The sequence below is a fragment of the Sanguibacter sp. Z1732 genome, from assembly GCF_051020515.1.
Classification (GTDB): domain Bacteria; phylum Actinomycetota; class Actinomycetes; order Actinomycetales; family Beutenbergiaceae; genus CALKWS01.
On sequence record NZ_CP194857.1, the window covers coordinates 167,458 to 1,072,227 of the forward strand.

The following is a 904,770-nucleotide window of genomic DNA, read 5'->3' on the forward strand; positions in this document are numbered from 1 at the left end:
ACCGTCACCGCCGGCGCGCTGACCGTGCTGGGCCGGGCGGTGGGTCGGGTGGGCCGGCGATGAGCCCGCTGCTGAGGATCCAGGACCTGTCGGTGACCTTCGACGGCGTGGGCCGGGTGCTGCGGGAGGTCTCGGTCAGTGTGGCCGCCGGGGAGTGCGTGGCGGTGGTGGGCGAGTCCGGTGCGGGCAAGTCGGTGCTGGCCCGCACTGCGCTGGGTCTGGCCGGTGAGGGTGGTGTACCGGCACAGATCCGCGCCGGTGTCCTGGATGTCCTCGGCCAGGATGCCCGGTCCTTCACCCCCCGGCACTGGCGCCGGATCCGGGGCGCCCAGGTGGCGATGGTGCTCCAGGATGCGCTGGGGTCATTGGATCCGCTGCGCACCGTGGGTGCCGAGGTCGCCGAGACCCTTGCGGTACGCGGCGTACCCAGCGCGCAGCGCCGCGAGCGGGTGCTGCAGGCCCTCACCGACGCCGGATTGGACCAGCCGCACCTGCGCGCCCAGCAGCGCCCCGCGGAACTCTCCGGCGGGATGCGCCAGCGGGCGCTGATCGCCTCCGCCCTGGCCGGTGGCCCGCAGTTGCTGGTGGCCGATGAGCCCACCACCGCCCTGGATGCCACGGTCGCGGCCACGATCCTGGACCTGCTGGCCCGGCTGCGCGATGAGGGGATGGGCATCCTACTGGTCAGTCACGACCTGGGCGCGGTCTCCCGCGTGGCCGACCGGATCGTGGTGCTGGCCCAGGGGCAGCTGGTCGAGGCCGGTACGGCCATGCAGGTGCTCACCGCTCCCGAGCAGCCCTACACCAGGGAGTTGATGGCGGCGGTGCCCCGCGGCCCCAAGGCCGGGACGTCGTCCACAGGTGCACAGCCCGACGGGGCCGGCGGTGCCCGGCCGAAGCACCCCGGTTCCGGCGAGGCCGGGGCGTGGTCACCGGTGCTCGCCGCACGCGGCCTGGTGCGCCGGTTCCGTCTACCGTCCGGTGGCTCGCTGGCCGCCGTGGACGGAGTGGACCTGCAGGTCCGGCCAGGCGAGGCGATTGGAGTGGTGGGTGAGTCCGGATCGGGCAAGACCACCCTGGCCCGGCTCCTGCTGGCCGCCGAGGAACCGGACGAGGGCGAGGTGGACCTCGCCGGTGAGGCATGGAGCGGGGTTCCCGAACGAGACCGTCGATCGCGCCGCCGGCAGATCCAGTACATCCCGCAGGATCCGCTGGGCAGCATGGACCCGCGCCACCGCGCCGGGCAGATCCTGCGCCGGACGCTGGACCGGGCCCGCTCGAGCCGGACGCCGGCGGAACTGCTGGCCCGGGTGGGCCTGCCCGAGGAGGCGCTGAACCGCTACCCGCGCGCACTGTCCGGTGGACAGCGCCAACGCCTGGCGATCGCCCGGGCCCTGGCCGGCCGTCCGAAGGTCCTGGTATGTGATGAGCCCGTCTCGGCCCTGGACGTGACCGTTCAGGCACAGATCCTGGACCTGCTCACCACCGTGCAGGCCACCGAGGGGGTGGCGCTGGTCTTCATCTCCCATGACCTGGCCGTCGTGCGCGGGTGTGTGCGAGACCGTCCTGGTGATGCGCGCCGGCAAGGTGATCGAAAGTGGCCCCTTGGAGCAGGTCTACGCCCGGCCCGAGCAGGACTTCACACGCCAACTCCTGGCTGCGGCACCGAACTGGGACTAGCAGCAGATCCTCGGCGTCGGCCCCTCTGGACAGCGCAGGTTAGCGAGCGCTAACATCGGCTCTGTTATCGATCGCTAACGCGTGTCGTTGCCCCGGGACGGAAGCGACCAGTTCCCGGGGACTCGCTGGGACGCAGGCACACTCAATGCCGAGAGGGACCATGTTCGAACTTTCCGAGGACCACGAGATGTTCCGCGGGGTGGTGCGCGACTTCGCCGAGTCCGAGATCGCTCCGCACAGCGCGCAATGGGACCGCGAGCGCCACTTCCCCGTCGACCTGATCCCGAAGATGGGCGAGCTCGGCCTGTTCGGGCTGACCGCACCGGAGGAGTTCGGCGGCGCCGCGGGCGACTTCCTCTCCATGTGCGTGGCGATCGAGGAGATCGGACGGGTGGACCAGTCCATCGGCATCACCCTCTCGGCAGCGGTGGGGCTGGGGATCAGCCCGCTGCTGAGGTTCGGCAGCGATGAGCAGAAGCAGCAGTGGGTGCCGGACCTGGTGGCCGGGCGCGCCCTTGCCGCCTTCGGGCTCACCGAACCCGGGGCAGGTTCCGACGCCGGCGCCACTCGCACCCGAGCCCGGCTGGAGGGCGATGACTGGGTGATCAACGGCTCCAAGAGTTTCATCACCAACTCCGGTACCCCGATCACCTCCCTGGTGACGATCACCGCGCGTACCGGTGAGATGCCGGACGGGAGCCCGGAGATCAGCACGCTGCTGGTACCCGCCGGCACACCCGGACTGACCGTGGACCCCCCCTACGACAAGCTGGGTTGGCACGCCTCGGACACCCACGGGCTCACATTCCACAACTGTCGGATCCCGGCCGGGAACATCGTCGGCGAGCGCGGCGCCGGGCTGCGCCAGTTCCTGCACCTGCTCGACCACGGTCGGGTCGCAATCTCCGCGCTCGCGGTGGGTCTGGCCCGGGCGTGCTTGGACCTGGGCACCGACTACGCCCGCACCCGGGAGGCCTTCGGACGCCCGATCGGGGCGAACCAGGGGGTGGCGTTCCCGTTGGCCGACCTCGCCGTCTCGGTCGAGGCGGCCCGCGCGCTGACTTATCGCGCGGCCTGGCTCAAGGACGAGTGCGACGCCGGACGCCGGCCCGCCAGGGATCTCACCCGGGCAGCCGCGATCGCCAAGGTCTACTCCACCGAGGCAGCCGTTGATGCGGCCCGTACCGCCACGCAGGTACTGGGCGGGAACGGCTTCATGGAGGAGTTCCCCGCGGCCCGGTACTACCGGGACGCCAAGATCCTGGAGATCGGGGAAGGCACCTCGGAGGTCCAGCGGATGGTGATCGCCCGCGAACTCGGACTGCCCCGCTGAGCACGCCCCGTCGCCGCCCGCGGGATCAGGGCACTCAGGGCTGTCCGGGTCCGGCCAGCGACTGCGGGCTCAACGCCTCCAACGCCATCCGCTGCAGCAGGGCGCCGGTGGCCGCGCGCCCGAGGCGGGCGCTGTGCGGGGTGGAGTTGATCAGGCCGAGAACGGCGTGTGCGGCTGACCGGGCGGTCGCCTCCCCGACCCCGGGGGCGGCGTCCAGGATCGTGCCGGCCCAGATCTCGACATAGGCCCGCTGCAGCCGGCGCACGTTGCGCTGCTCCTCCTCGGCCAGGCTGTCCAGGTCACGATCCTGGATCGTGATCAGGGCCGGGTGGTCCAGAGCGATCTGCACGTGCCAGTCCACCAGCACCGCGAGCGCCTGCCGCCCCGGCTCGACGTCCGAAAGTCGCTCCCGGGCGACGCTCAGGATGCGCTCGCTGATCCCGATCAGCAGTTCGGCGAGGACTGCTTCCTTGCTCGCGAAGTGCCGGTAGAGGGCCGGGCCGGAGGTACCCACCTGGCGGCCGATGTCGTTGATGGACACCCCGTGGAATCCGTGCCGGGCGAACAGGTCGGCCGCGGCGTCCAGGATCTGCTGACGACGCGGGGAGGCCACCGGCCGCTCCCGCACACCCTCGCTCATCAGCACCATCCCCTCATGCTAGACCGCCGCCGGCCCGCGGCGGCGCGACCGGTTCACCCGGCACGATGTACCTACCCGCCGCCGCATGCCGGTGATCGACGCCCCGAGCGTCATCGGGCGATCCCTGCGACGATGGGGACATGACGAACCTGTTGATCGGCCTGCTCGGTCTCGCCCTCGGGGCGCTGCTGTGCTTCCGCGGTGGCTCCCTGGCTCGAATCCTGCTGGCGCTGTGGGGGGCGTTCGTCGGATTCAGCCTCGGGGCATCCCTGGCCGCCGGCCTCACCGACCAGCCGCTACTCGGGGACGCCTGGGGGTGGATCGCGGCGATCGCGGCGGCGGTTCTGCTGGCGCTGGCGGCGTACTGGTTCTACGTGCTGGCCGTGCTGATCTGGCTGGGCTCGCTCGGGTTCGCACTCGGGACCGCGCTGGCGAACTCCCTGGGTGCCTCCGAGGTGGTGGCCATGGTGGTGGGCCTGATCGCCGGCCTGGTGCTGGCGCTGGTGGCGCTGGCCCTGCGCCTGCCCGCGATACTGCTGATCGTGCTGACGGCGCTGGCCGGCGCCGCACTCATCCTGGCCTCGGTGCTGATCCTGATCGGCGAGGCGCCCCCGGGACCGGAGCTGGCGGAGATCGCCTGGCCGGACCGCTGGTGGTGGACGGTGCTCTACATCGTGGTCGCCGTCGCCGGCATCGTGGTTCAGGGCCGCAGCCGCGTCCGGCGCGGTGGGCGCGCCCAGTGGCAGCGCTCGGCACCGGCCGGCGGGGCCTGAGCCGGCGCCGCCTCACCCAGGGCAGTTCAGGCCGCGCTCCAGTGCCTCCAGATTCGCCCGCATCACCTCGACGTAGTCCGCGCCGGTACCGCGCTCCATCGGGTCCAGCACATCGACCTGCACACCCATCTCCTCCGCGAGTACCTCCACCACCCGGGGGCTGGCCCTCGCCTCGAAGAAGATGGTCAGCACGTCGGTGTCCGCGATCACGCCGGCGACCTCGCGCATCCGGGCCGGGGAGGGCTCCACCTCGGGATCCACGCCGGCGATGCCGACCTGCTCCAGGCCATAGCGATCGGCCAAGTACCCGAACGCTTCGTGAGAGGTGACCAGCGTCGCTCCGGTGCACCCGGCCAGCACGGCGCCGAACTCCCCGTCCAGGTCCATCAGGTCTGCCTCCAGGGCCTGCGCCCGGGCCCGATAGCCTGCGGCACCCTCCGGGTCCAGGGCGGCGAGTTCGGTGGCCACTTCATGGCCCGCCGCGGCGAAGCGAAGCGGGTCCAACCAGAAGTGTGGGTCGTCCGGATCAACGTCTGGCGGTCCGGCGTCGGCGGGTAATTGCGCTCGGGCGACGGCTTCGACGTCGACAACATGCGCGGGATCGACCATGTCCACCGCCTCACCGCCTCCGTCGCCGGCTGCAGCCCGGAGAGGTAGATCACCAGGTCAGCCGACTCCATCTCGCCGACCTGCACCGGTGACAACTCCAGGCTGTGCGGGTCGGCCCCATCGGCAGTCAGCGACGTCACGGTAACCTCCGGCCCCCCTATCTCGGCGCCGAGGAACTCCAACGGGGAGAATCCGGCCACGACGTGCATGCCCTCCGGTTCATCCGGCGGGGTGCAGCCTGCCAGGGCCAGCAGACCCGTTGCCGAAACGACGGCGAGCCCGCAGCCGGAGCGGGACCGCGCCCGGGCGCCGGGGCGGCGCGCCCGGGCCGCAGACGCCGGCCGCGTGCCCTTGACGGCGGCCACCGGACTCAATGGTCATGGTCCTCATCGTCGTGATCGTGATCGTCCTCATCGTGATCGTGGTCGTGGTCGTGGTCGTGGGCGGGGTCGTCCTCATCGTGGGCGTGATCGTCCTCGGACACCTCGGCCACCAGATCGCCAGTGACGCCAATCAGGTCGTTCGGCGTCACGTTCAACTCTGCGGTGTTCCACACCTCGGCGGTGGGGATGTCCACGGCGTGAATCGTGGCCGTGCCCGGGTCGGTGACGAAGACCGAGCCGTCGAGTGCGGTCAAGCCCGGGCGCGGCTCCTGCCAGTCCTCGGGCACGCTCCACTCCTCGATCACCGGGATGGCGGCCACCACCTCACGCGTCTCGGGGTCGATCACGTGGATCTGACCGTCGGTGCCGAGCACCAGCGCCTCGCCGTCATCGCCGCGGGCCAGCGAGGTCCCGGAGTACGCCGCAGGAAGGCCCACCAGGTGCACCTGGTCGGAGGCGGTGTCGATCAACGAGACCTGGGTGGGTTCGCTGTAGTTACCGAGCACTACCGCGGAATTCGGCGCACCGGACAACGTCCCGATCGAGCCGTCCTCATCCGGGCTGGTCGCTTTGGCGATCCGGCCGTCGGCATAGATCAGGGCGCCGTCGGCGCATCCGACCACGACGGTCTCGGCGGCGCGCTGACCGCCGAGCCGTGCAGGCCCGGGCACTCGTCGGAGGCGGCTATCTCGGCGTCGGCCGCATCCAGCACACGGATGCCGGTCCGGGCCTCGGTGTCGCCGTGGGAGACCACCAGGGTGCCATCACTCAGTTCCAGTGCGAGCCCGTGGTGCGGATCCTCGGCGGTGTAGCCCCGCACGTCACGGCTTTCGTCCCGCAGGTCGCCGGAATCGAAGACGGTCACCTGACCACCGGCGTCGTCGAAGAGGGTGGTCCGGCCCTCGTTGACCACCACGTGCCCGGGTGCCTGAGCGGGGAAGATGGTCTCGGTCAGGACCGCATCGGAGGTGTAGTAGTGGGCGTGGTCGCCGTGCGGCTCGGCCCAGGTACCCAGGTCCAACACCTGGAAGCCGCCGCTGGTGGACACTAGTGCGTGCCGTCCGTCACCGGCGTCGGCGAGCCTGTTGAACCGGCGAGGTCGATGTCGGAGACCACCTCCAGGGTGGCGGCGTCCAGCACCTGCACCCCGCCGTCGTAGGTGATCGCCAGCCGCGGAGTACGCGCAGCCACCTCGGCAACCTCCTGTTCCGTCGCTTCCTCGGTGTCCGTATCGACTGGCCGATCGGTCGCGGCGTGGCCTGGATCAGGGTCACTCTGACCACAGGCCGCAAGCAGTACCAGGGGTAGGGCCAACCCGAGCGCGGTCACCACCCCGGGGCGGGTACGGGCGCCCCCGTCATCGGTGGAGGCGCGTGCGGCCAGGACCGGGGCGTGAGCGCTCCCGACGCGCAGCGGGCTCTTGCGGGGTTCCCGGACTCGTTCGTCCATGGGGTTCTCATTTCTCATGCCGTGATGAGCGCGGGGCGCTCGTTCCTTCCGCTCGGAGATGAAGTACATCGCTAAACATAATGGGACCCGTTCTCATTATCAAAAGGAATTGACCGAGCAATTCGACGGATCCCACTACTGCGTAGCGTCGTACTAGATGGCGTCGTACGTGCGCCGCGTAGTACCCTGGGACGACGATGGCGATGGGTGAGTTGGAGAGCGCGATCATGACGCAGTTGTGGGCCGCCGACGGCCCCTGCACCGTGCGCGAGGTACACGAGGCCCTGACCCCGGACCGGCCACTCGCCTACACCACGGTGATGACCGTGCTGGATCGGCTCGCCAAGAAGGGCCTCCTCACCCAGGAGCGCCAGGGCCGGGCTTTCCGCTACTCCCCCAGCCGCACCCGGGAGCAGTTGACCGCAGACCTGATGCTGGACGCCCTCGGGGGCACAACCGAGCCGTCCCAGCGGGTCGCCGCCCTGCAGCAGTTCGTCGGGCGGGTCAGCCCACGCGAAGCCGAGGCGATCCGCGCGGCTCTGGACACCCAGCACTGAGGGCGGGCGCCGCTCCGCCGTCCAGGACCCCTTCGTGACCGGTATCGCCCTGCTGGTGCTGGCGCTCGTGCTGTCCTGGGTGCTCCCACCGATCCTGGTTCGCGCCCGATGGTTGCAGCAGGCGCCCCGGGCCGGGGTGACGCTGTGGCAGGCGGTGGCCCTGGCCGCGGTACTCGCCGCCGTAGGGGCGGTGCTGGCGATCCCGGAGGAGGCCTGGCGCTCCTATCAGAACGCCGGCGGCACGCTCGGCCGCCCGGCGCTGTTCGTCGCCCTCGCGGTGGCGGGCGCCGGGGCAGGCGTCATCGTGGTGCGATTGGGCCTCACCTCGCTGCGGCTGGGGCTGGACACCCGTCGTCGCCGGGCCCGGCACCGCGAACTGCTGGATCTGCTGGCCACCCCGGACCCGCGCCGGGTACACGTGCTGGCCGGCGGCGTCCCGATGGCGTACTGCGTCCCCGGGCAGGACGCGAGGGTCGTGCTGACCGATGCCGCCATCGATCTGCTCGGCCCGGGCGAGGTGGAGGCGGTGATCGAGCACGAACGCGCCCACTTGCGCGCACGGCACGACCTGGTCCGGGAAGCCTTCACCGCCTTGCATGTGGCGTTCCCCACGGTGGTGCGCTCGGAGGTGGCCCGCCACGCCGTCGACCATCTGCTGGAGTTGCTCGCCGACGATGCCGCGCTGGCCCGCGCGCCCCGGGCGCAACTGCGCGGTGCCCTGGAGACCCTGGCCGATACCACCGATGACCCCCGGATACAGGCGCGGTTGCAACGCCTTGCCGAGCCCGAGCCCAGCCGGTTCAGGCGCCGCGGGACGGCCGCGCTCGCCTACCTGGCGGCCGTGGCCGTGCTGGTGATACCCACCGCCGTGCTGGCTGGGCCGTGGTTGCTGCAGGCGGGCCGAGCATTGTCCAGTTTTTGACACAGCCGCGACCGCCACATTGCGATACCTGTAACATCCTCTGCGGACGTCGCCGCCTGAACGTAGCGCGCCCTGACGAAGAGGAGTTGTCGCCATGCCCGGACTGGACGAGAAGTTGCAGGACATCTACGCCGAGGTGCTCGCACGCAACCCCGGTGAGACCGAGTTTCACCAAGCGGTCCGTGAGGTGCTGGGCAGCCTGGGTCCCGTGGTGAGCAAGCATCCCGAGTACGCCAACGGCACCACCGCGGTGCTGCGCCGCATGTGTGAGCCGGAGCGGCAGATCATCTTCCGGGTTCCCTGGGTGGACGACTCAGGCACCGTGCAGATCGACCGCGGCTACCGGGTTGAGTTCAGTTCCGCGCTGGGCCCCTACAAGGGCGGCCTGCGGTTCCACCCCAGCGTGAACGTGGGGATCGTGAAGTTCCTGGGTTTCGAGCAGATCTTCAAGAACTCGCTGACGGGGTTGCCGATCGGTGGTGGCAAAGGCGGGTCCAACTTCGACCCGAAGGGCCGCTCCGACGCCGAGGTGATGCGGTTCTGTCAGTCCTTCATGACCGAGCTCTATCGCCACATCGGTGAGTACACCGATGTGCCCGCAGGTGACGCCGGGGTCGGTAAGCGCGAACTGGGCTACCTGTTCGGCCAGTACAAGCGCATCACGAACCGGTACGAGTCCGGCACGCTCACCGGTAAGGGCATGACCTGGGGTGGGTCGCAGGTCCGCACCGAGGCGACCGGATACGGCACCGTCTTCTTCGTCAACGAGATGCTGCGCGCCGGCGGGGAGACCTTCGAGGGCAAGAAGGTGGTCGTCTCCGGCTCCGGCAATGTGGCACTGTACGCGATCGAGAAGGTGCATCAGCTCGGTGGCACCGTCGTGGCCTGCTCGGACTCCTCCGGCTACGTGGTGGACGAGGACGGCATCAACTTCGAGTTGCTCCGCGAGATCAAGGACGTCCGTCGCGGGCGGGTCTCCGACTACGTCGAGGCCAAGGGCGGTCGAGCCCGCTTCGTCCCGGGCCGCTCGGTCTGGGAGGTGCCCTGCCAGATCGCCCTGCCCAGCGCGACGCAGAACGAACTGAACGGCCAGGACGCCGCCGCCCTGATCAAGGCAGGCGTGCAGATCGTCGCCGAGGGCGCGAACATGCCCTGCACCCCCGAAGCGGTGCGCGCGCTGCGAGATGCCGGGGTGAAGTTCGGGCCCGGCAAGGCAGCCAATGCCGGTGGCGTGGCCACCAGTGCGCTGGAGATGCAGCAGAACGCCTCACGGGACTCCTGGTCCTTCGAGCATACCGAGGCCCGGCTGGAGGACATCATGCGCGGCATCCACGACCGCTGCTTGGCCACCGCCGAGGAGTACGGCACCCCGGGCGATTACGTTGCCGGGGCAAACGTGGCCGGATTCATCCCGCTGGCCGACGCGATGCTCTCCCTCGGGGTCATCTGACCCGCCCCGTCCCGCGGGCGCCGACCCGGCCCGCCCGAGAGCGACGCCGGTAGCCGATGACGAGTGGCAGAACACTCGAGCATGACCACCCGCGTCGCTCTCGCCGACGTCGGGAAGGCGCGAGCGGTTCGGACGACCTACCGCCGGTGCCCCCCTATCGGCCCCGGGCTTCCGGATCGGCGTCAGGTGCCATGCCGCCACCTCCGGAACGGTTCGTACCGGTGGCACCGGCCGCCCCATCCGGAGCGGTGGCACCGGCACGGCGCGCCTGCTCAGCAGCCAGTTCACGAGCCGCCGGGCCCAGACTGGAAGCCAACGGGGCCGAGCCGGTTCGGCGCGCCAGCGGCCCTGCTGCGACCGGGCGCAGGGGCTCATAGGGTTCGCGCATGCGCGGTACGGACGTGAGGGCCTGGGGTTCGATCACCTCACCCTCGAGTTCCCCGGCCTCCCTGCGCCGCTCGTGCTCCTCCGGCGGGAGAACCTGGCGCCAACTACGGGTACGCATCGGCGGCAACTCCCCGGCGTCCTCACGCATCGCTCGATAGACGCTGTACATCTGGAACAACGCGAGGATGAAGAACGGGAAGCCGACCACGATCGTGGTGGTTTCCAATGCCTCCAGTCCGGCCCCGCCGGCGGTGACGGTGAGCAGGATGACCGCGATCATGGCGATCGAGATTCCCCAGAAGACACGCTGGCGCAACGGTGCGTCCTCCTCGTGACCATTGGCCATCGTGTCGGTGATCAGCGCCGCGGAGTCCACCGAGGTGGTGAAGAAGATGACCACCAGGACGATCGAGATCGCCGAGGTCACCATCGCGAAGGGGAAATTCTCCAGGAACGCGAACAGCGCACCGGGGATGTCGCCATCGCCCACGACCCGGTCTACCAGACCGCCATCGCCGTTCATCTCGATGTCGATGGAACCGCTGCCGAAGATGCCGAACCAGATCACGCTGAAGGTCGCCGGTATCGCCAGCACCCCGAGGACGAATTCCCGCACCGTGCGGCCCCGGGAGATCCGGGCGATGAACAGGCCCACGAACGGGGCCCAGGTGATCGTCCAGGCCCAGTAGAACACCGTCCAACTGGACTGCCATCCGGTGTCGCCGAAGGTGTCGTTCCACAGCGCCAGCTCCGGCAGCATCGCGAGATAACTCCCGAACGCCTCGATCGTGCCCTTGGTCATGAACACCGTGGCACCGGTGACGAACACGAAGAGCATCAGCCCGATGGCGGCGACGATGTTGATGTTGGAGAGGCGCTTGATGCCCTTCTCCAGCCCGGCGGCCAGCGAGACCAACGCGATGAGTGAGACCACCACGATCACGATGATCAGCGTCAGATCCGACTCCGGAATTCCGAACAGCTGGTTCAGACCACCGTTGATCTGCAGGGTGCCCAGACCCACCGAGACGGCCAGACCGAAGACGGTGCCGACGATGGCCAGCACGTCGACCGCCTGGCCGATGCGGCCGTGGATCCGCTCCCCCAGGATCGGCTGCAGGATCGAGGACACCCGCGGGGGCAGGTTGCGCTTGTACAGGAAGTAGCAGAACGCCAGACCGGGCAGCGCGAAGATCGCCCAGGTGTGGTACGTGAAGTGGTAGAAGGTGAACGCGAGCGCTTCCTCGGCGGCCTGCACACTCCCGGGCTCGACACCCTGGCGGGGCGGATCGCCGAAGTGGGACACCGGTTCGGCCACACCCCAGAACATCAGGATGGTGCCGATCCCGGCGGCAAACAGCATCGCGAACCAGGATCGCCCGGAGTGCTCGGCGGGTTCGTCGTCGGGCCCCAACTTGATCCGCCCGAACCTGCTCATCGCGATGTAGATGAGGAAGACCAGGAAGCTGGTGACGCCCAGGACGTAGAACCAGCCCATGTTGTCCATCAACCACGTCGAGGCGGCCTCGGTGCCGCGTCCGACCGCATCGGTAAAGACCAAGGTGCCGACAACGAACAGGATCACGATCGCGGCGGCGCCGAAGAAGATTCTCGGACTGGTGCGCAGACCGAGCAGTTCAGCAAACTTGTTCACGGAGTCCCACTTTCTCCTTGGATCTACGGTGATCAATTCAGTAGGTGCCTCGGATCCCCCTTCTCCGCCCGGCCTCGGTGCCCTATGGCGGTGCGGCTCAGCCTGTCTCTTCGCGTGAGAACGTTAGCGTTTCTCCCCGGGCTCCGCCCATCCAGACGTCCTGACAGGCGGCCGCAAACTCCTCCAGACCGGACACGATCGTGCCGAACACATTGCCCGGAACCCACCCCTGATCACCGTTGATCAGCAGATTGTTCCGCCCGTAGAACACCGCCAAGTCCACGATGGACCCCGTCTCGCGGTGCTGCTCGGCGCCTTCATAGCCGTAGGCAGGATTGCCCAGGTCGTCTCCGGTGAAGGTGAACCAGCACAGGTCCCCGGGTATCGGGGTGATGGTGGTGTTCTCCGCCCCGGGCTCCGATCCCGGATGCGGGATCAAGGTGTAGATCTCGTTGCGGGCGTACTTGCCGTGGTACACCTGCCCACCGGCCGGCAGCGCCTGCAAGACCGCCGCGCACGTGCGGGGTGCGGCCTCGGTGAGCAACCGGGCCCGGGCGCTGACCCCCCGGGATGTCAGGGTGATGCGCAGGTGCTGGTTCATCGTTCCTCCATGGCCATCGGTGGCCGGCGGGTGTGCCAGTCAGTGTGGTCCGTGAAGGCCTGTCCCGCGCGCAGGACCAACCCGTCGGCGTGGCGCGGCCCGACGATCTGCAACCCGATCGGGCGACCGTCGCCGGTGAACCCGCACGGCAGGCTCAGCGCCGGCTGACCGGTCATGTTGAACGGGTAGGTGTAGGGGGTCCAGGAGGTCCACCACCGCCGGCCCCAACCGCGGGGCACCTCCAGACCCGCCTCGAAGGCAGCGATCGGCATCGTGGGGGTGAGCAGCAGGTCATAGGTGGTGTGGAAGGCTCCCATCCTGCGGCCCAGATCCATCCGCACCGCGGTGGCATCGAGGTAGGCCGAGGCGTCCACCTGCCCGAACTGGGAGATGCCCGCGCGCAATTCGGGGTCCACCCGCTCCCAGTCACCCTCGCCGGTCCAGAACGTCTCGACCACTTTGGCCGCCCCGGGGAACCACAGCGTATGGAAGGCGGAGACCGGGTCGTGAAAGATCGGCGCTACCTCCTCCACGTTCGCTCCCGCCGCAGCGAAGACCTCCACCGCCGCGCGCACCGCCGCCTCCACCTGCGGGTCGTTCTCGCCGTACCCCAGATCAGGTGAGAAGGCGATACGCAGGTTCGCTACGCCGTCGTGCAGTCCGACGGTGAAGGACGACGACGGAGCCTCCAGGGAGAACCAGTCCCGGTGGTCCGGGGCTGATACCAGGTCGAGCAGGACGGCCGCATCGGCCACGGTGCGCGTCATCGGGCCTGGGTGGGCCAGGGTGCCGTAGGGACTGGCTGGGTAGGCCGGGATGCGGCCGTAGGTGGGTTTGAGGGCCACCGTCCCGGTGAAGGAGGCGGGGATGCGCACAGATCCGCCGGCATCGGTGCCGATCGACCACGCGCCCATCCCCAGGCCCACCGCGGCCGCGGCACCGCCGGAGGAGCCACCGGCGGTCAACCCGGGGTTCCAGGGGTTGGTGGTCGGGACGTAGGAGGGGGAATGGGTCACCCCCTTCCACCCGAACTCCGGGGTGGTGTTCTTGCCCAGGAACACCGCCCCACCCTCGCGCAGCCGCTGCACGGCCGGCGAGTCTTGATCCGCCGGGGGCAGGTGGGGCGCACAGCGCCGAACCCCGCCGGGTCGGCCAGCCCCGGACCAGCAGGATGTCCTTGATCGTGGTGGGGACGCCGTCGGCCGGCCCCCTGGGCTCCCCCGCGGCCCACCGCTGGGCGGAGGCGGTAGCGGCCGCCAGCGCACCCTCGGCGTCGGTGAGCACCATCGCGTGCACGTGGGGGTCGAGGCGTTCGATCTGGGCCAGTGCCGCCTCGGTGGCCTGCACCGGGGTGAAGTCCCCGGAGCGGTAGCCGGCCACGAGCGTGGCGGCGTCCGCCATCGCCAACTCGCTACTCATCCACCGGCTCCTTCGCCCTCGTCTACGCTTCTGCGGCCCTGCCCGGACCCCGGCTACCGGACGAATCCGGCGGACTTGTCCACCACGTTGACCGGGTCCTGACCGGCCAACCAGCGCTCGGCGTTGTCGAGGAACTGGGCGGCGAGTTCATCGCGCCAGCCCACCACGTCCCCGGACATGTGCGCCGAGATCCGCACCCCCGGTGCGTCCCAGAGCGGGTGCTCGGCCGGGAGCGGTTCGGTGCCGAACACATCCAGGCTGGCCCCGTCCAGGGGCCCCTGACGCACCGCGGTCAGCAGATCGTCCTCCACCACGCTCGCTCCGCGCCCGATGTTGATGAAGTGGGCGCCGGGGCGCATGGCGGCGAAGACCGGTGCGTCGAACAGCCCGGTCGTGGCGCGGGTCAGGGGGGCGGCATTGATCACGTAGTCGGCCCAGCCCACATAGGCGGGCAGGTCCGCGCTGGCGTGGATTCCGGCGAAGTCGGCGTCACCGGCCCTGGCGCTGCGGCCCGCCCCGTGCACGGTCATGCCGACTGCACCGAGCAACCGGGCGCAGGCGCGGCCGATCGCCCCGGTCCCCACCACCAACGCGTTCTTGCCCGCCACCCGGGTCGTCTCGCGGTGCACCCAGGTGCGCTCGGCCTGGAACTGCGCACTCTCGTGCAGGAGTTTGGCGTGAGCCAGCACGCTGGCCAGGACGAACTCGGCGATCGGCTGGTCGAACACCCCCCGAGCATTGGTGACCATCACGTCGGACTCGCGCAGTTCGTCGAACAGCAGGGTATCGACGCCGGCTGCGGCCACGTGGATCCAGTCCAGGTCACCGCACCGGTCCCACACGTCGCGCACCGCGGTGGAGAAGAAGTCCCACAGGAACAGCGCCTGAGCTCCCTGAACCGCCTCACCGAGGGAGTCCGCGTCCGCGTAGCGCACCTGCGCGCGCCCCTCCAGAGCCTTCAAACCCGGCGGGCGCGAGCCTTCGGAATCGAGCAGCACGGCGATCGCCGGGACGGAACCAGACACACCGGGACGTTATAAGCCTTCCTGTCTGATTGTCAACAATCTAGGGTACGACTATGGAACTGGTGCAGGATCAACCGGTGGCGGCCCTGACGCCGCTGGATCAGCGCGGCGTGGGGGTGATCGCGCCCTACGACTTCGCCCTCGACCGCGAGTTGTGGGAGTGGATTCCGCCGCAGGTCAGCAGCCTGCACCTGACGCGCACCCCCTACCAGCGGGTGCAGGTGAACCTGACCCAGGCCGAACTGATCGGGGCCCCGGAGGTGATCGCGCGCTGCGCGCAGGACCTGCACACGATCAATCCCGAGGTGATGGCCTACGCCTGCACCTCGGGCAGTTTCGTCGGCGGACTGGCCGGGGAGGCAGGAATCGTCTCGGCGCTGCGGGGCGGCGGTTTCGACCACGCGGTCACCACCTCCGGGGCGCTGCTGCAGGCGCTGGCGGTGCTCGATGCCCAGGTGGTGGCGGTGGCCACACCGTACGATGAGCCGATCGCCGCCCGCCTTGCGGCCTTCCTGCACCAGGCCGGCATCGCCGTCAGCGGGCTGCACAGCCTGGGCCTGAGCGGGAGGATCTGGACCGTGCCGTACCAACGCACCGCCGATCTGATCCGCCGCGCCGCCCGCGCATCGCCCACCCTCGGCCGGCCACCGCAGGCCGTGGTCGTCTCGTGCACGAACCTGCCGACCCGCCCGCTGATCGCCCCGTTGGAGGCCGAACTGGGCATCCCGGTGATCACCGCCAACCAGGCCACCATCTGGGCCGCGCTGCGCACCATCGGGCTGAGCGCGGTCGGACCGGGCCAACACCTGCTGACACATCAGCCCACCACCCCGGCTGTGCCGTCATGGCCCGCTACCCCGGCTGTGTCGGCGCCGATCCGAGCGGAGGTGAGGAATGACTGACCTGGAAGTTCCCGGCTACACCCTGCCCCACACCCCAGAGCCGTTCGACGCCCGTCCCTTCGCCGTCAGCGAATACATCAACCGGCTGGAGCGCGTCCAGCACGCGATGTCATCCCGCGGGCTGAACGCCCTGATGGTGGCCGACCCGGCGAACCTGTACTACCTCACCGGATACAACGCCTGGTCCTTCTACACCCCCCAGTGTCTGGTGGTGCCCGCCGAGGGCAGCCCGCACCTGTTCGCCCGGGCCATGGACGCCCAGGGGGCACACTGGACGGCCTACCTGGAACGCACCCACATCCACGGCTACCCCGAGCACTACGTGCAGCGGGCCGACATCCACCCGATGGACTGGATCACCGAGCAGGCCCGCGAACTCGGTCTGTTCGAGGACGTTCCCGGTGCCGTGATCGCGGTGGAGATGGATGCCCACTACTTCTCCCCCCGAGGCTTCTTCGCCCTGCACTCCCGCCTGGCGCACGCCGCCATCGTCGACAGCGTCGAACTGGTCAACTGGGTGCGGGCCGTGAAGTCGCCGGCCGAGCAGGAGAAGATGCGCGTGGCGGGTCAGATCGCCAGCACGGTGATGCAGGTGGCCATGGACGCCATCGAGGTGGGCCGGCGCCAGTGCGACGTGGTGGCCGAGATCCAGCACGCCCAGGCCCTCGGCTCCCACCACCTGGGCGGGGATTACCCCGCGATCGTGCCGATGCTGCCCACCGGACAGTCGGCCGGGACGCCGCACCTGACGTGGTCGGACGCCCCGCTGGTGCGCGGTGAGCCGACCACGATCGAGATCGCCGGGGTGCACCGCCGGTACCACGCCCCGCTGGCCCGCACCGTGGCGCTGGGCAGGCCCCACGCCGAGCTCGCGCGCTGCGCCGATGCCGTCACCGAGGGCCTGCACGCCGCCCTGGATGTGATGGGCCCGGGGGCCACCGGCCGGGAGGTGCACGCCGCGTTCGCCGACTCCATCGCACGGCGCGGGTTCTACAAGGAATCACGGATCGGGTACTCCATCGGAGTGGGCTACCCCCCGGACTGGGGCGAGCGGACCATCAGCCTGCGTGCCGAGGAACAGACCGTGCTGGCCCCCGGGATGTGCTTCCACATCATCATGGGGATGTGGATGGAGGGGTGGGGGTATGAGATGAGCGAGTCGGTGATGGTCACCGCCGACGGAGTCGAGCAATTGACCGACTTCCCGCAAGGGCTGACAGTCAAGACATGAATGTCGTCACGAAGGAGTAGCACAGGCATGAACACCGCGAACCGCACCCTGCCCCTGGCCGCACGCGCCGATTCTCTGGTGGGTTCGGTGATCGACTCCTCCACATCGCTGCTGGCCGCCCAGACCCATGACGTGGTCCGGTTCGCGATGGGCAGCCCGGCTGCCGAGGCGATCCCGACCGAGGCGCTGGCCGCGATCGGGGTGGAGGCGATCGGGGCGGGGCGGGCCGACGCGTTCGACTACGCCGCCACCGAGGGCGACCCGGCGCTGCGTGAGGCGCTGCTGGCGATGCTGGAGGGCACCTCCGATGCCACGACCAGCGACCGGCTGACCATCACCGCGGGAGGGATGCAGGGTCTGGACCTGGCCTGCAAGATCTTCGTCGACCCCGGTGACCTGGTGGTGGTGGAATCGCCGACCTACACCAACGGTTCCGCGACCGCGCTGTCCTACCAGGCTGAACTGCTGGAGGCACCGGTCGACACCGAGGGCCTGATCGTCTCCCGGATGGCGGAGCTGGTCGAGGCCACCGGGCGCACCCCGAAGGCGATCTACACCGTGCCCACGTTCCAGAACCCCTCGGGCACCACGATGACCTTGCAGCGGCGCCACGAACTGCTGGAACTGGCACGCTCCTGGGGTTCGATGATCATCGACGACGACCCCTACGGACTGCTGCGCTTCTCCGGTGCCGCCGTACCCACCCTGCACGAACTGGCCGACGGTGATCCGCTGGTGTTCTCGGTGCGCACGTTCTCCAAGATGGTCGCCCCTGGGCTGCGTGTGGGCTGGGTGGACGCCGCCCCCTCACTGCAGCAGTTGATCATCAACGCCAAGCAGGCGATGGACACCTGCACCAACCTGCCTGCGCAACGTCTGCTCGCCGGGTTCCTCACCAGCGGCGGACTGGAGGAGCACCTGCAGACCCAACGAGCGGAGTACCGGCGCCGAAAGCAGGCGATGCAGGAGGCACTGCAGGAGCACTTCGGCGACAGCGCCCGGTGGACCGACCCCGACGGCGGCTTCTTCCTCTGGGTGACCTTCGATGAGTCGGTGGACACCGAGGCCCTGTTCGAGATCGCCCTGGCGGAGGGGGTTGCCTACATCCCCGGCAACGCCTTCTCCCCCTCCAAACGGTTCCCGAACGCGCTGCGGCTGTGCTTCGCCTCCACCAACCCCGACCGCACCCGCGAGGGCGTGGCCCGCCTGGCCGCTGCGGTGCGGCGCCTGCAGGGCCGGTCCTGATGGCCGACGACGACGCAGCGGCGGTTCTGGAGGGGATCGCACCGGAGGCGGTGGCCGACCTGGCAGCGGAGTTGATCACCGCCGCCGGGCAGGGCGAGATGGGCACCGAGGAGGTGACCGCTCGGGTCCTGTCCGAACACGCCCGCGACCTGGGCCTGGATGCCAGCAGTACGGTGGTGGCACCCCAGCGGCCGAACGTGCGGATCATCACCCCCGACGCCGGTGCCGAACCCGGACTGTTGCTGCTCGGGCACACCGACGTGGTCCCGGCCGGCACCGGATGGCGCACCGACCCGTATCAACCGGTGGTCCGTGATGGGCGTCTGTACGGGCGCGGAGCGGCGGACATGCTCGGCGGGCTGGCCGCGGCCCTGGTGGCGATGGGCGCCCTGGCCCGATCCGGTGTGCGCCTGCGCGGGCCGGTGGAACTGGCCGCGGTGGTCGATGAGGAGGAGCTCGGGATCGGGATCCGGGACTTCATCACCGACCCGGCGCACCTGACCCACGCCGGGTGCGTGGTGGCCGAGCCCACCGATCTGCAGACCATCGTGGCCGCCCGTGGCGCCAGTTATATCGAGATCGACGTGCACGGCCGGGCGGCCCACGCCGGAAACCCAGCCGACGGACGCAACGCGATCTACGGGGCGGCTGCGATCGTCGCCGACCTGGAGGCCTGGCACGCCGAACTGGCTGCCGACGCGCACCCGTTGGCGGGGGCGGCCACCTGGAACGTGGGCGTGGTCACCGGCGGTGTGGGCGGGTCGATGGTGCCCGACCACTGCCGGATCAGCGCCGACCGGCGCCTACTACTGCCCGGTGAGGACCCCGAGCAGGTGCTCGCCGAGGTGCGCGAGCGGATCGCGGGCCTGGGTCTGGACCGGCGCGGGCTGGCAGTGGATGTGCTGATGCCGATGAACATGCCCGGATTCGAGACCGACCCGGCGAGCGCGCTGGTGCGGGCCGCCACCGCCGCGGTACCCGCCGCAGGTGGGCCGGACCTGCCGGTGGGTGGCTGGACGGCGGCGTGCGATGGCGGGTTCCTGGCACGCGATGCCGGTATACCGGTGGTGGTGCTCGGGCCCGGCTCGGTCACCGAGCAGGCGCATCGGCCGAACGAGTCCGTGGCGCTGGAGGACCTGACCACCGCCGCCGGGGCCTATGCGCTGATGGCCCTGAACCTGCTCACCTAACCGCCCCTCCCCCACCCCCGCGCCACTTCGCCGCTCGCTCGTTGGCTCCCCGGCTCCGCCGCCGCGCGATCCCCACCGCCCCAACCACCCAATTGGACAGTTCCAGCGCACCCACCACCCAACGCACCGCCCCAACCACCCAATTGGACAGTTCCAGCGCACCCACCCCCCGACGCACCGCCGCGAGCGCCCAATTGGACAGTTCCGGCGGGACCGGTCCCGCACCCACCGCCGCGAGCGCCCAATTGGACGGTTGGGGCGAGGCGGGTGGTAGCCCAGGGACCGAGGAACGGTAGGATTGTCGACAATCGACACGCGTGGAGGTTCCGGTGCCCACGATCGGATTGCTGTACCCCGGCGACAGCGCCGCCGATGATTACACCCACTTGACCGAGCCCTTGGCTGCCCATGGGGTTCAGTTGCTGGTGGAGGAGACCTCGGTGGGCGTCGACGCCCATGAGGTCGATGCCCTGCTCGACCTGGGCTCGAGCGAACGCCTCCTGGAGGGCGCCGCCCGGATCCGGGATCGCGTCGATGCGCTGATGTGGGCCTGCACATCGGGGAGTTTCGTGTTCGGTTGGGAGGGCGCCCACGACCAGGCCGCCGAGATCGCCGAGCGCACCGGCCGACCATCCTCCTCGACGTCGCTGGCCTTCGTGCGCGCCTGCCGGGCCCTCTCCCTGCAGCGGGTGGCGGTCGCGGCCTCCTACCCCCGGGACGTGGCGGAGCACTTCACCGACTTCCTCCGGGCCGGTGGGATCGAGGTCGTCGGGATGTCCAGCCACGACATCCATACCGCTGCCCAGGTGAGCACCCTCGGTCGCGACGACGTCTGCGCGATCGTTGCCGGTGCCGGCCGTTCCGGCGCCGAGGCGATCCTGGTTCCGGACACCGCGATGCACTCACTGGGCTGGTTGCCGGACCTGGAGCACGTGGCCGGAACACCGGTCCTGACCGCGAACCAGGTGACCGTCTTCGACGGTCTCGGCCTACTCGGCCTGCGCCCACAATTGGAGGGCTTCGGCGCCTTGTTCGGCCGTGCCACCACCACCACCCCCGCCACCACCGGCACCACCACCACCGGCACCGGCACCGGCGCCGGCGCCGGCACCCATACCGGCGCAGATGCCTCCGGCGGTACGGAGGGGGCATCCTGATGGCCACGATCGAGGGCATACGTCCACTGGATCCGGTGGTGCAGGAGTCCACGCCCAGCCTGATCGCCTCCCAGGTGCGCGAGGCGATCGCGCAGGGCCGTATCCCGCCGGGCAGCCAGTTGCACGAGTCGGCGCTGGCGGCCCAGCTCGGAGTCAGCCGTGGCCCGCTCCGCGAGGGGCTGCAGCGCCTGACCCAGGAGGGACTGCTGGTGTCCCATCGCAACCGCGGGCTCTTCCTGATCGAGTTGTCCCCGGAGAACATCCGGGACATGTACCTGGCCCGGGAGGGGATCGAACGCACCGCCGCGGCACACGTGCACCGGTTGGATCCGGACCCGGTGCGCGCCGAACTCCTGGTGGCGGTGGAACAGATGAACCGCGCCGCCGGCAGTGGGGACGTCGTCGCCGTCTCCGAGGCCGACGTGCGCTTCCACGAGGCGATGGTGGCCGGCGCCCGAAGCCCGCGGCTGCAGCGTGCGCACGAGACCGTGCTCACCGAGACCCGCATGTGCATCCGTGCCCTGGAGCCGACCTACGCCGACCCGCAGACCAGGGTCGAGGAGCACCGCTCGATCGCGGAATCCTTCGTGCCCGGGGGTGCCGAGCACACCGATGACCTCATCGTGGCGCACATGGCGGACGCACTCGAGCGCCTCATCGCCCAGCAGGACTGACCACCCGGGCAACTCCCCGCGCGCCGGGTGGGATCAGATCCCGCGGCCTGGGGTGAGGATGCCGTTGGGGTCGAACACGGCCTTGATCCCGGCCTGCATCTCCCGGGAGACCGGCTCGACCTGCCAGGCCAGCGCGTGCCGCTTGAGCGAACCGATCCCGTGCTCCCCGCTCACGGTGCCACCCAGGTCCAGCGCGAACCGGGTGATGTCATCGATCACGGCCTGGGCGGCGGCGTACTCATCCTCCCCCGCCCCGGCCTCGACCGTGGGGTGCAGGTTGCCGTCCCCGGCGTGCGCCACGATCGAGACCCGCCGGCCGTGCTCGGCCCCGATCTGCTTGACCCCGGTGACCATCTGCGCCAACGCCGCCACCGGCACGCCGACGTCGGAGGAGACCCGCATCCCGCGTGCCACCAGGGCCGGATGCGAGCGCCGCCTGGCCTCCAGCAACTCCTCGTCGGCGAAGACCTCGCCCTCGGTCCCGCCGTGCTCGGTGCAGATCCGCAGGATCGCCTCGGCCTGCTCCTGGGCGTCGATGCCCACCGTCTGCCCGATCAGCAGCGCAGCCTGCGGGCGCGGCAGACCACTGGGTCGATAGTCCTCGATGATCTCCACCCCGAGGGCATCGATCATCTCCAGCACCTCCGGGCGAGCCGGACTGGACACGATCGCCATCACCGCCCGGCCGGCGTCCTCAATGTCATCGAAACTGACCCGGAACATCCGCGGCTGCCCCGGCGGCACCGCCTTGAGTCGCACCGTGGCGGCCGTGATCACGCCCAAGTGCCCTCGGACCCGACGAACAGGCTGGTCAGGTCATACCCGGTGGCGTCCTTGGTGGTGCGCCGCCCGGTCCGCAGCACCCTGCCGTCGGCCAGCACCACCTCCAGTGCCGCGACGAAGTCGCCCAGCACCCCGTGGGCCACCCCGCGCAGACCTCCGGCGTTGCTGGCGATATTGCCGGCCACCGTGGAGGTACGCGAACTCGCCGGGTCCGGCGGAAAGAACAGGCCCCGCTCCCGGGCGGCCGCATCCAGGTCCGCGGTGATCACGCCGGCCTGCACATCGGCCAGCCGGTTGCCCATGTCGATATCGATGATCCTGTTCATCGCCTCCAGTGACACGACCAGCCCGCTGGGGTAGGACACCGCTCCCCCGGACAGCCCGGTCCCGCCACCGCGCACCGACACCGGCACCCGGTGCTCGTTCGCCCAGGCCAGCGCGGCACTGACGTCAGCGGTGTCCGCGGCCAGGACGACGGCGTGGGCCGGTCCGTCCGGGACGGCCCGGGAGGCGTCGCGGCAGTAGGGCGCCACCTGGTCGGGGTCGGTGAGCAGGCGCGGCCCGAGCCGGACGCGCAGGGCCTCCAGGTCGGGCAGTCCCTCGGGTGCGGTGCGGCCGTCGGCCCGGTCCGACGGCGCGATCGGCTCTGGCATCGTGATCCTTACGTCAGGTGAGGTGCGCCCGGGCGCACCGGTACCGCCGCCGCTCGCTACGTCGTCGTCGGTCGGACGAGTCTCGTTGCGGCCCGGTTGGCACGGCCCGGACTTGTGCCCTCAGTCTGCCACTGCGATGCCGATGTACTTGGTCTCCAGGAACTCCTCGATCCCCACCGTCCCGCCCTCGCGGCCCAGGCCGGACTCCTTGATCCCACCGAAGGGTGCCGCCGGGTTGGACACCACGCCCTGGTTCAGGCCGACCATGCCCGATTCGAGGGCCTCGGCCATCCGCAAGCCCCGGTCCAGGTTGGTGGTGTAGACGTAGGAGACCAGGCCGTAGGGGGTGTTGTTGGCCGCGGCGAGCACCTCCTCCTCGGTGTCGAAGGGGGTCAACGGCGCCACCGGACCGAAGATCTCCTCACTTCCCATCCGCGAATCGACCGGCACGTCGGACAGCACCGTCGGCGGGTAGAAGTAGCCCTCGCCCTCGGACTGTTGCCCGCCGGTGAGCACCGTGGCACCACGCTCGAGTGCGTCGCTGACCAGTTCGCTGACCTTGTCCCGCGCTGCCTGGTCGATCAGGGGGCCCACGTTCACCCCCTCGTCGGTGCCGGGGCCTACGGTCAGGCCGGACATCTTCTCGGTGAGTCTGGTGGCGAAGTCGGTCATGATGCCGCGCTGGACGTAGATCCGGTTGGCAGCGGTGCAGGCCTCGCCCATGTTGCGCATCTTGGCCAGGAAGGCGCCCTCGACGGCGGCGTCCAGGTCGGCGTCGTCGAACACGATGAAGGGGGCGTTACCGCCCAGTTCCATCGACGTGCGCATCACCTTGTCCGCGCACTGTTCCAGCAGTTTCTTGCCCACCGGGGTGGATCCGGTGAAGGAGAGCTTGCGCGCCAGGCCGGACCGGATCAGCGGCTCCATCACCCCGCCGGAGTCGGAGGTGGTGACGGTGTTGACGACCCCGTCGGGCAGGCCCACCTCGCGCAGGATGTCCACCAGCGCCAGCATCGACAACGGCGTCTGGGCGGCCGGTTTGATCACCGAGGTGCACCCGGCGGCGATCGCGGGTCCGAGTTTGCGGGTGCCCATGGCCATCGGGAAGTTCCACGGGGTGATCAGCAGGCACGGGCCCACCGGTTGCTTGGTGATGATGAACCGGGCTCCGCCCTGAGGTGCGGTCTGGTAACCACCGGAGATGCGGAGCGCATCGCCGGCGGAGTGGCGGAAGAACTCGGCGGCATAGGTGATCTCGCCCTTGGCCTCGGCCAGTGGCTTACCCATCTCCAGGGTCATCAGCAGCGCCAGATCATCGATGCGCTCATGCAGCAGGTTGAAGGCGTCCATGAGGATCTCGTGGCGGCGCTTGGGCGCCAGCGCGGCGAAGGCCGGCTGGGCCGCGACGGCGGCGTCGAGAGCGCGGCGGCCGTCGGACGGATCGGCGTCGGCCACCTGGGTCAGCACCTGACCGGTGGCGGGGTTCACCACATCGAACTGGGCCTGGTTCGACGCCGGACCCCACTGCCCATCGATGAACAGACCGGTGGGAGTCCCGGCGGGGAGTTGGTGAGCCATGTGGTTCGCCTTTCGCAGATTGGGGTATGGGGGCAACCTATCTAGGTGTCGCAACCTGAACGCGCGCGGTGCGGTAGCACGAGGCCACCTCACCGTGGTACCAATGGACCCGACAGATTGTCGACAATCCTACACAGGAGCATGAACATGGCTGAACTGTCCCCCAACCTGAAGCAGGCCACCGGCGTCGTCGCCGCCCGGGGACAGGGTGCGCTGCTCTGGGATGAGGATGACCGGCGCTACCTGGACTTCACCGCCGGCATCGGCGTGACCGGCACCGGTCACAGCCACCCCAAGGTGGTGGCCGCCGCACAGGAACAGGTCGCCAAGATCATCCACGCCCAGTACACAACCGTGATGCACCGCCCGCTGCTGGACCTGACCGAGCGGCTCTCGGAGGTGCTACCCAGCGGCCTGGACTCGCTGTTCTTCGCCAACTCCGGCTCCGAGGCGGTCGAGGCGGCGCTGCGCCTGGTGCGCCAGGCCACCGGGCGCCCGAACATCATCGCCTTCCACGGGGGTTTCCACGGACGTACCGTCGCGGCGGCCTCGTTGACCACTTCCGGCACCCGGTTCCGCTCCGGGTTCGCCCCGTTGATGGCCGGGGTGCACATCTCCCCCTTCCCCGACCCCACGCACTACGGCTGGAGCGAGGCCGAGGCCACCACGTTCGCCCTGAACCAGCTCGATTACACGCTGCAGACCATGAGCGCCCCGGCTGACACCGCCGCGTTCATCGTCGAGCCGGTGCTGGGCGAGGGCGGGTACGTGCCCGGCAACGCCGAGTTCTTCGCCGGGCTGCGCGAACGCGCCGATCGGCACGGGATCCTGCTGATCGTCGACGAGATCCAGACCGGCTGGGGCCGCACCGGGGAGTTCTGGGGCGCAGGCCACTTCGGCCTGCGTCCCGATGTCATCACCACCGCCAAGGGCATTGCCTCCGGTTTCCCGCTCTCGGCGATCGCCGCCTCGGAGGAGTTGATGAGCAAGGCCTGGGCCGGCTCGCAGGGCGGCACCTACGGCGCAAACGCCGTGGCCTGCGCCGCAGCGCTGGCGACGCTGGACGTCATCACCGAGGAGAACCTGGTGGCCAACGCCCGCGAGCGGGGCGCGCAACTGCGGGGCGCGCTGGAGCGGGTAGCGGCCGAACACAGCGCGATCACCGACGTGCGCGGTCTCGGCCTGATGCTGGGCAATGAGTTCCGGGACGCCGACGGCCGCCCGGACGGGGCCACCGCCGCCAGGGCCCAGCAAGCGGCCGCCGAACGTGGGCTGCTGCTGCTGACCTGCGGTCCCTGGGGCCAGGTGGTGCGCTTCATCCCGGCGCTCGTCGTCACCGAGGATCAGGTCGAGGAGGCCGGGCAGATCTGGGCCGAGGTGGTGCAGGCAGTACTCTGAGGGGCGGTGACAGCACAGAGCAGACCGTCCAGAGCGAGGTTCGATGGCTAGGGCCCGTTTCCCCCGGCACGTCTATGCCTCCGGCGACGAGCCAGACCCGCGCTTCTCCCTGGCCAACGAACGCACGTTCCTGGCCTGGGTCCGCACCGCCCTGGCCTTCCTGGCCGGCGCGGTAGCCCTGGAGGCGCTGGCCACCCCGCTCAACCCCACCGTGCGTGCCATCGCCGCCCTGGCGCTGGTGGCCACCGCCCTGCTCGTGGTGCTGCAGGCCTGGATCGGGTGGGTTCGCATCGAGCGCGCGCTGCGGCAGGACCGCCCGCTGCCCTCACCGTTGACCACCCTGCCGGTCACCATCGGGTTGGTCGCGGTCACGGGTGCTGGTGGGTGCGGGCCTGCTACTCGGCGGGTCGGGATGACCTGGGACCGGGGCCTGCAGTTCGAACGTACCGATCTGGCCTGGCGCCGCACCGTCCTCGCCGTGACAGCCGGGCTGGCCCTGGCCGGCCGATACCTGGCCGCCGGCAACGCGGTGCTGGGGATCGCGCTGCCGGCGGCGGCCCTGGTCTGCGGCGTCGGGATGCTGTGGCTCTTCACCGCGCGGATCCGGCAGGCCGAGCGGGTGGTGCGAGCCATCACGATCGGCGCACCCACCATCGAGCGGATGCCCGGTGGTGGACTGATCGCGGCGGTGGCACTAATGACGGGGGTGGCGATCCTGGCCGGCGTCGTCTTCGTGTCCACCGCGGCGCTAGGCACCTGACCACCCCTGCCGGAACCCGTGCCGGCGATCCGGGCACCGCCCGCCGATCGCACGAACGGCTGCGGGCCCGGAACACGACCAACCGACCTCACCCGGTGGGCAGGGCCTCCTGTGCGTAGGCCTGCGCGAACTGTGCCGTAGGCGGAATCGGCTGGATCACATCCACGAGCACCCCGCCGGGGGCCTCGACGATGAAGTGTCGCTGCCCGAAGCCCTCATCCCGCAGCGCGAGGACCGGCGTCAGCCCATGTTCGGCCGTCAGGGCGTGGTGAAGCGGGTGGACATCCTCCACCTCGATGTTGAGGATGAGGCCGCGTACGGGTGCACCGAACCCGGCCGGCACCGTGGGATGGTCGCACTGCAGGATCGCCAGCTCGTACTCCCCCAGGCGCAGGCTGACGTACCAGTCCGCCTCGAAGGTGCTCTCGAATCCGAGCACCTCGCGGTAGAACCGCGCGGCCGCGGCCACGTCGTCGGACATCAGGACCGGGTAGACGCTGGTGACAGACATCGCACTCTCCTTTACGTACACTGTGTTTGTAAGCACGATAAGGATACATACACCGAGTAGGTAAAGGAAGAGCGATGGCACGTGCTTCTGCCGCGGTAGCCGCGGAGACCGCCCGGACCCTCCTGCGGGTCGCTACCGAGTCATTCGCCTCCGAGGGCTACGCCGCGGTATCCCTGGAGGACGTGGCCCGATCGGCAGGGGTCACCCGAGGCGCGGTGTACCACCACTACCGGAGCAAGGCGGGGCTCTTCGGCGCGGTGGCCGCTGCCCTGCAGGCCGATGTCGCCGCGGCGGTGGTCGCCGCCGCCGAGCAGTCCGGAACCGAGCCCGGCGCTCAACTGCGCGCCGGCAGCCACGCCTTCCTGGACGCGATCACCGCAGCCCCCGTGGGGCAGATCCTGCTCATCGACGCTCCCGCCGTGATGGGCTGGGCCCAATGGCGCGCCCTGGATGCCGAGCACTCCGGCGCCCATCTGCGCGAGGTGCTGCACAGCGTCGGTGTGGCTCCGGAACTCCTGGATGCCACAGCGGCACAACTGTCCGGGGCGATGAACGAGGCCGCGCTCTGGCTCGCCCAGCACCCCGGCGACGATGCTGCCCGCGCGGCGGCCGGGCGGGTGCTGGACCGGCTCCTGGAGGCGGCAACGCCCTGAGCGCCGCTCACCCGCCGGGGGCATCCCGGCCGGTGAGTTCCTCGGAGATCTCACCGCTGGGCTTGTCATCGCCCGAACTCATCACCGCTCCGGAGCCCACGTCCACCGCGACGTCCGTGCCGCCACTCTCGAACTCGGGCAGCACGGTCTGCCCGGGATCGTCATAGGGCGCACTGAGCAGGGTGGCCGTGGCCCAGCCCCGGGTGAGCAGGTCGTGGTCGGAGCCGGGCTCCTCCCGGGCGCTGACACCGGAGTAGGTCAGCATCACGTAACCCTTGCCCTTCTCCCGCACACTGGCCTGCACGGCACCGAAACTGGCCAGTGGTGCGGGTTTGAGTCCGCGCAACTGGCCGGCCGGGATATCGGGCACGTTGACGTTGAGCACCCGCTCATCGGCCGGCTGACGGAGCAACCAGTCGAACGCGTGCTCACTCACCAGCCGCGCCGTGTCCCAGTGCTGTGGGTCCCCGGAGGCAATCGAGACGGCCAGTGCTCCGATCCCCTGCGTCGCCGCCGACAGTGCGGCACCCACGGTGCCGGAGTGCAGGGTGGCCCGCCCGGTGTTCGCGCCGAGGTTGACGCCGGAGAGCACCAGATCGGGGCGTTCACCGAACGCGCCGTAGGCGGCCACGAACGTGATCAGCGCGGGCGCGGCCTTGACCCCGAATGCGGTGACCTCCTCCGGCAGTCCGGGCGGGCGCCCCTCAACCAGCACCAGCGCGCCGTCGACCTCCTGTGCGGTCAGGGCCGCGCTGGCACCGGAGTACTGCCGGTGCGGGGCGGCCACGACGACGTCGCACCCGGCCGCGAGGGCGACCTCGGCCAGCACGGTCAGGCCGGGAGAGGCGATGCCGTCGTCGTTGGTGATGAGGACCCGCATCAGCCGCTGCTCCCGCCGTCGTTCCCGCGCTCACTGCCGCCGGCATCGGTGCCGTCCGCACTCCGGCCGCCCGCGCCGGCGACCTCCTCGATCCCGATGTGGTCGGCGAACCGCTCGACCTGTTCGCGCCTGCCGGTGCCCAGCCCCCGACGGGTCACGTTCAGGGCCCCCGCCGCGGCACCTAGCCGGGCGGCTTCAGCCACCCCGGCTCCGCGCCCGAGCGCCACCGCAACCCCGGCCGTCATGGAGTCGCCCCCGCCGTGGTGGTCCAGTGGGGTGACGACCGGTCCCACGAGTAGTCGCGCGGAGTCGGCGGTGACCAGCAGCGGCGGCTCCCCGGCCCGGGAGATCAACATCGCCTCCACCCCGCCGGAGACCAGTTCCCGGCCGGCCTCCTCCAGGGTGGCCAGATCGTCATGGTCAGCCAGGCCGGCGGCCTGGATCTCCTCGTGGCTCATCTTCAGCAGCGTGGGACACTCCGCCGCGGCCGCCTTCGCCGTGTTCCCGGACAGGTCGGCCACCACCGGGATCCCCGCGCTGCGCACGTCCCGCACGATCCGGGCGAAGAACTCCGCCGGCAGGACCCGCTCCGGTTCGGCCCCGGTCACCACCAACACGTCACACTCCAGCGCCTCGACCAGCACGGTGCCGTACAAGTCGTCCATCTCGTGCCGGGTGAGCGGTCCGGGAACCATGTGCGCCAGGGTCACCCGCTGCCCTGCCCGCCGGTCGTGCACATAGGCGCCGTTGCCCGCGTTGTACGGCACCGCCCGGATCCGCAGATTCTCCTCCGCGAGCATCGGGCTCAGCACCGCACCGACCTCGCCACCGAAGGGGCCGCACACGGTCACCCCGGCGCCCAGCGATGAAGCCATACGGGCCACCCACAACCCCTGTCCGCCCGGATGCAGATGCACATTCCCTGCCGCCTCGCCCTCCTCGTCGGAGGACTCGATCTCCACCATCAGGAGCGGGGTGGCCGCCAGCACGCACAGGCGGGGGCTCCGGTGGGGTTGGTCCGGGTCTGCCATAGCGCGAGCCTAGAACCGGACAGGACAGCCCGCAGCATGGGGGTGCACACTAGGTGGATGGTGCCCCCGACGAGCCCCGAGCACCGCCCGCCCGCGCCGGTGCGGATCCTGGGTGGGCAGGCCGGCAGTGTCGCGGCAGCACGGGCCATGCAGCACTACCGCAGCGAACTCAGCGAGCGATTGGGCACCGACGAGGACCCCGACCTCACCCATGCCGACGATCCAGCCGATGTGACGCCGCCGCGAGGGGACTTCGTGCTGGTCCGCGAGGTCGGCACCGCCACCGTGGTGGGTTTCGGGGCGGTCTACGTGCTCGAGCCCGGGGTGGTGGAGATCAAGCGGATGTGGCTCAAACCCGACGTGCGCGGGCGCGGCCTGGGCACGTTCCTCCTCAAGGAACTGGAGAACCGGGCGCGTGCGCTCGGAGCGCGGCGGGTGCTGCTGGCCGTGAACGAATCACTGGTCGAGGCCTGCGGCCTGTACACCTCCGCCGGCTATCAGCCCGTGGATCGGTTCGAGGACAACCCCCACGCCACGCACTTCTTCGGCAAGCAGTTGGTGTCCACCTGAGCACGCCACCTCACCAGTCGTGCACGGTGCCGTCGGCGAGCCGGTTATAGGGCAGGTAGGCCCGCTCGTAGGGATACTTGCCGGCCTCGTCGGTGTCCAACTCGACGCCCAGACCCACAGCGTTCCCCGGGTGCAGCAGCCCGTCGGTGAACGTGAAGGATTGCTTGAACACCTCGTTCGTGCGGGCCCCGTGCTGCATGTACTCCTGGATTCCGAAGTTGTGGATCGCCAGGCCCAGGTGCAGCGCCGCGGCCATTCCCACCGGGGAGACGTCGGTCGGCCCGTGCATCCCGGACTTGATCTGGTACTGCGCGGCGTAATCCAGCACCTTCTTCAGGTGGGAGATCCCGCCTGTGTGGGTGACCGAACTGCGCACGTAGTCGATGAGTTGTTCGCGCACGATCTGCTGGTAGTCCCAGACGGTGTTGAAGATCTCCCCGATCGCAGGGGGGTGTGGTGGTGTGCCGGGGCACCAGCCGCAACGCCTCCTGGTTCTCCGCCGGGGTGACGTCCTCGAGCCAGAACAGGTCATAGGGTTCCAGGGACCTGCCCAGGCGCGCCGCCTGGATCGGGCTGAGCCGGTGGTGAGCATCGTGCAGCAGCGGGAGTTCGGGGCCGAACTCGTTGCGGACGGCCTCGAAAACGGTCGGGATGTGGCGCAGGTAGCTGCCGGTGTCCCAGTCCTCCTCGTGGGGCAGCGCACCGCGCTGGGCCGGTTCGTACTCCTGCGTCCCACCCTCGGAGTAGGTGGCGTCCGAGGCAATGCCGTAGATCGACTTCAGGCCCGGCACCCCGCTCTGCACCCGGATGGCCTTGAAACCCTGCTCCTGGTGCTCGCGGATGCTGTCGAAGAGCGCCTCGAGTGTGCCGCCCGAGGCATGTCCGTAGGCGAGCAGCCCGCGCCGGGAGGCCCCGCCGAGCAGTTCGTACAGCGGCATCGAGGCAGCCTTGGCCTTGATGTCCCAGAGCGCGACGTCGACCGCGGCGATCGCGGCCATCGTCACCGGACCGCGGCGCCAGTAGGCGCTGCGGTAGAGGAACTGCCAGGTGTCCTCGATCGCCCCGGCGTCGCCGCCGATCAGTAGCGGCACCACGTGGTCGCGCAGGTAGGACACCACCGAGAGCTCGCGGCCGTTCAGCGTGGCATCACCCAGGCCGGTGAGCCCTTCGTCGGTGGTGACCTTCAAGGTGACGAAGTTGCGGTCCGGGCTGGTGACGATGACGTCGGCCTGTTCGATGATCATCGGCCCAGACAAACACCGGGAAACCAGGCCAGACAACCGGTTGCCGAAGGTTGTTCCCGCCGGCCTCGCCGCGACTGGGCCACCCGACCGGCGAGGTGCGGTCGCGTCACCGGCCTTCCCTGTACCTGTGCCCCTTAGGCTGAGGTCATCGGCGTCCCGCCTGCGAGGCTGGGTCGCTGGAGACCTGTGCGTCACCTGTCAGGAGGAGTAGAGATGCCCGAGGCCGGCCCATGAGCATCACGTCATGGCTGGCTATCGATGGTGGGCAGTCCCAGATCCGGTTGCGCCACTCCGGTGGTGCCCAGGCGCAGGCCGACGGCGTGCAGCATCGTCCCGGCGGCAATGTTCCGGGGATGCTCGCCTCGATCCGGCAGGGGCTGGCGCGGCTGGGCAGCCCGCGCGTCCAGGTGGCCGCGCTGGGGATGAGCGGGCTGTTCCAGGAGGACCAGTCGCTCCGGGAGCTGGCCCGCGGTGTGGCTGCGGCCAGCGGCGCCACCCGGGTGCTGCTGGTCGGGGATGACGTCACCGGGCACGCCGGTGCCCTGCGGGGCGCGCCCGGTGTGGTCGCCGCGATCGGCACCGGAACCGCCGTCATCGGGTTGACCCCGGGCGGTGAGTTCAACGTGGTGGACGGTCGTGGCTACCTGCTCGGCGATGAGGGGTCGGGTTTCCAACTCGGCCGGCGCGGGCTGCGGGCCGTGCTGGAGCACGCCGAGGGCCTGCACCCCGCCCACGACCCTGACGAGGGCGGCCATCGCCCGGTACGGCCCGGTGGACCAGATCGCACACCGCATCTATCGCTCCAAGGCACCGGTCGCCGCTGTGGCCGCCTTCGCCGCTGACGTCATCTCCGCTGCCGATGCCGGCGAGCCGACCGCGACAGGGCTGGTGCGGACCTCGATGACCTCGCTGGCCCGCTCCATCACCGCGGCGGCTGCCGGGTTCGGTACCGGTCCGGTCCCGGTCGTGGTGGTCGGTGGCCTGATGCGTTCACGCCAGGTGCTCACCCCTGTGCTGGCCAGTGCTCTGGCCCAGGTGCTGCCGGACGCGCACCTGCAGGACCCGGCCGGCACCGCGCTCGACGGGGCGGCCTGGCTGGCCGGCGGCGATGCCGGGCCCTATGCACCGAGGGTGCACGCCTACGGTACGACGAGCCGGCCGACGACGACGCCTCCTGCCGTCGAGCCGCACGACGATCTCTCCTCACAACCCTCCCCGGGAGGCCGGCGTGAGTAGCCGCGCGATACCCGTTCCGGCCGGCGGCCTGGTGGTCTCCTGCCAGGCTCCCGAGGCCAGTCCGATCGGGCAGGCACCGGTGATGGCCACGATGGCCCGGGCCGCCGAGGCCGGCGGAGCCGTGGGTCTCCGCGCGAACGGGGCCGCCGATGTGGCCGCGATCGCCGCCGTCACCGACCTGCCGATCATCGGCATCACCAAGGCCGGGCGGCGGACAGGGGTCTACATCACCCCGACCTTCACCGGTGCCGAGCAGGTGGTGCGCGCCGGAGCCGCGATGGTGGCGGTGGACGGCACCGCACGCGCGCGCCCTGCGGGACTGACCCTGGCGGAGTTGATCGAGGCGATCCATGCCCGGTTGGGCGTGCCCGTGATGGCCGACTGTGACTCGATACCGAGCGCCGAGCACGCCGCCGGGGCCGGGGCCGACCTGCTGGCCACCACGCTGGCCGGATATACCGGCGCTCGTGCGGCCACCGCGACCGCAACGGCACGGCCCGAGCCCGCCGGCCCCGACCTCGACCTGCTCGCCGCCATGTGCGCCGGGTTCGACCTGCCCGTCGTCGCCGAAGGGCGCTACCGCACCCCCGCCCATGTGAACGCGGCCTTCGATGCCGGCGCCCACGCCGTCGTCGTCGGGACCGCGATCACCGACCCGTTCACCCTGACCCGTTCCTTCGCCGCCGCCACCCCGCGCGGCGGTGCCGCCTAACCCCGGGAGACCTTCCGTGACCGTGATCAACCAGACCATCGCCGCCTCCGCCATCATGTCCGCCGTGACCCGGGTGCTGACCACCCAGACCGCCAACATCCGCGCGGCCGCGGAGGTGTACGTGCGGGCGCTCGACGCCGGCGGCATCATCCAGGCGTTCGGCACCGGGCACTCCCGGGGATTCGCGATGGAGGTGGCCGGCCGGGCCGGTGGGTTGGTCCCGGCCAATCAACTCAACGTCAAGGACGTGGTGATGTACGGCGATACCGACCCGGCCGACATCATGACCCCCGATGCCGAGCGCAGGCCCGAGACCGCCCACGCGGTGCTGGACCTGGCCGAACTGCACCCGGCCGACGCCTTCATCATCGCCTCGAACTCCGGCGGCAACGGGGCGACGGTGGAGATGGCGGTGGAGGCCCGCCGGCGCGGGCACCAGGTGATCGCGGTGACCAGCATGGACCACACCACCCAGATCACCTCCCGGCACCCCTCGGGCCGGCGGTTGTTCGAGGTGGCCGATGTGGTGATCGACAACGGGTCGGTGTTCGGCGATGCCGAGGTGGAGATCCCGGGTGTCGGGGCGGCCGTCCCCTCCAGCGCCGTCACCGCCAACATGATCGCGGAGATGATCGCCGCCGAGGTCTGCGGCATCATGCTCGATCGCGGCGACACGCCGCCGATCCTGGTGTCGGCGAACGTACCCGGCGGGGATGAGCACAACGACACCATCCGTGCCCGCTACGGCACCCGGCTGCGCGTCGGCGAGCCCTGAGCGGTCTCGCCACCATCCCGGGCGGTTCGCGGGGCGGGAGCGGGCTAGGGCCGGGCGGCCGCGTCGATCCGCTGGATGTGGGAGCGGGCGTGCTCCACCGCGGGCTCGAGATCATCGAACAGGTGGCTGCGGTGCCGCAACGCGCTGAACACCTGCAGCCGGCGCATCAGGTTCAGGTGCTCCGGGCGCACACCCTTGATCAGCACCGTGACGCCGCGCTTCTCCAACTCCGAGACCACCGCGGCCAGGGAGTGCGCACCGGTGGCATCGACCAGATGCAACTGGGACAGCCGCAGGATCACCACGTCGATCCCCTCGTGCTCGCCGACCCGTTCCATGATCCGTTCCACCGCTCCGAAGAACAGGGCACCGTCGATGCGGAACACCGCGATCCGCTCATCGCCGGGTTGGACCTTCCCGGCGATCGTCTCCCGGTGCACGCCGCTGGCCCGGCTCAGGCCCCGCAGCACGAAGAACGCCGCCACCGCCAGCCCGATCAGGATCGCCACCACCAGGTCGAAGGACACCGTGATGATCGCGGTGATGGTGAACACCAACGCGTCGGAGCGGGTGGTGGCGAACATGGTGCGCACCACCCGCACCGAGATCATCCGTGCGGCGGTGACCATCAGCACACCGGAAAGCGCGGCCAGTGGTACCTGGGACACCACCCGGGAGGCCAGGTACACCACGGCCAGCAGCGCCAGGGCGTGCACCACCGCGGACACCCGGGTTCGGGCTCCCGAGCGCACGTTCACCGCGGTGCGCGCGATCGCCGCGGTGGCCGGCATGCCCCCGAACAGTCCCGAGGCCACCGAGGCCATGCCCTGTCCCACCAGTTCCCGGTCGGCATCGAACGGGCCGACCTCGGACATCGAGTGGGCCACCCGGCCCGACAGCAGCGACTCGATCGCTGCCAGTGCGGCCACCGCCAGCGCAGGCCCGGCCAGCGTCTGCAGGATGTCCAGGTTCACCTCCGGCAGCGTGGGTGCGGGCAGACCGTCGGGCAGGGCGCCGATGGTCTCCAGCGGCACCGCGGCGACGACGGCGATCACGGTCACCAGCACGATCCCCAGGAAGGAGCCGGGCACCTGCGGCAACCACCGACCGGTGGCGATCATGATGGCCGCCACGGTGACCACCGCCCCCAGGGTGAGGAAGGTGTTGGGCCAGGTGGCCGCTCCGAAAGCCTGCGCAGCCGCGACCACGGCGTTGGTGGAGTCGACCGCATCGGAGGCCCCGACGGCGGCAGGGATCTGCTGGGCGAAGATGATGACGCCGATCCCCATCGTGAACCCTTCCACCACGGGCCAGGGGATGTAACTGATGGTGCGGCCCAGCCGTAGGAATCCGGCGAGGAGCACCAGGAGACCGGCCATCACGCTGGTGACCACCAGGGCACCGGGGCCGTGGTCGACCACGATCGGCAGCAGCACCACCACCATCGCCCCTGTGGGGCCGGAGACCTGGATGTGGGAGCCGCCGAAGATCGCGGCCACCAGTCCGGCCACGATCGCGGTGATCAGTCCGGCCTCGGCGCCCGCACCCGAACTCACGCCGAAGGCCAGGGCCAGGGGCAGCGCGACGATGCCGACGGTCAGCCCCGCCATCACGTCGCGTTTCCATGTCCTGCCCAGTCCGGTGTAGTCCTGGCGGCTCGGGAACAGGGAGCGCCAGGTGCTCACTTAGCCTCCACCGCATCTGTCGGAGAGTCCTGGACTGCCGCTGCCGGCTCCTGGGGCGGAGCCTGTGGCTGCTGCGCCGGTGGCGCCGGTGCGGTGGCCTGTTCGAGTTGGGCGGCGTTGGTCTGCAGGATGTCCGCGAGCAGCAACCGGGCGACCGTGAGCAGTTCGGCGGCTCGGGCGGAGGCGAGCTGGTAGTAGACGTGCGAGCCCCGTCGCTGGGAGGTCACCAAGCGGTGCCGACGTAGCACGGACAGGTGCTGGGACAGGTGCGAGGCCTCCAGGTCCATATCGGTGAGCATCTGCGCCACCGAGACCTCGGGGTCGGCGGCGAGGAGTTCGAGGATCCGGATCCGGAACGGATGCGCCAAGCCCTTGAACAGGTCGGCTTTGATCTCATACAGCGGCTGATTCTGTACCGCGAACCCCACACATGCCTCCAAGATGATGACTTGACCATTCCATCATATTGTCGATGTCAAATTGGTCGGAGGTGCCCGCGCTGGGGCTCCAGGTGATCCCAGGTGACCTACAGTCGAGCGCGTGCCGACTCCCACTCTCCGCGAGCGCCTGGAGCGCGGGCAGGTCTGGATCTATCTCGGCTTCGCCCTCCTCGGTCTCGGAACTGGCAGCCGGTGGCCCCAGGCCGGCCTCGCGCTGGAGATCGCGGTCTGGCCGGCGCTGGCCCTGCTGCTCTATGCCACCTTCACCCAGGTGCCGCTGCGCTCGATGGCAGCGGCTTTCGCCGATGGTCGATTTCTCGCGTCTGCGCTGGCCGGCAACTTCCTGATCATGCCGGCCCTGGTATGGCTCGTGCTGCAGTTCACCCCCGCCGACGACGCGCTGCGGCTGGGACTGCTCCTGGTGCTGCTGGTGCCGTGCACCGACTGGTTCATCACGTTCACGCAGTTGGGTCGCGGTGACACTCCGGCCGCGATCGCGCTGACGCCGGTGAATCTCCTTCTGCAGTTCCTCCTCCTACCTGCCTACCTGTGGCTGATGGCCGGTACCCGGATCAGCGCCGCACTGGACCTCGCCGACCTGTGGCCGGCGCTGCTCGTGGTGCTCGGACCGCTGCTGGCTGCGGTGCTGACCGAGCCGGCGCTGCGCCGGCGCCGTGATGGTGAGCAGATCCGGAACATCCTGGGACACGCCCCGGTGCCCCTGCTGGGATCGGTCATCTTCGCCGTCGCCGCGGCCCACACCGATGCCGCGCTCGGGGCCGCCCACCTGGTGCCGGTCGTCGTCACCGTCGCCGCAGTCTTCCTCGCCGGCGCACTGGTGGTGGCCAGGATGAGCACCCTTCTCGTGGGCCTCGCTCCCGGCGAGGGGTCGCACGTTGGCCTTCACCCTGGCCACCCGGAACTCGTTCCTGGTGCTACCGGTGGCACTGGCGCTTCCGCCCGGGTGGGAGGTGGTGGCGCTGGTGATCGTGATCCAGGCGCTGGTGGAACTGTTCGGCATGATCGCCTGCCTGTGGCTGGTGCCCCGGCTGTTCCCCGACCGCTGACCCGGTCCCCTACCCGAACACCGCCACGCCGAGTCGATCCCGCAGCGCCACCACGGCTTCACGCAGTTCGGCCCCGCCCTCCACCCGGTAGGACAGCGGGATGCGGGCCAGCCACTCCGCGGCGTACATGTACGGGTCGCTGGTGGTCCCGCTCAGCAGGCACCCCTCGGCATGGTCATCGAGGCGGCCCATCGCCGGATGCGCCCACTGCTTCACTTCGTCCTGCGTATGGTGGAAGACCACCCGCGTCTCGAACGGCCAGCCCAGGCCGAGATTCTCTTCCAGTTCGGCCACGGGGTCCAGGTCCTGGCGCGGTTCGAACGTGAACGTGCCGGGCTGCACCTTCAAGATCCGGTCCACCCGGTAGGTGCGCACCGCGCGCACGTGGTGGGCGAAGCAGAGCAGGTACCAGCGCCCGAAGCGCACCACCACCGACCACGGGTCCACGTCGGCGTCCCACTCCCGGTCCGGGTTGCTGCGGTAGGTGATCCGGGTGCGCTGGTGCGCTGCAGCAGCGGCGATCAGCGCACTGGCGATGGCGGGGTCAGCCTGGGCCTGATAGGGATCCGGTGCAGCCGCGGCATGGGCGCGCATCTCCCCGGCCTGGCGGCCGATCGCCGGGGGTAGCGCCCGGATCACCTTGCCCAGCGCCTGGCCCACCGCGTCGTCGTCATCGGTGGCGGTGGGGTGGCTGTCCAGCACCGCCATCACCAGCGCGAGCGCCTCGAGTTCGGTGAACGTCACCGGCGGCAGCCGGGTGCCGCGGCCCAGCCGGTAGCCGCCGTAGCGGCCGCGGGTCGCTTCCACCGGGGATCCCGGCCTCGCGCAGGATGCCGATGTAGCGCCGGGCGGCGCGTTCGCTGACATCCAGCCGCTGGGCCAGCTCCTCGGCGGTCACCCCCGGGCGGGCGTGCAGGATTTCCAACGCGCGCAACGCACGGGCGGTGGGGCTCAGGTCGGTCATCGGACCACGGTAGTACGGCATCTAAAGAAGGCGGAAGCAGATCGTCCGGAATGGCTTCTACGGTGGTAAGCAACGAAGGAGGAGTCATGGAACAACTCACCAATGCCGCACTCGGCTTGCACGTGGTGCGCACCCCGACCGACCCACCGGAGTGGGACCTGATCCGGCCGCAGAGCGCGTCGGCCCGCCACTCCGGACGTCGCCGCAGGCGCGGCACCCGCTCGGCATGAGCGGGGCCCGGTTGTGACCGATCTCACCGACCGGGACCTGGCCGGCGCCAACCTGGAGCGGGTGAATCTGCGCGAGGCCCACCTGACCAGGGTCCGGTTCACCGACGCCCGGATGCGCTCGGTCGACTTCTCCGGCGCGGACATCCGCGGGTCGCTATTCGCCGGGACCCGGGTGCGCGGTGCCGAGCTGGTCGACGTCACGATCGATGGTGAACTGCGCAACGTCGTGATCAACGGCGTCGACGTCGGCCCCCTCATCGAGGCGGAACTCGACCGGCGCGAGCCCGAGCGCACCCTCCTGCGGGCCAGCACTCCGGAGGAGTTCGGCCGGGCCTGGACCACCCTGGAGCGCCTGTGGCAGGGCACCATCGAACGCGCACGCACCTTCGATGCCGAGATCCTGCATCGCAGCGTCAATGAGGAGTGGTCCTTCATCCAGACCCTGCGCCACCTGAACTTCGCCAACGCCGCCTGGGTGGATCGGATGATCCTGGGCGAGCTCTCCCCCTGGCACCCGCTCGACCTGCCCTGGGACGAAGCGCCCGGCTGGGACGGAATCCCGTGGGACCGCCAGGCCCGTCCGACCCTGGACGAGGTGCTGGCGGTCCGGGACCGGCGCACACCGCCTCGGTGCGCCGGGTGATCGAGGACCTGACCCCGGAGCAGTTGGAGGCGACGGTGACCCGCACCGAACCGGGCTGGCCGCAGGCGGAGGACTTCCCGGTCAGGACCTGCCTGTGGATCGTGCTGGTCGAGCAGTGGGAGCACCGGCGGTACGCCGAACGTGACCTGGATATTCTGGCGAACGAGGAGGGATGAGCATGGACATCGTGTTGATCGCCGGGCTGTGGCTGGACGCGAGCGCCTGGGACGAGGTGGCCGGCGAACTTCGACGACTCGGCCACCGCCCGCACCCGGTGGCGCTCCCGGGGCAGACCAGCGGCTCCGCCGGGCAGCAGGCCACGCTCGCCGACCAGGTCGAGGCAGTGCTGCAGGCGGTGGACGCCGCATCCGGTCAGGTGCTGGTGGTGGGGCACTCGGCCGCGTGCACCCTGGCCTGGATCGCGGCCGATGCCAGGCCGGAGGAGGTCGCCACGGTCGCGTTGATCGGCGGCTTCCCCGGCCGCTGACGGCGGCACCTACGCCGACTTCTTCGAACCCACCAACGGGCAGGTTCCCTTCCCCGGCTGGGAAGCCTTCGAGGGCCCCGACTCCGCCGACCTGGACCAGGCTGCCAAGGACCGTTTCAGCGCAGCGGCGATCCCGGTTCCGGGCACGGTGACCAAGGGGGTGGTGCACCTGCGCGATGAGCGCCGCTATGCCGTGCCGGTGGTGCTGGTGTGCCCGGAGTACAGCGCCGAGGACGCCGAGGCGTGGCTGAGGGCCGGTGAGATGCCCGAACTGACCAAGGCCGAGCAGGTCACCTTCGTCGACATCGACTCCGGGCACTGGCCGATGCTGACCCGGCCCGGAGAACTCGCGCAGATCATCTCGACCCTGACCGGGTAGGTCCCTAGGCGCGCGGTAGCGTGATCGCGTTGGCCACCGCGCGCCGCCGGAGGCGTTCCAGTAGCAGTATCCCTGCCGCGACCAGGGCACCTCCGGCGGGAATCGCCACCGCGGGGGCCAGATCCAGCCACGGACCGGGTACGAGCGCCGTGAGGACGCCGATTCCGGCGATGAGTGCCGCCAGCACCACCCCGCTGACCACCGGCCGGGTCACCATCACCCGGAGCAGGTCACACCGGACGACCGCCCACGCCACGGCCACGAGAACCAGGAGCACGATCCCCATCGGGGCCAGCGGCAGCCCACCTCCACCGAAGGCCTGCACCACGGCGCCCAGGAGCATGCTGACCCCGGCGTACAACAGGAGGGACGGTAGCCAGACGCCCACCCACTGGGACCCACGCAGCCTGTCGGTGTCGGGCAGGTCGAGTGCGGCCGCATAGGTCGCGGGATCACCGAATACCTCATGGATGTCACCGCCGTGCTCAGCCATGTGGGAGTCGACCTCGGCCATGGCGGCACCGATGTCCGCGCCGCTGACATCGCGGAGCCGCAGCTCGGTCATCGCCCGGGCCGCCCAGTGGCGGTCGACGTGGGGAATCCGGTCATACAGTTCATCGATCGAGGTGCTCATGCCGGCGCCCCTTCCTTGGCGAGCAACGTGGTGGTGATCTCGGCGAACCGGTGCCAGCGCTCGGCATCGGTCTGCAGTCGCTGCACGCCGGTCTCGGTCAGGACATAGACCTTCCGAGCCGGGCCGTTCGCGCCGGCAACCCAGTCGGTGCTGACCAGCCCGTCCCGTTCGAACCGGCCGAGCAGCGGGTAGAGCGTGCCTCCCCCGATGCTGCCCAGGCCGGCTTCCTCCAAGTGCTGGGTGATCGCGTAGCCGTGCAGTGGTGCGTGCCGCGCGATCACCTCTAGCGCGCACAGCGGAAGCGGGCCGCGAAGCCACTGCGCGGGCCACTCCTGGGTCGACGGCGTCGCCATCCCGCTAACGTAAAGCAACCTAGGTTGCTATGCAAGTTAGATGGCATTGCTCATCACCTTGCCGGCGTCCGCGATCGAACCCTCAGTCCTCGATCGTTGACGGCGGCACGCCGAGCGCCTCGATCGCGGACCAGATCTGCGCGGGCACCTCCGTGGCCAGCAACCGATCCAGTTCGACCAGCCGCTGCGGTGAACGCACGCCCACCACCGTGGAGGCGATGTGGGGGTTGCGGGCCGAGAACGCCAGCGCGGCCGCCGCGCTGGGCACCCCGTGCGCGGTGCAGACCTGCTGGAGCCTCTCCAGCCAGGCCAACAGGGCCGACGGCGCAGCCTGGTAGGCGTAGGTCGCCCCCTCCCGCGGGCCACCGGCGAGCAGCCCGCCCCCGTAGGGAGCGGCGTTCAGGACCGTCATGCCCGCGGTGGCCGCCTCGCTGATCAGGTCCGCTGCCGAGCGGTCCACGAGGGTGTAGCGGTTATGGGTGAGCAGCACGTCGAAGGCGCCGGTACGCACGAACTCGGTGAGCATCGAGGTGGGTCCGGCGGCCACGCCGATCGCACCGATCGCGCCCTGCTCACGCAGTTCCACCAGACCCTGTACCGCACCCCCGGTGCCCATCGCCTCGGCGAAGGTGATGGTGTACGGGTCGTGCAACTGATACAGCGGCAGGGTGTCCAGCCCGAGCCTGGTGATGGACTCCTCGAAGGAGCGCATCACCCGATCCCGGTCGAAGACGCCGGTACCGGGCTCTGCGTCAGCCTTGGAGACGATCTGCTTGCCCGCCGGCACGCCACCGGCCTCGGCGATCGCCTTCCCCAGGATGAGTTCGCTGCGGCCCCCGCCATAGGCGTTGGAGGTGTCGATGAGCGTGTGCTCACTGCCCAGCAACGCCACGGCAGCACGCACCTGCGCGGCCTCGGATTCGGCGTCGTCCGGTTGCCCCAGCCCGGAGGTGCCCAGCGTGATGGCGGACGGAGTGGCCAGGGTCGGAATGTCGGGAGGCACCGGTGCAGACCTTTCGTCGTGGGAGTACGGCACCGGCCAGTCTGCCAGCCCGACCCCGAGCGCTGCCGTCATCAGACGGGCGCGACAAACTAGTACAGTCACCGCTGTATAGTCATCGGGTGCTGACTATTGCCGACCATCTCGACGTCATGAACCGGGTGGGCCGGGCCATGGCGGACCCGACCCGGTCCCGGATCCTCATGACGCTTCTGGACGCGCCGAGCTACCCGGCCGCGCTGGCCCGCGATCTCCGGCTGACCCGCTCGAACGTGTCCAACCACCTCACCTGCCTGCGCGACTGCGGCATCGTCGTCGCCGAACCGGAGGGCCGCCGGACACGGTATGAGATCGCCGATCCACACCTGGCCCGCGCCCTGACCGTCCTGATCGAGGTGACGCTGGCCGTCGATGAGGACGCACCGTGTATGGATTCCGCCTGCCCCGTCCCCGACTGCTGCGCCGCGAGGACCTCATGACCGCTGCGGTCACCGCAGCGCGCCGCACCACCCTCGATCGCCGCGTGCGCTTCATCGTCGCCTTCACCATCACCTACAACGTCCTGGAAGCCATCGTCGCGATCTGGGCCGGCGCCCGTGATCACCGACTCGGTGCTCTCCCTGACCGGAACCCCGGACGTCGACTCCTCCCCGTTGGGTATCGGCATCGCGGCTCTGAGCCTGATCGTGATGCCGGCGCTGGCCTGGCTGGAGCACCGAACCGGCCGTGAACTCTAGTCCAAGAGTGTGATGGCCGATGCCAGGCAGCTGGTGCTCTGCGTCTACCTGTCCGGCACGGTGTTGATCGGTCTGCTGCTCAACACCCTGTTCGGCTGGGCTTGGGCCGACTCCGTCGCGGCCTTGGTGGTCGCCTTCCTGGCGATCCGTGAGGGCATCGAGGCGTGGCGCGGGGAGGTGGAGTCGCCCGTCGAGGTCCTGGAGGAGATGAACCGCGACGAACCGGCCGACCACACACGCCGTCAGCGCGACTGAGGCGGCGGAGCAGCCGGCTCCCTCCTGACCCGGCGGGAGCTCATGCGGCGTCGTGGCTGCTGAGGGGACGGGAGCCCGACGTCGATCGCAAGAACCCGCTCGAGTAGGTTCTCCGAGCACCTACTCGCCGGTCACGATCGGGCAGTCAGATCCGGTCGCGGCCGTCGAGGCGGCGAATGGAGAGTACCGTCGCAATGGCTGCCTGGGCTGCTTCGGCTCCCTTGTCCTCTCGCGAGTCGGGCAGCCCCGCCCGGTCCAGGGCCTGCGCCTCGTCGTCGGTGGTGAGCAGTCCGAAGCCGACTGGCACACCGGTTCGTACCGTGACGTCAGTGAGGCCGTTCGTCGCGGCTTGACAGACGTAGTCGAAGTGCGGGGTCTCCCCCCTGATCACGACGCCGAGCGCGACGACTGCGTCCGCGCCGGCCCGAGCGGCGGCGGCAGCAGCCACCGGGAGTTCGAACGAACCGGGAACCCGCAGGAGAGTCGCGACAGCACCGGCCTCGTGCGTGGCGCGGAGGGCTCCGGCGATGAGGCCCTCCATGACCGTGGCGTGCCACTGCGCGGCGACCACCGTGACCGTGAGGCCTGCGCCGTCGGGTGTGACGGTAGGCGCTCCCGGACCGCTCATGACAGGTCCTCCGTGGCGTCGGTTCCGCGTTCGGCGGGGCGGGGAGTGGTTGTGCCACCCATGCGGGCGTCCAGACTCGGCAGATGATGGTTCATGGCCGTCCTCTTGGTTTCCAGGTAGCGATGGTTATGGGGCGTGTGACCCACGTCGAGCCCGAGCGCGGCGCTGACCTCGATACCGGCGTCGGTCATGCCGGTGACCTTGGCGGGGTTGTTCGTGAGCAGCCGGATCCTGCGCATCGTGAGGTCGGTGAGGATCGCCGCGGCCGCGCCGTACTCGCGCGCCTCGGCGGGATGGCCCAGCCTGAGGTTCGCCTCGATGGTGTCGGCCCCGGCATCCTGCAGTGCGTACGCCGCGATCTTCGGGAGAAGCCCGATGCCGCGGCCCTCGTGACCGCCGAGGTAGATCACCGCGCCGCCTTCCTTGGCAACCCGGGCCATGGCGGTGCGCAGTTGCTCCCCGCAATCACACCGCGCGGATCCGAGCGCATCCCCGGTGCGACGACACTCCGAGTGCAGGCGAACCAGTGGGTCCGGGCGCGCGGCGGTGCCGCCGTCATGAATCGGGCCGGGTGCGGTGAGGGCGAGGTGCTCATCCCCGGTGCGCAGGTCCGCATAGGCGTGAACGTCGAATACGCCGTGCGGGGTGGGCAGGCGGGCGGTCCCGCGGGCGCGGACCCGGTTCGAGGTGTGTGCCGGTGCCGGAACCGCAGGCCGACCCTCGGCACTCCGGTAGGCGATGAGGTCTGCGATCGTGAGTAGGGCGAGGCCGTGGCGCCGCGCCAGAACCGCCGCCCGGGCACGGTTGGTCATCGTGCCGTCGTCCTCGACGAGTTCGGCGATGGCTGCCACGTCACCGACGCCGGCGAGGCGGCACAGGTCAACAGCGGCCTCCGTGTGTCCGGGCCGCTCCAGGACGCCGCCGGGTAGGGCGCGCAGCGGGAGGACGTGACCGGGCCGGATGAGGTCGGCTGGACCGGCGGTCGGGTCGGCGAGCACTCGCAGGGTCGTTGCGCGATCCGCCGCTGAGATGCCGGTGCCCACGCCGCCGGAGGCATCGACGGACACGGTGTACGCCGTGCCGCGTGGATCCTGGGTGCGGCGCACCATGACCGGCAGCTCCAGGTGGTCGGCCCGGTGCTCGGGAAGCGGGGCGCACAGGTAGCCCGAGGTGTGCCGGATGGTCCAGGCAACCCATGTGGTGGTGGCCGTCGCCGCGGGAAGGACGACGTCGACCTCGTCCTCCCGGTCCCGGTCGTCGGCCACGAGAACAGGGCGCCCGTCGCGCAGGCACGCCAGAGCGGCGTCGACGCGTTCCCGGTGCGCTGAAACCGCGCCACCCGAGGGCACCGATCGCGCAGGAACCTTCGCGACACTCACACGTCAGCCCTCACCGAGAGTAGGCGTGCGACGTACTTGGCGACGACGTCGACCTCGAGGTTGACCCTGTCCCCCCGAGCCAGCGTACCGAGGGTGGTCCGCTCCAGAGTTGTGGGGACGAGCGCGACTCCGAAGGCCTCGTCGCCGGCCCACGTCACCGTGAGCGATACCCCTTCGACGGTGATGGATCCCTTCTCGGCCACATACCGGGCGAGGGCGACGGGCATCCCGAGGTCGACCTCGTCCCATCGGGGGCCGGGTCTGCGCTGCAGGACCGTGCCGACGCCATCGACGTGCCCCTGGACGACGTGGCCGCCCAGCCGAGCATCCACGCGAACTGCGCGTTCGAGGTTGACCGGGTCGCCGGGCGCCAGCGAACCGAGGGTCGTCCGGCGCAGCGACTCGGGCATGACGTCGGCGGTGAAGCCGCGCTCGTCCAGTTCGGTGACAGTCAGGCATGTCCCGGAGACCGCGATGGAGTCGCCGGTGCGCAGGTCCTCGAGGACGGTGGTCGCGGTGACAGCGAGAACGGCGGCGCCGTCAAGATCGGTCCGGTCGTCAACGGTTCCGACCTCCTCGACAAGTCCGGTGAACATCGCCAGAACTCCTCAGGCTCGTCGGGTGACGACGAGGATGTCCTCACCCAGGTGTTGTGCGTCGGTCGTGTGTCGGCGGTGCGCGTCAGCGAGGGTTGACACACCGAGGTCGGGGACGGCGGCCGGGCCCGCTCCGAGCAGGACCGGCGCGACGTAGCTGTGCAGTTCGTCCACCACGCCGGCGCGCACGGCGGCCCCGAGGAGGGTCGGGCCGCCCTCGATCAGGACGCGGCGGGCGCCGACATCCCAGAGCCGCGCGAGGACCGAGGGGATGTCGCGTGTCGTGAGGTGGAGCCAGTCCCCCGGGCCGTTGCGGATCGCGGCTGAGGCGGGCACGGAACGATGGCCGACGGCCACCCGCAGCGGCTGGTGGTCTGCCAGCGTGCCGCCGGCCCGGCGTGCGGTGAGCGCGGGGTCGTCGGCGATGACGGTGCCTGTGCCCACGACGATGGCGTCCACGTCACCGCGCACCGCGTGGGCATGGTCGCGGGCGACCGGTCCGGTGATCCACTTCGAGGTGCCGTCCACCGCCCGACCCGGCCGTCCAGGCTGGCCGCCATCTTGCCCAGGACCCACGGCGTCCGACGCTCCACGGCGGTGACCCAGGCCTCGGTGAGTGCTTCGGCACCGCGGACGACGTCGTCGGGCACCTCCGCCTCCCGTGCGGTGCGAACCTCCAACCCCTGCGACCGGAGCCACTGTGCGCCACCGGCGGCGACCGGATCGGGGTCGCGGACCGCATACACGACCCGGGCGATCCCGGCTGAGAGCAGCGCCTGCGAACAGGGCGCGGTGCGTCCGCTGTGGTGACAGGGCTCCAGAGTGATGACGGCGGTCGCACCCCGGAGCGTGGAACGGTCAGCCGCCGCCATGGCTGCGGCCTCTGCGTGTTCGGTTCCGGCACCGTGGTGCCAACCCTCAGCGAGGACGGCGCCGGAGGAACCGATGATGACGCACCCCACGCGGGGGTTGCCACCGCGCTGCGGTCCCCGCCGAGCGAGCACGAGCGCGCGCTGGAGCGCCCGGTTGATAGCGTCGTCCGGCACCTGGTCTCCTCTTGCCTCGGTGTGAGCCGGGGTGCCTGAGGACGCACGATGCCACTGGCGCCGTCGTCGTTCGACGGCGGCGCCAACAGTGCTGCCTCCCATCCGGACTCTCACCGTCGGTCCCGGAGTTCCACCAGGTCAACCGCTTGTCATCAGACGCGCGGGTCGCGGACTGTCACCGCCGGCTCGGAATTTCACCGACCCCGGAGCACGTGTTGCTTGGACAGCAGCATGGCACACTTCCCAGGGACAGCCAAACCGCCGTGCACCGCGGCGCCGGCGTCATCAACCAGGTGGCAGCGCCCGGGCGGCGGACCGGGCCGCGCGCGGCAACGCCTCGAGGATGACGTCCACAGCGTTGTCGTCGTGTGCTGCGCTGAGGAACCACGCCTCGTACACGCTCGGCGGCAGGGCCACCCCCGCCTGTAGCATCGCCTGGAAGAATGCCGGATAGCGCCACGACTCCTGCGCCGTGGCACCGGCGTAGTCGTGGACGCCACCGGTCGCGGCGTCCGGACCGAAGAACACGGAGAAGAGGTTCCCGGCCCGGTTGACCACATGCGGCACACCCGCCGCGGAGAGGGCCTGCCCGGCAGCCTGCGCGATGACGCCCGCCACGCGGTCGACGTGCGCGTAGACGCTCGCGTCGGCGAGCCGGAGCGTCGCGAGCCCGGCCGCGGTTGCCAGCGGGTTCCCGGACAGGGTCCCGGCCTGGTAGACGGGCCCGGTCGGGGCAAGGAGTTCCATGAGTTCTGCACGACCCCCAACCGCGGCCAGCGGCATCCCGCCGCCGACGACCTTGCCGAACGTCATGAGGTCCGCGGCCCAGGACTCCTCGGCACCCTCGAGCCCCCACCAGCCCGCCGGACCGACGCGGAATCCGGTCAGCACCTCGTCGAGAACGAGGAGCGCACCGTGCTGCGCGGTGAGACGCCGCAGGGCCGCATTGAACCCGGCAGCGGGTGCGACAACGCCCATATTGGCCGGTGCGGCCTCGGTGATCACGCAGGCGACCTCCTCGCCGCGCTCGGCGAACACCGCTTCGATCGCGCCGATGTCGTTGTACGGCACCACGATCGTCTGTGCGGCGCTTGCCGCCGGGACCCCGGCGGAACCAGGTAGGCCGAAGGTCGCCACGCCCGAGCCGGCCTCGGCGAGCAGGGAGTCGACGTGACCGTGGTAGCAACCGGCGAACTTGACGACGAGGTCACGGCCCGTGGCGCCCCGCGCGAGGCGCACCGCCGTCATCGTGGCCTCGGTTCCGGTGGAGACCAGGCGCACCCGCTGCGCCGGGGGCACCCGTTCGCGGATGGTCTCGGCCAGTTCGATCTCACCGAGCGTGGGCGCACCGAAGGACAGCCCGTCAGCCGCGGCGTCCTGGACGGCGGCGACGACCTCGGGGTGCGCGTGACCGAGCAGTGCCGGCCCCCACGAGGCCACAAGGTCGACGTAGGTGCGTCCTTCGACGTCGGTGATGCGAGCACCGGACGCCGCGGCGACGAAGCGGGGGTTGCCGCCAACGGAGCCGTAGGCACGGACCGGGGAGTCCACGCCCCCGGGGATGACGCCGAGTGCCCGGGTGAACAGATCATCGTTCGTGGTCATTTCTCTCCTTGCTGTCCGGTGAGCCAGCCCGCCACCTCGGTGGCCCAGTAGGTGGCGATGATGCCGGCTCCCGCGCGGCGGATGGAGGTCAGCGTCTCGAGGATGGTGCGGCCCCGGTCCAGCCAGCCGTTCGCCGCGGCCGCCTCGACCATCGCCAGTTCGCCCGACACCTGGTAGGCGGCCACCGGGATGTCGACGGCCGAGGCGACGTCGGACAGAACGTCGAGGTAGCCGAGCGCCGGCTTGACCATGACGACGTCGGCGCCCTGCGCGAGGTCCAGAAGCGCCTCGCGCGTGCCCTCGGTGCGGTTCGCGACGTCCATCTGGTACGTGCGGCGATCGCCACGGAGCCGGGAGTCCACCGCCTCACGGAAGGGCCCTAGAAGGCGGAGGCATACTTCGCCGAGTACGCGAGGATGGCGGCGCTGGTGGCACCGGCCTCGTCCAGCGCGGCACGGCAGGCGGCCACCTGGCCGTCCATCATGCCGGACAGACCCAGAACATGTGCGCCGGCTTCGTGCTGGGCGAGCGACATCTCGGCGTACCGCTGAAGCGTCGCATCGTTATCGACCGAGCCGTCCGCCGCCAGCACACCACAGTGACCGTGGTCGGTGAACTCGTCGAGGCACAGATCGGAGATGATGACGACGTCCGCGCCGACCTCCTCCCGCAGCATCGCCAGACCACGGTTGGCGATCCCGTCCGGGTCAGTAGCGCCCGAGCCGTCGGCGTCGCGGACGGCGGGTACTCCGAACAGCATGATGCCGCCGACACCTGCAGCGGCGGCCTCGTGTGCCGCAGCGCGCAGTGAGTCCGCGGTGTGTTGGACGACCCCCGGCATCGAGGAGATCGGACGCGACTCCCTCGCGTCCTCGGCGAGGAAGACGGGCAGCACCAGGTCGGAGGGCGAGAGGCGGTGCTCGGCGACGAGTCGGCGCAACGGGGCGCTGGCACGCAGGCGCCGCGGGCGGTCGGCGAGCGGAGGCATGGGGGACATCAGTGGTCGGCTCCTGGGTCGGGGTGGCAGTGACGGAGTGACTGGGCGGCGGCAGCGATGAGGCCTGCCGGGGTCGCCTCGGGCGCGACGCCGCCGACCCGTAACCCGGCCTGCTCGGCGGCGCGCCGGGTGGGGTCGCCTATGACGGCGATGGCGGTGGAGGAGGGCGGCGGACCGAGAAGCGCCACGAGGGCGCGAACCGTTGAGCCCGCGGTGAGGAGGATCACGTCCGGCCACGGCTCGGTCAGCCGTGCCCGCGTGGCGGCGTCGAGGTCCGCGCCCCGGGTGGTGTAGACGTCCTGGCGGTCGACGTCCCAACCCCGCTCGCGCAGTCCCCGGACCAGTTCCGGCGCGGCGAGGGCGGAGCACGGCAGGATCATCACGCGACCGCCGCCGCCGAGACGGGGGAAGCCGGCCAGGAGCGTCCTGGCCGACTCCGGGGCGGTGGCACACAGGTGGGGCGGGTGCCCGATGCCGGCGAGCGCAGCCGCGGTGGCGGGGCCGACGACGGCCAGTCGGGTGCCGGCCGCAACGGCACGGCGAAGGCGCTCCCCGAGCGGTGCCCCGGTCCGGGCCGCGTAGTCCGCGAGCACCGAAACCGTGCGAGCAGAGGTGAGCACCAGCCACGCAGCACCGCCGAGTGCGAGGGCACGCTCCATCACGGTGTCGTGGGCCGGCACGGTCTCGGTGAGTGCGACGGTCACGGGCACGGCCCCGGCCTCCCGGACCGCGCGCGCGATCGGGTCCTCGGCGCCGGCCCGCGGGACGAGCACTCGCAGGCCCGAGAGCGGCGAGCCCGGAGCCGGGGAGTCACTGCTCACCGACGCCTCGGTCACGGGGTTGCCCTGGCGAGTTCGCCGGCACCCTGCCCGATGAGTTCGGTGCGAGTTCGTGGCCGAGCTCGCGAGCGCTCGCCAGCACATCATCACGCCGGCCCGTGAGGTCCACCGACGTCGTCCCGGACGAGCGCAGCACCCGACTACCGTCGATCGCCGCCGCAACCGCCTCGAGCCTGAGCGTCTCGCCCTCCAGGGTCGCGAGCGCACCGACGGGGGCGGCGCAGCCGGCCTCCAGACTGGCGAGGAGTTGGCGCTCGGCGGTGACTTCGATCAGGGTCGGCAGATGGTCCAGGGCCGCAAGGGCCCGACCCAGCGGCTCAGGCACCTCGACGCGGGTCTCGATGGCGAGCGCACCCTGACCGGGAGCCGGCAGCATCGCGACCGGGTCGAGGACGTCGGTCGCGCGGCCGGCGAGCCCGATGCGCGCGAGGCCGGCGAGCGCGAGCACGACGGCGTCGAGATCGTTCTCGGTGCGAGCAAGCCGGGTTGGGACGTTGCCGCGGATGTCGACGACGTCCAGGTCCGGGCGGGCGGCGCGCAGCTGGGCGGCTCGGCGGGGGGACCCCGTTCCGACACGGGCGCCTCGCGGCAGTGTGTCGAGGGTGCGACCCTCCCGTGCGCACAGCGCGTCCCGGGCATCCGCACGAACCGGGACGGCGGCGATCCGTAACCCCGGGGCAGGCGCCGTGGGGAGGTCCTTGAGCGAGTGGACGACGACGTCGACCGTCCCCGCACCCAGCGCCGCGCGCAGTGCTCCGGCAAAGACGCCGGCACCACCGAGCGAGGCGAGGGACTCGGTGCGGACGTCTCCCTCGGTGCGCACGATGCGCAGTTCGAAGGGCCCGGCGCCGGCGGCAACGAGGTCGTCCGCGACGCCTCCGGCCTGGGTCCGGGCGAGGTCGGAGCCCCGGGTGCCCAGCACCCAGGGACTCGAGTCGGAGGTGGCGCTCACAGTGCCACTGTCTCATCGGCAGGCCGTGCAGCCGCACGAAGGGCGGGCGCGCTGGCCGGGCCGCCCAGCATCGCGGCGAGCGACCGCGACCGCGTCACGACGGCGGGCAATCCCGTCCCCGCGACGAGCCCGCCGGCAAGGTGAAGGCCACGCCCGGCCATCGTCCGGGACAGGTCGAGCACCGCATCTCGAACGTGCGGATCAGCCGGAACGAGCGCTCCGGCGTGGCGGACCACCCTGCTGTCGCGCACCTGGTCGGCCCGAAGATCGGTGCCGAGCAGGCGGGCGGCGTCCGTGACGGTGTCGACGGAATCGGGGGGTGGTTCCTGCCCCGGCCGGCCGTAGGAGAGTCGGATCACATGCCGCCCTGGCCCGGCGGCCCGGGCGGCCCAGTCCCACTTCGCGGTGACGTGGGTCAGCGCTTTGGCCCCGGGCACCCCCTCTGCGGCAATGACTCCGCTACCGCGAGGGGCGTCGTCGAGTTCTGGAGCGTCGAGGAGTAGCGTGATGTGGGTCGTCGGCTGACCCGTCGTCGTCCGCAACGCGTGGGTGTCCACGTGCGGCTGTAGGAGCGCGAGGGTGGCGGCCCCGGACGTCGCCACGACGACGTCGTGCGCCTCCGGGACGTCCGTGCCGCCGGCGACCACGACCCGCCAGCGCCCGCGGGAACCGGACTCGATCGCGGCGACCGGGGCGCGTGTGAGCAAGGTGGCGCCGTGGGCGCGTGCGGCCTCCGCGAGGGCCTCGGCGAGGAGGTGCATGCCTCCGGTGACGGACGCGACGGCGGGCCCCTCGGGCAGGGTCGCGGCGACGGCGGCGGCAAGCGACCCGGTGCGCCGTAGCGCATCGCGAAGGCCCGGCATGACACTGTCGACCGGTAGCACCGACGGATCGGCGCCGTGGATCGCCGAGACCAGAGGCCGTACGAGGCGTTCGAGCAGCCCCTCGCCCATCCGAACGGTGATGAGCGTCGCGAGGTCGCGGGCGTCGGAGCCGGGGGTCGGGCCCAGATCGGCGTCCAGTGCCGCGCGTCGTGCCGCGGCCTCACCGATGGCGGCGACGACGTCGGGGGCGCTCGGGTCCGCGGGGATGCCGAGCATGGCGCGGGCCGGGGCACGGAAGGCGCCCTGTTCCGGGGTGACCAGCCACGAACCGTGCGCGGGCAGCTCCGTGGGCAGCCCGAGTTCGGCGCACAACTCGGCCACCGCGGGCCGCCGTACCGCGAACGCCTCCGGCCCGCGGTTGACGATCACACCGCCGACGTCGAGCGGACGCACGAGCCCACCGAGATGGTCGGAGGCCTCGACCAACGTGACCCGGCGTCCGCTGCGGGCCAGTTCCCACGCCGCCGTGAGGCCGCCGATACCGCCGCCGACGACGACGACGTCCACTGCATCCCTCATCGCGCGTGCGCGAGTTCGACGATGCGGGTGAGGACGGCGGGATCCGTCTCGGGAGGAACACCGTGGCCGAGGTTGAGCACATGCGCAGCGGCGGATCGCCCCCGGTCGATCACATCCTCCACGTGCCGCTGGAGCACGTCCCACGGCGCGGCGAGCAGTGCCGGGTCGATATTGCCCTGCACGACGTGTGGGGACCTAGTCGCCGGACAGCCTCGTCGAGGCCGATCCGGTGGTCCACCCCGACGACCTCAGCACCGGTGTCGCGCATGAGAGTGAGGATCTCCGAGGTGCCGGTCCCGAAGTGAACCCGCGGCACCAGGCCCTCGACAGCGGACAGGACGCGGGCGGAGTAGGGCGCGACCCGCTCGCTGTAATCGGTGACCGACAGCGAACCGGCCCACGAGTCGAAGAGTTGGACCGCGCGTGCCCCGGCATCGATCTGGGCGAGGAGGAACTCCGCGGTGCGGTCCGCCGCCCAGGTCATCAACCGGGCCCATGCGGCCGGGTCTGCGTGCATCATCGTTCGGGCGGCGAGGTGATCCCGTGAGGGCCGCCCTTCGACGAGGTAGGCCGCCAGGGTGAACGGGGCACCACCGAAACCGATGAGCGGGACCGGTTCACTCCCACCGTCGAGCTCGCGCACGGCGATGCCGACGCCCTCGCGAATCGCCGTCATGTCGCCGCCGGGTAGTGCGGTGAGGCGGTCGACGTCGGCGGCCGTGCGCACTGGCGAGCCGATGACCGGGCCCACACCCCGGACGATCTCGACGTCAACACCCGCCAGTCGCAGGGGGATGACGATGTCGGAGAAGAAGATCGCGGCATCCACGCCGTGCCGCCGCACCGGCTGGCAGGTGATCTCCGCCGACAACTCCGGCCGGAGACAGGACTCGAGCATCTCGGTTCCCTCCCGGACCTTCCAGTACTCCGGCAGGGACCGGCCGGCCTGACGCATGAACCACACGGGCAGTCGTTCCGGCCGGAGCCCGGAGTACGCGGACAACAGGGCGGAGGGGGTCGACGAGGGATCATCAGATGAATTCACTCAAGCATTGTGTCAAACCTCGCGGGGTTAGTTAACCTGCCAGAATGCCGCTCGCCATTCTCGCTGCCAACCACCACGACGTACCCCTGCCAGAACTCGAGAGACTCTCGGTCGGTGCCGAAGCCGCCGGGGCTCGCCTGGCCGCCCATCCCGCGGTCGAAGGTGTGCTCGTTCTCTCGACCTGCAACAGGGTCGAGATCTACCTCGAGCCGGCGGGGGCCGAGACCGACGCGATCGAGGCTGCCCGCCAGGCACTCGCCGAGACATCCGGGACATCGCGCGCACACGTCGCCGCCCGCACGTCCCACGCCGTCGGCCAGGAGGTCGTCAGGCACGTCTTCGAGGTGGCGGCGGGCCTGGACTCCATGGTCGTCGGTGAGCGGGAGATCGCCGGTCAACTTCGCCGCGCCCTGCAGTCCGCCCGCGCGGACGGGACGACGTCACCGACGCTCGAGGACGTCTTCCAGCGCGCCTCCCGGGCATCGCGCCGCATCGCCGTGTCCACCGACCTGGCCGCCGCCGGTCGATCGGTCGTGTCCGTTGCCATCGACCTCGCCTCAGCACGCACGTCGCGTGCGGGTTGTCCGCGGGAAGTTCCCGCCTGGAGCGACGCGGACGGACCGCGGGTGCCCGCCGGCACCTGGGCCGGAGAGCGCGCGCCGTCGTCGTCGGCACCGGCGCCTACGCCGGTGCGACCGTCGCCGCCCTGCGCAAGCGGTCGTGCGCCGACATCAGCGTCTGGTCCTCCTCCGACCGGGCCGAGGAGTTCGCGGCGAAGAACGCCGTCGTGCCCCTGGCCGCCGACGGTCTGGTCGCGGCACTCGCGACCGCCGACCTCGTCATCTGCTGCCGTGGCACGGGCACCCCGGTCATCGACGTCGAAACCGCCTCCGAGGCCCTGGCGATGAGATCGCCCGCGAGGACTCCCCTCGTTCTGGTGGATCTGGCCCTCCGTCGCGACGTCGCCGCCGGTGTGGCCGACCTTCCGGGTCTGGTGCTGCTGGACCTGAACACCGTACGCAGCCACGCACCGGCAGCGACCGACGGCCAGGTCCACCGCGCCCAGGAGATCCTCGCCAAAGAGGTCGAGGAGTTCTTCGGACGAAGGGCGGAGAGGGCCATGGACGATGTCGTCGTCGCCATGCGTGAGCACGTCGGTGGTGCGCTCGAGGCAGAGCTTGCCCGGCTACCGATGTCCGGTGTGGTGGACGCCGGCCAGGCGACGCAAGCCCTACGCCGGCTGGCCGCCAAACTCCTCCATGACCCCACTGTCGCCGCACGCGCAGCGGGCCGGGAGGGCCGCAGTCAACAGTTCATCGAGGCGCTGGCCCTCGTCACCGGCGTGCAGGTCCAGCGCGAGGACCCACTACCCCGGGACCGTCCGCGCCGCGCGACGGCCCACGACACGTGCGCCGCCGGAACCATGCCGGACGCACGCGCCCTGGTCTCCCCGAGCTGACCGTCCGCCTCGACCCGGCCGGACGCGACGGTACCGCGTGTCCGGCACGGAACCGGTCTCGCCGCAGCCGGACGCGACGGTACCGCGTAGCCCTTCGGTCCGTGGCTTCAGGTGGCGGCGTTGAAGTCCGCGTTGATCTTCAGGTCGTCGATCTCGCAGTCGTCGGTCTCGCAGAACGCCTCACCGATGGCGTCGATTGTCTCCATGTCGCCGTCGTAGATCGCATCGAGGAAGGCCGGGATGAGTTTCTTCGTGGCCGCCTCGTACTCCTCCCGGGTGATCTGGGTGTAGGGCATCTGCGGGTAGGTGAAATTGCCCTGCGGCAGGAACGAGGCGGTCTTGAGCCGGCCGGCGTAGTCGGTCAGGATGTCCCCGATCTGGTCGCCCTCGGACTCGGGGTCGAAGGACAGGGTCACCGAGACGGAGTTGTCCGACCAGTACCTCTGGGCCAGCGCGGCCAGTTCGGCCTTCTCCCGTAGGGACACGTCCTTCTCCGAGCGGCGGGCCGCGGACTTGACCGGGAAGAAGATCACGGTGGTGCCGGTCGGGTCCTCGCTGGCCGGCTCCACCCGGTACCCGGCGGCCTGGAACAGGGTGACCAGCGGGTCCTCGTTGCGGAACCGGATCGCCCGGTCGAAGTAGGTCCCGCCCGGGGCCCAGTGCACCCCCGGGGAGACCCCGGCCACGATGGACACGGTCCCGCTGGGCTTGACGGTGGTGGTGCGGATGGACTCGCGCACGGCGAGCTTCTCGGACAACTCCGCGTCCCAGGACCGGACCGCCCGGTAACCCTCATCCATCCACTCGACCAGCACCTCGGTGCTGTGGTTGTCCACGAAGTCGGCGATGCCCGACATCGAGGTGCCCACCCGCCGGTTGCGCTGCATCACCGCGTTGGTGCGCTCCCAGTGGGTGGACAGCAGCGTGACGATCTTGCCGTAGAGGAAGGCGATCCTGAGGGTGGCCAGGAAGTCCTCCTTGGACTCCGCGCGGGAGGGGAAGGACTCCACCAGGGTGCAGCACTCGAAGGACTCCAGGGGCTGCTCGGCGCAGGGGTTGTAGCCCATCACCCGGTGGTCCTTGTGGTCGGCGGGGTCGGCCAGACGCCCATAGGCACGGGTGGTGTCCAGCCAGATCACCCCGGGCTCACCGTTGCGGGAGATCGCCTCGGTGACGCCGGACAGGTCATCGCCGGAGTTGACCACCACGGAGTTGTTGCTCATCCAGGCCCAGCCAGGTGCCTGCGCGTCGTAGGAGTTGCGCTCGGGGAAGACCTCGGGGTTCTTCAGGTTGAGGAAGTCCGGGTCGTCCAGTTCCCCGAGCAGGATCTCGGCGGAGCGGCGCACGTTGCCGGCCACCACGCACACACCGATCAGGTTGCCGATGTCGGCGATGTCCCGGGTGGTCAGGGCCTGGCCGCCGCGGCCGTGCAGCACACCCCGGATCGCGGTGTGCAGCCGGTGCAGCGGCGCCGGTCCCGCGGCGGTGCCGCCGAAGGTCCTGATCGGTGCGCCCTTGGGGCGGATCTGGGCGTAGTCCATCGCCGGGAGCTCGGTGCCCTTGAGGTAGGCGTCGATCACCATCGCGGTGGAGTCCACCCAGCCCTCGCGGGTGTCGGGGATGGTGAACACCGGGGTGCCGGTCTCCACCACCGGGCGCAGTGCGCGTCCGTCGGCGTCGATCTCCAGGCCGGTGGCCGAGTCGTGCACCGTTGGGTCTGCGATGGTGAAGCCCTTCTTGGCCCCGCGGGTGTCGAAGCCCACCCCGACCCCGAGCATCGAGGCCTCCATGAGGAACGTGAACGGCGCCGAGGGGTCCTGCTCGGTCATGTCCTCGGTGGACACGAACGCGCAGTTCTGCAGCGGAGCCGAGTTGCCCACCTCGTTGACCAGCGGGGTTCCCATCACCCACAGGCCCCGGCCCGGCGGGGTCCACTTGAGCTGGAACAGCCGCTCGTAGGCGTCCTGGGCCATCTCCTGCGCCTCCGCCTCGTCCCAGGGCAGGCGCTGGGAGGTGTAGTGGTCCTTGAGGATGGAGAACATGCCCTCGACCACCCGGCTGCACACCTCGTGCCAGCGTTCCTTGGTGCCGTCCTCCCGCTGGCGCGAGTAGGTACGCAAAAAGGTGATCTCACCCAGGGAGTTGCCGGCGGCGTCGGCATAGCCCCACGGCACCTGCCGGGTGGCGTAGGAGTCGACGAACGTGGACGGGAGCTGGAAGGAGAACATCAGGTGAGTTGCTTTCTTCGGTGTGGCTGGGACGCGGCTGGGGCGTGAACGACATCAATGTAATTCGCTGGATGACCAACACTACACCTAGTAGTCAGGGTTCGGAACGACCACCAGATCTTGTGTCCGGCGTGTCGGCGTGTCCTCCGTCGGCGTGTCGCACCACAGCGGCCGGAGCGGGTGCGAACCCGACCTGGCTGGCCCCCCGGCGCAGGGTGGCCAGCACCAGCGGACCGATCACCACGATGCCCACCACCGTGGTGATCGCACGCCCGATCTCCCACACCAGTGAGGTGGTCACCGCATAGACGAGGAACCGCTGGATGTTCTCCCCCGCCGCCGCGCCGGGGACGAAGGAGAGTTCGGTGCCCAGGCCGAGCTGGAAGGGCCAGAAGGAGAAGTTCATCGCCAACCCGTACCCGACCGAGGCGATCACGGCGTACCCGGCGAGCATGGCGACCTCCCACCGTCCGCGCACCCCGCGGGGCAACAGACCCGCACCCATCGCCACCCAGGAGGCGGCCAGCATCTGGTAGGGCAACCAGGGCCCGACCCCGCCGGTGAGCAGCGCCGAGGCGAACAGCGTGGTGGAGCCCAGCGCGAACCCGAAGCCGGGGCCCAGCACCCGCCCACCGAGCACCAGCGGAAGGAAGACGGTCTCGATCCCGGCGGTGCCGCCGGCCAGGGGTCGTAGCACCACCCCCACGGCCGAGAGCAGGCCCAGCAGCGCGATCGCCTTCACCCCGATCCCCCCGTCGGCCAGCGCCACCAGCAGCACCACCAGCACCAGGCTCAGCACCAGACCGAGCGCGATCGGGACATGATCGACCTGGATGAATCCCTCGGTCATCACCAACGGCCAGCCGAAGATGACCAGGCCGACCGCGGTGGCGGCGGCCAGGACCACGAGGGTCCGGGGCCGCAGGGGCACGGCCGGGGTAGCGTCCGGACCCCGGCTCATGCCCGCGCCTCCAGTGCCCGGCGCACCTCGGCCACGGTCAGGTAGCCGAGCGGGTGCAGGATCTTCGCGGTCTGCGGCGCCAGGGTGGGCGAGGCGACCAGGATCTCCCGCGCCGGGCCATCGGCCACCACCTGTCCCTGCGCCAACGTCACCACCCGGTGGGCGCAGCGGGCCACGAACTCCACGTCGTGACTGGTCAGGACGACGGCGTGGCCGGCCCGGGCACGAGCGGTGAGCACCCGTGCCAGCGCTTCCTTGGCGCCGTAGTCCAGGCCGCGGGTCGGTTCGTCCAGAAGCAGCACCGGCGGGTCGGCGGCCAGTTGGACCGCGAGCGCCAGCGCCAGCCGTCCGCCCTCGGACAGGTCCGCGGGGTTCCTGGCCCGGTCCAGGCCGGGAGCGATCCGGTCGAGCAGGTCCGCGGCGGTACCGTCGGCCGCCCCGGCATCGGTGTCGGCTGCGGCGCATTCGGCGGCCACCGACTGGTGGTAGAGCAGGTGTGCCGGCGTCTGGGGCACCAGGGCCACGTGGCGGCGGGCCCGGGCCGGGGACAACGCGGCCGGGTCCGGTGTTCCCGCTGCGCGGAGCAGGTTCACCCGCCCGCCCGAGCGTGATCCGGTGCCCTGCAGGGCCCAGAGCAGGGAGGACTTGCCGGAGCCGTTGCGACCCATGACCGCCAGGACCTCACCGGCATGCAGGGTCAGGTCGAGGTCGTGCACCGCGGTGACGCCTCCGTAGGTGACGCTCAGGCCGCGCGCGCTCAGCAGCCCATGCCCGGGTGCACCGCCGGTTCCCGGTCCGCCTGCGTCGTCGTCGGTGGTCCTTGCCGGCCGCCGCGACCGGGGCGAGCCGGTGCTGCCGGGTTCCCGCGCGCCGTCACCGTCCGGCGGCCCCAGCCGTGTGCGCAACGGCCCGGCACGCCGGCGCGCGTCCCGCACCGACAGCGGCACCGGGTCCCACCCCGCGAGGCGGCCCAGCTCCACCACCGGAGGCGCACTGTGATGGCGGCCAGGACCGTCCCGGGGTCGCCGTAGGTGACCGTGCCATCGGGATGGACCTCGAGAACGGAGTCGGCGAACTGAATCACCCGCTCCAACCGGTGTTCGGCCAGCAGCACGGTCACGCCCAGGTCGTGCACCAACCGGGTCAGGGCCGCCAGCACGTCCTCGGCCGCGCCGGGGTCCAGCGCGGAGGTCGGCTCGTCGAGCACGAGGATCCGCGGTTGGGCCGTCATCACCGCGCCGATGGCCACCCGCTGCTGCTCCCCGCCGGACAACTCGGTCAGCGCCCGGTCCCGCAGCGGGGCCAGCGCGAGCAGGTCCAGGACCTCCTCGACCCGCTTGCGCATCACCGGGCGGGGCAGGCCGAGTTGTTCCAGGGCGAAGGCCAGTTCCTCCTCGACGGTATCGGTGACGAAGCCCAGCAGCGGGTCCTGGGTGACGACCCCGACCAGATCGGCCAGGTCGCGCGGAAGGTGCGTCTCGGTGTCCCGCCCGTCCACGAGTACCCGGCCGGTCAGCACGCCCCCGGTGAAGTGGGGCACGCGGGCGCACGCGGCACCGAGCAGGCTGGACTTTCCCGCACCGGTCGCACCGGTGACCAGGCACAGTTCCCCCTCGGGGATCGCCAGGTGCACATCGCGCAGCACCGGTGCGGTCGATCCCGGGTAGACCAGGCTGACCGATTCGAAGCGGATCATCGCCCACCCCGTCCCAGTAGCGCCGGCGCCACCAGCAGGAGCGCTGCGGCGATGAGGCCGAGCGGAAGGCCCAGCCACGGCAGCGGGTCCGGGTGCGCCCGGTCACCGGCCAGAACGACGGCGAGGGCGGCCGACGCGCTACAGGCCACCACCGCGGTCTCCCGGATCCGCCACGGAGCCGCCCGGTACCGGGTGCGCCGGACCCGGCGGGAGGCGTGGGCGGTGGTCAGCACGCCCAGCACTGCCGCACCCGCCAGCACCGGCAGACCCAGCCAACCCGGCATCGTGGCGTCGAGCAGCCGTAGGTGCCCACGCCGGCGAGCAGGACCGCCACCAGCAGGGCCAGGTTCAGCCCGGCCGAGGCCCGGGTGCGGGTGCGCGCGTAGCCACGGGAGTCCATCGAGGCGGCCAGGGCGATCGCGCGATCCATCGCGTCGGCCAGCACCGGCCGCACGTAGCCCAGCACCACCCGGGGGCCGGAGCCCTCCACGCCCCGTAGCCGCCGGGCCCGCCGGACGGTGCGAGCCGAGGCGATGAGCTGGGGGGTGACCGTGACCGCGATGACCACCGCGGTGGACAGGTCGTGCAGCGCGCCGGGCAGATGGCGTAGTACGTGCTTGGGGTTGGCCAGGGCGTTGGCTGCGCCGAAGCACACGATGATCGCGGCCAGGGCGATCGCCCCGGAGAACGCGTGCACCAGCCCACGGGACTCGATCGGACCGAGCAGCGAGATGCCGCCGGCCCACTCCGGCAGCGGCAGTGCCGGCAGGGGCACCAGCACCGGCCCGCCGGTGCGGATGCCGAACAGCACATAGAAGCCCAACCGCAGCACGATGACCGCCGCGGCGATGATCAGGTACAGCCGGAAGATGCGGGTCCAGGGCGCCGCCGACCTGCGCCACAGCACCACCGCCACCACCGCACCGGTGAGCAGCAGGACCCCCACCGGATCGCCAGTGCGGGTCAGCGCGATCACCGCCGCCCCGGCCCAGGCCCACCAGGCCAGCGGGTGCAGTTCCGGAACCCGGGGGCGCACCAGCGGGGTGGGAGGGGCCGGGGCCACGGCGGTCATCGGCTCAGGGCCGCCGGCGGTACAGCCAGACGGCGGTCACGATCGCGAGCACGAGCACGGCGAGCGCCAGCACCACCCAGATGGTGGTGCCGGCCCAGGCCGTGCCGTCGTCGGTGGCGTCGTCGGTGGCGTCGTCGTCGGACGCACCATCGTCCGCGGCGGCCTCGTCCGACCCCGGTGCAGCGTCGTCGTCCTCCCCGCCGTCCGCACCGTCGTCCGCGGGGGCGCCGGCCCCTGAGGCGCTCTCCTCGAGTGCGTCCTGCGGTGTGATCTGGGGCCCGGCGTTCCCGTCGTGGTAGCGCCAGCCGTCGACGTCCCCGGGTGCGGGATCGGTGCCATCGGCACCGGCGGTGTGCGCGACCCACTCCCCCGATGTCCCGGTCCAGTAGGACCAGAAGGAGCCGTCGAATTCCTCCGGGCACGGGTCGGGCATCGCGTCGATCGCGCAGACCATCCCCGGTGTCGAGTCGGTGGCGGTGAAGCCGGCACCCTCCAGCGCCTCGCGACCGTTAGCGGGGTCCCCCGGGGCGAAGCCGACCTCGATCGTCCCGCCCAGGTCCGTGAAGTCCACCACCACGGTGACCCCGTCCGCACCGGGCGCGGCGTCGGCGGCCGCCGGGGCATCGAGTGCGGCCGGTGCGAGCACTAGTGCGGCGGCGGCGGTGAGCGCGAGCGCGAGCCTGCGCCGGGGGCGGGTGCGTAGGGAGGACATCGGACGCCTTTCTGGCGGTCACGGCAGGGTCCTCGGCCCGCCGGGTGCGCGTGCACCGCCGGCGCCTACGGACTCCCCTCCGCAGACCACGACGGACAGAGCCACTTCTTCCGGCCCGACCCAGGTGTTCCGACTGATCGGGATGTCCCGATTCACGGTTGCGGGTCAGTGCCGGAGTCACACCGGCTTCCCCTCGGCAGGGCCTGGTCCGACCATAGCCGCTTCACGCCGCCTGCGGAACGCCGGCACCAGCACCGGGGGGCTCCGGCACGCCCCATCCACCCCGGGCGTCCCGTTCGGCCCCGGCAGCGCGAGTCCTTCCTGGCAGAGCCTGGTGGTGCCATGCTGAGGACATGGCGACGAAGATCTACACCAAGCGTGGCGATGACGGCTCCACCGGACGATTCCTGGGCGGGCGGGTGTCCAAGGCCGATCTGGTCGTGGAGACCAGCGGTGACGTCGATGAGGCGATCGCCGTGCTCGGGGTTGCCCGCGCCGGCTGCGAGGACGAGTCCATGGCCGGACTCATCCTGCACCTGCAGCGTGAGTTGTTCGTGCTCGGGGCCGATGTGGCCACCCACCCGGAGCGGCGTGACCGGCTCGAGGAGGGCGTGTCCTTGGTGACCGAGGCCATGGTCACAGCCCTGGAGGAGATCATCGACGAGCGCCTCACCGTGCGCCCGCTCGAGCCGGTCTTCCTGGTCCCGGGCACGACGACGACGTCGGCTCACCTGGACGTCGCACGCACCGTGGTGCGCCGGGCCGAGCGGCACGCGGTCGCAGCGCTCGGGTCCGGGGCGGTCGTCGCCGAACCGGTGCTGCGCTACCTGAACCGGCTCTCCGACCTGCTGTACGTGCTCGCCCGGGACGCCAGCGGACCCGCACCCGAACCGGCCAGCCGGGGCTGAGGCGGGTACTCCTCGGCGGCGGGCGCTCCGGAGGACTCCGTCATGAGCACCCGGCCACCAGCGGGTCCGGTGGATCCGCACCGGTCCCCCTGGGTGCCCCCGCCCGATCCGGGTGCCCCCTCCCCGGTCCGGGTGGCCTGGCCCTGGTAGTGCTGATGTCGGGCGACGGTCCGTGCTCAGGTCAGCACCACCGTGACCTCCTCGGTCCCGGACTCCAGCACCACCTCGGCCGTCGCGCCGCCGGCTTCCACCTCGTAACGCCCGGCGAAGCCGCTGAGTTCCACCCGGCCCTGATCATCGGTGCGACCGGTGGTCGGCGTGAGCCACCAGTCCTCGCGGACCAGGGTCCGCAGCGCGTGGTAGGCGGGTTTGGGTGAGCCGTCGGCCCGGAGCAGGCCGGCTGGGGCCCCCAGCCAGGCATTCCCGCCGTCACCGATGCCCCAGTAGGTGACCGAGTCGACCGCGGGGTGGGCGACGAGCGCGGTGTAGTGGGCCACGATGTCGGCGGCCTGGCGTTCCTCGCCCTCGGGCGTGCTGGGCCAGTCGGGGACCTGGTGATCGTTGAGGTCCTCGATGTGCTCGGGCATGAGATCACCGGAGACCAGGGTGGTTTCGGTCCAGTGCAGGGGCAGGCCGAACCTGGCGAACCGGTCGCAGGTCTCGGTCAGGAACTCCTGGCCACGGAACCCCTGATGCATATGGGACTGCAACCCGATCGCGTCGATCTGGATCCCGGCCTCGAGGACCTGCTCGATCAGGTGCTCGTACTCGGGGCCGAGGTCGAAGTCGTTCAGCACCAGGTGCGGGCGCACCCCGGCGCTGCGGGCCTCCTCCACGGCCAGTCGCACCATCTCCACCCGCCCCTTCTGCGCGCACAGGCGCGAGATCGCGTTGGGCACGCCATCGGGTTCATTGGTGAACCGGGGCATGATCACCACCTCGTTGATCGCGTCCCAGGAGTCGATCAGCCCCGCGAAGTGACCGACCTCCCGCCGGATCCGGCCCCGCAGCAGCTCCTCGGCCTCGGCCAGGGACAACTGATCCACCCATGGGGCCTTGACCGTGTGCCAGACCAGGGGGTGGCCCTTCAGACGGACCTCCCGCTCGGCGAACCACCGGGCCGCGCGCAGCAACGCCTCGCGCCGGGTGTGGCCCCGCTGTGGTTCGTACCGCCCCCAGTAGAAGGGCAACGTCGCGGTGTCGAAGAGATCGAGCCAGAGGTCCTGGTAGGCAGGGTCCGCATCGGCCACCTCGAAGGCGGCGCAGCCGAACCCGAATGCGTGCTGCCGTTGCTGGAGCCGGACCTCCCGCCGGGTGAGGGGGGTCCCGTCCGCTTCGGTGAGGCGAAGCATCGTGGTGCTTCTGCGGTGGTCCAGGGAGACGGCGGCGCTGCCTCGTTGGTCGAGGGACATCGGGTTTCCTTTCGAGGGCATGGCGGACGGGGCGAGCATGGCGGACGGGGGCGGGCGGTGGCGGACGGGGGCGGGCGGTGGCGGACGGCCCGTGCACCGGGCCCGGGTTCCGCTGGTGGACTGCCTTTCAGCCCTTGATCGAGCCGAGCATGATGCCGGAGACGAAATAGCGCTGCACGAACGGGTAGACGCACACGATCGGGATGATCGTCAGGATCATCGTCACCGCCTGGATGTTGGCCGAGATCGCCGCGGTGGTGCTGCCCGCCATTGCCGCCCCCTCACTCGTTGCCGAGGATGCCCCTGCGATGAGGTTACGCAGGAACAAGGTCACCGGGAACAGGTCCTGCCGGTCCAGGTAGAGGAAGGCGGCGAACCAGTCGTTCCAGAGCGCCACCGAGTAGAACAGCGTCATCGTGGCCAGGACCGCCTTGGACAGCGGAAGCACGATACGGGTGAAGATCCCGAACCAGCCCAGCCCATCGATCTGTGCGGCCTCGTCGAGTTCGGTGGGTTGGTTCTCGAAGAAGGACTTCATCACCAGCAGGTTGAACACCGAGATGGCACCGGGGATCACCATCGCCCACATGGTGTTCTTCATCCCCAGCGCCGTGATGAGTACGTAGTTGGGGATGATGCCCCCGTTGAAGAACATCGTGAAGATCGTGAGCCCGATCAGGAAGTTCCGGCCGCGCAGGTGTTTCTTGGAGAGCACGTAGGCGAACACGGTCGTCAACGCCATCGCGATGGTGGTGCCCACCACGGTGTACACCACCGTGTTGCGGTAGGAGTTCCAGAACAGGTCGTTCTGAGCCACCGCCCGGTAGGTGTCGGTGTTGAACCCGACCGGCCAGAAGCTCACCATCCCGGCGTTGACCGCACCGGCACTGGAGAAGGACTGTGCGAGCACGGTGATGAACGGGTACAGCATCAGCATGGAGATCAGGATCAGCACACCGTTGTTGGCCCAGGTGAAGATCCGGTACGCACGGGTGTCGCTGGGGCCGACCGGCTTTCCGGACCCGCTCGGTGTGGCTGTGATCGCGCGCTGGGTCACCACAGGCTTGCTCCTACCAGTCGACGGGATATGAGGTTCGCGCTGACGACCATGACCAAGCCGATGATCGCCTGGAACAGTCCGATCGCAGCGGCATAACTGAAATTGCTGGAGACCAGGCCGACGCGGTAGAGATAGGTGGAGATGACGTCGGCAGTGGAATAGGTCAGCGGGTTGTAGAGCAGGAGCACCTTCTCGAACCCGACGTTGAGGAACGTGCCGATGTTGAGGATCAGCAGGGTGACCATCATCGGGCGGATCCCGGGCAGGGTCACGTGCCAGGTCTGCCGGAGCCGGTTCGCCCCGTCGATCCGCGCCGCCTCGTACAGGGAGGAATCGACCGTGGTCAGCGCGGCCAGGTACAGGATCGTGCCCCAGCCCACGGTCTGCCAGACCTCCGAGCCGACGTAGATGGTGCGGAACCACTCCGCCCGTTGCAGGAACGGGATGGCCTCACCGCCGAACGCCTCGATCACCTGGTTCACGGTGCCCTGCAGGGAGAGCAGTTGCATCACCATGCCCACCACGATCACCACCGAGAGGAAGTGCGGCAGGTAGGAGATCGACTGGATCACCCGTTTGAAGGTGCGCTTGCGAACCTCGTTGAGCATCAGCGCCAGCACGATCGGCAGCGGGAAGCACACCACCAGCGTGAGCAGCCCGAGGATCGCGGTGTTGGCAAAGACGTTCCAGAAGTTGGGATCGGCGATGAACATGCGTACGTACTGCAGGCCCACCCACTCGTCCCCGAGGATGCTGCCCCCGGGCCGGAACCGGCGGAAGGCAATGGCGTTGCCCACCATCGGCATGTACCGGAAGATCAGCAGGAAGATCACGGGCACCAGGGCCATGGCGTACAGCACCCAGTCGCGCCGGAGTGCCTTGCTCCAGGGCACCTTCGTGGACTTCTTCGTAGGCGCCAGCCAGGACCGTGGTCCGCGTCGGGGACGCCACGAGCGTTCCTGGCCCACCGGTGCTCCGTCGCCCACCAGCACCTCGCCACCGGGTGCCGGGCCGGCTGTGCGAACTGAACTCATCTGTTAGTCCTTCACCAGAGTTGACCGAGGTCGGTGGGCCGGCGGCGTGGTGCCGCCGGCCCACCGGCAAACGGTGCGTGTCAGCCCGCGTTCTCGGCGTTCTCGCGGGCCTCGTTGATGAGGTCCTCGTAACTGGAGAGCCCCTGGGACTCCAACTGGCCCAGGAACGCGTCCCACTCGGACAGGTCACGCTGGCCGATGATGAACGCCAGGGTCGCGGTGTCCACGGTGTCCTTCAGGGGGGTACCCCACAGCGCGGCCTGCTCCAGTTGCGCCTCGGTCAGCGGGGCGTTCGGGAACGGGTCGCGTGGGGTGCGGGTGGACAGCACCGTGTCGATGTAGTCCACGAACTCCGGGGCGTTGTAGGACTCCTTCAGCGCCCGGGACTCGGTCGAGCCGGCGAGCACGTCGTTGCCGAAGCCGAGGTCGCCGATGTCGGTCTCGGCGCCGACGTTGATGTTGAAGGACTCCAAGGAGTACTCGGGGTTCAGCGTGATGGTGCCGTCGTCGTCCTTGGTGTAGTGCTCACCCTCGATGCCCCACTGCAGCATCTCGCGGGCCTCGGGGTTGTAGTACAGCCAGTCGACGAAGTGCAACAGGTCGCAGAAGTTCTCATCCTCGGCCGCGTGTGAGGACAGCATGAAGCCGTTCCAGAAGTTGCGCGGCTCCACGACTTGCCCGGCGGGGCCGCCGGGCGGGGCGATCTGGGTGAGTTCGTAGTCGGTGACGCCGGCCGCATCGAGGGCTTGGGCGAACTCCTGCACGGTGCCGGAAGCACCCGAGGCAGCGAACACCTGCTCCGATGCGAACTTCTCCGTGACCGTGCCCATGCCGTCGTTGGCGTCGGTCAGCGATTCGGTGTCCAGCAGCCCGTCGTCGGCCAGGTCGTGGAAGTAGGTGACCATCTCCCGGTATCCGTCGGTGGTGGGAGCGTAGACGAACTCATCGGCGTCCTCGTCGAACCACATCCCGGTGCCGAACCCCCAGCCCGCTACGGTCCCGAAGGCGTGCGAGGCGTAGTTCCACATCGAGTGGCCCTCGAATCCGTCAGCGAGGGGCCGACTGTCCGGATAGGCCTCCTTGATCAACTCCAGGCCCTCGCGCAGGTCCGCCCAGGTCTCCGGCGCCGGAGCGCCCACCTCGTCGAAGATGTCCTCGCGGATGATGAGCGTGAAGACCGGCACGGAGACCTCCTGCAGCCCCGGCGTCATGTAGTACCTGCCGTCGGCCTGGCGCAGGTTCTCCACCATGTCTTCCAGTTCCCACTCCTGCACGTACTTGGTGAAGTTGGGCATGTAGTCGGAGTAGTCACTCAACGGGACCACGGCACCGGAGGCCGCGTACTGGCGCTCGTCGCCGGTGTAGATGAGCGGGATGATCTGCGGCGCGTCACCGGCGCTGATCAACAGGCTGCGCCGCTCCTCGGCGTCACTGAAGGACATGTTGGTCAGCTCCAGCGTCACGTTCGTGCGCTCGGCGATCTCATCGAAGAGGATCCAGTCGTCGGTGATCGGGTTCTCCGGCCAGTCGGTCCACAGCATGGAGAAGGTGACCGGCTCGGCGGCACTCCATTGCTCGTCGGCAACGCTCTCCGAGGAGCACTGAAGTCCGCCCGCGGCGGCCCCGGTGCCCTCGGCCCCCTCTCCGCTTCCCGGATCGGACGTGGTGTCGCCGTTCCCACCGCCGCACGCGGCCAGCCCGAGAACCGCGGCCAGGGTTGCGGCGCCGACTGCACTCACGCGCTTGCGCCGAAACGATGTTGCCTCTGATGACATCTGTCTCCCTCTCCTTCGAGTCAGGACCGCGGACAAGGGCCCGGGGCCTGGTGTGGAATGCCGGCTCGGGCAAGCCTCGATCCGGCGGTCTCCGGCACCTGCGCCGGTGACGTTCTGTACGGCGTCGATTCTGCGCGCGTTCGGTAGCCCTCTCTCGCATCGTTGGGATCGCACGTGATTAATCGATCAAGCACGTAGAGTGTGGCATGAGGGGGCGCCCCCGTCAATGCGCCTCGGAAAATCTGCGACAATCGGCGCTCGGAGGTTCACCATGGTCACCATGAGCGATATCGCTCAGCGCACCGGCGTCACGGTGGCGACCGTCTCGAACGCGTTGACCAACCGCGGCCGGGTGTCCCCCGAGACCCGCGCCAGGATCCACCTGGTCGCCGAGGAACTCGGGTACCAGGTCAACCTGACCGCTCGCCACCTCCGCGTCGGGCGCTCGAACGCAATCGCCTTCATCGCGCCGAGTTTCCACGACTACTTCAGTGACATCGCTGATGAGCTGGCCATCCACGTCGAGGCCACCGGCCGGCATCTGGTGCTGGAACGCACCAGCGCGCGCACCGAGAGCGAGCTGGAAGCGGTCGCCCTGCCCCGGCTGCGGATGTTCGACGGCGTGGTGCTGTCCACCGTCGGCCTCAGCCATGAGGACATCGAGAAGGCCCGCCACCGGGTTCCACTGGTGTTGCTCGGTGAGCGGACGATGCCGAGGTCGGTCGATCACATCCGGCTCGCCAACGAGGACGGCGCCCGGCTGGCCACCGCACACATGCTCGCCAACGGCGCGCGCCGCGTCATCGTGCTGGGCGGTTCGGCGCAGGAGGACGCCGGGATCTCCTCCTCCCGGCGCGCCGGGTGGGAGGCCGCCCATGCCGAGGCCGGTCTCGCCGTCGACCCCCGGTTGATCGTGCCGTTGGGCGACTACACGATGCACGACGCCCGGGAGGCGATGCGCGGCGTGCTCGGTGAGGGCCTGGCCTTCGACGCGGTCTTCGCCGTCACGGACATGCTCGCGCTCGGCGCGATGTCGGCGCTCTGGGATCACGGCGTGAGCATCCCCGATCGCGCCCAGGTGGCCGGCTTCGACAACCTCGCGATCTCGGACTACCTACACCCGGGCCTGACCAGCATCGATCCCAACCACGAGTTCGTCACCGGTGAGGCGATGCGGCTCCTGGAGCAGCGCATCGCCGGGGATGAGGTGCCCGCGGAACACATCGTCAGCCCGGTGTCCCTGATGGTGCGTGGCTCCACCCGTTGACGGCCCAGTTGCGGTCGCAAGACCCGGATCGGTGGCTACCCAGCGCGGCGGTCAGCCCAGCCCTGTTGTGGGCGTGCCCGCACCCAGGAGGCGCCGGTAGACCCGCTCCCAGCCTTGCGCGGTGGCCCGCCAGGTGCGGCGCAGCGCCAGTTCGCGGCCCTGTTGTCCCAGCGCGGCAGCGCGGTCCGGATCGGTGAGCATCCCTGCGATCGCATCGGCCCAGTGCTGCGGGTCGCGGCTGGGCACGATCAGGCCGGTGACGCCGTCGTGGACCGCCTCGCGCAGCCCCCCGGCGCCGGAGGCGATCACCGGGACCCCGCAGGCCGAGGCCTCCAGCGCGGTGAGCCCGTAACTCTCGGAGTGCGAGGGCACCAGCACCGCACGAGCGGTGGCGAAGCAGCGTGCGAGCCGGGCCCGGGCGACCGCGCCGTTGAACTGCAACCGGGTCGCCACGCCGAGTTCGGCGGCGAGGGCCCGCAACTCCTCGTCATAGCCTGGGTAGGCGCCCGAGGGCGCTCCGAGCACGTGCAGGTCCGGTCGGATCTGCGCAGGCAGCAGAGCCAGGGCGCGGATCGCCAGGTCCACGCCCTTGAGCGGTTCGAGCCGGGCTGCCAGCACCAGGGTGGAGCGAGGCTCGCCCTCGATGGGGTGGAACAGTTCCACATCCACCCCCGGCGGTACCACGAACACCCGCTGGCCGTCGGCGCCCAGGCGGCCGGTGACCGTGGCGGCCTCGGCGTGGCTGACCGCGAGCACGGCGTCGCTGGTCTTCGCTAGGTGACGTTCGCCGTCGATCCTCCCGGGACCCTCCGGTGGTTCACCCTCGCCGAGCGGGCGCCCGTTGGGCGCGGCAATGGAGTGGTAGGTCTGCACGTGCGGGCGGCCATGGTCGACGGCGAGGGGCTGGGCGGCCATCCCGGAGAACCAGTGGTGGGAGTGCACGATGTCCCAGTCGCTCCACTGCGCGGCCAGCGCCGCACCGAAGGGGGCGATGAAGTCCTCGTGCTCACGTTTGCCGGCCGGGGCGGGCGGGCCGGCGGTGAGGTGATGGACCACCACACCGCTGGGTAGTTCCAGGCGGTCCGGGAGATCCGCGGCGGCCCGTCGGGTGAAGATCTCCACCTGGTGTCCCAGGCCCGCGAGCGCGTCGGCGCTGTGCCGCAGCATCACGTTCATGCCCCCGGCGTCGCCGGACCCGACGTCGGCCAACGGCGAGGTGTGCAGGCTGATCAGCGCAAGCCGCAGCGCTCCGGACGGCATGTGTTCAGATTATGCCTGCCCACCACGGCTTCGGCCCAATCGAGGCGGGTTCCACAGACCTCCGGGGCTGCCTCGCGGGTCCACGTGGGAACAGAACAAGAAGGCCGGATCCAGGTGGATCCGGCCTTCTCGAGGGGTGGAGGTGGCGGGAATTGAACCCGCGTCCGACAGTGAGGACCCAGGGCTTCTCCGAGTGCAGTCTGCTATCGATTTTCTCGGCCCCAGCGCTCACGCAGACAAGTCGCTGACAGGCCCAGTCACCTGAGTGTCCCAGTAGCCCCGGTGACGAGGACTACCAGCAGTGGCTCTCTAGTCGACGCCAGGATCCGGGACGAGAGCTAGCCCGGGCTGACGGACTTCAGGACTCGCTCAGGCGGCGAGTGCGAAGTCGGTGCGCTTGGAATCAGCACCTATTGGTTTGCAAGGAGCGTTGACGAGATGACCTTGCATCCTCGACTCGCTTCCCCTGGAACGACAACCGTCGTCGAAACCGATCACCCCCTGTGGAATTGTTCTGCACCGACCAGTGCGCAAGCGCGAGCCAGCGGCACCAGTCTAGAGGGATAACCACGGGGGCGGCGAACCTATTCCCGCGCAGCGCGGGCCCCTGGCGGGACTACCAACCCCCGCCGCCACCGCCGCCGGCGCCGCCACCGGCGAAGCCGCCGCCGGAGATGGCGGAACCACCGGTGCCGGCGGAGACCACGGCCGCGTCGGCGGCCGAGGAGAAGGAGGCCATCGACGCACCGAGGGCACCGGCCCAGTACGCCGAGCCCAGTGCCGGCCCGGAGTACCAAGCCGGCTCGGGCACCGGCTCGCCGCTGCGGGCGATGTCCTCAAAGACCTTTGCCCAGCGCTCGGTCACCTCGAAGGCGATCGCGAAGGGCAGGTAGCGGGAGAAGATGTCCTCGTCCTCCTCGAACCGCAACTGGTTCGCCTCCGCGGTCTCCAGGTACTTCTTGAAGCCCAGCGACTGCACCAGCACCGCGGTTCCGGACGCCGTGCGCGCCGGGGCGTAGGGGGCGGCTGCGGCCACCGCGACCGCGGTGGCGATGACCGGGAGCCCCAGCACGCCCAGTCCGAGGGTGAAGGCCAGGACGAGGCCCAGCACGATTCCGGCGACGAAGAGGCCGATGGCGGCCAGCCACCAGCGCGTGCGCACCTGGGCCGGGGAGGTGCGGAACCAGCCGCGCTCGGTCACCTCCGCATACAGGTCCTGCTGCAACTGCGAGCGCATCGCGGAGAACTCCCCGGCAATCTCCCGCAACTCCACCGTGCGCTCCTGGCCGGGGAAGAGAGTGGTGAGTACGTCGCGCTCATAGGCGAGCAGATCCGGATGGTTCAACTCGGGGGCACGCTCGGGGCGGGTGAGGCGCCACTGCTGGGTTTCGTCGTCGCCTGCGTACTCCTCGATCCGGAAGTATCCACGCACTGCCAGGTCCACGATGGTGGCGGTGACATCGTGGGGATCGGCGACCTCATCGGCCAGTGTGCCCATCTCCCCCGGGCGCACCCCGGCCGGGGGTTGGAACTGCACCGCGATCGGGCCGCCGCGGCGCGGACCCACGGCCTCGTCGTCGGGCTCGGTTGCGGTGGCCCCGGGGGCAGTTGCGCCAGCCCCGGCAGCACTGCGAGCCCCGGCAGCACCGTGATGGCGGGCACTGTCATCACGGGTACCGCCATCGCTGCCATCGCCATCCAGGCGGACGGTGCCACGGGTGCGTGCCGGGGTGAGGCCGGGCGTCACGCCCAGGTATTGCTCATCGCGACCGCGCCCGCGTGCCACGAGCACCACGAGGCCGACACCGAACAGAGTGGCCCCGGCCGCGCCCAGCCCGGTGGCCCGTGTCAGTCCCATCGTGTTGGCGAAGGTGTGCCGGGTGGTCAGGATCGGCTGGGCGCCACCGAAGGTGCCGGCGGGAAACTGCACCGCCACCGACATCGGCTGACCGGGATGCAACAGTCCCTGATGCAACTCGGCCCCCTCGGCGCCGACCACCGTGGCCGAGCACTCGATGTCCGAACCGGGGTCCCCGGCCCAGCAGGCTGCCTCCTCGGGCGCTTCGGCGGCGGACACGGTGATGCGGATCTGCGCGAGCGGCACCTCGAAGTCCTGGCCGATCACCTGCCAGTAGATCTCGTCCTGCCCCTGGGACCCCACCCCGGAGACCGCGATCCCGTCCACCCGATAGTTCAGCGTGTAGCGCTGCAGGCCGGTGATCTCGACGTCCTCATCACCGATATAGACCGCGACGGCGTTCTCGGCGTCCTCCACCCGCACGTCGGCGGAAGCCCCCGAGGGCGAGGTGGCCTCGAAGCCGGAGTACTCCAGCACCCGGTAGTGGTCCGGGTCGTCGTCGATGGGTTGGCGGTCCACGAAGGTCAGATAGGGACCGTGGGCCTCCTCGGCACCGAAGTCGAACTCGAGATCGACCTGCACCTGCGCCACGCCGTCGGCATCGAACTGGGCATCGACCTCGTAGCGGGTGATGGACCACTCGTCCTCGGCGGCATGGGCCGGCGGGGCGAACAGGGCCGGGAGGGCCAGCACGGCAGCCCCCAGCAGGGTGAGGATCCACACGCGCGCCGGACCACGGCCGGCCGGACGTGACAGAGCAACCCGCATCACGGCGTCGGGCACGTCAGCGGCTCTGCCGCAGACTCATCGCACGCTCGGCCTCGCGGGCATCCTGCTTCTCCCGGAGCGCGTGCCTCTTGTCCCACTCGCGCTTTCCACGGGCCAGGGCGATCTCGACCTTGGCCCGGCCGCGCAGGAAGTACAGCCTCAAGGGCACGATGGTGTGGCCCTTCTCCCGTGTCTTGGCGGCCAGCTTGTCGATCTGCTCGCGGTGCAGCAGGAGTTTCCGGCGACGGCGAGGGGCGTGGTTGGTCCAGGTGCCTTGGGCGTACTCGGCGATGTGCACGCCCTCCAGCCAGGCCTCGCCGCGGTCGACGTTCACCCAGCCGTCGGTGAGGGAGGCCCGCCCGGCCCGCAGCGCCTTGACCTCGGTGCCGGTCAGGGCAATGCCTGCTTCGAAGGTCTCGTCGATGTGGAAGTCATGCCGCGCGCGGCGGTTGCTGGCGATGAGGGTGCGCTCGTCCGCAGGGTCCTTCGCCTTCTTCTTGGCGCCCTTGTTCTTGCTGCTCATCGCTGCCTCACCTCCGCCCGCTTCTCCGGCTTGGTCAGGCTAGTCCACCGACCGACGCCGTGCGAAACCCATAAGAGGCCCCGCAGCCCGCCACCCGCCGCCGCTACAGTCGCCGAGGGCGAGCCTGCCCGCCGAGGGCGAGCCACACAACTCTCGCCCTGGGCTGCGAGGCTCGCCCTCGGCCCAGGTCTGCGACGGCCGGCGGCGTGACAGAGAGGCGGGGTGGCGGGGCGGGGCGGGATTCCTGGGTCAGGGCAGCATCGACATTGGGTTGATGGTGGAGCCGTTACGCCAGATCTCGTAGTGCACGTGGCAGCCGGTCACGGCCCCGGTGAGCCCGGTGTAACCGATGACCTGCCCCTGGGAGACCCGCTGTCCCTGGCTGACGGCGAATCGGGACAGGTGGTTGGTCACGGTCACGTAGGAGTTCCCGCCGATCACCCCATGGTTGATCATCACCTGGTTGCCGTGCGTGCCATTGCCACGCGCGGGCCGCACCGCCACCACGGTGCCGGCGGCCGTGGCGCGCTGGGCCTCACCGCAGTGGGAGCGCAGGTCAACGCCACGATGGAAGAAGCGCCCGCCCGTGATCGGGTAGATGCGGTAGCCGTAACTGGACGTCACGTGCCACGTGCCGGTCACGGGGCGGATGAAGATCTGGTTCGAGGAGGAACCGGAGGAACCACCCGAACTGGACGAACCACCGGAACTGGACGAACCGCCCGAGGAGCCACCAGAGCCGGAACCGCCCCCGGACGAACCCGAACTGCGGCTGGATTGTTGCTGCTGGCGCTCCCGCTCGGCCCGCTCCCGCTCCTGGCGCTCCCGCTCGGCCCGCTCCCGCTCCTGACGCTCCCGCTCCTGACGCTCTCGCTCGATCCGTCGCTGCCGCTCCCGCTCGGCGGCCTCCGCAGCCTGTATCTCAGCGATCTCGGAGGCCAGAGCCTCGTTCTCAGCCTCCAGGTTGGCCTGCTCGGACTCGAACTGCTCGGACAGATCCTCCAGTTCGGCCGCACGGGCCTCCTGGTCGGCCTTCAGCCCTTCGATCTCCACCACCAGGTCCTGGGCCTCCTGGCGGGCGACGTCGGCGGCCGCCACGGCCTCCTGGGCCTCCACGTGCAGGTCGTCGATCCGGGCTTCCACCGCCTCCAGCCGGACCTGGCGGTTGCGGTTCACGGCCGAGAGGTTCTCCAGGTCCACCAGTGCCTGGTTCTGGGTACGCATCGCCGAGTTCATCACCGAGTACTGGTTGGCGAACTCCGAGGGGCTGGAGGCATCGAGCACCACAGTGATCGCGCTGATCCCCGGCCCGCCGCGGTAGGTGGACCGGGCGACCTCCCCCATCGCTGATTCGGTGCCGACGATCTCCTCCTCACCCGTGGCGATCTCCGCGCTCAGATCCGCCTGCTGGGCCTGGGCCACCTCAAGGCGGCCCTGGACCGAGTCCCGGTGCCGCTCGGCTGCGGCCAGTTCCTCGTTGGCCTGCACCAGTTCGGCTTCGGCGATGGGCAGACGCCGGTTGATCGAGTCCAGTTCGAGGTAGGTCTCGGCCAGGTCCACGTTGGTGCCCTCCAGGGCGGAGGTGACCTCTTCGTGCTCGCGCTGGTTCTCCTGCTGCTGCTGCTCCAGTTCCGATCGGGAGTCGCGCAGTTCGCCGAGCCGGTCCGCCTGGGCGGGCACGGCGAAGGCCAGCGCCCCCACCACCACCGCCAGCCACATGGCCAGCATCCGGGCGGAGATTCCCCGCACCCGGGTGGGCCACTGCGCTACCCGGGCGCGGAACGCCGTCAACGGGCTCGAGGCGCTCGGGCTCGAGCCGCTCGGGCTCGGGGTATCCGCTTTCGAGGTCTTCGGAACGGGAGAACTCATCTGCGCAGACATCTCACACCTTCGTGTATCGGCTCAGGCTGACCAGTGAACTGACAGCGGCAAGGAGAATCCCGATCCCAACCAGCAACGGCGCGATCGTCCACACATCCGAAGTACCGACGAAGTTCACCCAGACGAACGACTCGGCCAACCACCCCTCGATCAGGTAGTTCGCGCCCAGCCACAACCCACTGATCGCCAGCGCTGCCCCAGCCAGTGCGGCGATGGCACCTTCGAGCATGAAGGGCAGTTGGATGAAGAAGTTCGAGGCGCCCACCAGGCGCATGATCGAGGTCTCCTTGGACCTGCTCATCGCCGAGAGCCGGATCGTGGTGGTGATCAGCAGCACCGCGGTCAGCGTCATGACGCCGGCAAGCCCGGCGGCCAGGGCGGTGACCCGGTTCAGGACCAGGAACAGCGGCTCCAGGATGGCGCGCTGATCCACCACCGACTCCACCCCGGGCCGGCCCGAGACCTCATCGGCCACCACCTGGTACTGCTCCGGGTCGTGCAGGGACACCCGATAGGACATCTGCATCTGGTCCGCGGAGACGCGGCTGGCCCAGTCCTGCTCACCGAACTGATCCTGGAAGGCCTCGTGGGCCTCCTCCTTGGTCTCGGTGTACACCTCCTGCACGTACGGGCTCAACGCCTCCGACTCCAACACACCGAGGACCTCGGCGGCCTGCTCATCGGACACCTCGCCGGAGGCGCAGGTAGGCACCGAGGAGGACTCCGGGCACAGGAACACCGAGACCTCCACGGCGTCGTACCAGTCGTCCTTCATGTTGGCGATCTGCATCTGCACCAGCACGGCCGCGCCCACGAAGGTCAGTGACACGAAGGTCACCAGCATCACCGACACCGCCATCGCCAGGTTCGCGCGCAGGCCCTGGAAACACTGGGAGAGAACGAAGCGGAGTCTCATCTAACGCTCCGCCCCGTAGACGCCTCTGGCCTGGTCGCGCACCATCTGCCCATCGACCAGTTCCACGACTCGTTTACGCATCTGGTCCACGATCTCGTCGTCGTGGGTGGCCATCACGATCGTGGTGCCGGTGCGGTTGATCCGGTCCAGCAGCCGCATGATCCCGACCGAGGTGGAGGGGTCCAGGTTCCCGGTCGGCTCGTCGGCCAGCAGGATCGCCGGCCGGTTCACGAACGCCCGCGCGATCGCCACCCGCTGCTGCTCCCCACCGGACAACTCGGTCGGCAGACGTCGTTCCTTGCCGGCCAGGCCGACCAGATCGAGGGTTTCGGGCACCGTGGACATCACGTGGTGGTCGGGGTTTACCGATCACCTGCAGCGCCAGCGCCACGTTCTCGAACACGGACTTGGACTGCAGCAACCGGAAGTCCTGGAAGACCGTGCCGATGGTGCGGCGCAGGTGCGGGACCTTCCATTGGGAGATCTTGGACAGGTCCTTGCCTGCGACGAATACCTTGCCGTTGGTGGGGCGCTCCTCGCGCAGCACCAGGCGTAGGAACGTCGACTTACCCGAACCGGAGGCACCCACGAGGAACAGGAACTCCCCGCGCTCGACCTCCAGTTCGATTCGGTCCAGTGCAGGCCGAGCCCCGCGGGCGTAGACCTTGGAGACCTTCTGGAAACGGATCACGAGGGCAATTCCGGCCAGTCTCGACAGTAGGGCAAACCGGGGAAAGCGTTATACCTGGCCATTGGCACCATAGGAAGGGCCCGCGCCACATCGACGGATGACACGCCGGGCTGGCCCCAGCAATGCCCCACTCCGGCCGTAGATGGCCTCCGATCAGCGAACACGCCCGACGGCGTGAGGCACCTCACCCCCAGCCGTCGCCGACGTCGCAACTCAAGACGCCGAAGTCAGCATTAGTCGGCCGAGGCAGCCGGTTGAGCCGAACAATGCTGGCTTCGACGGGGCCGGGGGGCCGGGGGGGCCGGGGGGGGGGCCGGGGGGGTGGGGGGTGGGGGTGGGGCCGTTAACTCAGGCGTTGGCGGCGGAGGCCGCGGCTGCCGTTTGGGTGTTCTTGCGCCAGCGGATGCCGGCGTCGATGAATCCGTCGATGTCGCCGTCGAACACCGATGACGGGTTGCCCGCCTCGTGCTCGGTGCGCAGATCCTTGACCATCTGGTACGGCTGCAGCACGTAGGAGCGCATCTGATCCCCCCAGGAGGCCTTGACGTCCCCGGCCATCGCCTTCTGGGCGGCGTTCTCCTCCTGCTGTCGCTGCAGCAACAGCCGGGACTGCAGCACCCGCAGCGCCGCGGCCCGGTTCTGGATCTGGGACTTCTCGTTCTGCATCGACACCACGATCCCGGTGGGGATGTGCGTCATCCGGACCGCGGAGTCGGTGGTGTTCACGCTCTGCCCACCCGGACCGGAGGAGCGGTAGACGTCCACCTTGATCTCGTTCTCGGGGATATCGATGTGGTCGGTCTTCTCGATCAGCGGGATCACTTCGACCGCGGCGAAGGAGGTCTGGCGTCGTCCCTGGTTGTCGAACGGGGAGATCCGGACCAGCCGGTGGGTGCCTGCTTCCACCGACAAGGTGCCGTAGGCGTAGGGAACCTTTACCTCGAAAGTGGCCGACTTCAGCCCTGCCTCCTCGGCGTAGGAGGTGTCCAGCACCGCGGTGGGGTAGCCCTTGCGTTCAGCCCAGCGCAGGTACATGCGCATGAGCATCTCGGCGAAATCAGCCGCGTCCACACCGCCGGCCCCGGCGCGGATGGTGATGACCGCTTCGCGCTGGTCGTACTCCCCGGACAACAGCGTGCGGATCTCGAGCTCGGACAGCGTGTCTCTCTATCGCGGTCAGTTCGGCCTCGGCCTCGGCGAGGGTGTCGGCGTCGGCCTCCTCCTCGGCCAGTTCCACCAAAGCCCCCAGGTCGTCGATCCGGGTCTCCAACTTGGTCATCCGCTCCAGTTCCCCCTGGGCGTAGGAGAGCTGACTGGTCACGGCCTGGGCCTTGTCCTGGTCGTCCCACAGGTCCGGGGCCGTGGCCTGCTCGGACAAGTCGGCGATCCGGGCGCGCAGGGCGTCCGGATCGCTCACCGCCTCGATCGAGGCGAGCGTAGAGCGGAGGTCGGCGATCTCGCTGGGAAAGTCAGTGGCCACACCTCGAGGTTACGCGATCAGCACCCCCGCGGCACCCATCCCACCGCAGGTTCACCCCGGCGGACGCGGCCGGCGGGTTCGGCCGTGCGGCTACTTCGACGGTGCCGCTAGTTCGGCCAGGATCCGCTCGTCGACTGCTCGCCGTGCGTTCAGGTGCGCGCGCCGGTCGTAGTCGAACCGGGAGTAACTGAGTTCACCACCTTGGTCCACGTAACTCGCCGCCGTGTCGTGATCGGTGAGGTCGCGCAGCAACTGCAGGGCCCGATGGTCATCCATCCCCTGGGTGAACACCCGGTACCGCACCGACGGCCAGGCCGTCCCGTCCGGCGCCGGGTACACGATGGAGGCGTCCCCACCGGGGAACGCCCCGCCCGCGCAGGTGTCGGCGAACGGATCGAGGGAACCGAGCGAGAACTGGGTGTTCCAGAAGTTGAAGCCCCAGTGCAGGAAACCGGGCGCCCGGTTCACGAACAACTGCCGGCCGAGGACGCGGTTGCGCACCGAGGGCATCGCGATGAACCGGTTGGCCACGTCGGTGTGCTGGGAGACGCAGTAGTAGACGAAGGGGTTCATCCCCGCGGCGCGAAACGGTTCCACCGCATCGGTGGCCACGATCGGGATGGCGACGGCATCGACGAAGTCAAAGTCGCTGAGGGCGTCGGCCACGTCCGCACCGGCGAGCAGGTCGTGGACCACCTCCCGGGCCGCGAGGTAGGTGTCGCGGTCTGCCGGGTGCGGCTCATCGCTGATGTGCCACAGTACTGATCCCTCCGGCCACTCCTGGTCCAGGTAGGCGCGCAGCGCCGGCAGCAGTTGCTCCAGCAGATCTCGGTACCGCGGGTCGGTGGCCGGCACGTGCCAGCCGAAACGGCGCTCCCGACCACTGGGGGTGTCCACGTAGATCGCCGGAGTCGCCTTGGCCCCCCACTGGGTGAACAGATGCGCGATCTCGACGGTGGTGATGCCGTGCTTGCGACACAACGCCAGCCACCGACCCAGACGGGAGAAGTCGAAGGCGTACCCGTTGCCGTCGTCGGCGATGCCGACGAGTTGCACCGGAGTCCGGGTGCCGCCCACGGCCGTGTCCAGGGGCGGCGTCCAGGTCGGAGTGAGCAGGGAGGTCACGCGCATCCGTGCGGCGGCGCCGATGAACGCCTCCAGGCGCTCCCAGTGCTCGGCACTGAAGGCCTCGACCCCGTAGTAGTCGGCCAGGCAGTCAGCATGGAGCCAATGGGTGTTGATGATGTCCAAGGCCGGTAGGTCCACCGGGTGCACCTGCACGGGCACATCGACCTGGTACAGCACCTGGGAGTCGGACTCCCGCACGATCCGCACGCCCACGGTGCGCGAACCTGCGTGCTCGGCCTCGTCGATGCGGACGTCGAACCAGAGGGCACCCCAGGACGCGGTCAACGGCCGCACCAGGGCACCGTCCGGAAGTGGCTTGAGCAGGTCCGGGTACAACCCCGGCGCGTCTCGCAGGTACCCGGCATCGTGTCCGTCGAAGGCCGCCAACGTCACCGGGACCAGTTCGACCGTGCTCACAACGGTGAACGGAGCGGACGCCTCGTCCACCTCGACCCGGATGCGGTCCCCGCCTCCACTGCCATGGGCGGGCGGGAGGTAGGCCACCTGGAACGAGAGGGTCTCCCCGAGGAACCCGCTGAGTTCGTCCTGCGCGGCAGCCGGGGGCACGTCGTCGGGGAACACCTTGGTCAACGCATCGGCGCGGACGAAGGTCCAGTCCGGTCTGGGGTAGGGGTGGGTGCGCCGGATCGACCCGGTCATCGCTGCCTCGGTCCTATCTGCCTCGGTCATAACTGCCACCGTAAGGGCTCGCAAAATGAAGCGGCGACAACCGGCCCGGGTGGCGGTGCGTCGCCCCCGATCCCAGCCTCAGCGCAGCCGGCGCCCCAGCACGCGGCTGTAGGCGTCCAGACCGCCGCGCACCACCTGGCTCACCCGGGTGTCCCCGGGCCCGCCGAGCAGTCGTGCCACCGAGACCGGCAGGTTGGACCCACCGACGGTGCGCAGGTGGGAGAACCGGTCGAACCCGAACTTGCCGTGATGGTGACCGATGCCGGAGGCGCCCACACCACCGAACGGGGTGCCCGGCACCACATTGGTGAGGGCGAAGTCGTTGCGGGCCACGCCTCCGGAACGGGTGCGGGCTACGAAGGTGCGGAAGTCGCCGTCGTCCGGACCGAACCACGTCGCCACCAACGGCGCCGGCCGCTCGGCAAGGTCATCCAGGACCCGGTCCAGGTCCCGGTAGGGCTGAACCTGCAGCACCGGACCGAATACCTCCTCGGTGTCGATGCGCATCTTCTGGGTCACGTTCAGCACCACGGTGGGTGAGATCAGCCGGGCCGCGCGCATCGCGTCGGTGCCCTCGGCGTCGGATCGCACCGATCCGATCACCTGGGCGCCGTGGTTCTCGGCGTCGGCCAACAGGTCCTCGATCCGCTCGTGTGACTCCTCGTTAATGATCGTGGTGACCTCCCCCCGCTCGAACAATTCCGGCAGGTCCCGGCCCCAGGTGTTGAACACCTCCTGCACGAACGTCCGGGTGGCCTCCTCCGGCACGTACACCCGCTCCGGACACAGGCAGGTCTGTCCGCCGTTGATCAGGCGGGCGCGGGCCACCCGCTCGGCGGCGCGGCGCAGTCGCTTGCGGTCGGCGGCGGTGTGCTCGGAGATCACCACCGGGTTCTTCCCGCCCAGTTCCAGTGTGACCGGGGTCAGGTTCGCCGCGGCCGCGGCCATCACCTGCGCACCGGTGGCCGCCGAACCGGTAAACAGCAGGTGGTCCAGGTCCAGAGCGGCGAAGTCCTTGGAGACCTGGACGTCCCCGGTGAGCACCGCGACCTCCTCGACGTCGAAAGCGTCATGGATCGCGTTGGCGAACACCCCGGCGGTCCGGGGCACCTCCTCCGACATCTTGATCATCACCCGGTTGCCCGCCGCTAGCGCGCTGACTGCGGGAACCGCGGAGAAGTTGATCGGGTAGTTCCACACCCCCATGACCCCCACCACGCCCAGCGGGGAGGGCTGGATCCAGGCGGGCATCCCGGCCAGGCGCAGCGCGGCCGAGCCCACCCGGCTGCCGGCCGGGCGCCGGCGCATCCACCGCCCCAGGCCCGCGCGCAGCGTCTCAGCTTCCATGGCGAAGGCGGTGACGTCGGCCACCAGCGACAGGATCGGGGGCCGGTTGCCGAAGTCGGCCGAGATCGCCTCGGCGAGTTCGTCGGAGTGGGAGACCACGGCGCGGGCGAACCGGTCGATCCGCTCTCGCCGGGTGGCCGCATCGGGGGGACCGTCACGGTGGAAGGCCCTGCGCTGCAGGCGTAGCACCTCCGACATCGGGTGCGAGGTAGTGGTGGCGCTCATCGTCCCAGCCTGCCTTGTGGGGATGCGATGCGCCAAATGTCGTCTGCGCTACTGGTTCGCCGGTGTCCGCGACGCCTGCTCATGGCGGTCCCGGCTGCGCAGGCGGTCGCGAAAGTCCAACCAGTGCTCCCAGTCGAAGGGTTTGACGGCGTGCTCCCCGGGCCGTAGGTGGTAGCCCAAGGGCAGTCCCTCGATCGTCCTGCCCTGCCCGGGCTCGGGGAAACTGGGGGCAGCGCCACCGGCGCCGCCCTCCCACGCTGCTGCCGCCGTGTACCAGGCGATGAACTCACCCTCAGGGTCGGCATGGAGGTCTTCGCTGGCGCTGGTCACATACAACGCTCTCGGGGCGATGCAGGCCAGCAACTGGTGCTGGTCGACCGGTAATGGCTGGCCAGCGGCCACGCGGCGCAGGAAGCCCGGGGTGAACCAGTGCGGGAAGATCCCACCCATTCTGGCCAGGTCCTCTCCCACTGGCCGGGTCAGGGCCGCGCCCATGCGGCCCGAGTTGTTGGAGATGACCCCGGCGAAACGTTCGTCCTGGGCGCCGGCCCACAATGCGGCCACGCCCACATGCTGATGGAGCCCCACTCGCCGTCGTCGCGGCCGCCCATCGTGCTTGTCCCAAAAGTTGCCATGACCCCTTGCGCGAAGGTGTTGGGATGGTCAGCACCGGTCTGCAGATAGTGTGCGGTGATCACCGCGTACCCGCGTTCGGTCGCCAGGTGCACCGGCCAGGCCGCGCCGGCGGAACCACGCTCAGGTGGGGCTTCGGCGTCGTCACGGTCGTCGCCATTCACTTCGCCGACATCGCCCGGCGCGGGGTCCACCCCGGGTCGGATGACCTCCGGGTCCGTGGTACTGGCGTGGTTGCCGTCAAAGTTCAGCCCCAGGAACACCGGCACTCTGTCCGGCACCGATTCGGCGGGCGCCCCCTTGCCCGGCACTGGCGGCTTCGCTGCGGGCGCCGAACTCCGCGGCAGATGGACCAGCACCACGAATGTGCACCTGCCGGCCGGTCCGGTCAGGGTCACGGACAGTTGCCGCCGCTGCCGCCCGTCAACCTCGCCTTCCTCCAGCAGCGTCCAGTCCAGACCCACAGGTTCCTGCGGCGCCCGCCCATACACCTCACGTTCGAAGGACTGCAGCACCCCCGGGCGGACCTCCCGGCGCCATACCTCCGGCGAAACCGGATCCTGTGACTGCGGGGAAACCACCATCTTCGCTCCTCATTCTCAGTACTTCGGCACGGCGGCTCGTTGTGCGAACAGGTCGTGCGGTCCGGCCACCGCCGCGACCTACGTCTGTTTCACGCTGACCCATCGGTCAAGAGAGTCCAGCCACCGTTCCCAGTCGAACCGCTCCACCGAATGCGGGCCGGGACGCAGGTGGTAGGCGACCGGCGCCGCCCCCTCACCGCCGCGTGAGCCGCCCGGCTCCGGGAACCCGCCGTCGGGCCGGGGATGAGCGTAGAGCTCCCACACCGTGGTCGCTTCGCGCCAGGAGAGAAGCTCTCCTTCCGGGTCGGCGTTCGGATCCTGGCTCGCACTGGCCACGTATACCGGCCGGGGTGCGATCGCTGCGATCAATTGATGCTGATCCACCGGTAGCGGGCGGCCGGCCAGTACCTCAGTGGCGAAGTGCCGGCTGAACCAATAGGGGCGGATCCGGGCGAGCACCTCGGGTGTTTCGCCGACCGGGCGCGATAGCGCGGCGCCCATAGCCCCGGAGTTGTTGCTCCTGAGTTGGCTCATTCAGGTTAGTGCGTGAGGTTGTCGCTGCCGATGGCGTTGAGGACGTCCTGAATCTCGGGTGGGATCAGCGGTGGGAAGGTCTGGGTTGCGCCGTTGATCGCGACCGTGGCCGAGCGCAGCGGGCGTAGTTGCTTGACGATCTTTCTGATCGATAGGCCGGTGCGGTCCTGAATGAACCGGGACACTGCCAGGGCCGTGAAGACGATGCTCAGGTGGGCTTCGATGGAGTCGCGGGTTCTGGCGAATATCGGGCGGGCCTGCAGGTCACTCTTGCTCATTCGGAATGAAGCCTCAACTTGCCAAAGGTCGTGATAACTGGAAATGACCTCCGTCGCGGGCATCATGGCGACGGGGATGTTGCTCTGGTAGCCCTTGAGCCCGACAAGACCCCTCGCGCGGGCCAGAGCGGCGGTGTCCAGTTCCCGGCCGGCTTTGGTGGTGGTGACGAATCGGGCGTTCTTCGGCCTCACCTCGCCGTTGATGATCGCCAGCGCCCGGTTCTCCTGGTTGGTGATGGTCTTGGTGTCTCGGGCGGCTCGTTTGCGTGAGTACTGCCAGATCGCCCGCCAGGCTTTGGGATGTTTCACCGGGTCCCAGACCGGTTCAGCGCGCTTGGCGGTGTCGCGCTTCCTGGTCCCGCCGCCGCGGGGAGTGATGGTGTCGATCACCTGCCCGTCATCAAAGGCATCGCCATGCCAACGAAAGTGCCGAGCCAGGTCCCCCGGGGCCTTGGTTGCCCGGGAGCCGACGATGAACCGCAGATTCGCATCATCCAACGCCTCCAGGTTGGTTTGTGAGAGCATCCCGGCATCAGCCACGATGACCATGTCCTCGATACTGTGGCGGTCCTGGAACTGGCGGATGATCGGCAACAGCGTGTGCGTCTCGGCCTGGTTTCCCTCGAAACAGCCGATCTCTAGGGGGAACCCGCCGCGGTCGACCAGCAGCCCGACCACGATCTGGGGGTCGACCCGTCGTTCTTTCGAGTAGCCCACTTTCCGCAGGCCATCTTCGTTCTCGGCCTCGAAATACAACGTTTATGCCGACCTTCTGGTTATGCCGATGTTTGGGGTATCGGCCCAGGTCAGGGCCTTGTCGGTGGCCTGAAAGGTCGGCATATTCATAGGGTCGCGAGCCAGGCGAGGATGTCGGGTTCGGGCTGGTAGGTGCCGGGGTCGGTGTTCGGCGGGCGGGTGCGGTCGATCGCGGCTTGCTTGATGGCCATGTCGGCGTGCAGGTAGGCGTCGGTGGACTGGGTGTGTTGGTGTCCGAGCCAGAGAGCGATCACGGAGATGTCGACGCCGTGGGTGAGCAGGGTCATCGCGGCGGTGTGCCGCAGGGTGTGCATCGTGACGTGCTTGTCCGCGATGCTGACGCACTCGGCGGCTGCTGTCGCGACGTGGATCTTGAGGCGGTGTTCGAGGGCATCGGGTGAGAGGTGCTGGCCGCGGGGTCCACAGAAGAGCGCCTCACCGGGGCGGGCGCGCCGTTCGGCGAGGTAGCCGGTCATGACCGCGACGGTGGTCGAGGTCAGCGGCGTCGATCGGGTGCGCCGGCCCTTGCCGGTGCAGGTGACATTCGCGCCGACACCGAGCCTGATGTCGGCGTAGGTCAGCGAGGTCAGTTCGCTGATGCGTAGCCCGGTTTGGATCGCCAGGACCAGCAGGGCATGGTCGCGCCGGCCGGTCCACCGGGTGCGGTCGGGCGCGGCGATCAGGGCGTCGGACTCTGCGGGAGTGAGGAACTCGAGCATCGGTTTGGGATGGCGTTTGGGTGGGATCGCCAGCACGCGGGTGATCGTGCCAGCGTGCTCGAGGTGAGCGGGTAGGGCGTGGGCGAGCACGGCCCGGATCCCGGACAGGCGGGTGTTGCGGGTGGCAGTGCTGTTGCCGCGCTCATCCTCGAGGTAGTCAAGGAACGCGGTGACGTTCTCGGCGTCGATGTCACCGATGTCGATGCGCTCGATTCTGGTGCCAGTCCTGGCGGCGAGGAAGGTGATGAGCATCCGCCAGGTGTCCCGGTAGGTGCTGATGGTGTGCCCGGACAGGTTTCCGTTGGGCGTGGGCGAAGGTGGTGAAGTACGTTTGCAGCTCGATGGCCAGGGCGTTCATGACAGGTCTCCTTTCGGGCTGGTCGCCTCGAGGCGTCCGGCTGCGGCGGCGAGCAGGTCCGGGACGGCGCTGAGGTACCAGTAGGTGTGTTCCGGGCCGGTGTGCCCGAGCCAGGTTGAGAGCAGCCCGAGGGTTCGGGCGGGGTTGGTGCTGTGGGTGTACGCGGCGATCATGTGCCCGGTGGCGAAGGTGTGGCGGAGGTCGTGCAGGCGAGGACGGCGCTGTCCGGTCGGGACCAGCTCGAGGGCGTCGACCAGAGCACCAAAGTGCTGCTCGATCGTTTCGAGGACGAAGCCGCTGCCACGGTTGTTGACGAAGATCGGCCCGGTCGGTGACGGACCGGTGGCCAGGCGCTCGGGCATGCTCAAGTACTCGACCAGCGCTGCTGTCGTTGACGGGTGCAGCGGGATGAGCCGGTCCAGCGGGGTCTTGGTGCCATGAACCTGCAACAGGTTCTCGGCCACCTCGAGGTCGTTGACTCTCAACCGGAGAGCCTCCCCGATGCGCAGCCCGGTGGCAGCGAGCAGGCCGATGATCGTGGACATCGTCGTCGCCACCCGCACGTCGGGGAAGAACAGCGGGCACGCCGTCAGCAGGTGGTCCAGGTCGGCCTGGGAGTAGATGAACGGTGCCGGCCTGGTCGTCCTGGCCGGGAGTAGCCCTGGCGGGATTCGCGGGACGTCGGCTCCGCGCGCGTTCAGCCAGGCCGCGAACGGGCGCACCGCAGTCAACCGTTGTGACCACCACACGGGCGCAGCATCAGCAGGTTCACGGGCCCACTGCACGGCGTCCTCGATCGTGAACGTCTCGCTCTTGCCGCGCTCTTGGAGCCAGTTGAGGAACTGTCGCAGCAGGTACTCGCTGGTCTTGAGCTGGAACCCCAGCCCGCGACGCTGAGCAAGGTAGGTGTCGAGCTCGTCGTGAAGGCACAGAGTGGACGGATCGCTGCTCATCGTGGCACCTGCCCGAACGGCACGGTCAGTGTCCGTAGCGAGGCCAGGTCGACCCGGGCGTACACGCTTGTGCTGGCGGCGTTGGAGTGGCCGAGGAGCTCTTGAGCCTCGATCAGGCTTCCACCGGTTGCGATGACGTTCATCGCTGCGGTGTGCCGCAGCCGGTGCGCATGCACCACTCCGAGCCCTGCCGCTTCGGCGCGGTGCTTGACGATGTCGGAGATCCCGGCGCTGCTCAACGCGCGGATCGGTGGCCGGACCCGCACGAACAGTGCCCGATCCAGTGCGTCAGGGCGCGCTTGCAGCCAGGCGATCAGCGCCTGGCCGACATCGACCGGTACTGGCAGCGTCAACCGCCGCGGTCCTTTGCCGATCACGCTGACCCGTCCGACGGCCCAATCGACGTCGTCGAGTCCCAGGGTCGCGGCCTCTCCGGCGCGTAGCCCGAGCCGCCACAGTGTGGTGATCACCGCCCGGTCTCGAAGGCCGACAATCGTGTCCAGGTCGCACGCGCTCAGCAGACCTTCGACCTGCCCGGGCGACAATCCCCGGGGCAGCATGGCCCGTGTGGCCCGGGCACGCAGGATCCCGCCAGTCAGGTCGCGCTCGATTCGACCGGTCGCCAGCGCCCACCGCAGCAGCGACCGCATCGCATCCACGATCGCGGCACGCGAAGCCGACGCGAGGCCTTCCGCACGGTCGACGATGAACGCGTTCACGACCGTGACGTCACACGCGCTCCAGTTGATCACTTCATCGGCAACGGGCAGTGAGTCGACCAGTGCGCCAACCCAGCCCCGACGATGATGGATACATGCCTGGCTGATCCCGCGAGCCTCGCGCTGCCAACGGCCCCACGCATCCAACTCGCCCACAGCGGCTGACCCCAACGGCGGCGCCTCCCTCGCGCTCGGGCCACGAACTCGCTTACGTACCAACTCCTCACCGGGCAGGTACCCACACTCGACGAGGAACCGGCGCACGGCCGGGGACCTCACCTTGACGATCACATGTCCCGGGACACCGGGGGCATACTTGGCCTGGAACGCCTCAAGCACATCAAGGCTCAGCGCTGCCAGCGACACATCGTGATCGTCCATCCAGGCGCTCAACCCGCGAGCCACGCCGAGAACTTGCGGGACCATCGTTCGTGAGTACCGCTCCGCTGCCAACCAGGCCGCCAACTGCTCCATCACCACCCCCTCCAGCGGACCACGAGCCACAACGGGCATCACCGGCAACACGACGACCACCTCCGAGCACACGAACACCTTGGAGGATCAGCGTGTCGTTATGCCGACCTTTCAGGCCACCGACAAGGCCCTGACCTGGGCCGATACCCCAAACATCGGCATAACCAGAAGGTCGGCATAAACGTTGTTATGCCGACATCGGCATAACAGCGTGGTGACGTCATACAAAATCAGAGAGATATCACCGTTGCTGCTCGCGTGGGTGAAGCACTTCTGGGCGATCTGGGAGCGGTAGTCCTGATCAATCACCGCCCGTAGCCGGCGCTTGATCGTGGCGTAACTGGGCGCGTTGCGACCCAGATCATCCAGCACCCGCCCGGCGTCGAGTTTCGATGTCGGCTCCACGATGCGGGCGATCACCAGATCCTCAAACACCTCATCGCCTACGACGTCGAACCCCAACTGCCCATAAACGGCGCTGAGTACCTGCCCCAGCAGCACACTGCTGGTGGCCTGCACCCGGCCAGGCCCATCACGCATACCCCCGGCACTTGGCAGAACCGGACCTTGCTGGGGATCGGGGAACAACTCCTCCTGCTGCGGCACCTGGCTCAGTACCGGTGTGATGGGCGGGCGCGGGGAAACCTCGAAATCCAACCTCCCCTGATCAGGAGCAAGCAGTTCGTTGGCCCGGGCCAGCAAAATCCCCAACTCGGCATCAGTGTGCGCCGAACCGAGGTGCTTGATGATCCGCTGCTTACCGTCGGCATACTCCGCGATCTGCACCGCCGTGGCACCAGACTTGGTCCGAACCCGCCGAATGAAGGCCATCGGACGACCTTAGAACAACCCTCGTTAGTGCGTGAAAACCACCTCGACAGCGAACAAACCTGCAGGTCACAGCCCTGCAGCACCGGAAACATCAGAGCCGTGAGCCAACTCAGGTTGCTGATCGCTGCAGCAAACCGGCTGTCCTGGGCCGCGGCCCAGAGTGCGGCCTTGCCCAACCGGGAATCGCCCATCACCGCCACTTTCGAGGCATCGATCTCCGGCACCATGCCAGCCAGAACCATCGACAAACGCAGTTCCGGTTCGATCCTCTGCCGGTGGAGATGAGGGAGTTCGTGCATTGGCTGACCGGAGCGCCCCGCCCGGAGGTGACGCTGCGCGACGCTGACCGCGGGCTTGCCGTCGCCGAGGCAGTAATACGGTCCGCAGCCGAACACGGGGCAGTGCAGCAGATCCAGTAGGTGGCCCGGTTGCTGCCCGATGGTGCCATCTGCTTCCTGCTTGCCATCCAACCTGAAGAAGGGAGAAGGATTCCCGCACGGTAGGTGCGCCGAGATCGAGACCGGCGTTCCTCAATCCAGGTAGGCGGGCCCGGGAGACACCCAATGCTGATGCAACAGGGCGACCTGCCCGGGTAGCACCCGGTCGAGGGAGAGATCCGGCAGCCGGTCGACATTGAACCAGGCCACCTCGCTTGTCTCAGCACTGGCAAATGAGAAATCAACATCGGTCAGCGGTTCACACACGAAAAGTAACTTATAGATGTGCCGGTCGTAGACCGGCACATGCGGCCACAGTTCTCGATCGACGATCCCAGCGAGGTGGCGGGCCCGCACGGTGACACCAGCCTCTTCCTGGACTTCTCGTTCGACAGCTTGGCGCGGGCTCTCCAACACGTCACACCAGCCTCCGGGCAGGGTCCATCGATGTTCGTCCGCCACTTCTCGAACAAGCAGCACCTGGCCGCCATCGTTGAACACCCCTGCGCGCACATCGATCTGGGTGTCGTGTAACCAGCCACGCCCGCAATCTCGGCGTCATACGCGATGAGTTCATCTGAGGTCAATTCCCGCATGAGGTCGCGGGCTATCGCGCCGACGCGGTGGAACCGTTCGATGTCGAACCTGTCAGTGCAATAGGCAAGGCCTGACTCTGACAATGCCGCCAGTTCGATCGAAATCCGTCGGATCTGATCACGCTTTTCTCGCGGATCCTTCATTATGCACCTCATTCCTGCATCGGCGTCTCAGCAGACCCGGGCGAATTCAGTCGAACGTCATACGCAATGCGGTCAGGTCATCTGAGGGGCCGAACAGCGGGAGGGGGGACCGAGCTCGCCATCGCTCGGCAGTTCGAATGTCGTCAGCGACCTGGTCCAGTGAGACAGTCGGGTCAAGAGCCTCGGCCACACCGCTCAGGACACCGAGTTCTTGCCAGGCTCGGGTAAATCCGTCGCTTGCCACCAGGACCGTCCGGACATCGGCCAGCGGAAGTCGGATCACCTTCACCTCCTCGGCTACGGCAGACTCCCCCGCCATCACCCAGTAGGAGCCGGTCCGGTTTCGACGTTGCCGTTGTGCCAGCAACCCCTTGCGAGCCTCTGTCCGTGCGACATCAACATGCTCTCCGCTCAGTACTGACCGATAGAACGCCAGCGCCGCTCGGACCTCGTGCTTTTCCACCCGATTGTCGACACAGACCACGACTCGACCATCGCGACACTGGGCGGCCGCCAGAACGTCGGCGACGCTAGCGAGCTCGAGTACGCCACGGACGGCTCGTGCCGCACCCACCGCACAGGCGGGGGCCTCGCCGGCGGTGGACGGTCTCTGGCGCACCGCGTTCTGGAGCACCTCGGCCAACTCAGTCTGACGCTGCTCCAGGAAGGCATTGATCACCGTCTCGGCATAATCCTGGACCACTGCGCCATCATCAGGGCAGATTGGGGTGACCCCGTCGGCCACCACCAGGCAGTCCTGACCCGCGCCCGCCCGGTCCTGGTCCTTGAGTGAGGGCCGCATGACCGCGCAGAGGTGCGCACGCTGACCACCGAATGTCACGGTCGCTTCGCCGCTGATCGGACCGCGCTCCCCGGTGAGGACGCCTTCGATGCTCACTTCAATCCCGTCGTCGCGATGCCCTGAACGATGTAGCGCTGGAAGAAGATGAACAGGATCAACATCGGCAGGATCGACAGCACGGCCCCGGCCATCAGCAGGTTCCACTGCGTGCCGAACTCACTTTGTAACGTGGTGAGCCCGACCGTGACGGGTCGCAACTCCCGGCTGGAGATGTACAGCACCGGTCGTAACAACTCGTTCCAGTTGTTGATGAACGCGACGAGGAACAGAGTCGTGACCGCTGGGGCTGAGAGCGGCAGAAAAATCGACCAATAGATGCGCCATGGTTTGGCCCCGTCGACGGTAGCTGCTTCGACCAACTCGTCGGGAATGTTCATAAAGAACTCGCGCATCATGAACGTTCCGAACGTACCCACGAGCACCGAAGGGACGATCAGCGGTAGGTACGTGTCCAACCATCCGAGTTCGGACACCAAAACGAACTCAGGAATAATCGTGACTTCCGGCGGGAACAGCATCGTGGCCAGCAAAATCCCGAAAACGACGTTCGAACCACGGAATCGCATCCGGGCGAACGCAAAGCCCGCCATGGTACAGGTGAGCACCTGACCAATACCGGTCATCGTCCCAACGAACATGCTATTGGCGAGGTACCGGGTAAAATTGTGCTCGAACAGTACTGTGCGAAAATTCTCCCAGAGCGGTTGGGCGAACATCTCAGTGCTGATCTGTGGGGGGAATTCGAGCGCAGCACTGGACTCATTCAAACTAGTCAATACCATCCAGGCAAACGGAAATATAGTGACAGCACCGACACCCAAGAGACCGATGTAGGCCAGTGTCAGCCTGGCCTTGCTCTGCCTGCGGCTGTACCAACGTGTACCGCCGTTTCGACGCGGTGCCTTTCTTGTAATCGGGTCGGTTGGCTGATTTCGCGCCGTACCCGGGAGCAAATCAGAGGTCATAGCTCACCACCCTTCTCCGCACCCAGAACGATACGAGAGTCAGCGCTCCCACCAGAACCGCAAGCACCATCGCTACAGCCGAGGCGTACCCCATCCGACCGAAGGTGAAGGCGTTCTCATAAATGAAGTAGGCCAGCGTGTTGGAGGCATTAAGTGGGCCTCCTCCCGTCATCACGTATGTCACTTCGAATGTCTGGAATGCCGCGATGAAGGTAATAATGAAGATGAAGAAGGACTGCGGAGCGATCAGCGGAAGCGTAATAGAGAAAACCTGCCGAAGTTTCTTCGCGCCATCAATCCTAGCCGCCTCGTAAAGCATCTGCGGAACTCCTTGGAGTGCTGCTAGGAACAAGATCATCTGGAAACCAACGGTTTTCCATGTCGCGACAATTACTAAAGCGATCAGCGACCACGGACTGTCCGCTAACCATGCCGGCGGGTCCTCGACCCCGAATAGCCGGAGGAGACCGTTCAGCAAGCCAAACCGGGTCGCGAAGATCCAGTTCCAGAGCATGGCTACGGCAACCATCGTAGTGATGTAGGGCAAGAAGAGCACGCCGCGGATAAATTGAACTCCGCGGAGCCGCTGGTTGACCGCCAGCGCCAGGCCGAACGAAATGATCATGACGCCTGGTACAAACAGACCAGCAAAAACAATAGTATTGCGCAAAACCTGCCAGAAGGTGTCCGAACCAATCAGTTCGGAATAGTTGTCCAGCCCGACCCATCGTGGGGAGGTGCGGACGTTCCAGGCGGTAAGACTAGCCAATCCTGCACCGACTGCGGGGGCTAGGCGAAAGACGATGAGGCCCAGAACGGCAGGGGCTAGGAATAGCCACGGTACCCATTTACCGTGTCTCAGCATGCGAGGACTCCCAATTCACTACAGAGAAGCTGGTGCCTGCGAGGTGCTGGAAGGCAGATCGCTTGCCCCAGCACCTCGCAGGCGATGTAGCGGTCTACTGTTCGAACCGCGAGATCACTTCGTTTCCTCGCGTCTCAGTGCGGTCGATGGCCTCCTCCAGGCTCATCCGCCCGTTGAGGACTTCGTCAAGGAAGGCTTCCATGCCGTCTCCGCCGGTGTATCCGCGCCACTCACCCCAGCCCATGGTGAAACTGGTGGGACCAGCGTGCTCACCCCACTCGAGCATGAACTCCTGATTGTCCGGCTGTACGCCCGGCTGAAGGATCGCGTCGTCATCCGCAGCGGGCATATAGATCGGGATCTTGCCTGCTTCCACAGTCTCGGCCGGACGCTCAGCCCCGGTGAGCCAATCGATCAGCATCCAGGCTTCCTCCGGGTGATCGGAGTCAGCAGAAATGGCCATCAGGTCCGACCATCCATACGAGACATCCTCCGTGGCCTGGGGTCCACGCGGAATCGGCGCGATCCGCCACGTGAAGTCGTCCGCCACGGCATTACGCACGCTATCGAGCGCGAAGATTCCGTCGACCCACATCGCGCTCAGGCCACGGGTAAAGGGCTCGTGATTCTCCATGCCCTCCATCTCACGAGGCTCGGGTGCAACCTCATGCTCATGGATCAACGACTCCAGGAAGGCCAGCGCCTCGGCGGCGTTGTCGTCTACGACGATGCTGCCGTCCTCGGCGACGAGGTGTCCCCCGTTATTGAAAATCCAGGACTCGATCTGGGTGTACCGACCAAAGAAGTTGTGCCCGTAGCGCTCCTTCTGGCTGCCCGGCGCGCCGATGGTGGTGGCTTGCGCGGCCTCGAGGAAGTCATCCCATGTCCAGCCTTCGGTGGGCTCGGGAACTCCGGCTTCCTCGAAGGCGTCGACGTTGTAGTACAAGACGGTGTGCACGAATGCATACGGGAAGGCGTACAGTTCACCGGACTCTGGGTGTTGTGCGTCTTCAGCTGTGCCGAGTGCGTACTGCTCCGCGTCGATGTCCCGATCAACGTATTCCTGAATATTGATGATGAGGTCATCATGGATCCACTCCTGGACATACCCAGACGACATATACATCACGTCAGGAAGATCACCGGAGGCCGCCATCGCTTCCGCGCGGGTCCAGTATTCAGGGGTTGCGACTGACTCCAGTTGTACGGAGATGTGAGGGTGCGCTTCCTCGAACTCCGCGATCAGTTCAAGTTCCTGCGCTTCAAGATCAGTCGCCCAGTTGTAATAGGTCAGCGTGATCTCCTCCGCGCCGCCTGCGCCGGTATCTGTCTCTGCGTCTGTGTCGGACTGGTCTGCAGAATCTCCGCAAGCTGCCAGCACCAGGGCGCCAACCGCGAGCGCAGCCGCGACAGGCGCTCTATTTCTCCGCGACTTCTTCGTTGTCACTCTCATATCCTTATCCTTCGCTTTCAGCGTGCATCTTTACTCTGGTTGCTTGTGAGTTCGTTGTGGTGGGCACTCTCATTGTCGTGCTGCGGAGCCAATAGACGGTGGCGCGCGGGGGAAGTTCGGGTGAACTAGGCATCATCCGGGCAACTCCGCGCACCGTGGTCAGGAGCGGTGCCACCAGAGGGAGCGCTCCACCCACTAGGCACCTGCCGGGGTGAGTCGGGCGGCCGAATCCGCGTCAAGGAACAGGCGGGCATGAGACTGCTTACGCAGAATGGAGGCTGGTACATCTCTCGTGACCGGTCCCTCCAAAGTTGCCTGCACAATCGGAGCCTTGCGAGACTCGGGAGTGACTACCAGGACCCTCTCCGGGCGCAACAACGCCGGGATGGTAAGGCTCAACGCGTGGGTGGGAGCTTCTGCAAGTGAGGGGAAATGGCCTTCATTGACCTGTTGCCGCCGAGAAACCTCGTCCATCTCGACCATGCGGACCAGATCCGCGGTGTCGAAGTCAGCCGGCGGGTCATTGAAAGCCAGATGCCCGTTCTCGCCGATGCCCATGACACACACGACTGGGTCCAAGTCCTGCAGTAGTTGGGTGTATCGGGCGATCTCCTCAGCGTAAGGTTCGTGATCGCCACGCATCCCTTCGAACCGCCGCAGTGGTACCTTCGCCTGAATATTCTCGCGCATCCACCGCCGAAAACTCGCCGGGTGGTCCGCAGACATTCCGTAGTATTCGTCCATGTGCAGCACAGTGATGCGCGACCATTCGATGTCCTCACGGGCGACCGCTGCGTCAATGAAGTCCAACTGAGAGTTTCCGGTCGCTAGGATCACCGAGATCTCATCCCGTGTGGCTAAGGCGGCTTTGGTGGCCTCAGCAAACGCTGCGGCGGCCACGTTGCCGTTCTCCTCAGCGGTACTGCTGATAGTCACGGCGAGATCCTCGTACATGTGTGTGGTCATGGACGTTCCTTTCCGGTCGGAGATGTGTGCCAGTGCCCGCGCACCGCTACGGCGCATGGGATCAGGTCTTGATCCAGAACTGCCAGATCCGCCCAATACCCTGGGGCCAAGCGACCGACGCCGCTCAGTCGCGCCGCTCCTGCAGGGATGGATGTCACCATCGCAACAGCTTGGAATGCTCAATCCCAGCGCCCGGACGGCGATTGGCACCATCTGCGGTAACAGGGTGGTGCTCCCGCCGAAGGCGGTGCCGTCCTCGGTCAAGCCTACGCCGTCGCCGACTCGATAGGTCACCGCGCCCATGCGGTAACTGCTGCCTTCAGGGTTGCCCGCACCAGGGGTGGCGTCGGAAACCAGGCAGAGCCGATCGCCGAGTGAGCGGTGCGCCAGTCGCATCAACAGCGGAGGCAGGTGCTTGCCGTCACTGATCATCTCCACCGTCAAGTCCTCGGAAGCCAGCGTCGCCTCTAACACCCCGGGAACACGCCACGGCCCGACGCGTCTGGTGGTGGATTGGCCGGAGAATACGTGGATGATGTGGCTCAGGCCGGCGACTTGGCACGCTTGCAGGTCTTCGGCCGTGCCATCGCTGTGCCCTGCGGCCGCGACGATGCCAGCCTCAACGAGGCGTTCGGTCAGGGGGATCGCCCCGTCCAACTCGGGCGCAAAACTCATCATGGAGATCGCATCGGTATAGGCCAGCAGGTCCTCCACGGAACCGTCCGACGGGGTCCGCAAGGCGTGCGGGTCCTGGGCGCCGGCCTGAACGTGAGAGAAGTACGGGCCCTCCAAGTTTGCTCCCGGGATGCGGAGAGTGGCCGGCGGGCTCGCCCTGGGGGACGAAGTCGGATTCTCGGTGTCAGCGAAGTCTCGATCGCCCGCCGACGACACAGCGTCTGTCGGTGCACCTGTGCCCTCCACCGACAGGGATATATCGACACTGGCGGAGAGCGCGTCCAAGGCCTGGACCAACTCATCGATCGACGCGGATGCAAGAGTCGGAAGGGCGGTGGTGACGCCCGCGGAAAGCAGCGCGTTCCCGATGTGCTCGATCGCCTCCACAGACCCTTCGTTGTACGCACGTCCCATCGCACCATGGACGTGTAGGTCAATGAAGCCCGGGGTGAGGTAAGCACCTGCAATGTGCTTGATGGGTGTACTAGCGGGCAGAGCACTGATCGGCATGACATCGGCGATCCGCTCGCCTCGGACCACTAGGCAGTGGTTGTCAAGGAGCGCCGTCGAGGTGACGATTTGCGGGCCAGCGTAAGCGATGGCGGAACGGTTGAACTCCATCCCGTCCTCCGAAGCCTCAACTACACCGATGAGCACCTTTGCCGCAACCTTAGACCGGCCGAAATAAAAATACCGAACTCCTTGCACTCTTGCAAGCCAGTGGCACCTCGGCCAGCCACACGGGCCGGGCGTGCGAAGCTCTCAGGGGTGCCGCTCTGCTCGTGTGACACCGTCGCGGATGGCAGGAGCCGGCGCGGTCGAGCCACGCACAACTAACCCGGTGTCCACCTGGAGGAGGTTCTGCTGCAGCGGGGCACGGTCCCTGCCCTCGATCGTCGCCTCGACGAGGTCCAGGAGCACATCGACTGCCTGCATCCCGGCTTGGGCGCCAGGCACATGCACTGTCGTTAGGCTCGGATACGCCATCGCGGACATAGGGCTGTCGTCGATACCGATCAGGCTGATCTCTCTGCCGACCTCGATGCCCCGCTCATTCAGTCGCGCCATCACACCAAGGGCGATGAGGTCGTCATAGGCGATCACCGCTGTGGCATCGGAGGCGTTGACCAGATCAGCTGCCCGGGCGCCAGCCTGGATCTGCGGTTCGAAGGGCCCGAACTCAAGGAGCTCCACCCCTGCCTCGGCACAGGCCTGCCGGACTGCCCGCTGACGCTGGGTATTGGACCACGATCGCTTCGGACCGTTGAGATAGCTGATGGTGCGGTGCCCCAAGGCGATCAGGTGGTCCACCGCCTCAATCATTCCGACGGAGTTCTCGATCGTGACGCTGGTGACTCCCTGCTGCTCGCGGTTCAGAAGCACCAAGGGCATCTCCTGGGCCAACTGGGCCAACTGCTCGCCGCTGCTTCGCGCCGAGGCGATGATCAGGCCGTCCACCCTGCTCGCAAGGAACTCTGCGCGCCGAATCTCATCGGAGGCGTACTCGTTGAAGTCCGCGATCACCACAGTGCGCCCAAGCGCTCCGGCCCGGGCCTGGACTGCTTTGATGATGGGCGGGAAGAACGGATTGGCGATATCGGGCACGATCAACCCGATCGTGTCGGTGCGGCTCGCTGCTGTCAGCCTGAGCGCGTGCGGGGAGGTATACCCCATCTGAGAAGCGATCCGGTGAATCCGGCGCCCGGTCTCGGCATTCACCTTCTCCGGCAGGGACAGGGCACGAGACACCGTCGATGCTGAGACACCGGCGGCCTTCGCAATGTCAGTAAGGGTGACGTTCATGCTGTATCCCTATCCATCCGTGCAGCAATACCGCAATGTACCGCAATGACCGCGATATAGTCCTCTCCGACTCATCGACTGGCGCTACCACCGCGTACGGCTCCAGAATCCCCGCCCCACTGGCTGCCCGAGTCGCACCATCCCATACTGGCTTGCGCACGCTCGCATCAAGGGAAGGACTCGTATGGACCTGACGGACAAGAAGATCATCGTCACCGGTGGCGCCCGCGGCATGGGTGCGGCCACCGTCGCCGCCTACGTGGAGGCGGGCGCCACCGTCGTGGCGATGGACGTGCTCGACGACGAGGGCCGCGCGGTCGCCGAGTCCGCCACCCAGACCGGGCCCGGCTCGGCGAGTTACCGGAACCTCGATGTGTCGAACAAGGGCAGGGTGGACATCGTGTTCGCCGAGGCGGTCGAGCAGATCGGCGGGTTGGACGTGCTGGCCCACCCGGCCGCGATCCAGCGCTCGGCGACCGCAGAGAACACGCCGGTGTCGGACTGGGATCTGATGTTCGCGGTGAACGTGCGCGGGACGATGCTCACCAACGCCGCAGCGCACCGGCACATGAAGGGCACCGGCGGATCGATCATCAACTTCGGGTCGATCTCGGGCCTGCGTGCGGAGATCTCGGCCCCCGCCTACTCCGCGTCGAAGGGCGCGGTGCACTCCTGGACCCGCACCGCCGCCGATCGTGGGGCAAGGACAACATCCGGGTGAACGCCATCCTGCCCGCGATCGCCACCCCGATGTACGACGAGGCGATCGCCCGGCTCGATCATGACGGGCGCACCGCGCACTATTGGCAGAACGAGGAATCCATCGCCCTGGGCCAGAAGTACGGCGATCCCAAGGAGGACCTCGGGCCGGTGATGGTGTTTCTGGCCTCCGACGGCTCCCGGTTCATCACCGGCCAACTCATCCCGGTCGACGGCGGTCAAGCCTCCGTTCGTTGACGATGCGGCCCGCAGAGGGCCTTGTGATCGTGGCCGGGCACTCCGGCAGCGGCCGACGACGACACAGCGCCATCGCGGCAGGTCCACCTGTCCTCGGGCTGCTCCACTCCTCAGGTGCGGTAGACCTCGACCCCGGCCACACGGGTCGCCACCACCTCATCACCGTCCCACTCGATGGTGTCGGCGCCACGAGTGGCCCGTTCAGCCAGGCCGAGGATCGTGGCGGGGTTGGTGGTGGCCATGCGCAGGATGTCACCGCGTTCGAAGGGCAGGTGCCGACGCATCCAGGCCACACCGTGCCGCAGGGAATGCCCTGATCCGGCCAGCAGGTGCGTCCCGGCCAACGTCAGGCGACCGTCGTCGTGCACGGTGACATTCCCGCCCACCGGGGTCCGATAGGCCCCGGGAGCGACTCCGGCCAGGGCGACCGAGTCGGAGGTGAGGACCGTGCGCTCGAGTCCCTTGGCGCGGATGAACGCGGTGAGAGTGTCGACGGGCAGGTGATGTCCGTCCGGGATCACCATCGCGATGAGCCGGTCCTGGGCAAGCTGGGCCCAGATGTGGTTCGGGTGGCGCGGCAACACCGGGTAGGTGCCGTTGCCCAGATGGGTGCTCAGGGTGGCGCCGGCCCGTGCGGCGTCGTGAATGTCCACGGGTGCGGCGGCGCTGTGCCCCAGAGACACACGCACTCCGCGCTCGATGGCCCCGGCGATGTAGTCCAGAGTTCCGGTGCGCTCGGGGGCGAGCGTGACGATCCGCACCAGGCCCCGCGCCGCCTGTTGCCAACGGTCCAGTTCACCCAGGTCCGGGTCGCGCAGATTGTCAGCGTCGTGCGCTCCCCGGGGTCCGTCATCGGGTGCCAGGTACGGGCCTTCGACGTGCACCCCGGCGATGCTGTGGGCGATCAGCGGATCGGTTCTCCGGGCAGCGGCGATCTGGGCCAGGCAATGCTCGATCTTGTCCGCACCGGCGGTGATCACCGTGGGCAGATAGGTGGTGACACCCTGTGTCCACAGCGCCCGGGTGAGGTCGACGATCGTCTGGGGCGTGACGTCATCGGCGTTCACGTCATGGCCGGCGTACCCGTTGATCTGCAGATCGATCAGGCCGGCGGTGCGTTCGGTGGGCGGCATGGGCTCAGTGTGAGCGGGCACTGCGCCGTCAGTTCGTCCCGACGCGCTGGGCCGGGAAATCCGCAGGCAAGGAGCCCGCTGCGTCCTCGTCCAGGAACAGATGGGCGCTGGCGTGGGTGCGCAGCGCGCTGGCCGGCAGTGCGGGCGTGATGGGGCCGGTGAGCGCAGCGGCGACCGAAGCGGCCTTGGGCTCGCCCAGTACGGTGCCTACGATGACGCCACCGTGCATGATCGCCGGTACCGTCAGGGTCAGCGCATGGGTGGGGACCTCATCGAGGGTGGCGAAGAGCCCCTCATCGACCTGCTGCTGACGGGAGGCGTGCGCCAGGGCGATCTCGCGGACCAGCGCCGGGTCGTCGAAGTCGGTGTCACCGGGCTCGTTGAACGCCAGATGGCCGTTCACGCCGATGCCCAGGCAGACCAGGTCGATCGGGCCTGCCTCGAGTGCCTGGGTGTAACGCTCGATCTCGGCCGCCGCTTCGCCATCGGTACGGATGCGGTCCAGGCCGGGCTGGGCCTGCTCCGGCAGCCGATCGGCGAGCCACTGGCCAAAGGCGGCCGGGTGATGCGGGTCCAAGCCCAGGTAATCATCCAGGTGCATCGAGGTCACCTTCGACCAGTCGATCCCTTCGGATGCACCCAGGGTGGCGATGGTCGCCTCCTGGGACGGGGCGCTGGCGAATATCACCCTGGCCCGGCCACGCTTCGCCAGCGCCTCGCGCAACACCTCGGCCGCGACCTGCCCAGCGCGGGCACCGGCCTGATCGGCAGTGGGCGCGATACCGACATTGATCTCGCTGGGAACATTCACACTGGCGGACATGCCTTGGTCTCTCTTCGGTAGGATAGTTCTGCAAGCGATTGCATCAATGTAGCCAACTCAGGGCCGGTTAGGCAAACACGCCGGTTAGGCAAACACCAATGGTGACAACCGTTATTCGTCACCACAAACCAGCCCGTGCACCGTCACGGCCCCAGCAACGAAGGTGAGGCACCCGTCATGTCCGAGGCAGCACGACACGCAGCCGAGCAAGCCCGTACCCACCTGCAGACATTGATCCTGCCGTACTGGCTCTCTCACGGAATCGATGAGGAACTCGGTGGCTTCTTCACCTGTTTCGACAACCGGGGCCGCAAGCGGGTCTCCACGGACAAGTTCACCTGGTCCCAGGGTCGGTTCGTGTGGCTACTCGCGCGTGCAGCGGGGTTGGCGCACCGCGGCATGCTGGATGCCGATCCCGCTGACCTCCTCGGCCACGCTGAGCGCGGTGCCCGGTTCCTTCTCGATCATGCTGTGTTGCCTGAGGGAACCACACGTTTCGTGGTCGGGGGCGGGACGGGGGCCCCGCACAGTCGCCGGATCAGCCCGAACGCGGCGTCTACGCCGACTGGTTCGTAGTGATGGGCCTGTCCGAACTAGCGGCCCAGACCGGTGACCGGCGTTGGCTGGATCGGGCACTGCCGGTGTTGGAGCGGTCCCGATCCGATCACTTTTCCGGTACCGCACCCACTCCTCCGTATGAGGTTCCGGCCGGCCACAGCGCCTACGGCCCGCGGATGATCCTGGCCAATACGTTGCTCGTCGCCGCCCAGGCGGCCGCGGCGCTGGGTATTCACGACCATCTGCGCGAGTACCTGGCAGCAGCAATCCAGGACGTGCTGTGGCACCGGCTCGACGACGGCACCTTTACCGAGATGCCGGGGCCGGACCCTGAGGGCCTAGTGACCCGTCACCGGGTCCCCGGGCACGCCATCGAGGGCATTTGGGTACTGCTTGAATCGTTGGACCTGCTGGAGGACGATCGGGACCGCGGGCCCTTGCTCCAATCGGTCGTGGCGATGTGCGAGTTGGGCTGGGACCCCCAGCACGGCGGGATCCTGCGCTACACCGATGCGACCGGGCCGAGCAAGCCCACGGGGAGTACCGGTGGTAGCGCTTATGAGGAGTTGGTCCGCAGCACGTGGTCGAGCAAATTGTGGTGGGTACATTCCGAGGCCGCCGCCACTACGGCGATCGCAGCGTTCCAGTTCGGGTACGCGGCGGCTCGTCCTTGGTTCGATCGGATCTGGGACTACACGATGAACACCTTCCCCGGCGGAGCGGAGGGTGCGGAATGGATCCAGATCCGCGATCGCGCCGGGTTGCCGATGGACCAGGTGGTGGCGCTACCGGTGAAGGACCCTTTCCACATCACCCGGAACTTGATGCAGATCATGCAGGTGGGCTGAACCTCACACCGGGGCGCTGCCACGACCTCACCCCGGGGGCGCCGCCACGGTGCCGCGCCGCTGCAGTTCGCCTTTGAGGGTAATGCTGCGGGCACGCTCTCCGGCGACGACCCGGTTCAGCAACGCCACGGCTTGGGCGCCCAACTCCACCATCGGAGCCGCGACCGTGGTCAGGGACGGGGTCATCGTCTGGGCTAACAGGACATCGTCACATCCGACAATGCTGCGGTCCTGCGGAACCCGCTCCCCCTCGTCGTTGAGGCCGGCGATAATGCCGGCCGCCATCAAGTCATCGAAGGCAATGATCGCTGTCGCCCCGGAATCGATCAACTCCCGGGCCGCGGCACGACCATCCCGGAACTGGGCCTCCAGCGGACCCACTTCCACCAGGGCCACATCCTCGTGGTGAGCCCAGGAGCGCACCGCCTCAGCCCGGCGGTCTGCCGCCCACGAACCGACGGGACCCAACACCAGCGCAAATCGGTGGTGACCCACGTCGCGAAGATGGTTGGCAGCCTCATGCAGCGCATCGGTGTTGTCGCAGACGACCGATGGAAGGCCCCGAACCAGCCGGTTGACCACCACGCTGGGAATCCCATCGAGCATCGAGCGAAGTCGATTCGTCGGCAGTCGCGGCGAAGCGACGATCAGCCCGTCGACCTGGGGACGAATTCTGCTGACCAGATCCTCCTCGGCAGTGGCACTGCGCTCGGAGTCGATCAGAATGACCTCTGCGTCACGTTCGGCCGCGGCATGCTGCACGGCGCGCACCAAGGGCGGGAAGAACGGGTTGGTAATGTCCGGGACGAGCAGCCCGTACAAGCCGGTGCGACCGGTTGCCAGCCCGCGGGCTGCCCGGTTGGGCGCATATCCTAGAGTTCTTTGGCTTTGGACAGCACCTGGTCGCGCACGCTGGCCTTGACCAGGTCCGGACGCGAGAACGCGCGCGAGACGGTCGATGCCGAGATCCCCAACTCCCCGGCGATCGAATAGATGGTCACCCGCCGCATCACCCGCTCCCTTCTCTGGTGTTTTGCTGAGGGCACACGTTAGCGCCTCCGCCTTTGCGGAAGGGCCAGTATGTATCCCGGGAAGCCCAAGCGCCGCTTTACCAGCCGTGACTTGTCAGCACAGTTCGCGAGCATGTACGATGCTTTGCAATCGGTTGCGGTGGCGGTGGAACCCCAGTTCTCGCTCAGAGTCCAGAGTCGCTGCACATCAAAGGTGATCGTCCCAGGATCGCAGGCGATCCTGGCGGAAGGAGTCGGGGACCATGGCAGGTACCGGGAAAGTCTCACGTCGACAGTTACTGATCATGGGCGGGGGTGCACTAGGTGCGTTGGGGCTGGCTGCCTGTACCGGTGACAACGGCGGAACGAATGCATTCAACGGCGGCGGCGGCACTGACCTGATGGAGTCACCGATGTTGACCGAACTCGTCGAGGCCGGGGAACTCCCGGAACTAGCGGATCGGCTTCCTTCCGATCCGATGGTGATCGAGCCCTGGGGCGAGGTTGGTCGCTTCGGGGGAACGCTGAATCGTGCAACAACAACCGGAGCCCCCACCACGAACTTCCGCGGGTTCGCGCACGCCAGTCTGCTGGAATGGAATTGGGAAGGCGACGGACCGATACCCAGTCTTGCTGCGCAGTTCGAGAAGGACGACACGAACACGACGTTTACTTTTACCCTGCGGGACCAGTTGAAGTGGTCCGACGGTGAGCCGTTCACCACAGAGGACATTCGCTTCGTGTGGGAGGACATGTTCGGCTACGAACCAATGTCTCCCGTTCCGCCCCACTGGGTGACCAATCCGGACGGCTCCTTGGCACGGTTAGACATCATCGACGAGTTGACCTTCGAAGTCACCTTCAATGAACCAGCTGCCCTCTTTGAGCGGTACATATGCTTCCCGAACCGCGGTGAAGGGCTGATTCGACCCCGGCACTACCTTGAACAGTTCCATCCCGAGTACACCTCAGAGTCCGAACTCGACGCCTTGGTCTCCGATGCCGGATTCGAATCTTGGGATCAACTCTACGTAGACCGCTCACATCCGTGGCTGAACGAGGAAATGCCAGTGATGGGCGCATACAAAGCACCTGGCATTTTAGACTCCCAAGGTGTGGGCAGGATGGAGCGGAACCCGTACTTCTGGAAGACCGATCCCGATGGTAGGCAGTTGCCCTATATCGATGTGATTCAGGTGCAGGATCTTGAGCAGGAGACTCTAGATCTTCGCGCCGCCAACGCCGATATGCAGTTCCAGGCCCATGAACTTGGTTACGAAAGCGCCCAGGTTTTCATCCAGAATGCAGAGGATCGCGGGTATGAGATGCACCGTTGGGGCTTAGAGGATCGACTTCTCACCCTCTCTTTAATCTGTCGCACGAAGACGAGGCTATCCGCGACCTCTTCAACGAGCACGATTTCCGCGTGGCGCTATCGCTGGCGATAGACCGGCAAGATCTCAACGACACACTTCTAGGCGGTCTGGGAGAAATTCGCCAGCCGATCCCTACTGAGGCATCGGATTACTACATCGAAGGAGGAGGGCAGCAACACCTCGACCATGACGTCGATGAGGCAAACCGGCTGCTCGACGGACTCGGACTGGAACGCGGTGCCAACGGCATGAGGACTTTGCCGGACGGCTCTCCGCTCAGTCTAGTCGTGATCTCTCGGTTGGACGGCGCTGGGGTTTCAATTGCCGACGTGTTGTCTCGCGTAGTGCGTTACTGGGCGGAGGTCGGCATCGATCTGACCCATCAGCCCATGGACAACACCCTTTACACCGAAACGTACATGAGCAACGACTTCGATATCGATCTGAGCGATGTCTTCAAGACAGACAACTGGGACTTGGAGCCAGTCTGGTATGTACCAATCTCCGCCGGTAGCCACTCCTGCCCCGCGTTTGGTCAGTGGTATGAGAGCGGTGGCACCGACGGTATCGAACCGACCGATGAGTTCAAAGATATTCTCGCCACTTGGGAGCGCCTCATCGCCGCGCCCAGTGATGAGGAGCGTATCGAAGCCGGACGCCAAATCGTCCAGCAGCACGAGGACAACCTTTATGTCATCGGTATCATTGCGCCGGCGTTCCAGCCGGTAATCGTCAGTAACGACATTCGAAATGTCCGTGATGATGAGCCGATCCTCTCATATTTCCACGGGAGGGAACTCTTCACGAAGCCGGAGCAACTGTACTTCACGGACGGCACATAGGTAACCCTCGTGACCTTCGTTCGCGCCACTCGGTTGTGTGCGAATCGGTGACTGACCATGAAAGTGAGCGAGTTGTATGACCTTGAGGCAACCCAATGATTAGATTTGTCATCCTCCGGATCCTTCAGGTCATACCTACGCTGTTCGCAGTTTCACTGATCGCATTCTTCATCATTCAACTTCCACCGGGTAACTACTTAACGGTCCACATTGCGAACCTGCAGGCGCAAGGAGAAACAATCGACCCCGCGCAGATCGAGGCGCTGCGTCAGAGATACGGCATTGATGACCCGTTTTGGGTGCAGTACTGGAAATGGATCAGCAATATCCTTTTCCACGGCGACTTGGGGCAGTCTTTCCAGCATGGCCGACCGGTTTCGGTTCTGATCGGAGACGTACTTCCGCTCACCCTCATCCTGGGAGTCTCGACACTCCTACTGACGTGGGCTATCGCACTCCCCGCAGGCGTCATCTCGGCAATGCGGCAACACAGCGTCGTGGACTACACCATCTCCGGGATTGGTTTCGTCGCCCTTGCGGTCCCGAACTTCCTGGTTGCACTGATATTCGCCTATCTCGGTTTCGCACTCCTCGGAACCAGCGTCGGCGGCCTCTTCTCGCCCGAGTACGCACATGCTCCATGGAGTCTCGCAAAAGTGATTGACCTGCTCGAACACCTCTGGATACCGGTCCTGGTGATCTCGTTGGCAGGCACGGCAGGCATCATCCGGGTGACCCGCGCCAATATGCTTGATGAGTTGCGCAAACCCTACGTGACGACGGCACGAGCTAAAGGGCTCTCCGAGGGAAAGATTGTCCGCAAATACCCGCTCCGAATCGCCCTCAATCCATTCATATCGACGGTGGGTTGGAATATCCCAAGCATTTTCGACGGCGAAGTCATCGTGGCCACGGTTCTCGCACTCGGAACAACCGGACCACTTCTTCTTGGGGCGCTCCGGGCGCAGGACATGTATCTTGCGGGAGGAATCATTTTCATTATCGCGGTACTAACCGTCATTGGCACACTAATATCGGATATACTTCTGGCTGCAGTGGATCCGCGCGTACGGTATGGGCGCATCTGATGACTGACAGGATCATACCCGACCAGTCGCCCGATTTAGAGGATGAAACAGCGGCCCGAACGGCATTACCCACTGGGGGTGAGGATGTCCGGAGTGCTGGGCAATGGCGGCTAGTGCGCGCACGCTTCCGCAGGCATCGGATGGCGATGATTGGCCTGTGGGTGCTCATAGTGCTGTACACGGTGGCCATCTTTGCTGGCTTTTTCGCACCGTTCAACACCGCAAGTTATGGCAGTCAAGATGCATACCATCCACCCCAGATACCGCGGTACTCGACTGAACACGGGCTGCACGTCCCCGAAACGTCGTCTTTCACCGATCCCGAAACGCTGGCACCCACCTTCGAAGAGGATCCGGAGGAGGTAGTCTCTCTTGGGTTCTTCGTGCGGGGGGACCCCTACAGGCTCTTCGGCTTCATCCCGATGGATATCCACCTCTTCGGGCCCGAAGATCCCGAGCAGCGCTGGTACCCCTTAGGCGGTGACCGCGCTGGTGGCGATCTGCTATCCAAGATCATCTACGGGTCTCAAATCTCCTTGTCGATCGGACTCGCTGGTGTCGGTGTCTCATTGTTGCTCGGTCTCATACTTGGCGGTATCTCCGGCTATTTCGGAGGTGCGATCGATAATGTGGTCCAACGGGTAATCGAATTGTTGATGTCCATTCCAACGCTGCCGTTGTGGCTTGGTCTCGCGGCGTCGATACCACCGCAATGGGGCCCAGTCCCGACCTATTTCATGATCACTGTGATCCTCTCTCTCGTCGGGTGGACGAACTTGGCTCGGGTGATCCGCGGGAGGCTATTACAAACCCGTGGTGAGGATTACGTACTTGCAGCCCGGTTGGACGGCGTGCCGACCCGCCGGATCATCTCCCGACACATGCTGCCATCCTTCGCCTCGCACATCATTGCGACGGTTTCACTTGCTGTGCCGACGATGATCCTGTCCGAAACCGCATTGTCATTTCTAGGCCTAGGACTGCAGGCGCCCGCAGTCTCGTGGGGGGTTTTGTTGCAGGATGCTCAGAGTGTCAGAGTCCTGGCGAACGCGCCCTGGCTATTGTTGCCCGGCTTGGCCGTGGTACTAGCGGTCGTCGCTTTCAACTTCGTCGGTGACGGTCTACGTGATTCTGCGGATCCGTATGGGAAGAGGTGATGATGTCGATGTTCCGGACTAAGGCTAGTCGCCAGCGTCGCCAGGCAAAAGAACTGACCGCAGAGCGCGACCGGGTTACCGTGGGCGACGAACGACTCCAGGATCCTGACTCGATCCTAGAGATCCAGAATCTACACACAAGGTTCAGTACCGACTCCGGTGACGTTCATGCCGTTGACGGTATCGATATACGCGTCCGCCGAGGCTCCACCACCTGCATCGTTGGAGAGTCAGGCTCGGGCAAATCCGCTGCGGTTCGGTCGGTACTGCAAGTTGTTGAGCATCCTGGTCGAATCCACGCCGGTTCGGTGCTCTTCCGCGCTGATCCCCACGGTGCAGTTCGCGATCTCGCCCAGATGAATCCCACCGGGCCGGCTATCCGCTCGGTGCGTGGACGCGAGATCGGAATGGTCTTCCAAGAGCCAATGACCGCACTCTCGCCGGTGCACACGATCGGTAACCAGATCCGCGAGGTCCTCGAATTGCACACGGACCTTTCTCCGGACGAAATCAACGAGCGGGTGATCAGCGAACTAGAGCGTGTTGGCATCCCTCAACCGGATGTGCGGGTCGACGCTTACACTTTTGAGTTGTCCGGCGGTATGCGGCAGCGCGCAATGCTTGCCATGGCTCTGATCGCCCGCCCTTCCCTGCTGATCGCCGATGAGCCCACTACCGCTCTGGATGTGACGACACAGGCGCAGATCCTCGACCTGCTCTCTGACCTTAAAGAGTCCCTTGACATGACCGTCGTGTTCATCACGCACGACTTGGGGGTGGTCGCCGAGATCGCTGATGACGTAGTCGTGATGAACGAGGGCAAGATCGTTGAGACGGGCACAGTCGACCAGATCTTCCATGATCCCCAGCAGGAGTACACCAGAACGTTGCTGTCTGGTCTGCCCCAGTTCGTAGCCGCGAGTGCCAACGGCACCATGAGCACGGTACGCGAAGAGGTCGAGGCCAATGAGCAGGGCGTAGCCCAAACTGATCACGGTGATGCTCCCGCGCCCGACCCGCTTCTCCAAATCCGTAACCTGCGGGTGGAGTTCGACGCCGCCGGAGGGGGCCTGTTCGGCCGGAAGAACAAGGACAAGGTCGTTGCCGTTAACGATGTCTCCCTGGCAATCACCAAAGGCACCACGGTGGGCCTGGTCGGTGAATCAGGCTGCGGTAAGACGACACTGGGGCGCACGGTGCTGCGCGCGTTGAAACCGACGTCGGGAACACTGGTGTATGGCGATGACGAGGCTCCTGAGGTTGACCTTGCCGGACTGGATGAGAAGGAATTGCTGCCCTTCCGTCGTCGGATTCGGATGATCTTCCAAGACCCCTACGGGTCGCTCAACCCAAGGATGACAGTCGGCCAGAGCATTGGGGAGGTACTCCGGGTCACCGGACAGGCTGCAGGTTCCGAACTCGATGACCGAGTGGCGGCGATGTTGGAACGGGTCGGATTGCGCAGTTCCATGATCAGCAGGTACCCAAACGCATTCTCCGGCGGTGAGCGTCAGCGAATTGGAATTGCACGTGCGTTGATCACCGAGCCGAAGTTGGTTGTCGCCGACGAGGCGGTCTCGGCACTCGATATGTCGATCCGTGGGCAGATCCTCGAGTTGCTCGCGGACCTCCAGCAGGACTTGGGACTGACCTACCTTTTCATCTCCCATGACCTGTCGGTCATCGAGCGGATCTGCGACCGTGTCGCAGTTATGTACTACGGCGAGATCGTCGAAGAAGGACCGATCAAGAAGGTCTTCCACGCACCAGAGCACACGTACACCCGAGCACTTCTGTCCGCAGTCCCGATCCCCGACCCACGCCTGCGAGGAACCAGAGAACGAGTTATCTACGAGCCAGAAATTGCTGCCGAGCGCTGACAGCACCGATCGATCAAAGGAGATACACAGATGTATGCTGCTGAAACCGACAAACTCCCCACGCCTAGCCGACGGTCCTTCTTTCTGCTGGCCGCCGGTGCTGCTGGAGGCCTGGGGCTGGCTGCTAGCGCGGGCGCCGCTCGTGCTGATATCCTCGAGGCCGCCAGGGGCGGGATCCGATCAATAGGCACCTACGACCCCGCTGCTTCCAGAACTGGTCTGGACTTCACCACACGTGAGGCCTTCGAGGCTGTTGAGGATCACCTCGATGGGGGTCCGCCGCTAGACGTCGACAACTATGCCGGGATGCTGGGTTGGCAGAGTTCGTACGTGCTACAAGCTCAACTGCAGATGTATCTGGCGCACCGCGATGTGCACTTCCTCGACAGATTCATTGAGCGAGCAGATGCCATCCTCGCCATGCGGGATAGCGAGTTGGGCAGGACCGACTATCGGGGCCTGTCACTGAATGGATGGCCACGGGTGTGGAGTGGCTTCACCGAGCCAGTGCACACACCGGTCGAGACCGGGATGATCGCGCGGCCGATGGCCTGGTTCGCCCGAGTGGTCCTACAGACGCCGATGCTCGCCAGCGACCAGCGCTTCAGAAATCGGGCGGAGGTCTATGCCGAAGCGAGCATCGACGCCTTAGACATCCACGAGGAACAGTGGGGCGAACTCCCCAACGGCGGAGGTATCTACAGTTTCACCAAGGGTTCACCCTACCCGTATGACGGCATTGAGTGCGCCTACAACATGAACCACACCCTCGGGTCGACCGCACTGCATCTCGCGGCTCTGACCGGAGAACCGTCCTATGCCGACAAAGTGCGAAGAATGTGCCGTCTGCTGGAATCTGATCTGGATTCAGCACCCGGCGGCGCGTACACCTGGAGTTACCAGTGGTCCGGCTCCTGGGGCTATCGGGGCTGGTCGCCGGAGGATGAAGTCTCGGAGAATACCCCGGAGCACCAACCAGGAAATACCCGACCGGAGGACTTCTCCCACGGCGCGCTGTCAATGGAGTTCGTCGCTCAGGCACAGCAGGACGGGATCGCCTTCACAGGTCGTGACGTCCGCGCCTTCGCGCACACCTTCAACAACGCGATTGTCGAGACAGACTACGGATTGGACGTGACCCGGTTTATCGACGGTACCGGGGAGATACGCGCGGAGGGACGCGACGCCAGCGCGGCAGGTGCCTGGGCCTGCCTGTACCGACACAACCGCGCCATCATCCCGGTCACCCAGACGCTCTACGATCAGTTCGCCTTCACTACCAATCCGGCCCGAACCAGCACCATGCTCTGTGGCATCTCCCAGTTAAACCGGGCGGCAGCGCTAGGCCGGCCGCACCCGGGAGGACCGTTCCCGCCACGGCCCTGAGGATCCTGTCAACGAGCAAACACCATGGAGGATGCCATGAGTCAGACTGAGAATGCCGCTGCTGACCAACAGACTAGGAAAGGTGCTCCGCTCCGGGTAGTCCTGGTGGGCGCCGGGCATCGGACGATGCTGTACGCCCGGTACGCCAAGGAGGAGCCGGACAAGATGACGGTGGTCGCCGTCGTCGATCCCGATCCGGGCCGGCGTGCCCGGGCGGCAGAGGAGCACGACATCCCGAAGGCCCGCCTGTATCGGCAGATCGCCGATCTGCCGACGGCCAAGGACCTGGCCGACGCCGCTATAAACGGCACGATGGACAGCATCCACGTCGCGACGACAATCGAATTGCTGCACAAGGGATACGACGTCCTGCTTGAGAAACCCATCGCCACCAACGCCGAGGATCTCGCCGAGTTGCACCAGGTGGCTGATGAAACGGGGCGCAGGGTGCAAGTCTGTCACGTACTGCGGCATGCGCCCTTCTACCACGCGATCAAGCAGGCAGTACACGCCGGCAGTATCGGTCAGGTGATCAACGCCCAACTTGCCGAGAATGTCAGTTATGACCACATGTCGGTCTCTTACGTGCGTGGCACCTACGCGGAGGCATCTCGCGCCGGCTCATCGATGCTGCTGGCCAAGAGCAGTCATGACCTGGACCTCATGGCATGGCTGCTCAGTGGCAACCGTCCGGTGCGGGCCACGAGCAGTGGCAACCGGATGTTCTTCGTGCCCGAGCAGGCACCTGAGGGCGCCGGCCAGCGCTGTGTGGTGGACTGCGCCATCGAGAGCAGTTGTGCGTACTCGGCCAAGCGGCACTACGTCGACAACGGCTGGTGGTCCTTCTACGCCTGGCAGAGTCTTGAGGGCGAGACATTGGACCCAAGCCGGGAGCAGATGCTGGAGTCGCTTCGGATCGACAATCCCTATGGACGATGCGTCTGGCACGCCGAGGCAGACATCGTGGACCACCAGGTAGTGGCGGTTGAGTTCGAGGATGGAGCAACCGGGAGTTTGTCGATGATCGGCAACGCTGCTCGGTCGAGTAGGACGATCCACCTGATCGGCACCAAGGGCGAACTATTCGGGACTATGCAAGACGGCAACTTCACCTTGCGCGAGATCGTCAACACTGGCCGGAGCGGAGCGGAGCACCAGCAGGGTGATCGACGTCGGAGAAGGGGAGCACATGCACGGCGGGGGCGATCTCCGGCTCGTCGCGGACTTCGTCAACGTGCTGCGCGGTAACGAATCGAGCATCTCTACCACCACACTGGACGACTCCATCAACGGTCAAATGATCGGCTTCGCCGCCGAACGTGGCCGACTGGAGGGCAAATGGATCCACCTCGACGAGATACAACATTCACCGGCATAGATACCTCGGACCTAACCCGCAGCCAATAAGGAGCATTTCAGTGACCGAAGGAGCCGTGAGGGTCTTCGCCGACCCCGTGGAGCGTTACCCTGACAAGCAAGCCGCTTGGGAGAACCACGTCCGGCCACGGGTCCTGCGCCGCTTCCGCGATGAGATTTACGGACGTGTGCCCGACGGTGAGGTTGACCTGACCTGGCGAGTACTTGAGGAAGGCAAGACGTCGGCCGGACAGATCCGGCGACAGATCGCGATCACCTTCTCTGGACCCTTAGGCCAACGCACCGCAACGGTATTGGTACATCTTCCCTCCGATCCTGATGGTATTCCGGCGTATCTAGGATTGAACTTTCGCGGCAACCACACCTGCTCCGCGGACCCGAGTGTTCTGATGCCCGGGTTGGAGCGTCCCGAGGAGACCGGCCCCGTTCACTATGACGGTCTCCGGGAGAGTTTCGAGATCCCTCCGCTACGGGGCTCGCGCAAGAATCGGTGGCCACTGAAACTCATTGCCGGCGCCGGATATGGCGTTATCACGATGAGTTATCTGCAGGTCGGGCCGGATCACGCTGGGATCTTTCAAGACGGCATGCACTCGATCTTGTCTCAAACCGGCCTGGATGACCGCCCCACGACCGAGTGGGGCGCGATTAGCATGTGGGCTTGGACCTTGTCCAGGCTGCAGGATGCATTGGAACGTGGCATGGTGCCCGAGATCAACTCGGACCAGATAACGGTGATGGGGCACTCCCGGTTGGGCAAGGCTGCTTTGTGGGCGGCAGCTGCGGACGAGCGGTTCGCTGCGGCAATTAGTAATGACTCCGGGTGCATGGGCGCATCGCTCTCCCGGCCGGTCGGGGAGACACCCGAGGTGCTCGCGCGCATTCGGCCCTATTGGTTCACTCGGAACTTTAGCGCCCAGGTTCTTGCGAAGCGGCCACTGCCCGTGGACCAGCACCAATTGATCGCTTGCGTCGCGCCACGCCCTGTCTACGTCGCTAGTGCCAGTAGAGACCTCAATGCTGATCCGGAAGGAGAGTTCCTCTCCTGGCGGCAAGCGGCCACCGTGTGGGAACTGTACGGAAATTCCGCGCCACGTGTGGGCTTCCCAGCGCCTGGGGTGGCACTGAACGGCGAACACGGGCCGATGGGTTACCACCTGCGTGAGGGGCAACACTCGGTCGAGCAGTTCGATTGGGAGCATTGGCTGCGCTTCTGTGATCGTTGGTTCGTCCGCAGGTAATGAACAACTCGTCACGCTGTGAGGTCTGAACCGCCTGTAAGTCTTCGTTGTGGCTGGCCTGGGCTGGCTGGCAGGGTTGGTGCTGTCACTGAACCGTCCCAGGTTCTCTGCCGCTACTTTGCGGGTTCGGGCTCTCGGGTGAGGGACTCGTAGTGGAGCGTCTCGAACTCTACCGGGGTCAGCATCCCCAGCGAGCCGTGCAAGCGCCGGTTGTCGTACCAGTCGACCCAGCCGGCGGTGGCGAACTCGACGTCCGCCAGCGTCCGGTAGGGACCTGCGTGGAAGATCGTGGTGCGGATGCACTCGGTCTTGAACAGCCCGTTCACGCTCTCCATCAGCGCGTTGACGCCCCTATAGGTCAAGACTTGGCGTGCGAGCCTCTTGAGCGGCTCGTTGCCGGGCGCGGTGGTCGGTCATGACGGCCTGGTAGATCTCGCTGGCGAGGTAGCGCTTGAGGCAGCGGATGATGTCGCGTTTGGACAGTCCTTCGGCCGTGCGTCTGGTCACGTAGTCGATGGTCGGTTGGTGGAAGCGCATGCGGACGATGACGACCCGGTAGAGCGCTGCGTTGGCCTCGCGGAGGCCAGCGCGGGAGAGTCGGTGGCGGTTTGTCATGCCGGAGGATGCAGGGATCGGGCTGGTGCCGCAGAGCTTGGCGAAGGCGGACTCAGAGCGGATCCAGTCGGGGTTGTCACCGAAGACGATGAGTATCTCGGCGGCGGTGTCCGCGCCGATGCCCCAGCGGGGCTCTGAGCGTCGGTGCCTGGGAGGGCCTTGAGCGTGACGATCGCGCTGGTGCGGGCCTTGCGTGCGGTGTCGCGCGCGATCTTGACCTGACGGATCATCTCGGCGGTGCCGTCGGCGGACTTCGGGATCGCGAGGGCCTCGCCGCCGAGAACTGCACGAGCGGCTGCTTCGGCATCCAGGGTGTCGCTCTTGCCGTTGCTGCGTCGTACGCGGCCCTGAGTTGGCTCATTCAGGTTAGTGCGTGAGGTTGTCGCTGCCGATGGCGTTGAGGACGTCCTGAATCTCGGGTGGGATCAGCGGTGGGAAGGTCTGGGTTGCGCCGTTGATCGCGACCGTGGCCGAGCGCAGCGGGCGTAGTTGCTTGACGATCTTTCTGATCGATAGGCCGGTGCGGTCCTGAATGAACCGGGACACTGCCAGGGCCGTGAAGACGATGCTCAGGTGGGCTTCGATGGAGTCGCGGGTTCTGGCGAATATCGGGCGGGCCTGCAGGTCACTCTTGCTCATTCGGAATGAAGCCTCAACTTGCCAAAGGTCGTGATAACTGGAAATGACCTCCGTCGCGGGCATCATGGCGACGGGGATGTTGCTCTGGTAGCCCTTGAGCCCGACAAGACCCCTCGCGCGGGCCAGAGCGGCGGTGTCCAGTTCCCGGCCGGCTTTGGTGGTGGTGACGAATCGGGCGTTCTTCGGCCTCACCTCGCCGTTGATGATCGCCAGCGCCCGGTTCTCCTGGTTGGTGATGGTCTTGGTGTCTCGGGCGGCTCGTTTGCGTGAGTACTGCCAGATCGCCCGCCAGGCTTTGGGATGTTTCACCGGGTCCCAGACCGGTTCAGCGCGCTTGGCGGTGTCGCGCTTCCTGGTCCCGCCGCCGCGGGGAGTGATGGTGTCGATCACCTGCCCGTCATCAAAGGCATCGCCATGCCAACGAAAGTGCCGAGCCAGGTCCCCCGGGGCCTTGGTTGCCCGGGAGCCGACGATGAACCGCAGATTCGCATCATCCAACGCCTCCAGGTTGGTTTGTGAGAGCATCCCGGCATCAGCCACGATGACCATGTCCTCGATACTGTGGCGGTCCTGGAACTGGCGGATGATCGGCAACAGCGTGTGCGTCTCGGCCTGGTTTCCCTCGAAACAGCCGATCTCTAGGGGGAACCCGCCGCGGTCGACCAGCAGCCCGACCACGATCTGGGGGTCGACCCGTCGTTCTTTCGAGGTCGCGGTTATGCCGATGTTGCCCTCTTGGCGGTGGTGTTGGCGCAGGTCAGCGCTCCAGGCGTGGGTCAAGTCCCCGGGAGTGGTGTAGGGGCTGATTCCTTCGGTCGGGTTTTCAGGCGCTGAGTTCGAGTCTGGGGTCGGGGTCGGTGGTCACCTCGTTTCGGGTGTTCTCGATGGCGGTGAGTCGGCAGCGGGCTAGGACGTCGAGTCCGAGGTAGCGGCGGCCTTCGGCCCATTCATCGGTCTGTTCGGCTAGCACGGCTCCTACGAGGCGCACGATTGCTTCCCGGTTGGGGAAGATGCCCACTGCGTCGGTGCGGCGGCGGATCTCGCGGTTGAGTCGCTCGGCGGGGTTGTTGGACCAGATCTGGGTCCACGCCTCCTTGGGGAAGGTCGTGAACGCCAAGATGTCCTCGCGGGCGTTGGCCAGGTGCTCGGCGACCGCGGGAAGTTTCTCGGTGACGTAGTCGATGAGCCGGTCGAACTGGGCGTTGACGCTGGCGGCGTCGTAGACCGAGTGCAGCATGGCCTTGACTGCCGGCCACATCGACTTGGGGGTGATGATGGCCATCAGGTTGGCGGCGTAGTGGGTGCGGCAGCGCTGCCATACCGCGCCGGGCAGGTTCGCCGTGATCGCGTCCTTGAGCCCGGCATGGGCGTCACTGGTGATCAGGCGCACCCCGGCCAGCCCGCGGGCGACCAGGTCGGCGAAGAACTCGTTCCAGGCGGCACCGGTCTTCGAGGTAGCCACCCGCAGGCCCAGGGCTTCACGGTGTCCGTCACCGTTGACGCCGGTAGCCACCAGCGCCACGGCGTTGATCACGCGTGCGCCCTCGCGGACCTTCATAGTCAGGGCATCGGCGGCCACGAACGTGAAGGGGCCGGCCTGGTCCAACGGTCGGTGGCGGAACTGCTCGACGTGCTCATCGAGGTCGCTGGCCATGCGTGAGACCTGGGACTTGCTCAGCGCGTTGATGCCCAGGGTCTTGACCAGCTTGTCCATCCGGCGGGTGGAAACTCCGGCGAGGTAGCAGTCAGCGACCACGGTGATCAGCGCGGACTCGGCACGCTTGCGCCGCTCGAGCAGCCACTCGGGAAAGTAGGTGCCCGATCTGAGCTTGGGGATGGCCATGTCGATGGTCCCCACCCGGGTATCGAGGGGCCGATGCCGGTAGCCGTTGCGCTGGGCGGGCGTGTCTACTGGACTGTGTAAGGGGTGGATCCCCGAGGCTGGCGAGGAGCCAGTGAGAGGAGACCATCGTGAAGACCACGAGTACGACGAAGACCACCGAGGATCACCACGCACTGGATGGGCAGGATGCTGACCAGGCTAGGGGCGTGGCCAGCGAGCCGGGCCACCGCGGCCAGGGCGGGGCCTCGAGGCCGGCGGGCGCCTCGCACCGGGCGCTGCTGGGTGATGAGTACATCGACGAGCTCGTCTCCCAGGCCGACGCCGAGGGGCTGGCGCTGACCGGTGAGGGTGGGTTCCTGCCGGAGTTGGTCCGTAAGGTCCTCGAGCGCGGGCTGGCGACGGAGTTGAGCGATCACCTGGGCTATGACAAGGGTGATCCGGCCGGGCGCGGGGCACCAAACTCGCGCAACGGGGCCACGCCCAAGACGCTGGCTACCGAGGTCGGCGATATCCCGCTGGCCACCCCGCGCGACCGTGCCGGGACGTTCGAGCCGGCGCTGGTGCCCAAGGGCGCCCGGCGGGCCGGTGGGCTCGATGAGATGATTATCAGCCTCTACGCCGGTGGGATGACGGTGCGCGACATCCAGGCCCATCTGGCCCGCACGCTGGGTACCGAGTTGTCCCACGAGACGATCGCGAACATCACTGACGCGGTGTTGGAGGAGGTTAAGGACTGGCAGACCCGGCCGCTGGACCCCGTCTGGCCGGTGGTCTTCCTCGATGCCATCGTGGTCAAGGTCCGCGACGGGGCGCATGTGGTCAACCGCCACGCCCACCTGGCGGTCGGGATCGATACCGATGGCATCAAGCACGTGCTGGGCATCTGGGTCCAGGCCGGGGAGGGTGCCAAGTTCTGGGCCGGGGTATGCGCTCAGTTGGCTAACCGGGGCGTGAAGGACATCCTGATCGCCTGCTGCGACGGGCTGCCCGGCCTGCCCGAGGCGATCGAGGCCACCTGGCCCCAGACGGTGGTCCAGACGTGTGTGGTGCACCTGATCCGGGCGGCCAACCGATACATCTCCTACGGCGATCGCAAGGCCTTCTCGGCCGGGTTGCGCACCATCTACACCGCCGCCGATGCCGATGCGGCCGAGACCGCGCTGCTGGAGTTGGCCGACTCCGACCTGGGACGTAAATACCCCGCAGCGATCGCGGTGTGGCAGCGGGCCTGGGAACGGTTCACCCCATTCCTGGCCTTCCCCCCGGCGGTGCGCAAGGTCATCTACACCACCAACACGATCGAGAGTTTGAACTACCAGATGCGCAAGATCATCAAGAACCGCGGGCACTTCCCCAACGACGAAGCGGTGGTGAAGTTGTTGTGGCTAGCCATCCGCGATATCGAGGACAAACGTGCCCGTCAGCGACAAGGAGCAGGGCCTGCCAGCGCACAAGCGCAAGGCTCCCGGGCGGCTCGTGGAGGGCACCACCACCGCCGGCTGGACCGCCGCACTGAACCAACTCGAACTGCTCTACCCCGAGCGTCTAGCAGGACACATCAACTAGAAACAGGAGCCTCTCTTACACAGAGGGCTTGACAGGCTCCGCTGGGCCGTGCGCTCGGGGCTCGGCCGGCCCCACTCGGCCCCGACCACCGCATCGGCGTCGGCCGACAGCAAAGCGTTGATCACTGTCTGCAGCAGTGATCGCATCAGATCCGGGGAGGCCTCGGACAGGGCCTCGCCAAGCAGGCCGGCAGGGTCGACAATACTGAGGAGCGGTCATCGTGATGATGTCCTTTCGAGGACTCTGTGGAAGGTTGACTCGAAGGACCACGGTGACCGCGCCCACGTCTACAACGACGCGGCCACCAGGACTACACCACTCCATGGGGCACTACTTTGTGCACACCTTGGTTCATCACCGATCCACCACCGGCATCCATCTGCGAACGCCACGGCGCTGCGGCGTAGTAATCCGCATCGCGCCACCAGTGCACATGGGTAGTGGCCAGCCGTACCTGACCCAACTGGCCGCTGGTGAGCATTTCCTTGACTGCGGCGTACTCCGGTTCCAGGCGGCGCTGGGAGATGACCGATAACACCCGGCCACCATCGTTGGCCAGCGCCACGATGCGCTCAGCCTCAGCGACCGTCAGGGCCAGCGGCTTCGCCACCACCACGTGCTTACCGGCCTGCAGTGCCTCGATGGCCTGCACCCCGTGCTGATCACTGGGCGAGCAGATCGCCACGACATCCACACCCGGATGCGTGGAAATGTCGGTGGGGGAAATCTGGTCGGCGTCGGGCCATCCCGCTTCGGCGGCCCGTTCGGGATTGCCCCCGGAGGAGGCGACCAGGCGCGCCTGCTTCGAATGTTGCTTGGGGGCGCGTGCGCGACTCGTCCCGATACTGCCCAGGCCGAGCACTCCGACGCCAATTGGCTGCTCCATCAACGCTCCACATGGTCAGATCAGTACTGGGCATCCAACCTACGCCCTCCGTGTGCCAGTCCGCAATCGGTTGCAAGAATCCGCGGATGGGGTTGACGTGCAATCGCTTGCAGATCAGACTGGTCGTCGTACGTAACCTCCCTCGTTAGGACCCCTCATGCGCGTCGGCTTCGTCGGCACCGAGAACTCCCACGTCAAACACTTCATCCGGTTCCTGAACCTCGAGGACCTCCATCCCGGCCACCGCGCGGTTGCGCTGGCCGGCGGGCACAACGAGCGCAACTCGGAACTGGCCACCTACGGCGGCCTGGAGATCATCGTCGATGAACCAGCCGACCTGATCGGCAAGGTCGATGCCGCGATCGTGTGCAACCGTGACGGCGGATTGCACCGCGGCGCAGCCGAACCATTGCTACGCTCCGGTCTGCCCGTGTTGGTGGACAAACCCTTAGCCACCACCGTTGCCGATGCCACCGCGTTGCTCGACGCTGCACAGGAGAGCGGCAGCACGTTGGTCTCAGCCTCAGCTCTTCGGTATGTCCCGGAAATCACCCACTTCGCGACCGATCATGCCGACCACGGCGCGCTTCGGCACCTGCACGTCGTCGGGCCCGCTGATCCAGACAGCGAGTACGCCGGGTTGTTCTTCTATGGCATTCACCACGTCGAGGCTGTGCTGCAGATCCTCCATAATCCGGTCGTGCGCTCCGGGGACCTGTCCGTAAAAGCCCAGCGCCACGGCGACACGGTCTGGGCCACCACGCAGATCGCGGGCGTCACCGTCACGTTCACGTTCGTCACTCCGTCGGGGCAGGACCGGGTGCCGTTCCACGCCACCGCAGTGCGCACCCGTGGGGTACTGGCCAGCGAACTCAGCCTCGGACCGGACTACAACGCCCCAGCCCTGAAGACGTTCATCGAGGCGGTCAAGGCGGGCAAGTCTCCACTGAGTCCTGAGCAACTCCTCTCCCCCGTCGTCGTCCTTTCCGCTCTGACCGAGGCTCAGGAGGCCACTCGATGAGTACCGCATCCGACCCACTAGCGATTGGCATCATCGGACTGGGCATCATCGGCCGCCAGCACACGAACCGGTTAACCGATGCCGGTGCCCCTGCCCGATTGACCGGGGTCTATGACGCCGACGCAGAACTGACTCAAGAGTTCGCACAAACCCACGAGGTTCCGGCTGCCGGCAACATGGACGAACTGCTCGCCCTGGACGGACTTGAGGCGGTCGTCATCGCAGTCCCCTCCGGTTTGCACAAGGATCTGGCCGTGGCTGCCTTGCAGGCGGGCAAGCATGTGTTGCTGGAGAAGCCGATTGAGGTCAACGTGACGGCAGCCGATGAGATCCTGCAGGCTGCTCGAGACTCCAGCAAGGTGCTCTCGGTAGTGAGCCAGCGCCGGTTCGCTCCGGCCAATCAGTTCATCAAGGAGCTCATCGATTCCGGCGGGTTGGGAAACATCACCTCAGCAGCCATCGAGGTACCGCTGTGGCGCACCCAGGAGTATTACGACTCGGCCGGCTGGCGCGGTTCCTGGGCGATGGATGGTGGCGGGGCGTTGATGAACCAGGGGGTGCACCTGGTGGACCTGGCGCTGTGGCTGCTTGGTGATGTGGACGAGCTCTACGCCCACACCGGTCTGCTCGCGCACGAGCGAATCGAGGTCGAGGACACCGTCACCATCACCGCGCGGCTCAAGAGTGGGGCGCTGATGACCTTCCTGGCCACGACCGCCGCGTACGCACCTCCCCCCACCCGGATCAGTATCATGGGTGATCAAGGCACGATTGTGGCGATCAATGACGAGATCGCTCACTTCGCCACCGTCGAAGGTCCACAGAAGCCGGAACTACCGCCGTTAGCACCCAAGGGCTTGCCGTATTCCGATGCCCAGCATCTGCAAAAGCGTCAGTTGGCGGACTTTGTCGCGGCCGTCCGGAACGCCCGTCTACCAGTGGTGACCGCAGAGCAGGCTCGCAAAGCCGTCGCTTTCATCGAAGCCGTCTACGAGTCCGGTCGCACCGGCCAACCGGTCCAGCCGGCGCCGTTGCCGCAGTAATCACAGCGCTCAGGACGCCAGTCCAACGATGTAACTGATGGCAAGGCCAATAAGGAAGGCGATCCCGACGATCGCCAGCACCAACTGCGGTATACCGATACGCAGGTCGCCGCGGTCTTTGCTGCGGGCCAGCGCCACAAGCGCGACACCGATGAGTGGCACAACGAAGATGGTCACAGCCTGAGCGGTGATAATGAGTTCGATCGGGATACCGCCGAACGTCACGGCGACCACACCGCCGAGGACGATGACAGCGGTGATGCAGACCTTGACCGGCACGGAACTGAGTCCGCCGCGCTCAATGCCCAGGGCCCCGGCGAGCATCGAGCCCCCAATGGTGCTGTTGCCGATCAGGGATGAGAAAGCCGCGGCCCACAGGCCGAGCGCGAAGAGGATGGTGGCCCCCCTTCCGAGCGTCGGCTCGAGGATGATGGCCATGTCCGCTGGGGAGGAGACGGTGGCGCCGATGGGGTTCAGCACGGCTGCGGCCGCGATCATGATCACGAGCGAGAGTGTTCCAAGAATGACGGAGCCGAGAGCGGCGTCCCGACGGGCCACCGTGAAGTCGGCTGCGGTCCAGCCTTTTTCTCGCACGAGTTGTATCTGGTAGAAGGCGCCGACCACCGAGAACGTTGTCGCAACAGCGCCCACCACGAGCGCGGTAGAGCCGGACGGGATCGCGGGAACGAGACCGCGCAGGACGGCCACGAGGTTCGGTTGGGCGATCACGGCAGTCACGATGAAGATCGCGAGCATGGCGAGGATGATGCCGATCATCGTCCGCTCGAGGTTGCGATAGAACTTCGGCAGCCACAGGAACCCAACGGCCAGCAGGGTGAAGATGGCCGCAAACAGGGCAGTGTCCCCGCCGAAGAGCACGTTGCTCGCTGCGCCGGTGCCGACGGAGTTCCCCGCTTTGGAAGGAGGAAGCGACAAGGAAAGCGCCAATACCGATAAGGATGCCGACGATGCGTCCCATCTTCTGCGAGACGGTGGCGATCGGGCCCCGGTCGGTGGTGAGCCCGATACGCACCGAAAGGTTGACGAAGCAGATCATCAGAACGGTGGCAATGACCGGTGCCCACACCAACTCGTAGGCGAAGCCAGCGCCGAGCGAACTGGCGGTCGTGACGCTTCCTGGACCGAAGACCAGGGCGGCTGTGACAAACGCGGGGCCGAGGCGACCCGTCTTGCGTGAACGAGTAGGCACTGCGGTATCACCCATGAAGAAATCCTTTGCTTGAGGAAGGGCGGCCCCAAGGTACGTGGTGGTTTCAGTGCCGTCAAGAGACCGGCGGATTCAGTGAAGTGTGTCGTCGCGGCGTCAAAGACGGGTGCTCAGATTCTGCACTCCGCCGACTTCGACTCCCTCGCGGTCCCCGCGCCTCACGCCCGCACCGGCCCCGTGGACTCGTACCCGCAGTTCAGTAGACAACCAGCGGACAGCGCTAGGGCCCTCGGCGATCGGCTCATCGAGAGCGATCGTCAGAGCCACCTGACCCATTTTGCGCAGCGGCAAACGCACGGTGGTCAGCGCTGGCATCAGATCCCGGGACACGTCGATGTCGTTGAACCCGCCCACCGAATACTCACCGGGCACCGCCCTTCCCTGGTCCCGCAGCCAGGCCATCGCGCCCATCGCCATCTGATCGGCCGAGCCGACGAGCGCGGTGATCTCAGGGTGCGCGGCCAGTATTTCCCCTGTACCGCCGTAGGCGTCATCACGCGTTGGCGCACCGTGCCGTACGTGCAGCGTGCCGTCCGCTGCCTTGATCACCTGACGTAATCCCAGCAGTCGTTCCACGGTCGAACCGACGTTTCCTGGGCCTGCGAGCACTCCCACGTGCCGGTGCCCGAGGCCCACCAGGTGCTCGGCAAGATCGACCGCGCCCGCGGCGTTGTCCACTCGCACGTTGTCCACGTCAGCGATCGGGGTCCCAACCGAGACCACCCTGCCGCCGCTTGCCATGAAGGACTTGGTGCGGGCGGCCACCCGAGCCTGGTAATCGGCGTCATCCAACCCCGACCCGGCCAGGATCACCACCGCGGCCCGATGGGCCTGCAACATCTTGAAATAAGCCAACTCCTGGTCCACGTCCCGCTCGGTCTGACAGATGGCCACCAGCAGTTGCCGGCGGGCGGCCACTTCGTGAATGCCGTTGATCATCTCCGAGAAGTACGGATCACCCACATCGCCTGCGAGCACTCCGATCATCCCGGTGTTGCCTCGCAGCAGGCCCTGCGCCTGGGCGTTGGGCACGTAGTCGAGTTCAGCGGCCGCCTGCTCCACCCGGCGTCGCAGTTCCGGGAGTACAGGATAATCACTTCCGGAAAGGACCCGGGAGGCCGTCGGCACCGAGACACCGGCCCGGTGGGCAACGGCCTTGAGATCGACGGCCATGATCGAAGACTACTGGGCCAGCCCCGGCTCCACGGAGTCACCCCGCAGGCATCCTTGACCGCTCAATAGCGTTTACCGTACCCTTGAGAAAGGCTTTTCTCACTATCTCCGCGCCCGTCGACGTGGATCACTCCCAGGAGGACCCGCATGCCCATTCCCGGCTCCACCGCCCCGGCCCACCCAACGAACGAGGCCGAGTTGGAGGACTATCTGTCCACCCCGCTGCCCGGGGTGGGCGAGGCGCTGCAGGCCACCGGGGGTGATGTTGTGTTGTTGGGTGCCGGTGGCAAGATCGGTCCGACGATGGCGATGATGGCCCGGCGGGCGCTGGATGAGGTGGGCTCGGATGCCCGGGTGGTCGCGGTGTCGCGGTTTTCCGATCCCGAGGTGCGTCAGCGGTTGAGGGAGGCCGGTGTCGTGGTGCAGTCCGCGGATTTGTCCGAGCCGGGGAACTACGCGGATCTGCCCGATGCCGCGGCGATGGTTTATCTGGCGGCGATGAAGTTCGGCACCACCGGGGCTGAGCATCAGACGTGGTGGTCCAACGCGGCGATGCCCGCCTTGGTGGCCGACCGCTACCGGGGGGTGCCCTCGGTGGTCTACTCCACCGGGAACGTCTACCCGCTGCGTCCGTTGTCTGCTGGTGGGTCCACCGAGGACGACGCTCCCGAACCGGTGGGTGAGTACGCCCAGTCCTGCCTGGCTCGTGAGCGCATCTTCTCCCACGCCGCGCACACCTGGGACACCCCGGTGACTATCTTCCGGCTCAACTATGCCTGCGAGTTGCGCTACGGCGTCATCGCCGACCTGGCCACCCAGATCGCCGCTGGTGAGCCCATCGACGTCACGATGCCGGCGGTGAACGTGGTCTGGCAACAAGATGCCACCGCCTGGGCGCTGCGTTCGGTGGAACTGGCCGGCACTCCCCCGCACATCCTCAACGCCACCGGCCCCGAGACCGTCTCGGTGCGCCGCCTGGCTACCTGGCTGGCCGCCGCGATGGGCACCGAGGTCGAGTTCGTCGGAACCGAGTCCACCGATGCCCTGCTCTCCGACGCCAGTCACTGCCACGATCTGTACGGCTACCCCACGGTCCCGATGCGCCGCGTGGTGGAGATGGTGGCCCGATGGGTGACCGAGGGCGGGCGGCAACTGGGCAAAGCCACCAAGTTCCAGCAGCGGGAAGGCAAATTCTGATGAGTGCTGACCTGGCCGCACGACTGGGCTCCGGGGTGGTCATCCCGGCCCACCCATTGGCCCTGGACGCCGACGGCAGCCTCGACCTGACCGCCCAGCGCGCCCTGACCAGGTACTACCTCGATGCCGGCGCCCACGGCCTGGCCGTGGCGGTACACACCACCCAGTTCGAACTACACCACGACCCCGCCATGCTCACCGACGTGTGGGAACTGGCCGCCGAGACCGCCGCCGAGCACGGCAGCGAGCCGATCATGGTCGCCGGACTGACCGGAGATACCCACCAGGCGGTCACCGAAGCCGAACTGGCCACCGAAGCCGGCTACCACGCGGCCCTGCTCAGCCCCTGGGGCATGTCGGACACCAGTGAAAGAACCCTGCTGGAACGAGCCGCCGCCGTCGCTGAGGTGATGCCAGTAATCGGGTTCTACCTCCAACCCGCAGTGGGCGGGACCCTGCTGAGCCGGGAATACTGGCGCGCCCTGTTCGACATCGAAACGGTCGTGGGAGTCAAAGCCGCCCCGTTCAACCGGTACTGCACCGGCGATGTTGCCCAGACCCTCCTGGAACATGACCGCTGGGACCAGATAGCGCTGTTGACCGGCAACGACGACGCGATCGTGCATGACCTGATCACCCCCTACCAGCGCACCATCAATGGACAACAACGCCAAATCCGCGCCACCGGCGGCCTACTCGGCCAATGGGCCGTGGGAACCCGCGCCGCAGCCCACCAGGTCGCCAAAGCCAACCAGGCCGTCACCGCCGGCCAGGTGCCGCTGGAACTGCTCGCTGAAGCATCAGACATGGTGGAAAATCAACCACGCCGTCTTCGACGTCGACCACAACTTCGCCGGATGCGTCCCCGGCGTCAACGAAGTACTACACCAACAAGGCCTGATCCCCACCGCCACCACCCTGGGCACCGACACACTCTCCCCCGGGCAGACCGAACTGATCACCCAAGTCCGACAACGCTACCCGGACCTGCTCGATGAGGACTTCATCGCCGACAACCGGGACGCATGGTTGAACTGAGCCCGTCGCTCACCGCCCCACGCGCACCCGCCCCACCGGCGCCAGCCCCATCGGCCAAGTGCTCGCCCTGCAGCGGTGCCCTGACCGAACTATCGACCCCATGCCTAGGTGTTCTTGGGTGTGACCTGCGATGGAGTCTGATCGATCATGGCAAGACCACCAGCGATCCCGGTGGAGGAGAAGACGAGGATCGTGCTCTCGATTCTCTCTGGTGAGGTGACGGTCGCCAAGGCGGCCCGGCAGGCGAAGGTCTCCGAGCAGGCGGGTGGGGAACGGGAAACGAGCGTTCCTTGAGGCTGGCCGGACAGACCTGACCGCGGGCAAGTCCGGGCCCTCGACGCGTGAGGCTCAACTCGAGCCGAGGTGCAGGACCTGACCCAGGCGTTGGGTGAGGCGCACTTGGAAGCCCGGGTGTGGAAGAAGAGCGCGGAGGGCCGGTTGTGCCCTTCGAGGACCTCGAATGTGAAGAGTGGGTCCAGATTCGTGACCGCAGGTGTGCGCCTAACCTCACACCGGGGGCGCCATGACGGTCCCCCGCCTCCCGCCTCGTGGATCTCGCGCTGCGGCTGTTCGGCGACGGGGGAGGTCTCGCTCACACACCGGATGGCCCCTGAGCGCATCGAGATCGAAGACCGTGTCATCATCACCGCCCATTCAAAGGCGGGGCTCTCATGACGTTCATAGCCACCAGAGCAGCATGAGGTGACAATTTGACTGTCCGAATCGATCATGCTACGCTCTTGCAACCGGTTGCACTCGACAGCGGTAATATCGCTGTCCAACACAAGGGAGTAGTTAATGGGTGCGAAAGACGCAAGAGATGGTCAGCGACCTTCAGTCGGATCGGACGATCACAGAGAAGTCGGCGGTGCGCCTCCTACGCGGATAGGGGTATCCCGGCGGGCACTGCTGTTCGGCGGCATGAGCGCTGTCGTGGTTGCCGGATTAACCACTCCGGAAACGGCAGCCGCCGCTCCTCACGCTGGCGGTGGAATCCGAACCGCCAGAGGTAGCACAGTCGGAACTTCAGCACTTGACTTCACGACGCGCGAGGCGTTCGAGGCCGTCTACGACCATCTCGACGGAGGTCCGTCGCTGGACACCGATAATCTGGCAGGGGTCTTAGGCTGGCAGGTGCAGTACATCCTGCTTGCGTACTTGCAGATGTACATCGCCCATCGCGATGTCAGTTACCTCGACCGATTCATCGAACGGGCCGACGCAGCGCTTGCCCAACGAGATCACATCCAGGGGGTTGAGGACTACCGTGGTCTGTCTGCTGCCTGGCTGGTCCAGAGATCAGTACGCTGAATACCCGGGCTCTATGCACCTGCCGGTAGAGACGGGAAATATTGTGCGCCCAATCGCCTGGTTCGCCAGGATCGTGTCTTCGACGCCGCAACTCCTCCGGGTCCCCAGGTTCGCCGATCGAGTGGGGCCGTACACACAAGCCTCCATCGACGCGGTAGCGATCCATGATGAGCACTGGGAGGACCACGGAGACGGGACCGGAATCTACTTCTTGCCCAAGGGATCACCGCACGTCGTCGATGGGATCCAGGCCGCATTCAACATGAACCACACCATGGGCATGGCAATGATGCACCTGCACGCGCTCACCGGTGATCCTCGCTACCTCGAGAAGGTCCGCATGATGATCCGGCTGTTCGAATCAGACCGTAGCCCGGGAGCGCACGGCGCGTTCTTCTGGAACTACCAGTGGACGGGCTCTTGGGGATTCAACGGCTGGACGATGGATGACGAGGTCTCGACGAACACTCCAGAATATCCGGGCAATCCCGCGCCGGAGGACTTCAGCCATGGTGCGCTCTCGATGGAGTTTATCGCCCAGGTTTGGCACGAAGGGCTCGGATCCCACGTTCGCGACCTGCGGGCGTACGCTCGGGCATTTGACCACACGGTGGTGGAAACCGAGTACGGCTTGGACGTCACTCGCTTCATCGACGGAACCGGCGGTATCCGCGACGGACGAGACGCTACACATGCGGGTACCTGGGCCGTCCTTGCTCGGCACAACCGCAATATCGTTACAGTTTCGCAGGAACTCTACGCTTACTACGCATTCGAGTTCGGGGTCTCCAGGACGACCACTATGCTTGCCGCGATCTCGGAGTTGAACCGGTTCCGGGCAGATGAGCGCCCTGGGCCACACGGGCCATTTCCGCCGAGAAACTGAGCAGGTCGTCGCTTCGCGCCACTGCTGGAACCTTCTGGGTCCCAGTGGCAGCGCGTTAGCCACTTCGGAGCAAGTGCGTGCAGAACAGCCCCTTGATCACCAACTTTAGCCATGCTAGATTGGCTTTGCAATCGGTTGCACTGTCGCGACTTGCCCTAGCCGAGGGCTGATGCAGGAAGGAATGAACCGTGCAACGTAGTACGGCAGGAGTGCCCACGAGCGATGTCGATGCTCATTGGGGCATGATGAGCACCCGCCAAAGGCTTGCACGCCTCCTCCTCGTCCGGTCCAGCATGGGCACGCACGGAGGTCCCAGTGATGCGACCATCGCAGCACTCCAAGCAGGCGTGGGAGCATTCCACGGACCTCCGCTGCGTGCCTCCGCTAGTTCTGAAGCGGTGCGTGCCAGCCGTCGGTTCAACAACCACTTGCACGAACAAGCGCGGGAGGCGACCGGCGTAGAGGTGCTGATCGGCGCGAACGCCGAGACCGGGCTGGCCTACACCACCGGTGCGGGCGGAACAGACGTTCCCTACCCTGCCGCTCTGGGCCAGTTGGACCCGGTCATGTCCCGCTCAGCAGGGCGAGCGGTGGGTTTAGATCTGAGGGCCTGCGGCTACAACTGGTGCTTCCAGCCTGTGGCGGACGTACGAGCCACACCCCGGGACCCGGTCATCGGCGTGCGGGCATTCGGAACTGACCCCAGCACCGTGGCCGCGCACATGCGTGAGTACGGCCTCGGTCTCCAAGAAGCGGGCATCCTCGCCACTGTCAAGCACCTGCCTGGACACGGTGACGCCGACGTGGACTCGCACCTAGGACTTCCGGTGGTGCTACGCAGCGAAAGTGAGTGGAGCCGACACCTGCTTCCGTTCGCCGAAGCGGTGCGCGCGGGTCTGGGTGCGATGATGACCGCCCATCTGCGATTCGGCGACGAATCCAACGGAACTGTTTCGACATTCGACCCACGGATCTGCACCGAGTTGCTGCGCAACGATCTGGGATTCACTGGACTCCTCGTCTCCGACTCGCTACGGATGGCAGCGGTTTCCAAGCAGCACTCACCGGCAGAGGCTGCACTACTTGCCATTAATGCAGGGTGCGACGTCGCCAACGTCAAATGCCCGCCAGAGTTGGTGCCATCAGTCCTGGACGAGATGGAACACGGGCTACTCGATGGCACTGTGACAGAGGAACGGGTCCGGGAGGCATTCGGTCGGGTGCTGGCGGCGCCCCTGGACGTCGACTCGACGACACACGAAGTACTTACTGATGCCTTGCCACTATTGAGCGAGGAGTTGGCCGTCGGCACGGTCGGCGAACCGCGCCTCCCCGCCGGCACCGGTCCGATCACAGTGGTGATGGCCGAGTCATCGGGAGAAGCTCCAACGGCGTCTGCTCTCGGCTTTCGGCTATCGCGGATCGTCGGTCGCCCTGTACAGGTGCGGCATGAAACGAGCGCATTGACTGGGCCCACAGTCATAGTCAGTTACGGACAGGCAGGCCCTACTGCATGGGAAGCAGAAGCGATCGCTGGCATCGAACGATCCGGGATACCTGCGGTGGTCTTCCTCGCGGGGCCACCGGACACTTTGGACCACTACTGGGCAGACCTGCCTGCGGTGGCAGTGCCCGCACTCGACGTCTTCGGTATGCCATCTCTTTCGGGCTTTTCCGCCGCCTTCCAGGTGTTGCTTTCCGACACCTGATACGAACCATCGCATCGCTACTCCAGCAAGACCCAATGCACAACCCACCACGAGAGAACCGTCGCCAGCGTAACGACATCAGCAAGGAGCATTAAATGCACACAACAAAACGAACTCGCCCGCTCGGTTTGATCGCAGGAGCATCAGCCCTCGCTCTGGTATTGACAGCCTGCGGCCTCGGCGATCCGGGAGATTCAGCACCCGAGCCGCAGGACCTGGACGATGCCGAAATCGCCGGCACCATAACCTTCCAGACCATGCAACTCTCACCCACCTTCGATGACCTGATCAACGGGTATATCGAGGAGTTCGAGGACATGCACCCCGAGGTGACGGTGAACTGGGTTGACGTACCCACTGACGGCACAGCGCAGAAGATTAATGCCGATGCGGCTTCGGGGAACCTGGCTGACGTGCTCAACCTCGACAGCGGGCACCTGACCCCGCTTGCGCGAGAGGGCCGGGTACTAGACATGTCAGCGATGGTCCCAGAGGCGCAGGATGACTATCTGGAGTCCGCGTGGGAAGTCTTCGCTATCGGGGGGCCGGAGATTTCGGCTCTCCCCTGGTATCTGAACACGCCCGTATTGGTGGTCAACACGACAATCATGGAAGAAGCCGGACTCGATGAAATCCCGCGGACCTACTTTGACATGATGGACGCATCCGCCGTGATCGGGGAGGAGACCGAGTACGCCGGCTTCCAACTCGGGGCATCCATCTTCAAGAACGCTTTGCTCGCGACCGGGACTCCAATTGTGAATGACGACGCCACGGAGGCGGTGATCAACACCCCGGAAGCCCAGGACCTCGTGGAACGTTTGCACGCGCTCTACCTCAACGGCGGCATCCCTGCTGACAGCATTACCGCAGAGCCTAGAAGCGGGCTCGAGGTCCTGTCCGAGGGGCGGGTGGCCTTCGGCTCGGGTGGCCCGAACCAGTTGCGGATCGTCGATGAAAACGCACCTGACCTCCTGGCACAACTTGAGGTCCACCCGCCCATAGTGGACGAGAACGATGAGGCGTGGCTTGTGGCCCATGGACTGGCTGTCCCCACCACGTCAGAGAACCAGGCCACGGCCATCGAGTTTGCTCGCTTTGTCACCAACTCCGACAACCAACTCCTTCTTGCGAACGAGTCAGTGGTCTTTCCGAGCACACCGGACGCCCTGAATCAGCCGTTCTTCACCGAGGCGGAAGATGACCTCGTGGACCAGGGCCGGGCCATCGCCGCGCAAAACTTGCTCGACGAGCGAGTCGCCCCGCAGTCGGATGACGTGGACCGGGAGATCGAGGGAGAACTGTGGTCACAGATGCAGTTGGCACTCATGGGCGATGAAGAGATCTCCATTGCATTGGAGCGGACCGAGAGGCGATCACCTCGATCCTTCAAGGACGCGCTGAGTGACGACTGTCTCCAAGTCTGCTCCTGAACTCGCCCAGGAGTCGAGCGGCAAGACGGGGGTTAGGGTACGGCGACACCGGTGGTATGTGCCGCTGGCGTTCCTAGCCCCCGTGCTGATCATCCAGGGCACGTTCTTGTTCGCGCCGCTGATCAACACCTTCGTGCTGTCGTTTACGAATGTGCGCACCATCGGTGGGGGGCAGTTCATCGGTGTGGACAACTTTGTTCGCTTGGCGAGCGACCCGGCCTTCCACGCGGCGGTAGGGCGCAGCCTGCTTTATGTCGCCGTGGTTGTGCCGACGATTACTGCACTGGCGATTGGCCTCGCGCTGTTGCTGAACACCCTGATGCGTGGCACCACCCTGGTTCGTACTATCGTCTTCTCGCCGATGGTGATGCCGATGGCGATCGTGGCGATCCTGTTCGAATGGCTGCTGCGCTCGGACGGCATGATCAACCAAATGCTGATCGCCGTTAACGCCATCAACCAGCCGATCAGATTTCTCAGCGACCCATCGATCGCAATCTTCAGCCTGATGACTGTCACCCTGTGGAAGGGAGTGGCGTTATACACCCTAATTCTGCTCGCCGCGTTGCAGAACGCCTCGCAGGAACTCGAGGAAGCCGCTGAACTGGACGGAGCTGGCTGGCTGCGACGGACCGTGTCCGTCACTCTGCCCCAGATTCGGGGCACCACGCTCCTCATCGCGATTCTGGCGGCGATCTCCTCAATCCGGACATTCACCGAACCGTACGTAATGACCGGCGGCGGTCCCGGGCGGAGTACGGAGACCGTGGTGTTCTACTTGTTCCGTCAAGGTGTATCCCCAGGTACGGACGCGGGATACGCCTCTGCGATCAGCGTCTTCCTATTCGCTCTGGTCGTCGTCGTCTCCCTTCTCCGGTTTCTGGCTTCCCGAAGAGTGGCGGTGTGAGGTCATGGCAGTAGAAACAGCAGTCTCAACAGAAGAGCAGCCGACTCCCCCAATGCGTCGTCGCAAACGGGCACGGGGCGTGCCCTCTCCGGGCGAGCGGATCCTCCGGTGGGCCCTGATGATTATCGCGGTGCTCGCCGTGATCTCACCGATCGTATGGCAGATTTCCAACTCGCTGAAATCGATCGGGGAAACAGCGGTTGGCTTCCCCGGCAGCCTCATCCCCGAAAACCCCACGCTCACTAATTACATCACCGCATTGACGGCTATCCCGCTGCCACAGTACTTTCTCAACTCCGTCATCATCTCGGCGATGACCCTTGTGCTTACCGTGCTGCTCGCCACCCTCACCGGATACGCTCTGGCCCGGATACGTTTTCGCGGGCGGATGCTCTACATGACGGTGCTCCTGGCCACGACGGCGTTACCGTTCGAGGTCATCCTCGTCGCCACGCTGATGATCACGATGGAACTGGGCCTATTCAACACCTTCCTGGGCGTCGTACTGCCACAAGGCATTTCAATCATTGCCATCTTCGTGATGCGACAGGCCTTTGTGAACATTCCGAATGAACTCGAGGAAGCCGCCCGCGTGGACGGCGCTGGAGCATTTCGTACCTTCTGGAGCGTGATGCTCCCGGGTGTCACCGGCTCGCTTGCCGTTGTGATCGTGCTCGGATTCCTAGATTCGTGGGACCAATTCCTGTGGCCGCTGGTGGTACTCAGTGACACCACGATGTATCCGGTGACCGTCGGCGTACAGTTCCTCTCCGGTGCCTTCTCGGCAGATCAACGGGTGATCGCTGCCTCCTCGATCCTGGTGATGATCCCACCGCTTCTCGTGTTTTTCGTGATGCAGCGGCACGTCTTCAAGGGATTGGCCGGTGGCGCGCTGAAAGGTTGAAACCGTGATGGTCCGCCGTGCCAGGAGAATTGAGAGGACAACTATGGACGTTACATCCCAAGAGGTACGACCCAATATCCTGCTCATCACGACCGATCAGCACCGCGGGGATACCCTCGGCGTCGAAGGACATCCGGTGGTACAAACGCCCAATTTGGATTGGCTGGCACGATCTGGGACACGGTTCCGGCGCGCCTATTCGGAGACGCCAAGTTGCGTCCCGGCGCGGCGAACGCTGATGAGCGGACAAGAACCCGCAGCCCACGGCATGGTTGGCATGACTTCGGTGGACTGGCACCCGGCCTACACGCTGCCCGGAGAACTCTCCCGGACGGGTTACCAGACCCGCCTGATCGGGAAGCTCCACCTTGAACCCAAGCGCAAACGCTACGGCTTCGACCACTTAGAACTCGCCGATACCCAGTACGAGTACGCCCCGGACGAACCGGACTTCTCCAACGACTACGTCGATTGGCTGCGAACCCAGGCCGACGGCTCCAGCATCGGCCCGGCCGTGGCGCATGGGGTCAACGCCAACAGTTGGGTCAGTAGACCCAGTCACCTGCCGGAGCATCAAACGCACACCTTCTGGTGCGCCAGCCGAGCAATCGAGTTCCTCGCGAAGCGATCCTTCCGCTCCTTTTTTCCTCAACCTTTCCTTCCTCGATCCACATCCACCCCTGACCCCACCGACCCTCTACTACGAGCGGTACATGAGCCAGGAACTACCCGGGCCCGTCGTCGGCGATTGGGCTGACGAAGTCGACCCCGCCCAGGGCGCCGACGTGATGGGATGGCGGCTGAACTTGGACTCCCAAAGGATGAAGCAGGCCCGAGCCGGCTATTACGGGCTCATCAACCACGTCGACGACCAGGTCGGACGCGTCGTGGACTTTCTACGTCGTCACAAGTTGCTCGCCGACACAATGATCATCTTCACCTCTGACCACGGCGAGATGCTCGGCGACCACAACTTGTATCGCAAGACGTTTCCGTACGAAGCCTCCGCTCGCGTCCCCTTCTTCATCACCCCGCCAGCTTCGCTAGAGATCCCCAGCGACATTGTCAGCGAGTTGCCTGTGGGGCTGCAGGACGTTTTACCGACGGTCTTCGACGCACGCAGCAGGCACCAATCCCTGAAGCAGTCACCGGGCGCAGTTTGATGCCAATCGTACGGGGACAGGGGCCGGTCGAGTGGCGCTCGTATCTACACGGGGAACACTCCGGTCACTACGACTACGTCGACGGCGCCCACTTCCTTACCGATGGACAGTCCAAGTACATCTGGTTCAGCCAAACAGGTCGAGAGCAGTTCTTCGACATTTCCACTGATCCACATGAACTGCGTGACCTAACACTCGGTTCTGAGTGGGTGGACTTGGAGCCTTGGCGCGCAGAGTTGGCGTCTAGGTTGCAGGAAAGGCCTGGTGGCGTGGTTGAGAACGGACAACTAGTGCCCGCACGCCCGCATGACAAACTCCTTCCGCACCACATGGGCACAGCGTGATCGTCAAGGACGCTTAGCGATTCTGCCGCTCGGCGCCAACGGCTAACTCGGCCCAGGGACTTGGGCCCGGGGTCGCCAGTCTCAGCAACTGACGTCTTTGCCCTCGCTGCCGAACACTGCCATCCGCTCCTCCTGGGTCACCATATGGGCTGACCGAGCAATGAAGTGGAACTGCAGCGCACGACGGCGGGTGTCTGTTCTGTTCGGCGGCGTGCCGTGGTGTAACAGGCCATCGAAGATCATCAGGCCACCTGGCTTCAGCGGCACTGCGACGTCACGCCACGTTTGCACGTCGGTATCGCAGATCTGGAAGTCGCGGCGCCTAAAGTGGATGACCGGGCCCTCCCGGTGGCTCCCCGGAATGACGTGCATGCACCCATTCGCGATAGTCGCCTCATCAAGGGCGATCCATACACCGACAATCGGGGTTCCCGGCTTGACTGTGAAGAACGCGTTGTCCTGGTGCCACGGCTTCTCCCGGCCGCCACCCGGAGGCTTGAGCAGCGCCATATCCTGAAAGAGGACGATGTCATCTTCGCCGATGATCCGCCGGGCAACTTCGAGTAGTCGCTCGTCGTAGGCGATCTCCTTGAGCGCGGGTTCCAGGTCAACGAACGACATCATCAGTCGACGGACACCATCCATCCGTTCCGGGCCATCGAAGTCTTCCAAGCGGTCCGCTGCCCATTCCTCGAACTGGAGGTCAGCACTCCGTGGGTCCAAGGTAAGCGAAGCAAGGCCCTCCAGCGCAGCTCCGATCTGGCCATGATCGAACACGGCGTCCACGGCCAGGTAGCCCTCAGCGCGGTAGCGGTCAAGTTCGGGTCCCTGCACCTCGATGAGCGACGGGATCGCTTCTGCCAATTCGGTTCCGCTGTACAACTCATCGATCGTGGTCATAGAAACGACGGTACGTGCGTGATGTCCAATACCTCCATGCCCCGAACCGGTCAATGCCTGGACCGAGCAGGTAGTCACGTATCGGTGGCTCGGATCCGACTCGGTGGACAGCCATAACGTTCGCGGAACTGCCTGCTGAAGAGGAAGGGATCGTCGTATCCGAGGGCTCGCCCAACCTGTGCCACGGTCATCCTAGTCTCCCTCAGGAGTTCGAATCCCCGCTCCAGTCGCGCCTGGAGCACGAACACCCGGAAGTTGGTACCAACCTGTTGAGAGAAGAGTCGGGAGAAATAGTCCGGTGACAAGCCGACACTCTCAGCTACATGTGTCAGTTGCAGCCGGTACGAAGGGTCGTACCGCACCAGGTCCATCACTTGCTGAATCCGAGGGTCGACCGAGGTGAGCCGATACCCGCGAGTCCGGGCGTCCTGCCGGTAGACCTCCAGAAGTGCCTGGACGAACACGGAGGCACGTTCGACCTCGGCCAATGGATCCGGATCCCTGCTCAACCGCACCGTCCGGTGCAGCAGTTCGCTCAACCGGGCATGATTGGGCAGATCGATGACGCGGGATGGTTGCCACTCGTCAGCCATCCGAACCACCTGGTCCGATGCCGGCTCGACGAAATCGAAGTGGACAGCCACGACGCTCAGCCGATCGGCAGGATCCTGGCGGAACACCCCCTTGTCTCCGGGCCTGAAGGCGATCAGCGTTCCGGGGCTGATAGAGACCTCGTCACCTCCGACGCGTCCGCGACCCGTTCCTTCCAAGACCAGCCATAGATCATGGTCGTCCATGGTCGGGTGCCAGTCCCAACCGGGCTCACAACGAAACCATCCGCATTGCATGGTCGGGCGGGGCACGTGACTGTGGCTCAGCCGGGTGTTCAACTCGTCCCATGCACCCGGACGCCCATAGTCGATGCGTTCGGACAACATCCATACCAGCCTATGCCACCCGCAGCCTTCTATCCGCCACCGCCACCTCATTCGCGGCAGCAAGCCCACCGGCAGTCCACGCCGAGTGTCTTAGCCTGGATCCACCGATGTAGAAGCGGCGTTGGTGAGCGTGGGGGCATGAGAATGCCCCTCTGACCTGGGAAGATGCGACTTATCTAAGGTCCGTATCGCCAGCTCAAGAGGGGCATCTCGTAGATGCAACTGTCTCATACCCATTCCGTGACTTCCGCGAGGTTCGACGAGCCCAATCTCGTATCGTCAGCCGGCCTGGTCCCGCTGGTCGCGCTGGCTGACAGAGCCGGTCTACGCGAGTTGGGCGATGAGCACCTGAGCGTGCCGGGTGACAAGGGCGCCAACGCGGGCCTGAAGCTGTCCTCGCTGGTGGCGGGCATGGCCACCGGCGCCGACAGCATCGATGACATGGCCGTGCTTCGCCACGGCGCGATGGGCAAGATCTTCGACCGCCCCTACGCGCCCTCGACGTTGGGCTCGTTCCTGCGCACGTTCACCTTTGGTCATGTCCGCCAGGGCGACGCGGTGGCATCCCGGTTCCTCATCAACCTCGCCGCGGACAGCGCACTGCTCGGCGACCAGCAGGAGGGCAGCGACACCGTGATGGTCGATATCGACGACACCATCATCGAAGTCCACGGCTACGCCAAACAGGGCGCATCGTTCGGCTACTCCGGAGTCCGGGGCCTGAACGCGCTGCTGGCAACCGTCTCGGCCGGGGACTTCGCGCCGGTGATCGCCGCCCAGCGACTGCGAAAGGGCAGCGCTGGCTCGGCGCGTGGCGCGGCCCGGCTGGCCATCGACGCACTGGCCCTGGTGAGCCGCACCCAACTCGCCGGCCGTGACGTGTTGGTGCGCACCGACTCGGCGTTCTACTCCCACGCGATGGTCGCCTCGGTGCTCGGCACCGGGGCTCAGGTATCGATCACTGCGCGGATGGACCAGCCTGTCAAGCGAGCCATCGCAGCCATCGCCGACGACGCCTGGCAGCCGATCAAGTACACCGAGGCCATCTACGACCAAGACACCGACCGGTGGATCTCTCGGGCTGAAGTCGCCGAGATCCCCTTCACTGCGTTCTCCTCCCGCAAGAAGGCCGAGCAGATCCCCGGCCGGCTGGTGGTCCGTCGCATCCCCGAGCTCAACCCCAACAAGAGCGACGGCCAGGCGACACTGTTCGACCTCTGGCGCTTCCACGCCTTCTTCACCACCACCCCGTCCACCGAGCGCGACACCGTCGTTGCCGACCAGGTCCACCGCCGTCACGCGATCATCGAGAACGTCAACGCCGACCTCAAAGCCTCCGCGCTGGCCCACATGCCCTCGGGAGTGTTCAACGCCAACGCCGCCTGGCTCATCTGCGCCGTGATGGCCTTCAACCTCACCCGCGCCGCCGCCACCCTCACCCAGACGCCCTCACTGCTGCGAGCCACGACCCCCACGATCCGGCGCAAGCTCATCAACATCCCCGCCCGGGTCGCCAGCACCGCGCGACGACTACATCTGCACCTACCGCTCAACTGGCCATGGGCACAGGCCTGGGTCGCGCTCTACGACGCCGTGTTCCCCGCCCGAGCCCCGGCGCCTTGACCCCCTCTTCCTGCCCCTCCGACCGAAAGCCAAGTGGAAATGCCGGACAGACCGGCTACTGCCGCGCGCCTTCAACCGCCCACATCACGCCAGCGCCGATTCAGGACCCGGCGCCCAGCCCATCGGTGGATCGAGGCTTAGGTCGAGTTCCGCACGGTGTTGCCCAGCCCACGCCAACCGGGCCGGGCAGGCCGAGCTGATCACCCGCACCCGCGACCCACACCTACTGGACGAGAACTTCATCGCCACCAACCGGGACGCCTGGTTGAACTGAGCCCGCCGCTCACCACCCCACGCGCACCCGCCCCACCGGACCGTCATCAACGCCAGTGGCACAACCACCAGGAGCGTCGGTCCGGGTCGGCGCCATCGTGGCCGAATCCCAATTCGGGCTGACTTCTTCAGGGCTTATCGCCTCGCTGCAACCCTCGCCGCCTCGCGCAGAAGCGATACCCTCGAGTGAACGTCAAAGGGAGGGGTCGGATGAAGGACCGAGAAACCGGACCTGGTTTCGAAGATGTCACGATCGGGGTGCTAGGCGCGGAAAATTTCCTCAACCGCATTTCTGCTGTCGCGCGAGCCGAAGTTCGCACCCCCTACCGACTCCTGGCCGCATCCGATGACAAGGGCGCAGGCGTACGCGAGGAGGCCCTGCGCATCGCAGAGAACGTCGACGTGCTCCTATTCTCGGGGCCGTTGCCCTACGACCTCGCCACTTCTGGTGGATCCTTACCGGTACCAGCGACCTTTATCCCCACTGGCGGGGTCGCGCTCCCGACAGCCTTGCTCCGCGGAACCCTGAGCGAAACAGTCGACACCGCACGGGTCAGTATCGACTCGGTAAACACTCGAGAGGTCCGCGAGACCTACTCCGAGCTCGGTGTGGACATGACGGACGTGCACGTCATCGAGTACCACGAGGCTGTCTCACCCGAGCAGTTCCTGGATTTCCACGTCGAGCGTTATGAGGCCGGCCGGACCAGCGGAGCGATAACGACGGTCCCCTGGGTCACCGAGACTTTGACCGCGGCCGGAATCCCGAACCTCGTCATGGCGCCTGCACCGCTGACGATGCGCAACGCCCTGCGTACCGCCAGGCTCCTCGGCAGTGGCGCCCGGATGGAGGACTCCCGGATCGCCATCGTCATCGTGCGACTGCCGGCCTCCGCCCTGCCGAACCGGACCAGCTCGAGCAACTTCTGGTTCCAGGAGCTCAAACTCTCGTTGCACCGCACGCTGCTGCACGAAGCCCGTCGGATGGACGCGGCCGTGCTCCAACGCGATGAGCAGAGTTTCCTGGTGATCACCACCATGGGGTCACTACGCACGGGCACCGATGACCTGCAGCGCGCACCATTCCTCGCCAATGTCTCCTCCGCGCTGGGCATCGAGGCCGAGGTCGGAATCGGATTGGGGCGCACCACGGTCGAGGCGGAGGAACATGCCCAGGCCGCGGTCAACCTCTCCGCCGAGCAACCCGGAGATCGCGCCTTCCTGATCGGCCCGAACGGAGGACCGATCTCACTCGCTGCATCGGGAACCGGTCCGGCACCGGTACGGGAGCCTGTCGCGGCCCAGCACGCCAAGACGCTGCGCAGCATCGTGCAGGCACTGGACGCCGAAGGCGACAGCAAACGCGTCGTGGATGCCGATCGATCGATCGCCAAACTCCAGGGGGTCACGCTCCGCACCGCACGGCGCACCCTGCACAACCTGGTCGACGCCGGCCTCGCGTGGCCGATGCCTCCGGCACGGCAGCAGAAAGTGGGACGCCCTCCGGTGCGGTATCAACTTCTGGATGAGCGACTCGAAGCCTGACTATTGCGCAAGGCCGAAACGCTTGATTCGGACTTGCCTAAATGGCCCCTGATCGTGCAAGGTGTGTCCTGTGACCACAGAAGATCGCAATGACGCACAAACTCTGACCCTCTGGACTCGCAACCAGCCGCACGATGAGGACGTGCCTTGGGCTGCCTATGCCCGGGAGGTTCTCTCCCACGCCGGTTTCAGTTACCACCTGGCCGATTCTCCCGATGCGCTGCGCTCCGGAGGCGTCGTCCTCGTCACCGAGCCGGTCGACGGTGAGCATGCCAAGGCGCTGACTGCGTGGGTGCGGGACGGTGGAGCCCTGGTCATCACCGGCGACCCCGGCGATCTGGGCCGACGTCGCCGGCGTGACGAACCGGGGACCCGTTGCTGCGGGGACGGTCACCTGTGGCCAAGGCTGGGCTAAGCACCCCCCGCGCCCGATACGCGCGCTGCGCGGACACGCACTACGCCCGGACGAACACGCCGAGGTGCTGGCCACCTTCAGCGATGGCAGCGCAGCGGTCACCCGGACCACCGCGGGAGCCGGGGTGGTCCTCACCTTCGGGGTGGACCTCTGGTACACGATCTGCCGGATCCAGCAGGGCTATCCGGTCAGGGGCGACGGCACCCCCTCCTCCGATGGCACTGCCCCGATCGATGACGACATCCTCAAGGCTGAGGACGGCATGGCCCTCGATCTCGAAGAGGATCGTGCGATGCCCCCCGGGGAGCCGGACCTACCGCCGGATTACACCCACACCTATCCCCCGCCGTCGGCCGTCCCGATCTTCGACCAACCGCACGCGGACTGGTGGCGGTCACTCCTCCTGCAGGCGCTGTGGCAAGCCGCTGGGCACACCGGAGCGGGCATGGCGTGGCTCGACTATTGGCCGGCCGGCATCGATGCGATCGCGCACATGTCACACGACGCCGATGGCAATGACCCGGCCGACGGCCGCGCCGCACTCGAGGCGTTCGCCGCCGCCGGCGTCAAAGTGACGTGGCACCAGGTCTACCCCGGCGGTTACGGGCAGGAGGTACTCGCCGAGATCACCGACGCCGGACATGAGCAATCCCTGCACTACAACGCGATGGCGGACTCCGACCTGGCCCACTGGGGGTGGCCGCAACTGCGCGGCCAGTACGCCTGGGCACAGGCGATCAGCGGTCGCGAAGACATCGTGTCGAACAAGAACCATTACACCCGCTGGGAGGGCTGGACGGAGTTCTACACGTGGTGCGAGCGCGTGGGGATCCAGATCGATTCCTCCCGCGGGCCCAGCAAGCAGGGCACCATCGGCTTCCCCTTCGGCACTGCCCACGTGTCCTTCCCGCTGCGACCGGCAGGTCACGATGACACGTTCCACGATGTGCTCAACCTTCCCTTGCACACCCAGGATCTCGCGTGGGCAGGCCACATCTCGGTCCGAGATGTCATTCTCGATGCCGCGCAGGACCAGCACGGCGTGGCTCACTTCCTGTTCCACGGCCCGCACCTGCGCAAACGGCCCTTGACCACGCAAGCCTGTGTCGAGGTCGCCGAGGCGGCACGCGAGCGCGGGATGCCGTGGTGGACGGCCGAGGAGATCAACACCTGGGAGCGCACCCGCCGCGACGTGCATGTGCGCGTCCAACGGGTCCAGGAGGGGTGGAAGGTGTTGGCTCACACTCCCCGCGCAGTTCCCGGAGCCGCCTTGATCCTGGCGCTACCCGAGAGTGTCCAACCCGACTCCGAGGATGCGCGGGTGCGGACCGTGCAGCGCCACGGCCACCCGTTCGTGGAGTTGGGGGTCGACCTACCCGTGGGCCACAGTTCCTGGCTCCTGCGGCCATGACCCTGCTGGGCACCGACCGGGCGGACATCACACCACCCGGACCGACGTCACTGGCCGGGTACGCGACCCGAGCAGCGTTCGGGCCGGCCGAGACGGCACTGAGCCCGTTGCAGTTGCGAACATTCGTGCTGGGCGGACGGGACGAACCACCGGTGGTGATCGTCGGTGCGGACCTGCTGTGGTGGGGCGAGGAGCTGGTCCAGGCCCTGCGCGAGCAGGTCCGCGCCACCTTCGGCATCCCCGAGCAGAACCTCGTGCTGCACGCCACGCACACCCACTCGGGGCCGCAGACGTGCCGGTACATGGCCCCCTCCCTGGGCAAGGTGGATACGAACTACCTCGATCACCTCCGCCGGACGACCCTGGCCAGTATCGAAGCCGCCCTGGGCGAACGCTCACCGGTGCGCATCGAGATCGGACGTGCGACGGCAGACGTGAGCGTGAACAGACGCTGGGCACGCACGGCCGGCGCGTTGCCCAACACACCGATCGATCGGGAACTCACCGCCGTACGCTTCGTCGACGAATCCGGGCGCAGCCAAGCGGCGTTCGTGCACTTCGCCTGCCATCCGGTGGTGCACCACGGCCACGCATTCAGCCCGGACTTTCCTGGCGCGCTCACCACCGAACTGGAATCCGACATCGCGCCGGTGGTGATGTATCTGCAGGGCTGCTGCGGCGACGTCAACCCCGACATGTACACCCCCGACGGGCTGTTCCGGGACGGGGCGCAACCCGAGATCGACCGGATGGGCCAGGACCTGGCCCGCGCGGCCCGGGCCGCCTTCGGAGCCGCGCACGCCGCCGGACCTCCGCGGATCGGCGTCAGGCGGGCGCAGGTGGACCTACCCCTGCAGGACCGCGTGGACACAAGTGAACTGCGGCGCTTGGCCGCATCCGATGATTACGTCGGCGAATGGGCCCGGCTGATGCTGGACCATCCGGACAGGTTCGCCCGCACACCATTTCTTGACATGGTCCGCGTGGACCTCAGTGAACGGCTGCGACTGCTGGGGATGGCAGGCGAACCATTCAGTCGCTACGGCCTGCACACCAAGCGGGTCAGCGGGCACACCTGCTTGCCGATGGGATACACCGACGGGATGACGACGTACCTGGTCGAGGCGCAGCACCACGCGGAGGGCGGCTACGAACCCGACCAGGCGCCGTACTACCTAGGCATGCCGGCCCGCCTCGCCATGTCAGCCGAGAGCGTCGTGCTCGAGGCGATCTCCGATCTCGTCGCAGTACCGGCCCACGCGCGCGCCGCCCAGTCGGTCACCAAGCCGTGACCAACCCGTGACCAACGAGACCTTGACCGCCCGCACTAGTCGACATAGCGTCAGTGCTCTACAGTAGTTTCGGACAGTCCCAATTCAATGGGTCCGTATCAAGGAGGATATCGATGGAAGCCGCACTCAAGAAGCGCTCAGCACGCCGGGCTGTCAGTTCCGTTGCCGTCACCGGGGCCGCCGCGCTGGTCCTGGCCGGATGCAACCTGTTCGGCAACGGAGGCTCGGGTATCGATGAGGGCGGCGGTGACAACGGAGAGGCGGCTGAGCAGGGCGGTCATATCACGGTCCACGCCACGAACTTCGCCCATATCGACCCCCAGTCGATCACGTTCGGCATGTGGCTGGTGCAGAAGGGTCTGCTGGAGGGCCTGGTGCTGCAAACCCCTGATGGCACCGATGTGCGCCCGGCTGTGGCCCAGGAGTGGGAGGTCAGCGAGGACGGGCTGACCCACACCTTCCACCTGCGGGACGCGAACTGGTCCAACGGTGACCCGATCACCGCCGAGCACTTCGTGCGGACCTATGAGCGGCTCCTCGACCCCGGCCGTGGACCGGGCGGGGTCACCACCGAAGCATCCTCCTACCAGGCCACACTCGGCATCCTCAACGCCACCGAGTACAGTTCCGGCGCCGTCGAGGACTTCGAGGAGGTCGGCATCAAAGCCCTGGACGAATCAACGCTGGAGTTCACCCTCGAGGGCCCCAACCCGGGGTTCGTGATGGGTTTGACGCATCCGTCCATGCTGCCGCTGCACCCGGATGCGATCGACGGCGATGAGAACTGGCAGCAGCCGGAGAACTGGCGCGGCAACGGGCCCTACAACCTGGTGGACTGGGTCTCGAACTCCTCCATGCGCCTGGAGCGCAACACCGAGTACTGGGACAACGAGAACGTCGCCCTGGACAGCATCGACGTCCAACTCATCGAGCAGGGCTCAATCACCACCACTGTCCCGTACGAGAGCGGCGAAGTCGACATCCAGGGACTCGGAGAGCCCGCCGACATCGCCCGATTCATGAACGACCCGGAACTGAGCGAGCACGTCAACGTGCTGGAGAACTCCGGTACGACCTACCTCGCCCGGCTGCACAGCAGGAACACCCTGCTGGAAGACCCACAGATCCGCACCGCATTGAGTCTGGGCATAGGCCGTGAGGAGATCGCGGGGATCTCCGAGACCACCGAACCCGCATCGACGCTGGTCAGCCCGATCGTGCCGGACTGGAGCGAGGACATCGCTGCCCACGATCAGATGTGGGGTGACGAGGCGGTCGAGGAAGCCCAGCGCCTCCTGGCCGATGCCGGCTACCCCGACGGAGAGGGATTCCCCACCCTGCACCTTCTCGCCGGGTCCGACTTCGCCCAACTGGACGCGATCATCGACACCTGGGAGACCAACCTGGGCATCGACGTCGTCAAGGACGTGGTCGAGGTCGGCGTGTACGTCGAACGGCGGGCCGAACTGCACGATGAGGACTACCTGGGTTACTGGTACGGCTCCTTCTCCGGGGTGAGCACCTGGCCCTACCAGGTGCAGCAACTGTGGGACCCGAACTTCACGCGTCAGTTCGCTCTGACCGACGAGGGCTACGAGCAGTTCCAGGAGATCAACGAGGACCCCGATCTGTCCGCGACTGAACGCAACGAGCAGATCGAGGAAACTCTGGCGACCATGTCCGACCCGAGCGCACAGGCCTACGCCGAGCGTGTCGAGGATGCGCAGGCTACGGTCGACGAAGCCGAGCAGCAGGAGATCCTGAAGGAGGCTGCCGGGCTGCGAGAGGAAGCGGAAATCTTCGTCCCGGTCGTGTGGAACTCTTCGGTGGTCATCGCCCAACCCCACGTCCAGGGCCTGGAGTTGCGCGCTCAGGCTGACAGTTACTACTTCAAGGACCTGTGGGTTGACGAGGACGCGGCGGAGTGAGACTTCGCTTCGCTGCCTCACATCGGCAAGCAGCCGGGCGGTCCCCCCGCCCGGCTGACCCTCGGCCAACGATGAGGAAGCAGGGGTGCGCATGGGAATGATCGGATTCATCGGTCGTCGACTGGTCCGCATGGCCCTGTCGTTGGTCGCAGTGTCGATGCTGGCCTTCACGCTGCTGCAGATGGCCCCGGGCAACTTCGCCGACATCCAGCGCGCCAGTTCCGGAGCCACCGGCATGGCCGGGGAGCAGATGCAGGCCGTGGCCGGTGAGTTCGCCACCCGCTACGGCGAGGACGTCCCGGCCTGGCAGCAGTACCTCATCTTCATGCGCGGGGCGCTGACGTGGAACCTGGGTCCCTCCTACCGGTACCCGGCGCAGAACGTGGAGGAACTGATCGCCCAGGGGTTCCCGGTGTCCGGTGCCCTGGCCGTGCTGGCCACGGCGCTAGCCCTGGCGATCTCCATCCCGATCGGGGTACTCGCGGCACTGCGACAGCGGTCGCTGTGGGACACCGGTTCGATGTTCGTGCTGACCATGGGCAACGCGCTGCCGAGCTACCTGGTCGGGGTGTTCCTGATCCTGATCTTCTCCGGCTGGTTGCGGGTACTGCCCGCTGCCGGATGGTCCGGGCCCGAACATCTGGTGTTACCGGTCCTCGCCTTGGCGGTCGGGCCCCTGGCGGTCCTGGCCCGCTATGTTCGCTCCTCAGTGCTGGACACCCTGCGGGAGGAGTATGTCACCGCAGCCCTGGCCAAGGGGGGCAAGTACCGGGTCGTGATCATCAAGCACGTGCTACGGAACTCCTTGATTCCCCTGGTGACGGTGAGCGGTCCGATGCTGGCCGCGTTGATGACCGGCACCGTCTTCATCGAGACCATGTTCCGCATCCCCGGGCTGGGTCTGGCCTTCACCCAAGCCGCCACCAGCCGGGATATGCCCTTGCTGATGGGCACCACCCTGTTCTTTGCCATCATCCTGATGGTCACCAACCTGATCGTCGACCTCGTGTACGGCCTTCTCGACCCGCGCGTACGCGCAGAAAGTGGGCGTAAGCTCCGTGGCAGTCGAAACCGCAGAAAAACAGCCATCTCCGACCCCGAAGCAGACGAAGGTCAAGGGAATAGGACCGTGGTCAAGGGCCTGGGCTAGGTACCGTCGCAACCGGCTGGCCTTCATCAGCCTGTGGGTTGTGGTGGTCCTCGCACTGGTGGCAATCTTCGCTCCGGTGCTCGCTCCCTACCACCACTCCGCGACGAATTACGGCCAGACCCTCGCCGGGATCGGTACCCCCGGGCATCCGCTGGGCACCGACGTGCTCGGGCGGGACATCCTGTCCCGGATGATCTTCGGATTCCGCACCGCGTTGATGGTCGCCGTGGTGGCCGAGATCATCTCGGTCGTGGCAGCCCTGCTCATCGGTGTCACCGCCGGGTATCGCGGGGGCAAGATCGAGTCGCTCCTGATGGCCATCACCGACGTGATGTACGCCTTCCCGGGGTACCTGTTCGCAGTGCTGCTCGTGACGGTCTTCGGCCGCAGTTTCTGGGCGGTGATGGCCGCGATCGCGGTCGCCGGCTGGGTGACCCAGGCCCGGTTGATGCGTGCCCAGGTGATGACGATCAAGAAGCGTGAGTTCGTCGAGGCAGCCAAGGGCATGGGTGCGAAAGGTCCCACGATCGCCACCCGGTACATCCTGCCGAACGCCCTGGGTCCGCTGCTGGTCACGACAAGTTTCGCCGTACCGGCCGCGATCACCACCGAGGCGGGTCTATCGCTGCTCGGTCTGGGGATCGCCAACATGCCCTCATGGGGGGCGATGATCAACGAGGGGGTCCGCTACGCCACGTCGATGCCGCACATGGTCCTCTCCCCAGCATTGGCGTTCGCCGTCACGTTGCTGGCCTTCACCTGGATCGGTGACGGTGTCCGCGATGCCTTCGACGTCACACAGGAGGAAGGGTGAACACACGCCCTCAGAACGCCCAGGAACCGGTCAGCCCGCTGCTGGAGGTCAAAGGATTGCGCACTGGGTTCCGCCGGCCCGACGGCAGCACGTTCGTGGCCGCCGACGGCGTGGACTTCACCCTGGAGGAAGGGCGCGCCCTGGCGATCGTGGGTGAGTCCGGAAGCGGAAAGAGTGTCTCCGTGCGTTCGCTCCTGCGGCTGCTGCCCAAGACGGCAGAGATCCTCGACGGCGAGGTCCGCTACCGCGGTACCGATCTGCTCACCGTGTCTCCCGGCGCACTTCGCAAGGTGCGCGGGCGGGAGATCGGGATGGTCTTTCAGAACGCCATGGAGGCGCTGAACCCAACCATCGGGGTGGGCAAGCAACTCGCCGAGGCGCTCACATGGCACAAACTCTGCTCAAGACGGCAGGCCCGGTCCCGGGCGATCGAGGCCCTGCGGGATGTGGGCATCCCCGAACCGGAACATCGGGCCTCGATGTATCCCTTCCAGTTCTCCGGCGGCATGCGTCAACGCGCGATGATCGCCATGGCCATCATCTCCTCCCCCAAACTGCTCATTGCCGACGAGCCCACCACCGCTCTGGACGTGACCGTGCAGGCCCAGGTGTTGGACCTGCTGGCACAGATCAAGGAGGGTGGCACGGGGATGATCATGGTGACCCACGACCTCGGCGTGGCCCGGCGGTTCTGTGACGACGTCCTGGTGATGAACCAGGGGGCGGTCGTCGAGAAGGGCACCATCGCACAGGTCCTGGATGATCCGCAGGACTCCTACACCAAGATGCTGCTCTCGGCGACTCTGGAGGTGGGCACCGCCCGGAACACCTCCCGCACCACCGGTTCCATCACGCCGGCGGACTCCACCGAGGCGACCGGGGACACCACCGCCCAGTCCGAACCGATCATCGTCGCCGAGCATATGCACAAGACGTTCCATACCGCCGGTGGGGACGTCCCGGCCGTGCAGGACGTCAGTTTCCAGATCAGGTCCGGGCGCACTCTGGGGTTGGTCGGGGAGAGCGGCAGCGGCAAGTCCACGGTGGCCCGCCTCGTCATGGGCCTGCACGGTCTGGATGAGGGCAAGGTGTCCCTCGACGGGGTCGATGTGCACTCCAAGGAGTCACACCTGTTGCGGAACCGGATGCAGATGGTGTTCCAGAATCCCTACGGCTCCCTGATCCCGCAGTACACCGCCGGTACCAACATCACCGAGGCCTTGCGACTGCAGAAGATCGGCACCAAGAACGAACGTGATGACCGCGCGGCCGAGTTGCTGCGACTGGTCGGACTCTCCCCTGACGACGCGCAGCGCTACCCCCAGCAGTTCAGCGGTGGACAGCAGCAACGGATCGCAATCGCCCGGGCGTTGGCCCCGAACCCGGACGTGTTGATCTGCGATGAACCGACGTCGTCCCTGGACGTGTCCATCCAGGCCCAGATTCTGGAGTTGCTGAACGAGATCCAGGAGCGCCTGGGCGTGGCATACCTGCTCATCTCCCACAACCTGGCCGTCGTGGAAAAGATGTCCGACACCGTCGCGGTCATGCGAAAGGGAGAGATCGTCGAGTACGGCGATCGAGAGTCCATCTTCACCAATCCCGAACACCCCTACACCCAGCAGTTGCTCGATGCCATCCTTCCCGTCAGAGCGATGGCTGCCTGACGGTCCACACCCCGGAGATCCTGTGTCAATGTCGACCGCACGTCCGATCCACTCCCGGCTCCGCCTCGCTGCGGTCGCCACCGCCGGCGCGCTCTTGCTGGCTGGCTGCAACCTGTTCGGCAACGGCGGTGCCGAAGTCGAGGACGATGACGGCGGCGGTACCGCCGCGCAGGCCCAGGGCGGGCACATCACCGTGCAGCTGACCAACTTCGCCCACATCGACCCCCAGTCGATCACCTTCGGGATGTGGCTGGTGCAGATGGGCCTGTTGGAAGGGTTGGTGCTGCAGACCGGTGACGGCACCGACGTTCGCCCCGCGATGGCGCAGGATTGGGACGTCAGCGACGACGGTCTGACCTACACCTTCCACCTGCGGGACGCGAACTGGTCCAACGGCGAGCCGGTCACCGCTGAGGACTTCGCGTGGAGTTACCAGCGCCTGCTCGATCCCGCCCGCGGTACCGGCGGGATCGCCACCGGCGATTCCTCCTATCAAGCGAACCTGGGCATCCTGAACGCCGCGGAGTACAACGCCGGGATCGTGGAGGATTTCGAGGACGTCGGCATCGAGGCCGTCGACGAGTCCACTCTGGAATTCACCCTGGAGGCGCCCAACCCCGGGTTCATCATGGGCCTGACCTATCCCTCGATGCTGCCCCTGAACCCGGGCGCGGTCGAAGGAGACGACAGTTGGCAGCAGCCTGAGAACTGGGTGGGTAACGGGCCCTACAACCTGGTGGACTGGGTCTCGAACTCCTCCATGCGCTTGGAGCGCAACACCGAGTACTGGGACAACGAGAACGTCGCCCTGGACAGCATCGACGTCCAACTCATCGAGCAGGGCTCAATCACCACCACAGTGCCGTACGAGAGCGGCGAAGTCGACATCCAAGCACTCTCCGAGCCCGCTGAGGTCACCCGGTTCATCAATGACCCCGAACTCAGTGAGCACCTGATCCTGCTGGAGAACTCCGGCACCACCTACGTCACACCACTGCACAGCCAGAACACGATTCTGCAGGACCAGGAGGTGCGGAGCGCGTTGAACCTGGGCCTGGGCCGGGAGCAGATCGCCGGTATCTCCGAACTCACCGAGCCCGCCGCCACGCTCCTCTCCCCCGCCACGCCTGACTGGGGCGAGGACCTGGCCGCCCACGAGCAGATGTGGGGCGATGAGGCGGTTGCCGAGGCCCAGCGCCTGCTTGCCGAGGCCGGCTACCCCGACGGTGAAGGCTTTCCGAACCTGACGTTGCTCGCCGGCGCCGACTTCCCGCAACTGGACGCGATCGTGGATACCTGGCAGACCAACCTGGGGATCGATGTCACCAAGGATGTCGTCGAAGTCGGCGTGTACGTGGACCGGCGCTATGACACCCACGATGAGGACTACTTCGGACTCTGGTACGGCTCCTTCTCCGGGATCAGCACCTGGCCCTACCAGGTCCAGCAACTCTGGGATCCGAACATGACCCGGGAGGCCGGGCTGGACATCGACTCCTACGCCGAGCTCCAGGAGGTCCAGTCCGACGAATCCCTGAGTTCCAGCGAACGCACCGAGGCGGTGGAGCGGATCCGCCACGACGGTACCGAGCCGCTCGCGCGGGAGTTCGCCGAGCGCGTGCTCGACGCCCAGGAGACCGTGGACGAGAACGAGCAACAGGGGATCCTGCGGGACGCCGCCGCGATCCGTGAACGTTCTGAACTATTCCTACCGGTGGTGTGGAACAGCATGTACTACATCGCGCAGCCGCATGTGCAGGGTCTGGAGCTGCGAGCCCAGGCCGACCGGTACTACTTCAAGGATCTGTGGGTGGACGAGGACGCCTAGAGACCAGCCCGCCGTCACCGAACCTGACCGGAGGGTCGGTGAAGACCCGTGCCACCTACTACACCCCGGAGCGGGTGCAGGCCGCCCGGGCCAATGTGGCCGAACTGGCGTGGGCGGGCTGGCTCCGTGATACGGCGGTGGCGGCGGCGCAGCAGGCCATCGATGCGGGTGCGGAGTGGTTGTGGGAGTCGGTTACCACCCAGGGCCTGCCGCGGAGTTTCGCGGTGAACCAGGACCTGGGTTTACCCATCACGGGGACCGAGATCTTCGAGTACGGCAACTATCCGTGGCGCGCCGATCCGTCTGCGCAGCCATGGAAACTCACCGATCCCAGTTCGGGTTACACCTTCCCGACCAATGACTTCGCGGCCTTCTACGCCAGCGCGCTGGACGCGAACGGCAATTTCGACCGTGACCTCGGGGACCCGCAGTTCCTGGTGAACACCGCCTTCCCGGAGCGGGGCCCGGACTGGGGCGTGGACGACGGCTGGGGATGGGTCGACGACGACGGTGCGAAGTGGACGTTCTGCGCCTACTACAACCACTGGTTCCTCTGGTATGCCCCGTTGCCGGTCGGCGATCACGAATTGACCAGCATCCGGCGAGGGTTGGAGGCCCTACGGGACGCCTACCTCTACACCGGCGACCTGACCTACGCCCATCACGGGATCGTGCTGCTGGATCGGTTCGCCGACGCCTACCCCGCGATGGACACCTCGGTGTACACCGTCGCGGATGGCTACCGGAATTCCGACGGCGGTCGTGGCAGAGGCAAGGCGGTGGGGTCGATCTGGGAGAACGGCCTGGTCGGCAGCCTGATCACCGCGTACGACGCCTTCTACCCGGCCCTGAGCGAGAGTGATGAGGCAGGCGTGCTGGAGTTACTCTCCGCCAAGTCCGAACAGTACGGCCTGGCGCCCAAGGAAACCATCGCGGACGTCCGCGCCAACATCGAGCACGGCGTGCTGCGCCAGATCTACCGGGCGGTCCGCGGTGCCCAGATCTTCGGCAACTTCGGGATGCACCAGAACACCCTGGCCCAGGCCGCCGTCGTGCTGGACGAGCCGGAGGCCGCGAAGGAATGGCTGGACTTCGTCTTCGCCGCCGGTGGTCTGATCAACGAGGGCGGCGGCGACTGGTCGGTCACCGGTGGGAACGTCGCCCCCACCCTCGTCGACAGCGTGGACCGGGACGGCTGGTACCAGGAGGGCGCGCCCGCCTACAACATCCTGGCCATCAACAACTTGCGGAACATGGCCGACACCCTCGACGGGTTCGACACCTATCCGGTCGCCGACGTCGCCAGTCATCCCAAGTTCGAGGCCATGGTCGCTGCCCGCCCGCGGCTGACCATGCTCTCGGCCTACACCCCCTCAATCGGCAACTCCGGACAGACGGGCCGGCCGTTCCTGCTCGGCTCGCCCGACGACTACGTGCACGCCTACGAGCGCTACGGGAACGTCGTCGATGCCCAGATGGCCTACCTGGTCAACGAGAACAGCACCGATGGTCTGCGCTCCGATGTGTTCAGCCCCGACGCCGCCGGCATCGAAGAGCACATCGCAGCGGTGATCGAGCACCACGGCCAACTCTCCCTGGGCAGCGAGGACCTCACCGGTTTCGGTCTGGCGATCCACCGCTCCGGGCACGGAAGCGCCGAACGGGCGATGACCACCTCCTACAGTTCGAATCACTGGCACGGTTATCGCACCGCCCTGGCCCTCGGCCTGTTCGGGCACGGCCTGGATCTGATGCCTGGCATCGGCTCGCCGGAGTTCACCGACACCAATGCGCGCCGGTTCGAGTGGGAGTCGAACACCGTGGCCGCCAATACCGTCGTCGTCGATGCGACTCCGCACGCCTCGATGGTGGTAGGCCGTCCATTGGGCTTCTTCTCCGGCGGTGAAGTGCACATGAGTGACGTCGAGGCACCGGGGGCCTACCCCGACGCCGAGCGGTACCGGCGCACCACGGTCCTGGTCGACATCGACCCCCAGCACTACTACATCCTGGACGTATTCCGGGTCCGCGGCGGGAGGGAGCACGTCTTCTCCTTCCACACCGCCGAGGGCCCGGCCACCGCGAGCGGGGTCGATCTCGTCCAGCAGCCCACCGGAAGCTACGCCGGTCCGGGGATCGAACCACCGGACCCGGCGGGCGAGCCCCGCCCGGGAGCCAGCGGGTTCGACTGGCTGGGAAACGTCGAGCGCGGCAGGCCGGAGGGCCCCTTCAGCATCGACTGGGACATCGTGGACACTTACGGCGTGCTCGACGGCGATCCGGACCTGCACGTGCGGATGACGGTGCTGAGCGACGTGGAGGAGGTCGCGCTCGCCGACGGCATTCCACCGCGGAACAAGCCCGGCAACCCCGAGTCGCTGCGCTATGCGTTGCTACGCCGCACCGGCGAGGACCTCGACAGCATGTTCACCTCGGTGTTCGAGCCGTTCGTCGGAGCCAGCGCGATCTCCCAGGTCCGACCACTGCCCGTACGTGGTGACGACACGGACGGTGTCGCGGCCGTCGAGGTGAAACTCGCCGATGGCACCAAGCACTGGCTCGTGCACGATCCCGACGGGAGCCGAGAGGTCACCGTCGATGACCGGGTCACGGTCACAGGAACCTTCGTGATCATCCGCTTCGACAGCGACCAGAACGCGGTCAGCATGGACGGCTACGGCATGCAGGACATACGCGACGGCAGTCGGGTGCTCCTCACCGGCCGAGACCGTCTCCAGAACCTGACCGGGGTGGTCACCGAGCGCAGCGAAGAGTTGGATGCCACCGCCACGATGACGATCCAACTGGATCCCCCGGTCGCACCGGTGGGTGAGCAGGACCGGTGGGAAGGTACGCCTACGTCGACGACGACGGGGAGCCGAACGCGGTGTTCCGCATCGCAGCCGCACGCAGCCGGGGTCTGCACCTCGAGTTGGACGTGGACACCACGTTCGTGCGCGAGTACATCGATGCCGCAGATCCGGACGCCGGGTACGTCTACGACGTCGAGCCCGGGAGGCGGGTGCGCATCCCCGCGCCCGCGCACTGGGAGTCGTGACTCAGCACGACTGAGGCGGACGCGCCGGGCGCGTCCGCCTCAGTGGTGTCCCCGGCTCCTCAGGTAAGGCCGGCCAGCAAGGTGCGTGCCTGCTCACGCAGGTCCTGCTGTGCGACCTCACTGAGGGTGTCCGGCCGCTTGGGGTTGTCCAGATGGCCGATGAACCGCTCCAAGGCGCGTGCGGCCGGGGTGGTGTCCCCGGCCTCCAGGTGCTGTTGCGCCTGCGTAGCCGCACTGGTCAGGCGATTCGTGATCGGCCCGGCCACGTCCCCGGACTCGATGTAACCCTCCAGGCTCGAGATCAAGGCCTCGACCCCACCGGGCTGCTCACTGGCCTGCGGCACGATACGCAGCAGGGTGGTGGCGGCGTCACGGGTGTACAGGTTGCCGTAAGCGTCGATGGTCAGGAACGGCCCGGCCCCGTCAATCAGAACCTGCAGGTCCTCGGCCGCGCCGGCGCGCAGGGTTCCTGCCGGGTCGAAGCCGAAGACTCGCCCGCCCGCATTGCCGTAGATGGTGCCATCGAAAGCGGTGGTCATCTGGGCGTAGTTGCCCGCGATCCGTGAGCCCGGCTTGTGATCATCGAAGACCTCCTCGGTGTGCACCCACTCCAGCGTCTGCGGGTCCATCCCCAGCAGCCAGCCCTCGGCGTAGAACCACACCGTGCCCTCCGCGTCGGTCGCAGAGGCGCTGACCGCCCGGAGGCCGGGCACCGGCAACTCGATCTCCTCGATCTCCTCGATCTCCTCGGTGCTCCCGTCGAAGACCAGCACGCTGGCCTCCTCTTGCAGCGGCAGGCTGGTGTAGGCGAAGAAGATGTTTCCGCCGCCGAAGATCCGGTCTCCGCTACCGGTCAGGGTGTCCACGGACTGGTGGCCGATCGGACCTTCGATGGTGTGGCACTCGCCGGTGTCCAGGTCGAGCCAGCCGAAGGCTCCGGCATCGGCAGCCTCCCCGGCCTGGGACCCGAAGTAGATCCGGTCCTCGACGCCATGCAACCCATAGGGACGGTTCTGACCGGCGCCGATGGTGCACTCCGCTCTGGGGGCCTGCCCGTCCTCGAGTTCGGCGCCCGTGAACGATGTGATCGTCCCGCCCGGGTAGTTGCCCTGGTAGATGCGCCCGTCATGAAGGATCATCTCCTCGGCTTGACCCCCGAGTTGCCACGACTGTTGCCGGTCCCCGCGCATCGGCGATTCCGCCGCGATTCCGCCGCCGAGGTAGCCGGCTGAGTAGATTCGCCCGTCCGCCCCGGTGGCCAGGCTGTTGATCCGGCGGGAGACATCGGGAACGTCCGGGACCTGTTCGACGTCGATCGTCTCGGTCTCGATGTTGTAGCGAGTCAGGAACCCGTAGGCGTTGATGCCGACAAGGGTGGCGCCGGGCCACTGCGGGTCGTCCAGTTCGACGATGTCCCACTGCCGGGCGAGGATGACCACGTCCTCGGGGAGTTGGGTCTCCTCTCCGGTGAGGATGTTGTAGCGGAACAGCGGCCAACCCTCGTAGCCGGCCTTGGTGTAGTAGATGTGGTCGTCGTGGATGGGGCTGGAACCGGGGTGGGCCACACCGCGGATCTCATCGACCACCTCGACCTGCAGTTCGCCGTCGTCGGTACGCTCCACGTCGAGCACCACCAGCCAGTCGTTGCCGGCGCTGGTGGCGTCGCCGACCCAGGCCAGCACATGACCCTGGCTCATGACGATGTCCCGGACCTGGACGGAGTCCTGGATCTCCTGATCGAGTAACGGCGCGAGGTTCTCGCACTCGTTCGTATCGATGCTGCAGGCGAACAGGTTGACCTGATTTCCGGTGCCCACGAACACCGTGCGGCTGGCTTCGTCGTAGCCCATGGAGCGGGTGTAGTTGGCCTCATCGGTGAGCGGCATCTCTCCGAGAATGCCGGTGAACCCCTCGCCCTCGGTGAACGTGTAGACCGAGGCCCCGGGATAGCCGTCGGTTGGTTCTCCCCAGCCGCCACCGTAGGCGTTGCCTTCCTCATCAAAATCGACGTTGTAGGCGAAACTCCAGGCCGGGATGTCCGGCTGGCCGGCGTTCACCGCTTCCTCCTCCCCCGGGGTGTACAGCCACAACGCGCCGGCACCGTAGGTCCCGACGTAGACGGTGCCGGTAACCGGGTTCTGGTTCACTGCCCAGCCTCCGGTCGCACCCGGTAGCCGTACCGAGCGGGTGACCTCCCGGGTGAGGATGTCCGTGGCGACCAGAATTCCCGGGTCGTCCTCGCTTCCGGTGGCCATCGCCCAGATCACGTCCCGGCCGTTCTCATCCACGCCCGCCCGCCTCGCTGGAGAAGAACTGCGGGCGCTCGTTGATCTGCGCAGCGAGGCTGGTGTATTCGGCGCTGATCAGGACGTTGTCGACGTCCACCGCGCCGGTGGCACCGACCTCCACCTGCACCCCGGCGGCACCTTCCGGAGCATCGGCGTCCACGCGTATGCGTTGGGGATGAACCGGCCCCCGGTCGGTTTCCAGCACGTCTCCGTCACCGTCCACCCAGTGCAGGCTGAGCCACGCCTGGCCCTCCCCGGTGGTATCCGCCCACGCGGTGTAGCGCACTCCGGTCTCAACCGGGACGGCCTCAGCAAGTGCGCCGGCCTGCTCGCACGCGCCGCTGGCATCGATCCCCAGCGCCTGGTCACCATCCGTGGACCAGTCCGTGGTGACCGCCAAGGCGTCCGCGCACTCCTCGCCTGCGACGCCACCGTTGCCGTCCGAGACGCTCCACCCGGCCAGGTCCTCCTCGAAACTGTGATTGGACAGGAGGGTGTCGCCGTCGACGACCGTGGGATCGGTCTGCGCGTGCGCCGCTACCGGTGGCACCAGCAGCGCCGCGGACAACAATGCGGCAGCCGCGAGCGCGCCCGCTCGAGGAACGGGAATCTGGTCACGCTTCTTCGCGTCCGATTCAGACATGTCTCTCCTGACGTCGGTGATGTTGATCGAGGTGGTCGGTGTCCGCGCCTACGCGCCGTGATTCAGCAACTGATCCGGGCAGGCGGGCTAGGCCAGGCCGTCCAGGATCGTGGCGGCCTGGTCTCGCAGGTCATCGCGGGCCTGGTCGCTGAGGCTGTCTGCCTCCTTCGGGTGATCGAGGTGATCGATGAACCGCTCCAAGGCCCGGACGGCCGGGAGGGTGCGCTCGGCCTCCAGGTGCCGCTGGGCCTGATCGGCCGCACGGGTGAGTTGGTCGGCGATCGGGCCGGCCACGTCCCCGGCCTCGAGGTAGGCCTCCAGGCTGGAGACCAGGGCCTGGATCCCACCGGCCGGCTCGGCAACCTCGGGCACGATCCGCAGCAGGTCCGTGACGCCGTGGCTGACGTAGAGGTTGTCGTAGGCGTCCAGTGTCAGGTGTGCGCCGGCTCCGTCGAAGAGCACGCGCAGGGTGTCCTCCGCCGAACCCGCTCGCGCTGCCCGTTCGGGGTCGAAGGCGAAGACGCGGCCAGCGGCGTTGCCGTAGATGGTGCCGTCCGTGCCCGCCACCATCCGGGCGTAGTTTCCCGCGATGCGGTCACCGGGCTTGTGGTCGGGGAAGACCTCCTCGGTGTGCGTCCACTCCAGCGTGTCGGGGTCCATTGCCAGCAACCAGCCCTCGGCGTAGAGCCACACCGTGCCACCTGCGGCAGTGACGACGGCGTTGATGGACCGCAGGTCATCGACGGGCGGTTCGATCTCCTGGATCTCCTCGGAGGCCTCATCGAAGACCATGAGCGTGGCCTCGTCCTGCAGCGGGAGCCCGTCCCAGCTGTAGAAGATGTTCCCCGCGCCGAAGACCTTCCCGGCGCTGGAGGTCACCGAGTTGATCGACTGGTGGCCGATGGGCCCGGCGATGGTGGCGCATTCGCCGGTGGTGGAGTCGAACCAGCCGAAGGCGCCCTGATCCTGCCCTTCGCCTGCCTGGCTGCCGAAATAGATCCGATCACCCGAACTGTGCAGAGCATAGGGGCGGTTCTGGCCGGCGCCGATCGTGCAGTCGACCCTGGGCTGGGATCCGTCCGCCAGTTCCTCGGCGGTGAAGGAGTTGATCGTGCCACCGGGGTAGATCCCTTGGTAGACCCGGCCGTCGTGCGCCAGCATGTGCTCGGCCTGACCGCCCAGGGGAAAGGTCTGATGCTGGTCGTCGCGCATCGGAACGGCCTTCCCGATCCCGCCGGTGAGGTAGCCGGCGGAGTAGACCCGCCCGTCCTCGCCTGTGGCCAGGCTGTTCACCTGCAGCGCCACGTCGGGGATATTCTCGGCTGCGTTGCTCTCGAGGTTGCCCGTCTCGATGTTGTACTTGACCTGGATCCCGCCGGAGTTCCAGCCGACCACGCTCGGTCCCGGCCAGTCGGGGTGGTCGAGGTCGATGACGTCCCAACTACGGGAGAAGATGCCCGTCGGGGCGTCGAGCCGGGTCTCCTCTCCGGTGACCACGTTGTAGGAGAACAGCGGATTGCCTGCCTCGTTCATGTTCGCCTTGGTGTAGTAGATGTGATCGTCCACCACCGGTGTGGAGCCGTTGAAGACGACCTCGGCGATCTCATCGACCACGTCAACCTGCAACTCACCGCTGTCATCGCGGTCCACCTGCAGCACGAGCAGGGCGTCGTTGCCGGTGCTCGCACCGTCACCGGCCCAGGCCATCACATAGCCACCGCCGGCCCTCAGGCCGTAGACCCATGGCCGTTCCTGCAACTCCTCACTGAAGAGTGACGTCAGGTCCACGCACTCGCCGTCGTCAATGCCGCAACCGAAGAGGCGCATCTGAGTGCCCGTACCCGCAAAGACGGTGCGGCTGACCTCGTCATAGCCCACGGCACGGGTGTAGTAGGCGTCATCGACGAGCGGCAGGTCACCGAGCACTCCGGTGAAACCCTCTCCCTCGGTGAAGGTGTAGATCGAGGCTCCCGGGTAGCCGTCGGTCGGCTCACCCCAACCGCCGCCGTAAGCGTTGCCCTCCTCGTCGAAGTCCATCTGGTAAGCGAAACTCCAGGCCGGGATGTCCGGGCGGCCGACGTTGACCGCCTCCTCCTCCCCCGGGGTGTACAGCCACAGTGCGCCGGCACCGTAGGTCCCGACGTAGACGGTTCCGGTCACGGGATTCTGCTTGATCCCCCACGCGCCGGTCGCACCGGTGAGGCGGACCACCCGCGTAACCTCATCGGTGAGGAGGTCGGTCACGGTCATCACTGCCCCCACCGCTGGTTGAGCGGTTGCCACGGCATAGGTGACGGCGCGGCCGTTCTCGTCCACGCCTGCAGTGGAGCCGAGATAACTCGCACGATTGGTGATCTGGTCCGCCAGCACGGTGTACTCGGCGCTGATCACCACGTTGTCGGCGTTGACCGAACCCGTGGCGCCGACCTCTACCCGCACCGCGGCCGCGCCCTCGGGGGCGAGCGCTGCCACACGCAACCGATCATCCTGGACCTGACCGCGCTCCCCGGCCTCGTCGATCAGTTCGCCATCACCGTCGACCCAGTGCAGTCCCAGCCACGCCTGACCCTCGCCGGTCACATCGGCCCACGCCGTGTACTGCTGGCCGGGCTCAACCGGCGACGCTTCACTGAGAACTCCGGCCTGCTCACAGCCATCGATGGCATCGATCGCCAGCGCCTGCGCCCCATCGGTGGACCAGTCCGTGCTGATGGACAACGCCTCTTCACACGCCGCACCGGGGCTGTCCCCATTGCCGTCGGAGAGGCTCCACTCAGCCAGACCCTCCTCGAAACTGTGATTGCTGATCAACACATCGCCCTCGGCGATCACCGGGGCGGGGTCGGCGTGCGCCGGAGCCCACCCGGAGGCACGAGCAGCGCAGCCGACAGCAGCCCGGCAGCGGCCAGCACACCCCCTACCCGGACCTGGTCACGCTTCTTCTCGTCCGAACCGGACATGTCTCTCCTTCGGTGATGCTGGGCGAGGCGTACCGCGTCAGCGCCTACGCGGTGTGGTTCAGGTAGGCGATACCGAGGGCGTGCGAGCCCTGGGAGGGTTCCAGCGGCTCGGCCTGGTAGACCCGGAGCACGTGGTCATGGATCGCCGGTTCCATGTCGTGCAGCATCAGCCAGCGCGCTGACTGCACCGCGTTGGCCGGCGCGGCGTCCTGGGTCCCGTCCACGCGGAACCAGACCGAGTCCTCGTCCCGGATCACGTTCTGGGTGAACGTCCTCGCGAGCCGTTGCCGCATGTCACTGAGGTCCTCGATGCCGGCATCGTGCACGCTCTGGAGGAACTCCAACGTGATGGCGGCGTGGCTGATGTCCTCGGCGACGGTGATTCCGGAGTACCAGGGGTGTAGGTGGACAGGTCCTCCTCCACCGTGTATCCGCGGTACTTGGCACCGTAGGGCTGCCAGTACGGCCAGATGATCGCGTCGCCGTCGGACTCCACGCCCGCACGAAACGATCGCATCATGGCTTCCAGGCGCCTGCGCAGCGGGGCCGTGGGGGTGAGGTGGAAGAGCTCGGCATAGACCGCTCCCATGGCGTGGCCCTGGTTGTAGGGCTGCATCAGCCCGTCCCACGGAATGGGCGCGTTCCTGGCCCACCAGAAGTCGCCCCGACCGTGCTCATCGATGGCGAACTCGTCCCAGTGGAAGTCCACCGCCTCCTGGACCGCTCGGCGCACACGTGCGGCGAACGCCTGCCGCCGGGCGTACCGGGGCGATCCGAGGACGGTGCGCACGTAACGGGCCAACGGTCGCACCACCATGCCGGTGTGCACACTGAAGACGTAGAACTGCGGCTCGAAGTCGATCGCAGAGGCCGCCACCCGGTCGCTTGCATCGTGGCTCTCACGATGATCGAGTGCGGTCCAGCGCCTGGTCCCGTTGAACAGGGCATGAACCGCGTCGACCACGTAGTCCGGCGAGGCAGGGTCAAGGCTCACGCCCGTGAGCGTCTCCGCCGAACTGGGGTGTGTGAGTTCAAGATCGAAGTGCTCACCGGCGACGTTGGTGACTGTCGCGCGGGCCTCCGCCGAACGCACCCCGGCCCAACGGATCTGGATGCCAGGTGATTCGTCGGACAACGCGAACTCGGCGTGGCCGGCTGTGTAGTTCCCGGCGGCGCGCCATCCTGGGCCGGAGACGCCGCGGTAGTCGGTAACACCGCGGGCGGCATCGGTGCTGGCCAGCACATGGCGCGCGCGCTCCTCGAAGGTGTCCAGGTAGGCCTCGTCCTCGTACCGCTCGTACATCAGCAGCAGGCCGAGGAGATAGTAGGACTCCCCCCAGGCGTACAGTCCTGCCTCGTTGTGCTGGGCGCCCAGGTCCAGGTAGGCCTGCTCCGCGACGGCGAAGGCCTCCGGTGAGGTGTAGTCCAGCATGGTGGCCGGGGCGGGTGCGCCGAGGGCGTTCGGCGCCCGGCCCAGAAGTGCCAGGGCCAGTGTGGACGATCCACCGACCATCAGGCTGCGCCGGCTCAGAGTTGGCAGGGACATCATCGACCTTTCCGTTACGCGTCTTCACGCTGATCCGGAAACCGTATTAGGTCCTACCCGTAATGGTCAATAGGTCCGATCGAATCAGACGGGGCCGGGAGGGGGCGGACCACCCTCCCGGCCGCCCTGTTCATACCCGCTTGGCTGCGTGGACCTTCGACAGTGCCGCACCGATGTCCGCGACGTCGTCGTCGCTGTAGTTCTCGTTCCAACCGATCACCAGCAGGCGCCGGTCGATCAGATCCTCGGTGTTCGGGCAGAGCCCGGGAGCGTAGTCCGGCACGGCGGTGGCGGGTGGCACCACGAGCGGATACCCCGAATCTCCGTATGTGCGGCGCTCGGTGAACACCGGCGTCAGGTACAACGGGCGGACGATGTAACCACCATTGGCCGGGATACCCTCGGCGGCCAGCGCCTTGGCATAGTCGCGCGCATCACCTCCCGCGCTCTCAGGATCGATGAAGATCGGGAACTGCCAGTAGACAGTTCCGCGCGGGTCCGCGGCACTGAGGCCGTCCAGGCCGGCGACCGTCCGCGTCAGGAGGGCGGCCGCACGTTGCCGATCCTCCACCACACCGGCGAGTCGGGGCAGTTGTGCGCGGGCGACGGCCGCCTGCATTTCGGTCATCCGGTAGTTCAGTCCGAGGAACAGGTGGCTGCGCTCATCGGTGTCCCGCGGCCATGCTTTGTCGGCGAACAATCGGGCCCGTCGGGCCAGATCCGCATCATCGGTGATCGTCAGCCCGCCGTCACCGGCGGTGATGTGCTTGGACTGCTGGAGACTGAAGCAACCGATATGGCCCACCGTGCCGGCCAGCGCGGCATCGGGCCCCACCGTCGTCAGGTAGGGCCTGGGCACAGTCCTCGATGACGACGATTCCCAACGGGTCCGCCAGAGCGCGCAACTGGGCCACCGGGGCCGGTTGACCGAAGAGGTGGACGACGATGATCGCCTTGGTGCGGTCGGTGATGCGGGCCGCGACGGCGTCGACGTCCAGGTTCCCGCTTGCCGGATCGACATCAGCGAAGACTGGCACCGCGTTCTGCGCCAGGATGGGCAGCACGGTGCCGGCGTCCGACAGACCCGTGGTGATGATCTCGTCACCAGGCTCAGGATCCACCGCGGCTACGGCAAGATGGATGGCCGAAGTCCCCGATCCCGAGGCGACGACATGATCCACGCCGTAGTACTCGGCGAACTCACGCTCGAATTCACGGGTGACCGGTCCGACGGTGGAGTTGAGTTGGCCGCTCCGCAACACATCGAGTACGGCCTCCTCCTCAGGGGTTCCAATCCGACGGCCGGATGCGTTGGATACGGTCGGAAACGGACGGTCACGGACGGGTTCGCCACCATCGACGGCAAGGCGATTAGGCATCTATGCCTCCTAGATCGGTTGATCGGGCATGACTACCCTATCGACGTTCGCAATTATTGTCGCTAGCCTAATGCCATATCCGGACAGCCGAAATGGAGAACACCCCTGATGACCTCGACGCTCGCTCTGCACGGCGGTTCCGCCGCACTGGCCGATGTGCCTGCCCTGCCTCGCTGGCCCCAAGGCGGACAGGAGGAGGAACAGGCACTCATCGATGTGCTCCGCTCGGGCGCATGGGGCAGCACGCACGGCGATGTGGTGCGCTCCTTCGAAGGCGAGTTCGCGCAGTTCCAACAGACCAAGCACGCGGTCGCCCTCGCCAACGGCACCCTTGCCCTGGCCGCGTCCCTTCGCGCCACCGGAGTGGGCGTGGGCGATGAGGTGATCGTGCCCCCGTACACCTTCATCGCCACCGCATCCGCCGCCCTGTTCGTCGGTGCTATCCCGGTCTTCGCCGATGTCGATGGGCACACCCACCTGCTGGATCCGGGCGCGGCCGAAGCCGCGATCACCGAACGCACCAAGGCAATCATTCCGGTGCACCTGGCCGGCAATGTCGCGGACATGGACGCATTCGCGGCGATTGGCGAGCGTCACCAGGTGGCCATCATCGAGGACGCGGCCCAGGCAGTCGGGGCCCAGTGGCAGGGACGGGGGGTCGGCGCCCTGGGCGACGTGGGCACGTTCAGTTTCCAGACGTCGAAGAACCTCAGTTCCGGGGAGGGCGGCATCGTCACCACCGACGACGACGCGCTGGCCGCGGCCCTCTACTCACTGGTCAACGTCGGGCGGGTGCCCGGCGGAGGCTGGTATCAGCACGACTCCGTCGGGTACAACCTCCGCCTGACCGAGTTCCAGGCAGCCATCCTGCGGGTCCAGTTACGCCAGCTCCCCGAGATGCAGAGCAAGCGGGCCGCGAACGACGCCCTGCTCCGTGACCTGCTCTCCGACGTGGAGGGCGTGCAGATCGCCACCCCGGATCCGCGGGTCACCAGCCACGGGCACCACCTGTTCATCTTCCGAATGCCGGAACTCGGGGCCCGTGGCAAGCGTGATGCCGCCGTCGAGGCACTCGCAGCCGAAGGTGTGCCCGGGGTCTCGCCCGGCTACGTCCCGCTGCACCGGAACGAGGCGGTGGCCAACGAGAGCCGCGCCCTGACCGAGCGTCTCGGTCAGCCGTTACCGCAAGCGGCCTGCCCGAATGCCGACCGCGTCTCATCCGACACCATCTGGCTGCCGCAGTTCTCGCTGCTCGGCACCAATGAACAGACCGAGGCGATTGCCACCGCGATCACGAAGGTCGCCGGCGCCACCGACGCTCTCTGAACCCGACGGGACCCTGCAGAGGCGATGAGTAGCGATCACGCGCGCGCGCAACTCGAAACCGTCGTCCTGCCTTTCTGGCTGCAGCGAGGCATTGATGAGCGGCATGGCGGATTCTTCACGTGTTTCGACAACCGTGGGCGGACTTTGGTCTCCACCGACAAGTTCGCTTGGTCGCAGGGACGGTTCGTGTGGCTTCTGGCACGCGCGGCGGATCTGGGCCGGCGCGGATTGCTCGACGTCGACGCCGAGGAGTTGCTGCGCCTGGCCCGACGAGGGGCTCAGTTCCTGATCGACCACATCATCACTGGCGAGCAGACCACCCGGTACGTCGTCGGCCGGGACGGAGGCCCGCCCCAGACCCCCGGGCAGCCCGATCGCAGCGTCTACGCCGACTGGTTCGTGTCGCTGGGTTTGGCGGAGGTGGCCCGGCAGTCCGGTGAACCACGCTGGCTCGACCAGGCCCTACCGATCCTGGACCGGGCGCGCGCGGACCATCTGGCCGGCGCCGCCCCCACCCCGCCCTACCAGGTACCGCCTGGTCACAGCGCCTTCGGTCCGAAGATGCTGCTGGTCAACGCCCTGCTGGTGGCCAGCCAGGCCGCGAGGGCGTTCGGCCAGCACAGTCACCTGGAAGCCCAACTCGGGCCAGGCCGTCGATGATGCCCTCTCCCATCGCCTCCCGGACGGCACCTTCACCGAGATGGTCGGCCCCGACCCCCGGACGCTGGTGAACCGGCATCGTATCCCGGGCCATGCCATCGAAGGCCTCTGGATGATCCTGGAATCGCTGGACCTGCTCGATGATGCCCGCGACCGCGCGCCCCTGCTCGCTTCGATCTCGGCACTATGTGAGTCGGCCTGGGACGCCGAACACGGTGGGCTGTTCCGGTTCACCGATGCCGGCGGCCCGTATCAACCCACGGGCACCCTCACCGGCACTGACTACGAGAACCTGGTGCGCGACACGTGGGCGGTGAAGTTGTGGTGGGTGCACACCGAAGCAGCGGCTACCACGGCGATCGCGGCGCACAGGTACGCCGACGCCGGGGCCGGAGCCTGGTTCGAGCGCATCTGGGATTACACGCTTCGCACCTTCCCTGGGGGCGCGGACGGCGCGGAGTGGATTCAGATCCGGGACGTCACCGGGCGCCCTCTGGATCAAGTCGTGGCCCTACCGGTCAAGGATCCGTTCCACATCACCCGGAACCTCATGCAGAGTTGTCCGGTCGCGGTCACTGACGCCGAACAGCACCCACCGTTCCCCTGATTTCCAGGGCGCCGTGCAGTGTCACGGTGCTGGGTTTGGCACCGTCGGCACACGCCGAATTCCGCGCCTCCTCGGTGCCCGCCGATCACCTAGGGTGATCGAGATTCACCGTAACGCCATCGGCGCACCGTCCGGGCCAGGCACCACCGGGGCCTCACCAGTGCTGTTGGCGACCACCCTCGTCCGCACTGCGCTGCGCGAGAAGCGCCACCTTCGTGGCCAGCAGGCTGCTGGCCGTGCTCACCTCGGGTTCGGCTCCGGCATCGATCGCGTCGAAGAAGTACTGCGCCGGACGCTGCGGCTGGCCCAACGGAACATCCCAGGTTCGGCGCTCATGTGTGGTGACACGTAACGAGTGGTAGGCCCAATCCAGTTCCGCGGTCCCTTCCGAACCCGCGATGCGCATCCGATAATGTCCGTGCACATCGGCGGCCTCGGGCCCCAGCCAGTTTGCCTCGATGGTGGCGACCACCCCGCCGGCGTGCAGCAGCACCGCCACGTGGTCGTCGAAACCGGGATGATCCGCGGCCCGGGCGTTGCCGGTCACCGCGCTCACCGAACCACCCGTTGCGCCGGTCAGGGAGAGCACGAGGTCGATGTCGTGCACCGGCAGATCTGCGGCTATCCCGCCGTAGCGCGCGGGATCGAGAAACCAGTCCGGGCGACTGTGCTGACGCAGTTTGTGCGGACCCGTGCTGGCGACGAGGGCAAGTTGTCCGAGGGTGCCCTCCTCGATCAGTTCCCGCAACGCAAGGGTCGCCGGATAGAAGCGCTTCTCGAACACCACCGAGACGTGCTTCCCGCTGCCTCGCACCGCCTCCTCGATCCGCTCCAGGTCCTCCAGGGAGGTGCACAAAGGTTTGTCGGCGAGCACGTGGGCGTCGGCTGCCAGGGCAGCCAGCACGGCGTCGGCACGTTCGGAGTAGATGCCCGCGACCAGCGCTACGTCGAAGTCGAGCTCTGCCACCAGATCCGGCACCGACTCGAACACCGGAACATCGCCAAGATCAGCAAGGAATGCCTCGCGCATCTGCGGGTCTGCTTCAGCCGCGCCCACCAGGTGCAGGTCCGGACGGTGCTGCACTTCCTGCAGGGCGTAATCGACATGCGGGTGGGCCGCGCCCAGGATCGCCACCCTCATGTCAGGTCCTGCGGGCGCACCGCGCGCCCGTTCCGGGCGGATTCGTAGATCGCGCTGATCAGCCGAACCGTATCGGCACCGTCCCTGCCGCTGATCGCGGGCGTGCGCCCGTCTCGGATCGATTCCAGCACATCACGCCACTGGCTCACGTGACCGGCCACCCCGATCGCCGATGGGTCGGACATCCCACTGGCCGCACCGGCATCATCCTGGGCGAATTCGGGTAACGGCACGTCGATCTCCCAGCGGTGCACCTGCCCCTGCCCGAGTTCGATCGTGCCGCGGTCCAGGTGGAGGGTCACCGTTGCCGGCGCTCCCGGTGGGGTCGCCGTCGAGGTGCTGATCATTCCGAGCGCTCCCCCGGCGAACCGCACCGTTGCCACCGTGGTGTCCTCAGCATCCATCTGGTGTCCCAGTGTCCCGAACTGCGCCGTGACCTGCTCCACCGGGCCGCACAGCCAGTTCAGCAGGTCCACGTTGTGGACACCCTGGTTCATCATCGAACCCCCACCGGCATCCATCAGGGATCGCCAGGGGGCAGCGGCGTAGTACTCCTCATCACGCCACCAGTGCACATGCGTCGTGGCCAGCCGGACGGTGCCGAGTTCGCCGGCGGCGAGCATCCTCTTCACCGTGGCGTACTCCGGTTCGAGGCGGCGCTGGGACATCACCGCTAATACCAGGCCCCGCGCGGTGGCCAGCGCAACGACTTGCTCCGCCTCTGCCACTGTCAGCGCCAGTGGCTTCTCCACCAGAACGTGCTTTCCCGCGCGCAGCGCCGCGAGCGCTTGCTCCGCGTGCCGATCACTCGGCGAGCAGATCGCGATGACGTCGATGCTCTCGCTCTGCCAAAGATCATCCGGCGCCACCTGCGTGGCCTGTGGCCATCCCGCGTCGGCAGCACGTTGCTGATCCCCGCCACTGAAAGCGACCAGATGTGCCTGGGTGGACAACTCGCTAAGGGCGCGTGCGTGACTGGTGCCGATATTGCCCAGACCAAGCACCCCTACGCCGACCGGTTCCTGCATCGATGCTCCCGCGGGTTCGGTGTGTGTGGGCCCCAAACGTACGACGGCTCCGGAATTCACGCAACCGGTTGCAGGTAGCCTTGACGTGCAATCGATTGCAGAACAGACTGGCATCTGACCATTCCCTGCAGGAAGGCAACACCCATGCGCGTCGGCTTCGTCGGTACCGAGAACTCTCACGTCAAGCACTTCATCCGCTTCCTCAATCTGGACGGGCGCTACCCGGACTACCGGGCGGCGGCGCTGTCCGGGGGGCGGAGCGAGCACAACGCCGAACTCGCCGAGTACGGTGGCCTCGAGGTGATCGTGGACGAGCCGTCCGAACTCGTCGGCCACATCGATGCTGCGATCGTGTGCAACCGGGACGGGGGGCTGCACCGCCGGGCCACGGAGCCGCTGCTGCGCGCCGGAATCCCCGTTCTGGTCGACAAACCGTTGGCGACCACCGTCGCCGACGCCAGCGCCATGCTGGACCAGGCCGAGGAGTCGGGATCGACTCTGGTCTCAGCCTCGGCGCTGCGCTTCGTGCCGGAAATTGCCGAGTTCACCTCCGGCGCCGCTGATCGGGGCGCACTGCGACACCTGCATGTCGCCGGCCCTGCCGACCCGGACAGCGAGTACGCGGGCCTCTTCTTCTACGGCATCCATCACGTGGAGACGGCACTGGAGATCCTCGGCAACCCCGTCGTGCAGCCCGGTGACGTCACCGTCCAGGCCGAGCGGCACGGTGACCTCGTCCGGGCCAACACCACCATCGACGGTCGGATGGTCACGTTCACCTTCGTCACGCCGTCCGACGGCGGTCAGGCTCCGTTCCACGCCACGGCCGTGCACGCCCGTGGGGTCCTCGCGCACAATCTGACCCTCGGCCCGGACTACAACGCCGCCACGCTGGATCACTTCGTCACCGCGATCGGGCAAGGACGCGCTCCGCTGAGCCCCGAGCAACTCCTCACCCCGGTCGCCATCCTCTCCGCCATCGCCGAGCAACTGTAGATGGGCACCCGCGGCCCGGGCGTCGAACCCGGGATCGGCGTCATCGGGCCGGGGATCATCCGGGATCACGTCGAACGCCCCGTGTACGAATCCGGTCGAACCGGGCGACCGGTGCGGCCCGCCCCGGTCGACCTGTCGGCATGATCTGGGATCGCCCCTAGTCCGGCGCTTATTAGTGCGCTACTCTTTCGGGACATTCGGACTGCCGTAATGAAGGGCCAATGATGACCACCCTCCCCACACTCAACCGCCGGACCCTGCTCGTCGGGAGCGCCTCGACGCTAGCCCTGGCACTACTCGGTCGTTCCGACACCGCATTCGGGGCACCTTCCCCGCTGGCCACGCTCGACTACACCTCACCGGAGGCGTTCGCGGTCGCCGAGCAGGCCTACTTGGACCTCGGTGCCGAGCACAACGAGGCCGGCCTGTACGCCTGGGGCGAGTCCTACTACCTGCTCGGGCTGCTCCTGATGTTCGAAGCCACGGGTGAGGGCCGTTTTCTGGACAGGTTCGAGGAGCGCGCCCGGCACGTAATGGACTCGACCGATGAGGCACGCGGCGTCACCGACTACTCCGGGCGCTCCGGGCCGGTGTGGCGTGCCGGCGGCAACTACACCGCCGGCCACGGTGAACTGCTCCTGGAGGATGGCTCACCCGGCATCCAGGTGCGCTGGGCCGGTGGCACCTCCGTGAACGCCACCGCGACGGTGCGCCGGGTGGATGCGGACAGGTTTGATCTCACGCTGTCCCACCCGTCCTCGACCGTCGAACTGACCGGTCTCACCCTTGATCCCAACGCCTCCGACTACGTCGTCGACGCCGTCGGTGATGCCTACGCCCCCGGCGCCCGGTGGACCGCGGTCGACCACAGCGCCGACCGCGGAACCGACCGCAGCCTGACTGAGGGCACGGTGGCGTTCGAGCCCCAGTTCTACGCCTTCCCGGTGCACACCGGCATGGTGATCTACCCGCTGGCCCGGTACGTACGCATGGTGCGCACCGACCCAGGGATCCCCGGGACCCGCAACGGCGTGGCCGGCCAGCTGTTGGCCTTCGTGATGAAGGCGTTGCGGCACCACGAGGACGACTTCCACATCGACGAACGCGGCTACGGCGACTTCCGCTGGCCGCGCGAGGCGCCGGTCCCCTTCGACGGCACGATCCAGCCGCTGAACCAGTCCCACGCCCTGGGCGCCACGTTCGCCGAGTTGACCCGGGTCGTGGACAACACCCAGTACCGCCGCAACGTCGAAGCGATGCTGCGCAGCCTCCGAGCGTCGCTGCAGGTGCAGGACGGAGCCTACGTCTGGCCGTACTGGCCGGTGCACTCCCACATATACAACGGCTACTCCCGCGAGGACGACGTGTCCACGTACACCCCGTTCTACGGGGCGGTACGCAGTTGGGAGGACATCAGTCACGGCGCGATCACGCTGGAGTTCATCCAGGCCACCCACGACGCCGGCCTCGCGGACCTGAGCCAGGATCGCGAACTCTTCGCCACCACGTTCATGCAGAACGTGATCAACGAACCAGACTCGGTGTGGTTCCGTGTGAACGGGGAGGTCGAAGCACTCCCTGCCCAGGCCGTCCAGTCCGCTCGGTGGCTGATGCTGGCTGACCTGGAGCCGGAGATCCACGATCAGGTCCTGCGGGTGTATGAGGCCGAGCCCCTGGAGCCATCACAGGGATCCCATGCGCTGGGTATCGCCTACCTGAATCACAGCCGGTGAGATCCCGTGGCACGCGGTGGCCAGGCCACCGCGTGCGGTAGCGCCCGCCCTGCCTCATCCGGCGAGCCGGCCACGGCAGCGATTGCATCGACTGCGCCTCCCCCATACCACGACCCACTGAGGAGTACACATCATGATCCCATCGCCCCCGGCGGCGCCGCACCCGGCCACTGAGGCGGATTTGGAGGACTATCTCTCCACCCCGCTGCCCGGGGTGGGCGAGGCGCTGCAGGCCACCGGCGGTGACGTTGTGTTGTTGGGTGCCGGGGGCAAGATCGGTCCGACGATGGCGATGATGGCCCGGCGGGCTCTGGATGAGGTTGGCTCGGATGCCCGGGTGGTCGCGGTTTCGCGGTTTTCCGATCCCGAGGTGCGCCAGCGGTTGAGCGAGGCCGGTGTCGTGGTGCAGTCCGCGGATTTGTCCGAGCCGGGGAACTACGCGGATCTGCCCGATGCCGCGGCGATGGTTTATCTGGCGGCGATGAAGTTCGGCACCACTGGCGCTGAGCATCAGACGTGGTGGTCCAACGCGGCGATGCCCGCTTTGGTGGCCGACCGCTACCGGGGGGCGTGTCTACTGGACTGTGTAAGGGGTGGATCCCCGAGGCTGGCGAGGAGCCAGTGAGAGGAGACCATCGTGAAGACCACGAGTACGACGAAGACCACCGAGGATCACCACGCACTGGATGGGCAGGATGCTGACCAGGCTAGGGGCGTGGCCAGCGAGCCGGGCCACCGCGGCCAGGGCGGGGCCTCGAGGCCGGCGGGCGCCTCGCACCGGGCGCTGCTGGGTGATGAGTACATCGACGAGCTCGTCTCCCAGGCCGACGCCGAGGGGCTGGCGCTGACCGGTGAGGGTGGGTTCCTGCCGGAGTTGGTCCGTAAGGTCCTCGAGCGCGGGCTGGCGACGGAGTTGAGCGATCACCTGGGCTATGACAAGGGTGATCCGGCCGGGCGCGGGGCACCAAACTCGCGCAACGGGGCCACGCCCAAGACGCTGGCTACCGAGGTCGGCGATATCCCGCTGGCCACCCCGCGCGACCGTGCCGGGACGTTCGAGCCGGCGCTGGTGCCCAAGGGCGCCCGGCGGGCCGGTGGGCTCGATGAGATGATTATCAGCCTCTACGCCGGTGGGATGACGGTGCGCGACATCCAGGCCCATCTGGCCCGCACGCTGGGTACCGAGTTGTCCCACGAGACGATCGCGAACATCACTGACGCGGTGTTGGAGGAGGTTAAGGACTGGCAGACCCGGCCGCTGGACCCCGTCTGGCCGGTGGTCTTCCTCGATGCCATCGTGGTCAAGGTCCGCGACGGGGCGCATGTGGTCAACCGCCACGCCCACCTGGCGGTCGGGATCGATACCGATGGCATCAAGCACGTGCTGGGCATCTGGGTCCAGGCCGGGGAGGGTGCCAAGTTCTGGGCCGGGGTATGCGCTCAGTTGGCTAACCGGGGCGTGAAGGACATCCTGATCGCCTGCTGCGACGGGCTGCCCGGCCTGCCCGAGGCGATCGAGGCCACCTGGCCCCAGACGGTGGTCCAGACGTGTGTGGTGCACCTGATCCGGGCGGCCAACCGATACATCTCCTACGGCGATCGCAAGGCCTTCTCGGCCGGGTTGCGCACCATCTACACCGCCGCCGATGCCGATGCGGCCGAGACCGCGCTGCTGGAGTTGGCCGACTCCGACCTGGGACGTAAATACCCCGCAGCGATCGCGGTGTGGCAGCGGGCCTGGGAACGGTTCACCCCATTCCTGGCCTTCCCCCCGGCGGTGCGCAAGGTCATCTACACCACCAACACGATCGAGAGTTTGAACTACCAGATGCGCAAGATCATCAAGAACCGCGGGCACTTCCCCAACGACGAAGCGGTGGTGAAGTTGTTGTGGCTAGCCATCCGCGATATCGAGGACAAACGTGCCCGTCAGCGAGCCAAGGAGCAGGGCCTGCCAGCGCACAAGCGCAAGGCTCCCGGGCGGCTCGTGGAGGGCACCACCACCGCCGGCTGGACCGCCGCACTGAACCAACTCGAACTGCTCTACCCCGAGCGTCTAGCAGGACACATCAACTAGAAACAGGAGCCTCTCTTACACAGAGGGCTTGACAGGCTCCTACCGGGGGGTGCCCTCGGTGGTCTACTCCACCGGGAACGTCTACCCGCTGCGTCCGTTGTCTGCTGGTGGGTCCACCGAGGACGACGCTCCCGAACCGGTGGGTGAGTACGCCCAGTCCTGCCTGGCTCGTGAGCGCATCTTCTCCCACGCCGCGCACACCTGGAACACCCCGGTGACCATCTTCCGGCTCAACTACGCCTGCGAACTGCGCTACGGCGTCATCGCCGACCTCGCCACTCAGATCCTGGATGGTGAGCCCATCGACGTCACCATGCCGGCGGTGAACGTGGTCTGGCAACAAGACGCCACCGCCTGGGCGCTACGGTCGGTGGAACTGGCCAGCACTCCCCCGCACATCCTCAACGCCACCGGCCCCGAGACCGTCTCGGTGCGCCGCCTGGCTACCTGGCTGGCCGCCGCGATGGGCACCGAGGTGCGGTTCACCGGAACCGAGTCCACCGACGCCCTGCTCTCCGACGCCAGTCACTGCCACGACCTGTACGGCTACCCCACGGTCCCGATGCGCCGCGTGGTAGAGATGGTGGCCCGGTGGGTGACCGAGGGCGGGCGGCAACTGGGCAAGGCCACCAAGTTCCAGCAGCGAGAGGGCAAATTCTGATGAGCACCGACCTGGCCGCACGACTGGGCTCCGGGGTGGTCATCCCGGCCCACCCCTTGGCCCTGGACGAATCCGGCGGCCTCGACCTGCGAGCCCAACGCGCCCTGACCAGGTATTACCTCGATGCCGGCGCCCACGGCCTGGCCGTGGCAGTACACACCACCCAGTTCGAACTGCACCACGACCCCGCCATGCTCACACAGGTGTGGCACCTGGCCGCCGAGACCGCCGCCGAGCACGGCAGCGAACCGATCATGGTCGCCGGACTGACCGGTGATACCCACCAGGCGGTCACCGAAGCCGAACTGGCCACCGAAGCCGGCTACCACGCGGCCCTGCTCAGCCCGTGGGGCATGTCGGACACCAGTGAACAGACCCTGCTGGAACGAGCCGCCGCCGTTGCTGAGGTGATGCCGGTGATCGGGTTCTACCTCCAACCCGCAGTGGGCGGGGCCCTGCTGAGCCGGGAATACTGGCGCGCCCTGTTCGACATCGAAACGGTCGTGGGAGTCAAGGCCGCCCCGTTCAACCGGTACTGCACCGGCGATGTTGCCCAGACCCTCCTGGAACATGACCGCTGGGACCAGATAGCGCTGTTGACCGGCAACGACGACGCGATCATCCACGACCTGATCACCCCCTACCAGCGCACCATCAATGGACAACAACGCCAAATCCGCGCCACCGGCGGCCTACTCGGCCAATGGGCCGTGGGAACCCGCGCCGCAACCCACCAGGTCACCAAAGCCAACCAAGCCGTCACCGCCGGCCAAGTGCCGCTGGAACTGCTCGCTGAAGCATCAGACATGGTGGAAATCAACCACGCCGTCTTCGACGTCGACCACAACTTCGCCGGATGCGTCCCCGGCGTCAACGAAGTACTACACCAACAAGGCCTAATCCCCACCACCACCACCCTGGGCACCGACACACTCTCCCCCGGACAGACCGAACTGATCACCCAAGTCCGACAACGCTACCCGGACCTACTCGACGAGAACTTCATCGCCACCAACCGCGAGAACTGGTTGAACTAAGCCCCCGCTCACCACCCCACGCGCACCCGCCCCACCGGCGCCGCCACCGCGATCACCACCGCGGCGAGTCCGTAGGCCCACGGGTAGTCGATCCCGGCCAGCAGAGCGCCGAATATCACGGCGCCGGAGCCCATCCCGGCGTCGTAGGCGAAATTCCACACCGTGCTGGCCAGCCCGCGCCGCCGGGGCCCGGCGCGTCCCATGATCACCACCAGCGAGTCGTTCTGGTTCACGCCCAGGCCCAGGCCGAACACCCCGGCACCGGCCACCACCAGCCAGGAGTTCATGCCGGGCGCGGCACCCAGGGCGAGTGCGCCCATCCCGACCGCCCCAACGACCGCGCCGGGAAGCACCAACCTCCCGGGCTGTAGGTGACCGGCGAGCACTCCTGACCCGAACCGGCCCGTGATCATCGCCAGTGGGGCGACCACCAGGGCCAGCGACACCACCGAGGCATCCGGCACGGCCAGCGGCAGGAACGTGTTCACCGCACCCAGGGCCATGGTGAGGCTGAAGAAGGCCAGCGCCGGCCGCAGCAGTGGTCCGATGGCGCCGAGCACACCGGGTTGCCCGATCCGCCGCTTGCGGGTGGCTGCACCAGCCCGCACCTGTGCCTCTGCCGGCGAGCTTTCGAGCAACTCGGTGGCCCCAGCCGTGTGATCGGCCTCCACGCTGGGGTCGAGCAGCACGGATCCGGCCGCAGGCCCGGGCCGCTCATCTGCGGGCCGTCCCCCCGCGTGGAGCAATGACGCCAGCACCGCCCCCACCACGGCGAGTACCGTCGAGGCCACGAACACCGGTGTGAAAGACCACTGCCGGGCCACCCACACCCCAGCCGGCAGGGCGATCACCATCGGCAGACCGGTTCCCAGACCGTGGATGCCCAGGCCCCGGGCGAGCAGGTGCGAGGGCACGATCTCGGCCACCAGCGCGCTCGCGGCCACCACCAACAGGCCGAACCCCACGCCGCGGGCCGCCGAGATCACCAGCACCGGTGCCAACTGGTCCGAGAGCAGATAGAACGGGGTGGGCGCGGCCATCACGGCCGCACCGGCCACGAAGATCTGCTTCAGCGTAAATCGCGCCAGCACCGGACCCATCGCCAACTGGGTGATGGCGGTGGCCCCCAGCATCACCCCGTTCGTGGCGCCCACCCCCGCTCCCGAGCCCCCTCCGCCGGCTGCCCACAGCGGCACCACGGTCATCAGGGGGCGAAGTTGCACAGCGCCGTCACCGTGGCCAGCATCAACAGGGTGAAGTCCCGGCGCGGGATGGCCGGGGCCGAGTGCTCACTCATGGCACCCCCGCGGCACGCCCACGCGCCACCACCCCACCGCTAGCCTCCTCCAGGCCGGATCACCCGGTGCCTCCATCGTGGAGCATCGCCCGGAAAAGGCCAAGACCCCCCACCACCCCCCACCCGTGCCCCTGTGGTGACGCAGCCACGGCGGCGCCGTCCTCACCACCCCCGCCATCCCCGCCACAACAGCTCAATTGGACAGTTGCGGCGAGGTGGAGACCGGATCTCTCGCCACAACGGCTCAATTGGATGGTTGTAGCGCGTGCCCGGAGCCAGGAGGAACGGGCCGGGCTACTCCTGGAAGGCGGCGTCGGTGCGCCAGCCCCCGCGCCGGTAGGCCGGCGTCCCCAGCGCCAGGACCAGCAGCGCGGCGGCCATCGAGGCGGCGATCACCACCGCCATCGACGTCGCCGAGGTGCCGAACAGCCCGGTCAGCGGCGCCACGAGCCCGGCCACCCCGAACTGGGACACCCCGATCAACGCGGCGGCGGCTCCGGCGCGGTCCCCGTGCCGCGCCAGCGCCGAGGCCGAGGCATTCGGAGCGATGAAGGCGTTCACGCCCATCATCAGCCACAGCGGCGCCAGCAGCCCGGGCAGGCCGCCCAGGCCCAACGCGGCCACCACCACCAGCACCATCGCCAGGCTCACCGAGACCGGCAGTGCCAGGCGCAGCAGCCGCACCGGCGCGAAGCGGCGCACCAACGCCGCGTTGACCTGCGCCCCGATCACCATCGAGATACCGTTCAGCGCGAACAGCAAGGCGAACTGGTTCTCGCTCAGCCCGTAGTCTTCCCGGATCACGAACGGGGAGGCCGACACGTAGGCGAACACCGCGGCCATCCCCAGGCCCGGCAGCAGCGCCAGGGCTACGAACTGCCGGTCCCGCAGCAGCGCACCGTAGGAGCCCAGTACCTTCAGCGGCGAGCCGCCCGTGCGTCGCGCCGGGGGCAACGTCTCGGGCAGGAACCGCCACACCACCACCAGCAGCCCCACCCCGTACAGGGCCAGCGCCACGAACACCGCGCGCCAGTTCCAGATGTTGGCCAGGAACCCCCCGATCGAGGGCGCCAGCAGCGGTGCCAGGCCGATCACCAGCATCAGCCGGGACAACACGGCCGAAGCCTGCGGGCCGGTCAGCTTGTCCCGGATCACCGCGATCGCCACCACCGCCGCGGCAGCGTTGCCCACACCCTGCAGGATCCGCAGCCCGATCAGGGGCATCACGTCGTAGGTGAGCAGGCAGGCCACCGAGGCGACGATGTGCACGGTGATCCCGATCATCGCCGGCACCCGGCGCCCGTACCGGTCCGACAACGGCCCGATCACGAACTGCCCCAGCGCACCACCGATCAAGGTGGCGGTGATGGTGAACTGGACTGCGGCGTCTCCCGCGCCCAGGTCCCGGCCACCTCGGGCAGGGAGGGCAGGTACATGTCGGTCGTGAAGGCCCCGATCGCCACCATCAGGCCCAGCAGCAGCACGAACTTGACCGTCCACATCTTGCTGCGCGGGGTGGGCAGCGGCGCCGGGCGCCGCACCGGTGGGGTGCTCGGCGGGTTCACCCCCGACGACGACGCAGCCCCCTCGGCGGTGTCGGTCGCCGTGGTCGCGGCACCGGTGGGTGCGGCACCGGTGGGTGCGGCACCGGTGGGTGCGGCGCCATCGTGGCCGGCGTCGTGCGGCCGGTCACCGGTCGGAAGGTGACCCGAGGGGACACCGGCGGCAGTGACCGGGTCGGGGTGGTGGGAACGGACAGGGGCGGACGCAGCAGAGATGCCGGTAGACACAAGGATCCTTGGAGGCTGGAGCAGAGCGCACAGATAGCGCTGAGAATGCCTACTTAGTCTGTCCTAATCCGCGGTGCCGGTCGAGTCGATAGCCCGAGTGTTCGCGGTGTGTTCGCGCACACTTCGACCCGCCATGGACTCGCTTGGAGATCCCTTGGCCACCCCTTCACCAGATTGACCAACGCGGCGGGGTTTCCCGTGTGCTCTCACTGCCCGGCAAGCACCTGCAGCACCGCATCCCCGTACCGCTCGAGTTTGGCATCACCCACCCCGGAGATACCGCGAAGTCCGGTCAAGGTGGCCGGCCGGGCCTGGGCGATCCCGGCCAGGGTGGCGTCGTTGAACACCACGTAGGCGGGTACACCCTGCTCCTTGGCTACTCCGGCACGCCAGGTGCGCAGCGCGGCGAACAACTCCTGAGCGGGTTCGTCCAGGTCCACCGGGGCGGTCCTCGCGGGCGTCCTGGCCGCCGCGCGCACCCGTTCGGGCTCACTGCGCAGCCACACCTGGGTCTGTCCCCGCAGCACCGCGGCCGCTGCGTCGGTGATCGCCAACACCCCATAGGCGCCTTGCACCTGCAGCAGGCTCTGGGCGAGCAGTTGGCGCACCACCCCGCGCCACTGGGCACCGCTGAGTTCGGTACCGATCCCGAAGGTGCTCAGGTCGGTGTGCCGCTCGCGCAGCACCCGCTCGTTCTCGTTGCCCACCAGGATATCCACCAGGTGACCGGCGCCGAACTGTTGGCCCCGTTCCCGCTGCAACCGCACAATGGTGGACATCAGCTTCTGTGCCGCCACGGTGCCGTCGAAGGATTCCGGTGGTTGCACGCAGGTGTCGCAGTTGCCGCACGGGGCCGAGTCCTCCCCGAAGTAGCGCAGCAACTGCTGGCGCCGGCACCGCACCGTCTCACACAGCGCGAGCATCGCATCCAGGTGCAGGGATTGGGCTCGTTTGCGCTGGACGTCCCCCTCGCCGTCGTCGATCATCTGTCGTTGCTGGACCACATCCTGCAAGCCGTAGGCGAGCCATGCCGTGGCGGGCAGCCCGTCCCGACCGGCGCGGCCGGTCTCCTGGTAGTACCCCTCCACGGACTTGGGCAGGTCCAGGTGGGCCACGAACCGCACGTCGGGTTTGTCGATGCCCATCCCGAAGGCGATGGTGGCCACGATCACCACGCCCTCCTCCCGCAGGAAGCGCGCCTGGGTGGCCGAGCGTTCCGCAGCGGGCAGGCCCGCGTGGTAGGGCAGGGCGGTGATGCCCCGCTCGGCCAGCCACGTCGCGGTGCGTTCGGTCGAGGCCCTGCTCAGGCAGTACACGATGCCGGCGGCGCCGGGATGTTCTTCCCTGATCAGGCGGAGCAGCTGGTCCCTGGCGTTCTGCTTCGGACCGATCCGGTACTGGATGTTGGGCCGGTCGAAACTGGACACGAACACCCGGGCCTCGCCCAGATGCAGGTTCTGGACGATCTCGGCCCGGGTCTCAGCGGTGGCGGTGGCGGTCAGGGCAATACGCGGAACGTCAGGCCAGCGCTCGTGCAGGAGGGTCAGGCCCAGGTAGTCGGGCCGGAAGTCGTGGCCCCACTGCGCCACGCAGTGGGCCTCATCGATGGCGAACAGCGCGATGCGGGCCTTATCCAGCAGCGCGGTAGCCACCGGAAGTCGCTCCGGTGCCAGATAGAGCAGGTCCAACTCGCCCGCCAGCAGCCGGTGCTCCACGTCGCGGCGCTCCGGCATCGACTGGGTGGAGTTGAGGAACGCCGCGCGCACCCCGAGCTGCTCCAGCGCCTGGACCTGATCGTGCATGAGCGCGATCAGCGGGCTGATCACCACCCCGGTGCCCTCGCGCACCAGCGCCGGGATCTGGTAGCACAGGCTCTTCCCTCCGCCGGTGGGCATCAGCACCAGGGCGTCGTTGCCGGCGGTGACGGTGTCGATGATCTCTTCCTGCTGGCCGCGGAAGGTGTCATAGCCCCACACCTGTTGAAGGGCATCGAGCGGGGAGTCGGCGACGGCGGCGGCTCGCACCACGGCGCGGGCGGAGGCCGGCTGGGGTCCGGTCGCAGGGTCCGGTGCGTGGGCGGGGTCCGGCGGTGGGGGAACCTCGGAGGTGCCAGGGTCGCCGGGATCCTGTGGGGGCGGGTAGTCCCACTCCGGTGGTTCCTCCCACTGCCACTGTGGGCCGGGCCATGACGTGCTCACGCTGACAGCCTATGCGGCAGGCCGGACGAGGCGATGCACTGGCCTCCTGCTGTGCAGGGTGGTGAGTCAGCCGCGCCCGGTGGCACGCTGCAGGAGGGGCCCATGTCCATCACCACCTGGGCCAGCGAGTCCGGGTGCGATGTCGCACTCCGGGTCGACCCGTTGGGGCGCGGACGGGCACCGTTGGTCAGGGGTGGCGCATTCGGAAGTCGTAGCGCTCCGGCACCGCCCGCCCGGGGTGGACGGCGGCCCACAGGTCCGACAGGGCCAACTCACCCTCGCGCACGTCAGGGATGACGATGTCCTCGGCCAGCACCTGCTCGGCACGGTCCCGGTCTCCCGCGGCGTGGGCGGCGAAACCCTCGAGCAACCGCACCCGGCCCATGCTTCGCACCTCACGCGGAGCACCGCCGGCGAGGTCCAAGGCTCGCTGCGGCGCTCCGGCCTGGATCGCCGCGGACATCGCCTCCAGCAACATCGTGGGCTGGTCATCAGCCAGTGCCAGGGCATCGGACAGCAGGTCGGTGGCCCCGGCGTGATCGCCGCGGCCGGCAGCAACCTGCGCCAGCCCGCGTAGCGCCCACGCACTGCGCCGATCGGCCAGCGAGGCCCGGTAGCACTCCTCGGCGCGCTGATCATCCCCGCGGGCATGGGCCAGGACACCCAGGTGATAGTCACGCAACCATCCCGGCGCGGTCGAGGAGAGCAGATCCTCCCAGAACTGCCCGACGACGTAGGAGGCCGGCGGCGTGGCCGGATCAGCGGCGGCCAGGAGTTCTTGGCCGCGGCGCGGCTCGCCCACCAGGGCCTCCCACAGCAGTTGCTCCTCGCCGAGCGACTCCGGCGCGAACGGGGTTCCGCCGTCGTCGGCTATCCACTGCTGCCCGCTACGGGAGCGCACCAGGGATTCCAGGGCGCCCATCCGCTGCCGCGGTGCAGCACTTCCTCGGGTGCGCGATCGGCGCTTCGGCGGGCCTCGGTGAGCACCGCGCCCAGACCCGCGTCCGGCAACAGAGCATCGACACGCCCGGCCACGTGGGTGGTGGCGGCGTCCCAGTCCTCATCGTGGGCCCGGGTGGCATCGGCGGCAATGTCGCCGTAGGTCTCCACCCAGTCCCAGTTGGTGCGGCCGGGCATCATGACGTGTTCGAACTGGGTGGCCGTGATCCCGGCCTGGATCTCCAGGTAGGGGCCGGGGCCGTCCGGGGAGAGCCACCGTTGCCAGTGCTGCCCGCCGGGCCCGGTGCCCCACAGGAACAGTTTGCGCCCGGGCAGGCGCGCCGTGGACACCTGGGCCAGACCGTGCCCGGAAGAGTCGACGGCGGCGATCCAGGGGTGGGTGGTGCCGGTGGTGTCGTAGAAGTAGTCCGCGGCGTCGGTGCTACGGGTGGAGAAGGTGCGGTCGGCACCGTTGTGCACCGGCACCGGAACCTCGGCGATGGTGCCGTCGTACCCGGTGGCGTAGGCGGTGGTGGCCGGGACCAGCACGCGCACGTCCGGCGCCTCGGGTACGGCGGCGTTGGACCACCAGTACATCGGCACCTCGTGCTCGCCCGGGTTCTGGATGCGCACGTACACGTGCAGTGCATGCGAGCCGGCCGGCAGCCACGCATCGACCTGGAAGACCACCTCGCGCAGCCGGTCCATCTCCCACATCCGCAGCATCGGCACCCCGCCGGGGCCGGTCAGGCGGGCAGCATGCAAGGGGGACATGGTGTGCGCGGCGTGGCCCTTGGTGCCGATGTTCCACTCCACTCCCCCGGCGAACCAGGCATTGCGCAACGCCAGGTTCGCCGGCTGCAGCACCGCGTTGGCGTGCAGCAGTTCCCGTCCGGAAGCGATATCGGCCAGTGACCACAGCCGCCCGCCGAGGGTCGGGGTGAAGGTGGCGCGCAGATGGCCGTTGTCCAGGACAACCGTGGGCAGGGTGATCGGCTCGCGAGTGCGGGGGTAGTTGTTCTGCAGCAGGTACGGGTGCATCGACCGGGGCCGGCCGAAGGAGGCGCCGTGGCGGATCTGCTCGGGCAGGTCGGCACCCAGTTCGAAGGGATTCTCCAGCAGCCGGTGCGGGACCGGGAGCGGATCGTCGGGGCCGAGCGGGGCGACGGGCAGTGTGATCTGTCCGCGATACAGCGATGTCATGGGGTTCCCCTGAGGGTGTCGGTGGATCTCTGGTCCACCGTAGCGCCCGACATCGACCCGCGAGGCAGGACCTGACCGCACCCGCCGCACCACATCCGGATTGTGAACCGGGATGGTCAGTGCACCGGTGCCGCCCGACACACCTCACGCCAGTCCGACCACTCCAGCGCCTCCCGGTCCCGCTCCCGGCCGGCGAGGTGCTCACACATCGTGATGGCATCGGCGAGCAACTCGCGCAGCATGCCGTCCGGGTCGGTGACGCAGGCCTGCGCGAGCCCGACGGTGGCGATCTCCACCATGGTCTTTCCCGGGTGCCTCCGGCCCGGGCCGCCCACCTCGGCGATGAAGTTCCGCGCCCACCTCGCCGCCAGGGGCGCCTGCTCCAGCGCTCGCTGGACCGCCGGATGAGGCGCGGCCTGCTGCGGACCGGAGCGCGCGGAGCGGCACCTCTCGCAGGTGAGCAGCCCGACGGCGAGCGCCCGCTGGCGCTGTTCGCTCACCACGGGCAGGGCGCGAGCAGCCGCAAGCACGGCCAACTCATCACGCCAGCGCGGATCATCACTGGTCAGCCCGATCACCGCCGGCACCAGCGTGGCCAAGCGGGGCCGGTGTGTGGAGTGGGTCAGGTCATTGACCAACCGAGCCAGGTGAGCCAACAGCGGGTGGGTACAGGCGGGGGCGTCGCTCCAGCGCTCCCCGGCCAGGTAGGAGGCCAACTCCATGAAACATGCGCCCCGGCGCGGGCTGCGGTGCTTGCCCCGGGACAACAGTGGTAAGGGTTCGATGTCGACGTCCATCACGTCACCTCGCAGTCGACTTACCCCAGTGTGCTCCGCGCACGGGCGAACGGCAATCGCTGTGGCTCGAACTCGCCGGGTCCGGCGAGGCGGGTTAGCGCTGGGGCGCGGGCGAGGCTGCCCTCCGAAAGGTACCGCGGGGGCTCAGCCGGCGGGATGCACCTCCTGGCGGACAGTGACCAGATTCTCCCGCTCGATCCGGCCGATGCCCCACTGCCCCAGGGCTCCCAACGCCTCGTTGAGGCTGGCCCCGTGTTCGGTCAGGCGGTATTCCACCCGGGGCGGGATCTCGGCGAAGACCTCCCGTGCCACCAGACCGTCATGTTCCATCTCGCGAAGGTGCTGGGTGAGCATCTTCTCGCTGACCCCCACCAGCCCGCGGCGGAGTTCGGCGAAGCGACGAACCCCGTGGGCCTGCAGCTCCCAGAGGATCAGGGCTTTCCACTTCCCGCTGACCACGTCCATCGCGGCGTCGATCCCGCAGATGTAGGGAATGACATTCTCCTTCACCCTCCTCGGCCTCGGTGCCATGGGCGGGGCACTTGCCGCGACCGCACTCGACGCCGGTCACGTCCTGACCGTGTGGAACCGCACGCCCGGAAAGGACACCGATCTGGTCGATCGGGGTGCCCAGGCGGCCACCTCGGCCGGTGCGGCCATCAGCGGCGCCGATCTCGTCGTCGTCTGCCTCTTCGACTATGCCTCGGTACGTGCGGCACTCCACCCGCATACCGAAACCCTTACCGGTCGGACGGTGATCAACCTGACCACGACCACGCCCGAGGAGGCCCGGGAGCTGGCCCGCTGGGCCCGCGAGCACCGGATCGACTACCTGGACGGGGCGATCATGAGCACCCCGAGGATGATTGGCACACCGGAGTCGGTGATCCTCTACAGCGGCTCCGCACCGGCCTTCCATGCACACGAGCCACTACTGCAGGTGTGGGGAAGCAGCACCTTCGACGGCGACGATCCCGGCATGGCCTCCATGTGGGACCTGGCCATGCTCTCCGGGATGTACAGCATGTTCGCCGGGTTCCTGCATGGTGTGGCAATGCTGGAGACGGCCGGCGTCGGGGCGGCTGAGTACGCCGGGCGGGCCGCGCCGTTCCTCGCTGCGATGACCAGTCTGCTCGGTCATTCCACTGAACGCCTGGACGCCCGTGATTACAGCGAGGCCCTCCAGAGCCTGCACTGGACTACGACGCAGTTGGGCACCATCGCCCGCGCCAGTCGCGAGCAAGGCATCACCCCGGCCCCGATGCAGATGGTCCAAGAACTCATCCAGCAGCAGATCGACGCGGGCCACGGTGCGGAGGACTTCGACCGGATCATCGAGTCGATGCGCTGACGACGACGATCCTCACCATCCCGTGGGAAAGGTAGCCGGCGTCGGTGCCGTTCGTCCGGCTCGAACTTACCGGGGCGGTGACCGGCAGAGCCCTCCCAACGGGTGCGGTGCACCTGTTGGCGTTAGCGTCAGGCCATGGACACACCCGCCTCGCCGCTGCGACTCTCACTTGCCCCTGGGAACGGGCGGCGGGTGCTGGTCACCGGTGCCAGCGGGTACATCGGTGGCCGGTTGATCCCCGAGCTGCTAGCGGCTGGGTTCACGGTGCGGGCCAGCGCCCGCAACATCGAGCGGTTGCACTCCCGTGCCTGGAGCGGGCAGGTGGAACTGGCCGAGGCGGACCTGCAATCACCCGAGCAGGTACTCGCGGCGATGGATGGCGTGCACACGATGCTCTACCTGGTGCACTCCATGGGTCAGGGCGATGACTTCATCTCCCGGGAGCAACAGATCGCCCGCACCGTCGCCGCCGCTGCCGCCGAGGCCGGGGTGGCCCAGATCGTTTACCTGGGCGGGTTGCACCCCGGGGGTGAGTTGGACTCACTGTCGGATCACATGCGCTCCCGGGAGCAGGTGGGGCGCATCCTGCTCGCCGCGGCGGTCCCGGCGCTGGTGCTGCGAGCCGGGGTGGTGATCGGATCGGGGTCGGTGTCCTTCGAGATGATCCGCCACCTTGCCGAGTTGCTGCCGGTGATGCCCGGGCCCAGGTGGCTGAACAACCGGATCGAACCCATCGCGATCCGGGACGTGCTGTACTACCTGGCCCACGCCAGCGCCCTACCGGAACCGGTGAATGACGACGTCGGCATCGGCTCCGGGCAGGTGCTGCGATTCCGGGACATGCTCACCGCCTACGGCCAGGTGGCGGGCCTGCCCCGGCGCCGCGTGCTGGCACTGCCGGTGCCCGCGCCGCGACTGAGCGGATTCTGGATCACCATGACCACCCCGATTCCCCGCGGGATCGCAATGCCGCTGGCGGCCTCGATGGCGCAGGACGCCGTCACCACCGATCACCGGATCGCCGAGATCATCCCTGACCCTCCCGATGGCCTGACGTCCTACCGTCAGGCCTGCCGTCGGGCGATCCAGCGGCAACTGGCCGGGCAGGTCACGGTGACCTGGGACCACGACGTGCAGGCCGAGGTCGATCCGGCCGACCCGCTGCCCTCGGACCCGCAGTGGGCCGGGCATACCGTGTTCACCGATGTGCGCCAGCGTCACGGCGCCGCCGCACCTGAGGCGGTGTGGCAGGTGGTCGAAGGTATCGGAGGGGAGAACGGCTGGTACTCCCCTGCGATCCTGTGGCGGGTGCGCGGGCTACTGGACCGGGCTGCCGGTGGTCATGGGCTGGGCCGCGGGCGGCACGATCCGCATCATCTGCAGGTCGATGACCACGTGGACTTCTGGCGGGTGGAGTCGATCACCCCGGGACGATCCTTGACGCTGCGCTCGGAGATGCGAGCGGCCGGGCGGGCCTGGCTGCAGTTGACGGTGCGCCCGGGGGCGGACGGCGGGACCGATTACCGCCAGCGCGCGATCTACTTCCCTCGTGGCCTGCTGGGCCGGTTGTACTGGGGGGTGTTGGTGCCCTTTCATGCGCTGATCTTCCCCACCATGGCCCGCAATATCCTGCGGGCGGCGCAGCGGGCTCGGGCTTGACCAGCAGGCCCTCAGCCGAGGGCGTAGCGCTCCGCCACGTACGCGACAGACTCCATGACCATGCCCGGCGACGCTTCCACCGTCGGGTTCACGGCCGCCTTCCCGGTGGCGAAACTTCCCCGCTGCACCCCCGCCTCCTCGGCGATCCGCCGAGGTATCGGCCTGTCGTACGGGCCGTGGAGTGTCCACGCGTGCATCTCCGGATCCCTGGTGATCCGCTGGATGCTGCGGGGGGACCGCGCACCCAGTGCGGGAACGGGAACGAAGACCCACCCGGTTCGCAGCCGGAACTCCGTCACGCTCTTGCCATACGGCACCGAGACCGGCAGCCCAGGGGCCTGGACCGAGCGCCGCCTCCACAACGCATCCCCCATGGCCCCGTTCAGAACCATTCGGCCTTGCAGCGCCGACTCCATCGTGGCCAGCATGACGTCATCACCCAGGCCCGGCGTCGCAAGAAATTCCCCGTAGAGGTCAACCTCCCCTCCGTCGGCCACTCGCACACCCATCCGCTGCACGGGCTCGGTACCGAGCAGATGGTGGCGCACCTCGACGTTCATCCCGAGGGTGGCACCGGTGCGCTGACCCGAGTCGAAGGTGCCCCTGATCGTAAGGTCTTGGGTGACGGCATCACGATAGCCGAGTTCACTGGCCAGCACGGCTGTCGCGGTGGAGTCGTATCCGCTCGAGAGCGGGGTGATCGGCGTGAAGGTGGTTCGTCGTCGCGCATCCGACGCATTCTCAGCAAGGCGCTGGATACAACCGGAGAGGAACTCCCGGTAGTGCGAGTAGTCCGAGAACTGAACCGAGGACGCGGTGGGCGCGAGTTGCACCTTGCCATCGTGCACCACGAAGTTGTGGAACATCATCCGGCTGAAGGTGTACTCCTCATCAGACGCCACCACAGGGTCATAGCGATCGAAACCCGCCGCCGTCGCGGTGTTCGTGCTTGGTCTGAGTACCTCGAAACCCTGCCGGACGAAGCGAGAGTCAGGGCGCAGTCCGGCGTGGGTGAGCGCGAACGTCGCACTGTTGGACACGATCACCCGGTTGTCGCGCTTGTCGGTCAGAACGTAGAGGTACTCCCAACAGTGCTTCGGCGGCACGAAGACGACGTAGCGGCCCAGCCGCGCACCGGACCCGAAGGCGTAGTCCGTCCTGTGGATCTGGCCCTGGCCGTAGTCGCCGTCCCAGGCACCTTCGAAGACGAACCCTTCCGCGGCCTCGACCTGCGGGCCGATCACGAAGGAGTGGTGAGTTCCTCGGATGCAACAGACCCACGCCAAGTTGGGAACGGAGTCCACCCGTCGGATCTCGCTGGTGTGCGCGGACCGACTATCCGGTATCCCCAGGCGGATCTGTTGGGCGTGCTGCAGGACTCTCGAAGCCGGGATGTGTCGTTTGAGTGACGAGGAGTGGTACAGGTCCAGAGCCGCGGCTCTGATCTGGTCTTCCAAGAAGTCCGTGCTGTCCGGCACCGCCATGTGCGCTACTTCAGCCCTTCTTCGCCGCGGCCTTGGCGGCTTTCTTGGTCTGGCGCACGCGTTGCAATGAGTCCTCGTCCACCACGTCGGCGATGGACCGGTAGGCACCCTCGTGGCCGTAGTCGCCGGTGGCCTCGCGCCACCCGGCGCCGGTGTAGCCGTACTGCTTGCCCAGCAGCGCCAGGAAGATCGCGGCCTTCTGCTTGCCGAAACCGGGTAGGGCATTGAGCCGGCGCAGCACTTCCGGACCGTCAGGCTCACCGCGCGTCCAGATCGCAGCGGCGTCGCCGTCGTATTCCTCCACTATGATCTGCGCCAGGGCCTGGATGCGCCCGGCCATGGATCCCGGGAAGCGATGTACCGCCGGTGGGGTGGCGCAGGTCTGCTTGAACTCCTCCGGGTCCATGGCCGCAATCTGCCCAGCGTCCAGTCCGCCGAGACGCTCGTGGATCTTGTGCGGCCCGGCGAAGGCGGTTTCCATCGGCACCTGCTGATCCAGCAGCATCCCGATGATCAGCGCCAATGGATCGCTGCTGAGCAACTCATCGGCCTGGGCGTCTCCGGTCAGGTGCAGTTCCATACCCCCGATCTTGCCTGATTCGCTTCGCTCGCGCAGCCATCCCCGGCGGTTCATCCGCCCAGGGTTGGCTCGGGCTGTCGCTCAGTCCTTCCCGGGTGGGCTCACGCGGGTGTCGGGCCCGGGGAAGTAGAGGTTGCCCACGTCCTCACCGCTCCAGCGCACCACCCACGGCGGGGCGCCGTCGGGACCGCGCACCTCCAGCACTTCACCGTCGCGAGGTGGCTGACCCACCTGTGCAGATTCGATCACGACACGATCACCGATGTTCGCTCGCATTGCGACCTCCCACATGTGCAGTGGTGGTGGCCGTCACCACCAGCACCATCCAGTCTGGCACCAGGGGCGCGCAGATGCATCTATCGAGCCGGTCCGGGCGGCGAGCCGGTGTCGTCGTCCTCGGGGTGGGGGACAGGTGGATGATCGCGGTGGCCATACCGCCCCAGACCGTGACCAGGGCCACGATCATCATGATGATTGCCGGGGTGTCCATCTCAGACCCTCTCCTTTCCGGCCTCGTCCCGATCGGGGTCCTCCAGGTGCATGGCGGACGCTCCCCGCCACGGCAGGAGACTCAGCACGATCGCCATCACCAGCACCAGGCCCAGTGCCCCCCAGCCGAAGGTCGTCACAACCCAGTCATCGAAGCCGCCGTAGCCCTCCGTGATCTTGTCGCGAATGTCCACCACCAGCAGCACCGCCAGCACAACCGGTAGCACAACACCGACCATGACCTTCCAGGTCCGGCCGATCCTGACCGAGCCGTAGACGTTCAACGCCGCGGTGAGCGTGCCCAGCCGCCGGTAGACCCAACCCACCAGCACCAGGGAGAGGAACGCGGCTCCGACGATGCCGATGTTGTTGGAGAAGGCGTCGACCACATCGAGGAGGGTGACACCGGAGGCGCCTCCGATCAGCACGATGGAGATCACCGCGGTGGCTCCGCCGACGATCGCCACAGTGGTCACCCTCGCCCAGCCGGTCTTGTCCTTCACCGCCGAGATCACCACCTCCAAGATGGAGATCTGCGAGGTCAGACCGGCCATCGTCAGACCGCCGAAGAACAGCACCCCGACCAGCGTCGAAGCCGGGGCCTCGGAAACGATGGTGGGGAAAGCCACGAACGCCAGGCCCAGCCCGGATGAGGCCACCTCCTCCACGGCGGTACCGGATGCGACGGCCAGGAAGCCCAGCGCGGAGAACACCCCGATGGCCCCCAGCAGTTCGAAGGAGGAGTTGGTGAACCCGACCACCAGCCCCGATCCGGTGGCGTTCGACTTGCGCTTCAGGTAGGAGGCGTAGGTGATCATGATGCCGAAGCCCACCGAGAGGGTGAAGAAGATCTGCCCATAGGCCTGGATCCACACCGTGCCGCTGGTCAACGCCGCCCAGTCGGGGGTGAACAGGGCGTTGAGACCTTCGGTGGCGCCGTCCAAGGTCAGCGAGTAGGCCACCAGGATCAGGAACATCAGGAACAGCAGTGGGATTCCGATGGTGGACATCTTCGTGATGCCGCGGCGGACCCCGCTGCCCAGGGCGAGCAGGAGCACCACCCAGACCACGATGAGCGGCCAGCCGACCTGGGCCACGAAGTCCACCGAGATCCCGCTGCCCTCGGCACCACCGCCGTCGTACTGCAGGAACGTCTCGAAGAAGAAGCCCTCGGCATCATCACCCCAGGCCTGGGTCAGGGAGAACCAGGTGTACATCGCCGCCCAGGCGATGATGGCCGCGTAGTAGATGGCGATCAGGAAGCAGATGCCAACCTGCAACCAGCCGATGGCCTCGGCACTGGGGTGCAGCCGTTTGAACGCCATCGGCGGGGATCCGCGGAACTTGTAGCCGATGGCGTAATCGAACAGCAGGATCGGGATACCGGCCGTCAGCAGCGCGACCAAGTATGGGATGAGGAAGGCGCCCCCACCGTTCTCGTAGGTGACGTAGGGGAACCGCCAGATGTTCCCCAGGCCCACGGCAGAGCCGATGGCCACCAGGATGAAGGCGTTGCGTCCGGTGAAACTCTCCCGGATCCGGGAGGTGCGGGCCGTGTCGGCAGGTTCGTTCATCGGTTTCTCCTGAGCAGTTCTGCTGCGCAGAGGCTACTCCTGCTCCGGCCTACCGGCAGAAGATGGGGCGGTCAGAGTCAGAATCACGGCACCGCGGCCTGCACCAGGTGCGCATCGCCGTCGGCGATCACGTGGCCGGCCGTGGCCGGGACGAACACCGCCTCCCCCGGGCCCAGTTGAACCGGTCCGGCATCGGGGGTGCGTACCTGCGCCTGCCCGGAGATGGACAGCACGATCCGCGGACCTCGCCCTGGCATCTCCACCGCACCATTGTTTCCCAGGGTGGTGATGGACATCTCGAAGTCCTCCACCGGGGCATAGAAGGTGCGGATGGGTCCGGTGATCTCCGGGGCGATGCGCACCGGCGGCGCGGTGACATACTCGACGGTACTCAGCACCGCTTCGGGATCGATGTGCTTACTGGTCAGGCCCGCGCGCAGGACGTTGTCGGAGTTGGCCATCAACTCCACACCCAGGCCCTGCAGGTAGGCATGCAGGGTGCCGGCAGGGATGAACAGCGCCTCCCCCGGTGCCAGCGTGACCGGGTTCAGCAACAACGCGGCGACCGCACCGGGGTCCTCGGGGTGAGTTGCCCCGAGTTCAGCCACGATCGCATCGATTCGCACCGAGGCGCCGCGAGCCCCCCTGCGCTCGGCACAAGCCCGCACGACGGCGCGAGTATCCGACGCGGGCACCGCACCGGGAGTGAGCAGTTCGGTGACTGCCGTGCGCATCCCGGCTGCAGTGGGGTCGGTTGTCAGGATCCCGGCCAGTTTCCGGGCCAGCGGGGCATCCAGCCCGCTGACCAGTTCCAGGGCCCGGCGTGGGGTGCGGAACCCGCAGAGAGGGCGCGGAACTCGGTTATCGCGAAGAGCAGTTCGGGTTTGTGGTTGGGGTCCGGATACAGGCGGGTGGCGCCGTCGCGCGGGAGCCCGTCGGACTCCTCGGCGGTGAACCCGGCCTGTGCCTGTACCAGGTTCGGGTGTACCTGCAACGACAGCGGGCGGGCGGGGGCAATGAGCTTGAGGAGGTAGGGCAGGTGCTGGCCGAACCTGGCCAGTGCGTGCCGCCCCAGCGCGGCCTCGAACTCGGTCAGCAGGTACTCGCGCAGGTTCACTCCGGCACGGTCGGGCAGGGTCGAGGGTGCGGCCGGGTGGGCGCCGAACCACAGTTCAGCCACCGGCTCAGTCCCGGGTTCGCGCCCGATCAACTGCGGGATGGTGGTGGTCGAACCCCAGGCGTAGTTTCGTTCGCTGCCTCGTATCCGAACGAGCACGGCTCCTCCTTTCGCTCAATGCGACAGCGTAGTCGCGCTGTTTCGGCCCGCGCAGGTGGCGCCCCGGCATGGATTCAAGCCCTCTTACCAGCGCATTTACAGTTGGACCGCCGCGACACCGTCATCCTCGCAATGGACGGCTTCATCGCACCGCCCGGCCGTGTCAGACCCGAGCGTGGCGAGGTACGCCAAGCGGAGTATTGCTCGGTAGCAGCAGCACCTTGATCTCAGGGAACCTCCACCGAACTAGCATCAGCAAGAACACCAGATGCATGATGACTGTCAGTGATACCAGAACGGGATACACCCCTTCTGCCACGCCAATAGCCTCGGCCGCCCCTCGGCGAACTACACCGGGCTTATCGACTTGGTGCCATAAGCCTACGAACACCCAGGTGATCGCAACCCAGGTGACGGTCAGCGCCACCGTGGACCCGATGGCCATCAGGAAGGTACGCATGCGTGTTGAAAGCCGCTGGACCAATGGATGGACCACAACAGCCAGAATCGCCGCATAGGCGACTATGCCCGCAAATACATAGCGGCCCTGAACCCCCCTGTCATGGCGACCGAAATCCCAGTAGATGCCGTGCGCGTTCATGAAGAGCACCGCAACCGTCACGGCCGGAAACAGAAGTAGGACCGCGAGAATGAACCTGTGTCTCGAGACAGTTAGCGCAAGAACCATCAGCACGAGGAGGATGACACCAGCCGTGTCCACAATCTCGGCCGGAAGCGCCATGTCCTCTCTCGCCCCACGGCCCCAAAACAAGCGGTTGAAACGAATCCAGAACTGGGTGAAGAACAAGACGAAGTCGTACATCTCGTGCTGCTCCCCGGTGGCTTCGCGGGCGCCGTACCGGCTCGGTTGGACGACGCCCAGCACGATGAGGTTCCGTAACCACCACCATCCTCCGACCAGGAAGGCCACCAACATTGGCCACAGCGCCTCGGTGAAACGGCCAGGAATGTCCTTATGCCACCGGCGTGCTAAGAGCACGCACAGGATAGCGAACGTCGGCAGCAGGAACAGCGCGAAGCCCTTGGAGAGTAGGGCGATTCCAAGCGCGACAGCTGAGAGAAGCACCATCCACCTGGCTGGGTACGTCGCTCGCCAAGCCCGGATCGCAAAGTAGAGGCATGCGGTCGCGGTGGTGATCAACAGGACATCGTTGGAGATCAAGCCGCCCATGTTGGTGAAGAAGGGCACCGTGAACAAACTCATTCCGCCACCAACACCGGCAGTCGCAGAGCCCGTGATCCACCGCACCGACCCGATCACGAACGGGACTGCACCCGCCAACAACGCCGCGCTGAGCAGTCGCATGGCCAGAGAAGCACGATCCCAGCGCAGTGTCTCGCCACCCAGCGCTGCGGTACCAGCAGCGATCAGGACGTAGTAGCCAGGCGGGTGGTGCACCATCCCATCGCGTCCGAAGTCGTCCAACGACGTCGCAGCCTCCAGCGTCGCCCGATCCGCAGGCGCCACGAACTCCGTGAGAACCTCTCCCTCCACAGGAAGGCCGGCCTCCCGCATGGCCTGACCGGTGCTCCCGAGGAGGGGGCGCCTCGTACGGTAGGGGCCAGCCCCCACCCTGCAACAGCCGGCTAACGGAGTTGAAGTGCTCTTCTTCATCGGGACCATCGAAGTGCGGAATGGTGAGCGCCCAGAAGGTCGCCGTGAGAAAGAACAGCACGGTAACTGCCGCCACTACACGGTGATAGTTCCGAGGCTTTGGGCAAGCGCGCACACGGCGTTCCGGCACCGCAGCCGAAGCGGCGTCGGGACCGCGCCGATACGGCCGCGGTTCAGTCAGGACCGCCATTTCACACACCACAGTGTCATCGTCGACATCGGCCACCCGCATTCACGCGTAGGACGCCTCGAATACGTCAACGATACGTAAGAACCGCATCCAGGAAACCATGCCGTCCGAATCCGATGCTCGCATGCTCTGTTCTGCTCCGGGGCCTACGCCGCGACCCACCAGTGACCGCGACGTCGCGGGCAGCATGCCCCGTCGCTGTCGGGTACTCGCTGCAGGTCGCATTTCGAGCACCTCCTCGTCACGTTTGCCGACTCGCGACCCTTTCGATGACTGACACTTGCTCCATGGCGCGGGCGCGAACCTGCGGAAGGGCATCTGAGATCTGCGCGGCAACTTCATCACGATTCTGAATGAGGTCGTCCAACATCTGGCGGATGCGCTCCGGAGTGGCGTCACTATGTGCGACAGCCAGTTCGGCTAATCCGAACATCTCCAGGACCTCCCGGTACTTGTGGCTCCAGCCAATAACGAGCGTCGGAACACCCGTAGCGAGTGACGAGACCATGGCGTGGAATCGGGATGCGATGAAGATATCGCACCGGGAGATCAGGAACCGCAGCGTCTGCGAACTCAACTCGTCATCAACGAACAGCACCTTCTCCGGCCTCGCGACTCGGGCCTGGATTTCCCGGCACACCGGCAGGTCATTGTTGTGCGTCTTTGCCGTCTGCGCCCGTGCACTGTGGGCGACGAGAAACACAGGTCGGTTGAGAACCTCGGTAACGTAGTCGATCTGCGCGACTACCTCACTGATGTAGTCGTCGCCTCGGGCTTCAGCCGACTTGCGCAATACGGCACTCGGCGAGACACCGACAACATCACCATTGTCGAAGAAGCCGACATCAACCCGCTCACCAGCCGCGGCAGCATCGGCATCGCCGACCTCCAGGGTAAACGCAAGGTCGGCGCCCCCCTGTACGTTGGTCAGCCCAGTGGCGACGAGATGCTCGTGTGTGAGCGCACCGCGCGAGATGATCGCCGCCATGCGCGGCAGCAAGGTCTTCGCAGCAAGCCGGTTCAGCGGCTCGTTGAAGGGGCCCATCGCCTGGGCGACCTTCACCACAGGCGTTCTGACAAGGAGCGCGGGCAAAATGCTCGCAACGTTGTAGATGAGGTACTTGCCGCGCCCATCGACGAACGTGATTCCTCCCTCGTCGAGGAGGACGTCTGCACGGGCGAGCGCCCCGATCTCCGGCACAGCCCGTTCGATTCCGCGCCGCAGGGGCGGCAACAGTCTGTGTAGCAGGGCCATACCGTTGAGGACGACGCCGAGGCGCAACGGTCGCGCGTCCATCACGCGTAGGTTCGGGTATGAATTGAGTCGGGCATCCGCGCTGGGGTACATGCTCAAGAGGATGAACTGCGCGTGCTCGTCTGACTTGGATAGGTGCTGAACTGAACTCTCGAGCATTGCAGCCGCCCCCTTGTTGCCTGACAACGCAGAGCCGATGATTGCGATTCTCATGAGATGCCTGCCTTCCTTCTTGAAGTGAACGTGAGCAGTCCATAGACACCTGCAACAACTCCATCGCCGAGCGTCGCAGACAGGCGCGCTGCCAGAGCCAGCACGATAGCCTGCTCCACGGGTAGGTACGCAACGCTAAGCAGCACAAAAACTGATTCACGCACGCCGACACCACTCGGCACGAAAATGGCGAGAACACCGGCGGCGCCTGCAAAGATGTAAGCACAAGCCAACGGCACGTAGTGGGAGGCGGGCACGTCGAACATCGAGATCGCTATCAGAACGAGCCCAGCACCGTTCACTGCACGAGGAATCAAATACAGCAACTGATATTTCAGGGTATGCACAGACCCGAGGAAATACGCCTCCGGCACCTCACGCTTGAATATCCTCCGGGCGACGTGATTGGTTCCCCACCGGAGGATGGGCCTGCTGGTCAACAGCAGCAACGGGATAACCGAGGCCGCAGTCACTATCACGACCCCGCCCTCCCCTAAATCGACACTTCCCAGCGCCAGCAGAATCAATCCTGGCGGCACGATGGACCCGATGATCAAGAAAGCATTCTCGTAGAAAAAGGACAACGTGGTCAGAGAGCGCGAAACGTTTCGCGACCGCGCCCAGACCAACTTGTTCGCTACAGAGCCCACCTGGCCGGGAATGTACTTCAGCAGCCAGGACAGACAATGCACTCGGATACCCTCGAGCAAACCAACGCGAATCGCACCCAGTTGCGCAACCATACGGCCCCACAGGAATCCTGAAACCACTACTGCGAAGGCGAACAGTACGACCGAACCTGCGATCCAGCCATCGGGACGCAGGTCGATGTCGGCTAACGCATCCCAGTTGCGCGCCAAAGCACGCCCGAAGAGAACGCCCACCACGCTGACAATGACGACGGTGAGCGCCACCCGTAACACTCGGCGCCGTTTGAGTGTCAGGATTCCCTTACCTTGCAACGTTGAAACTGCGCAGAACGTCAAGGGACTTCTTGGGTGAGGCCGCCACCAAGGCATCGCGATCCGCGTATCCCACCGCGATCAGGCAGATCACACGCTCGTGGGGCTGAAGGCCCAGGGCCCTCGCCATCTTCATCTCAAGCGGTTCGAAGTCTGGCCAGTTGATCACGGATGAACTTAGTCCGAGCGTCTCAAGCGCATAGAGGAAACCCATGGTCGCGAGCGAACTGTCGATGTAGATCGCGTGCCGATCTCGTGGCGAGAAGTAACTATCGAGGTTTCCTTTGATCACCACAATCGTAGGAATCTGATGGCCGTACCCCGCGGTACCGAAGGGAATCGACGCGACCTTCTTGACTAGGTCGGGCTCGTCGAAAATCAGAAACTCATACGGTAGCCGGTTGCATGCTGTCGGCGACTCCCGGGCAACCTGGAGTGCTTGGTCGATCAGTTCGCGCGGCACGGAGCGATTCTCGAACCAGCGGACCGAACGCCGCTGTTTGGCCAACGCAAGCAACTGCTCGAAGGTGATATCGCTGGGCTTGATGTCCCGTTGAGGATAGGGACGCATCGGGATCCCGTTGGTCTCACCCTCCGGCTTAGGGACGGCGGCGAACCTATCTCGCGCGCGGTCCACAACCGGATCCCCTGGAGCGATGACGTCGAAATACTCGGTGAGAACTTCGCGTGCCCACAAAAGCTCAATCGGGTCGATCAGTCGACCTTTGGGCCCCTCGGTAACGGCGACTCGATAGAAGTCGATTGTTTCGGCGATGTAATCCACCGCGAAAATCGGTCGCCGGGGCTGCATTGACATGCCCTTTTCCAACCGATGAATGTTACGCCGAAGTTCGACATGAGTATTACGCGAGGTGCTCAGACGCCGATAGTAGGCGCGACGGCCAGCAAGCACCGCGAACTGTTCGCGGTTGAAGGTGAGGAAGGCAGGGAGAGAGTAGACAGTGGCAGGAATCCGATGCGATCCGACTACCGTGAGGATCGCACGGTTTCCACCCTCATATACTCTGCGAACTAGCGGGATCGCAAGAGTATTCTTGGCCAAAACCTTGAGCCTGCCAATCATCGCGTCTCCTGCTGCTCGCTCTTCCGCAAGGCATCCACACCATCGTTGACCATCGCCTGAGAACTCTCTAAGGCTTGATCGTTCCCGTCCTCTGCGATCTGGGGGCGAGCACCCGAGGCTTCGGGACTCCCGTACGTCGTCCGCGTACCTGTGTCCGGCTTTCTGAGTTCGTACTTCATGGTCGTAGGTGCCGGCCTGGAATACTGAAGTTCCTTCAATCGCTCGAGTTGCTCCTCGAGCAGGACCCGGTTACTCCGTTGCAGATCCGCGATGACCAGGAGCGCCAAACTGAGAAGGCCGCCGACCAACATCGCACTCCCGAAAATGAGCGATTGCACGTGACCCGCCCCGCTTCCTTGCAGCCAGAACACGATGAATCGCACGAACGGTATGACTCCTGCTACCAGGAGGATAGCTCCGAGACCACCAAGGATGACGTGCGGTTTGTACATCAGGTAGGAGCGCGTAATCGCAGAACCCGACTTGGCCATGTGTTGGCCCATGTTGTTAAATAAACGGGACTCACGCGTCTTAGCATTGGTCGTGATCGGCAAGGAGACTATTCGGAGGCGCTTGTTGCCCGCCTGAATTATGGTCTCCATGCAGTAGGAGAACTGCGTCAAGACGTTCAGTCTCAATAGGGACTGCTTGGAATAGGCACGGAAACCGCTGGCTGCATCGGGAAGATCTGTTCCGGCCGCCCGATTGACGATGTGGGAACCGAAGCGTTGCATCGTCTTCTTGAACGCGGAAAAGTGCGCAATCTTAGCGGTCTGTCGGTCTCCTATGACGACATCTGCATCACCTCGCACGATCGGTTGGACTAGGTCCCCGATGCGCTCTGAAGGATATTGGTTGTCGCCATCGGTGTTGACCACGATGTCGGCACCATGGGCGAGCGCATAGTCGACCCCATCACGAAACGACCGAGCGAGGCCCATGTTTTGGACGTGGGTCACCACGTGGTGGACACCACGGGCGCGAGCGACCTCGACCGTACGATCCGTGGAGCCGTCGTCGACGACGAGAATCTCGATCGAGTCAACCCCGGGGATCTCCGTCGGTATGTTCTCAAGAACCTGAGGGAGCGTCTGCTCTTCGTTTAGGCATGGAATCTGGACAAATAGTTTCATGACACTCACGTCTCGGCGGGGATGGGCTCCAGCCACCAGGCGATCAGGTTCGTTTCAGGTCAGGCCGGACGGAGCCATCGTAAACCCCACCAGAGGCTCCTCCGACTTTCGGTCACGGTACGCCGCAGATCCGCGCAACCCCACCTCAGGGTCCAGGCTCCTGAGCAGGCATCACCTGGGCATCGTGAGAACGCCGAACCTTCCAAGCACCCAAAGTGGAGTTCACGACGAGCGTGAGCGGCGCGAGCGCCAGTAGAAACCCCGTGGCGGTCAACTGTCCCGTCGTCGCGGGACTCCACTGCACCCACCGCGTCAACGCCTCGATTTGGCTCTCACCCGGCCCCACGTAGGAGGCGGCGAACCACACGTAGAGTCCGTAGGCGCTCACCAGCAAGCCGACTACCACCAAAATAGGGTTCAAGAACGCAGTACTAGTTTCGCTTCGCCTCAGCACACCCCACACGCCGAGCGCCACAAGAACTGTCAGTGCCACGAACGCGGCGAAGAAGTACCTTCCCTGCAACCCGACGAGTTGACCTAACCGCTGGTAGTTGAATAGGCCGCGTATTGCGACCGCCACGATGAGGCCTCCCGCAAAACGACCCGATAGTCAGAACTTCGGCCCACAGACGTCGCGCGCTGAACAGGCCGACGGTGATCAGTGCAAGTGCAAGGATGGTCGCCCCTACGACGAAGGCTCCCGGCAATGGAACCTCCAACCAACCGAATCGTCCCCAGAAGGACTGGGTCAGCATGTCCCAGGCGCGGCCGAAGTACCAGTCGACGGGTTGCTGCCCGCCTCCTTCGATCGGTTGGCGGTTCATTCCCGAGGGCTGGAACTGTCCGTAGAGGAGATAATTGCGCATCCACCACCAGCCGCCGATAGCGAACGCGACAGCCATTGCAAGCGATGCGTGACCCACTCTGCGTAGCCACTGACCTCTTTCGGCACGAGAGAACGCGTAGGCGAGCAGCACCATTGGAACACTAAAGGCCATGAACGCCTTGGTCAGCAATCCTGCTCCAACCGCGACGCCTGCAAGAAGTGTCCAGCGCATCCGCAGATCACCGCCCACCACGCGCAGGCTGGCGTAGGTGGCGATGGAACCTGTGAGGACCATCAGGGCATCGTTGGTCACGGAGCCGCTGATGAATCCGAACTGTGGAACAAGGAGTGGCACGGTTGCGGATCCCAATGCGAGGTGCTGCGAGTTGGTCACGACACGCACACTTCCGGCTATCAACGGAACCACCGGGATCGTCAACAGGATGCTCATCATCCGGAGTGCCAGCAACTGCAGATCCCAACGGTCTTCTGCCATGCCGATAGCCGTGAGTCCCCCGGCCAGCAGCCCGTAATAGAGTGGTGGGTGCTGGCTCATCTGGTCGATTCGCGTCTGTCCCTCCACATCCAGGGCACGTCCCGCATCCAAGATGATCCGGTCCTGATCTGGTGTAGGGGTGACGTCGACGAACCAGCCGTACCCAGAGCCCCAGTTCTCTCGCGTGCTTCCTGGCAGGCGGGCGAGATACTCCGCCTGATCCATCGCCTCGGACATGCCAGCACTCATCCGAGCATCACCCACTGGTGGCCATCCCCCCACCGTGTGCGAGCCGCATCACCGAGTTGACGTGTTGAGGCTCGTCTGGTGTGCGGTAGGAATGCGAGACAAGCGCCCACGCCGACATCACGGAGAAGACAGTCAGCGTAATAAGGAGGAGGGAGACCCGATACCTGCATTCGGTCATGCTTGAGTGGGGCGTCGACTCAATTGGACGCCCGGCGCTACTGTCCACCATCGAGGTATGACTCCAGAGCACCCCACTGGCCGGGCATCATCAGTCCCGTGACTTCCAGTTTCGTGAGGTCCAGGGTGCTGATCGACGGTCGTGGCGCGACCGGCTGGTCATAGCCCGCCAGATACTCGGACGTGGTCACCGCATGGACGTCACTGGTGTCACGGCCGGCGAGGGTGTACACGCGGCGGGCGATCTCGGCCCAACTGGCCGGTTCTCCGCTGTTCGTGGCGTGATAGGTGCCGTAGGGTGCACGCGAGTCGAGCAGGTGGACGGTGGCGGCGGCGAGATCTGAGGTGAAGGTCAGCCGACCCACCTGGTCCTCCACCACGTTCGGTTGTACGCCCCGCTCGGCGAGGGACCTCATGGTGCGGACGAAGTTCCTGCCCTCCCCTACCACCCAGGAGGTGCGGATCAGGTAGTGCTGCGGCACCTGCTGCACCGCAGCCTCCCCGGCTGCCTTGCTCTGGCCGTAGGCACTGACCGGGCTGATCGGGTCGGTCTCGAGGTAGGCACCCCCCGGCCCTGACCCGCCGTGCCCATCGAAGACGTAATCGGTGGAGTAGTGCACCAGCGTGAAGCGGTGCTCCTGGGCCGCCCGGGCCAGCGCAGCGACAGCCGTGGCGTTCACGGCCCACGCCGCCGCTCGACCCTGTCGGGTCTCGGCCTGGTCCACCGCCGTGAATGCGGCCGCGTTGATCACCACCCCGACGTCGCTGAAGTCGAGGTCAGCGATAGCCGAGGGGTCGGACAGGTCCACCTCCTGCCTGGACAGTGCGTGCGCGTGCGGCAGCGCCGCCTGCAGTGCAGTGCCCAGTTGCCCGGTGGCGCCGAGGATCACCGTGCGCGCAGGTGTCACCGGGCTGGCCTGGGCAAGGCGGGGGTGGTTGCGGTCCTTCTCCGAGATCTCCGCACTACCCAGCGGGATGGGCCATGGGATCGCCGCCGACTCATCGGCGAGGTTGAGGTGGGAGTAGGACGCTTCCGGGGACCAGTGCGCGTTCACCAGGTAGGAGTAGACGGTGCCATCGATCAGGGTCTGGTAAGAGTTGCCGACCCCGCGGGGCACGAACACCGCTTTGCCCTCATCGAGTTCCTCGGTGTGGACGGCGCCGTACCTGGGCCCTTCGCGCAGGTCCACCCATGCGCAGAAAGCCCTGCCGTGGGCGATCGACACCAGCTTGTCCCAGGGTTCGGCGTGGATGCCCCGGGTCACCCCGGCGGCGGCGTTGTACGCCACCGAATGTTGCACGGGTGCGAAGTCCGGTAGCCCGAGGGCGACCATCTTGGCCCGCTGCCCGTTCTCCTTGAACCAGCCGCGGGCATCCCCGTGAACCGTCAGGTCCAGGACCAACAGGCCGGGGATGGCGGTGGTGCGCACGGCCAGTTCGTTCGGGCCCGTCACGTCACTGTCCCCGGGCCGCGTATTCCGACTCCACCGCGTCCTTGTGCGGGCGCCACCAGTCGCTGTTCGCCCGGTACCACTCGATCGTATCCGCCAACCCCGCGCGGAAGTCCGCGAACTGTGGCTCCCAGCCCAGTTCTGTGCGCAACTTGGTCGGGTCGATCGCGTACCGCAGGTCGTGCCCGGCGCGGTCGGTGACGTGGTCGAAGTCGTCCTCCGGGCGGCCCAGGATGCTCAGGATCATCCGGACCACCTCGAGGTTTTTCTGTTCCCCGTCGGCACCGATCAGGTAGGTGTGCCCGATCTGCCCCCGGTTCAGGATGGTCCACACCGCCGAGGAGTGATCGGCCGCGTGGATCCAGTCCCGCACGTTCTCACCGGCCCCGTAGAGTTTGGGCCGGCCCCCGGCGAGCACGTTCGTGATCTGGCGGGGAATGAACTTCTCGATGTGCTGCCAGGGACCGTAGTTGTTCGAGCAGTTGCTGATGGTGGCTGCCACCTCGAAGGAACGCACCCATGCCCGCACCAAGTGGTCGGCACCGGCCTTGGACGCCGAGTACGGACTCGAGGGCAAGTACGGAGTGGTTTCGGTGAACCGTGCCGGATCATCCAGTTCGAGGTCGCCGTAGACCTCATCGGTGGACACGTGATGCAGGCGCACCCCGTGCCTGCGGACCGCCTCCAGAATCTCGAAGGTGCCCACGATGTTGGTGCGGATGAATGGACTGGGATCACGCAGGCTGTTGTCGTTGTGTGACTCCGCCGCAAAGTGGACCACGGCGTCCTCGGCGCCGGTGAGGCTGCCCACCAACGAATCCACCAGGCCCGTGTCGGTGACATCCCCTTCCACCAACTCCACACGATCGGCCGGCAACGGCTCCAGCGCCTCCGGCGAAAGCGCGTAGGTAAGCTTGTCCAGCACCACCACGTACGCGTCGGTGTGCTCCACCAGGTAGTGCACGAAGTTGGAACCGATGAAGCCGGCACCGCCGGTGACGAGAATCCTGCGCATCACTGCACTGTAGCGACTCTGCGGGCTCTAGCCGAGCGAGATGCGCCAAGGAGTGAAGCCATCCGTTATCGGCACCCGCACCTCCTGGCGCAACCGCCTGGCTGCGATCCTCGGCAAGTTGCGCAAGACTGCGCGTATGCATGGAATCATCCTGGCCGGAGGGTCCGGCACCAGACTGAACCCGATCACCTTGGGCGTGAGCAAGCAACTGGTCCCTGTTTATGACAAGCCGATGATCTACTATCCCCTCTCCACGCTTCTGCTCGCAGGGGTCCAAGACATCCTGGTGATCACGACGCCACATGACGCACCGCAGTTCCACCGGCTACTCGGCGACGGGGCACAGTTCGGCGTGAACATCTCTTACGCGGTCCAAGATGAGCCCAACGGACTCGCCCAAGCCTTCGTACTTGGAGCGGACTTCCTCGGCGCCAACACCGCTGCCCTCGTGCTCGGAGACAACATCTTCTATGGCCCCGGCCTCGGATCTCAGTTGAAAAGGTTCGAGCAGATCGACGGAGGAGCCATCTTCGCCTACCGAGTGTCTGACCCGAGTTCCTACGGGGTAGTGGAGTTTGACTCCACTGGACGTGCGTTGTCATTGGAAGAAAAGCCAAGTACGCCCAGATCAAATTACGCAATCCCCGGCCTCTACTTTTACGACAACGACGTCGTCGAGATCGCCCGCCGTCTTCGGCCATCTGCCCGCGGAGAGTACGAGATCACAGACGTAAACCGGGCATACCTGGAGCAGGGACGACTGCAGGTTCAGGTCCTCCCCAGAGGGACTGCCTGGCTCGATACCGGGACGTTCGATTCACTGCTTGAAGCCGCAGACTACGTCAGGACCATCGAGCACCGACAAGGTCTCAAGATCGGCTCACCTGAAGAAGTCGCATGGAGGCAAGGATTCCTCACCGACGAGGACCTCCGCCGTATCGCCGAACCCCTTCAGAAGTCCGGCTATGGCGATTACCTCCTCGGGCTCCTCGAGACGTAGTCAGTTGGCGCGTCGTGCGAGAGTTGATTGCACTTGGGTGAAGCGGTCACGGTGTGCGGTAGATCCCGATCCGATCGCTTCCGTTGCCATTCCAATCACCCGCGATCGGCAGGTCCGAAGCAAGTCCATAGGTCTGCACCGCGCTAGCTCCCCCACCGAACGTGTTTCGGAAGTAAAAGGTCGTCCCACGCCGTATGGCGAACGTATCCCGCCCATTGCTATTCCAGTCCCCGACCAAGATGTCGTCGCTTGACTGACCGTAGTTCGTGATGATTTGGTCTGCCGTCGCTCCACCGAAAGTGTTGCGCAAGTAGAAGGTGCCACCGCGCCGGATCGCAAACGTATCCCGTCCGTTACCATTCCAGTCTCCGACCAGAAGTCTGTCATTCATTCGCGCGTCCGTAATTGCTGAGGACTTGGGATGCTGAACCCCCGAATGTATTTCGGATATAGATGACGCCAGCCCGTCGAAGTGCGAAGGTATCCCGGCCATCACCGTTCCAGTCTCCTACAAAGAGCTCGTCGCTCGCCCGTCCATATGTGAAAACCTGGTCGGGAGATGAATATGAGTTGGAATTGTTGATGGAGATTCGATTGCCGACACGCACCGCCGGCGTGTCTATCCCGTCTCCGTTCCAGTCCCCCACAAATACTTGCGCGTTGCGGGCGCCGAAGTAGTATGAGTAGTTCGCTGATCCGGTGAAAGTATTGTTGAGCCGATACAAGGTCGGCATCTTCGTTCGAACGAGGTTGCGAATTGTGCCCAGTTGGTTCTGGATCCGGCCGGGACAGGTGGTGTTTGATACATCACGGTGTCCGAAGATGCGAGGAAGGTTCTGTCCTGCTGGTCTCGTGGGGCTACCAGGCGAAATCATGCCGCTTCGCGTATCGACCGCGATGCCGGCCCTGCTGAATTGCCACGCTATGACGTTCGCCATGGAGTTCAATACGGTCGATGAGGCATTCATAGAACTGTAGTTACCCATCACCGATATTCCGAGAGTTCCGTTGTTGAAACCCAATGCGTGGGCGCCCTGCGTCATTTGGCCCGGCTGCGCGGTTCGCGATCCGGTACGTCCTTCGTAGATGCGACCAAAGCGGTCGACGAGGAAGTTGTAGCCGATGTCTCCCCAACCATTCCCATCTCGTTGGGTGGCATGGTAGACGTATATGCCCCGCACCACTCCCGGGGCCTGTGCCTGTGTGTAGTTGTTGGTGCCGGCAGTGTGGTGGACGACAGCAGCGCGTAGGGCCCGAGGCTGCGGTGTCCACCGCATTAAGGATTCGTCGGCGCCCCACTGAGCACGCGTCTGAATGGCGGGCTCGGGCAGATTGGGGGACATGGGCCGAAGGCCGCTCGTTGTCAATTGGGGGACAAGCGAGGACCCCCGTTACACCCGACCCGGCGAGACCACCGCCGCCGCTACCGCCCTCAACCTCCTGCCCTTCGTCACGGTCGGCGCCGCCCCCCTCGTCGACGCCGTCCTCCTGGTTGACGTCGTCGTCCTGGGTGGTGGCGTCGTCCTGGGTGGTGGCGTCGTCGCCCTGGCTGGCGTCCTCGTCCTGGCTTCCGCCCTCCTCCTGGTCGACGTCGCCGTCCCGGTTGGCATCTTCGTCCCGGTTAAACTCCACGTCCTGAGGAGCGTCAACCAACGACTCATCGAACTCGACGGTGAGGTCTTGGTCGGGTTCACTCTGCGGCCTGTCGCCTGGGGAGTCGTATACCTCGAGATCGTGCCCATCGGCGTCGGCTGGGATGAGATGCAATCGAAGGTTCGAGGGAATTCGCGCCGCATCGCCCAAGACCTGTGCCTGGACTCCTACGGCACCTCCTGTGATGAACGGATCCGTGCCGCTCGCTGGCGATCCGTCGAGTCCGCCGTCCGCATCAACCTCGAGCCACTCCGACCAGGTGTCTCCCTCGAGCACGCGTAGGAAGATGTACGTGTCGTCCGTCAAGGGCGTATCCGGGTCCCAGGTTAGGCCCGCAACGACGAACTCCTCGGTCTCGGTGGGAGTTGTGAGGATTGCGGGAAGATCGTCCGCCAGAGCACTGCTGCTCGCTTGACTGCTCTCCGCTCGTCCAGCCTCAGCGGCCGGCGTAAGATCGCCCGATTGGTCGGTCAGGGATACCACTGTGACAACGTCACTTCCCCGGCCGGATCCACTCCCCGATCCCGAACTGTCGGTCGGCGAAATCCCCATTGCGAGCAAAGTCGCCGCCATGGCTGCGCCTACGGCGGTTTGGATCCCCGTCATGCCTCTCCCTCAAATCGAACTGCAGGCGGCTCCATATTGGCCTGCCCATGGCGCCACCCGCTCCTGCCACGCCGTGGCAGCCCTATTTGGAATGACCATCGCCTCCAGAGTGGCCATCGCCGCTCTCTCCGGATGCCAAGCCGGCGGATCCAGCAGCCGCAGCCTTATCGCGCAGGAAGTGCGACAGGACAAAGAGAAGGATCAGTGTCATCGCGACGAGTTCACCACCGGACTCGAGCATGACGAGAGTTGCGAGGTAGATCCAGTCAAGGCCATCGCGCACCATGATGTAGACCATGTCGAGGCCCACCGCGAAGGCCACCAGAATCAGAACCAGACCTGCCAAGTTCCACGAATTCCGTCGCGCCTCGCTCGAACTGGCTCTGTGTGTAACGACAAGAAGCACCAGGGGCACGAGGCCGAGCGCGGCCCACGTGAGGAGTTCACCGACGTCGTCCGGACGCAGCCCCATCGGCGCTGGCAGATCGAACGTCGTGCGCAGGTACCGCGAGCCTCGTTCATGTAACTCAGCCAGGTCGTCGACCGCCATCACAACGAACAGCAGAGCCCATGCACTGTAGACGGACGCTTGAGTCCTTCGGCGTGTCAGGATCAGAAGGAGTACCGCAGCCGCAACCAACTGGGTCGCTCCGAGGATCTCAAGGAAACTGCGATCCTGTTCTCCGTGCCAGCGCCAGTAAGAGAAGAAGCCAAGCGCGTCGTATCTTCGCGCTGCAATGTGCGCGACGAAGCCCAGCATGAGGGCCAGGTCGATGAGAGAGAGTGTGATCGCCCAGATCCAGATCGTGCGCGGTACTGGCCTTGCGCGCTGCGCCCGTCGAGATCGGTCCATGTCCGCATTATGCGCCTGCACCGTTAGCCCTGCGTGAGGAATGGCGCCCCTCGGGCCGGCACTGTCACGATCACGCCTGTGGGCACATCCCGGCCATCGGTCTGTAACGACAGACGGTACTCCCCCGGGATGCGTCGAAATTTCGCCACCAGTCGCGCGCCGCGGTTGTCAGCCACGATCGAACCGGTGAACTCCTCCATGGAGTGAAGTCGCACGGAGGAGTTGATTCTTGACTCGCCCTCGATGTGAACCCCACGAAGGGGGACATCCACTTCGATCGTTCGGCGTCGCAGACCTTTGGCGACAGCGTGTCCTTCGACCACTGCTAGATCCGCCGAACCGGCAATACTGCGCGTTGCTTGGTCAAAGTCGACACTGAGCATCCCGCGCTTGTTCCGGTACGAGATCATGGCGTGCCCGTTGACCAAAGCAACCTGCGGAGTGGAGTCGGTCCGCAAGCCGCGCTGGCTAATGGCATCGAAGAGCTGGTTGCGAGCAGTGAAGTCCCACGTGGGTTCTGCTAGTTCAGAGCCGAGCGCACCTGTGGATCGTCGAAGGCGCGCAGTCGCTCGGACCGTCACCAACGCCCTTTCGTCGTCCTGCTCTTGGAGTTCGACGACTTGCTCCGTCGGCAGCATCCAACTAACCAGGCTAGCGCGCCCCCGAATTCCAATCTCGGTGCTTGCGGTTCGAACCTCTTCGGTGACATCGAGGAGGTCGCTCGGGAGCAGTTCGGTGATTTCGGAAGGGACGTCGAGGTACACACGATCCCCATGAGCGCGCAACCGTCCGGGCAATCCAGAGTCCCATCGGGTGAGGGTCTCTATAGCCAAGTAGTCGTCTTCCCACCGGACCGAGCGCGTGGTTGTCAGCCCGACGTTGCTTGTGTCGAGTTGAACCAGCCGTTCGACCGCGGACCAGTGACCTTCGCGTGCGAGCCGTACACGAGCCTGCAACCTCTGAGGCAACGCCGCATCGTAATCCTCGTTGAGGACCTTGAAGATCTCAGCCAGATGCACCCGCCGCTCGTCGCTGGTACGCGCAACGTCCACGTCGATCGCCGTAGCGACCCTATGGCGAAACTGGTAGGCGAGCATCTGATGCCTCTGAAGTGACCGAGCCGGGCCATCCAAGCGTTCCACGGTATATTCGATGATGCGACGCACTCCTCGCCAATACTCCACAGGGTCGTCTCGGTAGGTACTGGAGGCTGTCTCACGATCGCGGATCCACCGATAAAAGGGTGTATCCGCGAGTACCGAGACTACCTCAGCGTGCCGGGAAACATCGATATTGAAGTAGACGTCCTCCCAAAGTACGCGCGCACCCTCTGGAAAGCGGATCCCGTGCTCGTTCAAGAAGCCGCGACGATATAACTTATGTGGATTTGTCGGCAAGAGCGGATGACGTTCGGTCTGACCGACGATATTGCCGGCATTCCTAGAATAAGATTCGATCGCCCACTTGGGCTGGTCCGTTCGGACTTCCTTGCCGTTTACCACGTCCGCCTTGTTTCGTGCAGCAATCTCATATGCCCGCTCCAAAGCCTGTGGGTACAGCGCGTCGTCATGATCCATGAACAGGACATACTCGCCCCGCGCCAACGTCAATCCCACATTTCGGGGACGGCTCGGCCAGCCGGAGTGTCCAATGCGTTCAGTGCGCACGTTGCTGCGCTCAGCCGCCATCGCCTCGAGTCGCTGGTACGTGCCGTCGGGTGATCCGTCGTCCACATAGATGACCTCGAAGTCACTTGCCGGCATCGTTTGCTCGTCAAGCGACCTCACTACACTTAGTAGGCTATCCCCAGACTCATAGGTCGGAACGATGATGCTCACCTTGACCGGTTGGTCACCCCGGGCGTTCAAGATTAGCCCCAATCCCCCTGCGCCATGATCTGGTCAGCGATGACCAAGTCGGTCCTAGTCGTGATCTTGATGTTGTAGTCTTCCCCGTGGATGATTTTCACCTTGTGCCCGGTGAACTCAGCCACAAGGTCGGCGTCATCGCTGACTCGTGCGTACCCCGATTCAAGTGCCTTCGCGTACGCCTCTTCAAGCAAATCACGCCGGAATACCTGCGGAGTCTGGCCCAGCCAACTGTGCGAGCGATCCAGGCTCCCGGTCACGTACTCGTCGTCGTCGACGAGTTTGAGTTGGACCACCGTCGGCGTACCGAGCATAGCGGCGCCATGAGTGACCCCGGCCTCTAATGCTCGGTCGATAAGTTCCGCGTTCACGAACGGCCGCACACCGTCATGGACCATCACGATAGAACTAGTGGCATCCAGGCCCAACTTGGCTGAGATGAATCGTTCCTCGCCGCCTCGAACAAGAGTAACGGGCAGTTTGGCTTGCTCGACCAAAATCTCGCGGTACGTGTCGTAGTATTCCTCGCTCACTGTGACGATCACTTCGTCGATCGCTGGATGTATAAACTCTCTCACCGTCTTCTCCAGCACCGTCACGCCAGCGAGTTTGACCAGGAGCTTGTTGCTCCCGAACCGCACGCCTCGTCCGGCGCACGTCACAATCGCAGAAACTTTGTGTGATTCATACATCAGCGTCTCGCTCCTCTCTCACCGTCCGCCGCCTTTCATCCGCGCCTATGAAGTCCCTGATCGCCGCAAGGGACTCCTCTGCAGTCATGAGGTACCCCGCTGGTCCCCCAAACAACGCCGAATGCTTCGTTCGCATGTCCCGCGTGTAATCCTCCCCCAGGGGCGCGTCAGGCAACTGGTCAGAGATGTCAACGCCGAACACCTCCCGGGCTACCGTGTCGCTCCTCAGTGCGGGCGTGGCGATATTGAGTGAGGTCAATCCATGGTCGAGGGCGATGGCGGTATCGTGCCAGGCTCTGCCCAGGTCGTAGTACTGGAAGCGCGAACGGGGCTTGATGTGCTCAACTCGGTAGTCATTCGCGAGGTCGTATACGACGCCCTTCTTGAGATTCTGGCCGTAAAGTTGCGGGAGCCGAAGGACCAGAGTCTCGAACCGCTCAGTCAGTTGTTGTTCAAGACGCGCGCGGTTCGCGCCGTAGGGGGTCAACCGATCGAATTCAATCGGGCTGTCTTCATCGGGCGACGTTCCTGCAGGGTAAACGCACACGGTCGAAACGAGCACAAGTCGATGAATCCGGGCTCCGGAGATCAGTCGGGCGATTTCCGTTATCTCCCGATGGTCCTGCTCTGGGTTGGCATTGATCCGATGGGAGTCGGCACGGCTCGCCGCGCTGACTACGAGGTCGTACTCCTTTCCCTCGATGTCGGGCAGGTTGGACGAGTTGTACAGGTCGTCAAACTCTTGGTGAGCCAGGAAGTTCGATCCGACGAACCCGGTGTAACCAATAAGCGCAGTCCTCAACCAAACTCTCCTCTGTCTTGCGGCCGATGCCTAGTCAACGTTCACTTGCGGTGGAACGTTGGTTCACCTCGCAGTGGGGTGCGTAGAACGAACTCGGCTATCTCGGCCCGCCTACCGAACCGAAAGGCCAGTTTGCGTCGACCGGGCACCGCGAGCACCTTGCCTTCGATCCAAGCGACACCACCCTCGGCCCGCACCCGCACGGGCCGGGTCAAGAGTCGCCTTACCAGGGTCCCAACGAGTGCAAGGCGTGCCAGTCGATCGGACAAGATGGCCCGCGCCAGCCGTTGGTTTCCCAGCACAGGGACCACCCTCCCGTGCGTCGATCCTTCGCCATCAATGTGAGCGCCGTCGATGGGCATCACAATCCGTACTGTCGACAGACCGGAGCGAGTCACGCGAGCAGATTCAGCATCTACCACCGAACTACGCACCAAACTCCGCAGTCCTTCTCCGATGTCGAGGCTCAACTGCCCGCCTTTGCCTCGGTAGGCGATCGCGACGTGCCCATCAATAATTGCCACGCTCGCGGGCTCGGCCATAACGACCCGTCGAATAGATTGGAGCCCATGGCTCGTACTGCGGGAATACACATCCCAGACGTCCGGGGTGAGTGCCTTCCCACCCGCGACTGTGCGGAAGTCGATTCTGGCTCGCGATTCAAGCACCAATCGCACCGGATCTCTGCCAGCCTCCTGTGGGATCTCGTCCTGCTTCTTGAGAGAGGTCTGAGTAGTCGAATGCGCCGACCACGTCAGTGTGTTGGATCGATCACGCAGGAGCACTGACGATTGGGCTCGGTCTAATGCCTCCGTGACATCAAGGATGTCATCCGGCAATGCCTCCCGGAGCGTACGCGACACGGAACGAAGATAGCGGTCGCCTTCACGATCAAAGAGTAGTGGCGACGAGTCAGGTCGCGTCCATTCTGTCTTCGTAGTCACGGCAAGTTCACCGCCGCGCCACTCAAGATCCTGGACGGCGCTCTTCGCCGACCATCCAGCGTCCAGAAGTCGCAACTCCTCGATCAGGCTCCAGCGCTCGTCCCGAATGAGGGCCGCTCGTGCCCTGGAGACGGGAGGGAGACGACGATCGAGCCGCTCGGGAACGTACCGATCCAGGATCTCCCGGGCCCGTCCCGCGGCATCCTCGATCCACTCCCCGTCCGCCCTACCCAACTCAGCCCACAACCGCCCGACTACTCGCGTGTTGTACACGTGCGCAGTAATCGCCTCTCGGGCGCCTGCATCCTCCTCGCCACTGAGCGTTTCTGCAATATAGGCGAAGAGAGACTGCAGTTTCTCCCAATACTCAGCATCTCGCGGACCGTAACTACTGGAGTTATTGCTAGCGGTCTCGATCCACAAGTAGACAGGCACATTGCCCAGGATTGATATGACGCGCGCATTGCGATAAGCTGCTACGTTGAAGTAGATATCTTCCCAGAGCATTCGGCGCCCTTCGGGGAACCTTATTCCGTGCTCACGAAGAAATGATGTCCGATAGAACTTGTGCGGCATCATCGGAAACAGTGACGCGATACCTTGTTTCGGGCGCGCATTCCCAATGTTCTTCGCGTAGTTCGTGATCCCCCAACCGATATCGTTTGTCTTTGTTTCTTTTGGGCTTAGGACGTCTGATTCGTGCTCCACGGCATACTCGTAGGATGCTCGCAGTCCGTCAGGGAAGAGAGCATCATCATGGTCCATGAAGAGGATGTACTCGCCCTCAGCCATGTCGATACCAATATTCCGTGGGCGGCTAGGCCAGCCAGAATTCTCGATTTGAGCGATGCGGACGTTGTCGTGATTTTTCCTGAGATGCTGCAATGTCGCCCAGGTATTATCTGGCGATCCATCATCCACGAAGATCACTTCGAAATCTCTCTGCGGCATTGTCTGCTGCTGGAGCGAGTTGACCACGCGGTCGAGGCCGTCCCCCGGGCGGTACGTTGGTACTACTACTGAGACCTTGGTCATCCGTCAGGGCTTCCGGGCATCCTCATCCGGAGGTGCTTCACCAGATCCTCGGGCATGCTCAAACACGGCGTCGTAGAGTTCGACGACGCGACGTTGCTCCCGGCGCATCGCATCGACTTCACGTCGCAACTCGCGGAGTTCGCGCTCGTACACCAGGATTCGCGGCCCGTTGTCCTCATACTCGGCGTCCCATCGCGTGATGGCCTCCAGGTTCTGGACCGTGCGGGGCGCAACCCGGCGGACCAGATTCGCCAGTTTCTGCTTCATCGTTCGTTCACTCCTCCTCCTCGTCGGTCATCGCCACAGCACGACGGTCTGCTGGGTTCGGCGCCCCCACTCGGTCTGGACCGGACGAGACCCTAAGGAGTACATGCTTAGTCCGAAGGATCTCGCCCGCCGATGCAGCGTTGCCAAGTCCAACTTCCATGTGTTTCGGGTTGACCGGATTGGCGGCACGGTGTTCGTCACTCAGAAATGTGAAGAACCCGCGTGTTCGCGGGTTCAAGGCCGCCCGCAGGAGGACAAATATGCTCTCCTGTCCATTTTGCGGAACGCAGTGAAGTAGGTCTCCACCGAAGAAGTACACGTCCTCGTTTGATTCCACAAGGTCTAGAGCAAGGCTGAGCACCGGATTGCGGTCGTTCGTATTCAGGTACTCGTACTGGACACCGGCAGGTTGAGTCATTCGAGCGAGCCGAAGAGCCTCGTAACTGTAGTCATAGCCCGTCACACGGTGCCCCGCCTCGGCGATTCGTTCGGTGAGCCTCCCGTCCCCGCAACCGAGGTCGATCACCCTTGAATCCGGCGGGACGTCAGCCAGGAACCGGTCCACGTCCTCATTGCCGTCTTCGGACGCCACGCGGCTTGGAAGTGCCTCGTAGTACTTCTCCCACCAAACACGCTGACGGTTGTAGACACCGAACTTGGTCTCGAACAGCCGAAGCGTCGCGGGCGGGGTCACGAACTTGAAACTAGGGTCCGGCACCCGCCAGTTCGGGCCGTAAGCGTAGACCAGCCACCCTTCGGGCCGCGCCGGTGCAGGAAACGAGACCCCGTTCAGGGTCATCGAACTCACCGGGACCAGATCCTGACGCGAGAGTTCCCCGCGCAGGGCAAATGGCTGGTTATACAGTCCCTCGTCGTAGAACCCGGTGAAGATATCGACATAGTGGTCAGTCGCCCCCTCGTGGTCGAAATACGTCACCTGCAGGTGGGCCAGGCTGTGCCGCACGACCGCCAGCCCGGCAGCCTGCAACTTGCGCTCCATCTCGTAACTGGCGAGGGAGACGTCAGCCAACGTCGGCTCATCACATAGCCATGCAAGGTCGATGTCGTCATCATGAGGCATCATCTGACCGTTACGAATCGCACCAAGAAGCGTCCCGCCGACGATGTAGACCGGGTATCCCCACGTCTCGAGCAGGTCTACGAGACCCCCTCGCACTCGTAACAAGCCGTTCCTGAACTCCGGGGGCATTGCCGTCCAACGTCGGCCCAAGTCGGTCCCATTTGTTCATGGCGAGCCAGCGTCCGCGAGCATCAGTTACGCGCACACGTCCCTCGCCTGGGAAGCGGACCGCCTTAGATGCCAGTTCGGCTCCGGTAGACGAATCCGTCACAGTCACCGTGGTCCGGCCCCTGAGGTAGGGGCGCAGGGCCTCGGGCCACGGGGCCACCCTTCGGCTGCCGATTAGGGCCGGCTTCAGGGCGGTCGACCAAACACGGTGCCCGTCGAAGTGGACGTCAACCGTAGCCTCGGCCCGACTGCCCCCGTCTTCCGTCAGTCGGAGGCCACGTCTCGACACGTGCAGCATCGGCGGCAACAGGGCTCCATTCATCCAAGGTGGGCAGGGAAGTTCCGCCGAGTCTAACCGCAGACCGGGGTCGTCACGGGGTGCCGATCTGTCCATAATGGGCCGAGCCATCGTGTTGCCACGACACCGAACCCACCGAGAGGCCCCACGTGCAGACCTTGCAGCACCTAGTGTTTCCCACGAATGGACCTCCAGGTGTCCTGCCCTTATACGTCGTCCCCGGCAACTCGGAGCCAACGGTCGAATCCGCTTACGAAGCAACTCTGGTGGCTGGCTCACACGTCTCCTTCGGCTCATACTTCAACGCCTTCCCAGCCAGTGTCTGGCGCCAACACACTGCGGTCGACACTGTGACCCTCGTCCTGACGCTCACTGGATCCGGTGAGATCACGCTCTATGGCTCTGACGCAAGCGGGCGGGCGACCGAACTTGCCTCGAGGTCGTGGCAGAACTCGGGCCGGACCGAGGCGGCCCATCTGTCCCTTGATGTTGCTCTTGAGGGATTCAACAATGGAGGTTGGTGCTGGTTCGAGTTGCAGCCGATCTCTACCTGTACCGTCTCGGGGTCCTGGGTCGTGGACCAGGATCCGCTACGAACTGGCAACGTCACCCTAGGCATTACCACGGTGAACAAGCCCGACTACTGTATTCGCACGCTGCAGACTCTCTGCGCAAGCCCGACCACGCGCGCCGTTGTCGATACGGTGTGCGTGATCGACCAGGGCACCGACAGAGTTGCTGACCAGGAGCCCTATAAGGAGTTGGCTGAGGCCTTCGGTCCCCAACTGAGGATCATTAGTCAGGAGAATCTCGGCGGTTCCGGAGGGTTTGCGAGAGCCGCGTCGGAGGCCTTGCTCAGTCCGCGCTCGAATGGCGTGCTCTTCCTCGACGACGACGTACGGATCGAAGCCGACAGCATCTTCCGCGCGCACCGTTTCGCCTCGTACTGTCATGAGCCGACCATCGTTGGCGGCCATATGCTTGATCTGCGCCATCCGACAGTCCTGCACTCGTGGTCGGAGATCGTGGACCAGGCGAACTTCATGTGGGGTCCCGCGGTGCCCGAAGCGGAGCGGCACGACCTCGCAGGGGGGGACCTCACCCAGGAGTCATGGCTACATGGCTACTCACACTCATCCCGCACCGACTACAACGGCTGGTGGATGTGCCTGATTCCGACTGACGTCCTCGACAAGGCCGGTCTTCCCGCACCGTTCTTTATCAAGTGGGACGATGCTGAGTACGGGCTTCGCGCAATGTCGCACGATGTGGCTACCGTAACGATGCCCGGTGTCGCTCTGTGGCACGTCAGTTGGCTGGACAAGAACGATTCGGTCGACTGGCAGGCATATTTCCACGCTCGAAACCGCCTGATCACGGCGCTCTTGCACGCCGAGCGCCCGCGCGGGGGCTTCCTTCTCCGTGACACCGGACGCCTCCACCTGAAGTTGCTGCTGTCAATGGAGTATTACGCCGTCAGTATCCGCAATCGAGCATTGGTCGACGTGCTCAATGGGCCGGGCACACTACATCGGAGCCTCTCGCAGTCGCTGCCTTCGCTGCGGGCCGCCGCGGAGGGCTATATCGAATCCACGTCGCGTCCGACAGGTCGCCCGCCGCGGAAGGTCGATGCCGACGACGGAGTTACTCAGGCGGGACCCTCCGGGCTGGCCCTGGCAAGGTTCACGCTCCGCGCAGTGGCTAGACAATTGCTGCGGCCGGTCCCGCGCCGCGCCACCCGCAAGCCTCAGCAGACGCTGAAGCACGCTGAAGCACACTGGTCAGTCCTGCCATGGCACGACTCGGTCCTGGTCGAGTCACGCGACGGCACTACAGCGAGATGGCTCCGTCGCGACCGCCGAGCATTCGTCAGTCTCTGGGTTCAGAGCCTTGTACTTCACCGACGAATCGCTCGTCGCTGGCCCCGGCTGCGGCAACTCTATAGACAAGAGTTTCCGGAAATGACCAGTCCATCGGTGTGGCGGGGTACCTTCGCTGCTGGCGATGTGTCGCCCAGCGCGAGCCAGTCAGCACGCGAGTGATCGAGGACACGGGGATCTACTCCGATTCCTCGGCGGACACCTTGTAGGCTCGACCGGCAGAATCCGCATCCTCGGTCACCGAGGATCACGTTGGGAAGGAGGCGCGGTGCCTGAAGACCGTCAGGGAACGGCATCGGGAATGCCCGACCATCGCCGCACCTCCGCATCTCTAGCACTTCTCGCCCAGCAGAGCGGGCTCTGGCAGATCGGCATCCGGCCACGGCTGGTCCCCTACTTGGGAGAACTCTGGAGGTTCCGTCAGTTCATCCGGGTGCTAGCCAGATCACGCGCCTACGCGGAGAACCAGAACTCATACCTCGGACAGTTGTGGGCGATCGTCACGCCGATCCTCAACGCCACGGTCTACGTGATCGTCTTCGGCCTGATCCTGAGTACGGACCGGGGCGTGGACAACGTGATCGCGTTCATCGTGATCGGTGTTTTCATGTTCAGGTTCTTTGAGCGGTCGGTCGTGGCGGGAGGAAAGTCCATCTCGGAGAAACTGGACCTGGTCCGGGCGCTGCACTTTCCACGCGCAGTGCTTCCCATCGCGGCCGTTGCCACTGAATTGGCAACCCTGATCCCCTCACTCCTCGTAATGGCGGCCATCATCCTTGTGACTGGCTTCCTACCCGGATACGAGTTCGTGTCGATCACTCCCGAGTGGCTCCTGCTACCCGTGATCGTGATCCTCTTCAGCATCTTCAACGCAGGCTGCGCCATGATTGCTGCCCGCATCGTTGCCGCCACCCCTGACATCATGAACGTCATTCAGTTCATCATGCGCTTCATCTTCTACGGCTCCGGCGTTCTGTTCAGCATCTCGCACTACGCGCCAGCCAGCCTTCTGCCGGCGATGAACCATCAACCTGTTGCGCTCTTTCTGAGTATGACTCGCCAGGCGCTGACCCAGGAGCCAACGATGCCGCTCGACTTCTCGCTCTACATCTGGGCGCTCGGGTGGGCCGCATTGTTCCTCATCGGTGGGTTCCTCTTCTTCTGGCGTGGGGAGGAACGATATGGCCGTGAATGAGAGCGAGGAGTTCGACTTCGAGATCGACACCGTCGATCTACCGGACGCCACCACGGGTCCAGTGCCGACGGGTCCACCATCGCTCATCATCGACAATCTGTTCGTCAACTACCGGGTCTTCGGTGCTCGCGCCATGGCGGGAGGTGCTCCTCCTCGTTCTGCGCTCTCGAGAGCGATCAGACGCTTGACGGAGGGGAACATTGCCTCTGTCGCCGAGGTGGAAGCAGTGCGTGGCGTCAGTTTGGTCGCCCACCAGGGCGAAGCGATTGGGATCATCGGCATTAACGGCTCCGGCAAGAGCACCCTCCTGCGGGCCGCAGCGGGTCTCATACCACCCACCCGTGGTGCAGTTTACGTCTCCAGCGAACCATCCCTCCTCGGCGTCAATGCCGTCCTGATGCGTCAATTGAGCGGTGAGCGCAATATTCTGATCGGTGGGCTAGCTCTAGGTCTTAGCCTCAAGGAGATACGTGAGAAATTCGATGAGATCGTCGAATTTGCTGGCCTAGGCGAATTCGTCTACATGCCGATGAAGGCATACTCATCAGGAATGGCCGCGCGGTTGAGGTTCGCCATCTCATCCGTAGCCACGCCCGACATCCTCATGATCGACGAGGCCCTGGCGACCGGCGACGCGGACTTCAGACAGAAGAGCAAGGATCGTATCGAGAAGATCCGTGAGCAGGCGGGCACCATCTTTCTCGTAAGCCACTCGCTTGAGACAATCAAACGGATGTGCTCACGTGTCATTTGGTTGCACAAAGGCCTCCTCTTAAAGGACGGCGACCCTGAGGAGGTCACGGAGGCTTACCGCTCTTATATCCGAGCCATCCGTGCTGCGAAGGCCTCGGGCGAACCGATACCAGACCCCCCAGGCGCGGCCGAATTCCACCTCGCTCAAGAGGATATCCAGAGATTGGACGACAATGTCTGATGATCGCAGACCCCGAGTTCTACTCGTGGGTGCGTATGAGCGCGACAACTTCGGCGATCTGCTCTTCCTGATTCAGACCGAGAACTACCTGACCGGAGCGGATGTGACCGCCGCCGCCCCATTTCCCAGCGACATGAGTACGCTGCTCGACCGCAAGATTCCGGCCTTCGGAAAACTCCTCGAGTCAGAGCAGTTCGACCACATCTGGACTGTCGGTGGTGAGGTAGGCGCGACCAGTTTTATGACGGCCTTCAGGATGTCGGTCCCGCCGGCAATACTGAAGACCTACCGTGCAGCCTCGCATTCTGAGAAGAAGAGGATTATCGATTCTGTTTGCGGCAGCACGCCGATCGACTCTCCCTACATCCCTCGTCCAACCGCCTACCCCCTGAACGCCTCGGCATCATTGACCTTGAACTCGGTGGGATTCGTCGGTGCGCCCAACGTGCCCCGCGACCGGTTGGAGACCATCATGGCCCTGGTTCGCGAAGCAGATCGTATCTCTGTGCGCGACGACGGCTCGAGTGAATTCTTCACCGCACAGGGCATTGAGCACACCGTCGCGCCGGATCTTGTGCATACGATCGCGCTGACCCGTCCGAGGCAAAGGACCCCCGAGTCCCGACACAGTGCTGGTCCAGGTTTCCGATGACCACTTGAAAAGGCACGGCTATGAAGCCCATGCAGAGGCACTTGCCCGGAGCAAGAGTCTCGCTCCGTACCGGATTCGCTTCTTCATTGCCGGCACCGCCCCTGGTCATGACTCGGCGGCCTCTTACGAACGCTTGATCGCCCATATGCGCAAGATTGCGCCTGAGCGTGAGATCGATATATCCACCGCGCGCCGCCCGTTGGACCTCGTTGATGAGATCGCGTCGGCTCGGCTGTGGATCGGTCTGTCCTTGCATGGCCGCATTGTCTCCTCCGCGTACGACGTTCCGCGGATCAGTCTGACGAAACGGAAGCTGAACTCCTACTCCGCCACGTGGGATCCCCACATGCCCTATGACGTCACGCCGGACCGGCTCGACGACGCGGTGGCGCAAGCACTCGATCCCGTGACGATGAAGGAATCTGCAGGAATCGGACTGGATCTCGCGCATCGCGCCAAACACAACATCGAGTCCGCGGTCAGCGAGATGCTTGGGTCGGATCCCGACGAGCGGACCCGTCGCCGCTTCGCTCAGGTCGAGCGGCGGCGGCAACACCTTGCCCATGACTTGGCCAGCCGCGACACGGAGATCGCTGTGTTGCGTCGGGAGTTGGAGACCACTAATGCCCATCTGGCTGATCTTCGAAAGGCTCCTGGTGCACTGGGCCGAGCCACGTACCGCGGCCTCAATGCCGTTAAGAACCGCCTGAAGAAGTCGGACTGATACCGCTTCACAGTCAACCGCCGGAGAATCTCTCGCGCAGGTGATTGTCCACCATCGATAATGCAGATCCTATCGCCATGTGCATATCAAGATATTGGTAGGTCCCCAGTCGGCCACCGAAGAACACGCCCTGCTCCGATTCGGCGAGTTTCCGATAGTCGAGGAGGCGTGCACGGTCCTGTGCGGTATTGATCGGGTAATAGGGCTCGTCATGACGCTCCGCAAAGCGTGAATACTCGCGCATGATCACCGTGCGGTCACGCGGATAGTCGCGTTCCGGGTGGAAGTGGCGAAACTCGTGAATACGCGTGTACGGGACGTCCTCGTCAGCGTAGTTCATCACCGATGTGCCTTGGAAGTCGCCGACGTACAGGACTTCCTGTTCGAAATCGAGGGTACGCCAACTGAGTTCTCCGTGATCGTAATCGAAGTACTTGTCTACCGGTCCGGTATAGATGACGGGGACTTGACCGACCGTTCGCGCCTTGGAGAACTCGTGGGTGTCGTCGAAGAAGTCCGTGTTCAACTGCACGTCGATCTTTGGGTGGTCTGCCATCCGTTCTAGCCAGGCGGTGTATCCATCGACTGGAAGTCCCTCATAGGTGTCGCTGAAGTACCGGTTATTATAGGTGTACCGCACCGGAAGACGCGAAATAATCGCAGCCGGTAATTCGGTAGGATCCGTCTGCCACTGCTTCGCCGTATAACCCCGGATGAACGCCTCATACAAGGGTCGCCCAATGAGGGAGATTCCCTTCTCGTCAAGGTTCTCGGGCTTCCGGTCCCCCAGTTCCGCGGCTTGATCGCGAAGAAGTTCGCGTGCCGAGTCCGGGCTGTGTGCGGCGCGGAAGAACTGGTTGATGGTGCCCAGGTTAATCGGCATCGGATACACCTCACCGCGGTGCGTCGTGTAGACATGGTGCACGTAGTCAGTGAACGCGGTAAACCTGTTGACGTACTCCCAGATCCGTTCGTTCGAAGTGTGGAAGAGATGTGCGCCGTACCGGTGCACCTCGATTCCCGTGCTCTCCTCGGCTTCGGAGTACGCGTTTCCGCCGATGTGTGGTCGCCGGTCGATCACCTTCACCCGCAACCCAAATTCTCTGGCACATCGTTCGGCAACGGTGAGTCCGAAGAACCCGGATCCCACCACCAGGAGGTCGGTGGTCATAGCGTCTCCTATCATTGAACCGGCAAGTACTTCAGTGGCGAGCGATCAGTGCGGGGTATGCCCACCTGCGTATGGCATCCGGGACCAGCCGGTAACCCGTGCGCTGGGCAATGTTGCGCACCATTTGCGCTCTGGAGGTAAGACCGAGACGGCGTAGGCGCCTTTGGAGGACCCAATCCGAACGGAGGGGCTGCCATCCACCCCGACGCGCGAAGAGTTCGTCGCCCGTGCGGTAGCGCACCAGCGCCTCGCGGACATTTCTTGCCGTGGCACCGGCAGCGAGCATCCGCGCGAACAGCCAGTAGTCCTCCATGAACGGGAGGTCCTCGTAGCCGCCGGCCGCCATGACCGCCGATCGCCGGAAGACCACCGTGGGGTGGTTAAACGGGTTGTGGAAGGAGGCGTACCGCAGAATCGCCGCGGTACTTTCCGGTCGGGGACGAATAGGCCCGAGAGACCCGTCCGCGCTATCGAACTCCTGCATCGCACTTCCCACTAGGTCCAGTCCGTCCGCCACAAGCGGCACCTGGACAGCGAATCGGCTCGGCACCGAGATGTCGTCGGCATCGGCTCTGGCTATCACGTCGTACGAACACCGCTGAAGACCTGCCTGCAAGGCAGCCGCCAGGCGAACATTCGTCGGCAGTTCGTGATGGAGAACCGGGACATGGCGCTGCGCGGTGGCGCTCCTGATCGCCTCCGCGAGGGCGCCGGGCACCGGCCCGTCCTGTACGAGGATGACTTCGCTGGGGCGCAACTCCTGCTCCACGGTGGCTGAATCAAAGGCCCGCAGGAAGTGATCGGCGCGGTCGCCAGCGTAGACAGGCAGTAGCACACTGAACTGCAGATCCCGGCTCATACCTGTGCGGATCCCGCGGCGGCGCGCTCAACCAACCGAACGTCATCGGTCACCTCGCCCATCCCATCGAGGACGGTTGCGGTCGGTTTCGGAGATGTCGTGATCCCCTTCCAGAAGCCACGAATACCGGACTTCACCACAGCCGCTCGCTGCGGCGCAAACAACAACGTCCGTACCCAACCAACAGCAGCAGATCCGCCGTACAGTAGGCGCTCCCAAACCCGCAGGCCGGGGGAGCGAGTCAGCAACCAGATCTTGTTACGCACCTCGTAGTAGAAGCGCTGGCCCGGGTTGTTCTGCCAGGAGGCGAACTCAGCGGTGCGATGCTCCACCACGCTCCCGGCCACCTGTAATCCCACACCCTCCCGCAGCAACCTGCTGGAGTACTCGGTGTCGTCACCCCAGATGAAGTAGTCCGCAAGTGGTAAACCGTGCCGGCGAGCCTCTTGCCCGCGGATCAGGATCGAGACGAAGGATGCTGTTCGGATCACCCGCGAATTCGCGGCAGCGGCGTTCCGTCGGTCCGTCGCCGGACCCCCGACTCGCTCGCGCGAGACGTTCATCGGGTGCACACGACCGTCGGTCCAGACCGCCCTGCTACTGAGGACACTCAGGTCACGCGGAAAGGCCAGGGATACCTTGAGTAGTTCCTCGAGGGCCCCGGGTCCGGGGATCGTGTCATCGTCCATCAGCCACAACCAGTCAGGCGAGTGGCGCGCTAGGGCTCGCGCCATTCCGGCGGCGAACCCGCCGGCTCCGCCGACGTTACGAGGCAAGGTCATGACATCTGCACCCAGGCGATGGGACCGAGCCACCTCGCCTGAGCCGTCGGTCGAGTTGTTATCGATGACGACGACGGCAGCCGGGCCAACCCGCTGCTCAGCCAGTGCGTCCAAGCAGTGGCGCAGCAGTTCAGCGCGGTTGTAAGTAACCACGACGGCCGCCACACGCGGTGTTCGTTCCGAGGACGTGCGCCGGACGATACCCTCCGGGGGCAGGTGCACCACCGGATCTGCCCTCCGTCCGGACTTCCGGTACCAGCGCACCGTGCGCCGCAGTCCTTCCGTCAGGGATACCGACGGCGCAAAGCCCGTCTGGCGAATGCGTTCTGCGGCGAACCTGGTTTCCATGCCGGCAAGTTTCCTGATCCGCTCGGACGTGATCGGGAGGTTTCGCCCGGTAACCCGTGCCACGAGGTCGAACGGGCTAGCGGCAAGGACGGTCAGGCCCAGCGGGAGCCACAGTCGCGGCTGGCGCCGACCCAACTCTGCATAGATCCGGCCAACCACCTCGCGGGAGGTCAAATCGGGCTCATCGACGTAGTTGTAGACCTCGAACGGGCCCGTATCTTCCTGTGGTGGGGCGCCCCAGAGGTGCTGGACGGCGGCGACGAGATTCTCGACGTAGCACATCGACTTGCGGTTAGCACCGGATCCCACTGGGAGAAAAGTTCGCCGATGAATCTGCTGAATAAGACGGAAGACATTCGCGAAATTCCCCGGCCCGAACACCACAGCCGGGCGGATTATCAAGGCACGACGCCCCTCGACAGTTGACTCCCATTCCAGGTAGATCTGTTCGGCACCGAGTTTGGTTCGCCCATAGTCGTTGACTGGAGCCGGGACAGAGTGCTCGTCCGGCACCCCGTCCTGCACACCATAGACAGCAACGGTGGAGAAGAAGCACAGATTGGTGATGTCGTGGTGCTCCATCGCAGCGCAGACCGAACGGGCGCCTCCAATGTTCACTGATTCGAAGGTGCCGCTATCGATCCCGAAGTCATGGTGAGCCGCCGCAAGGTTGAGAACCGCAGTGCACCCTGTCATGGCTTCGGTCAGCGCTGTGGTGTCGCGGACGTCGCCGATAAAGGTGTCCTCCCCGGACGGATCTGGGAAGAGGTCGAACCGCACGAAATCGATGCCGGCGGAACTCAACGCCTGTTGCACATAGACCCCCACAAAGCCCGAACTGCCAACCACGAGAACGCGATCTTGAGGGCCCAAGACGTTGCTCACCGTATACATCCTCTCCGTCGACCAACGTTCCCTACCCGCTCACGTGCGTCCGTGTCGCATCGAACCACCGCCCCGCTGCCTAACGTACGGTCGCGCTGCACTCGCTTGACAGGTACCCATTGTGCTGGCTGCGCCTAACTACGCCAAAACCTGCTCCGATGACCGGGCACCTCTGGAGGAATAGGTTGCCCTATACACCTGTCGCTCCATAGACCCTGTGGCCCGTCCCTCACCTGTGACTCACCTCACCACCTTCCACAGAACCTCCTCTCGACGATCCCCCCTTATCCCCCCTTACCGGCCTGTTTATGCCTACCATTTGATGCGATGCCTTTCTCCTTCCCTGCCCGCGGCCAGGACGCGGTGCGCCGGCACGCGGCTCAGCGCCCCGGGCGCCGCGGCCGCTACTTGGCTGCGCTCGCCCTCAGCGGTTTGCTCGCCTTCACTGGGGCTGGGATGGTGCTGGCCTACCAAAGCGTGCAGAGCCGGGTGGCCACCCACGATCTGGATGAGATTCTCGGCCGGGGCGATGGTGCCGGCCACGCCAGTGGCAGCGACGACGACGCCGCGCCCGATGACCCCCTGAGCGGGCGCGCATACAACGTGATGCTGATGGGCTCGGATGCCCGCAACTCCGACAACGAGGACGACTACGGCTTCGCCGGCGGTATGCGCTCCGACACGAACCTCATCGTGCATGTGGCCGCGGACCGGTCCCGGGTGGACGTGGTCTCCATCCCCCGTGACCTGCTGGTGGACGTACCCAGTTGCCCGTTGCCGGACGGGCGACAGACCGCCCCGATGTCCGCCGGGTCCGACGACAACGGCACCCGGTTCAACGCCGCGTTCGCCTACGGCGGCCAGACCGGCGATGTCGCCTACGCCGCCGCCTGCACCATCCTGACCACCGAGGCGATGACGGGACTGCACATCGATGACTTCGTAGTGGTGGACTTCGAAGGCTTCGTAGAGGTAATCGACGCGATCGGCGGGGTACAGATGTGCTTCGACGAAGATATTGATGCCCCCAAGGCCAGGCTGCAGATCCACGCCGGCTGCCACCGCCTCGCCGGCGACACCGCCCTGGGTGTCGCCAGAGCCCGGGTGGGTGTCGATGACGGCTCCGACATCTCCCGGATAGAGCGCCAGCAGCAACTCTTCGGCGCCATCGCCGATGAGGTGCTCGGGTCCAATCTAGTCACGGACACCCCGGCGCTCTTCCGGTTCCTGCAGGCCACGGCCTCGGCGATGACCACCAGCGAACGGATCGGCAACCTGACAACCATGGGCGGACTGGCCTACTCCCTGCGGCACCTCGACACCAGCCACGTCACCTTCGCCACCGTCCCCTTCGACTGGGCCGGCAACGTGGTGGTCCAGAACGCGGATGGCGAACCGCTGTGGCAGTCCCTCCGCGACGACGAGCCGATGGTGCTACCCCAGGCCGACGACGAACCCCGCTCGGGCGATGAGGGGCCGGCGGATCAGGAGGCACCCGCGGACGGTCCCGCCGACCGTGACACCGATGAGGGCAGTCTGGAGGCCCGGACCAACGGGGCCGACGATCTGCTCGCCGGCGCGCGGGTATGAGCCAGCCCCCACGGCCCTCCGGCCGGCCGCGGGTCAACCCTCGACACGCCGCACTCCGCCGTCGTCGCGGGCGGGCCCGCCCGGGTGGGCCTGCCGCAGCCGCGGTCTTTGCCGCGGCCACCAACGCCTCCCCCACCACCCCCGGCTCCATCCGGCACGCCGCCGCGCGCGAGCAGCGCCGGCACGTTGCACTGGTGGCGTTGCTGGCGCTGGGGATGTTCGTGACCTCCGGGGTGGCCTGGGCCTACCGGGACCTGGACTCCAACATCCAAACCCATGACATCGACGACCTGCTCGGGGACGAGCGTCCAGAACCCCTCGAGGCTCCGGACCCGGAGGATCCCCACGCCGGCCAGGCCCTGAACGTGCTGCTGGTGGGCACCGATGACCGTTCCGGGGAGAACTTCGAGATCGGCGGGAGCACCACCCCCGGAGTGCGTTCGGACACCGTGATCGTGGCCCACGTCAGCGCCGACCGGGATCGGGTGGAGATGATCTCGATCCCCCGGGACTCCTGGGTCACGGTGCCTTCCTGCGAACTGCCCGACGGCACCGACACCAACCCCCGGGAGGGCAAGTTCAACGCCGCCTTCGAGATCGGCGGGCAGACGGGCGACGTGGGGTATGCCGCCGCATGCACGATCCGCGCCGTGGAGGCGCTGACGAACGTGCGCATGGACGGATTCATCGCGGTGGATTTCGTTGGATTCATTGACGTGGTGGACGCCCTCGGCGGGGTGCCGTACTGCGTACCCGAACCGATCAGTGACCGCCAGGCAGACATCGAACTCGAGGCCGGTGAGCAGGTTCTCGACGGCGAGCAGGCGCTGGGCTATGCCCGGGTGCGCAAGAGCCTGGGCGATGGCAGTGACATCCAACGCATCGACCGCCAGCAGGATCTGCTGGCCGCAACCGCACGGCATGTGCTGGACCAGAACCTGCTCACCGACGCCGGCAAACTCTACGCGTTCCTGGACGCGGCGACGTCCTCAGTGACCGCCTCGCGTGACTTCGGGTCGATCTCGGCACTCAGCGGCCTGGCCTACGCGCTACGCCACATCGACCTGGGTGAGATCACCTTCGCCACCGTCCCGGTGGTGGGCCGCGGCGATGGCGCGAACGTGGTGTGGACCGACGAGGCCACCGAACTCTGGGAAGCCATCGCCGCCGACCAGCCCCTGCACGTGACCGAGGAGCAGGAAGAGGAACTCATGGGTGCAGACGCCGACGACGGCGCCACCGCGACAGAGGGCACCGATGTCGATGGGGCGGACGCCGACACCGACTCCACCTCCCCCGATGACGGCTCCACCGGGCCTACGCTCGATGGGTCCACAGCCGAACAGCAGAACGGACCATGCGGGTAAGCCGATGAGCCAGACGCCCCCTGAGGGAACATCACGTGGCGCCAGTTCCGGACGCCGTCCGGGCAGGCGCCCACCCGGCGCCTCCCGTGCCCGCCGAGGCGGTCCGGCCCAGCCACTCGAGGCTGAAGCGGCCGGCGTTTCCGGAAGTGCGGGTGCACCTGGGGGTGGACGCGGACCGGCCCGGCGCCCACCCAGTTTCGCGCCGCGGTCACCCGCGGTACCGGGTGATCCGGGGCGGGCCGCTCAGGCCAGGGTTACAGGCGTGGCGGTTCCGACCAGGGCGACCCGCCGCCGTCGATCCCGCCGGGGGGTCGGCCACCGGCCGGACCTGATCGCACCCGGGTGATGCCGGCAGACCACCCCGCCGGTCAGCAGGCGAGCCACCGGCCCGCGGCAGCGCCGCCGTCCTCGGTCCCTCCCTCTCAGCCTCCCACCCCGGTGGCACCTCGCGGTGGGCGCCCGCGCCGCCGTCGCCGGGGCCGGGGAGTGCTCCTGGCGTTCGTGCTGTTGCTGGTGCTGATCCTGGCCTGGCCGGTGGGCCTGCTGATCTGGGCGAACGGCAAGATCCAGCACGTGGACGCCGGGGAGTCCTCCCTCAGCACCGCCGGGACCACCTACCTGCTGGCCGGGTCGGACTCGCGCGACGACGATGAGAACTTCACCCACGACCCCACCGAGGGTCAGCGTGCGGACACGATCATGATCCTGACGGTGCCCCCGAGTGGAAACACCTCGCTGATCTCCCTGCCGCGGGACACGTACATGGAGATCCCCGGGCACGGCTGGAACAAACTCAACGCCGCCTACTCCTGGGGCGGGCCCGAGTTGCTGCGCGCCAGCGTGGAGTCCCTGACCGGCATCGAGGTGGACCACTACGTCGAGATCGGCATGGGTGGTCTGGCGAACGTGGTCGACGCCGTGGGCGGGGTGGAGTTGTGCCTGGACTACGACGTCTCCGACCGGGACTCCCGGCTGGAGTGGGAGGCCGGGTGCCACATCTCCGACGGTGACACGGCGCTGGCCTTTGCCCGGATGCGCGCGGCGGACCCAATGGGTGACATCGGGCGCACCCTGCGCCAGCAGCAGGTGATCCAGGCCATCACGTCCACCGTGGCCGACCCCGCCCTGGCGGTGCGGCCGGGCCAGCAGGTGGACCTGCTGGAGTCGGGCCTGGGGGCGCTGTACGTCTCGGAGAACAGCAACATCATCGACCTGGGCCGGATGGCTCTGGCCTTTCGCAATGCCACCGGCCCGGACGGAGTGCGCGGGGCCCCGCCGATCGCCTCGATGAATCACCGCCCCGGTGGGGTGGGCTCCACCGTGCTGCTGGAGGACCATTACCCCGCCTTCTTCGCCTCCGTGGCCGATGGCACCGTCGAGCAGGGCGACGTCGACGGCGACGACTGATAGCAGGGATTACGTTACGACTGGCGCTGGACCATCCTGGACCGGGTGCTGGCCCTGGGCCCGGTGCACCATTCTGTCGATGATCGCCGCCGCGACGTCGTTGGGCTGGCCGTAGGCGGGGTAGTGGTGGATCGACAGGTTCGCGTTGGCGTTCAGTTCCAGGATGATCGCTCCGGCCGGGTCCTGCGGCGCGTTCACCATCAGATCGACACCAGCCACTCTCAAGCCCGGAACCACACGAACGGCTTCCACAGCGATCCTCTTCAACTCCGGATGCATCGAGGAGGTGACGTCGACGGACTCTCCGCCCTGGTGAATGTTCCCCACATTGTTCAGCAGTACCACCGACCCTTCGGCAGGAACCGAGTCTCCGCTGATGCCCATCTTCCGGAGGTAGTGGTGGTCCACGACGATCGGGGTTCGCCCATGGTAGTCATTCAGACTCCGACGCTCAGCCTTGATGGCGAGCAGTTGGGTGATGGAGGAAACCCCGTCACCGATCACGTAGGCAGGTACCCGCGATGCCGCAGCGACCACCTGGTCCTCGACGACGAACGCGCGGATGTCCAACCCGGAGATCTGTTCCTCGACCACGATGCGATCTCGCCGACTCGTCGCCTCCTTCGCCTTGGTCCACGCCTGCCTGAACTCCTCCTCGTTGCTGATTCCGGTGGAGATTCCCCTGCCGGCCCGTCCCCCTGAAGGCTTGATGACCGCGTCGCGGCCGAGCCGGTACAGGTACGCCAGCCCTTCGGAGGCCCCGTCAGCAGCGAACGTGGCTCCCCGCGCCATCGGAAGGCCATGACGCTCCAGCACGACTCTCGTCGCATGCTTCGAGGCGCAGATCTGAGTCGCGAAGTAACTCGCCAGCGATGTGGTCAGCCGGCTCATCCCGCCCACGGGCTCACCGTCGAGCAGGAAGTGGATGAGGTCTCCCGATCGGACGACCTCGAGCCCTCGTTCTCGAGCCGCTGTCACGATCGACTCCTTGTGCCCAGGCGCTGTCGGATACTCGTTGAACTCCGCGCCGGTGCCCACCACTCGACTCTCGATGAAGTCGGCGACGAGTTCTGCCGTACGGGCTCTCGGGCCTGACTCGTTCACCACGCCGGCGGCCAAGGAGGAGGTTCCGACCTGCTCGAGCGGGTCCTGGCTCTCCGGGTCCGGGTGGAAAGCATCCGAGATCGCTCCGGTCGCGGATTGGACCTCGAAGGCAGATCGCTCTCGTTCCGCCTTAGGCCCGATGCGCGCCAGCATCCGCTCCAAGCCGCGCACCTCACGGTGGCGCTTCAGCCTCTCCAGATGCTGACTACGAAGTCCCGCCAGCACTTTCAAACCGATCAGGGCGAGTGATCCGGAGTAGAGCACGAGCGCGAGGTGTTGCAGGATCCCCCAGCCTGCGACCTTCTCGATGGTCAGCAGCAGCGTGCCGCCGCCGACCAGGCTCACGAAGACCAGCCCGGCCCTCGACCGGAGCGCTTGCAGCATCCCAGTTCCTCTCTTCATGAATTAGCAGTGAATCAGTCGGCAACAACCGGTGTGAGGACGAGTTCGGCCGCGACTCCTCCGGCGACGATACCCGCGGCCCGTGCACGATCGGCGCCGATACGACGGCCATGCGGGATCCGGTATGCCGCTCCACATGGCCCAGATGCATGGGCTCACCGAGCACCCCGCGGTGACCAACGATCAACCGCGCTGCCGGGCGCGGGCAGGTGTGCTTGAGTAGATCCATGGCCCATACCAACGACGTCGACGTCATCCGCCGGTTGCTCACCACTCCTGGCCGGTGGGCAGTGGTGGGGCTGTCCACCAACACCGGCCGGGCGGCCTTCGGCGTCTCGGCCTACCTGCAACAAGGGCTCGGGATGGAGATCGTGCCGGTGCACCCCAAGGCCGAGACGGTGCACGGCCAGGCCGGCTACACCAGACTCGATGAGGTGCCCGGGGACATCGACGTGGTGGACGTCTTCGTCAACTCCACGCGCGCCGGGGACGTGGTGGACCAGGCCATCGCCCGCGGCGCCAAGGCGGTCTGGCTACAACTTGGCGTTATCGACGAGGCCGCGGCCGAGCGGGCCACCGCTGCCGGCTTGGACGTGGTGATGGACACCTGTCCGGCCATTGAGGGCCCACGCCTCGGGTTGGACTAGAGCCGAACCTCCTGCATGCCGGCGGCAGATCTCACCTAGGTTGCGCAGCCCGCTCCCCGCCCACCGATCCGGGCCGCCCGCGCTCGCCGTCCGCCATTACCCATAACCTGAGGTCCCATGGACACTGACTCGCTGCACGCCGCCCTGACCGACCTGGCCCGGAAGGGCGAGTTCTCCGGGACGGTGCGCATCGACTCGGCCGACCGCACCCTGTTCGAGGGTGCCTACGGCCCGGCGTCCTACACCTGGAACGTCCCGGCCACGATGAGCACCCGGTACGACTGCGCCTCGGTCACCAAACTCTTCACCGCGGTGGCCACCCTGCAACAGGTCGCAGCCGGCGCCTTCACGCTGCAGACCTCCGCGATCGACTACCTCGGCCTGACCGGCACCACCATCTCCCCCGCCGTCACGGTGCACCACCTGCTCTCCCACACCTCCGGCATCGGTGACGACGCCGATGAGGAGGCCGGGGAGTCCTACGAGGCGCTCTGGGTGGACACCCCGAACTACTCGGTGCGTCAGACCGCCGATTTCCTGCCGAACTTCGTCAACAAACCCGCCAACTTCGCCCCCGGCAAGGGTGCGCGGTACTGCAACGTCTCCTACATCCTGCTCGGGCTGATGATCGAGAAGGCCACGGGGCGCTCCTACCGCGACTACGTCGTCGAACACGTCTTCGCCCGGCCGGGATGAGCCGCGCGGGATTCTTCGCCATGGACCGGGTGGTCCCCGACGTCGCCGAAGGCGTGGAAGCCGACGACGGCGGGTGGCGGCGCAACATCTATTCCTACCCACCGATCGGGTCACCGGACGGCGGCGCGCACGTGTGCGCAGCAGATCTGCTCGCCTTCCACCGCGCCCTGCGCGCCGGTGAACTGTTGCCGGCCGAACTCGCCGAGGCCATGATCACCCCGCATGCGACCCACTCGGTGGACCCCGAGAACGGCGTCGTCCACGCGATGGGCTACGGGTTCGAGATCTCCACCGACCCCGGCGCCGTGGTGCGTTCCTACTGGAAGGAGGGCGTCAACACCGGGGCCAGCGCGATGCTGCGGCACTACCCGGGCGCCGCCGTCACCGTGGCGGTGCTGAGCAACCTCGAGGACGGGGTCTGGGAACCGGTGGACCTGATCAACGATGCCGTGCAGTCGCTCTAACCGGTATCGCGTCGACCCTGGCACCCGCTGACTTCGCGCCATCGGGACCGAGTGAGCGCCAAACGCCGTGCGCGTTCGGTCCAGAATCCGCGAAGTCAGCCTCGGCCGGCCAACTCAGAGCACCGGACCGGCGCTCACAGGACCTTGTTGAGAAAGGCCCGGGTGCGTTCGTGCTGCGGGTTGTCGAAGATCTCCTGCGGGGAGCCCTCTTCCACCAGGACGCCGCCGTCCATGAAGAGGACGCGGTCGCCGACCTCGCGGGCGAAGCCCATCTCGTGGGTGACCACCACCATCGTCATCCCCTCGAGTGCCAGGTCCTTCATCACGGCCAGCACCTCACCGACCAGTTCGGGGTCAAGGGATGAGGTCGGCTCATCGAACAGCATGATCTTGGGTTCCATGGCCAGCGCCCGGGCGATCGCCACCCGCTGTTGCTGCCCGCCCGACAGGCTCCCGGGGTAGGCGTTCTCCTTCTCCTCCAGCCCGACCTTCTTCAGCAGGGCTCGCCCGCGGTCCCGGGCCGCAGCCTTGCTGAGCCGGCGCACCTTCATCGGGGCGAGCATGATGTTCTCGATCACCGACTTGTGCGGGAACAGATTGAACTGTTGGAACACCATGCCGATCTCGGCGCGCACGGCGTCGATCTTGACCCGGCGATCGGTGAGGGAGTGCCCGTCGATCACCACCTCGCCACTGGTGACCTCCTCGAGCAGGTTCAGGCACCGCAAGAAGGTGCTCTTACCCGAGCCCGAGGGCCCGATCACGCAGACGACCTCCTGCTCGGCGACGCTGCAGTTGATCCCGGCGAGGACCTCGTGATCACCGAAGGACTTGTGCAGGTCCGTGACGTCAATGATCATGCCCGGCGCTCCAAACGCTTCTCGATACCTCGTAGGACGATCGACAGGGTGAGTGTGATCGCGAGGTAGAACGCTGCCACGGTTGTGTAGATCTCCACGGCGTTGAAGTGGTTCGCCACCACGAGCCGGCCCTGGAAGATGAGTTCGGGAACCAGGATCACCGAAAGCAGCGAGGTGTCCTTGATGCTGATGATGAACTGGTTGCCCAGCGGTGGGATCATCCGTTTGAACGCCTGGGGCCAGATCACATGACGCATCGTGGTGCGGGCGTCCAGTCCCAGGGACCGGCCGGCCTCGTTCTGACCCTTGTCGATGGACTGCACGGCACCGCGCACGATCTCGGCGATGTAGGCCCCGGAGTTGAGGGCGATCACGATGATGCCCGCCACCACCGAGGGCAGGGTGTAGGCGATGATCAGCGGCAGGGCGAAGTAGATCCAGATGGCCTGGACCAGCACCGGGGTTCCGCGGATCGCCTCGACGTAGATGATGGCGATCCAGTTAATCACCTTGAATCGGCTCAGCCGGCCCAGGCCCGCGATCGCCCCCAGGACGAACCCGATCGCCAGGCCGCCCACCGAGACCAGCAGCGTGTAGTACAGCCCTCGCGTGAGGGCCGGCAGGAACTCGACGACCCCTGCCCAGTTGAAGCCGAATATGGCGTCCATGCGCGGTGTGCCTTCCGTCAAAAGGCGGGTGCTCGGTGAGCACCCGCCTTTCGGAACGTGGTGGGAGGGTCAGTCGGCCGATGCCGCCAGTTCATCCAGCCACTCCGGCTGCTCGCCGAACCAGGACTCGTAGATCTCGGCGTAGGTGCCGTCGTCGATCATGGTCGCGATCGCCTCGTTCATCGCCTCGACCAATGCCTCGTTGCCCTGGGTGACGGCGATGCCATAATCCTGGGCCTCGAGCAGCTCACCGGTCACCCGCAGGCTGTCCTCACCGGCGGTGGCGACGTAGTACTCCACGTTCGGAGCGTCATAGAGAATGGCGTCCGAGCCGCCGCCCTCCACCGACAGGTAGGCCTGGTCCAACTGCTCGTAGGTGTTGGCCGTGGCTCCCTCGATGTTCTGCTCGATGTAGTCCGCGCTCGTGGAACCCAGCCGGGTGGCGATCGTGAGGTCCTCGAGGTCCTCCACGCCCTGGATCTGCTCGTCATCGACCGGAGCGGCGATGCGCAGGCCCGACTTGTAGTACGGGCTGGTGTAGTCGATGACCTGGGCACGCTCGTCGGTGATGGTGATGCCGGCGATCGCGATGTCGAATGAACCGGTCTGCAGGCCCGGGATGATCCCGTCGAAGTTGGTCGTCTCCAGTTGGACGTCGAACCCGACCTCGTCGGCGATGTGGTTGATCATGTCCATGTCGAAGCCGACGTACTCACCACCCTCTTCGAAGGCGAAGGGCACGAACGAGGTGTCCGATGCGACCACGTAGGTGTCCTCCAGGTCGGCGTCGGCGCCGCCGTTGCCGCCGTCGTCTCCGCATGCCGCCAGACCGAGAGCCAGCGCCGACACGCCGATCAGGGAGAGGGTCGTCCTTTGCCGATTCTTGTTCGTCACGTGGCGCCTTTCAGCCAATATCTGCGTTTTGGGACAAGAATCGAGCATACATGGCCCCCGAACGTCCCTTGCCGGAGGAGACCGGGGTGCCCTTCCGGTGGTCACAGCCCTCTCCGTCCTCGGTGGCCGCGGCGCCCACCGGCCCGCATTAGGCTGCTCGGATGGACCCGTGGAGCGAGTTCGAGAGCGAACTCAACAACCGGTGCCGCGCTCTGGCGGACGGCACGTTCTTCATCGTCGAGGGCCCGGCGCGCACCAAGGAGCGCATCGCCGGGCTGTTCGGCCGGAAGCGGCGCACCCAGGAGGTGCACCTGTTCGCCCAGTACCTGCGGATGGGCAACGTGCTCTACGCCGAACTGGTCGGTGGTTCGCACGTAGGCGGGGACTTCCCCTGGACCGACGCCGAGGACGCCGCCCTGCGCCGGCTGGGCTGGCAGGCCCCCGAGGCGGAGAAGGCGGCCCCGATGTATGGCGCCTACTTCCCTGCCCAGGCTCCCGCCGAGACCGACCTGTACCTGCCCGGCACCCTGGGTGAGGAGGCCGCCGCACTGGTGACGCACTCCCTGATGGAGGTCGCCGGCGTCGGGCACCCCCGGGAGTTGCGGATCACCACCACCTGAACGGACCCCCCCGAAACTGGGGCGTTCCCCAGACCCTGCCGGGAAGTCAACCCGGCAGAGTCCGGGGTTCGTCCGCCCTCCGAGGGTTCAGGGCCCGTCCCGGTAGTCCAAGAACCTGCGCAACCGGTCGGGGCGGTCGGTGATGATCCCGTCCACGCCCGCAGCCACCAACCGTTCCCACTGGGCCACCTCGTTGGCGGTCCACACCATGACCTGCAGCCCGGCCCGGTGCGCGCGGGTCACCAGGCCGGGATCCGCCAGCACCCGGGTGAACGCGGGGTTGCACGCCACCGCACCCAGGTGCCGGCTGAGGGTGACGACCTCATCGTCGAACCGTGAACTCAGGAACCCCGGCCGCACGTCCGGGGTCGCCCGGCGAACCGTGGTGAGAACGTCCGGGAAGAAACTCTGCACGAGCACCCGGTCGGCCAGGCCGGCCGCCTTCAGATCGGACAGGACCTGCCCCAGCGGCCCGGCCAGCCAGGGGTCCTTGAACTCCAGCAGCAACTCGGTGCCCGGGGAGCGCACTAAGAGATCCAGGATGTCCCCGAACAGGGGGATCCGGACTCCGGCGAAGGCAGGGTCGAACCAGGACCCGGCGTCGAACCGGCCGATCTCGGCCGCATCCAGGTCCGCCACCGCTCCACTGGCGTCGGTGGTGCGGTCCACGGTGGCGTCGTGGATCACGACGCCCTCGCCGTCGGCACTGCAGTGCAGGTCGATCTCGATCATGTCCGCCCCACCCCGCACCGCGGCGGCGAAGGCGGGCAGGGTGTTCTCCGGGGCCACCATGGAGTCGCCGCGGTGGGCGATCACCAGCGGGTGGCGCCGCGGCGCCGGGCCCGTGCCCGGCGTCGCGGCCGGCCGGACCGTACTCACAGGTAGGGCTCGACGTTCTCGCTGAAGGCCCGCTCGAGTTGGGCGGCCACGTTGGGGAACACGTCCTCGGCGTCGCTGCCCTGCAGGATGATCTCCTCCCACCCGTCGGTGATGATCTGGTCACCACCGGGGGTGAACACTCGGACCCAGTCCTGGGTGCGGGTGCGCTCGAGCTGGTCCACCGAGGTGCGGAACTGGGGCACCTCCTCATACAACGCACTCATGGTCTCGCCCTCGATCGCGGAGTGGCGCACCGGCATGTACCCGGTGCCGGCGGAGTAGTCCGCGGTGTTCTCCGCGTTGGTGAGGAAGGCCAGGAACATCGCCCCGGCCAGTTGCTGGCCGGGTTCGCGGTCGGCCGCGATGGCGATCCCGGTGCCGCCGGTGGGCACAGTCGGTCCCGGCACCGGACCCTCGGGCAGGAACGCCGCGCCCAACTCGAAGGTCGCGGCCTCCAGGTGCCCGGTCAGGGCACCGGTGGAACCGACCAGGGAGGCGAACATGCCGGCCTGGAAGTCGGCGTTGTTCTGGGCGCTGAACCCGGCGTAGGCGCCGTCACCGTGGTACAAGTCGCGTACGAAGCGCCCGGCGGCGATCGACTCCTCGGTCTCCAGGGTGACGTCCCACTCCTCGCTCATCGCCGCACCCAGGCCCCAGGAGACGTTGGAGTACCACCAGGCCGACCACGACGGGCCGTGGCTGAGCCCCAGTGGCGCGCCCTCACCGGGCACCACGCCCCAGAGCGCCTCGGACCAGCCGGCCAACTCCTCCCAGGTCTCCGGCCCGCGGTCGGGCAGCCCCGCGGCCTCCCACATGTCCCGGTTGTAGTAGAACAGCGGGGTGGAGCGGGCGTAGGGCACCGCGTAGTGCAGGCCTTCGTAGGCGTAGTCCTCGTAGAAGGTGTCCACGAAGTCGTCGGTGTCCACACCCAGGTGCGCGAACAGGTCATCGACGGGGATGATCTGGCCGTTGACGAAGTAGCGGAACCACCACACGTCGCTGGCCCCGACCAGGTCCGGGATCTCCGAGGTGCTCGAGGCGGCCTGGAAGCGCTGGGCGATCTCGTCGTAATTGGCGCCGGCGGTGACCAGTTCCACCTCGATGCCGGTCTCGGCGGTGAAGGCGTCGATCATCGACTGCTCCCACTCCATGGTGTTGCCGGGATGGTTGGACCACCAGGTGATCCGCTCGGCCGGGTCCACCCCGTCCCACTCGGTCTGGGTGGTGTCGGCGCGGGCGGTGTCCCCGCCCACGGAGGGGCCGCCGCCACAGGCGGAGAGCAGGCCGGCGGTCGCGGCCGCCCCACCCAGGGTGAGGACGTTGCGGCGAGAGGGTGTCCAGGTCTCCTTGGTACGTGGGGTCCACAGGGGCGGACGACGACGAGAGGCAGATGACATCAGGGGTTCTCCTTCGAAGAACTCATCGGGGGTGATATCGGTTGGTTCGGGACGGTTCGGAAACGGGGGCGAGAGGCCGCGGGGCGGGAGCGAGGGCAAGAGTCCGCAAGGGGCGCATCGCCGTCGGACCTCACCCGGTCACCGCACCGGCGGTCAGGCCGGCGACCAGGCGACGTTGCAGGATCAGGAAGATCACCAGGATCGGCAGCGTGACCAGGGTGGTGGCCGCCATCAGCACACCCCAGTTCTGCATCCCCTCCACCCGTTGGAGCAGCGTCAGCCCCACCGGCAGCGGCATCGTGGAGGGGTTGTCCACCACGAGCATCGGCCACAGGTACTCGTTCCACTCCCCCACGATCGAGACCAGCGACACCGCCGCGATGGTCGGCACCGACATCGGCACCACGAACCGCCACAGCCGGCGGTAGTGCCCGGCGCCGTCGAGTTGGGCGGCCTCCAGCACCGAGACCGGCAGGCCGAGGAAGTACTGGCGGAACAGGAACGTGCCGAATGCACTGGCCAGGCCCGGCACGATGATGCCCTGGTAGGTGTTCAGCCAGCCCAGGTTCGCGATCAGGGTGTAGTTGGGAATGATCGTGATCTGCCCGGGGATGAGCAGGGCGAACAGCACCAGCACGAAGGCGGTCTTCCGCAGCGGCACGTCCACGAACACCAGCGCGTAGGCGCAGGCCAGGCCCAGCAGCACCTTCAACCCGGCGCCCACGGTGGTGATCAGCACGGAGTTGAAGAACATCCGCGCGATCGGGATGGCGGTGGCGACCTCACCGTAGTTGGACAGGTCGAACACCTCCGGGAGCCAGGCCAACGGAACGGCGTAGATCTCGGCCGAGGTCTTGATGCTGGCGAGCAGCATCCAGATCAGCGGCACCGACATGATCACGATCACCGCGACCATCACCGCATAGAGCAGCACCTCCAGCGGCAGTCGCCTCAGCCGCGCCTGCCGGCGCCGACGACGACGGATCTCGGTGCGGTCCAGGCCCTGCGCGGCGCCGGGCTGGGGTGCCGGGGAATCATCCGTGGTGGCCGTGGCCGGGGTCAGCACGCTGGTCACGAGTAGTGCACCTTCCGCTCGACGAACTTCAGTTGGATGGCGGTGATGACCAGCAGGATCACGAACAGGATCGTGGCCGCGGCCGAGGCGTAGCCGGCCCGGCCGGTCTGGAAGCCCTCGACGTAGATCTGGTACATCAACGTGGTGGTCGAGCCCAGCGGGCCGCCGTCGGTCATCGCCCGGATCAGGTCGAAGGACTGCAGCGAACTGAGCATCGTGGTGATGAGCAGGAAGAAGGTCACCGGGCCCAGCAGCGGGAAGATCACCGAGAAGAAGGTGCGGGCCTTGGAGGCCCCGTCGATCGCGGCCGCATCACGCAGGTCCTGCGGCACCGCCTGCAGGCCGGCCAGGTAGATCAGGGCCACATAGCCCACGTGCTTCCACAGGTAGACGATCATGATCATCACCAGCGCCCACGGGGTGGTGGAGTACCACTGCGGGGAGGAGGCGCCGATGTTGTCCAGGAGCACCTTGAGCAGCCCGTAGCGGGGGTTGAAGATGTACAGCCACAACATCCCCACCGCGATCCCGGAGAGCACGTAGGGCGCGAACGCCAGGGTGCGGGCGATGCCCCGCCCGCGCAGTTTCTGGTTCAACAGCAACGCCAGGCCCAGGCCGAGCACGAGACCCCCCCACGGTGACGAGGCCGAACACGGCGGTGGTGGCCACCACGGTGGGGGTGCGGGAGTCGGTGAACCACTCCACGTAGTTGCCCAGTCCGACGAACCGTGCCATCGACGAGCCCAGGTTCCACTGCAGCGTCGAGTAGTAGAAACTCAGGAGCATGGGCCGGTAGGTGAAGATCAGCAGGATGGCGATGTTGGGGCCGGCCAGCAGCAGGAACGCCAGGATGTTTCGCCCCTTCCATCGCGTGCGCCGCTGGGGCGGGCGGGCCGTTGCGCTCGGGGCTGGTGGGTTCGCGGGCGCGGATCCGAGCGCGGCACCGGCGAGGGCCGGTGAAGTGCTGCTCATCGTTCTCCTTGGGTACGGCCGGGCCGGACGTGGACATGCTGACGCCATGCCCGGTGCCGGCTGTTGGAACTCGGCTGGTCGGGCAGAGGCAGGGACCGGGATGATCCCCGGGCGGCGGTCACCAGGGCGGGCGGTGTTGCTCCCCGGCCCTGATGCGCGACCGGGATCGAGTCTGGCAGCGGCACCTGAACGGTTCTTCCCCGCACGGCGAACGGTGGGCTAACGATCACCGACCGGTGCGTATCCGTTGCCCGGACACGGCCGTGGCCGACGCCGGGGCAGGCCTACGAGGGCGCTCAGCCCACCGCCCGGGTCAGGCCCGCGAGCGAGGGCGGTCCCGCAACAGCGCCGCTACGGCGGTGCGCAGCCGCGGCCCGAAGGGCACCTCGACGCACTTGTGCAGCACCCAGGCCAGCGCGATCGCCACGGCCGTGGCCGCGGCCACGCTCACGGCGGCGGGCACGTGATCGGACAGCATCGAGATCACCCACCAGCCCCAGTACTGGTGGATCAGGTACAGCGGATAGGTCAGGCCACCGATCACGGTGAGCCACTTCCAATTCAGGTACTGCAGCCGGGTCCAGCTCAGGGCCGCCACCGACGCGAAGCAACCCAGGGTGAGGACGCCCAGGATCCACGGGTTGAGTTCGAAGGGGGGTGCGCTCGGCCACCTGGGTACTCAACCCCGGTACCCCGTGCACCAGCCCGAGTGCCACGTTCACCGCCAGCACCGCCCAGCGGGCCAGGCTGTGCCCGCGGCAGTGGATGAGGTAGATGACCATTCCGCCGGCGAAGAAGGGGGCATGGCGGTAGATCAGCCAGTCCCACACGTGCGGCACCTCCGCGAGCGCGAATGCCCAGGACACCAGCGGCCATGCCAGCGCCACGATCAGCACCCGGCGGGTGGTGATACCGATGAGCAGGAAGATGATCATCAGCAGGTAGAACTTCATCTCCACCCACAGGGTCCAGTACACCCCGTCCACGTGGCTGATCCCGAAGGCGGACTGGAACATGGTCAGGTTCACCGCTACCTGCCCCGCGCCGGGAGCCCGGCCGGGGTTCCACAGCAGCAGCAACAGCACCGAGGTGGCCAGCACCGCCACCCAGTAGGCCGGGTAGAGCCGGGCGGCCCGGGAGGCGACGAACCGGCGCAGCCCCCCCGACCCTGGGCCGACATCAGGATCACGAACCCGGAGATCACGAAGAACAACGAGGGGGCCAGCGCACCGTAACCGAACCACACCCCCACCGGCCCGGTGGCCTCCTCCACCGACTCCCCCCAGACCGCATCGGAGTAGGTGTCGAATGCGCCGAAGTGGTACAGCAGCACCGCGAACGCAGCGAAGAAGCGCAGCCCGTCCAGTCCGCGCAACCGGGCGCGTGGCCGCGCGGGTCCGCTCTCGGCGTGCTCATCCGATGCCGGGTGGGCCAATGTCGCGGACGCAGGAAGCTCCGGTCGGGTGGCTGTCACGAGAGGCGACGCTAGCGCCGTTCCCGCTGCGTCGGACACCCGATGTGACCGAGGCCACCGAGGGGGCGGGCCGGCTTCGGCGATGACGACGGCGCCCGGCGCAGGCCGCGGTTGCGCCGGGACTCCGTGCTGCCGGGTGTCCCCGCGCGGGGTTATGAATTGTGGAGCGAGGCGCTCTGGCCCCGCCTGCGACCGAGCGTCGCGGCCGCCTCCGGCACGGACCGAGGATCAGGAGGCGCTGAACCCCGGCGTCTGGTTGCGCTTGGCGCGCAGCCGCTCCCCCTTGGCCCGGGCGTCGGCGCGCAGGTCCTGCTGGAAGGCGGACATCTTCTCCCGCAGCTGCGCGGCGGCGTCGTCCTCCCCAGCGGCCAGCATCCGCACCGCCAGCAGCCCGGCGTTGCGCGCACCCCCGACCGACACCGTGGCCACCGGCACCCCCGCAGGCATCTGCACGATGGACAGCAGCGAGTCCATCCCGTCCAGATGTGCCAACGGGACGGGCACTCCGATCACCGGCAGCGGGGTGAGGGAGGCGAGCATCCCGGGCAGGTGCGCGGCACCCCCGGCCCCGGCGATGATCACCCGCACTCCGCGAGCGGCGGCGCCTGAGCCGAAGTCGACCATCTCGTGGGGCATCCGGTGCGCGGAGACCACATCCACGTGCGCCTGGAGGCCGAACTCCGCCAGGGCCTCGACCGCCTGGCCCATCACCGGCCAGTCCGAGTCCGAGCCCATCACCACCGCCACCTGCGGCAGCCGGGCATCCTGGCCGGTCCCGCCGGACACCCCGGGCGCCGAGCCGGTTGTAGTGCCGGTGGCCATCGTCCCGGGGACCTCGGCGCCGTGGGTGGCGGTGCCGGCGGCCGGGGGGTGCTCCTCGTTCGCCGTCGGTTCGGTCATGATCAGCGTCCTTCCAGAAGATCGGCAGCGGCACGGGCTACCCGGCGCAGGTGCGGCAGGTCGTCCCCGGTCACGGTGACGTGCCCCAGTTTGCGGCCCGGGCGCACCGACTTGCCGTACAGGTGCACCTTCGCCTCGGGGTAGCGCTCCATGAGTTCGGGGTAGGCCTTGGTGGGATCGGCCAGTTGCGAACCGAGCACGTTGACCATGACCGCCCAGGGCACCAACTGCTCGGTTCGGCCCAGCGGCAGGTCCAGCACCGCCCGCAGGTGCTGCTCGAACTGGGAGGTGACGGTGGCGTCAATGGTCACGTGCCCGCTGTTGTGCGGGCGCATCGCCAACTCGTTCACCAGCAGGCGCCCATCCCGGGTGTGGAACATCTCCACCGCCAGCACTCCGGTCACATCCAGTCCCTCGGCGATGGTGCGGGCGATCCGCGCGGCTTCGCCCGCGCCGTCGTCCTCCAGGTCCGGGGCCGGGGAGATCACCTCCGAGCACACGCCACCCACCTGGGTGGTCTGCACCGTGGTCCAGGTCTGCACCTGGCCGGAGGGCCGCCGGGCCAGCAGCGCAGCCAACTCGGAGCGGAAGTCCACCGTCTCCTCCGCCAATGCACCCTCGGCGGCCCAGTCCGCACCCTCCTGGGCGCTGTGCACGATCCGCACGCCCTTGCCGTCATACCCTCCCACCGGCCTCTTCAACACCACCGGCCAGCCGATCTCGTCGCCGAAGGCCGCGAGATCGGCCACCGAGTTCACCTCGGCCCAGCGCGGGCAGGGCACCCGAGTTCGGTGAGCACGCGACGCATGTGGATCTTGTCCTGGGCGGCCCGCAGTGCGCGCGATCCCGGGCGCACCGCCACGCCGTCGGCCTCCAAGCCAGCCAGGAGCGCATACGGCACGTGCTCATGTTCGAAGGTGAGCACCTGCGCACCGCGGGTGACCCGGGTGAGGGCTTCCTCGTCGTCGGCCGCCCCCACGGGGGCGTCGGGCAGCACCTGGGCGGCTGCGCCGTCGTCGGCCTCGACCAGGGCGCGCACATGGATGTCCAGCGCGCCGGCGGGTGCGGCCATCATGCGTGCGAGTTGTCCGCCGCCGACGACGGCCACCACAGGTCCCATGGCGGCAAGCCTAATGGCGGGTAGGCTCGGGCAATGACCCGTGCGAGCGCTCCGGCACCAGCGCGGCCGGCCGGCCGGATCGGGTCGACGTGGCGCTCGCGCAGCGAGATCGTCGCGCGGGTGGCCGAGATGGCGCGGTTCGGGTCCGTGGGTCTGCTCGCGTTCGTGGTGGACGTCGGGTTGTTCAACCTGCTGCGGTTCGGACCCGGGCAGTTACTGGTCGATCAGCCCCTGACGGCGAAGGTCGTCTCGGTCTCGGTGGCGGTGCTGGTGGCGTGGCTGGGTAACCGGTACTGGACCTTCGCCACCCGGCGTTCCACCGGCGGCGCGGCCGCGCACGGGACGGAACTGGTGAGGTTCGTCGTCGCCAACCTGATCGGGATGGGGATCGCGGTGGGGTGCCTGGCCGTCTCCCATTATCTGCTCGGGTTCACCTCTCCGTTGGCCGATAACATCGCCGCGAACGGGGTGGGCCTGGTGCTGGGCACCTTGTTCAGGTACGTGGCCTACCGGCACTGGGTGTTCACCGGTTCGGCGGTCGGCACCTCACGCGGTTGAGATCAGCGGCGGCGGCGGCGCCGGCCCACCACCACCACCGACCCGGCCGGCAGGACCTCCTCGGGGTCCAACCGCTTGGGCACGGCGTTGAGGAAGACGTTGAACACCGGGGGGCGACGCTGCGCCAGGTCCAACCGACCACCGTCGGCGGCGATCAGGTCCCGGGCCAGGCTCAGTCCCAGCCCCGAGCCCTTGCCACTGGTGACGTGCCGTTCGAAGATGCGCGGTGCCAGATCGTCGCTGACCCCCGGGCCCTCGTCGGCCACCTCGATCACCACACCGGACTCCGCTCCCGGCTTGGAGGGCCGGGCCCGCACCGAGGTGGTGCCCTCGCCGTACTTCAGGGAGTTCTCCAGCAGGGTGGACAGCACCTGGGCGATGGCACCGGGGGTGACCAGCACGGCCAGGTCGTCATCGTTCTCGAAGATCAGCTGTCGGCCGGCGCGGCGGAAGCTGCCCTCCCACTCATCCTCCTGCTGATCGAAGACCTCATCGAGCGGCAGGGGCTGGGTGGTGCCGCCGTCGCGGCTGCGTGAGGCGGCGAGCAGGTCGTCGACCACCCGGACCAGGCGTTCGAGCTGCTCCAGGGAGATCCGCGCCTCTTCGCGCACCGCCTCATCATCGCTGAGGAGCTGGATCTCCTCCAGCCGCATCGACAGCGCCGTCAGCGGGGTACGGAGCTGGTGGCTGGCGTTCGCGGCGAACTGGCGCTCGGCCACCAGGCGGCTGGCCATCCGGTCCCCGGTCCGGTTCAGCTCCGCGGCCACCAGATCGATCTCCTCCACCCCGGAGGGCTCGAACTGCGGGCGCGCCTGGCCGGCGCCGACCTGTTCGGCGCTGGCGGCCAGGAACACCAGCGGCGCTGCCAGGCGCCTGGCCTGCCATGAGGCCACCAGTGCGGCGGTTCCCACCGCGATGAGCGAGGCCAGCACCACCAGGATCACCACCTGGGCGCCCTGCCAGAACAGCCGGGAGGAGGCGATGTGCAAGGACACGTGCGCCCCGGAGGCGGTGTACTGGTTGCGGTAGGTGGTGCGCCCCTCGATGGGTTCGCCGACCTCGACCACCCTGCCGGTGGGTGAGGTGACCCGCATCCAGACCGGGATGTCGCCGTCGTCGACCCAACGCTCCAGCATCGCCTCGTCGATATCGGAGCCGGTGGCCAGGCGCGCCTCGACGCTCCTACTCACCGACTGGGTGCGCAACTCCAGGTTGGCCATGCTGGCCTCGTTGACCATCAGGGCACCGAAGACCCCCATCGGCACGCCGAGCAGGAGCACCGCGACGGTCACGGCCGCAATCGTCGCAATCAGGACGCGGCGGCGCAGGGGTCAGTCCTCCCCGGTCTCGAATCTGAATCCCATCCCGCGCACGGTGGAGATGTACCGCGGGGAGTTGGCGTCGTCACCGATCTTGCGCCGCAGCCAGGACACGTGCATGTCCAGGGTCTTGGTGGAACCGTTGGGGTCGGATGCCCAGACCTCGCGCATCAACGCCTCCCGGGAGACCACCGAACCGGCCTCGCGGACCAGCACGCGCAGGAGCTCGAACTCCTTGGCGGTCAGGGACAACTCCCGCTCGCCCAGGAAAGCACGGTGAGCGGCGATGTCCACACGCACGTCCTGGGCGCTGATCTCATCGACGTCAGCGCCCTCGGAACCGGCCCGACGCAGCAGCGCCCGGACACGGGCGAGCAACTCGGCCAACCGGAACGGCTTGGTGACGTAGTCGTCCGCACCGGCGTCCAGGCCGACCACCAGGTCCACCTCGTCGGCGCGGGCGGTCAGCACCAGGATCGGGGTGCTCAGGCCCTGGCTGCGCACCCAGCGAGCCACATCCAGGCCGTCCATGTCCGGCAGCCCGAGGTCCAGCACGAGCAGGTCGGCGCTGCCGGCTTCATCGATAGCGCCCTTCCCGGTGCCGTGCACGGACACGTCGTAGCCTTCACGGGTCAGGGCGCGCGCCAATGGCTCGGCAATGGCAGGGTCATCTTCTGCTAACAGCACTCGGGTCACAATGTCATGCTAGCCGCACTCACAAGCAACGGCTCAGCTATTCGCTGTGGCGTATCCGACTGAATCGGTTTACGACGAAGAGGCCCCACCACCCGCAGCAACGGGCCCCTGGGCTGAGGCAACTGGCCCCTAGAGTCATCCGTGTGCCACCCACCCCCGCCGCGTCCGAGACCTTCGTCGCGGTACCGGCCGCCTCCATCGTGCTCCGTGACGCCCGCAGGGGCACCACCCGCCGGGTGGATCTGGCTCGATTCACCCTCGCCCGCACACCGGTGACCCGGGCGGACTACCTCGGAGTGCCCGGCGGCACCACCCCGTCACCGGGAAACGGCGACGCTCCGGTCGCCCAGGTGTCCTGGCACGAGGCGATCCGGTGGTGCAACGCGGCCTCGCTGGCCCGAAATCTCACCCCCGCCTACGACGTCGACGCCGCCACCGTGCACTGGGACGTCAGCGCCGATGGTTACCGGCTACCCACCGAGGCCGAGTGGGAGTGGGCCGCGCGGGCCGGATCGACGAGCCCGGCGTACGGCCCGTTGGCCGAGGTGGCCTGGACCGCAGCGGATCGGGTCGAGGGCGCACAGCCGGTGGCCACCAAGGCCCCGAACGCCTTCGGCCTGTTCGACATGCTCGGCAACGTCTGGGAGTGGTGCTGGGATTACATCGACCCGGCCCGGTACGCCGACTACCGGAGCCTGCGCGGGGGCGGGTGGTCCGACGAGGCCTGGAGCGTGCGGGCCTCGGTGCGCCGGGGCAGCATGCCTGCGGCGAGGCTGGACGACGTCGGCTTCCGCCCGGCGCGGGGTGCGGTGGGCGTGGCAGGGGGTACCACGGCCCAGGGCTGGTCCGCGGCGGCCGACCGCGAGCGCGCCACCATCGACCCGGTGCCCGCGGGCTGGACCCCGCTCAGCAGGTGCTGACTGCGCAACGCTCAGGCCTCCGGGCGGCGCACCAGCCGCGCCGGGGTGACCGAGCCCAGCCCGGGCACATCCACCTCGGGCAACTGCGAGATCTCGAAGTCACCCCCGTGCCCGGACTCACGCAGCAACGCCGCGCTGACGGCGTCCATGAGCAGTTCACCCTCGGTGGCCACGTCAGCGAGCCTCGACGCCAGGTTCACGATCGGGCCGAACACATCACCGGAGCGGGACAACACCCTGCCCCACACCAGCGAACCGCGGATGGGCAGGTTCCGCGCGGCCATCGCCTCGAGCAGGCCGGTGCCCACCCACGCGCCGCTGGGCAGGTCATCGGCGACCCACAACACCGCGTCGCCGACCGTCTTGACCACGCGGCCCCCGTACCGGGCGATCACGTCGCGCGCGGCCGACTCGAACTCCCCCACCAGCGAGGCCAGTTGGGTGGCCGAGAGGGTGGCCGCCCGGGTGGTGTAGGACACGATGTCAATGAACCCGATCGCTCGCTCCAGCGGCAGCTGCTGGGCCGAGGAGGCGGCGTGGTCGGATAGGGACAGGTCCCGGTCGATCCGCGACATCAGCGCGGCCAACTGGCGTCGCCAGACGTACTCGGCCTGTTCGGCCAGCACCGGCGCCAGGCCACCGAGTTTGTCCAGCACCAGCAACCGGGCGGAGGTGTCGTCCAGTTCATGACGTTTGGCGGCGTCCTCCACCAGCGCCTCGACCTGCCACAGCACCAGCCGGTCCATGCTGTGCCCCTGGGCGCGCACCAGGTTCTGGGCGGTGGTGAAGGAGATCTCCTGCTCGGCCACCAGGCCGGCCAGTTGCCGCAGCGCCTGCACATCGGTCTCGGTGAAGTGCTTGTCCGCCGGGGCCGGATCGGGAAAGCCCAGGGAGCGCCAGTAGCGCCGCACGATGTTGACGTCCAGACCGCTGGCCTCGGCGACCTCGGCAAGGGTGTAGCAGGGCTCGCCGAGCATCGCCTCGATGCGCCGCCCGGTGGTGGAACCGGAAACGACGCTCTCGCCCGGCCCGGAGCGGCCGGGTCCGGTGGAGCCGTGCGGTGAGTCCTGGGTCACACCTCGAGGTTACCCGGGCCCGGCGCGGCGGATGCGCTGCTCGCACACTGCGCCGGTGAGCGCAGGTGCCGAACGTCCCCGGCACGGATGGTGTGCTCGCCGTGAGCGGTGCGCACGATCAGCGCACCGTCGGAGGCAAGGCGGGCCGCCGTGCCCTCCAGCTGCGAGCCGTCGGGCAGTTCCACCCGGACATCGGCCCCGATGCTCACGCACGCCTGCTCCACCGGTGCCCGCACGTCCTGTCCCTGCTCCAAGGCGGTCAGCAGCGCGGCGAACTCTCCGACGATCGCGTGCACCACATCATCGGCGGTCTCATCGGCGCCGGCGTCGCGTCCGTCGCCGTGCTCACGGGAGGCGCGGCCCGTCCCGCCCGGGCCGTCGCCTGACTCATCCGGGCGCTGCCCCAACTCAGCCGGCATCAGGCCCGCACCGGCCAGCGTGCCCGCCCACGGCACCGGAAGCTGCGTGCCGGCCAGGTTCAGCCCGATCCCCACGACCGCGCCGCCGTCGTCGGCCAGCACCTCGGTGAGCACCCCACCGAGTTTGCGCATCCGCCCCCAGCCGGGCTCGGCGTTGCGCCCGCCGAGCACATCGACGACGTCGTTTGGCCATTTCATGGCGACGCGTTCGGTGGCACCGGGCTGCTTCCCGGCGCGGGAGCGGAGCGCGCGAACCGTGGCCAGGCCCGCCAGCAGCGGGATCCAGCCCCACTGGGCGCGGTCGGCGCGCGGGCGCACCAGCACCGAGAAGGTCAGGGCCCGCAGCCCCGAGGAGTCCCAGGTGCGCCCCGCGCGGCCCTTGCCGGCGGTCTGCTCCCGGGCCACCAGCACCGACAGGTGCGGCCAGGCCGGCGGGTCGGCGATGGCGAGTCGGGCCAGGTCGGTGTTCGTGGACCCGGTGCGCTCCAGCACCCGCAGCCGGGTGATCGGCGCGGGCGGGTCGGGGTCCGGTTCGGCTCGCTCGGGTGCCATGTACCCAGCCTGGCAGCACCGGCCCGCGCCGACCAGGGCATGATCGGCGCCGGCCTACTCCGAGGGAGCGCGGAGGGAGCGGCGGCGGCTTTGTAGAGGTTCTACAACAAGGACGTGGTACCGATCACCATGTCCTTATGGGAGTTGGTGGGTGTTGACAAGTACGCTTGCGATCTGTGACCACCTCCGAGGAGATCGACATCAGCACCACGGCCGGCAAGATCGAGCAGTTGCGCCAGCGCAACGCCGAGGGGCCACAGGCCCTGGCTGCCGCGGCGGTGGAGAAGCAGGGCAAGCGCGGGAAGAAGTCGGCCCGGGAACGCATCGCCGAACTGCTCGATGAGGGCAGTTTCGTGGAGCTGGACGCCTTCGCCACCCACCGCTCCCACAACTTCGGGCTCGACAAACGGCGCATCCCCGGCGACGGTGTGGTGGCCGGCTACGGCACCATAGATGACCGCCAGGTGTGCATCTACGCCCAGGACTTCACCGTGTTCGGCGGGTCCCTGGGCGAGGTGCACGGGGAGAAGATCACCAAGGTGATGGACCTGGCGTTGCGTACCGGGGTGCCGCTGATCGGGATCTCCGACGGTGGTGGCGCTCGCATCCAGGAGGGTGTGGCGGCGCTGACCCAGTTCGCCGAGATCTTCCGCCGCAACGTTGCTGCCTCCGGGGTGATCCCGCAGATCTCGCTGATCCTGGGACCCAGTGCCGGCGGCGCTGTCTATTCCCCAGCCCTGACCGACTTCATCGTGATGGCCGACCAGACCTCCAACATGTTCATCACCGGCCCGGATGTGATCCGCGCGGTGACCGGGGAGGACGTGGGCTTCGAGGAGCTCGGCGGCGCCCAGACCCACAACGAGCGCTCCGGGGTGGCTCACTACTTGGCCGCCGATGAGGAGGACGCCTTCGACTTCGTCAAGGCGCTGCTGCACTACCTTCCCAGCAACAACCTGAGCGACCCCGAGACCTTCCCGGTCGAGGCCGAACTGGAGGTCACCCAGGCCGATGAGGAACTGAACACCCTGGTCCCGGACTCGGACAACCAGCCCTACGACATGCACGCGGTGATCGAGTCGGTGCTGGATCAGGCCGAGTTCCTGGAGACCCAGCCGCTGTTCGCCCGCAACGTGATCGTGGGGTTCGGGCACGTGGAGGGCCACCCGGTGGGTATCGTGGCCAACCAGCCGCAGTCGATGGCCGGCACCCTGGACATCGACGCCGCGGAGAAGGCCGCCCGGTTCGTGCGCACCTGCGACGCCTTCAACATCCCGGTGCTGACGTTCGTGGACGTGCCCGGGTTCCTGCCCGGCACCGACCAGGAGTGGAACGGCATCATCCGCCGCGGGGCCAAACTCATCTACGCCTACGCCGAGGCCACCGTGCCGCTGATCACCGTGATCACCCGCAAGGCCTACGGCGGGGCCTACATCGTGATGGGCTCCAAGCAGCTCGGCGCCGACATCAACCTGGCCTGGCCCACCGCGCAGATCGCCGTGATGGGCGCCTCCGGTGCGGTGAACATCCTGCAGCGCGGGGCGCTGAAGAAGGTGGCCGAGGACGGCGGTGACGTCGAGGCCGAGCGGGCCCGGCTGGTGGATGAGTACACCGAGGCGATCGTGAACCCATGGGACGCGGCCGAGCGCGGCTACGTCGACGCGGTGATCGAACCGGCCCAGACACGCCTGCAGATCGTGCGGGGGCTGCGCGCCCTGCGCACCAAGCGCGCCACCCTGCCCACCAAGAAGCACGGGAACATCCCACTATGAACCAGTCGAGGAACGGTAACGGGGTCAACGGCCAGTACGCCGCGATCGGGGAAGTGCCCGACGACGTGGTACGGGTGCTGCGGGGGGCTCCCGATGAGGATGAACTCGCCGCGTTGGTGGCCGGCATCGTGGCCACCCGCGCCGGAGGCCACGAGGAGATCGACGACGGCTCCCGCACGTCGCTGTGGACCAACCACGGCCATCGGCTCGGGCTCCCACCGAGTGCTGCGCGGGCCGCGTGGCGCTGGAGCGCCCACGCCCGGCACTGAACCCTCCCGTGGGAGCACGGTCCACGAACACCTATCGATCGCGACATCACCCCGGTGCGGGACCGAAAGAAGTACCGAATCGCCCCCAGAAAGCGTGCGACATCGAGTAACATTCATGAAACTTGTTTAGTCAGAAACGCGCTAGGGGAAGGCCAGTGTCCGAAGGCAAGAGCGCGACGAAGCGCCCCACCGTCCGGGACATCGCTGCCCACGCGGGCGTCTCTGTGGCCACCGTCTCCCGCATCCTCAACGGTGCCTACCAGGCTCCCCAGGCCACCCATGAGAAGGTGATGCGCGCCGTTCAGGACCTGGACTACCGCACCTCCACCACCCGTGCACTGACCACCTTGACCGGCACCATCGCGGTGGGAATCCCGCACATGCGGTCCCTGTACTACATGACGATCGGTTCTGGCATCGAGGAACAGGCCCGCACCGCCGGTATCGGCGTGCTGCTGAGCACCACTGCCGGCATCCCCGAGTTGGAATTGCAGTTGGTGGACATGATGCTCCAGCGCGGGGTGGAGGCAGTCATCCTGATCGGCGGCATCGAGGAGCGGACCGATCATCAGGCCGCCCTGGCCGACCGCGCCCACGCCCTGGCCCGAGGAGGGTCGCGCCTGGTGCTGTGCGGCCGGCCCTGGCAGGGCCCGCCCGACGCTCCGGTCTCGGTCGTCAACTACGACGCCGCAGCCGCTGGCTATGCAGCCACCACCTACCTGCTGTCCAACGGGCACCGGCGCATCGCCCACCTGGGCGGGCCCAATCGGTTCGCCACCGGCATGCTGCGGGCCCGCGGTTACCGCCGCGCCCTGGCCGACTTCGGCGTCGAGTTCGATGAGTCGCTGATCGCCACGGCAAAAATGGACCGGGAAGCGGGCATCTACTACGGGCGCAAGTTCCTCACCGAGACCGACGCCACCGCCATCTTCGCCGCCAACGACGAACAGGCCGCCGGCATCATCGCCGCCGCACGCGCCGAGGGCCGCTCGATGCCGGAGGAACTGTCCCTGATGGGTTTCGACGACACCCTGCTGGCCCGCGACCTCTATCCCGCGCTGACCAGTCTGCACGTGCCCCAACTGGAGATGGGCCGCGCCGCGGCACGGATGGCGATGTACCGCGACGACCAGGCCGAGCAGCGCCTGGAGATCGGCACCCACGTGGTGGTTCGCGACTCGGTGCGCCGGGTCGCGTTGAACTGACCGCTCGGCCGTCCGATGCGTGACCTCACCGGGGACGGTGATTCGGTCCCTCGAAGCGCTTGACGGAATGCGCAGTGCCACCCATACTCGGTGAAACATGTTCCATTGCTGATGACGCAGCGTCGCATCCAGTCATGATCCTGTCCGAACCTCGACGCCGAGGAGTTCCGTGCTCACCACCACACCAGCGCCCCTGACCCGTGAGGACCTGTCCGATCAGGTGCAGAGTTGGTGGGCACCCGTGGCGCAGCGACTCAGCCCCGGCAGCGCCCGGGCGCAGTTGGGCTCCACCGGCGCGCACTTCGACAACGCCGCCGCCCAGCTGGAGGGTTTCACCCGTCCGCTGTGGGGTCTGGCGCCGCTGCTGGCCGGCGGCGGCAGGTGGACACCGAGCCACTGCTGGCCGGCCTCACCCACGGCACCGACCCGAGCCATCCGGAGTACTGGGGGCCCGCGTCCGGACGGGACCAGCGGCTGGTGGAGATGGCTGCGATCGGGGTCTCCCTGGCTCTCGCACCGGAACAGCTCTGGGATCCCCTGACCAGCAAGGCCAAGACCGACCTGGCCACCTGGCTCGGGCGGATCAACGAGGTGGAGTGCAACGACAACAACTGGTTGTTCTTCCGGGTGCTGGTGAACGAAGGTCTGGGCGTGGTCGGCGCCGCCCAGGCAGACCCGGCCGCGAGCGCAGCGGCGCTGGACCGGCTGGAGTCCTTCTACCTGGACGGGGGGTGGTACGCCGACGGACCTTCTGGCCGGTGTGACTACTACGTGCCCTTCGCCTTTCACTACTACGGCCTCATCTACGCCCGCTTGGCCGCCGAACGCGACCCTGCCCGCGCCCGTCGTCTCATCGACCGGGCCCAGCAGATCGCCACCGACTTCGCGCACTGGTTCGACGACGACGGCGCGGCCCTGCCCTACGGGCGCAGCCTCACCTACCGCTTCGCCCAGGCCGGGTTCTGGGGCGCGCTGGCCTTCGCCGATGTCGAGGCGCTGCCCTGGGGTGAGATGAACGGACTGTTCACCTCCAATATGCGCTGGTGGTCCGGTCAGCAGATCACCGACGGGACCGGGGTGATGAGCATCGGGTACGGCTACCCGAATCTGAATATGGCCGAGGCCTACAACTCGCCCGGCTCGCCCTACTGGGCGATGAAGGCCTACCTGCCCCTGGCGCTGCCGGCGGAGCATCCGTTCTGGACCCACGCCCCCCAGCAGTACTCACGTGAGCCGGTGCGCCGCCAGGAGCCGGCCCGCCTGGTGCTGTGCGACGACCGTGCCGGTGGGCACGTGTTCGCCCTGGCCGCCGGCCAGGATGCCGAGCAGTTCCGACACGGCGGAGCCAAGTACTCCAAGATGGCTTACTCCACGGCTTTCTCGTTCTCCGTGCCCGCCGGTGGTACCGGCCTGCAGGAGCTCGCCGCCGACTCCGCCCTCGCGCTGAGTGAGGACGGGGTGCACTGGCGCACGCGCCGGGTTCCCGAGGAGGTGGAGTTCATCGGCGACGTGCTCTGGACCCGCTGGCAACCCTGGCCCGATGTCACCGTGCAGACCTGGCTGTGGGCGCACCTGCCGTGGCAGGTGCGCGTCCACCACATCCGCACTGCTCGCGAATTGATCACCGCCGAGGGGGGCTGGGCCCTGGACCGCACCGGGGACGTCCGCTCGGCGCCACAGGGCGAGCACATGCGAACCTCCGGCGCGGCCTATGCCCGTTACCCGGCCGGCTTCAGCGGCGTGCAGGACCTGGACGGGCGCCGGGGCGGTGAGGTGGTCGTTGCCACGCCCAACACGAACCTGCACTTCCCGCGCACGGTGATCCCCACGCTGACCGCCCGCCACGAGGCGGGCAGCGCCACCCTGCGCTCGCTCGTCCTGGGGGCAGCACGCACCCCGGCGTGCCCGCCGGGTGGGCGCAGGCCCCCACGATCCCCGAACTCGCAGAGCACCTCCCGGCGGCGGTGCGGGAGCGGTTGGCGGATCTGGTGCTCGCCGAGCCCGGGAGTAGCGCCGACCGGACCGCCACCGAATCCACCCGCACCAACGTGCTGCCCGCCCCCGCCCTGACGCCGCCGATTCCGCTCGCCGCCGACCCGACCGGGCAGAAGGACCGATGAGCGCCCTCACACCGGCGCACCCCTCCGGTACCGGGGCAGGTGCGCGTCGACCCAAGGCCGTGCTGGTGATGTTGCCGCGCGCCTTCCGTGAGCAGTTCGGGCCGGCCGAGCACGAGCGCCTGCACACCCTGGCCCAGGTGGACGAACCGGTCCACCTGACCCGGTTGGACACCGTCGAGGCCCGCGCCCGCCTGGCCGAGGTGGAAGTGCTCATCACCTCTTGGGGTTGCCCCCATCTGGACGCCGAGATCCTCGACCATGCGCCGAACCTGTCGGTGGTGCTGCACGCCGCCGGGACGGTGCGTGCCCTGGTCTCCTCCGAGGTGTGGCGCCGGGGCATCCAGGTCAGCAACTGTGCCGATGAGAACGCCATTCCCGTGGCCGAATTCACCCTGGCCGCGATCATCATGGCCGGCAAGAAGGCCCCGTTCATCGCCGCCGCTGCCCGCACCGGTCGGGCCACCTGGTCCGATTACCGCAAGGCGTTCGGCCCGATGACGAACCTGGACACCACGGTCGGGATCATCGGGTTCTCCAAGATCGGACGGCGCGTGGTGCAACGGCTGCGCACTCTGGAGGTCTCGACGCTGGTCTATGACCCCCTGGTCGATCCGGAGGAGATCCGGGCCGCCGGTGCCCGTCCGGCCTCCCTGAGCGAGATACTGCGCCGGGCCGGCACCGTCTCGGTGCATGCTCCCGCCCTACCCAGTACCCGGCACATGATCGGGGCGGCCGAACTGGCCCAGATGGCTGACTACGCCACCCTGATCAACACCGCCCGCGGCTCGCTGGTGGACACCGCAGCCCTGGAGGCCGAGTGCGCCTCGGGAAGGCTGAACGCGATCCTGGACGTCACCGACCCCGAACCCCTGCCGCCGGGCTCGGTCTTGTACGACCTGCCGAACGTGATGCTCACCCCGCACATTGCCGGATCCCAAGGGAACGAAACCCTGCGGATGAGCCGGAACGTGCTCGATGAACTCGAGCGCTACGCCACCGGGCAGCCCCTGCGTAGCGCGGTCACCGCCAACGAGCTGGAGGTGATGGCGTGATCTGGCCGTTCGCCGCCTCCACCCTGGGCGCGATTGACGAAGACCTGCCCGCGTTGGCGCGGATGCTGCCCGCGCACGGCGCAGCCCTGGTGGAACTACGGACCGCCGCCGACGCCCCGGTACACGTGGGCCTGACGGGAACCGAGCGTGCCCAGGTCCGGCGCGTCTTCACCGACGCCGGGGTGCAGATCCTTGCCGTGGCCAGCCGGGTGCGGATCGCACAGGCCGGTGATGACGAGACGGTCACCGAGTCGCTGGCCGCACACCTGAACCTGGCGGCGGACCTGGGCGCGGACTTCGTGCGTGTCTTCCCCGGGGCACCGGCCCCCACGGCCGCCACGGACGAGTTGCCGGTACTGCACGATGGGGCGGAGGCCGCCTCCGCCGTCGTCCGTCGTTTGACGGCCTGCCTGGACGTAGCCGAGGACGCCGGGGTGCGCATCCTGCTGGAGACCCACGACTCCCACCCCCGCGGCCAGGACATCGCTGCGCTGCTGCACCGTCTCTCCGAGACTGTCGGGGAGCACCAGGTCGGGGCCGTCTGGGACGTGCTGCACCCGTGGCGGGTCGGGGAGGACCTGGCCATCACCGCGAAGGCGCTGTTGCCATACCTGATCGACGGCCGAGGCTACGTGCAGATCAAGGATGTGCCCTCCCGGGCCGACAAGACACCGGTGCTGCAGGGGTCGGGAGCAATCCCGCTGGCGCCGTTTCTCGACCTGCTAGCCGACGGTGGCTACACCGGGCCGGTGTCCCTGGAATGGGAACGGCACTGGTACCCCGACGCCCCGCCGCTGGCGCAGGCGCTGGCCGCGGCCTCCGCGGCCCTGGCCCGGTACACACCCACTCCCACCCAAAACGGTCCGAACCCGGTCCGTGAAAACCGCTGACCCCGTCAGCACAACGAAAGGATGGAAGCGATGACGCTTCGACGGCGAGACTTCATCACCGCCTCCGGGCTCGGCCTGACCGGGGCGGTACTTCTGGCCGCATGCGGAAACGGCAACGGCGGCAGCGCCGGGGGCTCCAACGGCGGAAACGGGAATGGAGGCGGAGGTAGCGAACAACTCTCGATCCTCACCCCCGAGTTCGCCGGGACCTCCGGCCAAGCCGCGTTCGAAGGCGACATCCTCGCTGCCTTCGGCGACCACACTTTCTCGGTGGACTACACGGACTGGGACCGGTTGAACGAGAGCCTTTCCGCCGCGGTGGCCGGTGGCGTGGTCGCCGACCTGATCATGGTCGGTGCGGGCTGGGTGGAACCTTTCGCTGAGCGTGGTGTGCTGGGTGAGTTGCCCGAGTCACTCCTGGACGGCAAGGGGCTCGACGAGAATCTGGTTGGCATCGGCCGACACGACGGGACTCTCTTCGGCATTCCGTATTTCGTGGATGGGCGGGTCCTGACCTATCACCGCGACATGTTCGATGCTGCTGGCATCGATGAGGACAATCTGCCCTCCTCCCTGGAGGACTTCCGGGAGATGCTCAAGGAGGTCGTCCCCGACGGCGGCGTGGCGATCGACCTGTTCTCCCAGAACCTCCGGCAGGTCTGGGCTCACCTGATCGGCGCGTACGGCGGGGACATGTTCAGTGCAGACGGCACCGAGGTGGCGTTCACCGATGGCACCGGCGTCGCAGCCCTGCAGTACATGCTCGACCTGGTCGAGGACGGTACCGCCAGCTTCGATGTTCAGGCCGCCGAGGGACAGCCCCGTCCCTGGCAGCAGGAGCGCGCCGCCATCGACATGATGAACTCCTCCTCCTGGCCCACCTTGGTGCAGGAGACGCCGGGCCTGGTGACCGAGGAGAGCATGGGCATGATGCTGCTCCCCTCCTCCGGTGGCGGTGACCCGGTGATGTTCCAGGGCGGCACGCTGCTGACCATCTCCGCCCGTACCCAGAACGAGGAACTCGTACAGGAACTGGTCAACCACATGATGGAGCCGGAGCACCTGCTCACGGCCGTGGAGGAGGTCGGCAAGGTGCCCTCGCGGGAGGACCTGGACGAGTCGGTCCTGGCGGAGAACCGGGTGCTGACCTACACCACCGACAACTTCCAGTACGCCACCGCGTTCGAGGGCGGCAGCCCGGCGTGGATGGAGGTCCGTGGCGCCGTCTCCGGTGAGATCGAGGCCGCCATCGTGGGGCAGAAGACTGCGGCCGAGGCCGTGGACGCCCTGGCCGCGGTCGCCGAGGACGCCATCAGCAGGATCTGAACCCATGACACTACTGACCGCCTCGCGTGCGGAGCGGCAGACCGCCGGCGGCCCCACAGGTGGCCGCCGGCGGCGCACGCTCGCACAACGACAAGCCCGGTGGGCCTGGGTGTTCGCGCTGCCGGCAACGGCGCACATCGCGATCTGGACAGGGCTACCGATCCTCGTCGCGGCCACCTTGAGCCTGACCCACTACGACATCCTCAACCCGCCGACGTGGGCTGGGGTGGCCAACTACGTGACGCTGTGGAACGACGCCATGTTCTGGCGCGCCCTGTGGCACAACCTGGTCATCGCCGTCGTCGGTATCCCGATCTCGATGCTGATCGCGTTGGTGCTGGCGGTGATGCTCAACCAGGGCCTGCGCGGCAGCGCGGTCTATCGCACGGCCGTCTTCCTGCCCCACGTGACCGCCACAGTGGCGATCGCCATGATCTGGTTGTGGATCTACTCCCCCGGTGACAACGGACTGCTGAACCGCGCCGGGGCGCTATTCGGCATCCCCAACCAGCAGTTCCTGATCTCCCCGGACCAAGCGCTCGGGTCGATCATCCTGGTCACGATCTGGCAGGGCCTGGGCCTGAAGATGATGATCTACCTGGCCTACCTGCAGGGGATCGATCAGCAACTCTACGAGGCCGCCGAGATCGATGGCGCCACCGCGACCCAGAAGTTCTTCCGGATCACGATGCCGATGGTCAAGCCGGCCACGTTCTTCATCCTGGTCACCTCGATCGTGGGCAACTTCCAGACCTTCGACCTGATCTTCGTGCTCACCCAGGGCGGTCCGGCGAACGCCACCACAGTCATCACCTGGGAGATCTATGAGACCGCGTTCCAGGAGTTCCGGATGGGGCTTGCCTCGGCGCAGTCCATGGTGCTGCTGGCGGTCCTGGTGGTCCTGACCGTGATCTCACGCAAACTGACCGGAGGACGCGATGACTGACGTCGTCAAGGACCCTGCGGTGCCCGGTATCCCCGAGGTCCGCGAGGTGACCAAGGCGCCCCGATCAGCACGGAAACGCCGACGGAGCAGGCGGTTCCTGCTCGGCATCCTGCTGCTCGGCATCTCGTTCGTGATGGCCGCTCCGTTCCTGTGGATGTTCCTGACCGCGGTGCGCAGCACCGAGGAGTTGTTCTCCACCCCGATGCCGCTGTGGCCGAATGAGTGGCAGTGGGAGAATTTCCGGATCGCGCTGGAACGTGCCCCCTTCCTGATCTACGCCAGGAACAGTTTCACGATCGCCCTGGTGCACACCTTCTCCAACCTGTTGCTCGGGTCGATGTGCGGGTACGCGCTGGCGAAGATGCGGTTCCGGGGTTCCACACCGGTGTTCGTGTTCATCCTGGCCTCGATGATGATCCCGTTCTACGCAATCGTGATCCCGGAGTTCCTGATGGTGCGGCACATGCCGCTGGCCGGCGGGAACGACTTGTTCGGGCAGGGCGGGATCGGCTGGATCGACTCCTGGCCGGCGCTGCTGGTACCGGCGCTGGTGTCCCCGTTCAACATCTTCCTGTTCCGGCAGTTCTTCGTCTCCACCCCCACCGAGTTGATGGAGGCGGCCCGCATCGACGGAGCCAATGAGTTCCGCATCTACGCCCGCATCATGGCCCCGCTGATCAAGCCGGGCATGCTCACCGTGGCTCTGCTGTCCTTCGAGCAGGGCTGGAACAACTTCCTGTGGCCGCTGATCGTGACCACCAGCACCGAGATGCGGGTGATCCAGGTGGGGTTGTCCGTATTCCGCCAGGAGGCGGGCACCGAGTTCAACCTGCTGATGGCCGGAACCACCATGGCGGCGGTACCCATGATCATCCTGTTCGCGATCTTCCAGCGCAGTTTCGTCAACGGCATGGTCGCCACCGGGATCAAGTGAGGCACGGATGCGACTGATCGAGTTCCTGCGCAAGCCCTCGGCTTTCATCGCCGCGAACTGGGCCGGCCTGCTGGGCGTGCTGACCGTGGGTGGCGCCGTGCCGGCCTTCGCGGCAACCAGCGAGTCACCTCGTCGCTGGATACCTATGCCGATGAGGGCGGGGTCACGGTACTGCGGCAACTAAGGCACACCTGGTGGCGCGACCTGCCGGCGACGGCGTGCTTCTGGGTCTACGTGATCTCCGGTAGCGGAACCGTGGCGTTGATGGTCGGGGTGTTCGAGGCGCCCACCCGGGTCTTCTTCGCCGGATTGCTGGTGCCGGTGTACTGGGTGGCGGGGGCGTTGCTGGGTTGCTACATCCGGGCCGCGGCAACGGTGCCCGTGCATGCTCCCCGGGGCCTGGTGGTCGATGAGATGGTCCATCTCGCCCTGGCGCACCCGTTCCGTGCCCTGCTGACGGTGCCGATGGTGATCGCCACCGCACCGGTGTGGGCGCTGGCTCCGCTGACGGTGGCGTGCGGGCTGAGCGTGCCGGCCTGGGCGCTCAGCACCGTCTGGGGCCGGGGCGTTGCAGCCTCGCCGAGACTCGATCGATTCGCGAACACGGTGTCCCTAGACTGACCGCGTGAAGGACGACGGCCCGGCCCTGGACGCGGAGGTGCCGCGGGCGAAGCGCCCGCAGCGGGCCGATGGGCACGGTCCGGTCGCCTACGTCCTTGGTGGTGGGGGCGTGCGTGGGGCCGTCGAGGTCGGGATGCTCGAGGCACTGCTGGAGGCCGGCATCACCCCGGACCTGGTGGTCGGGTCCTCCATCGGGGCCATCAACGGGGCGATCGTCGCCGCCGACCCCAGCCTCGCCGTCGTCGACCGCCTGATCAAGGCATGGACCTCCCCCCAGGCCCGCGCCGTGTACGGAGACGGGTGGCGGCGGCAGTTACGGCGTCTGGCCAGTAGTGGCACCCACCTGAACTCCCCCGACCCGCTGCGGGAACTTCTGGAGGAGGCCCTCGGCACCGACGTCACCTTCGAGGACCTCGCGGTGCCGTTCCGGGTGGTGGCCGCCAATGTCGAACGCGCCGCCGAGCACTGGTTCACCTCCGGTCCGGTGATCCCCGCGGTCCTGGCCTCGGCCTCGGTTCCGGGCCTGCTCCCCCCGACCAATGTCGACGGCGAACACTTCATCGACGGTGGGATCGTCAACTCCATCCCGATCGAGGCGGCCGTGCAGGCCGGTGCGCGCACCATCTACGTATTGCAGGTGGGCCGGGTGGAGGAGGAGCTGAGTTCCCCCGAGAACCCTCTGGACACCTTCCGGGTGGCCTTCGAGATCGCCCGGAGGCACCGGTTCGCCCGGGACATGCGCCTGCTCCCAGAGCACGTCACCCTGCACATGCTGCCCAGCGGCGGGGCGATCGAGGGCGATGAGAAACTCAGCGCCTACCGCGACATGACCAGGACCCGGCGCCGGATCGAACGCGCCTACGCCGCCACCCGCCAGTACCTACGGGCCTTGTGATGCCCGTGCCACCTCGGTGGGTCCGCCGCCTCGTGATCGCCCCGGCCGTGGTGCTGGTCACCATCCTCGTGCTGGCCACGTTGCCGGTGCTGGTGCTGGTGGCATTGGCGCTGACCTCACTGGTACCCGGGTACTTCCGCCTTCCCCGGGTGCTGTGGCTGACCCTGTTCTATCTGACCTGGAACTCCGCCGCCCTGGTCACGATGCTCGGCCTGTGGCTGGGGTCGGGATTCGGCTGGAAGATCCGTACCCCAGCGTTCCAGCGTGCCCACTACGTGGTCGCCGCACGGTTCCTCCGCGCGCTGTTCCGGCAGGCCCGCTGGGTCCTGCGACTGCGGATCACCCTGCACGGGGATACCCCGGACGCGGACTCCTTCGGCCGGCAGCTGGCCTCGGGCCGGCCGTTGATCGTGGCGTCCCGGCACGCCGGGCCCGGGGACTCCCTGGTGCTCATCCACACCCTGATGAACACGGTGTCCAGGGAACCCCGGATCGTGCTCAAGGAGACGCTCCAATGGGACCCGGCGATCGATGTGATGTTGAATCGGCTGCCGAACCGGTTCATCGCCCCAGCGCCCTTCACCCCCGACGGGCGTCCACGCGAATCGGTGCTGCGCGCCCAGATCGCGGATCTGGCTCGCGGACTGGATCACGACGACGCCTTCGTGATCTTTCCCGAAGGAGGCAACTTCTCCCCCCAGCGCCGCGAACGCCGCATCGCCCGGTTGCGGTCGATGGGTCTGGAGCAGATGGCACGCCGGGCCGAAGCGATGCGGCACGTGCTGGCCCCCTACCCGGGCGGGATGCTCGCGGCGATGGAGGCCGCCCCCGATGCTGACGTGGTGTTCATCGCCCACACCGGTCTGGACCGGATGGTCAGCATTGGTGATGTCTATCGGGAACTGCCGATGGACAAGGAGATCATCAAACGGGGCTGGCACGTACCGGCCGAGCAGATCCCCGCCGGGGAGGAAGCCCGGCAGGACTGGTTGTACACCTGGTTCGAGACGATCGACGCCTGGGTGCAGGAGCACCAGCCGCGTGATCTGGGCCCGCCGCGGCAGCGGCGCGGATCGCGCCCCTCACGGTCGCGGCAGCGGCGCGGGCGGTCGCCGCTGCCGGAACGGTCCGAGCAACCACGTGAGCCCTAGGCGGTCCCGGGTCAGTCCGGGACCGTCACGATGGCGATGCCCAGGACACTGGGGCGCGGCGGCCTGTCCGCACGCGACGACTCGGCCCCGGCCCTACAGGACCAGGCCGCATCGCACCGCCCCGGCCACCGGGCTCTGGCGATTACGCTCCTGGGGTGACCACATTGCTGCTCGCCTCGGCCTCTCCCGCCCGCGCATCCTTGCTCCGGGCCGCCGGCGTCGACCCGCGCATCCACGTCGCCGACCTGGACGAGGACGCCCTGCTGAACCGGGCCCGGAACGAACGCGGCGAGGAACTCACGACCGCCGAGTCCGTGGCCATGCTGGCTCGGGCCAAGGCCGAACAGGTCGCAGGCCTCATCACCGATGCCGACCTGGTGCTCGGGTGTGACTCCCTGCTGGAGATGGACGGTCGTGCGCTCGGAAAGCCCGGCACCGTCGAGACCGCGCGAGAGCGGTGGCGGCAGATGCGCGGTCGCACCGGGGTGCTGCACACCGGGCACTGGCTGATCCGGACCGGCACCGGTTCCGACGAGGAGAGCCGGGCCGCCGGGACCGTGACCGCTACCGCCGTGACCTTCGCCGACATCACCGACGATGAACTGGAGGCCTACCTGCGCAGCGGCGAACCGCTCCGGGTGGCCGGGGCCTTCACCATCGACGGCCTGGGTGGGGCATTCGTGCGCCATATCGACGGCGACCACCAGACCGTGGTCGGCCTGAGCCTGTACGCCCTGCGTGATCTGCTGACGCAGGTGGGGCGCCGCTGGATCGACCTCTGGGCCGAGGCACCCGGGGCCTGAGTGCACCGGTGCCGGCCCCGTGGTGCACACGCCGACCAGCCGAGGAGTTGTACATATCGAACTACCCAACATGACGTTGGCTGGGTGGTGAGCACGAGAGTTTGTAGACTTCACACAAGCATCACGGTGCGCCCTTGCCCTCCGCTACGAAGTTGCCAGCCGCGCGGCGGCCAAGGTCTCAACCAGGGGCACGGGAGTACTACCGTGGACCTTCGCCGGCCCGCATGACCTGTGAACACAAGGAGACTGAATGACGACGTCCGTCCCGCCGCAGGTCACTCCCGCACCGCTGCGCAAAGTGTTGATCGCCAACCGCGGGGAGATCGCAGTCCGGGTGGCCCGGGCCTGCCGGGACGCATCACTGACCTCGGTGGGGATCTACGCCGATCCCGACCGGGACGCGCTGCACGTGAAGCTGGTCGATGAGGCCTACGCGCTGGCGGGTTCGCGGGCCCAGGAGACCTACCTGGACATGGGCAAGGTGCTGGACGTGGCCCGGCGCAGCGGCGCCGACGCGGTTCACCCCGGGTACGGGTTCCTGTCCGAGAACGCTGAGTTCGCCCGCGCCGTGATCGAGGCGGGACTGACCTGGATCGGACCGCCCCCGGAGGCGATCGAGGCGCTCGGGGACAAGGTCTCGGCCCGCCCGCCAGATCGCGCAGAAGACCGGGGCGCCCCTGGTGGCGGGTACCCCCGATCCGGTCGCCGATGCCGGGCAGGTGCATGCCTTCGCCGCCGAGCACGGGTTACCGGTGGCGATCAAGGCTGCTTTCGGGGGTGGTGGCCGCGGCCTGCGGGTGGCCCGAAGCACCGAGGAGATCGATGAGCAGTTCGACTCCGCCGTGCGCGAGGCAACCGCGGCGTTCGGGCGTGGGGAGTGCTTCGTGGAGCGGTTCCTGGATCGCCCCCGGCACGTGGAGACCCAGTGCCTCGCCGATGCCCACGGCACCGTGGTGGTGCTGTCCACCCGGGACTGCACACTGCAGCGCCGCCACCAGAAACTGGTCGAGGAAGCCCCGGCCCCGTTCCTCACCGCCGAACAGGAGGCTCAGTTGCGCACCGCCTCCGAGGCGATCCTGACCGAGGCCGGTTATGTCGGCGCGGGCACCTGTGAGTTCCTGATCGGCACCGACGGCACGATCTCTCCTTCCTGGAGGTCAACACCCGCCTGCAGGTGGAACACTGCGTCACCGAGGAGATCACCGGCGTGGACCTGGTGCGCGAGCAGTTGCGTATCGCCGCCGGTGAGCCTCTGGGCTATACCGAGGTGGCCACCCGCGGGCACTCGATCGAGTTCCGCATGAACGGCGAGGACCCCTACGGCTCCTTCATGCCCGCGCCCGGAACCCTCGCCACCCTGCAGTGGCCGGCTGGTCCCGGGGTCCGGGTGGACTCCGGCGTGGTGGCCGGTGACACCATCTCCGGGGCGTTCGACTCGATGCTGGCCAAGGTCATCATCACCGGGGCGGACCGGACCCAGGCGTTGCAGCGCGCCCGCCGCGCCCTGGCCGAGACCGAGATCACCGGCATCCCCACGGTGCTCCCGTTCTTCACCGCCGTACTGGACGAACCCGACTTCACCGCCACCGAGGCGCACCGTTTCGCGGTCCACACCACCTGGATCGAGACGGACTTCGCCGGCCGCTGAGCCGGCCCGCTCCCGACTCGGAGCCGGCGCCGGCTCCGGCCGGCTCCCCGTCCGGGGAGGAGGAGACCGAGCGGGTCGTGGTGGAGGTCGGCGGCAAACGCCTGGAGGTGGTCCTCCCGGCCGGGCTGAGCCGCCGCGGCGCCGCGCGGACCAAGGGCCCGCGCCGCCCCTCCCGAAGGGGTGCTGCACGCGCCGGAGGAAATGCCTCCGGCAACGGCCTGGCCTCTCCGATGCAGGGCACGATCGTCAAGATCGCCGTGGAGGAGGGCCAGCAGGTCGCCGAGGGTGACCTGGTCGTGGTGCTGGAGGCGATGAAGATGGAGCAGCCACTCAGCGCCCACCGGTCCGGCACGGTGCAGCACCTCACCGCCAAGGTGGGGCAGACCGTCAGTGCCGGCACCGTGCTCTGCCAGATCGACGTGAGTGACTCCGGCGCCGGGTCCTGACCCCCTGCGGCCACCCGTGCGCGACTCGCAGGACGGCGACGGCTGGGTCTCCTGCGCGTGCGGGCAGCGGCACTGGGGACGCTACGGCGCAGCCGGGCTGCTGTTGGCCGACGGCGGGGGCCAGGTGGTCCTGCAGCACCGTGCCCCGTGGTCCCACCACGGCGGCACCTGGGGCATCCCCGGCGGTGCCCGCAACGCGGGCGAGAGTGCCGTGCAGGCCGCGGTGCGCGAGGCCGGGGAGGAGGCAGGGGTCCAGGACCCGGTGCTCCCCCACGCCAGCCATGAACTGGCTCACCCGGACTGGAGCTACACCACCGTGCTGGCCCACGTCCCGGGCGGAATGCAGGTCCGGGCCACCGACGCCGAGAGTGTGCAGGTGCGGTGGTACCCGCTGGACCGGGTCACCGCGTTGCCTCTGCTGGGTGCCTTCGCCGAGGCGTGGCCGCTGCTGCGGAGAATGCTGAGGACCCGGGCGGTGCTCGTGGTCGATGCGGCCAACGTGGTGGGTTCCCGGCCCGACGGTTGGTGGAAGGACCGGGCCGGTGCCCACGACCCGCCTGGCGAGCCGGCTCGCGGCCCTGGCCGGTCACGGCGTCGCGGCCGACGCACTCGGTCTGCCCGGGCACACCTGGTGGCCCGCGATGGTGCTGGTCACCGAGGGAGCGGCCCGCGCCGCCGACGACGTGGCTCCGGTGCATACCGTGCGCGCCCCCGGCGAGGGTGATGAGGAGATCGTGCGCACGGTGCGTCGTGCCCTCGGTGGTGAGTTCAGTACCGCTCGCGCCGGCAGCGGTCCGGCCGGCGGGCAGGACGACGCCGGCGACGGCAGTGACAGCGGCCACGCCGCCGGGTTGGATGTGCACGTCAGCGTGGTCACCGCCGATCGTGCGCTGCGTGAGCGAGTGAGCGGTGCCGGCGCAGAGGTGCTCGGGCCGGGCCGGTTGTGGCGACTACTGGACGCGCTGGAGACCTGACCGCAGTACCCCGGTGCGAGGGAAGCGTGGCTGCCACTCGGCCCGTTCACACCGCGGCATTCCTCCAAGGCATCCGCGCCGCCGGGGTTGCATCCTGGCCAGGAAACCGTAACGGTGGAAGGGCCCGAGGCGCTGACGCGGAGCACGCGTTCCGTGCAGTGTCACTGCCGAAGGAAGGATTCCCCGTGCTTACCCTGACTGAGAACGCCCAGTCCGCGATCAAGGCGATCACTGCCGAGGCCGACCTGCCGGAGACCGGCGGTGTGCGCATCGCGGTGGCCGAGGAGGGCAGCCAGCTCCACTTGGAACTGGCCCCCGAGCCGCAGTCCGGTGATGAGGTGGTCGAGGCCGAAGGTGCCCGTGTGTTCACATCCGAGGAGGCCACCCAGATGCTCGACGGGCAGGAACTGGATGCCGGCCAGACCGAGGAGGGCACCGGCTTCACCCTGCGTCAGCAGACCTGACCACACCCGCGCCACCGCCCGCGACCGTGCCATCCCGGTGCGGACCCGCGGGCGGTGCGCGCGTAGGCTTGGCCCATGAGAACGCGCCGCGCATGGGGAACCGGACTGGCCACCGTCACCGCAGGTGGGAGCACGCTGGACGTGTGGTTCCCCGACCCGGCCCTCGGTGAACCCAGCCCTGGTGATGCCGGCCCCTACGGGGTCCCGGCCGATCTGGCCGCACTGGCCGGCGCCGACCCGGACCGCGCCGCCCACCACCAGGTCCGCACCGTGATGATCGACCTGGACGAGGCACCGCGCAGCACCGAGGACGCCTACCTGCGTCTGCACCTCCTCTCCCACCGGCTCGTCACCCCCAACTCGATCAATCTCGAGGGCATCTTCGGAGTGCTCCCGAACGTGGCCTGGACCTCGGCCGGCCCGTTCGCGGCCCAGGAATTCGAACGGACGCGGCTGTCGCTGCGCGCGGCCCACCCGGGGTTGCAACTGCAGGTGTACGGCGTGGACAAGTTTCCCCGGATGACCGACTACGTGGTCCCCAGCGGGGTGCGCATCGCCAACGCCGACCGGGTCCGGCTCGGTGCCTACCTGGCCGAGGGCACCACCGTGATGCACGAGGGATTCGTGAACTTCAACGCCGGCACCCTGGGCGCCAGCATGGTCGAGGGTCGTATCTCCCAGGGCGTCGTGGTCGGGGACGGGACCGACATCGGCGGAGGCGCCTCGATCATGGGCACCCTCTCCGGTGGTGGTACCGAACGGATCACGGTCGGTGAGCGCTGCCTGCTCGGTGCGAATGCCGGGATCGGGATCTCCCTGGGGGATGACTGTGTGGTGGAGGCAGGCCTGTACGTGACCGCCGGCACCAAGGTCAACGTGCAGGGCAGGGTGGTCAAGGCCGGTGAACTCTCCGGTATGGACTCCCTGCTGTTCCGTCGCGACTCCACGACCGGGCAGGTCCAGGTGCTCCCACGGACCGGTTCCGGAGCCGCCCTGAACGCAGCCCTGCACGTCCCGTAGATCTACCTGGGGCCCGTTGGCTCAACTCCGACGCGCGTTCAGGACGCCGTCATCCGCCGGGCCGGTACCGTCGTCCGCCGGAGGGCCGTCGTCATCGGTACCGGTGGACCGGTCCTCGGCGCGTTGCGCGCGCACGCTCGCGAACACGGCGGCGGCCAGCACCACCCCGATCACCGCCAGGCTCTGTGCGGTGGAGGCGTGGTAGGTCTCCACGACGTTCTCGATGATGAGCGTGGCGCCGATGTAGACCAGGATGAGCGCCACCGCGATCCTCAGGTAGCGCAACCGCTCGGCGATACCGGACAACAGGAAGAACAGGGCTCGTAGGCCGAGCAGGGCGAACCCGGTGGCGCACATGACCACCACCACGTCGGTACTGATCGCCAGCGTCGCCGGCAGGGCGTCCAGCGCCATCACGATGTCACTGAGTTCGACCAGGATCAGGGCCAGCAGCAACGGGGTGGCACGCAACCGGCCGTCCTCACGGACAACGAAGCGATCACCGCGGAAACCCTCGGTGGTGGGCAGAACCCGTCGGATCAACCGGGTGAGGGCCGAGTCGGTCTGTCCGGCGGCATCGGTACCGCCCGCGGGGTGCCCGCCGACCGGCTCGTGGCGCTCCCGCCACATCTTGTACCCGGCGTAGAGCAGGAACGCCCCGGCGACCCACAGCACCCAGGTGAAACTCTCCATGATCACCACACCGGCGTTGACCACCCCGAAGCGCAGGACCAGAGCCCCCAGCACCCCGAAGAGCAGCACCCGTCGTTGGGCGTTCTTGGGTACCCCGAGGGAAGCAAAGACCACCAGCCACAGGAAGACGTTGTCCACCGACAGTGACTTCTCCACCACGAAGACGCCGAAGTAGTCCCCTACCGACCCGCCGTCGCCGTAGAAGGGGAACACCGCGAAGCCGAAGACCACCGCCGCGCCGATCCAGACCACTGACCAGACCGCGGCCGAGCGCACCGTCACGGTGGTGTCGCGGCGATGCACCACGAATAGGTCGATCGCCAGCAGGACGATCACCACCACCCCGAAGATGGCCAGCACCTGTGGACCGCTCATCGGCGCCCTTCCCCTTCCGCGACCCGCCGCATCCTCCGCACCAGAGGCTAACCCTGCCGGGACTGTCCCGTACGAGTCCCGGGCGCGGAACTGCCCGGTCTCAGCGCTGGCTGAGGGGCACGTACTGGCGCTCGGTGGCGCCGGTGTAGACCTGCCGGGGCCGGCCGATCTTGGTGGCCGGGTCCGCCATCATCTCCCGCCACTGCGCGATCCAGCCGGGGGCCCGGCCGACCGCGAACAGCGGGGTGAACATGTTCGTGGGGAACCCCATCGCCTTGTAGATCACGCCGGTGTAGAAGTCCACGTTGGGGTAGAGCTTGCGCTCGATGAAGTAATCATCGGACAGCGCGATCTCCTCCAGCCGCTGGGCGATCTCGAGCAGTTCGTCCTGCACACCCAGAGCCTGGAGCACCTCCGCAGCGACGTCCTTGACGATCGCCGCGCGCGGGTCATAGTTCTTGTACACCCGGTGCCCGAAGCCCATCAGGCGCACGCCGGACTCCTTGTTCTTGACCTTCTGCATGAAGGTGTCGGCCCCGTCGGGGCTGTCCCGGATCTCCTCGAGCATCGCCAGCACCGCCTCGTTCGCCCCGCCGTGCAACGGGCCGGAGAGCGCCCCGACACCGGCCGAAACCGAGGCGTAGAGGTTCGCGTGCGCCGAACCCACGATGCGCACCGTGGAGGTGGAGCAATTCTGCTCATGGTCGGCGTGCAGGATCAGCAGCAGACGCAGTGCCTTCACCAGCGACTCATTCTGCTCGTAGTCACCGTTGTCATCGGCGAAACTCATCCGCAGGAACCCCTGCAGGTAGTTCAGCGACTTGTCCGCACCGATCATCTCCTTGCCCTGGGAGCGGCGGAAGGCGTAGGCGGCGATGGTGGGCAACTTCGCCAGCAACAGCACCGTGGCCAACTCCACCGCGTGCTCATCGAACGGGTCCACGCTCTCGGGGTAGTAGCCCGGCAGCGCCGAGACCGCCGAGGACAGCACCGCCATCGGGTGGGCATCGGTAGGGAAAGCGCCGATGAGGTTCTTGAAGTTGTCGTGCAGATGGGTGTGGCGCTCCACCCGCTCGGTGAACGCGTCCTTCTGCGCGGGGGTGGGCAACTCGCCCTGGATGAGCAGGTAGGCCACCTCCAGGAAGGTGGCCCCCTTCGCGAGTTGGTCGATCGGGTACCCGCGGTAGCGCAGTATCCCGGCGTCCCCGTCGATGTAGGTGATCTTGGACTCGCAGTTGGCGGTGTTCATGAACCCCGGGTCCAGCGTAGCCAGCCCGGTCTCCTTCAGCAGTGAGGAGATCACCACACCGTCGTTGCCCTCGCTCGCCCTGACCCTGGCGAACTCCAATTCCTGGCCGTCCACCTGGAATGTTGCGGGGGGCGGTGTGGCGTCAGTCATGTCTATCCCTTCCTGGCGTTATCCCTCGGCCACATCCCTAGCGTGGATCGCACACCACGATGGGCCCTGGACGCAATCTACCGGCCGGACAAAGGTCGTGCCCAATCGTTGCCATGTTTTCCAAGGGTGGCATTGCGCACCACCTGAGACCCGAGCAGGTACCTGCGGCACCACCACCGGGCAGCCCGGATCCACCGCCGGCAGGCCCCGGCGACGTCGTCCCGGCGCTCAGGAACCGGTGAGACGCCTCGCGGCGTCGGCCACTCGTTCATCGAGTGCGGTCAGGGAGATCCGCACGTGACCGGTACCGGCTGCGCCGTAGAAGGCTCCCGGGCCGGCCAGGATGCCCAGATCGGCCAGGGAGTCCATCAGGGCCCAGCAGTCCTGGCCGGTGAGCACGGAGTCCTCCTGCGGACGCACCCACAGGTACAGTCCGGCCTCGGAGTGGTCGACGGCGAATCCCGCCTGCCGTAGCGCCGGCACCAGGGCCTGGCGCCGGGCGCGGTAGAGCTCACGCTGGCGGTCCACGTGCTCATCGTCACCGAGGGCTGCGACCATCGCCGCCTGCACCGGGGCGGGCACGATCATGCCCATGTGCCGGCGCATCAGCACCAGGCGAGCGATCAGGGCGTCATCACCGGCCAGGAACGCGGCTCGGTATCCGGCGAGGTTGGACTGTTTGGACAGCGAGTAGGCCGCCAGCAACCCCTCATGGGACCCGCCGCTGACCCGCTCGTCCAGCAGGCTCGGCACCGGCTCGAGATTCCACGGAACGTCCCAGCCCAGCTGGGCGTAACACTCATCGGAGGCCACCACGGCCCCCAGGTGACGGGCGGCGGTGACCACCTCGGCCATCAACTCGGTGCCCAGCACCGCGCCGGTGGGGTTAGACGGGGAGTTCAGCCAGACCAGCCGGACGGCGGGGTTGCCGGTCCACTGGGCCACATCGTCGGCGATGAGCACCTCCGCACCAGCCAGTTGGGCGCCGATCGCGTAGGTGGGATAGGCCATCGAGGGCACCACCACCACATCCCCGGGACCGATCGACAACAGCGAGGGAAGCAGCGCCACCATCTCCTTGGAACCGACGGTGGGCAGTACCGCCCCCGGGTCCAGGCCGGGCACGCCCGGGCGCGGTCGAACCAGGAGCTGATCGCCTCCCGAAGTGCCGCCGTCCCGGCCACAGTGGGGTAGCCGGGGGCGTCGGCGGCCTCAGCGAGGGCCCGCTGGATCACCGGTGGCGTGGGGTCCACCGGAGTGCCGATGGACAGGTCCACCAACCCGCCGGGGTGCGCGCCGGCGCGCTCGGCGTAGGGCGCCACCGCATCCCAGGGGTAGTCCTGTGTGATCTGCACCAGACCCATCGACGGACGCCGCTCAGTCGTGCTGCTGCGGTGGCAGGGCGGCCACGATCGGGTGATCGAAGTTGATCAGCCCCATCTGCGCGGCCCCACCGGGTGAGCCGATCTCGTCGAAGAAGTTCACGTTCGCCTCGTAGTAGTTCGCCCACTGCTGCGGAACGTCGTCCTCGTAGTAGATCGCCTCCACCGGGCACACCGGCTCACACGCCCCACAGTCCACGCACTCATCGGGTTGGATGTACAGCATCCGTTCACCCTCGTAGATGCAGTCGACCGGACACTCATCGATACAACTCTTGTCCTTGAGGTCCACACACGGTTCGGCGATCACATACGTCACAGACGAGGTCCTTCCTTGCGGTGGATACAGTGGCCCAACGTGGGCATCACCAAGGTCCGGTCCTAGTATCGCCCATTCGGCCGGTTCGGGCAGGCCCTCCGGCCCCCGGGCGGAGATGGCACCGTACCGGTGGGCCGGCGATCACGAGGAGGAGGCAGTAGGTGGAGCGGAGGCGACGGTGAGTGAATCCGCGGCGAGACCGTTCTGGCGCGGTTGGCAGGTCGGGGAACGCGTGGTGGTGCGGTACCGGATCGAGGAGGGCCGCTACTCCGACGCACTCGGTGAGTTGGCCCGCGTCGATGACGACGGTGTGGACGTGATCACCAAGCGCGGGCTGGTGTCGGTACCCGCCGCCACGATCGCGATCGGTAAGCGGGTCCCTCCCCCGCCCACGCGCCGGCGCCGGCCCCCGCCCGGGCAGTAGCGCGGGCCGCAACCGGGCACGGCCACCGTCGGCCGCCACCGCCTGGGATGCGGCGCCGGGACCCCGCCCTCACCGGTGCTGGTGCGAGCCGACGCCAGGGATCAGCCGTCTCCAGCGGTCAGTCGTCGTCCCCGTTCTCGTCATCGTCATCGTCATCGTCGGAGGCCGACGGCGGTTCACCGCAGACCACCCGGTTCCACGGGCGATAGGTGTGGGTGTAGGTGCGCTGCTCGTGCACCTCACCGCCGGCTGAGACCGTTCGGGTCACCTGCACGGTGAAGCCGGACTGCCCACCGGACTCCGGCTCGCATCGCGGGTCCTGGTTGTACACCGTCTGCGGTGAGGTGATGTTGTAGCGACTGCCGGTGACGATGTCGACGTCCCACACGTCCGTGCCCCACAGCACCACATGGGTCTGGCCGTCCCCGACCCAGGCGTGGATCAGCACCCCGTAGTCGGTGTTATTGCCGAATCTCATGTCCAGGTCCGGGGAGAACAGGGTGGCTTCACGGCCCTCGGGGTAGCGGCTGAACCACCGCGAGTGCGGCTGGTGCGTGATGTCTTCCAGGCCCGCTTCGAACGCGGCGTTGAACACGGTGGTGGAGAGTTGGGACAGCCCGCCCCCGGCGGCTTCGGTGGCAAACCCATCCACCACCACCCCGGAGGAGTTGTAGCCTCCGGCCTCGGTGATCGGGCTGAGGGCATCAAGCAGGGAGAACTCCTCACCCGGCATGAGCAGGGTGCCATTGATTCTCGAGGTGCCGATCACCAGGTTCTCGGTGCGGGGTGGGTCGTAAGGCATCGGGGTGGAGTAGCGTCCGATCACCTCCACGACGCCGAGCGCTTCGGCGTCGGCAGTGGTGAACTCGGCCTCGGTCCGGGAGAGTTCGACCGTGGCCACCCGCTGGTCCGCCTCGGTTTGCAGGGAGGCGTCGCGCACTGCCGGTGCCAGTTCCTCCGGGTCCAGCCCGGTGCCGGTGACCGCCGGGATCACGGTGGGCTCACCACCCTGCAACTCGATCCTGGCGTCGCGGGGGACTTCCCCGATCGAGTCCTCCTTGGCCGTGACGGTCTCGGCCAGTTCCTGGCCGTCCAGGGCCAGGTCGAACCGGGTGCCGTTGACCTCCAGGGTGGCGGCATCGGCCAACTCCTCGGTGGACAACTCCACTTCGGCGTCGTTCACCGCCACGGTCACCGGACCGGACAGGAACGGCTCGACCACCTCATCCATCGCGGCCCGGATCTCCTCGGGTCCGATCTCGGGTTGCACCACCAGTTCGGGCAATTCCAAGGGGCGTGACCCGGTGATCCACTCCGCCGCGAGCAACTCGGTGGCTTCGGGCACGTCGACGGCGGCACCCTCCTGCGGGTCGGTGATCTCCGCCTCGGCATCGACGATGCTGATCGAACCCTCCACGGGGCTGATGTCCAGGTCTTCTGCCAACCCCTCCAGCGCCGCCTCCAAAGCCGCCTCATCCACGTGCGAGACCGGCTCCTGCTCGCGAGTCCGAAGAGGTGGCCGAGCAGTATCCGCGGGTTCAGGGTGAATCCGGTGAACTGATCCACCGTGGCGGCAGCGTCGAAGGACAACCCGGCCGAGGCCGGTTCGATTTCGGCGCCGCTGTCCGCGAAGGTCAGCGGCAGCGGCTCGGTCTCCAGGCCACCGAGTTCCTCGGTCAGGACCTGCTCGGCCGTCCCGGTGGGCAGTCCCGAGACGTCCACGCCGGCCACCGTGGTGTCCGCCGGGACGCGGTCGCCGAGGAAGTAGGCGCTGCCCACGTACGCCGCGGCGAGCAGCAACACGATCACGCCCACCCAGATCCCGACCTTGGTGAGGCCGCGTTTCTTGCGCGTGGTTTTCTTCTTCGCGGTCAAGGGGCTGTCCTGGTCGTCGGAGACGGCGCCCGGAGGCCCGGCCACCATGGTGGCGTCTGGGTCATCCGTGGCGTCGGAGGCGTCGGTGGTCGGCGGGTCGACGACGCCGGTGGCGTCGTCGTCGCGAGCGGGCTCCTCGGCGTCGGCGGGCTCGTCCGGGGTGCGGTCGTCCTCGGGGGCATGATCGCCGGTGTCGGCGGGCTCATCCGGGGTGACGTCGTCCGCGCGGGCATGATCCCCGGTGCCGGCGGGCTCGTCCGGGGTGACGTCGTCCTCGGGGGTGCGGCGGTCCTTGATCGGGGTTCGGCGCACGTCGGCTGCCGGCGCTTCATCGGGACCGGGCAGTTCCTGGGTTGAGCCGTCATCGAGCGCGCCTTCGGACGGGCGCGGATCTGCGTCCCCGTCGGCATGCTCGTGCGTCGGCCCCGCAGGCCCCTCATTCTGCTTCGCCACGTATTCCCTTTAGAGTCCTCGGGCTCGTGTACGCCCCCGCACATGGTAACGCCTTGCCGTTCGCGGCACCTGCGCCACTCGCAAGCGTGGCCGGATTCACAGCACCGCCCCGGTCTCAGGGGGCCGCGCGCATCCGACCCAGGTGGTGCACGATCCCGCCGCTGCCGGCCGGCGCCAGCGCCGTGCTGAGCACCTGCCCGACCACCACCTCGTGGGAACCGGCCTCCTTGGTCCACTCGGTGCGGCACTCCAACCATGCGGTGGCCTCATCCAGCAGGGCTGCGCCGCTGTGCTCACCGCGATGGTGCCCCACCCGGTCCAACTGGCCCACGGCGGGGCGTCCCGGACTTGCCAGCCAGTCCGCCACCGCGCCGGCCGCTGCGCTCAGGATGCTCACCGCCCAGGTGCCACCGGGCTGCACCGCCTCGGCCAGCCGGGCATCGGAGTGCACGCAGAACAGCACCGTGGGTGGTTCCAGCGAGACCGAGACCACCGAGGTTGCCGTCATCGCCAGGTCGAGGCTGCCGGCGCGCGCCGAGATCACGCACACCCCGGAGATCAGCCGCGACATCGCCAGGCGGTAGTCCTCCACCGGATCAGTCACGGAACCACCTCCTCGGTGCCGCCAGGCCCAGCAGTGCCAGGGCGGGGGCCCCGAGCAGCCAGGCCACGCCGATCGCCTCCCCGGTCACGATCACGTCCGCCCTGCCCAGATAGGTCATCGCGAAGATCACCAGGAAGATCACGCCCGCGTAGAGCAGTTGCCCGCGCCGATCGGCCAGGGCGCGTGCCAGGACCGACCCGGTGAGCACCACCAGCAACGAGAGCAGCAGACCGAACGGCATCTCCCAGCGGTAGAACACCGTCCCGATCGAGCCCACCAGGATCGCCAGCAACGCCGTCATCGACAGCATGAACCCCGTGTACCAGCGCGGATCCTGCTCGCCCGCACCCCGCACCTGCCCGGGTGCACCCGCCTCTCCGGCCGCACCTGCGTCGTCGTGCCCTACTTCGTCCTCATCCCGGGCGAGGCCGGCCAGGTCGGCGGCACTACCCCACCCGGGCGCCACCATGGCCGTGGCCCGCGCCGGGACCGGCCGCAGCATGTCGTTGCTCAGCGCGAACCAGCCGGCGGCGTGCCCACCGGACTCAGCCACCAGTGCCTGATCGACGTGCACGGCCTGGATCTGGGTCCGGTGGGACCGCATCGCCTGCGCCAGTGCGTCCAGCACGGGGGCCGACAGCCCGATGTCCAGATCCACCTGATCATCGGGGCGAACGATCGTGGGGGTCTGCTCGCCGGTGGGAACCGTGAGCAGCCCGCCGGTGTGCTCGGAGGTGCCGGCCCGCCCGTTGTACCGCCTCAACCAGTCCAACCCGCCGCGGAAGCGGCTCTGCGGGTACACCACCCACGCCACCACGGGCACCCGCCAGGGCTGGGTACCGGTGGTGGGGTCATCGGGGAAGAGCGGCTCCAGGTCCGCCGCGGCCAGTTCCACCGCACGCATGGTGACCCGGTTGACCTGGACGTGGTCGGGGTGGCCGTAGCCGCCGTCGGGCTCCTCGGTCAGCACCAGGTCCGGGCGGGTCGTGCGGATCAGGGCGGCCAGCACCCGTGCGCTGATGTCGGTGTCGGCACGGGAGAAGGCGTGGTCGTCGACGTCCTCGGCCGGGATCGCCCGCACGCCGGTCTGCCCCTCCGGCCAGCGCATCCCGGAGTCGGTGTACCGGGGCGGGCGGCGTGTGGTGAGCCCGGGCAGCTCGTCCAGGAAGTGGTGCTCGGCCACGCCGAGCGCGGCGGTGGCGGCCCCGACCTCCTGAGTGCGGTGCCGGCCCAGCGCCTGGTGGTCCTGAGCCAGGTGCGCCAGGTCCGCACCGATCACCTCACCGCGCTCACCGCGGTTGGTGGTGACCACGGTGACGTGCCCGCGCCGCGCCATCGTGGCCAGCAGCGGGCCGCCGGAGAGGGTCTCATCGTCGGGGTGGGCGAAGACCCCGAGGGTGCGGGGTGCGTGCTGGCTCACTCCACTCCTTCCGATCCCACGGTGCCTGGCGCCTCTGGGTGCCACCCACTCTTGCTGCGCCCGGATCCTACTGCCAGGAACCCGGCGCGGCGGCCCTGGTGGTGGCGGGTCAGGACCGCCGGGCTCGGGCGGCGGCCTTGTTCCGGTCGTGTCCGTCCAGGATCACCTTACGGATCCGCACGACCTCCGGGGTGACCTCCACGCACTCGTCCTCCCGGGCGAACTCCAGGGACTCCTCCAGGGTCAACCGACGCGGCCGGTTCAGGTTCTCGAAGGTGTCCGCGGCGGCCGCGCGCATGTTCGTCTGCTTCTTCTCCTTGGTGATGTTGACGTCCATGTCCTCGTTGCGGACGTTCTCCCCCACGATCATGCCCTCGTAGACCTCCGAGGTCGGTTCGATGAAGAAACTGCCCCGGTCCTGCAGGTTGAGCATCGCGAACGGTGTGGCAGTCCCGGCCCGGTCGGCCACCAGTGAGCCGGTGGTGCGGAACTCGATCGGCCCGGCCCAGCGCTCGTACCCCTCGGCGATCGAGAAGGCGATCCCGGTGCCGCGGGTCTCGGTGAGGAACTGGGTGCGGAACCCGATCAACCCGCGGGCGGGCACCACGAACTCCATCCGGACCCAGCCGGTGCCGTGGTTGGTCATCGTGTCCATCCGGCCACGGCGCGCGGCGAGCAGCTGGGTGACCGAGCCCAGGTACTCCTCGGGAACATCGATGGTCATCCGCTCCATCGGCTCGTGCACCGCGCCGTCGATGACGCGGGTGACCACCTGGGGCTTGCCGACGGTCAACTCGAACCCCTCCCGGCGCATCTGCTCAACCAGGATCGCCAGGGCCAGTTCCCCCCTGCCCTGGACCTCCCAGGCGTCGGGCCGTTCGGTGGGCAGCACCCGCAGCGACACGTTGCCGACCAGTTCGGCGTCCAGGCGGTCCTTGACCTGCCGGGCGGTGACCTTGTGACCCTTGACCCGCCCGGCCAGCGGGGAGGTGTTGATCCCGACCGTCATCGAGATCGCCGGGTCGTCCACGGTGATCAACGGCAGCGGACGGGGATCGTCCGGATCGGTCAGTGTCTCCCCGATGGTGATCTCCTCGATGCCGGCGACGGCGACGATGTCACCGGGGCCGGCCTCGTCGGTGGGCATCGTTCCAGCCCGCGGGTGCGCAGGAGTTCGGAGATCCGCACCCCGGAGACCTGCCCGTCCCTGCGCGCCCACGCCACCTGCTGGCCCTTGCGCAGCGTGCCGTTGAAGATCCGCAGCAACGCCAGGCGGCCCAGGAACGGTGAGGCGTCCAGGTTGGTCACGTGCGCCTGCAGCGGCATCTCCGGGTCGTAGGTGGGGGCCGGGATGGTTTCCAGAATGGTGGCGAACAGGGGTTCCAGGTCGGCCTCATCGGGCAGTTCCCCGGCGGCCGGTTCGGTCATGGAGGCACGTCCGGCGCGGGCGGAGGCGTAGACCACCGGGACCTCCAGCACCGCATCCAGGTCCAGGTCCGGCACCTCGTCGGCAAGGTCCGCGGCCAGCGACAGCAGCAGGTCGGTGGACTCGGCGACCACCTCGGCGATGCGCGAGTCGGGGCGGTCCACCTTGTTCACCACGATGATCACCGGCAGCCGGGCGGCCAGGGCCTTGCGGAGCACGAACCGGGTTTGCGGCAGGGGGCCCTCGGAGGCATCCACCAGCAGCACCACGCCGTCGACCATGGACAGCCCGCGCTCGACCTCCCCGCCGAAGTCGGCGTGACCGGGGGTGTCGATCACGTTGATGGTGATGCCGTCCGGGTGACCGGCGGCTGCGGCAGCCGCACCGCGGTAGTCCACCGCGGTGTTCTTGGCCAGGATCGTGATGCCCTTCTCCCGCTCCAGATCCCCGGAGTCCATCACGCGCACCTCATCGGAGCCGCGTGCGCCGAAGGCGCCGGACTGGCGCAGCATGGCATCGACCAGGGTCGTCTTACCGTGGTCGACGTGGGCGACGATGGCGATATTGCGCAGATCGGTGCGCGAGCGGGTGGGCATCAGGTCAGGCCTCGATCCGGTGTTGGGTTGCTGGTGCACCGGAGGTAGGACGCGGCGCCAACACACAATTCTACCGGGAGATCAACCTCGTTCCGCGCGCCGGGATGCCGCCGGCGACGCCGAACACATCACATCAGCGTCCGGACCGGACCGACGCCACCCTCAGATGCCGCCACGCCCCATATCGCGGGCGCCCCCGCGCAGATCGTCGATCCCTGTACCCTGGCTCCGCGCCTCCTCCGCCGCCTCCTCGGCCGCCAACTCGGCCGCTGCGGCGTCGAGGAGGGCGTCGCGGGTCTCGCGGCGCTTGCGCTGTTCGTCCGGGTCCGGCACCGGTACGGCCGCGATGAGCCGCTGGGTGTAGGGGTCCTGGGGGTTGTTCACGATCTGCGGGGCCGGTCCGACCTCCACGAGCTTGCCGTGGTGCATCACCGCGATCCGGCTGGAGAGCATCTCCACCACCGCCAGGTCGTGGCTGATGAACAGGCACGCGAACCCGTGCTCACGTTGCAGGTCCTGGAACAGGCTGAGCACCGTCGCCTGCACGGACACGTCCAGTGCCGAGGTGGGCTCATCGGCGACCAGCAATTTGGGCTCCAGGCTCAGCGCCCGCGCGATACCCACCCGCTGGCGCTGCCCACCGGAGAGTTCGTGCGGGTACCGGTTGCGCATGAACCTGGGCAGTTGCACCTGGTCGAGCAGATCCTCTACGTACGAAGCCAGTTGCTTGCCCTTGATCCCCCGGTGCAGGTACAGCGGCTCCCCGATGGACTCACCGATGGGAAGGCGCGGGTTGAGGGAGGAGCCCGGGTCCTGGAAGACGATCCCGATCTTGCTGCGCAACGGCTTGAGGTCGCGCGGTTTGGCACCGACCATGTCCGTGCCCACGATCTCCAACCGTCCAGCCGACGCCGGAAGCAGGCCCACCGCAGCACGGCCGATGGTGGTCTTACCGGAACCGGACTCACCGACCAGGCCCACCACCTCGCCCGTGGCGATGCTCAGGTCCACGCCGTCCACGGCCTTGAACGCCGGGGTGCGACCGCGCTTGGGGTAGGTGATCTCCAGCCCCTCGGCCAGCATCGCCGGGGCGGGGCCCTGCGCGGCCGTTCCGTCAGCGGGCGGCTCGGCGCGTTCGGTGGTGGTGGCCGGAGGGCGTACCGCCGTGTGCTCGTGCGCGCTCGACCCCAGGTGAGGCACCGAGCGCAGCAACTGGCGGGTGTAGGGGTGCTTGGGCGCGTCGAAGATCTCCGCGGCGGTGCCGCGTTCGACGATCTCACCGTTGCGCATCACCAGGATCCGGTCGGCCATGTCGGCGACCACACCCATGTCGTGGGTGATCAGGACGACGCCCGAGTCGATCCGCTCCCGCAGGTCACGCATCAACTTCAGGATCTCGGCCTGCACCGTGACGTCCAGGGCGGTGGTGGGCTCGTCGGCGATCAACAGCCGGGGGTCACACGCCAGCGCCTGGGCGATCATGGCACGCTGACGCTGACCACCGGAGAGTTGGTGCGGGTAGGAGTGGTACCGGGTGGCCGCTGCGGGCATCTCCACGAGTTCCAGCAGTTCGATCGCCCGGGCCTTCGCGGCGGCGGGTCCGATGCCAGGTGGGTGCGGAGGGTCTCCACGATCTGGAAGCCGACGGTGTAGACGGGGTTCAACGCCGTCATCGGCTCCTGGAAGATCACGGCGGCCTCCATGCCGCGTACCTTCTGCAGTTTGCTGTTGGGCATCCCGACCAACTCCTGGTCGCCCAGCTTCGCCGAGCCCGAGGAGCGGCCGTTGGGAGGCAGCAGCCCCAACAGGGACATCGACGACTGGGTCTTGCCCGAGCCGGACTCACCCACGATGGCGAGCACCTCACCGGGGTAGACCTCGTAGGTCATGTTCTTCGCGGCCGTGTGCCATTCGCCCTCGACGAAGAAGTCCACGCTCAGATCGCGCACGGTCAGGATCGCATCACCCGTCGCGGACAGGGGTGCCTCACTGGTGGTCTGTGTACTCACGCCACTTCCTTCCATCCATCACGGCGCGACGGCGCCGAGTGGGCGATGCTCCGCTCCGGGCGGTTCGGTGCCACGATGGTGCCATGGGTCCCACGCACACGTTCCGCACTCTCTACGCACGCGTCCTGACCGTCCTGGCCGGAGCGTTGATCGTGGTGGTGCTCATCTACAGCCTCATCGATGGGGGTATCGACGCACTGTGGCAGGCGCTGCCGTTCCTCGTGATCGGTGGCGGTCTGGTGTGGGTGCTGTTCGGTAATCCCAAGGTCGAGGTGGCCGACGGCGGCATCACCGTGGTCAACATCGTGCGGCGGGTGCATGTGCCCTGGCCCACGCTTCGCGGCGTGGAGAGCCGGTGGGCCCTGTCGGTGGAGACAACCGAGGGTACGTACTCCTCCTGGGCGATCCCCGCCTCGAGTGGTATGGGAACACGCCTGCGCCGCCCCCGCACGAAGATGGCCACGGGTGAGGCCGAGACCGGCCGCTCCCTGGAGACCGGTCACAATGCGGCCGCCGTGGCCCTGGTGATCGGGCAGCGGCTGGACTCCCTCACCGCGGCCGGCTACCTGGAGGACCGGCCCACGCACGAGCCGGTCCGGCCGACCCCGGGGTGGAACACCCGCGAGCTGGGGGTGCTCGGGGTGGTCGTGCTGACGGTGGCGATCATGGTGCTGACCGGCTGAGCCGGTCCTGGCCGGGTTACCGCGGGGCACGATCCGCGTCAGTCCCGGGCCGACGACGGCGAGCACGCCATGTTCCACCTGCTCGAGCCCGCTGCGTGGCCGGGCGGGAACCATCATGACGTCGCCGCCACGTTGGTGTCCTTGGTCTCACGGCGCTCCAGCTTCCGCTCGGCGGCAGCAAGCTTGCGGGCCGAGGGGATGCGTCGCTGGCGCGGGTCGAACGCGTCCCGGAGCCCGTCACCGATGAAGTTGACACACAGGGCCAGTGCGACGATGAACAGGCCCGGCCACCAGAACAGCCAGGGCCGGGTGGCGAAGGCCGTCTCGTACTCACTGATGAGCAGCCCGAGGGAGACGTTCGGCAGCGTGATACCGAAGCCCAGATAACTCAGCGAGGTCTCCAGCAAGATCGCCGAGGACATCAGCAGCGTCACGGCCACGATGATCACACCCATGGCGTTGGGCAGCATGTGCTTGAAGATGATCCGCACGTTCGAGGCACCGGCGACGCGGGCCGCGTCGACGAACTCCCGTTCCCGCAGCGAGAGGAACTCGGCACGCACCAGTCGGGACAGGCCCGTCCAGGTCACCGCACCCAGCGCCAGTGCCAGCGGCACCGGGTCGGCCGCGCCGACGATCCGGCCGAGCACGGCACCGAGGGCGATCGTCGGCAGCGTGATCACCAGGTCGGTCATCCGCATCAGGACCTGGTCCGCTGCGCCACGGAAGAAGCCGGCGACGGAACCGATCACCACACCGGCGAAGGTGGCGGCAATGCCGATGATCACCATGACGATCGTGGAGGTCTGGATCCCTCGCATCACCTGGGCGAACATATCGCGGCCGATGTCGTCCTGACCGAACGGGTGCGGGCCGATACCAAAGCCCTCCTCGCTCCAGGGCATCGTGATGGTGGGCCGGCCGCCCTCGTGGAAGATGCGGTAGCCGTGCACGTCCGGATCCGGGCGCTGCCCCGGGGCCCACTCCCACCAGCCGGGCACGAACCAGAATCCGACCGAGGAGAATCCGAGGATCACGATCCCGACCAGGATGATCAACGCGGCCATCGCGCCGCGGTGGCGGAAGAAGCGTTCCCGGACGATCTGCCCCTGGGACTTGCCGATGGCCTCGCGCAGTTCGATCGCGCCCTCACCGGCACCGGAGGCGTCCTCCGGTACGTCGGGGTTGTCAACGTCGTTGCGAGTCATCAGGCGTTCACCCGGATTCGTGGGTCAAGGGCTGCGTACATCAGGTCGGCCACCATGTTGGCGAGGATCGCCAGCGCGGCCACGATCACCAGGTAGGCCATCACCGGTTCGATGACGTTGGCCTCAAGGTTCGCCAGGAACATCGTGCCCATCCCGGGTCTGGCGAAAATTCGCTCGGTGATCAGCGCGCCGCCGAGCAGACCGATCACGTCCACCGGGACCAGGGTGGCCAGGGGGATCAGCGTGTTGCGGAAGCCGTGCCGCATGATCACGGTGCGCTCGGCCAGCCCCTTCGCGCGGGCGGTGCGCATGTAGTCCTGGTTCAGCACCTCCAGCATCGACCCCCGCGAGTAACGCGTGTAGGAGGCGAAGGAGATGAGCATCAGGGCCAGAGTCGGCAGGATGAGGTGGCCGTACAGGTTCAGGGTGGACTCCCAGAAGTCCCCCTGGAATCCCGGTGTGCGTTCCTGGAAGGTCCGGATCGGGCGTCCGGAGATCCGGGGGTTGGCGTTGTAGGAGGGCCAGGCCTGCATGATCCGGTCCAGGAAGACCATGGCGCCCATGATGGCGGCGACGATGCCGCCGGTACGTGCCGACTGCTTCCAGTCCGGTCCGCCCCAGAACCGCCCGACCAGCGCACCCACGGCCACACAGACCAAGCCGAGACCGGCGATCAGTGGGGCGCCGGTGATCTCGGCGGCATCGGTGACATCGAACAGCCACTGCACCGGGAGGTAGAGCGCGAGCGTCAACGCGACGACGCTCAGCGAGGTGAACAGCGCCCGTCGGTTCTCCAGACCTGTCGATAGCAGGGTGATAGCGAAGGCCACACCCAGCCCGTTCAGGATGAGCAGCGCGGGACCGATGTGTGGGTCGTTCCACCAGCCGCTGCCTTGCAGGTAGAACAGCATCCCCGCAACGGCTGCGGCGCCGACGACGAAACTGATCAGACGGGTGATCCGCGATCCGGCCATGGCCATCGAGATCAACGCACCCCCGATGACGGCGACGATGCCGATCGTGGTCGGGGACAGGTGCGGGTCGGCCAGGAAGTCGTTGAAGCCGATCGCGCCCCATTGCTTGAGCAGTACCGCCACCCAGAACACCGGGAGGGAGTACAGCACGAAGGAGAAGAAGACGACGATGTAGTCGAAGCTGGTGTACTGACGCAGCGCCGAGACGATCCCGACGCTCACGCCCAGGATGATGGACAGGAAGGTCGCGGCGGTCACGAGATGGAGGGTGCCGATCACAGCACCGCGCAACTCGTCGGCGACCGGCTGCCCGGTCTCCCAGGACACACCCGGGTCACCGGTGACGAACGCGCCGAACCACGTCGCGTATCGCTCGAACACCGTGGCATCGAGGTTCAGCATCTCGATGCGCTGTTCTATCTGTGCCGGGGCGTCAGGGTCGGTGCTGGTGTACAGGTCCTCGAGCGGATCGACGGCGAGGTCGATCATGATGTAGCTCAGAAAGGACGACAGGAGCAGGATGAGCAATCCCATCAGCACTCGTCTGACTATGAACTGCAGCAAAACTGGACCTCGCAGTCGGCAGTGGCCGGGGTGAGTTGCGGTGGATTCTAGGCGATGACGGTACCCCAGCCGAACCAGCCATGGGTCGGTTTGGGTACGCACAAGTGTGGGGGCATCGGGGCCGGTAGGGCGCCCGATGCCCCCACGTACTTGCGGTGTCTACCTAGGAGTCAGAGTTCAGAAGGAACCCTCGACTCACTCAGTGAGCTCCCACTCCCAGTAGTTCCAGAAGATGGTCGGTGCCAAGGCGATCGGCTCGATGTTCTGCAGCCGTGCGTCGTAGCCCGCGATGAGCTCGTGCTGGAAGATCACCGTGCCGAACGCTTCCTCCACCAGGATCTGCTCGGCCTCGGCGAGCAGATCCGCCTGTGCCTGAGCATCGGTCTCGGAACTCAGTTCGGCGAAGATCTCGTCCACGCGCTCGTTGGAGAATCCACCGAAGTTGTTCACCCCACCGGTGACGTGGTTCTGACCAGCGGCACCAACCGCGGTGGAGGTGGACTGCCACCCGAAGAGGGAGGCGTCGTAGATGGTGGTGTCAGCCAGGAGCGATCCCCAGTTGACGTCACCGGCGTCGACCAGCTCGAACAGACCCTCACGCTCCACGGACTCGCGGACGAGCTCGTAGATGTTCGCGCGGCGTGAGTTGGACGGGTCATACATGAACCGGACCGGGATCGGCGTTTCCACACCGGTGCCCTCGATCAGTTCGACCGCGGTGTCCAGGTCGGTCTCCACCGGCCAGGTCTGCTCCATCTGGTTGGTCTCAACCATCTGGTCATAGTTCGGAGAACCGGGGACCTGGGTGTAGGAGTGACGCACCTCGGCCTCGGGGTTGATCGGCTGGACCTGGGTCTCCACGATCTCCTGGCGCGGAACCAGGTTGAAGAAGGCATTGCGGATGTCGCGTGCAACGTCCTCATCGCCACCGTAGGTCTCGGGGTCGAACGGGCCACCGTTGTCGAAGATGACGTCGATGTGCTCGTACGTGGGACCGTCACCGCTGAAGATCCCGACCTGATCGCCGAGGTTCTCCAGGGCAGCCAGCGTGTCCGGGGTGGCCTGCGGCTGGACCAGGTGCACTTCCTGGTTCTGCAGCGCCTGGATGTGGGTCATCGGGTCACCGGAGATGGTGACGGTGATCTCCTCGATCGCGGCCGGGAACTCCCCGGTGTAGTCCGGGTTGGCCGTCAGGGTCACGTACTGGTTCCGCTGGAAGTCCGTCATCAGGTACGCACCCGAGGACAGGTACAGCAACTCGTCGTCCGGCAGGGTGTCGCCGAACTGGAAGCCGGTGTTGTAGAACGCCGCAATCGGCGCCAGGTCCTCGGTGATCTCATCCTGGATCGCAGCGATCACCCGGTCCTTGGCTTCCTGCGGGTCGTCGATGTCCAGCGCCCGCATCCCGACGACGTGCGCGGGGACGCCCACACCGAAGCTGTACTCCCAGTCCACGTAGGGCTGGTTGTAGTCGAAGGTCACGCCCTTACCGTCGGCGATGATCTCCGGCGTCTCCTCGATCAGCCCGACGGACGTGGTCAGGGGGAAGTTGAAGTAGACCTCGTTGTCGTCAGCCAGTCGCTCGGAGACCTCGGTCTCGACGGCCGCGAGGTACTCCTCCATCGACTCGGCCGGAACCTCGAGCTCGCCGTCGTCGTTCTCCTCGCCGAACTCCTCGAGCAGTTCTCCCTGGACTTCCTCCCGGACCGCGTCGGCGTCGGTCTCGGTGTTCAACTGACCGGAGTGGGCCGCCCAGTACAACATCAGGTCAGCGGCGTCGATCTCGACCGGCTCCTCGCCGCCGTACCAGTACGCCTCATCGGAGAGGGTGAATTCCATGGTCATGGAGTCCTCGGTCTCCTCGACCATGTCAAAGGTGCCGAAGGACTCATTCCGCTGCAACGCCAGGTCGCCGTCGAAGTAGCGGAATCCGTCGTTCATCAGGTACAGGATGTTGTTGTTCGCGGCGGCGTTACCGGTCCGCGAGTTGCTGTTGTACTCGTAGAACGTCTGGTTCCAGCCAATGGTGATCGCGCTAGCAGCCTCGCTCACGCCACCGTTGTCGTCGCTGTCATCGGGCTCTGTGTCTGGGTCGTCACCGGTACCGCCATTGCATGCGGCCAGCACGAGGGCGGTCGCTGCGGTTATCGCAGCTCCCGCCGTAAAGCGCCTGGTCTTCAATGTTCCTCTCCTATGAATGGCAAGGAGCGACTCGCCCCGGACCGCTTCCGGCTGGACCTCGTGGGTCCGACGAGCACTTTGCATCCGCCATGGACAGGGGAAGCGTACACACGCCAGGGGCTGGGATTGTTCGAGGTGACGGCATTCGTGTCCGCATCGTTACCGAAGTGAGACCTAGCCGTCACTCCCCCCGGCTGGGCGTGATGCCACCGTGACTTTGTGCCTGATCTGCGTACTTACGCGTTCCAGGGGCCACCGGACGTCCCGGTCCCGGGGCCCGGGGGTCCGGGGAAATGGACTCGCTCACCGGTGGGGAACGTGCTAGTCACGCACCGCAACCGCGCCAGCCGGCTGCGCTCATGCACTATCGGAGTTGCGTAGGTGGGTACCGGAGGAGTGCCTACCCGCCTGCCGGCTCCCGCCCGGGTGGGAAGCCACCGGTGGCGATCGGACCCCAGCCGGTGATCTCAATGCGGAGCAGGGACTTGCCCTGGCGCACCATGGCCTCGCGGTACTCGGCCCAGTCCGGGTGCTCCCCCGAAATGCTGCGGAAGTACTCCACCAGTGGCTCGACGGCCTCGGGTACGTCGAGCACCTCGGCCGTCCCGTCCACCTGCACGTAGGGCCCGTTCCACTCATCGGAGTGCACCAGCATCGAGACCTGCGGGTTGCGCCGTGCGTTGGTGGTCTTGGCTCGTTCGGGGTAGGTGGCGATCACCACCCGGCCGGCCTCGTCGACTCCCGCGCTCACCGGCGAGACCTGCAGCCCTCCGCTGGCCTTGTGGGTGATCAGCGTGACCCGGTGCCGGGGGCGGATGAAGTCCAACAGTTCGGCCCGCTCCACGCGGGTGGCGGTGGCGATGCTCATGGCCCCCACGCTACCGCCACTCGGCCCGCGCCACCACGGACGAGGGCACTGCGCCTCCACTGGGCACCACCGTCACGGCTACCGGCCCGCTTCGATCAGGAACCGGGTGCTGTGCGCCACGAACGGGCCCTCGGCCTGGATGCGCTCATGCAGGAGCTCCAACTGCGGACGGTAGGCCTCCACGGTGAACCCCGGCACGATCCAGATCACCTTGCGCAGGAAGTGCACCACGGCGGCAATGTCGTTGAAGGCCATCCGTAGGCGGGCGGTCTGCAGGTCCCGCACCCGGAGCCCGGCCCCTTCGGCGGCGGCCACCGCTCGCTCCGGACTGCGTCCGTCGGAGGGTTCGAAGTCCCCCAGCATCGCCTCCGACAACTCGTGCACACTGGCCTTCCCCACCTGTTGGGACAGGTAGGTTCCGCCTGGACGAAGCACCCGGGCGACCTCCTCCCAGAGCACCACGGTGGGGTGGCGGGAGACCACCAGGTCGAAGGTGCCGTCGTCGAACGGCAACGGTTCGGTGTCCTCCACCTGCACCACCTGGCCCCCGAGCGCCGTCAGTCGTGGGCGGGCCAGGTCGAGGTTCGGGGGCCAGGACTCGGTGGCGCGCAGCAGTGGTGGGACGTGCGGTATCTGCGCGAGCACCTCGGCCCCACCCGTCTGGACGTCGAGCATCGCCCGCGCGGTGCCCGATCGCTGCGCGACCAGTCCGGCGTAGCCCCAGGGCGGGCGCTCCTCGCTGGCCCGGCCGGCGAACCAACTGAAGTCCCAGCCCTCGGTGGGTACCGCCGCACCCTCGGCGAGCAGTTCGTCGAATGTCGTCATCACCCCATGGTCGCACCCGTGTCACCCCAATTCGTGAGCACCAGCCGTTAGCACTCTCGGCATGAGAGTGCTAAAATCGGCCGTGACAACGGTCGTCTTCATCGGGCCTGGAAGGTCCGGGCCCGGGTATCCACTCGGAGGTGATGGTGATGGCAACGCGAATCGACCCGTTCCGCGAGATGGACCGTGTATTCAGCAATGCGCTGGGACAAGTGATGTCCTCCGGACGCAGCAATGCGATGCCGATCGACCTGTATCGCGATGGGGACAAGTTCGTTCTGAACATGGACCTTCCCGGGGTCGATCCGTCCTCGATCGATGTCGACGTCGAGGACCAGACGCTGACAATCCGTGCTGAGCGCGGACAGGCGGAGAACCAACAGACCCAGTGGCTCGCGCGGGAGCGGCCCACCGGCACATTCGCGCGCCAACTGATGCTCGGTAGCGGGGTGTCGGTGGACCGGATCGACGCCTCATACGCCGATGGGGTGCTGTCGCTGACGATCCCGGTGGCCGAGGAAGCCAAGCCTCGCAAGATCGAGGTTGCCCACTCGAGTAATCAGTCCAGGATCGAGCAAGCGGGCTGAACCATGCGGTGGTGGCGGGTGCCCGGCCGGGCTGGCCCGCCACCACCGGTCCACCTGCGTACGGAGGCAGGAGCGTGTCTCACCCGAAGCGGTACCGGACCAGGGCCGAAGCGATCGAGCAGTCACTGGTTCCGGCACTGGCCGAGCACACCGATGACGTCGACGTTGACGCCGTCTTCGAGGCCACCTTCAGTTACACGGTCGAGCGCGACGGCGCGGGCAATGAGATCGAGGGCACGGGGGGCTATGAATCGGTAGCCACCGAAGGCGAGATCTGGTCGGTCGCGGCCGAGCATGCCCAGCGCATCATCGCCGTGGACTCCGAGTCGCCCGGGGGTGAGCATCACGAACCCCCCGGCCAGATCTCGGTGACCATCCCCTCCACTCGCGTCGAGGTGGAGGTACTGTCGCTGCCCGCGCGGCTGAGCCCGGCCACCTGGGAGGAGCTCATCGACCAGCGCCTCCGTGAAGCGAACTGGAGACGCGTGAGCGAGTGGGAGGACGGCGGTAACCGCGTGCGGGCGATGGTCGTGCGCACCTGACACCCGATGCCCATCGCGGGCGTGCCGCAGCGAGCCTAGACTGAGCGGTCGAGGAGCAGTGATGACCTGGGATTTCGAGGGCGAGATCTGGTACTGGCGCGGCCCCGCCCCGTTCTACTTCATCACCGTACCCGAGCCGATCAGTGCCGACATCCACGCCGTGGCCGCTGACGTCAGTTACGGCTGGGGGGCGATCCCCGTCCGAGCGCGCATCGGTGCCACCACCTGGCAGACCTCCATGTTCCCCAAGGAAGGCCTGTACGCACTGCCGGTGAAGGTGGCGGTACGACGGGCTGAGCAGATCGACGATGGTGACCTGGTCTCAGCCCACCTGGAACTGGAGCCGGGACGGCCCCAGATCACCGTGAGATGAGGCGCGTAGCCGCGGCCTGCAGTGTGGGCCAAAGGATGCCGTGAGTGCCAGCCGGTTCAGACCCAGTTCGGTTCCGCCGCGTCCACGGGCTCGGGCAGGGCGTGGCCCGGGGGTGCGATGACGTAGACGAGGCCGCCCGACGTGGTCAGCCAGAGGCTCTCGAACTGGTCGCGGCGGTAGGTGACGCGCACCTTGCCGTCGTCGGCCTCGTCCTGGGAGGCCGGGTCGTTGACCACGACGTCTCCGTCGGAGTCGAACCCTACGATCGTCAGCAGGTGCCCGTTCGTCCCGTATCCGGCGCCGTCGAGGTCGGCTTCGGTGAACGACATCGAGCAGACCAGGGGGATGCCGGCGCTGATGAACTCCTCGGCCTCGCGCAGTGACCGCAGCCGGGTGATGTAGGCCCGGGCGCCCCGCTCTCCGGCGTAGGCCGCGTTGAACGCCCAGTTCCCGGCGCCCCCGTAGGTGTAGTCGAAGACATACCGCGTGACGTGGTCAACCTGGGGGCGCTGTTCCCCCTCGATATCCACCCATCCGGTCTCCTCGGCATCGGGGCCCAGGCCGAAATGGTCCAGCACCATCGCAGTGCAGGTCGGTGAGCACCAGGCCTGCCCTCCCCCGTTCCACTCCGGGTAGTGACCCTTGTGCAGGTGCTGTGAGTAGGCGGGCACGTCCAGCACGATCCCGGCGGCCTCCCCCGGCTCACTGACCGGTACCGCCCGCTCGTCGGGAATCGCCGAGGCCATCGCGGTGAGCAGGGCGACCTCAGGGGTCTGCGCGGCGCCGGCGACCCGGTGCAGCGTGGCCCGCACTCGCAGTCCGGTCAAGGTGTGGTTGTGCCGCATCGCCAGCACATCCACATTGACACCGGCCCGCGTGTCGCGCTGCCCCTCGACGGTACCGCGCTGGATGTCGGGGGCGTCATCGCCCCGGGACCAGCGGGCCAGCACGTACCAGTCGGTGCGCTCACCGGAGTCGGTGATCCCCTGGACGGCTACCTCCACCCACGTGCCCGACGGCGTTCGCGCGTTCCAAGAGGGGATCACCTCGGTGCCAGCGAACGGCAGTTGGACCTCCGGGGAGGTCCAGGTGGCGGTGTCGTAGGTGCGGGCCACCTCGGTGTGGGGGTCGGTGTACTCCACCGTGCCGGTGGGCGAGGTCAGGACCAGGCGCCCGTCGGGATCGACCGCGGTGCCGTCGTGGCTGCCCTGGTCGAAGCCGCCGGTGCCTTCCCATGCCTGCATGTACACCCCCCGGGGCGCGGGCTCGGGGGCGGGGTCGTCCAAGCCGGGAGGCTCGGATCGCGAGCGCATCAGTGCCGCTGCTCCGAGCGCGCCCGCGCCGGCCACGCCGACCGCCCCCACGGAGCCCAACAACTTGCGGCGGGAGATCCTGTTTGCGTCATGGTCACTCGACATCGCCTCGACTGTACCGACCACCGGTCACGACGCCTGGGCAGCGCTAGGTGACGGGCCAGCCGCCGCCGTCCAGCCCGCCGGGGATGAACTCGCTGGGCTCGTAGGGCCGGCGGGTGAAGACGAAGGTGCCGACGTCGAGAGTCTGGGGTTCGCCGTCGGCTGCACGTCGCACGCGCAGGGCCTCCCCGCGGTGGTAACCGTCCAGGCCCACCCAGGTGTCGGTGCCGGTGGGCCGGAACCTGCTGGTGCTGGTCATCCCCGAGACGCGCTGCAGTTCGATCCAGCCCTCGTCAAGCACCCGCACCGTCCCCTCGGAGGTCCCCCAGAACCAGGACCCGGTCAACGCCAGCACATCCGCGGGCACATCGGCGCGAGCCACCCACTCCTGTGGCAGGCGGGGCTCACAGTCCTCGACGATGTCGAAGGGGTCGTCCAGCCCTTCCACATCGCCGGGCGTGGTGCAGTTCATCAGCGTCACCACACCGAGCCCGGCCTCCCGGTCCACCTGCACGCCGGCTTGGAAACCGGGCATCGAGCCACCGTGGCCGACCAGGAGCCGCCCCGCTCTACGGGTCACCTGCACCCCAAGCCCGCGGGCGCTGGCCCACTGTGAGCCCGACGCCAGTGCGGTCGGCTCACACATCTCATCGAGGGTGTCGGTGTGGAGCACGTCAGCAGTGTCCCCGGCCAGGAAGGCCGCCCAGCGGCTGAGGTCACCCACGGTGGACCACAACTGCCCCGCGGGGGCCATCGCCCCGGTGTCCTGGATCGTCTCCGGCAGCAGCACGTCGGCATAGGGATGCACCGCGTACCCGGTGGCGAAGGGAGAGCGAGCCGACGTCGTCGTGCTGTCCATCTGCAACGGCCCGAGGACCTGCGCGGTGAGCACCTCATCCCAGGAGCGGCCGGTGACCGCAGCGATCACCTCCCCCAGCACCGCGAAGGCGATGTTGGAGTAGTGCACATGGCGTCCCTGCCGGTCCAGCACGGTGCCCTGCGCCAGCGCCTCGTGCAGGCCCTGCCGGTCCACCCCCGGTGACCGTTCCCACCACGAGCCGGGAAGTTCCGCGGCCAGCCCGCCGGTGTGGGTGAGCAGTTCGGTGAGGGTGCGATCGCCGAACGGGGTGCCGGGCACGTACTGGTCGACGGTGTCGGTCAACCGAAGCGCGCCGGCGTCGCGCAACTGCAGTACGACGACGGCGACGAAAGTCTTGGTGATCGACCCGATCCGGAACTGCAACTCACCTGGGTCGGCGTGCTCGGGAAACGTTCCCCGGGCGGCGGACCAGACCAGGTGGGAGTCCCGCACCAGCCCAGTGACCAGGGACGGAATGCGTCCCTTGGTCTGCAGGGTGGCGGCGCGCAGGTCCAGACGGCGGGCGGTGGTGGGCAGCAGTGTCATCTCAGTCACGGGCGACGACGCTAACAGGCGGGTGCCGCTGAGGTTACGGCGGATTTCGCGTCCTACCCACGAACTGACGGCTGGCGTGCTCCGGTGCCGTTAATGCGCCGAATCGTCAGACCTCTACTTCCATCGTGTCGCTCTCATTCGTACCGGCACCCGAGATCTCCTCGGACGAGTAGGTCTCCTCCTCCTGGCCGGGGCGTGAGATCGGCTTGTACCTGGGCGCAGGCCGTGTCCACACCTTCTGAGGCTGTAGGAGATTGATGTAGAAGTCGTCAACCGCAGCGATCACGGAGTTGATGAACGACGTCTTGGCGGAGGTGCGTCGACTCATGCCCAAGTCGTAGACCCGAGAAACTGTGAAGCTCTTGATTTCGGGAAACGCCTCGGGCAGAGCATCCTTCGGGTCTTCTCGGAACTCCGCAATCGTTGCCGCATGCTGCCGACGAGCAGCGTGCGCTTCGATAATCACGTCGCCAGATGTTTCGGCTAGTGGCCTGAGGAGCCAATTAACGCGAGTCTCGTTTCGCGCATGTCCCGACGCAGGCACGTTGGAGAAGACATGAACCCTTCTCGCTCGCATGTCACAGCGAAACTCTAGATCTGCCGCCGTACCCGGGATTCGAATCTTCGCTGACATCGTGTGGTCCTCCGCCAACTCGCGCGCCAGTGCCTCAGTCCTCACATTGGGATTCGCACGCTCCCGCTGCGACAACATCGGCTCGACATCGACGCGCAACTTCTGCCCCAACTTGAGCGCCATGTAACGGACCAGGCCGTCGAATTTCGCTGCGACGTCAGCGACGTCACCATCGCCCCGTCGGACGATGCCGGTTCGCACGGCGTCGGTGACAGCGGTCCAACTACCCCCCATGTCTTCGAACTCCAGAGCACCGGAGTTCTCATGTTCCAAGTACCGGATGAGTTCGCCGAGGATCCAAGCCTGCTCCTCATCCTCGATGCCGTGGACCTCCTTGGACGCCACTGCGAGCGAGATCAGGCGAACCCAGGAGAAGTGGTAGACGGGCATCGCACGCAACTTGCGTTTATCGAGATCGACTGGGTGCGTTCCGAGGACCGGTGGAATCTCGTTGGAGATCGTGATCACCGCATCGAATTCATTCTCTCGAGCGACGTCCATGTAACTCTCGACCTGATCTTTGTCGAGCCCATTCGTCTGCGTCTTCACTTCCACAAGGGCAGTCCAACTGCTCGAGCCTCGCTCGACACGGACCAAACCATCAGGGCGGGGCGTACGCTTGTTCTTCTTGTCCTCGAAGGCTACCTCTGTATAGGCCTTGACGTTCGCTCGTTTGGGCCCAAGTGGCGCGCCGCACGGCTTCAGCATCGAATGCGCAAACTGCGGCACCACGGTCAATACCGACAGTAAGGCCGAGGTCGCACGAACTTCTTGATCTACAGCCCCTCGAATACCCGATGTCGGAATCAGTCGTGCTTCGCGCCACTCAGCCGCCATGACATTCCTCGCATTCACCGTCGAGTGCAATTCCACTGCCTCGACGCTACCTGAATTCCTGCGACTCATGGCACAGTTTCGGGTACCGGACTGGCGCGTTCCCGCCCATATCGCGCTTGGAGCCAGTTCCAGCTGGCCGGCGTGACCGCCGGGGTGGCGTACGCCTCCGGCTTCCTGCTGCTGCTGCGCACCCGGTGGGGCGGTGTGCTCAGCGGCTTCTTCGCACCGATGGGCCGGATGGCACTCACGAACTACCTGGCCGCCACGGTGATGTTCCTCAGCGCCGCGCCGCTGATGGGCATCGAGGACTTCGAGTCCTGGCCCCAGGTCACGGCCCTGACGTTCCTCATCGTCGTGGCTCAGGCAGGCTGGAGCCGTTGGTGGCTGCGGCGTTCTACCTACGGTCCCGTGGAGTGGCTGTGGCGGTGCGTGACCTGGTGCGAACGGGTGCGACTGCGGCGAGCGTGACCACCCGACCCATGCCCTGAGTCAGGCGAGCGCGTCGGCGATCGGGGTGGATCCGTCGTAGAAGTTCAGGGTGCGCCGGATCCCGGTTGCGGACTCCAGGACGTGCACGATCACCTCGGCCACATTCTCCCGCGAGGTGACCCGCTGATCCTCGGTGAGGTCCCCATCGGGAACCTGCCCTTCGTCGTCGGCCAACAGGATCTTGCCTGTTGCCGGCTCCATGGTCAGCCCGGCCGGACCCAGGATCGTGTAGTCCAACTCCGTTGTGCGCAGGTGGGCATCGGCATCGTGCTTGGCCTTGGCGTAGGGGTAGAAGGAACTCTCCGGATCGATCCGGTGGATGTCCGCCGCAGCGGTGACGTAGGAGACCATCACGTACCGGCGCACCCCGGCTCGCTCCGCAGCCTGCATCGAGAGCACCGCGGCCTCATAGTCCACCGCGTGGGTACGGGCCGGGTTGCCACCACCGGCACCGGCGGAGAACACCACGGCGTCGGCGCCGTCGAAGACCTGGGCAAGGGCACCGACATCGGCATTCTCGATGTCCAGCAGCACCGGGTGCGCGCCGGTCGCGGCGACCTCGTCGTGGTGGTCGGGGTTACGGATCACGGAGTGCACCTCATACCCCGCGTCGGTCAACTTCGGGGCGGTGAGCAGGGCGATCTTGCCGTGACCGCCAATGATCACCACGCGCTTGCGCTGTGTCATCGAGATCCTTCCGAGTTCGGGTGAGCCGGCCGGTGCCGGACCACTCGATCATCACCGCGACCGGGCTGCGGTGCAACAGCGCACCTCACGAGTCCGCGACCCACAACCGGCGAAGGCCGTCGGAGTGCACCATGAGAGCGAAGAGCACCGCCCCGGGAACCAACCACCGCACCGCGGAGCCGGCCTCGGCGTTCTCGGCGGGCTCGGCACCGGCGATCAGTGTCAGGATCAGCACCACGGTGATCGCGGCCGGCAGGAGCCATCCGACCACCCGGACGAAACGCGCCGCCCCGCCGCCGTGACGCCGCCAGATGACGCCGCAGGCGCCCAGCGCGACGAGGACCACCACCAGTAGCGCCACCGCCGCCAGGAGCAGCACGAGCGTGGCCGGCACGTTGTCCGAGTTGGCCAAGGTGTCATAGACCCCGATCGGTGCGGTGAGCACGCTCCACGCCCCGACGTCGGGGCCGGCGGCCGCGGTCACCAGGCTTCCCACCCCGAGCAACACGACCGTGGCCAGCACCAGGCCCCGCAGCAGCAGCGACTCCAGGTCATCGATACGCCGCTCCAGGACCAGTACCCGGCTGCGCACCCTGCCGATCTCAGCCTGTGCTCGATCCTGCGACTGTGTCGATGTCACGCCGGCCCGCCCTTCGTCGTCGTTGCGCCACTCTCACCGTGAAGCGGCCGCAACCTCGTGGGAGCGGGGAAGGGCAGCACGTAGTCACGCACGTTCGCCCCCGCCACTGCCGCCACACCGTAGTCGTCCTGCCGAACCGTGATGCGCTCGGGGTGGACCTCGGTCATCCGCACTCGCTCGGAGGTACCGTCCGGGTGCTCCAGCAGCCACGGTTCGGCAAGGAAGGACAGCCCGCGCTCCTCCAGCGCTTCCTCGGCGTCCAGGTAGTCCAGTGGTTCGGTGATCTCGCGACCGAGCATGTCGACGGCCACGAAGTGCTCGTCGCGCATGCGCAGCCAGCCGATCAGTTCACCGTCTGTCCGCCGATGCTCAATCCAGGTGTCCATGAGCGGCCATGGTAGGAGGGGGCGACGGTGGAACTCACCCGAATTTCCGACACGCTCGCACGGCCCGCCAACGAGGTATTCGGGCGAGCCAGTAGACGCTCCCTTCCTGCGCGATACAGTGCGCCGGTGAGTTTCCGACTAGCCGCCTACGCCGTGTGCATCGAAAACGATCACCTTCTCCTCGTCCATCACGTGCCTGCCGATGACGAGCCGGTCTGGACCCTGCCCGGCGGTGGGGTGCAGCACGCCGAGGATCCATTCGATGCAGTGACCAGGGAAGTGTCCGAGGAGACTGGCTGCGACGCAACGGTCGAGAGCCTGCTGGGTGTGGACTCCCGGGTGATACCCGCAGCGGTCGCTCGTGCCGGAACCACTCACCAGAACGTGGGCGTCTTCTCCAGGTCCGTCTCCTCAGTGGCCGGCTGCGCGCTGAGCCGAACGGTGACACCGAGGACCCCTCCTGGGTCCCGCTGCCCAGAGTTGCCCGATTGCGCCGATCCTCGTTGGTCGACGTCGGCCTGACGCTGGCGCAGACCCGCCCGATCACCGGGCACGTCGCCACCGCACCCGTGGGCGGCTTGATCCAGCACTAGGACCCATCCCTGGCGGCGAGGACCGCCTCCACGACGGTCTCAAGCGTCACTCCAGCGGTGTCCACCTCAGAGACCTCGTCCGAGGCCGACCAGGGAACGAAGTCGGCGGCACGAGCGATTACATCCGCCCACGAAGGCTCACCAATGCGCTGAAACCCCCGGGTACGGCCCTGCAGACGCACGCGGTGCTCGCTCACGTCGGAGCAGATCAGGTGCACGAACCGCAGCGGCACCTCACACCGCCCCGCGGCGCGGCGCCAAGTCCGGCGAGCCTCGTCACTATCGTTGACCGCATCGACCACCACGGACGAACCCGCCATCAGGTTGGTCTGCGCCATCGCCCGGGCCGCCTCGTACGCCGCAACGCCCACAGTCCACCCGGGCGGCAGGCCGCTCTCGAGGAGTGCCTCCTCGATGGTGTCGATGGACAGGTGCACACTCGCGGTCCGCTTCGCCACGGCAGCCGCGGCAGCCGTCTTGCCCACACCGGACAGGCCGGATATCACCAGCAACACGTTCGCTTCATCCACACGCGGCACCGTAGCGCGGGGGTGTTCGGAGGGATTCGCACGGCGCTGACGCAGCACGACGGCGGGGTCGCGCTTCGTGCGCCGCACCAGCCCGATCAGGCAGGCTCCGTCGTCGTCGGCTCTTTTCGCTCGGCAGCCCCGGCCCGGCCGGTGAAGGCATCCATGGAGTCGTGCAGCCCGAGAAAGGGGTGATCCGGTCGAACACCGTCACCGGCAGCAGCCGGGCGAACCGGACAGCCATCACCCTCTGCGGCATGAGCAGTTCGGCACGACCCCGCTCGATCGCCCGCAGGATGCGGTCACTGGCTCGCTGCGGGTCCAGAATCGGCAGGACGCGGGGGAACCTGGTGCGGACCCCGGCGAACATTCCGGTGTCGATGTAGTAGGGACACACCACCAGCGACGTCACCCCGGTCTTGTCCTTGGCCAACTCCACCCGCAGGGACTCGGCGAAGGTGAAGGCCGCAGCCTTGCTGGCCGAGTAGTCGCTCTGGCGGGCCACGCCCAACAGGGCGGCGGCACTGGCGATCGTCACCACGCTGCCCCGGCCGCGCTCGATCATGCCGGGCAGGAAGGCGCGGGTCACCCAGTACAGCGAGAGCGTGTTGACCTCGAAGGTGCGCCGGATCGCCTCCTCCGACGCCGCCAGCAGCGGCTTGCCGGTGACGACGCCGGCATTGTTGATCAGCACATCCACCGGCCCGGTCTCCCGGCCGGCGGTCGCGACCGCGGCGGCATCGGAGACGTCGACGGCGAACGATTCCGCAGGTGCGCCCGCGGCCCGGATCTCATCGCGAACCGCCGCGGCGGAGCTTGTGTCCAGGTCCCAGATCACGACCCGCCCACCGCGCCGCGCCACGCCGAGAGCGAGCAGCCGGCCGATGCCGCTACCGGCCCCGGTGATCAGTACCCTCTGGCCGCGAAGGTTGGTGCGCATGCCACTGATTCTCGCGCACGCAAACTCGATGTGCGGGCGCGCCGTTCACCGGATGTGTGGGCGCATGCCTGCCGGATCCTGATCGTCCGGACGCCCGAGGCCGGGCGTGCGCTTGACCTGCGCTGTGCTGGTGGTCAGCGGATCAGGCAGAAGGGATGTCCGGCCGGGTCCAGGTACACCCGGAACCCGCCGTCGGAGGAGGGCTGGTGCTCATGCACCCGCGCGCCCAGGGCCAGCACACCGGGCTCGGCGGCATCGATGTCACCCACGGTGAAGTCCAGATGCATCTGCTGGGGGTGGGTCCCACCGGGCCAGGTGGGCGTGACCCAGTCATCGATACGCTGGAACGCCAGCGTGGGCCGGCCCTGCGGGTTGTCCGGGGAGACCCCACCACCGGGAGGCTCAAGGTTGACCCAGTCGCGATCGGCGCCCTGCTCCATCGGCCAGCCCAGCAACTCGGAGTAGAACCGACCCAACACCAGGGCGTCGGGACAGTCCAGGATGATCAGGTCGAGCACGGGGGTGCGAGGCTGGTCGTTGTTCATGGGGCGTTCTCCTTCGCCGAGTCGGGCCAGGTGAATCTGCACGCTAACCCTCATTCCGGACGATCCGCGGCCGCCTTCGGGTCGTGGCCGGCGACACGACCCGCCCGCGGCAACGCCTCAGCGCGGCCGGACCGTGAGCACCTGGGAGTGGGCACCGATCGGACCGGTGCGGTCGTGGATGATCGTGTGCGTCAGCCCGATCCCTGCGGCACCGAAGGACACGGTGGTGTCGTAGCCGACCCACTCCCCTTGCGGTTGGGCGAAGAAGTGGGCGGTCAGGTCCAGGTTGGGGAACAGCACCTCGCGGGGGTCGGCACGGATGGCCATGCCGTTGGAGACGTCGAGCATCCCGGCGAAGGCCGCCGTGCGGCTGGACTCCTCGCCGGCGACCAGTGCGTGCGCGGTGCGTGCCCAGAACGCCCCGTGGCCCGGCTCATGGTGGTCGCGGCGCACCTCGATGGATCTGATGAAGCCCCCGGGCCAGTCGCGGGTGGGATCGACCGGCTCCATCTCCTCCGGGGGCTTGATCCGGGGCAGCGCGGTGCCCGCCAGTGCGGTGGTGTCGCGGGTCTGCATCAGCCACGCACGCAGGCGTACCACCGCCCGGCCCGCGTGGGACAGGACCGCCTCGACCAGTTCGATCGTGCGCCCGGGCCGCAGCACCTCCATGGCGATGTCCACCACGTCCACCGGCACGGTGCCGAGGATGTCGTAGGACATCCGGGCCACCACCAGGTGGTCGTCGCGGCGGGCATCCCGGTCCTGCTCCACGGCGTGCACCATCAGCCCCAGTGCCGCCGCGATGTGCTGTTCCTCCTCGACCCATGCCCCACCGACGTGCTCGGTGGCGCGGAAGGTGGAGGTGTCGATGCGTTCGAAGTAGGCCATGGGCGCCATTGTGGGGCAATCGGCGGGGTCGGTACGGCATTCTGGGTGCTCGGCGTGCACGCGCGGGTCGACGGCGCAGGTCACCCGAAGCGGCCGAGCCGGCTCCTGCCCGCCGGTCCCGGCGTAGTGTCGGGAACATGGCACTGCACCCCGCTCTTGCTCCCGTCGCTGATCTGGTCGGCACCTGGCGCGGCCCCGGCCGCGGCGAGTACCCCACCATCACCTCCTTCACCTACACCGAAGAGGTCACCTTCACCGACGTCGGCAAGCCCTTCCTCACCTATCTCCAACGCACGTGGTCACCCGCCGGCGATCCGATGCACACCGAGACCGGGTTCTTCCGCGTCGCCGGCGGCGAGGCCGTGGAGTTCGTCCTGGCCCAGCCCACCGGGCAGACCGAGTTGGCCGAGGGTGCATTGGTCACCGAACCGAGGGGGTTCGCCACCGAACTACACTCCCGGGTGGTCAATGCCGCGAGCGCCAAGATCGTCGATGAGACCATCCGACGGCTGCGCCTGGACGGCGATGAGTTGACCACGGAGTTCGCGATGGCCGCGGTAGGGGTTCCGATGACCCATCACCTCGGTTCGGTCCTGACCAGGACCGCGTAGGCGGGTATCCGGGGGCGGTGAACTCCATGTGACCGGCCCCGATCAGGTCCCCCGCCGCGCCCGCACGATCGCGGCGACCGCCGCCCGCCCGGCGCGGTTGGCGCCCACGGTGGACTGGGAGGGCCCGAACCCGATCAGGTGCACCCGCGGCTCATCGGCGACCTGGGTTTCGCGCAGCATGATGCCACCCTGCTCATTCCGCAGTTCCAACGGGTCCAGGTGCGCCAGCGCCCCTTTGAACCCGGTGGCCCACAGGATCACATCCAACTGGGTGAGGGACCCGTCGGCCTCTCGCACACCGCCCGGTTCGATCGCGGTGAACATCTCCCGGCGCACCAACGCACCACGCTCCTTCGCGGCCAGGGCGTAGGGGGTCCAGCCAAGACCGGTGTAACTGACCACCGAGCCGGTGGGGCGGCCCTCCTCCACGTCGGCGGTGACGTTGGCGATCACCTCCCGCCCGGTCTCGGAGGTGAACTCCCCCTCGTGGAAGACCGGCTCACGCCGGGTGTACCAGAACGTGGTGGCGTGCCGGGAGATCTCCTCCAGTTGCTGCACCGCGGAGATCCCGCCACCCACGATCGCCACCCGCTGCCCGGCGAACTCCTCCGCCGCTACATAGTCACGGGTATGCAACTGCCGTCCCAAGAAGGTCTCCGCGCCGGGATAGACCGGCCACACGGGGTTGTCCCATGTGCCGGTCGCGTTGATGACCCACTGGGTAACCCAACTCCCCCGGTCGGTCTGCACGATCAGGTCCCCGCTGCCCCCGCCGCCCGTGCCCATGCCGACGGCGTCGGCGTCGGCGTCGGCGGAACCATCCTGAGCGTCCCGAACCGAGGTCACCCGCACCGGACGCACCAGCGGGAAGCCGTGCTCGAACTCATAGGCGGCGAAGTAGCGGGGAACCGCGTCCCGGCTCGGCTCGTCCGGATCCACCGACGGGACGGGCATGCCCGGAAGGTCGAAGATCGCGTTGATCGTGCTCATCCGCAGTGACTCCCACCGGTGTTGCCAGGCCCCGCCCGGGGCGGCCGCGGCGTCCAGGACCACGTAGGTGGCGCCGTCGTTCCCGGGTTGTAGGGCGCTACCGAAGCGCCTGCGATTCAGGTGGTAGGCGGCGGACAGACCGGCTTGACCGGCGCCGATGACGACGACGGTCGCGCGAGCGGGCTCTGGGGGCATCGCCTGGGTCAACGCCGCCGCGATCGCGGACCTTCCCGTCGCCGTCTCCTACGCAGCCGGTGGGGTTTCGGGCGCGGTGAAGACCTCCCCGTCGCGGGGCATCTGGGACAGCGCCGCGGAGGTGGGCTCTCGTGCGTACTTCACGAAGGTCGGGTCGAGGTCGCCGGTCCGGGCGATCTGCGGCCACACCATCGTCAGCCCGGCCGCTGCTTCGACGTTCGCCCGGTCCATCAGTTGCACGTGCAGGTGCGGCATCGACGTGTTGCCGGTGTTGCCCACCCGGCCGATCACGTCACCGGCCACCACCGAACTCCCGAGCGCGATCGCGCTGCCCCGGCGCAGGTGGGCGTACGCGGCGAAGGTGCCGTCGTCGTGGGCCACGATGACGTGGTTGCCCAGCACCGCACCGGTGCCGCCGATCTCCCGGGCCATCGCCTCCACCGTGGCCAGGTACACCAGGCCCGGCCAGGTGCTGCGGGCGCGGTGGTCGCGCCTGGAACCCAGTGAGCGCACGACGACGACGAGGGGAGCCATCGCGTAGACCGGCTCACCGAAACTGGGGTACTCCTCGGGTCTGTCCCCGCGCAAGCCCCAGCGGACCAGCGCCGGAGTGGAGTCCCGTGCCGGGCGGGACAGATCAACCGCGCAGTACTGTCCCCGGGTGCGCGTGCCATGGCTGGGCAGGTGTTGGCCGGGGCTGTTCATCGCCACCCACTGCCCCCGCACCGGGGCGAGCAGTTCGGCCGGGGCGCCCGGTGACGTGCGCGGGGCGGTGCCGATCAGCACCAGCAGCACGACGATCAACCCGGACACGAACAGGGCATGCCTCGGCCGCAGCGGCAGCGGTTGCTCGGGGATGAAGGAGTTCAGCACGATCAGTCCCACCGCGATGAAGGCGGCCAACAGCAGTCCCGCCCACACCGGCCGCAGGGCGCTGATCAGGCGCATCGGACCAGTTCGACCGGCTCAGCGTGCATACCGGGACCGTACCGGTTGGGAGTACCATCAGCCGCTACATGTCCACGATGAGCCAGGGTCCGGATCGACCCGATGAGTTCACCACCGAGGCCACCAGCCCGCCTCCGGCGCAGCAGGACGACGCCCCCGATCCCGCCCGCTGGCGCGTCCTCGCTGTGGCGCTGGGTGCCGTCTTCATGTCTCTGGTGGCGGTCAGCATCATCAACGTGGTGCTGCCCTCGATCCAACAAGGACTGGGCGCCACCGACTCCGACCTGCAGTGGGTCCTGACCGGTTACGCCCTGACGTTCGGGGTGGTGCTGGTGGCGGCCGGGCGAGCCGGCGACATCCTCGGCCGCGGACCTCTCTTCATCATCGGCACCGCGCTGTTCACCCTGTCCTCGGTGGCGGCCGGGCTCGCACCGGACCCGGGCACCCTGAACGCGGCCCGGTTCGTGCAGGGACTGGGCTCGGGACTGCTCACCCCGCAGGTCGTGGGCATGATCCAGCAGTACTTCCGCGGGCCCGAGCGTGGGCGTGCCTACGGCGCGCTGGGGGCGGTGGTCGGGATCTCGGTGGCGATCGGGCCGGTGCTGGGCGGGCTCATCGTCGAGGTGGCCGGGTCGGTGAACGGGTGGCGCTGGACGTTCCTGGTGAACGTTCCGGTGGGGTTGGGCGCGATCGCGCTGGCCCTGCGCTGGCTGCCGCGGCCGATGCGACCTCCCCGCACCACCCGCCGCACCACGGTCCGCGATGTGGACCCGGTGGGTGCGGTGCTGCTGGGCCTGGCGGTGCTGGCGCTGCTGCTGCCCTTCGTCGAGCGGAACATGGGCTGGCGCGGCTGGTTGCTGGTGCCGGCAGGGCTGGGGTTACTGGCACTGTGGGCCTGGTGGGAACAATGCCACAAACGTCACGGCCACCCCCCGATGGTGGACCTTGCCCTGTTCGGCATCCGCAGTTTCACGGGCGGCACCCTCATCGCAGGTCTGTACTTCATGGGCGTGACCAGTGTGTGGGTGCTGGTGGCGATGTACGTGCAGGGTGGCCAGGGTGGCAACGCCCTGGAGGCGGGGCTGATCGGCCTACCCGCGGCGCTGATGTCTGCGGTGAGTTCCTACCTCGCCGGTCGCTGGACCAGTACCCACGGCCGCCCGATCCTGATCGCCGGGATGGGCTGCGCGCTGCTCGGGCTGGTGCTGAGTATCGCGGTGGTGCAACTGGCGGCCACCGGTGCCGCGAGCATGTGGTGGCTGTTGCTGACGTTGGCGTTCATCGGCATCGCGCAGGGCATGGTGATCGCCCCCAACCAGACCCTCACCCTGACTGAGGTACCGCTGGAGTACGCCGGTAGCGCGGGCGGCGTGCTGCAGACCGGGCAACGCCTCGGTGCCGCGATCGGACTGGCCGTGATCACCGGCCTGGCCTTCGCGGTGCTGGCCGAGCGGGACTGGACCGCGGCGATCAGTGCCGGGTTCGCCACCACCACCCTGATCGTGCTGGTCAGCCTGGTGGTTGCGATGTTCGACCTGCGTAACGCCCGGACCAGCTCGTCTGTGACCCGCCGGGGCCCCTGGGCTGACCGGGCGAACCGGCGCCCACGCGAGGGCCGCCGTCAAGCCCCGAGCATGAGGTGGCGTCGGCAGCGGGCCTGGTAGGTCTCAGTACCGCCGATGGCGGTGACGCTGGGGACCAGGGCGTCCTCGCCGTCGTCCTCCTCCACCCGCTGGTGGAAGGCGGCGTCGCGCCCGCAGACCGAACACACCGCGGTCAGTTTCACCACGTCCTCGGCCAGTGCCATCAGGGCGGGCAGCGGCTCGAACGGCCGGCCGTCGTAGGTCACACACAGACCGGCGACGACGACGGTCATCCCCTCGGCGACCAGGTCACCGACCGTGGGGACCAGGTCTGGACCGAAGAACTGCGCCTCATCGATGGCCAGCAGGTCCAGGTCACGCCCGGTGAGGAGATCGCGCAGCGCAGCGACGTCCGATACCGCCCGGGAGGGGATGCGCCCGCCGTCGTGCGAGGCGACCTGGCCGGCGCCGTGGCGCTCATCCAGGCTGTGGTTGACCACCTCCACGGCCAGCCCGGCCAGCCGAGCCCGGCGCACCCGGCGCAGCAGTTCCTCGGACTTGCCGGCGAACATCGGCCCGCACACCACCTGGAGCCGGCCACCTGTCTCGTTGCGCATGGCACGACCCTAGCGAGCGGCCCCCGGCGAACCCCGTGGGTCATACTGACCGGCGTGGATGACCTGCGCGTACCCCCAGGGCCGGGCGCACCGGCCGGGATCACGGTGCCGGCGGCAGAGTTGCTCGAGCGGTTCTCCCACGCCTCCGGGCCCGGCGGCCAGGGTGTGAACACCACGGACTCGCGGGTTCAACTCAGCCTCGATATCAGCGCCACCACCGCCCTGAGCGACGTTCAGCGCAAGCGAGCCCTGAACCGGCTCGGCACCCGCCTCTCCGGGACGGTGCTGACCGTCGACGCGGCCGAGCATCGCTCCCAGCGACGCAATCGGGTCGCAGCCCGGGAGCGCATGTCCGCCCTGCTGCGCGAGGCGGTGTGCCTCCGGTCCGGCGGCGCCCGACCAGACCCACCCGCGGCTCCCAGCGCCGGCGACTGGAGGGGAAGCGGTTGCGATCGCAGATCAAGCGCACCCGCATGCGTCCGCGACCGGAGTGAAGTTCAGGCGGCGGCACCGACTGCGACGACGCCGACGATCACGCTGAGGGCGGCTCGGAGTGCGAGTCGCGATCCTGGTGCGGCGGGCGCCGTCGTCATGGCTTGATCCGCGTCAAGGCTCCTCTCTCGCTCTCCGCATACGTTGAGGACATAGCCGAGACAAGGACGGGAGGCCTCTACCGATGGCCGAGGGACACATGGCGACCGCTGCTCAGTTCGCTCCGCTCATTGAGCGGGTGCACGGGGAGCACCACCCAGAACTGACCCGGGTGCGCGAACTCACCGAGCAGGTCCAGCAAGCAAGTAGCGCCGGCCAGGTCGCTGCACTCTTCGACGAACTGCGCGCGGTGACTGGCAACTATGCGGTGCCCGGCGATGGGTGCGAGGCCTTCGAGGCGACCTACAGAGCGCTGGAACACGCCGATGCAGCGCAGGGTCTGGGTACCACCCCCGGAGGAACAGTATGAGGAGGTTGACTCCACTGGACGAAGGTTCGGTGATGGCCGCCAAGCGGATGGAGGGCACCTCCGGCACCGCATTCCCCGGCCACACCGCCACGGACGAGTCGGTACTCGTGGTCACTGAGGGGCGATGCACCATCGAGTTCGCTGAGACCCGACACGATCTGGCACCCGGCGATGCCTTCGTGTGCCCTCCGGCGAGTGGCACAAGGTCACCGGAGGTCCGGACTTCAAGGCCGTGCACGTGATGCCCAAGGCCATCCGGTTCGACTTCTTCGAGCGACCTGACCCGGACATCTGAGCCACAACCTCGGCACTTCGTGGCCGCTGGTGGGCTGCATCACGCGCGCGGGCCAACGGGTCAAGGACCATCTAGCGTAGGACCATGCTTCGACGCCTCGTGGCCCGCGCGTTCTGGCACTCAGCCGGTGGAGACTGTCCACCTCTCCCGCGCCGGACCGTCCCACCATCCTCATCGGCGCCCCGCATACCTCCAACTGGGACTTCGCGTTCATGCTGGGCATCGCCTGGCGGTTGGGCGTCGACGTGCGCTGGTTGGGCAAGAACAGTCTGTTCCGAGGCTGGCGGGGCCCGATCATGCGGGCACTGGGCGGTATTCCCGTGGACCGGTCCGACCCCAGCCGCGTGGTGGGTGAGGTGGTCCAGCGGGTCCGCGCCGGTGAGGTGTTCGGGCTCGTGGTCACCCCCGACGGAACCCGCAGCGGGCACACGCACTGGAAGTCGGGGTTCTACCGCATCGCCCGGGAGACGGGGATGCCGGTGACCCTTGGCTACGTCGATCGCACCACCATGACTACCGGCCTGGGGCCGACCTTCGAGTTGACCGGTGATGTCGCCAAGGACATGGACCGGATCCGTGACTTCTACGCCGACAAGTCCGGGGTGCGGCCTGAGCACCGGGTCGAACCGCGGCTGCGGGATGAGACCGGGACCGGCTGAGCACAACCAACGCGCAAGTCCCTCGCGCAGCCCAGCGCTTCGGAATATCACGACGCAGGGATCGGCAAACGCGCCGATCCGCACGGGCGTTACTCTGTGGCTGTGCTCGATCATGACGAAGTGGTCCGTCTATATGGCCCTTGGAAGCACCGCACACCAGAAGACGCAGCACAACTGCTCGAAAGCTACTCCGGCCGGTGGTGGATTGCTGGAGGCTGGGCGATCGACGCTTTTGCCGGTTCGCGGCGCGAGCATGGCGACCTGGACCTCGGGATCCCCCGCGAGGAAGCAGAGGGATTTGTCGACTTCGTGTCATCCACACTTGATGCCTGGGCTGCATTCGGCATCTTGGCGCCGATTCTCCCGAACCAAGACGCACAGATTCCCGATCGATGCGGCAACCTCTGGTTGCGCGCGAGCGGTGCTGATCCCTGGGAATATGACGTTCTGCTTGAGGAAGTTCGCGGAATTACCTGGCATTACAAGCGGGCTCCACACCTGACGAAGCCACTTGTGGAGTGCCTGTGGGAACACGATGGGATCACTTACCTGCGTCCAGAAGTCCAGCTTCTCCTGAAGGCAAAGCACGCTCGCCCCAAGGACACCCTCGATCTCGAGCGTTGCCTGCCACACCTTCAGGAGGCGAGCCTTGATTGGCTAGAGGGAGCGCTCCGGCAGGAGCGTCCCGGGCACCGGTGGTTGAAACTGCTCGCAGCGTGCCGATGATTGGAGTGGGCATGCGTGCCGCTGGGAGTGGCCCCAACTGAACCGATGCGCGTGAAAGATTGCGGACATTGACCGGTGGCTCAGGCGGCGAGGGTGCCGGCGAAGATCTGCCAAGCCAGAGCGGACTTGGCGGTGAGACTGAGCGTGATGTAGAGCCGCTCCCCCAGTAGGTAGTCCCGGAACCGGCCGACCGGGCGGTACTGGAGCCACTGCACCAACGCGAACACGTTAGAAGAGGAACAGCGAGACGATGATCCCGTAAACGAAGCCGGGTGGCTCGGCCCCAGTGGTCGACCCCGGGGCGAGTGTGTAGATGACGATGCCGACCCAGGGCACCACCCCGGCAAAGCAGCCGAAGATGAACGGCAGCCATCCGCCGTCGCCTGGCTCGTGGTAGCGCTCCTGCAGCCAGCCGAACAGGATCATCGAGGCGTTGACGCCGAACAGCGCCACCAGCGCCACCACGTCGGAGATGCCGACCAACTGGGCGATGATCACGATCATCAGCGAACTGGATAGCGCGTACTCCACCCAGCGGAAGTAGTTGTGCCTCTGCGCCAGCCCCGCTCGGTAGCGGCCGAAGAATGGTGGGGAGGCCACGATGACGTGGAACAGCGCAGACAGAACCAGGAACGTCGCGATCGCCAGCGGAATCGGGGCGTCCCACAGCGTGACCGCCTCGCCCGGGGGGCTGCCGGGCGGGCCGGCGAGGTACCTGGCGGTGATCGGCAGGGTGAAGTCGGTCGCGAGCAGCACCACCGCGACCGCCTGGGCCGCGTGCACGACCGCGGCCGTGATGTTGTACCTGCGTAGCCCGGCGTAGCGGCTTGGGTCGATCTCCGTCGTCATCGTTGAGCCGATCATTGGACAGTATTCCCACCACCGTAGTGAGTTCCACGGGGGACTGCAGGGCAGTTGAGACCTCGGCGCCGGTCACGACGACGACCTCCCCGACATCTCGCCAGAAGCGGAACCGCGCCCCCAACGTGCACGTTGCTTGCTTTTATGGAGCGCACTTCGTAATATGAATCCATGAAGGATTACGGCCAGTTCTGCGGCCTTGCCAAGGCCGGCAGTGTGCTGGGTGAGCGCTGGTCGTTGCTCATCCTGCGCGACCTGAGCATCGGACCTCGCCGGTTCAAGGACCTGCTGGAGGGCTTACCGGGAATTCCGACCAGTGTGCTGGCCACGCGGCTGCGTGAGTTGCAGTCGGCGGGCGTCATCGACCGCACGGCGCAGGACCGGCCGGGTGGGGGTGTGCTCTACGGACTCACCCCGCACGGACAGGGACTCCTCCCCATCCTTGATGCGATCGGGAGATGGGGAGCGGCGACGATGGTCTCACCGGCCGACGACGACGTGATTACCGATGCCTCGCTAGCGGCGGCCCTGCGGGCAGCCTTCCGCCCCGGCGCGGTGCGGGTCGTGACGACGTACGCGGTCCATGCCGGTCCTGCGAGCGCCTGGGCGATTGTTGAACCCGACCGGGCCATCGTCGGCGAAGGCGAACCCGGTGGCCCGCCCGACGTGACGATCCGCACCGGCCCGCAACTTCGCCTGCTGCTCGCCGGCCGAATGACACCCGCTGATGCGCTGAGTTCCGGGGCTGTCCGCCACACCGGACCTCCTGCCGCCTTCGATGACTTCATCCGCGCCTTCCATGTCCCGCTGGCCGACACCGCCGGCATTCCCTGATCCCCAACCCAGCCAAGCCACAGAAAGGCATGCACCATGAAATTGAGCGTCAATCTCTTCATGACCCTTGACGGGGTCAGCCAAGGTCCGGGCAGCGCGGAGGAGGACACGCGCGGGGAGTTCCACCGCGGAGGCTGGCTGATGCCCGTCTTCGACGATGGATGCGGCGAGGCGGTCAATGGGTGGTACGAGCGCTGCGGTGCCCTGCTGCTGGGACGGCGCACTTTCGACACCTTCGCAACCCACTGGCCCCTTGTCACCGACCCCGCGGACGCCGTCGCCGATCGCATCAACCACCGGCACAAGTACGTGGTGACCTCCTCGACACTGGGTGCCACCTGGGCCGACACCAGCACGCCGCTCGGCTCCGGCTTCCTCGATGACATCGGACGGCTCAAGGAGGCCGACGACGATCGTGAACTGCAGGTTCACGGGAGCATCCGCCTGGCCCGCACTCTGCACGAGGCCGGGTTGATCGACATCTACCGCTTCCTGATCGCCCCCGTCGTCGTGGGCGGCGGTGCTGGCCTGTTCGACGGGGACGGTCCCGCCTACGGCCTTCACCTGCAGCACAGCACGGTGACGGAAAGCGGCGTCCTGTCCGTGGAGATGTCCCCGCTGGAGTTTGACAACTCACTGCGGGCCGCCGTGGTGGCCGGGCGCGACGCCGTCGTTCCTGAACACGCCCAGGTCGGAGCACAAGCATGACCGTCATCGCCAGCCTGAGCGTCTCCCTCGACGGGTTCTACACCGGCCCGGACCCGGACCCGGAGAGCCCGATGGGCAGCGGCGGGGCGTCGTTACACGGCTGGTTCGCCCACGACGTCGCCGACAGGAACCAACTCACCGCCGACGACGTGCTGGGCCCGGAGTTCGACCGCACCGGCGCCCTGGTGATGGGGCATGACAGTTACCAGCACGCCGAAGCCATCTGGGGGCCCCACCCGCCATTCGAGATGCCCATCTTCGTCCTGACCCATCACGCCCGCCCCGACGACGTGCGCGAAGGCTCCACCTTCCACTTCGTCACCGACGGTTTCGAAGCCGCCGTACAGCGGGCGACCGCTGCCGCCGCGGGCAAAGCCGTAGGACTGCACGGCGGGGGCGCCATTCAACAGGGCCTGCAAAGCGGCCTGCTGGAGGAACTCCAGATCCACCTGGTCCCCGTCCTGCTGCACCAGGGACGCCGTCTGTTCGAGAGCGGTGGGGACGCTCCGGTGGAACTCGACATCGTCCGGGTGGCAGAAGGCCCCGGGGTAACGCACTTGAAGTACCGGCCCCGGTGGCCCTGAACCGCCAGTCACGACAGGGTACGGCCAGAGGCCTCAACGCTCGATCGAGGCGATCTGCGCTTCGAGATATCGCGCCGCGGCGGCACCACCGTCTTCGGCGCGGAATGCCTGCGCGACGCGGTCAGCCGACGCACGCACGCGCTCATCGGCGAGGATCCGTTCTACGGCGTCGGCCAGAAGTCGTGTGCCGGCTTGTTTCGGAGAGAGTGCAATCGCATTACCCTGCGCGACGCACTGGTCGATATTCCACACCTGCTCCGGCTGGAGTCCGAACCCCACGAAGGGGGTGCCGGTTGCGCACGCGGTCTGCACGGTTCCCTGGCCGCCGTGCAGCACGGCGGCGTCGACGAATCCGCCGAGGCGGTGGGCGGGAAGGAGGTCGGTGACGTGGACGTTCGCGGGCAGACGGTCATCGGGATCGAGATAGTGCCGTATCGGCGCAATGACATTCACCGGCAATTCACCGAGCCCGGCCGCTGCGGCCAGAGCGAGGCCGCGGTGCGCCGACGAGCCGAGGCCCAAATAGACAAGGGGTCGCTCCTCCGCGGCCAGTTCGGCGACGATCGGCGGCAGTTCGCCGTCGAGATGCGCGAAGATCGGGCCGACGCGCGCATAGCCCGGTGGCAGCGAGAAGCCCTCCAATTCCCACGGCATGACGGTGAGAAGGTTGTGGTCCGCCTCGAGAAGCGATGCGATGGTGCGAAGCGGTGCCAGCCCGTTGGCGACCGCGACTCGTGCGAAGCCCTCGGGGCGAGTGGCGCGTGGTTGTACGCCCAGCGCAACAGACGGGTCGCGACAGTGTCGGCAAGCCGGGCGGCCGTGCCCGTCCCGCGAACAAGACCGATCCGACCAACCTGCTCGACCTGTGGTCGGGTCAGAGCGAACGGGACGGGATAGAACAAGGGCACTCCCTCGGCACGCGCTGAGATCATCGAGGTCGGATTCGTGCCGATGACCACGGCCGCGGCATCCACCTCGCGGATCAGACGCCTCTCGGCGCCCACCCGCGCTGCGACCAGTTCGTCGGTGAAGGGAGATCTCAGCGTCTTGCCCTGATCGAAACGCAGCGCCTGCCGGCGCTCCACTTCGGTGAACGAGGGTTCGCTCGGGCGATACTCGAAACCCGCGTCGACGATGAGATGAGCGAAGTCGTGCTCATAGCCCTGGAACACGGCACGGTGCCGGGGATCCAGCGCCCGGGCGACCTCGATCATCCGCGTCACCTCGGCGAGATTGAAGGTGATCGGACAGAAGACGATCGTGCTCACGGGGTCGGCACCTCCAGCGTGCTTCGGATCCCTGCCCACGCTACGCGCCCATAGGGACCCCTCGCAGGGAGCACCGAGGCCGCGGCCTGAAGCCGGCCTCCACTGGTCCTGTGCGCGATAGGTTCAGCGCAGCAAGGGTGCACGAGCCCGTGCCCGTGCGACGACGACATTCGAGACGGCTTTGTGGGCGGGAGCGGAGCGACATGGGTGAGCGGCAAGACTCCCAACTCAAGGATGGTCGCGACGTCGCGATCCACCACGCGGGCTCCCCCGCCCCGGGCGCGCCCGTGCTCGTGATGCATTACGGCACGCCGCACACCGGGAAGCATCCGCCGCCAATCGACCAGCTAGCCGCTGCGGTCGGGCTACGCCTGGTGTCGGTGACCCGCCCGGGCTTCGCGGGCTCATCCCGACGTGCTGGTCGCACGGTATCCGACGCTGCTGAGGACATCATCGAGGTCCTGGACCGGCTGAACGTCGGCCGCATGGTCACGGCCGGGTACTCGGGCGGCGGCCCGCACGCACTCGCGCTGGCAGCCCTTGCGCCCGATCGCGTCGACCATGCCGCAACGTTCGGATGCCCCGCCCCCTATGACCAGACGCCGGATTGGTTCACGGGTATGGCGGCCAACGGGGGCGGGCTGCGGCCCGCTGCCGAAGGGCCCGAGGCGAGGGAGCGCTATCAGCGCACGGCCGAGTTCGATCCCGGCAGTTTCACAGCAGCCGATTGGGCAGCCCTGTCGGGACCGTGGGCCGGCATCGGTGACGACGCCCAATCGGCAACTGCCGCGGGCAGCGCGTTCGGCGAGATCGACGACGATCTCGCACTCGTCGCGCCATGGGGCGTCGACCTCGATCGGATTACCACCAGAGTCAGTGTGTTCCACGCAGCGTCCGACCGCGTCATCCCTGCTCATCACGCGGAGCGACTCGCCGCGCTGCTGCCGTCGGCCGGCGTGCGCTCACTCGAGGCTCGGGGCACGTCGCCGTTCTTGGGCAGTTGCCCCAGTGGATGCGTGCTGTCGCTCCTCATACGTGACGGTGACATGCCCGGCCCGATACCTTGACGCCGGTCCTATCGTGAGTGCATCTCGGGCTGGGGGCTCCCGTGTGTGGGGGTGCCATCCCTTGCCCAGCGCCGACCGATCCCGTTATGTTCTACGACGTACAACACATGGACCAGCGTCGGGAGTGATCCGCAGGTGAAGTTGACCGTCATGCAGTTCGTGAGCCTCGATGGCGTGTCGCAGGGACCCGGCTCCCCGCAGGAGGATCCGAGCGGAGGGTTCACCCGAGGGGGGTGGCTGGTCCCGCACATGGATGCCTCATTCGTGGAGCAGGCTTCCGACTGGCTCGGCCACGCCGATGCGCTGCTGTTCGGCAGGCGTACCTACGAGGCGTTCGCCCGTGACTGGCCACAAATCACCGATCCAGGGGACCCGTTCGCGGCGCGGATGAACAGTCTGCCGAAGTATGTGCGACACAGACCCTGTCCGACGCCGGCTGGGATCCCACCACCATCTTGACGGGAGATGTTGAGGCCCAGGTTGCTGACCTCAAGTCCCGGCCAGGCCGTGACCTGCAAGTGCATGGTAGTTCGGCGCTGGCTCAGAGCCTGTTCTCCGCCGGCCTGGTCGACGAGCTGCGGTTGGTCGTCGCCCCCGTGGTCGTGGGTCAGGGCCGTCGACTCTTCCCCGATGGCGCGAGCCCTCTCGGCCTTGACCTGGTCAACAGCCGTACGACACCGCAGGGGTTGACCATCCAGGTCTTCGAGACGCGAGGGAGGCCGGACTTCGCGGTCTACGAGGGCGTCTCCTCGGTGGGATGAACTGGCGCGAAGACTCCGACGACGCCCCCCTCCCTCCGCGACTCAGACGGTACCGGGATGGGGATGCGCAGCCCACCCTGGAGGTGTACGTGCGCGCCATCCGAGAAACGGCGTCAGCCCACTACCGCCCAGACCAGGTCAACGCATGGTGCCCTCCACACCTGGACAGCACGGCGTGGGCCGCTGCTCGTTCACGGGTGTGGACGATCGTGGCCGAGGTGGAGGGGGTTCTCGTGGGCTTCTGCGACCTGACCGACGAGGCAGAGGTAGACATGCTGTTCGTTGCCCGCTCAGGCCGGTGGGCGTGGCATCGCCCGCTCGTTGATCACCAGCGTGCTGGCCGAAGCCAGGCGACGAGGGTGCACGCGTGTCACGACCCGAGCGAGCCGCGCCGCCCGGGCAACATTCGCCAGGTGTGGCTTCGTGGTCGACCGTGAGAACAAGACGAATACGGTCCGCGGCGTCCTGGTGCCGAACTTCGAGATGCATGTCGAAATCACAGGGCCATGGGCTCGGTCCGGAGATCTCCCGGCATAGCCCACCCAACGAGGAGGTAGAGAGAACGTGGGAACGAGTAGGAACAAGCAGACCGTGGAGCGCTACCTCGATGGCTTTCGACGCACCGATCACGGCCAGATCCTGGACTGCCTGACCGACGACATCAGGTGGACGGTGTTCGGTGCCTTCACGCTGGAAGGCAAGGCTGCCTACGACGCCGCCATCGAGGGCCCTGGGTTCGCAGGGGACCCCGAGCTGGAGGTGGTGCGGATGGTCGAGGAGGGTGACACGATCATGGCTGAACTCCGTGGCCGGGTCCCACAAGGGGACGGGTCCACGCAGCGGTTGAGCATGGCGGAGGTCTTTGTGATGCGAGAAGGCCTGATCTGTGAGCGGCGCGCCTGGGTCATTCCGCTGGCCGAGGAAGACGTCTGGTAAGCGGGGCACCCGACCTCTCCGGCGCACGCTGTTGTCGTTGACTGGCGCCTCCCACGGGGCAGCGGGTCATCCACCTTCCAGCGCCGTCCGCCCAGCATCATCTGCTCGCGGCACTGGCCAGGCCCTCGATGAGCGCATCGAGAGTGACGAGGAACAAGTCCTGTCCGCTGCCCGGGGCATGGCCGCACGTGACCGCAGCCTGCAGGGCAGGGAAGTCGGCGAGTTCCACTGCGGAGAGACGTTCCACCCGCTCCGGGTCGCCCCCATCCCCCGTCGTCTCCGGGAACGCCCCCAGGCTGCCGACCACGAACCCCGTCACCACGTGGATGGCCTGCAGCGCCCACCCGGGCGGGAACCCACCCTCCTGCAGGACACGCACTCCCCTGTCCAACATCCGCAGGACGGTAGGCGTGAGGGCAGGGCGGGTCGCAACCAGGGGCAGCACCTCCGGGTGCGCTCGCAGCCGTGCACTGAGCCTCAACCCGTAGGAACGCATGAACTCACGCCACTCACGCCCAGTTGACTCCGGCGGCACGGCGTCGCCGACGACCAGTTCCACCAACCCGTCAAGGAGTTGGTCCTTGTTCGACACGTGATGGTAGAGCGCCATTGCCTCGACACCCAGTTCAGCAGCCAAACCGCGCATAGTCAGCGACGCAGCACCTTGCCGGTCGACGAGATCGAGAGCGCCGCCGAGCACCATCGCCCGGGTCAGCCCTGCGTGCTGACCTCGGACGCGCTTCACGGGGAGAGGCCCTGATATGTCATACAACGTAAATCTACGCGATCGAATTGCGGCCACCGAGCGTTGCTCGACTCGACGCGAGCCCGCATGAACGGGCGGCCAGGACTCCTCTGGGCACGAGAGCCAATCACGCGCGCCTACTGGACCGCCACCCGGCCGCCCTGTGCGCACCACCACGCAGTGCCACCGGCTTCACGGCCGGTTGCCTCGTGAATTCGGTCGCGTCGAACCGGAGACCGATGCGTGCGACCTGGAGGGGTGACTAGGCTCATGCCATGGACACCGGCTGCGAGAGCGTCAGGCCCGTTGCCACCCTTATCACCTCCACCTTGGTGGACGGCGACTGGAAAGCCGTGACCAGCCCGACCCGAGCCTCGAAGGCTGGGGGCGCGGCGCCCCGCACGCCGCGGTGAGGGGCCAGAGTGCCGCCGGTTGAGATCCTCATCATCGCGCTTCCGCGCTGGCGACGGTGCTGGCGCTCGGCATCGGTTCGACCGTACGCATCGAGCGGCGACGTCGTCGTGCGACGAACGGTGCCCGCGAGTTCGCCACACGGCACGCCTGGCGTTATGAGGAGGAATCCGAGGGCCTCACCGAGAGCTTCGAGTTGCCCATCACCGCTTCCGGCAGACTTCGCCGGCTCCGTTCCCGCAACCTCCTCAGCGGCACCTACCGAAGCCGGGCGGCACAGTCCTGGGAGTTCGCCGCCACTGAGCGCACGAAGGGAAGCAGCCGCAGCAGGGGGTCCACTCATGTGCATCTCTACCACCTGGCCGCGCTCAAGGCGGACCGGGAGTTACCGGCGCTGACGATCACATCCCGGGGCGGTGCTTTCTCGCGGGCCCTCGCCGGCGCGCCCAGCCAGACCACCGGGGACGCGGGATTCGACCGCGCCTGGGGGGCGAAGGCGCAGAACCAGGGCGTTCTGCGCGCCCTCCTCGGTGACGGCTTCCGTGCTCGTCTCCTGGACTTCCACGGCGAACTGGACGGCCTGGCCACCCGTGGTTCGACCTTGCTGCTCTGGCGCAAGGGCCGTCAGCAGGCCGAGGACATTGAGCCCCTGCTGGAGAAGGCAGCCGAGATCCTCCGGCACCTCGAGCGGCGGGGCTGAGGCCCACGCTCAGGGCGCCGTCCAGGCCACTGACGGCCGAGACCACAGCAAGCGCGAAATGTCCGCCGCAGACCTGGCGACCGGCGCGAGGACCGCCGCCTGCTGGACGCGGGTGAGCGGGGTCAGCGCCACGACAGTTCCCCGATCACGGCGACGGCCGGCCCGCTGCGCACGTCGTCCAGGAACCCGGAGGGCGCGGCGAACTCCTCGGTGGTGAGGATCGTCGGGCTCACGGGACGGTGCACCGCAACCTCGACTCGGGTGCACGCCTGGTAAACCGCGTCCACGTCGGGGTCCCCGAGCACCATGACGTCAATGTCGTGCGGCGCCGGACCGGCATCCCCGAGCATCCGCGAGGAGCGGCGCTTCGGTTCAACGTGCTCGCCGAACACCTCGCCGCTCACCGCCCACCGGCAAGGATCGTTGGCTCCTCGGGGGTGAGGGCGACGACCACCGCACCAGAACGCCGTCGGTTACTGCTCGCGCAAGACGCTGCGCGACGCTGGACCGTCCGGCATCAAGTTCCACGACCTGCGGCCCTTCTACGCCTCCGGCCGGATCGCCGCCGGTTGCGACGTCGTGACCGTCCAGCGGTCGCTTGTGCACGCGACTGCGAGGTTCACCATCTACGCCCACCACTGGCGAACGGCGGGGGACCGCCCTCGAAAGGCTGCGGAGTCGATCATGTCTGCGTCACTCGGCGAGCGAGTCGACGAGGTAACGCCGACACGGGGACATGAGTAGGTCAGGTGATCAGACGACCCTTTGTCCCAACGTCGCCGGTGACGCCCGTTCCACCCTTCATCGGTGATGGTTCGTTACCAAGAGCGCCCGTCGCTGGGTAGGTCCACGATCTGAACCTTCTCCCTAACCCTGTCTGGGGATCGGCACGCCAGCGGCCCGCAGGTGCTGGGTGACGAGGGTGTTGATCCGCACTACTGCTGGATAGTCGTCCGATCCATGGTGCTCGATGGTGACGTACTGTTGCGTCGACTCGGCATCGACCAGCGTCGCAGCGTTCCGTTCCAGGACCTCGCGTTGCTTGAGTAGGTTCGCTGCGAGATCCGTTGCGAGGGCTTCGATGCGCGAGTCGTGCGGATCCCAGTGGCGGGCCTCCCAGGAGCGCTTCAGCAGGTCGATGTGCTCCGGGTCGGCGAAGCGCTCATCGAGTTGGTCGAGGAACCCGTCGTGCAGTTCTGGGGTGATCGCACGCAGCAGGATGAGACTCTCCCGCACGGAGTCGACGTACTCGAGGTCGAAGCCGTACGCGGTGAACCGCGCAAGCGCGGAGCAGGCGCGGTCGGAGAGTAGCGCCCGATCGCCGTCTGCCAGCCTGTGGAGCGTGAGTTGGCGTTCTCGGAGCGCGTCGATCCGCTCGCTCAGCCGCCGGTCGACCTCGGTCATCCGGGCGGCGAACTGCTCCGGCTCGGCGTCGAGAAGATCTTCGATCTCTGCCAGGGGCACGCCTGCCTCGGCGAGCGTGCGCACCTGGACGAGCCGGAACAGATCCGCCGATCCGTACCGGCGATAGCCGGACGTGTCGCGGTCGGGCTCGGCAACCAGGCCCAGGCGGTGGTAGTGCCGCACCGTTTTGATGGTGACGTTCGCGAACGCCGCCGCTTGCCCGATCGTGAGACCCCGTGCCATGCGTCAGCCTGCCAGTTGCGCGGCCTGGTCCCGTACGACCTGCGCGACGGCAACGGAATCCTTGCGCAGGATCGCCTCGTGGTTGCTCGGCACCCGGGCGCTGATCTGGAGGTTGTGGTTCCGGGCGACCACTGGTTCGAGCGCGCGGCGGATCCGACCCATCTGGTCGTTCTTCGATCCCGTGTGGTCGCCCTGGGCGATGATGTAGCGCACTGGTGTGGTGATCCGGTCGAGAATTGGAACGAGCTGCGACTCCTCCAGCAGGTTGTTTGCCTCGATGTTGATCTGGGCGTGCTGATCGGCGCTCATCCGAGCAGCCAACCCCAGTCGTGCGGCGATCGGCAGGAACAGCCGCATCCTGCCGAAAAGTCTGCGGATCTGGTCGTCGGGGAGTTCCTTCCTGATCGAGGCGGGAACCGGGAGTGCCCCGTCCACCGACACGATGCCGGCGACCCGGTCGGGATGCCGGTCGGCCCAGTGCACAGCAATCAGGGCCCCGTAGGACCAGCCGACCAGTATCGGGCGCTCGCTGCGGCGGGCGGTGAGCACCGCGTCAAGGTCGCGCACGGCGGCCTCGAACGAGTAGTCGGCCGAGCGGCGGGAGCGGCCGCGGGCACGTTCGTCATAGGCGATGTGCCGGTAGGTGATCGACCCACCGGCCGATGCGGCCGTGGTGCGCTGCAGGCCGTGTCCGGCGAGCGCCTGATCGGTGGCCGCGTGCACGGTTCCGGTGAACCCGAGTTCGGCTATGACCTTCTTCCAGTGTCGGGTGTTGGCATAGGAACCGTTCAGGTAGACGACGGGAATGCCGTCCCCTCCGGTGTCGGTGACACGGAGTGCGGTGTCTTCGACGGGAACGTAGCCCGTCCAAGGGGTCGGTGGGGTCTTCGTTGGCGTGTCCATGACATCCATGCTCCGGGTTGACCTCGGGTCAAGGTCAACCCTCGAGTCGGAATCGGGCTCGCGGGTGGTGCACCGAACACTCTTAGGCAGCGGACGTGGACGGCCAAGGAAGGCCAGACGTCAGCGAACGCCCCATCCGCAAACACCGGGACGACCCTTGACGAGGCAAGTGCCGTCGCCGCTTCCACATCAGCCCGGATTCCCATGCTCGTCAGTTTCTCGGACCCCATGACACTCATTCAGCTGTTCCGCGAGAGAACCTTGGAGGCTGTCGAATAGAGCTGCGGCGGCAGATGCCTCAAGACTCAGCCGAAGCAGACGGGGCCGTTCTGACGCGCTGGGGATCAGACGTTGAAGCGGAACGAAAACCGGGTATTTCGGCTACCTTCGATAATCGTTGAAAACAGCCAAAAAGGGCCTCTGACCTGGGCAAACGCCGTCCGCGAGCCGTTGGCAGCCGTTGGTCAGAAACGGGCTCCGCGTGACTTCTTGCGGACTATTTGCGGACCGCTGGACGGTCGGAGACCCTGAGGTCATTCGTCGCGGACTCACCGACATGACGTCAGGCTAGTCCGAGCCCCGACCTAGACCTTCGATCTTCGCGCATCTTGCGGACAAGTCGCGGATGCTCTGCCAGACAACCGCTCGGGGCGCGTCGATTTTGAGTGCTCGGATGTATTCGTCGAGACGTTGCGGGCGATCTTGGAGGTAGGTGACTGCTTTGTTGAGAGTCTCGCCGACCGTCTTGCCGTACGCATCGACCGCCTTGCGCGCGCCGGCCTTCAGGGCGACGGCGTCGGGTTTTATCATGGCCAGGTCGATCAGGTCGCGGCTGAACGTCGACGTGTCTGCCCAACGGTCGTCATTGGCGAGCAGCTTGGTTGCGACCTGGTCGGTTCGCGTCAGGATCCGTAAGCCACAGATCTCATCGCCCAGGGAGGGAGTGTCGAGGTCGATGCGACCTTCATGGATGATCTCGAACTTGATCGCAATCCCTGCCACGAGCACCGAGGTCCTGATGCCGTAACCGTCAACAGAGGGTGATCGACCCAGGTCCAGTTCGCGTGTAGCCAGAGCATCGAGCCCGTGGTCCCTGACCATCTGGCGCAGTTCGCGGTAGGACTTCGGGTCGGAGACCAGGAAGTCGATGTCGACCGATTCGCGGAACTCACCGTTGGCGAGGACGATCGCGGTGCCGCCTCCGAACCAGCAGTTGTGCTCGGCCAGGAGCGGTGCGTCGAGGATCGACAGCACCTCGGCCACCTGTTGGTGGTGCAGCCGCCTAAACAAGGAGCCTCCCGTTGCTGTAGGTGTCCGCCAGGTGCTGGATGAATGCCTTCTCGTGGTCAGTCAGCGTCTCCTGGTTGAGGTTTCGCCAGCCGCGTTCGTAGAGGTTGAGTGCCTCTGTCTCGGTGATGGTGGTGCCGGCGTCGGTCTGCCATGCCAGCATGCGGAGGCCGGGGTAGTCGCCCACCGTGATCGTCGCCGGTTCTGCTGCTGGAGCGTCGAGGATCGGGACGACGAGATGAAGTCCGAGTGCGGCGGCAACGTTGATGTAGGCGCCGACCGTGACCGAGGGGTTGCCTGCCTCGATCCTGTGCAGGGTGACACGCGAAACGCCAGCAGCTTCGGCACAGGCGACTACCGTGACACCGAGGGCCTTTCGGCGTTCGCGTAGCCGGGCGCCTAGGCGTTCGAGGTCCGCCTGTTGCTCGGGGCTCGTGTACGGGCTAGGGGCTGGCATGTTTCTCATATTAGTCATTCAACCCTTAAAGTCAATAATGAGAAACGATTCTCATGATCCCTCGGTCAAAGGGCAGGTTGAGGGCAGGCGGGGTACGGCGGACGTGGGACTACCTACGTAGCCGACGGCCTTTCGAACAAGCAGACGTTCTGGGCCGACAGTCACGCGACCCTCAGCGGAGTGATCGCAGCGACCTTCTCCCGCAGAGCGCGGCGCTGGAGCCGCAGCTCATAGTTCGACTGCAGGTTCATCCAGAACTCCTCGGACGTGCCGAAGTACCGCGCCAGACGGATCGCCGTGTCCGCTGTGATGCCCCGCTTGCCGTGAACAATCTCGTTGATCCGGCGTGGCGGCACGCCGATGGACACCGCAAGCTTGTTCTGCGTGATCCCGAAGCCCACGATGAAATCCTCCATCAGGACCTCTCCCGGGTGGATCGGCTCGATCCGGTCACTCTCAGTGGTAGTCGACGAGTTCGACATTGTCCGCACCTCCATCTCTCCAGACGAAGCAGAGACGCCATTGCGCGTTCACGCGGATGCTGTGCTGCCCGCGTCGGTCGCGCCGACCAGACGCTCCAGGCGATTGCCCGGCGGGACCCGGAGGTCCTCGACATCCTTCGCCGCATGGAAAACTCGAGCTTCCGCAAGGTCGCCCGCTGCACCGTCCGGTCAATACGCTTGACGTACTGCTCATGCCAGATGCGCTCGGTGTCCTTGCTCCCGAACGATCTGATCACATGGCTAGCACATAACGCGGAGCGTCATTGACGCTAGACGTTAAACCGGAACTCGACCACGTCGCCGTCGGCCATCACGTAGTCCTTACCCTCGATGCGCACCTGACCGCGGGCCTTGGCTGCAGCCATCGACCCGGCCGCCACCAGGTCCTCGAAGGAAACCACCTCGGCCTTGATGAAACCCTTCTGGAAGTCGGTGTGGATCACACCGGCGGCTTGAGGCGCGGTCCACCCCTTGCCGATGGTCCAGGCCCGGGCCTCCTTGGGCCCGGCCGTCAGGTAGGTCTGCAGCCCGAGGGTGTCGAATCCGACCCGTGCGAGTTGGTCCAATCCGGACTCGGCCTGCCCGGACTCGGCGAGCATCTCGGCCGCCTCATCCGGCTCCAACTCCACCAGTTCGGCCTCGAACTTGGCGTCCAGGAAGATCGCCTGGGCCGGTGCGACCAACTCGCGCAGCCGCTCCTGCATCTCGGCGTCGGCCAGACCCTCATCGTCGGTGTTGAACACGTAGATGAACGGCTTGGCGGTCATCAGCCCGAACTGGGCGATCACCTGCGGGTCAAGTCCGGCGGCAGCCCCACCGGCGGAGATCGTCACGCCCGTCTCCAGCAGCGCCAGGGCGCCCTGGGCGGCGTCAAGCACCTCAGCCTCGATCCGCTTGCCGCGCACCTCCTTCTCCAGCCGCGGCATCGCCTTCTCCAGAGTCTGGATGTCGGCGAGGATCAGTTCAGTGTTGATGGTCTCGATGTCATCAGCCGGGGAGATCTTGCCGTCCACGTGCACCACGTCAGGATCGGCAAAGGCGCGGGTGACCTGACAGATCGCCTCGGCTTCACGGATATTGGCCAGGAACTTGTTCCCCAGCCCCTCCCCTTCGCTGGCGCCCTTGACGATGCCTGCGATGTCCACGAAGGAGACCGTGGCAGGCAGGATCCGCTCGGACCCGAAGATCTCTGCCAGGACGCCAAGACGTTCATCCGGCAGCGGCACTACGCCGATGTTCGGCTCGATGGTGGCGAACGGGTAGTTCGCAGCCAGGACGGTCGCGCGGGTCAGCGCGTTGAACAGGGTGGACTTGCCAACGTTGGGCAGGCCGGCGATTCCGATAGTGAGGGCCACGTGGGGTGATTCTACTTGCCGGCACCAGCACCGGCGGACCCGGTGTGATGCAGACGATGAACGACGACGGCGCGTACCTGCCATAGGAGCGGATCCACGGCGAAGTGAGGGGTCTGCGGCCGGTCGGTGCCCCGATGTCAGTGGCTCGTGGTTGCCTGGGGGCATGGAGTTCACACACGTGCTGTTGATCGTCGGGGCGCTGCTGTTAGGCATTGCCGGCGGATTCTTGGTGGCGCGTCAGCGAGCCGCCGCCCAGAGCGGGCAACTCAATGCCCGCGCCGTGGCCGCAGAACGTGAGTTGGCCGCGGTGCGGCAGATGCACGATCAGCAGGTCCGGGCTGAACGCGACAGCGCACTTGAACGACTGCAGACCGAGCGGTCCGACGCCGCTGCTCGCCTGGAGGAGGAGCGAAATACAGCCGCGCAACGGCTGGCTGCGCGAGAGCAGGAGTTGGCCCAGCGTCTCGCTGACCGGGAGCGGGAACTCGCCGAGCAACTGCGCGCCGAGCGTGAGGCTGCGGCGCAGCGAGTGGAAGAGATGCGCGCGGACACCAAACGTTTGGCCGACGAGTTCGAAGCACTCTCGCGCAAGGCACTGGCGGCGAACTCTGAGTCGTTCCTGCAGCAGGCTGCGGAGCGGCTCAAGCGTGCCGAAGAGTCCAGCGTCTCCGAACTGGCCAAGCGCGAGGAGGCCATCAAGTCGCTGGTGGAGCCGTTGCAGCGGACCCTGGGCGAGGTGAAGGCCGAGATGACGTCCGCGGAGAAGGCCCGGCTCGCCGCCCACACCGCACTTGACCAGCAGGTCCAGGCAATGCGCGAGTCCTCCGACTCCTTGCGCACCGAGACCGGCCAGTTGGTGACCGCCTTGCGTGCTCCGCAGGTTCGCGGGCGTTGGGGTGAGCTGCAACTACGGCGCGTGGTCGAGGCTGCCGGAATGGTCGAACATGTCGACTTCACCGAGCAGGACCAACTCGACGGCGGGGCGCTGCGCCCGGACCTGGTGGTGAAACTGCCCGGGGACAAGCAGATCGTGGTGGACTCCAAAGTCTCGTTCAACGGCTACCTCGAAGCGATGGAGGCCCGCGAGGAATCGGTCCGCGCCGAACGGCTCAAGGCCCACGCCCGGCACCTGCGCAAGCACATCGACGATCTGGACTCCAAGGCCTACTGGGAGCACATCAGCGGCAGCCCGGAGTTCACCGTGATGTTCGTTCCGGCCGAGGCCTTCCTGAACGCGGCGCTGGAGCAGGACCCCACCCTGCTGGAACACGCCTTCGGCAAGAACGTGGTCATCGCCACCCCGCCCACGCTGGTCGCACTGCTACGAACCGTGGGTTACACCTGGCGCCAGGAGTTGCTCGCCGCCGAGGCCCAACAGGTCTTCACCGTGGGCCGGGAACTGCACAAGCGGCTGGCCACCTTCGGCGAGCACCTGCAGAAGGTCAGCCGCAGCCTGAACAGCACCGTGGACGCCTTCAACAAGATGAACGCCTCATTGGACTCCCGGCTGGTGCCCCAGGTCCGGCGGTTCTCGGGTCTGCAGGGATTGGAGGAGTCCTTCGAGGTACCGCCACCACTGGAAGTACTCGCCGTGGCGGCGCACAAGGAGGACCTCTATGCCTCCGCCGCTGACGGCGAAGCGCAGCAGCCGCATCTCGACCGGGCCGATGAGACAACGAAACTTGTCGAATCCGCTGACGCAGTCGCCAAGAAGGTCGCACACGAGAACCCCCAGGAGCAACACGCCGGCGGCGACACCGAAACCGCGATCGCCTGAGCGCGCAACGCCGCGGCTGGCCTCTCAGGAGGCGTTGACCTGCAACTCCGGGCGGTGGCCGCGCTGGAGTTTCCCGGCCTTCTTCAGGTCCGCCCGCAACTCCTTGGGTAGGGAGAACATCAGGTCTTCGGTCGCGGTCCGGACCTCCTCGAGGTCGGAGAAACCGAGCGCATCGAGGCGCTCGATCACCTCGCGCACCAGAATCTCCGGGACCGAGGCACCAGAGGTCACTCCCACCGTGGTGGCGCCCTCGAGCCACTCGTCCTGCAACTCCCGGACCCGGTCCACCCGGTAGGCCGCGCCCGCCCCCGCCTCCAGGGACACCTCGACCAGGCGCACGGAGTTGGAGGAGTTGGCCGAGCCGACCACGATCATGACGTCGACCCGCGGGGCGATCTTCTTCACCGCCACCTGCCGGTTCTGGGTGGCGTAGCAGATGTCATCACTGGGCGGGTCCTGGAGCGCGGGGAACCGCTCACGCAGCCGGCGCACGGTCTCCATCACCTCATCCACCGAGAGCGTGGTCTGGGACAGCCACACGACGTTCTCCGGGTCCCGCACGGTCACCGAGTCCACCGCGTCCGGGCCGTCGACCAACTGGACGTGCTCCGGCGCCTCGCCCGCGGTGCCCTCGACCTCCTCGTGGCCGTCGTGGCCGATGAGCAGGATGTCCATGTCCTTACGGGCGAAGCGCACCGCTTCCTTGTGCACCTTCGTCACCAACGGGCAGGTGGCATCGATGGTGGCCAGATTGCGTGTGGCAGCCTCGGCGTGCACCGCCGGCGAGACCCCGTGGGCAGAGAAGACCACCCGGGCGCCTTCGGGGACCTCATCGGTCTCGTCGACGAAGATCGCGCCGCGTTCGGACAGGGTCTCCACCACGAACTTGTTGTGCACGATCTCTTTGCGCACATAGATCGGTGCGCCGTGGTGCTCCAGTGCCCGCTCGACCGCTTCGACAGCCCGGTCGACGCCCGCACAGTAGCCACGTGGAGCGGCGAGCAGCACACGTTTGGTTACAGACACGCCTCCAGTCTAGGTGGCATCGCAGTGATCGTCCTGTGTCCGCCCCTCAGATGCAGACGGCCGCCGCTGCCATCGGTGGTGCCGTTGCTTCGACTGTCACCGGGATGGGGCAGGCTAGGACCATGAGCACCTCCCTCGACCCCGGCGCCCTGCCCCCCAAGGCACTGGACACCACCGCCGAACACCCCTGGCCGGTGCGGGTGCTGTCGACCAAGATCGCCGAGTACGTCAATCGGATGGCGCCGGTGTGGGTCGAGGGTCAGATCGTCCAGCTGAACAAGCACAATTCCTCCGCCACCGCCTACCTGACGTTGCGGGACACCGATGTGGACATGTCCCTGAACGTGACCATGCTCAAGCGCTTGCTCGCCTCCGTCGCCGCCCCGGTGGCCGAAGGTGCGCACGTGGTGGTGCACGCCAAGCCGAACTTCTGGATCAAGAAGGGCACGCTCAGCCTGCGGGCCCAGGACATCCGCGCCATCGGGGTCGGAGAACTGCTCGCCAGGATCGAGCACCTGAAGAAGATTCTGGCCGCTGAGGGGCTCTTCGATGCCGAGCGCAAGCACCCGCTGCCGTTCCTGCCGGCGCGCATCGGACTGATCTGCGGACGCGATGCCAAGGCCAAGCACGACGTGCTCGTCAACGCCCGCGCCCGGTGGGAGCATGTGCGCTTCGAGATCCGCGAGGTCGCGGTGCAGGGCCCCAACTGCGTACCCGAGGTCAGCGCAGCGGTTGCCGAACTCGACGCTCGTGAGGACGTCGACGTGATCATCATCGCCCGCGGTGGGGGGTCCGTGGAGGACCTGCTGCCCTTCTCCAACGAGTCCCTGGTGCGCGCGGTCGGGGCGGCCACCACGCCGGTAGTTTCGGCCATCGGGCACGAGACCGACACCCCGTTGCTGGACCTGATCGCCGACTACCGCGCCTCCACCCCCACTGCGGCGGCCAAGCGCGTGGTGCCGGACGTGGCTGCCGAACTCTCCCGGATCGACGACGCTCGCGAGCAGATGCGGCGCTGTCTGGCCCAACGCCTGGACAACGAGAGCGCACACCTGACCAATATCCGGGCCCGCCCGGTGCTGGCTGACCCCACCTCGATCATTACCCCCCGCATGGAGGGCCTGCAGCGTGCGCGACGCGACGCCCGCCAGGCCATCCGGCATGCGCTTGCCCAGGCCCAAGCGGACCTGCACACCGCCCGGGCGAGCCTGCGCGCGCTCTCCCCCCAGTCCACCCTGAATCGCGGATACGCAGTCCTTCGGACCAGCAGCGGCCAGGTTGTCCGCGATGCCGGGGCCGTCGAGGTCGGGCAGGACCTGCACGCCCAGGTGGCCAGCGGGGCACTGCACCTGGACGTGACGGCGATCGAGGAGACGACGAGCGGCCAAGTGGCCGTGACCGCAGAACCCACCGAGAACGCCGGCGCCTCGCTGGCGCCGGCGGACTCACACTGACCCCGCACCGACCTGATTGGATAGTGCCGTGACCGATCCCAGCCAACGTCCCGACGTCAACACCCTGTCCTACGAGCAGGCCCGCGATGAACTCATCCAGGTGGTAGCCAGCCTGGAGAACGGCTCGGCCTCCCTGGAGGACTCCTTGGCGCTGTGGGAGCGGGGCGAGGCGTTGGCCGACCGGTGCCAGGGTTGGCTGGATGCGGCCAAGGAGCGACTGGCTGCCGCCAGCGCGGACCACGCCGCCGAACCCGACGCGAACGGAACCGACGCGGACCAAGCGTCCGCCCCAGTGGCTGATGAGGGCGATCAGTGACCGCTGCCCCGGGCGCACTGGTGGTCGGTGAGGCACTGGTCGATGTGGTCAGGGACGCCGGTGGGCACGTGACCGAGCACCCCGGTGGATCACCGGCGAACGTCGCGATCGGCCTCTCCCGGTTGGGACGCCGGTGAGGCTGTCCACCTGGTTCGGCTCGGACGCACACGGAGATCTGGTGCGCGCCCACCTGACCGGCGCCGGGGTGGACCTGACCCGGGGCTCCGACGGTGCCGAGCGCACCTCCACGGCGCTGGCCCGGTTGGACTCGGACGGGGCGGCACAGTACACCTTCGACCTGGAGTGGCGGGTACCTGCCACCACGGTGGATGAGCACGTGCGGGTGCTGCACGCCGGGTCCATCGCCGCGACGCTGCCCCCTGGCGCGGACGAGGTGGCACGCCTCCTCAACGGCGGAGCCACCCATGCCACGATCAGTTACGACCCCAACGTCCGGCCCACCATCATGGGCGAGGTCGGGCCGGCCCGGGAGCGTATCGAGGCCCTGGTGGCCAGCGCCGATGTGGTCAAGGTCTCCGATGAGGACCTGACCTGGCTCTACCCCGAACAGGATCCGATCGCCTCCGCCCGGAACTGGGCGCACAGGGGGCCCGCACTGGTGGTGGTGACCCGTGGGGGTTCGGAGTCGGTGGGCCTGTGCGCCGCCGGGGAGGTGAGGGATCCCAGCCCCTTGGTGTCCGTGGTGGACACCGTCGGCGCCGGGGACTCCTACATGGCCGCCCTGCTCGATGCCCTCTGGCGGGCGGACCTGCTCGGCGCGTCCCGTCGACGCGCCCTGCACCGCATCGGTACCACCGGGTTGCGGGCCGCGATGACGCATGCCGCGGCAGCCGCCGCGCTCACCGTCAGCCGTGCCGGAGCCAACCCGCCCAGCCGCGACGAGTTGGAGCAGTCGCTCGCCCGCCACGGCACATCCACACCAGCACCACGAGCGGAGGATGCATGAGTCCCAAGGCACCCGTGAGCCCCGAAGCGGCCTGGCAGGCCCTGCGCGAGGGAAACGATCGATTCGTCGCAGGCACGATGACGCACCCCAGCCAGGGCGTGGACCACCGTCGTGAGGTCTCGGTCCGCCAACACCCGTTCGCGGTGATCTTCGGCTGCTCCGACTCCCGGGTCGGCGCCGAACTGATCTTCGACCGCGGCCTCGGTGACCTGTTCGTGGTGCGCACCGCCGGGCACGTCGTGGACACCACCGTGATCGGGTCCATCGAGTACGGCGTTGACGTCCTGGGAGTGCCGCTGGTGGTGGTCCTGGGTCACGACCACTGCGGAGCCCTGCAGGCAGCGATCGACGCCCTCACCACGGGGAAGATGCCCGGCGGCTTCGTGCGCGCGGTGGTGGACCGGGTGATTCCCAGCCTGGTCATGCCCGGCCAGCAGGATCGGCACTCCCGCCCCGATACGCCACCGTCGGCCGCCGGCGACATGGGAACTGGGCACGCCGAGCCCGAGCCCGCCGCCCCATCCGGGGGGCACGAGGGGGCAGCACCGGTGGATGCCGCCCTGCAGCGCCAGATCCACATCCCCGACGACGACGCCCTGCGCCGCCAGCATGTCCGCGCCACGGTGCAGATGCTGCGCACCTACTCCCTGAGTCTGGAGAACGCCATCGCCGAGGGCCGCTGCGCCGTCATCGGCGTGGAATACGACCTAGCCGATGGCCGGGCCCGCTTGGTCGATTAGGCCCAATCCCGAATATCTCAGCAACTGTCGGGAATGCCCTTTCCATATTTGTTGTCAAACGGTTATGCCCGTATTCACCCCGCCGGTGCCCGGACAGGAGTATGCCTAGGGGTGCGCATGGGGGTGCAATCAGCCAGCATGCGCATCGACACTAGCAAGGGAGCCGGAATGAAACGAAGCGCAGCAGTCCGCCTGGCGGCGGTCGTGGCCGCCACGGGCCTACTCGCAGCCGGGTGCTTGAGCGACGACCCCGATGGAGGCAACGGCGGCAACGGGGGCGGGGGCACCGGCGACACAGGCAATGGTGATAACGGCAACGGTGCCAGCGGTGGACCGGTAGAGATCGTCGGTGCCTTCTCCGGGGAACAACAACAGGCCTTCGAAGCCGACCTGGAGATGGTGGCCGAGGAGCACGACCTCGACCTGGAGTTCAACTCCCTGGCCGACTTCGACACCATCATCCGCACCCGCGTCGAGGGCGGGAACGTACCCGACATCGCGATCTTCCCCCAGCCCGGTCTGATGATGGACCTGGCCGGCGACGGTCACCTGATCCCACTCTCCGAGGCTCTCGACCTCGACGCAGCGTCCGGGGACATGATCGACGGTCTGGTGGACACCGGCACCGCGGAGGACGGCACCACCTACGGCATCCCCTACTCCATCAACGTCAAGTCACTGGTCTTCTACCCGATCCCCGAGTTCGACGACGCCGGCTACACCATCCCCGAATCGCACCAGGAACTGGTGGAACTGAGCCAGCAGATGGTCGATGACGGTGTGACGCCCTGGTGCATCGGCATCGAGTCCGGACCCGACACCGGTTGGCCGGCAACGGACTGGCTGGAGGAGTACGTGCTCCGGGTGGGTGGACCGGATGTCTACGACCAGTGGGTGAACAATGAGATCCCCTTCGATGACCCCGTCGTCGTGGAAGCCGGTGAGGCATTCGGTGAGATCGCCCTGACCGAGGGCTTCGTGGTCGGTGGCCAGCAGGGCCTGACCGCCACGAACTTCGGTGACGCCGCAAACCCGCTGATCGCCGACGAGCCGGGCTGCATGATGCACCGCCAGGGCAACTTCATCACCAGTTTCTGGCCTCCGGAGATCCTGGAGAACCTCGATGAGGAGGTCGGCGTGTTCCTGCTGCCTCCCTATGAGGGCGGCTTCGATGGACAGCCCGTGCTGGGCGGCGGTGACTACATGGCGCTGCTGAGCGACAACCCCGACGCCGCAGCAGCCCTGGAGGCGATCGCCGCGCCGTCATTCGGTGAGAACTCCGCCGCATCCGGTGGGTGGCTTTCCCCGAACGTCTCCTTCGACACCTCCTTCTACCCCAACGACCTGCTCCGCGAGCAGGCCGAACTGGCCGCTGACTCGGATGTGTTCCGCTTCGACGGTTCGGACCTGATGCCCGCCCAGGTGGGCACCGGGACGTTCTGGACCTCGATGGTCGACTGGCTCTCCGGGAGCGTGGAACTGGAGGAGGCTCTCAGCGAGATCGAGAACAGCTGGCCGTGATTCTCCACGGCGGCCGGGCGGGCAGTGAAGCCTCGCCCGGCCGGCGTGCTCGCCTGGGAAAGGGCGCACCATGATCAAAGTCATCAACGCCGTCCTTGCCATCGCCGGTGGCGTCGGAGCGGTGCTCATCCTCTTCTTCGTGTTCAACTGGCTCGTCGAGAAGCTACCCGAACGGTGGTCCAGCAGGCTCAAGCCGTGGGTGTTCGCCGGCCCGGCGATCGCTTTCATCGGACTGTTCCTGCTCTACCCGGGTGTGCGCACGATCATTCTCAGTTTCGCCAACGCCCGCTCCACCGAGTGGATCGGGGTGCAGAACTACGTGGATCTGCTCACCGAGTCCGCGTTCCAGCAGACCATGATCAACACCCTGCTGTGGATCCTGGTGGTGCCCACCGTGGCGGTGGTGATCGGGCTGCTGGTGGCGGTGCTCACCGACCGGCTCGCCCCGCGCGGGGAGAAGGTCACCAAGTCACTGATCTTCCTGCCGATGGCGATCTCCATGGTCGGGGCCAGCACAATCTGGCGGTTCATCTACGAGTTCCGACCCGGCGGAACCGAACAGATCGGGTTGCTGAACGCGCTGTGGACCGGCATCGGTGGGCAACCACAGGTCTGGCTGCAGATGCGGGACTACCGGCTGAACAGTTTCCTGCTCATGATCATCCTGATCTGGTTGCAGACCGGGTTCGCGATGGTGCTGTTGTCCTCGGCGATCAAAGCGGTTCCGGAGGAAACGATCGAAGCGGCCCGCATTGACGGCGCAACCGAAGTACAGGCCTTCTTCCAAGTGGTGATCCCGCAGATCTGGGGCACGGTGATCACCGTATTCGTCACGATTCTGATCGCGGTCATGAAGATCTTCGACATCGTCTACGTGATGACGGGGGCCAGCACAATACCGACGTCGTGGCACGACGATTCTTCGCCGAACTGTTCAATGTGGGTGATTACGGCAAGTCCGCGGCCATCGTGGTGCTGCTGATGATCGCGGTGATCCCGGTGATGATCTACCAGGTCCGGCAGTTCCGGAAGCAGGAGGCCATGGGATGAGTACCTCGACCGTTCCTCCGGTAGCAGAAGCCGCCCCGACGGGCAGGTCCCGCCCCAGGTCGCGTCCCGAGCCGGGTGAGTCCAGAGCCAACTGGCCGGTCCGCATCACCCTGACGCTCGTCGTCGTCGGCTTCGTCATCCCCACTCTGGGTCTGCTGGTCACCTCCTTCCGCACCCGCGAGGATGCCACCAGCACCTCCTGGTGGGGAGCGATCCTGCGGTTCTGGGACAACGACTGGACGCTGAACTCCTATCGGGAGGTCCTGGATGCGGGCATGGGCAACGCCTTCATCAACTCCCTGGTGGTGACCATCCCGGCCACCATCATCCCCATCCTGATCGCGGCGATGGCGGCCTACGCCTTCACGTTCCTGCAGTTCCGGGGCCGGGATTGGCTGTTCGTCCTCGTGGTGGGCCTGCTCGTGGTGCCCAACCAGGTGGCGCTGATGCCACTGCTGCAGCTGTTCAACCAGTTCGGCCTGGTCGGGGAGTTCATCACGGTGTGGCTGGCCCACACCGGGTTCGGGATGCCGCTGGCGGTGTTCATCCTGCGCAACTACATGTCCACGTTGCCCAAGGCCGTGATCGAGTCGGCCAAGATCGACGGCGCCAGCCACTATCAGACGTTCTGGCGCCTGATCCTGCCGATGAGCGTGCCGGCGCTGGCCGCCTTCGCGATCTTCCAGTTCCTCTGGGTGTGGAACGACCTGCTGATCGCGGTGCTGTTCATCGGTTCGGGACGCAACGAGGTGGTCACCGTGGCGTTGCAGGGCCTCATCGGCCAGTACGGCCAGCGGTGGGACCTCCTCTCCTCCGGGGCGTTCATCTCGATGCTCGTCCCCGTGATCGTCTTCTTCGCCCTGCAGCGCTACTTCGTGCGCGGCATGACCGCGGGGGCGGTCAAGGGCTAGGAGACGGCCCGGCCCGGGCACGGGAACTCTTCCCGGCCCGGGCCCGGGTTGTGCCCGACCGGACGCCCCGCCCCGGTTCCGGGGACGGCGGCGCACCGGCTTCGCAGGACCTGCGCGTCAAACCGCTGGCATCGCCGCTGCGCGGCTGGTACCAAGGACCAATGGGTTCCCGCCGAAACCGCCGCATCGCCGCGGTCCGCCAACGCAGTATCCCCACGCCGAAGTCAGCGATCGTCGTTGGCGCCGGGATGGTCGGACTTGCCACCGCGTGGCACCTGCGCCGCGCCGGCCTGGACGTGACCGTGGTGGAGCAGGATCACGTAGCCGCCGGGGCGTCCTGGGGCAACGCCGGCTGGCTGACTCCTCCGATCACCACCCCGTTACCCGAGCCCGCGATCCTACGTTCGGGACTCAAGGCGTTCATCTCCCCCAACTCCCCGGTCTACGTCCCGCCCCGGATCGACCCGGTGCTGATCCGGTTCCTGGCCGGCTTCCTACGCCGCTCCACCGCCGGGGCCTGGACCAGGGCCATGGGCCACTACATCCCGCTGAACCGGGAGTCACTGGCGGCGTTCGACGAGTTGACCGAGAACGGGGTGAGTGAACCCACCGTGGAGCCCGAGGCGTTCCTGGCCTGCTTCGCCCGTCCCGGCCAGCACAAACTGCTGATGGAAGAGTTCGGCCAGATCCGTGCGGCCGGTCAGGACGTGGGCGCCGACCTGCTCGACGGCGACGCGGCGCGGGAGATCGTGCCGGCGCTGTCCGAGCAGGTGGTCGAGGCGATCCGGCTGCACGGGACACGCTTCATGAACCCGCCCGCTTTCCTGACCTCACTGGCGGCGGCGGTGCGCGCTCAGGGCACCACGGTGCACGAAGGACGGCGGGTGATAGCCGCCGACGGCGGTGGGCCGGGTTCACCGGCCTCGGTCACCGTGGCGGACAACGTCCGTAGTGGCCAGACCCGCAGTGAGAGCCCCGCGCGCACCGGGGGGGAGGTCGAACGACTGGACGCCGACGTGGTGGTGCTGGCGACCGGGGCGTGGCTGCCGCAACTGTCCCGTGGCTTCGGGGTCCGCCAGGTGGTCCAAGCCGGACGGGGCTATTCCTTCACCGTGTCGGTTGACCCCGCGCCAACGGTGCCGGTGTACTTCCCGGCCCAGCGCGTGGCCTGCACCCCGCTGGGTGGACGGCTACGGGTGGCCGGAATGATGGAGTTCCAGCGCCCCGACGCCCCGTTGGACCCGCGCCGCATCAAGGCGATCGTCGGTGCCACCCGGCCGCTGTTGACCGGAGCGGACTTCGAGTCGCGCGAGGACGAGTGGGTCGGCTCCCGGCCGGTCACGCCTGATGGTCTGCCGCAGATCGGTCCGACCGCCTCGCCCCGGGTGCACATCGCCGGTGGGCACGGGATGTGGGGTATCACGCTGGGGCCGTTGACCGGGCGGTTGCTCACCGAGGCGATCACCACCGGGCAGGTTCCCGAGCTGCTCGCCCCGTTCGACCCGCTGCGCTGAACACGCCCGCGCCTTCGGCGCAGGTACTCAGTCGCGGAACGTCTCGATCTGGGCGCCGAGCTCAATCAGCCGCTCCTGCAACTGCTCGTAGCCGCGGGCGATGATGTCCACACCGCGCAGCACCGAGGTGCCCTTGGCCGCCAGCATCGCCAGCAGGATCACCACCGCCGGACGCAGGGCCGGCGGACAGGTCACCTCCGCGCCGGAGAACCGGGTAGGACCGGTGATGTCCAACCGGTGCGGGTCCAGCAGCCGCACGTCAGCACCGAGCCTGGTCAGGTCCGTCAAGTGCAGGGCGCGGTTGTCGTAGACCCAGTCGTGGATCATCGTGGTGCCCGAGGCGGTCGCGGCGATCACCGCGAAGAAGGGGAGGTTGTCGATGTTCAGGCCGGGGAAGGGCATCGGGTGGATCTTGTCGATCGGGGCTTTCAACTCGCTCGGCTGCACCGTCACGTCCACCAGCCGGGTGCGCCCGTTCGCGGCCGGGTACTCCTCCGAGAGCGTGTAGCGCAGACCCATCTCCGAGAGTGTGGCCAGTTCGATCTCCATGAACTCGATCGGCACCCGCGCCACGGTGATCTCCGAGTTCGTCACGATGCCGGCGGTGAGCAGGCTCATCGCCTCCACCGGGTCCTCACCCGGGGCGTAGTCGACGTCGGCGTCGATGTCGGCCAGGCCGTGCACCCGTAGGGTGGTGGTACCGATCCCGTCGATCCGCACCCCGAGCAGCTCGAGGTAGAAGCACAGGTCCTGGACCATGTAGTTCGGGCTTGCGTTGCGGATCGTGGTCACACCCGGGTGCCGGGCGGCAGCCATGATGGCGTTCTCGGTGACCGTGTCACCGCGCTCGGTCAGCACCACCTTGATGTCGGTCGGCCGCTCCGGATTCACCGTGGCCTGGTAGGCACCGGAGGTGGCCAGCACGTCCAGGCCGAAGGGCCGCAGGGCGATCATGTGTGGCTCCACCGTGCGCGTACCCAGGTTGCAGCCCCCGGCGTAGGGCAACTCGAACGCCGCTTCCCTGTTCAGCAACGGCCCCAGGAACATGATGATGCTGCGGGTTCGACGGGCTGCCTCGGTGTCGATGTTCGCCAGATCCAACTCGGCCGGCGGAACGAGCTCGAGGTCCTTTCCGTCGGCGGACCATGTGGCCTGCACCCCGATGGAGCGCAGCACCGCCACGATCCGGTCCACCTCCACGATCCGGGCGACTCCGCGCAGGGTGGTACGGCCACGGTTGAGCAGTGCGGCGCACAGGAGGGCTACCGCGCCGTTCTTGGAGGACTTCACCGTGATGGTCCCGGAGAGCTTCTGCTCTCCCGTCACCCGCAGGTGGGAGGCGCGGGGCCGGCCGAGGTGGAGCAGATCCGCCTCCAGGGCCTGGTTGATCCGGCCCAGCAGTTCCACGGTCAGGTTCTGCCCGCCGTTCTCGATCCGGGCCACCGCGCTCTGGCTGGTACCGAGCAACTCGGCCAACTGGGTCTGGGTGAGGCCCTTGTTCTGCCGGGCCCCGCGGATCAGGGCACCGATCTCGGGCACTGTGGTCTGGGTCTGCTCAATCGTGGTCATTCGGGCACGATATCTCGCATATGAGATACCCGCTCGCGATAGTGGCCAGGATCACGCCCGAGGGGCGGACGCGGAATTCACTTTCCGCATCCGGCACTTCACATCCCCGGCCCCTCGAGCAACTCGGTGACCAGCGCCGCCACCGCAGAGCGTTCGGAACGGGTCAACGTCACGTGTCCGAACAGCGGGTGGCCCTTGAGTGACTCGATCACCGAGGCGATGCCGTCGTGGCGTCCCACGCGCAGGTTGTCGCGCTGGGCCACATCGTGGGTGAGCACCACCCGAGAACTCTGCCCGATCCGGGAGAGCACGGTCAGGAGCACGTTGCGCTCCAGTGACTGCGCCTCGTCGACGATCACGAACGCATCGTGCAGGGACCGGCCACGGATGTGGGTAAGGGGCAGTACCTCGAGCATGCCGCGGTCCATCACCTCTTCGACCACCTCGGTCGAGACCACCGCCCCCAGGGTGTCGAACACCGCCTGGGCCCAGGGGTTCATCTTCTCCGCCTCGCTACCGGGCAGGTAGCCCAGCTCCTGGCCGCCGACGGCGTACAACGGCCGGAACACCACCACCTTGCGGTGCTCCTGGCGCTCCAGCACCGCCTCCAGGCCCGCGCACAGTGCCAGGGCGGACTTGCCGGTGCCGGCCCGCCCACCCAGGGAGACGATGCCTACCTCGGAGTCGAGCAGGAGGTCGATGGCGATGCGCTGTTCGGCGCTGCGCCCGTGCATCCCGAAGATATCCCGGTCTCCGCGCACCAGTGTGATCTGTTTGTCCGCCGTGACCCGGCCCAGCGCCGAACCGCGCGGGGAGTGCAGGACCAGCCCGGTGTTGCACGGCAGGTCACGCACGGTCTCCCCGGCCACCAGGTCGGCGATGACCAGGCGCTCACTGGCCCACAACTCCCCCATCTCCTCCTCGCTGAGTCCCGCTTCGGAGATCCCGCGCCACCCCGAGTCCAGGGCGAGCTGGGCCCGGTACTCCTCTGCCCGCAGCCCCACCGATGAGGCCTTGACCCGCATCGGCAGGTCCTTGGAGACGATCGTGACGTGGCGCCCCTCGGCGTCGAGGTTGGCGGCCACGGACAGGATACGAGTGTCGTTGTCACCCAACCGCAGACCCGAGGGCAGCACCGCCGGATCGGAGTGGTTGAGTTCTACCCGTACCGTTCCACCCTGGTCGCCCACCGGAACCGGGGAATCGAGCCGGCCGTGTTCGAGGCGCAGGTCGTCGAGCATCCGCAGCGCGCTGCGCGCGAAGTAGCCGAGCTCGGGGTGGTGGCGTTTGCCCTCCAACTCGGTGATCACCGCTACCGGTAGCACCACCTCGTGCTCGGCGAACCGCAGGATCGCCCACGGATCGGACAGACAGCAGCACCGAGGTGTCCAGCACATAGGTGACGACCTCGCCGTCGGCCAGGTCGGGGGCAGGGTCGGCCACGGGCAGCTCTGCCGCGCCTCCCCCCGCCTCGGACATGGATCCGATCTGGACGTCGAACTCGAGGGATTCACGGCTCACAGGTAGCTCCTCTAGCTGGACCTGCCGCGGCACACCGTCAGGTGTGGCGGTCGCGGGTGGGGGGCGGTCGGCCGATCGGGCCGAAGGCCCCTTCCCCATCCGAGCGTGAACTCCATGGGCTGGCCTTCCGATGGATGGCGAGGTTGCCATCCAGTGCTCCCACGCTACGACTTGGTGGACACCGATCCGCGTTACGGCACGCCGGGGGCCGAAACGTCATCCGGTGTTCACCAGGTCAGCGACCCAGCCGGCGCTCCCGGCGGGAGTAGGCCCGCAGCGCCCGCAGAAAGTCCACCCTGCGGAAGTCCGGCCAGAACGCCTCGCAGAAGTAGAACTCACTGTGCGCGCGCTCTGCCAGAGCAGGAAGCCGCCCAGGCGCTGTTCCCCCGAGGTACGGATCACCAGATCCGGATCCGGCTGACCCTTGGTGTACAGGTGCTCACCGATGTGGGCCTCGGTCAGTTCCTCGACGATCTCCTCCAGGCTGTGCCCGGCGGCCACGTGTTCCTTGAGCAGGGAGCGCACCGCGTTGGCGATCTCGTGGCGCCCCCCGTACCCGACGGCGATGTTGACCTGCATACCGTCCACGTCGGCCGTGGCGGCCTCGTTCGCGGCCAGCCGGGCCGCGATCTCCTGCGGCAGCAGGGTGAGCTCCCCGACCATGCGCAGCCGCCAGCGCCCGGTGTCGGCCAGCTCCTGCACGGCGGTGGCGATGATCTCCAACAGGTCCGAGACCTCCTGGGCCTCCCGGCGTAGGTTGTCGGTGGACAGCATCCACATGGTGACCACGGACACGCCGGCCTCGGCGCACCAGGTGAGCAGGTCATGGATGCGTTGAGCCCGGCGCGATGTCCGTGGGCTGCGTCCAGGCCGACCGCCCGCGCCCAACGACGGTTGCCGTCCAGCATCACCCCCACGTGCTTGGGCACCTGGGCCGACTGCAGATCCCGGGAGAGTTTGCGCTCATACAGTCCGTACAGCAGGGCCGGAGGTCGCATGCGGATGCGGTTCTCCTCTCGGTTACCGGTACGGGCGGGACGCGATGCGGGTGCGTGCGGAGGCGGCCACCTGGCACGGGGCGCACCACACGCTGGCTATACGCTACTCGCTCGCATCGCCGTTGAAGGCTACGTTTGCGTAACCTACGATGGCGTAGGTAAGGCGAGTGGGGCTGCGCCCCTCGGCCTGGACCACCGCCCCCAGACTCCCCGGACGTGCCACATGACCGCCCCCTCCACCGGCGACACCGTTGCCCAGGCCCTCGCCAAGCCGCTGCTGCGTGGGTGGATCCATACCGTGATGGCACCGCTGGCTGCGGTGATCGGAATCGTGCTGCTGGTCGGCCCCGACGCCGGGTGCGCGCGCGGCGGTGGCAGTGTTCGCGGTGACCACCGTGGTGCTGTTCACCACCAGCGCGATCTACCACCGGGGCACCTGGTCCCCGCGCCGGTTCGCCACCCTCCGCCGGCTGGACCACTCCAACATCTTCCTGGTCATCGCCGGCACCGACACCCCGCTGGCCGTGATGCTGCTCCCGGTCCGCACCGCCACCGTCCTGCTCGCGGTGGTCTGGGGAGGTGCCCTCGCCGGGATCGGTGCCCGGGTGTTCTGGCTGAACGCACCGCGCTGGTTCTACGTGCCGGTCTACGTGGCGCTGGGCTGGGTGGCGGTGTGGTTCATGCCCGCGTTCTGGTCCGCCTCCAACGCGGCCGTGGTGTGGTTGATCATCGCCGGTGGCCTCGGGTACACCCTGGGCGCACTGGCCTACGGATTCAAGCGGCCCAATCCCAGCCCGCGCTACTTCGGCTATCACGAGATCTTCCACGTGGGCACCGTGGTCGGCTACACCTGTCACGCCGTGGCCGTCGGGGCGGCGGTGCTGCTGGCCCGCTGACGCCGCAGAAGGCCTGCTGACGGCGCACCGACGGTCCGCTGAGGCGGCTAGCCGACCCGGCCACCGGCGCCGTCCACCGGCACCACCCGGTACCGGCGATGGCCAAGGCTCGGCACCTGAGCCCGGGTGGCGCGCACCACCTCCGGGTCGAGTGCGGCGTGCAGGGTGCGTGCCTCATCGCTCCCTGCCTGGGAGAGCACCACCCCGCGCGGATCGACGATGGCACTGTGCCCGGACCGGCCGGGCCCGGGCTGGGAGGAGATCAGCACGTAACTGCCGTTCTCGATCGCCCGAGCACGAGCCAGGGTCAGGAGTAGTTCGGCCTTGCCCTCCCCGGCCGCCCACGCGGCTCCGATGGCGAACACGTTCGCACCGGCGTCGGCCAACACCCGGAAGGTCTCGGGGAACCGGATGTCATAACAGGTGGCCACACCCACGCGCAGTGCACCGACGTCGAGCACCAGCGCGTGCTCGGCGCCGGCCGGCCCCGGGGTCAAGGTGTCGGACTCCCGGATTCCGTAAGCATCGAACAGGTGCACCTTGCGGTAGCGCCCCAGGTCCTGCCCGTCCGGTCCGATGGCCAGCGCGACGTTTGCGCAGCGGGCCGACTCGCCGTCGTCGGGCTCCATCGTGCCCAGCACCACGGTGCGTCCGGACTCCCTGGCCGCCCGCCGGACGGCCTCGGTGAATGGCCCCCGAGCGGGCTGGGCCAGCTCCGGGCGCAGGTGCTTGGCCCAGCCGCTGGTGTACTCGGGCAGGACCACCAACTGCGCGCGGCCGGCATCCCGGATCGCCTCGGCGGCGGCGCGGGCATTCTCCTGCACATCCTCATCCGCCTGCAGTTGCACCACCGCGACGTCGAGTGGGCTGGTCACGGTCTCGCCTCCGATCCCCCGTCGGCGGGGGTGTCGGCCGGCGTGGACGCCGCCGGCGCCCCTGGTGATGCGTCGTCGTCACCTCCGGGGCGCCGGGCCCCAGGATCAGGGCTGTCCGCGCCGACGTCACCGACGCTCGCTGCACCGGCTCCGGCGGGCCCGGGGCGCTGTTGCGCGGCCGCGGCGCGGCGTTGTGCGTTGCGGTACTCCGAGCGGCGCACCTGACGCGTCAGGGACCATCCCAGCGCGATCACCGCGATCGCCAGCGCGAGGAAGGCCAGGAACGCCGCCATCCCCGGGGCCACCAGATTCGGATCGGATCCCCGGGCCAGCTGATCGGCCACCGGGTGCACGCCGCCGCTATCGTCGTGGATCAGCACGGCGGCCCTCGAGCGCACGTTCACGCCCGCACCCCGGCGAACAGGTCGTCCTCGGGAATGTCTGTGGGCACCCGGGAGTGGGCGAGTTCGAACTCCTCGGTCGGCCACGCCGCTCGCTCCACGTCGCGGGGGACGGCGAAGAAGAACCCGTCGGGGTCGATCTGGGTGGCGTGGGCCAACAGCGCCCGGTCTCGGTGCCCGAAGAAGTCCGCGCAGCGCACCTGCGTGGTGACCTCCCGGCTCGGCCGGTCCTCCCAGCGCTTCAGCCAGTCCCCGAACGGCGATTCCATCCCCCGCTCGATCAGTTCCTCGTGCACGGTGAGGATCCGCTCCTTGTGGAAGCCCACGTCGTAGTAGATCTTCGAGACCTCCCACGGCTCCCCGGCGTCGGGGAACTGCTCGCCGTCGCCGGCCGCCTCATAAGCCGCCATCGAGATCTTGTGGGTCATCACATGGTCGGGATGGGGGTAGCCACCATTCTCGTTGTAGGTGGTCATCACGTGCGGGCGGAACCGGCGCACCACCTCGACCAGCGCCTCGGTCGCCACCTCCACCGGGGTGAGCGCGAAGGAGCCCTCCGGCAGGTCCGGCAGCGGATCACCCTCGGGCAGGCCCGAGTCGACGAAACCGAGCCAGTGCTGATCCACGCCGAGGACCTGCGCTGCGGCGGCCATCTCCCGGCGGCGCGTGCCCGGGAGGTCGGCGAGCACGGTCTCATCGTTCTCCAGGCGGGGGTTGAGGATGGAACCACGCTCCCCGCCGGTGCAGGTCACCACGAGCACCTGCACCCCTTCGGATGCGTAGCGGGCCATGGTGGCAGCCCCCTTGCTCGACTCATCGTCGGGATGAGCATGTACGGCCATCAGCCGCAGGTCCTGGCTGACCACGGACCAACCTCCTGGCTAGGTGTGGGGTGAGAGAAGTGCGAGACTGTCGCGCACAGGCATACCGGTCTGTGCTACCGACCAGTGTAAGGATGACAGCAGTGCAGGGTGCATCGGCGCCGCAGGCCCCGGCCGACCGCAGGCTGGCCGAACGGTACGGCCCGGTGCGCGATGCTCGGCGCGGCCGGCGGACCATGTGGATCCTAGCCGTGAGCGTCGCGGTGCTGGCGGGCGCTTTCGGCCTGTGGGTGGCCATCGACCGACTGGCCCCGTCGGTGAGCACCCAGGAGATCTCCTTCTTCGTGGCCCCCGACCAGGCCTCGGTAGAGGTGCTGTTCGAGATCACCATGCCCCCGGGTGAGCAGGCCGACTGCACGATCGAGGCCCTCGACGCCAACTTCGGCCAGGTCGGCCTGCTCGATACTCGCCTGGGCCCGTTCCAGGACCGGGTGAACCAGGTCAGGGTACCCGTGGCCACCAGCGCGGCCCCGGTAACCGGCATCGTGCGCTCATGTGAATTGGTGAATTGACCCCTCCGGCACCGTTGCTTCGCGAGAATTCGCGCAGATCTTGCTAGAATGGGGCACTTGCACCGCCCGGAGCGGACCGCATCGAGCCTCCGGGTGAGTCAGAACCTCATGGACGACCAGAGGTTCCCTGCGTTCAGCACCGGGCCCTATTTATTCATGCTCCATTTCATGCCGAGGAGGGAACGTGTCCGAAACCACGTGGCTCACACGGGACAGTTATGACCGGCTCAAGGCCGAGTACGACCACCTGGTGAGTAAGGGACGCGCCGAAATCGCGACCGGATCGACGCCGCCCGCGATGAGGGTGACCTCAAGGAGAACGGCGGTTACCACGCTGCTCGGGAGGAGCAGGCCAAGCAGGAGGCGCGGATCCGCCAGTTGGAGGAGTTGCTGCGCAACGCCCACGTCGGGGAGACACCAGCTGACGACGGCGTGGTGGAACCGGGCATGGTGGTCACCGCCGACGTGGGTGGGGACGAGATGACGTTCCTGCTCGGTTCGCGCGAAGGTGCCGTCGACACCGACCTGGATGTCTACTCGGCGGGCTCACCGCTGGGCTCGGCGATCTCGGGCAAGCAGGTCGGTGACTCGGTGGAGTACCAGGCACCCAACGGAGCGACCATCGAGGTCAAGATCTCCGCCGCCAAGCCCTACAAGGGCTGACGACGACACCGTGCCCGCCGGCAGGTCACCGCACCTGCTCGGCGGGCACCCCAGTTCTCCGGGGTGGTCACCGCTGACCCGTCCGCTCACGCGGTGGGAGCCTCCATCGAACCCCACAGCACCCGGTAGTGGTCCTCTCCGGCCAGTGCCCGCAGGACTGAGTCGCAGTGCTCGGCACCGTTGGTCTCGCACTCGACCGCGATGTCCACCTCGTCGACGGCCAGGTCGGCCGCGGTGCGCACGTGCCCGACGTTGAGGACGTTGGCGTCCAGGTCGGCAAGGTGGGCCAGCAACCGGGCGAGGTTGCCGGGGGTGTCCTTCACCCGGACCTGTACCTGCAGGTACCGGCCGGCCGCCACCATGCCGTGTCGCAGCACCCGCATCAGCACCAGCGGGTCGATGTTGCCCCCGGACAGGATCGCCACCACCGGCCCGGCATAAGCCCCGGGACGGTGCATCAACGCGGCGATACCGGCGGCCCCGGAGGGCTCCACCACCAACTTGGCCCGTTCGGTCAGCATCAGCAGGGCCCGGGAGATCTCCTCCTCGGTCACGGTCTCCACCCGGGCCACCGATTCCTGCACGATCTCCAGGGGCACCTGCCCGGGAGTGGCCACCGCGATCCCATCAGCCATCGTGTGCATCGCCTCCAGCGGTATCGGGCTCCCGGCGCTCAACGACGCCGGGTAGGCAGCCGCGCCCTCCGCCTGCACACCGACCACCTCCACCGGCCGCCCCAGGACCGTGCGCAGTCCGGCGCCGACCCCGGCCAGCAGCCCCCCGCCCCCGGTGGGCACGAGCACGGTGGCCACCTCCGGCGTCTGCTCGGCGATTTCCAGGGCGATCGAGGCCTGTCCCGTGACGATGTCGGGATGGTCGAAGGGATGGACCACCACCTTCCCGGTGCGCTCGGCCTCCGCTCGTGCCTCGACGAGAGCCTCATCGACGCTGGAGCCGGCCCGGCGGATCTCGGCCCCGTACCCGGCGGTGGCCGCCACCTTGGGAAGTGCGGCGTCGACCGGCATGTACACGGTGGCCGAGATCCCCAGCATCCTCGCCGCCAGCGCCACGCCCTGGGCGTGGTTGCCGGCGGATGCGGCGATCACGCCGGCGGCCTTCTCCGCCGGGCTGAGCCGGGACATCCGCGTGTACGCACCACGGATCTTGAACGAACCACCGCGCTGCAGGTTCTCGCACTTCAGGTGCACCGGAACACCCGCCACCTGGCTCAACGCCCGCGAGTACTCCATCGGGGTGCGCTGGGCCACCCCCTCCAATTCCCGGGCGGCGGCCCGGATCGTCTCGAGCGTGATCAAGAAGTGCGGACCTTTCCTCGCTGCCGGAAATCACGCTGCATCTGCAGCGTGGCCCGCTCCAGGTCACGTTGGTCCTCCGCGGGCGCGTTGTCATGTCCGTGCAGGTACAGCATCACCGAATTGGTGGCCGCGATGATCGGCACGGCGAGCAGTGCTCCGATGATCCCGCCCAGGACGGTACCTGCGGTCACCGCGAGCAGCACCGCCACCGGGTGCAACTTCAAGGCGCGTCCCATCAGGAACGGCTGCAGCACGTTCCCTTCGATCTGTTGCACACCCAGCACGATCGCCAGCATGATCACCGAGGTCCAGAATCCGCCATCCACAAGCGCCACCAACACCGCGATCGCACCGGTCAACACGGCACCAACGATCGGGATGAACGAACCCAGGAACACCAGGACTCCGAGCGGCAGGGCCAGCGGCACCCCGAGAATCCAGGCCCCCACACCGATGCCGACACCGTCGATGAAGGCCACCAGGATCTGCATCCGGGAGTACTGTCCCAGGCTCAGCCAGCCCCGCAACGCCGCACCGTCGATCTGAGCGCGCCCCGCCTGCGGCAGGAGTCCCACCACCCAGGTCCAGATGGTGCGCCCATCCCGCAGGAAGAAGAACAGGCAGAACAGGGCGATCAGCATCCCAGCGAATATCTGGCCCACCGTGGTGGTCACGCTGATCGCTCCGGTCACGATCTCCTGGACATTATCCTGAACCTGCTCCAGCGCCTCATCGAGGTACTCCTCGAGTTGGTCCGGGCTGATGTTCAGTGGCCCCTCGCTGAGCCAGTCGACGAAGGCGTACAGCCCCTGGACCGCCTGGTCGGCCAGATCGGCGATACCGGAGCCGACCGCGCGCCCGGCCAGGGTGAGCAACGTGCCGACCGCACCGAAACTGACGAGCATGGTCAGCGCCACGGCCAGCGTCCGGGGCACCCCGCGCCCGCTCAGCCAGCGCACCACCGGCATCATCAACGCGGCCAGCAGCACCGCCACCAGCACCGGGATGACCACCAGGCTCAACTGCATCAGGGCCCACACCAGGGCCCCACCGACGATCGCGATGATGGCGAGGCGCCACGCCCAGGCCGCCGCACCGCGCACCGCGGGCGTCACATAAGCCGAAGCCGAGACCACCCGCGAGGATGCCTGCGCAGTCGCGGCATCCCCCAACCTCTGGGGCGTCCCCTCCGGCGCTGTGAGGTTCTCATCGGCCTCGGCCCGGGCCCTGGCTGAGATCTGCTCCGGCTCCGCTTCGGGATCCGACGCCGGATCGGCGGAGGCCGGGGATGCCGCTGACCGATCGTCATCGTCGCGACCCCCATCGGACGTGAAGCGGTCGATGAACCGCTTCCCAGCTCCTCGCGCCATCGCCTCTCCAGCCTCTCGTCTGTGGCTCAGCGTACGGCCCGCACACACTGAGCGCATGGCCCCGCATCGGGAACACTACGACCAATCCTGGTGTTGCGCAGATATACCCGCCGTGTTTCGGTGGTTCCGTCAGCGTGAGGAGTCGTACGTGATCTTTGGTAGCCGCCGGCCAACCCAGATGGTGACGCCCGAGCAGGCCCTGCCCGGGCGGACGGCGCCGGCCTACCCGGTCCCCACCAACCACGACGTGCTCGGCTCCCCGCTGATCGGACCCTGGCCGGAGGGTGCGCGCTCGGTGTACCTGGCGATGGGGTGCTTCTGGGGCGCCGAACGCATCTTCTGGCGCCTGCCCGGGGTGATCAGCACCGCAGCCGGTTACCAGGGCGGTTACACCCCCTACCCGACCTACGAGGAGGTGTGCACCGGCCTGACCGGCCACACCGAGGCCGTCCAGGTGGTCTACGACCCCGAACGGATCGGCCTGGAGGAGATCCTCAAAGCCTTCTGGGAGAACCACGACCCCACTCAGGGGCACCGTCAGGGCAATGACGTGGGCACCCAGTACCGCTCGGCGATCTACTGGACCGACGAGGCCGACGAGGCGCTGGTCCGCGCCTCCCGGGAGGCCTTCAACACCGTGGTGCGCGAGCACGGGCTCGGCGACATCACCACCGAGTTGCGTCCGGCCTCGCAGGCTGGGATGTTCTACTACGCCGAGGCCTTCCACCAGCAGTACCTGGAGAAGAACCCGGGCGGGTACTGCAACCACGGGCCCAACGGCATGAGTTGCCCGGTCGGTGTGCTGCGCCAGGACGAGGTGCCGGCCCAGCAACACGTGGCACCGCCCTCGGCCTGACCCTGCTCCCGCGACCAACAGGAGGATCACATGTCGAAGTCACGAGCGCTGACCACCTGGCCGCTACGGATCGCCACCGGTGCGTTCATCATCAACTCCGGTATGGAGAAATTGGGCGCCGACGCCGAGACCGCGGCGCAGACCCACGGCTTCGCGAGCGCCGCCTACCCGTTCCTGGCCGATGTGCCGGCGGAGGAGTTCAACAAGGCCCTGGCCATCGCCGAGACCGTGATCGGCGCCGCGCTGCTCATCCCGGGCGTACCGGCGCGCGTGGCCGGCACCGGGTTGACCGCGTTCGCGGCCGGCCTGGTGGGCCTGTACCTGCGCGCACCCGGTCTGCGCCAGGAGGGCAGCCTGCGCCCGACTCCGGACGGGATCGCCATCGCCAAGGACGCTTGGCTCCTGGGTGCCGGAGTGAGCCTCGTCGCATTCGACCGGTACCGGCGCAAGCACCGCTGACACTCCGCAGCGTGCTCCCAGCGTGGGCCACGCGGGCTCCCCGGGTGGGCTGAGCCCGAGCGCCGCGGTGCCCGCCGGCGGCGCCCCCCTCTGCCGCGGCGTCGTTCCGGGCGGACTCACTCTGCCCTCCCTCTGGCACCCCGATCGGGACGGGTATCGCCTCACGCGCCACTGCTCAGATGAGAGCCCTCTCATCGGCTGCTCATCTGGTTCTCCGAATCGCTGGCGAAGGTAGTGCCCATTCGCACTGACCGACCCACGATCGAAGGATCCGATGAACCTGTATCGCCGCCGGGGTGCGCGCGCCCTGCACTCACCCGCGACCGCCGGATCCGAGCGTCCCCGGATCGCCCTGTACTCACACGACGCACAGGGGTTGGGACACGTCCGGCGCAATCTGGCGATCGCCAGGGCCATGCACAGCCTGGATGCCGAGGTGCTGCTGCTCACCGGGGCACCTGAAGCCACCGGAAACCGGCACATCCCGGGAATCGACATCGTCTCGATGCCGGCGCTGGCCAAGTGCGAGGAGGGCCACTACCGGGCCCGCACCCTGGGCCTGGGTGTGGAGGACATGGTCCGGATCCGCTCCGAGGTGCTCCGCGCCGCCGTCTCCTCCTTCGCGCCCGACCTGCTGATCGTGGACAAGCACCCTCGCGGGTTCCACGGGGAGATGGAACGCGCCCTGATCGCCGCCCGGCGAGCCGGCACCAAGGTGGTGCTCGGCCTGCGCGACGTGCTGGATGAGCCGCGGGTGGCGCGCGACGAATGGCGCCGGGACCGTGCCAACACCGCCCTGCGCGCCTTCTACGACGAAGTGTGGCTGTACGGCGACCCACAGGTGTACGACGCCTCGGCCGACCTCGACCTGCCCATCCCGGTGCGGGCCACCGGCTACCTGGCTACCGGCCGGGTACCGAGCCCGGAGCGGGTACGCCGGCCCCGCTCGCTGGATCCGCGACCCTTCGTGCTCGGCGTCCTCGGAGGTGGCAGCGATGGTGGCCACCTGGCCCGCACCTTCGCCGAGGCCACCTACCCGAACGGGCACCAGGGTGTTCTCATCACCGGGCCGAACCTGCCCGACGCCGACCGTCGCGCCGTCCGCAAACTCGCTGCCGAACGCGATGACCTGGTGGTGCACACCTTCCGGGACGACCTGGAGCACTGGTACGGATCCGCGCGCGCGGTGGTGGCGATGAGCGGCTACAACACCGTGTGCGAGGTGCTCGCCGCCGGCAAATCGATGCTCGTCGTGCCCCGGGTACGCCCCCGGAAGGAGCAACTGGTGCGAGCCGAAGCGCTCTCCCAGCGCGGGGCCCTGGAGATGTGCCACCCCGACCGCTTGGACCCGGCCGTGCTGAACACCTGGTTCGACACCCTCAACGGTCCACCCGTCCCCGCCAACCCGATCGACCTCGGCGGTCTGGGCCGGATCCCCGGCCTGGCTGCCCGGCTCCTCGACCGCACGGAGGTGCCCCACAGTGCGTGACTCGATGACCCGACCCGGCGCGCCGGCCTCAAACGGAACCGACGCCGACGCCCGGTCCTGCGCCCCCGGGCCGCGGGTGGGGTATGTGCTGAAGATGTACCCCCGCTTCTCCGAGACGTTCATCGTCACCGAGATCCTGGCTCGCGAGGCCGCCGGGGCGGATCTGGAGATCTTCTCGCTGCGTGCACCGACCGACCAGCACTTCCATGGCGCGCTGTCCCGGGTACAGGCCCCGGTCCGCTACATCTCCCGGGTCCGCCGCGCCGAGGAGTTGTGGCAGCGGCTGCGCCGGGCCGATGAGGTGTTGGGCGGTCTGCCCCCCGAGACCACCGAACTCCTGCTGGGCGCCGAGGCCGAGGACGCCGCGCAGGCCCTGGACGTGGCGGTGCAGGCCCACCAGCGTGGTATCACCCACCTGCACGCCCACTTCGCCTCCGTTGCCACGACCGTGGCCCGCCTGGCCGCGCAGTTGGCCGGGATCACCTACTCCTTCACCGCCCACGCCAAGGACCTGTTCCACTCGGCCGTGGACAACGACGACGTGCGCGCGAAGGCCGCCGACGCCCACCACGTGGTGACGATCTCCAGGTACAACGTGGGCCATCTGCTCGGTCTCGGCGTTCCCGATGACCAGGTACACCTGGTCTACAACGGCCTGGACCTGCAGACCTTCCAAGAGGTACCTCGCCGGCGCAACGGCACCGGGACCATCCGGATCGTCGCCGTCGGACGTCTGATCGAGAAGAAGGGGTTCGAGGACCTCATCGACGCATGCCACCTGCTGCACGCGGCCGGCCGGCCGGTGCGATGCGACATCGTCGGCAGTGGTGAACGCGGCGCTGCCCTGGCCGAGCGGATTACCTCGCTGGGCCTGGACGGCGTGGTGAACCTGCGTGGCCCCCTGCCCCAGGAACAGGTCCGCCAGGTGGTCGCCGGTGGGGACGTGCTGGCCGCACCATGCGTGGTGGGCTCGGACGGCAACACCGACGGGCTGCCCACCGTGGTGCTGGAAGCGATGGCGCTGGGCACCCCATGCGTGACCACCGATGTCACCGGCCTGGTCGAGGTGATCGACCACGAACGCACCGGCCTGCTGGTGCCCCAGCGCGACCCGGCCGCGCTGGCCGGGGCGCTGGAGCGCCTGGGCACCGACACCGAGCTTGCCGACCGGGTGCGCGCGCAGGCCCGGACCTTGATCGAGACCACGTTCGATTCGCGCCGCCAGGCCCGGACGCTGGCCGGCCTGGCCCCCCGTCCCGCTCGCGTGGGGGTGGGAGCATGAGCACCCAGACGGAGTTGCTCGCCGAGTTGACCCGGCGGTGCGCGGGCCGGCGCGTCGCCTACGTGTGCGCCGACCCCGGGATCGGGGTGTTCGGCACCAAGGGCGCCTCCGTGCACGTCCAGGCCGTGGTGCGCACGCTGCGCCGCGCCGGGGCCCACGTGGAGGTCTTCGCCGCCAAGACCGGTGGCCCGGCCCCGGCGGACCTGGCCGACCTGCCCGTGCACCTGCTGCCCCTCGGCGCCGGCGGGCGCTCCGGCGCCGATCGCGAGCGCCGGCTGATCGAGGCCGACACCGCCACCGCCGCGGTGCTCGAGGGCGCCGGTGGGTTCGACGCCTACTACGAGCGGTACTCCCTGTTCTCCGCCGGGGGCGCCCGGTGGGCGCGTGCGGTCGGCATTCCCGTGATCGTGGAGGTCAACGCCCCGTTGATCGACGAGCACCACCAGCAGCGCGGCCTGGTGCACCGGGAGGCCGCCGAGCGGGCCCTCGCAGGCCTGATGGATGCCGCCGACCTGGCGGTGTGCGTCTCCGATCCGGTGCGCACCTGGGTGCGGGACCGCGCCCCGCACACCCACGCCGTCGTTGTGCCCAACGGCGCCGACATCCACCGGGTACGCCCCCGCGACACCGGGGACCGGGCGGTGCCTCCGGTACCCACCGTGGGATTCGTCGGCACCCTCAAACCCTGGCACGGGGTGGAGATGCTCCTGGACGCGGTCGCCCCGCTGCTGCGCCCCGGCCACCTGCCCGGCCTGCCGCGAGGCGCCCGGTTGCTGATCGTGGGGGATGGCCCACTGGCCGAGCGGATCGACACCCGCGTGGCCGGGCTGGGCATCGCCGGCCACGTCGAGCGCACCGGCTCGGTCGCTCCGGCCCGGGTACCGGAACTGCTGGCTCGGATGGACATCGGCACCGCGCCCTACCCCGCTGACGCCGGGGACTACTTCTCCCCGCTGAAGGTACTGGAGTACCTCGCCGCCGGTCTGCCGGTGGTCGCCAGTGATGTCGGCCAGCTGCCCACCATGGTCGACGCCGGCCGCACCGGACTCCTGGTCCCACCCTCGGATGTGCGAGCCCTTCGCACCGCCCTGGCCGGGTTGTTGGTGGACCCGGACCGGCGCCACCGACTGGGCCGCGCCGCGCGCGCCGAGGCCGAGAGGAAGCACAGTTGGGAGCACACCATGGTGCACACCCTGCGTGCCCTCCCGGCCGGGCTGGAGAACAGGAGTGTGCCGGCCGCATGAGTAGACCCGACCCCAGTAAGGCCAAGACCCCCGCCGCTCAGATGGGCGCGGCCCTACCAGGGCTGCGCCGCACCCTGAGGCACGTGGCCCCGCACGTGCGCCCGCACCGGCGTCTGGTGATCATCGGCATGATCGCCCTGTTCGCCGAGGTCGCCTTCCGGCTCGCCGAACCATGGCCGCTGAAGTTCGTCCTGGACGCCATCATCGCGACCGCCTCGCCGGAACTGGTCGCCGACGCTGCCGGTGAGGACAACCTGATGGCCCTGGTGATCGTGGCCGGGCTCGCGGTGGTGGCGGTCGCGGCCCTGCGAGCCGGTGCGGCATACCTGCGCACGGTGTGCTTCGCCCTGGCCGGGAACCGGGCGATGACCGGCGTGCGCGGGCACCTGTACGACCACCTGCAACGGCTGTCACTGACCTACCACCGTTCGAACCGGTCCGGTGACATGCTGAACCGGCTGATCTCCGACGTCGGTCGCGTCCGAGACGTGGCCGTCACCGCGGCCCTCCCACTCCTGGGCAACATCGTGACCCTGTTCGCGATGCTCGGGGTGATGCTGTGGATGGATTGGCAGTTGGCGCTGGTCTCCATCGGTGCGCTGATCGCGTTCTCGTTGGGCTCCTCCCAGCAGGGTCCCCGCATCACCGGCGCAGCCCGCAAACAGCGCAGCCGTGAAGGGGACCTGGCCGGGTCCGCCAACGAGACCCTCGGGGCGATGCAGGTGGTGCAGGCCTACGGCCTGGAGGACCTGCTGTCCAGACAGTTCGCCGCCTCGAACTCCCGCGCGATGAAGGACGGGGTCAAGGCCACCCGGATGTCGGCAGCGCTGGAGCGCGGCACCGATGTGCTGGTGGGTCTTGCCTCCGGGCTGGTGCTGTTCCTCGGTGCCCGCCAGGTACTGGCGGGGACGCTCACCCCCGGTGAACTGACCGTGTTCATCTCCTACCTCAAGGCCTCCTTCAAGCCGATGCGTGACCTGGCCAAGTACACCGGCCGGATCGCCAAGGCGGCTGCCTCGGGGGAGCGGATCTCCGACCTGCTCGATGAGGCCCCCGACATCACCGACTCCTCCTGGGCCCGGCCGCTGCACCGCCTGCGCGGCTACGTCAGCCTGCAGGGCGTGTCCACCAGTTACGGCGACGGCCGGCTGGCGCTGCGTGACGTGGACCTGACCGTCCAGGCCGGCCAACGTATCGGGGTGCTGGGTCCCTCCGGCGGCGGGAAGTCGACCCTGGTCTCACTGCTGCCCAGGTTGCAGGACCCGGTGGCCGGCGAGGTACGCCTGGACGGGCACGACATGCGTGACCTGACCCTGGAATCGGTTCGGGAGAACGTCGCGATCGTGCTGCAGGACAGCGTCCTGTTCGCCACCAGCGTGGCCGAGAACATCGGCTACGGACGCCCCGGCGCCGACAGTGAGGAGATCATCGCCGCCGCCACCGCGGCCGGCGCCCACGAGTTCATCACCGCCCTGCCGCAGGGGTACGAGACCGTGGTGGGCGAGCGGGGCGGCACTCTCTCCGGCGGCCAGCGGCAACGGATCGCGGTGGCCCGGGCGATGCTGCGCGACGCTCCGATCGTGGTACTGGACGAGGCCACCACCGGTCTTGACCCCAGGACTGCTGCCGGCGTGCGCGAGGCGTTGCGCCGACTCAGCCGCGATCGCACCACGTTCATCATCACCCACGATCCCGAGGACGTATCCGACTGCGACCTGGTGCTGTGGGTCAGCAACGGACGTATCACCGACCGGGGCAGCCCGGAGCAGATCCGGGCCCGCCACGGCCACCAGGTCTCGGACCAGCGCCCCGCAACCGGCCCATCGGGTGACCCCCGCGCGCTGGCCGGAGCAGGAAGGCAAGGGCAGGATGCCCACTGAAACCCTCGGTACCGACGACGCCCGCCTGCTGGACGCCGACCCGGATCTGCCGGGCCTGGCGGTGCTGCTGGACGATGCCGGGTTGGCCGAGTTCCTGCGCCGGCGCAACCCGGCGGTGCACAGTGCGCACACCCAGTACCTCAGGTACAAGCCCGGTACGGCGCTGGTGGCCGCGGTGCACCTACGCACCGACGACGGCGACCGGCTCGCCCTGGCCCATGCGGTGACCCGCGCGGGGCGTCCGAAACTGGACAAGCTCGCCCGCAGCGCGAAGGACCGGCGTATCTGGTGCCACCTGGACGACGACCACCTCTTGGCGGTCGCCGACGCCGGTGCCGACCGGCACCTGCCCGGACTGCACCGGGAACTGTCCCGTACCGGCACGCGCACCGTGCGGTACAAGCCGGCGAGGCGCTGGGTGGGCCGGCGCGACGGCTCGTCCGGCCCGGAACTGACCAAGGTGTTCGACGGCGACCAGGGCGCACGCGGAGCGGTCCTCGCACGTACGTTGGCCACACTTGGCATTCCCGGTCCGATCCTGCTCACCGAGCGACCACACCGGCGCACCCTCACGTTCGCCTGGAGCGAGGGCGTCACCCTCGACCGCCAGCGGGAGCCTGACATGACCGCGGTCGGGGCGCTACTGGCGCGGCTGCACCAGGTGGCCTGGCCCGACCCGGACCACCCGGGCCGGCGCTGGCGGAGCGATCTGGGGGTGGACAGCACCGGTCTGGACGACTTGGGGCGCGTCATACCCGAATTGCGCGAACCGGCAGGCCACGCTGCCCGGATCATCGCCCGGGCAGGTGAACTCGTCCACCGCGGGTCCACCGCTGAGGACACCTTGGTGACCAGCCACGGTGACTTCTCCGCCGACCAGATACTGGCCGAACCGGACGGCGCGCTTCGCCTCCTGGACCTGGACTCGGTGGTGCTGGCCCCGCGCGAATACGACCTGGGTGAGTTCCTCGGCGAGCACCTGGCCCGGACCTGCCGCGCCGACCCGGGCCCGGGCGGTCCCGAGGAGACGATCCGGGCCGGGCTGACCCAGCACGCGGCACTGGTGACCGGCTACGAGCGATCCAGCGGCACCACCCCAGATCCGGCGAGCGTGCTGGCGCTGGCGTCCGGTGCCGTGCTCAAGCGAGCCGCTGAGCCCTTCCGGTGGCGCAGTCCGGACTGGCTCCACGCGACCCGGGCGCGGGTGGAGCTGGCAGCGGTCCTGGCCGAGCGAGCCAGGAGTCTGCGATGAGCGCGCGGCCACCGGCTCTGGTCGGGGCCTGGCCGGTTCTGCGCGGCTGGCCACGCTCCCCCGGCCACGCCCTGCTGGAACTGGACACACCCGCCGGGCGGCGCGGCGCGGAGTGGTGGTCCGATGCCCGCCAGGCACATGAGGCGGCGGAGAAGATCCCCTCGGCCGAGGTGGTCGGCGGCGTCCTCGTGCACCCGCTCCACCGCGACGCGAAACTGCCCCGTTTCGCCGAGCGGCTGGCCGCCGGTGAGCGGGTCGTGGTGCACCGCCCGGGCCGGCGCGCAGTGCTGCGCGGAGCGGGGCCGCACGCACCTTTCACCAAGGTGACCCGCCGGCGTCGGGCCGTCGACGCCATCCAGCGGCACGTGTCCGTGGCCTCGGTGGTGGGCTCCTCCGTACGCACCGCGCCGTTGCTGGACCACGGCGAGGACTGGATGAGCCTGGGCCCGCTGACGGGCCGGAGCCTGCTGGAAATGGGTCGGGACGGTCAGGTCGGCGACCCCGAACTGGCCGGGGCCTGGCACATGCTCGGGCGAGCACTGCAACACCTGCACAGCGTGACGCCCGATCAGGCCCCGGAATTGCGTGCGCGCCACGACGCCGCCGAGGAGGTGGCCACCACCCACAAATGGCTGGACCCGGTGCTGGCCTGGGGCCTCCTGCCGACCACCGAGCGGGAGCGGATCGAGCAGTTGCTCGATCCCCTGGTTCACCAGGACGAAGGCGACCGCGGTGATCCGAGGCCCGTCGCACTGCTGCACCGGGACCTGCACGACCAGCAGGTGCTGATCGCGGAGGGTCAGGACCATCCCGCCTTGTTGGACCTGGACACCGCGGCGTGGGGCGAACCGGCCCTGGATGTCGCCAACGTCCTGGCGCACCTGGAACTACGGGTCCGTCAGGACCTGCTCACCGAGTGGCGCGCAGCCGCGGCCAGGGAGGCGTTCCTGGGCGCCCTGGCACCCGATGCCGCCACCCGCTCCCGGGTGGAGGCTTACCGAACGGCCGCCAGGCTGCGGCTCAGTGCCGTCTACGCGCTGCGCCCCCGGTGGCGCCCACTGGCGGTGGCGTTGTTCGAGGACGTGCTCACCGAGGGGCGCTGACCTCGCACGAGACCAGAGTGCGTCGTATCGTCGAAGGATGACTACCCACGAGGACAACCCGATCACCACCCGTCCCGGCACCGGCTCCTACACGGTGCCCGGCCTGAGCCTGGAGGAGGGCACCAAGATCGCCGAGTTGCTCCAGGACCGGCTGAACGCGCTGAACGACCTGGCCCTGACCCTCAAGCACGTGCACTGGAACGTGGTGGGCCCACATTTCATCGCCGTACACGAGATGCTCGACCCCCAGGTGGAGGAGGTGCGGGCCTGGGTCGATGAGACCGCGGAGCGGATCGCCACCCTGGGCATATCCCCTCTGGGCACGCCCGGGGAGATCGTGAAGAACCGCTCTTGGAGTGACTACAGCCTGGAGCGCGCCACCACCAACGAGCACCTCGGCGCGCTGAACGTGGTCTACGACGGTCTGATCACCGAGCACCGCACCGCCCAGCGAGCGGTCGCCGACGTCGACCCGGTCACCGAGGACATGCTCATCGGGCAGATCAAGGGCCTGGAGTTGTTCCAGTGGTTCATCCGGGCGCACCTGCAGAACACCCAGGGCGAGCTCGCCACCGCTGGCACCCGCTCGGAGGACACCGCCGCCCAGCGCGCAGCGGAAGCGGCCGGGGAGTAGCACCAGGACGCACGAGGGCCCCCGCCGTTCACAGCGGGGGCCCTCCTCGTGTGCTGTGGTTTCTCAGCCGGCGTTCTTGATGTCCACCACGAACACGAGAGTGTCATCGCCACCGATGCCGGCGCGCGGGTTGCCGCCGGGCCCGTAACCCTCATGCGGGGGGATGGAGATCAGCACACGGGACCCGATCTGCTGGCCCACCAATCCGTTGTCCCAACCGGCGATGACCTGGCCGATGCCGATACCGAACTGGATCGAGGAACCCCGGTCGTAGGAGTTGTCGAAGATCCGTCCACCCCAGACCTGGCCGAGGTAGTCCACGTCGATGGTCTGGCCGGCCTCGACCAGCCCGCCGTCACCGCGGCTGAGCACCGCGACGGTCAGATCTGCCGGTGGGGCGGCGTCGGGGAAGGTGATCTCCGGCTTGTCGCCGAAGGATCCGGAGGCTGTGGGCAGTGCGTTGGTCATCGCTCCTCATTTCGCTGCGATCAGCATTGGGGTCAACCGTCCCGGCCACGATAGACACATCGGCGCCGGAGTGCCGCCGGTGCTCATCGACCGAACAACTCGGCCAGCCAGGCCAGGTCCCTGGCCTCCTGGTGCCCGCCGCCGCCCTCGTGGTTGTTGTACTCCCACACCTCGATCTGCTTGCGCACCGGTTCGGATCCACCCTCATCCGCTGCGGTGCCGTAGGCGTTGTAGGAGGCGAAGACCGTGGAGGGCGGGCAGATCGTGTCCATCATCGCCACCGAGTACATCACCGGAGCGTGGGCGCGCTTGGCCAGGTTCACTCCGTCGATGTAGGAGATGGTCCGCCACAACTGCTCGACCCGGTCGCGGTGCACGGCGAGGTAGTCGGCGATCTCCACGAACGGGGCGGCACCGGTGATCTCCACCGCCCGGCGGATGTGCTGCAGGAACGGCACGTGGACCAGCGCCCCGGCCAGTCCAGGCGTGAGGGCGGCAGCCGCCAGCGCGATCGCCCCGCCCTGGCTGATCCCGGCCACCACCACGCGGTCCGGATCGACTCCGGGAAGGGTCCTGCCGGCCTCGACCGCGCGGACGGCGTCGGTGAACAGACGCCGGTAGTAGTACTCGGCCGGGTCGTGCACACCTCGGGTGAGGAAGCCCGGCTTCGAGGGTGTGGTCCCCACCGGGTCCGGGGTGTGCCCGCCCGAATTGCGGTGGCCCTGCCCGCGGCTGTCCATCACCAGGTGGGCATACCCCGCACTGGGGTAGAGGGTGTGCTCGTGCGGTAGCCCCCGGCCACCGCTATAGCCGAGGAAGCTGACCACCAGCGGCAGGTCCGCCGCTACCCCGGCCGGGCGGGAGTACCACGCCCTGATCGGGTGCCCGCCGAAACCCGCGAATGTCACGTCGCGTACCTGAACGTGGCGCAGCCCGGCCTCGACGTCCTGATGGCGAACCTCCAACGCGTGGCCGCGGGCCTGGGCGAGGGTCTGGGCCCAGAAGTCGTCGAAGTCATCCGGCTCGGCCACCGCGGGGCGGTACTGGCGAAGTTCGGTCAGTGGGAGATCGAAGAGTGGCATGAGCAGCGATCGTAGCGGGCCACGGGGCGAACGACGACGGCGCGCCCACCCGGTGGGTGGACGCGCCGTCGTGGGGGTTCGCGCCGGGCGGGCGGGCGCGCTCAGGGGTGCGCGGCGGGCCCGGCCGGGCCGCTCAGTTGTTCCGCAGGATCGCCAGGATCCGGAGGAACTCGATGTACAGCCAGATCAGGGTCACGGTGAGACCGAACGCCGCACTCCAGGCGTAGCGCCGAGCCACCCCGTTCTTGACGCCGCGGGCGATCATGTCGAAGTCCAGCACCAGATTCAGGGCCGCGAGGATGACCGCGAAGGCACCGATCGCCAGACCGATCCATCCCGAGCGCAGGCCGAACTGGCCGCCGATGTCGGTGAACCACATGATGCCGAGGTTGACCAGAACGAACACCGCGTAACTGATGGTCGCGATGACCACGATCTTGGTGAACTTGGGAGTCACCCGGATCTTGCCGCTGCGGAACAGGGCCAGGGTCACGCCGAAGGTGATGAACGTGGCCAGCACCGCCTGCACCACGATGCCGGGATACATGGTCTCGAAGACCCCCGAGATCACACCGAGGAACACACCCTGAGCGACCCCGTAGGCGAGGATCAGACCGGGGCTGGGCTCACGCTTGAAGGCGTTGACCAGACCGAGGATCAGTCCTACCACCAGCCCGCCTACCAGGGCGGCCATCTTCAGTCCGTCCGGGATGAGGAACCATCCCGCGGCAGCCGCGCCGACCACCAGCGCGAGCATCCCGGCGGTGCGGACTATCACGTCCTCATAGGTCATCCGACCCGTGTGCTCCGGGCCGGCATCGGGGCCGTAGTAGGACTGCTCGACCGCTTGGAACTGAGGCTCGTATCCCTGCGGCACCGTTGCGGTGCCGCCCTTGGGTTGGAAGTGCGCCCCGTGCTGGGGTTGCGCCTTGCCGAATTGCGGACTGTTGGACAGATAAGGGTTTGCCATGGACTCTCCTGGTCGCGTCATGGACGTCGGCCGATGTGCCGCACCCATCCTACTGGGCCAGGCGACGGGCAGAAGCACCGTAATCGGCCTCTCACCTCATGTAACGCCGGCGCGGGCTTCGGTGTTCCCGTGCCCTACCTCCCTCCACCGCCCGTGGGGCCCGCGCAGGTACCGGGCGACCCACGTGCGGTTCCGGGGGTGCCAGATGTCATCCCTGGGACCGGTGCGATCTCATCCTCAAGGGGGACGCCGGAACAAAGTGCTGGCCCCTAATGTGAAGGCGCTGGCATCATTCACCTCGCCCGCCGCATCAACCTACGGGGGAACGCACCATGATCGAGGCACGCGGCCTCACCAAGAGATACGGCAGGAAAGTCGCCGTCGACGACATCTCGTTCACCGTCCATCCGGGGCGGGTCACCGGGTTCCTGGGTCCCAACGGTGCGGGCAAGTCCACCACGATGCGGATGATCGTGGGGCTGGACCATCCGACCAGCGGCCAGGTGACCGTTGACGGCAAGTGCTACGCCAAGCACACCGCCCCACTTGGCCAGGTCGGGGCGCTCCTGGAGGCCCGCGCGGTGCACACCTCCCGCACCGGCTACCACCACCTGCGCACCATTGCGGCCACCCACGGCATCCCGCACTCCCGGGTGACCGACGTGATCGAACTGACCGGGCTGGGCTCGGTGGCGCACAAGCGGGTGGGGCGGGTTCTCCCTGGGGATGGGTCAGCGGCTGGGGATCGCCGCAGCGTTGCTCGGCGACCCGCGCACGCTGATCCTGGACGAACCGGTCAACGGCCTGGACCCCGAGGGCGTGCGTTGGGTCCGGACGATGATGCGCACCCTCGCCGATCAGGGCCGCACCGTCTTCCTGTCCTCGCACCTGATGAGCGAGATGGCGATCACCGCCGATGACCTGATCATCATCGGCCGCGGCCGGATCGTCGCCTCCGGTCCCCTGCAGGAGGTGATCGACTCGGTCACCGGCACCTCGGTGCGGGTGCGTGCTCCCCGGTCCGGTGACCTTGCTGAGCGGCTCGACCGCGCCGGCGCCTCGGTCGCGCAGGAGGGGCCCGGCGTGCTGGAGGTCGACGGGCTCAGTGCCGAGGAGATCGGTGAGATCGCGGCCGGAGCCGGGTTGGTGCTGCACGAACTCTCCCCCCGCAACGCCAGCCTGGAGGACGCCTACCTCAAACTCACCGCCGACGAGGTGGAGTATCACTCCGGTGGGCAGCCGATCGACGCACAGGCAGGGGCGGCATGAGCCCCGACATCAAAGGAACCGACCGGACCGGAGCAGCCGATCAACGGGGTGCGGGGCTCAACCCCGGCCGCCAGCATCTGGCGGTGCGTCCGACCAGCATGTGGCGCACGATCCGGTCGGAGTGGCTGAAGTTCTGGACGTTGCCGTCCTCGATCTGGACCATCGCGGTCACGATCGTGGTGATGGTGGGCCTGTCCGCCCTGATGGCTTGGGGCTTCACGTTCGATCCGACCAGCCCGGGCGGACCGGCGGACGGCGGCGGGGCCGACGTGACCATGGAGGGCGGGGAGGACTTCTCGCTGACTTCGCTCGGCCTGGTGGCGATCAGTTTCAGTTACAGCGTGGGGCAGATCGTGCTGGCGGTGCTCGGGGTGATGGTGGCCACGAGTGAGTACGCCACCGGTCAGATCCGGTCGACCCTGACCGCTGTGCCCACCCGCCTGCCGGTGCTGGTGGCCAAGGTGGTGATCGTGATCCTGGTGGGCCTGACCCTGGGAGCCCTGGCCGTGGCGCTGTCCTGGTTGGCCACCACCCCGATCCTGGAGCCGCACGGAATGCAACTGGACGTCTCCGAGGAGGGTGCCTGGCGCACCCTGTTCGGGGTGCCGCTGTACCTGAGCGCCATCGCGTTGTTCAGCCTGGGGATCGGGTTCCTGCTGCGGCACACCGCCGGCGCCATCGCAGCCGTGCTGGGCATCCTGCTGGTGCTGCCGATCGTGGGCATGATCCAGATCGACTGGCTCCAGGACCTGGCGCTCTACCTGCCGGCCAGTGCCGGTGAACGCCTGGTGATGGGCGCACCCGATGACGTGCTGACCGAGTGGCAGGGCTTCGCCGTCCTGTGCGGCTACGTCGTCGTCGCCCTGGTGCTCGCCGGGGTGCTGCTGCGCCGCCGGGACGCCTGACCGCCCTACCGGTGTTCAGTTCAGGCGTCGGCTGAAGTGGTGGCCGACGATGTCCATCCCGGCACGCAGGTAGAATCGGTGCGCCCGGTGGCGCTGGACACCGGAATCCAACTCGATCCGGGTACAGCCCGCGTCCCTGGCCCGCTCGGTCAGCGCGTTCAGCAGGATCGCGCCGTACCCGCGGGACCGCTTCCCGGTGGCGGTGGCTAGATCGTCCACATAGAACTTCCGGATCGCGCTGGTGTTGGCGATGATCCGCCAACCCGCTACCGCCACACAGCGGTCCTGGTGGAACAACGCGGTGAACCGGAGACCTTGCCCCTCTCCCTCGGCCAGCACCTGATCGAGGAGTTCGGCGGTCAGGTGCGGGCGCAAATCCTGCAGGACGGCGAGAATGTCCGGCCAGGTGGCGTCACCCGGCTCGAGGTCCACCAGGTGCGGGCTCTCGTTCGGGTCGGGAGAGGTCACGTCGCGTTGAGACACCCGGCCGATTCTAACGTTGCCACGCTCGCTGCCGGCCGATGGCGCCGTCGATGAGGGTGCCGGCCGACCACCGCCACGGTGGTCTGCTCGCGGCGCCGGCAGCAACATGCCGTAGCAACTGTGCGGGCCAGCCACGGGCCGTCCGCAGGGTGGCACAGAATAGCCCCTGTGGCATGACGATGTGACATATCGGCACCATCTCGGGGACACTGGACTCCGAAACGGTCCGAGCCCGCCCGGGACGGCTATGCCCAACGCCGCACCAGCAGCACCGCGAGGCGGCGTACCAGAGCGGCGACCGGTCACGATCTGCACGAGATAGGGACAACGAGACGATGACGGAACAGCAGCGGCAAGGGACGATCGGCGTGCGGGACGCCGGACCCGAGGACGCCGAGTTCCTGATCGATATGTTGCTCGAAGCGGTGAACTGGACCGGCGAGGAACGGATGAAGCGGCGCCAGTTGCTGCGCGACAAGACCCTGTCCCACTACGTGGCCGGCTGGCAGCGCGCCGGGGACCTCGGCGTGATCGCGGTGGACACCGGCGCACCCGCCGGGCTGCAGATTCCCATCGGTGCGGCCTGGCTGCGCCGGTTCGACTCCCACCACCCCGGTTACGGCTACGTCGCCGACGACGTGCCCGAACTGAGCATCGGGGTAGCGCAGCAGCACCGGCGCCGGGGCATCGGCTCAGGCCTGCTGCGCACGCTGTTCGCCCGCGCCGAGGCCGCCGGGATCCGGCGAGTCAGTGTCAGCGTGGAGGACGGGAACCCCTCGGAATCGCTGTTCGCCGCGGCCGGGTTTACCGTCGTGGGCCGCAACGGGAACGCTGACACCATGGTGCTGGACCTCTCGGCGGCCGACGCCTGAACCCAGTCGCCACGCCCACCGGCAGGTCTACACCGTCGCGAAGTAGACGACCTCGGTGGACCCGGCTCGGGCGAGTTTCACCTCGAAGCGGCCGATCACCATGCCCGAGGCGTTGATCAGGTAGACCACGTGCGCCGATCCCTCGGTCGCTTGCGGCAGGGCGACGACGAAGGTGGAGTCGGAGGATCCGACCACCGAGGCGAGCACATCCAGGGCGACCTCGTCGGTGTTCGCCCCGCCACTGAGTTGCGCCACGGCCTCGAACGCACGCGCCTCGACCAACTCCACATATCGGCGCACCGCCCCCAACGGCGAGCGCAGCCCGGAGCCGGAGTCCAGTCCGCGCACCGACCCGCTGCTGAGCACCTCGCCGACACTGTCCAACTCCTCTCCCCGCCAGCCGACCGCGAAGGTGACGGTCTGCTCGTGGGTCGGGCCCTGCCGGACCGCACGCTGGTGCCAGACGGTGGTGGCCACGATCAGCCGCCCGTCGACGTCCCCGAGGATCTCGACGTCGCGGACATCGAACTCCACCTCCGTGACGCGCCCCGGGGTGGTGGCCGCCGCTGCGGTGCGGGCCAGTTCGGTCCCGGTGGCCAGGGCGAACCTGGTGGCCTGATCCCCCAGCCCGACCGCATCCCTGAGTTCGGCTGCGGCCTGCGCCGGGGTGGCGTCGCTGGAGATGTACTGCGCTGCCCCGGGGCCGCTGACGAGGAAGTGTTCGTACAACTCATTCAGGAGCACCTCGAAGGTGCGCGCCTGGGACTGCACCTGCGCGTCGGGCGCTTGAGTGGGCTCGGGCACCGTGACCGGCGCGGGCGGTGTGCATGCCGCGAGTACTACCGCCAGCACCACAGCAACACTCCACCGCACGTGCCGCACCAGCCACCCCCTAGGATCAGATCGTCAGTTCGTCTCTTGACGGCACAAGACTAGGCCTCAGCGGCCGATGATGGGAGTTCGGGGGTCACCGCGTGGCGAAGTCGAAGCAGCCCGCGCCTGAAATCGAGGGCTACACCTACGTGCGCACCATCGGCCGTGGCGGCTTCTCCGACGTGTTCCTGTACACCCAGCACATGCCCCACCGTGAGGTGGCGATCAAGGTCTTGCGCACCGACGCGTTGACCGACTCACTGCGCCGCCAGTTCGCCGCTGAGGCCAACCTGATGGCGCGGCTGTCCAACCACATCAACATCGCCTCCATCTACGACGCCGATATCGATGACGAAGGTGAACCGTACCTGGTGATGGAGTACTGCTCCGGGGGCTCGCTGGGTGACACCTACCGGCACTACCCGATGTCGGTGCAGGACGTGCTGAGGATCGGGGTGCGGCTCAGCGGTGCGCTCGAGGCGGCGCACCGGGCCGGGATCGTGCACCGCGACATCAAACCGGGCAACATCCTGCTCACCGAGTACGGGGTTCCGGTGCTGTCGGACTTCGGGATCTCCACCATCGACGAGGAGTTCCCCGAGGCCACCATGGCCCGCGCCCGGGTGTACTCCTACGAGTCCTCCGGCACCGACGCCGACTCCGACGCCGCGATCGGTCTCAGCCTGCCCTGGGCGGCACCGGAGACCCTGGGAGACCCGCCCGTCTCCGACACCCGCTCGGACCGGTACTCCCTGGCCGCCACCTTGTACTCGCTGCTGGAGGGACGTTCCCCCCACGAGATTCCCCACGGCCCGAACAGTGCCTCGCACCTGACCGGTCGCATCCAGTCCGGCTTCGTGGCAGCGATGCAGCGACCCGACCTGCCGGACTCGCTGGTGGCCGTGCTGCGAAGGGCGATGTCCTTCGATCGTGCCGCACGCTATCCGGACTCCTATGCGTTCGGCCAAGCGCTGCGGGAGATCCAGCGCGAACTGGGCCACGACCTCACCCCCCTGGACCTACCCCGTGGCCACGAACCGGCGGCCACGCCGCCGGACCCCGCCCACAAGGTCGCGCCGCCGAACCCGGCCGATGTGGTGAGCCTGCCCGCTGGGCATCCCACGCTGGTGCCGCCGGAGCAGGCACCACCCCCACCCCGCGCCGGCGCGCACACACCAGCACCGGCACCGGTCCCCTCGCCTCCACCGGCCCGTACCTCCGCGCCGGCGACGGCCTCGACGGCACTGCCCGCGAGTGCTGCGCCCGGCGGACGCCACCGTCGTCGCCGCCTCCCGGCCGTGCTGGCCGGTGCCGCCGTGATCCTGGCGCTGGTGATCACCGGCGGGATCTGGCTGCTGAACCGGCCCGCAACCTATGAGGGTCCCGCGGTGGAACACCTGACGGTGACCGAGGACGGCGGCCGGATCCAGGTGGCCATCCCGCAGGATCTGGCCCCGCCGGAGGAGGTGCAGACACGGGTGGTGCGTCACGGCTTGGGACCGGTGGTGGAGGAGGGAGCGGTGGTGTCCCTCTCCCTGGGCCACACCTCCTGGATCCCCGGCTACGAGGTGAGCCTGGACCCGGGTGCCAGCGAGGAACGCCATCGCGACGTCACCTTGTCCGCAGCCGAGATCGAGGAACTCCTCGGGGAGCCGGTGGTGGGCCGCAGCGTGGACAGCGTGCTCCTGGTGGTCGCTCCACGTGGATACTTCCCCGACGAGGCACCGGATCTGCGGATCGACTACCCCTATAGCCAGTTGGCCGCCCTTCGCATCACCGGTTCCCGCTGAGCCTCACGCCGCCGGGACCCTCTGGTGCCGGCTCGTCCCGTCCGCCCACACCTGCTCCACCTGCAACCCGGTATCCAGCAGCACCGCGTCGGCGGCGTAACCGGGAGCAAGGGAGCCGAACCGGTCCGCCAGGCCCAGCGTCCGCGCCGGGGTACTGGTGGCAGCCTGGATCGCATCGGGCAGCGGGATCCCGATGCGCACCGCCTGACGGACCGCGGCGTCCATGGTCAGCGTGGAGCCGGCGATCGAGCCGGTGGAATCCAGGCGCGGCACCCCATCGGTGACGGTCACGGCCTGCCCGCCGAGTTCGTAGGCACCGTCCGCACAACCGGCGGCCGCCATCGCGTCGGTCACGTAGGCGATCCGACCAGGGGCCATCTCATGCAGGAGGCGTACCATCCGGGGGTGCACGTGCACGCCGTCGTTGATCACCTCACAGGTGACGCCGTCCCGTTCGGTGGCCGCCAGCACCGGGCCAGGGGCGCGGTGGTGGATCGGGGCCATCGCGTTGAAGGCATGGGTCAGGATGGAGGCCCCGGCGTCGAAGGCGGCACCGGCGTGGTCGTAATCGACCGCTGAGTGCCCTACCGCGACCCGCACCCCGGCCCGGAGCAGTTGTTCGATCGCGCCGCGCGCGCCGGTCAACTCGGGTGCGATCGTGACCTGTGCCAGGTAGCCGTCGGCTGCGGTCAGCATGGCATCGATATCGGCCTCGGTGGGCTCCCGGAGAAGGGCCTGGTCATGAGCACCGCGGTGCGCCGGACTCAACCAGGGACCCTCCAGGTGGATCCCCAGGACCAGCGGGTCGGCGGCGCAGACCTGCCGGGCGTCCGACACCTGGTCGCGCAGATCGGGGATAGTGGCGGTGACCATCGACAGCACCGACCGGGTGGTGCCGTGACGACGGTGATAGCCCAGGCCCTGATCGATCGCCTCGGTTCCGCCGGCGAAGGCGCCGCCGGCGCCACCGTGGCAGTGGATGTCGATGAGCCCGGGGATCAGCAGCCCGGTGCCTGCACCACCTGGGCAGCGTCCGGCGCGGCGCCGGTGCCGACGGCGGTGATCCCGGCGCCGGTGAAGGCCACCCAGCCATCGGTGTGCTCAGCACCATCGGTGATCATCCTCGGTGCGCGCAGCACCACGTCGGCAGCCGGATGAGTCATGACCGTCAACCTACACCGAGGCAGGGACCGGTCCGAGTGCCCGGTAGCGGTGCAGGTACCACGCCGGCTCAGGGATCCGCGCTGGTGCACACTCCGCGGTGGGGCAGGTCGGTGCGCGCGGCGATCAGCGCAGCGCCCTCCAGCGACGTACCCTGCGGCGCGACCCACTCCAGCGTGAATGAGGCCCCCTCCTGAGCACGCCGACTCAGGTCGGCGCGGAAGCGCTCTGGCCAGGCGGAGAGGCCACCGATCATGCAGCACCGCACCACGGCGCCGGGCGCTGAGCCCGCACCCCGCCCGCCCGTGGAGGCCCGGACGCCGTCGGGCGTCGCATCACCGGCGGGCGCGGTGGCCCGTGCGGCAGCCCGCACCGTGGCCCCGAGCGCTTCGGTGGCGCGGGCCAGGATCTGTGTGGCGACCCCATCACCGCCCCGGGCACCGACAAGCACCTGGGGCGCGAAGGACGCCAGCACCGGAATGGCTGCGGTGGCATCGCCGAGCCGGGCGGGCAGGGTGCGCAGGTCACCGAACTCCTCCTCGGCGACCGCCCGCAGCGCCGTCCGCGGACCGCGGCCGTCCAGTGCCCGGCAGGCGGCCATCAGGCCCTCTCGCCCGATCCACCAGCCGCTGCCCTCATCCCCCAGGGTCTGCCCCCAGCCGTCCACCTGAACCAGGCCGCCCCCGCCGTCGAAGGTGATCGCCACCGACCCGGTGCCCGCCGCCAGCACCACCCCGTTCGAGCCGCCGAGGGCGCCGGCGTGAGAGGTGACCGAGTCCGAGGTCACCAACGCCCGTGCCGCGAAGCGGTCGGCGAGCATCCGGGCTACCTCCGCGGCCGCGCGGGGTGCGGCTGCAACACCGGCTGCGCCCAGGCACACCGCGTCCACCCCGGTGTCGGGGACCTCACCGGCGACCAGCGCCCCCTCGATCGCCGCCATCGCCGAGGCCGGACCCTCGGGGTGGGACATGCCCAGGGCACCGCTGCCCCGCCCCAGCCACTGCTGGGCCGCGCTCTCGCGGCGAAGTACGCGGCATCCGGTCTTACCGAGGTCGATCGCCAGGACGGTCACGTACCACGTGTAGTCCATCGGGGTCCGGTGCCGCAAGCCTCATCGGCCCGGCCTCCGGGGCGGGTCAGACGGTCGGCGTCGCGGTCGTGAGGTTCCGGGCTCGCCGACGCTCGTTGGCACCGGCGCGCAGGTGGGCCCGGGCGAAGTCCAGCGCGGCGGCAAGGTCGGCCCGCACGTGCTCAGCGCTGGGTGCCTTGCGGGTCTGGACCTCCACCACCACGTCACCGGACCAGCCGGTGCCGGCCAGTTCCCGCAGCACCTGGGCGCAGGGCTGGGTCCCGCGACCGGGAACAAGGTGCTGGTCCATGATCGAGGGCACACCGTCGGCCAGGTGCAGGTGGCTGACCCGGTCGCCGATGCGGCGCAGCAGTTCGAGCCCGTCCTGTCGGGCGACCGCGGCGTGGGACAGGTCCAGCGTGATGTTCTCGTAGTCGCGGTCGGTGGGATCCCATCCGGGTAGGTAGGCGTTCACCTTCCGGCCTCTGACCTGCCAGGGGAACATGTTCTCCACCGCGACCCGAAGGCCGGTCGCGGTGGTCAGTTCATGCACGTGCTCGGCGAATCCGTGGGCGTAACGTCGCTGCCACCGGAACGGGGGGTGCACCACCACGGTGGAAGCACCGACCTCCAGGGCCAGGTCCGCCGACCGTTCCAGTTTCGGGCCGGGCAGCCTTCCCCAGACGTTCTGGCTGAGCACCAGGGAGGGGGCGTGGATGCTGGTCACCGGGACGCCGTACTGGGCGGACAGGTCCTGCAGCGCCCGGGCGTCCTGGGAGTACCGGTCGGACCAGACCATCACCTCCACGCCGTCGTAGCCGAGTTCGGCCGCGGCCTGGAAGGCGTGCGGGGCGCGGGAGGGGTACACCGCGCTGGTGGACAGGGCCACCCGGATCTCCTCGTTCCCGGCGGACGGTGCTGCCCGTCCGCTGTCGAGTCCGGTCCCTCGTCCGGCGTCTTTCGGTTCGCGCATGATTGCCACGGTAACCCGTGCGGACTAAAATCGATAACCGGGGCCCGGCGATCGGACCCGCGGACGAGGGAGCAGTACCCGCACCACGACAAGACTGACTCATGGAGGTGTCAGTCATGGCGTGGACGATCCTGGTGCTCTCCGGCGCACTCGAGGCGGTGTGGGCCGCAGCCCTGTCGGCATCGGACGGATTCCGCAAGTGGCGGCCCACCGTCCTGTTCGCGGTATCGATGACGGTCAGCATGGCCGGCTTGGCGTATGCCATGGTGTCCCTGCCCACCGGGACCGCCTATGCCGTGTGGGTGGGAATCGGGGCGACCTTGACCGTGATCTGGTCGTTCGCCACCGGTCAGGAACGCGCGAGCCGGTGGCGCATCCTCATGCTCGTGCTATTGGTGGCCTGTGTGGTGGGCCTGCGGGTGGTGAGCTGAGATGGCATGGTTCATCCTGCTCATCAGCGCGGTCTTCGAAGCGGTCTGGGCCACGTCCCTGGGCATGTCCGAGGGGTTCAGCCGCACCGGTCCCACCGTCGTGTTCCTCATCACCCTCACCATCAGCATGATCGGTCTGGGGTGGGCGGCGAAGACCATCCCGATCGGTACGGCGTACGCGGTGTGGACCGGGGTGGGCGCAGCGCTCACCGTGACCTACGCGATGCTCACCGGCACCGAACCGGTCTCGGCGGTCCGGATCGTGCTCATCGGGGGGATCATCGTCGCCGTCGTCGGCTTGAACCTCGCTCCGTCGGGTGCGGCGGCACACGACGGCGAGGAGCCGGTGCCGAACGGGGCTCCCGCACCGCCGGCCGTCTGACCCCGGGAACCGCGTTCGTCCCCCACAGTGAGTGCCCCCGCCGGGACTCGAACCCGGACTGAACCGATTTTAAGTCGGCTGCCTCTGCCGATTGGGCTACGGGGGCCGTCGCCACGTGAGCGCACGCCCAACGATAGAGCCCCCGGGGACCGTCGCTGGACCCGGGTGCGGGCCTTCGAACGCGGCTCAGGAACCTTGCGCGTTCCGCACACTCGCCGCAGCCTGCAGAAACTCCTCCCGGGGCGTCTGCAACCGGCCCAGGGCCACGATGTCACGCCGGAACAACAGGGCCATGGTCCAGTCCAGCACGATCCGCACCTTGCGGTTCACCGTCGGCATCGCCGACATGTGGTAGGTCCGGTGCATGAACCATGCCAGCGGGCCGCGGAACTTCAGCCCAAGCACCTCGGCCACCCCCTTGTACAGGCCGAGCGAGGCCACGGTGCCCAGGTTGCGGTGGTTGTAATCCTCCAGCGGCTCCTGGGCGAGCAGGTGCGTCATGTTCTTGCCCAGGTGGGTGGCCTGGCGGATGGCGTGCTGGGCCGTGGGGGCACAGGTGGTGATCCCGGGCGCGGACAGGTCCGGCACCGCGGCGCAGTCGCCCGCGGTCCAGGCGCCCTCGACCACCTGATCGTCCGCGTCGCACACCTGCAGGGTGGGGAGAGCGCGCACCCGGCCGTTCTCGGTCAGGGGCAGGTCGGTCCGGGCCAGGACCGGGTTGGCCTTCACCCCGGCGGTCCAGACCAGCGTGTCGCTCTCGAACGCAGTGCCGTCGGAGAGCACGATGTGTCCATCCACGCAGGATTCCAGGAACGTGTTCAGGTGCACGTCGATGTTGCGACTGCGCAGCTGCTCCAGTGCGTATCGGCCCAGGTCCGCCCCCACCTCGGGCAGGATCCTGCCGGTGCCCTCCACCAGCACGAACCGCAGATCGTCGGGGCTGATGGAGTCGTAGTAGCGGCAAGCCTCCCGCGCCATGTCCTCCACCTCACCGATGGCCTCGGACCCGGCGAACCCGCCGCCGACGAAGGTGAAGGTGAGCATCCGCCGCCGGGCCTGCTCGTCCCAGATGGAATCGGCCTGATCCATCATGGTCACCACGTGGTTGCGGAGCGAGATCGCTTCCTCGATCTGCTTGAACCCGATGCCGGTCTCGGCCAGCCCCGGAATCGGCAGCACCCGTGCGACGGCCCCGAGCGCGAGGACCACGTGGTCGTATCCCACCGTGTAGGCCTCACCGCGGGACGGCTCGATGGTGGCCCGACGAGCGGCGTGGTCCAGCGAATGCACCCGGCCGGTCAGGATCGTGGTGCCACGCAGGAGCCGGCGGTGGGAGGCCACCACGTGCCGCGGTTCGAGGGAGCCGGCGGCGGCCTCGGGCAGGAAGGGCTGGTAGGTCATGTACGGGCGCGGGTCGACCACCGCGATCGCCACCTGGCGCCTGCCCATACGTTTGCGGATCTGCCGGGCGGCGTGCAGGCCGACGTAGCCTCCGCCCAGGATCAGGACGCGGGGTACTTTGCGTGGAGATCGAGCCGTGGTGGCGGACATATCCCCACGATAGGGCAGTGCGATGCCGCTGTCGTGGGCCCGGCGGAGCAGTCGGCGACCGCTACGGGCTCGGTGGTGGCCCGCACGCGGCGATGGCTTCGTCCAGCATGGCCTCGGTGAGGCGGCCGGTGAAGGTGTTCTGCTGGGACACGTGATAGGAGCCGACGACGGCGACCGCCCGCTGCGTCGTCGCCGATCCCTTCGTGGGGGGTGCTACGGGTGCCTTCGCGCCGTGGCCGAAGGCCGGGCGGGGCCGGGGTACCTGCCAGCCCAGGGCGGATAACGCGGTGAAGGTGGCGTTCCAGGCGATCTGGCCCAGGGCAAGGATGCCGGTGACCGAGGGGGTGACCAACTCGATCTCCCGGCGCAGCCAGTGCGCGCAGGTGGCCCGCTCGGCGGGGGTGGGGGCGTTGTCCGGTGGGGCGCAGCGCACCGCGGCCACGATCCGGGCCCCGGTCAGTTCCAGGCCGTCTCCGGCGTGGCGGCTGGTGGGCTGGTTGGTGTAGCCGGCTCGGTGCAGGGCCGCGAAGATCCAGTCACCGGAGCGATCACCGGTGAAGACCCGTCCGGTGCGATTCGCCCCATGGGCGGCCGGGGCCAGGCCCACGACCAGCAGGTGCGGGTCCTGGTCGCCCAGGCCCGGGGCGGGGCGTCCCCAGTAGGGCTGGTCGGCGTAAGCGCGGCGGCGGGTGCGGGCCACGTCCTCGCGCCAGTCAACGAGCCGAGGGCAGGCCCGGCAGACGCTGGAGCGGGCATCGAGTTGCTCCAGGGTGCGGGTGGAGGCTGCGAGTTCAGCGACCTGCTCGGCGTCGCGGGCCCGGCGGGTACGCGGGCGCGCCGGGTCCTCCGGCCAGCCGGTTCCGGGTGGTACCGGGGAGGGGAACGGCTCGCCGGTGATGGGATGGGGACGTTCCATGTCTGCCTTGGCTACTCCGCCCAGTTACTCGGCTCAGTGACGTCGACGACCTGCGCTTGGAGGTGATGCACCAGTTGATCAGCGTCAACGGTGGCGGCGACTCCGTGCTCCCCCGCGCCGATGGAGACCATCCGGCCGGTCAGGGTGACATCGGCGATGACCGGCAGCGTCTGGGCGGAGCCGAACGGTGTGATCGCTCCGCGCAGGTAGCCGGTGACGTGGTGGGCCTGGTCGGCGTCGGGCATGGACAGCCGGCTCACCCCGAGCACCGCGCGCAGTTTCGGCCAGGAGATCGTGCGCAGCCCGGGAACGAGCACGAACAGGTAGTCGCCCTTGCCGCGCCGCACGAGCATCGTCTTGACCATGTCCTGCGGAGCCACTCCGCGCGCTGCGGCGGCCTCGGTCAGGGACTTCACCGGCCCGTGCCTCCGCAGGGTATGGGCCAGGCCGGAGGCCGCCAGCGCCTGCACCCCGGGGCCGTCCTGGGACTCGTTCATGTCGGTCATCCTCCTCACCTTACGCCCGGGGTCGGGCACAAAAATGTTCCCACCTGGCGCAGCCGCGCGGCATCATCGCCCCATGCACCTGCGCACTGACCAGGCTGCGGCCGACTGCCCTGAGTGCGGGGCCGCCGCTGCGGTGCCCTGCGCCGAACTGTTCGATCGCGTGCTGGCCCTGGATCACTCCCGAGCCGCGCCGTGGGGCCCGCTGCACGGTGTGGTGGTGTGCTGCTACCGGCTGCAGCATCCCTCGACCTTCGCCGTCGGGCAGGAGCAGACCATGCTGGACCTGTTGCGCACCTACCGCGACGGCGGTCCGCAGGCACTGGATCGGTGGACCGCCGGCGCGCGGCGCGCGAACTCCCACCGGCGCTCCACGACGTCTTCGGGTCCGCAGCCGTCGAAGCCGGCGCAGACCGCCCCTGGCCCCGAGGTCGCCGCTGAGCACCGGACCACTCGGGAACGTCGCGCGGGCCGGTTCGACGTCACGATCGCCGATGTGGCCGTCGATGGCACCTTCCCCGCCCATGGGCACGCCGATCGGGTCCGCGCTTGGGCGCAGGCGACACTGCGGGGGTGGCAGGGCTGAGCCGGGCCCGTTCACAGATTCCGATAGGCCTCACGGCGGTGGGCTACTCGAAGCATAACGACGATCAGTTGGTCGTTATCGATCGCATACACAACCCGATATGCACCGATCCGGATACGCCACAGACCCGGATGACCCCTGAGTTGCCGAACGTCGGCCGGCCGTGGATCATCGGCCAAAGCCATAATCGCCCGGTATACCCGGCGGCCGACGGGTTTATCCAGCCTTCTGAGTTCCTTACGCGCCCGGGCGTCAAAGACGATCTCGAAACCGGGTGACCCCGGGCTCACAGACCGAGGTCTCCTGCGACATCCTCTGCGGAGACGACCTCAGCGTCGCCTGCGCGGACTTCATCCCACCGCTGTTGGGCGATCCGTCCGTCTTCTCGGTCGAGCATTTCCTCGTAGGCCTCAACCAAGTCGATCGGGACGATCGCAGCAACCCGTTGGCGGCTGCGCCCCCGGGTCACGTAGGTAACCTCGTCACCGTATGTCGCTCGATTCACACGGTCGGAGAATCGGTCACGAGCTTCGGCAACGCTCAACTCGGTCGAGTCAGCACTCATGACCTCAGTTTACGCCAACTACGCCAACTACGCCAACTACGCCAACTACGCCAACTACGCCAACTACGCCATATTCATCAACTGGGCCATGGTCGCTCGTTCGCGACGCCATGGCGACGCGTCGGCTGCCGCTGTGGCTCAGTGCTTGAAGTGCACGAAGACCCGGCCGAAGTTCTTGGAGTCCTTCTCCACCCGGTGGTAGCGGGCCTTGATGTCCTTGCGGTTGAGGAACCGCAGTACCCGCTTCTTCAGTTGCCCGCTGCCTTTGCCCGGGATGATCTCCACGGTCTTGGTGCGGGTGCGTTCGGCCTCATCGATGACGTCCTCCAGCGCCCGATCGATGTGGTGCCCCTTGTTGTAGATGTCATGCAGGTCCAGCTTCAGAGCCACCACTCCTCCTCAACGGATCGCCGGGCACCGCCGCGCGCGGCGCCCTACCAGCATGCCACGGCTCCCGATGGCGCCCGCTGGGCGATTAGGGATGTGCTGACTGCCCCGCACATCCTTGACATGATGGTCGGGATTAACCGACTATACGGGAATGACCGACCATACGAGTGATGCCGACCATAGTGGTCTACCCGACTACGATCTGCCCGATGCCCTGGAATTCTCCCGCCCGGAGCAATACCGCGCGCTGTTCGAGGACACCAGGCTGCAGATCGTCAGCGCCCTGAGCGAGCGTGCCGCCACCACCTCCGAATTGGCCGAGGCGCTCGACAAACCCAAGGGCACCATCGGCCACCACCTCAGGGTGCTCTCCGACGCCGGGCTGGTGCACGTGGTGCGCACCAAGAAGGTCCGCGCCCTGGAAGCGAAGTACTACGGTCGGACCGCGCGGGTGTTCTGGTACCACCGCATCGCCGAGGGCGCCGGGGCCGACGAGCGCGCCATCGGCACGGCGGCCACCGAGCTCGCCCAGGTCCCGGCCCAGCAACGCCACGAGGTGTTCGCGAACATCCGCCACGCCCGTATCCCCGCCGAACGCGCCGAAGCCTTCAGCACCCGCCTGCAGGACCTCCTGCTCGAGTTCGCCGAGGAACCCAGGGCGGGCCAAACCACGTACGCCCTCGCGGCTGCCCTCTACCCCACCACCCGCCGCCCGCTGACGGCGGCGGAAGAGGGCAGAGCGCGGTCTTCCGAGACAGAGCACATCGGAAGGTCCGCACCATGAACGACGCCCATCAGCCGAGCAGCGACGGTGCTGCGAGCCCGAGCCAGGTGCACGCGCAAGAGCCCCAAGCACCCACCCCGGAGGCGCCCACGAGCGAACACCGCCTCGGCGCCAACTACTGGAAACTCTTCTCCGCCTCGGCCCTGACCAACCTCGGCGACGGGCTGATGGCGATCGCCGTGGTCTGGCTGGCCTCAGCCCTGACCCGCGATCCGTTATGGATCACCCTGGTCGGCCTGGCGTCCCGACTACCCTGGCTGCTGTTCTCACTTCCGGCTGGGGTGATCACCGACCGGTACGACCGGCGCTACCTCGTCGCAGCCATGGACGTGGCGAGGTTCGTCGTCGTCGCCGTTTTCGCCGTCGTCCTCCTCCTGCACCAGGAAGGCCTGCCCACCCCGGCCGAACTGGCCGCCGGAGCTCCCGAACCGGCCCAGTCCACCCTGTTACTGATCGCCCTGATCCTCATGGCGCTCTTGCTCGGGTTCGCCGAAGTTCTGCGGGACAACACCGCCCAGACCCTGCTGCCCTCCATCGTGGACAAGCGGCTGCTGGAGAAGGCCAACGGGCGGATGTGGGGCGCGGAGACGGCCCTGAACAACTTCGTCGGCCCACCCCTGGCCGGGTTCCTGGTGGCGATCGCTATCGCCATCCCGTTCGGGGCCAACGCGGTGTTCCTGGCCATCAGCGCAGTGCTGATCTTCTCGTTGAAGGGCAGTTTCCGGCCCCGCGGCGCAACCGTGCAACGCAGCAAGCGGATCGCCTGGCGCGCGGAGATCGGCGAGGGCTTCGGATGGCTGTGGCGCCACCCGGTGCTGCGCGCCCTGGCGCTGTTGCTGGGGGCGAGCAACCTGGCCGGCGCGATCGCCACGGCACTGTTCGTGCTCTTCGCCCAGGACGTACTGGGACTCTTCGACGGCTGGCAGTTCGGGCTCCTGCTCACCGGCATCGCCACCGGCGCCATCGCCGGCTCCCTCGTGGCCGAGCGCGTCGCGGCCGTGCTGACCGAGGGACGCTCGCTGCTGTCGGCGATGATGACCTTCGGCCTGGGGTACACCGCGATCGGGCTGCTATCCTCCGGCCTGGCGGTGTGGGCGGTCTCGGTGCTGATCGGGTTCGCCATCGTGCTGTGGAACGTCATCACCGTCTCGCTGCGCCAGCGCATCATCCCCGACCACCTCCTCGGCCGCGTCAACTCGGTCTACCGGTTCTTCGGCTGGGGCACCATGTCCCTGGGCGTGCTGGTCAGCGGCCTGCTGGTCACCTGGTTGGAACCCGGGCTCGGCAGGGAGTGGGCGCTGCGCACCCCGTTCCTGGCCGCTGGGGCGCTCAGTGCACTGTTGCTGCCCTATGCCTGGACGCGCGTGAACACCTCCGCGATCGAGGCCGCCAAGGCAGTGGCGGAGGTCGGCGACGACGCCTGAGGATGCTCTCAGGCCAGCGACAGCGCGATGCCGTCCAGGATGTCGTGCTCGCTGGTCACCACCGGCTCCAGCACGCCACCGGCCTGGGCCACCCGCTGGTCCACCCGGTCCAGCACCCGGTCCCACACCAGCGCCCCGGCGCCGATGACGTCCACCCGGCCCGGATGCATGTAGGGCAACTGTGCGCGCTGCTCACGAGGCATCCGCAGCAACTCATCGCAAGCCATCCTGATCTCGGGCACAGCCAGGCGGGCCCCGTTGATCCGGTCCCGGTCGTAGGACGGCAGGTCCAGGGCATGCGCGGTGACGGTGGTGATGGAACCGGCCACGCCGACAACCGAGCGCACCCGGCCCAGATCGACGCGCTGCTCGGCACAATCGAGCGCGGCGTCGATATCGGTGCGGGCCGCCTCGATCTGCGCACGCGTGGGCGGGTCGGAGTGCAGGTGCCGCTCACTCATCCGCACGCACCCCACGTCCATCGAAGCGTCCGCGTGCTGGGTCGCGCCGGTGCCGCTGACCAGTTCGGTGGAACCACCGCCGATGTCCACCACCAGCCGGACCCCTGCTCCGCCGTCCGGTTCCGTGCCGTTCTCGAGCACACTGATCGCCCCGGTGAAGGACAACCGCGCCTCCTCCGCGCCGCTGATGATCTCCGCCTCCACCCCCAGGCGCTGGTGCACCCCGGTGAAGAACTCCTCCCTGTTGGACGCATCCCGGCTGGCCGAGGTGGCCACGAACCGGATCGCCTGCACCCTGTGCTCCTCGCACAACCGGGCATACCCGGAGGTGGCCTCCAGGGTCCGCTGCAGCGCCTCCGGGTCGAAGCGCCCGGTACGGTCCACCCCCTGGCCCAGCCGGACCACCTCCATCAGACGCGTGATCTCGTGCAGGCCGGACCCGTCGTCGACGTCGGCGATGAGCAGGCGGATGGAGTTGGTTCCACAATCGATGGCGGCGACGCGTTTCACCCGGACAGCCTGCCAGATCGTCGGCGTGCCTTCACCCCCGGCGGCCACCGCCGGCCCGCGGGCCGGGCACCGGTGCCGTAGTGGGCGCGGCTCAGCAGTGGCAGCGCGCCGGGCTCCACACCTCGGCGAGTAGTTCCAGGGCTTCATCGCCCAACGGATTCACCCCGGGCCCCTCGGCGAGGGAGTGCGCCACCAGGACGTGCAGGCATTTGACGCGGGTGGGCATACCTCCGGCGCTGATCTTGTCGATCTCGGGGACATCGCCGAGTTCGGCACGCCTGCGCAGGTACTGCTCGTGGGCGCGGGCGTAGGCGGCGGCCAGATCGGCATCGGTGGCCAGGCGCTCGGTCATCTCTTTCATCACGCCCCGGCTCTCCAGGGTGGAGGTGGCCGCCACGGCGGCGGGGTGGGTCAGGTAGTACATCGTGGGGAAGGGGGTGCCATCCTCCAGCCGGGGTGCCGTGCGCACCACCAGGGGCCGGCCACACACGCAGCGGGCCGCGATCGCCACCACGCCGCGCGGGACCCGGCCCAACTGCTCGGCCAGCGTCACCAGGTCGGCTTCGGTTACCGGCCCGGTCATTCCTCGCCCGCCTCACCGGCCACCCGCAACGAGTCGGTCACGGTGATGTACCAGGGCCCCACCTGGGGCATCATCACCGGGCCGTCGCCGTCGGGATCGGACTCCACCTCTTCGCCGGTCACGATCTCGGGGTCGACCACCAGGTAGGCGGTCTCCCCCGGGTAGACGAACCCGAGTCGCTCGCGGGCCTGGGCCTGCACGTAGGCGGGGTCATCCCATCGGTCCAGGGTGCGCTGCAACTGGACGTTGCGTTCCTCGGCGGCTTCGATCTGGGCCACCAAGGTGCGCTGCTGCTCGGCCTGGGTGACGTAGGCGCGCAGCGTGGGAGTCACCACGATGAAGGCCATCAGGACCACCAGGAACAGCACCAGCGTGCGCACCGTGATCTGCCGCGGCGGCGGTTCGGGATCGACGACGGCGGCTCGGCCGGCACCCCGTTGGGGGACCCGGGCGGTCTTGCCCGGACTGAGCCCCGGCTGGGGCGCCGAAGGGCCGCTGCGGCCCCGCCGGCCCCGGGTGGTGGTGTCGGTCCCGCCTCGCTGTTTCGACCCCGGGGCGCGCGAAGGCGCACGAGGGGCACTCGGGCGGCGGGCATTCACCACAACATCGTCACGCACCCGCGGGGCAAAAGCCGCGAGCCGGCGGTGGAGTGTCGCACCCCGCTACCGACGCCGAACGCGGCGTTGGCCGGCTCTCGATAGATCGGAACCGGGCCAACGCCGCGTTCGCGGGGGATGCTCAGCCGTCGGAGCCGGCCTCAGGCTTTCGCGCGCGGGAACGCCGACGCACCGGCGTAACGGGCGGCGCTGTCCAGTTCGTCCTCGATGCGCAGCAACTGGTTGTACTTGTTGATGCGTTCCCCGCGGGCCGGCGCACCGGTCTTGATCTGCCCGGCGTTCACCGCCACCGACAGGTCAGCGATGGTGGTGTCCTCGGTCTCCCCGGAGCGGTGGGAGACCATCGCGGTGAACCCGTGGCGCTGAGCCAGGGAGATCGCATCGAAGGTCTCGGTCAGGGTGCCGATCTGGTTGACCTTCACCAACAGCGAGTTCGCGGCCTTGGTCTCGATGCCGCGGGCCAGGCGCTCGGGGTTGGTGACGAACAGGTCATCACCCACAATCTGCACCTTGTCCCCGACCTTGGCCACCAGATCGCTCCAGGAGTCCCACTCGTCCTCGCTCAGGGGGTCCTCGATGGACACCAGCGGGTAGTCCGCCACCAGTGTCGCGCGTAGTAGTCGATGAGTTCGGCCGGGGAGATCGCCTTGCCCTCGAAGTTGTAGGCACCATCGGCGAAGAACTCCGTGGCCGCCACATCCAGCGCCAGGGCGATATCCGAGCCGGCCTTGAAGCCGGCCTGCTCGATCGCGACCAGGATCAGGTCCAGCGCGGCGGTGTTGGACTCCAGGTTCGGCGCGAAGCCGCCCTCGTCGCCCAGGCCGGTGCCCAGGGAACGGGACTTCAGCACCGACTTCAGTGCGTGGTAGACCTCGGTGCCCCAGCGCAGCGCCTCGGAGAAGGTGCCCGCACCGACCGGTGCGATCATGAACTCCTGGATATCGACGTTGGAGTCGGCGTGCGAGCCGCCGTTGAGGATGTTCAGCATCGGTACCGGCAGCAGGTGCGCGTTCGGGCCGCCCAGGTAGCGGAACAGCGACAGATCTGCCGCTTCGGCGCTGGCACGCGCGGCAGCCAGGGACACCCCCAGGATCGCGTTGGCTCCGATGGTGCCCTTGTTCGCGGTGCCGTCCAGGTCGATCAGGGTCTGGTCCAGGAACCGCTGGTCGGCAGCGTCCAGGCCGAGCACCTCCGGCGCGATCGTCTCGGTGACCGCGGCCACGGCGTCCTGCACGCCCTTGCCCAGGTACCGGGTGGTGTCACCGTCGCGGCGCTCCACCGCCTCGAACGCACCGGTGGACGCCCCGGAGGGTACGGCGGCGCGAGCGAAGGAGCCATCGTCCAGGGCGATCTCGACCTCAACGGTCGGGTTGCCGCGTGAGTCAAGGATCTCGCGGGCACCCAGGGCCTCGATAGTGGCCACTATTCACTCCAATTCATCGACAACATAAGCACGGTCCGCCCCACACGATAGTGCGCCGAGCCCTCTGCGCGCACTGCCCGGCTCCCCACGCGGGGTAACGGGTGGCAACCGAGGCGGGTGTGGACCTGGAGACCGGCAGCAATCAGCCCTCAGCGCGACGCACCTGCTCCTCCAGGTGCCGGATGATGGGCCTCGCAAGGCCGCCTCGGCGTCAACGCCCTGGCGGTGCGCGGCGCGGACCAGATCCAGCAGGTCCGCGCCGATCTGCTCGCTCACGGCGTCATCCGGCCCGGCGGTGTCGGCATCAAGCACCAACCCCGCCTTGTCCACCCGGCTCAGCACTTTCTGTGCCCGGGCCAGGGCCGGTAGCGACGCCGGGATCCCCTCCAACACCGAGGCTCGGCGTTGCTGGGCCGCCTTGAGCACCTCCCACTGGTCGGTGACCTCCTGCGCGGACAGGCCGCGCTCGCCGTCGTCGGTGAAGACGTGGGGGTGGCGGTAGGTGAGTTTGTCCACCAAAGCGGCCGCGACATCGTCGATGTCGAAGCCGTCCTCGGCCTCGGCGGCGATGCGGGCATGGAAGAGCACCTGCAGCAGCAGGTCCCCCAGTTCTTCACGCAAGTGGTCCGCCTGGCCGGACTCTGCGGCCTCGGCCAGTTCGTGGGCCTCCTCCACCGCATAGGGCGCAAGCGAGGCGTGCGTCTGCTCGGCATCCCACGGGCAGCCGCCCGGAGAACGCAGCCGATCCATCACCGCCACTGCGCGGAGCAGGCCGGTACCGACCGGCTGGGTGCCGTTCATACGCACCGGCCCCACCCCCTCCTGCGCCTGCTCGAAGGGTCCGGGGATCAGGCCGACTCGACCGGGTTCAGAATCCACTCCGGCTGCACCGGCGTGGGTCCCGCATCCGGGGTCCATTCACCGTACCGCGGGCTGAGTTCGACATTCAGACCCGCGAACTCCTCCTGCAGGTCCGCCCCGATGGCGGGACCTTCGGTGGAACTGCGAACCGCGCTGTCCAGCAGCAGGTAGCGACCCACTGTGACGGTGCCGGCGTCGTAGCCGCCCTCGGCCACCTGTTGCCCGCTGGAGGCTGCTTCACCGATGAGGAAGTCCTGGGCCTCATCGGCCGAGACCGAGACCCCGTAACGGGAGGAGACCTGGATCATCGTGGGAGCCACGATCAGATCAGGATCTGCAGCACCGCCTGGGAGTTCACCGGCTGCCCGAGCACCTCGCTCAGTTCGGAGGAGGCCACGGACAGGTCGTTCTCGCTGATCGTGCGCCCGTCCACCACCGCGGCGGTACCGGGCCGTGCGGAACAGGCGCCGAGCGCCAGGACAGCGATGAGCAGGGCACTGATGACCTTGAGCAAACGGGCGGTCGGAACCACGGCAGGACCTTTCGTGAACATCGCGGACTGAGCACATCGTAGGCGCGCCGGGGCCCTGCGTGCGCAATCCCGGCGGGCCTAGCCAGTCTACGGCTCCGGTTCGGGCAGGGGCACAACCCGGTCACCGATCTGCAGCAGCCCATCGGTCAGCCGGCCCATTCGGTCGCTGACGAGCAAGTCTCCGTGCCCGTCGTCCCCGAGCGCCAGATTGACGGCGTGGAACCGTCCGAAGTGGTCATAGACATGGCCGCTGGCTGCTTGCGGCTGCGGGGGTGGGACATCCGATTTCATCGTGCCGTGCACCCCCAACCTATCGACGAGCGGGAACCGCCGGTCCAGGGTGATGGACGCCGCGGTGGAGGTGTTGAACAGCAGCGGCCCACCCTCATCCCGACGCAACGCTAGCCATGGTGATCCGTAGTGACTCCGCTGCGGAGACGGAGCCAGGGCCCCGTCGGGCCAGGCGTGACGTTGCTCGGCCCCGGTCGTGGGGTCGATGATCCAATAGCCCTGCTGGTCCACCACTCGCAGGTGCCCGTCGACCGCGGCGTAGAACAACAGGCCGGGGGTGGACAGGGTGGCCCGCCACAGCGCTTCCCCCGCCACCGACTGCGCCGAGACACCGAGTTCTGCGCCGGTTGGTTCGAGGTGGATCACCACATCGTCGATCAGTTCGTAATCCTGACGGTCCGTACCGGGGTCCGGCAAGGTGAGGTGTTCTGCGCCAGTGGCCAGTTCGACAAGGGTGAGTTCCGCAGCGGCCTCGTGATGCTCGATCAACGCGTAGTCGGCACCGTGGATCAGTTGGAACCAGCCGACGGCTTCTGCGTCGGAGTTTCGGTCCAGTCCACGGGAGTTCATGGCCAGCGAGCCATCGGTACGCCATACCTCGGACCCATCTGTGCGGTCCAGAGCAAGGACCTCGCGCTCGTACCCGCCGAAGGTGCTCAGCGTGAACACCAGGACATCCTCAGTCACCCGCCCCAGGGTGAGGCCACGGCCGGGGTCGGCAGTCCACCGTAGCTCTCCGCGCTCGGCATCCAGCAGCACCACCCGCTGGTCACCAGGGAGGTCCAGCAACAACGACCAGAAGATCAGTTCAGCCCCGTCGCCGGTCGCCCAGTGGGTGTCCAGAGACAACTCGGTATCGGGGATCTGCCACATCTGCTCGCCGGTCTGTGCCTGCCAGCCCTGCAGCGTTCCCCGAGGATCGAGGGTCACCGCTACCGTTCCGGCCCGTGCCACCAGGTCATCGTCCGGCCCTACGTGCCAACCGGGCGTGCGCCAGGGCTCCAACCGACCGCGTTCAGGCCACCTGCCACCACCAGGACGGCAACCAACCCGCCGGCCAACAGCCGGTACCGGCGATGCGATCCGGGGGCGCTCGAGGCAAGCATCAGGCCCGCACCGATGAGGATCAGCCCGGTGAGCATCGCCCACCATCCGCCCGGCCCCCACAGCGCGACGCTCGCCACGATGGCGCCGGTGGCCAGGACCACAAGAGCGCTGATGATCCATCGTCGGTGTGGGCCCCTGGTGAACCGCACCCACGCCCCTGCGCGATCGCTACCGCCAGTCGTCACGGGCCCCCTTCCGGCTCGATTGGTCACACGCTAGCAAGTCCGGTGCCTGAATCGGGCCGATATAGAAGGCCCTGTACATTTTGTAAGTGTCTGTGCGACACTAAGGCAATCGACTTCTTATAGTCACATCTACCATTACTGTGGTGAGGAGCGCCCATGGACACCGGGTCCGCGATCGACCTCGCCGTATCCACGGTGATCTTCGCGCTGCGCAGCAACGACCCTCTCCAACCGCGCGGTGAGCCGACGGTGTGGATCCCGCTGGTGCGCCGCCTGCGCGCGCCCTATGACAACCACTGGGCCCTGCCCGGCGGCCCCTTGGCCGCCGATGAAGGACCCACCGGCGCCGCCCGGCGGGCGCTGCACTCCACCACGGGCCTGCAGCCCAAGTACCTGGAACAGCTCTATACCTTCGGCGACCCCGAACGCTCCCCCGGCGCCACCCGGGTGGTCTCGATCGTGTACTGGGCCCTGGTCGGGATCGACGAAGTGACCCACGCCCCCGCCCGGCAGAACGTGCGCTGGCTACCCGCCGATGACCTGCCCACCCTCGCCTTCGATCACAACCTGATCGTCGACTACGCCTTATGGCGGCTGCGCACCAAGGTCTCGCACAGCCGGATCGCGCACGCCTTCCTGGGCGAGACCTTCACTCTGGCCGAACTTCGCGAGGTGCACGAGGTGGTGCTCGGTAAGCGTCTGGACCCGGCGAACTTCCGCCGCCAGGTGCTCACCTCCGGGCACGTGGTGGCCACCGATGAGATGCGCACCGGCGGGCGGCACCGCCCGGCGCGCCTTTACCGCTACGACGAGTCCATGTCCATGACCGACCACGGGCCGCTGGGGCCCGTGCTGCTCTCCGAGAGGACCTCATGACCACCGCCTCCGTCGACATATTGATCCAGGGTGTGCGCTCCGGCGCCACCGATGACGAAACCTGCTCCGACGACCTCGCCCAGGGACCGTGGGCCTTCGATCCGGGCGGATACGGCCCCGGTGCCTCGATGGGCGACGTCCTGCCCCCGACCGCCCCGCGCCAGGGTGAACTTCCGGCCGAGTACCGCGATGCACCGGTCGATGAGTTGCACGGACGCATCCGCGCGGCCCGCGCCGAACTCGGTGAACGGGTAGTGATCCTCGGCCACTTCTACCAGCGCGACGAGGTGATCATCCATGCCGACTACGTGGGTGATTCCTACCAGCTCGCCAAGGCCGCCCGGGCCCCCACCCGGAGGCCGAGGCGATCGTGTTCTGCGGCGTGCACTTCATGGCCGAGACCGCCGATCTGCTCTCCGGCCCGGAGCAGTCGGTGATCCTGCCGAACCTGGCGGCCGGCTGCTCGATGGCGGATATGGCCGACATCGACCAGGTGGAGGACGCCTGGGAGCAACTGCGAGATCTTTACGCCGAGATGGACCGCGTCGATCAAGACAAGAGGGCCGACGACGACGGAACTCACCCTGACCCGTCCCGCGTCCCGGTCGTCCCGGTGACCTACATGAACTCCGCCGCCTCCCTGAAGGCGTTCTGCGGGCGCAACGGCGGCATCGTGTGCACCTCCTCCAACGCCGACACCGTGCTGCGCTGGGCGTTCGAGCGGGGCCAGCGGGTGCTGTTCTTCCCCGACCAGCACCTGGGCCGCAACACCGCCAAAGCCATGGGGGTGCCGCTGGAGGCGATGCCCACGTGGAACCCGAACCGCCCCCTGGGCGGCAACGATGCGCAGACGCTGCGTGATGCCCAGGTGGTGCTCTGGCACGGCTTCTGCTCGGTGCACCGCCGGTTCACCACCGCCCAGATCGACAAGGCCCGCGCCGAGCACCCCGACGTCCGGGTGATCGTGCACCCCGAGTGCCCGATGCCGGTGGTCGATGCCGCCGATGAGTCCGGATCCACCGACTACATCCGCCGGGCCATCGAAGGGGCCACCGAGCCCACCACCTTCGCCATCGGCACCGAGATCAACCTGGTCCAGCGTCTGGCAGCCGAGCACCCGCAGCACACCATCTTCTGCCTGGACCCGGTGATTTGCCCATGCTCGACGATGTACCGGATCCACCCCGGCTACCTGGCCTGGGTACTGGAAGCACTGGTGGACGGACAAGTGCTGAACCAGATCTCGGTGCCCGCCGAGGACGCGGGGCCCGCCACGGTGGCGCTGGAGCGGATGCTCGCCGCGAGGCCCGGTACGTGACCCGCCCCCGAGTGGTGGTGGTCGGCTCCGGGATCGCCGGGCTGCTGTGCGCCCTGCGCGCCAGCACCACCTGCGAGGTGACGTTGATCAGCAAGGGGCCGCTGGAGTTGAGCAACACCTCCCTGGCCCAGGGCGGCATCGCCGCAGCCATCTTCGACCGGGACAGCCCCGGTGCGCATGCCGCTGACACGATGCGCGCCGGCGCCGGGCTGTGTGACCGCGAGGCGGTACAGGTGCTGTGCACCGAGGGCCCGGAGCGGATCGCCGACCTGCTCAGCGCGGGAGTCGCGTTCGACACCGACGCCGACGGCCTAGCGGGTGGGCTGGAAGCGGCGCACTCTCATCCCCGGATCCTGCACGCCGGGGGCGATGCCACCGGCGCGCACATCACCGCAGCGCTGATCGCTCGGTTGCGTGAACAGGGCCAGGTCCGCGTGCTGGAGCACACCCTTCTTACCGAGATCCGCACCGAGCACGGCCGGGTAGCCGGCGTGGAGGTGCTCATGGCACCACCACCGGCGACCGATCGGCAGAAGCGTTCGAACCAGCGGTCCGCATCCGCGGCACAGCATTCGGGGCCTCGGCGTTTCTTGCCCGCCGACGCGGTGGTGCTGGCCACTGGAGGCGCGGGGCAGTTGTACGCCCACACCTCCAACCCGGCGGTTGCCACCGGTGACGGTGTGGCGGCTGCCCTGCGCGCCGGCGCGCAGGCAGCGGATCTGGAGTTCTATCAGTTTCATCCCACCATCTCGGCGATCGGTGGTTTCCTGATCTCCGAGGCGGTCCGCGGTGAGGGCGCGGTGCTGCGGGACGCCACCGGGCGGCGCTTCATGACCAAGGTGCACCCCGATGCCGAACTGGCCCCGCGCGATGTGGTGGCCCGGGCCGTCGCGGCCCAGATGGCCACCCAGGGCGGGGCCCCGGTCCTGCTGGATGCCACAACGCTGGCCGATCGGCTGACCACCCGGTTCCCCAGCATCCACGCCGCGGTGCTGACCACCGGGCTCGACTGGCGCACCGAGCCGGTGCCGATCACCCCCGCGGCCCACTACGCCATGGGTGGGGTGAGCACCGACCTGCACGGACGCGCCAGCATCCCAGGCCTTTACGCGATCGGTGAGGTCGCCCGCACCGGGGTGCACGGGGCAAACCGGCTCGCCTCGAACTCGTTGCTGGAGGGCGCGGTGTTCGCCCACCGGGCGGCCACCGCGCTGACTGCGCCCCCGTCGTCGTGGACTTCACCTGCCAAGCACTCGGCGGGTCCGGCCCTGACGAACCATGCCGAGGTCTACCCCGGTGGCCACTCCGCCACCGATCCCCGCCTCCGCGCGGATCCGGGCCACCCTGGCGCTCAGAGCCCTGCTGACTCCGGTCTGGACCCCACCGACGGCACCGCGTTCTCCCGCGGGGCCCTGCAGCACCTGATGTGGGACGCCGTCGGCCTGGTTCGCACCGGCGCCGGACTGCGCCGGGCCCTGGACACCCTGGATACCTGGTCGGCCACGATGCCGCTGCCGCGCACGATCGCCGACCATGAGGACGCCAACCTGCTCCTGCTCGCCCGGGCCACCACCGCCGCGGCGTTGGCCCGGACCGCCTCGGTCGGGTCGCACTACCGTGCCGATGCCCTCGCCGGGCCACTGAGCCCTCCGGACGCGACATCGGCACACCACAGCGCCGATAACCGCGCCGCCACCCCGACCCTGGTGAGGACCTGATGCTGACCGCCGCCCTGATCGACCCGATCGTCCGCGCCGCCCTGGCCGAGGACGCCCCTTGGGGCGACCTGACCTGCGCGACCGTGCTTCCGCCGTCGGCCACCGCAACCGCGGAGTTGGTGGCCCGCACCGGTGGCGTGCTGGCCGGCGGGCAGGTGCTCGCCGCCGCATTCACCCTCACCGACCCCGCCGTGCAGGTCACACTCATGACGGCCGACGGCGAGCAGTTCGTGGCCGGGGACACCCTCGCCCGGGTGCAGGGCCCGGCTGCGGCGGTGTTGCAGGCTGAGCGGATCGCGTTGAACTTCACCCAGCGGCTGAGCGCGATCGCCACCACCACGTCCCGCTATGTGGCGGCGGTGGCCGGGACCGGGGTGCGGATCGCCGACACCCGCAAGACCACCCCGGGGCTGCGCGTGCTGGAACACCATGCGGTGCGGGCCGGCGGTGGGCACAACCACCGGTTCGGGCTCTCCGATGCGGTGATGCTCAAGGACAACCACCTGGCGGTGCTGACCGCCGCCGGCCTGGATGTCACCGAGGCTCTGCGGAAAGCACGCAGGCGGCTCGGGCACACCGTGCACCTGGAGGTGGAGGTGGACCGTCTGGACCAGATCGAGGCCGTGCTGGCCGCGGGAGTGGACACGATCATGTTGGACAACTTCAGCCTGGAGCAGTTGCGTCAGGGCGTCGCGTTGATCGATGGCCGGGCGATCGTGGAGGCCAGCGGCAACGTCAGCCTGGACACCGTCGCCGACATCGCAGGCACCGGGGTGGACGTGATCTCGGTGGGGGCCCTGACGCACTCGGTGGCGGCCCTGGACTTGGGCCTGGATGTGCAGGTGTCGGCATGAAGGCCGGCCAGTGAGTGTGCTGCACCTGGACGATGCCGCCACCACCCCGGTGCGCCGGGAGGTCCTGGAGGCGATGTGGCCCTACCTGACCGCCGAATTCGGCAACCCCTCCTCCACCCATGACCTGGGCACCCGCGCCCAGGACGGGCTCACCCGGGCCCGCCGAGCCGTCGCCAGTGTGCTGGGCGGGCGGGCCGCGGAGATTACCTTCACAGCCGGTGGTACCGAAGCGGCGAACCTGGCGATCAAGGGCTTGGCGCTGGCCTGCCCGCGGGGGCGGCATCTGGTCACGTCCCCGATCGAGCACGAGGCGGTCACCGCCTCGGTGGACTACCTGGTGCGCCACCACGGCTTCGAGGTCTCGATGGTGGCGGTGGACTCCGACGGTGTGGTGACCCCGCGGGCACTGGAGCAGGTGCTGCGGCCCGATACCACCCTGGTGAGCATCGCCTACGCCAGCAACGAGATCGGCACGGTGCAGGACCTGGCCGCTCTGGTACCCCTGGCCCGCGAGGCCGGGGCCCTGTGGCACACCGATGCGGTCCAGGCCGCCGGGTGGCTGGATCTGGACGTGCGGGCCCTCGGCGTGGATGCGCTGACCCTCTCCGGGCACAAGGTCGGCGCGCCGAAGGGCAGCGGCGCCGCGTTCATCCGGGGCCGGCTACCAGTGGAACCGGTGATCCACGGTGGCGGGCAGGAGAACGGCCGCCGTTCGGGGACAGAAAACGTGGCCGGAGCCGTGGGCCTAGCCACCGCACTGGCGCAGGCCGAGTCCGAACGTGCCGAGCACGCAGGGGTCGTCACAGCCCGCCGGCAGGCATTCATCGATGCGGTACTGGCGGCGATCCCGACCGCAATCCTCACCGGCCACCGCGAGCGCCGCCTGCCCGGGCATGCCTCGTTCTGCTTCCCCGGCACCGCCGGTGAGGCGGTGCTGCTGGAACTGGAGCGCCGCGGGGTGCGGTGTTCGTCCGGGTCGGCGTGCGCGGCGGGCAGGGACGAGCCCTCACCGGTGCTGCTCGCCCTGGGGCTGTCGCCGGAGGTGGCCGGCACGGCAGTGCGGATGACCTTCGGTGCCGCGGTGACCGAGCCCGACCTGGATCGCACCGTGGCGGAACTGGCCGAGTCAGTCCGGGCGTTGTCCGTGCTCGGGCAGGGCGCCCCACGCTGAACCTGCCTGGTCAGCGCAGGTGTGGACTGAGCGATCCCAGGAGCCGTTGCCGCTCATCGCGTGACGACGGTCGCAGGCGCTGGTGACTCACCCTCCGGTGAACATATTGATCGCCAGTGGGGCGTCGACGTCGTCACATGCGGTATCGAGTGCTCCCTTGGCCTCATTCCAGTCAGGCGACCTGACCCCGTCGACTTCCAGCCCTGCACCGGCCGGTACCACGGGCACGATCACCTGCAGATCGGCGATCGCCCGACTCACGTCGCTATCGCCGTCCGACGGCAGACGATCCAGCACCCGCGTGGCCAGTCTGTACCACCCCTGCTGCTCCTGGGCCTCCATTCGGTCCTCATCGAGCCCCACATTCGCGTTCTCCAGGATTGTCAGCACATCACCGAACGCCGTACAGAGCGCCACATCATCCATAGCAGTATCGCCCGAGGCCTCGGGTACATCCTCATCGTGCTGTTGAGCGGCAACCGGAGCAGTGTCGTCCCGAGCCGCTTCCGCACCCCCGCCAACACTGCACGCGGTAAGGACTGCCCCCACGATCACCGCCGCCGAGAGACCAGCGATCCTGTTCAGTCGCATCCCCGCCACCCCTTCGTAGTCCACGTGTCGATTCATCGACCTGCGCTCGAACGACGAGGACGTTCCCGAGCCGTTGTCATCGCGGTCCTACTCTAGCAAGTTCAACCTGCGGGTCGGTGAGCGCCTGCACCGCAAACTCGCGATGGAGGCCGCCGACGAGCAACTCAGCCTGAACCAGTACGTCGTGCGGCGCCTCAACAACGAGGCCTCCTGACCACCGCAGATCACGAAGCCGGCGCGGCTTGAACGCGCTGACGACGCGCTACTTGTAGCCGCCTGTGCGTCCCGGCCGGATGTCATCGCGCGCACTTCCGCGGTGTGGGAAGTTGGTCAGGCCCCCACAGTAGGTGACGATCGCCTCGGTGTAGCGGTCAGCGACTGTGGTAAGGCGGCGTCGGCGATGTAGCCGTACAGTTCCTCAAGGTGTTCGATGGCTTCGTGCCGGAACACGACGCGGTAGCCGTTCACCGGCGCGCGGCGTGCCTTGCCGCAAGCTGAGTGCGAACATCGTCAGCCGGTCGCGACATCGTTGGGATCGGCCACCAGCGCGCCGTAGGAAGCAACAACCTCCTCGCGCTGGCACGCTTCGACCGCCTGGTCGCGAGCGAACAGCGCACGCCAACCATCCCGGATGACCTCGCACTTACTGGCGTACGCACCAGATCGCACCCGCTCACGCAGAACATCGGCCATGTCGTTGGGAAGGGTGACGCTCAACTGTCGTGTGGTCCGCACGATCAACCTCCGATCCTCGATAGGACTCCGTCCCTACTCCGGTCGGGCTCCGGTGTTCGACGCCGTCAGCGGTAAGCCATAGCGTTAGCCCACAGGAGCGTCCTCTGTGGCAGAAGCACGGGAGCGGGCATGGAACTGACATCGCGCGAGATTGCGACTGGAATAGTTTTCGTCGCGTTCGTTCTGTTGTGGCTCGCACTCAGCAAGAATCGTAAGGAACTGCTGCGGTCGCTTTTGGAAGTCGCGAAGGCATTTGCGGCATGGAGGGTCTGGACGGTTGTCCTCGCCTATCTAATTTTCGTGGCTGCTGTGGTCGTCTTGGCACATTCGCTAGGAGCCTGGTCTGGCGAACTACTGAAAGACACCTTGATCATTGGCTTCCTTGTTGGTCTGCCGATTCTGCTCAACAGTGCGAAGTTCAAACATGGTCTCGGCGTGGTCAAACACGTGGTCAAAGAGGTGCTCGGCGTAGCGGCGCTGCTTGTCGTCTACCTCAACCTGTCACCCTTTCCACTTTGGGGCGAACTCATCCTCCAGGTATCCCTCCTCCTCTTCGTGATGCTCGCTATCGTCGGTAAGCGCGACACCCGGACCGCTTCGGTAGGGAAGTTATTCGAGGTCCTGACAGTTCTCATCGGGATCGGACTCATTGCCTACGTCACGGTCCGAGTCGTCACCCGTTTCAATGAGTTCGACTGGGAACGTGAGGTAACGACGTTTGCGCTGTCAGTATTGCTTCCTGTCTCGCTCATCCCTTTCATCTATCTCTTCGGGCTGATCGCCTCGTGCGAGGCGGCTCTCGTAAGAGGGAAATTCCACAACGACAGGGAAGCACTGCCCTTGCCTGCGCGGCTTGCCTTCCTGCTCGGTGTGCGCGGCAGCCTGCGATACGCCACTTCGTTCACCGGGCGCTGGCTGCCGGAACTGGCGAAGCAGAGGTCGTTCAGGGACGCTACGCGAACAATGCGAGAGTATCGACAGTCAGTCCGTAGCAACGCTCGACAGAATCGCCAACGTCGTCGTCGGCTCAGGAAGCAAGCTGGCAGGTCAGGCGTGGATGAAAATGGCCTTTGGTTGGATCGGCGGGAGTTTTATGAGACCAAGGAAGCGCTTGAAGGTCTCTTTTATACGCAGATGGGGTTGTACAGGCACCGTGGCAGTCGTTACTGGACCGACCCGATCGTCATTTTCCCTTTAGGAGGATTCAAGAACCTGCCCGAAGACCACGGGATCGACTTCAGCGTACGCGACGACGGTCTGGCTTGGGTCGCCTGGCGACACACAGTCGGAGCGTTCTACCTAGGGGTAGGCGGGACGCAGTACCTCGAAGCACACTGGCGATATGCCGGTACAAAGCCGCCGTCCAACTACCCAGGTCCCGCGCTCCCAGGATGGGCGGACGTATCGGAAGGCTCAGAAGCCAGTCCTGAGTGGCACGCTGACGACGCCCCGATTCCGGACGCTTGAGAAGCGGGCCCTTTGGCCCAAGAACGCCTCGTCGGATATGAGCGAGATGTCGTGCACTGTCCAATCAATCTGGCCCCAAGCACATCGGTAGGTCGACAGGCCCCGCTAGTCAGATCCTTCCGGTGGAGCATCTCTGTCCGCAGTTGGCGAGGGAAGGTCGTCTGGTGCTTTGGCAGTGGCCAGAGTTGTCGACCCGGGAGATGGCCGGCGTCGGCACTAGAGCGAGGCGGTGCTGCTGAAACTGGAGTGGCGCGGGATCCGGCGCTCCCCCGGTTACAGGTGCCGTGTCGGATCCATGCGCTGGTGCAGAATGCGGATCACGTCCACGCCGTCGGTGCTCTCGACGTAGAACAGCAGGTGGCTACCGATGCTGTACCGGCGGTATCCCTCACGGATCTCCTCGCACGTTCGTCCGCGGCCCGGGTTGTCGGCGATGCGCTTGATCGCAGCCTGGATCTCGCGGACGTAGGTCTCGGCTTGGCGGACGTCCCAGCGCTGTACGGTGAAGTCCCAGATCGAGGAGAGGTCCTGTTGTGCCGCCGGAGTGAGCCGGAAGGCGCTCACGACTTCTTTGCCGCGACGAAGGCGTCGAAGTCGAAGGTCTGCGGCGCGCCGCTCCGCTCGCCGGCGATGAGGGCGGCACGGAGTGCGTCCATCTGCGTCTCCTGGTCCTCCAGCAGACGCAAGCCCGCGCGCACGACCTCACTGGCGGACCGGTAGCGCCCCGAGGCGACCTCCCGGGCGAGGAAGTCCGCGAAGTGCTCGTCCAGGCTGATCGAGGTGTTCTGAGCCATGCCACGACGATACCAAGGGTTGGTACTTGCGGGTGGGTTCCTGCTTCCGCCTCAGCCCCGCTCGGCCACCGAGGCCGCAGCCGCCACCGTGGCACCGGGGGCGAACACCGCATCGATCAGCGACTCCAGCCACGCAAGTAGAGCCTCATCGCGCAACGGGGTTCCCCCCACCCGGGAGGTGGACGGCGCCGGCACCAGCGCGCGGTGCGGATCGCGGGCTTCAGGATGGTGCCCGGATACAGTCGCTTGAGGCGCACCTGAGCCGAGTCGGCCAGCTGCACCGGCGCGAACCGCAGGAACTTACCCTGGGCGGTGATCTCCGCCAGTCCGGCCGCCCGGGCCTTGATCCGCAAGCCCGCCACCCCGAACAACCGGGCCACGGGCTCGGGCACGGGCCCGTACCGATCCACCAGTTCCGCCCGCACGTCTTCGATGCCGGAGTCGTCGGTGACCTGCGCCAGTTTGGTGTAAGCCTCCAGGCGCAAGCGCTCGTGGGCGATGTAGTCGTGCGGGATGTGCGCATCCACGGCGATCTCGGTCTTGAGGTCCGGCACCTCCTCGGGTGCCTCCCCGCGGAACTGGGCCACCGCTTCGGACACCATCCGCACGTAGAGGTCGAAGCCCACTCCGGCGATGTGCCCGGACTGTTCCCCGCCGAGCAGGTTCCCGGCGCCGCGGATCTCCAGGTCCTTCATCGCCACCCGCATCCCCGAGCCTAGTTCGGTGTTCGCCGCGATGGTCTGCAGACGTTCGTGGGCGGTTTCGGTCAGCGGCCGCTCCGGTGGGTACAGGAAGTAGGCGTAAGCACGCTCCCGGCCTCTGCCCACCCGGCCGCGCAACTGGTACAACTGCGACAGGCCCATGGCATCGGAGCGCTCCACGATCAGCGTGTTCGCATTGGAGATGTCCAGACCGGTTTCCACGATCGTGGTGGAGACCAGCACGTCGGCGCGCTTGTTCCAGAAGTCGACGATTACCCGCTCCAGCTCGTGCTCGTTCATCTGCCCGTGCGCCACCACCACCCGGGCATCGGGCACCAGGTCCCGGATCCGGGCGGCGGCCCGGTCGATAGATTCGGTGCGGTTGTGCACGTAGAACACCTGACCCTCACGCAGCAACTCCCGACGGATCGCTGCGGAGATCTGCTTGTCCGCATGTGGTCCGACGAACGTGAGCACCGGGTGGCGTTCCTCGGCGGGGTCTCCAGGGTGGACATCTCCCGGATCCCGGTCACTGCCATCTCCAAGGTGCGGGGGATCGGGGTGGCGCTCATCGCCAGCACATCGACGTTGGTGCGCAGTTGCTTCAGGGTCTCCTTGTGCTCCACCCCGAAACGCTGCTCCTCGTCGATCACCACCAGCCCAAGGTCCTTGAACCGCACTTCCCCGGTGAGCAGCCGGTGGGTGCCGATCACCACATCCACCGCACCGGAGGTGACGCCGTCCTTGACCTCCTGGGCCTCGGCTTTGGACTGGAACCGGGACAGTGCGCGCACCTCGACGGGGAAACCGGCGTACCGCTCGGAGAAGGTCTCGAAGTGCTGCTGCACCAGCAATGTGGTGGGTACCAGGATCGCGACCTGTTTGCCGTCCTGGACGGCTTTGAACGCCGCCCGCACGGCGATCTCGGTCTTGCCGTAGCCGACGTCCCCGCAGATCAGCCGGTCCATCGGGACGGGCTTTTCCATATCGGCCTTGACCTCATCATCGATGGTGACCGCCTGGTCGGGCGTCTCCACGAAGGCGAAGGCGTCCTCGAGTTCCCGCTGCCAGGGGGTGTCGGCCCCGAAGGCGTGGCCGGAGGTGGCCATCCGCGCGGAGTACAACCGGATCAGTTCACCGGCGATCTCCCGGATCGCCTTGCGCGCCCGGCCCTTGGTCTTGGCCCAGTCCGACCCGCCCATCTTGTTCAACGATGGCGATTCCCCGCCGGTGTACTTGGTCACCTGGTCCAGGGCGTCGCTGGGCACGTACAGCCGGTCCCCGGGATGGCCCCGCTTGGAGGGGGCATACTCGATCACCAGGTACTCGCGGGTGGCGGCGTTGCGCCCGGCTCCCACGGTCCGGCTGAGCAGTTCGACGAACTTGCCCACCCCGTGCTGTTCGTGCACCACGTAGTCCCCCGGCCGCAGTGCCAACGGGTCCACCACATTGCGCCGCCGGGAAGGCATCTGGCGCATGTCCTTCGTCGACGTCGCGCCGGCGCGACCGGTGAGGTCGGCCTCGGTGAACAGCGCCAGGCGCAGGTCCTCACTGACGAACCCCCGCCCCACCGACGCGGTCGTGACCAGCACGACCCCCGCCGTCGGCAGTTCTTCGTCTTCCCCGGCCCGGGCATCAGCCCCGGCCGGTTCCACCTCGGCGACCAACCGGGCCGGGACCTCGGCGTCCAGCAGCATCTCCACCATCCGCCGGGCCGGGCCGGGGCCTTCGGTGACCAGCACCAGCCGCCAGCCTTGCGAGGTGTATCCGTGCAAGTCAGCCACTGCCTTGTCGGTATCACCACGGTAGCCGCGCACATCGCGGGAGCCGACGACGACGGTGCGGTCGGCGGCGGGGAACGGGTCGTCTCCCTGACTCACCTCGCCGGTCTCGGTGGGCCCGCCGTCGGCACCGGAGAGGTCGGCCAGTTCGGCATCCCGGCCGAACGCCCCCAGGGTCCACCAGCCCAGGCCGCGCCGCTGGGCCACCTCGCGGGTATCGGCCAGGGTCTCGAACGACGCCTCGGACAGGTCCAGCGGGGTCTGCGCCCCGGCGGCAGCCGACGTCCAGGCGGCGGCGAGGAACTCCTCGGTCGTGGCCACCAGGTCGTGGGCGCGGCGACGCACCCGCTCCGGTTCGTTGACGAGTACCAAGGATTCGGGGTCCACCAGGTCCAGCAGCGGCTCCATCCCGTCCACCAGGGCCGGGGCCAGGGATTCCATGCCGTCCACGGCGATGCCCTCGGCGAGCTTTTCCAGCATGTCGGTGGCCCCGGGCAGGGCGGGCATCAGGTCCCGGGCGCGCTCGCGCACCGCTTCGGTGAGCAGGATCTCCCGGCACGGCGGTGCCCACAGCCCGTCCTCGCTGATCTCCAGGGAGCGCTGGTCGGCAGCGGAGAACCAGCGGATCTCCTCCACATCATCGCCCCAGAATTCCACCCGCTGCGGGTGGGCCTCAGTGGGGGCGAACACGTCCAGCAGCCCGCCACGGACGGCGAACTCCCCGCGGCGTTCCACCATGTCCACCCGGGTGTAGGCGGCATCGACCAGGGCCTGGACCACGTCCTCCATCGGGGCGTGCTGGCCGGTGCGCAACGCCACCGGTTCCAGGTCCCCCAGCCCCTTGACCACCGGCTGCAAGGCGGCTCGTACCGGCACCAGCAGCACCCGGATGGGCCGGCCCGACCCTGCTGCCCCGCTGACCTCGCTTCCCGCAGCGTCGGGGTGGGCCAGGCGCCGCAGCACGGCGATGCGGCGCGCTACGGTGTCGCTGCGCGGGGAGAGGCGTTCGTGCGGCAGGGTCTCCCACGCGGGGAATACTGCGATGCCGTCCGGGTCCAGGTAGGCGCCCAGTGCGGTGGCCAGTTCGTCCGCCTCCCGGCCGGTGGCGGTGAGCACCACCAGTGGGCGGTTGCCCCGCAGGGCCAGGTCGGCCAGGAGGGCGGGCCGCGCGCCCACGGAGGCAGTGACGTCCAGGTCACCGCGGCCGGCGACCGCATCAACGAGTTCGGTCAGCGCCTGATCGGCGCGCAGGGCGGGAAGTAGTCCGGCCAGGCTCATACGGTCCTCGTTCGCGGTGTGGTGCAGGATGGGCGCGCTCCGACAGGACACCGCGCGGCGGCCTGCAGGCAGCACGAACGGCCCGCCACGGCGCGCAGGCGGGGGTGGGTCGCACAGCGTCCCAGTTTACCGTCGTGGGTCCACCGGCGCTCGGGGCGCCGGCGTGAGGGTGACCACCCTGGGCGCCATCAGCCTCCTGGCGGTGCCTGCGGCGGTGGGCCGTGATACGGGTACTGCTGCGGGCCGGCACCCGGAGCCTGCGGCGGTGGCCCGTGATACGGGTACTGCTGCGTGGCCTGCACCGGTGAGCCATGCGCCGTCCGACCCTGCGTCATGGAGACCTGGGCCGTCGGGCCGTATCCGCCGAACGCATCTGTGCCACCCGCACCCACCCCGGCGGCCCGGGGCTCCTCGTGACCCAGTTGCAGGCGGCTGACACCGATCGCGCAGGTGACCAGAAGGGCCGCCATCAGCACCAGCACCGGCCATGGCTTGAGCAGCCCCAGCGCTTCGGGAATCATCCGCATCTGCCAGGCCTGGAACGCCATCATCACCGCATCCTGGTCTCCGGGGCGGCCGACGAGCAGTGACCATATCGATTCTGATCGCAGCAGCAGCAGGACCCCGGCAGCCAGTCCGACCGCGGCCAGCGAGGTCCGGCGAGCAACGACCGCCCGTGCGAGGCTCGTGCGCCGGGCATCGGCCAGGTAGGCGCACAGGAAGACCAGCGGTACCACCACCAGGTGTGGACGAACAGTCCCCAGGAACGTCCCGATCAGGCCGAGGTCGGAGCGGTCCAGGTAGTGCACCGTCATCAACGGAACCAGACCGAGGAAGAGCATGGGCGACAGGATCGTCAACAGCACCGGCACACTGCGCTCCCCCAGCGGACGGTGGTAGCCGATGCCCGCACCGGCGAGCCCGGCAACCACCACTACGAGCAGAACCTCACCCGCGCCACCGAGCCAGGTGTTGAGCAACGCTGCATTCGCAGCGGGAAGTCCCCGCCCGCTGGGCATCGGGTCCCCGGGTGCGAAAACCTCGGCGAACAACCACGGCGCACTGGCCACCGCTGCGAGGAGCAGCACCACGACTCCACCGATCACCGCACCGGCGCCGCCCCGGGGGCGGTTGCCCACAGCAGCCGGGTGGCCAGGATGAGCCACGTGCTCGCCACGTTCGGGGTGCTCAGGTGTGTGCCCACCGCCGATCCGCAACCGTAGCCGGGAGGCGAGGAGCACCCGTGTGGCCAGCACCCCCAGGACCGCGGTGACCAGGATCAGCACCGTGCTGACAGCCGCTCCGGCGCCGGTGCGCAACTGCAGGAACGAGAAGTGGTAGATCATTGCCGCCGGATCCGCGAAGGACAGTCCCACCAGCACGCCCACAGGTGATTGGACGCTCAGCGCCGCTCCGGCCATCGCCGCTACGGCCGCTCCGACTGCCAACGTACGCCCGGCACGCGCCGGGGGACGCGCGAGCACACCCACTCCGAAACCGATCGCGATGGTCACCGGCAGCCACACCAGGAGTTGCGAAAGCCGGGCAGCACTCACCGGATTCACCCACAGGCTCACGCCGATCACCGATGCCACCGGGGCCACGAAGGTCAGCGCCAAGGCGGCCATCGCCAGGCCGACCCGGCGGGCGGTGCCTGTGGCTGCCCTGGCCGGAAGTCCCAGCACGAATCCCGCAGCGAACCCGACGACGGCGATCACCGCTCCGACAAGGGCGGTGAAGAGGACTGCTCGCAGCAGTCCCTCCGTGGCGATCGTCTGGTAGTTCGCCGTCCCCACCCAGGCACCTCCGGTCCGCATCGACCCGTCCTGCAGGCTCAGGACGAAGGTGCGCACGGCCGGGATGACCTGCTGGAACAGCACCAGCACCAACGCCGGGGCCAGGAACAGCCAGCCCAACCCCGTCCGACCACCCCTGACCTGATGGGCCGCATCGGGCCCGGGCCCGGGGTGTCGCGCCACCGGCTGCTGGTAGGTGTTGGCGGGAACGCGTGTTCCGCCGTCGTTCGTTGTCATGGTGCCCCTCTTCGCGGTCTCGCCCTGGCACGCACAGTAGCGGCATGGGGGCGTCCGGGAGGCACTCGGCGCGGCGGAACCGTCCGCGCCGAGCGGGCCGGGCGTCAGGTGCTGGTGTGCAGCACGTTCTGGGTGCGCTCCAGGCCGTCGTGGATCACGTCGCGGATCACCTGGGCGCCCTGCTCCACGGTCACCGCCCACTCGGTGCGCTCACCGGCGGGGAAGTCCTGCAGGACGTAATCAGCAGGGTCCATCCGGCCCGGCGGCCGGTCGATCCCCACCCGTAGGCGCACATACCCCGGGGTGCCCAGCGCCGCACTGATCGCCTTCAGCCCGTTGTGCCCACCGGTGCCACCACCCTGCTTCAACCGCAGGGTGTGGGCGGGCAGGTCCAGTTCGTCATGCACCACCAGCAGGCGTTCGGGCGGCGCCGAGTAGAACCGGCACAGGGCCGCCACCGGTGCCCCGGAGACGTTCATGTACGTCGACGGTTTGGCCAGCACCACGCGCGGCCCGGGCGCTCCACCGGACCGTACGCCCATCCGGCCATCGAGCACCTGCGCCCTCGCCCGATGGCGCACGAACTCCCCGGGCACCTGTTCCGCCACCGCCTCGATCACCATGGCGCCGACGTTGTGACGATTCCCGGCATAGGTGGGCCCAGGATTACCCAGGCCCACCACGAGCCACAGTTCAGCACTCATCGTGACCCGGATTCATGTGTGCGAGGCGACGGGCGGAGGGGCTCAGCCCTCGGACTCGCCACCCTCGTCGGCCCCGCCCTCGGGCTCCCCGACCAGGGCCGGCTCGTCGGCGTCCTCGGTGTCGGCCTCGAGGTCCTCCTCCGAGACCCGCGGGATGGTGATGAGCACCACCACGGTGTCGGGGTCCTCTTCCGACTCCACGCCCGCCGGCAGCGGCAGATCGCCGGCGCGCAGCACGTGGCCTTCCTCGAGCCCGTCGATGTTGGCCACGACGTACTCGGGGATGTTGGTGGCCTCGGCCAGCACCTGCAGGGTCTGCATCTCCAGGGTGTGGATGGTGTCCGGTGCGGACTCCCCCTCGATGTGCACGGCGATCTCCACCGAGACCTTCTCACCGCGACGCACCTGTACCAGGTCGACGTGGTCGATCGTGCGCCGCACCGGGTCACGCTGAACGTCCTTGGACAGGGCCAACTGGCTCTCGCCGTCGACCACCAGGGTGAGCAGTGCGTTGGGGTTGTCCTTCAACGCCAGGAACGTCTCGTGACCGGGCAGGGTCAGGTGCATCGGGTCGCTCCCGTGCCCGTACATCACCGCCGGGATCAGGCCGGCGCGCCGGGTGCGGCGGGCAGCGCCCTTGCCGAACTCGGTACGGACATTGGCTTCAAGGGTGTACTTGTCGTTGTCAGACACGTGAGGATCTCCGAAAGGGAAGCGTGCAGGTCGGTGGGTGGGCCACGGGCGGGGACACCGGGCGGACGACGCGCGAAGGTCGGGACCACCGCGTCGAATCACGGACTGACAGCGGGCGCATCTGCCCAACCGACGTCCCTCGCCGAGGCAACCTGTCCATCCTAGCCCCATGACCGCCGTGGGTCACCACCTGTACCGGCCGAGCAGGGCGAAGGTGTGCGAGCACACACGCTCAGAGGGGGTCCTGGGCGAAGGCGTCGCCGATGACCTCCAGCATCCGGTTCTGTGCTTCCTGTGCACGCTGGGGATCGCGCGCGATCAGCGCATGCACGAGCGCATTCACCACGATGGTCTGGGGCAGTCTCGGGGTGCGGGTGATCTCCTCGGCGAACGTGCCCGTGCCCAACGATGCACTCACACCCATCGATGCCACCAGCGCCACCGTCGCGACATCCCCCAGCGGACTGGGAGTGGTCGCGGTCAGCGCGATCACGCTGGCTCCCGCCGCCCGCGGCGGCCCGGCCCGGGCCGGCTGGAGGGTGTCCCGGGTGCTACCCGACCCGCTGATCGCGAGGCACACATCGGCCTCGGTCAGCGCCCGTGCGCGGGTACCGCGCAGGACCCGGTCCGGCGGCGCCTCGACGAGGATCCCGGTGGCATTCAACCGCAACGCCGCCTCCAGCGCGATCGGCTCCGATAGTCCGGTGCCGACCACCAGGACGCTGCGTGCCCGGTGCAACAGGTCCACGGCGCGCACCAGATCGGCCTCGGGCAGCAGGGACGGAAGGTGCTCCACCGCTGTGCGCACCTGGGCGAGGTACTCACGAACCAGCCCGATGGCGTCGTCCGGACCGGCCGGGCCGGGCAACGCGAACGAGCCGGCGGCCGGGTCGGCCCCCGCTGGTCCCCCGACCTTGCCCGCCGGTCCGGCATCCCCCTCGTCCCACCGACGTCCGAGCGGGGACATCGCACCCACGTCCCGGGCAAGGAGTACCCGCAGTTGGGGGTAGCCGGTGAAGCCCAGCCGCTGGGCGGTACGCACCACGGTCGCGCGCGAGGTCCCGGCTGCATCGGCTACTTCCTGCGCCGAGGCCTCGATGGCCCACTCCGGACGGCTCGCGATGACCTCGGCTACCCGCAACTCGCTCGGGTGCAGCATCGCCATCCCGGCCCGGATCCGCCCGGGCACCGAGCCCAGTCCGGGGACCTGCGGTCCGGTGTTCATACCACCTCGGCATCCACCTCGACCAGCGTGGCCTTGGGGTCACCGGAGATGATCCGGGCTCGCACCCGCGCGGAGATCTGGTCCACCAGGACGGTGATGAGGATGATCACCATCAACGTGATGCCGATCCGGTCCCAGGCCCGTACGTTGAACAACTGGCTCAGCAACGATCCGATCCCTCCGGCACCGAGGAACCCCAAGATCGCACCGGCGCGGATGTTGATCTCGAACCGGTACAGCCAGAACGCCATGATCTCCGGCATCACCTGCGGGGTGATACCCCAACGCAGCACCTGCCATTTGTTCGCCCCGGCGGCACGGGCGGCCTCCACCGGCCCCAGGTCGATCCCCTCGATCGCCTCCGAGGTCAGTTTCCCCAGCGTGCCCACAGCACCCACCCCCAGGGCCATCGCGCCGGCGAGCGGTCCGAGGCCGAAGATCGGGAGCATCACTGCGATCGCCAGGATCAACTCGGGGATCGCGCGGATGATGTTCAGGATCTGCCGTGTCACGAAGACCACGGCCCGGGGTGAGACGTTGGAGGCGGCCAGGAAACCCATCGGGAAAGACAACAGCGCACCGAGCATGGTGCCGATCCACGCCATGTGCAGCGACTCGATCATCAGCGAAATCGCACGGGACCAGTACTCGGTGTTCGGATCCACCACCGGGTTCTGCAGCACGCCCTGGGTCATCAGCCGGAAGTACTCCGGCCCGGTGGTGAACAGGTTGGCCAGTCGCGGCCAGTTGGCGTCCACCTGCCAGAGTGCCACCAGGATGATGACCAGGGTAAGGATCATCGCGAGGGTCTTGCGGGTCTTGGATGGCGGAGCCGGCCGGGTGCCCCCGGTGTGAGTCGGGGTGCCCGCGCGCGGGTTCGCGGTCCTGTTGCTCATGTCAGCCTCCGTCGCACCGCGCGGGAGGCTTGGTCGAGCACGAACACCACCACGAACAGGCTGACGATGATCGCACCGAGGCGCTCATGCTGGAACTGCCCGAGCAGCGTGCTGATCAAGGCGCCGATGCCGCCACCGCCGACGATGCCGATGACCACCGAGGCACGGAGGTTCAACTCGAACACGTAGAAGCAATAGGACAGATAGTTCGGGGCGATCTGCGGGTAGATCGCCCACCGGGCCCGCTGGATCCGGTTGCCGCCGCCGGCCTCCACCGCCTCGATCGGCCCGGGGTCCACAGCATCGGCGGTCTCGCCGGTGAGTTTGGCGATCACCCCGATGTTGAACACGATCAGCGCCAGAATGCCGGCGAGTGGTCCGGGCAGCACGATCGCGGCGAACAGCGATCCCAGCGCCACATCGGGCAGGGCCCGCAACACCGACAGCACCGCTTTGGACACCTGGTACGTGGCCTTGTTCGGTGCCGACGTCTTGCTGGCGAGCATCGCCATCCCCAACCCGATCGCACAGCCCACCGCGGTGGCCAGGATGGCGATGAAGAGCGTAGTGAGCCACGACTCGATCACCACCGCGCGCGTCAGGAAAGTCCAGTCGGGGTTGAAGAACTCGGCGATGACGTGCCGGCCGCGGGTGACGTCGGTGAACAACGGCATCAACGTGAAGTCGATCGACCAACCCGCCCACACCGTGATCGCCGCGGTGATGGTCACTCCCCCGATGACCGCGGGGCTGGGCTTGGGTTTGCGCGGCCGCGCTGGTGCCGCCGCGGCGGGTCGACCAGCAGTGGCGGTGGTGCTCACGCGATCGCTCCGGGCTCCTTGGCGATCACGTCATCCGCGGTCAGGGATCGACCGTAGATGCGTTCGAAGACCTCGTCGTCGGCTTCCTCACCGGTCCCGTCGAAGACGATCTTGCCCGAGCGCATACCGATGATCCGCTGGCCGTACCGGCGTGCAAGGTCCAGGAAGTGCAGGTTCACCACCGTGGTGATGCCCAGTTCCCGGTTAATCCGCTCCAGATCCTTCATCACCTGGTTCGCCGTCGGCGGGTCCAGGGAGGCCACCGGCTCGTCAGCGAGCATGATCTTGGGGTCCTGGGCCAGCGCCCGGGCGATCGCTACCCGCTGCTGCTGACCGCCGGAGAGCTGGGAGGCACGGACCCACGCCTTCTCCACGATGCCCACCCGCTCGAGCGCGGTGAAGGCGAGCTCCTTGTCGGCCTTGGAGTACAACGCCAGGGAGGAGCGCAGCGTACCGGTGGAGTGCAACCGCCCCATCAGGACGTTGTTCATCACCGAGGTGCGCCGCACCAGGTTGAAGGACTGGAAGATCATCCCGATGTCCGAGCGCAGCGCCCGCAGTTTGCGTCGTCCGGCGCCCTTGACCGACTCCCCGTCCACGGTCAGTTCACCTCCGGTGACGGGAACCAGGCCGTTGATGGAACGCACCAGGGTTGACTTACCGGCACCGGACAACCCGACCACGACCACGAACTGGCCATCGGGGATCGTCAGGTCCACACCGTCCAACCCCTTCACCCCGTTGGGGTAGGTCACGGACACGTCGGAGAACTCGATCATCGCTGCTTCCTCACAGGCCACACACCGGTGGGAGCGGAGAGCTCCTCCGCTCCCACCCGGTCATGGTCACTCGCCGAAGTTGGACTCCACCTGGCGGGCGGCATCCAGCGCGTCCAGGTCCGCCGGGACCAGGTCCTCGATGCTGTACACCTCATCGAAGGCGAACGCGCCGTCCTCGGTTGAGATGACCGCCATCATGGCGTCGGCGATCCGCTGCTGCAGGTCGCCCGACAGGGAGCCGGCGACGGCGACGCCGTCGTTCGGGATCTCATCGGACCACGCGAACACGGTGACCTTCACCGATCTCGGGGTCCTCCTCCACCACGTTGTCGCGGGCGTCGTCGAAACTCACCCCGACCGGGTAGTCGCCACCGGCCACGTTCAGGATGGAGTTCGGGTGGCCTCCGGCGAACTGGGTGTTCAGCCCCAGCGCGTCCAGGCCGGCCACACGCTCGAGCTGGGTGGCCGGGTAGTAGTAACCGGAGGCGGAGTTGGCGTCCACCATCGAGATGAGGGTGTCCCCATCGATCAGTGCCAGGGCGTCCTCACCCACCGGACCGGCGTCGGCACTGTCGGTGCCGTTGCAGAAGGTGAAGATCGCACCGTCCTCCTGCTCCACCTCGACCACATCGTCCAGGCAGTAGGTGTCGGGATCGTTGGTGAACCACTGCGTGTGATAGGTGGGCGACCCGAAGCGTACCGATTGCAGCACGATCTCGGCGCCGGCTCGGTCGGCAGCCTGGACCAGGGCGATCGGTCCGAACATGCCGATGTCGGCCTGACCGGTCTCCATCGCGATGATCAAGGCGTTGTAGGACTCGGTCACCACCGCTTCGACCTCGATGCCGAGTTCCTCGGAGAGCAGGTCGCCCAGCATGTCGGCGTCCTCCACCAACTTGTCCATGTCCTGGGACGGCACCAGGCCCAGGACGAGGGTGTCGGGGTCCTCCCCGGCGCCACCAGCAGAGTCGGCGTCATCGGCGTCGTCACCGTCGTCCTCGGTGACATCCTCGGCCGCGCCGTTGGTGTCGGTGTCCGCGTCGGTGTCGTCGGCCCCGTTGCCGCACGCACTCAGGACGAGCAGGGAGGCGGCGGCCAGCGCCGCCCAGGTCGTGGTTCGCTTCATCGGAGGTTCCTTGTTCTTCAACTCGGTCGGCTACGGATCCCGCGCAACAACGTTTCGTCGGGCACACGCGCTGTGAACGCACGTTTCACGCTAGTTCACGCTCCGGTTCCGGCGGAAGGCCCGGAAGGTCTCAATTAGGTGAACTCTGGGTGTCCGTACCGGTGCGGTCGTCCGCCACCGCGCCGGCATCACGCGCCCAGCGGCGGATGTGCGGGTACATCGCCTCGAACGTGGTCTCGGTCCGGCTGGCCGGCCCCAGCCCCGTACCGAAGCGGTCCAGGTACATCCCGACCGCGCCCAACGCCATCGCCGGTTCGATGTCGTTGCGCCACACGTCACCCACGCTTGCCAGGTGCGCCGGTGCGGCCCCGAATTCGGTCAGGATGCCACTGAGTACCGCGCGCATCCGGGTCGGCTTACCGGCGTCGGGGACCACGGCGTCGAGCCGCTCGGCCAACTCGTGCCGGGCCAGCCACACATCCACCCCGACCAACGGCGCGTTGGTCACCAGGACCGCGGCCACACCGGCGGCGCGCAACTCGTCCAGGAGTTGCGTCAGCCCGTTCGGCGGATGCGTCGCGTCGACGTCCAACTCCGCCCGGGAGGCGAGGTAGGCCGCGGACAGGTCCTCCTGGGACAGGTCCTGGCCGCTGAGGGCCACCACCGCCGGGTACCCGTCCTCGCAGTCGGGCAGGGCCCGGCTCCCGGCAAGGAACTCCCTGATCCCGGTGCGTACCCGCTCCCCGGCCGACGGCGGTAGCCGGCCGGCCACCTGCTCGGCGTAACCCAGCACCGGGGCTTCGCCCACGCAGACGGTCCCGTCGAAGTCCAGCACCAGGACCGGCCGGGGCGAGGGCGCAGCGGCGGCGTCGGAGCGGGGAGAAGCCGGCCGAGTACGATCAGGCGTCACTGGTCAGGCGTTGCCGTCGAACAGGGAGGTAACCGACCCGTCGTCGAAGACCTCCCGGATGGCGCGTGCGATCAGCGGGGCTATGGACAGCACGGTGAGGGTGTCGAAGCGCTGCTCGGCCGTGATGGGCAGGGTGTCGGTGACGACCACCTCCCGGGCTCCGCACTCCGAGAGCCGTTGGGCGGCCGGGTCGGAGAGCACCCCGTGGGTGGCGGCCACGATCACCGAGGCCGCGCCGGCGCCCTCGAGCACCTTGACCGCCTCGGCGATGGTGCCGCCGGTGTCGATCAGGTCATCGACCAGCACGCAGTCGCGACCCTCCACCTCACCGACCACGCGGTTGGCCACGGCCTGGTTGGGCCGGCCCACATCGCGGGTCTTGTGGACGAACGCCAGCGGCCCGCCACCAAGTTTGGCGGCCCAGTGCTCGGCGACGCGGATCCGCCCGGCGTCGGGTGAGACGACGGTGACGTTGGAGGTGTCCACCCGGGTGCGAACGTGCTCGGTCAGGATCGGCATCGCCCACAGGTGGTCCACGGGCCCGTCGAAGAAGCCCTGGGTTTGAGCGGCGTGCAGGTCCACGCTCATCAGCCGGTCCGCGCCCGCGGTGGCGAACAGGTCGGTGACCAGCCGGGCCGAGATCGGCTCGCGACCGCGATGCTTCTTGTCCTGGCGGCCATACCCGTAGAAGGGCACCACCGCGGTGATCTGCTTGGCCGAGGCCCGTTTGAGGGCATCGACCATCAGCAGGTGCTCCATGATCCACTGGTTGATCGGGGCGGTGTGGGACTGCAGCACGAACACGTCGGCACCGCGCACGCTCTCGGCGAACCGGACGTAGATCTCCCCGTTGGCGAAGTCATAGGCGGTGGTGGGCACCATCTCGATTCCCAGTTCGTCGGCCACATCGGCCGCCAGCGAGGGATGCGCCCTGCCCGAGACCAGCACCAGCCGCTTCTCGCCATAACTCGTGATCCCGGTCATCGCTCCTCATCCAGGTGTGCCGATCCGTGCCGGTTCGCTCCTGTGTCCTGATCCGCCGCGTTGTTCGTCGTGCCGGCCCGGCTCCGCTCGGCCTGCGCCTGGGGCGACAGCTCCGCGGAGGCCCCGTCGCCCTCATCGGCCTCCAGTGCGGCCTGGGCCGCCTGGGCGGCCGGGGTTCCCGCCCGTCTGCTCAACACCCATTTCTCGATGTTTCGCTGCTGCCCCCCGGAGATGCCCAGCGCACCGGGTGGCACGTCGCGGCGCAGCACGGTACCGGCGCCGGTATAGGCGCCATCGCCCACCGTCACCGGAGCCACGAACATGTTGTCCGCACCAGTGCGGGCATGGTCTCCGATCGTGGTCCGCCGTTTCGTCACGCCGTCGTAGTTCACCGTCACCGAGGCGGCGCCGATGTTGCTCTCGCGTCCGATCGTGGCGTCGCCGATGTAGGACAGGTGCGGCACCTTCGAACCCGCCCCGATCTGGGCGTTCTTTGTCTCCACGAACGTTCCGATCTTGCCCCGCTCGCCCAGCACGGTGCCCGGGCGCAGGTACGCGAAGGGACCCACGGTGGCGCCGGCATCGATCTGGGCCTGTACGCCGTGGCTACGGATGACGGTGGCCCCCGGGCCGACCTGAACGTCGGTCAGGGTGGTGTCAGGTCCGATGGTGGCCCCGGTCAGCACGTGGGTCTGACCGTGCAACTGGGTGCCGGGTAGCAGCGTCACGTCGGGTTCCAGTTCCACCCCCACGTCCACCCAGGTGCTTGTCGGATCCACGACGCTGACCCCGGCGCGCATCCAGTGCCGCAGAGTGCGGGCGTTGAGTTCGGCACCCAGGGTGGCCAGTTGCACCCGGTCGTTGACGCCCTCGACCTGCAGCGAGTCGGCCACCACCACCGCGCCCACGCGGTTTCCGGCGCGGTGGGCGTGGGCCAGCACATCGGTCAGGTAGACCTCACCCTGGTTGTTGCCCGCATCGACCTGACCCAGACCGTCGCGCAGCACGGCGGCGTCGAAGGCGAACACCCCGGAGTTGATCTCGGTGATGGCGCGCTGCTCGGGGGTGGCGTCACCGTGCTCGACGATGCCGCTGACCGCCCCGTCCTGATCGCGCACGATCCGCCCGTACCCGCTCGCGTCGGGCAGGTGCGTGGTCAGCACCGTCACCGCGTTGTCCTGCTCGTGGTGGGTGTCCAGCACCTCCTGCACGGTCTGCGGCTGCAGCAGCGGGACGTCGCCGAGGAGGACGACGACGGTGCCATCGATGGCGATCTCATCCGCCCTGGGGAGTTTCTCGCGCTGGTCGCTGGTGGCCATGGCCCTGCCCTGGGCGGCCAGGTCGAGCGCGTCCAGGCCGCACTGCACGGCACGGCCGGTGCCGGGGATCTCGTCCTGGTCGGCGATCAGCACGTCGGGATCCAGGGCCTCGATGTGCTCGGCCACCTGTTCGCGCTGGTGGCGGACCACGGTGACCAAGTGCTCGGGCTCGACTGCGCGGGCGGTGGCCAGCACGTGGCCGAGCAGGGACACTCCCCCGATCGGGTGCAGCACCTTGGCCCTGGCCGACCGCATGCGGGTGCCTTGGCCGGCAGCAAGAATGACAACAGCAGCAGGGGCGGGTCGGCTCACGCGCTCCACTGTACTGCTCTGCTGGTGTGGCGCCGCCAGCCATCCACGTCATGCCGCCGAGGCCGGCATCAGTCGACTTTGCGGTACTTTCCGCCGACTAATGCTGACTTCGAGCGTCGATCAAGACGCTGCTCGCTTGGGTACGGCGGCAAGGGCTCCGCCCCCAGGACTCGAACCCGGACCACACGGCACCAAAGGCCGGCGTGCTGCCAATTACACCAGGGCGGAATGCTGCGAGGATTCCGGGCTCAGGGCCCGGGAACGTCTGCACCAGCGTCGGAGCCTACTGTAGTGTCTCGCAGCGGAACCGACGTCAGGCAGGATGATTCCGTGACCGAGTCGAGCAGACGCCCTCCGCGGGCTCGCATGAGTGCACGCGAACGCCGTGAGCAACTCCTGGATGTGGCGCGTTCGCTGTTCGCCGAGAAGGGGTTCGACTCGACCTCGGTAGAGGAGATCGCCGCCCGGGCCCAGGTGTCCAAACCCGTGGTGTACGAGCACTTCGGCGGCAAGGAGGGCGTCTACGCCGTCATCGTGGACCGTGAGGTGCAAACCCTGCTGGCCGCGTTGACCGGCGCGCTGGAACGCGGCGGCCACCCGAAGGTGACGGTCCAGGCCACCGCTCTGACGTTGCTGGATTACATCGAGACCCACACCGACGGGTTCCGGATCCTGGTGCGCGATTCCCCCGTGGCCCAGGCGACCGGGACGTTCTCCTCCCTGATCGGGGACGTGGCCAGCCAGGTCGAGCACATCCTGGCCTCCACGTTCGAACGCCAGGGCCTGCCGGCCGAGACCTCCCCCATCTACGCCCAGATGCTGGTGGGCATGATCGCCCTCACCGGGCAGTGGTGGCTGGAGACGCGCAGCCCGGACAAGCAACAGGTGGCCGCGCATCTGGTGAACTTGGCTTGGAACGGATTGCGCGGCCTGGAGCGTGATCCCACCCTGACGCCGGCGGCGCTGCGGGTCAGCGCACAGCGCTGGGCCCGGGGCACACACGGCCCGGCGGCCACTCCCCCGGCCGCCCCAGAGGGGAGCGCGCGCGGGTGAGCCATCTGGAACTGGATCACCTGAACAAGTCCTACGGTTCCCTGCGAGCCCTGACGGACCTGAGTTTCGCCGTCGGGGCCGGAGAGATCTTCGGTTTCGTCGGTTCCAACGGCGCCGGGAAGACCACGGCGATGCGCATCGTGCTCGGGGTACTCGCGGCCGACTCTGGCCAGGTGCGCTGGAGCGGCGCCGAACTGGACCTGCGGGCCCGACGCCAGGTGGGCTACATGCCCGAGGAGCGCGGCTTGTACCCGAAGATGAAGGTGGGCTCCCAACTCGTCTACCTGGCAAGGTTGCACGGGATGTCGAAGCCGGAGGCCACGGCGGCGATGGAGCGCTGGACGCAGGTACTGGCGATCGATTCCCGGCGCGGGGACGAGGTCCAGAAACTCTCCCTGGGCAATCAGCAGCGGGTCCAGTTGGCTGCGGCACTGGTGCACAACCCCAAGGTGCTGGTACTCGACGAACCCTTCTCCGGGCTGGACCCCGTGGCCGTGGACGTGATGAGTCAGGTGCTACGCGAACGGGCCGCCGAGGGGGTGCCGGTGGTGTTCTCCTCCCACCAACTGGACCTGGTGGAGCGCCTGTGTGATCGCGTCGGTGTGATCAGCAACGGGCGGATGGCCGCGGTGGGCACGATCGAGGAGTTGCGCACCACGCCCACCCAGCGCTGGCGGGTGGTCAGCAACGCACCAGCGGGCTGGGCGGATGCGGTCCCGGGCACCCGCGTGCTCAGTCAGGACGGCGCGGAGACCGTGGTCGAACTGCTGCAGCCCGGCACCGACGCCGAGCAACCGCTGCTGCACGCCGCCCTGGCGCACGGCGGTGTGCGGGAGTTCGCGCTGATCCGTCCGACCCTGGTGGACCTGTTCCGGAACGTGGTCACCACGGAGAGCCACGCCGACGACGGCGGCACCGGGAGCGCCGCATGAGTACCTTCGCCGCGATCGCGCTGGTAGCAGGGCGGGAGATCCGCACCAGGCTGTTGTCCAAGGCCACGATCATCGCCACGGTGGTGGTGGTGGTGCTGATCGTGGGCGGTGTGCTGGCGCTGTCGTTGTTGCTGGCCGGTCGGGACAGCTCCGCCACCCGGGTGGGTGTGGCGCAGGAGACCGCCTCCCTCACCCCGGTGCTGGAGCAGACCGCGGGCCAGGCGGGGATGAACCTCGAGGTCGTCGCGGTCGAGGCCGACGCCGCGGAGCAGCAGGTCCTGGACGGAGACCTGGCGGCTCACCTGTCCGGGCCACCGGCGGGACCGGTGGTGACGGTGGACGGCATCCCGGACGTGCAGTTGATGTCGGCGATCACCAATGCGACGCAGCAGTACGCGCTGACCGAACTGGTCACCTCCCTGGGCGGGGACCCGGCGCAGGCTCAGTCCGAACTGGCCGGGGCCGTTCCCTCCCTGCAGGTGATCGAGACCGGCGCCGATCTGGACCCGATCAGGATCGTCGTGGCGTTCGTGATGGTCTCGCTGCTGCTGTTCGCGCTGTTGCAGACCACCCAGATGATCGCCATGGGGGTGGTGGAGGAGAAGGTCAGCCGGGTGGTGGAGATCCTGTTGGCCACGATCCGGCCCGGGGTGCTGATGGCCGGCAAGGTGCTCGGTATCGGCGTGGTCGGGGTGGTCCAGGTCTCGCTGTTCGCCACCGCCGGGACCCTCGCGGCCCTCGCCACGGGCCTGCTGGACGGGGTGCAGGTCAATATCGCTGCCTCCCTGGGTTGGCTGCTGGTGTGGTTCGTGCTCGGGTTCGGTCTCTACGCGGTGCTGGTGGGCGGGGTCGCGGCGCTGGTCTCGCGTCAGGAGGACATCGGATCGGTCACCACACCGTTGTTCATCCTGATGATGGCCCCGTTCTACCTGGGCATCTGGCTGGTGCCGTCCAACCCCGACTCCCTGCTGGTGCGGGTGTTGTCCCAGATCCCCTTCTTCGCCCCGTTCATGATGCCGCCGCGGCAGGCCTTCACCGAGGTGCCCGCCACCGACCTGATCGTAGCGGTGGTGGGGGCCCTGGTGCTCATCCCGGTGCTGATCTGGCTCGGCGGGCGGATCTACTCCCGCGCCGTGCTCACCACCGGGGGCCGGATGAAACTGCGCGAGGCCCTGCGAAGTTGAGCGTTCCTCATCGGGCCGACCACTCCACTGACGCCCGGCGCCGGACCGCCACACGTGCGATATCTCGATGTCGAGTAATCTCGGGGCATGGGCACATCACAGGACGAGGTGGATCGGATCGTCACCGCCTGGCATCGGGAGCGCCCCGATCTACCCACACTGCCGCTGTCCGTGTTCTCCCGGATCACCCGCCTGGCCCGGCACTTGGACCGTGCCCGCCGCGCCGCGTTCGCCCAGCACCATCTGGAGGTCTGGGAGTTCGACGTCCTCACCGCACTGCGCCGGGCCGGGGAGCCCTACCAGCTCACCCCGGGCGTGCTGATGAACCAGACCATGGTCTCCTCCGGCACCATGACCAACCGGATCGACCGGCTCGTGGTGCACGGCCTGGTGGTGCGCACCGCCCACCCCGCCGACCGCCGGGTGGTGCAGGTGCGGTTGACCGAGGAGGGCATGGCCACGGTGGATGCGGCGATGAGCGACCTGCTGCGCATCGAGGCGGACGCGCTGAAGGCGCTGCCGGCGACCGAGCAGACCCACCTGGCCGACCTCCTGCGGCACCTGCTCGTGCAGTTCGAGAGCCCCGGCGCATGAGTCGTCTGCTCGGGCTGGTCATGAACGGCATCGGATCCACCGCCGTGCGGGCAACTCACTACGTCCCGGATGAGCAATCCGCCGCGGTGGTGGTCTGATGGCTGCCCATCTGCTTGGAGCCGAGGGCCTGCGTCTGGAGTACCCGACGCGCGTGGTCTTCGAGTCCGTGACGCTCGGGCTGGAGGAAGGCGATCGGATCGGGATCGTCGGGCGTAACGGTGACGGCAAGTCGAGCCTGCTGGGGATGTTGTCCGGACAGATCGAGCCGAACGCGGGGCGGGTGACGCGTCGCGGCGGGGTGCGGTTCGGGGTGCTGGACCAGCGTGACGACCTCGATCCGGAAGAGACGGTCGGCCGCTCGATCGTGGGCGACGGGCCCGACGAGCACGAGTGGGCGCGCGACGCCCGCGCCCGCGACGTGATCGGCGGCCTGGCCTCCGATATCCCGTGGGAGACGAAGATCGCCGACCTGAGTGGTGGGCAACGGCGCCGGGTCGCCCTGGCTGCTCTGTTGGTGAGCGACTGGGACCTGCTCGCCCTCGACGAGCCGACGAACCACATGGACGTCGAGGGCGTCGCCTGGCTGGCCGAGCACCTCAAGCGGCGATGGGCGAAGAGCGCCGGCGGTCTGCTGGTGATCACCCACGACCGCTGGTTCCTCGATGAGGTGTGCACCCAGACGTGGGAGGTCCACGACGGGATCGTGGAGCCGTTCGATGGCGGGTATGCCTCCTACGTGCTGCAACGGGTCGAGCGCGACCGGATGGCCGCGGCGAGCGAGGCGAAGCGGCAGAACCTTATGCGCAAGGAACTGGCCTGGCTGCGCCGCGGAGCGCCGGCCCGCACGTCCAAGCCGAAGTTCCGCATCGACGCCGCGAACCAGCTCATCGAGGACGTCCCACCGGCGCGCAACCCGATCGAACTGCAACGACTCGCCGTGGCCAGGTTGGGCAAGGACGTGGTGGACATCGAGGACGTCTCGGTGAGCTTCGGTGACCACCAGGTGCTGCGGGACATCACCTGGAGACTCGCACCCGGTGAGCGCACCGGCATCCTCGGCGCGAACGGGGCGGGCAAGTCGACCCTGTTGGGATTGATCTGTGGAACGCTGCAGCCGACGACCGGGCGGGTCAAGCACGGCAAGACGGTGCGGATCGGTGTGCTGGACCAGCAGTTCTCCCAGCTCGCCGAGATCGGAGGGGACCGGGTACGCGAGGTGCTGGCCCGGACCAAGACCACGTTCACGATCGACGGCAAGGACCACACCCCGGCGCAGTTGCTCGAACGCCTCGGCTTCGCCCGCGAACACCTCTCCGCCCGCGTCGAGGACCTCTCCGGAGGTCAGAAACGTCGCCTGCAACTGCTGCTGTTGCTGCTCAGTGAACCCAACGTCATCGCTCTGGATGAACCGACGAACGATGTGGACTCCCAGATGCTCACCGCGATGGAGGACCTGTTGGACTCCTGGCCGGGAACGCTCATCGTCGTCTCCCACGACCGGTACCTGTTGGAACGGGTGACCGACCAGCAGTACGCGATCCTTGACGGCCGGCTGCGGCACGTGCCCGGTGGGGTCGATGAGTACCTGCGGCTGCGGCAGGCGCAGGTGACGACGCAGGCCGACCGGCCCGACCTGGCGAGGACGACGTCGGACTCTGAGGACGCGTCGGCGTTGTCCGGCGCAGAGCGTCGAGCGGCCCAGAAGGAGTTCAGCGCGATCGAACGTCGACTGGTGAAGATGGCGGGCAGCATCGAGGCGGTGCATCAGCGCCTGGCTGACCACGACCAGAGCGACTACGAGGGTCTGCAACAGCACACCGACAAGCTGCGTGAGCTGGAGGCCGAAGTTGCGCAGCTGGAGGAACGGTGGCTGGAGTTGTCGGATGTCGTCACCGGCTGACGTTCCGGAGGAAACGCTCGACGGTCTCACCGGCCGCACCCGCACCGTGGCCGCCCCCATGGACCAGGACGGCAACCGCAGGGTCCCCCTGGTAGGCGATCATCCACGAGTCCACCCGGTAGCCCTCTCCCTCCCCACCTCGGCCGAGCCCGACGTGGCGTGCACCGGCTCACCCGGGACGTCGAGGAGGATGATGCCCGTCCCCGTGCCGGTCGAGCACCCCCGGGCGGCAGCCGTTGCCTGTCCTAGACTCCCATCAGGAGGTGCAGCGTGGTCGACACCCATGTCCCGGAGGGCCGGGAGAACCTGTGTGTGGTGCAGGTGCCCCTGTTTCATGGCCTGAGTTTCGACGATCAGGTCAAGGTCGCCGACGTCGCCACTCCCACGAGCGTGGATGCCGGCGAGCAGGTGTACGCCGCCGGGTCGGACACCTCCCAGTTGATGGTGGTGCACACCGGCGCGGTGAAGGTCTCCCGGGTCGATGCCGAGGGGCGCGAGCAGATCCTGCGAGTGCTGGGGCCGGGTGAGTTCGTCGGTGAGTCGGCGTTCCTGACCGGTGCTCGACCCGATCACTTCACCACCGCGCTGGAACCGAGCAGCATGTGCGTGTTCCGCCATGCCGACCTCGGCCGCCTGGTGGCCGCTCACCCCTCGATCGGGATGCGGATGCTGCAGGAGGTCAGCAGGCGCCTGGCCCAGACCGAGACCCGGCTGGCCTCGGTGATCTCCGGTGATGTGACCTCGCGACTGGCCGAGTACGTGCTCTCCCTGCACGGCACCACCACCGAGGACGGGGTGGTGGTGGAGTTGCCGCTGGCGAAGAAGGACATCGCCTCGCTGCTCGACACCACGCCCGAGTCGCTCAGCCGCCAACTACGCAAGCTGCAACAGTCCGGGATCGCCCACACCCAGGGTGCCCGCGGGCTGATCATCCACGACATCGACGCCCTGATGGACCTGGCCGCCGTCGCCTGAGCCTGCGCCCGGGCGTATCGTGTCCGGATGAGTGAGTCGACGCCTCCGCTGCAGCCGGTCCTTGCCCCCTCCCAGGTCGAGTTGGGCCTCGACACCTTCGGGGACGTCACCGTCGACACCTCCGGCGCCCCGCGCACCCAGGCCCAGGTGCTGCGCGAGGTAGTCGAGCAGGGCGTGCTGGCCGACGAGGTCGGGGTGGACGCGATCGGCCTGGGCGAGCACCACCGCGACGACTTCGCCATCTCCGCCCCGGAGATCGTGCTAGGGGCCATCGCCAGTAGGACCGAGCAGATCCTGCTGGGCACTGCCGTCACCGTGCTGAGCTCGGACGACCCGGTGCGGGTGTACGAGAAGATGGCCACCCTGGACGGCATCTCATCCGGGCGTGCCGAGGTCACGCTGGGGCGGGGATCGTTCACCGAGTCCTTCCCGCTGTTCGGCCTGGACCTGACCGACTACGAGAAGTTGTTCAGCGAGAAGCTCGACCTGTTCGCCGACCTGCGCTCGGAGGGCCCGGTCACCTGGGAGGGAACGGTTCGGGGTCCGCTGCAGGGCGCCCAGGTGTACCCCAAGACCGAGGCCGGGACGCTGCGCACCTGGATCGGGGTGGGTGGGTCCCCGGAGTCGGTGCTGCGGGCGGCGCGCTACAACATCCCGATGATGCTGGCGATCATCGGAGGCGACCCGGCCCGGTTCGCGCCCTTCGCCGACTTGTACCGGCGCGCCCTGGGCGAGTTCGGTCTGCAGGAACTCCCGGTGGGGGTGCACGCCCCGGGATTCGTGGCCGCCACCGACGATGAGGCGCGCGAGTTGATGTTCCCCCACTTCAAGGCCAACCGGGACCGGATCGGCGGGGAGCGTGGCTGGCCACCGACCACCCGCTCCGACTTCGAGGCCGAGGTGGCCTCCGGAGCGGTGTTCGCCGGATCACCGGAGACGGTGGCTGCCAAGATCGCCCGCACCGTGCGTCAACTCGGACTGTCCCGGTTCGATCTCAAGTACAGCAACGGGCCGATGCCGCACGTCCACACGATGGAGGCGATCCGACTGTACGGCACCGAGGTGATCCCGCGGGTGCGCGAGTTGCTCGCCGGCGGCGCCGACTAGCCGGGGCGACCAGCGGCGCCGGTCAGGGCGCGATGATCACCTTGCCGGTGGCGTGGCCGGACTCGACCAGGGCCAGCGCCTCGCGGGCCTGGTCCAGGCCGAAGGTGTGACTGACCTGAGGCGTGATCACCTGATAGCCGATCACATCGGTGATCTTGGAGAGGGACTCGGGGTCGGCCTCCCGCCCCGACCCACCGAGCGCAACCGCGGTGTCCCCGTCGGCCGCGGAGACGATCAGGCCCGGTGACTTGGCCACCGCGGCGAGGTCACGCAGGGCCTGCCCCCCGACCAGGTCCACCAGCAGGTCCGCGCCCTCGGGCAGCAGGTCGCGCACCGCGTCGGCCGCCCCCGCACCGGCTGCCACGAACACCGCGCCGGTGGACTCCACGAGTTCCCGCTTACCCTCGGAGGCCACACCGATCACGCGGAACTGGTGCACCCGACCGATCTGGGCGGCCAGGTGCCCGACCCCGCCGCCGGCGCCCAGGATCACCAGGCTCTGCCCCTCCTCCAGTTCGATCTGGTGGGTGAGGTCGTAGGCAGTCGTTCCGGCCACCGGGATCAGGGCGGCGGTGGCGAAGGAGATGTCCTCCGGCTTGGCCACCAGGTCGGCGGCGTCCAGGAGGGTGTGGTCGGCGAATCCGCCCTCGCCGTGAGCGACCAGCCCGAGCACCTCGTCCCCGGCCGTCAGGTCCGCCACGTCCGCGCCCACGGCGGTGACCACCCCGGCGACTTCCCGGCCCATCGGCACCGGAACCGGCTCGCGGGTGCCCAGCAGGCCCTGGCGGATCTTCCAGTCCACGGGGTTCACCCCCGCTGCCTTGACCTGCACGGTCACCTGGCCGGTACCCGGCTCGGGCACCGGCCGTTCGGTGAGTTTCTCGCCGTCGGGTCCGCCGTAGGTGGTGGTGAAGACGTACTGCCTCGACATCGTGTGATTCTCCTCGGCTCGGTTCAGAAGGCGGATGGGCGCGCGGTGTAACCGGCCTTGGCGATAGCGGCGACCAGATCGTCGGTGGTGGCGACCTCGGGGTCGTGCACGACCTCGACGCGGGCAGAGGCGAAGTGGACCTTCACCGAGTCCACACCCTTGACCTTGCCGACGCGCTTTTCGATCTTGGCCACGCACGAGGGGCAGGAGAAGCCTTCGGCCCGCAGGATCGTGGTGGTCGTGTTACTGGTGGTGGCGCTCATCGTGGCGCTCCTTTCGTGGTTGTCTGGGTCCGTTCCGGACACCTCGCCCGGGCTGGTGATACTCAAACTACCCACGTTGGGACTCCATCTCCTTGATACAGATCAAGTCCGACGGCAGTCCCGCCCGGTTCCTCGTGGCCGGGTTCAGCGATCGGTACGGACCTGTTCGGTGAGCCGAGCACCCGGCACCGGCCCGTGCACCACAAGCACACTCATCGGCCACCCGGGACCGGCGCACCTGCTCGGCGATCGCCACCGCCGCGGTGTGATCGGCCGCGAGCGCGGCGATGGTGGGACCGGACCCGGAGACGATTGTGGCCAGGGCATCGGTACCCTCGAACGCGGCCAGCACCTGCGTCAGGTGTGGGCGCAGGTGCACCGCCGGTTCGGCCAGGTCGTTGACCAGGTGACTGGTGAGTCGGCTGGGTTCCCCGGTCAGCAACGCCTTCATCATCGACGGCGGCACGCTCACCCGTCGGTTGGGCGGGATCGTTCCGGAGGCGTCCAGGGAAGCGAAGACCTCGGGGGTGGGCAGCCCGGTCTCGCTGACCGCCAGCACCCAGTGGTATCGCCCACGCGCCAACGCCGGCGTGAGCATGTCTCCCCTGCCCACGCCCAGCGCGGTCTGCCCGGTCAGCGCGAACGGCACGTCCGCGCCGAGTTCGGCGGCCAGGTGGCCCAGTTCCTCCCGGTCCAGGCCGGTGCCCCACCTGATCGCACGCCAGCAGCGTGGCGGCGGCGTCGGCGGAGCCACCCCCCATGCCGCCGGCCACCGGAACCTCCTTGGTGATGTGCAGGTGCACCCCCGCGCTGGTGCCGGTGGCATCGGCCAGCAGGGTGGCCGCGCAATGGGCCAGGTTCCGCTCATCGGTGGGCACCCGCTCGGCGTGCCGGCCGCTGACGCTGACGGAGATGTCATCGGCGACCCGGGCGTGCACGTCCTCGAACAGGCTGACTGCTTGGAACACCGTGGCCAACGGGTGGTAGCCGTCCCGGCGGACCGGACCCACTCGCAGACGCAGGTTGATCTTGCCGGGTGCGCGCACATGCACCGCATCCGGCCGGGGCATGGTGGCCGCGCTCACCGGGACTCCTCCGCGCCCTGGGCGGCGCGCTCGCCGGTGCTGCCCAACCCGGCTCCGGCTGCCGCGATGGCGGCGAAGCCCGTGATGTCCACCCGCTCCCCACGCAGGGTGGGCTCGATCCCGGCGCGACGACGCAGCACCTGCTCGGCCCGCGCCGTCGTCCCGGCCCAGGGGGCCAGCGCCGAGCGCAGCATCTTGCGACGCTGGGCGAACGCGGCATCGATCACCTCGAACACCTGCTCCCGGGTGGCGGTGGTGGGCGGCGGATCCCGCCGGACCAGGCGCACCAGGGCCGAGTCCACATTGGGCGCCGGCCAGAACACCGAGCGCCCGATCGATCCGGCTCTGCCGGCCGAGGCGTACCAGGCCACCTTGGCCGAGGGCACCCCGTAGGTGCGCGATCCGGGCGGTGCCGCGAGCCGGTCGGCCACCTCCGACTGGACCATCACCAGGACCTCGCGCAGGCTGGGGAAACGCTCCAGGAAGGTCAACAGCACCGGGACGGCCACGTTGTATGGCAGGTTCGAGACCAGTTTCACCGGATCGGCCGGCAACTCCGCCGGGTCCAGCGCGTCCATGGTGAGCACGGTCAGGTCGGCGCCGCTGCCGGGGGCCTGCACCGCCACCGTCTCCGGCAGCGCCCCGGCCAGCACGGGATCGACCTCCACCGCGATTACCCGGGCACCGGCGTCCAACAGTCCCAACGTGAGGGAGCCCAGACCCGGCCCCACCTCCACCACCACCTCCCCGGGGGTGACCGCGGCGGCGCGCACGATCCGGCGCACGGTGCCGGGGTCGGTGACGAAGTTCTGCCCGAGCGCCTTGGTGGGACGCACTCCCAGGCGCTGGACGAGGTCGCGCACGTCGGAGCCGGTGAGCAGGCGGACATCGGCTGTGGACGGGCTCACACTCACGACCCTAGGGCAGACCCGTCGCCGGTGGCGTCCAGGTAGTCCCGCCACGCGGCGGTGGTGGTGATCTGGCGCGGACCGGTCAGCATCCCGCCGTCCACCGGCAGGGTGATGCCGGTGATCCACGCGGCGTCGGCGGATGCGAGGAACGCGATCGCCGCGGCGATGTCCTCGGGTTCACCGGGGCGGCCCAGCGGGATCAGCGGGGCGTTCCGGTCCGCACCACCGCGCTGACCGTCCCACACCCGGGTGCGCACCGTGCCCGGAGCCACCACGTTGATCCGTAGCCCCCGCGCGGCCAGATCGATCGCCAGGTTCCTGGTCAGGGCAGTCAGGCCCGCCTTCGCCGAGGAGTACGGCTCAGAGCCGAAGGCGGCGAGGCCGTTGATCGAGCTGACCGAGACGATCGAGCCACCCTCCCGCAAGTGCGGTACCACCGCCCGGATACAGCGCATCACCCCGGTCAGGTTCAGATCAAGTTCGTGCGCCCACTCGTCGTCGTCCATCTCCTCGATCGGGGGGTGCGGCCGGGCTCCCCCGGCCACGTTTGCCAACACGTCCAAGCCGCCGGCCCATCGGGCGCCGGTGGTGACCGCCTCGTTCACACTCTCGGTGTTGGTGACGTCGCAGGCCAGGGCCAGGGCGTGGTCGCCCGGGTACTGTTCGGCCACCTCGCCCGCCGCATCGGCGTCGACGTCGGCGAGCACCACCCGGGCACCCTCGGCCAGGAATCGTTGTGCGGTGGCACGTCCGATCCCGTGCCCGGCGCCGGTGACCAGGACGGTGGAACCGGTGAAACGATCCGGAATGGGTGCGGGCATCGAGTACTCCATCGGGTCGGCGGTGCAGGCTCGGTCAGCCTAGCGACCGGACCGACCGACCGCCCGCCCGGGACCGGCTCGCGTCAGCGCAGCCCGAGCACCGAGGAGCAATGCGGCCACTGGCCCCAACCGGAGCGGGCCTGCAGCGCCTGAGCGCGCTGGGTCTGCTCCGCCGGGGAGGCCTCCGAGGGCAGCCCCGAACCGCCCACGGACTGCCACGTGGCCACCGAGAACTGGTAGAGCCCGTGGTAGGTGCCCGAGGGGGAGACCGCACGCGGGTTCCCGCCGGACTCGCACTGGGCCAACCGGGCCCAGACGTCACCTGAGACAGAGCCACCACCGGTGGAGCCGCTGGTGGAGTCCGAACCGGACGAACCCGACGAACCGGAGGAACTGGACGAACCCGACGAGCCCGAACCGGACGAACCGGACGAACCCGACGAACTTGTGTCGCTGGAACGGGTGGGGGCCGGCTGCGGCGCCGGGCGTACGGCGGTGCCGACTTCCACGACCCGGTCCTGGGGTTCGGTGGTGACCTCCACCCCGATGTGCTTGGTGGACTCGACCTCACCGTCCACCAGGACCTGGGCACTGGTGTAGGTGCGTTCGCCGTCGGCGCCCTCGGCTACCACCCGGGATTGGCCGCGGTACAGGTCGGCGGTCTCGCGCTGGACCGATTCGTGCTCGATGGTCTCGGTGTGGGTGACGCGTTCGTTCTGAACCCGCTGCACGGTCAGTACCGGGGTGCCCTGGTCTCCCATGCTCAGGCTCACCCGGTCGGCCGGGTTGATCTCGATCTCGGCAAGGCGCAGCACACCGGCCAGATCGGCGGTGCCGCTGGGTGAGACGGTGCGCTCCGCACCGTCGATGTGGATCTGCACCGGGCCACCCTGGGTCAGCGGCATGGCCAGTTCGGCACGCCCGGAGGAGCGGGAGGCGGTCATGGCCACCTCGCGGCCGCTGGCTGCGAGGTGCTCCAGGGCCTCATCCGCGGTGAGCGCGGTGGTCCACAGGGTCTCGAACTCACCCTCGACCTGGAACTCGATCTGCTGGGCGCTGCGCACCACCACCTGGGTTCCGTCGCGCAGACGCTCCTGCGGGGCGGGCACCACCAGGTCACGCTCGGCCGGTTCGATGCCCTCGGCCACCAGGAGTGCCTCGATGTCCCGGCTGAACGTGGACACCTCGTGGATCTGCCCGTCGACGTCCAGTTCGACCGTCTTGTGTGCCGCGGCGGTCAGTCCGCCCGCTGCGCCCAGGGCCACGACCAGTGCCCCGGCCGCCACCAGCCTGCGACGTCGACGCGGCGCGGCCGCGCCGGCTCCGGCGTCCTCCGTGGCGTGGTCACCGGTGTCCGGCTGCGGGTGGGACCCGTCGTTCGCGGCGGGGGCGTCGCGGTTACGTCGACGTCGGACCGCGATTGGTCGGGGCTGTCGGATCGCGACTTACGGAAGAGACTCACAAACGTCCTACGGGTCGTGCCGGATCACCGGCGGGAGGGATAGCCGAGTTGGTGCTGAGCGGTCGTCGCGCGGGGCGCAACGTCACCGCGCGACTGTAATCGAATCGTGACCGTCGGGCCAGGGTCTGTGAGCGCACTCACGACCGGCCCAGGGCCGGTCGGCACGGGTTGGCGCCCCTCAGTACCAGTTCCGCTGCTGGGAGTGCGCCCAGGCTGCACAGGGGTTGCCGTACCGGCCGGAGATGTAGTTCAGGCCCCAGGTGATCTGGGTGGCGGGGTTGGTGCGCCAGTCCGAACCGGCCGAGGCCATCTTGCTACCGGGCAGCGACTGCGGGATCCCGTAGGCGCCCGAGGAAGGGTTCTGGGCGCGGTGGTTCCAGTTCGACTCCTTCTGCCAGAGCCGGTCCAGACAGCTGAACTGGTCACTGCCCCAGCCGCGGTCGGCGACCATCTGCCGGGCGATCGACCGGGGGTCACCGGAGTAGGAGCCCGAGGAGGAGGGCTCCGACGAACTGGAGCCGGAGGAACTCGAGGAACCAGAACTTGAGGAACTCGAGGAGCCGGAGCTCGACGAACCGGAACTTGAGGAACTCGAGGAGCCGGAACTGGTGGGAGTGGGGGTGGGCGCGGGCCGGGGTGCGGCAGTACCGACCAGGACCACCTCGGTGACCGGAGCGCTGGCCAGGATCTCGGACTGGATGGTGCGGGAGACCTCCTCGCCGTCCTCGTAGGTGGCGACGTAGGTGCGGACCCGCTCGCCGTTCACGCCGGCCGTCTGGACCTGGCGGTTCCCCCGGGTCAGCGAACTCGTGTAACGCTCCTCGGTCTCATAGGCGATCTCCTCCGTCTCGGCACCGAAGACGGTGCCGACGCGGGTCACCTCGACCTCGTCCCCATCCTCTGGCGGCTTGTTCATCGGCGCGGAGACCTCATATCCAGACCCACCAGGATGCCGTGATCGATCAACGCATCGGCAAGGGTGGGAGCCCCGGAGGTGATCTCCAGTTCGTCACCGTCGATGGTGGCGGTGAAGGTGACCGGGTCGGCCTCCAGGGAGTCCAGGTCGGTCCGCTCATCGCCACTGCGGGAGACCTGGGACCAGACGCCGCGGGCGTCCAGGTCCGGTCCGGCTGCGGGCTCCTGATCAGTGGATCCCCCGCTCAGCGGCGCGAGACCCCCGGTGAAGGAGGCGAAACCGACCGAGCCGGCCATGATCACTGCCAGGGCACCGGCACCGATGGCCCGTTTCAGGGACCTCGGTAGCCCAGCGGTCGTCGAACCGGCCGCACGGTGGCGGCGCTCGGACCCGGATGCAGTTGACTCAGAATTGGATGACACAGAAACGGGCGTCCTTCGGCTACGTGGCGACTGTGGAGGGTACAGCCACCCCCGACCGTAACCGATCTGTGACCTTCTCGGCCAGCCCCCCGGAGAGGATATTCCTGCCCGGCTGGTGACCCGGAGAGTCCGGGTCAACGCGCGGGCATCCCGGGTCCCGCTACGTCCCCGTGCCGCTGAGACCTCACCAGGACCCGTAGATCTCCTCGCTGGTGCGGGTGATCGCCGCGCCCAGGACGGCCGGGTCCTCACCGCGCACCTGCGCCAGGGCCCGCACCGTGTGCGGAACCAGGTACGGGCCGTTCGGAGCGCCTCGCCACGGGTGCGGGGTCAGGAACGGTGCGTCGCTCTCCACCAGCAACCGGCTCGCCGGCACCGCCAGCGCCGCCTCGCGCAGGTAGTGGGCGTTCTTGAAGGTCACCGTGCCGGCGAAGGACAGGAAGAAGCCGCGCTCCGCGCACTCCCGCGCGAAGTCGGCGTCACCGGAGAAGCAGTGCAGCACCGTGACCGGAGGTGGCCCGTCCGCGTCGAGCACGGCCAGGATCTCCGCGTGCGCCTCGCGATCATGCACCTGCATCGGTAGGTCCAGCTCCTTGGCCAGGGCGATGTGCTCACGGAAGGAGCGGCGCTGGCCGGCCCGGCCTCGCTCACCGGTACGGAAGAAGTCCAGTCCGGTCTCGGCGATGGTGCGCACCCGTTCGTGACCGGCCAGGCCGGCGATCTGCGCGATGGCCTCGTCCAGACCGACTCGGTGCCGCTCCAGCACGTGCGGCTCCAGTCCGTCCGGTGCCACCTCCCGCACCCCGTCGTGCAGCGGTGCCTCGTTGGGGTGGATCGCCACACCGGCCAGCACCTCCGCGTGCTCGGCCGCCATGGCCACACTGGCAGGGGCGCTGTCCAGGTCACAGCCCACCTGTAGCACCCGGCCCACCCCGACGGCCGCTGCCCGGCGCAGGTGCGCTGCCACGCCCGGGTCACCCACGCCGTCGTCCATTACGTCACCGACGTGAGTCAGGTGGGTGTGGTTGTCCACCAGCGGGACGTCGAACGGCTCGGGGTCCGGTGGCCACCCGCGCGACCGTGCCATCAGCGCTTCCCGCGATGCGGCAAGCGCGCGATCGGGCGGGCCGGATGAGCCCGGCGGTGCTGGAGGCATGTCATCCGGTGACGCCGGCGGCCCCAGCGGTGCACTCGGCAGACCATCAGGACGCCGGGATCCCGAGCCGCGCTCGTTCGGACTCGACCACCTCGGTGTCCAGTTTGGTGAACACCGGTGTGGGCGCATCGATCGTGGTGCCCGGGGTCACCGGCACCGATGCCCACGGCGGGGTCCGGGTGTACTCACCGGTGATCACCATGTAGTCGCGGGTGGCGTCGTCCATGTCGTCCACGCGCTCACTGCGCGGCATCGGCATGAACTCACCGGTCCCGCCGAGCACGGTGTGCACACGGTTGGCGGCGTGCGGCAGGAACGGGGCCAGGATCCGGTTCAGGTCACTGACCGCCTGGGCCAGCACGTGCAGGACGGTGCCCAGCCGGTCCCGCTGCTCGGGTGCCTTGAGTTTGAACGGTTCGGTGACCGAGATGTACTTGTTCACCTCACCCACCACCGCCATCGCCTCAGCGATCGCGGCGCGCTGGCGGTGCCGCTCGATCAGGTCGCCCACAGTCCCGAAAGCGGCGCGCACGCGGGAGAGCACCTCGGTGTCCACCGGCTCCAGGTCGGCTACCGGGGGGATCTCCCCGAAGTTGCGGTGGATCATCGTGGCGGTGCGGTTCACCAGGTTTCCCCAGCCGCCCACCAGTTCCGCGTTGTTGCGCTGGACGAACTCGGCCCAGGAGAAGTCGGCATCGGCCGTCTCGGGCCCGTTGGCGCTGATGAAGTAGCGCAGCGGGTCCGGTCCATAGCGCTCCAGCACGTCGCGTACGTAGATCACGTGGGAACGCGAGGTGGAGAAGGCCCGGCCCTCCATCGTCATGAACTCCGACGCCACCACCTGGGTGGGCAGGTTCAGCTTCCCGTAGGTTCCCGGCTCCCCTCCGGCGTCGCCGGCTCCGGCGTAGGCGAGTAGCTCGGCCGGCCAGATCTGGGAGTGGAAGGTGATGTTGTCCTTGCCCTGGAAGTAGTAGGACTGGGCCTCCGGATCGGACCACCAGTCCCGCCAGCGCTCCGGCTCACCGATCCGGCGGGCCCACTCGATCGAGGCGGAGAGGTACCCGATCACGGCGTCGAACCAGACGTACAGCCGTTTGTTCGGGTTGTCCCGCCATCCCTCCAGCGGGATGGGGATCCCCCAGTCGATATCGCGGCTCATCGCCCGTGGGCGCATGTCCTTGAGCAGATTCAGGGAGAAGTTGATGACGTTGGGGCGCCAGGTGCCCGAGGCCGCTCGATCCTCCAGCCATTCCTGCATCGTCTCGGCCAGGGCGGGCAGATCGAGGAAGAAGTGATTGGTCTCGATGAACTCGGGCGTCTCGCCGTTGACCTTGGAACGGGGATCGATCAGGTCGGTGGGGTCGAGTTGGTTGCCGCAGTTGTCGCACTGGTCCCCGCGGGCGTCCGGGTAGGCACAGATGGGGCAGGTGCCCTCGATGTACCGGTCCGGCAGGGTCCGCCCGGTGGAGGGACTGATCGCACCGGAGGTGGTCTGCTCGATCATGTAGCCGTTGCGGTGGCAGGTGGTGAACATCTCCTGCACCACCTCGATGTGATTGGCGGTGGTGGTGCGGGTGAACAGGTCATAGGACAAGCCCAGGTTCACCAGGTCGGCGACGATGATCTCGTTGTTCTCATCGGCCAACTCCTGCGGGCTCACACCCTGGGCGTCGGCGGTGACCAGGATCGGGGTCCCGTGTTCATCGGTCCCGGAGACCATCAGCACCTCGTGGCCGGACATGCGCATGTACCGGCTGAACACGTCAGAGGGAACGCCGAAGCCGGCGACATGGCCGATGTGCCGGGGGCCGTTGGCATAGGGCCAGGCCACCGCGGAGAGTATGCGGGTCATGTCTCCCGATCCTAACGGCCGGTCGCCGTCGTTCCCGACGACGCCGATCGCCGTCCCAGCCCGGCTGCGCGTGGCGACGTGGCTCACCGCCGGAGCCAGTTCCGGGCGCACGTACCGCAGGATCAGCATGTCCTCGGCGCGCAGCAGGGAGAGCAGCGACATCGCACTGGTGCGCTGGCGACCGTCGCGCACGATCCGGGTGGCATCGCCCCCCTCCAGCAGGGGACTCAGGGTCAGGCACATCTCATCGACCGCATCGTGCTCGATCATGGTGGCGAACCAGGCCGGCCCGCCCTCGCTGAGGATCTGCGGAAGGCCGCGCCTGGTCAGTTCGGCGACCACCTGCCCGGGCTCGACCGACCCGCTTCCGGCACTGACGACGTCGGCCACCTCACCCAGCCGGCTGCGCGGGCCCTCGGGGGCCTCGGTGGTGGTGAAGACGATCGGCCGCACCGGGGCACGGGTGAACAGCGGGGCGCCCGGATCCAGATCGAGGGTGCGGGAGACCACGGCCATCACCGGGTGCGGGGGCCACCCCTGCGCCGTGCGCCAGTCGGCCCGGGCATCGGTGACGGTCAACTCCTCATAGCCCTCGTTGCGTACCGTGCCGGCACCGACCAGGACCACGTCGGCCAGCATGCGCAGGGTGTGGAACACCTGGTGGTCGGCCTCGTTGTTCAGGCCCTGCGTCAGCCCGTTGTGGGTTGCGGCCCCGTCCAGGCTGGTGACGAAGTTCGTCCGCAGATGTGTCCGGGACCGGTCCGGCACCTGGTACCGGGTCAGCAGGTCATCCAGGTCGAAAACATCGGTCACGGTGCCTCCAGTCGGGTCAGCCCGCGGCGCAGGCCCCGGACCGCTTGGCCGATCCGGTGTTCGTTCTCGATCAGGGCGAACCGGACGAACTCCTCCCCGCCGGCACCGAACCCGACTCCCGGTGAGACCGCGACGTCACATTCGTGCACCAGATGTGTTGCGAAGGCGATGGAGTCCATGTCGGCGTAGGCCGGGGGGATCCGGGCCCAGGCGAACATCGTGCCACGGGGTCTGACGATCTCCCAACCGATTCGGCTCAGTCCCTCGTGCAGAGCGTTGCGCCGGGACTCATACACCTCGCTCAGTTCTGCCGGATAGTCCTGGGCCTCGTTCAGCGTGACCGTGGCGGCGATCTGGATCGGCTGGAAGGTGCCGTAATCCAGATAGCTCTTCAACTGGGAGAGGGCGTGGATCACGTCCCGGCGCCCGACCATGAACGCCACCCGCCAGCCGGCCATGGAGAAGGACTTGGTCATCGAATACAACTCGACGCCCACTTCGGCGCCGCCGGCGCACTGCATCAGGGAGGGCGGCTCCCACCCGTCGAAGCACATGTCCGCGTAGGCCAGATCGTGCACGAGGACTACCTCGCGTTCGCGGGCCCAGTCCACCAGCCGTTGCAGATCGGCGAGATCCACCACGGAGGTGGTCGGGTTGTGCGGGAAGGAGAGCACCACCACCCGCGGTTTGGGCCGGCCCATCTCCCAGGCCTCGATCACCCGGTCGATGTATCCGGGTCCGTCGGTGCCGTCGCCCATCGGCACCTGGCGGGCCTCGGCACCGGCGAAGTACGGGCCCCAGATGTGGATCGGGTACGAGGGAGTGGGCACGATCGCGGCGTCACCGGGCTCGAGCAGCACCCACATCAGATGGCTGAATCCCTCCTTCGCGCCGATGGTGGAGTGCACCTGGGTGTCCGGATCGAGAGTGACGCCGAAACGTCGCTGGTACAACCGCGCCACGGCCAGGCGCAGGTTCGGGATGCCCCGGGAGGAGGAGTACCGGTGGTTCCGGGTCTTCCGCGCGGCCTCGGCCAGTTTGTCCACCGCAATCTGCGGAGAGGGCAGGTCCGGGTTCCCGAAGCCGAGGTCCACCACATCCCGACCGGCTCGACGCGCCTGCTGCTTCAGCCCGTCGATGATGGTGAACACGTAGGGCGGCAGGCCCTGGATACGACGGAACTCCATGACGGTCCAGCCTACTGGCGATCCAGCGGCGTCGCCGGGGGTGGGCGAGCCCGCTCCGCCCGAGAATCGGGCGGCATGGCTGTGGCGGTCCCGGTTGGGTGCGAATCAACGCCAGACCTAGCCGGGACGCCCGGTGCCTGGCAGAGTCGGGGTATGGCTACCCAACGCGCGCTCCTCGTGGTCGACGTCCAACCCACGTTCTGCGAGGGCGGCGCCCTGGGCGTCGAGGGCGGGAACGCGGTGGCCGAGCAGATCGCGCGCTACACCGCCGAGCACCGGGACCGGTACGACCTGGTTGTGACGACCCAGGACTGGCACATCGACCCCGGAGACCACTTCTCCGACAACCCCGACTTCATCGACACCTGGCCCCCGCACGGGGTCGCCGGCACCGTCGAGGCCGAACTGCACCCCGCGCTGGTGGACCTGGCTCCGGACGACTCGGTGAAGAAGGGGGAGTACGAGGCGGCCTACTCCGGTTTCGAGGGCACGAACCCCGACGGTGAGCACCTGGCGGAGATCCTGCAACGCGGCGGGATCACAGCGGTCGACGTGGTGGGCCTCGCCGAGTCCCACTGCGTGAAGGAGACGGCGCTGGATGCGATCAAGTCCGGTCTGCGCGCCCGGGTCCTGACCGATCTCACCGAGCCGGTCAGCGCCGAACTCGGCGAACAGGCCCGGGAGCGGATGGCCGCCGCGGGCGTCGAACTGGTGCCCTCCGGCGCCCTCTGAGCCGCACGGTAGGCCTCAGGCCAGCGCGCGGGCCGCGCTGAGCAGTTCCTGCGGCACGGTCTTGAGCTTGCCCGCGATGTCGCGCAACGGCACCAGTTCCACTTGTTCCCCGCGCACCGCGGTCATCACCTCGGAGTGTCCGTGGTTCAGCGCCTCGACCGCGGCGTGGCCGAACCGGGATGCCAGCACCCGGTCGCTGGGCAGCGGGGTGCCGCCGCGTTGGATGTGACCGAGCACCGTGACCCGGGTCTCGAACCCGGTGCGCTCGGCGATCTCCCCCGCGACCCGCTCAGCGGTGGCGCCGGCGACGATCTGTCCGAGCTCATCGCGTTCGGTGGTGTATGTCATGGCGGTGTCCGGTGCCGGGACCGCGCCCTCGGCCACCACGACGATGGAGAATGAGGCGTGCGCGCGGTGCCGGTGCCGGAGCGCGCGGGCGATGGCCTCGATGTCGAACGGGTGCTCGGGTGCCAGCATGATCTCGGCACCACCGGCGATACCGGCGTGCACCGCGATCCAGCCGGCATCGCGGCCCATCACCTCCACCACCATCACCCGGTTGTGGGACTCCGCGGTGGTGTGCAGCCTGTCGACCGCCTCGGTGGCCACGTGCACCGCGGTGTCGAACCCGATGGCCTTGTCGGTCCCCCAGACGTCGTTGTCGATGGTCTTGGGAATTCCCACCACCTTGACCCCGGACTCGGCGACCTTACTGGCCGCATGCAGGGTGCCATCGCCCCCGATGCAGATCAGCGCCTCCACCCGCTCCTGCTCCAGGGTGGCGTGCACCGCCTCCACGCCACCCTCCTCGCGGTGCGGGTGGAACCGGGCCGTGCCCAACATGGTGCCGCCCAGCGGGAGGACGTTGCGCACATCGGACCGGCTCAGATGCAGTACATCGCCTTCGGCCACGCCCTTCCACCCGTTCCGGAACCCGACGATGGAGTGCCCTGAACCGGTGCCGTGTTTGACCACCGCACGGATCGCGGCGTTCAGGCCGGCGCAGTCTCCGCCACCAGTGATCAGGCCGATGCGCATGAGGACTCCAACTACAACTCGGGGAGGATGGCGGACGCTCCCATCCTATGGACCCACCCCACCCCACCCCACGCCCCGGCCCCGATCCGGTGGGCGGGCGGTATCGCGTTCAGCCACCGTCGCCGGGGCCACGTCGCCGCCGCCCCATGCACGGGGACGAATCTCGGATGCCGGGCCGCGATCTCAGGCGGGCTTGACGTCGCGGTGGCCGCGGCGGGCGGCCCGGTCGAAGATGCCCAGGACCTCGGTGGGGGCGTGCTCGGCGCCGAGTGCGTGCGGCAGCATCGTGGGGAACTCGGCGGCCTGGTTCGTCTCGAGGCGGTAGCGGCGCTGGCCCAGCATGAGGATCGCGGTGCCGGAGATGACCACCAGCCACTCCCGGCCGGGGTGGGCGTGCATCCGCGCCGGGTTGGCCGCCGGCGGCTCGGTCAGGCGCTGGCGTACCACGGTCATGCCGGGGTCGGCCCGGACCTGCCAACGCAGCCACCCGTGGCTCCGGTCGGTGACCGGGGAGATGACCACGTCGTCGGGAGCGGCCTCGACCAGTTGATCCACGGTGGTACCCAGGGCGCGGGCCAGGCCCACGAGCTGGTCCAGCGCGAGGCGCCGCTGCCCGGTCTCGATGCGCGAGAGCGTCGAGGCGCTGAGGTTGGCCCGGGTGACCAGTTCCTCCAGCGACCAGCCGTGCGACACCCGAAGACCGCGGATCCGGTTGCGCACGAGGCCCTCCAGTCCCCCATCTCCTTGCGTCATACGCACAATGCTATGCCGTCACCGCAATGCAGGCATAGCGTGGCGAGCCCAGCACCCGAACAGGAGACACCATGGACCAGACCACCACCAAGACCTGGAACGACCAGTTGCCGGCCGGGCTCGTCGACGTCGCCGTGATCGGCGGCGGGGCAGCCGGCCTGAACGGCGCGCTGACGCTCGCCCGCTCGCGCCGCACCGTCGTCGTCATCGACTCCGCGAGTCCGCGCAACGCCCCGGCCGAAGGGGTGCACGGGCTGCTCGGACTCGAGGGCATCGCGCCCGCCGAACTGTACCGGCGCGGGCGCGAGGAGGTCCGCAGTTACGGCGGGCTCGTCGTGGACGGTGCGGTCGCCGCCGCCGTCCCCGATGCCCCCGGCCCGGATGGCGACCTCCGCTTCACCCTCACCCTGGCCGACGGTCGCACGCTCACCGCGCGCCGCATCCTGGTCGCCACCGGGGTACGCGATGTGCTGCCCGACATCCCCGGTCTGGCTCAGCACTGGGGCGTCGGCCTGGTGCACTGTCCCTACTGCCACGGCTGGGAGCTGCGCGACGAGCCATCGGGATCCTCGCCGTCGGGCCGGGATCGCGACACGCCACGTTGCTGTTCCGCCAGTTGAGCGAGGACGTCATCGTCTTCGCCAACGGGACAGACCTCGATGCCGATACCCGTTCCCGGTTCGCCGTGCGGGGCATCGAGGTGATCGACGGGGCGGTGACCGAGGTCGTGGCGGACGAGGCCGGCGGGATCGCCGGCGTGCGGCTGGACGACGGCACGGTGGTGGCCCGCCGGGTGCTCACGGTGATGACACAGTTGCGGGTGCGCACCGAGGGCCTGGACGGTCTGCAGTTGCCGATGGCCGACCTGCCCGGCGGGACGGGCCGACACTTCGTCACCGAGATGGCCGGCAGTACGCCTGTGCCCGGGGTGTGGGTGGCCGGCAACGCAGCCGAGCCGATGACCCAGGTGGGCGCCTCGGCCGCCGCCGGCGCCCTGGCCGGAGGGCACATCAACGCCGACCTCGTCGGTGCCGATACCGATGCGGCCCTCGGGGCGGCGGCGCGGGGGCAGCATGATCGTGGCGGTACCGCCTGCCACGAACCGTGGCCGGAGAGATCGCGTACTCCTCGGGGTGGCCCCACGCCGGCCGGCGCCCCTTACCCGCGCGTCAGGCGTGGCGAAGGAGGGCGACCAGGAAGTCGGAGTCCTCGGTGTAGGGGCGCAGGTCCCAGGTGGACAGCAACAGGTCCGGGGCCAGTCCGGCGTCGTGGGCGTCATCGAGGAAGTCGGCGACGTCATAGCCCCGGCCGGCGCCGAAGCCGATCGCCGCCCGACCCTCTGCGCGTAGGTGCCGGGCCATCCGACGCAGGGTCTCCCGCCGGGTGCTCGGGGCCAGGAACGTCATCACGTTGCCGGCGCACAGGATCGCGTCGAACCCTTCGGAGACGCCACGGGCGGGAAGGTCGAGCTCGGCCAGGTCCCCCACGAGCCAGGTGGGCCCGGGGAAGTCCTCCTTGGCGGCGGCGATGAGCACCGGGTCCACGTCCACGCCGACCACCTCGTGGCCCGCCTCGGCGAGGTAGCCACCGTGCCGCCCGGGCCCGCACCCGGCGTCCAGCACCCGGGCGCCGCGCGGGACCATCGCGTCGATCAACCGCGCCTCCCCCACGAGGTCGGCCCCGGCGGCCGCCATGGCGCGGAAGCGCTCGATGTACCAGGTGGAGTGGTCGGGGTTCGCTTGGGTCATCGGGACCCACTTGCTCGGTTCTGCCATGCCACCATCCTGCCCTGCCGGTCCGCTGCGTCCAGCCCGGTCGACCACCCGACCGGTTGGACGCGAGGCCGGTGGCACCGCAACCGGCCGGTCTCGACGGCGGGGTGGGTGCGCGGATAGGTGGGTGCGCGGGCGGGTGGGTGAACCGGGGGCGGGGCGGCTGGGTCAGTCGGGGCGGCGGGCCTGCAGGGCCGCCTCGTACAGTTCCCGTTTGCTGGCCCCGGTGAGTGCGGCGACCTCGGTGGCGGCGTCCTTGAGCCGCTGGCCGCCCTGTACCCGGTCCAGCACCGCATCCAGGGCGTCGGCGGCATCGGGGATCGTCGGCTCGGCACCGGCGACCACCACGGTCACCTCCCCCAGCAACCCCTGCCCGGCCCACGCCGCCAACTCGTCCAGGGTGCCGCGCCGAACCTGCTCGTGGGTCTTGGTCAACTCCCGGCACACCGCCGCGGCCCGGTCGGCACCGAATGCCCGGGCCATGGCCTCCAGCGTGGGCCCGGCCCGGCGGGGGGACTCGAAGAAGACCATGGTGCGTTCCTGGGTGGCCAGCGCCGCGAGCACGCGGGCGCGCTCCCCCGGCTTGCGGGGCAGGAAGCCCTCGAACGTGAACCGGTCACTGGGCAGCCCGGACAGGGCGAGCGCAGTCAGGACCGCGCTCGGTCCGGGCACAGCCGTGACCGGCACGCCGGCCTGCGCCGCCGCGCGTACCACGCGGTACCCGGGGTCGGACACTCCCGGCATGCCCGCGTCGGAGACCACCAGCACGGTGGCACCGGCTGCCGCCTCGGCCACCAGTTCGGCCGCCCGGGCGGTCTCGTTGTGCTCGTGGTAGGAGACCACCTTGGCCGTCACCTCCACCTGCAGCCGGCCGGCAAGGTCGCGGAGACGGCGGGTGTCCTCGGCGGCGATCAGGTCGGCGCTCTCCAGGAGGCGGCTCAGCCGCGGCGAGGCGTCGGCGACGTTACCGATCGGGGTTCCCGCCAACGTGATCGACCCGGTCGCACCGTCTTCCCGGGCACCCACCCGGCCAGGCCCGCCGTCCGCGGCCGGGCGCGCATCGCCGTCGTCCCTCACGCTCACCATCCCAGTGTGCCCCACCTAGACTCACCTGCGTGCCTGCCGCCCGCCATTCCGCCACCGGCGGTGCCGCGGTGCCCGGACGGGCACGGGAGGATCGACGGCGACTGCCGGACCTGAGGGCTGTACGCACCTGGCCGACCCGGTGGCGCCGGCGGCTGCAGACCGACCCACCGCCCAGCGCCGGGCGGTCGCCCGAGGCGGTGGGCGGGACCTGCTTGCCCGGCTGCTCACCCCGGTCAGCGGTCGCTCGTGGGTCGGCTGGGTGGTGGCCCTGGTGGTCGCCGCCCTCGCGGCCGTCCTGCGCCTGGTGCACCTGGACCGCCCCGGACGGTTGGTGTTCGACGAGACCTACTACGTCAAGCAGGCCTACTCACTGCTCGCGCTGGGCTATGAGGGGGTGTGGAACGAGGACGCCGATTCCGCCTTCGAGGTCGGGGACTTCTCCGACCTGAACCCGCAGGCCGATTACGTGGTGCATCCGCCGCTGGGTAAGTGGATGATCGCGCTCGGGATGCGCCTGGTGGGGGTGGACAACCCGGTGGGGTGGCGCTTCGGCGCGGCGATCGTCGGAGCGCTGAGCGTGCTGATGCTGGTGCGTATCGGCCGGAGGTTGTTCAACTCCACCCTGCTGGGCGCGGTGGCGGGTCTGCTCCTGGCCGTGGACGGGGTGCACCTGGTCATGTCGCGGATCTCGATCCTGGACATCTTCCTGCAGTTCTGGATCGTGGCGGCCTTCGGGGCGCTGTTGCTGGACCGAGACTCCCACCGGCGCCGCCTGGCCCGTACCGGGGCGCGGGAACTGACCTCCCACGGCGGCTACGCCCATGCGTGGGGGCCACCGGCGGGGATGCGTTGGTGGCTGCTCGCCGCCGGTGTGCTGGGCGGACTCGGCACCGGGGTGAAGTGGTCCGGGATCTACGCCGTCGCGGTGTTCGGGGTGTTCGCGGTGGCCTGGAGCATCAGCGCCCGCCATGCCATCGGGGTGCGGTTCTGGGCCGGTTCGGGCGTGCTGCGGGACGGTGCGCCGGCCTTCTTCACGATGGTGCCCGCCGCCGCAGCGGCCTACCTGGCCACCTGGGCGAACTGGTTCGCCCACCCCGAGTCCTACAACCGGTACTGGGCCCGGGATGTCAACGCGGTGGCCGCCGAGCCGGTACGCACCTGGTTGCCGGACGCGCTGAACTCCTTGTGGGAGTACCACCTGCGGATGTGGGACTTCCACACCGGTCTGACGTCCGAACACACCTACCAGGCCCACCCGGCTGGGTGGCTGATCCAGTGGCGGCCCACATCCTTCGCCTGGCGCACCCTGGAGGCCGAGGACGGTGCCCGGGAGGTGTGCGGGGCGGAGAAGTGCGCGGCAGCGATCACCTCACTGGGCAACCCGGTGATCTGGTGGGGCGCGGCCCTGGCGCTGGTGCTGGTGCTGTGGTCGGCCCTGGTGCGCAGGGACTGGCGGGCCTGGGCGATCCTGGCCGGGTACCTGGCCACCTACGCCCCGTGGCTGCTGTACACCGAGCGCACCATCTTCACCTTCTACACCGTGGCGTTGGTGCCGTTCGTGGTGCTCGCCCTGACCTACGCCCTGGGGGAACTGCTCGGTCCGGCCTCGGTACCACTACCGCAGCGCCGGCCCGGGATCTGGGTGGCCACGCTGATCGTGGTGCTCGCCCTGGCGGTCAGCGCATGGTTCTGGCCGGTCTGGACCAACCAATGGGTGCCCTATTCGATCTGGCACCTGCACATGTGGCTGCCGAACTGGGTGTGAGCCGGCGCCCACAGGCATTCGGGCGCCGGCCCCAGCCGTTCGGCTCAGCCCTTGTCCGGGTCCCCACCGAACCGCACGCCGCGGTCCAGGGCGGCGATCGTGGCCAACTCCTCCTCGGTCAGTTCCACACCGGCTGCCCCGAGGTTCTCCTCGATGCGTGCCGGGGTGACGGACTTGGGGATGGTGACCACACCGAGCGCAAGGTGCCAGGCGAGCACCAACTGAGCGCTGGTCACGCCCTTGGTCTCGGCCAGCGTGGTCAGGTCCGCATCCTCGAGCAGACCCTTCCCGCTACCCAGCGGGGAGTAGGACTGGGTCACGATGCCCCGGTCGGCGTTGATCGCCCGGAGGTCGGCCTGCTGGAGGTAGGGGTGCATCTCGACCTGGTTGATCACCGGTGCGTTTCCGGTCTCGTCGATGATCCGGTCCAGGTGCGCCTCGTGGAAGTTGGACACCCCGATGGAGCGCACCCGACCCTCCTCCTGCAACGCCACCAGGGCCTTCCAGGTGGCGGAGTAGTTGTCCTGGGACGGGAGCGGCCAGTGGATCAGGTACAGGTCCACCGTCTCCAGACCCAGGCGCGCCAGGCTCTCGTCGTAGGCGCGCATCGTTGAGTCATAGCCCTGGTCGGGGTTGGCGAGTTTGGTGGTCACGTAGACCTCATCGCGCGAGAGGCCACTGGCCCGGAGCGCCCGGCCCACGCCGGCCTCGTTCTCATAGGCCTGGGCGGTGTCGATCATCCGGTACCCCACCGACAGGGCGTGCTCGACGGCACCCTGTGCTTCGTCGTCGGGCACCTGCCAGACCCCGTACCCGAGCTGGGGGATGGATGTGCTATCGGACAGGGACACCTGGGGAATCTCGTTGTTCGTCACGCCCCCAGGATAGCGGTTACCCGCGCTGGACACCCGCGGAGGAACTGCACCTGCACGCTCGGGGGGACGCACCTACGCTGGGGGTATGAGCCAGGATGAGTACAGCACCGAGGGGTCCTACGTCACCGCGGGCGAGGAGTTCAACCGCGACACCGACTACATCGAGACCCGGATCACCGCCGATGAGCGGGACGGCTACCCGGTCGAGGCCGGCCGGTACCGGCTGGTCGCGGCACGGGCCTGCCCGTGGGCCAACCGCACCATTATCGTGCGGCGGCTACTGGGGTTGGAGGACGCGATCTCCCTGGGGATGCCCGGGCCCACACACGACTCCCGCTCCTGGACCTTCGACCTCGACCCCGGCGGGGTGGACCCGGTGCTGGGGATCGAACGGTTGCAGCAGGCCTACTTCGCTCGGTTCCCCGACTATCCCAAGGGCATCACCGTGCCCGCGATCGTGGACGTGCCCACCGGTGCCGTGGTCACCAATGACTACCCGCAGATCACCCTGGATTTCTCCACCGAGTGGACCGCGTTCCACCGCGAGGGTGCCCCGGACCTGTATCCGGAGGCGCACCGGGAGGAGATCGACCGGATCGCCCAGGAGATCTACACCGAGGTGAACAACGGGGTGTACCGGTGCGGGTTCGCCGGCTCCCAGGAGGCCTACGAGCGGGCCTACCACCGCCTGTTCGCGGCGTTGGACTCCCTCAGCGAGCGCCTGGCCACCCAGCGCTACCTGGTCGGGGACACCATCACCGAGGCCGATGTGCGCCTGTTCACCACGCTGGTGCGGTTCGATCCGGTCTACCACGGGCACTTCAAGTGCAACCGGGCGAAACTCACCGAGATGCCGGTGCTGTGGGCCTACGCCCGGGACCTGTTCCAGACCCCGGGCTTCGGGGACACGGTGGACTTCACCCAGATCAAGGAGCACTACTACGTGGTGCACACCGACATCAATCCCTCCCAGATCGTGCCCACCGGACCGGAACTGGCCGACTGGCTGAGCCCGCACGGACGGGAGGAACTCGGTGGGCGTCCCTTCGGTGAGGGCTCACCCCCCGGGCCGGTCGCCGAGGGTGAGCGGGTGCCGGCCGATGCGAACCCGCTCAGCGCGCTCGCCGAGCAGCAGTAGCAGGGCCGGCGACGGCGTACCTCACCCCTCGTAGGCGATCTCCACCCGGCGGTTGGCCGCGAAGGTGGACGGGTCGTCCGGGTCCTCCCGCTCGGCCGGTTCGGCGTCCCCCACCCCGGAGACCTCCAGGTCCAGATCGGGCCGTTCATCGCGCAGGGCGCCGGCGACGGCCTCAGCGCGTTCTTGCGACAGTTCGACGTTGTCGAAGTCTGCGCCGGTGGGTACCGAATCGGTGTGCCCGGTCACCTGCACGGTTGCCCCCTGGGGCACGTCGGAGACCAGATCGGCGATCTTGCCCGGGGCGCTGACCGGTAGCTCCCAACTGTTCGGCGGAAACAACAGGTCCGAGGATAACGAGATCACCGACGTGTCGCCGACGACCTCGACACCGTCGCCGAGGCTGGTCACGCTGCCATCGATGCTGAAGACGCGCACGGCATCAGTGCTGAAGACGCGCACGGCGTCGGTGCTGAAGACGCGCACCGAACCACGTTTGTCGCTACCGGAGACCCCGCCCTCCGGCTCCGGGGGCGGGCCGTCATCCACGACTGCCGTAGCGGCCGCACCGGTGGCCATCACCAGCAGCAGCGCCGCGCAGGCGGACCGGATGCCGCGCTGCAGCCCAGGCAACCGCAGCGCGGAACCTTTCGGCTGGACCTCGCCGGTAGGTCGGGCCGTGTGCAGGGTCCGCATCCGACTCACCACTCGACCTGCGCGTCGGAGAACTCCACCAGACCGTCGATCACCAGGACGTCGATGGTGTCGATGTCGTCCTCGGGTGCGGCGTAGTAGGCGTGGTACATCAGCGTCTGGCCGCTCTCGACCTTGGTCCCCGCGGGAGTGGAGTCGGAACTCCAGGTGTCGCCGCTTCCCTCCAGGACCGAGTACTGCTTGAGGTTCTCCCGGTCGTTCAGGACGGGCCGGAGCCTGCGATTCTGGTTGAGGGTGTAGAGGGTGTAGTCGCTATCGCGGCCACCCTCCGGGCTGAAGGACAGGTCCAGGCGCATGACGTCGCCCTCCACCTGCAGGGAGTGCAGCCCGACGGTGACCTGCATCTCGCCGTCCGGCAGGTCATAGGTGATGGTCGCGGCGGCGTCCTCGGGGCCGCGCACATAAGTGCCGCCGGAGGCCGCGTCGACCTCCTCTGCCTGGGCGTCGTCGGCGGTTCCCTTCTCGTCGTCGTCCGCGTCTTGTTCGTCTCCGTCAGGGCCATCCGCCACATCGGGCGCCTGCTCCGCATCCTCGGCGGGCTCCTGGGTCTGGTCGGCGGGGTCGAACTCGGCGGAATCCTCGGGACCGCAGGCAGCCAGGGTGCCGGCGGCCAGGGTCACACCGGCAATCGCGCCGAGCAGGCGCCGGGACGGGGAGATACGGGAGGTGGTCACAGGGCTCTCCTTGCTGTTGGGTGGTGAGTCTCGCCCGTGAGTCGCATGCCAGGGCTGAAAAGTTGCACGACCCGAGTGTGAGATGGCTCACTCGGTGACAGTGAGGTGGTGCACTGCCTCCAGGTCGGTGCCATCCGGGGCGCGCGCTCGCAGGACCACGGTTGCCCGTCCGGGTGCGGCAGCGGTGATGGAGACGCTCGGGTGGTCCACCAGGTGTTGTCCGGTGGGCAGCGTCCACACCCAACCCTCCACCTGGTCGGCCTCGGCGGAGAAGGTGGCCGGTTGTCCCACCGCTACCTCGCTGGGACCAGTGATGGCAATGCCGGCCTGACCCGAACGGTCCGTGGGGCCTGGACCGAGGAGGGAACCGGCGAGCCAACCGGCACCGGCGGCGAGGACCACGGCGAGCAGCGCGACGGTGAAGAGGGGCCACCGGCGGCGGTGTCGGGGCTGGCGGCTGGGTGCGCTCGTGGAGGCGGCGCCGGATGCTCCGGCATCTGCAGACGTCGGTGCTGCCGCGTCGGTGCCGGGATCACGTGGCTCAGAGGGCGCATGGCCGGCAGGTGCCGGTGGTGCCGATACCGCAGTGGGTGCCGGTGGCATCGAGGCAGCTTCGACGTCGGCGAGCCAGCAGGCCACGTCCGGGTGCCGGTCGGCGGGGTCGGTGGCGGTGCTGCGGCGTAGGGCCTCGAACAGCGCCTCGGGCAACTCCGCGCCGCCGCTGCCGCCCTGGTGGCACAGCCACAGCAGCAGGGCGGACATAGCCCACAGATCCGCCCGGGTATCGATGATGCCCGGGCCCTGCTGTTCCGGCGGTCGGAAGCCGGCGGTGCCACCGGCCACGGTCAGCCCGGAGTTCAGGGCGAGGTCCTTGCACATGCCCAGGTCGGCGACCACCAGCCGCTCTCCCGGGGCCACCACGGCGGCGCGTGCACCGTCACCACGGTCCGCACCGCCGGGGTCTGGTTCGCTGGTGAGCAGCACATTGCCCGGGCTCAGGTCCCGGTGCACCAGGCCGGCTCGGTGCACCGCCTTGATCGCGGCAGCCAGCGATCGGGCAACGGTCAGCACATCCGCGCGGGCTGGTGACCAACCCCGGGTGCGCAGGTAGCCCACCCGCTCGGCCAACGTGCCACGGTCGGCGTGCTGGAGCACCAGGTAGGGCTGTTGGCGCTCGGACTCACCGATGTCGTGGATCGCGATCACGTGCGGACTGCGAATCCGGCGCAGGCTGCGCCCCTCAGCGATGAACCGCTCCCGCACCTCCGGATTGAGGCTGTGATTCTCGGCGAGCATCTTCACCACCACCACATCATCCAGGCGGGTGTCCACCGCCCGGTGCACCGTGGCGAAGGAGCCCACCCCGATCACGCCCTCCAGCCGGTACCGGCCCACCTGGTTACTCATGGGCACCTCCCTGACCGGCGGGCTCGATCGTCACCCTCATGCCAGTGCGCCGCGACCAGGGCGCGGCCACGGGCGATCCGGGACTTGGTGGCGCTCAGGCCCACACCCAGCCGCTGCGCCACCTCGGTGTAGGACAGGCCCTGGACATCGCGCAGCACCACGGGTTCACGATAGTGAGCCGGCAGCAAGCCGAGCACCTCGGTGATCGTGGCGCGGGTGGCGATCACCGAACTGATCCGCACGCCCGGACCCACGTCATCGGCGGGCAACGGCGCAGTGGCGCGTTGCCGCCGCAGATGATCGACTACCCGGTTGCGCACGATCCGGTGCACCCACGTGCTCAGTTGCGAGTTACCGCGGAACGACCCGATGGATTCGGCGATGGAGATCAGGCTGTCCTGCGTCACGTCGTCCACCGCAGCGTGATCCAGTAGTGCCTGGTGGGCGAACCGGCGCACCAAACCGGAGGCATCGAGGTTCTCGATCAGTAGTTCCGTCGCCAGCGGTGCGCCGTCACCCCCGGCAGCGGCCACCTGCGCCAGTGTCTCGAGCACCCGTGCCGGCATGACCGGTGGGTTCGTGTCGTCGTGGTTCGTACCGTCGTCCTCGCGACCGGCGCTGCCGGCTTCGGCGAGCGCCCCCAGCACGCGGCGGGCGGCCAAGGGGTCACCGGAGCGCACCGCGTGGTTCAGTTCGCTGAGCACGCTCGATCCCCCTGGTATTCGCCCGGCCGGCAGTGACGCCGACGTCCTCCCGGTTACCTCACCACAGAACGGCGAGTGCCACGTTCACTGCGATCAGACCGGCGATCCCGCCGAGGTAACCGCGGGCGATCGTCTTCTCATGGTTGCGTCCGCCGAAGATCACCATCGCGGTGATCGCGAGGGCGATGATGAGCTTCACCGTGATCTTGGTGTGGTTGATGTCCGGTCCAGCCACTCCCGCCGAGGCCACCCCGACCAGGATGATGCCGGTGAACAGGGCGGTGAGCACACCGTGCAGCACCCCGGAGTTGAGCACGGGCTTGCGCATGCCGGCGACTACCCCGCCGAAGGCGATCGCCCAGCCGAGCAGGTGCAGCACCACGAGAATCAGGTACACAGTTTCCATGCCTGCACCCTACTGGCCACTACCGATGTCCCGGCCCGCACCGGCGCCCCGCCGGTCCAGGTGCGGCCCACATCACAGCAACCGGCGAGCCGCCGCCCAGTGGGTGAGTTCGTTGCGGGAGGACAGCTGCAGTTTGCGTAGCACCGCCGAGACGTGGGTCTCCACGGTCTTGATGGAGATGAACAGTTCCGAGCCGACCTCCCGGTAGGTGTATCCGCGGGCGATCAGCCGCATCACCTCCTGCTCCCGGGCCGAGAGCCGGTCCAGTTCGTCGTCGTGGGTGGCTACATCGGAGGCGGCGGTGCCGAAGGCGTCCAGGACAAAGCCGGCCAGGCGCGGGGAGAAGACCGCATCCCCCTCGGCCACCCGGCGCACAGCATCGGACAATTCGGCTCCATCGATGGACTTGGTGACGTATCCCCGGGCCCCGGCCCGGATCACCGAAACCACGTCCTCGGCGGCATCGGAGACCGACAGCGCCAGGAATCGCACCCGATCGAGCAGGTCGACGCATCCGGCGATCACCTCCGCTCCCCCGCCACCACGGCCCCCGGGCAGGTGCACGTCCAGGAGCACCACGTCCGGCAGGGCATCCCGCACCACCGCGATCGCCCCGGGCACGTCCTCGGCCTCCCCGACGACCTCCAGGCCCTCGCCCAGTTCGCCGCGCACGCCGGTGCGCACCAGCCGGTGATCATCGACCAGCACCACCCGCAGTCCCTGACTCATCCTTGCTTCCCTCCATTGACCGGCATCCGCAGGTGCACCTCGGTGCCGCGGCCGGGATCACTGCGCACCTGGGCGCTACCCCCGTGGCGGTGCATCCGCCCGATGATCGAATCGCGCACGCCGTGCCGGTCGGCACCGACCTGTTCCGTGTCGAACCCCTCACCACGGTCACGCACGAACACCTCGGTGGCCGTCTCGTTCACCTGCACGTAGAGCGACACCGGTGCGGCCCCGTGCACCACGGCGTTCACCAGCGCCTCCCGGGTCGCAGCCATCAGCGGTTCGGTGCCGGCCGACGGCGAGCCGTCGCCGGCGGTGACGACGTCGATGACCGCCCCGTGCAAGTCCTCCACCTCGGCCGCCAGGCTACTCAGGTCCGCCGCGATGGAGTCACCCGGTTCGGGGCGATCCCGATAGAGCCAGTCCCGTAGTTCCCGCTCCTGGGCCCGGGCCAGGCGCTGAACCATGACCGGGTCGTGGCTGCGGGACCGGATCAACGAGAGGGTCTGCAGGACCGAGTCGTGCAGGTGGGCGGCGATATCTGCCCGCTCGGACTCCCGGGCGCGTGCGGCCCGTTCGGCGATGAGTTCGCGCCACAACCGCAGCCACCACGGCGCCAGCACCAGTGCCGCACCGGCCAGCACCACCATCCCGGCGAGCAGGCCGCGCAGCACCTGGCCGGCGCCCTGCCCCTGTCCGATCAGCAGCACCACGCCGACCACCGACAACGCCACGCCACCGCCCACACGCACCAGCACAGCGCCTCGGGACTGGTTCCCCTCACCGGCGCCACCGACGGAATCGAGTTGGCTCCACGCCAGCGCGGCCCCCGCCAGCAACACCACCACCGGGAGCAGCCAGGTGCCCATCGCGTCGGCCCCGAACCGGATCGCCACCAGGCTCGCGGCGATCAGCAGCAGAATCCCACCCAGGGACACCTGGCCGACGACGCCCTGGGTGGCCGGCGTGCGAAGGGCCGGAATCAGCCGCGCCAGGCGCGGGGGCTGCGCACTCGCCGAGCCGTGGGGGACGGTCAGGGCCAGCCAGAGGTACATCAGCGCCCCGGCACCGGCTGCGAGGGTGGTGAGAGCGAAGATCCATCGGATGGTGCGCACCGGAACGTCCAGGTGCACCGCAAGCCCGGCGCATACGCCGGACAGGATCCGGCCACGCTCCGGGCGGCGCAGGGGTGGCCTGGCCCGGCTGCTCGCGACTGCCGGTGCGGGTGCATTCACTCCGTCATCGTGTCACGCGGGTCGGCACAGCGGCAGGGCAGAACCAGCAAATCAGGGGACCCCCGGGCCGATCTCCCGGCTTCAGGAAGCGTAATCCAGGGGCAGGTCAGGGTGATCCCCGATGGTGCCCGTCGGTGGCACCGGAGTTGACTGTCGGGTATGGATCACGACCGTCGGCAAGACCCTGTCGTACCGCAGGGCCCGCCCGGGCACGAGCACGCGCCGTCCGGTGGCGCCGAGTACGCCCATGAGCACAGTCCGGGCACCGGGGCCGAACGACCCGGCCACGGAGGCCCCGGTGCCTCCTTCTTCGACTCCCTGCGCCGCAGCGGATGGATCCGCACCGCCGACCGCTGGATCGGTGGCGTCGCCGGCGGAGTGGCGCGCCGTCTCGACGTCGACCCGCTGCTGGTGCGCGGGGCGTTCGTGGTGCTCACCTTCTTCGGTGGGCTCGGTCTGCTCTTGTACGGCCTCGGCTGGGCGCTGCTCGCCGAGGAGTCCGACGGCCGGATCCACCTGCAGGAAGCCCTGCGTGGCCGGTTCGACGCCGGACTGGCCGGGCGCTGGTGCTGGTGATCATCGGTCTGAACCGGCCCGGCCTGTGGTGGCACGGGTTCTGGTGGGGGGACCCGTGGGCCACCTTCGGGTTCCTGGTCGTCACCGCGCTGGTGCTGGTGGTGCTGCTGTGGATCCTGCCCAGGGCCCGAGGTGAACGTGGTGACGCGCCCGCCCCGGGGACGGGTACCCCGCCCGCCTCACCGGATCCGGGCGGATCCGCGCCTTCCGCTCCATCCTCCGGCGCGCCGGGTGGTCCCGCGTCGGAGCCTCGTCCTGCACCACCGCCTCCCGCCCTTGCCAGGTCCGCCGGCGGGTACGGAGTCGGGCACGACCCTTCCCGATCGACCGGCCACAGCGGTACCGCTGGCACCTACGGAGCCCGGCCCGGCGCTGCCGCGGCGAGCACCCCGACGGCGACGAGCGCACCCGCGTACGTTCCGTCGTCGGCTCCGCCGGACGGGCGCCACCGTTCGATCGTCTACGCGATCGCCGGGCTTGCCCTGGTCGGGATGGCCGTGGTGCAGATCCTGGGCCGGATGCTGGAGTGGGAGGTCTCGCTCTGGCTGCTGAGCGGGGGCGTGGTTCTGTCCGTACTCGGCGTGGGCCTGGTGATCAACGGCGCACGGGGCCGGCGCGCCGGGGCCCTCGGCGGCTGGTCCGTGCTGGTCGCCCTGGTTGTGGTACCGCTGACCCTGGCGCTGGCGGTCGCCCCCCAGGTGCGCGACGCGCTCACCCTGGCCCCGGGCAATGTCGGGGATGCCTACTGGGCACCGTCCTCGGCGGACGCCCTGGAGGCCGGACACGTCCACACGGCCGGAAGACTGCGAGCCGACCTGAGCGCGCTACCTCCCGACACGTCGCTGGCCGAGCCGGTGGAGATCACCCTGGCCGCCGGGCAACTGGTCCTGGACGTTCCGCAGGGCCTGGACGTGGACGTCAATGTCCAAGGCACCGGATCGCTGCGGGTGGAGCAGCCGGGCACCTGGTTCGCCGAGAGCGCGCGTCCGCACCGACGCCGATGTGGTCCTGCTACGGGACCTCTCCCTGCGCTCCGCCGGCGGATCGGGCTCGCCCGATATTGAACTTGACGTGGCGGTGGGGGCCGGGGCGATCGTGATCCGGCAGGTACCCCCGGCGGGAACCGAAACAGGCTGAGAAGGCGACCGAACGACCAACGATTTCACACGAGGGGTGAAGCACGATGAGACCGACCGAACCGATTTCCACGTCCCCGCCGGCGGCGGATGGCGCCGTGACCGAACCGCACGGCTACGCCAACCCCGGGAGCCCGCAGGGTCCCCCTCCGGCCCGCACCGGCACGATGGTCTGGGGCCTGGTCGCGGTTCTGGTTGGCCTGGGTGCGATCGCCGTGGCCACCGGCCGACGGGTCGACCTGGAGATCGCCCTGATCTCGCTGTTCATCATTGCAGGGTTCGGGCTACTGATCGGGTCCGCCGTGTCGGCCCTGCGCAGTTCCAGCCGCGAGCGCAAGGGCGGACAGGGTCGGCAGGGCCAGTGACAAGCGCCGCGCCCGGCGGACCGGTGGGGTGACCTGCCCCGCTCCAGGCCGGTCTAACGCCGCGAGGCCGGCCTCGGCTGCGGCAGGTCTCACCGGCGGCGACCGGTCTCGGTGGAGCGTGGCAGAGCGCGGGCACGCTGGTACAGCCCGTCCACCCGTTCCAGCACATCCGGCCAACCCAGCGCCGGCGGTTCGGCCCGGTTGTTGGTGGTGATCGTGCGGAGCAACCCGGGCTCACGCGCCAGCCGCACCAGCGCGTCGGCCATACCGGCGTCACCGCGGACCAGCAGGCCTTCGACACCGTCGGTGATGAACTCGGCGATCCCGCTGTCCCGCATGCCCACCACGGCAAGACCGGCTGCACGGGCCTCCAGTGCGGCCAGTCCGAAGGCCTCCAGGGAAGTCGGGGAAACGAATACGTCCTGCGCCCGGTAGAGGGTCGGCAGCACGTCGCGGGGCACCCTGCCCAGCAAGGTGATCACATCGTCCAGTTCGGCGGCGGCGACCCGCGAACGCACCGCGGCCATGCCGGGCCCGTCCCCGGCCAGCGTCAGGTGGATACGTGGGGTGTCCCGCTCGGTGCGGCCGAGGCGCTCGTGTACCTGGGCGATCACCCGGATCAGGGGCACGGTTCGCTTGCGCGAGGCCATCCGCTGGCTCGCCACCACACGCAGCACGCCGGGCTCGGCACCGGGCTCGGGTCGGACGGCTACCCCGCGCCAGGGGGCCAGGTCCAATCCGTTCGGCACCACCTGCACGTCCGAGCGACCCAATGCCTGGGCGACCTGCCCGGCCACCAAGCCACTGACCGCGCTGGGAGCGAACGCTGCGGTGTCCCACTGCGTCGCCCGTGCGCCCCAGCCCAGCAGGTGCCGGGCACCGGAGAGCACGCAGTGCCAGGTAATGGCTAACGGGAGGCCCACATCCCGGGCCGCCATGGCGCCGGCGTAGGCGAAGGGCGAGACCACCCCGGCGTGCACGTGCACCACGTCCGGTTTGAGCAACCGCAGCGCCCGGGTGATCAGCGCTCGTCCCCGCGGATGCACCGGGACCCCGAAGGTAGCCGGGGTGGCCAGTCGGTGCACCCGCAGCCCACCGTCCTCGGTGCTGGAGAACCGGTGCCGGGAACGCCCCGGTGGCACCGCGGCACGGTGCTGTGCGGTGGCGGTCAGGACGTGGACGGCGTGGCCGGCCCGCGCTTGCTGGATCCCCAGATCCTGGACCTGGTTCTCGATGCCGCCCAGCCGTGGGGCGAAGCAGTCGGAGATGTGGACGATGCGCACCCACTCACTGTAACCAGCGCGCCGCCCCGGCGACCGCTCACGCAGCGCCCACACGCCGCGCCGCTCGCGCCGCGCGCCATAACAGTCCAATTGGATCGTTGTAGCGCTCACAACGAGCCCGCAGGCGCTGTAACGGACCAATTGGATTGTTTGGGCGCGGCCGGTGGCGAGCGGGCGTGCTCGGGGGGCGCGGCCGGGGCGGCCCGACGCGCTTGTGGGGACCGGACGCGCTGGGGGGATCCAGGACGTTTATCTTGACGTCGAGATAATTGGGGAGGGAGAATGCCACCGATGAGCGCGAACTGGAACCCGGCCACCTACCTGCACTACGCCGACGAACGTTCCCGGCCCTTCACCGAACTGCTCGCCCGGGTCCCCACCGAACCGGCCACCATCGCCGATCTGGGCTGCGGACCGGGCCACCTGTCGCGCCTCCTGCGGGCACGTTGGCCGCACGCACGCATCGACGCGCTCGACTCCTCGGCCGAGATGATCGAGCGAGCCCGGACCGAGCACCAAGCCCCCGGCGTGCACTATCACCTGGGCGACCTGCGCACCTGGCGCCCCCCGGTGCCTGTGGATCTGCTGATCTCCAACGCCACGTTCCAATGGGTGCCCGGTCACCTGGACCTGCTTCGCGACCTCACCGAGCACGTCGCCGATCAGGGCACACTGGCGTTCTCTGTGCCGGGCAACTTCGATGGCCCGAGCCACCGGTTGCTACGCAGCCTGACCAGGAGCGACCCCTATGCCGCGTACACCGAGAACGTGACCTTTCCCGAGGCGCACGACCCCGACGTCTATCTGGAGGCCCTGGCCGCGCGGGGGTGGCGGGTGGACGCCTGGGAGACCACCTACTTGCACGTCCTGACCGGACCCGACCCGGTGCTGACCTGGATCAGCGCGACCGGCGCGCGCGAGGTCCTCGCGGCCCTGCCGCCGCAGTTGCTCGAGCGGTTCCGCGCCGAGTACGGCGCGGCGTTGCGGCAGGCCTACCCCGAGACCGAGCACGGCACCGTGCTGCCCTTCCGCCGGGTATTCGTGGTGGCTCGGCGTCCCGGTCGCACCGACCCGGCGGCTCAACCTGCGCCATCGAGCCCCCGCTCAGCCAAATAGGCCCGGGCCGTCCGCTTGGGAGCGCGGGACAGCCAGGCCTCGACGATCAGTTCGTGGAGTTCGTCGGCCGGCAGTTCCACTAGCCGGGCGAGCACCATGGGGAATCCGTCGAAGTGCGGCGTGGTGAAGTACACCTCGGGCGAGGTGGACAACAGCATCTCCTTCACGCCCAGATCGGGCACGTACGCGCCCAGGATGGGACCCTGTGGCGCAGCCTGACCGAGTGCCTCGTGATCGGACTTGCGCAGCGGACGCTCCAACGCGAACAACTTCGACCGCACGCGCCACTCGTGCCTGTCCTCGCGCTGCTCGGCCTCGGGTAGCGCGTTGGCGATCCTTCGGACCTCGTCCCAGGTGGCCATGTCCCATCATATCGAACACAGTCAGCCGGGCCCCGCCCGGCTCACTCCCACTCGATGGTGCCCGGCGGCTTACTGGTGACATCCAGCACCACCCGGTTCACCTCAGCCACCTCGTTGGTGATCCGGGTGGAGATCCGGGAGAGCACCTCGTACGGCAACCGGGTCCAGTCCGCCGTCATGGCGTCCTCGGAGGAGACCGGCCGCAACACGATCGGGTGGCCGTAGGTGCGCCCATCACCCTGGACCCCCACCGAGCGCACAGCGGCCAGCAGCACCACCGGGCATTGCCAGATGTCCCGGTCCAGGCCCGCGCGGGTCAGTTCGGACCGCACGATCGCGTCGGCGCGGCGCAGGATGTCCAACCGCTCACCGGTCACCTCCCCCACGATCCGAATCCCCAGCCCGGGCCCGGGGAACGGCTGGCGCCACACGATCGACTCCGGCACCCCCAGTTCCAGACCCACCGCGCGCACCTCGTCCTTGAACAGCGTGCGCAGCGGCTCAATCAGGTCGAACTGCAGGTCATCGGGCAGGCCGCCCACGTTGTGGTGGGACTTGATGTTGGCCGATCCGTCAGCGCCGGACTCGACCACGTCCGGGTACAGCGTGCCCTGCACCAGGTATCGCACCTCGTCGTCGAACCTCCCGGCGGCCTCGACCACCTCCCGGGCGGCCTGCTCGAACACCCGGATGAACTCCCGTCCGATGATCTTGCGCTTCTCCTCCGGGTCGCTCACCCCCGCCAGGGCATCGAGGAAGCGCTGCCGGGCATCGACCACCATGAGTTTGACGCCGGTGGCCTCCACGAAATCTTCCTCCACCTGCTCCGCCTCCCCGTCGCGCAGCAGACCGTGATCGACGAACACGCACGTCAACTGGTCCCCGACCGCCTCCTGCACCAGGGCAGCGGCCACCGAGGAGTCGACCCCACCGGACAGCCCGCAGATCACCCGATCGGTGCCCACCTGGGCACGGATGGCTTCGACGGTCTCGGCCACGACATTTCCCGCGGTCCACTCCGCTGCCAACCCGGCCCCGCGGTAGAGGAAGTTCTCCAGCGTGGCCTGGCCCAGTTCGGAGTGGCGCACCTCAGGGTGCCACTGCATCCCGTACAGGCCCCGGGCGGCATCCTCGAACGCTGCCACCGGGGAGCCCGCGGAGGTGGCCAGCACCGTGAACCCCTCCGGCGCCTCATGTACCGCATCGCCGTGGGACATCCAGGTGGACTGCTCCGGGGTGGACCCATCGAGCAGCGTTCCGGTGTGCTGTACCTGGACCACCGTGCCGCCGTACTCACGGGTCCCGGTCCGTGCCACGGTGCCACCGAGGGCTGCGGCCATCACCTGGAACCCGTAGCAGATTCCCAGCACCGGGACCCCGGCGGTGAACAGGGCCGGATCCACCGACGGAGCATCGTCGGCGTACACCGAGGCCGGGCCCCCGGACAGGATGATCGCGGCCGGGTCCTTCGCCAGCATCTGCTCCACAGTGGTGGTGCGCGGAATGATCTCGGAGTAGACCGCCGCCTCGCGGACGCGGCGGGCGATCAGCTGGGCGTACTGGGCCCCGTAGTCAACGACGAGTACCGGTCTGGAGGTCTGCGGCGCGATGGTCACGACCCCAGGATAGGGCGCCAGGGCCGGCCGCATTCACCGTCCGAACCGCGCCACCAGGTGCCAGACCCGCTTCAGATCCTGCTCGTGCGCGCGCCCGGTGGCCGCGGCACGTCCGATCACCGCCGCATCCAACCGTCCGCCCTCGGCGATCTGTTCACCGACGGCGACGATCCCAGCACCACGGAAGTCCGGATGTCGCCGCAGCTCGGCGACGGTCAGGACGCGACCCTCGTGCCACTCCACCGGCACACCGAGGGCGTGCGCCTGATCCTGCACCAGGGTCCCGGCGTAACAGAGATCCAGGACGAGTGCCTCGACGTCGGTTGCCAGGTGGATCGGCCCGTGCACGTGGGCCTCGATGTAGTCGTCCAATGCACCACCCAGGGCCGCCTCCTGCGCCTCGGTGCGTGGCGTTGCGGCGAACTCCTCGGCCAGGGGAATCAGGTCACAGGACTGGGCGGTAGCGAAGTCCTGCGGGTTCAGCACCGAATCCGGGAAGCAGAACGTGGTGCGCGCCAGAGTGTGCCGGGCCAGACGCAGGTGGGCCGACCCGAACCGGGGGGCCGCCCCGATGGAGCGCCGGCGGTGGTTCAACGCGCCGTACTTGGGTCGCTGGGCCGGTGGTGCGTCGTCATAGGCGCCATCGAAGATCCGCTGCTCCCAGCGCCACCGGTCGCCGCCGGGGTGGGCGCTCAGCCCACCGGCGGAGGTGCCGGTCTCGAACTGGCTGCGGTAGGTACCGTGCTCGGCCATCTGCGCCAGCACCGTCCGCCCATTCGTGAGCCGGTCGGGGTGGAAGTTCAGCGTCACCCGCAGGTCCCCTTCCAGCGCCGGACCGCGGGCTCGCCTGCGCACCGCCGCCACCGCACGGCAGGCCCAATCGGTCATCTCGCCCGCCGTGCCGGCGGCAGCGCCCGGGGTGACATCGCTCATCACCAGCACTATGCCGCCGCCACCCCACTGGCCACAACAGCACCCGCACGCGTGATCCCCGCCTCAGTACTTCTCCCGGTGGTGGGGTCGGTGACACACTGAGGCTGCGTCGTCGTCGGGCACTGCCCGGCGCACAGAGAGTGAGGAGCGCTGGGTGAGGATCGCTGTGGTGGGCACCGGGTACGTCGGGCTGTCCCTGGCCGTCATGCTGGCTCAACATCATCAGGTGCTGGGCCTGGACATCGATGCTGAGAAGGTGGCCCAGATCAACGCCGGCCACTCCCCGATCATCGATGCGCTGCTCCAGGAGTACCTGTCCACCAAGGAGTTGAACCTGCGCGCCACCACCGAGGCCACCGAGGCGCTGGAGGGGGCGCGGGTGGTGATCGTGGCCACCCCCACCAACTACGACGAGGTGTCCAACTACTTCGACACCTCCTCGGTGGAGAAGGTGCTGGTGCAGGTCGGCGAGTTGGCCCCGGAGGCCACCGTGGTGATCAAGTCCACCATCCCGGTGGGATTCACTTCACAGATGCGCACCGAGCACCCGGGCCTGAACGTGCTCTTCTCCCCGGAGTTCCTACGCGAGGGCCGGGCGCTGGAGGACAACCTCTACCCCTCCCGGATCGTGGTGGGTGAGCAGTCCGAGCGCGGGCGGGCCTTCGCGGATCTCCTGCTGGAGGGGTCCCTGGCCAAGGATGTGCCGGTGCTGCTGACCGGGTCCACCGAGGCCGAGGCGATCAAACTCTTCGCCAACACCTACCTCGCACTGCGAGTGGCCTACTTCAACGAGTTGGACACCTACGCCGCGGCCCACGGGCTGAGCACCCGCCAGATCATCGACGGGGTGGGCCTGGACCCGCGGATCGGGGCCCACTACAACAACCCCTCCTTCGGCTACGGCGGGTACTGCCTGCCCAAGGACACCAAACAGCTGCTGGCCAACTACGACGAGGTCCCGCAGAACCTGATCCGAGCGGTCGTCGATGCCAACACCACCCGCAAGGACTTCGTGGCCGCCGACGTGCTGCGCCGCAACCCGCAGGTGGTGGGGGTCTACCGGTTGATCATGAAGGCCGGTTCGGACAACTTCCGCACCTCCTCCATCCAGGGCATCATGAAGCGCATCAAGGCCAAGGGCGTGGAGGTCATCGTCTACGAACCGAACCTGGATGAACCGGACTTCTATCACTCCGAAGTGGTCAACGACCTGGAGGACTTCAAGGCCCGCGCCGACGTGATCGTGGCCAACCGGCCCACCGATGAACTGCAGGACGTGGCAGCCAAGGTCTACACCCGCGACCTGTTCGGGCGGGACTGAGCCAGACCGCGGCCCACCCCGGCGCCGCGTCCGGGCCTCAGGCGTTCTCTGCCGGGGACCAGGTCGGGCCGTTGCGGGCGGCGAGGGTCTCCTCGAACCAGGTGCGGGCGTTGCGTTCCATCACGAACGACAGCACCGGCACCACCCCACCGGCGATCAGGGCCACGATCCGACCGAAGCCCCAGCGCATCCTCGACCACAGGTCGAACACCGACACCAGATAGACGACGTAGATCCACCCGTGGACGAATGCGATCCAGTTGCCCAGCACCGGAGCGGCGCTCCCATCGGCCTGCACTCCGTTGAGTTGCAGGGCGTACTTGAGGAACATCTCCACCACCAGCAACAGCAGGAACCCGCCGGTGATGAAGGCCATCACCCGGTAGCGGGCGAAGGAACCACGGTCCCTGGAGTCGACCAGGGCCTCGCTGGTGTCCCGTCCACCGTGGCCGTCCGGCGCATCGGATGAACCGCCGGCCGGCCGGTCGCCGCTGCGGTCCACGGGCTGGGAGGGCGTGGGCTCAGTCATCCCCCCATTGTGTCACCGCCCCGCCCGTAGTTGCCCAGCAGGTCCTTGCTCGCGCCCCGGGGGCAGTCCGGATCTCCTACTCCAGGTCACGATAGGCTGATCCCAGGTGGGCACACCCTGGCGTGTAGCGACCGGACCCACGGTGACCATGGCACGCTAAGGCACGCCTGCCCCTCGACCAGGAGCCACACGTGCCCGCCGAACCCACCCCGTCCCGGCCGTCGCCGCGCACCCGCCGGCTGCTGCTGCCGGTGACCATGGCGGTGGTGGCGATCGTGGTCGCGGTGATGCTGCTGAACCGGGAGAGCCCGGACGACGTGCAGCGCCAGGACCAGGTCCAGGCCTGGACGGCGGACCTGGATGCCTGGGCCGGGGCCACCACAGAACGGCTCGGCCCGGCCGGCACCCCCGAGGCCGGCGAGCACGACCTTGCCGCGCTGTTCGAACCGGACTGGACCCAACCCGTGCGCTACCCGGTGCAACCCAGCACCGCAGGCTGGGCCGACGTCGATGCCGTCAACGCCGCGTGCACCGCCTATACCTCGTTCATCCAGTCCGGGCAGGAGGCCGTCCAACCCCCGGCACCTCCGACGGGTCTGGACACCGAGCACCCAGACGCCGGCGAGACCGGCCAGCGTTTCGGCGACTACCAGCTGGCGGTGGCGGACTTCCAGCGCAGCACCGGCGGCATCGAGTCGGCCGTGCGGACCTTCTGCGGGACCTACCCGGCGCTGGTGGCGGCGCACGCCGGGGCCGCGGAGGCACAGGCGGACCTGGATGAGGCGCTCCGGTGCACCGAGGCCGGCTGCGCACACTCCCCCCGACTCGGCCACCACCCCGGGCGAGCTCGTCGAACTCGCCGAAGCCGCGGCGGCGATCCCGAACGACCAGATCCAAGCCTCGCTGAGCACCCAGTGCTACCTGGTGGACCTGGCACCGGTGTGCGCCGCCGATGCCCTCGAGGCCGCGGAACTGGCCCGGGCCTGGCGCGCCTGGGACGGGGAACTGACCGACGGCGGGCCCGACGACGACGTGGCCGGGACCGAGACCATCATCGGGGCCGCCCGCGCCGACTTCGACGCCACGAGCGCCGACCTGGACCGCGCCGGTGCCGGCGAGCTCGCACAACAGCATCTGGAGGAGTTCGGCTCGACGCTTTCCGGCGCCGCCACCGAACTCTCGGCGGCCCTGGACCAGGCCCCGGCCTGAGCCGGTGAAGGCGGCCACCACGCCGGGCCGCACGACAGCGCCGTAGCCAGACCGCGCCCTTCCCGCCACCGGGGCCGGGTGACCGAAAAGACATGGCTCGCCCGGTCCGGGCTGGCCTAACCTTGACCCTCGTGCGAGCCCTTCCTCACCCCGATCCCGGTCGCCCTCCGCTGACCGGTCCAGCCGCCTTCATCTGGTGGCAGGCCAAGCGGCAGTGGCCGGTGCTGCTGGGTGCCATCGGATTCGGGGTTCTCGGTGCCCTGTGCCAGGCTGCGCTGCCCTACATCCTGGGCCGCGCGGTCGATGAGGGCCTGTCCGCGGGCGTGGGCGAGCAGTTGATCTTCTGGTGCATGGTGCTGCTGGGTGTCGGTGCCGTCGCGATCGTGGCCAACGCCGTCGGGCACCGCTTCGATGTGGCCAACTGGCTGCGCGCTTCACTGAACGCCTCCCAGTTGCTGGGCCATCACGTGACCAGGTCCGGTGCGGGCATCACCAAGGAACTGCCCACCGGTGAGGTGGTCGCCACCGTGGCCACCGACGCGCTGCGGTTCGGCGAACTCTTCGCCGGCATGGCCCGGTTCCTGGGTGGCGTGGTGACCTACATCGTCGTCGCCCTGGTACTGCTGAACAGTTCGCCGGCGCTGGGCCTGACCGTGCTGATCGGGCTGCCGGTGGTGGCGGCGATCCTGGCGCTGCTGGTCCGGCCGCTGCAGCGCCGCCAGGCCGCGCAGCGGGAGGCCCAGGGCCGGTTGACCACGCTGGGTTCAGACACCGTTTCCGGCCTGCGGATCCTGCGCGGGATCGGTGGGGAGGACGTCTTTGCGCAGCGCTACCACGACCAGTCCCAGCAGGTGCGCCGGCGCGGGACCGCCGTGGCGCAGACCCAGTCGACCCTGGACGCGTTGCAGGTACTGCTGCCCGGGTTGTTCCTGGCACTGGTGGTGTTCCTCGGTGCGCACCTGACCGTGCGCGGGGAACTGACGCCGGGTCAGCTGGTCACCTTCTACGGCTACGGGGTGTTCCTGACCCAACCACTGCGCGCAGCCACGATGGTGGTACAGCACGGCACCCGCGCGGTGGTGGCCGCGCGGAAGATGATCAAGGTTCTGCAGGTGGTCCCGGACGTCGCCGACGAGGGCACCGCAGCGGCACCGGCACCGGGTGCCACCCTGGTTGACCTGCGCTCGGGTCTGGAGGCCAAGCCTGGTCAGGTCCTGGCCGTGGTGGCTGCAGACCCCGACGCCAGCGCCGATGTGCTGATCCGGATGTCCCGGCTGATCGACACCGACACCACGGTGTGCTGGGACGGCCAGGACATCCGCTCCTACCCGCTGGCCGCCGTGCGCGAGCGGATCGTGCTCGGTGAGCCCACACCCGCCCTATTCACCGGCACGTTGGCCACCGAGGTCGACGCCCGCGGTGGGTCCACGCCGGAGGAACTGCTGGCGGCCCTGGACGTCGCCGACGCCGGTGACGTGCTGGAGTCGCTGCCGCAGGGCCTGCACGGGCGGATCGCCGAGAAGGGCCGGTCCCTCTCGGGTGGGCAGCGTCAGCGCGTGGCCCTGGCCCGGGCGCTGACCACCGATGCCGAGATCCTGCTGCTGATCGAGCCGACCTCAGCGGTTGACGCCCACACCGAGGCCCGGATCGCAGCGAACCTGCGCACCGCGCGAGCCGGACGGACCACGGTGATCGTCTCGGCCAGCCCGCTGCTGCTGGAGCACGTCGATGAGGTGGCGTTCCTGGGCTCCGACGGCGTGGTGCGGGCCCGCGGAGGCCACCACGAACTGCTCGAGGCCGCCGAGGCCGGGTTCGAGCACGCCCGGAGCTACCGGGACGTGGTCAGCCGCAGTATGGGTGAGCCCGGGGAGGGAGCGGCCGAGGACGGCGAGTTCGCAGACGGCAAACCCGGGCACGGGGAGACCGATGACAGCGAGACCGCAGGGGGCGCGGCCGAGATCGACCGGACCCTGGCCCGCGACTCCACCGAACCTGCCGGCGCCACCGGGGAAGGAGTGCCGCGATGACATTGCCCGTGGCCGACTCGGCGACGGTTCGCTCACGCACCGGCACCCTGCTGCGCCAGCACTCGGCGAAGCTGACCGGTGTGGTCACCCTGCACACCTTGGCGGCACTGGCCGGCCTGGTGGGGCCGTGGCTGCTGGGCCGGATCATCGACGACGTCACCGGCGGCACCACCGCCGCCGCGCTGAACATCATGGTGGCCATCCTGGTGGCGGCCGTGCTCGCCCAGACGGTCCTGGTGCGCTTTGCCCAACGCAACGCCATGATCCTGGGTGAGGAGGTCTTCGCCGACCTGCGCGAGGACTTCATCGCCAAGATCACCGCCCTGCCGCTGTCCACGGTGGAGCAGACCGGTACCGGTGACCTGGTGGCTCGTACCACCAACGACATCGACCGGGTGCAGTACACGGTGCGCTTCGGTGTGCCACGGGTGCTGGTGTGCCTGGCCACGATCCTGCTGACCGTGGTGGCCGGGCTGCTCACCAACGCGCTGGTGGCGCTGGCCACCTTCGTGGGGGTACCGGTGCTGGTGCTGGCCACGCGGTGGTACCTGCGCCGGGCCACCCCGGCCTACCTGCGCGAGTCAGCCTCCTATGCCGCCATCAACGGCTCCCTGACCGAGTCGGTCGAGGGCGCCCGGACGGTGGACGCCTTGTCCCTGGGAAAGCGGCGGCGCGAACGGATCGACGCCGACATCTCCGAGGCGTTCAAGGCCGAGAAGTACACCCTGTGGCTGCGTACCGTGCTGTTCCCCGGGATCGACGCTGCGTTCATCCTGCCGATCGTGGCCGTCCTGCTGTGGGGCGGGTACCTGGTCGCAAACGGGCACGCCACCATCGGTGCGGTCACCACGATCGCCCTGTACGCCATGCAGATGATGAACCCGATCGAGGAGTTGATCTTCTGGCTCGATGAAATCCAGGTGGGCGCGGCGTCCATCTCCCGGATCTTCGGAGTGGAACTGGTCGAGAAGGACCGCACCGCCTCCGGTGAGCAGCCCGAGGACCAGCAGATCAGGACCGAGGACCTGCGGTACGCCTACCGGGAGGGCCAGGATGTGCTGCACGGCATCGACCTGGACCTGCAGCCGGGCGAGCGGCTGGCGGTGGTGGGCCCCTCCGGGGCGGGCAAATCCACCCTGGGCCGGATGCTGGCCGGGATCCACCCGCCCACCGGCGGCACGGCGGCCGTCGGGGGGGTGCGGTTGGTGGACCTGCCGCTGGAGGACCTGCGCAAGCAGGTGGCCCTGGTGACCCAGGAGCACCACGTGTTCGTGGGCTCACTGGCCCAGAATCTGCGCCTGGCCAAGAACGAGGCCGACGACGACGAACTGCACCGGGCCCTGGCTGCGGTGGACGCACTGGGGTGGGCCCGGCGCCTGCCACGCGGTCTGGACACCGAGGTCGGCTCCGGCGGAGTCGCCCTGAGCCCGGCGCAGGCCCAGCAGGTGGCACTGGCCCGGTTGGTGCTGATGGACCCGCACACCCTGGTGCTCGATGAGGCCACCTCGCTGCTGGATCCGCGGGCGGCCCGGCATCTGGAGCGTTCCCTCTCGGCGGTGCTGCACGGGCGCACCGTGGTGGCGATCGCACACCGGCTCTACACTGCCCACGACGCCGACCGGGTGGCCGTCGTCGACGCCGGCCTCATCTCCGAGATCGGCCCGCACCACGACCTGGTCGAGGCCGGCGGGGACTATGCCGCCCTGTGGGAGTCCTGGAACCAGGAGTAGCCCGCCGACGGCCGGGGACGCGCTCTGGCAGGCTGTGCTCATCACCAACCGCCTACGCAAGGAGACACCGATGAGCGCCCCCCGCCTGGATGGCCTACCCGACCTCACCTGGACCAACGGCCCTGGTCAGTGGGATCTCACCGACGGTGTTCTCACCCTGACCTCGGCGGCCCGGGTGGACTGGATCAACTACGCCTCCGCGGGAGACCAGCCCTCCCGGCAGACCGCCACCAGCCTGGGGTTCGTCCCGGAGGGGGACTTCCAGTTCTCCGCCCGGGTGCAGGTGCCCGGTCCCCGGACCACCTTCGATGCCGGTGTGCTGACCCTGTGGGCCGACGCCGAGCACTGGGCGAAACTGTGCTTCGAGTACTCGCCGCAGGGTGGGGCGATGGTGGTCAGCGTGGTCACGAACGGCTACTCCGACGACGCGAACTCCTGGGTGGTCGACGGCGACACGGTCCATCTGCGCATCGCCCGGATCGGTCCGGCGTACGCCATGCACGCCTCCAGCGACGGAGACAGGTGGGACTTCGTGCGCGTGTTCCGGTTGGCCACCACCGACGCGGTGGCGGTGGGGATGCTCGCCCAGGCACCGACCGGTGACTCCGGCACCGCACGTTTCAGTGACATCACGTTCACCGAGACCACGCTCGCCGCACTCCGCGACGGCTCCTGACCGCGCCGCCGTTCTACTCAGGGGGCGGGCACACGCGCGCGCACGACGTCGTCGTCGGCATGTTGTGTGCTGGCAGCACCGGTGGGTCCGGCTCGGCGCGCCTCCTCCCCCTCGTCGTCACCGCCGGGCCCACCACCGGGCCCACCACCGGGCGCACCGGCCGGCGCGGAGGCGCGCGCTCTTCGCGGCCTGCTCGCGGTCGTACCGGACCTCATCGCGCACCATGCGCCACCACAGGAACAGTGCGAACCCGCCGAAGATCCACCACTCGGCGGCGTAGGCCAGGTTCTGGATGTTCAGTCCGGCGTCGGCGATCTCGGGTGGGCCGACCTGCGCCATCGGTGGCCCGACCTCGGGTTCGGCGGAGATCAGGCGCAGGTGCGCCGAGTAGATCGGACCGCCCCACACGTTCACCAACTGGGCCGAGCTCACCGCGTCCACCAGGTGTGGCTCGGGCAGCCGGGCCCCGGCCCCCTCCGAGGGGGCCAGGTACGCCAGCACCCGCACCGGCTCGCTCGGCACCTCGGTGAGCAGGTCCGGATCGGCCTCGGGAACCCAGCCGCGCACCACCGGAACCACGGCTCCGGCGTGCTCGCCCTCACCGAGCACCAACGCGGTCAGCACCCAGTACCCCACCTGACCCTCGTGGGAGCGACCGACCACGAAGAACTGATCCTCTGCTCATACACTCCCTCGGCGATCACGCGCAGACCCACCATCTCCTGGACGAGTTGGGTCTGCGGACCCACCACCTCGCCCAACGGCTGCGGGGGCGCGCTCTCACGTTCGGCCTGCTCCATCGCCGCAACCTGGTCCCCGCGGACCTGGGCACGCTCCAACTGCCACATCCCCAACCGCACGCACACCATCGCACCGATCAGCAGGATCACCAGGATTCCGAGCAGGCGAGGCTTGGTCGCTGCTCGCAACCACTGCCGCCACACCCCTTGATCCACCCACCCAGCCTACGCCGCGTCGCGGCCGGAATCACCACGCCGAGGGCGCCCCGCCGGCACACCCCCAAGCCGCAACCGGGCACTCTCGGGCATCCGCGCATCCGCTGGCCGCGGCGCCCTGCACAACGTCAGCCAGCCCACACCCGCTCCCGCCGCGGGAGCATCCGGTGGCCGATAGCCTGCGGGGTAGGCAGCCGCACTGAACTCCACCCGAGGAGCAGATCCCATGGTCTCCAGCGTCTACGTCACCTCGCCCGAAGGGCACACCGGGAAGTCATCGGTGGCCCTGGGACTGGTGGATCTGTTCGTGCGGCGGGTCACCCGGGTGGGCGTCTTCCGCCCCGTGGCCCGCAGCGGCACCGAACCGGACTCGGTGCTCCAACTGCTGCTCAGCCACGACGGCGTGGACCTGTCCTACGACGAGTGCGTGGGGGTGACGTATGAGGACGTGCACGCCGATCCCGACGCGGCGCTGAACACGATCATCCGCAAGTACCGGCTGGTGGAACGGCAGTGCGAGATGGTGGTGATCGTCGGCTCGGACTACACCGACGTGGCCGGCCCGACCGAACTGGCTTTCAACGCCCGCGTCGCAACCAACCTGGGTTCCGCCGTCGTGCTTGTCACCTCCGCAGTCGACCGGCCTGCTGAGGCGGTGCGCTCGATGGTGGACGTGGCCACCGCCGAACTGCACTCCGCGCACGCCAAGGTGGTCGCGGTGGTCGCCAACCGCGCCAACCCCGATGAGTTGCCCAAGGTACGTGAGGCGCTGGCCGATCTGCCGCTGCCGGCCTGGGTGATGCCCGATATTCCGCTGCTGTCGGCGCCACTGGTGCGGGACCTGATGCAGGCCGTCGACGGCACCCTGATCGCCGGTGAGGAGGCGCTCCTGGAGCGGGAGGCCGAAGGGGTGATCGTGGGCGGGATGACCATGGAGCACATTCTCGACCGGCTCACCGAGGGGGCGATCGTGATCGTGCCCGGCGACCGCTCCGACGTGATCCTGGCGGTGCTGTCGGCGAACCGTGCCGAGTCCTTCCCCACCCTGTCCGGGCTGATCCTGAACGGCGGCTTCCGCCCGCCCGAGCCGGTCCGGCGGTTGCTGGACGGGCTGTCGCTGCAACTTCCGGTCATCACCACCGACCTGGGCACGTACGAGACCGCCAGCGAGGTCGCCAGGACCCGGGGACTGCTCTCCGCGGGCACCCAGCGCAAACTCGACCTCGCCCGAGCCACCTTCGCCACCCATGTCGACGGCGAGCAACTCCTGGATGCGGTCGACATCCCCAGGACCGACGTCGTGACGCCGCTGATGTTCGAGTACGACCTGCTCGAACGCGCCCACCAGGCCGGCAAGCACGTGGTGCTGCCGGAGGGCGCCGACGATCGCATCCTGCGCGCAGCATCCTCCCTGCTCGCCCGCGACGTGGCCGCCTTGACGCTGCTGGGTGAGGAGTCCGAGGTACGCGGTCGGGCCCGCCGTCTCGGCCTGGACCTGGACGCCGCGCAGGTGCTCTCCCCCACCGATCCCGACCTGACCGAGCGCTTCGCCGCCGAGTACACCGCGCTTCGCGCCCACCGGGGGATGACCATGGACCGGGCCCGGGAGATCGTCACCGACGTGTCCTACTTCGGCACCATGATGGTGCACCTGGGTCTGGCTGACGGGATGGTCTCCGGCGCACAGCACACCACCGCACACACCATCCGGCCGGCCTTCCAGATCATCAAGACCGTCCCGGGCGTCTCGATCGTCTCCTCGGTGTTCTTCATGGCCCTGGCCGACCGGGTGCTGGTGTACGGCGACTGCGCGGTCAACCCCGACCCGACCGCCGAGCAACTGGCCGACATCGCCATCTCCTCAGCCCGCACGGCCGCCCAGTTCGGGGTGGACCCAAGGATCGCGATGCTGTCCTACTCCACCGGGGAATCCGGGTCCGGGGCCGAGGTGGACAAGGTTCGCACCGCCACCGAACTGGTGCGCGAGCGCCGCCCGGACCTCGTGGTCGAGGGGCCGATCCAGTACGACGCGGCCGTGGACGTGTCGGTGGCCAAGGCGAAACTGCCCGGTAGCGCCGTGGCCGGCCGCGCCACGGTGTTCATCTTCCCGGACCTGAACACCGGCAACAACACCTACAAGGCGGTCCAGCGCAGCGCCGGTGCGGTGGCGGTGGGACCGGTACTGCAGGGCCTCAACAAACCGGTCAACGACCTCTCCCGGCGCTGGTGCAGGACATCGTCACCACGGTGGCGATCACCGCCGTGCAGGCCGAGGCCGCTGCTCAAGCCGGGCACGACCAGGCGGTGCAGACCGAAGGGATCGGGTGATGGTGAACGACGACGGTCGCGACGGCGGCGCGAACCCGGGTGCGGACGCCCGCGACGGCGGCGCTCCCCCTGGCCGCGCAACCACCAGCGACGACGGCGCAACCGCTGCTGGCAGCGCGCGCGGGTCCAGCGGGGTGGTCCTGGTGATCAACTCCGGTTCCTCCTCACTGAAGTACCAGGTGGTGGACACCGGCGCCGAGCAAGCCCTGGCTACCGGCCTGATCGAACGCATCGGCCAACCGCTGGGCATCTGCACCCACTCCAACGGTGGCCGGGCCCAGCGCACCGAACAGCCCGTGCCGGACCACGAGGCGGCCATGGCCCTGATGCGGTCCGCCTTCGACCAGCACGGTCCGGACCTGGACGATTCGGACCTGGCCGCGCGGTGGGCACCGGGTGGTCCAGGGCGGGGCCAGGTTCGGGGGGCCGGTGCTCATCGACGACGAGGCCATTGAGATCATCGAGAGCCTCGTGGACCTGGCGCCACTGCACAATCCCGCGAACCTGCAGGGCATCCGCGCCGCCCGGGAGTACTTCCCGCAGATGAAACACGTGGCGGTCTTCGACACCGCTTTCCATCTGACCATGCCCGACTACGCCGCCACCTATGCCATCGACCAGGCGGTGGCGGCCGAGCACCGCATCCACCGATACGGCGCGCACGGCACCTCCCACCAGTACGTCTCCCGGGAGGCCGCCCGGTTCCTGGGCATGGGGCCCGAGGAGGCGAACCTGATCGTGCTGCACCTGGGCAACGGGGCCTCGGCCACCGCGGTGCGTCAGGGCCGCTCGGTGGACACCTCGATGGGCCTGACGCCGCTGGAGGGCCTGGTCATGGGCACCCGCTCGGGTGATATCGACCCGGCGGTGGTGTTCCACCTGGCCCGCACCGCGGGGATGGGCATCAACGAGATCGACGAACTGCTGAACCGCCGCTCCGGCATGCTCGGCCTGAGCGGGCATGCCGACATGCGCGACGTGGACGCGGCGATCACCGCCGGGGACGCCGATGCGCGCCTGGCCCGGCAGATCTACACCTACCGCATCCGCAAGTATGTGGGGGCCTACACCGCGGCACTGGGGCACGTGCACGCCATCGTCTTCACCGCCGGGATCGGGGAGAACGACACGGCGGTGCGCGCTGAGTCCCTGGCCGGGCTGGAACGCATGGGGATCGAGGTGGACCCCCAGCGCAACACCGCACCGGTGCGGGGCACCCGCGTGATCTCCACCGACGACTCCGCGGTGGCGGTGCTGGTCGTACCCACGAACGAGGAACTGGAGATCGCCGGCCAGGCGCTTTCGGTGGTCAGCGATTGAGGCCGTTTCTGCGCTGCGGTGCCGGGGCACCGATCTGCCCTCCCGCGACCGGGGCACCGCTCGGTACGCGTGCCGCGCCGCGACGGCCCGGGCTGTGGTCGCGATGAGGATGTCGGGCCTCGAGTTCGCTGCGCCGGCGTGCCCGCCGAACTACCATGGGGGTGATTCCAGGGAGGTGGCCAGGTGACCGAGGACAGGGCAGACGTGGTGCTTCGTGAGGTGACCGACTCGGATCTTCCGGTGTTCTTCGGGCACCTGCGCGATCCGCAGGCCGCCGCGATGGCCGCGATCGCCGATGATCACCCCAACGATCAGCACGCCTTCGAGACCAGATGGGCAAAGTTGCTCCGCGATCCCGAGGTGCATGCGCGCACCATCACCTACGCCGCGAGTGACGAGGTACTCGGCCACATCGTGGGCCTGCCTGTGGACGGGGAGTTCCGGGTCTCCTACTGGGTGGACCGGGCCCACTGGGGGCAGGGGGTGGCCACCGCAGCGTTGCGCGCGTTCCTGGACGAAGTGCCGATCCGGCCGGTGGTGGCTCGCGCCCCGCGGCACAATGACGCCGCCGTGGTGGTCCTCAAGCGCAACGGCTTCCAGATGGTGGGCGAGGAGTCCGGGTACGTGCTCGAACGCGGCACCGTGATCGATGAACTGATTCTGCGCCACGCCTGAATCCAGCCCGGTGGCGCGGCGTCCGGCCGTTTTGACGAGCCATCCCAGCAAGCGAGAGGAAAACAATGCCCACGATCGGTGTGCAGGCCATGATGCTGCGCGACCACGCCAAGGAGCACGGTGTAGGTGAGTCCCTGCGCCGGGTGGCCGAACTCGGTTACCGCGCGGTGGAGATGTCCCAGATCCCGATGACGCCGACGAACGTGGAGGCGATTGAGCGAGCCCAGCAGGACCTGGGTATCGACATCGCCTCGTTGTCCGCCTCCTACCTGCCCCAGCGTGGTTCGGACAGTCTCAGCGAGGATCTGGACAAGATCAGCGCCGACTGCGAGCGCCTGGGCGTGCGGTACCTCCGCATCGGGATGGCACCGCTGCAGTACCTGACCAGCATCAGCGATGTGGCCGACTTCTGCGCCGGTGTGGACAAGGTCGCGATGGAACTGGCCCAACGGGGGGTGCGGTTGTACTACCACAACCACCACGTGGAGTACGGACGCCTGGAGGGGCGCACGCTGCTGGACATCATCTACGATTCCGCGCCGAACCTGGGCCTGGAGGTGGACGTGCACTGGGTGCAACGCGGCGGCGACGACCCGGTGCGGGCGCTGCACCGCTACGGCGAGCGGACCGAGTTGGTGCACCTGAAGGACTACCGGATCGCCATCATGCCGCCCGAGGCGATCGAGGCCCGCGAGGCCGGGGACTTCGCCGCCTTCGGTGAGGCCTGGCGGGACCTGGTTCAGTTCGCCGAGGTGGGGGAGGGCACCCTGGACTTCCCCTCGATCATCACCGCCTCGGCCGAGATCGGCGCGGAGTACCTTTTCGTGGAGCAGGACCAGTTCTACGGCCGGGACGTGTTCGAGTGCCTGCGCATCTCCCGCGACAACCTCATCGCGATGGGCTTCGGGGAGATGTTCTGAAACTGGAGTGCTGATGGGGTGACTTCGGCGCCACCACGGTCTACCTGAACACTGCCTCGATGGGGCTGCCTCCGCGCACCACCCGGAACGCGTTCGCCACCGAGCAGGCCCACCGCGTCGGCCGGGCGCTGCGCTACCGGGTCCTCCGCTGACGCCTGGCGTCCCGCCCGGGTGGGGCCGGCGCCGTCAGTGGGGCGTGATGGCGGTCAGGGGTGGGTCATCGTGGTGACGTCCAGGGCGGCGTCGAGCTGGTCCGGTGTCACCTCGCCGCGTTCGATGTAACCCAGGTCCTCTACGGCCTGCCGCACGGTGATCCCCTCGGTGACGGCGTGCTTGGCGATCTTGGCGGCGGCCTCGTATCCGATCAGCCGGTTCAGCGGGGTCACGATCGAGGGTGAGGACTCGGCCAGTTCCCGTGCCCGCTCGACGTTCGCGGTGATGCCGTCGACGCACTTGTGCGCCAGGTGCTCACTGGCCCGGGCCAGGATCGTGGTGGACTCCAGGATGTTGCGGGCCAGCACCGGCAGCATCACGTTGAGTTCGAAGGACCCGGTGGTTCCACCGAAGGCGATCGCCGCGTCGTTCCCGATCACCTGGGCGCACACCATCAGCATCGCCTCGGGGATCACCGGGTTCACCTTGCCCGGCATGATCGAGGAACCCGGCTGCAGGTCCGGGATGGCGATCTCGGCCAGCCCGGTGTTGGGTCCGGAGCCCATCCAGCGCAGGTCGTTGCAGATCTTCACCAGCGACACGGCCACGGTGCGCAGGTGCCCGGAGGCCTCCACCAGGGAGTCCTGGGCGCTCTGTGCCTCGAAGTGGTTGGGCGCCTCGGTCAGCGGGAGTCCGGTGTGCTCGGCGATCAACCCGGTGACCCTGGCGCCGAACCCGACCGGGGTATTGATCCCGGTACCGACCGCGGTGCCGCCCAACGGGAGTTCGGCCAGGCGGGGCACTGCCGAACGCACTCGCTCGACGTTGCGGATCTGCTGGGCGTAGCCGCCGAACTCCTGCCCGAGGGTGACCGGGGTGGCGTCCATCAGGTGGGTGCGGCCGGCCTTGACCACGTCGGCGAACTCGGTCGCCTTGGCCTCCAGTGCGGCGGCCAGGGTCTCCAGCGCGGGCAGCAGTTCGGTGGTGACCGCCTGGGTGGCGGCGATGTGGATGGAGGCGGGGAAGACGTCGTTGGAGGACTGGGAGGCGTTCACGTGGTCATTCGGGTGCACCTGCACCCCGGAGCGACTCGCCAGCGTCGCGATCACCTCGTTGGTGTTCATGTTGGAGGAGGTGCCCGAGCCGGTCTGGAACACGTCGATGGGGAAGTCGTGGTCGAACTCTCCGGCGATCACCCGGTCGGCGGCGGCCACGATCGCCTCGGCCCGGTCCTGGTCCAGCACGCCCAGTTCGGCGTTGGCCAGCGCAGCGGCACGCTTGACCTGGGCCAGTGCGGCGATGTGGTGCCGGGAGATCGGGATCCCCGAGATCGCGAAGTTCTCCACCGCCCGCTGGGTCTGAGCGCGGTAGGTGGCGTTCTTGAGCACCCGGACCTCGCCCATGGTGTCGTGCTCGATCCGGTACTCGGTCTCCTGGTTCACTTCTTCCACCTTCACGCTCGGAAACGTCGCCGTCAGCCTATCTCGCCGGCGTGCCCACCGGCGCCTCAGCGGATCCGGGTCGCGGCCCTGGCGGTGCGCATGCGACTATCGATCGCAGCCTCCCTCATAGGGGCTTGCGGCCCCGCTCACCGCTAGCGCCGGCCGGCCCGGTCGCCCTCGATCAAAGGCCACAGCAACCGCAGTTCCAGGGCCGGGGCGCGCGAGGCACCCACGTGCCAGGGCCGTGGCGATGCATCCGGTGGATACCACCGGGCCCGGGAGCCGTCGCGGTCGATGACCACTCCGCGTGCGGTGCGGTAATCCATGAGACGGGTGAAGGTTCGCGGTGCCCCGGGGCGGTAAGCCGGCGCCGGGGAACTGCGGTGCGTGCGCAGGTGCACACGATGTGCGGCGCGGACCACCACCGAGTCCTCATCGGACCACCACCGTCCGGGGTGTTCGACGGTGAGCACGTCCTGCCCCTCGTCAAAACTCACCTGCAGTGAACCGGCACCGGTGCTGACTGCATCTGCGGTGAACCACTCATCGAGTGGCTTGCCACCGGGCCAGTGCCCGAACATGACCGGGACGCACGACGGCGGGCCCTCCGGGGGGAGCAGCAGGGCCTCGATCGCGGCGGCCAACTCGCCGAGGTGGCCGGTCGTCATGGCGTACTCGTTCCGCGCTCGGAGGCACGCAGGGCGAGTGGATCCTTCGATTCCCCGGTGAGCCAGCGGCCCAGCACCGTCACCGATTGGTCGGTGTAGCCATGGCGGGTGTAGAAGGACGCCACCGGGTTGTCCTGGCGCGCCATCACCTGCACCTTGCGGGCGCCGTGCCCGGCCAGCCACTCCTCACACGCCGTCAACATCTGGCTCCCGTAGCCGCGGTCGCGCATCCGGGGGTCGGTGGCGAAGTAGTAGATCCACCCGCGATGTCCGTCTACGCCCACGATGGCGGTCGTCACGATGTCTCCGTGCTGGGGCGAGGCCTCCGGAGTCCCGGCCACCCGGTGCTGCTCGATCACCGCCGGCCCCGGTAGGCGGGCGATCAGCACGGTGGAGATCGGGCTGGTGCCGGCCTGGTGGAAGTCAACCGGGATGATTCCATGGCCGGGTCAGGCCCGCGCGGTGCCACAGCGCGATGACCTCGGCGGCATCCGACCGGTCCGCCTCGGTGGCGCGCGCATGCGGGAGGTGAACGCCGCTGCCCCCGGTGTCGCCGTCGGGCATCACATCGGACCCGCGCGCCGCACCGGCAGACTCCCCGGACGTCACACCCGGCGCACCCGGACCCACACCGGCGGAGCTTGCACCGGCCGGACCCAGGCCGCCCGGGTCCCCGCCGGCTGCGGACATCACCGCGGGTGGTAGGGAGAGACGACGACCTCCACGCGCTGGAACTCCTTGACGTCGGAGTACCCGGTGGTGGCCATCGCCCGGCGCAACGCGCCGAACATGTTCACGGTGCCGTCGGCCTTGGTGCCCGGGCCGAGCAGGACCTCCTCCATGGTGCCCACCGAGCCAACCTGCACCCGTTCCCCGCGGGGGAGTTGGGGGTGGTGCGCCTCCGGTCCCCAGTGCCAGCCTTGGCCCGGTGCCTCATCTGCCCGGGCCAGTGCCGCGCCGAGCATGACCGCATCGGCCCCGCAGGCGATCGCCTTGACCAGGTCGCCGCTGCGGCCCACACCGCCGTCGGCGATCACGTGCACGTACCGGCCGCCGGACTCGTCCAGGTAGTCACGCCGGGCCGCGGCCACATCAGCCACCGCCGAGGCCATCGGGGCGTGGATGCCCAGTGTGGTGCGGGTGGTGTGCGCCGCTCCCCCGCCGAAACCGACCAGCACCCCGGCGGCGCCGGTGCGCATCAGGTGTAACGCGGCAGTGTAGGTGGAGGCCCCGCCCACGATCACCGGCACGTCGAGTTCGTAGATGAAGCGTTTGAGGTTCAGCGGCTCGGCCTGGCCGGAGACGTGCTCGGCGCTGACCGTGGTGCCGCGGATGACGAAGAGGTCCACGCCGGCCTCGACCACGGTGCGCCAGTGCTCCTGGGTGCGCTGGGGTGACAGCGATCCGGACACGGTCACCCCGGCGTCACGGATCTCCTGCAGCCGCTGGGTGATCAGTTCAGGAATGATCGGGGCCGAGTAGATCTCCTGCATCCGCTTCGTAGCGCCGGCGGCCGGCAGCTCGGCGATCTCCTGCAGCAGCGATTCGGGGTTCTCGTACCGGGTCCACAACCCCTCCAGGTCCAACACCCCGATGCCACCGAGGTTGCCGAGTTGGATCGCGGTGGTCGGGCTCATCACCGAGTCCATCGGAGCGGCCAGCACCGGCAGGTCCACGTAGTAGGCGTCGATCTGCCAGCCCACCGAGACCTCCTCGGGGTCACGGGTGCGCCGGGAGGGCACCACGGCCACGTCGTCGAAGGAGTAGGCCCGCCGGCCCCGTTTTCCGCGTCCGATCTCGATCTCGATACTCACGGGTCAAAGGCTACTCGGTCACCGGTGCGGGCGGGTGGGAGTACGCAGGGGCGTGGGCGATCCGGGCACCCGCCGGGCGCGGCTCAGCGGCGATGTCGGTGCCCTGTGCCATGGTCGGGGCATACCGATCCACCGGCACCAGCGAGGTTGACATGACTGCCCTCACCCAAGGCCCCCTCCTCGGGTTCGACACCGAGACCACCGGCGTGAATCCGTTCCGGGACCGAATCGTCACCGCAGCGCTGGTGGGACGGGGTCCGCACGGCACCGAGCAGCGCACCTGGCTGATCAACCCCGGGGTGGAGATCCCCGAGCAGGCGGCCGCGATCCACGGGATCAGCACCGCACACGCACGCGCCAACGGGATGGACCCGAAGCGGGCCCTGGCCGAGATCTCCGCCGAACTGACCGCCGCCTTCTCCCGGGACGTGCCGGTGGTGGCTTTCAACGCCACCTTCGACCTGACCATCATCGAGGCCGAACTGGAACGCCACCGGCTGCCCACGATCGGTGAACGGCTGGGCCGCCCGCTGTCGCCGGTGATCGATCCGCTGGTGCTGGACCGGGCACTGGACCGCTACCGCCGGGGCAAGCGCAAACTGGTGGACCTGTGCCAGGAGTACGGGGTGGAGGACGCCGGCGACCTGCACACCGCCGACGTCGACGTCGCCGCCACCCTGGACGTCCTGGCCGCGCAGGCCGACCGCCACCCCGAACTACTCACCCAGGACCTGGACCAGCTCCACCAGTGGCAGGCCGGGCAGCACCGGGCCTGGGCGCAGAACTTCAACTCCTGGCGCGCCTCCAACGGGTTCGAGGGTCCCGGCGCCAGCCTGCACTGGCCCCTGGGCAGGGAGGACGACGACGCGACGGCCGTGCCCACGGCCTCCCGCGACCGTTCGGTCGCCTGAGCAAGTCCGACGGGGCCGGCGCCGGGAGTACCGCTCGAGCAGTCTGCGTCAGCGACGCCCGCCGTAGTTGGGTGCCTCGGCGATCATCTGCACGTCGTGCGGGTGGGATTCCTTCAAGCCCGCCGGCGTGATCCGCACGAACGATCCGCGCTCCTTCAACTCCGGAACCGTGCGGGCACCGACGTAGAACATCGACTGACGCAACCCGCCGATCAACTGGTGCACCACCTGGCTCAGCGGTCCCCGGTAGGGCACCTGGCCCTCGATCCCCTCGGTGATGATGTCGTCATCGGAGACATCGCCCTGGAAGTAGCGGTCCTTGGAGTAGGAGCGGCGCTCCCCCCGGGTCTGCATCGCCCCCAGGGAGGCCATGCCCCGGTAGCGCTTGTACTGCTTGCCGTTGACCAGCACCAGGTCACCGGGGGACTCGTCGGACCCGGCGAACAGACCACCGAGCATCACCGAGTCCGCACCCGCCACCAGTGCCTTGGCAATGTCGCCGGAATACTGCAGTCCGCCGTCAGCGATCACCGGCACCCCGGCCGGGCGGGCAGCCAGCGCCGCCTGATGGATAGCGGAGATCTGCGGCACCCCCACCCCGGCGACCACCCGGGTGGTGCAGATCGATCCGGGGCCCACCCCCACCTTGACCGCGTCGACGCCGGCGTCCACCAGCGCCTGGGCTCCCTCACGGGTGGCGATGTTGCCGCCGACCACCTGCACGTCCTTGGTGGCCGGATCCGCCTTCAGCCTGCGCACCATGTCCAGCATCAGTCGGGCGTGGCCGTTGGCGGTATCGACCACCAGCACGTCCACACCGGCATCGGCCAGCGCGGTGGCCCGCTCCCAGGCGTCACCGTAGAAGCCCACCGCCGCTCCCACGCGCAGGCGGCCCTCCTCGTCCTTGGTGGACAGCGGGTACTGCTGGGACTTCACGAAGTCCTTGACCGTGATCAGACCGCGAAGCACGTTGCGGGCATCGACCAGCGGGAGTTTCTCGACCTTGTGCTTACCCAGCAGCGCCGCGGCCTCGGCCCGGGTGATGCCCACTCCCCCGGTGACCAGCGGCATCGGCGTCATCGCCTCATGGACCTTCGTGGTCTCGAAACTCTCGCCGGGCACGAACCGCAGATCACGGTTGGTGATGATGCCCAGCAGCACGCCCTCGGGATCGACCACCGGCAGACCCGAGATCCGGAATTGCGCGCACAGCGCGTCCATCTCCGCCAGGGTGGCGTCGGGGCCGATCGTGAGCGGGTTGGTGACCATCCCGGATTCGGACCGCTTCACCAGGTCGACCTGGGCGGCCTGGTCCTCGATGGCCAGGTTGCGGTGCAGCACACCCAGCCCACCCTGCCGGGCCACCGCGATGGCCATTCGCGCCTCGGTGACGGTGTCCATCGCTGCCGAGATCAACGGCATCGACAGCGGGATCCGGCGCGTCAGGATGGTGGAGGTGTCGGCCTCACTCGGGATGACGTCGGTCTCCCCCGGGAAGCAGCAGCACATCGTCGTAGGTCAGTCCGACGAACGCGAAGGGATCAGGGGCGGTGGCGGCGGGCTGAGGTTCGGTCACACCCCAAGTCTACGTGGCCGTCGCGATCTAGGATCGAGCGGTCTGGGTGAGGAGGCTCATGATCTCATGCAGCGCCCCGCTGAGGGTGCGGGCGCGGTGCAGGCCGTCCCGGGGGGCGATGGTGTCGGTGAGGGCGATCAGGAAGACCTCATCGCCCCGCTCGCACAGCACCCGCACCAGGTTCTCTGCGATCTCGGACTCCCCCAGGATGACTGTCAACACTCCCTGCTGGCGGGCTACCAGGTCCAGCAGCGCCTGCCCGCCATCGGCCTCCAGGCGCTGATGCGCCACCCGAACGTGCGCTCCACGCAGCGTCATCTCGGTGGCGAGCACGTGGGCGTCGGTACTCATCGACGGCACGCACTGCACCAACGCCTGGATCCGATCCGGCTCCGGCTCGGAGCTGGCCTCGGCGAGCACGGTCAGCATCTGGGCACGCAACAGCCGTTCCGGGTCGCGCCCCGGGCGATCCGGCTGCGGGCGCTGGGCGACCATCTCGATCGCGGGGCGCACCGCCATCAGCCAACCGTCCAGCAGACCGTGCTCACGTCCGGCTCGCCTGATCAGTCGCGCCAGCCGCCGATGATCCCCGTCGACCGCAGCCGCGGCCACGGTGAGCGGGTCGGCCACCATGGGCTCCTCGTCCTCCGGCCCGGCCCCAGCCGGCGCATGACCCTTCCGGCCGTTCTGCGCAGGCTGACCAGCAGCGGGCGTGGTGTCTTCGGCCGAGCCAGGACCGCCGGCTGGTGCGGCGCCGTTCCTCGCGTCCGGTTCCCCGGCTGGTGCGGCACCGTTCCTCGCGTCCGGTTCCCCGGCTGGTGCCGCACCGTTCCTCGCGTCCGGTTCGCCGGCTTTCGCCGCACCGTCGGACACATCGGTGCCCCGCAGCGCAATTTCGGCGGCATCTGCCGGTGCCACACCCTCCAAGGTGAGGCGGCGCATCGTCTCCAGCCTGGCCAGGTCGGATGCCTCGTACCGGCGGTGACTGCCGGCCACGTGACCGGATGGTCCCAGTCCGTACCGCCGGGCCCAGGTACGCAGCGTGGGAGCGGCCACTCCCAGGCGGGCCGCGACCCCGGCAACCGTCAACCGGATGCCGTCGCCAAGATCCTCCGGGGGCCCCGGCGACGTTGATGACACCGCGCACCTCCCCTTCCTGTCAGGGCCCCCCACGGGCGACTTGTCCGGACCGACCCCACGCGGGCGACCTGTCCGAGCCCGCGCACGGGCCATTCCTGCCCTAGAGACTAGGCGGCGGATCAGTTTTGAACAAGTTGACTCGCACGCATGAACAAGCGTCGAGCGCCACTGAACAATCTACGAATGCTTCGAATAGTTTGCGCATCACCCTTGAATAACCTCTGGCGCGGTTGTAGCGTGTGTCTCGTTGAACTCATCCACCACCGATGGAAGGACTGAGATGGCCGAACTATCTAGACTCCCCGGACCCGTCATGGAACGTTGGGAGTGGCAGTACGAAGGCGCGTGCCGGGCAACCGGCTCCGAGCAGTTCTTCCACCCCGAAGGCGAGCGCGGCGCATCGAGGCGTCGCCGCGACGCCAACGCCAAGGCGATCTGCGCCGAGTGCCCGGTGATCCAGCAGTGCCGTGAGCACGCCCTGAAGGTGCGCGAACCCTACGGCGTCTGGGGCGGACTCACCGAGGACGAGCGCACCGACATCCTGGCCGCCCGGATGCCCGCCGCCAGCTGAGTTCCTCCCGGACGCCCGAACGCGACCGAGCCCCGGTTCCCACTGAAGGGAACCGGGGCTCGGTGTTTGCTCAGCAGCCGCAGCCGCTAGCGGCGGGTCACTTCTCGACGATCGCCAGAACGTCGCGTGCCGAGAGGATCAGCAGATCCTCACCGCCGTACTTGACCTCGGTGCCGCCGTACTTGCTGTAGACGACCTTGTCGCGCCAACCGTGACGTCCAACGGGACGCGGTTGCCGTTGTCATCGATCCGGCCCGGGCCCACCGCCAGGACTTCGCCCTCCTGGGGCTTCTCCTTGGCGGTGTCCGGGATAACCAGACCGGACGCGGTGGTCTGCTCGGCCTCGAGCGTCTTGACGACGATCCGATCCTCGAGCGGCTTGATGGAGACCGACACTACGGACCTCCCCTTCGCATGTGATGGGAACCAGGACAATGGACCGCTACCAACTACGCACCTCCGCCGTCGCGGGGGTCGGACATGCACCGCTGGTGAACGGTCGGGACCCCGGGTGGGGCCCCTCGGGGTCCAATCTAGATCGCCGTTAGCACTCGGTCAAGGTGAGTGCTAATCATGTGGTCCACGTCGCTCCACCGAACCGCTGCACTCGTGCACCCTGGCAGAATCGTGAGTATGGATCCTGCCGCGCTCGCGCGCCTGCTCACCCCGGAGGGTTGGGCGCTGCTCGGCCAACTCCCCCCGTACTCGGAGGACGCAGCCCTGCGCATCTCCGAGGGCTTGCGCGCCCGGGGATTGGACCCGGACCTGGTGGCGGCCGCCCTGACCCAGTCCAGGCTACGCGCCAAGGCGGTCGAGAAGTTCGGCGAGTTCGCCTCCGGCATGCTGCTCACCGCCGAAGGGCTGGAGCAGGCCACCCGGCTCGAGGTGGCCGCGCTGCATGCGCGCCGTTACGCCGGGGCCGGGGCCAGCCTCGTGGCCGATCTGGGCTGCGGTCTGGGCGCGGACTCCCTGGCGATGGCGGGCCTGGGCCTGCGGGTGCTGGCGATCGAGAAGGATGAGGCCACCGCCGCCTGCGCCCAGATGAATCTGCGGGCCTTCCCCGAAGCTCAGGTGCGCCACGCCGATGGCCTGGACCTGGACCTGGTGGCCGAAGGCGTGGACGCGATCTTCGCCGACCCTGCCCGGCGCACCCGGCGCGGCAACCGCGTGTTCGATCCCAAGTCCTACTCCCCCGACCTGGACACGGTGCTCGCCCTGGCCGACACGACTCCCGACCTGGGCATCAAGGTCGCGCCCGGGATCCCCTACACCGCGCTGCCCAGCCACACCCACGCCCAATGGGTCTCGGTGAACGGAGCGGTGGTGGAGGCCGGCCTGTGGTTCGGTCGCCTCGCCACCGAGGGTGCCGGCCGCAGCGCGATCCTGCTCACCGACGCCGGTACGCACCACCTCGGGTGGTCCGGAGATGCCGATGCCCGCGCGACCCAGGCGCCCGACGGCCGCCTCGCCGCCTACCTGCACGAACCCGACGGGGCGATCATCCGCGCCGGACTGGTCGCCGACGTCGCCGACCAGCTGGGCGGCCACCTGGTGGATCCCTCGATCGCTTACATCACGACCGCCCAGGCGGTAACCACTCCCTTCGCCCGCAGTTACCGCGTGCTGGACCATTTCGGCTTCGGCTTGAAACGCCTCCGGGCCTACCTGCGCGACCGGAACGTGGGGCGGGTGACCATCAAGAAGCGCGGCACCGCCGTCGTCCCCGAGCAGTTGCGTCAGCAACTGCAACTCTCCGGCGACGCCTCCGCCACGATCGTGCTCACCCGTCTACAGGGTGAGCAATCGGTGCTCGTGGTGGACCCGCTCGAGACCGCGGGACGAGAATGAGGGCGTGACGCTTGAGTTCGCCCCCTCGTCCCGGTCCAGCCTGGGGGTTGAGTGGGAACTGGCGATGGTCGACGCCGACTCCGGAGACCTGCGCCAAGTAGCCCAGACGGTGCTCGACGCGGTCGCCCCGGACGACGGCTCCCAGCACCCGACCATCCGCCAGGAACTACTCCTGAACACGGTCGAGGTGGTCACCGGGGTGTGCCGGACCACCCCGGAGGCGATGGCCGATCTGTCCGGCTCGGTGGACCTGGTGCGTTCGATCACCGATCCGCTGCGGGTGGACCTGATGTGCGCGGGCACCCACCCGTTCGCAGACTGGGGCGGCCAGAAGGTCACCGACAAGGAGCGCTACGCCACCCTGATCGATCGCACCCAGTGGTGGGGCCGCCAGATGCTCATCTACGGGGTGCACGTGCACGTCGGCATCGAGGACCGGGACAAGGTGCTGCCGATCCTGGGGGCACTGCTCACCTTCTACCCGCATCTGCTGGCGCTGTCGGCCTCCTCGCCGTACTGGTCCGGCCGCGACACCGGATACGCCTCGAACCGGTCACTCCTGTTCCAACAGTTGCCGACGGCGGGGCTCCCGTTCACCGAGATCCGCACCTGGGCGCAACTGGAGCGGTACGTGGCCGACATGCTGCACACCGGCGTGATCGAGGACTTCACCGAGGTGCGCTGGGACCTGCGGCCGGCGCCGCAGTTCGGCACCATCGAGATGCGCATCTGCGACGGGCTGTCCAACGCCACCGAACTGGCCGCGATCACAGCGCTGACGCACTGCCTGGTGGAGTACTTCTCCCGGATGATCGATGCCGGTGAGGCACTGCCGGCGATCACCCCATGGTTCCTGGCCGAGAACAAGTGGCGTGCGGCTCGCTACGGCCTGGAGGCGATCATCATCCTGGACGCCGACGGCCGCGAGGAACTGGTGACCGATCACCTGCAGCACGTGCTGGAGGTGCTGGGTCCGATCGCGGTGGACCTGGGTTGCGCGAGCGAACTGGCCGGAGTGCGCCGGATCATCGACACAGGTGGCGGCGCGTCCCGCCAGCGCCGGGTGGCTCGGCGCAATGGCGGACGACTCGACGCGGTTGTGGCCCACCTGGTCGCGGAGTTCAAGGCTGGCCACCCGATCGACTGAGGCACTCGGGACGCAGGCGGGCTAATCGGACCTCTTAGTAGTAGACATTACCTACTAGTGGCTTTAGCCTCCTATCCATGCAGGAGGACGTCACCCGCGACCCGCAGTTACTCAAAGGCGTGCTGCCGATGCTGGTGCTGGCCCTGTTGCACCGGCAGGAGTCCTACGGCTACGAACTGGTGACCCGGCTGCGCGCGGCCGGTCTGGAATCCATCACCCCCGGCACGGTCTATCCAGTGCTCACCCGGTTGGAACGCGAGGGCAGGTTGGCCTCCCGCCTGGAAGCCTCCAGTTCGGGGCCCGCGAGGAAGTACTACCTGCCCACCGACGCCGGTAGCCAGGCATTGGCTGCCGGCCGGGCATCTTGGGGCTATCTCTGCGACGTGGTGACGAGGATCCTGTCCGAGACCCCTTCGCCAGGTCGGACCGACCGCCCAACCACAGCCATCCCCCATCTGGAGCGTGAGGTATGAACACCGAACCAGACGACCCGGCGGCACTGTCCCTGACCGACCGTTGGCGACGCTTCTGGTACCTGCAGACCGTGGCGCTGTGGCTGGACCCGATACCGCGTAGGCGGCGCAAGGACGTGCTGCGCGAACTCAAGGCCAACCTGGGGGTGGCTGCTGGTCGCGACGGGATGTCCGCGGCGATCAGCGACCACGGCAGACCCCGCGCGCTTGCTCGCCAGTACCTGGACGCCGAGCCCACGGCCGGCCCACCTGGCACCACGGGGCCGCGGCCGTATCCGTGGCCCTGGTGGCGTGGCTCTTCGCCTGCGCGATCTACGTGTTCGGGAGCCTGAACACCCTGCTCGGTGCCGGTCTGGCCGAGCCGGTGCGGATCTCCTTCCTCGGCGTCCAGATCACCACCGAGGCCCACGACGCCTACCTCGGGGCTACCTTCACCGGTATCTCCTGGGGCAGCCTGATCGCGTTCGCTCTCATCTTCGTCCTCGCTTCCCGCCTCTGGCGCCTCCTCCCCCGCCACCAGCACCGCCGCACCACCGCACCAGTCTCCCGCTGAGACCGGTCAGGTGCGGTGAGAGGCGGCCTCGCGACCGACCGGTGTGGCGGGCGTTCGACTAGGCTGGCGCGGCCACCTCACGCCCGGGGCGGAGGGGCGCCCAACCGGTCTCGCACGCTCATCTCACGCACAGGCACTGGCGGGCAGGCCCTCGACGGCGAACGCGAGCCGTCCCGGGGCATCGGCCGCACCGGTGAGGACCTCCACCAGCGCCTCCAAGCTTCCGGCGGTACGCCCGTGGGTGGCGATCAAGGTGGGGGCGTCGGCGCCGGCCAACTGCCAGGGGCCGTCGAGGGCGATCGCCACGTCACCACCGGCCGCCGACGTACCCGCGCTGATCAACCTGATCGAGGTATCGGCGGGCTCCTCCAGCGGCACCACGTCCAGGCCGGCCCGCTCGGCGGCCTCGGCGAACGCGGTCCAGTCCGCACTCGTGCCGCCGCGTACGTGCAATCGTTGGCCCACCAGTTCCCCCGAGCACTCCCCCGCCGCCACGGTGATGGCCGCGGCGCTCAGATCCCGTGCCGCCTGCGCGGCCGAGCCCACGTCACCGTCGTCGACCTCCCCGGCCTCCTCAGCAAGCCCGGCCTGCCAACGTTGCAGCGCGATCACCCGCCCCGCGGCCTCCCGCACCCGATCGCGGTCCAGCGAGCCGTCCTCGAGCGCGGCCACGATCGCCGCGTGGGCACCGGCGGTGTCGGCCGGGGTCAACAGCAGGTCCGCACCCGCGCCCAGTGCTTCCACCGCGATCTGCCCGGAGGTGCGAGTAGCGGTGAGGGCACCCATGTCCAGCCCGTCGGTGATCGCCACACCGGTGAAGCCCAGGTCCTCCCGCAGCACGTCATAGGCGCGCGGCGACAAGGTAGCCGGCACCCCCTCGTCCCAGGCCCGGACCGCGATGTGCCCGAGCATCACCATCGGCGCCCCCGCCTCGATCGCCTCGGCGAACGGGATCAGGTCGCGCTCGGCCAGGTGTTGCTCGCCCGCTTCCAGTGCCGGTAGGTCGTAGTGGGAGTCCACGGTCAGGGCCCCATGGCCGGGAAAGTGCTTCACCGAGGTGAGCACGCCGCCGGCGGCGAACCCGGTCAGGGCCGATTGCACAGTCTCGGAGACCCGTTCGGGGTCATCACCGGCGGCGCGCATGTTGATCGTCGGGTCCGCCGCACCGATCGAGACGTCAGCGACCGGGGCGAAGTTCATCGTCACCCCACTGGCACGCAGTTCGGTGGCCATCGCCGCCATCGCGGTGGAGACCGCCTCGGGATCGGCGGCCCCGGCGGCGGCGAACGGCGGGAACGTCGTCCAGTCCCCCCTCTCAGCCGACATCCGCTGAACCGGCCCACCCTCGTTGTCCACCGAGATCACCGCCGGCCAGTCCCGGCCCATCTCGGCCTGCCCCTCCTGGACGGCAGCGGCGGTGTCCCGGACCTGGTCGGTGGAGGTGATGTTCTCGGCGAACAGGATCACCCCGGCCAGGTGGTAGGTCTGCACCAGCGCCGCGGCATCGCCCGGGTGTGTTCCGGAGTACCGGGCGATGATCACCTGACCGGCCAGCTCGTCGTCGTCCATCTGCTCGGCCACCTCGGTCGCCGACGCCAGGTCGGACTCCGCAGGCCCCCAGGCCAGCGTCGGTTCCGGGTCCGGCTCGGGCGACGGCGTGGGGGTGGGTGTGGGCTGTGCGGTTTGCTCGGGCGCGGGGTCGCTCGCGCCGGTGTCGGGTTGGTCGCCGGGCGCGGTGCACCCGGCGGCCAGGATGAGCGCGGCGAGGCCGAGGGCCACCGGGCTGCGCCGTGAACGGGATCGACCGTGGTGCATGCCCCTACTCTCGCACCTGGTGCGCAGACCCGGCTGGTGTGACGAACGACGTCGCCGCGCCGCTACCCACGGATCCGGCCCCCCCCCGGCGGCGCTCAGGTGCTCGCCAGCACCTGGGTCAGTTCCATCGCCGAGTCGGTGGTGAAGTCCCACGGGGACGGCTCCAACCCCGAAGCCACCACCGCCGAGCCCAGGGCGGCGATCATGGCGCCGTTGTCGGTGCAGTAGCGCACCGGCGGCAGACGCAGGGTGATCCCGGCTTCGACGAACCGTTCGGCCGCCAGGGCGCGCAACCGGGAGTTGGCCGAGAAGCCGCCCCCGATCACCACGGTGTCGACCTCGTGCTCGCGGCAGGCGGCCACCGTCTTGGCGATCAGCACATCGGCGACAGCCTCGGAGAAGGAGGCGGCGATGTCGGCGGCGGGCACCTGCGCGCCGGCATCCTCGAAGGACTCCACCACCCGTGCTACCGCCGTCTTCAGGCCGGAGAAGGAGAAGTTGTAGGCGTGCACGGCCCGGTCCTTGGGCCGGCTCAGCCCGCGGGGGAAGGCGAACGCGGTGCGGTCACCGTCCTGAGCGAGCCGGTCCACGTGTGGGCCCCCGGGGTAGGGCAGCCCGAGCAGCCGGCCGACCTTGTCGAAGGCCTCCCCGGCGGCGTCGTCCAGGGTCTGGCCCAGTTCCACCACATCGGTGGCGACGTCACGCACCAACAGGAGGCTGGAGTGACCACCGGAGACCACCAGGCCGATGAAGGACTCCGGGAACGGGCCGTGCACCAATGCGTCCACCGCCACGTGGCCGAGCACATGGTTCACCCCGTACAACGGCACCCCCAGCCCGAAGGCCAACGACTTGGCCGCGGCCACTCCCACCGTCAAGGACCCCACCAGCCCGGGCCCGGAGGTCACGGCGATCGCGTCGACATCGCTCAGCGCCACCCCGGCCTGCTCGAGCGCCTGGTTCAGCGTCGGTTCGAATGCCTCCAGGTGAGCCCGGGAGGCCACCTCCGGCACGATCCCGCCGAACCGCGCGTGATCGTCCATCGAGGAGGCGGTGACGTCGACAAGCAGATCGAGCCCGCGGACCAGCGCGATGCCGGTCTCATCGCAGGAGGTCTCGATGCCCAGGACCAGGGGAGTGTGCACCTGCCCAGGGTACGCATCCGGCGGTGCCACGGGGGCGAGCGTGACCGAGGCCACTGAGTCGCTGCTTCCCCACGACCAACGGAGCCGGTGCCCGCTCAGTTGCCGGACGGTTCCAATCCGGTGGCCACGGGCCGGTCGGAGTCGGCGCACCACTGCGACCATGAGCCGGCGTAGAGGGCGGCGCTGATGCCGATCGAGTTCAACGCCGCCACCTCGTGCGCCGCGGTCACTCCGGACCCGCAGTAGACCGCCACCTGATCACTCTCGCGCACCCCGACCTGCTCGAAGTGCTCACGCATCTCGTCGTCGGTCAGGAACGTCTGGTCCTCGTGCAGGTTCTCCGTGGTGGGAGCGCTGCGGGCACCGGGAATATGCCCGGCTATGGGATCCACCGGCTCACGCGCTCCGGTGTAGCGGTCCCGGTCGCGGGCATCGAGCAGCACACCGCGACGGGCGATGTCGGCAGCCCCCTCGGCATCGGTGAGCGGCATGTGCCCGGGCGAGAGGGTCACACCGCCTTCGGCCACCGCGACCGAGCCGTCCTCGAGAATGCCCCCGCTGCGACTCCAGGCTCGCAACCCGCCGTCCAGGATCCGCACGTCGGACAGCCCTCCCCAGCGCAGCAGCCACCACGCCCGGGCCGCGGCTGTGCCCCCGGAGTCGTCGTAGACGACCACGGCATCGCCGTTGTTGATGCCCCACCGCCGGGCCGCGGCCTGCAGGTCGTCAGCGTCGGGCAACGGGTGGCGCCCACCCGATCCCGGTGGGCCGGCCAGATCCCGTTCCAGATCCACGAAGTGCGCACCCGGGATGTGCCCGGCGATATAGGCGCGGTGACCGTCCGGCTCCGCCAGGGACCAGCGCACGTCCAGGACCACCAGGTCGGTGCGCGTCGGCGACATCATCTGCGCCAGTTCCTCGGCCGTGACGAGCACGCCTCGGCGCAAGGTGGTGTGGTCACTCACGTCTGCCTCCTCTCCGATCCCATCGGACCCGGCCCGCGCAGCCGCAGCCGCATGGTCAGGGCATCGGTGCCCTGATAGTAACCGCGCCGGCGCCCCACGGGCCCGAATCCCAAGGAAGCGTACAGGGCCTGGGCGCCCGGATCGTCCGCACGAACCTCCAGGTGCACCTCCGCGCACCCGGCCGCCTCGGCCTGGTCCAGCAGGGCCTGCGTCAACGCCCGGCCGAGGCCTCGGCGCCGATGGGCCGGGGCGACTCCGACGGTCATGATGGTCGCCTGTTCGGCGAGGTCGATCCCGGCGTAGCCGCCGAGTTCCCCGGCACGCTCGACGACGACGTAACGTCGGCCGGGGATGGCAAGTTCCGTCTCGTAGGTGGCCCGGTTCCAGGCCCCGGTGCCGAACAGCACCGGCTCCAGATCGAGCACGTCGTCCAGGTCGGCGGGGACCATCGGGCGGATCAGGGGCGCGGCAGACATGTGCCCATGCTGCCGCGCCCGGTGGCTCAGCGCTCTGCGGCAGGGCGGGTGTGCGGCATCCAGATGAACTGGATGCGCTCCATCGCCTCGCTGCGGGCGGTGTTCTGGAAGGCCGCCACCCGCCAGACGTCCTCCTGGTGCACCAGCGTGTAGGTCTGCACCTTCGTCAGGGCGCCGGGGTCATCGCTCTCGTACCGGTCTCCGCGGGTGGTCAGGATGGCCACGTCATCGGTGAGCACCTGCAGGCCCAGGTAGGCATCCGTGAGCCGGGTCCCCTCCAGCACCCCGTCGAACAGCGCGGCGTGGGAGTCGGTGATGTCATGGCGACCGGTGTAGTAGGTACCCGCGAAGGTGGTGTACGTGGCGTTCTCGGTGAACCCGGCCCCATAGGCGGTTGCGTCGTGCGCGGCCCACGCCAGAGTCAGTCCGGCGATGGTCGCACAGACACCGGCACGCACGTCCTCGGTTGCGTCCTGATCCAGGGCCGAGGTGGTCGGCACGCCTGCGCACTGCGCCGTGCCGGTCTGGGCGAGCGGGGCCGGGGAGGTCAGCCACAAGCCCAAGCCGAGCGCGACCGCGACCAGCGCCGCCACCGCCCCCAGGATCCACCGACGGCGGGTGCGGCGGGAGCGAACACCATCGGAGCGGGCCGGGGCGGGAAACTGCTCACCGGGACTTACCGGCGCTACCTGGCTACGGTGGTGCGGTTCCATCTGGCTGCCGCCGAGGCCGGTGGTCTGGGACCGACGGATTATCAGGCGAGCAGCCTGCTGGACCTGGATGGTCCGATGGCCGTACAGGACCTGGCCGAGGAGTTGGGGCTGTCCCCCAGCGCGACTACCCGGGTGGTGGACCGGCTGGTGCAGGCCGGCATCGCCTCGCGCACCACAGACAGCCAGGACCGCCGGCGCACCCTCATCGCGCACACCGGCCACCTGCCCGCCGAGTTGCACCAGGTCCTCGGCGGCGTCCGGGGGGCCATCGGAGCCGCGGTCGCGACGCTGGACGCCAAGCAGGTCGAGGGGCTGGCAACCTATTTCAGCGTAGCGACCCGGGCCTACCGGGACGCGGCTCCGGCACGAAGGGCCTGATCGGGTGGTCAGGAGGCGCGCTTGCGGCCGGCGCTGTGGTGCACATCGGGCCGGCGCAGGTACCTCGGCTCCAGCGACAGGTCCCCATCGTGGGAGCGCCGGTGCACCATGATCTGCGCGAGCAGCGCCGGGTCCACCGGCGCACCGGGTGCGAGCGCACCATCCGGAACCAGGCCGGCCTCGCCGCTTCGCGGCCGCACCGGCTGGGGTGGCGCCGGCGGCGGGTGTGAACACATCGGCATACAAGACCGCCGCCGGTCCGAACACGGCACCGGCCTCGATCAGGTCGGCATGGTCGGCGGCCACCTGGGCCGGTGCGGCCACGGCCGGACCGGCCACCGCCGTCACATCCTCGGCGCCCACCCGGTACCGGGCGTAGTAGACCTCACGGCGCCTGGCATCGGTGACCACCAGTACCTCCGGTGTGCCCAGCCCGCCCGTACCACCGGGGCTGACAGCCGACCCGCCGGCACCGGCTGCGAGCGCCAGGGCGTCGAGCGAGCAGACCCCGTAGGCACTGATGCCGCGAGCACGAGCGAAGCCGCGCGCGGTGACCAGCCCGACCCGCAATCCGGTGAAGGGTGCCGGCCCGGTGCCCGCGACCACGGCACCGACCTGATCTGCATCGGCTCCCGCCCCGGTGAGGACCTGCTGGATCATCGGGACCAGGGTCTCGGCGTGCCGGCGGCCATCGCCGCTGCGGGACCGTGCGAGGACCTGCACCGATTGCTCCCCCGGCCCGGTCCGGCACAACGCCACCGCGGCATCACTGGAGGTGTCCAGGGCCAGCACCAGACCCTCGCCGGCGTCGGCCTCGGTGTGCTTACTCACCACTGTGTCCCTCGACATCGGTCCTCCCGGTCAGGTCCTTCGGTGCCACATCGGCCCACCGGGCCCCATGGGCGCTGATCGTGGCCCACCGGGGTTGCTCTCCCACATCACCGCCGGCGCCGCGCATCCGGTGGATGATGATCTCCAACCAGTCCTCGGCCAAACCCTCCACCAGGCCCGCGCCCCATTCCACCACGGTGACCGCCTCCGTCAGGGTGGTGTCCAGGTCCAGGTCATCGACCTCGGCGAGGCTGCGCAGCCGGTAGGCGTCCACGTGCACCAGCGCGGGTCCGGGGCCGGTGGCGGCGTGTGTGCGAGCGATGATGAACGTCGGTGAGGAGATCCGCCCGCGCACGCCCAAGCCGGACCCGATCCCCTGCGTCAGCGTGGTCTTGCCGGCGCCCAGGTCACCGGTCAGCACCACCAGGTCGCCGGCCCGCAGCATGGTGCCCAGGTGACGGCCGAACTCGGTGGTGTGGGCGCTGGTGGGCAGGTCCAGGCGATGCACCCAGCGGGCGCTGTCGCCACCGTCCGAGCCGGTCTCCGACTCACTCATCATCGACGCCGAGGGCGTTGAGGTACGTGCGCGGAATCCGGGCACCCATCCGCGCCACGATCTCGTAACTGATCGTGCCCGCGGCATCGGCCCAGTCCTGGGCGGTAGGTTCGCCGTTGGCGCCGGTGCCGAACAGCACCGCCCGTTCCCCGGGTACCACCTCGGGGTGATCGGGCCGTGAGGGACCAAGGTCGATGGTGAACTGGTCCATGCACACCCGACCGGCGATCGGCACGGTACGCCCAGCCACGCGCACCGGCCCGGCGTTGGAGGCGTGCCGCGGGATGCCGTCGGCGTACCCCAACGGGATCACGGCCAGCCTGGTCTCCTCGGTGGTGGTGTAGAGGTGGGCGTAGGAGATGCCCTGGTCCGCCGGTGCGTCCTTGACCAGCATGACCTCGGACTCCATCCGCATCGCCGGGACCAAGCCGAACCCATCGGCGCTGCGGTACTGCGGCGCCGGCGTCAGCCCGTAACTGGCGATCCCCGGACGGACCAGATCGAAGTGGGTCTGCGGCGCGGTCAGGGTGCCGGCGGAATTGGCCAGATGGCGCACCAGCAACCGGGCACCGGCGGCCTCGGCCAGGTGCACCGCGTCCGTGAACGCCTGCACCTGCGCCGCGATCGAGGGGTGACCGATCTCATCGGCTCGGGCCAGGTGGGACCAGACCCCCACCACCTGCACCGCCCCCTCGGCCTGGGCGCGCATGGCCGCGGCCACCAGATCCGGCCAGGCCCGGGCGAAGACCCCGCCACGGCCCATCCCGGTGTCGATCTTGAGGTGGATACGCGCGGTGCGCCCGCTGCTGCGCGCAGCCCGGACCACCTCATCCAGGGCCCAGCCGGCCGAGACCGACAGGTCGATATCGGCCCGCACCGCCTGCTCCAGCGGTGCTCCCGGGGTGTACAACCAGACCAGCATCGGGGCGGTGATCCCGGCCTCGCGGATGGCCAGCGCCTCGCTGAACTGGGCCACGCCCAGCCAGGTTGCCCCCGCCTGCAGCGCCGTACGTGCCACCGGGAGCAGGCCGTGGCCGTAGGCGTCCGCTTTGACCACGGCCATCACCTCGGCGGTGGGTGCCGCGTCGGCCAGGGTGGCGATATTGGCGCGGATGGCTGCCAGGTCCACGATGACCTCGGCCGGATGGTAGTGCGCCCCACTCGCGGTGCCGGCGCCCGGCGCCGGGGTTCGGGTGCTCATCGGTTCGGGTCCGTCCGGAGCAGATCGGCGATCGCGCGCGGGACGGCCGCGGCCAGGTCAACCGAACGCAGCGGACCGCCGGCCAGGTGGGCGGCCCGCCCGTGCACGACGACGGCGGCTGCGGCTGTCGCGGCCACGTCACCGGAGTCGACCTGAGCCAGCATCGCCCCGAGAATCCCGGCCAGCACGTCACCCGAACCCGCCGTGGCCAGCCAGGGCGTGCCATCGGCCTGGCTGTATCCGGGACCGCCGTCGGGCGGGGCGATCACGGTGATGGCGCCCTTGAGCAGCACGGTGGTCCCGGTGCGCCGGGCCGCCCGGTACGCCCAGGTCCATGGGTCGGCCTCGATCTGTTCGCGCCGGACCTCATCCCCGAAGCGCCGCAGCAGCGTCTCCAGTTCCCCCGCGTGCGGGGTCAGCACCACCGGCTTGCGGGTCAACCCGGCCGGGGCGTCCGGCAGGTGGTCCAAGGCGCCGGCGTCCAGCACCACCGCCACCGCGGCATCGCCATCCTCGGGGCTCTCCTCGCCCAGGCCCCATCCGCGCAGGGCCCGGCGCATCGCCGCGGCGAGGTCGTCGTCGTCGGCCATGCCCGGTCCGATCACCAGGGACTGCACGCGCCCGTCCTCCGGCACCACCTCCGGATGGGCGCCGATCACCGCATCGGCGACCTCGCGGCGGCCCAGGTAGCGCACCATGCCCACGCCCACTCCCAGGGCGGCCGCCGCGCACAGCAGTCCGGCGCCGGGGAATCGCGGTGATCCGGCGACGAGGCCCACCACGCCCCGGGTGTACTTGTGGTCGGCTGGTTCGGGGACGGGCCACAGGTCGGCCACGTCGGTGGGCGTGAGCCGGTGCACGGTCGCCTCCTGCGCGGCGAACGACCCGTCAAGTCCCAGGTCCACCACCTCCACCCGGCCGGCGTGCTGGGCTCCTGGGGGGATCAGCAGGGCAGTCTTCGGTGCACCCATCGTGACGGTGAGGTCAGCACGGAGCACGCCGTCGGCCGGCTCATCGTGGTCACCCGGCCCGCCCGGGCCGGTGTCGCTCTCGCCGGTCGCAGGAGGTGGAGGGGCGGCCCGGACCGGGTCGGCTCCGACACCGCTCGGCACGTCCACCGCCACCACGAGCGGGTCCACGGGGGAACCGCTGCGGATCGGCTGCAGAACCCGAACCACCTGCGCAGGTAGGCCGCGCAATGCGCCCTGCACGCCGATGCCGGCCAGGGCGTCCACCCACACATCGGCCCACTGCCCGAGCCGGGACAGATCCTCGGCGCCGACACCACCGGCGAGGTCCACCAGTTGCGCCCCCGCCCGCCTGGCCGCGGCCAGCCCCTCGGGGTGGGGCCGCTCGTGGGCCAGGACGCACCGCACCTGAACGCCACGATCGATCAGGTCCGCGGCCGCGTACAACCCGTCGCCGCCGTTGTTCCCCCCGCCCACCAGCACCAGCGCCCGCGCTCCCGGCACGGCGATGTGGTGACGGCGCAACAGCGCGACCGTGCGCGTGGCCAGGGCGAAGGCAGCGTTGCGCATCAGCGGGCGGCCCTCGGCCAGGGCCGGGGCCTCGGCGTCGCGAACCGCCTGGGCGCTGTAACCGCGGATCATCGCTGCGCCAGTGCCATCGCCGAGGCGATCCCGGCGTCGTGGGAGATGGACAGCAGCCAGTTGCGGATCCCCAGGTTCTGGGCGGCCGCGGCCACCGAGCCGGTCAGTTCCACCTGCGGTGGACCACCGGCGATCCGGAGCACGGTGGCGTCCTGCCAGCTCATCCCACCCGGGGCCCCCATCGCCTTGGCGATGGCTTCCTTCGCGGCGAACCTCGCCGCCAGGGACGCATCGGGCAGGTCCCGCTCGACGGGGGTGAACAGTCGCTCACGCAGTCCGGGTGCCCGGTGCAGGGTGGCCATGAACCGCTGCACGTCCACCACATCGATCCCCACGCCCACGATCACGTGTGTTCCTCTCCTCCGACGCTCGCCCCGGGGATCACTCCACCGTGACCGACTTGGCCAGGTTACGCGGCTGGTCCACGTCATACCCCTTGGCTGCGGCCAGCGCCGAGGCGAAGATCTGCAGCGGCACCACGGTCACCAGCGGCATCATCAGCGTGGGGGTGCGCGGCACCCTGAAGACGACGTCGGCGTAGGCGGTGACCTCCTCGTCCCCCTCCTCGGCGATCACGAGGGTGCGGGCGCCGCGGGCACGGATCTCGGAGATGTTGGACACCACCTTGGCGTGCAGGGTGGGGCGGCGCGGCGTGGGCACGATGACGAACACCGGCTGGCCCTGCTCGATCAGCGCGATCGGGCCGTGCTTGAGTTCCCCGGCGGCGAACCCCTCGGCGTGGATGTAGGCGAGTTCCTTGAGCTTCAGCGCCCCCTCCATGGCCACCGGGTAACCCACGTGCCGGCCGAGGAAGAGCACCGAGGTCTCATCCTGCATCGAGCGGGCCACGTCACGGACCTCGTGCTCGCGGTCGATGACGGTCTGGATCTTGGCCGGGATCGCCGCGAGTTCCTCGAGGTAGCCGGCGACCTCGTCGATGTACTTGTACCCGCGCAACTGGGCCAGGTACAACCCGAGCACGTAACAGCCGGTGATCTGGGCCAGGAAGGCCTTGGTGGAGGCCACCGCCACCTCCGGGCCGGCGTGGGTGTAGAGCACCGCATCGGCCTCCCGGGCGATGGTGGAGCCGTGGGTGTTGACGATCGCCAGCACCTTGGCGCCCTGCTCTCGGCCGTGCCGGATGGCCATGATGGTGTCCATGGTCTCCCCCGACTGGGAGATCGCCACGATGAGGGTCTTCTCGGAGACCACCGGGTCGCGGTAGCGGAACTCGTGGGCCAGTTCCACCTCCACCGGGATGCGGCACCAGTGTTCGATGGCGTACTTGGCCACGTGCCCGGCGTAGGCGGCCGTGCCGCAGGCCACCACCACGATCTTGTCCACACTGCGCAGCACCGATTCGCTGATGCGCATCTCATCGAGCATCAGGGTCCCGTCGGGGCCGATCCGGGCGCGCAGCGTGTCGGCGACCGCCTGGGGCTGATCGTGGATCTCCTTGTCCATGAAGGTGTCGAACCCGCCCTTGACCGCGGCGTCGGCGTCCCAGTCGACGGTGTAACGGTTGGCGTCGGTGACCGGTTCGCCGTCGGCGTCGATGATCTGCACCTGATCACCGGTGATGGTGACGATCTGGTCCTGACCCACCTCCATCGCCTCACGGGTGGAGGCGATGAAGGCGGCCACGTCGGAGCCGAGGTAGTTCGCCCCCTCCCCCAGGCCGACCACCAGGGGTGAGTTGCGGCGAGCCCCCACCACCGTGCCGGGCTGCTCGGCGTGCACCGCGAGCAGCGTGAAGGCACCTTCCAGGCGGGCGGCCACGGTACGCATCGCCTCGGTCAGGTCTCCGGTGTCGGTATAGGCCTGACCGAGCAGGTGGGCCACCACCTCGGTGTCGGTCTCGGAGGTGAAGGCCACACCCTCGGCCACCAGCGCGCTCTTGAGGGGGTGGAAGTTCTCGATGATCCCGTTGTGGATCACCGCGAGGCGTCCGTCCGCGGAGGTGTGCGGGTGGGCATTGGCGTCCGTGGGTGCCCCGTGGGTGGCCCACCGGGTGTGCCCGATGCCCGCACTGGCCGGCGGCAGCGGGTTCGCCTCGAGGTCACCGAGCAGGTTGGCGAGTTTGCCGGCCCGCCTGGCCGTGGCCAGTCCCTCCGGGTTCACCAGCGCGACGCCGGCGGAGTCGTAGCCGCGGTACTCCAGGCGCTTCAAGCCCTCCAGCACCACCTCCAGGGGACGGTCATCAGCGGTAGGTGGGCCTGCATATCCGACGATTCCGCACATGGGGCACACTGTATAACCCGCGTCCCGGCGTTGCCGTGAAGCCGGGTGCCACGATCGGCAACATCACACCGGAGGCGGTCCGGTCCGGTCCCCACCGGTCCGCCCGGGGTGGGAGAGTAGGTGCGTGGTGATGACCGACTTCGCTGACCTGGCCGACCTGCCCGGGGAATCGGCCGAGCCCTATGTGGAGTTCGACCGGGCCAACTGGAGCCGGCTCTCCGCCTCCACCCCACTGCCCCTGACCGCGGCGGACGTGGACAACCTGCGCGGGCTGGGCGACCCGATCGACCTGGATGAGGTCGACACGGCCTACCGGCCCCTGTCCCGGCTGCTCAACCTGTACGTGGCGGCCAGCCAGCGGCTGCGCGAGGCCACCACCACCTTCCTCGGGGAGAAGAACGGCCCCACCCCGTTCGTGATCGGGGTGGCCGGCTCGGTGGCGGTGGGCAAGTCCACCGCCTCCCGGGTGCTGCGCGAGATGTTGGCCCGCTGGCCGGAGACACCCCGGGTGCAGCTGATCACCACCGACGGGTTCCTGCACCCCAACGCCGAACTGGAGCGGCGTGGCCTGATGGAGCGCAAGGGGTTCCCGGAGTCCTACGACCGGCGCGCGCTGCTGAACTTCCTCGCCCGCGTCAAGGGCGGGGCGGACGCGGTGGCGGCGCCGGTGTATGACCACCTGACCTACGACATCGTTCCGGACAGGCAGATCGTGGTGCACCGCCCGGACGTGCTCATCGTGGAAGGCCTGAACGTGCTGGCACCGGCCCGGGTGAGCGCCGACGGCGAACCCTCCCTGGCGGTCAGCGACTTCTTCGACTTCTCCATCTACATCGACGCCAAAACCGCCCACGTGCGCGAGTGGTACGTGGAACGATTCGGGCGGCTGCGCCGGACCGCCTTCGCCCAGGAAGCCTCGTACTTCCACCGCTACGCGGACCTGGATGACGCCCAGGCCCGCGCCAAAGCCCTGGACATCTGGAGCCGGATCAACGAGCCGAACCTGATCGAGAACGTCCTGCCCACCCGCGGCCGGGCCACCCTGGTACTGCATAAGGACGCCGAGCACCGCCTTGCCCGGATCCGGTTGCGAAAGATCTGAGACGTCCGTGAGCAGCGTCGACCCCGCACCGGGACCGGAGCCGAAGGAGCGACGGCGCGGCGGGCAGGTGTCGGACACCGATCCGGTGACCACGGAGGCCGGTTCGGTGGCGGGCAGGTCCGGACCGGATGTGCTGACCTTCCGCGGCATCCCCTACGCTGCGGCCCCCGAGGGTGCGGCCGGCTTCGCCGCCCCGCGGCCGCATCCGGGATGGGAGGGCGTGCGGCCGGCGCTGGCGAACGGACCCACCCCCACCCTGGGTCCCACCCGGGCCAACCACACGGTCCCCGAGGTGCACGTACCGGGCTCGGAACGCCTCAACCTGAATGTCTTCACCCCCACCACCGACGCGGCAGCGAAGTTGCCCGTCTACGTCTGGATCCATGGCGGGGCCTACGTCGGCGGTGCGCCCGGGGGCGCCTGGTTCGACGGCACCGGGTTCGCCCGCCGGGGCATCGTCACGGTGACGATCACCTACCGGTTGGGCTTCGAGGGATTCGGCCACGTGCCCGGGGCTCCGGACAATCGAGGGCTGCTGGACCAGATCGCCGCCCTGGAGTGGGTGCAACGCAATATCGCCGCCTTCGGTGGGGACCCCGGGCGGGTGACCATCGGTGGGCAGAGCGCGGGAGGTGGCTCCGTGCTGGCCTGCTGGCCAGCCCGGCCACCGCGGACCTGTTCGGCAGGGCCATCAGCCACTCGGCACCACTGCCCGACATCACCGCGGACACGGCCGCCGAAGTGGGGCAGCAGTTGGCCCGTGCCTGCGGGGTGGAGCACACCGTGGCCGGCTGGTCCGCCGTGACCCGGGAGCAGCTCGTGACCGCGGAGCGGGCGCTGATCGGCGGCGGGCTGTGGGAGGGGCTGCGGCACCTGGGACGGGTGTTGCGTGAACGGGAGAACGTCACCTGGTTCGGGCCGGTATTGGGAACAGAACCACTGGGTTCGGAACTGATGACCGACCTGGCCGCAGCGCAGCGACCGTTGCTCCTGGGTGCCACCAGCCACGAGTTCAACCATCTCGCGACGCTGGTCCAGACCGACCTCGGCCCGGGCCTGACCTCCCGGCTGCTGCGTGGCCTGGGGATGCCTGCCGCCCGGGCCAGGGCGTACCCGGCCGCGTTTCCGGATCTGACCGGCACCGAACTGATCGGCCAGGCCATCACCGACCGCCTGTTCCGGTACCCGGTGGTGCGCATCGGCGCCGCCCGCGCCGAGACCTCGGCCCCGACCTGGGCGTGGGACTTCCGGTGGCGCTCACCGCTGACGGGCCTGTCCTCGCACTGCCTCGACCTGCCCTTCGCCTGGCACAACCTCACCGCCGACCGGGTGGCCCGGGCCGCCGGTGCGGAACCCCCGGTGGGCCTTGCCGATGAGATGCACGGGGCGATCGGCGACTTCATCGTCGACGGTGATCCCGGGTGGGCCCCCTTCACCGCGACCGAACCGTTCGCGCGGGTGTTCGACACCGAGAGCTGGACCGGCCGGGATCCTTACCGCTTCGAGCGGATCGCGGTGCAGGTGGAGCGCGGCCGCTGAGGCCCTGTCGGCCTCGCCGGGGTGCCCGAACGGTCGGTGCGGCGCACGCCCTTCTCAGCCACCGTCGCTGACGGTGACCTCCTCGCGGGGGTTGGGCAGCACCGGCGGCGCCGGCACGGGCGGTGGGAAGAACCTGCGCATCCCCAGGTCGATCAGCGTTCCCAGGCCCACCCCGGCCACGACGCCGACCAGGACACCCAGCAGGGGCCGTCCGTACAGCAAGGCGCCGGCTCCCACGCCCAGCGCAACCGAGTACAGCGACCACATCACCGAGGCCACCGCGGCGAAGCCGATGAAGCGGCGCAGTGGGAAACCGAGGGCGCCGGCGCTCAGGTTCACCGCCACCCGGCCCACCGGGATGTACCGGGCCGCGAGGATGAACGCACCGCCGCGCTGGTGGATCGCCTTGGACGCCCAGGCCAGGGTTCGCCGGCCGCGAGGTCCGCGGAAGAGGCGCAGGCTGTGCACGTCGACCTTGGTGCCGATCAGGTAGGCGAGAAGGTCCCCGCAGAAAGCACCGAGTGCGGCGGCCGGGATCAGCAGCCAGAGGCTCTGTCCTTCGCCCTGGGCGTTCAACGAGGCCATCGCGATGACCAGGGACTCACTCGGGACGGGCGGGAAGATCCCGTCGATCAGACAGAACGCAAGAAGGACCACCAGGGACCACGGCGACGCGGCACCCTCGAGGATCAGGTCGATCACAGATGAACTCCTCGAGCGTGGTGTCGATGACCATGACGCCACCGCACCCGGTGGCGACGCCGCCAGCGTATGTCACGGAGAGGTCTCAGGCACCACCAGTTCGTGTGCGAGTCCCGCGCCGGCGAAATTCTTGGTCAGCGCGTACGCATCGGGGATATCCGATCCGCTTCAGGCCAGTGCCAGGCGCGCGCGGACCACATCGGCCAGTACCCGGGCCTCCTCCTCGGCCTGGTCCTGCTGGGCGGCCTCCACCATCACCCGTACCAGCGGCTCGGTGCCCGAGGGGCGCAGCAGCACCCGGCCGGTCTCGCCCAACCGGGCCTCGGCGGCCGCGACGGCCGTACGCACCTCCGCATCGGAGTCCACCCGCGTCTTGTCCACTCCGCTGACGTTGATGAGCACCTGGGGCAGGCGCGGGACCGCACCGGCCAGGTCGGCCAGGCTACGTCCGGTCTGGGCCACGCGTGCCGCCAGGTGCAAGGCGGTGAGGAGGCCGTCCCCGGTGGTGGCGTGATCGGCCAGCACCAGGTGTCCGGACTGCTCCCCGCCCAGGCTGAACCCGCCGGCGCGCATCCGCTCCAGCACATACCGGTCGCCGACCCCGGTCTGCACCGTGGTGATGCCGGCCTCACGCATGGCCAACAGCAGGCCGAGGTTGCTCATCACCGTCACCACCAGGGTGTCGTAGGCCAGGGTGCCGGCCTCCTTCATGGCCTGGGCCAGGATGCCCATGATCTGGTCGCCGTCGACCAGTGCGCCGGTGTGATCGACCGCGAGGCACCGATCGGCGTCACCGTCGAACGCCACCCCCAGGTGCGCCTCGGAGGCCACGGTGACCGCCTGGAGCTGCTCGGGATGGGTGGATCCACACATCTCGTTGATGTTGCGACCGTCGGGAGAGGCGTTGATGACCACCACATCGGCACCGGCATCCCGCAGCGCCTGCGGCCCGACCTCGCTGGCCGCGCCGTTGGCGCAGTCCACCGCGATGCGCAGGCCCCGAAGCGGGATGGAGGTGGTGCTCAGCAGGTGCTGGACGTAACGGTCCCCACCCACCCCACGGTCCAGCACGACGCGTCCGACGTCGTCCCCCACCGGGAGCTCGACCGGGGCATGGAGGGCAGCCTCGATCGCGTCCTCCACATCGTCATCGAGTTTGTGCCCGCCCCGGGCGAAGAACTTGATCCCGTTGTCCGCCATCGGGTTGTGCGAGGCGGAGATCATCACGGCCAGGTCCGCGTCCTCCACACTGGTCAGGTGCGCCACCGCGGGGGTGGGCAGCACGCCCAGGTCCTCCACATCCACACCGGCGCTGGAAAGCCCGGCGATGGTGGCCGCAGCCAGGAACTGGCCGGAGACACGGGGGTCACGCCCCACGATCGCTTTGGGCCTGCGGTCCTCGAACCGGCCGTGCGCGGTCAGCACCGAGGCGGCGGCCATGCCCAGGCGCAGCGCCAACTCGGCGGTGACCTCCCGGTTCGCCAACCCCCGCACTCCGTCGGTTCCGAAGAGTCGAGCCATCGTTCACTGTCCTTCCGCTACCACGCCGCCGGCGGCGCACGCGGGCCCCGCGCGACCACGCAGCGCATCGGCCCCGGCGGGTGGGTTCCCGCCGGGGCCGATGATGCCACGTCCTAGCCCGCGAGGGCCCGCGATCGGGCGCTGATCAGCGCTTGGAGTACTGGGGAGCCTTGCGGGCCTTCTTCAGCCCGGCCTTCTTCCGCTCGATCACGCGGGCGTCGCGGGTGAGGTAGCCGGCCTTCTTCAGCACGGGCCGGTTGGCCTCGGGGTCGATCTCGTTCAGCGCGCGGGCGATGGCCAGGCGCAGGGCGCCGGCCTGACCGGAAGTACCGCCGCCGTCGATCCGGGCGATCACGTCGAAGCGGCCGAGCATGTCGATGGCCACCAGCGGCGCGCTGACCGACTGCTGGTGGATCTTGTTCGGGAAGTAGGTCTCCAGGTCGCGCCCGTTGATGTTCCAGGTGCCCTCACCCGGGATCAGCCGGACCCGCGCCACGGCCTGCTTGCGCCGCCCCAGCGCTGCGCCCGGTGCGGTGCGCGACGTACCCTGCCCGGTGGGGGCCTCCGACTCGGAGGTGTACTCGGTGGGAACGTCCTCGACGTCCGCCACTGCGGTGTTCTCGGTCACTGGTTCTCCTCGCATCTACAGATCGCGCAACGCCGTGCGTTACTGCGCCACCTGGGTGATCTCGAAAGTCTGGGGCTGTTGGGCGGTGTGGGGGTGCTCGGCGCCGCGGTAGACCTTGAGCTTGCGCAGCTGCGCCCGGCCCAGGCTGGTCTTGGGGATCATGCCGCGAATGGCCTTCTCGACCGCTCGCTCGGGGTGCTTCTCCAGCAGCTCGGCGTAACTGGTGGCGCGCAGACCGCCGGGGTAGCCGGAGTGGCGGTAGGCCGTCTTCTGCTCCGCCTTGCTTCCGGTCAGGGCGACCTTGTCGGCGTTGATGATGACGACGAAGTCACCGCCGTCGACATGCGGGGCGAAAGTCGGCTTGTGCTTACCACGCAGCAACGTAGCGGCGTGGGTGGCGAGCCGACCGAGGACGACGTCGGTAGCGTCGATGACGTACCAGGCGCGCTCGGTCTCGCCTGCCTTGGGGGTGTACGTACGCACGGTGTTGGCCTTCGTTCTGGATCGGTGCTGCGGTCTGGTCGGTCCGGGCGTCACGGGCCCGTCTGGCTGGGCACACATCCGCCCCGCCGAACCGGTGGTCGGTCGTTAGCGTCGATGCCCGCGCGTGGTGGTGAGTGGGAGACACCGACCGGCAGCACGGACGCACAACAACACGTCACTGTACTGCCAGGCCGGCCCGGTGGTCAAAGCCGCAGGGCCGTCCAACCGGCCCGCACGAGCGATATTGCTCACGTTCTGCCCTCAGCGGCGGCGGGCTGCGCCGTCATCGTCCCATACCGGGGCGGTGGTCTCGCTCACCCTGCCATCGGCGCCGACGTGCCAGAAGCGGTCGAAGGAGCGGGTGAACCACCTGTCGTGGGTGATGGCCAGGACCGTTCCGGTGAACGCCTCCAGCCCCTGCTCCAGGGCCTGGGCCGAGTGCAGGTCGAGGTTGTCGGTGGCTTCATCGAGCAACAACAGCGTGGCGCCGGACAACTCCAGTAGCAGGATCTGGAACCGGGCCAGTTGGCCGCCGGAGAGGGTCTGGACCTGTTGCTCGGCCGCGGCGGCCAGTTCGTACCGGTCCAGTACCCGGCCGGCATCCTCACGGGCGATTCCGTTCCGGGTGCCATCACCGCGGTGCAGCACCTGCAGCAGGGTCCGTCCGACCAGGTGGGCGGGGGCGTCCTGCTGGGCGAACCAGCCCGGGCGTACCCGGGAACCCAGCCGCGCGGAGCCGCTGTGCGCGACGGCGGCGGGTAGGTGCTCGCTGGCCGGGCGTTGCCGGTGTCGGGATCGGTACCACCGCCGGCCAGCAACCGGAGCAGGTGGGACTTACCGGTGCCATTGGCCCCGAGCACGGCGACTCGCTCGCCGAACCAGACCTCGGCGTCGAAGGGTTCGGTCAGGCTGTTCAGGGCGAGCCGGTCCAGCACCACAGCCCGCTTGGCGGTGCGTCCGCCCCGCAACCGCATCTGCACGTGCTGGTCACGAGTCACCGCCTGGGGTGGCCCCGCCTTCTCGAACGCCGTCAGGCGGGTGCGGGCCGCTTGCAACCGAGAGGCCATATCGGAGTTGTAGCTGGCCTTCTGCTTGTACATCTGCACCAACGTCCGCAACTGGGCGTGCTCGGAGTCCCAGCGCCGGCGCAGTTCGGCGAGCCGGCTCATCCGATCCGTGCGGGCCTGGGCATAGCCCGCGAAGCCACCGCCGTGGCGCCATGCGGTGGACCCGGCCGCCCCCGGTTCCAAGGTGAGTACGGCGGTGGCGACCGCCTCGAGCATCTCGCGGTCGTGGCTGATGAAGAAGACGGCCTTATCTGTTTCACCCAGCCGGGCCTCCAACCACCGCTTGGCGGGCACGTCAAGGGCATTGTCCGGCTCGTCCAGGATGAGGATCTGCGCGCTGGAGCGCAGCAGCGCGGAGAGCACCAACCGCTTGGACTCACCACCGGAGAGGGTGGACAGGCCTCGGGACGCGGCACGATCCCAGGACTGGGCGAGCACGTCGGAGCAGATCTCATCCCACTGCGCCTCGAGCTGGTACCCGCCCACGTCGGCCCAGTCTGCCAACGCCTGTGCGTAATCGAACTGGGCGGCCTGGTTCTCGGCCCCGGTCATCGCCGCCCCGGCTCGGGCCAGCCGCTGGGCGACCTCGCGCTGACGCGCCGGCGCATGGGCCGTCAGCAGGTCCTGCACGGTCGGTTCCCGCTCGGAACCGGGCGGCGGGGCGGCAGCGCTGCCCGGGACCTCGCCGCCGCCTGGGTGACCCGCACCCCGGGCGCCGGGCATGCACGCCCCGGGTGCCTCGTCGTCAGCAGTCGCGACCAGTGCCACCGCGCGGCGACCCACCCACTGGGCCATCACCCCGATCTCGCCCGCGGTGGTCACCGCTCCCCCGTGCGGCGTTATCTGCTTGGTGGCGATCCGGATCAGGGTGCTCTTGCCCGCGCCGTTCGGACCGATCAGCGCCACCCGCTGGCCCTCGCCCACGTGCGCGTCGACCTCGTTCAGCAGCACCCTGCCGTCGGGGAGGTGGTAGGTGATCCCGGCCAGATCGAGGTGCGCCATGGCCCCAGGATGGCGGTCCGGTGGCGGTGGGCCAAGCCGTTTTACGGGAGCCGCTGTGCCGCAACGTCTGCGGATGCGCGGGTGTGCCGGCAGTGTCAGTGTGGGTGGATGGACGCGAGCACACCCATCCCCGAGGAACTCTCTCCGGACGAGCCCAGCCCGGAGGAACTGGCCAACGCCGATCAGGTCTCGGACCTGCCCCCGTCGGACACCACCGCCTCCCCCGAAGAGGATGGTGAGCCCGAACCCGATGACACCGGTGAGGCCGATCCGGATGTCGGGGCCACCGGAACGATCCGGCAGTTGCCCGCCGAGGACACCCTGGAGGACACCGGCGGGCGGGACCTGGTGGATGAGGGCTTCAACGCCCCGGACGCACCGGGCCCCCTGTATGAGCAGACCGTGGCGGATGAGATGACTCCGGACGGCATCGATGAGCGCGTGGAGATCGAGGAGCCGGAGGTGTGGGAGACACCGGCATCCGACGACGAGGCCGACCCCGCGCTCTGACCCCCGGTCACCTACTGCGACACCGGGAACGCCGCCGCGCCACCTCCCGCTCGAGACCTCACGGGAGTTCGCGCACGGCACGGGCCTGGGTGGCGCGCGCACCCAGTTCATGCGTGGGCGGGTAGGTGATCTCCTCCAGGCACAGTCCGTGCGCGGGCATCACCATCACCGCCGGGTCCCGTCTGCGGGCAGCCAGCACCGCGGCGGCCCATCCCGGTTCCTGGCGGCCCTGCCCGATGGCGACCACCGCCCCGACCAGGGCACGCACCATCGAGTGGCAGAACGCGTCGGCCACCACGGTGCCCTCCAGCACGCCTTCGGTGGGACGTTGCCAGGAGAAGTCCTCCAGCGTACGGATCGTGGTGGCCCCTTCCCGTGGTCTGCAGAACGCGGCGAAGTCGTGTAGTCCACAGAGCATGTCGGCTGCGGTGTTCATCGCCTCGGAGTCCAGCGGTCTGGGCACGATCACCGTGTCCCTTCGACGTAGGGGATCGGCGAGGGCGGGACGGTCGCACAGCCGGTAGGAGTAGCGTCGTCGCAGGGCGGAGAACCGGGCATCGAAGTCGGTGCTGACCACGGTGGCACGGCGTACCACGATGTCCGGTGGCAGCACGCCCGCCAGCCGCGTGAGGGCCGCCTGAGCGGGGGCACGGTCGGATCGGCCGGGTAGGGACTCCCACGCAGCTGCGTCGACGTCGGTGTGGACCACCGAGCCCCTGGCGTGCACGCCGGCATCGGTGCGCCCACCCACCACCAGCCGCGGTGGTTCGGTGCGCAGGATGGTCCCCAGCCCGCGCCGCAGTTCCCCCTCGACGGTGCGCAACCCTGGTTGGGCGGCCCACCCGGAGAACTCGGTGCCGTCATAGGCCAGGTCCAGCCGGATGCGCACAGCCGGTTCATTCCCGGCCGGTGGCGCTGCGGGCCTGTCTGGTTCGGACACGGGAACAGTTCATCACATCGTGTCCGCTCCGCACGTTCACAGCGGGCCCGCTTCACGCTGCGCCAGTAGCATCAGGGTGTGACTTCCGACCCGGTGACCCTCTCGGTGGACTGCGGGGGCGGCGGCATCAAGGCCTCGGTGCTGGACGATGTCGGCACCATGCACGCCCAGCCGGTACGCACCGCCACACCCTACCCGCTGCCACCGGAGAGCCTGCTCGAGGTGATCGCCGACCTCGCCGAACGGTTGCCCCCCACCGACCGGATCACCGTAGGCATGCCGGGCATGATCCGCCACGGTGTGGTGGTGCACACCCCCCACTACATCACCCGGGCCGGCCCGCGCACGAAGGTACTGCCCGAGCTCAGAGCGGCGTGGACGGGCTTCGACATGCGCCGTGCGGTACAGGAGCGGCTCGACCAGCCCGCCCTGATCCTCAACGACGCCGAGGTGCACGGAGCCGGCGTGATCGCCGGCGCAGGCCTGGAACTGATGCTCACCTTCGGCACCGGGTTGGGCAATGCAGTGTTCGACGGCGGCCGGCTGGCCCCGCACACGGAACTGTCCCAGAGCCCGGTGCGCTGGGGCCTGAGTTACGACGAGTACGTCGGCGAGCACGAACGGTTGCGGTTGGGGGATGCGATGTGGTCGCGGCGCGTCCGCCGCGTGATCGACGCGTTGCGCCCGGTGTTCCTGTGGGACCGGCTCTACCTGGGCGGTGGCAACTCCCGCCGGATCACCCCGGTGGTGCTGGCGAAGGCGGGCGACGACGTGGTCGTGGTGCCCAACAGCGCCGGAATCGTGGGAGGCGTGCGGGCCTGGTCACTGCCGGGCTGAGACATCCGGACCGGCGCCCGGGGCGAGGTCCGGACCGGACTCGCGCACCTGGGCCACCAGCGCGGCCAGCACGGCGTTGAACAGGTCCGGGCGCTCCAGACTGACCAGGTGCCCGGTCCGGGGCAGGACGATCAGCCGACCTGTTCGAACTGCGGCCCAGAACCGGCCCTGTTCCACCCGGAAGTGGTCCCATGCCCCGTTCACCAGCCACACCGGGGCCTCGATACGGCGCAGGTCCGTGATCGGATCCACCTGCGCGATCGCCGTGAGCGCCGGCACCATCACGTCCAGCGCCACCCCGCCGGCAGCGACGTCCCGGGCGGCGTCCGGGCTGAGCATCCGGGTGGCCAGCGTGTCATTCAGCCAGCCACCCCGGTCGGGCAACCGATTGATCAGCCCGGCCAGGCGCCGGTAGGCCGCCAGCGGCGCCCCCCGCGGACGCACGCTGCACCCGGCCGCCAGCACCGCGTCGACCGGACTCGCTGTTCGAGCGGCCCAATCCAACGCCAGATAGCCGCCCAGCGACAGCCCGACCAGGATGCGTCTCCCGGCGGGCAGTTCCTGCCATGCCTGCTCGATCACCTCCCGGCACATCGCGAGCGAGAACGCACTACTGATCTGCGCGCCGTGGCCGGGAAGGTCGATCGCCCGCGCAGTCACCCCCAGCGCCTTGAGGTGCTCCACCTGCGCCCGCCACATGGTCCCCGAACTGCGAATGCCGTGCACGAACAGCACTGATGGCTGGGCGGGCTCGTCCTGCATGCCGGGCTCGCCGGGCCGGTCCCGCTCGGCGGGCTGGGCGACCCTCACCCTGAAGGCCGGTTCGCGCTCAGGGTCTTGATGATCCACGGGCATGGACACCACTGTGCCACGCCCTTCACGCCGCCACCCGAACCATCGCACGCGCTGAGCGGTCAGCGGGCCGGGCACAGAACACGCAGGCCCGCTGCCGGAGTGGTCCGGCAGCGGGCCTGCGAATGCGCTGACTAACGTCGGGTCAGGACTTGCCGGCCTCCCCGGCGTCGTCCTTGGCTTCGGTCTCGTCGGCCTCGGCGGGTGAGTCGGCCGACGGTGCCGAATCCGGGCTGTCCGGGCTCGCCGCCGACTCCGGGGAGTCGGGGCTGTCCGGGCTGTCCGTGGTCTCCTCGGCGGAGGGGGCCTCGGCGGCCTGCTGGGCGGCGGCTTCCTTCGCGCCACGCTTGGTGGCGCCTTCAGCCTCCTTCACGGTGGCCTGCTTCGGGCTGTAGGGCTCGGTGACGAGTTCGATCACTGCCATCGGCGCGTTGTCACCCTTGCGGGGGCCGACCTTGATGATCCGGGTGTAGCCACCGGGACGCTCGGAGAATCGCGGAGCGATCTCGGTGAACAACTCGTGCACCACGTCCTTGCGGGACAGCACGGCGAGCACCTGACGACGGGCGGCCAGGTCACCGCGCTTGGCCTTGGTGATCAGTCGCTCGGCGAACGGGCGCAACCGCTTGGCCTTGGTCTCGGTGGTGCGGATGCTGCCGTGCTCGAACAGCGACTGGGCCAGGTTCGCCAGCATCAGGCGCTGGTGTGCCGGGCTACCGCCGAGACGGGGCCCCTTCGTGGGCTTGGGCATGGGAATCTCCTAGGGTGCGAGCGACGCTCAGTTGTAGTCGTAGTCGTCGCCGTCGTACGAGGCCACGAGGGAGGGGTCGAAGTCGCTCGGGCTGTCCTTCAGGGACAGACCCAGACCGACCAGCTTCTCCTTCACCTCGGTGATCGACTTGGCGCCGAAGTTGCGGATGTCCAGCAGGTCGGCCTCGCTGCGAGCCACGAGCTCGCCAACGGTGTGGATGCCCTCCCGCTTGAGACAGTTGTAGGACCGGATGGTCAGATCCAACTGCTCGATCGGCATCGCCAGGTCCTCGGCCAATGCGGCGTCGGTCGGGGGGAGGTCCGATCTCGATCCCCTCGGCCTCGGTGTTGAGTTCGCGGGCCAGCCCGAACAGTTCCACCAGGGTGGAACCGGCCGAGGCCAGGGCGTCACGCGGGGACATCGAGCGCTTGGTCTCCACGTCCACGATCAACTTGTCGAAGTCGGTCCGCTGCTCCACACGAGTGGCCTCGACCTTGTAGGTCACTTTGAGCACCGGGGAGTAGATCGAGTCCACCGGCACACGGCCGATCTCGGCGTCGGCCTGCTTGTTCTGCACCGCAGAGACGTACCCGCGGCCACGCTCGACGGTCAGTTCGATCTCGAGTTTGCCCTTGGCGTTGATGGTCGCCAGGTGCAAGTCCGGGTTGTGCACCTCCACACCGGCCGGGGGCGTGATGTCGGCAGCGGTGACGGTGCCGGGGCCCTGCTTGCGCAGGTACATCACCACAGGCTCGTCGTGCTCGGAGGAGACCACGATGTCCTTGATGTTCAGGATGATCTCGGTGACGTCCTCCTCACACCGGAGATGGTGGAGAACTCGTGCAACACCCCGTCCACGCGGATGCTGGTCACGGCCGCACCCGGGATGGAGGAGAGCAGGGTACGACGCATGGAGTTACCGAGGGTGTAACCGAAGCCCGGCTCAAGAGGCTCGATGACGAAACGGGACCGGAATTCGTCGACGACTTCTTCGGTCAGTGTGGGGCGCTGTGCGATGAGCATTGGTGATTCCTTTCAGCAAACGTCCGCTATATGACGTCGTGCAAGACCCCGGCCCATCTGTCCGAACCGGGGGTGAAACTAACGGTGGTGGGCGGGCCGACCTGCGGGCGGCCACACCGACGGTGCGGGCTTCAGCCCGCACCACACCGGACTCAGACCCGGCGACGCTTCGGCGGGCGGCAGCCGTTGTGCGCCTGCGGGGTCACGTCCTGGATCGACCCGACCTCCAGGCCGGTGGCCTGCAGCGAACGGATCGCGGTCTCCCGGCCCGAACCGGGGCCCTTGACCAGCACGTCCACCTTCTTCATGCCGTGCTCCTGCGCCTTGCGGGCGGCGGCCTCGGCGGCGAGCTGGGCGGCGAAGGGGGTCGACTTACGCGAACCCTTGTAGCCCACCTGGCCGGAGGAGGCCCAGGAGATCACGGCACCAGAGGGATCGGTGATCGTGACGATGGTGTTGTTGAAGGTCGACTTGATGTGGGCCTGACCGGCGGAGACGTTCTTCTTCTCCTTGCGGCGCGGCTTGCGCGCACCGGCGGCTTGGCGAGTCTTGGGGGGCATCTACAAATCTCTTCTCTTCGAGGTCGTCGATCCGCATCCGCACGGTGGCGGAGAGCGAACTGCTTAGCGAGCGGCCTTCTTCTTGCCGGCCACAGTGCGCTTGGGGCCCTTGCGGGTCCGCGCGTTGGTCTTGGTGCGCTGTCCGCGCACCGGAAGGCCACGGCGGTGCCGCAGGCCCTGGTAGGTCCCGATCTCCACCTTGCGGCGGATGTCTGCGGCCACCTCACGGCGCAGGTCACCTTCGAGCTTGTAGTTGCCCTCGAGGTAGTCGCGCAATGCGACCAGGTCCGCGTCGTTGAGGTCCTTGACGCGCAGGTCCGGACTCAGGCCGGTGGCCTCGAGCGTCTCGGCAGCGCGGGTGCGGCCCACGCCGAAGATGTAGGTGAGCGCCACCTCGAGCCGCTTGTCGCGGGGGAGGTCGGCGCCGACGAGTCGTGCCATATTGTTTTCTCACTCCTGTGAGTCATCGGAGGTCTTCCACATCGCCGTCCCGCGGGCTGCGGGCCCCGGCCTCCGAGCCGAGGGTTGCGATCGCAGGGCGATCGCTGGCGGTGTGCAGTTGTGGTGGGCCGCGGACGGCCCGAACGCAGGGCGTCAGCCCTGGCGCTGCTTGTGACGCAAGTTGGTGCAGATCACCCGCACGACACCGTTGCGACGGATCACCTTGCAGTTGTCACAGATCTTCTTGACGCTCGGCTTAACCTTCATGATGCTTCCTCTGCACCGCCGCGCACGCTCGGGAACTCCCATGGGCCTCCCCCTCGCGGCGGCGAGATCGTGGTCTGTTACTTGTAGCGGTAGACGATTCGACCGCGGGTGAGGTCGTAGGGGCTCAACTCGACCACCACACGGTCCTCGGGGAGGATCCGGATGTAGTGCTGCCGCATCTTGCCCGAGATGTGAGCGAGTACCTTGTGGCCGTTGCTCAACTCGACGCGAAACATCGCGTTGGGCAACGCCTCGACCACGTGGCCCTCGATCTCGATGACCCCGTCCTTCTTCGCCATATCCTCCGCTAACTGCAGTATCTGTCTGGATCCGATGAGGCGCGTGTGTACGACCTGTGCTCCGTGCGCCGCCGGCCCGGTTGCCCGGGTCGAGAGCATGGCGGAGCGCGCCCAACGGTCAATCTTACGGCATGATCCGCCTCGATGGAACCGGCCCGCATCGGTTCCGATGCGGTCTATCTCACACCGTGTTCCGGCGTCGTCCTGGCGGGACGACGACGGAACACACCCGAGCCGGTCAACTCACCTCGACCGGTCAGAACAGCCAGATCAGGAAACCGAGCACCCACTTGGCCAGTCCGAGCAGAACAGCCAGTACAGGGGGCAGTGACGGGGCCGGAGGAGTCACCGACACCGTGACGGCGTGGTCCACCTCCTGATCACCGTAGGTGATCCCGAAACTGTTCGCACCGGCAGTGATGGACATCCCGAACTCGGCGCCCTGCTCCGCGTCCTGATCGACAACTACCGTGAACGACACCCGGGCACTCTCACCGGGACCCAAGTCCGGGATCCACCAGTTCAGCACGGTCCCGATCGTGAAGTTCACACCATCTGGTAGCGGCTCGACCAGGTCGGCGTGCGCGAGCACGCCGCCCATCTGGGCGCGGACATACGCACCGGAGATCTGTGCCTGAGAGGTGTTGCGCACCTGCCAGGTGTAGGTGACCTCATCCCCGGCCCGCACCTCCCCGGAGGGCGGGTCCGCGCTCACAGAGGCCTCGAACGCGGTGACGTAGTGCACCAGTTCACACCCACTCGCGCACTCCCCGCCGGGACCCTGGGTGATCACCGACAGCGGCAGCACCGCGCCGGGAGCATCGGCGAAGCGCAGGTTCGCCCGGAAGGAGAAGGAGGCCGATTCCCCTCCGGACAACTCCGGTGACCACCAGCGCACGAGCCCGTTCTCCGGGTCGAACTCGGCCCCGGCGGTCAACGCCTCGATGTCGGCGTAGGGAAGCAGCCCGGACACATCCGCGATGACGGCGCCCTCGGACATGGTCAGCCCGGAGGTGTTCTCCGCGACGACGTGGTAGTTCACCTGACCGTTCGGGCGGAGGGTTCCTTCGTGCGGAATGGTCACCCCGTTCGCCTGGGCCCCCCGGACGCTGACCTCCCAGGAGAGCTGATCAACGGTGTGGGTGACCTCCCTCTCCCCGTAGGTGATGCCGAAACTGTTCGCCCCGGCCGTGATCGAGGTGGCGAGTTCGGCACCCGCATCGGCATCGTCGCGCACGATCACACTGAAGGACACCTCGGCGCTCTCGTGGGCGGCCAGGTCCGGCACATCCCACCTCATGATCGTCGGACCGACGATGCTGACCAGACGCAACTCCTCAGCCAACGGCTCCACCAGTTCGGCGTGCTCGAGCACATCCCGCAACTGGGCGGTGACGGTGGCGCCGGAGATCTGCGCGTGGGAGGTGTTCTGCACCGTCCAGGTGTAGACGATCTCATCCCCGGCTTCGACCGAGCCCGCGGGCGGATCAGTGGTCATCGAGGCTTCAAAACCGGTAGCGAAATGCACCAACTCACACCCACTCACACACTCCCCACCGGCACCCTCGGTACTCACCGACAACGGCAACACCGCATTCGGGGCGTCCGCGAACCGCAAGTTCGCCCGGAACCGCACCGACGCCGACTCCTGCGCTCCAAGCTCAGGCACCGACCACCGCACCACCCCGGCATCGGCATCGAACTCCGCGCCCTCACCGAGCGCCTCGATATTCGCATACGCCACCAGCCCCGACACATCGGCGACCACCACCCCATCAGAGACCCTCACACCGGAGGTGTTCTCGGCACTCAAGTGATAGTTCAACTGACCATTCGGGCGCACCGTCCCCTCATTCGGGATCGTGACCCCATTAGCCTGCGCCGCCCGCGCACTCACCTCCCACGCCGGCTCAGCCACCGTGTGGGTGAGCGTGCAGTCGGTGCACAGCGCGCCAGTTCGTTGTGGCGTCGCCACGCTGGTCAGGGTGGCCCCGGAGGCGTCGTCGTCCACGGTCACGGTGTAGGAGACCGACGCGGGATGGTTGCGGTGCACCGGTTGGCGGACGGTCCAGGTCAGTTCATCCCCGTCGAGGCTCAACCCCGCCGGCAACGGCTCGACGAGGCTGGCACCGCTCAGTACCTCCGAGAGATCCACACTCGCCGCGACCCTGGTCACGGGGCGCAGATCAAGCGCCGCAGCGGTGAGGGTGTAGGTGATCTGCTCACCCGGTGCCACCGCGGATCCGGAAGCCGGCTCGGCACTGTGGGACAACTCCCAGGTGGGCTCGGCGACGGTGTGCACCAGGGTGGCGGGGTCCACCAGCGACCCGCCGTGGCGGGCCGTCCCGGCACTGATCCCCATCCGCACCGCATCGCCCGGGGTCGCGTCTTGGTGGATCTGCGCGACGAAGGAGATCTGCGCGCTCTCCCCCGGGTCCAGGTCCGGGATGTTCCAGTGCAGCACGGATCCGAACATCTCCAGCGCCTCATCCAGCGGTTCCACCAGATCCGCGGCATCGAGGAACGGGCCGGCCTGGTGTCGCAGGTTCGCCCGCATGTGCGCTCCGGTGAGTTCACCTCCGGAGATGTTCTGCGCTGTCCAGGTGTAGGTGATCTGCTGACCGGCGGTCACCTCACCGGCCGTAGGGTCGGCTGTGACCGAGGCGTCGAACCCGAACACGTGGTAGCCGAGTTCACACCCGGTCACGCACTCCCCACCGGCCCCTTGGGCCGTGAAGTCGAGCGAGACCTCGCTCCCACGAGCGGGGGCCCGCAGTCGCACCTGGAAGCGCTGGGTGACGGACTCACCCGGTTCCATCTCGGGGACGTCCCAGGTCAGCAGTGCGGTCTCAGCGTCATAGCTCACGCCCTCACGGAGGGTCCCCAGGTCCCAGTGCTGGCCCATCCCGGTCAGGTCGGCCACCACCTGCGCGTCGGAGACCGTCACATCGGAGGTGTTCGTGGCCGTCATCGACGGAACGATCGCCGCGTTGGTCAGCAGGGTTGACCCGGGCTCCTCATTCGGGGTCACGCTCAGGTCCCAGGAAGGCTCGCCGGGCACTGTGTGGGTGATGGTGCAGTCGGTGCAGGTCCCGCCGCTGCTCTGCGGCGCGGCCACCGAGGTCAGCGTGACGCCGGACGCATCGGAGTCGACCACCACGGAGAAGGACACCGAGGCGGGGCTGTTGATGCGCACCGGATTGCGCACATCCCAGGTGAGCTCGTCACCGGTCAGGCTCAGCTCGCGATGCAGTGGCTCGACCAGGCTCGCGTGAGCCAGCACACCGGACAGGTCCACGGTGGCCGTGATCCCCTGCACCGGGCGGGTGTCGAGCGCGGCGGCGCTGAGGGTGTAGGTGATCTGCTCACCTGCTTCGACCGTGGCGCCGGACGTGGGGGCAGCCTGCTGGGACAACTCCCAGGTGCCCTGCTGCGCCGGGGTCGCCTCGGCGTCGTCGATCACATCGGCCGACGCCGTGGTGATCCCGATGCCGAGCAGGAGCAGCGACAACAGTGCCGCCAGGAACGTGCGGACTCTGCCGCGTGCTGGAGGGGCCGATCGGTGTGACATCTGTGTCCTTTCCTCACGCACCCGGCGGTGTTGCCGGGCGCCGGTGACGCCGGCCAGGGGTGAGGGCAGCGGCGCACCACGGATCGCACACAGGCTAATGGCCCGGGTCCCACCCTCAGTGCCGAATGAAGGTCACAGGATGGTCACGGATGCCGGACGCCGGACGCCGGACGCCGGGCGGCGGCGACCGGCAGGGTCGTCATGGCCCAACCGGCGACGGCGACAGTCGCTTCAGATGACCGCCGTGCGCCGGGGCTGGGCATCCGCGGCGTCCGGATATCCACCCGGGCGCCCGTCGTCGTCATCGGTGAGCAGTCCCAGTGAGTTCGCGCGCTGGAGAGCATCCTCGCGGTTGTGTACCCCGAGTTTGCGATAGATGTTGCGCACCTGGGACTTGACCGTGTTCTCCGAGACGAACAGACGCCGGGCCGCCTGGCTGAGCGGCACGCCGGTGGCGATCTGGCGCAGCACCTCCAGTTCTCGTTCGGAGAGCCGGACGGGTTCGCGCGGCTCGGGGAAGACCTCCGCGCCGGCGGTCACGGCCTGCAACACGCCCGGCGGGACCACGTGGGGAAACTCCTGGTCCAAGTTCACCAGGTCGGCCCTTGGCACCAGCGCGAAGAACCGCACGATGCCGGAAATCTCGGCCAGGCTGGCCGCCGCCTGGAGTTCGTCGCCAGCAACGTCCATCCGGTGCAGGCGACGCGCTGCGCAGGCTCGGATGAGGTGGAGTTGCAGACTGTGCCGGATGTCGGCGACCGACAGTCCATCCATGTGCTCGGTCATCGCCAGAACTGCGTCATAGCGCCCCTCGAACAAGGCGAGCCGGGCCCGGCATACGATCGCCCAGACCTGCTCGGCGTCGACGCCTTCCAGCGCCCGGTAGGCGCGCTCGAACTGGCTACGAGCAATGCACAGGTCCACGATGGCGTTGCGGGCCGCGGTTCCGGTGATCCGGGCTCCGTGGCGGTGAGGCGTCAACGTCGCGAGCGAGCGTTCCAGCATCGACAGGGTCTCTTCCTGCACCCGCGCATCCCCCCGGTGCAGCGCGTATCCGGCGTGCAGATACTGCTGGATCGCATCCAGCCCGGGCAGCGCTGGGACGTCATCGACCGGTGCGGGCTCGGTGTCACCGGCCTCGAGTCGGTCCCCGGCGATGAGCCCCCGTACGAGCACGCTCGCCAGGCGTTCCAGATCAGCCGGGGCGCCTCTGGAAGGAAGCCCGGCCACCCGGTCGAGCCACTTGTCGGCGGAGTTGAGGTGGCCGAGCATCGCTAGGCACAGCGCGAGTCCGCTTCCGGCTTCCCGCTTGGCTCCGGTCATCCCCCGCTCCCGGGCCCACTGGTAGGCCTGTCTGAAGACATAGGCGGCGCTGGGCACATCCCTGGTCAGCAGCAGGGTGATGCTCCACTGCAGCAGCATCTCCGGCATCTGCTCCAGCACGCTGTCTGCCCACGCCGAACGCTCAACCCCCTGACCGGACTCCTCCATCACCTGCCGGAACGCCTCGTACTCCCCGGACACGCGCATCTGCAGGGTCTGGCTGAGGGTGAGCCGCTGGTTCTCATAGCGCGCGGCGAAGTCGACCTCCATGTGTCCGGACCGGAACGCTTGCCAGGCACGCTGGGTCGTATCGACGTTCAGGATGTAGTCCCGGACCACCAGGAGTCTGGCGCTGGCGCGCACCACCTGGTCGGGGAACTTGCGCATGATCCGCCTGGCGTCATCGGTAGAACCGGTGACGAATTCCAGCCAGTAGTCCTCTACGAGGAGCGCAGCTCGTTCCCAGTCCTCGGCCTCGACGAAATGAGAGATGGCGGGCTCGGCGATGTTCCGCCGGTCGTACCAGTCGGCCAGGATTCGATGGTTGCGGCGGTAGTTCACCGGGTCATGGCGGCGGGTGACCGCTTGGACGGCGGCGCGAAGTCGCGGACGGACGCGATAGGTCTCCCGGCCACCGGTCTGCACGGGCTCGACGATCCCAGCCTGGTGGATCACCGGGAAGGCGGTCTGCCAGTTGTCCTGGCCGATGAGTTTCCGGCCGAGGTCAGGGCCGAAGGTTTCCGCGCAACTGAGCGCCGCCAGCAGCGGTCGGAAGCGCTGCATGTCCGGATCCTCCAACACGATCCGGCAGTACCGCTCGATGCCGTGCCAGTCCGGGACCAGAGCACCCTCGGCGTCGCGTGATCCATCACGCAGGAGTGCGCGGACCACCGCGGGCCAGCCGACGACTGCCTGGGCGAGTTCGTGGGCCTGGGTGCGGGTCATCGTGTAACCGGCCTCGTTGGCCATGGTGGCGACACCCCGCGCGTCCAGACCGAGTTCGGGCATCCGCAAGACGACGGACTCCGCGTGGGCGTTGGCGATCGCCACAATGGCCCGCTCCATCCGCACCATGACCACCAGGCGCAGCCGTTCGAACTGGTTGAGCAACTCCCCCAACTCATCGTCCACGCTCTCGGCGCTGACGGAGGTGAAGTTGTCCAGCACGAGGGTGGTGGGTTGCAGCGTACGGCCGAGCACCGCATAGATGAGCGTCAACGGGTCGGCCCCGGCCGGCGTGCTCGTCCCGGTCAGGGCGAGGTGCACCTCGGTCCAGAACTGCTGTGGGGCGGTGGCGTGCATCGGCAGGCCCACCCAGACGTAGCGAGTGTGGCCCCGGTCTGCCCGCGGATCCAGGAGGCGACCGCGCTGGTCTTACCGAATCCCCGCGGGGTGCACAGCACCGTGATCGCCGGGGCCTTCTCCATTGTCTCGCGCAGAGCGCGGCTGAGCACGATGGTGGAGGCAACACGCGGAAGGCGGGGTGGCTGGGGGGTTGGTGCTTCTTGCTGGAGCATGGGCATCAACCGCGATCAGCCTTCGTGCTCGGCGTGGATGCCACCCCGGCCGGCGACTTCCAGTGCCTCGTTTCGGCTCGCGACACCAAGTTTGCGGTAGATCGAGCGCAGATGGGTCTTGATGGTGTTGGCCGACAGGTTGAGGGATCGGCCGATCCCGACCGGCCCTGCGTGCCGCTCCAGCGCCCGCAGGATCTGCGCCTCCCGCATGGTCAGCGTCGGCAAGTCCGCCACATCGGCCACATCGGCCTTGACCGCGTTCGGGTTGGTGCCCGGCCACAACCCGTGGGCGCCGGGCACACCGTCGGCGAGCATGTCGAACACGTACCTGTGCATCAGTTGGAAGGGGCGGCGCTGCCCGGTCGCCCGGGCCAGGCGAACGGCGCTCTGGAAGGCCTTGCGCGCCTCGCTCTGGGAGTTCATGGCGTGCAGGGCACTGGCAATGATCACCATGGATTCCAATTGCGAGCGCAGCGAACTACCCGGGGCCGAGAGTGCGCGCCTGGCCAGTTCGACGGCCTGGCGGTAGTCCTGTCGGGCGTTGTGCACTTTCGCCTGAGCGGACCAGCCGATGGCATTGTCCCCGAGGTGGTCGGCGACCTCACCGGCTACGCCGATCATCCGGGCGATCAACAGCAGTTCGACCAGCACGCTTTGCAGCACCGCGTCCGCAAGGGAGTTCCTGGGCACGTGCCGCAGCGCTGCCCGCAACTTGTTGGCTTGGCGGAAAACCTCCTCGGGGTCATCGGCGAAGGCGGCATAGTGGGCACGCGCGAACTCCCCCACCACCCACAACTCGGTGCGGTGGCGTGGCTCGACGATCGCGGCCACGCGCAACGACGCGTCCGGCGCGCCTGCGTCCACCGCGATCAACGCCTCCGCGAGCCGCACGGCGACGCCAGCCAGGTCACTGGGATCAACGACGTGACCATCGGCGAGGTACGGCTGCAACGCGGCGTCCTGCAGGGCGGTGCGCGCGAGGTCCGGCTCGCCGGCCAGCGCGTGCACCAGGGCGACACCGGATGCACCCAACGTGGTCGCCTTCGTGCCACCGTCCAGACCGAGTTCACGTGCCTGACCGAAGGCGTAGATCGCGGCGTCGTGGTGGCCGCTCAGCATCGCGGCCACACCCCACTGGATCAGCACGATGGACTCCGCGTCGGCAGGGTCGGCAGCGCCGCCTGCCTCACTGATCACGCCGGAACGGCTGAGCAGTGCCTCGGGCACGACCCAGGTGTGTCCGCTGACCAGGCGCTCGTGCATCGCCGCAAGGTGCTGGCGGGCCACGCGGATCCAGGGGTCGTGCTGACCGTGGGCATCGGGAGGTGGTGTATGGCCTCGACCAGAGTCTGCGGCGCTTCGGTGAGCAAGTGGAACCACTGTCGGTCGATGACGTCCAACGCGGTGGACCACTCCTGGGCATTGACGGCGTGCGTCAACGCCTCACCGGGGTCCTCCTCGGCACCGGGGGCGGTCAGTAACGCCCGGTGCACCTGCCGCCCGATGTCCGGCGCGGCCTCGGTCATCACCTGCAGCAGTGCCCGGCGAATCGCAGCCGGATAGCCATATCGGACGGCACCTTTGTCCCGATCCTCCCAGAGCAGGCCGGTGTTCCGGATGTGGGCGAGTATCGCGGCGGCATCCTGCTCCGAAGTGCCGTCCTCCGTCTTGGGGGTGATCACCCGGAGCATGTCGATGTCGAACCAAGCCGGAACCGCGGTGCGCAGCAGAAAGGTGCGAATATCGCTGAACCGCAGGTCCAGGACCATCGCGCCGATGTACCCCTGGATCAACTGCTCGTCGATACCGCCCTCGACGGTGGCGCCCCGCAAACCGGCCCGAATCGCCGCCGGCCAGCCGCCGAAATCGGTGCTGATCTGTTGGGCCTGTTCCCAGGAGAAGTCCAGGCCGGCCATGGCAGCCAGTTGCTGCACCTGTTCAGGACGCGTGCGTAGATCGGAGGGACCAACGATGCTGCCATCGACCGACAGGCTCCCCATCGTCTCGAGCGTCCGGAGGGTACGCCCGGCGGCCACCAGGTAGAACTGGTCGTTGTTGCGCACCAGTTCGATCAGGTCGTCGTCGATCTGGGTAGCACCCTCGGTCAACCCGGCCTCGTGGAAGTTGTCCAGCACCAGGCGCAGCGGCTGGCGCAGCGCGCTGATCCCATCGAGCACCCTGCTGCGCGCCTCATGCGCACCGGTCCCTTCGGGGAGCACGCCGGCACCGCGCAATGCCCTCTCGAGGACGGCCCAGAAGTCGGCTTCGGTGTTGCTGCGGTCGTCCAAGGACAAGTACACAGCCGTGGCCGCGTCGGTGTAGTTGCGCAACCAGTACACCAGCACCGCGGTCTTTCCGAAGCCGCGCGCGGCTCGTAGCACCGTCAACGGTTGGGCCTGCTGGAGCGTCTTCAGTGCGATGTCGCTGACCATCGCGGGTTCGGTCACCCGCGGCAACCGACCGAAGACGTTCGAGGCCGTGCCAAGAGTGGACATTCAGCACACCCCTGATTGCCGTGGTGCCGGCGATTCCGAGCAGCACCGTGCCCGCGGCCGGTCCGCCGAAGCAGACCGCCGATTCCGGGCCGTTGCTGCCGATGTTGTGATGGTCCTACCCCCGATACTCATGTGTTCCTCGTTCGCTCGCGACCCTGCAAACAAGGTCACTCTCTGCTATGATCTGCCGCCCTTGACCGTAAAGCAAGGGTTATTGCCCAGTCCGAAGAACATCTTTACGCTCTCATTCCGCGCTCAACCGCCCCTCTCCGACCATGGCGGCAGTTTCGGTTCGTCCGGAAACTTGCGGCGCGCCATCCCGTGGGCCACATGTGGCCCACTGCTACCGCGGTCTATTCCTTTGAACCGATGCATGCGCGACACGCTCCACTCACATCGAACCGCCGGCAGACACTCCGCCAACGATCCTTGACTGATTCTATTGCCTCCGTTAGTGCTGCGGGTGCGCGTCGTCACGTTTTGAGGGTGAATCCGAGCCAACATGAGGGTGAACCCGCAGGGCGAGGAGGGTGAACCGGGGTGAGGAAGCGGATCACCCGCTACCACTGACGGGCCGGCCTCGACTTGGTCCCAGGAGCACCAAGGCGCGATGATCGGCGCTCACCCCGGCGCGAGTCGCGGGCGTACGCGCCTGCGTCGAGCACCTGCGGAGGAGCAGGTGGGGACCTCCGGACTCCGTCCAACTTCGCTGTCAGTACGAAGGACACCACCGATCCACATACGGAACACTGAACACATGCGCGGAATCATCCTGGCCGGCGGGTCCGGCACACGCCTGCATCCGATCACCTTGGGAGTCAGCAAACAACTCGTCCCGGTGTACGACAAGCCGATGATCTACTACCCACTGAGCACGCTGATCCTGGCTGGGATCCGGGATGTCCTGGTCATCACCACCCCGCACGACGCCGACCAGTTCCACAGGCTGCTCGGGGATGGCTCGCAGTTCGGTATCAGCATTGCCTACGCGGTTCAGCCCGAACCGAACGGCTTGGCGCAAGCGTTCGTCCTCGGTGCCGACTTCATCGGCGATCAGAACGTCTCCCTCGTCCTGGGCGACAACATCTTCTACGGGCCCGGACTCGGCTCCCAGCTGGGCCGCTTCGAAGGAGTCGAGGGCGGCGCTGTCTTCGCCTATCGGGTTTCCGATCCCACGGCCTACGGGGTGGTGGAGTTCGACGAGGACGGCCGGGCGCTCTCCCTGGAGGAGAAGCCTGCTCGTCCCAAGTCGAACTATGCGGTGCCGGGCTTGTACTTCTACGACAACGACGTCATCGAGATCGCCCGGAACCTGGAGCCCTCCGCCAGGGGCGAGTACGAGATCACCGACGTCAACCGCACCTACCTCAGCCAGGGATCGCTCCAGGTCCACGTCCTGCCGCGGGGTACCGCCTGGCTGGACACCGGTACCTTCGACTCACTGCTCGCCGCTTCGGACTACGTCCGCACGATCGAGCACCGGCAGGGATTGAAGATCGGGGCGCCGGAGGAAGTGGCGTGGCGGCGGGGCTTCCTGAGCGATGAGGAACTGCGCGAACGCGCGGAGCCGCTTCGCAAGTCCACCTACGGCGACTATCTCCTGGGGTTGCTGGACTCCCCCTGATACCTTCCCGACCCTCCTGCCGAACCCGCGGGCTCGCGCTACCTCTCGTGCGGGTACTGCCCGGCCTTGACCATCATCACCCGGGCCCACGTACGCCGTCGGCAGTCAGGGAACGGTGGCCTGCACCACTTCCGCCCTGCCCATAGCCCGCACCGGCTCGGCGGTGGCGGGAACGAAGAATGCGTCGCCAGCCCCAGCCTCAACCGTTTCAGACTCGCTGGTGCGGAATCGACCCGCTCCGGAGATGACGAGCACCAACCGCGGTCCGTGGCCGGGAAAGTCCGTCCAGCCTTCGTCGGTCAGCGTGGTCACCGACAATTCGAAGTCCTCCACCGGGGCATAGAACACCCGGGTGCGACCGACGACCTCCGGCGCGATACGCACGGGCGGAGCAGCGACGCAGTCGAGCACCTCCAGCAAGCCTTCCGGGTCGATGTGCTTGGGCGTCAATCCGGCACGCAAGACGTTGTTGGAGTTCGCCATCACCTCCACGCCCAGGCCGTCCAGGTAGGCGTGCGGAGACCCCGCCGGGACGAACATCGCTTCCCCGGGCTGGAGCAGCACCGGGTTCATCAGCAGCGCGACGACGGCGCCCGGGTCACCGGGGTAGGCCTGTCCGAGGCGGGCAACGGTGCGGTCGATGCGCAACGAGGCACCCCGGGTCCCCATGCGCTGCGCGCAGGCATCGACGACGGCGCTCACCTCCTCGGCCCTGACCTCGCCCGGAGTGAGAAGCATCGTGACGGCCCGGCGTACGCCATGGGCGGTGGGGTCGGTCTGCAGGATCTGCGCCAATCGATCGGCTAACACCACATCCAAGCCGTTGACCAGTTCCAGTGCTCGGCGGGGGGTGCGGAACCCGGACAGCGCCCGGAATTCGGTCAGGGCGTAGAGCAACTCGGGTTTGTGGTTCGGGTCGGGGTAGAGCCGCTCGGGCGCCTCACGCGCGATGCCGGCGGCCTCCTCCCTGTCGAACCCGGCTCGTGCCTGCTCGAGGTTGGGGTGCACCTGCAGCGACAGTGGCGCCACAGGAGCGATGAGTTTGAGCAGGTAGGGCAGGTGCGGGCCGAACCGTGCCAGCACCTGCTCCCCTAACTGTTCCCGCCCCGAATCGGTGTCCAGATGCTCCCGTAGGTCCAGGGCACCGCCCGGAGCCAGCCTGGAGGGCGCCGCCGGATGGGCGCCGAACCACAGTTCCGCCCGCAGGGGCGCCCGTCGGGCGGGCAGCCGAGGAGGTCAGGAATGGCGGTGGTCGACCCCCAGGCATAGTGCTGGCCGCTTCCGCGAAGTTGGATAAGCACCGGCGCCTCCTTACCACCAGACGCTTCAGAGTAGTCCGGCCACAGGACGTCCGCCCGGGGTTTGGGCGCCGAGACCTGGTCCGGGAACAGGTGGTTCAGTGCGGTTCGGGCTGAGCCCGTTGCAGGCCACGTTCCTCGGCCGCGATCGTCAGCAGATCCAGCAGACATTCTGCGTACTTCCGCAACGGTTGGGCGGGAGGTTCCAGGGCGTCGTCACTCAGTTGTCCGCGTCTCCGCGCAGGCGGCCTCGTCCAGGTAGGCCTCGTAACGTCGGTGATCTGGTACTGCCCGCGTGGCGAGGGAGGCAGTCCCCGGGCTATGGCCACGCCGTCGTTGTCGTAGAAGTACAGACCCGGCACCGCGTCCTTCGATCTGGGTCTGGTCGGCTCTCCTCCAACTGCTCGAACAACCGTGGCCCATGGCAACACGCGGAGAAGTTCATCCCCCGGCACACGCCCACCGTCTTGGCTTCTGCCGGGTTCCCCGCCGGGCCGGTCCTTCACAGTTCGGTCATCCGCGCGCCCGCACACAGGTTCAGCATGAAGCGACCCACGCCGCGCACGGGCTTGGGAAGGGCTGTCACGATCACTTCGGTGTCAGCCGAAGTCAGGCCCACCCGGAGGAGTCGCAGTGCAACCACGAGCAGGACCAGACCCGTACCCACTGCTGTGATGGCCGAAGGAACCGGGTTCCACTCCAGCGCCGATACCGCGAACCACACCGTGACGCTGACCAATGCGCCCAGGAGGTACGGCGCGATCCCCGCCAGGGCCTGACCGAAGGTGAGCCGGAGCATGCGGGCTTCACCGCCCAGCACCAGGACGATCTGCGTCAGCGCGGCGCCCGCGTTACCAATGACCGCACCCCAGACCCCCAGATGGGGCACCAGGATCAGCACATTAAGGTGATGTTGACCGCCAGGGCGACCACGTTGAACACCAGCAGTCGAACACCGTGGAGCCGGGCCATGATGAATGCCTTCAGCGGACCGACGATCACCACCAATGCGCCGGCGATCCCCAGCGCGAGCAACACCTCGGAGGCCTCCCGGAACTCCTCTCCATAGAGCACCGGGGTCAGGAACGCAAAGAACGGCACCAGGCCCGCCACAATGAGGGCCAATGCGGTCGAGGAGGCGCGTAGTGTCCGGGTCAGGGCCCGCGCCACCGCGGGCCGGTCGACCTCGTGCAATCCGGAGACCGCCGGGATGAGTGGTCCCACCAACGACTGGGCCGGGCTGAACAAATGCACCGCCAGACCAAACGCGAGCGCGAAGATCCCGGCCGCCTCCATTGCGGACATCCAGGTCAGGACGATCACCTCGACCCGGGACATGACCATGGCGCCCACTGCGGCGGCGGCGCCGGCAGGCAGTGTGAACCGCCAGAAGCCTTTCGGGAGGCGACGTAGCCGCGGCCGCAGCACTGCCCTGCGGTAGGCGGGTGCGACCCAGAACATCGCGAGAGCCGCACCGATTCCACCCATCACCAACCGCGCTCCCCAGACCGCGTCTGCGGTCTGGGCGGTGAATATCGCCACGAGGACCGCTCCTTGCGTCAGCAGGTTGACGATCATGGCGTGCTTGGCGCCCTCGGCGGTCTTGTTCTCGATGGCGAAGCAGTAGGTCGCGTTGCCCAGCACAGAGGGTAGGAAGACCCCGAACAGCACGGCCACCAGCAGCAGCACCGGACCGACTTCGGCGATACTGACCACGACCAAGGTCATGACCGGCGCGGCCGTCAACATCCGGATGGCCTGCGAGGTGGACAACAGGTCCTTGACCTCCTGCCCTCGTCCCGTGGCGTGCGCTTTCGCGCCGTACTGGACCGCCCCAGTTCCCACACCCATCGAGATGATGCTCCCGACGATGGCCATGATCGAGGTCAGGTACGCCAACCGGCCGTAGTCGACCGCGCCGAGCGTGCGAGCGAGGACGATGTTGACCGCAAACGCGATCGGCAGCGAGATCAGGGTGTGCAGGAACGTCCAGTAGGCGCCTCGGACCGCGAATCGTTGCAGTTGTCCCCGGGAGAATTGCGGTTGAGCGGTCTCCGCAGCGAACCCGACGTCTGGTGCGGGAGGCTCGACGCCCGCTGCGGGATCGACGTCGTCCGATCCGGGCTCATCACCCACCGCGGGAGGGCTATCCATACTCGAGGTTCTGGGCGCGTTGCTGAATCGACTCCAGGGGGGCCGTTCCGCCCCGGGTACATCGAGACCAGGCAATTACCATAAGGCGATCCTAGTTGCCGCACCTGCGGCTTTCGGTGGGTTGTCGGCGTTTCTCGGCAGGCATGAGGATCAGCCCCAGCCCGCTCGAACATCCTTCGCGATCGGCCTTAGAAGGGGTGCGGATCGACTATCGTGGGGTTGCGGTGTGGCACACACGCGCGGGAGCAGGACCCGGCCGGCCGACCTGTTCCCCGGCCCGAATCAGGAGGTCCAGCATGACGCGGGTGGGTCGCGAGAAGACGGTGAACGTGCTGTGCGCACCCCCCGCGGCACCGAACGCCGGAATGACGAGCGTAGACCTGGCCTTCGGCTCGGTGGCGAAGCGACTGGGTCTCGAGCGTGTGCAGTACTGGCGCTTGTGGGATCAAAGCGAGTGGATCACACCCGTCGGCGGCTCACAGCCGACAGCGGATGGCGACTTCCTGGACGACAGCACCCAGATCACCTATCAGAACCTGCGTGGGCGATTCGATGAGTTCCTCGATGCCGATGCAGTGGTCTACTGGGGCGACTTCCTGCACATGGCCTTCTATGTGGAGTCCAACGTCGACATCCTCACCAACAAGACGGGGCTGATCAGCGACGTGGCCGAGGCACGGGACCACGTGTACCGGACCCTGCTGCTTCGCGGGGTGGCGGATGAGCATCTGTCCCGAGTGATCTCCTACGGCACCACGTTGAGTTTCAACACTCCCGCTGACTACGCCGGCGAGTACGGCCCGGCACTCGACGCCTTCCTATCGCGCGCCCGCCGGGTCTGGTTCCGCGACACGTACTCGGCTTGGGTGTCCCAACTCGCGCGCGCCTCGGACGAACGGCTCAGCAAGGGCACCGACGCGGCGTTCCTCTGGGAGCCTGAGGTCAGGCATCGCCCCGCGGGGAACCTGGGGGTGTTCTTCGGGCGCTCGGCCCTGCCGCCGGAGGCACTGGCGCAACTGGGCAGAGCGCTCACCACGCAGACCGGCCTACGGCCAGTCTGGCTGCCCTGGGGTCATGAGCCCGGGTTCTGGCCCATCGACGACCGCCGGCGTTTCCGCGCCGCCTGGCCGGGACTGGAGCATCGGGAACGCTCGCCGTCATGGGCTCTGCGGGCGCGGACCCTGAGCGAGGTGGGGCGGGGTGTGCGCCTCGGGCCGGCACAGCGTTCCTTCGACGAACTCATCACGCAGTTGGCCCAGTGCGATGTGGTCCTCACCGATACCTACCACCTCGCTATCAACGCCTGGCGGATGGGTATCCCCACCATCGCTGTGCTGGACGAGCCCGGCACGTGGTCGGTGAACTCCGGCTCGGCCGGTGCGCGACGGGACAAGAGGGCCGAGTTGTACTCCCAGATCGAGGCGACGGGACTGCTCGTCGCCGGCCGGGATGTACGCCGTGGCGGGCGGCGCGCCGCACGGTTCCTCGTGGACTACCTGGCGGACGAGGCAGCCCTGGCAGTCACCCACGAACGGATCTCCCGGCTGACCCGGAGGGGCCGGCACATGGTGTCGGAGACCCTGATCGACCTGTTGGCCACACCGTGACCGCGAGCCGAGGTGGCGGGCCATGAACCGGGTTGCCCTCATCGTCAGTTCGTTCCTGCCTCGATTCGGTGGGGTCGAGCGCCACGTCCTCGAAGTCTCCCGGGGCCTGCGGGACCGGGGGTACGAGGTGACTAGGGCGGTCGACCAGGGCGATGAGGTGCCCTCGTCGGTCGACGGGATTCCGCTGCGCTACCTGCCCTGTCCACTTCCCGCCCGCGACCTCGGCAGCCTCGTGAAGTTCCTGCGCAGGCTCCCGGCGGCAATCAGGGCATGGCGGCGCGCGGTCAGGACCGACCGCCCGCAGATCCTCAACGTCCAGTGCTTCGGGCCGAACGGCGTCTACGCCACCGTCCTCTCCAGGTTCTCCGGCATCCCGCTGGTGTACAGCGCTCACGGCGAGACGTCCGGCGACGCCGACGACATCTTCACCTCCTCCAGGCTGATCCGTCGAGCACTGGCGGCTGGGATCAGGCGCTCCAGCGCGATCACCGCCTGCTCCCGGTTCGCTGCCGATGATCTACTCAGGTTCGCCGCTCGAACACCGCCCGTGCACATCGTTTTCAATGGCGTCGACCGCGCCCCGCCCCGTCCGGCGACGATGCCGCCGCTTCCCCCCCGCTTCATCGCCGCAGTCGGGCGCCTGGTACCGAACAAGGGATTCGGTGAGCTCATCGCAGCCTTCGCCCCCGTCGCCGCAGAAAACGGCGACGTGGGTCTGGTGATCGCGGGCGACGGGCCGGACCGCCAACGCCTCGAGGAGCTCACGGACCGGCATGGCCTGACCCAGCAGGTCAGACTCCTCGGCCGACTCTCGGCCGGGCAGGTCCACCAACTGCTCCAGCACGCCGAGATGCTGGTGGTGCCCAGCCACGTCGAGGCTTTCGGGATCGCGATCCTCGAAGGTTGGCGGGCCGGAGCGCCCGTCATCGCCACCTCCCGCGGTGGCGCCGCGGAGTTCGTCCAGGACACGGTGAACGGCCTGCTCGTGGATCCGTTCGACGCCGCGGCACTCAGCACCGCGATGCTGTCCCTGCTCGGCGACCCGGTCGGCGCGGCGCACCTCGCTCGTGCCGGGAGCGCCGCCTTCGGCCCGTTCACATGGGATGCGGTATCCAACCGCTATCAGGCGGTGCTGGATCGAGTGGGCGCCGACGGTCCGAGCCGTCCTCGGTCACCGAGCAGGCTCCCACGCCGACACAGCGGCGATTGACACCACGTAGTCACTCTCCGTCTGCAACCCCATGAACGGCGGTGGGTGACCACCGGCCAGGTCGGTGTAGTTCACGCTGAGCATCTCCACCCCGCGAATGGTCCGCCACGGCACCTCGATTCGGATGGACACTGCCTCGACCGGGTCGAATTCAACCAACACCACCCGATCCCAGAACTGGTCCTCGACCTGCGCGACCTCCACCCACTGCTCGTCGGGGGTCTGCACCGACACCGTGTAGTCGCGCAGGCCGGCCTCGCAGCAGACGATACTGCCGCTGGCCACCGCGACCCGGTCGATCACGGTGGGCTCCTCCAATGCGATATCCACATGCGGGCTCGGGTCCACCGCCCCACCGACCCGCCCGGAGCGCCATGGCCGGTGCGGGTTCACCGTCCCCGATGTGATGACCTGAGGGTCTGCCTCCTCATGAGTCGAACTCGGTTGGACCTCTGCGCCGACCAGGACGTCGGGGCCGAACTCCTCCACCGGCTGGAACTCGATCGTCCCGGCAGAGGCAACGAAGAACTGGGGCGCACCGGTCAGGGTGACCGTGACCCGGCCGTCCTCGACCGGGAGTGATCGCTCGTGGCCGTAATGGTCAATGACGGTGAGTTCGGCCGCATCGGTTCGAGCCACCGCCTCCAGCCGCATCCCATCGGTCCAGATGGCTACGGTCTCCACCGCACCGCCCAGCCGCATCGCGTGACTGAACGGTATGGGCGTCTCGACGACCTCGGGTGCGCCTGAGTCCGCCAACAGCCTCGAGGTGGTGGCGAACGCCAGTGCGCCCGGCTTGACGTACGACTGGTGCTGAATGAGCGACCAACTCAGGTTGAACTCGCCCCACCCGCCCTCACTGAAGAAGTACGTCCACCCCGCCAGGTCCTCACGGGTGTACCAGAGAAGTTTGCGCGCCACGTTCGCACCCTGGGACCACAGCGACAGTGCGCCATCGGAGGTCCAGCCGGTTTCGGTGTCCCAGACCGGCAGCGCCGCACACTCCGGACCGAGGGCGTCCCGTAACTCGTCGAAACCCGAGCCCTCCTGGATGAAGCCCTCCTCCTCCCAGGATCGGTTCCAGCCGGTGTACGGGTGGACCGCGATGGCATCGACATGCTCACAGAGGTTCGTGGTCGCTGCCGAACGCCACCAGTCGAAGGCGAATCCCAGGCTGTTTCCCGCCAGCACCTGGGCCCCGGGATTAGCCCGGTGCGCCGCCAACGCAAACGGGATCTCAACGTCTTCGGCGTACTCGGCGCCATCGTCGAATGCCATGTTCGGCTCGTTCCACGGCGACCACAGGATGATCTCGGGCACCTGTTCGGCCACGCCGGCCACGATGTACTCCGACCACCCCTCCCAGGTACCCGAATCCACTGCGGCACGCTCAGCTTCACCGTTCTGGCCGAGCTGGACGATGAGATCCACCCCTTCCTGGGTGGCAACCTGCGCGGCTGCACGGAGCTGGCCAAAGGCGCCGGCGTCGTCGTCCTCCTCCCCCGCGCCGGGCAAGCCTTGCCACCTGATGCCCGACGGCGAGGGTTCAGCAGCCGGGTCGGGCACCAGGGACGCGAAGTCCAGTTGCACTCGATGGCTGCCGATGCCCAACCGTGCGGCGATCTCCACGCCGCGTAACGGCCCCGGCCCGCCCCAGTCGGCACCATCGCTCAGCGTCCCCAGACGGAGCGGGGACGCCTCTGGGCTGATGCTGTAACGCAGGCAGGCACCCGACAGCGGCTCGGTGCTGCCGGGCTCGACGAGCCACAGACTCACCTCGTACACCCCGGGTCGGCGCTCCGGTAACTCCAGTGCACTGCGGCCGCCGCCGAGGGGAATCTCGGCCCGGCGCTGCTCCTGCACGACAGGCTCCGCCAGCGTCGGATCACCGGTGACGGTGTAGTGCAGTTGCAGTTCCGAGTTCCCTGCGTCGCTGACTCCCCAACCCTCCTCCGTCTCGATGAAGACCTCGGGGACTTCCCCGGCGTCGAAATGGTTGAACGGCCTATCCGTGGTCGGTCCGATGCCGATTCCCAGTCGCGCCAGGGACGCCTCCCGGGAGGCCTTCGGCTCCACCGGGCCCAGCAGCATCGCCTGCATCTCCTCGCTGCTCAACGACAGCACCCGGTATTCCCCCTCGAGGAAGGACAGCACCCAGTAGTGTCCGTCCCGCTCGATCAGGCGACCGGCCTCCGCCAAGGTCATCCCCCCGCTGCCGTTCATCCAGAAGCCCTGGCGTACCCCGTGGGCGTCGACCCATTGGATCCCATCGGCACTCGCCACCAGGAACCCCTCTCCCCGCGGGCCAGGGGTAACTCCGCGCGGCCGTTCGATGCGTGGGGGGCCGGAGACAGCGAACTCACGGTCAGCCAGGCTGAAGGGCACGTGCAGCACCGTGGCGCCCGTGGCGAGATCGTGGACGCGAAGGTGGGCGGTGCCGCCATCAACGGTGAGACCGGCGACGCTCGTGTTGCCCACCGACCCCAAGAGGGTGTCTGGGAGGCCCGGCAGCACGCCGAGGTAGTCACCATTCTCGCGGAACCCGTGCACCGTGCGTTCTCCCTCGCCGATCAGGAGCGCTGGCGCCCCGCCGAGATCCGCGACCCAGTGGATGCCCTTGAGGTCCAGCGGATGCCCGGTGCTCTCCGCACCGGGTGGCACCTCGAACGACGACGAGGTACTGCCGTCAGCGTCGAGTTGGGCGACCTGGCGGCGCCCGTCGTAGGTGTCGATTGCATAGACCGCCCCATCCGGGGACACGGCGGGCGAGCCGTTGTTGTGCCGCGGTTGGTCACGTTCGTGCTCAAACAGGGTCGTGTCCAGGCTGCGACCATCATGGTCGAATCGCTCCAGGATGGTCTCGCCGTCTGCTCCCTCTCCTTCGACCAGGATCGCCTCGGAAGTGGCCGCGATTCCCCACACCCCGCCTTCACCCGGGCTCACGGTCCAGTACTCGGGTGCGAACGGTTCCTCATCGCTCGGCCGGTCGGCGGTGATCTTTTCCACCAGGCGTCCTTCGAAACCGCATACCGGCGTGAGATCAGGAGCCGGATGCTGGGCAGCGGGCTCGGTGTTCCCGCCGGTGACAACCAGCACGGTTCCCGCCACAAGTCCCACGACCGCGACGACACTTCCCCCGAGAATCCACGCGCGTCGAGCCATGGCACGCCTTTCCTGGAAGTACGGCCCAGAGTACCTTGTGAGTCGGTCACGATCGGGGAACTCCCAGCTATTTGTCGCAGTCCGCCCGATACAGTGATCGCGGTGGCGGCGAGGCCATCCGAGGAAGGGGAGCGCCGATGCAGCGTCTGGTCATTGCGACGACGGCGACGTCGGCGCCTATGGGGGCCCAGGTGTACCAGGAAGAGGTCGCGGCCCGCGCCGCTGAGGCGCTCGAAGCCACGGGCGGGGGATGGACGGTTGATCGGTTCATCGCGCGCTCGCTGCGCTCCCCGCTACCCGGGACCGCCCGTCTGCCCTTCGGCAGACTGCGTCACGCCGGGCGCCGCGAGCGCCGCGCCATCGGCAGCGTGGTCTACCCGCGCGATGCATTGCTGCACCGGATGGAACTGGAGCTGCCGCCGGCGAGGCACGAGGTGCTGACCATGCACGACACCGTTGCGTGGCGCTACCCCGACGAGGGTCAGCCGGTCGCCGCTGCCGCCGAGGAGCTTCGGGCTGCCGCAGCGGTGATCTGCGTCTCGCGCTACACCGCCGAGGACATTGCCGAGAGGTTCGGTGTGGATCGCCTGCACGTGGTGCACAACGGGGTGGATGACCGGTTCCGCGGTGCCGAACCACTGACCTCTGCCGAACTCGCTGCTCTGGGCATCGATGGACGCTACCTGCTGCACGCCGGAGGGGCCGCGGCGCGAAAGAACCTCGAGGGACTGGCCGCAGCGTGGGACCTGCTTCACGGCAGCCACCCCGATGTCTCACTGGTGCTGTCGGGCCCACAGCACCCGCGCCGGGACCATCTCTTCGGAGACCTGCCCCGGGCGATCCGCGTTGGTCGTCTTCCTGAGAACGTGCTGCCCCCACTGATGTCCGGGGCGCAGGCCGTCGTGGTGCCGTCACATCATGAGGGGTTCGGCCTGCCCGCCCTGGAGGCGATGGCCGCGGGGGCTCCGGTCGTGGTGGCTGCGACCAGTTCGCTTACTGAGGTGGCTGCTGAGGCAGGTGTCATGGTGGGCACCACCGGCGCTGAGATCGCCGAAGGACTGGACTACGTGCTCGGGTCCGACTTTCCCCGGGACCGGTACGTCGCTGCTGGGCGCAGGCACGCTGCCCCGTTCACCTGGGAGCGCAGTGCGAAGGGGCACGCGGAGGTATGGCGCAGCGTGGGAGGCTGAATACCGACAGGCCGCGAGGCCGCCAAGCCACAAAGCCGCTCGAAGGCGCTGTCCACCAGGACGCGCCTCTTGTAGGCTGGCCGGATCACATCGCGTGAACTCTCGGGGGTACACAACCGCTGGGAGTGAGGAATGGTCGACGAAGGCCGCCACGCAGCGCGAGTGCGGCCGTTCGAGACCCGGTTTCGGTACTGGGCCGCTGGGCTCTCGATCCTGTTCGCAGGTGCGCTGCTGGGGCTGTACACGGTGGCGGTTCGGACGCATACCGGCCAGGTCGTCGATGTGACCGTGTACCGATGGTCGCATGGGCTGAATCACGGCGGCGGGCTCAGCGGCGCCCTCCGCTCCAACTTGCACGTGCCGCTTCTCGTGGCCTGCCTGGTCCTGGTATCGCTGGCGCTCAGAGCGCGGGACTGGCACCGGGTCGCCGCCGCGCTAACCGTCGCGGCGGCCACCCCCGTAGCGTCCCTGTGGCTGCGCGATGAGGTCTTCGACCGGCCCTATCTGGGTGATCACGCCTTTGTGATGAACACCCTGCCCTCCGGGCATGTCTCCCTCAGCGCTGCTCTGGCGGTCGCCATCATGATCCTCTGGCCCTCCCGCGCGCGCTGGCCCATCGTCGTCGCAGGCGTCCTGCTGGCGACGGCTAGCCTGGCGTCCGTGGTCGCGCACGCGCACCGCCCCAGTGACGTCGTCGCCTCTGTGCTGCTCACCGGTGCCGTCACGTGCGCTGCGCTGGCTCTGGGTGGCCCGCTCGCCGCGCCCCGAGTCATGCGGAGAGCCGTCGTGGTTCCGTCGACGGAATCGACCCCGCCGCCCTCATCCGGGGACTGGTTCAGGCGAGGAGATCCTGGTCTTTCAACTGGGCAACGAAGGCGTCGACGTCCCGCTCGGCCGTCTCCCGATCAATCCGGTACTCGGCAATCAGGGCATCAGTGAGCTCACCCTCCGACCGTTCCTCGGTGAGCAACTTCGTCAAGAAGGCCCCAGCGGCGTTGGTGGTCAGGTAGACCGAGCCCTGCAGGTCAAGGATCACCAACTCCCCGTCGATCTCCTGCCAGGTCAGATCGTCATGCGCAACTTCATTGGTTCGCTACCTTCCGCGTCAGTTCCTCACGACCCGCCGTCGGATCCCGGAACGAGACAAGCGTATCTGGCCTGGCGCGGCACATTGCCACGATCCCGGGATCAGGCGCGGGCCAAGGCAGTACCCGCGTCCACAGCACTCAGGACCCGCGAGCCGAGATCGTCGGCGAAGGGGGGCCCCCACGGGATCTGCGCACGGAAGACCGGGACTCTACCGGCCACCGCAGCGGCGTTCTCAGTCAGTTGCGCCAGAATCCGGCGGTCCTGCCACCCCAGCAGACGTGGAAACCGCAACAACTCGATCACTGACATCGCCCCGGAGAGACGATGGAGTCGGACCTCGTCGGCCTCCCGGTCGGGGATCGGGATGAGGATCGCCCGCAGCGGCATCCGGTCGGTGGCCCGCTCCGGGGGGCTGAGGACCTGGCGAGCATCGACCGTCTCCCTACGTGCCAGCGGGACGGTGAATCTCGTCGAGAGCGCTTTCGGCACCCTTGCGCAGTCGCAGCTCGGTCGCACCTAGCCGGGCCAGTGCCTTGCCCTCATCGAAGTCGACCCGCAGGACGTCGTCGGTGATGAGTGCGCCACCGGCAGCGCACAGCAGGGTCGCGACGGTGGATTTACCCATCCCGGAGAACCCGACACATGCGATCGCCTCATCACGCACCTGCACGGCGCTGGCGTGCAGGACCGCGTGGCCTCGCATGTGCAGAATGAACGACAGCACCGAGCCGGCCAGCAGCACCACGGACAGTTCCGGGTCGGCTCCCTCGAACGGATATGCCGTCACCGACGTCAAGTCGGCGTCGATCTCGAAGTCCGCCGCGGTATAGCACCGGTAGGTGTAGCCCCCATCCGGTCGCCGAACCACGTCCTGCCACCGTCGCCGCGCGGTATATGTCAGCAACGGCTCCCCAACCGGGGGCAAGGCCGGTTCAGCCCGAGGTGCGCCCCACCGCACCTCGACATCCACCCTCGCGCCAGGAGCAGCCGGCCTAGCCTGCCACAAGGGTCGTTCGGAGGAGACGACGAGGCCGTAAAGTTCCTGCAGGTCACTCACGTCCAGCCTCCAGAGCCTTGAAGGCGAGCGGTTCGAATCCGGCCTGGCGTTCCAGGTCCAGGTCCGCTCCGTCGACGCGGATCCAGGCATGTGCCTCGACTTTGCCGTCCGTCTTCCGGACGCCGATCACCAGCTCCGGACACCGCTCGCGCAAGATATACCCGGTCATCACCGAAGTCCGCAGACAGGTCCCGTTGATGAACGGCAGAGCGAGAACCCGGCGTTGGATCTGCAACTGGCGCACTTCGCGGACGCTGAGTTCGGTCGTCGGCGACACCGGTGCTTGCGAACTCCTCCGCTCCCTGACGAGAGGCGCGCCGAATCGCCGCGCGACGACGTCGACGGACGTGGTCCGCAGGCTGAACTCCACGGCCAGCCACAACAGCAGCAAGCGCATCGCAGTGCCATAGTCACGCAACCTGTGGTGCACGTCGGCCCTCCTCGCCCCTATCTGCCGATGGTACCCCCGTCTGTTGCGCGAGCCACGCCTGCTGCAACAGCAGAACCACGAGGGCCGGAACCAGATCGGCCAGCCAGGCCTGACGCAGCTTCTCGACATCGACCAATTCCGAGTCGACGCCAGTTCCATTCCAGTCCCGGGCAAACTCTCGAGTCGAACGGCCGAAGTATGCAGTATTGAACCGCGCCTTGCTCGCTCTGCTCAAGACCTCACCGGGCAGCACGCGGCCGAAGACGGCGGTCATCGCCTCAGTTCGGTCGGCATAACCGAAGTAGGGCGCGTGCCGACTGTAACTGGCCAGGAACTGCGGGTGCCAGAACGGATCCGCGACGACAGAACCATACTCAGCAGCAATGGTGGTCATGGTCTGCCCATAGGCTCCCCGGAACCGCGCGCTGCACAAGACTTCCAAGCCCCCCCGAAGAGATAGGGGCTCGTGCACCTGGTCCCGCAGCGCGTCCGACAGGAACTCCCGGCGTGCCGAATCGGTGAGCCAGGGCATGTCGAGCATCGAGGCGCCTCTGGCTCTGCGACGTCGCACTCGTTCGGGCGCCAAGGACCACAGTGCCTCCCGTCGGGGACTCCCGGGACGGAATCGGCCCCGGACGCCAGCAACCAGCGCACTCGCGCGTTTAGGCAGGAACACATCGTCGCCACCCTCGCCGGTGAGCACCAGCCCACCTGCGGTGCGTTCGAACATGTCAGCCCACAGGTGAGCAGCCGCTGGAAAGACGAGCCCTCTGCGGAGGAGGCTCTGGGAACCGCGCGGGCCCAAGTACTCGTTCTCGCCGTCGACGACTTCGAGGCGCATCCAATCCTGAACACCGAGGTGCTTGACCACCAGCTCCTGCCATTCAGTCTCATCGGATTCGTCGAGACCCGGGTAGACGTAGGTGAACGGGACCGCGGCGGGGATACGACGTTCCTGGGCCAGGCTCACGGCTGCTGCGAGGATCCCGGAGGAGTCCGGCCACCCGAGAACGTGACGTAGACGACCCTTCCATCGGCCGCGCGTTCGATCGTGGACTTCAGGGCCTCGAAGGGGTGGCGAGCGGCCGAACGCGGAAACGGCCTGCGCCTCTGCAGCCCAGTCACCACATTGCGGCTGATCTCTTTGTCATTCGGCCGGTAGTAGCTCACGCCGATCCCCTTACAGGCCGCGGTCCGGCCGAGCCGGCCGGACCGCGCCTTGATGGTCGAAGGTGCTCAGGAGGTGGGCGCGTCCCGTTGGAGGATGAAGGGGAACGTACCGTCGAAGTCCAGAGCAAATTCCTTCCCCCTAGCCAAGGTGACGTCGTGGACCGAGCCGGCCTCGGTGATTCGTGGTGCTTCGTACATGACACTTCCTTCCAGTAGCGGCGCAATTGCGGTTGAGCCTTCTCAGGCTAGGGAGCCGACGCCCGCCCTGCGGAGCAAAGTGCATGCTTCAGCCGGGTGAATCTCGCCCCGGCCGGGTGACTCACGTCAGGGTGAGTGGATCGCCCTGGGGGTGAGATGGCACTCATCTCGGCTCGCGCAGCGGTCTCATACCGCCTCGCGCGCGTGACCGCTCTCCCCCGCCGTCCGGCTGTCCGGGCAGGTGGACTGTTGCGCGAGCCAGGCTTGTTGCATGAGCAGACCCACCGGAGCCGGGACGGGATCGTGGAGCAGGGCCAGTCGCAGTTCCTCGACGTTCACGACGTCGGCGTCCACTCCCGTACCGTCCCACTGCCTGGCGAACTCCTGAGCCGAACGCCCGAAGTACGCGGAGTTGAAGTGTGCTTTGCTGGATCTGCGCAGGATCTCCTTCGGCAACACCTGGCCGAAGACCGCTGTCATCGCCTCGGTACGGTCGCCATAGCCGTAACGCGGGGCGTGCCTGATGTAACTATCCAGGAACTCGCCGTGCCAGAACGGATCCTCAACGGTCGAGCCGTACTCGGTGGCCATGGCTGCGTAGGTCTGCGCCAGCGCCGCACGTGTCCGCGCACTGCACTGGACCTCGAGACTGCTCCGTAAGGACAGCGGCTCGTGCACCTCCTCACGCAGAAAATCGTTCCAGAACTCACGCGCAGCCGCGTCCGTCAGCCATGGCATGTCCATCAGAGGACGGTTGCTAGCCCTCCGAAAGCGGAGCCGCTCGGGGGCCAGGGACCACAGCGCCTCCCGGCGGGGCGTCCCGGCACCGAAACGTCCCCGCCCGGCCCGGACCAGGGCACCGGCACGCTTCGGGGAGAAGACCTCGTCGCCACCCTCACCGGTCAAGACCAATGAACCCCTGGTGCGGTCGAACATGTCCGCCCAGAGATGAGCGGTGGCGGGAAAGACCAGGCCCCGCCGCTGAAGACTGTGAGTCCCCCTGGGGCCGAGGAACTCGTTGTCGCCCTCACGAACTTCGATGCGCATCCATTCCGCGACGCCGAGGTGGCGGACAACCAAGTCCTGCCACTTACCTTCGTGAGTCTCGGTCAACCCGGGATAGACGTAAGTGAACGGGACAGCGGCCGGTATTCGACCCTCGCGGGCGAGGCTGGTGGCTGCCGCGAGAATCCCGGAGGAGTCCCTGCCCCCGGAAAAAGTGACGTAGACGGATCGACCATCGGCCGCACGTTCGATGACAGTCTTCAGTGCCTCGAACGGGTGCCCGACACTCGACCTGGGAAATCGCCTGCGTCGCTGGTTCCCGGTGACGAAACCGCGACTCGTTTCCGTCACGTCAGGACGGTAATAGTCCACGTCTCACACTCCCACCGTGGCCCGGTTCGAAACGAACCGGGCCACAGCCGTCGGAAAATTGAGTCTCGAGAATTGAGGCTCAGGAAGTGGGCGTCTCAGGCCATCCCATGTGGCTATTGCCATCGCCGTAGTAGACGCCCTTTTGGAGGGTGACGTCGTGGACCGAGCCGACCTCAGTGATTCGTGGTGCTTCATACATTGGAGGATCTCCATCCTTGATGAGGTTAAGCACCTCGAAGAATACGGGGCTGCGACGTCCTGCGCCGACGGCAACCGGGTGAATTCACGCGCTCCAGGTTCCGTCGAAGGGTGAGGCCGAGCCTCACCCTCGTCGGGTGGCGCGCGATCCGCCTGCGACCTCCGTCACGGCGGCGAGGTAGTCGCGCCGTCCGCGCTCACCTCCGATATCAGCGGAGAGGGCTCGCGGTTGGCTACCGTGTCGTCGGACGCGAGCCTCGTGCACCCGCGCCATCACCATCTGACGTGCCAACTCCACGCCCGATCCGGCCAGACTTCCCCGGGCGCTGGCATACAACCCGCCACCGATACTGCGATCGTGTGGGAGACCGGGGAACTCATATCGATGGTCGCGCCGGGCGGCCAGGTGCGACCACACACGCCCGCGCCGCGCGCTGAGGCCTGGTGGCATCGGCGCACCGGACACCCTCGAAACGCGTTCCAGCACCAGCACCACCGGTACGGCGGTACGGGCCGCCAGACATCGGCGGCGCAATTCCACCGGGTCGAATCCGAGCCGGTGTGTGGCGAAGTGCAGATCGCCGAGCCACATCAGGCGGTTCGCTCCGGCCTGCGCAGCGTGGAACGCCAGGTGATGGACTGTGTCCACCGCATCGAAGGTGGGCACGACATCACCGGAGCTGAACTGCACCTCCACCCGTCGCTCGAGCATGCCGGCGGGGTCCGTCCTATAGGCACGACGCAACTGCTTGGGTACTGCGATGTCCCAGTGCAGGTCCAGGTGTGTGCCCGCGGGTCCGATGAGCGCCACCTCGGCGCGCATGGTCTTGCGGATCAACGCCCAGTTATGGTCCGCCAGTGTGAACCCGGCATCTTCCAGCGTGGCCAGGGCTGCGGGGAACCGGCTCCCGTGGACGAAAACGTCCAGGTCGTAGTACTCGCGCATATCCGGGCTCGGCCACAGCACCTCAGAGGCCACGGGCCCCTTGGCCACCACCCACGGGATGTCCGCGGTGCGCAGTGCGCCGGTGGCCGCGCGGAGGTCGGTCAGTTGAGAGCAGGTGCCGCAGGATCTGACGCTCTCGGAACGCTGACAATTGCTCGACCCAGTGCGCCGGCACACCCTCCGCGGCACGTAGCCGCCGTATCACGGCAGGGGTGATCCTGTGCAGGCCGCCGGCCTCGAGCACCTCCTCGACGGAATGCTCAAGGACGCGTGGCGGCAGGACGGCAGAACTCGAGTCGAAGACACTCTCGATGAGAAGCTGCGCTAATGGGCGCCGCGGATTTGTCACGGACCACACGGTACCTGTAATCCCCGCCCGGAATGCGGCCATTCACCACAGTTGGGAACGATATCCGGATACGATTTGGAGGTGACGTCCAATGGTGGTGCGGCCCCGACTCCCCCGAAATCCCTCGGCCGATTCTTTTCCCTCATCCGGTACAGCATTCGGCTGGTGTGGGCTGCCGCACGCGCACCATTCTGCTGGATGGTGGCACTGCAGCTCATGGCCGGCGGGGTCCTGGCCGGCCAGGTCCTCACGATCGAGATGACCCTCAACGCGATCCTGGACATCGACCAGGGTGGCCGCCTGGCTGCGCTGCTGCTGCCGGTGGGACTGCTCGCGCTGCTCACCGCCCTTGGTGCGCTACTGGGTTCGCTGCAGGGATCACTGCGCCGCCTGGTCGGGGAAAGGGTCGCACTCAGCATGTGGCACCGTGTGCTGGAAGTCTCCACCACGGTACCCCTCAAGCAATTCGAGTCCACAGACTTCTACGACCGCTTGGAGCGGGTCCGGTCGCTCGCCCTCACACGCCCGTTCCAGGTCACCAACGGCGTGCTGGCCTGTCTGGGCGCACTGGCGGCGAGTATCGGCGTCGGTGGCGCGCTGTTCCTCATCCACCCGGCCCTCATCCCGCTGCTCGTCCTCGGCGGGATCCCGCTACTGATCACTAGTCGGCGTGAATCCCGCCTGGAGTTCAACTTCAATGTCGCCCAAACGCCCCGGAACAGGCGCCGCACCTACATCTCCTTCCTGCTCACCCAGCGCTGACGACGCCAAGGAGATCCGTGCGTTCGGGATCGGCAGGATGTTGCGCGAACGGTTCGACGGGCTGTACCGGGCGTACCTGACCGACCTGAGCCGCCACATCCGAATCCGCGCACTGTACAACGCCGCGGGCAATATCGGCTCGGCGGTGATGCTGGGACTGACCCTCTTCCTGGTCGTCTGGTTGATCTCTCGGGGCGAGGTCACCGTCGCCGGTGCCGGTGCGGCGATCGTGGCGATCCGGATGCTCGCCGGCCAGGTCCAGGCGTTCTTCGGCGGCACCCAGACCATATTCGAGTCCGGGCTATTCATCGACGACCTCGAGGAGTTCATGCGGATCGCACCGGCGCCCGAACTGCCCGGCTCGACCAGCAGCGCTCCCCCGGACTTCACCACCCTGACGGCCCGAGACGTGCACTTCACCTACCCCGGCCGCGAGGAGGCCGCCCTCAACGGCGTCACGGTAGACCTCGCCCGAGGTGAGTTGGTCGCCCTGGTCGGTGAGAACGGTTCCGGGAAGACGACGTTGGCCAAACTCATCGCGAACCTCTACCGCCCCGACAGCGGGGCCATTCTCTGGGACGGCGTCGACACCGACTCGTTCGACCAGAACCAGTTGCGCTCGCGAATGGCGGTGATCTTCCAGGACTTCGTCCGGTACGCCTTCGACGGCACTGAGAACATCGCCATCTCGAGGCCCGATCAACCACCGGATGAGGACGGTGTCCGCCACGCGGCCCGGACCGCCGGTGCCCACGACTTCCTGGAGGCGCTACCGCACGGGTTCGGGACGAACCTGTCCCGGATGTTCGACGATGGGCACGAATTGTCCGGCGGACAATGGCAACGCGTGGCGATCGCTCGGGCGTTCTATCGGGCAGCGCCGCTGATCATCCTGGACGAACCCTCCGCCGCCCTCGACCCACGCGCCGAGGCAGAGTTGTTCTCCAACCTGCGCCACACCCTGCAAGGTCGAACCGCCCTGGTCATCTCCCACCGCTTCTCCACCGTGCGCAATGCCGACCGGATCTATGTGCTCGATCAGGGGCGCGTGGTCGAGCACGGCTCACACAACGAGTTGATGCGCAACCAGGGCCTGTACGCCGAACTCTTCACGCTGCAGGCCTCGGCCTATACCGACGGCCATGCCTGAACACGTGGGCACGACCTGTGAGTGAGTACAGATGCGGCACATCCACCTGATCACCCCGGGCGACCACTTCTCCCCACGAACGGGCAGCGCCATCCCTACCGTGGTGCACGGCCTGGCGGGCGCCGCCTGCCCGACCGGAGTCCGGCCCGCGGTGCTCCTGGCGCGGGGCACCTACCCGGACCGCTACCAGAGCGCAGAGATCATCGAGTACGACCAGGCTCCTGCCCGTCGCTTCGACGGGCACCTCGACGTGATCGCCGGACGCCTCGGGGTGAGACGACCGAGTCGACGCACCTACGCTGCCTCGCTGCGTTCGCAGCGAAGGTGGGAACAGGCGACGCTCCTGGCGCACAACGCCCCGCAGGCGATCCCGCTGGTCGACGCCAGGCATCAGGCCGTGCTGTATGCCCATAACCAGCTCCTGCGCACCTACTCCCGTCGGGAGAGTGGCCGAACGCTTGACGCAGCCGCTGCCATCATTTGCGTCAGCGAACACCTTGCTCAGCAGACCACCGATCTTCTTCCGCAACACCTTCGGCCACGAGTCCGGGTAGTCCACAACGGGGTGGACACCGCGTTCTTCAGCGAGGTCAGGCACCCTCGCGCAGACCGACTGCGCGTGGGCTTCCTGGGGCGCGTGATCCCCGGTAAGGGTGTGCACGTCCTGCTGGAGGCCGTCAACTCCCTGGCCCGGCCCGACATCGAGGTCACGGTTATCGGCAGACCCGGCTTCGCGGCCGACGCTCCGCTGAGTAGGTATGAACGGAAGTTGCGGATGTTGGCGGCAGCGTCGACGGCTGCGGTGTCCTTCGCCTCGTTCCTGCCCCGGCAGACTCTGCCGGCAGCGCTCAGTGACGTGGACGTGCTCGTCGTCCCCTCGGTGTGGCCCGAGCCGTTCGGCCTCACCGCCCTCGAAGGCATGGCTTCCGGTGCGGCATTGATCGCCAGTGACGTCGGCGGGCTCCCGGAAGCGGTGGGCGCCGCCGGCATGCTCGTCCCGCCGGGCGACGTCACCTCCCTCGCTGCTGCTCTAGGCGCACTGGCTGACGACCCGGGGCTGCTCGCGAGCACCCAGGACGCCGGGGGCGATCGCGCCAGGACCATGACCTGGGCCCACTCACGCGAGCGCCTCGACAAGGTGCTGGCCGGGATCTGACCTCACACCAGAACCATGGCGGTACGGCTCCCAGCCGGCGGTCGGAATACCACACTCGGAGACGAACTGATCTGTAGGCTGGCCCCAGGTGGACCGTCCACTGGCCACAGAACGAGACGCTCATGACAATGCTGTTGATGCCTGACGGCCCCCTGGTCGTGTTCGCTGTGGGAGCACACCCGGACGACATCGAAATCGGGTGCGGAGGCGCACTCCTGACGCTTGCCGAGCGCAACACAGCCGACATTCGCACGCTCGTACTCACCGGGACCGCTGAACGCCGTGAGGAGGCAACGCACGCGGCCACCGCCTTCGGAGCTGCTCATCCTCCCCGTTTCGCAGGCCTACCCGACGCACACCTGCCACAGCACTGGGGAGAGGTGAAGGAGGCGCTGACCACATTCCGCGCCGACAACCCCACGCCGGATCTCGTACTGGTGCCACGCGCTGACGACGCACACCAAGACCATCGACTGCTGGGACGGATGGCTCCCACCGTCTGGCGCGGGCCGCTCATTCTTCACTACGAGATCCCTAAATGGGATGGAGACACCGGCCAGCCCAACCTCTACCTGCCACTTCGTCCCGATATCGCCGCGCGTAAAGTTGCTCTCCTCAACGAGTGCTACCCCTCACAACACGACTGTCACTGGTGGGACGACGAACTCTTCTTCGCGCTGATGCGGCTCCGGGGCGTCCAGGCCCAGTGTCGCTATGCCGAAGCGTTCACGGGGCCGAAGATTCTGATGTCTTTAGGAGAATGAATGACTCGACTCAGCTTCGGGATCCCCGTCTACAACGGCGAGCCCTATCTCGCACCTGCGTTGCGTTCCATTCAGGAGCAGGACATATCCGACATCCGAATCATCATCTCCGACAACGGCTCCTCCGACGGAACCCAGGCCATCTGCCGTGCGGCGGCCGCAGAGGACGACCGGATCCGGTACTACAGGTACGAACAGAATCGCGGGGGCACGTGGAACTTCCAGAACGTGGCACGGCTGTGCGACACCGAGTTGTTCAGTTGGATGGCCGCCGATGACATCAAACTCCCGGCGTTCTCCAGCGCAGCCCTTCGCGCTCTCGACAACGCGGGACCGGGCACTGTGTTCTCCTACCCCCGCACACGGCTCATCGACGGTGCGGGGACTGTTTATGAGGACCTCAACGACGCCGACCTGGGGATGGATGCGCTGAGCGCACACGAACGTGTGCGCAACATGTTGCGTGCCCAGGCCTCCCAGCCGATGTACGGCGTCATCAGGATGTCCGAACTGCGCAAGACCCGCGGGTTCCGATCGCTGCTCGGTCCCGACATCGTGCTCCTGACCGAACTGCTGTGCTTGGGCGGGATGGCCACGGCGGACGAGCAAGCATTCCTGCAGCGCCGTCATGACACCCAGGTTTCGGTACAGGGGTCCGAGGCTTCCTGGTGGTTCGCACCCGGGCAGCGCGGGCATCGTTCGTTCGCCGAAACGCGCACGAACATCGAGATCTACCGAGGCGTGCTGCACATCGACCTTCCGTTCGCCGAGAAGGTCCGAACCTGTGCCACCGTCGGGCCGTCATGGGTGTTTCCACGATGGCGGGCGATGGCCCGTGATGTGGCCAACGCCATCGGCATCAAGCCGAGCGCCGGCAGGTTGCGAGCACAGCAGGAAGCCCAGTCCGCCGCCCGCCAGACGCCAGGATCCGATGAACGCCGATCTGCATAGTCGACGAATCCGGCGCACGCGGGCACGCGAGGATGCGCCATGACCACCGGCGACGTCGAACCGGTCGAGGGTTGGCGAGATCGGTGGTCGGGCTCGCCCGAGGGGGTCGTCGTCCTCGATATCGGGGAGCAGCCGCCGTCGGATCTCTTCCCGTGGCCTACCGACCCCCTCCCCGACCCCCGGTACCCGCTCCGCATGGTCCTCGGCAGCACCAGCGGCCTGCTGCAGCTGGAGCATGACCCGACCACACCGGAGGAGATCGTGGGAGTCGAACCTGCGGCGCTGGTACGACAGGCCGAGATGTGCGTCGCCGATGCCGTCACTGCCGGTCTGATCCGCCCCGGAACCCGCGTGATCCACTACCCCAGCCCCCACGGCGGGTCATGGCATAGACAGTTGGAACCATTCGGGCTTACCGACGTGGAGACCGGCGACGCTGACCTCATCGTCGACGTGCACGGAATGATGCACGCTCCCGGACCAGAAACGGGCGTTCCTCGAACGTCGGGACCGCCTCACCGACGGAGGGGTGCTCCTGTTCATGATCCACAACGCCTCTGCCATGGTGCGCGAGGGCATGTGGAACACGCTGAAGAGCGGGCACTTTGCCTACTACACCACGCCCTCACTCGTCCGCATGGGTCACGAGATCGGACTTACGGCCATTGGTGCGTGGTCGTACCCACTATACCACCACGGAACCACGATGCTGGCATTCGCCAAAGCAGACGGACCTCTGGGTAACGCCCAGGCGACGTCAGTCACTGAGCTCGTGAGGAAAGAGGCGGAACTCGGTGTCCTCCAGCCGGGACGATTGCGATCGGCGCTCCACACGGCGTTCACCCACTCGGCGAATACGCTCCGCGCTTACCTGGATAGCGCGGAGGTTGACGGTCTGACCCTCGCAGGCTACGGCGCAGCCTCTCGCACGGCGGCGTTGCTCACCTCCGCAGGTGTGACGGTGGAGGACCTGGCGATGATCGCCGATGCCTCACCCGCTAAACACGGCCGCACAATGCCGGTCAGCCGTATCCCCATCATCGCGCCGCATGACCTTGCCGGAGCCCGGCCCGACCGTGTGCTGCTCTTCATCTCCGACCTCCTGCCCGAGGTGCGAGCGGCACTACCCGAGATCGAAGCCTCCGGCGGCCGTTGGGTCATCGTCGACCCAGTGCCGACCGATGTGCAACCTGACCGCCCTCGCTGATCAGAACCTATCGGAGGATGGGCCGGCGGATGCCGGCTGAGGTGTCAACCACGACCTCGGCGAAGTGCAGTCCGGACGTGGATCCACTCCTCCTCCAGCCGCGCCGCCGCATCGGCCACCGCAGCGGCCGCGCGCTCACGGCCGGCCGCATCAGCTATGGCGTCCTCGACCAGGTCAGCCACCTCGTTGACCTGGAAGGACTCGACGTGTCGCACCCGCTCGGGGTTACCCAGCATCGTCATGAGACTCTGCTGCTTTTGACCGTAGGCGATGCCAATGCCAACCAGCGGAGCTCCTGCCAGCGCACCCATGACGAGTGAGTGGTATCGCAGCGCCACCACCGCGCTCGCCGACGTCATCAACTCGGTCAGCCCGGCGACCGTGCCGACAGTGTCGACCCGCACGGCATCGTCTGCGAGAGAATCCCGCACGTCAACCGCAGTGCGCAGGTCGTCCTCGTCGCCGCCCACGAGCACGACGCCGTAATCGCGCCTGCGCAGTTCGCGCACCAGTTCAGTCGTGCCTCGACGGTAGGACCCTTGCACGTCCTCGTTCGTCTTCGGGTCATCGGCGAGGCCGTAGTAGGTCATCACACCCACGATGACGGTCGCCTCCCGACCACCGCCGCCCGAGCCGCTGGGAGCCCCGTCGGCCGCGAACCCGAAGGCGAGATCGGCGACGACGGGGTCGGAGTCGAGCGCTGCCCGCATCTGCCTCATCGCCCGCAGCGACTCCACGTCCCGGAACGAGCGGTAATCCGCCCATGCCGCACTCCGGCGAATGAACCAGCGAGCCATCACTCGATCCTGAACTTCCACTCCGATATTCCAGAGCAGGAACGGACGCCGACGGACCTTTGCCGCGAGAGCAAGCGCCCACAGTTCATAGGTCAGGGCGAACGGTCCTGCGCCATACCGTTCCCACGTTCCAGTGCCGGCGACCACGACTGCGTCCAGGCCGCCCAATACTTTCATCGCTCGCAGCAGCACTCCGATCCGGTTCCTCGCGAGAACAGCCAACCGAACCCACTTCGAGCCCGGTCGGGGGGCTACTACCGTGCTCAGCGCGACCGCCGGCACCCCTCGATCGGAGTGCACCCGGGCCGCGCCTTCGGCGATGACGACGACCTCGTGCTCATCGCCCAGCCGTTCCAGTGCTGCGGTGAGAGTCGCTTCATTACCGAAGTTCCCCGTGCCGAACAAGCCGGCGACGCCCACCCGCGGAGGTGGTTGCGGCCGCGTCATACCGGTGTCACGCCCGGCACGGTCACCACCGGAGACCGTTAGCCCGCTTCGTTGCCGGCGCAGACTCCCATACCGCCCACGGCCGGTCTGCCCTGCGGTTCATGTCCTCGAGGTAGGCCCGCTCCTTGAGCGTATCCATCGGTGCCCAGAATCCGTCATACGGCCGGGCACGGAACCTGCCGTCCCGCGCTGCCCGCACACAGGCATCCATGACGAGGTCCTCGCCCTCGTTGAGGTAATCGAAGATGCCCTGACGGAGCACGAAGTAACCACCGTTGATTCGCATCTGAAGGCCGCCGACGGCCTCAAGACCCGTCATCTTCCCTTCCTCGGTCATCTGCACGACGTGGAACGAATCCGGCGGGGGCACCGCCAGCAGGGTGCCGACTGCATCAGTGGTGAGGAAGTCGGTGATCATCTCGTCCAAGGGCGAGTCGGTCAACACATCCCCGTAGTTCGCCAGGAAGACCTCGTCATCGTCCAGATGAGGGCGGACGCGACGCAGCCGTTCACCGATGGCGGTGTCCATGCCGGTATCGACGAATGTGATCCGCCAGTCGCTGATATCGCTGGAGAGCAGGTTGACCTGCCGTCCGCCATGGGTCAGAACGAAGTCGTTGGACCGGGTCTCCTCGTAGTTGAGGAAGTATTCCTTCACCGCGTTTGCGCCATACCCCAGGGCGAGGATGAAGTCCTTGTGACCGAAGTGGGCGTAGTACTTCATGATGTGCCACAGCACCGGGCGAGACCCGATCGGCAACATCGGCTTGGGCTGTGACTCGGAACTGGAACGAATCCGCATGCCGAGTCCGCCACAGAACAACACGACTTTCACCATGCCTCCTTACCTTGATCGATCTCCTCGTCAGCCCGGTGGGCTCCCGGGTTCGATAACGTCGAGGTGTGGCAGGGCGACGACGAGTTTGCCACCCCAAGCAGCGACATATTCGAGTTGCGCGCTGATCTCTGCTCGCAAGTTCCACGGCATGATCACCACGTAGTCGGGGCGGGCAGATTCCAGGGCCTCAACCGGATGGACCGGAATGTGGGTTCCGGGCAGGAACCGGCCGTGCTTATACGGATTGCGGTCCACGGCAAAGGAAATGAGGTCGGAGCGCACCCCGCAATGGTTGAGCAGAGTGTTGCCCTTCCCGGGTGCACCGTAGGCGACGACGGTGCTACCTTCCCGTTCGCGGGCGATGAGGAACTCGAGGAAATCGTTGCGGACGGCGGCCACCGCAGCGGCGAAGCCACCATGCCCCGCGACGGTGTGCAGGCCAGCGGCTTCCTCGACCTCCAGCACGCGGGTCACTGCAGCGGTAGGCGTAGGGGCGTGCTCGGTCGGCGCCGACCATGTCCGCAACGAGCCACCGTGGCTCGGCAGTTCCTCGACGTCGACCACCGTCAGCCCGGCAGCGGCGAGGACCCGCTGGGTCGTCAGCAGCGAGAGGTATGAGAAGTGCTCATGGTAGATCGTGTCGTACAGGTTGTCCTCGATGAGGCGCGCCAGGTGCGGAACTTCGATGCTCACCCGGCCTTCGTCGGACAGCATCGCACGCAACCCTCTGGCGAAGTCGACGATGTCCGGCACGTGCGCGAAGACGTTGTTGGCAACGACCAGGTCAGCACGGCCGTGCTCGCGGGCAACCTGGCTGCCTGTCTCTTCGCCGAGGAAGGCCACCAGAGTGGGGATCGATCGGTCAATAGCCGCTTGCGCCACGTTCTCGGCCGGCTCGATGCCGAGGCAGCGGATCCCGCGTGCGGTGACATGTTGGAGCAGGTACCCGTCATTGCTCGCCACCTCGACCACGAACGACTCCGGACCGAGACCGAGTGTGATTGCGCTGTCGTCAACGAACCGGCGGGCATGCGCCACCCATGAGTCGGAGTACGACGAGAAATAGGCGTAGTCGGTAAAGATCTCCTCGGCAGGAACGTAGGTGGGCAACTGCACCAGTAGGCACTCGCCACAGATCCGCACGTGGAGTGGGTAAAACGTCTCGGGCTGGTCGAGTTGATCCGATCGGAGGAAATTCTCGCAGAGGGGCGACATCCCGAGATCCACGAACGTGTGATCGAGTTCCGCTCTGCACAGCCGGCAACGTGGGGCCGGCATCAGCGGGCAACTTCATTCATCCGCAATGTCGTCAGGTCGAGTTGACCGGCTTCTGCCAGTTCCTGGATACGGCGCAGACGCACGAACCTGGGACCTTGGAAGTCTTCGGAGGTCAGGCCCCGTGTCTTGGCGTCGCGCCAGATCTCGCGGATCCCGGCGGGAACGGTCCACTGTGGCTTGAACTCGGGCAGGAGACTGCGGATCTTCGTGAAATCGACCCGGTAGTTCCTCGTGTCCGGGCCAGCGTCAGCAGCGAAGGTCACAGGGGCCCCGGTTATCCGGCTCACCTGCTCGGCGATGGTACGGATCTGCACGACGTCCTCATCGCGGCCCACGTTGAAGGCTTGGTCGTGCACGAGGTCACGGGGAGCCTGCAGCACTGCCAGGAAAGCCCGGGCGATGTCCTCAGCGTGGACCAGGGGTCGCCACGGAGTCCCATCGGACTCCAGGCGCACCTCACCGCGGGTGAAGGCCGTACCCGTGAGATTGTTCACGACGATATCCGCGCGAAGCCTGGGCGAGGACCCATAAGCCGTGGCGTTGCGTAGGTAGGTCGGTGAGAAGTCATCATCGGCCAGTGGGGCGATGCCCTCCTCCGCCCGAACCTTGCTCTCGCCGTACGGGGTGACCGGACGGAACTCACCAGTCTCATCGATCGGCCCGGCACCGCCTGCCCCATAGAGCGAACATGACGATGAGAACAGGAAGCGCGCGACCCCGGCCTCCTTGGCGGTGCGAGCCATATGGATCGCACCCTCGGTATTGACGTCAAAGGTGGCGGCCGGGTTGAGGTGACCGATCGGATCATTGGAGATCGCCGCGAGGTGAACCACCGCGTCGAAGCCGCGCAACTCCGCCGGCTGAGCGTCGCGGATATCGCCGGTGCGCTGTTCATACCCCTGCGGTTGTGCCCCGAAATCGCAACCGTCGTACCAGCCGATATCGAGCCCGACAACCTCGTGTCCGGCGCGCTGGAGCAATGGCACCAGGACGGAACCAAGGTACCCGCGGTCGCCGTCGACCAGTATGCGCATCGTGCACCCTTCGCCGCGTGAGAGATCCCCTGGAGTCGAAGATACTCCTATTCAAGGCTGTCGTGTTCTGGTCCTGGGGAGATTCTGAGAAGGGGCTCGATAAGCCCGCCACATGCGAGACAAACCCCGCCAACGTGCGGGAGAATCAGCATTATGAAGGTGCTTCGCATCTCGCACAGTGCGGTCGTGGATGCATGGCGAGAACGGGAACGGGTGCTGCTCTCCCAAGGGGTCGATGTGCGGCTGGTTTCTGCCCGAGAGTGGAACGAGGGAGGGACTCAGGTACGGCTGCAGCCCAAGCCTGGCGAGAAGGTCCGGGGGTTGGCCACGTTCGGTTCTCACCCGGCCTTGTTCGTGTATGAGTTCCGCCGGTTGTGGCGCACTCTCGGCGAGGGCTGGGATCTGCTGGATATTCACGAAGAACCTTATGCACTGGCCACCGCGCAGATCTTGTTCATGCGTACGTTGCAGCGAATCCTGCCTCGTTCCCGGATGAACCCGCCATCGCCGTACATGTTGTACTCGGCGCAGAACATCGAGAAACGCTACCCCTGGCCCTTTCGGACGTTCGAAGGACGCGCTCTACGCCACGCCTCGGCTCTCTCGGTCTGTAATCGAGAGGCGGGAAGGATCCTTCGGTCAAAAGGCATGGTGGGGCGGATCGAAGTCATTCCGCTCGGAGTGGACCCGGAGATCTTTGCTCCGGGTCCATCACCCGAGGACCGGGAGGCTCCCCCGCCCGAGGAACAGGAGGCTCGCCCCCCCGATGGTGAGGCCACAGCGGGCGGTGAAGTCGTGGTGGGTTACGCCGGCCGGCTGGCCGAACACAAGGGTGTCGATGTGCTGCTGCGCGCCGCCCTGGACGACGAGCGCCTCCACCTGCGCATCGCCGGGGCCGGGCCGCTGGAGCACCAGTTGCGCACCCGAACTGCGGGCCTCGGAGACCGGGTGAGGTTTCTCGGCGCACTGAGCGGGGAGGAACTGCCCTCCTTCTACCGTTCCCTGGACATGCTCGCGGTCCCGTCCCTGCCTACCCCGGGCTGGGTCGAGCAGTTCGGACGGGTGGCCGTCGAGGCGATGGCGTGCGGCATCCCTGTTGTGGCGAGCGACACCGGAGCCTTGCCCGACGTCGTAGGAGACGCCGGGTTGCTCGTCCCTCCTGGTGATTCGCGCGCGTTGGCAGATGCCCTGGTCACGGTGGCGGACGCACCGGGCCTGGCCGAACAGCTGCGAGCCGCGGGCTCCGCGCGCGCCCGCGAGTGTGCCTGGCCGGAGGTGGCGCGCAGGTATCGCGAGTTGTACGAGCACTGCATCACGGGCCCGCAGCGCCCAACCTCAGCATCCGCTGCATCCGCGAGGGAACGGAGCGGTGAAGCGCTCCGCCCGGAGGTGGTGCTGGTGGCCTACGGCGCTCCGGACATGGTGCGCTCCGCGCTGGCCCCGCTGGTGGGACACTTTCCGCTGACCGTGGTGGACAACTCCTCGATGCCGGAAATCCGCAGCATCGCCATCGACTCCGGGGCGCGGTACCTGGATCCCGGCCGCAACGGTGGGTTCGCCGCCGGGGTGAACTACGCCCTGGACCGGCGGGACCACCCGGAGCGGGACGTGCTGCTCCTCAACCCCGACGCCATCATCTCCCCCGATGACGTCACCCTCCTGCAGCAGGCGCTGCACGCCGACCCGGAACTAGCCAGTACCGGGCCGAGCCAGGTCGATGATGACGGCGTAGCGGCCACAGTGACCTGGCCTTTCCCCTCCCCGGCCGGGGTGTGGATCCAGACAATCGGGCTCGCGCGGCTGCGTCGGGTCAGGCCCAGCAGGTCGTTCGTCATCGGCTCGGTGCTGATGTTGAAGGCCGCCGCGATCGCCCAGGTCGGGCGCTTCGACGAGCACTTCTTCCTGTACGCCGAGGAGACCGACTGGGCCTTCCGAGCTCATCGGCTGGGCTGGCGGCACGCGCTGGTACCCGCGGCCACGGCACTGCACCTGGGGGGCGGCACGAGCAGCGACCCGCATCGTCGCGACATCCACTTCCACGCCTCCCAGGAGCGCTACCTGCGCAAGCACTTCGGGGGGTGGAACTGGCAGGTCGCCCGAGCGGGGGTGCTCGCTGGTGCCCTCGCGCGTTCGATCCTCCTGCGCGGCGCTGCGGCGCAGCGTGCTCGATGGCGCCTGCGGACCTACGCGACAGGCCCGGTCCGGGCGGAGGCATCGTTGTGATCGTTCGTTCCACTGGCTGGCTGGTCATGACCGGGGTCGGTGCTGTCCTGTTGCTGGTGATCGGGTTCCTGGTGCCGGGAAACTCACTCATGGCGATCGGCATGGCGGCGCTGGTCCTGCTGATCGGGCTGACGGCACGTCAGCCGGCGACCCTGCCGATCCTGGCGATGCCGGCCTCGGTGATCATCCAGCGGGTCGGTGGCGGGGGTGTGGACCTGTCGGTGTCCGACTTCGCGCTGTTCGGAGCCTTCTGGGCCGCTCTGTTCCTCGCGCCACGGCCGTTCTCCAGGCCGATGCGCTCGATGCTGTGGATCTCGGGCATCTACCAGGTGTCCACCCTGTTCACGGTCATCGCCAACCCGTTCCTGGCCAACACGGTCGAGTGGTTCCACGCATGGCTCTTGGTCGGCGGTGCCCTGGTGGTGGGATGGGCGGTGGGGCGGGCCGGCCGCGCACGCCTCGGGCTGACGCTGTTCCTACTCCCGTGCATCGCGATTGCGGTCATGACCCTCATCACCGCGGGGCAACAATTCGGGACCGGCTACGCCGGTGTCTACCTCTTCGACATGCACAAGAACTTCATCGGCACGGTCCTCGCGTTCGCGGCTCTGGTCACCTATATCAATCCCCGCTGGCTGGACTGGCCCCACCGGCTCGCACAGGGAACCTTCCTGCTGTTGGCGCTGGGGGTCTTCGCCTCCGGGGCCCGTCAGGCGCTCATCGGCCTCGCGGCGGCCATCCTCGTTGTCATCCTGCGGCCGGACCCGGAGCGCAGACGGTCCAAGGTGGTCCTGCTGGCCATCATCCCGGCCATCTTCTACGTCGGGGGCGCGGCGCACGAGCAACTCACCGAGGACAACCCCTTCAACTCCGCGTTCCAACGGCTCGCCTGGTACGACGACGCGATCGAGGTGTGGCGGCGCAGCCCGTGGGTCGGGATGGGGCTGCGGTACTGGACAGCGGGGCGGACGGAGTTCGGTTTCCAGCCCCCGAACGCCGAACTCGAGATGCTCGCCTCCGCCGGTGTGATCGGCCTGGCCGGCTTCCTCGTGCTGTTCGGCGCCAGCCTGGTCGTGCTCTGGCGTATCGACCCCCGCTTCGGCACCCTCGCCTTCACGATGGTGCTGATGCGCTTCGTGCAGGGGCAGTTCGACCTGTTCTGGGTCTCCGTCCAGGCCTCCGTGCCGTTCCTGATCGTCGGTGTCTGTCTGGGGGCGCATGCCTACGCGCAAGCACAGCAGGACCGCGCAGCCGAGGTCGGCCGTCCGCCTCCCGTGAGTGTCCGGCCGGCGACTGATGAGGGACCTGCGGTGAGCAAAGCAGCGACGCGGTGAGGGTGCTGCACGCCATTCGGTCCGGCGCGTTCGCCGGGGTGGAGCGTCACGTCGCCGGACTAGCCCGGGCTCAAGCCCGAGCCGGACACGATGTGGCGATCATCGGAGGACGGCAACAGTCCATGCGTGCGGAGGTGGTCGGACACGCGGTGCGGCTTTGGCCCGGTGAGACCACCCTGGAGGTGGTGCGCCGGTTACGTCGGGCAGCACCCGGTGCCGACATCGTGCACGTGCACATGACCGCCGCCGAGATCGCCGTGACTCTCGCCGCTGTCGGCCGGCGCCACTTCCCTCCCGTGGTGACCACGCGCCATTTCGCCAGGACTCGGGGCAGCGGCGTGGGGAAAGCACTGCGGGCGGCCCTGGCCAGCCGGCGGCTGAGTGCTCAGATATCGGTCAGCGGCTACGTGGCCGAGCATGTCGACGGGGCCAGCGTGGTGGTGTATCCGGGCATCCCGTCGGGACCGGAGATTCGGCCCGCGCGTGACCGCGAAGCCGTGGTCCTCATCGCCCAGCGGCTGGAGGCCGAGAAACGAACCGATCTGGGAGTACGCGCCTTCGCTGCCTCCGGGCTTGCGCGGGCCGGGTGGTCACTGCAGATCGCTGGTGACGGCTCCCAGCGGACGGCGCTGGAGGACATGGTCAGCAACCTCGGCCTGACCTCGCAGGTTCAGTTCCTGGGTCACCTCGACGACGTTCCCGGCCGGATGGCCAGCGCCGGCATGTTGCTGGCCCCCTGCGCCATCGAAGGTCTGGGCCTCAGCGTGCTGGAGGCGATGGTCCACGGGCTGCCGGTGGTCGCGGCCGGATCCGGCGGGCATCGTGAGTTGCTCTCCGGCCTGGATCCGCTGGGCCTGTACCCACCGACGGATCCACGCGCAGCGGGTGAGTCCTTGGCGGCGCTGGCGGCCGACCCGGCGCGGCGGGACGCATACGCAGCCGCCGCCCGCTCGGCCCAACGGGAGCGATTCAACCCGGCAGCACAGTCCCGGGCCACCGAGGACGTGTACCGGTCGGTCCTGCACGGTTCCTCACCGAGCCCGGAACTCGTCGTGATCTCACTTGAGGCATGGGATGAGATCTGGCGCCGCAACCAGTACCTGCTCGCCGAGCTGGTGCGTGCCGACCCCGGCCTGCGCGTGCTCTTCGTGGAGCCGCCTGCCGACCCGTTGTTCCAACTCTCCCGGAGGCGACTTCCCCGGTGGGGAGCCGGGTTGCGCCCGCTGCAGGGGGCCACGGACGACCAGAGGGGTGGCGGAGTTCTGCTGTTCCAACCGACGAAGGTGTTACCGCGCAGAATTGACCGGCACGCTGACCAGCGGCTCGCGAAAGCCGTGCAGCGGGCCAGCCACCGGGCAGGGTTTCGCAGCCCGATGCTGTGGCTCAACGACCCGGCTGCCTCCGCGATGATCACGAGCACGCCCTGGCCATCGCTGTACGACATCACCGACGACTGGCTGGCCGCCGACCGGGACGCCGCCGAGCACGAGCGGCTCGTCGCCAGTGAGCAGATCCTGCTGGCTCGTTGCGAGGAGGTCACCGTATGCTCCGCGCACCTGGCCCGGACCAAGGGAGAGCAACGACCGGTCACGCTCATCACCAACGCTGTGGATCTGGACCGGTACCGCCGGCCCCAGCCGCGCCCAGACGACCTCCCGGCCGGACCGGTCGCCCTTTACCTGGGCACGGTGCACCCGGACCGCTTCGATGTACCACTGGCTACGCGAACGGCTCGTGCGGTCGGGAAATCAGCCACGCTGGTGCTGGTTGGACCGATAGTGGACATCAGCGCCGCCGAACGATCCCGGTTGGAGCAGGCCGGGGGCGTCGTCCTCGGCGGACGACCGTGGCGCTCGGTACCGGCCTATCTGCAGCACGCCGACGTGCTCTTGGTTCCGCACCTCGTGAACGAGTTCACCGACAGCCTGGATCCGATCAAGTTCTATGAGTACCGCGCTGTCGGTCGCCCGATCGTGGCCACACCTGTCGCGGTGTTCCGGGACAGCGAGGACCCTCTGATCACCGCAGTGGACGCCCACCACTTCCCGCAGGCGGTCGCCCGTCTCCTGGGACGTCAGCACCCGCCCGCGGACCCGCCCGCGGACCCGCCCGCCGGAGTCCCGACCTGGCGGGATCAGGCGATCCTCATGGGTGAGGTCATCGCACGTTTGCGGCGGCACGGCGCCACGTCGCAGTGACCGTGGCGGCCGTCCGGTCCACCGAGAACCGCTCCCGGGCCGACGCCCATGCCTGCTCCGCCCTCCTCGCCGCAGCGTCGGGATCGGCCAGCACTTCGCTGATCCCCCGGGCCAGGTCCGCCACATCCCCCGGTTCTACCAGGACGCCGAGCGTCTGACCGTCGTCCCGCAGGATCTCCGGCACACCGCCGGCACGGGTGGCCACCACCGGCACGCCCCGGATCATCGCCTCGACGACCACCTGCCCGAAGGGCTCAGGAACCGGCGAGGCGTGCACGAAGGCGTCCAGTGCGTCCAACTGCGGGCCGACGTCATCGGTGAAGTCCAGCCACGCGATCCGGTCGCCCAAGTCTTCGGCATGGCGGCGCACCTGCTCGGCGTAGTGCTGCGCACCGAACATCGGCGCGCCGACGATCCGGAGTTGCACATCGGGATACTCCTCGAGCACCAGGCGGCCGGCAGCCACGAACTCGGCTTGACCCTTGGTCGGACTGATCCGTCCGATCATCCCCACCACCCGGCCGTCGGACCTCCGGTGCGGTGCTGCCAGGACTTGGGCCTCCTCGAAGCCGGGGTAAGCGAGGACCACCGGCACCCCTGGGAGGGTCCGCGCCGTAGCCCGGGAGTTTACGATCACCGCGGCGGGCACCCGGGAGAGCAGGCGGACCAGCCGCACCATCACCACCGGTAGGTAGTCGGGGCTGATCCGGTCATGCACGTGCCACACCAGCGGCCGCCGGGTCAGCATGGCCACCACGATGCCGATCAGGTCGGACTTGAGCGAGGTGGTGTAGATCAAGTCCGGTCGCAGCCGCCGCACCCGCCTGGTCAACCGGACGGTGAAGCGGGCGGCCTGCACCGCCGTCCGCGGCCACCGGGAGAACCGCCCGGTGCTGACCCGGTCGAGTTGACCGAGCGCGGGTGGCACCGGCTCGGTCCCCACCGGGATACCGGTGCGCCGAATGCGCTGTTGAAGCGGGCCGTCCTCGAACAGTAGAACCCGTGGATCGACGACCTTGCGGTCCAGTACCTTGCACAGGCGTTCCAGCGCCAACTCTGCCCCGCCGAGGCTGGCGGTATGGTCCAGGACCAGCACCCGCAGCGGCCGGTCTCCTCCACTGGGGGCCTCGGGGGCACCCGTGCTCATGACCGCCCGGCCGGGCTACCCACCCCGCTTTGAACCTCCCGTCGCGACACGCCCTTCGACGGCACTGTCACGTCGGCCGCCGAGGGCGGGCTACTCGGTGTCGCGGGGTTCTCGGGCCTCGTTGCGGTCGCGGCCGGGGGGGCCGACCCGGCCGGGCCGGGCCCCGGCGCCTGCGCTTTCGCAGCGACCTGATCGGCCCCAGCGGTCTTCACAGTGGTCCGCTCGGTTCCGGCGACCTGCACGGCGGCTTCGGTGGTCCCAACCGTCCCCGCCTGTGGGTGCTCGCTGCGACGGCGGCGAGAGAACAATCGGCGCAACTTCCCGCCACGTCCCGTCAGTTCATCGCTGCCGTAGGTGGACGCATACAGAATCCGGCGGTCCCGGGCCACGCCGACCAGCGCGATGCCTACTAACGGAACCTGATTCGTTCGCAACCGGTCCACCGCCTCTGTCAGGGCATTCCGTTCGGTCTTCCCCGCCGTTGCCACCAGCACCACACCGCTGGCGTACTGGCCCAGAATCGTCGCATCGGCCGCCGCCAGTACCGGAGGTGCATCGATCACGAGCACCTCACAGGCGCTGCGCAACTCCTCGATCATCGCCCGGACCCCGTCGGTGGCCAGATAGTCCGCCGGGTCGAGTCGCTGCAGCGGCAGTGTTCGCACCGAGAGATTCGCGATCTCACTACGCTGTGGGTCCGATTCGCTGCTGGCGCCGACCGATTGGAAGAGTCGATCGAAGTCAGGCTGGCGCAGGTCGCCGGACAGCGCAATCGTGCTGCGGCCACTCAGGGCGAAGGATGCCGCCAGGTTCGCCGCGCCGAACGAGCGCGAACCGTGGCCGTCGACCGCGGTCACCACCACAACCTGATGCTGCTCCGATGGCATGGTGACCGCGACGGCGGTGCGCAGTTCCCGGATCGACTCGGTGAACGGGGTGGCCACATGCCGTGTCACCGGGAGCATGCGGGTGGCACGGAAGTCCCTGGTCGCCTGACGCAGACCGTAGATGTGCGCCAGCACCGGTGCGCCCGCTAGTTCGGCGACCTCGCCATCGATACGGAGGCGTTGGTCGAGACTCCGACGCAAGAAGGCCAAGCCCACCCCCGCCACCAGCCCGCCGAGCCCCGCCAGGGCGATCACCTGGACATCGGGCATGCCCTGAGGAGCGGCGGACTCGGCCGGACTGGTGATGACAGCCAACTCCGGGGTCGCCTGCAGGGTGTTCAATCGAACCGACAGGGCCGTGTACTCCTCCACGATCAGGTTCTGCTCTGCCAGGGCCAGGGCATCGTCCTCATTGACGTTGAGACGGTCGGTCACGTCGGTCAGTTGCTCGGAGAGCGCCTCCTGCCGTTCCTCGACATACTCGATCTCAGCAGTCCGATACCCGGCGAGATTGTCGATATAGGCCTGGGCGAACGCATCGGCTATTTCCATCGCCTGCTCCGGGCTGAACCCCTCAGCCGTGACGTCCACCATGGGACCGAACTGTTCCGCGGAGACCATCGAGGCCAGCAACGTCGGCGGTGCTGAACTGTCCAGCAGTGTCGCGGCCGCCTCGGCCACAGAACTCGAGCGGAAACTGGCGCTGACATCACCTTCTGAGCCCGCACCAGCCGAGGTCCCCTCGCTCAGTTCAGTTGCCAGGTCCTCCTGCAACTCGAGCCTTGTCACGGACTCGAACATCGGCATCTGACGGTCAAGGTAGAACCAGGCGCCAGTCAGGGCAACGACCATGGCGAGTAGCACCAGGTACCACCCAGCCCGAATAACCCGGCCGAACTCGCGTAGTGTCATCCGGGGCCTCCTCAGGCTGCCCGGGGCCGCTTCGCCCCCGAAGAGTCAACGCATTCCAGCGTCACGGTGCGCAGCCGGGAGATGAACCGGTCGAGCCCGAACCCCGCGACATGCGCTCTGATCACCTCAGTATCCCACGTTTGGGCTGTGACATCAGCCACAGCAACTGCAATCTTTTCGGCTTCCGGAGCGGCGAAGAATACTCCGGTGACGCCATCGATCACGGTGTCCAGGTAGCCACCGTCGCCCAGAACTACCGAGGGCTTGCCGAATGCCCCGGCTTCCAGGGGCGACAGCCCGTAGTCCTCGTAGGAGGAAGCAACCAGCGCACCGGCGCCCTGATAGAGCCAGCGCAGTTCGGCGTCCGCAACCCGGCCAAGCAGCACCACACGCCCCGCACCGGAGGCGTTGACCTGCTCGGCCATACTCTGCAGTCGCATCCGGTCCGGCCCGTCACCCACGATGACCAGAGTCTGGCCATCGAGCAATCCCATCGCCTCGACCAGGACGTCGACGTTCTTGTACGGCAGCAGACGCGCGACACATAACAGGAAGCCCGGGTCCAGATCCGCCACCGGCTGCACCTCGCCGCCGGGCAGCATTGCCGGTGGAGGTGGCAGCACCTCTGCTTCGATCCCGTAGGCCTCGCGGATCGCTCGGGCGGTGACGGTGGAGTTCGCCAGATACACGTCGGCCCGGTCCGCGGCCCTGCGGTCCCACCCGCGCAGTGCCGGCGTAAGCGCGGTCAGCGCTCCGCTCGCCAGGACCCGGCGGGCGCGGTTGGCCAGGCCTGCTCCGTCCCGACCGCTGAGGTAGCGGGAGCGCTGATAGAGCCAACGGGCGGGGGCGTGGCAGTAGACGACGGTGCGCTCCGCACCACGGTAGCCGTGCGCCCAGCCGGTGGAACTGGTCAGCAGGACGTCGGCCCGCACGCGTTGCGCGGAGACAGCCGGCGCCAGCAGCGGCAACGCCAGGCGGTGGTGCCGGCGAAGGACTCCGATCCTGTTCAATCCGGTGGTTCGCAAATCCAGCGCGCCGAACTCCGGGAAGGTCCCCTCTGGGTCGTACAGCGTGGTGTACATCGGAGCATCCGGAAATGCCTGAGCGAGCCACAATGCCACCCGCTCGGCTCCGCCGCGCTGGGTGGCGTAATCATGGGCGAGGGCCACCGGCACACTCATCGGGCACACCCCTTCAGTGTTGACGAACTCGTCCGTGACGCCCCGGCACATGGCAGCGAGGCAACGACCAGCAGCGCCCTGGGTCCACCCGCTCGTGCGGGCGATTGCCGTGGCATGGCCACGTGGTGCACGTGGTTGCCGCACATGTCATCGCCCCCGAACACGACGACTACCTCAGCTGCATGGTCGCCGCGGTACGCCTGGCGCCATGCGCTGGTCTGGCGGGGAATGGGCGAACGTGGCTCGGCGTCGTTCGAGCCGGCAGGAGGAAGTGCGCCCCCGACGGGGGTCCGGGAGCGCACTCCCTCCAGCCGGCGCGAACGGGGCGGAAGCGACGGAACTGACGTTTGTTCGTCTGACCCGCCCGCTCGTGCCGACAAGCGGAGGTACGCCCCCGTCGGGGGTCCGAGGGCGCACCTCCTCCAGCCGGCGCGAGCGCACGGCAGTTTGTGATGTCAGTACGCACCTCGACCCCCGACCACCGCGCCCGCGGTGCGGGCGAGGATCTTCAGGTCGGCCCGCACACTGCGGTTGTCCACGTACCGAAGGTCCAGTCGGACCGACTCGTCCCAATCAAGATCGGAGCGCCCCGAGACCTGCCACAGTCCGGTCAGCCCGGGCTTGGCCAGCAGCCGGTGGTAGGCGCGGTCATCGTACTCGGCGACCTCGCGCGGCAGCGGCGGACGCGGCCCCACCAGGGACATGTCACCCCGCACCACGTTCCACAACTGGGGCAACTCATCGATGGAGAAGCGACGCAGGATCCTGCCCACGGGTGTGACCCGGGGATCCTCGCGCATCTTGAACAGCACGCCGTTGCCATCGCTCTGCTGGACCAGTTGGGCCAGACGCTCTTCGGCGTCGAGGTACATGGTGCGCAACTTCAGCATCGTGAAGGGCACTCCGTCCTCACCGACCCGGGTCTGACGGAAGAACACCGCGCCGGGACTGGTCACCTTGACTGCCAGCATCGCCGGGACCAGGACGGCCATCGCCAGCACGGTCAGCATCAGGCCCAGGCAGCGGTCTATCGCCGCCTTCAGCAGCATCGTGACCCGGGAGGGGCCGAGCGCGATCCGGACCATCGGGGTGCCCTTGACCGAGACCAGTTCGGTGCGGTGTGAGGCGACCTCGGCGACGTCCGGCGCGATGAGAAGGTTCACACCGAGCGGTTCGAGCCGCCAGCTCAACTGCCGCAGTTCCTCCGCGGTGAGGGCGTCCGCGGCCACCAGCACCGTGTCCGCACCGAGCTGCCGCACCAGTCCGGGTGCCTCGGTCACGCCGCCGAGCACGTCGTCGTCCTGGCCCGGTGCGCCCCCGGGCCGGCACCGGCCCAGGATGGTCACGCCCTGCCCGCCGTGTTCGCGCATCAGACCAGCGAGCCCACCGAAGGAGTCGGTTGCCCCGATCATGAGCACCCGGCGGTCCAGATCGCCGTCGCGGCGCAGGCGTCGGATCAGCAACTGGTGCACCCCGCGCATCAGTGCCGCCATTGCGACGCCTGACGCTCACTGAGTACAGGAGCAGTGGTTGCGGGATCTCCACCACACCGAAGTAGGCCAGCCCCATCGCGACGGCCGCTGCCACGAGGATCCCGTTGAGCAGTGCCCGCAGGTCCTGGCGGGCCAGGCCCCAGTGGTGGCGCCGATACCCTCCGCGCAGTGCGACCACAACGGTGATCACCGCGCCGGCGCAGGTTCCGGCAGCCAGGGCGTGCAACGGGGAGTACGTGAGCACGGTGACGACGGCGACAGCGATCGAGACGGCCATCAGGTCCACCGCGGCCATCCCGATGGTGAGCACCGAGGCGTGTGGCCGCAGCGTCTCCCGCAGCCATCCGGTGCGCCGGTTGACCAGGTCGAAACGATCCAGAACCGCCGAGTAGACGCTCATGAACTCATACCGGCAGGTGGGGTCCGGAGGCCGGAGGTGCAAGGGGACCGGCGCGTCGACACGACCATCGCGATCCCTCCGATTCCCTCTGGAGGGCCCTAGTTGCCCCGGATCCGATACCGAGTGGGCGCTCCCCCGAACACTGTTGAGTCAACTCTCATCGGCACCGGGGTTCCAGGACGGGACCGGATGATTCCGGCCGGACGCCGGGTGAGCCGCGCGAGGCTCCGACGTCGCCGCAGGACGAGCGGGTTGTGGACTCGGGGTGATCAGAAGCGTCAACGGGCCCCGAGCACGGGTCGACGGCGGCGCGAATCTCCGCGCAACCGGCGGGTGAACCCGCCTCACCCCCGGCTCACCCGCACCGTCAGTGCGCCGGGTACCGGCCGTCCTCGATGTGGCGGGCCAGGGACGGAGGCGCCCGGCCGCGGGCCGGTGCGGGGACGTCGCACGGGCGGGTCCGATTACGTCGCTCGGGTACGTTCAGCCCGCGCGGGTCACCCGTAATGCATGCCCGACGACGTGGACGGGGGAAGTCCGGCCCGTCCAACCCGACCAGGGGCATGCCCGACGACGTGGGCGGGGTGGGTCAACCCGCCCCGCTCAGCGAGGGGGCGGTCAGCATGAGTGTCAGTCCAGTGGCGCGGCGGCTACGCCGCGGGCGGCCAGTTCGGCTGCTCCGCCATCGGGTGCGGTCAGCACCCAGATCCCGCCGTCGTGCACCGCGACGGTGTGTTCCCAGTGGGCGGCGCGGGACCCGTCGGTGGTGACCACGGTCCAGTCATCGGCCAGCACCTTCGTCTCGGCGCCGCCACGGGTGATCATCGGTTCGATCGCCACGCACAGACCGGCGCGGACCTTGGGTCCCCGGTGGGCGGAGCGGATGTTCAGCACGTCGGGAGGCTGGTGCATCGCCGACCCGATGCCGTGGCCCACGTACTCGGCCACGATGCCCAGCGTCGTGTCCTCCCGGGCCGCGACGCGCTCGATCTCGTCCTGGATCGCGTCGCCGACCACGCCCAGGCGCTGCCCCTTGGCAAGCGCGGCGATCCCGGCCCACATAGCCGATTGCGTCACCTCGCTCAGCAGGTGGTCACCCGGATCTCCGGGGTCGTCGTCGTCGCCGGCTCCCACCACGACGGTGAACGCGGCGTCGCCGTGCCAGCCCTCCACCACGGCACCACAGTCGGCCGAGAGCACGTCGCCTGCTTCCAGGACCCGCTGCCCGGGAATGCCGTGCACCACCTCATCGTTGACCGACAGGCACACATGCGCGGGGTAGCCGTGGTAGCCGAGGAAGTTCGAGACGGCACCGGCGCGCTCGAGCACTCCGGCAGCGACTGCGTCCAAATCGGCGGTGCGCACTCCGGGCACCGCCGCCGCGCGGATCGCCGCGTGGATCTCGGCCACCACCAGGCCCGCCTTGCGCATCCGACGGATCTGATCAGTGGTCTTGTACTCGATGTTCGAGAACAACCCCCTGGCGCCTACTCCCGGGGGCCGGCGGCGTCGTGGCCGGCGGCCTGGCCCAGCCGCGGGTTCAATGCCGCCAGGATCCGCTCGGTCACCTCATCGACAGCACCCAGACCGTCCACCTGCACCAGCAACCCACGCTCTTCGTAGACGGTGGTCAGCGGCGCGGTCTGCTCGGCGTAGACCTGCATCCGGCGCCGGATCACGTCCTCGGTGTCGTCGCTACGGCCCTGCTCGGCGGCACGGCCCAGCAGCCGGGCGATCACCTCATCGGTGCCCGCAGTCAGTTCGACCACCGCATCCAGGCTCTTGCCCGCCTCGGTGAGCATCCGGTCGAGTTCGGCCACCTGCACACCGGTGCGCGGGTAGCCGTCCAGGAGGAAGCCCTCGGCGGCGTCGGGCTGGGCCAGGCGGTCGGCCACCATCGCGTTGGTGACCTCATCGGGTACGTACTCACCGGCGTCCATGTACCGCTGGGCGCGCTGGCCGAGTTCGGTGCGCTCGGCCACGTTGGCCCGGAAGATGTCTCCGGTGGAGACGGCCGGGATGTTGAGTTGCTCCGCCAGGCGGGCCGCCTGGGTGCCCTTGCCCGCTCCGGGCGGGCCGAGCAGGATGATGCACTTGCTCATCGCAGGAACCCTTCGTAGTGACGCTGCTGCAGTTGTGCGTCGATCTTCTTGACCGTGTCGAGGCCGACGCTGACCAGGATCAGAAGTGAGACCCCACCGAAGGGGATGTTGGAACTGACACCCATCAGTTTGAACGCGATGGTGGGGATCAGCGCCACGATGGCCAGGTAGATCGCGCCGACCGTGGTGATCCTGGTGATCACGTACCGCAGGTATTCCGCGGTGGGCCGGCCGGCGCGGATCCCCGGGATGAAGCCACCGTAACGCTTCATGTTGTCCGCCACGTCGTCGGGGTTGAACGTGATCGAGGTGTAGAAGAACGCGAAGAAGATGATGAGCAGGGTGTAGATGGCGATTTGGATGTTCGCCGCCGGGTCCTGCAGGTTCTCGAGGACCCACTGCACCCAGCCGGTGGTCTGGTCCTCGGCGAACTGCACCGCCAGCGTCGGCAGCGCCAGCAGCGAGGACGCGAAGATCACCGGGATCACACCGGACATGTTGATCTTGATCGGGATGTAGGTAGGTGGAGGAACCGCCGTACATCCGGCGGCCCACCATCCGCTTGGCGTACTGCACCGGGATCCGGCGCTGGGACTGCTCCACGAACACGATCAGCACGATCACCACCGCACAGATCAGCAGGAACAGCACCACGTTCAGCACGCCGTCCTCGGCGGCCGCGATCTGCTGGACCGCACTGGGGAAGCTGGCCGCGATGGAGGTGAAGATCAGCAGGGACATGCCGTTGCCGACGCCGCGCTCGGTGACCAGTTCACCCAGCCACATGATCAGCCCGGTCCCGGCGGTCATGGTCAGGATCATCAGGACCAGGGTGGACCAGTTGTCGTCCGGGATGATCGGGACCTCACAGCCCGGGAACAGGTTCCCGGTGCGGGCCACGGTGATGATCGTGGTGGCCTGCAGCACGGCCAGGAAGATGGTCAGGTAGCGGGTGTACTGGGTCAGCACCGCCGTGCCCGACTGTCCCTCCTTGTGCAGTTCCTCGAACCGCGGGATCACGACCCGCAGCAGTTGCACGATGATGCTCGCGGTGATGTAGGGCATGATCCCCAGCGCGAACACGCTCAACTGCAGCAGGGCGCCCCCGCTGAACAGGTTGATCAGCCCCAGCACGTCCCCGCCCTCGGTGGGTTGACCGGCGATGCAGACCTGCACGTTGCCGTAATCGACCCCCGGGGTGGGGATGAAGGAACCAAGGCGGAAGAGCGCCATGATCCACAGCGTGAACAGCAACTTCCGCCGCAGATCGGGTGTGCGGAACGCCCGCACGAATGGGCTGAGCAATGGTCCTCCTGCTACATCGGCCGCGCACGGCCCGGTCCGGGCGTGGCGGTGTGCTCCACTACGACCCTACCGGGCATCACGCATCGGCAATGATGGGTTGGCCGGGTCGGCAGCGGGCCTCGGGACGCCGAACGCGGCGGCTCGGGATATGACTCCCGATGCCGCCGCCTTCACGCATCGTCTCAAGCCTGCTCGACGCTGCCGCCGCCGCGCCTCGATCTTCTCCTTGGCCGAGGCCGAGGCCGCGTCCACGGTGATGGCGATCTTGACGCTGATCTCGCCCGAACCGAGGAGCTTGACCGGGTGACCGCCGCGCACGGCGCCCTTGGCCACCAGGTCCTCCACGGTCACTGTGCCGCCGTCGGGGTACAGGGCGGACAACCGGTCGAGGTTGACCACCTGGTACTCGGTCTTGAACGGGTTGTTGAACCCGCGCAGTTTCGGCAGGCGCATGTGCAGCGGGGTCTGCCCACCCTCGAACCGCGCCGGAACCTGGTTACGGGCCTTGGTGCCCTTGGTGCCACGGCCGGCGGTGGTGCCGCGACCGGAGCCGTCCCCACGTCCCACCCGCTGCTTGCGGGTCCTGGCGCCGGGTGCGGGACGCAGGTGATGCACCTTCAGCGCCGGCGCCGCCGACTCGGTGGACTCGCCCGCCTGCTTGTCGTTCTTCTCGGCCATGGCTTACTCGACCTCCTCAACGGTGACCAGGTGGGCCACCTTGTCGACCATGCCGCGGATCTCCGGACGATCCTCCTGCACCACCGTGTCACCGATGTGCTTGAGGCCCAGGCTCCGCAGCGTGTCGCGCTGGCTCTGTCGCCCGCCGATCGCGGACTTCTTCTGGGTGACCTTCAGTTCACTCATGACGCCACGCTCGCGGAGGCGTCGGTCGAACCTTCACCCGAGGCCGCATCATCGGCGTTCTGCCCACGGCCCTCGGCCTGGGCGCGCAGCAATGCGGCCGGCGCGACGTGGTCCAGGGGCAGGCCACGGCGTGCCGCGACAGCCTCGGGCTGCTCCAGGGACTTCAGCGCCGCCACCGTGGCGTGCACGATGTTGATCGCGTTGGTCGAGCCCAGGGACTTGGACAGCACGTCGTGGATCCCGGCGCAGTCCAGCACGGCGCGGACCGGGCCACCGGCGATGACTCCGGTACCCGGGGACGCCGGGCGCAGCAGCACCACACCGGCGGCGTCCTCACCCTGCACCTTGTGCGGGATGGTGTTCTTGATCCGGGGCACGGGGAAGAAGTTCTTCTTCGCCTCGTCCACGCCCTTGGCGATCGCCGCAGGCACTTCCTTGGCCTTGCCGTAGCCCACACCCACGGTGCCGTCGCCGTCGCCGACGACGACCAGTGCGGTGAAGCTGAACCGGCGGCCACCCTTGACGACCTTGGACACGCGGTTGATGGTCACGACGCGCTCGACGTAGTTCTTCTCCTCGTTCCCACCACGGCGGCCATCGCCACCGCGGCGGTCGCGCCGACCCCCGCTGCGGGAGTCGGCGCCACGGGAGTCAGTGCGCTCGGATCGGTTGTCGGCGCTCCCACTGCTACTGCGCTCGTTCCTACTGCGCTGCGGTGCAGCCATCATCGATTCCTTTGCTTGTCGGTGCGGATTCGGTCGGTCACAGGGACAGACCTCCTTCACGTGCGCCCTCCGCGAGCGCGGCCACACGGCCGTGGTAGCGGTTACCGCCGCGATCGAACACCGCGGTCGGTCTCGACGCCGGCGGACTTGGCGCGCTCGGCGATCAGTTCGCCGACCTTGCGGGCCTTGTCGGTCTTGACCCCGTCCGCGGCGCGCAGGTCGGCTTCCAGGGTGGAAGCCGAGGCCAGCGTGGTGCCGGTGGTGTCGTCGACCAACTGGGCCACCATGTGGCGCGCCGAGCGGTTGACCACCAGGCGGGGACGCTGCGGCGTGCCACTGATGCGCTTGCGCACCCGCAGGTGCCGGCGGGCGCGGGCGTTCCGCTTCCCGGTTCCCTTGATGGAGACAGCCATGGCTTACTTACCAGCCTTTCCGACCTTGCGGCGGACCTGCTCGCCCTCGTACCGCACACCCTTGCCCTTGTAGGGCTCGGGCTTGCGCAGCTTACGAATGTTCGCGGCGACCTCACCGACCTGTTGCTTGTCGATGCCGGAGACGGAGAACTTGGTGGGCGATTCCACCGTGAACGTGATGCCCTCGGGGGCGGTGACCGTGATGGGGTGGGAGAAGCCGAGCGCGAACTCCAGGGTGGAGCCCTTGGCCACGACGCGGTAACCGGTACCGACGATCTCCAACCTCTTCTCGTACCCCTGCGTGACCCCCTGGACCAGGTTGGCCAGCAGGGTCCGGGTCAGGCCGTGCAGGGCACGGGACTCCCGCTCCTCGTCCGGACGGGACACCACCAGGGCGCCGTCGTCGTCCCGGACCACCGTGATCGGGTCCGGCACGGTGTGGTTCAGGGTGCCCTTGGGGCCCTTGACGGTGACCGCAGCGCCGTCGATGCTGACATCGACGCCGCCGGGCACGGCTACTGGGACCTTTCCGATGCGTGACATGTTCCGATCCCTCCCGTCACCAGACGTAGGCGAGGACTTCCCCACCCACGCCCTTCTTCTCGGCCTGCTTGTCGGTGAGCAGACCCGAGGACGTGGACAGGATCGCCACGCCCAGGCCGCCGAGCACCTTGGGCAGGTTGTTGGACTTCGCGTACACCCGCAGACCCGGCTTGGACACGCGCCGCACACCGGCGAGCGAGCGCTCCCGGTTCGGCCCGAACTTCAAGTTCAGGGTGAGGGTCTTGCCGACCTCGGCGTCCTCGACGCTCCAGTCACTGATGTAACCCTCCGCCTGCAAGATCTCGGCGATGTGGGCCTTGAGTTTGGAGTACGGCATCGCAGCCGACTCGTGGTACGCCGAGTTGGCGTTGCGCAACCGCGTCAACATGTCGGCGATGGGGTCTGTCATAGTCATGGGCTCTGCGCCCTTCCTCGTCGTGGTTTCCTACCCGGACCTTCGACGTAGTCGTCTTACCAGCTGCTCTTGGTCACGCCGGGGAGCTGGCCCTTCAGGGCCATCTCCCGCAGGCAGATACGGCACAGGCCGAACTTGCGGTACACCGAGCGCGGACGGCCGCACTTGGTGCATCGGGTGTAGGCGCGCACGCCGTACTTGGGCTTGCGATTGGCCTTGTTGATCAGTGCAGTCTTGGCCACGTCAGTTCTCCTTGAACGGGAAGCCGAGACGACGCAACAGCGAGTGTCCCTCGTCGTCGGTGTCGGCGGTGGTCACAACCGTGATGTCCATGCCGCGGACCCGGTCGATCTTGTCGGGGTCGATCTCCAGGAAGACCGACTGTTCGTTCAGCCCGAAGGTGTAGTTGCCGTGCCCGTCGAACTGCTTGGGCGGCAGCCCGCGGAAGTCGCGGATCCGGGGCAGGGCCAGCGTCAGCAACCGGTCCAGGAACTCCCACATCCGGTCACCGCGCAGCGTGACACTGGCGCCGATGGCCTGGCCCTCGCGGAGCTTGAACTGGGCGATGGACTTGCGGGCCCGGTTCACACGGGGCTTCTGCCCGGTGATCTGGGTGAGGTCGCTGATCGCGCCCTCGATCACCTTGGAGTCGCGGGCCGCGTCCCCCACGCCCATGTTCACCACGATCTTGACCAGACCGGGCACCTGGTTGATGTTGCCGTAACCGAACTCGGTCTGCAGTTCGCTCAGGATCTCCTGGCGGTACTTGCTCTTCAACCGCGGCAGCACGGCTGCGCTCTGGGTGGCGGAGTCGGTACTGGTGCTCATGAGATGTCCTTACCGGAACGCTTGGCGACGCGGACCCGGGCGGTGCGCGTGCGGCCGTCGCGCTCGACTTGCTCGCTGCGATAGCCGACCCGGGTGCCCTTCTTGGTCTCCGGGTCGACCAGCATCACGTTGCTGATGTGGATCGGCGCCTCGATGGTCTCGATACCGCCGGTGGTCGAACCGCCGCGGCCCGCCTCGGTGACCTTGGAGTGACGCTTCACGCGCTGCACACCCTCGACCACCAGGCGTCCGGTCTCGGCCTGGACTTCCAGTACCCGGCCGGTCTGACCCTTGTCCCGTCCTGAGATGACGACGACGAGGTCGCCCTTCTTGATCTTTGCCATTGCTTACAGCACCTCCGGGGCGAGCGAGACGATGCGCATGAACCGCTTGTCCCGCAACTCACGGCCTACCGGGCCGAAGATTCGGGTTCCGCGCGGCTCGCCGTCGGCCCGCAGGATGACAGCGGCGTTCTCGTCGAAGCGGATGTAGGAACCGTCGTTACGGCGGCGCTCCTTCCGGGTACGCACCACAACCGCTTTGACGACCTCGCCCCTCTTGACGTTGCCGCCGGGGATCGCGTCCTTCACGGTGGCGACGATGACGTCGCCGATGCCGGCGTAGCGACGCCCGGAACCACCGACCACCCGGATGCACAAGATCTCCTTGGCCCCGGTGTTGTCGGCGACCTTGAGCCGCGACTCCTGCTGGATCATTCGTTCTACTCCTGTCGTCGTGCCGGTTCTCGACTACTCCTCGAGCCTGGCCGAACGGATTGGTGGACTTAGCGGGATCAATCCCTGATGGTCACTTGGCCTTCTCGACGATGGACACGATCCGCCAGCGCTTGGTGGCGGACAGCGGCCGGGTCTCCATGATTCGGATCAGGTCACCGACGCCGGCCTCGTTCGCCTCGTCGTGCGCCTTGACCCGGGTGGAGCGACGGATGACCTTGCCGTACAGCGGGTGCTTGACCCGGTCCTCCACCTCGACCACCACGGTCTTGTCCATCTTGTCGCTGACCACGTACCCGCGACGGGTCTTGCGGTACCCGCGCGGGGTGGCTGCGTCCTCTGCCGGCGCCTGTGGCGTCCCGGTCTCTGTGACTTCGCTCATCGTCGCCTCTTCGTTCACTTCGCGTCAGCGGTCGGCGCGGTCCGGATTCCCAGTTCGCGCTCCCGCAGGATCGTGTAGATGCGGGCGATGTCGCGCCGCACGGTCTTCAGCCGTCCGTGGTCCTCCAGCTGCCCGGTGGCAGAGGAGAAGCGGAGGTTGAACAATTCCTGCTTGGCCTTCTTGAGCTCACCCAGCAGGATCTCGGAGTCCATGCCGTCGAGCTGATCGGGCATCAGGTCCTTGGAACCGATCGCCATCAGACGTCACCACCCTCGCGGCTCAGGAACCGCGTCTTCATCGGGAGCTTGTGCTGCGCGCGGCGGAGCGCCTCGCGAGCAAGGTCCTCGTCAACACCGGCGAGCTCGAAGAGCACGCGTCCGGGCTTGACGTTTGCGACCCACCACTCCGGGGAACCCTTACCGGAACCCATGCGGGTCTCGGCAGGCTTCTTGGTCAGCGGCCGGTCGGGGAAGATGTTGATCCACACCTTTCCGCCACGCTTGATGTGCCGGGTCATGGCGATACGGGCGGCCTCGATCTGACGGTTGGTCACGTACGCAGGCTCCAGGGCCTGGATGCCGTAATCACCGAATGCGATCGAGGTGCCACCCTTGGCCACGCCGGAGCGCTTGGGGTGGTGCTGTTTACGGTGCTTGGTGCGCCGGGGGATGAGCATGGCTCAGGCCTCCGTCTCAGTGGCTGTCTCGGTGGCGGCCGGTGCCGCCTGGCCGGTGGCGGGAGCGCCCGCAGTCTCGCTGGGCTGCGATCCGGGCGCGGGCTGGGATGCCGGTGCGCCCTCACGAGGACGGCGGCCACGGCCCCCGCGCTCGCCACGGTCACGGTCACGGCCGCGTCCACGCGCGGGCGCCGCCGAGGCCTGCGCGGCGGCGAACTCCTTCTCGGTCTGGTCGCCCTTGTAGATCCACACCTTCACGCCGATACGACCGAACGTGGTGCGGGCCTCGAAGAAGCCGAAGTCCACGAACGCGCGCAGCGTGTGCAGGGGCACCCGGCCCTCGCGGTAGAACTCGCTCCGGCTCATCTCGGCGCCACCGAGCCGACCGGAAACCTGCACCCGGATGCCCTTGGCGCCGGCCCGCTGAGCGGACTGCATGCCCTTGCGCATCGCACGACGGAAGGACACGCGCGAGGCGAGTTGCTCGGCGATACCCTGGGCCACGAGCTGGGCGTCGATCTCGGGGTTCTTGACCTCGAGGATGTTCAACTGCACCTGCTTGCCGGTGAGCTTCTCCAACTCACCGCGCAGGCGGTCGGCCTCGGCGCCACGGCGCCCGATCACGATGCCCGGGCGAGCGGTGTGCAGGTCCACCTGCACCCGGTCGCGAGTACGGACGATGTCGACCTTGGAGATCCCGGCGCGCTCCAGCCCGGAGGCCATCAACTTGCGGATCTGGACATCCTCGTTCACGTAGTCGCGGTAGCGCTGGCCCTTGGTGGTGGAGTCAGCGAACCAGCGCGACCGGTGGTCGGTGGTGATGCCCAGGCGGAATCCGGTGGGGTGTACCTTCTGGCCCATCAGCGAGGCCCTCCCTTGATCTGACGCTCATCGGCCACGATCACGGTGATGTGGCTGGTGCGCTTGAGGATGCGGTTCGCTCGCCCCTGCGCGCGGGGGCGGAAGCGCTTGAGGGTCGGGCCCTCATCCACGTACGCCTGGGAGATGACCAGGTCGCCGGCGTTGAACGCCACCGACTGCTCATCCGCCTTGACGCGGGCGTTGGCGATCGCGCTCTCCACGATCTTGCGCACGTCCTGCGCCACTGCCTGCGGGGCAAAGCGAAGAACGTCGAGGGCCTCATCGGTCTGCTTGCCGCGGATGATGTCCACGACCCGCCGAGCCTTCTGGGGCGTGACGCGCACGTATCGCGCCTGCGCCTTGGCTTCCATCGTTAGTCCTGCTTTCTCGATCACAAGTGTTCAGTGTCCTCGGGCGCGCCTCTCAGCGACGCCGCGCCCTACGGTCGTCCTTGTCGTGCCCTCGGTAGGTACGGGTCGGGGCGAACTCGCCCAGCTTGTGGCCGACCATCGACTCGGTGACGAACACCGGGACGTGCTTGCGACCGTCGTGCACCGCGAAGGTGTGGCCAAGGAAGTCGGGGGTGATGACCGACCGACGGGACCAGGTCTTGATGACGTTCTTCGTGTTGGCCTCGTTCTGTGCGTCCACCTTCTTCTGCAGGTGGTCGTCGACGAACGGGCCCTTCTTCAGACTACGAGGCATGATCGTGGCTCCCTATCAGCGCTTCTTGCCAGTGCGACGACGGCGCACGATCTGGCTGTCGCTCGGCTTGTTCGGACGGCGGGTTCGGCCCTCTTTCTGGCCCCAGGGACTGACCGGGTGGCGACCACCGGAGGTCTTGCCCTCACCACCACCGTGGGGGTGGTCCACCGGGTTCATCGCCACGCCGCGCACGGTGGGACGCTTACCCTTCCACCGCATCCGACCGGCCTTGCCCCAACTGATGTTGGCCTGTTCGGCGTTGCCGACCTCACCAACGGTGGCGCGGCAGCGGACGTCCACGTTGCGGATCTCCCCGGACGGCATCCGCAACTGGGCGTTGCCGCCCTCACGGGCCACCAACTGCACCGAGGATCCGGCCGAGCGGGCGATCTTGGCGCCCCCACCGGGCTTGAGTTCGACCGCGTGGATCACGGTACCGACCGGGATGTTCCGCAGCGGCAGGTTGTTGCCGGGCTTGATGTCCGAACCGGGACCGGACTCGACCATGTCGCCCTGCTTGAGCTTGACCGGCGCCACGATGTAGCGCTTGGCCCCGTCTGCGTAGTGCAGCAGCGCGATGCGTGCGGTCCGGTTCGGGTCGTACTCGATGTGTGCGACCTTCGCGGGCACGCCGTCCTTGTCGTTGCGACGGAAGTCGATCACGCGGTAGGCCCGCTTGTGACCGCCGCCGATGTGCCGGGCGGTGATCCGCCCGGAGGAGTTGCGCCCACCGCTCTTGCTCAGCGGTCGGACCAGCGACTTCTCCGGCGTGGTTCGGGTGACCTCGACGAAGTCGGCGACGGAGGAGCCGCGTCGGCCCGGTGTCGTCGGCTTGTACTTACGGATGGCCATGAAGTGTCGTCCTCAATCTCTTACTGGCTGCCGGCCTTCTCAGACCGCGCCGCCGAAGATGTCGATGGTGCCCTCGCGCAGCGTCACGATCGCGCGCTTGGTGTCCTTACGCTTACCCATCCCGAACCGGGTCCGGCGGGTCTTGCCCAGTCGGTTCGCGGTGTTGACGCTGTCGACCTTGACGTCGAAGATCTTCTCGATCGCGACCTTGATCTCGGTCTTGTTCGCACGCGGGTCGACGAGGAAGGTGTACTTGCCCTCATCGAGCAGGTTGTAACTCTTCTCCGAGACCACCGGGGCCAGGATCACGTCCCGGGGGTCCTTGTTCATGGTCGGCGTGCTCACTGGTCCTCCTCAGTGGTATCCGTCGAGCCGGCGCCGGGGGCCCGGCCGGAGACGAAGGCCTCCAGTGCCTCGGTGGTGAAGACCACGTCATCGGAGACCAGGACGTCGTAGGTGTTGAGCTGATCGGGGTGGATCAGGTGCACAGTGGGTGCATTCCGCAGCGACTTCCAGGTCAGGTCGTCCCCGCGGGCCAGAACAACCAGCACGTGCCGGCTGGGGGCCACCTGGTTCAGCAGGCTCACCGCGGTGCTGGTTGAGGGCACATCGGTCTCGGCGAAGGCGCTCACCACGTGCACACGACCCCCGCGGGCCCGGTCCGACAGGGCCCCGCGCAGGGCGGCGGCCTTCATCTTCTTCGGGGTGCGCTGGCTGTAGTCACGCGGCACCGGGCCGTGCACGATGCCACCACCGGTGAATTGCGGGGACCGGATCGAGCCCTGCCGGGCGCGGCCGGTTCCCTTCTGACGCCAGGGCTTACGACCACCGCCGCGCACGTCGGCGCGGGACTTGGTGGCGTGGGTGCCCTGGCGGGCTGCGGCCAGTTGGGCCACCACGACCTGGTGGATCAGCGGGACGTTGGCAGCCGCATCGAAGATGGCGGCGGGCAGTTCGGCGGAGCCGGTTGCCTTGCCGGTGGCGTCCAGCACGTCCACCGTTCGGGAAGCAGTTCGGGTAGTCAAGGCGTTCACGCACCCTTCGCAGCGGTACGGACCATGACCAGGCCGCCCTTGGGGCCGGGAACCGCGCCGGTGATCAGCAGCAAGCCCTTGTCGGCATCCACGGCCTGGACGGTCAGGTTCTGTGTGGTCTGGCGCTCGTGGCCCATCCGCCCGGCCATACGCAAGCCCTTGAAGACCCGGCCCGGGGTGGCGGCGCCACCGATCGAGCCGGCCTTGCGGTGGTTGCGGTGCGCACCGTGGGAGGCCGTCGCACCGGCGAAGCCGTGCCGCTTCATCACACCGGCCGTGCCCTTGCCCTTGGTGGTGCCCACGACGTCGACCAACTGGCCGGTCTCGAAGGTCTCCGCGGTCAGTTCCTGCCCGACGATGTACTCAGCGGCGTCGGAGGTGCGGAACTCGGCGGCGTGGCGACGAGGCGTCAGGTCGGACTTCTCGGCACGCACGCGCAGCGGCTGGGTCACCTTGCGCGGGTCGATCTGGCCGAAGCCGATCTGAACCGCTGAGTACCCGTCCCGCTCCGGGGTGCGGACCTGGGTCACCACGTTGGTGTCCACCCGCACCACGGTGACCGGGTGCAGACGACCTTCGTCGTCCCACACCTGCGTCATGCCGAGTTTGGTGCCGAGCACCGCCTTGACGGCGCGCTCGGAAGCCTGGGGAAGTGAAGTCATGGGTGCGTCCTCAGAGCTTGATCTCGATGTTGACGTCCGCAGGCAGGTCCAGGCGCATCAGCGAGTCCACAGCCTTGGGCGTCGGGTCCACGATGTCGATCAACCGCTTGTGGGTCCGCATCTCGAACTGCTCGCGGCTGTCCTTGTACTTGTGCGGTGAACGGATGACAACGAACACGTTCTTCTCGGTTGGCAGCGGCACCGGGCCCACGACCGTCGCACCAGCGCGGGTCACCGTGTCGACGATTTTGCGCGCCGAACTGTCGATGACCTCGTGGTCGTAGGACTTGAGCCGGATGCGGATCTTCTGTCCCGCCATGCGTCGTCTGACTCTCTCTCTCGTACCGCTTGACCGACCCCCGCGCTCGGGCGTGTCGCTCTCGCAACACTCCACACCGGCAGGCACCATAAAGGTGATGGTCGGAGATGACTGGTGAAGTTCGTCCGCCTACCGGAGGGCAGTCAGCCGATCTTCTGGTTGGTTACTCGTCGGTTCCGGACCCGAAGGCACCGACTCACACATCAGATCAGATGCACACCGAATCAATCACCCGCGACGAGGCAACTTGATTAGTTTGCCACAGCACGGTGGAGAACCCAAGCCGCAGATCGGATTCACCGCCGTGGGATAGGCCACACCTGACCCGGACCAGACCGAGGTTCGTCAGATACCGGTGATCCGACACCCCTCGTCCAGGCCCAGGATCTCCAGGCGAACACTGATGTTGCGCACCTGCACACTCACGTAGGCCCGGGCACTGATCTCGCTGACCTTCCTGGGGCCGTCGGCGATATCGCCCAGGACCCCCCGCGCGAAGCCGGACCTGCCGTGGATCAGCACACCCTGCCCCTTACGGAAGGTCCCGTTCTCCACCCAGCCGGTGAAGACAACCGGCTGACCGGCCACCTGGAAGGCGCCGACCAGACGCAGCACCCCGGTGTCCCGTCCCGGTGCGGGCGGCTCGTCGTCCCAGAGCGCCTCCGCCTCTGCGGCCGTGGGGCTGACCTGCTTGCCGGTGGTGAACCATGCCATGGGAGCCGATCCTAGTGCTCACAGCACCCGCGCCAACCCGCTTGCCGACGGTGCCGTGGCAGGCACGGGACGGGCATGAGTCAGGGCCCGCCAGCCGAGGCTGACGGGCCCTGTGGGACTCACTGTGCCAGGCGGAGCGCCCAGCGCTGGATCACTTGGTGATCTTGGTGACCCGGCCGGAGCCGACGGTGCGCCCACCCTCACGGATGGCGAAGCCGAGGCCCTCTTCCATCGCGATCGGCTGGATCAGTTCCACGGACATCTCGGTGTTGTCACCGGGCATCACCATGTCGGTGCCCTCGGGCAGGGTGATCACGCCGGTCACGTCGGTGGTGCGGAAGTAGAACTGCGGACGGTAGTTGGAGTAGAACGGGTTGTGCCGTCCACCCTCGTCCTTGGCCAGGATGTAGACCTGGGCCTCGAAGTCGGTGTGCGGGGTGATCGAACCCGGCTTGGCGATGACCTGCCCACGCTCGACGTCCTCACGCTTGGTGCCGCGCAGCAGCAGACCCACGTTCTCGCCGGCCTCGGCGTAGTCCATGAACTTCCGGAACATCTCCACACCGGTCACGGTGGTCTTCTGCGGTGCCCGGATGCCGAGAATCTCGATCTCGTCGTTCACGTTCAGGGTCCCGCGCTCCACCCGGCCGGTCACCACGGTGCCGCGGCCGGTGATGGTGAAGACGTCCTCGACGGGCATCAGGAACGGCTTGTCGGTGTCACGCACCGGGTCCGGCACGGACTCGTCCACCGCCTCCATCAGTTCCTCGATGGACTTGACCCACTTCTCGTCACCCTCCAGGGCCTTCAGGCCGGAGACCTTGATGACGGGCACGTTGTCGCCGTCGAAGTCCTGGCTGGAGAGCAGTTCACGGACCTCCATCTCGACGAGTTCGAGGATCTCCTCGTCGTCGACCATGTCGGCCTTGTTCAGGGCGACCAGCAGGTAGGGCACGCCCACCTGACGGGCGAGCAGCACGTGCTCACGGGTCTGGGCCATCGGGCCGTCGGTCGCGGCGACCACCAGGATCGCGCCGTCCATCTGGGCGGCACCGGTGATCATGTTCTTGATGTAGTCAGCGTGACCGGGGGCATCGACGTGCGCGTAGTGGCGCTTCTCGGTCTGGTACTCCACGTGGGAGACGTTGATGGTGATCCCACGCTGACGCTCCTCCGGAGCGTTGTCGACCTGATCGTACGACTTGAACTCGTTCAGGTCGGGGTACTTGTCGGCCAGCACCTTGGAAATGGCAGCCGTCAGGGTGGTCTTGCCGTGGTCAACGTGACCGATGGTGCCGATGTTGACGTGCGGCTTGGTCCGCTCGAACTTGGCCTTCGCCACTGTGGTTCCTCCTGGAACTCGGGTAGTTGTACGCAGCTTGCGGATCGAGATTCTCGATCTTTCCGGCTTCGCAGATCCTACGGGTCGGTTTGGGTTGTTGTGTTACAGGTCGACCAGTGGGACTACTCGCCCCGGGTCTTTGCCACGATCTCCTCGGCAACACTCCGAGGAACTTCGGCGTAGTTGGAGAACTGCATCGCGTACACCGCGCGACCCTGGGTCTTCGACCTCAGGTCACCGATGTATCCGAACATCTCCGACAACGGCACCAAGGCTCGAACAACCTTGACGCCACTCGCGTCCTCCATTGACTGGATCTGGCCGCGACGGGAGTTCAGGTCGCCGATCACTTCACCCATGTACTCCTCGGGTGTGCGTACCTCGACATCCATCACTGGCTCCAACAGCACCGGGCTGGCCAGCCTGACGCCTTCCTTGAAGACCATGGAACCAGCGATCTTGAACGCCATCTCCGAAGAGTCGACGTCGTGGAACTGACCATCCAGGAGGGTCGCCTTCACGCCCACCATCGGGTAGCCGGCCACGACACCGACCTGCATGGCGTCCTGGATACCGGCGTCGACGCTGGGGATGTACTCCCGCGGGATGCGACCACCGGTGACCTTGTTCTCGAACTCGTAAATCTCACCGGACTCGGTGTCCAGCGGCGCGAAGGTGACCTGCACCTTCGCGAACTGGCCGGAGCCACCGGTCTGCTTCTTGTGGGTGTAGTCGACCTTCTCCACGGTCTTGCGGATGGTCTCGCGGTAGGCGACCTGGGGCTTACCCACGTTCGCCTCGACCTTGAACTCCCGCCGCATCCGGTCCACCAGGATGTCCAGGTGCAACTCGCCCATTCCGGCGATCACGGTCTGGCCGGTCTCCTCATCCAGGCGCACCTGGAAGGTGGGGTCTTCCTCGGCGAGCTTCTGGATCGCCTCGGAGAGTTTCTCCTGGTCGCTCTTGGTCTTGGGCTCGATGGCCACCGAGATCACCGGCTCGGGGAAGGTCATCGACTCCAGCACCACCTGGGAGTCCATCGCCGAGAGGGTGTCGCCGGTGGTGGTGTCCTTCAGGCCGATGACGGCGTAGATGTGTCCGGCAGAGACCGTGTCCACCGGGTTCTCCTTGTTGGAGTGCATCTGGAAGAGCTTGCCCAGCCGCTCCCGCCTGCCCTTGGTGGAGTTCATCACCGGCTGGCCCGAGGCGATCGTGCCCGAGTACACCCGGATGTAGGTCAGCTTGCCGAAGAAGGGGTGCGAGGCCACCTTGAACGCCAGCGCCGAGAACGGCTCGGTGGCGTCGGCGTGGCGCTCGATGACCTCGTCGGGGTCCCCGGCGGCGTGCCCCTCGATGGCGGGCACGTCCAGGGGCGAGGGCAGGTAGTCCACGACCGCGTCCAGCATCGGCTGCACGCCCTTGTTCTTGAACGCAGAGCCGCACAGCACCGGGTAGGCCTCGCCGCCCAGGGTGAGCCTGCGGATACCGGCCTTGATCTCGGCCACGGTGAGCTCTTCGCCGTTGAGGTACTTCTCGAGGAGTTCCTCATCGGACTCGGCCACCGCCTCGATCAGTTCACTGCGGTACTTCTCGACCTTGTCGGCCAGGTGCGCCGGGATATCCTCGACCTCGTAGGCCTCGCCCAGGGAGGTCTCGCCGCGCCAGGTCAGCGCGCGCTGCTCCACCAGGTCCACGACGCCCTCGAAGTCGCTCTCCGCACCGATCGGCAGTTGGATGACCAGCGGCTTGGCCTTGAGGCGGTCAACGATCGTCTGCACGGTGTAGTAGAAGTCCGCACCGAGCTTGTCCATCTTGTTGACGAAGCAGATGCGTGGCACGTCGTACTTGTCCGCCTGACGCCACACCGTCTCCGACTGGGGCTCCACGCCCTCCTTACCGTCGAAGACCGTCACCGCGCCGTCGAGCACCCGCAGGGAGCGCTCCACCTCAACGGTGAAGTCCACGTGCCCGGGGGTGTCGATGATGTTGATCTGGGTGCCGTCCCAGAAGCTGGTCACCGCGGCCGAGGTGATCGTGATGCCGCGTTCCTTCTCCTGGTCCATCCAGTCGGTGGTGGACGCACCATCGTGCGTCTCACCCATCTTGTAGTTCACCCCGGTGTAGAACAGGATGCGCTCGGTGGTGGTGGTCTTACCGGCATCGATGTGGGCCATGATGCCGATGTTGCGGACCTTCTTCAGGTCGGTCAGCACGTCGAGTGCCACGTTTGCTCTCTTCTTAGTCGTCTGAGCTCAGGTCAATCATCGGTGCCGGCGGACCGGCCCCGGAAGTGGCGTCTACCAGCGGTAGTGGGCGAACGCCTTGTTGGACTCGGCCATGCGGTGGGTGTCCTCACGGCGCTTCACCGCGGCACCCAGTCCGTTGGAGGCATCCAGGATCTCGTTCATCAGACGCTCGGTCATGGTCTTCTCCCGGCGCGCCCGGGCGTAGTCGACCAGCCAGCGCAGCGCCAGGTTGGTCTGGCGGCTCGCGCGGACCTCGACCGGCACCTGGTAGGTCGCACCACCCACGCGGCGCGAACGCACCTCCAGGGTGGGGCGCACGTTCTCCAGTGCCCGCTTGAGCACCACGGTCGGCTCGGTCTGGGTCTTGTCCCGGACGCCGTCGAGCGCCCCGTAGACGATCTGCTGGGCGGTGTACTTCTTACCGTCCACCAGGACCCGGTTGACCAACTGGGTCACGGTCGGGGAGTCATAGACCGGGTCGGCGACGACCGGCCGCTTCGGCGCTGGGCCCTTACGAGGCATTACTTCTTCTCCTTCTTGGCGCCGTACTGGCTACGAGCCTGCTGACGGCCGCGCACACCCTGGGTGTCCAGCGCACCGCGCACGATCTTGTAGCGCACACCCGGCAGGTCACGCACACGACCGCCACGGACCAGCACGATGGAGTGCTCCTGCAGGTTGTGACCCACGCCCGGGATGTAGGCGGTGACCTCGATACCGCTGGAGAGCTTCACACGCGCGACCTTACGCAGCGCGGAGTTCGGCTTCTTCGGGGTGGTGGTGTACACACGCGTGCACACGCCACGTCGCTGCGGGCTTCCCTTCAGGGCCGGCGTCTTGCCGTGACCGGTCCTGGTGCTGCGGCCCTTGCGGACCAACTGCTGGATGGTGGGCACTTAATCTCCGTCTCGAAAATTCGGTTGCTTCGTGGGGGGTGATCTGCCGATCGTTGCCGGCGGTTCCGGCATTCCACCCCGTTGGACCCCCGCGCTCGGGTGTGTCGAGCCCCGGCACCACAGCGCCACCGTGAGAACGATCCCGGTGGGTGTCGGCAGGTGCGACATACCTGGCGGCCGACTCGGTGGATGAATGGCTCATCCACACATGCCTGCGCACGCACGCAAAGGCCCGACGAAGCGGGCACTGGCGACAAGAGTACTCCCCGCGCCCGGCATGGTCAAAGGCGTCATCGTGCCTGCGGGCTGTGGTCTTGACCACTTCCCGCCCTGTGGCGCGTCGGTGAACGACCTCGACGCCCGGGCGACGGGAACCGTACCCGGCCGTTCGCCACGGTCGTTCGGCGGCGACAGACAGCACCTTAGTGGCTCCACCGCTGCGGTGCGGCGCAACGCGCCGCACCGCATGCCCCAACCCCTCCGCCGGCGACGACCCGCGGGCTATCGTGCTCTGGACGGGTTCGCAGCGGGCGCACCCACCGAGGTGAGGATCACCATGGCGCGACCGAGCGGGCCGGTTCCCGACGGCGCCGGCGCCCCTGGAACGGGCGTGCGTGCCACCTCCCCGGCCCGCTACGCCGTCGGGATGTTCGGCACCTCCATCCCGATCAACATGTTCAACACCCTGGGTACCTACTTCTACGTGGTGGCCCTGGGCATGGACGGCAGGGCCTTCGCTGCGGCCATGGGCATCTACGCCGCCATCGACGCCCTGGACAACCCGGTGTACGGCTTCCTGTCGGACCGGACCCGCACCCGCTTCGGACGGCGCAAGCCGTGGATGGTCCTGGCCACCCCGGCCCTGGCGATCGGATTGATCTGCTTCTTCTGGCCCCCCGATGCCCTCACCGGCACTGCACTGGTGGTCTGGTTCGCCGTCTTCACCATCATCACCGGCACCACCGACTCGATGATCAACGCCAACTACGGCGCGCTGCTGCCCGAACTGTTCCGGAACGAGAAGCGCCGTGCGCTGGCGAACGGGATGCGCCAGGGCTTCCAGTTGCTCGCGATGATCATCTCGGTGGCCGCCTCCCCGATGCTGGTCGACGCCTTCGGCTACGTGAGCGTGGCGGTGGTGTTCGGGGGCGTGGCCGCCGTGGTGATCACCTTCTCCGCACTCGGCGCCCGGGAGGACCCGGCCGCCCTGGGCACCGACCGCCCCAGGATCGTCGCCTCCATCAAGGCGATGGCGAGCAACGGCAAGTTCTGGCTGATCGCGCTCACCTCGGGGGCCTACTCCTCCGGGATGGCCCTGGTGCTGGCCGCGGTGTCCTTCTTCGTCACCTTCACCCTGGACCTGGATCTGGCCTACGCCACCTATCTGCTCGCTGCGGTGATCGGCTCCTCGGTGCTGTGCCTGGCGCTCTGGACGCTGCTGGTGCGGCGCTTCGGACCCGAACTCGTCTGGCGGATCGCACTGCTCACGCTGGCGCTGGCGCTGCTGACCTGTCCCGGGCCGAATCCCTGGCCACGGCGATCGCCTACGGGCTGGGCGTCGGGCTGGGCTACTCCGGGGTGATGGCCACGATGGACCTGATCGTGGCCCGACTGCTGGATGAGGACACCGCCCGCACCGGGCAGCGCCGCGAAGGGATGTTCCTGGCCGCGTTCGGGTTCTTCAACCGGCTCAATGCCGCCTTCATCGGCCTGGCGTTCCTGCTGGTGGAGGCTCGGTACGGGTTCATCAGCGGGGATGTCCCCGGCGAGCGGCCCGGCGACGCGGCCCGTTTCCTGATCTCCTACATGCCGGCCCTAGCGGTGTCGGCGGCCGTGGTGCTGTCGGTGTTCGTCCGGTTCCAGCGCCCCGCAATCTCCGAGGTAGCGCTGGTGCCCGGACCGGAGCAGGCCGGCGCGCGCCCGTCGGAGCAGGCCCTCGAGGAGCCGGCCACTCCCCGTACCGGAACGGACCCGAGCAGCCGATGACGGCCCGGTCCGTGACCATCACCGCCGACGACTTCGGCCTCAACCCCGCCGTCAACGCCGCGATCATCGAACTGAGCGTCTCCGGTCGGCTGCACGCCGCCTCGGTGCTGGTGGAGGCACCCCATGCCGCGGCGGCCCTCGAAGCCCAGGTGCCGATCGCCGTCGGTCTTCACGTGGCCCTGGCGCCGGCCATGCTTGCCGGGGCCACCGGCGAGCAGATCCACGCCGAGATCGAGCGCCAGTGGGACCGGATGGTCCGCCACGGCCGCACACCGGCGCACCTGGACCTGCACACGGCCGCGTTGTACGGGGTGGGCGCGGAGGCGTTGCGTCCGGGCGGGGTACTCGTCGAGGCGCTGGCGGTGGCGGCCGCGCACCGGGTGCCGCTGCGGCTGCCCCGCGTGCTGCCCCCGGGGTTCGCCGACGGCACCGAGGGACACGCGGCGCTCCTGGCAGCGGCGGACGAGGCCGGGGTCGCCCTGCCCGAGGCGATCTGCACCGACTTCCGGCCGGGGCAGGAGGTTTCCGGCTACGGCGACCTGCGCGCCCACTACCGGGCCCTGATCGCCCAGTTGCCGGCCGGCCGCAGCGAGGTCTTCCTGCACCCTGCTGTCCCTTCCGGGACCGAGTCCGACGACGACGGGACTCGCCCGGGCAGCCGAGCCGGCGACGACGGGGCCCGCCCCGGCAGCCGGGCCCCCGACCTCGGAACCCGCCCCGGCGGTCGGGCGCACCACAGCGGGTCCCACCCGGGCGGGCGCACGCCGGTCGGGACGTCTCGTTCGGGCGAGCATGGCCGCGACGGCGCGACTCACCTCGGTTCCGACGCTGCGGACTCACGCAAATGCGTCTGGGAGTATCAGTTGCTGGTCTCCGGCGATCTGCACCACGACCTGGCGGCGGCGAACATCCGGACCTGAGGAGCCGCTACCGGCGGCGAACAACGAACGGCCCGGCACCTGTGTCGGTGCCGGGCCGTTCAGTGTCGAGCAGGAGGTCAGCGGTACGGCGCCTCGTACCCCTGCCCGAGATCCAGTTCCTCCAGCGCGATGGACTCACCGCCGTCGCCGGCCGGACCGTAGTCGATCTCGTCGTAACCGAAGCTCGGGTACAACTCGGCCTTGGCCGCCTCGGTGGGCTCGACCCGCACGTTGTGGTAGCGGGGCAGTCCGGTGCCGGCGGGGATGAGCTTACCGAGGATGACGTTCTCCTTCAGGCCACGCAGGGAGTCCGAGCGTCCGCTCATCGCGGCTTCGGTGAGGACCTTGGTGGTCTCCTGGAAGGAGGCCGCGGACAACCAGGAATCGGTGGCCAGGGAGGCCTTGGTGATCCCCATCAACTCGGGCCGTCCGGAGGCGGGCTGGCCACCTTCGGAAACGGTCCGGCGATTCTCGTCCTCGAACACGGTGCGCTCGGAGAGCTCCCCGGGCAGGAGCCTGGAGTCCCCGGAGTCCAGCACGGTCACCCGGCGCAGCATCTGGCGCACGATGACCTCGATGTGCTTGTCGTGGATGTCCACGCCCTGGGAGCGGTAGACCTCCTGCACCTCGTCTACCAGGTGCTTCTGCACCGCACGGGGGCCGAGGATCCGCAGCACCTTCTTCGGGTCCACCGCACCGACCACGAGTTGCTGTCCGACGGCCACGTGATCGCCGTCGGCGACCAGCAGACGCGAACGCTTGGTGACCGGGTAGGACATCTCCTCGCTGCCGTCGTCGGGGGTGACGACGAGCTTGCGGGAGCGTTCGGTCTCCTCGATCGCCACTCGTCCGGCGACCTCGCTGATCGGTGCCTCACCCTTGGGGGTGCGGGCCTCGAACAACTCGGTCACACGGGGCAGACCCTGGGTGATGTCCTCGGTGCTGACCGCACCACCGGTGTGGAAGGTACGCATGGTCAACTGGGTACCGGGCTCACCGATGGACTGGGCGGCGATGATGCCGACGGCCTCACCGATGTCGACCAGCTTACCGGTGGCCAGCGAGCGTCCGTAGCAGGTAGCGCAGGTGCCCACGCGGGACTCACAGGTCAGCACGGAGCGGACCTTGAGGTCGGTGACCCCGACGGCGTGCAGCTTGCTGATCAGGACGTCACCGACGTCGTCACCGTTCTCACCCAGCACCTCACCGTCGGCGGAGGTGACCTGGCCGGCCAGGGAGCGCCCGTACACCGAGGTCTCCACGGTGTCGGCCAGCCAGGTGGCGCCGTCCGGTGCGGTCTCCAGAATCTTCAGCGTCAACCCACGCTCGGTGCCGCAGTCGTGCTCGCGGATGATGACGTCCTGGGAGACGTCCACCAGGCGCCGGGTCAGGTACCCCGAGTCGGCCGTCCGCAGCGCGGTGTCGGCCATGCCCTTCCGGGCACCGTGGGTGGCCACGAAGTACTCCAGCACCGACAGTCCGTCACGGTAGTTGGACTTGATCGGACGCGGGATGATCTCACCCTTGGGGTTGGCCACCAACCCACGCATACCGGCGACCTGACGCACCTGCATCCAGTTACCGGCGGCGCCGGAGTCGACCATCCGGTACACGGGGTTCAGTTGCGGGAAGTGCTCCCGCATCGCCTCGTCCACCTCGTTGGTCGCCTGGGTCCAGATCTCGATCAGTTCCTGACGACGCTCGTCGTCGGTGATCAGACCGCGGTTGTACTGGGCCTGGACCTTGGCGGCCTTCTCGTCGTAGGCCGCCAGGATCTCGTTCTTGGTCGGCGGGGCGACCACGTCGGAGATCGCGATGGTGATACCCGAACGGGTGGCCCAGTAGAACCCGGCGTCCATGAGCGCGTCCAGGCTGGCCCCGACGGCCACCTTCGGGTAGCGCTCGGCCAGGTCGTTCACGATCGAGGACAGCAACCGCTTGTTCACCAGGGAGTTCACGTACGGGAAGTCCACCGGTAGCGCCTCGTTGAACAGCGCCCGGCCCAGGGTGGTGGGGAAGGTGACCGAGTCGCCCTCGCTCCACCCCTCCGGTGCGTCCCAACCGCTGGTCGGGGGCACCAGGTCCGTCATCCGGATGCCGATGGGGGCACCCAGTGCCAGATCACCGGCGTCGAATGCCATGATCGCCTCGGCGATGGAGGAGAAGGTGCGGCCGGCACCCACACCCTCGGGCTGGGCGGTGGTCAGGTGGAACAGCCCGACGATCATCTCGTGCGAGGGCATGGTCACCGGACGCCCGTCGGAGGGCTTGAGGATGTTGTTGCTGGACAGCATCAGGATCCGGGCCTCGGCCTGAGCCTCGGCGGACAGCGGCAGGTGCACCGCCATCTGGTCACCGTCGAAGTCGGCGTTGAAGGCCGCGCACACGAGCGGGTGCAGGTGGATCGCCTTACCCTCGACCAGTTGCGGTTCGAACGCCTGGATGCCCAGGCGGTGCAGGGTGGGTGCACGGTTCAGCAGCACCGGATGCTCGGTGATGACCTCCTCCAGCACGTCCCACACGACCGAGCGGGCACGCTCGACCATCCGCTTGGCGGACTTGATGTTCTGGGCATGGTTGAGGTCTACCAGCCGCTTCATCACGAACGGCTTGAACAGTTCCAGGGCCATCTGCTTGGGCAGGCCGCACTGGTGCAACTTGAGCTGCGGACCCACCACGATGACGCTCCGGCCGGAGTAGTCCACGCGCTTGCCGAGCAGGTTCTGCCGGAACCGGCCCTGCTTGCCCTTGAGCATGTCCGAGATGGACTTCAGGGGGCGGTTCCCCGGTCCGGTGACCGGCCGGCCACGGCGACCGTTGTCGAACAGCGAGTCCACGGCTTCCTGCAGCATCCGCTTCTCGTTGTTGACGATGATCTCCGGGGCACCCAGGTCCAGCAGCCGCTTGAGCCGGTTGTTCCGGTTGATCACCCGGCGGTACAGGTCGTTCAGGTCCGAGGTGGCGAACCGGCCACCGTCGAGCTGGACCATCGGGCGCAGGTCCGGCGGGATCACCGGGATGCAGTCCAGCACCATGCCTTCGGGCGAGTTGGTGGTGGTCAGGAACGCGTTGACGACCTTCAGTCGCTTCAGGGCCCGGGTCTTGCGCTGGCCCTTCCCGGTGCGGATCACCTCACGCAGTGCCTCGGACTCGGCCTCCAGGTCGAAGGACTGCAGGCGCTTCTGGATAGCACCGGCGCCCATCGAGCCCTCGAAGTACGTGCCGTAGCGGCTCTGCAGCTCGCGGTAGAGCAGTTCGTCACCTTCGAGGTCGGCGACCTTGAGGTTCTTGAACCGGTCCCAGATCTGCTCCAGGCGCTCCAGCTCGGCGTCGGCGCGCTTGCGGATCTGGGCCATCTCCCGCTCGGCGGAGTCCTTGACCTTGCGGCGTGCGTCGGCCTTGGCGCCCTCGGCCTCGAGCTCGGCCAGGTCGGCCTCGAGCTTCTCACCGCGCTGGGCGATGTTCAGATCACGCTGCTTGGTGATCTGCTCGGCCTCCAGGTCGATCTCGTTCTGCAGGCTGGGCAGGTCCTCGTGCCGGCCCTCCTCGTCGACCCAGGTGATCATGTACGCCGCGAAGTAGATGACCTTCTCCAGGTCCTTCGGGGGCCAGGTCCAGCAGGTAGCCCAGGCGGGAGGGCACACCCTTGAAGTACCAGATGTGGGTCACCGGGGCGGCGAGCTCGACATGGCCCATCCGCTCGCGGCGCACCTTGGAGCGGGTGACCTCGACACCACACCGTTCGCAGATGATGCCCTTGAAACGAACCCGCTTGTACTTTCCGCAGTAGCACTCCCAGTCCCGGGTGGGACCGAAGATCTTCTCGCAGAACAGCCCGTCCTTCTCCGGCTTGAGGGTCCGGTAGTTGATGGTCTCGGGCTTCTTCACCTCGCCGTGGGACCAGGCGCGCACCTCGTCCGCTGTAGCCAGGCCGATACGGAGCTCGTCGAAGACGTTGACGTCGAGCACTTTTCCTACTTCCTTCGGTGGATCACCGTGTGGAACTTTGCGATGGGCCGCTTCGCCCTGCCCGGATCGCGCGTGCGCGGACCGGGCAGGGCGGCGCCTCAGATCTCTTCGACGCTGCTGGCGTCGGGACGACGACGGAGACAGGTCGATACCGAGTTCCTCTGCAGCCCGGTAGACCTCCTCATCGGTTTCACGCATCTCGATGGAGGTTCCGTCGGAGGAGAGCACCTCCACGTTCAGGCACAGGGACTGCATCTCCTTCAGCAGCACCTTGAACGACTCCGGGATGCCCGAGTCGGGGATGTTCTCACCCTTGACGATGGCCTCATACACCTTGACCCGGCCCGGCACGTCGTCGGACTTGATGGTCAGCAGCTCCTGCAGGGTGTAGGCGGCGCCGTAGGCCTCCAGGGCCCAGACCTCCATCTCCCCGAACCGCTGGCCACCGAACTGTGCCTTACCGCCCAGTGGCTGCTGGGTGATCATCGAGTACGGACCGGTGGAGCGGGCGTGGATCTTGTCGTCCACCAGGTGGTGGAGTTTCAAGATGTACATGTAGCCCACCGAGACCGGCTCGGGGTAGGGCTCTCCGGAACGGCCGTCGAACAGCACCGCCTTGCCGGAGGAGTCCACCAACTGCTCACCGTCGCGGGTGAGGTTGGTCGAGGCCAGCAGGCCGCGTACCTCCTCCTCGTGCAACCCGTCGAACACCGGCGATGCCACCGGGCTCTCCGGATCGCCCCTGAGGGCCTCAGGTGCGAAGTGCTCGGCCCATGCGGGCAGTTTGCCGCTCTTGGCCTGCTCCACGCCGACGTCCCAGCCGTGCTTGGCCACCCAGCCCAGGTGCGTCTCGAGCACCTGGCCCACGTTCATCCGCCGGGGCACGCCCAGGGGGTTCAGGATGATGTCGACGGGGGTGCCGTCGGGCAGGAACGGCATGTCCTCCACGGGCAGGATCTTGGCGATCACACCCTTGTTCCCGTGCCGCCCGGCGAGCTTGTCACCATCGGTGATCTTGCGTCGCTGGGCGATGTAGACCCGCACGAGCTGGTTCACGCCGGGGGGCAACTCGTCGCCGTCGTCCCGGTTGAACTCCCGCACCGCGATCACGGTTCCGGACTCGCCGTGCGGAACCTTCAGGGAGGTGTCGCGCACTTCGCGCGCCTTCTCACCGAAGATCGCGCGCAGCAGCCGCTCCTCGGGGGTCAGTTCGGTCTCACCCTTGGGTGTGACCTTGCCGACCAGCACATCGCCGGCTCCGACCTCGGCGCCGATCCGGATGATGCCGCGCTCGTCCAGGTCGGCCAGCACCTCGTCGGAGACGTTCGGGATGTCCCGGGTGATCTCCTCCGGGCCCAACTTGGTGTCGCGGGCGTCGACCTCGTGTTCCTCGATGTGGATGGAGGAGAGGATGTCGTCCTGCACCAGTCGCTGGGACAGGATGATGGCGTCCTCGAAGTTGTGCCCCTCCCAGGACATGAAGGCCGCCAGCAGGTTCTTGCCCAGTGCCAGTTCGCCCTCATCGGTGGCCGGGCCGTCGGCCAGCACCGAGCCGACCTCGATGCGCTGGCCCTCGTCCACCAGCACCCGCTGGTTGTAGGAGGTGCCCTGGTTGGAGCGGTTGAACTTGGCCACCCGGTAGGTCTGGGTGCCCCCGTCGTCCAGCGCCACCACGATGGCGTCGGCGGAGACCTCGGTCACCACACCGGGTTTGGAGGCCACGATCACGTCGCCGGCGTCCACCGCTGCGCGCCGCTCCATCCCGGTACCCACCAACGGGGCCTCCGAGCGCAACAACGGCACCGCCTGACGCTGCATGTTCGCACCCATCAGGGCGCGGTTGGCGTCGTCGTGCTCCAGGAACGGGATCATCGCGGTGGCAACCGAGACCATCTGGCGGGCCGAGACGTCCATGTAGTCCACCTGGTCGGCGGGCACGTCGATCGCCTCACCGCCACGCGTGCGGACCAGCACGGTCTCCTCGGTGAACCGGCCCTTCTCATCGACCGCGGCGTTGGCCTGGGCGATGACGAAGCGGTCCTCGTCGTCGGCCGTCAGGTACTCCACATCATCGGTGACGACACCCTTGACGACCTTGCGGTAGGGGGTCTCGACGAAGCCGAAGGGGTTGATCCGGGCGTAGGTCGCCAGCGAGCCGATCAGTCCGATGTTGGGACCCTCAGGGGTCTCGATCGGACACATCCGGCCGTAGTGCGAGGGGTGCACGTCGCGCACCTCCATGCCGGCCCTGTCACGGGACAGGCCACCCGGGCCCAGCGCGGACAGACGACGCTTGTGCGTCAACCCGGCCAGGGGGTTGTTCTGGTCCATGAACTGGGAGAGCTGGCTGGTGCCGAAGAACTCCTTGATCGAGGCCACCACCGGACGGATGTTGATCAGCGTCTGCGGTGTGATCGCCTCCACGTCCTGGGTGGTCATCCGCTCCCGGACCACACGCTCCATCCGGGACAGCCCGGTGCGCACCTGGTTCTGGATCAGCTCACCCACGGCGCGGATGCGCCGGTTACCGAAGTGGTCGATGTCGTCGGTCTCCACCGGCAACTCGATCGGCTCCCCGGCACGCACGCCCTCCATGGACCGATCGCCCTTGTGCAGGCCGGCCATGTACCGGATCGGCGACCACGTCTGCACGGGAGAGCACCGAGTCCGACAGCGGGGCGTCCAGACCGAGCTTCTTGTTCAGCTTGTAGCGGCCCACCTTGGCCAGGTCGTAGCGCTTGGCGTTGAAGTAGAAGTTGTCCAGGAGCGCCTGGCCCGCCTCGACCGTGGGCGGCTCGCCCGGCCGGATCTTGCGGTAGATGTCCAGCAGTGCCTCGTCCTGGGTGGAGACGGTGTCCTTCTCCAGGGTGTCCAGCACGGCCGGGTAGTCGGCGAACTCCTCGCGGATCTCGGACTCGGTCATCCCCAGAGCCTTGAGGAAGACGGTGACCGACTGCTTCCGCTTACGGTCCACCCGCACGCCCACGGCGTCGCGCTTGTCGATCTCGAACTCGAGCCAGGCGCCCCGGGAGGGGATCACCTTGGCAGTGAAGATGTCCTTGTCGCTGGTCTTGTCCGGGCTACGTTCGAAGTACACCCCCGGGGACCGCACCAACTGGGAGACGACGACGCGCTCGGTGCCGTTGATGATGAAGGTGCCGCGATCGGTCATCAACGGGAACTCGCCCATGAAGACCGTCTGGGACTTGATCTCACCGGTGGTGTAGTTGACGAACTCAGCGGTGACGAACAGTGGCGCCGAGTAGGTGAAGTCCTTCTCCTTGCACTCCTCCGCGCTGTACTTCGGGGGCTCGAAGCGGTGGTCGCGGAAGGACAGGGACATGGTGCCGCCGAAGTCCTCGATCGGGGAGATCTCCTCGAAGATCTCCTCCAGACCGGAGTTGGTGGCCGGGTCGCCATCCTTCTCCAGGCGGGCCAGCCATCGGTCGTTACCCAGCAGCCAGTCGAAACTGTTGGTCTGCAGACCGAGCAGGTCCGGGGCCTGGAGGGGTTCGTGGATCCTGGCGAAGGAAACGCGACGGGAAGCGGTTCGTTGTTCGATAGCTTCGGTGGTGGGAGCAGAAGGGGTGCGCGAGGCAGCCAAGAGGGGTCCTTCCCTGCAGATCGTGAGCACGCGCGCTGCTAGATCCCGGTGGCGACTTCCCGGGTTCCGGCCCGGGCACACGACGAATCGGTATGGATTCGTGACTTGCGCGGGTGTCCGGTTGGGGCCGCCAGGGGCATACGACAGCGCAAAGCGACAGCATAGCCGTTGACGCGAGTCTTGTCCAACAGCGTGACTGGTGCGGCGACGTGTCGGGGAGGTGATCCGAGGGGTTCACATCCCCGGTCCGGGCCGTGAGGAGAGCGGCGGCCGGTCGGGCGAGGCCCGCATCCGCTGATTCGCAGGGATGCGGGCCTCGCCTCGGCCTCGGCCGAGATCACACGGGCAGGCTGGTGGACAACCTGCCCGTGTGCAGGATCACTTGAGGTTGACGGTGGCTCCGGCGCCCTCGAGGGCCTCCTTGGCCTTGTCCGCGGCCTCCTTGTCGACCCCCTCCAGGACCGGCTTGGGTGCACCGTCGACCAGGTCCTTGGCCTCCTTCAGGCCCAGGCTGGTCAGCGCGCGCACCTCCTTGATGACCTGGATCTTCTTGTCCCCGACGGACTCGAGGACGACGTCGAACTCGGACTGCTCCTCGGCAGCCTCGGCCTCGCCGCCACCAGCGGCCGGACCGGCAGCAGCAGCGGCGACCGGGGCGGCAGCGGTGACCTCGAAGGTCTCCTCGAACTGCTTGACGAACTCGGAGAGCTCGAGCAGGGTCAGTTCCTTGAAAGCGTCAATGAGCTCTTCGGTGCTGAGCTTCGCCATGGTTGGCGTTCCTTCCTGGTTGGTACTGCTTGCGGGAGAAGCAGTGGGGATGGTGAGTCTCCGGGCGGTCAGGCCGCGGCAGAGTTCTCTGGGTTGTCCTGCTTCTCACGCAGGGCTTCGATGGTGCGCACTGCCTTCGCCGCCGGGGCGTTGAAGACATAGGCCGCCTGGTGCAGGGTCGCTTTGAGGGCCCCGGCCAACTTGGCCAGCAGCACCTCGCGCGACTCCAGGTCGGCGATCTTGTTGATCTCCTCGGCGCTGAGCGAGCGTCCGTCCAGGACACCGGCCTTGATCACCAGGCTCGGGTTGTCCTTGGCGAAGTCGCGCAGACCCTTGGTCGCCTCGACGGGGTCGCCGTCGATGAAGGCGATCGCAGTGGGACCGTTTAGCTGGTCGTCGAAGGCCGTGACACCGGCTTCCTTGGCCGCGATCGCGGTCAAGGTGTTCTTCGTCACCCGGTAGGTGGTGGTGGCACCGAGGGAGTTACGCAACTCGTTGAGCTGGGACACCGTCAGCCCGCGGTACTCGGTCAGCACAACGGCGTCGGACTGCCGGAAGCGCTCCGTCAGTTCGGCAACCGCGGCTGCCTTGTCAGGGCGTGCCATGGGCCCTCCTATTCGCGTTGCTTGCCGCGAGCCGGGCCTGACATGACAAAAGCCCCGCGCACGTGACGGGGCTCGTGGACCGGAGGCAAACTCCGGGCCGAACTCAATCACCTGCGCCGGCCCCGCGTCATGCGGGCTTAGCCCCGTCGGGTGACGGGCGACCTGCGGTCTTGGGCAACCTCCACTGTAGCGCGGTCGATCCGCGGCTCCAAGTCCGGGCACTGTGAACACCACCACAGGCCTGGCAGGCCGACGGCCCGGTACCCGCGTGGGTACCGGGCCGTCGCAGGCGGAGGTGAGTCAGTGACTCACTCATCCTCCTCGGTGAAGTTCCGGGTGCGGGTCGGGTCGACCGGAATGCCCGGACCCATCGTGGTGCTCAGCGTCGCCTTGCTGATGTAGCGGCCCTTGGCGGAGGCGGGCTTGAGCCGCTGGATCTCCTCCATGGCCGCACCGTAGTTCTCCGCGAGCTGGGTCTCGGAGAAGGAGGTCTTGCCGATGATCAGGTGCAGGTTGGCGTGCTTGTCCACGCGGAAGTCGATGCGTCCGCCCTTGATGTCGGTGACGGCCTTGGCCACGTCCATCGTCACGGTCCCGGTCTTGGGGTTGGGCATCAGGCCACGGGGGCCCAGCACCCGGCCCAGCCGACCGACCTTACCATCAGGTCCGGGGTGGCCACGGCGGCGTCGAAGTTGGTGTACCCGCCGGCGACCTTCTCGATCAGCTCGTCACCGCCGACCTCGTCGGCACCTGCGGCCAGGGCCTGCTCGGCGCGCTCGCCGACGGCGAATACCACCACGCGGGCGGTCTTACCGGTGCCGTGGGGCAGGTTCACGGTGCCACGCACCATCTGATCGGCCTTGCGAGGGTCCACGCCCAGGCGAAGGGCCAGGTCCACGGTGGCGTTGAACTTGGTGCCCGAGCCGTCCTTGGCCAGCCGGATCGCCTCGATCGGGCTATGCGTGCGGGAACGGTCGACCTTCTCGGCCGCCTTGCGGTAGGTCTTGCTGCGCTGTGTCATCTGCTTCTCCTTGTGCAGTCGTGGTGCGGGCCGCGCCGGCCCTCCCACTGGGGTGATCGGTTGATCAGTTCTGGACCGTGATGCCCATCGAGCGGGCGGTGCCTGCGATGATCTTCGCCGCCGCGTCCACGTCCCGGGCATTGAGGTCTTCCATCTTGGTCTGGGCGATCTCCTTGACCTGGTCCGCCGTCAGCGACCCGACCTTGGAGGTGTGCGGGGTGCCCGACCCCTTGGCCACACCGGCGGCCTTCTTGATCAGTTCGGAGGCCGGCGGGGTCTTGGTGATGAAGGTGAACGAGCGGTCCTCGTACACCGTGATCTCCACCGGGACCACGTTCCCGCGCTGAGATTCGGTGGCGGCGTTGTAGGCCTTGCAGAACTCCATGATGTTCACGCCGTGCTGACCCAGCGCGGGGCCGATCGGCGGCGCGGGGTTGGCGGCACCAGCCTGGATCTGGAGTTTGATCAGGCCTGCGACCTTCTTCTTGGGGGGCATGTTTCTCTCCTGTGTTGTGGGCCCACGCCATGGGCGATGACCCGGTTGCATCCGAGAGCGGCGCTCCCGGTTCGGGGGTGGATCCCCCACATCTGATTCGTTCCCCGACTAGATCTTGGCGACCTGGTTGAACGACAACTCCACCGGGGTCTCCCGGCCGAAGATCGACACCAGCACCTTGAGCTTCTGGCCCTCGGCGTTGATCTCCGAGATCGTAGCCGGGAGAGTGTCGAAGGGGCCGTCGGTGACGGTGACCGACTCCCCGACGGTGAAGTCCACCTGCACTGCGGGTGCGCCGGAGGCGGCGGCACCGGCGCGCTGCACCGGGGCCTTCTGCTCGATCATCGGCGAGAGCATGGAGACCACTTCGTTCTGGGTCAGCGGCACCGGGGCGTGGGCGTGCCCGACGAAGCCGGTCACCCCAGGGGTGTGGCGGACCGCTCCCCAGGACTCATCGGTCAGGTCCATACGCACCAACACGTAACTTGGCACCCGGACGCGCTTGACGACCTTGCGGACGGAGTTCTTGATCTCCACGACCTCCTCCATCGGCACCTCGACCTGGAAGATGTAGTCCTCCATGTTCAAGGACTGGATCCGCGACTCCAGGTTGACCTTCACCCGGTTCTCGTACCCCGCGTAGGAGTGGATCACGTACCACTCGCCGGGCAGGGTCCGCAGTTCCCTGCGGAATGCCTCCACCGGGTCCTCGTCCTCCACGGCGGCGGCCGCGCCGTCGCCGTTCGCGTCGCCTTCGCTCGGTCCGGCCGCAGCGCTCTCGTCCACCTCGGTGGACTCTGGCGCCTGGTCCTCGGTCGCGTCCTGCTCGGTGGACTCTGGCGTCGTCGTCACAGGCGCCTCGGTCGCCTCCTGCTCGGCGGTCTCGGCCGGGGCCGCGCCGTCGCCGACGGCGTCGTCGGTCCGCTCGTGCACGTCGGGGGTCTCCTCAGACACGTCCTGTCCTGCTTTCCTCACTTGATTGGGGCCGGGTGGCACAACCCGGTCATAGAACTAGTTGCCGAACACCCACAGCACGAGCCGGCCGATGGCGTAGTCCAGCACGCCCACATAGGCCATCATCGCCAGGATGAACACGACGACCACCACGGAGAAGGTGACGAGTTCGTTGCGGGTAGGGGTGCCACCTTGCGGATCTCGGTGATGACCTGACGCACGAACAAGACGATCCTGGCGAAGAACCCCAGGTCCTCACCCTCCCGACCGGGAACGGCGGAGGTCTTCGGGGTCGGCTTGCGCGCAGGCCGCTTGCCCTCGGCGCCCCCGGTCTTGCGTGCCGCCGCCTCGGACCTGCGGGCCTCCTGGCGTACCTTTTTGGTCACATCGCGGCCACTGGATACTGCGGTGCCCTCCGCGCCGGCGCCGGCATCCTCACCCGCGGAAGCCGGGTTCGCCCGGGCCTTGTCGACACCCTCGGCAGGTTGCGCCTGAGCGCCGTCGGGATCGGCGGCGTCATCATCCCGGTCGCGTCCGGGATCACCGGGCGCGTTCGTGGATGTGCTCACAACAGTCTTCCCCTACTCCATGGGTGTCCAGGTGGTGCACTCAACGCAACTCGCGAAGGTGCTCGGCCGGTCGTCCCTGGGACGACCTGCTCTGCAGGGCAGGCGGGACTCGAACCCACAACCGCCGGTTTTGGAGACCGGTGCGCTACCAATTGCGCCACTGCCCTTCGATGCTGTCGTGACGACCGGGAATCCCTGATTCAGGGCACACACCAGCCTGGTGCACGTCAACCACCGGCCTCGAGTGTACGCGCATCCGACCCCGAGGTCGAACCACCGTCGCCAAGATCACGTCAGCAGCCGTTCAGCTGTCGCGTGGCCCGGGCGGACGATGCGCCTCGGCCACGGGTGTGGACGGGTCATACTTGCCGGGTGAACACCAAGGCAGGACGCCACGGGATCAGCGTGCGTACGCGCGTACTGGGCAGCCTTGTGTTCATGGCGATGCTCGCGCTGGCGGTGGCCGGGCTGACGGCGTTCTACTTCGAGCGCGAGCGGGTGGACGCCCAGATCGACGACGCGCTGGAACGCAACGTGAGCGAGTTCCACACCCTGGCAGATCAGGGACTGGACCCGCGCACCGGTGCGCCCTTCGACTCGGTCGCGGCGTTGCTGCGCACTGGCCTGCAACGCATCGCGATGTCCCCGAACGAGGGCAGCCTGGCCTTCTTGGAGGGCGAACTCCGAAACACCGCGCCCACTACCGTCGAGCTCCGGCTGGAGGACGATCCGGAGTTGATGGCGGCTCTGGGTGAGATCCTCACCGCCCAGGCCGCCGCAGGCGCCGCCGGCACCACCCCGCAGGGCCGGCTCACCATGATCGAGACCTCCGAGACCACCTACCGCGCGGCGGTAGTGCCGGTGCGCATCGAGGGCGACGAGAGTCTGGGCACGCTGGTGATGGCCTTCGACCGGGGCGCCGAGCACACGGCCATGGCCGATACCTACCAGCTCTACGCCCTGGTGGGTGTGGTTTCCCTGCTGGTGATCAGTGCGATCGGCTGGTTCACCGTGGGCCGGGTGCTGCGCCCGATCCGGTTGCTGGGTGAGACTGCCGAGTCGATCTCCTCCACCGACCTGTCGCTGCGGATACCGGTGGTGGGCAATGACGACCTGGCCGCACTGACGGGCACGTTCAACCAGATGCTGGAACGCCTGGAGCAGGCCTTCGCCTCCCAGCGCCAACTGCTCGACGACGCCGGCCACGAACTGCGCACGCCGCTGACGATCGTGCAGGGACACCTGGAACTGATGGACCCCAGCGACCCCGGGGACGCCCGGGCCACCAAGGACGTGTTGCTGGACGAGATCGGCCGGATGAACCGCCTGGTGGACGACCTGATGACGCTGGCACGCGCCCGCCGACCGGACTTCGTGGCCGCGCGCCCCACCGACATCGCGATGTTGACCGACGAGGTGCTGGGCAAGGCACGCCTGCTCGGGGAGCGTCAGTGGAGCCTGGACTCCCTGGCCGAGGTGACCGCCCCGGTGGACCCCCAACGGCTGACCCAGGCCCTGTTGCAGTTGTGCGTCAACGCCGTGCGCTTCTCCGAGCCCGGGAGCCGGATCGCGGTCGGGTCCCGCGTTGAGCAGTCCGCCCTGCACCTGTGGGTCCGCGACGACGAGGGCAGCGGGATCGCCGAGGAGAACTTCGAGAAGATCTTCGGGCGGTTCGAGCGGCTGGATCCGGCGATCGAGGGCTCCGGGCTTGGCCTGCCGATCGTGCGATCCATCACCGAGGCCCACGGAGGGCACGTCACCATCCGGTCCGCGCTCGGACAAGGCACCACGGTCACCCTGGTCCTGCCCCTGTACGGCCTCACCGATCAGCTCGACAGGACGGAGCAGCCAGCATGAGTCAGATCCTCATCGCCGAGGATGAACCACGAATCGCCTCGTTCGTGGCCAAGGGGTTACGCGCTGCCGGCTACTCGCCGACCGTGGTGGGCACCGCCAGGGAGACGGTGGACCTCGCCGTCACCGGAGAGTTCGACCTGCTCATACTGGATCTGGGCCTGCCGGACCAGGACGGCTTCACCGCGCTCAAGCGCATCCGGGCGATGCAGAGCATGATGCCGGTGATCATCCTGACCGCTCGCTCCTCGGTCTCCGACACCGTGGCCGGGCTGGAGGGAGGCGCGGATGACTACATGGCCAAGCCATTCCAGTTCGAGGAACTGCTCGCCCGGGTGCGGTTGCGGCTGCGCACCGACGGCAGTTCCGGCGAGACGACCGTGCTGCGCCATGGAGGGTTGTCCCTGGACCTGCGCACCCGTAAGGCTCACGTGGGTGACAAGGCCGTTGACCTGTCCGCACGCGAGTTCGCCCTTGCTGAGACGTTCTTGCGCAACCCCGGCCAGGTCCTCAGCCGCGAGCAGTTGCTCTCCCGGGTGTGGGGTTACGACTTCGACCCGGGTTCCAACGTGGTGGATGTGTACGTGCGCTACCTACGCAAGAAACTCGGCGCTGAGCACTTCGAGACCGTGCGCGGAATGGGCTACCGACTCAGTTCGCCCTGAGGCCGCCACCGGTGGAGACCGGCTGCCTCAGTCGCCGGAGTCAGCCGACGGCGGGGAGTCCGGCGAATCCGGGGACTCGGCGCTGGGCGGGCTGGCGGGGCTGGGCGGAGACGGAGGAGTGTCCGGGCTGGGCGGAGACGGCGGTGTGTTCGGGCTGGGCGGGCTCACCGGCGATGGCGGGGAGTTCGGGCTCGGCGGCGTTGCGGGGCTGTCCGGGCTCACCGGGCTGGTCAGTGAGGGTGCGGAGAAACTCACGTTCCCCGGCTCGGCCTTGGTCAGACCGGAAGCGGCGCGTACCTGGCTCACCGCGGTCCCGCTGCGTTCCACCGCGCTCTGGTCCGCGTTCTGACCGGCCAGGGACACCCCCTCGAGGCTCGCGTCGTTCGGGGCATCGGCCATGGCCACGATGCCGCCACCGGCCACGCCCAGCACACCCAGTGCGCCGGCGGCCGTCCATGTACGTCTACTCATCATCCGTCCTTCTGTTCGAGCGAGTTCGCGATGGCTTCATCATCGGTGGCGTGCATGAGAGGGACCGGAGATGCAGATGAGAGGTCTCTCAGATTGGAGTTCGCCCCGCGCCGGGTGCGGACCGAGGCGTGCGCCCACTGGGTGGCGATCCGCAGCCTTGCCCGGGCCTGCTCCGGGGTGGCACCGGCGATCAGGGACAGCACCACGGCGGCGGTGCGCACGCGCAACGCGTGCGCACCGACCCGGGTTTCGAAGTCCTGCCGCATCCGCTGCAGAACCTCGGGCGTGTGGGCGTAGACCCGGGGAGCCAGGTCCGGCAGGACCGCCACGTGCCCCAGCATCGTCGCCAGATCATCACTGCGCCGGCCGGGCCCGAGGGAGTCGATGTCGATCACATCGCTGACCGCGCCACCACTGGTGAACACGTTGGCCTCGTAGTAGTCCCCGTGGGTGGGCACCTCCTCCTCGGGTACCGCGGTCAACGCCTCGGCCAGGCGGGCGCCCAGGTCCACCACCTCATCGGCCTGCTCCGGAAGTGCTGCGGCGGCCGCTGCGGTGTGGAAGTCCAGCCGATCCGACCAGGACGGTCTCCGGGGCAGCGTCAGGGTCTGCTCGGGCAGCAGATCCAGCCAGCGCACCAGTTCCGCAGGCTCGGGCAGATTCTCGGGATGGGTGTCGGCACCGGCGATCGCCTGAGCCAACGGCGAGCCGCGAGCCGCGCTGAGCACGCACACGCCCGGCACGGGCGTGGCCAGGACTCGCGGGACCGGTACCCCGGCAGATTCGAGCAACTGGTGCCGAGCGATCAGGTCGGCACTCTTCCGCTCGGGCAGCACCTTGACGAACACCGTGCCCGCAGCGCTCTCCACCCGCAGCACCGCTCGACGGGTCGGCCGGTAACTGACCGTTCGCATGGTCACCGCACCGGCACTGCCCAACCCGATCGCCGCCAGCCAGGAACTCACCACCTCGGGGTCGCTTGCCGAGCGCAGCCCGGGCAGCAGCGGGTCGAACGGGCGGCGCCACATCCGGACCTGACGCACGCCGTCGTCCAGCAGGGCCACCCCCTCCCCACCGGTCGCCGCAGGGGACGTGGACGCCACCACGTAGTCGTGCACCCGACGCCCCCGGAGAGAGGAAGCTCACCGAGTAGCCCACGCTGACGCCGGCGCCCGGCCGGTGGTGCACCTGGTGCACGCTGACCTGCAGGTCGGTGTCGGTTCCCGGATCGAACTGCTTCGAGCCGGTCAGGGCCGCCTCGACCATGGCGGTGCGGCCGGAACCGCGCAGGAGTGCGAGGTCGGCGTGCTCGGAGTCGGCATCGGTGCGGGACGTGGCCCCGGAGGAGGTCATTGTGGCACCACACTCCAACACGATGACGATCGGATGAACCCCGGATGAGAACCCTCTCATCCTCGCGCGCGGGCAGCGGTTAGGCGACCGCAGCGGCCCGGCGGCGAGGTGGTGCCCATCACGTCGGGGACCCGCTACCGGCCGCAGCACCGGCCCGGGGCAGTGCCGGAGGGGTCCTAGGGTAGGACCGTGCCTCGCGATCTCTCCTCCTTGCCCAAGGCGCATCTGCATCTGCACTTCACCGGGTCGATGCACCCGCAGACGTTGTCGGACCTGGCTGACGAGGCGGGCATCAGGTTGCCGCAGAGCCTGCGGGAGCATGCCGCCGGGCTGGACCCACTGCGGCTGCCGGCCAACGAGCGCGGCTGGTTCCGCTTCCAGCGCCTGTACGACGCCGCCCGGGCAGTGGTCCGCTCGGAGTCGGCCATGCGCCGGATCGTGCGGGAGGCCGCACAGGCTGATGCCGAGGAGGGCTCCGGTCGCCTGGAGCTCCAGGTCGACCCCACCTCGTACGCCCCGTTCGTGGGCGGCCTGACCCCGGCCCTGGAGGTGGTCCTGGATGAGGCCGAGCAGACCAGCACGGCCACCGGAGTGGATATCGGCGTCGTGGTGGCCGCCTCCCGGGTGCGCCACCCCCTGGATGCCCGCGTGCTGGCCCGACTGGCGGCCCGGTATGCCTCGGACTCCCCGGGCGGTGTGGTCGGGTTCGGGCTGAGCAATGACGAACGGCGCGGTGACACCAGCGAGTTCGGCCCTGCCTTCGCGATCGCGGCCCGGGGCGGGCTGGCCCTGGTACCCCACGGCGGGGAACTCCTCGGTCCGGACCATATCGAGGAGGTCCTGGGCACCCTGCGACCGGATCGGCTCGGCCACGGGGTCCGGGCGGCGGAGGATCCCCGCGTGCTGGACCGGGTGGTGGATGCCGGGATCGCTCTGGAGGTGTGCCCGGGCTCGAACGTCTCCCTGGGTGTCTACCCGGGCTCGGATGAGGTTCCGCTGCGCACACTGGTGGGCGCCGGAGCGCAGGTGGCGCTAGGCGCCGACGACCCGCTGCTCTTCGGCTCCCGGCTCACCGACCAGTACCGCACCGCCCGGGAGGTGCACGGGTTCACAGACGCCGAACTGGCCGAGTTGGCACGCTCCTCGATCCGCGCAAGCCTGGCCTCCGACTCGGTGCGCCGGCGGTTGCTGACCGGTGTGGACGACTGGCTCGCCGGAGTCTGACGGCAGGTACCTCCGGGCCACCGGTCAGGGGCGGATACGCCACACCGCGAGAGCGTCGGCGCTACAGCCTCCCGCCCAGCACGACCGGCTCCGGGACCAGTTCCACCCCGAAGCGCTCCTGCACGCCGGCGCGCACCGTGCGCGCCAGGGCGACCAGATCGGCTGCGCGCGCGCCGCCACGGTTGGTCAGCGCCAGGGTGTGCTTGGTGGACAACGCGGCCGCTCCGGGCAGCCCGTACCCCTTGTCGAATCCGGCCTGGGCGATCAGCCATGCAGCCGAGGTCTTCACCCGGCCCTGCCCGGCGTCGAACCGTGGCGCCTGCGGCGGCAGCCCCGCGGCCCGGGTGGCGTCCAGGATCGGGTTGGTGAAGAAGGACCCGGCGCTCCAGGTGTCGTGATCATCGGCGTCCAGCACCATGCCCTTACCGCGCCGCAGGGCCAGCACCGCCTCGCGCACCTGTGCCGACGGCACCCGCTCGCCCACCGCCACCCCGAGCGTCCTGGCCAGTTCGGCGTACCGGATCGGTGCGGAGGCGTCAGCCCGCACCATCTGGAACTGCACCTGGAGCACCACGTACCTGGGTGTGGGGAACCACGGCGAGTCCGGGGCGTACAGCGACTCCTTCAGCACCGAGTTGCGGTAGTGGAAGGCCAGGTCGGTCCGGGACAGGGTGCGGATCCGTCTCTCGGCCCGGTCCCAGGTGCGCACCGCGACGATCACCTCGCTGACCTCCTGACCGTAGGCGCCCACGTTCTGCATCGGGGTGGCGCCGGTGGACCCGGGGATTCCGGACAGCGCCTCCACCCCCTGCCACCCCTCGGCTACCGCCCGGGCGACGAACCCGTCCCAGTCCTGGCCGGCGGGGACGGTGACGGTCACGCCCTGGCCGGTCCCGGACTCCTGCACCGACACCCCGGTGCGCTGGTCCTGGACCACGATCCCGTCGAATCCGGCATCCGGTGCCAGGATGTTCGACCCGCCACCGAGCACCAGCAGTGGGCGAGAGTCGGCGTCGGCGCCCCGCACGGTCTCGATGATCGTCGCCTGGTCGGCTGCGGCCACGAACGTGTGCACCGGCCCACCCACGCGCAGGGTGGTCAACTCCGCCAGCGAGGGGGTACCGGTCATCTCAGTGCAGCCGGACCTTCGCCCGCGCCTTGCCCAGCACCGCCCGGTCCTCGACCTTCACGGCCAGGTCCACGAGCGCGACGTCGCCCTCAACGCTGCGCACGGTGGCGCTGATGCGTACCTGCACCTGACCGGGGTCCGGTACCGGGACGGGACGGGTGAACCGGGTGGCCAAGCCCAGCACGTCCCCGGGATCGCCCAGGTGATCACCCAGGGCGGAGGCAGCCAGGCCCATGGTCAGCATCCCGTGGGCGATCACCCCGGGCAGGCCGACCTCGGTGGCGATGCGGTCGTTGTAGTGGATCGGGTTGAAGTCACCGCTGGCACCGGCGTAGCGCACCAGTCGGTCACGATCCACCTCGGTGGTGACGGTGAACAGTTCGGTGCCGGGCTCGACGCCGGCGCGTAGCGGGTTCATCGCCCCTCCCCGCGCACGGCCAGGGTGGAGGTGACCGCACAGACCGGTGCGCCGTCGTCGTCGGCGATCTCGGTACGAGTGGTGACCATCGTGATGCCGGCGCGTTCGGTGATGCCGGCCACGTGCACAGCGGTGTGCAGCCGGTCCCCGGCGGTGATCGGGCGGTGGTGGTCGAAGGCCTGCTCGGCGTGGACCACGCGGGAGAAGTCGATCCCGGACCCGGGATCGGAGATGTACTCTGCCTCGGCGCGCTGCGCGACGACGACGGCGAAGGTCGCCGGCGCGATCACGTGGCGGTAGCCGCGGGCGCGCGCCGCCTCGGGATCGGTGTGCAACGGGGAGGTCGCGCCGACGGCGTCGGCGAACTCGGCGAGTTTGACTTCGGAGACGACGTAGGGCGGGGTTCCGGTGAACACCCGCCCTAGGTAGTCGGCATCGACCTGGGCCATGCCGTTCATGCTAGCGCCGATTCAGCGCGTCTCCTTGTGGTTGGTCTTGGCGTTGCAGCGGGAGCAGTACTTGGCCAGTTCCAACCGGTCGGGGTTGTTCCGACGGTTCTTCTTGGTGATGTAGTTGCGCTCCTTGCACACCTCACAGGCAAGGGTGATCTTGGGGCGGACGTCCGCGGACTTGCTGGCCACTGGTCTTCCTTACGCTCGCAGGTCCTGCCGCGACGGTCGGCAGGTGGTGGTGCTGGTGATTCTCCGTGTAGCGGGGGCGGGGATCGAACCCGCGACCTCACGATTATGAGTCGTGCGCTCTTACCGTCTGAGCTACCCCGCCGTGCTCAACGCATGGTGCCACAGAGCCCGCGCGATGAACCAGAGCCCCGAAAGGGAATCGAACCCTTGACCTTCTCCTTACCATGGAGACGCTCTGCCGACTGAGCTATCGGGGCGGCGCAACGAGGCTACAACGTCAGTGCCCGTTCAGCGAAATCGTCGGGACGTGACAATGACCACGTCTCATCGCAGCCAGTTCAGCGGAAGTTCACGAACTGCAGGGCCGCATCGATGTCATCTGCCTCCTTGAGCATCGCGATCACGGCCTGCAGATGATCCCGGGACTTGTCGCTCACCCGCACCTCGTCCCCGGTGATCTGGGTCTTGACGCCCTTGGGCCCGTCCTCGCGGATCAGTTTGGTGATCTTCTTGGCGTTCTCACTCGACAGGCCCTCCTTGAGGGTGGCCACGAGGCGGTACTCCTTGCCGGAGGGCTGCGGCTCCCCCTCACCGGTGTCCAGGGCCTTGAGCGAGACGCCCCGGCGGACCAGCTTGCTCTGGAACACGTCCAGCACCGCCAACACGCGTTCGGCGGAGTTAGCGGTCAGGACCACCGCCTCGGTGCCGGACCATTGGATCCCGGCGCCCACGCCCCGGAAGTCATAACGCTGGGAGACCTCCTTGGCGGCCTGGTTCAGCGCGTTGTCCACCTCCTGGCGGTCGATCTTGCTGACGACGTCGAACGAGGCAACGCTGGCCACGGTGGCCCTCCTTGGTGCTGCTGGGGGAACTGGGGATGTGACGTTGGCGACCCGATGGTCACAGCCGCGCCGCGAACTTGGTATTCTGCCATCCGGCGCTAGTGCCGACCATACGGCGGGTTGCCCGAGCGGCCAAAGGGAGCTGACTGTAAATCAGCCGCGTCACGCTTCGCAGGTTCGAATCCTGCACCCGCCACCACCACGGAGCCCGGACCCACACGAGGGTCCGGGCTCCGTTGCGTGCGCAGGCATCGATAGGCGGTAGGGGGTAGCGCATCGCCTCCGCCCGGACCGGAGGGGCGAGCCGCCGGGCCGACGGGCCGGGCGGCCGAGGAGAGCAGGTCAGCGCTGCCCGGTCGCCCTGCGCTCCAGGCGTTCGATCCGCTCGCTCATCGGCGGGTGGGTGGCGAAGAGTCTGGAGACCGCCTCGGCCCGGAACGGATTGGCGATCATCAGGTGCGAGACATCGGCCAGGTCGCCGGCCGGCTTCAGCGGCCGAGCGGCGGTGCCCCGCTCCAGTTTCCGCAGCGCGGAGGCCAGCGCCAACGGGTCACCGGTGAGATCGGCCCCGGAGGCGTCGGCGTCGTACTCACGCGTGCGCGAGATGGCCATCCGGATCAGTCCGGCGGCGAACGGGGCCAGCAGGGCCATCGCGAGCATCCCGACCAGTGCCAGCGCTCCCCCGGTACGCTGCCGGCCGGCGCCACCGGTGAACAGCAGGAACTGGGCCACCGAGGTGATCACACCGGCCATGGCCGCGGCGACCGAGGAGGTGAGGATGTCCCGGTTGTACACGTGCATCAACTCGTGCCCGAGCACCCCGCGCAGTTCCCGCTCGTCCAGCAGTTCCAGGATGCCCACGGTGCAGCACACCGCGGCATTGCGGGGGTTGCGGCCGGTGGCGAAGGCGTTCGGGGACCGGGTCGGCGAGATGTACAGCCGCGGCATCGGCTGTTCGGCCCTGGCGGCCAGTTCGCGCACGATTCGGTGCATCTGCGGGGCCTGGGCCTCAGTCACCGGCTGGGCCTTCATCGCCCGGATGGCGATCTTGTCCGAGTTCCAGAAACTCACGAAGGTCATCACCACGCCCACGCCGGCGAAGACCCAGATCAATGAGGAGTTCCCGGTCCCGGCCGCCACCAGGGCGCCCAGGGCCATCGTCACCGCCCACATCACCGCGAACAGGCCTGCGGTCTTGACCGTGTTGCCCACACCGGTTCCCATGGTGGTGACCTCCTAAGCCACCGGGGGTGCGCCGCCCGCACCAGCCTCGACGAACATACCCCCGCGGGAGATCTCCGTCATCTCCTCGCGAGGGACCACCTTGACGCGCTCGCGCCCCTGCTTCTCGCCCAGGGCACGCTCATGGGCGTCCAGCAACTCCCAGCCGGTCCAGGAGGTATAGGGCACACCGTCGGCCCGCAACCGCTCCAGGATCGCCTCCGGATCAACTTTCGGTGCTCCCGGCAACACGCCGGCCCGCAGGTCCGCCTGGACGTCCTGGATCAGGTTGGCGATGGTCTCCTGCGCATCGGACTTGGTGTGCCCGATCAGTCCCACCGGCCCCCGCTTGATCCACCCGGTGGCATACAAACCGCGTACGTGCTCACCGTCGTCGTCCAGCACTCGGCCGGTCTCGTTCGGGATCACTCCGGCCACCGGGTCGAAGGGCACCTGCGGCACGGAGGAGCCGAAGTAGCCCACCGCGCGGTAGATCGCCTGGACCTCGAACTCCTCGAACCGGCCGGTCCCCCGGACCGAACCGTCCCCGGTCAGTTCGGTGCGCTCGGTGCGCAGCCCGGTGACGGCATCGGTGCCCAGGACCTCCACGGGCCGGTGCAGGAAGTGCAGGTGGATCCGTCGCGACGCGGTCATCTCGGCGGGATCGCGCATGGTCCAGTCGGTGAGGGTCTTGACCACCTGCCGGGTCTGGTTGCTGGCCGCCAGCGCCTCCTCCGAACCCTCATCGAACTCGAAGTCCTCGGGGTACACCACCACGTCCACACCGGGCACCTTGCCCAGCTCGCGCAACTCCAACGGGGTGAACTTGGCCTGGGCCGGGCCCCGACGTCCGAAGACGTGCACATCGGTCACGGGGTTGGCGGCCAAGCCGTCGATCACGTTCTGCGGGATCTCGGTTCCCATCAGGTCCGGGACGTGCTTGGCCAGCATCCGGGCCACATCCAGCGCCACGTTACCGTTGCCGATCACGGCGACCTTCTCGGCTTCCAGCGGCCAGGTTCGCGGGACATCGGGATGGCCGTCGAACCACGAGACGAAGTCGGCGGCACCGTAACTGCCGGGCAGGTCCACCCCGGGGATGTTCAGGTCCGCGTCCCGGATCGCGCCGGTGGAGAAGACGATGGCGTCGTAGTACTCCCGCAGTTGCGGCACGGTCAGGTCGGTGCCGACATCCACGTTGCCGATCAGGCGGATATCCCCACGCTGCAGCACCTTGTACAGCGCGTTCACGATGCCCTTGATCCGGGGGTGGTCCGGGGCCACGCCGTAGCGCACCAGTCCGTAGGGCGCGGGCAGTCGCTCGAACAGGTCGATCGCCACGTCCAGATCGGTCTTGGCGAGGATATCGGCGGCGTAGATGCCGGCCGGCCCGGCTCCCACGATGGCGACCCGCAACTGTGGAGTGGGAATGGTGTTGCCTTTCGAGAAGAAGGAAGTCTTACCTGCCAGTGTAGGCAACCAGCACCACGGCGGGCAGTGCGGGTCGTGTGTGGCTGGTCTCACCGATGTGCCTGTTTCGCGCAAGGAGGGATAGGTTCACGCTGTGCCCCTCACCCCCCGGCCGCAGGCCGAGCCGACCTCGCGTTCCGGGCTGATCGCCGGGGTGAGCGCTTACGCCCTGTGGGGCCTGCTGCCCCTGTACTTCCCGCTGATGCACGGGGCCGGGGTGTGGGAGATCGGTGCGCACCGGGTGCTCTGGTCGTTGGTGTTGTGCGCCGGGCTGCTGATGCTGATGCGCAAACTGGGCCAGGTCCGCACGCTGCTGGCCGACCGGCGGGTGCTGGTGGGGTTGTCGGTGGCCGCGGTGCTGCTGGCCACGAACTGGGTGACGTTCCTTTATGCGGTGTTCACCGACCGGGTGGTCGATGCCGCCCTTGGCTACTTCGTCAACCCACTGGTCACCATCCTGCTGGGGGTTGTCGTGTTGCGCGAGCGGCTGCGTCCCGGCCAGTGGGCGGCGGTGGGCGTGGCCGCGATCGGGGTGGTGGTGATCGCGATCGGGTACGGGACGGTGCCCTGGATCGCGGTGGTGCTGGCGAGTAGCTTCGGCCTGTACGGGCTCGCCAAGAACCGGCTGGGCCGAACCGTACCGGCACTGCCGGGGCTGGTCGTGGAGACCGCGGCGCTGACCCCGGTGGCACTGCTGTACCTGCTGTTGCTGGCGGGCTTGGGTACCGGCACCTTCGCCGTCAGTTCTGCCGGCACGGCACTGGGACAGCCCTGGCACAGCCTGGTCCTGATGGGCGCCGGGATCGCCACCGCGGTGCCGCTGATGCTGTTCGCGACAGCCGTGGGCCGGTTACCGCTGAGCACCGTCGGATTGCTGCAGTTCATCGCACCGATCATGCAGTTCGCACTGGGCGTGCTGGTGCTGGGTGAGGAGATGCCACCGGCGCGCCTGGCCGGGTTCGTGCTGGTCTGGGTGGGCTTGGTGCTGTTGGGAGTGGAGGGGCAGCAGGCCAGGAGCCGGCGACGGCGAAGCCTCACCCGGTCCTGAGGCGCGCGTTCGGCAGGGCGCTCCGGGGCGCGGCGTGCCCGCCGTCGTCGGGCGGGTCCGGCGATCAGCGCGGCCGAGGACGTCGCGGCACGCGCGAGTACAGCAGCGCCAGCACGATCAGCGCAGCGGCACCGACGAGCCAGGCCCGGGTGAGCTGCTGCGCGGGGGCCATCGGGTCCGGGTAGGCGACCAGGTCCAGATCCGCCGCCGGGTCGGGCAGTGGCTGCGCGGGTCCGTGGACCGGTGAGGCCGGCCCGGGTGCGGTGCCGTCATCGATGAACTGCAGGGGCTGCGACCGGCTGGATGAGGCCCCAGCCCATCCGGTCGTCGCGCTCGGCGGTGCTGGCCCGGGTTGCGGTGGCCTGCAGGCGGTGGGCCCACTGCTGCGGCGTCTCGTCGGGATACCGCGCCGCCACCAGAGCCGCGGCCCCGGAGACGTAGGCGGTCGCCCAGCTGGACGAGGGCGCCGAGTCCCCCGGGGAGAAGATGCAGTCCCCGCCGAACAGGTACGCCGAGGGCACATGCTGGCCCGGGGCGACGACATCCACGTGCTCGCTCTCGAAGGAGGCGACCGCATGCCAGATCCCGGCCCGGTCCACCCCGGAGACCCCGAGCACGCCGTCGTAGGCGGCGGGGTAACGGGGCACGGCTTCCTGCACCTGGGCGGTCCCGCGGTTGCCGGTGCTGGCCACCACCAGCACGCCGTTGTCGGAGGCAGCCTGAACCGCAGCACGCAGATCCGGGTGGTCCTCGGTGGTACTCATCGAGACGTTGATGATCTGCGCGCCGTTCTGCGCCGCCCAGGCGATCCCGTCCGCGATCCGCTGCGGTTTGGGGTGCACATCCTCTTCTTCTGCGCGCTCGGAGTCGGCGTAGTAGACCCGCACCGACTGCAGCATCGCCTCCGGCGCCACCCCCAGCACCGCCGATCCGTCCACGTGGCGGGCGGCGATGATGCCGGCCACCGCGGTGCCGTGCTCGAAGGCATCCCGGTCGTGGGGGTCGTCCTCGACCACGTTCACCCCGTCGACCACCACCTCGCGCAGGTGCTCGTTCTGTGCGTGCACCCCGGAGTCCACCACGGCCACCGTCACACCCGCTCCCCGGGAGTACTGATGTGCCCTGGGGATGCCGAGCGCGTCGAAGGCGGGCGGTGCCTGGGTGACGAACTGTGGATCCTCCGGATCACACTCCTGTCCGGGGGCCAGCGCCCTCGCCGGTGCGGCGCCTGGTCCGGAGACCGACACCGCGACCAGACCCACGGTCAGGGCGCCGGCCAGCGCCGCCGCGAGGGTGCGACGCCACGTCACCGGTGCACCACCGCGCTGGGTCACTCCTCCTCCGCGGGCTCAGGGACGTGTTCGTCCATGCCCTGCACCGCCTCGGCCGGAAGCCCGGAGCGCGCCGCCTCGACCGTGAGCGTCGGGCCCGGCCGGAACAACCCGGCCCAGGACCCCGGGACGGGGGCGGCTCGAGTTCGTCGTAGCCCAGCAGCCCCAGCACCTGTTCGTGCCCGGGCGGGACCTGGTACATGGTGCCGCGTTCATCGATCACCATCCAGGCGCCGAGGTCGCCGCCCCCGTCCTGGCGCACCACGGCGCCGTGCCCGGCGGCAACGTCCACCGGCTCGGATCCCACCTCCTCCTCGGTGCCGACCACGTGCAGGCGGGTAGCCGACGGGGCGTCGTCGTTGTCCTCCGGTTCGGCGCGGTCCAATTGCACGCACGGGGTCGCTTCCGACTCCAGCGCCGCGGGTACCTCCTCGGGCCAGTCGGAGGGCACCAGGTCCGAAGCCGGGTCGACCTGCAGGCTCTGGCGCTCGGAGTAGTCCAGGGTCACCACGTCGTCGGGCCCCAGGCCGGTACCCAGGTAGTACAGCGTTACCGCCAGGGGGCTGAGCTCGACCAGCACTCCCTCGTCGGTGAGCACGTGGGGTGCGCCGGTCTCGCCCTGCGCGTTGCGCAGCAGGGTGACCGTGCCGACCCTCAGGTCCACGTCCAGTTGGGCGGCCGGCCCGGGTGGGGTGGACCCGAGGCTCTCCATGGTGAACGGGGCCAGCGGGGTGCCCTCGGTGAAGATGTTCAGCCAGCGCCCCCCGACCGCCGAGACGTTGTCCGGGTGGAACTCCAGGGCGTGGCTGACCGCGTTCAGGTCGTCATCGGCGATCCGGTAGCGGTGCCCGCCGTGCACGTAGTGGGTTTGCCCGTTGACGCTCACCAGTGCCGCGTTGCCTTCTTCCGGTGCAGCGCGGTCCGGATTCAGCGAGGTCCATTCCCGCTCCGGACCGACGGCACAGGAGAGCCACTGGTTGTTGATCAGGTTCTCCAGTGGTGGCAGGGCATCCGGTGCCCCCGGGATTCCCACGGTCATCGTGCCGCGCGGGACATCGCTGAGCTGTGTCTCGCTGAGGTTGACCACCCGGAAGGTCTCGGCGAAGGCGAGCAACCGGGCACTGGTGATGTTGTGCACCGGGTATAGCTCGCCGTTGACGGCCACGTACCGCGCCCCGGTCTCGCTGACCACCACCAGGGAGTTGACCTTCCAGTCGTCATCCTGCTCCCCGGTGAACAGCCCGGCGATCAGGCTGCCGCCTACCACCAGCACACTGAGCACGATCCCCGTGATCACCCCGCGCAGCGGCTTGGCCGGTTCGAGTTCGCGCCCCCCGGGCGCCCCGGAGACGAAGGCCGTGAGGAGCCGGCGCCGGGAGAACGTCTGGGCCTGCAGGAGTTCCTTCTTCGAGGCCATCGGCTACACCAGCCCGGCGGCCACGATCGCGGCGGGGAGCAACAGCGCCAGGCAGGCCAGCTCGGCGGCGTCGGCCAGCCGACCCAGCCAGAGCCGCTGCTTAGGTGCCACCAGGGACAGGCCCACGATGGCGGCGGCCACGATGCCGACCCCGAGCGTGACACCGATACGCCAGGTCGGGTGCAGCAGCGCACCGACCACCCCGGTCAGCGCCAATCCCAGCACCGCCAGCGACATCACCGCGCCGACGTCGAAGCGGGCGTAGGACTCACGCACGCTCAGGATCATCCCGGCGTAGGCAAGCAACAGCAGGACCAGTCCGAACAGCCCGGTGCCCAGCACCATCGGGGTGGCGATCAGAGTGAGCAGTGCGACCGCGATGCGCAGGGACACCTGGATCCGGTGCCCGCGATGCCACAGCCCCGCCACCTCCTCGGCATCCAACTCCTCGGGGTCGGCCAGGATCTCCTCATCGGCGCTTGCGGTGGCCACCCGTAACGGGGTGGCCGACAGTGCCAGCCACGGGATACCGATGCCGGCAGGCCGGCCACCGCCACGGCGATGGCCAGCACATGGCCGGGCTCGAAACCCGTGAACTCCACGATCGCCCCGACGGCCGCCACTGCGGCGCCCAGGATCGCCGGGACCAGCGTGAACTCGCGGTTGTCGCGCAGCAGCAACAGGCCCAGCACTCCGGTCACTGCGGCCCCGGCACCGGCGTACAGTGCCGGGGCTCCCCACAACGATTCGGCCGCGCTGAGGGTGAATCCGGCCACGGCTGCGTACAGGGCGGCCACCTGGACCAGCGCCACAGGTGCCGCCGGTGGCCCGCCGATGCGCCCGATCACCGCCGCCGAGAACAGCAGGATCACCGAGGTCAGGGCGGCTGCGACCGTCACCAGCGCCGATGCGCCGCCCAGCCCCGCTGCGGTGAGCATGATCGCCACGGTGGTCAGCAGCGTCACCGCGGCCAGCACCGCCGTGGTGGCAGCGTCCTGGGGCGACCACGGCTTCTGTTCACTCTCGACCACGTCGGCCACGGCCTCGACGATGTCGTCGTAAACCCGTAGTTCGGCGCTGTCCACCCCCGACACCAGGGTGAGCACGTCACCATCGACCACACCCTGGGCCTGCAGGCTACGGTCGTCGTCCAACTCGTGGCCGTCGGCGCGGGTCAGCCGGTATCCGGCGTAGGCGGTGCCGGCCTCGAGCATGTTCAGGTGCCGGGCCAGGCCCGGGGTGATCTCCACGACCGGGACGCCGGCGGGTGCGGCGATGTCCATCCGGCGGTCGCCCGCAACGACGGACACCCGCACACGTTGGCCCACAGCCCGCTCGGTGCTGGTGGTCTCACTCATCTCATCCCCGCCCGAATCCTCGGCTCAGCACAGTCCGAGTTACTACTACCCCATCTATGAACTACCTTGCCACGCTCCCGCATCGCACCGGCACGTCCCGCTTCGCCCGGGCGCCCAGCACCGGTCCGCACCCCGGCGATACTCACGGCCCCGCGATCTCGATCGTCGCCGCCCCGGACGTTTCCAGCCCCTCGGCGACCATGACCACGTACTCCCCCGCCGGGAGCTCATGTTGCAACTGCGCCACGCCATCGACGTGCACGTCGTACAGGTCCGGCAGATCCTGGTCCGGCTCCGATCCCTCCCATGCCTGCACCACCAGCAGCACCGGCTGGGAGTGCTCATCGGTGCGGGATGCGGTGAACGTGTACTCACCGCCTTCCGGGATCGTCACCGCCCCGTGCCAGCCACCCCCGAAGCCCTCGGCGAAGTCGATCTCCGTGGTCGAGCCGATCTCGACCCGGTCGGGCACCCACGATCGCAACTGCGCCCCGTCCTCGAAGTCGGTGGAGGCACGCTCGTCGAAGCCACGGACGTGCACCCGGTACTCCCCCGCGTCCAGCGTCCGGATCACCAGCGGATCGATCTGGGAGGCATCGCTGAAGCGCGCCTCGCCCGGGTCCCGGCTGCCGACCTTGTCGGCGTACACCTGCCCGTCCGGCCCGGTCAGTGTCAGTTCGGTGCGTGAGTTCCGCGTTCCGGCCACCGATTCCAGGATCACCACGCCGCGTTCGGCGACTACCAGGGTGCCCTCCCACTCTCCCGGGCCGCCCTCCACCGTCTGGACTGTCTCGCCCACCTCGACGCGCGGGAGGTCCGGCTCCGGCTCGGACGCGGCCTCGGCGTCCGGTTCCGGTTCGGTCTCCTCGGGGGCGGCACCGGCCACCGACACCTCCGGCGTCCTCGGCCCCTCGTGCGGCTCCTCGTCGCTGCACCCGGCCAGGGCCAGGCCGACGGCGAGCGCCACGAGCGCGACGGGTCCCGTGCGCAGGCCCGTTCGGCGCGTCCGAGTTGGGTTCATGTCGTCACTGTAAAGGGCGCGCCAAGCCGATGGGGACACCATGGGCACGTCGCTCGGTGGCCCCGATGGGGACCTCTGCCCATGTACGCACCGGGGGTGAGTTCGTACAGTGGCAGGTATTCACCACACACGGTGAGCCCACCCTGGTGGTGGTAGTAAGCGGCCCGAGGGGGCCACAACACAGGAGGTGACTGTGGGACACGAAGTCTCAGCAGCAGACGGCGCACTCCAGCGGGGTGCGAACATCGTGGCCGAGTCGAAGGCCGCACTGCATGGGGAGCTCGCCTCCCTCGAAGGACGACTCTCCGGCATCGGGGCACAGTGGCAGGGCTCCGGTTCTGCAGCGTTTGCCAATGTGATGGCGCAGTGGCGGGAGAAGTCCAACAGGATCATCAACAGCCTCGAGAACTTCGAGGAGAACCTCAAGCAGTCCCAGACCACGTACACCGCGTCCGACGACGCCGCCTCACAGGCGATGACCAATCTTCAGGGCCGGCTCGGCTGATCGGGAGGAACCCACATGTTCAAGGCTAATTTCGAAAGCATCAGCACGGCCGGAGCGGACATCGTCAACGGCGCCAACAAGATCGAGCAGCAGCTCAACGACATGGACACCCAGTTGCGTCCGTTGCAGTCGGACTGGACCGGTGCGGCATCGGACGCCTACGAGCAGGCCCGGGCCACCTGGACCCAGACCATCAACGAGATGAAGCAGTTGCTCGCCGAGATCGGCGCCGCTGTCACCCAGAGCGGTCAGGACTACCAGACCACCGACAGCCAGAACGCGAACCGGTTCGCCTGAGCCCGCGCGAACACGTGACGGTCGTGCCGAAGCCAGCGGTTTCGGCACGTGCCGCCATTTGTCCGCCTCTCGGAGGAACCCGGTCCGCCCGCACGTACCTGGGGGATACAAGCCATGACTTACGGTGTGGAGATCACAGCACCGGTCCTCGAACGTCGGATCATCCAGCTCCGTGAGATCGTCGCCGATATCGACGAGATGCTGGACGGCTCGTGGTTCCTACCGGTCCGCCAGCACAGCGGCCGTTGGACGACCAACACGGCTGCCCAGCAGTTCGTGCAGACCTACCGGACCAGACTCACCGAGGCCGAGGACGCCCTGCGGAGTCTGCGCAGCCGCGTCCAGGACATGTCCGATGAACTGCGGGCGACCGCGGAGTCCTTCAACCTGCTCGAGGGCACCATCGAGAGTGAGTTGAACAACCTTGACGAGTTGCTCGGGGACGTCCCCGAGCGACGCGTGCCCGCCGGGGGCGGCCACCAGCACACGGTGGTATGACGGGAGGCCTGGAATGACCGACAACGTCGAGTGCCTGAAGATGTACCACGAGCGCACCGAGTCCACCCTCGACCTGATCCAGAAGGACGCCGACGAGGTGCGCACCTGGTCGGAGAACCTGCAGGAGATCGCCCAGCGGATCGGCCGGATCGGATCGGAGACCGGGATCGAGGGCCGCTCCGGGGCTGCGGCCTGGACGGCGATGAACACCTTGATCGGGGAACTCAACGGGGCCTCCGAGCAGATCGGTGCGATTCCGGTCGGCGCCGAACTCGCCCTCGGGGTCCTGCGCGACGGTGGTGTGCATTACGAGGCCCTGCCGCCCCGTGGCCTGGACGCCAACCAGCAGGACTCCGTCCGTATGCACCAGCAGCACGGCGAGCAGAACATCTACGTCGCCGAGCTCGGCAGGTCCGTGCCGCTCGGCGAAGCCACCTCCTTCTGGTGGGACCAGAAGGACGGGCTCCGCGAGCAGCAGGCGCGCGAGTCGATGACCGAACTGGACCGGCGGATGGCCGAGGCTGAGGCTGCACTGGTCCCGGTCGCCGACGTGCCCGCCTCCGGCGGTGGTTCCGGCGGCCCGGGCGGGCCCGGAGTGCCCGGCGTCCCGGACGGTTCCGGTTGGCCCGGAGACCAGGGGGAGCCCGGCACGCCCCCGCCGAGCAGCACCGCGCCCGGTGAGGGTGGTGGTCCGGGGCCCGGCATCAACTCCCCGCCCGGTGGGACCTCCACGCCCCCCGGCGGAAGCCACCCCTACCCGCCCCGGGGACGGGCCCGCAGCCCGGCACCCCGCCTCCCGGTGGGGTCAGTCCCGTGCCGCCCGGTGAGCTCGACCCGCCGGGTATCGGTCACCCGCCCGGGTACGGCCCAGGCGTCGAGCCGCCGGAGTACGGCACCGGCGGCCCTGGCCCCACCCCACCGGATACCTCGATCGATGGTCCCGGCGGTGGCATCGTGGGACCGGACGGCCCCGGCGCCGGGATTGGTGGCACCGGTGGTCCCGGTGCGGGAGGGGTCGGGGGCCCCGGTGCAGGGGCGTTCGGGGGTCCCGGCGCGATCGGTGCCGGCCTGGGCGTAGCGGGCGGCGCTGCCGGTGGTGCGCTCTCGGCGGCTGGCGGTGGCCCGAGAGCGGGCGGAACGCTCGGTGGTCCGAGAGCGGGCGGAACGCTCGGTGGTCCGAGAGCGGGCGGAACGCTCGGTGGTCCGAGAGCGGGCGGAACGCTCGGTGGTCCGAGAGCGGCCGGAACGCTCGGTGGTCCGGGTGCCGGTACTGCGGGGGCCGGCGGGCGGCCGATGGTCGGCGGCATGGTTCCCGGTGCTGCCGGTAGTGGCGGGCGGGGCGCTAGCACGCCCGGTGCCGGTCGCGGCCCAGGTGCCGGAGCCGGAGGGCGCGGTGCCGGTGGTGCCGGGCTGATGGGCGACCCCGGCGGCAAGGGTGAGAAGAAGAAGCGGCGCAATACCGCCCAAGGACTGCTGGCCGACTCCCTGGAGGAGGACGCCGCCACCGTGTCGCTGGGCACCGGCGCCGACGCCGGCTCCCGCGCGAGCGTGGCACCGGCCCCCGCACCCGACGATGAGAACGACGAGTGGTGACTGACGAAGGGTAAGTGCCCACGGGCACCCGCCCGGTGCGGGCCACCTCGCCGGTCCCTCATCCCCCCGCCGGGAGTAACCCGCACGCCGATCAGTAGTGCCGGCAGCACGATGAGGACTGTCGGCACGCGGTCAGGACCGCCAGCGCTGCACCGTGATGGAGCGTTCACCGGCCTCGATGCGACCGTCCTCGGGCACCGGTACCCGCGTGCCCGGGAACGCCCGTGTGGTGGTCCCGTCCGCGCTGACGACCACGGTGCCGTTCGCCGATCCGCGGTCCTGCACCCACAGTTCATCGGCGTCGATACCGAAGGCGGCGTGCGTGCGCGACAGCGAACGGCCGGGGTCATCCACGGCGACCAGGTGCGCGACTCGTTCACCGGGGCCGGCCTGCGGACGGCGCCCGATCAGTCCGTTTCCGCTGACCGTCACCGACACGCCGTCGTCCACGGTGAGCACGAAGACCGCACTGGCCCCGGAGTCGCGCACGTCCTCCAGGTCCGGCAGTTCGGTGGGGTGCAGGGTGCGCGGGTCTGCGGGAGTGGCTCCTGGCTGTGCGGGATCGAAGGTGTGCTCGGGCAGACCGGCCTGCGTGGACGCACCGGGCGCAGACCGGCCCGGGACCGGCGGGGGGAGCGGCGCAACCGGGCCAGCCTGTTCTGTCCCGGCGGTACCGGCACCGGCACCGCCGTACTGGTGCCCCGGCGTGCCCGGGAGATCGCCGCTCCAGGGGTGCGCGGGGGCGACCGCACCGGTCGGTGGCCCGGGCAGCCCCTGACCCTGCGGGAGGTCAGCGACCGGGCCCGCCGGTCCCGGCGCGCTGTGCTGCCCGTCGGGCGCCGCGTCCGGTCCGGGAGGTGGCGGTCCTCCCGCTGCTGGCACCTGACCAGCCGGGGGCGCAGCCGGCGCCTGCGGGACGGGTCCGCCGGGAGGGGGACCGTATGAGTGCGGGCCCGCACCACCGGATCCTTGTCCGTAACCGGCAGCGGGGGGCAGCTGACCAGAGGGCACCGCCGCAGGGTGAGGGTGTCCAGCGCCCTGACCTCCGGCATAGCCGGATGCGCCGGAGCCGTACGGGCCGGGCGGGGCGGGTGGGACGGCGGGTGCGTATCGGGGCGCCGGTGCCTTCCGGTGGGCATCGGGACGCACGTTCACCACCCGGGTGCCCGCCACGCGGTCGTGCCAGGCCTGGCCCCTTCCCGCGCGGTCCAGCACCGTGGTGGCGATCAGGAGGAACTGACCCACCAGGACCACCGCGTGGGAGGCTCCGAGCAGCAGTGAGCGCACCATGCCGCGGCGTAGGCCGGGGGCGTAGTCCGACCGGGCCTGTGCGGCACGGACACCGAGTAGGTGCTTGCCCAGGGTGCGGCCGGATCGCGCTTCCCAGACCGCCAGCCCCAGGGCCGCCTCCAGCAGCAGCACCGCCCCGAGCAGCACACTTCCGGTGGGCAGGTAGGCCGCCGCGGTCACCGCGCCGACCGCGGCCAGGTCGATGCCGTGGGCAAGAATGCGCCGGCCCGGACCGCATGCCGGCAAGGGGGCTGCGGCACGACCCCTGTTCACCTGCGGCGCGGACGCCATCTGCACGCTCATTCGCACTAACCCCTGTCCTGCTCGCTGGTGTGGAGTCTAATGCCGCTACCGGGCAGTCAACGTCTGCAATCCCTCCACCGCACCGGCCGCCAGCAACGCCGCCGGGAGCACCAGCCCCACCGTGATCGCCTCGAGGATGTCGCCCATCCTGGAAAAGCGCACGGAGCGGTACCCGCGGGCCAGCGGAACCGCCAGGAACGCGAACCCCACCGCAGCCACGATCAACACGAGTCCCCAGGCCAGCGCGTCGGGGAACCTGTGCACCCCCACCGCCAACTGGACCAACACGCTGAACAGGGCCAGACGCGGGGGGAGTTTGTCCGCCGGCCGCCGGAAGGAGCGTGGAGCCAACGTCAGGAACAGCACCAGCAACGCCACCAGGGCCACCGTGCCCCAGCCGCGCAGACCGCCGGGTTCGTAACCGGCCAGCACCACCGGGATCATCGCGGCCACCAGCACACTCGCCGAGATCATCCCGGCACGCTCCCGGTGCTCGGCCTGACGGATCCGCCGGGAGACGTGGTCGATGCGCACTCGCGCCGGGGAACGCGGCAGCACTCCCCGCACCGACATCGCGGTCCGGGCCAGGAAGGGCATGTCCAGCGCCTGCTCCTCCGGGATGTCCAACGCCGCGCTCGGCATCGACCGGATCATCAGGGGGGCCGCGCCGAGGATGAGCGCAGGCACCACATAGGCAGGAAGGTCCAGCAGCAGCGCCAGGGCGAACAGGGCCGCGACCGCCGTCCATACCCCGGCCAGCACCGCGGCGATCCCGTGGGAGGGGGCCATCTCGCGCCGGCTGACGGCGTATCGCAGCACCGCCAGCACCGAGGCGCTGAGCAGCGCCAGCACCAGACCCAGGCGCAGCGCCCCGTACTGTCCGGGCTCGGCGACCAGGAACCCCGACGCGAAACCGAACACCGGGGCCAGCACCGTCTCATCCAGCAGCCCATGGTCGGCCCGGCCGCTCAGGTCACCGGTTGCGGCGCCGTCGGATCGCCCCGGTTCCCGCGCCGGGGGGCCGTCGGGCCCCGCCCCGCTGCGGGCGGCACCAGCGTCCAGTGGCAGCCGGCGGACGGCGAGCAGCACCCCGGTTGCGCCGAGCAGAACCGGGGCGCCCACCCCCAACCAACGGGGGTACGGCGCAGCCCCGGCGAGCAGGTTCGCCGCATGGGAGGCCACGATCACCGCGCACAGCGCGAGCCCGAGCCCGCACACGACCCAACCGGCCAGACCGGCCGGCAACCGCCGGAACCGGGAGGGCGTATCGGCGGCGCGCCCGGGCCGGTCAGGCGTGGTGCGGTCGTCGGCGACCACACTGAGCACGGCGCCGTCGGAGATCTCATCCGCGATCGGGGCCTGCAGGTCGATCTCGGTACCGGCGGTCGAGGTGACCATCGTGGCCTCGGCGTCGATCCCGGCGCTGTGCAGGATATCGGCCAGGCGGGCCTCGGGCGTCACGGCCAGGTCCAACCTGCCCGACCCGGTCAGCAGCGCCACGCGCAGCAACGCCGTCGACGTACTCACCTGACCCCCCACTCAGCGCTGGACATGCCTGAAACCGGCCGTTCCCATACTAGTCTTGACCGAGGTTGTCCCGAGGGGATGGAGGTCGTGACGGTGACTGCACAAGCAGAGCGCCTCAGCCCGCCCAAGGCACCCACCGGACACCTCCAGCAGCTCCCCCCCCACCGGAACTGATCAAGCCCGAAGGTGCCTCGAACACGCTGATGACGGCGTTGCCGATGGTCGGGTCGATGGGCTCGATCGCGATGATCTCCTTCAGCCAGGGAACCGGCAATCGGATCTACCTGATGGGTGGGATGTTCCTGTTCATGGCGTTGTCCATGGTGGGAATGAACATCTGGCGGCAGAAGAGCCAGCACGCCCGCGAGGTCACCGACATGCGGCGGGAGTACCTGGCCTACCTGGCCGAGATGCGCGCCACGGTCCGTTCCGCCGCCCGCCGGCAGCGCCGGTTCCTGCAATGGTTCCTGCCCGAACCCGATGCGCTGGTGATGCTCGCCGAGGACCGCACCCGGGTCTGGGAACGGGACAGCGGCGACGCCGATCTGCTCCGGGTGCGCGTGGGCCGCTCCACCCAGCCCCTGGCGATGACGCTGGAGGCACCGCAGAGTTCACCGGTGTCCCAACTCGACCCGGTCGCCGCCAGCGCCGCGCACAGGTTCCTACTCACCCACGCCGAGCAGCCGGGTCTACCGGACTCGATCGACCTGCGCGATGTCGCGCGGGTGCAGATCGCCGGGGACGAACAGAGCGCACGCGCCCAGGCCAGGGCGATGCTCATGCATCTGGCCACGTTCGTCGAGCCTGCGCAACTGCAGATCGCGGTGGTGGCCGCCGCGGCGGTGCAAGCCGACTGGGAGTGGGTCAAGTGGCTGCCGCACGCCCAGTCCGGGGCCGAGCGCGACGGTGTGGGGGCGGCCCGGATGGTGGGTGAGTCCCTGGCGGAGGTGGAGTCCCTGCTGCCCGCGGGACTGCCGGATCGCCCCCGGTTCCAGCGCGGTGGTGCCACGGCCGAACCGCACGTGGTGATCGTGCTCGACGGCGGGCACGTCCCGGCCGGTAACGCCCTCATCACCGAGGAGGGGGTCAGCGGGATCACGGTGCTGGAACTGCCGGAGACCTGGGAGGAACTGACCGACTGGAACACGTTGCGGTTGCTGCTGCACCCCCGGATCGCCAGCGGCCCCGATCGTGGACGGGTGCCGTTGCAGGTGCTGCACCGGGGCCACCCGCCGGTGCGGGGCCTGGCCGATGAGATGTCCATCCCGCAGGCCGAGGCCACCGCTCGCCGACTGATGCCGATGCTGGTCTCCGGCGGGGAGGAGTCCACCTCCAAACAGGCGGTCTCGGCCGAACTGACCGATCTGCTCGGCCAACCCGACGTACGCGACTTCGACCCGAAGGTGGCCTGGAAACCACGCCTGCCCCGCGACCGGCTCCGGGTGCCGATCGGCCTGACCAGCCACGGGCAGCCGCTGGCCCTGGACATCAAGGAGTCGGCGCAGCAGGGAATGGGCCCGCACGGCTTGCTGATCGGAGCCACCGGTTCGGGCAAGTCCGAGGTGCTGCGCACCATGGTGCTGGCCCTGGCGATGACGCACTCCTCCGAGGACCTGAACTTCGTGCTGGTGGACTTCAAGGGTGGGGCCACCTTCGCCGGCATGGCGGACATGCCGCACGTCTCGGCGATCATCACCAACCTCGGCGAGGAGCTGACGCTGGTGGATCGCATGCAGGACGCCCTCAAGGGTGAGATGGTGCGCCGTCAGGAACTGCTGCGCTCGGCGGGCAACTTCGCGAATGTGGCCGACTACGAGAAGGCTCGCAAGGGTGGGCGCACCGACCTGGAGCCGCTGCCCGCGCTGCTGATCGTGGCCGACGAGTTCTCCGAGTTGTTGGCCGCCAAACCCGAGTTCACCGAACTGTTCGTGGCGATCGGCCGGCTGGGGCGGTCGCTGCAGATGCACATGCTGCTGTCCACCCAGAGGCTGGAGGAGGGCCGCCTGCGGGGCCTGGAGTCGCACCTGTCCTACCGGATCGGGCTGAAGACGTTCTCCGGGGCGGACTCCCGGGCGGTGATCGGGGTGCCCGACGCGTTCGAACTACCCGGCGGCGGCGGCCACGGGTTCCTCAAGCCCGACGCCTCCACCCTGATCCAGTTCAGGGCCGCGTACGTGTCCGCGCCGCCGAAGACCCGACGGCGGGGGGCCGGGCGGGCGCGCACCGCGGCGGCACCCCAGCAGATCCGGTTGGAGCCCTACACCGCTGCGCCGGTGTTGCTGCCCGAGACCCAGGACGAACCCGAACCGGTCGGAAGCAACGAGCCGGAGGAGAAGCGCGTCACGTTCGACATCGCGGTGCAACGGATGAAGGGGCAGGGCCCCCCGGCCCACCAGGTGTGGTTGCCGCCGCTGGTGACCCCCTCCACCTACGACCAGATGATGCCGGATCTGACCACCGACGCCGACCTCGGCCTCATCTCGCCGTCCTGGCGCAACTCCGGTGCGCTGACCTTCCCGCTGGGCATCGTGGACCGCCCACTGGAACAGCGCCGGGACACCCTGTCCATCTCCCTGTCCGGTGCCGGTGGCCACATGGCGATCGTGGGCGGGCCGCGCAGTGGTAAGTCCACCGTGGCCCGCAGCGTGCTGACCGGGTTGGCGCTGACGCACAGCCCGCTGGAAGTGCAGTTCTTCGTAATGGACTTCGGGGGCGGGACGTTCACCCCGATGGCCGGCATGGCGCACGTGGCCGGAGTGGCCACCCGGTCCGAACCGGACGTGGTGCGCCGGATCCTGGCCGAGATCGTCGGGCTCGTCAACGACCGGGAGGTGTACTTCCGGGAGAACGGGATCGACTCGATGGAGACCTACCGGCAACGCCGCCGCCAGGGCCGGGCCGACGACGGCTACGGGGACATCTTCCTCATCGTGGACGGCTGGCCGACCCTGCGATCGGAGTTCGACGGGCTGGAGATGGAGATCCAGGCGGTCGCGGCCCGGGGGTTGACCTTCGGCATGCACCTGGTCGCCGCGACCGGGCGCTGGATGGATTTCCGCACCCAGGTCAAGGACCTGTTCGGCACCCGGGTGGAGCTGCGACTGGGTGATCCGATGGATTCGGAGTTCGATCGCCGGGTGGCCCAGAACGTGCCGAGGAACCGGCCCGGTCGCGGGTTGGTGGTGAGCAAGCATCACGTGCTGACTCCGCTGCCCCGGATCGACGGTTCCGGGGACGCCGAGACCCTCGGGGAAGGCGTGGAACAACTCATCGCCCGGGTGAACCAGGCCTGGACCGGGCCCCGGGCGCCGAAGTTGCGGCTGCTACCGGAGGTGATCACCGCCGAGGAGGTCCTGGATCTGGCCGGTGAGACCGAGCGTGCCAAGATCCTGCTCGGCATCGACGAGGCCGCCCTGGCACCGGTCGCTTTCGACCCGCGCAGCGACTCCCACCTGTACCTGTTCGGCGACTCCGGTTCGGGCAAGTCCTCGTTCCTGCGCGGGGTGGCCAAGGAGGTTCAGCGCCTGCATACCCCGAAGGAGGCGCAGATCTTCGTGGTGGACTTCCGCCGCTCGATGCTCGCGGAGATCCCCGAGGAGTACCTGGCCGGGTACTTCACCACCGCAGAGCAGGCGACGGAGGAGCTGGCCGCGGTGGCGCAGTACCTGCGGACCCGGCTGCCCGGCCCGGACGTGACCCCCGCACAGTTGCGGGCACGATCCTGGTGGAGCGGCGCGGAGGTGTACGTGCTGGTGGACGACTACGACCTGGTCGCGACCTCGAGCGGGAACCCGGTGGCCTCCCTGCAACCGCTGCTGGCGCAAGCCTCCGACGTGGGCCTGCACCTGATCCTGACCCGGCGTACCGGTGGTGCCAGCAGGGCGATGTTCGAGCCGATCATCCAGTCCCTGAAGGACCTGGCCGCCCCCGGGGTGGTGCTCTCGGGCAGCAAGGACGAGGGGGCCCTGATCGGTACCGCCAAGCCCCAGCCCGGCCCGCCCGGTCGTGGCCAGTTGGTCACCCGGGCAAAGGGCGTCCAGGTGGTCCAACTCTCCCACAACCCTTCCCAGCACTGAGCCGGGAAGTCCCAGCACTGAGCCGGGAACGGCACTGCGGCGACGGGTCAGCCCGGGTAGCCGGCTCAGACCATATGAGGGTGGTGGGGTTCTGAGTCTTGACGGGTCCAGGGCCTCACGGTGCAGATTCGTGGATCATCCCCCAGAGTGGCTGGGGGTGCCGACATGCAGCGGAGGCCCTGGTGTTCAGTGAGGTTACGGCGATTGGGTTGGATGTGCACGCGCGTAGCGTGCGAGCGGCGGCGTTGGACACCTCGACCGGTGAGTTGATCGAGGTGGGGCTACCTGCGGATGGCGGGCAGGTCACCGAGTGGGTGGCAGGTATCGCGGCTGGTCATGGGCTGGTGCACGCAGCGTACGAGGCGGGCCCGACGGGTTTCGGGCTCGCCCGGAAGCTGATCGCGGCGGGGGTGCCGGTCACGGTCGCGGCGCCATCGAAGATCCTGCGTCCCGCCGGGGAACGGGTCAAGACCGACAAGCGCGACGCGCTGCTTCTGGCGCGGTTGCTGCGGATGGAGGAGCTGGTGGCGGTGCGCGTCCCGACGGTGGCCGAGGAGGCCGCCCGGGACCTGGTGCGTGCCCGTGATGACGCCCGGGTGGAGTTGATGGCTGCCAGGCACCGGCAGGGCAAGCTGCTGCTGCGCCGCGGGATCGTCTACGACCAGGGCAAGGCGGCCTGGACCGGGGTTCACGACGCGTGGCTGCGGCGGGTCCGCCGGGAGGGGCTCGAGGATGCCGGGGCCGGGACTCTGGCGGCGTTCGACGCCGCCTACGACGCGGTCACCACGATCGGTGCCCGCCGGGACCGCCTCGACCGCGAGATCCTCACCGCGGCCGCGGACAGCGAGTTCACCGCGACCACTCGCCGGCTGGGCTGCCTGCGCGGGATCTCCACCCTGACCGGGTTCGCCCTCGCGGTGGAGATCGGCGACTGGCACCGGTTCACCGGCCGCACCATCGCCTCCTACCTCGGCCTGGTGCCCAGTGAGCACTCCTCGGGCGGCACCCGACACCTGGGCGCGATCACCAAGACCGGCAAAACCCACGCCCGCCGGCTGCTGATCGAGGCCGCCTGGCACCACAAGAGCGACTACCGGCCCGGGAAGACCATGCGGGACCGGTGGGCCCTGGCGCCCGCCACCGTGGCCGCGCGCGGCGACGCCGGCAACCGGCGACTGCACCACCGCTGGCAGGTCCTGACCAGCCACAAGAAGAAGCACACCATCGCCAACACCGCGATCGCCCGCGAACTCGCCGGCTGGTGCTGGTCCCTGGCCACCATGGACTAGCCACCCGAAAGCTCGTTCGCCGGCCACCGGGCCGGGGAGCATGCAGCGTGAGGAGCGCACCAGCGATTCGCCTGTGAGCAGCCGGCACCCGCCGGCCACGCTCGACCTCAGACACGCTCGGACGCTCTCGCCGGAACACGGTCATGCGGTAACCAACCCGCGCATATCAGACTGACCACGCGTCACCAGACACGCCGCACCCCGACCCGCCCCCAGCGAACGACGAAGCGCCGCCAGACACGGCCAGTCCGGCGGCGCTTCACCCTGCCCACTTGACAAACAAGCCCCCCCACATATCAGGCGAGGCGGTCCACCAGCAGGGTGGCGAAGGTCTCCAGGGCCCGCCGGGCGGTGGAGTCCGCGACCGGCTCCAGGTCGGCGACCGCGTCGGCAGCCCACCGCCGGGCCAGGACGCGCACCTCCTCGGTCACCTCGTGGGTACGCAGCCGCTGTACCACCTCATCGAGGGCGTCGTCGTCGGAGAGGTCACCCTGCAGTGCGGTCAGGATCGCCCGGCCCTCGGCGTCCAGGCCTTCCCCTCTGGCCTGGAGTAGCAGGACCGGCATCGTGGCCACACCCTCGCGCAGGTCCGTGCCCGGAATCTTCCCGGTGGTGGCGGCGTCCGCGGACAGGTCGATCACGTCGTCGGCGAGCTGGAACGCCACCCCGACCTTCTCCCCGTATGCCACGGCGGCGGCCTGCACCTGCTCGTCGGCGCCGGAGAAGTAGGTGCCGTACCGGGCCGCAGCCGCGATCAACGATCCGGTCTTGTCCGCCAGCACGCCCAGGTAGTGCTCGATCGGGTCCTGGCCCTCCCGCGGGCCGAGGGTCTCGTGCATCTGGCCCAGTACCAGCCGTTCAAAGGCGTCGGCCTGGATCCGCACCGCAACCGGGCCGAGTTCGGAGACCAGCCGGGACGCGCGGGCGAACAGCAGGTCCCCGGTCAGGATCGCCATCGTGTTGCCCCACACCTCGTGGGCGCTCGGGGCACCGCGGCGCAGCGGTGCGGAGTCCATCACGTCATCGTGGTAGAGCGTGGCCAGGTGCGTGAGTTCGGTGGCCAGCGCGGCCTGCCGGACGCGGTCGTCGACGCCCTTTCCCAGTAGCGAGGTCAACAGCACCAGCGCGGGGCGCATCCGCTTCCCGCCGGCGGCGATCAGGTGCTCCGAGGCCTGCTCGATCAGTGGCTCGTTGTACTGAGCCATCTCGATCAGCCGCTCCTCGATGGCGGCCAGCTCGGCCCCGATCGTGGCGTCCACGTCGGGATCGCCGAGCGGGAGGGGTGTGGTGGTCACAGTAGGAACATAGCGGCGTCGCCCAGCACGTCCAGCACCGGTCCGGGCAGCACACCCAACAGGACCGTCCCCACCGCGGCGATCCCGACGGCCACCACCGTCATTCCCTCGCTGGGCACGACCACGGTGCTACGCCCGGTCTCCGGGCCCGGGTCGGTGAAGAACATCGCCACGATCAACCGGACGTAGAAGAACGCCGCGGCCGCGCTGGCCAGCACCGCGATCACCACCAGCGGCCACGCCCCACCGGCGACGGCGGCGTAGAACACGGTGAACTTGCCGATGAACCCACCCGTCAGCGGGATGCCGGCGTAGGACAGCAGGAACAGGCCCATGCTCGCGGCCAACCACGGATTGGTGCGCCCCAGCCCGGCCCACTGGTTCATCGAGAGGGCCTCACCGGTCACGTTGCCGTCCGCATCACGCTCGCGCACCAGGGTCACCAGGGCGAAGGCGCCGACGGTGGCCAGGCCGTAGGCCAGCAGGTAGAACAACACCGCCGGTACGGCGTAGGCGTCCAGCGCGATGACGCCCAGCAGCAGGAACCCGGCGTGCGCCACGGAGGAGTAGGCGAGCATCCGCTTGACGTCGCTCTGCACCAACGCCAGCACGGTGCCCAGCACCATGGTGGCGATCGCGACCGCCCAGAGCATCGGTCCCAGGTCCCAGGCCAGCCCCGGCGCCACGACGTAGACCAGGCGCATCATGATCATGAGCGCGGCGATCTTCGTGCAGGCGGCCATGAATCCGGTAACCGGGGTGGGCGCGCCCTGGTACACGTCCGGCACCCAGTTGTGGAAGGGCACCGCGCCGATCTTGAACAGCAGCCCCACCAGCACCAGGGTGATCCCGGCCAGGAGGAATCCGTCCATACCCGCCATCGCCGGAACCGCTGCAGCGATCTCGTCCAGGCGCAACGACCCGGAGTAGCCGTACAGCAGGGCGATACCCATCAGCACGAAGGCTGTGGCGAAGGCACCGAGCAGGAAGTACTTCAGGGCCGCTTCCTGGGACAGCAGCCGACGCCGACGGGCCAGCCCGGCGAGCAGGTACAGCGGCAGTGACAGCACTTCCAGGGCGATGAACAGCGTCAGCAGCGTGCCCGAGGACGGGAAGACCAGCATCCCGGTCACCGCCAGCAACGTCAGCGGGAACACCTCGGTCTGCACCAGACCCTTGGTCCGGGTGAGTGCTTCGTACCGGCTGCCGGGGGCCGCGGATGCGGAGGCGGTGAAGGCGTCCTCACCACCGGCGCGGTCGGCCATCACCAGCACACCGACCAGTGCGCACACCAGCAGCACCGCCTGGGTGGCCAGGGCCGGGCCGTCCTCGATGACCGCGCCACCGATGAGCTCACTGGGGCCGGTGGCCTGGACGACACTCCAGCGCCAGCCCACCGCCACCAGCGCCGCACCGAGCGAACCGATCGCCAGCACCACCTGCACGACCCGGCGGACCTTGCGGGGCAGGAACCCCTCCAGCAGCACGCCGAGCACGGCGGCGCCGAACACGATCAGGACCGGGGTGATCCCGCCCCACTGCACGACCGGCGGTTCGAAGGGGTTCATCAGGCGCTCCCGAGGATCGAGGCGAACGAATCAGCGACGCCGGACAACAGGTCCAGCACCGGGGCGGGATACACGCCCAGGAACACGATGGCCAGGCCCAGGGGCACCAGCAGCCACTTCTCCCGAGCCACCAGGTCGCTCAGGCCGGCCCGCGCCGGCAGCCCGAGGGTCCGGCCCGCGGGCGGTCCGGGAATCGGGCCGGTGAACACGCGCTGGTAGGCCATCAGGATGTACAGCGCAGCCAGGACCACACCGATCACCGCTGCGGCACCCCAGGCCGGGTGTGCCTCGTAGCTGCCGATCAGCACCAGGTACTCGGGGATGAACCCGCTCAGTCCCGGCAGGGCCAAGGTGCTCAGCCCGGCGAACAGGAAGGTACCGGCCAGGACCGGGGTGACGCGCTGCATCCCGGAGTAGGTCCGCATGTCCGCGCTGTAGCCGCGCTGGATGAGGAACCCGGCGATGAGGAACATCGCGGCTGTGGACAGCCCGTGCGCGAGCATGTAGAGCATCGAACCGACCATGGCGGTCTGGGTGCCGGCGAAGATGCCCAGCACGATGAACCCGAAGTGGGACACCGAGGTGAAGGCGATCATCCGCATCAGGTCGTTCTGCCCCAGGGCCAGCAACGCGCCGTAAATGATCGAGATCACCGCCAGCACCATGATCACCGGCGCCGCCTGGGCGGCTGCACCGGGGAAAATCGGCAGCAGGATCGCGATCATCCCGAAGGTCCCGACCTTGTCGAGTACACCGACCAGCAGGGTGGAGGTGCCCGGTGTCGCCTGCGCGGCCGAGTCAGGCAGCCACGTGTGCACCGGCACCATCGGCGCCTTGACGGCGAAGGCCACGAAGAAGGACAGGAAGACCCACATGCCCATCGTCGGGTTGTCCGCGAAGACGTCGGAGAGGTTGTCCATCCGCATCCCCTCGGCGTCACCCCAGGTCTGGGCGAAGACCACGACCAACCCGGCGAGCATGATCAGCCCACCGGCCAGGGAGTAGATGAGGAACTTCACCGCCGCCGCACGGCGGTCGGGGCCACCGAAGACGCCGATCAGGAAGTACACCGGGATCAGCATCGCCTCGAAGGCGAGATAGAACAGGAACAGGTCACGCGCGGCGAACACCAGCACCATCAGCGCGAGCAGGATCAGGATCAGGCCGACGAACGTGGCCTGCCGGCTCTCCAGCGCCTCGGTGTCGACCGCATCCCCGGTCGCCTCGACGGAGTCGCCGCCGGAAGTGGTCACGGCCACCCGTTCGGGTGCGCGTACCTCGTTCCAGGCGGCCACCAGCACGATGGGCACCAGCAGGGCCGCCAGCAGCACCAGGGACAGGCCCATCCCGTTCACGCCGACGTCGTAACTGATCCCCAGCGCCGGGATCCACGAGGCGGTGGTGCTCATCTGCACCTGGTCGGCCGAGCCGACATCGAAGCCGGTGGCCATCACCACCCCACCCCCGAGCACCGCCAGGCTGACCACCAGGCCGATCGGGCGGGCGATCCGGCGCAGCGGCTTGAGCAGCCACACCGCCACACCTGCCACCGCCGGCACGGCGATCATCGCCGTCAGCCAGGGGAAGTCTTCAAGTCCGAACATGTATCTTCCTCCGGCTCAGACTCGCGTGGCGAGGACGAGGACAAGGACCACGATCACACCGATCGTCATGGTGACGGCGTAACTGCGCGCGTAACCGCTCTGCAACCGTCGCAGCCACTGCCCCAGCCCGGTGGTGTCGCCGGCAAGGCGGTGCACCGCACCGTCGATGACGTCCCGGTCGGTCGCCACCAAGGTGCGGGTCAGGGCCTGGCCGGGGCGCATCGCCAGGGTCTCGTTGATCGCGTCGCCGTACAGGTCTGCCCGGGCCGCGCGGGTGAGCACCGAACCCTCCGGCGCCTCGAGCGGGACGTCCCGGGCACCGAACTGCAACCAGGCGACCGCCACACCGACCGCGACCAGCACCAGGGTGAGCGTGATCAGCAGCCATACCGGCAGCACCGGCTCCAGGTGACCCGGGTCGGAGGTCACGGGCGCCAGGAACTCCAGGAACGGCACGCCCTGGTACAGCACCAGGCCCAGGCCCACCGACCCAGCGGCCAGGATGATCATCGGCACCGTCATCAGCGCACCGGACTCGTGCGGCTTGCGCTCGGGGCCCGGGCCGTCCTGCCCGGGCGCGTGCCAGCGACCCTTGCCGTGGAAGGTCATGAAGTACAACCGGGACATGTAGAAGGCGGTGATCCCGGCCCCGAGCAACGTCACGATGCCGAAGACCCAGGGCTGCCAGCCCGATCCGGTGAACGCAGCCTCGATGATCTTGTCCTTGGACCAGAAGCCGGAGAACGGCGGGATGCCGAGAATGGCCAGCCAGCCCAGCGCGAAGGTGGCCCAGGTGATCTTCATCGAGGTGCGCAACGCACCGAAGTGACGCATGTTCACGTCGTCGTTCATGCCGTGCATGACCGACCCGGCGCCCAGGAACAGCCCGGCCTTGAAGAATCCGTGCGTGATGAGGTGGAAGATCGCGAACGCGTACCCGACCGGGCCCAGTCCGGCCGCCAGCATCATGTACCCGATCTGGGACATCGTGGAGGCCGCCAGGACCTTCTTGATGTCGTCCTTGGCACAACCGACGATCGCTCCGAAGAGCAGCGTGGCGGCACCCACGATGACCACGACGAGTTGGGCGACGGGGGCGGCCTCGAAGATCGCCCCGGAGCGCACGATCAGGTACACACCGGCAGTGACCATGGTGGCGGCGTGAATCAACGCCGACACCGGGGTGGGGCCGGCCATCGCGTCCCCGAGCCAGGCCTGCAGCGGAACCTGTGCGGACTTGCCGCAAGCGCCCAGCAGCAGCAGCAGCCCGATCGCGGTCAGCACACCCTCGTTGGCGCCCTCCACGGCGCCGAAGACCGTCTCATAGTCCACCGAGCCGAAGGTGGCGAACATCGCCATCATCGCCACCAGGAGGCCCATGTCACCCACGCGGTTCATCACGAAGGCCTTCTTCGCCGCGACCGCGTACTCGGTGCGGGCGTTCCAGAAGCCGATGAGCAGGTAGGAGGCCAGGCCCACGCCCTCCCAGCCCACGAAGAGCAGGGCGAAGGAGTCCCCGAGGACCAGCAGCAGCATCGCGGCGATGAACAGGTTCAGGTAGGCGAAGAAGCGCCGCCGATCGGGGTCGGCGGCCATGTAGCCCACCGAGTAGATGTGGATCAGGGTGCCCACGAACGTGATCAGCAGGGCGAAGGTCACCGAGAGCGGGTCGACCAGCAACCCGGCCTGCACGGTGAAGTCCCCGGCGTTGATCCAGTCGAACAGGTGCACGCGGGTACTGCGCTCGGTCGCCGAGGCGCCCAGCATCTCCGCCAGCATCCAGATCGCCAACACCGCCGGAACCGCTGAGGACAGCACGCCCAACCAGTGACCCCAGCCGTCGGACCGGCGCCCCAGGAGCAGCAGCACAGTGGAACTGACCAGCGGGATCGCCACCAGCAGCCAGGCAAGGTTCAGAATGTCCACGCCGCAGACCCCTTAGTTCTTCAGCAGGGCGGCGTCATCGATCGACGCCGACCCGCGTGTTCGGAAGATGGCCACGATGATCGCCAACCCGATGACCACCTCGGCGGCGGCTACGACCATGACGAAGAATGCCAACACCTGTCCGTGCAGGTTGCCGTGCATCCGGGCGAAGGTGACCAGCACCAGGTTTCCGGCGTTGAGCATCAACTCCACGCCCATGAACGCCACCAAGGCGTTGCGGCGAACCATCACGGCCACACCGCCGACGACGAACAGGATCCCGGCCAGGACCAGGTAATGGGTCAGGCTCATCCGTCAATCTCCCTGGTGCTGGTGGTCTCCGCCGTGGCCTCGATCTCATCCATCTCGGAGATGTCGACCTGTGCGCTCTGGCCGCGGATGCGCAGCACCGTGGTCACCGAGTCCTCGATCGGCTCACCGCTGGCATCCAGTGCCGGCATGTCCGCAGAGTTGTGGCGTGCGTAGACACCCGGCGACGGCCGCGGTGCGACCGTACCAGTGCCCGCGGCGAAGGCGGCCAGGCGACGCTCGGCGAGCTCGGCCTGTCCGACCTTGGGCTCCACGCGCTGCCGGTGGGTGTAGATGATCGCCCCGACCGCGGCGGTGATGAGCAGCGCCGCGGTGAGCTCGAAGACGTAGACGTACTGTCCGAAGATCAACTTGGCCACGCCCACCGCGTTCGTCTCGGCGTTGGCCTCGGCCAACCCGGCGCCGGCGGGAATCGCGACCCGGGCGCCGATCGCCACCAGCAGCAGGAGCAGGCCCAGCGCGACCGCCCCGGCCATCCAGCGCTGACCGACCAGCGGTTCCTTGCGCGATTCCGAGGCGTCCACACCCACGAGCATGATCACGAACAGGAACAGCATCATGATGGCGCGCCGGTGTAGACCACGATCTGGGCCACGCCCAGGAAGAACGCCTCGTTCATGATGTAGAAGATGGCCAGGCTGACCAGCACCCCGGCCATCGCCACCGCGATCCGCACGGGGCGGCGGCTGAACACCAGGCTCAGGGCAGCCAGCACCGAGAACGGACCCAGCACCCAGAACAGCACAGCCTCACCGGCGGAGATCTCCAGCCCGGTCTGTGCGATCAGGTTCATCGCCCGGATCCCTTCTTCGAGCGGCTGGCGGCGGGGTCCTCGTCCCGTTCGCCGGTCCCCGCGCCGGCGGCTTTGGCGGCGCCCTCCAGCGACGGGTCGTCGGGCCGGTGCTCCCGGACCCAGTCCACCTGTTCGGTGGTGGGTCCGGTGATCTTCTCCTGGTAGTAGTCGACGTCGGTGGTGCCGGGTGCCATCGGGTGCGGCGCGGAGAGCATCCCGTCGGCCACCGGTGCGAGCAGGTCCTGACGTTCGTAGATCATGTCCGCCCGGTTGGTGCTGGCCAGTTCGAACTCGTTCGTCATGGTCAGCGCCCGGGTGGGGCAGGCCTCGATGCAGTAGCCGCAGAAGATGCAGCGCAGGTAGTTGATCTGGTAGACCCGCCCGTACCGTTCCCCGGGCGAGTACTGGGCGCCGGGGGCGTTGTTGGCGGCCTCGACGTAGATCGCGTCCGCCGGGCAGGCCCAGGCACACAGTTCGCACCCGATGCACTTCTCCAGTCCGTCGGCGTACCGGTTCAGTTGGTGGCGGCCGTGGTACCGCGGGAAGGTGCCGACCTTCTCGAACGGGTACTGCTCGGTAGCGGTGGGACGGAAGATGGTCGACAGGCTGACCCCGAAGCCGGCCACGGGGGCGAACAGCTCCTGGAGGGCGTTCTTGTCCAGGTCGGCGTCGACGTCGAACTGCTGCGCCGCCGGCTTGCCGCCCGCGCGGTCCACGTCCTGACCGCGTCCGGCCGCTTCATCCCGTGCAACTTCCTTGTCCTTGCCCTGCTCAGCCATCGTTGCTCTCCTTGCCGTCGGGGGCTTGGTCGTCCGGGTCCGTGCCGGCGGTGGAGGCTTGCGCGCCCCCGTCGGTCTCACCGGCCGGCGTGGCGACCTTGATCTTGCGTGGCGACGGCGGGAGTTTCTGCCCGGGCAGCGGCGGCACCGGGAAGCCCCCGGCGAACGCGTCGAAGTACTCCCCCTCCGTCTCGCCCTCAGCGGTGGTGGCTACCTGCTTGCGCCGCGCGGCGTCGGTGAGTTCGGGACCGGAGGAGTCCTCCTCGTCCTTCTTCTTCTCCGGCAGCAGCGCCAGGACCAGCGCGATCGCCAGCAGCACGCCGGCTCCGGCGAACAACCAGGTGCGCAGGTCGTAGGTGCCTACCACGGTGAACTGCTGGACGGCCTGCCACACGGCGACCACGATCACCCAGACGAGGGAGACCGGGATCAGCACCTTCCAGCCGAAGTGCATGAACTGGTCGTACCGGAAGCGCAGCAGTGTCCCGCGCAGCCACACGAACACGAACATCGCCATCCACAGTTTGATGACGAAGGTCAGGACCGGCCACCAGCCCTCGTTGAACATGCCGTCGTTGATCTGGGAGAGCGGCCAGGGCGCCCGCCAGCCCCCGAAGAAGACGGTGACCATGATTGCCGAGACGTTCAGCATGTTGATGTACTCGGCCAGGTAGAACCAGGCGAACTTCATCGAGGAGTACTCGGTCTGGTAACCGGCGACCAGTTCCCCCTCGGCCTCGGGCAGGTCGAACGGTAGCCGGTTGACCTCGCCGACCATCGAGATGAAGTACACGACGAAGGCGGGCAGCAGGGCGAAGGCCCACCAGGTGGTCTCCTGCGCGGCCACGATCTGGGAGGTGGCCATCGAACCGGACACGATCAGCACGCTGACCAGGGCCAGCGACATGCTCAGTTCGTACGAGATCACCTGGGCGGTGGAGCGCACCGAGCCCAGCAGCGGGTAGGTCGACCCGGACGACCAGCCGCCCAGCACGATGCCGTACACACCCAGGGCCGTCACGCCCAAGAAGTACAGCACCGCGACCGGCAGGTCGGTCAACTGGAGCGGGGTGACGATGTCGGTGAACGGGATCCGCGCCTCTGGCCCGAAGGGGATCACGGCGAAGACCAGGAACGCGGTGACCACCGAGATCAGCGGCGCGATGAAGTAGATCACCTTGTCTGCGCCCTTGACGGTGATGTCCTCCTTCAGCACCAGCTTCAGCGCGTCCGGGATGGACTGCACCAGGCCCCAGGGCCCGCGCACGTTCGGGCCCAGGCGCTGCTGCATACGGGCGATGACGCGGCGCTCGAACCACAGCGCGAAGAGCACCGAGAGCAGCAGGAACAGCAGGATCGCCACGGCCTTGCCGATCATCAGCCCGATCGAGTCGTTGCTGAAGTCCGACGCCGGGGCCGCCGGCGCGGACTGGGCGAGGAGTTGGACGGGGCTCATGACCTGACCTCCGCAGTAACGGCACTGACGGTGACCGACTGACCGGCGGTCACGCCGAGCATCCGGTGTACCGAGGAACCCGGGGAATGCTGCGGCAACCACAGCACCTGGTCCGGCATCGGTGTGATGACCAGTGGCAGCGTGATCGACCCCTTCGGGCCGACTACCGTCACCTTGCCCGCTCCGGCCACACCTGCGGCCTCGGCGGTCCGGGCCGACATCCGCACCACCGGCCGGTGGGCCGTTCCGGCCAGGTGCGGCTCGCCGTCCTGACCGCGAGCGGCGTCGAGCATCAACCGCCAGGTGGCCAGGACAGCCTCGTTACCGGCGCCCGGCACCCGCGTGGTGTCGGCCGCGGTGTCCGGAGCCGGGATCCGGGCTCCGGACCAGCCTCCGAGTTCGGCGAGTTCATGGTGGATCTCGGTCACCGATCCGGTGCCGAGTTCGACACCGAACTGGCGGGCCAGCAGGTCCAGCGCCCGGGCATCAGAGATGTCGTGAGAGGTGAAGACCTCCTCGAACGGACGCGGGCGGCCTTCCCAGGTCAGGAAGGTGCCGGACTTGCGCGTCGGCGGCGCCACCGGCAGCACCACATCGGCGTGGGGGGTCACCAGGGAGTGCCGTACCTCGAGCTGGACGACGAAACCGGCGTCCCGGATGGCTCGCTCCGACCCGGCAGGATCGGGCAGGTCGGACAGGTCCACGCCCCCGACCAGCAGGCCGCCCAGTTCGCCGGAACCGGCGGCGGCAACGATCTGGGTGTGGTCACGTCCGAGGGTCTGGGGCAGGGAGTCCGACCCCCACAGCGCGGCCAGGTCGACCCGGGCCTCGGCGTCGGTCACCGGACGCCCGCCCGGCAGCAGGGTGGGCAGGAGGCCCGCCTCGACAGCCGCACGGTCACCTGCACGCCGTGGCACCCAGGCCAGCCGGGCCTGACGCGCCCGGGAGTAACGCAGCAGCGCACTCAGTGCACCGGGGCTCGCGGCGAGTCGTTCACCCGCCAGGACCACCACGCCCGGCTCGGCCAGGGCCTCGGCGAGATCGGCGGGGATCTCCGAACCGGCCTCATCGAGGCCGACGCTACCGGCCAGGGCGTCGAGCACCTGAGCCTCCCCACCGGGAGTGGTGGAGATCAGGTCGGCGCGCATCTTCGTGGTACCGCGGGAGGCCAGCGGCGCGATAGTGGTCACGTGGACCCTCCCGGCCAGCATTCCCTTGCGCAGGCGCAGGAAGATGGTGCCGGCCTCGTCCTCCGGCTCCAGGCCCACCAGCAGCACCCTGGGTACGCGCTCCAGGTCGGAGAAGGTCACGTCCATCTCCGAGCCCGCCACGTGGTGGCCGAGGAACTGTACCTCTTCGTCGCTGTGCACGCGGGCGCGGAAGTCCACATCGTTGGTGCCCAGCACCACCCGGGCGAACTTGGACCAGGCGTAGCCGTCCTCGAGGGTCAGCCGACCGCCGGGCAGTACGCCCACGCCCCCGGCGCTGCGGGCACGCTGCAGCCCTTCGGCGGCTACCGCCAGCGCCTCGGACCAACTGGTGGCGACCAGTTCCCCGGCCTCCTCATCGCGCACCATCGGTGCCTCGAGCACGTCCGGGGCGTTCTGCCAGGTGAAGGCGAAGCGGTCCTTGTCGGTGATCCACTCCTCGTTCACCACCGGGTCATCACCGGCGAGACGGCGTAGCACCACGCCACGCCGATGGTCGACCCGGATCGCCGAACCACACGCGTCGTGCTCACCGATCGAAGGGCTCGAGACCAGGTCGAATGGGCGCGAACGGAACCGGTAGGTGGCTGAGGTCAGCGCACCCACCGGGCAGATCTGGATGGTGTTGCCGGAGAAGTAGGAGGAGAAGGGTCGGCCGGAGACATCGGTCGCCGCAGCGCCCACCGACCGCACCGCTCCACCGCGAACGCCCGCGGCCCCGCCGGGTCCGGCCAGATCGGTGCCGTCGGCGTAGTCCGGTGCCTCATCCTCACCGCGCGGGATGAACCCGAGCACGGCCTCGTCGAAGGTGCCGATCTGCTGTCCGTGCAGCGAGTGCACTTCCATCCCGGGTGCACCGCCGCCGCGGCCCTGCAGTTCGATGAAGGGGTCGCCGGCGATCTCGTCCTGGAACCGGGTGCACCGCTGGCACAGGATGCACCGGTCCCGGTCCAACAGGATCTCGGTGGAGATCTTGATCGGCTTGGGGAATGTGCGCTTGATGTCCAGGAACCGCGACTCCGGCGCTCCGTTGCTCATCGCCTGGTTCTGCAGCGGGCACTCACCGCCCTTGTCACAGACCGGGCAGTCCAGCGGGTGGTTGACCAGCAGGAACTCGATCTGGGCGTGCTGGGCCTTGTCCGCCACCGGGGAGGAGTGCTGGGTGGAGACGACCATGCCGGGCGTGGCCTCCAGGGTGCAGGAGGTCTGCGGCTTGGGCATCGGCCGCAGGTTGCCCTCCCGGTCCGGCGCCGAGACCTCCACCAGGCACTGGCGGCAGGCGCCGGCAGGCTTGAGCAGCGGGTGGTCGCAGAACCGGGGGATCTGGATCCCACCTGCTCAGCGGCGCGGATCACCAGGGTGCCCTTGGGCACACCGACCTCGACACCGTCGATGGTGAAGGTGACCTCCGGCTCCGGAGCAACGTCGCCGGAGGCGGAACTGGACGTGGTTGCCGTCATCGGGTGACTCCTGAGAACACAGCGTTGGCTTCGTAGGGGAACAACTCCCAGGCGGGGGTGTGCACCCCCTGCTCGAACTCCTCGCGGAAGTACTTGATCCCGCTCTTGATCGGTTGCGCGGCACCGTCACCCAGTGCGCAGAAGGACCGGCCGTCGATCTCGTGGGCCACATCGAGCAGGGTGTCCACGTCGGCCTCGGTGCCCTGACCGGCCTCGAGACGGTGCAGGATGGCCTTCATCCAGAAGGTGCCCTCGCGGCACGGGGTGCACTTGCCGCACGACTCGTGGGCGTAGAAGTCGGTCCAGCGCGACACCGCCCGGACCACCGAGGTGGTCTCGTCGAAGATCATCAACGCCCGGGTACCCAGCATCGACCCGGCCCCACCGACCTCCTCGAAGTCCAGTGGGATGTCGAGGTGCTCATCGGTGAGGATCGGCGTGGAGGATCCCCCGGGGGTCCAGAACTTCAACCTGTGCCCGTCCCGGATACCGCCGGCCATCTCCAGCAGTTCCCGCAGCGTGATACCCAGCGGCGCCTCGTACTGGCCGGGTCTCGTGACGTGACCGGACAGGGAGAACAAGCCGTGCCCCTTGGAGCGCTCGGTTCCCATCGAGGCGAACCAGTCGCCACCGTTACGCACGATCCCGGGCACCGAGGCGATCGACTCCACGTTGTTGACCACCGTGGGACGCGCGTACAGACCGGCCACGGCGGGGAACGGGGGCTTCAGCCGGGGCTGACCGCGACGGCCTTCCAGGGAGTCCAGCAGCGCGGTCTCCTCACCACAGATGTAGGCGCCGGCACCGGCGTGCACGGTGACCTCCAAGTCGAAGCCCGTGCCCAGGATGTTCGTGCCGAGCAGCCCGGCCGCGCGAGAGCCTCGGCCACGGCAGCCATCAGGCGGCGGTACACGTGGACCACCTCACCACGGACGTAGATGAAGGCGTGATGGCACCCGATGGCGAAGGAGGTGATCGCCACTCCCTCGATCAGGGAGTGCGGGTTGGCCATCATCAACGGGATGTCCTTGCAGGTGCCCGGCTCGGACTCGTCGGCGTTGACCACCAGGTAGCGAGGGCCGCCATCGGGCTCGGGCAGGAAGCCCCACTTCATACCGGTGGGGAATCCGGCACCACCGCGACCACGCAGGCCGGAGTCCTTGACCATGCTGATCAGGTCGGCCGGATCGGTCTTCAACGCGGTGCGCCAGGCCTCGTAGCCATGAGCGTTCTCGTTGTAGGAGTCCATCGTCCAGGGGCGTTCGGCGTCCCAGATGTCGGAGAGGACGGGGGCGAGAGTGGTCATTGTTCTGTTCCCTCCTGAGCCTGGTCACGTTCCGGGCTCCGCCCGTCGGCCGCCGGTTCCACCGCGCCGTCGTCCAGGTCCGCACCGGCACCGCGGGGTTCCGGGTCGCCAGGACCGCTGGCGCTGACGTCGCCTGCGGACACCGGGGGGCGATCCGCACTGGAGCCGGCCTCGCCCACGTCGGGCTCGCCGTCGTCGGTCTCCGGCCGCCTCGTCCCTCCGCTGGCGCTGTAACCGGGGGCGTGCCAACCCTCGCTACGGGCGAGTTCCAGGCCGACCATCGTGGCCGGGCCGCCCGCAGTGCCCTCGTTGGCGCGACCGTCGTCGAAACCGGCCAGCACCCGGGAGGTCTCCTTGAAGGTGGCCACCCGGTCGGAGCCGCGGGTGGGGCGTACGTCCTCACCGGCCAGGATAGCGTCGACGACCTCCACCGCCGAGGCTGGTGTCTGGTTGTCGAAGAACTCCCAGTTGATCATCATCACCGGGGCGAAGTCGCACGCGGCATTGCACTCCAGGCGCTCCAGCGTGATCTTGCCGTCCTCGGTGGTCTCGTCGTGACCGATGTCCAGGTGCTCCGAGAGCCGGTCGAAGATGATGTCCCCACCCATCACCGCGCACAGCGTGTTGGTGCACACCCCGACGGTGTAGTCGCCGTTGGGACGGCGCTTGTACTGGGAGTAGAACGTGGCCACGGCCGAGACCGACGACTGGGCCAGGCCCAGCACCTCGGCGCAGAAGTGGATGCCGGCCGGGCTGATGTAGCCGTCCTCGGACTGCACCAGGTGCAGCAGCGGGAGCAGCGCGGAGCGGGCCTGCGGATAGCGCGAGACGATCTCGCGTGCGTCGGCGTCCAGCCGCGCCCGCACGTCCGCGGGGTACTCACCCTTGTGCGGAGTCATCAACGGTCCACCCCTCCCATCACGGGGTCGATGGAGGCCACCGCGATGACGACGTCGGCGATGCTGCCGCCTTCGCACATCATGCCCAGCGCCTGCAGGTTGTTGAACGAGGGATCACGGAAGTGCGCCCGGTAGGGCCGGGTGCCGCCGTCGGAGACCAGATGCACGCCCAGGGTGCCCTTGGGGTGCTCGATCTGGCTGTACACCTGACCGGCTGGGACCCGGAAGCCCTCGGTGACCAGTTTGAAGTGGTGGATCAGGGCCTCCATCGAGGTGCCCATGATGTGGCGGATGTGATCCATGGAGTTGCCCTGCCCGTCACTGCCGACGGAGAGCTGGGCGGGCCAGGCGATCTTCTTGTCCGCCACCATCACCGGGTGCTTGCCCTGGCGGTCCTGGGCCTCCAGACGGTCCAGGACCTGCTGGACGATCTTCAGCGACTCGCGCATCTCGGCGAACCGCAGCACCGTGCGGGAGTAGGCGTCGGCGTCGGTGGAGGTGGGGACCTCGAAGTCGTAGGTCTCGTATCCGCAGTAGGGCTGGGCCCGGCGCAGGTCGAAGGGCACACCGGCCGAGCGCAGCAGCGGCCCGGTGGTGCCCAGCGCGACGGCGCCGGCCAGCGGCAGCACACCCACGCCCTGGGAACGGCCGATGAAGATCGGGTTCTTCAGGACCAGTTTCTCCTGCTCGGCGATCGAGCGGTGGATCTCGGGGATCTTCTCCCGCACCAGGGCGGGCAGTCCGCCGGGCAGGTCCAGGACCACGCCGCCGGGACGCACGTAGGCGTGGTTCATCCGCAGGCCGGTGATCGCCTCGAAGATCCGCAGGATCTCCTCCCGGCCCCGGAAGCCGACGGTCATCATCGTGGTGGCGCCCAGTTCGTTACCGCCGGTGCCGATCGCGATCAGGTGGGAAGCCACCCGGTTCAGTTCCATCAGCAGGACCCGGATCAGGCTCGCCCGCTCCGGGACCTGGTCGGTGATACCCAGGAGCTTCTCCACCGCCAGGCAGTAGCCCACCTCCTGGAAGAACGGGGCCACGTAGTCCATCCGGGTGCAGAAGGTCACGCCCTGGGTCCAGGTGCGGAACTCCATGTTCTTCTCGATCCCGGTGTGCAGGAATCCGATCCCACCGCGGATCTCGGTGACCGTCTCCCCCTCGATCTCCAGGACGAGCCGCAGCACGCCGTGTGTGGAGGGGTGCTGCGGGCCCATGTTGACCACGATCCGCTCGTCACCGGCGCGCTGGGCCGCATCGACGATCTCGTCCCAGTCGCCACCGGAGGCGGAGTACTCGCGGGCGTCCTCGGCGAAGTCGGAGGCCGCTCCCGTTGCTGTCGCAGACATCAGTTGTACGCCCTCCGCTCGTCCGGGGCCGGGATTGTCGCGCCCTTGTACTCGACTTCGATCCCGCCCAGCGGGTAGTCCTTGCGCTGCGGGTGCCCGGGCCAGTCGTCGGGCATCTGGATCCGGGACAGGCCCGGGTGTCCGTCGAAGATGATGCCGAGCAGGTCCCATGCCTCCCGCTCGTGCCAATCGTTGGCCGGGTAGATCGCTGTCAGCGAGGGGATGTGCGGGTCCGCGTCGGCCACCGCCACCTCCAGGCGCATGGTGCGGTTGTGGGTGATGGAGTACAACGGGTAGACCGCGTGCAGTTCCCGCCCGGTGTCCTCCGGGTAGTGCACGCCGGAGACGCCGTGGCAGATCTCGAACCTCAGGTCCTGGTCATCGCGCAGGCTCCTGGCGACCAGATGCAGGTACTCGCGGCGGGTGTACAGGGTCAGTTCGGCACGGAAGACGACGACCTTCTCGATCGCGTCGTCGAAGTCCACTCCGGCCTCGGCCAGGACCTCGGTGAGGATGTCCACGATCTCATCGAAGTAGGACCCGTAGGGCCGTTCGGTCGGTCCCGGCATGAACACCGGGCGCACCAGCCGCCCGAAACCGGAGGTGTCCCCCGAGCCGGTGACACCGAACAGTCCCTCGCGGACCTTGATCACATCGAGCGGGGTCCGGCCCTCCGGCTGGACCACCTGCTGGGCACCGGCCTCCTGGGCTTCGTGCGCCACGTGCCGAGTGGCCTCGGTGCCGGCGCCGGTGGTGCCGCTGTCCGGGGTGCCGGCCTCGGTGCTGTCGCTGTCCGGCTTGCCGGCCTCGGTGCTGTCGCTCACACGCCAACAACCCCTTCATCTCCTCGGTGGGCACCGCGTTCAGCGCCGCCTCCTCCACCTTGCGGACGGTCTCGGCGCGGTGCGCGCCCAGCGGGGCCCCCTTGATCACCTGGTTGTGCAGTTCCAGGATCGAGTTGATCAACATCTCCGGGCGCGGGGGGCAGCCGGGCAGGTAGATGTCCACCGGCAGGATGTGGTCCACGCCCTGGACGATCGCGTAGTTGTTGAACATCCCGCCCGACGAGGCGCACACGCCCATGGAGATCACCCACTTGGGGTCCGACATCTGGTCGTAGACCGTACGCAGCACCGGCGCCATCTTCTGGCTGACCCGGCCGGAGACGATCATCAGGTCCGCCTGGCGCGGGGAGGCGCGGAACACCTCCATGCCCCACCGGGCGATGTCGAAGCGTGGCGTACCGGCGGCCATCATCTCGATCGCGCAACAGGCCAGTCCCATCGTGACCGGCCACATCGACGAGGAGCGCACCCACCCGACGAGGTCTTCCACCTTGCCCAGGCCGTAGCCGGCGGGAAGTTTCTCTTCAAGTCCCATGTGTATCGCCTCTCAGTCCCAATCCAGTCCGCCGCGGCGCCACTCGTAGATGAAGGGCACCGTGATGAGGAACACGAACGTGATCATCGCGATCAGTCCGAACACCGCGAGTTCACTGAACGCCACAGCCCACGGGTACAGGAACACCACCTCGATGTCGAAGATGATGAAGGTCATCGCCACCAGGTAGTACTTCACCGGGAACCGGCCCGTCCCGCGCGCGTTCTCGGTCGGTTGGATGCCGCACTCGTAGGCGTCGACCTTGATCTTGTTGTAACGCTGCGGCCCGATGACCCGGCTGGCGAGCAGACCACCCAAACCCAGCAGCACTGCCAGGCCCGCCATGATCAGGATCGGGATAAAGGGGCTGTACATAGTCGACCTTCTCTCACGCAGCCCGGACGATACGGGTCAGAGCGGTGATGACACGATCCATGGCGTCCCCGCCACGGGTGTCGTAACTGTCCGATAGCAACTTCAGCACGAACTGCATCAACAATGGTCTGGGCAGACCGTACTTGGTGCAGATGCGCATGATCTCGGGACGCTCGATCAGGCTGACGAACGCCCGGCCCAGCGTGAAGTACCCGCCCAGATCCTCTCGCATGCGGCTGGCGTAACTGGCCAGGGTGCGTTCGCGGGCGAGGTCGTTGGTGCGCACATGGGCCTGGGCGATCACGTCGGCCGCGATCCGGCCGGCCTGGAGCCCGTAGGCGATGCCCTCCCCGTTGAACGGGGAGACCATGCCGCCGGCATCACCCACGATGAGCATCCCGCGGTAGTACATCGGCGCCCGGTTGAACGCCATCGGCAGCGCCGCACCACGCACTGGCCCGATCTGGTTCTCCTTGGTGAACTCCCACTCGGCCGGCGCGTTCTTCATCCAGGTGGCCATCAGGGAGCGGTAGTCGAGTTTGGTCGCGCGTCCGGTGGAGGAGACCGATCCGAGCCCCACGTTCGCGGTGCCGTCACCGAGGGGGAAGACCCACCCGTACCCGGGCAGCAGCGGGGAGGCGTTCGGTTCCCCTTCCCACAGTTCCAGGTGCGATTCCATCCACTCGTCGTCGTGACGGGGTGTGCGGAAGTAGGTGCGCACCGCCACTCCCATGGGCCGGTCGTCACGCTTGGCCAGACCCATCTGGGTGGCCAGGCGGGAGGAGACCCCGTCCGCTGCGACGACGACGGGAGCGTGCAGGACTCGTTCGGCCCCCGCCTCCTCCGGGAGTCGCTTGCCCTTCGCGTCCACCTGGCGCACGCGCACCCCGATGATCCGGCCGGTGCGTTCGTGCAGCACCGGGCCGGTGACGTTCATGCCCTCCATCAGTTTGGCCCCGGTGGCGCGGGCGTGATGGGCCAGGGTCATATCGAGGGAGCCGCGGGCTTTGGCCATGCCGAAGTTGGGGTAGCGCTGGATCTCGGGCCAGGGCAGGTGCACCACGTGTGCCCGCCTCCGTGCACCCGCAAGCCCTTGTTACGCATCCAGCCGTCCTGGGCCGGGGTTGGCACGCCCATGCGCACGAGTTCGCTGACCGCACGCGGCGTCAGACCGTCCCCGCAGATCTTGTCCCGCGGGAAGGTGGCCTTCTCCAGCAGCAGTACTTCCAGGCCCGCACTGGCCAGGTAGTGCGCCGTGGCAGATCCCGCTGGTCCGGCACCGACAACGATGGCGTCCGCATCGGGGGTGTATGCCACGGTGGCCACGGCTTTCGGCTTCCTCGTTCTCAGGGTCTGGGGTTCGGGGTGGGGTTGCGATGGCTCCCGGTCGGTTCCGGGACTCTTCCTCGTCCTTGTCCAAACTAGTGCCGCGCGTTCGCGGATCGCTCCCACAGGTAGGCTACCCCGCCCGGGGCGGTCGGTAATCGCAAGCCTGCCCTGCGCCGGAATGCGGTGCAAATCCGCTAATTTCTATGACGGGCGGCTTGCTTAATTCAGGGTGCTTGTCGCCATTTGGACGAGGCGGTCTCAACCGTCACCGGTAAGCGGTTACGCGCGTTCCCACTGTCCACCGAGCCCCGCCGCAGGCCGCGCGCCCGGACCGGCCAGGCCGGCGTCGTCGTCGGCCGGCCCCACCTGCCGCCACCCCCTGTGACAGACATCACCAGCGCCCGGGCCGGGTGCTCGGTGCTATACCGGCTTGGTCGCCCGATGCAGGGCCACGATCCCACCGGACAGGTTGCGGTAGGCCACACTGCGCCACCCTGCCTGGTGCATCAGCACGGCCAGCGCGTCCTGGTCGGGCCAGTCCGCGATCGACTCCGAGAGGTAGTCATACGCCTCGCTGTTGGAGCCCACCACCTGCGCCATCCGGGGGAGCACCTGATCGCGGTAGAACCCGTAGAGGCCCCGCCAGGCCACATTGGGCGGGGTGGAGAACTCGCACACCACCAGCCGCCCGCCGGCTCGGGTCACGCGGGCCATCTCCCGCATGCCGGCCACCGGGTCCACGAGGTTGCGCAGCGCGAACGAGATCGTCACCGCATCGAAACTGGCATCAGCGAAGGGCAACTGGAGGGCGTCGGCCACCACGAACGCCAGATCCGGGCGGCGGGCCTTTCCTACGGCGACCATGCCGGGCGAGAAGTCGCAGGAGACCACGTCGATCCCGGCGTCGGCGTAGTCCTCGCTGGAGGTGCCGGTGCCGGCGGCCAGGTCGAGCACCCGCTGACCCGGTCCGGCGCCGACCGCCCGGAACGTGGAGCGGCGCCACAACCGGTCCATCCCCATCGACAACACGTCGTTGGTCAGGTCGTAGTTGCGTGCGACGCCGTCGAACATTCCTGCAACGTCGCGTGGGTCCTTGGCCAGGGATGCGCGTGACATGGGGACATCCTCGCGCACTCCGGGCCGCGCGGGGAACGCCCGGAGTGCGATCTGCTCCGATGCGCTGAATCATGGCCGGGCACATTAAGGTGACCGGGATGTCCGCCTCCGTTCCGCAGCCCGCTTCCAAGGGTTCCCCATCGCTGTTGGTCCGCACCCGTGAACTCGACACCGGCGGTGAGACGCTGTCGGACGGGGATCTGATCGGGCTGTTGCCCCCCCCCCCGCGCCGACGCCGCGCACCTGTGGTTGCGGCGCGGTGCGGGTCTGGTGGGCTGGGGGCAGGTTGCCCGATTCACCTCCAGTGGGCCGGACCGGTTCGCCGACGCGATGGGCGCCTGGCGCGAGTTCACCGAGCACCTGGTGGTTCGTGATGAGGTGGGCCTGCCCGGTAGCGGGCCGGTGGCGTTCGGGGCGTTCACGTTCGCGCCCGCCACCAGCGCCCCGAGCGTGCTGCTGGTTCCGGAGGTGGTGCTGGGTTCGCGGGACGGGCGCACCTGGATCACCACGGTGAGCCCGGTGGACCCGGTGGATGAGAAGCCCTCGCTGCCCCCGCTCGGCCCGGCTCCGACGCTGGCGCAGTTGCGCGAGCAGGTCAGTCCGTTGCGACCGCACCGGGGGGTACAGGTCCTGCCCGGCGCCCTGAATGCCGATGAGTGGGTGGAGCAGGTCGAGCGGGTGATCGCCCGGATCCGCCGCGGCGACGTGGCCAAGGTGGTGATGGCTCGGGAGGAGCACGCCCAAGTCACCGAGGAGTTGGACGTACGCCCGGTGCTGACACAGCTGGCGCACGCCTATCCCACCACCTGGACCTTCGCCGTCGACGGTCTGATTGGGGCGACACCGGAGTTGCTGGTCCGCCGTGAACGCGGCCTGGTCTCGTCCCGGGTACTGGCCGGCACGATCCCGCGCACCGGGGATGATGAGGCGGATCTGACCCATGCGGCGTCCCTGGCCCGCTCCTCCAAAGACCTGGAGGAGCACGAGTTCGCGGTGCAGTCGCTGATGGACTCCCTGCGCCCGGTGGCTGCCTCCACCAATGCCCAGGACGCGCCGTTCGTCCTACACCTTCCGAACGTGATGCACCTGGCCACCGACGTCACTGCGGTCCTGGCCACCGAGCACGCCGACCTGAGTTCCCTCGATCTCGCCGCGCGCCTGCACCCCACAGCCGCGGTGTGCGGCACCCCGACGCCCGAAGCCGCCGAGATGATCGCCGAGCACGAGCAGATGGACCGGGGTCGCTATGCCGGTCCGGTCGGATGGATCGGCGCCGACGGCGACGGCGAGTGGGGGATCGCGCTGCGGTGTGCGCAGGTGGAGCCGTCCGGGCGGGAGTTGCGGTTGTTTGCCGGCTGCGGCATCGTCGCGGCGTCCGACCCGGTGGCGGAACTGGGCGAGGCGGAGGCGAAGCTGGCCCCGATGCGCGCAGCGCTGCGGATCTGACCCGCGCGGTTCGCCCTGCCCGCACTGATCCGTCCCGTCCGCCCCCTCACCCCCAGCCCCACGCGCCCTAACCATCCAATTGGACAATTCCGGCGGGGCTGCGACCTCTGACCTCGCTGAAGCGCACCAATTGGATGGTTTCGGCGGTGTTCAGGCGACGGCAGCCAGCCCGAAAGGCACCTGCCAGTGCGCCTGGAGCGCGAAGGGCGCGCCGCCGCACGCTTTCCACGCCTCGTGGACCCGATGGATCGTCTCCTGTTGCTGCCGGAACACATCCCGCGAAATCAGGGTCAGGATCGTCCAACCCTGACTCTGAAACCATTCCCGCCGGCGGATGTCGGACTCCCACTGGTCGAGATCGGTGCGGTGGTGCTGCCCGTCGTACTCCACGGCCAGTCGGAGGTCCGGCCAGCACAGGTCGGGACGGTAGGTGCCTGCACTGTGCCTGAGTGCCAGATTGATCATCGGCTCCGGAAAGCCGGCCCAGATCAGGAGCAACCGCACTCTGGTCTCCATCGGGGACTCCACCCCGGAACGCACCAGGGCTGCCGCACGGCGGGCCCGCCCCAGGCCCGGACCGGTTGCCGGCACCAAGACTGACGGCGCAACACGTTCGATCCTGACCATGGCATCGCCTGCGATCACCAGGTCGACGAGTTGCAGTTTCTGGGCGAGTTGTGAACAGTTGGGCACCCCAGGAACATGGGACACCGTCGACGACGCGTCCGCGCGCTTCCGTCCGGAGGTGGCTGTGCAAGCCCGGGCGACGGCGCCGATGCGACTCCTTGAGGACAGTCACATGGACATCGGCGTCGATCGGCACCGGGATCCGCTGCAACGCGGCTGCCGTGGTGTGCGAGGCGACCGCTCCGGATGGGTGCAACAGGAGCGCGGCGCGAGCGCGAGTCTGCAGGTCCACGTTGGCCTCTGCGCCGACATACACACCCCGGAACAGCCTCCGGTAGTGGCGCGGGTTCTTCAGACTCGCAGGCGTGACCCCTGCCGCCAGGGCCTGGCGGACCGTGAACGGACGTGTCCGGTCGAGGCTGGCCATGACACGACCCTGGCAGATCGCGGACGCGCGACCCCGGACTTATCCACAGCCGCGACCGCTCCGCTCACCAGGTGCCAGGTCGGCACCAGCCACCTGCCCCTGCCCACCTACCACGCTCGACCAATTCGCCCGAAGGGTTCAATTGGTTGGTTCGGGCGGGGCCCAACCGGCCAATCGCGCCCGAATCATCCAATTGGATGGTTCCGGCGCGGCGGGGCCGGCGCGGGAGCGGCGGGAGTGGGAGCGGCGGGGCCGGCGCGGGAGTGGGAGCGGCGGGGCCGGCGCGGGAGTGGGAGCGGCGGGGGCCGGGAGCGGGAGCGGGAGCGGGAGCGGCGGGGCGGGCGGGGGTGAGCCGCGGGCGTCAGTCCGCGGTGGCGTCCAGGTCCACGTCGTCGTACACCGTGCCGGAGGGGATGGTGCGTGGTTCGGCATCACCGCGCAGGTGCACCCGCCCGCGCACGGTCACGTCCGGTTCGAACGTCCAGTCCCCGGTCACGGTCAGGGCCTCGGCACCGACCAGGGAGGGCGCATCAGGAATGCGCGCATCGAAGTCGGCGATCTTCTTGTAGTACTCCTCGTCGAGATTCACCAGTGGGGTCTCGGCACGGTCGGTGAGGACGAAGTCCTCGCCCAACTCGTAGGTGTCGGAGCGGAGCACGAGCAGATCGTTGGTGGTCTTGACCGGACGGAACCGGCTGCGCTCGACCTCGATGGCCCGGGCGCCCTCGAACACCTGCACCGCCGCACCCATCGCCGTTTCGATCTGGTACACCCGCGCCGAGGTCTTGTCCGTGGGGTCAACTGTCTTGAGGTTGCGGATCAGCGGGAGACCGAGCACCCCCTGGCGCTCGGTCAGCGTGCGCTGCAGCACCCGCAGGTCGAACCAGAGGTTGTTGGTGTGGAAGTAGGCGTGCTTGCCGATGTCCATCGCCTCGGCCATGTCCTCCTCACGCGTCTGCGCCGTCTCGCGCAGCACCAACCGGTCGTCACTGCGCCGGCGCACCAGGTAACCACCCTTGACGTCGGCCGGCGTGCGCCGGCACACCTCGGCGGCGTACGGGGCCCCGGAAGCGGCGAACCAGCCCGCGATGCGGGCATCAGGCGCCGAGCCGAGGTTGTCGGAGTTGGAGATCGCCGCGTACCGGAACCCGGCAGCGAGCAGGCGTTCGAGTGTTCCGGAGACCTCCAGGGCGGTGTACAGGTCTCCGTGCCCGGGCGGGCACCACTCCAGGGCAGGATCGGCCGGCCAGCTCACCGGGGACAGGTCCTCCACCAGCAGTTTCGGCTCCTGGTTCTGCAGGAAGTCCAGGCCCAGATCCCCTACCTCCAGGTCCGGGTAGGCCGCGAGCGCCGCGAGGGTGTCGGCCCGGGTGCGGAAGGAGTTCATGAACAACAGCGGCAGCAGCACATCGTAGCGCTTCCGGGCGTGGCGAACCTGTCCCACGATCACGTCCAGAAAGCTCATCTTCGGACGCACCGGCAGCAGCGACTTGGCCCGGTCCATGCCCATCGAGGTGCCGAGCCCGCCGTTCAACTTGATCATCGCCGTGTGCGCGAGCGCGTCGCGGGCCGGTTCGGCGGCGACCTCGACCGAATCGATCCGGGGCACGTCGGTCAGGGGTGTGATGTCGGCCTCGGCGATCATGCCGGTCGAACCGGAGGCCAGTTCGCGGTAGTAGTGCGTGAAGACATCGATTGCGCGATCGTGCACGCCGGCGTCGCGCATCTTCTGCTGGGCATCCTCGAGACTCATGGATCCAACGGTACTGGTCGAGGACGAAGCGGCATTCCGCCACCACCGGCCCGGTGACCTCACCCGTCGCCGGCACCCACCACGTGGTCCCGGATCCGGGCCTGCAGGTCCAGGGCCCGCTCGCGTGCCGCGGCACCGTCGAGCCTGACCTCCACCACCGAGCGCCCACGCACCGGCTCGGCCAGCACCGCCACCAGCTCCCCGGCATCCTCCACGCTGCGATACGCGGCGCCGAACCCGCGGGCGAGGGCCTCGATATCCAGTCCCTGCGGGGTGCCGAACACCCTGGGATAGATCTCGGCGAGCTCGGGACGACCGTGCTCGAGGGTGGCGAAGATCGACCCGCCGTCGTCGTTGAGCACGATCACCTGCGCGTTCACCTCCCGTTCCAGCCGGCCCCGGGCCAAGCCGCCCACATCGTGCTGGAAGCTCAGGTCACCGATCAGCGCCCGCACCGGTTCACCGGTGGCAACCGCCACGCCCGTCGCGGTGGAGATCGTGCCGTCGATCCCGCTCAGCCCCCGGTTGGCGAGCACCGGAACGCGGGTGAATCCAGCCCCCACGCCGGCGGCCAGATCAGCATCGCGCACCGACATCGAGGACCCCAGCACCACGGTGCCGGCCGTGTTGCGCGGACCGAGCAGAGCCCTCGCCACCTGCGGGCCGCCGAGGCGCTCGGCAGCCAGGCTCTCCAGCACCTGGTGCGCCTGGTCGGAGGCGCGGAGCCACCGGTCCAACCAGGCGACCTCGCTCGCCCCCGGCTCATCCAGCACCGTCACGGCCCGGGTGACCAGTGCGGCCGAGCCGGCCACATCCACCCAGTCCGGCCCGGGTGCGGCCACCACGATCTCCACCTCCCGGCGCGCCAGCAGGGCGCTGACCTGCCGGCTCAGCGTGGGCCGGCCCAGCACCACCACCCGCTGGACCTCATCGCCCAGGATCTCAGCGAGCACAGCGGGTGCGGCCACGGCCTGCGCCGCGGACCGGGCCCCGGAGGTGGGTTCGGCCAGCACCGGCCAACCCCCGGCCCGCGCCAGTTCCACCGCCGCCGCGCCCGCGCCGTCCCCGGCCACGATCACGGTGCGGGGCCCACGGGGCAGCAGGGTCGGCATCACCTCGGTGCCGTCACCGGTGGAGACCACCTGATCCACCGGCCGGTCTTCCGGCTCCCACACCGCGGCCGGAACGAGTGGGTCGCGGAACGCCACGTTCAGGTGGACCGGCCCGGGATGGGCGCTTCGTGAGCCGCGCGCGGCGGTGACCGCACGCAGCACCGCGACGTTCACGCCCACGACCGCCGAGGTCGCGGTGTCCGCCGCCGGGACCTCCCCCTGCCAGCGCACCGCCGTGGCGAAGATGCCCACCTGGTTCGTGGTCTGGTTCGCTCCCACGCCGCGCAACTCATGCGGCCGGTCGGCGCTGAGGACCACCAGCGGCAACCCCGCGTGGGAGGCCTCCAATACCGCCGGGTGCAGGTTCGCCACCGCCGTGCCGGACGTGGTCACCACCGCGACGGGACGGTGCCGGGCGATCCCCACGGCCACGAAGGCGGCACTGCGCTCATCGACGCAGACGGTCATGTTCAACCAGCCGGCCGCCTCGGCACTGTGCAGGGCATACGCCAGCGGGGCGCTGCGCGAACCGGGCGCCAGGACCACCTCATCCACCCCGGCCGCGACCAGGGCGCGTACGATCTCCCGGGCGGTCAGCGCCGCTGGATGGTCGGGTAGGTTCACTCCGGTGCCCATTCGTCCATGGCCGCCATTCTCCCCTGCCACCGGCGCCTTGTCGGCTCATCGGCGCCGCAACGTGCCAGGCGGTCCGGATCCGGAGCCACCCGGCCCACGGGCAGCACCCCGTCAGTGGGGACCACGGCCGGGCCGCCACATCCTCGGTGAACAGGTTCACCGTGCCCAGACCGCAGGCGTAGGGCAGGTCCGGTAGGGCGGCCGCGAGCGCCAGCCCGGCCGCGATTCCGACCGAGGTCTCCAACGCCGAGGAGACCACCACCGGCAGGCCCACGTCCTCCGCGATGCGCAGCGCCGCGGTCACGCCGCCGAGGGGCTGCACCTTGAGCACCACCACATCGGCGGCGCCGGCCCGGGCCACCTGCATCGGGTCCGCGGCCCGGCGGATCGACTCATCGGCCGCCACCGGGACGTTGCTGCGTCGGCGCACCGTGGCCAGGTCGGGCACGGTGGCACAGGGCTGCTCAACGTACTCCAGCCCCCCGGCGGCCCGATCCAGCAGTCGTAGCCGGTCCAGCGCGGTGGGCACGTCCCAGGCGCCGTTGGCGTCGATGCGGATCCGCCCGGTGGGGCCCAGGGCGTCGCGGACCGCCTCCAGCCGGGCCTGCTCGGCTTCCACCCCCTGGCCGGGCTCGGCCACCTTCACCTTCGCGGTGCGGCACCCCCCGCCCTCGCGCACGATCTGAGCGGCGCGTTCGGGGCCGACCGCAGGCACGGTCACGTTGATCGGGATCCGGTGCCGCCGTGGCTCCGGCCACGGGTCGTCGGCACTGGCGCGGGCGGCGCGCCACCACGTACGGGCCTCGTCGTCGTCGTAGTCCCAGAACGGGGAGAACTCCGCCCACCCCGCCTCGCCGCGCAGCAGCACGCCGTCTCGAACAGTAAGACCGCGGAAACGGGTTCGCAGGCCCACGGAGTAGGTGAAGGGCGACGGCGTAGGCACCTGGCCAGGATAGGCCCGCCGCGCGTACCCGCTCCCCCGAGCCCGCTCGCCGGGCAGGCATCGGCAGGGCCCGATCAGACGTACGCCGGTGCTGACGGTCCGGGGGGCGCGCGCCGCCGCAGGATGACGCGGGGCGCCGTAGGGTGGACGGCGTGATCGATCAGCCCCGTGCCAGTGCCGAACTGCCCCGCCAGGTCTCCCAGACCTTCGACCCCGCCCGCTGGCGCGAGGTGCCGGGGATGGATTTCACCGACATCACCTACCACCGGGGCGTGGACCGCAGCGGCGAGCACACCGCGGACCTGCCCGTGGTGCGCATCGCGTTCGACCGGCCGGAAGTGCGCAACGCCTTCCGCCCGCACACCGTCGATGAGCTCTACCGCGCCCTGGACCACGCCCGGATGAGCCCGGACGTGGCCGCCGTGCTCCTGACCGGGAACGGACCCAGCCCCAAGGACGGCGGCTGGGCGTTCTGCTCCGGCGGGGACCAGCGCATCCGAGGCCGGGACGGCTACCGCTACGCCGACGGCGCGGGCGCGGAGACCGTGGATCCGGCCCGGGCCGGCCGTCTGCACATCCTGGAGGTGCAGCGACTGATGCGCACCATGCCCAAGGTGATCATCGCCGTCGTCCCGGGGTGGGCCGCCGGCGGCGGGCACAGCCTGCACGTGGTGGCGGACCTGACCATCGCCTCGGCCGAGCACGCCAAGTTCATGCAGACCGATGCCAACGTCGGCTCCTTCGACGGCGGGTACGGTTCGGCGCTGCTGGCCCGCCAGGTCGGGGACAAACGGGCACGGGAGATCTTCTTCCTGGCCCGGGAGTACTCCGCCGCGCAGGCCGAGTCCTGGGGAGCGATCAACGAGGCGGTCCCGCACGCCGAACTGGAGGACCGGGCACTGGAGTACGCCCGGATCATCGCCACCAAGTCCCCGCAGGCGATCCGGATGCTCAAGTTCGCCTTCAACCTCGCCGACGACGGCCTGGCCGGGCAACAGGTGTTCGCCGGGGAAGCGACGCGCTTGGCGTACATGACCGATGAGGCCGTCGAGGGACGCGATGCGTTCCTGCTGCGCCGCGAGCCGGATTGGTCCGCCTTCCCGTACTACTACTGAGTCCGCAACGACGGACTCATCCGCCGAAGAAGCCTGCCACCCCGGTGATCAGCGCGGTCAGTCCCATCCCGATCGCACTCACCACCACGACCACGATCAGCATGGCCACCGCGGCCGGCACCAGGTCGTGCCGCAGCGAGTCGCGGCCGGCCCGACCCAGGGTTGCCCGGCCGGCCGGGATGGCGATTCCATGCGCGGTGCTCTGCTGTGGTGGAGTAGGAGTGGTCATACCCCGATCGTGCGCCGCGGCAGCCTCCCGCCGCGTCCCCCGACGGGATCGAGCCGGGGTGCCGGGTTCCACCTACGGGGGTGCGCCGGGTCAGACCCTGGTCGCAGTCCGGCGGGGCCGAAGCCGCAGCGGCACCGTCAGTTCAGGGAGACCGAGGAGCCCGAGACGGGCAGCAGTTCCACCCAGGTGTTACCCGCGGCGAGCAGCACCTCATCGCCATCCTCGGTGCGCAGTTGGACATGGGCGTCGTCGGCGTCCTTGCTCCAGGTGCCGCTGACGGTGTGCCCGCCGGTGGCGATGATCGCCTCGCCCGAACCGGTCACGACCGTCTCGGCACCGGGGAGCCGGAGGGGTCGGTATAGGAGGTGTTGTGCACCTCCACCCGTAGCACCAGCACGTTCACCGCGGACACCCTGCCCTCGTCGGTGGTCATCGCATCGGCCCCGGCCTCACTGCGAAGCCAGGCATCGGCATCGGTGGCCCAGGTCCAACTCGGTGAGGTGTTCGGGAAACTCAACTGCAGCGACCCGGTGGGCTCGCCCTCGGCCACGGCGGTGGCGAACTCGGGTTCGGGGGCATAGGAGAACGCTGCCTCCACGTCCTCGTCCCCCGAGCCCTGGGCGATGAAGTCGGCGGTGTTGCCGTAGACGTTGTGGGGGGCACGCCGGTCCGCGGACCTGTAGAAGCCGGCCGCACCGGCATCGTTGGTGAGGATCTGCAGCGGGGAGGCGTGCGCGGCGTCGAGGAACGCGCGCTGGGCACCGGAGAAGATCAGCTGCCCCCCGAACGGGGTGGCCAGCGGGATGTCCATCGGGCGCAGGGAGCGGATCGGGCGATGGTCTCCGGCACCGTGGAGTGGTACACCGCCAGTAACCGGGTCTCCCCGCCCTCGATCATCTCCTCCCACACGATGTCGGCGCTCTGCAGGCCCGTCTGCGGCCGGGCGGCCACCGAGTTCTCCACCTTCACCGACATCACGTCCCGGGCGGCGACCTCACCGGCGACCCCGGTCAGTGGCCAGGCCTCCTCGATCTGCGGGTCGGGGGCGTGTGTCTTGTCCACCGACTGCTCGGGGGTTTCGGTGACGACCTCGGGCTCGAGCGGCTCCGGCTCGGACCCGGCACACCCGGCCAGGCCGATCGCTGCGGCGACGAGCACGACGACGGCCCTGCGGGACGCCCGGAACCTCAACCTCACCCGGCCCACTCTAGGCGAACTACCCTTATCGTCATGACGAACCCGGGCACCGCGATGAGCCTGCTGGCCCGACTGCGCACCGCCCTGGCCGGCGGAGAGCCGGTGCGGTTGGACCTGACCGGCGCCGCGCGCCCGGCGCCGGCTCCACCGGGCACCGCGGTGGTGGTGCGCACCTCGGGCAGCACCACCGGGACCGGACGGGCGGTGGCCCTGGCGGCGGCGGCGCTTCGTCATTCGGCCACGGCCACCCACGAGCGACTGGGCGGCCCGGGGCAGTGGCTGCTGGCGGTACCGGGTGCACACATCGCCGGCCTGCAGGTGCTGGTCCGCTCGATCCTGGCCGGGCACGATCCGGTGGTGCTGGCGCCGGGACACTTCGACCCCCATGCGCTGGCGCGGGCGATCGACTCGATGCGCGATGACGTGCCGCGCTACCTGTCCCTGGTGCCCACCCAGTTGCACCGCGCGATGACGGCCGGGCCGCAGGTCAGAGCCGCGCTGGCCACCTGCAGTGCGATCCTGGTGGGCGGGGCCGCGCTACCGCCGGCCCTGCTCCGCGAGTCCACTGGCGCCGGGATCCGTGTGGTGCGCACCTACGGCATGACCGAGACCAGCGGTGGGTGCGTCTATGACGGGGCGCGCCGTTGAACGGCGTGCAGGTGCGGATCGAGGAGGGGCGGGTGCTGATCGCCGGGCCCGTCCTGGCCACCGGGTACCTGGGCGAGGAACCGGGACAGGACGATCAGTTCGTGCTCGCCGGAGGGGTGCGCTGGCTGCGCACCCCGGACGCCGGCACCCTCACCGAGGGCCGGTTGCGGGTCCTGGGCCGTCTGGATGAGGTGATCGTCACCGGCGGGGTGAATGTCCACCCCGGGCCCATCGAGCGGGTGCTGAGCACCTGGGCCCACGGCACCGAGGTGGCCGTCGTCGGGGTGGATGACCCGCAGTGGGGGCAGCTGGTGACCGCGGTGCTGCACGGCCCCGGCCCGCAGGCACCTGATCTGGCCGGGATCCGCTCGGTGGTGGCCGCCGAACTCGGGTCCGGGCCGCAGGTGCCGCGAGCGGCCGTGGCGCTGGATGAGGTGCCCCTGCGCGGACCGGGCAAGGTGGACCGACGAGCGCTGGCCCGGCGGCGGGCTGCCGCGGCCCTGGCCCGCGGCGCGGGGCGGCGCCACCCCGACTGAGACGGCCGGGTGCACCGGAGGGGCAGGGGTATCCTCGATCGGTCCCGCTGCGCAGGGGCGCCGAACCGGCCGCACCCGATCCCGCCGATCGGATCGCTCGGAACGCACACTCCTGCGCCAGCCAGCCTCGCGGCGACGCGTCGCGCCGCGTCAGTCGGAACGGAGAACCATGGCCACACTCACAGCGTGGGTGCACGGCGCCAGGGTGCGCACCCTGCCGGCAGCGATCGCCCCGGTGCTGATCGGGACCGGGGCCGCCGCCTGGGCCGGCGCGGCCTCGGTGCCCCGCGCGCTGCTCGCCACCGGTGTGGCCCTGGCCCTGCAGGTCGGGGTGAACTTCTCCAACGACTACTCCGACGGCGTCCGCGGCACCGACGACCAGCGGGTGGGACCGATGCGGCTGACCGCCACCGGGGCGGTGCGGCCGGTCACGGTCAGACGGGCCGCATTCGCCTCCTTCGCGGTGGCCGCGGTCCCGCGGTCCTGGGCCTGGTGCTGAGCGCGCTGGCCGGAGCCTGGTGGTTGATCGGGGTGGGAGCCGTGGCCGTGCTCGCGGCCTGGTTCTACACCGGCGGGTCCTCCCCCTACGGTTACGCCGGGCTGGGCGAGGTGGCCGTGCTGGTGTTCTTCGGCCTGGTGGCCACGCTCGGCACCACCTACACCCAGGCCGGCACCATCAACGCCCCTGCCGTGCTGGGTGCGTTCGCGGTGGGCCTGCTCAGTTGCGCGATCCTGATGGTGAACAACATCCGCGATATCGATACCGACGCCCCGGCCGGCAAACGCACCCTGGCGGTGCGCCTGGGTCAGGTGCGGGCACGGCGTGCCTACGCCGCGATGATGGCACTGGGTGTGCTCGCAGGCGTGGCGGTGGCCCTCTGGGAGCCGTGGGCGCTGCTGGTGACCGTACTGGCAGGGCCGGCGGTGGTGCTGTCCCGCCGGGTGCTACGCGGAGCGCAGACAGGTGCGTTGATCCTCACGCTGCGCGACAGCGGCTTCGTGGTGCTGGGTCTGGGTCTGCTCCTCGGCGGGGTGCTCACGCTGGCCTGAGGTGGTCTCGGTCACATCTGTGCGCTCATCACATCCGAGCCCGCTCCCCCGCGTCCGAGCCCGGTCACACGCGGGGAGAGGCCGGACCGTCGGTGTCGTCCCCGGTAGGGGCACCGCCGTGCTCGTCGGCGCCTCGATCGGTGTGCTCAGCAACCTGCGGGGCGGCATCCGCCTCCGCCTCCTCGCCCTCGACCACGGAGGCGTAGTCCTGCCCCCGGGGGTCGAACTGGGCGTCCTCGTCGTCACCGTCGCGGGCCAACGACTTCTCCAGATTGGTGGGGCGCCCACCGGTGCGCCGTTCCAGATCGTCGGCCGCTGCCTGCCGCGGCCCGGCCAGCAGCACATAGGAGAGCCCGGCACCGATGAGCACCGCGAGGACCACCAACAGCCAGCTCCGCACACCCAGCACATAGAGCAGCGCCCCGGCACCCACCACCAGGGCGACGCGGAGCAACGTGTAAGTGAGCAGCGGCATGATTCCCAGCGTAGGCTCTTTGAATGCGTTACGTACTCCTCGGTCTGATCACTATCGGGATGATGACGTACGCCGTCATCGACTCTGTGCGTACCCAGGACAGCCGGATCCGGCTCGGGCTGCCGCACTGGTTCTGGGTGGCCATCATCATCCTGTTGCCCTTTGCCGGTGCCCTGACCTGGCTGATCGTGTCCGCGGTGATGCGACGGAAGTACGACGACGGTCCCTCCTCGGGCCCGCAACGGCGCCCCCGGGGTCCGCTCGCGCCCGACGATGACCCGGACTTCTTGTTCCGCCTGGAACGCGACCGGCGCCGGGCGCAGCAGCAACGCGACGCTGCGCCTCCTCGGCCCGCGGACACCGGGGCCCCCGACCCGGAGCCGACCGATGAGCCCGGAGCGGCCGACGGCGATCGCGGCGCGGGTGGTGGCACGCCCGGGGCTGACCGGCCGGTGTCTTCCGGGGCCGGCGGCGACGACGAACCGTTGTATGTTCCCGAGGAGTTCCAGGTGCCGGACCTGCTCGGCGAGGATCACCCGGCCGGCGGCGACCACGACCGCAGCGGATCCGGTGATGGTCAGGACGACGACCCCGGCCCGGCGGATGAGGACGAGACCCCCGAGCGGGACGGGCGCTCCGGGAGCAGGGCCGAGAAGCGCCATCCCGAGGAGGACGAGAACGGGCGCCGCTGAGGCGCCTCACCCGGCTCGGCGCAGCTCCGGTTCAACCCGCACGGGTGCCTACGACTCGGGCGTACTCCGAGCCCGATGGGGTGCGCTCGAGAATCTCGAGGTCCACCAGGTAGCGCCGGAGCGTCGCGGTGTCGTCGCTGAACGCGCTGAGCCGGTCATTGAGGACGGCTTCGGGTACGACTTCTCCCTCTTCGACGGCGCGCCGCGCGAGGAGTTCCAGCAGTTCCCGGCGCTCCTGGGCGTCCGAGGGATACCGATCGATCTTTCCCGCCCCGGTGAGGAAGCGCTCCACGCCCTTGGGGCGCTCCGGCCCGGGCGCTGCGGCCAGCAACCGCCCGAAGACGTCGCTCTGCTCGATGTAGCCGCCGTCGACTGCCCGAATGAGGCCCGCCCGGCGCAGCACCTCGAGCGCGTGGCTCCTGCGTGAGGGGCTCAGTTCGCGACCGGCTGCTGCGGGATCGTCACCCAGGACGATGTGAGCGAACATCCGGCGGCTGTGCGGATTGGCCAACGCCGCCACCACTGGCCGCCAGTCGAGGTGGTCATGCCTGTCATCCACCAGAGCAGGCTAGTCGTCGTCCCTGACCGGGGGCACGAGATTTTCATGACACATCCGGCGCCCTGGACGCACCCGGCGCGCGGAGCGACGGGCTCGGCGATGCACGAACCCGGATGCTGGATGCCTTCGGCGCGCCGGTCCTTGGGCGGTGCCCCTTAGATGCCGGAGTAGGAGTGCAGGGAGTTGATGAAGATGTTCACGCCGTAGTAGTTGAACATCAGCGCCGCGAACCCGGCCAGGGAGAAGTAGGCGAACGTCTTCTTGTCCCAGCCGGTGGTCAGGCGCACGTGGCAGTAGGCGGCGTAGATCAGCCAGACCACCAGCGTGACCACTTCCTTGGGGTCCCAGTTCCAGGCACGGCCCCAGGCGTACTCGGCCCAGATCGACCCGGTGATCAGCACGAAGGTCCATCCCACCAACGCCACCGCGTTGAGCCGGTAGGACAGCCGCTCCAGGGACTGGGCGGACGGGAAGGCATCGAGCAACCGGGAGAAGAACGTGTCCCGCGCCGGGGGCAGCGCCGGCTCTTGGACGTCCAGGTCCACCGCCACGGCGCCATCCTGGGATCGCGCCTCGACCTCGGTCCGTTTCGCTGCCGGCGCCGCCACCAGTGTGTCACCGGCTGCCTCATCCGCGACGCCCGCACCCCCGGAACCAGGCTCGGGACCGGGGCCGTCCGGCTCCGCCGTCCCGGTCCGCGGCCGCCGTGCGCTGCACCTCGTCGCGACCGCGTACCAACTGCAGCACCGACAACGCCGCGGCGACGCAGAACAGCCCGGTCGCCAGGGTGGCGACCGAGACGTGGACCACGAGCCAGTAGGACTGCAGTGCCGGCTGCACGCCCTCGGCCCCCACGTACAGCAACAGGATCGCCACGAACAGGCCGGTCACGTTGACCAGGCTGATCAGCACCCCGAGGTAACGGATGTCGGTGAACCGGTTGATGACCAGGAACACCGCCATGGTGAACATGGTGGACATCAGCGTGAACTCGTACATGTTCGCCCACGGGACCCGCTCGGCGGCGATCCCGCGCAGCAGCACGGCCAGCACATGGAAGGCCAGGCCCATCCAACTGGTGCTCATCGCGATACCGGCCGCGCGCCGGGAACGGTTCGAATCGGCATCCCTGCCGAAGCCGGACAGGTCGATGGCGAAGGACACCATGGCCACGACGTAACTGACGATTGTGCCGTAGACCAGCAGCGTGCTGAGGGTCTCCAGTTCGTACATCATTTCTCCTTCGAGCCCGGGTCGGGCAGCACACCCAGGATGCGATCCAGCTCGGAGCGCAACCCGGGATCGTCGTGACGGGCCAGCGCCGCAGCGTGCACCACACTAGTCCCGTCGGAGCCGGGAACCACACGCACCCAGACCCGCCGCCGGGGCAGGAACAAGGAGGCGATCAGGCCGCCGAAGGCCAACGTGGCGAACAGGCCCTGCCAGATCGGTGCGGGATCGTATCGCAGATCCAGTGCCACGAACCGCGGCAACTCGTTGAAGGTCAGCGTGCCGTGCCCGTCGGGCAGGTCCACGCTCTCTCCGGGACGCAGTTCCAACTGCACCGGGCGCTCCTGGCCGTCCTCCCCGGTGGTGGTGGCCTGGTCCAGGCCGGTGGTGTCGAGCACGAACTGGCTGCGGGGGAAGCCCTCGTCCAGGCCCAGGTCACCGACGTACATCTGCAGGATCATCACCGGGTCCAGCGGCTGGGGGTACGCCGAGCCCAGGTAGGTCCCGTCCTCCCCCTCAAGTGCGGTGGGCAGCAGGGAGCCGTTGAAGGCCAACTGCGGCTGTCCCTCATTGGCATCCGGCACCATCACCACGCCGGTGGAGGTGTATCCGGGGTCATTGTCGGCCGGCAGGAACGGCACCGGGCCGTCGTGCGCGATCTCGCCGGCTGCGTCGGTGATGGTCAGATCCGGCGCGAAGCCGTTGCCCATCAGGTACACCCGGGATCCCGATACCCCGAGGGGATGGTTCACCCTGATCGTCTCGTCGGCGGTGGTCCCATCGGTCTGCATCAAGGTCACGTGGGCGGTGAAGTCACGGGGCTGGGCGTCGGCGGTGAAGTCCGGTACGAACTCATCCAGCCGGATCCGGTAGGGGTCCACCGAGTCCGCATCGAAAAGCGCTCCGGACTCGAACGAGTCGTAGTCCAGGGCGGAGTTGACGAACGTGGTGCCCTCGATGACCATGGCCTGCCCGCGGTAATGCACCAGTTCGCCCCAGGCGGTGACCACCAACAGCCCCACCAGGGCCAGGTGGAAGACGATGTTGCCGGTCTCCTTGCCGTAGCCGCGCTCGGCGGAGATGGTGTGCACGGCCTCCCCGGCACTGCCCGCCCCCCGCCCCTCCTCGGTGGCCGCGGTGGTGCGGTACCGCCACCCGAACGAGGTGTGCAGGCGTTGGGCCACCTTGGCGGCGGGGGCTCGTACCGGACGCTCGGAGCGCACCGGGAACCGGGTGAACCGGGAGGGGACCCGGGTGGGCTGGGCACGCAGGCCCCGTACGTGGGTGATCGTGCGCGGCACTATGCACCCGATCAGGGAGGTGAACAGCAGCAGGTAGACGGCGGAGAACCACGGGGAGGAGAACACGTCGAACATGTACGCCCGGTCCAGCCAGGGCGCCATGGCGGGGTTGTCCTCGTAGTACTGGGCCACCAGGTGCGGGTTCACCCGCCGCTGGGGGAAGAACGCCCCCGGCATCGCGACCACGGACAGCAGCAGGAGCAGCAGCAGTGCCACCCGCATGCTCGTCAGCTGGCGCCACATCCAGCGCGCCCAACCGCGCACGCCCAGCCCCTTGGCCGGGCCCGAGGACGGCGCAACGCCCCTGTTGCCCGCCGCGCCCACTGCCGCAGCGGACTGTTTCCGGCCCGCTGCACCTCCGGGACCGGCAGCAGTGCCGGCGTCGTCCTCCTGCGCACCGCGCAACCCCTCGGGGGTGTACCGAGCCATCAGATGATGGTCTCGAAGTCGGCGATGTAGCCCTGCATCCACTGGGTGAGGGCACCCCACAGGCCGGTGACCAGGGCCAGACCGATCAGCACGAGCATCACCCCGCCGATCCGCATGATGACCACCCGGTGGCGGCGCAGGAAGCCCATCATGCGCTCGGAGGACTTCAGCCCCATGGCCACCATGATGAACGGCACCCCCAGCCCCAGGCAGTAGGCGATCACCAACGCCAGCGCCCGGCCCGGGGCAGCGGCCTCGTGCGCCAGGGCGAGGACAGCAGCCAGGGTCGGGCCGATGCACGGCGTCCAGCCCAAGCCGAACACCACACCCAACACCGGCGCGCCGAACACCCCGGCCTTCGGGTTGACCTGCAGGCGGCGCTGGCGCTGCAGGAACGGGATCCGCCCGATGAAGGCCAGACCGAGCACCACGACCAGCACGCCGAGCAGCCGGGTGATCAGGTCCTGCCATCGCACCAGGAACAACCCGGCGGTACTGAGCGCCATGGTCAGCAGCACGAACACCGCAGTGAAGCCCAGGATGAACAATCCCACGCCCGCGACCAGTCGTAGCCGCGATCCGCGTGCGGCACCCTTGCCGCCGGCGTCGGCCCCGCTCATGGCGGAGATATAGCCGAGGTAGCCGGGCACCAGGGGCAGCACACACGGCGAGGCGAACGAGATGAACCCCGCCAGGAGTGCGATCGGCAACGCCGCCAGCATCGGACCGCCGTAGATGGCCTGGGCGAAACTCTCGCCCACCTGCTCCAGCCAGCCCATCACTCGGCGAGGGTCTCGTCGATCAAGGTGGACAGCATGCTGCGCTCGGCCAGTCCCAGGATCCGCGCGGCGACTCGTCCCTCGGTGTCCAGCACCACGGTCGTGGGCATCGCGCGCAACGGCACCACCCCTTGGAACGCCGCCACCCCGGCGGACTCACGATCGTGCAACGAGGGGTAGGGGATGCCGAAGCGGCGTTCGAAGGCCTGTGCCGTGCCCGGAGCGTCGGTGTGGTTGACCCCCAGGAACTGCACGCCATCGGGCCCATACTGCTCCGACAGTGCCGCCAGGTCCGGGGCCTCCTTACGGCACGGCGGACAGTTGGCGTACCAGAAGTTGACCACCACCACCTGGCCGTGCAGGTCGGCCAGATCGATGTCCTCCTCCCCGTAGGAGACCCCGGCCAGTTCGACCGCCTCGCCCCGCTCACTCGGCGCCCACGTCTCCACGCTGCCGTCCCCGGAGACATATCCGGACCCCGGCACGTCCGCGGTGGCGCCGGCGCCGCCGTCGGACCCTGCGCAGCCGGCCAGCAGCGCCAACGCGGCAAGGGCCGCCACGGCGGCCTGGACGGTCCTCCTCATGCGCCCACGCTCGCTCTCACGCACCGACGCTCGCCGAGGTGGGGTCGAGCAGGTCGGCAGCCGGCTCGGTATACGTCAGGTCCACCAGGGTGGCGCCGTCGAAGGTGAGGCTGGTCAGGGAGGCCAGCGCGCACTCGCGCTTTCGCGGATCGTGGTACTTGGGCCGGCCCTCCAGCTCCAGGCGGGTCAGCCAGATGGGAAGCTGGTGCGCGGTGATGACCGCCTGATGGCCGGCGGCTGCGCTGCGGGCCTGGCGGATCGCGGCGAACATCCGGCGGACCTGGGAGGTGTAGGGCTCGCCCCAGGAAGGCCGGAACGGGTTGAGCAGGAACGGCCAGTGCACCGGCTTGAGCAGTTCGCGAGGGTTGGAGTTCAGTTCAGCGCCAGCCCCTCGAAGTGGTTGCGCGCCTCGATCACGCGCGCATCGGTGTGGATGCCCAGGTCGTAGGCCCGGGCCAGCGGCGTCGCGGTCTGCTGGGCCCGCAACAGCGGTGAGGCCACCACGTGGGTGACGTCGGCGCCCCGGTCGATGAAGGTCTGTGCGATCCGCTCGGCCATCGCCTCTCCGCGCTCGGACAGGTGGTAGCCGGGGGCACGGCCGTAGAGGACCCCGGCCGGATTGTAGACCTCACCATGACGCAGGAGATGGACGACGGTTCGACGCATGGCACCAGTCTCGCAAACTTCCACGGCCTTCTGCGCCAGCGGTGCCGGCTCAGCCCCGGGCGACCCCTTCGGCCGGTCCCGCCAGGGCGGGCTGGGGCTGCGTCGTCGTCGACTCCTCGATCACCGCGGCGATCCGGGTGAAGGCAGCGCCGAGTGCGTCCAGCTGGTCGTCGTCGAGCACATCGACCAGACGCCGCCGGACCGAAGCGACGTGGGTGGGTGCTGCTGCGGCCAGCCGCTCGAACCCGGCGTCGGTCAGCACGCACTGCACCCCCCGCCCGTCGCCGTCGGCCTTGCACCGGCTGACCAGGCCCTTGGCCTCCATCCGGCCCACGGTGTGGGTCAGTCGCGAGCGGGAGTGGACAAGCTGATCGGCCAGCGTGGACATCCGCAGCCGGCGTTCCGGGACCTCCGACAGGCGCACCATCACCTCGTACTCATGCAGGCTCAGCCCCTCGGCCGCCACCAGGTCACGGTCGAGGCGATCGGTGACCAATGCCATACCGCGTTGGATCGCGCGCCACTGCTGCTGCTGATGCGGGGTCAGCCAGCGGGTTCCGGTCTCGTTCATGGGCACCATCTTGACACAGGGATAGTTCCATGTTCAACTACATGCTTGAACGTTGAACTACCTACCACTCAAGGAGTCACTGCATGTCCACCCTCACCCCCGGTACCTACGAGATCGATGCCGCCCACTCCAACCTGGGCTTCTCGGTCCGCCACGCCGGCATCGCCAAGGTGCGCGGCTCGATGGCCGTCTTCTCCGGCTCACTGACCGTCGGCGATCCGATCACCGAGTCCTCGGCGAGCGTGCAGATCGACGCAGCCAGCGTGGACACCGGCAACGAGCAGCGAGACCAGCACCTGACCAGCCCTGACTTCTGGAACGCCGAGCAGAACCCGACCTGGAACTTCACCTCCACCTCGGTCAGCGGCACCGCCGACGACCTGGAGGTCTCCGGCGACCTGACCATCAATGGCGTCACGAAGCCGGTCACCCTGAACGCCGCACTCGACGGCGTGGGCACCGGCCCGGAGCAGGAGACCCGTGCCGCGTTCTCCGGGACCACCTCGATCTCCCGCAAGGACTTCGAGCTGACCTGGAACGTGGCCCTCGAGGGCGGCGGCGTCCTGGTGGGCGATAAGGTCGCCATCGAGTTGGAGGTCGTGGGCATCCTGCAGGGCTGACACCGGCACTGCCGGCAGCAGCATCGCTGCCCAGACCGAAGGCGAGCGCCCGGGCCGCGGCCCGGGCGCTCGCTCGCTCCCCCGCCTGCCCGCCCGTCATGGGCCCGGCGGGCTGCCGCTACTGCTGCCGGCGCCGGCGCAGCAGATCGCGAAGCCCACGCCGCCCGGGCGTGCCCGCTCCCTGCACGGCCGCCCGCAGCCGCTCCGGGTCGATCTGCCAGTAGTCCACCTGAACCCCGTCGACCAGCACCACCGGCACGAGTTCGCCGTACCGGCGCTGCCGTGCATGGTCCTCGTCGACATCCACCTCGACCCAGTCCACGGCCGCCGGCTCACAGACCGAGCGCACCACCCGGCGCGCCTGCTCACACAGGTGGCACTGCTCCCGCACCACCAGTTCGACCCGCACCATCGACTCATCCACGCATCCACGATACCGGCCCGCGCCGGTATCCTTCCGGCCGCCGCGGCACCGGTCCACGCGGCCGGCGTGCACCCGGACCGGCCGCGTTGGTGCGCCCCGCCGCGTCCGGAAATCTCCGCGGCTCCGGGCCGTGAGTGTTCGTGGGAACGCGGCGGGCATGGTTAGGGTGGGCCCGTGACATCCGGGTCCGCAGCGTTCTTCGACGTCGACAACACGATCGTCCGGGGCGCGTCCTCCTACCACCTGGCCAGAGAACTGCATCGCCGGGGCATGTTCCGGCGCCGTGACATCGTCTTCTTCGCCGCGCACGCCTTCTACTACTTCCTGTTCGGGGAGAACAAGAAGCACATCGCCAGGGTCCAGGCCCGCGCGCTGGCCACCATCGAGGGGCACTCGGTGGCCGAGATGCTCGCGGTGGCCGAAGAACTCTACGAACAGGTCCTGACCCACCGCATCTTCCCGGGCGCCCGGGACCTGCTCAACGATCACCTGGCGCAGGGCGACCAGGTCTGGATCGTCACCGCCGCACCCCGAGAGGTGGGCGAACTGGTGGCCAGGCGGCTGAACCTGACCGGGGTGCTGGGAACGGTGGCCGAGGAGCAGGACGGGGTCTACACCGGGCGGCTGGTCGGAGACATGATGCACGGGCAGCACAAGGCCGCCGCAGTACGCGAGATCGCCGAACGGGAGGGGCTGGACCTGGCCGAGTGCGCCGCCTACGGCGACTCCAGCCACGACATCCCGATGCTGCGCACCGTGGGTGAGCCGTGCGCGATCAATCCCGACCCACGGCTGCGACTGTTCGCCGCCGATATCGGCTGGCCGGTACGGGACTTCCGCCGGCGGCGCCGCAACGTGCGAAGTGGGCTACGCACCGCGGGCCAGGCCGGTGCCGTCTGGGCCGTGGCCACCGGTCTGCGCGCCCTGAGCAAGGCACTGCTGCGCCGGCTCGTGGGCCACCGCCAGGGCTGAGGGACCGCACCGGGGCGGGCCCCCAATCGGTGGCTACTTCTTGTTGCGGCGCTGGTGGCGCGTCTTGCGGAGCAGTTTGCGGTGCTTCTTCTTCGACATCCGCTTGCGACGCTTCTTGATTACCGAGCCCACGGGACCTCACACAGTTGGAACAGACAGAAACAGGATCAAAGCGCACCACCCCTGCGTCAGCCGCAGCGGCGGTGGGTACTGCGGAGGTAGTCTACGCGCTCGATCAGCGACCGGACGCCGATGCCGATCCGGGCCAGTCCAGGCCCTCGGACAGCATCTCCTCGACCGCGGCCTGGGGTACCCGGTAGGACTTGCCCACCCGGACCGCCGGCAACTCACCGGAGTGCACCATCCGGTACACGGTCATCCGGGAGACCCGAGCCATGTCGGCGACCTCGGCCACCGTCAGGAACTTCGGTGCCTGGGCATCTGCCATCGGCTGTTCCTTCCGGTTCGGACCCGCCATGGGGTCGGGTATCGAGGCATCCGTCATCGTTGTCGCGGTGCCGGACAGTTCAGCATCCTATGGGAGAACGGCCTGGGAAGGAAGTGGACGGTGTGACGATCGAGATCCCGGTTGCTCCGATCCCGTGCCACCTGCGGCTCGGTCCGGTGTTCACCAGGCGGTCAGCGGGTCCAGCCCCAGTGCCGGGAACGCGCTGCGGCGGGTGGCCATGATGGCCCGGTCCACCGAGTCGGCAGGGTCGTATCCATCCACCCAGGAGCGGATGCCGGTGTCCATGCCCTCCCCCATCGTCTCCGGTGCGGGGCCCAGCCCCAGGTCGGCGACCAGGTCCCGCCAGGCCTGCGGCGTGGGTGTATCGGCGCGAATGTCCACCCCGGCTGCCGCAGCCACCAACCGGGCCCACACCCGCGGCACCGTGGCGGCCACGTCGTATCCGCCACCGCCGGTGGCCACCCACCGGTCCTGGGCGTGCTCAGCAGCCACCTGCGCGATCATCTGCGCGGCCGCAACCTGGGCGTCGACCGAGACGTCCATCTGCGTCAGCGGGTCGTGCCGGTGGGCATCGGCCCCGTGCTGACTGACGATCACCTGCGGCCCGAACTCCTTGGCCACGGGTACCAGTACCGCCTCCACGGCCCGCAACCACGGCTTGTCATCGACCCCTGGTGGCAATGCCACGTTCACGGCATGCCCTTGCGCGTTCGGCCCACCGATGTCCTGGGCGAAGCCGGTGCCGGGAAAGATCGTCTCCCCGTTCTGGTGCACCGAGACGGTCACCACGCGCGGTTCATCCCAGAACGCCGCCTCCACCCCGTCGCCGTGATGGGCATCGACGTCGACGTACAGCACCCGCTCGGCGCCATGGTCCAGGAGCCAGCGGATCGCGATCGCCACATCGTTGTAGATGCAGAAGCCTCCGGCCCGTCCGGCCATGGCGTGGTGCAACCCGCCGGCGATGTTCACCGCGTGCGGCACCTGCCCGGTCCACACCGCGCGCGCTGCCGCCACCGAGGCCCCGGCGATCAGGGCCGAGGAATCATGCATCGCCTCGAACAGGGGGTTGTCCATGGTGCCCAGGCCGCGCTGCTCATCCGGTGTTCCCCGCCCGCCCCGGCGCACCGCCTGGATGTACCCGGGCTCGTGCACGGTGCCCAGCATCGCGTCGTCGGCCGCAGTCGCCTCGATCAGGTGCACCTGCGGGCTCTGCAGCAGGCCCAGGTGCTCCAGCAGCGCGAATGCCAGCCGGGTGCGAACCGGCGCCATCGGATGGCCCGGGCCGAAGTTGTAGGTCAGCAGCTCCGGACTCCAGGGCAGTTGCACCCGGGCGGTCATCAGCCCTGCCCCAGTTCCCCGGCCCGCTCCCACGCACGCTGCGCGGCGGCCACCACCGCGGCCCGCACCGCGCGGTCGTCGAGTTCGGCCAGCGCAGCCATGGTGGTGCCACCCGGCGAGGAGACGCGCTCGCGGAGCACCACCGGATGGTCCGCCGACTCCGCGGCCATCGCACCGGCACCGGCCACCGTGCGCCGGGCCAGTTCCAGCGCCAGGTCCCTGCCGAGCCCGCCCAGCACCGCAGCCTCGGCCAGGGCATCGATCAGGTAGAACACGTAGGCCGGACCGGAGCCGCTGATCGCGGTGACCACATCCTGGTGGTTCTCGGCCACGCTGGTCACGAAGCCGGTGCCGGCCATCAGGTCGCGCACCAGACCAAGGTGCTCCTCGGTGGCGTGCGGGCCCGGGCTGAGCACGCTGACACCCTGCCCGATCAGGGCCGGGGTATTGGGCATCACGCGCACCGTGACGGTGCCCTCGGGAAGGTGTTCGGCCATCCTTGCGGTACTCACTCCGGCGGCGATGCTGACCACCACCGTGCTGTCGGTGAGCACCGGGCCGAGCTCGGCGAGCACGCCGGACACGTCGTGTGGTTTGACGGCCACGATCACGACCTCTGCGCCGTCCCCGGCGGCTCCGACCGTTTCGGCCCACATCACCTTGTGCTCCTGCGCCACCTTCCGGCCGGCCTCGGTTCGCACGTCGTGCACGCGCACCTGGTCGGCCCCGGTGTGCTCGACCACCGAACGCAGCACCGCCTGCCCCATCACCCCGGTGCCGATCAAGGCCACCTTGCAACTCATGGTTCCTCCGTCTTCATGCTGTCCCACCGCCCGGATCGCCGGAGGTGATCAGAAGGGATAGTTGTCGTAGAACCGGGCCAGCCGTCCCGCGTCACCCGTGGCCACGAACACCACCGTGCCGTTCCTCCACACTGCCATTCCCGGCCCCAGCGGTTCCGGCGTGGCGAGCGGTTCGGAGTCGTCCTCGGCCGGCGTGGACGGCTCGGCGGGCTGCTGCTCCCCGGCGAGCACCCCGATCTCGTAGCGGCCCACCGACTCCCCCTGCACCGCCACGTCCCCGCTGCGCCGGCCCTCGCCGTCGGACAGTCCCTCCGGTCCGGAGGCCACGTCCTCAGCGTGGGCGGCGGCCTCATCGGCGCTCTCCCACTGCAGCACGTGCACCTCGATGTCCGAGCCGGGCGCACTGTAGGTGAGGAACCAGCCCTCCAGAGCCTCGTGCTCGGCAAAGGCATCCTGATCGGCCGCCAGTTCGGTGAGGACGTGGTCCAGCACCGTGGTGGGCAACGCCTGCACCAGCTGGCTGTCCTCGCTGACCTCCATCGGGTCCCCGGCCGGGGTCGGCGTCGGCAGGGTGGTGGTGACCGGGTCCGGAACCTCCGGCTCGGCCTGACTCTGGCGCTGGTTCTGGATCAGCAGCACGGTCACGATCGCCGCCACCACGACCAGGGCCACGATCACGACGATCAACAGCACCCGGCCCCGGCCCGGCTTCTGCACCCGGCGGCCGGCCGTGGTGCCGCCAGTCCCCGCTCCGGCGGTGCCGGAGTGCGCAGCCGTCCGGCCGCTGGTCCCGGCACCGGAGTGCGCAGCCTCACCTGCGCCGCCTGCGGGTTCGGGAGAATCAACGTGTCGGCCGGACATGACAGCCAGAGTACGCACCCGCACGGCGCAGGTGCGTCCCAACAGCGCACCCGCGCCGTTGCCGCGCCGCCGCTGCCGGATCCGCGCAGCACCATCGGGGCATCCTCCCGGGCAGCTACGCTCGGTCGGTGTGACGACGTCGAACTCCCTGACCCTGCCCACCGATGCCGGCGCGCCCTCCTGGCTGCAGGACCGCGCCACGCACGACCTGGCCCGTGCGCGAGGCCTGGTCGGTGACCTCAAGGCCGCCACCGGCCTCGATGCCACCGAGGTGATGCGCAGGTGGAACGAGGTCGAACGGACCATCTCCACGCTGGCCTCGATCGCCTCGGTGTTCAGTGAGATGCACACCTCCGAGCAGGCCCGCACCAAAGGGGACGACACCCTGCAGGACGTGGAGCGCCTCACTACCGAACTGGAACTGGACACCGACCTGTTCGCCGTCTTCGAGCGCCTCGACCCCTCCGGCCTGGACCGGTTGGCTGCGCGGCTGCACGCCAAGGTGCTGCAGGACTTCCGCCGGGCTGGCGTGGACCGGGACGAAGCCACCCGGCAGCGCCTGCGTGAGATCTCCGAGCGCCTGGTGGTGATCAGCCAGGACTTCAGCAGGAACATCCGCCAGGACGTGCGCTCCATCCGGCTCAGCCCCGACCGCCTGGCCGGCCTGCCACAGGACTGGATCGATACCCACCCCGCCGGTACGGACGGGCTGGTGCAGGTCACCACCGACTACCCCGACGTCATCCCGTTCGCCACCTTCGCCCACGACGCCGGCGCCCGCCGGGAACTGCGGATCGAGTTCCTGAACCGGGGCTGGCCGGCGGGCGATGAACTGCTGCAGGAACTGTTCGCCCTGCGCGCCGAGTACGCCCGCCTGGTGGGCTACGCCAACTGGGCCGACTACGACGCCGAGGTGAAGATGATCGGCTCCGGCACGGCGATCAAGGAGTTCATCGACTCCATCGCGGCTGCGGCCACCGAGTCCGGCGAACGGGACCGAGAGGTGCTGCTGGACCGGCTGCGCCAGGACCGGCCGGAGGCCACCACGATCGATGCGGCTGACCTGACCTACTACACCGAACTGGTCCGCAAGGAACGCTTCGGGGTGGACTCGGGGCAGGTGCGCACGTACTTCGACTTCACGCGCGTACGCCAGGGGCTGCTGGAGGTCACCGGCCGGTTGTTCGGTCTCGTCTACCGGCCGGTCCAGGTGCCGGTCTGGCACGAGGACGTGGCGGTGTACGACGTGTACCCGCGGCAGGACGCTGCGGACCCTGCCGACGGGAGTCCCGACGACGGCGGCACCGGACGTGCCGACGACGCCGCCTCGGCGGGCGGGCAGCAAGGCCGTCCGGGCGAAGAGACACCCGGGCAGTCGTTGGGCCGGATCTACCTGGACCTGCACCCCCGGGAGGGCAAGTTCAAGCACGCCGCCCAGTTCGACCTCGTGCCGGGCGTGGCCGGGGTGCAGTTGCCCGAGGGGGTGCTCGCCTGCAACTTCTCCCGCGGTTTGATGGAGCACGACGACGTGGTGACCCTCTTCCACGAGTTCGGCCACCTGCTGCACCACGTGCTCGCCGGGCGCGGTGAGTGGCTGCGATTCTCCGGGGTGGCCACCGAGTGGGACTTCGTGGAGGCCCCCAGTCAGATGCTCGAGGAATGGGCCTGGGATGCCGAGGTGCTCGCCACCTTCGCGGTGAACGCCGAGGGTGATCCCATCCCGGCGGACCTGGTGGCCAGGATGCGCCGGGCCGATGACTTCGGCAAGGGCTTCGACGCGCGCACTCAGATGTTCTACGCGGCGATGTCCTACGACTTCCACGTCAATCAGGTGGCGGACCTGACCGCCCGGACCGCGCAGTTGCAGGAGCAGTACTCGTTGTTCCCCTACATCCCCGGGACCCACCTGGCCGCGGCGTTCGGGCACCTGGACGGGTACTCCTCCGGTTACTACACCTACATGTGGTCGCTCGTGATCGCCAAGGACCTGTTCTCGGCGTTCGAGCGGGAGGACATGTTCGCCCCTGAGATCGCCCATCGGTACCGGGAGACGGTGCTGGTGCCCGGCGGCAGCAGGGACGCGGCGGATCTGGTGGCCGACTTCCTCGGCCGGCCCTACTCCTTCGACGCCTTCGCCGCCTGGCTGGCGCAGTAGCACCACCGTCGGGCCGTGCTCCTGGGGCCGGGGTCGCGCACCCGGCGATACGCCGGCTGCGCCGACGCCATCGGCGGGCCCACAGGCTCGGCGCGCGAGCCCGGGTGTCGGAGCCGATGGGTAGAGTTCCGGGCATGCCCCCTGCGACAAGATCCGCCTTCCGTTGCAGCGAATGCGGTTGGACGACCAGCAAGTGGGTCGGGAGATGCGGGGAGTGCCAAGCCTGGGGCACCGTGATCGAGGCCGGGGCCGAACAGGGCGGCCCCCGTACCAAAGCCGCCGCCAGCGTGCGCACCCCAGCGCTGCCGATCGAGCAGGTGGACTCCCAACGTGCCCGGTTCCGCTCCACCGGCGTCAGTGAGTTCGACCGGGTGCTCGGCGGTGGACTGGTTCCCGGAGCGGTGGTGCTGCTGGCCGGGGAGCCCGGTGTGGGCAAGTCCACCCTGGTCCTCGATACCGCCGCCCGAACCGCCCGTGCGGGCGCCACGGTGCTGTACATCACCGGGGAGGAGTCAGCCAGCCAGGTGCGGCTGCGCGCCGAACGCATCGGCGCCCTGGAACCGTCACTGCTGCTGGCCGCCGAGACCGACCTCGGTTCGGTGCTGGCCCACATCGGCAAGACCACCCCCGACCTGGTGATCGTGGACTCGGTCCAGACGATCTCCTCGGACCAGGTGGAGTCCAGCGCCGGCTCGGTGACCCAGGTTCGCGAGGTGGCCTCCGCCCTGATCGCTGTGGCCAAACGTGCCGCGGTGCCGGTGGTCCTCGTCGGGCACGTGACCAAGGACGGCTCGATCGCCGGACCGCGCGTGCTGGAGCACCTGGTGGACGTGGTCTGCCAGTTCGAGGGAGACAAGCACGCCCAACTGCGGATGGTGCGGGCGCTGAAGAATCGGTACGGGCCCACCGATGAGGTCGGGTGCTTCACCCTGACCGAGTCCGGCATCCACTCCTTGCCCGATCCCAGCGGGTTGTTCCTGTCCGGGGCCCGCCAACCGGTGCCGGGTACGTGCGTGACCGTGACCCTGGACGGGCGGCGCCCGATGCCGATCGAGATCCAGGCCCTGGTCGCCCCCACACCCAACCCGCACGCCCGGCGGACCACCTCCGGCGTGGACTCCTCCCGGCTCGCGATGACCCTGGCGGTGCTGCAGGCACGGTGCGGGCTGGCCACCACCAACACCGATGTGTACGTGTCCACCGTGGGGGGCTCCCGCGCGGTGGAGCCGGCCGCGGACCTGGCCATCGCGCTGGCGGTCTCCAGCGCCGTGCAGGAGATGCCCACCACCGCCGGCATGATCGCGGTGGGCGAGGTGGGCCTGGCCGGTGAACTGCGTGCGGCGACCGGCACCGAGCGGCGCCTGGGCGAGGCGCACCGACTCGGCTTCCACACCGCGATCGTGCCCCGCCCCCGTCCGGGGTCCGAACCGGTGCGAGGGCCGGCCGGGATGCAGGTGTTGCAGGCACCCGACCTCGCCGAGGCGATCGAGCTGGCCCGCCCGCGTCCGCGCCCGGTGCGCTGAACGCCCTGTCCACGCCCTGAGCACCGGCACCACCGGCGCCATCGCGACCGTGGTCAGCCTCTACACTGTGCAGCACCGCGCCAGCCGCGGTACGGCGGTGCGACAACGTGGCGTCGCCGTCGATATCAGCCGATCTGCGAGAGGTGCTACGTGGCCGGTACGGCACTGCCCGCGCTGATGCGCGAGACCTTGCGCGCGGTCGCCCCGGGCACCGAACTACGGGACGGGTTGGAGCGGGTGCTGCGCGGACGCACCGGAGCCCTGATCGTCTTCGGCTACGACGACGTGGTCGCCGGGATGTGTTCGGGTGGGTTCGAACTCGATGTGCCCTTCTCCTCCACCCGGTTACGCGAACTGGCCAAGATGGACGGCGCGATCGTGGTGGACCAGTACGCCGGACGGATCCTGCGCGCGGCCGTGCAGTTGCTGCCCGACTCCACCATCGAGACCACCGAGTCCGGAACCCGGCACCGCACCGCCGAACGCGCGGCCAAGCAGACCGGGTTCCCGGTGATCTCGGTGTCGCAGTCGATGCACATCGTGGCCGTGTACGTGGGCGATCAACGCTACGTCCTGGAGGACTCCGACGTCATCCTGTCCCGGGCGAACCAGGCCCTGGCCACGCTCGAGCGGTACAAGGCCCGGCTCGATGAGGTCTCCGGGACTCTCTCGGCCCTGGAGATCGAGGACCTGGTCACCGTCCGCGACGTGGCGGCGGTGGTGCAACGGCTGGAGATGGTCCGCCGGATCTCGGCGGAGATCTCCGACTACGTGGTGGAACTCGGCACCAACGGGCGCCTGCTGGCACTGCAGTTCGACGAACTGATCTCCGGCGTGGGTCCGGACCTGGAACTTGTGGTGCGCGATTACCTGGACGACCGCAGCGCCCGCAGTCTCGACGATGTGCTGGATGACCTGACCGACCTGGACTCCACCGAGCTGATCGACCTGGTCCAGATCTCGCGGGTGCTCGGCCTGGGCGGGCGCAAGGGCGAGTCGCTGGATTCGGCGATCGCCCCGCGCGGGCACCGGATGCTGACCCGGGTGCCGCGGCTGCCCCCCTCGGTGATCGAGGCCCTGGTTCGCCACTTCGGATCGCTGCAGCGGATGCTCTCGGCCACGATCGATGACCTCGAGGTGGTCGAAGGTGTGGGGTCACAACGGGCCCGGACCGTTCGTGAGGGGTTGTCCCGGCAGGCCGAGTCCTCCCTGCTGGAGCGATTCGTCTGACCCGGGCTCATCCGGCCCGGGTCAGACGGATCGGCCGGTCAGGTCAGTTCCAGGACCGCCCCGGTCCGCGCGGGGCCATCGCTGCCGGACACCGACACAGTGATCCGGTAGGTGCCTGCCTGCGCCGCGGCATCGGAGCCGCACCGCTGCCCGTTCCAGGTCACCGTGTGCCCCACACGGGCATCGATGTCCAACAGCAGGTCCCGGGTGCCCTCCCCGCGGGGACACTCGTCGGTGGTCCAGATCTCGTCATCACCTGAGGTGACGTCGATCTGCATCGCGTGGTGACCCAGATCCACCAGGCACGGCACCGGACCGGTGTTGGCCACCGACACCGAGATCGGTAACGCATCCCCGGCCGGGTGGCGCGACCCACCCACGTCCAGTTCCACGCTGATGGCATCGCTGCGGCACTGGACCGGGTTGGCCAGGGCGTCCTCGTCCGGCTCCTCGGTGTCGCTGCTGGCTGGGGGGCCGGTCCGCTACCGGCTTCGGTGTCGCCGTCGTCGCCGGTATCACCGGCTTCGTCCTCGCGCTCGCCCGTGCCGCCGTCGGCCACGGGCTGCTCCTGGGCGGCTTCGCTCCGGCCGTCCATGAAGGAGGCCCACGCCTCGCGACCCACCGTGAACCACACCACGGCGGCCACGATCAACCCGAGCACGGCAAGTAACACATAGAACCGCCAACGATTCGGGTTGCGCCGGCGATCGCCCGTCCGTCCCGGTCCACGGCGTTGACTCTCGACCGGTGCGTGACGACGTCGGACGCCGCGAGCCGGGGCCGGGGCGCTGACGTTTCGTCGCGCTGCCGGTCCCGGATGCGGGTCGTGTGCTGCGGGCCATCGGCGATCATGCTAAGCCGGGCCGTCACCACCCGGGCGGAGCCGCAGCGGCGTGGGCTCAGACCAGGATCGCCCAGAGGATGAGCAGCACCACGATCACCACGATCACGCCGACCACCCCGCCGAGAATGCTGCCACCGCGGCGGCGGCGGTACCCGTGCTGATGTCCGTAACCGCGGTTGCGGTGCGAACGGCCGTAGGAGCGCCTGCCTCGGGGCGTGGACCGTCCGAAGGACGCACTGCTGGAACTGCGCCTGGCGGCACTGCGGCCGCGCGAGCCGGCGCCGCCCAGGCCCCCGCCGCTACTTCTGCGGGCGCCGAAGGTACCCGATGAACTCGACCGCGGCGAGGTACGCGATCGACCCGAACTGGACGACCTCGACCGACCCCTGCTGGGGGGCGGAGGCCCCCGAACGCGACCTGGTCGATCGGGACCGGCTCGACGAGGCTCGCCCGCTGGTACGGCGTCCTCCCATACCGCGACCTCTGGATCTGGCCATGCGAGCATCGTGACACAACCGCGGCGATGGGACGATGGGCAGATGGGCCCCTCACCGTTGCATCAGGTGCTGCTCGACTGGTTCAGCGAGCACGGCCGCGACCTGCCCTGGCGCGGGCCGGACGTCAGCGCGTGGGGCGTGCTGGTCAGCGAGATCATGCTGCAACAGACCCCGGTGGCCCGGGTCCTGCCGCGCTGGGTGGAGTGGATGGACCGTTGGCCCGCCCCGGCCGACCTGGCCGCCGCACCGAGCGCGGCGGTCCTGCGCGCCTGGGACCGATTGGGTTATCCGCGCCGGGCGCTGCGACTGCAGCGGGCGGCCGGGGCCATCGTCGAAGAGCACGACGGCGTGGTCCCCGCCTCCGAAGCGGAACTGCGATCGTTGCCGGGCGTGGGTGAGTACACCGCGGCGGCCGTGGCCGCCTTCGCGCACCGGCGCCGCGCGGTGGTGCTGGACACGAACGTGCGCAGGGTTCTGGAGCGCCTGGTCGGTGCGGGCGCGCTGCCGGCACCCGCCCTCACCAACGCCGAACGCCGGCGTGCGGCCGACCTGCTCCCGGCCGAGGCGGACAGGTCCGCCCGCTGGAACGCCGCACTGATGGAGTTGGGTGCGCTGGTGTGCACCGCCCGGGCCCCGCGCTGCGGGGACTGCCCGGTGCGGGACCGGTGCCTCTGGTTGGCAGCGGGTCGACCGCAGGACCGCCACGCCCACCGACGTCGCCGGCAGGCGTGGGCCGGCACCGACCGCCAGGTGCGGGGTCGGATCATGGCCGCCCTGCGGGCCAGTGAGGGGGTGGTACCGGTCCACGACCTGGTGCCCCTGTGGCCGGAAACCACCCAGTTCGAGCGGGCCCTGGCCGGGTTGGTCCGGGACGGACTCGCCGAGCAGGGCCCCGGTGGCTATCGCCTCCCCGGCGCATACGGGCCCGCAGTCAGCCGGGCGGCAACGCCGAACACCATCGAGTCATCGGATACGCGAACCTCGGTCATGGCGCCGGATGCCACCGCGGAACGGACCTCGGGGAACGGCCGTCCCGGATCCGGCGGACCGAACGGCTAGGCTCAGGAGCCGTGAACAGCCAGACCCCGGACCCACCCGGGCCGGAGGAGCCGATGCCCGCCGACGTTGTCATCGCCCGAGCGGTCAAGGCCCATACCCGGGCCCTGTTGGCGGTGCTGGCGGTTCCGCTGGTACTGGCCGGGCTGGGTGCGGCCGCACTGAGCATGGCCGGCCCGTACGGTCAGGACCCGCCGGCGGTGGCCGGGGTGAGCATGATCGCCCAGGGCCAGGTCCTGGGCGTGATCGCAGGGGTCCTGGTGGGCAGAGGGCTGTTCGCCCTGCTGTCCGGTGCTGGCACTCCCGGAAGTTCGGACTCGCGGCGAGCAGCGGGTTCGGGCCAACCTGTCAAGGTGCTCACCCGCACCATCCAGAACCTGGCCACGATGATCAAGGTGATCGGTGCCGCGGCGGTGCTGGGCGTCGTGGTGTGGGCCCTCATCGACGTCTCCGCCCTGGCCGGGGCGATCGTGGGCGCGATCCTGGTGGCCCAGGTGGGGGTGGTGGTGGCACTGGTGCGCGTGGGTATCCTGCACCGGGCGCTCAGCACGTTGCCCCAGCACCGCAGCACCTGAGGCACCGGCCGCTACGGGTGCAGCGTCGTCGTCGGACCTCGCTCCGTCGTCGGGCCCCGCTGGCGCGGTCTCGCTGAGCGTCGGCGTCCGGCTCCACGATGTCGCCGGCGGCACGCTCCGGCGGCAGCCGCACGCTTCGGTCACCGACCGATCCGGGGTCACAGGTTGCGCAACATCCTGGTGTTGCCCAGGGTGTTCGGTTTCACCCGGGCCAGGTCCAGGAACTCAGCGACTCCGTCATCGCGAGAGCGCAGGATCTCGGTGAACACCTCCGGCTCCACCACCGCCCCGGCCACCGGCTCGAACCCGTGCTCGCGGAAGAAGTCCACTTCGAAGGTCAGGCAGAAGACCCGCGTCAGGCCCAGTTCACGGGCCCGCTCCAGCAACCGCTCCAGCAGGGTGTGCCCGATGCCGGTCTTGAGCAGTTGCTCATCGACCGCCAGAGTGCGCACCTCCCCGAGGTCCTCCCACATCACGTGCAGCGCTCCGCAACCCACCAGCGCATCGTCGGTCTCCGCGACGAAGAACTCCTGCACGGACTCGTAGTAGTCCACCAGGTCCTTGGCCAACAGGATGCGTTGCTGGGCGTAGGGCTCCACGAGTCGCTTGATGGCCCGGACGTCGGCCGGTAGCGCGGGACGGATCTGGATCATGGAGTCGCTCACGCCCCTACTCTGCCCGTTCCGTAGCGTCCGGCGCGACCGGTGGTGCTGTTCGCGGCGGTCCGGGCCTCGGTACTGTGGGCTTCTCGAGCGAAAGGTAGGTTCATGGCGAGCACGTCCTCGCAATCGATCAGGGCACCACCAGCACCCGCGCGATCGTCTTCGACCACAGCGGCCGGATCGTGGCCGGCGGCCAACTCGAACACCAGCAGATCCTGCCTCGCGCCGGCTGGGTGGAGCACGACCCGAACGAGATCCTGCACAACACCGGCGAGGTCATCGCGCAGGCCCTGGCCAAGGCCGACCTGCGCGCGAACGACCTCGCCGCGGTGGGCATCACCAACCAGCGCGAGACCGTGGTGGTCTGGGACAAGCACACCGGCGAACCCGTGCACAACGCCATCGTCTGGCAGGACACGCGTACCCAGCGGATCGTGGACGAGCTCGGCGGAGCCCAGGGGCCGGGCCGGTACCGGGAGACCACCGGTCTGCCGTTGGCGACGTACTTCTCCGGGCCGAAGGTGAAGTGGATCCTGGACAACGTCGACGGCACCCGCGCCCGGGCGGAGGCCGGTGATCTCCTCTTCGGCAACACCGACTCCTGGCTGCTCTGGAACATGACCGGTGGCGCCTCCGGTGGGCTGCACGTCACCGACGTCACCAACGCCTCACGCACGCTGCTGATGGACCTGCACACCCTGGAGTGGGACGGTGACGTCGCAGCGGAGATGGGCATCCCGACCTCGATGCTGCCCCGGATCCGGTCCTCCGCCGAGGTCTACGGCACCGGTCATGACGACTCCGGGGTGCCAGGGGTCCCGATCGCCGGGATCCTCGGTGACCAGCAGGCGGCCACCTTCGGGCAGGCGTGCTTCGAGACCGGCGACGCCAAGAACACCTACGGCACCGGCAACTTCATGCTGTTGAACACCGGGGCAGAGGCCATCAGTTCCGAGAACGGCCTGCTCACCACGGTGGCCTACCGCATCGGTGACAACGCCCCGGTGTACGCACTGGAGGGTTCCATCGCGGTGACCGGATCTCTGGTGCAGTGGCTGCGCGACAACCTGGGGTTGATCGAGACCGCCGCAGAGGTGGAGGAGTTGGCCGCCACCGTCCCCGACAACGGCGGGGCCTACTTCGTTCCGGCCTTCTCCGGGCTGTTCGCCCCGTACTGGCGCCCCGACGCCCGCGGTGCCCTGGTGGGCCTGACCAGGTACGTGGGCAAGGGCCACCTGGCCCGGGCCACGCTGGAGTCCACCGCCTACCAGACCCGCGAGGTGCTGGAGGCGATGAACGCCGACTCCGGGGTGGAACTGACCGAGTTGCGGGTGGACGGCGGCATGGTCGGCAACGAGATGCTGATGCAGTTCCAGGCCGACATCCTGGGTGTGGACGTGGTGCGGCCCCAGGTTTCGGAGACCACCGCCCTGGGCGCGGCCTCCGCCGCCGGGATCGCGGTGGGCTTCTGGTCCGGTGAGCAGGACGTGATCGACAACTGGGCCGAGGGACGGCGCTGGAGCCCCACTCTGGACGCCGATGAGCGCGAGCGTCTGTACCGGAACTGGAAGAAGGCGGTCACTCGCACCTTCGACTGGGTGGATGAGGACACCCGGCGATGACTGAGCAACGGCAGGAGTCGCGGTGGCTGGACACCTCCGGTGCACACGTGCGGGTGCTGCCGCCAGCGCTGTTCGGGGTGCCGCTGGCTCTGGCCGCGCTGATGCACCGGCGCCGACCGCTGCCGGCTCGGCGCGGGGGCGTCGGTTCGCCCCGAGCGAGCCGTCGGGAGCGGTTCGCCGGCGCGCTACTGGCCGCAGCCGGCCTGGGTTTGATGCTGTCGGCTTTCTGGACGATGCGGCGCCATCACACCACCGTGGTGCCCTGGGCACGCGTCGATGAACTGGTCACCTCCGGGCCCTACGCGCACGTGCGCAACCCGATATACGCCGCTGACCTCCTCATCTACCTGGGCGTGAGCCTGCGGCTCGGATCGCTGTGGCCGCTGCTCGCGCTCCCCGCCGTGCTGGGAGCACTGCGGCGCTGGGTGATCGAGCCGGAGGAGACCTACCTGAGCCAGAGGTTCGGAAGGCGATACACCCGTTACCGCGACGCCGTGCCGGCTCTGGTGCCCGCGTGCGTGAGCCACGACAGCAGGTAGGTCGCGCGGCCGGCGCAGTCAGGTCAGACCGGCACCGGCCCCGTGGAAGCACGGAGCACTGCCGCCGAGCCGAGCACCGAGGTCCGGACCGGGGCGCCGGGATCGGCGATCCGGTCGAACAGCAGTTCTGCCGCAGTGGTCCCGATCCGGTCCAGGTCTGCGGTGACCGTGGTCAGGGCAGGGCGGGACATCCCGGCCTGTAAGGCGTCGTCGCACCCGGCCACGCTGAGCCGCTCGGGAACGGCGATTCCGGCGTCCTCCAGGCCGGTGAGCAGGCCCCAGGCGATCAGGTCGTCGTAGGCGATCACCGCCGTCACCTGCTGGGCCAGCACGTACTCGGTGGCGGCCCGTCCCGCCGCGAAGTTGGGGGCCATCGGTTCGCTCTCCTGTAGGCGCACACCCAGACGCTCGGCCGCCTGGCGCACCGCGGCCACCCGGCGCTCGCCCGCCCAGGACTGACGCGGGCCGTGTAGGTACAGCACGTCCCGGTGACCCAGCTCGGCCAGGTGGGTCAGGATCTGGTCGGTGCCCACCCCGGAGTCCACCGCGATCGCGTCCACGCCCTCCACCACCCGGCCGGCCAGCACCGTGGGCCGGATCTGGACGAACTCCAGGATCTCGTCGTCGGGCAGCCGGGAAGCCACCAGCACCACCCCGTCCACCAGTTGACTCATCCGACGCACCAGCTCCCGCTCGGCGTTGGCATCCTCGCGCGAGTCCGCCAGCAGCACGCCCAGCCCGCGCTCCTGGGCGTACTGCTCGATACCGGCCAGGATCGGGGTGAAGAAGCCGTTGGTGACATCGGGTAGCACCACACCGACGGTGTCGAGCCGGCCGGTGACCAGGCCCCGGGCCGCCTGCGAGGGCCGGTAGTCCAGCTCTGCAGCCGCAGTCAGGACCCGCTCGCGGGTTGCGGCGCTCACCCGGTCCTGGTTGTTCAGCGAGCGCGACACGGTCGCGATGGAGACCCCGGCCCGACGGGCCACCTCCCGGATCGTGACCACGTCCCCTCCAGTCCTGCGTCTACTCGCCACGCGCGCTCCCGGCACCCCCGATGGACACGAGTCTTCCGGCGGCCACCACCGAGACAGGTGGCAGTGGGCATGGGCCGGCATGTTGGCCCTACGGTAGCGCCCGGAGCCGGAGCAGGTGTCGGGTTTCCGGAGCCCGCTGCACCGGGGCGAGGGCGCCTGCGCCGATGCTCGGGCCGGGTCCGCCCGGGCGAAACTCGCAACTGCGAAATGGCGGCAAGTCTCCCACCCGGGCGTGCAAGCGCTTACCCTGTGCTCCATGGCCGGTTCCGTCACCCTTGCGGACGTCGCTCGCGCTGCCGACGTCTCCCTCGCCACTGCCTCCAGGGCGATCAATGGCAGCGCGACGCGCACGGTGCGTCCGGAACTGCGCGAGCGGGTGCTGGCCGCCGCCGCAGAACTGAACTATCTGCCCGATGCCAATGCCCAGGCGATGGCCCGGGGCCGCACCACCGCGCTCGGTCTGATCGTGCACGACATCGCCGACCCCTACTTCTCCGCGATCGCCTCCGGTGTCGGCGCCGCCGCCGAGCGGTCGGACCTGATGGTCACGCTCGGCAACACCCAGCACGACCCCGAACGCGAACTCGCCCTGGTCGGGGTGCTGCACCGCCAGCGCGCCCGGGCGATCGTGATTGCCGGTGGCCGCCACGATGATGATCTGATGCACGCGCGACTGGGGGCGGCGCTGGCCGCCTACCGGGCCGGCGGGGGCGCGGTGGCGATGGTCAGCCAACCGGTGCTCGAGGCGGACACCGTCGCGATCGACAACGTCAGCGGCGCCGCCGATCTGGCTGCCGCGCTGGTGGCGCGGGGGTACCACTCCTTCGCGGTGCTGGCCGGCCCGCCCGGGCATCTGACCGCCCGGGAACGACTTCGGGGTTTCACCTCCGGCCTGACAGGCAGGGATGACGACGCGACCGAGGCGGAAGCCGGGGCACCCCAGTATGTGGTCGCTTCGGCCTTCACCCGCGACGGTGGGTACGCGGCGATGACCGAACTCATCGAGCGGGTCGACCTGCGTGGCCCCGAGGTGGATGCGGTGTTCGCCGTCAACGACGTGATGGCGGTGGGGGCGATGGCCGCGGCCCGCGATGCCGGCTTGCGAGTGGGCGCCGATGTGGGTGTAGCGGGATTCGACGACATCGCCACGTTGCGCGACGTGACTCCCTCGTTGAGCACCGTGCGAGTGCCGTTGCACCAGGCCGGAGTGCTGGCCACCCAGCTCGCCCTGGGCCTCCCGTTGAGCGATGCCGGGCAGCACGCGGATGCCGACCGTGAGGGCGACCCCGAGGTGACCACGCAGACCGGCGAGGACGGAATCCGCCACGTGCGCGTGCGCGGCACCGTGGTGCTGCGGGACTCCACCCCGTCGCGCCTGAAGACCTGAGCACCCGCGCAGCCGGATCGGTGCCTTGACGGGGTTGACCCAGCCCGCGTACGCTCTGCGGAAAGCGCATTCCGCACATGGTACTGCGCATCGACCGGGAGGCATCAATGAGCACCACCACCCTGCGTATCGCCATGAACGGCATCACTGGACGGATGGGATACCGCCAGCACCTGCTGCGCTCGATCCTACCGATCCGGGACGCCGGCGGGGTGGTGCTGGACGATGGCACCAAGGTCCAGGTGGAACCGATCCTGGTGGGCCGGCGCGAGCACGCCCTGGCCGAGATCGCCCGCGAGCACGACGTGCAGCACTACACCACCGACGTCGACGCGGTGATCGCCGACCCCAGCATCGACATCTACTTCGACTCCCAGGTCACCTCCCGTCGCTACGCAGCGCTGACCGCGGCGATGAAGACCGGCAAGCACATCTTCACCGAGAAGCCCACCGCCGAGACCCTCGAAGAGGCGATCGAACTCGCCCGGGTGCGCAATGCCACCGGGGTGACCGCCGGCGTCGTCCATGACAAGTTGTACCTGCCCGGCCTGGTGAAACTGCGCCGACTGGTGCAGGAGGGGTTCTTCGGCCGGATCCTGTCCATGCGCGGTGAGTTCGGGTACTGGGTCTTCGAGGGTGACCACCAGACCGCCCAGCGACCCTCCTGGAACTACCGCACCGAGGACGGCGGCGGCATCACCACCGACATGTTCTGCCACTGGAACTACGTGCTCGAGGGCATCCTGGGCACCGTGGACGCCGTCACCGCCAAGACCGTCACCCACATCCCCACCCGCTGGGACGAGCAGGGGCAGGCCTATGACGCCACCGCCGACGACGCCGCCTACGGGTTCTTCGAGGTCACCTCCCCCGACGGTGACCCGATCCTGGCCCAGATCAACTCCTCCTGGGCGGTGCGGGTCTACCGGGACGAGTTGGTGGAGTTCCAGGTGGACGGCACCCACGGCTCGGCCGTGGCGGGACTGCGCAAGTGCGTGGCCCAGCAGCGCGCCCACACCCCCAAGCCCGTGTGGAACCCCGATCTGCCGGTCACCGAGTCCTTCCGGGACCAGTGGCTGGAGGTGCCCGACAACGCCGACCTCGACAACGGCTTCAAGGTGCAGTGGGAGGAGTTCCTGCGCGACGTCCTTGCCGGCCGTGAGCACCGCTACGACCTGCTCTCGGCCGCCCGCGGCGTCCAACTGGCCGAGGCCGGCCTGGCCTCCAGCGCACAGGGCAAGCGAGTGGAACTCTCCCCGATCGAACTCTGATCACCCCGCCGGCGGGCGGACCCCGCCGGCACGGCACCACACACGAGCCGAGCCCGCAGCGAGCGTGGCGATGGAGGAACACATGGCTGATCTGTCCCGGTTGTCCCTGAACACCGCCACCACCAAGGCGCTGACGTTGCCGGAGGCCGTGCAGGTGGCCACCGAGGCCGGCCTGGGCGCGGTCGGGCTGTGGCGGGACCGGGTCGCCGAGACCGGGCTTGACGAGTCGGCCCGGATCGTGAAGGAGGCCGGCCTCGAGTGTCATCACTGTGCCGGGGCGGGTTCCTCAGCACCGCCGAGCCCGAGGGAATCGCCGCAGCACTGCAGGACAACCGCGCCGCGATCGAGGAGGCCGCGACCCTGGGCACCCGGGAGTTGGTCATGGTGGTCGGCGGCCTGGACGCCGCCACCGAACCCGGCGGGCCGGCACGCCCGGACGGGGACAAGGACATCGTCGCCGCACGCACGCGGGTGGCTGAGCGGATCGCCGAACTGGCGCCCTTCGCCGCCGAGCATGACGTGCGCCTGGTGCTGGAACCCCTGCACCCGATCTTCGCTGCGGACCGGGCGGTGCTGACCACCCTGAAGCAGTGCCTGGACATGGCCGAGCCGTTCCCGGCCGAGACCGTCGGGGTGGTGGTGGACACCTACCACGTGTGGTGGGACCCGGACCTGCGCGAGCAGATCAACCGCGCCGGCGCCGCCGGCAGGATCGCCTCCTACCAGGTGTGCGACTGGATCCTGCCACTGGCCGCGACACGCTGCTGTCCCGCGGCTTCATGGGCGATGGGTACGTCGACTTCCCCACCATCACCTCATGGGTCTCCGAGGCCGGCTACACCGGGGATGTCGAAGTGGAGATCTTCAACGCCGACATCTGGGCCGCTCCGGGCGCGCGGACCGTGGCCACCATGGCCCGGCGCTACACCCAACTGGTGGCACCCCACCTGTAAGGGCCGACAACGGCGCAGCCCGCGCTCCGTAGGCGACCGGCCGGTGCCACCACCCCCGACGACGGCGCAGCCCGCCGTCCGTAGGCGACCGGCCGGTGCCACCACCCACCCGGATACGGCGCGGGCCCCATGGGCGGCCCGGCATGCGCCGTCGGACGATTTGACACAATCGCCCCATGACCCGCCCGGATGAGGAATTCGATGTCGAAGCTCCTCCTCCGGCCGCCACGTCACCGCCGCAGCCAGCCCGCCCGGCCCGTTCCGCCGTCGGCTTCTTCCTGCTCGGGCTCGTGCTCGTCGCCATCGGCGTCGTGCTCGCCCCCACCCCCGAACCGGGTGAGCGCGGCCTCGTCGCCTCTCTCGAATCCGAGCCGCAACTGCAGTGGCACCTGCCGATCCAGGCCGGAGGGTCCTCTGACGGGCACGTCTGGCTCGGTGAGAACCGGGTGGTCGCGGCCAGCCCCACCCTCGTCCGGGGTGTGGACCTGGACGCCGGCGACGTGGTCTGGGAGGTGCGGGCCCCACAGATGCAGTGCGGACGGGAGGAGGCCGACATCGCGTGCGTGAGCCGACAGGGGGCCCGATCGGAACTGATCGAGATGACGATGGCCTCCGGCGAGACCGGCCGCACCGTGCAACCCGGGCTCGAGGCCGCACTCCCCCACGACGGCGGACACATCACCGTGTACTCCGATGCCGAGGCGATCAGCGTGATGCGCTCGGGCGATTCCGGGGAACATCGTTGGACCCACCGTGTACCCGGCGCACCCGAAGCCGACCTCGGCGCGGTCTCCATGGCCGTGCTCGATGATCTGGTGCTGATCCAGGCCCCGCGCGTGGCCGATGGCGCCGGACTCGACCTGGCGCTGGACCTCGCGGACGGGACCCCTCACGAGGAGACTGAGGCCGTGCGTGTGAATCACGACGGCGAATGGTTGGTGCGCCGGGACAACGAGGTCACGCTCTACGACCGGTCCGGCCGCCCCACCACGGTCAGTGAGGAGTCGGGGTTGCTCCGTGTGGATGACGACCCCGGTTCGGACCTTGTCTTCTCTGACAGCACCGGCGACCTACGGGCGCTGTCGGCCGCCACCGGCGAGCAGACCTGGTCCTTCAGCACCGAACAGTCCGGGGCGATCGCCCACGCCCGCCTGGCCGGGACGATGGTGGGCTGGTCCGGCGGCTCCTGGTACGGCCTGGACGCCGAGGAGGGCACTCTGCGGTGGACCCGCCCCGGGGAGATGCCCCGGTGCCCGTGCCTGGGTGCCGACACCACGTTGGGCCACGTGACCGGCGAGGACGTCTCGGTCCTGACCGGGTTCGACACGCGCACCGGTGAGGTCACCTGGGAGATACCGCTCGCCGAATCCCGTCATTTCAGTTACGACGTCAACGAGTCGCACCTGGCGGTCTTCACCGCCTTCGACCTGTCGGTGTGGTCCCTGGGGAGTGCCTGATGCGCGCCCGAGCGGAGGAGTTCGACCTCGAGGTCGCCGCCTCGGCGCCGCTCGATCCGCGCCTGCCGGGAGGTGACACCCAGGGCGCTTCGAGAACCCGCCCCGGGCTGTCCGGTCCCCTGCCATGGGTGGCGGTCGCCGTCGTCCTGGTGCTGGCCGGTATCGCGCTCGCCGAACGTCCGCCTCCAGACTGGCGGACCGGGATCGTCGAGCACATCGCCACCCCGACGGAGCAGTGGTACACCCCGCTGCAGGTCGATATGAGCGACCCGCACGATGTGTGGCTGGGCCCGGAGACGGCGATTCTGGCCAATCGCTCCCGCGTGCACGGCTTCGCCGTGGCCGATGGGGCCGAGCTCTGGCAGGCCGAGGGCCGGCACCTGCGCTGCCACCAGGGCGAACCCGACGGCGACGTTTTGTGCGTCAGCGGTGAGGCCGCGCAGGCCGAGTTGATCCGGATCGATGCCCTGGCCGGGGAGATCATGCGCCAGGACCGGCCGGGCACTCTCGCCGCGCTGGACGTCGATGGCGACGTGCTCAGCCTGCGTCAGGAGGGTGAGCGCACGTTCCTGGAGCGGGAGGATTCCAGTGGTACCCGGCGTTGGTCGGTTGACCTCGGCTTCGTCGGCGCCTGGTACGTTCCCGCGCTGCTGACCCTGCTGGGCACCACCGGGGGCTACGTCATGGTCGGGATGGGGCTAGGGGGGCCCTCGGTTCCCTCGTTCGCCGTTCGCAACGCGGCCGACGGGCAGGTGGCCGAGGAGATCGGTGACCTCTGGGTCGGCCGCCCGCCCGCCGACGCCGCGAACCCGTGGTTGCTGGTGGCCGAGGACGGGAGCGAGTTCCGCGCTACCTCAATGCCGAGGGAGCACTCAGCGAGGCACGCAGCCAGTGGAGTCACTACCTGGTCGTGGACGAGGACCTGATGTCCGATGTCTCCCTGCACCTGGCGCACGGGGAACTACAGGCCCTCTCCCACCGCCGCCCCGACCACATCTACTGGAGCCGATCCACCTCCGGGATGACGGCGGTCCTGGCACGGGTGGGCGGCCTGGTCCTGGTGCAGGAGGGCACCACGACCGCCGCGCTCGATGAGCGCACCGGCGCACAGGTCTGGCGCGAACAGGTGCCGCTGGTGGCGTGGCGATCGCTCAGCGACGGCCGCACGCTGCTCTCCCTCGACTCCGCCTCCGGGCGGCAGGTCCTGAGCGGGGTTGATGTGCGAACCGGGGAATTGCTCTTCGAGGTCACCGGCGTTGAGGGCCCGGACGCACTGGTGCGTACCGAGCGGACCTACGAGGGCCGTCTCCTGGTGGTGACCACCGCCGGGCTGTCCATGTGGTCCCGGCCTGACCTCGCCCCCGGGCCAGCGCCCCCGCCAGTTCCCCGCCAGCGCCCCGGGGGCGTCGCCCGGCTGTGCCCCGGGGCGTTGCCCAGCGCTGAGACCGCAGCCTGCAGGCGGGTGGGGTGAGACCGGTCGGGTGCGGTGAGACCGCACCCCGCAACGCTTCGGTCTCACGGACGATCGGCCGGTCTCACCAACACGGCCGCCGGGTGGTCAGTAGATGTTGCCGTGCTCGCGGAAGTCGCGCCAGACGTTCTCGAAGAAGTCGTCGTCAGCCGGGATCGGCCGCACCGGACGCCAACGGAACAACGGCCGTCCGGCGGGGTCGGTCTCCTCGCGCTGGACGATCTGAGCCCAGTCTCCCCCGCCGTCGTCCTCGGGCCGGTCCAGGCCGTTGTGGCCCACGGGCGCCGGTGCGCCATCGGGGGCGAGCCAGGCGACCTCCTGGACCTGATCGGCCAGCGCACCCTCGTCCAGACTGAAACGGAAGAGTTCGGGCAGGTCCAGCTCCTCATCGGCGTTCGTGCCGTAGCCGACCTTGGGCAGGTGGCCGCCCGGGTCGGTGTACAGGACCGAGCCGCGTGAGCGCCCACCCTTGCCCACGTAGTCGGCCATCGCCGACAGGTACACATAGGCGGTGGTGAGGATGTCGCGGACCAGGAAGGTGCGGTTCACCGACCGGCGTGAGGTGGAATCGGCACTGATCGTCTCACCGTACTCAGTCAGCCACTGGTGCACCTGCTGCAGTGCCTCGTCGATCGACTCGGCCGAGCGTACCGGCCCGGCCTTGGCGCTCATCAACTCCTGCACCGCGGTGAGCATCGTCCCGGTGTTGTCCGTCAGACCCGAGCGGGCACGCTCGGCGGCAGCGGCGACGAGGTCCGTGGCGTCGGTCAGGACAGCCTCGGCGGCAGCGGAAAAGGTCGGTTCGGCGACCGGGTCCTGGGTGCGCCGGGCGGCGATGAACTGGGCCGCCCGGGTGGCCCCGACCTGCCCGGAGTTCAGTGCGGAACCACCGGGCCGGTACACCCCGTGGGCACCGCCGGCCTCCCCCACCGGGAAGAAGCCGGACACGTTGGACTGCCACCAGCCGTCCACGCTGAGCCCGCCGTTGTTGTGCTGGGCGCACACGTCCACCTCGAGCATCTCCTTCTCGAGGTCCACGTACGGGTTCTTGTCCAGGTAGAACTGGTAGGCAGGCTCGTTCATCTTGCGCAACCGCTCGATCGGGGTGCCGAACAGCACCCCGGCCTTCTCCAGGTACTCGAACGGCTCGGGGTCCAGCTCGCTGTGTTCGAACGTCTCCCGCACCGGGTTGGAGCGGAAGTCCAGGAACACCCGGCGCCCGCGCAGCACGGTCTCGCGGTAGACGAGCAGGTCGATCAGGGAAGACCCCTCGGTGGCCTTGCGCACGTCGAAGGGCCACTGATAGCCCTTGAGGAACACCAGCGAGATCAGCCGGCCGTAGTCGGGGATGGTCTCGGTGAGGAACTCGCGCTCGTCGTTGCCCTCGGCATCGGTGGAGACGAACCGGGGCACCACCTGCATGTAGGTTCCCGAGACGTTCCAGCGCGGCTTGATCGAGGCCAGGCCGAACTGCCACTCGGTCACACCCTTGCCGCGCACCCCACCGCGGTAGGCGGCACCGGAGGCGCCCCACTGGCCGTTGGGGAAGACCCTGGTTGCGTAGATCCCGGCCGGGCCGCCGGTGGCGTAGACGATGTTGGTGCACCGGATCAGCAGGTAAGGGCTGCGCTCGCCGTCGTGCGGAACGTCGGTGCGCAGCAACAACAGGCCGGCGATCCGGGGGCCCTCGTCCGTGGTGTCATCGACGATCAGGTCGACCACACGGCAGTTGTCGTAGATGTCGGTGCCGTTGCGGGCGACCTTCTTCTCGAGTTGCTCCACCATGGACCGGGAGGTGTAAGGACCCACCGACGTGCCTCGGCGGCGCGGGTCGTGGTCGGTCTTGTAGCCGACGAACTCCCCGGACCGGGACTGTGGGAACGGCACACCCAGATCGCACAGGCGCAGGAACGCCCGGGCGGACAGGGCGGCTTCGGCCAGGGCGTTGTCGCCGTCCATCGCCCCACCGGCGAACAGCGTCCTGGCCATCTCGTGCACCGAGTCGGCCTCTTCTCCGGAGAGGGAGAGTTTGTAGTAGGTCTGCTTGTCCGAGCCCGCGTTGCGACTGGCCCCGGCGCCGACCTTGTCGGTCACCATGATGACGTCGTCCTGGCCGAACTCCCAGAGCCGGTCGGCGGCAGCGAAACCGGCCGAGCCGGTGCCCACCACCACCGTGTTGGTGCTGACCACCGGAACCTGCTGGCCGGCGATGGTCTGGGTGGGCGCGGAGTCGGCATCGGCGATGGGCATGAGGTTCCTTGTCAGGGTCGGCGCCGGGGTCGCGGTGACGTATCGGCGCGGGCTTGTGGGGTGGGCGCGGGGTTCGGCGGGCGGTTCCGCTACCGGTTCAGAGCCGGGGGATGTGCATGCCGCCTCGACGTTGATGATGTCGCCGGTGGAGTAGGGCATGCGGGCGGCAGCGAGTTGGACGACGGCGCCGGCAACGTCGGCGGGGGTGCCCCACCTGGGGATGGGGGCGAGCCCGCCGGCGAACTGCGCGTCGTACTTCTCCTTCACACCGGCGGTCATGTCGGTGGCGATCACGCCGGGACGAACCTCGTAGACCATGATCCCCTCCGGAGCCAGGCGGGCGGCCCAGAGCTGGGTGGTCATCGCCATGCCTGCCTTGGAGATGCAGTACTCGCCGCGGTTGGTCGAGACCGTCACCGCGGAGGTGGAGGAGACGTTGATGATGGTGCCGTGCACCTGGTCGCCCGGCTCACCCTCGCGGCGCTCGATCATCTCGGCGGCGACCATCTGGGTCAGGAAGTAGGGGCCACGCAGGTTGATGTCCATTACCCGGTCGTAACTCTCCGGTGTGGCCACCACGATGTCGTCGCGCACCTGGGGAGCCACCCCGGCGTTGTTGACCACAGGTCGATGCGGCCCCAGCGCTCCAGCGCGTCATCGACGTAGCGGCGGTGGTCCTCCAGGTCCGCTACCGAGCCGCGGGTGTAAGAGACCTGCCCCAACTCGCGCAGTTCGGCCATCAGGTCCGCCGGCTCCTCACGGGTGGCCAGGATGGCCACGGCGTAACCCTCGGCCAGCAGAGCCCGGGTGATCCCCTGCCCGATGCCCCGGTTGCCACCGGTGACCAGTGCCACTTTACTCACGCGTTCCTCCTTGGGTTGGGGCTGGGGCCCGGAGGCCGGATCAGGGCGGCACAGGATCACCCTGGTGGATCTGCGCTGGGTCCGCGCGCAGCACGGCGCAACCGGTAGGCCCATCATGCCTGACGACACCAGATCCGGCAAGCGCTTTCCGGCCCCTGGGAACCATGCTGACTACGCGGCTTCTGGACTGAGTGCTCCCAGAAGATTCCGCTCACTCAATCCACTTGCCGCGACCTCAACGCCTCCCTGGCGATCACTGGCAGGTACAGGCCCGGTACGGCACGAGCGCCACGCATCAGTCGGGCGGGCATCGCGCGGACCAGGCGCTCAGCGGTCGCGTCCGGGCGATGCAGATCCTCGGAGACGAACCTCAACACCACCCCTCCGGCCTCCCGGATGGCGTCCTCTCGGAGTTTCTCCTCGACCACGGCCTCGGCACCGCCGTCTGGCGTTTCTGCGTGGTACTTGATCCTCCCGTCGAACTCGGCATGAACGACCCAGCGCTCTGTACCGCCGCCGGACCTTCGGCGGTAGCACCAGGCCAGATCGCTGAAGTAGGTGCCGCGATCAGTCTGAGTTCGGAACTGAGCGACCGGCCGACCGATGTCCCGGGAGACGGCGATCCAGCGCAGCACCGATTCACCCGGGGACTCCGCGAAGCCGTTGGCAGCCGACAGCACCGCCCTGGCCCGGACCCGGCCACGGCGTGCGCGACCTGATGCGAGGCGCTCGCACAGTTCCGCACGGATCCCCTCCATCCGCTCCTGCGATTCCGCACGCCGCCAGCGATCCGGCTTCGCAAGGAGCCGCAGCGCACTGTCAGCGACCACCAGCGCGTCGCGTGCGTGCAGCGTCCTGGCACAGTCGAGCACGGTGCGCTGCAGGGTGGTGACCGCCAACCCGTTGATCGTGGTGACATCGGAAGGCTCCAGATCGACCGTGTGCCGGAGCACGTCGGGTGCTCGTCTCGCGCCGTGACGCGTGGGCTGGATCAGATGGACCCGTTCGGGCGTCCGCCAGAGCGGACATCCGTGCAGCAGCGCCGCGCTCTCGTGACTGAGGATGCGTGGCTCGGCGGAAGCCCGGACTACCGCGACGCAGCGCGCCAGGGCGTACTGCTGCCGCGTCGCCCACGGTTCCGTCAGTGCCTGATCCACCACCATGTAGGCACCGTGGCGCACCCGGGCGATGGTGCCGGCACTGAGCAGGTCGGCGAGGTCGGCCTTCCCCAGTTCGGATCGGAGCATGACGCGCGGAAGGGACGGCGGTCCGGGCCCTCGTAGGCGTTCCATGACTGGCAGCCTCGCCGGTCGTGCGCAGGCGGGCGATGAACCGCCCGCCCGCTGTGGACACCCTTTCCCTATCCCCACCCCGCTGAGCCGAGATCGCCACCCCTCAACCCGCCGCCGCCACCCCACCGGCCCACCACCAGCCCACCGATCCGGAGGCGACTGCGCGGCATATGGATCGAGTTCGCCGGAGAGGTTCCGCTACTTCGCGGCATTCGCCGCGACGTCAGCGCCGCCGCCCGGGTGGGGGTGGGGCGGCTGCCGGGTGGGGCGGCTGCCGGGTGGGGCGGCTGCCGGGTGGGGCGGCTGCCGGGTGGGCGGCTGCCGTGGGGTTGACCCCGGTTTCTGGTCAGTGACCGGAAACCGGGGTCAACCCCAAGCGAGCGGATGGTGGGTGTGGCGGGTGTGGGGTGGGCGGCGGGCGATGGCGTGCGTGCGGTTCAGTCGCCGGCGGGCGTGGTGCTCAGGCCGGCGGCAGCGAGTTGGTCCTCGAGGTGGAAGACCTCCTCGAGGAGAACGAAACCCTCATCGGGGTTGCCGGAGTCGACGAAGAACTCGCTCATCGCGGCCTGCCAGCGCCCGTTCACCTCGGTGGCGGCCATCGCCTCCTGGGCGGCACGATAATCCTCGGACTCGAAGTGACCCACCAGCAGACCGTCCTGCGACAGGTAGAGCGAGTAGTTGCGCCACCCGGAGTCTCGCAGCGCCGCGAGCATGTCCGGCCAGACGGCGGCATGAGCGCGGCGGTACTCATCCAACCGGTCCGGGCGCACGCGGGAGGTGAAGCAGTAGCGGGTCATCGCGGATCTCCTTGAACGTGGGTTGGCGTGGGTCGGGCGTGGGTTGGTGGGAGTTCGGCGGGCTTCTGCGTGGGCTGGGCGTGGCTCAGGTGCGCGAGGTCGAGGGCGGCAGCCGTTGCTCCGCCCGGCCCCAACGCTCGGCCGCCCCCGGGGCCGGGTTGTAGGTCGCGGTGGACACGCTCGCGGCAACCACGCTGCGCAGGTCCTCCAGAGTCCCCTCGAGCACCCCCACGGCGCGGGCCTGCGCCACCACGTTCCCCAGGGCGGTGGACTCGGCCGGGCCGGCCACTACCGGCAGCCCGGTCGCGTCGGCAGCCAACTGGCACAGCAGCGCGTTCCGGGAACCACCACCCACCAGGTGCACCCGGCGCACCGGGCGGGAGGTCAACTCGACCGCCGCGCGCACACTGCGGCGATAGGCCAGGGCCAGCGAGTCCAGCACCGTACGGGTGATCTGCGCCGGGCTGACCGGATCCGGTTCGCCCCGCTCGACGGCGTGAGCACGGATCCGTTCGGGCATGTCGCCCGGGGGCAGGAACGCCGGATCGTCGGCGTCGATCAGGGTGCGGAGCGGCTCGGCCCGGGCGGCCGCGTCGAGCAGGCGGGTCAAGTCCGCATCCTCACCCGCCCCGGCCCAGATCCGCTGACTCTCCTGCAGCAGCCACAATCCCATCACGTTGCGCAGGAAGCGCACCCGGCCGTCCAATCCGAGTTCGTTGGTGAAGTTGGCCTCCCGGGCAGTCTCGGTGAGCACCGGCTCGCCCACCTCCACCCCGACCAGAGACCACGTGCCGCAGGAGATGTAGGCGAAGTCGGAACTGGTGGCCGGGATGCCGGCCACTGCCGAGGCGGTGTCGTGGGATCCCACCGCGATCACCGGCACCGGGCCCAGCCCCGTCGTCTGCTGGGCCTGCTCGGTCAACGGCCCGAGCACGTGGCCGGGTTCGACCAGGGGTGGGAACAGATCGGTCGGCAGGCCCAGTCGACCGAGCAGATCAGCCGACCAAGCCGGCCCGTCCTGGTCCAACAACCCGGTGGTGGAGGCGTTCGTCGTCTCGCTGGCCTGCACTCCGGTGAGCCGGTAGCCGAGCAGGTCCGGCAGTAGCAGCGCCCGGGCCGGGAGCGGGGTGGACGACGACGTGGGTGCGGCGAGCAGACCGGTGCGCTTCTCCGCTGCGAGCTGGAAGATCGTGTTGAACGGCTGATGGGCGATCCCGGAGATCGCGTACAACTCACCCGGGTCGGCCAGCGCGTGCACCTCTGACACGGCCTGCCCGCCCCGAGCATCGCGATAGGCGACCGGTTGTGCCAGCAGGGCACCGTCGTCGTCGATCAGTCCGTAGTCCACCGCCCAGGAGTCGATCCCGATACCGAGCAGTGGGCCATCGTCGCCCGCCGCCCGCAGGCCCGACAGGATCTGCTCGTACAGTCCCTCCAGGTCCCAGCGCAGCACGCCGGTGGAGTCATACCGTGCCTCGTTGGGGAAGCGCGCCACCTGGCGCATCTTGACCTGTGGGCGATCGGAGGTGCCGGTGATCTCGGCCCGGATCACCCTCCCCGAGGATGCCCCCAGGTCGACCGCCGCGAATGCCGGTACCGCCGGCGTGCTGGTCATCACTACCCCCGGGCGCGATTCAGCGCAGGAACGCCGCAGCCACCCCGGAATCGACCGGGATGTGCAGGCCGGTGGTCTGGGACAGGTCGGCGCCGGTGAGGGCGGCGACCGCCGCGGCCACATGCTCGGGCAGCACCTCGCGCTTCAGCAGGGTGCGCTGGGCGTAGTAGGCGCCGAGCTCGGACTCGGGGACCCCGTACACCGCCGCGCGCTGGGCACCCCAGCCGCCGGCGAAGATGCCGCTGCCGCGCACCACTCCGTCGGGATTGATGCCGTTGACGCGGATCCCGTGCTCGCCCAGTTCGGCAGCGAGCAGGCGTACCTGGTGGGCCTGGTCGGCCTTGGTGGCGGAGTAGGCGATGTTGTTCGGGCCGGCGAACACCGCGTTCTTGGAGGCGATGTAGATGATGTCCCCACCGATCCCCTGGGCGATCATCGCCCGGGCCGCCTCACGGGAGACGAGGAAGGACCCCCGGGCCATCACGTCGTGCTGGGTGTCCCAGTCCGCTGCAGTGGTCTCCAGCAGCGGCTTGGAGATGGACAGCCCGGCGTTGTTGACCACCAGGTCCACGCCCCCGAAGGCCAGGGCGGCCTGGCCGATCAGGTCGGCCACGGCGTCCTCTTCGGTGACGTCGGCGGCTACGGCCACGGCCACGTCCGGGCCACCGAGTTCGGTCGCCAGATCCTGTGCTGCTTCGGCGTCGCGGTCGGCGATGACGACGCAGGCGCCCTCGGCCACGAGTCGCTGGGCGATCGCCTTGCCGATGCCCGAGGCGCCTCCGGTGACCAGACCGATGCGGGTGGCGAGCGTTTTGGGCTTGGGCATGCGCTGAAGCTTGGCTTCCTCCAGCGCCCAGTACTCGATGCGGAACTTCTCGGATTCATCGATCGGCGCGTAGGTGGAGATCGCCTCGGCGCCGCGCATCACGTTGATGGCGTTGACGTAGAACTCCCCGGCCACGCGGGCAGTCTGCTTGTCCTTTCCGAAGGAGAACATCCCCACCCCGGGCACCAGCACGATCGCCGGGTCCGCCCCTCGCATCGCCGGGGAGTCGGCATCGGCGTGCCGCTGGTAATACCCGGCGTAGTCCTCGCGGTAGGCAGCGTGCAGTTCGTGCAACCGCTCGACGGCCTGCTCCAGCGGCGCCTCCGCGGGAAGGTCGAGCACCAGCGGCTTGACCTTGGTGCGAAGGAAGTGATCGGGGCAGGAGGTGCCCAGTTCGGCCAGCGCGGTGAGTTTGTCCCGGGCCAGGAACTCCAGCACCACGTCGGAGTCGGTGAAGTGGCCGACCTGCGGCCGGTCGGCCGAGGCGATGCCCCGGATCACCGGTGCCAGCGCGGCCGCGCGCGCACGGCGCTGCTCCGGTGCCAACGGTTCATATCCCGGGCGCTGGGCCCCGAAGGGGTGCTCGTCGCGTCCGGCCAGGTCCGCCGTGGCCTGCTCGATGTACTCCTCGGCCATCCGGATGATCTTCAGGGAACGCTCCTCGACCTGGTCGGAGGTTTCGCCCCAGGCGGTGATACCGTGCCCGCCCAGGATGCAGCCGATCGCCTGCGGGTTCTCCTCCTTGATCGCGGCGATGTCCAGGCCGAGCTGGAATCCCGGGCGGCGCCAGGGCACCCAGACCACCTCGTCGCCGTAGATGCGACGGGTGAGGTCCTCCCCGTCCACCGCGGTGGCCACGGCGATGCCGGCGTCGGGATGCAGGTGGTCCACGTGGTCGGCCTCCACCAGGGCGTGCATCGCGGTGTCGATCGAAGGCGCAGCCCCGCCCTTGCCGTGCAGGCAGTAGTCGAACGCGGCGACCATCTCATCCTCACGGTCCACGCCCGGATACACCTGCGGCAGGGCGCGCAGGCGGTCCATTCGCAGCACTGCCAGGTTGCTCTTGGTCAGCGTGCCCAGGTCACCGCCGGAGCCCTTGACCCACAGCAGCTCCACGTCGTCACCGGTGACCGGGTCCGGTGCCGAAGCCTTGGCGGAGGTGTTGCCACCGGCGTAGTTGGTGATCCGCGGGTCCGAACCGAGCCGGTTGGACCGCGCGACCAGATCGTCGACGGTACCCATCAGGCCCCCCATCCTGCCTGCGTCCCGCCCACCCGTGCGGCCGCGACCTCGGCGGCATAGCCAGAGGCGGCGAAGGCCGCCATCGGGTCGGGGTCCAGGCCCTGGCCGGCGCGTAGTTCGGCGAGCATCGGGCGCACGTCGGTGTTGTAGGCATCCATCAGCACCCCGTGGGCTCCGAGTACGTCCTGGGCCTGTTGGGCCGCTGTGAGTGCCTCGGAGTCCACCAAGAGCGCCTTGGCGGTAGCCTCCTGGACGTTCATCACCGAGCGGATCTGGCCAGGAATCTTCTCCTCGATGTTGTGGCACTGATCAAGCATGAAGTTCACCCCCGCTTCGGGCTTGAGCGCATCGGCCTGGACGATCTCGTGCATGATCCGGAACAGTTGGAACGGGTCCGCGGAGCCGACCATCAGATCGTCGTCGGCGTAGAAGCGTGAGTTGAAGTCGAAGGCACCCAGGCGACCCTGGCGCAGCAGTTGCATCACGATGAACTCGATGTTGGTCCCCGGTGCGTGGTGCCCGGTGTCCAGCACCACGGTGGCGCGCTCGCCCAGGGCCAGGCAGTGCAACAGGGCGGTGCCCCAGTCCGGGATATCGGTGGAGTAGAACGCCGGCTCGAAGAACTTGTACTCCAGCACCAACGTGTGGTCGGAGTCCATCGCGGCGTAGATTTCGGCCAGGGACTCGGCCAGGCGGTCCTGGCGGGCCCGCAGGGAGTCCTGGCCGGCATAGTTGGTACCGTCCGGGAGCCAGAGTTTGAGCTCCTTCGAGCCCGTGGCCCGCATCACGTCCAGGCACTGCATGTGGTGGTCGATGGCCTTGCGCCGGATGCGCTCATCGGAGTGGGTCAGCGAGGAGAGCCGGAAGTCGGCGTCCTGGAAGAGGTTGGCGTTGATCATGCCGATGGTCAGGCCGTGGTCATCGGCATGGCGGGCCAGATCGGAGAAGTCATCGACCAGGTCCCACGGGATGTGCAGCGACACCCGAGGCGTGATGCCGGTGTACTTGTGCACCTGGGCGGCGTCGGCAATCTTCTCGTAGGGATCCCGCGGAACACCCTCGGTGGTGAATACGCGGAACCGGGTCCCTGAGTTGCCGAACGCCCAGGAGGGCAGTTCCACGGTTTGCTCGGACAGTGCCGCCGTCGCGGCGCTCTGCCTACTCGACTGGTCGTTCATCACCGAATCCTCATTAATTCCGGAGCCCCAGGCCGTCGGCCCATGCGCCCGTCAGCCTATGAAACGTTTCAGTCAAATCTAGGCCCTTCGCTCCCCTCCGTGCAACCGTTCTACGCCAAATTATTGCCGGTCTCTACGCCAAATTGTTGCCGGTCCGTTGCCTGATGCGCGCGCGACGCAGGGCGGCCGAGATCTCCTCGACCGTGCCGCAGCGGCGTAGACTCTCGCGAATCCAGCGATGAACAGGACCTCGATGACGACCACCCACGGCCCCCGGACCGCCCGCCGACCGAGCGTGACCGACGTCGCCAAGTTGGCCAACGTGTCCGTCGGCACGGTGTCCAACGTGCTGAACCGCCCTGAACGCGTGGCCGACGCGACCCGGACTCGGGTAGAAAAGGCGATCGCGGCTCTGTCGTTCGTCCCGAACGCCTCCGCCCGCCAGTTGCGCGCGGGCACGATCACCACGGTGGGGGCGGTGCTGCTGGACATCCGCAACCCCTTCTTCACCGACATGGCACGCGGTATCGAGGACCGGATCGCCCTGGATGACCGCACCCTGATGCTGGCCAGTTCCGATGAGGACCCCAAGCGGGAGATGCGATACCTTCGCCTGTTCGAGGAGCACGGCGTCAGCGGTCTGCTCGTGGTGCCCTCCACGACCGAGATCGACCACCTGCTCGCGATCGTCGACCGCGGCCTGGACGTGGTGCTGCTCGACTCCCCCTCACCTACCCCTCGCATCTCCTCCGTCGCCGTGGACAACATCGAGGGTGGCAAGCTGGCCGCTCAGCATCTGCTGGCGATGGGGCACGAGGAGATCACGTTCATCAACGGCCCGCACAGCATCCGCCAGTGCCGCGACCGGTTCGCCGGTGTGGAACTCGCCGTCCAGGAGGCGGGCAGGGACCCGGCCGAGGTGATCACCGAGCTGACGATCTCGAGCCTGGACGCCGACGGCGGCGAGTTGGCCATCTCCCGCGTGCTCGATGAGCAGGGCGACGCGGCGCCGTCGGCGGTCTTCTGCGTCAATGACCTGGTCGCGATCGGGGTGCAGCGCACCATGCGCCGCCGCGGCCTCGAGATGGTGGGGCACATGGCGATCGTGGGCTACGACGACATCGACATCGCCAGCGAGCTCGCCCTGCCGCTGACGTCGGTTCGCCAGCCGCACCACGAACTCGGCTACCGCGCCGCCGACATCCTGATGACCGCGGGGACACCCGAGCACGTGGTCTTCCAACCGCAGTTGGTGGTCCGCGCCTCCTCCGACCCCGCATCCGGCTGAGTTCTGCAGCGCCGGTCTCGCGTCCTCAGCGGTGCCCCCGTCTCCGGGTCCCCGGCGCCACCGCCCGAGCATGCCGACGGCCCGGGTCGGCTCAATCGTGGGCCGACCCGGGCCGCGTTCGCTGAACCCGCCCCGGGTGGGGCGGGCGGGTGATCAGACCAGGGTGACCATCGTCCAGGACACCGGCGGGAGGTTGACGTTGACGGCACCGTCGGAGACGCCGGCGCTGTCATTGCGGCGTGGCAGCACCGACGTCGCGTCATCTGCGGTGGCCGACCAGGTGTGGTCGGGGTTGGACAGCGTCACACAGTTGTCCACCCGCAGGTCACCCAGTGCGCGCAGATCCATCTGCACGTGCGTCTCCTCACTCAGTGACCGGTTCACCAGGAACAGCGACACCGACCCGGTCTCCGGATCCCGGGTGGCCACCGCATCGACCTGGTCCACCGGACCGTACTTGTCGGTCTCCAGCACCGGCGCATCGACCGCCACCTGCAGTACCTCGCCGCGGGCGTGCTGTGCGGTGAGGGCGAAGGGGTGGAAGGTGGTCTGGCGCCAGGCACGTCCACCCGGCTCGGTCATGATCGGGGCGATCACGTTGACTAGTTGGGCCAGCGAGGCCGAGTGCACCCGGTCGGTGTGCCGCAGCAGCGAGATGAGCAGGTTGCCCACCACCACCGCGTCGGCCACGTTGTACTTGTCCTCCAGCAGCACCGGCGCCACCGGCCACTCATCGCCGGACGGCGGGCGGGACTCGGCACGCTTCTGATACCAGACGTTCCACTCATCGAAGGAGATGTTGATCGCCTTGTTGTGCTTGCCCGCGGCCCGCACCGCATCGGCGGTGGCAGCCACCGAGTCGATGAAGTAGTCCATGTTCGCTGCACTGGCCAGGAAACTGGACAGGTCGCCGTCGTCCTCGTAGTAGTAGACGTGCGCGCTGATCAGGTCCACGTGGCGGTAGGTGTGCTCCAGCACGGTCGACTCCCAGGCGCCGAACGTGGGCATCGTGGAGTTCGAGGATCCGCAGGCCACAAGTTCCAGATCCGGGTCGATCATGCGCATCGCCCGCGCGGTCTCGGCAGCGAGGCGCCCGTATTCCTCGGCGGTCTTGTGACCGATCTGCCAGGGCCCGTCCATCTCGTTGCCCAGGCACCACATCTTGATCTTGTAGGGATCCTTGGCCCCGTTGGCGCGGCGGGCATCGGACAGGGCGGTCCCGCCGGGCACGTTGGTGTACTCCAACAGGTCCAGTGCCTCCTGGATGCCCCGGGTGCCCAGGTTCACCGCCATCATCGGCTCCACACCGGCCTTGGCGGTCCAGGCCAGGAACTCATCGACGCCGAAGGTGTTCGGATCGGTGGAGTGCCAGGCCAGGTCCAGGCGGGAGGGGCGCTGGTCCTCCGGACCGACACCGTCCTCCCAGCGGTAACCGGAGACGAAGTTGCCCCCCGGGTAACGGACCGTGCTGGTGCCCAACTCCGAGACCAGGTCCAGCACGTCGGTGCGGAACCCGTGCTCATCGGAGGTCGGATGCTCCGGCTCATAGATCCCGGTGTACACACACCGGCCAAGGTGTTCTACGAACGATCCGAAGGTGCGTTCGCGCACCGGCCCGACGACGAACGCCGGGTCCACGCTCAAACGTGCGGTTGACATGGGGTACTTCCTCCTGGTCAGCAGTGTGGTGGGGCGGGTGTCCCCCGGTCAGTTCATCGGCTGGGCCAACCGGTAGTAGGCGGCGTTCCAGCGCAGCTCCTGGCGCAGGGAGGCCACCTGGGTCTGGTCGTCGATGACCACCAGCTCGAGGCCGGCGAGCTCGGCGAAGTCGTCGAACACCTCCCGGCCCACCGCGGTGGTCAGGACCGTGTGGTGCGCACCGCCGGTGATCAGCCAGGCGCGCGCCGAGGTGCGCAGATCCGGTTTGGGCACCCACACCGCATGCGCCACGGGCAGGTTCGGCATCGGCTCCCGCTCGCCGACGATGTCCACCTCGTTGGCCACCAGCCGGAACCGTTCGCGCATGTCGCTCAGCGCCACCACCAGGCCCTCGCCGGGATCGGTGTCGAACACCAGGCGCACCGGGTCCTCCCGGTCCCCGATGCCCAGCGGGTGGATCTGCAGGCTGGGGCGCGAGGTGGTCAGGGTCGGGCAGATCTCCAGCATGTGCGCGCCCAGGATCACCTCGTCTCCCGGGGTCAGGTCGTAGGTGTAGTCCTCCATCAGCGAGGCGCCGCCGGGCAGACCGTGGCCCATCACCTTGGCCGCACGCACCAGGATGGCGGTCTTCCAGTCGCCCTCGGCCCCGAACCCGTAACCGGCGGCCATCAAGCGCTGCACGGCGAGGCCGGGCAGTTGGCGCAGCGGGCCGAGGTCCTCGAAGTTGGTGGTGAAGGCCTTGGCCCCGATCTGCTCCAGGAACGTGCGCATGCCCGCCTCCTGGCGGGCGCCGTAGCGCAACGACTCGTGCCGGTCTCCCCCGGGCCGCAGATCATCGACGACGTCGTAGCAGGCCAGGTAGTCCTCGATCAGTTCGTCGATGCTCGCCTCGGGCACCGCATCGATGGCGGCGGCCAGGTCGTGCACACCCCAGGTGTTCACGCTCACGCCCAGGCGCAGTTCGGCCTCGGTCTTGTCCCCTTCGGTGACCGCGACGTTGCGCATGTTGTCGCCGAAGCGCACCAACCGCATCCCGTAGATCTCGCTCCACGCGGTGGCCGCACGTGCCCAGGCTCCCACCTGCTCACGCACCAGGTCCTCCGACGCGTGGCCCACCACCACCTTGCGGGGAGTGCCCAGGCGCGCGGTGAGGTAACCGAACTCCCGGTCCCCGTGCGCGGCCTGGTTCAGGTTCATGAAGTCCATGTCGATCGTGGACCACGGCAGCGCCGCGTCGGCCTGCGTGTGCAGGTGCAGCAGCGGGGTGCGCAGCGCGTCCAGGCCGGTGATCCACATCTTGGCCGGGGAGAAGGTGTGCATCCAGGCGATCACCCCCACGCAGTCGGGGTCGGCGTTGGCCTCCAGCGCCAACGCGCGGATCTGCGCGGTGTCCTTGAGCACCGGCTTCCATACGATGCGCACCGGAACCTGGCCCGCCTCGTCGAGCAGCCCGGCGACCTGCTGGGACTGGGCGGCAACCTGGTCCAGGGTCTCGGGTCCGTACAGGTCCTGGCTGCCGGTGAGGAACCAGATCTCGCGCTGGGCGAAGGGGTCGATCACGTGTCCTCCCGGACTCCGTAGACGTTCTGATAGCGGTCGAACAAGGCGTCGACGTGGTGCGTTGCGATGGGGGCCGGATCGCCCAGCTGGCGGGCGATGTGCACGGTGCGGGCGACGTCCTCACACATCACGGCGGCCTTGACCGCATCGCGGGCATCGGCCCCGATGGTGAACGGGCCGTGGCCGGCCATCAGCACCGCGCGGGAGCGGTGCCCGGACAGGGTGGCCACGATGCCCTCTCCGATGGAGTCGTCACCGATCAGGGCGAACGGGCCCACCGGGATCTCACCACCGAACTCATCAGCGATCATGGTCAGTACGCACGGGATCGGTTCGCCCCGGGCGGCCCAGGCGGTGGCGTAGGTGGAGTGGGTGTGCACCACCCCGCCCACGTGGTCCATGTGCCGGTAGACGTAGGCGTGCGCGTCGGTGTCGGAGGAGGGGGCGAACTTCTCCGGGGTGCCGTCGACGATCTTCTTCCCGTCCAGGGTGCAGACCACCATCGACTCGGCGTCCAGGTCGTCGTAGGAGACCCCGGAGGGTTTGATCACGAACAGATCGGCGCCCGGCACCCGCTCGGACACGTTCCCCGCGGTCCAGATGACGAGGTCGTAGCGCACCAGCTCGGCGTGCAACTGGGCCACGTTCTCACGCACCCGAGCCACCTCGGACTGCACCTGTGCGGGCAACTCGGCGAGCACGATCCGGCTCATGTCAACTCCTCGGGGACAGTCAGCTCCGGGGAGTCCACGCTCCCGCCGTCGTCGGCTGTGAGCGCTTGGCGCCGGATGGCCTTGAGCCTTCGCATCACGTCGTTCCCGCCACGACCGAAGTAGTCGTGCAGCTTCTGGTACTCGGCGTACAGGGCGCTGTAGGCCCGGTGAGCCTGCGGGTCGGGGGTGTAGGCACCGACTGTGCGGCCTCCCATCGCCGCTCCCGCGGCCCGCACGTCCGGGTAGGCGCCGGCGGCCACCGCGGCGTGGATCGCCGAGCCCAGGGCTGGACCCTGCTCGGAGACGATGGTGCTCAGCGGTAGTCCGGTGACGTCGGCGTACATCTGCATCAGGAAGGTGTTCTTCAGCAGCCCGCCGGCCACCACCAACTCCTGCACCGCCAACCCGGAGTCGGTGAAGGCCTCCACGATCGTTCGGGTGCCGAATGCGGTGGCTTCGAGCAGGGCGCGGTAGGTGTCCTCGGGCCGGGTGGCCAGGGTCTGACCCACGATCATCCCGGACAACTCGTGATCGACCAGCACCGAACGGTTCCCGGAGTGCCAATCCAGGGCGATCAGGCCGTGGCGCCGATCGGTTGCTGGGAGGCCAGGTGGGTCAGGTAGGTGTGCAGGTTCTCCCCGCGTGCGGCGGCCTCCTCGGCGTAGGCCCGCGGCACGCCGGTGGCCACGAAGTGGCCGAAGATGTCACCGACGCCGCTCTGCCCGGCCTCATAGCCGTACAGCCCGTCGACCACGCCGCCGTCGACCACCCCGCACATGCCGGGCACCTCTCGCAGTTCGTCCGCGTTCATCACGTGGCACGTGGACGTTCCCATGATCAGGGTGAGTTGGCCCGGGTCCACGGCGTTCGCGGCCGGGAGGGTCACGTGTGCGTCGACGTTGCCCACCGCCACCGCGATGCCCTCGGGCAGTCCGGTCCAGGAGGCGGCCTCGGCGGTGAGCGGGCCGGCGCTGGCGCCCAGCGTGGCGATCTCGCTGGGAAGCTTCTCCTGCGCGAAGGTGGCGAAGTCGGGGTTGAGCGCAGCCAGGTAGTCGCTCGAGGGGTAGCGGCCGTCCTGGTAGATGCGCCTTGTAGCCGGCGGTGCACGGGTTGGGTGCGTAGGTTCCGGACAGTTGCCACACGATCCAGTCGGCCGCCTCCACCCAATGGTCCATCGCGGCGTAGACCTCTGGGGCCTCCTCGAGCAGTTGCAGCCCCTTGGCGAACTGCCACTCGGAGGAGATCATTCCCCCGAAGCGGGGCAGCCAGGGCTCGCGCCGCTCCGCGGCCAGCGAGGTGATCCGGTCGGCCTGCGCCTGGGCGGCGTGGTGCTTCCACAGTTTGACGTAGGCGTGCGGGTTGTTCGTGAACTCCGGGAGTTCACTCAACGGGGTGCCGTCGCCACGTACCGGCAACGGAGTGGAGGCGGTGAAGTCGGTGCCGATCCCGATCACGTCGGCCGGGTCCGCGCCGGCCCGGCGCAGTGCCTCCGGGACGGCGTTCTTGAGCACGTCGACGTAGTCCTCGGCGTTCTGCAGCGCCCAGTCCGGTGGCAGGGGCTGGCCGTCGCCGGCGCTGAGCACGGTGTCCATCACGGCGTGACGATAGGCATGCTCGGCGCTGGCGAGTTCGGCACCATCGGCCACGCGAACCACCACGGCCCGGCCGGACAGGGTGCCGAAGTCCACTCCCACCGCCAGAGCACGCTCGTTGTCCACGGTCACGGGGCCTCCTTCATCTCGGCCTCATCGCTCGGAGGTCCGCACGATGGCGGGCTGGTTGATCCGGGTCGCTGGGCGGGACCGCCGCCCAGCATCCCGGGTGACGTCGATGTTAACGATCACAACCAGGGATGGCAAGACCCTGACGGCGCCAGGTCAGCGGGCGAGGCGCAGCAGCGCCGAACCGTGCGCGTCCAGGGCCAGGGTGAGGGCGCCGTCGTCGTCCCACGCCTGATCCGCCCCGCTCCACAACTCGACCACATCCTCGGTGCCGTCCGCGCCGAATTGGTACCCGGGTAGGCGCACGCGGACGGGCTCATCGCCCAGGTGGAAGATCCCGGCGTAGACGTGCCCGTCCACGGCGGGCTCCGACCGCCAGATGACCAGGTCGCGCTCTCGCAGGATCTCCCGGGGACTCCGGCCCCGCCGCAGCACCTCCAGGACCCGGTCGTTGGTCAGCAACTCGATGGTCTCCGGACTGGACGTGGGCAGGTCCGCCCCCACCATCAGCGGGGATCGGGCGATCACCCACAGGCTCATCAGGGTCTGCTGCTCGGCCGGGGTGAGCCGGGAGTGTCGGTCCTCCCCGCGTTCGGCGCGGATCCCGATCCGGCCCAGGGGGATCATGTCGGCGTCCGCCCAGCCTCCGGGCCCGGAGTTGGGCGCCCACCGGGCCAGCCGGCCGAACTGGTCGCGTACGTCCTCCCACCGGTCCCACAGGTCGTCACTGATGCGCCACATCGTGGCGTGCTGCCTCAGATGCACGCCGTGGACCAGCGACAGGTCCCGGCCCGGTGACAGGGACAACTCGATCTCGCGGCCGCTGCGCCGGATCGCGAGCGCCAGGGCTTCGATGTCCGCTGCACGATAGGGCCAGAGCATGTCATCGGCCTTGATGAAGTCCACACCCCAGCTCGCCAACTGGGCGATGAACGAGTCGTAGTAGGCCTGGGTGCCCGGGTGGTCGTGGTTGAGACCGTAGTTGTCCGGGTTCCACTCGCACACCGCCCCGGTGTCGGCGATCTGAGCCGCGGTGTAGGAGGTTCCCTCCACGGGCAGGTCCGCGTGCACTGCCGGCCGCGGGATACCTCGCATGATGTGCACCCCGAACCGCAGGCCCAGGTCGTGCACGGCGCCGGCCAGCGGGGCGAACCCGGCTCCGTTCGCCGCGGAGGGGAACCGGTTCGGCGCGGGCATCGGCCGGCCGTAACCATCCAGGGCCACGGGCGCATCGGCGTTGTAACCGTGGGCACGGGCGGTGGGGTCGTACCAGGCGATGTCGACGACGACGGTGTCCCAACCGTGGGCACGCATGCGCTCGGCCATGAAGTCGGCGTTGGCCAGCACCTCCGACTCTGTGACGGTGGTGCCGTAACAGTCCCAGCTGTTCCAGCCCATCGGTGGCGTTTGGCTGCGCGTGGCCGATGCCGTCATGGCTGACCTCTCTCCATCGGGAGTCCGGATGTGAGCGTTCACGCTACCGGGTGCGGTGACAATGTCCAGCGCCCTGGCCGGCACTGCGTCGTGAGGCAGGACTTCCGAAGGCGCGTGATCGGGCCGGTGCCGGAGGGCCGGCGACCTACTCTGTGTGCATGAGCGTGACGATGCGGGACGTGGCCGCCCTCGCCGGGGTGTCGGTCAAGACCGTCTCCCGGGTGGTCAACCTCGAGCCGCATATCCGGCCCAAGACGCTCCGGCGCGTACGCGCAGCGATCGAGGAACTCGGTTGGCTTCCCAACACCAGCGCGCGCACCCTGCGCACCGGCCGGACCGGCATCATCGGCGTGGGCGTGCCCGACCTGCGCCAACCCGACCTGGCCGCTCTGGTGAATGTCCTCGTCGAGGAGATCGCGCGGAACGGGATGCACGCCGCCGTGGAACCGACCCACGACCGCCCCGAACGCCTGCGCAACCTGCTCGAGGCTCGCGGTGAGACCTTCGACGGCATCGTCACCATCGGCCCGATCGCACCGGAACTGATGAGCAGCATGAGGGCCACGGAGCCGCTGGTCAGCATCCAGGCCGCCATCGTGGGCGCGGTGGACGGCGTCGAAACCGATCACGTCGAGGCGGCTTCGCTGGTGGCGCGGCATCTGGCGGTCATGGGCAGATCCCGGCCGGTGCTGTTGGGCTATGAACGCGTCACCCTTGCTGGTCAGGCGATGCTACGGGCATTGCGGGCTGAGGGCATCGGACCGCCGCTGGCCACGGATGGACGCGTGCGGACTCGTTCCGAGGGTTTCGAGGCGGCCCGTCACGCGGTCGCAACCTGGCCGCAGACGGACGCGATCGTCTGCGCCCGCGACACCGCCGCGCTCGGGGCACTGGCAGCCCTGGCCGCCGACGGTGTGTGCGTTCCGGACGAGGTTGCGGTGATCGGCAACGGGGCTCTCGATGACGGACGGTTCACCACCCCCTCCCTCACCACCGTCAGCCCCGGGCGGGCCCGGATGGCGCGCGCCGCCATGGATCTGCTGACCGAGCGACTGTCGGGGGCCGCCGACGCCCAGCCCCGACGGACCCTGACCCCGGTGGAGCTGGTCCGGCGTGAATCGACCCTCGGACCGGGGCTGCCATGAGCCGCCCGACGCTGGCCGACGTCGGCCGGATCGCGGGCGTCTCCGCCAAGACCGTGTCGAACGTGATCCTGGGTCGTGGCCGCGTCTCGGCCGCCACGCGGCAGAAGGTCGAGGAGGCGATCGTGGCCGTGGGTTACCGGGTCAACCAGGCCGGCCGGGGACTTGCCTCGGGCCGGCACGGCCGGATCGCGGTCGTGGTCCCGATGCTCTACCAGCCCTACTTCGCCGAGGTCGCCGAACGGCTCATCCTCGCCGTGGAGGCACAGGGGTTGTCCACCACGCTGCGGCTGGCTCCCACCCCCCAGGCCGAGCGCGATGCCGTGTTGGGCATCACCACACCCGATGTGGACGGCGTGGTGATCTGCCCGCATGCGCTGAGCGATGACCTGCTCGATGGGGCGGAGCCACCCCAACCGGTGGTGACCCTCGGCGGAGGCCCGCTGGATCGGCTCGATGGCGTCATCATGGGTGAGCGCGCCGGGATGCATGCGGTGACCACTCACCTGCTCGATACCGGGCGCCGCCGGATCGCGCTGGTGTGGAACTCGCCGCAGGGCGCGATGCCCGAAGGGGCCAGGTTCGAGGGGTATCAGCAGGCTCTGGGCGAGTACGGACTGACGGTCGACCCGGCTCTGATCGCTCCAGGCTCGGACTGGGACCGACGTATCACGGGGTACGAGGCGATGGTGGCGCTGCTGCGCACCCGCGTCGACTTCGACGCGGCTGTGTGCATCAATGACGCGGTCGCTGTCGGTGCGCTGCGAGCGCTGCGCAGCCATGGCAGGCGGGTGCCCGATGACGTGGCCGTCACCGGCTTCGACGATACCGACGAGGCCGAGTTCACCACACCGGCACTGACGTCGGTTCAGCCCGACCAGGAGGTCATGGTGGAGCACGCGGTGACCATGCTGGTCGAGCGTCTGGGTGGGCTCCGCGGCGCCGGCCGACACGTGCGCACCGGCGCCCACCTGGTACCGCGAGCCTCCTCCCGCTCCGCCTGAGCGAGCCGGTGGGATGGGCGCCGGGCGCCCCGCACCCGGCCGTTGCCGGCCGTCTCTCCCGTGGCCGGCTGAACCGGTTACAGCTTGCGGCAATGCTGTCGATCATGGATCGACAACATCTCGACGCCAATTCTTGTCCTGCTCTTGACAACGCTGAATCACTGCCTCCAAAATCGACGAATCTTCAATGGAACAACGCTTGGAACACCGCCCGAGCCACTGAGACCCAGTTCGTCGGGCGTGTAAGCGAATCGATCGGCGGCCACGAGGACGTCACGGCGGCACCGGGGTGTCGACGCCCCGGGAACGAGCCCGGCCACGCCCCTCCGGGCGTGCGACGCACGTGCGCGGCGACCAGCAGCACGATCACCCACAACACACCACGGACCGTTCTCGCCGGCTGGTCCGGTGATCTCAAGGAGGAGTTCATGAGTAGGACGATTGCGGCTCGGCAACGAAGCCGCGGAAGAATGCTTGCCACCACAGCAGCCAGCGCCGCAGTAGCCGCGCTCGTGCTCGCCGGCTGCACGGGCGGGGGTGGTGGTGGGGGCGGCTCCGCCGACGATGGCACGGTGAGCATCCTGGTGCTCAAGCACCCCCTGACCCGGCCGATGTCGGAGATGGCCTGGGTGGAGGATCTGGAGGAACGCGCCGACGTCACCATCGAGTGGGAAGAAGTGTCGGCGGACTGGGACCAGAAGAAGTCCACAATGCTGGCCGCCGGTGATGTCCCCGACCTGATCGTGGGTACCAACGCCATCACCAACGCCGACTTCGCCACCTTCACCGGCCTGTTCGCCGACCTCAACGAACACATGGATACCCTGCCGAACGTGCAGGCGATGTTCGAGGCACAACCGGACCTGGTGCAGGTCGCCACCCAGGCCGATGGCGCGATCTATGGGCTGCCCGGCTACAAGCGGTTCTGGCCCGACACCGTTACGCACCAGTACATCAACCAGGACTGGCTGGACAACCTCGGTCTCGACGTACCGACCACCTGGGACGAACTCTTCGACGTGCTGGTGGCCTTCCGTGATGAGGACGCCAACGGCAACGGGGACCCCAGCGATGAGATCCCGATGGACTGGGCGCCAGCGGGTGAGAGCGGCTTCGGCTACTTCCAGCCCACCGTCCTGCTCGGTAGCCTCGGACTGCCCCTGGCTGGTGGCGGTGGCTCCGGGTACTTCGTCGAGGACGGAGTCGCCGGCAGTTTCCTCACCGATGAGCGCTACCGGGAGGTGGTGGCGTTCCTGCACCGTTGCTACGAGGCCGGGTTGATCAGTGAAGACGTGATGACCCAGGACTACTCCGCCTACCAGTCGATCGGTCGCGGCGACGGGGACGTAGCCAAGGTCGGCTTCAGTTGGGGGTGGACCGCCAGCGACAGGTTCGGCGAGGTGCTCGCCCCGCAGTACACCGCGACCGCACCCCTGCTCGCCGAGGCCGACCAGGACGAGGACCTGGCCTGGACGTATGACTCCTATGGGGAGAACTTCCCGCAGAACCAGGTCACGATGGCGGCGAACGCGAACACCGAGGCGGCCCTGCGCGTGATCAACGCCTTCTACGACCAGGATATCTCGCTGCAGGTGCTCTGGGGCGACTTCGGGGAGAGCATCGAGAAGATCGACGACACCACCTACGAGGTGCTACCTCCCGCAGATGGCGAAAGTGACCCGTCCACCTGGAAGTGGACCACCACCATCGCCGACAACGGGCCGGTGTGGATCCGGGACGAGCTGGATGTGACCATCCCGGTCGACCTGCAGGAGGCGGTGGACGAGGCCGAACCACTGATGGACGCCCTGGACAACATGGACCTGGTGATGGATGTCTGGCCCGGCCAGTTCATCAAGATGAGCCAGGAGGACTCCAACACAGTCTCCCTCAACGACACAGCGGTGATGAACCTGGCCATGACGCGATGGGCCGAGTGGGTGACCGGCGGGGGCGTGGAGGACGACTGGGAGGCCTACGTTGCCGAGTTGGAGAACTCCGGGCTGACCGAGAACGTCGAGATCCACCAGCGCTACTTCGACGAGTACCTGGAGAACCGCTGATCACCACGCGTGGCCTGCGGGCACACCCGCCCACGGGCCACGCGACGGCCCTGACCCCGTCGACTCCATGGCGGAGCACGCCCGACTGAAAGGGATGCACCTTGGTGACCACGCCGACGCGCGCCGTCGCGCCACCGCCGATCGTTCCGGCACAGGACCGGCCCGGGAAGCGCCGAGTCTCGCGACACCTCCACAAGTACTGGCAACTGTGGCTGATGGCCGCCCCCGCGATCGGCTTCGTCTTCCTCTTCTCCTACGTGCCGATGTACGGCATCCAGCTGGCCTTCCGGGAGTTCGACTTCACCGGCGGCCTGACCGGTGGTGAGTGGGTCGGCCTGAAGTACTTCATCCAGTTCTTCGAGAGCGCCCTGTTCTGGACGCTGATGCGCAACACCGTGCTCATCAGTGTCTCCACCCTGGTGGTGGGCTTCATCGCCCCGATCGCGCTGGCACTGATCATCAACCAGGTCTTCGGCCGGCGGCGCAAGAAGTTCCTGCAGACCGCCACCTACCTGCCCCACTTCATCTCGATCGTGGTGATCGTGGGCATGTTGCAGGTGTTCCTGTCTCCCTCCTCGGGTTTGATCACCCGGTTCCTGCAGGGCCTGGGGATCACCGGGGTGAACTTCCTCGGTGACACCGGGGCCTTCGTGCCGGTGTACGTGATCTCCGAGGTCTGGCAGCACGCGGGCTGGAACAGCATCATCTACCTCGCGGCCCTGTCCGCGGTGAGCCCGCAACTGTATGAGGCAGCCAGGATCGACGGAGCGAACCGCCTGCAGATCATCCGGCACGTCGACGTACCAGCCCTGGTCCCGACCATGATCATCCTGCTCATTCTCAATATGGGCACCGTGCTCAATACCGGCTTCGAGAAGATCTTCTTGATGCAGAATCCGCTCAACCTCGGCATCTCCGAGGTGATCGCGACCTATGTGTACAAGATCGGAATCCTGTCCAACCAATTCAGTTACGGCACGGCGATCGGGCTGTTCAACACCCTGATCAACTTCGCGTTCCTGGTGATCGCCAACCAGCTCGCCAAACGTTACTCGAACACGAGCCTGTGGTGAGGAGCCCCTTGATGTCTCGCCTGTTCGCCACCCCGCGCCTGGCCGCGCTGCGCAAGCGCACACCCGGAGATCTCGCGTTCAGCCTCGTCCTGGGCCTGGTGTGCGCACTGATCCTGTTCGTGACCCTCTACCCGGTCTACTTCGTGGTGAATCGCCTCGGTCAGTGACCCGACCCTGGTGGCAACCGGGGGCGTCTCGCTCTGGCCCCGGCGCATCAGTTGGTTCGGCTACGAGCAGATCCTGGCCGATGCGAGGATCTGGACCGGGTACCGCAACACGTTGCTCTACGCCTCGGTCGGCACCGCGCTGAACCTCGCTGTCACACTGCCGGCGGCCTACGCGCTGTCCCGGCGGGAGTTCGCCCCACGCAAGGTGCTGATGTTCTTCTTCGCCTTCACGATGTTCTTCAACGGCGGCCTGATTCCCACCTACCTGCTGTACCGGGACCTGAACCTGTTGGACAACTGGCTGGTATTCGTCCTGCCCCCGGCCGTGAACGTGTACAACCTCATCATTACGCGGGCGTTCTTCGAGAACTCCCTCCCCGATGAACTCTTCGAGGCCGCGACGCTGGATGGAGCCAGTTACCTGCAGTTCTTCGTCCGCATGGCCCTGCCGCTCTCGCTGGCGGTGATCTCGGTGATCGGGCTGTACTACCTGGTGCAGCACTGGAACGACTTCTTCACCGGTCTGGTCTTCGTGCGCGACTACCAGAAACAACCACTGCAGATCGTGCTGCGGGACATCCTCATCTCCAACCAGGCCTTCTCCGGCGGTGCCGGCGGGTCGGGCGGGTCGGGCGGCGGTAGCTACGCCCAGCAGTACGCCGACCAGATCAAGTACGGAGTGATCGTGGTCTCGACCTTGCCGGTGATCGTGCTGTACCCGTTCCTGCAGCGCTACTTCGAGAAGGGCATCATGATCGGTTCGGTGAAGGGCTGATGGGCACCGCGACACCCCGGGCCGGCGAGGCACCGCGATGACTTGGCTGGTGGGCTGGCACTCCCGGATCGGGCGTGCGGGGCTGCGCCTGCTCGCCCTGCACCTGCTCTGGATCATCTGGACTCTGCGCGGGGGGATCGTGCTGGGTGTCTTCCCCGCGACCGCAGCGGTATACGCCGTCATCCGCCGTGGCATCCTCACACCCGAGCACGGGGTACGGGTGCGGCTTCGCACCCACTTCGGCACCACCTGGCGCATCGAGTTCGCGGCGGCGAACCGGCTGGGGTACCTGCTGGTGATTCCGTGGGTGATCCTGGTGATCAACCGCCGACTGGTGGCAGTGGTCGACTTCGGTGCCCCCGGACCGGTGCTGGCCGGTCTGCTCACCGTGCTCGGTGTGGTGCTCTTCGCCGTCAGTGTCAATGTGTGGATCCTTGCGGCCCACTTCGATGAGGGCGCCCTGGCGATGCTGTGCCGGGCCCTCACGCTGATCCCGGCGCGGCCGGCAATTGCGGCGCTGACGATTCTCACCGCCGCAGTCGTGCTGGCGGGCTACTACCTCGTGCCAGGATTGATCATCGTGTTCGGTCTCACCCTGCCAGCAGCCCTCACCTCCCAGTACCTGTGGAGCACCGGGCTCCTGCGGCCGCCGGCAACGCCGGTACCGACACGCCCGGCGCCGACCGTCGGACCCGCCGCGCGCACATCGGGGCAGGTGCGGCCGCTGCCTCCTGACCACTCCCTCGGCGACCTTTACAGACCGGTCGGACCACACCGTCAGCCGTTCCCGGGCTACCTGCCATGCACTCGAAAGGGCACACCATGACCACAGCCGCACCCGCAGAATCCGCAAGCCCGCTCACCCCGGCCGCCCCGCGTGCCGCGGTCGCCGTGCATCAGGGCTTGGCGATGTCCGCGGTCCGGCTGCACGGCGGGGTCCTGGGTGGCTGGCAGGAGCGCAATGCCGCAGCCACGATCCCGCACTGCATCGACCAACTCGAGGAGTCAGGTGTTCTGGACAACTTCCGGCGCGTGCTGGGGAACTCGGAAGCGGACTACCGTGGTTTCGTCTTTGCCGACTCCGACCTGTACAAGGTGATCGAGGCCGTCGGCTGGGAGATCGCCCGCTCCGGCACCACCGAGTTCGACGCCTGGCTTGATGAGGTGATCGCGCTGGTGGCCCGGGTGCAGGAGCCCGATGGGTACGTGATGACGTGGATCCAGGGGGTGCACCCGGGCAAGAGGTTCGCCGAGCTGGAGTGGACCCACGAGATGTACGTGGCCGGGCACCTGATCCAGGCGGCGATCGCCCTGGACCGTGCGGCGGGGCGCACCGACCTGCTGGAGATCGCCCGAGCGTTCGCCGACCTGCTGGAGCGCACCTTCGGACCCGAGGGCACCAACGGGATCTGTGGGCACCCTCAGATCGAGACCGCCCTGATCGAGCTCTACCGCCACACCGGGGAGCGCCGCTATCTGGACCTGGCCACCCGGATGATCAACCTGCGCGGCACCGGCCTACTCAAACGCGGAGGTCTGGGGGCGCGCTATTTCCAGGATCACGAACCGGTGCGCAACGCCACCGACGCCGCCGGCCACGCCGTGCGCCAGCTCTACCTCAATGCCGGGGTCACCGACCTGTATCTGGAGACGGGCGAGCAGGCACTGGCCGAGGCGATGGACGCCCAGTGGCGCAGTACGCATGAGCGCAAGATGTACATCTCCGGTGCCTTCGGTTCCCGGCACCGGGACGAGGCTTTCGGATCCGACTACGAACTGCCGCCCGATCGCGCCTACGCCGAGACCTGCGCCACCATCGCCGACACGCACTGGGCCTGGCGGATGCTGCTCGCCTTCGGCCCGGGTCCCTATGCCGAGACCATCGAGCGGGAGATCCACAACGCGCTGCGCGCCTCGGTCGATGCCTCCGGCACCCGCTTCTTCTACTCCAACCCCCTGCAGATGCGCCCCGATCGCACCACCGAGGTCAACGCTCCGAAGGAACGCACCTCCTGGTATGAGTGCGCGTGCTGCCCGCCGAACATCGCCCGGGTCATCGCCCAACTGTCCGCCTACCTGGCCACCTCCACCGAGGACACACTCTGGCTGCACGTGTACGCCGCGGCTGACATCGATCTGCCCGGCCATCTGGGCTCCGGGGTAGTGCGAGTACGCACCGACTACCCCCGCAGCGGCCGGGTGCAAGTGAGCCTCGACGGCGGGGCCCGTCCGGGTGCCGACCTCGCCCTGCGCATTCCGTCGTGGTCGCGGCGGACCACGTTCGACGGCGAGGAGGTCACCGCCGGCGATGACGGTTACCTGCACCTGCCGCTCGGGGTGGGCGGTGTGTTGGAGTTGGACATGAGCCCGCGCTGGACCGCCGCCCACCCGCGGGTGGACGCAGTGCGGGGCTGCCTGGCAGCCGAGCGCGGGCCGGTGGTCTACTGCCTGGAGCAGGCGGATCTGCCGGAGGGGATCGACGTGGACGACGTGATCGTCGACGCCTCCCACGCTCCGCGGGTCTCCGGTGACGGCGACCTCGCCCCGATGCGCGTGACGGCCAACCATCGGCCGGCCCGGCCGGGCCTGTATCGCCCGGCTTCCGAGTCCGGGGCCGATGGGGATGCGTCGGTGCAGGCCGGCCTCATTCCGTTCGGCCACTGGGGCAACCGCGGCGCCGGTGCAATGCGGGTCTGGCTGCCCGTTGAGCCCCGCCCGAGTCCTCCTGACGAGTACGGTCGTTGGGGACGCAAACAAACCAACCGCATCAACCCGCTGACCGCTGATTCTCTTGCACGTTCGAACACGCCCCGGTGCGGGCACCTACCTGGAGTTCAACTGATGACCAACAACCTGCGCGCCGTGATCAACCTCGACCTGCCCGGTCCGGTGATCAGCCGACACCTGTACGGCCACTTCGCCGAGCACCTTGGCCGGTGCGTCTACGGCGGCTTCTGGGTGGGTGAGGACTCCGAGATCCCGAACGAGCGCGGTATCCGCACCGATGTGGTGCGGGCACTGCGGGAACTACGGATCCCGAACCTGCGTTGGCCCGGGGGATGCTTCGCCGATGAGTACCACTGGCGCGACGGGATCGGCCCGCGCGAGGAGCGGCCCCGCATGGTCAACACCCACTGGGGCAACGTGGAGGAGAACAACCACTTCGGCACCCACGAGTTCATGGACCTGTGCGAGATGCTCGGCGCCGAGCCGTACGTCAACGGCAACGTCGGCTCCGGCACGGTCCAGGAGATGAGCGAGTGGGTGGAGTACCTGACCCGTACCGGGGACTCCCCGGCCGTGGCGGCGCGCAAGGCCAACGGTCGGGAGGAACCCTGGAAGGTCCCGTTCTGGGGGATCGGCAACGAGGCCTGGGGGTGCGGGGGCAACATGCGTGCCCAGGCCTACGCCGACCTGGCCCGCCAGTACGCCACCTACCTGCGCAACCATGACGGGAACGAGTTGTACCGGATCGCCGCCGGTGCCTCCGACGACGACTACGCCTGGACCAGGGCGCTGATGGAGGCGATCAGTTGCTTCGGATGCCAGAAGGAGCCCCGGGGCATCTTCCAGGCGGTCTCCTTCCACTACTACACGATGTCCGGTGAGTGGGCGGACAAGGGCAGCGCCACCGACTTCACCGACGACGAGTACTACCGCACCATGGCGGCCGCGGCCCGGGTGGAGGAACTCATCGCCGGGCACGCCGCGGTCATGGACGTGTACGACCCGAAGAAGAAGGTCGGGCTGGTGCTGGATGAGTGGGGCACCTGGTGGAACGTGGAACCGGGCACCAACCCGGGCTTCCTGTACCAGCAGAACACGCTGCGCGATGCGCTGGTGGCCTCGGTGCACTTCGACGCCTTCCACCGCCACGCAGACCGGCTCACGATGGCCAACATCGCCCAGACCGTCAACGTGCTGCAGGCGATGATCCTCACCGATCCGGACTCCGGCGCGCTGGTGCGTACACCCACCTTCCACGTGTTCGCGATGAATGCCGGCCACCACGACGCCGCCGCGCTGGAGGCACCGTTGCTGGGTGAGGTGCCGGTGCGCGAGGTGGGCGGGAAGGAACTGCCCCTCATTTCCAGTTCCGCCTCCGTCAAGGACGGGGTGGCATTGGTCTCGCTCACGAACCTGGACGCCGGTTCCGACCATGAGGTGACCCTGGACCTGCGCGGGCGGGGCGTTACGTCCGCGAGCGCCCAGGTGCTCAGCGGTGCGGCGCCCCATGCCCACAACACACCCGGGGACGCCGAGCAGGTGGCCCCCCGCGAGCACCCGGTGACCAGCGAGGCACAGCACGTGCGGATCACCCTGCCCCCGCACTCCTACGCCACGGTGCGCCTCGAGTTGGGCTGAGCACCGCCGTCGTCCCGGCGACGCCAGGGCCGCATCGCCTCCGCCCAGCACCGAAAGCGACGGGCATGGGCGGAGACGACGGGCCGGCCACTCGACGATGACGACGGGCGTCGTCCTCGGCGTGCAGCGGCAGGCTTCAACGTTCAGGCGCTGCGGGTTCAGGCGCTGCGGCGCGGGTCGGGAACGCTCCATTCGTGCGTGCCCGATCCCACCTCCCGTTCGGCCTCGCCCGGGAGCGCCACTGTGGCGGAGGTGTTCGGCGGCACCGTGGCGCGCACCGTGAGCATCCCGTCCCGGACGACCCATCCCGCCTCGGCCATCCCGTAGGGCGTCTCCACGCGAGCCGAGGCGTCGTCGATGCCGGCGACGGGAGTCGGGGCGATCCGGATTCGGCGGTAACCCGGAGCCGCCGGGGCCAGACCGGCCAGGCACCGGTAGAGCCAGTCCGCCACCGCTCCGAAGGCGTAGTGGTTGAAGGAGGTCATCTGGCCCGGGTTGATCGTGCCGTCCGGAAGCATGGAGTCCCAGCGTTCCCAGATGGTGGTCGCCCCCATCGTGACGGCATAGAGCCAGGATGGCACCGAAGTCTGCAGCAGCAGCCGCCCAGCCGTGTCAGCGTGCCCGGTCCTCGTCAGGGCGTCGCAGATGATCGGGGTACCCACGAAACCGGTGCGGATAGTATCGCCCGCTTCTGCCACCAACTCGGCCAGCCGATCTCCCATCGCCTGGCGCGCCTCGCCGTCGACCAGCTCGTAGCAGATCGCCATCGAGTAGGCCGTCTGGGTATCCGAGGTCAACCGATGCCCAGGGACTGAGTACTCGGCGAGGAACGCCTGCCGGGCCCGCTCAGCCAGGTCGGCGTAGCGGGATGCCCCGTCGGCGTCACCGAGCAGCTCGGCGGTCTCGGCCACGATCCGGGCCGAGCGGATCAGGTGCGCGCTGGCCACCAGGTCCTTCTCCGTCTTGGCGTCGCCGGGGCTCTCCGGCGGGGCGTCCGGGTCCAGCCAGTCGCCGAACTGGAAGTCGCCCTGCCACAGCAGGTTCTCCCCGGCCCGCTCGGCCATGACGTCCACCCAGGCGCGCATGGAGGGGTACTGCTCGGCCAGTGCGCGCCGGTCGTCGAAGCGCTCGGCCAGCACCGTCGGCACCACCGTGGCCGCATCACCCCAGGCGGCTGCGGGACGCCCGCCATCGGGAAGCACCTGGGGCACCACGAACGGGCACACCCCGCCCAGGCCTCGTTGCTCGGCGGCCACGTCCTTCAGCCAGGCAGCCAGGAACGCACCGGAGTCGAACAACGTGGTGGCGGTGGGGCTGAACACCTGGATGTCCCCGGTCCAACCCAGCCGCTCATCGCGCTGGGGGCAGTCGGTGGGAATGGACAGGAAGTTGCCCCGCATCCCCCACACCACGTTCTCGTGCAGTCGGTTCACCCGCTCATCGGAGCACTCGAACCACCCCGTGCGACGCATATCGCTGTGGACGACGACGGCGGTCAGGGCGCTCGGGTCGAGCTCGCCGGGCCACCCGCTCACCTCGGCGTAGCGGAACCCGTGGAAGGTGAACTGCGGCTCGAAGACGTCGTGGCCGCCGGAGAGCACGAACTCATCAGTCGCCTTGGCATGCCGCAGCGGGCGCACACCCAACTCGCCGTGCTCCAGCACCTCGGCGTGGCGCAGGGAGATGACGTGCCCGGGCTCTCCCTGCACCTGCACCCGTACCCAGCCCACGAGGTTCTGCCCGAAGTCCACCACCGTCTTGCCGGACGGGGTGGTCAGCACCTCCCGGACGGGGAGTTCATCGGTGCGACGCACCGGTTCACTACTCATCGGCTCCGGCACCACACCTCGCTCCGGCGCACCGCCACGGCCGGCCAGCCACCGTCGTCGAAGCCGGGCCGGTCCCAGCCCGACAGCTGGCGGCGGGCATCGATGCGCTCGCCGTCGTAGATTCCGCTGTGCACCACCGGGCCCTCGGCTGCGCCGCGCCACTGCGAATCGGTGCTGAGCACCTCCGTGCGGCCGTCCAGGTACTGCAGGTGCAACTGGGCGGCGACGGCCGGCTGGTCACCGTAGAAGGCTCGGCCCTCGCCGTGGAACCCGAACTTCTCGGTGAACCAGCCGCCGGCGAACCTGATGCCGATGGCATTACGTCCGGTGCTGAGCAAGTCGGTGACGTCGGTTGCCTCGTGTTCGATCCGGTACTGGTAACTCGTCCACCCCGGCTTGAGCACGTCCGTGTCGACGTCGCTGCCGTTGACCGAGACCTGGTAGACGCCCTGGGCGGTGGCGTACAGGGTGGCGGACGCGAGATCACCGTTCACCTCGAACTCCCGCCGCACCAGCCGGGGCACGCCTCACCGACCGGCTCGGCCAGGCCGACGAACTCGGCCCGCCACTCCCCCTCACCCAGGAACACCGCACGCACGGTGACCGGCTCACTCCATGGTGAGAACTCGCCGTCGCCGCCCCGTACCCGCACCTCCACCGCGTGCCGACCGTGGGGCTGCAGGGGCGCGAACGGCCATTCCACGAAGACCGACTCCGCGCCGTCGAGCTCCACCACGTGCTCGGCGTCCAGTCGCACCTCGGCACCGGCCTGGTTCCAGTTCGGCACGTCGGTGCGCACCGTCCAGGACAGGCGCGGGGTCGAGGTGTCGGCGTAGTGGCCGTCCCGGCGGCGTTCGATGCGGACAGATAGAACCTCAATGGACATCGTCGTGATGCTCGCTTCCTTGCTTGCTTGCTGAAGATCCGGAGTGGGGGCGGACGCGCCCGGCGCGCCGCGCTGGGGATAGTGAGTTCAGCCCTTGACCGCCCCCGATGTCATGCCGGCGACGATCTGGCGGTTGAAGAAGATGTACATGACCAGCGGGGGGATCGTGATCAGCAGGGTGTTGGCGAAGAGCAGGTTCCACTGTGTGGCCGCCTGCTGCTGCATCAGGTTGAAGAGCGTCAACTGGACCGTGGCATTGCGCTCGCCCGGCAGGAAGTAGAGGGGGTTGACGAAGTCGTTGAAGACATTGACCGCCTGCACGACGATCACGGTGATCACGGTGGGCTTCATCAACGGCAGGATCACCGTGAAGAACAGCCGTACCGGGCCGGACCCGTCGATCACCGCGGCCTCATCCAACTCTCTCGGGATGGTGCCGACGAACGCCCGGAACAACAGGATGCAGAAGGAGATCCCGAAGGTGGCCTGCACCAGCACCAGCCCCGGCATGGTGCGAAACAGACCCAGCGCCTGCAGCAGCCACACCGTGGGCACCACGGCCGGCGGCACGATCAGACCGGCCAGGACGAAGAAGTTCACCACCGGGTTGATCTTGCTCACCCGCCGCTGCAGCACGTACCCCACCATCGCCGAGACGATCACCATCAGGGTCACTGCGGCGACGGTGATGATCGTGCTGTTGACGAAGGCCCGCAGCACGACGCCGTTGCGCATCGTGAGCACCTCGATCAGGTTCTCCACGAACGCCATCTGCTCCGGCCAGGAGAACTCCAACCGGGAGGCCTCGGCGGGGGTCTTCATCGCCTGCAGGATCACGAACACGAACGGCACCAGGAAGATGATCAACGAGGCGACGATCGCGACGATGCCGCCGGTCCACTTGCGTGCCGACCTCATCGCTCCACCGCCTTGCGGTTGATGATGATCGTGATCGGCACCATGATCGCGGTCACGGTGAGGAACAGGACCACGTTCCCGGCGGTGGAGAGACCGTAGAAGCCGGCCTGGTACTGCTTGTAGATGACTGAGGCGATCACATCGGAGGCGAAGCCCGGGCCACCACCGGTGGTGGCCCAGATGAGATCGAACGTGCGCAGCCCACCGATGAGGGACAGGATGATCACGGTCCCGGTCGCCGGCATCACCAGCGACAACGTGATCCGTCGGAACTGCTGCCAGGCGCCCGCCCCATCAATCTGGGCTGCCTCGTAGTACTCCCGCGGGATGGCTACCAGGCCGGCGATGTAGATCAGGGTCGCGATGCCCAGACCCTTCCAGATGTCCACTCCGGCAATGGTCAGCAGCGCGATGTTCGGGTCGGTGAACCAACCCGGGCCGTCGATCCCCACGGCCGCCAGGATGGAGTTGACCATGCCGTCGAAGGGATCCAGTAGTGCGGTGAACATCACGCCCACCCCGATGGTGGACACCAGCACCGGGAAGAACACCACCGAGCGCAGGTAGCCCCGGGCCAAGATGTTCGAGACCAGGAGCACCCCGAGGGCCAGTCCGATCACCACCTTCGCACCCGAGGTGGTGACCCCGAAGATGAAGGTGTTGATGAACCCTTGGCGCAACTGGGGCTCGGTGAAGAACCGCACGTAGTTCTCCATCCCGATGAACTCCGAGCTGAACAGTGTCCAGCGGGTCAGGCTGAAGTAGAAGGAGGCGAAGGTCGGGATGGCGAAGAAGACGACGTACAGCAGCCCTGCGGGCAGGTAGAACCACATCGGATAGGCGTGGCGCCACACACCCGATGACCGGCCCCGGCCGGCCTCCCCGGCCGGCCTCGGCACGCGCCCCCTGGTCCAGGAGCGTCGCGTCTCGGCCGCCGGGGTGCCCGGGCGGGTCCCCGCAGTACTCACCAGCCGTCGAGGCCGAGCTGGCGGGCTTGGTTCACCACGTCGTCGTCGTAGTAGGCCGCCGCGTCCTCAGCCGAACGGATGCCGGAGCCGACCTCGACCATGATGTGCTCCAGGTTCGGGCCCTTCACCGGGGACAGGAATTCCAGCGCCGGTGCCGTACGGCCCTCATCGACGTACTGCTCCAGGTCGGTCAGGATCGGCGCGGCATCCGAGGGCAGGTCACAGGTGCCCGGGAAGGGCCCGGCGATCGAGAGGTACTCCGCCTTGAGTTCACACCCTGTGTCGGAGGTGATGAAGGCCACGAAGTCCTTGGCCGCTTCCAGTTCGGCGCCCTCGGTGGTCTGCGGGATGTAGATGCCGGCGGCCTGCCAGATGGTGGCCTGGGTGTGCTCGGCCTCCTGCGCCGGGATCGCGAAGAAGCCGATGTCCTCCAGTGCCTCGGGGTTGTCCTGGCGCACGTGCGTGATCAGGTTGGACAGCATCGGGTAGTGCACCCCGTCGCGCTCGGCGAGCATCCGGGCGCCGTCGGCATCGGTGGCCGAGGGGAAGTTCTCGTTGAAGTAGCCGGCCTCGTAGACCTCCTCGTGGTTCCGGAAGGCCTGCACGGCGGGCTCATCGGCGTACTTGCGGTTGTTCGCCGTGTACTCCTCCGCCCAGTCCGGGTCCATCGAGTCCACGTTCGCGAAGTCGGCGAGGACGAAGAGCTGGGAGGTGTAGGTCGAGCCGTAGGTCTGGATCACCGGGGTCATCCCCGCCTCGGCGATCACCTCGTTGTTCTCCATGAACTCATCCCAGGTCTGGGGGACCTCGAGGCCGAGTTCGTCGTAGACGGCGCGGTTATAGATGATGCCGCCCCCGAAGGTGGCGCCCCAGGCGTTGCCGTAGGTGCCGTTCTCGGTGCTGACGGTGTTGACGAACTCCTCGTCCAACTCCGCCACCCACGGCTGATCGCTCAGGTCCACGAGCATCTGATCGGGATTGAGCGCCTGGAAGAGCGACCCGCTGTTGTAGATGAACACGTCCGCCATCTCCTCGGTGGAGAGTCGCGTCTTGACGATGTTGTCGCCGTCGCCACCCCCGGGACGGGAGTCGACCGAGATGGTGACATCTGGGTTGTCGGCGGTGAAGGCCTCGACCAGCGCATCGGCCAGCGCGATGGTGTGGGGCTGGTTGTCGACCAGGAAGTCGATCTCCACCGGCCCGTCTCCTGCTGCGCTGCCCGAACATGCGGCCAGAACCAGCCGGCCGAAAGACCGGCGCTGAGTGCGATGAGAGTTCTCTTGTTGTTCTGCAACGTTGCAGTCATTGGACTTCCTTTCGCGGATCCCCGTCATCGGGGGTGTTCACACGCTAGGTTGAATCCATTCAGGCTGGCAAGAGGTGACCCAGGTCACGATTCGCCCGAAATCGTTTTCGTTGCTGAATCGTTACAACTAGCCTGGGTCGGGCGCCCGGCCGACGCTGGTCAGGCCGCCGGCCCGTGCCCTGCGTCGAGCCGGTGCCCGATCAGGGCCAGATTCTGGATCGCCGCGAGGCTGGACTGCGCCGCGTCATTGGTGGAGATGAACACCTCGCTGACCTCCGTGAGCACCTCCGGCGGGCTGATCGTGCGCACCGGCCCCAGGTCCATCGGGGTGTGCTCACCACCGGAGCGGTACGCCGCCCAGGCCCGGTCGGCCATGGTCTCATCACCGAGCCGGTGCGCCGCGTAGGCGAGCAGCCGGGAGTGCCACTGCGGGAATGTTGTTACCGCTCAGCTCCGTCCCCACCTCGGCCACCTGCTCGCCAGGGTCGGCCAGGTAGAGCCGGCAGTACTGCAGCCAGGCCTGCTCGAACCCGGGCACCTCCACCAGGTCGATCAACTCCGAGCAGATCTCCACCAACCCGAAGATCGCCGAGAGGTGCGAGACCGCCACCTCACGCGCCGGGCCGGTGAAGCGCCCGGTGTCCAGGTCGTAGAAGGCTTCCCCGTGCAGGAACCCGTTCGGGAGGGCCCCGATGTCGGCCATCGTGCCCAGGAGCCGGTCCCTGGCGGCGACATCTCCGGCGATCTCCCAGTTCGCCAACCACGTCGCGGCCAGGGCGCCCCAGTCGGTGCCCAGTCCCACCCGTAGCCGGTTCCGGTCCAGCGGTGCGGCGTCGTCGTCGCCGTGCAGTTTCCGGGTCGGTTCCAGCACGGCCAGGGCCGCGTCGCTGTCGGCCTTGTCCAGCAGCAGGTCGCGCGAGTGCTCATCGGCGGTGAGGAAGTAGTGCGGACGGCGAAAGGCCGGGGACCCGATGCGCACCTGCTTGGCGCTGCAGCCCCAGTGCTGCACGTTGTGCCGGGTGCCCAGGCCGCGGTGCTCGCCGCAGTGGTACACGTCCACGTCCCCGGTGTGCCGGGCCATCGCCTCTGCCATCCGGAACACATCGGCCCGGCCGGTGCGCAGGAACATCGACCACAGCCACAGGTCGGTGGCCAGTTCGGAGTTGTCCCAGGCGTAGCCGCCCACGTCGTACTTCCAGGTGTGCCGGTCGAAGTCGTAGGAGTGCATGACGTCGCCGTAGTTCCAGAACCCGTACCAGGACCGCTCCTCGGCCTGGGTCAGGTAGAAGTCCACGATCGCGGTGAGCCGCTCCTCCAACTCCGCGCGGGCAGGGCTGGAGTGGTCCGCAACGTCCCAGTCCCCGAACACCCCGGCCCGGGCCAGCGCCTGCGGGGTGGGCACCAGCCGGGGGCGCTGCCCGGCGTGGGCCGCGTCGGCGGTCAGCGTCGTCAGGTCCGGGGTGGCGGGGTAGGCGACGACGTCCAACTCGTGGGTGCGGGCGATCCCGTGGGCGCTGCCCAGGCCGGGCTCGTAGTCCTCGTAGGTGATCTCCAGCGCCTCGAGTTGTTGGGGGTAGGTCTCCTGACCGAGGCCGTCGTGGTAGAAGCGCAGGTCCATCGGGTCCGCGTCCGGGGACCACAGCCACACGGTCACCTCACCGGAGTCGGTGTCGGCGCCGCGCAGGTCGATGCCGGTGGGGTGGGACTGCCAGAAGTCGGTCAATCCCACACCGAGGCCACCATCGATATCACCCAGGTAGGCGAACCCGGCGGCGCGATCCCCGTGGGCCACGTCGATCCAGGGCCGGTCGGCGGCGGTGCGCTTGGCGATCGAGTACCCCTGCGGGCCGAGTTGCCGCAGGGTGTAGTCCGGCCAGCGCGGCACCCACGTGAGCAGGTCCCCCACGTCGCGTTGCCACTCTTGCGGGTCCGGCGTGGGCCGGCCCTGCACCTGCGCCCGGCGGACCTGTTCACCGGGGTCGCGGCGCAGCCCGGTCAGGCCCTGGACCGCCTCGCGAAGCACCCCCTGCTGCGCCCCGACGAAGCGGACGTGCCGGTCGTGGCACGCGGCCCGCAACGGCACCGCGAAGCGAACCCCGAGGGCGGCGAGGAAGTCCTGCCCCGGATCGCCGTCATAGGTGAAGGTATGCACCATCCGGAAGGTGCGCGCCCCGGCGGTGAAGTACAGCCGCACCGTGAACGGCAGCCAGGCACGGCGCTGCTCCCCGGGCCCGGCCTCATCCCGGACCTGGTCCCGGTGGCGTCCGCGTAGCGTCAGGACCGCACGGACCGGCCCGTCCTGTTCCACCTCGACCTCGGTGTGGTGCCCGACGGCGTCGGTCCGGTCGCGGTGGGCAGGTTCGGGGTGGTCCTGGCGTGCTGAGACCAGGTGCGCACCGGTGGCGACCAGGCGCTCGTCCACGTGCACCGCGCCGACCAGCGCGGCCCCCGAGCGGGGCACCACCACCCGCAACGGGCCGGTGTGCACCACGATTTCGTCGGCGCCCGGCTCGATGCGCACCGTGGCGCGTTCAGCAGCCGGATCCGGACTCGCCGGGGCAGGGCCGGCGGCGCCTCCCTGCTCCCCCGCGGTGACCACCCGGTAGGCCGCGGCCGGTGCCGCGGTACTGCCCAGTGCGATGCCCGCCCACTTGACCGACCCGTCCGGCCACGTGGCAAGGGGCCACGTCTGCGCCGGGACCGGTGCACCGTCGTCGTCGATCACCGCGAGCCCCTCCGGGGCCGGCACCGCCCCCCGTGGCAGTGGCACACCCAGGGTCGCGCCCGCCGGCAACCTGGCCGGTGCCGCATCGTCGAGCCAACGCAACGGTACGTCCACGTGCTGGATGGTCATGGACTCACTCCCCATTTCCCGATCGGTTCATGCTGGTCATCCAGGCCCTGCAGGGCACGTAGATGCTGGGCCACGTACCCGGCCACCGCACGTGCACCGGCGAGGCCGAAGTGTGTGGTGTCGCGTTCGCCGCCCTCGGGCACCGCGTGCGGGAACAGGTCGGCACAGCCCTGCTCTCCCAGCCACGTGTACAGCCACCGGGTGAATGCGGTCAGGTCGATCACGGGGGCGTTCAGCTGGTCGCCCAGAGTTCGCACCGCGGCGGGGTAGCCGCCGTGAGAGACGCGCAGGTCGCGGTCGTCGTCGAACAGGCACCGCTCGGCGCTGGTGACCAGCACCGGTCGACCGCCGGCGGCGCGGACCTGCTCGACGAACCGAGCCAGGTTGTTCCGGTAGCCGCCCGCCGCGGCCAGTTCGGTCTCCTTCTGGTCGTTGTGCCCGAACTGGATCACCACGAGATCACCGGGCTTGATCGCCGCGAGGGTGTCCGCCCAGCGCCCTTCTGCTTCGAAGGAGGCGGTGGTGGCCCCGCCGACGGCGCGGTTGTGCACCGGCTGGGTCATGAATTCGTGCAGCACGCCGCCCCAACCGATCACACCCGTACCGTCCAGGGGCCCCGGGGCCACGGTGGAGTCCCCGGCCAGGTGAATCGAGTTCACCCCTTCACGCTGCCGATCAGAATGCCCTTGGCGAAGTGCTTCTGCAGGAACGGGTAGGCCAGCAGCACCGGAATGGTGGCCACGATGATGACGGCGAACTTGATGCCCTCGACCGGGGGCGGCACGTCGGTGGCCAGGTCGTCAGCGGTCAGCGAGGCCGCGGCGGTCACCTGGCGCAGCACCATCTGCAGGGTCCACATCGACTGGTCGGAGAGGTAGAGCAACGGGGACATGTAGTCGTTCCAGATCCCCACGGCGTAGAACAGCCCGAAGGTGGCCAGCACCGGTTTGGATAGCGGTGCGATCACGCTGCGCAGGATTCGCAGTTCGTTGGCGCCGTCGATCTTGGCCGACTCCTCCAACTCATCGGGCAACTGTTGGAAGAAGTTCTTGATGATGATCAGGCTGAAGGGGTTGATCGCCATCGGCAGGATCAGTGCCCAGTAGGTGTTCAACATGCCCAGGTCCCGCACCACGAGGAAGGTGGGGATCATGCCGGCGCTGAAGACCATGGTGAAGACCACCAGCGACAAGATGGTGCGCCGGCCCGGAAGGTCCACCTTCGACAGCGGGTAGGCCATCAGCGCGGTCAGGACCAGCTGGATCAGCGTGCCCACCCCGGTGACCACCACGGTGGTGATGAAGGAGCGCACGAACGCCCGCGAACCCAGGATCGACTCGTACGAGGTGGTGATGAACTCGCTCGGCCACAAGAAGAAGGGCCGGGTGGTGATCTCGTACTCGGTGGCGAAGGACCCGGCCAGCACGTACAGGAACGGCAGGATCGCGACCGACCCCACGACGAGCAGGAAGGCGCCGTTGAAAACGTCGAAGACCTTCCCGGCCCGGGTGTTGAACCGGTACCGCTGTTTGTTGGCGCGTGGGCGCTGCGGCACCGCCGGCGAGGTGTCGTGCTCTGCGGGCAGCGTGACGGGGGTGGAGTGCAGTGCCATCAGAAGATCCCCTGCTGGTTGAACCGTTTGGCCAGCCAGTTGGTCCCGAACACCAGGATCAACCCGACGATCGCCTTGGCCAGACCCACGGCGGTGGCGTAGGAGTAGGCGCCCTGTTGGATGCCCACGAAGTACACGTAGGTGTCGAACACGTCGGCGACGGAGCGGTTGAGGGCGTTGGACATCAGGTAGATCTGCTCGAACCCGGTGTTGAGGATCTGCCCGCTCTGCAGGATCAGCAGCACGATGATGGTGGGCTGGATCGAGGGGATGGTGATGTTCCACATCCGTTGCCAGCGGCCGGCGCCGTCGATGATCGCAGCCTCGTACTGCTCCTGGTCCACCCCGGCCAGGGCGGCGAGGAAGATGATGGTGCCCCATCCGGTGTTCTTCCAGATCTCCTGCAGCAGGATCAGGGGCCGGAACCAGAACGGATCGGCAAGGTAGTTCGTGGTGCCACCCAGTGCCGAGTCCAGCAAGGCCGACAACGGGCCGGTGCCCATGGTGAACAGCAGCCCGGTCAGGGAGACCACCACCGTCCAGGACAGGAAGTGGGGGATGTAGACCAGCGTCTGGACGGTGCGCTTGAGGATCTGCAGCCGCATCTCGTTCAGCAGCAACGCCAGCACGATCGTCAGTGGGAAGGCGATGAACAGGCTCATCGCCGCGATGATGAGGGTGTTCGCCAGAATTCGGGGGAAATCGGGATTGGTGAAGAACACCTCGAAGTGCTGCCAGCCCACCCAGGGGCTGTCCTCGATGCCCAGGAACGGCACGTAGTTGCGGAACGCGATCTGGGCTCCGTACATCGGCCAGAACCGGAAGACCAGGAAATAGATGATGCCGGGCAGCATCAACAGGAACAGCCACCGGTAGCGCACCATCGTGGTGCCCAGGCCGCGTCGGCGCCGGGCCGGCGCGGGGCCGGGGGCGATCGCCACGGGTGGCGTCTGGGTTGCAACCCTCACCGCGGGTCCTTTCGTGGGTGGTCTGCCTGGTGGGGGCGGGACTGCGCCAGCGCCCGCCCCCACCAGCGGAGATCAGCCTGCTTGGGAGTAGAGTTCGTTCACCTCGGCGTCCACCTGTTCACCGCCGCTGGAGCGCCAGCGCTCCACCGCCTCGTCCATCCCGGATTCGTCGATCTGCCCGGCCAGGTACTGGATCCGGGCGTCGGCGATCAGGGTGTCGAGCTGGGTGGCGTTGGTGACGTAGGTCTCCGAGATCAGCCCGAGGGCGGGGTTGAACACCGCATCTTGCAGGTCTTCCTCCTGGAGTTCCTGACGCAGTTCGAAGATCTCCACGTCATAGTCGGTCTGGGGCAGCGGGGTGTAGAAGTGCTGCCCGGCCACGTTGGTGCCCAGTTGCGCCCAGGCGCCGGTGACGAAGTCGGTGAACTCCTGCATGTCGGGGTCGGTCACCGCGTACCCGTCCTCGACCTCGAAGTTGTGGCCTTCGATCCCGTTGTTCAGCAGGACCTGCGCCTCCGGGCTGTTCAGGTCATTCAGGACCTGCAGCACGGCGAGGAGCTCTTCCTCGGTCTCGATCGAGGAGCGCGGCACGGCCAGGAACCCGGCGTAGCCGGCGGTGGGCAGGGAGAACTTGCCGTTCGGGCCCTCCACCTGTCCGACCAGACGAACGTAGGAGTCGAAGTCGTCCGGGTCGTTCTGGCGGTACAGGTTGATCAACTCGGCCGCACGGGACTGCACGTCGATGATGATGCCGCCATCGCCGTTCATGAACCGCTGGTTCCAGTCCTCCGGCGGCATGGTGGCGAAGTCGGGGTTGACGTAGCCGGAGTCGATCAGGTCGCGCTGGAAGCGCAGCGAGTCGCGCCACTCGTCGGTGGTCCAGGTGGCGGTCAGTTCCCCGCCGTCATCGCGCCACACGTTGCCAGCTCCGTGCCAGACGTCGATCGCATCCCAGGGGCTGCCGGTGCCCACTGCCGCGGGCCACTCCGGAACGATCAGGCCATAAGTGTCGTCCTGACCGTTGCCGTCGGGGTCGTCCTCGGTGAAGGCCCGGGCGATCTCGGCGAGGTCGTCGAGGGTCTCGGGGTCCTCCAGACCGAGGTTCTCCATCCAGTCCGCCCGCAGGATGATCGAGTGGCGGATCACGTCCCGGGCACGGTAGACGCCGAAGATCTGTCCGTTCACCCCGGAGGCCTCTTGCACCTCGGGGTTCTCGGTGACCAGGTTGGGGAAGTCCCCGGAGGCCAGGTAGTCGGTCAGATCCCAGAAGCCGCCGGCCTCAGCGGTCTGGATGAAGCCCTGGCTCTTGTCCTGGATGACCATCACATCGGGGATGTCATCGCTGGCCAGCACCACGTTGGTCTGGTCGCCGTAGTTGGAGTTGGGCACCCAGCGCATGTTCAGGTCCACGCCGGTCAGGTCGGTCAGGGCTTCCTCGATCTCGCCCCCGGGCTCGGGCGCGGTCGGGGAGAAGAAGGGAGCCATGATGGTCACCGAGTCGTCGCGAGGCCGCCTCGCCACTGCCGCCGGCCTCCCCGTTCTCACCGCCTCCATTGCCGTTGCCGTTGCCGTTGCCGTTGCCACCGCCGCAGGCGGCCAGCACCAGTGCACCGGCCACCGCAGTGGCCACTGCTGTTGTGTGTCGATAACGCATGGATTTCCTTTCTCGTCGACGCCGTCGATGACGTCTGGGGTGTGTCAGATCGTGGGTGTCGCTGCCGGCGTGCGCGCAGGGTTCTGCGCGGCAGGGTCCGCCGGGTGGTGCTGATGGGTGTTTCGAGCCGAGATGCCCGTGGCGACGGGATCGGGAGTGCCGGCGGGCTGGGCCGCCAGGCCGCGGTCGTTGGCTGCGAAGAAGGACAGGCACAGCGCGGTGCACAGATACAGCGCCACCCCGACGGACAGCACCGGGAGCAGGCCCGGGACCAGGTAGGTGCCCACGCCGATCAGGGCGAGCGTGGCCGCCAGCAGCAACGGCGCCCCGGGAAAGCGCACCAGGAACTGCCCGGCCAGGCGCAGACAGTCCCGGCGCCGCACCTCGTAGTGGGCATCCATCGTCACCACCAGCACCTGGTAAACGAGGGTCAGGGCGGCGGCACCCGCGATGACGATCGTCAACGGACCGCTGCTGCGACCCAGGGTGACCTGGTTCACCGCGAGCAGGACCAGCACCAGGTGCGCAGGTGCCTGCAACAGGTTGGCGTGGCCGAACTGGGTACGCCAGTGCCGCACGAAGGTGCGCACCCAGGGGTGCACCTCCCCGCGAAGCCGCGCACGGGCGCAGGTGACCGCCGCGGTCAGCGCCGGGGCCAGTCCGAACAGCACGCCACCGGCCAGGGTCATCACGAGCACCAGCAGGTTCAGGAGCGCGGTGAACAGGACCGCGTCGGCAAACTCCCACGCACGGCCCACGCCGAAGGCGCGGTCTGCCTTCGCCTGCGTGGGACTCACCATTGGAAACACCTCTTCGTGACACGTCTGCCGAGCGCGGGCCGGGGCCGACTGGCGATTCGAACCTGGGACTCGGTCGGGCACTCTCCCGCCGAGCGACGACCCTGCCGCTGGACAGCGTTTACCGTTGTGAGCGAGAACATAGCAATAAAACGATTCAACGGTCAAAGGTTCCAGGATCACGATCCGGACTCGATCCGTCGCACCAGCCCCGCACGTCACACATGACGCACCTGTTCGGCTCCATCAGGCCGCACGCGGGTAGCCGCTCCCGCACCCCGTGCGCCGCAACCATCCAATTGCGCGCGTACAGCGCCAACCCGGCACCCCCGTCCGCCACAACCATCCAATTGGGCTGCTCGGGCGCGGGTGCGCGCCGCAACCTCGGGCGCGGGTCCGAGCCGCTGCGCGGGCGCGCGCCCGCGGCCGCGGTCCCGACCGGACCAGCGCGGACCCGTGGCGTGGGGCTTACCGGCGCGCCGGACCGGTGCTGGCCCGTGGCACCAGCGTCGGAGGTACCTGCTCGGTGTTCACCGGAACCCCCACGATCAGGTCGATCAGCGCCTCCAGCGCACGCCTGCCCAGCACGGTGAAATCCTGCTGCACCGTGGTCAGCGGCGGGAAGTAGTGATCGGACCCGGTCACGTCGTCGAAGCCGACTACCGAGACCTGTCCGGGCACGTGCACGCCGGCCTCGGCGAAGGCCCGCAACAGCCCCAGCGCCATGTGGTCGTTCGAGGCAAAGATCGCGGTGGGCAGGTCCTTGAGCAACGCCTGCCCGATCGCATACCCCGACGCGGCGGTCCAGTCCCCCTGCCGGTCGGCGCGGGCGCGGATCCCGGCCTCGGCCAACTTCGCGTGCCAGCCGCGGGCACGCGCCCGGGCGTCGAACCAATCGACCGGCCCGGCCACGTGCACCACGTCACGGTGGCCCAACTCGATCAGGTGCTCGGCCACCATCCGTGCCCCCGCGCCCTGGTCCACGCTGAGGGCGTGCTGGCCGGGCTCCCACTTCGGGGTGGCCGCGATCATCAGCACCGGCAGGTCGGCAGAGGCGTTGCGGGCGGCCGCCGCGATCTCCTCGGTCGGGGCGATCACCACCGCGCCCTCCACGGCCTGGTCCAGGAACCGGTCGAAGATGGAGGTGACCATGTCCGGCGTCGGATGTACGGCGGTGGCCACGGCCACGAAGTACCCGGCCTCCCGCGCTGCGCGCTCCACCACGGCCAGGGTTCGGGAGGGGCCGTAGTGCTCCGATCCGGTGGTCACGATCCCGAGTGTTCCCGAACGCTGGGTCACCAGCGCCCGCGCCGCGCTGTTGCGCCGGTAGCCCAACTCCTCGATCGCCTGCACCACCTTGACGCGGGTGCTCTCGCGCACGTTCGGATGCTCGTTCAGCACCCGCGAAACGGTCTGGTGCGACACCCCGGCCAGACGTGCGACGTCCAGCATCCCCGGCCGGGTCCGCCCGCCTGCCACCATCGCCTACTCCCGCCACGTCGCACGCATCAGGACACAGATTCTACGGCTCGGCACCCGGCGGGCAGCGCACTCCCCGCGCCGCGCCGGGATGGCTCGGCAGGCACACGCCCGCCCCGCGGCCTACCGTGGCCGGGACCAGCGCAGGTGCGTGGCGCAGCAGAATCGGGCCGACCGCACCGGTGCGGTCAGCGCGAAAGGAGCCAAGCCATGACGACGACGGACATCACCCTGTCCCTGCCCGGCCCCGAGGGCAACTGGAAACCGCTCACACTGCGCGAACCCACTCACTGGCCCACCCCCACCGGGCCCCTGACCGCCCGGTCCGCCTACGCCGCCGTCCCGGTCGCACCCCGCCACGACGCCGACAACGTTCCCGGCGCACCGGCCCTGATCGACTGGGATGCCACCCTCGGCATGCGCCAGCGGATCTGGGACGCCGGGCTCGGCGTGGCCGAGGCGATGGATACCGCGCAGCGGGGAACGGGGCTGGACTGGGACGGCGCCGCCGAACTCATCGAACGCTCCGCCGCCCACGCTCGGGCCGCCGGCGGGACGATTGCTGCCGGGGCCAACACCGACCACCTACCCGCCGATGCCACACCCACCCTGACCGAGGTGATCGATGCCTACCGCCACCAGGTCGAGGTGATCCAGCACGCCGGTGCCCGGGTGATCGTGATGGCCTCACGTCACCTGGCCGTTGTCGCCACCCACCCCCACGAGTACGCCCGGGTGTACGAGTCGGTGCTGGCCGATGTGGACCAACCGGCGGTCTTGCACTGGCTCGGGCCGATGTTCGATCCGGATCTGACCGGCTACTGGGGCAGCGAGGACCTGGACGAGGCACACCGGACCGTCGCCGACCTCATCGCCAGGGGCGCAGACCGGATCGAGGGCATCAAGGTCTCGCTGCTGGAGGCACGGCGCGAGATGGACCTGCGCGCCGAACTGGCGCGCCGGGCCCCTGGGGTGCGCCTGTACACCGGGGACGACCTGAACTACCCGGAGCTGATCCTCGGCGACGGGCGGCACCACTCCGATGCCCTGCTCGGGGTGTTCGCGGTGATCTATCCGGCCGCCTCCGCGGCCCTGCAGGCCTTGCAAGCGGCCGACGACGACGGGGCTCGCCGGATCCTTGAGGACACCGTCGCCCTGGGCCGGCACATCTTCGCCGCTCCGACCCAGTCCTATAAGGCGGGGGTGGCGTTCTGGTCCTGGTTGAACGGGCACCAGCCGGGCTTTCAGATGCTGGACGGCATGCACTCGGCCCGCTCGGCAGCCCACCTGATCGAGGTGTTCCGTCTCGCGGACCGGGCCGGCCTGTTGCTGGACCCACCGGTAGCGGCTGCAAGGATGGCAGCGTTCCTGCAGGTGGCCGGTTACCGGCCGTGAGCAACGGAAGTGCCCGCATGCCCAGTACCTACCGCAACCGGCTGGCCTCGGCCGCAGACCTCGACCGTTTCGTCCTCGAGGGAGACGGCGCACTGTCCTTCCCCAGGGGCCGGTTACGCCTGGAGTCCCTACGCGATCCCGGCGAGGGTCAGGACGCCAACATCGTGTTGTGGTGCCCGCAGCCCTTCGGTGCCGAGGTGGAGATCTCCTTCGACTTCTACCCGCTGGCCGATGAGGGCCTGTGCATCCTGTTCTTCCACGCCACCGGTCACGGCGGTCGCAGCGTGCTGGACCCCGCCCTGGCGCCACGCACCGGCCCGTACGAGCAGTACCACCACGGGGATCTGGACGCCTACCACGTGTCCTACTTCCGGCGGAAGTGGGACAGCGAGCGGCGCTTCCACACCGCCAACCTGCGCAAGTCCCACGGCTTCCACCTGGTGGCTCAGGGCGCCGATCCGCTCCCCCCGCTGGCCGACGCCGATCCGCCGTACCGGATCTCGGTCCGCACCCGACGTGACCGGGTCCGCTTAGCGATCGACGATCTGCCGATCTTCGACTGGCACGACGACGGCGGCACCGGGGGCGACCCGTTGCGCGGGGGGCACCTGGGTTTCCGGCAGATGGCCCCGATGATCGCCGAGTACGCCGACCTGACGGTCCGGCCGCTCTGAGCACCCCCGCCCAGGGGCCGGCTCGGCCCGGGCCCGGCTCCGTCGTCGGACTCGACTCGCCCCGGGCCGGGCTCAGCGGCCAGGCGCTGCTCGCCCGCCCCGCCAGCCCCGTCCTGGGGCGAACCTCCGGCAGCCGGGCTCAGGCCTGTTGATGCACCCCGGCGCGCGGGCGGGGGGTGAGGCGCTGGAGCTGGGTGACGTGCCCCGGTTCCAGTTCGGCCAGCGAGGCCGCCCCCAGCAGGCGCATGGTGCGCTCGATCTCGGCGCGCAGGATCTGGATCATCCGGTCCACCCCCGCGCGACCGCCGGCCATCAGCCCGTACAGGTAGGCCCGGCCCACCATCGTGAAGTCCGCACCCAGGGCGACCGAAGCCACGATGTCGGCCCCGGACATGATCCCGGTGTCCAGGATGATCTCGGCGTCCTGGCCCAGTTCGGCAGCGACCTGGGGCAACAGGTGGAAGGGCACCGGGGCACGGTCGAGCTGACGCCCGCCATGGTTGGACAGCATGATGATCGCGTCCGCGCCGGCCTCGACCACCTTGTGGGCGTCGGCCAGGGTCTGCACGCCCTTGACCACGGTCTTGCCCGGCCACTGCCGGGCGATCCAGCGTAGGTCCTCGAAGTCGACGGTCGGGTCGAACATGGTGTCCAGGAGCTGGGCCACGGTCCCGGACCAGCGGTCCAGCGAGGCGAACGCCAGCGGCTCGGTGGTGAGCAGATCGAACCACCACTGCGGGCGCGGGATCGCGTTCACCACGGTGCGCGCGGTCAGCGAGGGCGGGATGGTCAGACCGTTGCGCACGTCCCGCAGGCGGTTCCCGGCCACCGGTACGTCCACAGTGACCAGCAACGTGTCGAACCCGGCCGCCGCGGCCCGGTCCACCAGGGCCATCGAACGGTCCCGGTCCTTCCACATGTAGAGCTGGAACCAGTTGCGCCCGGAGGGATTGGCCAGTGCGACGTCCTCGATCGAGGTGGTGCCCATGGTGGACAGGGCGAACGGGACCCCCCCCGCCCCGGCGGCACCGGCCCCGGCGATCTCCCCCTCGGTCTGCATCATCCGGGTGAAGCCGGTGGGGGCGATGCCGAACGGCAGCGCCGAGCGCCCGCCCAGGATCGTCGTGTCGGTGTCCACCTCGGCCACGTTGCGCAGGATCGAGGGGTGGAACTCCACGTCCTCGAAGGCTTGTCGGGCCCGGGTCAGCGACAGTTCCTGCTCGGCCGCCCCCTCGGTGTAATCGAAGGCCGCGCGCGGGGTGCGGCGCTGGGCGACGGCGCGTAGGTCGGCGATGGTCTGCGCTGCTTCCAACCGACGACGGCGACCGTCCAGTACCGGCGGCTTGAACCGCAGCAGGGGGGCCAGGTCACGAACCCGTGGAACTCGCCGCTTGACCATCGAAGCACTCCTCACGTTGGCGCCGGCCGGGGTACCTGCACCCGCGGCTGGTTGAGGATGAGCCTAACGCCGCCGGCAGGGCGGGCGCGGTCCGATGCGCGGCCGGCAGGGGCGATAATCGCACCCATGCCCTTCGACCGTGGCGCCGATTCCGATCCGGCACTGTTCGATCTGCCCAGCGGTAGCCGGCGCGCACCCCGCCGGGTGGTGCTGATCACCGGGGCCTCGGGGTCGGGAAAGAGTTCCCTGGTGCGCCGGCTCGGCCTGCCCGCACTGCAACTGGACGACTTCTACCGCGACATCGACCACCCCGGTCTCCCGCAACGCTTCGGCAGCGTGGACTGGGACTCCCCACTGGCCTGGGACGGTGCCGCGGCAGTGCAGTCGCTGGAGGAGTTGTGCCTGAACGGCGAGGCCGAACTGCCGATCTATGACATCCCCACCTCCCGGCGCACCGGCACCACCCGGCTGGTGATACCGGACCACCCGGTAGTCCTGGCCGAAGGCATCTTCGCCGCCGAGCTCATCGACGAGTTGCGCTCACGCGATCTGCTCGCCGAGGCGTTGTGCCTGGTGCGCCCGCGGGTGCAGACCTTCTGGCTGCGCTTGCTGCGCGACATCGCCGAAGCCCGCAAACCCCTGCCGACACTGGTACGCCGGGGGCTGGCGCACACCCGCGCCGAGCCTGCCCTGATCCGCCACTGGACCGGCAAGGGCGCCCGCGCGGTCTCGGTCAGCGAGGCTGAGAGCCTCATCCAAGGGCTTGCGGCACGCTAGCGGGTCCGGCAGCGCCGAGGCAGACCGGGCCGGGGTGGCCGCATTTGTTCGGCCCGGCCGGACCGACTTGACCTGCGCCGACGCCCGCTCTACGGTCGCCATGTATCGGAGAAATTCCCGAAGCTTTCGAGAGAGTGGTGGCCCAATGGCGGCTGATCCGGTGTTCGACGCTGACCCGTGGGTCCTGAACCGCAACGGCGCCTGGTGCTGGTACCAGGACGAACGTGCCCTGGTGGATCCCGAGTCCAATGTTCTGGTGGTCGGTTCGGTGGCCGCGCCCGAGGGTGAGGATGGTGCGACCCGAGCCGGGAACGTGGAACTCACCGTTACCGACCTGGGCACGGGTGAGTCCACGATCGTGGTGCTGCACGAGAACCTGGAGTCCGATGACCACAACGTCCCTGGCCTGTGGCGCCGGCGTGACGGTCGCTGGCTGGCGGTCTACGCCAAGCACAAGAGTGACAACTACACCCGGTGGCGCGTCAGCGAGCCGGGGGACCCCACCACCTGGGGCCCGGAGCAGGTCTTCGACTGGACCGAGTTGACCGGGGGCCGGGGCGTCACCTACTCGAACCTGCACGCACTGGACGGTCGCTTGTACTGCTTCGCCCGGGCGATCAACGACGACGCCTGTGCCCTGGTCTCGGATGACGAGGGCGACACCTGGACCTTCGCCGGCAAGCTCTTCGACCGGCCCAAGGTCGGTTACGTCAACGGATACTGCCGCTACGCCGGCAGCGACCGGATCGACGTACTCACCACCGACCACCACCCGCGCGACTACAACAACTCGATCTACCACGGGTACCTGAGCGCAGGGGCGCTGCACGCCTCCGATGGCACCGTCGTCGACCCCCACGCGCTGTCCGGCCAGGCGCCGGACCAGGCGGAACTGACCACCGTCTTCGCCGCCGACTCGGTGTGGGACGGGGAGCGGATGACGCGTGGGTGGACAACCGACATCCGGCGCATCGAGGGCACCGTGGTGGCCACCTTCACCGCCCGCGCCAACGACGAACCGGAGAACTCCAACTTCGCCGACCACCGCTTCTTCTACGGCCGCACCAACGACGACGGAACCTGGGGCGTGTACCAGGTCGCCAAGGCCGGGCGTGCGCTGTTCCCGCGCGAGGAGGACTACACCGGCCTGATCGCGATCGACCCCTACGACGCGGACTCGGTCTACGCCTCGACCCACATCGACCCGCGCGACGGGTCCGAGTTGGCCCACCACGAGATCTTCCACGGCCGTACCGCCGACGGTGGCGCTACCTGGGCCTGGACCCCGGTGACGCGGGATTCCTCGGTGGACAATCTGCGCCCGATCGTGGCTCCCGGCGATCCCGGCACCCTGGTGCTGCTGTGGTTCCGTGGCGAGATGACCACCTCGCAACACTATGCCTGCGAGATTGCCGCGCACGTACTCCCCCGCCGCTGAGCGTGTCCACCTGAGCACTCGTCGCGCGGGAACCGCGTCGCGGCACAGTTTCGCGGCGATCCCCCGGGGTAGGGCAGGCACCCGCGCAACCGCAGGCCGCGTCACCGCCGGCCGCGTCGGTGCGGTTCCGTGCAGCAGGAGTGAGGCGGGCCACATCGGACAAGCGCAGCGGGTGGCATAATCGGGGCAGAACTGAACATGCCACTTCAGCCGTGGCGGGAGAGCCCGCACGAGCGGGCGCCGACGGAGCAACCTCCCCGGGAATCTCTCAGGCACCCAGACCGCCGACGGCCAGGCTCCTCTGAAAAGTAACCCTGCGGGGTTCACCGATGGTGCAGGCGGGCGTGCCCGCGAAATCTCTCAGGTCCGATGACAGAGCGGGGAACCACCTGACCGCTTGGCGTGCCTGCGCCCGTCCCGAGGAGATCCTTGGCAACGTTCACCGATACACCGGCCCCTACCGTTCCGGCTGCAGCGACTTCTGCGGCGCCTGCCACACCGGCTCCACGCCCGCCCGCTGCCTCGCGTCGTCCCAACCGTGCGCTGGGCCTGATCGCGATCTTCGCCTCGACCACCGCGATGGGCACGGCCGGGGTTTTCGGGCGGCTGTCCAGCCCTCCAGGTGAGGTGATGGGTGAGGCACTGACCATGGGCCGGATGCTGGTGGGGGCCCTGGGCATCCTCGTGCTGCTCACCATCACCGGGCGCCGGCACCTGCTGCGGCAGACCAGGTTGTCGCCCGCCGTCGTACTGGGCGGGGTCTTCCTCGGCCTGTCCTTCGCGCTGATGCTCTCGGCCACCGTGCTGACCGACCTGGCCCTGGCCGTGGCGCTGCTCTATCTCGGCCCGGTGCTGGCAACCATCCTGGCGCGGGTGGTCCTGAAGGAGTCCCCCACCCGCGCCGAGACGTTGACGCTGGCGGCCGCATTCACCGGCATGATGCTGGTGGCCGGGCTGATCGAGGGGCCGACCACCGCCTCGGAGAACCACCTGCTCGGGGTGCTGCTCGGGGTTGCCTCAGGGGTGCTGTACGGAGCCGCGCTGCTGTGCTACCGGTTCCGCGCGGACATGCCCGCCGACGTGCGGAGCTTCTGGAACTTCACCTTCGGCACCCTGGCCACCGGGGCCATGGTGGCCCTCACCCGCCCGGACCTGAGCGCGATGACCCCGGCCAACTGGGCCTGGGCCCTGACGTTCTTCGCGGTCTGCGGCCTGCTGGCCCTGGGCCTGCTGGTGCTGGCCGGCAAGCACCTGCGCACCGCCGAGTTGTCCAGGACCTCCTACTGGGAGGTGGTGGTGGCCCTGCTGCTGGGCGCGGCACTGTTCGGCGAGACCATCTCGGCGTTGAACTGGGCAGGTGTGGCGATCATCGTCGCTGCCGCCGGGCTGCCGCTGCTGCGCGTGCGCCGGGGAGTGCGCTGAGCCCACCTTTCCGCCCCCTCAAACCGGGACGGCGATCCGCTCCAGCGCCTGGGCGGCCACCCGGTCCGCGCCCGCCAGGAGCGGCGAGGGGACCCCGGGGGTCGCCCCGATCGCCGAGCCCGGCTGGACCGCCTCGGCCGGGATTCCCAGCACCAGCACGTCCGGATCCGTCCGGCCCGCAGCATCGATCAGTGCAAACTCGTCAGGGGTGACATCCACGGTGGTGGTCGCTGCCCACCCACCGGCCCTGGTGGTGTCGGGGACCCGGTGCAGCCGGGCGCGGCCGCTGCCCATCAACGTGGACAGCAGCGGGTCGGACGTGCCCGGCACCTGGCCCCGGGACATCCGGGTCTCCAGCAGCGCCCGGGTGACCACCCCCCCGGGGTGAACGCGCGTGCGGGCCCGGAAGCCGTCGTCGTCGGGCTCGATGAGCAGGCTCTCCCCCAGGAGTTGCACCACTCCGGCGCGCACCAGCGCCAGCAGTTGAGCGGTACGCCGCGGCGGCGGGCCGGAGGCCAGGGTCAGGCCCAACGGCACGAACCAGTCCTCGTACTGGACCAGCCGGGCGCGCCCGTCCAGTGCCCCGGCGGCCACATGGCGCCCGAGTAGGACTCGCAGGGTGGCCATCGCCCGGTTCACCGCGTTGCGCGGGGACGTGAGCGGGTTCGCGATCGAGGCCTGTTCCTGGTCCAACCACGTGCGCACCCAGCCGTCCCACTGCTGCGGGTCCGCCACGGGCGCGGGCCGGTCCAGCCGGTCCACGTCCAGGTCGTAACCGGGTGCGGTGACCAGATCGGCGACGACGGCGGCGGGATCGGTGCCGCGGCTGAGCGCGGCGATGATCGCGGCCTCATCCACCCCGTCGACCACGGCGTGGCGGTGGTGGGCAGCCAAGGTGATCAGGTGCGCGGCCGCGAACTCGGCGGCCAACAGCGGCCAGACCTGGGTGCGCAGATCCCGGACACGGCCACGGCAGGCGTCCGCGAGGGCTCCGGCGGTGGCGATCCGGGGTCGCCACGGCGGGGGCATACCGGTGGGATAGGCGCCCTTGCCGCGGTAGGGCAGACCGCGCCGGGATCCCACCAGCAGCCGCGGTTCCGCGCCGGAGGGTTCGTAGTGCAGCGGCGCGCCGGCGGCCGGGCCACCTGCACCGCCGTCGAGGGCGGCGAACCCGGCGGTATCAGCCTGTGCGCCGCTGTCCGCCAGCGTGAAGCGGCCCCCGCGACCGGCGGTGAGGATGCCGATCACGTCGAAGAAGTTCGCCCCCATCCCCGCCACCAGCACGTCCTGGCCGTCGCCGGGCACCTGGGTCCAGTCCCGCTCCGATGGCATCCCCGGGGGCACATAGAGCAGTCGCTGCCTGCGCGCCCGGTCGGTGCGGGCGCGGGTCTGATCCGACGGCTCGGCCTGGATCATGCCCTGGGCCAGGACCACCAGGGGGGCGCTGATCGCGGCGACCGGCTCGGGGTGATGGGCGCGCGGTGTCCGCGGGGTCCGTCGACGGCTACCCGGTGGGCGCCGGTGAGCCGGACGAGGCGGCGCCCACCCACTGTGCTGGTGCCGGTGCGGCCAGGTGTTTCGTGGGCGCGGGTGGCCGGCTCGGCGCCGGCCACGGCGATGTCGGTCGCGGTGCCCTCGATGTGCCACACCTCGATTCCCCCGCGGCGGGCGGCCTCGGCGAGCTGGTCGCGGTAGTAGACCCCCTGCAGCCGCCGGGTCGGGTAGGACTCCGGGCGCAATGCGGCGAGTTCGGCGCCGAGCCATGCCGGTCGCTCCGGGCCGATACCGAGGTAGCGCTGCGTCGGGGCGTGCGAGCAGGTGGCCGCCCACTGCACCAGGTCCGGCCCCGGCACCAACGGACCGTCCTGGTCGGTGCTGGCGTCGGCGTGCGCGGTGGTCTGGGCGCTGTAGGTGTTGTTCAGCAGCAGCGGGTGCTGGTCGGTCCGCCAGGTGGCGCCGGCGCCCACCTGGACCGCGTCGATGATCGCGACCCGCAGCGCCGGATCACCGGAGGGCGCGGGAGCGCCGAACGGCTCCTCCGGGCGCAACCGCGCGGCCAGGCGGGCCACGGTGGCCACGGCCCGCGGCCCTCCCCCCACGATCACCAGGTCGACCTCGGGGGTCGACGGGTCGACCTCGACCGGCAACCCGGGGGCAGCCGAGGTGGCAGCGCCGTGCGAATCCCTCACATCAGGCACGCTAACCAGCCCATCGGCATCGTTCCAGCGGCTGCGCGGCCATCTCACCATCCGGCCGGCGGCCGCCGGACCGGCGCTCGGTACCACGGGAGGGCGGCTGCGGCGCAAATGAGACCGGTCGATCGCCCGTGAGGCCGGTCGATCGCGTGACCGGTCTCAGCGCCCCCGGGTTTGGGGGTGCGGGGCCGGGGGTGGGGAACGCGAACGCCCCGTGCACGGGGTGCACGGGGCGTTCGACGGTTGGGCCCAGGGGCGGGCGGAACTCAGTCCTCGTCGTGCGGGGGCGTCCTCAGCAGTGCTGTTGGGCGAACCCGCGCCGACCGCCGCAGCGACCGGCTCTGCGGCCTCGAGTTCCTTGGCGGGCTCGTCGCTGTCCACCCCGGTGAACGTGAACTCGGCCAGCAGACCCTCTCCGGTGGCGTCCACGTAGACCTTCTGGCCCGCGGTGAGTTCGCCGTAGAGGATCTTCTCGGAGAGTTGGTCCTCGATCTCACGCTGCACCGCGCGGCGCAGCGGCCGGGCACCGAGCACCGGGTCGTAGCCACGATCGGCCAGCAGTTCCTTGGCAGCGGGGCTGAGTTCGATCGTCATGTCCTTGTCCGCCAAGCGAGTGGCCAGCGCACCGACCATGTGGTCCACGATCTGGTGGATCTCCTCGCGGGAGAGCTGGGGGAAGACGATCACGTCGTCGACGCGGTTGAGGAACTCAGGACGGAAGTGCTGCTTGAGTTCGTCGTTGACCTTGATCTTCATCCGCTCGTAGTTGGTGGACAGATCCCCTCCGGCCTGGAAGCCGGTGAGCAGTCCCTTGGCGATGTCACGGGTCCCCAGGTTGGTGGTCATGATGATCACGGTGTTCTTGAAGTCCACCATGCGACCCTGGGAGTCGGTCAACCGGCCGTCCTCGAGGATCTGCAGCAGCGAGTTGAAGATGTCCGCGTGGGCCTTCTCCACCTCATCGAAGAGGACCACCGAGAACGGCTTGCGCCGCACCTTCTCGGTCAGCTGTCCACCCTCTTCGTAACCGACGTACCCGGGCGGAGAACCGAACAGGCGCGAGACGGTGTGCTTCTCGGAGAACTCGCTCATGTCCAGCTGGATGAGCGCGTCGTCATCACCGAACAGGAACTCCGCGAGCGCCTTGGCCAGTTCGGTCTTCCCCACACCGGTGGGGCCGGCGAAGATGAACGAACCACCGGGACGCTTGGGGTCCTTCAGCCCGGCTCGGGTGCGCCGGATCGCCTGGGACAGCGCCTTCACGGCGGCGTCCTGGCCCACGATCCGCTTGTGCAGTTCGGTCTCCATGTTCAGCAGGCGCGAGGACTCCTCCTCGGTGAGCTTGAACACCGGGATACCGGTGGACATCGCCAGCACCTCGGCGATGAGTTCCTCATCCACCTCGGCCACGGTGTCCAGGTCGCCGGACTTCCAGGCTTTCTCCTTCTCGGCGCGGGTGGCGGTGAGGTTCTTCTCCTCATCGCGCAGCCGGGCGGCACGCTCGAAGTCCTGATCGTCGATCGCCGACTCCTTGCTGCGGCGCGCCTCGGCGATCTGGTCGTCGAGCTCCTTCAGTTCCGGTGGGGCGGTCATCCGGCGGATCCGCAACCGGGCGCCGGCCTCATCGATCAGGTCGATCGCCTTGTCCGGCAGGAACCGGTCGTTGACGTACCGGTCGGCCAGCTGCACGGCGGAGACCAGGGCCGGGTCGGTGATGGTGACCCGGTGGTGTGCCTCGTACCGGTCGCGCAGACCCTTGAGGATCTCGATCGCGTGCGCCAACGTGGGTTCGTCGACCTGGATCGGCTGGAAACGGCGCTCCAGCGCGGCGTCCTTCTCGATGTGCTTGCGGTACTCCTCCAGGGTGGTGGCCCCGATGGTCTGTAGTTCACCGCGGGCCAGCATCGGCTTGAGGATGGAGGCGGCATCGATCGCACCCTCGGCTGCACCGGCGCCGACCAGGGTGTGGATCTCGTCGATGAACAGGATGATGTCTCCGCGGGTACGGATCTCCTTGAGCACCTTCTTCAGGCGTTCCTCGAAGTCACCGCGGTAACGGCTGCCGGCCACCAGCGCACCCAGGTCAAGGGTGTAGAGCTGCTTGTCCTTCAGGGTCTCGGGCACGTCGCCGCGCACGATGTCCTGGGCCAGGCCCTCCACCACGGCGGTCTTTCCGACGCCGGGCTCACCGATCAGCACCGGGTTGTTCTTGGTGCGGCGAGAGAGCACCTGCATCACCCGCTCGATCTCCTTGCCCCGCCCGATCACCGGGTCGAGCTTGGAGTCGCGGGCGGCCTGGGTGAGGTTCCGGCCGAACTGGTCCAGCACCGCCGAACCGGACGGGGTACCCTCGCTGGGCCCACCGGTGGAGACGGCTTCCTTGCCCTGGTATCCCGAGAGCAACTGGATCACCTGCTGACGGACCCGGTTCAGGTCCGCGCCGAGTTTGGTCAGCACCTGGGCGGCCACGCCCTCGCCCTCACGGATGAGGCCGAGCAGGATGTGCTCGGTGCCGATGTAGTTGTGTCCGAGTTGCAGGGCCTCACGCAGGGAGAGCTCCAGCACCTTCTTGGCGCGCGGGGTGAAGGGGATGTGCCCCGAGGGAGCCTGCTGGCCCTCCCCGATGATCTCCTGCACCTGCTGACGCACGGCCTCCAGGGAGATGCTCAGCGACTCCAGGGCCTTGGCGGCGACACCCTCACCCTCGTGGATGAGACCGAGCAGGATGTGCTCGGTACCGATGTAGTTGTGGTTCAGCATCCGCGCCTCTTCTTGGGCGAGGACGACGACGACGCGACGGGCTCGGTCGGTGAATCTTTCGAACATGTACAGCTCCCAAGGGCCGGGACCAGGGCAAGACTGGTCGTGGCAGATACATTGATGCTAACCGTGGGCACAGGGGTTTCCTGCCCGTGTTCGCCAGCGGCGTGATCGGCTGATCGGCCCGGACGGGGCCGATCAGCTCTCCAGCACCAGCGTGACCGGGCCGTCGTTGACCAGCGACACGGCCATGTCCGCACCGAACACCCCGGTCCGGGTGGTCAGGCCGCGCCCGCGCAGGTCCTCGATGACGGCGCCCACCAAGGGCTCCGCGACCTCACCAGGGGCCGCCTCGGACCAGGTGGGGCGGCGGCCCTTGCGGGTCTGCCCGTACAGGGTGAACTGGCTGATCACCAGCACCCCGGCGTCGGGGTTCTCGGTCAGGGAGGTCTCACCGCGCAGGATCCGCAGGTCGGCGATCTTGCGGGCGATGAGCTGCGCATCCGCCTCGGTGTCGGTGTGGTCACCCCGATCAGGGCGAGCAGGCCGGTACCGATCTGCCCCACCACCTGCCCCTCCACCTCCACCGAAGCGGAGCTGACGCGTTGCAGTACGGCACGCACCGTTCAGTTCCCCCCGGTGGCGGACCCGACGGCGGGGACCACCTGCCCCACCGGCCGGCCGTGGCCCAGTACCGGCACCCGCGCCCAGGGCCATCCCTCGGGGGGCGCTTCCTCGCCCAGCACGCCCAGCGCCGCCGCGAGCACCGCGGGGCGGGGCCGGGAGCCGCCGTCAGCGATCTTGAAGGCCAGGGCGCGCCCATCGGGCAGGGCCGCGGCGTAGACGCCCTCGGCGCCGTCCTTGGCGATCAGACCGGGCACCTGCCGCATCGCCTCGGTGACGTCCCGGCCCTGTCCCCCGACCAGATACGGGTGCGCCCGCATGGCGGCGGCGACGCGACCCTCCGGTGACTCCGGTTGCGCGGTGGCCAGGGTCGCGAAGGCCCGGGCGAGCCCCTCAGTGGTGGTCGAGGGTAATGGCGCTCCGCACCCGTCGACGGCCAGGTGGCCCACCGCGACGCCGGTCAGCTCGGCGATCGTGGCCACGACCGCCTGCTGTAGCGGGTGCGCCGGGTCGAGGTAGGTGTCGGTGGGCCAGCCGTTGTGCACGCAGGTCGCCAGCATCACCGCGTGCTTGCCCGAGCAGTTCTGGGTGAGCGAGGAGGGCTCGTGGCCCGCGTCGCGCCAGGCGCGCGCGGCCTGGGCCGACAACGGCGGATCCGGGGTGTTGCCCAGGTCGGCCTCGCTCAACCCGGCGCGGGCCAGGATCGCTCGGACCACCTCCAGGTGTGCCGCCTCCCCGCTGTGGGAGGCGCATGCCAGGGCGATCTGTTCCGGTTCCAGCACCACCCCGGTGCGCAGCGCCACGAGCGCCTGCACCGGCTTCACCGACGAGCGCGGGAACATGGTCTGCGCCGGCGCGCCCACGCTCAGCCCGGTGCTGCCGTCGGCGTGCAGAGTGCTCAGATGGCCGGTGTGCACCGATTCGGTGAGGTCGCCGCGCACCACCCAGGCCAGGGGCGCGCCCGGGTTGATCGGGTGCGGCACGGACGGGGCGGGAACGACGGTGTGGGGCTGACCCGGATTCACCAAGGCGATCCTCCACCGCCACGGTTGTCCCGGTAGTGACGAACCGCCGGGCGCACATCGGCCAGATAGATCCCGGCCGGCACCGCCGCCAGTACCAGGAAGATGATCAGGCCCGAACGGCCCAGTGGCGGCGGGATGCCGAGGAAGGCCAACAGCAGGGCGAGAGCCAGGATACCGGCCCAGAAGCCTTTGGTGCGCTTCTCCGCGTAACTGAATGCCTCCCCGGGGCGTCGCAGCGCATCGAACAGCGCGAGTGCGCACATGCCCACCACCACCAGGGACAGCGCGAGGAACAGGTAGTTCTGAATGGTGCCGACGACGATCACCCCATGACTCTAGTTCAGCCCACGCGATCAGCCCACGCGCAGGCGGAGCCGGGCGCACGTCCGTCGAGGGTTACTGCTGCGGGAGCACGCGCAGGCCCAAGGCGGTGGCCACGCCCGCGAGGCGGGCGTCGGTGAGGGCCACGATCGGGTTGGCCGGGGCGAGCAACTCCACCGAGGCCATCTGGATTCCGTCCCCGGCACGAAGCCCGTGCTCCTCGGCCAGGTCCGCCGCCCGTTCGGCGATCGCCGCGGTGACCTCGACCTTGCGCAGCGCGGGCCACATCCGGTGCCAGCGCTCCAGCGCCTGCCCCGCTACTTCCTTGCTCACCCTGCCACTGCGCTCCCCGGCGCGCAGCACCGCACGCACCTCGGCGTCGGCCAGCCGGGAGGCGAACACCGCGTCGGCCCGGTCCCATAGAGCGCGCACCAGGGCCGAGGTGCTCTCGTGGTGCACCAGCGCCAGCAGCGCACTGGAGTCGAAGTAGACCAGGCTCATCGTCGCAACCGGCGAACCAGCTCCGAGACGGAGGAGTGCCTGCCCTCCACCGCGGGTGCGCTGGGCCGGTCCGCCTCGGGGGCGGACAACAGGCCATCCCGTTCCAGGGAGGCGATCAGGTCCGCTCCGTCGACACCGGTGAGCCGGGCCACCGGCACCCCTCGTTCGGTGATGATGAGTTCTTCGCCCGCCCCCACGCGCTCGATCCAGTGCTTGAGTTGGGACCGGAATGTACTGACGGGGACGTCCATGCTGTACACCCTAGCCGCGGCGTACCGGCCGCGGTACCGATATCCGGGCAGGTGGCCTCACTCCCCGAGTGAACCGGGCTCGGCCAGTGCCGCCCGCGACTCCTCCCCGGTCCAGCCGGTGATGCCCAGCAGATCCACCAGCAGGGAGCGCAGCAGCGCCACCTCGGTCTGGGCCCGCCAGCCGGAGAAGGCCTGCGGGTCCAACTGTCCGGCGATCCGCACCAACTGCGGGCGCACCTTCGCGGGGTCGTCGTTGTTGCCCAGTTCGGTGCCCAACGCCTCGGCGGCCGCGGAGGTCTGTTCCAGCAGGTCGGCCAGCAGCGCCCCGTCGTCGGGATCCATCGCGACGGCGCTGGCCCGCCTGGTCAGCACGCGGGTGTTGCGCATCGCCCGGTCACACAGCATCGCGGCCCGGTCCAGCCGCGTCATCTCGTCGTCGTGCCGCAGCCACTGCGGGGTGAACCGGGTGGCGGCCAAGGATCCGCGCACCACCTCATGCCACTCATCCAGCACCGCCTGGGAACCCCTGGCCTGCACGAGGGCATCACCCACCGCGGTGGGATCCTGGGCGGCCAGGCCCCGGGCGACCCCACCCAGTGTCCGGGAAACCTCCTGCAGCGCCGCGCGGGCCAGCGAGCGCACCTGCTTGCGCACGTCGATCGGCAGCAGCGCCGCCACCGCCAGGGCCACCACCCCACCGATCACCGCGTCCAACCACCGGTCCATGGCCCCGGTGACGCCGAACAGGTATCCCGGAAGGGCCACCACCACCACCGACTGCACCCCGGCCTGGATCGCCAGCATCTGCCCGGCATCGATCAGCCGCGCCGCGAGCACGGCCAGGACCAGCACCACGCCGATCTGGATCGGGCCGGACCCGAACAGGGCGGAGAAGGCCTCCCCGAAGAACACCCCGATCGCCACGCCGAAGGCCAGTTCAGCGACCTTGCGGGGGCGGCGGTCGTGGCTGAACCCCAGGCTGATCCACGCCGCGATGGCGGCGAAGAGCGGGTAGCGGTGCCCCAGACCGTACAACGCGATGGCATAGGCGACACCGGCGGCTGCCGCCGCGGTCAGGATCGGCCACAGGTCGCTACGGGTGCGGCGCAGCCCCCGACGGGCCCGCGCCAGTGCCGAAACCCGGACCTGGCGCAATGTGGGACGTTCCACCGAGGGCACCGGGGGTGTCCCCCCGGGGTCCGGTTCGGACCGGCCCCACGCCCGTCGCTTCACGGCCCACTCGATCAGGGACGACGACGCAGCGCCGGGTTCGGTCGCGGCCTGTCCTGGGGAGGTGGTCGCCCGGTGCCGAAACCTTCCGGGGTCACAATCGTCTCCTGCCCGGCGGCGAGGCCCTCCACGCTCAGCGTGGCCTCGGGATCCACCGACCGCTTCAGCACCGCCAGGGCCACCGGACCCAGCTCGTGGTGACGGACCACGCTCGTGACCCTGCCGACCTCGCGCTCACCGTGCACGACCGTGGCCCCCGGTTCGGGGGTGATGTGCTCGGAGCCATCCAGGTGCAGCATCGTCAGCCGGCGCGGGGGCCGGCCCATGGTGAACACCCGGGCGATCGTCTCCTGGCCCCGGTAACACCCCTTCTCCAGGTGCACGGCGGTGCGGAGCCAGTCCAACTCGTGCGGGATCGTGCGCTCATCGCACTCCCGGGCGTGCCGTGGCCGCCAGGTGGCCACCCGCAATGCCTCCCAGGCCCACACCCCGGCCAGGCGCGCACCAGCTCCCTCGGCCTGGCTCACCGCGGCCGGCAGATCGTCGCGCTGCACCAGCCACAACGCCCCCTGCCACTGGGCGCCGGGGTGCTCGTGATCGTCCGGCCCGTAGCGGGTCGATCCCGGGGCGGTCACCGGCCACGGGTCGCGCCACTGAATCAGCGCACCGTCGATCGTGGGCCCGTGCGCGCTGGTGCCGAGCACGGCCAGGTCGGTGCGAGCGCCGACCTCCACCCGCATCGCGAACTTCATCGACTCCAGGTACGCCACCAGTCCCGCTGCGGTCCCGGACTCGGTGATCAGCCACGTCGTGGCGCCGTCGTCGATGACGGCGGCGGCGTGCTCGACCCGGCCGTGGGGGTCCAGCACCAGCATCTCGGTGCTCATCCCCGGCTCCAGGGCGTTGAGGTGCTGGGAGGTGATCGAGTGCAGCCAGGTAAGCCGGTCGGCACCGGCCACGGTGACCACGCCCCGGTGGGACAGGTCCACTACCGCCCGGCCCTGCTCGAGGGCGCGCTGTTCGTGCATGGGCTCGCCGTAGTGCGCGGCTACACCCTCATCAGGGTCCGCAGCGGCTACGGCGCCCTGCCTGGTCATCAACGCACTGGCACTCATCGCGCTCTCCTTCACTCGTGTCGCTGCAGCCGGCCCGAGGAGTAGGACTGCAACTCGTGGCCGAACGCGGCCAGGTCGGTCGCCCACATCAGTTCCCCCCGCACCAGGCCGTACATCCGGGCCGCGGCCGCGATGTCGGCGCCGGTCGAGGTGCGGGCGATCAGGTCGGTGCTCAGTTCCACCCGGGGGCCCTGGACCTGGCCCAGGTAGACGTTCACGTGCCCGCTGGGTTCGGCCAGCAGCACCTCCAGCGCGTGCGCCGGGACGCCGCCGTCGGGCGTTCCGTTCCCTTTGCCGTCGGTGCCTGCGTCGGTCGGGGCGACCCGCCAGTAGCCGGATTCGGCGCTCCAGACCTGCCCGGCCTGCAGCGCCGCGACGTCGATGTCCCCCTCCAGGGACTCCAGCGGGCTCTCCAGCAGGTGGGTGGTGCACCTGTAGGTCAGGTACGGGCCGCCGTCGTGACCGAACTCCACGTCGACGAGAACCCCGCGCTGGGGGATGTCGGGGTAGGCCACGAAGCCGGGACCGCGCCAGCGGCCGATCAGCCAGGCGAGCGGGTACGCCTCCGGGGCCAGGTCGTCAGGAAGTTGGAATGCCACACCTGCGATGCTATCGCGCCATCACAGCAGGAGCAGGATGCGGCCCAGCACGTACACCGGCGCACCGCAGACCAAAACCGGGAGCACGGCCGCCGATAACGCCGGCCACGCCCGCACCGAGGCGGGGAACTGACCCAGCAGGTGATGCACGGCCGCACTGAGGACGCCGGCCACGAGCCCGACCAGCACCCCGGTGACCGGGCCCACCGCGATGATCACGGTTCCCACCCCCAGGCCCACCCCTGCCGCGACCGCGGTGGTGACCAGCCACCCCCAGGTGGCGGGCAGCGGGATCGCGGTGACGATCGCCGCAGCCGCGAGGGTCACCGCCCCCACCAGCAACAGCCCAACCGACTCGGACCGGTGCCCACCGCCAGCCACCCCACGCCGGAGGTCAGCACGGCCGCACCCGTGACCGCCCCGGCGACGGACTCCACCAACCGGGGGCGGCCGTCGCGGCGCAGCAGTTGCAGGACGAAGGCGGCCACGACGACGACCCCGAACCCGAGTGCGGCATAGGCCAGGTCACCGGTGAGCCACTGCAGCGACACCCCTGCGGCTATCGTGGCCAGCAACAGCACCGAGGTGCCCTGACGGGCCGGCAGTCCGAGCAGTCCCGGCCAGCCGAGTGCGAATATGCCGCCCATCCCGGCCACCGTGGTGATCAGCAGCGGCCGGTCCCCGAATGCCGTCAGCCCCACCCCGGCCGAGGCGGTGGCGGTGACCACGGCGCGGAAGGACTTGCTCAGCACGTGCGCTCGACCCCCTCTCTCCGGTGCGGCTGCTGCCGGGCAGGACACCGCGGCTCCTGGGGCGAACGCTACCGGCATACCCCGGAGGGGGTGAACACGAGTGCCCGGCATGACCCGATGTCAGGTGCGGCGCACACCGGCTCGGATTCCGCCGTCGTGCGCACCCGGCAGGTGCCTTTACACTGGATGCGACGCCGGGTCGCGCTAGCCCCGGGCTCCAACATCAGCCGCTACGAGCGGCCTTCGCGCCGTCAGGCGCTGGGCGGCCCGGTGTCATCAACCTCACCTCCGGGTGCGACCCCCTGCCTGGGATGTGCATCGCTGGCCTACGCTGCTGGGCAAAGGCCTGTACAGATCGGAACAGATGAGTGCGACTCACCCTGACCCCCCGCAGGGTCTACTTCGACCTGCTCACCGAGTTGGGCGACCACCTGGTCACCGGTGCGGACATCCTCGCCCAGTTGATCGGCTCCGAACCGGCTGAGCGTCCGGCACTGGCCAACCGGATGCGCGACGTGGAGCACCTGGCGGATGAGTCCACCCACGCCATCATCCGGCACCTGAACCGCTCCTCGGCCACCCCGTTCGACCGGGACGACCTGTATGACCTCACCTCCTCGATGGACGACTGCATGGACTCCATGGAGGAGGCCACCGACGCGGTGGTGCTCTACCGCATCGGCGAGCTGCCCGAGGCGGTGACCGATCAGGTCGCCACGCTGCAGCGGGCCGCGGAACTGACCGCTGCGGCGATGCCCCAGTTGCGGAAGATGAACGGGCTGGAGGCGTACTGGATCGAGGTGAACAGGCTGGAGAACCAGGCCGACCGGATCTACCGCGGGCTCACCGCGGACCTGTTCACCGACCCGCAGTACCTGGACAGCCCGGCCGGGGTGGTGCAGCTGATCAAGATCCGTACGGTGGTCGACTCCCTGGAAGCCGCTGCCGACCACTTCGAGAAGGTGGCCAACATCGTGGAGTCGATCTACCTCAAGGAGTCCTGATGCGCGCCCGCCGCGGGCCACTGCTGGCGGCCCTCGCGACGGTGGCCATGCTGGCGGGAGCGCTGGCCGGTTGCAGCACCGAATCGGTGCAGGTGGGCGCCATGCGCCCAATGGGACCAGCTCCAGGAGGCCCCGCGTGCGGGCGTGGAGGTGGTGGACTGCGAGCAGGAGCACAGCGCCCAGTTCGTGGGAACCTTCGAGGTGGACTTCGAGACCTTCCCCGGCCAGGAGGCGATCGACGACGTCGCCGAACCCGGGTGTCTGGAGGCCTTCACCGAGTTCGTGGGGATCGACTACGCCGACTCACAGTTGCGTCTGGACTGGTTCCGGCCGACGCAGGAGAGCTGGCAGAACACCGGCGGGCGGGACGTCTGGTGCGTGGCCTACCTCCCCGAGGGCACCACCACCGGCGGCTTCCAGGACAGCGGGCGGTAGGTTCCCCGGGCGGTAGGTTCCCCGGGCGAGGCACAGGAGGGGTCGTGCTCAGCCGAACCGACCGGAGATGTAGTCCTCGGTGGCCTGGACCGAGGGGGCGGAGAACATCGTGGCGGTGTCATCCATCTCGATCAGCCGGCCCGGCTTGCCGGTCCCGGCGATGTTGAAGAAGAAGCCGGTGCGGTCCGAGACCCGGGCGGCCTGCTGCATGTTGTGGGTCACGATCACGATCGTGTAGTCGTTCTTCAACTCGTGGATCAGGTCCTCGATGGCCAGGGTGGAGATCGGGTCCAGCGCCGAGCACGGCTCATCCATCAGGAGCACCTCCGGTTGGACGGCGATCGCCCGGGCGATGCACAGGCGCTGCTGCTGGCCACCGGACAGGGATGACCCGGGCCGGTCGAGCCGGTCCTTGACCTCGCTCCACAGGTTCGCCCCGGTCAGCGCCGACTCGGCAAGGTCGTCGGCGTCGGACTTCTTCATCCGCCGGTTGTTCAGTTTCACCCCGGCCAGCACGTTGTCGTAGATGGACATCGTAGGGAAGGGGTTAGGCCGCTGGAACACCATGCCGACCTGGCGACGAACCACCACCGGGTCTATCCCCGGTGCGTACAGGTCCTGGCCGTCCATGACGGCCCTCCCGGTGACGTAGGCCCCTGGAATCACCTCGTGCATCCGGTTCATGGTGCGGAGGAAAGTGGACTTGCCGCAGCCGGAGGGCCCGATCAGTGCGGTCACCGATCGGGCCTCGATCACCATCGTGACGTCCTCCACGGCCTTGAAGTCACCGTAGAAGACGTTCAAGTCAGTGACATCGATGCGCTTGGACACAACTCATACCTCCTGCTGGAACACGCGTGCGCGAGTGGGAACGGGGCGGGTCATGAGATGCCCTTCGGGGAGAAGTAGCGGCTGACCAGCCTGGCGATCAGGTTCAGCAGCATCACGATGGCGATCAGCGTCAGCGCCGCGCCCCAGGCACGGTCCACGCTGGCCCCGCCCTGGGCGTACTGGCGGTAGACATACACCGGGAGAGTGGCGATCCGTCCGTCGAACGCGTCGTAATTGACGTTGTTGGCCAGCCCGACGGTGATCAGCAGCGGGGCGGTCTCCCCGGTGACCCGGGCTATCGCGATCATCACACCGGTCGTGATCCCGGCCACCGCGGTGCGCAACACGACCTTGACGATGGTGAGCCACTTCGGCACCCCGAGCGCGTAGGCGGCCTCGCGCAGTTCGTTGGGCACCAACCGCAGCATCTCCTCCACCGAACGCACCACCACCGGGGTCATCAGCACCGCCAGCGCGATCCCGCCGACCAGCGCCGAGCGGTAGGCGGGCCCGAAGATCAGCAGGAACAGGGAGTAGGCGAACAACCCCGCCACGATCGAGGGGATTCCGGTCATGACGTCCACCAGCAAGGTGATGGCGCGCTTGATCCGCCCACCGCCGTACTCGACCAGGTAGATCGCGGTGAAGATTCCCAACGGGATCGAGATGGCCGCGGCGATGCCGGTGACGTACAGGGTGCCGATCATGGCGTGGTAGATGCCGCCGCCGCTGTCTTGACCGAAGACCCCGACCATGTCGGTGGTGAAGAACTCCGCCGACAGCGCGCCGATGCCGTTGGCCAGCACCGTCCACACCACCGAGACCAGCGGAACCAGCGCGAGCAGGAAGGCCACGGTCACCAACGTGGTGGCCAGGCGGTCCTTGGCGTACCGCTCACCTTCCACGAACAGGGAGGTCGCGGTGAGGGCGACGACGAAGATCAGGGTCCCGACCAGCAGCACCCCGGCGACACTCGGGCCGGTCTCGCCGAGCATCCCCAGACCGAGGGAGGCCACCAGGCTGGCCCCCAGCACGGCCCAGGGCGCCCATCCAGGGAGCCTGCGGGAGCCCACGGCGCCGGTCGCCTGTGCAGTCGTGGTCATGATCAGTTCGCTCCGGAGAACTCGGCGCGGCGGGCGATCACGGCGCGGGCCGCCATGTTCACCCCGAAGGTGAGGACGAAGAGCATCAGACCGGATGCGATCAGCACATCCACACCCAGCCCGGAGGCCTCGGGGAACTGGCTGGCGATGTTCGCGGCGATCGACTGGTGCTGGCCCGGCTGCAGCAGATAGAAGTTGATCATGAACCCTGGTGAGATGACCATCAAGATGGCCATCGTCTCGCCCAAGGCCCGGCCCAGCCCGAGCATGGCGGCAGAGATGATGCCCGAGCGCCCGAACGGCAGCACCGCCTGACGGATCATCTCCCAACGGGTGGCACCCAGGGCGAGGGAGGCCTCCTCGTGCAACCGGGGTGTCTGCAGGAAGACCTCCCGGATGGTCGCGGTGATGATCGGCAGGATCATCACCGCCAGCACGATGCCGCCGGTCATGATGTTGCGCGCCGGTGCCTGATAGTCGGCGAACAGCGGGATCCAGCCCAGGTTGTTCGTGAGCCAGTCGAACAGTGGATGCAGCACCGGCTGCAGGAACTGGATACCCCAGAGCCCGAAGATGATCGACGGCACCGCGGCCAGCAGGTCCACCAGGTACCCCAGGCCCTGGGCGAGGCGGCGGGGGGCGTAGTGGGAGATGAACAGGGCGATGCCGATGCTCAGCGGCACCGCGATCAGCAGCGCGATCACCGATGACAGGACGGTGCCGAACAGCAACGGTGCGACATAGCCGGCGAGGCTGCGCCCGCGCATGATGTTGACGGTGTCGTAGTCCGCCTGGCTGGCGATCAGCGCCGGCCAGGACCGCCAGAGGAGGAACGCCGCGACGGCCGCGAGGATCACCAGGATCGCGACGCCGGCGCCGGTGGAGATCCCGGCGAAGATCCGGTTGCCGAGCCTGCCCGGGGCCCTGCCCGGTCGTACCGCGAGCTCGCGGTCGTGGGTGCTCGTCCGTCGCGGCTTGGTGAGGGTGCTCACGAACGCTCCTTACGGCACACCGGGATGCCACTACGCGCAGGCAGGTTGGTGCCGCAGCAAACCTGCGGCACCAACCTGTGCGCTGTCAACCTGGGCAAATGATCAGGCTACCGAGATCTGGTCGAGGATCTCCTCGACCCGCTCACGCATTTCCGGAGAGATCGGAGCCGAGCCGGCCACGCCGGGATCGGAGGCCCGGTTCTGGCCGTCCTCGCTGGCTACATACCGGAAGAACTCGGCCACGTTCGCCGCGTCCTGCTCGTCGTCGTACACCGAGCACAGGCTGGAGTAGGCGATCTGGACGATCGGGTAGGAACCGGACTCATCGGTGTCGCGCGCCAGGTCCACGGTCAAGCGCCACTCGCTGGCGGTCTCGGCCGCCGGAGAGTTGGCGACCACCTGGGCAGCGGCCTCCGGGGAGAACGGAACGTACTCATCGCCCACACCCACGGCCACGGTGCCCAGGTCACCGGCACGCGAGGCGTCGGCGTAGCCGATCGCGCCCGCGGCTCCGCTGACCACGTCGATCACACCCTGGGTCTGGGCACCGGACTGGGTGCCGTCGATGGGCCAGACGCCGTCCGGCTCGTGCTGCCAGACGTCCGGGGCAGCCTTGGACAGATAATCGGTGAAGTTGTCCGTGGTGCCGGAGTCGTCCGAGCGGTTCACCGGGATGACGTCCAGGTCGGGCAGGTCCACATCGGGGTTGGCCTCAGCGATGGCCGGGTCGGACCAGTTGGTGATATCGCCGTTGAAGAGCCCGGCGATGGTGTCCGAGTCGAGGTTGAGGTGCTCGGCTTCCACGCCGGGCAGGTTATAGATGACCGCGATCGGGCTGATGTACAGCGGCAGTTCGATCACGTCACCACCGAAACAGCGTTCCGCGCCGGCGTCGATCTCCTCCTGGGAGAACATCGCGTCGGAACCGGCGAACAGGGTGGCTCCGTTCAGGAACTGCTCCCGCCCCGTGCCCGACCCCACCGAGTCGTAGTTGACGTCCACTCCGGTGCGTTCGGTGAAACCGGCCTGCCAACCCACCATCGCGTTCTCCTGCGAACTCGCGCCGGCGCCGGCAATACTGCCGGACAGTTCCACGTCGTTTCCGGCGCCGGTGTCGGTGCCGTTGTCGTCCGTGCCGTTGTCGCCCCCACAGGCAGCGAGTACCAGTGCCATCGCACCGATCGAGGCGACGCCCGCCACTCGGCGGCTCAATCCAGCCTTCACGTTGGTCCCGTTCTGATCGAGGTCTCCGCACGGTTCTCCGCGCGGTACAGACGTGACGCTAGGCATCCCGGGTGACGGACCGGGGCCGCGGAGGTGAACGCGGGATGAACACGCCGTCACAGTGCGTGTGAGGAAGGGCACGTTGCCTCGGCCGGGCGGAGACCGGTCAGGCGTTGGCGCTGGCGGGGCGGTGCATCTCCATCGAGACCACCCGGACCTTGCGCTTGCCCGGCCTGGCCAGATGCAGCACCAGCACCTCCCCGGTGCGCAGATAGGGATCGGCCTCGGGCAGCACCCGCAGCACCCGGTGCGGACTCTTGCGTTCCACCGCGTCCAGAATCGCCGGCATCACCGGGCGGTGAGTGCAGATCAGCACCGGGGCATCCCTGCGGCCGAGCAACTCCGCCACCAGTTCACGGACGCTGCGTGGGTCCTCCTTCGCGGCGTGCTCGGTGATCTGCGGCGCCATGAACAACTCGATGCCGGAGGCCTGCGAGTACGGCACCACGGTGTCGTGGCAGCGTGCCCACGGGCTGGTGATGATCTCCTCGGCGCCGTAGGCGGCCAGCAACGGCACCAGCGCCCGCGCCTGGGCATGTCCGGGTCTGGTCAACGGCCTGGTGTCCTCACCCTTCTGCCAGGCCGAGCGCTTCTTGGCGCGTCCGTGCCGGGCGATCAACACCGTCCAGGTATCCAGGAAGCCATCCTCATGCAGATCGATCAGCGCACCCAACGGCTCCCGGTCGGCCTTGCGGGTGAGCATCTTCCAGGCCCTGCCGGCGTCAACCCAGCGGGCCTCGTCCACCTCACCCTCGGCGGGCTCGATCCGGCCGCGCGCCCGCACGGACCCACGATCGCCGTCGATCACCCGGGCCGCCCAGTACACGCACACCTTGGTCTTGGTGGAGTTCAACGGGTACTGCACCACCGGCAGAGGCAACCCGAGTTCCACGTGGTACCCGGTCTCCTCCGCCACCTCCCGGGCCGCGCACGCGGGCAGGCACTCCCCCACGTCCACCTTGCCCTTGGGCCAGGACCAGTCGTCATACCGGGGCCGATGGATCAGCAGCACCTGCAGGCTGCGCTTCTTCACCCGCCACACCAGGGCACCGCCGGCGTAGACGCGCTCGCGCTTCTTGCCCACCTGATCAGCGGTCCGAACCGGTGCGACGGCGGATCGCCATGAGATGCTCCTGCAGGTCCAGCAACGGTTCGCCGCGGGAGTCCTGGTGGACCCGCCGCCAGTGCGGCTCGCCCTGCTCGCCGGTCGCCAGCCACCATGAGGCGGTGCCGTCGTCGACGGAGAGGTCCAGCAACGAGACCAGGTCGTTGACCTGACCGGGATCGACCACCCGGACCAACACCTCCACCCGTCGGTCCAGGTTGCGGTGCATCAGATCGGCACTGCCGATGTAGACCTCGGGGTCACCGTCATTGGCGAAAGCGTAGATACGGGAGTGTTCCAGGAAGCGGCCCAGGATGGACCGGACCCGGATGTTCTCGCTCATCCCCGGCACCCCGGCCTTGAGCCCGCAGATGCCGCGCACCACCAGGTCCACCGGCACCCCGGCCGCCGAGGCCCGGTAGAGCGCATCGATCGAGGCCTCGTCCACGATGGAGTTCATCTTGAACCGGATCCAGGCCGGCTTGCCGGCCTTCTTGTTGGCGATCTCCCGTTCGATCCGCTCCAGCAGGCCGGCGCGGATGGAGCGGGGGGCCACCAGCAGCCGGTGGAACTTGGACTTGGGTGCGTACCCGGACAGTTGGTTGAACAACCGCGTCAGGTCCTGGCCCACGTCGCTGCTGCAGGTGAGCAGCCCGTGGTCCTCATAGTGCCGGGCGGTCTTGGGGTTGTAGTTGCCGGTGCCCACGTGGCAGTACCGGCGCAGGCCGTCGGCCTCCTGGCGAACCACCAGGGAAAGTTTGCAGTGCGTCTTCAGGCCCACGATGCCGTACACCACGTGCACCCCGGCCTGCTCCAACTTGCGCGCCCAGGAGATATTGGCCTGCTCATCGAACCGGGCCTTGATCTCCACGATCGCCAGCACCTGCTTGCCCGCCTCTGCGGCGTCGATGAGGGAGTCCACGATCGGGGAGTCCCCGGAGGTGCGGTACAGGGTCTGCTTGATGGCCAGGACGTTCGGGTCGGCGGCGGCCTGGGACAGGAACTGCTGCACCGAGGTGGAGAAGGAGTCGTAGGGGTGGTGCAGCAGGATGTCGCGGTTGCGGATCGCCTCGAAGAAGTCGGTCGGGTTGGCCGACTCCACCTCGGCCAGACCACGGGCGGTGGTGGCCACATGCTTGGGGTAACTCAGTTCGGGCCGGTCCAGGTCCGCCACCAGGTTCATCCCGGTCAGGTCCAGCGGGGCGGGAACGTCATAGACGTCGGACTCCGAGACCGACAACTCCCGGATCAGCATCTCCCGCAGCCGCGGGGCGAACCCGGCGGCCAGTTCAAGCCGCACCGGTGGACCGAAGCGGCGACGCAACAACTCCTTCTCCAGCGCCTTGAGGAGGTTCTCCGCGTCGTCCTCCTCCACCTCCAGGTCCTCGTTGCGGGTGACCCGGAAGGCGTGGTGCTCCACCACGTCCATCCCGGGGAAGAGGTAGTAGAGGAAGGAGGAGATCACCTCTTCGATCGGGACCAGCGAGGTCACGCCGTGATCGTCCGGGGCATCCTGCACCCGGTGCGGGCGACCCCGGTGGTCCACTGCGATGAAGCGGGGCAGCAGGGGTGGCACCTTGACGCGGGCGAAGTGTTCCTTACCGGTGGCCGGGTTGCGCACGATCACGGCCAGGTTCAGCGACAGCCCGGAGATGTAGGGGAAGGGATGGGCCGGGTCCACCGCCAGGGGGGTCAGCACCGGGAAGATGTTCTTGCGGAAGTACTTGTGCAGCCGCTCCTGCTCGGCCTCGTGCAGTTCCTCGAAACGCACCGAGGTGATGCCATGCTCATCCAGCGCCGGGCGCAGGACGTCGGCGAACAGGGCGGCATGGCGGGCGGTGAGCTCATGGGGCTGGCCGAGATCATCTCCAGCACCTGCCTCGGGAGCAGACCGGAGGCGGCGGTGACGGCCATCCCGGTGGCCATCCGCCGTTTCAGTCCAGCCACCCGCACCATGAAGAACTCATCGAGGTTGGAGGCGAAGATCGCCAGGAACCGCACCCGCTCCAGCAGCGGGATGTCCGGGTCCTCTGCCAGTTCCAGCACCCGCTCGTTGAACTGCAGCCAACTCAGTTCCCGGTCGGCGAACCGATCCGGAGGCAGTTCGACTTCAGCCTCGCCGGCGCGCTCCGGGGCACCGTCGGTCGACACCGGCACCTCCGGCACCTCCGGCGCTTGTGCCAGGGTGGTGGTCACCGCACCCTCACGGCTGCCTACGGACTCGCTCATGGCCCTATCGTGGCAGGTCGCTCGCGGTCTGGGGAGGTCGTCGCGGTGTATTGCACGTGAATGGCGTCCCGCTCGAACCCCACGCGCCGGTAGGTACTGATCGCGGCGGCATTGTCACCCTCGACGTACAACTCGAGTCGGTCCGGGCCCGTCCGGGCGAAGTGGTCCATGGCCACCGCGGTCAGCACGGTCCCCACCCCGCGGCCCTGCGCGGCCGGATCGACGCCGAGGGCGTAGATTTCCCCGGTGCGCGCACCGTCGTCGTCGGTGATCTTGACCCACATGCTGCCCAGCAGTTCCCCGCTGCCGGCGTCCTCGGCGAGCCAGAAGGTGGTCGGGTCGAACCAGTCCTGCTGCTGCCGGGCCCGCAGGTCGGCGTGGTCCAGGCGGCCCTGTTCGGGGTGGTCGGCGAACGCTCGGGCGTTCACCTGCAGCCAGGCGTCCTCATCGGCGCCGACCTCGAAGGTGCGGATCCGGAGGTCCTCAGGCACCACCACGGGCTCGATCTGCGCCGGCTGCGGCGACGGACGGCCCATCCGCCAGAGCTCGCGCACCACCACCAGGTCGTGCGCGGCCGCGGTCGCCCTGGCGCCCGGGAGGTTCCCGTGGGCCCAGAGACGCACCATGGGGTGGTCGGCCAGGACCGTGCGCACCAGCGCGCTCCCAAGGCCCCGACGGCGAAACTGCGGATGCACGGCGATCTCGGCCGAGTCCAGACTCACCTGGGCGAAGCCGGCCAGTACGTCGTCCGCGTCGTCAGTGTCGCCGTCGCGGCCCTGTGCGGCGCCGTCACCGCCGGGAATGAGGTACCGGGGCCTGCCCGGGCGAGTCAGGGTGAGCAGGGTGTCCTCGTCGAAGGCGGCCACGCCGTCGTCGGTCTCGACGTCTCGGGCAAGGTTCCGCACCGCCTCCACCTGGGCAGGACTCAACTCCTGCGTGCGCACCGGCTCCATCAGGTGAGCCGTCCGGCTCGGTGCAGCGATGCGGCCTCCTCCAGTTCCGCCGCCGTGTCCAGCAGCGACCCGGCGCGACGGGTGAGGATCTGGGCGGTGTCGGCGTCGTGGGTATCCACCCAGTCCGCATCCAGGGCCGAACCTGTGGCCAGCACCCGCAGGAAGGACCCGGCCCGCTCCAGCGCCACACCGAGGTCGCCACGGTAGACCCCGGACAGCACGGCGTCGAGCATGCGCCGGATCTCCTCGGGTCCCACCGGATCGGCCACACCGGCGACCACGCCGGCCACCTCGGCGCGGTTGGCACCGAGCCGGAACCGCTCCGCGATCGTGTCCGGGTCCCGCCGGCCCCACTCCCGCAGCAGGTACAGCCGCCAGAGTGCCCCGGGCAGCGTGTCCGGGGGGCTCTGGGACCAGATCTCGGCCACCGCCTCCAGGCCCTCGGTGTCGACCAGGGCGATCAGGCGCTCCACCAGTTCGGGGTCCTCGGCGCCCTCCCGACCACCGGAGACCATCGCTTGCGCAGTGGTGTGGGCGATCTCAGAGCGCGCGGCCGGATCCTCCTCCCCGACGATCGCCTCGGCCTGCTCGGGGGTGAGCATCGCCGGGCGGCGGAACCGATGCTGCTCCACGGAATCCTCCCTGGGTCACGGTGTGGTTGGTCTGGACGTCACGATACGCCGCAGCGTGATGAGGGCGCAGCCCGGTACCCTGCGGTGGCTTACGGTGACGGCACGGCCTACGCTGGCCGCGGCCCCTAACTCGAGAGGTACCTCGCGTGCACCGGACGATCCGCGCCGACATCGCCTTCACCATGTCCACCGGTCACACCAGGGTGGCCTTCATGGTGGCCGTGGCCAAGGTGCCCGGGCTGCAGGTCAGCGATGACTTCACGGTGAGCATGGACGGCAGCCCGGTCGAGGTGACCGAGGCCCCAGCCCCCCACCACGGACGCATCCACCTGCTCGACGTCGACGCCGGCGCGGACGCTCCGGGCAAGGTGGAGGTGGCTTACCGCGCCGAGGTGACCGGGGGTTCCCGGGCGGGTGCGGAGCAGGCGGAGGAGCCCTCAGCCACCGAGTTGCTCACCTACGTGCGCCCCAGCCGTTACGCCGAGTCCGACCGGCTGCTGCCCACCGCACGCCAGGAGTTCAACGGTCTGCAGGGTCCGGAGTTGCTGGACGCCGTCGCCGCGTTCGTCCACGAGCGCCTCTCCTACGTGCGCGGATCCTCCCACTTCACCGACGGAGCCGTGGACACCCTGCTGGCCCGGCGCGGGGTGTGCCGGGACTACGCCCACCTGGTGGTGGCATTGCTGCGCGGCCTGGATGTGCCGGCCCGGTGTGCGGCCGTGTACGCCCCGGGGCTGTCCCCGATGGACTTCCACGCCGTGGCCGAGGCCTGGGTGGAGGGGCACTGGCAGGTGGTCGACGCCACCCGGCTTGCCCCCCGGCAGTCGCTGGTGCGGATCGCCACCGGGCGCGACGCGGCCGATACCGCGTTCATGTCCTCCTACGGCGCCGGGGTGCGGCTCGGCCCACAGTCGGTGATGGCCACCCTGGAGGGGGAGCTGCCGATCGATGATCACGCCGCCGCGGTGCGGTTGCCCTGACGCGCAGTGGTATCGGGGGCGTAGCGGGCACGGTGCCCACCTGTGCCGTCGCCGACGCCCCCGACGCGGCATCCGGCGGGCCGTGTTACGACCGGTGCACCGACGGCGATACCCTGGGTCCCACGCACGGTGGGAGCATCGCCTGCGCGGGCCTCTAGCTCAATGGGTAGAGCAACGGACTTTTAATCCGTGGGTTCCGGGTTCGAGCCCCGGGGGGCCTACCCAACACCCCGCTGACCTGCATCAACGCCAGGAGCGCGGACGCGCAAGCGTCTCGTCCGCCACCATGTTCCGCCGGCAGGCGGTCGAGCACTGTCACGTGTGCCCCCAGGTGTCAGGTCACGGGTCGACGTTCATCGCGAAGAAGTTCTCGGCCACCGCAGCCCACAGGGAGAACGCCGCGACGCCGTGGCCGAATGCCCGGTACCGCGGCCCCCAGCGGCCACCCCGACCTGGCGGCCGCGAAACCAGGGCCAGCCCGCCGGCGAGATTCGCGGTGCCCCACACCAGGTTCGCCCACCGGCCCGACGTTCGCCCGCCCAGCGGACTCATGTGCTGGTCCGGCGGCGGCGGTGGCCAGATGAGGCAGGCTGTTCGCGCAGAGCACCCCGGAGATGAAGGACCTCACATTGTCCCGTTGCATTCCTTGAATCTAATGCGGCGCGCCCGGCGCGGTCCATCAGAATTCCCCGGCTCCTCCGGGCCCCTGCTGAGGTATGCGACCTCTTGGTCGAGCCGCGTCGCACCCATGGGCGGCGATCGATCGCGCGCTGCGCGCCTGGGTCAGGACAACACGTCCTTGGTGGCGAACCGTCCGTAGGCCAGGGCGCCGAACACCGCCACGTAACCCGCCTGCAGCAGCGCACTGTCGGCGAAGGAGCCCCAGGCGATCGGTTGGCGCAGGAGGTCGGCGAAGTCCATCCAGTAGTAGTTCAGCAGCCACGGGTGCAGCCATGCCAACTGGTCGAGCGCCCCGAGCACCTGCATCACGATCGCCACCACGACCGTGGCCGCCATCGCTCCCACCGGCACCACGGTCAGGGTGGAGATGAACAGTCCGACGACCGCCCCCAGCCCCAGCATCGACACACTCACGAATGCGCCGACGAGAAGTGCTCGCCCGAGCGCCTCCCAGGCGCCGATGGTGTCCCCGGAGAGCAACGGCACCGGGTCGACCGGGAAGAGCAGTGCCCCGATCACCGACCCAGCCGTGACGATCACCGCCGTGGCGAGCACGCAGAACATCGCAATGCCCGCGAACTTGATCAGGAGCAGCCGCCCCCGCCGCACCGGCGCGAGCAGCAGGTACCGCAAGGTGCCCAGCCCGGCTTCACCGGCGACCGCATCCCCGGCGACCACCCCGACGGTCAGCGGCAGGAACAGAGGGATCGTCACGACCAGCGCGGTGATCGAGACGAACAGCCCGTTCTGGGTGACCCGGTCAAGGAACGGCGGCCCCTGGCCGGGCTGCACCGGGTCGGCAGAGACCTTGACCACCACAGCGATGAGCACCGGAATCGCGGCGAGCGCCACGAGCATCGCCCAGGTGCGGCGCCGCGCAGCAGCAGCGTCAGTTCCGATGCCCACATCGACCAACCGCTCCCGCCCGCTCCGGCCGCGGGACCGGTACGCCCGGCGTCCTCGGCCTTCGCGGTGGTCGGCGTGCTCCGCCCGTCCATCGCCTCACCCGGCAACGTCGAACCCCTCCCCGGTCAGCGCGACGAACCGCTCCTCGAGCGTTTCGCGCACGACGCCGAAGCCTCTGAGCCGTACCCCGCCGGCGACGAGTTCGGCCGCGATGGTCTCCGGTAGGTGTCGCTCCTGCAGAACGGCGGTGACGACGGCGACGCGTTCCGGCGTCGAGGAGACCGGGGGCGTCGCAAGGTCGGTCGCCGCGTCCGCAGCGTTCCCCGTCCCCGGTCCCTCGTCGTCGGAGGTGCGCAGTCCGATCCGGGACAGCACCGCGCGGGCGCACTGCGGGTCGGGCGTGACCACCCGCACCCGCGCCTGCCCCAGATCCTGCAGATCGGCCAGGCTGCCCTGGGCGACTAACCGGCCTCGGCTCATCACTCCGACATGGCTGCAGGTCTGCTCCACCTCGGCCAGCAGGTGGCTGGAGACCAGCACGGTCGCCCCCTCCCCGGTGAGGGACCGCACCAGCGTCCGCACCTCCCGGGTGCCCTGCGGGTCCAGCCCGTTGGTCGGTTCGTCGAGCACGAGCAGTTCCCGTGGCATCAGGAGGGCGCCGGCGATCCCGAGTCGCTGCTTCATGCCCAGGGAGTAGGCGCGCACCCGCTTGGTTCCGGCGTGACTCAGACCGACCTTCTCCAGTGCCGCCGCCACGCGGGTCTCCCGGGTGCGGGGCGGGGCGGCAGGGTTGGCCGCATCCAGGCGCCGCAGGTTCGCCGCACCGGACAAGTAGGGATAGTGCGCGGGTCCTTCCACGAGGGCGCCGACTCGTGGCAGGACCTCACCCAGGCCCTGTGGCATGTGGTGCCCGAGCACGTGCGCGGTGCCGGCCGTGGCCGAGGCCAGCCCGAGCAGCAGTCGGATCGTGGTGGTCTTGCCCGAGCCGTTGGGCCCGAGGAACCCGAACACGCTTCCGCGCGGGACCACGAGGTCGAGGTCGTCGACGGCCTTGTGCGTACCGAACGTCTTGGTCAGGCCCTCGGTGCGGACGGCGAGTTCGGTCACGACCCGGCGAGGGACTGCAGGTACTCCGGGGTGACGGCACCGATCAGGGCCTGCCCGTCGTCGGTTACCAGCACGGACAGCAGGTTTGTGGACAGCAGACGCCCGGCGCCGGTGTCCTGGGTGAGTTCGCGCACGAGTGGATCATCCAGTGCGCCGGATTCGTCCACCGGTAGCACCAGGACCGCGTCCCAACCCTGCCCGATCACCACGTGGTCGTCCGGCTTCTCGGGTGCCCCGGTCCCGGCCCCCTCCGGGCACGGCGGGAGCTCCACCTCCTCCACGCTCGCCCCGGCGGGCGGGGTGAAGTCGAAGAGCGTGGCATCGGGGGGCTCGAACGTGATCGCGCTGTACTGGGCCCGAAACCCGGTTCGTCCTGGCCGCGGGCGTGCACGGTGACGCCCAGCGGGAAGCCCGTCTCTGCGTCGACGGCCAAGGCCACCTGCTCCACCAGGGAGTGTTCGCTGCCGGGCGCCAGCACCAGGGTGTAGGCCGAACGCCCGGCCACGCGTTCGCCCGCGCCGACGGTGACGTCGGTATCGGTCTCCAGGGCCTGCAGAACGTCGGCGGCGACCTCATCCGGTGTGGGGACCGGCCCGGGGCCAGGCGGCTGGCCGCCGTGGTCGAACCAGGAACCGTGTGGCCCCTGGCCGGGGCGGCACACCTCGTCGCCGGGTGCCGGCAACGCCAGGTGGGTGGCGGCATTCTCACGGGAGTCGTAGAACCACACCTCCTCCTCGGTGCGGATCACGTTCCGTTCGGCCAGATCGTCCAGCACCTGGATGCGCCCCTGCTGCCCGTCGACGTAGACCCGTGCGGTGTGCTCGCCGGTCAGCAACTCCAGGACCTCACCCACTCCGGAGCCGCCGCGCTGCCCGGCGTTCTCATCACCGGCGCCCTGGGTCTGCTCCGGTGCGGCATCCTCAGCGAGATCCGGTGCCGGCATGCCGCCGCGGTTCCCGTGGCCGAAGGCACCATCCAGGCCGGACAGATCGGGCAGTCCGAGTTCGGTGCTCGTCTGGAACTCCCCGGAGAATGCCTCCACCGAGTGCTCGGCCACCATGGTCAGGACGTCCTCGGGTGACTTCTCGGGCAGGTCGGCCGAATCGGCCTGCGCCGCGAGCCCGACCCCGCCCGCGATCACGACGCCGACCACTGCGGCCGGTAGCCAGCGGTGCCATCTGCGGGTCATCGTGACCTCCTTGAGAGTGCTGGTTCGACCATACGCCCCGCCGTGGCCGCCGACCAGTACTCACCATTCCCGGTGCGATAAGGCGCCCGCGGCGGGTACGGACCTCGGCTGAGCGTTGCTCAGAGTTTGGAGAACATCGCCTCGAAGGAGGGGACGTCGTCGTACAGGTCGCCCGGGGGTCTCGTCCCGGGCCGCCACGAGTTCGGCGAGTTCGCGACCGGCCCGGCTGATCCGGGCCGGGAGCGGATTGACGTCGTCGGCCTGACCGGACCAGTCGTCGGTGGCGACGAACACCGCGGTGGTGACCACGTCGGTCCGCAGGTAGGTGAACATCGGCCGGATCGCGTACTCCAGCGCCAGGGAGTGCCGCGCGGTACCGCCGGTGGCCCCCAGCAGTACCGGCATCCCGGTCAGGGCCTCCTTCTCGATGATGTCCACGAAGGACTTGAACAACCCCGACGCTCCGGTGGTGTAGATCGGGCTGACGGCGATGACGCCGTCGGCGGCGGCGAGGCGCTCCAGCACTCCCTTGAGGTCTCCGGAGGGGAACCCGGACAGCATCGCGTTGACGGTGTCGTGGGCGTGGTCGCGCAGTTCCACGACCTCCACCTGCGCCTGGACGCCGCGGGCCTTGAGTTCACTCACGGCGGCCTCGACCAGCCGGTCGGTGAGCAGCCGGGTCGAGGAGGGCTTGTTCAGGCCACCGGAGATGGCGACGATCGTGCGGGTAGTCATCAGGGGTGAGTCCTTTCTTCAGAGTCCGAACGCGGCGCCACGCTGGGCGGCGCCGGCGGCGGCGGTAGCGACGTCGTCCTCGGCTCGGCGGCCGGTCCAGCGGTCCTCGCCGGCCACGTGCTGGCCCTGGGACGTGCCGGCCTCGGCGACCTGGGCCACCCGGTCGGCGTGGCTGGGCGGGTTCGAGGGGACATGCGCGGGACGGGCTGCCTCGTTGATCTCGCGCAGCGCCGGCACGATCTCCTCGGCCAGGATGTCGATCTGCTCCAGCACCGTCTTCAACGGCAACCCGGCGTGATCGATGAGGAACAACTGCCGCTGATAGTCGCCCACGTGCTCGCGCATCGTGGCGTAGCGGTCGATGATCTGCTGCGGTGAACCCACGGTCAGGGGGGTCTCGCGGGTGAAGTCCTCCATCGAGGGTCCGTGACCGTAGACCGGGGCGTTGTCGAAGTAGGGCCGGAACTCGTTCCACGCGTCCTGGGAATTCTTCCGGGCGAAGAACTGTCCGCCCAGGCCCACGATCGCCTGGTCCGCCTTGCCGTGGCCGTAGTGCTCGAAGCGCTTCCGGTAGAAACTGACCATCTTCTTGGTGTGGTCGATCGGCCAGAAGATGTTGTTGTGCAGGAACCCGTCGCCGTAGAAGGCGGCCTGCTCGGCGATCTCGGGGGTACGGATGGAGCCGTGCCACACGAACGGCGGCACCCCGTCCAGCGGGCGGGGGGTGGCGGTGAAGCCCTGCAGCGGAGTGCGGAACTTCCCGTCCCAGTCCACCACGTCCTCGGTCCACAGGCGGCGCAGCAGGGCGTAGTTCTCGATCGCGAGGTTCACGCCCTGGCGGATGTCCTGGCCGAACCAGGGGTAGACCGGGCCGGTGTTACCGCGGCCCAACATCAGGTCCATCCGGCCGTCTGCGAGCACCTGCAGCATGGCGTAGTCCTCGGCGATCTTCACCGGGTCGTTGGTGGTGATCAGGGTGGTCGCGGTGGACAGCGTGATGTGCTTGGTGGTCCCGGCCAGGTAGCCCAGCATCGTGGTGGGCGAGGAGGCCACGAACGGCGGGTTGTGGTGTTCACCGGTGGCGAAGACGTCCAACCCCGCCTGATCGGCGTGCTGGGCGATGGTCATCATCGCCCGTACCCGCTCGGTGTCGTTCGGCGTGTGACCGGTGCTGGGGTCAGTGGTGACGTCACTGACGCTGAAGATTCCGAACTGCATGGTGCAGGCCTCTCAAGAAACTCGATGCATTTGCATATACACCCCTACAAACATCACCGCCACCGGATCTATTCCGGCACACTGCCGCCCTCGAGAACGAGCGTTGTGGTCGACGGCGACGTTCCTACCACTCGCCCTCGACCGCCAGGGTCGCCCTCGGCGGTGGTGGTTGCGGTGAGGGCGGCGTGGGTGGCGGCGGGGGGGCGGCCGGTGTGGGGTGACCCGACCTTCTGCGGGGTGGGGTTGTTAGACTCGGAGATCACGACACGGGGTGCCGCCCACCGCGCGGCTGAGATGACACCCGTCGAACCTGCACTAGTTCGTACTAGCGAAGGGAATGTCCATGACTGATGTCTCCGGTCACACCGAATCGGTAGGCCTTCCGGAGGCGGTCGACGTGACAGAGCAGGCCGCGCACCTGCTGCGAGCCCTGCGGGAGCACAGCCCGTTGGTGCACAACATCACCAACCACGTGGCTACGAACTTCTCCGCCAACGCGTTACTGGCGATCGGGGCGGCACCGGCCATGGTGGACACGGCCGAGGAGGCGGGGGTGTTCGCCCCGATGGCTTCCGGACTGCTGATCAACCTGGGCACGTTGTCCCATCAGCAGCGCGACGCCGGCCGGGCGGCGGTGAGCGCCGCGAGCGAAGCCGGCACCCCGTGGGTGCTTGACCCGGTGGCGATCGGAGCCCTGCCGTTGCGCACCGGTTTCGCCGCCGAACTGCTCGCCGCCGGGCCCACGGCAGTGCGCGGCAACGCCTCGGAGATCATCGCACTGGCAGGCGCCGGGGCCGGTGGGCGCGGGGTGGATTCCGCAGACGACACCGACACAGCCGCCCCGGTCGCCGCAGCCCTGGCCCGCGAGACCTCGATGGTGGTGGCGGTCTCCGGTGCGCGTGACCTCATCACCGACGGGTCAGCGGCCATCAGGGTCGATAACGGCCACCCGCTGCTCACCCGGATCACCGGCGCCGGCTGCGCACTCGGCTCGATCATCGCCGCGATGCTCGGTGCCCGTGGGACCACCAGCGCGCTGACCGCGGTAGCCGCCGCGCACGTGGTCTACGGCATCGCCGCCGAACAGGCTGCCACCGACGCTCACGGCCCGGGCACGTTCCTGCCCGCGTTCCTGGACGCACTGGCCGGCATCACCCCGGAGCAGGTGATCGAGCAGGCTCGGGTCGAGGTGCTGGCGGCACCGGCGCCGGACCCGCAGGAGGCCTGAATGCAGCCGGGCATCTACCTGGTCACCGACCGCGAGTTGTGCGCACCGCGCGGCGTGCCCGCCACGGTGGCAGCCGCGGTGGCCGGGGGGGTGCACACCGTGCAACTGCGGGACAAGGAGGCCGACCTGGACGATCACCTGCGTCAGTTGACGCACCTCGCCGAGGTGATCGATGGCCGGGCGCGCCTGCTCGTCAACGACCGGCTCGACGCCGTCGTCGCCGCACGCAGCCGCGGCCTGCCGGTGCACGGGGTGCACCTGGGGCAACTCGATGACGCAGCGGTCGCGGCCCGTGCGGAACTGGGACCGGAGGCGATCGTCGGTCTCACTGCCAATACAGTCGCGCACCTAGAAGCCGTCGCCGCCCTACCCGGGGGCACCGTCGACTACCTGGGAGTGGGGGTGATCCGGCCGACGACGACGAAGACCGACCACCCGGACGCGCTCGGTATCGAGGGGTTCGGCCGGTTCGCCGCCCGGACGCCGCTGCCGTGCGTGGCGATCGGCGGCGTGCGGCCCGAGGACGCCGGGCCGCTGCGGCGGGCCGGGGCCGGCGGGGTGGCAGTGGTCTCGGCGTTGTGTGCGGCGCCGGATCCCGAGACGGTGGCCCGGGGGCTGCGTACCGACTGGGACGCCGCAGGATCCGGCCCGGGCAAGGCCGGCGCATGAGCATTCCGCGCGTCTTGTCCATCGCCGGATCCGACCCCTCCGGGGGCGCGGGGATCCAGGCGGACATCAAGTCGATCGCGGCCAACGGCGGATACGGCATGGCGGCGGTCACTGCGCTGACCGCACAGAACACCCGCGGGGTCCGGGGTGTGCACGTCCCCCCACCGCAGTTCCTGGTCGACCAACTCGAGGCGATCAGCGAGGACATCCGGGTCGATGCGGTCAAGATCGGGATGCTGGCAAACACGGCCACCATCGAGGTGGTCACCGGGTGGCTGGAGCGCAGCACGGCAGCCTACGTGGTGCTCGATCCGGTGATGGTGGCCACCAGCGGAGACCGACTGCTGGACGCCGATACCTCCGGGGCGCTGTCCGGCCTCATCGCACGGGCCGGGTTGATCACCCCGAACATCCCCGAACTGGCTGTGCTCGCCGAAACCGAGACCGCTGGGGACTGGGAGGAGGCAACGGCGCAGGCGCGCCAGGTGGCCAGGAAGTACGGGGTGAGCGTGCTGGCCAAGGGCGGGCACCTGCCCGGGGAACGGGCCACCGATCTGCTGGTCTGGCCCGGTGGCAGCGTCACCCAGGTGTCCTCGGCGTGGATCGACACTCCCAACACCCACGGCACCGGTTGCTCGCTCTCCTCGGCGATCGCTACCCGGGTGGTCGAGCGTGAGGGCGACTGGGAGTCCGCCGTGCGCGTGGCCAAGGCCTGGCTCACCACCGCCCTGGCCGCTGCCGATGACCTCCAGGTCGGCTCCGGCCACGGCCCACTGCACCACTTCGCGGGCTCACCCGGGGCCGGTCGCCGCGCCCGGCGCGGGTGAGCCTCAGGCGGGCCGGAACCCGGTGGTCTCCGGGGGCACCTGGTGCCGGATCATCACGTGCCGCGTCACCGAGTAGTCCAGCACCGGTTCGATGCTCATGTCCTTGCCGAAGCCTGACCCCTTCACTCCCCCGTGCGGGGCCTCCGAAGCGATCGGCAGGTGGTCGTTGATCCAGGTCACCCCCACCTCCAACCGGTGGCTGACCCGGATCGCCCGGGCCACATCGGAGGTCCACACCGAGGAGGCCAGCCCGTAGGCGCTGTCATTGGCCAGAGCCACCGCCTGCTCCTCATCGTCGAAGGGCAGCGCCACCAGCACCGGTCCGAACACCTCGCCCTGGACGAGTTCGGAGTCCTGCGCGGCGCCGACCACCAGGGTGGGCGGGTAGAAGAACCCCGGCCCTTCCAGCGGCTCCCCGCCGGTGAGCACCTCGCCCCCCTGGCTCACCGCGCGAGTGACGAAGCCGTGCACCCGCTCCCGGTGGGCGGCGGAGATCAGTGGTCCGATGTGGGTCGCTGGGTCGTGGGGGTCCCCGGCCACCACGGTTTCCATGACGGCCCGCAGGGCATCGACCCCCTGATCGAAGATCTCCCGCTGCAGGTAGACCCGGGTCGCGGCGGTGCAGTCCTGACCGGTGGAGTAGGTGGCGCCCATCGCCACCGCGTGGGCCATCTGGGCGATGTCGGCGTCGGAGAAGACCACCGCCGGGGCCTTGCCGCCCAGTTCCAGGTGCACCCGTTTGACGCCCTCGACCGCCCCGCGCATCACCGCCTTGCCGGTCTGGGTGGACCCGGTCACGCTGACCATGTCCACCCCGGCGTGCCCGGCCAGCGCCGCGCCCACATCACCGTCTCCGGCGACCACCCCGAGCGCCCCCTCGGGCAGCCCGCACTCGGCGGCCAGTTCGGCGATCCGAACGGTGCTGCTCGGCGTCAACGGGGCCGGTTTGATCACCACCGAGTTGCCCGCGGCCAGTGCGGGTCCGATCTTCCACACCGCCATCACCAGCGGGAAGTTCCACGGGGCGATACTGGCCACCACCCCCACCGGGCGGCGCACCATCATCGAGGTGTACCCGTCGGAGAACACCCCGGCCCCGGTGCCGTCGGTGGAACGGGCCGCCCCGGCGAAGAAGCGTAGGTTGTCCGCGGCGAACGGGATCTCCCCCTCGGCCACCACGGTCCACGGCTTACCGGTCTCGGCCACCTCCAACGCCGCCAGTTCATCGGTGTGCGCCTCCAGCGCATCGGCGAGCCGCAACAGCACCCGCGCGCGTTCGGAGGGGGTTCGCCCGGCCCAGTCCGGCGCCGCCGCACCCGCGCTCGCCACGGCGGCATCGACGTCGTCGATCGTGGACAGGCGCACCGTGCGGGTGACCTCCCCCGTGGCGGGGTTGATCAGGTCCAGGAGTGTGCCCGCGGCGGCCGAGGGCCGTTCGGTGGAGACGGAGTCAGTCATGGGCCGAGCCTCTCACGAGCCCGGTGGCTCGGGGGTTCGCGCACGCCATGAGCCGGCTCGCTCCGCCACACCCTCCCGCCCGATCTCGACCAGCAGGTCCGCCGCCCTGTGCAAGCCGCGCCGGGCCCGGATCCGCTCCCCGATGCGCTCGGCCTCGGCCCGCATCGCGGTGTCGGCCAGCAGGTCCGCCACCGTTTGGCGCAGTTCGGCGGCGCTCACCCGGTAGGTGTCCACGCGCCGTCCCAGGCCCTTCTCGTGCACGCGTTGGGCGTTGTCGTACTGGTCCCAGAACAGCGGCATCAGCACCATCGGCTTCCCGAAGTGCAGCGACTCGGTGACGGTGTTGTTGCCGCCGTGGGTGACCACCAGGTCCACCTTCGGGATGATCGTGGTCTGCGGGAGGAACTCCGCGCCCCACATGTTGTCGGCGAGTTCGATCTCGGCGTGCAGCGGGCCCTTGGAGACGATGATGTGATAGTCGGTCTCGGCCAGGGCGGCGATCACGCTGCGCATCAGCCCCACGTCGGCGCCCCCGAGGGAGGAGCCGAGGCTGAAGTAGATCAGCGGTTTGGATCCGTCCAGGAAGTGCGCCGGGATGTCCGCCTCGGCCTCGGTCTCGCGCACCGCCGAGTCGATCCGGTACCAGGTCGAATCCAGCGGACGGGCGTCGGTGTAGTCGATCTCGGCGGGGTACAGGTACAGGTTGCGGTCACCGGCGTGGCTGAACTCCAGGTAGGGCAGCGGCGGAGCACCTTGTTCCTGCACCCACGCGTTGAAGTCCTCCCACACCTCCCGGTGGGAGCGCTCGTAGGCCTCGCGGAAGGTGGCCCAGCCTTCCCGGTCGTCCTGCCCCAACCCGGAGAACACCGGGGCGATGTTCTCCCCGGGAACCTCCAGCGGGTTGCAGGAGACCACCCGCACGTACTTCGCCGGGGAGGTCATCAGGGCGGGGAAGGTGAGCACGTTGTCCAGGATCGTCACGTCGGGCTGGTTACGCTCGACCACCTCTCGCAGCGCCGGTGCGGAGTACTTCACCCCCTCGATCAGCGCCTCCAGGATCGGGCGACTCACGGTGGTCAGTTGCTCCTGGGTGCTCTTGAGGAACTCCGGGGAGATCTCCTGGATGTAGTTCTTCCAGAATGCCCCCGCGTCCTGCTCGGCCTCGTCCTGCGCTGGTGGCTCCAGGTCCACCAGGTCCTCGACGAACCCGTGCGGACTGAGTTGGCCGGCCCAAGAGGATTCCGACGCGAAGACCACCCGGTGCCCGCGGCGCACCAGTTCCTTACCGACCCCGATGCAGTTGTTCGTCGGCCCGTAGGCACTCTCCGGTAGGAACAGGAAGGTCAGGGATTCTCTTGTCACGGAGGTCTCCTCATCGATGTGCGCCTGGCTGCGCAAGCCTAGCCCGAGCTTGAACGTCGCCGCTGCCCCCACGCGCGTCAACGCCTGCTCCCGTCCGACAGCGGGCGGGACCTGAGAGGCTGTGGCCCATGGACGTGGTGAGGACCCGGCACGGGCGCCTGGCGCTGGACGAGGACGACGCGGGTGCAGGCGCTCAGCGCCCGTGGTGTGCCGGCCCGTGCCGGCGACGGACTGGCTGCGGACCTGGTGAATGCCATCACGGCAGGGCCGGCCGACGACGACGCACCCGCGCCGTCTGCAGGCGCCGCCTCCGTAGCACCCACCCCGCCCGACCAGGCCCGCGCGGCCGATCTGCCGGCCACCCCGGGGCATGTGGAGATCACCCGGCCCGGCCAGAACGCGACCGGACCGTCCGCCGCCGGTCCTGCGCCGGCGGCCGGTCCTGCGCCGTCGTCCGCCGGCCGGTCACGACCTCTCACCGGCGCGGACGAACGCGATTTCGGGGTGGACATGACCAACTGGTCGGTCGCCGTGGGGCAGTCCGTGGTCAAGGTGATCCACGCCTGGGGCAGCGCCGACCGGGCCGGGGTGATCCTGGACCACCTGGCCTCGATCGGCTCGGGCGTCACACCGGCGCTGCGGGGCCGGCTGGACTGGGTGCACCCGCGGGGCCGGGCCACCGTGGCGATGGTCACCGAACTCATTCCCGGCGCCACCGACGGGTGGACCTGGGCGGTCGATGACGTGCTGGCCCACCTGGACGGCGGACCCGAACCCACCTGGCCACGACAGTTGGGAGCGCTCGCGGCCCGGCTGCATACCGACCTGGCCCGGATGGGTCAAGGGCCACCGGCCCATGGCAGACGAGTGCGCGCCGATGCACACGACGCGCTCACCGAGGCCTTGGCGGTCACCGGCGGCGACGCCGGACGGCGCCTGCGCGATCGCCGCGGCGTCCTGGAGCAGGTGCTGGACACCATCCCCGATGACCTGACCGCGCCCACCATCCACCTGCACGGCGACCTGCACGTTGGACAGGTGCTGCGTGCGAACGAGCGCTACTGGGTGATCGACTTCGACGGTGACCCGCAACAGCCCGCGGCTCAGCAGCACCGTCGCGACCTGGCGGCGCGGGACGTGGCCCATCTGCTCACCTCGGTGGAGCTGGTGGCCTCAGTGTGTGCGCGACGACGCGACGGCGCGGAGCAGACCCTGCGCACCTGGGCCGGCGCCGGGCGTGCACAGGTGTTGGCCGCCTACCGGGCCGAGTTGGCGGCGAGACAGTCCTGCGGACTCCTCGACGCCGCAGCGCTGGAAGGGCTGATCGTGGCGCAACTGTTGCGCGAACTGACCTATGCCGCCACGTACCTGCCCCGCTGGCAGTACGCCGCCGACACCGCGCTGACCTTCCGCTACGGGGGATGATGGTGCCATGGACGTCACCCGCTTTCACGAAGACCTTGCCCTCGTCCCGCACCATCTGGAATCACTTGCCGGGGCACTCGAGGCGGGCCTGCCCGGTGTGGACCTGCTTCCGGCGGCCAGCCGGGTCCTGGTGCTGGGGATGGGATCCAGCGCCTACGCGGCCGGGTTGGTGGCTCAGGCCGCCCGCGCGCAGGGGGTCGCGGTGGAGGTATCGCTGGCCAGCGCCGAGCTGCTCCCACCCCCGGCGCCGGACCTGGTGGTGATCGCAGTCTCGGCCACCGGCGGCAGCGCCGAGGTACTGCACGCCGTCACCCGTTACGCCGGGACCGGCCGGCTCGTGGCGGTGACCAACAAGACCGACTCCCCCCTCGCCGAGGTGGCGGACGTCCTCGTCCCCCTGACCGCGGGGGTGGAGGCCTCCGGCGTGGCCTGCCGCACCTTCCGGCACACGGTCGTGGTGCTGTCGGAGGTGTTGCGAACCTACGGGTTCACCCCGACCGTGGCGCCGGCGGTGAGCGCTCGCCGGGCTGCCGGCGCCAACGCCGAGTTGCTCGAGGGGGCCCCGGCCTGGCTGCCGCAGGTGAGCAGCACGCTGCTGGGACCCCACGGCACGTTCCTGCTGGCCCCGCTCGAGCGGCTGGCCAGTGCCCAGCAGGGTGCGTTGATGATGCGGGAGGTACCACGCCGGCCGGCGTGGGCCAGTGAGACCGGCGACTGGGCACACGTGGACCTGTACCTGGCCCGCACCCTGGACTACCGGGTGCTGCTGTTCGCCGGTTCCCGCTGGGATGGCCAGGCCCTGGACTGGTTGGAGCACCGCGGTGCCACGTTCGTCTCCGTGGGAGCGGACCTGCCCGGCGCCGCGCACGTGGTGCGCTACGCCGGGGATGAGGACCCGCTGCTGGCGGTGCTCAGCGAGGTGCTGGTGGCCGAACTCGTGGCGGCACGGTGGCACGAGGCGGACCCGGACTTCACGTGGAGCGGCCGGTAGGTCAGAGCGCTGACCGCTACGGGTTGGCCCTGCCGACAAGGTGGGTCAGGAATCGAATCCCACGCCGAAGCGGTCGGCCAGGCGCAGCAGGAAGGTGTCCCGGCCGTCGTGGCGGGCGTCGGACTTGGCCACCGCCCGGCGCATCAGCTGGATCAGCGGATAGGCCAGCGGCTCCGGTGGCACCGGCATCGGTTTGGAGCCCACCATGGCCAGCCGGGTCCGCGGGGTCTCATCGCCCTCGAGCAGGTCGAGCATGGTCTCGGCACCGAACCGGGTGGCCCCCACGCCCAGCCCGGTGAAGCCGGCGCTGTAGGCCACATGCCCGCCCATGGCGGTGCCGTGGAATGCCACCAGGTTCGTGGACATGTCGATCATCCCGCCCCAGGCGTGGGTGAAGGTGATGTCCTGCAGTTGCGGGAAGGTGCTGAGGAAGTGATCGGCCAGGCGTAGGAAGGTCTCGGGTCGTTGCTCCTGCGCGCCGCGCACCTTGCCGCCGCGGTGGTAGATCGCGTCGTAGCCACCGAAGAGGATCCGGTTGTCGGCGCTCTTGCGGTAGTAGTGGAACTCGCGGGAGGAGTCGGTGATCCCGTGCCGGCCGGTCCAGCCGATCGCCTCCAGTTGGGCGTCGGTGAGCGGCTGGGTCATCAACGCGTAGTCGTAGATCGGCACCGAGAACCACTGGTTCCGGGCCAACAGCGCTGGGAAGCCGTTGGTGGCCAGCGCCACCTTCCGCGCCCGGATGGTCCCGCCGTCGGTACGCACTGAACGTCGCGGCTGGACCGGACCAGGCCCCGCACGGGGGTGTGCTCATAGATCTGCACGCCCAGGTCCAGACAGGCCCGGCGCAACCCCCAGGCCAGTTTGGCCGGATGGACGAAGGAGTACCCATCCTTCTTGAACCGGCCGGCCAGGTACAGCGGTGAGTCGACCTGCTCGCGCACCTGGTCGCGGTCGAAGAATCGCGAGTCCGGGTCCGGCGAGGCGTGAGCTGCGGCGCGCAGCGGGTCCACCTGGTGTTCCTCGGTGGCCACCACCAGGATGCCGGTGTTCTCGTACTCGGCATCGATGCCGTACCGCTCGATGGACCGCTCCAGGCCGCGGAAGTTCGCCCGGGCCACCTGCTCGATCGCGGGCAGCTCGCCGGCGAAGTGGCGGGCGCCGTTGACCTCGCCATGGGTCAGGCTCATTTCGCAGAAGCCCCCGTTGCGGCCGCTGGCCGCCCAGCCCGCCTGGCGCGCCTCCAGCACGATCACCGACCGGCCGGGGTCACGTTCCATGGCGATCAAAGCCGCCCACAAGCCGCAGTATCCGGCACCGACCACCACCAGGTCCGCGCGGGCGTCACCGCTCAGGGCCGGGCGCGGAGCCGGCCGCGCCGGGGAGTCCAGCCAGAACGGGGTGGGGCTGGCGCCGGTGATCTTGCTCTGCAGCCACGCGGCGTCGTGTTGCAGGTCGTGGCCATAACCACGCGGCGTTGACGTACTCACTGCGCCACCTCCGCCGACCGTGCGGTGCTCACTGAGGCAGCCGCGTCATCTTTACTTTACCTACCGCCCTGGTCAGGATGGCACCGACGGCGGGGTCGGTGCATACCGACCCCGCCGGGCCGGCGTTCCGCCGGCATCATCGGTCTGATCCCAGGAGCATCCCATGACGACGTCCCCTGCCTACCGCACCCAGAACCCGGCCACCGGGGAGGTGCTGGCTACCTACGATTTCGCCACCGATGACCAGATCGCGGAGGCGCTGGCGGCCTCGGCGCAGGCATTCGGCGAGTTCGCCGCGAGACCGATCGAGGAACGGGCCGCGATCGTGGCCCGGATCGGTGAGTTGTTCACCGAGCGCGCGGATGAGTTGGCGACCACCATCACCACCGAGATGGGCAAGCCGATCGCCGAGTCCCACGAGGAGGTGGAGTTCTGCCGGGACATCTTCTCCTATTACGCCGCCGAGGGGCCGGGCCTGGCCGCCGACCGGGTGCTCACCGAGGCCGACGGTGCGCGCGCCGTGATCCAGCGCCGCGCACTGGGCCCGTTGCTGGGGATCATGCCGTGGAACTACCCCTACTACCAGGTGGCCCGGTTCGTGGCGCCGAACCTGATGCTGGGAAACACGATCATCCTCAAGCATGCCGAGATCTGCCCGGCCTCGGCCCTGGCGGTACAGCGCCTGTTCCATGACGCCGGGGTGCCGGCGGGGGTGTACCAGAACCTGTTCGCCACCCACGAGCAGGTCTCCACCATCATCGCCGACCCGCGGATCCAGGGGATCTCCCTGACCGGCTCTGAGCGGGCCGGAGCGGCCGTGGCCGAGCAGGCCGGGCGGCACCTGAAGAAGGTGGTGCTCGAACTCGGTGGGTCCGACCCCTATGTGGTGCTGTCCAGCTCGGACCCGCGGGCGGCGGCACGCGAGGCGCTGGCAGTGCGGATGGAGAACACCGGGCAGGCGTGTAACTCCAACAAACGCATGATCGTCCTGGCCGATGTGTACGAGGAGTTCGTGGACGAACTGCGCACCCAGGTAGCGGCGTTGACCCCGGCCGATCCGGCTACGGGCGCCGAGGGCACCTACGGGCCGCTGTCCTCGCCGTCGGCCGCTGCGTTGTTGCTGGAGCAGGTGCGCGACGCGGTCGACCACGGCGCCACGCTGCACGTGGGCGGGACCCACCTGGACCGGCCGGGCAACTACGTGGCCCCGGCGGTGCTGACCGACATTCCCGCCGGCGCCCGCGCCTACCGTGAGGAACTGTTCGGACCGGTCGCCGCGGTGTACAAAGTGGCCTCGGAAGAGGAGGCGCTGCGGTTGGCCAATGACTCCCCCTACGGCCTCAGCGGCACCGTGTTCGCCACCGAGCCGGGCCGGGCAGAGGCCTTCGCCGAGCAGATGCAGGTGGGGATGGCCGGGGCGAACGCCCCGGCACCCGAGACCGCGGACATGCCCTTCGGTGGGGTCAAACGCTCCGGCTACGGACGCGAGCTGGGTCCGCTGGGCATGGATGAGTTCGTGAACAAGCGCCTGTTCTACGTCGAGTCCGCCCAATCCTGACCACTGCGAGAGGTTGCGGTTCGGGCCTCAGGCGCGGGTGGGGCGCGGCGCGTGAATCAGGCGCGGGTGTCAGGAGCGGGTGGGCGCGCGCGAACCCTGGCCCGGGTGCACCGGGGGCAAACGCACCGCCAGGAAGGGCAGGAAGGTCTGGGTCAGCGGGCCGATCGCCAGGGCGAACAGCACCGTGCCGACCCCGACCACGCCCCCGAGCATCCACCCGGTGAGCACCACGATCACCTCGATCCCGGTGCGCACCACGCGCAGGCTCACCGGTAGCAGCCGGGCCAGCGCCGTGCTCAGGCCATCGCGCGGTCCCGGCCCCAGCTGGGCGCCGATGTACATCGCGGTGGCAATTCCGTTCAGGACGATGCCTCCGACCATCATCGGGATCCGGGCGGCCAGGGGCTCTACCGCCGGCACCACCATCAGCGCCAGGTCCAGCACGATCCCGACCCAGATCGCGTTGGCGATCGTGCCCACGCCCGGCATCTCCCGAAGCGGGATCCACAGCAACAGCAACAGCAACGACAGGCCGATGAGGATCGTGCCGATACTCAGCGGCAGGTGCCGGGACAGGCCGTAGTGGAGCACGTCCCAGGGCATCATGCCCAGGCCCGCCTGGATCATCACCGCGAGGGAGACACCGAACAGGGTCAGCCCCAGAAAGAGCGTCCCCAAACGCAGCGGCAACCGTCCGGCCCGCAACTGCTGGGCCGGGGTCATCCGCCGCAGACCCAGATCCTCCAAGGAACGACGCACGATCGGCCATGCTGCCACACCCCGCTTCCCTGTTGCCGGGCGTCTCACCGGGCCGGGGGCGCGGTGAGGGGCAGCAGCACAGCCAGTACCCTGGCCGATCATGATCGTGCGTGTGGCGGTGCCGGCCGATGTCACCGCCGCGCCCCGCCGCGAACCTCCCGGCGCCGCGGCCGCCGTCGGGGACGACGCGCGCCGGCGCGCCGGGGAGGCGACCTACCTGGTGGCCCGCGAGGCCGATGAGGTGATCGGTGGTGTGCTGGTGGCCCGCGGCGAGTTGCGGCACCTGCAGGTTGACTCCCGCGCCCGGGGGCGCGGGGTGGGCACCGCCTTGATCGCAGCCGCCGAGGACCTGCTTCGCGAACAAGGTCACGACCACGCCACCTTGGGGGTGGAACTGGGCAACCACCGGGCCCGCGCCCTGTACCTGCGCCTGGGTTACGTCGCCACCGGACGCACCGAAACCGTCAGTTCAGTTACGCCTACGTCGCTGAGGACGGCACGCGCCGCCGCGCCACCGAGACCAACGAGGAACTGCGCAAGGACCTGAGGTAGTCAGCGGTTGACGACTCCCCCGGTCGCCCCGACGATGAACGCCTAGGCCGGTATCCGCGTACCCCAGGAGGCACTATGGCCGACGTCGCCGTCGTCGGTGCCGGCATCGTGGGCCTGGCCGCCGCCTACGCCGCGCGGCAGCGCGGGGCCGATGTCACTGTGTACGAACCGGCCGCGCCGGGCAGCGGGCAGTCCGCTGGGTGCTCGCGGATCTTCCGCCACGCCCACGACGATCCGCGCATGGTGACCTGGGCGGTGCGCAGCCGCCACATCTGGCGCCAGTGGGAACGCGACTTCGGCACCGAACTGCTCTCCGCTGACGGCGCACTGTCGCTAGGTGATGGTGCCCTCGACAAACTCCGCATCCTGGCCGGCATCGAGGGCGTCGAAGCTGCCCGGGTTGATCCGGATCAGGTCGCTCGAGCCCTCCCGATCCTGGCGCCCTACGACGGCCCGGCCGTTCTCGATACCGGCGGCGGATCGATCCGCACCGAGACCGCCATCGCGGCACTGACCGGGGCGCTGCACCAAGGCCTCGTCGGAGAGCAGGTCATCACCATCGGTCCCGCTGGTTCCCGGGTGGAGGTGCGCACCCTGACCGGTCGGCGCCGGCATGATCATGTGCTGGTCTGCGCCGGCGCCCGCACGGCCGAACTGGTGCCCGACATGGCTATCCCGGTGCGTCTCAGCGCCCATGTCCGTCTGACGTTCGCGGTGACCGGGGGAGTTCGGGAGCGACTGGCGACGCTGCAGGACTCCAGCGGGGCGTTCGGCGCAACCGGGGTCTACGCCGCAGCCCACCCCGGCAACACCCGCTACTCCCTGGGCCTGAGCAGCACCACCGACCTCACCGCCCCCGGAGGTGCGCAGCGCCTGGCCGACCTGGCCGAGCAGGCCCGGGCCTACGTCGCCACGGCCCTGCCCGGATTGGACCCGGACCCGGTGGGGCACGTGCACTGCTGGGTCACCGAACTGCCCTGGGGCTCCGACGGCGTCGGCGTGTGGCAGGGACCCGGGGTGAGCGCCGTCGTCGGGCACAACCTGTTCAAGCAGGCTCCCGCCCTCGGGCAGGCGTTGGCCCAGGCTGCCCTGGGCGAGGATCTGCCCGCCGACCTGGCGCCGGCGGCCCGGTTGGGGGGGCCACCCCACTAGCCACCGGCTGGCCGTACCGCCACCGGGTGGTCGCTGCGTGGTTACCGCCCATGAGAACGGAGGAGCATCATGGAACGACCGTCGATGAGACTCACCTCGATCACGATCGGTGCCCCGGAGCCGGCGGCGCTGGCCGCCTTTTACGCCGACCTGCTCGGACTGCAGGTCACCAGTGAGGAGCCCGACGGCGGCTGGGCCCAGATCCGCGCCCCCGAGGGGTCCGGGCCTACGCTGAACGTCGAGTTCGAACGTCACCACACCGCCCCCCGGTCTGGCCCGCCCGCCCCGGCGCACAGGTGGCCACCCAGCACCTGGACATCTGGGTGCAGGACCTGGACGCGGCGGTGCGATGGGCGCTCCGGTGCGGGGCCGTCGAGGCCGAGGTCCAACCCCAGCCGCAGGTGAGCGTCCTGATCGACCCCGCCGGCCACCCCTTCTGCCTGTTCACCTGAGCCAACGCGATGACGCGCGTGCCGGCCAAGGCCGGTAGCGGCTGAGTGCGCCCGGGCGCGCCGAGACCCACAACTTCCCGCCCACCGGTAAACCACGATCACGGACAGGTAACGCTTGCACGACGCCCTTGACCATGCCCGGAGGCTGCCCCACTATGTGACATACCACTCACCCAAAGACGGAGTTCAGGACTATGAAGTCAACTCGCAGCAAGGCCCTGGGGGCGCTGCTCATCGCCGGCGCACTGGCGCTCGGGGCCTGTTCGAACGGAGCCGGCGCCGGCACCGGCAACGGTTCGACCGGATCGGGGGACGACTCCGGCGGCGAGTCGGAGGTGACGCTGACCGAAGCCGGTTTCGCCCTGCGCACCCCCGCGGCCAGCCCCGGCGGGACCGTCACCGTCCTCGGCGCGGTGGACTTCTCCCACCTGGACCCGACGATGGGTAACGACGGCAACGTCAACAACTTCTACCACCTGATCTACCGCCACCTGACCAACTACGTCTACGACCCCGAGACCGAGGAGATGACGCTGGTCGGGGACCTCGCCGAGGACCTGGGCACCCCGAACGAGGACGCCACCGTGTGGACCTTCACCCTGCGGGAGGGCCTGCGGTACGAGGACGGCACCCCGATCACCTCCCACGATCTGAAGTACGCGCTGGAACGGTCCATGGACCCCGGCCTGGCGATCGGTTCGGACCTGCACATGGTGATCGACGGTGCCCGCGAGTACGCGGGCATCTACGACGCCCCGGAGGGCCTGGACTCGATCAGCACGCCCGATGACCGCACGATCGAGTTCACCCTGGAGCGGCCGTTGGCCGACTTCAACGCCGTGGCGGCCAACCCACCGTTCACCCCCTTCCCCGACGGCGAGGTGGACGTGGAGCAGATCGACGTCCAACCCATCGCCTCGGGTCCCTACCGGGTGGAGTCCTACGAGCGCGGCTCGCACGTCTCCCTGGTGCGCAACGAGGAGTGGGACCCGGAGACCGACCCGGTCCGCGCGGCGCAGCCCGATGCGTTCGAGTTCGTCTTCGGCCTGGATCCCAACACCATCGACCAGCGCGCGCTGACCGGACAGGGGGATGACCGCAACGCGGTCATCTCCAGCACCAACCCGCTGCTGCCGGCCAGCCTGGGCCGGGTGCTCGATGATGAGACGCTGCGGGAGCGCACCATCCAGATCCTGCCGACCTGCACCACGTTCCTGACCCTGAACACCACCAAGGACGTGATGTCGGACCTGACCGTGCGGCAGGCCCTCAACTACGCGATCGACCGGCAGAGCGTGATCACCGCCACCGGCGGGCCGGCGGTCGCCGAGGTCGCTACCGAGATGCTGCTGCCCACGGTGCCGGGCCGGGAAGAGTTCGACCTTTACCCGACCGACAACTCCGAGGGTGACCCCGAACTCGCCCGCAGCATGATCGAGGAGGCCGGCTACGACGCGGACGAGTTGTCCTTCGTCATGGACGTGCGCGGCATTCCGAAATGGCAGGCACAGGCTGAGGCCGTCCAGCAGTCCCTGCAGGCTGCCGGGATCAGCGTGGAACTGAACGTCATCGACGGCGCAACCTACTACGAGGCGATCGGCACCCCGGCCCAGCAGAACGACATGGCCATCTACGGCTGGTGCGGTAGCTGGCTCTCCGGTACCCCGCTGCTGACGCCGCTGTTCGACGGCACCCGGATCTCCGAATCGGGCAACACCAACATGTCCCAGTTCGACGAACCCGAGATCAACGACCGGTTCCGCGAGATCGAGATGATCACCGACATCGACGAGCAGAACGCTGCCTACGCCGAGTTGAACCGGGAGATCATGGAACACGCCCCGGTGGTGCCGCTGGTACGGGAGACCCCCTTGCAGATGGTGGGGGAGAACGTCGGCGACGCCTACGCCCACGCCGCCCGCACCGGGTACATCGACTACGCCTCTGTTGGTCTGATCGACCCAGAGGGCTGAGTCTTCGATGACCCTGAGCACCCAGCTCACGGCGGAGGAACATCTCGGCCCCGAGGAGGACGCGGAGCAACCCGGCAAGCGCAGCAGCGCGATGCGCCGGGCCCTGCTCCGCCCCTCCGCGGTGCTGGCGCTGAGTTTCCTGGGGATCGTGGCCCTGATGGCGATCCTCGCGCCGGTGCTCACCTCGATCAGCGGCTCGGGTCCACTGGAGTTCCACCAGGACCAGTTGGACCCGGCCCGCGGGGGCCTCCCGGAGGGGCGCTACGGCGGCATCTCCGCCGACCACTGGTTCGGTGTGGAACCGCTGAACGGGCGCGACATCTTCGCCCGGATCGTCTACGGCGCGCGGATCTCCCTGACGATCGCGGTGGCCGCGGCCGTCCTGACCACGGCCCTGGGCGTCACCCTGGGGGTGCTCGCCGGGTTCCTGCGCGGGGTGGTCGATCAGGTGATCTCCCGGATCATGGACTTCTTGATGGCCTTCCCCGCGCTGATCTTCATGATCGCGATCCTCTCGGCGATCCCGGGCGGGAACCGGCCCCTGATGCTGGTGCTCGTGCTGGCCATCTTCGGTTGGCCGGCGATCGCCCGAGTCGTGCGCGGCCAGGCGATGTCAGTGACAGAACGGGAGTTCGTCGAAGCGGCCCGAGCGGCTGGGGCCAGCAGGCTCCGGATCGTCTTCCAGGAGGTGCTGCCGAACCTGGTGGCCTCGATCATCGTGCTGGCGACCCTGTCGATCCCGAACTTCATCGCCACCGAGGCGGGCCTGTCCTTCCTCGGTGTGGGGGTGCAGCCGCCCACGGCGTCCTGGGGGCAGATGGTGGCGGCGGCCGTGCCCTGGTACGCCTCCCACCCACTGTTCTTCATCTTCCCCGGCATCTTCCTGACCTTGACGGTGCTGTCGTTCATGGTGCTCGGAGACGCCCTGCAGAAGGGTCTGGCGAGGGGGGCGCAAGGCTGATGCTGACCTACCTGATCCGGCGGCTGTTCGCAGCCGCCGTGGTGTTGTTCGCGGTGGTGCTGTTCACCTTCATCATCTTCTTCTGGCTCACCCCGGACCCGGCAGCGAGCATCTGCGGGCAGACCTGTTCGGCCGAACGTATCCACGACATCCGCACCCGCCTGGGACTGCAGGACCCCTTCCTGACCCAGTTCTGGACCTTCCTGTCCGGAATCTTCGTGGGCCGCTCCTACGGCACCGGTGCCTCCGCGGTGTTCTGCGACGCCCCATGCCTGGGGTACAGCTTCCAGACCCGCCAGTCGGTGCTGACCATGATCGCCGACCGGTTCCCGGTCACCGCGACCGTGGCGATCGGCGCGGCGGTGCTGTGGCTGTTCGCCGGGGTGAGCGCCGGCCTGGTCAGCGCGGTCAAGGCCGGCAGCTGGTGGGACCGTGCGGCGATGGGCACCGCCCTGGCCGGGATCGCGCTGCCGAACTACTTCGTGGCCCTGATCCTGCAGTACCTGCTGGTGGTACAACTGGGCATCCTGCCCTTCCCCTCTGCCGTGCCGTTCAGCGATGACCCGGTGCGATGGTTCCAGGCCTACCTGATGCCGTGGGTGGTGCTCTCGCTCATGTATGCCGCGATGTACACCCGGCTGACCCGGGCCAACGTGCTGGAGACCCTCTCGGAGAACTTCATGCGCACCGCCCGGGCGAAGGGTCTGTCCCGCGGCCCGTTGCTGACCAGGCACGCCCTGCGACCCTCACTGACCCCGGTGTCCACCCTGTTCGGGATGGACTTCGCGGCCCTGCTCGGTGGGGCCCTGATCACCGAGACCGTGTTCGGCCTGAACGGGGTGGGCAAGCTCGCCTACGACGCGATCAGCACTAACGACCAACCGGTGATCATGGGTGTGACGATCGTGGCGGGTGTGGCCGTGGTGTTGATGAACATCGTGGTGGACCTGCTCTACCCGGTGCTGGACCCGCGCGTGCGGACGGCCGTCTCATGAGCCCGCGCCGTACGACCGCCGAGGCTGGTACCGCTCCCACCACCGCGCCCCTGCTGGAAGTGCGGGACCTGACCGTGGAGTTCGGCGAAGCGCGCCGGGCCACCGCCGTGGTGGACGGGGTCTCGTTGCATGTGCAGCGTGGCCGCACCCTGGGTGTGGTGGGTGAGTCCGGGTCCGGCAAGTCGATGACCTCCTTGGCCCTGATGGGCCTGCTCCCGGTGGGGGCGCGGGCTAGCGGCAGTGTCGTCTTCGACGGTGAGGCGCTGCTGGGCCGAAGCGATGCGCAGATGCGCCGGCTGCGCGGGAACCGGATCTCGATCGTGTTCCAGGACCCGCTCTCCTCCCTGAACCCGTACTACTCCGTGGGCTTCCAGATCGCCGAGGCCTACCGGGCGCACCGCAACGCCTCCCGCAAACAGGCACGCGCGGTGGCGGTCGAGGCGATGGAGCAGGTGCGCATCCCCTCCCCGGCGGACCGGTACGACCACTACCCGCACCAGTTCTCCGGCGGCATGCGCCAGCGCATCATGATCGCCATGGCGCTGGTGTGCGAGCCGGACCTGCTCATTGCCGATGAGCCCACCACCGCACTGGACGTGACGGTGCAGGCACGGATCCTGGAACTGCTCAGCGGACTGCAGGAGCAGACCGGTATCGCGATGATCTTCATCACCCACGACCTGGCGGTGGTCTCCCAGATGGCCGATGACATCCTCGTGATGCGCCACGGCAGACAGGTCGAGGCGGGCCCCGCCGAGCGCATCTTCTCCGCCCCGCAGCACGAGTACACCACCCAGTTGCTGCATGCCACGCCACGCATCGATGGGCAGGTGCACTGATGGGTGAGGTACTGCTCGAGGGCCGCAACCTGGCCAAGAGTTACACCACCAGGGCCAAGGGCCGCCGGCCCGAGACGTTACTGGCGGTCGATGACGTGAGCCTGCGGGTGCACCAGGCCCAGACGTTGGCGGTGGTGGGGGAGTCGGGATCGGGCAAGTCCACCAGCGCCCGGCTGCTCTCCCTGCTCATCCCCGCCACGGCTGGGTCGGTCTACCTCGAGGGCACCGACGTCACCCAGGCCACCGACAGCCATCTGCGCACCTTCCGCCGCAACGTGCAACTGGTGTTCCAGGATCCCTACTCCTCGCTCAATCCCCGCCACGACGTGGAGCGGATCGTGTCGGCACCCCTGCGCTACCAAGGCATCCGCACCAAGGTCTCCTACCGCACCCGGGTGAAGGACCTGATGGCCCGGGTGGGCCTGAACCCCGATCACTCCACCCGCTACCCGCACCAGTTCTCCGGCGGGCAGGCCCAGCGAATCGGGATCGCTCGGGCGCTGGCGGTCAACCCCAAGGTCGTGATCTGCGACGAGGCGGTCTCCGCCCTGGACGTGTCGGTGCAGGCCCAGGTGATCGATCTGCTCCAGGACCTCAAACGCGATCTGGGCCTGAGTTACCTCTTCATCGCCCATGACCTGGCCGTGGTGCGCGAGATCGCCGACCAGGTGGCCGTGATGCACAAGGGCAAGGTGGTCGAGCAGGGCTCGTGCGCGCAGATCTTCGACGCACCCGGCCAGGCCTACACCCAGGAACTGCTCGCTGCCGTACCGCGCATCCCCACCGAATGGGATGCCGCCCGGATCCGCGCCGAGGCAGCCTCGGCAGCCGCGACAGCCGAGACAGACGAGACAGCTGCGGCCGACGAGACAACTGCGGCAGACGAGGCAGACGACGCGGCCACCAGTCAGCGACGAAAGGACGACCAGCACCGATGAGCACCTCCGCCGGAGGCAGCAGCCCCGCCGAGACCGAGTTCCGGCGTATCTCCGAGGCCGAGTGGACCTGGCGGCTCCAGGAACTCGGCAGCCAGTTCTACTACTGGACAGGAGGTCGATGCGCGCCTGCCGGACGTCTCCGCGCCGGCCTGGCAGGCCCGCGGCGAGCACTGGCGCTCGGTCAAGGAGGAACTGGCCGGCCTGGATACCGCAGCGCTTTCGGCGCGTGCCCGGGTGGACCTGGCGGTCTACCTCACCCAGATCGAGGCCCTGATCGCCCACGTGGACCACCGGGTGTTTGAGCGCCCGATGAACTCCGACACCGCGTTCTGGACCGACCATCAGGGCCTGGCCCGGGTCTCGATGACCTATGAGCAGGCCCAGGCGTTCCTGGAGCAGTTGCGCCAGTTGCCGCGTTGGTTCGACCAGCACATCGAGAACATGCGCACCGGCCTGCGCCGCGGGTTCGCCCCACCGAGGGTGGCTATGGCCGGGCGGGAGGGCACCGCCCGCAGTGTGGCCGAGGCCACCAGCGCCGACCAGGTCGCCTACCTGCGTCCGTTCACCGACCTGCCCGCCACGGTCGGCGCCGAACGGCGCAGGGACCTGATCTCGGCTGCTACCGCCGTGATCGAGCAGACGGTGATCCCCGCCTACGCCGCCCTGCTGGACTTCCTCGTCACCGAGTATCTGCCCGGCCTACCCGAGGACGTCTCGGTGGCCGCCACCCCCGGCGGCACCGAGTTCTACCGCGCCCAGTTGCGCGAGTACACCACCACGGACCTGGACCCGCAGGAGGTCCACCGGATCGGGCTGGCCGAGGTCGCTTCGATCCAGGCCGAGATGGCCCAGGTGGCCGAGGAAGCCGGCTTCGACGACGCCGCGGCGATGCGGGAGTTCATGCGCACCGACCCCCAGTTCTACGTGGACACCCCAGCCCAGCTCCTCAAGGAGGCGGCCTGGCAGTGCAAACTGTTCGACGCCGTCGTCCATCAGTTCTTCGGATTGGTCCCGCGCGGCCGGTTCGGCATCATCGAACCGCCGCCGGACCTGGCGCCCTACTACACCGCCGGCCGCGGCGGTCGGGACCGGTACACGCTGAACACCTACTACAACCTGCCCGCCCGGCCGCTGTACGCGCTGCCGGCGCTGACTCTGCACGAGGCGGCCCCGGGGCACGCGTTCCAGAGCGCCTTCGCCGCCGAGGCCGAGCAGAACCCCGACTACCGGCGGGAGGTCTACATCTCCGCCTACGGTGAGGGCTGGGCGCTGTACTGCGAGCGCCTGGGGGTGGAGATGGGCATCTACCGCACCCCGTTCGAGATGATGGGGATGCTCAGTTACCAGATGTGGCGGGCCGCCCGGCTGGTGATCGACCCCGGGATCCACGCCCTGGGCTGGAGCCGGGAGCGGGCCCAGGACTTCCTGCGGCAGAACACCGCGTTGTCCGAGCACGAGATCAGCACCGAGGTGGACCGCTATATCACCTGGCCCGGCCAGGCCGCCTCCTACTACTTGGGGCAACTGGCGATCCTGGAACTGCGCAGGCACGCCGAAGGCACCCTCGGTGAGCACTTCGACCTACGGCACTTCCACGACGTGATCCTCGCCCTGGGCAGCGTGCCACTGGAGGTGTTGCGGACCGAGGTGCAGCGGGCTGTGGCCGCATGGGCCACCCGCGTGCACAACGGCGGTGCACGGTGAGCGGGGCACTGACGATCACCGATGCCGCCATCCTTGACGACGGACGGGTCTCGGCCGCTTCGATCAGAACGGTCGATGGACGCATCGAGGCAGTCGGCGCGGTGGAGCCCCAGGACGGCGACACCGTGGTGCACGCACACGGTCGCACAGTGATCCCCGGGCTGATCGACGCCCACTTCCACGCCTACGGCATCGGTCTGGACGCCTTCGGGATCGACCAGACACCGATGAGCTATGTCGCGCTGGCCGCAGGTCAGCGCCTGCGCCGGGCCCTGGCGCGGGGATTCACCACCGTGCGTGACGTGGCCGGTGGGGACATCGGTCTGGCTCGGGCGATCGAGGCCGGGTTGATCCCCGCGCCGCGGTACTTCTACTCCGGCGCGGCCCTGAGCCAGACCGGGGGCACGGCGATCCTCGTCCGGCGGATCTGGGTTCGTGCGCGTTGTCCGGGCACATCACCGAGGTGGTCGACGGCGTGGACGCGGTGCGCACTGCCGTCCGGGACCGGCTCCGCACCGGGGCACACTGCATCAAGGTGATGGCATCCGGCGGTGTCGTCTCCCCCACCGACCCGATCCGGCTGCCGCAGTACTCCGAGCAGGAACTGGAGGCGATCTGCACCGAGGCCGCCCGACGGCACAGTTACGTGGCCGCACACGCCTACTCACCCGAGTCGATCGTGCACGCCGTGCGAGCCGGTGTTCGCACGATCGAGCACGGCAACCTGCTCGATGCTGCAGCCGCACAGGAGATGGCCACGCACGGTGCCTTCCTGGTTCCGACGCTGGTCGCGTACGACGCGATGAACCGCCGGGGCGCCGCGGTGGGGCTCTCCGAGGACGGTCAGGAGAAGAACCGGCAGGTCTTCCACGCCGGCCAGGAGGCGATCACGACCGCTCGCGCCGCCGGGGTCGCGATCGGGTTCGGCACCGACCTGATGGGTGACCTGGAGGACGACCAGCTCCTCGGGATGCGCCTGCAGATCGAGGCCGACGGCGTGGACAACGTGCTCCGGTCGGCCACCCGGGTGAATGCGGACATCCTAGGACGTGAGGACCTGGGCCGGATCGCACCTGGCGCCGTGGCGGACATGATCATCCTCGATGCCGATCCACGCACCGATGCTGCGGCGCTGTGGGACGAGTCCCGTCCGCGCACCGTGATCCGAGCGGGCACCGTGGTGGGCTGAGTCCCCGGACCTCTTCGCCGTTCAGTTCGGCGCCGGCGGGTATGTCCGCTCCTCGCGGCCCGATGATCGTGCCATCCTGAGCACACCAGTGCGCGTTGAAGCGGGGAGTCGTCGTGTTGTTCGTGGCCGTAGTGCTGACGGGCTTCGTCGTGGCGGCCACCTTTCGCCGGTACTCCCCGATGCGCACCTGGCTCAGTCCGGCCGCCACCACCATCCTGTCGGTCTTCGGCTCCTTCACCTCCGGGCTGAGCCTGATGGAAGTGACGCACGCGCCGTGGCGCCCGGTGATCAGCCTGGGCGGGGCCGCTGCCGCGGGTCTGCTGCTCTCCCATCTGGGCGCGGCGATCAATCACTTCGGGCTCGACCCACTGCGCCGGTACCGGGCCGCACGCGCCCCCGACCAGGACCTGATGACGCGCATCCAGCACCGGGTGGAGGGCCGGGAGGACCGGGAGCGCCGGATCAACCTGGTCTCCTTGACATTCCGCTCGGTACGCCGGGTCCAAGAGGTGCGAGTCACCGGTCTGGCCGCGGAGATGACCTACTACGGGCTGATCTCCCTGGTGCCGCTGGGCCTGGCGTTGGGCTCGAGCCTGGGCTTTCTGGAACGGATCCTCGGCCCGGAGCAGGTTGGGCAGATCGAACAGAGCCTCATCGAGGCCGTGGCAACGGTCTTCGCCTCCGACGTCACCGATGAGGTGCTGGTGCCGCTGATCGAGGGGCTGCTCGCGCAGGAGCGGGCCGGGGTGGCGATCGGATCGGTCCTGGCGGCGTTGTGGCTGGCCAGCAGAATGTTCCGCGCGGCGATCCGCGCACTCGACGATGCCTACGCGGTGCAGGAGCGCCGCGCATTCCTGAGCCTGCAGGCGCTCGGGCTGGTGCTGGCTTTCGGTGCGGTCATCACACTGCTGGCACTGGTGGCGATGGTGGTGGTGGGACCGTTGCTGGGCGGTGGCCGGGAGATCGCCGACCAGTTCGGGCTCGGTGCCTTCTTCGAGATCGCGTGGGGCGTGCTGCGCTGGCCGGCGGTCGCGGCCGTGGTCGCGCTCTACCTGACCATGCTGTACCGGTACGGCCCGAACGTGGACACCGTGTGGACCCGGTGCCTGCCCGGGGCAGTGCTGGGCACCATCCTGCTGATCGGGATCTCCCTCGGTTTCGGCCAGTACCTGGCCTACACGGGCACCTCGGTACTGGAAGGGGACCCGGTACAGGACTCAGCGGTCCAGGCCGCTGCGCAGACCGTCGGCTTGGTGCTCGCCGGGGTGCTGTGGATGTGGCTGAGTTCCATCGCCCTGCTCACCGGAGGGGTGCTGAACGCCGAACTGCAGCACAAGACCGGCCGGGACGCCGCCGAGCGGGACGCCACCGAGGACCCCGGCGAGCGGGAGGCCCCCGAAGGCGCCGGAGAGCGGGACAACCCCGCCCCGGACGTGGCCCGCACATGACGGCTGTCACGGCCGGCCCGGGTCAGATGCACGGCGATCCCTGAACCGGTGCACTACTGACGGAGAGGTTCGGCGGGAATGCTGGAGATATCCCAGCAGATACCGCCACCGGTGGTCCGAGCCCCTAGGAGCCAGACATGGACCAGTTCGTCACTGACATTCAAGTCTTCGTCGCCGACCTGCCACCGGTGGTCTCGGTGCTGGCCGTCGCGCTGCTGGGCGTGGTGCCGTTCGTGGAGTCCTACCTGGGCACAGCGATCGGCAGTGTGGCCGGCGTACCGCTGCTGCTGGCCTACGGTGCGGCGGTGGTGGGGAACGCCGGCGCGGTGCTCATCGCGAGCCTCGCCGGCGGCGCCGTAGCGAACCGGCGGCACGACAAGCCTGCCGCCTCCGACTCCCGCCGGGCCCGGGTCGTGGCCCGCACCGACAGGTACGGGGTACCGCTGGCCTCCCTGCTGGCCCCGACCGTCCTGGCGATCTCCCTGACCACGTTCATCATGGTCAGCGTCGGCTACGCCCGCACCCGCGTGGTGATCTGGCAGATCATCGCCGCGATCGTGTGGGGCGGTCTGGTTGCCGGCAGCCTGGCCGGCGTGGGATTCCTCACCGGGTGGGGGCCGCTGGCGGGGTGAGGCCGCCGCCGTCCAGCCGGACGCCGGGGCGATTACTCCTTCACCGCACCCGCTGTCAGCCCGCCCCGCCAGTAGCGCTGCAGCACGATCATGGCGATAGCCAGGGGAATCACCGACAGCAGCACCCCACCGGTGGTGAGTTCATAGAACTCCGGCAGGCGATCCACCTGCGCCAGCCAGTTGTTCAGCCCCAACGTGATCGGGTAGAGGTCCTGGTCGGCCAGCATCACCAGCGGCAGGAAGTAGTTGTTCCAGATCCCCACGAGTTGGAACAGGAACACGGTGACCAGTGCCGGCACCATCGCCCGCAGCCCGATCACGTGGAAGATCCGCAGTTCCCCCGCACCGTCCATCCGGGCGGCCTCCATCAGGGAGTCCGGCACCGTGGCCGTGGAGTAGATCCGGCACAGGAACAGCCCGAACGGAGAGACCAGCGAGGGGATGAGCACACTCGCGTAGGTGTTGGCCATCCCCAGTTGGCTGAACAGCAGGAACAGGGGCAACGCCGTGGCCGTCGCCGGCACCAGCACCCCACCGAGCACGATCCCGAACACCAGTTCCCGGCCCGGGAAGAGGTACTTGCCCAGGGCATACCCACCGGCGGCGGCGAAGTAGGTGGCGATCAGACCACCGACACCGGAGTAGAAGACCGAGTTCGCGAACCAGCGCACGAAGATGCCGCCGTCATAGGTGAGCACCTGGGTGATGTTGGACAGCAGGTTGATGTTCTCGGCGAACCAGAACCCGTTGGTAGCGAACAGGTCATCGGTGCTCTTCGTGGCCGCCACGACCACCCAGTAGACCGGGACCAGGAAGTACAGCGCCGCCACCACGAGCAGGCCGGTGACGATGATGCGCGACTGCGGGGTGCCGCCGGGCTTGGCCTTGTTCTTGGCGCGGTCCTGGCGCCGGGCGGTGCGCGCGGAGGTCGGGGCGAGCGCGGTCATCAGAGCTTCTCCTTCCGGTTCACCAGGCGTAGGAAGGTGAAGGACAGCACGAATGCCGCCAGCGCGATGATGACTGACTGGGCCGCCGCCACCCCGTAGTCGTTGTAGTTGAACGCGGAGTTGTACGCCGACAGGTTCGGGGTGTAGTCGTTGTTGATCGCCGGGGAGACGCTCTGCAGCACCTGAGGTTCGGCGAAGAGTTGCAGGGTGCCGATGATGGAGAAGACGGTGGCGAGCATCAGCGCCGGCCGGATCAGCGGCAGCTGGATGGACCCGGCGATCCGCCAGGTACCGGCGCCGTCCATGCGCGCCGCCTCGTAGATATCGCCCGGGATGGATTTGAGCTGGGCGACGATGATGAGCATGTTGTAGCCGGTGTAGGTCCAGGTCACGATGTTCGCGATGGACCACAACACCACCCCGGGCCCCAGGAAGTCGATGGAGATCCCCACCGCCTCGGCCACGTCCACGATCGGGCTCAGGCCCGGCAGGTACAGGAAGGACCACAGGATGGTGGCGATCACCCCCGGCACCCCGTAGGGCATGAAGTACGTGGCCCGGAAGAAGGCCGGCCATCTCGCCGAGGCGGTCTCCAGCAGCAGCGCCAGCACCGTGGCGAACACGATCATCACCGGCACCTGCACCGCGCCGAACAGCAGCACCCGCCCGATCGAGGCGACGAACTCGGCGTTCTCCAGGGCCGCCGCGTAGTTGCCCACCCCGGCGAAGGTGGAGGTGATGCCCTCCTCCCCGAACAGGCCCTGGCGCTCCACCCGAACGAAGCTTTGCACCACCGCGTAGGCGATCGGGAGCAGGAACGCGAAGAAGAACACCACCACGAACGGGGTCAGCAACAACCACGGCGCGCGCCGCATCTGGGCGTTGCGGTGGGTTCTGCCACCACGGGCCGGGCGCGCACCGGCGCTCCGCTCGCCGGCCGCGTCCTCGCGCCTGCTCGGGCGATTCCCGGTTGCGGTGGCAGATCCGCCCGGCCCGGTACGCCCCGGTTCGGCGCGCTTCATGCCGACCTCACATTCAGGCCGGTATCGGCGAGGACCTTCACGGTGGCTTCCTCGGCCTCGTGCATCGACGTCACGAAACTCTGCCCCGCGGTCAGTTTGCGCCGGAACCCGTCACCGAGAATGTCGAAGACGCGCTGCGTCGTCGGTGCCCAGGTCCACTCCAGGTTCTGCTGATCGGCGGCCGGCACGAAGACCTCCTCGTTGTAGTTCTGCCCGCCGAAGAACTCCGACGGCTCCCTCCGGGAGGAACCGATGAAGTCCGGAGACGGCGACCAGCCGATGCCGCAGTGCTCGATCATCGCGTCGATCCCCTCCTCGGATGTGGTCATCCAGATGCAGAAGTCCAGCGCCTCGGCCGGGTAGCGCGTATTGGCCATCACCGCCGCGGTGGACCCACCGAGGTAGGTCGACCCGAAGCCCTGCGCCCAGGCCGGCATCGGGGCCACGTGCCACAGCCCCTCGGTGGCGGCCACCCCCTGGATCAGGGCATCGGCCCACGAGGCGCCGGTGGCCGCGAAGATCTGATCGTTGCCGGCCGCGGCGAACCATCCCGGGGAGTAGGGGCCGAAGCCGGTGTGCAGCAGGTCCTCGTCCACGGCACGGTCGAAGAAGTCCGCGACCTCCAGGGTGGCCTCATCGGTCATGTTCACCACCCAGGAATCGCCGTCGATCTGCCACCAGTTCGCTCCCGCCTGGGTGGCGTAGGCGGCGAACGGAGAGGTGTCCCCGACGTCGAAGGCCTCCAGGTACGCCCCGGTGGCGCGGACCTCGCGGGCCAGTTCCAACCACTCCTCCCAGGTGCCCGGTGGTTGCGCGCCGATGGAGTCGAACAGGTCGTGGCGGTAGTAGAAGCCCACCGGGCCCGAGTCCTGGGGCACCCCGAACATTCCGTCGTTGAAGGTGATCTGGTTGATCAGGGCCTCGTCGTACCGGTCGGTGACCTCGCCCATGCCGTACCGGCCGATCTCCACCAGGCCGTTGACCAGCAGGAACGCGGGGATCTGGCGGAACTCCACCTGCCCGATGTCCGGGCCGCCGCCGGAGGCGAGGGCGGAGAAGAGCTTCTGGTACCCCCCGGCGTTGCCGCCCTGGATCCAGACCGCCTCCACCTGCACGTCCGGGTTGGCCTCGTTCCAGATGTCGCAGACCACCTGCAGGTCCTTCAGCCAGGACCAGTACGTCAACCGGATCGGACCGTCCGCGGGGGGCAGCGTCGGACCGTCGTTCGGGTTGGACGTGGCGGGCGCACACCCAGCCAGCCCCAGCGCTGTGCCCGCCCCGAGCCCCAGACCCAGTCCGAGGAGGTGTCGTCGAGAGATGTCAGGGGAGATCATGACCCGCCTCCGTCGCCTCCGTGCCATGGCCGTCTGGTGGACGATATCGCCGAGCCCTTCCTTGCGCACGGCGAGCACCCGGCACCTCACTCACCGCCCCGCAGCCGTAGGCTTCTGGCGTGAGCGACTTGACGGATGAACTGGTGGACCTGCTGCGCGGCAGGCAGTGGACCGCTCTGACCGGTGCGGGGATGTCGACCGACTCCGGAATCCCCGACTACCGGGGACCGGACTCCCCGCCCCGGACACCGATGACCTACCAGCAGTTCGTGTCCGACCATGGCTTCCGCCGCCACTACTGGGCCCGCAACCACGTGGGCTGGCGGCACGTGCGCACCACCGAACCGAACCGTGGGCACCGGGCACTGGCCGCCCTGGAGGCCACCGGACTGGTCAACGGCGTGATCACCCAGAATGTGGACCTGCTGCACCAGGCGGCCGGCTCCAAGCGGGTGATCGACCTGCACGGTCACTACGACGCCGTCATCTGCCTCACCTGCGGCCATCGGATGACCCGCACCCAGTTGCACCGCGAACTGGAGGAACTCAACCCGGGTTTCGCCGATGAGGTCAGCGTCGCCGACGTGGAGATCGCCCCGGATGCCGACGCGGTGATCGAGGCCACCGAGGGCTTCCGCGTGCTGCCCTGCCCGGTGTGCGGTGGGATCCTCAAACCCGACATCGTCTACTTCGGGGAGAACGTCCCCAAGGACCGGGTCGCCCGCGCCTATGCGATGGTCGACGACGCCGAGGCGTTGGTGGTGCTCGGCTCGTCCCTGACGGTGATGTCGGGTCTGCGGTTCGTGCGGCACGCCGCCAGGAACGGACAACCGGTGGCGATCGTGAACCGCGGCAGCACCCGGGGCGACGCGCTCGCCGACGTGCTGGTGCACGCCGGCACCTCCGAGACACTCACGGCGCTGGTGGCAGCGTTACCGGCACCCTTGTAGCGGACCGGACCGGCTCCCCTGGTCGCCTCTGGAAAGCGGGCCGCTCAGCGTCGCTCGGCGAAGAAGTCCCGCAGCAGTTGCGCGCACTCGGGGCCGAGCACGTCACCGGTCACCTCCGTTCGGTGCGGCAATCTGGAGTCGCGAACGATGTCACGGGTGGATCCGCACGCGCCCGCCTTGGGGTCCCAGGCCCCCAGCACCACCCGGGCCACCCGGGCCAGCACCGCCGCCCCGGCGCACATCGCGCACGGCTCGAGCGTCACCACCAGCGTGCACCCGGTCAGGCGCCAGTTGCCCATCGCCCTCCCGGCCGCGCGCAGGGCGAGGATCTCGGCGTGTGCCGTCGGGTCGGCACTGGCCTCCCTGGCGTTGTGCCCGACGGCGCGATCACCTCACCCTCGGGGTCGAGCACCACCGCCCCGATCGGCACGTCACCGGCGGCGCCGGCCGTGGCTGCCTCGCGCAGGGCCAGGCGCATCGCGGCCGCATCGCCGGGCCGGGGAATGGATGGATCGGCGGCGGGGTCGGCAGTGGGATCGGCGCGCGGGCTGCGGCTGCCGCCCGCACCCCCACGACTGCGGTGGGCACCACCACCACGCCTGCGGTCGGTACCCCCATCGCCGCGGTCGGCACCACCACCACGCCTGCCGTCCGCCCCCCCATCGCCGCGGTCGGCACCACCCGCACGCCTGCCCTCCGCCCCCCCATCGCCGCGGTCGGCACCACCCGCACGCCTGCCGTCCGCCCCGCCGCGGTCGGCGCCACCACCACGACTGCGGTCGGCACCTGCACCCGCGGTCGGAGCGGTGCCGGTGTGATCCGAACCTGGTTCCTGAGGGCCCGTTGTCATGGTGGCCAGTGTGCCTGGTCGGTAGGTTGGGGCGTCATGCGCCTGCACGTAGTCGAGCACCCACTGATCGCCCACAAACTCACCGCCCTGCGGGATGAGCGCACGCCGTCTCCCACGTTCCGCCAACTCACCGAGGAACTGGTGACCCTGCTGGCCTATGAGGCCACCCGGGAGGTGAGCACCGAGCCGGTGCGGATCTCCACCCCGGTCACCTCCACCATCGGCACCAGGATGGCCGATCCACAGCCGATCGTGGTGCCCATCCTGCGCGCCGGACTGGGCATGCTGGAGGGGATGACCCGGCTGCTGCCCACCGCGGAGGTCGGGTTCCTGGGCCTGCAGCGCGATGAGGACACCCTGGAGGCGATCACCTACGCCAACCGGCTGCCCGATGACCTCACCGGGCGGCAGTGCTTCGTGCTGGATCCGATGCTGGCGACCGGCGGCACCCTGGTGGCCTCGATCGAGTACCTGTTCGAACGCGGTGCCCGCGACGTGACCGCAATCTGTCTGCTCGCCGCACCCGAAGGGCTCGGCGCGGTGGAGGAGGCTGTGGGAGACCGCGCGGACGTGACGATCGTGACCGCCGCGGTGGACGAGGGCCTGAACGAGAAGGCCTACATCGTGCCCGGCCTGGGCGACGCCGGCGACCGCCTCTACGGCGTCGTCTGACCCGGGAGCCCGCTGACTTCGCGGCATCCACCGTGATCGCGCGCCACCTCGAACCCGAGATCAGGGCATCTGCCGCGACGTCAGCGCAGGGCCTGGTCGAGGTCGGCGCGCAGATCGGGCACGTCCTCCAGGCCCACCGACAGCCGCACGGTGGCAGGGGTGACTCCGATCGCGGCCTGACCGGCCGCACCCAGTTTGCGATGCGTCGTCGTGGACGGATGGGTGGCCATCGACTTCACATCGCCCAGGTTGTTGGACAGGTCCACGATCCGCAGGGCGTCCAGGACCGCGAAGGTGCGCTCCTTGACCCGCTCGGCAGCACCGGCGCCATCGGTGGCCACATCGAAGGTGACCACGGTCCCACCGCCGCTCATCTGCTCCTTGGCCAACACCTGCTGGGGGTGGGAGTCCAGGAGCGGGTACCGCACCGAGGCCACCCCGGGATGCCCCTCCAGCCATGTCGCCAACTCCCACGCCGCGGCGCTCTGGGCCCGCACCCGCAGGGCGAGCGTCTCCAAGCCCTTCAGGAGCACCCAGGCATTGAACGGGCTGAGGGTGGGCCCGGTGTTGCGAATGAAGTCCTGCACCGGGCCGCAGATGATCTCGCGCGGGCCCAGCACCGCCCCGCCCATCACCCGGCCCTGCCCGTCGATGTGCTTGGTAGCCGAGTACACGATGAGGTCGGCGCCGAGTTCCAGCGGCCGCTGCAGCACCGGGGTGGCGAACACGTTGTCCACGATCACCAGCGCACCGGCGCGGTGGGCCAGCCGTGAAACCGCAGCGATGTCGACCAGGTCCATCATCGGGTTCGAGGGGGTCTCGAACAGCACCAGGTCAGCCGGGGTGGCCAGGGCCCGCTCCCAGTCCTCGATCCGGTGGGCGTCGACGTAGTCGGTGCTGACCCCCCACTGGCCCATGATCTGGTCCAGCACCACGAAGGTGGACCCGAACAGCGCCCTGCCGGCCACGATCCGCCCGCCCTGTTCCACCAGCGGGGCGATCGCGGCGAACAGCGCGGACATCCCGCTGGCGGTGGCGTAGCAGGCCTCCGCTCGCTCCAGCAGGCGCATCCGCTCCTCGAATGCGGCAACGGTGGGGTTGGAGTAGCGGGAGTAGGTGAAGATGTCGAGTTCACCTGCGAAGGCCGCCTCGGCGTCGGCGGCCCGTTCGTAGGCGTAGCCCTGGGTGAGGAACATCGGCTCGGCGATCTCGCCGAACTCGGTGCGCTGCTGGCCCCCGCGCACGCCCACGGTGGCCGGTCCCACACCCTCGGGCAGGGAACATCGAGGTTGTGGATCGCTCATGGCTGCCTCCATCGTTCCTGGCGGTAGCACCGTCCGCGTCCGCGGGGGTTGCTGCAGCGTCGTCGAGCCAGATCTCTCGGCTGCTCTGGATGGTCCTGCGCCAGGCTACGTCCCGGCACCGGGCGGGCCGACGTCGATTCCGGTCCGTCCCACACTGCAAGACGTCCGTAGTGGACGACGACCGCAGTGCACGACGCCGGCGACGCAGGACGCCGCCAGTGCACGACGCCTGCTGCACGCCAGCCCAGCGGCGCACGTCAACCGGCAGCGCACGCCAGTCCGCAGCGCACGCCAGCCCGCGGCTGCGCGTCAGCGCATCCCGCCGAAGAAGTCCTCGAACGGCATCTCCAGGGGCTCATCGTTGGCGATGATCCCGTACAGGTGGCGCAGCAGCGGGAACTCCTGCGCACCGATCACCTCGCGCTCGGTGAGCTTCTCGATCGCCGCCCCGATCACCTCGATCGCGGCCACCCCCTCCAAGGTGACGCCCTTCATGTGCTGGTCGCGCACCTCCGAGAACGGCACCCCCGATCCCACGTAGCGACCGGCCCGCACGTTGCGTCCCCCCATCGAGGTGACGAACATGTCTCCCACACCGGCAAGGCCGGTGGTGGTCTCCCGGTCTCCGCCGAGTAGTTCGATGAACCGCAGCATCTCCCTGGTGCCCTGGGCGAAGACCGCGGCTCCGTAGTTGTACCGGCGGTATTGCGCGGCGCCCTTGCCGGCGGCGTCGAGCAGCCCCTCCATGAACCCGGCCGCGAAGGCGTAGACGTTCTTGGTGGCGGCGCCGACCTCATGCCCGATGAAGTCGGTGGACGTCCACACGTGATAGGAGTCGGTGCGGAACATGCGCGCCAAGGAGTCCAGGGACTCCTGATCGGTTCCGGTGAGCACTACGGCGGTGTCGTGCTCCACCGCGACCTCCCCGGCGATGGAGGGTCCCACGATCGCCGACCACGTCACCTGTCCGGACAACTCGGCGCCCACCTGCTCCATCAGCACCTCGGGGAGGATGCGCAGGTTCCCCGCCTCATCGGCGTCCATGCCCTTGGTGATCGAGAGCACCCGCATCCCGGGCCGCAGCAGAGCGCTCAGTTGCTGTCCGGCCCAGGCCACCCCGAAGGAGTTCACCCCGCTGATGGCCACCTCGGCCCCCTCGAACGCCTCCCGCGCCTGCTCCAACTGGAAGGTCGTGACCCCCTCCGGTAACGCGATCTCCAGGTGCGGGTGCACTCCGGTGCGCTGGATGGAGTCGATGATCTCGGTGTCCAGGTGGGTGCCCACCAGGTGGACCCGATGCCCGTTGCGGGTCAGCGGCACGGTCAGGGCGGAGGCCATGATGCCGGCCCCCAGGATCGCGACAGCACTCATGCGTTATGTCCTCCTCGGGTTTCACTGCGGCACTCGTCGACACCGCGTCCGCGTGCGGGCTCACCTCGACTGGAACCAGCGTACTCACCACCCGCCCGCGGCTCCGGTGTGAGGATGGGATGGTGAGCACCTCTCCCGATCCCACGCACCCGGCCGACGACGACGGCGCCTCCCGTGATGGGGGCACCTGGGCGCCCGACGTCCTCGGAGAACCCTGGCGGGCGCGCACGCTCAGCCTGCGTCCCGACAGCCGCGGAACCCCGGTTGCCACCCTGGTGCGCCACCGGGCGGGGCCACCGGAGCGTCGCCGTCACCCTGAGGCGGCGGTGCTGTATCTGCACGGGTTCGCCGATTACTTCTTCCAGTCCGAGCACGGGGCTGCCTGGGCCGCGCGTGGTTATCACTTCTACGCCCTTGACCTGCGGGACCACGGCCGCTCCATCCGAGACGGGCGCCGGCCCGGCTGGTCCAGCGGGATTAAGGTGCACGCCGAGGAGATCACCGCCGCGGTGCGTATCATCCGCGCCACCGGGGTGCGTCAGGTGGTGCTGGTGGGCCACTCCACCGGCGGTCTGATGGCCGCGCTGTACGCCGACCGCAACCCCGCCCTGATCGACGCGGTGGTGCTGAACAGTCCGTGGTTCGACCTCAACCGGCCGGCACCGGCGCGCCGCCTCCTGCGGCCGCTGGTGACGATCCTGGGCCGGGTCGCCCCGGACCTGGTGGTCAGCACCCTGGGTGAGGCCTACGGGCGCAGCGTGCACGCCGAATCCGATGGCGAGTTCGACTACAACCTTGACTGGAAGCCGCTCGCGGCCTTCCCGGTGCGCGCCGGTTGGCTCGCCTCGGTGGTCCGGGCGCAGCACCGGGTGCGGCGCGGTCTGGACATCACCGCGCCGGTGCTGGTGTGCACCAGCGGCGCCTCCGGACATCCCACGCGCCCGAGCACCGAAGACCTGGCCGGCACCGATGCGGTGCTGGGGGTGGAGGACATGACACGCTCCGCCCCGCTCCTGGGCGCGCATGTGCGGGTGCACCAGTTCGAGGGCGGTCGGCACGACCTGGCGTTGTCCGCCGAACCCGTCCGGACCGAGTACACCCAAGCCGTCCTGGACTGGGCCGGCGATCAACTCCGCCGGCCACGCTGAGCCCGCTCAACTCCGCAACTGCCGGTGCGTGACGGTTGGCGCCCCGTGCGTCGCTAGAGTCACCCGCATGGCCCAGCACGCCGATCCCTGCATAGATCGCTCGGCGCCCCACACCCGCGCCACGGTGCTGCTCGGCCTCGACCTGCTGCGCAACACCGGCGCCCTGCTGCGCCACCATTGGCTGCCGCTGACGCTGATCGCCCTGGCCGCGCACCTGGCCCAGCACTACCTGATGGAGCTGGTCATCCTGATCGCCCGGGCCGGAGCGGTGCCGGGGCTACTGGCGCTCTCACTGGTGCCATTCATGCCGATGCTGGCGGTGGTGGGCATGTTGCTCGTGCTGCGCCGCCGGTCCGGCCACGCCTCTCCGCTGGCGGACCTGATGGCAGCGGTGGCCGCTGTCCTGGTGCCGTTCCTGGTGGTCTACCAGAGCGGCGGCGGCCTGGAGGACGATATGCGCGCCTACGTCAGCAGGGGCTTCGACGACGATATGGGCCGCACCGAGGATCTCGCCGATCTGGACACCGTCAGCCGTCTCCGGTGGCGGAGTCGGTGACGGTGCTGCTGGTGGTCTTCACCGCCGTGCTGGTGCGGGTGACGGGGATCCGCCTGGTGCGGAGCCGCACCCTGTGGCGCAGCAACAAGGACCGGCGCCGGATGGGCCTGCAGGTGGTGGTGGGCTACGCCGAGATCGTCTGGATCGTGCTGGGTGCCTACGTGGTGACCTACGTGGCCTCCGAGTTCCGGGCCTGGTGGAGCGGGCGCCAGGTAGCACAGTGGTTGCGCGATCTCGGGGGCTGGATCGAGGGCGTCTGGCCGGCATTCGGTCTGGTGGCTCCCGCGGCGCTGGAGTGGACCCAACTCGTCCTCGCCGGGGCGGTCACCGCCATCCTGGTGCCGGTGTCGTGGCTGGCGATCGGCGTGATCGTCTACGGGGTGCAGGCCACCGATGTGGTCGGGGTCCAGGACCTCATCCGGCTGCGCCGGACCAGCGCCGCCTTCGCGAGGGTGGCTGCCCGGGTGGGGATGGCGCCGATCGTGCGGGCCTGGAGACTTCTCGGGGCCGCGGATGGACGGTTCACCGCCCTGATCGGCGCCGCCGCAATGATCCTTAAGGCCGGATGGACGCCGGTGCTGACGTTCTGCCTGGCCTACGTGAGTATCTCTCAACTGCACTACCTGGTGTGGGGTGTGGCCGGACGAGTTGCTCCCACCCTCGACGGTGCCCAGTGGCGCTCGCTGTCCGCACCGATCGCCATGCTCAACGACACGCTGGTACTGATCCTGTCCACCGCGCTGCTGGCCGCGAGCGCCGATGTGTTGCTGACCAAATTCGGGGCGCCCTCCTGGCTGCGGTTGCCGCCGCGGTCCCCCGCAGGGGCCACCGACCTGGCTCGGCTTCCGCGGCCCGAACCGGCCGAACTCCTTTCCGGCGGTCCACCGCGGCCGGTGCCACCACCCCCACCGTCGGAGCCGGCGCGCCCGGAAATCCCACCACCGGACACATCGGCGCCGTCCCCGGGCTAGCCCGCTGGTAACTCCAAGTAGTCGGGGTTGAGGTGGAACTGGCTCTGCACCCGGATGTACCGGGGCTGGGCGTCATCGGGGATCAGGACCATGAACCGCTGCACGTCCCCGACTTCACTCGTGCCGTCCTCGTCCTGACAGGTCGGCACGGAGGTGTAGCCCTCCACCCCGGTCGGCACGTGCCGGCCGATCTCGTAGAGCCGGCCCCGCGTGTCCTCCACGTATACCCGGCAGTTGGCCACCTCGCTGTGCTCGATGTGCAGTCGCAGCGCGATGTGCCAGTAGTTGTGCCCGTCCATGGGGCTGACCTGCTCGGACCAGGTCTGCACCGACTCCAGCAGCGCCACCCCGTCCACGGAGGCCCCCAGCCCGTTGGCCTCGGCGACACCGTCCTCGCCAGGCACCACCGCCACGCGCGGCCGGGAGTCCCAGGCGGTCCGGAAGTGCGTACTGGTCTGCCATGCGGCAACCAGGGCGACGATCGCCAGCAGAGCGCTCATCACGCCCACCGCCGGCGCGCGACCACACCCGGCCGGCCCTCACCGCCGGCCCCCCGGCAGCAGTTCACGGCGCGCCAGCTCCACCGGACCGGCCTCGACGTCACCGGGGTCAAGGTACACCTGAGCCCGGCCGAACCGGACCGGGGCGTACAGCCAGCGCGACTCGACGTAGATCTCCAGGGTCATCTCCCCCAGGGCGTCAGCAGGCACCTCGAAGGCGACCTCTCCGCGCTGCCATAGGTCCGGTTCGGCCGGCCACAACCCGGTGGCCCCTCGCCCGGACACCTCGAACTGGCGGCCCTGGTCATCCACCAGCACCATCGAACTGACGAAGGCCTCCCGATCGTCGGTGGCATAGGACAGGTCCAGCACCACCCACAGCCCCGAGGTAGCGAGCGTCTCGCCCCCGGAGCCGGCGAGGGTGGCCACCGGGCGCGCCCCGTGCAGGTGCACCGTGACCGGGTGCACCCGGGAGTCCTGGCCGAACTCCACCGTCGTCGGGATCTGGGCGGTGGCAACGCGGCCCTCCTGCCACTCGTTCACGACCATCCCGGCGGCCACCGCCGCGAGCGCCAGCAGAGCGGTGAGCAGCGCGCGTCTCACCGTTCATCCTCCACCAGCGCCGGGGGCACCGTGCCGGTGCGACTCAGGTGCACCTGACCGACGCGTTCGCGCTCGTACCAGGTCTCGGACTCCAGCAGGAAACTCCAGGCCGATTCCAGGTCGGTGATCTGCACCGTGATCTCATCCGGGATCGCCTCGGCATCGGAGACCGCGATCAGGCTCACCACCTGGACCTCCAGCCCGGGCGCGAATCTGGTGGCCAGGCGGCCGTCGTCGATGCGCAACACCTCACTGTGATCGGGGTTGGCCACATCCTCATCGAGGGTGATCGCGCCCAGGCCCTCGGGGACGGTGGTGACGCGGCGGTCCAACGAGACGGCCTGGGTGTGGGTGCCGCGCACGGTGAGCACCAGCCCCAACCACGCATCGGCGCCCTCCGGCAGGTACGGGTGTGTACCTGGTCGGAGACGAAGTAGGTCTCCAGCGCCAGGTCATAGGGCCCCACCGCAATCGGCTCGCCGGGCGGGAGGGCAGGAAGGTCACGAACCGGGGCGGGGGCGAACCCGCCCACCAGGCCGACCACCAGCGGGACCACCACGACCATGCCGATCAGCACACGCCGGGGCCACGTGGCCACCAGCCACCCGATGAGTTGGCGCACCGAGATGTCCCCATCGATGGCGGCCAGATCCTGACCCGACACATAGTGCAGGGTAGAGGATCCCACGGTGCGCAGAGCCCTATGATGGGCGCACACACGACCATCTGGGACGAGGAACGTGAGCCGAAAAACCGTCGTTGAGTTCATCGACGACCTCGATGGCAGCCATGCCCACGCGACCGTGCGGTTCGGGCTCGAGGACCAGGTCTATGAGATCGACCTGTCCGAGAAGAACCTGGCTGCGCTGAGGTCCTTCCTGGACCCCTATATCGCCTCGGCCCGCAAGGTCCGCGACGGCGTCGCCGAGCCCGACCTGGTGCGCATCGAGACGAAGGTCGACCCGCAGGCGGTGCGCCAGTGGGCGCGCTCGCGCGGGATAGAGATCCCCTCCCGGGCCCGCATCCCGCAGGACATCATCGACCAGTTCCGGGCCGCCGGGTACTAACGCCCCCGCGGCCGGGCTCGCTCAGCCCCGGGGCACTTCGGCGGGACCGGTGTAGGGCTCACCGGCCCACTCGGCCGGGCCGCTGCGCACCGACAGCACGGTGGTTGTTCCGCTGCCGAACCGGTAGGTGTGCCCGTCCGGATGGCGTCCGGCGAAGGCGATCCCGTCGGGGGAGTCCTGCTGGATCACCAGTTCGGTGAAACCGAACCGCTTCCCGGTCCTGGCCACCGTGTCCGCGGCCGAGCGCCGTAGCGAGGCCGGATAGGCGCCGTCGAAGTAGATCGTGCCCAAGGAGACCGTCTCGGCGTCGGGACGGTCGCCGTCGTCGGCCGCTGCCCGGTGAAGGCGGTTACGTTCGGTGCCACCTGCCAGTCCCTCGGGCCGAACCTGCGCGCCAACTCCTGCAGGATCGCGGCCCGGAACCGGCTCAGGTGAGTGATGACCTGCTCCATCGAATGCCCTTGCACCATCGGTCTCCTCTCCGCGTCCGGGTGCCCGCCATCCATCGACCTCACCACAACGGCCTACTGAACCAGTCACCGATGCCGCGGCCGTGATGCTGCACGGCGTGCTCGGGCTGCCCGGCCAGGATCTGGGCGAGGTTGTACTGGCTGGTGGAGCCCTCGGCGAGGTAGGCGTTATGACCCACCGACTCCGAATACGTGGTGCCGCCGATCTCCTCCTCCAGCGCCGACAGCCCGGTCACCCCGTCCATGTGGGAAGGGTCGCGACCGAACCAGCCGGTGTCGGCGACCACGTCGCGGCGGGCCTCGATCATGTAGGTGGAGCCCTCCGGCATCTCCAGGTCCCCCACATCGGAGGTGCCGACACCCGGGGAACCGAACATCACCGCCGCATCGGCGCCGGTAGCCTCCTGCAGCGCGTACCCGGTGACCACCGACCCGTAGGAGTGGGCCATCGGCACCAGGTGCGCCGGAGCCTCCCGCGAGGCCTGCACCCCTCGCATGAAGGACGCCAGGTCCTCCGCACCGGCCTGGGCCGGGCCGGCCGAGACCACGCTACGGGAGGGCAGCAGCAACCCCAGGTCCGCCTGGGGTGCTTCATAGCCCAGCCAGGTGACGGTGGCGACGGTGTTCACGTTGCCCTGGCGCAGTGACTCGGTGGCAGCGGTCTCTGCCAGGGAGGCCATCGAGGAGTCGTAGCCGGCCAGGGAGTCGCGCACGCTGGAGGTGAACCCGGGAGTGAAGACCCCCACGGAGTCGGCGGTGTCCACATCGCCCACGGCCACCGCCGCACGCAACTCATGATCACCGGTGATGTCGAGGGTGAGCAGTTGACGCCCGCCCCGGGCCAGCACGGAGTCGATCGAGTCCAGGCCGTCGAGCATCTTCTGCACCCGGGCCGCCTCGATGAAGAAGGCGGGGTTGGCGGGACTCGCCAGGGCCAGGTCCAGCAGCCGGTCATAGGAGGCGGCGAGTTCGCTCCGGTAGCGCGGCAGCAGGGTCCGGTTGGCCTCGTCGCGGGCCCAGCCCGGGATCCCGTCCAGGTTGCCGACCCACTCCGGGTGTTCGGCCAGGACGTGCTGCTGGGCAGCCGGGTCCATCTCCCTCCACCACCGGGCGACGTCCCGCTCATCGGCGCCTGCCGGTGGCGCTGCGACCTGCGGGTCGCCCGCGTCCGGTCCGGAGGTCCCGAGCGCGGCGGCCGCGGTGTGCAGCGCCCGGGCCAGGGCTGCATCGGCCTCGGCGGCGTTGCTGAGCACCTGGGTCAACCTGTCCGCGACCCGCTGCACAGGTGCCGCGTCGGTGTCGGGGTGCACCATCCCCGTGACCAGGTCCACCCGGCACCCACTCCCGGTGGCGTAGTCGAGGGTGTCGGACAACTCACCCAGCACCGCGGTGATGACATCGGCGGCAGCATCAAGCGCGGTGATGACACCGGAGAGTTCCTGCACCATCTGCTCCAGGGCGCTCTCCAGTTCCCGCTGGGCGGTAGTGGCCGCGGCGGCGGCCCGGCCGGTCCAGGACGACGGCGGCGACGCAGCGGCAAGGTCGTCCAGGCAGCCGAGCAGCATCCGACGCCGAGCGGTCACCCCGTCAGCAACGCCGGCGAGAGCATCAGCCTGCCAGGTGCGCACCTGGGCCAGAGTCAGACTCATTGCGGCATCGGGCCGCTGAGTCGGGCGCTCAGGTGGTTCTGGATTTGTGCGCTGGCCCGGTCCACGTCGTCGTAGTCGCCGGCGGCATCGGTCAGGTTCTGGCTGTGGGCGTTGGTGGCCTCGACCCACCGGGAGGCCGCATCCTCCCAGGTGGTGGCCAGATCCCCGGCGACGTCGGCGGAGCGGCTGCCGGGCAGGGCCGGAGCGATGGCGGACAGGTCGTCGTGCACGCGGGCTGCCCTCACCCTCTGGGCGACATCGTCCACCGCGCCAGCGGTGCTGCGGACCTCACCGGCATCCACCTGCACCTCGGTCACGACCAGCCTCCCTGGTAGCCGCCTGGGGAAAAAAGTGATCCTGGGCGGTCGGGGGGACGCCCAGGATCAACTTGCCCTGAGACTATGGAACACGTCCCGGAGCGGGAATGGGTAGAACTACCCATGGGTGATTTTTCGGTCCCGGACGGCCGCGGGCTCGGGCGCCGTGGCACCACGTCACTCGGCAGCAGTCCTGCGCGCGGCCGAGGGAGCCGATAACGTGTTGGTGTGAGTACCGCACCCCTGGTCATCGCCCACCGCGGCAATAGTTCGGTGGCGCCGGAGAACACACTGGCCGCTTTCGAGGCGGCCTGGCGTGCCGGTGCCGACATGGTCGAACTCGACATCCACCTGTCCTCGGACGGGCAGGCGGTGGTGATCCACAACGACACCCTCGATGAGACCACCGACACCACCGGTCCGGTCTCGGTCCGCACCGCCGACGAATTGGGCCGGATCGATGCCGGATCCTGGTTCTCCCCGGCCTTCGCGGGGCAGCGCCTGCCGCTGCTGGCCGATGTGCTGGCCTGGCTGGCCGAGCGTCCGCAGATCGGGCTGCTGCTGGAGTTCAAGGGTGAGTGGGATCCCGCGCCGGTCAGCACGGTTGTCGATCAGATCGAGCAGGAGCGGATCTCCGGACGCATCGTGGCGCAGAGTTTCGCGGTGGACACCGTGAGAGCTCTCGCGGATGTGGCACCGGACCTGCCGCGTGGACTGCTGATCGATGCGCTGCAGGACTCCACCTTCACCACCTGCGCACAGTTGAAGGTCGCCCAGTGCAACCCTTCGGGCCAGATCCTGTTCGAGACGCCACAGGCTCTCGCCCAGATCCGCGAACGCGGGATGCAGGCCATGGTCTGGACCGCGAACGAACCCCAGCACTGGGACGGGCTGGTGCAACTGGGTGCCGATGGCATCATCACCGACCGGCCGGATCGCTTGCGCGGGTTTCTCGCCGGACGCGGCTGAGAGTTCGGCGCACCTGCACCACACCAGGCGAGACCACGCACGCAGGTGGTCCGCTCCCCGCGTGGGCAGGCGGCTCAGACGACCGAGCGCACCGGGCTCGGGATTGCGTCCACCATCTGCTGCAGGAGCGAGCGCAGCGACTGGGTGCGGTCCGGGCCCAGCTTGCTCACCAGATGGTCGGCGATCCGGATCCGCATGGCATAGACCTGGTCGAGGATCACCAACCCGTGCTCGGTGACCACGAAGCCCTGCCCGTCGTCCCCGCGGGTCACCAGCCCGCGCTGCTGCAGATTCGCCGGCACCCCCTGTTCCAGGTCACCTGGCGTGCCCCTACCGGCATCTAGGTGGTCATTGTCGGCTGCAGCCTCGGCCGGGCAGGGCCCGTGATCGGCGGCAGGGGCCTCCGCGAGCCGGGCCAGCACATGCAGGTCACGTGGCTGAGCCCGAGGTGGCGCTCCAGGTACTCCACGACGAGGTCACCAACCTTGCCGAGTTGGCTCAGGTCCTCGGCCAGACCGAGCACGTCGTCATCGGTGCAATGCGGTGGGACATGGGCGGTGCGCTGCTGCGCAGAGTTGCTCATGTCTTGGTCAACCACGCACACCTTCTTGATGTTCCCGTGAATCTGGACCGGGTGTGGGCAAGGACCGCCCAATACAGCCTGCCCTACCGCTGACCGGCAATGGTGCGGGTACCGAACACGGGGGCGCCATCATCGGTCGACCAGGCCGCCAGCACCGCGGCCCGCGCCTCGTCGTCCTCGGTGCGCAGGGCCACGGCCAGTCCGTCGGTGAGGACGTCGGCGATCTCGACCCGTTGCCGGGTCCTGGCCGAGCGCACGGCCGCTTCGACCATGGCCAGGGAGGCGATGTTCTCCCTGATCTCACCCAGCGGCGTCTGCCCGGACGCCAGCGCGCTGAGGAAGACTTCCAGGGCCCCCTCGATCCCCTCGGCGGCAGGGGGAACCGGGACGGCCTCGCCCTCGTCGGTGCCCTCCCCTGCCCCGGTGTGCACGGTGACCTGAGCCTCCCCGTCCCAGCGGATCGTGGAGCCTGCACCGACGGAGCGCCACCGGGCGTTCCAGGAGGTCTCGGCGCCCTCGGCGATCCAGCTCCCGGTGTACAGGTAGCGCGCTGAGCCGGTGAACTCGAAGATGGCGCTGGCACTGGCATCGTGGTCGAACCAGCTCCAGTCCTGGTTCGACTCATCGCAGTACACCGCCACCGGGTCCGCGCCGGTGAGCAGGCGCGCGGTGTCGAAGGCGTGGATGGCCATGTCCACCAGCAACACGTGCCGCATCCGCTCCCGGAACCCACCGAAGCGCGGCGCGCGGAAGAACTCACTCACCAACAACCCGGGGCTGCCGCCCTGGTGGGCGCGGATCGTCTCGGCGAAGGCTGCCACGCCCGGGCCGTAGCGCCGGGACTGGGAGACCATGAGCAGCCGGCCGTGGACCTGGGCGGCGGCCGCCATCCGGATCGCCTCGGCGATGGTCGGTGCCGCGGGCTTCTCGCAGAGCACCGCCATGCCGCGCTCCAGCGCGGCCACCGAGACCTCCAAGTGCGCCTGCGGAACGGTGGCATTGACGATCGCGTCCGCTCCGCCGTCGAGCTCCGGGATCGTCCGTGCCACGGGCGCGCCGGTGCCGGCCGAGCGCGCCAGGTCGCGTGCTCGATCCAGGTCCAGGTCCACCACGCCGACCACCTGCACCTGCGGGTGGGCGGACAGCACCCGCAGCCAGGCACCGCCCATACCACCGGCACCGACCAGCACGATCCGCGCCGGATCGGTAGCGCTCATCGCTGCATCGGTCCCCGGTAGCCGTGGCCGGTGTAGAAGTCCTCGGCGTCGTAACGCAGCAGCACGGGCAGTTCCCGCTGGGGTAGGTCGGCGGCGGCCCACTGCACACCGTTGGCGAGCACGCGCCGCACGTGCTCGTCTCGTTGAAGTAGACCGGGTAGTCCTGGTCACCGGGGCTGAAGAAGAAGATCTTGCCGCGCCCGCGCCGGTAGGTCATCCCGCTGCGGAACACCTCCCCGCCGGTGAAGGTGGAGAGGAAGATCAGTTCGTCCGGGGTGGGGACGTCGAAGAACTCCCCGTACATCTCCTGCTCCGGAATGATGAACGGGTGCGGCACACCCTGGGCGATCGGGTGGTCCGGAGCGAGTGTCCACACGAGTTCACGGTCCGCGGCGCTGCGCCAGCGCAAGGTGCAGGTGGTGCCCATCAGCGTGGTGAAGATCTTCGACCAGTGGCCCGAGTGCAGCACGATCAGACCCATCCCGGCCAGCACGTGCTGGTGCACCCGTTGCACCACCTCATCGCTGACCTCGCCGTGGGCGGCGTGTCCCCACCAGAGCAGCACATCGGTGTCCTGCAGGCGCTCATCGGTGAGACCGTGCTCGGGTTCGTCCAGGGTGGCTGTCGAGACGCTCACCGCGTCGCCGAGCAGTTCGGTCAGGCCGTCCTTAATGGTGTTGTGCATGCCGTCGGGGTAGATCGCGCGGACCTTCTCCTCGACCTGCTCGTGCCTGTTCTCCCCCCACACGATCGCTCGGACCGGTTCGGTCTTCTCTGTCATGTCACACCCTTCATCACTCATAGGTACCTTCATCATTCAAACAGCCGTGGTGCGACTACCCGGTCGACCCGGCGGTCCACCCGCCGAGATGTACTTCGCGGTCCGCCCGTCGATGAACTGGCCGTTGGCGTCGCCCCGGCTCCAGTTCACCACGCTGGAGGAGTCCGTCGAGTCCCATCGCTGTACTGGCCCCGATGCCGCGTGTCTCGGCGAATGTCAGTCGAGGACGCGATCACCTACCTGACCCTCCCAGTACCCCTGCAGGGGATCGTGCTGTAGGGCAAGGGGTTCGTTGACAACCGGCTGGCTACTCTGCCTTTCCTCGCCGATGCCGAGGTTCGCTACTGGGGCGACCTGGACACCAGCGGGTTCGCGAGGGTCACGGGCGCCACATGCTGTGCTCTCGTTCGATGTCCGGGCAGGGTCACTGCCGGTCGGGGTTCACCCAATGGACGTCTTTGAACCGAGCGAAGTCGCTGTCGAACGAGCAGATGCCGGTTCCGTGCTCGATGGCGAGCGCTGCGAGATGGGCGTCTGGGACGAGGTTCCCATGAAGATTGCCCTCAATGAGAAGCCGACCGAGGACGTCTCGGTGGCGGGCACCGGGTGTCGGCACCCATGCCTGGTCGGCGTCGAGCCAGTCGGTGATGTGACTCCACGCATCCGCCGGGGCCAGGGGGTGCGCCGTGACGCGGGGGTGGGTGATGATGCGCTGGAACGCCATCAGCGACATCCACGGCAACCCAACGCGTTCGACGCCGTTCATGGCTGAGTCCAGCCAGGTCCGTGCCGTCGTGTGGAAGTGCGACCGGTCGTCGACGGCGTAGAGCAGGACGTTGGCGTCGACGATCACGGGGGGGTCCGCGCCGTTTGCCTGATCGAGCAATTCGAGTGCGTCAGCGACGTCGGTGACGTCGATCTTCAGCCCGACACTCGCTGTTCGTTGCCGGAAGGGTGCGGTTCTCTGCTTGCGCGTGAGGCCCAGGCGGGCGAGTTCGTTGACGGCCTCACCGAGGCCGATGTGACGTTCCCTGCGTAGCCGTTCGGCGGCTGCCGCGACTTCCGGGTCAAGTCGTACTGTCGTCCTCATGCCACGATCCTAACACCACAGATGTGCAGCAACCGCATCAGTGATTCAGCGGTGTCTCTTCGAAGGAGCCGGAGCCAACGGCGGGAGTGCTGTCGTTGATAGGGAGTGTGTGCGGATCGGGGCCGGTAGTCAGGGCGCGTATCCTTCGGTCACGACGCAGGCACATTGACGACGCCACAGGATGCCACCGAGCCGCTGCTAGCGTCAGGATCTGAGGACGACGGGGCTGAGGTGGTACGTGGGCAGGCAGTGGGGCGCGGAGACGGCGGGCGACGCCGGCCGGTGGGCGCCATTGTTGGTGGCGTTGATCTTCCTGGTCGCGATGAACCTGCGGGCGCCGATCACCTCGGTGGGCCCCTTGCTCCCCCAGATCAGCGCCGACCACGGTCTGAGCGAGCCGATGGCCGGCCTCCTGGGCGCGATGCCCCTGGTGGCCTTCGCCCTGATCTCCCCGCTGGTGCACCACGCCTCCGGCCGACTCGGCGCGGACCGGCTGCTCGGGCTCGCGCTGGTACTGCTGGCCGCCGGGATCCTGGTGCGTTCCTACGGCGCCACCCCGGGGCTGTGGCTCGGCACGATCGCGCTGGGCTGCGCGATCGCGGTGGGCAACGTGCTCGTGCCGGTATTGATCAAGCGCGACTACCCGGGGCGGATCTCGGTGGCGACCGGGATCTTCTCGGCCTGCATGGGCACGGTCGCCGCCGTGGCTGCGGCAATGGCGGTTCCGGTGTCCAACGCCTCGGACTGGCCCACCTCCCTGGCGATCTGGGCGGTCCCGACAGCCCTGGTCGCACTGCTGTGGATACTCCGGCTACGACGTCCGGCCCACGCCGTCGACCCGGTTCCCACCCCGGCCACACCGCAGGTGAGCGTCTGGACGCAGCCGGGAGCGTGGTTGGTCACGGCCTTCATGGGCCTGCAGTCCACCTGCTTCTACATCCTGATCACCTGGCTACCGACGATCACCACCGCCGCCGGTTACACCCCCGAACGCAGCGGCTTGCACGTGTTCGGCCTGCAGATGACCGGGATCGTGGCCGGGGTCCTCATCCCGCGTCTGATGCACCGACCGGACAGCCAGGTCGTGGCCGCCGTCACCGCGAGCGCACCGGTGATCATCGGCACACTCGGGCTGCTGATCGCGCCGGGCCTGAGCGGGCTGTGGGCTCTGGTGGTGGGGGCGGGCACCGGCGCCTCACTGGTGGTGGCGCTGAGTCTGATCAGCCTGCGCGGGCGCACCCAGGCCGAGACCACGCAACTGTCCGGGATGGCGCAGTCGGTGGGTTACCTGGTGGCCTCGGTGGGCCCGGTGACGGCGGGTCTGCTGGCCGAGCGCACCGGCGGGTGGCAGGCCCCGCTGCTCCTCCTGGCGGCGTTGGCCACCGCCCAGACACTGGTCGCGATCGTGGCCGGCAAGGACCGGGGGATGCGCAGCGGGACGTGAGAGCGGCGCGGCTTCCCTTCGGTCCGCCCCGTGGGGGTCGATCTGCTTGTGCCCGCACCCGGGCGTTGGCGGCCGCGGGGCGCGAATCCGCGAGCCCGGGGGCCAGGGCGACCTCGCTGGGCCTAGGTTGGGAGCATCCGACCCCGACGCAGGGAGCCCAGATGAGGTTGACGCAGGCGGCCTACCAGTCCGATCCCGGAGGCCCGTTGGCTGTGGACCGGGACCTGTACCGGCGCATCGGCGAGGAGCGGGACGGGCGCGAACTCGTGGACTCCTTCGTCATCCCGATCCGCTCCGGCCGAGCCTGGCGGGTGCCCGCCGGTCACGTGTGCCGCATCGTGACCATCGAGGGCCCCCAGGTAGCGGACCTGAACCTGTGGAACGTCCACGACCCGAGGGAGCGGCTGTGGGCCTCGCGCACCCGCCAACTCCAGGCCGCGCACGTGTCCCTGTTCGACCGGTTGTGGTCCACCCTGCCGTTCCTTCGACCGATGGCGACCATCACCGGCGACTCCCTGGCCGGGTACAGCGTCGACGCCGAGGGCGGGCGGGTGCACGACCTGCTCGGCACCAGGTGCGACCCCTATGTGAACCAGATGCTGAACGACGTCGGGTTCGACTACCACTGCCACTCCAACCTCACCCGGGCGATCAGACCCTGGCACCTGACCGAGTTCGACGTGCACGACGTGCTCAACGTCTTCCAGTGCACCGGACTGAACGACGACGACGAGTACTTCATGAAGACATCCCCCGCCCGGAAGGGGGACTACTTCGAGTTCTTCGCCGAGATCGATCTGCTCGCGGCCGTGTCCACCTGCCCCGGTGGCGATCTGTCCGTCCCGATGTTCGGGCCAGGCGCCGGCGACGCCGAGTCGGTGTGCCGACCGTTGGGGATCGAGGTGCACAAGGTTCCCGACGGGGCCCTGCAGGGGTGGGAGCCGCCGCAGCGGGCCGGCTACGGGGGCGGTCACGGGCTGACCGCCCGGCCGTGGTCGTAACCTCCAACCCGGCAACCAGCCCGTGGCAGACTGTGCCGGTGCCACACGTTGCCGCGCTGTACCGCTACCCGGTCAAGGGATTCACTCCCGAGGCCCGGGAGCAACTCACGATCCAGCCGGACGGGCGGGTCACCGGAGACCGGGTGCTCGCCTTCCGGTTCGCCGATGCCGCCGAACCCGAGGACGCCGACGGGCTGGAGTACTGGCCCAAGCAGCAGGGTCTGGCTCTGGTCAACTTCCCGAGCCTGGCACGGCTGCGGCTGGCCTTCGACGGGCAGACGCTGCGCATCCACGACGGCGGCGAGTCACTCGTGAGCGCCGGCCTGGACCGGTCGGGCCGGGCCCTGATCAGCGAGCGGATCACCGATTGGCTGCAGCAGTCCCCGGACGCACGGCGGCTGCGCCGGCGGGGCGCGCTTCCGCTAGTCCTGGTCGGAGACGGCGGCACGTCACGGTTCCAGGACCGTCCACGCGGCTACGTCACCGCACACGGCGCCGCCAGCACCCGGGCCCTGGGGCAGGTGCTGCCCAGTGGCGGGGATGATCGCCGGTTCCGCTCCAACATCGTGATCTCCGGGACACGGGCCTGGGAGGAACTGCAGTGGACCGGCCGGGTCCGGATCGGCGCCGTGCGGTTCGAGGTGTCCGGGCCGATCGGGCGCTGTCTGGCTACCCACGCCAACCCCGACACCGGGCAGCGCGATGCCGAGGTCCTGACCACGCTGGTCACCGACGTCGGTCAGAGCGAACCGACGCTCGGGGTGCTCCTGCTTCCGGTGGCCGGCGGCGGCACGATCAATGTGGGCGATCCGGTGACGACCGGCTGATCACGCGCTCGCGCTGTCATACACGAGCGTGGCAAGGGCCAGATCCTCCCAGGACATACCCACACCGGTGTACAGGGCCGGGCGGCCGAGTTCGCGCGTGAACTCCCCTGTCACCAGTTCGCGGATGTTGGCCGGAGCGATCTCGCGCCATTCGCTCTCACTGCGCACCTGGGCCAGGTTGCCCGATTCGCGCCAGGAGGACTCCCGGCCCTCCACGAACACGTCGGCACGCAGCACCAGCGTGGCATCGACCTCGCGGGCCTCGAGGCCGTGCTGGCCCACCGAGGCGATCACGGCGTGGTCGGGAGGCAGGGAACCGTCGAAGACCGGCGTGGGCGAGGACGTGACGCACAGGATGATGTCGTGCCGGTCCGCATCTTCGGCCCTCGCGCGGGACACCTCGACGTCCTGCACGGCGAGTGCCTCGATCAGGTCATCCACGCGTGCGGGGGTGCGGCCCACCACCGAGAAGGTGGCGTCGGGATAGACGCTGCGGGCCGCCAGGATGTGGTTGATCGCCTGGATACCGGCCCCGAAGACCAGCACCTTCGGCGCCGCCGGGAAGTCCGGGTCGGCTGCGGTCAGGTGCTTCACGGCGGTGAGGGTGGCCGCCGGGGTGCGCACGGCCGTGAGTTCGGTGCCATCCATCAGCGCGATCGGGGAGAGGGAGTCGGAGTCGAAGAGCATGTACAGGCCCTGGATCTTCTCCAGCCCCTTGGCCGGGTTGTCCGGGGCGATCGTGACCACCTTCAGGCCCGAGCGCGGGGTGGCGCTGGTGGGCATCAGCAGGAACTCACCACCGGGTGCCGGGCTGAACAGCCGCGGGCTGTCGCTCTCGGGATCCACGCCGCTGCGCAGGGCACGCTCCATGCCGGCGATCGCGGCGTCGAAGGGCAGTGCCGCCCGGACCTGCGCCTTGTCGAAGTAAGGAAGAGACACAGTAGGTGAGCCTTTCGTCACGAGGACTCTGTACCATATCACCGCGCATAGATCGCGCACCTGCCTGCTCGCGGCGCCACCACTCGGCCCGGTCGGCCTGGAGGCAGCCGGATTGCCCCCCGTCCGACGCCCGGAACGCCCTCCGGCGCCAGCCCTGCGCTGATAATCTCAAGAGTCCCAGAGGCGGGGACAACCGCGGCAATTCATGGAGGAATCGGATGGGCTTCATCAAGGCTTTCACTGGTGCGCTCGGTGGCACCATGGCTGACCAGTGGAAGGACTTCCTCGTTCCGCCGCGCAGCCTGGCCCCCACGGCCGCAATCTTCCCCGCGGTCGCCCAAGGGCAGAACGCCGGGCGCGGATCGAACACCAAGGCGTCCGAACACATCATCACCAACGGCAGCAAGATCGTGGTGCCGGAGGGTTTCGGGCTGGTCACGCTCCAGGACGGTCAGATCACCGGTTTCGTGGCCGAGCCCGGTGGGTTCATCTACTCCTCCGATGATCAGAACTCGAAGTCGGTCTTCGCCGGGGATGGGATCGTCAGCCCCACCGTGACCACCTCCTGGGAGCGGTTCAAGTTCGGCGGTCAGCCCGGCGCACAGCAACTCGCGTTCTACGTCAACCTCAAGGAGATTCCGAACAACAGGTTCGGCACCCAGTCGGAGATCTACTGGGATGATGCCTATCTGGGCGCGCAGGTGGGGGCGATCACTCGCGGCTCCTACACGATGCGGATCGTTGACCCGATCCTGCTGATCAAGCAGTTCGTGCCGCAGACCTACCTGGGCGCCTCCCCACGCGTGTTCGACTTCTCCGACCTCGACAACGACGCAGCCAGCCAGCTCTTCAATGAGGTGGTCGGCTCGCTCGCGCAAGCCTTCTCCATCTACACCAACGATCCCAGTCAGGGAAACCGGATCAGCCGGATCCAGTCGGACTCGGTGGGCTTCGCCCAGTCGCTGAGCGTGGCGGTCGAGCAGGGTTACCAGTGGACCTCGGACCGCGGTCTGGCGATCGTCAAGGTCGCGATCCAGTCGATCGAGTACGACGAGGACACCCGCAAACTGCTCAGCGACGTCAAGAAGGCGGACGCCCTCGGCGGCGCCCGCGGCAACGCCTTCATGCAGCAGGCCGCTGCCCGCGGGTTCCAGGCCGCCGGTGAGAGCGGCGGCGGTGGCGGCGCCGGCATGGCCTTCCTCGGGATGGGCATGAACGCGGCCGGCGGCGCTGCCGCCGGCTTGCAGCAGCCGGTCGCCCCGGGCCATCAGCAGGGCTACCAGCAAGTGCCACCCCAACAGGGGTACGGGCAGCCGCCCCAGGCTCCGTCCGCACCCGAGCCGCCCGCCCCTGCCCAAGAGGACCCGGTGGCCAAGCTCGGCCAACTCAAGGCGATGCTGGACCAGGACCTGATCACCCAGGCCGACTACGACGCCGCCAAGGCGAAAGTGCTCGGGCTCTAAATGACTGTGCCGCAGAACCCGAACCCCGGGCCGGGCGGCCCGGGGCCGGGTGTGCCACCGCCGTCCGCCCCGGGGGGATACGGCGTCATCGGCGAACAAGCCGGGGCCGCCCCGGCCGCACCACCGCCGCCTGCACCCGGCCCTGCGCAGGGGGCACCCCCGGCAGCGGTCCCGCCACCGGTGGCGCCTCCCGATGGCCCTCAGATCATCGCCACGGACTCCTCCGCGAAGGATGGCCTGGTCAAGTGCCCCCGTTGCGGCGCCACCGAGATCGCTCTCAACACCGCTAGCGGCTTGCTCCGGTGCGGATTCTGCCGGCATGAGTGGACCGGCCAGGGCGGCGAGGAGGAGCTGTTCATCAATCAGGACATCCGGTCCCTGAGCGGCATGGTCCTGGGCTCCGGATCGCAGGACATCGTCGCCTCCACCGAGGATGTGCTGACCTTCAAGTGCAGCGCGTGCGGAGCCGAGGTGGTCATCAACACCGCCGAGACCACCCAGGCGCGCTGCCACTGGTGCCGGAACAAGTTGTCGATGAACCAGCAGATTCCCAACGGCGCCGTTCCGGACATCGTCCTCCCGTTCACCATGAAGAAGGAGGAGGCGGTCGAGAAGATCCGTGCGTTCGTGAAGAAGCGGCGGGGTTTCGCACATCCCCGCTTCCTCAAGGAGTTCGCCCCGGAGAACGTGATGGGGGTCTACCTGCCCTACATGGTGGTCGACATCAATGCTCACGCCCGGTTCGCCGGTGAAGGTGAGCACCGCACCCGGACCTACACGATCGGCAGCGGTGACAACAAACGTCAGGTCCATGACGCCGATGTCTACTCGGTGCGACGCGAACTCGATGTCTACATCAACGACCTCACGGTCGAGTCCTCGTCCGAACGCCGGGATCAGGACGCGAGTCGCAACACCAACAACATCATCAACGCGGTCATGCCGTTCGACGTCGAGAACTCGGTCGGGTACGACTCCAACTACATCGCCGGTTTCACCTCCGAGCGGCGCGACACCAACATCGATCAGGTCGCCCCGCTCGTGCAGCGTCAGGCTGGGGACATCGCCCGCCACAAAGTGGCGGAGGAGACCTTGGGCTTCTACGACCGTGGCGTGCGCTGGGAGGACCAGCAGGTCGACATCCGTGGGCAGCGCTGGGCGGCGGCGTACCTACCCGTCTGGCTCTACAGCTACCACCAGCAGCGCTCGAACGGGAGGTCGTTCCTGCACTACGTCGCGGTCAACGCCCGGACCGGCAAGACGATGGGCAGTGTCCCGGTCAACCAGCCGAAACTCCTTGCGGTGGCGGCGGCCGTGCAGGTGGTCGGGATGATCATCGGCACCATCCTCATGGTGGTGCTCTGATGTCCACCTCCATGATGGCCGCTGCGAGCGGCGGGCCCTTCCTGGCGATTGGGTCCAACGGAGACGGCAGCTCGATCGGGCTGCTGTTCTTCCTCTCCGGGTTCCTCTTCTACGGGTTGATGTACCTGCGGTATCGCAACGTCGACAAGCGTCACATGCACGCCCGCGAGACCGAGGCCGAGATCGACAACGTCCGCGCCGCCGACGACTTCGTCGGCCGGCGCACCCCCGGCAGCGCAACCGGCGCATCGCCGGTGCGAACGAACGACACGTCGAGGGCGCCCAGAACGGCGGTTTGGGGGCCGCCGGGCTCCTCAACAGTACCTCCGGCCACTCAGTGCGTAACATCCTGAACGCCTTCGACAAACGCTGACCCCTGCGCTCCACTGACAACTGAGCCCCGACCGGACCAGGCATCGCATCGACGACGCACGCTGGTTGGTCGCGAGGTCCGGGGGACGCCGGGTCAGGCCATCGGCAGGAACACCGAGGTCTCCTCTCCGTCGTCACGGATGAGCGCCGCGGGCGGGAGTTTAACGAAGGCATGAGCCTGCAGCACGTCCCCGACGGAACCGGCGACATTGAGCACCAGGACAACGTAGACCGTGAGGAAGAAACTGGTCGGCAGGGTCCTGAGTAGGTCAAGCAGGACCAGGGTGTAGAGCACAAGGGGCGTCAGGGCGACGACGACGGCCGTGCTCCGGGTGAGGACCGCCTGGCTCCCGGTGACGAGGTAGGGAAAGCGGACGGCGACGGTCGGGGGTTCCCGCGTCAGCCACCAGAGCAGGACGGCGTGGGTCAGTTCGTGCGCGACCATGTAGGCCAGGCACGCGGCCACGGTGATCGCTGTGAGCACGCCGGCGTTGAAGGCACTCTCGAACGGCAGGTCCAGGACGAGGGCCAGAACGATCATGGCGGCGACAATCAGGGCGAACGAGACCTTGATGGTGGTGGCGGCCCGTGCATCCTTCTTGAGGTCGAGGGTCGAGTGCAGACGATAGTTGTCGGGAAGGTCGGTCCCTCGCGGCCTTACGCTGCGGTACGCCATGGTGTCCACCTCGTTTGATCACTTCCACTCTCCCACTTCGGGGATACTCCAGGAAGTGACGAAGGTCCCCCGGGTGCGGGCCCTATGCCCACCGCCGTCACCCCATTGACGTTCTGCTTGACGACGGCGGCGAGCAGCATCGGCAGGAACGGCCCCCAGGGCCTGCGTAGGTGGCACGCGTGGTCCGGGGCCACGCCGCGCCTCACGGGTCAGGTTGCTTCCGGGAGAGCGTCCCGATGGTCAGTTCCCGACCTGTGCGCTTCAGGGCACGGATGGTGTCCGGTGGCCAGATGTGGGACGGCGATCCCCACAACGGTTGGTCCGCATAGTCGAGCAATGCCACGTAACCGGTGCGCCGCAGCCCACTGATGCGTTTGCGTGCGTGCAGCACCGTGGCGATCCCAGCGCGGGGGATGACGCGGGTGCCCCTCGATCGCCGGATGTGCACCTCATCGTTGGTGATCCGGATCCTGTCCCGGCCGGCGCGGAGCAACATGGCCACCACCACTACCCACGACCCCACCAGCACAGAAAGCACGAGAGGAAGCGTCTCCGGGCCGATGAACAGGAGCGGCACAACTGGAGCGCCAAAGCCGACGGTGACGATCGCGATCGTCACCCACATACTCCGGCCGCCGGCAAAGACCCTGCGCCCTTCATGCAGTATTGCGTCGTCCCCGCCCTGCAGGCAGGCCCGGGCTCGCCACGGCCCACCGTCCTGTTCCACCAAGACCGCGGACTCAACGAATTCGTCCGCGGTGTCATATCGTCGTCGGCTCGCGGGGTTGCATCCTCGCGCACCTTGCGCGCCAACCTAGCCGGTGTAACCGGGGTCTCGCTGAGTTATGCGTCGTGGAAGTCCTCCGGCTCGGGAGCAATGCGTTTGGCCATGAGACAGAACCTGTTGCCCTCCGGGTCCGCGAGGACGTGCCAACTTCCCGACGGGACCACGTCAGTCGGCGTCGCCCCCAACGCCAGGAGACGTTCCATCTCTTCCCTCTGGCCGCTGTCTGTCGGACATAGGTCGAAGTGCAGCGTTCCCGCTCCGGGCACGTCGTCGCCGGTACGCACAAACAGAATCGTCGGGGCGTTCGGAGCCCCGGAGATTGCCACCCCTGTCTCGTCCCTCCCCGTGATCCTGTAACCGAGTACCGCGCACCAGAATCGGCCCAGACTCTCCGGATTCCGGCCTTGATCACCATCTCCCCGATCCGACTAGTCACGAATCCACCCTCCTCCTCATCGACCCGCGGCATACGGCCCCACAGAAGCCCAAAGGGCCAGGATCTCGCATGGACGGAACTCGTCGCCGATCATTCACTCCTGCAGCTCCCTCGGGGAGAGGCATGCCTCAGCCACCTCTCTAGTCTGGATTGTCTTCACGAATCGCGGAGAGCCGTCAATGATCGTGTTCCCCGTGTCCGTGGTCTGGTTGGAGGTGGTAGTCGTTGGGCTGGGTGCTTTGTCCGGGTTCGACGACGAGGAATTGGCCCATCATTCCCTGGTCCTCGTGTCTGAGGGTGTGGCAGTGGTACATGTAGGGCCACTGGGTGCTGGGGTAGTCGGTGAAGGTCATGATGAGCCGGATGTGTTGGCCTTCGGGTAGCCACACGGTGTCTTTCCAGCCGCGCAGATGTGGTGGCGGCTCCCTGCCGTCGATGTCGAGGATCTGGAACTGGACGTCGTGGATGTGGAAGTTGTGCGTCTGGCCATCGAGGTTGGTCACGTTCCAGATTTCGGTGTCTCCCAGGATGATGACCTCATCGATGCGTGCCATATCCATCTCCTGGCCGTTGATGGAAACCCCCGACAAGTCGAAGTCTCGTGTCCTGGCTGCAGTGGATTCATCGATGCGGGGCATCTCGACCAACTCCCTGGGGACATCCTGGACTCCGCCGAGGTGGTCCCCGGCACGGAACTGGAGGATGTCGAGGTGGTCGGCGCCCCCGGCGAGGCGATCCCCGGTGTCGCTGGGCCCGGATTGGAGGCGGACCTGTTCGCCGGGTTCGAACGCCACGACGATCTCGGCGCGTTCACCGGCGGAGAGTTGAACCTCGTGCAGGTCCACTGGCGCATCCAGTAGCCCGCCGTCGGTGCCGATCAGGGCGAAGGCCCGGTCGTCCTCGAAGGCGAAGTTGTAGGGGCGGGTGTTGGAACCGTTCAGGATCCGTAACCGGACCGTGTGCGTGGTGACGTCGAAGTAGGGCCCGGGGGTGCCGTTGACCACCACCGTGTCCCCGGTGATCCCGGCCGACTGCATGAACGAGGTGGAGGAATCCAGGGTGGCGTCGTCGTGGAACTTCTTGTCCTGGACGATCAGCGGGAGGTCATCGACACCGTAATCGCGAGGCAGGTCAAGGCCCGCCTCGTCCTGGTCGTCGATGATGAACATCCCCGCGAGGCCCTGATAGACATGCCTGGCGGTCTGCCCGTGCGGGTGCGGGTGGTACCACAGGCTCGCCGCCGGTTGATCGATCCGCCAGTGCGGGGTCCAGGTCTGCCCCGGGGCGATCATCTGGTGCGGCCCACCATCCATCTGCGCGGGCAGGTGCATCCCGTGCCAATGCAAGGTGCTGGCCTCATCCAGCCCATTACTCACCCGGACCTGGACATCCTCGCCCCGCTCGGCCCGCAGGGTAGGGGCCAGATGGGTGCCATTGATACCCCACGTCGGCGTCATCGAACCCTGCCCCAAGTCCGTCTTCCCAGCCTGCATCGTCAGATCGAAGGTGCGTACCCCGCCCTCGACGCGAGACTCCGCTAGCGGGGGAACGTGGAGAGCGCGATCGAAGTCGACCCCATCGACCGTGTCGAGGGCCATGTTGAAGTAGGACACCGCAAACCAAGTGAAAACTGCAGCGGCGGCCACGAGGCCGGCCGCCCCGATCCCGGCGATCCACGTCAGTGCCCTCGTCGTCGGTGATCGAGCGTTCTTGCTGGCAACAGCAGAGTTATTCATGAGCTTTCTCTCGTGGGGCCCGGTGAGCGGGCGGGTTGGGAACGCGATAGCCGTACTGTTCTGCGGTGGCCTTGGCGCCGATGCGCAGGAACATCGGCAAGGTGAGGTCGCGGAAAACGTTGCCGGCCGCCGAGGAGACCTTGCGGTCGCCAACCTGACGGCCGAAACGCGCGATCTTCTCCGTTCGCGCCTTCCGTTCTTCGGTGAACCCGGCGAAGGCGGCGCCGGGGCGGGTCTCGTGCTGCATCCAGCGGGCGAGGACCGCGGCGTCTTCGATGGCGAGGCTGGCGCCCTGGCCGGTGGACGGGCTGACCGCGTGGGCGGCGTCACCGATCAGGCACACCCGCTCGTTGTGCCAGTTGTCCAGGCTGGACATGTCGTAGAGCGGCCAGGCACCCAGCGTGTGTCGCGCAGCATTGAGGATCGCTTGGACCGGAGCGGGGTCGAGTTCGTGAAGTCGGCGGATGCTCGCCATCCAGTCGTCCTGGTCGAGGTCGGTGAGTTCGGACCGGCCCGGTTCGTAGTGCCGAGGCACATTGGTGAACCAGAAGGCGACCTTGTCGTTGACTGTGTAGCCGAAGAACGCCCGATGTCCGAAATACATCTGCTGGCGGGCCGTGTCAGGCAAGTCGACCTCAGTCCAACTGCCGCAGTCCACAATTCCGGTGTAGGAGGGTCGAGGGGCTTCGGGCCAGGTGAGCCGTCGCACCGTCGACCAGATCCCGTCCCCCCGATCACCGCGTCGGCGATCAGCGTGCGTCCGTCTGCGAAGACTGCTTCGACTCCTTGCGGCACCGTGCGCAACTCAACCAGCCGGGCGTTGAACAGGAACGTCGCCCCGGCGGCCTGTGCTCGTTCGGCGACTTCGGCGTGCAACCGCGCCCGCCGCAGCACCACACCACGCGCTCCGTACCGGGCCAGGTCCTGTTCACCGGCAAGTTCGGCGATCTTGCGTCCGCGGGCGTTGTGGAAGTCCAGACCGTACGCCTCGAACCCCCGGCGGCAGCAGCGAAGTCCCCGAGTCCGATCGCGGCCAAAGCGTTCACACCGTTCGGCGCGAGGTAGAGGAAGGCCCCGACGGTATCGCGCTGACTCTTCCGGGCTTCAGCGACCACGGCCTCACGCCCCGCGCGACGCAGAGCGAAGGCAAGTGACGATCCTGCGATGCCGCCGCCGATGATCAGGGTCTTCATGGGCCCTCCTCGTTTGGGTTCTTGCGTCAGTGAAGAGTGGGGACGGGCGTAAGGTCCGCACACTCCGCCTCGTTCGGTCGTGCGAACGAACGAGCGTGAAGGTAGCATGGGTTTCGTGAACCGGGCAAGATCGAAGGAAGCCAGCCGTGATGAGGTGCTCACCGTGCTGGCGGCTTCCGGCCGTGAACTCAGCACAGCGATGATCCAGTTCCACACGAACCTGTCTCGGCGCGTCGGTCTCGGACCCACGGAGGAGAAGGTTCTCGAACTCGTCCACAGACACCAGCACGCAACCGTCGGCGAGTTGGCCAAGCACGCCGCCATGCCCAAGAACTCCCTCAGCGACATCCTCGACCGGCTAGAAGAAAAGGCATTCATCCAACGGCAGCCGCACCCCAGCGATGGGCGCAAGGTCTCCATCGTCGGTACCGACGCCGGCGCCCGACGCATCGGTGCGCTCTTCGACGGTCTGATGTCCCGACTCGCCGAACTCAACGGCGACTACTCCACCGAAGAACTAGCGGTCATCGCGGACTATCAACGTCGCGCCGCTGAGATCCAAGGGGCCGAAGCACGAGCCCTGGCCACCGATGCCGCCGTCCTCCGCGGTGGGGCATGACGCCGGAAAAGGAAGCGGCCTCTGTCCGCTAAGGGGGCGTTGACGGGTGGGGCACGTTTGGCCACGGCGGATACACAAAACCCCCGCCAGGCTGGGCCTGACGGGGGCTCTGGACCGCTGTCTCAAACGATGCGCGCCCGGAGGGACTCGAACCCCCAACCTTCTGATCCGTAGTCAGATGCTCTATCCATTAAGCTACGGGCGCTGGGCCGGCGTGCCGCCGACGCCCCACAATACCTGCAAGCACCCGGGTGGGGAAATCCGCCCTGCGGTGAGGTTGCACACCTGCTCCTCGCGGGCCCCGCCGACGGGGCTACGTCGTCGACGGCCTGCGCCGCCGCCCCTGACCTCAGGAGGCCTCGTTGTCGGCCCGCCGGGACAGGTGACGTGCCAACACCGCCCCGAGGATCAACTGCAGCTGGTGGTACATGATCAGCGGCACCACGAGCGTGGCCAGGGTGGCCGCCGGGAACAACACCGCACCCATCGGCAACCCCGTGGCCAACGACTTCTGCGAACCACCCAGCATGAACACGATGCGTTCGGGCAGCGCCAGGCCCATCCGCGGACCCACGAACCACAACAGCCCCGAGACCCCGGCCAGCAGGGCCAGGCTGAACGCACCCAGGGTGATCAGCATCGACCAGTGCACCTGGCTCCACACGCCCTGGGCGGTGGCGGCCGAAACCGCGTTGAACAACATCACGGTGATCGCGATCCGGTCCACCAGCATCGTCAGCAGTTTGCGCCGGCGGATCCAGCCCCCCAGCCAGCGTGAGCACACCTGACCCAGCACGAACGGCAACAGCAACTGCAGCAGCACCGAACGCATCCCGCTCACGCCCGTGGTGGCCACCGATCCCATCAGGGCCAACACCAGCAGCGGCGTGGCCACCATGCCCACCACGTTGGAGATCGTGGCGGCACAGATCGCCGCCGGGATGTTGCCGCGGGCGATCGAAGTCAGCGCCACCGACCCCTGCACGGTGGAGGGCAGCACGGACAGGAACAGCACACCGGTGGCCAGGGCCGGACCGATCAGCGGGGCCATCGCCCACGACAGTGCGATTCCGACCAGTGGCCACAGCACGAACGTGACGCCGAGGATCGACCCCTGCAGCCTGAGGTTGCGCAAGCCCGCCAGCACCTCCTTGGTGGGCAGGCGCAGACCGTAGGTGAAGAACAACACCATGATCCCGGTGCGCGCGATCGTGTTCACCGGGGCGCGGGCGGCCTCAGGTACGGGGATGAGCAGGCCCGCCAGCAACGCGGTCAGGAGCAGCAGCACGAACGGGTCGATCCAGCGGCGCAGTGCTTTCACGCGGCTGCCCCAGCGAATCGGCCCGCACGAGCGGTGGGGACAGAGCAGGTGGCGGGCACCGGACCAACCTACTATCGGCGCCGCAGGCCGTGCCCGCACGGTCTATGGTGGTGCTGCTCGGGCAAATGACCGCCCGCGCCCCCGCGTGCGGACGCCGGTGCCGATCGAGGCAGGCTTTCGGGCGGGACTTTCGAGCCGGAACACATCTCGTGCACTCCTCCCCCTTCGGCGCCCTGGCCCACTTCAGAATCCTGCCCGCCATCTCCTCCGGACCCGCGATGGCTCTGGCGGTAGCGGCCCGCGCCCCCTACGCGATGGTCCCGCTGGGCACCATGACCGCGATCACCGCCTCGACCGGGTCGGTGGCCTCGGGCGGGTTGGCGACCGGCCTGGTCGCGATCGCCACCGCGGTAGCCGCCCCACTGATCGGGAGGTGGGCCGACCGTGCCGGGCAGCGGTTCGTGCTCACCCTGCTCACCCCGATCAACGCGCTGGCCCTGGGCGCCCTGCTACTGGTGGCGCTGTGGGCCTGGGACGGACCGGCGCTGTGGGCGGCGTGCGTGGGGGTGGGCGCCACCGCGATCCCGGTCGGTGCCTTCGCACGAGCGCGCTGGGTGCAGTTGACCACCCGGCCACGGGATCTGGCCGCAGCGTTCTCCTACGAGTCCACCGTGGACGAGTTGACCTTCGTGCTCGGCCCGGCGCTGGTGGGCATCGCTGCCTCGACGGCCACCCCGGCCGCGCCGATCGCCCTGGCGGCGGTGCTAGTGGCCCTGGCGGGGATCCCCTTCGCGCTCACCGCGCCGCGCAAAGGCGGCACACCCCGCGCCCCGCGCAGGCCCGACGACGGAACTGCGCCGGGTGTGCGCACCGCACCTGAGCGGGTGGCCCCGATCCCGGCGATCATGTGGGCGGTGGCGCCGGCGGTGCTGGTGATGCTGTGCATCGGGGTGTTTTTCGGTGCGGTGCAGGCCGGGACCACCGAGCGGGCGGTGCTCCTCGACGTGCCCGGTCAGGCGGGGTTGGTCTACGCGCTGATGGGGCTGACCTCCGCGGCCACAGCACTCCTGGTGGTGATGGTGCCGGAGTCGGTTCGACCGACCGCCCACCCGAGTGCTGATCGGCGGCGCCGGAATGGCGGTCTTCATCACGGCCGCAACATTCGCCAGTGCGCTGGGCGCCACCGCCGTCGCGCTCCTGGCCACCGGCGCCTTCCTCGGCCCCGCACTGGTGACCGCGTTCTCGATCGCCGAGCGCCGCAGTCCCGCCGGCGGGATCGCCGTCTCGATGACCTCGATGCAGTCCGGAGTCACGATCGGGGTGGCGATCGGGTCCGCCGCCGGCGGCGCACTGGCGGCCTCGGTAGGCCCGGAGGGCGGGTTCGGCCTCGGTGCGCTGGCCTCCGTCGTCATCGGCCTCACCGGTCTCGCCCTGCTCGCCGCCGGGCGGCAGCGGCGCGGGCCCGCCCTTCAGGAATCCGGAAAGCCGTAACTGACAGCACTCGGCAGCGGCGGGCCACTGAGGCTGGCCACCACCATCCGCTCGTACCCGGGTATCGGTTCGGGCAGGTCCGTCAGTGGGAACCAGGCAAGATCGGCGCATTTGGCCGGCTCCCTGATGACGGGCACACCGTCCCATGACTCGGCCGTCCAGAACCATTCGATGCGCTGCTCGATCGGGGCGTCGGTCCCGTCGGTGCGGTGCATGACGGTTATCAGCCGCAGATCCTGGGGACGGATCCGGACGCCAATCTCCTCCTCGGCCTCGCGCACCGCTGCGGCCACCGCGGTCTCGCCGGGTTCGAGGTGCCCGGCAGCCCCGGCCACCCAGTGCCCGTCCATGTATCCGGTGTTGGCTCGTCGCTGCAGCAGGACCTCCTCACCGCGGCGCAGGTAGAGGTAGGAGGCCGGAATCAGCGCGAAGGAAGCAGGCATCTCTCGCCACCGTAGCGGCAGAGCGGCGGATGCGCCGAGATTCCCAATGGGCGGAGACGGTGGGATTTGAACCCACGGAAGGATTGCTCCTTCACGGCCTTAGCAGGGCCGCGCACTAGGCCAGACTATGCGACGTCTCCAGATCAACGGCAAGCGTACCTGCCCTGCTGCGCCGCAGGCGCCAAAACCTGTGCCTCAGGGCACGCCGTCCGCCTACTCCGCATCGGAACCGGGTCAGGGCACCAACAGGATCTTGCCGAACACGCCACCGGCTGCCATGGCGTCCTGCGCTTGGACCGCCTCATCGAGGGGGTACTTGGCGTGCACCACGGGGCGGATCCGCCCCTGCTCCACCAGAGGCCACACCTCGCGGCGCACCTGCGTCACGATCGCCTCCTTCTCCTGCGGTGGCCGGGCCCGCAACAGCGTTCCGTGCACGCTCTTCCACCGCATGAGTGCCGCCAGGTCGATCTGTGCGGTGCCACCACCGGCCATCAACCCGATGATCACCAGTTGACCGTGCCTGGCCAGCACCTGCACATTGCGCTCCAGGTACTCAGCCCCGACGACGTCCAGGACCAACGGCACCCCGCGGTCCTCGGTGTGCTCGCGCACCACGTCGGCGAAGTCCTGTGCATGGTGGTCCACCACCACCTCCGCACCGAGTTCTCCGCACCGGGCCGCCCGCTGCGGGCCGCCTGCGGTGGTGATCACCCGTGCTCCGAACCCGGCCAGAATCTGGATCGCCAGGGAACCGATGCCTCCTGATCCCCCGTGCACCAGCACCCATTGGCCCTGCAGGTCCGCCGCGCTCATCCCGCCCGGACCGGTCACGTTGGACCACACGGTGCACAGACCCTCCGGCAGCGCGGCCGCCTGCACCAGGTCCACGCCGTCCGGCACCGGGAGCAGCCCGCGCACGGGGACCACGACCTGCTCGGCGTATCCCCCGCCGTCGAGCAGGGCACAGACCCGCTGGCCGACGTGCCAGTCGGCCACACCCTGGCCCACGGCGGTGATGATGCCGGAGGCTTCCAGGCCGGGCCATGGTGGAGCCCCGGATGGTGGGGGGTGCATGCCCCGGGTCTGCAGCAGGTCGGCCCGGTTCAGTGCTGCGGCGGCGATGTCGATGACGACGGTGCCCGGGTCCGGCCGCGGGTCGGCCACCTCCTGCACGCGCAGTACCTCCGGTCCGCCGCGCTCGGTGATCACCACTGCTCGCATAAGCCCCACACTAGGGCGGCCCGGAAGCGGTTTCGACCTGGCGGGCCCCGATGGGCCACAATGGTGGGCGCACGTTGGAGGGTTGACAGAGCGGCCGAATGTGACGGTCTTGAAAACCGTTGTGGGGAGACTCACCGTGGGTTCGAATCCCACACCCTCCGCCAAGGAGGCAGCGTTCCTGCGGGAACGACCGGACTCCGGCCGGCGTCGAAAAGGACCGCCGGCGCCATAGGATCAGACCATGACGGACTCAAGCGAACCGGGCACGAACTGGACGATGAGGGGGGTCCACACGTCGGCCGAGATCAACGGCGGCGTGCTCGTCGGTGATGATGGCTCGGACGCGGCAGTGCGCGCTGTCGAATACGCCGTCGAGGAGGCTGCGCGCAGGGGGACAGACCTCCACGTGCTGCGGGCGTGGACCATCCCGACGGCGGTGCGCCCACCCGACCTCCCGTTCGGCGTGACTCCCTCGATCCTCGAGTTCCAGGAGGCCACGAAAGCACAGACCCTCGGGCGAGCCACTGACGCCGGTGCCGATCATCCCGACCTGCAGATCCACGCCCACACCGTCTACGGCCGCGGTGACCAGGCACTGATCGGCGCGTCCGCCGGCGCCGACGTCCTCGTGGTCGGCTCCCGGGGGCTCTCCAGGATCGGGAACTTCCTCATCGGTTCGACCGCGGCGGCCTGCATCCGCCAGGCACCGGTGCCCGTCGTCGTCGTCCGCTGAGGCCACCCGCCCATCCCGGCCGAGTGGCCCCGCCACCGGATCACCACCCCATCGGGGTCACGCGGCCCGCTCGTGGCGGGCTGCGTCGAATCCGGCGGCAGGGCCGACTCGCCTGCCCGGTTACTCCAGCAACTCCAGGATCGTCCCGGCTTGGCCGACCAGGTCGGCTCGGGCCGAGTCGGAGACGGTGTCCGGGCGGTTCGGGTTCTCCAGGTGGTGCACGAACCGGTTGAGCGCGGCCACCGCCGGTGCGGTGCGGCCGGATTCCAGGTGCCCCTGCGCCTGCTCCACCGCGTTGGTGAGGCGATTGACGATCGGACCGTCCACGTCCCTGGCGTCGACGTACTCGGCCAGGGAAGCGCCCAGCGCGGCCGCAGCCTCCTTCGCGTCACCGTCACCCGGGTCCTCGCCACCCCCGTCCTGGGCATAGAGGCGGTAGTCGTCGGCCAGCGCGTCGAAGGCCGCGATCTCACCGGACCAACCGGCGATGATCTCATCGGGATCGACGCCGTCCTCCAATTGCATCCGCACGTCCCGGGTGCCGGTCAGTCGGTCGATCCAGCAGATGTCACCGGGGGTGCTGCACTGCTGGTCGGGGTAGACGGTGCCCTCGCGCCAGTCGATGCCGTCGGTGTTGTACAACGCCTCCAGCACGTGCAACCCGGTGCGCACCGGTATGAAGGTGGAGGGGTCGGTGACGTGGATCTCCACCCCGCCGGAGAGCCGTCCCTGCTCCTTACTGGCGGTCGGGTTGGCGAACATCGGGCGGAAGTGAACGCCCGACAACTCCCGGCTGTTCAGGTCCTCGGCCAGGGCGTAGGCGCCGACCTCGTCGATGTCACCATGGCCGGCCCACAGGAACGGCTTGGTGGTGCCGCGACCCTCGGAGGCGTTCAGCGACTCGATCAGCCCCATACCGGCGTAGACCCACGCGGTCTCGATGGTGGGGATGTTCGGTGAGGGCAGCACCCAGGGCAGGTTGTACCCGTCGACGAAGTCGGACGGGTCATAACCCTCCAACTCCACCACGTGCAGGTTCTGCACCGGGTCGTCGAGGAACTCACCGTTGAACAGGCTGGCGAGTTCGCCCACGGTCAGCCCGTGCTGCATCGGGATCTCCCGTAGCCCCACGAAGGAGGACAGCGCCGGATCCAGCACCGGGCCATCGATCCGGTCGCCCAGCGGGTTGGGCCGGTCCAGCACGATGAACTCCTTGTCGAACTCCGCGGCGGCGTCCATCGCGTAGTACATCGTCCAGATGTAGGTGTAGAACCGGGCCCCGATGTCCTGGATGTCGAACAACAGCACGTCGACGTCCTCGAGCATCTCCGCGGTGGGGCGCTGGGTCTGGCCGTACAGCGACCACACCGTCAACCCGGTCCGGGGGTCGACGTAACTCTCCACGTCCGCGCCGGCCGGCGCGCCACCGAGGATGCCGTGTTCGGGGGCGTACAGCGCCGTGAGTTCGTACCCACCTGCCTCCTGCCCGGCGATCAGCAGGTCCATCGAGTGGGTCAGGTCCGAGTCCACACCGGTGGGGTTCGTGATCAACCCCACGCGCTTACCTTCCAGCAGCGCGGTCTCCTCGGGTGAGTTCAGCAACCGTTCGATACCCAGTTCCACGGTGGCTGCGTGCCCGGGAGCCGGCCCGGGCGGGGGGAACACCGGCGCGGCATCGTCGAACGCGTGCTGCCAGGAGGACTGCGTGCGGCCCTCGATGAAGTAGCCGTCCGCAGCCTGGGCCACCACGGTCACTGTGCCGGAACCGGCGTGCTCCCCGGGCTCGACCACGTCACCGTTCACCAGGTAGGTGACTCCCTCCACCTCCGGGATCGTCATCGAGTCGGCCTCGAAGACCGGCTCCTGCGGTACCACGGTGGTCCCGTAGTCCAGGCCGTGGCCCAGCGGGTAGACCTCACCGGTGCCATCGTCCTGCGGCACCACTACGGGCAACTCACCACGGGGGTTGATGTTGCCCGAGACCACATCGGCGATGGCCTGCAGCGAGACCGGGGCGTATCCGTAGGAGACCATCGCGGCCTCGGTCGGCGCGGTGAAGGTGCTGTCATAGGGGTTGCGTACGGCGACCTCGATGACCTCGGTCTCCAGTTCGGACAGGGCCGCGACCAGATTCTGCTGGTTCTGCGGGGTTTCGAACGCGGTGGACTGTGTCAGCACCACGACGGCATCACGATCGGTGGCGTCGCCGACGATGATGTCGATCACAGCCTGCGTCGGATTATTCGCGCGCAGCATCCGGACCGTGTGTCCGTCGCGGATCAGTTGATCGGCGATGACGTTCAGCCGCCCGCTGTCCCCCCAGCCGGTGACCAGCACGTTCGACCCATCATCCAGTGGCAGCACGCCGTCGTTGCTCAGCAGGGTGATGGAATCATCGGCAATCGCCTGGGCGCGCTCACGATGCTCGACGTCGTTCATCACCTCATCGACGGCATCCAGATCGGGCAGCGGGTCAGCCAGGACGCCGCGGCGCTCCTTCTGCCCCAGGATGCGCCGCACCGACTCATCGATGCGCTCCTCGGTGATCTCGCCGTCGGCCACCGCGTCCATGACGCCGTCATAGGCGACTCGCAGATCCGGGGGCATCAGCATCTGGTCGGCACCGGCCAGAATGGCCTCCACCGGGACCCGGTCGTCGCCGAACTCCTCCTGCACGCCGTCCATGGCCAGGGAGTCGGTGACGATGACTCCGTCATAGCCCATCTCGTCGCGCAGCAGACCGGTCAGGATCGGCTGGGACAGTGTGGCCGGGCGGCCGGAGTCGTCCAGAGCCGGGATCACGATGTGGGCGGTCATCATCGAGTCCACGCCCGCCTCGATCGCCGCCTGGAACGGCGGCAGGTCCTCGGCACGGAAGTCCGCCTCGGACTTCTCGATGATGGGCACCCCGTAGTGGGAGTCCACGTCGGTGTCGCCATGCCCCGGGAAGTGTTTCACCGAGGCCGAGATCCCGCCGTCGTCCTGGAAGCCGTGCACCTGGGCGGTGCTCAGGGCGGAGACCAGTTCGGTGTCGCCTCCGAAGGCGCGCACCCCGATCACCGGGTTCAACGCGTTGGAGTTCACGTCCGCGATCGGTGCGTAGTTCTGGTTGATCCCCAGCGCGCTCAGTTCGGTCGCGGTGATCCCCGCCGCCTCACGGGCGTACTCGGCGCTGCCGGTCGCCCCCAGGGCCATCGAGCCGGGCATCTGGGCCGACGGCTCGGGCAGCCGGATGACGACGCCCTCCTCCTGATCGATGGACAGGCTCAGTGGGGGCGCGCCGGCATCCAGGGCGGTCTGCTGGATGTCGTGGGAGAGCTGGGCGATCTGCCCGGGCGAGTTGAGGTTGCCCGACCAGCCGAAGTAGATGATGCCGCCGGGGTGGAACTCCTCGATGATCTTCTCGATGGTGTCCACACCCTCACCGGCCATACCCTCGTTGCCGGAGTGGGCCTGGTCGATCTCCTCGCCGTAGACGAAGGGCACGAACATCTGACCGACCTTCTGCTCCAGGGTCATGCCCTCGATGATCGCGTCGATGTCTGTCTCGTCCTGGTTCGGCTGGGCCATCGCCACCGCCGATCCCAGGACCAACGCGGTAACGGCACCGGCCCCCACCGCAGTCAATCTTCTTCGCTGTCCATGACGCCCTGGCATCGTTGCCCTTCGTTCGGGGAGCGCAGCGGTGCGCTCGCATCGGTCCGTGTGGGGCCTACACTCTGCCGCCGATTGTCCGATTGGTCAATGGTTTCCAACTGTGAACCCAGGCTAGGTAAGTGAGTTACCAAGGTGGAGCACCCCGGTTCTCCGGTCAGGATCGGTTCGGTTACCTGCGTACTTCGTGGGCGAGCAGGTCGTACCGGACGTGGTCCACCACCCGGTCATCACGCAGCCGCACCACGGAGCGGTCCCGGCCCACCTCCCGCATCCCGGCGTTGGTCGCCACCCGGCGTGAGGCGGCATTGGGATCGGCGGCCAGCAGGCTGAGCCGGTCCAGTCCCCCTCCACCGTCCCGGGTGGGGGTGAAGGCGTACCGGATCACCAGCCGCAGTGCCGCCGTCATCGCACCTCGCCCCCGCGCCCGCGGGTGCATCCAGTACCCGACCGCGCCGGTGCGGACCGTGTCGGCATGGGTCTCCATCCGCACATCCAGTGCTCCGATGCACTCATCACCATCGGCATCGGCGACGCAGAAGGCCCAGCGAGTGTCCGGTTCGGCTTGCTGGCAGTCGCTGATGTAGGTCTCGGCGTCGACCACCGTGTAGGGGTCGGGCAGCGGGAGCCAGAACTGGGTCTCGGGATCGGTGCACGCCTCCACCACTCGCCCGGCGTCGGCGTGACGCCAGGGACGCAGCCGGATCCCGCTCCCGGCCAGCGTGGGCACGTGCCGGTAGGGCCTGCCCTGTAACGGGACGCCGGCGCCGTCGGCGAGCAGCTCGAAACGGACCATGTCGTACTGCCCGCCACCGGGCTCGTACACCATCGCGCGCCGCTCGGTGCCGCACCATACGTACCCGGCCTTGCGCAGCACCGCCTGGGAGGCGAGGTTGCGATGGTCGGTCATCGCCCACAACCGGTGCAGGCCCAACTCCGCCGCCCCGAAGGCGTAGTCGCGCACCAGTCGCAGCGCCTGGCCGAGTGCGCCCTTGCCGCGCGATTCCGGGAGCACCCAGTAGGCCACCTCGGCCGAGCCGTGCTGATAGGGCTGGTTGATGCCGAGCAGGCAGATCCAACCGAGCGGGAGGTCGGTCCCTGCCTCGGCGATACACCAGGACAGCGCACGCCGATCCGCCCACTCCTGGTCCTGCAGCGCCAGCCACGCGGCGTATCCGTCCGCATCCGTGCCGGGCAGGCTCGGGCCCACGAACGCCTTGACCGGCTCATCGAAGGTCAGGTGCTCGCGATCCTGTGCCCGCCAGGCACGAAGAACCACGCGGTCCCCGGACAGCACCGGTACGTCGCTGGGTTCGCTGATCGCATCGTTCGGCGACATGACGCCTAGTGAACCAGGTCTGCTCAGCCGTCGAGTAGTCCGGCCGCCAGTGCGGGGGCGAACATCGGGGTCAACGGTAGCCGCGGCATCAAGGTGGCCTGCAGAGCATGGTAGATGTCGGGCTTTCCGGCCCACACGGTCTCGCTGGGCCGGTTGGCCGAATCGAGTTCGTGCACCCAGGAGCCGCGCTCCTCATCGATCAGGTGGATCGCCGCGTACACTCCCACCACATCTGGTACCACCGGACCAGGTGTGGGTCGGGATCAACCCGGTACAGCGCCGCGGCGGCCGCGAGCCCCTCGGCGAGGACCCAGTGCATCCGCTCGCGCACCAGCGGCCGGCCGTCGAAGGTCACGGTGTAGACGAACCCGTCGGCACCGTCCACGCCCCACCCCTCACGCACGGCGGCGTCGAAGAGCTCCCGGGCGGCTTCCAGCATCCACTCCGGAGCGTCCTGGCCGCGTGCCTGCAGGCCGGCGCGCACCTGCAGCACCAGACGGGACCATTCCAGCCAGTGCCCCACGGTGGCCCCCGCGGGACGGAACTGGTGCGCGGGGGTGTCGGCGTTGTACTCCAGCAGCGGCTCCCACCGGGCCGTGAAGTGCTCGGGGATGCGCCAGAAGTGCTCCCGGGCGACCGTGACGACGCGCTCGCAGATCCTCATCGCACGCGCCAGCCAGACGTCCTCCCCGGTCACGTCCGCGGCGGTGACGTAGGCCTCCACGGTGTGCATGTTGGCGTTGACGCCGCGATAGTCCTCCAACTCGGTGAAGGTGCGGTCCCAGGACTCAGCGACCATGCCTTCATCCTCGCGCCAGAAGCGCTGCTCGGAGACGCCCAGTGCCTCAGCCAGCAGGTCCGGGCCCCCGGGTCGACCGGCGGCCGTCGCGCTGGCCCCCGCCAGGATCACGAACGCGTGTGCGTAGGCCTCCTTGGCATCGGAGGCGCCGGCCCCGACGGCGGAGAACCAGCCACCGTGCTCGTCATCGTGGAAGTGCTGCGCCAGCGTGCTGATGCCGTGATCGACCATGGTGGCCGCACCGGGCCGGCCCAACAGGACCCCGAGGGAGTAGGAGTGCGCCATCCGGCAGGTGATCCACAAGGGCAGGCCCTGCTCCTCGATCACCTGCCCCGCGCGGTCCAGGTACCCGAATCCCTGGGTCACCATCGAACCGGCACCGAAGGCGAGAAGCTCGTCGGACTCACGTTCCAGCCAGCGGGCGTGGGCGGCGCTGTTCAACCAGGTCATGGCCATCACTGTAGGGCCCATGCGCAGACAGTCCGGCCACCTGCGCACCTGCCGTGCCCGTACCGACGGGTGCGCGCCTCAGCCCTGACGCAGGTACAGGTCTCGCAGCAGGGCGATCTCGGCCATGTGGTGGATCGCCTCCCGGTGGATGTGCAGCACCAGGGCGATCATGGGCTCCTCGGCGAAGTGCCCCTCCGCCTCGCCCACCGGGCGGGCCAACGCCTCGTCGTCAAGACCTGCCACCGACCCGATCCAGTGGGCGTAGACCTGGTCGAGCTGGGCCAGCGCCTCGGCCGCGGTGCCGGCGTAGTCGAAGTCGAAGTCGAAGTAGTCCATCGGCGGACCGGCGAAGTGGGAGTGGTTGCGCGTGCCGAAGACCCCCACGATCACGTGGCCCATCCGCCAGGCGATCGTGGTGACCGGCGCGGGCTCGGGTTCGGGCACCGCGAACTCGATCACCCAGTCGCCGCGGCCGCCCTGGATCGGCGCCTCACTGCTCCCGCGCGGGCGCACGCTCCACATCTCCTCCACCGGCTCCCAGAGGTACTCGGCATCACTGAGTCCGTGCAGGCGGGGCCGGGCTGCCGTCTCCCAGTGGAACCGCAGTTGCTCAGCCAACTGGTGGGCCAGGTCGATCGACCGCTCAGGCATCGAGGTCTCCTCCGACGGCGGGTTCAGATTCCCGGCTCGATCAGCGCTAAGTGAACCCGGGACGCTCACGGGGTGGGGTGTTGGCATGATAGACCCATGACTCCCGAGCAGCACCAGCCCCAGGACCCCGCTTCGCCCCAGGATCATGACGGCGCTGATGCCGCTGATGCGCACCCCGGCCGGGCCGACGCCCAGGATGGCGCAAGGGACCCGGAGACTGACACCGGATCGCGTGACGATGAGACCACCGAGGATGACCGGGACGAGGCCAACCCACGGATCGTCGTGACCAGCCCCAGCGGACTGGGCATCGCCGAGACCGACGGCGACCAGAAGGCCGACCCCACCGCGGCGGTGGAGGAACCGGCCAAGGTGATGCGCCTGGGTTCGATGATCAAGCAACTGCTCGAAGAGGTACGCAGCGCTCCCCTGGATGAGGCCGCGCGGGACCGTCTGGCCCGCATCCACGAGCAGTCGCTCAAGGAGTTGGAGTCCGGGCTGAGTGAGGAACTGGTGGGCGAACTACACCGGATCGCGCTGCCCTTCGACCACGATCGGACCCCCTCCGACGCCGAACTGCGGATCGCGAAGGCGCAGCTGGTCGGGTGGCTGGAGGGGCTCTTCCACGGCATCCAGACCGCCCTGGTGGCCCAGCAGATGGCCGCGCAGAGCCAGTTGTCGCAGATGCGCAAGGCGCTCCCGCCGGGTGTGGCTCCCGGTCAGATGCCCCCGGGCCTGGTGGTGAACCGGCCGTCGGAGGACTCCGAGCACCGCGGCACCGGTCAGTACCTCTAAGCCTGCCGCCGACTCTACTCTTCGGGCCCCTGCGCAAGGTCTCGGACTCAACGCGCACATCGGCTGGGACCGACCTACCGTGGATCACACCGCACGGAGAGCCCGTGTCGATCGATCACCCGAGGAGGACACGATGACGGATATCCGCCCAGAGACCGGTGACGTGACCGGAACCAAGGACAAGGACTACAACCTTCTCTGGTTCACCGAGGCCTGCCTGTCCAACGCCCTGCGTCTGGAACAGTACATCGCCGACGCCGAACGCGACGGCGACAACGAACTCGCCGAGTTCTTCCGCAAGGCCCAGGCCGACAGCACCAAGGGCGCCGAACTCGGCAAGCAGATGCTCGCCGCCCGGCTGGCCTGAGCAACCCTTACCGTCAACACCGCCTCACCGCACGTCCCGTGTGGTGGGGCGGGCCGCGCGCAACGCGGCCGAGCGCCGGGCGCGCACCCCGGACCCTCAGCGCCCACCCGGACCGGCGACCGCCTGCAACAGCGGCACCACCCCGTCCTGACTCACCCCCCCGCGGCGGTGACGTCGGCGGCCGCGACGGTGTCGCCGTCGGCCCCTCCCATCGCCACCCCGAGGCCGGCCCAACCGAGCATCTCGATGTCGTTGCGTCCATCACCGGCCGCAACGCTGGCACCGGGGGCCACCCCCAGGTGCGCCCGCACCTGCTCCAGCGCGCTGGCCTTGGACACCCCCTCGGGGTTGATATCCAGCCAGGCGGTCCAACCGATGGCGTAGGAGACCCCGTGCAGCCCGGTACGGGCGACCAACTCGTGGAAGTGGTCGACATCAAGATCCGGGGCACGCAGGGTGACCCGGGACGCCGGTGCCGCGCAGAGTTCCTCGAAGTCCACCACCCGCACCGAGCCCTGCAGCTCCCCGGCGGGGAAGGGGGCACTGACCTTGAACCCCTGGCCCAGGTCCTCTACCGCGAACAGCCCGTCGGGCAGGTGCCCGCGCAGCGTCCGCAGCGGCGGCTCGGGGTCGAAGGTGATCACCTCGGCCAGTTCGTACCCTGATGCCGCGCCCGGGTCCAGCCGGGCCGTGACCGCTCCGTTGGAGCACACCGCCCAGCCGTGCCGCAGGCCCAGTTGTTCCAGCACCGGGGTCACCGAGATGATCGAACGGCCGGTGGCCAGCACCACGTGGGCGCCGGAGGCGTCCACGTCGGTCACCGCCTCCCGCACCCCCTCGGACAGGGACCCGTCATGGCCGAGCAGGGTGCCGTCGATGTCCAGGGCCACGAGCAGGTCCGAGCCTCGCGGCAGGTGTGCGGGCAGGTTCTCGAAGGCCGGCCGCTCCGCCACCGCGGACCCGTCGAAGCCGACGGCACCGACCGGCCCGAGGGCTTGCGAGCCCATACCCGCCACCTTCACGCCACCGGGTCGAAACTGGTCATCCCGCCCAGGTAGGGCCGCAGCCCCTCGGGCACGTGCACAGAACCGTCCGCGCGCTGGTGGTTCTCCAGGATCGCCACGATCCACCGGGTGGTCGCCAGGGTGCCGTTCAGGGTGGCCACCGGGCGGGTCCCGTTGGGTCCCCGTTCGCGGACAGCCAGGCGCCGGGCCTGGAACGTGGTGCAGTTCGAGGTGGACGTCAGTTCCAGGTACCGCTGCTGGCTGGGCAGCCACGCCTCGCAGTCGAACTTGCGAGCGGCCGAGGAACCCAGGTCCCCGGCGGCCACGTCGATCACCCGGTACGGCACCTCGATCAGGTCCAGCATCTCCTGCTCCCAGCCCAGCAGCCGTTCATGCTCGGCCTCGGCCTGATCGAGGGTGGTGTAGGTGAACATCTCCACCTTGTGGAACTGGTGCACCCGGATGATCCCGCGGGTGTCCTTACCGTAGGAACCGGCCTCTCGCCGGTAGCACGCCGACCAGCCGGCGTACCGCTTGGGTCCGGCAGACAGGTCCAGGATCTCATCGGCGTGGTATCCGGCCAGGGCCACCTCGCTGGTGCCCACCAGGTAGAGGTCCTCGGCCGGCAGGTGGTACACCTCGGCGGCGTGATCGCCCAGGAACCCGGTGCCGGCCATCACGTCCGGCCCCACCAGGGTCGGGGTAATCATCGGGGTGAATCCGGCCTGGATGGCCTTGTCCATCCCGGCGTTCAGGATCGCCAGCTCCAGCCGCGCCCCCACACCGGTGAGGAAGTAGAACCTGGACCCGGAGACTTTCGCACCGCGCTCGGTGTCGATGGCACCCAGTGCCTCCCCCAGGTCCAGGTGGTCCTTGGGCGCGAAGCCCTCGGCGGTGAAGTCCCGCGGGCTGCCGTGGGTGGAGCGGACCACGAAATCGGCCTCACCACCCGGGGGCACCCGGGGGTGGACGATGTTGTCGAAATCATCGAGCAACCGGTCCAATTCGCTCGCAGCCTCCGCGGCGGTGTTCTCGGCGGTCTTGACCTGCTCGGCAAGTTCCTTGGCGCGGGCCAGGATCGCCGGACGCTCCTGCGGGTTCGCTCGACCGATCGTGCGGGAGAGCGCCTTGTGCTCTGCGCGCAGCGACTCGAACTCGTTCAGCCGGGCGCGGCGCTGTTCATCAGCGGCCAGCACCCGGTCCACCAGCATGGGGTCGGCCTGCCGGGCGATCTGGCTGTCCCGGGCGGTCTGGGGATCTTCACGCAGTTGCTTGAGATCAATCACACCTCAGACCCTAATGCCGCCGGGAGTGCTATCGCCCGTCCCGGGCGCTACGTTGACGGCTATGACATGGGAGCAGTGGGTCAGCATCATCGCTCTGGTGCTCGCCCTCGGGGCCGTAGTGGTCGGGGTGATCGTGCTGCGGCACATCCGGGCGCGTGGTGCGAAGGTACCTTCCCTGGGGGAGTCGACCGAACGTTCCGACGACGCCCAGGACGGCCCGCCCGCGTTCGTGGTGAACCCGATCAAGACACCCAACCCGGAGCGGTTCCGGACCACCGCTACCCAGATCTGCCGGGAACTGGGTCTGGGCGAGCCACTCTGGTTCACCACGACGGTCACCGATCCCGGACTGGGGCAGGCCGAGCAGGCACTCGAACAGGGTGCCTGCGTGGTGGTGGCCGCCGGGGGCGATGGCACGGTGCGCGCGGTGGCGACCGCCCTGGCCGGTTCGGGTGTGCCGATGGGCCTGGTGCCGATGGGGACCGGGAACCTGCTGGCCCGCAACGTGGATCTGCCGGTGGAAGGCACCCAGGCGCTGATCCACACGGCCCTGACGGGCGTGGACCATCCGATGGACGTGGGGTGGATCCGGCCCCGGGAACTGCTCTCGGCCGAGGAGGCCCGGGCCAGGGGGGCGATCGGGGACACCGAGGCAGCGCAGGTGCGCGCCGCAAGCGGCCAGGAACCAAAGGCGGCCGACGACGAGCCGGCCGGCTCCGCGCAGAAGCAGCCCCCCGATGCCCTCACCAGACGCGGTGAGCACCTGTTCCTGGTGATGGGTGGGATCGGGTTCGATGCGGCCATGGTGGCCGGGGCCGATGACAACCTGAAGGCCAGAATGGGCTGGTTCGCCTACTTCGTGGCGGGCGGGGGTGAGACACCTGCACGGGCGCAAGATCCGGGTGCAGATGCAGATCGGGGACGCCCCTTGGCACCAGTTGCGGCTGCGCACCCTGCTGTTCGCCAACTGTGGGCGCCTACCCGGGGGGATGGTGCTCTTTCCGGACGCCGAGATCAACGACGGCTGGTTGGACGTGGCGGCGATCGACACCCGCCAGGGCATCCTGGGGTGGGCCTCGCTGTTCGGCAAGGTGGTACTGCAGGGCATCGGGTTCCGCCGGGACCTGCCCGGCAGCCCGTCCTCGATCACGTTCTGGCGGGGGCGCGATATCCACGTTCGGCTGCAGCGGCCCGGACCACTCCAGGTGGACGGGGACCTCATCGGTGAGGCGCAGGCGTTGAGTGTGCGAGTGGATCACAAGGCCCTGGTCGTCCGGATCCGCAGTTGAGCGGTGAGCCGGGGCACGGGCGGGCGCCTCTGCTGGGCAACAGGGGGGCGTGGACCGGCTCAGGGTTCGCCCAGCGGATGGAAGCGGCGGGCGTAGTACACCACCGGGCTGGAGGCGCGCCCGCGATGGACCTCGAGTACCTCGCCGACCACCAATTCGGAACCACCCACCGGCACGGTCCGGATGGGACGGCAGCGCAGTGCCGCACGCGCGCTGGGTAGGTAGGGCTCCCCGGTGGCGAGCTCGGACCAGCCCTGCCCGGCGGTGAATCGCTCGGTGCCGGAGCGAGCGTAGACGGTGGCGATCTCTACGTCGTGCCGGTCGAGCAGGTGCACCACGAATGTGCGGGCGGACAGGATCGCTGCGGCACTGGTGCCGGCACGGGTGAGGGAGAAGGACAGGGCCGGCGGATCGGGATTGACCGAGGCCACGCTCGATGCGGTCAGGCCCACCGGACCGGTGGGGGTAGCGGCGGTGATGAGGGCGACCCCGGCGGGGTGCACCCGGAAGATGTCCTTGAAGTCCCGGGCGGTCGGGGCCGACGCACCCTGGTCGTCCGGGGGCGGCAGCCCGGTGCCGGCGACTGTCTCCGCACGGGCGGGCAGGTCCACGCGGCTGTTCACTCGGTCACCTGCAGCGGCAGCGCGGCCACGATCGGATGGTCCCCGGCGATGGGACCGGTGATCGCGCGCGCCGCCGGGGGAGCCGATCTGGTCGAAGAAGTTCACGTTCGCCTCGTAGAAGTTCGCCCACTGCTGCGGAACGTCATCCTCGTAGAAGATCGCCTCCACCGGGCACACCGGCTCACACGCCCCACAGTCCACGCACTCATCGGGCTGGATGTAGAGCATCCGGTCGCCTTCGTAGATACAGTCCACCGGGCACTCGTCGATGCAGCCCTTGTCCTTCAGGTCCACGCACGGCTGCGCGATCACGTAGGTCATGACTCCACCTCACCACATACGGACACAGACACCTGTGACCGTAGAACCTCAACCCTACTTGAGGTCAACTCGGTACCTCAGTCGGTGGGGTGCACACCCGACCGCAACTGCTCCACCCATTCGCGGCCCGCGCGGAACTTCTCGTCGCTGAAGCCGGCCGGCACGCTACCCGCCGTTCCGCCGTCGGCCCGGGGGTAGGACCCGAGGAACCGCACGAGCGGGCACACCTGGTGCAACCCGACCAACGCGGCAGCGATACGTTCGTCGTCGATGTGGCCCTCGGCGTCCATGGAGAAGGAGTACCGGCCCAGGGCGTCCCCGATCGGGCGCGACTCGATCCGGGACAGGTTCACCCCGCGGGCGGCGAACTGTTCCAGCATGGTCAGCAACGCGCCGGCCTCATTGTCCGGCAGGTGCACCATCAGAGTGGTCTTGTCAGCACCCGTACGGGGCGGGATCGGCCCGGGGCGAGAAACCAGCACGAACCTGGTCACAGCGTTCGGGTTGTCGCCGATCCCGGCGGCCAGCACCTCCAAGCCGTACTGTTGGGCAGTCAGCGGGGCAGTGATCGCGGCCTGGAAGTCCACCGGCTCCTCCCCGGCGAGCATGGCGCCCCCGGCGGCGGTCGAGGTGGCCGGCACGTGAACGGCCTCGGGCAGGTTCTGCTCCAGCCAGCGCCGGCACTGGGCCCAGGCGTGGGGATGCGTGGCGACCTGGCGCACCTGGTCCAGTGTGGTTCCCGGACGCGCCACCAGTACGAACTCCACGTGCACCAGCGCCTCGCCGACCACCACCAGCGGAACCCCGGAACTGAGTGCGTCCAGGGTGGCGCTGACCCCGCCCTCCACGGAGTTCTCGATCGGCACCATCGCCCGGTCCGCGCTTCCGTTGCGCACCGCCTCCAGTGCGGCGGGCACGCCGGCCCGCGGCAGCAACTCATCGGTGCGGGGGTCGGCAACCTGCAGCAGCGCGGCCTCGGTGAAGGTACCGGCCGGGCCGAGGTAGGCGTAACGCATCACGTTCCTCCGTGCGGATCAATGAAGTGATGAACGGGTGTGGCCCCTGTGAAATCGCCCCACAGCGGCCGATGCCGAGCCTAGCCGCGCTTAGGCTTGAACAGTGATGAGCCGAACGGACCGGGCGCTGCCGCGGACGATCATGGCCGCACTGGCGGTCCTGGTCGCCGTCCTGGTGCTCTCCATCGGCCTCCCGGCCGTCGCCTCGGGCACGCCGGCCACCCCCCTGGCCCAGGCACCTGAGGACCCCGGTTCGCAGGAGGACCTCGAGGGCGAGACCCCGGAGAACGTCGCCCATCGCCCGGTGGTGCTGCTCGGCGTGGCCGGCCTGGCATGGGAGGACATCACCTCGACCACCCCGAACCTTGGCCTGCTTGCGCAGGAGTCGAAGGCCTCCCTCATCGTGCGTTCGGTGCGCGCCAGCGCCTGCCCGGCCGATGGGTGGCTGGGCCTGTCCGCCGGGAACCGGGCCGGGGACCTCGACGGCCGCTGCCGCATCCTCACCGAGCCCGGGGAGGACGGCGTGGTGCCGGGCTGGCAGGACTACCTGGACTCGGCCGCCGAACTCAGCTACCGGGCCCGCCCGGGCACGTTCGGTCAGGCGCTGGCCGACCAGCAGATCACGGCCACCGGCATCGGCCCGGGCGCGGCGATCGCGCTGGCCGACCCCGAGGGTGTCCCCGCTGACCACCGGGCGCGGGCGGGCGCCGGGGGGGACCTGATCGACCAGGTCAGCGAGGCGGTGGCCGCGACGGACCTGCTGGTCATCGACGCCGGGTCGCTGCGACCGTTGCCGACCGAACGCAGGGAACGCTTTACCGACGAGAACCAGCCGATGATCAACCCGATGGACCCGGAGGTGTACCGGGCTGAGCAGTTGGAGTTGCTCGATCGGCGGGTCGGCTCGGTGCTGACCGGACTGGACCGGGCCGGGGTGGACCCGATCGTGGTTCTGGCCGGCCTGGCCGACGACGGCTCGGCGGGCCTGCGGGTGCTGTCCATCACCGGGGCGGACGGCGAGGTGGGCCTGGGCATCAGCGCGGCCACCCGGCAAAGCGGCTACGTGATGGTCACCGATGTGTTCCCCTCGCTGCTGTCGATGCTCGACGGCGAACCGGTGGGCGGGGACGTGATCGGCTCGGCACTGCGCATCGAGCCGACGGACCTGGATGCCACCGAGCGCCGCGAGCAGCTGATCGAGCAGGCCGTCCACGCCCAGGCCGTGCGCCCGATCACCCCCACCTACTACCTGGTGCTGGTGCTGATGAACCTGGCACTGTTCGCGGCCCTTGCCGTGGGCCTCAAGCGTCCCGCGGCCGAACGGGTGCGCGAGTTCCTGCAGCGCCGGGTACCCGCGGTGGCCGCCCGGCTCACCGCCTTCACCGTGCACCGGCGCAAGGTGTTGCGCGGTCTGCGGATCGCAGCCCTGAGCATCGCGGCTCTCCCGGTGTCCTCGTTCCTGGCGAACATGATGCCGTGGTGGCGCAGCACCCCACCGGCACTCGGATTGGTCGCCTACATCGCCCTGTTCGTGGCCGCCATCGTCACGATCGCCCTGGTGGGGCCGTGGCGCCGGCACGTGCTGGGCGCCCCCACCGTGGTGGCCGGGATCACCGCGGCGGTGCTCACCGTGGACATCGCGACCGGCGCCCGGTTGCAGGTGGATGCGGTGATGGGGGTTTCCACGCTGGTGGCCGGGCGGATGTACGGGATGAACAACACCGCCTTCACACTGTTCACGGTGTCCACGCTGATGGTCACGATCACACTGGCCAATCACCTGGTCCAACGCGACCGACGGGTGCTGGCCGGGGTGATCACCGGCGTCCTCGGAGTGGCGGCGGCGATCTTCGACGGCGCACCGGGCCTGGGCGCGGACTTCGGCGGACCGCCGGCACTCCTCCCGGCCTTCGCCCTGCTGGCGCTGATGGCTGCCGGGATCCGGTTGTCGGTACTGCGGGTGGGGGTGGTGCTGGGAGGTTCGGCGGTGGCCACGATGGCCTTCGCGTTCGTGGACTGGTTGCGCCCGGTGCAGGACCGGACCCACCTGGGCGCCTTCTTCCAGACAGTGCTCGACGGCGGCCTGTGGGACGTGGTCTGGCGCAAGCTGGGCCAGAACCTGGCATCCTGTTCGGAAACACCCCTTTGACGCTGCTGGCCCTGAGCGGGGTGCTCACGGTGGTGTTCGTGTTCGCCCGCCCGATCCGCGGAGCGATCCGCGACCCGGGGATCCCCGACTCCCTCTCCCGCGGCACCCCGCTGGCGCATATGGCCAAGGCCGCCCCGATGTTGCCCGCCGGGATCATCGCGATCGCGGTCGGGCTGGGTATCGGCATGGCCGTGAACGATTCCGGTGTGGCGATTCCCGCGGTCGGTGTGGCGGTGAGCGTGCCCCTGCTGGTCGCGGCGAGTTGCACCTGGATGCTGGGCCTGTCCAGCACCTCGCGCGTGAAACTCGGTGCCTACGTGGGAGTGCCCGCACCCGCCACGACGGCCGAGGAGGACGCCGGCGGCACCCGCGACGCGCTCACGCCGGACTCACGCCCGAGGACGACGTAACCGGCGAAGGCGAAGGCCTCACCCGACCGGGGCGGCGCTCCCGGGGACCGGGGGTGGGCTGTTCAGGTTCTGCCCGGGCCCGCCGTGACCGGTTCCGGGGTTACTCGGCCTTCGCGCCTTCATCCCCGTGCGCCGCGCCATCGACGCTCTGCGGCGCGCCGTCGTCGGCGCGGTCCGTGCCCTCGGCCTGGGAAGAACCGGCCGTCTGAGCGGCGTCCGCCGCGGTCTCACCGACATGCTCGGTCATCTCGCCGTCACCTTCGGCTGGTTCGGAGACGTCGGCCACCACGGCCTCCTCCGGGCGCGGCCCCGACTGCACCGACGTGGCGGTCACGATCCCGCCCTGAGCGGTCTCGGCGGTGTCGATCTCGCGCACCACCTTCTGCTTGTAGTGCCGGAACCGGCGGGTGGCGATCGCCACCGCCACGTCCCGGTACTGGGCCGCGCGGTGCAACTGTCCGCGCAGATCGTTCCCACTGGGGCGGTGACGTAGGTCGCAGGGCACCTCCACCACGGCGAAGCCCTGCATCAGCACGTCGATGCTCATCCCCACCTCCACCCCCCAGCCCCGGGCCAACGGGGTGGCGGCGTCGAAGGCCTCACGCGTCATGCAGCGTTGCCCGGACAACGGCTGCCGGGGAGTCCACCCGGTGGCGCGCTGGATCGCCTTGCGGGCCCGGCCCGTCACCAACCCCCGACCCCCGGCCCCGGCCTGCGGCGGCAGCACCGCGATCGACATATCCGCCCGACCGGCCACGATCGGGGGCACCAGGGGCGCCACGTTCACAGCGGTGGCACCCAGATCCGCATCGACGAAGAGCAGCAACCGGGCCGGCCCGTCCTCGAGGTCGCGCATCGCGACCACGGAGGCACCTGTCTCCATCGCCGAGGCCTTGCCCCGGTTCTGGGAGTGCCGCACCACCACCGCCCCGGCCGCGCGAGCGGCATGCTGGGTGTCGTCCTCGCTGCCGTCATCGACCACGAGCACAAGGTCCACGTACGGGATGGCCCGCACCGCGTAGACGGTCTCGGCGATGCGCTCCGCCTCATCCTTGGCGGGGATCACCACCGCGACGCGTTGCTCGCGGGCTTGACCGGAGGCTTCTGCACGCGCGGCACGTCCGGCCGTGCGTCGTCGGATCACGCGCAGGGGCCGTCGGCGCTCGCTCGATGGTTGCTCCCCGCTCACGAATACCAGCCTAATGGGCTAGGGCAGGCAATGCAGGATGACCTGCCGGGGGGCGGGAGTTCAAAGGCGCGCGTGCCGCACACCATGGAAAGGTCAACGGAACGAAAAGGTAGCGTCGCTGGAATGCCCGGTAGGCATCAGCGATTCCGCGGCGTACGTCGGTGCCGGGCCGGCTCGCCCGGGTGCGGTGGTGCGAGCCGGGTCTACCGCAGCGTGACCTGGCGCGAGACCAGGGAGGCGCGGGCGCGGCGCTCATCCGGTCCGAGTTCACCGGTCCGGGCCAGTGCCTCGGTGAGCCGCTCCTGGAACGGGGGCAGCAGTGGCCCCAGCTCATCGGCTTCGCTGCCCCGCACCAGCTCCCACACCGGGATCACCAGAGCACAGGAACGGAACGTACCGATCAGGCGGGTGCCCTCCTCCAGCACCGACTCCCCGGTGGCGTGCAGGCGAGCGAGCGCATCGAGCAGTTCCTCCTCCGGTTCCGGCCGGGACCAGCGCAGGTACTCCCGCCCGCTCATCCGGCACCAGTAGGCACCCTCCACACCCGCCACCTTGACCGTGGGCACGATCGACTCGGCGAACTGCTCCAGCGCGTCCTTGACCTCGCCGGTGATCTCCTCCTCGGGGTCCAGGGCGTAATCGAAGTTGTCGTGCAGGGTGACCTCGAAGTCCACCGAGGGGTCCAGCACGTCCTGCAGCCTGGGACCCTCGGGATCCAGGTCCACCTGGGTCAGGGCGGTGCCGGGCTCGGCCTCGAGGGCAGCCAGCAGCGCGGTGGCCACGTCGCGGCTGGCGTCGGCGGAACTGGACGGCGTCTGCAGCGCGACCAGGATCTGCCCGTCCTTGCGGTGCATCGCGGCGAGCAGGCCGGGCAGCAACGTGACCACCGTGACGTCCCGGGACCCGTACTCGGCGGTGGTGCGCGCCGTGGCCGTGGCCGCGGGCACCACCTCCCGCAGCGCCACCCAGTCGACCTCACCGGGCAGTCCCTCGAACGCGCGCAGCGGGCGACTCACCTCACCCTGCTGGAACGCTTCCTGCGCGGCTTTGCGCGCAGCACGCCGCGCAGCCACCTTGGGGTTGACTTCCTTGGACCGTCCTTTGGAGCGTTTCGCCATAACCCCACACCCTAGAGCAGCGCTGGCCCGCGCCCGCCCGGGGGTGGCAGGATCGATCCATGCATGAACGCGCCGGAACCGTGGCCCTTCCCGAGGACTTGATCGACGTCGACGCGGTGGTGAGCGCGTACTTCGACGTCACCCCCGATCCGGGCGAAGCGAGCCAGCAGGTGTCCTTCGGTACCTCCGGGCACCGCGGCTCCAGCCTCGACGGTGCCTTCAACGAGGACCATATCGTGGCCATCACCCAAGCGATCGTGAATACCGCGCCGACCAGGGCATCGACGGCCCGCTCTACCTGGGCCGGGACACCCACGCCCTGTCGGATCCGGCGGCCCGCACCGCGCTGGAGGTGCTGGTGGCCGGCGGGGTAGACGTGCACATCGACGCCCGCGACTCCTACACCCCTACCCCGGCGCTGTCGCACTCGATCCTGCGGCACAACGGTGCCGGGAGCTCCGAGGGGGTGCGGACCCGCGGCCCGGGACGGGCGGACGGCATCGTGGTGACCCCCTCGCACAACCCGCCGCGTGATGGCGGCTTCAAGTACAACCCACCGCATGGCGGGCCCGCCGATTCCGATGCCACCGGCTGGATCGCCGATCGTGCCAATGAACTCCTTCGCAGCGGTATCGGCAGCGTCCCCCGCGTCCCGTACGAGCAGGCCAGTGCCGGCGAGCGGGTGCACAGGCACGACTTCATGCTCGCCTACATCGACGACCTGGAATCGGTGCTGGATATGGAGGCGATCCGCTCCTCCGGAGTACGCATCGGGGCTGACCCGATGGGTGGTGCCTCAGTTGAGTACTGGGGCGCCATCGCCGAGCGCTACGGACTGGACCTGACCGTGGTGAACCCCCAGGTGGACCCGCGGTGGGCGTTCATGACCCTGGACACCGACGGCAAGATCCGGATGGACTGCTCCTCACCCGACGCGATGGCCTCCCTGCTGCACACCATGGCCGCCGGTGGGGGTTCTGCCCCCTATGACATCGCCACCGGCAATGATGCCGACGCCGACCGGCACGGCATCGTCACCCCCGACGGCGGGTTGATGAATCCCAACCACTACCTTGCCGTGGCGATCGACTACCTGTACCGTAACCGCCCCGACTGGGCGGCGGGCACCGGGATCGGCAAGACGCTGGTCTCCTCGGCCCTGATCGACAAGGTCGCTGCGAGCCTGGCACGAGACATGGTGGAGGTTCCGGTCGGGTTCAAGTGGTTCGTGCCCGGCCTGCTCGCCGGCTCGCTGGGATTCGGGGGGGAGGAGTCGGCCGGCGCCTCCTTCCTGCGCCGTGACGGCTCGGTGTGGACCACGGACAAGGACGGCATCCTGTTGGCGCTGCTGGCCGCGGAGATCCACTCGGTCACCGGCCGGTCCCCGTCCCAACTGCACGAGGAACAGGCGGCCATGTTCGGGGAGAGCTGGTACGCGCGCGTGGACGCCCCGGCCACCCGGGACCAGAAGGCGACGCTCGGCCGGCTCAGCCCGGAGGCGGTCACCGCCACGGAACTGGCCGGTGACCCGATCACGGCCCGACTGGTGCGCGCCCCGGGCAACGACGCCCCGATCGGGGGGTTGAAGGTCACCACGGAGAACGCCTGGTTCGCCGCCCGCCCCTCGGGCACCGAGGACGTGTACAAGATCTACGCCGAGTCCTTCGTCTCCGCCGACCACCTGGAGCAGGTCCAGCAGGCCGCGCGCGGCGTGGTCACCGACGCGCTGGCCACCTGACACCTTCCGCGGTCCGACGTAACGTCGTCTGCCCCGGGTTCAGGTGCTCAGGCTCTGCCCCGGGGCCAGCACCATGAACTCCCCGCCACGCTGGGCGGCCACCTCACCGAGGCGGTCATAGACGATGCCGCGACCGGGCTCTGAGGCATGCACCTCGTGGATCGGGATCACCCTGGACGCCTGCGCGGCGAGCACGTAGTCCATCACCTCACCCAACTTCAGCCAGGGGCCGCTGATCGGCGCGGCCAGCACCGCCACCGGCCCGGTGGGTGCCTCCAGGCTGTCTCCGGGGTGGTAGAAGTCCTGGCCGACCCGCACCGTCAGGTTGTCCACCTGCGGGATGCTGTGGTGGATCGGCGCGTGCAGCCCGCCCCCGAAGGTGACGTCGAACGGCCCGAACCGGCCGTTGGTGCCGGGCTGGACCACCTGCACCTCGACCGCGGGCAGGGCCTGGGCGGCACCTTCCGGACCAAGGATCGGTGCGCCCGGGTTCGCCTCCTGCAGTGCCTGCAGATTGTCGGTGCCCGCGTGGTCGGGGTGCTCATGGGTGAGGATCACCGCGACCACGCCGGTGAGTTCGGGAAGCGTGGTGAACGAACCCGGGTCGATGACCAGTCGGGCGGCCTCATCCTCCAGCGCGACGCAGGCGTGTGCGTACTTCGTGATCTTCATCGTTCACCCCACTCATCCCGTCGGCCTGGGCCGGACCGCCCGGCCCGGCGGTATGCGCTTGTCTGCCTACAGGGGGACCCTACTGCCTGTGCTTGCGCCGAACCGCCGGATGTGGACCAGGTCCGGTGCGCAGATGCTGCGGACTCAGGCCCAGGCCGAGCGCACGTCACCCTCCGTGGACTGGTAGGTCTGAGCGGAGGCCTCCACCCTCCCGGCCAGCACCCCGAGCAGATCCACCATCTCGGTGATCTCGATGTCCCACTCTCGTTGCCGCCCCTGGTAGGCCTGCGCGGCGGCACCGGTCCACTCCGTTTCCAGCGGACGCAGCTGCGCCACCATCCCGTCGAGAGAGTTCGCGCATCGCGGTGGTGGCGGCCTCGAGGTCGTCCGCCGCCTGGTGCACCACATCGAAGGTGACGACGATCGGCTCGCTCATTCCGTGCTCCTCCTCACTCCGGGCCCAGGCCGCGCAGTTGCTCGGCGGCGTCGGCGGCGCGCTCCATGCTGGCGCGCAGGTCGGCGAAGGCCTCGTTGAGTTCGGAGAAGCGCTCGCCACCGGTGGCCTCATCGTGCTCGGCCATCTCGGCGGTGATCGTCACCAGGTTCTGGGCGGTCACGTCCTGGATCCGCTGGGCCAGTGGGGAGTCGTCCTCTCCGGAGAGCACCGCGGCCAGGGTGGTCTCCCCCCGGTCGATCCGGCCCTGCAAGTCCTGCCAGTCACGCCCGTGCTCCCCACGCCGGGCAGCAGCCGCCCGCTCGGCATCCATCTGCCTGCTCTCCTGGGCGAACCGCTCCCGCTCGGCGGCCTGCTCCTGCGCGGTCTGGCGGGCGTCCTCGGTGGCCGCGCGGATGTCGGCCAGCAACTCGTCGATCTCACTGCGGTCGAAACTCATGGTTGGACTCCGAATGCCGTGGCGGTGGCCGCGTCTCCGGCGGCAACCGTGCGTACCCGGTTGACGTGGGAGATGCTCTGCGCGATGAGCTTGATCAGGTAGGCCAGGCGGGTGAGCACCACGATCACGCTGCGGAACCGCTCCACGGTGTCCACCACCGTCTGGATCAGCCGGATGCCCTGGTTGATCTTGCGGATAGCGGTGGCCGAGCTGATCACGCCATCGATGGCCCCCACTGCCCAGCCCACCACCGGTACCGCCATCTGGGCGGCCGCGCGGGTGAGCCAGTCCCCCAGGAAGCCCAGGATGCCGGCGATGGCCTCGGCGGTGGACTTGGTCAGTTCCACCAGCGCCCCGGTCACCTCGGCCATCGCCGCGCAGCCCTCGCCGTACTGGGCGAAACTGTCCCCGATCTCCTGCATACGCCCGGAATAGGCTTCAGCGGCCTCCCCCGTCCAGCCGGCCGGGTTCGCCGCCGCGGCGAAGTTGCGGCCCACCGCCTCCGAAGCGTGCTGGGCGTGGCTCCACGCCTGCTCCCCCGAGGAGAGACCCACCCAGTCGCCGGCGATGGGCTGCACGAGACTTCGGATCGCCGAGGTCCCGGTGAGTTGTTCCAGCAACCAGTCCAACCCGCCCAGCAACGGTCCGGCCTTCCACCGCAGCCCCTCGCCGAAGTCATCCGTGGAGGGGGTGGGGCTGACCAGGCCCAACGAGGCGTTTTCGAGTTCGCGTACCGTCATCGGTCCTGTGCCCAATCGTGAGAGGCGGTGTTGTCCGGCCCACCGGCCGTAGCGCGCACCGTCTGCAGGGACTCCCCCGTCTCCATCGCGGCATTGACCGCGTCGTAGGCCCCCCGACTCTGTCCGTACAGCCCGGCCACGTCCTGACCCGCCTGCCAGGTACGCACGCTCATGTTGTTGTCCACCCAGGAACTCGCGTACGGGGCCTCCGGGGCCCTGCTCGTGGTGGTCAGGCCGCTGTCGTAACTTTCCCCCCACGCGGCGTACTGGCGTTGCTCGAACCGGTCCCGCAGGCTGGAGGTGGCACCGTGCTGGCCCCAGCGGTCGTCCGCGGCCTCCCAGGCAGAATCCACGGCGTTGTTCATCATGACGTCGAAGGGGCGGCGCACCCGGAAGTTGTCGAAAGCCTGCACCCCACCGGGTAACTCAGTGCGCGGCATTACCCGGTTGGCGTAGCCGTCGGCACCGGTCTTACCGGCACCGTCGACCAGGGAACGCGTGGTGTCGATCGAACTGACGGTGTGCTCGCGCAGATTGGACCAGATGCCGGAGCCCTCCGGCGCCTCACCGGGGCCGATCACTCCGGTGGCCGGAGGCAACTCCACACCGGAGCCCGGAGGCGGTGCGGCCGGGACGTCGATTCCGGAGCCCGCGCACGCATCCTCCAGTCCGGCCCGGCACTCCTCATCGGCGTCCAGGTAGGCCTGCCTGGACTCCTCGGCCACCTGGGCGACGGCTTCGCACACCGCCTTACCCTGGGCGAATCCCTGTACCGCGTTCTCCCGCCCGGAGTCATACATCGGTGCCAGGAAGGCCATGATCAGCCCGCCTACGTCGTTCAGCGTGGTGTGGCTCTCCAGGTGGCCCCTGATCGCGTCAACGTGCTCACCCTGGCGTTCGGCCAGTTGTCTGATGAGTTCGAGCGTGTCGGGATCGACCATGAACTCCGTCATTCAAACCTCCGGTCACCACAGGGAACTCCCCGCCACAATGGTTCGCACGCTACTGCGGGCGCTACCGGCGCGGAATGGGGAGAGGTACCCATCAGCACCGCGATCGCTACAGTGCGTTCCCATGCGCACGGTACGGAGCATCGGCAATGCCGCCTTGGCCGTGTGGCTGGCACTGGCGCTCACCGTGGCCCGGATCGCCCCGATCGCGCTGATGTTCGCGCTCGTCGCCGTGCCCTACCGGGTGGCGGGGACGTTGGTGGTGATCGTCGGCGTGGTGCTGGTGGTGCACACCGTCTCGGCGGCCCGCGCAGCCGTGCTGGATCGTGGCGACCACCAGGCCCTTCCCGACGACGACTACGTGGTGCAGGTGGCCGAGGAGGCCCGTGCACAGGGCCTGCCGGTGCCCACTGTGCTCCACCTGGAAGGCCGGTCGGACCGCGCACAGGATCCCGTGACCATCCGCGGATGGCGCTGGTGCTTCGTTCTCACCCCTGCCGGGGTGGACCCGCGGGACCTGGTCCATCAGGTGGGCCCCGACCTGCGCGATGGCACCGCCAGGATCCGGGTGCTGCTGTGGGCCTTCGATCTGGCGGTCACCGACTGGCGGGTGGTCCTGCGGATGATGGCCACCCCGTTCCGCAAGGGCGTGCGCACGGACCTACGCCTGTACCTGTTCCCGCTCCTGCTGTTGTCGCCGCTGGCCCTGACCGGGTACCTCATTGCTCGGGTGCTCGGCGCGGTCACCGGGATGCTGCTGCCCCGCCGGTTCCGCCGCGCCATGCCCGCGCCCGTCTCGGCCGGTGTCCGGGCCGAGCCCGGCAGCCATGATCCCGCCCTGCCCGAGGTCGGGCCCAGCACACCGAACTGGCGGCGCGTCCCCGACCTGCGCCCGATCGAGTCCCTGCTGGGTCCCAGCGCCCGCGTGATCATCGCGCTGCTGGTCACCCTCCCCGGGACCTACCAGGGCCTGGGTGTCCTGCCCGCTGAACGCACCGCATGGGCCTGGGAGGAGGGCCCCGCGTGGGCGGAGGTGGTCGATGTGGTCCATACCGAGCGCTCCGACGGACTGTTGGAACAGTTGGGGATCCGGCACAACTCGACGTGGCGCCCGCAGGTCGCCCTGCCGGACGCCTCACATGTGTGGCTGGCGGAGGGCACCACCCCGGTGGAACCGGGTGAGTCGATCCAGGTCATGTCCTGGACAGCCGTGGACGGTGAACACCACCGCCACCCGCGGCAGACGTCATGGACCCGGTACATCGTGATGAGCCTGCTGATGCTGGGGGCTTCGGTAGGCCTCTCGCTACCGTTCGCGACCTCCTTCCCCACGCTCCTCGGGCTAGCGGGCAACATCAGGCTGCGCCGGCTCGACCATGACCAACGCGTGCTGACCGGCCGCCGGCACCGTCGTCGCCGGCCCTGGAGCCGCCTCGGCAAACGGTTCGCAGACCTGCTGTGAGCGCCGAAGCCCGCCGGGATGGCCGGCGCACCGATGTCGCGACCCCGGGTAGCAGTCCGGGGCCGCGGCACGCAGACTGCTGGGTAGGGGAAGCAGCGCCGCACCGAGGCAGGACGGAGTGATCCATGGGCTGGGACCGCGAGCAGGCACGGCAGGTCAAGGCGCAGGCAGCCGACTACGTGACCGACCTGGTCGGCCATCTGGACGTGACGATGGCCCACCGCTACGGAGGGTCCACGATCGGGACGATCCCGGGGCCGGCCACCGTGGGGATCGCACTCGGCCTGGCCCCGGCCGCCGACGGTTCCTACCGGTTGGCGCTGCGGTACCGGCTGGGCACCCCGACGGCCAGGATGGCCGCCCGCCGCCTGAGCGAGCAGTTCGGGCCGGACCTGGACGTGCGGCACACCGGCAGGGTTCGTGCGTGGCCCGGTCCCGCACTGGCCGGGGTGGGGTTGCCCCGGTCGATCGCAGCCGAACTGACCGAGCGCACCCGGCCGTTACGGCCCGGACTGTCGGTTGCGCACACCGGTGTCAGTGCCGGCACGCTGGGGGCGTTCGTGCGCCACGAGGGGGCTGTGCACGTGCTGTCCAACCACCACGTGCTGGTCGGGGAGGCCGGAACGCTCGGTGATCCGGTCGTGCAGCCCGGCCCTGCCGACGGCGGCACGGATCCGGCCGACCGGATCGGCGCCCTGGCAGGGCTGGTCGACCTGGTGCCCGGTCAGGTCGCCACGGTCGACGCCGCCATCGCCGCCCTCGAGCCGGACCTCGCAGCAGAGGCTGTCACCGCCTACCCCGGTGTGTGAGCTGACCGGCACCACGCAGGTGGACGGCGGAGAGCAGGTGGCTAAGATCGGGCGCACCACCGGGCTCACCCACGGCGTGGTCACCGCGATCGAACTGGATGGTCTGCTGGTGGACTTCGGCCCCGGCCTGGGCACGCTGGCCTTCGACGGCCAGATCGAGGTGGAGGGCACCGGGGCGGACGCCTTCTCCGCCGGCGGGGACTCCGGATCGCTCGTCTACCTCATCGAGGAGACCTCAGCGGTGGGGCTGCTGTTCGCCGGCAGCACCGGCGGGGGGAGCGCCGGGCAGGGGCTGACCTTCCTGAACCCGATCCAGGAGGTCCTGACCCGTCTGGATGTCTCCTTGTTCGCCAGGGACGACGGCGCACAGCCAGCGGCCCCGGACCGGCACCGTGGAGAGGGAGCGGGACCGTGACTACCGGATCGCCCCGAGGCGACGAGGCGCCGGCCGGGGTCCCTCGAGCGCAGGCGCACGAAGCGAAGGAAGCGCTCGGGGGCCGCCTTGGCCGATGAACCGGGTGTGTGCGGGCTGGGCCTGGGCCGGGCCGACGACGGCGGGTGGGTCGTGGTGGTCAACGTCGCCGGCGTGGAGGTCGGTTCCCGTATCCCCAGCCGCGTCGGGGCGACCCCGGTGCTGACCCGGGTGACCGGCACGATCCGCGCGGCCGGCGAGCCCGGCCGCGCCACCACGTGCGGGAACAGCGACGAGTGACCGCCGGTGGGCGATCCGCGCGGGCCGGAGAGGCGGGGGTTTGAAAAAGTCCGGGCCGCCGGTGGCGGCGGTTCCGTACGCTGGACCGTGTGAGTGACTCCGCGATGTACCGCCTGCGCACCCGGCTTGCTCGGTGGATCGACCCGGACACCCTTCCCGCTCCGAGCAGTTCGGGGACCGTATCCCCCGGCTCCGCCGGCACCGGCACCGCCCTGGTCATTGCCGGCGGTGGAGCCCGGTCCAGTTTCGAGATCGGCGCACTGAAGTACCTGTACCGGCATCAGAGTTGGACCCCGTGGTGATCAGCGGCACCTCTGCCGGCTCTATCCTGGCCGCGGTGCTGGCCCAGCACTCAGACGCCGCGGACCAACTCCGGGCGCTGGAACAGATGGAGGAGATCTGGGCGCAGATGCGTCAGTCCTCGGACATGTTCGCCGAGCAGGAGTGGTTCACCGCTCTGCGCGAGCACATCCCCACCTGGCGCAAGGTGGTCGAGTTGCGTCAGCGGCGGGCCAACCGCGCCTCCCTGGCCGCGGGCCTGGCGGACCTGCTCGCCAAGCCACGGGAGGCGGTGGCCCGGATCACCGGAGACCGCGAGAACGGGGAACAGCCGTCGCACGCTCACGGCACCCACGGTCCCGGCCGCGGCCAGGTCGCCGAGGCTGCGGCCGTGGAGGTGGCCGCTGCGGCGAGGATCACGCCCGCGGCCGGCACGGAGGAGGCCGCACCGGCGACCGAGATCAACACCGGTACCGACACGCCACCTGAGCACGAACGGCACTGGAGCCCCGCGCACGCACTGGAGACCCTGAGCACCCTATGGGAGGCCGGCCGCTCGAGCACCGATCTGGAGTTCATCCTGCGCGGCGCCCAGCAGCAACGCTCCGCCTTCCGCCCCGGCACGATCGTGGACCGGCTGCTGGACCCGGAGGTGTTCTCGGCCGAGCGGCTGGGCCGATCCGCACTGGACCTGCGCGTAGCGGTGGTCGGCCTGGAGAGCGGGGAACTGCGGTACATCGACCAGCACGGGCGCCTTCGGGACAGGTCCGACGCCGTGCTGGCCGACCTGCAGCCGGTGGGCATGTTCGAGGCGGTGCTGGCCTCCTGTTCGATCCCCGGGGTCTTCCCCCCGGTCCCGCTGGCCGGTGAGCACTACATCGACGGCGGGGTACGCGAGAACGTGCCGGCCGCCATCGTCCTGGACCGCGGGGACGTGGACCAGTGCTTCGTCGTCGTCGCCGCTCCCGAAGGGGTGGCCACCATGTCGGACTTCGCGCAGAAGGACCTGATGGAGATCCTGATGCGGTCCACCGCGCAGATCGGTCCTGATGAGATCCAGCGTGACGAGGTCCGGTACGCCCGCGAACGCGGGGCGGTGGTGATCCAACCGGAACTGGACATCCACGACATGGTCACGATCGACCCAGGGCTGGTCTCCATCGCGATCGACTACGGCTACCTGCGCGCTGCGGACGTCTGCGAGGCGGCGGAACCGGCCCGGCAGGAACGCACCCGCAACGTGATCCAACTGCGCCGACTGATCTGGACCAGTGAGGACGAGGCGTTCGGACCCGACGCCACCGGCGAGCCGACCATCGAGGACATCGCGGAACTGAAGATCCAGTTACGGGACCTGATCGCCGATCCCGGGTCGGCGCACCTGCCTCCGTCCGCCGACCAGTGGTGGCGCACCTGGGAGCGGCACCCGTTCGCCATCGAGGCCACACCCACCTGGTCCGGCGCACTCCGTTAGGCACCCGGCGTTCCAGGGCTCGCGTGAGGCCGTGAGCCACCTCACGCAGGCGGGGACTGGCCCTCGATCGCGTCGGGCGCTCCTGCGCCGTGCAGCGGCAGTTCGGCGTGCACGCTGAAGCCTCCATCGGACAACGGGCCGGCGTGCAACCGGCCGCCGGCGAAGGTGGCCCGCTCGCGCATCCCGCGTAGCCCGAAGCCACCCGCACGAACGTCGGCCGAACCATCGCCGGGCGGATCGGACGGAGCAGGACTCGATGCGGCGAAAGTACCGGGCCGAGGACCGTGGACCACCGATCCGGGGTTGCGCACATCGATCACCAGCACGTCCTGCCCGACCTCGATCCGCACGTCCACCGGCGCGCCGGGAGCGTGCCGCACGGCGTTGCTCAGGGCTTCCTGCACGATGCGGTAAGCACTGATTCCGGTCACGTCCAGGACCGCCTCATCGTCCAGATCACCTTGGACGTCGAACGACACGACGGCGGCACTGCGCCGGACGTTCTCGATGAGTTCGGGGACCCGACTCAGCGTGGGCTGCGGTGCCAACTCCTGCTCGGCGTCCTCCTGCCGCAGGACCGCGAGCAGGTCGCGCATCTCGACCAGGGCGGTGCGGGCGGACTCGGTGATCTGATCGAGTTCGGTCCGTACCTCCTCGGTGACTCCCTCGACCCGGTAACGCAGGGTGGAGGCCTGGATCGAGATGATGGACAGGCTGTGCGCCACGATGTCGTGCAACTCCCGGGCGATACGTGTGCGTTCCTCCACCAACTGACGCCGTTCCTGTTCCGCAGCGGTGCGCTCCTGCTGCGCGAGCAGTTCGGCCCGGCTCATCAACGACTCCCGGATGAGGACCCCGAAGGTGGTCACCAGGGCCAGGACCGAGGCAGCGGTGAGCAGGTTCGGAAGGATCGGTCGCCACTCGTCGCGCACCAGCGCCACGACCGTCGCGCACAGTCCCGGCACCACCACGGCGAGCAAGCTGCCCACCATCGCGTAGGGCCAGCGCTCCCGCAGCGCCAGGATTGCGCACAGCAGCAGCGATGTGATCACCAGCGAAACCACCGGGATCGGCCAGGGGAACACCTCCCGGCCCATCGTCAGCACTGTGGTGCCGCCGAGGGCGATGGTGGACAGTGCCACCGCAACCTTGGGGCGCTTCAGCGCAACCGGCAGGCTCACCGCGTGCAACATGGAGGCCACCAGGGTGAGGGGGACGAATGCACGGTACAGCGTGGGCATCGTCGCCGCGTTGACCGCCAGGGCCACCAACCCGGAGAGCCACACGAAGATGGTCAGCCACTGGCTGGAGAGCAAGCGCGAGCCCGGGTGCGGGATCGCGCTGTCGAACCACCGCGGAACCACCCGGTCCTTGTTGGGCTCACGCGTGCCCGTCCACCCGTCATCGAGGGAACGCTGGGACGCCGATTCCTGCTCAGTCATGGCCGCTCTACGCTACCGCTGAACCAGCAGCGCCCGACTACTCACCGCATCGAGGGACACCAACAACCGCACCAGGGCCGGCGTGGTCAGCAGCAGCACTGCGCCCAGCACGCCGTGCACCAGGGAATCGGCCAGGTGTGCGTGGAAGGGCACCTGCGGCGCCAGGAGCGGCAACAGTAGCGAGGCCAGACCCTGATAACCGGGCACAAACACCGACCACAGCCAGGAAGTCACCCCGCCGACGCCGGCCGCCAACCACGAGGCGGCGACGACGACGGTCGCCGTCCGCAGCGGCAACGCCACCACGACCGCATGCGTCATGTCCCGCCATAACTGCGGGTCGGCCACCATCCGGACCAGCCGCACGGGCCCGGTAGCCGACTGCCGGTACCGGGGGGCGGGGAACGAGTCCCCGGTGGTCCGGTCCAACAAGTCGCGCCCCTCCCGCGCGAAGCCGCTGGCGAGAAGCAGCGTGAAGCCCAGGATGGGGACCCCGGCCCAGGTCACCGCGGTGGCCAATCCGAGAGCGAACAGCGGCACCAGCAGGACGAAGCCCAGTACCGACAGGACGAAGGCGGTCAGGAGGTGGGCAAGGCCCCGAAACGTCCCCGTCCACGAGAACCGCGCCCACGCCGGACGGGCTGCCGGTGACGGCGCATCCGGAGTGGTGCCGTGTACCGGGCTGAGCGGAAGTTCGGTCTGAAGGGTCTGCACATACCGAACGTACGAGTAGGGGGCGTCGATGGCATCACCCTACGGAGCCACATCCCTGCTCATCCTCTGGGGTGATCGCCGGATACAGTCGACCCATCCCAACCGATCGGAGGACGGATGGCCACCGCCGCGATTCGCGTGCTCATCATCGACGACCAGGCGATGGTGCGCGCAGGCTTCGGCGCCCTACTCGATGCCCAGGACGGGATCGAGGTGGTCGGTGGGGCAGATGACGGGATCTACGCCGCCGACCTGGTCCGCGAGCACGACCCGGACGTGGTGCTGATGGATGTTCGGATGCCCAGGGTCGATGGTCTGGAGGCCACCCGGCAGATCGCCGCCCTGACCGACCACCAACCCCGGATCATCATCCTGACCACGTTCGACCTGGATGAGTACGTCTTCGACGCCCTGCGGGCCGGTGCCAGCGGATTCCTGCTCAAGGACGCCCCGGCCGAGGATCTGATCCACGCGGTGCGGGTGGTGGCCGGCGGGGAGGCCCTACTGGCTCCCTCGATCACGCGATCGTTGATCGCCGAGTTCGTCTCCCGACCGGCGCCCTCGGGCCCCGACGTCAAGGAACTGGCCGATCTGACCGACCGGGAACTGGAGGTGATGAGGTGGGTGGCGCGCGGTCTGTCCAATGGCGAGATCGCGTCCGAGATCTTCGTCGCCGAGCAGACAGTGAAGACCCACGTCAGCCGGATCCTCACCAAACTAGGGTTACGCGATCGCACCCAGATCGTGGTAGCCGCCTATGAGTCCGGCGTGGTCCAGCCCGGCTCCTGATCCGACCGGGTCACTCCGGAGTATCCCCTCGCGCCGCGCACGGCCTGACCGGCGCCGCGGCGCCCGTCAGTGCCGCGGCGACACGCCCGGCACCGGCACGCCGGGCCCACTTTCGAAACCACCCGTGGTGGGCGATAGCGTCAGGGACATGGCAGTCTCCCCCTCATCGCTGGCTCGGTTGGGCCTACCGGTGTCGATTCGCGCGGCCCTGTTCGATATGGACGGCGTGCTGACCCAGACCTCAGCCCTGCACCGCAGCGCCTGGAAGGCCACGTTCGACCCGATCCTGGCCGCGGCTGGGCAGGAGGAGTTCACCGAGCGGGAGTACGCCGCGCACGTGGACGGACGGCGACGGTATGACGGGGTGCGCGCGTTCCTGAGCTCCCGCGGCATCAGCCTGCCCGAGGGTAGCCCCGCCGACCCTCCCGTGGCGGAAACCGTCTGCGGCGTCGGGAACCGGAAGAACGTTGCCGTCACCCGTGCCCTGGCAACCGAGGGTGTGCAAACCTTCCCCGGCACCGTGGCCTACCTCGAGGCCGTGCGCGCCGCCGGGCTCGCCACGGCTGTGGTCACCGCCTCGGCGAACGGGCAGGCTGTACTGGAGGCCGCAGGGCTGGGCGGACTGCTGGACGGACGCATCGACGGTGTGATCGCGGCGGAGCGCAACCTGCCCGGCAAGCCCGCTCCGGATACCTTCCTGGCCGGTGCCGACCTGCTGGGGGTCGCGCCCGAGCACACCGTGGTGATCGAGGATGCCATCGCCGGAGTGCAGGCCGGGCGTGATGGTGGCTTCGGCTACGTGATCGGGGTGGACCGGTTGAACCAGCGGGCCCAGCTGTCCCGGGCCGGCGCCGACGTGGTGGTGTCCGACCTGGCCGAGTTGATGGAGCAGGCATGATTCAGCACACCGCGCCGAACCCGTACGAGATCGACCCGTGGCGGGTGACCTACCGCGGCCTGGACGTGGACAACCTGGGCCAGTTGGAGTCGCTGTTCTCCCTGTCCAACGGGCACATCGGGTTGCGCGGGTCCCTCGACGAGGGCGAACCCCAGCACCTGCCGGGCACCTACATCAACGGCGTTCACGAGGAGATCCCGCTGCCCTACGCCGAACGGGGATACGGCTATCCCGAGGTCGGTGAGACTCTCCTCAACGCCACCGATGGCAAGTTGATCCGGCTGATGCTGGGGGACGCCCCGTTCGACATCCGCTACGGGCACCTGCTCAACCACGAGCGCACCCTGGACATGCGCGCCGGCACACTGAACCGGAACACCACCTGGGTGTCCCCGAACGGCAACACCGTCAAGGTCAACTCCCAGCGGTTGGTGTCCTTCACCCAGCGCTCGGTGGCAGCGATCTGCTATGAGGTCACCGCCCTGGACGAGGACCTGGTGGTCGCGCTGCAGTCGGACCTGTTGGCCAACGAGCCCGGCGCCACCGCCTCCCGTGACCCGCGCGCCGGTGCACTGCTGGAGCGCCCGTTGACCGGGGTGCTCGCCGCCGCCCGTCAGGCCCGGGCCACGCTGGTGCACACCACGAACCGCTCGGAACTGACGTTGGCGACAGCGATGGATCACATCATCGAGGTGCCCGACGAGTCCCACGAGACCATTGAGGCAGCCGGGGATCTGGCCCGCTACTCGGTCACCGCCCGCCTGCCCGCCGGTTCCACCCTGCGGCTGATCAAGTTCCTCGGCTACGGCTGGTCCCACCGCCGCTCCGCGCCGGCGCTCCGCGACCAGGTCGAAGCCGCGGTGTCCGTGGCCCGGCTGACCGGCTGGAAGGGCCTGCTCGCCGAGCAGGAGGAGTACCTCGATGAGTTCTGGAACCGGGCGAACGTCGACATCGAAGGGGACACCGGCCTGCAGCAGGCGGTGCGCTTCTCCATGTTCCACGTGCTCCAGGCCGGGGCCAGAGGTGAGGGGCAGGGCATCGCGGCCAAGGGCTTGACCGGCCTGGGCTACGACGGGCACACCTTCTGGGACGCCGAGACGTTCGTGCTACCGATGCTGACCTACACCGTGCCGCACGCGGTGCGCGACCACCTGCGATGGCGGCACACGATGCTGGACCAGGCCCGGGAACGAGCCCGGGAGTTGAACCTGGACGGGGCAGCATTCGCCTGGCGCACCATCACCGGGCGGGAGTGTTCGGGGTACTGGCCGGCCGGGACCGCCGCTTTCCACATCAACGCCGACATCGCCGATGCCACCGCCCGTTACCTGGCAGCGACCCAGGACGTCGACTTCGAGGCCGAGTTCGGTGTGGAACTGCTCGTGGAGACGGCACGGTTGTGGGCCTCGCTGGGGCACTTCAGCGAGGACGGCTTCCACATCGACGGGATCACCGGGCCGGATGAGTACACCGCGGTGGTCAACGACAACTTCTTCACCAATGCCATGGCCCAGCGCAACCTGCGTGAGGCCGCCTCGGCGTGCGAGCGCCGGATGGAAGTGAGCGCCCTGTTCGGGGTGACCGAGCAGGAGCGGGAGGCATGGCGCCGCGCCGCGGACCAGATGGCGCTGCCCTACTCCGAGGACGCCGGCGTGCACGAGCAGTCCGAGGGCTTCACCGATGGTGACGAGTGGGACTTCGAGGGCACCAAGGCGTCCCAGTACCCCCTGATGCTGCACTTCCCGTACTTCCAGCTCTATCGCAAGCAGGTCATCAAGCAGGCCGACCTGGTGCTGGCCATGCACCTGCGCGGTGACCTGTTCACCCCGGAGGAAAAGGCGAAGAACTTCGCCTACTACGAGGCGCGGACCGCCCGGGACTCCTCGCTGTCGGCCGCCACGCAGGCGGTCATGGCCGCCGAGACCGGCCACTTGGAACTGGCTTACACCTATTGGTCCGAGGTGGCGTTCGTGGACCTGGGGGACCTGCACGGGAACGCCCAGCAAGGCCTGCACATCGCCAGCATGGGCGGGGCGTGGCAGGTGGCGGTGGCCGGTTTCGGGGGGATGCGCGATCACGACGGCAAACTCACGTTCGCGCCCCGGCTGCCGGAGAAGCTGACCCGGATCCGGTTCCAGATGACCTTCGCCGGGCGGGTGATCCAACTCGACACCCGTCGAAACGGTTCATCCTCCCCGGAGGAGACCACATATGAACTGCTCGAGGGCCCGGCGATGCGCACCTGGCACCACGGGGAGAAGGTCCGCCTGGAGGCGGGGCGCCCCGTCACCCTGCCCGTCCCGCCCCCCCCCGGGTGGAGCCCGTGCGCCAACCCTTCGGCCGCGAGCCGCTGCACCGACGCGAACTCAACCCCCGGCCGGAGATCTGAGCGCACCCGGCGCCGGGCCGGCTACGGCGCCGGCCGGTACTTTGGCCGGATGAACCTGTCCCACGACCCCCACTGGCCCAGGGCCGGCCGGTGGGGCCCGCCCGAGGGCGATTGCGACGTCGTCATCCTCGGCCTGGGCACCCACCGCACGTCCCTCTCCCCTACCGGTGCGCACGCCACCCCGGCAGCGGTCCGCGCCGCATTGCAGCGCTACAGCACCGCCCTGGCCGATGGCACCGACCTTGCTTCACTGCGCATCGCCGACGCCGGCGACGTCCCCGAGCCCGACGGCGAGGGGGAGGCCGAGGCGGTGCGCGCGGTGTCCGTGGCGGCCGGGCAGGCACGCCTGCTGATCGCCCTGGGTGGGGACAACGCGGCCACCGTCCCGGCTGCACTGGGAACGTGGGGCAGCCGGGCCGGAAGCGCCGGACTGGTCACCCTCGACGCCCATCACGACCTGCGCGACGGGGTCTCGAACGGGTCCCCGGTGCGGCGCCTGATCGAGGAGGGTGGCCTGGACGGGCGGCGCGTGGTCCAAATCGGTATCTCCGACTTCGCCAACTCCGCCTACTACCGAGCGCGTGCGAGGGAGTACGGCATCACCGTGATCGACCGGGACGAACTGCACCACACCCCGATGGCGGAGGTCATGGACAGGGCGCTGACCATCGCCTCCGGTGGCGCCGGTCCGGTGCACGTGGACCTGGACGTGGACGTGTGCGACCGGTCGGTGGCACCAGCGTGCCCCGCCTCGGTGCCCGGCGGTATCAGCGCCCACGACCTGCGCGTCGCGGCCCGCTCGGCGGGGGCCCACCCAGCCGTGCGCTCGGTGGATATCACGGAGGTCGATGCGACCGCGGACACCACCGACCAGCGCACCGTGCGCCTGGCGGCCCTGTGCGTGCTGGAGTCCGCCGCCGGGTTGGCCGCCCGACGGCGGGGGGTCTCGGCGTAACCGCGCTGCGTGCCCGGCCCGGACGGACCGGCTCAGGTCGAGCCGCCCGCCAGGGCGGCTTCGAAGTGCCCCAGGACGTCCCGGCTGAACAGCACGAACCGCACCTGGGTGATGGCGTCGTCGTCGGCCAGGAACGCTCGCACCGCGCTCACGCCGACCCGGGCCACCTGCTCCGGATCCCACCCGTACACACCGGCGCTGATCGCCGGGAAGGCCACCGAGGTGGCGCCCACGCCCGCCGCCTGGCGCAACGAGTTGGTGAAGCAGGCGGCGAGCAGATCCGGGTCCCGCTGGCCGCGGTGGCGGTTCGGGCCCACCGTGTGGATCACCCACCGGGCGGCCAGGTTCCCGGCACCGGTGACGACCGCCTCCCCCACCCCGAGGCCGTCGGGGAGAGCCGTGTCGCGAAGCCGGCGGCACTCGGCGAGCAGGTCCGGCCCGGCTGCGGCGTGGATCGCGCCGTCCACCCCACCACCGCCCAGGAGTGAGGAGTTGGCTGCGTTCACGATGGCGTCGACGTCCTGCGCGGTGATGTCCCCGTGATGTGCACTGAGCATGGTGAGCGACCTCCCGGTACTGTCGGCGATGGGACCAGCGTGCCAGGACCAGCACCGGCGAACCAGCGGCCGCCGCGGCCCGGGCGCACCACCGGAGGCGGCCGAGGTGATCGGCTTCTGCGCGTCGAGCACGCCGGTTGCAGCACCGGGCCGAGATCATCGCACGGCGGTTGGAGCATCACGAAGGAACCGGGCCGGTCGCCGCCAGGAGAAGTGACGCAGCGAAGGAGAGATGGATGGTCGTCCGCGTAGGCGTGGTCGGTTACGGATTGCGGGGCAGCATCGCCAGGGAGGCCCACCGCCCCGGTGCAGGCTCGGTCGTCACCGCGGTATGCGACCCCAGTGAGCGCGCGCTGGCCGAGGCTGCCGAGGCGTTCGGCGAGGTGCTGCTGACGGCGGACCTGGAGGAGTTGCTCACCTCCGACGTCGACGCCGTCATGGTGCTCACCCCCGACCACCTGCACACCGCCCCGGTGCTGGCGGCGTTGGAGGCGAAGCTGCCGGTGTTCTGCGAGAAGCCGTTGACGGTGGACCTGGCCGAGGCCGATCAGATGCTGGCGACCGCCCGCCGCACCGGGACACGGCTGTACGTGGGACACAACATGCGACACCTGCCGGTGATCACGCTGATGCGCTCCCTCATCGAGCAGGGCCGCATCGGTGCGGTCAAGGCGATCTGGTGCCGGCACTTCGTCGGCCACGGCGGGGACTACTACTTCAAGGACTGGCATGCCGACCGGTCCAGGAGCCACTCCCTGCTGCTGCAGAAGGGCGCCCACGACATCGACGTGATCCACTGGCTCGCCGGCGCACCGGCCACCCGGGTGCAGGCGATGGGGGCGATGAGCGTGTACGCACACAACCCCGACCGCACCGATCGCAGCGGGCAACGGATGACCGACTGGTGGTCCCTGGAGAACTGGCCGGCCACCGCCCACACCGGACTGAACCCGGTGGTGGATGTGGAGGACCTCTCGCACGTCCAGCTCGCACTGGGCAACGGGGTGCTGGCCACCTACGACCAGTGCCACTACACCCCCGACTACTGGCGAAACTACACGGTGATCGGCACGCACGGACGCATCGAGAACATGGGCGACACACCTGGTTCCCAGGTGCATCTGTGGAATCGACGCCACCAGGGCAGCGCACCACCCGATGAGACGTTCGAGGTGCCCGCGGCCGGGGGCGGTCACGGCGGGGCGGACCGCCTGCTGGTCGATGAGTTCCTCCGGTTCGCCGTCGAGGGTGGCATCACCTCCACCTCCCCGGTCGGCGCCCGCGATGCGGTGGCCGCCGGCATCATGGCCACCCGGTCGCTGCGCGAGGGTAGCGGCGTCGTGGAGGTGCCCGCCCTCGATGCCGAACTGGTCGACTACTTCGCGGCCGGGCAGCCCGGTCCGGCGGGAGAGTAGGCGAAGTGACCGGCCGCCCGGGCCGGCGAGCGGCGGACTCGCCCACGCAGGTGGCCGGGCGTGATGGGATAAGCCCATGCACGATGCACCCATCGCGAACGCGGTCACGCTCGGCACCATCCCGCTGAGCGTTGACGACGTGGTGGCCGTGGCCCGCGACGGCGCCCCGGTCCACCTGCCGCCCGAGGTCCTGACCGAGGTCGCCGACAGCCGCCGGCACGTGGAGTCACTGGTGGACGCCGAACGGCCCCACTACGGGGTCTCCACCGGGTTCGGGGCCCTGGCCACCACCCACATCCCACCCGAACGGCGCACCCGGCTGCAGCAAGGGCTGATCCGCTCCCATGCGGCCGGCACCGGACCGGAGGTGGAGACCGAGGTGGTCCGTGCGCTGATGCTGCTGCGCCTGGCCACGCTCGCCTCGGCCCGCACCGGCGTGCGCGAGAGCACCGTGCGTGCCTTCGCGGACCTGCTCAACGCCCAGTTGACGCCGGTGGTGCACGAGTTCGGGTCGCTGGGCTGCTCCGGCGACCTCGCCCCGCTGGCCCACGCGGCGCTGGCCCTGATGGGCGAAGGCACCGTGCGCACCCGGGACGGCCACGCCCATCCGGCACGCACCGCACTTCTGCGCGCCGGTCTGGCACCGGTCGAACTGGCCGAGAAGGAGGGCCTGGCGCTGATCAACGGCACCGACGGGATGACCGGCACACTGGCCCTGGCCTGTGCCGACCTGAGGCACCTGCTCCAGGTCGCCGACGTCGCGGCGGCGATGAGCGTGGAGGCGTTGCTGGGCACCGACGCAGTCTTCGCCGCGGACCTGCAGGCGTTGCGCCCGCACCCGGGACAGGCGGCCTCGGCCGCGAACCTGCGCACCCTGATGGCCGGCTCCGGCATCGTGTCCTCCCACCGCGGCCCGGACTGTTCCCACGTGCAGGACCCCTACTCACTGCGATGTGTTCCCCAGGTGCACGGGGCCGCCCGGGACACCCTGTCCCACGCGCGGGGTGTCCTCGAGGTGGAACTGGCCTCGGTGATCGACAACCCGGTGGTGACCCTGGACGGGCGGGTGGAGTCCAACGGGAACTTCCACGGCGCCCCGGTCGGTTACGTGCTGGACTTCCTGGCGATCGCCGCCGCCGACGTCGCGTCGATGAGCGAGCGGCGCACCGACCGCTTCCTCGACACCGCCCGCAACGCGGGCCTGCCGGCGTTCCTGGCCCAGGATCCGGGCGTGGACTCCGGGCTGATGATCGTCCAGTACACCGCCGCCGGGATCGTCTCCGAACTCAAACGCCTGGCCGTCCCGGCCAGCGTGGACTCCATCCCCTCCTCGGCGATGCAGGAGGATCACGTCTCGATGGGATGGGCCGCGGCCCGCAAACTGCGCCGCGCCGTGGACGGCCTGCGCCGGGTGCTCGCGATCGAGATCCTCACCGCCGCACGCGGCATGGACCTGCGCCGGCCGCTGCAGCCGGGCCCGGCCACCGGTGCAGCCAGAGGCGTACTGCGGGCCGCCGGCGTCAGCGAGCCCGGCCCGGACGAGCATCTCAGCCCCCAGATCGAGGCGGCCCACCAGGTGCTCCTGGACGGTTCCCTGCTCACCGCAGTGAGCGAGGTCACCGGTTCCCTGGCCTGAGCACCTCCGGCACGGCTTCCCACCACCGTCTAGTAAGGTTAGCCTTACTTAAGACATGACCAGTCGGGCCCCCGATCTCAGGAGAACAGACGCGATGCCTCTCAGAGCACCCATGATGCGCACATGGCTGGCACCGACCGCGATCGCCGGACTGGTCCTGGCCGGGCTGACCGCGTGCGGCTCCGGTGACGGCTCGGACGAGGAGTCCCTGACCCTCTACAGCGGCCGAAACGAGGCCCTGGTGCAGCCGGTGCTGGACTCCTTCACCGAGGAGACCGGGATCGAGGTCTCGGTGCGGTACGGCGGGACTGCGGAGATGGCTGCCCAACTCCTGGAGGAAGGGGACCGCAGCCCCGCCGATGCCTTCCTCGCCCAGGATGCCGGCGCGCTCGGGGCGCTCGCTGCCGATGGACTGCTGGCGCCGCTGCCACAGGACACGCTCGACCTGGTCCCCTCCGCCTACCGCTCCGCCGACGGCACCTGGGTCGGGCTGACCGGCCGCTCCCGGGTGCTGGTCTACAACAAGGACGCGGTCAGCGCCGAGGAACTGCCCGAGTCCGTCTTCGAACTGACCGAGGAGCAATGGCGGGGCCGGGTGGGCATCGCACCGACCAACGCCTCCTTCCAGGCGTTCGTCACCGCGATCCGCCTGATGGAGGGCGACGACGTGGCCCGGCAGTGGCTCTCGGACCTGGCTGCGAACGACCCGCAGCTCCGCGAACGCAACGGCATGATCGTCGCGGACGTGGACGCGGGGGTGTTCGACGTCGGGTTGGTCAACCACTACTACCTCTTCGAACAGGCCGAGGAGGAGGGCGTGGAACCGGAGGACCTGGATGTGGCCCAGCACTTCTTCGCCGGCGGTGACGCCGGCGGCCTGGTGAATATCTCCGGGATCGGCGCGCTGGGTGGGGAGCCCTCACCGGCCGCCCAGGAACTCATCGACTACCTGCTCAGCCCCACCGGGCAGGAGTACTTCCGCGACCAGACCCACGAGTACCCCATGGTCGAGGGCATCGAGGCCGACGAGGAGTTGCCGCCCCTGACCGGTCTGGACCAGCCCGGGATCGACCTGAACGACCTCGACGACCTGCAGACCACCGTCGAGATGATCAGTGAGGCGGGATTGTCCTGACCCAGCGCGCACACCCAGCACTGACCGCGGCCGCCCTGGTCGCCACCGCGGTGGCACTGGTGCCGCTGGCCTATCTGATCGCGCGCGTCGCCGGGGCCGGGCCGATGCCTGGCTCGCCGCGGTGACCCGCCCGCGGGTGGGGACACTGGCAGCCACGTCCATGCTGCTCGCCCTGGTCGTGGCGATCGGGTGCCTGGCGCTCGGCGTCGGCAGCGCCTACCTGGTCACCCGCACCGATCTGCCCGGGCGGCGCCTCTGGGCGGTGGTGGCGGCACTGCCGCTGGCGGTGCCCAGTTACGTCGCCGCGTTCAGCTGGTCGGCGGTGGCGGACCTGTGGTCCTCAACCGCCAGGTTCGAGGGGTTCTGGGCCGCCGCCCTGGTGCTGACCCTCTACACCGCGCCGTACGTGTATCTGCCGGTGGCCGCGGCGCTGGCCGCGACAGACGCCGGGCAGGAGGAGGTGTCCCGCTCCCTGGGCCGGGGCCCGTGGCAGACCCTGATGACCGTCACCCTCCCGCAAGTGCGCCCGGCCATCGCCGCCGGTGGCCTGCTCGCCGTGCTCTACGCGCTGTCGGACTTCGGAGCGGTGTCGCTGCTGCGGTGGACACCTTCACTCGCGCGATCTTCACCGCCCTGGGTTCGGGCTTCGACCGGATCGGCGCACTCAGCCTGGCCAGCATGCTCGTGCTGCTCACGCTGCTGATCCTGGCGATCGAGCACAGCACCCGCCGCCGTGGCGCCCGGTACGCCCGCACCGGCAGCGGGGTGCGTCGCTCCGCCCCCATGCACCAACTCGGGAAGTACGGGCGCTGGGTCGCCTACGCCACCATGATGGGCACCGCACTGGTCGCCCTCGGGGTCCCGGCGGTCGCGATGGCTCGCTGGTCCGCCCGCGGTCTGTCCCAGCCCGGCTCGGTCAGGGAGGTGCTCAGCGCAGCGTCCGGGTCTATCGGGCTGGCCCTCGCGGGTGCGCTGGTGACCACGGCGCTGGCGATCCCGGTGGGGCTGTACGCGGCCCGTCACCCCGGACGGCTGGCCCGGGCGCTGGAACACGCCGCCTATCTCGCGCACGGCCTGCCCGGAGTGGTGGTCGGTCTGTCACTGGTGTTCCTGGGCGTGGCCGTGCTGCTCCCGCTCTACCAAAGCGTCTGGTTGCTCGCCGTGGGGTATGCCACGTTGTTCCTGCCCCTGGCCCTGGCCGCGGTGGCCGGGGCCGCCGCGAAGGCACCGCCCGGACTGGAGGAAGTGAGCCACTCCCTCGGGGAGGGCCCGGGGCGCACCTGGGCACGGGTGACCCTCCCGCTCACGCTCCCGGGTGTGCGCGCCGGAGCCGCGCTGGTGTTCCTGGCGTGCATGAAGGAGTTGCCGGCCACGTTGCTGCTGCGGCCCACCGGGATGGAGACCCTGGCCACCCGGCTGTGGTCGGCCACCGAGGTGCAGCGCTACGCCGAGGCCGCGCCCTACGCCGTGCTGCTGGTCCTGGTCGCCGCGCTGCCCACCTGGCTGCTGACGGTCCGCAGCGGGATCCGCGGGGCCGGCGTGAGCAGTGAGAAACCTCACCCCCAGGTGGCGCCGGAGAGTGTGAGGGTGGAACCCGTGAGTGCTGTCGAAGTAGTCCAGGTGCACAAGGCCTTCGGCCAGGTGCGGGCCCTGGACGGCGTGGACCTGAGCCTGGGCGCGGGCAAACTGCTCGCGGTGCTCGGGCCCTCCGGCTGCGGCAAGACCACACTGCTGCGAGTCCTCGCCGGGTTCGAGGAGATCGACGCCGGCCGCATCGCCCTGGAAGGTCGGGCGGTGTCCCTGCCCGGGGTGCACCTGCCGCCGCACCGGCGCCACGCAGCCATCGTGCCGCAGGACGGCGGCCTGTTCCCGCACCTGTCGGTGGCGGACAACATCGCGTTCGGCCTGGGCCGGCGCAAACTGGGCCGTCGCGGCACCCGGGACCGGGTCGCTGAATGCCTGGACCTGGTCGGCCTGTCCGGCCTCGGCAGCCGGATGCCGCACGAGCTCTCCGGCGGACAACAGCAGCGCGTGGCGGTCGCCCGGGCACTCGCGCCCCGGCCTCCGCTGGTGCTGCTGGATGAACCGTTCAGCGCCCTGGACGCCACCCTGCGCACCGAGGTGCGCCAGGTCGTCCGCCAGGCGCTGGCCGAGGACGGGGCCACCGCGTTGATGGTCACACACGACCAGGCCGAGGCGTTGTCGATGGCCGATGAGATCGCGGTGATGCGCGCCGGGCGGATCCTGCAGGCGGGCCGTCCCGCTGAGATCTACCGCGCGCCGGTGGACCCCTGGGTGGCCGGGTTCGTGGGCGAGGCGCAGTTGCTGCCGGTCCTGGAGCGCGACGGGCAGCGGGTGCGCACGGTGCTCGGTTGGTTGGGTGTCACCGGGACACCCGGTCCGGGGCAGACCCAGGTCATGCTGCGCCCCGAGCAGGTCACCATCCACCCCACCGAGGGTCCCGGCGCTCCGGCCACCGTGGTGTCGGTGGACTACTACGGCCACGACGCCCTGGTGATCCTACGAGCCGGGGATCACACCACGGTGCTCTCCCGGGTGGTCGACGGCCCCCAGGCGGCACTGCAACCAGGCACGCCCGTGACGGTGGCGGTGCTGGGCAAGGCCCGGTGCTACGCCGGTAACTCCGAGACCGGGGCCGAACCCGTCGTCGGGGATCCCACCGGACATGACGCGCCCGGCGCCGGCGATGCCGGCACCTCCGGCTCCGCCCAGCCGCAGTACCACTGACACCCCGGGCCGCGTCCCGGGGCCGGCGGTTCAGGCCGTTCGATCCCGGGTGCGCCGCGGCCCACTTCGGTACCGTCGTGGCCATGAGCAGTCACGACGTCGTCCGCTCCCCCACCGGGACCGCCCTGACCGCCAAGTCCTGGCAGACCGAGGCACCCCTGCGGATGCTGATGAACAACCTCGACCCAGCGGTGGCCGAACGCCCCGAGGACCTGGTGGTCTACGGCGGCACCGGTAGAGCGGCGCGCGACTGGCCCAGCTATCGCGCGATCGTGGCCACGCTGACCGGCCTGGAGGCCGATGAGACCCTGCTGGTCCAGTCCGGTAAACCCGTCGGTGTGATGCGCACCCACGAATGGGCACCGCGGGTGCTGATCGCCAACTCCCACCTGGTGGGCGACTGGGCCACCTGGCCGGAGTTCCGGCGCCTGGAGCAGCTCGGGCTCACGATGTACGGACAGATGACGGCCGGCTCCTGGATCTACATCGGAACGCAGGGCATCCTGCAGGGCACCTACGAGACCTTCGCCGCGGTGGCCGCAAAGAGGTTCGGCGGCACCCTGGCCGGGACACTGACCCTGACCGGCGGGTGCGGCGGGATGGGCGGTGCGCAACCCCTGGCGGTGACGCTCAATGGCGGGGTGTGCCTGGTGGTGGACGTGGACGGGGCTCGGCTGCGCCGTCGGGTCGGCACCCGGTACCTGGATGAGGTCGCAGAGGACCTCGATGCCGCCGTCACCCGGGTGGAGACGGCCCGGGCTGCGCGCGAGGCGGTCTCGGTGGGTGTGGTGGGCAACGCCGCGGACGTGTTCACCGAACTGCTCCGCCGGGACGTGGCCATCGATGTGGTCACCGACCAGACCTCGGCGCACGATCCACTCTCCTACCTGCCCCAGGGTGTGGACCTGGCCGACTGGCACGACTACGCCGCCGCCAACCCCGAGGAGTTCACCGTCCGCGCCCAGGAATCGATGGCGGCGCACGTGGAGGCGATGGTCGGCTTCGCCGATGCCGGCGCGGAGGTGTTCGACTACGGCAACTCCATCCGCGACGAGGCCCGCAAGGGCGGGTACGACCGGTCCTTCGAGATCCCCGGGTTCGTCCCGGCATACATCCGTCCGCTGTTCTGTGCGGGCAAGGGCCCCTTCCGGTGGGCGGCGCTGTCCGGGGACCCCGCCGATATCGCCGCGACCGACGAGGCGGTCCTGGACCTCTTCGGCGAGAACGACCACCTGCGTCGGTGGATCCGCGCCGCCCAGGAGCGGGTCAGCTTCGAGGGGCTGCCCGCGCGGATCTGCTGGCTCGGTCACGGCGAACGCGATCGCGCGGGCCTGCGGTTCAACGAGATGGTGGCCGATGGCACCCTGCGCGCTCCGATCGTGATCGGCCGGGATCACTTGGACTGCGGCTCGGTGGCCTCCCCCTACCGCGAGACCGAGGCGATGGCCGACGGGTCCGATGCGATCGCGGACTGGCCGATGCTCAACGCCATGGTCGCCGCCTCCTCCGGGGCCACCTGGGTCTCGCTGCACCACGGCGGCGGGGTGGGCATCGGGCGCTCCATCCACGCCGGCCAGGTCAGCGTGGCCGACGGCACCGACCTGGCCGCCCGGAAACTGGCGCGCGTGCTCAGCAACGACCCGGCGATGGGCATCATCCGGCACGTGGACGCGGGGTATGAGCCCGCCGAGCAGGTAGCCCGTGACCACGGCGTCCCGATCCCGATGCACACCGCGCCCGGTTCGGAGACCTGATGGCCGCCATCGCGATCACCGGGATCGCAGAACTGGTGACCGGTGACCCGGCGCTGGGCACCGGCCCGCTGGGGGTGCTCGAGGACGCCGCCCTCGTCATCGAGACCGACGACGACGCAGCCTCGGCGGGCGGTCTGCCCGGGCCCGGCGGGTCTGCTCCGGTGGCCGGTGACGGCGTCAGCCGCCCGCGCGGGCGGGTCGCCTGGGTTGGCCGGGGCCGGGCGACACCCGCGGCCGACGCCCGCATCGACGTCGACGGGGCATGCGTGCTGCCGGGGTTCGTGGACTCCCACACCCACCTGGTTTTCGCCGGGGACCGCTCGGCGGAGTTCGCCGCCCGGATGAGCGGGCAGTCCTACGACGGCGGCGGGATCGCCGTGACCGTGGCGGCCACCCGGGAGGCCTCCACGCGAGTGCTGCGTGAGCGGCTCCGGGCGTTCGTGGCCGAGGCCCGCGCCCAGGGCACCACCACGATGGAGGTCAAGTCCGGTTATGGCCTGGACGTGGCCAACGAGGTGCGCTCGCTGCAACTGGCGGCGGAGGTGACCCCGGAGGTCACCTTCCTGGGTGCGCACGTGGTACCACCGGAGTTCGCCGGGCGGGCCGACGCGTACGTCGACCTGGTCAGGGGGCCGATGCTGCGCGAGTGCGCCCCGCACGCCCGGTGGGTGGATGTGTTCTGTGAACCGGCGGCGGCCTCGGCCTTCGACGGTGAGCAGTCCCGGGCAGTGCTGGAGGCGGGCGCCCGGGCGGGCCTGGGTCTGCGCGTGCACGGCAACCAACTCGGGTACGGGCCCGGGGCACAACTGGCGGTGGAACTGGGGGCGGTCAGCGTGGACCACTGCACGTACCTGTCCGATGAGGACGTGATGGCCCTGGCCGGCTCGGACACCGTGGCCACTCTGCTGCCCGGGGTGGAGTTCTCCACCCGGTCGCCCTACCCCGATGCGCGCAGGTTGCTGGACGCCGGGGTCGCCGTGGCACTGTCCACCGACTGCAACCCCGGCACCTCCTTCACCTCCTCGATGCCGCTGTGCATCGCCCTGGCGGTGCGGGAGATGGGGATGAGCGTGGACGAGGCGATCCAGGCGGCCACCACCGGTGGCGCGGCAGCGCTGCGGCGCGAGGACGTGGGGCACCTGGGGGTCGGGGCGCGGGCGGACCTGGCGGTGCTGGACGCCCCGACCCGGACGCACCTGGCCTACCGGCCCGGAGTGCCGTTGGCTCGGACGCTGGAGTGGGGTGAGCACGCCGGGGGTTGAGTCGGCGGCGACCGCCCCGGGTCGGAGTGTGGCGGAATCGACTCCTACAGCCGGTAGGATCAAGTCGGCCATCAGCCCCGAACCGAGGCAAGATCCGTGATTACCCTGACTCTGCTCGTGTCCATCGCCCTGATCGCCACCGGCGCCGTGGCCTACATCGCCACCGCTGCCGCCAGCATCACCGCGCTGATCCCCGCCTTCGTGGGGGTGCTGCTGCTGGTCTGTGCCCTGATCGCACGCGGGACGAAGGCCCGTAAACCCGCCCTGGTCGTGGTCCTGGTGCTGGCGCTGCTGGGGGCGCTGGGCTCCCTGCCGAACCTCATGGACCTGGGCGACCTGTTCGCCGGGGATGCTGACAACCCCGGGGCGATCATCGCCAGCACCATCATGTTCGTGTTGCTGCTGGTCCTGGTGGTGGCCGGGATCCGCTGGTTGCTCGCCTCCCGCGCTGCGCGCTGACTGACGCGCACGCGCCGAGTGCGCGCCTGGCCCGGGACGCCTCACTCGGGCGGGCTCCGGCCGGCCGGTGCCCGCCGGCTCAGGCGGGACCGTATGTCCACCGACCGGCGACCATGGTCGCCCAGACCGGCATGGTCCGCAGCGCCTGACCGTCCGCGGTGTGGGGGTCGACGTCGGTCAGCACCAGGTCGGCGTCCTGGCCCGCGCGCACACTCCCCTTCCCGCGCGTACTGGCTGCCAGCGCCGTCGAGACCGGTAGCGCCTGCTCGGGGTGCCACGGCTCCCGGCCGTCCCGGCTGCGGGTCACCGCGGCGCTGATCGTCACCCACGGGTCCAGTGGCGCCACCGGCGCGTCCGAACCCAAGCGGATCGTCGCGCCGGCGGCCCGGGCCAGGTCCGCCAGCGGGAAGCACCACCCTGTGCGCTCGGGCCAGTACTGCTCGGCCAGATCCCGGTCATCCATGGCGTGCTCTGGTTGCACACCGGCCACCACGCCCAGGGCGGCGAACCGCGCATGATCGGAGGGGTGCACCAACTGGGCGTGCTCGATCCGGCCGCCGGAGCCGGTGGCCTCGAAGGCGTCCAGTGCGGCGGTGACAGCCAGATCCCCGATCGCGTGCACCGTGGCGGTGATGCCTCCACCGGCTGCCCGCCGGACCAGTTCCACCATCTCGCTCACGTCGTACTCCCGGTACCCATAGCCCCCGCCGGGAGCCCGGTCCACCTGGGCTGATCCCCGGTAGGGGTCGCGGCACAGCGCGGTGCGGGTGTTCAGCGACCCGTCGGAGAGGATCTTCAGCGGTCCCACCCGCACCAGCCCACCGGTTCCGGGCACCACCTGGCCACTGCGCCAACCCTCGGCCAGCGCCGCCGGGAGCCGGTCGGGGTAGATCCCGGCCTCCACCCGGACCAGGGCCGGCACGGCGGCGCTGAGCCGGGTGCGCCAGTCGCTGATGTTGTCCGCCCACTCCAGGTCCACCACACCGACCACACCGCGGGCCGCCAACAGCGGCAACGCCTTGGCCAGGGCGCCTTCCGCCCCGGCTACGGTCGCAGCGTCCAGCCGGGGCATCGCCTCGAACCACGCGCCCTCACGGACCAGCCCGTCGGCCCCGACCGTAACCTGCAGCAGGTCCGCGCCGGCGGTGTTCACCCAGGCGCAGTGCAGGTCACCCGAGACGAGCACCACGGGCACCGAACCGGCTACCTGATCGAGGAGATCCCGGCTCGGAACGTCGGGCCACAGCGCGTCACGGAATCCGTAACCCACCACGGGGCGGTCCGTAGGCAGGGCGGTGCGCACCAGGTCCATCACCTGTGCCGCCGAGGTCGCCCCGCTCAGGTCCAACCGGGACATCGCCAGGGCCCACTGCACCATGTGGGTGTGCTCATCCCACAGGCCCGGCAGCAGGAAGCGGCCCTCGGCGTCAATCTGGTCGGACCCGGCCGGTGCCTCCAGGTGCCCGGTGGGGACCATCCGTACGACCCGACCGTCCGCGATCGCGGCGTCCCACACCTGCTCGCCCGGGCCGCCCGCCACGGCAGGGTGACCATTCCCGGCCCGGCCGGGTACGCCGTCGTCGGCTGCCACCGGCCCTGGCAACCGCACCCTGCGGATCACGAGCGGCGCATCCCCGGTGCGCTGCTCCCGTTCGATCGCTTCCATGCACACTCCTTCCCGCAAGGAGGGTACGTGCCCAGATGCCCTGCCGTGGCACCACGGGGCGAGGTGTGCACAAGCGTGGCCGGTGCAGGAATGCGACATTCCCCGGTGCCGGGAGCGGCATGTCCAGGCGCGGGTAAGCCGGGGACCGCGAGCCACCCACCACATGGGACTAGGGTTCGGGAGGTGATCGTCGACCTGACCCGCGCCGAGGCGGTACCGGCGCCGACGAGGTCACCACCCTCTACGCCGCCGCGTTCGGCTACCCGGCCTCGGTCACCCGGCAGTTCACCGACACCTACACCCGGTGTATGCGCGAGTACCACGGCGCGCGGCTGCTGCTGGCCCGGGTGGACGGAGGGTCGGTGGGCTTCGCTTTCGGATTCACCTTCGAACGCGGGCACTGGTGGCCCGAACAGATCGGTCCCACCCTGCAGGCGGCCGACCATGCGGATTGGATGCAGGACGCCTTCGAACTCGCCGAACTGGTGGTGGCCCCCGAGCACCAGGGCAGGGGCACCGGGGGCATGCTCCTGCATCACCTGTTGCACACCACCCGGCACCAACGCGTCCTGCTGGCCACGGCCCCGACGAACCCGGCACGCCGGCTGTACCGGCGGGCCGGGTTCGTCGAGCTCCTGCCGGACTTCCGGTACGGCGACAGCGGCCCGGCCGCGGTGATCATGGGCCGGGACCGGGACAGCACCGGGCCGCCGGCCTCACCACAACGTGGTGTCGGCGCGGGGAGTTAACCGACCCGGGGCGAGCGGTTCGGGTTCGGGGACCTCCACCTGGTGGCTGTGCACCAGAAAGTTGTCGATCCGGTCCTTACGGATCATCACCTTCAGCGCCCGGGCATCGCCGCTGGGCTGGCGGCCCTGGGCGAAGTCGCCGAGCACGGTGTGGAAGTTGCCGGTGTTGACCTCCAGCACCTTCATGGAGAAGAACCGGACCGCTTCCTTGAACCGGCCGGCGTAGGACAGTTCGTTGAACCCCTTCCGGGCCACGTACCCGGCGTCCCGGCGCCACCTGTTCCATTCGATCGTGGCGGCGTTCTGGTTGTCCTTGGCCTTCCAGGTCTGGTGCTCATAGAGCACGAACCAGAACTTGCCGTACTCCTGCACGCACGCCCGCACCGAGGCGGCGTCGTTACCCGGGGCCTCCTTCTGCACATGGTCGGAGGCCTTCAGGTCCCCGTAGTGGGCGACGGTGGGACCGTCACGGAACTGCAGGTCGTAGTCGAACCCGCCGGGGGTCTTGTTCTTCAGGTGCCGCACCCGGTCGGTGTGGCCGCCGGCGTGGAGGAACTCCTCCAGCCGGTACTCCAGGTAGAAGCCGGGCCACTCGCCCTGGAACCTGTCGGGCCAGGCGGCCCGGTGCATCCGCTGCACCGCGGTGCTGGACATGGTCAGTTGACCGTCGATGAATACCTCGTTGAACTGCTGCAGGACCTCCAGATGCGGATCGGTCCCCACGTCGCCGGTGCGCAGATAGTGCGCGAAGGAGTCCGCGCGCACGCTGGTGAGCCGGTTACCGTTCCGGTCCCGACGGCTGAAGGAGCCACGCGCCTGGGCCTGGAACAGATCATTGGAGGACACGTGCGCGGCGGAGTTGTTCGCCTTCCGCGCCACGTAGGTGTCGGGGTCGAAGTCCACGAAGATCGTGGTGCCTTCGTAGTGGTAGAGGCCGACGAAGCGCGGCCGCAGCCCACCTTCCCGGAGCAGGTGATGGATGCCGATCCACTGGTTCGGTATCTGGATCCGCTTCTTGAACCCTGGCCAGGGATGGCCCAGATGGTGCACCTGCCGCACCAGCAACGCGTTGTCCCCGGCTATCAGCACCTTCTCGGAGCCCACCTGCTGCACGTAGACCTCCGGCAGATACCGCCCCAGGATCGCCACGCGCTCGGCCGGGCGGATCCTGGCGTCGGTGTCCTGGACCACCGTGCCGTCCGGGCCGAGCTGGTCGACCACCTGTGCGCCCATGCCTGGTTCTCAGGCGACGCCGGACTGCGCCAGGGCCGAGCCGGGCGCCATCGCCACATCGGGGTTGGCCGGCGCCTGCCGCACCGCGCGGGCCAGGCCGGGTGAGCGGTCCTCGACGTCATCGATGGTGCGCAGCAGGTGTTGGCGCAGCACGTAGTAGGCGGCCCCGACGTTCACCCCGTTGCCCATCTGCCGGTAGGAGGCGGCTGCTGGCTGGTCGCCGAAGGTGAATCATCGGGCAGGCCCTGCAACCGGGCGGCCTCGCGCGGGGTCAGCCGGCGCCGTTTGTCCCCCAGGATGGTGGTCTGGGTGATCGCGACCAGGGCCGGCACGTAGGTGGGCTTCTTGGCTCTGATCCCGGAGGGCCGGAAGTGCATGATCGTGGACCCCAGCGACTCGGCGTCCTGGGCCTGCCACTCGAGTTTGCGTCTCGAGGCCGGGAAGTGGGCCAGGTGCTGATGCCGCTGCAGCCAGCCGTCCAGCACCCGCTGGTGGCTGCGGTAGAACTCGGCGTTCTTCCGCAGGAAGTTCGCCTTCCACAGCGGGGTCCCCTGCGTGATCTGCGGCTCGGGCAGGAACGCATCGGCCCAGATCGGAAAGCCCGGCAGCGTGGCCACCCGCGGGCGCATGATCTGCACGAACTCATCCCACACGCTGATCCACTCGGTCTCGGTGGGGCTGAGCCGGTAGCGCTGCAGGTCCGGGATCTCCTCCTCGCTCAGCAGCGGTAGATCGGACCGCAGATCCCACCGGTGCGGGTCCCAGAGGCCGCCGTCGGGCCGGGCCACCGGCCGGTTGGGCACCACGGGCTCGTCCCAGGACTGCGCCCACGCCCGGCGCGGCCCCACGTAGGTTCCGGTGATGAAGACCCGGTCACGCACCTGCGGGCGTCCGCCCAGCTCGGGTGGGAGCAGGTGCGGGGAGAAGATCGTGGGGGTGGTCGAGACCTGGTAGCCCAGGTCCCGCAGGGTGCGGATGATGGTGGCCCAGGTGTCGCGGTGCCGCGGCCCGGCCAGGTTGCGCACGTTCTCCAGCAGGATCGCGGTGGGCCGGCGTTCTTCCAGCACCCGGGCGATGTTGAAGAACAGCGTGCCGCGGGTCTCCTCCATCCCCTTCTGGAAGCCGGACTTGGAGAACGGTTGGCAGGGGAAGCCGGCGGCCAGCACGTCATGGTCGGGCACGTCCATGCGTTCGGCGGTGAGCGGGATGATGTCCCCGTGCACGCCCATGTTCCAGTTGTCGCGGTACACCCGGGCGGCCCCCGGGTCGATCTCGGAGGCGAATGTGGCCCGCCCGCCCAGGGCGCCGAGGACGGCGTGGAACCCGCCGACGCCGGCGAAGAGGTCGACGAAGTCGAACGCCGCCTCACCACTACCGCCCAGCATGCTGGCCAGCTTACCCCGCTCAACGGCCGGTCCCGGCTCGCCCACGCCCACGACACCCGACGACGGCGCAGCCTCCGCCCGTTCACGCTTCCCCCCGGGCGGGCAGGACACAGCGGTCATCGACACTCCTCGGCTTTCGTCAGCAACGAGATCGACCGTATGCCCCAACTGTGACATCGCCGCCGGCGAAGTCCCCGGCGAATCCGCTGTCGAACGAGCGGCTGGTGATCCGGTGGCTCATCCCGGGGACCCCGGCGCGGTGGACGCGGGATCAGTACAGGAAGTAGGGGAAGAAGTCCGGGTTGTGGGAGTGCACGATCGCGAGGAAAACGATGACGTCGAAGAGCAGGTGCACGATCACCACGTAGGTCAGCGAGCGGGTCTTGGTGAAGATGTAGCCCTGCAGCAGCGCGAACGGTGCGGTCAGCAGCGGGCCCCAGTGGGTGTAGCCCAGTTCGTAGAGGAAGGAGACGAAGATGATGGCCTGCAGGATGTTGGCCGTCCACATCGGAAAGTGGCGGCGCAGCAGCACGAAGCAGGTGCAGATGAAGAACAGTTCATCCCAGGTGCCCACGTAGTTCACGCCGATGAAGAAGCGGACCAACTCGCTGGTGTCGGTGATGGCCGGCCAGTTCTGGTACGCCCCGGATCGGATGAAGTAGAACGGCAGGATCAGCCAGCCCAGGAACGGGACCAGCAGCATGTATCCCTTCTGCACCGGGGTCCATTTGCGGTGGCCCCGCCAGGGGAACCGGATCGCCTTGCGCCGGTAGATCAGCCGGTCGATCAGGAACGGGGTGGCCACCGCGAGCGCCAGCACGATCCCGATCGTGAAGAACCGGTCCCAACTCACGTCGGCCGCCACCGATGTGGTGGACACGATCGTGATACCCACGCCGATCAGCAGCAGGTCCTTGGCCAGGCCGCGGTCCACCAGGTAGGCCGCCCCCAGGCTGGCGATCAGCACCGCATGGCCGGGCCAACCCACCTCGACGCCGAAGAGCAGGAACGCCGACAGGCTCACCCCGAATGCCGGAAGCAGTTTGCGATGCCAGCCCGGCGGTACCACGTCCATGTCATGGACGGCATCGGCGGCGGTCGCGGGCCGACCGTCGGCGCTCCCGGCACGGTCGGTACCCTCGTAACCGGACGCGGTCACCCGATCACCGTCGCGGCGAGGACGCACGTCCGCCTCGATATCGGTGGAGCCGTGGTCACCATCGGGGTCCGATACCGCGGGCGAGGAAGGCACGCCCACAGTCTGCCAGGGATCGGGCATGCCGCCAGACCGGCACAGGCGACCTCAGGTGAGCCCCGCCGTCGTGCATCCTGCACGCGGGGTGCACCTCGTCGTCGTCCGTGCTGCCGGCAGGCCGACCACCCCCTACCCGGCTATTCCACCCAGCCGAGTTCGGCCCGCAGGGCGGCAGGAAGGATGTGGTCCACCCGGTCCAGCACATACGTGGGCCGGTGGGCGGGTTCGGTGTCGGCCACCTCGTCGGCCGTGGAGTCCCCGGTCAGCACCATCGCCGAAGGCATGCTGGCGTCGGCCGCCATCCGGATGTCGGTGTGCAACCGGTCCCCCACCATCAGGGCGTTGACAGGGTCCACATCGAGGCCGGCGAGCGCGGCGGTGAGCATGTCCGGATCCGGCTTGCCCACGTTCTTGCTCAGCTTCACCCCGGTGCACGCCTCGATCGCCGCGACGATCGCGGCGGCGTCGGGTTCCCCGCGTCCGCCCGGGAAGGGGCAGTACCGATCCGGGTTGGTGGTGACCAGGATCGCTCGGCCGTGGAACCACAGCGCATCGAAGGCGATCTGCAGTTTGGCGTAGGTGAAGGTGCGGTCGTAGGAGGCGATCACGATGTCGATCTGGGCCGGATCGTCGGTGATCGCGATACCGGCCTCACCCAACGCCCGCACGAGTGGCTCCTCGGCGATCGGGAAGACCTTCGCCTGCGGGTGATGGGTCTGCAGCCACCGTGTCATCGTCACCACGGTGTTGACGATCTCGTCCTCGGCGGTGGGCAGGCCGAGCCGGTCCAGTTTCTCGGCGTACTGCCCCGGGTCCTTGGTGGGGTTGTTGGACAGGAACCGCACCGGCAGTCCCCGCCGGCGCAGTTCGGTGATCAACCGGGTGGCCCCGGGCAGCATCTCCTCACCCAGGTAGACCGTGCCGTCCATGTCGAAGATGTAGGCCTCGAAGAGGCCGGTGGGGGCGGGTCCGGGGAGGACTGGGCCGGGCATGGGACTCCTTGGTCGGCGGGGTGGCCACGTTGCTCGGCAGGGCGGCCGCGTTGCACAAAGGGTGCGATTAGGAGAAACATAGGGCACAGTCCGGCCCGGGGTTGCGTGTACCCCGGGCTCGTGTCCGTGCGAGCCGTGGAGGAACTGCCTTGTTCTCAGCCTTGACCCCCCGAAGCAGGGCTGATGCTCTGGCCGCGCTGGGTACCGAGCAGTTGGACGTGCTGGTGATCGGCGGTGGGGTCACCGGCGCCGGGGTCGCGGTGGACGCCGTCACCCGGGGCCTGCGCACCGGGATCGTGGATATGCAGGACTGGGCCGGCGGTACCTCCGCCTGGTCATCGAAACTGGTACATGGCGGGCTTCGCTACCTGTACAACCTGGATTTCAAACTGGTTGCCGAGGGGCTGCGGGAGCGCGCGCTGCTGCTGACCACCACCGCCCCGCACCTGGTCCAGGCCCAACCGTTCCTGTGGCCGCTGAAGCGCCGGGTGATCGAACGGGCCTACTCCGCGGTGGGGGTGGGCATGTACGACGCGATGGCCGTGGCCGGATTCCGCGGGCGGGCGGTGCCGCTGCAGAAGCACTACTCCAAGCGGGGCGCGCTGCAGTTGTTCCCCGACATCCGCCCGGACGAACTCATCGGTGCGATCCGCTTCTACGACGCCCGGGTCGATGACGCCCGGCTGGTCACCACCCTGGTCCGCACCGCCCAGTCCTACGGTGCTCACGCCGCCTCGCGCACCCAGATGGTGGACCTGATCAAGGACGGCCCCCGCGTGGTCGGCGCCGAGGTGGTGGACCTGGAGACCGGTCAGCGTCACCGCGTCTACGCCAAGCACGTCATCAACGCCACCGGGGTGTGGACCGAGGACACCGAGGCCCTGGCCACCGATGAGGCCAAGGTGCGGGTGCTGATGTCCAAGGGCATCCACATCGTGGTGCCGCGCCACCGGATCCGGGGCAGGGCCGGGATCTTCCTGCGGACCGAGAAGTCGGTGCTGTTCATCATCCCCTGGCAGCGGTACTGGATCATCGGCACCACCGACACCCCCTGGAGCGAGGAGCCGCTGCGGCCGGTGGCCACCCGCCCGGACGTGGACTACCTGCTCGAGCACGCCAACGGGGTGCTGCGCTCGGAGTTGACCTTCGAGGACATCATCGGTGTCTACGCCGGGCTGCGCCCGCTCGTGCAGCCAAGCGAGGACGCCGCCTCCACCAAGATCTCCCGCGACCACACCGTGCTGGAGGTGGCACCGGGGATGACGGTGATCACCGGTGGCAAACTCACCTCGTACCGGCTGATGGCCGAGCACGCGGTGGATAACGCGATCGGCCCCGAGCGTGCCAAGGCCCGCCCCTCGGTCACCGCCCGCACCCCGCTGGTGGGCGCCAGCGGGCTGGAGGCGATCACCGCCCAGGCCGGCCGGATCGGCGCCCGGCACGGGTGGACCGGTGACCGGTTGCAGCACCTGCTGGGCCGTTACGGCACCGAACTGGCCCAGATCAGCGCAGCGGTGCAGGACGACCCGGGCCTGGGTGAGCCCCTGGCCGCCGCGCCTGCGTACCTGCGCGCGGAAGTGGCCTGGGCGATCACCCACGGGGGGAGCCCTGCACCTGGAGGACATCCTGCAGCGGCGGGTCCGGCTGTTCTATGAGTCCCGCGACCGCGGCTTGGCGGCGCTGCCCGAGATCGCCGACATCGCCGCCCCGTTACTGGGTTGGGACGCCGAGACCAGGGCCGCCGAGATCGACTCCTACCGGGCACTGGCCCGGGCCGAGGAGGAGGCGCTGTCCACCCTGGCCGACGACGACGCCGTCCGGGCCCGCACCCAGGCACCCGAGCGGGTGCCGCTGGCCCCGATGGGCCGGGAGGGCTGAGGCTCTGATGGTGCGTGCGGACCTGGCAGATCTGGCGGGCCTGGCTGCACCGGATGCTCCTGGCCGACTGCGTGGCGGCGCTGGCGCGCACCTTGGAACTGTGCTGAGCGACTGAGTCGCAGGGCCGGCCCCGGCGATCGCGTGCAGAATCACACCGGTGACCAGGCCGGTGTGGCCGGCAAGAACCGCCACCACGCAAATCGAGCGCCGGCCGGCAAGTACGGCATGAAGTTTCGGGTTTTCACGGTGTTCATGCTGCTCACCCGGTTCCGGAAGGCGATGGGGCCCGCCGTGGGGTTGCAGATCGCCCTCGATGCCGATCTGGAGAACCCACACCTTGAGGCGGACCCGACCAACCCCACCGGCGCCAGCGGTCGTACAAACCTTGGGCAACGCCGCAAATAGCATGGGACGGTGGGGCGCGGCACACATGGTGCGGCATCACCTGAGGCACAGCCGCCGGCCCCGTGGCCGCGGCGCGACGCAACGGAGGCGAACGTGGTGGAGAACGTCCCGCAACCAGATCTCGCCGGCGGGGTGCGCAATGCGCTGACCGCGCTGGTCCAGATCGCCGAGCCCTGGCAGCCCCATCGGCTCGCCAGCATCAATGACTACGACCTCAAAGTGGTCAAGATCATGGGGGAGTTCGTCTGGCACAGTCATCCCGCCACGGACGAGTTGTTCTACGTCCTGTCCGGGGAGTTGACGATCAGTCTGCGCGATGGCGACGTGCGTCTGGGGCCGCACGACACCTTCGTCGTCCCCGCCGGTGTGGAGCACCGCCCGTACGCGGAGCAGGAAGTGCTCGCCATGCTCATCGAACCCCGGGGCACGGTGAACACCGGTGATGCCGGCGGAGTGATGACATCCGCGCTGCGCGAACTCCGGTGATGAGTCGGTCGCGGCTCCGGCCGATGACGAGGCGGACGGGGCCGGCCACGCGCGAGACACTGTCACCATGCGTGGGCTGAGGCGACGTTTCTTCGGGCGGGTCGGGCTGCTGTACCGGCGCTGGGCCAGGCGGCGGATGGTCACCGACCCGCGGGCGATGGTGGACCGCGCGTGGGGCATCGTGCGTGCCAAGCGCTACTGCCTCATGATCACCGAATCCCCCGGCGGCCCGGTCGCCCGCGTCATCGAGCCGGTCGCCCGGGCTGCCGACGGCACGCTCTGGTTCGGCACCGATCCCGGTTCCCGCAAGGTCTCCCATATCCGGCGGTCAGCGAGGTGCCTGCTGGTGTTCCAGGACGATCGGCGCCGGGCGTGCGTGACGCTGGAATGCGACGCCAAGATCGTCGGTGCGGACGCACCCATCCGGTTCCGCCACTTCTTCCGGGCGTTCTGGCCCGGTGGCCCCGGACCGGACTACGTCAACGTGGTCTGCACCCCCACGGCCATGGAGATCTGGGACGGGCTGGCCGTGATCGCGCCGGAGCCCTTCGGCCGCCGCCAGGCCCGGCTGGAGTTTCGCGACGGTCGGTGGGAACTCATCCCGGCGCCGGCACCACGGTAGGCGGCAGCAGCGCACAACTCCCGACCGCTGCGCATCCCGATCGAACACGGGGGCTCAGAGCTCGGGCGTCGGACGGGCGATAATGGAACGGTGACCACCCGATACCTGACCCTCGCCACCGACGGTGAGGCGGAGATCGAGGTCAAGCGCTCCCGCTTCCTGTGCACCCTGGCCCGGGTGAGCACCGAGGAGGCGGCCCGGACCGTCGTCGAGGGGCTGCGCAAGCGGCACTGGGATGCCGCTCACCACTGCTCGGCGTTCGTGCTCGGTCCCGATGCGGGCGTGCAACGGTCCTCCGACGATGGCGAGCCGGCCGGAACCGCCGGGGCACCGATGCTGGAGGTACTGCGGGGCCGGGAGGTCTCCGACGTGGTGGCGGTGGTGACCCGCTGGTTCGGCGGGGTGCTGCTGGGCACCGGAGGCTTGATCCGCGCCTACTCCGACGCCGTCCGGGCGGGCCTGGACGAGGCCGGGCTGGTGGCCCGGGAACTGCTCATGGAGTACACCCTGGAGCTGGACCACGCCACCGCCGGGAAGGTGGAGGCGGACCTGCGGGCCCGGGGTGTGCAGGTACTCGACACCACCTACTCCGCCGCGGCCACGCTGCGTCTGGGAGTGCCAGGGGAGCGATCCGAGGGGCTGGGCGCCCTGGTCGCCGAGCTCACCGGTGGAACGGTGGAACCGGTGCCGGCGGGCTCCACCTGGGTGGACACCCCTGCCTGAGTAAGCGTCCTGGCCGGCGGCCCGCAACCCCGGCACCTGAGCACGGCAGCCGTCGCCGGCCTCCGCCGGCGCCGCCACCCCCTTCGGGCTGCCGACATGCTGATCAGCGATAGGCTCCACAGGTACACCGAAGTACACCGATCAGGGGTAGAAGATGAACCAGTCGATCCTGCGCGAACCTAGTCCCGATCGGGACGAGATCCTTCGCGGTGCTGCTGATCTGGCGGCCGAGCAGGGGCAGGACCACGTAGCGGAGGTGTTGCCGCGAGTACTGGAGCACGTGGCTCCGGAGGACCTGGCAGAACGTGAGCCGGCGAACCTTGCCGGGGCGGTGCAGTCGATGTACGAACTCGCCGGCACCCGCCGGCAGGGGCAGACCCTGGTGCGGGTGCTGTCCCCCCAGCGCGAGGCCAACGGGTGGACCTCCCCGCACTCCTCGGTCCTGGTGTGCACCGACGACATGCCGTTCCTGGTCGACTCCCTCACCGCAGCCGCGGCCGGGGAGGGCCTCTCCGTGCACCTGGTGGTGCACCCCCAACTGATGGTGCGGCGCGACCGGGACGGGAACCTGACCGAGGTACTCAGCGAACGCCCGCCCGCGGATCAGGGCATCGCCGAGTCCTGGATGCACCTCGAGGTGGACCGGATCACCGACGCCGACCGCCTCGACCGCCTGCAGCAGAGGGTGGAGGAGGTGCTCGAGGACGTCCGCAAGTCGGTACAGGACTGGCAGGCGATGCGGCAGAAGTGCCAGCAGATCACCTCCGACCTGGTCCGGAGTGTGCCGCACACCGTCGACTCCGCCGAGGTCGGGCCCACCCGGGAGTTCCTCACCTGGCTCGCCGATGACCACTTCACCTTCCTGGGTTACCGCGAGTACAGCCTGGACACCGTCGACGGTGAGGACGTGCTGCGCCCGGTACCGGAGAGCGGGCTGGGCATCCTGCGCGGGGAACCGGAGAAGCCCTACACCCGGCTGCAGCCGCAGGCCCAGGCCACCGCGCGCGAGCCCCGGTTGCTCACGATCACCAAGGCCAACTCTCGTGCCACCGTGCACAAATCCACCTACCTGGACTACATCGGTATCCGCACATTCGACGAATCCGGTGCGGTGACCGGGGAGCGGCGCTTCCTGGGCATGCTCACCTCATCGGCCTACGCCGAGTCGGTGCTGCGCCTGCCGATCGCTGCCGACAAGGTGCGCGAGGTGTTGCACCGCAGCGGGTTCAGCGCCCACTCCCACTCCGGCAAGGATCTGCTGCAGGTGCTGGAGAACTTCCCGCGCGACGAGCTCTTCCAGACCGACGTGGCCACGTTGGCCGAGGTCGCCCAGGAGGTCCTGTACCTGCAGGAACGGCGCCGCTCGAAACTGTTCCTGCGCACCGATGAGTTCGGCCGGTTCGTCTCCGCCCTGGTCTTCATCCCGCGCGATCGGTACAACACCGCAGTGCGCCTGGCGATGGAGCACGTGCTGCGCAAGGCCTACGCGGGCCGAGACGGTGGAGTTCACCACGTGGCCGTGGAGTTCACCACCCGGGTGGCCGACTCCCCGCTGGCGCAGTTGCACTTCGTGGTGCGGGTGCGGCACGGACGGGCGCTGCCCGAGGTTGATGTGGAGCAGATCCAGTCCGAACTGGTGCGGGCCACCCGCACCTGGGAGGAGAAGGTGCTCGAGGCCGCCCTGGACCGGGTACCGCAAGAACAGGCCTACGACCTGGTCGCGACCTACACCGGCCGGTTCGCCGAGGCATACAAGGAGATGGTCTCCCCGGACGCGGCGGTCTCGGACCTGCTCGCCCTGGAGGGGTTGGCCGACGACGACGACACCGCCTTGGCGTTGTACCGCCCGGAGGAGGCCAACCCGGGTGAGCGACGCCTCAAGGTGTACCGTCGCAGCCCGGTGTCCCTGACCGAGGTGCTGGGCACCTTCACCGACCTTGGTGTGGAGGTCCTGGACGAGCGCCCCTTCCGGGTCCGTGCCACCGACACCCAGGCGGAGGCGTTCGTGTACGACTTCGGCCTGCGGGCCGGCAGCGAGGATCTCTGGGTCACCGATGACCGGGAACACCGCTTCACCGAGGCGTTCCTGGCGACGCGAGCCGGGCTGGCCGAGAGCGACGTGCTGGGTCATCTCGTGCTCAGCGCCGGGCTGGACTGGCGCGAGGTGGTGGTCCTGCGGACCATCGCCCGCTACCTGCGCCAGGTTGGCTCGATCTTCTCGGTGGAGTACCTGGAGGCCGGGCTGGTGGCCAACCCCGAACTGGCTACCAAACTGGTGCGCCTGTTCGAGGCCCGGTTCGACCCGGACCACCCCGCGGGCACGGACATGACCGCCCGGCGGCAGGCCGAGGAGACACTGACCTCCGAGATCATCACCGCCCTGGACGACGTGCCGAGTCTGGACCACGACCGGATGGTGCGCGCCTACATGGGTGTGATCGGCGCGACCCAGCGCACCAACTACTTCTGCACCGACGCCGAGGGCAACCCGGTCGGGCACATCTCCTCAAGATCGACTGCGCCCAGGTGCCCGGCATCCCCAGCCCGGTGCCCACCGCGGAGATCTGGGTCTACTCCCCCCAGGTGGAGGGGGTGCACCTGCGATTCGGTAAGGTGGCCCGCGGCGGGCTGCGCTGGAGCGACCGCCGGGAGGACTTCCGCACCGAGGTGCTCGGGCTGGTCAAGGCTCAGATGGTCAAGAACGCGGTGATCGTGCCCGGCGGCTCCAAGGGCGGCTTCTACGCCAAGCAACTACCCGACCCGGCAGCAGACCGGGACGCCTGGCTCGCCGAGGGCGAGGCCTCCTACCGGGCGTTCATCCGCGGCATGTTGGACGTGACCGACAACCGCCGCGGCGACGACGTAGTGCCACCGGAGCGGGTGGTGCGCCACGACGATGACGATCCCTACCTGGTGGTGGCTGCGGACAAGGGCACCGCCACCTTCTCCGATGTGGCCAACGAGATCTCCGCCGAGTACGAGTTCTGGCTCGACGACGCCTTCGCCTCCGGTGGCTCGGCCGGGTATGACCACAAGGCGATGGGCATCACCGCGCGGGGCGCCTGGGAGTCGGTCAAGCGGCACTTCCGCGAGCGGGGGATGGATACCCAGTCCGAGGACTTCACCGTGGTGGGCATCGGGGACATGAGCGGGGACGTCTTCGGCAACGGGATGCTCCTGTCCGAACACATCCGCCTGGTGGGCGCCTTCGACCACCGGCACATATTCCTGGACCCCGACCCGGATGCCACCACCTCCTTCGCCGAACGCAGGCGACTGTTCTCCGAGGCCCGCACCACCTGGGAGTCCTACGACACCGACCTGATCAGCGACGGGGGTGGGGTGTACCCGCGCACCGCCAAGTCCATCATCGAGATCACCCCGCAGGTACGCGCCGCGTTGGGACTCGGTGAGGACGTGACCGAACTGGCCCCGACCGAGCTGATCAAGGCGATGCTCCTGGCGCCGGTGGACCTGCTCTGGAACGGCGGGATCGGCACCTACATCAAGTCCTCGGCCGAGTCCCACAGCGACATCGGCGACCGCGCCAACGACGCGATCCGCGTGGACGGGCGGGACCTGCGCGTCAAGGTGGTGGGCGAGGGCGGCAACCTCGGGGCCAGCCAGTTGGGCCGGATCGAGGCCGCGATGAACGGGGTGCAGATCAACACCGACGCGATCGACAACTCTGCGGGCGTGTCCAGTTCGGACCTTGAGGTCAACATCAAGATCCCGCTGCGGGAAGTGATGCGCGATGGGGGTCTGGACCGATCCGAGCGCAACGAACTGCTGGCCTCGATGACCGATGAGGTCGCCGAGCTGGTGCTGCGGGACAACTACGAACAGAACGTGTTGCTGTCCAACTCCCGCGCCCAGTCCGCGCAGATGCTCGGGGTGCACCGCCGGTTGATCCAGTGGTTGGAGAAGCGTGGCGACTTGGACCGGGAGCTGGAGTTCCTACCCGATGAGGAGGAACTGGACGCCCGGGCCGAGGCCGGGCACGGGCTCACCCAGCCGGAGTTCAGCGTGCTGATGGCCTACTCCAAGATCGCCCTGAAGGACGACCTGGCCCAGACCTCCATCGCCGATGGCTCCTGGTTCAGCAAGACCCTGGCCGAGTACTTCCCCACCGCCATGCGCGAGAAGTACGCCGAGGCGATCGAGGCCCACCCGCTGCGCTCCGAGATCATCATCAACACGGTGGTGAACTCGATGGTCAACCGCGGTGGCATCAGCTTCGCGTTCCGGGCTGCCGATGAGACCGGCGCCAGCAGCGAGCAGGTGGCGCGGGCCTACGCAGCCAGCCGGGAGATTTTCGATCTGGTCGAGTTCACCAGCGCGGTTGAGGCGTTGGACACCAAGGTGGACGCCGGCACCCAGGCGGAGTTGTACCTGTCCTTCCGCAGGTTGCTGGACCGGGCCACCCGCTGGTTCGCCCACCAGCGGCACGACCAACTGGACGTGGCCGCGGAGGTCGAACGCTTCTCGGAGCGGGTCACGGCGCTGCGCGCCCAGTTGCCGCAGTTCCTGCGCGGGGCGGAACTGGAGCGCTTCCACGCCCGTGCCGAGGAGATGCGGCAAGCGGGGGTCCCGGAGGAACTGGCCGAGCAGTTCGCCGGGTTGTTGCCCAGCCTGTCGCTGCTGGACGTGGTCCAGCTCGCCGATGAGGCCGGGTGCCCGCCGGAGCGGTCCGCGGAACTGTACTTCGCGGTCTCGGAACGGTTCCGCATCGACGATCTCCTCATCGAGGTGGCCGGGTTGCCGCGAGACGAACGCTGGGCCACCCTGGCCCGGGCCTCGATGCGCGATGACCTCTACGCCACCGCCGAGTTGCTCAGCGCGGTGATCATGCGTGAGACCGAGGACGGTGAGGCGTCGGCTCGGATCGAGAACTGGGCCGAGCAGATCGGTGCCGCGGTAGGCCGGGTGGAGGAGTCCCTGACGGACATCCTGGCGATCGACTCCCCCGGCCTGGCACCGCTGTCGGTGGCCCTGCGCGGGGTGCGGAGCCTGTTGCGGTAGCCCCAGCGACCAGGCCGCGCCCCGACCCCCTCGGCAACCCGGGGTGCGCCAACCGCCAGGTGAGACAGAAGCCGGATCCGGTGCGTCGTCGTCGGCCCCTGCCTACGGTGGCCGCTATGAACGCACCCGTACCGACCCACTTCGACCACCTGGTGTACGCCGGACCGGACCTGAACGCCGCGGTGGCCGAGTTCACCGAACGCACCGGCGTGGCCCCCGCGCCGGGGGGCAAGCACCCCCGCGGTACCGCGAACCACCTGGTCGCCTTCACCGTCGACGGGCAGCGCACCCGCGGCTACTTGGAGATCATCGGGCCGGACCCGGACCGCCCGTCCACCGAACCGATCACCACGTTCGGCATCGATGCGTTGGACGACGCCCGCCTGGTCACCTTCGCTGTGCACCCGCCGGACCTGGAGTCGGTGATCGAGCGGGCCCGGGCCGATGGGTACGACCCAGGCCCGATCGAACCACTGTCGCGGCGCACCCCGGAGGGCACCGAGTTGCACTGGCGGCTCTCCCGCCCCCGGGCCCATTCCCCGGCGGTTCCGTTCCTGATCGACTGGGGCAGCACCGACCACCCGGCCCTGGGCGACCTCCCCACCGTGGAACTGCTCGGCGTGCAAGCCACGCACCCGGAACCCGATCGGGTGCGCGGCGTGCTGGACCTGCTTGGGGTGGACCTGAGTATCGAGTCCGGGGCGAGCACCACCCTGCACGCCCGGTTGCAGACCCCGAACGGGCCGGTGCACCTGACCTGACCTGCGTCAGGGCCCGCGAGCGGGCCCGTGGCTCTGCCCGCGCGCGTACCCTGGTGGCATGATTCTGATCGGCGGGGTGAAGCCCTACCGCACCGTGCTGGCCACGGTCACCCTCATCTGCGGGCACTGCCAGAATCCGGCGGCGCACCGGCTGATCGAGGACATAGGCAAACTCACCCTGTTCTTCATCCCCACCGTTACGGTGTCCACCCGGTATGAGGTGGAGTGCGTCTTCTGCGGTGCCCGGAACCCGATGATCAAGGCCGAGGCGCACACGCTGCAGGAACGCGCCCGCGCCGCCGGCGCCACCCCCGGGGCGGTGCTGGGCACGGTCAACCCCGGACGACGGCGGGGCACGCCCGGCGAGTGAGCCGCACCCCCCGGGTCGGCCGGCGATGGCGGAGTTCACCCGGCGCGTGACCTGCGCCCGGACTGACCGGCGGAGGACGCGTGCCTCGTCCCGACATGCCGGACCGGTCAACCTGCGCCACCATGGTGTCGCGCCCTCGCGCGCCGTGCGTCGAGAACCGGCGCCGAAACGAAGGAGAGGTTGGCAGATGAGGATCGGACTTGGAGTCTTCCTGTTAGTGGTCGGAGCGATCCTGGGCTTCGCCGTCAGGGACAACATCAACGCGGTGGACCTGACCATGATCGGCTACATCTGCATGGGTGCCGGTGTGCTGGCGATCGTGCTGTCCCTGGTGCTCCAGGGCCAGCGGGCCAACACCTCCCACCGAGAGGTGGTGGAGCGTCGCGACGAGGGGCCCCCGCCGGCACCACGGGCCTGAGCCGGCGGGCTCGGACGGACGCCCTGCGCACGGAGATCGCATGCCAGCGGGTACCCATGTTGCCGCCGCCGTCGAGGACGCGCTGAACCGTCGACTGATCCACTTCCTCCGCAACCGCGGGTGGCGCCCCCGCACCATCGCGCACACCGGGTACGGATCGCCGGACTTCGTGCGCATCCTGGGCCGGGTGGTGATGACCCGCAACCCGCTGCCGGAGTCCGACGCCGAGGCCGACGCACCGGCCAAGCCGGTACGCGGTTGGCGCCCGTACGTGACGGCGCCGGTGGGAATGATCCCGGTCACGGTCACCATCGACGGCCGGGACCACCACACCCGTGCCGACCGCGGCGGCTACATCGACCTGTCCGTGCACGGCCACGGCCTGGCGCCCGGCTGGCACCAGGTCACCCTGCGCGCCCGGGCCAGCACGCCGGTCCGGCCCGGGTGCGCATCATCTCCTCCCGGGCCCGGGTCGGCCTGATCAGCGACATTGACGACACCGTGATGATCACCGCCGTACCGCGCCCGTTGATCGCGGTCTGGAACACGTTCGTGCGCCACCACAGCAGCCGCCGGGTGGTTCCGGGGATGGCCCGGTTCTACCGCCGGGTCGAGGAGCAGGTGTCCGACCTGCCGGTGTTCTACCTGTCCACTGGTGCGTGGAACGTGGTGCCCGCGATCGCGGAGTTCCTGCACGAGCACGACTATCCGTTCGGCCCGAAGTTGATGACCGACTGGGGCCCGACCAATACCGGCTGGTTCCGTTCCGGCCGGGAGCACAAGGAGCGCACTCTGCGGCGGCTGCACACCGAGTTCCCGCACGTGCGCTGGGTGCTGGTGGGCGATGACGGTCAGCGCGATCCGGCGATCTACGCCGAGTTCGCCCAGGAGTTCCCCGGGGCAGTGGCGGCGATCGCGATCCGCCAGCTCACCCCCGGCGAGCAGATCCTGTCCCACGGCACCCCGGTGGCCCTCCCCGACGCCGACCGGCGCCGCGGGATGCGGGGCGCGCCCCAGTTCCTGGGTGGGGACGGTGTGGCCCTGGCCCCCCAGGTCCTCAACGCCCTGGCGGACGCAGCGCCCCCGGACTGAGAGAGCGGACCTTTCGGCCGCTCAGCCGATCACCGCACCGAAGGCCAGCCCCAGCGCGTAGGTGACCGCTGCCGCACCCCACCCGATGCCCAGTTGCCGCAGCGCCCGAAGCCAGGGCGAGGATCCGGACAGCAGGCCCACGGTCGCGCCGGTGACCACCAGCGCAACCCCGACCAGCAGCGCGGCCAGCAGCACCGCCAACAGCCCGTTGGCCCCGAACAGGTAGGGCAGTACCGGGATGATCGCCCCGGTGGCGAAGAAGAAGAAACTGGCCACCGCCGCACCCAGGGCCGAGCCGAGCTCGACGGGTGCCGAGCCGGCCCCGAGTGGTTGCTGGCGTTGCGCGTCGGCCACCGCAAGGCGCTCGGCGGCCCGGGCCTGCGCCTCCTGCTCCGGCATCCCCCGGGCGCGGTAGATCAGGGCGAGTTCGTTGGCGTCGACATCCAGGTGCTCGATCACGGTATGGGCCGACGGGCTCGGGGCGGAGGCATCGACGAGTTCCCGCTGGGACTGCACCGAGACGTACTCCCCCGCCGCCATCGACAACGCCCCGGCGAGCAGCCCGGACAGCCCGGCCAGCAGGATGACGTTCGTGGAGGTGCCTGCTGCGCCGATCCCCAGCACCAGAGCAAGGTTGGAGACCAGCCCGTCGTTCATCCCGAACACCGCGGCCCGGAACGAGCCGGACATCCTGGCCCGGCCCCGCACCGCCAGCGAACGCACCACCTCGGCATGGATCCGCTCGTCAGCGGCCATGGCGTCGGTGGCGTCGTCGTCCTCGGCATAGGCCGAACGCGACTCGGCACGCTGGGCCAGGGCGAGCACGAAGACCGAGCCGAACCATCCGGCCAGCAGGATCAACAGGCGTGACCGCAACGAAGGGCCGCGGGCGCGGCCGGGGTAGTCGGCCAGCAGTTGCTCCCAATGCGCGGCATGACGCGCTTCGGCATCGGCGAGGGCGTTCAGGATCTGCGCCTCCTCACCACTGCGGCGCTGCGCCAACGCCCGGTAGACCTTGGCCTCGGCCTGCTCCTCGGCCAGGTACCGGCGCCACCGGCGCACCTGGGTCCTGCGCGGGGAAGGGTCGGACATGGGGACCAGTGTTGCGTATCCCGGGGCACTCCCGATGACGGCGCCGCGCCCGTGTCCACAGCGTTGCCCGGGGCGATCCCGGGGTCCACACCAGACTCGGCGGCGCGGGCCCGGGCCGGGTGTGCCCTGTGAGGCTCCTGGTGGTGAACAGACTGGCGGAACTGCTGGGGTGGGAGCCCGGCCTGGTGCGGCGGGTGCTGCACGCCGTCGCCGTGGCGGTGCTGTGCGTGGTGTTCGCGCTGGTGGCCCCGACGTGGTGGGCGCAGGTGACCCCGGCCCCGGCGTGGACGGTCCCACCCGAGCGGGTGCAGGCCGCGACGGAGGCACTGACCCGGCTGCCGGTGGTGGGCGAGCCGCGGATGCTGGCCGGCTATGACCGCGATCACTTCGGTCCGCCGTGGTTCGATGTGGACGGCAACGGCTGTGACACCCGCAACGATCAACTGGCCCACTGGCTCGCCGAGGTCACCTACGACCCGGTGCAACCGTGCGTGGTGGTGGCCGGTGTGCTGCACGACCCCTACACCGGGCACCGGATCGAGTTCGAACGCGGCCCGGACACCAGTTCAGCGGTACAGATCGACCACGTGGTGGCCCTGGCCGATGCGTGGAGCAAGGGGGCCGATTCCTGGTCGCCGTCAGTGGCCCTGGCCTTCGCCAATGACCCGGGGAACCTCATCGCGGTGGACGGAGCGGCCAACCAGGACAAGGGCGCCTCCGATGCCGCGCACTGGCTGCCCTCCGATGAGCGGTTTCACTGCGCCTACGCCGTCCAGCAGGTACTGATCAAGGACGCCTACCGCCTGGGCGTGACCCCGGAGGAACTGGGCGCGCTCACCGAGATCGTCACGGCCTGCCCGGCCGGCTGACGACGCACAGCCGGCCCGGGCGAGCCACGGCGAACTCTGGACGACCTCAGTCGTGCGGGCGCGGTGCCGGCGGGTAAGGCTCGGCCGGGGCCTGAACGTCCTCGGAGCCCACGGAGGAGTCGGAGCCGAACTTGCTCTTGACCGTGTCGGTGATCTTTCCCGCCACGTGCGAGCCCTGCTCGCGCATGACCTCCCCGACCTTGCTCTCCGCAGCCGAGACCTTTTCCTGCACCGTCGGGTTCTCCCAGACGTTCTTGGCCTGCGCCTTGATCTTGTCGTAGTGCTCCTGGCCGGCGCGGGTACCCAACAGGTATCCCACGGCGGCGCCCAGCACGAACCCGACCTTGCCCTTCATAGCATCCACTCCCTCGTTGTCTTCGTGCCTCCACGCTAGCGCTGCTCGCCGTGATCGCACGCCGGGGAGTGCGGTTGGAGCCGCTCCGGTGCGAACCCCGGCCGGATCAGGCCTGCACGATCGCGCGCGCCTCCCTGGCCGCGGCCACCAGATTGCGCAGTGAGGCCGTGGTCTCCTCATAGCCTCGGGTCTTCAGCCCGCAGTCGGGGTTGACCCACAACTGGTGCGGGTCCACCGAGCCCAGCGCGATCCGGAGCAGTCCGGTGAGTTCGGCGGTGCTGGGCACCCGGGGTGAGTGGATGTCGTAGACCCCCGGCCCGATCCCCCGGGCGAAGGAGGAGTCGGCGATGTCCGGGACGATCTCCATCTTGGACCGGGCCGCTTCCACCGAGGTCACGTCGGCATCGAGGCCATCGATAGCCCCGATGACCTCACCGAACTCGGAGTAGCACAGGTGGGTGTGCACCTGGGTGGCGTCCCCGGCGCCGGCGGTAGCCAGCCGGAACGCGTTGACCGACCAGTCCAGGTAGTCCTCGTGTTCTTCCTGGCGCAGCGGCAGCAGTTCCCGAAGCGCCGGCTCATCCACCTGGATCAGCCCGATCCCGGCCGCCTCCAGATCCGCCACCTCATCGCGCAGCGCCAGGGCCACCTGGTTGGCGGTCTCACCCAGCGGCTGATCATCGCGCACGAAGGACCAGGCCAGGATCGTCACCGGACCGGTGAGCATGCCCTTGACCGGCTTGTCCGTGCGGGAGGCGGCGTAGGTGGACCACTGCACCGTGATCGGTTCGGGCCGGGACACGTCACCCCACAGGATCGAGGGCCGGGTGCACCGGGATCCGTAGGACTGCACCCACCCGTTCTGGGTGACCGCGAAACCGTCGAGGTTCTCGGCGAAGTACTGCACCATGTCGTTGCGCTCGGGCTCGCCGTGCACCAACACATCCAGGCCCAGTTCCTCCTGCAGCGCGATCACCCGGTCGATCTCGGCGCGCATCGCCGCCAGGTACTCCTCTCCGGTGATGTCGCCGCGTCGTGCCTTCGCCCGGGCGCGCCGCACCTCGGCGGTCTGCGGGAACGACCCGATCGTCGTCGTCGGCAACTCCGGTAGGTCCAGCGCCGCCCGCTGGGCGGCCTGCCGGGTGGGGTAGTCGCTGCGCGCGAAGTCGGCCTTCGACAGCCGGCCCGTGCGCTCACGCACCACGGGCACCGTGACCCCCTCGGCGCCGGCCCGATTGGCCCGCACCGCGCGGGAGGCCTCGAACGCGTCGGCGGCCCGCTCGGGCCCGGCCGCCAGGGCCCGGACCTCACCGACCTTCTCATCGGCGAACGCCAGCCAGGACCGCAGCTGCGCGGGCAGCTGGGGTTCATCGGCCACGGTGTGCGGCACGTGGAACAGCGAGGTGGAGGTGGACACCGCCACGGTGGCCTCGGGCCCGGCAGCGCCGCGCAGGGCGGTGAGTTTCTCGTGGGCGGCGTCCAGGTCGGTGCGCCACACGTTGTGCCCATCGACCAGCCCGGCCACCACCAGGGTCACCCCGGACAGGTCCGCACCCGCCACGTCGTCGGGGACGTCCCCGCGCACCAGGTCCAGTCCGATCGCCTCCACCCCGCTTCGGGCCAACGGGGTGAACGCGCTGCCCAGCCGGTGGTAGGGCGCGGCCACGAACAGCGCCGGTCGCTCACTCGCCCCGGCCAGGGTGGTGTAGACCCGGGAGACCAGTTCGCCGAGTTCGGCCCGGGAGATCGGCCAGGTGTCGGAGACCAGCCCCGGCTCGTCCAGCTGCACCCAGGGAGCACCGGCCTCGGCGAAGGCGGCCAGCCACCGGGCGTACACCGCGGTCAGGTCATCGATACGGTCCAGCGGGCTGAAGCCGTCCGGGGCCGCCTCACTGGCCTTGGACAGCAGCAGGAACGTGATCGGACCCACCAGCACCGGGCGGGTGATCACGCCGTCCTCGGCGGCCTCGGTGAACGCTGCCACGCTGGGGGTCTCAACCAGATCGAAGGCGGTCTCCGGGCCGATCTCGGGCACCAGGTAGTGATAGTTGGAGTCGAACCACTTGGTCATCTCCAGCGGTGCCCGGTCACCCTCCCCGCGGGCCACGGTGAAGTAGCCGGCCAGGTCCAGCGATCCGTTCTGATCGCGCAGGTCGTCGAACCGCGCCGGGATCGCCCCCACCTGTGCGGCCACCGAGAGCACCTGGTCATAGAAGGTGAAGTCGGAGGGGATCGAGGCGTCCTGGGCGTCCAGACCCAGGCCACGCAGGCGGGTGCGCAGATCCGCACGCAGCGCGCGTGCGGATGCGGTCAGTTCGGCGGCGTCGGTGCGGCCGGCCCAGAAGGACTCCACGGCTCGTTTGAGTTCGCGATCCGGGCCGATCCGGGGGTAGCCCAGGATGGTGGCGGCGGGGAACGGGGTGTGCTGTGTCATGAGACTTCCTGTTCGGGTGCGGTTGAAGATCAAGCCGACGACGGCGGGGCCGGGTGGGGGCGCTCCTCGCCGGGGCTCAGGCCAGGGTGGGAACCGGGGCGCAGCCCGGACCCGTAGAGCAGGTCCAGTGCCGGCGTGGCGGTGTTGAAGGTGTACACGTGCAGGCCGGGTGCCCCGAGGGCGAGGATGTCGTTGACCAGCGAGCGGGTGGCCTGCAGACCCAGCCGGTAGGCCTCCTGCTTGGAGGCAGCTCCATCCAGCGTGTCCAATAGACCCTCGGGGGGGCGTACGCCGGTGAGTTGGTGCAGCTTGCGCAGCCGGCGCGGGTCGGTCAACGGGATCACCCCCGGCAGGATCGGGATGTGCACCCCGGCCGAGCGGGCCTGTTCCAGCAGCGCGGCGTAGTGCCCGGCGTCGTAGAAGATCTGGGTGATCGCGAAGTCGGCACCGGCCTCCTGCTTCTCCACCAGGGCGGCGATGTCACGCGGGTCGACCACCGGGTTACCGGTCTTGTCGCGCAGTGCGCCGGGATAGGTCGCCACCGAGATGCTCAGCGGGTTCACCTGCCCGGTGGTGGCACCGGCATCGCCGAACCGTTCGGCCTCGATGGACCGCAGCAGGCGCACCAGTTGGCTGGAGCGGGTCAGCCCCTGCGGGTGCGGCTCCCAGTCCGGTTCGCCCGCGGGCGGGTCCCCGCGCAGGGCGAGGAAGTCGCGCACCCCCTCGTCGAGCAGGTCCTCGATCACCCCGCGCAGTTCCCCCGCGGAGGCCCCCACACAGGTCAGGTGGGCGATCGGGGTGACCTCGGTCTCGGTGACGACCCGCCGGATCAACTCCCGTGAGGTCTCCCGGGTGGAGCCGGACGCGCCGTAGGTGATGGAGAAGAAGTCCGGTTGGGCCGCGGCCAGTTCCGCGAGGGTGCGCACCAGGGCGCGCTCGCCCTTCTCCGAGCGCGGGGGGTAGAGCTCGAAGGAGATGGTCGGTCGGTCGGAGGGCACACGAAGAAGGCTAGCCGTGCTCATCGGATGCGCCCGTCGGGGGATGCCTGCATGAAGAACTCCATCGGTCCTGGCGTGAGCACCCTTCCCGCGGGAGGCTTCCGTTGGGGGTTGCTGCGGCGTCGTGGAGCCAGGTCTCTCGGCCGCTCTGGATGGTCGGTAGCCAGACTACGGGCCTGCTGCCGGGCAGGCACAAGAGTAAAGTCCGCCCGTCTCATCCCCTGAGATTCCGGTCTGGCTGGCGCCGTGACGCTCGTGAGGTGTCCGCAACGCCCCGGGACGCACTCGGCTTGCGCCGTAGGGTGGTCGCGTGCGCGCCGACCGGGACCCGATCCATCAGGCCCATCAACAGTGGGTCCGGCACGGCTGGGCTGAAGCCGCCGACGGCATGGCCCTGGTCACCTCGATCGTGCGGGTCAACCAGTTGCTGGCCGAGCGCATCGATTCGGTCCTGCGCCCGATGGAGTTGACCTTCGCCCGGTACGAGGTGCTCCGGTTACTGTCGTTCGCCGCCGGAGGGGAGATGGCGATGTCCCGGATGGGCTCCTTGCTGCAGGTGCACCCGACCAGCGTGACCAGCCTGGTCGAGCGGCTGGTGCGCAGGGCTACGTGGAGCGGGTGCGCAGCAACTCCGACGGCCGGGTCGTGCTGGCCTCCCTGACCGTTACCGGGAGGACGGCCGTGGAGGAGGCGACCAGCGCGCTCAACGCCGAGGTCTTCATCCGACCCGGTCTGCCGCCCGAACAGGTTCGGGAACTGACGAAGTTGCTGGGCCTGATGCGCGCCGACGGCGGCGATCAGGTGCAGCCACCCCCTATCGAGGAATAGTTGGATGTCCTAGTATCTGGAGTAGTCGCACCCGACGGTGAGCCGAGGACGCCATGACCGAACAAGCACGACCCCTGCATGTGCCGGAGCACCCGGTCCGCGTCGTCACCGCTGCCAGCCTGTTCGACGGGCACGACGCCTCGATCAACATCATGCGCCGGATCATGCAGTCCCAGGGCGCCGAGGTGGTGCACCTGGGCCACAACCGGTCGGTGCAGGAGGTCGCCGAAGCCGCACTGGAGGAGGACGTCCAGGCCGTTGCCGTCTCCTCCTACCAGGGCGGGCACGTGGAGTACTTCGAGTACCTCGTCGACCAGCTCGCCGAACGCGGCGCCGGCCACATCAAGGTGGTCGGCGGCGGGGGCGGCGTGATCGTGCCCGAGGAGATCACTCGGCTACGCGAATCGGGAGTGACGATCTTCTCCCCCGAGGACGGTCAACGACTCGGACTGCCGGGGATGGTCAACCAGGTCATCGAACAGGCCGACGTCGACCTGTGGGAACTCGGCGGAGCCGACGTCCACGCCGTCCTGGCCGGGGACCGGACGGCGCTGGCCCGGGCGGTCACCGGCGCCGAACTGGGGCGCATCAGCGAGGCCGACCGAGGCCGGTACGTCGAGGCCGCCGGGCGGCGCACCGTCCCGGTGCTCGGGATCACCGGCACCGGCGGTTCGGGCAAGTCGTCCCTGACCGATGAGGTGCTGCGCCGCTTCCGGGTGGACCAGGGCGACCGGTTACGCATCGCGGTGCTGGCCATCGACCCCACGCGGCGTAAGGGCGGTGGTGCGCTGCTGGCCGACCGGATCCGGATGAACGCCCTGGGCGGTGAGCAGACCTACTTCCGGTCCATGGCGACCCGCGGGGACAGCGAGGTGCCCGAGGCGGTCCCGGCCGTCCTCGACATCCTCAAAGCGGCGGGTTTCGACCTCATCATCGTCGAGACCCCCGGGATCGGGCAGGGTGACGCGGGCATCGTTCCGCTGGCCGATGTGTCCCTGTATGTGATGACGCCGGAGTTCGGAGCGGCCAGCCAACTGGAGAAGATCGACATGCTCGACTTCGCCGACGTGGTCGCGATCAACAAGTTCGAGCGCCGCGGAGCGATGGATGCGCTGCGCGATGTGGGCCGCCAGATGGTGCGCAACCGGGAGGCCTTCGGTTCCAAGCCACAGGACATGCCCGTCTACGGCACCTCCGCGGCCACCTTCAACGACGACGGCGTGACGGCGCTGTACCAGGAGCTGCGCGACCGGCTCGGCGAACACGGACTGGAGGTGGGCGCGGGCGCGTTGCCCAGAGTCGACGTGCGGTACTCGTCGATGATCACCCCGGTGGTCCCCGCGGCCCGGGTGCGCTACCTGGCCGAGATCGCCGAAACGGTCCGGGGCTACCATGCCGACACCGAGACCTACGCCGATGCGGCCAGCCGGGTGCAGCACCTGGAGTTCACACTCGAGGAGTTGTCCGCGGCAGGCAAGGCGCACGACGACGTGGCCCGGCTTGCCGAGGACGCACGCCGGGCGTTGCCGGCCGAGGTGCTCGAACAGCAGCAGCAGTGGCCGGCGACGGTGCAGGTCTACTCCGGGACCGAGCACACGGTGCGAGTGCGCGAGCGTGACATCACCACCCGCCTGACCCGGGAGTCCCTGTCCGGCACGAAGGTGCCCCGGGTGGCACTGCCGCGCTTCCGCGACGCCGGGGACATGGTGCGCTTCTGGCGCCGGGAGAACCTGCCCGGGCGCTTCCCGTTCACCGCCGGGCTCTATGCGTTCAAGCGGGCCGATGAGGATCCGACCCGGATGTTCGCCGGTGAGGGCGACCCCTTCCGCACCAACCGGCGGTTCAAGCTGCTCTCCGAGGGCCAGCCGGCCACTCGGCTGTCCACCGCGTTCGATTCGGTCACCCTCTACGGTCACGACCCTGCCGCCCGGCCCGATATCTACGGCAAGGTCGGCACCTCCGGTGTCTCGATCGCCTCGCTGGAGGATATGAAGGCTCTCTACGACGGCTTCGACCTGGTGTCGCCGGCGACCTCGGTGTCGATGACGATTAACGGGCCGGCACCCACCGTGCTGGCGTTCTTCCTCAATGCCGCCATCGACCAGCAGCTGGACGCCTTCCGCCAGGACGAGGGGCGCGAGCCCTCAGCCGCCGAAGCCGAGGAGTTGCGCGGGCACGCCCTGGCGAACGTGCGCGGCACCGTGCAGGCCGACATCCTCAAGGAGGACCAGGGGCAGAACACCTGCCTGTTCACCACCGAGTTCTCGCTGCTGCGGATGATGGGCGACATCCAGCAGTGGTTCATCGACAACGGGGTGCGCAACTTCTACTCGGTCTCGATCTCCGGCTATCACATCGCCGAGGCCGGGGCGAACCCGCTCAGCCAGTTGGCGTTCACGTTGGCCAACGGGTTCACGTACGTGGAGTCCTACCTGGCACGGGGGATGGACATCGACGACTTCGCACCCAACCTGTCCTTCTTCTTCTCCAACGGGATGGACCCGGAGTACTCGGTGATCGGGCGGGTGGCCCGCCGCATCTGGGCGGTGGCGATGCGGGAGAAGTACGGCGGCGGCGAGCGCAGCCAGAAACTGAAGTACCACGTGCAGACGTCGGGTCGTTCCCTGCACGCCCAGGAGATGGACTTCAATGACATCCGCACCACCCTGCAAGCCCTGATCGCCATCTACGACAATGCCAACAGCCTGCACACCAACGCCTACGACGAGGCCGTGACCACCCCGTCGGCCGAGTCGGCGCGCCGGGCGCTGGCGATCCAACTGATCATCAACAAGGAGTGGGGACTGGCACTGAACGAGAACCCCAACCAGGGCTCGTTCATCATCGATGAACTCACCGACCTGGTCGAGGAGGCCGTGCTGGCCGAGTTCGACCGGATCTCCGAACGCGGTGGTGTGCTCGGCGCGATGGAGACCGGGTACCAGCGCGGCAAGATCCAGGACGAATCGCTGCTGTACGAGCACCGCAAGCATGACGGCACGCTACCGATCATCGGCGTGAACACCTTCCGCCGTCCACCCTCGGAGGAGCCCGAGGACGCCACGGTGGAGCTGGCCCGCGCCACCGAGGCGGAGAAGCGCTCCCAGTTGGAGCGCGTGGCCGACTTCCAGGACCGCCACCGCGAGGAGGCCACCGAGGCGCTGGAACGGCTCAAGCGTGTGGCGGTGACCGGCGAGAACGCCTTCGCCGAACTGATGACCGCCGCCAGGGTGTGTTCCCTGCAGCAGGTGACCGAGGCATTCTTCGAGGTGGGTGGGCCAGTACCGGCGCAACGTGTGAAACAGAACGCTTCCGGGCGGAGTGTCGGTGCCGGGGTGCATGCTGAGCGGGTGCGACATTGGAGGCAGATGGCATCGGCTGGACACCGGCGCCGATCGCCCGCAGATGCGGAGGAGATCATGACACAGCACACCAGGGAGAACACCGAGACCACCGAGGCCGAGGCGCGCGCCGAACGCGACGCGGTCCTGCACCTGATCGGCGGGGACGAGGACGGCCTGCGCGCCCGGCTGGACGGCGAGGGCCTGACCGGATGGGAGTGGTCGCTGCTGAGCGAACTCGAGCAGTGGGATCAGCGCCTCGGCGCCTGAGCCATCCCGCCCGGGCCGAGGTCCCGCCCGAGGGACACGCCTTGAGCGAGAGACACCCCCAGCCGATTCAGTTGGAGAATCGGTCCGCAGGTGGGTGGCACACCCGACTTCGAGCCCGAGGTTCCGCCATCCGGTCAAGGTCGACACCCTAAACATCGGATGACTAGGCTTTGGGCTGGCATCTGGGAGCCCCCGGCAGCCCCGACAACACCACACCAGAACAGGGAAAGAACACCATGCGATTCGGGCGAGTAGGACCGGCCGGGGCTGAGGTCCCGGCAGTACTGGACGGCGACACCTGGCGCGACCTGCGCACGGTGACCGAGGAGATCGACGGCGAGTTCCTCGGCCGACAGGGTGAGGTGGACTGGGCCGGTGTGCTCGGGGGCCTGACGCCGCTGGAGCCCGGCCGCATCGGCGCCCCGGTCGCACGGCCCGGCAAGGTGGTCTGCATCGGCCTGAACTACCGCGATCACGCCGCCGAGTCCGGGATGGACATCCCCGCCGAACCGGTGCTGTTCATGAAGGACCCGGCTACCGTCGTCGGCCCGGATGACCAGGTGCTCATCCCCCGCGAGTCGGTCAAGACCGACTGGGAGGTCGAACTCGCCGTCGTCATCGGTCGGACCGCCCGGTACCTGCCCGACGAGCAAGCGGCTCTGGACGCGTGGCCGGGTACGCCATCGCCAACGACGTGTCGGAGCGGGAGTTCCAGCTCGAGCGCGGCGGGCAGTGGGACAAGGGCAAGAGTTGCGAGACGTTCAACCCGCTCGGCCCGGTACTGGTCACCGCCGATGAGGTGGCCGACCCGGGCAACCTGAACCTGCGCCTGTGGGTGAACGGGGAGCTGCGCCAGGACGGCACCACAGCGGACATGGTGTTCGGCGTCGGGCACATCATCCACTACCTGAGCCAGTTCATGGTGCTGCACCCCGGTGATGTGGTGAACACCGGCACCCCGGCGGGGGTGGCGATGGGCCTACCCGGCCAGCCCTACCTGCGCGCCGGTGACGTGATGGAACTGGTAATCGAGGGCCTGGGCCGTCAGCGCCAGGAACTGGTGCAGGCATGAGCGCCCCGGCACAGGACCTCGCGGGGCTGGTGGCCCTGGTCACCGGCGGTGCTTCCGGGATCGGAGCCACCACCGCCGTCGAGTTGTCCGAGCGTGGGGCGCGGGTGGCGCTCCTGGACCGTGACGAGGGCGCGCCACCGGAGGGGCTGCCCCTGTACCGGGCCGATGTGCAGTCCGATGACGAGGTCAATTCCGCGATCGAGCGGGTCGTTGCTGATCTCGGCGGCTTGGACATCGTGGTCAACAACGCCGGGATCGGCGCCCAGGGCGATGTCACCCAGAACTCCTCCGCGGATTGGCTGCAGGTACTGGACATCAACGTGGTCGGCATCGCACGGGTCAGCGCGGCCGCCATCCCGCACCTGCGCCGCTCCCGGGCAGCCGCGATCGTCAACACCTGCTCCATCGCCGCGCTGGTGGGGCTGCCCCAGCGGGCCGTCTACACCGCCTCCAAGGGCGCGGTGCTGGCGCTGACCCGGGCGATGGCGGCCGATCACGTCGGTGAGGGCATCCGGGTCAACTGCGTCTCCCCCGGCACCGTGAACACCCCGTGGGTACAGCGGCTGCTCGCCTCGGCGGAGAACCCCGAGACGATGCTCGCGCAGTTGCGTGCCCGCCAGCCCACCAATGAGCTGGTCGAACCGATCGACGTGGCCCGTGCGATCGCCTACCTGGCTTCGCCGCTGTCCGGAGCGGTGACGGGTATCTCGCTGTCGGTCGACGGCGGGATGAACGACCTGCGCATGCCTTCCTGAGGCCGGTACGTTCAGCGCGGTACAGCCCCTGGCGAACCCGCCCCTCACTATGCTCAGCGCTATGGCAGTCACCGACCACGCGATCACCAAAATCAAGTCGATGATCATGAGCGGTGAACTGAAGCCCGGGATGCGGCTGCCGCCGGAGAAGGAACTGAGCGAGCGCCTGGGGCTCTCCCGCTCGTCGATGCGCGAGGCGGTCAAGGCCCTGGAGGTGATCCGGGTGCTGGACGTGCGCCGCGGCGACGGCACCTATGTGACCAGCCTGGACCCGACGTTGCTGCTCGAGGCGATCTCGTTCGTGATCGACCTGCACGACGACGCCTCGGTGCTGGAGATCTTCGAGGTGCGCCGGGTGCTGGAGGAGGCTGCCGCGGCGCGCGCCACCAGCCGGATGACCGATGAGCAGATCGCCGCGCTGCGCGCCGACCTGGACCAGGTGGCCAAGGCCGCGACGGTGGAGGAGCTGGTCGAGCACGACCTGCGATTTCACAAGGGCATCACCGACGCGGCCGGGAACAACTACCTGGGCAGCCTGATCGACTCCATCTCCAGTGCCACCGTGCGCGCCCGGATCTGGCGCGGCATCACCCAGGCCGGCGTCGTCGAACGCACCCTGGCCGACCACACCGCCATCCTGGACGCGATCGAGGTGCGCGACCCGGACCTGGCCCGCGCCCAGGCGGCAGCGCACATCGCCGGTGTGGAGCACTGGCTGCACGGCGCCGCGCGCCTCACCGGGGACTGAGTCATCACACTCGTGGCGGTCCCGTCCTAGCCCCAGGCGCTCGGGTCGCCGTCACCGGGGGGGTTCATGCGGGGTTTCAGACGGACCTGGGCATCGGCGGGGCCGGCAGGCGCTGCACCGACCCGGTATAGCCCTGGACCCGTCCGAATCGTTCCGAGCCCGCCTCCCACTCCGTGCGGTAGTCGACGATCTCCTCGTGGGTGCGGCCGATGAAGTTCCACCACATCATCACCGGCTCCGGGAACGGTTCACCGCCCAGCAGCATCACCCGGGCGGGCCGATCGGTCAGGTTGGTCAGCCTGAGCCGGTCATGGCCCGGGCCCAGGTAGCCGAGTTCGCTCGGTTCCAACTCCGTCTGCTGCAGGCGTACCGGCCCGGCGTCCACCAGCACTCCGTGCTCGAAATCCGGCTCGACGTCGAGGACGATCTCGGTGTCGGGATCGAGCAGCAGTTCAGCACCCAGCAGCGGGCTGTAAGCGGGCACCGGGGAGGTATGGCCGGCCAACGACCCGATCAGCACCCGCGCCTCAGCGCCCTGGAGGGCGAGCGGTTCGGGGACGTGGTGGGTGAAGTCCCGGGTGGAGTGCCGGAGGCCTCGGGCAGCACGGTCCACAGCTGCACCCCGTGCAAGGTGTCACACCCGGGGGTGGAGACCTCCGAGTGGGCCACGCCGTGCCCGGCGGTCATGATGTTCACTTCCCCGGGCCGGACCAGGGCGTGGGCGCCGGTGGTGTCCCGATGTTCGATCTCTCCGGTGAACAACCAACTGACCGTCTGCAAGCCGGTGTGCGGGTGCGGCGGCACGTCCATCCCACCAGTGCTCGAGACATCGTCGGGGCCGTAGTGGTCCACGAAGCACCAGGCGCCGATGAGCGACCGGGCCCGCTGCGGCAACGTCCGGCGCACCCGCATCGCCCGCGGCCCCCCGAGGGGCACCTCCCGGCTGGTGATCAACTGCACATCGCCCATGCCGTTCACCCTGGCACAGACGGAAGGGGGCGGCAGTCCCAGCGGCGGCGACCGGCCTTGCGCTGAGACCCCCGCGTCACCTCAGCGCAACAGACCCCGCTGCAGCAGGTTGCGGTAGAAGTCGTCGATCCCCATCGTCCACGGCTCGGCCTGGTGGCTGTGCGTGACCCGGTTCACCAGCGACCCGAGACCGGGCTCACTGATGGTGACGATGTCGCCCAGGGCGTGGGTGAAGCCCGAACCACCTTCCCCGCGGTCCTGGGTGGGGGCGAACAGCGTGCCCAGGTACAGCGCGAACCCGTCGGGGTACTGGTGATGGTCACCGATCACGTGGGAGACCAGGTCCTCCGGGTCCCGGCTGATCTTCGACAGCGGGCTGTTGGCCTCCAGCCGGAACCCGTCGGTGCCCTCGATGGTCAGCGTCACGTCCGCTGCGCGCACCTGGTCCATCCGATAGCCCTCGTCGAACAGGCGCAGGAACGGGCCGATCGCGGCCGAGGCGTTGTTGTCCTTGGCCTTGGGCAGCAGCAGCGCGGAGCGACCCTCCACATCGCGCAGGTTCACGTCGTTGCCCAGCGTGGCCCCCACGACGCGCCCGGTGGAGGAGACCACCAGCACCACCTCGGGCTCGGGGTTGTTCCAGGCCGAGTCCGCGTGCAGCCCGATCTCCACCCCGGTGCCCACACTGGCCAGCACGGGTGCCTTGGTGAACACCTCGGGATCCGGGCCGATGCCCACCTCCAGGTACTGGCTCCACCAGCCCCGCTCCACCAGCATGTCCTTGACCCGGGCCGCTTCCTCCGAGCCGGGCTTGAGGTCCTGCAGCGACCCGCCCACCACCGAGCCGATCTGCTCACGGATCTTCGCCGCGGCGCCGGCGTCGCCATGGGCACGCTCCTCGATGACCCGTTCGATCATCGACACCGGGAAGGTCACCCCGGCGGCCTTGACCACGTGCACATCCACCGGCGAGAGGAACCCGGGCAGGGACGCATCCCGCCGCTCCGGCGGGGTGTTGGCCACGATGGCCGACGGCGACCCCAGGCTCGGCCCGTCCAGCCCGGCCGCGTAGCCGGCCGGGTCGGGGTGCTCGGTGATGTCGCGCACCGTGGCCACCAAACCGCTCAGGTCGATCACGTCCTCGGCCGTCACCCGCACCACCGAGGGCCCCCCGGCGGCCGGGTCCCAGACCCGGCCGATCAGGGTGGCGTCGCCGACGTCGTCGGGCAGCAGTTTCGCGGTGGTGAGGGCCTCGTTCAGGTCCGCGCTCATCGGGACGTCTCCATGGGGTCGGTGTCGGTGTCGGCACTGGAGTCGGCGTGGGCGCGCGTGGCACCGGTCACTGCCGCCCTGCCGGCGACCTCCTGCCATCCGGGGCCGTCGGGGAAGGTCCAGCGCTGCCGCGACGCGGTGTGCATCTCGGCGCCGATGCCGGGCTGTACGGGTGCCTGGTAACGGCCGTCGCGGACCCGCACCGGTTCCACGAAGTGCTCGTGCAGGTGGTCGACGAACTCAATGTATCGGTCCTGCTGGGAGGTGGACACCACCGCGTAGTCGATGAAGGAGAAGTGCTGCACCAATTCGCACAACCCCACCCCACCGGCGTGCGGGCAGACCGGAACCTCGAACTTGGCGGCCAGCAGCAGGTTCGCCAGGTTCTCGTTCACCCCGGCCACCCGGGTGGCGTCGATCTGCATGATGTCGATCCCACCGGCCTGCAGCAGTTGCTTGAACACGATCCGGTTCGCCACCGCCTCACCGGTGGCCACCTTCACCGGCGCCACCTCGGCGCGGATCCGCGCATGCCCCAGGATCTCATCGGTGCTGGTGGCCTCCTCGATCCACCACGGGTCGAACTCGGCCAGCGCGTTCACCCACTCGATCGCCTCGTTCACGTCCCAGCGCTGGTTGGCATCGATGGCCACCCGAAGGTCCTGGCCGAGTTCGCGACGGACCAGGTCCATGCGCCGCCGGTCGTCCTCCAGGGAGCCGCCCACCTTGAGTTTGATCAGGTCGAACCCGTCGGCCACGGCCTCCTTGCTCAACCGGATGAGCTTCTCATCGGAGTAGCCCAGCCAGCCCGGGGTTGTGGTGTAGGCGGGAAAGCCCTCGCGCTGGAGTTCTTCGATCCGTTCGGCCTTGCCTTCCTGGCCCCTGCGCAGGATCTCCAGGGCCTCCTCCGGCGTGAGCGCGTCGGTGATGTGGGTGAAGTCGACCGCACGCACGATCTCCTCCGGCTCCATTTCCGCGACGAACCGCCACAGCGGTTTGCCGGCGCGGCGGGCGGCCAGGTCCCACAGGGCGTTGATCAGCGCCCCGGCGGCCATGTGGCTCACCCCCTTCTCCGGGCCCAACCAGCGCATCTGCGAGTCGTGTACGAGCAGTTTCGCCGCCGCGCCCAGGTCCGCCAGCAACTCATCGGTGTTCTTGCCGATGAGCAGGTCACCGTAGGAGTCGATGGCCCGGGCCACGATCTCGTTCCCGCGCCCGGCGGTGAACACCAGGCCGTGCCCGCTCTCCCCGGACTCGGTGGTGATCTGCACGTAGGCCGCGGAGTAGTCCGGGTCCACATTGACCGCGTCGGAGCCGTCCAGCTCCAGGGAGGTGGGGAACCGCACGTCGTCGGTGCGCACCGAGGCGATGGTGGTCATGAAGGTCCTTTCGGTTAATGGGCGGCTACCCGAGCACTCCGGGCAGCCAGGTGGTGAAGAACGGGATGAAACTGATCAGCAGGAGCACGGCCACCAGCGGCACGTACACCGGCACCACTCCGCGGATGATCCGTGAGACCGGTATGTCGGTCACGCTGGACAGCACGAACAGCACCAGGCCCACCGGTGGGGTGAGCAGGCCCAGCATCAGGTTGAAGATGATCACCGAGCCCACGTGCAGCGGGTCGAGCCCGTACAGGGTGGCCACCGGAGCCAGCACCGGGACCAGCACCAGGATCGCCGCGGTCGGCTCGATGATCGCCCCGATGATGAACAGCAGCACGTTCAGCAGCAGCAGGAACACGATCGGGTTCTCGGTCAGGCCGAAGATGAACTCCCCGGCCAGCTGCGGGACCCGTTCACGGGCCAGGACCCAACCGAACAACGCCGCTGCGCACACGATGATCAGCACCGACCCGGTGGTCTCCACCGTGTTCTGCAGCACGCGCCTGACGTTGTGCCAGTTCATCGCGCCGTAGAAGATCGCCAGTACGGTCATGTAGACCACGCCGATCCCGGCGGCCTCGGTGGGGGTGAAGATCCCGCCCAGGATCCCGCCGAGCACCACGATTGCCGCGCCCAGCGCCGGCAGGGCTTTCAGTGACAGCGTCACCTGGTCCCGGACACTGGCCTTGGCCAGGCGCAGGTCGTTGCGCTTGCGCAGGGAGACGAACACCGTCACGCACAGCACCGTGAGCAGCAGCAGCGCGGGCACGATCCCGGCGATGAACAGCGCACCCACCGAGATCCCGGCGGTGACGGCGTAGATGATCGCCGGGATCGACGGCGGCAGGATCGGGGCGATCAGCGATGAACCGGCCGTGATACCCAGCGTCAGGCCCTCGGGATAGTTCCGCTTGAGCATCGCCGGCACCTGCACCCGGCCGAGCGCCGCGGCGTCACTGATCGCCGCGCCGCTCATCCACGCGAACCCGAAACTGGTGAACACGTTGACGTAGCCCAGGCTGCCGCGGAAGTGACCCAGCAGCGCGGTGGCCGCGTTGAACAACCGGTCGGAGATGCCGGAGACGTTGGCGATGTTGCCCAGCATGATGAACAGCGGCACCGCCAGCAACGGGAACGTGTTCACCCCGGAGACGGTCTGCTGGGCGGCGATCTGGAAACTCGCCGAGCCGTCCAGTACGACGTACACCAGGGCCGGCACCAGGAGCGCCCACGCCACCGGGACGCGCAGCCCAGGAGCAGGAACAGGGCCAGAATCATCCACAGAACGGTCATCTCAGAGTCCGATCTTCTCGATGTCGTCGGACTCCTGGTACCGGCCCGGGTACCGCGCGGCCAGGTACAGGTTGAACGCCGCGTGCAGTGTCATCAGTACCGACCCGACCAACAACGCCGCATAGACCACGCTCAGCGGAATGTCGGTGGCCGGGGCATTCAGCCGGCCGGTTGCGCGCACCAGGTCCCATGCGCCGTAGGTCAGCACTGCCGACACCGCCAGGACCATGAAGTAGGCGAACGCATCGATCGCGGCGATCACCCGCCCGGAGGACCGGGCCGAATAGAGCAGCACGGTGATGTGACGGCGGCGCGCCATGACGAAGGACGCGGACATGAACGCGAACCAGATCAACACGAACCTGGCCAACTCTTCCGTCCAGACGAACGGGGAGTTCAGCACGTACCGGGTGAACACCTGGATCCCGATGAGCACCAGCAACGCGGTGAGCAACCACATCGAGAGCACACGCTCGATGAACACCACCGCGCCGTATATCCGCGACTTCTGCTCCAGGTAGTCCTGGTCCGTGGGCGCCGCCGTCACCGTCAGGAACCCTGGATCTCGAGGTAGAGGTCACCCCAGGCGAAGTTCTCCGGCACGATCTCCATCGCCCGCTCGCGGAAGTGGTCGTGGTCGATGTCGTCGTTCACGGTGATCTCACCGGTCTCGCGCCACTCCTCGAGGAAGTCGTTCTCCTGCTGCTCGATGCAGTCGCGCACGGCCTCGGTTGCCCCGACCATGGCGTCCTCCAGGGCGGTGCGGTCCTCATCGGAGAGGGAGTCCAGGTACTGGTCGCTGGTGACCACCATGACGCCCTGGATCATGTGGCCGGTGAGGTTGATGTAGTCCTGCACCTCGTGGAAGCCCTGGCTGGCGATGGTCGGGATCGGGTTCTCCTGGGCGTCGATGGTGCCCTGCTGCAGTGCCAGGTACACCTCGTCCAGAGCCATCGGTGTGGGTGAGCCGCCCATGATCTCGGCCATGGTCAGGTACAACGGGGCGTCCGCGGCGCGCAGGGTCACCCCCTGCAGGTCGGCGGAGGTGTTCACCTCCATGTTCGAGGTCACGTGCCTGGTGCCGTAGTACCAGGAGGACAGCACGTTCAGGCCGGACTCCTCGGCCAGGTCACCCCAGACGTCCTCGGCGATGGGGCCATCGAGGGTCTCCTGGAAGTGGTCCACGTCCCGGAACAGGAACGGGGCGTCGAACATTGCCGCCTCCTCGTGCCACACCCCGAGGAAGGAGGGGCCGGCCACAGCCAGTTCGAGGCCACCACTGGCCACCTGCTCGAGCAGTTCGGCCTCGTTGCCCAGTTGCGCCGCGGGGTAGTCGTCGATGGAGATGCCGCTGCCCTCGAGCCCTTCCTGGATGGCGGGGACGCCGCAACTTCCCACCGGGTGGGAGGGGTCGTAGACGTAGGCGAACCGGGCGGTGGTGGTCTCCACGTCGTCGCCCGTCCCGGCGTCGTCCTCGGTCACCTCGGTGCCGTTGTCGTCGGTGTCGGGTTCGGCGTCGCCGGAGCCGGGCGCCTCGCTGGAGACGCAGGCGGTGGCGACCAGGCCGATCGCGGCGAGCATGCTCACCTGGCTGGCGATGGTGCGGGTGCGGGTCTTCATCTCATTCTCCTTTGAACTGCTGAGTGGTTCGGGTTCGGAAGGTGGGTGGTAGGGGGCTTCTACGAGGCGGGGCCATCTCCGGGCTGGCTGTCGGGGCGCAGGAGGGGTGTGCGGTGGGATCGAGCGAGGTCATTGACGGCGGTCACGGTGGACTCGGCCACCTCGATGGTGCGGGTGTTCCGGGCAGCCCGGGCCAGTTCGATATCTCCCGGTGCGTGCACCGCTCCCGGCTCGCCGGCGTCGCGTACGGCCTGCCGCAGGGTCTCCACCCGGGCGGCGGTGTGGTCGGTGCCACCGAAGAAGGCCGGGTTCAACGCGATCAGCGTGTGGCCCACGTTCATCCGGGAGGCGGGATTGACCCAGATGTCCTCGGTCTCGAAGGCGTAGGCCGCGGACCCCAGGGCCGCGGACAGCCCTTCCAGGGCCACCATCAGCGCCGAGCCCTTGTGGCCGCCCATCGCGACCAGGGCCCCGCGCAGGGCCTGGTCGGGATCGGTGGTGGGGCGTCCGGCCGAGTCCACCGCCCAGCCGGGGGGAATCTGCTCCCCGGCGTTGGCGGCCTCCACCACTTTCCCGTAGGCACCGGCACTGGTGGCGATGTCTGCGGTGAGGTGGCCCTCGGCACCGGCGGGCAGGGCGATGGTCAAGGGGTTGGAGCCCAGGACGGTGCGGTGCGCCCCGTGCGGGGCGGCCACCGGACCGGTGGTGGAGGTGATCAGGGCCACGCAGCCCAGGTCTGCGATGAGGTCAGACCAGTACGCGCCGGCGCCGTAGTGGGTGGAGTCCTGGACGACGACGGCCACCACCGGGCTTGCCTCGATCCGTTCGGCGACGAACTCCACGGCCTGTCCCGTCGCCACCTGCCCCAGGGCGCCGTCGGCGTGCAGCAGGCCACCGCCGGGATGGGAGTTGACCCAGCGCATCTGGGGCCGCGGGTTGATGCCCCCGGCTTCCAGCGCGCTCAGGTACAGCGGCAGGCGCAGCAAACCGTGTGAGGCGGTGCCACGGCGATCGGCGTACACCAGACAGTCGGCGGTCAGGTGCGCGTCGTCGTCGGGCACTCCTGCGCCGCGCAGCAGCGCGGCCGCCACGTCCCGGGCGTGGTCGACGTCGATTCTGCTCATGCGATCGTCAACTCCTCAACTCTGTCCAGGTCCCAGTCGATACCCAGGCCGGGGGTGCGCGGGGCGCTGGCCCGGTCCCCTTCGATCTCGACGGGCGTGCGGGTCAGGGTGGTCAGTTGCGGGATGTGCTCCACGTAGCGCCCGTTCGGGATGGCCGCCACCAGGCTCACGTGCAGTTCCATCAGGAAGTGGGGGCAGACATCCACATTGGAGACCTCGGCCAGGTGGGCGACCTTGAGCCAGGGGGTGATACCCCCGACGCGGGCCACGTCGACCTGCACGATGGCAGCGGCGTTGCTGTTCAGGTACGTGCGGAACTGTGCCGGGCTGTACAGGGTCTCCCCCACCGCGATCGGCACCGAGGTGCGCCGGGCCAGCTCCACGTGGCCGAGCACGTCGTCGGCCGGGAGCGGCTCCTCGAACCAGGCGATCCCGACAGCATCATCGAAGGCGGTGATGCGGCGCAGCGCCTCGGCTCCGGTGAAGGCTTGGTTCGCATCGATCATGATGTCGACGTCGTCACCGACCACTTCGCGAACCGCCCGGAGCCGTTCCAGGTCCTCGGCCATGGTGGGTTTGCCGACCTTGACCTTCAGCGCCTTCCAGCCCTTGTCCCGCATCGCCTGCGCCCCGGCGATGAGGTCGTCGGCGTCCAGGTGCAGCCAACCGCTCTCGGTGTCATACATCGGGACCTGACGGCGGTACCCGCCGGCGGCGATCCACAGTGGTTCGTTCTGTCGCTGGGCCTTCAGATCCCACAGAGCGGTGTCGACGGCGGCCAGCGCCAGCGAGGTCAGCGCACCGGTAGTGGTGGCGCGGGTGGAGCCGTGCAGGGCGGACCAGATCGCCTCGATCCGGCGGGCGTCCTGACCGGGCAGCTGGGGCACGAATACATCGCGCAGCAGGGCCATCACCGCGCTGCCGCCGGTGCCGATGGTGTAGGTGTATCCGCGGCCGGTGAGCCCGTCGTCGGTGCGGATCTCCACGAACGGGGTCTCCTGGGAAGTGAAGGCTTGGATGGCGTCGGAGCGGGGCACCTCGACGGGGATGTCGAGCATGCGGACCGAGACATCGGTGATTCGGGACATGGGGCTCCTTGCCTTCAGGCGGAGAACAACTGGGGGTGGGCGCCGACGAGCTCGTCGCGGGCGGCGGTGAGCAGTTGCAGGTGGTCGATCAGGATCAGCACGGCACGGTCGGCGTCATTGGACCGTACGGCTTGGTGGATCTGACGGTGCTGGGCGATGGCCCCCTCGTCGTGGCGCATGGTGCGCAACTCCAGGTAGCGCATCCGCATCAGGTGCACCCGGGCCTGTTCCACCATGTGCAGCAGCAGGAGGTTTCCGGCCACCCGCATGAAGATGGCGTGGAACTCCCCGTCCAGGCGGGCGAAAGAGGCCAGGTCGCTCTGGCTCGAGGCGTGGTCCTGCTCGCGCAGGTTCTCCCGGATCTGCTCGTCGTAACGACGGAACCTCAACTCCGACGATCGCCACAGTTCCGCGGCCTTTCGGATCGCGGTGACCTCCAGGCTGTTGCGGATCTCCTGGGCTTCGATGATGCGCTGGATGGACAAGGGGGCGATCTGCGCTCCGCGCTGGGGCAGTACCTCGATCAACTCCTCCTGCTCCAGGCGGGTCAGGGCCTGACGGACCGGGGTCCGGCTGGTCTCGTACCGGGCCGCCAGGGAGTTTTCGAACAGCATCGTGCCGGGCTGCAACTGCAGGGTGGCGATCTCGTGACGTAGTTCGGTGTAGATCTGCACGCTCAGCGACTGGCGAGCCTTGGTCGTCATCGAAGCCTCATTGATCTCGGTGGTTGGCCGTCACCCTACTTGGACACAAGTTGGTCAACAAGGGTTGAGTGCTCCGATGTTTGATTACGATCCGGTGACGTTACCCCCGGAGCGGCGGAGGGCGGCGCTAATCATCGGAGCAAGTTGCCGCGAACCGATGCGGACGTGAGTGGACGTAGAGCCTCCTGGATCGGCCGTTCGCGTTGCTGAGGGGGTTGACGGCCGATGCGTGCGTCGCCTACGTTCGTAACGTTCCATTACGTAACGTTATGAGACTTGAGATGACTCCTACACCTCCTCCGCGGGCGAGCCTGGCCGCCTGGGCAGGTCTGGCCCTGCTGACCGTCCCGGTGTTCATGGTCGCCATCGACATGACCGTGCTCTTCCTGGCCACCCCGACGATCGCCGCGGCGCTGGAACCCACCGCCACCCAGCAGTTATGGATGCTGCACATCGGGGACCTGGTCGGCGCCGGGCTGGTGCTGACCGCCGGGCGCCTGGTGGACCGGTTCGGCCCGCGACGGCTGCTGGTCATCAGCGCACTCGCCTACGGCAGTGCGAACCTGCTGGCCGCCTACGCCCCCTCGATCGAGTACCTGATAGCCGCCCGGGCGCTGATCGGCTTCTCGGCAATCTCCATGATCCCGGCGGGGATGGCCCTGCTGCGGCGCATGTTCACATCCGATGCCCAGTTCTCCCGTGCCGTGGCCATCTTCATGTCGGCCTTCTCCGGCGGGGTGGCATTCGGCCCGCCCATCGGCGGCGCTCTGTTGGAGAACTTCTGGTGGGGGTCGATCTTCCTGCTCAACGTACCGATCGCGTTCCTGGTGGCGCTGTTGGCGCCGACCCTGCCCAAGGTTCCCGGGAGCGGGGTCGGTCGGATCGACATGGTGAGCGTGCTGCTGTCCCTGACCGCGGTGGCGCTCGTGGTCTACGGTGGCCAGGAACTCGCCTCCCGGAACGTGGGACCGCCGCAGGTGGCAGCGGTCGCCGTCGGTCTCGTCGCGGGCCTGCTGTTCATCCGGCGTCAACTCCGGCTGACCACGCCGTTGCTGGACCCGGCACTGTTTGCCTCCCGGTCGTTCACCGTGGGGCTCGTGGCGATCCTGCTGGTGATCCTTGCCACCGCTGGTGCCGACATGCAGTTCGCCCAGTACTTGCAGGTCGGGCTCGGGCACTCCCCGTTCACCGCCGGCATGCTGCTGATCATCCCCGCGACGCTCTCTATCGTCGCGACCGTCTTGGCGCCATCATTCCTTCGGTGGGTCCGGCCGAGCGCGGTCATGGGAACAGGCGTCCTGATCGCCGCCGGTGGAGCGCTGCTGATGGCCGTATTGCTCCAGGGCGAGGCGTCGGTGGCGCCGGCGCTGGCGGCGGTATCGATCATCGCTGCCGGCGCAGCACCAGTCTTCGCGCTCGGCGCGGTCATCATCGTCAACAGCGCCCCCGCGGCGCAGACCGGCTCGGCCTCGGCGAGCACCGACGTCGCCGGGAGCCTCGGGAACACCATCGGACTGGCCACCGGGGGAACGATCGCCTTCGTCAGCTACCAGAGCAGACTCGGAGGTACCCTGCCGGCCGGTCTGGATGAGGCCACGCGCGAACTGAGCCTGCAGAGCATCGGCTCGGCACTCGCGACCGCCCGGTCGCTACCGGACGAACTCGGCGTGCCGCTGCACGCTGCCGCAATCGACGCCTTCGCCGTCGCCACCCGGAACACCTACGCCTTCGCGACCCTCGGACTAGCGGTACTCGCGGCGGTGATCCTGTGGGGTCTGCGGCACGCGCGCATCGACTCTGACCCAGGCGTCGACGAGGTCGGCAGCGAGAACCCTCCGAGCGGGCACGACGAGTCCGGCGACGAGGGGCGGGCACTGCCCGAGGACACACCCGTGCCGCAGGCGCCGACGGCAACGGGCCCTGCGAGGGCCGAGTGAGGGAGCGGAGTCTCACGCCGGCAGTCGAGGAGTCCGAGGGCAGGGGGTTCAGCGCCTAATCGGTGTTCTTCACCCGCGGTGAAACGGGCCGCTGACAGCCCCCGGACCGCGACTCCCGCACCGTTTCGCGCGGCCGGTACGGCGTCCGACCAAGCGCCCCGCATCGCCGCTCAGGGCAGCACGCCCTCCAGATAGACGGCGATGCGCTCGTCGGACCAGCCGTGGCCCTCCCGCAGCCCTTGCGTAAGCATGGCCAGGTAGGCCGCGGTAGGGGCCACGTGCTCGGCACGGTCGAGCCCACCCGGGCTGGTGAAGGTCAGCATCGGCAGCCCATCCCGTGCACCGACGTCCACCAAAGTCTCGTACCGACCAGGCCCGACGCGGTGGCTTGAGTCGGTGAGGCCACCGGCAAGGAGTTGCTCCAGCGGACCGTTGGCCACCGGCTCCCTCCGCATTTCCTGGGCGGTGATATCGGCGAACTGCCCGACCGTGATCCGGTAGGCCCGCGCGGGCGTGGGTCCGGGCTCGTGGTGGTCGTAGAAGGCCATCCCACCGCCCCAGGTCAGCGAGTGCCCGGCGAAGTAGCTCCGCCCGGGTAGGTGGACGGCCACAGCCTCGGTGGGCGGGCTCGGGTCCCGCGCTCCGGGGTAGGTTCGAACTCCGCCCGGTGGGCAGCCACCTTTCAAGTAGCA

The 904,770-nt window shown here is 68.6% G+C and carries 834 protein-coding genes, 10 tRNA genes, 1 other RNA gene, 88 pseudogenes and 7 riboswitches (2 of these 940 cut by a window edge); of the genes and pseudogenes, 374 read left to right on the forward strand and 559 right to left on the reverse strand.

Going from position 1 to position 904,770, the window contains the following annotated elements:
* The 3 genes from ACRRRO_RS01110 to ACRRRO_RS01120 form a co-directional block, all read left to right on the forward strand.
* Nucleotides 1–63 carry the final stretch of an ABC transporter permease gene (locus tag ACRRRO_RS01110; RefSeq protein WP_424797524.1) on the forward strand. 795 nt of this gene lie to the left of the window's left edge, so the window shows 63 of its 858 coding nt (coding positions 796–858); its start codon lies off the left edge, out of view; the stop codon is at nucleotides 61–63.
* Nucleotides 60–1,733, forward strand: a complete 1,674-nt coding sequence (locus ACRRRO_RS01115; RefSeq protein WP_434080925.1) for an ATP-binding cassette domain-containing protein — start codon at nucleotides 60–62, stop codon at nucleotides 1,731–1,733. The genes ACRRRO_RS01110 and ACRRRO_RS01115 overlap by 4 nt, the downstream gene beginning before the upstream one ends.
* Before the next feature lie 107 nt (nucleotides 1,734–1,840).
* Complete coding sequence (locus tag ACRRRO_RS01120) at nucleotides 1,841–3,013, forward strand: acyl-CoA dehydrogenase family protein (RefSeq protein ID WP_424797526.1); 1,173 nt, start codon at nucleotides 1,841–1,843, stop codon at nucleotides 3,011–3,013.
* Nucleotides 3,014–3,047: 34 nt separating this feature from the next.
* Here the strand turns inward: ACRRRO_RS01120 and ACRRRO_RS01125 are convergent, their stop codons facing one another.
* Nucleotides 3,048–3,662, reverse strand: a complete 615-nt coding sequence (locus ACRRRO_RS01125) for a TetR/AcrR family transcriptional regulator (protein WP_424797527.1) — start codon at nucleotides 3,660–3,662, stop codon at nucleotides 3,048–3,050.
* 131 nt (nucleotides 3,663–3,793) lie between these two features.
* On the opposite strand from ACRRRO_RS01125, the gene ACRRRO_RS01130 reads away from it, so the two are divergent.
* Nucleotides 3,794–4,426, forward strand: a complete 633-nt coding sequence (locus ACRRRO_RS01130) for a TM7S3/TM198-like domain-containing protein (RefSeq protein WP_424791638.1) — start codon at nucleotides 3,794–3,796, stop codon at nucleotides 4,424–4,426.
* 12 nt (nucleotides 4,427–4,438) lie between these two features.
* On the opposite strand, the gene ACRRRO_RS01135 is transcribed toward ACRRRO_RS01130, so the two are convergent.
* From ACRRRO_RS01135 to ACRRRO_RS01155, 5 genes and pseudogenes are all read right to left on the reverse strand, one after another.
* Nucleotides 4,439–5,035: a metal ABC transporter solute-binding protein, Zn/Mn family gene (locus ACRRRO_RS01135; RefSeq protein ID WP_434081621.1), complete on the reverse strand. Its 597-nt coding sequence runs from the start codon at nucleotides 5,033–5,035 to the stop codon at nucleotides 4,439–4,441.
* Nucleotides 5,036–5,121: 86 nt separating this feature from the next.
* Nucleotides 5,122–5,244 (reverse strand): annotated as a pseudogene (locus ACRRRO_RS01140) (metal ABC transporter solute-binding protein, Zn/Mn family); the annotation flags it as partial.
* Between the two features lie 161 nt (nucleotides 5,245–5,405).
* Nucleotides 5,406–6,089, reverse strand: a complete 684-nt coding sequence (locus ACRRRO_RS01145; RefSeq protein ID WP_434080926.1) for a hypothetical protein — start codon at nucleotides 6,087–6,089, stop codon at nucleotides 5,406–5,408.
* Nucleotides 6,014–6,466, reverse strand: coding sequence for a hypothetical protein (locus ACRRRO_RS01150; RefSeq protein WP_434080927.1), 453 nt, complete (start codon nucleotides 6,464–6,466; stop codon nucleotides 6,014–6,016). Before ACRRRO_RS01150 ends, ACRRRO_RS01145 begins: the two co-directional genes overlap by 76 nt.
* Nucleotides 6,466–6,867: a hypothetical protein gene (locus ACRRRO_RS01155; RefSeq protein WP_424797530.1), complete on the reverse strand. Its 402-nt coding sequence runs from the start codon at nucleotides 6,865–6,867 to the stop codon at nucleotides 6,466–6,468. The genes ACRRRO_RS01150 and ACRRRO_RS01155 overlap by 1 nt, the downstream gene beginning before the upstream one ends.
* A 203-nt stretch (nucleotides 6,868–7,070) precedes the next feature.
* On the opposite strand from ACRRRO_RS01155, the gene ACRRRO_RS01160 reads away from it, so the two are divergent.
* The 3 genes from ACRRRO_RS01160 to gdhA all read left to right on the forward strand — a co-directional run bounded on the left by ACRRRO_RS01160 (nucleotide 7,071) and on the right by gdhA (nucleotide 9,796).
* Complete coding sequence (locus ACRRRO_RS01160) at nucleotides 7,071–7,424, forward strand: BlaI/MecI/CopY family transcriptional regulator (protein WP_434080928.1); 354 nt, start codon at nucleotides 7,071–7,073, stop codon at nucleotides 7,422–7,424.
* Nucleotides 7,425–7,458: 34 nt separating this feature from the next.
* Nucleotides 7,459–8,346: a M48 family metalloprotease gene (locus ACRRRO_RS01165; protein ID WP_424797531.1), complete on the forward strand. Its 888-nt coding sequence runs from the start codon at nucleotides 7,459–7,461 to the stop codon at nucleotides 8,344–8,346.
* Between the two features lie 94 nt (nucleotides 8,347–8,440).
* A complete protein-coding gene (gene gdhA / locus ACRRRO_RS01170; protein ID WP_424797532.1) occupies nucleotides 8,441–9,796 on the forward strand; it encodes an NADP-specific glutamate dehydrogenase in 1,356 nt (451 codons plus the stop codon).
* Between the two features lie 154 nt (nucleotides 9,797–9,950).
* Here the strand turns inward: gdhA and ACRRRO_RS01175 are convergent, their stop codons facing one another.
* The 5 genes and pseudogenes from ACRRRO_RS01175 to ACRRRO_RS01195 all read right to left on the reverse strand — a co-directional run bounded on the left by ACRRRO_RS01175 (nucleotide 9,951) and on the right by ACRRRO_RS01195 (nucleotide 14,882).
* A complete protein-coding gene (locus ACRRRO_RS01175) occupies nucleotides 9,951–11,837 on the reverse strand; it encodes a BCCT family transporter (protein WP_424797533.1) in 1,887 nt (628 codons plus the stop codon).
* Between the two features lie 97 nt (nucleotides 11,838–11,934).
* Nucleotides 11,935–12,438: a DUF3830 family protein gene (locus ACRRRO_RS01180; RefSeq protein WP_424797534.1), complete on the reverse strand. Its 504-nt coding sequence runs from the start codon at nucleotides 12,436–12,438 to the stop codon at nucleotides 11,935–11,937.
* The gene (locus ACRRRO_RS01185) at nucleotides 12,435–13,526 is read right to left on the reverse strand and encodes an amidase (RefSeq protein WP_434080929.1); all 1,092 of its coding nucleotides are present in this window, start codon (nucleotides 13,524–13,526) and stop codon (nucleotides 12,435–12,437) included. Before ACRRRO_RS01185 ends, ACRRRO_RS01180 begins: the two co-directional genes overlap by 4 nt.
* 91 nt (nucleotides 13,527–13,617) lie before the next feature.
* Nucleotides 13,618–13,857 (reverse strand): annotated as a pseudogene (locus ACRRRO_RS01190) (amidase); the annotation flags it as partial.
* A 53-nt stretch (nucleotides 13,858–13,910) separates the two neighbouring features.
* A complete protein-coding gene (locus ACRRRO_RS01195; protein WP_424797536.1) occupies nucleotides 13,911–14,882 on the reverse strand; it encodes a D-2-hydroxyacid dehydrogenase in 972 nt (323 codons plus the stop codon).
* Between the two features lie 53 nt (nucleotides 14,883–14,935).
* Here ACRRRO_RS01195 and ACRRRO_RS01200 point away from each other — a divergent pair, with 53 nt between their 5' ends.
* The 6 genes from ACRRRO_RS01200 (at nucleotide 14,936) to ACRRRO_RS01225 (ending at nucleotide 21,281) form a co-directional block, all read left to right on the forward strand.
* Nucleotides 14,936–15,784, forward strand: a complete 849-nt coding sequence (locus tag ACRRRO_RS01200; protein WP_434080930.1) for a maleate cis-trans isomerase family protein — start codon at nucleotides 14,936–14,938, stop codon at nucleotides 15,782–15,784.
* Nucleotides 15,777–17,015 (forward strand): M24 family metallopeptidase, encoded by a 1,239-nt coding sequence (locus tag ACRRRO_RS01205; RefSeq protein ID WP_424797538.1) that lies wholly within the window; start codon nucleotides 15,777–15,779, stop codon nucleotides 17,013–17,015. Before ACRRRO_RS01200 ends, ACRRRO_RS01205 begins: the two co-directional genes overlap by 8 nt.
* A 27-nt stretch (nucleotides 17,016–17,042) precedes the next feature.
* Nucleotides 17,043–18,260, forward strand: a complete 1,218-nt coding sequence (locus ACRRRO_RS01210) for a PLP-dependent aminotransferase family protein (protein ID WP_424797539.1) — start codon at nucleotides 17,043–17,045, stop codon at nucleotides 18,258–18,260.
* On the forward strand, nucleotides 18,260–19,450 hold the full coding sequence (locus tag ACRRRO_RS01215) for a M20 family metallopeptidase (protein ID WP_434080931.1): 1,191 nt from the start codon (nucleotides 18,260–18,262) through the stop codon (nucleotides 19,448–19,450). The genes ACRRRO_RS01210 and ACRRRO_RS01215 overlap by 1 nt, the downstream gene beginning before the upstream one ends.
* Before the next feature lie 329 nt (nucleotides 19,451–19,779).
* The gene (locus tag ACRRRO_RS01220; RefSeq protein WP_424797541.1) at nucleotides 19,780–20,607 is read left to right on the forward strand and encodes a maleate cis-trans isomerase family protein; all 828 of its coding nucleotides are present in this window, start codon (nucleotides 19,780–19,782) and stop codon (nucleotides 20,605–20,607) included.
* Nucleotides 20,607–21,281, forward strand: a complete 675-nt coding sequence (locus tag ACRRRO_RS01225) for a GntR family transcriptional regulator (protein ID WP_424797542.1) — start codon at nucleotides 20,607–20,609, stop codon at nucleotides 21,279–21,281. The genes ACRRRO_RS01220 and ACRRRO_RS01225 overlap by 1 nt, the downstream gene beginning before the upstream one ends.
* Nucleotides 21,282–21,314: 33 nt before the next feature.
* Here the strand turns inward: ACRRRO_RS01225 and ACRRRO_RS01230 are convergent, their stop codons facing one another.
* From ACRRRO_RS01230 to ACRRRO_RS01240, 3 genes are all read right to left on the reverse strand, one after another.
* Nucleotides 21,315–22,058, reverse strand: a complete 744-nt coding sequence (locus ACRRRO_RS01230) for an FAD-binding oxidoreductase (protein ID WP_434081622.1) — start codon at nucleotides 22,056–22,058, stop codon at nucleotides 21,315–21,317.
* Complete coding sequence (locus ACRRRO_RS01235) at nucleotides 22,055–22,717, reverse strand: FAD-binding oxidoreductase (RefSeq protein WP_434080932.1); 663 nt, start codon at nucleotides 22,715–22,717, stop codon at nucleotides 22,055–22,057. Before ACRRRO_RS01235 ends, ACRRRO_RS01230 begins: the two co-directional genes overlap by 4 nt.
* A gap of 120 nt (nucleotides 22,718–22,837) precedes the next feature.
* Complete coding sequence (locus tag ACRRRO_RS01240) at nucleotides 22,838–24,295, reverse strand: NAD-dependent succinate-semialdehyde dehydrogenase (protein ID WP_424797544.1); 1,458 nt, start codon at nucleotides 24,293–24,295, stop codon at nucleotides 22,838–22,840.
* A gap of 147 nt (nucleotides 24,296–24,442) precedes the next feature.
* Between ACRRRO_RS01240 and ACRRRO_RS01245 the strand changes: the two genes are divergently transcribed.
* Both ACRRRO_RS01245 and ACRRRO_RS01250 read left to right on the forward strand, forming a co-directional pair.
* Nucleotides 24,443–25,693, forward strand: a complete 1,251-nt coding sequence (locus ACRRRO_RS01245; RefSeq protein ID WP_424797545.1) for an aspartate aminotransferase family protein — start codon at nucleotides 24,443–24,445, stop codon at nucleotides 25,691–25,693.
* Nucleotides 25,694–25,736: 43 nt separating this feature from the next.
* On the forward strand, nucleotides 25,737–26,453 hold the full coding sequence (locus ACRRRO_RS01250) for a DUF202 domain-containing protein (protein WP_434080933.1): 717 nt from the start codon (nucleotides 25,737–25,739) through the stop codon (nucleotides 26,451–26,453).
* Between the two features lie 88 nt (nucleotides 26,454–26,541).
* Here ACRRRO_RS01250 and ACRRRO_RS01255 read toward each other — a convergent pair whose 3' ends face one another.
* Nucleotides 26,542–26,964 (reverse strand): VOC family protein, encoded by a 423-nt coding sequence (locus ACRRRO_RS01255; protein ID WP_424797548.1) that lies wholly within the window; start codon nucleotides 26,962–26,964, stop codon nucleotides 26,542–26,544.
* Between the two features lie 74 nt (nucleotides 26,965–27,038).
* On the opposite strand from ACRRRO_RS01255, the gene ACRRRO_RS01260 reads away from it, so the two are divergent.
* Nucleotides 27,039–27,617, forward strand: coding sequence for a helix-turn-helix domain-containing protein (locus tag ACRRRO_RS01260; RefSeq protein WP_424788291.1), 579 nt, complete (start codon nucleotides 27,039–27,041; stop codon nucleotides 27,615–27,617).
* A gap of 7 nt (nucleotides 27,618–27,624) precedes the next feature.
* On the opposite strand, the gene surE is transcribed toward ACRRRO_RS01260, so the two are convergent.
* Nucleotides 27,625–28,497, reverse strand: a complete 873-nt coding sequence (surE, locus tag ACRRRO_RS01265) for a 5'/3'-nucleotidase SurE (RefSeq protein ID WP_424797549.1) — start codon at nucleotides 28,495–28,497, stop codon at nucleotides 27,625–27,627.
* A complete protein-coding gene (locus tag ACRRRO_RS01270; protein ID WP_424797550.1) occupies nucleotides 28,497–29,528 on the reverse strand; it encodes a PfkB family carbohydrate kinase in 1,032 nt (343 codons plus the stop codon). The genes surE and ACRRRO_RS01270 overlap by 1 nt, the downstream gene beginning before the upstream one ends.
* 57 nt (nucleotides 29,529–29,585) lie before the next feature.
* Between ACRRRO_RS01270 and ACRRRO_RS01275 the strand changes: the two genes are divergently transcribed.
* Nucleotides 29,586–30,098: a GNAT family N-acetyltransferase gene (locus ACRRRO_RS01275; RefSeq protein ID WP_424797551.1), complete on the forward strand. Its 513-nt coding sequence runs from the start codon at nucleotides 29,586–29,588 to the stop codon at nucleotides 30,096–30,098.
* Between the two features lie 10 nt (nucleotides 30,099–30,108).
* Here ACRRRO_RS01275 and manD read toward each other — a convergent pair.
* Nucleotides 30,109–31,342 (reverse strand): annotated as a pseudogene (gene manD, locus ACRRRO_RS01280) (D-mannonate dehydratase ManD).
* 230 nt (nucleotides 31,343–31,572) lie between these two features.
* Here manD and ACRRRO_RS01285 point away from each other — a divergent pair.
* From ACRRRO_RS01285 to ACRRRO_RS01300, 4 genes are read left to right on the forward strand one after another with little or no spacing between them, the layout of a single operon-like run.
* Nucleotides 31,573–32,184, forward strand: coding sequence for a hypothetical protein (locus ACRRRO_RS01285; RefSeq protein ID WP_434080934.1), 612 nt, complete (start codon nucleotides 31,573–31,575; stop codon nucleotides 32,182–32,184).
* The gene (locus ACRRRO_RS01290; RefSeq protein ID WP_434080935.1) at nucleotides 32,165–32,578 is read left to right on the forward strand and encodes a hypothetical protein; all 414 of its coding nucleotides are present in this window, start codon (nucleotides 32,165–32,167) and stop codon (nucleotides 32,576–32,578) included. The genes ACRRRO_RS01285 and ACRRRO_RS01290 overlap by 20 nt, the downstream gene beginning before the upstream one ends.
* Nucleotides 32,571–33,290 carry an N-acetylmannosamine-6-phosphate 2-epimerase gene (locus tag ACRRRO_RS01295; protein WP_424797554.1) on the forward strand — a complete coding sequence of 240 codons (720 nt, stop codon included), beginning with the start codon at nucleotides 32,571–32,573 and terminating at the stop codon, nucleotides 33,288–33,290. The genes ACRRRO_RS01290 and ACRRRO_RS01295 overlap by 8 nt, the downstream gene beginning before the upstream one ends.
* Nucleotides 33,291–33,306: 16 nt before the next feature.
* Nucleotides 33,307–34,065 carry a sugar isomerase domain-containing protein gene (locus ACRRRO_RS01300; protein ID WP_424797555.1) on the forward strand — a complete coding sequence of 253 codons (759 nt, stop codon included), beginning with the start codon at nucleotides 33,307–33,309 and terminating at the stop codon, nucleotides 34,063–34,065.
* Nucleotides 34,066–34,109: 44 nt separating this feature from the next.
* Here the strand turns inward: ACRRRO_RS01300 and ACRRRO_RS01305 are convergent, their stop codons facing one another.
* Both ACRRRO_RS01305 and ACRRRO_RS01310 read right to left on the reverse strand, forming a co-directional pair.
* Nucleotides 34,110–35,750 (reverse strand): SulP family inorganic anion transporter, encoded by a 1,641-nt coding sequence (locus tag ACRRRO_RS01305; RefSeq protein WP_424797556.1) that lies wholly within the window; start codon nucleotides 35,748–35,750, stop codon nucleotides 34,110–34,112.
* Nucleotides 35,747–36,178 carry an ArsR/SmtB family transcription factor gene (locus ACRRRO_RS01310; protein ID WP_424797557.1) on the reverse strand — a complete coding sequence of 144 codons (432 nt, stop codon included), beginning with the start codon at nucleotides 36,176–36,178 and terminating at the stop codon, nucleotides 35,747–35,749. Before ACRRRO_RS01310 ends, ACRRRO_RS01305 begins: the two co-directional genes overlap by 4 nt.
* Before the next feature lie 298 nt (nucleotides 36,179–36,476).
* On the opposite strand from ACRRRO_RS01310, the pseudogene ACRRRO_RS01315 reads away from it, so the two are divergent.
* A pseudogene (locus ACRRRO_RS01315) lies at nucleotides 36,477–36,836 on the forward strand (bile acid:sodium symporter); the annotation flags it as partial.
* Here ACRRRO_RS01315 and ACRRRO_RS01320 read toward each other — a convergent pair.
* Complete coding sequence (locus ACRRRO_RS01320) at nucleotides 36,726–37,106, reverse strand: hypothetical protein (RefSeq protein ID WP_434080936.1); 381 nt, start codon at nucleotides 37,104–37,106, stop codon at nucleotides 36,726–36,728. The pseudogene ACRRRO_RS01315 and the gene ACRRRO_RS01320 sit on opposite strands and share 111 nt — an antisense overlap.
* On the opposite strand from ACRRRO_RS01320, the gene ACRRRO_RS01325 reads away from it, so the two are divergent.
* Nucleotides 37,087–37,257, forward strand: a complete 171-nt coding sequence (locus ACRRRO_RS01325; RefSeq protein ID WP_434080937.1) for a bile acid:sodium symporter — start codon at nucleotides 37,087–37,089, stop codon at nucleotides 37,255–37,257. The two genes, ACRRRO_RS01320 and ACRRRO_RS01325, sit on opposite strands and share 20 nt — an antisense overlap.
* 9 nt (nucleotides 37,258–37,266) lie before the next feature.
* On the opposite strand, the gene ACRRRO_RS01330 is transcribed toward ACRRRO_RS01325, so the two are convergent.
* Both ACRRRO_RS01330 and ACRRRO_RS01335 read right to left on the reverse strand, forming a co-directional pair.
* Nucleotides 37,267–38,064, reverse strand: coding sequence for a helix-turn-helix transcriptional regulator (locus ACRRRO_RS01330; protein WP_434080938.1), 798 nt, complete (start codon nucleotides 38,062–38,064; stop codon nucleotides 37,267–37,269).
* A 58-nt stretch (nucleotides 38,065–38,122) separates the two neighbouring features.
* Nucleotides 38,123–38,242, reverse strand: a pseudogene (locus tag ACRRRO_RS01335) (ArsR family transcriptional regulator); the annotation flags it as partial.
* 65 nt (nucleotides 38,243–38,307) lie between these two features.
* Between ACRRRO_RS01335 and ACRRRO_RS01340 the strand changes: the two are divergent.
* The 5 genes from ACRRRO_RS01340 (at nucleotide 38,308) to ACRRRO_RS01360 (ending at nucleotide 39,960) form a co-directional block, all read left to right on the forward strand.
* Entirely contained in the window at nucleotides 38,308–38,451 is a 144-nt protein-coding gene (locus ACRRRO_RS01340; RefSeq protein ID WP_424788304.1) for a hypothetical protein, read from the forward strand.
* Between the two features lie 13 nt (nucleotides 38,452–38,464).
* Nucleotides 38,465–39,094, forward strand: coding sequence for a pentapeptide repeat-containing protein (locus tag ACRRRO_RS01345; RefSeq protein WP_434080939.1), 630 nt, complete (start codon nucleotides 38,465–38,467; stop codon nucleotides 39,092–39,094).
* Entirely contained in the window at nucleotides 39,082–39,270 is a 189-nt protein-coding gene (locus ACRRRO_RS01350; RefSeq protein WP_434080940.1) for a hypothetical protein, read from the forward strand. Before ACRRRO_RS01345 ends, ACRRRO_RS01350 begins: the two co-directional genes overlap by 13 nt.
* Before the next feature lie 2 nt (nucleotides 39,271–39,272).
* Nucleotides 39,273–39,581, forward strand: coding sequence for an esterase/lipase family protein (locus ACRRRO_RS01355; RefSeq protein WP_434080941.1), 309 nt, complete (start codon nucleotides 39,273–39,275; stop codon nucleotides 39,579–39,581).
* A 148-nt stretch (nucleotides 39,582–39,729) separates the two neighbouring features.
* Nucleotides 39,730–39,960 (forward strand): hypothetical protein, encoded by a 231-nt coding sequence (locus ACRRRO_RS01360; protein ID WP_434080942.1) that lies wholly within the window; start codon nucleotides 39,730–39,732, stop codon nucleotides 39,958–39,960.
* Nucleotides 39,961–39,964: 4 nt separating this feature from the next.
* Here the strand turns inward: ACRRRO_RS01360 and ACRRRO_RS01365 are convergent, their stop codons facing one another.
* The 3 genes from ACRRRO_RS01365 to ACRRRO_RS01375 all read right to left on the reverse strand — a co-directional run bounded on the left by ACRRRO_RS01365 (nucleotide 39,965) and on the right by ACRRRO_RS01375 (nucleotide 42,022).
* Nucleotides 39,965–40,594, reverse strand: a complete 630-nt coding sequence (locus ACRRRO_RS01365) for a hypothetical protein (protein ID WP_424797561.1) — start codon at nucleotides 40,592–40,594, stop codon at nucleotides 39,965–39,967.
* Complete coding sequence (locus tag ACRRRO_RS01370; RefSeq protein ID WP_424797562.1) at nucleotides 40,591–40,947, reverse strand: PadR family transcriptional regulator; 357 nt, start codon at nucleotides 40,945–40,947, stop codon at nucleotides 40,591–40,593. Before ACRRRO_RS01370 ends, ACRRRO_RS01365 begins: the two co-directional genes overlap by 4 nt.
* Nucleotides 40,948–41,029: 82 nt before the next feature.
* Nucleotides 41,030–42,022: an aldo/keto reductase gene (locus ACRRRO_RS01375; RefSeq protein WP_434080943.1), complete on the reverse strand. Its 993-nt coding sequence runs from the start codon at nucleotides 42,020–42,022 to the stop codon at nucleotides 41,030–41,032.
* 47 nt (nucleotides 42,023–42,069) lie between these two features.
* On the opposite strand from ACRRRO_RS01375, the gene cmtR reads away from it, so the two are divergent.
* The 3 genes from cmtR to ACRRRO_RS01390 all read left to right on the forward strand — a co-directional run bounded on the left by cmtR (nucleotide 42,070) and on the right by ACRRRO_RS01390 (nucleotide 42,939).
* Nucleotides 42,070–42,426, forward strand: coding sequence for a Cd(II)/Pb(II)-sensing metalloregulatory transcriptional regulator CmtR (gene cmtR, locus ACRRRO_RS01380; protein ID WP_424788310.1), 357 nt, complete (start codon nucleotides 42,070–42,072; stop codon nucleotides 42,424–42,426).
* Nucleotides 42,427–42,543: 117 nt separating this feature from the next.
* The gene (locus tag ACRRRO_RS01385) at nucleotides 42,544–42,684 is read left to right on the forward strand and encodes a hypothetical protein (protein ID WP_424797564.1); all 141 of its coding nucleotides are present in this window, start codon (nucleotides 42,544–42,546) and stop codon (nucleotides 42,682–42,684) included.
* 12 nt (nucleotides 42,685–42,696) lie between these two features.
* Nucleotides 42,697–42,939 carry a hypothetical protein gene (locus tag ACRRRO_RS01390; protein ID WP_424797565.1) on the forward strand — a complete coding sequence of 81 codons (243 nt, stop codon included), beginning with the start codon at nucleotides 42,697–42,699 and terminating at the stop codon, nucleotides 42,937–42,939.
* Between the two features lie 145 nt (nucleotides 42,940–43,084).
* Here the strand turns inward: ACRRRO_RS01390 and ribH are convergent, their stop codons facing one another.
* The 11 genes and pseudogenes from ribH to hemE all read right to left on the reverse strand — a co-directional run bounded on the left by ribH (nucleotide 43,085) and on the right by hemE (nucleotide 53,429).
* Nucleotides 43,085–43,567 (reverse strand): 6,7-dimethyl-8-ribityllumazine synthase, encoded by a 483-nt coding sequence (gene ribH, locus ACRRRO_RS01395; protein ID WP_424788312.1) that lies wholly within the window; start codon nucleotides 43,565–43,567, stop codon nucleotides 43,085–43,087.
* On the reverse strand, nucleotides 43,564–44,916 hold the full coding sequence (gene ribB / locus ACRRRO_RS01400; RefSeq protein ID WP_434081623.1) for a 3,4-dihydroxy-2-butanone-4-phosphate synthase: 1,353 nt from the start codon (nucleotides 44,914–44,916) through the stop codon (nucleotides 43,564–43,566). Before ribB ends, ribH begins: the two co-directional genes overlap by 4 nt.
* Before the next feature lie 26 nt (nucleotides 44,917–44,942).
* Entirely contained in the window at nucleotides 44,943–45,542 is a 600-nt protein-coding gene (locus tag ACRRRO_RS01405) for a riboflavin synthase (protein WP_424797566.1), read from the reverse strand.
* Between the two features lie 12 nt (nucleotides 45,543–45,554).
* Complete coding sequence (locus tag ACRRRO_RS01410; RefSeq protein ID WP_434080944.1) at nucleotides 45,555–46,070, reverse strand: RibD family protein; 516 nt, start codon at nucleotides 46,068–46,070, stop codon at nucleotides 45,555–45,557.
* Nucleotides 46,071–46,312: 242 nt separating this feature from the next.
* A pseudogene (locus ACRRRO_RS01415) lies at nucleotides 46,313–46,690 on the reverse strand (hypothetical protein); the annotation flags it as partial.
* Nucleotides 46,675–46,802, reverse strand: a riboswitch (FMN riboswitch). (Overlaps the previous pseudogene by 16 nt.)
* A 71-nt stretch (nucleotides 46,803–46,873) precedes the next feature.
* Nucleotides 46,874–48,193, reverse strand: coding sequence for a glutamate-1-semialdehyde 2,1-aminomutase (gene hemL, locus ACRRRO_RS01420; RefSeq protein ID WP_424797568.1), 1,320 nt, complete (start codon nucleotides 48,191–48,193; stop codon nucleotides 46,874–46,876).
* A pseudogene (hemB, locus tag ACRRRO_RS01425) lies at nucleotides 48,190–49,190 on the reverse strand (porphobilinogen synthase). The gene hemL and the pseudogene hemB overlap by 4 nt, the downstream one beginning before the upstream one ends.
* Complete coding sequence (locus ACRRRO_RS01430) at nucleotides 49,190–50,011, reverse strand: uroporphyrinogen-III synthase (protein ID WP_434080945.1); 822 nt, start codon at nucleotides 50,009–50,011, stop codon at nucleotides 49,190–49,192. The pseudogene hemB and the gene ACRRRO_RS01430 overlap by 1 nt, the downstream one beginning before the upstream one ends.
* The gene (gene hemC, locus ACRRRO_RS01435) at nucleotides 50,001–50,981 is read right to left on the reverse strand and encodes a hydroxymethylbilane synthase (protein WP_434080946.1); all 981 of its coding nucleotides are present in this window, start codon (nucleotides 50,979–50,981) and stop codon (nucleotides 50,001–50,003) included. Before hemC ends, ACRRRO_RS01430 begins: the two co-directional genes overlap by 11 nt.
* Nucleotides 50,978–52,384, reverse strand: a complete 1,407-nt coding sequence (locus ACRRRO_RS01440; protein ID WP_424797572.1) for a protoporphyrinogen/coproporphyrinogen oxidase — start codon at nucleotides 52,382–52,384, stop codon at nucleotides 50,978–50,980. Before ACRRRO_RS01440 ends, hemC begins: the two co-directional genes overlap by 4 nt.
* Nucleotides 52,381–53,429 (reverse strand): annotated as a pseudogene (gene hemE, locus ACRRRO_RS01445) (uroporphyrinogen decarboxylase). Before hemE ends, ACRRRO_RS01440 begins: the two are co-directional and overlap by 4 nt.
* Before the next feature lie 44 nt (nucleotides 53,430–53,473).
* On the opposite strand from hemE, the pseudogene ACRRRO_RS01450 reads away from it, so the two are divergent.
* Nucleotides 53,474–53,875: pseudogene (locus tag ACRRRO_RS01450) on the forward strand (glutamyl-tRNA reductase); the annotation flags it as partial.
* A 134-nt stretch (nucleotides 53,876–54,009) separates the two neighbouring features.
* A complete protein-coding gene (locus tag ACRRRO_RS01455) occupies nucleotides 54,010–54,888 on the forward strand; it encodes a hypothetical protein (RefSeq protein WP_434080947.1) in 879 nt (292 codons plus the stop codon).
* 107 nt (nucleotides 54,889–54,995) lie between these two features.
* Here the strand turns inward: ACRRRO_RS01455 and nrdJ are convergent, their stop codons facing one another.
* The 7 genes from nrdJ to ACRRRO_RS01490 all read right to left on the reverse strand — a co-directional run bounded on the left by nrdJ (nucleotide 54,996) and on the right by ACRRRO_RS01490 (nucleotide 61,557).
* Nucleotides 54,996–57,116 carry a ribonucleoside-triphosphate reductase, adenosylcobalamin-dependent gene (gene nrdJ, locus ACRRRO_RS01460; RefSeq protein WP_424797575.1) on the reverse strand — a complete coding sequence of 707 codons (2,121 nt, stop codon included), beginning with the start codon at nucleotides 57,114–57,116 and terminating at the stop codon, nucleotides 54,996–54,998.
* A 94-nt stretch (nucleotides 57,117–57,210) separates the two neighbouring features.
* Entirely contained in the window at nucleotides 57,211–58,077 is an 867-nt protein-coding gene (locus tag ACRRRO_RS01465) for an ECF transporter S component (RefSeq protein WP_424797576.1), read from the reverse strand.
* Nucleotides 58,074–58,793, reverse strand: a complete 720-nt coding sequence (locus ACRRRO_RS01470) for an ATP-binding cassette domain-containing protein (protein WP_434080948.1) — start codon at nucleotides 58,791–58,793, stop codon at nucleotides 58,074–58,076. Before ACRRRO_RS01470 ends, ACRRRO_RS01465 begins: the two co-directional genes overlap by 4 nt.
* A gap of 41 nt (nucleotides 58,794–58,834) precedes the next feature.
* Nucleotides 58,835–59,773 (reverse strand): ABC transporter ATP-binding protein, encoded by a 939-nt coding sequence (locus ACRRRO_RS01475; RefSeq protein ID WP_434080949.1) that lies wholly within the window; start codon nucleotides 59,771–59,773, stop codon nucleotides 58,835–58,837.
* The gene (locus ACRRRO_RS01480) at nucleotides 59,770–60,015 is read right to left on the reverse strand and encodes a hypothetical protein (protein ID WP_434080950.1); all 246 of its coding nucleotides are present in this window, start codon (nucleotides 60,013–60,015) and stop codon (nucleotides 59,770–59,772) included. The genes ACRRRO_RS01475 and ACRRRO_RS01480 overlap by 4 nt, the downstream gene beginning before the upstream one ends.
* Nucleotides 60,000–60,845 carry a CbiQ family ECF transporter T component gene (locus tag ACRRRO_RS01485; protein WP_434080951.1) on the reverse strand — a complete coding sequence of 282 codons (846 nt, stop codon included), beginning with the start codon at nucleotides 60,843–60,845 and terminating at the stop codon, nucleotides 60,000–60,002. The genes ACRRRO_RS01480 and ACRRRO_RS01485 overlap by 16 nt, the downstream gene beginning before the upstream one ends.
* 4 nt (nucleotides 60,846–60,849) lie before the next feature.
* Nucleotides 60,850–61,557: a hypothetical protein gene (locus tag ACRRRO_RS01490; protein ID WP_424797579.1), complete on the reverse strand. Its 708-nt coding sequence runs from the start codon at nucleotides 61,555–61,557 to the stop codon at nucleotides 60,850–60,852.
* Nucleotides 61,558–61,659: 102 nt separating this feature from the next.
* A riboswitch (cobalamin riboswitch) is annotated at nucleotides 61,660–61,777 on the reverse strand.
* A 133-nt stretch (nucleotides 61,778–61,910) separates the two neighbouring features.
* On the opposite strand from ACRRRO_RS01490, the gene ACRRRO_RS01495 reads away from it, so the two are divergent.
* Nucleotides 61,911–62,465: a cob(I)yrinic acid a,c-diamide adenosyltransferase gene (locus ACRRRO_RS01495; RefSeq protein ID WP_424797580.1), complete on the forward strand. Its 555-nt coding sequence runs from the start codon at nucleotides 61,911–61,913 to the stop codon at nucleotides 62,463–62,465.
* Between the two features lie 176 nt (nucleotides 62,466–62,641).
* Here ACRRRO_RS01495 and ACRRRO_RS01500 read toward each other — a convergent pair whose 3' ends face one another.
* The 4 genes from ACRRRO_RS01500 to ACRRRO_RS01515 form a co-directional block, all read right to left on the reverse strand.
* Nucleotides 62,642–63,877, reverse strand: a complete 1,236-nt coding sequence (locus ACRRRO_RS01500) for an endo-1,4-beta-xylanase (RefSeq protein ID WP_424797581.1) — start codon at nucleotides 63,875–63,877, stop codon at nucleotides 62,642–62,644.
* A 127-nt stretch (nucleotides 63,878–64,004) separates the two neighbouring features.
* Nucleotides 64,005–64,934 (reverse strand): carbohydrate ABC transporter permease, encoded by a 930-nt coding sequence (locus tag ACRRRO_RS01505; RefSeq protein WP_424788371.1) that lies wholly within the window; start codon nucleotides 64,932–64,934, stop codon nucleotides 64,005–64,007.
* Complete coding sequence (locus tag ACRRRO_RS01510) at nucleotides 64,931–65,971, reverse strand: ABC transporter permease (RefSeq protein WP_424791583.1); 1,041 nt, start codon at nucleotides 65,969–65,971, stop codon at nucleotides 64,931–64,933. The genes ACRRRO_RS01505 and ACRRRO_RS01510 overlap by 4 nt, the downstream gene beginning before the upstream one ends.
* Nucleotides 65,972–66,051: 80 nt before the next feature.
* A complete protein-coding gene (locus ACRRRO_RS01515) occupies nucleotides 66,052–67,710 on the reverse strand; it encodes an extracellular solute-binding protein (protein WP_424797582.1) in 1,659 nt (552 codons plus the stop codon).
* A 316-nt stretch (nucleotides 67,711–68,026) separates the two neighbouring features.
* On the opposite strand from ACRRRO_RS01515, the gene ACRRRO_RS01520 reads away from it, so the two are divergent.
* Nucleotides 68,027–69,013 carry a LacI family DNA-binding transcriptional regulator gene (locus ACRRRO_RS01520; RefSeq protein WP_424797583.1) on the forward strand — a complete coding sequence of 329 codons (987 nt, stop codon included), beginning with the start codon at nucleotides 68,027–68,029 and terminating at the stop codon, nucleotides 69,011–69,013.
* A 51-nt stretch (nucleotides 69,014–69,064) separates the two neighbouring features.
* Here the strand turns inward: ACRRRO_RS01520 and ACRRRO_RS01525 are convergent, their stop codons facing one another.
* The 26 genes and pseudogenes from ACRRRO_RS01525 to ACRRRO_RS01650 all read right to left on the reverse strand — a co-directional run bounded on the left by ACRRRO_RS01525 (nucleotide 69,065) and on the right by ACRRRO_RS01650 (nucleotide 97,385).
* The gene (locus tag ACRRRO_RS01525; protein ID WP_424797584.1) at nucleotides 69,065–70,273 is read right to left on the reverse strand and encodes a glycosyltransferase; all 1,209 of its coding nucleotides are present in this window, start codon (nucleotides 70,271–70,273) and stop codon (nucleotides 69,065–69,067) included.
* A 134-nt stretch (nucleotides 70,274–70,407) separates the two neighbouring features.
* Nucleotides 70,408–70,775: a transfer-messenger RNA gene (gene ssrA / locus ACRRRO_RS01530) on the reverse strand.
* Nucleotides 70,776–70,889: 114 nt separating this feature from the next.
* Nucleotides 70,890–72,854: a DUF2207 domain-containing protein gene (locus ACRRRO_RS01535; RefSeq protein ID WP_424797585.1), complete on the reverse strand. Its 1,965-nt coding sequence runs from the start codon at nucleotides 72,852–72,854 to the stop codon at nucleotides 70,890–70,892.
* Between the two features lie 61 nt (nucleotides 72,855–72,915).
* A complete protein-coding gene (smpB, locus tag ACRRRO_RS01540) occupies nucleotides 72,916–73,422 on the reverse strand; it encodes an SsrA-binding protein SmpB (RefSeq protein ID WP_424791578.1) in 507 nt (168 codons plus the stop codon).
* 249 nt (nucleotides 73,423–73,671) lie between these two features.
* A complete protein-coding gene (locus ACRRRO_RS01545) occupies nucleotides 73,672–75,303 on the reverse strand; it encodes a peptidoglycan DD-metalloendopeptidase family protein (RefSeq protein ID WP_424797586.1) in 1,632 nt (543 codons plus the stop codon).
* A gap of 1 nt (nucleotide 75,304) precedes the next feature.
* Nucleotides 75,305–76,219, reverse strand: a complete 915-nt coding sequence (ftsX, locus tag ACRRRO_RS01550) for a permease-like cell division protein FtsX (RefSeq protein ID WP_424797587.1) — start codon at nucleotides 76,217–76,219, stop codon at nucleotides 75,305–75,307.
* Nucleotides 76,220–76,910, reverse strand: a pseudogene (gene ftsE, locus ACRRRO_RS01555) (cell division ATP-binding protein FtsE). It abuts the gene before it with no gap.
* 348 nt (nucleotides 76,911–77,258) lie between these two features.
* A protein-coding gene (prfB, locus tag ACRRRO_RS01560; protein ID WP_424791574.1) for a peptide chain release factor 2 occupies nucleotides 77,259–78,390 on the reverse strand; the annotation gives its coding sequence in 2 pieces (ribosomal slippage) (nucleotides 77,259–78,077 and nucleotides 78,079–78,390; 1,131 coding nt in all).
* 90 nt (nucleotides 78,391–78,480) lie between these two features.
* A complete protein-coding gene (locus ACRRRO_RS01565; RefSeq protein WP_424797589.1) occupies nucleotides 78,481–80,208 on the reverse strand; it encodes a DUF4091 domain-containing protein in 1,728 nt (575 codons plus the stop codon).
* A 78-nt stretch (nucleotides 80,209–80,286) separates the two neighbouring features.
* Complete coding sequence (locus ACRRRO_RS01570; protein WP_424797590.1) at nucleotides 80,287–81,780, reverse strand: aldehyde dehydrogenase family protein; 1,494 nt, start codon at nucleotides 81,778–81,780, stop codon at nucleotides 80,287–80,289.
* A gap of 48 nt (nucleotides 81,781–81,828) precedes the next feature.
* The gene (locus ACRRRO_RS01575) at nucleotides 81,829–82,344 is read right to left on the reverse strand and encodes a glucuronyl esterase domain-containing protein (protein ID WP_424797591.1); all 516 of its coding nucleotides are present in this window, start codon (nucleotides 82,342–82,344) and stop codon (nucleotides 81,829–81,831) included.
* Nucleotides 82,260–82,997 (reverse strand): hypothetical protein, encoded by a 738-nt coding sequence (locus tag ACRRRO_RS01580; protein ID WP_434080952.1) that lies wholly within the window; start codon nucleotides 82,995–82,997, stop codon nucleotides 82,260–82,262. The genes ACRRRO_RS01575 and ACRRRO_RS01580 overlap by 85 nt, the downstream gene beginning before the upstream one ends.
* Nucleotides 82,998–83,075: 78 nt before the next feature.
* Entirely contained in the window at nucleotides 83,076–83,531 is a 456-nt protein-coding gene (locus ACRRRO_RS01585) for a glucuronyl esterase domain-containing protein (RefSeq protein ID WP_424797592.1), read from the reverse strand.
* A 5-nt stretch (nucleotides 83,532–83,536) separates the two neighbouring features.
* Nucleotides 83,537–84,568: pseudogene (locus ACRRRO_RS01590) on the reverse strand (IS1634 family transposase); the annotation flags it as partial.
* Between the two features lie 83 nt (nucleotides 84,569–84,651).
* On the reverse strand, nucleotides 84,652–85,536 hold the full coding sequence (locus tag ACRRRO_RS01595) for a tyrosine-type recombinase/integrase (protein ID WP_434080953.1): 885 nt from the start codon (nucleotides 85,534–85,536) through the stop codon (nucleotides 84,652–84,654).
* Nucleotides 85,537–85,638: 102 nt separating this feature from the next.
* A complete protein-coding gene (locus ACRRRO_RS01600; protein ID WP_424798259.1) occupies nucleotides 85,639–86,595 on the reverse strand; it encodes a tyrosine-type recombinase/integrase in 957 nt (318 codons plus the stop codon).
* Nucleotides 86,592–87,866 (reverse strand): tyrosine-type recombinase/integrase, encoded by a 1,275-nt coding sequence (locus ACRRRO_RS01605; RefSeq protein WP_434080717.1) that lies wholly within the window; start codon nucleotides 87,864–87,866, stop codon nucleotides 86,592–86,594. The genes ACRRRO_RS01600 and ACRRRO_RS01605 overlap by 4 nt, the downstream gene beginning before the upstream one ends.
* Nucleotides 87,867–87,995: 129 nt before the next feature.
* Nucleotides 87,996–88,619: pseudogene (locus ACRRRO_RS01610) on the reverse strand (IS1634 family transposase); the annotation flags it as partial.
* A gap of 530 nt (nucleotides 88,620–89,149) precedes the next feature.
* Complete coding sequence (locus ACRRRO_RS01615) at nucleotides 89,150–89,557, reverse strand: NUDIX domain-containing protein (protein ID WP_434080954.1); 408 nt, start codon at nucleotides 89,555–89,557, stop codon at nucleotides 89,150–89,152.
* A 137-nt stretch (nucleotides 89,558–89,694) separates the two neighbouring features.
* Nucleotides 89,695–89,808, reverse strand: a pseudogene (locus ACRRRO_RS01620) (hypothetical protein); the annotation flags it as partial.
* A 34-nt stretch (nucleotides 89,809–89,842) separates the two neighbouring features.
* Nucleotides 89,843–90,802, reverse strand: coding sequence for a hypothetical protein (locus tag ACRRRO_RS01625; RefSeq protein ID WP_434080955.1), 960 nt, complete (start codon nucleotides 90,800–90,802; stop codon nucleotides 89,843–89,845).
* The gene (locus tag ACRRRO_RS01630) at nucleotides 90,691–91,623 is read right to left on the reverse strand and encodes a carbohydrate ABC transporter permease (RefSeq protein ID WP_434080956.1); all 933 of its coding nucleotides are present in this window, start codon (nucleotides 91,621–91,623) and stop codon (nucleotides 90,691–90,693) included. The genes ACRRRO_RS01625 and ACRRRO_RS01630 overlap by 112 nt, the downstream gene beginning before the upstream one ends.
* Entirely contained in the window at nucleotides 91,613–92,392 is a 780-nt protein-coding gene (locus ACRRRO_RS01635) for a carbohydrate ABC transporter permease (protein WP_434080957.1), read from the reverse strand. The genes ACRRRO_RS01630 and ACRRRO_RS01635 overlap by 11 nt, the downstream gene beginning before the upstream one ends.
* Before the next feature lie 190 nt (nucleotides 92,393–92,582).
* Nucleotides 92,583–93,935, reverse strand: coding sequence for an ABC transporter substrate-binding protein (locus ACRRRO_RS01640; protein ID WP_434080958.1), 1,353 nt, complete (start codon nucleotides 93,933–93,935; stop codon nucleotides 92,583–92,585).
* A 201-nt stretch (nucleotides 93,936–94,136) separates the two neighbouring features.
* Nucleotides 94,137–96,203: a 6-phosphogluconolactonase gene (locus ACRRRO_RS01645; protein WP_434080959.1), complete on the reverse strand. Its 2,067-nt coding sequence runs from the start codon at nucleotides 96,201–96,203 to the stop codon at nucleotides 94,137–94,139.
* Between the two features lie 141 nt (nucleotides 96,204–96,344).
* Entirely contained in the window at nucleotides 96,345–97,385 is a 1,041-nt protein-coding gene (locus tag ACRRRO_RS01650; RefSeq protein ID WP_424798333.1) for a LacI family DNA-binding transcriptional regulator, read from the reverse strand.
* A gap of 184 nt (nucleotides 97,386–97,569) precedes the next feature.
* Here ACRRRO_RS01650 and ACRRRO_RS01655 point away from each other — a divergent pair, with 184 nt between their 5' ends.
* On the forward strand, nucleotides 97,570–98,106 hold the full coding sequence (locus ACRRRO_RS01655; RefSeq protein WP_434080960.1) for an SDR family NAD(P)-dependent oxidoreductase: 537 nt from the start codon (nucleotides 97,570–97,572) through the stop codon (nucleotides 98,104–98,106).
* Nucleotides 98,103–98,342, forward strand: coding sequence for an SDR family oxidoreductase (locus tag ACRRRO_RS01660; protein ID WP_434080961.1), 240 nt, complete (start codon nucleotides 98,103–98,105; stop codon nucleotides 98,340–98,342). The genes ACRRRO_RS01655 and ACRRRO_RS01660 overlap by 4 nt, the downstream gene beginning before the upstream one ends.
* 110 nt (nucleotides 98,343–98,452) lie before the next feature.
* Here ACRRRO_RS01660 and ACRRRO_RS01665 read toward each other — a convergent pair whose 3' ends face one another.
* Together ACRRRO_RS01665 and ACRRRO_RS01670 are read right to left on the reverse strand one after the other, a co-directional pair.
* Nucleotides 98,453–99,475 (reverse strand): N-acetylglucosamine-6-phosphate deacetylase, encoded by a 1,023-nt coding sequence (locus ACRRRO_RS01665; RefSeq protein ID WP_424798331.1) that lies wholly within the window; start codon nucleotides 99,473–99,475, stop codon nucleotides 98,453–98,455.
* A gap of 28 nt (nucleotides 99,476–99,503) precedes the next feature.
* Nucleotides 99,504–100,298, reverse strand: a complete 795-nt coding sequence (locus tag ACRRRO_RS01670) for a 6-phosphogluconolactonase (RefSeq protein WP_424798330.1) — start codon at nucleotides 100,296–100,298, stop codon at nucleotides 99,504–99,506.
* A gap of 177 nt (nucleotides 100,299–100,475) precedes the next feature.
* Here ACRRRO_RS01670 and ACRRRO_RS01675 point away from each other — a divergent pair, with 177 nt between their 5' ends.
* Both ACRRRO_RS01675 and ACRRRO_RS01680 read left to right on the forward strand, forming a co-directional pair.
* Nucleotides 100,476–100,874 carry a hypothetical protein gene (locus ACRRRO_RS01675; RefSeq protein ID WP_434080962.1) on the forward strand — a complete coding sequence of 133 codons (399 nt, stop codon included), beginning with the start codon at nucleotides 100,476–100,478 and terminating at the stop codon, nucleotides 100,872–100,874.
* Between the two features lie 2 nt (nucleotides 100,875–100,876).
* A complete protein-coding gene (locus ACRRRO_RS01680) occupies nucleotides 100,877–101,704 on the forward strand; it encodes an AGE family epimerase/isomerase (protein WP_434080963.1) in 828 nt (275 codons plus the stop codon).
* Nucleotides 101,705–101,731: 27 nt separating this feature from the next.
* On the opposite strand, the gene ACRRRO_RS01685 is transcribed toward ACRRRO_RS01680, so the two are convergent.
* Both ACRRRO_RS01685 and ACRRRO_RS01690 read right to left on the reverse strand, forming a co-directional pair.
* Nucleotides 101,732–102,526, reverse strand: a complete 795-nt coding sequence (locus ACRRRO_RS01685) for a LacI family DNA-binding transcriptional regulator (protein ID WP_434080964.1) — start codon at nucleotides 102,524–102,526, stop codon at nucleotides 101,732–101,734.
* Nucleotides 102,527–102,576: 50 nt separating this feature from the next.
* The gene (locus ACRRRO_RS01690) at nucleotides 102,577–102,705 is read right to left on the reverse strand and encodes a LacI family DNA-binding transcriptional regulator (protein ID WP_434080965.1); all 129 of its coding nucleotides are present in this window, start codon (nucleotides 102,703–102,705) and stop codon (nucleotides 102,577–102,579) included.
* A 272-nt stretch (nucleotides 102,706–102,977) separates the two neighbouring features.
* Here ACRRRO_RS01690 and ACRRRO_RS01695 point away from each other — a divergent pair, with 272 nt between their 5' ends.
* From ACRRRO_RS01695 to ACRRRO_RS01730, 8 genes are all read left to right on the forward strand, one after another.
* The gene (locus ACRRRO_RS01695) at nucleotides 102,978–104,162 is read left to right on the forward strand and encodes an ABC transporter substrate-binding protein (RefSeq protein WP_434080966.1); all 1,185 of its coding nucleotides are present in this window, start codon (nucleotides 102,978–102,980) and stop codon (nucleotides 104,160–104,162) included.
* A complete protein-coding gene (locus tag ACRRRO_RS01700) occupies nucleotides 104,048–104,932 on the forward strand; it encodes an ABC transporter substrate-binding protein (RefSeq protein WP_434080967.1) in 885 nt (294 codons plus the stop codon). The genes ACRRRO_RS01695 and ACRRRO_RS01700 overlap by 115 nt, the downstream gene beginning before the upstream one ends.
* 95 nt (nucleotides 104,933–105,027) lie before the next feature.
* Complete coding sequence (locus ACRRRO_RS01705) at nucleotides 105,028–106,020, forward strand: ABC transporter permease (protein WP_434080968.1); 993 nt, start codon at nucleotides 105,028–105,030, stop codon at nucleotides 106,018–106,020.
* Nucleotides 106,020–107,177, forward strand: a complete 1,158-nt coding sequence (locus ACRRRO_RS01710; protein ID WP_434080969.1) for an ABC transporter permease — start codon at nucleotides 106,020–106,022, stop codon at nucleotides 107,175–107,177. Before ACRRRO_RS01705 ends, ACRRRO_RS01710 begins: the two co-directional genes overlap by 1 nt.
* On the forward strand, nucleotides 107,177–109,057 hold the full coding sequence (locus ACRRRO_RS01715; RefSeq protein ID WP_434080970.1) for an ABC transporter ATP-binding protein: 1,881 nt from the start codon (nucleotides 107,177–107,179) through the stop codon (nucleotides 109,055–109,057). Before ACRRRO_RS01710 ends, ACRRRO_RS01715 begins: the two co-directional genes overlap by 1 nt.
* 30 nt (nucleotides 109,058–109,087) lie before the next feature.
* Complete coding sequence (locus tag ACRRRO_RS01720) at nucleotides 109,088–110,443, forward strand: hypothetical protein (RefSeq protein ID WP_434080971.1); 1,356 nt, start codon at nucleotides 109,088–109,090, stop codon at nucleotides 110,441–110,443.
* 36 nt (nucleotides 110,444–110,479) lie between these two features.
* The gene (locus tag ACRRRO_RS01725; protein ID WP_434080972.1) at nucleotides 110,480–111,691 is read left to right on the forward strand and encodes a Gfo/Idh/MocA family protein; all 1,212 of its coding nucleotides are present in this window, start codon (nucleotides 110,480–110,482) and stop codon (nucleotides 111,689–111,691) included.
* Nucleotides 111,692–111,861: 170 nt separating this feature from the next.
* The gene (locus ACRRRO_RS01730) at nucleotides 111,862–113,061 is read left to right on the forward strand and encodes a glucuronyl esterase domain-containing protein (RefSeq protein ID WP_434080973.1); all 1,200 of its coding nucleotides are present in this window, start codon (nucleotides 111,862–111,864) and stop codon (nucleotides 113,059–113,061) included.
* A gap of 113 nt (nucleotides 113,062–113,174) precedes the next feature.
* Here the strand turns inward: ACRRRO_RS01730 and ACRRRO_RS01735 are convergent.
* From ACRRRO_RS01735 to ACRRRO_RS01750, 4 genes and pseudogenes are all read right to left on the reverse strand, one after another.
* Nucleotides 113,175–113,405: pseudogene (locus ACRRRO_RS01735) on the reverse strand (integrase core domain-containing protein); the annotation flags it as partial.
* 7 nt (nucleotides 113,406–113,412) lie between these two features.
* Entirely contained in the window at nucleotides 113,413–113,796 is a 384-nt protein-coding gene (locus ACRRRO_RS01740) for a transposase (RefSeq protein WP_434081537.1), read from the reverse strand.
* A 246-nt stretch (nucleotides 113,797–114,042) separates the two neighbouring features.
* Nucleotides 114,043–115,023, reverse strand: a pseudogene (locus ACRRRO_RS01745) (IS1634 family transposase); the annotation flags it as partial.
* Between the two features lie 115 nt (nucleotides 115,024–115,138).
* Nucleotides 115,139–116,212 (reverse strand): annotated as a pseudogene (locus tag ACRRRO_RS01750) (IS256 family transposase); the annotation flags it as partial.
* Nucleotides 116,213–116,433: 221 nt separating this feature from the next.
* Here ACRRRO_RS01750 and ACRRRO_RS01755 point away from each other — a divergent pair.
* Nucleotides 116,434–117,724, forward strand: a pseudogene (locus ACRRRO_RS01755) (IS256 family transposase).
* A 35-nt stretch (nucleotides 117,725–117,759) separates the two neighbouring features.
* Here ACRRRO_RS01755 and ACRRRO_RS01760 read toward each other — a convergent pair.
* Nucleotides 117,760–117,943: pseudogene (locus ACRRRO_RS01760) on the reverse strand (transposase); the annotation flags it as partial.
* 91 nt (nucleotides 117,944–118,034) lie between these two features.
* Nucleotides 118,035–118,610, reverse strand: a complete 576-nt coding sequence (locus ACRRRO_RS01765; protein ID WP_424798243.1) for a Gfo/Idh/MocA family protein — start codon at nucleotides 118,608–118,610, stop codon at nucleotides 118,035–118,037.
* Nucleotides 118,611–118,767: 157 nt separating this feature from the next.
* Between ACRRRO_RS01765 and ACRRRO_RS01770 the strand changes: the two genes are divergently transcribed.
* Entirely contained in the window at nucleotides 118,768–119,631 is an 864-nt protein-coding gene (locus ACRRRO_RS01770) for a Gfo/Idh/MocA family oxidoreductase (RefSeq protein WP_424798242.1), read from the forward strand.
* A complete protein-coding gene (locus tag ACRRRO_RS01775; RefSeq protein ID WP_424798241.1) occupies nucleotides 119,628–120,674 on the forward strand; it encodes a Gfo/Idh/MocA family protein in 1,047 nt (348 codons plus the stop codon). The genes ACRRRO_RS01770 and ACRRRO_RS01775 overlap by 4 nt, the downstream gene beginning before the upstream one ends.
* A 9-nt stretch (nucleotides 120,675–120,683) precedes the next feature.
* On the opposite strand, the gene ACRRRO_RS01780 is transcribed toward ACRRRO_RS01775, so the two are convergent.
* From ACRRRO_RS01780 to ACRRRO_RS01790, 3 genes and pseudogenes are all read right to left on the reverse strand, one after another.
* Nucleotides 120,684–121,622 carry an NRAMP family divalent metal transporter gene (locus tag ACRRRO_RS01780; RefSeq protein WP_434080974.1) on the reverse strand — a complete coding sequence of 313 codons (939 nt, stop codon included), beginning with the start codon at nucleotides 121,620–121,622 and terminating at the stop codon, nucleotides 120,684–120,686.
* 16 nt (nucleotides 121,623–121,638) lie between these two features.
* Nucleotides 121,639–121,899, reverse strand: a pseudogene (locus ACRRRO_RS01785) (divalent metal cation transporter); the annotation flags it as partial.
* A gap of 99 nt (nucleotides 121,900–121,998) precedes the next feature.
* On the reverse strand, nucleotides 121,999–123,075 hold the full coding sequence (locus tag ACRRRO_RS01790; RefSeq protein ID WP_434080975.1) for a LacI family DNA-binding transcriptional regulator: 1,077 nt from the start codon (nucleotides 123,073–123,075) through the stop codon (nucleotides 121,999–122,001).
* Nucleotides 123,076–123,222: 147 nt separating this feature from the next.
* Between ACRRRO_RS01790 and ACRRRO_RS01795 the strand changes: the two genes are divergently transcribed.
* The 11 genes from ACRRRO_RS01795 (at nucleotide 123,223) to ACRRRO_RS01845 (ending at nucleotide 133,623) form a co-directional block, all read left to right on the forward strand.
* Complete coding sequence (locus tag ACRRRO_RS01795; protein ID WP_424798238.1) at nucleotides 123,223–124,272, forward strand: NAD-dependent epimerase/dehydratase family protein; 1,050 nt, start codon at nucleotides 123,223–123,225, stop codon at nucleotides 124,270–124,272.
* Complete coding sequence (locus ACRRRO_RS01800; protein ID WP_434080976.1) at nucleotides 124,272–125,270, forward strand: dihydrodipicolinate synthase family protein; 999 nt, start codon at nucleotides 124,272–124,274, stop codon at nucleotides 125,268–125,270. Before ACRRRO_RS01795 ends, ACRRRO_RS01800 begins: the two co-directional genes overlap by 1 nt.
* Nucleotides 125,271–125,457: 187 nt before the next feature.
* A complete protein-coding gene (locus ACRRRO_RS01805) occupies nucleotides 125,458–125,604 on the forward strand; it encodes a hypothetical protein (protein ID WP_424798236.1) in 147 nt (48 codons plus the stop codon).
* 627 nt (nucleotides 125,605–126,231) lie between these two features.
* Nucleotides 126,232–126,621: a hypothetical protein gene (locus ACRRRO_RS01810; RefSeq protein ID WP_434080977.1), complete on the forward strand. Its 390-nt coding sequence runs from the start codon at nucleotides 126,232–126,234 to the stop codon at nucleotides 126,619–126,621.
* Nucleotides 126,622–126,634: 13 nt separating this feature from the next.
* On the forward strand, nucleotides 126,635–127,507 hold the full coding sequence (locus tag ACRRRO_RS01815) for a hypothetical protein (protein WP_434080978.1): 873 nt from the start codon (nucleotides 126,635–126,637) through the stop codon (nucleotides 127,505–127,507).
* 293 nt (nucleotides 127,508–127,800) lie between these two features.
* Nucleotides 127,801–129,216 (forward strand): glycoside hydrolase family 3 protein, encoded by a 1,416-nt coding sequence (locus ACRRRO_RS01820; protein ID WP_434081538.1) that lies wholly within the window; start codon nucleotides 127,801–127,803, stop codon nucleotides 129,214–129,216.
* Between the two features lie 95 nt (nucleotides 129,217–129,311).
* Complete coding sequence (locus ACRRRO_RS01825) at nucleotides 129,312–130,649, forward strand: ABC transporter substrate-binding protein (RefSeq protein ID WP_434080979.1); 1,338 nt, start codon at nucleotides 129,312–129,314, stop codon at nucleotides 130,647–130,649.
* Nucleotides 130,621–131,556 carry a carbohydrate ABC transporter permease gene (locus ACRRRO_RS01830; RefSeq protein WP_424798233.1) on the forward strand — a complete coding sequence of 312 codons (936 nt, stop codon included), beginning with the start codon at nucleotides 130,621–130,623 and terminating at the stop codon, nucleotides 131,554–131,556. The genes ACRRRO_RS01825 and ACRRRO_RS01830 overlap by 29 nt, the downstream gene beginning before the upstream one ends.
* A 118-nt stretch (nucleotides 131,557–131,674) precedes the next feature.
* Nucleotides 131,675–132,460, forward strand: coding sequence for a carbohydrate ABC transporter permease (locus tag ACRRRO_RS01835; RefSeq protein WP_424798232.1), 786 nt, complete (start codon nucleotides 131,675–131,677; stop codon nucleotides 132,458–132,460).
* Between the two features lie 43 nt (nucleotides 132,461–132,503).
* Nucleotides 132,504–133,217, forward strand: a complete 714-nt coding sequence (locus ACRRRO_RS01840) for a sulfatase-like hydrolase/transferase (protein ID WP_434080980.1) — start codon at nucleotides 132,504–132,506, stop codon at nucleotides 133,215–133,217.
* A complete protein-coding gene (locus ACRRRO_RS01845) occupies nucleotides 133,141–133,623 on the forward strand; it encodes a sulfatase-like hydrolase/transferase (protein WP_434081539.1) in 483 nt (160 codons plus the stop codon). Before ACRRRO_RS01840 ends, ACRRRO_RS01845 begins: the two co-directional genes overlap by 77 nt.
* A 425-nt stretch (nucleotides 133,624–134,048) precedes the next feature.
* On the opposite strand, the gene ACRRRO_RS01850 is transcribed toward ACRRRO_RS01845, so the two are convergent.
* Both ACRRRO_RS01850 and ACRRRO_RS01855 read right to left on the reverse strand, forming a co-directional pair.
* Complete coding sequence (locus ACRRRO_RS01850; RefSeq protein ID WP_434080981.1) at nucleotides 134,049–134,867, reverse strand: phytanoyl-CoA dioxygenase family protein; 819 nt, start codon at nucleotides 134,865–134,867, stop codon at nucleotides 134,049–134,051.
* A gap of 74 nt (nucleotides 134,868–134,941) precedes the next feature.
* Complete coding sequence (locus tag ACRRRO_RS01855) at nucleotides 134,942–135,460, reverse strand: helix-turn-helix transcriptional regulator (RefSeq protein WP_424798229.1); 519 nt, start codon at nucleotides 135,458–135,460, stop codon at nucleotides 134,942–134,944.
* 561 nt (nucleotides 135,461–136,021) lie between these two features.
* On the opposite strand from ACRRRO_RS01855, the gene ACRRRO_RS01860 reads away from it, so the two are divergent.
* The 11 genes from ACRRRO_RS01860 to ACRRRO_RS01910 all read left to right on the forward strand — a co-directional run bounded on the left by ACRRRO_RS01860 (nucleotide 136,022) and on the right by ACRRRO_RS01910 (nucleotide 152,876).
* On the forward strand, nucleotides 136,022–137,428 hold the full coding sequence (locus ACRRRO_RS01860) for an IS1380 family transposase (RefSeq protein WP_424798336.1): 1,407 nt from the start codon (nucleotides 136,022–136,024) through the stop codon (nucleotides 137,426–137,428).
* Nucleotides 137,429–137,911: 483 nt separating this feature from the next.
* Nucleotides 137,912–139,246, forward strand: coding sequence for a hypothetical protein (locus tag ACRRRO_RS01865; RefSeq protein WP_434080982.1), 1,335 nt, complete (start codon nucleotides 137,912–137,914; stop codon nucleotides 139,244–139,246).
* 70 nt (nucleotides 139,247–139,316) lie between these two features.
* On the forward strand, nucleotides 139,317–139,661 hold the full coding sequence (locus ACRRRO_RS01870; protein ID WP_434080983.1) for a hypothetical protein: 345 nt from the start codon (nucleotides 139,317–139,319) through the stop codon (nucleotides 139,659–139,661).
* Nucleotides 139,662–139,725: 64 nt separating this feature from the next.
* Nucleotides 139,726–141,072, forward strand: coding sequence for a hypothetical protein (locus ACRRRO_RS01875; protein ID WP_434080984.1), 1,347 nt, complete (start codon nucleotides 139,726–139,728; stop codon nucleotides 141,070–141,072).
* Nucleotides 141,069–142,364 carry a neutral/alkaline non-lysosomal ceramidase N-terminal domain-containing protein gene (locus ACRRRO_RS01880; RefSeq protein WP_424798120.1) on the forward strand — a complete coding sequence of 432 codons (1,296 nt, stop codon included), beginning with the start codon at nucleotides 141,069–141,071 and terminating at the stop codon, nucleotides 142,362–142,364. Before ACRRRO_RS01875 ends, ACRRRO_RS01880 begins: the two co-directional genes overlap by 4 nt.
* A 113-nt stretch (nucleotides 142,365–142,477) precedes the next feature.
* Nucleotides 142,478–144,292 (forward strand): peptide ABC transporter substrate-binding protein, encoded by a 1,815-nt coding sequence (locus ACRRRO_RS01885; RefSeq protein ID WP_424798121.1) that lies wholly within the window; start codon nucleotides 142,478–142,480, stop codon nucleotides 144,290–144,292.
* A 91-nt stretch (nucleotides 144,293–144,383) separates the two neighbouring features.
* Entirely contained in the window at nucleotides 144,384–145,442 is a 1,059-nt protein-coding gene (locus ACRRRO_RS01890) for an ABC transporter permease (RefSeq protein WP_424798122.1), read from the forward strand.
* A 25-nt stretch (nucleotides 145,443–145,467) separates the two neighbouring features.
* A complete protein-coding gene (locus tag ACRRRO_RS01895; protein ID WP_424798136.1) occupies nucleotides 145,468–146,256 on the forward strand; it encodes an ABC transporter permease in 789 nt (262 codons plus the stop codon).
* Entirely contained in the window at nucleotides 146,253–147,923 is a 1,671-nt protein-coding gene (locus tag ACRRRO_RS01900) for a dipeptide ABC transporter ATP-binding protein (protein ID WP_424798123.1), read from the forward strand. Before ACRRRO_RS01895 ends, ACRRRO_RS01900 begins: the two co-directional genes overlap by 4 nt.
* Nucleotides 147,924–147,951: 28 nt before the next feature.
* Nucleotides 147,952–149,751, forward strand: coding sequence for a peptide ABC transporter substrate-binding protein (locus ACRRRO_RS01905; RefSeq protein ID WP_424798124.1), 1,800 nt, complete (start codon nucleotides 147,952–147,954; stop codon nucleotides 149,749–149,751).
* A gap of 38 nt (nucleotides 149,752–149,789) precedes the next feature.
* The gene (locus ACRRRO_RS01910) at nucleotides 149,790–152,876 is read left to right on the forward strand and encodes a hypothetical protein (RefSeq protein ID WP_434080985.1); all 3,087 of its coding nucleotides are present in this window, start codon (nucleotides 149,790–149,792) and stop codon (nucleotides 152,874–152,876) included.
* Here ACRRRO_RS01910 and ACRRRO_RS01915 read toward each other — a convergent pair.
* The 8 genes from ACRRRO_RS01915 to ACRRRO_RS01950 form a co-directional block, all read right to left on the reverse strand.
* Complete coding sequence (locus tag ACRRRO_RS01915; RefSeq protein ID WP_434080986.1) at nucleotides 152,869–155,097, reverse strand: FIMAH domain-containing protein; 2,229 nt, start codon at nucleotides 155,095–155,097, stop codon at nucleotides 152,869–152,871. The two genes, ACRRRO_RS01910 and ACRRRO_RS01915, sit on opposite strands and share 8 nt — an antisense overlap.
* Nucleotides 155,090–155,740 (reverse strand): hypothetical protein, encoded by a 651-nt coding sequence (locus ACRRRO_RS01920; protein WP_434080987.1) that lies wholly within the window; start codon nucleotides 155,738–155,740, stop codon nucleotides 155,090–155,092. The genes ACRRRO_RS01915 and ACRRRO_RS01920 overlap by 8 nt, the downstream gene beginning before the upstream one ends.
* Nucleotides 155,741–155,827: 87 nt before the next feature.
* Nucleotides 155,828–158,572 carry an FIMAH domain-containing protein gene (locus tag ACRRRO_RS01925; protein WP_434080988.1) on the reverse strand — a complete coding sequence of 915 codons (2,745 nt, stop codon included), beginning with the start codon at nucleotides 158,570–158,572 and terminating at the stop codon, nucleotides 155,828–155,830.
* Nucleotides 158,569–158,700 (reverse strand): hypothetical protein, encoded by a 132-nt coding sequence (locus tag ACRRRO_RS01930; RefSeq protein ID WP_434080989.1) that lies wholly within the window; start codon nucleotides 158,698–158,700, stop codon nucleotides 158,569–158,571. Before ACRRRO_RS01930 ends, ACRRRO_RS01925 begins: the two co-directional genes overlap by 4 nt.
* 44 nt (nucleotides 158,701–158,744) lie before the next feature.
* Complete coding sequence (locus tag ACRRRO_RS01935; RefSeq protein ID WP_434080990.1) at nucleotides 158,745–158,993, reverse strand: hypothetical protein; 249 nt, start codon at nucleotides 158,991–158,993, stop codon at nucleotides 158,745–158,747.
* Complete coding sequence (locus ACRRRO_RS01940) at nucleotides 158,954–160,249, reverse strand: hypothetical protein (RefSeq protein WP_434080991.1); 1,296 nt, start codon at nucleotides 160,247–160,249, stop codon at nucleotides 158,954–158,956. The genes ACRRRO_RS01935 and ACRRRO_RS01940 overlap by 40 nt, the downstream gene beginning before the upstream one ends.
* A gap of 127 nt (nucleotides 160,250–160,376) precedes the next feature.
* Nucleotides 160,377–161,105 carry a DegT/DnrJ/EryC1/StrS family aminotransferase gene (locus ACRRRO_RS01945; protein ID WP_434080992.1) on the reverse strand — a complete coding sequence of 243 codons (729 nt, stop codon included), beginning with the start codon at nucleotides 161,103–161,105 and terminating at the stop codon, nucleotides 160,377–160,379.
* Nucleotides 160,996–161,508: a DegT/DnrJ/EryC1/StrS family aminotransferase gene (locus ACRRRO_RS01950; RefSeq protein ID WP_434080993.1), complete on the reverse strand. Its 513-nt coding sequence runs from the start codon at nucleotides 161,506–161,508 to the stop codon at nucleotides 160,996–160,998. The genes ACRRRO_RS01945 and ACRRRO_RS01950 overlap by 110 nt, the downstream gene beginning before the upstream one ends.
* Before the next feature lie 225 nt (nucleotides 161,509–161,733).
* Here ACRRRO_RS01950 and ACRRRO_RS01955 point away from each other — a divergent pair, with 225 nt between their 5' ends.
* Genes ACRRRO_RS01955 through ACRRRO_RS01965 form a run of 3 tightly spaced genes read left to right on the forward strand, consistent with a single transcriptional unit; the run spans nucleotide 161,734 to nucleotide 164,218 of the window.
* Complete coding sequence (locus ACRRRO_RS01955) at nucleotides 161,734–162,951, forward strand: DegT/DnrJ/EryC1/StrS family aminotransferase (RefSeq protein WP_424798130.1); 1,218 nt, start codon at nucleotides 161,734–161,736, stop codon at nucleotides 162,949–162,951.
* Nucleotides 162,952–162,975: 24 nt separating this feature from the next.
* Nucleotides 162,976–163,611, forward strand: a complete 636-nt coding sequence (locus ACRRRO_RS01960) for an AGE family epimerase/isomerase (RefSeq protein WP_434080994.1) — start codon at nucleotides 162,976–162,978, stop codon at nucleotides 163,609–163,611.
* A 40-nt stretch (nucleotides 163,612–163,651) separates the two neighbouring features.
* Nucleotides 163,652–164,218, forward strand: a complete 567-nt coding sequence (locus ACRRRO_RS01965; protein WP_434080995.1) for an AGE family epimerase/isomerase — start codon at nucleotides 163,652–163,654, stop codon at nucleotides 164,216–164,218.
* 154 nt (nucleotides 164,219–164,372) lie between these two features.
* Here ACRRRO_RS01965 and ACRRRO_RS01970 read toward each other — a convergent pair whose 3' ends face one another.
* The gene (locus tag ACRRRO_RS01970; RefSeq protein WP_424790733.1) at nucleotides 164,373–165,359 is read right to left on the reverse strand and encodes a Gfo/Idh/MocA family protein; all 987 of its coding nucleotides are present in this window, start codon (nucleotides 165,357–165,359) and stop codon (nucleotides 164,373–164,375) included.
* Nucleotides 165,356–166,387 (reverse strand): Gfo/Idh/MocA family protein, encoded by a 1,032-nt coding sequence (locus tag ACRRRO_RS01975; protein ID WP_424798132.1) that lies wholly within the window; start codon nucleotides 166,385–166,387, stop codon nucleotides 165,356–165,358. Before ACRRRO_RS01975 ends, ACRRRO_RS01970 begins: the two co-directional genes overlap by 4 nt.
* Before the next feature lie 144 nt (nucleotides 166,388–166,531).
* Here ACRRRO_RS01975 and ACRRRO_RS01980 point away from each other — a divergent pair, with 144 nt between their 5' ends.
* The 6 genes from ACRRRO_RS01980 (at nucleotide 166,532) to ACRRRO_RS02005 (ending at nucleotide 172,891) form a co-directional block, all read left to right on the forward strand.
* Nucleotides 166,532–167,383, forward strand: a complete 852-nt coding sequence (locus ACRRRO_RS01980; RefSeq protein WP_424798133.1) for a Gfo/Idh/MocA family protein — start codon at nucleotides 166,532–166,534, stop codon at nucleotides 167,381–167,383.
* Nucleotides 167,384–167,604: 221 nt separating this feature from the next.
* Entirely contained in the window at nucleotides 167,605–169,116 is a 1,512-nt protein-coding gene (locus tag ACRRRO_RS01985; RefSeq protein ID WP_434080996.1) for a hypothetical protein, read from the forward strand.
* 133 nt (nucleotides 169,117–169,249) lie between these two features.
* Complete coding sequence (locus tag ACRRRO_RS01990) at nucleotides 169,250–169,741, forward strand: hypothetical protein (protein ID WP_424798135.1); 492 nt, start codon at nucleotides 169,250–169,252, stop codon at nucleotides 169,739–169,741.
* A 159-nt stretch (nucleotides 169,742–169,900) separates the two neighbouring features.
* Nucleotides 169,901–171,193 (forward strand): IS256 family transposase, encoded by a 1,293-nt coding sequence (locus tag ACRRRO_RS01995; protein ID WP_424789329.1) that lies wholly within the window; start codon nucleotides 169,901–169,903, stop codon nucleotides 171,191–171,193.
* A gap of 28 nt (nucleotides 171,194–171,221) precedes the next feature.
* Entirely contained in the window at nucleotides 171,222–171,854 is a 633-nt protein-coding gene (locus tag ACRRRO_RS02000; protein WP_434080997.1) for an NAD-dependent epimerase/dehydratase family protein, read from the forward strand.
* A complete protein-coding gene (locus tag ACRRRO_RS02005) occupies nucleotides 171,854–172,891 on the forward strand; it encodes a dihydrodipicolinate synthase family protein (protein WP_434080998.1) in 1,038 nt (345 codons plus the stop codon). The genes ACRRRO_RS02000 and ACRRRO_RS02005 overlap by 1 nt, the downstream gene beginning before the upstream one ends.
* 8 nt (nucleotides 172,892–172,899) lie before the next feature.
* Here ACRRRO_RS02005 and ACRRRO_RS02010 read toward each other — a convergent pair whose 3' ends face one another.
* From ACRRRO_RS02010 to ACRRRO_RS02045, 8 genes are all read right to left on the reverse strand, one after another.
* Nucleotides 172,900–174,114, reverse strand: a complete 1,215-nt coding sequence (locus ACRRRO_RS02010) for an MFS transporter (RefSeq protein ID WP_434080999.1) — start codon at nucleotides 174,112–174,114, stop codon at nucleotides 172,900–172,902.
* Nucleotides 174,115–174,482: 368 nt separating this feature from the next.
* A complete protein-coding gene (locus tag ACRRRO_RS02015; protein ID WP_434081540.1) occupies nucleotides 174,483–175,589 on the reverse strand; it encodes a multidrug effflux MFS transporter in 1,107 nt (368 codons plus the stop codon).
* Nucleotides 175,541–175,978, reverse strand: coding sequence for a hypothetical protein (locus ACRRRO_RS02020; protein WP_434081000.1), 438 nt, complete (start codon nucleotides 175,976–175,978; stop codon nucleotides 175,541–175,543). The genes ACRRRO_RS02015 and ACRRRO_RS02020 overlap by 49 nt, the downstream gene beginning before the upstream one ends.
* Nucleotides 175,979–176,184: 206 nt before the next feature.
* Nucleotides 176,185–178,176: a DNA helicase RecQ gene (gene recQ / locus ACRRRO_RS02025; RefSeq protein WP_424798223.1), complete on the reverse strand. Its 1,992-nt coding sequence runs from the start codon at nucleotides 178,174–178,176 to the stop codon at nucleotides 176,185–176,187.
* 187 nt (nucleotides 178,177–178,363) lie between these two features.
* Nucleotides 178,364–179,098 carry a tetratricopeptide repeat protein gene (locus tag ACRRRO_RS02030; protein ID WP_434081001.1) on the reverse strand — a complete coding sequence of 245 codons (735 nt, stop codon included), beginning with the start codon at nucleotides 179,096–179,098 and terminating at the stop codon, nucleotides 178,364–178,366.
* A complete protein-coding gene (locus tag ACRRRO_RS02035) occupies nucleotides 179,047–180,318 on the reverse strand; it encodes a DUF5107 domain-containing protein (RefSeq protein ID WP_434081002.1) in 1,272 nt (423 codons plus the stop codon). The genes ACRRRO_RS02030 and ACRRRO_RS02035 overlap by 52 nt, the downstream gene beginning before the upstream one ends.
* Nucleotides 180,319–180,434: 116 nt before the next feature.
* Nucleotides 180,435–181,115 (reverse strand): hypothetical protein, encoded by a 681-nt coding sequence (locus ACRRRO_RS02040; protein ID WP_424798221.1) that lies wholly within the window; start codon nucleotides 181,113–181,115, stop codon nucleotides 180,435–180,437.
* 144 nt (nucleotides 181,116–181,259) lie between these two features.
* Nucleotides 181,260–181,625: a winged helix-turn-helix transcriptional regulator gene (locus tag ACRRRO_RS02045; RefSeq protein WP_424798220.1), complete on the reverse strand. Its 366-nt coding sequence runs from the start codon at nucleotides 181,623–181,625 to the stop codon at nucleotides 181,260–181,262.
* Between ACRRRO_RS02045 and ACRRRO_RS02050 the strand changes: the two genes are divergently transcribed.
* Entirely contained in the window at nucleotides 181,609–182,466 is an 858-nt protein-coding gene (locus ACRRRO_RS02050) for an NAD(P)-dependent oxidoreductase (protein WP_424798219.1), read from the forward strand. The two genes, ACRRRO_RS02045 and ACRRRO_RS02050, sit on opposite strands and share 17 nt — an antisense overlap.
* Before the next feature lie 135 nt (nucleotides 182,467–182,601).
* Nucleotides 182,602–184,125, forward strand: coding sequence for an SDR family oxidoreductase (locus ACRRRO_RS02055; RefSeq protein WP_424798218.1), 1,524 nt, complete (start codon nucleotides 182,602–182,604; stop codon nucleotides 184,123–184,125).
* 11 nt (nucleotides 184,126–184,136) lie between these two features.
* Here the strand turns inward: ACRRRO_RS02055 and ACRRRO_RS02060 are convergent, their stop codons facing one another.
* The 15 genes from ACRRRO_RS02060 to rfbB all read right to left on the reverse strand — a co-directional run bounded on the left by ACRRRO_RS02060 (nucleotide 184,137) and on the right by rfbB (nucleotide 200,215).
* Complete coding sequence (locus ACRRRO_RS02060; protein WP_434081003.1) at nucleotides 184,137–185,609, reverse strand: hypothetical protein; 1,473 nt, start codon at nucleotides 185,607–185,609, stop codon at nucleotides 184,137–184,139.
* Between the two features lie 10 nt (nucleotides 185,610–185,619).
* Complete coding sequence (locus ACRRRO_RS02065) at nucleotides 185,620–186,189, reverse strand: HhH-GPD-type base excision DNA repair protein (RefSeq protein ID WP_424798228.1); 570 nt, start codon at nucleotides 186,187–186,189, stop codon at nucleotides 185,620–185,622.
* Nucleotides 186,190–186,270: 81 nt separating this feature from the next.
* Nucleotides 186,271–186,438 carry a DUF1918 domain-containing protein gene (locus ACRRRO_RS02070; RefSeq protein WP_434081004.1) on the reverse strand — a complete coding sequence of 56 codons (168 nt, stop codon included), beginning with the start codon at nucleotides 186,436–186,438 and terminating at the stop codon, nucleotides 186,271–186,273.
* A 7-nt stretch (nucleotides 186,439–186,445) separates the two neighbouring features.
* Nucleotides 186,446–186,679 carry a methionine/alanine import family NSS transporter small subunit gene (locus tag ACRRRO_RS02075; RefSeq protein ID WP_434081005.1) on the reverse strand — a complete coding sequence of 78 codons (234 nt, stop codon included), beginning with the start codon at nucleotides 186,677–186,679 and terminating at the stop codon, nucleotides 186,446–186,448.
* A 1-nt stretch (nucleotide 186,680) separates the two neighbouring features.
* Complete coding sequence (locus ACRRRO_RS02080; RefSeq protein ID WP_424798214.1) at nucleotides 186,681–188,252, reverse strand: sodium-dependent transporter; 1,572 nt, start codon at nucleotides 188,250–188,252, stop codon at nucleotides 186,681–186,683.
* A gap of 83 nt (nucleotides 188,253–188,335) precedes the next feature.
* Entirely contained in the window at nucleotides 188,336–188,986 is a 651-nt protein-coding gene (locus ACRRRO_RS02085) for a hypothetical protein (RefSeq protein WP_434081006.1), read from the reverse strand.
* A 23-nt stretch (nucleotides 188,987–189,009) separates the two neighbouring features.
* Entirely contained in the window at nucleotides 189,010–189,528 is a 519-nt protein-coding gene (locus tag ACRRRO_RS02090; RefSeq protein ID WP_434081007.1) for a type I phosphomannose isomerase catalytic subunit, read from the reverse strand.
* A 163-nt stretch (nucleotides 189,529–189,691) separates the two neighbouring features.
* Nucleotides 189,692–191,017 (reverse strand): ArnT family glycosyltransferase, encoded by a 1,326-nt coding sequence (locus ACRRRO_RS02095; protein ID WP_434081008.1) that lies wholly within the window; start codon nucleotides 191,015–191,017, stop codon nucleotides 189,692–189,694.
* A 578-nt stretch (nucleotides 191,018–191,595) separates the two neighbouring features.
* A complete protein-coding gene (locus tag ACRRRO_RS02100) occupies nucleotides 191,596–192,822 on the reverse strand; it encodes a polysaccharide pyruvyl transferase family protein (RefSeq protein WP_424798211.1) in 1,227 nt (408 codons plus the stop codon).
* Nucleotides 192,819–193,736 (reverse strand): lysylphosphatidylglycerol synthase domain-containing protein, encoded by a 918-nt coding sequence (locus tag ACRRRO_RS02105; protein WP_434081009.1) that lies wholly within the window; start codon nucleotides 193,734–193,736, stop codon nucleotides 192,819–192,821. Before ACRRRO_RS02105 ends, ACRRRO_RS02100 begins: the two co-directional genes overlap by 4 nt.
* Nucleotides 193,737–193,773: 37 nt before the next feature.
* Nucleotides 193,774–194,868: a nitroreductase family protein gene (locus ACRRRO_RS02110; protein WP_434081010.1), complete on the reverse strand. Its 1,095-nt coding sequence runs from the start codon at nucleotides 194,866–194,868 to the stop codon at nucleotides 193,774–193,776.
* Nucleotides 194,865–196,001: a glycosyltransferase gene (locus ACRRRO_RS02115; RefSeq protein ID WP_434081011.1), complete on the reverse strand. Its 1,137-nt coding sequence runs from the start codon at nucleotides 195,999–196,001 to the stop codon at nucleotides 194,865–194,867. The genes ACRRRO_RS02110 and ACRRRO_RS02115 overlap by 4 nt, the downstream gene beginning before the upstream one ends.
* 431 nt (nucleotides 196,002–196,432) lie before the next feature.
* Nucleotides 196,433–197,560 carry an ArnT family glycosyltransferase gene (locus tag ACRRRO_RS02120; protein WP_434081012.1) on the reverse strand — a complete coding sequence of 376 codons (1,128 nt, stop codon included), beginning with the start codon at nucleotides 197,558–197,560 and terminating at the stop codon, nucleotides 196,433–196,435.
* Nucleotides 197,561–197,787: 227 nt separating this feature from the next.
* Nucleotides 197,788–199,203 (reverse strand): dTDP-4-dehydrorhamnose reductase, encoded by a 1,416-nt coding sequence (gene rfbD, locus ACRRRO_RS02125; RefSeq protein WP_434081013.1) that lies wholly within the window; start codon nucleotides 199,201–199,203, stop codon nucleotides 197,788–197,790.
* A gap of 1 nt (nucleotide 199,204) precedes the next feature.
* The gene (rfbB, locus tag ACRRRO_RS02130; protein ID WP_434081014.1) at nucleotides 199,205–200,215 is read right to left on the reverse strand and encodes a dTDP-glucose 4,6-dehydratase; all 1,011 of its coding nucleotides are present in this window, start codon (nucleotides 200,213–200,215) and stop codon (nucleotides 199,205–199,207) included.
* A 136-nt stretch (nucleotides 200,216–200,351) separates the two neighbouring features.
* Here rfbB and rfbA (ACRRRO_RS02135) point away from each other — a divergent pair, with 136 nt between their 5' ends.
* Entirely contained in the window at nucleotides 200,352–201,215 is an 864-nt protein-coding gene (gene rfbA / locus ACRRRO_RS02135; RefSeq protein WP_434081015.1) for a glucose-1-phosphate thymidylyltransferase RfbA, read from the forward strand.
* A 46-nt stretch (nucleotides 201,216–201,261) separates the two neighbouring features.
* On the opposite strand, the gene ACRRRO_RS02140 is transcribed toward rfbA (ACRRRO_RS02135), so the two are convergent.
* Together ACRRRO_RS02140 and ACRRRO_RS02145 are read right to left on the reverse strand one after the other, a co-directional pair.
* The gene (locus ACRRRO_RS02140) at nucleotides 201,262–201,606 is read right to left on the reverse strand and encodes a hypothetical protein (protein WP_434081016.1); all 345 of its coding nucleotides are present in this window, start codon (nucleotides 201,604–201,606) and stop codon (nucleotides 201,262–201,264) included.
* The gene (locus ACRRRO_RS02145) at nucleotides 201,599–202,558 is read right to left on the reverse strand and encodes an N-acetylmuramoyl-L-alanine amidase (protein ID WP_434081017.1); all 960 of its coding nucleotides are present in this window, start codon (nucleotides 202,556–202,558) and stop codon (nucleotides 201,599–201,601) included. The genes ACRRRO_RS02140 and ACRRRO_RS02145 overlap by 8 nt, the downstream gene beginning before the upstream one ends.
* On the opposite strand from ACRRRO_RS02145, the gene ACRRRO_RS02150 reads away from it, so the two are divergent.
* Nucleotides 202,557–203,150 carry a hypothetical protein gene (locus ACRRRO_RS02150; protein ID WP_434081018.1) on the forward strand — a complete coding sequence of 198 codons (594 nt, stop codon included), beginning with the start codon at nucleotides 202,557–202,559 and terminating at the stop codon, nucleotides 203,148–203,150. The genes ACRRRO_RS02145 and ACRRRO_RS02150 overlap by 2 nt on opposite strands.
* Nucleotides 203,151–203,556: 406 nt before the next feature.
* Here the strand turns inward: ACRRRO_RS02150 and ACRRRO_RS02155 are convergent, their stop codons facing one another.
* The 7 genes from ACRRRO_RS02155 to ACRRRO_RS02185 are packed head-to-tail and all read right to left on the reverse strand — an operon-like array spanning nucleotide 203,557 to nucleotide 211,145.
* A complete protein-coding gene (locus ACRRRO_RS02155; protein ID WP_434081019.1) occupies nucleotides 203,557–204,327 on the reverse strand; it encodes a hypothetical protein in 771 nt (256 codons plus the stop codon).
* Nucleotides 204,328–204,350: 23 nt separating this feature from the next.
* A complete protein-coding gene (locus ACRRRO_RS02160) occupies nucleotides 204,351–206,165 on the reverse strand; it encodes a glycosyltransferase family 2 protein (protein ID WP_434081020.1) in 1,815 nt (604 codons plus the stop codon).
* A gap of 32 nt (nucleotides 206,166–206,197) precedes the next feature.
* Complete coding sequence (locus tag ACRRRO_RS02165; protein ID WP_434081021.1) at nucleotides 206,198–206,887, reverse strand: IspD/TarI family cytidylyltransferase; 690 nt, start codon at nucleotides 206,885–206,887, stop codon at nucleotides 206,198–206,200.
* Nucleotides 206,880–207,689, reverse strand: coding sequence for an NAD-dependent epimerase/dehydratase family protein (locus tag ACRRRO_RS02170; protein WP_434081022.1), 810 nt, complete (start codon nucleotides 207,687–207,689; stop codon nucleotides 206,880–206,882). The genes ACRRRO_RS02165 and ACRRRO_RS02170 overlap by 8 nt, the downstream gene beginning before the upstream one ends.
* A 41-nt stretch (nucleotides 207,690–207,730) precedes the next feature.
* Nucleotides 207,731–209,668: a glycosyltransferase family 2 protein gene (locus tag ACRRRO_RS02175; RefSeq protein WP_434081023.1), complete on the reverse strand. Its 1,938-nt coding sequence runs from the start codon at nucleotides 209,666–209,668 to the stop codon at nucleotides 207,731–207,733.
* 3 nt (nucleotides 209,669–209,671) lie between these two features.
* Nucleotides 209,672–209,935, reverse strand: a complete 264-nt coding sequence (locus tag ACRRRO_RS02180; RefSeq protein WP_434081024.1) for a hypothetical protein — start codon at nucleotides 209,933–209,935, stop codon at nucleotides 209,672–209,674.
* 7 nt (nucleotides 209,936–209,942) lie between these two features.
* Nucleotides 209,943–211,145: a methyltransferase domain-containing protein gene (locus ACRRRO_RS02185; protein WP_434081025.1), complete on the reverse strand. Its 1,203-nt coding sequence runs from the start codon at nucleotides 211,143–211,145 to the stop codon at nucleotides 209,943–209,945.
* Between the two features lie 507 nt (nucleotides 211,146–211,652).
* On the opposite strand from ACRRRO_RS02185, the gene ACRRRO_RS02190 reads away from it, so the two are divergent.
* The 5 genes from ACRRRO_RS02190 (at nucleotide 211,653) to ACRRRO_RS02210 (ending at nucleotide 216,867) form a co-directional block, all read left to right on the forward strand.
* A complete protein-coding gene (locus ACRRRO_RS02190) occupies nucleotides 211,653–213,524 on the forward strand; it encodes a glycosyltransferase (protein ID WP_434081541.1) in 1,872 nt (623 codons plus the stop codon).
* 106 nt (nucleotides 213,525–213,630) lie between these two features.
* Complete coding sequence (locus ACRRRO_RS02195) at nucleotides 213,631–214,557, forward strand: ABC transporter permease (protein ID WP_424788201.1); 927 nt, start codon at nucleotides 213,631–213,633, stop codon at nucleotides 214,555–214,557.
* Nucleotides 214,550–215,491 carry an ABC transporter ATP-binding protein gene (locus ACRRRO_RS02200; RefSeq protein WP_434081026.1) on the forward strand — a complete coding sequence of 314 codons (942 nt, stop codon included), beginning with the start codon at nucleotides 214,550–214,552 and terminating at the stop codon, nucleotides 215,489–215,491. The genes ACRRRO_RS02195 and ACRRRO_RS02200 overlap by 8 nt, the downstream gene beginning before the upstream one ends.
* 25 nt (nucleotides 215,492–215,516) lie before the next feature.
* A complete protein-coding gene (locus ACRRRO_RS02205; RefSeq protein WP_434081027.1) occupies nucleotides 215,517–216,143 on the forward strand; it encodes a hypothetical protein in 627 nt (208 codons plus the stop codon).
* On the forward strand, nucleotides 216,121–216,867 hold the full coding sequence (locus ACRRRO_RS02210) for a hypothetical protein (RefSeq protein WP_434081028.1): 747 nt from the start codon (nucleotides 216,121–216,123) through the stop codon (nucleotides 216,865–216,867). The genes ACRRRO_RS02205 and ACRRRO_RS02210 overlap by 23 nt, the downstream gene beginning before the upstream one ends.
* 13 nt (nucleotides 216,868–216,880) lie before the next feature.
* Here the strand turns inward: ACRRRO_RS02210 and glf are convergent, their stop codons facing one another.
* The 3 genes from glf to ACRRRO_RS02225 are packed head-to-tail and all read right to left on the reverse strand — an operon-like array spanning nucleotide 216,881 to nucleotide 220,912.
* A complete protein-coding gene (glf, locus tag ACRRRO_RS02215) occupies nucleotides 216,881–218,038 on the reverse strand; it encodes a UDP-galactopyranose mutase (protein ID WP_434081029.1) in 1,158 nt (385 codons plus the stop codon).
* Between the two features lie 31 nt (nucleotides 218,039–218,069).
* Complete coding sequence (locus ACRRRO_RS02220) at nucleotides 218,070–218,897, reverse strand: glycosyltransferase (protein WP_424797991.1); 828 nt, start codon at nucleotides 218,895–218,897, stop codon at nucleotides 218,070–218,072.
* Nucleotides 218,894–220,912: an NAD-dependent epimerase/dehydratase family protein gene (locus ACRRRO_RS02225; protein WP_424797990.1), complete on the reverse strand. Its 2,019-nt coding sequence runs from the start codon at nucleotides 220,910–220,912 to the stop codon at nucleotides 218,894–218,896. Before ACRRRO_RS02225 ends, ACRRRO_RS02220 begins: the two co-directional genes overlap by 4 nt.
* Nucleotides 220,913–221,239: 327 nt before the next feature.
* On the opposite strand from ACRRRO_RS02225, the gene ACRRRO_RS02230 reads away from it, so the two are divergent.
* From ACRRRO_RS02230 to ACRRRO_RS02240, 3 genes are all read left to right on the forward strand, one after another.
* Nucleotides 221,240–222,502: an LCP family protein gene (locus tag ACRRRO_RS02230; RefSeq protein ID WP_424797989.1), complete on the forward strand. Its 1,263-nt coding sequence runs from the start codon at nucleotides 221,240–221,242 to the stop codon at nucleotides 222,500–222,502.
* Entirely contained in the window at nucleotides 222,499–223,869 is a 1,371-nt protein-coding gene (locus ACRRRO_RS02235; RefSeq protein ID WP_424797988.1) for an LCP family protein, read from the forward strand. Before ACRRRO_RS02230 ends, ACRRRO_RS02235 begins: the two co-directional genes overlap by 4 nt.
* 486 nt (nucleotides 223,870–224,355) lie before the next feature.
* A complete protein-coding gene (locus ACRRRO_RS02240; protein ID WP_434081030.1) occupies nucleotides 224,356–225,276 on the forward strand; it encodes an LCP family protein in 921 nt (306 codons plus the stop codon).
* Between the two features lie 9 nt (nucleotides 225,277–225,285).
* Here the strand turns inward: ACRRRO_RS02240 and ACRRRO_RS02245 are convergent, their stop codons facing one another.
* Nucleotides 225,286–226,764, reverse strand: coding sequence for a hypothetical protein (locus ACRRRO_RS02245; protein WP_424797986.1), 1,479 nt, complete (start codon nucleotides 226,762–226,764; stop codon nucleotides 225,286–225,288).
* Nucleotides 226,765–227,009: 245 nt separating this feature from the next.
* On the opposite strand from ACRRRO_RS02245, the gene ACRRRO_RS02250 reads away from it, so the two are divergent.
* Both ACRRRO_RS02250 and ACRRRO_RS02255 read left to right on the forward strand, forming a co-directional pair.
* Nucleotides 227,010–227,429: a CoA-binding protein gene (locus tag ACRRRO_RS02250; RefSeq protein WP_424797985.1), complete on the forward strand. Its 420-nt coding sequence runs from the start codon at nucleotides 227,010–227,012 to the stop codon at nucleotides 227,427–227,429.
* Between the two features lie 117 nt (nucleotides 227,430–227,546).
* Nucleotides 227,547–228,589 (forward strand): annotated as a pseudogene (locus ACRRRO_RS02255) (serine hydrolase domain-containing protein).
* A gap of 134 nt (nucleotides 228,590–228,723) precedes the next feature.
* Here ACRRRO_RS02255 and ACRRRO_RS02260 read toward each other — a convergent pair.
* From ACRRRO_RS02260 to ACRRRO_RS02270, 3 genes are all read right to left on the reverse strand, one after another.
* The gene (locus ACRRRO_RS02260) at nucleotides 228,724–229,449 is read right to left on the reverse strand and encodes an amino acid ABC transporter ATP-binding protein (RefSeq protein WP_424797983.1); all 726 of its coding nucleotides are present in this window, start codon (nucleotides 229,447–229,449) and stop codon (nucleotides 228,724–228,726) included.
* Nucleotides 229,446–230,117, reverse strand: coding sequence for an amino acid ABC transporter permease (locus ACRRRO_RS02265; protein ID WP_424797982.1), 672 nt, complete (start codon nucleotides 230,115–230,117; stop codon nucleotides 229,446–229,448). Before ACRRRO_RS02265 ends, ACRRRO_RS02260 begins: the two co-directional genes overlap by 4 nt.
* 69 nt (nucleotides 230,118–230,186) lie before the next feature.
* Entirely contained in the window at nucleotides 230,187–231,011 is an 825-nt protein-coding gene (locus tag ACRRRO_RS02270; protein WP_424797981.1) for a transporter substrate-binding domain-containing protein, read from the reverse strand.
* Between the two features lie 161 nt (nucleotides 231,012–231,172).
* Here ACRRRO_RS02270 and ACRRRO_RS02275 point away from each other — a divergent pair, with 161 nt between their 5' ends.
* Nucleotides 231,173–231,631 (forward strand): TY-Chap domain-containing protein, encoded by a 459-nt coding sequence (locus ACRRRO_RS02275; RefSeq protein WP_424797980.1) that lies wholly within the window; start codon nucleotides 231,173–231,175, stop codon nucleotides 231,629–231,631.
* 87 nt (nucleotides 231,632–231,718) lie between these two features.
* Here ACRRRO_RS02275 and ACRRRO_RS02280 read toward each other — a convergent pair whose 3' ends face one another.
* The 8 genes and pseudogenes from ACRRRO_RS02280 to ACRRRO_RS02315 form a co-directional block, all read right to left on the reverse strand.
* Nucleotides 231,719–232,510: a glycerophosphodiester phosphodiesterase gene (locus ACRRRO_RS02280; protein ID WP_424797979.1), complete on the reverse strand. Its 792-nt coding sequence runs from the start codon at nucleotides 232,508–232,510 to the stop codon at nucleotides 231,719–231,721.
* Nucleotides 232,507–233,907: an extracellular solute-binding protein gene (locus ACRRRO_RS02285; protein ID WP_434081031.1), complete on the reverse strand. Its 1,401-nt coding sequence runs from the start codon at nucleotides 233,905–233,907 to the stop codon at nucleotides 232,507–232,509. Before ACRRRO_RS02285 ends, ACRRRO_RS02280 begins: the two co-directional genes overlap by 4 nt.
* A gap of 130 nt (nucleotides 233,908–234,037) precedes the next feature.
* Entirely contained in the window at nucleotides 234,038–234,982 is a 945-nt protein-coding gene (locus tag ACRRRO_RS02290; protein ID WP_424797977.1) for a carbohydrate ABC transporter permease, read from the reverse strand.
* A pseudogene (locus ACRRRO_RS02295) lies at nucleotides 234,979–235,954 on the reverse strand (carbohydrate ABC transporter permease). The gene ACRRRO_RS02290 and the pseudogene ACRRRO_RS02295 overlap by 4 nt, the downstream one beginning before the upstream one ends.
* A gap of 296 nt (nucleotides 235,955–236,250) precedes the next feature.
* On the reverse strand, nucleotides 236,251–237,054 hold the full coding sequence (locus tag ACRRRO_RS02300) for an acyltransferase family protein (protein WP_434081032.1): 804 nt from the start codon (nucleotides 237,052–237,054) through the stop codon (nucleotides 236,251–236,253).
* A complete protein-coding gene (locus tag ACRRRO_RS02305) occupies nucleotides 236,985–237,428 on the reverse strand; it encodes an acyltransferase family protein (RefSeq protein WP_434081033.1) in 444 nt (147 codons plus the stop codon). Before ACRRRO_RS02305 ends, ACRRRO_RS02300 begins: the two co-directional genes overlap by 70 nt.
* A gap of 228 nt (nucleotides 237,429–237,656) precedes the next feature.
* Nucleotides 237,657–238,328 (reverse strand): 5-(carboxyamino)imidazole ribonucleotide mutase, encoded by a 672-nt coding sequence (purE, locus tag ACRRRO_RS02310; RefSeq protein ID WP_424797974.1) that lies wholly within the window; start codon nucleotides 238,326–238,328, stop codon nucleotides 237,657–237,659.
* A 2-nt stretch (nucleotides 238,329–238,330) separates the two neighbouring features.
* Nucleotides 238,331–239,448 (reverse strand): annotated as a pseudogene (locus tag ACRRRO_RS02315) (5-(carboxyamino)imidazole ribonucleotide synthase).
* Nucleotides 239,449–239,481: 33 nt separating this feature from the next.
* On the opposite strand from ACRRRO_RS02315, the gene ACRRRO_RS02320 reads away from it, so the two are divergent.
* A complete protein-coding gene (locus tag ACRRRO_RS02320) occupies nucleotides 239,482–240,006 on the forward strand; it encodes a GtrA family protein (protein ID WP_424797972.1) in 525 nt (174 codons plus the stop codon).
* 2 nt (nucleotides 240,007–240,008) lie between these two features.
* Here ACRRRO_RS02320 and ACRRRO_RS02325 read toward each other — a convergent pair whose 3' ends face one another.
* Both ACRRRO_RS02325 and ACRRRO_RS02330 read right to left on the reverse strand, forming a co-directional pair.
* On the reverse strand, nucleotides 240,009–241,298 hold the full coding sequence (locus ACRRRO_RS02325; protein WP_424797971.1) for an ATP-binding protein: 1,290 nt from the start codon (nucleotides 241,296–241,298) through the stop codon (nucleotides 240,009–240,011).
* A gap of 39 nt (nucleotides 241,299–241,337) precedes the next feature.
* Complete coding sequence (locus ACRRRO_RS02330) at nucleotides 241,338–242,021, reverse strand: response regulator transcription factor (protein ID WP_424788175.1); 684 nt, start codon at nucleotides 242,019–242,021, stop codon at nucleotides 241,338–241,340.
* A 143-nt stretch (nucleotides 242,022–242,164) separates the two neighbouring features.
* Here ACRRRO_RS02330 and ACRRRO_RS02335 point away from each other — a divergent pair, with 143 nt between their 5' ends.
* Nucleotides 242,165–242,941 carry a formylglycine-generating enzyme family protein gene (locus ACRRRO_RS02335; protein ID WP_424797970.1) on the forward strand — a complete coding sequence of 259 codons (777 nt, stop codon included), beginning with the start codon at nucleotides 242,165–242,167 and terminating at the stop codon, nucleotides 242,939–242,941.
* Nucleotides 242,942–242,952: 11 nt separating this feature from the next.
* On the opposite strand, the gene ACRRRO_RS02340 is transcribed toward ACRRRO_RS02335, so the two are convergent.
* Together ACRRRO_RS02340 and ACRRRO_RS02345 are read right to left on the reverse strand one after the other, a co-directional pair.
* Nucleotides 242,953–244,017: a MerR family transcriptional regulator gene (locus tag ACRRRO_RS02340; protein WP_424797969.1), complete on the reverse strand. Its 1,065-nt coding sequence runs from the start codon at nucleotides 244,015–244,017 to the stop codon at nucleotides 242,953–242,955.
* Nucleotides 244,014–244,988: a biotin--[acetyl-CoA-carboxylase] ligase gene (locus ACRRRO_RS02345; RefSeq protein ID WP_424797968.1), complete on the reverse strand. Its 975-nt coding sequence runs from the start codon at nucleotides 244,986–244,988 to the stop codon at nucleotides 244,014–244,016. Before ACRRRO_RS02345 ends, ACRRRO_RS02340 begins: the two co-directional genes overlap by 4 nt.
* A 221-nt stretch (nucleotides 244,989–245,209) precedes the next feature.
* On the opposite strand from ACRRRO_RS02345, the gene ACRRRO_RS02350 reads away from it, so the two are divergent.
* The 20 genes and pseudogenes from ACRRRO_RS02350 (at nucleotide 245,210) to dapD (ending at nucleotide 263,524) form a co-directional block, all read left to right on the forward strand.
* Nucleotides 245,210–246,760: an acyl-CoA carboxylase subunit beta gene (locus ACRRRO_RS02350; RefSeq protein ID WP_424797994.1), complete on the forward strand. Its 1,551-nt coding sequence runs from the start codon at nucleotides 245,210–245,212 to the stop codon at nucleotides 246,758–246,760.
* Nucleotides 246,757–247,029, forward strand: coding sequence for an acyl-CoA carboxylase subunit epsilon (locus ACRRRO_RS02355; protein ID WP_424797967.1), 273 nt, complete (start codon nucleotides 246,757–246,759; stop codon nucleotides 247,027–247,029). The genes ACRRRO_RS02350 and ACRRRO_RS02355 overlap by 4 nt, the downstream gene beginning before the upstream one ends.
* Nucleotides 247,030–247,184: 155 nt before the next feature.
* Nucleotides 247,185–248,234 (forward strand): LacI family DNA-binding transcriptional regulator, encoded by a 1,050-nt coding sequence (locus ACRRRO_RS02360; RefSeq protein ID WP_424797966.1) that lies wholly within the window; start codon nucleotides 247,185–247,187, stop codon nucleotides 248,232–248,234.
* A gap of 241 nt (nucleotides 248,235–248,475) precedes the next feature.
* Nucleotides 248,476–249,395 (forward strand): annotated as a pseudogene (locus ACRRRO_RS02365) (DUF2264 domain-containing protein); the annotation flags it as partial.
* Nucleotides 249,390–250,304: a DUF2264 C-terminal domain-containing protein gene (locus tag ACRRRO_RS02370; protein ID WP_434081542.1), complete on the forward strand. Its 915-nt coding sequence runs from the start codon at nucleotides 249,390–249,392 to the stop codon at nucleotides 250,302–250,304. The pseudogene ACRRRO_RS02365 and the gene ACRRRO_RS02370, both read left to right, overlap by 6 nt.
* Before the next feature lie 46 nt (nucleotides 250,305–250,350).
* Nucleotides 250,351–251,406, forward strand: a complete 1,056-nt coding sequence (locus tag ACRRRO_RS02375; RefSeq protein ID WP_424797964.1) for a hydroxyacid dehydrogenase — start codon at nucleotides 250,351–250,353, stop codon at nucleotides 251,404–251,406.
* Nucleotides 251,403–252,296 carry a sugar phosphate isomerase/epimerase family protein gene (locus ACRRRO_RS02380; RefSeq protein ID WP_424797963.1) on the forward strand — a complete coding sequence of 298 codons (894 nt, stop codon included), beginning with the start codon at nucleotides 251,403–251,405 and terminating at the stop codon, nucleotides 252,294–252,296. Before ACRRRO_RS02375 ends, ACRRRO_RS02380 begins: the two co-directional genes overlap by 4 nt.
* A 30-nt stretch (nucleotides 252,297–252,326) precedes the next feature.
* Nucleotides 252,327–253,622 (forward strand): extracellular solute-binding protein, encoded by a 1,296-nt coding sequence (locus tag ACRRRO_RS02385; RefSeq protein ID WP_424797962.1) that lies wholly within the window; start codon nucleotides 252,327–252,329, stop codon nucleotides 253,620–253,622.
* 4 nt (nucleotides 253,623–253,626) lie between these two features.
* Nucleotides 253,627–254,568, forward strand: coding sequence for a carbohydrate ABC transporter permease (locus ACRRRO_RS02390; protein WP_424788166.1), 942 nt, complete (start codon nucleotides 253,627–253,629; stop codon nucleotides 254,566–254,568).
* Entirely contained in the window at nucleotides 254,561–255,502 is a 942-nt protein-coding gene (locus ACRRRO_RS02395) for a carbohydrate ABC transporter permease (RefSeq protein ID WP_424797961.1), read from the forward strand. The genes ACRRRO_RS02390 and ACRRRO_RS02395 overlap by 8 nt, the downstream gene beginning before the upstream one ends.
* A 7-nt stretch (nucleotides 255,503–255,509) precedes the next feature.
* On the forward strand, nucleotides 255,510–255,686 hold the full coding sequence (locus tag ACRRRO_RS02400) for a hypothetical protein (RefSeq protein ID WP_434081034.1): 177 nt from the start codon (nucleotides 255,510–255,512) through the stop codon (nucleotides 255,684–255,686).
* A gap of 50 nt (nucleotides 255,687–255,736) precedes the next feature.
* Nucleotides 255,737–256,123 carry a hypothetical protein gene (locus ACRRRO_RS02405; RefSeq protein ID WP_434081035.1) on the forward strand — a complete coding sequence of 129 codons (387 nt, stop codon included), beginning with the start codon at nucleotides 255,737–255,739 and terminating at the stop codon, nucleotides 256,121–256,123.
* Nucleotides 256,124–256,127: 4 nt separating this feature from the next.
* On the forward strand, nucleotides 256,128–257,018 hold the full coding sequence (locus ACRRRO_RS02410; protein ID WP_424797959.1) for a patatin-like phospholipase family protein: 891 nt from the start codon (nucleotides 256,128–256,130) through the stop codon (nucleotides 257,016–257,018).
* On the forward strand, nucleotides 257,018–258,169 hold the full coding sequence (locus tag ACRRRO_RS02415) for a 1-acyl-sn-glycerol-3-phosphate acyltransferase (protein WP_424797958.1): 1,152 nt from the start codon (nucleotides 257,018–257,020) through the stop codon (nucleotides 258,167–258,169). Before ACRRRO_RS02410 ends, ACRRRO_RS02415 begins: the two co-directional genes overlap by 1 nt.
* 155 nt (nucleotides 258,170–258,324) lie before the next feature.
* The gene (locus ACRRRO_RS02420) at nucleotides 258,325–258,972 is read left to right on the forward strand and encodes a Maf family protein (protein ID WP_424797957.1); all 648 of its coding nucleotides are present in this window, start codon (nucleotides 258,325–258,327) and stop codon (nucleotides 258,970–258,972) included.
* Between the two features lie 250 nt (nucleotides 258,973–259,222).
* Nucleotides 259,223–261,066, forward strand: a pseudogene (locus ACRRRO_RS02425) (acetyl/propionyl/methylcrotonyl-CoA carboxylase subunit alpha).
* A gap of 16 nt (nucleotides 261,067–261,082) precedes the next feature.
* Nucleotides 261,083–261,790 carry an NUDIX domain-containing protein gene (locus ACRRRO_RS02430; protein WP_434081036.1) on the forward strand — a complete coding sequence of 236 codons (708 nt, stop codon included), beginning with the start codon at nucleotides 261,083–261,085 and terminating at the stop codon, nucleotides 261,788–261,790.
* Nucleotides 261,768–262,040 carry a hypothetical protein gene (locus ACRRRO_RS02435; RefSeq protein ID WP_434081037.1) on the forward strand — a complete coding sequence of 91 codons (273 nt, stop codon included), beginning with the start codon at nucleotides 261,768–261,770 and terminating at the stop codon, nucleotides 262,038–262,040. The genes ACRRRO_RS02430 and ACRRRO_RS02435 overlap by 23 nt, the downstream gene beginning before the upstream one ends.
* Nucleotides 262,041–262,225: 185 nt before the next feature.
* Nucleotides 262,226–262,504, forward strand: a complete 279-nt coding sequence (locus ACRRRO_RS02440) for a HesB/IscA family protein (protein WP_424797954.1) — start codon at nucleotides 262,226–262,228, stop codon at nucleotides 262,502–262,504.
* Nucleotides 262,505–262,579: 75 nt separating this feature from the next.
* Nucleotides 262,580–263,524 (forward strand): 2,3,4,5-tetrahydropyridine-2,6-dicarboxylate N-succinyltransferase, encoded by a 945-nt coding sequence (dapD, locus tag ACRRRO_RS02445; protein ID WP_424797953.1) that lies wholly within the window; start codon nucleotides 262,580–262,582, stop codon nucleotides 263,522–263,524.
* Nucleotides 263,525–263,545: 21 nt separating this feature from the next.
* On the opposite strand, the gene ACRRRO_RS02450 is transcribed toward dapD, so the two are convergent.
* From ACRRRO_RS02450 to fdxA (ACRRRO_RS02465), 4 genes and pseudogenes are all read right to left on the reverse strand, one after another.
* Entirely contained in the window at nucleotides 263,546–264,592 is a 1,047-nt protein-coding gene (locus ACRRRO_RS02450; RefSeq protein ID WP_424797952.1) for a TerC family protein, read from the reverse strand.
* Nucleotides 264,593–264,692: 100 nt separating this feature from the next.
* Nucleotides 264,693–265,991 carry a citrate synthase gene (locus tag ACRRRO_RS02455; protein ID WP_424788156.1) on the reverse strand — a complete coding sequence of 433 codons (1,299 nt, stop codon included), beginning with the start codon at nucleotides 265,989–265,991 and terminating at the stop codon, nucleotides 264,693–264,695.
* Between the two features lie 228 nt (nucleotides 265,992–266,219).
* A pseudogene (gene dapC / locus ACRRRO_RS02460) lies at nucleotides 266,220–267,355 on the reverse strand (succinyldiaminopimelate transaminase).
* Nucleotides 267,356–267,368: 13 nt separating this feature from the next.
* Nucleotides 267,369–267,692 carry a ferredoxin gene (gene fdxA, locus ACRRRO_RS02465; RefSeq protein ID WP_424788154.1) on the reverse strand — a complete coding sequence of 108 codons (324 nt, stop codon included), beginning with the start codon at nucleotides 267,690–267,692 and terminating at the stop codon, nucleotides 267,369–267,371.
* Between the two features lie 178 nt (nucleotides 267,693–267,870).
* Between fdxA (ACRRRO_RS02465) and ACRRRO_RS02470 the strand changes: the two genes are divergently transcribed.
* Nucleotides 267,871–268,116 (forward strand): putative acetyltransferase, encoded by a 246-nt coding sequence (locus ACRRRO_RS02470; RefSeq protein WP_424797950.1) that lies wholly within the window; start codon nucleotides 267,871–267,873, stop codon nucleotides 268,114–268,116.
* Between the two features lie 118 nt (nucleotides 268,117–268,234).
* Here ACRRRO_RS02470 and ACRRRO_RS02475 read toward each other — a convergent pair whose 3' ends face one another.
* A complete protein-coding gene (locus tag ACRRRO_RS02475) occupies nucleotides 268,235–269,665 on the reverse strand; it encodes a VanW family protein (RefSeq protein ID WP_434081543.1) in 1,431 nt (476 codons plus the stop codon).
* Between ACRRRO_RS02475 and ACRRRO_RS02480 the strand changes: the two genes are divergently transcribed.
* Nucleotides 269,632–270,348 (forward strand): hypothetical protein, encoded by a 717-nt coding sequence (locus ACRRRO_RS02480; RefSeq protein WP_434081038.1) that lies wholly within the window; start codon nucleotides 269,632–269,634, stop codon nucleotides 270,346–270,348. The genes ACRRRO_RS02475 and ACRRRO_RS02480 overlap by 34 nt on opposite strands.
* Before the next feature lie 211 nt (nucleotides 270,349–270,559).
* On the opposite strand, the gene ACRRRO_RS02485 is transcribed toward ACRRRO_RS02480, so the two are convergent.
* The 4 genes and pseudogenes from ACRRRO_RS02485 to ACRRRO_RS02500 form a co-directional block, all read right to left on the reverse strand.
* Nucleotides 270,560–271,048: a flavin reductase family protein gene (locus ACRRRO_RS02485; protein WP_424797948.1), complete on the reverse strand. Its 489-nt coding sequence runs from the start codon at nucleotides 271,046–271,048 to the stop codon at nucleotides 270,560–270,562.
* A complete protein-coding gene (locus ACRRRO_RS02490; protein ID WP_424797947.1) occupies nucleotides 271,041–272,468 on the reverse strand; it encodes a PIG-L family deacetylase in 1,428 nt (475 codons plus the stop codon). Before ACRRRO_RS02490 ends, ACRRRO_RS02485 begins: the two co-directional genes overlap by 8 nt.
* Nucleotides 272,469–272,577: 109 nt before the next feature.
* Nucleotides 272,578–274,490 (reverse strand): annotated as a pseudogene (gene typA, locus ACRRRO_RS02495) (translational GTPase TypA).
* A 162-nt stretch (nucleotides 274,491–274,652) separates the two neighbouring features.
* A pseudogene (locus ACRRRO_RS02500) lies at nucleotides 274,653–276,514 on the reverse strand (ABC transporter ATP-binding protein).
* A 68-nt stretch (nucleotides 276,515–276,582) separates the two neighbouring features.
* On the opposite strand from ACRRRO_RS02500, the gene ACRRRO_RS02505 reads away from it, so the two are divergent.
* Complete coding sequence (locus tag ACRRRO_RS02505; RefSeq protein ID WP_424797944.1) at nucleotides 276,583–277,182, forward strand: PH domain-containing protein; 600 nt, start codon at nucleotides 276,583–276,585, stop codon at nucleotides 277,180–277,182.
* Nucleotides 277,183–277,295: 113 nt separating this feature from the next.
* Here the strand turns inward: ACRRRO_RS02505 and ACRRRO_RS02510 are convergent, their stop codons facing one another.
* From ACRRRO_RS02510 to ACRRRO_RS02530, 5 genes are all read right to left on the reverse strand, one after another.
* Nucleotides 277,296–278,390, reverse strand: coding sequence for an ABC transporter permease (locus tag ACRRRO_RS02510; protein ID WP_424788146.1), 1,095 nt, complete (start codon nucleotides 278,388–278,390; stop codon nucleotides 277,296–277,298).
* Nucleotides 278,390–279,898, reverse strand: a complete 1,509-nt coding sequence (locus ACRRRO_RS02515; RefSeq protein WP_424797943.1) for an ABC transporter permease — start codon at nucleotides 279,896–279,898, stop codon at nucleotides 278,390–278,392. Before ACRRRO_RS02515 ends, ACRRRO_RS02510 begins: the two co-directional genes overlap by 1 nt.
* A 225-nt stretch (nucleotides 279,899–280,123) precedes the next feature.
* Nucleotides 280,124–281,980, reverse strand: coding sequence for an ABC transporter substrate-binding protein (locus ACRRRO_RS02520; RefSeq protein ID WP_424797942.1), 1,857 nt, complete (start codon nucleotides 281,978–281,980; stop codon nucleotides 280,124–280,126).
* Nucleotides 281,981–282,509: 529 nt separating this feature from the next.
* Nucleotides 282,510–282,977, reverse strand: a complete 468-nt coding sequence (locus tag ACRRRO_RS02525) for a PPOX class F420-dependent oxidoreductase (protein ID WP_424788143.1) — start codon at nucleotides 282,975–282,977, stop codon at nucleotides 282,510–282,512.
* A gap of 78 nt (nucleotides 282,978–283,055) precedes the next feature.
* Nucleotides 283,056–283,802 (reverse strand): class I SAM-dependent methyltransferase, encoded by a 747-nt coding sequence (locus tag ACRRRO_RS02530; protein ID WP_424797941.1) that lies wholly within the window; start codon nucleotides 283,800–283,802, stop codon nucleotides 283,056–283,058.
* Nucleotides 283,803–283,951: 149 nt separating this feature from the next.
* Here ACRRRO_RS02530 and ACRRRO_RS02535 point away from each other — a divergent pair, with 149 nt between their 5' ends.
* The 3 genes from ACRRRO_RS02535 (at nucleotide 283,952) to ACRRRO_RS02545 (ending at nucleotide 285,304) form a co-directional block, all read left to right on the forward strand.
* Nucleotides 283,952–284,389: an Hsp20/alpha crystallin family protein gene (locus tag ACRRRO_RS02535; protein WP_424797940.1), complete on the forward strand. Its 438-nt coding sequence runs from the start codon at nucleotides 283,952–283,954 to the stop codon at nucleotides 284,387–284,389.
* Nucleotides 284,390–284,463: 74 nt separating this feature from the next.
* Nucleotides 284,464–284,931, forward strand: coding sequence for a hypothetical protein (locus tag ACRRRO_RS02540; RefSeq protein ID WP_424797939.1), 468 nt, complete (start codon nucleotides 284,464–284,466; stop codon nucleotides 284,929–284,931).
* A 61-nt stretch (nucleotides 284,932–284,992) separates the two neighbouring features.
* Nucleotides 284,993–285,304, forward strand: a complete 312-nt coding sequence (locus tag ACRRRO_RS02545; protein WP_424797938.1) for a DUF1905 domain-containing protein — start codon at nucleotides 284,993–284,995, stop codon at nucleotides 285,302–285,304.
* Nucleotides 285,305–285,360: 56 nt separating this feature from the next.
* Here ACRRRO_RS02545 and ACRRRO_RS02550 read toward each other — a convergent pair whose 3' ends face one another.
* The 3 genes from ACRRRO_RS02550 to ACRRRO_RS02560 all read right to left on the reverse strand — a co-directional run bounded on the left by ACRRRO_RS02550 (nucleotide 285,361) and on the right by ACRRRO_RS02560 (nucleotide 289,640).
* Entirely contained in the window at nucleotides 285,361–286,722 is a 1,362-nt protein-coding gene (locus ACRRRO_RS02550; RefSeq protein WP_424797937.1) for a C39 family peptidase, read from the reverse strand.
* Between the two features lie 43 nt (nucleotides 286,723–286,765).
* Entirely contained in the window at nucleotides 286,766–288,124 is a 1,359-nt protein-coding gene (locus ACRRRO_RS02555; RefSeq protein ID WP_424797993.1) for a serine hydrolase domain-containing protein, read from the reverse strand.
* 115 nt (nucleotides 288,125–288,239) lie between these two features.
* Nucleotides 288,240–289,640 carry a hypothetical protein gene (locus tag ACRRRO_RS02560; protein WP_434081039.1) on the reverse strand — a complete coding sequence of 467 codons (1,401 nt, stop codon included), beginning with the start codon at nucleotides 289,638–289,640 and terminating at the stop codon, nucleotides 288,240–288,242.
* Nucleotides 289,641–289,745: 105 nt separating this feature from the next.
* On the opposite strand from ACRRRO_RS02560, the gene ACRRRO_RS02565 reads away from it, so the two are divergent.
* Nucleotides 289,746–290,072: a DUF418 domain-containing protein gene (locus tag ACRRRO_RS02565; RefSeq protein WP_424797867.1), complete on the forward strand. Its 327-nt coding sequence runs from the start codon at nucleotides 289,746–289,748 to the stop codon at nucleotides 290,070–290,072.
* A 21-nt stretch (nucleotides 290,073–290,093) separates the two neighbouring features.
* On the opposite strand, the gene ACRRRO_RS02570 is transcribed toward ACRRRO_RS02565, so the two are convergent.
* From ACRRRO_RS02570 to ACRRRO_RS02580, 3 genes are all read right to left on the reverse strand, one after another.
* On the reverse strand, nucleotides 290,094–290,780 hold the full coding sequence (locus tag ACRRRO_RS02570) for an SDR family oxidoreductase (protein WP_424797866.1): 687 nt from the start codon (nucleotides 290,778–290,780) through the stop codon (nucleotides 290,094–290,096).
* Nucleotides 290,781–290,865: 85 nt separating this feature from the next.
* The gene (locus ACRRRO_RS02575) at nucleotides 290,866–291,420 is read right to left on the reverse strand and encodes a hypothetical protein (protein ID WP_424797865.1); all 555 of its coding nucleotides are present in this window, start codon (nucleotides 291,418–291,420) and stop codon (nucleotides 290,866–290,868) included.
* Complete coding sequence (locus ACRRRO_RS02580) at nucleotides 291,417–291,806, reverse strand: hypothetical protein (RefSeq protein WP_424797864.1); 390 nt, start codon at nucleotides 291,804–291,806, stop codon at nucleotides 291,417–291,419. The genes ACRRRO_RS02575 and ACRRRO_RS02580 overlap by 4 nt, the downstream gene beginning before the upstream one ends.
* A 192-nt stretch (nucleotides 291,807–291,998) precedes the next feature.
* On the opposite strand from ACRRRO_RS02580, the pseudogene ACRRRO_RS02585 reads away from it, so the two are divergent.
* Nucleotides 291,999–292,073: pseudogene (locus ACRRRO_RS02585) on the forward strand (hypothetical protein); the annotation flags it as partial.
* A 107-nt stretch (nucleotides 292,074–292,180) separates the two neighbouring features.
* Here ACRRRO_RS02585 and ACRRRO_RS02590 read toward each other — a convergent pair.
* The 5 genes from ACRRRO_RS02590 to ACRRRO_RS02610 form a co-directional block, all read right to left on the reverse strand.
* Nucleotides 292,181–292,360: a hypothetical protein gene (locus tag ACRRRO_RS02590; RefSeq protein WP_424797873.1), complete on the reverse strand. Its 180-nt coding sequence runs from the start codon at nucleotides 292,358–292,360 to the stop codon at nucleotides 292,181–292,183.
* 35 nt (nucleotides 292,361–292,395) lie between these two features.
* Nucleotides 292,396–292,929, reverse strand: a complete 534-nt coding sequence (locus ACRRRO_RS02595; protein WP_424797863.1) for an AAA family ATPase — start codon at nucleotides 292,927–292,929, stop codon at nucleotides 292,396–292,398.
* Complete coding sequence (locus tag ACRRRO_RS02600; RefSeq protein WP_434081040.1) at nucleotides 292,922–293,866, reverse strand: SDR family oxidoreductase; 945 nt, start codon at nucleotides 293,864–293,866, stop codon at nucleotides 292,922–292,924. Before ACRRRO_RS02600 ends, ACRRRO_RS02595 begins: the two co-directional genes overlap by 8 nt.
* Before the next feature lie 134 nt (nucleotides 293,867–294,000).
* Nucleotides 294,001–294,411, reverse strand: a complete 411-nt coding sequence (locus tag ACRRRO_RS02605; RefSeq protein ID WP_424797861.1) for a VOC family protein — start codon at nucleotides 294,409–294,411, stop codon at nucleotides 294,001–294,003.
* 117 nt (nucleotides 294,412–294,528) lie between these two features.
* Nucleotides 294,529–295,299, reverse strand: a complete 771-nt coding sequence (locus ACRRRO_RS02610) for a thioesterase family protein (RefSeq protein WP_424797860.1) — start codon at nucleotides 295,297–295,299, stop codon at nucleotides 294,529–294,531.
* Nucleotides 295,300–295,436: 137 nt separating this feature from the next.
* Here ACRRRO_RS02610 and ACRRRO_RS02615 point away from each other — a divergent pair, with 137 nt between their 5' ends.
* Entirely contained in the window at nucleotides 295,437–295,910 is a 474-nt protein-coding gene (locus tag ACRRRO_RS02615; protein ID WP_424797859.1) for an FABP family protein, read from the forward strand.
* Between the two features lie 42 nt (nucleotides 295,911–295,952).
* Here the strand turns inward: ACRRRO_RS02615 and ACRRRO_RS02620 are convergent, their stop codons facing one another.
* Nucleotides 295,953–297,095: an NAD(P)-binding domain-containing protein gene (locus tag ACRRRO_RS02620; protein ID WP_424797858.1), complete on the reverse strand. Its 1,143-nt coding sequence runs from the start codon at nucleotides 297,093–297,095 to the stop codon at nucleotides 295,953–295,955.
* A gap of 48 nt (nucleotides 297,096–297,143) precedes the next feature.
* Nucleotides 297,144–298,043 carry a M23 family metallopeptidase gene (locus ACRRRO_RS02625; protein WP_434081041.1) on the reverse strand — a complete coding sequence of 300 codons (900 nt, stop codon included), beginning with the start codon at nucleotides 298,041–298,043 and terminating at the stop codon, nucleotides 297,144–297,146.
* Nucleotides 298,044–298,111: 68 nt separating this feature from the next.
* On the opposite strand from ACRRRO_RS02625, the gene ACRRRO_RS02630 reads away from it, so the two are divergent.
* Nucleotides 298,112–299,707, forward strand: a complete 1,596-nt coding sequence (locus ACRRRO_RS02630) for an MFS transporter (protein ID WP_434081042.1) — start codon at nucleotides 298,112–298,114, stop codon at nucleotides 299,705–299,707.
* On the opposite strand, the gene ACRRRO_RS02635 is transcribed toward ACRRRO_RS02630, so the two are convergent.
* Nucleotides 299,665–300,243, reverse strand: coding sequence for a thymidine kinase (locus ACRRRO_RS02635; RefSeq protein ID WP_424797855.1), 579 nt, complete (start codon nucleotides 300,241–300,243; stop codon nucleotides 299,665–299,667). The genes ACRRRO_RS02630 and ACRRRO_RS02635 overlap by 43 nt on opposite strands.
* Before the next feature lie 54 nt (nucleotides 300,244–300,297).
* On the opposite strand from ACRRRO_RS02635, the pseudogene arfB reads away from it, so the two are divergent.
* From arfB to ACRRRO_RS02660, 5 genes and pseudogenes are all read left to right on the forward strand, one after another.
* Nucleotides 300,298–300,737 (forward strand): annotated as a pseudogene (gene arfB / locus ACRRRO_RS02640) (alternative ribosome rescue aminoacyl-tRNA hydrolase ArfB).
* Nucleotides 300,738–300,919: 182 nt separating this feature from the next.
* The gene (locus ACRRRO_RS02645) at nucleotides 300,920–301,204 is read left to right on the forward strand and encodes a hypothetical protein (protein ID WP_424797853.1); all 285 of its coding nucleotides are present in this window, start codon (nucleotides 300,920–300,922) and stop codon (nucleotides 301,202–301,204) included.
* A gap of 47 nt (nucleotides 301,205–301,251) precedes the next feature.
* Nucleotides 301,252–301,335, forward strand: a pseudogene (locus ACRRRO_RS02650) (hypothetical protein); the annotation flags it as partial.
* Between the two features lie 248 nt (nucleotides 301,336–301,583).
* A pseudogene (locus ACRRRO_RS02655) lies at nucleotides 301,584–302,158 on the forward strand (1-acyl-sn-glycerol-3-phosphate acyltransferase).
* Between the two features lie 102 nt (nucleotides 302,159–302,260).
* Entirely contained in the window at nucleotides 302,261–302,884 is a 624-nt protein-coding gene (locus tag ACRRRO_RS02660) for a nucleotidyltransferase domain-containing protein (RefSeq protein WP_424797851.1), read from the forward strand.
* An 80-nt stretch (nucleotides 302,885–302,964) separates the two neighbouring features.
* On the opposite strand, the pseudogene heR reads toward ACRRRO_RS02660, so the two are convergent.
* Nucleotides 302,965–303,748, reverse strand: a pseudogene (heR, locus tag ACRRRO_RS02665) (heliorhodopsin HeR).
* A 168-nt stretch (nucleotides 303,749–303,916) separates the two neighbouring features.
* On the opposite strand from heR, the gene ACRRRO_RS02670 reads away from it, so the two are divergent.
* The 3 genes from ACRRRO_RS02670 to ACRRRO_RS02680 are packed head-to-tail and all read left to right on the forward strand — an operon-like array spanning nucleotide 303,917 to nucleotide 305,871.
* Nucleotides 303,917–304,579, forward strand: coding sequence for a winged helix-turn-helix transcriptional regulator (locus ACRRRO_RS02670; RefSeq protein WP_424797849.1), 663 nt, complete (start codon nucleotides 303,917–303,919; stop codon nucleotides 304,577–304,579).
* Between the two features lie 36 nt (nucleotides 304,580–304,615).
* Entirely contained in the window at nucleotides 304,616–305,287 is a 672-nt protein-coding gene (locus tag ACRRRO_RS02675) for a dihydrofolate reductase family protein (protein WP_424797848.1), read from the forward strand.
* A complete protein-coding gene (locus ACRRRO_RS02680; RefSeq protein ID WP_424797847.1) occupies nucleotides 305,284–305,871 on the forward strand; it encodes a dihydrofolate reductase family protein in 588 nt (195 codons plus the stop codon). Before ACRRRO_RS02675 ends, ACRRRO_RS02680 begins: the two co-directional genes overlap by 4 nt.
* A 33-nt stretch (nucleotides 305,872–305,904) precedes the next feature.
* Here ACRRRO_RS02680 and ACRRRO_RS02685 read toward each other — a convergent pair whose 3' ends face one another.
* Nucleotides 305,905–306,525 carry a glycosyltransferase gene (locus ACRRRO_RS02685; RefSeq protein WP_434081043.1) on the reverse strand — a complete coding sequence of 207 codons (621 nt, stop codon included), beginning with the start codon at nucleotides 306,523–306,525 and terminating at the stop codon, nucleotides 305,905–305,907.
* 817 nt (nucleotides 306,526–307,342) lie between these two features.
* Between ACRRRO_RS02685 and ACRRRO_RS02690 the strand changes: the two genes are divergently transcribed.
* The 5 genes from ACRRRO_RS02690 (at nucleotide 307,343) to ACRRRO_RS02710 (ending at nucleotide 309,903) form a co-directional block, all read left to right on the forward strand.
* On the forward strand, nucleotides 307,343–308,206 hold the full coding sequence (locus ACRRRO_RS02690) for an alpha/beta fold hydrolase (protein WP_434081044.1): 864 nt from the start codon (nucleotides 307,343–307,345) through the stop codon (nucleotides 308,204–308,206).
* Between the two features lie 135 nt (nucleotides 308,207–308,341).
* The gene (locus tag ACRRRO_RS02695) at nucleotides 308,342–308,665 is read left to right on the forward strand and encodes a hypothetical protein (protein ID WP_434081045.1); all 324 of its coding nucleotides are present in this window, start codon (nucleotides 308,342–308,344) and stop codon (nucleotides 308,663–308,665) included.
* Nucleotides 308,662–308,967: a dihydrofolate reductase family protein gene (locus ACRRRO_RS02700; protein ID WP_434081046.1), complete on the forward strand. Its 306-nt coding sequence runs from the start codon at nucleotides 308,662–308,664 to the stop codon at nucleotides 308,965–308,967. The genes ACRRRO_RS02695 and ACRRRO_RS02700 overlap by 4 nt, the downstream gene beginning before the upstream one ends.
* Before the next feature lie 282 nt (nucleotides 308,968–309,249).
* Entirely contained in the window at nucleotides 309,250–309,504 is a 255-nt protein-coding gene (locus ACRRRO_RS02705) for a GNAT family N-acetyltransferase (protein WP_424797843.1), read from the forward strand.
* 27 nt (nucleotides 309,505–309,531) lie between these two features.
* A complete protein-coding gene (locus ACRRRO_RS02710) occupies nucleotides 309,532–309,903 on the forward strand; it encodes a nuclear transport factor 2 family protein (RefSeq protein ID WP_424797842.1) in 372 nt (123 codons plus the stop codon).
* 97 nt (nucleotides 309,904–310,000) lie between these two features.
* Here ACRRRO_RS02710 and ACRRRO_RS02715 read toward each other — a convergent pair whose 3' ends face one another.
* Nucleotides 310,001–310,648, reverse strand: a complete 648-nt coding sequence (locus ACRRRO_RS02715; protein WP_424797841.1) for a TetR/AcrR family transcriptional regulator C-terminal domain-containing protein — start codon at nucleotides 310,646–310,648, stop codon at nucleotides 310,001–310,003.
* Nucleotides 310,649–311,117: 469 nt separating this feature from the next.
* Here ACRRRO_RS02715 and ACRRRO_RS02720 point away from each other — a divergent pair, with 469 nt between their 5' ends.
* Entirely contained in the window at nucleotides 311,118–311,759 is a 642-nt protein-coding gene (locus ACRRRO_RS02720) for a hypothetical protein (protein ID WP_434081047.1), read from the forward strand.
* Between the two features lie 122 nt (nucleotides 311,760–311,881).
* Here the strand turns inward: ACRRRO_RS02720 and ACRRRO_RS02725 are convergent, their stop codons facing one another.
* From ACRRRO_RS02725 to ychF, 7 genes are all read right to left on the reverse strand, one after another.
* The gene (locus tag ACRRRO_RS02725; protein ID WP_424797839.1) at nucleotides 311,882–312,163 is read right to left on the reverse strand and encodes a hypothetical protein; all 282 of its coding nucleotides are present in this window, start codon (nucleotides 312,161–312,163) and stop codon (nucleotides 311,882–311,884) included.
* Between the two features lie 463 nt (nucleotides 312,164–312,626).
* On the reverse strand, nucleotides 312,627–313,406 hold the full coding sequence (locus ACRRRO_RS02730) for a MerR family transcriptional regulator (protein ID WP_424797838.1): 780 nt from the start codon (nucleotides 313,404–313,406) through the stop codon (nucleotides 312,627–312,629).
* A 3-nt stretch (nucleotides 313,407–313,409) separates the two neighbouring features.
* Nucleotides 313,410–314,309 carry an alpha/beta fold hydrolase gene (locus ACRRRO_RS02735; protein ID WP_424797837.1) on the reverse strand — a complete coding sequence of 300 codons (900 nt, stop codon included), beginning with the start codon at nucleotides 314,307–314,309 and terminating at the stop codon, nucleotides 313,410–313,412.
* Nucleotides 314,310–314,876: 567 nt separating this feature from the next.
* The gene (locus ACRRRO_RS02740; protein WP_424797836.1) at nucleotides 314,877–315,572 is read right to left on the reverse strand and encodes a nucleotidyl transferase AbiEii/AbiGii toxin family protein; all 696 of its coding nucleotides are present in this window, start codon (nucleotides 315,570–315,572) and stop codon (nucleotides 314,877–314,879) included.
* Nucleotides 315,573–315,591: 19 nt separating this feature from the next.
* A complete protein-coding gene (locus ACRRRO_RS02745; RefSeq protein ID WP_424797835.1) occupies nucleotides 315,592–316,053 on the reverse strand; it encodes a helix-turn-helix domain-containing protein in 462 nt (153 codons plus the stop codon).
* A 161-nt stretch (nucleotides 316,054–316,214) separates the two neighbouring features.
* Nucleotides 316,215–316,535 (reverse strand): HigA family addiction module antitoxin, encoded by a 321-nt coding sequence (locus ACRRRO_RS02750; protein ID WP_424797872.1) that lies wholly within the window; start codon nucleotides 316,533–316,535, stop codon nucleotides 316,215–316,217.
* Between the two features lie 290 nt (nucleotides 316,536–316,825).
* Nucleotides 316,826–317,911: a redox-regulated ATPase YchF gene (ychF, locus tag ACRRRO_RS02755; protein WP_424797834.1), complete on the reverse strand. Its 1,086-nt coding sequence runs from the start codon at nucleotides 317,909–317,911 to the stop codon at nucleotides 316,826–316,828.
* 163 nt (nucleotides 317,912–318,074) lie between these two features.
* On the opposite strand from ychF, the gene rmuC reads away from it, so the two are divergent.
* Nucleotides 318,075–319,688, forward strand: a complete 1,614-nt coding sequence (gene rmuC, locus ACRRRO_RS02760; protein ID WP_424797833.1) for a DNA recombination protein RmuC — start codon at nucleotides 318,075–318,077, stop codon at nucleotides 319,686–319,688.
* Nucleotides 319,689–319,712: 24 nt separating this feature from the next.
* Here rmuC and ACRRRO_RS02765 read toward each other — a convergent pair whose 3' ends face one another.
* Nucleotides 319,713–320,714 carry a 4-hydroxy-3-methylbut-2-enyl diphosphate reductase gene (locus tag ACRRRO_RS02765; RefSeq protein WP_424797832.1) on the reverse strand — a complete coding sequence of 334 codons (1,002 nt, stop codon included), beginning with the start codon at nucleotides 320,712–320,714 and terminating at the stop codon, nucleotides 319,713–319,715.
* Nucleotides 320,715–320,836: 122 nt separating this feature from the next.
* On the opposite strand from ACRRRO_RS02765, the gene xseA reads away from it, so the two are divergent.
* From xseA to ACRRRO_RS02810, 9 genes are all read left to right on the forward strand, one after another.
* The gene (gene xseA, locus ACRRRO_RS02770; RefSeq protein WP_424797831.1) at nucleotides 320,837–322,168 is read left to right on the forward strand and encodes an exodeoxyribonuclease VII large subunit; all 1,332 of its coding nucleotides are present in this window, start codon (nucleotides 320,837–320,839) and stop codon (nucleotides 322,166–322,168) included.
* Nucleotides 322,169–322,196: 28 nt separating this feature from the next.
* Nucleotides 322,197–322,484 carry an exodeoxyribonuclease VII small subunit gene (locus ACRRRO_RS02775; protein ID WP_424797830.1) on the forward strand — a complete coding sequence of 96 codons (288 nt, stop codon included), beginning with the start codon at nucleotides 322,197–322,199 and terminating at the stop codon, nucleotides 322,482–322,484.
* Nucleotides 322,481–322,621, forward strand: a complete 141-nt coding sequence (locus ACRRRO_RS02780; RefSeq protein ID WP_434081048.1) for a hypothetical protein — start codon at nucleotides 322,481–322,483, stop codon at nucleotides 322,619–322,621. The genes ACRRRO_RS02775 and ACRRRO_RS02780 overlap by 4 nt, the downstream gene beginning before the upstream one ends.
* Nucleotides 322,618–323,451 carry a PfkB family carbohydrate kinase gene (locus tag ACRRRO_RS02785; RefSeq protein ID WP_434081049.1) on the forward strand — a complete coding sequence of 278 codons (834 nt, stop codon included), beginning with the start codon at nucleotides 322,618–322,620 and terminating at the stop codon, nucleotides 323,449–323,451. Before ACRRRO_RS02780 ends, ACRRRO_RS02785 begins: the two co-directional genes overlap by 4 nt.
* Nucleotides 323,448–324,191: a carbonic anhydrase gene (locus ACRRRO_RS02790; RefSeq protein ID WP_424797828.1), complete on the forward strand. Its 744-nt coding sequence runs from the start codon at nucleotides 323,448–323,450 to the stop codon at nucleotides 324,189–324,191. The genes ACRRRO_RS02785 and ACRRRO_RS02790 overlap by 4 nt, the downstream gene beginning before the upstream one ends.
* A gap of 168 nt (nucleotides 324,192–324,359) precedes the next feature.
* Complete coding sequence (locus tag ACRRRO_RS02795) at nucleotides 324,360–325,712, forward strand: ABC transporter substrate-binding protein (RefSeq protein WP_424797827.1); 1,353 nt, start codon at nucleotides 324,360–324,362, stop codon at nucleotides 325,710–325,712.
* 70 nt (nucleotides 325,713–325,782) lie between these two features.
* Nucleotides 325,783–326,694, forward strand: coding sequence for a carbohydrate ABC transporter permease (locus ACRRRO_RS02800; protein ID WP_434081050.1), 912 nt, complete (start codon nucleotides 325,783–325,785; stop codon nucleotides 326,692–326,694).
* 64 nt (nucleotides 326,695–326,758) lie between these two features.
* Nucleotides 326,759–327,673 (forward strand): carbohydrate ABC transporter permease, encoded by a 915-nt coding sequence (locus ACRRRO_RS02805; RefSeq protein WP_424797825.1) that lies wholly within the window; start codon nucleotides 326,759–326,761, stop codon nucleotides 327,671–327,673.
* 161 nt (nucleotides 327,674–327,834) lie between these two features.
* Nucleotides 327,835–329,187 (forward strand): NAD(P)/FAD-dependent oxidoreductase, encoded by a 1,353-nt coding sequence (locus ACRRRO_RS02810; protein WP_424797824.1) that lies wholly within the window; start codon nucleotides 327,835–327,837, stop codon nucleotides 329,185–329,187.
* Nucleotides 329,188–329,214: 27 nt separating this feature from the next.
* On the opposite strand, the gene ACRRRO_RS02815 is transcribed toward ACRRRO_RS02810, so the two are convergent.
* The 3 genes and pseudogenes from ACRRRO_RS02815 to ACRRRO_RS02825 form a co-directional block, all read right to left on the reverse strand.
* A complete protein-coding gene (locus ACRRRO_RS02815) occupies nucleotides 329,215–330,756 on the reverse strand; it encodes a UDP-N-acetylglucosamine 1-carboxyvinyltransferase (protein WP_424788097.1) in 1,542 nt (513 codons plus the stop codon).
* 98 nt (nucleotides 330,757–330,854) lie between these two features.
* Nucleotides 330,855–332,235 (reverse strand): annotated as a pseudogene (locus tag ACRRRO_RS02820) (PhoH family protein).
* Nucleotides 332,236–332,512: 277 nt separating this feature from the next.
* Nucleotides 332,513–333,275, reverse strand: a pseudogene (locus ACRRRO_RS02825) (isoprenyl transferase).
* Nucleotides 333,276–333,646: 371 nt separating this feature from the next.
* Between ACRRRO_RS02825 and trhA the strand changes: the two are divergent.
* A complete protein-coding gene (gene trhA / locus ACRRRO_RS02830; RefSeq protein ID WP_434081051.1) occupies nucleotides 333,647–334,171 on the forward strand; it encodes a PAQR family membrane homeostasis protein TrhA in 525 nt (174 codons plus the stop codon).
* A gap of 47 nt (nucleotides 334,172–334,218) precedes the next feature.
* On the opposite strand, the gene ACRRRO_RS02835 is transcribed toward trhA, so the two are convergent.
* Genes ACRRRO_RS02835 through mca form a run of 3 tightly spaced genes read right to left on the reverse strand, consistent with a single transcriptional unit; the run spans nucleotide 334,219 to nucleotide 336,313 of the window.
* The gene (locus ACRRRO_RS02835) at nucleotides 334,219–335,046 is read right to left on the reverse strand and encodes a nitrilase-related carbon-nitrogen hydrolase (protein WP_424797821.1); all 828 of its coding nucleotides are present in this window, start codon (nucleotides 335,044–335,046) and stop codon (nucleotides 334,219–334,221) included.
* Nucleotides 335,043–335,450, reverse strand: a complete 408-nt coding sequence (locus tag ACRRRO_RS02840; protein WP_424797820.1) for a hypothetical protein — start codon at nucleotides 335,448–335,450, stop codon at nucleotides 335,043–335,045. Before ACRRRO_RS02840 ends, ACRRRO_RS02835 begins: the two co-directional genes overlap by 4 nt.
* Nucleotides 335,447–336,313, reverse strand: a complete 867-nt coding sequence (gene mca / locus ACRRRO_RS02845) for a mycothiol conjugate amidase Mca (protein ID WP_434081052.1) — start codon at nucleotides 336,311–336,313, stop codon at nucleotides 335,447–335,449. Before mca ends, ACRRRO_RS02840 begins: the two co-directional genes overlap by 4 nt.
* A gap of 98 nt (nucleotides 336,314–336,411) precedes the next feature.
* Between mca and ACRRRO_RS02850 the strand changes: the two genes are divergently transcribed.
* Complete coding sequence (locus ACRRRO_RS02850) at nucleotides 336,412–336,840, forward strand: DUF4307 domain-containing protein (protein ID WP_424797819.1); 429 nt, start codon at nucleotides 336,412–336,414, stop codon at nucleotides 336,838–336,840.
* Between the two features lie 184 nt (nucleotides 336,841–337,024).
* Nucleotides 337,025–337,503 (forward strand): annotated as a pseudogene (greA, locus tag ACRRRO_RS02855) (transcription elongation factor GreA).
* 86 nt (nucleotides 337,504–337,589) lie between these two features.
* Here greA and ilvA read toward each other — a convergent pair.
* Entirely contained in the window at nucleotides 337,590–338,819 is a 1,230-nt protein-coding gene (gene ilvA, locus ACRRRO_RS02860) for a threonine ammonia-lyase (RefSeq protein WP_424788090.1), read from the reverse strand.
* A complete protein-coding gene (locus ACRRRO_RS02865) occupies nucleotides 338,816–340,189 on the reverse strand; it encodes an AI-2E family transporter (protein ID WP_424797818.1) in 1,374 nt (457 codons plus the stop codon). Before ACRRRO_RS02865 ends, ilvA begins: the two co-directional genes overlap by 4 nt.
* Before the next feature lie 178 nt (nucleotides 340,190–340,367).
* On the opposite strand from ACRRRO_RS02865, the gene msrA reads away from it, so the two are divergent.
* From msrA to ACRRRO_RS02910, 9 genes are all read left to right on the forward strand, one after another.
* Complete coding sequence (gene msrA, locus ACRRRO_RS02870; RefSeq protein ID WP_424797869.1) at nucleotides 340,368–341,045, forward strand: peptide-methionine (S)-S-oxide reductase MsrA; 678 nt, start codon at nucleotides 340,368–340,370, stop codon at nucleotides 341,043–341,045.
* 30 nt (nucleotides 341,046–341,075) lie between these two features.
* Nucleotides 341,076–341,504, forward strand: a complete 429-nt coding sequence (locus tag ACRRRO_RS02875; RefSeq protein ID WP_424797817.1) for a DoxX family membrane protein — start codon at nucleotides 341,076–341,078, stop codon at nucleotides 341,502–341,504.
* Nucleotides 341,505–341,778: 274 nt separating this feature from the next.
* On the forward strand, nucleotides 341,779–342,993 hold the full coding sequence (locus tag ACRRRO_RS02880) for a glycosyltransferase family protein (protein WP_424797816.1): 1,215 nt from the start codon (nucleotides 341,779–341,781) through the stop codon (nucleotides 342,991–342,993).
* Between the two features lie 4 nt (nucleotides 342,994–342,997).
* On the forward strand, nucleotides 342,998–344,275 hold the full coding sequence (locus ACRRRO_RS02885; protein ID WP_424797815.1) for a glycosyltransferase family 4 protein: 1,278 nt from the start codon (nucleotides 342,998–343,000) through the stop codon (nucleotides 344,273–344,275).
* Complete coding sequence (locus ACRRRO_RS02890) at nucleotides 344,272–345,519, forward strand: glycosyltransferase family 4 protein (protein WP_424797814.1); 1,248 nt, start codon at nucleotides 344,272–344,274, stop codon at nucleotides 345,517–345,519. Before ACRRRO_RS02885 ends, ACRRRO_RS02890 begins: the two co-directional genes overlap by 4 nt.
* Nucleotides 345,516–347,399 (forward strand): ABC transporter ATP-binding protein, encoded by a 1,884-nt coding sequence (locus tag ACRRRO_RS02895; RefSeq protein ID WP_424797813.1) that lies wholly within the window; start codon nucleotides 345,516–345,518, stop codon nucleotides 347,397–347,399. Before ACRRRO_RS02890 ends, ACRRRO_RS02895 begins: the two co-directional genes overlap by 4 nt.
* Nucleotides 347,389–348,651, forward strand: a complete 1,263-nt coding sequence (locus ACRRRO_RS02900; protein ID WP_424797812.1) for a hypothetical protein — start codon at nucleotides 347,389–347,391, stop codon at nucleotides 348,649–348,651. Before ACRRRO_RS02895 ends, ACRRRO_RS02900 begins: the two co-directional genes overlap by 11 nt.
* A complete protein-coding gene (locus ACRRRO_RS02905) occupies nucleotides 348,648–349,754 on the forward strand; it encodes a phosphotransferase (RefSeq protein ID WP_424797811.1) in 1,107 nt (368 codons plus the stop codon). The genes ACRRRO_RS02900 and ACRRRO_RS02905 overlap by 4 nt, the downstream gene beginning before the upstream one ends.
* Nucleotides 349,755–349,791: 37 nt before the next feature.
* On the forward strand, nucleotides 349,792–350,388 hold the full coding sequence (locus tag ACRRRO_RS02910; RefSeq protein ID WP_424797810.1) for a Dps family protein: 597 nt from the start codon (nucleotides 349,792–349,794) through the stop codon (nucleotides 350,386–350,388).
* 63 nt (nucleotides 350,389–350,451) lie between these two features.
* Here ACRRRO_RS02910 and ACRRRO_RS02915 read toward each other — a convergent pair whose 3' ends face one another.
* The 3 genes from ACRRRO_RS02915 to ACRRRO_RS02925 form a co-directional block, all read right to left on the reverse strand.
* Nucleotides 350,452–350,856 (reverse strand): FKBP-type peptidyl-prolyl cis-trans isomerase, encoded by a 405-nt coding sequence (locus tag ACRRRO_RS02915; RefSeq protein ID WP_424797809.1) that lies wholly within the window; start codon nucleotides 350,854–350,856, stop codon nucleotides 350,452–350,454.
* An 83-nt stretch (nucleotides 350,857–350,939) separates the two neighbouring features.
* Nucleotides 350,940–351,938 carry an acetylxylan esterase gene (locus ACRRRO_RS02920; protein ID WP_424797808.1) on the reverse strand — a complete coding sequence of 333 codons (999 nt, stop codon included), beginning with the start codon at nucleotides 351,936–351,938 and terminating at the stop codon, nucleotides 350,940–350,942.
* Nucleotides 351,939–352,071: 133 nt separating this feature from the next.
* On the reverse strand, nucleotides 352,072–352,908 hold the full coding sequence (locus ACRRRO_RS02925) for a Bax inhibitor-1/YccA family protein (RefSeq protein WP_424788078.1): 837 nt from the start codon (nucleotides 352,906–352,908) through the stop codon (nucleotides 352,072–352,074).
* Between the two features lie 332 nt (nucleotides 352,909–353,240).
* Between ACRRRO_RS02925 and ACRRRO_RS02930 the strand changes: the two are divergent.
* Together ACRRRO_RS02930 and ACRRRO_RS02935 are read left to right on the forward strand one after the other, a co-directional pair.
* Nucleotides 353,241–354,177, forward strand: a pseudogene (locus tag ACRRRO_RS02930) (ABC transporter ATP-binding protein).
* A complete protein-coding gene (locus ACRRRO_RS02935) occupies nucleotides 354,174–355,082 on the forward strand; it encodes an ABC transporter permease (RefSeq protein ID WP_424797806.1) in 909 nt (302 codons plus the stop codon). Before ACRRRO_RS02930 ends, ACRRRO_RS02935 begins: the two are co-directional and overlap by 4 nt.
* Nucleotides 355,083–355,097: 15 nt before the next feature.
* On the opposite strand, the gene ACRRRO_RS02940 is transcribed toward ACRRRO_RS02935, so the two are convergent.
* Nucleotides 355,098–355,565, reverse strand: a complete 468-nt coding sequence (locus tag ACRRRO_RS02940; protein ID WP_424797805.1) for a GNAT family N-acetyltransferase — start codon at nucleotides 355,563–355,565, stop codon at nucleotides 355,098–355,100.
* A gap of 335 nt (nucleotides 355,566–355,900) precedes the next feature.
* Here ACRRRO_RS02940 and ACRRRO_RS02945 point away from each other — a divergent pair, with 335 nt between their 5' ends.
* The gene (locus ACRRRO_RS02945; RefSeq protein ID WP_434081053.1) at nucleotides 355,901–356,437 is read left to right on the forward strand and encodes an N-acetyltransferase family protein; all 537 of its coding nucleotides are present in this window, start codon (nucleotides 355,901–355,903) and stop codon (nucleotides 356,435–356,437) included.
* A gap of 27 nt (nucleotides 356,438–356,464) precedes the next feature.
* Here ACRRRO_RS02945 and ACRRRO_RS02950 read toward each other — a convergent pair whose 3' ends face one another.
* Complete coding sequence (locus tag ACRRRO_RS02950; protein ID WP_424788074.1) at nucleotides 356,465–357,292, reverse strand: hypothetical protein; 828 nt, start codon at nucleotides 357,290–357,292, stop codon at nucleotides 356,465–356,467.
* A gap of 119 nt (nucleotides 357,293–357,411) precedes the next feature.
* On the opposite strand from ACRRRO_RS02950, the gene ACRRRO_RS02955 reads away from it, so the two are divergent.
* Nucleotides 357,412–359,100: a serine/threonine-protein kinase gene (locus ACRRRO_RS02955; protein ID WP_424797804.1), complete on the forward strand. Its 1,689-nt coding sequence runs from the start codon at nucleotides 357,412–357,414 to the stop codon at nucleotides 359,098–359,100.
* A gap of 3 nt (nucleotides 359,101–359,103) precedes the next feature.
* Here the strand turns inward: ACRRRO_RS02955 and nagA are convergent, their stop codons facing one another.
* The 4 genes from nagA to ACRRRO_RS02975 all read right to left on the reverse strand — a co-directional run bounded on the left by nagA (nucleotide 359,104) and on the right by ACRRRO_RS02975 (nucleotide 362,303).
* Complete coding sequence (nagA, locus tag ACRRRO_RS02960; RefSeq protein ID WP_434081544.1) at nucleotides 359,104–360,105, reverse strand: N-acetylglucosamine-6-phosphate deacetylase; 1,002 nt, start codon at nucleotides 360,103–360,105, stop codon at nucleotides 359,104–359,106.
* A complete protein-coding gene (locus ACRRRO_RS02965) occupies nucleotides 360,099–360,263 on the reverse strand; it encodes a hypothetical protein (protein ID WP_434081054.1) in 165 nt (54 codons plus the stop codon). The genes nagA and ACRRRO_RS02965 overlap by 7 nt, the downstream gene beginning before the upstream one ends.
* 68 nt (nucleotides 360,264–360,331) lie before the next feature.
* On the reverse strand, nucleotides 360,332–361,351 hold the full coding sequence (locus ACRRRO_RS02970; protein ID WP_424797802.1) for an N-acetylglucosamine kinase: 1,020 nt from the start codon (nucleotides 361,349–361,351) through the stop codon (nucleotides 360,332–360,334).
* Nucleotides 361,352–361,397: 46 nt separating this feature from the next.
* On the reverse strand, nucleotides 361,398–362,303 hold the full coding sequence (locus tag ACRRRO_RS02975) for a sugar phosphate isomerase/epimerase family protein (RefSeq protein WP_424797801.1): 906 nt from the start codon (nucleotides 362,301–362,303) through the stop codon (nucleotides 361,398–361,400).
* 37 nt (nucleotides 362,304–362,340) lie between these two features.
* A riboswitch (guanidine-III (ykkC-III) riboswitch) is annotated at nucleotides 362,341–362,407 on the forward strand.
* Nucleotides 362,408–362,419: 12 nt separating this feature from the next.
* Here ACRRRO_RS02975 and ACRRRO_RS02980 point away from each other — a divergent pair.
* Nucleotides 362,420–362,734: a DMT family transporter gene (locus ACRRRO_RS02980; RefSeq protein ID WP_424788069.1), complete on the forward strand. Its 315-nt coding sequence runs from the start codon at nucleotides 362,420–362,422 to the stop codon at nucleotides 362,732–362,734.
* A 1-nt stretch (nucleotide 362,735) separates the two neighbouring features.
* Complete coding sequence (locus ACRRRO_RS02985; RefSeq protein ID WP_424797800.1) at nucleotides 362,736–363,116, forward strand: DMT family transporter; 381 nt, start codon at nucleotides 362,736–362,738, stop codon at nucleotides 363,114–363,116.
* A 32-nt stretch (nucleotides 363,117–363,148) separates the two neighbouring features.
* Here ACRRRO_RS02985 and ACRRRO_RS02990 read toward each other — a convergent pair.
* The 4 genes from ACRRRO_RS02990 to ACRRRO_RS03005 all read right to left on the reverse strand — a co-directional run bounded on the left by ACRRRO_RS02990 (nucleotide 363,149) and on the right by ACRRRO_RS03005 (nucleotide 366,089).
* A tRNA-Leu gene (locus tag ACRRRO_RS02990) sits at nucleotides 363,149–363,222 on the reverse strand.
* 80 nt (nucleotides 363,223–363,302) lie between these two features.
* A complete protein-coding gene (locus ACRRRO_RS02995) occupies nucleotides 363,303–364,667 on the reverse strand; it encodes an NAD(P)/FAD-dependent oxidoreductase (RefSeq protein WP_424797799.1) in 1,365 nt (454 codons plus the stop codon).
* A gap of 61 nt (nucleotides 364,668–364,728) precedes the next feature.
* Entirely contained in the window at nucleotides 364,729–365,583 is an 855-nt protein-coding gene (locus tag ACRRRO_RS03000) for a uracil-DNA glycosylase (protein ID WP_424797798.1), read from the reverse strand.
* A gap of 11 nt (nucleotides 365,584–365,594) precedes the next feature.
* Nucleotides 365,595–366,089 carry an aminoacyl-tRNA deacylase gene (locus ACRRRO_RS03005; protein ID WP_434081055.1) on the reverse strand — a complete coding sequence of 165 codons (495 nt, stop codon included), beginning with the start codon at nucleotides 366,087–366,089 and terminating at the stop codon, nucleotides 365,595–365,597.
* Between the two features lie 73 nt (nucleotides 366,090–366,162).
* Here ACRRRO_RS03005 and ACRRRO_RS03010 point away from each other — a divergent pair, with 73 nt between their 5' ends.
* Nucleotides 366,163–366,672 carry a DUF5946 family protein gene (locus tag ACRRRO_RS03010; RefSeq protein ID WP_424797796.1) on the forward strand — a complete coding sequence of 170 codons (510 nt, stop codon included), beginning with the start codon at nucleotides 366,163–366,165 and terminating at the stop codon, nucleotides 366,670–366,672.
* 11 nt (nucleotides 366,673–366,683) lie between these two features.
* Here the strand turns inward: ACRRRO_RS03010 and ACRRRO_RS03015 are convergent, their stop codons facing one another.
* The 3 genes from ACRRRO_RS03015 to ACRRRO_RS03025 all read right to left on the reverse strand — a co-directional run bounded on the left by ACRRRO_RS03015 (nucleotide 366,684) and on the right by ACRRRO_RS03025 (nucleotide 367,627).
* Nucleotides 366,684–366,962, reverse strand: a complete 279-nt coding sequence (locus tag ACRRRO_RS03015) for a type II toxin-antitoxin system RelE family toxin (RefSeq protein WP_424797795.1) — start codon at nucleotides 366,960–366,962, stop codon at nucleotides 366,684–366,686.
* A complete protein-coding gene (locus ACRRRO_RS03020; RefSeq protein ID WP_424797794.1) occupies nucleotides 366,959–367,237 on the reverse strand; it encodes a hypothetical protein in 279 nt (92 codons plus the stop codon). The genes ACRRRO_RS03015 and ACRRRO_RS03020 overlap by 4 nt, the downstream gene beginning before the upstream one ends.
* A 138-nt stretch (nucleotides 367,238–367,375) precedes the next feature.
* Nucleotides 367,376–367,627, reverse strand: a complete 252-nt coding sequence (locus ACRRRO_RS03025) for a Smr/MutS family protein (protein ID WP_424797793.1) — start codon at nucleotides 367,625–367,627, stop codon at nucleotides 367,376–367,378.
* Between the two features lie 151 nt (nucleotides 367,628–367,778).
* Here ACRRRO_RS03025 and ACRRRO_RS03030 point away from each other — a divergent pair, with 151 nt between their 5' ends.
* Both ACRRRO_RS03030 and ACRRRO_RS03035 read left to right on the forward strand, forming a co-directional pair.
* A complete protein-coding gene (locus ACRRRO_RS03030; RefSeq protein ID WP_424797792.1) occupies nucleotides 367,779–368,411 on the forward strand; it encodes an ArsR/SmtB family transcription factor in 633 nt (210 codons plus the stop codon).
* Nucleotides 368,408–369,835 (forward strand): MFS transporter, encoded by a 1,428-nt coding sequence (locus tag ACRRRO_RS03035; RefSeq protein WP_424797791.1) that lies wholly within the window; start codon nucleotides 368,408–368,410, stop codon nucleotides 369,833–369,835. Before ACRRRO_RS03030 ends, ACRRRO_RS03035 begins: the two co-directional genes overlap by 4 nt.
* 8 nt (nucleotides 369,836–369,843) lie before the next feature.
* Here the strand turns inward: ACRRRO_RS03035 and ACRRRO_RS03040 are convergent, their stop codons facing one another.
* The 9 genes and pseudogenes from ACRRRO_RS03040 to ACRRRO_RS03080 all read right to left on the reverse strand — a co-directional run bounded on the left by ACRRRO_RS03040 (nucleotide 369,844) and on the right by ACRRRO_RS03080 (nucleotide 376,369).
* Nucleotides 369,844–370,806, reverse strand: a complete 963-nt coding sequence (locus ACRRRO_RS03040; RefSeq protein ID WP_424797790.1) for a Ppx/GppA phosphatase family protein — start codon at nucleotides 370,804–370,806, stop codon at nucleotides 369,844–369,846.
* Between the two features lie 91 nt (nucleotides 370,807–370,897).
* Complete coding sequence (locus ACRRRO_RS03045; protein ID WP_424797789.1) at nucleotides 370,898–371,389, reverse strand: DUF501 domain-containing protein; 492 nt, start codon at nucleotides 371,387–371,389, stop codon at nucleotides 370,898–370,900.
* Nucleotides 371,386–371,988, reverse strand: a complete 603-nt coding sequence (locus ACRRRO_RS03050) for an FtsB family cell division protein (protein ID WP_434081056.1) — start codon at nucleotides 371,986–371,988, stop codon at nucleotides 371,386–371,388. Before ACRRRO_RS03050 ends, ACRRRO_RS03045 begins: the two co-directional genes overlap by 4 nt.
* Nucleotides 371,989–372,146: 158 nt before the next feature.
* Nucleotides 372,147–373,429, reverse strand: a pseudogene (gene eno, locus ACRRRO_RS03055) (phosphopyruvate hydratase).
* Between the two features lie 3 nt (nucleotides 373,430–373,432).
* Nucleotides 373,433–374,308 (reverse strand): MazG family protein, encoded by an 876-nt coding sequence (locus tag ACRRRO_RS03060; RefSeq protein ID WP_434081057.1) that lies wholly within the window; start codon nucleotides 374,306–374,308, stop codon nucleotides 373,433–373,435.
* Nucleotides 374,278–374,610, reverse strand: coding sequence for a hypothetical protein (locus ACRRRO_RS03065; protein WP_434081058.1), 333 nt, complete (start codon nucleotides 374,608–374,610; stop codon nucleotides 374,278–374,280). The genes ACRRRO_RS03060 and ACRRRO_RS03065 overlap by 31 nt, the downstream gene beginning before the upstream one ends.
* A gap of 2 nt (nucleotides 374,611–374,612) precedes the next feature.
* A complete protein-coding gene (locus tag ACRRRO_RS03070) occupies nucleotides 374,613–374,822 on the reverse strand; it encodes a hypothetical protein (protein WP_434081059.1) in 210 nt (69 codons plus the stop codon).
* Between the two features lie 87 nt (nucleotides 374,823–374,909).
* Nucleotides 374,910–376,067, reverse strand: coding sequence for a PQQ-binding-like beta-propeller repeat protein (locus ACRRRO_RS03075; RefSeq protein ID WP_434081060.1), 1,158 nt, complete (start codon nucleotides 376,065–376,067; stop codon nucleotides 374,910–374,912).
* Between the two features lie 17 nt (nucleotides 376,068–376,084).
* Nucleotides 376,085–376,369 (reverse strand): hypothetical protein, encoded by a 285-nt coding sequence (locus ACRRRO_RS03080; protein ID WP_434081061.1) that lies wholly within the window; start codon nucleotides 376,367–376,369, stop codon nucleotides 376,085–376,087.
* Between the two features lie 192 nt (nucleotides 376,370–376,561).
* On the opposite strand from ACRRRO_RS03080, the gene ACRRRO_RS03085 reads away from it, so the two are divergent.
* The 5 genes and pseudogenes from ACRRRO_RS03085 to ACRRRO_RS03105 all read left to right on the forward strand — a co-directional run bounded on the left by ACRRRO_RS03085 (nucleotide 376,562) and on the right by ACRRRO_RS03105 (nucleotide 382,342).
* Nucleotides 376,562–377,281 (forward strand): NUDIX hydrolase, encoded by a 720-nt coding sequence (locus ACRRRO_RS03085; protein ID WP_424797783.1) that lies wholly within the window; start codon nucleotides 376,562–376,564, stop codon nucleotides 377,279–377,281.
* Nucleotides 377,278–378,599: pseudogene (gene nadA, locus ACRRRO_RS03090) on the forward strand (quinolinate synthase NadA). Before ACRRRO_RS03085 ends, nadA begins: the two are co-directional and overlap by 4 nt.
* The gene (locus ACRRRO_RS03095) at nucleotides 378,596–380,317 is read left to right on the forward strand and encodes an L-aspartate oxidase (protein ID WP_424797781.1); all 1,722 of its coding nucleotides are present in this window, start codon (nucleotides 378,596–378,598) and stop codon (nucleotides 380,315–380,317) included. The pseudogene nadA and the gene ACRRRO_RS03095 overlap by 4 nt, the downstream one beginning before the upstream one ends.
* Nucleotides 380,317–381,171 carry a carboxylating nicotinate-nucleotide diphosphorylase gene (gene nadC / locus ACRRRO_RS03100; protein ID WP_424797780.1) on the forward strand — a complete coding sequence of 285 codons (855 nt, stop codon included), beginning with the start codon at nucleotides 380,317–380,319 and terminating at the stop codon, nucleotides 381,169–381,171. Before ACRRRO_RS03095 ends, nadC begins: the two co-directional genes overlap by 1 nt.
* A 16-nt stretch (nucleotides 381,172–381,187) precedes the next feature.
* Nucleotides 381,188–382,342 (forward strand): cysteine desulfurase family protein, encoded by a 1,155-nt coding sequence (locus ACRRRO_RS03105; RefSeq protein WP_424797868.1) that lies wholly within the window; start codon nucleotides 381,188–381,190, stop codon nucleotides 382,340–382,342.
* Nucleotides 382,343–382,429: 87 nt separating this feature from the next.
* Here the strand turns inward: ACRRRO_RS03105 and ACRRRO_RS03110 are convergent, their stop codons facing one another.
* Complete coding sequence (locus tag ACRRRO_RS03110; protein ID WP_434081062.1) at nucleotides 382,430–382,768, reverse strand: hypothetical protein; 339 nt, start codon at nucleotides 382,766–382,768, stop codon at nucleotides 382,430–382,432.
* Nucleotides 382,769–383,006: 238 nt separating this feature from the next.
* Between ACRRRO_RS03110 and ACRRRO_RS03115 the strand changes: the two genes are divergently transcribed.
* A complete protein-coding gene (locus tag ACRRRO_RS03115) occupies nucleotides 383,007–383,147 on the forward strand; it encodes a toxin-antitoxin system HicB family antitoxin (RefSeq protein WP_434081063.1) in 141 nt (46 codons plus the stop codon).
* A gap of 296 nt (nucleotides 383,148–383,443) precedes the next feature.
* Here ACRRRO_RS03115 and ACRRRO_RS03120 read toward each other — a convergent pair whose 3' ends face one another.
* Nucleotides 383,444–383,674 (reverse strand): ribbon-helix-helix domain-containing protein, encoded by a 231-nt coding sequence (locus ACRRRO_RS03120; RefSeq protein ID WP_424797777.1) that lies wholly within the window; start codon nucleotides 383,672–383,674, stop codon nucleotides 383,444–383,446.
* A gap of 123 nt (nucleotides 383,675–383,797) precedes the next feature.
* On the opposite strand from ACRRRO_RS03120, the gene ACRRRO_RS03125 reads away from it, so the two are divergent.
* A complete protein-coding gene (locus tag ACRRRO_RS03125) occupies nucleotides 383,798–385,135 on the forward strand; it encodes a hypothetical protein (protein WP_434081064.1) in 1,338 nt (445 codons plus the stop codon).
* 273 nt (nucleotides 385,136–385,408) lie between these two features.
* Here the strand turns inward: ACRRRO_RS03125 and ACRRRO_RS03130 are convergent, their stop codons facing one another.
* The 15 genes and pseudogenes from ACRRRO_RS03130 to ACRRRO_RS03200 all read right to left on the reverse strand — a co-directional run bounded on the left by ACRRRO_RS03130 (nucleotide 385,409) and on the right by ACRRRO_RS03200 (nucleotide 401,719).
* The gene (locus ACRRRO_RS03130) at nucleotides 385,409–385,699 is read right to left on the reverse strand and encodes a type II toxin-antitoxin system RelE/ParE family toxin (RefSeq protein ID WP_424796343.1); all 291 of its coding nucleotides are present in this window, start codon (nucleotides 385,697–385,699) and stop codon (nucleotides 385,409–385,411) included.
* The gene (locus ACRRRO_RS03135; RefSeq protein WP_424796344.1) at nucleotides 385,696–385,929 is read right to left on the reverse strand and encodes a type II toxin-antitoxin system ParD family antitoxin; all 234 of its coding nucleotides are present in this window, start codon (nucleotides 385,927–385,929) and stop codon (nucleotides 385,696–385,698) included. The genes ACRRRO_RS03130 and ACRRRO_RS03135 overlap by 4 nt, the downstream gene beginning before the upstream one ends.
* 51 nt (nucleotides 385,930–385,980) lie before the next feature.
* Nucleotides 385,981–389,689, reverse strand: a pseudogene (gene mfd, locus ACRRRO_RS03140) (transcription-repair coupling factor).
* A 188-nt stretch (nucleotides 389,690–389,877) separates the two neighbouring features.
* Complete coding sequence (locus ACRRRO_RS03145) at nucleotides 389,878–391,722, reverse strand: hypothetical protein (protein WP_424796346.1); 1,845 nt, start codon at nucleotides 391,720–391,722, stop codon at nucleotides 389,878–389,880.
* A 104-nt stretch (nucleotides 391,723–391,826) separates the two neighbouring features.
* Nucleotides 391,827–392,426, reverse strand: coding sequence for an aminoacyl-tRNA hydrolase (gene pth / locus ACRRRO_RS03150; protein ID WP_424796347.1), 600 nt, complete (start codon nucleotides 392,424–392,426; stop codon nucleotides 391,827–391,829).
* A 42-nt stretch (nucleotides 392,427–392,468) separates the two neighbouring features.
* Entirely contained in the window at nucleotides 392,469–393,119 is a 651-nt protein-coding gene (locus ACRRRO_RS03155; RefSeq protein ID WP_424796348.1) for a 50S ribosomal protein L25/general stress protein Ctc, read from the reverse strand.
* Nucleotides 393,120–393,351: 232 nt separating this feature from the next.
* Complete coding sequence (locus ACRRRO_RS03160; RefSeq protein ID WP_434081065.1) at nucleotides 393,352–394,344, reverse strand: MurR/RpiR family transcriptional regulator; 993 nt, start codon at nucleotides 394,342–394,344, stop codon at nucleotides 393,352–393,354.
* Nucleotides 394,341–395,240: a phosphonate ABC transporter, permease protein PhnE gene (gene phnE, locus ACRRRO_RS03165; RefSeq protein ID WP_424796350.1), complete on the reverse strand. Its 900-nt coding sequence runs from the start codon at nucleotides 395,238–395,240 to the stop codon at nucleotides 394,341–394,343. The genes ACRRRO_RS03160 and phnE (ACRRRO_RS03165) overlap by 4 nt, the downstream gene beginning before the upstream one ends.
* Nucleotides 395,237–396,061, reverse strand: a complete 825-nt coding sequence (gene phnE, locus ACRRRO_RS03170) for a phosphonate ABC transporter, permease protein PhnE (RefSeq protein WP_424796351.1) — start codon at nucleotides 396,059–396,061, stop codon at nucleotides 395,237–395,239. Before phnE (ACRRRO_RS03170) ends, phnE (ACRRRO_RS03165) begins: the two co-directional genes overlap by 4 nt.
* Nucleotides 396,058–396,840 (reverse strand): phosphonate ABC transporter ATP-binding protein, encoded by a 783-nt coding sequence (gene phnC, locus ACRRRO_RS03175; RefSeq protein ID WP_424788035.1) that lies wholly within the window; start codon nucleotides 396,838–396,840, stop codon nucleotides 396,058–396,060. The genes phnE (ACRRRO_RS03170) and phnC overlap by 4 nt, the downstream gene beginning before the upstream one ends.
* Before the next feature lie 66 nt (nucleotides 396,841–396,906).
* Nucleotides 396,907–397,966, reverse strand: a pseudogene (phnD, locus tag ACRRRO_RS03180) (phosphate/phosphite/phosphonate ABC transporter substrate-binding protein).
* A gap of 130 nt (nucleotides 397,967–398,096) precedes the next feature.
* The gene (locus ACRRRO_RS03185) at nucleotides 398,097–398,876 is read right to left on the reverse strand and encodes an HAD family hydrolase (protein WP_434081066.1); all 780 of its coding nucleotides are present in this window, start codon (nucleotides 398,874–398,876) and stop codon (nucleotides 398,097–398,099) included.
* 3 nt (nucleotides 398,877–398,879) lie between these two features.
* On the reverse strand, nucleotides 398,880–399,860 hold the full coding sequence (locus ACRRRO_RS03190; protein WP_424788032.1) for a ribose-phosphate diphosphokinase: 981 nt from the start codon (nucleotides 399,858–399,860) through the stop codon (nucleotides 398,880–398,882).
* Complete coding sequence (gene glmU / locus ACRRRO_RS03195) at nucleotides 399,857–401,491, reverse strand: bifunctional UDP-N-acetylglucosamine diphosphorylase/glucosamine-1-phosphate N-acetyltransferase GlmU (RefSeq protein ID WP_424796354.1); 1,635 nt, start codon at nucleotides 401,489–401,491, stop codon at nucleotides 399,857–399,859. Before glmU ends, ACRRRO_RS03190 begins: the two co-directional genes overlap by 4 nt.
* A 155-nt stretch (nucleotides 401,492–401,646) precedes the next feature.
* Nucleotides 401,647–401,719: transfer RNA gene (locus ACRRRO_RS03200), tRNA-Gln, on the reverse strand.
* Between the two features lie 138 nt (nucleotides 401,720–401,857).
* On the opposite strand from ACRRRO_RS03200, the gene ACRRRO_RS03205 reads away from it, so the two are divergent.
* The 7 genes from ACRRRO_RS03205 (at nucleotide 401,858) to ACRRRO_RS03235 (ending at nucleotide 409,236) form a co-directional block, all read left to right on the forward strand.
* Nucleotides 401,858–402,544, forward strand: coding sequence for a TetR family transcriptional regulator (locus ACRRRO_RS03205; RefSeq protein ID WP_424788030.1), 687 nt, complete (start codon nucleotides 401,858–401,860; stop codon nucleotides 402,542–402,544).
* Nucleotides 402,541–403,476, forward strand: coding sequence for an ABC transporter ATP-binding protein (locus ACRRRO_RS03210; RefSeq protein ID WP_424796355.1), 936 nt, complete (start codon nucleotides 402,541–402,543; stop codon nucleotides 403,474–403,476). Before ACRRRO_RS03205 ends, ACRRRO_RS03210 begins: the two co-directional genes overlap by 4 nt.
* On the forward strand, nucleotides 403,473–404,660 hold the full coding sequence (locus ACRRRO_RS03215) for an ABC transporter permease (RefSeq protein ID WP_424796356.1): 1,188 nt from the start codon (nucleotides 403,473–403,475) through the stop codon (nucleotides 404,658–404,660). Before ACRRRO_RS03210 ends, ACRRRO_RS03215 begins: the two co-directional genes overlap by 4 nt.
* 87 nt (nucleotides 404,661–404,747) lie before the next feature.
* Complete coding sequence (locus tag ACRRRO_RS03220) at nucleotides 404,748–405,254, forward strand: MarR family winged helix-turn-helix transcriptional regulator (protein ID WP_424796357.1); 507 nt, start codon at nucleotides 404,748–404,750, stop codon at nucleotides 405,252–405,254.
* Nucleotides 405,255–405,351: 97 nt separating this feature from the next.
* On the forward strand, nucleotides 405,352–407,154 hold the full coding sequence (locus ACRRRO_RS03225; RefSeq protein ID WP_434081067.1) for an ABC-F family ATP-binding cassette domain-containing protein: 1,803 nt from the start codon (nucleotides 405,352–405,354) through the stop codon (nucleotides 407,152–407,154).
* A gap of 270 nt (nucleotides 407,155–407,424) precedes the next feature.
* Nucleotides 407,425–408,129, forward strand: coding sequence for a Crp/Fnr family transcriptional regulator (locus ACRRRO_RS03230; RefSeq protein WP_424796359.1), 705 nt, complete (start codon nucleotides 407,425–407,427; stop codon nucleotides 408,127–408,129).
* 27 nt (nucleotides 408,130–408,156) lie between these two features.
* Complete coding sequence (locus ACRRRO_RS03235; RefSeq protein ID WP_424796360.1) at nucleotides 408,157–409,236, forward strand: LLM class flavin-dependent oxidoreductase; 1,080 nt, start codon at nucleotides 408,157–408,159, stop codon at nucleotides 409,234–409,236.
* A gap of 22 nt (nucleotides 409,237–409,258) precedes the next feature.
* Here ACRRRO_RS03235 and ACRRRO_RS03240 read toward each other — a convergent pair whose 3' ends face one another.
* From ACRRRO_RS03240 to ACRRRO_RS03300, 13 genes and pseudogenes are all read right to left on the reverse strand, one after another.
* Nucleotides 409,259–410,167, reverse strand: coding sequence for an NADP-dependent oxidoreductase (locus ACRRRO_RS03240; protein ID WP_434081068.1), 909 nt, complete (start codon nucleotides 410,165–410,167; stop codon nucleotides 409,259–409,261).
* A 23-nt stretch (nucleotides 410,168–410,190) separates the two neighbouring features.
* Nucleotides 410,191–410,430: a heavy-metal-associated domain-containing protein gene (locus ACRRRO_RS03245; protein ID WP_424788917.1), complete on the reverse strand. Its 240-nt coding sequence runs from the start codon at nucleotides 410,428–410,430 to the stop codon at nucleotides 410,191–410,193.
* Between the two features lie 144 nt (nucleotides 410,431–410,574).
* Nucleotides 410,575–411,500, reverse strand: a pseudogene (locus ACRRRO_RS03250) (4-(cytidine 5'-diphospho)-2-C-methyl-D-erythritol kinase).
* An 11-nt stretch (nucleotides 411,501–411,511) separates the two neighbouring features.
* A complete protein-coding gene (rsmA, locus tag ACRRRO_RS03255; RefSeq protein WP_434081069.1) occupies nucleotides 411,512–412,423 on the reverse strand; it encodes a 16S rRNA (adenine(1518)-N(6)/adenine(1519)-N(6))-dimethyltransferase RsmA in 912 nt (303 codons plus the stop codon).
* Nucleotides 412,424–412,425: 2 nt separating this feature from the next.
* Nucleotides 412,426–413,247, reverse strand: coding sequence for an SDR family NAD(P)-dependent oxidoreductase (locus ACRRRO_RS03260; RefSeq protein ID WP_424796364.1), 822 nt, complete (start codon nucleotides 413,245–413,247; stop codon nucleotides 412,426–412,428).
* An 83-nt stretch (nucleotides 413,248–413,330) separates the two neighbouring features.
* Nucleotides 413,331–414,533: a transglycosylase family protein gene (locus tag ACRRRO_RS03265; protein ID WP_434081070.1), complete on the reverse strand. Its 1,203-nt coding sequence runs from the start codon at nucleotides 414,531–414,533 to the stop codon at nucleotides 413,331–413,333.
* A gap of 354 nt (nucleotides 414,534–414,887) precedes the next feature.
* Nucleotides 414,888–415,172: pseudogene (locus ACRRRO_RS03270) on the reverse strand (transglycosylase SLT domain-containing protein); the annotation flags it as partial.
* A gap of 192 nt (nucleotides 415,173–415,364) precedes the next feature.
* Nucleotides 415,365–415,625: pseudogene (locus ACRRRO_RS03275) on the reverse strand (G5 domain-containing protein); the annotation flags it as partial.
* Nucleotides 415,622–416,047 carry a hypothetical protein gene (locus tag ACRRRO_RS03280; RefSeq protein ID WP_434081071.1) on the reverse strand — a complete coding sequence of 142 codons (426 nt, stop codon included), beginning with the start codon at nucleotides 416,045–416,047 and terminating at the stop codon, nucleotides 415,622–415,624. The pseudogene ACRRRO_RS03275 and the gene ACRRRO_RS03280, both read right to left, overlap by 4 nt.
* A gap of 184 nt (nucleotides 416,048–416,231) precedes the next feature.
* The gene (locus tag ACRRRO_RS03285; RefSeq protein ID WP_424796367.1) at nucleotides 416,232–417,134 is read right to left on the reverse strand and encodes a TatD family hydrolase; all 903 of its coding nucleotides are present in this window, start codon (nucleotides 417,132–417,134) and stop codon (nucleotides 416,232–416,234) included.
* Nucleotides 417,135–417,249: 115 nt separating this feature from the next.
* Entirely contained in the window at nucleotides 417,250–419,055 is a 1,806-nt protein-coding gene (metG, locus tag ACRRRO_RS03290; protein ID WP_424796368.1) for a methionine--tRNA ligase, read from the reverse strand.
* Nucleotides 419,056–419,214: 159 nt separating this feature from the next.
* Nucleotides 419,215–419,868, reverse strand: a pseudogene (locus ACRRRO_RS03295) (pyrimidine reductase family protein); the annotation flags it as partial.
* Nucleotides 419,865–421,055: an aminotransferase class I/II-fold pyridoxal phosphate-dependent enzyme gene (locus ACRRRO_RS03300; RefSeq protein ID WP_424796370.1), complete on the reverse strand. Its 1,191-nt coding sequence runs from the start codon at nucleotides 421,053–421,055 to the stop codon at nucleotides 419,865–419,867. The gene ACRRRO_RS03300 and the pseudogene ACRRRO_RS03295, both read right to left, overlap by 4 nt.
* A gap of 153 nt (nucleotides 421,056–421,208) precedes the next feature.
* On the opposite strand from ACRRRO_RS03300, the gene ACRRRO_RS03305 reads away from it, so the two are divergent.
* Nucleotides 421,209–421,787, forward strand: coding sequence for an isochorismatase family protein (locus ACRRRO_RS03305; RefSeq protein WP_424796371.1), 579 nt, complete (start codon nucleotides 421,209–421,211; stop codon nucleotides 421,785–421,787).
* A 15-nt stretch (nucleotides 421,788–421,802) separates the two neighbouring features.
* On the opposite strand, the gene ACRRRO_RS03310 is transcribed toward ACRRRO_RS03305, so the two are convergent.
* Nucleotides 421,803–422,825, reverse strand: a complete 1,023-nt coding sequence (locus ACRRRO_RS03310; protein WP_424788929.1) for a 6-phosphofructokinase — start codon at nucleotides 422,823–422,825, stop codon at nucleotides 421,803–421,805.
* Between the two features lie 183 nt (nucleotides 422,826–423,008).
* The gene (locus ACRRRO_RS03315; protein WP_424796372.1) at nucleotides 423,009–423,578 is read right to left on the reverse strand and encodes a helix-turn-helix domain-containing protein; all 570 of its coding nucleotides are present in this window, start codon (nucleotides 423,576–423,578) and stop codon (nucleotides 423,009–423,011) included.
* Between the two features lie 71 nt (nucleotides 423,579–423,649).
* Here ACRRRO_RS03315 and ACRRRO_RS03320 point away from each other — a divergent pair, with 71 nt between their 5' ends.
* On the forward strand, nucleotides 423,650–424,198 hold the full coding sequence (locus tag ACRRRO_RS03320; protein WP_434081072.1) for an FAD-dependent oxidoreductase: 549 nt from the start codon (nucleotides 423,650–423,652) through the stop codon (nucleotides 424,196–424,198).
* Nucleotides 424,199–424,747: 549 nt separating this feature from the next.
* Here the strand turns inward: ACRRRO_RS03320 and ACRRRO_RS03325 are convergent.
* Nucleotides 424,748–425,353: a class I SAM-dependent methyltransferase gene (locus ACRRRO_RS03325; RefSeq protein ID WP_424796374.1), complete on the reverse strand. Its 606-nt coding sequence runs from the start codon at nucleotides 425,351–425,353 to the stop codon at nucleotides 424,748–424,750.
* A gap of 165 nt (nucleotides 425,354–425,518) precedes the next feature.
* Complete coding sequence (rsmI, locus tag ACRRRO_RS03330; protein WP_424796375.1) at nucleotides 425,519–426,436, reverse strand: 16S rRNA (cytidine(1402)-2'-O)-methyltransferase; 918 nt, start codon at nucleotides 426,434–426,436, stop codon at nucleotides 425,519–425,521.
* A gap of 139 nt (nucleotides 426,437–426,575) precedes the next feature.
* Between rsmI and ACRRRO_RS03335 the strand changes: the two genes are divergently transcribed.
* Nucleotides 426,576–428,201: a dolichyl-phosphate-mannose--protein mannosyltransferase gene (locus ACRRRO_RS03335; RefSeq protein ID WP_434081073.1), complete on the forward strand. Its 1,626-nt coding sequence runs from the start codon at nucleotides 426,576–426,578 to the stop codon at nucleotides 428,199–428,201.
* 44 nt (nucleotides 428,202–428,245) lie between these two features.
* On the opposite strand, the gene ACRRRO_RS03340 is transcribed toward ACRRRO_RS03335, so the two are convergent.
* Nucleotides 428,246–429,076 carry an aldo/keto reductase gene (locus ACRRRO_RS03340; protein WP_424796377.1) on the reverse strand — a complete coding sequence of 277 codons (831 nt, stop codon included), beginning with the start codon at nucleotides 429,074–429,076 and terminating at the stop codon, nucleotides 428,246–428,248.
* Between the two features lie 85 nt (nucleotides 429,077–429,161).
* On the opposite strand from ACRRRO_RS03340, the gene ACRRRO_RS03345 reads away from it, so the two are divergent.
* On the forward strand, nucleotides 429,162–430,214 hold the full coding sequence (locus ACRRRO_RS03345; protein WP_424796378.1) for a glutathione S-transferase family protein: 1,053 nt from the start codon (nucleotides 429,162–429,164) through the stop codon (nucleotides 430,212–430,214).
* A gap of 21 nt (nucleotides 430,215–430,235) precedes the next feature.
* Here ACRRRO_RS03345 and ACRRRO_RS03350 read toward each other — a convergent pair whose 3' ends face one another.
* The 7 genes from ACRRRO_RS03350 to ACRRRO_RS03380 all read right to left on the reverse strand — a co-directional run bounded on the left by ACRRRO_RS03350 (nucleotide 430,236) and on the right by ACRRRO_RS03380 (nucleotide 436,080).
* On the reverse strand, nucleotides 430,236–430,907 hold the full coding sequence (locus ACRRRO_RS03350; protein ID WP_424796379.1) for an OmpA/MotB family protein: 672 nt from the start codon (nucleotides 430,905–430,907) through the stop codon (nucleotides 430,236–430,238).
* A 5-nt stretch (nucleotides 430,908–430,912) separates the two neighbouring features.
* Nucleotides 430,913–431,599, reverse strand: coding sequence for a hypothetical protein (locus ACRRRO_RS03355; protein WP_424796380.1), 687 nt, complete (start codon nucleotides 431,597–431,599; stop codon nucleotides 430,913–430,915).
* A gap of 87 nt (nucleotides 431,600–431,686) precedes the next feature.
* Nucleotides 431,687–433,006 (reverse strand): serine/threonine-protein kinase, encoded by a 1,320-nt coding sequence (locus ACRRRO_RS03360; RefSeq protein WP_424796381.1) that lies wholly within the window; start codon nucleotides 433,004–433,006, stop codon nucleotides 431,687–431,689.
* Nucleotides 433,003–433,710, reverse strand: a complete 708-nt coding sequence (locus ACRRRO_RS03365) for an RNA polymerase sigma factor (RefSeq protein ID WP_424788939.1) — start codon at nucleotides 433,708–433,710, stop codon at nucleotides 433,003–433,005. Before ACRRRO_RS03365 ends, ACRRRO_RS03360 begins: the two co-directional genes overlap by 4 nt.
* 58 nt (nucleotides 433,711–433,768) lie before the next feature.
* Complete coding sequence (locus tag ACRRRO_RS03370) at nucleotides 433,769–434,116, reverse strand: hypothetical protein (protein WP_424796382.1); 348 nt, start codon at nucleotides 434,114–434,116, stop codon at nucleotides 433,769–433,771.
* A gap of 72 nt (nucleotides 434,117–434,188) precedes the next feature.
* Nucleotides 434,189–434,845, reverse strand: a complete 657-nt coding sequence (locus tag ACRRRO_RS03375; RefSeq protein WP_424796383.1) for a LuxR C-terminal-related transcriptional regulator — start codon at nucleotides 434,843–434,845, stop codon at nucleotides 434,189–434,191.
* Complete coding sequence (locus ACRRRO_RS03380) at nucleotides 434,842–436,080, reverse strand: PspC domain-containing protein (protein ID WP_424796384.1); 1,239 nt, start codon at nucleotides 436,078–436,080, stop codon at nucleotides 434,842–434,844. Before ACRRRO_RS03380 ends, ACRRRO_RS03375 begins: the two co-directional genes overlap by 4 nt.
* A 159-nt stretch (nucleotides 436,081–436,239) precedes the next feature.
* On the opposite strand from ACRRRO_RS03380, the gene ACRRRO_RS03385 reads away from it, so the two are divergent.
* The 3 genes from ACRRRO_RS03385 to ACRRRO_RS03395 all read left to right on the forward strand — a co-directional run bounded on the left by ACRRRO_RS03385 (nucleotide 436,240) and on the right by ACRRRO_RS03395 (nucleotide 438,157).
* Nucleotides 436,240–436,656 (forward strand): PspC domain-containing protein, encoded by a 417-nt coding sequence (locus ACRRRO_RS03385; RefSeq protein WP_434081074.1) that lies wholly within the window; start codon nucleotides 436,240–436,242, stop codon nucleotides 436,654–436,656.
* Entirely contained in the window at nucleotides 436,653–437,720 is a 1,068-nt protein-coding gene (locus tag ACRRRO_RS03390) for a hypothetical protein (protein ID WP_434081075.1), read from the forward strand. The genes ACRRRO_RS03385 and ACRRRO_RS03390 overlap by 4 nt, the downstream gene beginning before the upstream one ends.
* A gap of 170 nt (nucleotides 437,721–437,890) precedes the next feature.
* Nucleotides 437,891–438,157, forward strand: a complete 267-nt coding sequence (locus tag ACRRRO_RS03395) for a hypothetical protein (protein WP_424788944.1) — start codon at nucleotides 437,891–437,893, stop codon at nucleotides 438,155–438,157.
* An 89-nt stretch (nucleotides 438,158–438,246) separates the two neighbouring features.
* On the opposite strand, the gene ACRRRO_RS03400 is transcribed toward ACRRRO_RS03395, so the two are convergent.
* A complete protein-coding gene (locus ACRRRO_RS03400; protein WP_424796386.1) occupies nucleotides 438,247–439,440 on the reverse strand; it encodes a glycosyltransferase family 4 protein in 1,194 nt (397 codons plus the stop codon).
* A gap of 291 nt (nucleotides 439,441–439,731) precedes the next feature.
* On the opposite strand from ACRRRO_RS03400, the gene ACRRRO_RS03405 reads away from it, so the two are divergent.
* The gene (locus ACRRRO_RS03405; protein WP_424796387.1) at nucleotides 439,732–440,556 is read left to right on the forward strand and encodes a methyltransferase domain-containing protein; all 825 of its coding nucleotides are present in this window, start codon (nucleotides 439,732–439,734) and stop codon (nucleotides 440,554–440,556) included.
* On the opposite strand, the gene ACRRRO_RS03410 is transcribed toward ACRRRO_RS03405, so the two are convergent.
* The 3 genes from ACRRRO_RS03410 to ACRRRO_RS03420 are packed head-to-tail and all read right to left on the reverse strand — an operon-like array spanning nucleotide 440,520 to nucleotide 443,467.
* Entirely contained in the window at nucleotides 440,520–440,918 is a 399-nt protein-coding gene (locus ACRRRO_RS03410; protein WP_424796388.1) for an MmcQ/YjbR family DNA-binding protein, read from the reverse strand. The genes ACRRRO_RS03405 and ACRRRO_RS03410 overlap by 37 nt on opposite strands.
* Nucleotides 440,919–440,959: 41 nt before the next feature.
* A complete protein-coding gene (gene guaA / locus ACRRRO_RS03415; RefSeq protein WP_424796389.1) occupies nucleotides 440,960–442,534 on the reverse strand; it encodes a glutamine-hydrolyzing GMP synthase in 1,575 nt (524 codons plus the stop codon).
* Between the two features lie 33 nt (nucleotides 442,535–442,567).
* Nucleotides 442,568–443,467, reverse strand: coding sequence for a DUF3626 domain-containing protein (locus tag ACRRRO_RS03420; RefSeq protein WP_424796390.1), 900 nt, complete (start codon nucleotides 443,465–443,467; stop codon nucleotides 442,568–442,570).
* Between the two features lie 154 nt (nucleotides 443,468–443,621).
* Here ACRRRO_RS03420 and ACRRRO_RS03425 point away from each other — a divergent pair, with 154 nt between their 5' ends.
* Nucleotides 443,622–444,788, forward strand: coding sequence for a nucleotide sugar dehydrogenase (locus ACRRRO_RS03425; RefSeq protein ID WP_424796391.1), 1,167 nt, complete (start codon nucleotides 443,622–443,624; stop codon nucleotides 444,786–444,788).
* Between the two features lie 37 nt (nucleotides 444,789–444,825).
* Here ACRRRO_RS03425 and ACRRRO_RS03430 read toward each other — a convergent pair whose 3' ends face one another.
* A complete protein-coding gene (locus ACRRRO_RS03430; protein ID WP_424796392.1) occupies nucleotides 444,826–445,317 on the reverse strand; it encodes a DUF3817 domain-containing protein in 492 nt (163 codons plus the stop codon).
* 777 nt (nucleotides 445,318–446,094) lie between these two features.
* Between ACRRRO_RS03430 and ACRRRO_RS03435 the strand changes: the two genes are divergently transcribed.
* The 4 genes from ACRRRO_RS03435 to ACRRRO_RS03450 all read left to right on the forward strand — a co-directional run bounded on the left by ACRRRO_RS03435 (nucleotide 446,095) and on the right by ACRRRO_RS03450 (nucleotide 450,959).
* The gene (locus ACRRRO_RS03435) at nucleotides 446,095–446,526 is read left to right on the forward strand and encodes a hypothetical protein (protein ID WP_434081076.1); all 432 of its coding nucleotides are present in this window, start codon (nucleotides 446,095–446,097) and stop codon (nucleotides 446,524–446,526) included.
* 131 nt (nucleotides 446,527–446,657) lie between these two features.
* A complete protein-coding gene (locus tag ACRRRO_RS03440) occupies nucleotides 446,658–448,553 on the forward strand; it encodes an ABC transporter ATP-binding protein (protein WP_424796394.1) in 1,896 nt (631 codons plus the stop codon).
* Complete coding sequence (locus tag ACRRRO_RS03445; RefSeq protein ID WP_424796395.1) at nucleotides 448,550–450,283, forward strand: ABC transporter ATP-binding protein; 1,734 nt, start codon at nucleotides 448,550–448,552, stop codon at nucleotides 450,281–450,283. The genes ACRRRO_RS03440 and ACRRRO_RS03445 overlap by 4 nt, the downstream gene beginning before the upstream one ends.
* A 70-nt stretch (nucleotides 450,284–450,353) precedes the next feature.
* The gene (locus ACRRRO_RS03450; RefSeq protein ID WP_424796396.1) at nucleotides 450,354–450,959 is read left to right on the forward strand and encodes a DUF1349 domain-containing protein; all 606 of its coding nucleotides are present in this window, start codon (nucleotides 450,354–450,356) and stop codon (nucleotides 450,957–450,959) included.
* A gap of 117 nt (nucleotides 450,960–451,076) precedes the next feature.
* Here ACRRRO_RS03450 and ACRRRO_RS03455 read toward each other — a convergent pair whose 3' ends face one another.
* Both ACRRRO_RS03455 and ACRRRO_RS03460 read right to left on the reverse strand, forming a co-directional pair.
* Nucleotides 451,077–451,622 (reverse strand): SURF1 family protein, encoded by a 546-nt coding sequence (locus tag ACRRRO_RS03455; protein WP_434081077.1) that lies wholly within the window; start codon nucleotides 451,620–451,622, stop codon nucleotides 451,077–451,079.
* Nucleotides 451,577–451,915, reverse strand: a complete 339-nt coding sequence (locus ACRRRO_RS03460; protein WP_434081078.1) for an SURF1 family cytochrome oxidase biogenesis protein — start codon at nucleotides 451,913–451,915, stop codon at nucleotides 451,577–451,579. Before ACRRRO_RS03460 ends, ACRRRO_RS03455 begins: the two co-directional genes overlap by 46 nt.
* Before the next feature lie 226 nt (nucleotides 451,916–452,141).
* Here ACRRRO_RS03460 and pta point away from each other — a divergent pair.
* The 4 genes and pseudogenes from pta to ACRRRO_RS03480 form a co-directional block, all read left to right on the forward strand.
* Nucleotides 452,142–454,076 (forward strand): annotated as a pseudogene (gene pta / locus ACRRRO_RS03465) (phosphate acetyltransferase); the annotation flags it as partial.
* A gap of 301 nt (nucleotides 454,077–454,377) precedes the next feature.
* Nucleotides 454,378–455,563: pseudogene (locus ACRRRO_RS03470) on the forward strand (acetate kinase).
* 183 nt (nucleotides 455,564–455,746) lie between these two features.
* Nucleotides 455,747–456,238: a GNAT family N-acetyltransferase gene (locus ACRRRO_RS03475; protein ID WP_424796399.1), complete on the forward strand. Its 492-nt coding sequence runs from the start codon at nucleotides 455,747–455,749 to the stop codon at nucleotides 456,236–456,238.
* Between the two features lie 65 nt (nucleotides 456,239–456,303).
* Nucleotides 456,304–457,158 (forward strand): sugar phosphate isomerase/epimerase family protein, encoded by an 855-nt coding sequence (locus ACRRRO_RS03480; protein WP_424796400.1) that lies wholly within the window; start codon nucleotides 456,304–456,306, stop codon nucleotides 457,156–457,158.
* A gap of 206 nt (nucleotides 457,159–457,364) precedes the next feature.
* Here the strand turns inward: ACRRRO_RS03480 and ACRRRO_RS03485 are convergent, their stop codons facing one another.
* The 6 genes from ACRRRO_RS03485 to ACRRRO_RS03510 all read right to left on the reverse strand — a co-directional run bounded on the left by ACRRRO_RS03485 (nucleotide 457,365) and on the right by ACRRRO_RS03510 (nucleotide 461,389).
* A complete protein-coding gene (locus ACRRRO_RS03485) occupies nucleotides 457,365–458,753 on the reverse strand; it encodes a class II fumarate hydratase (RefSeq protein ID WP_434081079.1) in 1,389 nt (462 codons plus the stop codon).
* Between the two features lie 152 nt (nucleotides 458,754–458,905).
* The gene (locus ACRRRO_RS03490; RefSeq protein ID WP_424796402.1) at nucleotides 458,906–459,421 is read right to left on the reverse strand and encodes a hypothetical protein; all 516 of its coding nucleotides are present in this window, start codon (nucleotides 459,419–459,421) and stop codon (nucleotides 458,906–458,908) included.
* Nucleotides 459,418–459,810 (reverse strand): GNAT family N-acetyltransferase, encoded by a 393-nt coding sequence (locus ACRRRO_RS03495; protein ID WP_424796403.1) that lies wholly within the window; start codon nucleotides 459,808–459,810, stop codon nucleotides 459,418–459,420. The genes ACRRRO_RS03490 and ACRRRO_RS03495 overlap by 4 nt, the downstream gene beginning before the upstream one ends.
* A 34-nt stretch (nucleotides 459,811–459,844) precedes the next feature.
* Nucleotides 459,845–460,111, reverse strand: coding sequence for a hypothetical protein (locus tag ACRRRO_RS03500; RefSeq protein WP_424796404.1), 267 nt, complete (start codon nucleotides 460,109–460,111; stop codon nucleotides 459,845–459,847).
* A complete protein-coding gene (locus tag ACRRRO_RS03505) occupies nucleotides 460,111–461,235 on the reverse strand; it encodes a GuaB3 family IMP dehydrogenase-related protein (RefSeq protein ID WP_424796405.1) in 1,125 nt (374 codons plus the stop codon). The genes ACRRRO_RS03500 and ACRRRO_RS03505 overlap by 1 nt, the downstream gene beginning before the upstream one ends.
* Nucleotides 461,236–461,245: 10 nt before the next feature.
* Nucleotides 461,246–461,389 carry a hypothetical protein gene (locus ACRRRO_RS03510; RefSeq protein WP_424796406.1) on the reverse strand — a complete coding sequence of 48 codons (144 nt, stop codon included), beginning with the start codon at nucleotides 461,387–461,389 and terminating at the stop codon, nucleotides 461,246–461,248.
* On the opposite strand from ACRRRO_RS03510, the gene ACRRRO_RS03515 reads away from it, so the two are divergent.
* Nucleotides 461,388–462,146: an exonuclease domain-containing protein gene (locus ACRRRO_RS03515; RefSeq protein ID WP_424796407.1), complete on the forward strand. Its 759-nt coding sequence runs from the start codon at nucleotides 461,388–461,390 to the stop codon at nucleotides 462,144–462,146. The two genes, ACRRRO_RS03510 and ACRRRO_RS03515, sit on opposite strands and share 2 nt — an antisense overlap.
* Nucleotides 462,147–462,194: 48 nt before the next feature.
* Here the strand turns inward: ACRRRO_RS03515 and guaB are convergent.
* Both guaB and ACRRRO_RS03525 read right to left on the reverse strand, forming a co-directional pair.
* Nucleotides 462,195–463,722 (reverse strand): annotated as a pseudogene (guaB, locus tag ACRRRO_RS03520) (IMP dehydrogenase).
* Between the two features lie 27 nt (nucleotides 463,723–463,749).
* The gene (locus ACRRRO_RS03525; protein ID WP_424796409.1) at nucleotides 463,750–464,862 is read right to left on the reverse strand and encodes a MerR family transcriptional regulator; all 1,113 of its coding nucleotides are present in this window, start codon (nucleotides 464,860–464,862) and stop codon (nucleotides 463,750–463,752) included.
* Nucleotides 464,863–465,142: 280 nt separating this feature from the next.
* Here ACRRRO_RS03525 and ACRRRO_RS03530 point away from each other — a divergent pair, with 280 nt between their 5' ends.
* Nucleotides 465,143–465,433 (forward strand): WhiB family transcriptional regulator, encoded by a 291-nt coding sequence (locus ACRRRO_RS03530; RefSeq protein WP_424789016.1) that lies wholly within the window; start codon nucleotides 465,143–465,145, stop codon nucleotides 465,431–465,433.
* A gap of 97 nt (nucleotides 465,434–465,530) precedes the next feature.
* Here the strand turns inward: ACRRRO_RS03530 and groES are convergent.
* A pseudogene (groES, locus tag ACRRRO_RS03535) lies at nucleotides 465,531–465,829 on the reverse strand (co-chaperone GroES).
* Between the two features lie 237 nt (nucleotides 465,830–466,066).
* Here groES and ACRRRO_RS03540 point away from each other — a divergent pair.
* The 5 genes from ACRRRO_RS03540 to ACRRRO_RS03560 all read left to right on the forward strand — a co-directional run bounded on the left by ACRRRO_RS03540 (nucleotide 466,067) and on the right by ACRRRO_RS03560 (nucleotide 469,454).
* Complete coding sequence (locus tag ACRRRO_RS03540; RefSeq protein WP_424796410.1) at nucleotides 466,067–467,281, forward strand: class I SAM-dependent methyltransferase; 1,215 nt, start codon at nucleotides 466,067–466,069, stop codon at nucleotides 467,279–467,281.
* Between the two features lie 4 nt (nucleotides 467,282–467,285).
* Entirely contained in the window at nucleotides 467,286–468,428 is a 1,143-nt protein-coding gene (locus ACRRRO_RS03545) for a glutamate--cysteine ligase (protein WP_424796411.1), read from the forward strand.
* Nucleotides 468,429–468,505: 77 nt separating this feature from the next.
* Nucleotides 468,506–468,901, forward strand: a complete 396-nt coding sequence (locus ACRRRO_RS03550; RefSeq protein ID WP_424796412.1) for a PadR family transcriptional regulator — start codon at nucleotides 468,506–468,508, stop codon at nucleotides 468,899–468,901.
* The gene (locus ACRRRO_RS03555) at nucleotides 468,898–469,233 is read left to right on the forward strand and encodes a hypothetical protein (RefSeq protein WP_434081080.1); all 336 of its coding nucleotides are present in this window, start codon (nucleotides 468,898–468,900) and stop codon (nucleotides 469,231–469,233) included. Before ACRRRO_RS03550 ends, ACRRRO_RS03555 begins: the two co-directional genes overlap by 4 nt.
* Nucleotides 469,218–469,454, forward strand: coding sequence for a hypothetical protein (locus tag ACRRRO_RS03560; protein WP_434081081.1), 237 nt, complete (start codon nucleotides 469,218–469,220; stop codon nucleotides 469,452–469,454). Before ACRRRO_RS03555 ends, ACRRRO_RS03560 begins: the two co-directional genes overlap by 16 nt.
* Before the next feature lie 123 nt (nucleotides 469,455–469,577).
* Here the strand turns inward: ACRRRO_RS03560 and ACRRRO_RS03565 are convergent, their stop codons facing one another.
* From ACRRRO_RS03565 to ACRRRO_RS03585, 5 genes are all read right to left on the reverse strand, one after another.
* Nucleotides 469,578–471,269, reverse strand: a complete 1,692-nt coding sequence (locus ACRRRO_RS03565; protein ID WP_424796414.1) for a glycoside hydrolase family 3 protein — start codon at nucleotides 471,267–471,269, stop codon at nucleotides 469,578–469,580.
* A gap of 95 nt (nucleotides 471,270–471,364) precedes the next feature.
* A complete protein-coding gene (gene tsaD / locus ACRRRO_RS03570) occupies nucleotides 471,365–472,414 on the reverse strand; it encodes a tRNA (adenosine(37)-N6)-threonylcarbamoyltransferase complex transferase subunit TsaD (RefSeq protein WP_424796415.1) in 1,050 nt (349 codons plus the stop codon).
* A gap of 95 nt (nucleotides 472,415–472,509) precedes the next feature.
* On the reverse strand, nucleotides 472,510–473,379 hold the full coding sequence (locus tag ACRRRO_RS03575; protein ID WP_424796416.1) for a sulfurtransferase: 870 nt from the start codon (nucleotides 473,377–473,379) through the stop codon (nucleotides 472,510–472,512).
* Nucleotides 473,376–473,855, reverse strand: coding sequence for a ribosomal protein S18-alanine N-acetyltransferase (rimI, locus tag ACRRRO_RS03580; RefSeq protein WP_424796417.1), 480 nt, complete (start codon nucleotides 473,853–473,855; stop codon nucleotides 473,376–473,378). Before rimI ends, ACRRRO_RS03575 begins: the two co-directional genes overlap by 4 nt.
* Before the next feature lie 26 nt (nucleotides 473,856–473,881).
* Nucleotides 473,882–474,568, reverse strand: coding sequence for an SgcJ/EcaC family oxidoreductase (locus ACRRRO_RS03585; RefSeq protein ID WP_424796418.1), 687 nt, complete (start codon nucleotides 474,566–474,568; stop codon nucleotides 473,882–473,884).
* 75 nt (nucleotides 474,569–474,643) lie between these two features.
* On the opposite strand from ACRRRO_RS03585, the gene ACRRRO_RS03590 reads away from it, so the two are divergent.
* Nucleotides 474,644–474,946 carry a MarR family transcriptional regulator gene (locus ACRRRO_RS03590; RefSeq protein WP_434081545.1) on the forward strand — a complete coding sequence of 101 codons (303 nt, stop codon included), beginning with the start codon at nucleotides 474,644–474,646 and terminating at the stop codon, nucleotides 474,944–474,946.
* 279 nt (nucleotides 474,947–475,225) lie between these two features.
* Here ACRRRO_RS03590 and tsaB read toward each other — a convergent pair.
* From tsaB to glmS, 6 genes and pseudogenes are all read right to left on the reverse strand, one after another.
* Nucleotides 475,226–475,795 (reverse strand): annotated as a pseudogene (gene tsaB, locus ACRRRO_RS03595) (tRNA (adenosine(37)-N6)-threonylcarbamoyltransferase complex dimerization subunit type 1 TsaB); the annotation flags it as partial.
* The gene (gene tsaE, locus ACRRRO_RS03600; RefSeq protein ID WP_424796421.1) at nucleotides 475,770–476,333 is read right to left on the reverse strand and encodes a tRNA (adenosine(37)-N6)-threonylcarbamoyltransferase complex ATPase subunit type 1 TsaE; all 564 of its coding nucleotides are present in this window, start codon (nucleotides 476,331–476,333) and stop codon (nucleotides 475,770–475,772) included. The gene tsaE and the pseudogene tsaB, both read right to left, overlap by 26 nt.
* A complete protein-coding gene (gene alr, locus ACRRRO_RS03605) occupies nucleotides 476,326–477,534 on the reverse strand; it encodes an alanine racemase (RefSeq protein WP_424796422.1) in 1,209 nt (402 codons plus the stop codon). The genes tsaE and alr overlap by 8 nt, the downstream gene beginning before the upstream one ends.
* Nucleotides 477,531–479,144 (reverse strand): bifunctional ADP-dependent NAD(P)H-hydrate dehydratase/NAD(P)H-hydrate epimerase, encoded by a 1,614-nt coding sequence (locus tag ACRRRO_RS03610; protein ID WP_424796423.1) that lies wholly within the window; start codon nucleotides 479,142–479,144, stop codon nucleotides 477,531–477,533. The genes alr and ACRRRO_RS03610 overlap by 4 nt, the downstream gene beginning before the upstream one ends.
* Nucleotides 479,141–479,491, reverse strand: a complete 351-nt coding sequence (locus ACRRRO_RS03615) for a holo-ACP synthase (RefSeq protein WP_424788986.1) — start codon at nucleotides 479,489–479,491, stop codon at nucleotides 479,141–479,143. The genes ACRRRO_RS03610 and ACRRRO_RS03615 overlap by 4 nt, the downstream gene beginning before the upstream one ends.
* Before the next feature lie 34 nt (nucleotides 479,492–479,525).
* Nucleotides 479,526–481,385 carry a glutamine--fructose-6-phosphate transaminase (isomerizing) gene (gene glmS / locus ACRRRO_RS03620; protein ID WP_424796424.1) on the reverse strand — a complete coding sequence of 620 codons (1,860 nt, stop codon included), beginning with the start codon at nucleotides 481,383–481,385 and terminating at the stop codon, nucleotides 479,526–479,528.
* Nucleotides 481,386–481,515: 130 nt separating this feature from the next.
* On the opposite strand from glmS, the gene coaA reads away from it, so the two are divergent.
* The 3 genes from coaA to ACRRRO_RS03635 are packed head-to-tail and all read left to right on the forward strand — an operon-like array spanning nucleotide 481,516 to nucleotide 484,026.
* Nucleotides 481,516–482,487, forward strand: a complete 972-nt coding sequence (gene coaA / locus ACRRRO_RS03625; RefSeq protein ID WP_424788988.1) for a type I pantothenate kinase — start codon at nucleotides 481,516–481,518, stop codon at nucleotides 482,485–482,487.
* 7 nt (nucleotides 482,488–482,494) lie between these two features.
* Nucleotides 482,495–483,292 carry a carboxylesterase family protein gene (locus tag ACRRRO_RS03630; RefSeq protein ID WP_434081082.1) on the forward strand — a complete coding sequence of 266 codons (798 nt, stop codon included), beginning with the start codon at nucleotides 482,495–482,497 and terminating at the stop codon, nucleotides 483,290–483,292.
* The gene (locus tag ACRRRO_RS03635) at nucleotides 483,271–484,026 is read left to right on the forward strand and encodes a hypothetical protein (RefSeq protein ID WP_434081083.1); all 756 of its coding nucleotides are present in this window, start codon (nucleotides 483,271–483,273) and stop codon (nucleotides 484,024–484,026) included. Before ACRRRO_RS03630 ends, ACRRRO_RS03635 begins: the two co-directional genes overlap by 22 nt.
* 54 nt (nucleotides 484,027–484,080) lie before the next feature.
* On the opposite strand, the gene ACRRRO_RS03640 is transcribed toward ACRRRO_RS03635, so the two are convergent.
* From ACRRRO_RS03640 to ACRRRO_RS03660, 5 genes and pseudogenes are all read right to left on the reverse strand, one after another.
* Nucleotides 484,081–484,728, reverse strand: coding sequence for a DedA family protein (locus ACRRRO_RS03640; protein ID WP_424796425.1), 648 nt, complete (start codon nucleotides 484,726–484,728; stop codon nucleotides 484,081–484,083).
* A gap of 168 nt (nucleotides 484,729–484,896) precedes the next feature.
* Entirely contained in the window at nucleotides 484,897–486,249 is a 1,353-nt protein-coding gene (gene glmM / locus ACRRRO_RS03645; RefSeq protein ID WP_424788991.1) for a phosphoglucosamine mutase, read from the reverse strand.
* Between the two features lie 145 nt (nucleotides 486,250–486,394).
* Complete coding sequence (gene rpsI, locus ACRRRO_RS03650; RefSeq protein WP_424788992.1) at nucleotides 486,395–486,877, reverse strand: 30S ribosomal protein S9; 483 nt, start codon at nucleotides 486,875–486,877, stop codon at nucleotides 486,395–486,397.
* Nucleotides 486,878–486,916: 39 nt separating this feature from the next.
* Entirely contained in the window at nucleotides 486,917–487,360 is a 444-nt protein-coding gene (gene rplM, locus ACRRRO_RS03655; protein ID WP_424788993.1) for a 50S ribosomal protein L13, read from the reverse strand.
* A 261-nt stretch (nucleotides 487,361–487,621) separates the two neighbouring features.
* Nucleotides 487,622–489,429 (reverse strand): annotated as a pseudogene (locus ACRRRO_RS03660) (ATP-binding cassette domain-containing protein).
* Between the two features lie 108 nt (nucleotides 489,430–489,537).
* Between ACRRRO_RS03660 and ACRRRO_RS03665 the strand changes: the two are divergent.
* On the forward strand, nucleotides 489,538–489,939 hold the full coding sequence (locus tag ACRRRO_RS03665) for a hypothetical protein (RefSeq protein WP_424788995.1): 402 nt from the start codon (nucleotides 489,538–489,540) through the stop codon (nucleotides 489,937–489,939).
* Nucleotides 489,940–489,997: 58 nt separating this feature from the next.
* Here the strand turns inward: ACRRRO_RS03665 and truA are convergent, their stop codons facing one another.
* Nucleotides 489,998–490,828, reverse strand: coding sequence for a tRNA pseudouridine(38-40) synthase TruA (gene truA, locus ACRRRO_RS03670; protein ID WP_424796427.1), 831 nt, complete (start codon nucleotides 490,826–490,828; stop codon nucleotides 489,998–490,000).
* 129 nt (nucleotides 490,829–490,957) lie between these two features.
* Here truA and ACRRRO_RS03675 point away from each other — a divergent pair, with 129 nt between their 5' ends.
* Nucleotides 490,958–491,716: an ROK family protein gene (locus ACRRRO_RS03675; RefSeq protein ID WP_424788997.1), complete on the forward strand. Its 759-nt coding sequence runs from the start codon at nucleotides 490,958–490,960 to the stop codon at nucleotides 491,714–491,716.
* On the opposite strand, the gene ACRRRO_RS03680 is transcribed toward ACRRRO_RS03675, so the two are convergent.
* The 11 genes and pseudogenes from ACRRRO_RS03680 to ACRRRO_RS03730 form a co-directional block, all read right to left on the reverse strand.
* Entirely contained in the window at nucleotides 491,702–492,571 is an 870-nt protein-coding gene (locus ACRRRO_RS03680; protein WP_424788998.1) for an alpha/beta fold hydrolase, read from the reverse strand. The genes ACRRRO_RS03675 and ACRRRO_RS03680 overlap by 15 nt on opposite strands.
* A gap of 142 nt (nucleotides 492,572–492,713) precedes the next feature.
* Nucleotides 492,714–493,319 (reverse strand): 50S ribosomal protein L17, encoded by a 606-nt coding sequence (gene rplQ, locus ACRRRO_RS03685; RefSeq protein ID WP_424788999.1) that lies wholly within the window; start codon nucleotides 493,317–493,319, stop codon nucleotides 492,714–492,716.
* A 27-nt stretch (nucleotides 493,320–493,346) separates the two neighbouring features.
* Nucleotides 493,347–494,342 (reverse strand): annotated as a pseudogene (locus tag ACRRRO_RS03690) (DNA-directed RNA polymerase subunit alpha).
* 152 nt (nucleotides 494,343–494,494) lie between these two features.
* Nucleotides 494,495–494,902, reverse strand: coding sequence for a 30S ribosomal protein S11 (gene rpsK, locus ACRRRO_RS03695; protein WP_424796428.1), 408 nt, complete (start codon nucleotides 494,900–494,902; stop codon nucleotides 494,495–494,497).
* A 63-nt stretch (nucleotides 494,903–494,965) separates the two neighbouring features.
* Complete coding sequence (gene rpsM, locus ACRRRO_RS03700) at nucleotides 494,966–495,343, reverse strand: 30S ribosomal protein S13 (RefSeq protein WP_424789002.1); 378 nt, start codon at nucleotides 495,341–495,343, stop codon at nucleotides 494,966–494,968.
* Between the two features lie 153 nt (nucleotides 495,344–495,496).
* Nucleotides 495,497–495,610, reverse strand: a complete 114-nt coding sequence (gene rpmJ / locus ACRRRO_RS03705) for a 50S ribosomal protein L36 (protein WP_424789003.1) — start codon at nucleotides 495,608–495,610, stop codon at nucleotides 495,497–495,499.
* A 77-nt stretch (nucleotides 495,611–495,687) separates the two neighbouring features.
* Nucleotides 495,688–495,909: a translation initiation factor IF-1 gene (infA, locus tag ACRRRO_RS03710; protein WP_022917277.1), complete on the reverse strand. Its 222-nt coding sequence runs from the start codon at nucleotides 495,907–495,909 to the stop codon at nucleotides 495,688–495,690.
* Between the two features lie 256 nt (nucleotides 495,910–496,165).
* Nucleotides 496,166–499,480 (reverse strand): hypothetical protein, encoded by a 3,315-nt coding sequence (locus ACRRRO_RS03715; RefSeq protein ID WP_424796429.1) that lies wholly within the window; start codon nucleotides 499,478–499,480, stop codon nucleotides 496,166–496,168.
* 231 nt (nucleotides 499,481–499,711) lie between these two features.
* Nucleotides 499,712–502,117, reverse strand: coding sequence for a LuxR C-terminal-related transcriptional regulator (locus ACRRRO_RS03720; protein WP_434081084.1), 2,406 nt, complete (start codon nucleotides 502,115–502,117; stop codon nucleotides 499,712–499,714).
* 218 nt (nucleotides 502,118–502,335) lie between these two features.
* Nucleotides 502,336–503,583, reverse strand: coding sequence for a LuxR C-terminal-related transcriptional regulator (locus tag ACRRRO_RS03725; RefSeq protein ID WP_434081085.1), 1,248 nt, complete (start codon nucleotides 503,581–503,583; stop codon nucleotides 502,336–502,338).
* Nucleotides 503,514–504,815 carry a hypothetical protein gene (locus ACRRRO_RS03730; protein WP_434081086.1) on the reverse strand — a complete coding sequence of 434 codons (1,302 nt, stop codon included), beginning with the start codon at nucleotides 504,813–504,815 and terminating at the stop codon, nucleotides 503,514–503,516. Before ACRRRO_RS03730 ends, ACRRRO_RS03725 begins: the two co-directional genes overlap by 70 nt.
* Nucleotides 504,816–505,572: 757 nt before the next feature.
* Here ACRRRO_RS03730 and rfbA (ACRRRO_RS03735) point away from each other — a divergent pair.
* Nucleotides 505,573–506,439 (forward strand): glucose-1-phosphate thymidylyltransferase RfbA, encoded by an 867-nt coding sequence (gene rfbA / locus ACRRRO_RS03735; protein WP_424796432.1) that lies wholly within the window; start codon nucleotides 505,573–505,575, stop codon nucleotides 506,437–506,439.
* Between the two features lie 105 nt (nucleotides 506,440–506,544).
* On the opposite strand, the gene manA is transcribed toward rfbA (ACRRRO_RS03735), so the two are convergent.
* The 4 genes and pseudogenes from manA to ACRRRO_RS03755 form a co-directional block, all read right to left on the reverse strand.
* The gene (gene manA, locus ACRRRO_RS03740; RefSeq protein ID WP_434081546.1) at nucleotides 506,545–507,666 is read right to left on the reverse strand and encodes a mannose-6-phosphate isomerase, class I; all 1,122 of its coding nucleotides are present in this window, start codon (nucleotides 507,664–507,666) and stop codon (nucleotides 506,545–506,547) included.
* A gap of 334 nt (nucleotides 507,667–508,000) precedes the next feature.
* Nucleotides 508,001–508,129 (reverse strand): annotated as a pseudogene (locus tag ACRRRO_RS03745) (glucose-1-phosphate thymidylyltransferase); the annotation flags it as partial.
* Nucleotides 508,130–508,239: 110 nt separating this feature from the next.
* Nucleotides 508,240–508,638 (reverse strand): hypothetical protein, encoded by a 399-nt coding sequence (locus ACRRRO_RS03750; protein WP_434081087.1) that lies wholly within the window; start codon nucleotides 508,636–508,638, stop codon nucleotides 508,240–508,242.
* Nucleotides 508,632–509,891, reverse strand: coding sequence for an oligosaccharide flippase family protein (locus ACRRRO_RS03755; RefSeq protein ID WP_434081088.1), 1,260 nt, complete (start codon nucleotides 509,889–509,891; stop codon nucleotides 508,632–508,634). Before ACRRRO_RS03755 ends, ACRRRO_RS03750 begins: the two co-directional genes overlap by 7 nt.
* A 296-nt stretch (nucleotides 509,892–510,187) precedes the next feature.
* Here ACRRRO_RS03755 and ACRRRO_RS03760 point away from each other — a divergent pair, with 296 nt between their 5' ends.
* Both ACRRRO_RS03760 and ACRRRO_RS03765 read left to right on the forward strand, forming a co-directional pair.
* Complete coding sequence (locus tag ACRRRO_RS03760) at nucleotides 510,188–511,498, forward strand: polysaccharide pyruvyl transferase family protein (RefSeq protein ID WP_424796435.1); 1,311 nt, start codon at nucleotides 510,188–510,190, stop codon at nucleotides 511,496–511,498.
* Nucleotides 511,499–511,520: 22 nt separating this feature from the next.
* On the forward strand, nucleotides 511,521–512,708 hold the full coding sequence (locus ACRRRO_RS03765) for a glycosyltransferase family 4 protein (RefSeq protein ID WP_434081089.1): 1,188 nt from the start codon (nucleotides 511,521–511,523) through the stop codon (nucleotides 512,706–512,708).
* Here ACRRRO_RS03765 and ACRRRO_RS03770 read toward each other — a convergent pair.
* Nucleotides 512,670–515,714, reverse strand: coding sequence for a hypothetical protein (locus tag ACRRRO_RS03770; protein WP_424796437.1), 3,045 nt, complete (start codon nucleotides 515,712–515,714; stop codon nucleotides 512,670–512,672). The genes ACRRRO_RS03765 and ACRRRO_RS03770 overlap by 39 nt on opposite strands.
* Before the next feature lie 293 nt (nucleotides 515,715–516,007).
* On the opposite strand from ACRRRO_RS03770, the gene ACRRRO_RS03775 reads away from it, so the two are divergent.
* Together ACRRRO_RS03775 and ACRRRO_RS03780 are read left to right on the forward strand one after the other, a co-directional pair.
* A complete protein-coding gene (locus ACRRRO_RS03775; protein ID WP_424796438.1) occupies nucleotides 516,008–517,060 on the forward strand; it encodes a glycosyltransferase in 1,053 nt (350 codons plus the stop codon).
* 525 nt (nucleotides 517,061–517,585) lie between these two features.
* Nucleotides 517,586–517,786 (forward strand): annotated as a pseudogene (locus ACRRRO_RS03780) (phosphatase PAP2 family protein); the annotation flags it as partial.
* 109 nt (nucleotides 517,787–517,895) lie between these two features.
* On the opposite strand, the gene ACRRRO_RS03785 reads toward ACRRRO_RS03780, so the two are convergent.
* The 9 genes from ACRRRO_RS03785 to ACRRRO_RS03825 form a co-directional block, all read right to left on the reverse strand.
* Nucleotides 517,896–518,096 (reverse strand): PqqD family protein, encoded by a 201-nt coding sequence (locus ACRRRO_RS03785; RefSeq protein WP_434081090.1) that lies wholly within the window; start codon nucleotides 518,094–518,096, stop codon nucleotides 517,896–517,898.
* Nucleotides 518,097–518,248: 152 nt separating this feature from the next.
* Nucleotides 518,249–518,638 (reverse strand): hypothetical protein, encoded by a 390-nt coding sequence (locus ACRRRO_RS03790; protein ID WP_434081091.1) that lies wholly within the window; start codon nucleotides 518,636–518,638, stop codon nucleotides 518,249–518,251.
* Complete coding sequence (locus ACRRRO_RS03795) at nucleotides 518,592–519,017, reverse strand: hypothetical protein (protein WP_434081092.1); 426 nt, start codon at nucleotides 519,015–519,017, stop codon at nucleotides 518,592–518,594. Before ACRRRO_RS03795 ends, ACRRRO_RS03790 begins: the two co-directional genes overlap by 47 nt.
* Before the next feature lie 181 nt (nucleotides 519,018–519,198).
* Nucleotides 519,199–519,603 (reverse strand): lasso peptide biosynthesis B2 protein, encoded by a 405-nt coding sequence (locus ACRRRO_RS03800; protein WP_424796441.1) that lies wholly within the window; start codon nucleotides 519,601–519,603, stop codon nucleotides 519,199–519,201.
* A gap of 13 nt (nucleotides 519,604–519,616) precedes the next feature.
* Nucleotides 519,617–520,606 (reverse strand): asparagine synthase-related protein, encoded by a 990-nt coding sequence (locus ACRRRO_RS03805; protein ID WP_434081093.1) that lies wholly within the window; start codon nucleotides 520,604–520,606, stop codon nucleotides 519,617–519,619.
* Between the two features lie 266 nt (nucleotides 520,607–520,872).
* Nucleotides 520,873–521,004, reverse strand: a complete 132-nt coding sequence (locus ACRRRO_RS03810; protein ID WP_424796443.1) for a lasso RiPP family leader peptide-containing protein — start codon at nucleotides 521,002–521,004, stop codon at nucleotides 520,873–520,875.
* A 186-nt stretch (nucleotides 521,005–521,190) separates the two neighbouring features.
* Nucleotides 521,191–522,360 carry an asparagine synthase-related protein gene (locus ACRRRO_RS03815; RefSeq protein WP_424796444.1) on the reverse strand — a complete coding sequence of 390 codons (1,170 nt, stop codon included), beginning with the start codon at nucleotides 522,358–522,360 and terminating at the stop codon, nucleotides 521,191–521,193.
* 100 nt (nucleotides 522,361–522,460) lie between these two features.
* Nucleotides 522,461–522,580, reverse strand: a complete 120-nt coding sequence (locus tag ACRRRO_RS03820) for a lasso RiPP family leader peptide-containing protein (RefSeq protein ID WP_424790436.1) — start codon at nucleotides 522,578–522,580, stop codon at nucleotides 522,461–522,463.
* Nucleotides 522,581–522,703: 123 nt separating this feature from the next.
* Nucleotides 522,704–523,714 carry a nucleotidyltransferase family protein gene (locus ACRRRO_RS03825; protein ID WP_434081094.1) on the reverse strand — a complete coding sequence of 337 codons (1,011 nt, stop codon included), beginning with the start codon at nucleotides 523,712–523,714 and terminating at the stop codon, nucleotides 522,704–522,706.
* Nucleotides 523,715–524,072: 358 nt separating this feature from the next.
* On the opposite strand from ACRRRO_RS03825, the gene ACRRRO_RS03830 reads away from it, so the two are divergent.
* The 6 genes from ACRRRO_RS03830 to ACRRRO_RS03855 all read left to right on the forward strand — a co-directional run bounded on the left by ACRRRO_RS03830 (nucleotide 524,073) and on the right by ACRRRO_RS03855 (nucleotide 529,864).
* Nucleotides 524,073–524,636: a hypothetical protein gene (locus ACRRRO_RS03830; protein WP_434081095.1), complete on the forward strand. Its 564-nt coding sequence runs from the start codon at nucleotides 524,073–524,075 to the stop codon at nucleotides 524,634–524,636.
* Nucleotides 524,572–525,786 carry an ABC transporter ATP-binding protein gene (locus tag ACRRRO_RS03835; protein WP_434081096.1) on the forward strand — a complete coding sequence of 405 codons (1,215 nt, stop codon included), beginning with the start codon at nucleotides 524,572–524,574 and terminating at the stop codon, nucleotides 525,784–525,786. The genes ACRRRO_RS03830 and ACRRRO_RS03835 overlap by 65 nt, the downstream gene beginning before the upstream one ends.
* A gap of 31 nt (nucleotides 525,787–525,817) precedes the next feature.
* Nucleotides 525,818–526,942, forward strand: coding sequence for a glycosyltransferase family 4 protein (locus ACRRRO_RS03840; protein WP_424796447.1), 1,125 nt, complete (start codon nucleotides 525,818–525,820; stop codon nucleotides 526,940–526,942).
* A gap of 122 nt (nucleotides 526,943–527,064) precedes the next feature.
* Nucleotides 527,065–527,706: a PIG-L deacetylase family protein gene (locus ACRRRO_RS03845; RefSeq protein ID WP_424796448.1), complete on the forward strand. Its 642-nt coding sequence runs from the start codon at nucleotides 527,065–527,067 to the stop codon at nucleotides 527,704–527,706.
* Complete coding sequence (locus ACRRRO_RS03850; RefSeq protein WP_424796449.1) at nucleotides 527,707–528,657, forward strand: glycosyltransferase family 2 protein; 951 nt, start codon at nucleotides 527,707–527,709, stop codon at nucleotides 528,655–528,657. It begins immediately after the preceding gene.
* A gap of 529 nt (nucleotides 528,658–529,186) precedes the next feature.
* Complete coding sequence (locus tag ACRRRO_RS03855) at nucleotides 529,187–529,864, forward strand: hypothetical protein (RefSeq protein WP_434081097.1); 678 nt, start codon at nucleotides 529,187–529,189, stop codon at nucleotides 529,862–529,864.
* Between the two features lie 44 nt (nucleotides 529,865–529,908).
* Here the strand turns inward: ACRRRO_RS03855 and ACRRRO_RS03860 are convergent, their stop codons facing one another.
* The 4 genes from ACRRRO_RS03860 to ACRRRO_RS03875 are packed head-to-tail and all read right to left on the reverse strand — an operon-like array spanning nucleotide 529,909 to nucleotide 534,258.
* Nucleotides 529,909–531,081 (reverse strand): polysaccharide pyruvyl transferase family protein, encoded by a 1,173-nt coding sequence (locus ACRRRO_RS03860; protein WP_434081098.1) that lies wholly within the window; start codon nucleotides 531,079–531,081, stop codon nucleotides 529,909–529,911.
* Nucleotides 531,082–531,130: 49 nt separating this feature from the next.
* Nucleotides 531,131–531,946 (reverse strand): sugar phosphate nucleotidyltransferase, encoded by an 816-nt coding sequence (locus ACRRRO_RS03865; protein ID WP_434081099.1) that lies wholly within the window; start codon nucleotides 531,944–531,946, stop codon nucleotides 531,131–531,133.
* 27 nt (nucleotides 531,947–531,973) lie between these two features.
* Nucleotides 531,974–533,224: a class I SAM-dependent methyltransferase gene (locus ACRRRO_RS03870; RefSeq protein ID WP_424796453.1), complete on the reverse strand. Its 1,251-nt coding sequence runs from the start codon at nucleotides 533,222–533,224 to the stop codon at nucleotides 531,974–531,976.
* Nucleotides 533,224–534,258 (reverse strand): NAD-dependent epimerase/dehydratase family protein, encoded by a 1,035-nt coding sequence (locus ACRRRO_RS03875; RefSeq protein WP_424796454.1) that lies wholly within the window; start codon nucleotides 534,256–534,258, stop codon nucleotides 533,224–533,226. Before ACRRRO_RS03875 ends, ACRRRO_RS03870 begins: the two co-directional genes overlap by 1 nt.
* Before the next feature lie 153 nt (nucleotides 534,259–534,411).
* Between ACRRRO_RS03875 and ACRRRO_RS03880 the strand changes: the two genes are divergently transcribed.
* The 3 genes from ACRRRO_RS03880 to ACRRRO_RS03890 are packed head-to-tail and all read left to right on the forward strand — an operon-like array spanning nucleotide 534,412 to nucleotide 540,013.
* On the forward strand, nucleotides 534,412–536,481 hold the full coding sequence (locus ACRRRO_RS03880) for a glycosyltransferase (protein ID WP_434081100.1): 2,070 nt from the start codon (nucleotides 534,412–534,414) through the stop codon (nucleotides 536,479–536,481).
* 26 nt (nucleotides 536,482–536,507) lie between these two features.
* Complete coding sequence (locus ACRRRO_RS03885) at nucleotides 536,508–537,815, forward strand: O-antigen ligase family protein (protein WP_424796456.1); 1,308 nt, start codon at nucleotides 536,508–536,510, stop codon at nucleotides 537,813–537,815.
* Complete coding sequence (locus ACRRRO_RS03890) at nucleotides 537,812–540,013, forward strand: glycosyltransferase family 4 protein (RefSeq protein ID WP_434081101.1); 2,202 nt, start codon at nucleotides 537,812–537,814, stop codon at nucleotides 540,011–540,013. The genes ACRRRO_RS03885 and ACRRRO_RS03890 overlap by 4 nt, the downstream gene beginning before the upstream one ends.
* On the opposite strand, the gene ACRRRO_RS03895 is transcribed toward ACRRRO_RS03890, so the two are convergent.
* The 4 genes from ACRRRO_RS03895 to ACRRRO_RS03910 form a co-directional block, all read right to left on the reverse strand.
* Nucleotides 539,973–541,160, reverse strand: a complete 1,188-nt coding sequence (locus ACRRRO_RS03895; protein WP_424796458.1) for a glycosyltransferase family 4 protein — start codon at nucleotides 541,158–541,160, stop codon at nucleotides 539,973–539,975. The genes ACRRRO_RS03890 and ACRRRO_RS03895 overlap by 41 nt on opposite strands.
* On the reverse strand, nucleotides 541,157–542,959 hold the full coding sequence (locus ACRRRO_RS03900) for a hypothetical protein (protein ID WP_424796459.1): 1,803 nt from the start codon (nucleotides 542,957–542,959) through the stop codon (nucleotides 541,157–541,159). The genes ACRRRO_RS03895 and ACRRRO_RS03900 overlap by 4 nt, the downstream gene beginning before the upstream one ends.
* An 11-nt stretch (nucleotides 542,960–542,970) precedes the next feature.
* On the reverse strand, nucleotides 542,971–544,140 hold the full coding sequence (locus ACRRRO_RS03905) for a glycosyltransferase (protein WP_424796460.1): 1,170 nt from the start codon (nucleotides 544,138–544,140) through the stop codon (nucleotides 542,971–542,973).
* A gap of 455 nt (nucleotides 544,141–544,595) precedes the next feature.
* Nucleotides 544,596–545,633 carry a sugar transferase gene (locus tag ACRRRO_RS03910; protein WP_434081102.1) on the reverse strand — a complete coding sequence of 346 codons (1,038 nt, stop codon included), beginning with the start codon at nucleotides 545,631–545,633 and terminating at the stop codon, nucleotides 544,596–544,598.
* 182 nt (nucleotides 545,634–545,815) lie between these two features.
* Between ACRRRO_RS03910 and ACRRRO_RS03915 the strand changes: the two genes are divergently transcribed.
* A complete protein-coding gene (locus tag ACRRRO_RS03915; RefSeq protein ID WP_434081103.1) occupies nucleotides 545,816–546,025 on the forward strand; it encodes a hypothetical protein in 210 nt (69 codons plus the stop codon).
* Nucleotides 546,026–546,663: 638 nt separating this feature from the next.
* Here ACRRRO_RS03915 and map read toward each other — a convergent pair.
* The 29 genes and pseudogenes from map to rpsL form a co-directional block, all read right to left on the reverse strand.
* Complete coding sequence (gene map / locus ACRRRO_RS03920; RefSeq protein WP_434081104.1) at nucleotides 546,664–547,509, reverse strand: type I methionyl aminopeptidase; 846 nt, start codon at nucleotides 547,507–547,509, stop codon at nucleotides 546,664–546,666.
* An 11-nt stretch (nucleotides 547,510–547,520) separates the two neighbouring features.
* Nucleotides 547,521–548,135, reverse strand: a complete 615-nt coding sequence (locus tag ACRRRO_RS03925; RefSeq protein ID WP_424796463.1) for an adenylate kinase — start codon at nucleotides 548,133–548,135, stop codon at nucleotides 547,521–547,523.
* Nucleotides 548,132–549,440: pseudogene (secY, locus tag ACRRRO_RS03930) on the reverse strand (preprotein translocase subunit SecY). The gene ACRRRO_RS03925 and the pseudogene secY overlap by 4 nt, the downstream one beginning before the upstream one ends.
* A gap of 66 nt (nucleotides 549,441–549,506) precedes the next feature.
* Entirely contained in the window at nucleotides 549,507–550,118 is a 612-nt protein-coding gene (rplO, locus tag ACRRRO_RS03935; protein ID WP_434081105.1) for a 50S ribosomal protein L15, read from the reverse strand.
* A 3-nt stretch (nucleotides 550,119–550,121) separates the two neighbouring features.
* Nucleotides 550,122–550,304, reverse strand: coding sequence for a 50S ribosomal protein L30 (gene rpmD, locus ACRRRO_RS03940; protein ID WP_424786288.1), 183 nt, complete (start codon nucleotides 550,302–550,304; stop codon nucleotides 550,122–550,124).
* Nucleotides 550,301–551,029 (reverse strand): 30S ribosomal protein S5, encoded by a 729-nt coding sequence (gene rpsE / locus ACRRRO_RS03945; protein ID WP_424786289.1) that lies wholly within the window; start codon nucleotides 551,027–551,029, stop codon nucleotides 550,301–550,303. Before rpsE ends, rpmD begins: the two co-directional genes overlap by 4 nt.
* Before the next feature lie 37 nt (nucleotides 551,030–551,066).
* Nucleotides 551,067–551,442 (reverse strand): annotated as a pseudogene (gene rplR, locus ACRRRO_RS03950) (50S ribosomal protein L18).
* 3 nt (nucleotides 551,443–551,445) lie between these two features.
* On the reverse strand, nucleotides 551,446–551,985 hold the full coding sequence (rplF, locus tag ACRRRO_RS03955; protein WP_424796466.1) for a 50S ribosomal protein L6: 540 nt from the start codon (nucleotides 551,983–551,985) through the stop codon (nucleotides 551,446–551,448).
* Between the two features lie 16 nt (nucleotides 551,986–552,001).
* Nucleotides 552,002–552,400, reverse strand: coding sequence for a 30S ribosomal protein S8 (rpsH, locus tag ACRRRO_RS03960; RefSeq protein WP_424786292.1), 399 nt, complete (start codon nucleotides 552,398–552,400; stop codon nucleotides 552,002–552,004).
* 56 nt (nucleotides 552,401–552,456) lie between these two features.
* Nucleotides 552,457–552,642 carry a type Z 30S ribosomal protein S14 gene (locus tag ACRRRO_RS03965; protein ID WP_424790413.1) on the reverse strand — a complete coding sequence of 62 codons (186 nt, stop codon included), beginning with the start codon at nucleotides 552,640–552,642 and terminating at the stop codon, nucleotides 552,457–552,459.
* A 1-nt stretch (nucleotide 552,643) separates the two neighbouring features.
* Nucleotides 552,644–553,228 (reverse strand): 50S ribosomal protein L5, encoded by a 585-nt coding sequence (gene rplE, locus ACRRRO_RS03970; RefSeq protein ID WP_424796467.1) that lies wholly within the window; start codon nucleotides 553,226–553,228, stop codon nucleotides 552,644–552,646.
* Entirely contained in the window at nucleotides 553,225–553,572 is a 348-nt protein-coding gene (rplX, locus tag ACRRRO_RS03975; RefSeq protein WP_424796468.1) for a 50S ribosomal protein L24, read from the reverse strand. The genes rplE and rplX overlap by 4 nt, the downstream gene beginning before the upstream one ends.
* A gap of 3 nt (nucleotides 553,573–553,575) precedes the next feature.
* Nucleotides 553,576–553,944 carry a 50S ribosomal protein L14 gene (rplN, locus tag ACRRRO_RS03980; RefSeq protein ID WP_424790410.1) on the reverse strand — a complete coding sequence of 123 codons (369 nt, stop codon included), beginning with the start codon at nucleotides 553,942–553,944 and terminating at the stop codon, nucleotides 553,576–553,578.
* A gap of 91 nt (nucleotides 553,945–554,035) precedes the next feature.
* Nucleotides 554,036–554,344 carry a 30S ribosomal protein S17 gene (gene rpsQ / locus ACRRRO_RS03985; protein WP_424796469.1) on the reverse strand — a complete coding sequence of 103 codons (309 nt, stop codon included), beginning with the start codon at nucleotides 554,342–554,344 and terminating at the stop codon, nucleotides 554,036–554,038.
* Between the two features lie 14 nt (nucleotides 554,345–554,358).
* The gene (gene rpmC / locus ACRRRO_RS03990; protein ID WP_424786298.1) at nucleotides 554,359–554,601 is read right to left on the reverse strand and encodes a 50S ribosomal protein L29; all 243 of its coding nucleotides are present in this window, start codon (nucleotides 554,599–554,601) and stop codon (nucleotides 554,359–554,361) included.
* Nucleotides 554,601–555,020 (reverse strand): 50S ribosomal protein L16, encoded by a 420-nt coding sequence (rplP, locus tag ACRRRO_RS03995; RefSeq protein WP_424786299.1) that lies wholly within the window; start codon nucleotides 555,018–555,020, stop codon nucleotides 554,601–554,603. Before rplP ends, rpmC begins: the two co-directional genes overlap by 1 nt.
* Before the next feature lie 3 nt (nucleotides 555,021–555,023).
* The gene (gene rpsC / locus ACRRRO_RS04000; RefSeq protein WP_424786300.1) at nucleotides 555,024–555,881 is read right to left on the reverse strand and encodes a 30S ribosomal protein S3; all 858 of its coding nucleotides are present in this window, start codon (nucleotides 555,879–555,881) and stop codon (nucleotides 555,024–555,026) included.
* On the reverse strand, nucleotides 555,881–556,252 hold the full coding sequence (gene rplV / locus ACRRRO_RS04005) for a 50S ribosomal protein L22 (protein WP_424786301.1): 372 nt from the start codon (nucleotides 556,250–556,252) through the stop codon (nucleotides 555,881–555,883). Before rplV ends, rpsC begins: the two co-directional genes overlap by 1 nt.
* 52 nt (nucleotides 556,253–556,304) lie before the next feature.
* Entirely contained in the window at nucleotides 556,305–556,586 is a 282-nt protein-coding gene (rpsS, locus tag ACRRRO_RS04010; RefSeq protein WP_424786302.1) for a 30S ribosomal protein S19, read from the reverse strand.
* A 15-nt stretch (nucleotides 556,587–556,601) separates the two neighbouring features.
* The gene (gene rplB, locus ACRRRO_RS04015; RefSeq protein ID WP_424796470.1) at nucleotides 556,602–557,438 is read right to left on the reverse strand and encodes a 50S ribosomal protein L2; all 837 of its coding nucleotides are present in this window, start codon (nucleotides 557,436–557,438) and stop codon (nucleotides 556,602–556,604) included.
* 39 nt (nucleotides 557,439–557,477) lie between these two features.
* Nucleotides 557,478–557,768, reverse strand: a complete 291-nt coding sequence (gene rplW / locus ACRRRO_RS04020; protein WP_424786650.1) for a 50S ribosomal protein L23 — start codon at nucleotides 557,766–557,768, stop codon at nucleotides 557,478–557,480.
* An 11-nt stretch (nucleotides 557,769–557,779) separates the two neighbouring features.
* Nucleotides 557,780–558,463, reverse strand: coding sequence for a 50S ribosomal protein L4 (gene rplD, locus ACRRRO_RS04025; protein ID WP_424796471.1), 684 nt, complete (start codon nucleotides 558,461–558,463; stop codon nucleotides 557,780–557,782).
* 5 nt (nucleotides 558,464–558,468) lie between these two features.
* Nucleotides 558,469–559,134 (reverse strand): 50S ribosomal protein L3, encoded by a 666-nt coding sequence (rplC, locus tag ACRRRO_RS04030; RefSeq protein ID WP_424796472.1) that lies wholly within the window; start codon nucleotides 559,132–559,134, stop codon nucleotides 558,469–558,471.
* 10 nt (nucleotides 559,135–559,144) lie between these two features.
* A complete protein-coding gene (gene rpsJ, locus ACRRRO_RS04035) occupies nucleotides 559,145–559,453 on the reverse strand; it encodes a 30S ribosomal protein S10 (RefSeq protein WP_424786306.1) in 309 nt (102 codons plus the stop codon).
* Between the two features lie 345 nt (nucleotides 559,454–559,798).
* Nucleotides 559,799–560,167, reverse strand: a complete 369-nt coding sequence (locus ACRRRO_RS04040; RefSeq protein ID WP_424796473.1) for a hypothetical protein — start codon at nucleotides 560,165–560,167, stop codon at nucleotides 559,799–559,801.
* A 151-nt stretch (nucleotides 560,168–560,318) separates the two neighbouring features.
* Nucleotides 560,319–561,509, reverse strand: coding sequence for an elongation factor Tu (gene tuf, locus ACRRRO_RS04045; protein WP_424790403.1), 1,191 nt, complete (start codon nucleotides 561,507–561,509; stop codon nucleotides 560,319–560,321).
* 122 nt (nucleotides 561,510–561,631) lie between these two features.
* Nucleotides 561,632–563,734: an elongation factor G gene (fusA, locus tag ACRRRO_RS04050; protein WP_424796474.1), complete on the reverse strand. Its 2,103-nt coding sequence runs from the start codon at nucleotides 563,732–563,734 to the stop codon at nucleotides 561,632–561,634.
* 72 nt (nucleotides 563,735–563,806) lie between these two features.
* The gene (gene rpsG, locus ACRRRO_RS04055; RefSeq protein ID WP_424786310.1) at nucleotides 563,807–564,277 is read right to left on the reverse strand and encodes a 30S ribosomal protein S7; all 471 of its coding nucleotides are present in this window, start codon (nucleotides 564,275–564,277) and stop codon (nucleotides 563,807–563,809) included.
* Nucleotides 564,277–564,651: a 30S ribosomal protein S12 gene (gene rpsL / locus ACRRRO_RS04060; protein ID WP_424786311.1), complete on the reverse strand. Its 375-nt coding sequence runs from the start codon at nucleotides 564,649–564,651 to the stop codon at nucleotides 564,277–564,279. The genes rpsG and rpsL overlap by 1 nt, the downstream gene beginning before the upstream one ends.
* Nucleotides 564,652–565,207: 556 nt before the next feature.
* Between rpsL and ACRRRO_RS04065 the strand changes: the two genes are divergently transcribed.
* The 3 genes from ACRRRO_RS04065 to ACRRRO_RS04075 are packed head-to-tail and all read left to right on the forward strand — an operon-like array spanning nucleotide 565,208 to nucleotide 567,557.
* Complete coding sequence (locus ACRRRO_RS04065; protein ID WP_434081106.1) at nucleotides 565,208–566,233, forward strand: MFS transporter; 1,026 nt, start codon at nucleotides 565,208–565,210, stop codon at nucleotides 566,231–566,233.
* On the forward strand, nucleotides 566,230–566,637 hold the full coding sequence (locus ACRRRO_RS04070; protein WP_434081107.1) for an MFS transporter: 408 nt from the start codon (nucleotides 566,230–566,232) through the stop codon (nucleotides 566,635–566,637). The genes ACRRRO_RS04065 and ACRRRO_RS04070 overlap by 4 nt, the downstream gene beginning before the upstream one ends.
* Entirely contained in the window at nucleotides 566,634–567,557 is a 924-nt protein-coding gene (locus ACRRRO_RS04075; protein WP_424796476.1) for a ChbG/HpnK family deacetylase, read from the forward strand. The genes ACRRRO_RS04070 and ACRRRO_RS04075 overlap by 4 nt, the downstream gene beginning before the upstream one ends.
* A 77-nt stretch (nucleotides 567,558–567,634) precedes the next feature.
* Here the strand turns inward: ACRRRO_RS04075 and ACRRRO_RS04080 are convergent.
* From ACRRRO_RS04080 to ACRRRO_RS04125, 10 genes and pseudogenes are all read right to left on the reverse strand, one after another.
* Nucleotides 567,635–571,526: pseudogene (locus ACRRRO_RS04080) on the reverse strand (DNA-directed RNA polymerase subunit beta').
* Nucleotides 571,527–571,624: 98 nt separating this feature from the next.
* Nucleotides 571,625–575,130, reverse strand: a pseudogene (gene rpoB, locus ACRRRO_RS04085) (DNA-directed RNA polymerase subunit beta).
* A gap of 378 nt (nucleotides 575,131–575,508) precedes the next feature.
* A complete protein-coding gene (gene rplL, locus ACRRRO_RS04090) occupies nucleotides 575,509–575,898 on the reverse strand; it encodes a 50S ribosomal protein L7/L12 (protein WP_424786316.1) in 390 nt (129 codons plus the stop codon).
* A gap of 68 nt (nucleotides 575,899–575,966) precedes the next feature.
* Complete coding sequence (rplJ, locus tag ACRRRO_RS04095) at nucleotides 575,967–576,503, reverse strand: 50S ribosomal protein L10 (RefSeq protein WP_424786317.1); 537 nt, start codon at nucleotides 576,501–576,503, stop codon at nucleotides 575,967–575,969.
* A 308-nt stretch (nucleotides 576,504–576,811) separates the two neighbouring features.
* Nucleotides 576,812–577,524: pseudogene (gene rplA, locus ACRRRO_RS04100) on the reverse strand (50S ribosomal protein L1).
* Nucleotides 577,525–577,588: 64 nt separating this feature from the next.
* Entirely contained in the window at nucleotides 577,589–578,020 is a 432-nt protein-coding gene (gene rplK / locus ACRRRO_RS04105) for a 50S ribosomal protein L11 (protein ID WP_424786319.1), read from the reverse strand.
* A gap of 108 nt (nucleotides 578,021–578,128) precedes the next feature.
* Entirely contained in the window at nucleotides 578,129–578,974 is an 846-nt protein-coding gene (gene nusG, locus ACRRRO_RS04110; RefSeq protein WP_424786320.1) for a transcription termination/antitermination protein NusG, read from the reverse strand.
* 57 nt (nucleotides 578,975–579,031) lie between these two features.
* Nucleotides 579,032–579,124: a hypothetical protein gene (locus ACRRRO_RS04115; protein WP_434081108.1), complete on the reverse strand. Its 93-nt coding sequence runs from the start codon at nucleotides 579,122–579,124 to the stop codon at nucleotides 579,032–579,034.
* Complete coding sequence (locus ACRRRO_RS04120; protein ID WP_434081109.1) at nucleotides 579,097–579,543, reverse strand: hypothetical protein; 447 nt, start codon at nucleotides 579,541–579,543, stop codon at nucleotides 579,097–579,099. Before ACRRRO_RS04120 ends, ACRRRO_RS04115 begins: the two co-directional genes overlap by 28 nt.
* Nucleotides 579,544–579,637: 94 nt before the next feature.
* Nucleotides 579,638–579,710: transfer RNA gene (locus tag ACRRRO_RS04125), tRNA-Trp, on the reverse strand.
* 205 nt (nucleotides 579,711–579,915) lie between these two features.
* Here ACRRRO_RS04125 and ACRRRO_RS04130 point away from each other — a divergent pair.
* Together ACRRRO_RS04130 and ACRRRO_RS04135 are read left to right on the forward strand one after the other, a co-directional pair.
* Nucleotides 579,916–581,400 (forward strand): sensor histidine kinase, encoded by a 1,485-nt coding sequence (locus tag ACRRRO_RS04130; RefSeq protein WP_434081110.1) that lies wholly within the window; start codon nucleotides 579,916–579,918, stop codon nucleotides 581,398–581,400.
* A complete protein-coding gene (locus ACRRRO_RS04135; protein WP_424786323.1) occupies nucleotides 581,397–582,062 on the forward strand; it encodes a response regulator transcription factor in 666 nt (221 codons plus the stop codon). The genes ACRRRO_RS04130 and ACRRRO_RS04135 overlap by 4 nt, the downstream gene beginning before the upstream one ends.
* A 27-nt stretch (nucleotides 582,063–582,089) precedes the next feature.
* Here the strand turns inward: ACRRRO_RS04135 and ACRRRO_RS04140 are convergent, their stop codons facing one another.
* Together ACRRRO_RS04140 and ACRRRO_RS04145 are read right to left on the reverse strand one after the other, a co-directional pair.
* Nucleotides 582,090–582,533, reverse strand: a complete 444-nt coding sequence (locus ACRRRO_RS04140; RefSeq protein WP_424796480.1) for a hypothetical protein — start codon at nucleotides 582,531–582,533, stop codon at nucleotides 582,090–582,092.
* On the reverse strand, nucleotides 582,533–583,636 hold the full coding sequence (locus ACRRRO_RS04145) for a phosphotransferase (protein WP_434081111.1): 1,104 nt from the start codon (nucleotides 583,634–583,636) through the stop codon (nucleotides 582,533–582,535). The genes ACRRRO_RS04140 and ACRRRO_RS04145 overlap by 1 nt, the downstream gene beginning before the upstream one ends.
* Nucleotides 583,637–583,724: 88 nt before the next feature.
* Here ACRRRO_RS04145 and ACRRRO_RS04150 point away from each other — a divergent pair, with 88 nt between their 5' ends.
* Both ACRRRO_RS04150 and ACRRRO_RS04155 read left to right on the forward strand, forming a co-directional pair.
* Nucleotides 583,725–583,934, forward strand: a complete 210-nt coding sequence (locus tag ACRRRO_RS04150; RefSeq protein WP_434081112.1) for a hypothetical protein — start codon at nucleotides 583,725–583,727, stop codon at nucleotides 583,932–583,934.
* 141 nt (nucleotides 583,935–584,075) lie between these two features.
* Nucleotides 584,076–585,110, forward strand: coding sequence for an adenosine deaminase (locus ACRRRO_RS04155; protein ID WP_434081113.1), 1,035 nt, complete (start codon nucleotides 584,076–584,078; stop codon nucleotides 585,108–585,110).
* 61 nt (nucleotides 585,111–585,171) lie between these two features.
* Here the strand turns inward: ACRRRO_RS04155 and ACRRRO_RS04160 are convergent, their stop codons facing one another.
* The 7 genes from ACRRRO_RS04160 to ACRRRO_RS04190 form a co-directional block, all read right to left on the reverse strand.
* Entirely contained in the window at nucleotides 585,172–586,239 is a 1,068-nt protein-coding gene (locus tag ACRRRO_RS04160; RefSeq protein WP_424796483.1) for a UDP-N-acetylmuramate dehydrogenase, read from the reverse strand.
* 1 nt (nucleotide 586,240) lies between these two features.
* Complete coding sequence (locus ACRRRO_RS04165; protein ID WP_424796484.1) at nucleotides 586,241–586,657, reverse strand: MaoC/PaaZ C-terminal domain-containing protein; 417 nt, start codon at nucleotides 586,655–586,657, stop codon at nucleotides 586,241–586,243.
* Nucleotides 586,654–587,106, reverse strand: a complete 453-nt coding sequence (locus ACRRRO_RS04170; protein WP_424796485.1) for an FAS1-like dehydratase domain-containing protein — start codon at nucleotides 587,104–587,106, stop codon at nucleotides 586,654–586,656. Before ACRRRO_RS04170 ends, ACRRRO_RS04165 begins: the two co-directional genes overlap by 4 nt.
* A gap of 21 nt (nucleotides 587,107–587,127) precedes the next feature.
* A complete protein-coding gene (gene rpmG / locus ACRRRO_RS04175) occupies nucleotides 587,128–587,298 on the reverse strand; it encodes a 50S ribosomal protein L33 (protein WP_424786330.1) in 171 nt (56 codons plus the stop codon).
* A gap of 68 nt (nucleotides 587,299–587,366) precedes the next feature.
* Nucleotides 587,367–587,440 (reverse strand) — tRNA-Met (locus ACRRRO_RS04180).
* Nucleotides 587,441–587,482: 42 nt separating this feature from the next.
* A tRNA-Thr gene (locus ACRRRO_RS04185) sits at nucleotides 587,483–587,555 on the reverse strand.
* A gap of 81 nt (nucleotides 587,556–587,636) precedes the next feature.
* Nucleotides 587,637–588,140 carry a YajQ family cyclic di-GMP-binding protein gene (locus ACRRRO_RS04190; protein ID WP_424796486.1) on the reverse strand — a complete coding sequence of 168 codons (504 nt, stop codon included), beginning with the start codon at nucleotides 588,138–588,140 and terminating at the stop codon, nucleotides 587,637–587,639.
* Between the two features lie 114 nt (nucleotides 588,141–588,254).
* On the opposite strand from ACRRRO_RS04190, the gene ACRRRO_RS04195 reads away from it, so the two are divergent.
* Nucleotides 588,255–588,339, forward strand: a tRNA-Tyr gene (locus ACRRRO_RS04195).
* A 143-nt stretch (nucleotides 588,340–588,482) separates the two neighbouring features.
* Here ACRRRO_RS04195 and htpX read toward each other — a convergent pair.
* On the reverse strand, nucleotides 588,483–589,364 hold the full coding sequence (htpX, locus tag ACRRRO_RS04200; protein WP_424786332.1) for a zinc metalloprotease HtpX: 882 nt from the start codon (nucleotides 589,362–589,364) through the stop codon (nucleotides 588,483–588,485).
* 12 nt (nucleotides 589,365–589,376) lie between these two features.
* Nucleotides 589,377–590,792 (reverse strand): FAD-dependent oxidoreductase, encoded by a 1,416-nt coding sequence (locus ACRRRO_RS04205; protein ID WP_424796654.1) that lies wholly within the window; start codon nucleotides 590,790–590,792, stop codon nucleotides 589,377–589,379.
* Nucleotides 590,793–590,925: 133 nt separating this feature from the next.
* Here ACRRRO_RS04205 and rarD point away from each other — a divergent pair, with 133 nt between their 5' ends.
* Entirely contained in the window at nucleotides 590,926–591,879 is a 954-nt protein-coding gene (rarD, locus tag ACRRRO_RS04210; RefSeq protein ID WP_424796487.1) for an EamA family transporter RarD, read from the forward strand.
* A 269-nt stretch (nucleotides 591,880–592,148) separates the two neighbouring features.
* Here the strand turns inward: rarD and ACRRRO_RS04215 are convergent, their stop codons facing one another.
* The 5 genes from ACRRRO_RS04215 to ACRRRO_RS04235 all read right to left on the reverse strand — a co-directional run bounded on the left by ACRRRO_RS04215 (nucleotide 592,149) and on the right by ACRRRO_RS04235 (nucleotide 597,006).
* Nucleotides 592,149–593,141, reverse strand: a complete 993-nt coding sequence (locus ACRRRO_RS04215; RefSeq protein WP_434081547.1) for a S8 family serine peptidase — start codon at nucleotides 593,139–593,141, stop codon at nucleotides 592,149–592,151.
* Complete coding sequence (eccB, locus tag ACRRRO_RS04220; RefSeq protein ID WP_434081114.1) at nucleotides 593,065–594,627, reverse strand: type VII secretion protein EccB; 1,563 nt, start codon at nucleotides 594,625–594,627, stop codon at nucleotides 593,065–593,067. Before eccB ends, ACRRRO_RS04215 begins: the two co-directional genes overlap by 77 nt.
* 3 nt (nucleotides 594,628–594,630) lie before the next feature.
* Nucleotides 594,631–595,020, reverse strand: coding sequence for a hypothetical protein (locus ACRRRO_RS04225; RefSeq protein WP_434081115.1), 390 nt, complete (start codon nucleotides 595,018–595,020; stop codon nucleotides 594,631–594,633).
* Nucleotides 594,984–595,985, reverse strand: coding sequence for an EsaB/YukD family protein (locus tag ACRRRO_RS04230; protein ID WP_434081116.1), 1,002 nt, complete (start codon nucleotides 595,983–595,985; stop codon nucleotides 594,984–594,986). Before ACRRRO_RS04230 ends, ACRRRO_RS04225 begins: the two co-directional genes overlap by 37 nt.
* Before the next feature lie 142 nt (nucleotides 595,986–596,127).
* Nucleotides 596,128–597,006 (reverse strand): hypothetical protein, encoded by an 879-nt coding sequence (locus ACRRRO_RS04235; protein WP_424796491.1) that lies wholly within the window; start codon nucleotides 597,004–597,006, stop codon nucleotides 596,128–596,130.
* A gap of 187 nt (nucleotides 597,007–597,193) precedes the next feature.
* Here ACRRRO_RS04235 and ACRRRO_RS04240 point away from each other — a divergent pair, with 187 nt between their 5' ends.
* The 6 genes from ACRRRO_RS04240 (at nucleotide 597,194) to ACRRRO_RS04265 (ending at nucleotide 599,899) form a co-directional block, all read left to right on the forward strand.
* Entirely contained in the window at nucleotides 597,194–597,511 is a 318-nt protein-coding gene (locus ACRRRO_RS04240) for a WXG100 family type VII secretion target (RefSeq protein ID WP_434081117.1), read from the forward strand.
* 15 nt (nucleotides 597,512–597,526) lie between these two features.
* Complete coding sequence (locus ACRRRO_RS04245) at nucleotides 597,527–597,808, forward strand: WXG100 family type VII secretion target (RefSeq protein ID WP_424786339.1); 282 nt, start codon at nucleotides 597,527–597,529, stop codon at nucleotides 597,806–597,808.
* Between the two features lie 114 nt (nucleotides 597,809–597,922).
* Nucleotides 597,923–598,306, forward strand: a complete 384-nt coding sequence (locus tag ACRRRO_RS04250; protein ID WP_424796492.1) for a hypothetical protein — start codon at nucleotides 597,923–597,925, stop codon at nucleotides 598,304–598,306.
* A gap of 13 nt (nucleotides 598,307–598,319) precedes the next feature.
* Nucleotides 598,320–599,384 carry a hypothetical protein gene (locus tag ACRRRO_RS04255; RefSeq protein WP_434081118.1) on the forward strand — a complete coding sequence of 355 codons (1,065 nt, stop codon included), beginning with the start codon at nucleotides 598,320–598,322 and terminating at the stop codon, nucleotides 599,382–599,384.
* 15 nt (nucleotides 599,385–599,399) lie between these two features.
* On the forward strand, nucleotides 599,400–599,720 hold the full coding sequence (locus ACRRRO_RS04260; protein ID WP_434081119.1) for a hypothetical protein: 321 nt from the start codon (nucleotides 599,400–599,402) through the stop codon (nucleotides 599,718–599,720).
* Nucleotides 599,720–599,899, forward strand: coding sequence for a hypothetical protein (locus tag ACRRRO_RS04265; RefSeq protein ID WP_434081120.1), 180 nt, complete (start codon nucleotides 599,720–599,722; stop codon nucleotides 599,897–599,899). Before ACRRRO_RS04260 ends, ACRRRO_RS04265 begins: the two co-directional genes overlap by 1 nt.
* 132 nt (nucleotides 599,900–600,031) lie before the next feature.
* Here the strand turns inward: ACRRRO_RS04265 and ACRRRO_RS04270 are convergent, their stop codons facing one another.
* Together ACRRRO_RS04270 and ACRRRO_RS04275 are read right to left on the reverse strand one after the other, a co-directional pair.
* Nucleotides 600,032–601,480 (reverse strand): RDD family protein, encoded by a 1,449-nt coding sequence (locus tag ACRRRO_RS04270; RefSeq protein ID WP_434081121.1) that lies wholly within the window; start codon nucleotides 601,478–601,480, stop codon nucleotides 600,032–600,034.
* Between the two features lie 57 nt (nucleotides 601,481–601,537).
* Nucleotides 601,538–603,019 carry a hypothetical protein gene (locus ACRRRO_RS04275; protein WP_424796495.1) on the reverse strand — a complete coding sequence of 494 codons (1,482 nt, stop codon included), beginning with the start codon at nucleotides 603,017–603,019 and terminating at the stop codon, nucleotides 601,538–601,540.
* Nucleotides 603,020–603,222: 203 nt separating this feature from the next.
* Between ACRRRO_RS04275 and eccCa the strand changes: the two genes are divergently transcribed.
* Nucleotides 603,223–607,095, forward strand: coding sequence for a type VII secretion protein EccCa (gene eccCa, locus ACRRRO_RS04280; protein ID WP_434081122.1), 3,873 nt, complete (start codon nucleotides 603,223–603,225; stop codon nucleotides 607,093–607,095).
* A gap of 182 nt (nucleotides 607,096–607,277) precedes the next feature.
* A complete protein-coding gene (locus ACRRRO_RS04285) occupies nucleotides 607,278–608,384 on the forward strand; it encodes an IS110 family transposase (RefSeq protein WP_424796497.1) in 1,107 nt (368 codons plus the stop codon).
* 296 nt (nucleotides 608,385–608,680) lie between these two features.
* Here ACRRRO_RS04285 and ACRRRO_RS04290 read toward each other — a convergent pair whose 3' ends face one another.
* From ACRRRO_RS04290 to ACRRRO_RS04375, 18 genes and pseudogenes are all read right to left on the reverse strand, one after another.
* The gene (locus ACRRRO_RS04290) at nucleotides 608,681–609,679 is read right to left on the reverse strand and encodes a polyprenyl synthetase family protein (RefSeq protein WP_424796498.1); all 999 of its coding nucleotides are present in this window, start codon (nucleotides 609,677–609,679) and stop codon (nucleotides 608,681–608,683) included.
* A complete protein-coding gene (gene nuoN, locus ACRRRO_RS04295) occupies nucleotides 609,676–611,247 on the reverse strand; it encodes an NADH-quinone oxidoreductase subunit NuoN (protein WP_424796499.1) in 1,572 nt (523 codons plus the stop codon). Before nuoN ends, ACRRRO_RS04290 begins: the two co-directional genes overlap by 4 nt.
* Nucleotides 611,247–612,851, reverse strand: coding sequence for an NADH-quinone oxidoreductase subunit M (locus ACRRRO_RS04300; RefSeq protein ID WP_424786347.1), 1,605 nt, complete (start codon nucleotides 612,849–612,851; stop codon nucleotides 611,247–611,249). Before ACRRRO_RS04300 ends, nuoN begins: the two co-directional genes overlap by 1 nt.
* 15 nt (nucleotides 612,852–612,866) lie before the next feature.
* Nucleotides 612,867–614,771 (reverse strand): NADH-quinone oxidoreductase subunit L, encoded by a 1,905-nt coding sequence (nuoL, locus tag ACRRRO_RS04305; protein ID WP_424796655.1) that lies wholly within the window; start codon nucleotides 614,769–614,771, stop codon nucleotides 612,867–612,869.
* Nucleotides 614,772–614,789: 18 nt separating this feature from the next.
* Nucleotides 614,790–615,089, reverse strand: coding sequence for an NADH-quinone oxidoreductase subunit NuoK (gene nuoK, locus ACRRRO_RS04310; RefSeq protein WP_424786349.1), 300 nt, complete (start codon nucleotides 615,087–615,089; stop codon nucleotides 614,790–614,792).
* Nucleotides 615,086–615,667: an NADH-quinone oxidoreductase subunit J gene (locus ACRRRO_RS04315; RefSeq protein WP_434081123.1), complete on the reverse strand. Its 582-nt coding sequence runs from the start codon at nucleotides 615,665–615,667 to the stop codon at nucleotides 615,086–615,088. Before ACRRRO_RS04315 ends, nuoK begins: the two co-directional genes overlap by 4 nt.
* On the reverse strand, nucleotides 615,664–615,900 hold the full coding sequence (locus ACRRRO_RS04320) for an NADH-quinone oxidoreductase subunit J (protein WP_434081124.1): 237 nt from the start codon (nucleotides 615,898–615,900) through the stop codon (nucleotides 615,664–615,666). Before ACRRRO_RS04320 ends, ACRRRO_RS04315 begins: the two co-directional genes overlap by 4 nt.
* On the reverse strand, nucleotides 615,897–616,679 hold the full coding sequence (gene nuoI, locus ACRRRO_RS04325) for an NADH-quinone oxidoreductase subunit NuoI (RefSeq protein ID WP_424786351.1): 783 nt from the start codon (nucleotides 616,677–616,679) through the stop codon (nucleotides 615,897–615,899). The genes ACRRRO_RS04320 and nuoI overlap by 4 nt, the downstream gene beginning before the upstream one ends.
* Entirely contained in the window at nucleotides 616,672–618,135 is a 1,464-nt protein-coding gene (gene nuoH, locus ACRRRO_RS04330) for an NADH-quinone oxidoreductase subunit NuoH (protein WP_424796501.1), read from the reverse strand. The genes nuoI and nuoH overlap by 8 nt, the downstream gene beginning before the upstream one ends.
* Nucleotides 618,132–620,803, reverse strand: a pseudogene (locus ACRRRO_RS04335) (NADH-quinone oxidoreductase subunit G). Before ACRRRO_RS04335 ends, nuoH begins: the two are co-directional and overlap by 4 nt.
* Nucleotides 620,800–622,109: pseudogene (gene nuoF / locus ACRRRO_RS04340) on the reverse strand (NADH-quinone oxidoreductase subunit NuoF). The pseudogenes ACRRRO_RS04335 and nuoF overlap by 4 nt, the downstream one beginning before the upstream one ends.
* Nucleotides 622,106–623,008, reverse strand: coding sequence for an NADH-quinone oxidoreductase subunit NuoE (gene nuoE, locus ACRRRO_RS04345; protein WP_424786355.1), 903 nt, complete (start codon nucleotides 623,006–623,008; stop codon nucleotides 622,106–622,108). The pseudogene nuoF and the gene nuoE overlap by 4 nt, the downstream one beginning before the upstream one ends.
* Nucleotides 623,008–624,354: an NADH-quinone oxidoreductase subunit D gene (locus tag ACRRRO_RS04350; protein ID WP_424796503.1), complete on the reverse strand. Its 1,347-nt coding sequence runs from the start codon at nucleotides 624,352–624,354 to the stop codon at nucleotides 623,008–623,010. The genes nuoE and ACRRRO_RS04350 overlap by 1 nt, the downstream gene beginning before the upstream one ends.
* Nucleotides 624,354–625,178: an NADH-quinone oxidoreductase subunit C gene (locus tag ACRRRO_RS04355; RefSeq protein WP_424786357.1), complete on the reverse strand. Its 825-nt coding sequence runs from the start codon at nucleotides 625,176–625,178 to the stop codon at nucleotides 624,354–624,356. The genes ACRRRO_RS04350 and ACRRRO_RS04355 overlap by 1 nt, the downstream gene beginning before the upstream one ends.
* Before the next feature lie 4 nt (nucleotides 625,179–625,182).
* Nucleotides 625,183–625,734 (reverse strand): annotated as a pseudogene (locus tag ACRRRO_RS04360) (NADH-quinone oxidoreductase subunit B); the annotation flags it as partial.
* 12 nt (nucleotides 625,735–625,746) lie between these two features.
* Nucleotides 625,747–626,109, reverse strand: coding sequence for an NADH-quinone oxidoreductase subunit A (locus tag ACRRRO_RS04365; protein WP_424786359.1), 363 nt, complete (start codon nucleotides 626,107–626,109; stop codon nucleotides 625,747–625,749).
* Between the two features lie 13 nt (nucleotides 626,110–626,122).
* Nucleotides 626,123–627,426: pseudogene (locus tag ACRRRO_RS04370) on the reverse strand (geranylgeranyl reductase family protein).
* Nucleotides 627,427–627,858: 432 nt separating this feature from the next.
* On the reverse strand, nucleotides 627,859–628,554 hold the full coding sequence (locus ACRRRO_RS04375) for a demethylmenaquinone methyltransferase (protein WP_424796505.1): 696 nt from the start codon (nucleotides 628,552–628,554) through the stop codon (nucleotides 627,859–627,861).
* Between the two features lie 270 nt (nucleotides 628,555–628,824).
* Here ACRRRO_RS04375 and ACRRRO_RS04380 point away from each other — a divergent pair, with 270 nt between their 5' ends.
* Nucleotides 628,825–630,000: an isochorismate synthase gene (locus tag ACRRRO_RS04380; RefSeq protein ID WP_434081125.1), complete on the forward strand. Its 1,176-nt coding sequence runs from the start codon at nucleotides 628,825–628,827 to the stop codon at nucleotides 629,998–630,000.
* A gap of 150 nt (nucleotides 630,001–630,150) precedes the next feature.
* Here the strand turns inward: ACRRRO_RS04380 and ACRRRO_RS04385 are convergent, their stop codons facing one another.
* The 4 genes and pseudogenes from ACRRRO_RS04385 to ACRRRO_RS04400 all read right to left on the reverse strand — a co-directional run bounded on the left by ACRRRO_RS04385 (nucleotide 630,151) and on the right by ACRRRO_RS04400 (nucleotide 635,498).
* Nucleotides 630,151–630,504: an endonuclease domain-containing protein gene (locus ACRRRO_RS04385; RefSeq protein ID WP_434081126.1), complete on the reverse strand. Its 354-nt coding sequence runs from the start codon at nucleotides 630,502–630,504 to the stop codon at nucleotides 630,151–630,153.
* Between the two features lie 911 nt (nucleotides 630,505–631,415).
* Nucleotides 631,416–632,807: a UTP--glucose-1-phosphate uridylyltransferase gene (locus ACRRRO_RS04390; protein ID WP_424796507.1), complete on the reverse strand. Its 1,392-nt coding sequence runs from the start codon at nucleotides 632,805–632,807 to the stop codon at nucleotides 631,416–631,418.
* Between the two features lie 59 nt (nucleotides 632,808–632,866).
* Complete coding sequence (gene menD / locus ACRRRO_RS04395; protein ID WP_424796508.1) at nucleotides 632,867–634,555, reverse strand: 2-succinyl-5-enolpyruvyl-6-hydroxy-3-cyclohexene-1-carboxylic-acid synthase; 1,689 nt, start codon at nucleotides 634,553–634,555, stop codon at nucleotides 632,867–632,869.
* Nucleotides 634,540–635,498 (reverse strand): annotated as a pseudogene (locus ACRRRO_RS04400) (o-succinylbenzoate synthase). Before ACRRRO_RS04400 ends, menD begins: the two are co-directional and overlap by 16 nt.
* A 152-nt stretch (nucleotides 635,499–635,650) precedes the next feature.
* Here ACRRRO_RS04400 and ACRRRO_RS04405 point away from each other — a divergent pair.
* Nucleotides 635,651–636,613, forward strand: coding sequence for a 1,4-dihydroxy-2-naphthoyl-CoA synthase (locus ACRRRO_RS04405; protein WP_424796510.1), 963 nt, complete (start codon nucleotides 635,651–635,653; stop codon nucleotides 636,611–636,613).
* Between the two features lie 16 nt (nucleotides 636,614–636,629).
* On the opposite strand, the gene ACRRRO_RS04410 is transcribed toward ACRRRO_RS04405, so the two are convergent.
* The 4 genes and pseudogenes from ACRRRO_RS04410 to ACRRRO_RS04425 form a co-directional block, all read right to left on the reverse strand.
* Nucleotides 636,630–636,842 carry a hypothetical protein gene (locus ACRRRO_RS04410; protein WP_424796511.1) on the reverse strand — a complete coding sequence of 71 codons (213 nt, stop codon included), beginning with the start codon at nucleotides 636,840–636,842 and terminating at the stop codon, nucleotides 636,630–636,632.
* 137 nt (nucleotides 636,843–636,979) lie between these two features.
* Nucleotides 636,980–637,165: a DUF3048 C-terminal domain-containing protein gene (locus ACRRRO_RS04415; protein ID WP_434081127.1), complete on the reverse strand. Its 186-nt coding sequence runs from the start codon at nucleotides 637,163–637,165 to the stop codon at nucleotides 636,980–636,982.
* A complete protein-coding gene (locus ACRRRO_RS04420) occupies nucleotides 637,162–637,440 on the reverse strand; it encodes a DUF3048 C-terminal domain-containing protein (RefSeq protein ID WP_434081548.1) in 279 nt (92 codons plus the stop codon). The genes ACRRRO_RS04415 and ACRRRO_RS04420 overlap by 4 nt, the downstream gene beginning before the upstream one ends.
* An 81-nt stretch (nucleotides 637,441–637,521) precedes the next feature.
* Nucleotides 637,522–637,817 (reverse strand): annotated as a pseudogene (locus ACRRRO_RS04425) (DUF3048 domain-containing protein); the annotation flags it as partial.
* Nucleotides 637,818–638,072: 255 nt separating this feature from the next.
* Between ACRRRO_RS04425 and ACRRRO_RS04430 the strand changes: the two are divergent.
* From ACRRRO_RS04430 to ACRRRO_RS04440, 3 genes and pseudogenes are all read left to right on the forward strand, one after another.
* Nucleotides 638,073–638,687 (forward strand): AMP-binding protein, encoded by a 615-nt coding sequence (locus ACRRRO_RS04430; RefSeq protein WP_434081128.1) that lies wholly within the window; start codon nucleotides 638,073–638,075, stop codon nucleotides 638,685–638,687.
* A gap of 5 nt (nucleotides 638,688–638,692) precedes the next feature.
* Nucleotides 638,693–639,223 (forward strand): AMP-binding enzyme, encoded by a 531-nt coding sequence (locus ACRRRO_RS04435; protein WP_434081549.1) that lies wholly within the window; start codon nucleotides 638,693–638,695, stop codon nucleotides 639,221–639,223.
* 169 nt (nucleotides 639,224–639,392) lie between these two features.
* Nucleotides 639,393–640,273, forward strand: a pseudogene (locus tag ACRRRO_RS04440) (1,4-dihydroxy-2-naphthoate polyprenyltransferase).
* 64 nt (nucleotides 640,274–640,337) lie between these two features.
* Here ACRRRO_RS04440 and ACRRRO_RS04445 read toward each other — a convergent pair.
* Entirely contained in the window at nucleotides 640,338–640,748 is a 411-nt protein-coding gene (locus ACRRRO_RS04445; protein ID WP_424796515.1) for a DUF4229 domain-containing protein, read from the reverse strand.
* Nucleotides 640,749–640,771: 23 nt separating this feature from the next.
* Between ACRRRO_RS04445 and ACRRRO_RS04450 the strand changes: the two genes are divergently transcribed.
* Nucleotides 640,772–641,440 (forward strand): PLD nuclease N-terminal domain-containing protein, encoded by a 669-nt coding sequence (locus ACRRRO_RS04450; RefSeq protein ID WP_424796516.1) that lies wholly within the window; start codon nucleotides 640,772–640,774, stop codon nucleotides 641,438–641,440.
* Nucleotides 641,441–641,471: 31 nt separating this feature from the next.
* Here ACRRRO_RS04450 and ACRRRO_RS04455 read toward each other — a convergent pair whose 3' ends face one another.
* From ACRRRO_RS04455 to ACRRRO_RS04490, 8 genes and pseudogenes are all read right to left on the reverse strand, one after another.
* Entirely contained in the window at nucleotides 641,472–641,999 is a 528-nt protein-coding gene (locus ACRRRO_RS04455) for a DUF2087 domain-containing protein (RefSeq protein WP_424796517.1), read from the reverse strand.
* 155 nt (nucleotides 642,000–642,154) lie between these two features.
* The gene (locus ACRRRO_RS04460) at nucleotides 642,155–642,607 is read right to left on the reverse strand and encodes a cytochrome c biogenesis protein (protein ID WP_434081129.1); all 453 of its coding nucleotides are present in this window, start codon (nucleotides 642,605–642,607) and stop codon (nucleotides 642,155–642,157) included.
* Nucleotides 642,608–642,626: 19 nt separating this feature from the next.
* On the reverse strand, nucleotides 642,627–643,235 hold the full coding sequence (gene ccsA, locus ACRRRO_RS04465; protein ID WP_434081130.1) for a cytochrome c biogenesis protein CcsA: 609 nt from the start codon (nucleotides 643,233–643,235) through the stop codon (nucleotides 642,627–642,629).
* Complete coding sequence (gene resB, locus ACRRRO_RS04470; protein ID WP_424796519.1) at nucleotides 643,232–644,959, reverse strand: cytochrome c biogenesis protein ResB; 1,728 nt, start codon at nucleotides 644,957–644,959, stop codon at nucleotides 643,232–643,234. The genes ccsA and resB overlap by 4 nt, the downstream gene beginning before the upstream one ends.
* Nucleotides 644,959–645,738 carry a cytochrome c biogenesis CcdA family protein gene (locus ACRRRO_RS04475; RefSeq protein ID WP_424796656.1) on the reverse strand — a complete coding sequence of 260 codons (780 nt, stop codon included), beginning with the start codon at nucleotides 645,736–645,738 and terminating at the stop codon, nucleotides 644,959–644,961. The genes resB and ACRRRO_RS04475 overlap by 1 nt, the downstream gene beginning before the upstream one ends.
* On the reverse strand, nucleotides 645,738–646,322 hold the full coding sequence (locus tag ACRRRO_RS04480; protein ID WP_424796520.1) for a TlpA family protein disulfide reductase: 585 nt from the start codon (nucleotides 646,320–646,322) through the stop codon (nucleotides 645,738–645,740). The genes ACRRRO_RS04475 and ACRRRO_RS04480 overlap by 1 nt, the downstream gene beginning before the upstream one ends.
* 16 nt (nucleotides 646,323–646,338) lie before the next feature.
* Nucleotides 646,339–646,988: pseudogene (locus ACRRRO_RS04485) on the reverse strand (histidine phosphatase family protein).
* A 49-nt stretch (nucleotides 646,989–647,037) separates the two neighbouring features.
* Nucleotides 647,038–647,559 (reverse strand): MarR family winged helix-turn-helix transcriptional regulator, encoded by a 522-nt coding sequence (locus ACRRRO_RS04490; RefSeq protein WP_424796522.1) that lies wholly within the window; start codon nucleotides 647,557–647,559, stop codon nucleotides 647,038–647,040.
* 83 nt (nucleotides 647,560–647,642) lie between these two features.
* Between ACRRRO_RS04490 and ACRRRO_RS04495 the strand changes: the two genes are divergently transcribed.
* Nucleotides 647,643–648,179: a YceI family protein gene (locus ACRRRO_RS04495; protein WP_424786380.1), complete on the forward strand. Its 537-nt coding sequence runs from the start codon at nucleotides 647,643–647,645 to the stop codon at nucleotides 648,177–648,179.
* Between the two features lie 118 nt (nucleotides 648,180–648,297).
* Here the strand turns inward: ACRRRO_RS04495 and ACRRRO_RS04500 are convergent, their stop codons facing one another.
* A complete protein-coding gene (locus ACRRRO_RS04500; RefSeq protein ID WP_424796523.1) occupies nucleotides 648,298–648,603 on the reverse strand; it encodes a glutaredoxin family protein in 306 nt (101 codons plus the stop codon).
* Nucleotides 648,604–648,777: 174 nt separating this feature from the next.
* Here ACRRRO_RS04500 and ACRRRO_RS04505 point away from each other — a divergent pair, with 174 nt between their 5' ends.
* A complete protein-coding gene (locus ACRRRO_RS04505; RefSeq protein WP_424796524.1) occupies nucleotides 648,778–649,575 on the forward strand; it encodes an HAD family hydrolase in 798 nt (265 codons plus the stop codon).
* 33 nt (nucleotides 649,576–649,608) lie between these two features.
* On the opposite strand, the gene ACRRRO_RS04510 is transcribed toward ACRRRO_RS04505, so the two are convergent.
* From ACRRRO_RS04510 to ACRRRO_RS04530, 5 genes are all read right to left on the reverse strand, one after another.
* The gene (locus ACRRRO_RS04510) at nucleotides 649,609–649,707 is read right to left on the reverse strand and encodes a 30S ribosomal protein bS22 (RefSeq protein ID WP_005504750.1); all 99 of its coding nucleotides are present in this window, start codon (nucleotides 649,705–649,707) and stop codon (nucleotides 649,609–649,611) included.
* 103 nt (nucleotides 649,708–649,810) lie between these two features.
* Nucleotides 649,811–650,023 (reverse strand): helix-turn-helix domain-containing protein, encoded by a 213-nt coding sequence (locus tag ACRRRO_RS04515; RefSeq protein ID WP_424786383.1) that lies wholly within the window; start codon nucleotides 650,021–650,023, stop codon nucleotides 649,811–649,813.
* A 180-nt stretch (nucleotides 650,024–650,203) separates the two neighbouring features.
* Nucleotides 650,204–651,385 carry an acetoin utilization protein AcuC gene (locus ACRRRO_RS04520; RefSeq protein WP_424796525.1) on the reverse strand — a complete coding sequence of 394 codons (1,182 nt, stop codon included), beginning with the start codon at nucleotides 651,383–651,385 and terminating at the stop codon, nucleotides 650,204–650,206.
* Nucleotides 651,385–652,188 carry a pyrroline-5-carboxylate reductase gene (gene proC / locus ACRRRO_RS04525; protein WP_424796526.1) on the reverse strand — a complete coding sequence of 268 codons (804 nt, stop codon included), beginning with the start codon at nucleotides 652,186–652,188 and terminating at the stop codon, nucleotides 651,385–651,387. Before proC ends, ACRRRO_RS04520 begins: the two co-directional genes overlap by 1 nt.
* 48 nt (nucleotides 652,189–652,236) lie before the next feature.
* Entirely contained in the window at nucleotides 652,237–653,049 is an 813-nt protein-coding gene (locus ACRRRO_RS04530; protein WP_424796527.1) for a hypothetical protein, read from the reverse strand.
* 130 nt (nucleotides 653,050–653,179) lie between these two features.
* Between ACRRRO_RS04530 and ACRRRO_RS04535 the strand changes: the two genes are divergently transcribed.
* The 3 genes from ACRRRO_RS04535 (at nucleotide 653,180) to disA (ending at nucleotide 657,957) form a co-directional block, all read left to right on the forward strand.
* Nucleotides 653,180–655,204 (forward strand): M3 family metallopeptidase, encoded by a 2,025-nt coding sequence (locus ACRRRO_RS04535; protein WP_424796528.1) that lies wholly within the window; start codon nucleotides 653,180–653,182, stop codon nucleotides 655,202–655,204.
* 134 nt (nucleotides 655,205–655,338) lie between these two features.
* Nucleotides 655,339–656,727 carry a DNA repair protein RadA gene (gene radA, locus ACRRRO_RS04540; RefSeq protein ID WP_424796529.1) on the forward strand — a complete coding sequence of 463 codons (1,389 nt, stop codon included), beginning with the start codon at nucleotides 655,339–655,341 and terminating at the stop codon, nucleotides 656,725–656,727.
* Between the two features lie 177 nt (nucleotides 656,728–656,904).
* Nucleotides 656,905–657,957 carry a DNA integrity scanning diadenylate cyclase DisA gene (gene disA / locus ACRRRO_RS04545; RefSeq protein WP_424786653.1) on the forward strand — a complete coding sequence of 351 codons (1,053 nt, stop codon included), beginning with the start codon at nucleotides 656,905–656,907 and terminating at the stop codon, nucleotides 657,955–657,957.
* A gap of 38 nt (nucleotides 657,958–657,995) precedes the next feature.
* On the opposite strand, the gene ACRRRO_RS04550 is transcribed toward disA, so the two are convergent.
* The gene (locus tag ACRRRO_RS04550; protein ID WP_434081131.1) at nucleotides 657,996–658,349 is read right to left on the reverse strand and encodes a hypothetical protein; all 354 of its coding nucleotides are present in this window, start codon (nucleotides 658,347–658,349) and stop codon (nucleotides 657,996–657,998) included.
* A 991-nt stretch (nucleotides 658,350–659,340) separates the two neighbouring features.
* Between ACRRRO_RS04550 and ACRRRO_RS04555 the strand changes: the two genes are divergently transcribed.
* Nucleotides 659,341–660,357 (forward strand): A/G-specific adenine glycosylase, encoded by a 1,017-nt coding sequence (locus ACRRRO_RS04555; RefSeq protein ID WP_424796532.1) that lies wholly within the window; start codon nucleotides 659,341–659,343, stop codon nucleotides 660,355–660,357.
* An 11-nt stretch (nucleotides 660,358–660,368) separates the two neighbouring features.
* Nucleotides 660,369–660,929 (forward strand): hypothetical protein, encoded by a 561-nt coding sequence (locus ACRRRO_RS04560; RefSeq protein WP_424796533.1) that lies wholly within the window; start codon nucleotides 660,369–660,371, stop codon nucleotides 660,927–660,929.
* A gap of 158 nt (nucleotides 660,930–661,087) precedes the next feature.
* On the opposite strand, the gene ACRRRO_RS04565 is transcribed toward ACRRRO_RS04560, so the two are convergent.
* Nucleotides 661,088–661,582, reverse strand: coding sequence for an amino-acid N-acetyltransferase (locus ACRRRO_RS04565; protein WP_424796657.1), 495 nt, complete (start codon nucleotides 661,580–661,582; stop codon nucleotides 661,088–661,090).
* 8 nt (nucleotides 661,583–661,590) lie between these two features.
* A complete protein-coding gene (locus ACRRRO_RS04570; RefSeq protein WP_434081132.1) occupies nucleotides 661,591–661,797 on the reverse strand; it encodes a hypothetical protein in 207 nt (68 codons plus the stop codon).
* Here ACRRRO_RS04570 and glpK point away from each other — a divergent pair.
* Together glpK and ACRRRO_RS04580 are read left to right on the forward strand one after the other, a co-directional pair.
* Nucleotides 661,717–663,213 carry a glycerol kinase GlpK gene (gene glpK, locus ACRRRO_RS04575; RefSeq protein WP_434081550.1) on the forward strand — a complete coding sequence of 499 codons (1,497 nt, stop codon included), beginning with the start codon at nucleotides 661,717–661,719 and terminating at the stop codon, nucleotides 663,211–663,213. The genes ACRRRO_RS04570 and glpK overlap by 81 nt on opposite strands.
* Complete coding sequence (locus ACRRRO_RS04580; protein WP_424796535.1) at nucleotides 663,210–663,752, forward strand: methyltransferase family protein; 543 nt, start codon at nucleotides 663,210–663,212, stop codon at nucleotides 663,750–663,752. The genes glpK and ACRRRO_RS04580 overlap by 4 nt, the downstream gene beginning before the upstream one ends.
* Nucleotides 663,753–663,775: 23 nt before the next feature.
* On the opposite strand, the gene ACRRRO_RS04585 is transcribed toward ACRRRO_RS04580, so the two are convergent.
* A complete protein-coding gene (locus ACRRRO_RS04585; protein ID WP_424796536.1) occupies nucleotides 663,776–664,756 on the reverse strand; it encodes a LacI family DNA-binding transcriptional regulator in 981 nt (326 codons plus the stop codon).
* Between the two features lie 286 nt (nucleotides 664,757–665,042).
* On the opposite strand from ACRRRO_RS04585, the gene ACRRRO_RS04590 reads away from it, so the two are divergent.
* The 6 genes and pseudogenes from ACRRRO_RS04590 to ACRRRO_RS04615 all read left to right on the forward strand — a co-directional run bounded on the left by ACRRRO_RS04590 (nucleotide 665,043) and on the right by ACRRRO_RS04615 (nucleotide 671,325).
* Complete coding sequence (locus ACRRRO_RS04590; protein WP_424796537.1) at nucleotides 665,043–666,173, forward strand: LacI family DNA-binding transcriptional regulator; 1,131 nt, start codon at nucleotides 665,043–665,045, stop codon at nucleotides 666,171–666,173.
* A 107-nt stretch (nucleotides 666,174–666,280) separates the two neighbouring features.
* Entirely contained in the window at nucleotides 666,281–667,444 is a 1,164-nt protein-coding gene (locus tag ACRRRO_RS04595) for a Gfo/Idh/MocA family protein (protein ID WP_424796538.1), read from the forward strand.
* An 82-nt stretch (nucleotides 667,445–667,526) separates the two neighbouring features.
* Nucleotides 667,527–668,397 (forward strand): annotated as a pseudogene (locus tag ACRRRO_RS04600) (sugar phosphate isomerase/epimerase family protein).
* A 176-nt stretch (nucleotides 668,398–668,573) separates the two neighbouring features.
* On the forward strand, nucleotides 668,574–669,854 hold the full coding sequence (locus ACRRRO_RS04605; protein WP_424796540.1) for a PQQ-binding-like beta-propeller repeat protein: 1,281 nt from the start codon (nucleotides 668,574–668,576) through the stop codon (nucleotides 669,852–669,854).
* Complete coding sequence (locus tag ACRRRO_RS04610; RefSeq protein ID WP_434081133.1) at nucleotides 669,854–670,780, forward strand: hypothetical protein; 927 nt, start codon at nucleotides 669,854–669,856, stop codon at nucleotides 670,778–670,780. Before ACRRRO_RS04605 ends, ACRRRO_RS04610 begins: the two co-directional genes overlap by 1 nt.
* Nucleotides 670,765–671,325, forward strand: coding sequence for a hypothetical protein (locus tag ACRRRO_RS04615; protein WP_434081134.1), 561 nt, complete (start codon nucleotides 670,765–670,767; stop codon nucleotides 671,323–671,325). Before ACRRRO_RS04610 ends, ACRRRO_RS04615 begins: the two co-directional genes overlap by 16 nt.
* An 87-nt stretch (nucleotides 671,326–671,412) precedes the next feature.
* On the opposite strand, the gene ACRRRO_RS04620 is transcribed toward ACRRRO_RS04615, so the two are convergent.
* The 7 genes and pseudogenes from ACRRRO_RS04620 to rhaI form a co-directional block, all read right to left on the reverse strand.
* A complete protein-coding gene (locus ACRRRO_RS04620) occupies nucleotides 671,413–673,893 on the reverse strand; it encodes an SDR family oxidoreductase (protein WP_434081551.1) in 2,481 nt (826 codons plus the stop codon).
* Nucleotides 673,891–674,555 (reverse strand): annotated as a pseudogene (locus ACRRRO_RS04625) (SDR family NAD(P)-dependent oxidoreductase); the annotation flags it as partial. The pseudogene ACRRRO_RS04625 and the gene ACRRRO_RS04620, both read right to left, overlap by 3 nt.
* Before the next feature lie 98 nt (nucleotides 674,556–674,653).
* Complete coding sequence (locus ACRRRO_RS04630) at nucleotides 674,654–675,730, reverse strand: hypothetical protein (protein WP_434081135.1); 1,077 nt, start codon at nucleotides 675,728–675,730, stop codon at nucleotides 674,654–674,656.
* A gap of 437 nt (nucleotides 675,731–676,167) precedes the next feature.
* Entirely contained in the window at nucleotides 676,168–676,527 is a 360-nt protein-coding gene (locus tag ACRRRO_RS04635) for an L-rhamnose mutarotase (RefSeq protein ID WP_424796545.1), read from the reverse strand.
* Between the two features lie 85 nt (nucleotides 676,528–676,612).
* The gene (locus tag ACRRRO_RS04640; RefSeq protein ID WP_424796546.1) at nucleotides 676,613–678,142 is read right to left on the reverse strand and encodes a rhamnulokinase; all 1,530 of its coding nucleotides are present in this window, start codon (nucleotides 678,140–678,142) and stop codon (nucleotides 676,613–676,615) included.
* 19 nt (nucleotides 678,143–678,161) lie between these two features.
* Complete coding sequence (locus tag ACRRRO_RS04645; protein WP_424796547.1) at nucleotides 678,162–680,210, reverse strand: bifunctional aldolase/short-chain dehydrogenase; 2,049 nt, start codon at nucleotides 680,208–680,210, stop codon at nucleotides 678,162–678,164.
* Nucleotides 680,210–681,388, reverse strand: coding sequence for an L-rhamnose isomerase (gene rhaI / locus ACRRRO_RS04650; protein WP_424796548.1), 1,179 nt, complete (start codon nucleotides 681,386–681,388; stop codon nucleotides 680,210–680,212). Before rhaI ends, ACRRRO_RS04645 begins: the two co-directional genes overlap by 1 nt.
* Before the next feature lie 253 nt (nucleotides 681,389–681,641).
* On the opposite strand from rhaI, the gene ACRRRO_RS04655 reads away from it, so the two are divergent.
* Nucleotides 681,642–682,676, forward strand: coding sequence for a LacI family DNA-binding transcriptional regulator (locus tag ACRRRO_RS04655; RefSeq protein ID WP_424786408.1), 1,035 nt, complete (start codon nucleotides 681,642–681,644; stop codon nucleotides 682,674–682,676).
* Between the two features lie 153 nt (nucleotides 682,677–682,829).
* Here the strand turns inward: ACRRRO_RS04655 and ACRRRO_RS04660 are convergent, their stop codons facing one another.
* From ACRRRO_RS04660 to ACRRRO_RS04680, 5 genes and pseudogenes are all read right to left on the reverse strand, one after another.
* Nucleotides 682,830–684,335: an alpha-N-arabinofuranosidase gene (locus tag ACRRRO_RS04660; protein WP_424796549.1), complete on the reverse strand. Its 1,506-nt coding sequence runs from the start codon at nucleotides 684,333–684,335 to the stop codon at nucleotides 682,830–682,832.
* 48 nt (nucleotides 684,336–684,383) lie between these two features.
* Nucleotides 684,384–685,895 carry an L-arabinose isomerase gene (araA, locus tag ACRRRO_RS04665; RefSeq protein ID WP_424796550.1) on the reverse strand — a complete coding sequence of 504 codons (1,512 nt, stop codon included), beginning with the start codon at nucleotides 685,893–685,895 and terminating at the stop codon, nucleotides 684,384–684,386.
* A complete protein-coding gene (locus ACRRRO_RS04670) occupies nucleotides 685,892–686,608 on the reverse strand; it encodes an L-ribulose-5-phosphate 4-epimerase (RefSeq protein WP_424796551.1) in 717 nt (238 codons plus the stop codon). The genes araA and ACRRRO_RS04670 overlap by 4 nt, the downstream gene beginning before the upstream one ends.
* Nucleotides 686,605–688,332: pseudogene (araB, locus tag ACRRRO_RS04675) on the reverse strand (ribulokinase). Before araB ends, ACRRRO_RS04670 begins: the two are co-directional and overlap by 4 nt.
* 153 nt (nucleotides 688,333–688,485) lie before the next feature.
* Nucleotides 688,486–689,763, reverse strand: a complete 1,278-nt coding sequence (locus ACRRRO_RS04680) for a glycoside hydrolase family 27 protein (RefSeq protein WP_434081136.1) — start codon at nucleotides 689,761–689,763, stop codon at nucleotides 688,486–688,488.
* A 158-nt stretch (nucleotides 689,764–689,921) separates the two neighbouring features.
* Here ACRRRO_RS04680 and ACRRRO_RS04685 point away from each other — a divergent pair, with 158 nt between their 5' ends.
* From ACRRRO_RS04685 to ACRRRO_RS04725, 9 genes and pseudogenes are all read left to right on the forward strand, one after another.
* Nucleotides 689,922–690,908, forward strand: coding sequence for a LacI family DNA-binding transcriptional regulator (locus tag ACRRRO_RS04685; RefSeq protein WP_424796554.1), 987 nt, complete (start codon nucleotides 689,922–689,924; stop codon nucleotides 690,906–690,908).
* On the forward strand, nucleotides 690,905–691,909 hold the full coding sequence (locus ACRRRO_RS04690; RefSeq protein WP_424796555.1) for a LacI family DNA-binding transcriptional regulator: 1,005 nt from the start codon (nucleotides 690,905–690,907) through the stop codon (nucleotides 691,907–691,909). The genes ACRRRO_RS04685 and ACRRRO_RS04690 overlap by 4 nt, the downstream gene beginning before the upstream one ends.
* Nucleotides 691,910–692,337: 428 nt before the next feature.
* Nucleotides 692,338–693,972: an ABC transporter substrate-binding protein gene (locus ACRRRO_RS04695; protein WP_424796556.1), complete on the forward strand. Its 1,635-nt coding sequence runs from the start codon at nucleotides 692,338–692,340 to the stop codon at nucleotides 693,970–693,972.
* A 104-nt stretch (nucleotides 693,973–694,076) separates the two neighbouring features.
* Nucleotides 694,077–695,045 (forward strand): ABC transporter permease, encoded by a 969-nt coding sequence (locus tag ACRRRO_RS04700; protein WP_424796557.1) that lies wholly within the window; start codon nucleotides 694,077–694,079, stop codon nucleotides 695,043–695,045.
* An 11-nt stretch (nucleotides 695,046–695,056) separates the two neighbouring features.
* The gene (locus tag ACRRRO_RS04705) at nucleotides 695,057–695,212 is read left to right on the forward strand and encodes a hypothetical protein (RefSeq protein ID WP_434081137.1); all 156 of its coding nucleotides are present in this window, start codon (nucleotides 695,057–695,059) and stop codon (nucleotides 695,210–695,212) included.
* Between the two features lie 10 nt (nucleotides 695,213–695,222).
* Nucleotides 695,223–695,987, forward strand: a complete 765-nt coding sequence (locus ACRRRO_RS04710; protein WP_434081138.1) for a carbohydrate ABC transporter permease — start codon at nucleotides 695,223–695,225, stop codon at nucleotides 695,985–695,987.
* A 37-nt stretch (nucleotides 695,988–696,024) separates the two neighbouring features.
* Nucleotides 696,025–696,813 (forward strand): YesL family protein, encoded by a 789-nt coding sequence (locus ACRRRO_RS04715; protein WP_434081139.1) that lies wholly within the window; start codon nucleotides 696,025–696,027, stop codon nucleotides 696,811–696,813.
* Between the two features lie 83 nt (nucleotides 696,814–696,896).
* A pseudogene (locus tag ACRRRO_RS04720) lies at nucleotides 696,897–698,678 on the forward strand (glycoside hydrolase family 127 protein); the annotation flags it as partial.
* Nucleotides 698,679–698,828: 150 nt separating this feature from the next.
* Nucleotides 698,829–700,352: an alpha-N-arabinofuranosidase gene (locus ACRRRO_RS04725; protein ID WP_424796561.1), complete on the forward strand. Its 1,524-nt coding sequence runs from the start codon at nucleotides 698,829–698,831 to the stop codon at nucleotides 700,350–700,352.
* A 158-nt stretch (nucleotides 700,353–700,510) separates the two neighbouring features.
* Here ACRRRO_RS04725 and ACRRRO_RS04730 read toward each other — a convergent pair whose 3' ends face one another.
* From ACRRRO_RS04730 to ACRRRO_RS04795, 14 genes are all read right to left on the reverse strand, one after another.
* On the reverse strand, nucleotides 700,511–702,181 hold the full coding sequence (locus ACRRRO_RS04730) for a family 78 glycoside hydrolase catalytic domain (protein ID WP_434081140.1): 1,671 nt from the start codon (nucleotides 702,179–702,181) through the stop codon (nucleotides 700,511–700,513).
* A complete protein-coding gene (locus tag ACRRRO_RS04735; RefSeq protein ID WP_434081141.1) occupies nucleotides 702,178–702,675 on the reverse strand; it encodes an alpha-L-rhamnosidase N-terminal domain-containing protein in 498 nt (165 codons plus the stop codon). Before ACRRRO_RS04735 ends, ACRRRO_RS04730 begins: the two co-directional genes overlap by 4 nt.
* Nucleotides 702,672–703,067 (reverse strand): hypothetical protein, encoded by a 396-nt coding sequence (locus ACRRRO_RS04740; protein ID WP_434081142.1) that lies wholly within the window; start codon nucleotides 703,065–703,067, stop codon nucleotides 702,672–702,674. The genes ACRRRO_RS04735 and ACRRRO_RS04740 overlap by 4 nt, the downstream gene beginning before the upstream one ends.
* Before the next feature lie 87 nt (nucleotides 703,068–703,154).
* Nucleotides 703,155–703,985 carry a carbohydrate ABC transporter permease gene (locus ACRRRO_RS04745; protein ID WP_424786416.1) on the reverse strand — a complete coding sequence of 277 codons (831 nt, stop codon included), beginning with the start codon at nucleotides 703,983–703,985 and terminating at the stop codon, nucleotides 703,155–703,157.
* The gene (locus ACRRRO_RS04750) at nucleotides 703,982–704,818 is read right to left on the reverse strand and encodes a carbohydrate ABC transporter permease (protein ID WP_424786417.1); all 837 of its coding nucleotides are present in this window, start codon (nucleotides 704,816–704,818) and stop codon (nucleotides 703,982–703,984) included. Before ACRRRO_RS04750 ends, ACRRRO_RS04745 begins: the two co-directional genes overlap by 4 nt.
* A gap of 131 nt (nucleotides 704,819–704,949) precedes the next feature.
* Nucleotides 704,950–706,149, reverse strand: a complete 1,200-nt coding sequence (locus tag ACRRRO_RS04755) for an ABC transporter substrate-binding protein (RefSeq protein WP_434081143.1) — start codon at nucleotides 706,147–706,149, stop codon at nucleotides 704,950–704,952.
* Between the two features lie 269 nt (nucleotides 706,150–706,418).
* Nucleotides 706,419–706,634, reverse strand: a complete 216-nt coding sequence (locus ACRRRO_RS04760; protein WP_434081144.1) for a hypothetical protein — start codon at nucleotides 706,632–706,634, stop codon at nucleotides 706,419–706,421.
* Between the two features lie 7 nt (nucleotides 706,635–706,641).
* Nucleotides 706,642–709,113 (reverse strand): Tat pathway signal sequence domain protein, encoded by a 2,472-nt coding sequence (locus tag ACRRRO_RS04765; RefSeq protein ID WP_434081145.1) that lies wholly within the window; start codon nucleotides 709,111–709,113, stop codon nucleotides 706,642–706,644.
* Entirely contained in the window at nucleotides 709,110–709,772 is a 663-nt protein-coding gene (locus tag ACRRRO_RS04770) for a rhamnogalacturonan acetylesterase (protein ID WP_424796565.1), read from the reverse strand. The genes ACRRRO_RS04765 and ACRRRO_RS04770 overlap by 4 nt, the downstream gene beginning before the upstream one ends.
* On the reverse strand, nucleotides 709,769–710,725 hold the full coding sequence (locus tag ACRRRO_RS04775) for a carbohydrate ABC transporter permease (RefSeq protein ID WP_424796566.1): 957 nt from the start codon (nucleotides 710,723–710,725) through the stop codon (nucleotides 709,769–709,771). Before ACRRRO_RS04775 ends, ACRRRO_RS04770 begins: the two co-directional genes overlap by 4 nt.
* A complete protein-coding gene (locus ACRRRO_RS04780) occupies nucleotides 710,725–711,693 on the reverse strand; it encodes an ABC transporter permease (protein WP_424796567.1) in 969 nt (322 codons plus the stop codon). Before ACRRRO_RS04780 ends, ACRRRO_RS04775 begins: the two co-directional genes overlap by 1 nt.
* 72 nt (nucleotides 711,694–711,765) lie before the next feature.
* Nucleotides 711,766–713,178: an extracellular solute-binding protein gene (locus ACRRRO_RS04785; protein WP_434081146.1), complete on the reverse strand. Its 1,413-nt coding sequence runs from the start codon at nucleotides 713,176–713,178 to the stop codon at nucleotides 711,766–711,768.
* A gap of 213 nt (nucleotides 713,179–713,391) precedes the next feature.
* Nucleotides 713,392–714,147, reverse strand: a complete 756-nt coding sequence (locus ACRRRO_RS04790) for a YesL family protein (protein WP_424796569.1) — start codon at nucleotides 714,145–714,147, stop codon at nucleotides 713,392–713,394.
* 465 nt (nucleotides 714,148–714,612) lie between these two features.
* Nucleotides 714,613–715,626 carry a LacI family DNA-binding transcriptional regulator gene (locus ACRRRO_RS04795; protein ID WP_424796570.1) on the reverse strand — a complete coding sequence of 338 codons (1,014 nt, stop codon included), beginning with the start codon at nucleotides 715,624–715,626 and terminating at the stop codon, nucleotides 714,613–714,615.
* A gap of 207 nt (nucleotides 715,627–715,833) precedes the next feature.
* On the opposite strand from ACRRRO_RS04795, the gene ACRRRO_RS04800 reads away from it, so the two are divergent.
* Both ACRRRO_RS04800 and ACRRRO_RS04805 read left to right on the forward strand, forming a co-directional pair.
* On the forward strand, nucleotides 715,834–717,018 hold the full coding sequence (locus ACRRRO_RS04800; protein ID WP_424796571.1) for a DUF993 family protein: 1,185 nt from the start codon (nucleotides 715,834–715,836) through the stop codon (nucleotides 717,016–717,018).
* Nucleotides 717,019–717,035: 17 nt separating this feature from the next.
* On the forward strand, nucleotides 717,036–717,692 hold the full coding sequence (locus ACRRRO_RS04805; protein WP_424796572.1) for a DUF1961 family protein: 657 nt from the start codon (nucleotides 717,036–717,038) through the stop codon (nucleotides 717,690–717,692).
* Between the two features lie 139 nt (nucleotides 717,693–717,831).
* On the opposite strand, the gene ACRRRO_RS04810 is transcribed toward ACRRRO_RS04805, so the two are convergent.
* Complete coding sequence (locus tag ACRRRO_RS04810) at nucleotides 717,832–719,091, reverse strand: alpha-hydroxy acid oxidase (RefSeq protein ID WP_434081147.1); 1,260 nt, start codon at nucleotides 719,089–719,091, stop codon at nucleotides 717,832–717,834.
* 126 nt (nucleotides 719,092–719,217) lie between these two features.
* Here ACRRRO_RS04810 and ACRRRO_RS04815 point away from each other — a divergent pair, with 126 nt between their 5' ends.
* From ACRRRO_RS04815 to ACRRRO_RS04825, 3 genes are all read left to right on the forward strand, one after another.
* A complete protein-coding gene (locus ACRRRO_RS04815) occupies nucleotides 719,218–719,868 on the forward strand; it encodes a uridine kinase family protein (protein WP_424796574.1) in 651 nt (216 codons plus the stop codon).
* A gap of 145 nt (nucleotides 719,869–720,013) precedes the next feature.
* A complete protein-coding gene (locus ACRRRO_RS04820; RefSeq protein WP_424796575.1) occupies nucleotides 720,014–721,306 on the forward strand; it encodes a BNR-4 repeat-containing protein in 1,293 nt (430 codons plus the stop codon).
* A 206-nt stretch (nucleotides 721,307–721,512) separates the two neighbouring features.
* Nucleotides 721,513–721,600, forward strand: a riboswitch (glycine riboswitch).
* A 108-nt stretch (nucleotides 721,601–721,708) separates the two neighbouring features.
* The gene (locus tag ACRRRO_RS04825; protein WP_424796576.1) at nucleotides 721,709–722,728 is read left to right on the forward strand and encodes a DMT family transporter; all 1,020 of its coding nucleotides are present in this window, start codon (nucleotides 721,709–721,711) and stop codon (nucleotides 722,726–722,728) included.
* Nucleotides 722,729–722,746: 18 nt separating this feature from the next.
* Here ACRRRO_RS04825 and ACRRRO_RS04830 read toward each other — a convergent pair whose 3' ends face one another.
* From ACRRRO_RS04830 to ACRRRO_RS04890, 13 genes and pseudogenes are all read right to left on the reverse strand, one after another.
* Nucleotides 722,747–724,162 (reverse strand): hypothetical protein, encoded by a 1,416-nt coding sequence (locus tag ACRRRO_RS04830; protein ID WP_434081148.1) that lies wholly within the window; start codon nucleotides 724,160–724,162, stop codon nucleotides 722,747–722,749.
* Nucleotides 724,141–724,917, reverse strand: coding sequence for an FAD/NAD(P)-binding protein (locus tag ACRRRO_RS04835; RefSeq protein WP_434081149.1), 777 nt, complete (start codon nucleotides 724,915–724,917; stop codon nucleotides 724,141–724,143). The genes ACRRRO_RS04830 and ACRRRO_RS04835 overlap by 22 nt, the downstream gene beginning before the upstream one ends.
* Before the next feature lie 165 nt (nucleotides 724,918–725,082).
* Nucleotides 725,083–727,749, reverse strand: a complete 2,667-nt coding sequence (locus ACRRRO_RS04840) for an ATP-dependent Clp protease ATP-binding subunit (RefSeq protein ID WP_434081150.1) — start codon at nucleotides 727,747–727,749, stop codon at nucleotides 725,083–725,085.
* Nucleotides 727,750–727,881: 132 nt separating this feature from the next.
* A pseudogene (dtd, locus tag ACRRRO_RS04845) lies at nucleotides 727,882–728,306 on the reverse strand (D-aminoacyl-tRNA deacylase).
* Nucleotides 728,307–728,309: 3 nt separating this feature from the next.
* Nucleotides 728,310–729,332 carry an asparaginase gene (locus ACRRRO_RS04850; RefSeq protein WP_424796580.1) on the reverse strand — a complete coding sequence of 341 codons (1,023 nt, stop codon included), beginning with the start codon at nucleotides 729,330–729,332 and terminating at the stop codon, nucleotides 728,310–728,312.
* Nucleotides 729,329–729,658, reverse strand: a complete 330-nt coding sequence (locus ACRRRO_RS04855) for a DUF2516 family protein (protein WP_424790284.1) — start codon at nucleotides 729,656–729,658, stop codon at nucleotides 729,329–729,331. The genes ACRRRO_RS04850 and ACRRRO_RS04855 overlap by 4 nt, the downstream gene beginning before the upstream one ends.
* Nucleotides 729,659–729,728: 70 nt before the next feature.
* Nucleotides 729,729–730,154, reverse strand: coding sequence for a type II toxin-antitoxin system VapC family toxin (locus tag ACRRRO_RS04860; protein WP_424786437.1), 426 nt, complete (start codon nucleotides 730,152–730,154; stop codon nucleotides 729,729–729,731).
* Nucleotides 730,151–730,405: a type II toxin-antitoxin system Phd/YefM family antitoxin gene (locus ACRRRO_RS04865; RefSeq protein WP_424786438.1), complete on the reverse strand. Its 255-nt coding sequence runs from the start codon at nucleotides 730,403–730,405 to the stop codon at nucleotides 730,151–730,153. Before ACRRRO_RS04865 ends, ACRRRO_RS04860 begins: the two co-directional genes overlap by 4 nt.
* A gap of 57 nt (nucleotides 730,406–730,462) precedes the next feature.
* The gene (locus tag ACRRRO_RS04870; protein WP_424796581.1) at nucleotides 730,463–731,575 is read right to left on the reverse strand and encodes an FUSC family protein; all 1,113 of its coding nucleotides are present in this window, start codon (nucleotides 731,573–731,575) and stop codon (nucleotides 730,463–730,465) included.
* 74 nt (nucleotides 731,576–731,649) lie between these two features.
* On the reverse strand, nucleotides 731,650–732,750 hold the full coding sequence (locus ACRRRO_RS04875; protein WP_424786440.1) for a YgfZ/GcvT domain-containing protein: 1,101 nt from the start codon (nucleotides 732,748–732,750) through the stop codon (nucleotides 731,650–731,652).
* Between the two features lie 11 nt (nucleotides 732,751–732,761).
* Nucleotides 732,762–733,349: an FABP family protein gene (locus ACRRRO_RS04880; RefSeq protein ID WP_424796582.1), complete on the reverse strand. Its 588-nt coding sequence runs from the start codon at nucleotides 733,347–733,349 to the stop codon at nucleotides 732,762–732,764.
* A 21-nt stretch (nucleotides 733,350–733,370) separates the two neighbouring features.
* Nucleotides 733,371–733,676, reverse strand: coding sequence for a hypothetical protein (locus tag ACRRRO_RS04885; RefSeq protein WP_434081151.1), 306 nt, complete (start codon nucleotides 733,674–733,676; stop codon nucleotides 733,371–733,373).
* On the reverse strand, nucleotides 733,673–734,101 hold the full coding sequence (locus ACRRRO_RS04890; RefSeq protein WP_434081152.1) for a hypothetical protein: 429 nt from the start codon (nucleotides 734,099–734,101) through the stop codon (nucleotides 733,673–733,675). Before ACRRRO_RS04890 ends, ACRRRO_RS04885 begins: the two co-directional genes overlap by 4 nt.
* 368 nt (nucleotides 734,102–734,469) lie before the next feature.
* Here ACRRRO_RS04890 and ACRRRO_RS04895 point away from each other — a divergent pair, with 368 nt between their 5' ends.
* Both ACRRRO_RS04895 and ACRRRO_RS04900 read left to right on the forward strand, forming a co-directional pair.
* On the forward strand, nucleotides 734,470–735,105 hold the full coding sequence (locus ACRRRO_RS04895) for a DUF47 domain-containing protein (RefSeq protein ID WP_424796584.1): 636 nt from the start codon (nucleotides 734,470–734,472) through the stop codon (nucleotides 735,103–735,105).
* Between the two features lie 114 nt (nucleotides 735,106–735,219).
* Nucleotides 735,220–735,540 (forward strand): annotated as a pseudogene (locus ACRRRO_RS04900) (septum formation family protein); the annotation flags it as partial.
* A gap of 48 nt (nucleotides 735,541–735,588) precedes the next feature.
* Here the strand turns inward: ACRRRO_RS04900 and pstB are convergent.
* From pstB to ACRRRO_RS04940, 8 genes and pseudogenes are all read right to left on the reverse strand, one after another.
* Complete coding sequence (pstB, locus tag ACRRRO_RS04905) at nucleotides 735,589–736,371, reverse strand: phosphate ABC transporter ATP-binding protein PstB (RefSeq protein ID WP_434081153.1); 783 nt, start codon at nucleotides 736,369–736,371, stop codon at nucleotides 735,589–735,591.
* A gap of 50 nt (nucleotides 736,372–736,421) precedes the next feature.
* Entirely contained in the window at nucleotides 736,422–737,474 is a 1,053-nt protein-coding gene (gene pstA, locus ACRRRO_RS04910; protein ID WP_424796586.1) for a phosphate ABC transporter permease PstA, read from the reverse strand.
* Between the two features lie 2 nt (nucleotides 737,475–737,476).
* The gene (gene pstC / locus ACRRRO_RS04915; RefSeq protein WP_424796587.1) at nucleotides 737,477–738,466 is read right to left on the reverse strand and encodes a phosphate ABC transporter permease subunit PstC; all 990 of its coding nucleotides are present in this window, start codon (nucleotides 738,464–738,466) and stop codon (nucleotides 737,477–737,479) included.
* 102 nt (nucleotides 738,467–738,568) lie between these two features.
* Nucleotides 738,569–739,639 carry a phosphate ABC transporter substrate-binding protein PstS gene (gene pstS, locus ACRRRO_RS04920; RefSeq protein ID WP_424796588.1) on the reverse strand — a complete coding sequence of 357 codons (1,071 nt, stop codon included), beginning with the start codon at nucleotides 739,637–739,639 and terminating at the stop codon, nucleotides 738,569–738,571.
* Nucleotides 739,640–739,856: 217 nt separating this feature from the next.
* Entirely contained in the window at nucleotides 739,857–740,834 is a 978-nt protein-coding gene (locus ACRRRO_RS04925) for an NUDIX hydrolase (RefSeq protein WP_424796589.1), read from the reverse strand.
* A 4-nt stretch (nucleotides 740,835–740,838) separates the two neighbouring features.
* A pseudogene (locus tag ACRRRO_RS04930) lies at nucleotides 740,839–743,084 on the reverse strand (RNA degradosome polyphosphate kinase).
* Nucleotides 743,081–744,028 carry a mycothiol synthase gene (gene mshD / locus ACRRRO_RS04935; protein WP_424796591.1) on the reverse strand — a complete coding sequence of 316 codons (948 nt, stop codon included), beginning with the start codon at nucleotides 744,026–744,028 and terminating at the stop codon, nucleotides 743,081–743,083. Before mshD ends, ACRRRO_RS04930 begins: the two are co-directional and overlap by 4 nt.
* A gap of 8 nt (nucleotides 744,029–744,036) precedes the next feature.
* Nucleotides 744,037–744,669 carry a hypothetical protein gene (locus ACRRRO_RS04940; RefSeq protein ID WP_424796592.1) on the reverse strand — a complete coding sequence of 211 codons (633 nt, stop codon included), beginning with the start codon at nucleotides 744,667–744,669 and terminating at the stop codon, nucleotides 744,037–744,039.
* A 146-nt stretch (nucleotides 744,670–744,815) separates the two neighbouring features.
* Between ACRRRO_RS04940 and ACRRRO_RS04945 the strand changes: the two genes are divergently transcribed.
* Nucleotides 744,816–745,649: a transglutaminase-like domain-containing protein gene (locus ACRRRO_RS04945; protein ID WP_424796593.1), complete on the forward strand. Its 834-nt coding sequence runs from the start codon at nucleotides 744,816–744,818 to the stop codon at nucleotides 745,647–745,649.
* 148 nt (nucleotides 745,650–745,797) lie between these two features.
* Nucleotides 745,798–745,870: transfer RNA gene (locus ACRRRO_RS04950), tRNA-Lys, on the forward strand.
* Between the two features lie 118 nt (nucleotides 745,871–745,988).
* On the opposite strand, the gene ACRRRO_RS04955 is transcribed toward ACRRRO_RS04950, so the two are convergent.
* The 7 genes from ACRRRO_RS04955 to ACRRRO_RS04985 form a co-directional block, all read right to left on the reverse strand.
* Nucleotides 745,989–746,201: a hypothetical protein gene (locus tag ACRRRO_RS04955; protein ID WP_434081154.1), complete on the reverse strand. Its 213-nt coding sequence runs from the start codon at nucleotides 746,199–746,201 to the stop codon at nucleotides 745,989–745,991.
* 231 nt (nucleotides 746,202–746,432) lie between these two features.
* Entirely contained in the window at nucleotides 746,433–747,236 is an 804-nt protein-coding gene (locus tag ACRRRO_RS04960) for an ABC transporter permease (protein ID WP_434081155.1), read from the reverse strand.
* A 96-nt stretch (nucleotides 747,237–747,332) separates the two neighbouring features.
* On the reverse strand, nucleotides 747,333–748,343 hold the full coding sequence (locus ACRRRO_RS04965) for an ABC transporter ATP-binding protein (protein ID WP_424796596.1): 1,011 nt from the start codon (nucleotides 748,341–748,343) through the stop codon (nucleotides 747,333–747,335).
* On the reverse strand, nucleotides 748,340–748,549 hold the full coding sequence (locus tag ACRRRO_RS04970) for a hypothetical protein (protein WP_434081156.1): 210 nt from the start codon (nucleotides 748,547–748,549) through the stop codon (nucleotides 748,340–748,342). Before ACRRRO_RS04970 ends, ACRRRO_RS04965 begins: the two co-directional genes overlap by 4 nt.
* Nucleotides 748,546–749,532, reverse strand: coding sequence for a hypothetical protein (locus tag ACRRRO_RS04975; RefSeq protein ID WP_434081157.1), 987 nt, complete (start codon nucleotides 749,530–749,532; stop codon nucleotides 748,546–748,548). Before ACRRRO_RS04975 ends, ACRRRO_RS04970 begins: the two co-directional genes overlap by 4 nt.
* Before the next feature lie 60 nt (nucleotides 749,533–749,592).
* Entirely contained in the window at nucleotides 749,593–750,267 is a 675-nt protein-coding gene (locus tag ACRRRO_RS04980; RefSeq protein ID WP_434081158.1) for a CE1759 family FMN reductase, read from the reverse strand.
* 18 nt (nucleotides 750,268–750,285) lie between these two features.
* Nucleotides 750,286–751,485 (reverse strand): LLM class flavin-dependent oxidoreductase, encoded by a 1,200-nt coding sequence (locus ACRRRO_RS04985; RefSeq protein ID WP_424796599.1) that lies wholly within the window; start codon nucleotides 751,483–751,485, stop codon nucleotides 750,286–750,288.
* Nucleotides 751,486–751,742: 257 nt separating this feature from the next.
* A riboswitch (TPP riboswitch) is annotated at nucleotides 751,743–751,840 on the forward strand.
* On the opposite strand from ACRRRO_RS04985, the gene thiM reads away from it, so the two are divergent.
* From thiM to thiD, 3 genes are all read left to right on the forward strand, one after another.
* The gene (thiM, locus tag ACRRRO_RS04990) at nucleotides 751,829–752,713 is read left to right on the forward strand and encodes a hydroxyethylthiazole kinase (protein ID WP_424796600.1); all 885 of its coding nucleotides are present in this window, start codon (nucleotides 751,829–751,831) and stop codon (nucleotides 752,711–752,713) included. It overlaps the preceding riboswitch by 12 nt.
* Complete coding sequence (gene thiE / locus ACRRRO_RS04995; protein WP_424796601.1) at nucleotides 752,714–753,382, forward strand: thiamine phosphate synthase; 669 nt, start codon at nucleotides 752,714–752,716, stop codon at nucleotides 753,380–753,382. It begins immediately after the preceding gene.
* Nucleotides 753,379–754,209, forward strand: a complete 831-nt coding sequence (gene thiD / locus ACRRRO_RS05000; protein WP_424796602.1) for a bifunctional hydroxymethylpyrimidine kinase/phosphomethylpyrimidine kinase — start codon at nucleotides 753,379–753,381, stop codon at nucleotides 754,207–754,209. Before thiE ends, thiD begins: the two co-directional genes overlap by 4 nt.
* A 3-nt stretch (nucleotides 754,210–754,212) precedes the next feature.
* Here thiD and ACRRRO_RS05005 read toward each other — a convergent pair whose 3' ends face one another.
* Nucleotides 754,213–755,667, reverse strand: coding sequence for an aminobutyraldehyde dehydrogenase (locus ACRRRO_RS05005; RefSeq protein WP_424796603.1), 1,455 nt, complete (start codon nucleotides 755,665–755,667; stop codon nucleotides 754,213–754,215).
* Nucleotides 755,668–755,679: 12 nt separating this feature from the next.
* A complete protein-coding gene (locus ACRRRO_RS05010; protein WP_434081159.1) occupies nucleotides 755,680–757,029 on the reverse strand; it encodes a nucleotide disphospho-sugar-binding domain-containing protein in 1,350 nt (449 codons plus the stop codon).
* Nucleotides 757,030–757,212: 183 nt separating this feature from the next.
* On the opposite strand from ACRRRO_RS05010, the gene ACRRRO_RS05015 reads away from it, so the two are divergent.
* Both ACRRRO_RS05015 and ACRRRO_RS05020 read left to right on the forward strand, forming a co-directional pair.
* Nucleotides 757,213–758,454, forward strand: coding sequence for a hypothetical protein (locus ACRRRO_RS05015; protein WP_434081160.1), 1,242 nt, complete (start codon nucleotides 757,213–757,215; stop codon nucleotides 758,452–758,454).
* A 7-nt stretch (nucleotides 758,455–758,461) separates the two neighbouring features.
* Nucleotides 758,462–759,445, forward strand: coding sequence for an SIS domain-containing protein (locus ACRRRO_RS05020; RefSeq protein WP_424796606.1), 984 nt, complete (start codon nucleotides 758,462–758,464; stop codon nucleotides 759,443–759,445).
* A gap of 45 nt (nucleotides 759,446–759,490) precedes the next feature.
* Here ACRRRO_RS05020 and ACRRRO_RS05025 read toward each other — a convergent pair.
* Nucleotides 759,491–760,722, reverse strand: a pseudogene (locus tag ACRRRO_RS05025) (NAD(P)/FAD-dependent oxidoreductase).
* A gap of 373 nt (nucleotides 760,723–761,095) precedes the next feature.
* Here ACRRRO_RS05025 and ACRRRO_RS05030 point away from each other — a divergent pair.
* Complete coding sequence (locus ACRRRO_RS05030) at nucleotides 761,096–762,490, forward strand: NAD-dependent succinate-semialdehyde dehydrogenase (protein WP_424796608.1); 1,395 nt, start codon at nucleotides 761,096–761,098, stop codon at nucleotides 762,488–762,490.
* 69 nt (nucleotides 762,491–762,559) lie between these two features.
* On the opposite strand, the gene ACRRRO_RS05035 is transcribed toward ACRRRO_RS05030, so the two are convergent.
* Entirely contained in the window at nucleotides 762,560–763,249 is a 690-nt protein-coding gene (locus ACRRRO_RS05035) for a YczE/YyaS/YitT family protein (protein WP_434081161.1), read from the reverse strand.
* A gap of 100 nt (nucleotides 763,250–763,349) precedes the next feature.
* On the opposite strand from ACRRRO_RS05035, the gene ACRRRO_RS05040 reads away from it, so the two are divergent.
* The 14 genes and pseudogenes from ACRRRO_RS05040 to ACRRRO_RS05105 all read left to right on the forward strand — a co-directional run bounded on the left by ACRRRO_RS05040 (nucleotide 763,350) and on the right by ACRRRO_RS05105 (nucleotide 776,084).
* Complete coding sequence (locus tag ACRRRO_RS05040; protein ID WP_434081162.1) at nucleotides 763,350–763,796, forward strand: GNAT family N-acetyltransferase; 447 nt, start codon at nucleotides 763,350–763,352, stop codon at nucleotides 763,794–763,796.
* Between the two features lie 80 nt (nucleotides 763,797–763,876).
* A complete protein-coding gene (locus ACRRRO_RS05045; protein WP_424796611.1) occupies nucleotides 763,877–764,953 on the forward strand; it encodes an NAD(P)/FAD-dependent oxidoreductase in 1,077 nt (358 codons plus the stop codon).
* Between the two features lie 84 nt (nucleotides 764,954–765,037).
* A pseudogene (locus ACRRRO_RS05050) lies at nucleotides 765,038–765,100 on the forward strand (hypothetical protein); the annotation flags it as partial.
* 44 nt (nucleotides 765,101–765,144) lie between these two features.
* Nucleotides 765,145–765,405: a VOC family protein gene (locus ACRRRO_RS05055; protein ID WP_434081552.1), complete on the forward strand. Its 261-nt coding sequence runs from the start codon at nucleotides 765,145–765,147 to the stop codon at nucleotides 765,403–765,405.
* A 194-nt stretch (nucleotides 765,406–765,599) separates the two neighbouring features.
* Nucleotides 765,600–767,378, forward strand: coding sequence for an ABC transporter substrate-binding protein (locus tag ACRRRO_RS05060; protein WP_424796613.1), 1,779 nt, complete (start codon nucleotides 765,600–765,602; stop codon nucleotides 767,376–767,378).
* Between the two features lie 7 nt (nucleotides 767,379–767,385).
* A complete protein-coding gene (locus ACRRRO_RS05065; RefSeq protein WP_424796614.1) occupies nucleotides 767,386–768,339 on the forward strand; it encodes an ABC transporter permease in 954 nt (317 codons plus the stop codon).
* A complete protein-coding gene (locus tag ACRRRO_RS05070) occupies nucleotides 768,339–769,334 on the forward strand; it encodes an ABC transporter permease (RefSeq protein WP_424786477.1) in 996 nt (331 codons plus the stop codon). Before ACRRRO_RS05065 ends, ACRRRO_RS05070 begins: the two co-directional genes overlap by 1 nt.
* A complete protein-coding gene (locus tag ACRRRO_RS05075) occupies nucleotides 769,331–770,173 on the forward strand; it encodes an ABC transporter ATP-binding protein (protein ID WP_424796615.1) in 843 nt (280 codons plus the stop codon). Before ACRRRO_RS05070 ends, ACRRRO_RS05075 begins: the two co-directional genes overlap by 4 nt.
* Nucleotides 770,173–771,111, forward strand: coding sequence for an ATP-binding cassette domain-containing protein (locus tag ACRRRO_RS05080; protein WP_424796616.1), 939 nt, complete (start codon nucleotides 770,173–770,175; stop codon nucleotides 771,109–771,111). Before ACRRRO_RS05075 ends, ACRRRO_RS05080 begins: the two co-directional genes overlap by 1 nt.
* 114 nt (nucleotides 771,112–771,225) lie before the next feature.
* Nucleotides 771,226–772,815: pseudogene (locus ACRRRO_RS05085) on the forward strand (DUF885 domain-containing protein); the annotation flags it as partial.
* The gene (locus ACRRRO_RS05090) at nucleotides 772,812–773,354 is read left to right on the forward strand and encodes an amidohydrolase family protein (protein WP_434081163.1); all 543 of its coding nucleotides are present in this window, start codon (nucleotides 772,812–772,814) and stop codon (nucleotides 773,352–773,354) included. The pseudogene ACRRRO_RS05085 and the gene ACRRRO_RS05090, both read left to right, overlap by 4 nt.
* Nucleotides 773,300–774,004, forward strand: coding sequence for an amidohydrolase family protein (locus ACRRRO_RS05095; RefSeq protein WP_434081553.1), 705 nt, complete (start codon nucleotides 773,300–773,302; stop codon nucleotides 774,002–774,004). The genes ACRRRO_RS05090 and ACRRRO_RS05095 overlap by 55 nt, the downstream gene beginning before the upstream one ends.
* Before the next feature lie 95 nt (nucleotides 774,005–774,099).
* Nucleotides 774,100–775,452, forward strand: a complete 1,353-nt coding sequence (locus tag ACRRRO_RS05100) for a YihY/virulence factor BrkB family protein (protein ID WP_434081164.1) — start codon at nucleotides 774,100–774,102, stop codon at nucleotides 775,450–775,452.
* A 137-nt stretch (nucleotides 775,453–775,589) separates the two neighbouring features.
* Entirely contained in the window at nucleotides 775,590–776,084 is a 495-nt protein-coding gene (locus ACRRRO_RS05105) for a hypothetical protein (protein ID WP_424796620.1), read from the forward strand.
* 32 nt (nucleotides 776,085–776,116) lie between these two features.
* Here ACRRRO_RS05105 and ACRRRO_RS05110 read toward each other — a convergent pair whose 3' ends face one another.
* From ACRRRO_RS05110 to ACRRRO_RS05120, 3 genes are all read right to left on the reverse strand, one after another.
* Nucleotides 776,117–777,031: a carbohydrate ABC transporter permease gene (locus ACRRRO_RS05110; protein ID WP_424796621.1), complete on the reverse strand. Its 915-nt coding sequence runs from the start codon at nucleotides 777,029–777,031 to the stop codon at nucleotides 776,117–776,119.
* The gene (locus ACRRRO_RS05115) at nucleotides 777,031–777,906 is read right to left on the reverse strand and encodes a carbohydrate ABC transporter permease (protein WP_424796658.1); all 876 of its coding nucleotides are present in this window, start codon (nucleotides 777,904–777,906) and stop codon (nucleotides 777,031–777,033) included. The genes ACRRRO_RS05110 and ACRRRO_RS05115 overlap by 1 nt, the downstream gene beginning before the upstream one ends.
* A gap of 143 nt (nucleotides 777,907–778,049) precedes the next feature.
* Nucleotides 778,050–779,387 carry an ABC transporter substrate-binding protein gene (locus ACRRRO_RS05120; protein ID WP_424796622.1) on the reverse strand — a complete coding sequence of 446 codons (1,338 nt, stop codon included), beginning with the start codon at nucleotides 779,385–779,387 and terminating at the stop codon, nucleotides 778,050–778,052.
* Between the two features lie 119 nt (nucleotides 779,388–779,506).
* Between ACRRRO_RS05120 and ACRRRO_RS05125 the strand changes: the two genes are divergently transcribed.
* Nucleotides 779,507–780,337, forward strand: coding sequence for an NAD-dependent protein deacetylase (locus ACRRRO_RS05125; RefSeq protein WP_424796623.1), 831 nt, complete (start codon nucleotides 779,507–779,509; stop codon nucleotides 780,335–780,337).
* Between the two features lie 44 nt (nucleotides 780,338–780,381).
* Here ACRRRO_RS05125 and tadA read toward each other — a convergent pair.
* Nucleotides 780,382–780,815: pseudogene (tadA, locus tag ACRRRO_RS05130) on the reverse strand (tRNA adenosine(34) deaminase TadA).
* A 408-nt stretch (nucleotides 780,816–781,223) separates the two neighbouring features.
* Here tadA and upp point away from each other — a divergent pair.
* Nucleotides 781,224–781,859, forward strand: coding sequence for a uracil phosphoribosyltransferase (gene upp / locus ACRRRO_RS05135; protein WP_424796625.1), 636 nt, complete (start codon nucleotides 781,224–781,226; stop codon nucleotides 781,857–781,859).
* 80 nt (nucleotides 781,860–781,939) lie between these two features.
* Here upp and ACRRRO_RS05140 read toward each other — a convergent pair whose 3' ends face one another.
* Together ACRRRO_RS05140 and ACRRRO_RS05145 are read right to left on the reverse strand one after the other, a co-directional pair.
* The gene (locus ACRRRO_RS05140) at nucleotides 781,940–783,163 is read right to left on the reverse strand and encodes an O-succinylhomoserine sulfhydrylase (protein WP_424796626.1); all 1,224 of its coding nucleotides are present in this window, start codon (nucleotides 783,161–783,163) and stop codon (nucleotides 781,940–781,942) included.
* 5 nt (nucleotides 783,164–783,168) lie between these two features.
* A riboswitch (SAM riboswitch) is annotated at nucleotides 783,169–783,259 on the reverse strand.
* A gap of 213 nt (nucleotides 783,260–783,472) precedes the next feature.
* On the reverse strand, nucleotides 783,473–784,534 hold the full coding sequence (locus ACRRRO_RS05145) for an NAD(P)H-dependent glycerol-3-phosphate dehydrogenase (RefSeq protein ID WP_424796627.1): 1,062 nt from the start codon (nucleotides 784,532–784,534) through the stop codon (nucleotides 783,473–783,475).
* A 122-nt stretch (nucleotides 784,535–784,656) separates the two neighbouring features.
* Between ACRRRO_RS05145 and ACRRRO_RS05150 the strand changes: the two genes are divergently transcribed.
* From ACRRRO_RS05150 to ACRRRO_RS05160, 3 genes are all read left to right on the forward strand, one after another.
* Nucleotides 784,657–785,682, forward strand: coding sequence for an alpha/beta fold hydrolase (locus ACRRRO_RS05150; protein ID WP_424796628.1), 1,026 nt, complete (start codon nucleotides 784,657–784,659; stop codon nucleotides 785,680–785,682).
* Between the two features lie 67 nt (nucleotides 785,683–785,749).
* Entirely contained in the window at nucleotides 785,750–786,238 is a 489-nt protein-coding gene (locus ACRRRO_RS05155; protein WP_434081165.1) for a hypothetical protein, read from the forward strand.
* On the forward strand, nucleotides 786,235–787,209 hold the full coding sequence (locus ACRRRO_RS05160; protein WP_434081166.1) for a hypothetical protein: 975 nt from the start codon (nucleotides 786,235–786,237) through the stop codon (nucleotides 787,207–787,209). The genes ACRRRO_RS05155 and ACRRRO_RS05160 overlap by 4 nt, the downstream gene beginning before the upstream one ends.
* Here the strand turns inward: ACRRRO_RS05160 and ACRRRO_RS05165 are convergent.
* Genes ACRRRO_RS05165 through ACRRRO_RS05175 form a run of 3 tightly spaced genes read right to left on the reverse strand, consistent with a single transcriptional unit; the run spans nucleotide 787,206 to nucleotide 788,683 of the window.
* Nucleotides 787,206–787,709 (reverse strand): hypothetical protein, encoded by a 504-nt coding sequence (locus ACRRRO_RS05165; protein ID WP_424796630.1) that lies wholly within the window; start codon nucleotides 787,707–787,709, stop codon nucleotides 787,206–787,208. The two genes, ACRRRO_RS05160 and ACRRRO_RS05165, sit on opposite strands and share 4 nt — an antisense overlap.
* Nucleotides 787,710–787,748: 39 nt before the next feature.
* Nucleotides 787,749–788,312, reverse strand: a complete 564-nt coding sequence (locus tag ACRRRO_RS05170; protein WP_424796631.1) for a hypothetical protein — start codon at nucleotides 788,310–788,312, stop codon at nucleotides 787,749–787,751.
* Nucleotides 788,309–788,683, reverse strand: coding sequence for a hypothetical protein (locus ACRRRO_RS05175; protein WP_434081167.1), 375 nt, complete (start codon nucleotides 788,681–788,683; stop codon nucleotides 788,309–788,311). The genes ACRRRO_RS05170 and ACRRRO_RS05175 overlap by 4 nt, the downstream gene beginning before the upstream one ends.
* A 369-nt stretch (nucleotides 788,684–789,052) precedes the next feature.
* Here ACRRRO_RS05175 and ACRRRO_RS05180 point away from each other — a divergent pair, with 369 nt between their 5' ends.
* The gene (locus ACRRRO_RS05180) at nucleotides 789,053–789,379 is read left to right on the forward strand and encodes a histone-like nucleoid-structuring protein Lsr2 (RefSeq protein ID WP_424796633.1); all 327 of its coding nucleotides are present in this window, start codon (nucleotides 789,053–789,055) and stop codon (nucleotides 789,377–789,379) included.
* A gap of 21 nt (nucleotides 789,380–789,400) precedes the next feature.
* Here ACRRRO_RS05180 and ACRRRO_RS05185 read toward each other — a convergent pair whose 3' ends face one another.
* From ACRRRO_RS05185 to ACRRRO_RS05195, 3 genes are all read right to left on the reverse strand, one after another.
* Nucleotides 789,401–789,670, reverse strand: coding sequence for a hypothetical protein (locus tag ACRRRO_RS05185; protein WP_434081168.1), 270 nt, complete (start codon nucleotides 789,668–789,670; stop codon nucleotides 789,401–789,403).
* A 220-nt stretch (nucleotides 789,671–789,890) separates the two neighbouring features.
* Nucleotides 789,891–791,498, reverse strand: coding sequence for an alpha/beta hydrolase (locus ACRRRO_RS05190; protein WP_424796634.1), 1,608 nt, complete (start codon nucleotides 791,496–791,498; stop codon nucleotides 789,891–789,893).
* Nucleotides 791,495–791,815: a hypothetical protein gene (locus tag ACRRRO_RS05195; RefSeq protein ID WP_424796635.1), complete on the reverse strand. Its 321-nt coding sequence runs from the start codon at nucleotides 791,813–791,815 to the stop codon at nucleotides 791,495–791,497. Before ACRRRO_RS05195 ends, ACRRRO_RS05190 begins: the two co-directional genes overlap by 4 nt.
* Nucleotides 791,816–792,043: 228 nt before the next feature.
* Here ACRRRO_RS05195 and ACRRRO_RS05200 point away from each other — a divergent pair, with 228 nt between their 5' ends.
* Complete coding sequence (locus ACRRRO_RS05200; protein WP_424796636.1) at nucleotides 792,044–792,784, forward strand: glycerophosphodiester phosphodiesterase; 741 nt, start codon at nucleotides 792,044–792,046, stop codon at nucleotides 792,782–792,784.
* A 74-nt stretch (nucleotides 792,785–792,858) separates the two neighbouring features.
* Here ACRRRO_RS05200 and ACRRRO_RS05205 read toward each other — a convergent pair whose 3' ends face one another.
* Nucleotides 792,859–793,086, reverse strand: a complete 228-nt coding sequence (locus tag ACRRRO_RS05205) for a hypothetical protein (protein ID WP_434081169.1) — start codon at nucleotides 793,084–793,086, stop codon at nucleotides 792,859–792,861.
* A gap of 131 nt (nucleotides 793,087–793,217) precedes the next feature.
* On the opposite strand from ACRRRO_RS05205, the gene ACRRRO_RS05210 reads away from it, so the two are divergent.
* Nucleotides 793,218–793,460: a hypothetical protein gene (locus tag ACRRRO_RS05210; protein WP_434081170.1), complete on the forward strand. Its 243-nt coding sequence runs from the start codon at nucleotides 793,218–793,220 to the stop codon at nucleotides 793,458–793,460.
* Here ACRRRO_RS05210 and ACRRRO_RS05215 read toward each other — a convergent pair.
* Both ACRRRO_RS05215 and ACRRRO_RS05220 read right to left on the reverse strand, forming a co-directional pair.
* Nucleotides 793,451–794,584, reverse strand: coding sequence for a Gfo/Idh/MocA family protein (locus tag ACRRRO_RS05215; protein ID WP_424796638.1), 1,134 nt, complete (start codon nucleotides 794,582–794,584; stop codon nucleotides 793,451–793,453). The two genes, ACRRRO_RS05210 and ACRRRO_RS05215, sit on opposite strands and share 10 nt — an antisense overlap.
* Nucleotides 794,581–795,365, reverse strand: a pseudogene (locus ACRRRO_RS05220) (ThuA domain-containing protein). The gene ACRRRO_RS05215 and the pseudogene ACRRRO_RS05220 overlap by 4 nt, the downstream one beginning before the upstream one ends.
* Nucleotides 795,366–795,656: 291 nt before the next feature.
* On the opposite strand from ACRRRO_RS05220, the pseudogene ACRRRO_RS05225 reads away from it, so the two are divergent.
* Nucleotides 795,657–795,827, forward strand: a pseudogene (locus ACRRRO_RS05225) (Wadjet anti-phage system protein JetD domain-containing protein); the annotation flags it as partial.
* Here ACRRRO_RS05225 and ACRRRO_RS05230 read toward each other — a convergent pair.
* Nucleotides 795,790–796,455, reverse strand: coding sequence for a TA system VapC family ribonuclease toxin (locus tag ACRRRO_RS05230; RefSeq protein ID WP_434081171.1), 666 nt, complete (start codon nucleotides 796,453–796,455; stop codon nucleotides 795,790–795,792). The pseudogene ACRRRO_RS05225 and the gene ACRRRO_RS05230 sit on opposite strands and share 38 nt — an antisense overlap.
* Before the next feature lie 238 nt (nucleotides 796,456–796,693).
* On the opposite strand from ACRRRO_RS05230, the gene ACRRRO_RS05235 reads away from it, so the two are divergent.
* From ACRRRO_RS05235 to ACRRRO_RS05245, 3 genes are all read left to right on the forward strand, one after another.
* Complete coding sequence (locus tag ACRRRO_RS05235) at nucleotides 796,694–797,899, forward strand: MFS transporter (protein WP_424796642.1); 1,206 nt, start codon at nucleotides 796,694–796,696, stop codon at nucleotides 797,897–797,899.
* Between the two features lie 161 nt (nucleotides 797,900–798,060).
* Nucleotides 798,061–798,900, forward strand: a complete 840-nt coding sequence (locus ACRRRO_RS05240; RefSeq protein WP_424796643.1) for an urea carboxylase-associated family protein — start codon at nucleotides 798,061–798,063, stop codon at nucleotides 798,898–798,900.
* Nucleotides 798,901–798,938: 38 nt separating this feature from the next.
* A complete protein-coding gene (locus ACRRRO_RS05245; RefSeq protein ID WP_424796644.1) occupies nucleotides 798,939–799,727 on the forward strand; it encodes an MOSC domain-containing protein in 789 nt (262 codons plus the stop codon).
* On the opposite strand, the gene ACRRRO_RS05250 is transcribed toward ACRRRO_RS05245, so the two are convergent.
* Nucleotides 799,728–800,666, reverse strand: a complete 939-nt coding sequence (locus ACRRRO_RS05250) for an ornithine cyclodeaminase family protein (RefSeq protein WP_424796645.1) — start codon at nucleotides 800,664–800,666, stop codon at nucleotides 799,728–799,730.
* 218 nt (nucleotides 800,667–800,884) lie between these two features.
* Between ACRRRO_RS05250 and ACRRRO_RS05255 the strand changes: the two genes are divergently transcribed.
* The 3 genes from ACRRRO_RS05255 to ACRRRO_RS05265 are packed head-to-tail and all read left to right on the forward strand — an operon-like array spanning nucleotide 800,885 to nucleotide 803,847.
* Nucleotides 800,885–802,129, forward strand: coding sequence for an SPFH domain-containing protein (locus ACRRRO_RS05255; protein WP_424796646.1), 1,245 nt, complete (start codon nucleotides 800,885–800,887; stop codon nucleotides 802,127–802,129).
* The gene (locus ACRRRO_RS05260) at nucleotides 802,130–803,494 is read left to right on the forward strand and encodes a TFIIB-type zinc ribbon-containing protein (RefSeq protein WP_424796647.1); all 1,365 of its coding nucleotides are present in this window, start codon (nucleotides 802,130–802,132) and stop codon (nucleotides 803,492–803,494) included.
* On the forward strand, nucleotides 803,494–803,847 hold the full coding sequence (locus ACRRRO_RS05265) for a hypothetical protein (RefSeq protein WP_434081172.1): 354 nt from the start codon (nucleotides 803,494–803,496) through the stop codon (nucleotides 803,845–803,847). The genes ACRRRO_RS05260 and ACRRRO_RS05265 overlap by 1 nt, the downstream gene beginning before the upstream one ends.
* 113 nt (nucleotides 803,848–803,960) lie before the next feature.
* Here ACRRRO_RS05265 and ACRRRO_RS05270 read toward each other — a convergent pair whose 3' ends face one another.
* From ACRRRO_RS05270 to ACRRRO_RS05290, 5 genes are all read right to left on the reverse strand, one after another.
* Complete coding sequence (locus ACRRRO_RS05270; RefSeq protein ID WP_424796649.1) at nucleotides 803,961–804,542, reverse strand: DUF3267 domain-containing protein; 582 nt, start codon at nucleotides 804,540–804,542, stop codon at nucleotides 803,961–803,963.
* Nucleotides 804,543–804,744: 202 nt separating this feature from the next.
* Nucleotides 804,745–805,161, reverse strand: a complete 417-nt coding sequence (locus ACRRRO_RS05275; protein WP_424796650.1) for a hypothetical protein — start codon at nucleotides 805,159–805,161, stop codon at nucleotides 804,745–804,747.
* Nucleotides 805,162–805,385: 224 nt separating this feature from the next.
* Nucleotides 805,386–805,715, reverse strand: coding sequence for a VOC family protein (locus ACRRRO_RS05280; RefSeq protein ID WP_434081554.1), 330 nt, complete (start codon nucleotides 805,713–805,715; stop codon nucleotides 805,386–805,388).
* Between the two features lie 226 nt (nucleotides 805,716–805,941).
* Nucleotides 805,942–807,501, reverse strand: a complete 1,560-nt coding sequence (locus ACRRRO_RS05285) for a multicopper oxidase family protein (protein WP_434081173.1) — start codon at nucleotides 807,499–807,501, stop codon at nucleotides 805,942–805,944.
* Nucleotides 807,494–808,129, reverse strand: coding sequence for an FAD-dependent oxidoreductase (locus tag ACRRRO_RS05290; RefSeq protein ID WP_434081174.1), 636 nt, complete (start codon nucleotides 808,127–808,129; stop codon nucleotides 807,494–807,496). Before ACRRRO_RS05290 ends, ACRRRO_RS05285 begins: the two co-directional genes overlap by 8 nt.
* 671 nt (nucleotides 808,130–808,800) lie before the next feature.
* Between ACRRRO_RS05290 and ACRRRO_RS05295 the strand changes: the two genes are divergently transcribed.
* Nucleotides 808,801–809,313 (forward strand): MarR family winged helix-turn-helix transcriptional regulator, encoded by a 513-nt coding sequence (locus tag ACRRRO_RS05295; RefSeq protein ID WP_434081175.1) that lies wholly within the window; start codon nucleotides 808,801–808,803, stop codon nucleotides 809,311–809,313.
* Between the two features lie 132 nt (nucleotides 809,314–809,445).
* Here the strand turns inward: ACRRRO_RS05295 and ACRRRO_RS05300 are convergent.
* A tRNA-Arg gene (locus tag ACRRRO_RS05300) sits at nucleotides 809,446–809,518 on the reverse strand.
* 144 nt (nucleotides 809,519–809,662) lie between these two features.
* A complete protein-coding gene (locus tag ACRRRO_RS05305) occupies nucleotides 809,663–810,634 on the reverse strand; it encodes a bile acid:sodium symporter family protein (RefSeq protein ID WP_424797479.1) in 972 nt (323 codons plus the stop codon).
* A 332-nt stretch (nucleotides 810,635–810,966) separates the two neighbouring features.
* On the opposite strand from ACRRRO_RS05305, the pseudogene ACRRRO_RS05310 reads away from it, so the two are divergent.
* A pseudogene (locus ACRRRO_RS05310) lies at nucleotides 810,967–811,644 on the forward strand (MFS transporter); the annotation flags it as partial.
* A gap of 103 nt (nucleotides 811,645–811,747) precedes the next feature.
* A complete protein-coding gene (locus ACRRRO_RS05315) occupies nucleotides 811,748–812,125 on the forward strand; it encodes a hypothetical protein (protein WP_434081629.1) in 378 nt (125 codons plus the stop codon).
* Here the strand turns inward: ACRRRO_RS05315 and ACRRRO_RS05320 are convergent.
* The 3 genes from ACRRRO_RS05320 to ACRRRO_RS05330 form a co-directional block, all read right to left on the reverse strand.
* Complete coding sequence (locus tag ACRRRO_RS05320; protein WP_424797477.1) at nucleotides 812,104–812,568, reverse strand: NUDIX hydrolase; 465 nt, start codon at nucleotides 812,566–812,568, stop codon at nucleotides 812,104–812,106. The two genes, ACRRRO_RS05315 and ACRRRO_RS05320, sit on opposite strands and share 22 nt — an antisense overlap.
* A 51-nt stretch (nucleotides 812,569–812,619) precedes the next feature.
* Nucleotides 812,620–812,708 (reverse strand) — tRNA-Ser (locus ACRRRO_RS05325).
* 94 nt (nucleotides 812,709–812,802) lie between these two features.
* On the reverse strand, nucleotides 812,803–813,792 hold the full coding sequence (locus tag ACRRRO_RS05330; RefSeq protein ID WP_424797476.1) for an NAD(P)H-quinone oxidoreductase: 990 nt from the start codon (nucleotides 813,790–813,792) through the stop codon (nucleotides 812,803–812,805).
* A 76-nt stretch (nucleotides 813,793–813,868) separates the two neighbouring features.
* Between ACRRRO_RS05330 and ACRRRO_RS05335 the strand changes: the two genes are divergently transcribed.
* Together ACRRRO_RS05335 and ACRRRO_RS05340 are read left to right on the forward strand one after the other, a co-directional pair.
* Nucleotides 813,869–813,956 (forward strand) — tRNA-Ser (locus ACRRRO_RS05335).
* A 77-nt stretch (nucleotides 813,957–814,033) separates the two neighbouring features.
* The gene (locus tag ACRRRO_RS05340) at nucleotides 814,034–814,525 is read left to right on the forward strand and encodes a universal stress protein (protein WP_424797475.1); all 492 of its coding nucleotides are present in this window, start codon (nucleotides 814,034–814,036) and stop codon (nucleotides 814,523–814,525) included.
* 120 nt (nucleotides 814,526–814,645) lie between these two features.
* Here ACRRRO_RS05340 and ACRRRO_RS05345 read toward each other — a convergent pair whose 3' ends face one another.
* The 5 genes from ACRRRO_RS05345 to ACRRRO_RS05365 form a co-directional block, all read right to left on the reverse strand.
* The gene (locus tag ACRRRO_RS05345) at nucleotides 814,646–818,143 is read right to left on the reverse strand and encodes a glycoside hydrolase family 3 N-terminal domain-containing protein (protein WP_434081176.1); all 3,498 of its coding nucleotides are present in this window, start codon (nucleotides 818,141–818,143) and stop codon (nucleotides 814,646–814,648) included.
* Nucleotides 818,144–818,351: 208 nt separating this feature from the next.
* Nucleotides 818,352–819,518, reverse strand: coding sequence for a GNAT family N-acetyltransferase (locus ACRRRO_RS05350; RefSeq protein WP_424797473.1), 1,167 nt, complete (start codon nucleotides 819,516–819,518; stop codon nucleotides 818,352–818,354).
* Nucleotides 819,519–819,541: 23 nt separating this feature from the next.
* Entirely contained in the window at nucleotides 819,542–819,739 is a 198-nt protein-coding gene (locus ACRRRO_RS05355) for an AGE family epimerase/isomerase (RefSeq protein WP_434081177.1), read from the reverse strand.
* Nucleotides 819,718–820,767 (reverse strand): AGE family epimerase/isomerase, encoded by a 1,050-nt coding sequence (locus ACRRRO_RS05360; protein WP_434081178.1) that lies wholly within the window; start codon nucleotides 820,765–820,767, stop codon nucleotides 819,718–819,720. Before ACRRRO_RS05360 ends, ACRRRO_RS05355 begins: the two co-directional genes overlap by 22 nt.
* Nucleotides 820,768–820,845: 78 nt before the next feature.
* Nucleotides 820,846–821,418 (reverse strand): DinB family protein, encoded by a 573-nt coding sequence (locus tag ACRRRO_RS05365; RefSeq protein ID WP_424797471.1) that lies wholly within the window; start codon nucleotides 821,416–821,418, stop codon nucleotides 820,846–820,848.
* 96 nt (nucleotides 821,419–821,514) lie between these two features.
* Between ACRRRO_RS05365 and ACRRRO_RS05370 the strand changes: the two genes are divergently transcribed.
* Both ACRRRO_RS05370 and ACRRRO_RS05375 read left to right on the forward strand, forming a co-directional pair.
* On the forward strand, nucleotides 821,515–822,213 hold the full coding sequence (locus tag ACRRRO_RS05370) for a bacterial proteasome activator family protein (protein ID WP_424786532.1): 699 nt from the start codon (nucleotides 821,515–821,517) through the stop codon (nucleotides 822,211–822,213).
* 133 nt (nucleotides 822,214–822,346) lie between these two features.
* A complete protein-coding gene (locus tag ACRRRO_RS05375; protein WP_424786533.1) occupies nucleotides 822,347–822,580 on the forward strand; it encodes a hypothetical protein in 234 nt (77 codons plus the stop codon).
* Nucleotides 822,581–822,732: 152 nt separating this feature from the next.
* Here the strand turns inward: ACRRRO_RS05375 and ACRRRO_RS05380 are convergent, their stop codons facing one another.
* On the reverse strand, nucleotides 822,733–823,587 hold the full coding sequence (locus tag ACRRRO_RS05380) for an HAD family hydrolase (protein ID WP_434081179.1): 855 nt from the start codon (nucleotides 823,585–823,587) through the stop codon (nucleotides 822,733–822,735).
* Between the two features lie 11 nt (nucleotides 823,588–823,598).
* Nucleotides 823,599–824,870, reverse strand: a complete 1,272-nt coding sequence (serS, locus tag ACRRRO_RS05385) for a serine--tRNA ligase (RefSeq protein ID WP_424797470.1) — start codon at nucleotides 824,868–824,870, stop codon at nucleotides 823,599–823,601.
* 61 nt (nucleotides 824,871–824,931) lie between these two features.
* On the opposite strand from serS, the pseudogene ACRRRO_RS05390 reads away from it, so the two are divergent.
* Both ACRRRO_RS05390 and ACRRRO_RS05395 read left to right on the forward strand, forming a co-directional pair.
* Nucleotides 824,932–825,393 (forward strand): annotated as a pseudogene (locus tag ACRRRO_RS05390) (diacylglycerol/lipid kinase family protein); the annotation flags it as partial.
* Between the two features lie 385 nt (nucleotides 825,394–825,778).
* Complete coding sequence (locus ACRRRO_RS05395; RefSeq protein ID WP_434081555.1) at nucleotides 825,779–826,159, forward strand: diacylglycerol/lipid kinase family protein; 381 nt, start codon at nucleotides 825,779–825,781, stop codon at nucleotides 826,157–826,159.
* A 59-nt stretch (nucleotides 826,160–826,218) separates the two neighbouring features.
* Here the strand turns inward: ACRRRO_RS05395 and ACRRRO_RS05400 are convergent, their stop codons facing one another.
* The 3 genes and pseudogenes from ACRRRO_RS05400 to pheA all read right to left on the reverse strand — a co-directional run bounded on the left by ACRRRO_RS05400 (nucleotide 826,219) and on the right by pheA (nucleotide 828,119).
* Nucleotides 826,219–826,782 carry a flavin reductase family protein gene (locus ACRRRO_RS05400; protein ID WP_434081180.1) on the reverse strand — a complete coding sequence of 188 codons (564 nt, stop codon included), beginning with the start codon at nucleotides 826,780–826,782 and terminating at the stop codon, nucleotides 826,219–826,221.
* Nucleotides 826,779–827,103: pseudogene (gene fdxA / locus ACRRRO_RS05405) on the reverse strand (ferredoxin). Before fdxA (ACRRRO_RS05405) ends, ACRRRO_RS05400 begins: the two are co-directional and overlap by 4 nt.
* A 77-nt stretch (nucleotides 827,104–827,180) precedes the next feature.
* On the reverse strand, nucleotides 827,181–828,119 hold the full coding sequence (gene pheA, locus ACRRRO_RS05410; RefSeq protein WP_424786538.1) for a prephenate dehydratase: 939 nt from the start codon (nucleotides 828,117–828,119) through the stop codon (nucleotides 827,181–827,183).
* 106 nt (nucleotides 828,120–828,225) lie between these two features.
* Here pheA and ACRRRO_RS05415 point away from each other — a divergent pair, with 106 nt between their 5' ends.
* Together ACRRRO_RS05415 and ACRRRO_RS05420 are read left to right on the forward strand one after the other, a co-directional pair.
* Nucleotides 828,226–830,268, forward strand: coding sequence for a hypothetical protein (locus ACRRRO_RS05415; RefSeq protein WP_434081181.1), 2,043 nt, complete (start codon nucleotides 828,226–828,228; stop codon nucleotides 830,266–830,268).
* A complete protein-coding gene (locus tag ACRRRO_RS05420) occupies nucleotides 830,265–830,678 on the forward strand; it encodes a hypothetical protein (protein ID WP_434081182.1) in 414 nt (137 codons plus the stop codon). The genes ACRRRO_RS05415 and ACRRRO_RS05420 overlap by 4 nt, the downstream gene beginning before the upstream one ends.
* A 100-nt stretch (nucleotides 830,679–830,778) precedes the next feature.
* Here the strand turns inward: ACRRRO_RS05420 and ACRRRO_RS05425 are convergent, their stop codons facing one another.
* On the reverse strand, nucleotides 830,779–831,867 hold the full coding sequence (locus ACRRRO_RS05425) for a glycosyltransferase family 2 protein (protein ID WP_424786540.1): 1,089 nt from the start codon (nucleotides 831,865–831,867) through the stop codon (nucleotides 830,779–830,781).
* A gap of 203 nt (nucleotides 831,868–832,070) precedes the next feature.
* On the reverse strand, nucleotides 832,071–832,985 hold the full coding sequence (locus ACRRRO_RS05430; RefSeq protein ID WP_424797468.1) for a DUF5926 family protein: 915 nt from the start codon (nucleotides 832,983–832,985) through the stop codon (nucleotides 832,071–832,073).
* Nucleotides 832,986–833,044: 59 nt separating this feature from the next.
* Here ACRRRO_RS05430 and pgm point away from each other — a divergent pair.
* Nucleotides 833,045–834,723: pseudogene (gene pgm, locus ACRRRO_RS05435) on the forward strand (phosphoglucomutase (alpha-D-glucose-1,6-bisphosphate-dependent)).
* Between the two features lie 39 nt (nucleotides 834,724–834,762).
* Here pgm and ACRRRO_RS05440 read toward each other — a convergent pair.
* From ACRRRO_RS05440 to ACRRRO_RS05460, 5 genes are all read right to left on the reverse strand, one after another.
* Complete coding sequence (locus ACRRRO_RS05440; protein ID WP_424786543.1) at nucleotides 834,763–835,395, reverse strand: MBL fold metallo-hydrolase; 633 nt, start codon at nucleotides 835,393–835,395, stop codon at nucleotides 834,763–834,765.
* A 144-nt stretch (nucleotides 835,396–835,539) separates the two neighbouring features.
* Nucleotides 835,540–835,803 (reverse strand): WXG100 family type VII secretion target, encoded by a 264-nt coding sequence (locus ACRRRO_RS05445; protein WP_434081183.1) that lies wholly within the window; start codon nucleotides 835,801–835,803, stop codon nucleotides 835,540–835,542.
* A gap of 41 nt (nucleotides 835,804–835,844) precedes the next feature.
* Nucleotides 835,845–836,288, reverse strand: a complete 444-nt coding sequence (locus ACRRRO_RS05450; protein WP_424786545.1) for a hypothetical protein — start codon at nucleotides 836,286–836,288, stop codon at nucleotides 835,845–835,847.
* Entirely contained in the window at nucleotides 836,285–837,028 is a 744-nt protein-coding gene (locus tag ACRRRO_RS05455; RefSeq protein WP_424797466.1) for a hypothetical protein, read from the reverse strand. The genes ACRRRO_RS05450 and ACRRRO_RS05455 overlap by 4 nt, the downstream gene beginning before the upstream one ends.
* Complete coding sequence (locus ACRRRO_RS05460; protein ID WP_424786547.1) at nucleotides 837,025–837,981, reverse strand: hypothetical protein; 957 nt, start codon at nucleotides 837,979–837,981, stop codon at nucleotides 837,025–837,027. The genes ACRRRO_RS05455 and ACRRRO_RS05460 overlap by 4 nt, the downstream gene beginning before the upstream one ends.
* A 121-nt stretch (nucleotides 837,982–838,102) precedes the next feature.
* Here ACRRRO_RS05460 and ACRRRO_RS05465 point away from each other — a divergent pair, with 121 nt between their 5' ends.
* The 6 genes from ACRRRO_RS05465 to ACRRRO_RS05490 all read left to right on the forward strand — a co-directional run bounded on the left by ACRRRO_RS05465 (nucleotide 838,103) and on the right by ACRRRO_RS05490 (nucleotide 842,714).
* Nucleotides 838,103–839,440 carry a hypothetical protein gene (locus tag ACRRRO_RS05465; protein WP_424786548.1) on the forward strand — a complete coding sequence of 446 codons (1,338 nt, stop codon included), beginning with the start codon at nucleotides 838,103–838,105 and terminating at the stop codon, nucleotides 839,438–839,440.
* 125 nt (nucleotides 839,441–839,565) lie between these two features.
* Nucleotides 839,566–840,249: a hypothetical protein gene (locus ACRRRO_RS05470; protein WP_434081184.1), complete on the forward strand. Its 684-nt coding sequence runs from the start codon at nucleotides 839,566–839,568 to the stop codon at nucleotides 840,247–840,249.
* Nucleotides 840,242–840,664 (forward strand): hypothetical protein, encoded by a 423-nt coding sequence (locus tag ACRRRO_RS05475; protein WP_434081185.1) that lies wholly within the window; start codon nucleotides 840,242–840,244, stop codon nucleotides 840,662–840,664. Before ACRRRO_RS05470 ends, ACRRRO_RS05475 begins: the two co-directional genes overlap by 8 nt.
* Before the next feature lie 87 nt (nucleotides 840,665–840,751).
* A complete protein-coding gene (locus ACRRRO_RS05480; RefSeq protein ID WP_434081186.1) occupies nucleotides 840,752–840,961 on the forward strand; it encodes a hypothetical protein in 210 nt (69 codons plus the stop codon).
* A gap of 89 nt (nucleotides 840,962–841,050) precedes the next feature.
* Nucleotides 841,051–841,263 (forward strand): hypothetical protein, encoded by a 213-nt coding sequence (locus ACRRRO_RS05485; protein ID WP_434081187.1) that lies wholly within the window; start codon nucleotides 841,051–841,053, stop codon nucleotides 841,261–841,263.
* Entirely contained in the window at nucleotides 841,257–842,714 is a 1,458-nt protein-coding gene (locus tag ACRRRO_RS05490; protein ID WP_434081188.1) for a patatin-like phospholipase family protein, read from the forward strand. The genes ACRRRO_RS05485 and ACRRRO_RS05490 overlap by 7 nt, the downstream gene beginning before the upstream one ends.
* 41 nt (nucleotides 842,715–842,755) lie before the next feature.
* On the opposite strand, the gene ACRRRO_RS05495 is transcribed toward ACRRRO_RS05490, so the two are convergent.
* A complete protein-coding gene (locus tag ACRRRO_RS05495; RefSeq protein WP_434081189.1) occupies nucleotides 842,756–844,156 on the reverse strand; it encodes a sensor histidine kinase in 1,401 nt (466 codons plus the stop codon).
* Nucleotides 844,157–844,168: 12 nt separating this feature from the next.
* Entirely contained in the window at nucleotides 844,169–844,870 is a 702-nt protein-coding gene (locus ACRRRO_RS05500) for a sensor domain-containing protein (protein ID WP_424797462.1), read from the reverse strand.
* Between the two features lie 117 nt (nucleotides 844,871–844,987).
* On the opposite strand from ACRRRO_RS05500, the gene ACRRRO_RS05505 reads away from it, so the two are divergent.
* The 3 genes from ACRRRO_RS05505 to ACRRRO_RS05515 all read left to right on the forward strand — a co-directional run bounded on the left by ACRRRO_RS05505 (nucleotide 844,988) and on the right by ACRRRO_RS05515 (nucleotide 849,901).
* Complete coding sequence (locus ACRRRO_RS05505) at nucleotides 844,988–845,659, forward strand: response regulator (protein WP_424797461.1); 672 nt, start codon at nucleotides 844,988–844,990, stop codon at nucleotides 845,657–845,659.
* Between the two features lie 148 nt (nucleotides 845,660–845,807).
* Nucleotides 845,808–846,557, forward strand: a complete 750-nt coding sequence (locus ACRRRO_RS05510; protein ID WP_424797460.1) for an HAD family hydrolase — start codon at nucleotides 845,808–845,810, stop codon at nucleotides 846,555–846,557.
* Complete coding sequence (locus ACRRRO_RS05515) at nucleotides 846,554–849,901, forward strand: arginase family protein (protein WP_434081190.1); 3,348 nt, start codon at nucleotides 846,554–846,556, stop codon at nucleotides 849,899–849,901. The genes ACRRRO_RS05510 and ACRRRO_RS05515 overlap by 4 nt, the downstream gene beginning before the upstream one ends.
* Before the next feature lie 32 nt (nucleotides 849,902–849,933).
* Here ACRRRO_RS05515 and ACRRRO_RS05520 read toward each other — a convergent pair whose 3' ends face one another.
* Nucleotides 849,934–850,458, reverse strand: coding sequence for an O-acetyl-ADP-ribose deacetylase (locus ACRRRO_RS05520; protein ID WP_424797457.1), 525 nt, complete (start codon nucleotides 850,456–850,458; stop codon nucleotides 849,934–849,936).
* 236 nt (nucleotides 850,459–850,694) lie between these two features.
* Between ACRRRO_RS05520 and ACRRRO_RS05525 the strand changes: the two genes are divergently transcribed.
* From ACRRRO_RS05525 to ACRRRO_RS05560, 8 genes are all read left to right on the forward strand, one after another.
* On the forward strand, nucleotides 850,695–851,873 hold the full coding sequence (locus ACRRRO_RS05525; protein ID WP_424797456.1) for a Gfo/Idh/MocA family protein: 1,179 nt from the start codon (nucleotides 850,695–850,697) through the stop codon (nucleotides 851,871–851,873).
* A 76-nt stretch (nucleotides 851,874–851,949) separates the two neighbouring features.
* Nucleotides 851,950–853,509 carry a histidine ammonia-lyase gene (hutH, locus tag ACRRRO_RS05530; RefSeq protein WP_424797455.1) on the forward strand — a complete coding sequence of 520 codons (1,560 nt, stop codon included), beginning with the start codon at nucleotides 851,950–851,952 and terminating at the stop codon, nucleotides 853,507–853,509.
* Nucleotides 853,510–853,621: 112 nt separating this feature from the next.
* The gene (locus ACRRRO_RS05535; protein ID WP_434081191.1) at nucleotides 853,622–854,644 is read left to right on the forward strand and encodes an iron ABC transporter substrate-binding protein; all 1,023 of its coding nucleotides are present in this window, start codon (nucleotides 853,622–853,624) and stop codon (nucleotides 854,642–854,644) included.
* 121 nt (nucleotides 854,645–854,765) lie between these two features.
* The gene (locus ACRRRO_RS05540; RefSeq protein ID WP_434081192.1) at nucleotides 854,766–855,347 is read left to right on the forward strand and encodes an ABC transporter permease; all 582 of its coding nucleotides are present in this window, start codon (nucleotides 854,766–854,768) and stop codon (nucleotides 855,345–855,347) included.
* Nucleotides 855,245–857,392, forward strand: a complete 2,148-nt coding sequence (locus tag ACRRRO_RS05545) for an ATP-binding cassette domain-containing protein (protein ID WP_434081193.1) — start codon at nucleotides 855,245–855,247, stop codon at nucleotides 857,390–857,392. The genes ACRRRO_RS05540 and ACRRRO_RS05545 overlap by 103 nt, the downstream gene beginning before the upstream one ends.
* Nucleotides 857,393–857,475: 83 nt before the next feature.
* Nucleotides 857,476–859,146 carry a urocanate hydratase gene (locus ACRRRO_RS05550; RefSeq protein WP_424797451.1) on the forward strand — a complete coding sequence of 557 codons (1,671 nt, stop codon included), beginning with the start codon at nucleotides 857,476–857,478 and terminating at the stop codon, nucleotides 859,144–859,146.
* On the forward strand, nucleotides 859,146–860,408 hold the full coding sequence (gene hutI / locus ACRRRO_RS05555; protein ID WP_424797450.1) for an imidazolonepropionase: 1,263 nt from the start codon (nucleotides 859,146–859,148) through the stop codon (nucleotides 860,406–860,408). The genes ACRRRO_RS05550 and hutI overlap by 1 nt, the downstream gene beginning before the upstream one ends.
* Nucleotides 860,409–860,504: 96 nt before the next feature.
* Nucleotides 860,505–860,867, forward strand: coding sequence for a hypothetical protein (locus ACRRRO_RS05560; RefSeq protein WP_424797449.1), 363 nt, complete (start codon nucleotides 860,505–860,507; stop codon nucleotides 860,865–860,867).
* A gap of 79 nt (nucleotides 860,868–860,946) precedes the next feature.
* Here ACRRRO_RS05560 and ACRRRO_RS05565 read toward each other — a convergent pair whose 3' ends face one another.
* A complete protein-coding gene (locus tag ACRRRO_RS05565; RefSeq protein WP_434081194.1) occupies nucleotides 860,947–862,533 on the reverse strand; it encodes an amidohydrolase in 1,587 nt (528 codons plus the stop codon).
* Between the two features lie 293 nt (nucleotides 862,534–862,826).
* On the opposite strand from ACRRRO_RS05565, the pseudogene ACRRRO_RS05570 reads away from it, so the two are divergent.
* A pseudogene (locus tag ACRRRO_RS05570) lies at nucleotides 862,827–863,282 on the forward strand (GNAT family N-acetyltransferase); the annotation flags it as partial.
* Here the strand turns inward: ACRRRO_RS05570 and ACRRRO_RS05575 are convergent.
* From ACRRRO_RS05575 to ACRRRO_RS05595, 5 genes are all read right to left on the reverse strand, one after another.
* Nucleotides 863,250–864,515 carry a hypothetical protein gene (locus ACRRRO_RS05575; RefSeq protein ID WP_424797446.1) on the reverse strand — a complete coding sequence of 422 codons (1,266 nt, stop codon included), beginning with the start codon at nucleotides 864,513–864,515 and terminating at the stop codon, nucleotides 863,250–863,252. The pseudogene ACRRRO_RS05570 and the gene ACRRRO_RS05575 sit on opposite strands and share 33 nt — an antisense overlap.
* Nucleotides 864,516–864,524: 9 nt before the next feature.
* Entirely contained in the window at nucleotides 864,525–864,704 is a 180-nt protein-coding gene (locus ACRRRO_RS05580; protein WP_434081195.1) for a hypothetical protein, read from the reverse strand.
* Nucleotides 864,689–866,020, reverse strand: a complete 1,332-nt coding sequence (gene dcm / locus ACRRRO_RS05585) for a DNA (cytosine-5-)-methyltransferase (protein WP_434081196.1) — start codon at nucleotides 866,018–866,020, stop codon at nucleotides 864,689–864,691. The genes ACRRRO_RS05580 and dcm overlap by 16 nt, the downstream gene beginning before the upstream one ends.
* Before the next feature lie 151 nt (nucleotides 866,021–866,171).
* A complete protein-coding gene (locus ACRRRO_RS05590) occupies nucleotides 866,172–867,152 on the reverse strand; it encodes a CPBP family glutamic-type intramembrane protease (RefSeq protein WP_424797444.1) in 981 nt (326 codons plus the stop codon).
* Between the two features lie 140 nt (nucleotides 867,153–867,292).
* Nucleotides 867,293–868,147: an HAD-IIA family hydrolase gene (locus ACRRRO_RS05595; protein WP_424797443.1), complete on the reverse strand. Its 855-nt coding sequence runs from the start codon at nucleotides 868,145–868,147 to the stop codon at nucleotides 867,293–867,295.
* 149 nt (nucleotides 868,148–868,296) lie between these two features.
* Here ACRRRO_RS05595 and ACRRRO_RS05600 point away from each other — a divergent pair.
* From ACRRRO_RS05600 to ACRRRO_RS05655, 12 genes and pseudogenes are all read left to right on the forward strand, one after another.
* Nucleotides 868,297–870,025 (forward strand): annotated as a pseudogene (locus tag ACRRRO_RS05600) (glycerol-3-phosphate dehydrogenase/oxidase).
* A 171-nt stretch (nucleotides 870,026–870,196) separates the two neighbouring features.
* Complete coding sequence (locus ACRRRO_RS05605) at nucleotides 870,197–870,430, forward strand: hypothetical protein (protein ID WP_424797441.1); 234 nt, start codon at nucleotides 870,197–870,199, stop codon at nucleotides 870,428–870,430.
* Nucleotides 870,431–870,523: 93 nt separating this feature from the next.
* Entirely contained in the window at nucleotides 870,524–870,916 is a 393-nt protein-coding gene (locus tag ACRRRO_RS05610) for a cupin domain-containing protein (RefSeq protein WP_424797440.1), read from the forward strand.
* 67 nt (nucleotides 870,917–870,983) lie between these two features.
* The gene (locus ACRRRO_RS05615) at nucleotides 870,984–871,538 is read left to right on the forward strand and encodes a pyridoxamine 5'-phosphate oxidase family protein (protein ID WP_424797439.1); all 555 of its coding nucleotides are present in this window, start codon (nucleotides 870,984–870,986) and stop codon (nucleotides 871,536–871,538) included.
* A gap of 90 nt (nucleotides 871,539–871,628) precedes the next feature.
* A complete protein-coding gene (locus ACRRRO_RS05620) occupies nucleotides 871,629–872,261 on the forward strand; it encodes a YigZ family protein (protein ID WP_424797438.1) in 633 nt (210 codons plus the stop codon).
* A 154-nt stretch (nucleotides 872,262–872,415) separates the two neighbouring features.
* Nucleotides 872,416–874,011 (forward strand): annotated as a pseudogene (locus tag ACRRRO_RS05625) (NAD-glutamate dehydrogenase); the annotation flags it as partial.
* Nucleotides 874,011–877,280, forward strand: a pseudogene (locus tag ACRRRO_RS05630) (NAD-glutamate dehydrogenase domain-containing protein); the annotation flags it as partial. The pseudogenes ACRRRO_RS05625 and ACRRRO_RS05630, both read left to right, overlap by 1 nt.
* A gap of 119 nt (nucleotides 877,281–877,399) precedes the next feature.
* Nucleotides 877,400–878,044 carry a VOC family protein gene (locus ACRRRO_RS05635; protein ID WP_424797436.1) on the forward strand — a complete coding sequence of 215 codons (645 nt, stop codon included), beginning with the start codon at nucleotides 877,400–877,402 and terminating at the stop codon, nucleotides 878,042–878,044.
* Nucleotides 878,045–878,102: 58 nt separating this feature from the next.
* Nucleotides 878,103–878,414 (forward strand): hypothetical protein, encoded by a 312-nt coding sequence (locus tag ACRRRO_RS05640; protein WP_424797435.1) that lies wholly within the window; start codon nucleotides 878,103–878,105, stop codon nucleotides 878,412–878,414.
* A gap of 187 nt (nucleotides 878,415–878,601) precedes the next feature.
* The gene (locus ACRRRO_RS05645) at nucleotides 878,602–878,832 is read left to right on the forward strand and encodes a DUF6458 family protein (protein WP_424797434.1); all 231 of its coding nucleotides are present in this window, start codon (nucleotides 878,602–878,604) and stop codon (nucleotides 878,830–878,832) included.
* A 40-nt stretch (nucleotides 878,833–878,872) separates the two neighbouring features.
* Nucleotides 878,873–879,313: a hypothetical protein gene (locus ACRRRO_RS05650; protein ID WP_434081197.1), complete on the forward strand. Its 441-nt coding sequence runs from the start codon at nucleotides 878,873–878,875 to the stop codon at nucleotides 879,311–879,313.
* Entirely contained in the window at nucleotides 879,277–879,924 is a 648-nt protein-coding gene (locus tag ACRRRO_RS05655; RefSeq protein WP_434081198.1) for a phosphatase domain-containing protein, read from the forward strand. Before ACRRRO_RS05650 ends, ACRRRO_RS05655 begins: the two co-directional genes overlap by 37 nt.
* A 21-nt stretch (nucleotides 879,925–879,945) precedes the next feature.
* Here ACRRRO_RS05655 and ACRRRO_RS05660 read toward each other — a convergent pair whose 3' ends face one another.
* Nucleotides 879,946–881,016, reverse strand: coding sequence for a VIT1/CCC1 transporter family protein (locus tag ACRRRO_RS05660; protein WP_434081199.1), 1,071 nt, complete (start codon nucleotides 881,014–881,016; stop codon nucleotides 879,946–879,948).
* A 143-nt stretch (nucleotides 881,017–881,159) separates the two neighbouring features.
* On the opposite strand from ACRRRO_RS05660, the gene ACRRRO_RS05665 reads away from it, so the two are divergent.
* Nucleotides 881,160–881,885 carry an HNH endonuclease family protein gene (locus ACRRRO_RS05665; RefSeq protein WP_424797432.1) on the forward strand — a complete coding sequence of 242 codons (726 nt, stop codon included), beginning with the start codon at nucleotides 881,160–881,162 and terminating at the stop codon, nucleotides 881,883–881,885.
* A 46-nt stretch (nucleotides 881,886–881,931) separates the two neighbouring features.
* Here the strand turns inward: ACRRRO_RS05665 and ACRRRO_RS05670 are convergent, their stop codons facing one another.
* From ACRRRO_RS05670 to ACRRRO_RS05680, 3 genes are all read right to left on the reverse strand, one after another.
* A complete protein-coding gene (locus ACRRRO_RS05670) occupies nucleotides 881,932–882,240 on the reverse strand; it encodes a YtxH domain-containing protein (RefSeq protein WP_424797431.1) in 309 nt (102 codons plus the stop codon).
* A gap of 106 nt (nucleotides 882,241–882,346) precedes the next feature.
* Nucleotides 882,347–884,674 carry a 5-methyltetrahydropteroyltriglutamate--homocysteine S-methyltransferase gene (gene metE / locus ACRRRO_RS05675; protein WP_434081200.1) on the reverse strand — a complete coding sequence of 776 codons (2,328 nt, stop codon included), beginning with the start codon at nucleotides 884,672–884,674 and terminating at the stop codon, nucleotides 882,347–882,349.
* 29 nt (nucleotides 884,675–884,703) lie between these two features.
* Nucleotides 884,704–885,672 (reverse strand): methylenetetrahydrofolate reductase, encoded by a 969-nt coding sequence (locus ACRRRO_RS05680; RefSeq protein ID WP_434081201.1) that lies wholly within the window; start codon nucleotides 885,670–885,672, stop codon nucleotides 884,704–884,706.
* Between the two features lie 58 nt (nucleotides 885,673–885,730).
* Nucleotides 885,731–885,831, reverse strand: a riboswitch (SAM riboswitch).
* A 151-nt stretch (nucleotides 885,832–885,982) separates the two neighbouring features.
* Between ACRRRO_RS05680 and ACRRRO_RS05685 the strand changes: the two genes are divergently transcribed.
* The 6 genes and pseudogenes from ACRRRO_RS05685 (at nucleotide 885,983) to ACRRRO_RS05710 (ending at nucleotide 892,686) form a co-directional block, all read left to right on the forward strand.
* Entirely contained in the window at nucleotides 885,983–886,333 is a 351-nt protein-coding gene (locus tag ACRRRO_RS05685; RefSeq protein WP_434081202.1) for a hypothetical protein, read from the forward strand.
* Nucleotides 886,318–886,500 (forward strand): hypothetical protein, encoded by a 183-nt coding sequence (locus tag ACRRRO_RS05690; protein WP_434081203.1) that lies wholly within the window; start codon nucleotides 886,318–886,320, stop codon nucleotides 886,498–886,500. Before ACRRRO_RS05685 ends, ACRRRO_RS05690 begins: the two co-directional genes overlap by 16 nt.
* Nucleotides 886,501–886,553: 53 nt before the next feature.
* Nucleotides 886,554–890,111, forward strand: coding sequence for a fused isobutyryl-CoA mutase/GTPase IcmF (gene icmF, locus ACRRRO_RS05695; protein WP_434081204.1), 3,558 nt, complete (start codon nucleotides 886,554–886,556; stop codon nucleotides 890,109–890,111).
* Between the two features lie 236 nt (nucleotides 890,112–890,347).
* Nucleotides 890,348–891,183 (forward strand): annotated as a pseudogene (locus ACRRRO_RS05700) (fumarylacetoacetate hydrolase family protein).
* Nucleotides 891,180–891,938 (forward strand): SDR family NAD(P)-dependent oxidoreductase, encoded by a 759-nt coding sequence (locus ACRRRO_RS05705; protein WP_424797425.1) that lies wholly within the window; start codon nucleotides 891,180–891,182, stop codon nucleotides 891,936–891,938. Before ACRRRO_RS05700 ends, ACRRRO_RS05705 begins: the two are co-directional and overlap by 4 nt.
* 61 nt (nucleotides 891,939–891,999) lie before the next feature.
* The gene (locus ACRRRO_RS05710; protein ID WP_424797424.1) at nucleotides 892,000–892,686 is read left to right on the forward strand and encodes a FadR/GntR family transcriptional regulator; all 687 of its coding nucleotides are present in this window, start codon (nucleotides 892,000–892,002) and stop codon (nucleotides 892,684–892,686) included.
* A gap of 76 nt (nucleotides 892,687–892,762) precedes the next feature.
* Here ACRRRO_RS05710 and ACRRRO_RS05715 read toward each other — a convergent pair whose 3' ends face one another.
* From ACRRRO_RS05715 to ACRRRO_RS05760, 10 genes are all read right to left on the reverse strand, one after another.
* Nucleotides 892,763–893,206 (reverse strand): pirin-like C-terminal cupin domain-containing protein, encoded by a 444-nt coding sequence (locus tag ACRRRO_RS05715; RefSeq protein WP_434081205.1) that lies wholly within the window; start codon nucleotides 893,204–893,206, stop codon nucleotides 892,763–892,765.
* Entirely contained in the window at nucleotides 893,200–893,655 is a 456-nt protein-coding gene (locus ACRRRO_RS05720; RefSeq protein ID WP_434081206.1) for a pirin family protein, read from the reverse strand. Before ACRRRO_RS05720 ends, ACRRRO_RS05715 begins: the two co-directional genes overlap by 7 nt.
* An 81-nt stretch (nucleotides 893,656–893,736) precedes the next feature.
* Entirely contained in the window at nucleotides 893,737–894,927 is a 1,191-nt protein-coding gene (locus tag ACRRRO_RS05725) for a fumarylacetoacetate hydrolase family protein (RefSeq protein WP_434081207.1), read from the reverse strand.
* Nucleotides 894,924–896,306: an enolase C-terminal domain-like protein gene (locus ACRRRO_RS05730; RefSeq protein WP_424797421.1), complete on the reverse strand. Its 1,383-nt coding sequence runs from the start codon at nucleotides 896,304–896,306 to the stop codon at nucleotides 894,924–894,926. The genes ACRRRO_RS05725 and ACRRRO_RS05730 overlap by 4 nt, the downstream gene beginning before the upstream one ends.
* A gap of 25 nt (nucleotides 896,307–896,331) precedes the next feature.
* Nucleotides 896,332–897,594 (reverse strand): TRAP transporter large permease, encoded by a 1,263-nt coding sequence (locus ACRRRO_RS05735; protein WP_424797420.1) that lies wholly within the window; start codon nucleotides 897,592–897,594, stop codon nucleotides 896,332–896,334.
* Nucleotides 897,595–897,606: 12 nt separating this feature from the next.
* Nucleotides 897,607–898,152, reverse strand: coding sequence for a TRAP transporter small permease (locus ACRRRO_RS05740; protein WP_424797419.1), 546 nt, complete (start codon nucleotides 898,150–898,152; stop codon nucleotides 897,607–897,609).
* Nucleotides 898,153–898,154: 2 nt separating this feature from the next.
* A complete protein-coding gene (locus tag ACRRRO_RS05745) occupies nucleotides 898,155–899,225 on the reverse strand; it encodes a DctP family TRAP transporter solute-binding subunit (protein ID WP_424797418.1) in 1,071 nt (356 codons plus the stop codon).
* A 59-nt stretch (nucleotides 899,226–899,284) separates the two neighbouring features.
* Nucleotides 899,285–900,349: an Ldh family oxidoreductase gene (locus tag ACRRRO_RS05750; protein WP_424797417.1), complete on the reverse strand. Its 1,065-nt coding sequence runs from the start codon at nucleotides 900,347–900,349 to the stop codon at nucleotides 899,285–899,287.
* On the reverse strand, nucleotides 900,346–901,437 hold the full coding sequence (locus ACRRRO_RS05755; protein ID WP_424797416.1) for a mandelate racemase/muconate lactonizing enzyme family protein: 1,092 nt from the start codon (nucleotides 901,435–901,437) through the stop codon (nucleotides 900,346–900,348). Before ACRRRO_RS05755 ends, ACRRRO_RS05750 begins: the two co-directional genes overlap by 4 nt.
* Nucleotides 901,438–901,451: 14 nt before the next feature.
* The gene (locus tag ACRRRO_RS05760; RefSeq protein ID WP_424797415.1) at nucleotides 901,452–902,141 is read right to left on the reverse strand and encodes a GntR family transcriptional regulator; all 690 of its coding nucleotides are present in this window, start codon (nucleotides 902,139–902,141) and stop codon (nucleotides 901,452–901,454) included.
* Nucleotides 902,142–902,410: 269 nt separating this feature from the next.
* On the opposite strand from ACRRRO_RS05760, the gene ACRRRO_RS05765 reads away from it, so the two are divergent.
* Nucleotides 902,411–904,078, forward strand: a complete 1,668-nt coding sequence (locus ACRRRO_RS05765) for an MFS transporter (protein WP_424797414.1) — start codon at nucleotides 902,411–902,413, stop codon at nucleotides 904,076–904,078.
* Between the two features lie 170 nt (nucleotides 904,079–904,248).
* Here ACRRRO_RS05765 and ACRRRO_RS05770 read toward each other — a convergent pair whose 3' ends face one another.
* Nucleotides 904,249–904,770, reverse strand: partial view of a histone deacetylase gene (locus tag ACRRRO_RS05770; RefSeq protein ID WP_424797413.1) — the 3' portion only. 57 nt of this gene lie beyond the right edge of the window; 522 of the gene's 579 nt are visible here — the last part of the coding sequence; the start codon falls outside the window, past its right edge; its stop codon occupies nucleotides 904,249–904,251.

Excerpts from the sequence above, each read along its gene's own strand:
- ACRRRO_RS01115 (WP_434080925.1), top strand. The coding sequence starts at position 60 with ATGAGCCCGCTGCTGAGGATCCAGGACCTGTCGGTGACCTTCGACGGC.
- ACRRRO_RS01120 (WP_424797526.1), top strand. The coding sequence starts at position 1,841 with ATGTTCGAACTTTCCGAGGACCACGAGATGTTCCGCGGGGTGGTGCGC.
- ACRRRO_RS01125 (WP_424797527.1), bottom strand. The coding sequence starts at position 3,662 with ATGGTGCTGATGAGCGAGGGTGTGCGGGAGCGGCCGGTGGCCTCCCCG.
- ACRRRO_RS01130 (WP_424791638.1), top strand. The coding sequence starts at position 3,794 with ATGACGAACCTGTTGATCGGCCTGCTCGGTCTCGCCCTCGGGGCGCTG.
- ACRRRO_RS01135 (WP_434081621.1), bottom strand. The coding sequence starts at position 5,035 with ATGGTCGATCCCGCGCATGTTGTCGACGTCGAAGCCGTCGCCCGAGCG.
- ACRRRO_RS01155 (WP_424797530.1), bottom strand. The coding sequence starts at position 6,867 with ATGGACGAACGAGTCCGGGAACCCCGCAAGAGCCCGCTGCGCGTCGGG.
- ACRRRO_RS01160 (WP_434080928.1), top strand. The coding sequence starts at position 7,071 with ATGGGTGAGTTGGAGAGCGCGATCATGACGCAGTTGTGGGCCGCCGAC.
- gdhA (WP_424797532.1), top strand. The coding sequence starts at position 8,441 with ATGCCCGGACTGGACGAGAAGTTGCAGGACATCTACGCCGAGGTGCTC.
- ACRRRO_RS01180 (WP_424797534.1), bottom strand. The coding sequence starts at position 12,438 with ATGAACCAGCACCTGCGCATCACCCTGACATCCCGGGGGGTCAGCGCC.
- ACRRRO_RS01200 (WP_434080930.1), top strand. The coding sequence starts at position 14,936 with ATGGAACTGGTGCAGGATCAACCGGTGGCGGCCCTGACGCCGCTGGAT.
- ACRRRO_RS01205 (WP_424797538.1), top strand. The coding sequence starts at position 15,777 with ATGACTGACCTGGAAGTTCCCGGCTACACCCTGCCCCACACCCCAGAG.
- ACRRRO_RS01210 (WP_424797539.1), top strand. The coding sequence starts at position 17,043 with ATGAACACCGCGAACCGCACCCTGCCCCTGGCCGCACGCGCCGATTCT.
- ACRRRO_RS01215 (WP_434080931.1), top strand. The coding sequence starts at position 18,260 with ATGGCCGACGACGACGCAGCGGCGGTTCTGGAGGGGATCGCACCGGAG.
- ACRRRO_RS01225 (WP_424797542.1), top strand. The coding sequence starts at position 20,607 with ATGGCCACGATCGAGGGCATACGTCCACTGGATCCGGTGGTGCAGGAG.
- ACRRRO_RS01235 (WP_434080932.1), bottom strand. The coding sequence starts at position 22,717 with ATGCCAGAGCCGATCGCGCCGTCGGACCGGGCCGACGGCCGCACCGCA.
- ACRRRO_RS01240 (WP_424797544.1), bottom strand. The coding sequence starts at position 24,295 with ATGGCTCACCAACTCCCCGCCGGGACTCCCACCGGTCTGTTCATCGAT.
- ACRRRO_RS01245 (WP_424797545.1), top strand. The coding sequence starts at position 24,443 with ATGGCTGAACTGTCCCCCAACCTGAAGCAGGCCACCGGCGTCGTCGCC.
- ACRRRO_RS01250 (WP_434080933.1), top strand. The coding sequence starts at position 25,737 with ATGGCTAGGGCCCGTTTCCCCCGGCACGTCTATGCCTCCGGCGACGAG.
- ACRRRO_RS01255 (WP_424797548.1), bottom strand. The coding sequence starts at position 26,964 with ATGTCTGTCACCAGCGTCTACCCGGTCCTGATGTCCGACGACGTGGCC.
- ACRRRO_RS01260 (WP_424788291.1), top strand. The coding sequence starts at position 27,039 with ATGGCACGTGCTTCTGCCGCGGTAGCCGCGGAGACCGCCCGGACCCTC.
- surE (WP_424797549.1), bottom strand. The coding sequence starts at position 28,497 with ATGCGGGTCCTCATCACCAACGACGACGGCATCGCCTCTCCCGGCCTG.
- ACRRRO_RS01270 (WP_424797550.1), bottom strand. The coding sequence starts at position 29,528 with ATGGCAGACCCGGACCAACCCCACCGGAGCCCCCGCCTGTGCGTGCTG.
- ACRRRO_RS01275 (WP_424797551.1), top strand. The coding sequence starts at position 29,586 with ATGGTGCCCCCGACGAGCCCCGAGCACCGCCCGCCCGCGCCGGTGCGG.
- ACRRRO_RS01285 (WP_434080934.1), top strand. The coding sequence starts at position 31,573 with ATGAGCATCACGTCATGGCTGGCTATCGATGGTGGGCAGTCCCAGATC.
- ACRRRO_RS01340 (WP_424788304.1), top strand. The coding sequence starts at position 38,308 with ATGGAACAACTCACCAATGCCGCACTCGGCTTGCACGTGGTGCGCACC.
- ACRRRO_RS01355 (WP_434080941.1), top strand. The coding sequence starts at position 39,273 with ATGGACATCGTGTTGATCGCCGGGCTGTGGCTGGACGCGAGCGCCTGG.
- ACRRRO_RS01365 (WP_424797561.1), bottom strand. The coding sequence starts at position 40,594 with ATGAGCACCTCGATCGATGAACTGTATGACCGGATTCCCCACGTCGAC.
- ACRRRO_RS01370 (WP_424797562.1), bottom strand. The coding sequence starts at position 40,947 with ATGGCGACGCCGTCGACCCAGGAGTGGCCCGCGCAGTGGCTTCGCGGC.
- ACRRRO_RS01375 (WP_434080943.1), bottom strand. The coding sequence starts at position 42,022 with ATGACGGCAGCGCTCGGGGTCGGGCTGGCAGACTGGCCGGTGCCGTAC.
- ACRRRO_RS01390 (WP_424797565.1), top strand. The coding sequence starts at position 42,697 with ATGGCCGATGCCAGGCAGCTGGTGCTCTGCGTCTACCTGTCCGGCACG.
- ribH (WP_424788312.1), bottom strand. The coding sequence starts at position 43,567 with ATGAGCGGTCCGGGAGCGCCTACCGTCACACCCGACGGCGCAGGCCTC.
- ACRRRO_RS01405 (WP_424797566.1), bottom strand. The coding sequence starts at position 45,542 with ATGTTCACCGGACTTGTCGAGGAGGTCGGAACCGTTGACGACCGGACC.
- hemL (WP_424797568.1), bottom strand. The coding sequence starts at position 48,193 with ATGACCACGAACGATGATCTGTTCACCCGGGCACTCGGCGTCATCCCC.
- ACRRRO_RS01440 (WP_424797572.1), bottom strand. The coding sequence starts at position 52,384 with ATGAGGGATGCAGTGGACGTCGTCGTCGTCGGCGGCGGTATCGGCGGC.
- nrdJ (WP_424797575.1), bottom strand. The coding sequence starts at position 57,116 with ATGTTCTCCTTCCAGCTCCCGTCCACGTTCGTCGACTCCTACGCCACC.
- ACRRRO_RS01465 (WP_424797576.1), bottom strand. The coding sequence starts at position 58,077 with ATGAGCCGGGGTCCGGACGCTACCCCGGCCGTGCCCCTGCGGCCCCGG.
- ACRRRO_RS01475 (WP_434080949.1), bottom strand. The coding sequence starts at position 59,773 with ATGATCCGCTTCGAATCGGTCAGCCTGGTCTACCCGGGATCGACCGCA.
- ACRRRO_RS01485 (WP_434080951.1), bottom strand. The coding sequence starts at position 60,845 with ATGACCGCCGTGGCCCCGGCCCCTCCCACCCCGCTGGTGCGCCCCCGG.
- ACRRRO_RS01490 (WP_424797579.1), bottom strand. The coding sequence starts at position 61,557 with ATGTCCTCCCTACGCACCCGCCCCCGGCGCAGGCTCGCGCTCGCGCTC.
- ACRRRO_RS01495 (WP_424797580.1), top strand. The coding sequence starts at position 61,911 with ATGGCGACGAAGATCTACACCAAGCGTGGCGATGACGGCTCCACCGGA.
- ACRRRO_RS01500 (WP_424797581.1), bottom strand. The coding sequence starts at position 63,877 with ATGTCCCTCGACCAACGAGGCAGCGCCGCCGTCTCCCTGGACCACCGC.
- ACRRRO_RS01510 (WP_424791583.1), bottom strand. The coding sequence starts at position 65,971 with ATGAGTTCAGTTCGCACAGCCGGCCCGGCACCCGGTGGCGAGGTGCTG.
- ACRRRO_RS01520 (WP_424797583.1), top strand. The coding sequence starts at position 68,027 with ATGAGCGATATCGCTCAGCGCACCGGCGTCACGGTGGCGACCGTCTCG.
- ACRRRO_RS01525 (WP_424797584.1), bottom strand. The coding sequence starts at position 70,273 with ATGCCGTCCGGAGCGCTGCGGCTTGCGCTGATCAGCCTGCACACCTCG.
- smpB (WP_424791578.1), bottom strand. The coding sequence starts at position 73,422 with ATGAGCAGCAAGAACAAGGGCGCCAAGAAGAAGGCGAAGGACCCTGCG.
- ACRRRO_RS01545 (WP_424797586.1), bottom strand. The coding sequence starts at position 75,303 with ATGTCTGCGCAGATGAGTTCTCCCGTTCCGAAGACCTCGAAAGCGGAT.
- ftsX (WP_424797587.1), bottom strand. The coding sequence starts at position 76,219 with ATGAGACTCCGCTTCGTTCTCTCCCAGTGTTTCCAGGGCCTGCGCGCG.
- ACRRRO_RS01565 (WP_424797589.1), bottom strand. The coding sequence starts at position 80,208 with ATGACCGAGGCAGATAGGACCGAGGCAGCGATGACCGGGTCGATCCGG.
- ACRRRO_RS01570 (WP_424797590.1), bottom strand. The coding sequence starts at position 81,780 with ATGAGCGCCACCACTACCTCGCACCCGATGTCGGAGGTGCTACGCCTG.
- ACRRRO_RS01580 (WP_434080952.1), bottom strand. The coding sequence starts at position 82,997 with ATGGTGGTTTCCCCGCAGTCACAGGATCCGGTTTCGCCGGAGGTATGG.
- ACRRRO_RS01585 (WP_424797592.1), bottom strand. The coding sequence starts at position 83,531 with ATGAGCCAACTCAGGAGCAACAACTCCGGGGCTATGGGCGCCGCGCTA.
- ACRRRO_RS01595 (WP_434080953.1), bottom strand. The coding sequence starts at position 85,536 with ATGCTCATCACCTTCCTCGCCGCCAGGACTGGCACCAGAATCGAGCGC.
- ACRRRO_RS01600 (WP_424798259.1), bottom strand. The coding sequence starts at position 86,595 with ATGAGCAGCGATCCGTCCACTCTGTGCCTTCACGACGAGCTCGACACC.
- ACRRRO_RS01630 (WP_434080956.1), bottom strand. The coding sequence starts at position 91,623 with ATGACCTCTGATTTGCTCCCGGGTACGGCGCGAAATCAGCCAACCGAC.
- ACRRRO_RS01645 (WP_434080959.1), bottom strand. The coding sequence starts at position 96,203 with ATGGAGTTCAACCGTTCCGCCATCGCTTACGCTGGCCCGCAAATCGTC.
- ACRRRO_RS01650 (WP_424798333.1), bottom strand. The coding sequence starts at position 97,385 with ATGAACGTCACCCTTACTGACATTGCGAAGGCCGCCGGTGTCTCAGCA.
- ACRRRO_RS01655 (WP_434080960.1), top strand. The coding sequence starts at position 97,570 with ATGGACCTGACGGACAAGAAGATCATCGTCACCGGTGGCGCCCGCGGC.
- ACRRRO_RS01665 (WP_424798331.1), bottom strand. The coding sequence starts at position 99,475 with ATGCCGCCCACCGAACGCACCGCCGGCCTGATCGATCTGCAGATCAAC.
- ACRRRO_RS01670 (WP_424798330.1), bottom strand. The coding sequence starts at position 100,298 with ATGTCCGCCAGTGTGAATGTTCCCAGCGAGATCAATGTCGGTATCGCG.
- ACRRRO_RS01675 (WP_434080962.1), top strand. The coding sequence starts at position 100,476 with ATGTCCGAGGCAGCACGACACGCAGCCGAGCAAGCCCGTACCCACCTG.
- ACRRRO_RS01680 (WP_434080963.1), top strand. The coding sequence starts at position 100,877 with ATGGGCCTGTCCGAACTAGCGGCCCAGACCGGTGACCGGCGTTGGCTG.
- ACRRRO_RS01695 (WP_434080966.1), top strand. The coding sequence starts at position 102,978 with ATGGCAGGTACCGGGAAAGTCTCACGTCGACAGTTACTGATCATGGGC.
- ACRRRO_RS01705 (WP_434080968.1), top strand. The coding sequence starts at position 105,028 with ATGATTAGATTTGTCATCCTCCGGATCCTTCAGGTCATACCTACGCTG.
- ACRRRO_RS01710 (WP_434080969.1), top strand. The coding sequence starts at position 106,020 with ATGACTGACAGGATCATACCCGACCAGTCGCCCGATTTAGAGGATGAA.
- ACRRRO_RS01715 (WP_434080970.1), top strand. The coding sequence starts at position 107,177 with ATGATGTCGATGTTCCGGACTAAGGCTAGTCGCCAGCGTCGCCAGGCA.
- ACRRRO_RS01720 (WP_434080971.1), top strand. The coding sequence starts at position 109,088 with ATGTATGCTGCTGAAACCGACAAACTCCCCACGCCTAGCCGACGGTCC.
- ACRRRO_RS01725 (WP_434080972.1), top strand. The coding sequence starts at position 110,480 with ATGAGTCAGACTGAGAATGCCGCTGCTGACCAACAGACTAGGAAAGGT.
- ACRRRO_RS01765 (WP_424798243.1), bottom strand. The coding sequence starts at position 118,610 with ATGGAGCAGCCAATTGGCGTCGGAGTGCTCGGCCTGGGCAGTATCGGG.
- ACRRRO_RS01770 (WP_424798242.1), top strand. The coding sequence starts at position 118,768 with ATGCGCGTCGGCTTCGTCGGCACCGAGAACTCCCACGTCAAACACTTC.
- ACRRRO_RS01775 (WP_424798241.1), top strand. The coding sequence starts at position 119,628 with ATGAGTACCGCATCCGACCCACTAGCGATTGGCATCATCGGACTGGGC.
- ACRRRO_RS01790 (WP_434080975.1), bottom strand. The coding sequence starts at position 123,075 with ATGGCCGTCGATCTCAAGGCCGTTGCCCACCGGGCCGGTGTCTCGGTG.
- ACRRRO_RS01795 (WP_424798238.1), top strand. The coding sequence starts at position 123,223 with ATGCCCATTCCCGGCTCCACCGCCCCGGCCCACCCAACGAACGAGGCC.
- ACRRRO_RS01800 (WP_434080976.1), top strand. The coding sequence starts at position 124,272 with ATGAGTGCTGACCTGGCCGCACGACTGGGCTCCGGGGTGGTCATCCCG.
- ACRRRO_RS01805 (WP_424798236.1), top strand. The coding sequence starts at position 125,458 with ATGGCAAGACCACCAGCGATCCCGGTGGAGGAGAAGACGAGGATCGTG.
- ACRRRO_RS01810 (WP_434080977.1), top strand. The coding sequence starts at position 126,232 with ATGAGCGCTGTCGTGGTTGCCGGATTAACCACTCCGGAAACGGCAGCC.
- ACRRRO_RS01815 (WP_434080978.1), top strand. The coding sequence starts at position 126,635 with ATGCACCTGCCGGTAGAGACGGGAAATATTGTGCGCCCAATCGCCTGG.
- ACRRRO_RS01820 (WP_434081538.1), top strand. The coding sequence starts at position 127,801 with ATGGGCACGCACGGAGGTCCCAGTGATGCGACCATCGCAGCACTCCAA.
- ACRRRO_RS01825 (WP_434080979.1), top strand. The coding sequence starts at position 129,312 with ATGCACACAACAAAACGAACTCGCCCGCTCGGTTTGATCGCAGGAGCA.
- ACRRRO_RS01835 (WP_424798232.1), top strand. The coding sequence starts at position 131,675 with ATGATTATCGCGGTGCTCGCCGTGATCTCACCGATCGTATGGCAGATT.
- ACRRRO_RS01840 (WP_434080980.1), top strand. The coding sequence starts at position 132,504 with ATGGACGTTACATCCCAAGAGGTACGACCCAATATCCTGCTCATCACG.
- ACRRRO_RS01850 (WP_434080981.1), bottom strand. The coding sequence starts at position 134,867 with ATGACCACGATCGATGAGTTGTACAGCGGAACCGAATTGGCAGAAGCG.
- ACRRRO_RS01855 (WP_424798229.1), bottom strand. The coding sequence starts at position 135,460 with ATGGCTGACGAGTGGCAACCATCCCGCGTCATCGATCTGCCCAATCAT.
- ACRRRO_RS01860 (WP_424798336.1), top strand. The coding sequence starts at position 136,022 with ATGCAACTGTCTCATACCCATTCCGTGACTTCCGCGAGGTTCGACGAG.
- ACRRRO_RS01865 (WP_434080982.1), top strand. The coding sequence starts at position 137,912 with ATGAAGGACCGAGAAACCGGACCTGGTTTCGAAGATGTCACGATCGGG.
- ACRRRO_RS01880 (WP_424798120.1), top strand. The coding sequence starts at position 141,069 with ATGACCCTGCTGGGCACCGACCGGGCGGACATCACACCACCCGGACCG.
- ACRRRO_RS01885 (WP_424798121.1), top strand. The coding sequence starts at position 142,478 with ATGGAAGCCGCACTCAAGAAGCGCTCAGCACGCCGGGCTGTCAGTTCC.
- ACRRRO_RS01890 (WP_424798122.1), top strand. The coding sequence starts at position 144,384 with ATGGGAATGATCGGATTCATCGGTCGTCGACTGGTCCGCATGGCCCTG.
- ACRRRO_RS01905 (WP_424798124.1), top strand. The coding sequence starts at position 147,952 with ATGTCGACCGCACGTCCGATCCACTCCCGGCTCCGCCTCGCTGCGGTC.
- ACRRRO_RS01920 (WP_434080987.1), bottom strand. The coding sequence starts at position 155,740 with ATGTCTGAATCGGACGCGAAGAAGCGTGACCAGATTCCCGTTCCTCGA.
- ACRRRO_RS01930 (WP_434080989.1), bottom strand. The coding sequence starts at position 158,700 with ATGTCCGGTTCGGACGAGAAGAAGCGTGACCAGGTCCGGGTAGGGGGT.
- ACRRRO_RS01935 (WP_434080990.1), bottom strand. The coding sequence starts at position 158,993 with ATGCGGCAACGGCTCGCGAGGACGTTCACCCAGAACGTGATCCGGGAC.
- ACRRRO_RS01940 (WP_434080991.1), bottom strand. The coding sequence starts at position 160,249 with ATGATGTCCCTGCCAACTCTGAGCCGGCGCAGCCTGATGGTCGGTGGA.
- ACRRRO_RS01955 (WP_424798130.1), top strand. The coding sequence starts at position 161,734 with ATGACCTCGACGCTCGCTCTGCACGGCGGTTCCGCCGCACTGGCCGAT.
- ACRRRO_RS01960 (WP_434080994.1), top strand. The coding sequence starts at position 162,976 with ATGAGTAGCGATCACGCGCGCGCGCAACTCGAAACCGTCGTCCTGCCT.
- ACRRRO_RS01965 (WP_434080995.1), top strand. The coding sequence starts at position 163,652 with ATGGTCGGCCCCGACCCCCGGACGCTGGTGAACCGGCATCGTATCCCG.
- ACRRRO_RS01970 (WP_424790733.1), bottom strand. The coding sequence starts at position 165,359 with ATGAGGGTGGCGATCCTGGGCGCGGCCCACCCGCATGTCGATTACGCC.
- ACRRRO_RS01975 (WP_424798132.1), bottom strand. The coding sequence starts at position 166,387 with ATGCAGGAACCGGTCGGCGTAGGGGTGCTTGGTCTGGGCAATATCGGC.
- ACRRRO_RS01980 (WP_424798133.1), top strand. The coding sequence starts at position 166,532 with ATGCGCGTCGGCTTCGTCGGTACCGAGAACTCTCACGTCAAGCACTTC.
- ACRRRO_RS01985 (WP_434080996.1), top strand. The coding sequence starts at position 167,605 with ATGATGACCACCCTCCCCACACTCAACCGCCGGACCCTGCTCGTCGGG.
- ACRRRO_RS01990 (WP_424798135.1), top strand. The coding sequence starts at position 169,250 with ATGATCCCATCGCCCCCGGCGGCGCCGCACCCGGCCACTGAGGCGGAT.
- ACRRRO_RS02005 (WP_434080998.1), top strand. The coding sequence starts at position 171,854 with ATGAGCACCGACCTGGCCGCACGACTGGGCTCCGGGGTGGTCATCCCG.
- ACRRRO_RS02030 (WP_434081001.1), bottom strand. The coding sequence starts at position 179,098 with ATGGGCGCCCTGGAATCCCTGGTGCGCTCCCGTAGCGGGCAGCAGTGG.
- ACRRRO_RS02035 (WP_434081002.1), bottom strand. The coding sequence starts at position 180,318 with ATGACATCGCTGTATCGCGGACAGATCACACTGCCCGTCGCCCCGCTC.
- ACRRRO_RS02040 (WP_424798221.1), bottom strand. The coding sequence starts at position 181,115 with ATGGACGTCGACATCGAACCCTTACCACTGTTGTCCCGGGGCAAGCAC.
- ACRRRO_RS02050 (WP_424798219.1), top strand. The coding sequence starts at position 181,609 with ATGACATTCTCCTTCACCCTCCTCGGCCTCGGTGCCATGGGCGGGGCA.
- ACRRRO_RS02055 (WP_424798218.1), top strand. The coding sequence starts at position 182,602 with ATGGACACACCCGCCTCGCCGCTGCGACTCTCACTTGCCCCTGGGAAC.
- ACRRRO_RS02060 (WP_434081003.1), bottom strand. The coding sequence starts at position 185,609 with ATGGCGGTGCCGGACAGCACGGACTTCTTGGAAGACCAGATCAGAGCC.
- ACRRRO_RS02065 (WP_424798228.1), bottom strand. The coding sequence starts at position 186,189 with ATGGAACTGCACCTGACCGGAGACGCCCAGGCCGATGAGTTGCTCAGC.
- ACRRRO_RS02075 (WP_434081005.1), bottom strand. The coding sequence starts at position 186,679 with ATGGACACCCCGGCAATCATCATGATGATCGTGGCCCTGGTCACGGTC.
- ACRRRO_RS02080 (WP_424798214.1), bottom strand. The coding sequence starts at position 188,252 with ATGAACGAACCTGCCGACACGGCCCGCACCTCCCGGATCCGGGAGAGT.
- ACRRRO_RS02085 (WP_434081006.1), bottom strand. The coding sequence starts at position 188,986 with ATGCGCACGGCAGTCACCGAACTGCTCACTCCCGGTGCGGTGCCCGCG.
- ACRRRO_RS02100 (WP_424798211.1), bottom strand. The coding sequence starts at position 192,822 with ATGAGAATCGCAATCATCGGCTCTGCGTTGTCAGGCAACAAGGGGGCG.
- ACRRRO_RS02110 (WP_434081010.1), bottom strand. The coding sequence starts at position 194,868 with ATGATTGGCAGGCTCAAGGTTTTGGCCAAGAATACTCTTGCGATCCCG.
- ACRRRO_RS02115 (WP_434081011.1), bottom strand. The coding sequence starts at position 196,001 with ATGAAACTATTTGTCCAGATTCCATGCCTAAACGAAGAGCAGACGCTC.
- ACRRRO_RS02120 (WP_434081012.1), bottom strand. The coding sequence starts at position 197,560 with ATGTCCGAGGCGATGGATCAGGCGGAGTATCTCGCCCGCCTGCCAGGA.
- rfbB (WP_434081014.1), bottom strand. The coding sequence starts at position 200,215 with ATGCGCAGGATTCTCGTCACCGGCGGTGCCGGCTTCATCGGTTCCAAC.
- rfbA (WP_434081015.1), top strand. The coding sequence starts at position 200,352 with ATGCATGGAATCATCCTGGCCGGAGGGTCCGGCACCAGACTGAACCCG.
- ACRRRO_RS02140 (WP_434081016.1), bottom strand. The coding sequence starts at position 201,606 with ATGAATGACAGACTTCTGGTCGGAGACTGGAATGGTAACGGACGGGAT.
- ACRRRO_RS02150 (WP_434081018.1), top strand. The coding sequence starts at position 202,557 with ATGGGCCGAAGGCCGCTCGTTGTCAATTGGGGGACAAGCGAGGACCCC.
- ACRRRO_RS02145 (WP_434081017.1), bottom strand. The coding sequence starts at position 202,558 with ATGTCCCCCAATCTGCCCGAGCCCGCCATTCAGACGCGTGCTCAGTGG.
- ACRRRO_RS02155 (WP_434081019.1), bottom strand. The coding sequence starts at position 204,327 with ATGGACCGATCTCGACGGGCGCAGCGCGCAAGGCCAGTACCGCGCACG.
- ACRRRO_RS02165 (WP_434081021.1), bottom strand. The coding sequence starts at position 206,887 with ATGTATGAATCACACAAAGTTTCTGCGATTGTGACGTGCGCCGGACGA.
- ACRRRO_RS02175 (WP_434081023.1), bottom strand. The coding sequence starts at position 209,668 with ATGACCAAGGTCTCAGTAGTAGTACCAACGTACCGCCCGGGGGACGGC.
- ACRRRO_RS02180 (WP_434081024.1), bottom strand. The coding sequence starts at position 209,935 with ATGAAGCAGAAACTGGCGAATCTGGTCCGCCGGGTTGCGCCCCGCACG.
- ACRRRO_RS02185 (WP_434081025.1), bottom strand. The coding sequence starts at position 211,145 with ATGCCCCCGGAGTTCAGGAACGGCTTGTTACGAGTGCGAGGGGGTCTC.
- glf (WP_434081029.1), bottom strand. The coding sequence starts at position 218,038 with ATGACCACCGACCTCCTGGTGGTGGGATCCGGGTTCTTCGGACTCACC.
- ACRRRO_RS02220 (WP_424797991.1), bottom strand. The coding sequence starts at position 218,897 with ATGAGCCGGGATCTGCAGTTCAGTGTGCTACTGCCTGTCTACGCTGGC.
- ACRRRO_RS02230 (WP_424797989.1), top strand. The coding sequence starts at position 221,240 with ATGCCTTTCTCCTTCCCTGCCCGCGGCCAGGACGCGGTGCGCCGGCAC.
- ACRRRO_RS02235 (WP_424797988.1), top strand. The coding sequence starts at position 222,499 with ATGAGCCAGCCCCCACGGCCCTCCGGCCGGCCGCGGGTCAACCCTCGA.
- ACRRRO_RS02245 (WP_424797986.1), bottom strand. The coding sequence starts at position 226,764 with ATGCTGCAAGCGCTCCGGTCGAGGGCCGGGCTGGTCTTCGTGAGCCTG.
- ACRRRO_RS02250 (WP_424797985.1), top strand. The coding sequence starts at position 227,010 with ATGGCCCATACCAACGACGTCGACGTCATCCGCCGGTTGCTCACCACT.
- ACRRRO_RS02260 (WP_424797983.1), bottom strand. The coding sequence starts at position 229,449 with ATGATCATTGACGTCACGGACCTGCACAAGTCCTTCGGTGATCACGAG.
- ACRRRO_RS02265 (WP_424797982.1), bottom strand. The coding sequence starts at position 230,117 with ATGGACGCCATATTCGGCTTCAACTGGGCAGGGGTCGTCGAGTTCCTG.
- ACRRRO_RS02275 (WP_424797980.1), top strand. The coding sequence starts at position 231,173 with ATGGACCCGTGGAGCGAGTTCGAGAGCGAACTCAACAACCGGTGCCGC.
- ACRRRO_RS02285 (WP_434081031.1), bottom strand. The coding sequence starts at position 233,907 with ATGTCATCTGCCTCTCGTCGTCGTCCGCCCCTGTGGACCCCACGTACC.
- purE (WP_424797974.1), bottom strand. The coding sequence starts at position 238,328 with ATGACCGAACCGACGGCGAACGAGGAGCACCCCCCGGCCGCCGGCACC.
- ACRRRO_RS02320 (WP_424797972.1), top strand. The coding sequence starts at position 239,482 with ATGACCCGTGCGAGCGCTCCGGCACCAGCGCGGCCGGCCGGCCGGATC.
- ACRRRO_RS02345 (WP_424797968.1), bottom strand. The coding sequence starts at position 244,988 with ATGGCACCCGAGCGAGCCGAACCGGACCCCGACCCGCCCGCGCCGATC.
- ACRRRO_RS02355 (WP_424797967.1), top strand. The coding sequence starts at position 246,757 with ATGAACCAGTCGAGGAACGGTAACGGGGTCAACGGCCAGTACGCCGCG.
- ACRRRO_RS02370 (WP_434081542.1), top strand. The coding sequence starts at position 249,390 with ATGAAGGCCTACCTGCCCCTGGCGCTGCCGGCGGAGCATCCGTTCTGG.
- ACRRRO_RS02375 (WP_424797964.1), top strand. The coding sequence starts at position 250,351 with ATGAGCGCCCTCACACCGGCGCACCCCTCCGGTACCGGGGCAGGTGCG.
- ACRRRO_RS02385 (WP_424797962.1), top strand. The coding sequence starts at position 252,327 with ATGACGCTTCGACGGCGAGACTTCATCACCGCCTCCGGGCTCGGCCTG.
- ACRRRO_RS02390 (WP_424788166.1), top strand. The coding sequence starts at position 253,627 with ATGACACTACTGACCGCCTCGCGTGCGGAGCGGCAGACCGCCGGCGGC.
- ACRRRO_RS02395 (WP_424797961.1), top strand. The coding sequence starts at position 254,561 with ATGACTGACGTCGTCAAGGACCCTGCGGTGCCCGGTATCCCCGAGGTC.
- ACRRRO_RS02400 (WP_434081034.1), top strand. The coding sequence starts at position 255,510 with ATGCGACTGATCGAGTTCCTGCGCAAGCCCTCGGCTTTCATCGCCGCG.
- ACRRRO_RS02415 (WP_424797958.1), top strand. The coding sequence starts at position 257,018 with ATGCCCGTGCCACCTCGGTGGGTCCGCCGCCTCGTGATCGCCCCGGCC.
- dapD (WP_424797953.1), top strand. The coding sequence starts at position 262,580 with ATGAGAACGCGCCGCGCATGGGGAACCGGACTGGCCACCGTCACCGCA.
- ACRRRO_RS02450 (WP_424797952.1), bottom strand. The coding sequence starts at position 264,592 with ATGAGCGGTCCACAGGTGCTGGCCATCTTCGGGGTGGTGGTGATCGTC.
- ACRRRO_RS02455 (WP_424788156.1), bottom strand. The coding sequence starts at position 265,991 with ATGACTGACGCCACACCGCCCCCCGCAACATTCCAGGTGGACGGCCAG.
- ACRRRO_RS02505 (WP_424797944.1), top strand. The coding sequence starts at position 276,583 with ATGGGTCCCACGCACACGTTCCGCACTCTCTACGCACGCGTCCTGACC.
- ACRRRO_RS02510 (WP_424788146.1), bottom strand. The coding sequence starts at position 278,390 with ATGACTCGCAACGACGTTGACAACCCCGACGTACCGGAGGACGCCTCC.
- ACRRRO_RS02515 (WP_424797943.1), bottom strand. The coding sequence starts at position 279,898 with ATGGGATTGCTCATCCTGCTCCTGTCGTCCTTTCTGAGCTACATCATG.
- ACRRRO_RS02525 (WP_424788143.1), bottom strand. The coding sequence starts at position 282,977 with ATGAGCATCGCCACCGCCACCCGCGTGGAGCGGGCCGAACTGTTGGAC.
- ACRRRO_RS02530 (WP_424797941.1), bottom strand. The coding sequence starts at position 283,802 with ATGACGACATTCGACGAACTGCTCGCCGAGGGTGCGGCGGTACCCACC.
- ACRRRO_RS02535 (WP_424797940.1), top strand. The coding sequence starts at position 283,952 with ATGGCAACGCGAATCGACCCGTTCCGCGAGATGGACCGTGTATTCAGC.
- ACRRRO_RS02545 (WP_424797938.1), top strand. The coding sequence starts at position 284,993 with ATGACCTGGGATTTCGAGGGCGAGATCTGGTACTGGCGCGGCCCCGCC.
- ACRRRO_RS02550 (WP_424797937.1), bottom strand. The coding sequence starts at position 286,722 with ATGTCGAGTGACCATGACGCAAACAGGATCTCCCGCCGCAAGTTGTTG.
- ACRRRO_RS02555 (WP_424797993.1), bottom strand. The coding sequence starts at position 288,124 with ATGACACTGCTGCCCACCACCGCCCGCCGTCTGGACCTGCGCGCCGCC.
- ACRRRO_RS02570 (WP_424797866.1), bottom strand. The coding sequence starts at position 290,780 with ATGACACAGCGCAAGCGCGTGGTGATCATTGGCGGTCACGGCAAGATC.
- ACRRRO_RS02580 (WP_424797864.1), bottom strand. The coding sequence starts at position 291,806 with ATGGACACCTGGATTGAGCATCGGCGGACAGACGGTGAACTGATCGGC.
- ACRRRO_RS02600 (WP_434081040.1), bottom strand. The coding sequence starts at position 293,866 with ATGCGCACCAACCTTCGCGGCCAGAGGGTACTGATCACCGGGGCCGGT.
- ACRRRO_RS02605 (WP_424797861.1), bottom strand. The coding sequence starts at position 294,411 with ATGAACAACGACCAGCCTCGCACCCCCGTGCTCGACCTGATCATCCTG.
- ACRRRO_RS02610 (WP_424797860.1), bottom strand. The coding sequence starts at position 295,299 with ATGGCCTACTTCGAACGCATCGACACCTCCACCTTCCGCGCCACCGAG.
- ACRRRO_RS02615 (WP_424797859.1), top strand. The coding sequence starts at position 295,437 with ATGGCACTGCACCCCGCTCTTGCTCCCGTCGCTGATCTGGTCGGCACC.
- ACRRRO_RS02620 (WP_424797858.1), bottom strand. The coding sequence starts at position 297,095 with ATGCCCCCAGAGCCCGCTCGCGCGACCGTCGTCGTCATCGGCGCCGGT.
- ACRRRO_RS02625 (WP_434081041.1), bottom strand. The coding sequence starts at position 298,043 with ATGCGCCTGATCAGCGCCCTGCGGCCGGTGTGGGCGGGACTGCTGTTG.
- ACRRRO_RS02630 (WP_434081042.1), top strand. The coding sequence starts at position 298,112 with ATGTCCACGATGAGCCAGGGTCCGGATCGACCCGATGAGTTCACCACC.
- ACRRRO_RS02635 (WP_424797855.1), bottom strand. The coding sequence starts at position 300,243 with ATGCGCAACGAGACAGGTGGCCGGCTCCAGGTGGTGTGCGGGCCGATG.
- ACRRRO_RS02645 (WP_424797853.1), top strand. The coding sequence starts at position 300,920 with ATGGCCGAGGGACACATGGCGACCGCTGCTCAGTTCGCTCCGCTCATT.
- ACRRRO_RS02670 (WP_424797849.1), top strand. The coding sequence starts at position 303,917 with ATGAAGGATTACGGCCAGTTCTGCGGCCTTGCCAAGGCCGGCAGTGTG.
- ACRRRO_RS02675 (WP_424797848.1), top strand. The coding sequence starts at position 304,616 with ATGAAATTGAGCGTCAATCTCTTCATGACCCTTGACGGGGTCAGCCAA.
- ACRRRO_RS02680 (WP_424797847.1), top strand. The coding sequence starts at position 305,284 with ATGACCGTCATCGCCAGCCTGAGCGTCTCCCTCGACGGGTTCTACACC.
- ACRRRO_RS02685 (WP_434081043.1), bottom strand. The coding sequence starts at position 306,525 with ATGCCGTGGGAATTGGAGGGCTTCTCGCTGCCACCGGGCTATGCGCGC.
- ACRRRO_RS02690 (WP_434081044.1), top strand. The coding sequence starts at position 307,343 with ATGGGTGAGCGGCAAGACTCCCAACTCAAGGATGGTCGCGACGTCGCG.
- ACRRRO_RS02730 (WP_424797838.1), bottom strand. The coding sequence starts at position 313,406 with ATGGCACGGGGTCTCACGATCGGGCAAGCGGCGGCGTTCGCGAACGTC.
- ACRRRO_RS02735 (WP_424797837.1), bottom strand. The coding sequence starts at position 314,309 with ATGGACACGCCAACGAAGACCCCACCGACCCCTTGGACGGGCTACGTT.
- ACRRRO_RS02745 (WP_424797835.1), bottom strand. The coding sequence starts at position 316,053 with ATGCCAGCCCCTAGCCCGTACACGAGCCCCGAGCAACAGGCGGACCTC.
- ACRRRO_RS02750 (WP_424797872.1), bottom strand. The coding sequence starts at position 316,535 with ATGTCGAACTCGTCGACTACCACTGAGAGTGACCGGATCGAGCCGATC.
- rmuC (WP_424797833.1), top strand. The coding sequence starts at position 318,075 with ATGGAGTTCACACACGTGCTGTTGATCGTCGGGGCGCTGCTGTTAGGC.
- xseA (WP_424797831.1), top strand. The coding sequence starts at position 320,837 with ATGAGCACCTCCCTCGACCCCGGCGCCCTGCCCCCCAAGGCACTGGAC.
- ACRRRO_RS02790 (WP_424797828.1), top strand. The coding sequence starts at position 323,448 with ATGAGTCCCAAGGCACCCGTGAGCCCCGAAGCGGCCTGGCAGGCCCTG.
- ACRRRO_RS02795 (WP_424797827.1), top strand. The coding sequence starts at position 324,360 with ATGAAACGAAGCGCAGCAGTCCGCCTGGCGGCGGTCGTGGCCGCCACG.
- ACRRRO_RS02800 (WP_434081050.1), top strand. The coding sequence starts at position 325,783 with ATGATCAAAGTCATCAACGCCGTCCTTGCCATCGCCGGTGGCGTCGGA.
- ACRRRO_RS02805 (WP_424797825.1), top strand. The coding sequence starts at position 326,759 with ATGAGTACCTCGACCGTTCCTCCGGTAGCAGAAGCCGCCCCGACGGGC.
- ACRRRO_RS02810 (WP_424797824.1), top strand. The coding sequence starts at position 327,835 with ATGGGTTCCCGCCGAAACCGCCGCATCGCCGCGGTCCGCCAACGCAGT.
- ACRRRO_RS02815 (WP_424788097.1), bottom strand. The coding sequence starts at position 330,756 with ATGACCACGATTGAGCAGACCCAGACCACAGTGCCCGAGATCGGTGCC.
- ACRRRO_RS02865 (WP_424797818.1), bottom strand. The coding sequence starts at position 340,189 with ATGGCGCGAGGAGCTGGGAAGCGGTTCATCGACCGCTTCACGTCCGAT.
- msrA (WP_424797869.1), top strand. The coding sequence starts at position 340,368 with ATGGTGACGCCCGAGCAGGCCCTGCCCGGGCGGACGGCGCCGGCCTAC.
- ACRRRO_RS02875 (WP_424797817.1), top strand. The coding sequence starts at position 341,076 with ATGTCGAAGTCACGAGCGCTGACCACCTGGCCGCTACGGATCGCCACC.
- ACRRRO_RS02880 (WP_424797816.1), top strand. The coding sequence starts at position 341,779 with ATGAACCTGTATCGCCGCCGGGGTGCGCGCGCCCTGCACTCACCCGCG.
- ACRRRO_RS02885 (WP_424797815.1), top strand. The coding sequence starts at position 342,998 with ATGACCCGACCCGGCGCGCCGGCCTCAAACGGAACCGACGCCGACGCC.
- ACRRRO_RS02890 (WP_424797814.1), top strand. The coding sequence starts at position 344,272 with ATGAGCACCCAGACGGAGTTGCTCGCCGAGTTGACCCGGCGGTGCGCG.
- ACRRRO_RS02895 (WP_424797813.1), top strand. The coding sequence starts at position 345,516 with ATGAGTAGACCCGACCCCAGTAAGGCCAAGACCCCCGCCGCTCAGATG.
- ACRRRO_RS02900 (WP_424797812.1), top strand. The coding sequence starts at position 347,389 with ATGCCCACTGAAACCCTCGGTACCGACGACGCCCGCCTGCTGGACGCC.
- ACRRRO_RS02905 (WP_424797811.1), top strand. The coding sequence starts at position 348,648 with ATGAGCGCGCGGCCACCGGCTCTGGTCGGGGCCTGGCCGGTTCTGCGC.
- ACRRRO_RS02910 (WP_424797810.1), top strand. The coding sequence starts at position 349,792 with ATGACTACCCACGAGGACAACCCGATCACCACCCGTCCCGGCACCGGC.
- ACRRRO_RS02915 (WP_424797809.1), bottom strand. The coding sequence starts at position 350,856 with ATGACCAACGCACTGCCCACAGCCTCCGGATCCTTCGGCGACAAGCCG.
- ACRRRO_RS02920 (WP_424797808.1), bottom strand. The coding sequence starts at position 351,938 with ATGCCACTCTTCGATCTCCCACTGACCGAACTTCGCCAGTACCGCCCC.
- ACRRRO_RS02925 (WP_424788078.1), bottom strand. The coding sequence starts at position 352,908 with ATGGCAAACCCTTATCTGTCCAACAGTCCGCAATTCGGCAAGGCGCAA.
- ACRRRO_RS02935 (WP_424797806.1), top strand. The coding sequence starts at position 354,174 with ATGAGCCCCGACATCAAAGGAACCGACCGGACCGGAGCAGCCGATCAA.
- ACRRRO_RS02945 (WP_434081053.1), top strand. The coding sequence starts at position 355,901 with ATGACGGAACAGCAGCGGCAAGGGACGATCGGCGTGCGGGACGCCGGA.
- ACRRRO_RS02965 (WP_434081054.1), bottom strand. The coding sequence starts at position 360,263 with ATGACTCATCCGGCTGCCGACGTGGTGCTGCGCGCACCGAGGATGATC.
- ACRRRO_RS02970 (WP_424797802.1), bottom strand. The coding sequence starts at position 361,351 with ATGGACTACACGTGGTACGTGACCGTCCTGGCGATCGACCTCGGTAAG.
- ACRRRO_RS02975 (WP_424797801.1), bottom strand. The coding sequence starts at position 362,303 with ATGCGCGAACCGAAAGACGCCGGACGAGGGACCGGACTCGACAGCGGA.
- ACRRRO_RS02980 (WP_424788069.1), top strand. The coding sequence starts at position 362,420 with ATGGCGTGGACGATCCTGGTGCTCTCCGGCGCACTCGAGGCGGTGTGG.
- ACRRRO_RS02985 (WP_424797800.1), top strand. The coding sequence starts at position 362,736 with ATGGCATGGTTCATCCTGCTCATCAGCGCGGTCTTCGAAGCGGTCTGG.
- ACRRRO_RS02995 (WP_424797799.1), bottom strand. The coding sequence starts at position 364,667 with ATGTCCGCCACCACGGCTCGATCTCCACGCAAAGTACCCCGCGTCCTG.
- ACRRRO_RS03000 (WP_424797798.1), bottom strand. The coding sequence starts at position 365,583 with ATGGAACGTCCCCATCCCATCACCGGCGAGCCGTTCCCCTCCCCGGTA.
- ACRRRO_RS03005 (WP_434081055.1), bottom strand. The coding sequence starts at position 366,089 with ATGACCGACATGAACGAGTCCCAGGACGGCCCCGGGGTGCAGGCGCTG.
- ACRRRO_RS03010 (WP_424797796.1), top strand. The coding sequence starts at position 366,163 with ATGCACCTGCGCACTGACCAGGCTGCGGCCGACTGCCCTGAGTGCGGG.
- ACRRRO_RS03020 (WP_424797794.1), bottom strand. The coding sequence starts at position 367,237 with ATGAGTGCTGACTCGACCGAGTTGAGCGTTGCCGAAGCTCGTGACCGA.
- ACRRRO_RS03030 (WP_424797792.1), top strand. The coding sequence starts at position 367,779 with ATGACCGACCATACGAGTGATGCCGACCATAGTGGTCTACCCGACTAC.
- ACRRRO_RS03035 (WP_424797791.1), top strand. The coding sequence starts at position 368,408 with ATGAACGACGCCCATCAGCCGAGCAGCGACGGTGCTGCGAGCCCGAGC.
- ACRRRO_RS03045 (WP_424797789.1), bottom strand. The coding sequence starts at position 371,389 with ATGACCGGGCCGGTAACCGAAGCCGACCTGGTGACGCTGGCCGAGCAG.
- ACRRRO_RS03085 (WP_424797783.1), top strand. The coding sequence starts at position 376,562 with ATGGACACCGGGTCCGCGATCGACCTCGCCGTATCCACGGTGATCTTC.
- nadC (WP_424797780.1), top strand. The coding sequence starts at position 380,317 with ATGCTGACCGCCGCCCTGATCGACCCGATCGTCCGCGCCGCCCTGGCC.
- ACRRRO_RS03110 (WP_434081062.1), bottom strand. The coding sequence starts at position 382,768 with ATGGATGATGTGGCGCTCTGTACGGCGTTCGGTGATGTGCTGACAATC.
- ACRRRO_RS03125 (WP_434081064.1), top strand. The coding sequence starts at position 383,798 with ATGGAACTGACATCGCGCGAGATTGCGACTGGAATAGTTTTCGTCGCG.
- ACRRRO_RS03135 (WP_424796344.1), bottom strand. The coding sequence starts at position 385,929 with ATGGCTCAGAACACCTCGATCAGCCTGGACGAGCACTTCGCGGACTTC.
- ACRRRO_RS03145 (WP_424796346.1), bottom strand. The coding sequence starts at position 391,722 with ATGACAACGAACGACGGCGGAACACGCGTTCCCGCCAACACCTACCAG.
- pth (WP_424796347.1), bottom strand. The coding sequence starts at position 392,426 with ATGAGTGCTGAACTGTGGCTCGTGGTGGGCCTGGGTAATCCTGGGCCC.
- ACRRRO_RS03160 (WP_434081065.1), bottom strand. The coding sequence starts at position 394,344 with ATGAACACCGGACCGCAGGTCCCCGGACTGGGCTCGGTGCCCGGGCGG.
- phnE (WP_424796350.1), bottom strand. The coding sequence starts at position 395,240 with ATGAGCAACAGGACCGCGAACCCGCGCGCGGGCACCCCGACTCACACC.
- phnC (WP_424788035.1), bottom strand. The coding sequence starts at position 396,840 with ATGATCGAGTTCTCCGACGTGTCCGTGACCTACCCCAACGGGGTGAAG.
- ACRRRO_RS03190 (WP_424788032.1), bottom strand. The coding sequence starts at position 399,860 with ATGACCGGGATCACGAGTTATGGCGAGAAGCGGCTGGTGCTGGTCTCG.
- ACRRRO_RS03205 (WP_424788030.1), top strand. The coding sequence starts at position 401,858 with ATGAGTGCACGCGAACGCCGTGAGCAACTCCTGGATGTGGCGCGTTCG.
- ACRRRO_RS03215 (WP_424796356.1), top strand. The coding sequence starts at position 403,473 with ATGAGTACCTTCGCCGCGATCGCGCTGGTAGCAGGGCGGGAGATCCGC.
- ACRRRO_RS03220 (WP_424796357.1), top strand. The coding sequence starts at position 404,748 with ATGGGCACATCACAGGACGAGGTGGATCGGATCGTCACCGCCTGGCAT.
- ACRRRO_RS03225 (WP_434081067.1), top strand. The coding sequence starts at position 405,352 with ATGGCTGCCCATCTGCTTGGAGCCGAGGGCCTGCGTCTGGAGTACCCG.
- ACRRRO_RS03235 (WP_424796360.1), top strand. The coding sequence starts at position 408,157 with ATGAGTGAGTCGACGCCTCCGCTGCAGCCGGTCCTTGCCCCCTCCCAG.
- ACRRRO_RS03240 (WP_434081068.1), bottom strand. The coding sequence starts at position 410,167 with ATGTCGAGGCAGTACGTCTTCACCACCACCTACGGCGGACCCGACGGC.
- ACRRRO_RS03245 (WP_424788917.1), bottom strand. The coding sequence starts at position 410,430 with ATGAGCGCCACCACCAGTAACACGACCACCACGATCCTGCGGGCCGAA.
- ACRRRO_RS03260 (WP_424796364.1), bottom strand. The coding sequence starts at position 413,247 with ATGCCCGCACCCATTCCGGATCGTTTCACCGGTTCCACCGTCCTGGTC.
- ACRRRO_RS03285 (WP_424796367.1), bottom strand. The coding sequence starts at position 417,134 with ATGGCACGGTCGCGCGGGTGGCCACCGGACCCCGAGCCGTTCGACGTC.
- metG (WP_424796368.1), bottom strand. The coding sequence starts at position 419,055 with ATGACCCGCATACTCTCCGCGGTGGCCTGGCCCTATGCCAACGGCCCC.
- ACRRRO_RS03300 (WP_424796370.1), bottom strand. The coding sequence starts at position 421,055 with ATGGAGTTCCGTCGTATCCAGGGCCTGCCGCCCTACGTGTTCACCATC.
- ACRRRO_RS03305 (WP_424796371.1), top strand. The coding sequence starts at position 421,209 with ATGGCTACCCAACGCGCGCTCCTCGTGGTCGACGTCCAACCCACGTTC.
- ACRRRO_RS03310 (WP_424788929.1), bottom strand. The coding sequence starts at position 422,825 with ATGCGCATCGGCCTGATCACTGGTGGCGGAGACTGCGCCGGCCTGAAC.
- ACRRRO_RS03315 (WP_424796372.1), bottom strand. The coding sequence starts at position 423,578 with ATGACGCAAGGAGATGGGGGACTGGAGGGCCTCGTGCGCAACCGGATC.
- ACRRRO_RS03320 (WP_434081072.1), top strand. The coding sequence starts at position 423,650 with ATGGACCAGACCACCACCAAGACCTGGAACGACCAGTTGCCGGCCGGG.
- ACRRRO_RS03325 (WP_424796374.1), bottom strand. The coding sequence starts at position 425,353 with ATGGCAGAACCGAGCAAGTGGGTCCCGATGACCCAAGCGAACCCCGAC.
- rsmI (WP_424796375.1), bottom strand. The coding sequence starts at position 426,436 with ATGGTGAGCGTGAGGGACGACGGCGATGCGCGCCCGGCCGCGGACGGC.
- ACRRRO_RS03345 (WP_424796378.1), top strand. The coding sequence starts at position 429,162 with ATGAGCCAGGATGAGTACAGCACCGAGGGGTCCTACGTCACCGCGGGC.
- ACRRRO_RS03350 (WP_424796379.1), bottom strand. The coding sequence starts at position 430,907 with ATGCGGACCCTGCACACGGCCCGACCTACCGGCGAGGTCCAGCCGAAA.
- ACRRRO_RS03360 (WP_424796381.1), bottom strand. The coding sequence starts at position 433,006 with ATGAGTAACCAGGTGGGCCGGTACCGGCTGGAGGGCGTGATCGGGGTG.
- ACRRRO_RS03370 (WP_424796382.1), bottom strand. The coding sequence starts at position 434,116 with ATGGAAACTGTGTACCTGATTCTCGTGGTGCTGCACCTGCTCGGCTGG.
- ACRRRO_RS03375 (WP_424796383.1), bottom strand. The coding sequence starts at position 434,845 with ATGAGTCAGGGACTGCGGGTGGTGCTGGTCGATGATCACCGGCTGGTG.
- ACRRRO_RS03385 (WP_434081074.1), top strand. The coding sequence starts at position 436,240 with ATGGATCACGACCGTCGGCAAGACCCTGTCGTACCGCAGGGCCCGCCC.
- ACRRRO_RS03405 (WP_424796387.1), top strand. The coding sequence starts at position 439,732 with ATGAGCGCGAACTGGAACCCGGCCACCTACCTGCACTACGCCGACGAA.
- ACRRRO_RS03410 (WP_424796388.1), bottom strand. The coding sequence starts at position 440,918 with ATGGCCACCTGGGACGAGGTCCGAAGGATCGCCAACGCGCTACCCGAG.
- ACRRRO_RS03420 (WP_424796390.1), bottom strand. The coding sequence starts at position 443,467 with ATGAGCGATGTCACCCCGGGCGCTGCCGCCGGCACGGCGGGCGAGATG.
- ACRRRO_RS03430 (WP_424796392.1), bottom strand. The coding sequence starts at position 445,317 with ATGACTGAGCCCACGCCCTCCCAGCCCGTGGACCGCAGCGGCGACCGG.
- ACRRRO_RS03435 (WP_434081076.1), top strand. The coding sequence starts at position 446,095 with ATGAGGCGCTCCGGTGCACCGAGGCCGGCTGCGCACACTCCCCCCGAC.
- ACRRRO_RS03445 (WP_424796395.1), top strand. The coding sequence starts at position 448,550 with ATGACATTGCCCGTGGCCGACTCGGCGACGGTTCGCTCACGCACCGGC.
- ACRRRO_RS03450 (WP_424796396.1), top strand. The coding sequence starts at position 450,354 with ATGAGCGCCCCCCGCCTGGATGGCCTACCCGACCTCACCTGGACCAAC.
- ACRRRO_RS03480 (WP_424796400.1), top strand. The coding sequence starts at position 456,304 with ATGCCCACGATCGGTGTGCAGGCCATGATGCTGCGCGACCACGCCAAG.
- ACRRRO_RS03490 (WP_424796402.1), bottom strand. The coding sequence starts at position 459,421 with ATGACGACCGGCCACCTCGGCGAGTTGGCCGCCGCGATCGAGGCCCTG.
- ACRRRO_RS03500 (WP_424796404.1), bottom strand. The coding sequence starts at position 460,111 with ATGTCCGCAGCCGGCGGGGACCCGGGCGGCCTGGGTCCGGCCGGTGCA.
- ACRRRO_RS03515 (WP_424796407.1), top strand. The coding sequence starts at position 461,388 with ATGACTGCCCTCACCCAAGGCCCCCTCCTCGGGTTCGACACCGAGACC.
- ACRRRO_RS03510 (WP_424796406.1), bottom strand. The coding sequence starts at position 461,389 with ATGTCAACCTCGCTGGTGCCGGTGGATCGGTATGCCCCGACCATGGCA.
- ACRRRO_RS03530 (WP_424789016.1), top strand. The coding sequence starts at position 465,143 with ATGGCCGAACTATCTAGACTCCCCGGACCCGTCATGGAACGTTGGGAG.
- ACRRRO_RS03540 (WP_424796410.1), top strand. The coding sequence starts at position 466,067 with ATGGATCCTGCCGCGCTCGCGCGCCTGCTCACCCCGGAGGGTTGGGCG.
- ACRRRO_RS03550 (WP_424796412.1), top strand. The coding sequence starts at position 468,506 with ATGCAGGAGGACGTCACCCGCGACCCGCAGTTACTCAAAGGCGTGCTG.
- ACRRRO_RS03555 (WP_434081080.1), top strand. The coding sequence starts at position 468,898 with ATGAACACCGAACCAGACGACCCGGCGGCACTGTCCCTGACCGACCGT.
- ACRRRO_RS03565 (WP_424796414.1), bottom strand. The coding sequence starts at position 471,269 with ATGCACCACGGTCGATCCCGTTCACGGCGCAGCCCGGTGGCCCTCGGC.
- rimI (WP_424796417.1), bottom strand. The coding sequence starts at position 473,855 with ATGTCTGCCGCGCCCCTGATCCGCCCGATGGTCCCCGCCGACCTGGAC.
- ACRRRO_RS03585 (WP_424796418.1), bottom strand. The coding sequence starts at position 474,568 with ATGGAACCGCACCACCGTAGCCAGGTAGCGCCGGTAAGTCCCGGTGAG.
- ACRRRO_RS03590 (WP_434081545.1), top strand. The coding sequence starts at position 474,644 with ATGGCCGTACAGGACCTGGCCGAGGAGTTGGGGCTGTCCCCCAGCGCG.
- tsaE (WP_424796421.1), bottom strand. The coding sequence starts at position 476,333 with ATGAGTGAGTCGGAGACCGGCTCGGACGGTGGCGACAGCGCCCGCTGG.
- alr (WP_424796422.1), bottom strand. The coding sequence starts at position 477,534 with ATGAGCACCCGAACCCCGGCGCCGGGCGCCGGCACCGCGAGTGGGGCG.
- ACRRRO_RS03610 (WP_424796423.1), bottom strand. The coding sequence starts at position 479,144 with ATGATCCGCGGTTACAGCGCCCAGGCGGTTCGCGACGCCGAGGCCCCG.
- glmS (WP_424796424.1), bottom strand. The coding sequence starts at position 481,385 with ATGTGCGGAATCGTCGGATATGCAGGCCCACCTACCGCTGATGACCGT.
- coaA (WP_424788988.1), top strand. The coding sequence starts at position 481,516 with ATGACCGACTTCGCTGACCTGGCCGACCTGCCCGGGGAATCGGCCGAG.
- glmM (WP_424788991.1), bottom strand. The coding sequence starts at position 486,249 with ATGGCTCGACTCTTCGGAACCGACGGAGTGCGGGGGTTGGCGAACCGG.
- ACRRRO_RS03665 (WP_424788995.1), top strand. The coding sequence starts at position 489,538 with ATGGACGCGAGCACACCCATCCCCGAGGAACTCTCTCCGGACGAGCCC.
- ACRRRO_RS03680 (WP_424788998.1), bottom strand. The coding sequence starts at position 492,571 with ATGCCCGTGGATCATCAAGACCCTGAGCGCGAACCGGCCTTCAGGGTG.
- rplQ (WP_424788999.1), bottom strand. The coding sequence starts at position 493,319 with ATGCCCAAGCCCACGAAGGGGCCCCGTCTCGGCGGTAGCCCGGCACAC.
- rpsK (WP_424796428.1), bottom strand. The coding sequence starts at position 494,902 with ATGCCCCCCAAGACTCGCCAAGCCGCCGGTGCGCGCAAGCCGCGCCGC.
- rpsM (WP_424789002.1), bottom strand. The coding sequence starts at position 495,343 with ATGGCACGACTCGTCGGCGCCGACCTCCCCCGCGACAAGCGGCTCGAG.
- rpmJ (WP_424789003.1), bottom strand. The coding sequence starts at position 495,610 with ATGAAGGTTAAGCCGAGCGTCAAGAAGATCTGTGACAACTGCAAGGTG.
- infA (WP_022917277.1), bottom strand. The coding sequence starts at position 495,909 with ATGGCGAAGAAGGACGGGGTCATCGAGATCGAGGGCCACGTGGTCGAG.
- ACRRRO_RS03715 (WP_424796429.1), bottom strand. The coding sequence starts at position 499,480 with ATGTCACACCGATCGGCCCCTCCAGCACGCGGCAGAGTCCGCACGTTC.
- ACRRRO_RS03725 (WP_434081085.1), bottom strand. The coding sequence starts at position 503,583 with ATGCACGAGCGCCTGGTCAGCGGACACACCTGGGTCGTGCCCGAGGCA.
- ACRRRO_RS03730 (WP_434081086.1), bottom strand. The coding sequence starts at position 504,815 with ATGTCCACTCTTGGCACGGCCTCGAACGTCTTCGGTCGGTTGCCGCGG.
- rfbA (WP_424796432.1), top strand. The coding sequence starts at position 505,573 with ATGCGCGGAATCATCCTGGCCGGCGGGTCCGGCACACGCCTGCATCCG.
- ACRRRO_RS03755 (WP_434081088.1), bottom strand. The coding sequence starts at position 509,891 with ATGGATAGCCCTCCCGCGGTGGGTGATGAGCCCGGATCGGACGACGTC.
- ACRRRO_RS03760 (WP_424796435.1), top strand. The coding sequence starts at position 510,188 with ATGACGCGGGTGGGTCGCGAGAAGACGGTGAACGTGCTGTGCGCACCC.
- ACRRRO_RS03765 (WP_434081089.1), top strand. The coding sequence starts at position 511,521 with ATGAACCGGGTTGCCCTCATCGTCAGTTCGTTCCTGCCTCGATTCGGT.
- ACRRRO_RS03775 (WP_424796438.1), top strand. The coding sequence starts at position 516,008 with ATGCAGCGTCTGGTCATTGCGACGACGGCGACGTCGGCGCCTATGGGG.
- ACRRRO_RS03800 (WP_424796441.1), bottom strand. The coding sequence starts at position 519,603 with ATGCGCTTGCTGCTGTTGTGGCTGGCCGTGGAGTTCAGCCTGCGGACC.
- ACRRRO_RS03810 (WP_424796443.1), bottom strand. The coding sequence starts at position 521,004 with ATGTACGAAGCACCACGAATCACCGAGGCCGGCTCGGTCCACGACGTC.
- ACRRRO_RS03820 (WP_424790436.1), bottom strand. The coding sequence starts at position 522,580 with ATGTATGAAGCACCACGAATCACTGAGGTCGGCTCGGTCCACGACGTC.
- ACRRRO_RS03830 (WP_434081095.1), top strand. The coding sequence starts at position 524,073 with ATGGTGGCACTGCAGCTCATGGCCGGCGGGGTCCTGGCCGGCCAGGTC.
- ACRRRO_RS03835 (WP_434081096.1), top strand. The coding sequence starts at position 524,572 with ATGTCGCCCAAACGCCCCGGAACAGGCGCCGCACCTACATCTCCTTCC.
- ACRRRO_RS03840 (WP_424796447.1), top strand. The coding sequence starts at position 525,818 with ATGCGGCACATCCACCTGATCACCCCGGGCGACCACTTCTCCCCACGA.
- ACRRRO_RS03845 (WP_424796448.1), top strand. The coding sequence starts at position 527,065 with ATGACAATGCTGTTGATGCCTGACGGCCCCCTGGTCGTGTTCGCTGTG.
- ACRRRO_RS03850 (WP_424796449.1), top strand. The coding sequence starts at position 527,707 with ATGACTCGACTCAGCTTCGGGATCCCCGTCTACAACGGCGAGCCCTAT.
- ACRRRO_RS03865 (WP_434081099.1), bottom strand. The coding sequence starts at position 531,946 with ATGGTGAAAGTCGTGTTGTTCTGTGGCGGACTCGGCATGCGGATTCGT.
- ACRRRO_RS03870 (WP_424796453.1), bottom strand. The coding sequence starts at position 533,224 with ATGCCGGCCCCACGTTGCCGGCTGTGCAGAGCGGAACTCGATCACACG.
- ACRRRO_RS03875 (WP_424796454.1), bottom strand. The coding sequence starts at position 534,258 with ATGCGCATACTGGTCGACGGCGACCGCGGGTACCTTGGTTCCGTCCTG.
- ACRRRO_RS03880 (WP_434081100.1), top strand. The coding sequence starts at position 534,412 with ATGAAGGTGCTTCGCATCTCGCACAGTGCGGTCGTGGATGCATGGCGA.
- ACRRRO_RS03885 (WP_424796456.1), top strand. The coding sequence starts at position 536,508 with ATGACCGGGGTCGGTGCTGTCCTGTTGCTGGTGATCGGGTTCCTGGTG.
- ACRRRO_RS03895 (WP_424796458.1), bottom strand. The coding sequence starts at position 541,160 with ATGAGCACGGGTGCCCCCGAGGCCCCCAGTGGAGGAGACCGGCCGCTG.
- ACRRRO_RS03900 (WP_424796459.1), bottom strand. The coding sequence starts at position 542,959 with ATGACACTACGCGAGTTCGGCCGGGTTATTCGGGCTGGGTGGTACCTG.
- ACRRRO_RS03905 (WP_424796460.1), bottom strand. The coding sequence starts at position 544,140 with ATGAGTGTGCCGGTGGCCCTCGCCCATGATTACGCCACCCAGCGCGGC.
- ACRRRO_RS03910 (WP_434081102.1), bottom strand. The coding sequence starts at position 545,633 with ATGGCGGCACTGATGCGCGGGGTGCACCAGTTGCTGATCCGACGCCTG.
- ACRRRO_RS03925 (WP_424796463.1), bottom strand. The coding sequence starts at position 548,135 with ATGAGCAAGTGCATCATCCTGCTCGGCCCGCCCGGAGCGGGCAAGGGC.
- rplO (WP_434081105.1), bottom strand. The coding sequence starts at position 550,118 with ATGGCCGAGAAGAACGACAAGCAGGCGGGCGAGTCCACCGAGTCGGCG.
- rpmD (WP_424786288.1), bottom strand. The coding sequence starts at position 550,304 with ATGAGTGAACTGAAGGTCACCCAGAAGAAGTCCGCGATCGGCGGGCGA.
- rpsE (WP_424786289.1), bottom strand. The coding sequence starts at position 551,029 with ATGGCTGCACCGCAGCGCAGTAGGAACGAGCGCAGTAGCAGTGGGAGC.
- rplF (WP_424796466.1), bottom strand. The coding sequence starts at position 551,985 with ATGTCACGCATCGGAAAGGTCCCAGTAGCCGTGCCCGGCGGCGTCGAT.
- rpsH (WP_424786292.1), bottom strand. The coding sequence starts at position 552,400 with ATGACTATGACAGACCCCATCGCCGACATGTTGACGCGGTTGCGCAAC.
- rplE (WP_424796467.1), bottom strand. The coding sequence starts at position 553,228 with ATGAGCACCAGTACCGACTCCGCCACCCAGAGCGCAGCCGTGCTGCCG.
- rplX (WP_424796468.1), bottom strand. The coding sequence starts at position 553,572 with ATGGCAAAGATCAAGAAGGGCGACCTCGTCGTCGTCATCTCAGGACGG.
- rplN (WP_424790410.1), bottom strand. The coding sequence starts at position 553,944 with ATGATCCAGCAGGAGTCGCGGCTCAAGGTCGCCGACAACACCGGGGCC.
- rpsQ (WP_424796469.1), bottom strand. The coding sequence starts at position 554,344 with ATGAGCGAAGTCACAGAGACCGGGACGCCACAGGCGCCGGCAGAGGAC.
- rpmC (WP_424786298.1), bottom strand. The coding sequence starts at position 554,601 with ATGGCGATCGGTTCCAAGGACCTGATGCCCGATCAGCTCGACGGCATG.
- rplP (WP_424786299.1), bottom strand. The coding sequence starts at position 555,020 with ATGCTCATCCCCCGGCGCACCAAGCACCGTAAACAGCACCACCCCAAG.
- rpsC (WP_424786300.1), bottom strand. The coding sequence starts at position 555,881 with ATGGGCCAGAAGGTACACCCCACCGGATTCCGCCTGGGCATCACCACC.
- rplV (WP_424786301.1), bottom strand. The coding sequence starts at position 556,252 with ATGGAAGCCAAGGCGCAGGCGCGATACGTGCGCGTCACGCCCCAGAAG.
- rpsS (WP_424786302.1), bottom strand. The coding sequence starts at position 556,586 with ATGCCTCGTAGTCTGAAGAAGGGCCCGTTCGTCGACGACCACCTGCAG.
- rplB (WP_424796470.1), bottom strand. The coding sequence starts at position 557,438 with ATGGCCATCCGTAAGTACAAGCCGACGACACCGGGCCGACGCGGCTCC.
- rplW (WP_424786650.1), bottom strand. The coding sequence starts at position 557,768 with ATGAACAAGGACCCCCGGGACGTGATCCTGGCCCCGGTGGTCTCGGAG.
- rplC (WP_424796472.1), bottom strand. The coding sequence starts at position 559,134 with ATGACTTCACTTCCCCAGGCTTCCGAGCGCGCCGTCAAGGCGGTGCTC.
- rpsJ (WP_424786306.1), bottom strand. The coding sequence starts at position 559,453 with ATGGCGGGACAGAAGATCCGCATCCGGCTCAAGTCCTACGACCACGAG.
- ACRRRO_RS04040 (WP_424796473.1), bottom strand. The coding sequence starts at position 560,167 with ATGGCATGGTTCACCACCGGCAAGCAGGTCAGCCCCACGGCCGCAGAG.
- rpsG (WP_424786310.1), bottom strand. The coding sequence starts at position 564,277 with ATGCCTCGTAAGGGCCCAGCGCCGAAGCGGCCGGTCGTCGCCGACCCG.
- ACRRRO_RS04065 (WP_434081106.1), top strand. The coding sequence starts at position 565,208 with ATGGCGCGACCGAGCGGGCCGGTTCCCGACGGCGCCGGCGCCCCTGGA.
- ACRRRO_RS04075 (WP_424796476.1), top strand. The coding sequence starts at position 566,634 with ATGACGGCCCGGTCCGTGACCATCACCGCCGACGACTTCGGCCTCAAC.
- rplL (WP_424786316.1), bottom strand. The coding sequence starts at position 575,898 with ATGGCGAAGCTCAGCACCGAAGAGCTCATTGACGCTTTCAAGGAACTG.
- rplJ (WP_424786317.1), bottom strand. The coding sequence starts at position 576,503 with ATGGCACGCCCTGACAAGGCAGCCGCGGTTGCCGAACTGACGGAGCGC.
- rplK (WP_424786319.1), bottom strand. The coding sequence starts at position 578,020 with ATGCCCCCCAAGAAGAAGGTCGCAGGCCTGATCAAACTCCAGATCCAG.
- ACRRRO_RS04135 (WP_424786323.1), top strand. The coding sequence starts at position 581,397 with ATGAGTCAGATCCTCATCGCCGAGGATGAACCACGAATCGCCTCGTTC.
- ACRRRO_RS04140 (WP_424796480.1), bottom strand. The coding sequence starts at position 582,533 with ATGAGTAGACGTACATGGACGGCCGCCGGCGCACTGGGTGTGCTGGGC.
- ACRRRO_RS04160 (WP_424796483.1), bottom strand. The coding sequence starts at position 586,239 with ATGACCGGTACCCCCTCGCTGGCGGAGTTGACCACCCTGCGCGTGGGT.
- ACRRRO_RS04165 (WP_424796484.1), bottom strand. The coding sequence starts at position 586,657 with ATGAACCCGCTACGCGCCGGCGTCGAGCCCGGCACCGAACTGTTCACC.
- ACRRRO_RS04170 (WP_424796485.1), bottom strand. The coding sequence starts at position 587,106 with ATGGCCCAGGTCGATGCCGACTACCTAGGGCGGGTGTTCACCGGAACC.
- htpX (WP_424786332.1), bottom strand. The coding sequence starts at position 589,364 with ATGGGAACCGGTGTGGGCAACACGGTCAAGACCGCAGGCCTGTTCGCG.
- eccB (WP_434081114.1), bottom strand. The coding sequence starts at position 594,627 with ATGGCCTCGAAGAAGGAACTCCTGCAGGCCCAGACGTTCTCCCGGCGC.
- ACRRRO_RS04230 (WP_434081116.1), bottom strand. The coding sequence starts at position 595,985 with ATGAGTGAGACCACCAGCACCGAGCGGGCTGTGGGCCAACGTGTGCGG.
- ACRRRO_RS04235 (WP_424796491.1), bottom strand. The coding sequence starts at position 597,006 with ATGAACCCAACTCGGACGCGCCGAACGGGCCTGCGCACGGGACCCGTC.
- ACRRRO_RS04245 (WP_424786339.1), top strand. The coding sequence starts at position 597,527 with ATGTTCAAGGCTAATTTCGAAAGCATCAGCACGGCCGGAGCGGACATC.
- ACRRRO_RS04250 (WP_424796492.1), top strand. The coding sequence starts at position 597,923 with ATGACTTACGGTGTGGAGATCACAGCACCGGTCCTCGAACGTCGGATC.
- ACRRRO_RS04255 (WP_434081118.1), top strand. The coding sequence starts at position 598,320 with ATGACCGACAACGTCGAGTGCCTGAAGATGTACCACGAGCGCACCGAG.
- ACRRRO_RS04265 (WP_434081120.1), top strand. The coding sequence starts at position 599,720 with ATGGGCGACCCCGGCGGCAAGGGTGAGAAGAAGAAGCGGCGCAATACC.
- ACRRRO_RS04270 (WP_434081121.1), bottom strand. The coding sequence starts at position 601,480 with ATGGCGTCCGCGCCGCAGGTGAACAGGGGTCGTGCCGCAGCCCCCTTG.
- eccCa (WP_434081122.1), top strand. The coding sequence starts at position 603,223 with ATGACGGCGTTGCCGATGGTCGGGTCGATGGGCTCGATCGCGATGATC.
- nuoN (WP_424796499.1), bottom strand. The coding sequence starts at position 611,247 with ATGAACCCCTTCGAACCGCCGGTCGTGCAGTGGGGCGGGATCACCCCG.
- ACRRRO_RS04300 (WP_424786347.1), bottom strand. The coding sequence starts at position 612,851 with ATGTTCGGACTTGAAGACTTCCCCTGGCTGACGGCGATGATCGCCGTG.
- nuoK (WP_424786349.1), bottom strand. The coding sequence starts at position 615,089 with ATGAGCCTGACCCATTACCTGGTCCTGGCCGGGATCCTGTTCGTCGTC.
- ACRRRO_RS04315 (WP_434081123.1), bottom strand. The coding sequence starts at position 615,667 with ATGATGCTGTTCCTGTTCGTGATCATGCTCGTGGGTGTGGACGCCTCG.
- ACRRRO_RS04320 (WP_434081124.1), bottom strand. The coding sequence starts at position 615,900 with ATGAACCTGATCGCACAGACCGGGCTGGAGATCTCCGCCGGTGAGGCT.
- nuoI (WP_424786351.1), bottom strand. The coding sequence starts at position 616,679 with ATGGCTGAGCAGGGCAAGGACAAGGAAGTTGCACGGGATGAAGCGGCC.
- nuoH (WP_424796501.1), bottom strand. The coding sequence starts at position 618,135 with ATGAGCCCCGTCCAACTCCTCGCCCAGTCCGCGCCGGCGGCCCCGGCG.
- nuoE (WP_424786355.1), bottom strand. The coding sequence starts at position 623,008 with ATGACTCCGCACAAGGGTGAGTACCCCGCGGACGTGCGGGCGCGGCTG.
- ACRRRO_RS04350 (WP_424796503.1), bottom strand. The coding sequence starts at position 624,354 with ATGTCTGCGACAGCAACGGGAGCGGCCTCCGACTTCGCCGAGGACGCC.
- ACRRRO_RS04365 (WP_424786359.1), bottom strand. The coding sequence starts at position 626,109 with ATGTACAGCCCCTTTATCCCGATCCTGATCATGGCGGGCCTGGCAGTG.
- ACRRRO_RS04375 (WP_424796505.1), bottom strand. The coding sequence starts at position 628,554 with ATGTCACGCGCATCCCTGGCCAAGGACCCACGCGACGTTGCAGGAATG.
- ACRRRO_RS04390 (WP_424796507.1), bottom strand. The coding sequence starts at position 632,807 with ATGAGTCTCGAGGATGCCCAGCAGAAGATGCGCGACGCCGGCGTGCAC.
- menD (WP_424796508.1), bottom strand. The coding sequence starts at position 634,555 with ATGGGCACCGGAGTGAACCTACCCGACCATCCAGCGGCGCTGACCGCC.
- ACRRRO_RS04410 (WP_424796511.1), bottom strand. The coding sequence starts at position 636,842 with ATGACCACTCCTACTCCACCACAGCAGAGCACCGCGCATGGAATCGCC.
- ACRRRO_RS04430 (WP_434081128.1), top strand. The coding sequence starts at position 638,073 with ATGACGAACCCGGGCACCGCGATGAGCCTGCTGGCCCGACTGCGCACC.
- ACRRRO_RS04445 (WP_424796515.1), bottom strand. The coding sequence starts at position 640,748 with ATGCCGCTGCTCACTTACACGTTGCTCCGCGTCGCCCTGGTGGTGGGT.
- ACRRRO_RS04450 (WP_424796516.1), top strand. The coding sequence starts at position 640,772 with ATGCGTTACGTACTCCTCGGTCTGATCACTATCGGGATGATGACGTAC.
- ccsA (WP_434081130.1), bottom strand. The coding sequence starts at position 643,235 with ATGATGTACGAACTGGAGACCCTCAGCACGCTGCTGGTCTACGGCACA.
- resB (WP_424796519.1), bottom strand. The coding sequence starts at position 644,959 with ATGGCTCGGTACACCCCCGAGGGGTTGCGCGGTGCGCAGGAGGACGAC.
- ACRRRO_RS04475 (WP_424796656.1), bottom strand. The coding sequence starts at position 645,738 with ATGGGCTGGCTGGAGCAGGTGGGCGAGAGTTTCGCCCAGGCCATCTAC.
- ACRRRO_RS04480 (WP_424796520.1), bottom strand. The coding sequence starts at position 646,322 with ATGAGGAGGACCGTCCAGGCCGCCGTGGCGGCCCTTGCCGCGTTGGCG.
- ACRRRO_RS04490 (WP_424796522.1), bottom strand. The coding sequence starts at position 647,559 with ATGAACGAGACCGGAACCCGCTGGCTGACCCCGCATCAGCAGCAGCAG.
- ACRRRO_RS04495 (WP_424786380.1), top strand. The coding sequence starts at position 647,643 with ATGTCCACCCTCACCCCCGGTACCTACGAGATCGATGCCGCCCACTCC.
- ACRRRO_RS04515 (WP_424786383.1), bottom strand. The coding sequence starts at position 650,023 with ATGGCAGATGCCCAGGCACCGAAGTTCCTGACGGTGGCCGAGGTCGCC.
- ACRRRO_RS04520 (WP_424796525.1), bottom strand. The coding sequence starts at position 651,385 with ATGACCGCCCGGGTGCAACTGCCCTGGAGTCCGGAGCTGCTGACCTAC.
- proC (WP_424796526.1), bottom strand. The coding sequence starts at position 652,188 with ATGAGTTGCAAGGTGGCCTTGATCGGCACCGGGGTGATGGGGCAGGCG.
- ACRRRO_RS04530 (WP_424796527.1), bottom strand. The coding sequence starts at position 653,049 with ATGTCCGGCCGACACGTTGATTCTCCCGAACCCGCAGGCGGCGCAGGT.
- radA (WP_424796529.1), top strand. The coding sequence starts at position 655,339 with ATGCCCCCTGCGACAAGATCCGCCTTCCGTTGCAGCGAATGCGGTTGG.
- disA (WP_424786653.1), top strand. The coding sequence starts at position 656,905 with ATGCGCGAGACCTTGCGCGCGGTCGCCCCGGGCACCGAACTACGGGAC.
- ACRRRO_RS04555 (WP_424796532.1), top strand. The coding sequence starts at position 659,341 with ATGGGCCCCTCACCGTTGCATCAGGTGCTGCTCGACTGGTTCAGCGAG.
- ACRRRO_RS04565 (WP_424796657.1), bottom strand. The coding sequence starts at position 661,582 with ATGATCCAGATCCGTCCCGCGCTACCGGCCGACGTCCGGGCCATCAAG.
- ACRRRO_RS04580 (WP_424796535.1), top strand. The coding sequence starts at position 663,210 with ATGACTGAGCAACGGCAGGAGTCGCGGTGGCTGGACACCTCCGGTGCA.
- ACRRRO_RS04590 (WP_424796537.1), top strand. The coding sequence starts at position 665,043 with ATGGCCGGTTCCGTCACCCTTGCGGACGTCGCTCGCGCTGCCGACGTC.
- ACRRRO_RS04595 (WP_424796538.1), top strand. The coding sequence starts at position 666,281 with ATGAGCACCACCACCCTGCGTATCGCCATGAACGGCATCACTGGACGG.
- ACRRRO_RS04605 (WP_424796540.1), top strand. The coding sequence starts at position 668,574 with ATGACCCGCCCGGATGAGGAATTCGATGTCGAAGCTCCTCCTCCGGCC.
- ACRRRO_RS04610 (WP_434081133.1), top strand. The coding sequence starts at position 669,854 with ATGCGCGCCCGAGCGGAGGAGTTCGACCTCGAGGTCGCCGCCTCGGCG.
- ACRRRO_RS04620 (WP_434081551.1), bottom strand. The coding sequence starts at position 673,893 with ATGGTCTACGAGGTTCGTCCCGGCGTGATCGCCACCGACATGACCGCC.
- ACRRRO_RS04630 (WP_434081135.1), bottom strand. The coding sequence starts at position 675,730 with ATGGAACGCCTACGAGGGCCCGGACCGCCGTCCCTTCCGCGCGTCATG.
- ACRRRO_RS04635 (WP_424796545.1), bottom strand. The coding sequence starts at position 676,527 with ATGACCCGCTACTGCTTCACCTCCCGCGTGCGCCCGGACCGGTTGGAT.
- ACRRRO_RS04640 (WP_424796546.1), bottom strand. The coding sequence starts at position 678,142 with ATGACCAGCACGCCGGCGGTACCGGCATTCGCGGCGGTCGACCTGGGG.
- ACRRRO_RS04645 (WP_424796547.1), bottom strand. The coding sequence starts at position 680,210 with ATGGGTACCGTCGACGATCTGGTCGCGCGGTCCAACCGGCTCGGTTCG.
- rhaI (WP_424796548.1), bottom strand. The coding sequence starts at position 681,388 with ATGAACGACCAGTCGAGTAGGCAGAGCGCCGCGACGGCGGCACTGTCC.
- ACRRRO_RS04655 (WP_424786408.1), top strand. The coding sequence starts at position 681,642 with ATGACGACCACCCACGGCCCCCGGACCGCCCGCCGACCGAGCGTGACC.
- ACRRRO_RS04660 (WP_424796549.1), bottom strand. The coding sequence starts at position 684,335 with ATGTCAACCGCACGTTTGAGCGTGGACCCGGCGTTCGTCGTCGGGCCG.
- ACRRRO_RS04670 (WP_424796551.1), bottom strand. The coding sequence starts at position 686,608 with ATGAGCCGGATCGTGCTCGCCGAGTTGCCCGCACAGGTGCAGTCCGAG.
- ACRRRO_RS04680 (WP_434081136.1), bottom strand. The coding sequence starts at position 689,763 with ATGACGGCATCGGCCACGCGCAGCCAAACGCCACCGATGGGCTGGAAC.
- ACRRRO_RS04685 (WP_424796554.1), top strand. The coding sequence starts at position 689,922 with ATGAGCGTGACGATGCGGGACGTGGCCGCCCTCGCCGGGGTGTCGGTC.
- ACRRRO_RS04690 (WP_424796555.1), top strand. The coding sequence starts at position 690,905 with ATGAGCCGCCCGACGCTGGCCGACGTCGGCCGGATCGCGGGCGTCTCC.
- ACRRRO_RS04695 (WP_424796556.1), top strand. The coding sequence starts at position 692,338 with ATGAGTAGGACGATTGCGGCTCGGCAACGAAGCCGCGGAAGAATGCTT.
- ACRRRO_RS04705 (WP_434081137.1), top strand. The coding sequence starts at position 695,057 with ATGTCTCGCCTGTTCGCCACCCCGCGCCTGGCCGCGCTGCGCAAGCGC.
- ACRRRO_RS04715 (WP_434081139.1), top strand. The coding sequence starts at position 696,025 with ATGACTTGGCTGGTGGGCTGGCACTCCCGGATCGGGCGTGCGGGGCTG.
- ACRRRO_RS04725 (WP_424796561.1), top strand. The coding sequence starts at position 698,829 with ATGACCAACAACCTGCGCGCCGTGATCAACCTCGACCTGCCCGGTCCG.
- ACRRRO_RS04730 (WP_434081140.1), bottom strand. The coding sequence starts at position 702,181 with ATGAGTAGTGAACCGGTGCGTCGCACCGATGAACTCCCCGTCCGGGAG.
- ACRRRO_RS04740 (WP_434081142.1), bottom strand. The coding sequence starts at position 703,067 with ATGTCCATTGAGGTTCTATCTGTCCGCATCGAACGCCGCCGGGACGGC.
- ACRRRO_RS04745 (WP_424786416.1), bottom strand. The coding sequence starts at position 703,985 with ATGAGGTCGGCACGCAAGTGGACCGGCGGCATCGTCGCGATCGTCGCC.
- ACRRRO_RS04750 (WP_424786417.1), bottom strand. The coding sequence starts at position 704,818 with ATGTGGTTCTACCTGCCCGCAGGGCTGCTGTACGTCGTCTTCTTCGCC.
- ACRRRO_RS04760 (WP_434081144.1), bottom strand. The coding sequence starts at position 706,634 with ATGGCCGACCGGGCCTGGGCGGCGTACCGCTCCGGTGGTGAGCACACC.
- ACRRRO_RS04765 (WP_434081145.1), bottom strand. The coding sequence starts at position 709,113 with ATGACCATCCAGCACGTGGACGTACCGTTGCGTTGGCTCGACGATGCG.
- ACRRRO_RS04775 (WP_424796566.1), bottom strand. The coding sequence starts at position 710,725 with ATGGCACTGCACTCCACCCCCGTCACGCTGCCCGCAGAGCACGACACC.
- ACRRRO_RS04785 (WP_434081146.1), bottom strand. The coding sequence starts at position 713,178 with ATGGCTCCCTTCTTCTCCCCGACCGCGCCCGAGCCCGGGGGCGAGATC.
- ACRRRO_RS04790 (WP_424796569.1), bottom strand. The coding sequence starts at position 714,147 with ATGGTGAGTCCCACGCAGGCGAAGGCAGACCGCGCCTTCGGCGTGGGC.
- ACRRRO_RS04795 (WP_424796570.1), bottom strand. The coding sequence starts at position 715,626 with ATGGTGGCAGGCGGGCGGACCCGGCCGGGGATGCTGGACGTCGCACGT.
- ACRRRO_RS04800 (WP_424796571.1), top strand. The coding sequence starts at position 715,834 with ATGACGACGACGGACATCACCCTGTCCCTGCCCGGCCCCGAGGGCAAC.
- ACRRRO_RS04805 (WP_424796572.1), top strand. The coding sequence starts at position 717,036 with ATGCCCAGTACCTACCGCAACCGGCTGGCCTCGGCCGCAGACCTCGAC.
- ACRRRO_RS04810 (WP_434081147.1), bottom strand. The coding sequence starts at position 719,091 with ATGGTCAAGCGGCGAGTTCCACGGGTTCGTGACCTGGCCCCCCTGCTG.
- ACRRRO_RS04815 (WP_424796574.1), top strand. The coding sequence starts at position 719,218 with ATGCCCTTCGACCGTGGCGCCGATTCCGATCCGGCACTGTTCGATCTG.
- ACRRRO_RS04820 (WP_424796575.1), top strand. The coding sequence starts at position 720,014 with ATGGCGGCTGATCCGGTGTTCGACGCTGACCCGTGGGTCCTGAACCGC.
- ACRRRO_RS04840 (WP_434081150.1), bottom strand. The coding sequence starts at position 727,749 with ATGTTCGAAAGATTCACCGACCGAGCCCGTCGCGTCGTCGTCGTCCTC.
- ACRRRO_RS04860 (WP_424786437.1), bottom strand. The coding sequence starts at position 730,154 with ATGAGCCTGGTCTACTTCGACTCCAGTGCGCTGCTGGCGCTGGTGCAC.
- ACRRRO_RS04865 (WP_424786438.1), bottom strand. The coding sequence starts at position 730,405 with ATGGACGTCCCCGTCAGTACATTCCGGTCCCAACTCAAGCACTGGATC.
- ACRRRO_RS04875 (WP_424786440.1), bottom strand. The coding sequence starts at position 732,750 with ATGAGTGCCAGTGCGTTGATGACCAGGCAGGGCGCCGTAGCCGCTGCG.
- pstA (WP_424796586.1), bottom strand. The coding sequence starts at position 737,474 with ATGACCACGACTGCACAGGCGACCGGCGCCGTGGGCTCCCGCAGGCTC.
- pstS (WP_424796588.1), bottom strand. The coding sequence starts at position 739,639 with ATGGCACTGGTACTCGCTGCCTGTGGGGGCGACAACGGCACGGACGAC.
- ACRRRO_RS04955 (WP_434081154.1), bottom strand. The coding sequence starts at position 746,201 with ATGAGTCCGCTGGGCGGGCGAACGTCGGGCCGGTGGGCGAACCTGGTG.
- ACRRRO_RS04975 (WP_434081157.1), bottom strand. The coding sequence starts at position 749,532 with ATGACCCGCAGATGGCACCGCTGGCTACCGGCCGCAGTGGTCGGCGTC.
- ACRRRO_RS04980 (WP_434081158.1), bottom strand. The coding sequence starts at position 750,267 with ATGACTACCCGCACGATCGTCGCCATCTCCGGTGGCCTGAACAAGCCC.
- ACRRRO_RS04985 (WP_424796599.1), bottom strand. The coding sequence starts at position 751,485 with ATGCAGTTCGGAATCTTCAGCGTCAGTGACGTCACCACTGACCCCAGC.
- thiM (WP_424796600.1), top strand. The coding sequence starts at position 751,829 with ATGACTGATGTCTCCGGTCACACCGAATCGGTAGGCCTTCCGGAGGCG.
- thiE (WP_424796601.1), top strand. The coding sequence starts at position 752,714 with ATGCAGCCGGGCATCTACCTGGTCACCGACCGCGAGTTGTGCGCACCG.
- thiD (WP_424796602.1), top strand. The coding sequence starts at position 753,379 with ATGAGCATTCCGCGCGTCTTGTCCATCGCCGGATCCGACCCCTCCGGG.
- ACRRRO_RS05005 (WP_424796603.1), bottom strand. The coding sequence starts at position 755,667 with ATGACTGACTCCGTCTCCACCGAACGGCCCTCGGCCGCCGCGGGCACA.
- ACRRRO_RS05020 (WP_424796606.1), top strand. The coding sequence starts at position 758,462 with ATGGACGTCACCCGCTTTCACGAAGACCTTGCCCTCGTCCCGCACCAT.
- ACRRRO_RS05030 (WP_424796608.1), top strand. The coding sequence starts at position 761,096 with ATGACGACGTCCCCTGCCTACCGCACCCAGAACCCGGCCACCGGGGAG.
- ACRRRO_RS05040 (WP_434081162.1), top strand. The coding sequence starts at position 763,350 with ATGATCGTGCGTGTGGCGGTGCCGGCCGATGTCACCGCCGCGCCCCGC.
- ACRRRO_RS05045 (WP_424796611.1), top strand. The coding sequence starts at position 763,877 with ATGGCCGACGTCGCCGTCGTCGGTGCCGGCATCGTGGGCCTGGCCGCC.
- ACRRRO_RS05060 (WP_424796613.1), top strand. The coding sequence starts at position 765,600 with ATGAAGTCAACTCGCAGCAAGGCCCTGGGGGCGCTGCTCATCGCCGGC.
- ACRRRO_RS05065 (WP_424796614.1), top strand. The coding sequence starts at position 767,386 with ATGACCCTGAGCACCCAGCTCACGGCGGAGGAACATCTCGGCCCCGAG.
- ACRRRO_RS05070 (WP_424786477.1), top strand. The coding sequence starts at position 768,339 with ATGCTGACCTACCTGATCCGGCGGCTGTTCGCAGCCGCCGTGGTGTTG.
- ACRRRO_RS05075 (WP_424796615.1), top strand. The coding sequence starts at position 769,331 with ATGAGCCCGCGCCGTACGACCGCCGAGGCTGGTACCGCTCCCACCACC.
- ACRRRO_RS05080 (WP_424796616.1), top strand. The coding sequence starts at position 770,173 with ATGGGTGAGGTACTGCTCGAGGGCCGCAACCTGGCCAAGAGTTACACC.
- ACRRRO_RS05105 (WP_424796620.1), top strand. The coding sequence starts at position 775,590 with ATGGACCAGTTCGTCACTGACATTCAAGTCTTCGTCGCCGACCTGCCA.
- ACRRRO_RS05110 (WP_424796621.1), bottom strand. The coding sequence starts at position 777,031 with ATGACCGCGCTCGCCCCGACCTCCGCGCGCACCGCCCGGCGCCAGGAC.
- ACRRRO_RS05115 (WP_424796658.1), bottom strand. The coding sequence starts at position 777,906 with ATGCGGCGCGCGCCGTGGTTGTTGCTGACCCCGTTCGTGGTGGTGTTC.
- ACRRRO_RS05120 (WP_424796622.1), bottom strand. The coding sequence starts at position 779,387 with ATGATCTCCCCTGACATCTCTCGACGACACCTCCTCGGACTGGGTCTG.
- upp (WP_424796625.1), top strand. The coding sequence starts at position 781,224 with ATGCGCCTGCACGTAGTCGAGCACCCACTGATCGCCCACAAACTCACC.
- ACRRRO_RS05140 (WP_424796626.1), bottom strand. The coding sequence starts at position 783,163 with ATGAGCGATCCACAACCTCGATGTTCCCTGCCCGAGGGTGTGGGACCG.
- ACRRRO_RS05145 (WP_424796627.1), bottom strand. The coding sequence starts at position 784,534 with ATGAGTGCTGTCGCGATCCTGGGGGCCGGCATCATGGCCTCCGCCCTG.
- ACRRRO_RS05155 (WP_434081165.1), top strand. The coding sequence starts at position 785,750 with ATGGCCCAGCACGCCGATCCCTGCATAGATCGCTCGGCGCCCCACACC.
- ACRRRO_RS05165 (WP_424796630.1), bottom strand. The coding sequence starts at position 787,709 with ATGAGCGCTCTGCTGGCGATCGTCGCCCTGGTTGCCGCATGGCAGACC.
- ACRRRO_RS05190 (WP_424796634.1), bottom strand. The coding sequence starts at position 791,498 with ATGAGTCTGACTCTGGCCCAGGTGCGCACCTGGCAGGCTGATGCTCTC.
- ACRRRO_RS05215 (WP_424796638.1), bottom strand. The coding sequence starts at position 794,584 with ATGAGCGCTACCGATCCGGCGCGGATCGTGCTGGTCGGTGCCGGTGGT.
- ACRRRO_RS05230 (WP_434081171.1), bottom strand. The coding sequence starts at position 796,455 with ATGAGGACGACAGTACGACTTGACCCGGAAGTCGCGGCAGCCGCCGAA.
- ACRRRO_RS05240 (WP_424796643.1), top strand. The coding sequence starts at position 798,061 with ATGAGGTTGACGCAGGCGGCCTACCAGTCCGATCCCGGAGGCCCGTTG.
- ACRRRO_RS05255 (WP_424796646.1), top strand. The coding sequence starts at position 800,885 with ATGGGCTTCATCAAGGCTTTCACTGGTGCGCTCGGTGGCACCATGGCT.
- ACRRRO_RS05260 (WP_424796647.1), top strand. The coding sequence starts at position 802,130 with ATGACTGTGCCGCAGAACCCGAACCCCGGGCCGGGCGGCCCGGGGCCG.
- ACRRRO_RS05265 (WP_434081172.1), top strand. The coding sequence starts at position 803,494 with ATGTCCACCTCCATGATGGCCGCTGCGAGCGGCGGGCCCTTCCTGGCG.
- ACRRRO_RS05270 (WP_424796649.1), bottom strand. The coding sequence starts at position 804,542 with ATGGCGTACCGCAGCGTAAGGCCGCGAGGGACCGACCTTCCCGACAAC.
- ACRRRO_RS05285 (WP_434081173.1), bottom strand. The coding sequence starts at position 807,501 with ATGAATAACTCTGCTGTTGCCAGCAAGAACGCTCGATCACCGACGACG.
- ACRRRO_RS05295 (WP_434081175.1), top strand. The coding sequence starts at position 808,801 with ATGGGTTTCGTGAACCGGGCAAGATCGAAGGAAGCCAGCCGTGATGAG.
- ACRRRO_RS05320 (WP_424797477.1), bottom strand. The coding sequence starts at position 812,568 with ATGCCTGCTTCCTTCGCGCTGATTCCGGCCTCCTACCTCTACCTGCGC.
- ACRRRO_RS05330 (WP_424797476.1), bottom strand. The coding sequence starts at position 813,792 with ATGCGAGCAGTGGTGATCACCGAGCGCGGCGGACCGGAGGTACTGCGC.
- ACRRRO_RS05340 (WP_424797475.1), top strand. The coding sequence starts at position 814,034 with ATGACGGACTCAAGCGAACCGGGCACGAACTGGACGATGAGGGGGGTC.
- ACRRRO_RS05350 (WP_424797473.1), bottom strand. The coding sequence starts at position 819,518 with ATGTCGCCGAACGATGCGATCAGCGAACCCAGCGACGTACCGGTGCTG.
- ACRRRO_RS05360 (WP_434081178.1), bottom strand. The coding sequence starts at position 820,767 with ATGACCTGGTTGAACAGCGCCGCCCACGCCCGCTGGCTGGAACGTGAG.
- ACRRRO_RS05365 (WP_424797471.1), bottom strand. The coding sequence starts at position 821,418 with ATGCCTGAGCGGTCGATCGACCTGGCCCACCAGTTGGCTGAGCAACTG.
- ACRRRO_RS05370 (WP_424786532.1), top strand. The coding sequence starts at position 821,515 with ATGACTCCCGAGCAGCACCAGCCCCAGGACCCCGCTTCGCCCCAGGAT.
- ACRRRO_RS05375 (WP_424786533.1), top strand. The coding sequence starts at position 822,347 with ATGACGGATATCCGCCCAGAGACCGGTGACGTGACCGGAACCAAGGAC.
- ACRRRO_RS05380 (WP_434081179.1), bottom strand. The coding sequence starts at position 823,587 with ATGGGCTCGCAAGCCCTCGGGCCGGTCGGTGCCGTCGGCTTCGACGGG.
- ACRRRO_RS05395 (WP_434081555.1), top strand. The coding sequence starts at position 825,779 with ATGCAGATCGGGGACGCCCCTTGGCACCAGTTGCGGCTGCGCACCCTG.
- pheA (WP_424786538.1), bottom strand. The coding sequence starts at position 828,119 with ATGCGTTACGCCTACCTCGGCCCGGCCGGTACCTTCACCGAGGCCGCG.
- ACRRRO_RS05415 (WP_434081181.1), top strand. The coding sequence starts at position 828,226 with ATGAGCCGAACGGACCGGGCGCTGCCGCGGACGATCATGGCCGCACTG.
- ACRRRO_RS05430 (WP_424797468.1), bottom strand. The coding sequence starts at position 832,985 with ATGGCGAAACGCTCCAAAGGACGGTCCAAGGAAGTCAACCCCAAGGTG.
- ACRRRO_RS05440 (WP_424786543.1), bottom strand. The coding sequence starts at position 835,395 with ATGAAGATCACGAAGTACGCACACGCCTGCGTCGCGCTGGAGGATGAG.
- ACRRRO_RS05445 (WP_434081183.1), bottom strand. The coding sequence starts at position 835,803 with ATGTGGTGCACCAGGCGGCGGACGACCTCGAGGCCGCCACCACCGCGA.
- ACRRRO_RS05450 (WP_424786545.1), bottom strand. The coding sequence starts at position 836,288 with ATGAGTTTCGACCGCAGTGAGATCGACGAGTTGCTGGCCGACATCCGC.
- ACRRRO_RS05455 (WP_424797466.1), bottom strand. The coding sequence starts at position 837,028 with ATGACGGTACGCGAACTCGAAAACGCCTCGTTGGGCCTGGTCAGCCCC.
- ACRRRO_RS05460 (WP_424786547.1), bottom strand. The coding sequence starts at position 837,981 with ATGACGGAGTTCATGGTCGATCCCGACACGCTCGAACTCATCAGACAA.
- ACRRRO_RS05465 (WP_424786548.1), top strand. The coding sequence starts at position 838,103 with ATGCGCACGGTACGGAGCATCGGCAATGCCGCCTTGGCCGTGTGGCTG.
- ACRRRO_RS05470 (WP_434081184.1), top strand. The coding sequence starts at position 839,566 with ATGGGCTGGGACCGCGAGCAGGCACGGCAGGTCAAGGCGCAGGCAGCC.
- ACRRRO_RS05495 (WP_434081189.1), bottom strand. The coding sequence starts at position 844,156 with ATGACTGAGCAGGAATCGGCGTCCCAGCGTTCCCTCGATGACGGGTGG.
- ACRRRO_RS05505 (WP_424797461.1), top strand. The coding sequence starts at position 844,988 with ATGGCCACCGCCGCGATTCGCGTGCTCATCATCGACGACCAGGCGATG.
- ACRRRO_RS05510 (WP_424797460.1), top strand. The coding sequence starts at position 845,808 with ATGGCAGTCTCCCCCTCATCGCTGGCTCGGTTGGGCCTACCGGTGTCG.
- ACRRRO_RS05515 (WP_434081190.1), top strand. The coding sequence starts at position 846,554 with ATGATTCAGCACACCGCGCCGAACCCGTACGAGATCGACCCGTGGCGG.
- ACRRRO_RS05520 (WP_424797457.1), bottom strand. The coding sequence starts at position 850,458 with ATGCTCAGTGCACATCACGGGGACATCACCGCGCAGGACGTCGACGCC.
- ACRRRO_RS05525 (WP_424797456.1), top strand. The coding sequence starts at position 850,695 with ATGGTCGTCCGCGTAGGCGTGGTCGGTTACGGATTGCGGGGCAGCATC.
- hutH (WP_424797455.1), top strand. The coding sequence starts at position 851,950 with ATGCACGATGCACCCATCGCGAACGCGGTCACGCTCGGCACCATCCCG.
- ACRRRO_RS05535 (WP_434081191.1), top strand. The coding sequence starts at position 853,622 with ATGATGCGCACATGGCTGGCACCGACCGCGATCGCCGGACTGGTCCTG.
- ACRRRO_RS05550 (WP_424797451.1), top strand. The coding sequence starts at position 857,476 with ATGAGCAGTCACGACGTCGTCCGCTCCCCCACCGGGACCGCCCTGACC.
- hutI (WP_424797450.1), top strand. The coding sequence starts at position 859,146 with ATGGCCGCCATCGCGATCACCGGGATCGCAGAACTGGTGACCGGTGAC.
- ACRRRO_RS05565 (WP_434081194.1), bottom strand. The coding sequence starts at position 862,533 with ATGGAAGCGATCGAACGGGAGCAGCGCACCGGGGATGCGCCGCTCGTG.
- ACRRRO_RS05575 (WP_424797446.1), bottom strand. The coding sequence starts at position 864,515 with ATGGGCGCACAGGTGGTCGACCAGCTCGGCCCGGACGGCACGGTGGTC.
- ACRRRO_RS05580 (WP_434081195.1), bottom strand. The coding sequence starts at position 864,704 with ATGGGCAACGGGGTGAACGTCGGGGCCGCCTACTACGTGCTGCGCCAA.
- dcm (WP_434081196.1), bottom strand. The coding sequence starts at position 866,020 with ATGACCGCTGTGTCCTGCCCGCCCGGGGGGAAGCGTGAACGGGCGGAG.
- ACRRRO_RS05595 (WP_424797443.1), bottom strand. The coding sequence starts at position 868,147 with ATGCCCGGCCCAGTCCTCCCCGGACCCGCCCCCACCGGCCTCTTCGAG.
- ACRRRO_RS05615 (WP_424797439.1), top strand. The coding sequence starts at position 870,984 with ATGCGTGGGCTGAGGCGACGTTTCTTCGGGCGGGTCGGGCTGCTGTAC.
- ACRRRO_RS05635 (WP_424797436.1), top strand. The coding sequence starts at position 877,400 with ATGAACGCACCCGTACCGACCCACTTCGACCACCTGGTGTACGCCGGA.
- ACRRRO_RS05640 (WP_424797435.1), top strand. The coding sequence starts at position 878,103 with ATGATTCTGATCGGCGGGGTGAAGCCCTACCGCACCGTGCTGGCCACG.
- ACRRRO_RS05645 (WP_424797434.1), top strand. The coding sequence starts at position 878,602 with ATGAGGATCGGACTTGGAGTCTTCCTGTTAGTGGTCGGAGCGATCCTG.
- ACRRRO_RS05650 (WP_434081197.1), top strand. The coding sequence starts at position 878,873 with ATGCCAGCGGGTACCCATGTTGCCGCCGCCGTCGAGGACGCGCTGAAC.
- ACRRRO_RS05660 (WP_434081199.1), bottom strand. The coding sequence starts at position 881,016 with ATGTCCGACCCTTCCCCGCGCAGGACCCAGGTGCGCCGGTGGCGCCGG.
- ACRRRO_RS05670 (WP_424797431.1), bottom strand. The coding sequence starts at position 882,240 with ATGAAGGGCAAGGTCGGGTTCGTGCTGGGCGCCGCCGTGGGATACCTG.
- metE (WP_434081200.1), bottom strand. The coding sequence starts at position 884,674 with ATGACACAGCACACCCCGTTCCCCGCCGCCACCATCCTGGGCTACCCC.
- icmF (WP_434081204.1), top strand. The coding sequence starts at position 886,554 with ATGACCGAACAAGCACGACCCCTGCATGTGCCGGAGCACCCGGTCCGC.
- ACRRRO_RS05705 (WP_424797425.1), top strand. The coding sequence starts at position 891,180 with ATGAGCGCCCCGGCACAGGACCTCGCGGGGCTGGTGGCCCTGGTCACC.
- ACRRRO_RS05710 (WP_424797424.1), top strand. The coding sequence starts at position 892,000 with ATGGCAGTCACCGACCACGCGATCACCAAAATCAAGTCGATGATCATG.
- ACRRRO_RS05720 (WP_434081206.1), bottom strand. The coding sequence starts at position 893,655 with ATGGGCGATGTGCAGTTGATCACCAGCCGGGAGGTGCCCCTCGGGGGG.
- ACRRRO_RS05725 (WP_434081207.1), bottom strand. The coding sequence starts at position 894,927 with ATGAGCGCGGACCTGAACGAGGCCCTCACCACCGCGAAACTGCTGCCC.
- ACRRRO_RS05730 (WP_424797421.1), bottom strand. The coding sequence starts at position 896,306 with ATGACCACCATCGCCTCGGTGCGCACCGACGACGTGCGGTTCCCCACC.
- ACRRRO_RS05745 (WP_424797418.1), bottom strand. The coding sequence starts at position 899,225 with ATGAAGACCCGCACCCGCACCATCGCCAGCCAGGTGAGCATGCTCGCC.
- ACRRRO_RS05750 (WP_424797417.1), bottom strand. The coding sequence starts at position 900,349 with ATGAGCAGAATCGACGTCGACCACGCCCGGGACGTGGCGGCCGCGCTG.
- ACRRRO_RS05755 (WP_424797416.1), bottom strand. The coding sequence starts at position 901,437 with ATGTCCCGAATCACCGATGTCTCGGTCCGCATGCTCGACATCCCCGTC.
- ACRRRO_RS05760 (WP_424797415.1), bottom strand. The coding sequence starts at position 902,141 with ATGACGACCAAGGCTCGCCAGTCGCTGAGCGTGCAGATCTACACCGAA.
- ACRRRO_RS05765 (WP_424797414.1), top strand. The coding sequence starts at position 902,411 with ATGAGACTTGAGATGACTCCTACACCTCCTCCGCGGGCGAGCCTGGCC.